The 922746-nt window shown below is 43.1% G+C and carries 828 protein-coding genes, 11 tRNA genes, 9 rRNA genes and 48 pseudogenes (1 of these 896 only partly in view); 499 read left to right on the forward strand and 397 right to left on the reverse strand.

What is annotated here, in order from left to right:
• The first annotated feature begins 676 nt into the window (after nucleotides 1-676).
• The 6 genes from ACQ86K_RS00005 (at nucleotide 677) to ACQ86K_RS00030 (ending at nucleotide 9047) form a co-directional block, all read left to right on the forward strand.
• Nucleotides 677-2197 (forward strand): 16S ribosomal RNA (locus tag ACQ86K_RS00005).
• 212 nt (nucleotides 2198-2409) lie between these two features.
• Nucleotides 2410-2484, forward strand: a tRNA-Ile gene (locus tag ACQ86K_RS00010).
• A gap of 85 nt (nucleotides 2485-2569) precedes the next feature.
• Nucleotides 2570-2646, forward strand: a tRNA-Ala gene (locus ACQ86K_RS00015).
• Between the two features lie 225 nt (nucleotides 2647-2871).
• A 23S ribosomal RNA gene (locus tag ACQ86K_RS00020) occupies nucleotides 2872-5751 on the forward strand.
• 233 nt (nucleotides 5752-5984) lie between these two features.
• Nucleotides 5985-6096, forward strand: a 5S ribosomal RNA gene (rrf, locus tag ACQ86K_RS00025).
• Together the 16S, 23S and 5S rRNA genes with 2 tRNA genes alongside form the textbook arrangement of a ribosomal RNA operon.
• 533 nt (nucleotides 6097-6629) lie before the next feature.
• Entirely contained in the window at nucleotides 6630-9047 is a 2418-nt protein-coding gene (locus tag ACQ86K_RS00030; RefSeq protein ID WP_091175742.1) for a TIM-barrel domain-containing protein, read from the forward strand.
• A 121-nt stretch (nucleotides 9048-9168) separates the two neighbouring features.
• Here the strand turns inward: ACQ86K_RS00030 and ACQ86K_RS00035 are convergent, their stop codons facing one another.
• The 4 genes from ACQ86K_RS00035 to ACQ86K_RS00050 all read right to left on the reverse strand — a co-directional run bounded on the left by ACQ86K_RS00035 (nucleotide 9169) and on the right by ACQ86K_RS00050 (nucleotide 14299).
• The gene (locus tag ACQ86K_RS00035) at nucleotides 9169-9939 is read right to left on the reverse strand and encodes a TerC family protein (protein WP_091175738.1); all 771 of its coding nucleotides are present in this window, start codon (nucleotides 9937-9939) and stop codon (nucleotides 9169-9171) included.
• Between the two features lie 90 nt (nucleotides 9940-10029).
• Complete coding sequence (gene glmS, locus ACQ86K_RS00040) at nucleotides 10030-11865, reverse strand: glutamine--fructose-6-phosphate transaminase (isomerizing) (RefSeq protein ID WP_091175736.1); 1836 nt, start codon at nucleotides 11863-11865, stop codon at nucleotides 10030-10032.
• A 190-nt stretch (nucleotides 11866-12055) separates the two neighbouring features.
• The gene (locus ACQ86K_RS00045; RefSeq protein ID WP_208102400.1) at nucleotides 12056-13408 is read right to left on the reverse strand and encodes a DUF4270 family protein; all 1353 of its coding nucleotides are present in this window, start codon (nucleotides 13406-13408) and stop codon (nucleotides 12056-12058) included.
• A gap of 66 nt (nucleotides 13409-13474) precedes the next feature.
• Nucleotides 13475-14299: a glycogen/starch synthase gene (locus ACQ86K_RS00050; RefSeq protein ID WP_091175730.1), complete on the reverse strand. Its 825-nt coding sequence runs from the start codon at nucleotides 14297-14299 to the stop codon at nucleotides 13475-13477.
• Between the two features lie 153 nt (nucleotides 14300-14452).
• Between ACQ86K_RS00050 and panC the strand changes: the two genes are divergently transcribed.
• From panC to ACQ86K_RS00065, 3 genes are all read left to right on the forward strand, one after another.
• Nucleotides 14453-15283: a pantoate--beta-alanine ligase gene (panC, locus tag ACQ86K_RS00055; protein WP_091175727.1), complete on the forward strand. Its 831-nt coding sequence runs from the start codon at nucleotides 14453-14455 to the stop codon at nucleotides 15281-15283.
• Nucleotides 15284-15411: 128 nt separating this feature from the next.
• Nucleotides 15412-15762 carry an aspartate 1-decarboxylase gene (gene panD / locus ACQ86K_RS00060; RefSeq protein ID WP_090534618.1) on the forward strand — a complete coding sequence of 117 codons (351 nt, stop codon included), beginning with the start codon at nucleotides 15412-15414 and terminating at the stop codon, nucleotides 15760-15762.
• A 25-nt stretch (nucleotides 15763-15787) separates the two neighbouring features.
• Nucleotides 15788-16759 (forward strand): energy transducer TonB, encoded by a 972-nt coding sequence (locus ACQ86K_RS00065; protein WP_091175723.1) that lies wholly within the window; start codon nucleotides 15788-15790, stop codon nucleotides 16757-16759.
• A 2-nt stretch (nucleotides 16760-16761) separates the two neighbouring features.
• Here ACQ86K_RS00065 and ACQ86K_RS00070 read toward each other — a convergent pair whose 3' ends face one another.
• Nucleotides 16762-17289 (reverse strand): hypothetical protein, encoded by a 528-nt coding sequence (locus ACQ86K_RS00070; protein ID WP_091175720.1) that lies wholly within the window; start codon nucleotides 17287-17289, stop codon nucleotides 16762-16764.
• Between the two features lie 331 nt (nucleotides 17290-17620).
• Here ACQ86K_RS00070 and carB point away from each other — a divergent pair.
• From carB to ACQ86K_RS00085, 3 genes and pseudogenes are all read left to right on the forward strand, one after another.
• A pseudogene (gene carB, locus ACQ86K_RS00075) lies at nucleotides 17621-20438 on the forward strand (carbamoyl-phosphate synthase large subunit).
• Nucleotides 20439-20537: 99 nt separating this feature from the next.
• Nucleotides 20538-20804, forward strand: a complete 267-nt coding sequence (locus ACQ86K_RS00080; RefSeq protein WP_431199524.1) for a hypothetical protein — start codon at nucleotides 20538-20540, stop codon at nucleotides 20802-20804.
• 53 nt (nucleotides 20805-20857) lie between these two features.
• A complete protein-coding gene (locus tag ACQ86K_RS00085; RefSeq protein ID WP_431199525.1) occupies nucleotides 20858-21184 on the forward strand; it encodes a hypothetical protein in 327 nt (108 codons plus the stop codon).
• 23 nt (nucleotides 21185-21207) lie between these two features.
• Here the strand turns inward: ACQ86K_RS00085 and ACQ86K_RS00090 are convergent, their stop codons facing one another.
• Both ACQ86K_RS00090 and ACQ86K_RS00095 read right to left on the reverse strand, forming a co-directional pair.
• On the reverse strand, nucleotides 21208-21498 hold the full coding sequence (locus ACQ86K_RS00090; protein ID WP_431200762.1) for a DUF4920 domain-containing protein: 291 nt from the start codon (nucleotides 21496-21498) through the stop codon (nucleotides 21208-21210).
• Complete coding sequence (locus ACQ86K_RS00095) at nucleotides 21474-21671, reverse strand: hypothetical protein (RefSeq protein ID WP_431199526.1); 198 nt, start codon at nucleotides 21669-21671, stop codon at nucleotides 21474-21476. The genes ACQ86K_RS00090 and ACQ86K_RS00095 overlap by 25 nt, the downstream gene beginning before the upstream one ends.
• A gap of 223 nt (nucleotides 21672-21894) precedes the next feature.
• Here ACQ86K_RS00095 and ACQ86K_RS00100 point away from each other — a divergent pair, with 223 nt between their 5' ends.
• Nucleotides 21895-23265 (forward strand): NHL repeat-containing protein, encoded by a 1371-nt coding sequence (locus ACQ86K_RS00100; RefSeq protein ID WP_091175710.1) that lies wholly within the window; start codon nucleotides 21895-21897, stop codon nucleotides 23263-23265.
• A gap of 248 nt (nucleotides 23266-23513) precedes the next feature.
• Here the strand turns inward: ACQ86K_RS00100 and ACQ86K_RS00105 are convergent, their stop codons facing one another.
• Nucleotides 23514-25046 (reverse strand): serine hydrolase, encoded by a 1533-nt coding sequence (locus tag ACQ86K_RS00105; protein ID WP_091175707.1) that lies wholly within the window; start codon nucleotides 25044-25046, stop codon nucleotides 23514-23516.
• 108 nt (nucleotides 25047-25154) lie between these two features.
• Here ACQ86K_RS00105 and ACQ86K_RS00110 point away from each other — a divergent pair, with 108 nt between their 5' ends.
• Both ACQ86K_RS00110 and ACQ86K_RS00115 read left to right on the forward strand, forming a co-directional pair.
• Nucleotides 25155-27338 (forward strand): S9 family peptidase, encoded by a 2184-nt coding sequence (locus ACQ86K_RS00110; RefSeq protein ID WP_431199527.1) that lies wholly within the window; start codon nucleotides 25155-25157, stop codon nucleotides 27336-27338.
• A gap of 111 nt (nucleotides 27339-27449) precedes the next feature.
• A complete protein-coding gene (locus ACQ86K_RS00115; protein WP_143020900.1) occupies nucleotides 27450-27944 on the forward strand; it encodes a hypothetical protein in 495 nt (164 codons plus the stop codon).
• 90 nt (nucleotides 27945-28034) lie between these two features.
• On the opposite strand, the gene ACQ86K_RS00120 is transcribed toward ACQ86K_RS00115, so the two are convergent.
• The gene (locus tag ACQ86K_RS00120; RefSeq protein ID WP_091175697.1) at nucleotides 28035-28445 is read right to left on the reverse strand and encodes a single-stranded DNA-binding protein; all 411 of its coding nucleotides are present in this window, start codon (nucleotides 28443-28445) and stop codon (nucleotides 28035-28037) included.
• 24 nt (nucleotides 28446-28469) lie between these two features.
• Nucleotides 28470-29516 carry an A/G-specific adenine glycosylase gene (gene mutY / locus ACQ86K_RS00125; protein WP_091175694.1) on the reverse strand — a complete coding sequence of 349 codons (1047 nt, stop codon included), beginning with the start codon at nucleotides 29514-29516 and terminating at the stop codon, nucleotides 28470-28472.
• Nucleotides 29517-29998: 482 nt separating this feature from the next.
• Between mutY and ACQ86K_RS00130 the strand changes: the two genes are divergently transcribed.
• From ACQ86K_RS00130 to ACQ86K_RS00150, 5 genes are all read left to right on the forward strand, one after another.
• Nucleotides 29999-30295, forward strand: coding sequence for an HU family DNA-binding protein (locus ACQ86K_RS00130; RefSeq protein ID WP_090534644.1), 297 nt, complete (start codon nucleotides 29999-30001; stop codon nucleotides 30293-30295).
• A 12-nt stretch (nucleotides 30296-30307) separates the two neighbouring features.
• Nucleotides 30308-31162: a tetratricopeptide repeat protein gene (locus ACQ86K_RS00135; protein ID WP_091175691.1), complete on the forward strand. Its 855-nt coding sequence runs from the start codon at nucleotides 30308-30310 to the stop codon at nucleotides 31160-31162.
• A 310-nt stretch (nucleotides 31163-31472) separates the two neighbouring features.
• Nucleotides 31473-33023: an Rne/Rng family ribonuclease gene (locus tag ACQ86K_RS00140; protein ID WP_090534648.1), complete on the forward strand. Its 1551-nt coding sequence runs from the start codon at nucleotides 31473-31475 to the stop codon at nucleotides 33021-33023.
• Between the two features lie 430 nt (nucleotides 33024-33453).
• Nucleotides 33454-34137, forward strand: coding sequence for an SAM-dependent methyltransferase (locus tag ACQ86K_RS00145; protein WP_091175689.1), 684 nt, complete (start codon nucleotides 33454-33456; stop codon nucleotides 34135-34137).
• Between the two features lie 66 nt (nucleotides 34138-34203).
• On the forward strand, nucleotides 34204-34443 hold the full coding sequence (locus ACQ86K_RS00150) for a hypothetical protein (protein ID WP_090534650.1): 240 nt from the start codon (nucleotides 34204-34206) through the stop codon (nucleotides 34441-34443).
• A gap of 154 nt (nucleotides 34444-34597) precedes the next feature.
• Here ACQ86K_RS00150 and ACQ86K_RS00155 read toward each other — a convergent pair whose 3' ends face one another.
• Entirely contained in the window at nucleotides 34598-34837 is a 240-nt protein-coding gene (locus ACQ86K_RS00155; protein WP_091175686.1) for a hypothetical protein, read from the reverse strand.
• Between the two features lie 133 nt (nucleotides 34838-34970).
• On the opposite strand from ACQ86K_RS00155, the gene ACQ86K_RS00160 reads away from it, so the two are divergent.
• Nucleotides 34971-35138: a hypothetical protein gene (locus tag ACQ86K_RS00160; protein WP_176844584.1), complete on the forward strand. Its 168-nt coding sequence runs from the start codon at nucleotides 34971-34973 to the stop codon at nucleotides 35136-35138.
• Between the two features lie 160 nt (nucleotides 35139-35298).
• On the opposite strand, the gene ACQ86K_RS00165 is transcribed toward ACQ86K_RS00160, so the two are convergent.
• Together ACQ86K_RS00165 and ACQ86K_RS00170 are read right to left on the reverse strand one after the other, a co-directional pair.
• Nucleotides 35299-35784 (reverse strand): SMI1/KNR4 family protein, encoded by a 486-nt coding sequence (locus ACQ86K_RS00165; RefSeq protein ID WP_091175682.1) that lies wholly within the window; start codon nucleotides 35782-35784, stop codon nucleotides 35299-35301.
• Nucleotides 35785-35842: 58 nt separating this feature from the next.
• Complete coding sequence (locus ACQ86K_RS00170) at nucleotides 35843-36223, reverse strand: barstar family protein (protein WP_176844583.1); 381 nt, start codon at nucleotides 36221-36223, stop codon at nucleotides 35843-35845.
• Nucleotides 36224-36358: 135 nt separating this feature from the next.
• On the opposite strand from ACQ86K_RS00170, the gene ACQ86K_RS00175 reads away from it, so the two are divergent.
• From ACQ86K_RS00175 to radA, 3 genes are all read left to right on the forward strand, one after another.
• Nucleotides 36359-37348, forward strand: a complete 990-nt coding sequence (locus tag ACQ86K_RS00175) for a hypothetical protein (RefSeq protein WP_256337567.1) — start codon at nucleotides 36359-36361, stop codon at nucleotides 37346-37348.
• The gene (locus ACQ86K_RS00180; RefSeq protein WP_143020899.1) at nucleotides 37278-39563 is read left to right on the forward strand and encodes a hypothetical protein; all 2286 of its coding nucleotides are present in this window, start codon (nucleotides 37278-37280) and stop codon (nucleotides 39561-39563) included. Before ACQ86K_RS00175 ends, ACQ86K_RS00180 begins: the two co-directional genes overlap by 71 nt.
• A gap of 104 nt (nucleotides 39564-39667) precedes the next feature.
• Nucleotides 39668-41080 (forward strand): DNA repair protein RadA, encoded by a 1413-nt coding sequence (gene radA / locus ACQ86K_RS00185; RefSeq protein ID WP_091175671.1) that lies wholly within the window; start codon nucleotides 39668-39670, stop codon nucleotides 41078-41080.
• Between the two features lie 132 nt (nucleotides 41081-41212).
• Here the strand turns inward: radA and ACQ86K_RS00190 are convergent, their stop codons facing one another.
• On the reverse strand, nucleotides 41213-41494 hold the full coding sequence (locus ACQ86K_RS00190; protein WP_091175668.1) for a hypothetical protein: 282 nt from the start codon (nucleotides 41492-41494) through the stop codon (nucleotides 41213-41215).
• Between the two features lie 255 nt (nucleotides 41495-41749).
• Between ACQ86K_RS00190 and ACQ86K_RS00195 the strand changes: the two genes are divergently transcribed.
• From ACQ86K_RS00195 to ACQ86K_RS00260, 14 genes are all read left to right on the forward strand, one after another.
• Nucleotides 41750-43624: a M61 family metallopeptidase gene (locus ACQ86K_RS00195; RefSeq protein ID WP_091175667.1), complete on the forward strand. Its 1875-nt coding sequence runs from the start codon at nucleotides 41750-41752 to the stop codon at nucleotides 43622-43624.
• Between the two features lie 2 nt (nucleotides 43625-43626).
• Entirely contained in the window at nucleotides 43627-44934 is a 1308-nt protein-coding gene (locus ACQ86K_RS00200; protein WP_091175664.1) for a M20/M25/M40 family metallo-hydrolase, read from the forward strand.
• 252 nt (nucleotides 44935-45186) lie between these two features.
• Nucleotides 45187-45717: an AAA family ATPase gene (locus tag ACQ86K_RS00205; RefSeq protein WP_091175662.1), complete on the forward strand. Its 531-nt coding sequence runs from the start codon at nucleotides 45187-45189 to the stop codon at nucleotides 45715-45717.
• Nucleotides 45718-46187: 470 nt separating this feature from the next.
• Entirely contained in the window at nucleotides 46188-46748 is a 561-nt protein-coding gene (locus tag ACQ86K_RS00210; protein ID WP_091175659.1) for an RNA polymerase sigma factor, read from the forward strand.
• Entirely contained in the window at nucleotides 46745-46915 is a 171-nt protein-coding gene (locus tag ACQ86K_RS00215) for a hypothetical protein (RefSeq protein ID WP_431199528.1), read from the forward strand. Before ACQ86K_RS00210 ends, ACQ86K_RS00215 begins: the two co-directional genes overlap by 4 nt.
• 2 nt (nucleotides 46916-46917) lie before the next feature.
• Nucleotides 46918-47319: a hypothetical protein gene (locus ACQ86K_RS00220; RefSeq protein WP_431199529.1), complete on the forward strand. Its 402-nt coding sequence runs from the start codon at nucleotides 46918-46920 to the stop codon at nucleotides 47317-47319.
• Complete coding sequence (locus tag ACQ86K_RS00225; RefSeq protein ID WP_431199530.1) at nucleotides 47300-48736, forward strand: hypothetical protein; 1437 nt, start codon at nucleotides 47300-47302, stop codon at nucleotides 48734-48736. Before ACQ86K_RS00220 ends, ACQ86K_RS00225 begins: the two co-directional genes overlap by 20 nt.
• Before the next feature lie 118 nt (nucleotides 48737-48854).
• On the forward strand, nucleotides 48855-49793 hold the full coding sequence (locus tag ACQ86K_RS00230; protein ID WP_091175652.1) for a helix-turn-helix domain-containing protein: 939 nt from the start codon (nucleotides 48855-48857) through the stop codon (nucleotides 49791-49793).
• Between the two features lie 219 nt (nucleotides 49794-50012).
• Nucleotides 50013-50753 (forward strand): SDR family oxidoreductase, encoded by a 741-nt coding sequence (locus ACQ86K_RS00235; RefSeq protein ID WP_091175752.1) that lies wholly within the window; start codon nucleotides 50013-50015, stop codon nucleotides 50751-50753.
• 143 nt (nucleotides 50754-50896) lie between these two features.
• Nucleotides 50897-51649: an SDR family oxidoreductase gene (locus ACQ86K_RS00240; RefSeq protein ID WP_091175750.1), complete on the forward strand. Its 753-nt coding sequence runs from the start codon at nucleotides 50897-50899 to the stop codon at nucleotides 51647-51649.
• Nucleotides 51650-51754: 105 nt separating this feature from the next.
• Nucleotides 51755-52018, forward strand: coding sequence for a hypothetical protein (locus ACQ86K_RS00245; protein ID WP_431199531.1), 264 nt, complete (start codon nucleotides 51755-51757; stop codon nucleotides 52016-52018).
• 29 nt (nucleotides 52019-52047) lie between these two features.
• Nucleotides 52048-52179: a hypothetical protein gene (locus ACQ86K_RS00250; RefSeq protein ID WP_431199532.1), complete on the forward strand. Its 132-nt coding sequence runs from the start codon at nucleotides 52048-52050 to the stop codon at nucleotides 52177-52179.
• A 150-nt stretch (nucleotides 52180-52329) separates the two neighbouring features.
• Nucleotides 52330-52902 carry a Crp/Fnr family transcriptional regulator gene (locus tag ACQ86K_RS00255; protein WP_091175650.1) on the forward strand — a complete coding sequence of 191 codons (573 nt, stop codon included), beginning with the start codon at nucleotides 52330-52332 and terminating at the stop codon, nucleotides 52900-52902.
• Nucleotides 52903-52992: 90 nt separating this feature from the next.
• Entirely contained in the window at nucleotides 52993-53850 is an 858-nt protein-coding gene (locus ACQ86K_RS00260; RefSeq protein WP_091175648.1) for an NAD(P)-dependent oxidoreductase, read from the forward strand.
• A gap of 183 nt (nucleotides 53851-54033) precedes the next feature.
• Here ACQ86K_RS00260 and ACQ86K_RS00265 read toward each other — a convergent pair whose 3' ends face one another.
• Together ACQ86K_RS00265 and ACQ86K_RS00270 are read right to left on the reverse strand one after the other, a co-directional pair.
• Nucleotides 54034-54300 carry a GIY-YIG nuclease family protein gene (locus tag ACQ86K_RS00265; RefSeq protein ID WP_091175646.1) on the reverse strand — a complete coding sequence of 89 codons (267 nt, stop codon included), beginning with the start codon at nucleotides 54298-54300 and terminating at the stop codon, nucleotides 54034-54036.
• A gap of 204 nt (nucleotides 54301-54504) precedes the next feature.
• Nucleotides 54505-55908 (reverse strand): MBL fold metallo-hydrolase RNA specificity domain-containing protein, encoded by a 1404-nt coding sequence (locus ACQ86K_RS00270; RefSeq protein ID WP_091175643.1) that lies wholly within the window; start codon nucleotides 55906-55908, stop codon nucleotides 54505-54507.
• Nucleotides 55909-56065: 157 nt separating this feature from the next.
• Between ACQ86K_RS00270 and ACQ86K_RS00275 the strand changes: the two genes are divergently transcribed.
• The 10 genes from ACQ86K_RS00275 to ACQ86K_RS00320 all read left to right on the forward strand — a co-directional run bounded on the left by ACQ86K_RS00275 (nucleotide 56066) and on the right by ACQ86K_RS00320 (nucleotide 69778).
• Entirely contained in the window at nucleotides 56066-56437 is a 372-nt protein-coding gene (locus ACQ86K_RS00275; RefSeq protein WP_090534685.1) for a BlaI/MecI/CopY family transcriptional regulator, read from the forward strand.
• A gap of 10 nt (nucleotides 56438-56447) precedes the next feature.
• Nucleotides 56448-58439, forward strand: a complete 1992-nt coding sequence (locus tag ACQ86K_RS00280; RefSeq protein ID WP_431199533.1) for a TonB family protein — start codon at nucleotides 56448-56450, stop codon at nucleotides 58437-58439.
• Between the two features lie 121 nt (nucleotides 58440-58560).
• The gene (locus ACQ86K_RS00285; RefSeq protein ID WP_091175638.1) at nucleotides 58561-59592 is read left to right on the forward strand and encodes a LamG-like jellyroll fold domain-containing protein; all 1032 of its coding nucleotides are present in this window, start codon (nucleotides 58561-58563) and stop codon (nucleotides 59590-59592) included.
• 254 nt (nucleotides 59593-59846) lie between these two features.
• Nucleotides 59847-60614 carry a class I SAM-dependent methyltransferase gene (locus ACQ86K_RS00290; protein WP_091175636.1) on the forward strand — a complete coding sequence of 256 codons (768 nt, stop codon included), beginning with the start codon at nucleotides 59847-59849 and terminating at the stop codon, nucleotides 60612-60614.
• Nucleotide 60615: 1 nt separating this feature from the next.
• A complete protein-coding gene (locus tag ACQ86K_RS00295) occupies nucleotides 60616-61752 on the forward strand; it encodes a glycosyltransferase (RefSeq protein ID WP_091175633.1) in 1137 nt (378 codons plus the stop codon).
• Nucleotides 61749-63233 carry a polysaccharide biosynthesis C-terminal domain-containing protein gene (locus ACQ86K_RS00300; RefSeq protein ID WP_091175631.1) on the forward strand — a complete coding sequence of 495 codons (1485 nt, stop codon included), beginning with the start codon at nucleotides 61749-61751 and terminating at the stop codon, nucleotides 63231-63233. Before ACQ86K_RS00295 ends, ACQ86K_RS00300 begins: the two co-directional genes overlap by 4 nt.
• Nucleotides 63234-63929: 696 nt before the next feature.
• Nucleotides 63930-65804 carry a gliding motility-associated C-terminal domain-containing protein gene (locus ACQ86K_RS00305; RefSeq protein WP_431199534.1) on the forward strand — a complete coding sequence of 625 codons (1875 nt, stop codon included), beginning with the start codon at nucleotides 63930-63932 and terminating at the stop codon, nucleotides 65802-65804.
• Nucleotides 65801-66799 (forward strand): PorP/SprF family type IX secretion system membrane protein, encoded by a 999-nt coding sequence (locus ACQ86K_RS00310; RefSeq protein ID WP_091175626.1) that lies wholly within the window; start codon nucleotides 65801-65803, stop codon nucleotides 66797-66799. The genes ACQ86K_RS00305 and ACQ86K_RS00310 overlap by 4 nt, the downstream gene beginning before the upstream one ends.
• 1 nt (nucleotide 66800) lies before the next feature.
• Complete coding sequence (locus tag ACQ86K_RS00315; RefSeq protein WP_091175623.1) at nucleotides 66801-68753, forward strand: OmpA family protein; 1953 nt, start codon at nucleotides 66801-66803, stop codon at nucleotides 68751-68753.
• Between the two features lie 122 nt (nucleotides 68754-68875).
• Entirely contained in the window at nucleotides 68876-69778 is a 903-nt protein-coding gene (locus ACQ86K_RS00320; RefSeq protein WP_091175620.1) for a glycosyltransferase family A protein, read from the forward strand.
• A gap of 82 nt (nucleotides 69779-69860) precedes the next feature.
• On the opposite strand, the gene ACQ86K_RS00325 is transcribed toward ACQ86K_RS00320, so the two are convergent.
• Entirely contained in the window at nucleotides 69861-71054 is a 1194-nt protein-coding gene (locus tag ACQ86K_RS00325; RefSeq protein ID WP_256337565.1) for an anhydro-N-acetylmuramic acid kinase, read from the reverse strand.
• 442 nt (nucleotides 71055-71496) lie between these two features.
• Here ACQ86K_RS00325 and nagB (ACQ86K_RS00330) point away from each other — a divergent pair, with 442 nt between their 5' ends.
• The 6 genes and pseudogenes from nagB (ACQ86K_RS00330) to ACQ86K_RS00355 all read left to right on the forward strand — a co-directional run bounded on the left by nagB (ACQ86K_RS00330) (nucleotide 71497) and on the right by ACQ86K_RS00355 (nucleotide 78207).
• Nucleotides 71497-73416, forward strand: coding sequence for a glucosamine-6-phosphate deaminase (gene nagB / locus ACQ86K_RS00330; protein WP_431199535.1), 1920 nt, complete (start codon nucleotides 71497-71499; stop codon nucleotides 73414-73416).
• 200 nt (nucleotides 73417-73616) lie between these two features.
• Complete coding sequence (locus tag ACQ86K_RS00335) at nucleotides 73617-74729, forward strand: acyltransferase family protein (RefSeq protein ID WP_091173112.1); 1113 nt, start codon at nucleotides 73617-73619, stop codon at nucleotides 74727-74729.
• Between the two features lies 1 nt (nucleotide 74730).
• Complete coding sequence (locus ACQ86K_RS00340) at nucleotides 74731-75276, forward strand: DUF2059 domain-containing protein (protein WP_091173110.1); 546 nt, start codon at nucleotides 74731-74733, stop codon at nucleotides 75274-75276.
• A gap of 71 nt (nucleotides 75277-75347) precedes the next feature.
• A pseudogene (locus tag ACQ86K_RS00345) lies at nucleotides 75348-76507 on the forward strand (M16 family metallopeptidase); the annotation flags it as partial.
• A gap of 921 nt (nucleotides 76508-77428) precedes the next feature.
• Entirely contained in the window at nucleotides 77429-77914 is a 486-nt protein-coding gene (locus tag ACQ86K_RS00350; RefSeq protein ID WP_431200763.1) for an insulinase family protein, read from the forward strand.
• The gene (locus tag ACQ86K_RS00355; RefSeq protein WP_431199536.1) at nucleotides 77902-78207 is read left to right on the forward strand and encodes a hypothetical protein; all 306 of its coding nucleotides are present in this window, start codon (nucleotides 77902-77904) and stop codon (nucleotides 78205-78207) included. Before ACQ86K_RS00350 ends, ACQ86K_RS00355 begins: the two co-directional genes overlap by 13 nt.
• Nucleotides 78208-78367: 160 nt before the next feature.
• On the opposite strand, the gene ACQ86K_RS00360 is transcribed toward ACQ86K_RS00355, so the two are convergent.
• Nucleotides 78368-78874 (reverse strand): hypothetical protein, encoded by a 507-nt coding sequence (locus ACQ86K_RS00360; protein WP_431199537.1) that lies wholly within the window; start codon nucleotides 78872-78874, stop codon nucleotides 78368-78370.
• Between the two features lie 329 nt (nucleotides 78875-79203).
• Here ACQ86K_RS00360 and ACQ86K_RS00365 point away from each other — a divergent pair.
• Nucleotides 79204-80081 (forward strand): annotated as a pseudogene (locus tag ACQ86K_RS00365) (DUF559 domain-containing protein); the annotation flags it as partial.
• A gap of 51 nt (nucleotides 80082-80132) precedes the next feature.
• Nucleotides 80133-82100 (forward strand): ligase-associated DNA damage response DEXH box helicase, encoded by a 1968-nt coding sequence (locus ACQ86K_RS00370; protein WP_431200764.1) that lies wholly within the window; start codon nucleotides 80133-80135, stop codon nucleotides 82098-82100.
• Between the two features lie 66 nt (nucleotides 82101-82166).
• On the opposite strand, the gene abc-f is transcribed toward ACQ86K_RS00370, so the two are convergent.
• Nucleotides 82167-83756 (reverse strand): ribosomal protection-like ABC-F family protein, encoded by a 1590-nt coding sequence (gene abc-f, locus ACQ86K_RS00375; protein WP_091173100.1) that lies wholly within the window; start codon nucleotides 83754-83756, stop codon nucleotides 82167-82169.
• Between the two features lie 241 nt (nucleotides 83757-83997).
• Complete coding sequence (locus tag ACQ86K_RS00380; RefSeq protein WP_091173098.1) at nucleotides 83998-84612, reverse strand: DUF1349 domain-containing protein; 615 nt, start codon at nucleotides 84610-84612, stop codon at nucleotides 83998-84000.
• A 168-nt stretch (nucleotides 84613-84780) separates the two neighbouring features.
• Between ACQ86K_RS00380 and ACQ86K_RS00385 the strand changes: the two genes are divergently transcribed.
• The 3 genes from ACQ86K_RS00385 to ACQ86K_RS00395 all read left to right on the forward strand — a co-directional run bounded on the left by ACQ86K_RS00385 (nucleotide 84781) and on the right by ACQ86K_RS00395 (nucleotide 85979).
• Complete coding sequence (locus tag ACQ86K_RS00385; protein WP_091173095.1) at nucleotides 84781-85038, forward strand: hypothetical protein; 258 nt, start codon at nucleotides 84781-84783, stop codon at nucleotides 85036-85038.
• Between the two features lie 163 nt (nucleotides 85039-85201).
• A complete protein-coding gene (locus ACQ86K_RS00390; RefSeq protein WP_431199538.1) occupies nucleotides 85202-85753 on the forward strand; it encodes an SDR family NAD(P)-dependent oxidoreductase in 552 nt (183 codons plus the stop codon).
• Nucleotides 85713-85979, forward strand: coding sequence for an SDR family oxidoreductase (locus ACQ86K_RS00395; protein WP_431199539.1), 267 nt, complete (start codon nucleotides 85713-85715; stop codon nucleotides 85977-85979). The genes ACQ86K_RS00390 and ACQ86K_RS00395 overlap by 41 nt, the downstream gene beginning before the upstream one ends.
• A gap of 58 nt (nucleotides 85980-86037) precedes the next feature.
• Here the strand turns inward: ACQ86K_RS00395 and ACQ86K_RS00400 are convergent, their stop codons facing one another.
• Nucleotides 86038-86604, reverse strand: coding sequence for a methyltransferase (locus ACQ86K_RS00400; RefSeq protein ID WP_431199540.1), 567 nt, complete (start codon nucleotides 86602-86604; stop codon nucleotides 86038-86040).
• Between the two features lie 41 nt (nucleotides 86605-86645).
• Nucleotides 86646-87077, reverse strand: coding sequence for a methyltransferase family protein (locus ACQ86K_RS00405; RefSeq protein WP_431199541.1), 432 nt, complete (start codon nucleotides 87075-87077; stop codon nucleotides 86646-86648).
• 433 nt (nucleotides 87078-87510) lie between these two features.
• Here ACQ86K_RS00405 and ACQ86K_RS00410 point away from each other — a divergent pair, with 433 nt between their 5' ends.
• Together ACQ86K_RS00410 and ACQ86K_RS00415 are read left to right on the forward strand one after the other, a co-directional pair.
• Nucleotides 87511-88275 carry a DUF4382 domain-containing protein gene (locus tag ACQ86K_RS00410; protein ID WP_091173087.1) on the forward strand — a complete coding sequence of 255 codons (765 nt, stop codon included), beginning with the start codon at nucleotides 87511-87513 and terminating at the stop codon, nucleotides 88273-88275.
• Between the two features lie 326 nt (nucleotides 88276-88601).
• Nucleotides 88602-90236 (forward strand): ABC-F family ATP-binding cassette domain-containing protein, encoded by a 1635-nt coding sequence (locus tag ACQ86K_RS00415; RefSeq protein WP_091173085.1) that lies wholly within the window; start codon nucleotides 88602-88604, stop codon nucleotides 90234-90236.
• A 133-nt stretch (nucleotides 90237-90369) separates the two neighbouring features.
• Here ACQ86K_RS00415 and ACQ86K_RS00420 read toward each other — a convergent pair.
• The 3 genes and pseudogenes from ACQ86K_RS00420 to metG all read right to left on the reverse strand — a co-directional run bounded on the left by ACQ86K_RS00420 (nucleotide 90370) and on the right by metG (nucleotide 93688).
• A pseudogene (locus ACQ86K_RS00420) lies at nucleotides 90370-91130 on the reverse strand (DUF7003 family protein).
• A gap of 275 nt (nucleotides 91131-91405) precedes the next feature.
• A tRNA-Arg gene (locus tag ACQ86K_RS00425) sits at nucleotides 91406-91477 on the reverse strand.
• 138 nt (nucleotides 91478-91615) lie between these two features.
• A complete protein-coding gene (metG, locus tag ACQ86K_RS00430; RefSeq protein ID WP_091173080.1) occupies nucleotides 91616-93688 on the reverse strand; it encodes a methionine--tRNA ligase in 2073 nt (690 codons plus the stop codon).
• Nucleotides 93689-93824: 136 nt separating this feature from the next.
• Between metG and ACQ86K_RS00435 the strand changes: the two genes are divergently transcribed.
• The 5 genes from ACQ86K_RS00435 to ACQ86K_RS00455 all read left to right on the forward strand — a co-directional run bounded on the left by ACQ86K_RS00435 (nucleotide 93825) and on the right by ACQ86K_RS00455 (nucleotide 98206).
• Nucleotides 93825-94727 (forward strand): S66 peptidase family protein, encoded by a 903-nt coding sequence (locus ACQ86K_RS00435; protein ID WP_091173077.1) that lies wholly within the window; start codon nucleotides 93825-93827, stop codon nucleotides 94725-94727.
• Between the two features lie 243 nt (nucleotides 94728-94970).
• Complete coding sequence (locus ACQ86K_RS00440) at nucleotides 94971-96068, forward strand: ligase-associated DNA damage response exonuclease (RefSeq protein ID WP_091173073.1); 1098 nt, start codon at nucleotides 94971-94973, stop codon at nucleotides 96066-96068.
• Between the two features lie 27 nt (nucleotides 96069-96095).
• The gene (locus tag ACQ86K_RS00445) at nucleotides 96096-96734 is read left to right on the forward strand and encodes a hypothetical protein (RefSeq protein WP_431199542.1); all 639 of its coding nucleotides are present in this window, start codon (nucleotides 96096-96098) and stop codon (nucleotides 96732-96734) included.
• Complete coding sequence (locus ACQ86K_RS00450; protein WP_431200765.1) at nucleotides 96692-97681, forward strand: cisplatin damage response ATP-dependent DNA ligase; 990 nt, start codon at nucleotides 96692-96694, stop codon at nucleotides 97679-97681. Before ACQ86K_RS00445 ends, ACQ86K_RS00450 begins: the two co-directional genes overlap by 43 nt.
• Before the next feature lie 63 nt (nucleotides 97682-97744).
• Nucleotides 97745-98206 (forward strand): MaoC family dehydratase, encoded by a 462-nt coding sequence (locus ACQ86K_RS00455; protein WP_090534746.1) that lies wholly within the window; start codon nucleotides 97745-97747, stop codon nucleotides 98204-98206.
• A 71-nt stretch (nucleotides 98207-98277) separates the two neighbouring features.
• On the opposite strand, the gene nadD is transcribed toward ACQ86K_RS00455, so the two are convergent.
• From nadD to ACQ86K_RS00470, 3 genes are all read right to left on the reverse strand, one after another.
• Nucleotides 98278-98850, reverse strand: a complete 573-nt coding sequence (gene nadD / locus ACQ86K_RS00460; protein WP_091173065.1) for a nicotinate (nicotinamide) nucleotide adenylyltransferase — start codon at nucleotides 98848-98850, stop codon at nucleotides 98278-98280.
• Between the two features lie 87 nt (nucleotides 98851-98937).
• Nucleotides 98938-99519, reverse strand: coding sequence for a guanylate kinase (gene gmk, locus ACQ86K_RS00465; protein ID WP_090534749.1), 582 nt, complete (start codon nucleotides 99517-99519; stop codon nucleotides 98938-98940).
• A gap of 79 nt (nucleotides 99520-99598) precedes the next feature.
• The gene (locus tag ACQ86K_RS00470) at nucleotides 99599-100474 is read right to left on the reverse strand and encodes a YicC/YloC family endoribonuclease (RefSeq protein WP_256337519.1); all 876 of its coding nucleotides are present in this window, start codon (nucleotides 100472-100474) and stop codon (nucleotides 99599-99601) included.
• Nucleotides 100475-100712: 238 nt separating this feature from the next.
• Here ACQ86K_RS00470 and ACQ86K_RS00475 point away from each other — a divergent pair, with 238 nt between their 5' ends.
• Nucleotides 100713-101528 (forward strand): hypothetical protein, encoded by an 816-nt coding sequence (locus ACQ86K_RS00475; RefSeq protein ID WP_431199543.1) that lies wholly within the window; start codon nucleotides 100713-100715, stop codon nucleotides 101526-101528.
• An 11-nt stretch (nucleotides 101529-101539) separates the two neighbouring features.
• Here the strand turns inward: ACQ86K_RS00475 and rnc are convergent.
• The 3 genes and pseudogenes from rnc to ACQ86K_RS00490 form a co-directional block, all read right to left on the reverse strand.
• Nucleotides 101540-102264, reverse strand: a pseudogene (rnc, locus tag ACQ86K_RS00480) (ribonuclease III).
• A 10-nt stretch (nucleotides 102265-102274) separates the two neighbouring features.
• Nucleotides 102275-103528, reverse strand: coding sequence for a beta-ketoacyl-ACP synthase II (fabF, locus tag ACQ86K_RS00485; RefSeq protein ID WP_091173053.1), 1254 nt, complete (start codon nucleotides 103526-103528; stop codon nucleotides 102275-102277).
• A 19-nt stretch (nucleotides 103529-103547) separates the two neighbouring features.
• Nucleotides 103548-103784, reverse strand: a complete 237-nt coding sequence (locus ACQ86K_RS00490) for an acyl carrier protein (RefSeq protein WP_031266521.1) — start codon at nucleotides 103782-103784, stop codon at nucleotides 103548-103550.
• Between the two features lie 154 nt (nucleotides 103785-103938).
• Between ACQ86K_RS00490 and ACQ86K_RS00495 the strand changes: the two genes are divergently transcribed.
• Nucleotides 103939-104331, forward strand: a complete 393-nt coding sequence (locus ACQ86K_RS00495; protein WP_431199544.1) for an IPExxxVDY family protein — start codon at nucleotides 103939-103941, stop codon at nucleotides 104329-104331.
• Between the two features lie 91 nt (nucleotides 104332-104422).
• A complete protein-coding gene (gene pyk, locus ACQ86K_RS00500) occupies nucleotides 104423-105862 on the forward strand; it encodes a pyruvate kinase (protein ID WP_091173049.1) in 1440 nt (479 codons plus the stop codon).
• 638 nt (nucleotides 105863-106500) lie between these two features.
• Here pyk and ACQ86K_RS00505 read toward each other — a convergent pair.
• Nucleotides 106501-109356 carry an ATP-binding protein gene (locus ACQ86K_RS00505; RefSeq protein WP_091173043.1) on the reverse strand — a complete coding sequence of 952 codons (2856 nt, stop codon included), beginning with the start codon at nucleotides 109354-109356 and terminating at the stop codon, nucleotides 106501-106503.
• 220 nt (nucleotides 109357-109576) lie between these two features.
• Here ACQ86K_RS00505 and ACQ86K_RS00510 point away from each other — a divergent pair, with 220 nt between their 5' ends.
• The 4 genes from ACQ86K_RS00510 to ACQ86K_RS00525 all read left to right on the forward strand — a co-directional run bounded on the left by ACQ86K_RS00510 (nucleotide 109577) and on the right by ACQ86K_RS00525 (nucleotide 112731).
• Nucleotides 109577-110383 carry a shikimate dehydrogenase family protein gene (locus tag ACQ86K_RS00510; RefSeq protein ID WP_091173039.1) on the forward strand — a complete coding sequence of 269 codons (807 nt, stop codon included), beginning with the start codon at nucleotides 109577-109579 and terminating at the stop codon, nucleotides 110381-110383.
• Between the two features lie 291 nt (nucleotides 110384-110674).
• Nucleotides 110675-110956, forward strand: a complete 282-nt coding sequence (locus tag ACQ86K_RS00515; RefSeq protein ID WP_431199545.1) for a hypothetical protein — start codon at nucleotides 110675-110677, stop codon at nucleotides 110954-110956.
• A 75-nt stretch (nucleotides 110957-111031) separates the two neighbouring features.
• A complete protein-coding gene (locus ACQ86K_RS00520; protein ID WP_091173140.1) occupies nucleotides 111032-111955 on the forward strand; it encodes an ROK family protein in 924 nt (307 codons plus the stop codon).
• A 215-nt stretch (nucleotides 111956-112170) separates the two neighbouring features.
• Nucleotides 112171-112731 carry a hypothetical protein gene (locus ACQ86K_RS00525; protein ID WP_091173036.1) on the forward strand — a complete coding sequence of 187 codons (561 nt, stop codon included), beginning with the start codon at nucleotides 112171-112173 and terminating at the stop codon, nucleotides 112729-112731.
• 218 nt (nucleotides 112732-112949) lie between these two features.
• Here the strand turns inward: ACQ86K_RS00525 and ACQ86K_RS00530 are convergent, their stop codons facing one another.
• The 15 genes from ACQ86K_RS00530 to amaB all read right to left on the reverse strand — a co-directional run bounded on the left by ACQ86K_RS00530 (nucleotide 112950) and on the right by amaB (nucleotide 126858).
• The gene (locus tag ACQ86K_RS00530; RefSeq protein WP_431199546.1) at nucleotides 112950-113315 is read right to left on the reverse strand and encodes a dihydrofolate reductase family protein; all 366 of its coding nucleotides are present in this window, start codon (nucleotides 113313-113315) and stop codon (nucleotides 112950-112952) included.
• 4 nt (nucleotides 113316-113319) lie between these two features.
• Nucleotides 113320-114708 carry a LutB/LldF family L-lactate oxidation iron-sulfur protein gene (locus ACQ86K_RS00535; protein WP_091173030.1) on the reverse strand — a complete coding sequence of 463 codons (1389 nt, stop codon included), beginning with the start codon at nucleotides 114706-114708 and terminating at the stop codon, nucleotides 113320-113322.
• Between the two features lie 322 nt (nucleotides 114709-115030).
• Nucleotides 115031-115648: a M28 family peptidase gene (locus tag ACQ86K_RS00540; protein ID WP_431199547.1), complete on the reverse strand. Its 618-nt coding sequence runs from the start codon at nucleotides 115646-115648 to the stop codon at nucleotides 115031-115033.
• Nucleotides 115649-115655: 7 nt separating this feature from the next.
• Nucleotides 115656-116600, reverse strand: a complete 945-nt coding sequence (locus tag ACQ86K_RS00545; RefSeq protein WP_431199548.1) for a hypothetical protein — start codon at nucleotides 116598-116600, stop codon at nucleotides 115656-115658.
• A 128-nt stretch (nucleotides 116601-116728) separates the two neighbouring features.
• A complete protein-coding gene (rpiB, locus tag ACQ86K_RS00550) occupies nucleotides 116729-117166 on the reverse strand; it encodes a ribose 5-phosphate isomerase B (protein WP_091173023.1) in 438 nt (145 codons plus the stop codon).
• Between the two features lie 171 nt (nucleotides 117167-117337).
• Complete coding sequence (tatC, locus tag ACQ86K_RS00555) at nucleotides 117338-118207, reverse strand: twin-arginine translocase subunit TatC (RefSeq protein WP_091173019.1); 870 nt, start codon at nucleotides 118205-118207, stop codon at nucleotides 117338-117340.
• Between the two features lie 74 nt (nucleotides 118208-118281).
• The gene (gene accC / locus ACQ86K_RS00560; protein WP_091173015.1) at nucleotides 118282-119616 is read right to left on the reverse strand and encodes an acetyl-CoA carboxylase biotin carboxylase subunit; all 1335 of its coding nucleotides are present in this window, start codon (nucleotides 119614-119616) and stop codon (nucleotides 118282-118284) included.
• A gap of 148 nt (nucleotides 119617-119764) precedes the next feature.
• Complete coding sequence (gene accB, locus ACQ86K_RS00565; protein ID WP_091173011.1) at nucleotides 119765-120238, reverse strand: acetyl-CoA carboxylase biotin carboxyl carrier protein; 474 nt, start codon at nucleotides 120236-120238, stop codon at nucleotides 119765-119767.
• 261 nt (nucleotides 120239-120499) lie between these two features.
• Complete coding sequence (locus ACQ86K_RS00570; protein ID WP_091173008.1) at nucleotides 120500-121489, reverse strand: beta-ketoacyl-ACP synthase III; 990 nt, start codon at nucleotides 121487-121489, stop codon at nucleotides 120500-120502.
• A gap of 10 nt (nucleotides 121490-121499) precedes the next feature.
• Nucleotides 121500-122438: a phosphate acyltransferase PlsX gene (gene plsX, locus ACQ86K_RS00575; RefSeq protein WP_090534780.1), complete on the reverse strand. Its 939-nt coding sequence runs from the start codon at nucleotides 122436-122438 to the stop codon at nucleotides 121500-121502.
• Between the two features lie 16 nt (nucleotides 122439-122454).
• Entirely contained in the window at nucleotides 122455-122646 is a 192-nt protein-coding gene (gene rpmF, locus ACQ86K_RS00580; RefSeq protein WP_090534782.1) for a 50S ribosomal protein L32, read from the reverse strand.
• A 16-nt stretch (nucleotides 122647-122662) separates the two neighbouring features.
• Nucleotides 122663-123187, reverse strand: coding sequence for a YceD family protein (locus tag ACQ86K_RS00585; RefSeq protein WP_091173002.1), 525 nt, complete (start codon nucleotides 123185-123187; stop codon nucleotides 122663-122665).
• A gap of 160 nt (nucleotides 123188-123347) precedes the next feature.
• Complete coding sequence (locus ACQ86K_RS00590; RefSeq protein WP_431200766.1) at nucleotides 123348-124778, reverse strand: S8 family serine peptidase; 1431 nt, start codon at nucleotides 124776-124778, stop codon at nucleotides 123348-123350.
• Nucleotides 124724-124996, reverse strand: a complete 273-nt coding sequence (locus tag ACQ86K_RS00595) for a hypothetical protein (RefSeq protein ID WP_431199549.1) — start codon at nucleotides 124994-124996, stop codon at nucleotides 124724-124726. The genes ACQ86K_RS00590 and ACQ86K_RS00595 overlap by 55 nt, the downstream gene beginning before the upstream one ends.
• A gap of 320 nt (nucleotides 124997-125316) precedes the next feature.
• Nucleotides 125317-126858, reverse strand: coding sequence for an L-piperidine-6-carboxylate dehydrogenase (gene amaB, locus ACQ86K_RS00600; protein WP_091172993.1), 1542 nt, complete (start codon nucleotides 126856-126858; stop codon nucleotides 125317-125319).
• Nucleotides 126859-127096: 238 nt separating this feature from the next.
• Between amaB and ACQ86K_RS00605 the strand changes: the two genes are divergently transcribed.
• From ACQ86K_RS00605 to ACQ86K_RS00635, 7 genes are all read left to right on the forward strand, one after another.
• Nucleotides 127097-128500 carry a tetratricopeptide repeat protein gene (locus ACQ86K_RS00605; RefSeq protein WP_091172989.1) on the forward strand — a complete coding sequence of 468 codons (1404 nt, stop codon included), beginning with the start codon at nucleotides 127097-127099 and terminating at the stop codon, nucleotides 128498-128500.
• Between the two features lie 292 nt (nucleotides 128501-128792).
• Nucleotides 128793-129554 carry a phosphosulfolactate synthase gene (locus ACQ86K_RS00610; protein WP_090534791.1) on the forward strand — a complete coding sequence of 254 codons (762 nt, stop codon included), beginning with the start codon at nucleotides 128793-128795 and terminating at the stop codon, nucleotides 129552-129554.
• 381 nt (nucleotides 129555-129935) lie between these two features.
• Nucleotides 129936-130304: a hypothetical protein gene (locus tag ACQ86K_RS00615; protein ID WP_431199550.1), complete on the forward strand. Its 369-nt coding sequence runs from the start codon at nucleotides 129936-129938 to the stop codon at nucleotides 130302-130304.
• Nucleotides 130273-133266 (forward strand): adenosylcobalamin-dependent ribonucleoside-diphosphate reductase, encoded by a 2994-nt coding sequence (locus ACQ86K_RS00620; RefSeq protein ID WP_431199551.1) that lies wholly within the window; start codon nucleotides 130273-130275, stop codon nucleotides 133264-133266. The genes ACQ86K_RS00615 and ACQ86K_RS00620 overlap by 32 nt, the downstream gene beginning before the upstream one ends.
• A 183-nt stretch (nucleotides 133267-133449) precedes the next feature.
• Nucleotides 133450-134463, forward strand: coding sequence for an LLM class flavin-dependent oxidoreductase (locus ACQ86K_RS00625; RefSeq protein ID WP_091172979.1), 1014 nt, complete (start codon nucleotides 133450-133452; stop codon nucleotides 134461-134463).
• 156 nt (nucleotides 134464-134619) lie between these two features.
• Nucleotides 134620-135354 carry an acyl-CoA desaturase gene (locus tag ACQ86K_RS00630; protein ID WP_091172976.1) on the forward strand — a complete coding sequence of 245 codons (735 nt, stop codon included), beginning with the start codon at nucleotides 134620-134622 and terminating at the stop codon, nucleotides 135352-135354.
• Between the two features lie 249 nt (nucleotides 135355-135603).
• Entirely contained in the window at nucleotides 135604-136860 is a 1257-nt protein-coding gene (locus tag ACQ86K_RS00635; protein WP_112651714.1) for a pyridoxal phosphate-dependent aminotransferase, read from the forward strand.
• A 128-nt stretch (nucleotides 136861-136988) separates the two neighbouring features.
• Here the strand turns inward: ACQ86K_RS00635 and ACQ86K_RS00640 are convergent, their stop codons facing one another.
• Nucleotides 136989-139883: a DEAD/DEAH box helicase gene (locus ACQ86K_RS00640; protein ID WP_091172969.1), complete on the reverse strand. Its 2895-nt coding sequence runs from the start codon at nucleotides 139881-139883 to the stop codon at nucleotides 136989-136991.
• Nucleotides 139884-140289: 406 nt separating this feature from the next.
• Between ACQ86K_RS00640 and ACQ86K_RS00645 the strand changes: the two genes are divergently transcribed.
• Nucleotides 140290-141507, forward strand: a complete 1218-nt coding sequence (locus ACQ86K_RS00645) for a M57 family metalloprotease (RefSeq protein WP_091172966.1) — start codon at nucleotides 140290-140292, stop codon at nucleotides 141505-141507.
• Nucleotides 141508-141766: 259 nt separating this feature from the next.
• Here the strand turns inward: ACQ86K_RS00645 and ACQ86K_RS00650 are convergent, their stop codons facing one another.
• Nucleotides 141767-144220 carry a PIG-L family deacetylase gene (locus tag ACQ86K_RS00650; protein WP_091172962.1) on the reverse strand — a complete coding sequence of 818 codons (2454 nt, stop codon included), beginning with the start codon at nucleotides 144218-144220 and terminating at the stop codon, nucleotides 141767-141769.
• Between the two features lie 262 nt (nucleotides 144221-144482).
• Between ACQ86K_RS00650 and ACQ86K_RS00655 the strand changes: the two genes are divergently transcribed.
• From ACQ86K_RS00655 to ACQ86K_RS00670, 4 genes are read left to right on the forward strand one after another with little or no spacing between them, the layout of a single operon-like run.
• The gene (locus ACQ86K_RS00655; protein WP_091172957.1) at nucleotides 144483-145130 is read left to right on the forward strand and encodes a TetR/AcrR family transcriptional regulator; all 648 of its coding nucleotides are present in this window, start codon (nucleotides 144483-144485) and stop codon (nucleotides 145128-145130) included.
• The gene (locus ACQ86K_RS00660) at nucleotides 145114-146478 is read left to right on the forward strand and encodes a TolC family protein (RefSeq protein ID WP_091172952.1); all 1365 of its coding nucleotides are present in this window, start codon (nucleotides 145114-145116) and stop codon (nucleotides 146476-146478) included. The genes ACQ86K_RS00655 and ACQ86K_RS00660 overlap by 17 nt, the downstream gene beginning before the upstream one ends.
• A 22-nt stretch (nucleotides 146479-146500) precedes the next feature.
• Complete coding sequence (locus ACQ86K_RS00665) at nucleotides 146501-147556, forward strand: HlyD family secretion protein (RefSeq protein ID WP_091173137.1); 1056 nt, start codon at nucleotides 146501-146503, stop codon at nucleotides 147554-147556.
• Between the two features lie 4 nt (nucleotides 147557-147560).
• Nucleotides 147561-149105, forward strand: a complete 1545-nt coding sequence (locus ACQ86K_RS00670) for a DHA2 family efflux MFS transporter permease subunit (protein ID WP_090535020.1) — start codon at nucleotides 147561-147563, stop codon at nucleotides 149103-149105.
• 254 nt (nucleotides 149106-149359) lie between these two features.
• Here the strand turns inward: ACQ86K_RS00670 and ACQ86K_RS00675 are convergent, their stop codons facing one another.
• Both ACQ86K_RS00675 and ACQ86K_RS00680 read right to left on the reverse strand, forming a co-directional pair.
• Complete coding sequence (locus ACQ86K_RS00675) at nucleotides 149360-149944, reverse strand: carboxymuconolactone decarboxylase family protein (RefSeq protein ID WP_091172949.1); 585 nt, start codon at nucleotides 149942-149944, stop codon at nucleotides 149360-149362.
• A gap of 242 nt (nucleotides 149945-150186) precedes the next feature.
• Nucleotides 150187-150732 (reverse strand): peroxiredoxin, encoded by a 546-nt coding sequence (locus ACQ86K_RS00680; protein ID WP_091172945.1) that lies wholly within the window; start codon nucleotides 150730-150732, stop codon nucleotides 150187-150189.
• Between the two features lie 186 nt (nucleotides 150733-150918).
• On the opposite strand from ACQ86K_RS00680, the gene ACQ86K_RS00685 reads away from it, so the two are divergent.
• From ACQ86K_RS00685 to ACQ86K_RS00700, 4 genes are read left to right on the forward strand one after another with little or no spacing between them, the layout of a single operon-like run.
• A complete protein-coding gene (locus ACQ86K_RS00685; protein ID WP_176844545.1) occupies nucleotides 150919-152013 on the forward strand; it encodes a WG repeat-containing protein in 1095 nt (364 codons plus the stop codon).
• Entirely contained in the window at nucleotides 152010-152819 is an 810-nt protein-coding gene (locus ACQ86K_RS00690; RefSeq protein ID WP_091172938.1) for a YARHG domain-containing protein, read from the forward strand. The genes ACQ86K_RS00685 and ACQ86K_RS00690 overlap by 4 nt, the downstream gene beginning before the upstream one ends.
• The gene (locus ACQ86K_RS00695; protein WP_091172934.1) at nucleotides 152816-153139 is read left to right on the forward strand and encodes a DUF2306 domain-containing protein; all 324 of its coding nucleotides are present in this window, start codon (nucleotides 152816-152818) and stop codon (nucleotides 153137-153139) included. Before ACQ86K_RS00690 ends, ACQ86K_RS00695 begins: the two co-directional genes overlap by 4 nt.
• A 20-nt stretch (nucleotides 153140-153159) precedes the next feature.
• On the forward strand, nucleotides 153160-153459 hold the full coding sequence (locus tag ACQ86K_RS00700) for a DUF2306 domain-containing protein (protein WP_256337521.1): 300 nt from the start codon (nucleotides 153160-153162) through the stop codon (nucleotides 153457-153459).
• A gap of 87 nt (nucleotides 153460-153546) precedes the next feature.
• Here ACQ86K_RS00700 and ACQ86K_RS00705 read toward each other — a convergent pair whose 3' ends face one another.
• The 7 genes from ACQ86K_RS00705 to ACQ86K_RS00735 form a co-directional block, all read right to left on the reverse strand.
• On the reverse strand, nucleotides 153547-154713 hold the full coding sequence (locus ACQ86K_RS00705) for a toxic anion resistance protein (protein WP_091172928.1): 1167 nt from the start codon (nucleotides 154711-154713) through the stop codon (nucleotides 153547-153549).
• Nucleotides 154714-154800: 87 nt separating this feature from the next.
• Nucleotides 154801-155415, reverse strand: a complete 615-nt coding sequence (locus tag ACQ86K_RS00710; RefSeq protein ID WP_091172925.1) for a TerD family protein — start codon at nucleotides 155413-155415, stop codon at nucleotides 154801-154803.
• 4 nt (nucleotides 155416-155419) lie between these two features.
• Nucleotides 155420-155974: a TerD family protein gene (locus tag ACQ86K_RS00715; RefSeq protein ID WP_091172923.1), complete on the reverse strand. Its 555-nt coding sequence runs from the start codon at nucleotides 155972-155974 to the stop codon at nucleotides 155420-155422.
• Nucleotides 155964-156809, reverse strand: a complete 846-nt coding sequence (locus ACQ86K_RS00720; protein WP_091172920.1) for a phosphoribosyltransferase family protein — start codon at nucleotides 156807-156809, stop codon at nucleotides 155964-155966. The genes ACQ86K_RS00715 and ACQ86K_RS00720 overlap by 11 nt, the downstream gene beginning before the upstream one ends.
• On the reverse strand, nucleotides 156806-157501 hold the full coding sequence (locus ACQ86K_RS00725; RefSeq protein WP_091172917.1) for an HAD family hydrolase: 696 nt from the start codon (nucleotides 157499-157501) through the stop codon (nucleotides 156806-156808). The genes ACQ86K_RS00720 and ACQ86K_RS00725 overlap by 4 nt, the downstream gene beginning before the upstream one ends.
• Nucleotides 157502-157633: 132 nt before the next feature.
• Nucleotides 157634-158302 carry a TerD family protein gene (locus tag ACQ86K_RS00730; protein ID WP_091172913.1) on the reverse strand — a complete coding sequence of 223 codons (669 nt, stop codon included), beginning with the start codon at nucleotides 158300-158302 and terminating at the stop codon, nucleotides 157634-157636.
• 4 nt (nucleotides 158303-158306) lie between these two features.
• Nucleotides 158307-158882: a TerD family protein gene (locus tag ACQ86K_RS00735; protein ID WP_091172910.1), complete on the reverse strand. Its 576-nt coding sequence runs from the start codon at nucleotides 158880-158882 to the stop codon at nucleotides 158307-158309.
• A 387-nt stretch (nucleotides 158883-159269) separates the two neighbouring features.
• Here ACQ86K_RS00735 and ACQ86K_RS00740 point away from each other — a divergent pair, with 387 nt between their 5' ends.
• The 14 genes from ACQ86K_RS00740 to ACQ86K_RS00805 all read left to right on the forward strand — a co-directional run bounded on the left by ACQ86K_RS00740 (nucleotide 159270) and on the right by ACQ86K_RS00805 (nucleotide 173372).
• On the forward strand, nucleotides 159270-160001 hold the full coding sequence (locus tag ACQ86K_RS00740; RefSeq protein WP_091172906.1) for a hypothetical protein: 732 nt from the start codon (nucleotides 159270-159272) through the stop codon (nucleotides 159999-160001).
• A 246-nt stretch (nucleotides 160002-160247) separates the two neighbouring features.
• Nucleotides 160248-162854 carry a TonB-dependent receptor gene (locus ACQ86K_RS00745; RefSeq protein WP_431199552.1) on the forward strand — a complete coding sequence of 869 codons (2607 nt, stop codon included), beginning with the start codon at nucleotides 160248-160250 and terminating at the stop codon, nucleotides 162852-162854.
• A 9-nt stretch (nucleotides 162855-162863) separates the two neighbouring features.
• The gene (locus tag ACQ86K_RS00750) at nucleotides 162864-163265 is read left to right on the forward strand and encodes a DUF4249 family protein (RefSeq protein WP_431199553.1); all 402 of its coding nucleotides are present in this window, start codon (nucleotides 162864-162866) and stop codon (nucleotides 163263-163265) included.
• Nucleotides 163232-164038: a DUF4249 domain-containing protein gene (locus tag ACQ86K_RS00755; protein WP_431199554.1), complete on the forward strand. Its 807-nt coding sequence runs from the start codon at nucleotides 163232-163234 to the stop codon at nucleotides 164036-164038. Before ACQ86K_RS00750 ends, ACQ86K_RS00755 begins: the two co-directional genes overlap by 34 nt.
• A gap of 47 nt (nucleotides 164039-164085) precedes the next feature.
• Nucleotides 164086-165876, forward strand: a complete 1791-nt coding sequence (locus tag ACQ86K_RS00760) for a hypothetical protein (RefSeq protein WP_431199555.1) — start codon at nucleotides 164086-164088, stop codon at nucleotides 165874-165876.
• A gap of 10 nt (nucleotides 165877-165886) precedes the next feature.
• Entirely contained in the window at nucleotides 165887-166468 is a 582-nt protein-coding gene (locus tag ACQ86K_RS00765; RefSeq protein ID WP_431199556.1) for a hypothetical protein, read from the forward strand.
• 186 nt (nucleotides 166469-166654) lie between these two features.
• Nucleotides 166655-166731: transfer RNA gene (locus ACQ86K_RS00770), tRNA-Asp, on the forward strand.
• A 109-nt stretch (nucleotides 166732-166840) separates the two neighbouring features.
• Nucleotides 166841-166914: transfer RNA gene (locus tag ACQ86K_RS00775), tRNA-Asp, on the forward strand.
• A 497-nt stretch (nucleotides 166915-167411) separates the two neighbouring features.
• Nucleotides 167412-168680, forward strand: a complete 1269-nt coding sequence (locus ACQ86K_RS00780; protein ID WP_431199557.1) for a site-specific integrase — start codon at nucleotides 167412-167414, stop codon at nucleotides 168678-168680.
• Entirely contained in the window at nucleotides 168677-169705 is a 1029-nt protein-coding gene (locus ACQ86K_RS00785; RefSeq protein WP_431199558.1) for a PDDEXK nuclease domain-containing protein, read from the forward strand. The genes ACQ86K_RS00780 and ACQ86K_RS00785 overlap by 4 nt, the downstream gene beginning before the upstream one ends.
• Before the next feature lie 293 nt (nucleotides 169706-169998).
• Nucleotides 169999-170922, forward strand: coding sequence for an ABC-three component system protein (locus ACQ86K_RS00790; RefSeq protein WP_431199559.1), 924 nt, complete (start codon nucleotides 169999-170001; stop codon nucleotides 170920-170922).
• 2 nt (nucleotides 170923-170924) lie between these two features.
• Nucleotides 170925-171167, forward strand: a complete 243-nt coding sequence (locus ACQ86K_RS00795) for an ABC-three component system middle component 6 (RefSeq protein WP_431199560.1) — start codon at nucleotides 170925-170927, stop codon at nucleotides 171165-171167.
• 160 nt (nucleotides 171168-171327) lie between these two features.
• Nucleotides 171328-172893, forward strand: coding sequence for a DUF2326 domain-containing protein (locus ACQ86K_RS00800; RefSeq protein WP_431199561.1), 1566 nt, complete (start codon nucleotides 171328-171330; stop codon nucleotides 172891-172893).
• Between the two features lie 179 nt (nucleotides 172894-173072).
• Nucleotides 173073-173372 (forward strand): helix-turn-helix domain-containing protein, encoded by a 300-nt coding sequence (locus tag ACQ86K_RS00805; RefSeq protein ID WP_431199562.1) that lies wholly within the window; start codon nucleotides 173073-173075, stop codon nucleotides 173370-173372.
• Nucleotides 173373-173478: 106 nt separating this feature from the next.
• On the opposite strand, the gene ACQ86K_RS00810 is transcribed toward ACQ86K_RS00805, so the two are convergent.
• On the reverse strand, nucleotides 173479-174783 hold the full coding sequence (locus tag ACQ86K_RS00810) for an MBL fold metallo-hydrolase (RefSeq protein WP_431199563.1): 1305 nt from the start codon (nucleotides 174781-174783) through the stop codon (nucleotides 173479-173481).
• A gap of 12 nt (nucleotides 174784-174795) precedes the next feature.
• On the reverse strand, nucleotides 174796-176352 hold the full coding sequence (locus tag ACQ86K_RS00815; RefSeq protein ID WP_431199564.1) for a hypothetical protein: 1557 nt from the start codon (nucleotides 176350-176352) through the stop codon (nucleotides 174796-174798).
• 214 nt (nucleotides 176353-176566) lie between these two features.
• Here ACQ86K_RS00815 and ACQ86K_RS00820 point away from each other — a divergent pair, with 214 nt between their 5' ends.
• Entirely contained in the window at nucleotides 176567-177082 is a 516-nt protein-coding gene (locus tag ACQ86K_RS00820) for a hypothetical protein (protein WP_431199565.1), read from the forward strand.
• A 145-nt stretch (nucleotides 177083-177227) separates the two neighbouring features.
• Here ACQ86K_RS00820 and ACQ86K_RS00825 read toward each other — a convergent pair whose 3' ends face one another.
• The 11 genes from ACQ86K_RS00825 to ACQ86K_RS00875 form a co-directional block, all read right to left on the reverse strand.
• The gene (locus ACQ86K_RS00825; RefSeq protein WP_431199566.1) at nucleotides 177228-178040 is read right to left on the reverse strand and encodes a PRTRC system ThiF family protein; all 813 of its coding nucleotides are present in this window, start codon (nucleotides 178038-178040) and stop codon (nucleotides 177228-177230) included.
• Nucleotides 178037-178786, reverse strand: a complete 750-nt coding sequence (locus ACQ86K_RS00830) for a hypothetical protein (RefSeq protein ID WP_431199567.1) — start codon at nucleotides 178784-178786, stop codon at nucleotides 178037-178039. The genes ACQ86K_RS00825 and ACQ86K_RS00830 overlap by 4 nt, the downstream gene beginning before the upstream one ends.
• Nucleotides 178761-179420 (reverse strand): hypothetical protein, encoded by a 660-nt coding sequence (locus tag ACQ86K_RS00835; protein ID WP_431199568.1) that lies wholly within the window; start codon nucleotides 179418-179420, stop codon nucleotides 178761-178763. The genes ACQ86K_RS00830 and ACQ86K_RS00835 overlap by 26 nt, the downstream gene beginning before the upstream one ends.
• 337 nt (nucleotides 179421-179757) lie before the next feature.
• Nucleotides 179758-179934, reverse strand: a complete 177-nt coding sequence (locus tag ACQ86K_RS00840) for a hypothetical protein (protein ID WP_431199569.1) — start codon at nucleotides 179932-179934, stop codon at nucleotides 179758-179760.
• A 2-nt stretch (nucleotides 179935-179936) separates the two neighbouring features.
• Entirely contained in the window at nucleotides 179937-180152 is a 216-nt protein-coding gene (locus ACQ86K_RS00845; RefSeq protein WP_431199570.1) for a PRTRC system protein C, read from the reverse strand.
• Nucleotides 180153-180160: 8 nt separating this feature from the next.
• On the reverse strand, nucleotides 180161-180760 hold the full coding sequence (locus ACQ86K_RS00850) for a PRTRC system protein E (protein WP_431199571.1): 600 nt from the start codon (nucleotides 180758-180760) through the stop codon (nucleotides 180161-180163).
• A gap of 11 nt (nucleotides 180761-180771) precedes the next feature.
• Nucleotides 180772-180984 carry a hypothetical protein gene (locus ACQ86K_RS00855; RefSeq protein ID WP_431199572.1) on the reverse strand — a complete coding sequence of 71 codons (213 nt, stop codon included), beginning with the start codon at nucleotides 180982-180984 and terminating at the stop codon, nucleotides 180772-180774.
• 3 nt (nucleotides 180985-180987) lie between these two features.
• Nucleotides 180988-181239 (reverse strand): hypothetical protein, encoded by a 252-nt coding sequence (locus tag ACQ86K_RS00860; protein ID WP_431199573.1) that lies wholly within the window; start codon nucleotides 181237-181239, stop codon nucleotides 180988-180990.
• Nucleotides 181240-181241: 2 nt separating this feature from the next.
• Nucleotides 181242-181598, reverse strand: coding sequence for a hypothetical protein (locus ACQ86K_RS00865; RefSeq protein WP_431199574.1), 357 nt, complete (start codon nucleotides 181596-181598; stop codon nucleotides 181242-181244).
• A gap of 73 nt (nucleotides 181599-181671) precedes the next feature.
• A complete protein-coding gene (locus tag ACQ86K_RS00870) occupies nucleotides 181672-182739 on the reverse strand; it encodes a DUF932 domain-containing protein (protein ID WP_431199575.1) in 1068 nt (355 codons plus the stop codon).
• A 45-nt stretch (nucleotides 182740-182784) separates the two neighbouring features.
• On the reverse strand, nucleotides 182785-183096 hold the full coding sequence (locus ACQ86K_RS00875) for a single-stranded DNA-binding protein (RefSeq protein WP_431199576.1): 312 nt from the start codon (nucleotides 183094-183096) through the stop codon (nucleotides 182785-182787).
• A 750-nt stretch (nucleotides 183097-183846) separates the two neighbouring features.
• On the opposite strand from ACQ86K_RS00875, the gene ACQ86K_RS00880 reads away from it, so the two are divergent.
• Together ACQ86K_RS00880 and ACQ86K_RS00885 are read left to right on the forward strand one after the other, a co-directional pair.
• Nucleotides 183847-184443, forward strand: coding sequence for an SEFIR domain-containing protein (locus tag ACQ86K_RS00880; protein WP_431199577.1), 597 nt, complete (start codon nucleotides 183847-183849; stop codon nucleotides 184441-184443).
• A gap of 11 nt (nucleotides 184444-184454) precedes the next feature.
• The gene (locus ACQ86K_RS00885) at nucleotides 184455-185123 is read left to right on the forward strand and encodes a hypothetical protein (protein WP_431199578.1); all 669 of its coding nucleotides are present in this window, start codon (nucleotides 184455-184457) and stop codon (nucleotides 185121-185123) included.
• Here the strand turns inward: ACQ86K_RS00885 and ACQ86K_RS00890 are convergent.
• The gene (locus tag ACQ86K_RS00890; RefSeq protein WP_431199579.1) at nucleotides 185120-185569 is read right to left on the reverse strand and encodes an MgtC/SapB family protein; all 450 of its coding nucleotides are present in this window, start codon (nucleotides 185567-185569) and stop codon (nucleotides 185120-185122) included. The genes ACQ86K_RS00885 and ACQ86K_RS00890 overlap by 4 nt on opposite strands.
• Nucleotides 185570-185750: 181 nt before the next feature.
• Between ACQ86K_RS00890 and ACQ86K_RS00895 the strand changes: the two genes are divergently transcribed.
• The 17 genes and pseudogenes from ACQ86K_RS00895 (at nucleotide 185751) to ACQ86K_RS00975 (ending at nucleotide 201868) form a co-directional block, all read left to right on the forward strand.
• Nucleotides 185751-186038: a DUF6660 family protein gene (locus tag ACQ86K_RS00895; RefSeq protein WP_431200767.1), complete on the forward strand. Its 288-nt coding sequence runs from the start codon at nucleotides 185751-185753 to the stop codon at nucleotides 186036-186038.
• A gap of 283 nt (nucleotides 186039-186321) precedes the next feature.
• Nucleotides 186322-190708 (forward strand): annotated as a pseudogene (locus ACQ86K_RS00900) (CusA/CzcA family heavy metal efflux RND transporter).
• 8 nt (nucleotides 190709-190716) lie between these two features.
• Complete coding sequence (locus ACQ86K_RS00905; protein ID WP_431199580.1) at nucleotides 190717-191913, forward strand: efflux RND transporter periplasmic adaptor subunit; 1197 nt, start codon at nucleotides 190717-190719, stop codon at nucleotides 191911-191913.
• Between the two features lie 13 nt (nucleotides 191914-191926).
• The gene (locus ACQ86K_RS00910; protein ID WP_431199581.1) at nucleotides 191927-192115 is read left to right on the forward strand and encodes a hypothetical protein; all 189 of its coding nucleotides are present in this window, start codon (nucleotides 191927-191929) and stop codon (nucleotides 192113-192115) included.
• A gap of 179 nt (nucleotides 192116-192294) precedes the next feature.
• Nucleotides 192295-194791 (forward strand): annotated as a pseudogene (locus tag ACQ86K_RS00915) (heavy metal translocating P-type ATPase).
• Nucleotides 194785-195366, forward strand: a complete 582-nt coding sequence (locus ACQ86K_RS00920) for an NRAMP family divalent metal transporter (protein ID WP_431199582.1) — start codon at nucleotides 194785-194787, stop codon at nucleotides 195364-195366. The pseudogene ACQ86K_RS00915 and the gene ACQ86K_RS00920 overlap by 7 nt, the downstream one beginning before the upstream one ends.
• Nucleotides 195303-196043, forward strand: coding sequence for a hypothetical protein (locus ACQ86K_RS00925; protein WP_431199583.1), 741 nt, complete (start codon nucleotides 195303-195305; stop codon nucleotides 196041-196043). Before ACQ86K_RS00920 ends, ACQ86K_RS00925 begins: the two co-directional genes overlap by 64 nt.
• 23 nt (nucleotides 196044-196066) lie before the next feature.
• The gene (locus ACQ86K_RS00930; protein ID WP_431199584.1) at nucleotides 196067-196471 is read left to right on the forward strand and encodes a hypothetical protein; all 405 of its coding nucleotides are present in this window, start codon (nucleotides 196067-196069) and stop codon (nucleotides 196469-196471) included.
• Between the two features lie 11 nt (nucleotides 196472-196482).
• Nucleotides 196483-197214 carry a ZIP family metal transporter gene (locus ACQ86K_RS00935; RefSeq protein WP_431199585.1) on the forward strand — a complete coding sequence of 244 codons (732 nt, stop codon included), beginning with the start codon at nucleotides 196483-196485 and terminating at the stop codon, nucleotides 197212-197214.
• A gap of 9 nt (nucleotides 197215-197223) precedes the next feature.
• Nucleotides 197224-197403, forward strand: coding sequence for a hypothetical protein (locus tag ACQ86K_RS00940; protein ID WP_431199586.1), 180 nt, complete (start codon nucleotides 197224-197226; stop codon nucleotides 197401-197403).
• A 2-nt stretch (nucleotides 197404-197405) separates the two neighbouring features.
• A complete protein-coding gene (locus tag ACQ86K_RS00945; protein ID WP_431199587.1) occupies nucleotides 197406-198014 on the forward strand; it encodes a hypothetical protein in 609 nt (202 codons plus the stop codon).
• Nucleotides 198011-199357 (forward strand): RIP metalloprotease RseP, encoded by a 1347-nt coding sequence (rseP, locus tag ACQ86K_RS00950; protein ID WP_431199588.1) that lies wholly within the window; start codon nucleotides 198011-198013, stop codon nucleotides 199355-199357. Before ACQ86K_RS00945 ends, rseP begins: the two co-directional genes overlap by 4 nt.
• Nucleotides 199354-199650 carry a hypothetical protein gene (locus tag ACQ86K_RS00955; protein WP_431199589.1) on the forward strand — a complete coding sequence of 99 codons (297 nt, stop codon included), beginning with the start codon at nucleotides 199354-199356 and terminating at the stop codon, nucleotides 199648-199650. The genes rseP and ACQ86K_RS00955 overlap by 4 nt, the downstream gene beginning before the upstream one ends.
• Nucleotides 199617-199982 (forward strand): hypothetical protein, encoded by a 366-nt coding sequence (locus ACQ86K_RS00960; protein ID WP_431199590.1) that lies wholly within the window; start codon nucleotides 199617-199619, stop codon nucleotides 199980-199982. Before ACQ86K_RS00955 ends, ACQ86K_RS00960 begins: the two co-directional genes overlap by 34 nt.
• Nucleotides 199963-200523: a hypothetical protein gene (locus ACQ86K_RS00965; protein WP_431199591.1), complete on the forward strand. Its 561-nt coding sequence runs from the start codon at nucleotides 199963-199965 to the stop codon at nucleotides 200521-200523. The genes ACQ86K_RS00960 and ACQ86K_RS00965 overlap by 20 nt, the downstream gene beginning before the upstream one ends.
• 48 nt (nucleotides 200524-200571) lie before the next feature.
• Nucleotides 200572-201261 (forward strand): DUF1345 domain-containing protein, encoded by a 690-nt coding sequence (locus ACQ86K_RS00970; RefSeq protein ID WP_431199592.1) that lies wholly within the window; start codon nucleotides 200572-200574, stop codon nucleotides 201259-201261.
• Nucleotides 201262-201283: 22 nt separating this feature from the next.
• Nucleotides 201284-201868: a D-sedoheptulose 7-phosphate isomerase gene (locus ACQ86K_RS00975; RefSeq protein WP_431199593.1), complete on the forward strand. Its 585-nt coding sequence runs from the start codon at nucleotides 201284-201286 to the stop codon at nucleotides 201866-201868.
• Nucleotides 201869-201907: 39 nt separating this feature from the next.
• Here the strand turns inward: ACQ86K_RS00975 and ACQ86K_RS00980 are convergent, their stop codons facing one another.
• Nucleotides 201908-202798: a bestrophin family protein gene (locus tag ACQ86K_RS00980; protein WP_431199594.1), complete on the reverse strand. Its 891-nt coding sequence runs from the start codon at nucleotides 202796-202798 to the stop codon at nucleotides 201908-201910.
• Between the two features lie 143 nt (nucleotides 202799-202941).
• Here ACQ86K_RS00980 and ACQ86K_RS00985 point away from each other — a divergent pair.
• Nucleotides 202942-205985, forward strand: a pseudogene (locus ACQ86K_RS00985) (thiopeptide-type bacteriocin biosynthesis protein).
• Here the strand turns inward: ACQ86K_RS00985 and ACQ86K_RS00990 are convergent.
• The 3 genes from ACQ86K_RS00990 to ACQ86K_RS01000 form a co-directional block, all read right to left on the reverse strand.
• A complete protein-coding gene (locus ACQ86K_RS00990) occupies nucleotides 205963-206697 on the reverse strand; it encodes a LytR/AlgR family response regulator transcription factor (protein WP_431199595.1) in 735 nt (244 codons plus the stop codon). The pseudogene ACQ86K_RS00985 and the gene ACQ86K_RS00990 sit on opposite strands and share 23 nt — an antisense overlap.
• Nucleotides 206694-207320 (reverse strand): sensor histidine kinase, encoded by a 627-nt coding sequence (locus ACQ86K_RS00995; RefSeq protein ID WP_431199596.1) that lies wholly within the window; start codon nucleotides 207318-207320, stop codon nucleotides 206694-206696. The genes ACQ86K_RS00990 and ACQ86K_RS00995 overlap by 4 nt, the downstream gene beginning before the upstream one ends.
• A gap of 62 nt (nucleotides 207321-207382) precedes the next feature.
• The gene (locus ACQ86K_RS01000; RefSeq protein WP_431199597.1) at nucleotides 207383-207751 is read right to left on the reverse strand and encodes a hypothetical protein; all 369 of its coding nucleotides are present in this window, start codon (nucleotides 207749-207751) and stop codon (nucleotides 207383-207385) included.
• A 110-nt stretch (nucleotides 207752-207861) separates the two neighbouring features.
• On the opposite strand from ACQ86K_RS01000, the gene ACQ86K_RS01005 reads away from it, so the two are divergent.
• The 24 genes and pseudogenes from ACQ86K_RS01005 (at nucleotide 207862) to ACQ86K_RS01120 (ending at nucleotide 224110) form a co-directional block, all read left to right on the forward strand.
• Nucleotides 207862-208044, forward strand: coding sequence for a hypothetical protein (locus tag ACQ86K_RS01005; protein WP_431199598.1), 183 nt, complete (start codon nucleotides 207862-207864; stop codon nucleotides 208042-208044).
• A gap of 94 nt (nucleotides 208045-208138) precedes the next feature.
• On the forward strand, nucleotides 208139-208750 hold the full coding sequence (locus ACQ86K_RS01010; RefSeq protein WP_431199599.1) for a hypothetical protein: 612 nt from the start codon (nucleotides 208139-208141) through the stop codon (nucleotides 208748-208750).
• Nucleotides 208639-209280 carry a hypothetical protein gene (locus ACQ86K_RS01015; RefSeq protein ID WP_431199600.1) on the forward strand — a complete coding sequence of 214 codons (642 nt, stop codon included), beginning with the start codon at nucleotides 208639-208641 and terminating at the stop codon, nucleotides 209278-209280. Before ACQ86K_RS01010 ends, ACQ86K_RS01015 begins: the two co-directional genes overlap by 112 nt.
• Nucleotides 209281-209375: 95 nt before the next feature.
• Nucleotides 209376-210209 (forward strand): RteC domain-containing protein, encoded by an 834-nt coding sequence (locus ACQ86K_RS01020; RefSeq protein ID WP_431199601.1) that lies wholly within the window; start codon nucleotides 209376-209378, stop codon nucleotides 210207-210209.
• Between the two features lie 145 nt (nucleotides 210210-210354).
• A complete protein-coding gene (locus ACQ86K_RS01025; RefSeq protein WP_431199602.1) occupies nucleotides 210355-210936 on the forward strand; it encodes a hypothetical protein in 582 nt (193 codons plus the stop codon).
• Nucleotides 210937-210995: 59 nt separating this feature from the next.
• Nucleotides 210996-211274, forward strand: coding sequence for a DUF4134 domain-containing protein (locus tag ACQ86K_RS01030; RefSeq protein ID WP_431200768.1), 279 nt, complete (start codon nucleotides 210996-210998; stop codon nucleotides 211272-211274).
• Between the two features lie 10 nt (nucleotides 211275-211284).
• Nucleotides 211285-211914 carry a hypothetical protein gene (locus ACQ86K_RS01035; RefSeq protein ID WP_431199603.1) on the forward strand — a complete coding sequence of 210 codons (630 nt, stop codon included), beginning with the start codon at nucleotides 211285-211287 and terminating at the stop codon, nucleotides 211912-211914.
• The gene (locus ACQ86K_RS01040) at nucleotides 211914-212225 is read left to right on the forward strand and encodes a DUF4133 domain-containing protein (RefSeq protein ID WP_431199604.1); all 312 of its coding nucleotides are present in this window, start codon (nucleotides 211914-211916) and stop codon (nucleotides 212223-212225) included. The genes ACQ86K_RS01035 and ACQ86K_RS01040 overlap by 1 nt, the downstream gene beginning before the upstream one ends.
• 5 nt (nucleotides 212226-212230) lie before the next feature.
• Entirely contained in the window at nucleotides 212231-212668 is a 438-nt protein-coding gene (locus tag ACQ86K_RS01045) for a DUF3875 domain-containing protein (protein WP_431199605.1), read from the forward strand.
• A pseudogene (locus ACQ86K_RS01050) lies at nucleotides 212658-213647 on the forward strand (TraG family conjugative transposon ATPase); the annotation flags it as partial. The gene ACQ86K_RS01045 and the pseudogene ACQ86K_RS01050, both read left to right, overlap by 11 nt.
• Nucleotides 213648-213709: 62 nt before the next feature.
• Nucleotides 213710-213838, forward strand: a complete 129-nt coding sequence (locus ACQ86K_RS01055) for a hypothetical protein (RefSeq protein ID WP_431200769.1) — start codon at nucleotides 213710-213712, stop codon at nucleotides 213836-213838.
• Nucleotides 213781-214689 (forward strand): TraG family conjugative transposon ATPase, encoded by a 909-nt coding sequence (locus tag ACQ86K_RS01060; protein WP_431199606.1) that lies wholly within the window; start codon nucleotides 213781-213783, stop codon nucleotides 214687-214689. The genes ACQ86K_RS01055 and ACQ86K_RS01060 overlap by 58 nt, the downstream gene beginning before the upstream one ends.
• A gap of 4 nt (nucleotides 214690-214693) precedes the next feature.
• Entirely contained in the window at nucleotides 214694-215068 is a 375-nt protein-coding gene (locus ACQ86K_RS01065; RefSeq protein WP_431199607.1) for a hypothetical protein, read from the forward strand.
• A gap of 48 nt (nucleotides 215069-215116) precedes the next feature.
• Nucleotides 215117-215698, forward strand: a complete 582-nt coding sequence (locus tag ACQ86K_RS01070) for a conjugal transfer protein TraI (RefSeq protein WP_431199608.1) — start codon at nucleotides 215117-215119, stop codon at nucleotides 215696-215698.
• Between the two features lie 89 nt (nucleotides 215699-215787).
• Nucleotides 215788-216459, forward strand: a complete 672-nt coding sequence (locus ACQ86K_RS01075; protein ID WP_431199609.1) for a hypothetical protein — start codon at nucleotides 215788-215790, stop codon at nucleotides 216457-216459.
• Between the two features lie 12 nt (nucleotides 216460-216471).
• Nucleotides 216472-217113 (forward strand): TerB family tellurite resistance protein, encoded by a 642-nt coding sequence (locus tag ACQ86K_RS01080; RefSeq protein WP_431199610.1) that lies wholly within the window; start codon nucleotides 216472-216474, stop codon nucleotides 217111-217113.
• A gap of 89 nt (nucleotides 217114-217202) precedes the next feature.
• On the forward strand, nucleotides 217203-218315 hold the full coding sequence (gene traJ, locus ACQ86K_RS01085) for a conjugative transposon protein TraJ (protein ID WP_431199611.1): 1113 nt from the start codon (nucleotides 217203-217205) through the stop codon (nucleotides 218313-218315).
• A 27-nt stretch (nucleotides 218316-218342) separates the two neighbouring features.
• Nucleotides 218343-218963, forward strand: coding sequence for a conjugative transposon protein TraK (gene traK / locus ACQ86K_RS01090; RefSeq protein ID WP_431199612.1), 621 nt, complete (start codon nucleotides 218343-218345; stop codon nucleotides 218961-218963).
• A gap of 1 nt (nucleotide 218964) precedes the next feature.
• Nucleotides 218965-219321, forward strand: a complete 357-nt coding sequence (locus tag ACQ86K_RS01095; protein ID WP_431199613.1) for a hypothetical protein — start codon at nucleotides 218965-218967, stop codon at nucleotides 219319-219321.
• A 212-nt stretch (nucleotides 219322-219533) separates the two neighbouring features.
• Nucleotides 219534-220415: a conjugative transposon protein TraM gene (locus ACQ86K_RS01100; protein ID WP_431199614.1), complete on the forward strand. Its 882-nt coding sequence runs from the start codon at nucleotides 219534-219536 to the stop codon at nucleotides 220413-220415.
• A gap of 4 nt (nucleotides 220416-220419) precedes the next feature.
• The gene (locus ACQ86K_RS01105) at nucleotides 220420-221445 is read left to right on the forward strand and encodes a hypothetical protein (RefSeq protein ID WP_431199615.1); all 1026 of its coding nucleotides are present in this window, start codon (nucleotides 220420-220422) and stop codon (nucleotides 221443-221445) included.
• A gap of 137 nt (nucleotides 221446-221582) precedes the next feature.
• On the forward strand, nucleotides 221583-222191 hold the full coding sequence (locus tag ACQ86K_RS01110; protein ID WP_431199616.1) for a hypothetical protein: 609 nt from the start codon (nucleotides 221583-221585) through the stop codon (nucleotides 222189-222191).
• 146 nt (nucleotides 222192-222337) lie between these two features.
• Entirely contained in the window at nucleotides 222338-222907 is a 570-nt protein-coding gene (locus tag ACQ86K_RS01115; protein WP_431199617.1) for a hypothetical protein, read from the forward strand.
• A gap of 240 nt (nucleotides 222908-223147) precedes the next feature.
• Nucleotides 223148-224110 (forward strand): hypothetical protein, encoded by a 963-nt coding sequence (locus ACQ86K_RS01120; protein WP_431199618.1) that lies wholly within the window; start codon nucleotides 223148-223150, stop codon nucleotides 224108-224110.
• Here ACQ86K_RS01120 and ACQ86K_RS01125 read toward each other — a convergent pair.
• On the reverse strand, nucleotides 224103-224708 hold the full coding sequence (locus ACQ86K_RS01125; protein WP_431199619.1) for a hypothetical protein: 606 nt from the start codon (nucleotides 224706-224708) through the stop codon (nucleotides 224103-224105). The two genes, ACQ86K_RS01120 and ACQ86K_RS01125, sit on opposite strands and share 8 nt — an antisense overlap.
• A 183-nt stretch (nucleotides 224709-224891) precedes the next feature.
• Between ACQ86K_RS01125 and ACQ86K_RS01130 the strand changes: the two genes are divergently transcribed.
• Both ACQ86K_RS01130 and ACQ86K_RS01135 read left to right on the forward strand, forming a co-directional pair.
• Nucleotides 224892-225251 (forward strand): hypothetical protein, encoded by a 360-nt coding sequence (locus ACQ86K_RS01130; RefSeq protein WP_431199620.1) that lies wholly within the window; start codon nucleotides 224892-224894, stop codon nucleotides 225249-225251.
• Nucleotides 225194-225928: a hypothetical protein gene (locus tag ACQ86K_RS01135; protein ID WP_431199621.1), complete on the forward strand. Its 735-nt coding sequence runs from the start codon at nucleotides 225194-225196 to the stop codon at nucleotides 225926-225928. Before ACQ86K_RS01130 ends, ACQ86K_RS01135 begins: the two co-directional genes overlap by 58 nt.
• Nucleotides 225929-226806: 878 nt before the next feature.
• Here ACQ86K_RS01135 and ACQ86K_RS01140 read toward each other — a convergent pair.
• On the reverse strand, nucleotides 226807-227739 hold the full coding sequence (locus tag ACQ86K_RS01140) for a hypothetical protein (protein WP_431199622.1): 933 nt from the start codon (nucleotides 227737-227739) through the stop codon (nucleotides 226807-226809).
• 57 nt (nucleotides 227740-227796) lie between these two features.
• Here ACQ86K_RS01140 and ACQ86K_RS01145 point away from each other — a divergent pair, with 57 nt between their 5' ends.
• Together ACQ86K_RS01145 and ACQ86K_RS01150 are read left to right on the forward strand one after the other, a co-directional pair.
• Nucleotides 227797-227943, forward strand: a complete 147-nt coding sequence (locus ACQ86K_RS01145; RefSeq protein WP_431199623.1) for a hypothetical protein — start codon at nucleotides 227797-227799, stop codon at nucleotides 227941-227943.
• A 32-nt stretch (nucleotides 227944-227975) separates the two neighbouring features.
• Nucleotides 227976-229025 (forward strand): hypothetical protein, encoded by a 1050-nt coding sequence (locus ACQ86K_RS01150; protein ID WP_431199624.1) that lies wholly within the window; start codon nucleotides 227976-227978, stop codon nucleotides 229023-229025.
• On the opposite strand, the gene ACQ86K_RS01155 is transcribed toward ACQ86K_RS01150, so the two are convergent.
• From ACQ86K_RS01155 to dinB, 7 genes are read right to left on the reverse strand one after another with little or no spacing between them, the layout of a single operon-like run.
• The gene (locus tag ACQ86K_RS01155) at nucleotides 229026-229184 is read right to left on the reverse strand and encodes a hypothetical protein (RefSeq protein ID WP_431199625.1); all 159 of its coding nucleotides are present in this window, start codon (nucleotides 229182-229184) and stop codon (nucleotides 229026-229028) included.
• Nucleotides 229153-229467 carry a hypothetical protein gene (locus tag ACQ86K_RS01160; protein ID WP_431199626.1) on the reverse strand — a complete coding sequence of 105 codons (315 nt, stop codon included), beginning with the start codon at nucleotides 229465-229467 and terminating at the stop codon, nucleotides 229153-229155. The genes ACQ86K_RS01155 and ACQ86K_RS01160 overlap by 32 nt, the downstream gene beginning before the upstream one ends.
• 51 nt (nucleotides 229468-229518) lie before the next feature.
• On the reverse strand, nucleotides 229519-230031 hold the full coding sequence (locus ACQ86K_RS01165) for a hypothetical protein (protein WP_431199627.1): 513 nt from the start codon (nucleotides 230029-230031) through the stop codon (nucleotides 229519-229521).
• Between the two features lie 19 nt (nucleotides 230032-230050).
• Nucleotides 230051-230284 carry a hypothetical protein gene (locus ACQ86K_RS01170; RefSeq protein WP_431199628.1) on the reverse strand — a complete coding sequence of 78 codons (234 nt, stop codon included), beginning with the start codon at nucleotides 230282-230284 and terminating at the stop codon, nucleotides 230051-230053.
• 33 nt (nucleotides 230285-230317) lie between these two features.
• Nucleotides 230318-232603: a DNA polymerase III subunit alpha gene (dnaE, locus tag ACQ86K_RS01175; RefSeq protein ID WP_431199629.1), complete on the reverse strand. Its 2286-nt coding sequence runs from the start codon at nucleotides 232601-232603 to the stop codon at nucleotides 230318-230320.
• Nucleotides 232504-233259 (reverse strand): PHP domain-containing protein, encoded by a 756-nt coding sequence (locus ACQ86K_RS01180; RefSeq protein ID WP_431199630.1) that lies wholly within the window; start codon nucleotides 233257-233259, stop codon nucleotides 232504-232506. Before ACQ86K_RS01180 ends, dnaE begins: the two co-directional genes overlap by 100 nt.
• A 4-nt stretch (nucleotides 233260-233263) precedes the next feature.
• The gene (dinB, locus tag ACQ86K_RS01185) at nucleotides 233264-234421 is read right to left on the reverse strand and encodes a DNA polymerase IV (protein WP_431199631.1); all 1158 of its coding nucleotides are present in this window, start codon (nucleotides 234419-234421) and stop codon (nucleotides 233264-233266) included.
• A 147-nt stretch (nucleotides 234422-234568) separates the two neighbouring features.
• Here dinB and ACQ86K_RS01190 point away from each other — a divergent pair, with 147 nt between their 5' ends.
• Together ACQ86K_RS01190 and ACQ86K_RS01195 are read left to right on the forward strand one after the other, a co-directional pair.
• Nucleotides 234569-235048, forward strand: a complete 480-nt coding sequence (locus ACQ86K_RS01190; RefSeq protein ID WP_431199632.1) for a hypothetical protein — start codon at nucleotides 234569-234571, stop codon at nucleotides 235046-235048.
• 11 nt (nucleotides 235049-235059) lie between these two features.
• Nucleotides 235060-235863: an SOS response-associated peptidase gene (locus tag ACQ86K_RS01195; protein ID WP_431199633.1), complete on the forward strand. Its 804-nt coding sequence runs from the start codon at nucleotides 235060-235062 to the stop codon at nucleotides 235861-235863.
• A gap of 628 nt (nucleotides 235864-236491) precedes the next feature.
• Here the strand turns inward: ACQ86K_RS01195 and ACQ86K_RS01200 are convergent.
• Entirely contained in the window at nucleotides 236492-237550 is a 1059-nt protein-coding gene (locus ACQ86K_RS01200; RefSeq protein WP_431199634.1) for a hypothetical protein, read from the reverse strand.
• Between the two features lie 97 nt (nucleotides 237551-237647).
• Here ACQ86K_RS01200 and ACQ86K_RS01205 point away from each other — a divergent pair, with 97 nt between their 5' ends.
• The 3 genes from ACQ86K_RS01205 (at nucleotide 237648) to ACQ86K_RS01215 (ending at nucleotide 240691) form a co-directional block, all read left to right on the forward strand.
• Complete coding sequence (locus ACQ86K_RS01205; RefSeq protein WP_431199635.1) at nucleotides 237648-239405, forward strand: hypothetical protein; 1758 nt, start codon at nucleotides 237648-237650, stop codon at nucleotides 239403-239405.
• Between the two features lie 59 nt (nucleotides 239406-239464).
• Nucleotides 239465-240115 (forward strand): hypothetical protein, encoded by a 651-nt coding sequence (locus ACQ86K_RS01210; protein ID WP_431199636.1) that lies wholly within the window; start codon nucleotides 239465-239467, stop codon nucleotides 240113-240115.
• A gap of 285 nt (nucleotides 240116-240400) precedes the next feature.
• Nucleotides 240401-240691: a hypothetical protein gene (locus tag ACQ86K_RS01215; protein ID WP_431199637.1), complete on the forward strand. Its 291-nt coding sequence runs from the start codon at nucleotides 240401-240403 to the stop codon at nucleotides 240689-240691.
• A 2-nt stretch (nucleotides 240692-240693) separates the two neighbouring features.
• On the opposite strand, the gene ACQ86K_RS01220 is transcribed toward ACQ86K_RS01215, so the two are convergent.
• Entirely contained in the window at nucleotides 240694-240912 is a 219-nt protein-coding gene (locus ACQ86K_RS01220; RefSeq protein ID WP_431199638.1) for a helix-turn-helix domain-containing protein, read from the reverse strand.
• A 137-nt stretch (nucleotides 240913-241049) separates the two neighbouring features.
• Entirely contained in the window at nucleotides 241050-241301 is a 252-nt protein-coding gene (locus ACQ86K_RS01225; RefSeq protein WP_431199639.1) for a helix-turn-helix domain-containing protein, read from the reverse strand.
• 337 nt (nucleotides 241302-241638) lie between these two features.
• On the opposite strand from ACQ86K_RS01225, the gene ACQ86K_RS01230 reads away from it, so the two are divergent.
• A complete protein-coding gene (locus tag ACQ86K_RS01230; RefSeq protein ID WP_431199640.1) occupies nucleotides 241639-242205 on the forward strand; it encodes an RNA polymerase sigma-70 factor in 567 nt (188 codons plus the stop codon).
• Between the two features lie 5 nt (nucleotides 242206-242210).
• On the opposite strand, the gene ACQ86K_RS01235 is transcribed toward ACQ86K_RS01230, so the two are convergent.
• On the reverse strand, nucleotides 242211-242396 hold the full coding sequence (locus ACQ86K_RS01235) for a hypothetical protein (protein WP_431199641.1): 186 nt from the start codon (nucleotides 242394-242396) through the stop codon (nucleotides 242211-242213).
• Between the two features lie 166 nt (nucleotides 242397-242562).
• Here ACQ86K_RS01235 and ACQ86K_RS01240 point away from each other — a divergent pair, with 166 nt between their 5' ends.
• The 5 genes from ACQ86K_RS01240 to ACQ86K_RS01260 all read left to right on the forward strand — a co-directional run bounded on the left by ACQ86K_RS01240 (nucleotide 242563) and on the right by ACQ86K_RS01260 (nucleotide 249627).
• Nucleotides 242563-243675 carry a FecR family protein gene (locus ACQ86K_RS01240; protein WP_431199642.1) on the forward strand — a complete coding sequence of 371 codons (1113 nt, stop codon included), beginning with the start codon at nucleotides 242563-242565 and terminating at the stop codon, nucleotides 243673-243675.
• A gap of 150 nt (nucleotides 243676-243825) precedes the next feature.
• Nucleotides 243826-245019, forward strand: coding sequence for a TonB-dependent receptor plug domain-containing protein (locus ACQ86K_RS01245; RefSeq protein WP_431199643.1), 1194 nt, complete (start codon nucleotides 243826-243828; stop codon nucleotides 245017-245019).
• Nucleotides 245020-245163: 144 nt separating this feature from the next.
• Nucleotides 245164-247110, forward strand: a complete 1947-nt coding sequence (locus ACQ86K_RS01250) for a SusC/RagA family TonB-linked outer membrane protein (protein ID WP_431200770.1) — start codon at nucleotides 245164-245166, stop codon at nucleotides 247108-247110.
• 5 nt (nucleotides 247111-247115) lie between these two features.
• The gene (locus tag ACQ86K_RS01255; RefSeq protein ID WP_431199644.1) at nucleotides 247116-248471 is read left to right on the forward strand and encodes a RagB/SusD family nutrient uptake outer membrane protein; all 1356 of its coding nucleotides are present in this window, start codon (nucleotides 247116-247118) and stop codon (nucleotides 248469-248471) included.
• 1 nt (nucleotide 248472) lies between these two features.
• Entirely contained in the window at nucleotides 248473-249627 is a 1155-nt protein-coding gene (locus ACQ86K_RS01260; protein WP_431199645.1) for a TlpA family protein disulfide reductase, read from the forward strand.
• A gap of 198 nt (nucleotides 249628-249825) precedes the next feature.
• Here ACQ86K_RS01260 and ACQ86K_RS01265 read toward each other — a convergent pair whose 3' ends face one another.
• From ACQ86K_RS01265 to ACQ86K_RS01295, 7 genes and pseudogenes are all read right to left on the reverse strand, one after another.
• Complete coding sequence (locus tag ACQ86K_RS01265; RefSeq protein WP_431199646.1) at nucleotides 249826-250068, reverse strand: hypothetical protein; 243 nt, start codon at nucleotides 250066-250068, stop codon at nucleotides 249826-249828.
• Between the two features lie 67 nt (nucleotides 250069-250135).
• Nucleotides 250136-250726 (reverse strand): MauE/DoxX family redox-associated membrane protein, encoded by a 591-nt coding sequence (locus ACQ86K_RS01270; protein WP_431199647.1) that lies wholly within the window; start codon nucleotides 250724-250726, stop codon nucleotides 250136-250138.
• Between the two features lie 113 nt (nucleotides 250727-250839).
• A pseudogene (gene mobC / locus ACQ86K_RS01275) lies at nucleotides 250840-252782 on the reverse strand (conjugal transfer protein MobC).
• A gap of 11 nt (nucleotides 252783-252793) precedes the next feature.
• Nucleotides 252794-254029: a relaxase/mobilization nuclease domain-containing protein gene (locus ACQ86K_RS01280; protein ID WP_431199648.1), complete on the reverse strand. Its 1236-nt coding sequence runs from the start codon at nucleotides 254027-254029 to the stop codon at nucleotides 252794-252796.
• Nucleotides 253996-254406, reverse strand: coding sequence for a plasmid mobilization protein (locus ACQ86K_RS01285; protein WP_431199649.1), 411 nt, complete (start codon nucleotides 254404-254406; stop codon nucleotides 253996-253998). The genes ACQ86K_RS01280 and ACQ86K_RS01285 overlap by 34 nt, the downstream gene beginning before the upstream one ends.
• A gap of 520 nt (nucleotides 254407-254926) precedes the next feature.
• Nucleotides 254927-255196, reverse strand: coding sequence for a hypothetical protein (locus tag ACQ86K_RS01290; RefSeq protein ID WP_431199650.1), 270 nt, complete (start codon nucleotides 255194-255196; stop codon nucleotides 254927-254929).
• Nucleotides 255187-255531 carry an AAA family ATPase gene (locus ACQ86K_RS01295; RefSeq protein WP_431199651.1) on the reverse strand — a complete coding sequence of 115 codons (345 nt, stop codon included), beginning with the start codon at nucleotides 255529-255531 and terminating at the stop codon, nucleotides 255187-255189. Before ACQ86K_RS01295 ends, ACQ86K_RS01290 begins: the two co-directional genes overlap by 10 nt.
• A gap of 170 nt (nucleotides 255532-255701) precedes the next feature.
• On the opposite strand from ACQ86K_RS01295, the gene ACQ86K_RS01300 reads away from it, so the two are divergent.
• Nucleotides 255702-256433, forward strand: a complete 732-nt coding sequence (locus ACQ86K_RS01300; RefSeq protein WP_431199652.1) for a class I SAM-dependent methyltransferase — start codon at nucleotides 255702-255704, stop codon at nucleotides 256431-256433.
• Nucleotides 256434-256550: 117 nt separating this feature from the next.
• Here ACQ86K_RS01300 and ACQ86K_RS01305 read toward each other — a convergent pair whose 3' ends face one another.
• Entirely contained in the window at nucleotides 256551-256877 is a 327-nt protein-coding gene (locus tag ACQ86K_RS01305; RefSeq protein ID WP_431199653.1) for a hypothetical protein, read from the reverse strand.
• Between the two features lie 317 nt (nucleotides 256878-257194).
• Between ACQ86K_RS01305 and ACQ86K_RS01310 the strand changes: the two genes are divergently transcribed.
• The 7 genes from ACQ86K_RS01310 (at nucleotide 257195) to ACQ86K_RS01340 (ending at nucleotide 261012) form a co-directional block, all read left to right on the forward strand.
• A complete protein-coding gene (locus tag ACQ86K_RS01310) occupies nucleotides 257195-258097 on the forward strand; it encodes a helix-turn-helix domain-containing protein (RefSeq protein WP_090531134.1) in 903 nt (300 codons plus the stop codon).
• Between the two features lie 93 nt (nucleotides 258098-258190).
• Entirely contained in the window at nucleotides 258191-259024 is an 834-nt protein-coding gene (locus ACQ86K_RS01315) for an oxidoreductase (RefSeq protein WP_091172892.1), read from the forward strand.
• A 41-nt stretch (nucleotides 259025-259065) separates the two neighbouring features.
• Entirely contained in the window at nucleotides 259066-259386 is a 321-nt protein-coding gene (locus ACQ86K_RS01320; RefSeq protein WP_431199654.1) for an SDR family oxidoreductase, read from the forward strand.
• A complete protein-coding gene (locus ACQ86K_RS01325) occupies nucleotides 259383-259796 on the forward strand; it encodes an SDR family oxidoreductase (protein WP_431199655.1) in 414 nt (137 codons plus the stop codon). Before ACQ86K_RS01320 ends, ACQ86K_RS01325 begins: the two co-directional genes overlap by 4 nt.
• 132 nt (nucleotides 259797-259928) lie before the next feature.
• Nucleotides 259929-260450 (forward strand): SDR family NAD(P)-dependent oxidoreductase, encoded by a 522-nt coding sequence (locus tag ACQ86K_RS01330; protein WP_431199656.1) that lies wholly within the window; start codon nucleotides 259929-259931, stop codon nucleotides 260448-260450.
• On the forward strand, nucleotides 260375-260773 hold the full coding sequence (locus tag ACQ86K_RS01335; RefSeq protein ID WP_431200771.1) for an SDR family NAD(P)-dependent oxidoreductase: 399 nt from the start codon (nucleotides 260375-260377) through the stop codon (nucleotides 260771-260773). Before ACQ86K_RS01330 ends, ACQ86K_RS01335 begins: the two co-directional genes overlap by 76 nt.
• Nucleotides 260734-261012 carry an Atu4866 domain-containing protein gene (locus ACQ86K_RS01340; protein WP_091172877.1) on the forward strand — a complete coding sequence of 93 codons (279 nt, stop codon included), beginning with the start codon at nucleotides 260734-260736 and terminating at the stop codon, nucleotides 261010-261012. Before ACQ86K_RS01335 ends, ACQ86K_RS01340 begins: the two co-directional genes overlap by 40 nt.
• 183 nt (nucleotides 261013-261195) lie before the next feature.
• Here ACQ86K_RS01340 and ACQ86K_RS01345 read toward each other — a convergent pair whose 3' ends face one another.
• The 6 genes from ACQ86K_RS01345 to ACQ86K_RS01370 all read right to left on the reverse strand — a co-directional run bounded on the left by ACQ86K_RS01345 (nucleotide 261196) and on the right by ACQ86K_RS01370 (nucleotide 267346).
• The gene (locus ACQ86K_RS01345; protein ID WP_431200772.1) at nucleotides 261196-261789 is read right to left on the reverse strand and encodes an NAD(P)-dependent oxidoreductase; all 594 of its coding nucleotides are present in this window, start codon (nucleotides 261787-261789) and stop codon (nucleotides 261196-261198) included.
• Complete coding sequence (locus ACQ86K_RS01350) at nucleotides 261708-262124, reverse strand: hypothetical protein (protein ID WP_431199657.1); 417 nt, start codon at nucleotides 262122-262124, stop codon at nucleotides 261708-261710. Before ACQ86K_RS01350 ends, ACQ86K_RS01345 begins: the two co-directional genes overlap by 82 nt.
• Before the next feature lie 245 nt (nucleotides 262125-262369).
• On the reverse strand, nucleotides 262370-264511 hold the full coding sequence (locus ACQ86K_RS01355; protein WP_091173135.1) for a carboxy terminal-processing peptidase: 2142 nt from the start codon (nucleotides 264509-264511) through the stop codon (nucleotides 262370-262372).
• Nucleotides 264512-264687: 176 nt separating this feature from the next.
• Complete coding sequence (locus ACQ86K_RS01360) at nucleotides 264688-265329, reverse strand: hypothetical protein (protein ID WP_431199658.1); 642 nt, start codon at nucleotides 265327-265329, stop codon at nucleotides 264688-264690.
• 180 nt (nucleotides 265330-265509) lie between these two features.
• Entirely contained in the window at nucleotides 265510-266352 is an 843-nt protein-coding gene (locus ACQ86K_RS01365; protein WP_091172868.1) for an isoaspartyl peptidase/L-asparaginase, read from the reverse strand.
• Between the two features lie 73 nt (nucleotides 266353-266425).
• Nucleotides 266426-267346 carry a cyanophycinase gene (locus ACQ86K_RS01370; protein ID WP_091172864.1) on the reverse strand — a complete coding sequence of 307 codons (921 nt, stop codon included), beginning with the start codon at nucleotides 267344-267346 and terminating at the stop codon, nucleotides 266426-266428.
• A gap of 265 nt (nucleotides 267347-267611) precedes the next feature.
• Here ACQ86K_RS01370 and cphA point away from each other — a divergent pair.
• Nucleotides 267612-270145, forward strand: a pseudogene (cphA, locus tag ACQ86K_RS01375) (cyanophycin synthetase).
• Nucleotides 270146-270415: 270 nt separating this feature from the next.
• On the opposite strand, the gene ACQ86K_RS01380 reads toward cphA, so the two are convergent.
• The gene (locus ACQ86K_RS01380; protein WP_091172856.1) at nucleotides 270416-271078 is read right to left on the reverse strand and encodes a DNA-3-methyladenine glycosylase family protein; all 663 of its coding nucleotides are present in this window, start codon (nucleotides 271076-271078) and stop codon (nucleotides 270416-270418) included.
• 151 nt (nucleotides 271079-271229) lie between these two features.
• Nucleotides 271230-272348: a DUF4407 domain-containing protein gene (locus tag ACQ86K_RS01385; protein ID WP_091172853.1), complete on the reverse strand. Its 1119-nt coding sequence runs from the start codon at nucleotides 272346-272348 to the stop codon at nucleotides 271230-271232.
• A 116-nt stretch (nucleotides 272349-272464) separates the two neighbouring features.
• Here ACQ86K_RS01385 and ACQ86K_RS01390 point away from each other — a divergent pair, with 116 nt between their 5' ends.
• The 3 genes from ACQ86K_RS01390 to ACQ86K_RS01400 all read left to right on the forward strand — a co-directional run bounded on the left by ACQ86K_RS01390 (nucleotide 272465) and on the right by ACQ86K_RS01400 (nucleotide 274125).
• The gene (locus tag ACQ86K_RS01390) at nucleotides 272465-272779 is read left to right on the forward strand and encodes a rhodanese-like domain-containing protein (RefSeq protein ID WP_090531100.1); all 315 of its coding nucleotides are present in this window, start codon (nucleotides 272465-272467) and stop codon (nucleotides 272777-272779) included.
• Between the two features lie 2 nt (nucleotides 272780-272781).
• Complete coding sequence (locus ACQ86K_RS01395; RefSeq protein WP_091172849.1) at nucleotides 272782-272997, forward strand: DUF6358 family protein; 216 nt, start codon at nucleotides 272782-272784, stop codon at nucleotides 272995-272997.
• Nucleotides 272998-273216: 219 nt separating this feature from the next.
• On the forward strand, nucleotides 273217-274125 hold the full coding sequence (locus ACQ86K_RS01400) for a prohibitin family protein (RefSeq protein ID WP_091172845.1): 909 nt from the start codon (nucleotides 273217-273219) through the stop codon (nucleotides 274123-274125).
• A gap of 41 nt (nucleotides 274126-274166) precedes the next feature.
• Here ACQ86K_RS01400 and ACQ86K_RS01405 read toward each other — a convergent pair whose 3' ends face one another.
• From ACQ86K_RS01405 to ACQ86K_RS01450, 10 genes and pseudogenes are all read right to left on the reverse strand, one after another.
• Nucleotides 274167-274724, reverse strand: a complete 558-nt coding sequence (locus ACQ86K_RS01405) for a hypothetical protein (protein ID WP_091172841.1) — start codon at nucleotides 274722-274724, stop codon at nucleotides 274167-274169.
• Nucleotides 274725-274810: 86 nt separating this feature from the next.
• Entirely contained in the window at nucleotides 274811-274993 is a 183-nt protein-coding gene (locus tag ACQ86K_RS01410; RefSeq protein WP_431199659.1) for a hypothetical protein, read from the reverse strand.
• On the reverse strand, nucleotides 274977-275447 hold the full coding sequence (locus tag ACQ86K_RS01415) for a hypothetical protein (RefSeq protein WP_431199660.1): 471 nt from the start codon (nucleotides 275445-275447) through the stop codon (nucleotides 274977-274979). The genes ACQ86K_RS01410 and ACQ86K_RS01415 overlap by 17 nt, the downstream gene beginning before the upstream one ends.
• A gap of 171 nt (nucleotides 275448-275618) precedes the next feature.
• Nucleotides 275619-277894 (reverse strand): annotated as a pseudogene (locus ACQ86K_RS01420) (GH92 family glycosyl hydrolase).
• A gap of 334 nt (nucleotides 277895-278228) precedes the next feature.
• A complete protein-coding gene (locus ACQ86K_RS01425) occupies nucleotides 278229-279755 on the reverse strand; it encodes a hypothetical protein (protein ID WP_431199661.1) in 1527 nt (508 codons plus the stop codon).
• 200 nt (nucleotides 279756-279955) lie between these two features.
• Nucleotides 279956-280414 (reverse strand): hypothetical protein, encoded by a 459-nt coding sequence (locus ACQ86K_RS01430; protein ID WP_431199662.1) that lies wholly within the window; start codon nucleotides 280412-280414, stop codon nucleotides 279956-279958.
• Nucleotides 280415-280589: 175 nt separating this feature from the next.
• Nucleotides 280590-281339, reverse strand: coding sequence for a DUF3823 domain-containing protein (locus ACQ86K_RS01435; RefSeq protein WP_091172828.1), 750 nt, complete (start codon nucleotides 281337-281339; stop codon nucleotides 280590-280592).
• Nucleotides 281340-281352: 13 nt separating this feature from the next.
• Nucleotides 281353-283263 carry a RagB/SusD family nutrient uptake outer membrane protein gene (locus ACQ86K_RS01440; RefSeq protein ID WP_091173132.1) on the reverse strand — a complete coding sequence of 637 codons (1911 nt, stop codon included), beginning with the start codon at nucleotides 283261-283263 and terminating at the stop codon, nucleotides 281353-281355.
• 13 nt (nucleotides 283264-283276) lie between these two features.
• Nucleotides 283277-286450 (reverse strand): SusC/RagA family TonB-linked outer membrane protein, encoded by a 3174-nt coding sequence (locus tag ACQ86K_RS01445; RefSeq protein WP_091172823.1) that lies wholly within the window; start codon nucleotides 286448-286450, stop codon nucleotides 283277-283279.
• Nucleotides 286451-286972: 522 nt separating this feature from the next.
• On the reverse strand, nucleotides 286973-288160 hold the full coding sequence (locus ACQ86K_RS01450) for a class I SAM-dependent rRNA methyltransferase (RefSeq protein WP_091172820.1): 1188 nt from the start codon (nucleotides 288158-288160) through the stop codon (nucleotides 286973-286975).
• A gap of 166 nt (nucleotides 288161-288326) precedes the next feature.
• On the opposite strand from ACQ86K_RS01450, the gene ACQ86K_RS01455 reads away from it, so the two are divergent.
• On the forward strand, nucleotides 288327-289181 hold the full coding sequence (locus tag ACQ86K_RS01455) for a DUF2911 domain-containing protein (protein ID WP_091172818.1): 855 nt from the start codon (nucleotides 288327-288329) through the stop codon (nucleotides 289179-289181).
• Nucleotides 289182-289242: 61 nt separating this feature from the next.
• On the opposite strand, the pseudogene ACQ86K_RS01460 reads toward ACQ86K_RS01455, so the two are convergent.
• From ACQ86K_RS01460 to ACQ86K_RS01480, 5 genes and pseudogenes are all read right to left on the reverse strand, one after another.
• A pseudogene (locus ACQ86K_RS01460) lies at nucleotides 289243-290989 on the reverse strand (sodium:solute symporter).
• A 108-nt stretch (nucleotides 290990-291097) separates the two neighbouring features.
• Complete coding sequence (locus ACQ86K_RS01465; protein ID WP_090531057.1) at nucleotides 291098-291289, reverse strand: hypothetical protein; 192 nt, start codon at nucleotides 291287-291289, stop codon at nucleotides 291098-291100.
• Nucleotides 291290-291500: 211 nt separating this feature from the next.
• Nucleotides 291501-292742 carry an RNA polymerase sigma factor gene (locus ACQ86K_RS01470; RefSeq protein ID WP_091172811.1) on the reverse strand — a complete coding sequence of 414 codons (1242 nt, stop codon included), beginning with the start codon at nucleotides 292740-292742 and terminating at the stop codon, nucleotides 291501-291503.
• A 45-nt stretch (nucleotides 292743-292787) separates the two neighbouring features.
• Nucleotides 292788-293132 (reverse strand): YciI family protein, encoded by a 345-nt coding sequence (locus ACQ86K_RS01475; RefSeq protein ID WP_090531052.1) that lies wholly within the window; start codon nucleotides 293130-293132, stop codon nucleotides 292788-292790.
• Nucleotides 293133-293166: 34 nt separating this feature from the next.
• Nucleotides 293167-293619 carry a carboxymuconolactone decarboxylase family protein gene (locus ACQ86K_RS01480; RefSeq protein ID WP_090531050.1) on the reverse strand — a complete coding sequence of 151 codons (453 nt, stop codon included), beginning with the start codon at nucleotides 293617-293619 and terminating at the stop codon, nucleotides 293167-293169.
• Between the two features lie 212 nt (nucleotides 293620-293831).
• On the opposite strand from ACQ86K_RS01480, the gene ACQ86K_RS01485 reads away from it, so the two are divergent.
• The 16 genes and pseudogenes from ACQ86K_RS01485 to ACQ86K_RS01560 form a co-directional block, all read left to right on the forward strand.
• Nucleotides 293832-294290 carry a DUF1569 domain-containing protein gene (locus tag ACQ86K_RS01485; protein WP_091172806.1) on the forward strand — a complete coding sequence of 153 codons (459 nt, stop codon included), beginning with the start codon at nucleotides 293832-293834 and terminating at the stop codon, nucleotides 294288-294290.
• Between the two features lie 68 nt (nucleotides 294291-294358).
• Nucleotides 294359-295450, forward strand: coding sequence for an acyltransferase family protein (locus ACQ86K_RS01490; RefSeq protein WP_431199663.1), 1092 nt, complete (start codon nucleotides 294359-294361; stop codon nucleotides 295448-295450).
• A gap of 177 nt (nucleotides 295451-295627) precedes the next feature.
• Nucleotides 295628-296224 (forward strand): AhpC/TSA family protein, encoded by a 597-nt coding sequence (locus ACQ86K_RS01495; RefSeq protein WP_090531366.1) that lies wholly within the window; start codon nucleotides 295628-295630, stop codon nucleotides 296222-296224.
• A gap of 24 nt (nucleotides 296225-296248) precedes the next feature.
• Nucleotides 296249-298660 (forward strand): response regulator, encoded by a 2412-nt coding sequence (locus ACQ86K_RS01500; protein ID WP_431199664.1) that lies wholly within the window; start codon nucleotides 296249-296251, stop codon nucleotides 298658-298660.
• Between the two features lie 195 nt (nucleotides 298661-298855).
• On the forward strand, nucleotides 298856-299008 hold the full coding sequence (locus ACQ86K_RS01505; protein WP_431199665.1) for a hypothetical protein: 153 nt from the start codon (nucleotides 298856-298858) through the stop codon (nucleotides 299006-299008).
• Between the two features lie 237 nt (nucleotides 299009-299245).
• The gene (locus tag ACQ86K_RS01510) at nucleotides 299246-299596 is read left to right on the forward strand and encodes a TolC family protein (protein ID WP_431199666.1); all 351 of its coding nucleotides are present in this window, start codon (nucleotides 299246-299248) and stop codon (nucleotides 299594-299596) included.
• Between the two features lie 17 nt (nucleotides 299597-299613).
• On the forward strand, nucleotides 299614-300639 hold the full coding sequence (locus ACQ86K_RS01515) for a TolC family protein (protein ID WP_431200773.1): 1026 nt from the start codon (nucleotides 299614-299616) through the stop codon (nucleotides 300637-300639).
• Between the two features lie 13 nt (nucleotides 300640-300652).
• A complete protein-coding gene (locus tag ACQ86K_RS01520) occupies nucleotides 300653-300868 on the forward strand; it encodes an efflux RND transporter permease subunit (protein ID WP_431199667.1) in 216 nt (71 codons plus the stop codon).
• Entirely contained in the window at nucleotides 300844-303897 is a 3054-nt protein-coding gene (locus ACQ86K_RS01525) for an efflux RND transporter permease subunit (protein ID WP_431199668.1), read from the forward strand. Before ACQ86K_RS01520 ends, ACQ86K_RS01525 begins: the two co-directional genes overlap by 25 nt.
• 4 nt (nucleotides 303898-303901) lie before the next feature.
• The gene (locus ACQ86K_RS01530) at nucleotides 303902-304990 is read left to right on the forward strand and encodes an efflux RND transporter periplasmic adaptor subunit (protein WP_091173127.1); all 1089 of its coding nucleotides are present in this window, start codon (nucleotides 303902-303904) and stop codon (nucleotides 304988-304990) included.
• 213 nt (nucleotides 304991-305203) lie between these two features.
• Nucleotides 305204-305539, forward strand: coding sequence for a tRNA-binding protein (locus ACQ86K_RS01535; RefSeq protein ID WP_091172783.1), 336 nt, complete (start codon nucleotides 305204-305206; stop codon nucleotides 305537-305539).
• Entirely contained in the window at nucleotides 305540-306010 is a 471-nt protein-coding gene (locus tag ACQ86K_RS01540) for a nucleoside deaminase (protein ID WP_176844544.1), read from the forward strand.
• 158 nt (nucleotides 306011-306168) lie between these two features.
• Nucleotides 306169-306780, forward strand: coding sequence for a superoxide dismutase (locus ACQ86K_RS01545; RefSeq protein WP_091172779.1), 612 nt, complete (start codon nucleotides 306169-306171; stop codon nucleotides 306778-306780).
• A gap of 179 nt (nucleotides 306781-306959) precedes the next feature.
• On the forward strand, nucleotides 306960-308093 hold the full coding sequence (locus ACQ86K_RS01550) for an amino acid permease (protein ID WP_431199669.1): 1134 nt from the start codon (nucleotides 306960-306962) through the stop codon (nucleotides 308091-308093).
• Nucleotides 308075-308410 (forward strand): APC family permease, encoded by a 336-nt coding sequence (locus tag ACQ86K_RS01555; protein ID WP_431199670.1) that lies wholly within the window; start codon nucleotides 308075-308077, stop codon nucleotides 308408-308410. Before ACQ86K_RS01550 ends, ACQ86K_RS01555 begins: the two co-directional genes overlap by 19 nt.
• Before the next feature lie 12 nt (nucleotides 308411-308422).
• Nucleotides 308423-309394, forward strand: a pseudogene (locus ACQ86K_RS01560) (2Fe-2S iron-sulfur cluster-binding protein); the annotation flags it as partial.
• Nucleotides 309395-309510: 116 nt separating this feature from the next.
• Here the strand turns inward: ACQ86K_RS01560 and ACQ86K_RS01565 are convergent.
• The 5 genes from ACQ86K_RS01565 to ACQ86K_RS01585 form a co-directional block, all read right to left on the reverse strand.
• Nucleotides 309511-310680, reverse strand: coding sequence for a PepSY-associated TM helix domain-containing protein (locus ACQ86K_RS01565; protein WP_091172776.1), 1170 nt, complete (start codon nucleotides 310678-310680; stop codon nucleotides 309511-309513).
• A gap of 3 nt (nucleotides 310681-310683) precedes the next feature.
• Nucleotides 310684-312651: a TonB-dependent siderophore receptor gene (locus tag ACQ86K_RS01570; protein ID WP_431199671.1), complete on the reverse strand. Its 1968-nt coding sequence runs from the start codon at nucleotides 312649-312651 to the stop codon at nucleotides 310684-310686.
• Between the two features lie 23 nt (nucleotides 312652-312674).
• Nucleotides 312675-313094 carry a carboxypeptidase-like regulatory domain-containing protein gene (locus ACQ86K_RS01575; protein ID WP_431199672.1) on the reverse strand — a complete coding sequence of 140 codons (420 nt, stop codon included), beginning with the start codon at nucleotides 313092-313094 and terminating at the stop codon, nucleotides 312675-312677.
• 85 nt (nucleotides 313095-313179) lie between these two features.
• Nucleotides 313180-315594: a TonB-dependent receptor gene (locus ACQ86K_RS01580; RefSeq protein ID WP_091172772.1), complete on the reverse strand. Its 2415-nt coding sequence runs from the start codon at nucleotides 315592-315594 to the stop codon at nucleotides 313180-313182.
• A 312-nt stretch (nucleotides 315595-315906) separates the two neighbouring features.
• The gene (locus ACQ86K_RS01585) at nucleotides 315907-316842 is read right to left on the reverse strand and encodes a hydrogen peroxide-inducible genes activator (RefSeq protein WP_091172769.1); all 936 of its coding nucleotides are present in this window, start codon (nucleotides 316840-316842) and stop codon (nucleotides 315907-315909) included.
• 303 nt (nucleotides 316843-317145) lie between these two features.
• Between ACQ86K_RS01585 and ACQ86K_RS01590 the strand changes: the two genes are divergently transcribed.
• Both ACQ86K_RS01590 and ACQ86K_RS01595 read left to right on the forward strand, forming a co-directional pair.
• On the forward strand, nucleotides 317146-317658 hold the full coding sequence (locus ACQ86K_RS01590) for an NAD(P)H-hydrate epimerase (RefSeq protein ID WP_431199673.1): 513 nt from the start codon (nucleotides 317146-317148) through the stop codon (nucleotides 317656-317658).
• 107 nt (nucleotides 317659-317765) lie between these two features.
• Nucleotides 317766-318650 carry an NAD(P)H-hydrate dehydratase gene (locus ACQ86K_RS01595; protein ID WP_431199674.1) on the forward strand — a complete coding sequence of 295 codons (885 nt, stop codon included), beginning with the start codon at nucleotides 317766-317768 and terminating at the stop codon, nucleotides 318648-318650.
• Nucleotides 318651-318995: 345 nt separating this feature from the next.
• Here ACQ86K_RS01595 and ACQ86K_RS01600 read toward each other — a convergent pair whose 3' ends face one another.
• From ACQ86K_RS01600 to ACQ86K_RS01625, 6 genes are all read right to left on the reverse strand, one after another.
• Nucleotides 318996-319823 carry an anti-sigma factor gene (locus ACQ86K_RS01600; RefSeq protein ID WP_091172763.1) on the reverse strand — a complete coding sequence of 276 codons (828 nt, stop codon included), beginning with the start codon at nucleotides 319821-319823 and terminating at the stop codon, nucleotides 318996-318998.
• Nucleotide 319824: 1 nt separating this feature from the next.
• Nucleotides 319825-320352 carry an RNA polymerase sigma factor gene (locus ACQ86K_RS01605; protein WP_311084057.1) on the reverse strand — a complete coding sequence of 176 codons (528 nt, stop codon included), beginning with the start codon at nucleotides 320350-320352 and terminating at the stop codon, nucleotides 319825-319827.
• Between the two features lie 48 nt (nucleotides 320353-320400).
• Nucleotides 320401-321282 (reverse strand): lipoyl synthase, encoded by an 882-nt coding sequence (lipA, locus tag ACQ86K_RS01610; RefSeq protein WP_091172755.1) that lies wholly within the window; start codon nucleotides 321280-321282, stop codon nucleotides 320401-320403.
• A gap of 155 nt (nucleotides 321283-321437) precedes the next feature.
• Nucleotides 321438-321767 (reverse strand): bacillithiol system redox-active protein YtxJ, encoded by a 330-nt coding sequence (gene ytxJ, locus ACQ86K_RS01615; RefSeq protein ID WP_091172751.1) that lies wholly within the window; start codon nucleotides 321765-321767, stop codon nucleotides 321438-321440.
• 229 nt (nucleotides 321768-321996) lie between these two features.
• Nucleotides 321997-322491: a 6,7-dimethyl-8-ribityllumazine synthase gene (gene ribH, locus ACQ86K_RS01620; protein WP_091172747.1), complete on the reverse strand. Its 495-nt coding sequence runs from the start codon at nucleotides 322489-322491 to the stop codon at nucleotides 321997-321999.
• 165 nt (nucleotides 322492-322656) lie between these two features.
• Complete coding sequence (locus ACQ86K_RS01625) at nucleotides 322657-323334, reverse strand: tetratricopeptide repeat protein (RefSeq protein ID WP_091172741.1); 678 nt, start codon at nucleotides 323332-323334, stop codon at nucleotides 322657-322659.
• Between the two features lie 228 nt (nucleotides 323335-323562).
• Here ACQ86K_RS01625 and recF point away from each other — a divergent pair, with 228 nt between their 5' ends.
• Together recF and ACQ86K_RS01635 are read left to right on the forward strand one after the other, a co-directional pair.
• On the forward strand, nucleotides 323563-324663 hold the full coding sequence (gene recF, locus ACQ86K_RS01630; RefSeq protein ID WP_091172737.1) for a DNA replication/repair protein RecF: 1101 nt from the start codon (nucleotides 323563-323565) through the stop codon (nucleotides 324661-324663).
• Complete coding sequence (locus ACQ86K_RS01635) at nucleotides 324656-324946, forward strand: DUF721 domain-containing protein (RefSeq protein WP_090530976.1); 291 nt, start codon at nucleotides 324656-324658, stop codon at nucleotides 324944-324946. Before recF ends, ACQ86K_RS01635 begins: the two co-directional genes overlap by 8 nt.
• On the opposite strand, the gene ACQ86K_RS01640 is transcribed toward ACQ86K_RS01635, so the two are convergent.
• The gene (locus ACQ86K_RS01640) at nucleotides 324933-325130 is read right to left on the reverse strand and encodes a hypothetical protein (RefSeq protein ID WP_091172734.1); all 198 of its coding nucleotides are present in this window, start codon (nucleotides 325128-325130) and stop codon (nucleotides 324933-324935) included. The two genes, ACQ86K_RS01635 and ACQ86K_RS01640, sit on opposite strands and share 14 nt — an antisense overlap.
• Nucleotides 325131-325279: 149 nt before the next feature.
• Nucleotides 325280-325699 carry a nucleoside-diphosphate kinase gene (locus ACQ86K_RS01645; RefSeq protein WP_091172728.1) on the reverse strand — a complete coding sequence of 140 codons (420 nt, stop codon included), beginning with the start codon at nucleotides 325697-325699 and terminating at the stop codon, nucleotides 325280-325282.
• A 209-nt stretch (nucleotides 325700-325908) separates the two neighbouring features.
• On the opposite strand from ACQ86K_RS01645, the gene ACQ86K_RS01650 reads away from it, so the two are divergent.
• The 5 genes from ACQ86K_RS01650 (at nucleotide 325909) to ACQ86K_RS01670 (ending at nucleotide 330909) form a co-directional block, all read left to right on the forward strand.
• Nucleotides 325909-326919 carry a DHH family phosphoesterase gene (locus tag ACQ86K_RS01650; protein WP_431200774.1) on the forward strand — a complete coding sequence of 337 codons (1011 nt, stop codon included), beginning with the start codon at nucleotides 325909-325911 and terminating at the stop codon, nucleotides 326917-326919.
• 7 nt (nucleotides 326920-326926) lie between these two features.
• Nucleotides 326927-327904: an FKBP-type peptidyl-prolyl cis-trans isomerase gene (locus ACQ86K_RS01655; RefSeq protein WP_090530965.1), complete on the forward strand. Its 978-nt coding sequence runs from the start codon at nucleotides 326927-326929 to the stop codon at nucleotides 327902-327904.
• A gap of 61 nt (nucleotides 327905-327965) precedes the next feature.
• Nucleotides 327966-329012 (forward strand): FKBP-type peptidyl-prolyl cis-trans isomerase, encoded by a 1047-nt coding sequence (locus ACQ86K_RS01660; RefSeq protein WP_431199675.1) that lies wholly within the window; start codon nucleotides 327966-327968, stop codon nucleotides 329010-329012.
• Nucleotides 329013-329081: 69 nt separating this feature from the next.
• Nucleotides 329082-329849 (forward strand): TatD family hydrolase, encoded by a 768-nt coding sequence (locus ACQ86K_RS01665; RefSeq protein WP_354484539.1) that lies wholly within the window; start codon nucleotides 329082-329084, stop codon nucleotides 329847-329849.
• Between the two features lie 37 nt (nucleotides 329850-329886).
• Nucleotides 329887-330909, forward strand: coding sequence for an asparaginase (locus tag ACQ86K_RS01670; RefSeq protein WP_112651584.1), 1023 nt, complete (start codon nucleotides 329887-329889; stop codon nucleotides 330907-330909).
• Nucleotides 330910-331035: 126 nt separating this feature from the next.
• Here the strand turns inward: ACQ86K_RS01670 and ACQ86K_RS01675 are convergent, their stop codons facing one another.
• Both ACQ86K_RS01675 and ACQ86K_RS01680 read right to left on the reverse strand, forming a co-directional pair.
• On the reverse strand, nucleotides 331036-331743 hold the full coding sequence (locus ACQ86K_RS01675) for a LytR/AlgR family response regulator transcription factor (RefSeq protein WP_090530952.1): 708 nt from the start codon (nucleotides 331741-331743) through the stop codon (nucleotides 331036-331038).
• Complete coding sequence (locus tag ACQ86K_RS01680) at nucleotides 331740-332708, reverse strand: sensor histidine kinase (RefSeq protein ID WP_431199676.1); 969 nt, start codon at nucleotides 332706-332708, stop codon at nucleotides 331740-331742. Before ACQ86K_RS01680 ends, ACQ86K_RS01675 begins: the two co-directional genes overlap by 4 nt.
• 284 nt (nucleotides 332709-332992) lie before the next feature.
• Here ACQ86K_RS01680 and ACQ86K_RS01685 point away from each other — a divergent pair, with 284 nt between their 5' ends.
• A complete protein-coding gene (locus ACQ86K_RS01685) occupies nucleotides 332993-333715 on the forward strand; it encodes a hypothetical protein (RefSeq protein ID WP_431199677.1) in 723 nt (240 codons plus the stop codon).
• A 184-nt stretch (nucleotides 333716-333899) separates the two neighbouring features.
• Here ACQ86K_RS01685 and ACQ86K_RS01690 read toward each other — a convergent pair whose 3' ends face one another.
• The 3 genes from ACQ86K_RS01690 to ACQ86K_RS01700 form a co-directional block, all read right to left on the reverse strand.
• Complete coding sequence (locus ACQ86K_RS01690; protein WP_431199678.1) at nucleotides 333900-335312, reverse strand: glycosyl hydrolase family 18 protein; 1413 nt, start codon at nucleotides 335310-335312, stop codon at nucleotides 333900-333902.
• Between the two features lie 369 nt (nucleotides 335313-335681).
• Nucleotides 335682-336587 (reverse strand): alginate lyase family protein, encoded by a 906-nt coding sequence (locus ACQ86K_RS01695; RefSeq protein WP_431200775.1) that lies wholly within the window; start codon nucleotides 336585-336587, stop codon nucleotides 335682-335684.
• The gene (locus ACQ86K_RS01700; RefSeq protein ID WP_431199679.1) at nucleotides 336569-336862 is read right to left on the reverse strand and encodes a hypothetical protein; all 294 of its coding nucleotides are present in this window, start codon (nucleotides 336860-336862) and stop codon (nucleotides 336569-336571) included. Before ACQ86K_RS01700 ends, ACQ86K_RS01695 begins: the two co-directional genes overlap by 19 nt.
• 279 nt (nucleotides 336863-337141) lie before the next feature.
• Here ACQ86K_RS01700 and ACQ86K_RS01705 point away from each other — a divergent pair, with 279 nt between their 5' ends.
• Nucleotides 337142-337675 carry an OmpA family protein gene (locus ACQ86K_RS01705; RefSeq protein WP_090530934.1) on the forward strand — a complete coding sequence of 178 codons (534 nt, stop codon included), beginning with the start codon at nucleotides 337142-337144 and terminating at the stop codon, nucleotides 337673-337675.
• Nucleotides 337676-337736: 61 nt separating this feature from the next.
• Here ACQ86K_RS01705 and ACQ86K_RS01710 read toward each other — a convergent pair whose 3' ends face one another.
• The gene (locus ACQ86K_RS01710) at nucleotides 337737-338204 is read right to left on the reverse strand and encodes a DinB family protein (RefSeq protein WP_090530930.1); all 468 of its coding nucleotides are present in this window, start codon (nucleotides 338202-338204) and stop codon (nucleotides 337737-337739) included.
• A gap of 212 nt (nucleotides 338205-338416) precedes the next feature.
• On the opposite strand from ACQ86K_RS01710, the gene ACQ86K_RS01715 reads away from it, so the two are divergent.
• From ACQ86K_RS01715 to ACQ86K_RS01750, 8 genes are all read left to right on the forward strand, one after another.
• Nucleotides 338417-340129 carry an arylsulfatase gene (locus ACQ86K_RS01715; RefSeq protein ID WP_188834254.1) on the forward strand — a complete coding sequence of 571 codons (1713 nt, stop codon included), beginning with the start codon at nucleotides 338417-338419 and terminating at the stop codon, nucleotides 340127-340129.
• Between the two features lie 71 nt (nucleotides 340130-340200).
• Complete coding sequence (locus ACQ86K_RS01720) at nucleotides 340201-340896, forward strand: DUF4964 domain-containing protein (RefSeq protein WP_431199680.1); 696 nt, start codon at nucleotides 340201-340203, stop codon at nucleotides 340894-340896.
• On the forward strand, nucleotides 340880-342652 hold the full coding sequence (locus ACQ86K_RS01725; RefSeq protein ID WP_431199681.1) for a glutaminase domain-containing protein: 1773 nt from the start codon (nucleotides 340880-340882) through the stop codon (nucleotides 342650-342652). The genes ACQ86K_RS01720 and ACQ86K_RS01725 overlap by 17 nt, the downstream gene beginning before the upstream one ends.
• Nucleotides 342653-342813: 161 nt before the next feature.
• Entirely contained in the window at nucleotides 342814-343155 is a 342-nt protein-coding gene (locus tag ACQ86K_RS01730) for a hypothetical protein (protein WP_431199682.1), read from the forward strand.
• 368 nt (nucleotides 343156-343523) lie between these two features.
• Nucleotides 343524-344057, forward strand: a complete 534-nt coding sequence (locus ACQ86K_RS01735) for a hypothetical protein (RefSeq protein WP_431199683.1) — start codon at nucleotides 343524-343526, stop codon at nucleotides 344055-344057.
• A gap of 35 nt (nucleotides 344058-344092) precedes the next feature.
• Nucleotides 344093-346507 carry an AsmA-like C-terminal region-containing protein gene (locus ACQ86K_RS01740; protein ID WP_431199684.1) on the forward strand — a complete coding sequence of 805 codons (2415 nt, stop codon included), beginning with the start codon at nucleotides 344093-344095 and terminating at the stop codon, nucleotides 346505-346507.
• A 53-nt stretch (nucleotides 346508-346560) separates the two neighbouring features.
• Nucleotides 346561-346686 carry a hypothetical protein gene (locus tag ACQ86K_RS01745; RefSeq protein WP_256337516.1) on the forward strand — a complete coding sequence of 42 codons (126 nt, stop codon included), beginning with the start codon at nucleotides 346561-346563 and terminating at the stop codon, nucleotides 346684-346686.
• The gene (locus ACQ86K_RS01750; protein WP_256337515.1) at nucleotides 346683-346919 is read left to right on the forward strand and encodes a phytase; all 237 of its coding nucleotides are present in this window, start codon (nucleotides 346683-346685) and stop codon (nucleotides 346917-346919) included. The genes ACQ86K_RS01745 and ACQ86K_RS01750 overlap by 4 nt, the downstream gene beginning before the upstream one ends.
• 311 nt (nucleotides 346920-347230) lie before the next feature.
• Here ACQ86K_RS01750 and ACQ86K_RS01755 read toward each other — a convergent pair whose 3' ends face one another.
• Nucleotides 347231-347791, reverse strand: coding sequence for a thioredoxin family protein (locus ACQ86K_RS01755; RefSeq protein WP_091173119.1), 561 nt, complete (start codon nucleotides 347789-347791; stop codon nucleotides 347231-347233).
• 153 nt (nucleotides 347792-347944) lie between these two features.
• Between ACQ86K_RS01755 and ACQ86K_RS01760 the strand changes: the two genes are divergently transcribed.
• The 5 genes from ACQ86K_RS01760 to ACQ86K_RS01780 all read left to right on the forward strand — a co-directional run bounded on the left by ACQ86K_RS01760 (nucleotide 347945) and on the right by ACQ86K_RS01780 (nucleotide 355528).
• Nucleotides 347945-348973: a glycoside hydrolase family 53 protein gene (locus tag ACQ86K_RS01760; protein WP_091172680.1), complete on the forward strand. Its 1029-nt coding sequence runs from the start codon at nucleotides 347945-347947 to the stop codon at nucleotides 348971-348973.
• Between the two features lie 176 nt (nucleotides 348974-349149).
• On the forward strand, nucleotides 349150-352500 hold the full coding sequence (locus tag ACQ86K_RS01765) for a VCBS repeat-containing protein (protein WP_218134497.1): 3351 nt from the start codon (nucleotides 349150-349152) through the stop codon (nucleotides 352498-352500).
• A 10-nt stretch (nucleotides 352501-352510) separates the two neighbouring features.
• Nucleotides 352511-353836: a vanadium-dependent haloperoxidase gene (locus tag ACQ86K_RS01770; protein WP_091172678.1), complete on the forward strand. Its 1326-nt coding sequence runs from the start codon at nucleotides 352511-352513 to the stop codon at nucleotides 353834-353836.
• A gap of 394 nt (nucleotides 353837-354230) precedes the next feature.
• On the forward strand, nucleotides 354231-354872 hold the full coding sequence (locus ACQ86K_RS01775; protein WP_431199685.1) for an IS110 family transposase: 642 nt from the start codon (nucleotides 354231-354233) through the stop codon (nucleotides 354870-354872).
• Nucleotides 354873-354913: 41 nt separating this feature from the next.
• A complete protein-coding gene (locus ACQ86K_RS01780; protein WP_431199686.1) occupies nucleotides 354914-355528 on the forward strand; it encodes a transposase in 615 nt (204 codons plus the stop codon).
• A 137-nt stretch (nucleotides 355529-355665) separates the two neighbouring features.
• Here the strand turns inward: ACQ86K_RS01780 and ACQ86K_RS01785 are convergent, their stop codons facing one another.
• Nucleotides 355666-357495, reverse strand: coding sequence for an ABC transporter ATP-binding protein (locus tag ACQ86K_RS01785; RefSeq protein ID WP_091175614.1), 1830 nt, complete (start codon nucleotides 357493-357495; stop codon nucleotides 355666-355668).
• Nucleotides 357496-357755: 260 nt separating this feature from the next.
• Between ACQ86K_RS01785 and ACQ86K_RS01790 the strand changes: the two genes are divergently transcribed.
• Genes ACQ86K_RS01790 through ACQ86K_RS01810 form a run of 5 tightly spaced genes read left to right on the forward strand, consistent with a single transcriptional unit; the run spans nucleotide 357756 to nucleotide 361166 of the window.
• On the forward strand, nucleotides 357756-357992 hold the full coding sequence (locus ACQ86K_RS01790) for a hypothetical protein (RefSeq protein WP_431199687.1): 237 nt from the start codon (nucleotides 357756-357758) through the stop codon (nucleotides 357990-357992).
• On the forward strand, nucleotides 357947-359251 hold the full coding sequence (locus ACQ86K_RS01795; RefSeq protein WP_431199688.1) for a sialate O-acetylesterase: 1305 nt from the start codon (nucleotides 357947-357949) through the stop codon (nucleotides 359249-359251). The genes ACQ86K_RS01790 and ACQ86K_RS01795 overlap by 46 nt, the downstream gene beginning before the upstream one ends.
• 29 nt (nucleotides 359252-359280) lie before the next feature.
• Nucleotides 359281-359616 (forward strand): hypothetical protein, encoded by a 336-nt coding sequence (locus tag ACQ86K_RS01800; protein ID WP_431199689.1) that lies wholly within the window; start codon nucleotides 359281-359283, stop codon nucleotides 359614-359616.
• Nucleotides 359617-359643: 27 nt separating this feature from the next.
• Nucleotides 359644-360234 (forward strand): hypothetical protein, encoded by a 591-nt coding sequence (locus tag ACQ86K_RS01805; RefSeq protein WP_431199690.1) that lies wholly within the window; start codon nucleotides 359644-359646, stop codon nucleotides 360232-360234.
• Nucleotides 360210-361166, forward strand: a complete 957-nt coding sequence (locus ACQ86K_RS01810; protein WP_431199691.1) for a hypothetical protein — start codon at nucleotides 360210-360212, stop codon at nucleotides 361164-361166. The genes ACQ86K_RS01805 and ACQ86K_RS01810 overlap by 25 nt, the downstream gene beginning before the upstream one ends.
• A gap of 27 nt (nucleotides 361167-361193) precedes the next feature.
• On the opposite strand, the gene ACQ86K_RS01815 is transcribed toward ACQ86K_RS01810, so the two are convergent.
• Nucleotides 361194-361940 (reverse strand): SDR family NAD(P)-dependent oxidoreductase, encoded by a 747-nt coding sequence (locus ACQ86K_RS01815; protein WP_091175606.1) that lies wholly within the window; start codon nucleotides 361938-361940, stop codon nucleotides 361194-361196.
• 12 nt (nucleotides 361941-361952) lie between these two features.
• Entirely contained in the window at nucleotides 361953-362981 is a 1029-nt protein-coding gene (locus tag ACQ86K_RS01820) for a LacI family DNA-binding transcriptional regulator (protein WP_091175604.1), read from the reverse strand.
• Nucleotides 362982-363139: 158 nt separating this feature from the next.
• Between ACQ86K_RS01820 and uxuA the strand changes: the two genes are divergently transcribed.
• The 6 genes from uxuA (at nucleotide 363140) to ACQ86K_RS01850 (ending at nucleotide 370386) form a co-directional block, all read left to right on the forward strand.
• Nucleotides 363140-364348: a mannonate dehydratase gene (gene uxuA, locus ACQ86K_RS01825; protein ID WP_091175601.1), complete on the forward strand. Its 1209-nt coding sequence runs from the start codon at nucleotides 363140-363142 to the stop codon at nucleotides 364346-364348.
• Nucleotides 364349-364563: 215 nt separating this feature from the next.
• A complete protein-coding gene (locus ACQ86K_RS01830; RefSeq protein WP_091175599.1) occupies nucleotides 364564-366744 on the forward strand; it encodes an alpha-glucuronidase family glycosyl hydrolase in 2181 nt (726 codons plus the stop codon).
• A gap of 23 nt (nucleotides 366745-366767) precedes the next feature.
• Nucleotides 366768-367880 (forward strand): glycoside hydrolase family 43 protein, encoded by a 1113-nt coding sequence (locus ACQ86K_RS01835; RefSeq protein ID WP_091175597.1) that lies wholly within the window; start codon nucleotides 366768-366770, stop codon nucleotides 367878-367880.
• A 10-nt stretch (nucleotides 367881-367890) separates the two neighbouring features.
• Nucleotides 367891-368727, forward strand: coding sequence for an alpha/beta hydrolase (locus tag ACQ86K_RS01840; RefSeq protein WP_091175595.1), 837 nt, complete (start codon nucleotides 367891-367893; stop codon nucleotides 368725-368727).
• A gap of 31 nt (nucleotides 368728-368758) precedes the next feature.
• Nucleotides 368759-369970, forward strand: coding sequence for a beta-galactosidase (locus ACQ86K_RS01845; protein ID WP_431199692.1), 1212 nt, complete (start codon nucleotides 368759-368761; stop codon nucleotides 369968-369970).
• 8 nt (nucleotides 369971-369978) lie between these two features.
• A complete protein-coding gene (locus tag ACQ86K_RS01850; protein WP_431200776.1) occupies nucleotides 369979-370386 on the forward strand; it encodes a DUF5597 domain-containing protein in 408 nt (135 codons plus the stop codon).
• Nucleotides 370387-370461: 75 nt separating this feature from the next.
• Here ACQ86K_RS01850 and ACQ86K_RS01855 read toward each other — a convergent pair whose 3' ends face one another.
• The 5 genes from ACQ86K_RS01855 to ACQ86K_RS01875 all read right to left on the reverse strand — a co-directional run bounded on the left by ACQ86K_RS01855 (nucleotide 370462) and on the right by ACQ86K_RS01875 (nucleotide 375347).
• Nucleotides 370462-370692: a carboxymuconolactone decarboxylase family protein gene (locus ACQ86K_RS01855; protein WP_091175589.1), complete on the reverse strand. Its 231-nt coding sequence runs from the start codon at nucleotides 370690-370692 to the stop codon at nucleotides 370462-370464.
• A complete protein-coding gene (locus ACQ86K_RS01860; protein ID WP_431199693.1) occupies nucleotides 370693-371025 on the reverse strand; it encodes a hypothetical protein in 333 nt (110 codons plus the stop codon).
• A complete protein-coding gene (locus tag ACQ86K_RS01865; RefSeq protein ID WP_431200777.1) occupies nucleotides 371006-372073 on the reverse strand; it encodes a cryptochrome/photolyase family protein in 1068 nt (355 codons plus the stop codon). The genes ACQ86K_RS01860 and ACQ86K_RS01865 overlap by 20 nt, the downstream gene beginning before the upstream one ends.
• 310 nt (nucleotides 372074-372383) lie before the next feature.
• Nucleotides 372384-373568, reverse strand: a complete 1185-nt coding sequence (locus tag ACQ86K_RS01870; RefSeq protein ID WP_091175583.1) for an alginate lyase family protein — start codon at nucleotides 373566-373568, stop codon at nucleotides 372384-372386.
• 429 nt (nucleotides 373569-373997) lie between these two features.
• Entirely contained in the window at nucleotides 373998-375347 is a 1350-nt protein-coding gene (locus ACQ86K_RS01875; protein WP_091175580.1) for an alpha-L-fucosidase, read from the reverse strand.
• A 115-nt stretch (nucleotides 375348-375462) separates the two neighbouring features.
• On the opposite strand from ACQ86K_RS01875, the gene ACQ86K_RS01880 reads away from it, so the two are divergent.
• The 20 genes from ACQ86K_RS01880 (at nucleotide 375463) to ACQ86K_RS01975 (ending at nucleotide 392865) form a co-directional block, all read left to right on the forward strand.
• A complete protein-coding gene (locus ACQ86K_RS01880; RefSeq protein WP_431199694.1) occupies nucleotides 375463-375993 on the forward strand; it encodes a hypothetical protein in 531 nt (176 codons plus the stop codon).
• Nucleotides 375947-376645 (forward strand): ROK family protein, encoded by a 699-nt coding sequence (locus ACQ86K_RS01885; protein ID WP_431199695.1) that lies wholly within the window; start codon nucleotides 375947-375949, stop codon nucleotides 376643-376645. Before ACQ86K_RS01880 ends, ACQ86K_RS01885 begins: the two co-directional genes overlap by 47 nt.
• Nucleotides 376646-376719: 74 nt before the next feature.
• Nucleotides 376720-379998, forward strand: coding sequence for a SusC/RagA family TonB-linked outer membrane protein (locus ACQ86K_RS01890; RefSeq protein WP_431199696.1), 3279 nt, complete (start codon nucleotides 376720-376722; stop codon nucleotides 379996-379998).
• Nucleotides 379999-380017: 19 nt separating this feature from the next.
• The gene (locus ACQ86K_RS01895) at nucleotides 380018-381586 is read left to right on the forward strand and encodes a SusD/RagB family nutrient-binding outer membrane lipoprotein (protein ID WP_091175571.1); all 1569 of its coding nucleotides are present in this window, start codon (nucleotides 380018-380020) and stop codon (nucleotides 381584-381586) included.
• A 298-nt stretch (nucleotides 381587-381884) separates the two neighbouring features.
• Nucleotides 381885-382253, forward strand: a complete 369-nt coding sequence (locus tag ACQ86K_RS01900; RefSeq protein WP_091175568.1) for a hypothetical protein — start codon at nucleotides 381885-381887, stop codon at nucleotides 382251-382253.
• 448 nt (nucleotides 382254-382701) lie between these two features.
• A complete protein-coding gene (locus ACQ86K_RS01905; RefSeq protein WP_091175565.1) occupies nucleotides 382702-384045 on the forward strand; it encodes a TolC family protein in 1344 nt (447 codons plus the stop codon).
• A gap of 174 nt (nucleotides 384046-384219) precedes the next feature.
• Entirely contained in the window at nucleotides 384220-385164 is a 945-nt protein-coding gene (locus ACQ86K_RS01910; RefSeq protein ID WP_431199697.1) for an efflux RND transporter periplasmic adaptor subunit, read from the forward strand.
• 4 nt (nucleotides 385165-385168) lie between these two features.
• Nucleotides 385169-387328, forward strand: coding sequence for an efflux RND transporter permease subunit (locus ACQ86K_RS01915; protein WP_431199698.1), 2160 nt, complete (start codon nucleotides 385169-385171; stop codon nucleotides 387326-387328).
• On the forward strand, nucleotides 387271-388392 hold the full coding sequence (locus tag ACQ86K_RS01920) for an efflux RND transporter permease subunit (RefSeq protein WP_431199699.1): 1122 nt from the start codon (nucleotides 387271-387273) through the stop codon (nucleotides 388390-388392). The genes ACQ86K_RS01915 and ACQ86K_RS01920 overlap by 58 nt, the downstream gene beginning before the upstream one ends.
• The gene (locus ACQ86K_RS01925) at nucleotides 388389-388565 is read left to right on the forward strand and encodes a hypothetical protein (protein WP_431199700.1); all 177 of its coding nucleotides are present in this window, start codon (nucleotides 388389-388391) and stop codon (nucleotides 388563-388565) included. The genes ACQ86K_RS01920 and ACQ86K_RS01925 overlap by 4 nt, the downstream gene beginning before the upstream one ends.
• Nucleotides 388566-388704: 139 nt before the next feature.
• Nucleotides 388705-388890 (forward strand): YgaP family membrane protein, encoded by a 186-nt coding sequence (locus tag ACQ86K_RS01930; protein ID WP_091175555.1) that lies wholly within the window; start codon nucleotides 388705-388707, stop codon nucleotides 388888-388890.
• A gap of 160 nt (nucleotides 388891-389050) precedes the next feature.
• A complete protein-coding gene (locus ACQ86K_RS01935) occupies nucleotides 389051-389503 on the forward strand; it encodes an OsmC family protein (protein ID WP_091175553.1) in 453 nt (150 codons plus the stop codon).
• Nucleotides 389504-389513: 10 nt separating this feature from the next.
• Nucleotides 389514-390161, forward strand: a complete 648-nt coding sequence (locus ACQ86K_RS01940; protein WP_431199701.1) for an FAD-dependent oxidoreductase — start codon at nucleotides 389514-389516, stop codon at nucleotides 390159-390161.
• Between the two features lie 84 nt (nucleotides 390162-390245).
• Nucleotides 390246-390779, forward strand: a complete 534-nt coding sequence (locus ACQ86K_RS01945) for a hypothetical protein (RefSeq protein WP_431199702.1) — start codon at nucleotides 390246-390248, stop codon at nucleotides 390777-390779.
• Between the two features lie 137 nt (nucleotides 390780-390916).
• Nucleotides 390917-391321: a DUF983 domain-containing protein gene (locus ACQ86K_RS01950; protein ID WP_091175547.1), complete on the forward strand. Its 405-nt coding sequence runs from the start codon at nucleotides 390917-390919 to the stop codon at nucleotides 391319-391321.
• A 9-nt stretch (nucleotides 391322-391330) separates the two neighbouring features.
• Nucleotides 391331-391570, forward strand: a complete 240-nt coding sequence (locus tag ACQ86K_RS01955) for a hypothetical protein (protein WP_091175544.1) — start codon at nucleotides 391331-391333, stop codon at nucleotides 391568-391570.
• Between the two features lies 1 nt (nucleotide 391571).
• Nucleotides 391572-391880 carry a rhodanese-like domain-containing protein gene (locus ACQ86K_RS01960; protein WP_091175542.1) on the forward strand — a complete coding sequence of 103 codons (309 nt, stop codon included), beginning with the start codon at nucleotides 391572-391574 and terminating at the stop codon, nucleotides 391878-391880.
• A gap of 9 nt (nucleotides 391881-391889) precedes the next feature.
• Entirely contained in the window at nucleotides 391890-392192 is a 303-nt protein-coding gene (locus ACQ86K_RS01965) for a hypothetical protein (protein ID WP_431199703.1), read from the forward strand.
• On the forward strand, nucleotides 392132-392524 hold the full coding sequence (locus tag ACQ86K_RS01970) for a Crp/Fnr family transcriptional regulator (protein ID WP_431199704.1): 393 nt from the start codon (nucleotides 392132-392134) through the stop codon (nucleotides 392522-392524). The genes ACQ86K_RS01965 and ACQ86K_RS01970 overlap by 61 nt, the downstream gene beginning before the upstream one ends.
• A 134-nt stretch (nucleotides 392525-392658) precedes the next feature.
• Entirely contained in the window at nucleotides 392659-392865 is a 207-nt protein-coding gene (locus ACQ86K_RS01975) for a YgaP family membrane protein (RefSeq protein ID WP_091175536.1), read from the forward strand.
• Between the two features lie 741 nt (nucleotides 392866-393606).
• On the opposite strand, the gene ACQ86K_RS01980 is transcribed toward ACQ86K_RS01975, so the two are convergent.
• Nucleotides 393607-393694: transfer RNA gene (locus ACQ86K_RS01980), tRNA-Ser, on the reverse strand.
• Between the two features lie 260 nt (nucleotides 393695-393954).
• Between ACQ86K_RS01980 and ACQ86K_RS01985 the strand changes: the two genes are divergently transcribed.
• From ACQ86K_RS01985 to ACQ86K_RS02010, 6 genes are all read left to right on the forward strand, one after another.
• Nucleotides 393955-394923, forward strand: a complete 969-nt coding sequence (locus tag ACQ86K_RS01985; protein ID WP_431199705.1) for a polyprenyl synthetase family protein — start codon at nucleotides 393955-393957, stop codon at nucleotides 394921-394923.
• 79 nt (nucleotides 394924-395002) lie between these two features.
• Nucleotides 395003-395473: a group II truncated hemoglobin gene (locus ACQ86K_RS01990; RefSeq protein ID WP_091175532.1), complete on the forward strand. Its 471-nt coding sequence runs from the start codon at nucleotides 395003-395005 to the stop codon at nucleotides 395471-395473.
• 102 nt (nucleotides 395474-395575) lie between these two features.
• A complete protein-coding gene (gene cdaA, locus ACQ86K_RS01995; RefSeq protein WP_090530839.1) occupies nucleotides 395576-396367 on the forward strand; it encodes a diadenylate cyclase CdaA in 792 nt (263 codons plus the stop codon).
• A 137-nt stretch (nucleotides 396368-396504) separates the two neighbouring features.
• Nucleotides 396505-397455: a sterol desaturase family protein gene (locus tag ACQ86K_RS02000; RefSeq protein WP_431199706.1), complete on the forward strand. Its 951-nt coding sequence runs from the start codon at nucleotides 396505-396507 to the stop codon at nucleotides 397453-397455.
• A gap of 411 nt (nucleotides 397456-397866) precedes the next feature.
• Complete coding sequence (frr, locus tag ACQ86K_RS02005; protein WP_090530830.1) at nucleotides 397867-398430, forward strand: ribosome recycling factor; 564 nt, start codon at nucleotides 397867-397869, stop codon at nucleotides 398428-398430.
• Between the two features lie 73 nt (nucleotides 398431-398503).
• Nucleotides 398504-400264, forward strand: coding sequence for an ABC transporter ATP-binding protein (locus ACQ86K_RS02010; protein ID WP_091175522.1), 1761 nt, complete (start codon nucleotides 398504-398506; stop codon nucleotides 400262-400264).
• Nucleotides 400265-400379: 115 nt separating this feature from the next.
• On the opposite strand, the gene ACQ86K_RS02015 is transcribed toward ACQ86K_RS02010, so the two are convergent.
• The 8 genes from ACQ86K_RS02015 to ACQ86K_RS02050 form a co-directional block, all read right to left on the reverse strand.
• Nucleotides 400380-400985 (reverse strand): biliverdin-producing heme oxygenase, encoded by a 606-nt coding sequence (locus ACQ86K_RS02015; RefSeq protein ID WP_091175519.1) that lies wholly within the window; start codon nucleotides 400983-400985, stop codon nucleotides 400380-400382.
• 15 nt (nucleotides 400986-401000) lie between these two features.
• Complete coding sequence (locus ACQ86K_RS02020; protein WP_091175516.1) at nucleotides 401001-401372, reverse strand: response regulator; 372 nt, start codon at nucleotides 401370-401372, stop codon at nucleotides 401001-401003.
• A complete protein-coding gene (locus tag ACQ86K_RS02025; RefSeq protein WP_091175513.1) occupies nucleotides 401362-401781 on the reverse strand; it encodes a response regulator in 420 nt (139 codons plus the stop codon). The genes ACQ86K_RS02020 and ACQ86K_RS02025 overlap by 11 nt, the downstream gene beginning before the upstream one ends.
• 2 nt (nucleotides 401782-401783) lie before the next feature.
• On the reverse strand, nucleotides 401784-402287 hold the full coding sequence (locus ACQ86K_RS02030; RefSeq protein ID WP_431199707.1) for a sensor histidine kinase: 504 nt from the start codon (nucleotides 402285-402287) through the stop codon (nucleotides 401784-401786).
• Complete coding sequence (locus ACQ86K_RS02035) at nucleotides 402236-404005, reverse strand: GAF domain-containing protein (RefSeq protein WP_431199708.1); 1770 nt, start codon at nucleotides 404003-404005, stop codon at nucleotides 402236-402238. Before ACQ86K_RS02035 ends, ACQ86K_RS02030 begins: the two co-directional genes overlap by 52 nt.
• Before the next feature lie 240 nt (nucleotides 404006-404245).
• Nucleotides 404246-404980 (reverse strand): LytR/AlgR family response regulator transcription factor, encoded by a 735-nt coding sequence (locus ACQ86K_RS02040; RefSeq protein ID WP_090530824.1) that lies wholly within the window; start codon nucleotides 404978-404980, stop codon nucleotides 404246-404248.
• A gap of 54 nt (nucleotides 404981-405034) precedes the next feature.
• Nucleotides 405035-406360, reverse strand: a complete 1326-nt coding sequence (locus ACQ86K_RS02045) for a 3-keto-disaccharide hydrolase (RefSeq protein WP_256337563.1) — start codon at nucleotides 406358-406360, stop codon at nucleotides 405035-405037.
• A 27-nt stretch (nucleotides 406361-406387) separates the two neighbouring features.
• Nucleotides 406388-407335 (reverse strand): sensor histidine kinase, encoded by a 948-nt coding sequence (locus ACQ86K_RS02050; RefSeq protein ID WP_431199709.1) that lies wholly within the window; start codon nucleotides 407333-407335, stop codon nucleotides 406388-406390.
• Nucleotides 407336-407684: 349 nt separating this feature from the next.
• Here ACQ86K_RS02050 and ACQ86K_RS02055 point away from each other — a divergent pair, with 349 nt between their 5' ends.
• From ACQ86K_RS02055 to ACQ86K_RS02065, 3 genes are read left to right on the forward strand one after another with little or no spacing between them, the layout of a single operon-like run.
• Nucleotides 407685-407897, forward strand: a complete 213-nt coding sequence (locus ACQ86K_RS02055; protein WP_090530816.1) for a hypothetical protein — start codon at nucleotides 407685-407687, stop codon at nucleotides 407895-407897.
• On the forward strand, nucleotides 407891-408790 hold the full coding sequence (locus ACQ86K_RS02060; protein WP_091175504.1) for an ABC transporter ATP-binding protein: 900 nt from the start codon (nucleotides 407891-407893) through the stop codon (nucleotides 408788-408790). Before ACQ86K_RS02055 ends, ACQ86K_RS02060 begins: the two co-directional genes overlap by 7 nt.
• 3 nt (nucleotides 408791-408793) lie before the next feature.
• Nucleotides 408794-409594, forward strand: coding sequence for an ABC transporter permease (locus tag ACQ86K_RS02065; protein ID WP_091175501.1), 801 nt, complete (start codon nucleotides 408794-408796; stop codon nucleotides 409592-409594).
• A gap of 1 nt (nucleotide 409595) precedes the next feature.
• On the opposite strand, the gene ACQ86K_RS02070 is transcribed toward ACQ86K_RS02065, so the two are convergent.
• The 6 genes from ACQ86K_RS02070 to ACQ86K_RS02095 form a co-directional block, all read right to left on the reverse strand.
• On the reverse strand, nucleotides 409596-411074 hold the full coding sequence (locus tag ACQ86K_RS02070; protein WP_091175498.1) for a rhomboid family intramembrane serine protease: 1479 nt from the start codon (nucleotides 411072-411074) through the stop codon (nucleotides 409596-409598).
• 650 nt (nucleotides 411075-411724) lie between these two features.
• A complete protein-coding gene (locus ACQ86K_RS02075; RefSeq protein ID WP_091175493.1) occupies nucleotides 411725-413071 on the reverse strand; it encodes a M28 family peptidase in 1347 nt (448 codons plus the stop codon).
• A 298-nt stretch (nucleotides 413072-413369) separates the two neighbouring features.
• The gene (locus ACQ86K_RS02080; protein ID WP_143020897.1) at nucleotides 413370-413690 is read right to left on the reverse strand and encodes a glucose-6-phosphate dehydrogenase; all 321 of its coding nucleotides are present in this window, start codon (nucleotides 413688-413690) and stop codon (nucleotides 413370-413372) included.
• Between the two features lie 76 nt (nucleotides 413691-413766).
• Complete coding sequence (locus ACQ86K_RS02085; RefSeq protein WP_431199710.1) at nucleotides 413767-415428, reverse strand: PD-(D/E)XK nuclease family protein; 1662 nt, start codon at nucleotides 415426-415428, stop codon at nucleotides 413767-413769.
• Nucleotides 415362-416936 carry an ATP-dependent helicase gene (locus ACQ86K_RS02090; RefSeq protein ID WP_431199711.1) on the reverse strand — a complete coding sequence of 525 codons (1575 nt, stop codon included), beginning with the start codon at nucleotides 416934-416936 and terminating at the stop codon, nucleotides 415362-415364. Before ACQ86K_RS02090 ends, ACQ86K_RS02085 begins: the two co-directional genes overlap by 67 nt.
• Nucleotides 416937-417142: 206 nt before the next feature.
• A complete protein-coding gene (locus tag ACQ86K_RS02095) occupies nucleotides 417143-418855 on the reverse strand; it encodes a glycoside hydrolase family 3 protein (protein WP_091175486.1) in 1713 nt (570 codons plus the stop codon).
• A gap of 196 nt (nucleotides 418856-419051) precedes the next feature.
• Between ACQ86K_RS02095 and ACQ86K_RS02100 the strand changes: the two genes are divergently transcribed.
• Nucleotides 419052-419735, forward strand: a complete 684-nt coding sequence (locus tag ACQ86K_RS02100) for a porin family protein (RefSeq protein WP_091175483.1) — start codon at nucleotides 419052-419054, stop codon at nucleotides 419733-419735.
• A gap of 240 nt (nucleotides 419736-419975) precedes the next feature.
• On the opposite strand, the gene ACQ86K_RS02105 is transcribed toward ACQ86K_RS02100, so the two are convergent.
• Nucleotides 419976-420488 carry a methyltransferase RsmF C-terminal domain-like protein gene (locus ACQ86K_RS02105; protein ID WP_431199712.1) on the reverse strand — a complete coding sequence of 171 codons (513 nt, stop codon included), beginning with the start codon at nucleotides 420486-420488 and terminating at the stop codon, nucleotides 419976-419978.
• On the reverse strand, nucleotides 420439-421359 hold the full coding sequence (locus ACQ86K_RS02110) for an RsmB/NOP family class I SAM-dependent RNA methyltransferase (protein WP_431199713.1): 921 nt from the start codon (nucleotides 421357-421359) through the stop codon (nucleotides 420439-420441). The genes ACQ86K_RS02105 and ACQ86K_RS02110 overlap by 50 nt, the downstream gene beginning before the upstream one ends.
• Before the next feature lie 728 nt (nucleotides 421360-422087).
• On the opposite strand from ACQ86K_RS02110, the gene ACQ86K_RS02115 reads away from it, so the two are divergent.
• The 6 genes from ACQ86K_RS02115 (at nucleotide 422088) to ACQ86K_RS02140 (ending at nucleotide 428736) form a co-directional block, all read left to right on the forward strand.
• A 16S ribosomal RNA gene (locus ACQ86K_RS02115) occupies nucleotides 422088-423608 on the forward strand.
• 212 nt (nucleotides 423609-423820) lie between these two features.
• Nucleotides 423821-423895 (forward strand) — tRNA-Ile (locus tag ACQ86K_RS02120).
• A gap of 85 nt (nucleotides 423896-423980) precedes the next feature.
• Nucleotides 423981-424057 (forward strand) — tRNA-Ala (locus ACQ86K_RS02125).
• Between the two features lie 225 nt (nucleotides 424058-424282).
• Nucleotides 424283-427162: ribosomal RNA gene (locus ACQ86K_RS02130) — 23S ribosomal RNA — on the forward strand.
• A 233-nt stretch (nucleotides 427163-427395) separates the two neighbouring features.
• Nucleotides 427396-427507 (forward strand): 5S ribosomal RNA (rrf, locus tag ACQ86K_RS02135).
• A gap of 401 nt (nucleotides 427508-427908) precedes the next feature.
• On the forward strand, nucleotides 427909-428736 hold the full coding sequence (locus ACQ86K_RS02140; protein ID WP_176844615.1) for a glycine-rich domain-containing protein: 828 nt from the start codon (nucleotides 427909-427911) through the stop codon (nucleotides 428734-428736).
• Between the two features lie 5 nt (nucleotides 428737-428741).
• Here the strand turns inward: ACQ86K_RS02140 and ACQ86K_RS02145 are convergent, their stop codons facing one another.
• From ACQ86K_RS02145 to ACQ86K_RS02155, 3 genes are all read right to left on the reverse strand, one after another.
• A complete protein-coding gene (locus tag ACQ86K_RS02145) occupies nucleotides 428742-429044 on the reverse strand; it encodes a hypothetical protein (protein ID WP_091176560.1) in 303 nt (100 codons plus the stop codon).
• Between the two features lie 4 nt (nucleotides 429045-429048).
• The gene (locus ACQ86K_RS02150; protein WP_091176563.1) at nucleotides 429049-429765 is read right to left on the reverse strand and encodes a pirin family protein; all 717 of its coding nucleotides are present in this window, start codon (nucleotides 429763-429765) and stop codon (nucleotides 429049-429051) included.
• A 163-nt stretch (nucleotides 429766-429928) separates the two neighbouring features.
• A complete protein-coding gene (locus tag ACQ86K_RS02155; protein ID WP_091176565.1) occupies nucleotides 429929-430513 on the reverse strand; it encodes a Crp/Fnr family transcriptional regulator in 585 nt (194 codons plus the stop codon).
• A gap of 284 nt (nucleotides 430514-430797) precedes the next feature.
• On the opposite strand from ACQ86K_RS02155, the gene ACQ86K_RS02160 reads away from it, so the two are divergent.
• The 7 genes from ACQ86K_RS02160 to ACQ86K_RS02190 are packed head-to-tail and all read left to right on the forward strand — an operon-like array spanning nucleotide 430798 to nucleotide 436169.
• A complete protein-coding gene (locus ACQ86K_RS02160) occupies nucleotides 430798-431970 on the forward strand; it encodes a glycoside hydrolase family 172 protein (protein ID WP_091176567.1) in 1173 nt (390 codons plus the stop codon).
• A complete protein-coding gene (locus ACQ86K_RS02165) occupies nucleotides 431970-432392 on the forward strand; it encodes a hypothetical protein (RefSeq protein WP_431199714.1) in 423 nt (140 codons plus the stop codon). The genes ACQ86K_RS02160 and ACQ86K_RS02165 overlap by 1 nt, the downstream gene beginning before the upstream one ends.
• Nucleotides 432362-432820, forward strand: coding sequence for a fumarylacetoacetate hydrolase family protein (locus ACQ86K_RS02170; RefSeq protein ID WP_431199715.1), 459 nt, complete (start codon nucleotides 432362-432364; stop codon nucleotides 432818-432820). Before ACQ86K_RS02165 ends, ACQ86K_RS02170 begins: the two co-directional genes overlap by 31 nt.
• Before the next feature lie 8 nt (nucleotides 432821-432828).
• Nucleotides 432829-434040: a DUF6786 family protein gene (locus ACQ86K_RS02175; protein WP_091176571.1), complete on the forward strand. Its 1212-nt coding sequence runs from the start codon at nucleotides 432829-432831 to the stop codon at nucleotides 434038-434040.
• Between the two features lie 33 nt (nucleotides 434041-434073).
• Nucleotides 434074-435228, forward strand: coding sequence for an L-fucose:H+ symporter permease (gene fucP, locus ACQ86K_RS02180; protein WP_431199716.1), 1155 nt, complete (start codon nucleotides 434074-434076; stop codon nucleotides 435226-435228).
• On the forward strand, nucleotides 435221-435355 hold the full coding sequence (locus tag ACQ86K_RS02185) for a hypothetical protein (RefSeq protein WP_431199717.1): 135 nt from the start codon (nucleotides 435221-435223) through the stop codon (nucleotides 435353-435355). The genes fucP and ACQ86K_RS02185 overlap by 8 nt, the downstream gene beginning before the upstream one ends.
• Before the next feature lie 25 nt (nucleotides 435356-435380).
• Nucleotides 435381-436169 carry an SDR family oxidoreductase gene (locus tag ACQ86K_RS02190; RefSeq protein WP_091176575.1) on the forward strand — a complete coding sequence of 263 codons (789 nt, stop codon included), beginning with the start codon at nucleotides 435381-435383 and terminating at the stop codon, nucleotides 436167-436169.
• A gap of 113 nt (nucleotides 436170-436282) precedes the next feature.
• Here ACQ86K_RS02190 and ACQ86K_RS02195 read toward each other — a convergent pair whose 3' ends face one another.
• The 3 genes from ACQ86K_RS02195 to ACQ86K_RS02205 are packed head-to-tail and all read right to left on the reverse strand — an operon-like array spanning nucleotide 436283 to nucleotide 439872.
• On the reverse strand, nucleotides 436283-436831 hold the full coding sequence (locus ACQ86K_RS02195; RefSeq protein ID WP_431200778.1) for a GLPGLI family protein: 549 nt from the start codon (nucleotides 436829-436831) through the stop codon (nucleotides 436283-436285).
• Between the two features lie 8 nt (nucleotides 436832-436839).
• Nucleotides 436840-437058, reverse strand: a complete 219-nt coding sequence (locus ACQ86K_RS02200) for a hypothetical protein (protein ID WP_431199718.1) — start codon at nucleotides 437056-437058, stop codon at nucleotides 436840-436842.
• 6 nt (nucleotides 437059-437064) lie between these two features.
• Nucleotides 437065-439872, reverse strand: coding sequence for an outer membrane beta-barrel family protein (locus tag ACQ86K_RS02205; RefSeq protein WP_091176580.1), 2808 nt, complete (start codon nucleotides 439870-439872; stop codon nucleotides 437065-437067).
• A 361-nt stretch (nucleotides 439873-440233) separates the two neighbouring features.
• Here ACQ86K_RS02205 and ACQ86K_RS02210 point away from each other — a divergent pair, with 361 nt between their 5' ends.
• The 3 genes from ACQ86K_RS02210 (at nucleotide 440234) to nagB (ACQ86K_RS02220) (ending at nucleotide 445450) form a co-directional block, all read left to right on the forward strand.
• On the forward strand, nucleotides 440234-442273 hold the full coding sequence (locus ACQ86K_RS02210; RefSeq protein ID WP_431199719.1) for a Kelch repeat-containing protein: 2040 nt from the start codon (nucleotides 440234-440236) through the stop codon (nucleotides 442271-442273).
• On the forward strand, nucleotides 442243-442794 hold the full coding sequence (locus ACQ86K_RS02215) for a hypothetical protein (protein WP_431199720.1): 552 nt from the start codon (nucleotides 442243-442245) through the stop codon (nucleotides 442792-442794). Before ACQ86K_RS02210 ends, ACQ86K_RS02215 begins: the two co-directional genes overlap by 31 nt.
• A gap of 736 nt (nucleotides 442795-443530) precedes the next feature.
• Nucleotides 443531-445450, forward strand: a complete 1920-nt coding sequence (nagB, locus tag ACQ86K_RS02220) for a glucosamine-6-phosphate deaminase (RefSeq protein ID WP_431199721.1) — start codon at nucleotides 443531-443533, stop codon at nucleotides 445448-445450.
• A 489-nt stretch (nucleotides 445451-445939) separates the two neighbouring features.
• Here nagB (ACQ86K_RS02220) and ACQ86K_RS02225 read toward each other — a convergent pair whose 3' ends face one another.
• From ACQ86K_RS02225 to ACQ86K_RS02235, 3 genes are all read right to left on the reverse strand, one after another.
• Complete coding sequence (locus ACQ86K_RS02225) at nucleotides 445940-448207, reverse strand: aconitate hydratase (protein WP_091174508.1); 2268 nt, start codon at nucleotides 448205-448207, stop codon at nucleotides 445940-445942.
• Between the two features lie 142 nt (nucleotides 448208-448349).
• A complete protein-coding gene (locus tag ACQ86K_RS02230) occupies nucleotides 448350-449222 on the reverse strand; it encodes a CPBP family intramembrane glutamic endopeptidase (protein WP_091174510.1) in 873 nt (290 codons plus the stop codon).
• 90 nt (nucleotides 449223-449312) lie between these two features.
• The gene (locus tag ACQ86K_RS02235) at nucleotides 449313-452522 is read right to left on the reverse strand and encodes a S41 family peptidase (protein ID WP_091174512.1); all 3210 of its coding nucleotides are present in this window, start codon (nucleotides 452520-452522) and stop codon (nucleotides 449313-449315) included.
• 37 nt (nucleotides 452523-452559) lie between these two features.
• Here ACQ86K_RS02235 and ACQ86K_RS02240 point away from each other — a divergent pair, with 37 nt between their 5' ends.
• Together ACQ86K_RS02240 and ACQ86K_RS02245 are read left to right on the forward strand one after the other, a co-directional pair.
• Nucleotides 452560-453843 (forward strand): glycosyltransferase family 4 protein, encoded by a 1284-nt coding sequence (locus ACQ86K_RS02240; RefSeq protein WP_091174515.1) that lies wholly within the window; start codon nucleotides 452560-452562, stop codon nucleotides 453841-453843.
• Nucleotides 453836-454588: a glycosyltransferase family 2 protein gene (locus ACQ86K_RS02245; protein WP_091174517.1), complete on the forward strand. Its 753-nt coding sequence runs from the start codon at nucleotides 453836-453838 to the stop codon at nucleotides 454586-454588. The genes ACQ86K_RS02240 and ACQ86K_RS02245 overlap by 8 nt, the downstream gene beginning before the upstream one ends.
• 17 nt (nucleotides 454589-454605) lie before the next feature.
• On the opposite strand, the gene ACQ86K_RS02250 is transcribed toward ACQ86K_RS02245, so the two are convergent.
• The 7 genes from ACQ86K_RS02250 to ACQ86K_RS02280 all read right to left on the reverse strand — a co-directional run bounded on the left by ACQ86K_RS02250 (nucleotide 454606) and on the right by ACQ86K_RS02280 (nucleotide 462025).
• Entirely contained in the window at nucleotides 454606-455463 is an 858-nt protein-coding gene (locus ACQ86K_RS02250; RefSeq protein ID WP_091174519.1) for a hypothetical protein, read from the reverse strand.
• Nucleotides 455464-455594: 131 nt separating this feature from the next.
• Nucleotides 455595-458090, reverse strand: coding sequence for a hypothetical protein (locus ACQ86K_RS02255; RefSeq protein WP_431199722.1), 2496 nt, complete (start codon nucleotides 458088-458090; stop codon nucleotides 455595-455597).
• Nucleotides 458091-458175: 85 nt separating this feature from the next.
• Entirely contained in the window at nucleotides 458176-458472 is a 297-nt protein-coding gene (locus ACQ86K_RS02260; RefSeq protein WP_091174524.1) for a hypothetical protein, read from the reverse strand.
• Nucleotides 458473-458488: 16 nt separating this feature from the next.
• Nucleotides 458489-458743: a DUF4834 family protein gene (locus ACQ86K_RS02265; RefSeq protein WP_091174527.1), complete on the reverse strand. Its 255-nt coding sequence runs from the start codon at nucleotides 458741-458743 to the stop codon at nucleotides 458489-458491.
• Between the two features lie 163 nt (nucleotides 458744-458906).
• Nucleotides 458907-460931 (reverse strand): excinuclease ABC subunit UvrB, encoded by a 2025-nt coding sequence (gene uvrB / locus ACQ86K_RS02270; protein WP_091174530.1) that lies wholly within the window; start codon nucleotides 460929-460931, stop codon nucleotides 458907-458909.
• 106 nt (nucleotides 460932-461037) lie between these two features.
• Complete coding sequence (locus ACQ86K_RS02275) at nucleotides 461038-461517, reverse strand: MarR family winged helix-turn-helix transcriptional regulator (RefSeq protein ID WP_091174532.1); 480 nt, start codon at nucleotides 461515-461517, stop codon at nucleotides 461038-461040.
• A gap of 10 nt (nucleotides 461518-461527) precedes the next feature.
• A complete protein-coding gene (locus ACQ86K_RS02280) occupies nucleotides 461528-462025 on the reverse strand; it encodes a GNAT family N-acetyltransferase (RefSeq protein WP_091174534.1) in 498 nt (165 codons plus the stop codon).
• A gap of 132 nt (nucleotides 462026-462157) precedes the next feature.
• On the opposite strand from ACQ86K_RS02280, the gene upp reads away from it, so the two are divergent.
• From upp to ACQ86K_RS02375, 19 genes are all read left to right on the forward strand, one after another.
• Complete coding sequence (gene upp / locus ACQ86K_RS02285) at nucleotides 462158-462802, forward strand: uracil phosphoribosyltransferase (protein ID WP_091174537.1); 645 nt, start codon at nucleotides 462158-462160, stop codon at nucleotides 462800-462802.
• A gap of 165 nt (nucleotides 462803-462967) precedes the next feature.
• Nucleotides 462968-463663 (forward strand): YjjG family noncanonical pyrimidine nucleotidase, encoded by a 696-nt coding sequence (locus ACQ86K_RS02290; RefSeq protein WP_091174540.1) that lies wholly within the window; start codon nucleotides 462968-462970, stop codon nucleotides 463661-463663.
• A complete protein-coding gene (locus ACQ86K_RS02295) occupies nucleotides 463660-464193 on the forward strand; it encodes a DinB family protein (RefSeq protein ID WP_091174543.1) in 534 nt (177 codons plus the stop codon). The genes ACQ86K_RS02290 and ACQ86K_RS02295 overlap by 4 nt, the downstream gene beginning before the upstream one ends.
• 252 nt (nucleotides 464194-464445) lie before the next feature.
• Nucleotides 464446-465300 carry a UDP-2,3-diacylglucosamine diphosphatase gene (locus ACQ86K_RS02300; RefSeq protein WP_091174545.1) on the forward strand — a complete coding sequence of 285 codons (855 nt, stop codon included), beginning with the start codon at nucleotides 464446-464448 and terminating at the stop codon, nucleotides 465298-465300.
• 123 nt (nucleotides 465301-465423) lie between these two features.
• On the forward strand, nucleotides 465424-465846 hold the full coding sequence (locus ACQ86K_RS02305; protein ID WP_431199723.1) for a glycosyltransferase family protein: 423 nt from the start codon (nucleotides 465424-465426) through the stop codon (nucleotides 465844-465846).
• On the forward strand, nucleotides 465780-466412 hold the full coding sequence (locus ACQ86K_RS02310) for a glycosyltransferase family protein (protein WP_431199724.1): 633 nt from the start codon (nucleotides 465780-465782) through the stop codon (nucleotides 466410-466412). Before ACQ86K_RS02305 ends, ACQ86K_RS02310 begins: the two co-directional genes overlap by 67 nt.
• Before the next feature lie 62 nt (nucleotides 466413-466474).
• Nucleotides 466475-467461: a DUF6427 family protein gene (locus tag ACQ86K_RS02315; RefSeq protein ID WP_091174550.1), complete on the forward strand. Its 987-nt coding sequence runs from the start codon at nucleotides 466475-466477 to the stop codon at nucleotides 467459-467461.
• A gap of 100 nt (nucleotides 467462-467561) precedes the next feature.
• Nucleotides 467562-468254 carry a phosphoribosylformylglycinamidine synthase subunit PurQ gene (purQ, locus tag ACQ86K_RS02320; RefSeq protein ID WP_091174553.1) on the forward strand — a complete coding sequence of 231 codons (693 nt, stop codon included), beginning with the start codon at nucleotides 467562-467564 and terminating at the stop codon, nucleotides 468252-468254.
• Entirely contained in the window at nucleotides 468254-468475 is a 222-nt protein-coding gene (locus ACQ86K_RS02325; RefSeq protein ID WP_431199725.1) for a hypothetical protein, read from the forward strand. Before purQ ends, ACQ86K_RS02325 begins: the two co-directional genes overlap by 1 nt.
• A gap of 7 nt (nucleotides 468476-468482) precedes the next feature.
• On the forward strand, nucleotides 468483-468995 hold the full coding sequence (locus tag ACQ86K_RS02330; RefSeq protein WP_431199726.1) for a type III pantothenate kinase: 513 nt from the start codon (nucleotides 468483-468485) through the stop codon (nucleotides 468993-468995).
• Nucleotides 468988-470310, forward strand: a complete 1323-nt coding sequence (locus tag ACQ86K_RS02335; RefSeq protein ID WP_091174558.1) for a hypothetical protein — start codon at nucleotides 468988-468990, stop codon at nucleotides 470308-470310. The genes ACQ86K_RS02330 and ACQ86K_RS02335 overlap by 8 nt, the downstream gene beginning before the upstream one ends.
• Nucleotides 470311-470319: 9 nt before the next feature.
• The gene (gene lptC, locus ACQ86K_RS02340) at nucleotides 470320-470898 is read left to right on the forward strand and encodes an LPS export ABC transporter periplasmic protein LptC (RefSeq protein ID WP_091174560.1); all 579 of its coding nucleotides are present in this window, start codon (nucleotides 470320-470322) and stop codon (nucleotides 470896-470898) included.
• 103 nt (nucleotides 470899-471001) lie between these two features.
• Nucleotides 471002-473119: a peptidylprolyl isomerase gene (locus tag ACQ86K_RS02345; protein ID WP_256337538.1), complete on the forward strand. Its 2118-nt coding sequence runs from the start codon at nucleotides 471002-471004 to the stop codon at nucleotides 473117-473119.
• A 205-nt stretch (nucleotides 473120-473324) separates the two neighbouring features.
• Complete coding sequence (locus tag ACQ86K_RS02350) at nucleotides 473325-473840, forward strand: DUF2480 family protein (protein WP_090534980.1); 516 nt, start codon at nucleotides 473325-473327, stop codon at nucleotides 473838-473840.
• Nucleotides 473841-473935: 95 nt separating this feature from the next.
• Entirely contained in the window at nucleotides 473936-474730 is a 795-nt protein-coding gene (locus ACQ86K_RS02355; protein WP_091174566.1) for a DUF3108 domain-containing protein, read from the forward strand.
• 14 nt (nucleotides 474731-474744) lie between these two features.
• Complete coding sequence (locus ACQ86K_RS02360; protein ID WP_091174567.1) at nucleotides 474745-475308, forward strand: DUF3109 family protein; 564 nt, start codon at nucleotides 474745-474747, stop codon at nucleotides 475306-475308.
• Between the two features lie 145 nt (nucleotides 475309-475453).
• Nucleotides 475454-476590, forward strand: coding sequence for a GDP-mannose 4,6-dehydratase (gene gmd / locus ACQ86K_RS02365; protein WP_091174568.1), 1137 nt, complete (start codon nucleotides 475454-475456; stop codon nucleotides 476588-476590).
• A gap of 28 nt (nucleotides 476591-476618) precedes the next feature.
• The gene (locus tag ACQ86K_RS02370; RefSeq protein ID WP_431199727.1) at nucleotides 476619-477689 is read left to right on the forward strand and encodes a hypothetical protein; all 1071 of its coding nucleotides are present in this window, start codon (nucleotides 476619-476621) and stop codon (nucleotides 477687-477689) included.
• A gap of 37 nt (nucleotides 477690-477726) precedes the next feature.
• Nucleotides 477727-478203 carry a hypothetical protein gene (locus ACQ86K_RS02375; RefSeq protein ID WP_431199728.1) on the forward strand — a complete coding sequence of 159 codons (477 nt, stop codon included), beginning with the start codon at nucleotides 477727-477729 and terminating at the stop codon, nucleotides 478201-478203.
• Nucleotides 478204-478294: 91 nt separating this feature from the next.
• Here ACQ86K_RS02375 and dxs read toward each other — a convergent pair whose 3' ends face one another.
• The gene (gene dxs / locus ACQ86K_RS02380) at nucleotides 478295-480226 is read right to left on the reverse strand and encodes a 1-deoxy-D-xylulose-5-phosphate synthase (protein ID WP_091174572.1); all 1932 of its coding nucleotides are present in this window, start codon (nucleotides 480224-480226) and stop codon (nucleotides 478295-478297) included.
• Nucleotides 480227-480466: 240 nt separating this feature from the next.
• Between dxs and ACQ86K_RS02385 the strand changes: the two genes are divergently transcribed.
• The 6 genes from ACQ86K_RS02385 to ACQ86K_RS02410 all read left to right on the forward strand — a co-directional run bounded on the left by ACQ86K_RS02385 (nucleotide 480467) and on the right by ACQ86K_RS02410 (nucleotide 486403).
• On the forward strand, nucleotides 480467-481216 hold the full coding sequence (locus tag ACQ86K_RS02385; RefSeq protein WP_091174577.1) for a segregation and condensation protein A: 750 nt from the start codon (nucleotides 480467-480469) through the stop codon (nucleotides 481214-481216).
• A 37-nt stretch (nucleotides 481217-481253) separates the two neighbouring features.
• Nucleotides 481254-481487, forward strand: coding sequence for a hypothetical protein (locus tag ACQ86K_RS02390; protein ID WP_091174579.1), 234 nt, complete (start codon nucleotides 481254-481256; stop codon nucleotides 481485-481487).
• Nucleotides 481484-481786: a type II toxin-antitoxin system RelE/ParE family toxin gene (locus tag ACQ86K_RS02395; protein ID WP_091174583.1), complete on the forward strand. Its 303-nt coding sequence runs from the start codon at nucleotides 481484-481486 to the stop codon at nucleotides 481784-481786. The genes ACQ86K_RS02390 and ACQ86K_RS02395 overlap by 4 nt, the downstream gene beginning before the upstream one ends.
• 199 nt (nucleotides 481787-481985) lie before the next feature.
• Nucleotides 481986-483272 (forward strand): serine hydroxymethyltransferase, encoded by a 1287-nt coding sequence (gene glyA / locus ACQ86K_RS02400; RefSeq protein WP_091174585.1) that lies wholly within the window; start codon nucleotides 481986-481988, stop codon nucleotides 483270-483272.
• A gap of 3 nt (nucleotides 483273-483275) precedes the next feature.
• Nucleotides 483276-484220 carry a GAF domain-containing protein gene (locus ACQ86K_RS02405; protein WP_431199729.1) on the forward strand — a complete coding sequence of 315 codons (945 nt, stop codon included), beginning with the start codon at nucleotides 483276-483278 and terminating at the stop codon, nucleotides 484218-484220.
• Nucleotides 484136-486403, forward strand: coding sequence for a PAS domain-containing protein (locus ACQ86K_RS02410; protein ID WP_431199730.1), 2268 nt, complete (start codon nucleotides 484136-484138; stop codon nucleotides 486401-486403). Before ACQ86K_RS02405 ends, ACQ86K_RS02410 begins: the two co-directional genes overlap by 85 nt.
• A 202-nt stretch (nucleotides 486404-486605) precedes the next feature.
• Here the strand turns inward: ACQ86K_RS02410 and ACQ86K_RS02415 are convergent, their stop codons facing one another.
• Both ACQ86K_RS02415 and rlmN read right to left on the reverse strand, forming a co-directional pair.
• On the reverse strand, nucleotides 486606-487304 hold the full coding sequence (locus ACQ86K_RS02415) for a ComF family protein (protein WP_431199731.1): 699 nt from the start codon (nucleotides 487302-487304) through the stop codon (nucleotides 486606-486608).
• A gap of 23 nt (nucleotides 487305-487327) precedes the next feature.
• Complete coding sequence (gene rlmN / locus ACQ86K_RS02420; protein WP_091174591.1) at nucleotides 487328-488395, reverse strand: 23S rRNA (adenine(2503)-C(2))-methyltransferase RlmN; 1068 nt, start codon at nucleotides 488393-488395, stop codon at nucleotides 487328-487330.
• A gap of 156 nt (nucleotides 488396-488551) precedes the next feature.
• On the opposite strand from rlmN, the gene ACQ86K_RS02425 reads away from it, so the two are divergent.
• Nucleotides 488552-489721, forward strand: coding sequence for an amidohydrolase family protein (locus ACQ86K_RS02425; RefSeq protein ID WP_431199732.1), 1170 nt, complete (start codon nucleotides 488552-488554; stop codon nucleotides 489719-489721).
• A gap of 108 nt (nucleotides 489722-489829) precedes the next feature.
• Here the strand turns inward: ACQ86K_RS02425 and ACQ86K_RS02430 are convergent, their stop codons facing one another.
• Nucleotides 489830-490351, reverse strand: coding sequence for a YceI family protein (locus ACQ86K_RS02430; protein ID WP_091174596.1), 522 nt, complete (start codon nucleotides 490349-490351; stop codon nucleotides 489830-489832).
• 130 nt (nucleotides 490352-490481) lie between these two features.
• Between ACQ86K_RS02430 and ACQ86K_RS02435 the strand changes: the two genes are divergently transcribed.
• The 20 genes and pseudogenes from ACQ86K_RS02435 to ACQ86K_RS02530 all read left to right on the forward strand — a co-directional run bounded on the left by ACQ86K_RS02435 (nucleotide 490482) and on the right by ACQ86K_RS02530 (nucleotide 512302).
• Nucleotides 490482-490763 carry an acylphosphatase gene (locus ACQ86K_RS02435; RefSeq protein ID WP_311084056.1) on the forward strand — a complete coding sequence of 94 codons (282 nt, stop codon included), beginning with the start codon at nucleotides 490482-490484 and terminating at the stop codon, nucleotides 490761-490763.
• Nucleotides 490764-490796: 33 nt separating this feature from the next.
• Complete coding sequence (locus tag ACQ86K_RS02440) at nucleotides 490797-492317, forward strand: polysaccharide biosynthesis C-terminal domain-containing protein (RefSeq protein WP_129571813.1); 1521 nt, start codon at nucleotides 490797-490799, stop codon at nucleotides 492315-492317.
• The gene (dut, locus tag ACQ86K_RS02445) at nucleotides 492314-492745 is read left to right on the forward strand and encodes a dUTP diphosphatase (RefSeq protein WP_090534327.1); all 432 of its coding nucleotides are present in this window, start codon (nucleotides 492314-492316) and stop codon (nucleotides 492743-492745) included. Before ACQ86K_RS02440 ends, dut begins: the two co-directional genes overlap by 4 nt.
• Nucleotides 492746-492866: 121 nt before the next feature.
• Entirely contained in the window at nucleotides 492867-494084 is a 1218-nt protein-coding gene (locus tag ACQ86K_RS02450; RefSeq protein WP_431199733.1) for a tetratricopeptide repeat protein, read from the forward strand.
• A 41-nt stretch (nucleotides 494085-494125) separates the two neighbouring features.
• Nucleotides 494126-494482, forward strand: coding sequence for a tetratricopeptide repeat protein (locus ACQ86K_RS02455; protein WP_431199734.1), 357 nt, complete (start codon nucleotides 494126-494128; stop codon nucleotides 494480-494482).
• Entirely contained in the window at nucleotides 494383-495327 is a 945-nt protein-coding gene (locus ACQ86K_RS02460) for a DUF4292 domain-containing protein (protein ID WP_431199735.1), read from the forward strand. Before ACQ86K_RS02455 ends, ACQ86K_RS02460 begins: the two co-directional genes overlap by 100 nt.
• Before the next feature lie 16 nt (nucleotides 495328-495343).
• A complete protein-coding gene (locus ACQ86K_RS02465; protein ID WP_431199736.1) occupies nucleotides 495344-496654 on the forward strand; it encodes a murein hydrolase activator EnvC family protein in 1311 nt (436 codons plus the stop codon).
• A gap of 59 nt (nucleotides 496655-496713) precedes the next feature.
• The gene (locus ACQ86K_RS02470) at nucleotides 496714-496932 is read left to right on the forward strand and encodes a twin-arginine translocase TatA/TatE family subunit (protein WP_431199737.1); all 219 of its coding nucleotides are present in this window, start codon (nucleotides 496714-496716) and stop codon (nucleotides 496930-496932) included.
• A 256-nt stretch (nucleotides 496933-497188) separates the two neighbouring features.
• The gene (locus tag ACQ86K_RS02475; RefSeq protein WP_431199738.1) at nucleotides 497189-497368 is read left to right on the forward strand and encodes a Sec-independent protein translocase subunit TatA/TatB; all 180 of its coding nucleotides are present in this window, start codon (nucleotides 497189-497191) and stop codon (nucleotides 497366-497368) included.
• Nucleotides 497369-497463: 95 nt separating this feature from the next.
• Nucleotides 497464-497901 (forward strand): annotated as a pseudogene (locus tag ACQ86K_RS02480) (amidase family protein); the annotation flags it as partial.
• Between the two features lie 52 nt (nucleotides 497902-497953).
• Entirely contained in the window at nucleotides 497954-498238 is a 285-nt protein-coding gene (locus ACQ86K_RS02485; protein ID WP_431199739.1) for an amidase family protein, read from the forward strand.
• A pseudogene (locus tag ACQ86K_RS02490) lies at nucleotides 498232-498888 on the forward strand (amidase family protein); the annotation flags it as partial. The gene ACQ86K_RS02485 and the pseudogene ACQ86K_RS02490, both read left to right, overlap by 7 nt.
• 67 nt (nucleotides 498889-498955) lie before the next feature.
• The gene (locus ACQ86K_RS02495) at nucleotides 498956-500233 is read left to right on the forward strand and encodes a lytic transglycosylase domain-containing protein (RefSeq protein ID WP_091174612.1); all 1278 of its coding nucleotides are present in this window, start codon (nucleotides 498956-498958) and stop codon (nucleotides 500231-500233) included.
• A gap of 635 nt (nucleotides 500234-500868) precedes the next feature.
• Entirely contained in the window at nucleotides 500869-501237 is a 369-nt protein-coding gene (locus ACQ86K_RS02500; protein ID WP_091174617.1) for an iron chaperone, read from the forward strand.
• Between the two features lie 146 nt (nucleotides 501238-501383).
• A pseudogene (locus ACQ86K_RS02505) lies at nucleotides 501384-503662 on the forward strand (NADP-dependent malic enzyme).
• Nucleotides 503663-503901: 239 nt separating this feature from the next.
• Nucleotides 503902-504486 carry a Holliday junction branch migration protein RuvA gene (ruvA, locus tag ACQ86K_RS02510; RefSeq protein ID WP_091174622.1) on the forward strand — a complete coding sequence of 195 codons (585 nt, stop codon included), beginning with the start codon at nucleotides 503902-503904 and terminating at the stop codon, nucleotides 504484-504486.
• Between the two features lie 24 nt (nucleotides 504487-504510).
• Nucleotides 504511-508311, forward strand: coding sequence for a cell surface protein SprA (gene sprA / locus ACQ86K_RS02515; RefSeq protein WP_431199740.1), 3801 nt, complete (start codon nucleotides 504511-504513; stop codon nucleotides 508309-508311).
• Nucleotides 508308-511520: a cell surface protein SprA gene (sprA, locus tag ACQ86K_RS02520; RefSeq protein WP_431199741.1), complete on the forward strand. Its 3213-nt coding sequence runs from the start codon at nucleotides 508308-508310 to the stop codon at nucleotides 511518-511520. Before sprA (ACQ86K_RS02515) ends, sprA (ACQ86K_RS02520) begins: the two co-directional genes overlap by 4 nt.
• 287 nt (nucleotides 511521-511807) lie before the next feature.
• On the forward strand, nucleotides 511808-512014 hold the full coding sequence (locus ACQ86K_RS02525; RefSeq protein WP_091174625.1) for a DUF2683 family protein: 207 nt from the start codon (nucleotides 511808-511810) through the stop codon (nucleotides 512012-512014).
• A 24-nt stretch (nucleotides 512015-512038) separates the two neighbouring features.
• Entirely contained in the window at nucleotides 512039-512302 is a 264-nt protein-coding gene (locus ACQ86K_RS02530) for a type II toxin-antitoxin system RelE/ParE family toxin (protein ID WP_431199742.1), read from the forward strand.
• 177 nt (nucleotides 512303-512479) lie between these two features.
• Here ACQ86K_RS02530 and ACQ86K_RS02535 read toward each other — a convergent pair whose 3' ends face one another.
• The 3 genes from ACQ86K_RS02535 to ACQ86K_RS02545 form a co-directional block, all read right to left on the reverse strand.
• Nucleotides 512480-513361, reverse strand: coding sequence for a hypothetical protein (locus tag ACQ86K_RS02535; protein ID WP_431199743.1), 882 nt, complete (start codon nucleotides 513359-513361; stop codon nucleotides 512480-512482).
• Nucleotides 513362-513420: 59 nt separating this feature from the next.
• Nucleotides 513421-513768 carry a hypothetical protein gene (locus ACQ86K_RS02540; protein WP_431199744.1) on the reverse strand — a complete coding sequence of 116 codons (348 nt, stop codon included), beginning with the start codon at nucleotides 513766-513768 and terminating at the stop codon, nucleotides 513421-513423.
• A gap of 122 nt (nucleotides 513769-513890) precedes the next feature.
• On the reverse strand, nucleotides 513891-514229 hold the full coding sequence (locus ACQ86K_RS02545) for a hypothetical protein (RefSeq protein WP_431199745.1): 339 nt from the start codon (nucleotides 514227-514229) through the stop codon (nucleotides 513891-513893).
• A gap of 352 nt (nucleotides 514230-514581) precedes the next feature.
• Between ACQ86K_RS02545 and ACQ86K_RS02550 the strand changes: the two genes are divergently transcribed.
• The 7 genes and pseudogenes from ACQ86K_RS02550 (at nucleotide 514582) to secG (ending at nucleotide 520693) form a co-directional block, all read left to right on the forward strand.
• Nucleotides 514582-515376 carry a COG4315 family predicted lipoprotein gene (locus tag ACQ86K_RS02550; RefSeq protein ID WP_431199746.1) on the forward strand — a complete coding sequence of 265 codons (795 nt, stop codon included), beginning with the start codon at nucleotides 514582-514584 and terminating at the stop codon, nucleotides 515374-515376.
• 146 nt (nucleotides 515377-515522) lie between these two features.
• The gene (locus ACQ86K_RS02555; protein WP_431199747.1) at nucleotides 515523-516920 is read left to right on the forward strand and encodes a MiaB/RimO family radical SAM methylthiotransferase; all 1398 of its coding nucleotides are present in this window, start codon (nucleotides 515523-515525) and stop codon (nucleotides 516918-516920) included.
• On the forward strand, nucleotides 516914-517027 hold the full coding sequence (locus ACQ86K_RS02560) for a hypothetical protein (RefSeq protein ID WP_431199748.1): 114 nt from the start codon (nucleotides 516914-516916) through the stop codon (nucleotides 517025-517027). The genes ACQ86K_RS02555 and ACQ86K_RS02560 overlap by 7 nt, the downstream gene beginning before the upstream one ends.
• Nucleotides 517028-517135: 108 nt before the next feature.
• Nucleotides 517136-518393, forward strand: a pseudogene (locus ACQ86K_RS02565) (sigma-54 interaction domain-containing protein).
• A 5-nt stretch (nucleotides 518394-518398) separates the two neighbouring features.
• Nucleotides 518399-518923 carry an LptE family protein gene (locus tag ACQ86K_RS02570; protein WP_091174636.1) on the forward strand — a complete coding sequence of 175 codons (525 nt, stop codon included), beginning with the start codon at nucleotides 518399-518401 and terminating at the stop codon, nucleotides 518921-518923.
• A 21-nt stretch (nucleotides 518924-518944) separates the two neighbouring features.
• A complete protein-coding gene (locus ACQ86K_RS02575) occupies nucleotides 518945-520315 on the forward strand; it encodes a hypothetical protein (protein WP_143020874.1) in 1371 nt (456 codons plus the stop codon).
• A 9-nt stretch (nucleotides 520316-520324) separates the two neighbouring features.
• Nucleotides 520325-520693, forward strand: a complete 369-nt coding sequence (secG, locus tag ACQ86K_RS02580) for a preprotein translocase subunit SecG (RefSeq protein ID WP_091174641.1) — start codon at nucleotides 520325-520327, stop codon at nucleotides 520691-520693.
• A gap of 453 nt (nucleotides 520694-521146) precedes the next feature.
• On the opposite strand, the gene ACQ86K_RS02585 is transcribed toward secG, so the two are convergent.
• The 8 genes from ACQ86K_RS02585 to ACQ86K_RS02620 all read right to left on the reverse strand — a co-directional run bounded on the left by ACQ86K_RS02585 (nucleotide 521147) and on the right by ACQ86K_RS02620 (nucleotide 530824).
• Nucleotides 521147-521485: a hypothetical protein gene (locus ACQ86K_RS02585; protein WP_090534362.1), complete on the reverse strand. Its 339-nt coding sequence runs from the start codon at nucleotides 521483-521485 to the stop codon at nucleotides 521147-521149.
• Nucleotides 521486-521573: 88 nt separating this feature from the next.
• A complete protein-coding gene (locus ACQ86K_RS02590; RefSeq protein ID WP_431199749.1) occupies nucleotides 521574-522194 on the reverse strand; it encodes an aldose 1-epimerase family protein in 621 nt (206 codons plus the stop codon).
• A gap of 359 nt (nucleotides 522195-522553) precedes the next feature.
• Nucleotides 522554-524617, reverse strand: coding sequence for a bifunctional YncE family protein/alkaline phosphatase family protein (locus tag ACQ86K_RS02595; RefSeq protein WP_431199750.1), 2064 nt, complete (start codon nucleotides 524615-524617; stop codon nucleotides 522554-522556).
• 11 nt (nucleotides 524618-524628) lie between these two features.
• Nucleotides 524629-525000 carry a YncE family protein gene (locus ACQ86K_RS02600; RefSeq protein ID WP_431199751.1) on the reverse strand — a complete coding sequence of 124 codons (372 nt, stop codon included), beginning with the start codon at nucleotides 524998-525000 and terminating at the stop codon, nucleotides 524629-524631.
• 108 nt (nucleotides 525001-525108) lie between these two features.
• The gene (locus ACQ86K_RS02605; protein WP_091174646.1) at nucleotides 525109-525999 is read right to left on the reverse strand and encodes a helix-turn-helix domain-containing protein; all 891 of its coding nucleotides are present in this window, start codon (nucleotides 525997-525999) and stop codon (nucleotides 525109-525111) included.
• A gap of 127 nt (nucleotides 526000-526126) precedes the next feature.
• Complete coding sequence (locus ACQ86K_RS02610) at nucleotides 526127-526948, reverse strand: SDR family NAD(P)-dependent oxidoreductase (protein WP_091174648.1); 822 nt, start codon at nucleotides 526946-526948, stop codon at nucleotides 526127-526129.
• A gap of 402 nt (nucleotides 526949-527350) precedes the next feature.
• Complete coding sequence (gene galB, locus ACQ86K_RS02615) at nucleotides 527351-529774, reverse strand: beta-galactosidase GalB (protein ID WP_091174650.1); 2424 nt, start codon at nucleotides 529772-529774, stop codon at nucleotides 527351-527353.
• Nucleotides 529775-530053: 279 nt separating this feature from the next.
• Nucleotides 530054-530824, reverse strand: coding sequence for a DUF349 domain-containing protein (locus tag ACQ86K_RS02620; protein WP_091174653.1), 771 nt, complete (start codon nucleotides 530822-530824; stop codon nucleotides 530054-530056).
• Nucleotides 530825-531281: 457 nt separating this feature from the next.
• On the opposite strand from ACQ86K_RS02620, the gene ACQ86K_RS02625 reads away from it, so the two are divergent.
• Nucleotides 531282-531524: a hypothetical protein gene (locus tag ACQ86K_RS02625; protein WP_143020876.1), complete on the forward strand. Its 243-nt coding sequence runs from the start codon at nucleotides 531282-531284 to the stop codon at nucleotides 531522-531524.
• A 310-nt stretch (nucleotides 531525-531834) separates the two neighbouring features.
• Here the strand turns inward: ACQ86K_RS02625 and ACQ86K_RS02630 are convergent, their stop codons facing one another.
• Nucleotides 531835-532125: a putative quinol monooxygenase gene (locus ACQ86K_RS02630; RefSeq protein ID WP_091174662.1), complete on the reverse strand. Its 291-nt coding sequence runs from the start codon at nucleotides 532123-532125 to the stop codon at nucleotides 531835-531837.
• Nucleotides 532091-532729, reverse strand: coding sequence for an NAD(P)H-dependent oxidoreductase (locus tag ACQ86K_RS02635; RefSeq protein ID WP_091174664.1), 639 nt, complete (start codon nucleotides 532727-532729; stop codon nucleotides 532091-532093). The genes ACQ86K_RS02630 and ACQ86K_RS02635 overlap by 35 nt, the downstream gene beginning before the upstream one ends.
• Nucleotides 532730-532828: 99 nt before the next feature.
• Between ACQ86K_RS02635 and ACQ86K_RS02640 the strand changes: the two genes are divergently transcribed.
• Both ACQ86K_RS02640 and ACQ86K_RS02645 read left to right on the forward strand, forming a co-directional pair.
• Nucleotides 532829-533353: a LysR family transcriptional regulator gene (locus ACQ86K_RS02640; protein WP_431199752.1), complete on the forward strand. Its 525-nt coding sequence runs from the start codon at nucleotides 532829-532831 to the stop codon at nucleotides 533351-533353.
• Nucleotides 533354-533360: 7 nt separating this feature from the next.
• Entirely contained in the window at nucleotides 533361-533726 is a 366-nt protein-coding gene (locus tag ACQ86K_RS02645; RefSeq protein WP_431199753.1) for a hypothetical protein, read from the forward strand.
• A gap of 85 nt (nucleotides 533727-533811) precedes the next feature.
• On the opposite strand, the gene ACQ86K_RS02650 is transcribed toward ACQ86K_RS02645, so the two are convergent.
• Both ACQ86K_RS02650 and ACQ86K_RS02655 read right to left on the reverse strand, forming a co-directional pair.
• The gene (locus ACQ86K_RS02650) at nucleotides 533812-534579 is read right to left on the reverse strand and encodes a hypothetical protein (protein WP_143020877.1); all 768 of its coding nucleotides are present in this window, start codon (nucleotides 534577-534579) and stop codon (nucleotides 533812-533814) included.
• Nucleotides 534580-535004: 425 nt separating this feature from the next.
• Nucleotides 535005-535397 (reverse strand): DoxX family membrane protein, encoded by a 393-nt coding sequence (locus ACQ86K_RS02655; RefSeq protein ID WP_167516241.1) that lies wholly within the window; start codon nucleotides 535395-535397, stop codon nucleotides 535005-535007.
• 115 nt (nucleotides 535398-535512) lie between these two features.
• Between ACQ86K_RS02655 and msrA the strand changes: the two genes are divergently transcribed.
• The 7 genes and pseudogenes from msrA to odhB all read left to right on the forward strand — a co-directional run bounded on the left by msrA (nucleotide 535513) and on the right by odhB (nucleotide 543272).
• Nucleotides 535513-536058, forward strand: coding sequence for a peptide-methionine (S)-S-oxide reductase MsrA (gene msrA, locus ACQ86K_RS02660; RefSeq protein WP_091174672.1), 546 nt, complete (start codon nucleotides 535513-535515; stop codon nucleotides 536056-536058).
• A 240-nt stretch (nucleotides 536059-536298) separates the two neighbouring features.
• On the forward strand, nucleotides 536299-536565 hold the full coding sequence (locus ACQ86K_RS02665) for a hypothetical protein (protein ID WP_431199754.1): 267 nt from the start codon (nucleotides 536299-536301) through the stop codon (nucleotides 536563-536565).
• Nucleotides 536492-537105: pseudogene (locus ACQ86K_RS02670) on the forward strand (5'-nucleotidase, lipoprotein e(P4) family). Before ACQ86K_RS02665 ends, ACQ86K_RS02670 begins: the two are co-directional and overlap by 74 nt.
• A 259-nt stretch (nucleotides 537106-537364) precedes the next feature.
• Nucleotides 537365-538060 (forward strand): deoxyribodipyrimidine photo-lyase, encoded by a 696-nt coding sequence (locus ACQ86K_RS02675; RefSeq protein WP_431199755.1) that lies wholly within the window; start codon nucleotides 537365-537367, stop codon nucleotides 538058-538060.
• A gap of 132 nt (nucleotides 538061-538192) precedes the next feature.
• Nucleotides 538193-538666, forward strand: coding sequence for an FAD-binding domain-containing protein (locus ACQ86K_RS02680; RefSeq protein WP_431199756.1), 474 nt, complete (start codon nucleotides 538193-538195; stop codon nucleotides 538664-538666).
• A gap of 174 nt (nucleotides 538667-538840) precedes the next feature.
• Complete coding sequence (locus tag ACQ86K_RS02685) at nucleotides 538841-541657, forward strand: 2-oxoglutarate dehydrogenase E1 component (protein WP_091174680.1); 2817 nt, start codon at nucleotides 538841-538843, stop codon at nucleotides 541655-541657.
• Between the two features lie 61 nt (nucleotides 541658-541718).
• Nucleotides 541719-543272, forward strand: coding sequence for a 2-oxoglutarate dehydrogenase complex dihydrolipoyllysine-residue succinyltransferase (gene odhB / locus ACQ86K_RS02690; protein ID WP_091174683.1), 1554 nt, complete (start codon nucleotides 541719-541721; stop codon nucleotides 543270-543272).
• Nucleotides 543273-543424: 152 nt separating this feature from the next.
• Here odhB and ACQ86K_RS02695 read toward each other — a convergent pair whose 3' ends face one another.
• The 7 genes from ACQ86K_RS02695 to uvrA form a co-directional block, all read right to left on the reverse strand.
• Entirely contained in the window at nucleotides 543425-543568 is a 144-nt protein-coding gene (locus ACQ86K_RS02695) for a hypothetical protein (protein ID WP_431199757.1), read from the reverse strand.
• 164 nt (nucleotides 543569-543732) lie between these two features.
• Nucleotides 543733-545061, reverse strand: a complete 1329-nt coding sequence (locus tag ACQ86K_RS02700) for an ABC transporter substrate-binding protein (protein WP_431199758.1) — start codon at nucleotides 545059-545061, stop codon at nucleotides 543733-543735.
• Nucleotides 545062-545193: 132 nt separating this feature from the next.
• Complete coding sequence (locus tag ACQ86K_RS02705; protein WP_091174687.1) at nucleotides 545194-545787, reverse strand: glycoside hydrolase family 19 protein; 594 nt, start codon at nucleotides 545785-545787, stop codon at nucleotides 545194-545196.
• A gap of 192 nt (nucleotides 545788-545979) precedes the next feature.
• A complete protein-coding gene (locus ACQ86K_RS02710) occupies nucleotides 545980-547218 on the reverse strand; it encodes an IPT/TIG domain-containing protein (protein WP_431199759.1) in 1239 nt (412 codons plus the stop codon).
• Entirely contained in the window at nucleotides 547172-548269 is a 1098-nt protein-coding gene (locus ACQ86K_RS02715; protein WP_431199760.1) for an IPT/TIG domain-containing protein, read from the reverse strand. Before ACQ86K_RS02715 ends, ACQ86K_RS02710 begins: the two co-directional genes overlap by 47 nt.
• A gap of 239 nt (nucleotides 548270-548508) precedes the next feature.
• Nucleotides 548509-548964, reverse strand: coding sequence for a hypothetical protein (locus ACQ86K_RS02720; protein WP_431199761.1), 456 nt, complete (start codon nucleotides 548962-548964; stop codon nucleotides 548509-548511).
• Between the two features lie 2 nt (nucleotides 548965-548966).
• The gene (gene uvrA, locus ACQ86K_RS02725; RefSeq protein WP_431199762.1) at nucleotides 548967-551396 is read right to left on the reverse strand and encodes an excinuclease ABC subunit UvrA; all 2430 of its coding nucleotides are present in this window, start codon (nucleotides 551394-551396) and stop codon (nucleotides 548967-548969) included.
• A gap of 485 nt (nucleotides 551397-551881) precedes the next feature.
• On the opposite strand from uvrA, the pseudogene ACQ86K_RS02730 reads away from it, so the two are divergent.
• The 8 genes and pseudogenes from ACQ86K_RS02730 (at nucleotide 551882) to ACQ86K_RS02765 (ending at nucleotide 559616) form a co-directional block, all read left to right on the forward strand.
• Nucleotides 551882-552467, forward strand: a pseudogene (locus ACQ86K_RS02730) (RNA polymerase sigma factor).
• 269 nt (nucleotides 552468-552736) lie between these two features.
• Nucleotides 552737-552931, forward strand: a complete 195-nt coding sequence (locus ACQ86K_RS02735; RefSeq protein ID WP_091174692.1) for a hypothetical protein — start codon at nucleotides 552737-552739, stop codon at nucleotides 552929-552931.
• 243 nt (nucleotides 552932-553174) lie between these two features.
• On the forward strand, nucleotides 553175-553930 hold the full coding sequence (gene nth / locus ACQ86K_RS02740; RefSeq protein WP_091174695.1) for an endonuclease III: 756 nt from the start codon (nucleotides 553175-553177) through the stop codon (nucleotides 553928-553930).
• Between the two features lie 142 nt (nucleotides 553931-554072).
• Nucleotides 554073-555095 (forward strand): recombinase RecA, encoded by a 1023-nt coding sequence (gene recA / locus ACQ86K_RS02745; protein ID WP_090534412.1) that lies wholly within the window; start codon nucleotides 554073-554075, stop codon nucleotides 555093-555095.
• Between the two features lie 184 nt (nucleotides 555096-555279).
• The gene (gene cfa / locus ACQ86K_RS02750; protein ID WP_431199763.1) at nucleotides 555280-556392 is read left to right on the forward strand and encodes a cyclopropane fatty acyl phospholipid synthase; all 1113 of its coding nucleotides are present in this window, start codon (nucleotides 555280-555282) and stop codon (nucleotides 556390-556392) included.
• Nucleotides 556393-556599: 207 nt separating this feature from the next.
• The gene (locus ACQ86K_RS02755; RefSeq protein WP_431199764.1) at nucleotides 556600-556878 is read left to right on the forward strand and encodes a Bor/Iss family lipoprotein; all 279 of its coding nucleotides are present in this window, start codon (nucleotides 556600-556602) and stop codon (nucleotides 556876-556878) included.
• 6 nt (nucleotides 556879-556884) lie between these two features.
• Complete coding sequence (locus ACQ86K_RS02760; protein WP_091174702.1) at nucleotides 556885-558393, forward strand: FAD-binding protein; 1509 nt, start codon at nucleotides 556885-556887, stop codon at nucleotides 558391-558393.
• Nucleotides 558378-559616, forward strand: a complete 1239-nt coding sequence (locus ACQ86K_RS02765) for a hypothetical protein (RefSeq protein ID WP_431199765.1) — start codon at nucleotides 558378-558380, stop codon at nucleotides 559614-559616. Before ACQ86K_RS02760 ends, ACQ86K_RS02765 begins: the two co-directional genes overlap by 16 nt.
• Nucleotides 559617-559734: 118 nt before the next feature.
• Here the strand turns inward: ACQ86K_RS02765 and ACQ86K_RS02770 are convergent, their stop codons facing one another.
• Entirely contained in the window at nucleotides 559735-560214 is a 480-nt protein-coding gene (locus ACQ86K_RS02770; protein ID WP_091174707.1) for a DinB family protein, read from the reverse strand.
• A gap of 150 nt (nucleotides 560215-560364) precedes the next feature.
• Between ACQ86K_RS02770 and ACQ86K_RS02775 the strand changes: the two genes are divergently transcribed.
• The 4 genes from ACQ86K_RS02775 (at nucleotide 560365) to ACQ86K_RS02790 (ending at nucleotide 564957) form a co-directional block, all read left to right on the forward strand.
• Nucleotides 560365-562086: an ArnT family glycosyltransferase gene (locus ACQ86K_RS02775; RefSeq protein WP_091174710.1), complete on the forward strand. Its 1722-nt coding sequence runs from the start codon at nucleotides 560365-560367 to the stop codon at nucleotides 562084-562086.
• Between the two features lie 10 nt (nucleotides 562087-562096).
• The gene (locus ACQ86K_RS02780) at nucleotides 562097-563122 is read left to right on the forward strand and encodes a hypothetical protein (protein ID WP_090534425.1); all 1026 of its coding nucleotides are present in this window, start codon (nucleotides 562097-562099) and stop codon (nucleotides 563120-563122) included.
• Nucleotides 563123-563262: 140 nt separating this feature from the next.
• A complete protein-coding gene (locus ACQ86K_RS02785) occupies nucleotides 563263-563988 on the forward strand; it encodes a DUF2490 domain-containing protein (RefSeq protein ID WP_091174713.1) in 726 nt (241 codons plus the stop codon).
• A 78-nt stretch (nucleotides 563989-564066) separates the two neighbouring features.
• Nucleotides 564067-564957: an IS1595 family transposase gene (locus ACQ86K_RS02790; RefSeq protein WP_189549506.1), complete on the forward strand. Its 891-nt coding sequence runs from the start codon at nucleotides 564067-564069 to the stop codon at nucleotides 564955-564957.
• Between the two features lie 213 nt (nucleotides 564958-565170).
• Here the strand turns inward: ACQ86K_RS02790 and ACQ86K_RS02795 are convergent, their stop codons facing one another.
• The 18 genes and pseudogenes from ACQ86K_RS02795 to ilvD form a co-directional block, all read right to left on the reverse strand.
• Nucleotides 565171-566010 carry a DUF2911 domain-containing protein gene (locus tag ACQ86K_RS02795; protein WP_091174089.1) on the reverse strand — a complete coding sequence of 280 codons (840 nt, stop codon included), beginning with the start codon at nucleotides 566008-566010 and terminating at the stop codon, nucleotides 565171-565173.
• Between the two features lie 54 nt (nucleotides 566011-566064).
• The gene (locus ACQ86K_RS02800; protein ID WP_431199766.1) at nucleotides 566065-566949 is read right to left on the reverse strand and encodes a proline iminopeptidase-family hydrolase; all 885 of its coding nucleotides are present in this window, start codon (nucleotides 566947-566949) and stop codon (nucleotides 566065-566067) included.
• A complete protein-coding gene (locus ACQ86K_RS02805) occupies nucleotides 566903-567088 on the reverse strand; it encodes a hypothetical protein (protein ID WP_431199767.1) in 186 nt (61 codons plus the stop codon). Before ACQ86K_RS02805 ends, ACQ86K_RS02800 begins: the two co-directional genes overlap by 47 nt.
• A gap of 138 nt (nucleotides 567089-567226) precedes the next feature.
• The gene (ilvA, locus tag ACQ86K_RS02810; protein WP_091174084.1) at nucleotides 567227-568477 is read right to left on the reverse strand and encodes a threonine ammonia-lyase IlvA; all 1251 of its coding nucleotides are present in this window, start codon (nucleotides 568475-568477) and stop codon (nucleotides 567227-567229) included.
• Nucleotides 568478-568479: 2 nt separating this feature from the next.
• The gene (locus tag ACQ86K_RS02815; RefSeq protein WP_431199768.1) at nucleotides 568480-569370 is read right to left on the reverse strand and encodes a homocitrate synthase/isopropylmalate synthase family protein; all 891 of its coding nucleotides are present in this window, start codon (nucleotides 569368-569370) and stop codon (nucleotides 568480-568482) included.
• Nucleotides 569327-569647: a 2-isopropylmalate synthase gene (locus tag ACQ86K_RS02820; RefSeq protein WP_431199769.1), complete on the reverse strand. Its 321-nt coding sequence runs from the start codon at nucleotides 569645-569647 to the stop codon at nucleotides 569327-569329. Before ACQ86K_RS02820 ends, ACQ86K_RS02815 begins: the two co-directional genes overlap by 44 nt.
• Before the next feature lie 207 nt (nucleotides 569648-569854).
• Nucleotides 569855-570610, reverse strand: coding sequence for a methyltransferase domain-containing protein (locus tag ACQ86K_RS02825; RefSeq protein WP_091174076.1), 756 nt, complete (start codon nucleotides 570608-570610; stop codon nucleotides 569855-569857).
• Nucleotides 570611-570741: 131 nt separating this feature from the next.
• Nucleotides 570742-571811, reverse strand: a pseudogene (leuB, locus tag ACQ86K_RS02830) (3-isopropylmalate dehydrogenase).
• 59 nt (nucleotides 571812-571870) lie between these two features.
• Nucleotides 571871-572542: a methyltransferase domain-containing protein gene (locus ACQ86K_RS02835; RefSeq protein WP_431199770.1), complete on the reverse strand. Its 672-nt coding sequence runs from the start codon at nucleotides 572540-572542 to the stop codon at nucleotides 571871-571873.
• Between the two features lie 11 nt (nucleotides 572543-572553).
• The gene (locus ACQ86K_RS02840) at nucleotides 572554-572715 is read right to left on the reverse strand and encodes a hypothetical protein (protein WP_431199771.1); all 162 of its coding nucleotides are present in this window, start codon (nucleotides 572713-572715) and stop codon (nucleotides 572554-572556) included.
• A gap of 39 nt (nucleotides 572716-572754) precedes the next feature.
• Nucleotides 572755-573344, reverse strand: a pseudogene (gene leuD / locus ACQ86K_RS02845) (3-isopropylmalate dehydratase small subunit).
• A 57-nt stretch (nucleotides 573345-573401) separates the two neighbouring features.
• Nucleotides 573402-573815: a GxxExxY protein gene (locus tag ACQ86K_RS02850; RefSeq protein WP_091174072.1), complete on the reverse strand. Its 414-nt coding sequence runs from the start codon at nucleotides 573813-573815 to the stop codon at nucleotides 573402-573404.
• Between the two features lie 35 nt (nucleotides 573816-573850).
• Entirely contained in the window at nucleotides 573851-575266 is a 1416-nt protein-coding gene (gene leuC / locus ACQ86K_RS02855; protein ID WP_091174069.1) for a 3-isopropylmalate dehydratase large subunit, read from the reverse strand.
• Nucleotides 575267-575485: 219 nt separating this feature from the next.
• Nucleotides 575486-575896 carry a ketol-acid reductoisomerase gene (locus tag ACQ86K_RS02860; RefSeq protein ID WP_431199772.1) on the reverse strand — a complete coding sequence of 137 codons (411 nt, stop codon included), beginning with the start codon at nucleotides 575894-575896 and terminating at the stop codon, nucleotides 575486-575488.
• 20 nt (nucleotides 575897-575916) lie between these two features.
• Entirely contained in the window at nucleotides 575917-576543 is a 627-nt protein-coding gene (locus tag ACQ86K_RS02865) for a hypothetical protein (protein WP_431199773.1), read from the reverse strand.
• Between the two features lie 197 nt (nucleotides 576544-576740).
• Nucleotides 576741-577394, reverse strand: coding sequence for an acetolactate synthase small subunit (gene ilvN, locus ACQ86K_RS02870; RefSeq protein WP_431199774.1), 654 nt, complete (start codon nucleotides 577392-577394; stop codon nucleotides 576741-576743).
• Nucleotides 577364-579100 (reverse strand): biosynthetic-type acetolactate synthase large subunit, encoded by a 1737-nt coding sequence (gene ilvB / locus ACQ86K_RS02875; protein ID WP_091174116.1) that lies wholly within the window; start codon nucleotides 579098-579100, stop codon nucleotides 577364-577366. The genes ilvN and ilvB overlap by 31 nt, the downstream gene beginning before the upstream one ends.
• Before the next feature lie 142 nt (nucleotides 579101-579242).
• Nucleotides 579243-580950, reverse strand: a pseudogene (ilvD, locus tag ACQ86K_RS02880) (dihydroxy-acid dehydratase).
• A 388-nt stretch (nucleotides 580951-581338) separates the two neighbouring features.
• On the opposite strand from ilvD, the gene ACQ86K_RS02885 reads away from it, so the two are divergent.
• The 3 genes from ACQ86K_RS02885 to ACQ86K_RS02895 all read left to right on the forward strand — a co-directional run bounded on the left by ACQ86K_RS02885 (nucleotide 581339) and on the right by ACQ86K_RS02895 (nucleotide 584040).
• A complete protein-coding gene (locus ACQ86K_RS02885) occupies nucleotides 581339-582046 on the forward strand; it encodes an ankyrin repeat domain-containing protein (protein WP_091174065.1) in 708 nt (235 codons plus the stop codon).
• Nucleotides 582047-582063: 17 nt separating this feature from the next.
• Complete coding sequence (locus ACQ86K_RS02890) at nucleotides 582064-582390, forward strand: Fic family protein (RefSeq protein ID WP_218134509.1); 327 nt, start codon at nucleotides 582064-582066, stop codon at nucleotides 582388-582390.
• A 144-nt stretch (nucleotides 582391-582534) separates the two neighbouring features.
• The gene (locus tag ACQ86K_RS02895) at nucleotides 582535-584040 is read left to right on the forward strand and encodes a TlpA family protein disulfide reductase (protein ID WP_091174063.1); all 1506 of its coding nucleotides are present in this window, start codon (nucleotides 582535-582537) and stop codon (nucleotides 584038-584040) included.
• A 222-nt stretch (nucleotides 584041-584262) separates the two neighbouring features.
• Here the strand turns inward: ACQ86K_RS02895 and atpC are convergent, their stop codons facing one another.
• From atpC to ACQ86K_RS02915, 4 genes are all read right to left on the reverse strand, one after another.
• A complete protein-coding gene (atpC, locus tag ACQ86K_RS02900) occupies nucleotides 584263-584514 on the reverse strand; it encodes an ATP synthase F1 subunit epsilon (RefSeq protein WP_091174059.1) in 252 nt (83 codons plus the stop codon).
• A gap of 82 nt (nucleotides 584515-584596) precedes the next feature.
• Nucleotides 584597-586102, reverse strand: a complete 1506-nt coding sequence (gene atpD, locus ACQ86K_RS02905; protein ID WP_090530069.1) for a F0F1 ATP synthase subunit beta — start codon at nucleotides 586100-586102, stop codon at nucleotides 584597-584599.
• A gap of 173 nt (nucleotides 586103-586275) precedes the next feature.
• A complete protein-coding gene (locus ACQ86K_RS02910; RefSeq protein WP_091174056.1) occupies nucleotides 586276-587262 on the reverse strand; it encodes an NAD(P)H-quinone oxidoreductase in 987 nt (328 codons plus the stop codon).
• Nucleotides 587263-587383: 121 nt separating this feature from the next.
• Complete coding sequence (locus tag ACQ86K_RS02915; RefSeq protein WP_091174054.1) at nucleotides 587384-589786, reverse strand: ABC transporter permease; 2403 nt, start codon at nucleotides 589784-589786, stop codon at nucleotides 587384-587386.
• Between the two features lie 175 nt (nucleotides 589787-589961).
• Here ACQ86K_RS02915 and ACQ86K_RS02920 point away from each other — a divergent pair, with 175 nt between their 5' ends.
• The 4 genes and pseudogenes from ACQ86K_RS02920 to obgE all read left to right on the forward strand — a co-directional run bounded on the left by ACQ86K_RS02920 (nucleotide 589962) and on the right by obgE (nucleotide 592355).
• Nucleotides 589962-590423 (forward strand): redoxin domain-containing protein, encoded by a 462-nt coding sequence (locus ACQ86K_RS02920; protein ID WP_091174051.1) that lies wholly within the window; start codon nucleotides 589962-589964, stop codon nucleotides 590421-590423.
• Nucleotides 590424-590482: 59 nt separating this feature from the next.
• Nucleotides 590483-590556: transfer RNA gene (locus ACQ86K_RS02925), tRNA-Arg, on the forward strand.
• A 98-nt stretch (nucleotides 590557-590654) separates the two neighbouring features.
• Nucleotides 590655-591230: an adenylate kinase gene (locus ACQ86K_RS02930; RefSeq protein ID WP_091174048.1), complete on the forward strand. Its 576-nt coding sequence runs from the start codon at nucleotides 590655-590657 to the stop codon at nucleotides 591228-591230.
• Nucleotides 591231-591346: 116 nt separating this feature from the next.
• Nucleotides 591347-592355 (forward strand): annotated as a pseudogene (gene obgE, locus ACQ86K_RS02935) (GTPase ObgE).
• Here obgE and ACQ86K_RS02940 read toward each other — a convergent pair.
• From ACQ86K_RS02940 to ACQ86K_RS03190, 51 genes and pseudogenes are all read right to left on the reverse strand, one after another.
• A complete protein-coding gene (locus ACQ86K_RS02940) occupies nucleotides 592348-593919 on the reverse strand; it encodes a hypothetical protein (protein WP_431199775.1) in 1572 nt (523 codons plus the stop codon). The pseudogene obgE and the gene ACQ86K_RS02940 sit on opposite strands and share 8 nt — an antisense overlap.
• A gap of 31 nt (nucleotides 593920-593950) precedes the next feature.
• Nucleotides 593951-594523, reverse strand: a complete 573-nt coding sequence (locus tag ACQ86K_RS02945; protein WP_223266184.1) for a putative colanic acid biosynthesis acetyltransferase — start codon at nucleotides 594521-594523, stop codon at nucleotides 593951-593953.
• Nucleotides 594489-595055, reverse strand: coding sequence for an exosortase Y (gene xrtY, locus ACQ86K_RS02950; protein WP_091174034.1), 567 nt, complete (start codon nucleotides 595053-595055; stop codon nucleotides 594489-594491). Before xrtY ends, ACQ86K_RS02945 begins: the two co-directional genes overlap by 35 nt.
• Entirely contained in the window at nucleotides 595052-595915 is an 864-nt protein-coding gene (locus ACQ86K_RS02955; RefSeq protein WP_091174031.1) for a glycosyltransferase family 2 protein, read from the reverse strand. The genes xrtY and ACQ86K_RS02955 overlap by 4 nt, the downstream gene beginning before the upstream one ends.
• Entirely contained in the window at nucleotides 595912-596535 is a 624-nt protein-coding gene (locus ACQ86K_RS02960) for a class I SAM-dependent methyltransferase (protein WP_091174026.1), read from the reverse strand. The genes ACQ86K_RS02955 and ACQ86K_RS02960 overlap by 4 nt, the downstream gene beginning before the upstream one ends.
• Before the next feature lie 82 nt (nucleotides 596536-596617).
• A pseudogene (locus ACQ86K_RS02965) lies at nucleotides 596618-598028 on the reverse strand (exosortase Y-associated Wzy-like protein).
• Between the two features lie 98 nt (nucleotides 598029-598126).
• Nucleotides 598127-599284: a glycosyltransferase family 4 protein gene (locus tag ACQ86K_RS02970; protein ID WP_431199776.1), complete on the reverse strand. Its 1158-nt coding sequence runs from the start codon at nucleotides 599282-599284 to the stop codon at nucleotides 598127-598129.
• Nucleotides 599285-600175, reverse strand: coding sequence for an FkbM family methyltransferase (locus ACQ86K_RS02975; RefSeq protein ID WP_091174018.1), 891 nt, complete (start codon nucleotides 600173-600175; stop codon nucleotides 599285-599287).
• Nucleotides 600162-601445, reverse strand: a complete 1284-nt coding sequence (locus tag ACQ86K_RS02980) for a glycosyltransferase (RefSeq protein ID WP_431199777.1) — start codon at nucleotides 601443-601445, stop codon at nucleotides 600162-600164. The genes ACQ86K_RS02975 and ACQ86K_RS02980 overlap by 14 nt, the downstream gene beginning before the upstream one ends.
• A gap of 3 nt (nucleotides 601446-601448) precedes the next feature.
• The gene (locus ACQ86K_RS02985; RefSeq protein ID WP_091174015.1) at nucleotides 601449-602666 is read right to left on the reverse strand and encodes a hypothetical protein; all 1218 of its coding nucleotides are present in this window, start codon (nucleotides 602664-602666) and stop codon (nucleotides 601449-601451) included.
• Nucleotides 602663-603100 carry a glycosyltransferase gene (locus ACQ86K_RS02990; RefSeq protein WP_431200779.1) on the reverse strand — a complete coding sequence of 146 codons (438 nt, stop codon included), beginning with the start codon at nucleotides 603098-603100 and terminating at the stop codon, nucleotides 602663-602665. Before ACQ86K_RS02990 ends, ACQ86K_RS02985 begins: the two co-directional genes overlap by 4 nt.
• A complete protein-coding gene (locus ACQ86K_RS02995) occupies nucleotides 603094-603576 on the reverse strand; it encodes a glycosyltransferase (protein WP_431200780.1) in 483 nt (160 codons plus the stop codon). Before ACQ86K_RS02995 ends, ACQ86K_RS02990 begins: the two co-directional genes overlap by 7 nt.
• Nucleotides 603486-603689, reverse strand: a complete 204-nt coding sequence (locus ACQ86K_RS03000) for a hypothetical protein (protein ID WP_431199778.1) — start codon at nucleotides 603687-603689, stop codon at nucleotides 603486-603488. Before ACQ86K_RS03000 ends, ACQ86K_RS02995 begins: the two co-directional genes overlap by 91 nt.
• Nucleotides 603690-603742: 53 nt before the next feature.
• Nucleotides 603743-604567: a glycosyltransferase family protein gene (locus ACQ86K_RS03005; RefSeq protein ID WP_431199779.1), complete on the reverse strand. Its 825-nt coding sequence runs from the start codon at nucleotides 604565-604567 to the stop codon at nucleotides 603743-603745.
• A 53-nt stretch (nucleotides 604568-604620) separates the two neighbouring features.
• Nucleotides 604621-604878: a hypothetical protein gene (locus ACQ86K_RS03010; RefSeq protein WP_431199780.1), complete on the reverse strand. Its 258-nt coding sequence runs from the start codon at nucleotides 604876-604878 to the stop codon at nucleotides 604621-604623.
• Nucleotides 604879-604888: 10 nt separating this feature from the next.
• On the reverse strand, nucleotides 604889-605806 hold the full coding sequence (locus ACQ86K_RS03015) for a glycosyltransferase family 2 protein (protein WP_091174007.1): 918 nt from the start codon (nucleotides 605804-605806) through the stop codon (nucleotides 604889-604891).
• A 19-nt stretch (nucleotides 605807-605825) separates the two neighbouring features.
• Nucleotides 605826-606632, reverse strand: a complete 807-nt coding sequence (locus tag ACQ86K_RS03020; protein ID WP_431199781.1) for a hypothetical protein — start codon at nucleotides 606630-606632, stop codon at nucleotides 605826-605828.
• 120 nt (nucleotides 606633-606752) lie between these two features.
• The gene (locus ACQ86K_RS03025; protein WP_143020862.1) at nucleotides 606753-607577 is read right to left on the reverse strand and encodes a glycosyl transferase; all 825 of its coding nucleotides are present in this window, start codon (nucleotides 607575-607577) and stop codon (nucleotides 606753-606755) included.
• 109 nt (nucleotides 607578-607686) lie between these two features.
• Entirely contained in the window at nucleotides 607687-608532 is an 846-nt protein-coding gene (locus ACQ86K_RS03030; protein ID WP_431199782.1) for a hypothetical protein, read from the reverse strand.
• Nucleotides 608522-609448, reverse strand: coding sequence for a glycosyltransferase (locus ACQ86K_RS03035; protein WP_091173996.1), 927 nt, complete (start codon nucleotides 609446-609448; stop codon nucleotides 608522-608524). The genes ACQ86K_RS03030 and ACQ86K_RS03035 overlap by 11 nt, the downstream gene beginning before the upstream one ends.
• The gene (locus ACQ86K_RS03040) at nucleotides 609441-610385 is read right to left on the reverse strand and encodes a glycosyltransferase family 9 protein (RefSeq protein WP_091173992.1); all 945 of its coding nucleotides are present in this window, start codon (nucleotides 610383-610385) and stop codon (nucleotides 609441-609443) included. The genes ACQ86K_RS03035 and ACQ86K_RS03040 overlap by 8 nt, the downstream gene beginning before the upstream one ends.
• A gap of 1 nt (nucleotide 610386) precedes the next feature.
• On the reverse strand, nucleotides 610387-611247 hold the full coding sequence (locus tag ACQ86K_RS03045; RefSeq protein WP_143020861.1) for a glycosyltransferase family 2 protein: 861 nt from the start codon (nucleotides 611245-611247) through the stop codon (nucleotides 610387-610389).
• Nucleotides 611244-612155: a hypothetical protein gene (locus ACQ86K_RS03050; protein ID WP_431199783.1), complete on the reverse strand. Its 912-nt coding sequence runs from the start codon at nucleotides 612153-612155 to the stop codon at nucleotides 611244-611246. Before ACQ86K_RS03050 ends, ACQ86K_RS03045 begins: the two co-directional genes overlap by 4 nt.
• Before the next feature lie 196 nt (nucleotides 612156-612351).
• Nucleotides 612352-613740 carry an MBOAT family O-acyltransferase gene (locus tag ACQ86K_RS03055; RefSeq protein ID WP_091173984.1) on the reverse strand — a complete coding sequence of 463 codons (1389 nt, stop codon included), beginning with the start codon at nucleotides 613738-613740 and terminating at the stop codon, nucleotides 612352-612354.
• A 54-nt stretch (nucleotides 613741-613794) separates the two neighbouring features.
• A complete protein-coding gene (locus ACQ86K_RS03060) occupies nucleotides 613795-614505 on the reverse strand; it encodes a glycosyltransferase family 9 protein (protein WP_431199784.1) in 711 nt (236 codons plus the stop codon).
• Nucleotides 614506-614600: 95 nt separating this feature from the next.
• Complete coding sequence (locus ACQ86K_RS03065) at nucleotides 614601-614945, reverse strand: hypothetical protein (RefSeq protein ID WP_431199785.1); 345 nt, start codon at nucleotides 614943-614945, stop codon at nucleotides 614601-614603.
• A complete protein-coding gene (locus ACQ86K_RS03070; RefSeq protein ID WP_091173978.1) occupies nucleotides 614942-615874 on the reverse strand; it encodes a glycosyltransferase family 2 protein in 933 nt (310 codons plus the stop codon). Before ACQ86K_RS03070 ends, ACQ86K_RS03065 begins: the two co-directional genes overlap by 4 nt.
• Before the next feature lie 8 nt (nucleotides 615875-615882).
• Nucleotides 615883-617028 carry a glycosyltransferase gene (locus ACQ86K_RS03075; RefSeq protein WP_091173975.1) on the reverse strand — a complete coding sequence of 382 codons (1146 nt, stop codon included), beginning with the start codon at nucleotides 617026-617028 and terminating at the stop codon, nucleotides 615883-615885.
• Nucleotides 617007-617906 (reverse strand): NAD-dependent epimerase/dehydratase family protein, encoded by a 900-nt coding sequence (locus ACQ86K_RS03080; protein WP_091173972.1) that lies wholly within the window; start codon nucleotides 617904-617906, stop codon nucleotides 617007-617009. Before ACQ86K_RS03080 ends, ACQ86K_RS03075 begins: the two co-directional genes overlap by 22 nt.
• Nucleotides 617903-618529: an acyltransferase gene (locus tag ACQ86K_RS03085; protein ID WP_091173968.1), complete on the reverse strand. Its 627-nt coding sequence runs from the start codon at nucleotides 618527-618529 to the stop codon at nucleotides 617903-617905. Before ACQ86K_RS03085 ends, ACQ86K_RS03080 begins: the two co-directional genes overlap by 4 nt.
• A complete protein-coding gene (locus ACQ86K_RS03090; protein ID WP_091173963.1) occupies nucleotides 618529-619437 on the reverse strand; it encodes a hypothetical protein in 909 nt (302 codons plus the stop codon). Before ACQ86K_RS03090 ends, ACQ86K_RS03085 begins: the two co-directional genes overlap by 1 nt.
• A gap of 4 nt (nucleotides 619438-619441) precedes the next feature.
• Nucleotides 619442-620404 carry a glycosyltransferase family A protein gene (locus ACQ86K_RS03095; protein WP_431200781.1) on the reverse strand — a complete coding sequence of 321 codons (963 nt, stop codon included), beginning with the start codon at nucleotides 620402-620404 and terminating at the stop codon, nucleotides 619442-619444.
• 104 nt (nucleotides 620405-620508) lie between these two features.
• Nucleotides 620509-620922 carry a hypothetical protein gene (locus tag ACQ86K_RS03100; protein ID WP_143020860.1) on the reverse strand — a complete coding sequence of 138 codons (414 nt, stop codon included), beginning with the start codon at nucleotides 620920-620922 and terminating at the stop codon, nucleotides 620509-620511.
• 148 nt (nucleotides 620923-621070) lie between these two features.
• Complete coding sequence (locus tag ACQ86K_RS03105) at nucleotides 621071-621601, reverse strand: hypothetical protein (RefSeq protein WP_091173953.1); 531 nt, start codon at nucleotides 621599-621601, stop codon at nucleotides 621071-621073.
• A pseudogene (locus tag ACQ86K_RS03110) lies at nucleotides 621594-622696 on the reverse strand (DegT/DnrJ/EryC1/StrS family aminotransferase). The gene ACQ86K_RS03105 and the pseudogene ACQ86K_RS03110 overlap by 8 nt, the downstream one beginning before the upstream one ends.
• A gap of 33 nt (nucleotides 622697-622729) precedes the next feature.
• Entirely contained in the window at nucleotides 622730-623734 is a 1005-nt protein-coding gene (locus ACQ86K_RS03115; RefSeq protein ID WP_091173950.1) for a 3-oxoacyl-ACP synthase III family protein, read from the reverse strand.
• A pseudogene (locus ACQ86K_RS03120) lies at nucleotides 623735-624474 on the reverse strand (SDR family NAD(P)-dependent oxidoreductase). It abuts the gene before it with no gap.
• Nucleotides 624475-624499: 25 nt separating this feature from the next.
• Nucleotides 624500-624736 carry an acyl carrier protein gene (locus ACQ86K_RS03125; RefSeq protein ID WP_091173945.1) on the reverse strand — a complete coding sequence of 79 codons (237 nt, stop codon included), beginning with the start codon at nucleotides 624734-624736 and terminating at the stop codon, nucleotides 624500-624502.
• Between the two features lie 301 nt (nucleotides 624737-625037).
• A complete protein-coding gene (locus ACQ86K_RS03130) occupies nucleotides 625038-625232 on the reverse strand; it encodes a hypothetical protein (protein WP_431199786.1) in 195 nt (64 codons plus the stop codon).
• A gap of 39 nt (nucleotides 625233-625271) precedes the next feature.
• Nucleotides 625272-625694 carry a sugar 3,4-ketoisomerase gene (locus ACQ86K_RS03135; protein WP_091173939.1) on the reverse strand — a complete coding sequence of 141 codons (423 nt, stop codon included), beginning with the start codon at nucleotides 625692-625694 and terminating at the stop codon, nucleotides 625272-625274.
• A complete protein-coding gene (locus ACQ86K_RS03140) occupies nucleotides 625684-626088 on the reverse strand; it encodes a sugar 3,4-ketoisomerase (protein WP_091173936.1) in 405 nt (134 codons plus the stop codon). The genes ACQ86K_RS03135 and ACQ86K_RS03140 overlap by 11 nt, the downstream gene beginning before the upstream one ends.
• 6 nt (nucleotides 626089-626094) lie before the next feature.
• Nucleotides 626095-627360 carry an ABC transporter ATP-binding protein gene (locus ACQ86K_RS03145; RefSeq protein ID WP_091173933.1) on the reverse strand — a complete coding sequence of 422 codons (1266 nt, stop codon included), beginning with the start codon at nucleotides 627358-627360 and terminating at the stop codon, nucleotides 626095-626097.
• Complete coding sequence (locus tag ACQ86K_RS03150) at nucleotides 627361-627960, reverse strand: ABC transporter permease (RefSeq protein WP_431200782.1); 600 nt, start codon at nucleotides 627958-627960, stop codon at nucleotides 627361-627363.
• Complete coding sequence (locus tag ACQ86K_RS03155) at nucleotides 627918-628223, reverse strand: ABC transporter permease (protein ID WP_431199787.1); 306 nt, start codon at nucleotides 628221-628223, stop codon at nucleotides 627918-627920. The genes ACQ86K_RS03150 and ACQ86K_RS03155 overlap by 43 nt, the downstream gene beginning before the upstream one ends.
• The gene (locus ACQ86K_RS03160; protein ID WP_091173924.1) at nucleotides 628216-629337 is read right to left on the reverse strand and encodes a glycosyltransferase family 4 protein; all 1122 of its coding nucleotides are present in this window, start codon (nucleotides 629335-629337) and stop codon (nucleotides 628216-628218) included. The genes ACQ86K_RS03155 and ACQ86K_RS03160 overlap by 8 nt, the downstream gene beginning before the upstream one ends.
• A pseudogene (gene asnB / locus ACQ86K_RS03165) lies at nucleotides 629327-631113 on the reverse strand (asparagine synthase (glutamine-hydrolyzing)). The gene ACQ86K_RS03160 and the pseudogene asnB overlap by 11 nt, the downstream one beginning before the upstream one ends.
• Nucleotides 631114-631273: 160 nt before the next feature.
• On the reverse strand, nucleotides 631274-631756 hold the full coding sequence (locus ACQ86K_RS03170) for a UpxY family transcription antiterminator (RefSeq protein WP_431199788.1): 483 nt from the start codon (nucleotides 631754-631756) through the stop codon (nucleotides 631274-631276).
• A gap of 50 nt (nucleotides 631757-631806) precedes the next feature.
• Nucleotides 631807-632823 (reverse strand): CpsD/CapB family tyrosine-protein kinase, encoded by a 1017-nt coding sequence (locus ACQ86K_RS03175; protein ID WP_431199789.1) that lies wholly within the window; start codon nucleotides 632821-632823, stop codon nucleotides 631807-631809.
• Nucleotides 632730-634001: a GumC family protein gene (locus ACQ86K_RS03180; RefSeq protein ID WP_431199790.1), complete on the reverse strand. Its 1272-nt coding sequence runs from the start codon at nucleotides 633999-634001 to the stop codon at nucleotides 632730-632732. The genes ACQ86K_RS03175 and ACQ86K_RS03180 overlap by 94 nt, the downstream gene beginning before the upstream one ends.
• Nucleotides 634001-634225, reverse strand: coding sequence for a Wzz/FepE/Etk N-terminal domain-containing protein (locus ACQ86K_RS03185; protein WP_431199791.1), 225 nt, complete (start codon nucleotides 634223-634225; stop codon nucleotides 634001-634003). The genes ACQ86K_RS03180 and ACQ86K_RS03185 overlap by 1 nt, the downstream gene beginning before the upstream one ends.
• Nucleotides 634226-634801: a polysaccharide biosynthesis/export family protein gene (locus ACQ86K_RS03190; protein ID WP_431199792.1), complete on the reverse strand. Its 576-nt coding sequence runs from the start codon at nucleotides 634799-634801 to the stop codon at nucleotides 634226-634228. It lies immediately after the preceding gene.
• A gap of 314 nt (nucleotides 634802-635115) precedes the next feature.
• On the opposite strand from ACQ86K_RS03190, the gene ACQ86K_RS03195 reads away from it, so the two are divergent.
• The 3 genes from ACQ86K_RS03195 (at nucleotide 635116) to gap (ending at nucleotide 638130) form a co-directional block, all read left to right on the forward strand.
• Complete coding sequence (locus ACQ86K_RS03195; protein WP_223266186.1) at nucleotides 635116-635853, forward strand: glycosyltransferase family 2 protein; 738 nt, start codon at nucleotides 635116-635118, stop codon at nucleotides 635851-635853.
• 79 nt (nucleotides 635854-635932) lie between these two features.
• Nucleotides 635933-637030, forward strand: coding sequence for an MraY family glycosyltransferase (locus tag ACQ86K_RS03200; RefSeq protein WP_091173907.1), 1098 nt, complete (start codon nucleotides 635933-635935; stop codon nucleotides 637028-637030).
• 92 nt (nucleotides 637031-637122) lie between these two features.
• Nucleotides 637123-638130, forward strand: a complete 1008-nt coding sequence (gene gap / locus ACQ86K_RS03205; RefSeq protein ID WP_091173903.1) for a type I glyceraldehyde-3-phosphate dehydrogenase — start codon at nucleotides 637123-637125, stop codon at nucleotides 638128-638130.
• Nucleotides 638131-638144: 14 nt separating this feature from the next.
• Here the strand turns inward: gap and ACQ86K_RS03210 are convergent, their stop codons facing one another.
• On the reverse strand, nucleotides 638145-638762 hold the full coding sequence (locus ACQ86K_RS03210) for a hypothetical protein (RefSeq protein WP_091173901.1): 618 nt from the start codon (nucleotides 638760-638762) through the stop codon (nucleotides 638145-638147).
• A gap of 192 nt (nucleotides 638763-638954) precedes the next feature.
• On the opposite strand from ACQ86K_RS03210, the gene ACQ86K_RS03215 reads away from it, so the two are divergent.
• From ACQ86K_RS03215 to ACQ86K_RS03230, 4 genes and pseudogenes are all read left to right on the forward strand, one after another.
• Complete coding sequence (locus tag ACQ86K_RS03215; protein WP_091173897.1) at nucleotides 638955-639389, forward strand: GNAT family N-acetyltransferase; 435 nt, start codon at nucleotides 638955-638957, stop codon at nucleotides 639387-639389.
• Nucleotides 639390-639490: 101 nt separating this feature from the next.
• Nucleotides 639491-640680 (forward strand): annotated as a pseudogene (locus ACQ86K_RS03220) (phosphoglycerate kinase).
• Nucleotides 640681-640810: 130 nt separating this feature from the next.
• Nucleotides 640811-642527 (forward strand): annotated as a pseudogene (locus ACQ86K_RS03225) (GMC oxidoreductase).
• Between the two features lie 69 nt (nucleotides 642528-642596).
• Nucleotides 642597-643052: a GNAT family N-acetyltransferase gene (locus ACQ86K_RS03230; protein WP_091173891.1), complete on the forward strand. Its 456-nt coding sequence runs from the start codon at nucleotides 642597-642599 to the stop codon at nucleotides 643050-643052.
• Nucleotides 643053-643090: 38 nt separating this feature from the next.
• Here the strand turns inward: ACQ86K_RS03230 and ACQ86K_RS03235 are convergent, their stop codons facing one another.
• On the reverse strand, nucleotides 643091-644320 hold the full coding sequence (locus ACQ86K_RS03235) for an endo-beta-N-acetylglucosaminidase H (protein ID WP_091174101.1): 1230 nt from the start codon (nucleotides 644318-644320) through the stop codon (nucleotides 643091-643093).
• Nucleotides 644321-644709: 389 nt separating this feature from the next.
• On the opposite strand from ACQ86K_RS03235, the gene ACQ86K_RS03240 reads away from it, so the two are divergent.
• The 5 genes from ACQ86K_RS03240 (at nucleotide 644710) to ACQ86K_RS03260 (ending at nucleotide 650814) form a co-directional block, all read left to right on the forward strand.
• The gene (locus ACQ86K_RS03240; RefSeq protein WP_091173887.1) at nucleotides 644710-646581 is read left to right on the forward strand and encodes a CocE/NonD family hydrolase; all 1872 of its coding nucleotides are present in this window, start codon (nucleotides 644710-644712) and stop codon (nucleotides 646579-646581) included.
• A gap of 98 nt (nucleotides 646582-646679) precedes the next feature.
• Nucleotides 646680-647105 carry a hypothetical protein gene (locus ACQ86K_RS03245; RefSeq protein ID WP_091173884.1) on the forward strand — a complete coding sequence of 142 codons (426 nt, stop codon included), beginning with the start codon at nucleotides 646680-646682 and terminating at the stop codon, nucleotides 647103-647105.
• Between the two features lie 142 nt (nucleotides 647106-647247).
• A complete protein-coding gene (locus ACQ86K_RS03250) occupies nucleotides 647248-649710 on the forward strand; it encodes a TonB-dependent receptor (protein WP_091173880.1) in 2463 nt (820 codons plus the stop codon).
• A gap of 56 nt (nucleotides 649711-649766) precedes the next feature.
• Nucleotides 649767-650132: a PepSY domain-containing protein gene (locus tag ACQ86K_RS03255; RefSeq protein ID WP_431199793.1), complete on the forward strand. Its 366-nt coding sequence runs from the start codon at nucleotides 649767-649769 to the stop codon at nucleotides 650130-650132.
• A 22-nt stretch (nucleotides 650133-650154) separates the two neighbouring features.
• On the forward strand, nucleotides 650155-650814 hold the full coding sequence (locus ACQ86K_RS03260; RefSeq protein ID WP_431199794.1) for a PepSY-associated TM helix domain-containing protein: 660 nt from the start codon (nucleotides 650155-650157) through the stop codon (nucleotides 650812-650814).
• A gap of 210 nt (nucleotides 650815-651024) precedes the next feature.
• Here ACQ86K_RS03260 and ACQ86K_RS03265 read toward each other — a convergent pair whose 3' ends face one another.
• On the reverse strand, nucleotides 651025-651669 hold the full coding sequence (locus ACQ86K_RS03265; RefSeq protein ID WP_091173870.1) for a GNAT family N-acetyltransferase: 645 nt from the start codon (nucleotides 651667-651669) through the stop codon (nucleotides 651025-651027).
• A 422-nt stretch (nucleotides 651670-652091) separates the two neighbouring features.
• On the opposite strand from ACQ86K_RS03265, the gene ACQ86K_RS03270 reads away from it, so the two are divergent.
• From ACQ86K_RS03270 to ACQ86K_RS03345, 16 genes and pseudogenes are all read left to right on the forward strand, one after another.
• Complete coding sequence (locus ACQ86K_RS03270) at nucleotides 652092-652445, forward strand: division/cell wall cluster transcriptional repressor MraZ (RefSeq protein WP_431199795.1); 354 nt, start codon at nucleotides 652092-652094, stop codon at nucleotides 652443-652445.
• Nucleotides 652442-653343 (forward strand): annotated as a pseudogene (gene rsmH / locus ACQ86K_RS03275) (16S rRNA (cytosine(1402)-N(4))-methyltransferase RsmH). The gene ACQ86K_RS03270 and the pseudogene rsmH overlap by 4 nt, the downstream one beginning before the upstream one ends.
• Nucleotides 653340-653747, forward strand: coding sequence for an FtsL-like putative cell division protein (locus ACQ86K_RS03280; RefSeq protein WP_091173863.1), 408 nt, complete (start codon nucleotides 653340-653342; stop codon nucleotides 653745-653747). The pseudogene rsmH and the gene ACQ86K_RS03280 overlap by 4 nt, the downstream one beginning before the upstream one ends.
• Nucleotides 653737-655836, forward strand: coding sequence for a penicillin-binding protein (locus tag ACQ86K_RS03285; RefSeq protein ID WP_091173859.1), 2100 nt, complete (start codon nucleotides 653737-653739; stop codon nucleotides 655834-655836). The genes ACQ86K_RS03280 and ACQ86K_RS03285 overlap by 11 nt, the downstream gene beginning before the upstream one ends.
• On the forward strand, nucleotides 655833-657293 hold the full coding sequence (locus ACQ86K_RS03290; protein ID WP_091173855.1) for a UDP-N-acetylmuramoyl-L-alanyl-D-glutamate--2,6-diaminopimelate ligase: 1461 nt from the start codon (nucleotides 655833-655835) through the stop codon (nucleotides 657291-657293). Before ACQ86K_RS03285 ends, ACQ86K_RS03290 begins: the two co-directional genes overlap by 4 nt.
• A gap of 117 nt (nucleotides 657294-657410) precedes the next feature.
• Nucleotides 657411-658652, forward strand: a complete 1242-nt coding sequence (gene mraY / locus ACQ86K_RS03295; protein ID WP_090531268.1) for a phospho-N-acetylmuramoyl-pentapeptide-transferase — start codon at nucleotides 657411-657413, stop codon at nucleotides 658650-658652.
• A 105-nt stretch (nucleotides 658653-658757) separates the two neighbouring features.
• Nucleotides 658758-660134, forward strand: coding sequence for a UDP-N-acetylmuramoyl-L-alanine--D-glutamate ligase (murD, locus tag ACQ86K_RS03300; RefSeq protein ID WP_091173851.1), 1377 nt, complete (start codon nucleotides 658758-658760; stop codon nucleotides 660132-660134).
• 94 nt (nucleotides 660135-660228) lie between these two features.
• Nucleotides 660229-661413 carry an FtsW/RodA/SpoVE family cell cycle protein gene (locus ACQ86K_RS03305; RefSeq protein ID WP_091173848.1) on the forward strand — a complete coding sequence of 395 codons (1185 nt, stop codon included), beginning with the start codon at nucleotides 660229-660231 and terminating at the stop codon, nucleotides 661411-661413.
• A 128-nt stretch (nucleotides 661414-661541) separates the two neighbouring features.
• A complete protein-coding gene (gene murG / locus ACQ86K_RS03310) occupies nucleotides 661542-662633 on the forward strand; it encodes an undecaprenyldiphospho-muramoylpentapeptide beta-N-acetylglucosaminyltransferase (RefSeq protein ID WP_431200783.1) in 1092 nt (363 codons plus the stop codon).
• Between the two features lie 55 nt (nucleotides 662634-662688).
• The gene (gene murC / locus ACQ86K_RS03315) at nucleotides 662689-664047 is read left to right on the forward strand and encodes a UDP-N-acetylmuramate--L-alanine ligase (protein WP_091173844.1); all 1359 of its coding nucleotides are present in this window, start codon (nucleotides 662689-662691) and stop codon (nucleotides 664045-664047) included.
• A complete protein-coding gene (locus ACQ86K_RS03320; RefSeq protein ID WP_176844556.1) occupies nucleotides 664040-664903 on the forward strand; it encodes a cell division protein FtsQ/DivIB in 864 nt (287 codons plus the stop codon). Before murC ends, ACQ86K_RS03320 begins: the two co-directional genes overlap by 8 nt.
• A 1-nt stretch (nucleotide 664904) precedes the next feature.
• Complete coding sequence (gene ftsA / locus ACQ86K_RS03325; RefSeq protein WP_431199796.1) at nucleotides 664905-666203, forward strand: cell division protein FtsA; 1299 nt, start codon at nucleotides 664905-664907, stop codon at nucleotides 666201-666203.
• A gap of 174 nt (nucleotides 666204-666377) precedes the next feature.
• Nucleotides 666378-667985, forward strand: coding sequence for a cell division protein FtsZ (gene ftsZ, locus ACQ86K_RS03330; RefSeq protein WP_090529886.1), 1608 nt, complete (start codon nucleotides 666378-666380; stop codon nucleotides 667983-667985).
• Between the two features lie 442 nt (nucleotides 667986-668427).
• The gene (locus tag ACQ86K_RS03335) at nucleotides 668428-669672 is read left to right on the forward strand and encodes an aminotransferase class I/II-fold pyridoxal phosphate-dependent enzyme (RefSeq protein ID WP_090529883.1); all 1245 of its coding nucleotides are present in this window, start codon (nucleotides 668428-668430) and stop codon (nucleotides 669670-669672) included.
• A 280-nt stretch (nucleotides 669673-669952) separates the two neighbouring features.
• Nucleotides 669953-671389 (forward strand): glycoside hydrolase family 125 protein, encoded by a 1437-nt coding sequence (locus ACQ86K_RS03340; RefSeq protein ID WP_091174094.1) that lies wholly within the window; start codon nucleotides 669953-669955, stop codon nucleotides 671387-671389.
• A 314-nt stretch (nucleotides 671390-671703) separates the two neighbouring features.
• A complete protein-coding gene (locus tag ACQ86K_RS03345; RefSeq protein WP_090529881.1) occupies nucleotides 671704-671883 on the forward strand; it encodes a histone H1 in 180 nt (59 codons plus the stop codon).
• 215 nt (nucleotides 671884-672098) lie between these two features.
• On the opposite strand, the gene dapA is transcribed toward ACQ86K_RS03345, so the two are convergent.
• Together dapA and ACQ86K_RS03355 are read right to left on the reverse strand one after the other, a co-directional pair.
• Nucleotides 672099-672995, reverse strand: coding sequence for a 4-hydroxy-tetrahydrodipicolinate synthase (gene dapA / locus ACQ86K_RS03350; RefSeq protein ID WP_091173833.1), 897 nt, complete (start codon nucleotides 672993-672995; stop codon nucleotides 672099-672101).
• 494 nt (nucleotides 672996-673489) lie between these two features.
• The gene (locus ACQ86K_RS03355; protein WP_091173830.1) at nucleotides 673490-675328 is read right to left on the reverse strand and encodes a UbiD family decarboxylase; all 1839 of its coding nucleotides are present in this window, start codon (nucleotides 675326-675328) and stop codon (nucleotides 673490-673492) included.
• A 164-nt stretch (nucleotides 675329-675492) separates the two neighbouring features.
• Between ACQ86K_RS03355 and ACQ86K_RS03360 the strand changes: the two genes are divergently transcribed.
• The 3 genes from ACQ86K_RS03360 (at nucleotide 675493) to ACQ86K_RS03370 (ending at nucleotide 677094) form a co-directional block, all read left to right on the forward strand.
• Nucleotides 675493-676329 (forward strand): sulfite exporter TauE/SafE family protein, encoded by an 837-nt coding sequence (locus ACQ86K_RS03360; protein WP_091173826.1) that lies wholly within the window; start codon nucleotides 675493-675495, stop codon nucleotides 676327-676329.
• Nucleotides 676330-676442: 113 nt separating this feature from the next.
• Nucleotides 676443-676823 (forward strand): DUF1634 domain-containing protein, encoded by a 381-nt coding sequence (locus tag ACQ86K_RS03365; RefSeq protein WP_091173822.1) that lies wholly within the window; start codon nucleotides 676443-676445, stop codon nucleotides 676821-676823.
• A 43-nt stretch (nucleotides 676824-676866) separates the two neighbouring features.
• Nucleotides 676867-677094, forward strand: coding sequence for a KTSC domain-containing protein (locus tag ACQ86K_RS03370; protein ID WP_091173819.1), 228 nt, complete (start codon nucleotides 676867-676869; stop codon nucleotides 677092-677094).
• On the opposite strand, the gene ACQ86K_RS03375 is transcribed toward ACQ86K_RS03370, so the two are convergent.
• The 3 genes from ACQ86K_RS03375 to ACQ86K_RS03385 are packed head-to-tail and all read right to left on the reverse strand — an operon-like array spanning nucleotide 677091 to nucleotide 679487.
• On the reverse strand, nucleotides 677091-677888 hold the full coding sequence (locus ACQ86K_RS03375) for an outer membrane beta-barrel family protein (protein WP_431199797.1): 798 nt from the start codon (nucleotides 677886-677888) through the stop codon (nucleotides 677091-677093). The genes ACQ86K_RS03370 and ACQ86K_RS03375 overlap by 4 nt on opposite strands.
• Complete coding sequence (locus tag ACQ86K_RS03380; RefSeq protein ID WP_431199798.1) at nucleotides 677851-678801, reverse strand: outer membrane beta-barrel family protein; 951 nt, start codon at nucleotides 678799-678801, stop codon at nucleotides 677851-677853. Before ACQ86K_RS03380 ends, ACQ86K_RS03375 begins: the two co-directional genes overlap by 38 nt.
• Nucleotides 678802-678824: 23 nt before the next feature.
• On the reverse strand, nucleotides 678825-679487 hold the full coding sequence (locus tag ACQ86K_RS03385; protein ID WP_431199799.1) for a carboxypeptidase regulatory-like domain-containing protein: 663 nt from the start codon (nucleotides 679485-679487) through the stop codon (nucleotides 678825-678827).
• A 330-nt stretch (nucleotides 679488-679817) separates the two neighbouring features.
• On the opposite strand from ACQ86K_RS03385, the gene ACQ86K_RS03390 reads away from it, so the two are divergent.
• Together ACQ86K_RS03390 and ACQ86K_RS03395 are read left to right on the forward strand one after the other, a co-directional pair.
• Nucleotides 679818-680450 (forward strand): DUF3887 domain-containing protein, encoded by a 633-nt coding sequence (locus tag ACQ86K_RS03390; protein ID WP_431199800.1) that lies wholly within the window; start codon nucleotides 679818-679820, stop codon nucleotides 680448-680450.
• 47 nt (nucleotides 680451-680497) lie between these two features.
• On the forward strand, nucleotides 680498-681133 hold the full coding sequence (locus ACQ86K_RS03395) for an alpha/beta hydrolase (RefSeq protein WP_431200784.1): 636 nt from the start codon (nucleotides 680498-680500) through the stop codon (nucleotides 681131-681133).
• Nucleotides 681134-681183: 50 nt separating this feature from the next.
• Here the strand turns inward: ACQ86K_RS03395 and ACQ86K_RS03400 are convergent, their stop codons facing one another.
• Complete coding sequence (locus ACQ86K_RS03400; protein ID WP_091173807.1) at nucleotides 681184-681654, reverse strand: DinB family protein; 471 nt, start codon at nucleotides 681652-681654, stop codon at nucleotides 681184-681186.
• Between the two features lie 148 nt (nucleotides 681655-681802).
• Here ACQ86K_RS03400 and ACQ86K_RS03405 point away from each other — a divergent pair, with 148 nt between their 5' ends.
• Nucleotides 681803-683584 carry a DUF885 domain-containing protein gene (locus ACQ86K_RS03405; RefSeq protein WP_256337526.1) on the forward strand — a complete coding sequence of 594 codons (1782 nt, stop codon included), beginning with the start codon at nucleotides 681803-681805 and terminating at the stop codon, nucleotides 683582-683584.
• A gap of 84 nt (nucleotides 683585-683668) precedes the next feature.
• Here the strand turns inward: ACQ86K_RS03405 and ACQ86K_RS03410 are convergent, their stop codons facing one another.
• Nucleotides 683669-683911: a hypothetical protein gene (locus ACQ86K_RS03410; RefSeq protein ID WP_091173800.1), complete on the reverse strand. Its 243-nt coding sequence runs from the start codon at nucleotides 683909-683911 to the stop codon at nucleotides 683669-683671.
• 153 nt (nucleotides 683912-684064) lie between these two features.
• On the opposite strand from ACQ86K_RS03410, the gene ACQ86K_RS03415 reads away from it, so the two are divergent.
• Nucleotides 684065-684985: a DUF6263 family protein gene (locus tag ACQ86K_RS03415; RefSeq protein ID WP_091173798.1), complete on the forward strand. Its 921-nt coding sequence runs from the start codon at nucleotides 684065-684067 to the stop codon at nucleotides 684983-684985.
• A 69-nt stretch (nucleotides 684986-685054) separates the two neighbouring features.
• Here the strand turns inward: ACQ86K_RS03415 and ACQ86K_RS03420 are convergent, their stop codons facing one another.
• Both ACQ86K_RS03420 and ACQ86K_RS03425 read right to left on the reverse strand, forming a co-directional pair.
• Nucleotides 685055-685390 (reverse strand): hypothetical protein, encoded by a 336-nt coding sequence (locus ACQ86K_RS03420; RefSeq protein WP_091173795.1) that lies wholly within the window; start codon nucleotides 685388-685390, stop codon nucleotides 685055-685057.
• Between the two features lie 20 nt (nucleotides 685391-685410).
• A complete protein-coding gene (locus tag ACQ86K_RS03425) occupies nucleotides 685411-686025 on the reverse strand; it encodes a TNT domain-containing protein (RefSeq protein ID WP_176844555.1) in 615 nt (204 codons plus the stop codon).
• A 198-nt stretch (nucleotides 686026-686223) separates the two neighbouring features.
• On the opposite strand from ACQ86K_RS03425, the gene ligA reads away from it, so the two are divergent.
• From ligA to ACQ86K_RS03470, 9 genes are all read left to right on the forward strand, one after another.
• On the forward strand, nucleotides 686224-688236 hold the full coding sequence (ligA, locus tag ACQ86K_RS03430; RefSeq protein ID WP_091173788.1) for an NAD-dependent DNA ligase LigA: 2013 nt from the start codon (nucleotides 686224-686226) through the stop codon (nucleotides 688234-688236).
• Nucleotides 688237-688365: 129 nt separating this feature from the next.
• Complete coding sequence (locus ACQ86K_RS03435; protein ID WP_091173785.1) at nucleotides 688366-688596, forward strand: hypothetical protein; 231 nt, start codon at nucleotides 688366-688368, stop codon at nucleotides 688594-688596.
• An 83-nt stretch (nucleotides 688597-688679) separates the two neighbouring features.
• Nucleotides 688680-691130 carry a DUF5686 and carboxypeptidase regulatory-like domain-containing protein gene (locus ACQ86K_RS03440; RefSeq protein ID WP_091173781.1) on the forward strand — a complete coding sequence of 817 codons (2451 nt, stop codon included), beginning with the start codon at nucleotides 688680-688682 and terminating at the stop codon, nucleotides 691128-691130.
• Between the two features lie 70 nt (nucleotides 691131-691200).
• Nucleotides 691201-692208 (forward strand): hypothetical protein, encoded by a 1008-nt coding sequence (locus ACQ86K_RS03445; protein WP_431199801.1) that lies wholly within the window; start codon nucleotides 691201-691203, stop codon nucleotides 692206-692208.
• 47 nt (nucleotides 692209-692255) lie between these two features.
• On the forward strand, nucleotides 692256-693173 hold the full coding sequence (locus tag ACQ86K_RS03450; protein WP_431199802.1) for a gliding motility-associated C-terminal domain-containing protein: 918 nt from the start codon (nucleotides 692256-692258) through the stop codon (nucleotides 693171-693173).
• A 218-nt stretch (nucleotides 693174-693391) separates the two neighbouring features.
• A complete protein-coding gene (locus ACQ86K_RS03455) occupies nucleotides 693392-694024 on the forward strand; it encodes a hypothetical protein (protein WP_431199803.1) in 633 nt (210 codons plus the stop codon).
• Between the two features lie 133 nt (nucleotides 694025-694157).
• Entirely contained in the window at nucleotides 694158-694736 is a 579-nt protein-coding gene (locus ACQ86K_RS03460) for a M16 family metallopeptidase (RefSeq protein ID WP_431199804.1), read from the forward strand.
• Nucleotides 694737-694762: 26 nt separating this feature from the next.
• A complete protein-coding gene (locus ACQ86K_RS03465) occupies nucleotides 694763-695536 on the forward strand; it encodes a M16 family metallopeptidase (RefSeq protein WP_431200785.1) in 774 nt (257 codons plus the stop codon).
• Nucleotides 695537-695553: 17 nt separating this feature from the next.
• The gene (locus ACQ86K_RS03470; RefSeq protein ID WP_091173768.1) at nucleotides 695554-696885 is read left to right on the forward strand and encodes a M16 family metallopeptidase; all 1332 of its coding nucleotides are present in this window, start codon (nucleotides 695554-695556) and stop codon (nucleotides 696883-696885) included.
• A 93-nt stretch (nucleotides 696886-696978) separates the two neighbouring features.
• Here the strand turns inward: ACQ86K_RS03470 and ACQ86K_RS03475 are convergent, their stop codons facing one another.
• On the reverse strand, nucleotides 696979-698100 hold the full coding sequence (locus ACQ86K_RS03475) for an AI-2E family transporter (RefSeq protein WP_091173764.1): 1122 nt from the start codon (nucleotides 698098-698100) through the stop codon (nucleotides 696979-696981).
• Nucleotides 698101-698300: 200 nt separating this feature from the next.
• Nucleotides 698301-699781: pseudogene (locus tag ACQ86K_RS03480) on the reverse strand (glycine--tRNA ligase).
• A 384-nt stretch (nucleotides 699782-700165) separates the two neighbouring features.
• Between ACQ86K_RS03480 and ACQ86K_RS03485 the strand changes: the two are divergent.
• From ACQ86K_RS03485 to ACQ86K_RS03545, 13 genes are all read left to right on the forward strand, one after another.
• Nucleotides 700166-700831 (forward strand): FAD-binding oxidoreductase, encoded by a 666-nt coding sequence (locus ACQ86K_RS03485; protein WP_091173756.1) that lies wholly within the window; start codon nucleotides 700166-700168, stop codon nucleotides 700829-700831.
• Nucleotides 700832-701296: 465 nt separating this feature from the next.
• A complete protein-coding gene (locus tag ACQ86K_RS03490) occupies nucleotides 701297-701932 on the forward strand; it encodes an AAA family ATPase (protein ID WP_431199805.1) in 636 nt (211 codons plus the stop codon).
• 14 nt (nucleotides 701933-701946) lie between these two features.
• Nucleotides 701947-702486 (forward strand): AAA family ATPase, encoded by a 540-nt coding sequence (locus tag ACQ86K_RS03495; RefSeq protein ID WP_431199806.1) that lies wholly within the window; start codon nucleotides 701947-701949, stop codon nucleotides 702484-702486.
• Nucleotides 702483-703052 (forward strand): DUF4276 family protein, encoded by a 570-nt coding sequence (locus tag ACQ86K_RS03500; protein ID WP_091173748.1) that lies wholly within the window; start codon nucleotides 702483-702485, stop codon nucleotides 703050-703052. Before ACQ86K_RS03495 ends, ACQ86K_RS03500 begins: the two co-directional genes overlap by 4 nt.
• Before the next feature lie 119 nt (nucleotides 703053-703171).
• Nucleotides 703172-703879: an ATP-binding cassette domain-containing protein gene (locus ACQ86K_RS03505; protein WP_091173745.1), complete on the forward strand. Its 708-nt coding sequence runs from the start codon at nucleotides 703172-703174 to the stop codon at nucleotides 703877-703879.
• A 21-nt stretch (nucleotides 703880-703900) separates the two neighbouring features.
• Nucleotides 703901-704407, forward strand: a complete 507-nt coding sequence (locus tag ACQ86K_RS03510) for a hypothetical protein (RefSeq protein WP_091173742.1) — start codon at nucleotides 703901-703903, stop codon at nucleotides 704405-704407.
• Between the two features lie 65 nt (nucleotides 704408-704472).
• A complete protein-coding gene (locus ACQ86K_RS03515; protein WP_091173739.1) occupies nucleotides 704473-704982 on the forward strand; it encodes a hypothetical protein in 510 nt (169 codons plus the stop codon).
• 71 nt (nucleotides 704983-705053) lie between these two features.
• Nucleotides 705054-705656 (forward strand): hypothetical protein, encoded by a 603-nt coding sequence (locus ACQ86K_RS03520; RefSeq protein ID WP_091173736.1) that lies wholly within the window; start codon nucleotides 705054-705056, stop codon nucleotides 705654-705656.
• Between the two features lie 357 nt (nucleotides 705657-706013).
• Entirely contained in the window at nucleotides 706014-708461 is a 2448-nt protein-coding gene (gene gldG / locus ACQ86K_RS03525) for a gliding motility-associated ABC transporter substrate-binding protein GldG (protein WP_091173733.1), read from the forward strand.
• A 33-nt stretch (nucleotides 708462-708494) separates the two neighbouring features.
• Nucleotides 708495-709619, forward strand: a complete 1125-nt coding sequence (gene dnaN / locus ACQ86K_RS03530) for a DNA polymerase III subunit beta (protein ID WP_090529793.1) — start codon at nucleotides 708495-708497, stop codon at nucleotides 709617-709619.
• Nucleotides 709620-709733: 114 nt separating this feature from the next.
• Nucleotides 709734-710426, forward strand: coding sequence for a DUF4397 domain-containing protein (locus tag ACQ86K_RS03535; protein ID WP_431199807.1), 693 nt, complete (start codon nucleotides 709734-709736; stop codon nucleotides 710424-710426).
• A 142-nt stretch (nucleotides 710427-710568) separates the two neighbouring features.
• Nucleotides 710569-711174 carry a DUF4397 domain-containing protein gene (locus ACQ86K_RS03540; RefSeq protein ID WP_431200786.1) on the forward strand — a complete coding sequence of 202 codons (606 nt, stop codon included), beginning with the start codon at nucleotides 710569-710571 and terminating at the stop codon, nucleotides 711172-711174.
• Between the two features lie 45 nt (nucleotides 711175-711219).
• Nucleotides 711220-711876, forward strand: a complete 657-nt coding sequence (locus ACQ86K_RS03545; protein WP_091173721.1) for a DedA family protein — start codon at nucleotides 711220-711222, stop codon at nucleotides 711874-711876.
• Nucleotides 711877-711968: 92 nt separating this feature from the next.
• Here ACQ86K_RS03545 and ACQ86K_RS03550 read toward each other — a convergent pair whose 3' ends face one another.
• Complete coding sequence (locus tag ACQ86K_RS03550) at nucleotides 711969-713330, reverse strand: vWA domain-containing protein (RefSeq protein WP_176844554.1); 1362 nt, start codon at nucleotides 713328-713330, stop codon at nucleotides 711969-711971.
• Between the two features lie 4 nt (nucleotides 713331-713334).
• Nucleotides 713335-715446: a LamG domain-containing protein gene (locus ACQ86K_RS03555; protein ID WP_091173714.1), complete on the reverse strand. Its 2112-nt coding sequence runs from the start codon at nucleotides 715444-715446 to the stop codon at nucleotides 713335-713337.
• Between the two features lie 187 nt (nucleotides 715447-715633).
• Between ACQ86K_RS03555 and ACQ86K_RS03560 the strand changes: the two genes are divergently transcribed.
• The gene (locus ACQ86K_RS03560) at nucleotides 715634-715801 is read left to right on the forward strand and encodes a hypothetical protein (RefSeq protein ID WP_431199808.1); all 168 of its coding nucleotides are present in this window, start codon (nucleotides 715634-715636) and stop codon (nucleotides 715799-715801) included.
• A 36-nt stretch (nucleotides 715802-715837) separates the two neighbouring features.
• Here ACQ86K_RS03560 and ACQ86K_RS03565 read toward each other — a convergent pair whose 3' ends face one another.
• The 4 genes from ACQ86K_RS03565 to ACQ86K_RS03580 form a co-directional block, all read right to left on the reverse strand.
• Complete coding sequence (locus ACQ86K_RS03565) at nucleotides 715838-716677, reverse strand: zinc dependent phospholipase C family protein (RefSeq protein ID WP_431199809.1); 840 nt, start codon at nucleotides 716675-716677, stop codon at nucleotides 715838-715840.
• A 135-nt stretch (nucleotides 716678-716812) separates the two neighbouring features.
• The gene (locus tag ACQ86K_RS03570; protein WP_431199810.1) at nucleotides 716813-718498 is read right to left on the reverse strand and encodes a MutS-related protein; all 1686 of its coding nucleotides are present in this window, start codon (nucleotides 718496-718498) and stop codon (nucleotides 716813-716815) included.
• 87 nt (nucleotides 718499-718585) lie between these two features.
• On the reverse strand, nucleotides 718586-719218 hold the full coding sequence (locus ACQ86K_RS03575) for a class I SAM-dependent methyltransferase (protein WP_431200787.1): 633 nt from the start codon (nucleotides 719216-719218) through the stop codon (nucleotides 718586-718588).
• Between the two features lie 40 nt (nucleotides 719219-719258).
• Nucleotides 719259-719387, reverse strand: a complete 129-nt coding sequence (locus ACQ86K_RS03580) for a hypothetical protein (RefSeq protein WP_431199811.1) — start codon at nucleotides 719385-719387, stop codon at nucleotides 719259-719261.
• A gap of 204 nt (nucleotides 719388-719591) precedes the next feature.
• Between ACQ86K_RS03580 and rpsT the strand changes: the two genes are divergently transcribed.
• From rpsT to ACQ86K_RS03620, 8 genes are all read left to right on the forward strand, one after another.
• Nucleotides 719592-719846, forward strand: coding sequence for a 30S ribosomal protein S20 (gene rpsT, locus ACQ86K_RS03585; RefSeq protein WP_090529771.1), 255 nt, complete (start codon nucleotides 719592-719594; stop codon nucleotides 719844-719846).
• 84 nt (nucleotides 719847-719930) lie between these two features.
• Nucleotides 719931-720629: a RadC family protein gene (radC, locus tag ACQ86K_RS03590; protein WP_091173703.1), complete on the forward strand. Its 699-nt coding sequence runs from the start codon at nucleotides 719931-719933 to the stop codon at nucleotides 720627-720629.
• Between the two features lie 235 nt (nucleotides 720630-720864).
• Entirely contained in the window at nucleotides 720865-723264 is a 2400-nt protein-coding gene (gene pheT, locus ACQ86K_RS03595; RefSeq protein WP_431199812.1) for a phenylalanine--tRNA ligase subunit beta, read from the forward strand.
• 80 nt (nucleotides 723265-723344) lie between these two features.
• Nucleotides 723345-723635: a hypothetical protein gene (locus ACQ86K_RS03600; RefSeq protein WP_091173696.1), complete on the forward strand. Its 291-nt coding sequence runs from the start codon at nucleotides 723345-723347 to the stop codon at nucleotides 723633-723635.
• A 21-nt stretch (nucleotides 723636-723656) separates the two neighbouring features.
• Nucleotides 723657-723947, forward strand: a complete 291-nt coding sequence (locus ACQ86K_RS03605) for a cell division protein ZapA (RefSeq protein ID WP_090529762.1) — start codon at nucleotides 723657-723659, stop codon at nucleotides 723945-723947.
• 242 nt (nucleotides 723948-724189) lie between these two features.
• Nucleotides 724190-725755, forward strand: coding sequence for a ribonuclease Y (gene rny / locus ACQ86K_RS03610; protein WP_091173692.1), 1566 nt, complete (start codon nucleotides 724190-724192; stop codon nucleotides 725753-725755).
• 63 nt (nucleotides 725756-725818) lie between these two features.
• The gene (locus tag ACQ86K_RS03615; RefSeq protein ID WP_431199813.1) at nucleotides 725819-726364 is read left to right on the forward strand and encodes an Mpo1-like protein; all 546 of its coding nucleotides are present in this window, start codon (nucleotides 725819-725821) and stop codon (nucleotides 726362-726364) included.
• Between the two features lie 310 nt (nucleotides 726365-726674).
• Nucleotides 726675-729989: a carboxypeptidase regulatory-like domain-containing protein gene (locus ACQ86K_RS03620; protein ID WP_431199814.1), complete on the forward strand. Its 3315-nt coding sequence runs from the start codon at nucleotides 726675-726677 to the stop codon at nucleotides 729987-729989.
• Nucleotides 729990-730126: 137 nt separating this feature from the next.
• Here ACQ86K_RS03620 and ACQ86K_RS03625 read toward each other — a convergent pair.
• Nucleotides 730127-731879, reverse strand: a pseudogene (locus ACQ86K_RS03625) (lysophospholipid acyltransferase family protein).
• Between the two features lie 77 nt (nucleotides 731880-731956).
• Between ACQ86K_RS03625 and ACQ86K_RS03630 the strand changes: the two are divergent.
• Together ACQ86K_RS03630 and ACQ86K_RS03635 are read left to right on the forward strand one after the other, a co-directional pair.
• On the forward strand, nucleotides 731957-732826 hold the full coding sequence (locus ACQ86K_RS03630) for a helix-hairpin-helix domain-containing protein (protein ID WP_091173678.1): 870 nt from the start codon (nucleotides 731957-731959) through the stop codon (nucleotides 732824-732826).
• Nucleotides 732823-733350: an adenine phosphoribosyltransferase gene (locus tag ACQ86K_RS03635; RefSeq protein WP_091173675.1), complete on the forward strand. Its 528-nt coding sequence runs from the start codon at nucleotides 732823-732825 to the stop codon at nucleotides 733348-733350. The genes ACQ86K_RS03630 and ACQ86K_RS03635 overlap by 4 nt, the downstream gene beginning before the upstream one ends.
• A 354-nt stretch (nucleotides 733351-733704) precedes the next feature.
• Here the strand turns inward: ACQ86K_RS03635 and ACQ86K_RS03640 are convergent, their stop codons facing one another.
• From ACQ86K_RS03640 to ACQ86K_RS03655, 4 genes are all read right to left on the reverse strand, one after another.
• On the reverse strand, nucleotides 733705-734598 hold the full coding sequence (locus ACQ86K_RS03640) for a DUF4835 family protein (protein WP_091173673.1): 894 nt from the start codon (nucleotides 734596-734598) through the stop codon (nucleotides 733705-733707).
• Entirely contained in the window at nucleotides 734595-735794 is a 1200-nt protein-coding gene (coaBC, locus tag ACQ86K_RS03645) for a bifunctional phosphopantothenoylcysteine decarboxylase/phosphopantothenate--cysteine ligase CoaBC (RefSeq protein ID WP_431199815.1), read from the reverse strand. Before coaBC ends, ACQ86K_RS03640 begins: the two co-directional genes overlap by 4 nt.
• A gap of 121 nt (nucleotides 735795-735915) precedes the next feature.
• Nucleotides 735916-736248, reverse strand: a complete 333-nt coding sequence (locus ACQ86K_RS03650; protein ID WP_090529735.1) for a DNA-directed RNA polymerase subunit omega — start codon at nucleotides 736246-736248, stop codon at nucleotides 735916-735918.
• 31 nt (nucleotides 736249-736279) lie between these two features.
• On the reverse strand, nucleotides 736280-737206 hold the full coding sequence (locus tag ACQ86K_RS03655) for an outer membrane protein assembly factor BamD (RefSeq protein WP_091173668.1): 927 nt from the start codon (nucleotides 737204-737206) through the stop codon (nucleotides 736280-736282).
• A gap of 1606 nt (nucleotides 737207-738812) precedes the next feature.
• Between ACQ86K_RS03655 and ACQ86K_RS03660 the strand changes: the two genes are divergently transcribed.
• The 7 genes from ACQ86K_RS03660 to ACQ86K_RS03690 all read left to right on the forward strand — a co-directional run bounded on the left by ACQ86K_RS03660 (nucleotide 738813) and on the right by ACQ86K_RS03690 (nucleotide 746155).
• Nucleotides 738813-740333 (forward strand): 16S ribosomal RNA (locus ACQ86K_RS03660).
• 212 nt (nucleotides 740334-740545) lie between these two features.
• Nucleotides 740546-740620: transfer RNA gene (locus tag ACQ86K_RS03665), tRNA-Ile, on the forward strand.
• Between the two features lie 85 nt (nucleotides 740621-740705).
• Nucleotides 740706-740782, forward strand: a tRNA-Ala gene (locus tag ACQ86K_RS03670).
• A 225-nt stretch (nucleotides 740783-741007) separates the two neighbouring features.
• A 23S ribosomal RNA gene (locus ACQ86K_RS03675) occupies nucleotides 741008-743887 on the forward strand.
• A gap of 196 nt (nucleotides 743888-744083) precedes the next feature.
• Nucleotides 744084-744195: ribosomal RNA gene (gene rrf, locus ACQ86K_RS03680) — 5S ribosomal RNA — on the forward strand.
• A gap of 208 nt (nucleotides 744196-744403) precedes the next feature.
• Nucleotides 744404-744643 carry a hypothetical protein gene (locus ACQ86K_RS03685; protein ID WP_431199816.1) on the forward strand — a complete coding sequence of 80 codons (240 nt, stop codon included), beginning with the start codon at nucleotides 744404-744406 and terminating at the stop codon, nucleotides 744641-744643.
• 444 nt (nucleotides 744644-745087) lie between these two features.
• Nucleotides 745088-746155, forward strand: a complete 1068-nt coding sequence (locus ACQ86K_RS03690) for an AAA family ATPase (RefSeq protein WP_431199817.1) — start codon at nucleotides 745088-745090, stop codon at nucleotides 746153-746155.
• Between the two features lie 329 nt (nucleotides 746156-746484).
• On the opposite strand, the gene ACQ86K_RS03695 is transcribed toward ACQ86K_RS03690, so the two are convergent.
• The 9 genes from ACQ86K_RS03695 to ACQ86K_RS03735 all read right to left on the reverse strand — a co-directional run bounded on the left by ACQ86K_RS03695 (nucleotide 746485) and on the right by ACQ86K_RS03735 (nucleotide 759469).
• The gene (locus ACQ86K_RS03695; RefSeq protein WP_431199818.1) at nucleotides 746485-747618 is read right to left on the reverse strand and encodes a DGQHR domain-containing protein; all 1134 of its coding nucleotides are present in this window, start codon (nucleotides 747616-747618) and stop codon (nucleotides 746485-746487) included.
• 854 nt (nucleotides 747619-748472) lie between these two features.
• On the reverse strand, nucleotides 748473-748769 hold the full coding sequence (locus ACQ86K_RS03700; RefSeq protein WP_431199819.1) for a hypothetical protein: 297 nt from the start codon (nucleotides 748767-748769) through the stop codon (nucleotides 748473-748475).
• Nucleotides 748744-750066: a DGQHR domain-containing protein gene (locus tag ACQ86K_RS03705; RefSeq protein ID WP_431199820.1), complete on the reverse strand. Its 1323-nt coding sequence runs from the start codon at nucleotides 750064-750066 to the stop codon at nucleotides 748744-748746. The genes ACQ86K_RS03700 and ACQ86K_RS03705 overlap by 26 nt, the downstream gene beginning before the upstream one ends.
• The gene (locus tag ACQ86K_RS03710; protein ID WP_431199821.1) at nucleotides 750041-750406 is read right to left on the reverse strand and encodes a hypothetical protein; all 366 of its coding nucleotides are present in this window, start codon (nucleotides 750404-750406) and stop codon (nucleotides 750041-750043) included. Before ACQ86K_RS03710 ends, ACQ86K_RS03705 begins: the two co-directional genes overlap by 26 nt.
• Entirely contained in the window at nucleotides 750403-751233 is an 831-nt protein-coding gene (locus tag ACQ86K_RS03715; RefSeq protein WP_431199822.1) for a DNA adenine methylase, read from the reverse strand. Before ACQ86K_RS03715 ends, ACQ86K_RS03710 begins: the two co-directional genes overlap by 4 nt.
• Before the next feature lie 1206 nt (nucleotides 751234-752439).
• Complete coding sequence (locus ACQ86K_RS03720; RefSeq protein WP_431199823.1) at nucleotides 752440-754008, reverse strand: hypothetical protein; 1569 nt, start codon at nucleotides 754006-754008, stop codon at nucleotides 752440-752442.
• Nucleotides 754005-755858 carry a glycosyltransferase gene (locus ACQ86K_RS03725; RefSeq protein ID WP_431199824.1) on the reverse strand — a complete coding sequence of 618 codons (1854 nt, stop codon included), beginning with the start codon at nucleotides 755856-755858 and terminating at the stop codon, nucleotides 754005-754007. The genes ACQ86K_RS03720 and ACQ86K_RS03725 overlap by 4 nt, the downstream gene beginning before the upstream one ends.
• A 165-nt stretch (nucleotides 755859-756023) precedes the next feature.
• A complete protein-coding gene (locus ACQ86K_RS03730) occupies nucleotides 756024-758111 on the reverse strand; it encodes a cellulose biosynthesis cyclic di-GMP-binding regulatory protein BcsB (protein WP_091172027.1) in 2088 nt (695 codons plus the stop codon).
• 11 nt (nucleotides 758112-758122) lie between these two features.
• Complete coding sequence (locus ACQ86K_RS03735; protein WP_091172029.1) at nucleotides 758123-759469, reverse strand: sensor histidine kinase; 1347 nt, start codon at nucleotides 759467-759469, stop codon at nucleotides 758123-758125.
• A gap of 327 nt (nucleotides 759470-759796) precedes the next feature.
• Here ACQ86K_RS03735 and ACQ86K_RS03740 point away from each other — a divergent pair, with 327 nt between their 5' ends.
• Both ACQ86K_RS03740 and ACQ86K_RS03745 read left to right on the forward strand, forming a co-directional pair.
• Nucleotides 759797-760255, forward strand: coding sequence for a cellulase family glycosylhydrolase (locus ACQ86K_RS03740; protein ID WP_091172031.1), 459 nt, complete (start codon nucleotides 759797-759799; stop codon nucleotides 760253-760255).
• 411 nt (nucleotides 760256-760666) lie between these two features.
• Entirely contained in the window at nucleotides 760667-761686 is a 1020-nt protein-coding gene (locus ACQ86K_RS03745; protein WP_431199825.1) for an acyl-ACP desaturase, read from the forward strand.
• 130 nt (nucleotides 761687-761816) lie between these two features.
• Here the strand turns inward: ACQ86K_RS03745 and ACQ86K_RS03750 are convergent, their stop codons facing one another.
• Together ACQ86K_RS03750 and ACQ86K_RS03755 are read right to left on the reverse strand one after the other, a co-directional pair.
• Entirely contained in the window at nucleotides 761817-763427 is a 1611-nt protein-coding gene (locus ACQ86K_RS03750) for a mechanosensitive ion channel family protein (protein WP_091172037.1), read from the reverse strand.
• A gap of 398 nt (nucleotides 763428-763825) precedes the next feature.
• Nucleotides 763826-764152: a hypothetical protein gene (locus ACQ86K_RS03755; protein ID WP_091172039.1), complete on the reverse strand. Its 327-nt coding sequence runs from the start codon at nucleotides 764150-764152 to the stop codon at nucleotides 763826-763828.
• 499 nt (nucleotides 764153-764651) lie between these two features.
• Between ACQ86K_RS03755 and ACQ86K_RS03760 the strand changes: the two genes are divergently transcribed.
• The 3 genes from ACQ86K_RS03760 (at nucleotide 764652) to ACQ86K_RS03770 (ending at nucleotide 766727) form a co-directional block, all read left to right on the forward strand.
• Nucleotides 764652-764948, forward strand: a complete 297-nt coding sequence (locus ACQ86K_RS03760; RefSeq protein WP_175490110.1) for a GIY-YIG nuclease family protein — start codon at nucleotides 764652-764654, stop codon at nucleotides 764946-764948.
• A gap of 87 nt (nucleotides 764949-765035) precedes the next feature.
• Nucleotides 765036-766055 (forward strand): aldo/keto reductase, encoded by a 1020-nt coding sequence (locus ACQ86K_RS03765; RefSeq protein ID WP_091172044.1) that lies wholly within the window; start codon nucleotides 765036-765038, stop codon nucleotides 766053-766055.
• A 72-nt stretch (nucleotides 766056-766127) separates the two neighbouring features.
• The gene (locus ACQ86K_RS03770; RefSeq protein WP_091172046.1) at nucleotides 766128-766727 is read left to right on the forward strand and encodes a hypothetical protein; all 600 of its coding nucleotides are present in this window, start codon (nucleotides 766128-766130) and stop codon (nucleotides 766725-766727) included.
• Between the two features lie 62 nt (nucleotides 766728-766789).
• On the opposite strand, the pseudogene ACQ86K_RS03775 reads toward ACQ86K_RS03770, so the two are convergent.
• The 4 genes and pseudogenes from ACQ86K_RS03775 to ACQ86K_RS03790 all read right to left on the reverse strand — a co-directional run bounded on the left by ACQ86K_RS03775 (nucleotide 766790) and on the right by ACQ86K_RS03790 (nucleotide 769608).
• Nucleotides 766790-767550: pseudogene (locus ACQ86K_RS03775) on the reverse strand (DUF4846 domain-containing protein).
• Nucleotides 767547-768239, reverse strand: coding sequence for a M23 family metallopeptidase (locus tag ACQ86K_RS03780; protein ID WP_431199826.1), 693 nt, complete (start codon nucleotides 768237-768239; stop codon nucleotides 767547-767549). Before ACQ86K_RS03780 ends, ACQ86K_RS03775 begins: the two are co-directional and overlap by 4 nt.
• Nucleotides 768240-768317: 78 nt before the next feature.
• Complete coding sequence (locus tag ACQ86K_RS03785) at nucleotides 768318-768884, reverse strand: pentapeptide repeat-containing protein (protein ID WP_091172052.1); 567 nt, start codon at nucleotides 768882-768884, stop codon at nucleotides 768318-768320.
• Between the two features lie 256 nt (nucleotides 768885-769140).
• Nucleotides 769141-769608: a hypothetical protein gene (locus ACQ86K_RS03790; RefSeq protein ID WP_091172054.1), complete on the reverse strand. Its 468-nt coding sequence runs from the start codon at nucleotides 769606-769608 to the stop codon at nucleotides 769141-769143.
• Between the two features lie 131 nt (nucleotides 769609-769739).
• Here ACQ86K_RS03790 and pruA point away from each other — a divergent pair.
• Nucleotides 769740-771378: pseudogene (gene pruA / locus ACQ86K_RS03795) on the forward strand (L-glutamate gamma-semialdehyde dehydrogenase).
• Between the two features lie 218 nt (nucleotides 771379-771596).
• Here pruA and ACQ86K_RS03800 read toward each other — a convergent pair.
• From ACQ86K_RS03800 to ACQ86K_RS03820, 5 genes and pseudogenes are all read right to left on the reverse strand, one after another.
• Nucleotides 771597-772252, reverse strand: a pseudogene (locus tag ACQ86K_RS03800) (carbonic anhydrase).
• 20 nt (nucleotides 772253-772272) lie between these two features.
• The gene (locus ACQ86K_RS03805) at nucleotides 772273-773025 is read right to left on the reverse strand and encodes a YoaK family protein (protein ID WP_091172060.1); all 753 of its coding nucleotides are present in this window, start codon (nucleotides 773023-773025) and stop codon (nucleotides 772273-772275) included.
• 415 nt (nucleotides 773026-773440) lie between these two features.
• Nucleotides 773441-774157 (reverse strand): carbonate dehydratase, encoded by a 717-nt coding sequence (gene can, locus ACQ86K_RS03810; protein ID WP_091172062.1) that lies wholly within the window; start codon nucleotides 774155-774157, stop codon nucleotides 773441-773443.
• A 14-nt stretch (nucleotides 774158-774171) separates the two neighbouring features.
• Entirely contained in the window at nucleotides 774172-775776 is a 1605-nt protein-coding gene (locus ACQ86K_RS03815; protein ID WP_256337500.1) for a SulP family inorganic anion transporter, read from the reverse strand.
• A gap of 189 nt (nucleotides 775777-775965) precedes the next feature.
• Nucleotides 775966-776241: a hypothetical protein gene (locus tag ACQ86K_RS03820; protein ID WP_431199827.1), complete on the reverse strand. Its 276-nt coding sequence runs from the start codon at nucleotides 776239-776241 to the stop codon at nucleotides 775966-775968.
• A 55-nt stretch (nucleotides 776242-776296) separates the two neighbouring features.
• On the opposite strand from ACQ86K_RS03820, the gene ACQ86K_RS03825 reads away from it, so the two are divergent.
• Both ACQ86K_RS03825 and ACQ86K_RS03830 read left to right on the forward strand, forming a co-directional pair.
• Nucleotides 776297-777838 (forward strand): acyl-CoA carboxylase subunit beta, encoded by a 1542-nt coding sequence (locus ACQ86K_RS03825; protein WP_217633227.1) that lies wholly within the window; start codon nucleotides 776297-776299, stop codon nucleotides 777836-777838.
• Between the two features lie 194 nt (nucleotides 777839-778032).
• Complete coding sequence (locus tag ACQ86K_RS03830; RefSeq protein ID WP_431199828.1) at nucleotides 778033-778455, forward strand: GNAT family N-acetyltransferase; 423 nt, start codon at nucleotides 778033-778035, stop codon at nucleotides 778453-778455.
• On the opposite strand, the gene ACQ86K_RS03835 is transcribed toward ACQ86K_RS03830, so the two are convergent.
• Nucleotides 778441-779346, reverse strand: a complete 906-nt coding sequence (locus ACQ86K_RS03835) for a DUF6340 family protein (protein WP_143020835.1) — start codon at nucleotides 779344-779346, stop codon at nucleotides 778441-778443. The two genes, ACQ86K_RS03830 and ACQ86K_RS03835, sit on opposite strands and share 15 nt — an antisense overlap.
• A gap of 37 nt (nucleotides 779347-779383) precedes the next feature.
• A complete protein-coding gene (locus tag ACQ86K_RS03840; RefSeq protein WP_129568388.1) occupies nucleotides 779384-780280 on the reverse strand; it encodes a DUF6340 family protein in 897 nt (298 codons plus the stop codon).
• 243 nt (nucleotides 780281-780523) lie between these two features.
• On the opposite strand from ACQ86K_RS03840, the gene ACQ86K_RS03845 reads away from it, so the two are divergent.
• Together ACQ86K_RS03845 and ACQ86K_RS03850 are read left to right on the forward strand one after the other, a co-directional pair.
• Nucleotides 780524-781639, forward strand: a complete 1116-nt coding sequence (locus ACQ86K_RS03845; protein WP_091172072.1) for a M42 family metallopeptidase — start codon at nucleotides 780524-780526, stop codon at nucleotides 781637-781639.
• A gap of 101 nt (nucleotides 781640-781740) precedes the next feature.
• Complete coding sequence (locus ACQ86K_RS03850) at nucleotides 781741-782643, forward strand: nucleotidyltransferase family protein (protein ID WP_091172073.1); 903 nt, start codon at nucleotides 781741-781743, stop codon at nucleotides 782641-782643.
• Between the two features lie 76 nt (nucleotides 782644-782719).
• Here the strand turns inward: ACQ86K_RS03850 and ACQ86K_RS03855 are convergent, their stop codons facing one another.
• Nucleotides 782720-783106, reverse strand: coding sequence for a hypothetical protein (locus ACQ86K_RS03855; protein ID WP_091172075.1), 387 nt, complete (start codon nucleotides 783104-783106; stop codon nucleotides 782720-782722).
• Between the two features lie 581 nt (nucleotides 783107-783687).
• On the opposite strand from ACQ86K_RS03855, the pseudogene ACQ86K_RS03860 reads away from it, so the two are divergent.
• The 7 genes and pseudogenes from ACQ86K_RS03860 to ACQ86K_RS03890 all read left to right on the forward strand — a co-directional run.
• A pseudogene (locus ACQ86K_RS03860) lies at nucleotides 783688-785136 on the forward strand (TIM-barrel domain-containing protein); the annotation flags it as partial.
• 296 nt (nucleotides 785137-785432) lie between these two features.
• Complete coding sequence (locus ACQ86K_RS03865) at nucleotides 785433-786200, forward strand: TIM-barrel domain-containing protein (protein ID WP_431199829.1); 768 nt, start codon at nucleotides 785433-785435, stop codon at nucleotides 786198-786200.
• Between the two features lie 317 nt (nucleotides 786201-786517).
• Nucleotides 786518-787318 (forward strand): hypothetical protein, encoded by an 801-nt coding sequence (locus ACQ86K_RS03870; RefSeq protein ID WP_091172079.1) that lies wholly within the window; start codon nucleotides 786518-786520, stop codon nucleotides 787316-787318.
• Nucleotides 787319-787654: 336 nt separating this feature from the next.
• A complete protein-coding gene (locus ACQ86K_RS03875) occupies nucleotides 787655-788431 on the forward strand; it encodes a hypothetical protein (RefSeq protein WP_091172082.1) in 777 nt (258 codons plus the stop codon).
• A gap of 133 nt (nucleotides 788432-788564) precedes the next feature.
• Nucleotides 788565-789812: a C4-dicarboxylate transporter DctA gene (gene dctA, locus ACQ86K_RS03880; RefSeq protein ID WP_091172084.1), complete on the forward strand. Its 1248-nt coding sequence runs from the start codon at nucleotides 788565-788567 to the stop codon at nucleotides 789810-789812.
• Nucleotides 789813-790405: 593 nt separating this feature from the next.
• Entirely contained in the window at nucleotides 790406-791284 is an 879-nt protein-coding gene (gene sucD, locus ACQ86K_RS03885; protein ID WP_090534235.1) for a succinate--CoA ligase subunit alpha, read from the forward strand.
• A gap of 285 nt (nucleotides 791285-791569) precedes the next feature.
• Entirely contained in the window at nucleotides 791570-793108 is a 1539-nt protein-coding gene (locus tag ACQ86K_RS03890) for a serine hydrolase domain-containing protein (RefSeq protein ID WP_091172291.1), read from the forward strand.
• Nucleotides 793109-793226: 118 nt separating this feature from the next.
• Here the strand turns inward: ACQ86K_RS03890 and ACQ86K_RS03895 are convergent, their stop codons facing one another.
• Nucleotides 793227-794045, reverse strand: coding sequence for a hypothetical protein (locus tag ACQ86K_RS03895; RefSeq protein ID WP_431199830.1), 819 nt, complete (start codon nucleotides 794043-794045; stop codon nucleotides 793227-793229).
• A gap of 61 nt (nucleotides 794046-794106) precedes the next feature.
• A complete protein-coding gene (locus ACQ86K_RS03900; protein WP_431199831.1) occupies nucleotides 794107-794406 on the reverse strand; it encodes a hypothetical protein in 300 nt (99 codons plus the stop codon).
• A gap of 275 nt (nucleotides 794407-794681) precedes the next feature.
• On the opposite strand from ACQ86K_RS03900, the gene ACQ86K_RS03905 reads away from it, so the two are divergent.
• The 3 genes from ACQ86K_RS03905 (at nucleotide 794682) to ACQ86K_RS03915 (ending at nucleotide 796300) form a co-directional block, all read left to right on the forward strand.
• Nucleotides 794682-795185 (forward strand): hypothetical protein, encoded by a 504-nt coding sequence (locus ACQ86K_RS03905; RefSeq protein ID WP_091172088.1) that lies wholly within the window; start codon nucleotides 794682-794684, stop codon nucleotides 795183-795185.
• Nucleotides 795186-795277: 92 nt separating this feature from the next.
• Entirely contained in the window at nucleotides 795278-795715 is a 438-nt protein-coding gene (locus ACQ86K_RS03910; RefSeq protein WP_090534226.1) for a peptidylprolyl isomerase, read from the forward strand.
• A 78-nt stretch (nucleotides 795716-795793) separates the two neighbouring features.
• Nucleotides 795794-796300 (forward strand): DUF5606 family protein, encoded by a 507-nt coding sequence (locus ACQ86K_RS03915; protein WP_091172090.1) that lies wholly within the window; start codon nucleotides 795794-795796, stop codon nucleotides 796298-796300.
• Nucleotides 796301-796327: 27 nt separating this feature from the next.
• Here ACQ86K_RS03915 and ACQ86K_RS03920 read toward each other — a convergent pair whose 3' ends face one another.
• The 5 genes from ACQ86K_RS03920 to rlmH form a co-directional block, all read right to left on the reverse strand.
• Nucleotides 796328-796600, reverse strand: coding sequence for a hypothetical protein (locus ACQ86K_RS03920; protein ID WP_091172092.1), 273 nt, complete (start codon nucleotides 796598-796600; stop codon nucleotides 796328-796330).
• The gene (locus ACQ86K_RS03925) at nucleotides 796593-797000 is read right to left on the reverse strand and encodes a Dabb family protein (RefSeq protein WP_091172094.1); all 408 of its coding nucleotides are present in this window, start codon (nucleotides 796998-797000) and stop codon (nucleotides 796593-796595) included. Before ACQ86K_RS03925 ends, ACQ86K_RS03920 begins: the two co-directional genes overlap by 8 nt.
• 64 nt (nucleotides 797001-797064) lie before the next feature.
• Nucleotides 797065-797346, reverse strand: coding sequence for a hypothetical protein (locus ACQ86K_RS03930; protein ID WP_091172096.1), 282 nt, complete (start codon nucleotides 797344-797346; stop codon nucleotides 797065-797067).
• Nucleotides 797347-797411: 65 nt separating this feature from the next.
• A complete protein-coding gene (locus ACQ86K_RS03935) occupies nucleotides 797412-798350 on the reverse strand; it encodes a cation diffusion facilitator family transporter (RefSeq protein WP_091172098.1) in 939 nt (312 codons plus the stop codon).
• Nucleotides 798351-798525: 175 nt separating this feature from the next.
• Complete coding sequence (gene rlmH, locus ACQ86K_RS03940) at nucleotides 798526-798999, reverse strand: 23S rRNA (pseudouridine(1915)-N(3))-methyltransferase RlmH (RefSeq protein ID WP_091172293.1); 474 nt, start codon at nucleotides 798997-798999, stop codon at nucleotides 798526-798528.
• A 63-nt stretch (nucleotides 799000-799062) separates the two neighbouring features.
• On the opposite strand from rlmH, the gene ACQ86K_RS03945 reads away from it, so the two are divergent.
• Complete coding sequence (locus ACQ86K_RS03945; RefSeq protein WP_431199832.1) at nucleotides 799063-800175, forward strand: hypothetical protein; 1113 nt, start codon at nucleotides 799063-799065, stop codon at nucleotides 800173-800175.
• Entirely contained in the window at nucleotides 800070-800870 is an 801-nt protein-coding gene (locus ACQ86K_RS03950; RefSeq protein WP_431199833.1) for a MutS-related protein, read from the forward strand. Before ACQ86K_RS03945 ends, ACQ86K_RS03950 begins: the two co-directional genes overlap by 106 nt.
• 194 nt (nucleotides 800871-801064) lie before the next feature.
• Here the strand turns inward: ACQ86K_RS03950 and ACQ86K_RS03955 are convergent, their stop codons facing one another.
• The 7 genes from ACQ86K_RS03955 to ACQ86K_RS03985 form a co-directional block, all read right to left on the reverse strand.
• The gene (locus ACQ86K_RS03955; protein ID WP_091172102.1) at nucleotides 801065-803575 is read right to left on the reverse strand and encodes an outer membrane beta-barrel family protein; all 2511 of its coding nucleotides are present in this window, start codon (nucleotides 803573-803575) and stop codon (nucleotides 801065-801067) included.
• 331 nt (nucleotides 803576-803906) lie between these two features.
• On the reverse strand, nucleotides 803907-804704 hold the full coding sequence (locus tag ACQ86K_RS03960) for a DUF4249 family protein (RefSeq protein WP_431200788.1): 798 nt from the start codon (nucleotides 804702-804704) through the stop codon (nucleotides 803907-803909).
• A 4-nt stretch (nucleotides 804705-804708) separates the two neighbouring features.
• Nucleotides 804709-804903: a hypothetical protein gene (locus tag ACQ86K_RS03965; protein ID WP_431199834.1), complete on the reverse strand. Its 195-nt coding sequence runs from the start codon at nucleotides 804901-804903 to the stop codon at nucleotides 804709-804711.
• On the reverse strand, nucleotides 804879-807362 hold the full coding sequence (locus tag ACQ86K_RS03970; RefSeq protein ID WP_431199835.1) for a TonB-dependent receptor: 2484 nt from the start codon (nucleotides 807360-807362) through the stop codon (nucleotides 804879-804881). The genes ACQ86K_RS03965 and ACQ86K_RS03970 overlap by 25 nt, the downstream gene beginning before the upstream one ends.
• 550 nt (nucleotides 807363-807912) lie before the next feature.
• Nucleotides 807913-808617: a LytR/AlgR family response regulator transcription factor gene (locus ACQ86K_RS03975; RefSeq protein ID WP_243770910.1), complete on the reverse strand. Its 705-nt coding sequence runs from the start codon at nucleotides 808615-808617 to the stop codon at nucleotides 807913-807915.
• Complete coding sequence (locus ACQ86K_RS03980; protein ID WP_431200789.1) at nucleotides 808614-809204, reverse strand: sensor histidine kinase; 591 nt, start codon at nucleotides 809202-809204, stop codon at nucleotides 808614-808616. Before ACQ86K_RS03980 ends, ACQ86K_RS03975 begins: the two co-directional genes overlap by 4 nt.
• A complete protein-coding gene (locus ACQ86K_RS03985; protein ID WP_431199836.1) occupies nucleotides 809186-809647 on the reverse strand; it encodes a hypothetical protein in 462 nt (153 codons plus the stop codon). The genes ACQ86K_RS03980 and ACQ86K_RS03985 overlap by 19 nt, the downstream gene beginning before the upstream one ends.
• A 227-nt stretch (nucleotides 809648-809874) precedes the next feature.
• Between ACQ86K_RS03985 and ACQ86K_RS03990 the strand changes: the two genes are divergently transcribed.
• Both ACQ86K_RS03990 and ACQ86K_RS03995 read left to right on the forward strand, forming a co-directional pair.
• Nucleotides 809875-810243, forward strand: coding sequence for a glyoxalase superfamily protein (locus tag ACQ86K_RS03990; RefSeq protein WP_091172111.1), 369 nt, complete (start codon nucleotides 809875-809877; stop codon nucleotides 810241-810243).
• 67 nt (nucleotides 810244-810310) lie between these two features.
• The gene (locus ACQ86K_RS03995; RefSeq protein ID WP_431199837.1) at nucleotides 810311-811015 is read left to right on the forward strand and encodes an REP-associated tyrosine transposase; all 705 of its coding nucleotides are present in this window, start codon (nucleotides 810311-810313) and stop codon (nucleotides 811013-811015) included.
• Nucleotides 811016-811538: 523 nt separating this feature from the next.
• On the opposite strand, the gene ACQ86K_RS04000 is transcribed toward ACQ86K_RS03995, so the two are convergent.
• From ACQ86K_RS04000 to ACQ86K_RS04030, 7 genes are all read right to left on the reverse strand, one after another.
• Nucleotides 811539-813638: a putative porin gene (locus tag ACQ86K_RS04000; RefSeq protein WP_256337501.1), complete on the reverse strand. Its 2100-nt coding sequence runs from the start codon at nucleotides 813636-813638 to the stop codon at nucleotides 811539-811541.
• The gene (locus ACQ86K_RS04005; RefSeq protein ID WP_090534201.1) at nucleotides 813638-814453 is read right to left on the reverse strand and encodes a purine-nucleoside phosphorylase; all 816 of its coding nucleotides are present in this window, start codon (nucleotides 814451-814453) and stop codon (nucleotides 813638-813640) included. Before ACQ86K_RS04005 ends, ACQ86K_RS04000 begins: the two co-directional genes overlap by 1 nt.
• On the reverse strand, nucleotides 814437-814601 hold the full coding sequence (locus tag ACQ86K_RS04010) for a hypothetical protein (RefSeq protein WP_431199838.1): 165 nt from the start codon (nucleotides 814599-814601) through the stop codon (nucleotides 814437-814439). The genes ACQ86K_RS04005 and ACQ86K_RS04010 overlap by 17 nt, the downstream gene beginning before the upstream one ends.
• Nucleotides 814598-815191, reverse strand: coding sequence for a tetraacyldisaccharide 4'-kinase (locus ACQ86K_RS04015; RefSeq protein WP_431199839.1), 594 nt, complete (start codon nucleotides 815189-815191; stop codon nucleotides 814598-814600). The genes ACQ86K_RS04010 and ACQ86K_RS04015 overlap by 4 nt, the downstream gene beginning before the upstream one ends.
• Nucleotides 815163-815480 (reverse strand): tetraacyldisaccharide 4'-kinase, encoded by a 318-nt coding sequence (locus ACQ86K_RS04020; protein WP_431199840.1) that lies wholly within the window; start codon nucleotides 815478-815480, stop codon nucleotides 815163-815165. The genes ACQ86K_RS04015 and ACQ86K_RS04020 overlap by 29 nt, the downstream gene beginning before the upstream one ends.
• Before the next feature lie 170 nt (nucleotides 815481-815650).
• Complete coding sequence (locus ACQ86K_RS04025; RefSeq protein WP_431199841.1) at nucleotides 815651-815854, reverse strand: hypothetical protein; 204 nt, start codon at nucleotides 815852-815854, stop codon at nucleotides 815651-815653.
• Nucleotides 815839-816105 (reverse strand): hypothetical protein, encoded by a 267-nt coding sequence (locus ACQ86K_RS04030; protein ID WP_431199842.1) that lies wholly within the window; start codon nucleotides 816103-816105, stop codon nucleotides 815839-815841. Before ACQ86K_RS04030 ends, ACQ86K_RS04025 begins: the two co-directional genes overlap by 16 nt.
• Nucleotides 816106-816190: 85 nt before the next feature.
• On the opposite strand from ACQ86K_RS04030, the pseudogene ACQ86K_RS04035 reads away from it, so the two are divergent.
• A pseudogene (locus tag ACQ86K_RS04035) lies at nucleotides 816191-817101 on the forward strand (serine hydrolase).
• A gap of 397 nt (nucleotides 817102-817498) precedes the next feature.
• Here ACQ86K_RS04035 and ACQ86K_RS04040 read toward each other — a convergent pair.
• Nucleotides 817499-818500: a polysaccharide deacetylase family protein gene (locus ACQ86K_RS04040; protein ID WP_091172120.1), complete on the reverse strand. Its 1002-nt coding sequence runs from the start codon at nucleotides 818498-818500 to the stop codon at nucleotides 817499-817501.
• Complete coding sequence (locus tag ACQ86K_RS04045) at nucleotides 818481-819017, reverse strand: hypothetical protein (protein WP_091172122.1); 537 nt, start codon at nucleotides 819015-819017, stop codon at nucleotides 818481-818483. Before ACQ86K_RS04045 ends, ACQ86K_RS04040 begins: the two co-directional genes overlap by 20 nt.
• 55 nt (nucleotides 819018-819072) lie before the next feature.
• Between ACQ86K_RS04045 and ACQ86K_RS04050 the strand changes: the two are divergent.
• Nucleotides 819073-819803, forward strand: a pseudogene (locus ACQ86K_RS04050) (pyridoxine 5'-phosphate synthase).
• Here the strand turns inward: ACQ86K_RS04050 and ACQ86K_RS04055 are convergent.
• The 7 genes and pseudogenes from ACQ86K_RS04055 to ACQ86K_RS04085 all read right to left on the reverse strand — a co-directional run bounded on the left by ACQ86K_RS04055 (nucleotide 819786) and on the right by ACQ86K_RS04085 (nucleotide 829451).
• Complete coding sequence (locus ACQ86K_RS04055) at nucleotides 819786-822143, reverse strand: gliding motility-associated C-terminal domain-containing protein (RefSeq protein ID WP_091172125.1); 2358 nt, start codon at nucleotides 822141-822143, stop codon at nucleotides 819786-819788. The pseudogene ACQ86K_RS04050 and the gene ACQ86K_RS04055 sit on opposite strands and share 18 nt — an antisense overlap.
• A 173-nt stretch (nucleotides 822144-822316) precedes the next feature.
• Nucleotides 822317-823090 carry a gliding motility-associated C-terminal domain-containing protein gene (locus tag ACQ86K_RS04060; RefSeq protein WP_431199843.1) on the reverse strand — a complete coding sequence of 258 codons (774 nt, stop codon included), beginning with the start codon at nucleotides 823088-823090 and terminating at the stop codon, nucleotides 822317-822319.
• A gap of 56 nt (nucleotides 823091-823146) precedes the next feature.
• Nucleotides 823147-824580, reverse strand: a complete 1434-nt coding sequence (locus ACQ86K_RS04065) for a hypothetical protein (protein WP_431199844.1) — start codon at nucleotides 824578-824580, stop codon at nucleotides 823147-823149.
• Nucleotides 824581-824686: 106 nt separating this feature from the next.
• Nucleotides 824687-825808 carry a hypothetical protein gene (locus tag ACQ86K_RS04070; protein WP_431199845.1) on the reverse strand — a complete coding sequence of 374 codons (1122 nt, stop codon included), beginning with the start codon at nucleotides 825806-825808 and terminating at the stop codon, nucleotides 824687-824689.
• Nucleotides 825809-825925: 117 nt separating this feature from the next.
• Entirely contained in the window at nucleotides 825926-826387 is a 462-nt protein-coding gene (locus tag ACQ86K_RS04075; RefSeq protein WP_431199846.1) for a gliding motility-associated C-terminal domain-containing protein, read from the reverse strand.
• Between the two features lie 194 nt (nucleotides 826388-826581).
• Nucleotides 826582-827964: pseudogene (locus tag ACQ86K_RS04080) on the reverse strand (hypothetical protein); the annotation flags it as partial.
• Between the two features lie 554 nt (nucleotides 827965-828518).
• Nucleotides 828519-829451, reverse strand: a complete 933-nt coding sequence (locus ACQ86K_RS04085; protein ID WP_431199847.1) for a hypothetical protein — start codon at nucleotides 829449-829451, stop codon at nucleotides 828519-828521.
• Nucleotides 829452-829578: 127 nt separating this feature from the next.
• Between ACQ86K_RS04085 and gcvP the strand changes: the two are divergent.
• The 3 genes and pseudogenes from gcvP (at nucleotide 829579) to ACQ86K_RS04100 (ending at nucleotide 833502) form a co-directional block, all read left to right on the forward strand.
• Nucleotides 829579-832471, forward strand: a pseudogene (gene gcvP, locus ACQ86K_RS04090) (aminomethyl-transferring glycine dehydrogenase).
• A 125-nt stretch (nucleotides 832472-832596) separates the two neighbouring features.
• A complete protein-coding gene (locus ACQ86K_RS04095) occupies nucleotides 832597-832905 on the forward strand; it encodes an antibiotic biosynthesis monooxygenase family protein (RefSeq protein WP_431200790.1) in 309 nt (102 codons plus the stop codon).
• A gap of 177 nt (nucleotides 832906-833082) precedes the next feature.
• Nucleotides 833083-833502 carry a response regulator gene (locus ACQ86K_RS04100; protein ID WP_091172136.1) on the forward strand — a complete coding sequence of 140 codons (420 nt, stop codon included), beginning with the start codon at nucleotides 833083-833085 and terminating at the stop codon, nucleotides 833500-833502.
• On the opposite strand, the gene ACQ86K_RS04105 is transcribed toward ACQ86K_RS04100, so the two are convergent.
• Entirely contained in the window at nucleotides 833499-834272 is a 774-nt protein-coding gene (locus tag ACQ86K_RS04105) for an MBL fold metallo-hydrolase (RefSeq protein ID WP_091172137.1), read from the reverse strand. The two genes, ACQ86K_RS04100 and ACQ86K_RS04105, sit on opposite strands and share 4 nt — an antisense overlap.
• An 83-nt stretch (nucleotides 834273-834355) precedes the next feature.
• Between ACQ86K_RS04105 and recJ the strand changes: the two genes are divergently transcribed.
• The 4 genes and pseudogenes from recJ (at nucleotide 834356) to ACQ86K_RS04125 (ending at nucleotide 839173) form a co-directional block, all read left to right on the forward strand.
• The gene (gene recJ / locus ACQ86K_RS04110; RefSeq protein WP_091172139.1) at nucleotides 834356-836062 is read left to right on the forward strand and encodes a single-stranded-DNA-specific exonuclease RecJ; all 1707 of its coding nucleotides are present in this window, start codon (nucleotides 834356-834358) and stop codon (nucleotides 836060-836062) included.
• A 110-nt stretch (nucleotides 836063-836172) separates the two neighbouring features.
• Nucleotides 836173-836912, forward strand: a pseudogene (lptB, locus tag ACQ86K_RS04115) (LPS export ABC transporter ATP-binding protein).
• Nucleotides 836913-836919: 7 nt separating this feature from the next.
• Nucleotides 836920-838462: pseudogene (locus ACQ86K_RS04120) on the forward strand (GH3 auxin-responsive promoter family protein).
• Nucleotides 838463-838645: 183 nt separating this feature from the next.
• Nucleotides 838646-839173, forward strand: coding sequence for an REP-associated tyrosine transposase (locus tag ACQ86K_RS04125; RefSeq protein ID WP_091172143.1), 528 nt, complete (start codon nucleotides 838646-838648; stop codon nucleotides 839171-839173).
• Between the two features lie 163 nt (nucleotides 839174-839336).
• Here ACQ86K_RS04125 and folP read toward each other — a convergent pair whose 3' ends face one another.
• Entirely contained in the window at nucleotides 839337-840191 is an 855-nt protein-coding gene (folP, locus tag ACQ86K_RS04130) for a dihydropteroate synthase (RefSeq protein ID WP_091172145.1), read from the reverse strand.
• Nucleotides 840192-840368: 177 nt separating this feature from the next.
• On the opposite strand from folP, the gene ACQ86K_RS04135 reads away from it, so the two are divergent.
• The 4 genes from ACQ86K_RS04135 to ACQ86K_RS04150 are packed head-to-tail and all read left to right on the forward strand — an operon-like array spanning nucleotide 840369 to nucleotide 843612.
• Nucleotides 840369-840860 carry a DUF1599 domain-containing protein gene (locus ACQ86K_RS04135; RefSeq protein ID WP_090534301.1) on the forward strand — a complete coding sequence of 164 codons (492 nt, stop codon included), beginning with the start codon at nucleotides 840369-840371 and terminating at the stop codon, nucleotides 840858-840860.
• Nucleotides 840861-840865: 5 nt separating this feature from the next.
• Nucleotides 840866-842029 carry a BT_3928 family protein gene (locus ACQ86K_RS04140; RefSeq protein WP_431199848.1) on the forward strand — a complete coding sequence of 388 codons (1164 nt, stop codon included), beginning with the start codon at nucleotides 840866-840868 and terminating at the stop codon, nucleotides 842027-842029.
• A gap of 4 nt (nucleotides 842030-842033) precedes the next feature.
• Entirely contained in the window at nucleotides 842034-843092 is a 1059-nt protein-coding gene (locus ACQ86K_RS04145; RefSeq protein WP_091172149.1) for an ABC transporter permease, read from the forward strand.
• Between the two features lie 10 nt (nucleotides 843093-843102).
• Complete coding sequence (locus ACQ86K_RS04150; protein ID WP_091172152.1) at nucleotides 843103-843612, forward strand: shikimate kinase; 510 nt, start codon at nucleotides 843103-843105, stop codon at nucleotides 843610-843612.
• A 284-nt stretch (nucleotides 843613-843896) separates the two neighbouring features.
• On the opposite strand, the gene ACQ86K_RS04155 is transcribed toward ACQ86K_RS04150, so the two are convergent.
• The 11 genes and pseudogenes from ACQ86K_RS04155 to kbl form a co-directional block, all read right to left on the reverse strand.
• Nucleotides 843897-844133 carry a hypothetical protein gene (locus ACQ86K_RS04155; RefSeq protein ID WP_091172156.1) on the reverse strand — a complete coding sequence of 79 codons (237 nt, stop codon included), beginning with the start codon at nucleotides 844131-844133 and terminating at the stop codon, nucleotides 843897-843899.
• Between the two features lie 30 nt (nucleotides 844134-844163).
• Entirely contained in the window at nucleotides 844164-844616 is a 453-nt protein-coding gene (locus ACQ86K_RS04160) for a phosphoribosyltransferase family protein (RefSeq protein ID WP_431199849.1), read from the reverse strand.
• A 190-nt stretch (nucleotides 844617-844806) separates the two neighbouring features.
• Complete coding sequence (locus ACQ86K_RS04165) at nucleotides 844807-845202, reverse strand: hypothetical protein (protein ID WP_091172158.1); 396 nt, start codon at nucleotides 845200-845202, stop codon at nucleotides 844807-844809.
• A gap of 124 nt (nucleotides 845203-845326) precedes the next feature.
• Nucleotides 845327-846736: a 23S rRNA (uracil(1939)-C(5))-methyltransferase RlmD gene (rlmD, locus tag ACQ86K_RS04170; protein WP_091172160.1), complete on the reverse strand. Its 1410-nt coding sequence runs from the start codon at nucleotides 846734-846736 to the stop codon at nucleotides 845327-845329.
• A 334-nt stretch (nucleotides 846737-847070) separates the two neighbouring features.
• A complete protein-coding gene (gene creD / locus ACQ86K_RS04175) occupies nucleotides 847071-848405 on the reverse strand; it encodes a cell envelope integrity protein CreD (protein WP_091172162.1) in 1335 nt (444 codons plus the stop codon).
• Nucleotides 848406-848754: 349 nt separating this feature from the next.
• Nucleotides 848755-849335: pseudogene (locus ACQ86K_RS04180) on the reverse strand (TetR/AcrR family transcriptional regulator).
• Between the two features lie 151 nt (nucleotides 849336-849486).
• Nucleotides 849487-849747, reverse strand: a complete 261-nt coding sequence (locus ACQ86K_RS04185) for a hypothetical protein (protein WP_431199850.1) — start codon at nucleotides 849745-849747, stop codon at nucleotides 849487-849489.
• Nucleotides 849744-850778, reverse strand: a complete 1035-nt coding sequence (gene pheS, locus ACQ86K_RS04190; protein ID WP_176844531.1) for a phenylalanine--tRNA ligase subunit alpha — start codon at nucleotides 850776-850778, stop codon at nucleotides 849744-849746. Before pheS ends, ACQ86K_RS04185 begins: the two co-directional genes overlap by 4 nt.
• Nucleotides 850778-851194, reverse strand: coding sequence for a type II toxin-antitoxin system VapC family toxin (locus ACQ86K_RS04195; RefSeq protein WP_091172169.1), 417 nt, complete (start codon nucleotides 851192-851194; stop codon nucleotides 850778-850780). Before ACQ86K_RS04195 ends, pheS begins: the two co-directional genes overlap by 1 nt.
• Nucleotides 851195-851314: 120 nt before the next feature.
• The gene (locus tag ACQ86K_RS04200; RefSeq protein ID WP_431199851.1) at nucleotides 851315-851464 is read right to left on the reverse strand and encodes a DUF6364 family protein; all 150 of its coding nucleotides are present in this window, start codon (nucleotides 851462-851464) and stop codon (nucleotides 851315-851317) included.
• Nucleotides 851465-851505: 41 nt separating this feature from the next.
• Nucleotides 851506-852695: pseudogene (gene kbl / locus ACQ86K_RS04205) on the reverse strand (glycine C-acetyltransferase).
• 130 nt (nucleotides 852696-852825) lie between these two features.
• Here kbl and ACQ86K_RS04210 point away from each other — a divergent pair.
• The 10 genes and pseudogenes from ACQ86K_RS04210 (at nucleotide 852826) to ACQ86K_RS04255 (ending at nucleotide 869150) form a co-directional block, all read left to right on the forward strand.
• Nucleotides 852826-855305 (forward strand): annotated as a pseudogene (locus ACQ86K_RS04210) (DUF5686 and carboxypeptidase regulatory-like domain-containing protein).
• A gap of 201 nt (nucleotides 855306-855506) precedes the next feature.
• On the forward strand, nucleotides 855507-856463 hold the full coding sequence (locus tag ACQ86K_RS04215; RefSeq protein WP_091172177.1) for a rhodanese-related sulfurtransferase: 957 nt from the start codon (nucleotides 855507-855509) through the stop codon (nucleotides 856461-856463).
• A gap of 102 nt (nucleotides 856464-856565) precedes the next feature.
• On the forward strand, nucleotides 856566-859427 hold the full coding sequence (locus ACQ86K_RS04220; protein WP_431199852.1) for a triple tyrosine motif-containing protein: 2862 nt from the start codon (nucleotides 856566-856568) through the stop codon (nucleotides 859425-859427).
• 295 nt (nucleotides 859428-859722) lie between these two features.
• Nucleotides 859723-862749: a SusC/RagA family TonB-linked outer membrane protein gene (locus ACQ86K_RS04225; RefSeq protein WP_091172180.1), complete on the forward strand. Its 3027-nt coding sequence runs from the start codon at nucleotides 859723-859725 to the stop codon at nucleotides 862747-862749.
• 11 nt (nucleotides 862750-862760) lie between these two features.
• Nucleotides 862761-863498, forward strand: coding sequence for a RagB/SusD family nutrient uptake outer membrane protein (locus ACQ86K_RS04230; protein WP_431199853.1), 738 nt, complete (start codon nucleotides 862761-862763; stop codon nucleotides 863496-863498).
• On the forward strand, nucleotides 863474-864244 hold the full coding sequence (locus tag ACQ86K_RS04235) for a RagB/SusD family nutrient uptake outer membrane protein (protein WP_431199854.1): 771 nt from the start codon (nucleotides 863474-863476) through the stop codon (nucleotides 864242-864244). Before ACQ86K_RS04230 ends, ACQ86K_RS04235 begins: the two co-directional genes overlap by 25 nt.
• A 20-nt stretch (nucleotides 864245-864264) precedes the next feature.
• Nucleotides 864265-865143, forward strand: coding sequence for a LamG-like jellyroll fold domain-containing protein (locus tag ACQ86K_RS04240; RefSeq protein ID WP_091172186.1), 879 nt, complete (start codon nucleotides 864265-864267; stop codon nucleotides 865141-865143).
• Nucleotides 865144-865208: 65 nt separating this feature from the next.
• Nucleotides 865209-866879 carry a glucoamylase family protein gene (locus ACQ86K_RS04245; protein WP_091172188.1) on the forward strand — a complete coding sequence of 557 codons (1671 nt, stop codon included), beginning with the start codon at nucleotides 865209-865211 and terminating at the stop codon, nucleotides 866877-866879.
• 1 nt (nucleotide 866880) lies between these two features.
• Nucleotides 866881-868251, forward strand: a complete 1371-nt coding sequence (locus tag ACQ86K_RS04250; protein WP_431199855.1) for a glucoamylase family protein — start codon at nucleotides 866881-866883, stop codon at nucleotides 868249-868251.
• A gap of 128 nt (nucleotides 868252-868379) precedes the next feature.
• Nucleotides 868380-869150, forward strand: a complete 771-nt coding sequence (locus tag ACQ86K_RS04255; protein ID WP_218134494.1) for a prolyl oligopeptidase family serine peptidase — start codon at nucleotides 868380-868382, stop codon at nucleotides 869148-869150.
• A 263-nt stretch (nucleotides 869151-869413) separates the two neighbouring features.
• Here the strand turns inward: ACQ86K_RS04255 and ACQ86K_RS04260 are convergent, their stop codons facing one another.
• The 5 genes and pseudogenes from ACQ86K_RS04260 to ACQ86K_RS04280 form a co-directional block, all read right to left on the reverse strand.
• The gene (locus ACQ86K_RS04260) at nucleotides 869414-869734 is read right to left on the reverse strand and encodes a hypothetical protein (RefSeq protein WP_431199856.1); all 321 of its coding nucleotides are present in this window, start codon (nucleotides 869732-869734) and stop codon (nucleotides 869414-869416) included.
• Between the two features lie 50 nt (nucleotides 869735-869784).
• Nucleotides 869785-870549 (reverse strand): hypothetical protein, encoded by a 765-nt coding sequence (locus ACQ86K_RS04265; RefSeq protein WP_431199857.1) that lies wholly within the window; start codon nucleotides 870547-870549, stop codon nucleotides 869785-869787.
• A gap of 91 nt (nucleotides 870550-870640) precedes the next feature.
• A pseudogene (locus ACQ86K_RS04270) lies at nucleotides 870641-870808 on the reverse strand (DUF2442 domain-containing protein); the annotation flags it as partial.
• A gap of 214 nt (nucleotides 870809-871022) precedes the next feature.
• Complete coding sequence (locus ACQ86K_RS04275) at nucleotides 871023-871748, reverse strand: YebC/PmpR family DNA-binding transcriptional regulator (protein ID WP_091172198.1); 726 nt, start codon at nucleotides 871746-871748, stop codon at nucleotides 871023-871025.
• Between the two features lie 144 nt (nucleotides 871749-871892).
• Entirely contained in the window at nucleotides 871893-872846 is a 954-nt protein-coding gene (locus ACQ86K_RS04280) for an NAD-dependent epimerase/dehydratase family protein (protein ID WP_090534131.1), read from the reverse strand.
• Between the two features lie 648 nt (nucleotides 872847-873494).
• Between ACQ86K_RS04280 and ACQ86K_RS04285 the strand changes: the two genes are divergently transcribed.
• The 10 genes from ACQ86K_RS04285 to ACQ86K_RS04330 all read left to right on the forward strand — a co-directional run bounded on the left by ACQ86K_RS04285 (nucleotide 873495) and on the right by ACQ86K_RS04330 (nucleotide 880427).
• Nucleotides 873495-874502, forward strand: coding sequence for an aspartate-semialdehyde dehydrogenase (locus ACQ86K_RS04285; protein WP_090534105.1), 1008 nt, complete (start codon nucleotides 873495-873497; stop codon nucleotides 874500-874502).
• Nucleotides 874503-874578: 76 nt separating this feature from the next.
• Entirely contained in the window at nucleotides 874579-874785 is a 207-nt protein-coding gene (locus tag ACQ86K_RS04290) for a 2-oxoisovalerate dehydrogenase (RefSeq protein ID WP_091172201.1), read from the forward strand.
• Nucleotides 874786-874802: 17 nt separating this feature from the next.
• Nucleotides 874803-875048, forward strand: a complete 246-nt coding sequence (locus ACQ86K_RS04295; RefSeq protein WP_091172203.1) for a type II toxin-antitoxin system HicA family toxin — start codon at nucleotides 874803-874805, stop codon at nucleotides 875046-875048.
• Nucleotides 875049-875099: 51 nt separating this feature from the next.
• Entirely contained in the window at nucleotides 875100-875882 is a 783-nt protein-coding gene (locus tag ACQ86K_RS04300; protein ID WP_091172205.1) for a hypothetical protein, read from the forward strand.
• A 72-nt stretch (nucleotides 875883-875954) separates the two neighbouring features.
• A complete protein-coding gene (locus tag ACQ86K_RS04305; RefSeq protein WP_091172207.1) occupies nucleotides 875955-876737 on the forward strand; it encodes a hypothetical protein in 783 nt (260 codons plus the stop codon).
• A 9-nt stretch (nucleotides 876738-876746) separates the two neighbouring features.
• Nucleotides 876747-877652: a LysR substrate-binding domain-containing protein gene (locus ACQ86K_RS04310; RefSeq protein ID WP_091172214.1), complete on the forward strand. Its 906-nt coding sequence runs from the start codon at nucleotides 876747-876749 to the stop codon at nucleotides 877650-877652.
• A gap of 18 nt (nucleotides 877653-877670) precedes the next feature.
• Complete coding sequence (locus ACQ86K_RS04315) at nucleotides 877671-878108, forward strand: hypothetical protein (protein ID WP_091172216.1); 438 nt, start codon at nucleotides 877671-877673, stop codon at nucleotides 878106-878108.
• A gap of 114 nt (nucleotides 878109-878222) precedes the next feature.
• Nucleotides 878223-878774, forward strand: coding sequence for a type 1 glutamine amidotransferase domain-containing protein (locus ACQ86K_RS04320; protein WP_091172217.1), 552 nt, complete (start codon nucleotides 878223-878225; stop codon nucleotides 878772-878774).
• A 178-nt stretch (nucleotides 878775-878952) separates the two neighbouring features.
• On the forward strand, nucleotides 878953-879381 hold the full coding sequence (locus ACQ86K_RS04325) for a phytoene desaturase family protein (RefSeq protein ID WP_431199858.1): 429 nt from the start codon (nucleotides 878953-878955) through the stop codon (nucleotides 879379-879381).
• Nucleotides 879382-879470: 89 nt separating this feature from the next.
• Nucleotides 879471-880427 (forward strand): phytoene desaturase family protein, encoded by a 957-nt coding sequence (locus ACQ86K_RS04330; RefSeq protein ID WP_431199859.1) that lies wholly within the window; start codon nucleotides 879471-879473, stop codon nucleotides 880425-880427.
• A gap of 411 nt (nucleotides 880428-880838) precedes the next feature.
• Here the strand turns inward: ACQ86K_RS04330 and ACQ86K_RS04335 are convergent, their stop codons facing one another.
• Complete coding sequence (locus ACQ86K_RS04335; protein WP_431199860.1) at nucleotides 880839-884135, reverse strand: VCBS repeat-containing protein; 3297 nt, start codon at nucleotides 884133-884135, stop codon at nucleotides 880839-880841.
• A gap of 502 nt (nucleotides 884136-884637) precedes the next feature.
• Between ACQ86K_RS04335 and ACQ86K_RS04340 the strand changes: the two genes are divergently transcribed.
• The 4 genes from ACQ86K_RS04340 (at nucleotide 884638) to ACQ86K_RS04355 (ending at nucleotide 887072) form a co-directional block, all read left to right on the forward strand.
• A complete protein-coding gene (locus ACQ86K_RS04340; protein WP_431199861.1) occupies nucleotides 884638-885525 on the forward strand; it encodes a hypothetical protein in 888 nt (295 codons plus the stop codon).
• On the forward strand, nucleotides 885522-885956 hold the full coding sequence (locus tag ACQ86K_RS04345) for a vanadium-dependent haloperoxidase (protein WP_431199862.1): 435 nt from the start codon (nucleotides 885522-885524) through the stop codon (nucleotides 885954-885956). Before ACQ86K_RS04340 ends, ACQ86K_RS04345 begins: the two co-directional genes overlap by 4 nt.
• Nucleotides 885957-886341: 385 nt before the next feature.
• Nucleotides 886342-886734, forward strand: coding sequence for a GntR family transcriptional regulator (locus tag ACQ86K_RS04350; protein ID WP_431199863.1), 393 nt, complete (start codon nucleotides 886342-886344; stop codon nucleotides 886732-886734).
• Between the two features lie 2 nt (nucleotides 886735-886736).
• Nucleotides 886737-887072, forward strand: a complete 336-nt coding sequence (locus ACQ86K_RS04355; protein WP_431199864.1) for a UTRA domain-containing protein — start codon at nucleotides 886737-886739, stop codon at nucleotides 887070-887072.
• 716 nt (nucleotides 887073-887788) lie between these two features.
• On the opposite strand, the pseudogene ACQ86K_RS04360 reads toward ACQ86K_RS04355, so the two are convergent.
• A pseudogene (locus ACQ86K_RS04360) lies at nucleotides 887789-887914 on the reverse strand (hypothetical protein); the annotation flags it as partial.
• Nucleotides 887902-889056, reverse strand: a complete 1155-nt coding sequence (locus tag ACQ86K_RS04365) for a formylglycine-generating enzyme family protein (RefSeq protein WP_431199865.1) — start codon at nucleotides 889054-889056, stop codon at nucleotides 887902-887904. The pseudogene ACQ86K_RS04360 and the gene ACQ86K_RS04365, both read right to left, overlap by 13 nt.
• A 155-nt stretch (nucleotides 889057-889211) precedes the next feature.
• Between ACQ86K_RS04365 and ACQ86K_RS04370 the strand changes: the two genes are divergently transcribed.
• Both ACQ86K_RS04370 and ACQ86K_RS04375 read left to right on the forward strand, forming a co-directional pair.
• Nucleotides 889212-889871 (forward strand): S66 peptidase family protein, encoded by a 660-nt coding sequence (locus tag ACQ86K_RS04370; protein ID WP_431199866.1) that lies wholly within the window; start codon nucleotides 889212-889214, stop codon nucleotides 889869-889871.
• Nucleotides 889858-890241, forward strand: a complete 384-nt coding sequence (locus tag ACQ86K_RS04375; RefSeq protein ID WP_431199867.1) for a hypothetical protein — start codon at nucleotides 889858-889860, stop codon at nucleotides 890239-890241. The genes ACQ86K_RS04370 and ACQ86K_RS04375 overlap by 14 nt, the downstream gene beginning before the upstream one ends.
• A 3-nt stretch (nucleotides 890242-890244) precedes the next feature.
• On the opposite strand, the gene ACQ86K_RS04380 is transcribed toward ACQ86K_RS04375, so the two are convergent.
• Complete coding sequence (locus ACQ86K_RS04380; protein ID WP_431199868.1) at nucleotides 890245-890748, reverse strand: hypothetical protein; 504 nt, start codon at nucleotides 890746-890748, stop codon at nucleotides 890245-890247.
• Between the two features lie 38 nt (nucleotides 890749-890786).
• Complete coding sequence (locus ACQ86K_RS04385; protein WP_431199869.1) at nucleotides 890787-891407, reverse strand: hypothetical protein; 621 nt, start codon at nucleotides 891405-891407, stop codon at nucleotides 890787-890789.
• Between the two features lie 229 nt (nucleotides 891408-891636).
• On the opposite strand from ACQ86K_RS04385, the gene ACQ86K_RS04390 reads away from it, so the two are divergent.
• Both ACQ86K_RS04390 and ACQ86K_RS04395 read left to right on the forward strand, forming a co-directional pair.
• On the forward strand, nucleotides 891637-892413 hold the full coding sequence (locus tag ACQ86K_RS04390) for an SDR family NAD(P)-dependent oxidoreductase (protein ID WP_091172228.1): 777 nt from the start codon (nucleotides 891637-891639) through the stop codon (nucleotides 892411-892413).
• A 387-nt stretch (nucleotides 892414-892800) separates the two neighbouring features.
• Nucleotides 892801-893484 carry a phytanoyl-CoA dioxygenase family protein gene (locus tag ACQ86K_RS04395; protein ID WP_431200791.1) on the forward strand — a complete coding sequence of 228 codons (684 nt, stop codon included), beginning with the start codon at nucleotides 892801-892803 and terminating at the stop codon, nucleotides 893482-893484.
• Between the two features lie 366 nt (nucleotides 893485-893850).
• Here the strand turns inward: ACQ86K_RS04395 and ACQ86K_RS04400 are convergent, their stop codons facing one another.
• From ACQ86K_RS04400 to ACQ86K_RS04465, 14 genes are all read right to left on the reverse strand, one after another.
• Entirely contained in the window at nucleotides 893851-895941 is a 2091-nt protein-coding gene (locus tag ACQ86K_RS04400) for a hypothetical protein (protein ID WP_091172232.1), read from the reverse strand.
• A 7-nt stretch (nucleotides 895942-895948) separates the two neighbouring features.
• Nucleotides 895949-896959 carry a glycoside hydrolase family 43 protein gene (locus tag ACQ86K_RS04405; RefSeq protein WP_176844532.1) on the reverse strand — a complete coding sequence of 337 codons (1011 nt, stop codon included), beginning with the start codon at nucleotides 896957-896959 and terminating at the stop codon, nucleotides 895949-895951.
• A gap of 213 nt (nucleotides 896960-897172) precedes the next feature.
• Complete coding sequence (locus ACQ86K_RS04410; RefSeq protein ID WP_431199870.1) at nucleotides 897173-897349, reverse strand: hypothetical protein; 177 nt, start codon at nucleotides 897347-897349, stop codon at nucleotides 897173-897175.
• The gene (locus ACQ86K_RS04415) at nucleotides 897337-897876 is read right to left on the reverse strand and encodes a cellulase family glycosylhydrolase (RefSeq protein ID WP_431199871.1); all 540 of its coding nucleotides are present in this window, start codon (nucleotides 897874-897876) and stop codon (nucleotides 897337-897339) included. The genes ACQ86K_RS04410 and ACQ86K_RS04415 overlap by 13 nt, the downstream gene beginning before the upstream one ends.
• Before the next feature lie 16 nt (nucleotides 897877-897892).
• Nucleotides 897893-898243 carry a hypothetical protein gene (locus ACQ86K_RS04420; RefSeq protein ID WP_431199872.1) on the reverse strand — a complete coding sequence of 117 codons (351 nt, stop codon included), beginning with the start codon at nucleotides 898241-898243 and terminating at the stop codon, nucleotides 897893-897895.
• A 309-nt stretch (nucleotides 898244-898552) separates the two neighbouring features.
• Nucleotides 898553-899692, reverse strand: coding sequence for a sialidase family protein (locus tag ACQ86K_RS04425; protein WP_091172236.1), 1140 nt, complete (start codon nucleotides 899690-899692; stop codon nucleotides 898553-898555).
• A gap of 33 nt (nucleotides 899693-899725) precedes the next feature.
• Nucleotides 899726-900766 carry a family 43 glycosylhydrolase gene (locus tag ACQ86K_RS04430; RefSeq protein WP_431199873.1) on the reverse strand — a complete coding sequence of 347 codons (1041 nt, stop codon included), beginning with the start codon at nucleotides 900764-900766 and terminating at the stop codon, nucleotides 899726-899728.
• Nucleotides 900766-902604, reverse strand: a complete 1839-nt coding sequence (locus ACQ86K_RS04435) for a beta-L-arabinofuranosidase domain-containing protein (RefSeq protein WP_431199874.1) — start codon at nucleotides 902602-902604, stop codon at nucleotides 900766-900768. The genes ACQ86K_RS04430 and ACQ86K_RS04435 overlap by 1 nt, the downstream gene beginning before the upstream one ends.
• Entirely contained in the window at nucleotides 902601-902837 is a 237-nt protein-coding gene (locus tag ACQ86K_RS04440; RefSeq protein ID WP_431199875.1) for a hypothetical protein, read from the reverse strand. Before ACQ86K_RS04440 ends, ACQ86K_RS04435 begins: the two co-directional genes overlap by 4 nt.
• A 12-nt stretch (nucleotides 902838-902849) precedes the next feature.
• Nucleotides 902850-904691 carry a glycoside hydrolase family 2 protein gene (locus ACQ86K_RS04445; protein ID WP_091172240.1) on the reverse strand — a complete coding sequence of 614 codons (1842 nt, stop codon included), beginning with the start codon at nucleotides 904689-904691 and terminating at the stop codon, nucleotides 902850-902852.
• Between the two features lie 89 nt (nucleotides 904692-904780).
• Nucleotides 904781-905491 (reverse strand): DUF3823 domain-containing protein, encoded by a 711-nt coding sequence (locus ACQ86K_RS04450; protein ID WP_091172242.1) that lies wholly within the window; start codon nucleotides 905489-905491, stop codon nucleotides 904781-904783.
• A 19-nt stretch (nucleotides 905492-905510) separates the two neighbouring features.
• Nucleotides 905511-907406 carry a RagB/SusD family nutrient uptake outer membrane protein gene (locus ACQ86K_RS04455; RefSeq protein ID WP_091172244.1) on the reverse strand — a complete coding sequence of 632 codons (1896 nt, stop codon included), beginning with the start codon at nucleotides 907404-907406 and terminating at the stop codon, nucleotides 905511-905513.
• A 23-nt stretch (nucleotides 907407-907429) separates the two neighbouring features.
• Nucleotides 907430-910168: a SusC/RagA family TonB-linked outer membrane protein gene (locus ACQ86K_RS04460; protein ID WP_431199876.1), complete on the reverse strand. Its 2739-nt coding sequence runs from the start codon at nucleotides 910166-910168 to the stop codon at nucleotides 907430-907432.
• Between the two features lie 20 nt (nucleotides 910169-910188).
• Nucleotides 910189-910638, reverse strand: coding sequence for a carboxypeptidase-like regulatory domain-containing protein (locus ACQ86K_RS04465; RefSeq protein WP_431199877.1), 450 nt, complete (start codon nucleotides 910636-910638; stop codon nucleotides 910189-910191).
• Between the two features lie 194 nt (nucleotides 910639-910832).
• Here ACQ86K_RS04465 and ACQ86K_RS04470 point away from each other — a divergent pair, with 194 nt between their 5' ends.
• Together ACQ86K_RS04470 and ACQ86K_RS04475 are read left to right on the forward strand one after the other, a co-directional pair.
• Nucleotides 910833-914822: a hybrid sensor histidine kinase/response regulator transcription factor gene (locus tag ACQ86K_RS04470; RefSeq protein ID WP_256337505.1), complete on the forward strand. Its 3990-nt coding sequence runs from the start codon at nucleotides 910833-910835 to the stop codon at nucleotides 914820-914822.
• A 305-nt stretch (nucleotides 914823-915127) separates the two neighbouring features.
• Nucleotides 915128-916507: a right-handed parallel beta-helix repeat-containing protein gene (locus ACQ86K_RS04475; RefSeq protein WP_091172246.1), complete on the forward strand. Its 1380-nt coding sequence runs from the start codon at nucleotides 915128-915130 to the stop codon at nucleotides 916505-916507.
• Between the two features lie 163 nt (nucleotides 916508-916670).
• Here ACQ86K_RS04475 and ACQ86K_RS04480 read toward each other — a convergent pair whose 3' ends face one another.
• Nucleotides 916671-922746, reverse strand: the 3' portion of a protein-coding gene (locus ACQ86K_RS04480) for a cellulose binding domain-containing protein (RefSeq protein ID WP_431199878.1). The gene runs 1094 nt beyond the window's last position; 6076 of the gene's 7170 nt are visible here — the last part of the coding sequence; its start codon lies off the right edge, out of view; it ends in the stop codon at nucleotides 916671-916673.

A 922746-nucleotide genomic window follows, 5' to 3' on the forward strand; every position in this document is an offset into this window, starting at 1 on the left:
TTGTATAAACTTTTTCTCGTTGATGTATAGTTAGTTAAGGAAACATTAAGAAAAATAGTAAAGAATAATTTGGAGAAGGCGTAAAAGTGGCTACCTTTGCAGCCCGCAAACGAGGAAGTGAGTTAGCCGGGTTAGTACATTAAAAGGATAGAAAAGTAAAGGAAAAAAAGATTAAAATCTTTTTGTGGGAATGAAAAAAAATCCACACCTTTGCAGCCCGCAAAAGAGGAAAAGGAGAGAGCGAAGCGGGTCTGAAACTTTGAAAAATAAAAAATAAAAAAGTTTTGGAAATAAGAAAAGGTTTTCTACCTTTGCAGACCCAAACGGAAGGGAGCTTGAAAGAGCGAAAGAAGTTGAGGCTGAGCGAGTTCAGTCAATAAGAGAAGGAAGAAAGTTAACAATAGTTAATGAGTAAAACAAAAGAGCCGAAAGCGATTTTCGGGGAAACAAACTGACAAGTTAAGCGATGAAAATTGCGACGACATAATAGCTGATTCGGATGATGAAGCGAGCAAGTTCTTTTAAGAAATGGAAATCATGTAGCGTAACGGGAGATTAACCAAGGCTAAGGCTGAGGAAGATTGAAGAGTTACAAAAAGAAGAGAGGCTGTATAAAGATATAATAATACAGATTCTATTAATTAATAATAGGGTCAGTGGTTAAACAAAACATTTTACAATGGAGAGTTTGATCCTGGCTCAGGATGAACGCTAGCGGCAGGCCTAATACATGCAAGTCGGACGGGATAGGAGAGCTTGCTTTCCTTGAGAGTGGCGCACGGGTGCGTAACACGTATGTAACCTACCTTGATCAGGGGGATAGCCTCTCGAAAGAGAGATTAAGACCGCATAACATTATGATATGGCATCGTATTATAATCAAATATTTATAGGATCAAGATGGGCATGCGCAACATTAGCTAGTTGGTGTGGTAACGGCATACCAAGGCGACGATGTTTAGGGGATCTGAGAGGATGACCCCCCACACTGGTACTGAGACACGGACCAGACTCCTACGGGAGGCAGCAGTAAGGAATATTGGTCAATGGACGGAAGTCTGAACCAGCCATGCCGCGTGCAGGAAGACGGCCCTACGGGTTGTAAACTGCTTTTGCAGGGGAATAAACCTCGATACGTGTATCGAGTTGAATGTACCTTGAGAATAAGGATCGGCTAACTCCGTGCCAGCAGCCGCGGTAATACGGAGGATCCAAGCGTTATCCGGATTTATTGGGTTTAAAGGGTGCGTAGGCGGCTTTTTAAGTCAGGGGTGAAAGACGGTAGCTCAACTATCGCAGTGCCCTTGATACTGAAGAGCTTGAATGTACTTGAGGTAGGCGGAATGTGACAAGTAGCGGTGAAATGCATAGATATGTCACAGAACACCAATTGCGAAGGCAGCTTACTAAAGTATGATTGACGCTGAGGCACGAAAGCGTGGGGATCAAACAGGATTAGATACCCTGGTAGTCCACGCCCTAAACGATGAACACTCGATGTTGGCGATATACGGTCAGCGTCTAAGCGAAAGCGTTAAGTGTTCCACCTGGGGAGTACGCCCGCAAGGGTGAAACTCAAAGGAATTGACGGGGGCCCGCACAAGCGGAGGAGCATGTGGTTTAATTCGATGATACGCGAGGAACCTTACCCGGGCTTGAAAGTTAGTGAATGTGACAGAGACGTCACAGTTCTTCGGAACACGAAACTAGGTGCTGCATGGCTGTCGTCAGCTCGTGCCGTGAGGTGTTGGGTTAAGTCCCGCAACGAGCGCAACCCCTATGTTTAGTTGCCAGCATTTAAGGTGGGGACTCTAAACAGACTGCCTATGCAAATAGAGAGGAAGGAGGGGACGACGTCAAGTCATCATGGCCCTTACGTCCGGGGCTACACACGTGCTACAATGGATGGTACAGAGGGCAGCTACCTGGCAACAGGATGCCAATCTCTTAAAGCCATTCACAGTTCGGATCGGGGTCTGCAACTCGACCCCGTGAAGTTGGATTCGCTAGTAATCGCGTATCAGCAATGACGCGGTGAATACGTTCCCGGGCCTTGTACACACCGCCCGTCAAGCCATGGAAGCTGGAAGTGCCTGAAGTGCGTAACCGCAAGGAGCGTCCTAGGGTAAAGTCGGTAACTGGGGCTAAGTCGTAACAAGGTAGCCGTACCGGAAGGTGTGGCTGGAATACCTCCTTTCTGGAGCAGGATCTCTGAGTAATTCGGAACTGTTACCTACATGATATTTCTTAAAACACAAACAAAAAGACAAAAGGAAACCCAGAAGATGAAGCCATCTGTGGAATGTGCAAACGCAAGTAAGTACAGGACAAGTGGCAGTAAGCAGTGGCAGCAGCAGTAGGCAGAAAAGTCCTGCAAACTGCAACTGATAACTGCAACTAAAAACAAATAGTCCTGTAGCTCAGCTTGGTTAGAGCACTACACTGATAATGTAGGGGTCAGCAGTTCAAATCTGCTCGGGACTACAAAAAAGGAAGAAAGGGAAAAGGATAAAGGCAAAAGGTAAGAAAACCTTTCAGCTTTAACCTTTCAGTTTTCACCTCATCTAACGGGGGATTAGCTCAGCTGGCTAGAGCACCTGCCTTGCACGCAGGGGGTCAACGGTTCGAATCCGTTATTCTCCACCAAGTATTCTACAGTAACTATAATATAGGTTACGCTACAGATGAAAACTAACGTTCTTTGACATATTGGAAGAAGTAATTGAAAACAAGAGAAAACAACAGATAGAGACGTTGTTAGGTTCAATACTACAAAGAGACAAAGCAGCAATGCAATGACTCAATGAAATAATGACTTAATGACTGATCTAAAATAAAGACATACCTTGCGGCGCAAAAGGCGCAAGAGTAGAAGAAAGTAAGAAAGGGTACACGGGGGATGCCTTGGCTCTCAGAGGCGAAGAAGGACGTGATAAGCTGCGATAAGCTGCGGGGATTAGCAAATATGAATTAATCCGCAGATTTCCGAATGGGGAAACCTAGTTATTTGAAGAATAACTGCATAAATGCGCTAACCTGCCGAACTGAAACATCTAAGTAAGCAGAGGAAGAGAAAACAATAGTGATTTCCAGAGTAGTGGCGAGCGAAATGGAAGAAGCCCAAACCTGTTATGTTACGGCATAGCAGGGGTTGTAGGACCACAACATGAATATTAAATAGAACCGGAACGGGGTGGGAAACCCGGCCATAGAGCATGAGAGCTGCGTACGGGTAATAGATAATAGGATAGTGGTATCCTGAGTACCGCGAGGTCGGAGACGCCTTGTGGGAATTTGCCGGCACCATCCGGTAAGGCTAAATACTCCTGAGAGACCGATAGTGAACCAGTACCGTGAGGGAAAGGTGAAAAGAACCCCGAACAGGGGAGTGAAATAGAACCTGAAACCGTGTACTTACAAGCGGTCGGAGCCTGGCAACGGGTGACGGCGTGCCTTTTGCATAATGAGCCTACGAGTTACTCTTCCCTGGCAAGGTTAAGTGTTTAAGACACGGATCCGAAGCGAAAGCGAGTCTGAAAAGGGCGTATAGTCAGGGGAGGTAGACGCGAAACCTTGTGATCTACCCATGGGCAGGTTGAAGGTGCCGTAACAGGTACTGGAGGACCGAACCGATAAACGTTGAAAAGTTTCCGGATGACTTGTGGGTAGGGGTGAAAGGCTAATCAAACTGGGAAATAGCTCGTACTCCCCGAAATGTTTTTAGGAACAGCCTGGCGGTTGAGTTATAAAGAGGTAGAGCTACTAATTGGGTGCGGGGGAGTCAAATCCTACCAAATCCAGATAAACTCCGAATGCTTTATAATATACGCTGGAGTGAGGCTATGGGTGCTAAGGTCCATGGCCGAGAGGGAAAGAACCCAGACCATCAGCTAAGGTCCCTAAATTATTGCTAAGTTGAACTAACGAGGTCCGATTGCACAGACAGCTAGGATGTTGGCTTGGAAGCAGCCATTCATTTAAAGAGTGCGTAACAGCTCACTAGTCGAGCGATCGGGCATGGATAATAAACGGGCATCAAGCAGTATACCGAAGCTATGGATTCATATTAATATGACTGGTAGGGGAGCATTCTATTATCCGGCGAAGCAGGAAGGTAACTGACTGTGGAGGGAATAGAAAAGCAAATGTAGGCATAAGTAACGATAAGGCGGGAGAGAAACCCGCCCACCGAAAGACTAAGGTTTCCTGATCAACGCTAATCGGATCAGGGTTAGTCGGGGCCTAAGGTGAAGCCGACAGGCGTAGCCGATGGACAACTGGTTAATATTCCAGTACTTTTTATTACTGCGATGCGGTGACGGAGTAGTGACACTGACGCGAACTGACGGAATAGTTCGTTAAAGGCTGTAGGTATAGAGTTTGTAGTTAAGTACGCAGACTTTGCTGAAAGCTGATAGTACACCAAATCTTCGGACAAGGTGATAGTTCAGGTAATCAGACTTCCAAGAAAACCCGCTAAGCTTCAGGTAATAAAAACCCGTACCGTAAACCGACACAGGTAGTCGAGGAGAGAATCCTAAGGTGCTCGAGTGAATCATGGCTAAGGAACTCGGCAAAATGGCCCTGTAACTTCGGGAGAAGGGGCGCTGGCAGCAATGTCAGCCGCAGTGAAAAGGCCCAGGCGACTGTTTAACAAAAACACATGGCTTTGCAAAATCGCAAGATGACGTATAAGGCCTGACACCTGCCCGGTGCTGGAAGGTTAAGAGGGGATGTTAGTCGCAAGGCGAAGCATTGAATCGAAGCCCCAGTAAACGGCGGCCGTAACTATAACGGTCCTAAGGTAGCGAAATTCCTTGTCGGGTAAGTTCCGACCTGCACGAATGGTGTAACGATCTGGGCGCTGTCTCAGCCATGAGCTCGGTGAAATTGTGGTATCGGTGAAGACGCCGGTTACCCGCAACGGGACGGAAAGACCCCATGCACCTTCACTATAGCTTAACATTGATATCGGATACAGGATGTGTAGGATAGGTGGGAGACTGTGATCCAGCTTCGCTAGGAGTTGGTTAGTCAACGTTGAAATACCACCCTTTCTGTATTTGGTGTCTAACTCTACAAAGTGGAGAACATTGTTTGGCGGGTAGTTTGACTGGGGTGGTCGCCTCCAAAAAGGTAACGGAGGCTTTCAAAGGTAAGCTCAGTACGCTTGGTAACCGTACGCGGAGTGCAATAGCATAAGCTTGCTTGACAGTGAGACAGACAAGTCGAGCTGGGTCGAAAGACGGATATAGTGATCCGGTGGTTCTGCATGGAAGGGCCATCGCTCAAAGGATAAAAGGTACGCTGGGGATAACAGGCTGATCTCCCCCAAGAGCTCATATCGACGGGGAGGTTTGGCACCTCGATGTCGGCTCGTCACATCCTGGGGCTGGAGAAGGTCCCAAGGGTTGAGCTGTTCGCTCATTAAAGTGGCACGCGAGCTGGGTTCAGAACGTCGCGAGACAGTTCGGTCCCTATCTGTTGTGGGCGTAGGAAGTTTGAGTGGGGCTGACCTTAGTACGAGAGGACCGGGTTGGACTAACCTCTGGTGAATCTGTTATGCCGCCAGGTGTACTGCAGAGTAGCTACGTTGGGAATAGATAAGCGCTGAAAGCATCTAAGTGCGAAACTAGCCACAAGATGAGACTTCCATTGAGGGTCGTAGGAGACTACTACGTTGATAGGTTACAGGTATAAAGGTGGTGACATCATAGCCGAGTAATACTAATTGCCCGAAGCTTTCTTCAGATAGAAAAACGTTCACTGGTTTATTTGTTCAGTAGTTCATTGGTAGCAATATCGTAGAATGAGGAATAAGTGAGCCGGTGACAACAAAAACAACAATGCTGTTGTTTTCTCTTACATTCAATCACTTCTTTCAATAATATGTCATTGTTCAGGCGAAAGGCCAAAGGATAGAGGCAAAAGGTAAGAAAACCTTTGACCTTTTACCTTTCAGCTTTCACCTCAACAAAAGAAATTCAGGTGCCTATATCGGCGGTGTCTACCTCTTCCCATTCCGAACAGAGAAGTCAAGCCCGCCAGAGCCGATGGTACTGCGGTAAAACGTGGGAGAGTAGGTCGGTGCCACCCTTTATCACTTTCAATAGTGCAATAATCGCAAAAGCCTTAGCTAATTACTAAGGCTTTTTGCGTTATTGGCCTTTGATAAGCCCTCTGTCCCGCCACGCTACTATTCACCCAATAGCCGATTGCAGGCATCGACCCGGTTACAACCCACGGCCCATTTTTATAGGTGTGAACACTTGTTAAACCCTGCAGGATAATTGTATCTGATAACTAACTGGTTATAATCCTGCCAAAATCTCCTTACAACCGGCATGAGCAGAATGGTATTGGTAATCAGTAATTTATAAAACTTCATTCCATTAGTAGAATACCCTGTTTTAAACATTTGAACACTGACCATACAGTGTCACCATTTGGCTTAAAAATGCGTGGCAAATTGTATCACTTTTAAGATATACCCAATATCCGGGGCTTATAGTGGCTAGCTGATAATTCAACATTAAAAAAATTACTCCAATTAAAAAAAGTACGCTATATTCACGGTGTCAAATTAAGTGTTAATCTCACACTCAGTATAAACCAAATCAGTGATAGTCATGATGTTTAAAAAGGTATTTCATAAAGGCGCAAAAGTTAGGCAATCGATTGCGTGGTTTGTTTTTCTTTTAGCTGGCATGTCTGCCATGCCGGCTATAGCAGTTATTAAATCTTTCAAAAAGGCAGCTGATGGGGTTACTTTCACGCTCGACAAAGGTTTGATGAAAGTGCTTATCCGCAGGGACGATATCATCGAAGTAAAATATACCATCTTTGATGCTTTTGAGATCAAGCCGTCATTGGTTGTGAATAATAAATGGGTTCAGCACTCACCGTACCAGGTTACTGATGGGAAAACCGAGGTGGTTATTACTACGGCAAAGCTGAAAGTAAAGATCAATAAGGCTACGAATGCCATCACCTATACTGATTTGAAGGGTAACGTGATTACTGCCGAAGACAGCGACAATAAATCCATTACTCCAGCAACCATCGCAGGGATCAGCACTTATAACGTTACTACCCAATTTGCGTCGCCTAAAGATGAGGCCCTGTTCGGTTTAGGTTGCCATCCTTTAGATTCCATGTCGATCAATTATAAAGGCCGTAACCAGGACCTGGCTATCAAATATCTTACCGGCGCTATCCCAGTACTGTTGTCAACAAAGGGCTATGGCTTGATGTGGGATAACTATTCGGCCAGTAATTTTTATGGTGCCGAAGCGGATAACACTAAATTTAAATATGTATCGGAAAGCGGTAAGCAGGTTGATTATTTCTTTTTTTACGGGCCGGGCTTTGACCATATCATCGATCTTTATCGCACAGCTACCGGTAAAGCGCCGATGTTTGGTAAATGGGCTTATGGCTTGTTTCAATCGCAAGACAGGTACCTGAGCGAGGACGAAATCCTTACCGTAAAGGATAATTACCGCAATAACCATATCCCGGTTGACGTGATTGTACAGGATTGGTACTACTGGGACCCATTGCCGATAGGCTCACATGTAATGAAACCGGAACGTTACCCGCATCCGCAAAAATTGGTTGATGCTTTACACGCAGCCAATATCCATGCTATGATCTCTATCTGGCCGGTGTTTGGTAAAGGCACCCCTAATTATGATGCGCTGAACAAAATGGGAGGTTTAACCGATATCACCTGGGATAACGTGGTTACCCACACTTTTGATACTTATTATGATGCCCACAACCCTAAAGCCCGTGAGCTTTACTGGGACCAGGCCCGCGACAGCCTCATTAAACGTTACGGCTGGGATGCCTGGTGGATTGACCAGTGTGAGCCGGATAATGGCGCTTTACTTGACGCCCGCCGTCAAAGTAATTTTGCCATTGGTAAAGGCATCGACTATTTTAACACTTATTCATTACAGCATACTAAAGGCGTATACGAAGGCTGGCGCAGGGATATCCCGGGTAAGCGCGCTTTCTTTTTGGTAAGGCAGTCGTTCGCCGGTGAGCAGCGCAACGCCTCTACGTTATGGTCGAGCGATATTGAATGTACTTTTCATGATTTTAAAGACCAGGTGCCACAGGGCATCAACGCCTGTACCTCCGGCATCCCTTACTGGACGTCAGACATCGGCGGCTATCATTACCACTGGAAACCTGCCGATTGGTCGCAGCCGGATAAACGGGAGTTATTTACCCGCTGGTTTCAGTTTGGTACGTTTTGCCCTATTTTTCGAATCCACGGTAAAGGTGAGCGAGCCATCTTCAGCAAAAACTGGGACGAAAATACAAGGTCGATCCTGCTTAATTTTGACAAGCTCCGTTATCGTTTGATGCCCTACATTTATTCACTGGCAGGCCGTGTAACTAACGATAACTATACCATTATGCGTTCGCTGGCTTTTGATTACCGCGGCGACAGCAAGGTTTACGGTATTCCTGACCAGTATATGTTCGGGCCGGCCTTTATGGTTAACCCGGTAACCGAACAACTATATACTTCAAGTGATGCAGATAAAAAAGCCAAGGCGCGCCAGGTTTACCTGCCTGCCGCCAGCAAATGGTATAACTTCTGGACAGGCGAACTGCTTGACGGTGGCCAAACCATCAGCGCTGCGGCACCTATCGAGATTTTGCCGTTATATGTAAAAGCGGGCTCAATTATACCAATGGGCCCGGATGTTGAATACGCAACCGAAAAACCAAACAGCAATATTGAGCTTCGCATCTATCCCGGCGCTGATGCTTCATTTAAGTTTTACGAGGATGAAAACGATAACTACAATTACGAAAAAGGACAATCAGCTACGTTTACATTAAGCTGGAACGATAAAACACGTAAACTTAGCATATCTGATACTAAAGGCCATTTTCCGGGCCAGCTGAAAAGCCGTACGTTTAACATTGTGATGGTTAAAGGCGCCCATGGCTCGGATGTAGCTTTAACTGCCAAGGCTGATAAGGTTGTTAAATATGCAGGTAAAGCGGTGGTAGTGGCGCTATAGTGCGTCATTTGAGTCATTAGGATTTTCTCCCATTATGTCATTATAAGCGTAGCGCGGCAATCGCACGGAAGCATAACCGCTTTATATAGCATGCGATTGCCGCGCTACGCTCGCAATGAAATTACTTATTGTTTTGTCCTTTCTTTCCCTTATTCGCTTTCATTTTTAAATTCAGCATCTCTACCAAAACAGAGAACGCCATGGCAAAATAGATATAACCTTTTGGGATATGCTGTTCAAAAGCTTCGGCCAAAAGCGAAACGCCAATCAGCAGCAGGAATGATAGCGCCAGCATTTTTACGGTTGGGTGCTTGTTTACAAACGATGCTACCCCGTTTGATGCCCACATCATAATACCTACGGCTATAACAACGGCTAAGATCATGATTTCCACATGGCTGGCCATTCCTACCGCGGTGATCACCGAGTCGAGCGAGAAAACGATATCCAACAGCATGATCTGAATTATGGTACCCCAAAACGAATGTTTCTTTACATTGCCTTCTGCCTCTTCTTCGCCTTCAATTTTATGATGGATTTCGGCGGTGCTTTTGTAAATCAAGAATAAACCGCCGATGATGAGGATAAGATCGCGGCCGGAAATAGCCAGTTTCTCAACCCATTCGGCATCCGTAATACTGAAAATGGAGCTTAGGTTAAACAAGGGCGCTGTTAAAGTCATTACCCAACTGATGGATAACAACAGCAGCACACGGGTGATCATGGCCATACCAAGACCAACCCTCCGGCCTTTGCTTTGCTGACTGGCGGGAAGTTTATCGGACAGGATTGAGATAAATACAATGTTATCGATGCCTAAAACAATCTCCAGTAAGGTTAGTGTGATTAAGGAGATCCATGATTCGGCGTGTTCGAAAATTTCAAAACTCATAGGTTGCAGGTATTTGTTTCTTCCCAAAAATAACAAAACCCCTGCCGTTACTGGTAGGGGTTTGCAAAAAATTAGGTTTATAACTGGTTTTTATTCAACTGTAACTGATTTTGCCAGGTTACGGGGCTGATCAACGTTACAGCCGCGCATCACGGCTATGTGATAAGCCAGCAACTGCAGCGGAATGGTTGCCACCAGCGGCACAAACGCCTCATTGGTTTGCGGGATCTCTATCACATAATCGGCCATGCCTTTCACTTCGGTATCTCCTTCGGATACAATAGCAATTACGTGGCCTTTGCGGGCTTTTACTTCCTGTATGTTGCTGATCACCTTTTCGTATGATGAATGTTTGGTGGCAATGAACACCACTGGCATCTCGTCGTCAATTAAGGCGATAGGGCCATGTTTCATCTCGGCGGCGGGATAACCTTCGGCATGGATGTAGGAGATCTCCTTGAGCTTTAAAGCGCCTTCCAGGGCTACAGGGAATGAGCTGCCCCTGCCCAGGAACAGGCAATTGGTCGAATCTTTAAACCGGGCTGCAATTTGCCGGATATGTTCGTTTAATTTCAAGGCCTCCTGTACCAGGTTAGGGATCTCGTTTAAGCCGGTTAAATATTCAACCATTTTGCTTTGGGTAATTTTACCCCGCTGCTGGGCTATATAAAAAGCTATTAGTGTTAGCACGCTTACCTGGGCGGTGAAGGCTTTGGTAGATGCTACACCAATTTCGGGCCCGGCATGGGTATAAACGCCCGCATGCGTTAAACGCGGAATAGATGCACCGACCACATTACAAATGCCGAAAATGGTAGCGCCTTTTTCCTTAGCCAGTTCAATGGCGGCCATGGTATCTGCTGTCTCTCCCGATTGGGAAATAGCTATCACCAGGTCTTTTTCAGTAATGATTGGGTTGCGGTACCTGAACTCGGAGGCATATTCAACTTCTACCGGCACACGTGCGTATTCCTCAATCAGGTATTCGCCCACCAACCCGGCATGCCAGGAGGTGCCACAGGCTACGATAATGATCCTGTCAACATTTTTAAGTTTCTCGGTGTATTCCTTAATGCCGCCCAACTGAACTTTGCCCTGCTGGGGGTAAATACGGCCACGCAGACAATCACGGATGGAACGGGGCTGCTCATAGATCTCTTTCATCATGAAATGGTCGTAGCCGCCTTTCTCCAGCATTTCCAGTTTTAAGTCCAGTTCCTGGATATAGGGTGTTTGTACCGAGTTGTCGATGTTTTTTACCAGCAGGCTTTCGCGGTGTACATAGGCAATTTCGTTATCATTCAGGTAAATTACATTTTTAGTATACTCTACAATAGGTGTAGCGTCCGAAGCTATGAAATATTCGCCTTTGCCTACGCCAATTACCATGGGGCTGCCTTTACGGGCTGCAATAAGCAGATCGGGCTCATCGGCACTCATGATAACGATGGCATATGCGCCTATTACCTTATTTAATGCAACGCGTACGGCGTCCTTCAAATCAAGGCCGGTTGCCTTTTGGATATCCTCAATCAGGTGTATTAAAACCTCGGTATCTGTATCGCTTTTAAAAACGTGGCCTTTAGCTGTAAGTGTTTCCTTGATCACGCCATAGTTTTCAATAATACCATTGTGGATAATGGTAAGCCTCCTGTCGCCCGACGAATGGGGGTGCGAGTTACGGTCGCTCGGTTCGCCGTGGGTGGCCCAGCGGGTATGGCCCATCCCTATTGTCCCCTTCATTTCAATTCCCTTCACAAAATTTTCAAGGTCCTCAACCTTGCCGGCCTTTTTATAAACTTTAAGGTCATGATCAAGCAGGGCAACACCGGCACTGTCATAGCCCCGGTATTCGAGCCTGTGAAGCCCTTTTATAACGATAGGGTAAGCATCCCTGAATCCTATATAACCAACAATTCCGCACATAAAATAATCAAGTATAAATGTTAAACGCCGCAAAATAAACAGCTATATAACACATATCCGCAATAATTATTTTGATTTTTTTCGAAAATGAGGAAGTTTTGAAATACTTAAAAAAGTATTTTAAGAAGTGTGTTTGTCTTAAACAAAAAAATCCCCTAAGCGGGGATTCTTTTGTTTATTGAGAGATATCTTACTTGCGGACTTTGGTGTAAATGATGTTCATGCGGATGCTGTAACCCGGGGTTGACTTATCGCTCCCCACTATTACCGTGCGGGCTGCCGTTTGTGTTGACGGCGCCACGTCAATACCTGTTGTAGTGTTAACAAGGGTGGTATCAACCGGGGCAATATAAGTGCCGTAATCAACAGTTTTTTTACGGATCAGATCCTGTACAAAAGCTGTAACCAGGAAGTGGTATTCTTTTTTGGTACGATCATAACGGCCGCCAAATAAACTTGTTTGCGAACGCGGGTCACTTGCCGAGGCATCCTGTATTAGTGCCCGTTGTTTGGCTATATCCAGCTTGTACATGGTAAGCTTAGGTAAAGGCGCATAAGGTACACCTGAACCGGCACGTGGTGTTATCACAATTTCGGCACGGTTTAATACTATCGATGAGTCAACAAGCTTGTCAAGGCCCGGGAAACTAAGCTTAGCCCTTAAACCTGCAAGCCCCTGAAGGTAAACCGTATTTTGCGATGTTGTTGTATTATTCAGTGCTGCCTGGATAGTAGTACTGTAGGTATGCGTAATTTCGGCAGCACGGTTAAAGAACGGCAGGGTTACCGATGCTGTATCAATAGTACTGCTTGTAGTACTGGTAGCAGCAGTAACAACTTTATAAAATACATCAATTTGCGATGAGGCCAGATTAAGCTGGATAATACCGCCGGCATCACTGGCCTGTGCCTTGTCTAACGAAAGGTAAAGGCCTTTTACAGTACTTTGAAAAGTTGTTGGTGATGCAAGTACAGCACCACTCGCATTAAACAGGTTATTATAGATAAAGGCTTTACTAAGCGGCACACGTAACTGAGGTGCTACGCGCTGAACGGTATCTAATGTGTCAGTACGGATGCGTGCTATGGTGATACTATCGTGCGTACGGGCTGTGAAGGTCTTAGAACCAAGCAAAGTGCCCAGGTCGGCATCCCAGTGATTATTACTATAGTAGGTTTTGCTTTCTACCTTTTGTTGAAGCTGGTACACGTTTATTTTATAGCGTGAAGCCAGCGAATCGCCATAAAAACCGTCCGAATATCTAAGCACAAGTACAGCCGAGTCAATTGTCAGGGTGCCTGCAGGAACAGTGTAAGCGGCGCCGTTAGGCAGGTTAACACCTAAAGCAACAATACTTTTTGTTGTGCCGAATACCGGGTCGGTAAAGTTGGCAAGCGGTGTCCGGGTTTGACCCGAGGTAGCCGCGGTATCATCAACAACAGTGTTAATAACGATGTTGGTATCAACTATCAGGTTGCCATTGATCTCGTTTTGATCATTGACGCCCAAACCAATACCATCCTGGCGTTTACAACTGTTCAAAATAAAAAGACTTATTAACAGGGTCAATAAGTCTAATCGGAAAAATTTCATATATAATATTAAGTCTTATGCAACATCCACCAATTCGTCGTTGGTAATTTCGTCGTAAAAATTGTAATAATTTTCGAAATCTGCGGTAGAATCAAATTCTAAAACCGATTTATTGCTGTTTTTAACATTATTTAACACATCTGCATCAATATCGGGGCTGCCCAAAACAATACCGTCTGAGTAGTGGATTGCACCGGCATACAGCGCCGAATTGGTGCCGCCTTTGTACGGCTCCACATGCTGCTCATTCATATTGCTCATGATGGCTTTTGTAGCAAAGTCATTGTGCAATTGCTCTTTAAAATCATTTTCATAAATAGAGTAAATGATTTTTGAGTGCTTAAATGTAGGGTCGTCTTTGTAGGTTGTTTTCAGATAAGCAGGCACAAGCGCGCTCATCCAGCCATGGCAATGGATCACATCCGGCGCCCAGCCTAATTTTTTAACAGTTTCTAATGCACCTTTGCAAAAGAAGATCATACGCTCGTCATTGTCGGCGTAAAATTTACCTTCCTTGTCTGCAAAAACATGCTTACGCTGAAAATATTCTTCATTATCCAAAAAATACACCTGCATACGCGCCGCCGGGATAGATGCTACTTTGATGATCAGCGGGTTATCATTATCGTCGATAATAATATTCATACCCGACAACCTGATCACTTCATGAAGCCTGTTCCTGCGCTCATTGATATTGCCGAAACGCGGCATAAGGATACGGATCTCGTAACCTTTCTCCTGCATGGCCTGCGGAAGTTGGCGTGTTATTTCAGCAATTTTTGTGAGTTCAAGGAAAGGGGACATTTCATGAGTTATAAACAAAAGCTTAGATTTACCCATCACTAAATCAGTATTTAAAATGTAAAGAAGTCAAAAAATTTGAGTTTGCAAATATAACTATTATTATATAAACTGCCAACGAATTATGCAAGTAACTTTTGGTTATTTTTAATCAATTGTACACCTTTGCCAAATTTTGTAACACCTATTACGTTGAAAATATTCAGCACTAAAAACGAGATAACCGATTATTTTAACCGTAAGCCGGTAAAAGTAATTGGCTTTGTACCAACCATGGGCGCATTGCATAAAGGGCACCTGGGTTTAATTGAACTGGCAAAGCAGCAAAGCACCCAGGTTGTTTGCAGCATTTTTGTAAACCCCACCCAGTTTAATGACCCCAAGGACCTTGAAAAATACCCTCGCCCCATTACTGACGATATCCGCCGCCTTGAGGAAGTTAACTGCGATATTTTGTTTAATCCGCAGGTTACCGAGATGTATGCTGATAATGAAAAATGGCATTTTGACATGGGCGATCTGGAATACCTGCTGGAAGGAAAATTCAGACCAGGGCATTATCAGGGGGTTACTCAGGTAGTAAATAAGCTGTTCAATATTGTAAAGCCCGATATCGCTTTTTTTGGGCAGAAGGATTATCAGCAGTTTATGGTGATTAATAAAATGGTTGAGGTGCTGAAGATGCCCGTTAAGCTGGTGATGTGCCCGATTGAGCGTGAACCTGATGGCCTGGCCATGAGCTCAAGGAACATCCACCTAACCCCGTATGACAGAGAACACTCGCTCATTCTCTCCAAAGCACTTAACTGGGTTAAGGAAAACTTCGATATTAACAAAATTGACACCCTGCAGCAGCAGGCAGGTCAAATGATCAGCAACGAACCCGGCGTTGAGCTGGAGTATTTTGAAATAGCCGATGGCAAAACACTGCATCATGCCACCCCCGCATCCGAAACTATTGTTGCCCTTGTTGCAGCACGCGTAGGTAAAACAAGATTGATTGATAATGTGTTGATTTCTTAGTCGATAGCCCATAGTCGATAGTCCAGGGACGCTTCAGTAGACTGGTTATCCGGCCGATGGAAAATCTTTTACAATCTATGGACTATCGACTATGGACTATCGACTAAATTTATTCCTAACTTTGCGCCATGATAATTGAAATATTAAAGTCCAAAATTCACCGGGTTAAGGTAACGCAGGCGGAGTTGAATTACGTGGGCAGTATCACTATTGATGAAGACCTGATTGAGGCTGCAAATATCATCCCCAACGAAAAGGTTCAGATAGTGAACAATAATAACGGCGCCCGCTTTGAAACCTATGTTATCAAAGGCGAACGCGGAACAGGCACTGTATGCCTTAACGGCGCTACTGCCCGCCTGGCACAGGTTGGCGATATCGTGATCATTATGTCATACGCCTACATGGAGGTTGAAGAAGCCCGGAATTATGAGCCAATTTTGATATTTCCCGATTCAGATAATAAATTGATTAAGTAAATTAGCGGCGCCTAAGCCGCAATTTATGAAACCGCTTTTTACAATCACCCTTTTTCTTCTTATTACAACCGGGGCCTATGCCCAGCGCCAAAACGTTTACTTTATAAAAAATAACGGTAAGTATGTTGGTATACGTGATAGCGCCGACTATATCCGTGTGGTGCGTGAGCCAGACTCGGCTTCAACGCTGTATAATGTTTTTGAATTTTATGCTAACGGAACTCAAAAACTTATTGGCAAATCGAGCAAGATTAACCCGCCGCAATTTGAAGGGCAATGTGTTACTTACTATGCTAATGGCAAAAAGCAATCGGTTATCAGCTATAAAAACGGGGTAAAGGCAGGTGAGGATATGGAATTTTATCCCAATGGCAGGTTATACGCGCAGTTTTCGTATCCCGAAGATAATAAAGACCGTACAGCCGACAGGTCTGGCAATTACCTCATCATAGCCAATAAAGATTCGTTGGGAAACGACCAGGTTTCTGAAGGTAATGGCTACTTTAAAGGTTACGATAACAAATTTGGTTATGTTGAAGAAGAAGGACCTGTAAAAGGCGGTAAACGCGATGGACAGTGGAAAGGTGATTTTCAAGACTTCAAAACTACTTTTACCGAAATTTATGATAACGGGGGGTTGATATCAGGCACAGCGACAACTAAAGAGGGAAAAGTTAATACTTACCTGAAATCTCGTGGGGTGCCTCCGCAATTTAAAGGCGGACTTGAGCGGTTCGGCAGGTTTTTATCAAATAATATCAAATATCCCGATGATGCCCTTCGTAAGGGTATTGAAGGTACTGTGGTACTTTCTTTCGTTGTAGAAAAGGATGGAACATTAACAGATATTAAAGTGAGTAAATCTGTTGCTCCCATTATTGATGATGAAGCTGTGCGGGTGCTCAATAACTCGCCAAAATGGGTTCCGGGAACACAATTTGGCGTTCCGGTTAGGGTTAGATACAGCGTGCCGGTTTCTTTTGCGATAGGCAGGTAAGCTTAATTAGCCGGGTACGATCCAATTCCTAATGATACTTTCAGGCTGGCATCAGTTGCCGTCGCTTTACGCAGGCGGTAAACCATCCGGATGCGCACGCTTGGCTGGCGCACCAGTTCGTCTAAAAAGTGAGAGTTGTCAATGTCAAGTACTATGCTGTTGCCGGCATTGGGGCTTATATCTTTACGTATAGCCACCATCACCTCTTCACTGCCATCGTTTTTAGCCATGTATATCCTTAATGACGCTATATTGCCAATGTTATAATCTGATGGGTCGCTCGACTGCAGTTTGGCTGATATGATGCGTACCTCGCTTATCCTGCTGGCATTATTGCCATCTTTAGTAAAATCCTGGTCAAAGCTGTTACCCGTGCTTATTGCAGTTTGCGCCTCATCAACTTTGGCCGACGCCGGAATAACCATGGTTGCAGTATATGGAAATGTTGATTTAACAACTGATTGCAGCATGGCGCAGCTGCCAAAAAATAAAATAGCCGCAAGCAATATAAAAACAGGCTTCTTTATCATAGTTCTTAAATATAAAAAGTATTTGCGGTTTCACGCAATTACAGGTTCAATTGGAAATTACAGGCCGGTCTGCAAGTAAATATAGTGAGATTTTACGGAAATAGTGAGCCTATTGTTTTAAGAAAATGTGCCCCGAAACTTAAAAAATGCCGGGTGTTATTGCTGTAATATTAAATGTGAAAAAAAACATGAATGGTGTTTGTTAAAACTCTATCTTTGCACCCCGACGCTGAAGTCGGGATTTCTTGGCTTTCAGCGCATAGGAAAAACCGTTTAAAGGCTTAAATGCCTTTGACTTTTGACTTAGAACTTTTGACTTAAAAAAAGCCCTATGCCCAAAGACACCTCCATCAAATCCGTTCTGATCATTGGCTCCGGCCCAATCATTATCGGCCAGGCTTGCGAATTTGATTATTCCGGTTCACAAGCCGCTCTCTCGCTAAAAGAAGAAGGCATCTCCGTTTCTATTATTAACAGCAATCCGGCAACTATCATGACGGATAAAGTTATCAGCGACCATGTTTATCTTCTGCCGCTCACTTGCGAAAGCATTGAGAAAATTTTAACCGAACAGCAGATAGACGCTGTGCTGCCTACCATGGGCGGTCAAACCGCGTTGAATCTTTGTATCGAAGCGTCTGAACGCGGCATATGGGAAAAGTATGGCGTTAAGGTTATCGGTGTAGATATTGCTGCCATCGAAAAAACCGAAAACCGCGAGGCGTTCCGCCAGCTGATGGTTGATATCGGCGTAGGGGTTGCCAAATCAAAAATCGCCAACTCTTTCCTTGAAGGTAAAGAAGGCGCGCAGGAAATTGGCTTCCCGCTGGTTATTCGCCCAAGCTACACACTGGGTGGTAAAGGTGCAGGTTTTGTTCACAGAAAGGAAGATTTTGATGCCGCCCTTAACCGTGGCTTACAGGCTTCACCAACCCATGAGGTATTGGTTGAGCAGGCTGTGTTAGGCTGGAAAGAATACGAATTGGAGTTGCTGCGCGATAGCAACGATAACGTAATCATTATCTGCTCTATCGAGAACTTTGATCCGATGGGTATCCACACCGGCGACTCGATCACTGTAGCCCCTGCCATGACCCTCAGCGATCGTTGCTACCAGGAAATGCGTAACCAGGCTATCAAAATGATGCGTGCCATTGGTAACTTTGCCGGTGGTTGTAACGTTCAGTTCTCGGTAAACCCTGCTGACAGAAGCGATCATCGCTATTGAGATCAACCCGCGTGTATCCCGTTCATCGGCTCTTGCTTCAAAAGCTACCGGTTACCCTATCGCTAAAATTGCTGCAAAGCTTGCTATAGGTTATAACCTCGACGAAATTGAAAACCAGATCACCAAAACAACCTCGGCTTACTTTGAGCCAACTTTGGATTACGTGATCGTTAAAATACCTCGCTGGAACTTTGATAAGTTCAAAGGCGCTAACAAAGAACTTGGCCTGCAGATGAAATCGGTAGGTGAAGTTATGGGTATCGGCCGCAGCTTTACCGAGGCTTTACAAAAAGCCTGTCAAAGTTTGGAGATCGGTCGTGCCGGCTTAGGTGCCGACGGTCGCCAGAGCCGTAACCTCGAAGAGATCATGGCCAGCCTGGAGCACCCAAGCTGGGACAGATTGTTCCATATTTATGATGCGTTGAGCCTTGGCGTGCCTATCGAGTCGGTACGTAAAGCAACCAAAATCGACCGCTGGTTCCTGAACCAGATCCAGGACCTGGTTAACCTTGAAACAGAACTTCGCCGCTACTCACTGAACAATGTTCCTGAAGAGTTCCTGTATACCCTGAAACAAAAAGGGTTCTCAGACGTACAAATCGCCCACATTTTGGGTAACGTAACCGAGGAAGATGTGTACCAGCGCCGTAAGGCTTTAGGGATGCACCGCGTTTACAAAATGGTTGATACCTGCGCCGCCGAGTTCCCTGCTAAAACTCCATACTATTATTCAAGCTATGAAGGCGAAAACGAATCGGTAGCATCTGACAAGAAAAAGATCATCGTGTTGGGCTCGGGCCCTAACCGTATAGGCCAGGGTATCGAGTTCGATTACAGCTGTGTGCATGGCTTACTCGCCGCTAAAGAAGCAGGTTTTGAAGCCATCATGGTTAACTGTAACCCTGAAACCGTATCAACCGACTTTAACATGGCCGATAAGCTGTACTTTGAGCCGGTTTACTGGGAGCATGTACGCGAGATCATCGAGCTTGAAAAGCCGTATGGTGTAATTGTTCAGTTGGGTGGCCAAACAGCCCTTAAAATGGCCGAAAAAATGCACGAGCACGGCATCCGGATCATTGGCACATCATTCAATGATATGGACATCGCGGAAGATCGCGGCCGGTTCTCTGACCTTTTGAAACACCTTGACATTCCATATCCAAAATATGGAGTAGCTGAAAGCGCTGAAGAAGCACTTGAAGTTGCCCACAAGGTTGGTTACCCGGTACTTGTACGCCCAAGCTACGTATTAGGCGGCCAGGGTATGAGCATTGTGATCAATGATGAAGACCTGGAAAAAGCGGTAGTAAGCCTGCTGCGCAACCTGCCCGGTAACCGTGTACTGATCGACCACTTCCTTGACCGTGCCGCCGAGGCCGAATCTGATTCGATCAGCGATGGTGAGGATGTACACATCATTGGTATGATGGAGCACATCGAGCCTGCCGGTATCCACTCAGGCGACTCATACGCTGTACTGCCTCCGTTCGATCTGTCGGATAATGTAATTCACCAGATAGAAGAATATACCAAAAAGATAGCTAAAGCGCTTAACGTACGCGGTTTGCTTAACATACAGTTCGCGGTTAAGGATGATAAGGTGTATGTGATTGAGGCCAACCCGCGTGCTTCGCGTACGGTGCCTTTCATCGCCAAGGCTTACGATGTGCCATATATCAACATAGCCACAAAGGTTATGCTTGAAGCCAATAAGCTGAGCGACTTTACCATCGAACGCAAGCTTTGGGGGTATGCCATTAAAGAACCGGTGTTCTCGTTTGATAAGTTCCCTGAAGTTACCAAGGAGCTCGGCCCTGAAATGAAATCAACAGGTGAGGCTATCCGCTTTATCCCTAACCTGCAGGACCCATACTTCAGGCATCTGTACAAAGAGAAATCAATGTATTTGAGTAAATAATTAAAACATTAAATTGCAGCCTTTGTAGTTTAATTGCTAATAACGTGAACCTGCAACCCTAATTGCAGGTTCACTATTGTTGTATTTAGTTGCTATAGATTGAAAGTTAATACGGCTAATGGTCAGGAAATCAGCCTGAAGAGTGTTGATCCTGAAGATATGGATGATGTTTTAGTGAAAATTGAAAAATCATTTAACATCAGTTTGAACGATACATCGGTAAACGATGTGCAAAACTTTGGTAAACTTTGCGACGTTGTTGTTGAAAAGGTAAAAAAACAAATGATGGCTGTACCACGCAGCAGGCGTTTTACAAACTCCGTAATGCCATCAATACATCATCGGGGTATGATAAGGATATCATAAAGCCCCAAACCAAACTCGCTGATCTTTTTCCGCGCGATAGCCGTATTGAGGCTGTGGCCGCTATTGAAGAAGAGATGGGTTTCCAGATCCGTTTGCTTCAGCCCAAGCAGTGGATAGTTAACCTTTTTTCCATGATATTGGTGGTTAGCTTTGTTCTGGCCTTTTATTACCTGGCCATAGGTATTGCCGGTATGGTAATAGCCGGGATTGGTTTAAAACTTGCAGGCCGTTTTGGCAAAGAGATGCATGTAAAAACCATCGGCGACCTGGCCGAAAAAATTGCCCGCGAACATTATATGAAATGCAAACGCGAAGCATCTGCAGTAAACAAAAACGAGGTTTCTGAAAAATTAAGGCAGCTCATAGTAACAAACGGGTAGATATTTACCCGGCTTGAATAGCTTTATTTATCTATCATTAATCCTTTTACTTCAAAGCTAACCTTTCGGCCAGGGTTGGCATTTACCTTATGCTGCTTTTTGCCGCTAACCGTATCGCCGGCCATATGCTGCAGGTCATCGGCAATGAATTGTTTAGCAGCTATTCCTGAAATGATTACCGTACGGCCCGCCAACTGCCTGGGAAGGTTTATCCCTGCATTGGTAAAATGGGCAGTTATGACCCGGTTGTTACCCGCATCCATTTCAAACGAGCCGCCTTTTTCTTTGATTACTTTAATAACCCTGCCACTGATGGCCGTGGTGACCCGTGTTTTTTTCCCATAAAAGCTTCCAGTTTGGAGGCGGGCATTAAAGCTATCGTGTCGGGCTTTTCGCCAAATATCATTCCGTGGGGTAGTGGTACATGTTTTTGCGCAATAGCTGTATTGGCTATCAAAAGGGATATGAACAGCGTTATTAGTTTCATAGTAAATTAATAACAGGTATACACCAAAAATGTTGCCGGATTTTGATGATTTTGCCCCCGTGTGGCAGTAGTTAACTGGTTTTATTTGTGTTTGCAGGGCGGTGGAACCTTTTGGTAAGTAATAAGTATGTTAATATTTGTTAAAATGTTACTTTAAAGTAATTTGCTACGTATTGATAAGTTAATTTTGCTTACTTACTACATATAACTTTTAAACTAACTCGTGAAAAAGAGCTTTACCAAAACAATTTTATTTGCCGCGTTTTTATTTGCCGTTGCTTTGGCCGGCACAAGCTGTGGTAAAAAAGGAAACGTTACACCCGTAACCGTGCCTGATTTAACCACAATGGATGTGGTGACTCCCGAAAGTGGAACCATAGCCTATACAGGCGGTTTATTTAATGGATCGACTGACGTGAGCCTGAGCAGCTACGGTATCTGTTACAGCGCTACCAATCAAACTCCTACCACTGCCGATAAGAAAACCACCGATACGGTAATTTTGTACGCTTATACTACAAAGCTTACCGGCTTAAGCCCTAAAACGACTTATTATGCACGCGCATATGCTGTAAACAGCGCGGGTACAGGCTACGGTAAAGTGGTGCAGTTTACCACCGGCGAAGGTACAACATCAACAGGAGGAACAGTTAGCACATTGGCGGGCAATACGGCGGCCGACTTTGTTGACGGTTTGGGCGGCGCCGCTCTTTTCAACAGTCCGCAGGGGATAACCGTGGGTGCCGACGGCAATATTTATGTAGCCGATTCATTTAACAGTGCCATACGCAAAGTTACTGCAGCAGGAGATGTCACTACACTTTCCGGCAATGGTAGCATTGGCTATGTTGACGGCCCTATAGCCGCCGCGCAGTTTTATGCTCCGCAAAGTTTGGTTACGGATGCAACAGGCAATATTTATGTAGCCGATTATGGTAATAATAATATCCGCAAAATTACCCCGGCAGGTGTGGTAAGCACTTTTGCAGGCAGCGGCGATGCCGGATATGCCGATGGTACAGGAACGAAAGCAACGTTTAACAGTCCGCGTGGGTTAGCAATTGATGGCTCCGGAAATATTTTTGTGGCCGATATGGGCAATAACCTGATCCGCAAAATAACCCCGGCGGGTGTTGTTACCACATTTGCAGGCAGCAGGGGTGCGAGCTACCTGGATAATGCAACCGCAACCAGCGCTACTTTCAATAAGCCCAACGGCATAGCTATTGATGCCAATAATAATATATATGTAGCCGAAACGCTTAATCATGCCATTCGTAAAATAACCCCGGCGGGTGTTGTTACTACTTTTGTTGGCGGTAATAAACAAACCGGGATTGTCGGGAGTCCGTCGGCCATTGCGTTTGATAAAAGCGGGAACCTGTTCATAGCCGATCAGAATGGCAGGATCCTGGAGATTACCAAGGATAAAGTGTTAAAAGTAATTGCCGGTAACGGAACAAGCGGTTTTGCAGAAGGTGTGGGCACTGCAGGGATTTTTAATTCGCCGCAGGGTGTTACCGTTGATGTCGGCAACAATGTTTACGTAGCCGACTATTATAACAACCGAATTCGTAAGATTGTGCTGCAATAAGCTTAATTGTTTAAATATTTTCAGCGGGATAGTTTTTCTTTCGGGAAAAATTATCCCGCTTTTTTATGTGAGATTTTTAAATTTTCAAATCCCCTCTTGAGAGGGAACGCGAAGGGGAGAGCGTTAGCAGGGGTGTGTTTATGTAATTAGCTTATCAAAGCAGAGACACACCCCTTCGCCCCTCTCAAGAGGGGAACCGCACAATCCCACGCTTTTGTTAACTCACCTTTATCGTATTTAACCCTGCTTTAATTCTTCTTAAAATCATACGCACCCCGCTCTACAAAATCAGCCACTTTTACGCGTACTCCCGTAACCTCGCCGTTTTGTACCATGAACGGAAATACAGCTTTCCCCAGTGTAGGGTCAGAAAAAGTTACATAAAAGCGGTTACCGCCAAGTGGTTTTAGCAAGGCATACATTTTAGGGTGATGCTCAAAGCGCATTTCGAGGTTGTTGCCCTCGCCCTGGGTAACCTCCATGCTGCCATAAAAATCGTTGCTGTACTTGCCAATGTATTTGTTTGGCAACAACATTGGTTTGGGGTTTAACAGGACAGAATCCCTCAGCTTTTTATCTTCAGCCTGTTCGGTTGCGATATTGGCTTTGTATTGTTTTAAATAACCTTCGCTGTAATTGCGGAAGGGTTGTTTGAAATAAGCATCTAAAATATCCCAGCGCAGGGCCTCAAACAACTGGTTCTGATCGGTATTGGTTAATATGATGATGCCCAGGTTATCCTGCGGCGAAAGCGTTACTGACGACAAATAGCCGTTAACCCCGCCATCATGCATCACCAGCCTGTGGCCCGAGTAATCCTGGATAAACCAGCCTAAGCCATAAAGCTCAAAGTTATTTTCGCCGTTCATATGATGAACACTACTCACGATATCCTGCGGGACACGTGTTGCCTGAATGGCTGCGGAAGGGATTACCTGACGCTGCCCAACCTTACCATCGTTCAGTAAAGCAAGTGCCCATTTGCTCATGTCATTTACAGACGAGCTGATAGATCCCGCAGGTGCGATCCCATCTATCTGGCAATAAGGGATTGGCGTAAGCCTGCCGTCGACAATAGTATGCGGCACCGTGCGGTTTAAGGATGTTGGCAAATCCTTGCTTAGGGCCAAAGTATTGCCCATACCCAGTGGTGCAAAAATGGCTTCCTTTAAGTAAGCTTCCCATGAGTGCCCGTTGGTAACCTTCGGAATGATCTCGCCGGCCGTTAAAAATGCCGCGTTGGTATATCCCCAGCGTGTACGGAACGGATAAGTAGCTTTAAGCTTGCCCAAACGCTGAATTACCTCCTGGCGTGTAAGGTTGGTATTGTAAAAAGTAAAATCGCCCTGGAAGGTTCGGAAGCCGAGGCGGTGGCAAAGGAGATCTCGCACTATTACCTGGTCGCTTGCGTTTTTGTCTTCCAGTTTAAATTCAGGTATGTATTTGGTTACCTTGTCATCTAATGACAGTTTTTTGTTTGCCTCCAGCATGGCAAGCGCTGTTGCCGTGAAAGCTTTGGTATTGCTGCCTATCATGAACAAGGTATTTTCATCAACTTTGTTCATGAGGCCAAGCTCTTTAATGCCATAACCTTTCATCAGCACAACCTTGTTATCTTTCACAATACAAACAGCTATGCCCGGCACGCGCCAGTTGGTTAAGGCCTTGCTGATATATAGATCTAAACTGTCTTTAATGAATTTGCTCCTGTCGGCCCGCTGGGCGTTTACCGATGTGAAAAATAACATGCAGGCAGCGAGCAATAGAGGTATTTTTTTCATTACAGAGGGCTTTAGAGTTCTTTATTGTGCTAATTTAACGCAAAATTTACAGTGACGTTATTTAATAAATAAAAATAACGCCGCTCTATTAATTCAAACTAAATGTATATGAAATTTTACCGTTCGGGATTATTTTTCCTTACTGCGCTATTGTTAATCTTACTGCAAAATACGGCCCGGGCGCAACGGGCCGCCGTTAACTGGACAAAAGACGGCTATCAGTATTACCGCATAACCGGCGGGCAGATTATCATGATTGATGCCCGCGATACTTCCAAAAAAACTGTTTTTATTACCAAAGAAGAATTGACACCAGCAGGCAAAGCGCCTATCAGTGTTAAAAGGTTTACGGTGAGCGATGATAACAAAAAAGTACTCATTAATACCAATACCAAAAAAGTATGGCGTTATGATACCCGAGGCGATTACTGGGTGTATGATTCTAATACCAAAAAGCTTTGGCAGTTGGGTAAAAACCGGCCGGCATCATCACTGATGTTCGCCAAATTTTCGCCAGATGGCAGTAAAGCTGCTTACGTAAGCGGGCATAACATTTACATGGAAGATTTGGCCGATGGTTCGGTAAAACAATTAACTACCGATGGTACCCAAACGCTTATCAACGGTACTTTTGACTGGGCTTATGAGGAAGAGTTTGGCTGCCGCGATGGTTTCCGCTGGTCGCCGGATAGTAAATCGATAGCCTACTGGCAAATAGACGCCAGCAAGATCAAAACCTATTTGATGCTGAACACTACCGATTCGGTTTATCCCTATGTTGTGCCGGTTGAGTACCCTGTTGCGGGCGAAGATCCAAGCTCATGTAAAGTGGGCGTTGTTAACACCGCTACCGGTACAACTACCTGGATCAATGTGCCCGGCGATGCTGTGCAGCATTACATCCCTAATATGGAATGGGCCGATAACTCAAACGAAGTTATTCTTGAACAACTAAATCGTGCGCAAAATGAAAGCCGCGTGTTTATAGGCAACGTGTCAAACGGCACAACCCGTGTAATCCGCGAAGAGCATAATGATTCATGGATTGATGTTAAAGCACGTGTAGCCGGGGGCGACCCGGTAGGCTGGGGCTGGATTGAAAAAGGCAAAAGTTTTTTATGGCTGAGCGAAAAGGATGGCTGGCGCCATTTGTATAAAATAACCCGTGAAGGCAAAGAAAGCCTGATCACCAAAGGCAATTATGATGTGATCGGCATCGACATGATCGACGAAGCTTTGGGTTATGTATACTTCATCGCTTCGCCGGATAATGCTACACAGAAATATCTTTACAAAATAAAATTAAGCGGCGGCACAGCCGAGCGTGTTTCGCCTGCTGATGAACCGGGCACGCATAGCTATGATATTTCGCCCAACGGTAAGGTTGCGCTGCATAATTTCAGCAACAGCTATACCCACCCGCAAAGCGAGGTGATCAGTTTGCCAGCTCACAAGCATATCGGCGGTACTGTAATAACCGTTGATAAAAACGCTAAAAATAAACCCGAGTTTTTCAAAGTAAAAACTGTTGATGGCATTGAAATGGACGGCTGGATGGTAAAGCCAACCAATTTCGACCCCAATAAAAAATACCCGGTACTGTTTACCGTTTATGGCGAACCGGCCGGACAAACCGTAACGGATACCTGGGGAACAGGTCGTAATAGGCTGTATGAAGGCAGTATGGCCGATGACGGTTATATTTACATGTCGGTTGAAGGCCGTGGCGCCCCCGCCCCTAAAGGTACAGCCTGGCGCAAGGCTATTTACAAGAACATAGGGATCATCAATATCCGCGATCAGGCTATGGCTGCCAAAGAGATCATTAAATGGCCATTTGTCGATTCATCCCGTATAGCAGTGCACGGCTGGAGCGGCGGCGGTTCATCAACTCTTAACCTGATGTTCCAGTATGGAGATATTTATAAAACAGGGATAGCGGTAGCGGCAGTAGGCAACCAGCTTACTTATGATAACATTTACCAGGAGCGCTATATGGGCGTACCAACCGATGATGCAGGCCGTGCAGTGTTTATCAAAGGTTCGCCGGTTACTTATGCTAAGAATTTGAAAGGCAACCTGCTTTACATTCATGGCACGGGCGATGATAATGTGCATTACAAAAATGCCGAGCTGCTGATTGATGAACTGGTGAAATACAACAGGCAGTTCCAGCTGATGTCATACCCTAACCGTACGCATTCGATATCGGAAGGCGAAGGTACAACACAGCATTTGCGCACGTTATTTACACAGTATCTGAAAGCTAAATGCCCTCCGGGAGGAAGATAGAATATTAACAGGCAAAGCCCTCATATATTCCATTATATGAGGGCTTTTGCGTTTGCTGGGAAAAGAATATGCTGCTGTATCATTATGCTTTTTTTAAGCGTAATCATTGATATGAAACAAATTACGAATCCTGCCAAAGTGGTAGGCTTATTAGCCATTGTTTTAGTAACAGCTTTTTGGGGCTGTCACAAAGAGAGGGTAACCAATAGTGAGCTAAAAATATCCGGAAAATGGATTGTTCCTGCTGCCTTTTCAAAACAGTGGGTACAATACGAATACGATTTTAAAACCGACCACACATTTGAAGGCACGGTGACCAGTATCGACTCGGTTTCCGAAAAGCTTATCGGAACAGCGTCAAAAAGGGTTGGAAAGTATAAGATCCAGAATTCGGTGTTAACCTTGTATGATATAACCGATTATCAAAACAAAAACAATGCTTTTGGTCCGGTTTCCGAACTGGCGGCGGTTAGCAATGTCATTGCGGTAACGGCCAACTACACTATGGTTTTAAATGCCGGAGGGAATGTACTTACGTTGACATATATATGCGGACCGGCCGACGATTGTACCGCGCCGCAGGGTGTGAACTATTTTAAGCAATAACCGTTTTGCAATTTTCCGGGATATAAAAAATGCCAGTGACAAGTGTTATCGGCATTTTTTCTTTGGGATGTTTTAGTAAGTATCGGTAATTTAATAATCTTCGGCATTTAAATGATCTATAAACGAATCCCCGTTTTTTGCGGGTGATTTTAACGGCTCGGTTTCAAAATCACTTTTTCGGCCAAGCATAGTGAAGTTTTCGGCCACAATTTCGGTAGTGTATTTTTTTATACCTTCCTTATCCTCAAATGAGCGGGTGCGGAGTTTGCCCTCAATGTAAACCAGTTTCCCTTTTGAAAGAAACCTGGCCGCTACTTCTGCCAGTCCGCGCCACATTACAATATTATGCCATTCGGTTTGTTCAACCTTGCGGCCATCTTTGTTAAAAGTTTCGGAAGTAGCTAAAGGGAAACTCGTAACAGATACGCCACCTTCTAAATTCCGTACTTCAGGGTCTTTGCCTAAGTGGCCAACGAGTATTACTTTGTTTATTCCAGACATGCCATAAATTAACGTAAAATTATTTTACAAATTAAAAATATTTTTTAATAATATAAAAATGATTTTTGGTAAAGCTAACTCAGGCAGGTTATGAACGTTAATTTTAACCCAGTTTTCGTGCGTTTTGAGTGGCTGGTTTTTAATTTTTATCAGTCTTACAAAAAGCCGCTGATGAGTAAGGATATGTTTATGAACCGGCGAGATTTCAGTAGCTTCAATACCATCACCAAAAACAGCTAAAACTTCGGGTTGTTTTAATAATTCTTCAAGGCTTAAAAGCGTATCTGTTTCAACCATAGGTAAATCAAACATATTAGCCCAGATGTCTTTATCGCCCCTTTTGTTCATCAAAATGGTATCGCCGTTGGTTACCAGGAAATAATTAAAAAAGCGCTCACGTACTTTTACAGTTTTTAATTTCACCGGGAGAGCGGCAACAGTGTTGGTGTTAAAGGCCACGCAACCCAGGCGGACAGGGCAAATACCACAGGCCGGATTTTTAGGTTTGCACAGCATGGCACCAAACTCCATCATGGCCTGATTATGCAGTCCCGGCATTTTCTTATTAAGAAAATCGTCGGCAGCTTGTTGAAATGTTTTTTTACCCCCGGTTGAGTTGATAAGCTCATAGATACCCAGGTATCGCGCCAGTACACGATAAACGTTACCGTCGACCACGGCTTTGGCTTCATTAGCTGCAAACGAAGCGATAGCGGCGGCTGTGTATTCGCCAATACCTTTTAGTTTTATCAGTTCATTATAGCTATCCGGGAAACGTCCGTTATGGAGCTCCTGTACCAACCGGGCTGTTTTAAGCATGTTGCGCCCCCTTGAGTAGTAACCCAGTCCCTGCCACAGCTTCAGGATCTCATCTTCATGAGCAGCGGCAAAGCTGCTTACATCAGGATATTTTTCCAGGAAACGATAAAAATATGGCATGCCCTGTTCAACCCGGGTTTGCTGCAATATGATCTCAGATAGCCAGATCACATAAGGATCGGTAGTATTGCGCCAGGGCAGGTTTCGTTTGTTGTTTAAGTACCATTGTACAACTTCGTCGGTAAAATTCATTGTTGTAAAAGTAATTAAGAAACAAGAAGGCAGGAAACAAGAAGGTAAGAATCAGGAATCAAGAGAGGAGGGCAGGAGGCATAGAGGGGGAATCATGAGGCAGGCAATCAAGAACCAACAAGAGGGAGGAGGGTTTGGAGATATGAAATCAAGATTCAGAAACCAGGAGGAAAGCCAGGAGGTCGGGGAGTTGATATTTAAAAATCAGAGATAAATATTGGCAACTAACCTGTGAAATTACAAGCCCTTTACTACCAGTTGGATTGATCGATTTTCACACTTTTTTCACACTTCTTTACACCGGCAAATTGATGTTTAACCAGTAATTTATAAGCCTCTCATACTCAAAATTGTAACGAAAATGTAGGTTTTACGCCCCTGGCAAAAAAACGGATAAATATTTCGCTGTTAACGGATAAAGCGATACTTTTGCAACCCCAAAACAGTTAAGTATTTATAAAATTAAATTAAGTAAATAAGATATGACTAAGGCAGAAATTATAACTGAAATCTCATCAAAAACAGGTATAGAGAAAGTAGACGTGCAGGAAACTGTTGAGGCGTTTTTCAAAGTTGTTAAAAGCTCAATGGTTGGCGGCGAAAACGTATATGTAAGAGGGTTCGGTAGCTTTGTGGTTAAAAAAAGAGCTAAGAAAACAGCACGTAACATTTCAAAAAATACTGCCATCATTATCCCTGAGCACTTTGTGCCAAGCTTTAAACCGGCCAAAACTTTTGTTGAGAAAGTAAAGTCAGGTAACAAAACCAGCAAAAAATAATTATACGCCATCATGAATAAAAAACAAATAGTCGTTAGTGCAGCCGTAGTTGTTATTATGGGCTATTTGTATTGGTTGCCCGTAAAAGGTTTAGTAAAACCAAAAGACGATAAAAACGGCAAACCGGCCATGGCCGCCTCAGCGGGCGCTGCTAAACCGGCAGCTAATGTTACCGTTGATATGGTGTCGGCCCCTGCCAAAGCAGCTATTGGGGATGCATTGGCGGCTAAGATCAATGACCTTGAAGCCCAGTTAAAAAAAGCATCAGACGCAGATGCACCGGTTTTGCAAGCGCAGCTTGCCAAGCACTGGGATGATGTTAACCAGCCCGCACCTGCAGCGTTTTATTACCAGGCATTAGCCCGTAAAGAAAACAAGGTACAAGACTGGATAAATGCAGGTAACCGTTTTAATGATGCATATAAACTTACACAGGATACTTTATTTCAACCTGCGTTTGTGAATGATGCTGCCGAAGCATTTCAAAATGCTTTGAAATTACAACCCGAAAACCTTGAAGGTAAAACCGGGTTGGGCATAGCTTACGTTAATGGCGCAGCAGGCCCTATGCAGGGTATAGCGCTGTTGCTTGAGGTTGTTAAAAAAGACCCGAAAAATTGGAACGCTAACCTTAACTTAGGTATGTTCGCCATGAAATCGGGTCAGTATGAAAAAGCGGTAAGCAGGTTTAAAACACTGCTTGCGCAAAAGCAGGAACTGGAACCTACTTTCTATTTAGCCGAAAGCTATAAGCAATTAGGCATGAAAAAGGAAGCTATTGACGCTTACCAGAAATGCAAAGAAATGATGCCTGACCCTGTTTTCAGTCAGCGCATTGATGGATATATTAAGGAATTAAATAACTAACACACATTTTAAAATTATTATTATGCCGAGCGGTAAAAAACGTAAAAGACACAAAATGGCTACCCACAAACGTAAAAAACGTTTAAGAAAAAACAGACATAAAAAGAAATAAGCATTTATGTTAAGTCGATAGTTCTTAGTCTTAAGTACAAAGTCTTTTTTTCTGACTTTAAACTTTCGACCAACGACTTAAGACTAAACATTAATGATTTTACCTGCCCCAAACCGGGGTGGGTACTTTTTATTTATTAGTGTTTTTTACCCACTTATTAACACACGGTTTTTACCGTTATAAGAAATGGAGTAGCAATTGATAAAGGAATTAATTATCGATTCATCCCCCAACGGGGCTACCATTGCATTATTACAGGATAAACAACTCGTAGAGCTTCACAAAGAACAGGTAAGCAACAACTATACAGTTGGCGATATTTACCTGGGCCGTATCAAAAAGATCATGCCCAGCCTAAATGCCGCCTTTGTTGACGTTGGCTATGAGAAGGATGCCTTTTTGCATTATCTTGATCTTGGTCCGCAGGTACAAAGCCTGCTTAAACTAACCAAGCAAGTACGTAGCGGGGGATATCAGTCAAAGCTACTGGATGGGTTTAAGCTTGAGGCCGATATCAATAAGGGAGGAAAAATCTCCGAGATATTAACCAAAAATCAGCTTATCCCGGTACAGATAGCTAAAGAACCCATATCAACTAAGGGGCCGCGTTTAAGTTCCGACCTGTCGATAGCAGGGCGGTATGTTGTTTTAGTACCCTTTTCGGAAGCAATTTCTATTTCGAAAAAGATAAAAAGCAATACCGAGCGCACACGTCTTCGTAAAGTAGTTGAAAGCATTAAGCCAAAGCATTTTGGCGTTATCATCCGTACAGTTTCCGAAGGTAAAGGGGTTGATGAGCTGCAGAAAGATTTGCTTGACCTGATCTCGAAATGGGAACAGTTTATTACCAAGCTTCCTTCTGTTGAGCCTTCAAAAAAGGTATTGGGCGAAATAGGGCGCACATCAACTATCCTCAGGGATATTTTGAACCCCGATTTTCAGCACATTTATACCAATGACAATAGTATGTTCGAAGAAATTCGGTCATACATTCATGAAATCTCGCCCGATATGGAGAGTATAGTCCGCATGCACAAGCATAAGGAGCCTATATTTGACCATTTCGGTATCGAAAAGCAGATTAAAGGCGCATTTGGTAAAACAGTTAACCTTGCCGGCGGCGCTTACCTGGTAATTGAGCATACCGAAGCCCTGCACGTCATTGACGTAAACAGCGGTAACCGTACGGCCAGCAAAGAAAACCAGGAAGAGAACGCTTACCAGGTAAACAAAGAAGCAGCTAAAGAAATTGCAAGGCAGTTACGCCTGCGCGATATGGGCGGCATTGTGGTAATCGATTTTATCGACATGCACAAACCGCAAAACCGTAAAGAGCTTTTTGATTTTCTGCGTGCCGAAATGCAGTACGACCGTGCCAAGCACACCATTTTGCCTCCGAGCAAATTTGGTTTAGTGCAGATCACCCGTCAGCGTGTAAGGCCCGAAATGAACATCGTTACCAGCGAGGTTTGCCCTACCTGTAATGGTACAGGGACTATTAGGCCAACCATTTTGCTGATGGATGATATTGAGAACAATTTCAATTATATCCTTACAGAGCAAAACGAAAAAGGAATAACCCTGTGCGTACACCCATATATTGAGGCTTTTATTAAAAAGGGCATCTATAACCGCCAAATGAAGTGGTTTATCAAATATGGCCAATGGATAAAGGTTAAAAGTAACCCATCGTATCAGATCACGGAATTCCATTTCTTCTCATCAAAAGACGAAGAAATCAAACTGTAAAAATTCAGAAGTGCAACTGTTTGAAAATGGCACAAAATTAAAGATCTTTAAAAAGAGCAGGTGTTGGATGAGCACCTGCTCTTTTTGGTTTTTAGGGTGTCTTAAATCCAATTCAAAACAGTGTTACCTGTCGTGGCCGTCGCTGTGTTCGGCATATGCATCAGGTGCAATAGCCTTATGGAAGCAGAGACGACGTCAGCCTTATGTTGGTTTGCATTTGGAATAAATAACAAACCTTGCTATTGCCAGTCTTTAATCATATCTTGCCCATCAATGATCAATTATCACATAACCAAACTCAATTGGTGGCGTCACAGCTTTGTGCAGCCGGTATCATAACGACTATCAGGTATTAGTCCTTTTTTCAGTATCCGTCCGGCAGTATCATTATATAGGTCCGTCTTTTTTATCTGTAACAAAAATTATAATAATGGCTTTTGAACTAAATAACGTTGTGCCCTGGGGCCGCACGTTTACCGAATATCAGCAAATGTTTAACCTCAGCGCCAATGATGTTACCAAAAAGATTGTCAGTATAGGTGATGGTCCGGCAAGTTTTAATGCGGAGATGCACGCAATGGGTAAGCAGGTTACCTCCATCGATCCTTTATATCAATTTTCGACTGATGATATCCGAAAACGGATTGATGAAACCTGTGTAGAAGTGATAGGCCAGGTGAGGGCTAACGCCGATAAGTTTGTTTGGAACAACATTAAAGATGTGGAAGAACTGCAGGAAATAAGAATGACCGCGATGAACCATTTTCTGCGGGATTTTGACCAGGACTGCTTTCGGCAAAGATATATTAAACATGCCATGCCCGCTAAAACCTCTTTTGCGGATAACGCATTTGAGTTGGGCCTAAGCTCTCATTTTTTATTGCTGTATGATAACCTGGGGTTAAAATTTCATACAGAGGCTATACGGGAGATCATGCGCATATGCCCCGAATTGCGGATCTTCCCAATATTAAACCTCAATGCCGGGGCTCCAGTGTTTTTTGACGAATTACTTGAGGTGCTTGGCAGCGATTTTAATATTGATATACAAAAAGTAGATTACGAATTTCAAAAAGGAGGTAATCAAATGTTGGTTATTAAAAGCAAGACATAAGTAAATGTGAAAAATAGCCCGGTTGTGGCTGATGTTTTTTAAAATCAATACATTTATTTTTGAGATATGGAGATAATTGATAAAATAAAAGAGATTTTCGAGCCTAACTTCGAAGTTTTAAAGGTAACGAGATCAGGCCCTGATAGCTTAAACGCTGAAGCCTTTATTACCATTGAGGCAAAGCACGAGGGGAAATCACATAAACGGGTTTTTAGGGAGACTGAACTTATAGCGTTAAACGCGGAAGGTAAGTTAGCTGAAACCATAAGGGCGCTGTGCGCCGTAATGCTAACATCAGAAGAGTAAATACTTGTTTAAGTACCGGTACGTTCCCTCACATAGATAACGTTTACTTAATAATAGTTGTCGTATTGCTTCCGGTTTGGTTCGTGCCGGCAACCCTCCTGGTCGAAGGTGTGCCAGCTGCTTAACTCCGACCAGTTAGGGGCGTACAGTCTTTTCAGGTTGCCTGATGATGTACCAGGTCTGCCAGCTCATCCACATCGGTTTTATGTTTTTTCTTTTTGGGGTGTTTGGCTTCAAGATAATCCTGAACGTGTTCCTGTTGGGAGCCGGCTATTTCATCTGATTTTTTGCCGCGGAAGTAAAACCAGATCCCCGCGCCTGCTGCCAAAACTCCTGTTATGCCGGCTGTGATCCATAATCCGGTATTGTTTTTTTGTGCAAATAGGTTTTTCATAGCTTTTTTCTTTATAGCTGAACAAGCTACATTTCATTTAGTTGTAATTAATTAAAAAAGATAATTATTTTCCTGGTGGTTAAAATCATTGAAATGTAGCGTTGTTAATCTGTTACATCTAATAAGAAAAGCTATGTCAAAAAGAGGAGTAAAAGTGGAAAGGAACTCTCTATCAGAGCAACCACATGAATTGAACTACGAAGCACACAAAGAAGGAGCAACCGCAAAAAAGGTGGAAGCGGCAAAAAAATCAGCAGGCTCCAACCAACGAAGTGCAGTTGAAAAGAAATTGAATAAGTAAGGTATTAATAATGCTGGCCGAAGTTCCTCTCTACTTCTCTGGTGTTTAGCGCAGCGTAACTTCGGCCTAAGATAAGGCAAGCATTCTGCTTGTGTGCCCTCTTATATAAAATAGGAATTTGTTTTCTTATACAGTTAAGTTGAAAGTTTTTAAAACCTTCTCAAAACGGATTACCGCCACTTAAAAATCTCTTTATTCGGCCATCTATAAGAGCACTCAAAGGAGACTTAACAAGATGTATCCAATCATTTAATCTATATCCTATCAAAGCCTCATAAACATCGGGGTCATCTTTTCCTTCGTCCAGATACACAAATACAAACTGATCTCCTGTGTTGTAAACGTCTATCACATAAAAAGGCCTCGCAATAACCCTGTTACGCCCGAAAACAGTCATATATTTTCTGGAGCTCTGCTGCATCTGTTCCTGACTATCATTCATTCCATAATCCAGTACATAACAATACCCTCCGGCTAAAAACAATAATTCACGCAAGGCTGCAGGAAATAGTCTGCCACCATTATACTTGTTTTCCAAGGCGATAATTTCTTCAACTGAAATCGGGCTTACAACCTCTTTAACTCCGGTGTACGCTGCTGTTACTGATAGGTTGTCATTCAGTACCTTCATGTATTTTATCTCCATAGCTTACTTTATTATTGATTATTAGATCTTAACTAAAGATGGGTCGAAGTTCAGGGTTTTATTTTTTTAAATCCGTCAAAATACGCTCTAAAAACGGCATCGATTTTATAGGGAAAATCACTTTAAAATAATGTGCTTCATCAATGCCCCAGCTTTTAGTTGCATCAAGAAGTACCTCTATATATGCTTTTAGCTTTTCTTCGGTAAGGATGGGCATAACACGATGCACCAGTACAACTCCTTTCTTTTCTATCCAATGAAAATCACACAGACAATCGTAAACGGCATTCCAGTTAAGCCCAAAATAACCAGGAAATTTAAGTACCGCACTCAGCTCTTTTAACAATTTACCTTCTCCTTCAACTGCAGGAAGATGAGCGATAAATTCGCCTTCATCAAAATATTTATCGGGTTCATTCAAGAAAACAATTTCTATCATAAGCATCTTTTATATGGGTATGGGCCCAAGCCTATCCCCTCTAAAACAGTATAAAAAAATCCCTTACTTTACCATCGTTAACAACCTATTTCATAGCCTATGCTCAAATATTTCCGGTGGTTTATAATATTAGTCTTGTTACTTCCAACGGCTTCTTGTCGCAAAACCGGCAATGCTACAACGGCCTTTTATTACTGGAAAACCAGCTTCAACCTTAATCAACAGCAAACAGCCTTACTAAAGCAAACCGGCAACAATGCCTACATCCGTTTTTTTGATGTAAGCTGGAACGATAAAGAACAACGCTCATATCCAAATGCCGTTGTGCAACTCAATGCGCTCCCGGCAGGCTTTAATATTACTCCGGTTATCTATATCACAAACAAAACTTTTGAAAACACTGCAGATACTGCTGTAACCAATCTTGCCGAACATTGCAATAAGCTAATCAATGAACTGGCCGCGGAAAGGAAGATCAACTATACCAAAGTACAAATTGATTGCGATTGGTCGTTAAGTACACGGTTAAAATATTTCAGCTTTTTGACCGCTTTTAAAAACCTGAACCATAAACAACTGGAAGCAACCATCCGCCTGCACCAGGTTAAATTTAAAGACCGTACAGGTGTGCCTCCTGCCGACCGCGGGGTATTGATGTTTTATAACATGGGCAAGCTCAACGCCGAGCTGCAGCAGCCCAATTCAATATACAATAGCAATGATGCGGATAAGTATATCGCTTACCTGGGCAGCTATCCCCTGAAGCTGGATATTGCCTTGCCTTTATTTTCCTGGGCTATTCATATCAGGGAGGGCCGGGTGATCCAGGTATATGGAAAAATAGGGCGAAGGCAACTTTCCGATCAGGCTCATTTTGAACCAATTGAAGGGCAGGCAAATTACAGGGCCAAAACAAGCTTTTTTCTGGATGGAATTTATATCAAACAAAATGATATTTTTAAACTTGAAGAAACGGACAGCAATACATTGAACGCTGCCGCCCAGCAATTAACACAGCATCTGCCTAAACAAAAACATACAACTATTATCTACTATGAACTGGCCAATATCGACCTTTCAAAATTTAACCAGGAAACCCTTACGCAAATTTCTGCTCGTTTTTAGCCTATGCACGCTGGCCATAGCCGGAGTGATCTGGGCCTGTGCCGACTCGTACGAGGAAGAATATTCCGTTTTCACTCCCGAATATTTTGTCAACAAGCAATACTCCCCATTCTTTTATACCGGCAACGAGGTTTACTATGGCTTGGGCTATACGGATGGGAGCAATACATGGTATAACGATATTATTGTTGACGAATGGTACGATCATTTTAACCATCAATTCAGCAAAACATCACTTCAGTACCTGCTTATTAAAGCCAGTGCCGGCGCTGTTGATTCCATTTCCCGTAAATCAGCCGGCGCGCTCAAAGTATTGCCCGCTAAATACCCCGTTATGAGTACTGGTACTGTATCAGCAAAAATGCTCAAAGCTTTTTATAGCTACCTGAAGCTGGCGAAAATAAGTGAGGCTTATTCGGTAAACGATCAATATTATTCGTGGGATAAGGTAAAGCCCAATCATTCGCCGGTAAAGCTGGCTTCAACGCTGATTGGTGCCTTCGATGCCGAAACAGATCCTTTTATCAAGGAGCGTTTATGGTTTCAAGCCGTTCGTTATTATTACTTCCTGGATAATTCGTCGTCGGCAACAACTGTGAGCTTGTTTAATCAGTTCAAAGATCATTTTCCTAAAAACCTCATTTACTACCGTACAATGGGCTATGTAGCCGGATATTATTACAGGCAAAAAAACTACGCCCTATCAAACTACCTGTACAGCCTTTGTTATGATTACACGTATAAATTAAAGATCCCGAGTTTCTGGAGCTTCCACCCGCAAAATGAAAGTGATTGGAATGCCACACTCAGGCTTGCCAAAACGCCGGAAGAAAAAATAACCCTGTGGCATATGATGGGGGTACAATATGATGCCGCAAGGGCTATAAAAACTATCGCGGCTATCAACCCAAAATCCGAAAAACTGGACCTGCTGCTAAGCCGTCTGATTAATATCAGGGAGGCCACAACAGGAGGCGGTAAACCTGCCGATTCGGTAATAAAATCCGATAACGATGGTAAACGGCTTGTTGAAAACATTGCCCTTAAAAATAATACAGCCAAGCCTTACTATTGGAACCTCGCGGCAGGTTACCTTAACTTTTTGGATAGCAATTACACCGCAGCCGGTAAGTTTTATGCTACAGCAAAAAACCAGTTCCCCGCCGGCGATAAAATGATTGTAGCACAGGGCAAGTTGCTCGACCTTATGTTATATATCAAAAACCTTAAAAAAATGGATGCCACTGCAGAGGCAAAATTAACGGAGCCCCTTAACTGGCTTGCCAACCTGCGCGATAGTAAGATTAAGATCAAAGACCTGCGGTTTGATAATGCCATTTCGGTTTGTAACCTTGCCATATCGCGGCTTTATAAAAAGCAAGGCAACCCAATCAGGGAGGTATGCTTTAACAACAATGCACAGGATTTTTATGCGGATAGCACAAGGGTGCAGCACATGATAGATCTGTTAAATAAACCGGATAAAACTGCTTTTGAACAAACGATGTTGCGTTATTATCCTATAACCCTTAACAATTTATATTACCATCGGGCTATCACATTGGTTTATCAGCAAAAGTTACCTGAAGCTATTGCTCAACTCAAAAAAATGAAGCCCGAAGATTTTGTGCTTGCAGGCAACCCCTTTACCGGTAGATTAGTTGACTGCCATGACTGTGATCATGCAGCCCCGCAAAAGCAAAAATATACGCCGCTAAGTTTTCTGCAAACGCTTAACACTTTAAATACAGAAATTAAGCAAGGCAAAAACGTATACAGTAATGCTTATGCCATTGCGAATGCCTATTACAATATCACATACTACGGTAACGCCCGGTTGTTTTACGAATCGGATGCGGTAGCTACCGGGCCAACCGGCCGCTATTATTACGAAGGCGAACAGCGCATGGATGATAAATTGACATCGATGCAAATTGCGATGAAGTACTATCAACTGGCCCGCAAAAATGCCACCACAGATGAACAGCGTGCCCGCTGTACATTTATGCTGAGTAAATGTGCCCTGAATGAAATATACAATGACCCAAACTTTAAAGGTGCCGACAAGTTTGCCGATATAAAAGCCAGTCAGCCTGTTACCGATGCGTATTACAAATATTTCGCACAGTTAAAAGAGAAATACAATAACACGGCTTACTATAAAGAAGCGCTTAAGGAGTGTGGCTATTTCAGGCTCTATGCAGATAAAAAGTAAAGGTAATTGAGTAGTATTCATTAATGTGTTTTGCTAATTAATTTAGTAATAAAATAAATAATCTGCATATTTGCACATCTGTAATCTGCACATCTGAATAAATAATGGCCAAATCCAAGATCGCGTATTTTTGTCAAAGCTGTGGCTTTGAATCGCCTAAATGGCTGGGTAAATGCCCGTCATGCCAGCAATGGAACACTTTTGTTGAGGAGGTGATTGAAAAAGGCAATGCAGCGGTACCTGCCTGGAAACCTGCGTCAACCAGTCAGCAGCGGGCCAATAAACCAGTGGCCGTAACGGAGATCACTTATACCGAAGAGCACCGTGTGCCAACTCCCGATAAAGAGTTTAACCGCGTTTTGGGAGGCGGGATAGTGCCCGGTTCACTGGTATTGATAGGCGGTGAGCCGGGCATAGGCAAATCAACCCTGATGCTGCAACTTGCGCTCAATATGCCAAACCAAAAAGTTTTGTATGTATCGGGCGAGGAAAGTGAAAGGCAGATAAAAATGCGGGCCGAAAGGTTAGCTTCGCCCGAAGGGGGAGTCATAGGCGAAGGCGCTTATATACTGACAGAAACTTCAACCCAAAACATATTTAAACAGATAGAATCATTAGAGCCGGATATGGTGGTGATCGACTCGATCCAAACCCTGCATTCGGCACATATTGAATCAACGCCTGGCAGTGTATCGCAGGTTAGGGAATGTACCGCCGAGCTATTACGTTTCGCCAAAGAGACTTCGACGCCGGTATTTTTAATTGGTCATATTACCAAAGACGGTATGATTGCCGGGCCGAAGATATTGGAGCACATGGTTGATACCGTGCTGCAGTTTGAGGGCGACAGGCACCACGTTTACCGCATATTGCGTACCATCAAAAACCGTTTCGGCTCGGCATCAGAGCTGGGTATTTACGAAATGATGGGTGAAGGATTGAGGGAAGTGTCCAATCCGTCGGAGATCCTGCTTTCGCACCGGGAAGCGCCATTAAGCGGCATCACTATTTCGGCTACCTTAGAAGGTATGCGACCAATGCTGATTGAAACCCAGGCATTGGTTAGTGCGTCGGCCTATGGGACGCCGCAACGTACTGCTACCGGTTTCGATACCAAACGCATGAGCATGTTGTTGGCTGTATTGGAAAAACGCTGCGGTTTCAGGTTGGGTGCAAAAGATGTATTCCTGAATATTACCGGCGGCATCAGGGTTGAAGACCCGGCTATTGACCTTGGTTTGGCGGCGGCCATTATTTCATCGCACGAAGATATGCCCATTCCGTTCAAAACCTGTTTTGCAGGCGAACTGGGACTTTCGGGCGAAATCAGGGCGGTAAACCGCGTAGAGCAACGCATTGCCGAAGCGCAGAAGCTTGGCTTTAACCAGATCTTTATCTCCAAATATAACCTTCCTGCCAGCGGCCAGGATAAAAAGCGCATGGATTTGTCCCGCTACGATATCGACATCAAAATTGTAAGTAGTATCGAAGAGGTTTTTAGCTTGTTGTTTGGATAAGAGGGGGCTTAAGGCAGAAAGCTCAAAGCGTTTAATTGATTTCATGTTATCTTTTTATAGTGTTGTTAGATAGCAATGATCATAAAACTATTGGCTTTAAGCTTTAAGCATTCCGCTTTTTGCTTTTTCACTCTAAAACTTCAAATTTGTTTTAAGCCAGTTCTGCACCTCTTCCTGGCTGGAGATTTCGGCCGGTAGCTTATCGTGGATCAGTTTTTCCATTTTATTGCCGGTGTTGGCAAAACGATAATCCCATATCATCATTAACTTGTTGATCAGGTATACCATCTCGTTCCCTTCATTTTTATTGAACGCAGTATGATCGGGCCTGCCATTTACACGCGGATCATTCGGGATGTAAATAGTCCATTGGTAATCGGTGTAGTATAGATTTCTCTTTGAAAAAAGGATCATAAGCCGGCGAATTTCTTTAAATGTACATATAATAAAATGAAAGCGACCGGATTAAGCCTTTTTAAATGGGGTGTAGAGGTTCTTTACACTAACGCTTTTTAAACCTGCCACAGTTAATATGTAGAAGTGAACGCAAAAATTCATTTTATCCGCTGCTGATTGCATTACCTATTTAAAGAACGATTTTCTGCATAATAACATTGATATTATTTTTTCGTGATTTAATAGTAATTTCAGCGCAGATAATTTAAGTTGATGAAAAAATTACTACTCTTTACCGCCGCCTCGGTACTTGCGTGCAGTGCTATGGCACAGCAGGAACCACAAAAAGCTATTTACTATTCCATATCATTCCCAAACGCGGCCCATCACGAGGCTGAGATAAGCATGACCATTCCGCAGGCACCATCAGGCGCTTTCAGGGTACGGATGAGCCGCTCATCTGCCGGCCGGTATGCAACCCATGAGTTTGGTAAAAATATTTACAACGTTAAAGCTACCGATGTTGAAGGTAAGGAGCTGCCTTTAACCCAAATTGAAGGCGATGTTTACGAAGTGGGAGAACATCCGGCAGCGGTGAAAGTGAGCTATACACTTTTTGGCAACTGGACCGATGGTACTTATGCTTCTATCGATCCGAGTCATGCCCACTTGAATATGCCCGCCACGTTTATGTGGGTGGTAGGGCAGGATAAACGCCCCCTTACTTTTGAGTTTAACGACATTGATAAATACGGCTGGAAAGTAGCTTCACAACTTAAACATGAAGGCTCAAATGTGTACAGCGCACCCAATCTGCAATATATGATGGATAGCCCTACCGAACTGTCCAATTACAAACTCAGCAGTTGGGAAGTAGTAAATACCGATGGCAAGAAAGAAAAAATAAACCTTACCATGCACTCAGACGATAGCCAGGCGGTGATTGATAACTTCGGCAAGATGATCCAGAAGCTGGTGCTGGAAGAAAAAGCCGTATTTGGCGAACTGCCCACTTATGATTTTGGCGAGTACACTTTTGTGAGCGATGTAAATCCTGCTGTATCAGGTGACGGTATGGAACATCGTAATTCAACCTCCATAACTATCCCGGCACCAAAAGTTGAAGGATTTGAAAACAACCTCATGGGCGTTTACGCACATGAATACTTCCATAGCTGGAATGTAAAACGCATTCGTCCAAAATCATTGGAGCCTTTTAACTTTGAACACGCCAACATGAGCAGCGAACTTTGGTTTGCCGAAGGTTTTACGCAATATTACGGCGAATTATTACTTGCCCGCGCCGGCTTTGTAACGGTTGATGATTATACCAAAACCATTGCCGGTTTGGTAAACCAGATCTTAAACACACCTGCCGCTGCCAAATATTCGGCCGCCCAAATGAGCCGCTATTCGGTTTTTGCAGATGCAGGAGTATCTATCGACCCTAATAATAACGTTAACGATTTTACCAGTTATTACACTTATGGCGGTGCTATTGCGTTGGCACTCGATCTTCGCCTCCGCAGCGATTTTAACATGACGCTTGATGATTATATGCGTGCTGTTTGGCTTAGCAGGGGTAAAGTAATGAAACCGTATACCATTCCTGATCTGCAAACCGATTTAGGTAAAGTAACCAATAACCCTAAGTTTGCGGCCGATTTCTTTAAGCGTTACATCAACGGAACCGACAAAAACAATTACGAAGAACTGTTAGCTAAAGCAGGCCTGGTACTGCGTAAAGTACAGCCGGGCAAAGGCTGGGCTGGTCCGCTGGCGGTTACTCCGGGCCGTGGCCGCGCCGGGCAGGCACGTGCTGCAGATGCCGAAGGTTTGCCAATACTTTCAAGCACGACTATAGGTACCCCGGTTTACAAGGCAGGCATCGATGCGGGTGATGTGATCCTGAAAGTTGATGGAAAAGATATTAAAGATCAGAAAGGGTTTAGTGATGCCATCGCCGATAAAAAGCCGGGCGATAAGATCATGGTAAACTATAAAAACCGGACCGGTGCCCATGAAACTACGATAACGCTTGAGGAAAACCCCAACTTTGAAGTGGTAACCTTTGAAAAGGCAGGTAAACAATTGAGCAAAGAGCAGGAAACTTTCCGTAACAACTGGCTACAGTCAAAAGTCAAATAACTATGAAAAAGATCTCGATAATAACAGCGGCATTGTTAAGCGTTTCGGCTTATGGTTTTGCGCAAGATGTTAATAAACTCATTAGTAAAGATGATGTAGCCCGGATTATCAAAACCCTGTCGGCCGATGATATGCAGGGCAGGGCCACTTTTACGCCGGGCATTGAAAAAGCTGCTCAGTTTATTGAAAGCGAATATAAAAAGGCCGGCCTTAAACCTATGGCAGGTAATACCGGTTACCGTCAAAACTTTACGATGGTACGGTCGACCCCTGTTAGCTTGACTGTAAGCATCAATGGCAAAGCTATAGCTGCCGACAGCGCGTTTGCAAGCAGTACGGATTCGTTTAAATGGGCAAGCGATAAAGATGTACAGGTAGTTACCGTTGGTGCGGATAAAAATTTCAGGACCGAGTACCGGGCAGCTTCACAAAGCGGCAAGAAAACACTTTTGCTGATCGACCCTAAGTTTAAAGATCTGTTTAGCCGGGTTAAGTCGTACCTTGGGGCAGGCAGCACAAATTTTAAAGGCACAGTAAAACAGCCCCTGGTATTTGTATTGGGCAAGTTCGATAACACAGCATCATTTGATGTTAACTGCGATATCAAAAATGAAGAATTGCCGCTGTTTAATGTTGCCGGTATCCTCCCCGGGAAAACCAAACCGAATGAATATGTGGTATTTTCGGGACACTATGACCACTTAGGGATTATCAAACCTGATAAACCCGGGGTAACAGACAGCATTGCCAATGGCGCGGATGATGACGCTTCGGGCACAACCGCAGTATTGAGCCTGACTAAATACTATAAAAAGCTCAACAATAATGCCCGTACGCTTATTTTCGTAGCCTTTACTGCCGAAGAGATTGGCGAATACGGGTCGCAGTATTTTGCCAAACAAATAGATGCAGATAAGGTAGTTGCTATGTTCAACATCGAAATGATTGGTAAGGCATCTAAATTTGGCACTAACTCGGCATTTATTACCGGGTTTGAAAGATCTGATTTTGGCAAGATCCTGCAGAAGAACCTGAAAGGTACCGCCTTTAAGTTTTACCCGGACCCTTACCCAGATCAGAACCTGTTTTACAGAAGTGATAACGCGTCGCTGGCCGAAGTTGGCGTACCGGCCCACACCATCTCAACCGACCAGATTGATATTGACAAATTATACCATACTGTTGGCGATGAATTTAGTTCGCTGGATGTGAACAATATCACTTCGGCCATCCGCGCGATAGCCCTGAGCTCGCGCACTATAGTTTCGGGCCAGGATACACCAACAAGGGTTCCGAAAAAAACGGAATAAGTGATTAGAGGTTAGTGATTAGAGATTAGTTTGCTCCCTTTACAGAAAAGAATAAAAGAAAATGTCATTGCGAGCGATAGCGTGGCGATCGCACAGCAGCAAAGCCGCCCTGTATAGCATACGATTACTTTTGTTCCTCCTATGACATTTTTGTCTTCCCAATAGTTGCGCTGTTGTCATTGGCGAAAAAAAGAACACTTTGACGCAAATCCCCTCCCATGAGGGGATTTTTATTTAATGTAATTTTACCTCATGAACAAAATACTCAAAATAGCAGTCGTAGGCCCCGAATCAACAGGGAAGTCAACTATGTCTGAATATCTGGCGGCGCATTATAATACGATAGCTGTACCGGAGTATTCGCGTGAGTATTGTGCAAACCTTAAGGGCGATTGCACCTGGCAGGATGAGGTGAACATGTTTCACGGCCAGCTGGCGCTCGAAAAGAAACTGCTGCCACAAGCCAACAGAATCCTGATTTGCGATACCACTTTTTTAACGGTAAAGATCTGGAGCGAGGAAATGTTTGGCAGCGCCCCGCAGGAGGTGCTTGACGAATTGCCCCACCATCCATATGATTTTTATTTGCTCTTAGATATTGATCTGCCCTGGCAGGACGATCCTTTACGTAATTTTCCGACCAAACGCGAGTATTTTATGAACGTTTGGCACCGCGAACTCCAGGCGCTCAACGCCCGGTATGTAGTAATATCAGGCCTTGGGCAGGATAGGTATGATAATGCGGTGAAAGTGGTGGATAAATATCTGAACTCTGATTTTTAGGATTAAAAGATGTTGCCGGATGATGTGCAAGTGATGTTTAAAAAACTCATTGCGAGGAACCACCAGGTGAATCCTGAAAAAAAGTGATAACTGTACAATATATTTTAGCGATGTTGTGCGGTGGCCACGTTAGTGATAGGAGCGGATACCAGCCTTGTGACTAATGCCTGTGCAGTATGAGCGCATAGCACGGGCCGCAGGCAACGCCCAATATTTATAGAGTTGATTTTTAAAATATATTTAATAATCAATAGCGTATGAGTGCGTCATTAGGAACGAAGCAATGACAATTCTTGATTATGCTGTTTTATCAAACTATTTTGTCGGGCATTTTTCAGGCGATTTGCTTATCTAAATCCATCTCAACTTAAAACTGTCAAAAAAATTATCAATAATTAAAAAAATATTTTTCACATACGTGCAACGTTGCAAAATGCCTTGCGTCTATTAACCTGAAGCCGGTCGCGAATTTGGAAGCAATATATATTGATAAACATTACAACCTGGTAATTGAGTGCAAACAGGGGAGCAAAAAAGCCTGTTATGAGCTTTACCGTTTGTATTCGAAAGCTATGCTGAACGTGGCCTTTCGGATAGTGGGCGATATTGCCGAAGCAGAAGATGTGCTGCAGGAAGCTTTTGTGGATGCCTTTGCCAAGCTGAAGGATTTTAGGCAGGATACCACATTTGGCCTCTGGCTTAAGCAGATCGTTGTAAACCGGTCGATCAACCTGCTGCGCAAACGAAAGCTGGAACTGGTTGAGCTGGAAGATGGCCATCTTGAAAATATTGCCGATGACGAGAGCTGGGACGATGAAGACCTGCAGTACCAGGTTGCCAGGGTAAAAGAAGGCATGAACCAGTTGCCCGATGGCTATCGCGTGGTGATATCATTATATCTGCTTGAAGGGTATGACCACGAAGAAATAGGTCAAATATTGAATATATCAGAAAACACATCAAGAACCCAGTTTTTGAGAGCTAAAAGAAAGTTAATTGAAATTTTAAACAGGAAAGGACAAGTATCATGAGCAAGCGATTTGAAGATTTCATGCACGACAATAATGAAGAATTTAACGAAATAGAACCATCGGCAGATTTGTGGGGTAAAATTGAGGCACAGCTCAATTTTTGGACCAGGAGCAGGAACAACCAAAAAAGCGGGAAGCAAAGACTTTTTCGCTGGGCTTCGTGCTAAAAGTGGCCGCATCGGTCATCATCATAATGGGCATAGGCTTCGGCATATATATACAAACCCAAAAAGGCACAAAAGGCGTTGACCTTGCCGCTATTAACCCCGAGTACGCACAACAGCAGGTGCGCTATGCATCGCTTGTTGAAACCAAGCTTACCGAACTTAAGTCAGCATCTAAAAATGATCCTCAGCTATACAAGGAGTTCAGCGCCGAGATAGCTAAGATGGATTCCACCTATAAAAAACTAAACAGTGATTTAGCCACCAGCCCTAACCAGGAACGTGTTTTACGTGCAATGATCCGGAACCTGCAAATACAAACCGAGGTGCTAACTCAGCAATTAAATGTAATTGAACAGTTTAACCAGATGAAAAAGGAACAAAACAATGAAACCAAAAATATTTAGTCCGGCCCTGCTTATGCTTATCGGCTTATTAGCCATAAGTACAGCAAACTTTGCACAGGTAAGTCCTGCAGCCCCGCCTGCACCGGTAAAACCCCTATTACCTCCCACGCCGCCGCCTGCTGCCGGGTTGACCGTGGAGAACTGGACTTCGGTAACCGACAGTAAGGAGTATCAGCAAAAAATGAAGGAGCTGAATGCCAAAATGCACGAACTGCAAAAGGAAATGAGCAACCTGCGAATACAGCAGCAAAAGCAAATGCACCTTAAACTGCAAAATATGCTGAAGCTGAACAAACAGCTTGCTTTTAAGTTTAAGGATAGCCTGAAATTTAAAATGAAGTTTAAAGGATTTGACAGCTTGAAGTTTGCCGATAAATTTGAGATGCTTAGTCCTAATATAAACTTCGGCTTTAAAAACTTCGACCAGAACTTTAGCTACAGTTACGATGGTGATGAGCGCTATGAGCAACAGGTGCAGAATGGCGATATAGTTGAAAAAACAAAAAGCTACAGCAAAAGCTATAATGTTGACGGCAACGATGTGATTAACATTGATAATAAATTTGGCAAGATCACGGTAATTACCTGGGCTAAAAGCGAGGTTAAGGTTGATGTACAGATTAAAGTTGGGGCCAATGATGAAGATAAAGCACAAAAACTGCTTGATAATGTAAATATCAGGGATAGCAAAGACGGCTCGGGTGTATCGTTCAAAACTTACATCAATCAAAACGATGATGATAATGGCAGCTGGGGCAACTTGTTTGGTAAGAAAAACTCTGTGCGTAAAATGGAGATCAATTATACCGTTTACATGCCCGCCAAAAATCCGCTTACCATTAACAACAAATATGGCAGTACCGAGTTGCCCGACCTGAGCGGTAAACTCAATATCAATAACTCATATGGCAGCCTTAGCGCCAAATCTTTAAGCAACCCAGCTTGCCAGATCAGGGTTAAATATGGGAGTGCAACTATCGGCAACCTTACCGGCAGCGATTTGGATGTAGCCTATGGCAGCCTTAATCTTGGTGATTGTGATAAACTCAATGCTGATGTAAGTTACGGCTCGGCCAAAATTGGCCGTATTACTACTTCGGGTAATATCAACGTTAAATTCAGCGGGGCGTTAAAGATTGAAGAGGTTGATAAAAATGTGAAAAATCTTTCGGTTAATTCATCATATTCAAGTGTAAAACTGGGAGTGAGCGACGGCCAGAATGCTGATTTTGATATCACTGTGCACTACGGTAGCTTTAACTATAGCGGCCATGATGTTAACATCACCAGTAAAACCCCTGCCGACGGTGAACGTGGCTATAGTCCGACAAAAACCTACAAGGGCCATTTAGGTAAAGGCGGCAGCGATAAAACCATTACCATCAGCACCAGTTATGGTAGCGTAAGCTTTGATTAAAATATATTAGACGTAAAATAAAAAACGGCGTATTGTAACTGATGCGCCTTTTTTTATTGATTAGCCCGTTGTTGCAAATCTCCCGTATCCCTCATAGCTTTGATGCAAACATCTCGTCATGCATCACCAGGATAGTGAAAAACAGATCTTTAATACCCTTTATGATCAATACAAGCACCTGGACTTACCACTCGAGCTGATAAAACATACCGATTTTACGGTTTTTAACCTAAAAGATATTAATCAGCCGATGCCGTTTAGATCGCCCTTGAGCAGGCTTAACTTTTTTGTCTTTGCCTTCATTAAAGATGGGAGTGGTGATTATACTATTGATGAGCAAAATCATAAACTGCAGCCCCGTGCTATTTACTTTACCAATCCGGGCCATTTCCGTTCGTTTAACTGGGAACGTATCGGCGATGTATACCTGTTTACGCTGAGCGAATCGTTTTTGAAGGAAAACGTACACGCCAATATCTTTGATGAGTTTCCTTTTCTGCTGGCCGAAACATTTCCGGCCCGCGTACTTACGCCCGAAGTTTTTGAGGAGTTTGATATTTTATATCACCAGATCCTGAAAGAATACAATTCAGATAGCCCATACCGTTACCGGATCATCGGTAACCTGTTTGTGGTGGTGCTGTTAAAATTCAAAGAATATTTCTGGAAAGATTATAACCCGATATATGAAGGTAACAGAAGCTCGGAAATTGTAAAAAACTTTAAACGCCTGCTCGAAAAACATTATCGCGACCTGAGCAATGGTACGGCCGAACAGGCTTTCAGGGTGCAGGACTACGCCGATGCGCAAAGCCTTCATCCCAACTATCTGAGTAATGTTATCAAAATAAAAACCGGCAAAACCATCAGCACATGGATTGCCGAAAAAACTATAACTGAGGCCAAGGCCCTCTTGCAGAACTCAAAACTCTCCATTAAAGAAATTGCTTATCGCCTGGGTTTTTCTGAAGCTACCCATTTCAGTAATTATTTTAAAAAGCATACTGATTTGTCGCCGGTGCTGTTCAGGAAGGAGCACCATAGGGTATCCTCTTGATAAAGATGTCTATAAAGTAAGCTGGCTTGATAACTTACAAGGCTGCTTGTCCTATGGGGGAGGCATGTAAGGCGTCTCTACTTTAAACCATCTCAAACAAAATTTATAAGCCAATCTTAGATATTCGTATGTAATGCTTTGATATGTGTATCATTCAGGGGCTTTGCTCTTGCCACCTTTGTATTGTCAATCAACGAAAACAAAATAACAAAGGAAACCATGAACACATTAGCATCAAAAGTAGTATTAGTAACCGGCGCCTCAAGAGGTATCGGTGCAGCAGTAGCTCACAAATTAGCAGCCGAAGGCGCTAAAGTAATTATCAACTACGCAGGCGGCAAAGAAGCTGCTGACCAAACCGTAAACTCTGTCAAACAACAAGGCGGCGATGCCATTGCCCTGCAGGCCGACGTTAGCAAGGCCGATGAAGTAGCAGCCATGTTTGATGCAGCGATAGCTCATTACGGCAAAATTGATGTACTGGTAAACAACGCCGGCATCATGATTACCAAATTAATAAAAGACACTACCGACGAGGATTTTACCCGCCAGTTTGATATCAACGTTCGCGGAACATTTAATACCATGCGCGAAGCCGCAACTAAACTGGCCAATGGCGGCAGTATCATCAATTTTTCATCAACCACTACCCGCGTTATGATGCCAACTTATGCTACCTATGTAGCCACCAAAGGCGCCGTGGAGCAATTAACCCGCGTGTTTGCCAAAGAGGTTGGCGCGAGGGGTATCAACGTCAATACAGTATCTCCCGGGCCAACAAATACCGAACTGTTTACCAAAGGCAAACCTCAGGAGCTGATCGACCGCCTGGCGTCATTATCAGCTTTTAACCGTATCGGTGAGCCTGAAGATATTGCCAAAATAGTAACCTTCCTGGCAAGCGACGATGCTAAATGGATCTCTGCGCAAAATATCGGGGCAAATGGTGCAATGGCGTAAGCCCCCTAACCCTCTGAAGGGGGAATGATAGAAGCAAGACGGCAAGAGTCAAGAAGCAAGACAACGAGAGACAGGAATAATAATCAGAATCATTAACGCAATCGGTGAAATCAAACTTCATCGGTGTAATCAAAAAAACAATCATGAACTCATTAAATAATAAAGTAGCGGTAATAACCGGCTCGGCCCGTGGTTTAGGTAAAGCAATTGCAGAACGTTATGCAGCATTAGGTGCCGACATCGTGATCAACTATTCGCGCGATAAAGCATCGGCCGATGAAGTGGTCAGCAACATCAAAGCGATGGGGGCGAACGTAATTGCTGTGCAGGCCGATGTAAGTAAAGTAGCTGATATTGAAAGGCTTTTTAAAGAAGCTAAAGAAGCGTTTGGTAAAATAGATATCGTAGTAGCTAACGCCGGTATCGAACTGGTGGAAACCCCGGTAACTGATTTTACCGAAGAACAGTTCGACCGTGTATTTGGCATTAATACAAAAGGCACTTATTTTACTATGCAGCAGGCTGCCAAAAATGTTGAGGATAACGGCCGCATTATTTACATAGCCTCAAGCACAACCTCATTCCCTGTACCCGGAATGGCAGTGTATGGCGGCAGTAAAACTACGCCAAGGTATTTGGTTGATATTCTTTCAAAAGAGATTGGTCACCGTGGTGTAACAGTTAACTCTATCATACCATTTGCTGTTGATCATTCAGGTATCTTTGCCGAAGCTGATAGTTACCCCGCGTTAAGAAAACAATTGCTTGACAGTTGTCCGATGGGCCGCCTGGCCGAAGTTGAAGATGTGGCCAATGTGGCCGAGTTTTTTGCCAGCGATCTTTCCTCATTTGTGAACGGACAACACCTGTTGGTAAACGGCGGCGCAACAAATTAATGGTCAGTTTAGTAACATAGGGTAGCAGCTTATAGTCATAGCTATAAGCTGCTACCTGTATTTAATTCAAAAAGCAGCATTATTTGATTATACATCTACCATGTCATGAAAACGCTTAATCATTATGTCATATACGGCACATTAATTACTTCTGCAGTAAACGCTCAGGCTGCAAAAACACCTGCTGCAACTATCCAAAACATCAATGCCATGAACACCGAAAAGTTAAATAACCCGATAGTAAAACAAGCCATCGACGCCCTGCAAAGCGGAGATAAGCAGGCTTGGTTTAGCTTGTTCACCAATGATGCCCAGCTTTTTGATGATGGTAATAAAATGGATTTTAAAACTTTTTTGAAAAAGCTTTAGGCCATGAACGTTTTACCAGTATCGACAAGGTGGAACAAAACGGCCTGCACCTCTACGGTAAATTTCACAGCGACCAGTGGGGCGATTTTAAAACCTATTTTAAGTTTACGATTGGTGCCGGCAATAAGATCAGTAAATTGGAAATAGGGCAGGCGGGTTAGCCCCACCCAAACCCTCCCCGGAAGGAAGGGCTTTAAAATGAGATAAATAAAAGTCTCCCTCCGGGGGAGATTTAGAGGAGGCTTGTTGCTTCGTTCCGCAAGGACTTTTTTATTGATGCTTTTACTTCAATTTTACCTGATCTTTGTATCATGCAACAGCAACTCATAGCCCGGTTACAGCAGTTAAAACCTATCCCGGTTGATGATCAGGAGCTCATACTAAAAGCCTTTGAGCCAACGAAATTTAAAGAAGGGGATACGCTTTTGCAGCTGGGGCATGTAGCAAGACAGCTCTTTTTTATTACCAACGGCATACTGCGTATTATGGCGCGAAATGAGAAGGGAAATGAGGTTACTTATTTCTTTTTAAAGGACAATCAGTTTTGCACCATTCTGTACAGCTTTAATAACAACCTGATCGCTGATGAAAGCATTCAGGCCGCCTGCGATACAGAACTATTGGTTATTAGCAAAAACACCCTGCTGGCTTTATATGAAAAGCTGCCTTATCTCAAAGGAATGATCGATCAGATTTCGCAGCATACGCTTATGGAGAAGATAAAAACGCGAAACACATATCTTGGTTACGATTCATCAGAAAGGTACCGGTTATTTTTGGAGCGACAGCCCGAGGTTGCCAGGAGAGTATCACTTACCGATATCGCGTCGTACCTTGGCGTAACGCCTCAATCGTTGAGCCGCATCCGCAAAAATATTCGGTAATTAGGTTTTTTGTCGTCTGTTTAGATGACTTAGAAGGGAGAGAAATAGACATCAATAAAATCTATATAAATCAAAAACAAAATAGCTACTATGAATACAGTTAAAACAGGATGGATAGGATTAGGAAAAATGGGTGTTCCAATGTCGCAGCAATTGATTAAAGCAGGATATCCGCTCAGTGTTTATAACCGAAGCAAGGATAAGGAAGAGGTGTTTAAGGCACAGGGCATTGGTATAGCTGCTTCGCCCGCCTTATTGTTGAATGCTGCTGATGTTGTTTTTATCATGGTATCAGACGATAATGCGATTAATGATATTTTTCATGGTGATGAAGGTTTACTTGCCGCAAAAGTAAGCGGCAAAATAATCATTAACATGAGCACAGTTTCGCCTGCTATCAGTAAGGAGATAGCAGCGGCATGCAAGGCTCAAGGTAATTATTACCTGGATGCCCCGGTATCAGGCAGTGTCAAACAAGCGGAAGATGCTATGCTGGTTATTATGGTTGGAGGCGAGGCCGGCGCATTTGAGCAAGCTAAAACTATCCTCGAAAAAATGGGTAAACTGGTTATGCTGGTTGGTGGTACCGGTGCAGGTAACGCGGCTAAGCTGGCCATTAATACTTTGCTTGGTATTGTTGCACAAGGCCTTGCTGAAACAATAACGCTGGCACAACAAAATGGCATTGAAGCAGAAGCACTAATTATGCTGATCAGCAATAGTGCTTTAGGCAGTCCCTTTATCAAAATAAAAGGCGATGCCATTGTTAACAATAATTACCAGGCAGCTTTCGCCTTAAAACATATCGCTAAAGATCTGCGCCTGGCTAAAGACCTCGGTTTGGCTACCCCACTTGGCTACACTGCTTATCAAACCTACCAGGCCGCCGAAGCTGCTTTTGGCGAAGAGGATATTATAGCGGTGATAAAGCAGGTGAGTAAAGGGTAAAAAAATACCATAGATATAAATACAAGCTGATGTCATTTCGATGAAGCAAGGGGGATTGTGCGGTCGCGCTGAAGAGAAATCTTATACACCACGTTAGATTAATGTGTTTTGCATAAGGCTTTTTGTTTGAGGTGTCTTGCCTTCGCTGTTTGATGCAAATGAGTGGCAATTGATATTAGTCGATTACATTTGATTTAAAAATTCCCAGCCCGGATTAGTCGACTCGATTAAAGCAATTTTCTTTTCTCGGCGCCATTTTTTAATCTCCTTTTCCCGGGCTATGGCGTGCTCAACGTGGGTGAAATGTTCGTAGTAAACTAAATGGTAACAGTAGTATTTGCCCGCAAAAGATTTATTAGTTCCTTTATTTTCGAGATGTTGCAAAACCCTTACGCTTATATCATTGGTGACTCCGATGTACAATACAGTTTTGCCTGGGTTAGTAGTGATATAGACGTAATATTATGATTCCACATTTTTAAAGGTAGATATTTTGTAACTGGAAGATTGTCATTTCCATAGAGGTATAGTGGGATTTATGAGATGTGCTTAGGGGATTTACAGGGTGTATAAGATTTCTCTTTCGCGCGGTGCTCATATCCCCCCATGCTCTATCGAAATGACAATTTTTTGCTTTTTACTTGTTTAAACTCCCTATTCCAAAACAATTTTCTGATGCTGGTACGGGATCTCAACATGATGAAAGCCGTGCGCTTTAATTTTCGCGGCAAAATGCTGCTGCACTTCGTACTCGCCGTGAACAAGAAATACGGTTTTTACCAATGCGGGGTCCTGGCAGGCCAGGAAATGGAGCAGGTCGTCATAATCGCCGTGGGCGCTCATTGATTTGATGGAGCGGACCTCGGCTTTTACCTCATACATTTCACCAAAAATATGTACCTCATGGTCGCCTTTTAATAACCGGCCGCCCAATGAATTTGGCTCAGCATAGCCTACCATTAAAATAGTGTTCTTTTGATTATTGATATTGTTTTTAATGTGGTGCTTTACCCGCCCGGCCTCGGCCATGCCCGATGAGGAAATGATGACACAAGGTCGCGGATCGTTATTCAGGGCCTTTGATTCCTCTACACTTTCAATAAAGCGCAAGCCCTTAAACCCAAAAGGATTGGCATCGGTTTTTAAAACTTCCTGCACATTTTTATTATAAACCTCGGTGTGGTTCATCAATACTTCGGTTGCTTTTTCCGATAGCGGGCTATCTACATAATAAGGAACATCCGGCAGGATACCTTTCAGTTCCAGGCCGTTTAAGGCGTACAGTAATTCCTGCGTACGGCCAACGCTGAATGCCGGGATAATTACCTTGCCATTTTTAACTTCGCAGGTTTCTTTAATGATCTCCAGCAGCGACTCTTCAATAGGCCCCAGTTCTTTATGCAGGGAATCGCCATAGGTTGATTCCAGTAAAATATAATCAGCCTGCTCAAATGTTTGCGGGTTTTTCAACAGCAGATCGTCATAACGACCAACATCGCCGCTAAAAGTAATGTGGGTATCCCTGCCGTTTTCTGTAACGGTAATATGCACTGCCGCGCTGCCCAGAATATGCCCGGCATCAGTAAAGTTGAATTTTACGGCAGGGGTAATTTCAAACTCTTCGCCATATTCAACAATTTTGAACAGGCGAAGGGCCTCCATCACATCCTCTTCGGTGTACAAAGGATTAAGCAGCGGCAAGCCTTTGCGGATGCGGTGTTTGTTACTATACTCGGTGTCCTGTACCTGGATCTTTGCCGAATCGAGCAGCAGGATGCGTGTAAGGTCCATCGTGGCCGAGGTGCAATAAATGTTTCCCTCAAATCCTTCGGCAACGAGCCGGGGAATTAAACCGCAATGGTCAATATGCGCGTGCGAAAGGATCATGTGTGTTACACCTTTGGGATTAAAGCCAAAATGTTCGTTCATTTCTTCGGTTTGCTCGCCCAGGCCCTGGAACATGCCGCAGTCTAATAATATGCTGGTACCGTCGTTTAAGCGGAGTAAATGCTTGCTGCCGGTTACGTTACGGGCAGCACCATGGAAGGTTATGTTCATTTATAAAATGGTATGAAGTATCACAACGAATATGATGATTTAAAGTTTAAGAAATTAATAACTAAAAATTTAGTTGCAAATATAAAATACATCTCTTACCTTAGTTTAACCAATTAAACACATTAATACACGAGGTATTAATATTTAAAGTACGCACATGGAAATTAAAGAGTTAACCCGCGCCGAAGAGCAGATTATGCAAGTGCTCTGGCAATTAAAAAAAGGGTATGTTAAAGACGTTATCGAACAGTTACCTGAACCCAAGCCAGCTTACAATACGGTATCGACAATTATCCGGATCCTGGAAACAAAAGGTTTTGTTGGGCATGAAGCGTTTGGTAAAAGTCATGAGTATCACCCGGTAATCAGCAAGGAGCAATACCAGAATTTTGCTGCCGACAAATTACTGAGCGGTTATTTTGACAACTCTGTTAACCGTATGCTTTCATTTTTTGTAAAGAAAGAAAAGATCGACCTGAAAGAGGCCGATGAGATCATGAAACTGATTGAAAAACTAAAAGAAAAGTAATTATGAACTGGTGGCAATATTTATTACTGGTAAACATATACCTGTTGCTGTTTTACGGGTTTTATGTGCTTTTGCTTCGCAAAGAAACCTTTTTCAGCTTAACAGGCTTTACCTGGTAAGTGCCGCTTTACTATCATTTATGATACCCGTTATCCAGGCCGATTGGGTGCAAAATCTATTTATTACCCAGCAGGTAAAGTATACCCTGTACAGTAGCCCGGTATTGGTTTATCACTTTAAACCTATTGAAGAATCGCCTATTAGTATAGGGGAGGTGCTGTTTATTATATATGCAGCGGGTATCGTTTTTTTATCGCTCAGATTGATCTGGCAGTTGTTTAAGCTAAAAAAGGTGATTAGTCAGCCGCAATCACAGGTATCCTATTCCTTTTTCAAAACCGTGAAATTAAATGCCGATGGGGAGGCCAATGAAGCAATTGCCACGCATGAGGATGTACATGCCAAACAATGGCATTCGGCCGATGTGTTGCTGGTTGAACTGGTGATGATCATTAACTGGTTTAACCCGATTGTGTATTTCTATCGTCGGGCGATCAAGCATATTCACGAGTTTATAGCCGACAGGCATGCTGTTGAAGCTGGTACGGATAAGGCCGATTATGCCATGCTGCTTTTAAGCCAAACATTTAATACGCCTTCACACAACTTGGTTAATTCATTTTTTAACAAAAGTTTGTTGAAAGAACGTATTATCATGTTGCAAAAAAATAAATCGCACCGCATAACGCTTATTAAATACGGACTGTCGGCCCCTCTGTTTATTTTGATGATGGTACTGTCATCAGCTACAATTAATAATAGTGATACCATTACGGTCATCAACACTAAGGCCGATAAAGTTTTCTCGACGCCGGCCAGTAAAGTGGCGGAGATTACTATTGATGAGCCTCTTAAACTTGAAAGGCCGGTTATAGCAGCTGATACCTCACCGGTATATACTGCGGTTGCCCGTTTGCCCGAGTTTCCGGGCGGGCTGGGGGCTTTTGGTAAATTTTTATCTACCAATATAAAATACCCTGCAACAGCCCGTGAACAAAAGATCCAGGGAAGGGTGATCATAACCTTTGTTGTTGAAAAGGATGGCACGCTTTCAAATGAAAGGATTGTAAAGGGTATTACGGATGATCTGAATAACGAAGCATTAAGGGTGATAAAACTATCGCCTAACTGGAAGCCCGGTATGCAGGGAAATCGTACGGTAAGGACTCAATATTCAGTGCCTATCAGTTTTACACTTGCTCCCAGCGATGATACTACAAAGACTACTGCACCTGTAACATTCTCAATAGCTTCGGCTCAATCAGGTTCTGATCCGGTATTTACCTCAGTTGAGCAGGTGCCTGAGTTTAAAGGTGGGTTGGAAGCGTTTGGAAAGTTCCTGATGACTAACCTGAGGTATCCCAAAACCGCCCGTGATAATAATGTTCAGGGCAGGGTGATCATAACTTTTGTTGTTGAAAAAGATGGGTCGTTATCAAACATGAAGGTTGTAAGAGGGATAGGCTCAGGTTGCGACGAGGAAGCTTTAAGAGTGCTTAGTATATCGCCGGCCTGGAAACCTGGAATTCAGAATGGCAAGCCGGTGAAAGTACAGTATTCTGTGCCGATAAGCTTTACACTGGCCGATGATAAATCTGCAAAGCCAGGCGAAAATAAAACCGGGGATGTTGTAAATCCGTCGGGCGAAGACAGGCCAATATATGGCGGTTTGGTTGTTGATACCACCAGGCAGCATGTGATAGTTAGTGACAAGTATAGCGGTAAATCAGCGCCTTTAATTATTATAGATGGGATAGCCCTGGCCCAGGGTACATCGTTAAGTAAAATTAATCCGAACGATATCGAACGGATAAGTGTGTTAAAAGATAAAAATACTGTGGCTATTTATGGCGAGAGGGCCGTAAATGGTGTTGTGCTGGTGACTACAAAAACAGCTGCTAAGAAAAAGGCAGCAATGAAAACCATTATAAAGGATAATTAATTTCGGCAAAATATGCGACTTTAACACTAATTTATTATAAAATGCGATGAGGTGACAGTGGAAATTTTTGTAACTGAGATGAACTTATTATATTTGCGCCTAACAACCATTACCTTATCATATGAAGAAATTTTATCCTTTGTCGTTGCTGGTAGCATTATATGCGTTTGCACACACGTCTTGTACCAAAATTGCAGACCAACCTAAACCGGTAACCGACAGTACAAAAACTCTTAGTGAAATTTCATTGCGGGATACGCTTACCATGTATACCGGGCAGGCAGTACAATTGGACGTAAAGGTTCGGCCTATAAATTTTGACACAACGAAGTTGGTTTGGTTGTCATCAGATACCTCAATTATAACTGTTAGCAAACTAGGCCGTATCGAAGCCAAAGGTGAAGGAAATGCAAAAGTTTCGGTGAGCAATGCTGAAAAAACAAAATCAATAAGCTGTATCGTAACCGTTAAAGACAGCCTTAAGGTTGGCCTTATAGCTTATTACCCTTTTGGCGCCAATACATCTGACGTGTCTGGCAACGGTAACAATGGCTCCGGATATAATTTAACACAGGTTGCTGATAGATTTGGGAATGCTAATAGTGCTTACTATTTTAATGGATTTAACAGCTACATCGTTGTCAAAGACAAACAAACACTCAGGCTATCTCATACAGATTTTACAATTACTACCTGGGTGAAGCTTGATGCATATAATAATTCATTTGCTTCACAGATAATAGCTAAAAGATTGCCAGGGTTAGGTAATGGATGGAATCTTTCTATCTCCGGGTATGACTTTGTATCTACCGGGCAGGGTGGTTTGGGATTGGTTACTTTTAACGAAGGAGCCAGTCCTTTAACAGTACTTACCAGTGGAGCTGTTGCTTTGAATAACTGGCATATGGTAACCTCGGTGTATAATTATACTACTCACACCCTATCGCTTTATATTGACGGTGTAAAAGATAGTACATTTGACGGGTTTGCTTCTCCAAATATCACGATAGGCGCAGACGCTTACATTGGTAAAGATAATCCTGATGTACCCTCTCCCGGATACTTCCTGAAAGGCGCTTTGGACGATATGCGTTTGTATGACAGGGTGCTTTCGGACAAAGAAATTAAAAAACTGTATACTGCAATACATTAATTCCGACCATATTAATAAAGTGAAACAGGTTTTTCCTTTTGGAAGAACCTGTTTCACTTTAAAGCCTACTCGTGAAAAACTACAATAAAACTGTTAATTTAGCCGCATGAAATGCTACGACCGATTATACACCTTTGTTAAGATAAAACGCAGGTACAGCGTGGCTGCGCTATCTGTATAATTGTTGCCCAAAAACCCCTTTAATATTATTTATTAACTTTGTACCTGCAAAGCATAGCTTTATATCCTCTGTAATGACTGAAAATCCGAACCGCGAAAACGTTGTGTCTTATTATGATGAGCACGTCAAAAACAAGCTTAATGATTACATAGTAGTGAACCCTCGTATTGAGTTTGGGTGGGAAACTATTAAGCGTTTTACGCCTTCAGCACCGGTCCGCATTTTGGAAGTAGGTTGTGGTATGGGCAATATATGTTCGCGGATGCGTAAATACTGGCCCGATGCCGTTATTACTGGAATTGATATCAGCACAATGTCTATTCAGATTGCTCAAAAGCTTTTTGGTGACAGCAAGCTCAATTTTAAGGAAAGCATCCTTACCCCCGATACCTTTAATGAGCAGTTTGATCTGATTGTTTTTATGGATGTGTATGAACATATAGCTGTTACAGACAGGCCTGCTGTTCATGCCGCACTGGCAAAAATATTACGCAATAAAGGCCGTATTATTTTAACAGTCCCTACACCGGCTAACCTAAAATGGTCATTAGTTAATAAGCCTGAAACCATGCAGCCTGTTGATGAGCATATATCTTTTGAGGTTATTGGTAAATTGGCTGCAGATACCGGTACCGAAGTGATCCTGTATGAACTCAAAAACGTGTGGAACGTAGGCGATTATGCACACATCGTATTGGAAAAAAATGACGATTTCGAAGCCGCGTTCTTTCATCCAAAACCGGTAACCGCGTCACAACGCAGCCGAAGGATCTTTAATAAGGCGGTGTATAAAATGGGCAGTTTCTTCCGCCGGTATTATGTCCGTAAAAAGTTAGGTTGAAATGAGCCAGGCGTATAATTTATGCATCATAAAGCCCAATAAGTCTGCTTTTTCCGAGACCTTTATACAAGCGCATATTGATGGCCTGGCTGGTAATAAAAAAGTTTTATACGGCGGCGCCTTTCCTGTATTTGATCATGAAGGCAAAACCCTGATCCGCTCAAAACTGGGCCTGCTAAGTTATCTCATCCAAAAAAGAATCTTTAAGAGGAAAAATATTAAGGTACGTACCTGTGCCTTGTATAAATATTTAAAAGAGCATAAAATAGATGCTGTATTTGCTGAATATGGCATGGTTGGTGCATCTGTTACTGAAGCCTGTAAATTAGCCGGAGTTCCCCTGATTATTCATTTTCATGGAGCCGATGTTTATCATCGCGATACAGTTGCTGAGTATGCCGAACTTTACCAGGATGCATTTAAGTACGCGAGTGCCTTTATTGCTGTATCGATAGATATGGCTGCTACTTTGAAAGAAATGGGCGCTCCTGCCGATAAAGTGTTTACCGCTTCATGCGGAGTGGATACTGCTGCTTTCCCTTTACTTGATACATCAGCCTCCGCTAAAGATTTTTTATTCGTAGGGCGTTTTGTTGAAAAGAAATCTCCTCAATCCTTAGTTAAGGCCTTTAAAATTTTACAGGAAAAACACCCCGATGCCAGGCTGTGGATGGTTGGGGGCGGACCGCTGTTTGATGAAACCCGGGAGCTGATTGCCGACCTTGGGCTTAATGAGCAGGTTACGCTTACCGGGGTATTAAAGCCTGAAGAAATACGCACGTTAATGAAAACCATGCGGGCATTTGTACAACACTCGGTTACAGCGGCCAATGGCGACAAAGAAGGTACACCGGTTACCGTGCTCGAAGCATCATCATCAGGTTTGCCGGTAATTTCAACCCGCCATTCGGGAATTAAGGAAGCTGTTATTGATGGCGAGACTGGCTTTTTGGTTGATGAATACAATATAACCGGAATGGCCGAAAGAATGAGCACCCTTGCAGAATCGGTTGAATTATCCGTGCAAATGGGTAAAGCGGCGCGGAACCACATGATTAATAATTATGATATTCATATGCGCATCGCTTTGCTTGATCATATTATCCAAAGTAGTATAAGCAACAATAAAATTAAATGAATCTTTTACAAAAGCAGGGATTTTTTAACAGCCTCATATTGTATGCGGGAGTTGCTTTAGGTTTTTTTAACCTTATCATTCTTTTTCAGCGTATCCTTATCACAGAAGAGATCGGTTTTTTTATTTTAATGGGAACCATATCGCTGCTTTATGCACAGTTTGCAGGGTTAGGTATTGGTAATATCATTCTTAAATATTTCCCTTACTATCGCAGCGACGATAAAAAACATAGCGGTTTCGCATCTTTTGTAACTGTTTGGAGCCTGATAGGTTTTGCGATCTTCACGGTGCTTTTTGTGGTTTTTAAGGATTTTATTATTAGTTACTATAAGAATAAGAATGGAGCTCCGTTACTGATCAGGTATTTCTATTACCTTATTCCGTTGTCATTTTTTACGCTGGTATTTTCTGTTCTGGAAAACCTGGCGCTTACGGTATTTAAAAATGTGCTTTCATCCTTTTTGCGCGAAGTAGGATTACGTTTGTTCACAACTGCGGGCGTTTTGCTCATAGCTATTAAGCTGGTTGATTACCATGTTTTTTTGATGATATATATAGCAGCTAACCTGGTGGCTGTATTGGTGTTGCTTGCTTATATTAGAAAAGGCCGGCACTTTAAGTTTTCGACTGTTGGTGCTCAGCTGCTGAGCGAAAGAAAAACGTTTTTTAGTTATGGCGTTTTTACGGTATTAAGTGGCAGCTCCTTTGTAATGATCCAGAACCTTGATACCCTGATGCTGAGCATGCTTACCAAAGAGTCATTTAGTTATGTAGGTATTTACGGTACGTTTTTCGCCATTGCGGTAGTGATAAGTTTACCGGCAAAGGCATTGAGCCGCACCTCACTGCAGATCATAGCCCAGTCATGGGTTACCAATGATCTGGCAAAGATTGGTAAAATTTATTACAAGACATCAGTAGTACAAATGCTTATCGGCTGCCTGCTTTTCATAGGCTTGGTTATTAACAGGTCGTTTATTATAATGTTGTTACATAAACCTGAGTACGCCAATTATTTTAATGTATTTATTATAGTGGGCGTTGCCTTTCTGGTTGATATGACAGGAGGGTTAAATGGCTATATCATGAATGTATCTAAGTATTACAAGCTCACCACTGTTTTTATTGTTTCGGGGGTGGTTTTTTGTGTACTGTCAAATTTGGTTCTGATACCTATGTTAGGCATGATGGGAGCCGCCTTGTCATACCTGATCACCATGTTTGTACTAAACTTTGCTTATTGGTTGTTTGTTAAAATTAAGTTTAACCTGCAGCCTCTTGCAATGGCGCACGTTTATATATTACTGATTTTTACGGTTTGCCTGCTTATCGGGCTTTATCTTCCGTCGTTAAAGAATGTATTCGCAGATATGATTTACAGATCGGTTATCGTGGGCGTAGTTTATATGTTTTTGGCATATATTTTAAAAATTTCAGAAGATATTAATATAGTATTTGATCGCATCCTGAAAAAGGTATGAGTTAAGTTGTATTAATTGCTATAGTATTCCAGGCCTTTATAAAGTTTTATTGCCATCCGTTCACAATATTATTGCCGTTTATGTTATTTGCCGGGCTGCATTTACCCTTTATGATTAATTAAATAAAACCGTTAGTGCCGCAGGCCGCCCCCTTCATCAGGCCTTTATTCAATGTGCTTCCTGTAAATTGGGCTATTAATAATTCATGTTTTTTCACATCATGCACTCAACCGGTACGGCTTTGCCCTCTCCTTTAAAAGGTAAAAACTTGTGATAGCTTCAATGGCAGTAAAGCATAGTTTGAAATTTTTTGATAATGTGAACATTATAATTAATTGTACCGTAGAAGAGCTTAGGATACCGTTGTAATATAACGTTATTGATAAACCTGAATTAACAATAAAATAATTAATTAACATAACTGATTGGGTCAACTCAGCGCTGGTTGGCGTTGAAACCGTTTCGTTAATGATTAAAATATTTTGAAAATTTAGTAATATGAAAGATAATTATTATCATTATCCGTTAATTTAAACTATGCGCCCTAAACCTGCACCTCTATATAAAATAGTATTATGGTCAATGTTTTGCCTGTCTTTTCTCCCGTTCGCTGGGTTTGGCCGGGCATTTGAAACCCCATTGCCTGTTAACGTGGAGCCGCGGTCTGTTGAACCAAGGTTTACTCCATACCATATTATGGTCGCCCCCCTGCAGGCAATTACCATTTGCTCCGCTGCTGCGGCTGTACTTAACGGCGATATAAAAAACCCTGTGCCCGACAGTTATCTATGGCAAATAAATAACAACGGAAACTGGGTAAATGCACCGTCGGCAAATACTCAAAAAGATTATATCACATCTTCGTTAACAAATACATCTGCTTCAAGTATTGTATACAGCCTGCGCCGCAAGATCTCTACCGCCGGCGTAGTGGATTATGATTCTTATTATGATGTTACCGTAAGGCCGATAGCAGCAGTCAATAACAATACAATAGTAGCGCCAGCTGTTACCCAATTTTGTTCAACAGGCAATCCGGCGGCTATTACGGGTAGTGTGCCCGGAGGGGGCGATGGAACTTTTTCATATCAATGGCAATCATCCACAGATAACGCAACATTTAATGATATTTCGGGTGCTGTATCGAAAAACTATGACCCGCCGGTGCTAAACAATGATACTTATTATCGCCGTATGGTTTCTTCCGGGGCATGTACAACTCCGGCGCTTAGTAATGTGGTGCTCATTAAGGTTTCAACACCACCACCTCCTCCATCGCCTGCAGCGTCAACGATAACCATTTGCCAGGGAACCCCGGCTACATTGACGGTTGCCTCGCCGCAGGCCGGATTTACATACAACTGGTATGATCTGTCGGCTAAAACCACGGTGCTTGCTACAGGTACGTCATACACTACTCCTGTATTAAACGCAGGCAAAAGTTATTATGTTGAGGCATCTAATAGCACCTGCAGCAGTCCTTTAACAACAATACAGGTAACTGTTTCGCCATTACCGGCGGTACCGCAATTTACGCAAAGCACTATTAGCGTTTGCTCCGGCTCCACAACGACAATTACCATACAAAACGCGCAAAGTGGTGTTGTTTATAACTGGTACGGCGGCGCCACCGAAGCTAACATTTTACATACAGGGACCAGTTATACAATCAGCAACGTAACAGCAGCAACAACCTATTATGTACAGGCTGTCAACGCTGCAGGGTGCGGTTCCTCGGCCCGGGGAACAGTTAGCATAGCTATCATTCCGTTGCCGGTGGTTACAGTAAGCAGTTCGGGAACATCTGTTTGCCCGGGTACCAGTGCTACATTAACCGCTTCAGCATCAGGCGGGGCAGTTATTTCATGGTATGATGCGCCGACCGGCGGAAACCTGCTTGCCCAGGGCAACACCTATGTTACGGCTAACTTAACATCGGCAAAACATTATTACCTGGAAGCAACCAACAGCACTGGGTGTAACAGCGGCGGAAGAGTCACAGTGCAGGTACAGATGACCAAGCCGCTTGATGCACCCGTGGTAACTGTTGGCGAAGTTACGTCATCGAGCGTAGCCTTTGAGTGGAGCGCGATAAGCGGCGCTACCAGTTACCTGGTAAGTACCAACAATGGTTTAACCTATACAGTGCCAAGTTCGGGCAGTAACGGTTTAACGCATAAAGTGGGAGGCCTTGGCCTAAACGAGTCTGTTACCATCACAGTGAAGGCTTTGGGAGCATCGTCATGTACGCTTAGCGGGGCATCGGCCGCGGTTACTGCCGCCACCATCGATAATAACAATGTAATATATGTAGCCAACAACTTTACCCCCAATGGCGACGGAAATAACGACATTATTTATGCACATGGAAAAAATATAAAAACACTTTCCTTTTATGTGTATGATCAATGGGGACAATTGGTTTTTACATCAACTGATGTTAACAAAGGATGGGATGGTTATTATAAAGGCTCATTGATGCCTGTAGGGGTATATGTATACTATTTAAAAGCTACAATGAATAACGGGGCGCAATTGAATAAAAAAGGAACAATTACGCTATTAAGATGAAGAAACTACTACTCATTATTACGATAGCGCTGCAGTTTGCAGTTGCAGGAAAGGTGAAGGCGCAGGTTGATCCGCATTTTTCACAATACTACGCTTACCCGCTTTGGCTTAACCCGGCGCTTACAGGCGTTTTTGACGGCGACACACGCTTATCTGCCAACTACAGGGACCAGTGGGCAAACATCAGCAATGGCTACCGCACAGCAGGGGTATCTGCCGATTTTAAACCAACCGATAAAGTGGGCTTAGGCCTTAATATACTTGATCAAAAAGCAGGCACTGCCGGGTATAATTACTTTACAGCTTATGGTTCATTTGGTTATGGCATAACCCTGTCGGGCGATGGTAATCAGCGGCTGCATTTCGGCTTGCAGGCGGGAGTTATCAGCCGTAATTTTGATCCGGGTAAACTCCAGTCTGACAACCAGTACGATCCGAACAGCGGCTTCGACCCTACCTTGCCCAATTTCGAAAATTTTGGCTATTCGTCAAAAACGGTATTTGATGCAGGCGCAGGTATCTATTATTACAATGCCGACCCGATGAATAAAGCCAATTTGTTTGGCGGACTTAGTATTAACCATATCAATGATGTAACAGACCCTTTTGCCGCGGGCGGTATTGCCAGTAAATTGCCTATGCGGTTTACAGCACATGGCGGTGTGCGTATAAAAGCGTCTGATTTTTTTGACCTGATCCCAAACGCAGTTTACGTTAAACAAGGCAAAGGTGAGATCAAAGCGTTCGGATTATATTCTGAACTTAAGTTTGCCAATGATAACGGACTGGTACTCGGTGGTATGGTCCGCTTACAGGATGCTGCAATTGCCAATGTTGGTTACCATATACGCAGGATGGTGATTGGTGCCAGTTATGATTTTAATACTTCAGGGCTTCGCGCGGTTACATCAGGCCGCGGCGGTTTTGAACTATCAATAAGCTATATATTTAGTCGCTACACTGATTCCCCGGCCCCAATTTGCCCAAGGATATAATATGAAAAAACTATTACCCTATTTCTTACTATTGTTTTTTCCGTTGGTTTCATTTGGACAGGCGAAAAACTACAGGGCACTGGCCGATACTGCCTTTAACAGGCATGAGTACTATACTGCCGCCTATTATTACAAGCATATTGCCGATGGTACAACCGATGAGCCCAAAAGCAGTGTGCCGCGTTCATCAGCAGTAAAAAGAATCAGTTCAAAAAAGGCTGAGACTAATCAATACATCATTTATCGCCTGGCCGAATCATATCGTCTGTATAAAGACTATACTGATGCTACTATATGGTATGCCCAATTGGCTAAGGAAGCACCAGCTGGCCAATATCCGTTAATACCGCTTTGGTACGGCATCTGCCTGCAGGCAAACGGGAAGTATAATGAAGCATTGGTCCAGTTAAAGCATTTTGCAGGCAACGCTCCCGATCCGCAGTATGCCGCTCTCGCTAAAAAAGAAATAATCTCGTGCGAATATGCCTTGAAGCAATTGGAACACCCACGCGCCGTTGATGTATCAGCTTTGGTGTTTTTAAATAAAGACCAGGGAGACTACGCCCTTACCGTTAACCTGGGCAGGTATTGGTTTACCTCATCGCGCCTGGTTGATAAGGATAAGTTTTATACCAACAGGGTTTACAGTTCGGCCATCCTTGATTCAACTAAAGCGCTTGCCACAAACTTTAAGGCGTTTGATAAAGAAGGACAAATTGAATACGCTACACCTGCGCTTGATGGTACCGGCACCAGGATGTACCTTACCCGCTGGTATAAAAAGAACGGGAAAACAGTATCTGCCATTTATTTTAGTCAACTGGTAAGCAGTGTATGGCAGCAGCCGGTAAGGCTGAATAATACTGTTAATGCTGAAGGCTATAATTCCAAGCACCCTTTTGTTAGCGCTGATGGCCGGCGATTGTTTTTCTCATCAGACAGGCCCGGCGGCGAAGGCGGCGACGATATTTGGGAAAGTAACCTTGATGATGCCGGGCAACCGAAAACTGTAAGTAACCTGGGCGATGCAGTAAACACAGCATATGATGAACAGTCGCCATATTATGACCAGGCGGATAAAGTGTTGTTTTTTAGCTCGAATGGTTTTACCGGTATGGGCGGCTTTGATGTTTACCGCAGCGAAGGAGATTTTGGTCGTTGGTCAGTCCCGGTTAATTTAGGTTACCCGGTTAACTCATCTAAAGACGACTTGTACTATAGCCTTGATCCAACCAATCCAAATAAATTTTACCTGAGTTCGGCACGCGGCTCTGACTGCTGCTTAAGCCTTTTTACCGGGCAGTATAAGTTTTTATATATCAGTGGCCGTGTAATTGATTGCCGCACTAACGGTGGTATGGCAGGGGCAAGGGTAATCCTTAAAGATCCCGATGTGAAAATGGGTTTGGCCGTTAAGGTAACCGATGCCAAAGGCGATTATGTTTTCCAGGTAAAGGAAAAACTGCCCAGGTATAAGCTGGAGATTTCACAAAAGGGGTACTTTACCAAAGTTATTCCTGCACCGATAGTAAAGCCGGGTATTGATACGCTCATTAACCCCGAAATTTGCCTGCAGAATTATAAGATCAATGTTCAGATAACTATTGAGAATATTTATTTTGATTTTGGTAACGCCCATCTCCGGTCCGAATCATTTGATACGCTGGATAAACTGGTTGCCATCATGAACGATAACCCTAAAATTAAGATCGAGCTTGGCTCGCATACCGATGGGATAGGCACTGACGCAGCGAACATGAAGTTGTCGCAGGCCCGGGCCGAGGCTTGTGTTGATTACCTGTTACTGCAAGGCATTAAGTCTGCACGTATTACAGCCCGCGGCTATGGCAAAAGAATGCCCATCGCCCCAAACAAATTACCAAATGGCAAAGATAACCCCGAGGGCAGGCAACTTAACCGTCGTACCACATTTACGGTAAAATCGGCAGAATAAAAACAAATTGTTTTATTTGTTTGCAATCGGAAGGTTATGGTATAATTTTGCCTTGCAAATTAAATGCCCCCGCTTAATGCAAGGCGTTTAAATTGCAATACCTGATCTGCTGAAATCATACCATGCAAAATCTTGCCCCGATAGCTCTTTTTGTTTATAACCGGCCCGACCATACCCGCCGTACCATCAGTTATTTGCAGCAAAATTTGCTGGCCGATGAGTCGCGCCTGCACATTTTTTGCGATGCAGCCAAAACCGATGCCGATAAGCCAAAGGTTGAACAGGTGAGGCAACTGGTAAAAGATGTAAGCGGTTTTAAATCGGTAAAAATTATTTTGCGTAATCATAATCTCGGTCTGGCCGAATCCATCGTCAGCGGGGTAACACAGTTGGTGTATGAATATGGCAAAGTGATTGTTTTTGAAGACGATCTGTTATCTTCGCCATATACCTTGCAGTATTTTAATGACGCATTAACAAAATATGCAAACCAGGAACAGGTAATGCATATCGGCGCCTATATGTACAATCTGCATGACAAGAAACTGCCCGAAACATTCTTTTATCGTGCAGCCACCAGCTGGGGCTGGGCAACCTGGGCCCGCGCCTGGAAAAACTTTGAACCCGATGTTGATAAGCTGATTGCTCAGTTTGATACGCTGAAAATAGCCCGCTTTTCGATAGAAGGCAAAATGAATTTCTGGAAGCAGATAGAGCAGTTTAAGGCCGGTAAAAATAATTCATGGGCCATTCGCTGGTATGCCTCTATTTTTTTGAAAAACGGGTTGACACTGAACCCGTCGCAGTCGCTTATTCAAAATATAGGCCATGATGGTACTGGCGTACACTCCAATAAAGAGGATATGTACCATGTGCAAATGGGACGCAAACAGGTAACGCAATTTCCCGACACCATAGAGGAGAATGAAGAGGCTTATAAGGCGATCAAAAATTTCCTGGCAAACAGAAAGGGTACCTTGTTGCAGCGGATCAGAAGGTTCATGAAGCAGCAGATGGGGCGATAAGCTATTTGGGGCGTTTATAACGAAAAAGTAGAGATGCGCGTGATGCGCCTCTGCGAGGAAATAATCAATTTGAACTTCCCGTTTAAACCGGGAAGCAGAATTTCCCCATTAACACCGCCGGGTTCGTTCCGATCCTGATCGGCTCACCGCATAAGGCTTCATTACCTAATAAAGCAAATAATATAGCTTCTTTGGCATCGGGGTTGATCCCCAGTAAACTGCTATCTTCTATTGTCGCTTGGGGCAATAGTTTTTTTAATTCCCCAATAACAAATGGATTTCGCGCCCCGCCGCCGCTGGTAAAAATTTTAACATGATCCCCTGTGATATTTTCCTTAACAAAACCGGCTATGGATGCCGCGGTGAAGGCGCTTAGGGTACAAATAAGGTCTTCACCACTAATTTGCCCGGTACCTGACCGTTGCTGAGCTTCAGCAATCATGGCAAGGTTGAACAGTTCTGGTCCGGTGGTTTTAGGGGCTTTTTCACCAAAAAATGGATGGGAGAGGAGCGCCGTTAATAGATCATCATTTACCTGCCCTCTGTAAGCTATAGCTGAATCCTCATCAAAAGGCTTATCAAAATATTTTCGGCAGGCAGCATCGATGAGTGTATTGCCGGGGCCAATATCTGTGCAGAGCACGCGGTTAAAATCACCATCGCCGGGAAGCCAGGTTAAATTAGCAATGCCTCCTATGTTTAACAGCACCCGGTTTTGGCTGGTTTTATTGCCCAATAATACATCACCATATAAAGCCAGCGGAGCGCCCTCTCCCCCGGCAGCAATATGCTTTTGTCTGAAATCGCTGATGGTTAATATGCCGGTTTTTACGGCTATATGGTCGCCGTCGCCAATTTGCAGAGTGGCGTTAGAGTAGTTTTTATGCTGATGTAAACGCTGGGGGGCATGGTAAATAGTTTGACCATGACTGGCGATAAAATCAACCTCCTGTGGGTCGACGTTCCATTGACCAAGTGCTTGCAATATCAGTTTGGCGTGATAGCTGCCGATATAAGCGTTAAGTAAAGTTACCTTTTCCAGATCTGCATTACGCTGGGCAAATACCTGCTGAACTTGCAGCTTAAAGTCATCTGGATAGGGGATTGTGATAAATTGTACCAGCTCAAAATGAGTGCTTAAACCATTACCAGTAAATTTGCACAGGGCAATGTCGAGCCCATCCAATGAGGTGCCAGACATTAGGCCGACACCCATTTTTGATGGTTTTTGAGCGATGCTAAACAGGTGCTGCAGGTTATGGTTCAATGCTATCATGGGCTTAAATTACTATTTGTACGGCAACCCGCAAAAGTTGGGGCAATGCATTTAATATTTTAGTGACGATGACTTGTTGTTAAAATAGCTAACGAAATAAGATGATGATATTGGCAAACTATTAGTATTTAATGATAGTTGTCTTATGGCCTGATGCCGGTTAAACGGGGCAGGTGTCATCAGCACCTGATTTTGTCAATAACAGGTGCAAACGTTTGGATGTGTTAATTGCTCGAAAATATCAGTTTAGAGTAACCCGTGACTGTATTTAAATTGTTGATTATTAATGTTTTGTATTTTAAAGGTTTGAAATGTGTTAACCCGTGTTAACCCCATTTAGATGGGTTGACACTACCGCAAAAGTTAAAATAATAACGGCACTATGTAAATATCTGATATATTTGTTTACAACAACTAACCTCATTTTCATTTCCTAAGATTCATGGCACGATTAAATTTATTGGAAGAGACACGTTACGAGAAGTTACCGGTAAGCGTATACAACAACCAGCAGGAAGCCTCGGTAGCGGTAGCGAACCGGATAGCAGATCTGATCCGCGCGAAACAAGCTAAAGGCGAAAAAGCGGTATTAGGGCTTGCCACCGGTGTAACCCCGATAGGGGTTTATGCCGAACTGGTAAGGCAGCACAAAGAAGCAGGCTTGAGCTTTAAGAATGTGATCACTTTCAACCTGGATGAGTACTACCCCATGAAGCCCACAGCAGCACAAAGCTATGTAACCTTCATGTACGAAAACCTTTTCAGCCATATTGATATAGATAAAGCCAATGTGCACATCCCGGATGGTACACTGGATAAAGAAGCCGTAGCAGGCTACTGCCTGGCTTACGAAAAGCAGATAGAAGAACTTGGCGGATTAGACCTTCAGATCCTGGGTATCGGTCGTACAGGTCACATCGGCTTCAACGAGCCGGGTTCTGCACCAAACTCAGGAACCAGGATGGTAACGCTTGACGACCTGACCAGGAGTGATGCTTCAAGGGATTTTGGTGGTAAGGCGAATGTGCCAACCAAAGCCATTACCATGGGGATCGGTACCATCTTCAAAGCCAGGGAAATCATCCTGATGGCCTGGAACAAGAAGAAAGCTCCAATCATTAAGAAAGCGGTAGAAGGAGAGATCTCGGGCGAAGTACCTGCAACCTACCTGCAACTATCACAACATGTAGAGTTTGTACTGGATGCAGATGCTGCATCAGAACTGACCAGGTTTGATACCCCGTGGCTGGTAAAAGATTGCGTGTGGGATAACCAGTTAAAGAAAAAGGCTGTGATCTGGTTAGCCAATGAGGTTAACAAACCGGTACTGAAACTAACGGAAGAAGATTACAATAACCACGGCATGGCGCAACTTGCAGTAGAGCAGGGGCCAGTATACAATATCAACATTGATATCTTTAACCAGATTCAGCATACCATCACCGGCTGGCCGGGTGGCAAACCGAATGCGGATGATTCACAAAGGCCGGAAAGGGCACTGCCTGCTAAAAAGAGAAGTATCATTTTTTCACCACACCCGGATGATGACGTGATTTCGATGGGCGGTACATTTATCCGTTTGGTAGACCAGGGGCATGATGTACACGTAGCTTACCAAACCTCGGGTAATACCGCGGTATGGGATGATGACGTGCTAAGGTACATGGAGTTTGCTATCGATTTCACAAAGAGCATCGGCGAAGACACCGCTCATCTTCAAAAGTCATATGAAGATATGCGTGCCTTCTTCCCAACCAAACAACCAAACGAAATTGATACCCAGGAAATCAGAAACGTAAAAGGCTTCATCCGGAAAACGGAAGCGATTTCAGGCGCAAGATACGCAGGCTTACAGGATGATCATATCCACTTCATGGCACTACCGTTTTACGAAACCGGTAAAACGAAGAAGAACTCGGTAGGTGAGGACGATATTCAATTAACCATCGACCTGCTTCAAAAAGTAAAACCACAGCAGATCTTCGCGGCAGGTGACTTTGCAGATCCTAACGGTACGCACCTGGTATGCTTCAAGATCATCTTAGCTGCACTGGACAGGTTAAAAGGTAAAGAAGCCTGGGTAGAAGATTGCTGGCTGTGGATGTACCGTGGTGCATGGCATGAGTTTGAAACACATGAGATAGAGATGGCAGTACCATTGTCGCCACAGGAGGTGATCAGGAAGCGAAATGCGATCTTCAAACACCAGTCGCAAAAGGACAGACCTGTATTCCCTGGTGATGATGCAAGGGAGTTCTGGGTAAGGGCAGAAGACCGCACCCGCGACACTGCCCAGCGCTATGACCGCCTTGGCCTTGCTGAATATGAGGCTATGGAGGCGTTTAAACGATATATGTTTTAAGGATTTGGATTGAACCCTATTGTCTGTGGACGCGGACAATGGGGTTAATAATTGGAGGCCTTGTGCGATTCCCTCCCTTGGGAGGGTGTAGGGAGGGGTTTCATCGATTAGCACTGTTTTTAACAAGGTGTATAAACCCCTCCCTGCCAATGCGCATTCCAAACGCACCCCCTTGGGAGGGAATTTCTTTAATGTAGCCTATGACCTCAACTATAACCGAAAAACCAAAACGCCTTTTTTCTCTTGATGTGTTCCGGGGCATTACCATCGCCATGATGATCCTCGTTAATGATCCCGGTGATTGGGGGCATATCTATGCACCGCTCGAACACTCTAAATGGAACGGTTGTACACCTACCGACCTGGTTTTCCCTTTCTTTTTGTTTATGGTTGGCGTATCGGTTATATATGCCATGGAAAGTAAAAAGGCTACGGTATCGCATAGTAAACTCATCCTGAAGGCGCTGCGCCGTACCGTGATCCTGCTGCTGATCCCCTGGATAACTCAACTAATCTTTCACCCCGATACCGGGCTGGCTCATTTACGTTTGCCAGGTGTGTTGCCGCGCATAGCCCTGGTATATTTCATCAGCACGGTGCTTTATCTCAAGACATCGCAAAAAACACGCGATTGGATTTTTGCCATCGCACTTATCGGTTATTTTATCATCATGGCCTTTATCCCCGTACCGGGTGTAGGCTATGCCAATCTCGAACCCGAAACCAATATGGGAGCCTGGATAGACAGGCTGGTATTTACGCCCGATCACCTCTGGCGCGAATCGCATACCTGGGACCCGGAAGGTTTGCTGGGAACTATTCCCGCCGTTGCCACAGCCCTGTTTGGCATTAGGGTGGGCAGCTGGCTAAAACGTAGGGACCGCGATGACAACATCAAAACTAACTGGATGTTTGTTTACGGAATAATCGCGGTTATAGCAGGCTTGTTCTGGGATTTGTTTTTTCCTATTAACAAAGCCTTGTGGACAAGTTCCTTTGTGCTTTATACCGGAGGCCTGGCAACCATTGGGCTGGCTTTATGCTACTGGCTTATTGACGTACAAGGGTACAAACGCTTTACTTATCCCTTTGTGGTATTTGGTGCAAATGCCATAACAGCTTATGTGCTGTCGGGCTTTATTCCGCATTATATGGGGATGATTAAAATAAACGGCTCATCTATTTATCAAACTTTTTTTGCTCCTTATTTTTCACCTGTAAATGCTTCGCTGATTAGCGCTATATTTACGGTGCTCATTTTATGGGTAGTGATGTGGGTGCTCTACATCAAAAAGATCTTTATCAAAATTTAATATGAACCTAAAACTTAAACTTATCGCATTAACAGGAATCATCCTGTTTTCTTTTTCAAGCTTAAAAGCGCAAACAACCACTCAAACTATTACCCAATCACATTTAAAGGCCGCTGAGCAATTGTTAATTTCTATTGGTATAGATAAACAGTTTGGCGGAATGATGGATAATATCATTAGCTCCACAAGTAGTCAAATGCCTGCAGAGCAGCGTACCAAATTCATTGATGTGATGAAAACCTTTATGAGCAAATACTTTACCTGGGATTTGCTTAAAGATAAGATGGCAGCTATTTATGCTGAAGAATTTACTGAAGATGAGCTTAATCAGATTTCTGTGTTTTATAGCTCACCGATAGGACAAAAAGTAAGCTCAAAATTGCCTGCGTTAATGCAAAGGGGGATGATGGTTGGCCAGAATGCCGTTGCAGAACATAAAGATGAGCTAACACAAATGATGCAGGATGCTTTTGGTTCTTCTAACCAGGCTCCGGCTAATCACGCTCCGGCTAAAAAGCCGGCCTCAAAATCAGCTACAAAACATTAATTTTCATAACAATACTTTGTAACTAAGATTTTCGTTTTGCATCTTAGTACCCTGACTATTTAAACTTTATAATGAACCTGAACAAATACGTTCCGCTGGCCCTATTGGCTTTAACACTTTCGGGCGGAAGTGCTTTTGCACAAGTAAAAAAGAAACCTGTTCCGTCGCCTAAAAATAAACCCGGCACCCAGGCCATTGCTGCCAAGAGCGATATATTACCGGTTGACAAGGATGTGATCATTGGTAAATTACCCAACGGCTTAACTTATTATATCCGTGCCAATGTTGAGCCTAAAAGCAGGGCCGAACTTTACCTGGTTAATAAAGCCGGTTCTGTTTTGGAAAATGACGATCAGCAGGGCCTGGCCCATTTTACCGAGCACATGGCTTTTAACGGTACACGCGATTTTCCAAAAATCAGATGGTTGACTACCTGCAAAAAGCAGGCGTAAAATTTGGCGCCGATTTAAACGCTTACACTTCGTTTAACGAAACCGTATATCAATTACCTCTGCCAACCGATACCGTCAGTGTGTTTGAAAAAGGCTTTAATATACTGGCTAACTGGGCCGGGTATGTAAGTTTTGATCCTGCCGAAATTGATAAAGAACGCGGCGTTGTTTTGGAAGAAGAGCGCCTTCGTGGCAAAAATGCCCAGGAACGTTTACAACAACAAACATTGCCCGTGCTGCTTAATAACTCAAGGTACGCGTTGCGCTTGCCTATAGGTAAAGAAGACATCCTGAAAAACTTTAAGCCGGAAACCATCAAAGCTTTTTACCAGGATTGGTATCGCCCCGATTTGCAGGCTGTTGTTGCCGTGGGCGATTTTGACCCAAAACGTGTTGAGGCGCTCATTAAACAAAACTTTTCACAGCTTAAAAACCCGGCCGCCGAAAAGCCGAGGACAAAATATTCCGTACCTGCAACACCGGGTACCGCGGTAAAAATTGTTACGGATCCGGAGTATCCATACACTGTTGCACAGATAATTGTAAAACATCCCGGCACAGTTACTAAAACTACCGGCGATTACATGCAGCAGGTAAGGGTGCAGTTGTTTAACCAGATGCTTAATTCGCGCATAAACGAGTTGCTGCAAAAACCTAATCCGCCGTTTTTATATGGCCGTACCAGCTATGGTAATTTTATTGGCGACCAGGATGCTTACACTTCACTGGTTGTCGCCAAGCCCGGCGAACTTGAAAAAGCGGTTAAAGCCGTAGTGGCTGAATCTGAACGCGCCCGCAAATTTGGTTTTACCCTTACCGAGCTGGAACGCGCCAAGCAGGATGCGCTGGTTGGTATTGGTAATGCTTACCGGGAGAGGGATAAAACCCCTTCGGCAAATTTTGTACGTGAATACCAGGCTAACTTTTTAACCGGCGAAGCCATCCCGGGTATCAGCTATGAATACAATTTTTATATAGGCAATATCTATAAAGTAAGCCTGGCCGATATGAATGCTATGGCCGGTAAATTTATCAGCGATCAAAACCGTGTGGTGGTAGTACAGGCCCCGGATAAAGAAAAAGCTAATTTGCCCGACGAAAAAACCTTGCTGAACTGGATTGCCACAGGCGGCCAAAATGTAACTGCCTATATTGATAATGTATCAAGTGACCCGCTGCTGGCCAAAGTTCCTGAAGGTACTAAAGTTGCTAAAGAAGAAACAGATGAGGCCCTTGGTACAACCACGCTTACTTTAGGCAATGGTTTAAAAGTGATCTTAAAACCTACTGAATACCGTAACGATCAGATCCTGATAAACGGTTATGCTTTTGGCGGTACATCACTGGCAAGTGACGATGAATTTACGTCGGCAAACCTGGCCTCGTCTATTATCAGCGGTAGCGGTATAGCGCAGTTTAACCAGGGCATGCTTGATAAAAAACTGGCCGGCAAAAACCTGAGTATTTCGCCGTATATCAGTGAGTTTGCACAGGGTATTTCAGGAAATACCTCACCAGCCGATTTTGAAACAGCCCTTCAGTTGATTTACCTGTACTTTACCCAGCCGCGTAAAGACAAAGACATCTGGGATGCCAACATCGATCAAACCAGGTCGATATTGAGTACCCGCGGGCTTGATCCCGGAAGTGTTTACCAGGATACGGTATCGGCTGTATTAAGTAACTATAATTTCCGTGGTATGGTAACTACCTTACCAAGGTTAAATGCGGCAACACTTGATAAAGCTTACGATTTTTACAAAAAACGGTTTGCCGACGCCAGTGGTTTTACCTTTACACTGGTGGGTAATTTTAACATAGAAACAATTAAGCCATACCTTGAGCATTACCTTGGCGGTTTGCCCTCAACCAACAGCAAGGAAACTTATAAAAACATGAATATTGAACCGCCTGCTGGTTTGATCACCAAAACGGTGAATAAAGGGGTAGGTGAAAAAAGCACAGTACAGTTGGTTTTTAGCGGCGATTATGATTACAATGAAGCTAACAATATACAGGTAGATGCGCTGGAAGAAGTACTGAACATTAAACTGATTGAACGGTTACGTGAGCAGGAAAGCGGTGTATATGCTCCCGGGGTAAGGGCCGGCTACCATAAAATTCCGGGGGGCGTTACACTTTTACCATATCTTTTGGTTGTGCACCCGAAAATGTGGATAAGCTGATCAATGCTACCATGGAGGAGATAGCCAAAATTAAACAGAACGGCGCCTTACCGGCAGATATCCAAAAATTTGTTGCCGAAGAAGCCCGTTCAACGCAGCAGCAGCTAAAGCAAAACGTTTTTTGGGCAGGATATCTTGCCTCTACATCGCAAAACGGCGAAAACCCTGATCAGATCCTGGGGCATGTAAGCAGCCTTGAACAAATAACCCCTCAAAGCACCAAAGATGCCGCCAATAAATACCTGAGCGGTAAAAATTTGATTAAACTGATATTGATGCCCGAAAAGAAATAAGGATAGTCGATATCATAATAAAGAAGGTCTTTCCGTTTCGGGAAGGCCTTCTTTATTTGTAAAGACGCATCACATGCGTCTCCCGCAGGACAGGCGGCTTTACTTAATATCGTGATTTGTATGCCCAGGACGCAATTATATGTTTCTACGTCGAAAAAAATCAATGCATATTCAAATAAGCCACTGCAGTATCATTGGCTTTATGTACTACCACGCCAACGCAACGGCCGCTGCTATCTATTTCAAAAGAAATCCCTTTACCCGGATCGGTGTAAATCTGCACCTTGCCGCCATTGTTGGTATAGGTAGAGGTTAGCTTTAATGCATAGTATTTTTGAACATCCTGTTTGGTTGAACCTACACGTACGCCCTCACCGGTTTTAAACCGCGGCGATGTTATGAGGATCTTTTGTATATGACTTATTGATTCATCCTTACCGCCCATGTTGCGGTGCGAAAAAACTGCGGTACGATAACGGGTAATATCATGTTTGGCAAACCAGACCATCAATGAACTGCCCATGGCCGCGTCGGAGCTATCAGGCTTGCCCAATTGCTTTATCACATTTTGCACATCATCATTTAAAATAATATGCCCGATGCTTTTGCCGGGAGTTATCAGCCAGTCAGAGTGAACGGTGTTGGCCGTATTGGTATCGGATGCCATGGTATGGTGGACGGAGGTATCGTTTTTATTGCCTGAATGCTGGCCTGTGGTATCCCTGGGTACGTGATTGGTATCGGCTAAAGTTGTTTCTTTTTTGAATTGTTGCCGCAGGCCAAAAGGCAGATGGCTATCGAAATGATTATTAAGCTATTTCTGATCGTCATATTATCATAACCAATTTAATAGTTATTTTGTTGGCTCGATTATTTGTGCAATAACCAAACAACAAAAATTTTGTTAACAGGATAATGATAAGCAAAGGCCAACAGGTTATACAGCAATGGTACATGGAAAAAAACTGGGAGCAGTTCCCTTTCCAGGCCGAAATGATGGAGGCATACCTTGGCGGCTATTCAGGCTTGTTGAATGCTCCCACGGGCAGCGGTAAAACCTTTGCTTTGTTCCTGCCTTTTCTGGCAGGGTTCATCAATACACATCCCGATACCTATAAAACAAAACAAAATAATGGTTTGCTGATGCTTTGGATAACGCCATTACGGGCGCTTACCAACGATATCCGCAAAGCCATGCAGGAAGCCTGCGATGAGATCGGCTTACCATGGCGCATAGCTACCCGCACAGGGGATACCCCTGCTGCCGAAAAACAGGCCCTCAAAAAAAGCTGCCCGAAGTACTGCTTACCACGCCCGAAAGCCTTCACCTCATGCTGGCCCAAAAGGAATATCCTAAACTGTTTAGTCAGCTGCAGGTAGTTGTAATTGATGAATGGCACGAGTTGTTGGGTACGAAGAGGGGAGTGCAGGTGGAGCTGGGTTTGTCCAGATTAAAGCACCTCACCCCAACCCTCTCCAAAGGAGAGGGAGCCGAAAAGTTAGATACTGAAGTAAAAGAAAAATATCCCGGCTATCATACAACCGATGCTTTGAGCTGGCAGGCAAATATTGATAATGCAAAGTTTATGCGTCATCAACCTACCGAAGCTGAAAATATTTTGTGGCAATTATTGAGAGGTAAAAGGACGGGATATAAATTCAGTAGGCAACATCTTGTGTTGAATTATATGCCAGATTTTATTTGCCTTGAGAAGAAATTGATTGTTGAGGTTGATGGAGGATATCATAACAGCATAGAGCAACAACATTTAGACGAAGAAAGGACAGCATATTTAAATTCACAGGGATATACGGTGCTGAGATATACTAATGATGAAGTGTTGCAAAGTCCTGAAAAGGTAATTGATTCCATTAAGCAATATTTAGAAAAAAGCTCCCTCCCCCTCGGGGAGGGTTGGGGTGCGGTGAAAATCTGGGGCATCTCCGCAACCATTGGCAATCTTGAACAGGCTGCCGAAGTTTTATTAGGAAATGATTTTCCGATGGAACAGGTTAAAATGGTACGCGCTAACCTGGAGAAGAAGCTGGATATCCGGTCTATTATTCCACAGAATATTGAGAATTACTCCTGGGCGGGGCATATCGGGTTAAAGCTGCTGCCCGAGGTGATGGAGATAGTTGCCAAAAGTAAAACAACACTGATATTTACCAATACCCGCTCTCAATCGGAGATCTGGTACCATGCCATTTTGGATAATTACCCCGAGTATGCAGGCATCATGGCTATGCACCATGGCTCATTGGATAACGAGCTGCGCAACTGGGTAGAAGCCGCCCTGCACGCCGAAGCGCTAAAATTGGTGGTGTGCACCTCAAGTTTGGACCTGGGGGTTGATTTTCGCCCTGTAGATACCGTTGTACAGGTTGGCAGTCCCAAAGGTGTTGCCCGTTTTATGCAACGCGCAGGGCGAAGCGGGCACCATCCTGGAGCGACATCTCTGGCTTATTTTGTACCCACGCACTCGCTCGAGTTATTGGAGGGCGCGGCGCTGAAGGAAGCTATTAAGGATAAGATTTTTGAAAGCCGCGATCCGATGCTGCTTACCATGGATGTGCTAATCCAGTACATGGTGACACTGGCCGTGTCTGATGGTTTTTACGCCGATGAACTGTTTAAGGAGGTTAAAACCACCTATGCCTTTGCTGATCTGAGCAGGAACGAATTTGGTCAGCTACTTGATTTTATTACCAGCGGCGGCAAAACGCTTGCCCAGTATGATGAATTTTTAAAAGTTGAGGTCGAAAACGGATTGTATAAAGTAAATAGCCGCAGAGTAGCCATGCGGCACCGGCTTAGTATTGGTACCATTACCAGTGAATTGAGTATCCGTGTTAAATGGTTAAGCGGCGGTAGTCTGGGTACTATTGAAGAGTCGTTTGTATCCAAACTAAGGCCTGGTAATACTTTTTGGTTTGCTGGCCGGAGCTTGGAGTTTGTACGGGTGAAAGAAATGACAGCCTACGTTAAAAAATCCAACTCAACCAAAGGCATCATCCCGAGTTGGAACGGGGGACGCATGCCGTTATCATCGCAACTGGCGGCTGTATTCAGGCTTAAGCTGGATGAGGTGGCGCATGGCATCGAAAAAGATGTTGAAGTTAAAGCTTTGAAGCCGCTTTTTGATTTGCAGCAACAGTTATCGCACCTGCCGCAAAGCCATGAGTTTTTGATCGAGTCATTTAAATCAAAAGAGGGGCACCACTTGCTGTTTTACCCTTTTGAGGGACGATTGGTTCACGAAGGTATGGCATCGCTGCTGGCCTATCGCATCAGTAAAATAAGGCCTGCAAGTTTTTCTATCGCCATGAATGATTACGGCTTTGAATTGCTTACCGACGAAGATATACCTATTGAAGAAGCACTGGAGGATACCGGCTTTTTTTCGATAGATAACCTGATAGATGATATTCAGCACAGTTTAAACGCCAATGAAATGGCCCGCCGCCGTTTCAGGGATATAGCACATATCGGTGGCTTGGTTTTCACGGGTTATCCCGGTCAGCAGGTAAAGAATAAGCATTTGCAGGCATCAACCTCGTTGCTGTTTGAAGTTTTCAGCGAGTATGAGCCGGATAACTTACTGGTACGCCAGGCCTATAACGAGGCTTTAGCCTTTCAATTAGAAGAGTTCAGGCTAAGGGCTGCTTTGCAACGGATCCAAACACAAAATATCATTTTGAAAGTGATTGAGCGACCAACACCTTTCGCCTTTCCGATCATGGTTGACAGTCTTGGCCGGGAAAAACTGACTACCGAGACCATGGAAGAGCGCATAGCCAAAATGGCCCGCAGCTACGGAGCAGAAGGTGTTCCCGAACCTGCAGAGCGGAAAAGCAGAAAGCCGGGGATCACAAGGAAGAAGGGGTTTTAAATAAATGAAAAACAAAAGAGGCCAGCTGTATGCAAAGCAAACGGTGGCCCCTTTTGTTCTATCTTTTTACCTTATCAAAATCTCCTGTTCTACGTTTATCTCCTTTAAAAAATATTCATCGTGGGATACAACGATGAGCGTTCCCCGGTAATCGTTAATAGCTGCTGTTAAAATTTCGATGTTTTGAATATCGAGGTTATTGGTGGGCTCATCCAGGATGATCATATCTGGTGCCTGGTTGCTGATGGTTAATGAACAGAGCATCAGCCGCATTTTTTCGCCGCCGCTCAGTGCGCTGCATGGTTTATCCCAATACTCCTTAGTAAACAAAAACCTGTTGAGGCGAATTTTGATGTCGTGTTCTTGCAATACGCCCGAATTATATTCTTCTGCCTGTTCATAAACACTGAGCTTGTTATTGATGAGTGAATAATCCTGGTCGATATAAATGGCTTTAACCGCCGCGCGTTCTATTGTGCCCGATTGTGGTTTCAGTGAGCCCAACAACATCTTTATCAGCGTTGTTTTGCCCGAACCGTTTGCCCCTTTGATCACCAGCCTTTCGCCGCTGGCGATTTGAAAACTTAACGGCGACTTCCAGAGCTGCTGATCTCCGTATCCAAAGTTGAGGTCCTTAGCGGTAATCAGTACCTTCCCTTTATGTAGTGCCGAATTGTCAAAACCCATCTTCATTTTATCAATATCCGGCAACCGTGTACGCAGCCGGCTTAGTTCCTGTGCGATGGCATCAGTTTTTTCGGCATGGACACCCTTCATCTTCGAGGTGCTTTTTTCGGCGCTGTTTTTAAGTGTTTTCATCATGATGGTTGGCACGCCGGCTTTTTCCTGTTTCTTTTTACCGCGGGCATCCAGCTTTTGCTGCCGTTCAATCGATTCCCTTTCTGTGTCCTTAGCCTTGCGGAGCGCTTTTTCCCTGTTTCTTACATCCTGGTTCAGGGCATCGCTCTCCGCCATTTTTTGTTCGGCATAAAAATCGTAGTTTCCGCCGTAAACGGTTATGCCCCGCTTGCTAAGTTCGCAAACCGTATTAAGTAAGTTGAGTAAGGTACGGTCGTGACTAACCACCACCAGCGTATTATTGGTTGATTGGATATAATTATACAACAGCTCCCTGCTTGAATTATCCAAATGGTTGCTCGGCTCATCCAGCAAAACTATTTCGGGGCGATGAATGGCGATGCCTGCTAAAAATACTTTTGTTTTTTGCCCGCCGCTAAGCGTGCCCATTTTTTGCGAAAGATCAATATCCGTAAGCTGCCAATATATAAACGCTTCCTGGCAGCGTTCCTCAATAGCCCAGTCGTCATTGAGCAGGGTCATATTTTCGTCGGTAACATTGCCTTCAAGGATCTGCTTTACGGCATTTAGTTTATCGGCTATTTGCAGGGCTTCGGCAACGCTAAACGCATTGTACTGTCCAAAAATCTGGGGCACATAATATGGCTTTGAAGTAGTTTTTACTACGCCGCTTGCGGGTTGTAAGTTTCCGGCTAATATTTTAAGCAGGGTTGATTTCCCGGTACCGTTGTTGCCTATCAGGGCAATTTTATCGTTTTTATTGACTACGAGATCTATACCGGCAAATAAAAGATCACGGTTAGGGTGTATATAAGTGATATCGTGCAGAATAAGCATAATTTCTTTCTTTAAAGCGTGAATAATTACAGCATGCGTTGTGGTAACGGCGCTGTTTATCTGTCCTGAAAGAAATTATTTATCACATAAAGGGAATGGTTGGTTACCGGGGCAAAAATAATAAAAATGGTGGAAATGTAATGAAAGCGATATTCTTCCTCTTTCTACCATAATACTTTTAAAATAAAAAAGCCTTCAAACTCCAGTTCAAAGGCGTAGCTCTATCCATCTTCCGGCAAAATTACTTGCTGATCTTCTGTACTTTAAAATCTTCAAACTTTACATCAAAGCTTTGTTTACCCGGTGCTGCCGCAACCATGCCAATCATCGCTTTTACATTGGGCGGAAAGTAAGCCAGGCGGAGCATATCATATTTTTCACCATCGAACGAATATTTGATTTCTACGAAATCGCCTTTGCGCAGCAGTTTCAGCCAAACCGATTTGGGGCTGTCATGCCTCGGCACTACAGACCAGTCCGAAACTTCGCGGGTAACTACAGCGCTTACGTTTTGTACGCCGTCAACATATTCAATTCCGGTTTTTATCCAGTTTTTGTTATCTATCCTTACCATTAACCCGGCCTGGTGAAACAGCTCTTTGTAGGCCCCGGTAATTTTTACGCTGGCTTCAAAATCGCCTTCCTGTTCGGTAAAATAAAATGGACCGTTATCCCTGATAAAGCCATAATGTGTTATCCGCCAGTAATCGGTTGCGGGGTCAACGGTCATGTGCAGCGTACTGCCTTCTATTAATGATTTTTGAGGTTTACTGTACCATTGCATACTGTTTAAATTTTGTGCGAAACCAAATTTGCTGAGCAGGGCAAATAAGGTTAAAAAGGTTAGTTTTTTCATAGAGGTAAATTTATGATATATGATAATAAAGAATGAAGATAGTTTTAGGCTATAAATTTTTGTTTGGCCGGCCTTGTCACACCAAGCCTTGCAAGGCCAGAGAAGGGGTATTATTTATTAATTGTTAAAATATACTTAACTTAGTATTAAACAACATAAGCAAAATGTATGTCGAAGAACAAACTGCCGCTCTATGCTATAGTTGAATTATTGATGCGCCTTGCCGGTATCGATCCTCAAATCGGAAATTATAAAAATCATTCAGAACGCGGAGACAACGTTCTTGTAAAAACCACCAACGGCACTATTCAACTTTCAAGGGCCCTTGTTTTATCCCAGTTTCATAGGCCCGAAGACATTGAGAAACGCGAATTGGAATCCCTGGCTTCAAGGTTTAGAAGGAAACTGAGCAGGGCAAACAGGTGAAAGAAAAATCAGCCCCAAATCAAAGTAATAACCACATGGAGTATTTGTAATCTTTCGCAAAAAAACTGAATAGTTGTTTGACTGTGGGCTAATCGTCAATTTTTTAGAACAGCAGGTCTTATAGTTAAAAATTCAGGACATTTGCTTCTTAAAAGATTTGCTTATGAACCTCGGATTAGATCAAAAGGTAGCTGTAGTGCTGGCTGCAAGTAAAGGATTAGGAAAAGCCTCGGCAATGGCTTTATCAGCAGAAGGCGCGAAAGTCATCATCGGTTCCCGGAACGCGGCAGAACTTAACGAGGCCGCAGAAGACATCAGCTCAAAGACGGGCAATGAAGTGTCCTGCTTCCCGGTAGACGTTAGCAATAGCGAGCAATTGACTTCGTTTATAAATGGGGCGGGCAGCATATACGGACGGATAGATATATTGGTTAATAATGCCGGCGGGCCACCGTTCGGGAAGTTTGAGAGCTTTGACGACACACAATGGCAACAGGCTTATGAACAAAACTTGCTGAGTTTTGTTCGTACATCCCGGTTGGTATTACCGTTCATGAAAAAGGCAGGCAGCGGCCGTATTATCAATATCGTTAGCGGTTCGGTCAAGTCTGTATTGACCAACTCGGTGCTGTCTACCGCGATGCGTATGGGCGTAGTTGGTACGGCCAAAATGCTTGCCGACAGAATTAGGCGTTTATGGAATTACCGTCAATAACATTGCGCCGGGCCTTATTTTGACAGATCGGATCAGGCACACACTGCCCCAGGACGTGGACCCCGAAGAGGCAATTAAGGAAAAAGCTAAAAGCATTCCACTCAAACGCATTGGTAAGCCGGAAGAGTTTGCAGCCCTGGTAGCATTCCTTTCATCTGCCCAGGCGGCATACATCAGCGGGACAACCATACAGGTAGACGGAGGTGCCAGCCGTGCTATTTTTTAATTAGGTTCGAACTTTTTGCCTGTATTTCTTTTCCTCTCAGTAATATCGAACCCATGATCTATTTGTATGCAATTGCCGCGCTTGATGGCCCGGTTAATGGAATAATTGAAGTTGATTTAAACCCGGCAATATTTGCCCATCTGTTAAAGTCGGCAAATGTGTAATCAAATCCGGTACCTGTTTCAATAAGCATATTCAAGCTCATCATCATTCCAAAAACATTTTGTTTTCGCTCGCTATCTATTATGTTTTCGATAGCTACAAATGCTCCGTTGGCGGGGAGCGCGTCATAAGCTTTTTTCATTAATGATATTTTATTTTCCTCGTCCCAATCATGCAGGATATTTCCCATTACAACAACATCAGCATTGGGTATCGGCATAGTGAAGAAGTTGCCGCTTGCTGTTTTTACCTGGTCGGATAGCCCGAATTGCTGTATAGTTGCGTTTGCGACAGGCTCAACCGGCGGAAGGTCAAAACTGGTGCAACGCATATGGGCATTATGCCTGGCAACCATCAATGAAAGTAGCCCGGCCGAACCGCCTACATCAATCAGTGTTTTATATTGGGTAAAATCAAATTTTTGAGCAAAGGCCATAAAGTTCCCCATTTGAATGCCACTCATTGCATTAATAAACCCTTTCAATTTTTCAGGATCTGAATATATTAAGCCAAAAAAATCCTCGCTTTTTTTATTTCGTTTTGCGGAAGCCCGGTAAGCAATCCTTCGCCCAGGCTACCCCAAAATGTATATAAACGATTATTCATCATTTCAAGGATGCCGCCAATATATGATGGCTTGTTTTTATCTAAAAATGTATCTGTGTCGAGAGAATTAGAATAAATAGCCGTATCCAAAATACCTTCACGCTTTAAAAAACCAAAAATGGTTAACGCATCTAAAAAATCGTAAACATTCCTGTCGGTACATTTAAGCCCTAAAATGTTTTTGATATCGTTGGCTTTCATGGTTTTCTTTTCGGCAAGCCGGGTGAACAATTGAAAACTTACGGCGGTTAAAAGGATTTTTGAGGCCCAAAACCCTGTGCCAATTTTCATAATGTTTTCGGGTGATGGCTGGTTAGGTTGCTGTTCCATTTTTTTAGTAATTATCGGTTTAAAACTGGTGATGCCTTTCGGCGAATTCTACCCGGGCGGGAGAAATTAATTATCTAAAATACAGGTATTTAATTTAAAAAGAAAGGGGGATTGATAATTGTGAAGAATGTATTTATGTTAATTGATTATACCTTTTTCTGTTCGGGCCAAATGGAGGCAAGGCATGATAATTTCTTCGAAATAATGAATTGTGCTATTAGCCGTGCCTTTATTGCTTAAAATGATATCAGTATTTGGAGTACCGCTACGAATGAAGGTACGACTGATTTGAGCAGGGTTTGCGGCAAAAGGGAATAATGCATCGGCGAAAAACCATTCCGCGGCTATTCGTCGACACAATTACCTCATTCATCGTCACATTGACACAAAAAATAGGCGGATTTGTTCCCTCAATAAACAAACTTTTTAAATCATGAAAAAGCTATTTTTATTTACTGCAGCCCTAAGCCTTATGCTCTTTTCCTGTAAAAAGGATAGTACCAATAACGGGAGTACCGCCCACGTGACCGTGAAGATGACCGATGCCCCCGGTGCTTTTGATGCCGTAATCCTTAATATCAAAAGTGTGATCATTGTAACCGACAAGGGTGAACAAACGCTCAATGTGGATGGAGGCGCGGTTGATATCCTGCGTTTCCGTTCGGGCCGTGATACTGTGCTGGCCGATCAGGATATCCCCGCAGGGACTATTCAGCAGGTGCGCCTGGTGTTGAACGACAGCGGTAACCGTGTGATTGTAGCCGGAGTATCATATGACCTGACTACGCCAAGTGGCCAGACCTCCGGCGTGAAGCTGAACGTTCATGATAAGCTTACCGCCGGTATCGCTTACACTATGCGTTTGGACTTCGACGCCGCACAATCCGTTGTACTTACCGGTAACGGCAAGTACATCCTCAAACCAGTGATCCGCGCAATTGCTACTGCCGCTTCGGGTGCACTGACCGGTGTAGTTAGCCCGGCCGCATCCTCACCAAAGGTATATGCTATTACAGGTGCCGACACCATTGGCTCAACTACAGATGCCACCGGTAAATATTATTTTCCTGGCCTCGCAGCAGGCAGTTACCAGGTGAAATTTGTGCCGGTTAGCCCCTATGCCATCAAAACAGTAACTAACATTTCGGTAACAAACGGCACCGTCACTGATATGGGAACGGTGAATATTACCCAGTAACCCTGGTTTACTATTAAAAGGAAACAGCGGAGATTCAGCGGATGGTTAGATGATCTCCGCACCGTTAACCTATATCTTGTAAAAAGCCTTTGATCTTCAGATTAAAGGCTTTTTAGTTGAAATTTGGCCTCAGTGAGGATATTTCTAAGCTCATAGCTTGCAGTGTTTCCTAAATTAGGCTATTTGCTATTTATTTTTTTGATATAGGTGGATTGCAAATCTTCAACATCGGTATAGGCAAACGCGGTTCGATAGCCTCTTCATAGTTCCTGCCATAATTCTATGTCTTTCACTTATCTTTGCGCAAAATTCAATATTACCATACAGTGATCAATGTCAACAACATCTCCGTTTCATTTGGCGGAACCACCTTATTTAGCGACGTAACCTTCTCTATCAATGAGAACGATAAGATAGCCCTGATGGGTAAGAATGGCGCAGGCAAGTCGACCATCCTCAAGATCATCGCCGGTGCGGCCAAACCTACGACCGGCAATGTAACCGGCCCTAAAGACGCGGTAATAGCGTATTTGCCGCAGCACTTGCTTACCCAGGATAACGTTACCGTTTTTGAGGAAACGATGAAAGCTTTTGACGAGGCTAATCAGATGCAGAAAGAGCTGGACGAAGTGAATGAGCAACTTAATATTCGTACCGATTACGACAGTGACGACTACATGAAGCTGATTGAGCGGGTATCGGAGCTGAGCGAAAAATTTTATTCGCAGGAGGAGGTGAATTATGATGCGGAGGTAGAAAAGGTATTGAAGGGTTTAGGTTTTGAACGCAAGGATTTTACCCGCCAAACTTCCGAGTTCTCGGGCGGCTGGCGTATGCGTATCGAGCTGGCCAAAATCCTGTTGAAGAAACCGGATTTGATCTTGCTGGATGAGCCTACCAACCACATGGATATTGAGAGTATACAATGGCTGGAAGATTTCCTGGTAAACTCGGCAAAGGCGGTGATGGTTATCTCCCACGATCGTACATTTGTTGATAACATCACCAACCGTACCATCGAGGTTACCATGGGCAGGATCTACGATTACAAAGCCAAGTACACCCATTACCTCCAGTTGCGTGCTGACCGCCGGGTACATCAATTAAAAGCATACGAAGAACAACAGCGTTTTATAGCCGATAACCAGGAATTTATTGACCGGTTCAGAGGCACGTACTCCAAAACTTTGCAGGTACAATCCCGCGTAAAAATGCTCGAAAAGCTTGAGGTTATTGAGATAGATGAAGTAGATACATCTGCCTTGCGATTGAAATTTCCGCCATCGCCACGTTCCGGTCAGTACCCGGTAATGGTTGAAGACCTGACAAAAACCTATGGCGATCATGTGGTGTTCCAAAAGGCAGCAATGGTGATTGAGCGGGGCGAAAAAGTGGCTTTTGTTGGTAAAAACGGAGAAGGCAAATCGACCATGATTAAAGCTATCATGGGCGAGATTGATTTTGAAGGTTCCTTAAAAGTAGGTCACAACGCCAAGATCGGCTACTTTGCCCAAAACCAAGCAGCTTTGTTAGACGAGAATTTGACCGTGTTTGATACTATCGACCAGATTCCCTTAAGCGATGGCACAGTAAAGATCAAAGATCTTTTGGGTGCATTTATGTTCAGCGGCGATGATACTACCAAAAAGGTTAAGGTACTTTCGGGCGGTGAGAAAACACGTTTAGCAATGATCAAACTGTTGCTGGAACCTGTAAACGTATTGATCCTGGATGAGCCAACCAACCACTTGGATATGAGAACCAAGGATATCATCAAAGATGCCCTAAGAGATTTCGACGGAACGCTTATCCTCGTATCTCACGACAGGGATTTCCTTGACGGGCTGGTGAAAAAGGTATTTGAGTTCGGAAATAAGCGTGTTCGTGAACATTTTGAGGATATTAAAGGATTTTTAGCTTATAAGAAAATGGATAGCTTGAAGCAGATTGAGCAGGGGTAAAAATTAGTGCATTTTTGCTGTAAAAGGAAAGCCTGCAATTATTTGCAGGCTTTCCTTTTACAATATTGTTTTGAGTAGTCGATACGTGAGTTGAATACTTAACGAAAGTTTTAAAAGCAATGTAAGGGAGCTATCATAAATTCCCCGACTCCCAGTTTGACCAATGGTTGTTTGGTTTGTTTTTCGGTTTCCAAAAACCAGGATTTCCAGTTACAAGCACTTTTGCAATCAACTGATAGGTTTCCTGGTTACTTGGCAAAATGTGTTTTTGATAAACACTCTCAAAATGAAACTTATCTATAATCGATATTTCAGGCAGGTCACTTGGCAAATGCGCTTTGATATCGTATTCGGTTGCATTCATAATTAAGGGGTGAGTTTCGCTAAAGTATCGTACTAACCCCTCAAAATTTATTAGGCGCTTCGGGTTATCGAAGGCCCTTGGCTTAATCCCAAAATGAGTATATTTTTTTCAATGTGTTCAATCTTAACCTTATGACCTCTCACAATAACATAGTTAGCGTTTGGATCAACTAACTCGAACTGTTCCATTTCCGACCCGCTTTTGTTTTGTATTCGCTCGTATTCTTCTCCAATAATTAATATTATACGACTTGCATTGGTAATATAATTCCGTTCAGGGTACTTATCTATAGGATAATTAATGCAGTTTCCTATATAGTCCAATTCGATCTCGGCATCACCACCACGGTTTGCGTAACCGTTTTTTTCAAAAACAATTGCCCAACGACTTGCATCCGCATAAAGATGGATACGATTACCCGCTGTAGCAAAATAGCCATGTTCAAGGTCAAAAAAGAAATTGTATTTAATATCATCTTTCTTCCCAGCCGGGTAATATTCGCTCGGAATACCTTTAAAGGCAAGATCCAACTGAGTAAGTATTTCTTTTTCGGTGAAGCTTGTTTTAAAAAAGTATTAGTGACGCCTGAAAACAATAAAGCAAGTGTCAATAAGCCAATGATAAGAATCGGTTTCATGAAACTAAAGTTAATTTATTCAGTAAGAATTACGAAAGCTTTTGAATTTTCATCTAAAGCTTCTCATATTATTTTTTCTCGCTTTCGGTGTTATCACCGAACTACTTTAACGTTCCAATAACGACAAAAGCCTTGAGACTTCCGTCTAAAGGCTTTTGTCTTAGGATGTGGTCCCGACGAGAATCGAACTCATATCTAGAGTTTAGGAAACTCCTATTCTATCCGTTGAACTACGGGACCGTTTAAAAATCAGCCTCAAAAAAGACCGATCTTTTATTTAGTTTGCAAAGGTGCAATTTTTCGATGAAAAATCACACCCTAAAATTCAAAATTTAAAAACAGCTCATTTGCGCATCTTCGCATCTTAAATCTGCACATTTAACGGATTACTGCGCCATTGTGGAAATCTTCAGTAGGGGCAACAAAGCTCAGCTTGCCTTCGCTGTTTTCGGCCATCAGGATCATGCCTTGCGATACAATACCTTTGATCTCCCTCGGCTCCAGGTTTACCAGTATGCTTACTTTTTGGCCTATGATGTTTTCCGGCTCATAATATTCGGCAATGCCGGATACTACGGTGCGCTCGTCAATTCCTGTATCAATGGTCAGCTTCAGCAGCTTTTTGGTTTTGGCAACCTTTTCGGCAGCTAAAATGGTACCTGTACGGATATCCATGGTAGCAAAGGTTTCGTAGTTAACATTTTCCTTTGCAGGTAACACATCGGCCGATTTTGGCGGAACCGCAGCGGCTTTCTTATCTGATAGCTTTTTAAGCTGGGCTTCTATCACATCGTCCTCTACCTTTTCAAACAACAGCGCAGCCGGGTTCAACTGGTGACCGTTGTTAAAATACATTTCCTGGTCATAAGCTATCGGCTCATTAGGCAGGTTAAGCATAGTAATGATCCTTTTAGCTGTAGCGGGTAAAAAGGCCTGCGCCACGGTAGCGAGGTGACCAATCAGCACCAAACAATTGTGCAGCGCTTCTTTAGCAGCGGCAGGCTCTGTTTTAATGGTTTTCCACGGCTCTTTTTCGGTTAGGTAACGGTTACCTAAGCGGGCCATATCCATTACAGCCTGCAAAGCCTGGCGGTAGCGGTAAGCTTCAAGGTTCTTTTCTATCTCATCATAATATTCGCCAATGCCAGTGCTCAGGGTTGCGTCGGTAAATTCTATCTTTTCAGTATCAGCCTCAATTTTACCGTCGTAAAATTTATGCATCAATATCATTACCCGGTTCACAAAGTTACCTAATATGGCTACCAGCTCGTTATTTACCCGGGCCTGGTAATCTTTCCAGGTAAACTCGCTGTCGCTGGTTTCGGGTAGGATGGAGGTTAGCACATAGCGTAATTCGTCCTGTTTGCCCGGGAACTCTTCCAGGTACTCATGCAGCCAAACCGCGTGGTTACGCGAAGTGGAAAGTTTATCGCCTTCTAAATTCAGAAACTCGTTGGCTGGTACGTTTTGCGGCAAAATATATTCGCCGTGCGCGTGCAGTATAGATGGAAAAATAATACAATGGAATACGATATTATCCTTACCGATAAAATGCAATAAGCAAGCATCATCCTGCTCATCGGCCTGTTTTTTCCAGTATAGCTTCCAGTCTTTTTTGTTATCAATAGCCCATTGCTTGGTGGCCGAAATATAACCGATAGGCGCATCCATCCACACATAAAGCTTTTTGCCTTTAGCCTCGGCCAGCGGTACGTCAATGCCCCAGTCAAGGTCGCGGGTCATGGAGCGCGGCTGCAGGCCCGATTTTAGCCATGATTTGCACTGGCCAAAAACATTCACTTTCCAGCTGCCTTCTTTGGCATCTATCCATTGCTCCAGCCATGGCTGGTATTTATCCAAAGGGAGGTACCAGTGTTTGGTTGATTTAAGCACGGGCGTTTTGCCACTTAGGGTCGAGATCGGGTTAATGAGGTCGGTAGGGCTAAGGGAGGTGCCGCAGCGCTCGCACTGGTCGCCGTAGGCATTTTCGTTACCGCAATTAGGGCAGGTTCCGATGATATAACGGTCGGCCAGAAACTGCTGATAATCTTCGTCAAAATACTGATCGGAGAATTTTTCAATAAACTCGTCCTTTTCATATAGGTTCAGGAAAAACTCCTGGCTTAGCTCATGATGAATAGGCGACGAGGTACGGTGATAAATATCAAATGCGATACCGAACTCTTCAAAACTATCTTTTATCTGTTTGTGGTATTTATCGATAATGGCTTGCGGGGTAGTATCTTCTTTTTTGGCTTTGATGGTAATAGCAGCACCGTGCTCATCCGAGCCGCATATGTACACCACGTCCTTCTTTTTCAACCTTAAATACCGCACAAAAATATCTGCCGGCAGGTAAGCACCGGCAAGGTGACCGATATGTAAGGGGCCGTTGGCATAAGGCAGGGCCGATGTAATGGTGAATCGTTTATATTTGTTGAGTTGTGACATTAAATATCGCCTTGGTAAATAGTGTGCAAAGATAATTGATTTAAGTGGGAAAAATGCCTGAACCATGATGCTCATGATTTAAGGATTTCCTGATTTTTTCTCTTATTATCAAGGTAATCGTTCAATCTTTAAAATCATGGTTCAAACTCAACCCTCATACCTCAAAAAAGGCGACAAAATAGCCATCACCTGCCCTGCCAAAAAACTGCCCAACCCCATGACAGATGCTATCGCGCTTCTGCAGAGCTGGGGACTGGAAGTTGTTTTGGGAGATACTGTAGACGCCTCATTTCATCAATTTGCCGGCGATGATGATTTTAGGGCAGCCGATATGCAGCGTTTTATTGACGATGACAGTATCAAAGCCATCATTGCCGCCCGTGGGGGCTATGGAACCGTGAGGATGATTGACAAGGTTGACTTTAGCCGTTTTGTACAAAATCCCAAATGGCTTATCGGCTTTAGCGATATAACGCTATTACATACCCACTTGTTTACTAATTATGGGGTGCAAACCATTCACGGGCAAATGCCGGTTAACATTCCCGATGCGTCCAAACATTCGATCGATACTTTACGAAGAGCCTTGTTTGGCGAGGAATTAAATTATGAATTTACAACACATGATGTTAATAAACCAGGCAAAGCCAAAGGTACCATTGTAGGCGGTAATTTATCGTTGCTGGTAGCTGCTGCAGGGTCGGTGTCCGATCTGGATTATAACAATAAGGTTCTGTTTATAGAGGACGTAGGTGAGTATTTGTACTCGGTAGATAGAATGCTGCGGATGTTGGACAGGGCAGGTAAACTAAAAAAACTCGCAGGTTTGGTAGTAGGCGGCTTTACCGATATCAAAGATAATGACATACCGTTTGGCCAAACTGTGTCCCAAATAGTGATGGAGATTGTTAAAGAATATAACTACCCGGTATGTTTCGATTTCCCGGCAGGGCATATCCCCGATAATAACAGTTTGGTATTAGGGCGAGAAGTGAGATTGCAGGTAGATGAAAAGCAGGCGAAGTTGTGGTTTAAATAACCAACAACGTAAGCTTCAAAAGAAAATGTCATTTCGACGAGACCGGTTGTGGAAAATGTGTGAAGGGGGAGGAGAAATCTTACGCCATGCATAGCGGCCTGCATGGCGTATAAGATTTCTCTTTCGCCCCGCCGCTCAAGTCTGCCCTTGCTCTATCGAAATGACATTTTTTTTGTTTTTGGGATGCTCCCCCTTTAGGGCCCCCGGGGGCAAACCAATTTGCTTATCAGTAGTTTATATAACATGGCTAAAAAACCGCTGCTTGAATTTACAGATAGAGGGATTTACTGCGCGCAGGGCAAATTTTATATCGATCCATGGAAGCCGGTTGATGATGCTGTAATAACCCACGCCCATGCCGATCATGCTTATTGGGGGCATAAACATTACCTTGCCCATCATCTTTCGCGCGAGGTTTTATTGTACCGTTTAGGCGAAATCAACCTGCAAACGGTTGAGTATGGTGAAATAGTACACAAGAATGGTGTTACTGTGTCACTCTTCCCGGCAGGCCACGTGATCGGCTCAGCGCAGATCCGGGTTGAATACAAAGGCGAGGTTTGGGTAGTATCCGGCGATTACAAGGTAGAAGATGATGGGATCTCTACTCCGTTTGAGCCGGTTAAATGCCATCACTTTATTTCAGAGTGTACTTTTGGGATGCCGGTTTACCAATGGAAACCGCAGGTACAAACCTTTAACGAGATTAATAGCTGGTGGCGTAATAACCTTGATAACGGACTGGCCACCGTATTGGTGGGTTATTCTTTAGGAAAAGCACAACGTATATTGCAAAACCTCGATTTGTTTAATGGAAAGATTTATACTCATGGTGTTATCGAAAATACCAATGAAGCCCTTCGTCGCAATGGCGTGTTGTTAAACCCAACCGAAAGAATTACGCAGGAAAGCTCAAAAGAAGAAGTTAGGAAAGGCATCATCATAGCGCCACCCTCATCAGTAGGTACGCCCTGGATGCGTAAGTTTCAGCCGTATAGTTTTGGTTATTGTTCGGGTTGGATGGCCATCCGCGGGGCTAAACGCCGTCGCGCTGCCGACAGGGGTTTTGTGCTTTCTGACCATGCCGATTGGGATGGTCTCATTAGCGCTATTGACGCTACGGATTGTGAGTGCGTTTACCTTACCCATGGATACACAGCCACGTTTTCGAGATATTTAAATGAGATTGGTTTTAATGCACATGAGGTGCATACTTTGTATGGAGGCGAAGAAGACCCCTCCAACCTCCCCGAAGGGGAGGCTCCAAGCGCCGGAGAACCAGAAAAGGAAGTCCTCTCCTTTGGAGAGGATTTAAGTGAGGTTGGAGGGGCCGATTCATGAAAGCCTTCGCCCAACTCTTTCTTTCGCTTGACGAGAACCAATAAAACCAACGAAAAGGTTAAAGTATTAAAAGACTATTTTAATACAGTGCCCGATACCGATAAAATGCACATGCTTGCTTTGTTTACCGGTCGCCGGGCAAAGCGGCAGATCAATTCAACGCTGGTACGAAACTGGGCCATCGAGGCATCACACATTCCTGCCTGGCTTTTTGAGGAAAGCTATCATGTAGTGGGAGATTTGGCAGAAACTATGGCATTACTTATGCCTCAAAGTGACGCAAGCAGCAGCAAAACGCTTACCGAATGGATAGCCGAGATTAATGCCCTTAACGATAAAACTGAAGAGCGAAAAAAAGAATGGCTGATGGATTCATGGGCCATGCTGGATAGCCAGGAACGCTTTGTGTTTAATAAACTGCTAACCGGCAGTTTCAGGGTTGGCGTATCACAAAATTTGGTAATCAAGGCGCTGGCGGATATTTCCGGACTCGAACCCGCAGTACTTACCCATCGCATTATGGGGAGCTGGCTGCCCGAAACTTATCAGTTTTCGCAATTGATGGCGGAGCAGGATGCCGAAGCTAATATCTCCCGGCCTTATCCTTTTTCCTGGCCTATCCTATCCAGGAAACGTCCGAAAAACAAAAAACTCCTGCTGAAGTAGGGATCGCCCTCGGTGATGCATCCGACTGGCAGGCCGAGTGGAAGTGGGATGGGATCCGTGCGCAAATGATAAAGCGCGGCGGCGAGATTTTTATCTGGAGCCGTGGCGAAGATCTGGCTACTGAGAAGTTTCCTGAGCTGCATCTCTTTTTAAATGCCCTCCCCGATGGTACGGTGATTGACGGCGAGATCCTCAGTTTCCAAAATGGCTTGCCTATGCCGTTTAACGTGCTGCAAACGCGTATCGGCAGAAAAAATCTCAGCAAAAAAATTCTGGAAGAAAGCCCTGTAGCCGTTATTGCTTATGATTGCCTGGAACATAAAGGTGAAGATATCCGCTATAAATCCCAAACTGAAAGACGGGAAATTTTGGAACAGTTACAAACAGAGACACGATATTCCGAAGTGTTCCGTATTTCATCGCTGATTCAGTTTGAAAGCTGGGAGCAGCTTGGAAGTATCAGGGAACAGTCGCGCGCTATGATAGCCGAGGGGATCATGCTGAAACGCAAAAGCGCGGCCTACCAGGTAGGCCGCCGCAGGGGCGATTGGTGGAAATGGAAGATCGATCCGCTATCGGTGGATGCTGTGATGATCTATGCCCAAAAAGGTCATGGCCGCCGGGCCGACCTGTATACAGATTATACTTTTGCCGTTTGGGATGGCGACAAGCTGGTGCCTTTTGCCAAGGCTTATTCGGGGCTTACCGATGCGGAGATCAATAAGGTCGACTATTTTGTAAAACGCAATACCATCGAAAAATTTGGTCCCGTACGTACCGTAAAGCCCGAGTTGGTGTTTGAAATAGGTTTTGAGGGTATCAATAAGTCCACCCGTCATAAATCGGGCATAGCATTGCGGTTCCCGCGGATATTGAGGTGGCGGCATGACAAACCAAAAGAAGAAGCAGACACACTGGAAAGCTTAAAGGCATTACTGGGCGAATAAACACTATAATTTAATACCTTTGCGGCTTCAATATTAAAAAAACCTAACTATCAATAAACCAATATGATTGTAATCAGCAGTTTTCAGGAGTTTGAACAGCAGGTTGGCAACGACCTTGGCGTATCATCATGGCACACCATTACGCAGGAGCAGATCAACAAATTTGCCGATGCAACCCTCGATCACCAATGGATCCATACCGACCCGGAAAGGGCAAAAACTGAAAGCCCGTTTAAGTCAACCATTGCACATGGCTACCTTACACTTTCACTTATCCCTCACCTATGGAAAGAGATCGTAAAGATCGAAAACCTGAAAATGGAAATTAATTACGGTATCGAAAACCTTCGTTTTGCACAGCCGGTGCTGGTTGATAATGAAGTACGGTTAAAGGTAAAGCTGACCAGCTTGCTTAACCTTCGTGGCACAACGAAATCCACCATGGCCATCGAACTCGAAATAAAAGACCAGCGCAAACCGGCTTTTACCGGCGAAGTTGTGTTTTTATATCATTTTATTGGGTAAACCCACACTTAATAATCGCCCGTCATTGCTTTAAGGTACAAAGCGATGACGGGCGATTTAGATTTACAGAGTTACCTGTACAAGCTTTTGCTCTCAATAAATTTCAATACCGGGTCTGGTACAAAAAACTGTACGTTCTTTTTTTCGGCTATTGATTTGCGGATAAACGTTGCCGAAAGCTCCATAAGCGGTGTCATGGTGATGGTAACCGAAGGGTGATCGGCCAGTTCGGCGTTTTCATACCCGGGGCGTGGGTACACGTAAATGCGGTAATCGCGCAGGATAAGCTTATAGTTTTTCCACTTATGCAGGGAGCCAAGGTTATCCGAACCCATGATGAGGGCAAACTCATGCTCGGGATATTTTTCCTTTAAATGGGCAAGGGTATCAATGGTATACGATGGCTGGGGCAACTTCAGCTCAACATCGCTCACACTAATATTGGTTGCATTATCAGTAGCCAGGCGGGCCATCTCCAATCTGTCATAAGTGTTGATCAGATCGCCATACTTTTTTAACGGATTTTGGGGCGATACCACCAGCCACACCTTATCAAGCGTGGTATGGTTTGCCATATAATTGGCAATAATCAAATGCCCTATATGTATAGGATTAAATGAACCAAACAGTAAGCCTATCTTCATGTTGTGCCCCTAACCCCTAAAGGGGAAATTAAAAGTTTTGTAGATTAAGCGCTCCCGGTGTACAAAATGAGTTTTTTGCACTCCCCTTCAGGGGGCCGGGGGGCTAATAAAGTTACTCACCAATTCCTCCGCTTCTGCGCAAGCCGTTTCAAGATCGTAATTTTTGAGTATAATATCAAATTGCGGAGCGTATTTAAGCTCTTTTTCTGCCTTAGCAAAGCGTTCTTTCAGTTTTTCTTCACTATCAGTGCCACGGCCGGTCAACCTTTCAATTAAAACCTCAAGCGATGGCGGTTGTACAAATATGGCCAAAGCCTGGGGACCGTATTTGCGTTTAAGGTGAAGGCCACCCTCAACGTCAATATCAAATATTACCGTTTTGCCTTTTGCCCAGATGCGCTCAATTTCAGTACGGAGCGTGCCATAAAAAGTACCGGTATAAACTTCTTCAAATTCAACAAACTGTTTTTTGGCAATGCGGTGCAAAAACTCTTCTTTACTTATAAAGTAGTAATCTTTTTCATGCACCTCATCGCCGCGGCGCTCACGCGTGGTGGCCGAAATGGAAAATTCAAGATCAGGAATTTTTCCCAGCAAATGATGTACTATGGTGGTTTTACCAGCACCTGAGGGAGCCGAAAATATGATGAGTTTACCTTCTTTGGTCATCGTTCATTAGTTCATGGTTCATAGCTGGTTATAGGGCAATGGAAGTAATCCATGAACTACGAACCATCATCTATGAACTTTACAATACGTTTAACAGTTGTTCTTTAATTTTTTCAAGCTCTTCTTTCATGCCTACTACCAGTTTCTGGATGTTGGCATCATTGGCTTTTGATCCTAATGTATTGATCTCGCGGCCAATCTCCTGCGAAATGAAGCCCAGCTTTTTGCCGTTTGCATCGGCGTTTTTTAATGTCTCGATAAAGTATTCGCAATGCGCTTTCAGCCTTACCTTTTCTTCGGTAATATCAAGCTTATCGATATAGTAGATCAGTTCCTGTTCAAACCGGTTTTGATCTATAGCTTCGCGGCTTGCGGCTTCGGCTAAAAACGTATTAAGGCGCTCGCGGACCAAAGGAACTCGTTTTGGATCTTCCAGCTCAACAAGGTCCAGGTTTTTTAATATAGTGTTAATACGCCCTTTAATCTCCAGTTCAATAACATTGCCTTCCTGTGACCTGAAATCCTGGAAAGCGGCCATAGCCTGTTGGAAAGTTTTCTCAACGGCTTTCCACTCATCTTCGGATATGGTATCTTCTTCGTATTTCACAACCTCTGGTAAGCCCAATGCCAGCTGAAGCAAGTTGCCGGTTGGTTCGCCAAGCTCTTCACTAACCGATTTAAGTTGATTATAGTAGTGTTTAAGCAGATCTTTATCGATCCCCGCCGCTTTTACCGACTGGCTTACCTGTTCGGTATTGATAGATAAGTTTACTTTACCGCGTTCAATAAGCTTGCTGCAGTCATTACGCAGCTGAAACTCTTTTTCGGCAAAAATCTTCGGCAAACGAAGTGATAGTTCTAAAAATTTGCTGTTCAGGGATTTAACCTCTACGGTGTATTTTGTACTGCCCGAATCAAAACTGGCAATTCCATACCCTGTCATGGATTTTATCATGCGGCAAAGATAGCAAATTTAGTTAGAGGTTAGAGATCGGAGATTAGAGGTTAGGTCACTCGGATTTCGAATGTTAAATTTCGGATTTGAAATAAATTCAATAGAGAGAGTTTATCATTCAAAAAAAATAAAAACTAACCTCCAGTCTCTAACCTCCAACCACCAAAGCGAAGCGCTTTAACACTTTTTCACATTTCAAATAAAATACACTTCCTATATTTACGTTCAATTATCACTGATGCGCAACTATTTATACCTGCTTTTAACAGGGGTTCTATACCTCATTACCGTTCATGTTTCGGCCCAGGAGTTTACGGTAAAAGGGGTTATCTCAAAAAAGGTGACCAATGAGCGTGTAGGGCAGGTTTTTGTTAAAGATCTGAATACCAAAACATTGATACTTAGTGATGATGTTGGCTGGTTTAGCATAAAAACCCGTGTTGGCGATACCCTGCTTTTTTCCCGCGATGACTATACCCCTCAAAAAGTAGTGGTACTGAACAATAGCGACATGCCCGTTTACATGCAGCCCATTATAAAACTTGACGAGGTAAAAGTTGTTGGCCAAACCAAGAGGCAGGAGATAAACCAGGTGTTAAACGATTATAAGAAACAGGGAACTTATTATAATGGCAAGCCGCCCGCGTTATCTTTTTTAAGTAACCCTGTAACCGGCCTTTACGAGCTTTTAGGAACAACTCCCAATCGCGCACGTCGCTTCGCTCAAAACGCCCAAAGCGAATTGGAGCAGGCCGAAATTCACAAACATTACAACATCCCATTTGTGAAGCAATATACCGGACTGGCTACTGATAGCCTTGCCCGTAAATTCATGAATTATTATACGCCTACCTACAAGGATATTAAAGCCTGGACTGATTATGACCTGATAAAGCACACCATACGGGCATATGAATATTACAAAAATAGCAGTGATAAAGAAAAGCTCGAAAAGCTAAACAGCCCAACATTCATCGTGCCGGATTCAACTGTTAAATTGGGTGAAGGGCCGGTAGAACTTAAAAAGGAAAAAAACTGCCGCTTTAATCGTTAAAATACTTTGAATCAGATCCCCAAGGCTTCGCATGCTTTTTCAGCGGCAAGCTTTTCGGCGTTCTTTTTACTGAATTCTTTGCCCGAGCCCATCACTTCACCATCTATATTGGCCTGTACAGTGAAAAGCTTGGTGCTTTCGCCGTCCTGGTTGGTTACCAGTTCAAAAATAATATCGCGGCCATGTCGCTGGCACCATTCAATAAGCTTGCTTTTGAAGTTAGTTTCCGTTTGCTCAAGCGTATGAATATCAATATGAGGTTTTATGATGTGGTTGATGAGGAAGTTTTTGGTAAAGTCATAGCCTTTATCCAAATAAACCGCGCCAATCAGGGCTTCAAAGGCATCGCCCAGTAATGATCCCTGCCTGCTTGAGTTAAGCATACGGTTGTCATACTCAATCAATTTATCAAAGCCAAGTTTTTTTCCGAGTGCGTTAAGGTTTACACGGCTTACTATTTTTGAGCGTAATTCGGTCAAAAAGCCCTCATCTTCATAAGGGTATAATTTAAAAAGTACTTCAGCAACAACACTGCCCAGTACGGCATCGCCCAAAAATTCCAGGCGTTCGTTACTGTTTTTTACCCCTTCTTGATGTTTTGGGCTACCGATTTATGACGGAAAGCCATGCGGTATAAAGACAAATTGCCCGGCACAAAACCGAGCAAATTCTTTAAAATTTTAACATACTTTCTGTTGGGTGATATATAAAGCTTGTAGAACCGACTTATAGGCATCAAACCACAATTAATCTTCGTACTTTTTAAATATTACAGAAGCGTTGTGTCCGCCAAAACCAAATCCATTGCTTTGCACTATATTAATATCGCGTTTTTGAGCGGTATTGAAAGTGAAATTGATCTTAGGATCAAAAGCCGGATCATCAGTAAAGTGATTAATGGTTGGAGGGATGATACCATGTTTTAATGCCAGTATCGATGCAATAGCTTCAACCGCGCCGGCAGCACCAAGTAAATGGCCAGTCATTGATTTGGTTGAGCTAATGTTGATACGGTAAATATCATCGCCAAACACATCCTGTATTGCTTTAATTTCCTGCGGATCACCGATTGGGGTTGATGTGCCGTGAACGTTCACATAATCAATATCGGCAGGGCTAAGTTTAGCATCTTCGAGGGCTGCGCGCATTACAAATGCGGCACCTAAGCCATCGGGATGAGGTGCTGTCATGTGATAGGCATCGGCGCTCATGCCGCCACCCATCATTTCGGCGTATATTTTAGCGCCGCGGGCTTTTGCATGCTCTAACTCCTCTAAAATGATAGTACCTGCTCCTTCACCGGCCACAAAACCATCCCTGTCCAGATCAAACGGACGTGATGCCGTTGCCGGATCATCGTTTCGGGTTGATAATGCATGCATGGCGTTAAAACCACCTATGCCGGCTTCGTTGATAATGGCTTCAGAACCACCGCTGATGAACATGTTAGCTTTACCCAGGCGGATGTAGTTAAATGAATCTATCAAGGAATTATTTGATGAAGCACATGCCGAAACAGTAGTGAAGTTGGGGCCGCGCAAACCATATTTAATAGATATATGGCCGGGGGCTATATCGGCAATCATTTTAGGGATAAAGAACGGGTTAAAACGCGGAGAGCCATCACCTTTGGCAAAGGCCGTCACCTCGTCGAGGAAAGTTTTTAACCCCCCAATACCCGAGCCCCAGATAACGCCAATACGGCTGGTATCCAGTTTTGAAAAATCTAACCCTGCGTCTTTTACGGCTTCTTCGGTTGAAAATAAGGCGTATTGTACAAAGGGATCCAATTTGCGGGCGTCTTTACGGCCCAAAAAACCATCCGCGTCAAAGTCTTTTACTTCGCACGCAAACTTAGTTTTGAATTTTTCGGTATCAAAACTTTTGATCAAGGCAGCGCCACTTACTCCATTGATCAGTCCGTTCCAATAATCTGAAACAGTGTTACCAATAGGAGTAAGTGCTCCAAGCCCGGTTACTACAACTCTTTTAAACTCCATTTAATCCAGTTAAGGAGTTTTATTTAACGTTTTTTTCAAGGTAAGCAACTGCCTGGCCAACAGTACCAATAGTTTCAGCCTGATCGTCAGGAATAGCCACGTTAAATTCTTTTTCAAACTCCATGATTAATTCCACGGTGTCTAACGAGTCGGCACCAAGATCGTTGGTGAAACTCGCTTCTGGCGTAACTTCACTTTCGTCAACACCCAGTTTTTCTACGATAATAGCTTTTACTCTTGAAGCGATATCAGACATAGTCTTTATAGTTTAATGATTAATAAAAATTCAGTGCAAAGAAAAATAAATTCTGTCAATAAACAAATCTAAAACTTTTACAATATAAATCTCTAAACAAAATTTTATTGAAACGGTTTGTATTAGTAATTTTGACGGCGTAAAAGTAATGATTTTGAACAGGAAATTTTTAAAGTTTGAGATCGATTTTGATTTTGTGCTCATTGCAGTAACAAGCTCACTTAAAGATTACCGGGTTTGTTTTCTTATAAACAAGTACTTGAATTTTAATTTCGTAAAAACCGATGACCTGGAAGTAGATATTTACCCCGGGAGCGAACCTGTTTTGTTTTCATTATACCGTTATAGCTGGGAAACCACCGAAACAGACTTCTTCTTTATAGGCAATAAAGGCTCAGATGGCTACCTGGTGCCTGAAATAAAAAGTGCCGACTATTTTTTAATGATCCGTAACTATATAGATGATAATGAGCTTGATACGATCATTTCATCGCTAAATAAAATACCAGAGATTGTTGCAGCTGTAAAGATTGACCCAAAAAAATAAAATCACGGGAAAATCTTTTATTTTAGCGCCGAATTTAAAAAGATGTTGATTTTACAATCATTAAATACCCTCCAGTTTTAACCCGAATAATATGGAACTATACTATAATCGTACAAAAATTGTTGCCACCATGGGGCCGGCATCAGCTAAAAAGGATGTTTTATTAGCGATGATCAAGGCAGGTGTTAACGTTTGCCGTCTTAATTTTTCGCACGGTAAGCCTGAAGATCATAAGGTAGTGATCGATCTTATCCGTGAAATTAACGAGCAATACAAAACCAACGTAGGTATCCTGGCCGATTTACAGGGCCCAAAGATCCGCATCGGGTTGGTAAAGGACGGCGGTATTCATTTAGTTAACGGAACGCACATTAAAATTACCACTCACGAGTGCATTGGTAACGATGAGCAGATCTATATTACTTATGATACCTTCCCACAGGACGTACAGGCAAACGAAATTATTTTGCTTGATGACGGCAAACTGCAGTTAAGGGTTATTGAAACCAACAAAATTGATACAGTTATATGTGAGGTTGTTCACGGCGGTATCTTAACGTCACGCAAGGGTGTTAACCTGCCTAACACCAAAGTGTCTATCCCAAGCTTAACCGAAGAAGATTTGATCAATCTTGAATTTGCCCTTAAACAGGATGTTGAATGGATCGGTCTTTCTTTTGTTCGCACAGGCGAGGATATCATTGACTTGAAACGTATTATAGCACGCAACGGTTCGGCGGCTAAGGTAATTGCCAAAGTTGAAAAGCCGGAAGCTATTGAAAATATTGATGCCATTATTGCTGCTACAGATGGTGTAATGGTTGCCCGTGGTGACCTTGGTGTTGAAATGCCGCTTGAAGAAGTACCGTTACTGCAAAAAATGATTGCCCGTAAATGTCGCGCTGCTTCAAAGCCGGTTATCGTAGCTACCCAGATGCTGGAATCAATGATCACCACACCACGCCCAACCCGTGCCGAAGTGAATGACGTTGCCAACTCTGTACTTGATGGTGCCGATGCGGTTATGTTAAGCGGCGAAACATCAGTTGGTGAGTTCCCGGTTATTGTTATTGAAACTATGGCCAAAATTGTACGCAATGTTGAAGAATTAGGCTATCCGTTTAACGCTCCAAAGCAAGCAACAGTTAAAGACCCTTCTTCTCCGGATTTCCTGATCAATGCACTTTGCGAATCTGCCGTACATATTGCTGAGCAAAGTAATGCGGTAGGTATCGTTTCCATGACTACTTCAGGTTATACTGCATTTGAAATATCAAGCCACAGGCCTAAAGCCAGTACATATATCTTTACATCAAATAAGCAGCTATTGAATGCGCTTAGCCTCGTTTGGGGTGTGAGGGCGTATTATTATGATCAGCTGGAAAGCACAGATCAAACCATTGCTGATGTTAATGACATCCTTAAAGCTGAAGGCCTGATTAAAACGGGCGACGTAGTTGTTAACACGGCTTCTACCCCTATAATTAAACAGGGTAAAACCAATACGCTTAAATTAAGCGTTGTGGAATAAGGCTATTTAAAATCTTACTTTTAATGAAGAAGGCTCGCCGGGATAACTGGCGGGCTTTTTTGTTGGCGGAATATGCAGACATCAATGGAACAGCGCGTTCCGTCTTATAGGATATAAGGTGATGTATCTGCAAAAAAACAATGCCGGCTACCCGAAAGTAAACCGGCAAAGCACAATTAAAATCAGGCATAATTCAAGTTTAAGTTGAAAGGCTGATTTCTCTTGCTATCCTAAAAAATAAAAGGTAGATGCTTAAATAAATTTATCCGCGTTTATAAAACCTGTTTGAGCACCTGCTGCAGCGATAGCGTTTTACTGCAAGCCGGGGAAGCAACAGTTTAACAATAGCACCTCTTTTTATCCGGTCGCAAAATTTGTTTTTGCATCTCGGACATATTGCATCAGGCGCTTTGCCGATAGTTGGTATTGTATCGGTTTGGCTGTTAAGGGTACGGAGGTTATCCTCATTAAAAGTCACAGTCATTATATTAGGGGGTGATTGTATCTCACAAAGCTGCCTAAAAGCGATATAATAAAACTGCCATTTAGCTTTATAAAACCGCCATTTGCTTAAAAAAGCCTCCTGTCAGTTAAAGATTTCTGAAAATTAAGAAGACAATGATAACCGGCCGGATTGTTTAAAGTAGCTCGTTAACGTCGCGGCCATAATGTTCCTTAAACAATTTGCCAAAGTATGCAGGTGTATCAAACCCCGCGGCATATGATACTTCGGCAATGGTGCGGTACTTGCCGCTTTCGATAGCTTCGCGTGCTATTTGCAATTTAATGGCGCGGATGTATTTATTAGGCGTAAGTCCGGTAATTGATTTTATGCGGCGAAACAATTGCCGCTCACTGATCGCCAGTTCATAGCTCAGGGCGGCAAGCGTAAGATCGGTTTTGCCGGTATGTTTTCGTACCCGGGCTTCCAATTCCTCAAGCCAGGATAAATCGGCAGGCGAAAGTTTCAAGCCCGGGTTTTCTGCCGGTTGTTCAATCTGCAGATCATTGGTTCCTGTAATCAGCTCATCATCATCAGAGATGGTAGCCCCGGAGCGGGCGGCGGCGTTGTTAATAAGATTAACAGTGCGTGCAAGCAATTCGCTGCTTAAAAATGGTTTGGTGAGATAATCATCAACACCAATATGAAGCGCTTTAAGCTTATGCCGTGTATTGGCCAGTGCGGTGAGCATGATCACTGGGATGTTGCAGTAAGCCGGGCTTTGCTTCAGGGTTTCAAGCAGGGTAAAGCCATCCATTTCGGGCATCATCACATCTGATATGATCAGGCTGGGCATTACCGGCATATCCTGCAGTTTTTGCAGTGCTGCGCGGCCATTGCCGGCAGTGATGAGTCGATATTGTGGCCGTAAAATATCTGCAATGTAAGCAGCCATTTCATGATGGTCTTCAACCAGCATAATAAGTTCCCCGTTAGTGTCTTTCCCCACGGTTTTACTATTCGAAACAATTACGGCTTCTGTTCCGGACACTTCAGTTGCCGGCTTTTCAGTTGCCTTAAACGGGATAACTATCTTAAAAAACACACCCTTTCCCCAATTATTATCAACCGCAATATGCCCGCCCATCAGTTCTGTAAGTTCACGTGCTATAGCAAGGCCTATGCCAGTGCCGCCTTCTGAGGGTTCGTTATTACCTCTGCCCTGGTAATAGCGGTCAAAAATGTTAGGCAGATCATCCGGATGAATCCCCACACCGGTATTGGCTACTCCAAACTCAATCATTTCCAGCTTTATATCAGCAGTAATGGTTATAGTACCTGCATAAGGCGTAAACTTAATAGCATTACTGATGAGGTTATTAGCTATTTTTTCAAACTTTTCCTGATCGAGCAAAACAAAAAGCGCCGGATCAATGAAGTTGAGCAGTCTGTAATCCATTTGTTTATATTCAGCGGCCGATACAAAACCCTGGTATAGTATCTTTACAAATGATAATAATGCAACGGGCTGGGGTTGTAATGCTAATTTCCCTGCTTCCAATTTGCCAAGATCAAGCAATTCGTTGGCCATATTGAGTAGCTTTTTGCTATTGCGTAATATCGAATGCAGCATGTTAAGCTGTTCATCTTCATAATTAGTAAAAGCCAGGAGCTGAACCGCCGGCCCCATGATGAGCGTTAATGGAGTGCGTAATTCATGACTTACGTTTGCAAAAAAGCGTGTTTTCATAGCATCCATTTTTTCCAGTTGACTATGTTCTTCGGCCAGCAACGCCGTCTCTCTTTTCTTTTTAAGAATAAACCAACGATAACTGATAATGGAGGACATTACTATAAACAGCGCAAGCACAATTAAAAAATTCCGTTGTACCTCAACCAGCTTAGTTTCACCGGCGGCTATTAATAACCGTTTATCGGCCTGGTATTTTTTATCCAGTTCGGAAGCATCCCTTGCTTTATCAAGCTGGTTGATACTGTCATTAAGCCGCCGGTACAGATAACTATACTTAAAAGCGTTTTTATAATCACCAATACCTTCATATGCATCGGTTAAATGATTATAGATGTTTTTTTGTACGGTGATGTTACTTTGTGATTCGGGTTGGATACTAACCGCCATTTCCCCGTATCGCGCGGCCTTCTTAAACTCCTTATGATCAACATACATGGTCATAAGTTCGTTAAGGTTATGCTTTTCGAGAGTTTTGAACTCGCCTTTGCGGGATAATTCCAGTGATTTCATCAGGATCTCCTCTGCCTTTTTATCCTGGTTGGTCATGAGGTAAAGCCGGCCCAGATTGCCCTGGTAACGGGCTATGCTAAAATCTGAAAGAAAATGAGCATACTTTTTATCAAGTACCTGTTCCATTAGCCGGGTAGCTTTTACCAGGTTACCCGGCGACGATATACTCCGTTCGGAAAGGATGTTAGATAGGTTACTCAGCGCAAAAATATAAGAAGCTGTATCTTTTATGCTCAATGCATCTTTTGAAGCTTGCTCAGCATAAGGCAGGGCTTGTTTAGGGTTACCAATCGACCGATAAATATCGGCAATACAAGCGCGGCAGTCTATACTTAAACTTTTCCATCCCCTATTATCGCACTCTTTCAGTATTTTAAAAGCAACGTTTAAGGCTTCAACCGTTTTGGCTTCGCGGCTGAGCATGTAGGCTACCATTATTGGTGCTTTTTCATAAGTAAGTGAATCGGCCGTGGTTGTCAATTTGGTAGCTTCACGACCAAAGGTTAAAGCATCATGTTCATTACCAATGCCATAAGCCTGGTAAGCCCGGGCCAGCAACACCCGCGCTTCAAATGGTTTATTGTTATTTTTCCTGGCCGAATCGATCAGCTTTTTTGCAAGCACAGCTGCCGAATCCGGACTTTTCATGCTGCGGAGTATTTTTAGTACAGGTTCTTTAGCGGGCCGGGATTGACTTTGAGCCAGTGCAGCAAAGCTGCATAAAATGGTAACACAAAAAGGGATGATCCTTCGGAAAAGATGAATAGGGTAAATTGTAATAGGGGTCATGATATTGAAGCCCAAATTACAATTTTATCGGCGCCCGGAATTACCTTAATTTGAAATAAATCTCCTTATAAACAATTTTTATCCAAGGTTTTTTCAGCTTACCCGTTTTAAATCAATAGTTAAAACTGCCAGTTTTGCTGTTAATATTACACCATTAAAGCTATGCCAGCTTAAGCTATAATTGATTACTTTAGCAGCTGATATCGTTATAAAATTGACCATGAAACACTACGGGCTAATTGGTTTTCCGCTCTCTCATTCATTTTCAAAAAAGTTTTTTACCGAAAAGTTCAAAAACGAAGGGATTACAGATGCACGCTATGATCTTTACCCTATTGAGCATATCAAGGACCTGCAGGACCTGCTTGATGAGCATCCGGATATTTGCGGCCTTAATGTAACCATTCCTCATAAAATAAACGTGCTGCCTTTTTTAGATTGGATAGAGCATGACGCCCGTACAGCCGGCGCTGTAAACTGTATCAGGGTGACTGCCGAAAGCCCGATTGAAGCCGCATTTTCGGGCGAGATAGGGGTTAAAGACCATGATTTCAGACTGGAAGGTTATAATACCGATATTTATGGGTTTGAGGAATCATTAAAGCCTTTAATTGGAGATGGCAATGATGACGCCCTGGTTTTGGGCGATGGAGGTGCCGCAAAAGCAGTAAAATGTGTACTGGAAAATTTAGGTATCACCTATAAAGTTGTTACCCGCAAGCCAACACACCATGCGGATAATATTTTGTTTAAAGATCTTCAGCCACACCATATCTTACAGCACAAACTTATCATCAATACAACTCCTTTGGGTACCCATCCTAATATTGATGAATGCCCGCCTATACCTTATGATTTTATTGGCGAAAATCATATTTTGTACGACCTGATCTATAATCCCGAAGAAACCCTGTTTTTAAAACACGGCCGCGAGCGCGGCGCGGTAACTAAAAATGGCTACGAAATGCTGGTTTTGCAGGCCGAAAAATCATGGGAGATCTGGAACTCAAAGGAGAAACATCCATGAAGTATGTAAGTTTACTGGCAGCAGTGCTATTGTTTTTGTCCGCATGCAGCGGCAATCATGATTACGCGCCCAAGCCCCGCGGCTACTATCGCATTCCGTTCCCAAAAAAGAATACCAGGATTACGCTGCCGGTTGTCCGTATGCTTTTACATATCCCAAGTACGCCTTTATAGAACCGGATAAAAAGCGAGGTGCCAAACCTTGCTGGATAAACATGCAGTTCCCGCGGTTTAATGCCACGCTGCATTTAAGCTATCAGCCCATCACCTCAAAAAAGAGTTTAACCAACTGGTGGAGGATGCCCGCACCTTCGCCTTTAAGCATACCGTAAAAGCCACATCCATTGACGAAGGCATCATCCATTATACTGATAAAAAAGTTTATGGCATTTATTATACCATAGACGGCAATGCCGCTTCATCGGCGCAGTTTTTCCTTACAGATAGTGTGCATAATTATATACGGGGAGCGCTATATTTTAACACCGAACCCCGGCTCGACTCCATACAACCTGTGCTTAGTTTTATAAAGCAGGATATGGCGGTGATGATTAAAAGTTTTAAGTGGAAGTAGAAGCCAAAACCGGAGACAAGACAGCGAGATATTAGAAGCAAGATTTTTAGAACCGGGATGCAGGATATTTTAACCATGCAAAATTGCTATATAGGTATTGAAATAGGCGGAACCAAACTGCAAATAGTTTTGGCCGATGATAGTTTTATTGTCAACAGGGCATTTCGTTTTGCGGTAGACAGAGTGTTGGGTGCCGCAGGGATCAGGGAGCATATTGCCCAAACCATCACCAATATTTCAAAAGAGTATATCATTAAAGGCATAAGCATCGGTTTTGGCGGACCGGTTGACAGGGAGGCGGGCTGCATTGCTAAGTCGCACCAGTTAAGCGGATGGGACGGATTTAACATTTCGGGTTGGTTGCAACAGCAGGTTAATGCACCGGTTATTTTGGAGAATGATGCTAATGCAGCTGCCCTTGGCGAGGCATTAAAAGGGGCCGGGCGTAACTATGAACATGTATTTTATGTAACTCTTGGCAGTGGTGTAGGTGCCGGAATGGTCATTAACGGCCAAATTTATCACGGGACAAAACCCGGAGAAGCTGAGATAGGGCATATCCGCCTTAACCGCGAAGGCCTTACGCTTGAAGATAGCTGCTCGGGCTGGGCGGTTGACAAAAAGATCCGTACAGTAATCGCTCAAAAGCCTGATGGTAAACTGGCCCAACTTTGTGCGGATGTAAATGGAGACGAGGCCAAAATGTTACTAACTGCTTTGGAACAGGGAGATGCAGATGCGCTGAAAATATTGAATGATACCGCTGCCGACCTGGGCTTCGGCTTATCACACGCCGTACATCTTTTTCACCCTGATATCATAGTGTTGGGCGGCGGGTTATCTTTATTGGGTGAGCCTTTGCGGATTCGCGTACAAGAGGTTATTCGGGCTAATACTATGGCACTGTTTTTACCCGGCCCCGAGGTTGTAATAGCCAAATTAGGCGAACTGGCAGTACCCGTTGGGGCAATTGAAAACTTAAGGAAACATATAGGTTAAATTAATTACCCTTCAAGGTTAGTTTCTCGCAATTTTAGAAAATCATTCCACCTGAAAAAGCCTGCCTCTATATGAGCGATCCCGATCAGGATGAAAAATATGGCTTAGCTATCCCATAAAACTTATTTGTTCTGTTTCCACCAAATTTACAAACACGCAGATGGATCTGTTGTTAATAGTACAGCGGCGTAATAACTGCCAATAATTTATAAACAATGAAACTCATCAAATTCAATAAAATAGGTAATGATATCCGTTTACATACCGAAAGCCTTGCCCATATGGGGTTTAGGAAAATATTTGAAGGTATCGATCAGCTTAAAATAAAAAACGGCGTTGATAAACTCGGCCTCGAAGGTTTTATTAACCAGTGCGCTTGTCTTGCAGCAGGTTCGGGGGCTATGGCAGGCAGCGGGGGGATGTTTACCCTCGTAGCGGGGATCCCATTTGATTTCATCAATTTGATCACCCAGCAGTTTAGGGCTATTATGGGCATTATGTATTATTATCGGGGCACGTATGATAATGGTTTCGACGATTTTATGTCGTTAGTAGCAACATCCGTAAGGGTGGAAGCCGGCGTGGCTATCACCAGATCCATGATGGAAGGCATTGCCGAAAGGATGCTGATGATATTAGGCACCCGCACTGCCGAACGCCTGGTTCCGGTTGTAGGCGCGGTTATTGGCGGTACGGCAAATTACCTGTTTATTAAACGCATGGCCGAGCAGGTGAAACGGATGCAAAAGGATTTTGTGGTTATTGAAGTAGGATAGGGCAACTAAGCGCAGAGCAGGCATATAGGCCTTTAACTTTAGCTTTCAAGTAATTACAGATTTGAACTACGGTTTGATGATATACCTGAGTTGAATAAGTCCGCTTGAAAATTGCTCGGCATCAAGCAATACCAGGTTAATGCGTTCTTTTATATTTGTAAAAAGTGGTTTTCCACTACCTAAAATTACCGGGTGTACTGATAGTAATAATTCGGAGATTAGATTTTTTTGATAAACGCTTCAACAAGTTCTGCCCCGCCAAACAACCAGATATCGCGTCCTTCCTGGCTCCTGATTTCTTCGACCCTGTTTTTAAAATCAGCAGGCCTTATTATTTCAACATTATCAGCTTGGGGATCATGAAGTGTATCCGAAAACACATAAATTTTCATGGCGGCAAACATTTTTGGATCGGTACGCATGATCAGCTCATAACTTTTGCGCCCGATGAAGATGGCATCACAGGCTTTAAAAAAGTCGGTAAGGCCATAATCCTGGTCGTCAAAGCACCAGTCGTACTCACCATTAGGGCCCTCAATATAGCTGTCGAGACTAACAGCTACGTTTAAAATTATTTTACGCATAGCATTATTCTTCGGGTGTGTTGTTCATTTCCTGCCATTGCTTGCTAAATGACTTATCAGCTACCCGAGGCATCTCGCGTAAATGGCCCCAGGTACGTTTAAAGAAGGTTTTAAGCAGGAAGTTTTTCATGCCGCCGCCAAAAAAATCGGTAAGTTTGCGTTTAAGCATTCCCTTTTTCCAGATAGCCCAGCCCCAGCGTTCTTTATTGGTAACCAGGTTTTCGTTAACCGCATCGCGGCGGTTAAGGAGCAACATTTTATGGATGTCGATCTTAACCGGGCAAACCTCGGTACATTTACCACACAGGCTTGAAGCATAGCTCAGGTGTTTAAAATTTTCCATCCCCTGAGTATGCGGGGTAATAATAGAGCCTATCGGGCCACTGTAAGTGGTGGCATAAGTGTGGCCTCCAATGTTTTTATAAATGGGGCAACCGTTAAGGCAAGCCCCGCAACGGATGCAGTAAAGGCCCTGGCGCTGGTCTTTTTTTGCCAGCAGGTTGGTGCGGCCATTATCCAGCAGTACTACGTACATTTCCTCAGGTCCGTCGGTTTCATCCGGCCGGCGCGGACCACTTAATATAGTATTGTAAACCGTAAGATTTTGGCCGGTACCATGAGTAGATAGCATTGGCCAAAACAAGTCCAGATCGGTAATGGAAGGGATGATCTTCTCGATCCCCACAATGGCAATATGGATTTTAGGGAATGTAGTACAAAGGCGCGCGTTGCCTTCATTTTCGCTGATGGCGATGCTGCCGGTATCTGCTAATAAGAAATTGGCACCGGTAATACCTACATCGGCCTGTACATATTTTTCACGAAGCAACTCACGGGCTTTCAGGGTAATTTGTTCGGGCGTGGCATCAATGGGGGTGCCAAATTTTTCGTGGAAAAGTTTCGCGATATCCTCCTTGCTGAGGTGCATAGCCGGGGTAACAATATGATATGGCTTTTGGCCCAGCAGCTGCACTATATATTCACCCAGGTCGGTTTCAAGCGATTCTATTTGATTGCTCTCTAAAAACTCGTTCAGGTGAATTTCTTCCGTAACCATCGATTTGGATTTCACCACAGTTTTGGCGTTGGCTTTTTTGATGATGTTCAGGATTTCGCGCTGGGCCTCCTCAACGTCATTTGCCCAGATCACCTTGCCGCCTCGTTTCTGAAAATTGGCCTCAAATTCGGGTAGGAACTTATCCAGGTTTTCCATCACCTTCCATTTAAGCACATGACCTTTCTTTTTGGCATTATCTAAATTGATAATGCGCGAAAGGCCCCGCGATACCGCTGTATTGTACCGGTCAATATTGAAGTTGATGATGCGACGGTGATCGGCATCAAAAGCCTTCTCCTCCGATTTTACCAAAAATTCTTCAGCGGTTGCTCCCATATATGCGAAAGTAGGATTTTTGTTTTATTTTTTGGGTGAGTGGTTGATTAAGTTGATTATATGGGTGGTTGTTTTTGAACAGATAACATGTTAGAAGGTTTTAAAAGCTTCTCATTGCCGTAGGTTTAGCGCAGCGTAACCCGTGGTTCTAAATAATTGAAGCTTTCAGCTTCAGTGGTTAAGTTGAAAACTTAACCGATACAACCCACGGGTTACGCTGCGCTAAACCCACGGGAGTTATTTATAAAACACAAAAGGCGCATATTGTGCGCCTTTTGTGTTTTATTTTGATGAGAGAACCACTCTCCCCATCAACCACTCACTATTTCCCTCGGGCAGCAGCTTCATCCACTACAGGGCGTTTATCGCGGTTAGCAAGCTCCCATCCTGTGTAAAATACCAGTTGAGCGCGTTTGGCGAGTAGCGGGAAATTGATTTTGCTTACTTCATCACCCGGCTGGTGGTAATCAGCGTGTACACCGTTGAAGTAGAAGATGATTGGTACGCCATGTTTTGCAAAATTGTAATGATCGCTGCGGTAGTAAAACCTGTTTGGATCATTTGGATCGTCATACTTGTAATCAAGCTTTAACTTGGTATAAGTGTTATTGGCATTCTCGCCAATTTCATGCAGTTCTTTGCTTAGCATGGCCGACCCGATGGGGTAGACATAATTTGCAGAATCGGGTTTGCCGATATATTCTTCACCAACGCGGCCAATCATATCAATGTTTAAATCGGTAATGGTATTAGCCAGTGGGAATACAGGATGATCTGAATAATACTCAGACCCTAATAAACCTTTCTCTTCGCCAATGTTACCTAAAAACAGGATGCTGCGGCGTGGCCCGTGCCCATCTTTTTTAGCTTTAGCGAACGCGCGAGCAATTTCCAGAACGCCGGTAGTACCTGATCCATCATCATCGGCACCGTTGTTCACTTTATCTTTAGCCTTTTCTGTCGGGGTTTAAACCGATGTGGTCATAATGTGCCGAAAAGACCAACACTTCATCTTTCAGGTCGGTACCCTGCATATAGCCTAACACATCAACCGCTTTTACATCTTTTTTAGTAGTTGCGTAGTTTATAACCACGTTGTTTTTAATGTCTGTTGCAGGAGTAGTAGATGCTGCCGAAGCAGATTTAAGATCAGCATAAGTTTTGCCGGTTGGTTTTATCAGTTCGTCAGCCAACGCTGCAGTGATGTTAAATACAGGGGCATTGGTGTTTGCCGGTTTGCCTGCTTCGTCTTTAATGGTTAACCGCGGACTTGTTACGCTTTTTCCAAAACGGGCCAGTGCGGCGGCAATACCAGGGTTAGCAGCTAATATAATAGCCGGATTTTTGCTTTGTAAGTTTTTTACAACCTTCATACGCGCATTGCTCATGCGGTAGCTGGTGTTTGGTGTTGTGCCTGCTTCGGGTTTATCTTCGTTGATCCAAAGTATAATTTTACCCGCCAGATCAGTGCTGCCTATTTCGGCATCGGTACCGTAGCCAACAAAAACGATATCACTTACAGATGTGCTTTTATCCGGGAATGCTCCTCCTAAATAAAAATCGGTACCATACTCAAACGATTTACCATTAACAGTAAATGCTGTTACTTTTAAAGCATTTTCGGTAAGTGGCACGTCAAAAAAGTATGAGCCGTTAACGGGTGCCTGCAGGCCTAATTTTTTAAATTCGGCGGCTATATAGTTAGCGGCCTTTTCAGCGCCTGGTTTGCCCGTTTCGCGGCCTTCAAAGGCATCCGAAGCCAGGATGCTCAGGTGCTTTTTCGCATCTTCAGCAGTTATGAGCCCGGCATATTTCATTGCCGTGGCATTCTGCTGGGCACAGGCTGTCGTTGCCGAAGCCAGCGCGATGAGCAATAGTGGTAATTTATTCATTCTTTTAGTTAATAGTTCTTTTTTTGAGGTTAAAGGGCAAAGGTGAAAGGCAAAAGGCAGCTGCCTTTTGCAAAACAAACGAAGAGATAAAAAAACCTTTAACCTTTCGCCTTTTCCCTTTAACCTAATTACATGCAGGCTATCTTTTCCACACGGTTAGCATGCCTGCCGCCTTCAAATTCAGTATTTAAAAATGTAGTTACTATAGCGTTCGCTTCTTCGGGGGTAACAAAGCGGGCAGGTACGCAAACTATGTTGGCATTATTATGGCTACGGGCCAGTACTGCTATTTCTTCTTTCCAGCAAATGGCAGCACGAATGCCCTGGTGTTTGTTGGCGGTTATGGCAACGCCATTGGCGGCGCCGCAAATCAGGATCCCCAGGTCGCATTCACCGCTTTCAACGGCATTGGCTACAGGGTGGGCAAAATCGGGATAATCAACCGATTCGGATGAATAGGTGCCGAAATCTTTTACTTCGACAGAAGACAGTGCCTTTGTTAAAATTTGTTTGTAATCATACCCGGCGTGGTCCGAACCGATAGCTATTTTTAATCCTTGCTTCATTTATCAAAAGTATAACGTTTTATCGCTTTTTAAAGGTAAATAATTTGTTATAAACCAACCGGCGTGTATCTACCGAAAAGGGGGATTATTACAGTCAAAAATATGCAGATCTCACTTTTTCGATACAGTCCAATAAAAACTACTTGTTAACTGTAAAATAAAGCGATTTTACTATTCGCCTTTTTCGAAATCAAGTTCCTTTTTGATCTTACGTTTTTCAACAAGGCCTGCTACAACAATACTAACCTCATACAACACAAACAGCGGGATACTAACAACTGTCATGGTGAGCATATCAGGAGTTGGGGTAACCACGGCGGCTATGACCAGGATCACCACAATAGCATAACGGCGGGTTTCTTTCATGAACTTAGGCGTCATGATACCCAGGTTAGCCAATATATAAACCAGTATAGGCAATTGGAAAACAACGCCTGTAGCGAGGGTAAGGGTAGCTACTGACGAGATATAAGAATCGATATCAAATAAGTTTTGGATAACCGTACTTACTGTATAACTCGACAGGAAATTAATAGACATCGGTGTGATCACAAAGTAACCAAAAGTGATCCCTAAAAAGAAAAGCACACAGGCATAAAATACAAAGCCGGTTGCGGCTTTACGCTCGGCGTCATGCAATGCGGGTTTAATAAAACGCCATATCTCCCATATCAGGTAAGGAACGCCTAATGTAATACCAATAATTAATGCCGAGTTAATTTGGAGGGTAAACTGCCCCGCCATTTCGGTGTTGATTAATTTAATATTTACTTTGTCAATGCAAAAACCATCCCGGTGCAAAGCTGCACCAATTTTGCAAAGCATCCGGTAAGTCCAGAAGGTTGATTTACTGGGGCCCATGATAATGGTATCAAAGATCCAGTCGTAGTAGTAAAAAACAACAGCGGTAAATATTACAATTGCTACCGAAGCTCTTACGAGGTGCCATCTCAAGGCTTCGAGGTGATCAAAGAACGACATTTCTGCCTCTAACGTTTTACCTTTATCCTTTATGGCCTTGATGATCTTGTTTTCGCTCATTGTAATATATACCGCTGTATCAACGCTATAGTGCTAAATACGTTTTATAGTATGAAGATAGTTTGAATTTATTTTTATAATTCAAATGTATCCATAAACTTGGTGGTAAAGTTACCAGCGCGGAAGTTAGGATCCTTCAATAATTTTAAATGGAATGGAATAGTAGTTTTCACGCCTTCTATCACAAATTCGCTCAATGCGCGCTCCATGGTGCTTAAAGCTTCATCGCGGGTTTGGGCCACGCAAATTACCTTTGCAATCATCGAATCGTAGTTTGGCGGGATAACATAGCCTGTATACACGTGTGTATCAATACGTACACCATGGCCACCGGGAGAGTGGAAATTGGTTATTTTACCCGGTGACGGACGGAAACTGTTAAACGGATCTTCGGCATTGATACGGCATTCAATGGCATGCATTGTTGGCTCGTAATTTTTACCTGAAATAGGGATTCCTGCAGCTACCTTAATTTGCTCTTTGATCAGGTCGAAGTTAATCACCTCTTCGGTAACCGGGTGTTCTACCTGGATGCGGGTGTTCATCTCCATAAAGTAGAAGTTGCGATCTTTATCAACCAAAAACTCTACAGTGCCGGCACCTTCATATTTAACAGCTTTGGCGCCTTTAATAGCTGCCTCACCCATTTTTTTACGGAGTTTTTCGGTCATGAAAGGGGAAGGTGATTCCTCAACCAGTTTCTGGTGACGGCGCTGAATAGAGCAGTCACGTTCAGAAAGATGGCATACTTTGCCAAACTGATCGCCCACAACCTGAATTTCGATGTGGCGCGGGTCCTGAACATATTTTTCAAGGTATAAGCCATCGTTACCAAAGGCTGCACCTGATTCGGCACGAGCCGAGTCCCAGGCGTTCTCAAACTCTTCGTCTTTCCAAACAATGCGCATCCCGCGGCCACCACCGCCGGCAGTTGCTTTTAATATAACAGGGTAACCTATTTTATTGGCGATAGCAATACCCGATTTTACATCGGCAAGCAGACCATCAGATCCGGGAACAATAGGCACACCGGCTTTTTTCATGGTATCTTTGGCCGAAGCTTTATCACCCATCTGGTTGATCTGCTCGGCAGTAGCACCGATAAATTTGATACCATACTCAGCGCAAATGGCCGAAAATTTAGCATTTTCAGACAGGAAACCGTAACCTGGATGGATCGCATCTGCATTGGTTAGTTCGGCAGCCGAAATGATATTAGGAATATTTAAATAAGAATCGCGGCTTGGCGGCGGACCGATACAAACAGCTTCGTCGGCAAAACGAACGTGAAGGCTGTCGCGATCTGCAGTTGAATATACAGCAACCGTTTTAATACCCATTTCCTTACAGGTGCGGATAATACGAAGGGCGATTTCGCCACGGTTAGCTATTAATATTTTTTTAAACATTGTTTTTCTTGAATGTGCAAATTACAGATGTGCAAATATGCAGATGAAAAATATTAATGAATGATTGAAGGGCAAATATGTAAATTATAAATGTGCAAACGAATTAAATATCATCTGCACATCTGTAATCTGCACATATGTGCATCAATTAAACTGGTTCTACTAAAAACAGTGGTTGATCGTACTCAACTGGTGAAGCGTTATCAACAAGTACTTTTACTATACGGCCTGAAACTTCAGATTCAATTTCATTGAACAGTTTCATAGCCTCAATGATACATACTACGCTACCTGGTTTAATCTCGTCGCCAACATTAACAAACAGGGGTTTATCCGGGCTTGATGAACGATAAAAAGTACCGATCATTGGTGATTTTACGGTAATGTATTTCGACGTATCCGGAGCAGCAGGAGCAGCAGGCTCAACAGGCGCAGGAGCCGGTGCAGTTGGTAATGCCTGTGTAACAGGTTGCGTAACTGCCGGAATAGTGGCATGAACCACTGTAGGTTGCACCTCGTTGGTTTTTATTGTGATCTTAAAATCTTTTTGCTCGATTGATACTTCGTTCACGCCCGATTTGGAAACAAAGCGAATAAGGTCCTGAATTTGTTTAATATCCATGTTGAAGGATTAATTGGTTTTGGACAAAGTTTATATCTAAGTTATAGTCAAATGTGCAGATATGCAAATGCGCAAATATGCAAGTTATGTGTTGATTAATTAGTGAGCGGATACCATAAGTAGCCCGTTAGTTGCGTTGTTCATAAGCAGATAACATGCACTTTTTACGGATGTTTTAATTTTTTGATATATCAAATATGCTTTTTAATAGAAAATTTGCACATCTGCACATCTGAAATTTGAACATCTATAATCCGTACATCAATAAGCCCATTTTAAATAAACTGAACCCCAGGTAAAGCCACCGCCAAAGGCTGCTAAAATAAGGTTATCCCCTTTTTTAAACTTGCTTTCCCATTCCCACAGGCAAAGTGGGATGGTGCCGTTGGTGGTATTGCCATAGCGCTCGATGTTAATGATCACTTTATCTGAACTTATACCTGTACGGTTTGCAGTAGCATCGATAATACGCTTGTTGGCCTGGTGTGGTACCAGCCAGGCAATATCATCACCGGTTAGGTGGTTGCGTTCCATTACCTCGTGCGCAACATCGGCCATATTGGTTACTGCAAATTTAAACACGGCCTGGCCTTCCTGGTAGGCGAAGTGTTCTTTAGCGTCAACCGTTTCATGGCTTGCCGGTTTCAATGAGCCGCCGGCTTTTAGGTTTAAATACTGTGCACCCGAACCATCGCTCTTTAAAATAGAATCGATGATACCGTTACCCTCTTCGTTTGGCTCAAGTAATACAGCACCGCAGCCATCGCCAAAAATAATACAGGTAGCACGGTCTTCATAATTAACAATAGCCGACATTTTATCGCCGCCTACTACCAATACTTTTTTGTGCTTACCGCTTTCAATAAATTGTGCGCCTGATGTTAAACCGTACAGGAAGCCTGAACAGGCTGCCTGCAAATCAAATCCCCATGCGTTTTTAGCACCAATTTTATGCGCTAAAAGGTTTGCTGTAGCCGGGAAGATCATATCGGGGGTAGTAGTACAAAAGATGATAAGATCGATCTCCTCGGCACCGATGCCGCGTTTTCTGAGCAGCTCGGTAACGGCAGGGACCGCCATATCAGATGTAGCAAGGCCTTCGCCTTTTAATATGCGCCGCTCTTTGATACCGGTACGGCTGGTTATCCATTCGTCATTTGTATCAACCATTGTTTCCAGTTCCTGGTTGGTTAATACATAGTCGGGAACGTAACCATGTACTGCGGTAATAGCGGCATGAACTTTACTCATCTTTATAAAATTACTGGAATGCTTGTTTTATTTTATCAACGAGGTTACTCTCCACCATATTCCTTGATAAAAGGACCATGTTTTTTATTGCCTCGGGGCTCGAGATGCCGTGACCAACAACAACGGGGGCATTTACACCCAGTATAGGGCTGCCACCGTATTGTTCATAATTAAACCTGTCAAAAAACTCGTCCTTTAGCTGTTTCTTCCGCGTTATAACATAGAACGATTCGGCAAGCTTTAATATTACATTGCCGGTAAAACCATCGCATACATAAACGTCGGCGCTTTCACTGAAAAGATCGCGTCCTTCAACATTACCCACAAAGTTAAACAACGATGTAGCTTTCATTAATGGGTAGGTGGCCTGGCTAAGGATATTACCTTTTTCTTCTTCTTCGCCGATGTTCATGAGAGCAACACGCGGGTTGCTGATATCATAAACTGCCTGTGCAAATAAACTGCCGAGTACACCGAACTGAACAAGCACATCTGGCTTACAATCGGCATTGGCACCTACATCCAACAAAATACCCAAACCGCCTTTAAGTTTGGGTACAATAGTAGTCATTGCCGGGCGTACAACACCCGGAATAGTTTTTACGCTGAACATGGCACCAACAAGCATGGCGCCGGTATTGCCAGCCGATGAGAAGGCCTGAATTTCGCCGCTTTTTAACAGTTGGAACCCAACTGATATGCTCGAATCAGGCTTCTGAACAATAGCTTTGGTGGGGTGCTCACCCATACCAATAACTTCGGTTGTATGTACAAACTCGAAGTTATCAGGGCTTACACCATTTTCCTGAAGAATACTTACTGTAACTTCCTTATCGCCAATAAGCACCAGTTTCTGGTCGGCAGATAAAGTTTTATACGCTTCGATAGCTCCTAAAACAGCTGCTTTGGGAGCGTAATCACCGCCCATAATATCTAAGCCAATCTTCATTTTCAGAAAATTAAACTTATGCTACTGCTGCTTTCTCAATAAGAACTTTACCGTTGTAGTAAACATTACCATCAACAGTATATGCCCTGTGCGGCAAATGCACAGCGCCTGTAGTTTGGCAGGTAGTTAAAGTTGGAGCTTCCGCTTTGTAATGCGTTCTGCGTTTATCTCTCCTTGATTTCGAAAATTTCCGCTTTGGATGTGGCATAATATCCTAATATTAATTATTTATTCATTTTCCTGAGCGCATCCCACCGTGGGTCTGTTTGCTCACTTTGTTCACCATTTGCCGAAAAGCTATTTAGTTTTTCAAGCATTTCTTTATCACAATAAGGGGTTTCACCCTCGTTGTCGCAAACCGATGTAAACGGCACTGCAACGTTAATGTATTCATAAATCAGCCCGGCTACATCAATCTCATGATCGTTTTTGCCAAGGGTAATGATCTCCTCGTCTTCATCTATCAATTCATCGCTGAACTTAGCTATTTGCTGTTCAGTAATATCAACCTGCTGCGGCAGTTGCGATAAACACCTGTCGCAGGTGGTATCAATTGTGCCGTCTATCTTAAAATTCAGGATCAGCATAGTTTCCTGCTTATCCAGTTCAACCTCGCAGTGCAGGGTTGCTTTTTTTACGAGCGAATATTCAAACTCATCAAAAAAGTCATCCTGTATGTCATACTCAAACTGGTGTTTCCCAAGTTTAAGCCCCGTAAAGGGAATCGAATATTTTTTAAGCGATTTCAATGAGCAACAATTAGCCCGCAAATGTAGAGAAAAATACCATAACTGGAAAGTGTTTTTTTATTTTGCCCCTTTGAAGAGGCGAAAGGCGCCTGGTTAAAGGTAAAAGGTTATGTTACAGCGATTTTTATGTGCGCAAAAATCGCTGTAACATTGTTAAAAATCAATTTGCTAAGCTGTCGCCTTTCATCTTTGAGGCCAGTTGCAATGCTTTGTAAGCATTTACAATGCCCCCGGTTTTGGATAGCGTTGTAAAATCAACCTTTTCGGTTTTGCTGCCGGGTTTTAATACCATGGTGCCCCTTAGCGGTGTTGCCGAGCCTAAAATAGCTTCCTTTACCTGCTTAGCACTCAGGCTTGGATAGTATTCTAATATCAAAGCCGCAATGCCTGCCGTTATTGGCGACGAAAAGCTGGTGCCGTCTTCTGTATCAACCTCAGCATCGGTAGTAATGGAGGTAACTTTTACCCCCGGCGCAAATATATCCACGCTTTTTTTGCCGTAGTTGGAAAAATCGCCGGCAAGGTTTTGCCCCATTCTGGGCCCCGACGCACCAACGCTGATCACGTTATCAGCATCGCTTGATGAGCCATCTAAGAAAGTATCATTTGGAAATTCGGGCTGAAGATCCATGTCCTGGTTATCGTTACCGGCAGCCATCACTAATAAAACATTCTTTGAGGCAGCATATTTGAAAGCGGCATCTACCCATTCCTTATGCGGCGAGATCTTTTTTCCGAAACTCATGTTAACCACCCTGGCGCCGTTATCAACCGCGTAGCGTATAGCATTGGCTACGTCTTTATCATATTCATCGCCATTAGGGATGGCCTTAATGATCATCAGTTTTACATTATCGGCCACACCGTTGATACCATAATTGTTGTTACGCACCGCGCCAATGAGCCCGGCCACACCGGTGCCATGTGCCGCATCGGCAAATTTTACCAGGTTATTGCCATATGGTTTGCCATCCATTGTATCAGGGTCATCCCCCACAACGCGCTTACGCGAAGTAAGATCAGGCGATACATCGTTGTTGAGCTTTGCAAGATATTCGCTTAGGTCTTTAATGATTTTGGCGTTGGTGGAACCGGCTCCCTCCTGCGAAAATACTGATTCCCAAACATATTTGCTTTGGCTTAGGGTGTCATTAGTGGCTTTAACCTTAACAAGGTCGGCCTGGCTAAAAGTGCCGTTTGCCGGTAAGTTCAGACCGCGCTTAATATACCCGCTGGTAACCATCAACGCGTTCATTACCGGCGAAAGCTGGCCGATTTCGGTATTGGCCTTGTTTACTGTTGAATCATAAACCGTTTTAACACGCAGCCAGTAAGCATATTCTTTTTTATTGGTAGCAGTCGAATCCGTAACCGAGGCATATTTACCTTTTAATTTATTGTATTCACGTACCTCTTCTGTGGTTTCGGTAAAGTCGGCTTTGCCGCCGGGGCCGCCTAAAAAGTTCCATCCGTGTATATCGTCAACGTAGCCGTTATGGTCGTCATCAATGCCGTTTCCCGGAATTTCTTTTTTATTTATCCATAGCACTGTTTTAAGATCCGTTTGTGAGGTATCGGCACCACTGTCAATAGTTGCAACAACAACCGGCTTGCTTTTTTGCCTTGCACAAACATATAAGCCTGCTTTAAGCTGATGCCGTAAAAGCCGCTCTCCTTTAAATCAAGCAGATGCCAGGCTTTTGGCGGGGCAGGATCGGTAACAGGGGCCTGTTGTGCCGATGCCGGTAAATTAACTAATAATGCTGCTGATAAAGTGGTTGCGCTTAAATACTTGCAAAATTTGAACATGAACAGTGTTTAATATGATGTCTTTATTTAAAGACTAATGAATCGTTTTAGTTTCTATATAATCTTACCAGGCTTTTTACGTGCCGGCTTTCATTTAGGTTAATTTTTATTTTCAGGGTGTTTCCTCTGGCCGGGCTATCCGCTCATACGCCTGCAGGCCTTACGCTCGTGGCCGGTATCCGCTACTATCCCTAACACTGTCTGAACCGGGATTTGGGTGGATTATGGGGATGGACAGGATTTTTTCTTGTGTCCTACTTATAAAATAGGAACAGCAATCCCATAAATCCTAAAAACTCCTCCAAATCCTGGTTCAGAAACTACAAATCAAACTTTATCCCCTGGGCTAAAGGCAGCGTTTTTGAATAGTTTATAGTATTGGTTTGTCGCCTCATATAAACTTTCCATGCATCCGAACCTGATTCCCTGCCGCCGCCGGTTTCCTTTTCGCCACCGAAAGCGCCGCCTATTTCGGCGCCCGATGTACCGATGTTAACATTGGCAATTCCGCAATCAGAACCTGCGTAGGATAGAAATTGTTCTGCCTCGCGCAAATTATTGGTCATAATAGCCGATGACAGTCCTTGCAGAACACCATTTTGCAGGTCGATGGCCTCCTCAATAGTGCTGTATTTAATGAGGTAAAGGATAGGGGCAAAGGTTTCATGCTGCACTATCTTAAAGTGATTTTTAACTTCGGCAATGCACGGTTTAACATAGCAACCAGATTCATAACCTGCGCCTTCCAGCTTGCCGCCTTCAACTACAAAGTTGCCGCCTTCGGCTTTGCATTTTTCAATCGACTCAAGATACAAGGCAACAGCATCGGCGTCAATCAACGGCCCCATATGGTTGTGCTCATTCAATGGGTTTCCAATCCTGATTTGTTTGTAGGCGCTAACTAATTTTTGTTTAAAGGCATCGTAAACGCTTTCGTGAATAATAAGCCTGCGGGTACTGGTACAACGCTGGCCGGCAGTACCCACTGCACCAAACACCGCGCCGATGAGCGACATGTCCAAATCGGCATTTTCGCTGATGATAATTGAATTGTTACCGCCAAGCTCCAGCAGGCTTTTGCCCAACCTTGCACCAACCGCGGCGCTCACCGCTTTACCCATACGGGTTGAACCTGTGGCTGAAATTAAGGGAACACGCGTATCAGCAGCCATGAGCTCACCAATGTTGCGGTCGCCGATAACCAGGCATGAAACGCCTTCTTCAATGTTATTCTTCTTAAAAACCTCCTGTGCTATATGCTGGCAGGCAATAGCTGTTAAAGGCGTTTTTTCGGATGGTTTCCAGATGCATACATCGCCGCACACCCAGGCCAGCAGGGAGTTCCAGCTCCAAACTGCAACAGGAAAGTTAAATGCCGAAATAATACCAACTATACCCAGCGGGTGGTATTGCTCATACATGCGGTGCTCTGGTCTTTCGCTGTGCATGGTTAAGCCATATAATTGGCGGCTTAAGCCAACTGCAAAATCGGCAATATCTATCATTTCCTGCACCTCGCCCAGGCCTTCCTGCAGGCTTTTGCCCATTTCGTAGGATACCAGGGTGCCCAGGTCATGCTTGGCTGCGCGTAAAGCCTCACCAATCTGGCGCACTATTTCGCCCCGTTTAGGTGCCGGGGTTTTACGCCAGGTTTTAAATGCTTTGGCTGCCTGCTCAATCGTCTGGTTATAATCTGCTTCGGTTGCCAGCCTTACTGATGCTATTTTTTTGCCATCGACCGGCGATGTTATATTTTTTACTGCAGCACCGTTGCTGCTGCCCCAGGTACTGCCTGTACTAAAGGCGTCATTAATATCGTTTATATGTAAACGTTTTAGGATATCTGAAATATTAGGCTCCATAATTGTTACTTTTGCCAAAGGTAGAAATCTTTAGGGCAATTTTTCAGAATCACTCATCGCTTGCCTGTTGTATCCATTGTCATTAATTATCAATGCTTTGTATTGAACAGTTGTTAAGAATGTTTGAATGTTGAAAACTAAATTGCATTTTGGATGCTTACTTATTGTAATTTGAACTCAATAAGTCTTTACAAGGCAATTTGTCAACCTAAAGCGGATGTTCTGCAAACAAAATTGAATGGAAGAAGAATTTGAATTTGGTTTTACCGAAGACCCAAAATTCTCGGTAGAACGGTACGAGGAAATGATCAGAAATCAGGACTTGTACTTTTTTGATGCCCAGGCGTTTGAGAACATTATCGACTACTACATCGAAAAAAATGATCCGGCCAGGGCATTACAGGTAGCAGAGTACGCGAGAAGCCAGCACCCTTTTGCGGCAATTTTCCTGATTAAACAGGCCCAACTGCTTGTGGTAAGCAACAAGGTTCCGGAGGCTTTTGCCGCTTTGGACCAAGCTGCTATGCTCGAAGCATCTGACGCGGATATCTATATCATCCGTGGTAATCTGTACGAAAGCCTGGAGCGTTACTCCGAGGCGCTGGAAAATTACGAAAAAGCGCTTGACCTTGCCGAAGAGACCGACGAGATCCTGCTGCACATAGCCTACGTTTATCAAAACATGGGCGATTATGATACTGCTATAACCTATCTTAAGCTTTGCCTTAAGCAAAATATGGAAAACCAGGATGCCCTTTACGAGCTGGCTTTTTGCTACGACGTAATGGACAACCAGCAGGAAAGCGTACAGTTTTATCAGCAATATATCGATAACGAACCGTACAGCTACGCGGCCTGGTATAACTTGGGCAACGCTTATACCAAGCTGAGTCTGTTTGAAAAAGCCATCGATGCTTATGACTATGCTATATTAATTAAGGACAGCTTTGCTTCGGCCTATTTTAACAAAGGCAACGCACTGGTTAACCTTGAAAAATATGCAGAAGCTATAGAAGTATACCGTCATACTTTTGAGTATGAACAGCCTAATGCCGATACGTATTGTGCCATTGGCGAATGCTACGAAAAGCTGGAGCAAATGGACGACGCCCGGGCTTTCTACAAAAAATCGGTTAAAATGGATCCAAAGCTGGCCGATGCCTGGTTTGGGATAGGTGTAACCCTTGATTTTGAGGAGCGCTATTTTGAGGCCCTGCACTTTTATAAAAAAGCGCTTGACCTTGACATCGCCAATGCCGATTACTGGTTTGCTATTGCCGATGCCGAATATAAGCTCGGGCATTTGGATGAAGCAGAAAAGGCTTACGAAAAGGTGGTTGAGCTAAATCCGCTTGATATTGACGCCTGGCTTGATTATTCGTCGATACTTTACGAGCAGCAAAAGCTTAATGAAGCTATTGAAATTATAGCCCAGGCTATCAAAAATAATCCCGAAGCGGCCGAGCTTTACTATCGTATGGTTGCCTACCTGTTTGCCAAAGGCGAATACAATGAAGCCCTTAACAACTTGGAGTATGCTTTAGCAGCCGATCCGGAAAAACATTACATCCTGTTTGATTACCTGCCGCAATTGCAAAAGAATAAAGTGATTGTGGATATTATCAACAGGTATACTAAGTAGGGAGAATGGTTGATTGAGTTGATTAGGTGAATGGTTCTATCTCTTAAATAAGGTAAAACACGAAAAGACGCATAGAATATGTGTCTTTTCGTGTTTTAAGATAAACGCGCGGCCGCAAGATGACGGCATATCACCCCACTCACTTAATCAACTCAATCAACAACTCACTACCAACAATGAATTTACCATGAGCTTTAAAATCATTTAACATTTGAAATTTGCACATCTGCATATTTGTTGCGACCTTTGCCTCGTTAGAACTTTTAGTTATAGGCTATAACAAATATTTACAATGAACTACACTATTAATCATCTTCCTGATCGTACAACTAAACCCCGCGATAAAGGCATTACCATGGTTATGGACAAAGGCCTTAGCTTGCGCCAGGTTGAAGATTTTATTGAAGTTGGCGGGCCGTATACTGACATTGTAAAGCTGGGTTGGGCTACATCATATGTAACCCCTAACCTTGAACAAAAGCTAAAGCTCTACCGGGAGGCGGGGATCCCTGTTTATTTTGGGGGAACCTTATTTGAGGCCTTTATTGTACGTAACCAGTTTGACGATTACCGCCGTTTATTGGATAAGTACCAACTGGAACATTGCGAAGTATCCGATGGTTCGATCACTATTGAGCATGATGTAAAATGTAACTATATCAGCGAGCTGGCCAAACAAGTTACAGTAATATCTGAAGTGGGCTCAAAAGATGTTCAAAAGATTTTTGCTCCTTATAAATGGATCAAATTGATGAATGCCGAAATTGAGGCCGGCTCATGGAAGGTGATAGCCGAAGCTCGTGAAAGCGGTAACGTTGGTATCTATCGTGATTCGGGAGAGGTACGCCAGGGGTTGATTGATGAGATCCTGACCCAGATCCCCGAAGGGACAATTATATGGGAAGCGCCTCAAAAAGCGCAGCAAGTTTGGTTCATTAAATTGATAGGTGCAAATGTAAGCCTGGGTAATATCGCCCCAACGGATATCATCCCGCTTGAAACCCTAAGGTTAGGTATCCGCAGCGATACTTTCGACCATTTTTTAGAGATGTAATTGTTGACTGATCTTAATATAACAATTTACCCAGCCTCCGGAGCAATCCGGAGGCTTTTTGTTTTAGAAAGCAAGAGTCAATCTTACACACATGCAACCTGACAAGACTGGCACCGGCAGGCTAAAGCACAGTGACTGAGCATTGTTAAAACTATATGTCTTTTTTCAAAAAAAACACATGAATTCTTAATTATCAACACTGCAAGTATTTAAAAATCAATTAATTTCTCTTGCATAAGAACAAGGGATGCATGTTATTCCAGGCATGTGGAAAACTCCGGCTATTATGCTGTTCAGCATACTAATAGATTTGATTTAAAACCCCTGAACCTTTTTAACGTTGCACGTACTCAGTTAATTTTATCATAATCTGTAAAAGCTATGGCTAAAAACATTACCAGGAAGGCGCCCGCAGCAAGCGGGGAAAAGGGGCTCAAAGCCGAACGCTATTTCACCAAAGAAGGTACCAGTGTTTACGACCTGTTTAAATATGAAAAGCGATCGTCGGTGATCCGCAACCCCTCAGGCGATGCTGTATTTGAAATGAACGATGTTGAGGTACCGGCGGGCTGGTCGCAGGTGGCTACTGATATCCTGGCTCAAAAATATTTCCGTAAGGCAGGCGTACCTCAACCCGACGGCTCAACCGGATCTGAAAAAAGCATTAAACAAGTTGCCCACCGTATGGCCAACTGCTGGAAGGATTGGGGCATGCGATATGGTTATTTTGCTCTCGTCAAAAGATGCTGAGATTTTTTATGATGAAATAGTTTATACTATTATTGGGCAACTGGCTGCTCCAAACTCGCCGCAATGGTTCAATACCGGCTTGCATACTTCATACGGCATTACCGGCAAACCACAGGGCCACTATTATGTCGACCCGGTAACAGAACAGTTGAGCAAGTCAACCTCAGCTTATGAGCGCCCGCAGCCGCACGCCTGCTTCATCCTTTCTGTTGATGACGATTTGGTGAACGAGGGCGGCATCATGGACCTTTGGGTTCGTGAGGCCCGTATTTTCAAATACGGATCGGGCGTAGGCACAAACTTTTCTAAGATCCGCGGCGAGAGTGAAAAACTATCGGGCGGTGGTTATTCATCGGGCCTGATGTCATTCCTGAAAATAGGCGACAGGGCAGCGGGAGCTATCAAATCGGGCGGGACAACCCGTAGGGCAGCCAAAATGGTTTGCCTTGACCTGGATCACCCCGAAATTGAGGGTTTTGTGAACTGGAAAGTGGAAGAAGAAAAGAAAGTAGCAGCCCTGATAGCCGCAGGTTATTCGTCTGATTATGAAGGCGAGGCCTACCGCACGGTATCGGGTCAAAACTCCAATAACTCGGTACGCATTCCCAACAGCTTTTTCACAGCACTTAAAACCGGCTCGGCCTGGAATTTAACCAGCCGGATGAGCGGCAAAGCCGTTAAATCCATATCCTCGCAAAAACTGTGGGACGATATCGCTTTTGCTGCCTGGGCCTGTGCCGATCCGGGTGTTCAGTTTGATAGCACCATCAATGAGTGGCATACATGCCCCGAAGGTGGCAGGATCAATGCATCTAACCCCTGCTCGGAGTATATGTTTTTAGATAATACAGCCTGTAACCTGGCATCCATCAACCTTGCTCATTTCTTTAATCCGCAAACACGTGTATTTGATGTAAAGGGTTTTGAACATGCCTGCCGCATGTGGACCATTGTACTGGAAATTTCCGTATTGATGGCTCAATTCCCATCAAAAGAAGTAGCACAATTATCCTATGATTACCGCACGCTTGGCCTTGGTTATGCCAACCTGGGTTCGGCCCTGATGGTGAACGGCATACCTTATGATAGTGACGAAGCGCGTGCTATTGGCGGCGCCATCACCGCCATCATGACCGGCACTGCCTATGCAACTTCAGCCGAAATGGCCCGTGAGTTGGGTGCTTTCAGCCGTTACAATGATAATAAGGAGCACATGATGCGGGTGATGCGCAACCATCGATATGCTGCGTATAACTCTACCGAAAACTACGAGGGACTGGAAATTACCCCTCCGGGTATTAACCCAAAGCATTGCCCCGATTACCTGCTTTCAGCTGCCTGCAATGCCTGGGACAAGGCTGTTGAAATGGGCGAAAAATACGGCTACCGCAACGCCCAAACCACTGTTATTGCTCCGACGGGAACTATCGGTTTGGTGATGGATTGTGATACTACGGGTATCGAGCCGGATTTTGCACTGGTGAAATTTAAGAAGCTATCGGGCGGCGGTTACTTCAAGATCATTAACCAGGCCGTACCGGAGGCTTTGCGCAATTTAGGTTACCAGGAACATGAGGTTACCGCCATTGTTAATTATGCCAAAGGTGCAGCGACCCTAAAAGGTGCTCCGCATATCAATATAGATACGCTTAAAGCCAAAGGTTTTAATGATGATGAACTGGAAAAGCTGGACAAAGGCCTGGTATCTGCCTTTGAGATCAGTTTTGCTTTCAATATCTGGTCGCTGGGCGAAGAATGTTTGAAACGTTTGGGCATCACGGCCGAGCAGTATAATGCGCCCGATTTTAATGTGCTGCGCGCACTTGGTTTCAGCAAAAAACAAATTGCAGAAGCTAATGAGTATATCTGCGGTACTATGACCATTGAGGGAGCGCCGTACCTGAAACAACATCACTATCCTATTTTTGATTGCGCCAACAAATGCGGCGCAAAAGGCCAGCGCTATATCCATGCCCATGGGCACATCAAAATGATGGCAGCAGCGCAGCCGTTTCTTTCGGGTGCCATTTCAAAAACCATCAACCTGCCAAACGAAGCCAAAGTTGATGAGATCAAAGATTGCTACGAGCTTTCGTGGAAGCTGGGCCTGAAAGCCAACGCACTTTATCGTGATGGCTGTAAGCTATCCCAACCGCTCTCAACCAAATCAGATGTTAAGGAAGAAGCTGATGACAAGCTGGATACAATTGAAGAAGTATTAGGCGAAGCTGCTAACGTAAAACTGAGCGATCTGACACCCGAGCAGGTTATTGAAGCAGCCATGGCCATCATGGAGAAATCAAAGGATACAAATTTTATGCGCCAGCTTTCGCGTGTAGTGCAAAAGAAACACCTGCCGTACAAACGCCGCGGCTTTACGCAAAAGGCCAGTATTGACGGGCAAACCGTATTTGTACGTACCGGGGAATATGAGGACGGTACCCTGGGCGAGATTTTTGTAGATATGCATAAAGAAGGTGCAACCTTCCGCTCATTGATGAACTGTTTTGCCATCGCGGTTTCTATCGGCCTGCAATATGGTGTACCGCTGGAAGAATACGTAGAAAAATTTACCTTCACCCGTTTTGAACCGGCGGGAATGGTGGTAGGGCATACCAATATTAAAAGTGCAACCTCCATTATCGATTATATTTTCAGGATGCTGGGCTATGAATACCAGGACCGCACCGACCTGGTACACATCATAACCGATAAAAATGGCATATTGGGAAACCCGCAAATGGGTGATGAGGATTTTAATGCCGATGAAACCAATGTGTACCAGCCATCTACGCTATCTTCAGATAATTCTATTAATGCTCAAAGAAAAGGCTTATCTTTCGATGTTAGTATGGGTGTACAAAGTGATGCGCCAAGCTGTAACGTTTGCGGGCATACCACGATTCGTTCAGGTACCTGTTATAAATGCTTAAACTGCGGCAACTCAATGGGATGCTCGTAATCAATACGGATTTTTTCAAATCAATTATAAATAGTTAATTATGTTTAGCCCCGCTCACCAGGCGGGGCTTATTTATTACCAGGGTCAAAATTAATGCAGCAGTAATAGTAATTGCAATGCCATAAAAGCCCTGGCATAAAGCCCGCCTGCAACCCGATGCTTATTTTTGTGTTCACAATAGATATGAGCACAAACAAAATTAAACTGAGCGTGCTCGACCAGTCGCCAATAAGAAAAGGCGCTACTGCCGAGCAGGCCATACAGGAAACTATACAACTGGCAAAATATACCGATACCCTTGGCTACACCCGCTTCTGGATTTCGGAACATCATAATATGGGTATTATAGCAGGCTCAACGCCCGAAGTATTATTAGCCCATTTGGCCGGCGAAACTAAAAACATGCGCATGGGGTCGGGCGGTATCATGATGCCAAACCACAGCACCCTTAAAGTTGCTGAAAATTTTAGGATGCTGGAGGCGCTGTTCCCCGGCCGGATTGACCTTGGAATGGGCCGCGCGCCGGGTACTGACAGGATCACCGCAGCCGCGCTTAACCCTTCAAACCAGTTCAGGGAGCAGGACTTTGTTGAGCAACTGGCCGATCTGCAGAATTACTTTCATGATACTTACGAACCGGGAACCATACAGGCGCGTATCAGGGCTATCCCGCAGATTAAAACCGTGCCTAACATGTGGTTGCTAAGCTCAAGCGGACAAAGCGGCTTGTTTGCAGCGCATTTCGGTATGGGTTTTTCCTTTGCACATTTTATTAACCCCAATGGCGGACCTGAAAGTGTTAAAATGTACAAGGAGCGATTTCAGCCATCTGATGATCTGCAACAGCCAGAGGCCAATGTAGCGGTGTTTATCTTCTGTTCGGAAGATGAAGAAAAAGTAAAGCAACACCAGGCCGTTATGGACCATCGCTTTCTGCAGTTTGAAAAAGGCGGGCCAATAGTGCCGCTAAGCTATGACGATGTGAAAGATGTGGAGTATACGCCTGCCGAACAGGAACGCATTCGTTATAATCGTTACCGTGTAATTGCCGGTTCGCCTGCCGAGCTGAAGCTGAAGTTAATGTGGCTTGCCAATGACTATGAAGTGGATGAGATCATGGCTGTTACCATTACCGAAAACTTTGAAGACAGGCTTGAATCGTACCGATTGTTGGCCAAACAGTTTGAACTATTATAATTCCGGTAAATAACTTTTTTAATTAAATGCCGTTTCTATACCAGTAACGGCATTTTTTGTTAACGCCTGTATCATTATTCACATATTAAAAAACTTTATAAGGCTTTAAATCGTATCTTTGGAAAGATTATAAATAAGTCTATTTTCTACAATTCAATGGTTATTATCATATTCTTTATAGCGCACTGGTTTCTGTCGCTATTTTTTCAAACGTTTTTCCTGCACAGGTACGCATCTCACAAAATGTTCACAACCAATAAGTTTTACGAAGGAATGTTTTACCTGCTTACTTATGTTTGCCAGGGATCATCGTTTTTAAACCCGAGGGCTTATGCCATTATGCACCGTGAACACCACGCATATAGTGATACCGAAAAGGATCCGCATTCGCCTCATTTTTTTAAGGATGTTTTCCAGATGATGGTATATACAGCTAAAAGCTACAGGCTACACGTAAAGAAGCTTAAAGAACCTGAAGAACGTTTTAAAGGTAACATTCCTGAATGGCGTTTTGTTGATTTCATAGGATCATCGGTTGTATCCCGTATTTCATTCGGCATTTTATATATTTTATTTTATGTAGAATTTGCTACCGCATGGTGGATGTATCTACTGATCCCGATTCACTTTTTAATGGGGCCAATTCATGGTGCTATTGTAAACTGGTGCGGCCATAAATATGGCTATCAAAATTTTGATAATGGAGATAAGTCAAAAAATACTACCCCGTTTGATTTTTTAATGCTGGGCGAACTATTTCAGAATAATCATCACAAACACCCCAACAAAGCCAATTTTGGCGCCAAATGGTTTGAGATAGACCCGGTTTACCCCGTAATGAAACTCATGCACTGGATGCGGATAATTAAATTGCGCAAAGCGTATTTATAAGCTTTTAAGGTTAAAGGCGAAAGGTCAAAGGCAAAAGGTTTTCTTTTCTGCTTTTGACCTTTTCTTTTAGGTGAAAGGTCAAAGGCGAAAGGAAAAAGGTTTTTATTTCGGGTTGTTAACCTACAGCTTTTATAATCACCTCAATAGTCTTTCACCATTTAGCTTCTGCGCTCTTCCCAACCTTTCGCCTTTATCCTTTCGCCTTTCACCTCAATCGGCTATCTTTGCCGCTTATAAATATATAAATCCATGAGTGTTTCTTTATTAGCTCAAAATTTGCATGGCTCGGAGATCATTAAGATTGCGGGCGAGATCAACGAATTAAAACGACAAGGCCAGAATATCGCCAACCTTACCATTGGCGATTTCGATTCCAATATTTATCCTATTCCAACTCCTCTAAAGGAAAAGATTATAGACGCCTATAATCATAATCAAACCAACTACCCGGCTGCTGATGGTATGCTTGATCTGCGCCAGAGTGTAAGTGGCTTTTTGAAAAGAAGTTTAGGTCTTGACTATGCACCTAACCAAATCCTGATTTCGGGTGGTTCGCGCCCGCTGATCTATTCTATATTTTTGGCGGTAGTTAACCCCGGCGAAAAAGTGGTTTTCCCTGCACCGTCATGGAACAATAACCATTACAGCGATCTGCTGAATGCCGATGCAGTGATTATCCCCACTGCTCCTGAAAATAATTTTATGCCTACGGCAGATGATATTCGCCCGCATTTAAAAGGAGCGGCTTTGCTGGCGTTGTGTTCGCCTTTAAATCCTACCGGTACCATGTTCAGCAAAAAGGACCTGGAAGAGATCTGCGATCTTGTAATTGCCGAAAACAAGAGCCGTGCAGTGGGTGAGAAACCACTGTATTTACTATACGATCAAATCTACTCGCAGTTAACTTTTGGCGAGCATAAGCATTACGATCCGGTAACCCTTCGTCCTGAATTAAAAGATTATACCATTTTCGTTGATGGCGGTTCAAAATGTTTTGCAGCAACGGGTGTACGTGTAGGCTGGGGTTTCGGGCCGGAGCTGGTTATCGAAAATATGAAAGCCATTGTAGGCCACATGGGTGCCTGGTCGCCAAAGCCTGAACAGATGGCTATGGCCAAATTTTTAACTGATGAGGCTGATGTAAACAGTTATCTTGATGATTTAAAGGGAAAGATCCAGGCAAGCCTTACTGCCCTGCATGAAGGTTTCCAGGAAATGAAAGCCAGCGGTTTAAATGTAGATTCGATTGAACCGATGGGCGCTATCTACCTTACCCTGAAAATAGATTACAGTGGCAAAACCACTCCGGACGGCAAAGTATTGAAAGATTCGGCAGATATTAACTTTTATTTAATTAAAGAGGCCGGAGCCGCATTTGTTCCATTCTCGGCCTTTGGTACAGGTGATGAGGTGAACTGGTTCCGTGCATCGGTTGGTGCAACTCCACTTCATGAAATAGAAGCCTTGATACCGAGGGTGAAAGCAGCGTTGAGTAAGTTAAAATAAGCCCCTCTAAATCTCCGCCTAAAGGGTGATACTTTAAAATTGCGCGTTATCAGAAAAGAAAAAGCGATGAGCACCAATTACTCACCGCTTTTTCTTTTAAAGCCCTCGCGGTTTAGGGAGGGGTGTTTTTACCCCAATATCTCCTTAATATCATCCGCCGTAAGCGATTTAATAAAGCTTTCTTCGGTAGTAATCAGCGCTCTTGACAGGCTGAGCTTACGCTGCTGCAGGGCCAGGATCTTTTCTTCAACCGAATCTTTGGTGATGAATTTATAGATGAAAACGTTTTTGGTCTGCCCGATACGATGTGTGCGGTCAATGGCTTGCTGCTCAACAGCCGGGTTCCACCATGGATCGAGAATAAACACATAATCGGCTTCGGTAAGATTAAGACCTACGCCCCCCGCTTTTATCGAGATCAGGAACACACGCGTTTTTTCATCCTCCTGGAATTGCTTAACCACATCGCCCCGGTTTTGCGTAGCGCCGTCCAGATAGACGTAAGGAATACCAACGCGCTCAAAATGCTCGCGGTAAATGCTAAGCTGTTTTACAAACTGCGAAAATATGAGCACCTTGTGACCACCATCAAGCACGTTGCCTAAGGTATGCACCACATCTTCAAATTTACCGCTGTCGCCTTCATAATCCTTATCGATCATGATAGGATGGTTAGCAATTTGCCTTAACTTGATCAAACCCTGCAATACCTGAATCTGTGTTTTAGCGAACGTGCCATCCTCCAGGCTTTTCAGCAACTCATTCCGGTATTCGGATTTTACCTCTTCATAAACCGAAGATTGTTCTTCGGTCATCTGGCAGTAAAAAAGATTTTCAGTTTTGGGTGGCAATTCTGTTGCTACCTGTTCTTTGGTGCGGCGTAACACAAAAGGCTTGATCAGGGCCTGAAGTTTGCGGGCCTTATCTTCATCCTTTTTCTTTTCTATAGGAGCTACAAACTCGTTTTGGAAAAACTGCTGTGCACCCAATAAACCAGGATTAATGAACGACATCTGTGTCCACAAATCGTTAACCGAATTTTCGACCGGGGTGCCGCTCAAGATCAATTTAAAGCGCGACTTGAGCTGTTTAACCGCCTGGTATGATTTTGATGATGGGTTTTTGATGTTCTGACTTTCGTCCAGGATCACGTAATCAAAAAAGAAGCCTTTAAACATTTCAATATCAATGCGGCTGATACCATAGGTAGTGATCACCACATCGTAATTGGCAAAAACTTCAGCACTGCGATAGCGCATGGTGCCCGTATGTACCATAAGCTTTAACTGCGGTGCAAATTTGCGGGCTTCATTAAGCCAGTTATATATCAGCGAGGTTGGCATGATTACCAGCGAAGTGGCTTTGCCTCCGGCTTCTTCCGTATCTTCCTTGTGCTTTTGCAGCAGCGATAAAGTTTGGATGGTTTTACCCAAACCCATATCATCGGCAAGGCAGCCGCCAAAGTGGTATTGTTTTAAAAAGTGAAACCAGTTATAGCCTGCTTTTTGGTACGGCCTCAAATTGCCTTCAAAATTAACGGGCATCGGCGCGTCCTCAAGCTCATCAAAATTGGTGAGCTTTTGCAGTTTGCGGGTCATGGTAACGCTGGCCATTTCGCCTTCGGCTAAATCGGTAACGAGGCCAATATGGTGACGGCGTAGTTTTAAATCATTGCTGCCTTCGGTAAAGTGCAGCAGGTTGCCATATTGCGAAAACCATTGTTCAGGAATTACCGCAATTTCGCCCGATGGCAGGGTAAACTCCTTTTTATGGTTAAGGATATGGTTTTTTAACTGGATAAAAGGGATTCGGTACGGGCCGAAGCTCACCATGGCGTTGATATCAAACCAGTCGTTATTTTCGGTTACTACCAGTTCAATTTTACTGCTGCCAAATACGTAGCGTTTTTGCCCTTCAGGCTGTTCCAGTTCAAAGCCCTGTTCAATAAGCTGATCATGATGCTGATTGAGCCATTCAAAAACAGAGAACGAGCGGTCGTCATCTTCATCGTGTCCGGCAACTTCAAGGTTTTGGAACAATGATGAAGCTATTTTAAGCCCCATTTGCTCCAATTGGTGCATTTTGCCTTTTTCCCAGGTAGTTGAACGTTTAATACGGTGAAACAGGTAATCATCGCCGGTTTTTTCCATCCGCACAGAAATGTGCCTGCCATCGCCATAAGGAAATACATAGCCCGCATACTTAAAAGAAAGTTGCAGCTGCGAAGTACCGCCTTCAATATAAATAGGTTTAAGCACAGGGCAGGCATCATACTTTTCGGTATTGATGGTAAACCCTTCGGCGTAAACATTATGCTTTTCGATAAGCGGGGCAACAAATTTTTCAAAGTATGATTGCTCCGACGATTTTGGTATAGCGATGAAACGCTTGTTCAGGAATGGTTGCAGTTTTTTACCCTCAATCTCCTTGTCGAAATAATACAGGGTATCATCAAGCAGCATCCAGGCCGGGTGATTGCAAATGATCTCGGCATTTTTAAACATGAACTCAATGCGCATGCCCTGATATTTGATGGTAGGAAAATACCTGATCTCTTCTTCACTGCGCCTGAAATGAAATAACACTGATGCTGCCTCGGTAGCCAGCTGAAGTTTGCGTTCGCCTGGATAGCCTTCCTTACTCATCTGGTATACCTGCTTACCGCAAAGTAACGATAACGCTTCAGCTATCCGCTTCTCCAGTTTTGGGCGGATCATGTCAAACATCTGCTCGTTGAAGATCTTGGAGAAAAACTCGAACGGACGGATTGGTTTTTTATAATACCTTTTGATCACGTTGCCTTGCTCCATCTCTTCCAGCAGTTTGATCAGCCTGATATCGGTATCGTCCAGAAATTCGCAAAATTCTTTGGCGGTATTGGAAAATAAACGCTGGTGTGTTAGTGAAAATTCACCGTTCGGATTAAGCTGAACAATGTGTGGTTCAATAACATACGACAGGTAGTCATGCTTGGCAATGGCATAAATAATTTGGCATGGTTTGGAACTGTCGACGCGTAACATGTGCTTCAGGGTAAAAAATTATTTGAAGCTACATCAAGAAAAATTCAAACGTAAATAGAATTTACTGTAATTGAAAGAGTTTTATATTAAAAAAATGTTAATAAAGTAAAATTGACACATTGTTGATAACATATGTAGTGTTTTTGACGGTTGAAAAGGTTTGGGATTAAACAGATTTACCACAACTGTAAAACTGTTGAGTTCAGTCAAAGGAGAAGTCTGTCTTCTTAGAATCCCTTGAGCCCAGGTTTATAATATTGATATTTAATACCTTGATTATTCATAATAGTGTTGTTGTATTCTGTGGTTTCGTTTGGTTAATTTTTATTAAATAAAAATTAAATAATTACAATAAATATAATTAATAATATTATTTTTGACTTAAACTTAAATACATAAATCACAAATGAAAAACCAAAACCTCAAACTCGCATTTATTGCGTTTACCACCTTGCTATTGTTTAATTCCTGCAAAAAAGCAATTCATGATTTAGCACCTGCGGATAAAGAAAAAAACAGCACCAGTGCCTTGGACTACATTAAATCATTGGGTTTCCGGGATTCTGATATTAAGGATATCGGTACCGACTACCTGGTGGACGGTGATATGCTGTTTTCAAAGAAGACCGGTGTTGCAACAACAAATGGTGGCGCTTCGAAAATTAAGACAGATCAATACGGTGCGCAAAATTACCTGGGTTTAAACACTAATGTAGTGATCAATATTGATGCTTCTATGAGCGCGTATACTGCTGAAATTAACGCGGCCATTGCACAATGGAATGGTATTCCGAACTGCAGGGTGAAATTTTCTGTAGGCAGTTCGTACAATGTTACGATAATGGCGAATAATAATATTGGTGGAGCTTGCGGGCAGTCTTATTTCCCGATAAACGGGCAGCCTGGTTTTATAATCTACATAAGCCCAGCCGCGATTTCGGGAAATTCATTTGATCAAAGACAACGAACAATAGCGCATGAGTTAGGTCACAGTATTGGTCTTAGGCATACCAATTGGTTTTTAAACGAACCACAGAACGGAACAGCACCTAACAGCGCCCATTACAGCGCCACTCATATTCTTGGTACACCTACTGAAGCCGATCCGGTTTCGTTAATGAATGGCAATGAATGCGGTACCGGGGCAACAGTGCTTTCGAACTATGATAAAATTGCAGTACAATTTCTTTATCCACTAAACCCGCCGGTAGCGGGCACATCACCCGTTTTCAGATATTATAACGGCGGCTCGTCCGATCACTTTTACACTACGGATTATAACGAATTGGCTCAGGGAAATAACACAGGGTATATATTTGAGGGAATCGGCTTTTTTGCCTTTACTAGCCAGGTAGCCGGTACAGAGCCTGTATATCGTTATTATAGTTCCTCTGCTGTTGATCACTTTTATACAAGGAATGCGACTACTCCTGGTGGTTACATCAAAGAAAAGGTAGCCTTTTATGCCTATCCCAACCAGGCAAATAGTTCAGTGCCAGTTTATCGCTATTATCACGGAGGTACACCTGCCGAAATTGACCATTTCTACACTAAAAATCAAAACGAATTTTATTGGGGTGCAGGCGGATATGCTTATGAAGATGTGCCGTTTTACGCCTATTAATTATCGCTAAAAAAAACCAAAGCGGTCTCTTTAAGAGGCCGTTTTGGTTTTATAGTTATTTTAATGCTTTACATATCTTCGCTCCTTTTCTCCAGGGGCATCCACATTTTGTCACCCTGTTTATAGGTTTACAGGGTAATATCCCACTCAGTACGATTTACCGGTTTGCCCAGTTTGGCTGCACTGAAGTTAATGCTTCTTCAGGGGCTCTCATAGAGAATGCTGTTGGCTTCGCTAAGTAAACACGTTGTTTATCAGGTTATTTTGGTTTGCTCAATAGATTAATAAACAACCTGTAAGCTCCCGGTACACCGGCAGGCAACTCCCTGAAAAATGCCAGGGAAGTATATACAAACCGGCCCTTACCATAATCGCCCACAATTAATGATCCGTTAAGCGGTTCTTCTCCTTTATCATGCATTTGCAAAATGGGTTTGTACTGCGGGTCGATATTGCTTACAAAATACAATCCGCGTTCCTGGATCCAACCGTTAAAATCATCATTGGTTATTTTATTAGGATAGTTTAATACCGGATTTTGCGGATCTAAAATCGTCACTTCGGCGTTTTCGTCAGTAACCCTGCGGTTCACTACGGTAAACGGATATGGGCCTATTTGCTTTACAACAATACCATTGTTGTTATTGTATTGCACTACCAGGTTGCCGCCGTTCTTTACATATGCCATTAACTTCGATTGCTGATAAGCAAGTCGCTCGTTCACATTGTAGGCCCGTACGCCGGTAACGATGGCATCATAGCCCGAAAGATCGCCGTTTGTTACTTCATTTTCGGTGAGGATATGTACTTCGTAACCTACCTGGCGCAGGGCTTCAGGCATCTGGTCGCCGGCACCGGCAATGTAGCCTATTTTTCTGCCGTTATGTTTAAGATCGAGGTAAACAAGCTTTGTTTGTGCCGGCGGAAATAGGGTAATAGCTGGTACGTGATCATACCTGATACGGCGAAGGCTAAGTGAAAACGGTTTGCCATTGGCGTTAACAACTGCTTCCAGATCGGTTGTGTTGGTTTTGGTATCGGTTGGACTAACCGTAAATGCCACCGACCATTCATCGTTTTTGTCCTTATCGGTAAAGTCAATTTTTTCGGGACTTATTTTCCATCCGGCAGCGGGTTTCAGGCTGATGGTACCACTTGCTTTGGTAAAACTTTTCAACTTTACCAGTACTGTTTGTGCTTGTTGCGTGCTGAAAATATAATCCTTGTCTTCAATATTAGCGGTTACCGGCGGCGTTATTTCAATAGGCTGATAAACCTCGCCCCTAACCGGGTCAACGTATTTATATACAATTCGGCGGTCGATATTTATGGGCTTACCCTCAATAATAAACTGGAAAGTAACTTTTGGCAGGTCAGGATTTTCAGGGTTACCGGCAAGCGTGTTATCCGGCAAAGTGTAAACACCTATTGGATGCGGTAAGGCCAGCCAGTAAGGCTGCGTTAGCATGGAAGCTGCGGCAGTGGTTTCAAAAGTTTGGAGTTGGTTAAATGGGATCTCCTTGCTTTGCAAAGCCAAAGAGTTATCATTGGCATCAATGCTGTTTATTTTAACACGATAATTAAAACGGTTGATCACCTGCGCGCGCACGCCTATTTTATCGCCGAGTGAGTAAGTTGACTCAGTAGCATAAGCCTCAAACCACAGGCCGGCACATGCCGCTATGAGATTGTTTAGCTCTTTAGTTTTTTGTTCACGCCAGTAGGTATCCGGTACTTTCTCAACTTTCATCAGTAATTGCACCAATGCGGGTAAGGACTTTTCAGGAGCTTCGCTGATAAAGTTCCGGCTGATCACGCCTATCATGGCTGCAATAGCGTCTCCGTCTTTAACTCGTTTCCAGGTGGTATTAACACCATCCATCAAATCGTTTTGAGGGGCATCGCCTAAAATAGTTTTAAAAAACTCGTATGATTCGCCGCGTTGCTTGGCCGAGCCAAAGCCCTGGGTTTTATGATTACTGCGACTTTCGGCAGCTATTTCGCCATAGCTTTTACCTAAGATTGGGTTATAAACACCTACATCAATTTTAAATTGATCGGGAGCGGTAGTATTAACACTGCCAAAGCTGAAGGTGTTCCACATAAGGCGTTTGGCCTGCCATGGCTTTACATATTTTAATTGCTCGGGATAACGGCTCGGATCGGCAGCAGCTGTAAAAGCTTCCTGCGCTAATATGGCCGATGAGGTATGATGACCATGACCACCTTCGCCGGTTGTAGGGAAGCGGCAGATGATCACATCGGGCCTGAACTTGCGGATCACCCACACTACATCGCCCAATACTTTTTCTTTGTCCCAGATTTTTAGTGTTTCTTCCGGTCCTTTCGAAAAGCCAAAATCATTGGCGCGGGTAAAAAATTGTTCAGCACCGTCAACGCGGCGGGCGGCCAGCAATTCCTGCGTACGGATTAAACCAAGCAATTCGCTTTGCTCATTACCTATCAGGTTTTGCCCGCCATCGCCGCGGGTGAGCGACAGGTAACCGGTGCGATAATGTTTTTCCTGCGCAAGGTAGGCCAGCAGGCGGGTATTTTCATCATCAGGATGCGCCGCAACATACAATACGCTGCCAAGCACATCAAGTTTTTTAAGGTTTTGCTGAATAGTGCCGAGATCGGTAGGCGGGTTGGTTTGGGCTTTTGAAAATGCAGTTGTTAGCAGGAATACTACAATGAGGTGGATACGCTTCATAGCAACAAATATATTGAAAGATAGATATTCTGTATTTCCTGTATCAACAATATAACAAAACCATTACTGTGGCCGTCAATCTGTTAAGATTTTTGATGGTTCATATTAAATGTTTCAACAAATACTTTTATTTTTTACAATTTTCTTAAGGTTGTCAAACAAATCTGTCATTCGATGGTAATCTTAATCAACCGATTAACTTTTTCTGCTTCAATCCGATACGCTTAATCAATCGTTTGATTAATTTTGTGCCGTTAAAACAATGGAAAAAGATAAAATAGATAAAAAGGAACATATCCTCGACGTGGCCGAAAAGGTGTTCGCGGACCTGGGTTATGACGGAGCCTCCACCCGTACCATATCGGGCGAAGCCGGTGTAAACATGGCTATGCTCAATTACTATTTTGGATCAAAAGAAGGACTTTTCCTGGCAGTTTTTGAACGCAAGATCAATTCGTTCCGTACGCTGCTGCAAAATATTAGCAGCGACGGCAGCATGAACGCCTGGGATAAACTGGATAAATGTATTGACAATTATGTTGAACGCATCATCGCCAACAACTGTTTTCAAAAACTCATTAACAGGGAAGTGTCCATGAACAAACGTGGCGACCTTACCGATAAGATCATCGAGATACTGATGGTAAATGTATATGAGGTAAAAAGAATTATGGAAGAAGGTGTAAACAACGGCCTGTTTCATGCAGATGCCGATATACCGTTGGTAATAGCAACCCTCTTTGGTACAAAAAATTATATAGTTAACATGCCTCAGATATCATCATTAGTATTGGGACATGATATTCGTGATGAAAAGTTTATGGAAAATGAACTGAAACCACGTGTTAAAACATACATGAAAAGACTTTTAAAAGCTTATTTAGTAAAAGAACATGACAACTCAAAATAACAAAACCAATCACCTTAAGCTATTAAAGCAGGTGTTACGGCCCGTTTTGCGGGGCAGTATCGCCCTGATAGTTTTAAGCCTGCCTTTTGCTGCCAGCGCACAAGACAGGACAATTACACTTGATGAGGCTATTAAACTTGGCCTCGAAAACAGTAAAACACTAAAGCTATCAAACTCAAAGGTTGAACAGGCTGTTTCTGAATACAACCAGGCCAAAGATGAAGCCCTGCCAACAGGTAAAGTGAGCTACGGCTATAACCATGCTGAAATTCCGGCCAACAGGCTTGCATTAGGCGAGTCAAGCTTTAATTTGCCCAACCGCGCTGATGCTTACCTTGGCATTCTAACTTTAAACCAAACCATATTTGCCGGTGGTAAATTGAAATATGCCCGCCAGTCAACCGACTTGCTTACACAGGTTGCCCGTTTGGATGTAGAGAATGATAAAGACCAGATTGTTTACGATATAATCAGCTCATACTACAACTTGTACAAAGTATTGCAAAGCAAAAAAGTAGTAACACAAAACTTAACTACTGTTGATGCCCAGATTAAACAGGCACAACGCTTTTTTGAACAAGGCTTAGTTACTAAAAACGATGTACTGCGTTTTCAATTGCAACGCTCAAACATTGAAGTTAATGGCGTTGACCTGGAAACTAACCGCCGTATCATTAACTATAACCTTAACGTGTTGTTAGGTTTACCTGAAGGTACACAGTTAAACATAGATCAGATTAAGGAGGCCGACAGGCAGGTAGCTCCGTTGACAGCTTACCTTGATACAGCAATGGCTGTACGCCCGGAGTTTAAGCAATTCGCGTTGCGTAGTCGTGTTGCCGAAACCAATATCAAGAGTATTAAAGCTAATGAGCTGCCAACTTTAGGCGCTTCGGTTGCAGGGTACTATGTAGATGTTAACTCCAACCCTATACCTAAAAGCGGCAATTTTATTACTCCACTATCGGCCGGCTTAACGCTGTCATGGAACTTCGGCTCATTGTGGACTAACAAGAACAAGGTAAAGGAAGCCCATATCCAGAGCCAGCAGGTTGACATAAATAAAAGTATCACCGCAGATCGTGTGAAAGACGAGGTTAACCAAAGCTACCAGAACTATACCCAGGCGCTTGAAAAGGTTAAACTTTTACAGACCGCTATCGATCAGGCTGGTGAAAACAACAAGATCCTCGAATCGAAATACAAAAGCAATATAGCATCCGCAACAGACAGGGCAGATGCAGAAACCTTGCTTTACCAGGCACAGATCAACTTAGAATTGGCTAAAGCCGATGCTGGTCTTGCTTACTATACGCTACAAAAATCAACAGGAAAAATCAACAAATAATAATACCAAACCTTTAAATAAAATGGCAAAGGAACAAGAAACACCGGAACAACCGAAAAAGAAAAATAAAGTTATCCCCATCATATTAGGTATTGTACTTATTGGCGGCGTAATTTTCGGTATAAAAGAATACATCTACTTTAGCAAACACATTGATACTGATGATGCCCAGATCGACGGCGATATCAGCCCTGTAGTTGCCCGCGTTGGCGGTTACGTTGATTCAATTTATTTTGAAGAGAACACCCATGTTAATGTTGGTCAGCCGCTGGTTAAAATTGATGACCGCGACTATAAAGTAAAATTAGAGCAGGCTCAGGCGGCACAAGTTGGCGCAAGCGCAGGCATTAATGTAAATCAATCGCAAATTTTTGCTAACGAAGCAAACTCTGCAAGTGCAAAAGCTCAGGTTTCATCAAATCTGGCCCATTTAGAAAAAGTACAGAAAGATTACGACCGTTACGCCAACCTGGTAAAAGACGGGTCAGTAACCCAGCAGCAATTTGACCAGGCTAAGGCCGACTTGGATGTTGCAAAAGCTAATTACAGGGCATCGCAGGATCAGTACAAAGCTGCTGTTCAGCAAATTGGTACAACCCGCAGCCAGTTGGCTGTTACCCACACGGGTGTATCACAAAGGCAGGTTGATATTGATTATGCAAAGCTGCAATTGAGTTACACGCTGGTGAAATCTCCGGCAAGCGGCTTAGCCTCTAAAAAGAATGTACAGTTAGGTCAGCTGGTACAGGCTGGTCAAACTTTGTTTTCAATAGTGAATGATAACAGCCTTTACATTACCGCTAATTACAAAGAGACACAGCTTACCAATATCAAAAATGGTTTAAAAGTTGAAATTGAAGTTGACGCTTATCCAGACATGAAGCTGGAAGGACAGGTTTACAATTTTTCGCCTGCTACAGGTGCCAAATTCTCACTGTTGCCTCCGGATAATGCTACCGGTAACTTCGTAAAAGTTGTACAGCGTGTGCCTGTAAAAATTAAAATCAACGGCACTAAAGAAGAGCTTGCAAAATTACGCCCTGGTATGAGCGTAAACGTATCTGTAATTAAAGAATAACATTATGGCTGAAACTGGCTTTAAAAAGTGGATCATCACCATTACGGTGATCACAGCCTCATTACTGGAGCTGATAGATACCACTATCGTTAACGTAGCGTTGCCTCACATACAAGGTAACCTTGGCGCAACCCTTGAGGATGTGGCCTGGGTAGTTACCGGGTATGCGGTAGCAAACGTGATCATATTGCCCATGTCGGGTTGGCTGGGCGGCCGTTTTGGGCGTAAAAATTATTTCATGGCATCTATCATCGTGTTTACCATCGTATCCTTTTTATGTGGTAACGCGCACAGCATGGATGAGCTGGTATTGTTCAGGATTATTCAGGGTATAGCCGGCGGTGGTCTGATTTCGACAGCCCAGGCCATATTACTTGAAACCTGGCCCCGTGAGCAGATAGGTACTGCAACCGCGCTATTTGGTTTGGGAGCGGTAGTAGGTCCAACTGTAGGCCCAACCATTGGCGGCTGGATAGTTGAAAACTACTCATGGCCTTGGATCTTTTACGTAAATATCCCGGTGGGGGCGCTGGCGGCGTTTTGTACGTACACCTTCGTGCGGGAAACACCCAAGGATGCCAAAGGCAAACCTGTTGACTGGTGGGGTATTATCTTGCTGGCTATTGCAGTAGGCAGCTTACAAACCGTACTTGAAAAAGGTGAAAGTGAAGACTGGTTTGCTAAGCCATACATCCTGGTTTTAACTATATCGGCTGTATTAGGTACCATATTATTCATCTGGCGCGAAATGAGTACCGAGCACCCGATTGTAAACTTCAGCATTCTGCGGCACCGAAGTTTTGCCGTGGGCATGTTCACATCCTTCATACTCGGGTTTGGTTTGTATGGATCGGTATTCGTGTTCCCGGTGTTTTGTCAAAACCTGCTTGGTTTTAATGCCCAGCAAACAGGCGAGCTGTTGTTCCCCGGTGGTTTGTGTACCATTGTAATGATGCCGTTTATAGGCAAAATGCTGAATAAGGGCATACCAGCCCAGTTTATGGCTACTGCGGGCATGTTCCTTTTTTATGTATTTACACATATGTTAAGCAATTCGACACTGGCTACCGGCGAAAAGGATGTGTTAATACCGTTATTAATCCGTGGTGTGGGTATGGCTTTATTGTTCGTGCCGCTTACTACTTTGGCCATGGCTGATTTGAAAGGTCCTGAACTGGGCCAGGGATCGGGCTTGAACAATATGATGCGCCAGTTGGGCGGTTCGTTCGGGATTGCTACATTAACCACCCTCATCCATATACGCCAGGGTGTGCACCGCAATAATCTGCTTGTAAATATCAATCCGTATAACAATCCGTTTAATGACCGTTTACACATGCTTACCCAGGGATTTATGGCCAAAGGCAAATCAATGATTGATGCTACCCATATGGCATACCAGGCTATTGAAGGTATGGTTACCAGGCAAACATTGTTGTTAACGTATGATGATGCTTATTGGATATCGGGATTGGTGATGTTATTTTCGATACCGTTGCTTTATCTTCAGCCGTTCAAAAAGCTGAAAGCTGTTGCCGATTCGCACTAAAACAATAAAAGCCGTTCCACTATTACCGGAACGGCTTTCCCCAAAAAAATTAACAATTAAAATTTAAGTAACTCCTCCCGCATAAACAACATATTTGAATATTGCGACCGGGGTTTGTTTAATCTTAAGGTATAAATTTACTGGATTTTAATTAATAAACGCAAATTTTATTGGGCAATAAAATACTATTTATGAAAAAGGCATGAAATTTTATTATTTCATGCCTTTTTCATTGTTAAAATAAGTTAAGCTTGTTAAAATATAACTTTACCTGTAGCGGTAATTAATGATGCTATACGTACGGCATCAAAAATACGCTCCTCGGTGGTGCCTAATTTTATAAGCGAATCCTCATGTGCGTTTACACACATTTCGCAGCCATTAATGGCTGATACAGCCAAACTGGCCAGTTCAAAAAATTCTTTACCGGTTACCGGTTTCATCATGAGTTGCATACGGATCCGTGCCGGGATCTGGGTGTACTTTTCCTTTTGGGTAAAATGCCTGAAACGGTAAAATACGTTGTTTGATGCCAGCAATGAGGCGCAACCTACAGCTTCGGCAATTTCGGCATCGGTAGCTTCGTTTTCTTTAGCGTATTTGGTAAAGAAGTTGGTAAGCGGAACATTGTTATTGTTTACAGCAGTAGCCAAACCCAGCAAGGCGCATTCTTTATTAGTTAGATGTGCAGAAGTAAGGGTGCTGGTAAAGTTCAGTTTAAGGTCGCGCAGATAGCGTGATTCGCCTGTTTCTAAAAGGCTCAGGCTGGCTGTGCGGTAATTTTTATCTAATCCGATACTTTCAAGTATCTCCTGGATCACTTCGGTACTTTCGTTCATTTTTTGGGGTAATTTTCTTATTGTAGAGACGCATAATTGCGTCTCCTGTATGCAAATTAAGGAGGTTAAACACCATGCAATGTGGCTTGTCCTACGGAGACGCAATTATGCGTCTCTATATAAAAAACAACTTTCAGCATTAGGCTTTTAGCCTTCCGCTTTTGGCTTTTCCTTAGCTTAAAAAAGGGTGTAAAAAATCCCCGCACCGAAATACAGTACGGGGACGTTTATCTGTTGTATAATTATACAGTTAAAGTTTCCTGACCTTTTTCCCAGTTGCAAGGGCAAAGTTCGTCAGTTTGTAAACCGTCAAGTACGCGTAATACTTCTTTTACGTTACGGCCAACGCTCAAGTCGTTAACTGATACCCAACGGATGATACCTTGTGGATCAACGATAAAAGTAGCACGGTAAGCGATTTTTTCAGTTGGCTCCAAAATACCTAAATCTTCAGCTAATGATTTTGAAGTATCAGCAAGCATAGGGAATTTCAAATCGCGCAGATCGTCGTGATCTCTTCTCCAGGCAGCGTGAACAAATTCAGAGTCGGTAGAAGCACCGATCAAACGGGTTTCGCGGTCGCGGAATTCGCCAAAGTTTTTGTTGAATTCGGCGATTTCAGTAGGGCAAACAAAAGTAAAGTCTTTTGGCCACCAGAACATTACAGTCCAAACGTTGTCATCGTTGGTTAAATACTCAGAAGTAAGGGTTTCAAACTCTTTACCTTTTTCAAGGCTTACTACTGCTGTTTTAGAAAATTCGGGGAATTTTTGTCCTATCGTTAACATATTTTGATATTTCTTTTAATGTTTATGCAAATATAAAAATTTTAAACCGCCTCCCGAATACTAATAATTGATGCTATATAGATTTTAACTATATGGTTATTATGTAATATAAGTAATATTTATTGGTCTAATTTTAAGTATTTTGGCTCGTTTCTACTATTTCAAAAAATGCATTATCTTGGTTGTATGAAAACTAAACCTATCATCATTATTGCGATAACTGTTATTGTATTAACTGTTGGCGGATACTTTATTTTCCGTGGAAAATCCAAACCGTCGACCAGCAGCAATGAAATAAGCAACTTTTTAAAAGCATTCAAAGCTCAGGTTATAAAAGGCAATCGGGATTCATTGATGAGTTATTTTGCCGATAAGCAAGCATCTGAACCTATAAATAAATTAATAACAACCCTAATCAACAAACAGCGAAAAAGCGACGAAGAGGATGTATCTTTTAACATAGAGCTGAATGTAGAGCAGGCCGAAATTACGCAGATCAATCCTCAACTCGCCACAGCTGTTGTTCCTGTTACCTTTAGCGAGCAACATCTGGATACAAGGCATTCGGGCATAACTTTTACCATTCAAAAAAACGAGCAAAACAAACTCAGCATCTACCAGGCAGATGCTCGTAATTTCATGAGTGATTATATAGCTTACCGTAATACCGCGTGGACGAAAAAATATACAGATAAAGAAATTTACAGCCCGGAAACATTGAAAGCATTCTTAGATGCAGGCAATTTATTCGCTAAATATGATAGCGTAATATGGTTTACCCATTTAAAGAAACAGACATATTTTTATGTAGTAAAGGGGAAATGGGATTACTATAACTTAATGAAGGATACTACCAAAATATATAAAATGGGATTAATCGGACCCGATTATAAAGAAGTAATCCCTGCTGAATATGACCTTATTCATAACATCAGCGGCACGTTCCCTGATCTTATTGAAGTTGAAAAAGATCGTAAGCGGGGTTTTTACGACCTTAGTGGCAAAGTTGTAATTCCCGTTGAATATGACCAGATATTTCCGGTTAATGACACCGAAAACCTTGCCGCATTAAGAAAAGGCGATGAGTACTTTTGGTTAAAAAACGACTTTTCTGTGTCCGAAAAAGCCGAGGTTAAAATCAGTGAGCTGTTTTCAAAACTTAAGCAACCAAACTCATTTACATTGACCAAAAGCCCGGCCGGTGATATCACCGAGTTTAACTCGCGCGAGCAGCACGGCAGCATTTATATACCTCCTCTTACCTTGTTGACCTTGGGTTGATCCGAAAGATTCAGGAGTTTAAAAATCCGCTGCGAAACCATGTTGACTTTGTAGCAACAAGTTCACAGTATATAGTAAAAGCGAAGGCGTTGCCAGTAAAAATATCCACAGAAAACAACAGTTGGCTGCAAAGTGCTTATTATTCTATCCGCGATTACTTTATTGGAGGCCGTTCCGAATTCTATGACACCAATAATATGGTGTTGATAGATAACAAAAACAACAAGATTTATAGCTATGAAATTAACACTGAAATTAACTCCGAAGAAGGTGGTAGCGAATTAAGCGGAAGCTGCAATGAGTATAATATCAACGCTATCAGCGATTCGCTGCTGGAGGTAAAAGTAACCACCACTGCTAACATCGAACTTTATAATAACACCTTTATTGATGAATTACCCATATTTCACCTTTTAAAAATTGAAAATGGTAAAGTAAAAGAGGCCATGAATACCAAAAGGGTATTTGCTTTTACTAAATACCAAAAAATAGACGACCATTTTATTAATGGCTGTTATGTTTATGGTAAACTTGATAATGGAAAATATAAAACTTCAGTCGGAAGGCCAATTTCGTCCGAAGTATTGAGGTATATGAAAAACGAAATCTATGCCGATTATAATTATAAGTTTAAAGACAAACGCTGGACGGAAATGTTCGAACAACAATTTTACGGACACTATAAATCAGAAAACCTCAGCGTTCAGGATTCGCTAACCGAGATAGATAAGTATAACATCCAGTGGATAGATCAGAGGCTAAAAGGTTTACCGTCAATAAAACCAAATGTACTTGCCGCTAAATGAGCATTACAACCCGCATATTGGGATACTTTGCCTTTTTTTGGGTATTCGTACTCTGCGCCGGTACGTTTGTTCAGTACTGGGATTTTAATCATGATTCTTATTTTCTGCATATCAAACAAAAAGCCGTTGAAACCGGATGGTACCTGCCTGCTTTTTATTGCCATATTATAGGCAGCAGCGTGATCCTGTTAGCCGGTTTTTTCCAGTTTTCAAAAAAAGTATATAATAACAAAGCCCTACACCGGACATTGGGAAAGCTGTATGTGTTCGGCGTGCTGTTTTTCGCGGCACCGGGCGCTTATATCATGACGCTTTTATAAACCGGGGTACAGGCGTATTTATATCTTTTTTACTTCAGAATACATTGTGGATGGCCTTTACCCTGGCGGCATTTTTATTGGTTAAGAAAGGGCGAATTGATGATCATATTAAAATGATGAACCGGAGTTATGCGCTGGCTTTCGGCGCGGTTACTTTGCGGTTTTATATCTGGCTGTTTACTGTTTTGGGTAACGGCGTAAACTTTCATAATAACTACCTCATCATTGCCTTTTTCAGCTGGGTGCCTAATTTGATTTTGGCTGAGGTTATAAACAAGTATGGGAATAGGCAGGTTGAGGTAGAGAGAGAACGGGTATAAAACAAAAGCGTCATTGCTGTAAAGGAACGAAGCAATGACGCCAATGCATTAATGCCTTCTCCGTTGGAGAGGGTTGGGTGAGGCTCTTTAACTCACGCTCGTTACCGTTTTCTTCAATTCTGTTTCCAGGTTTTGAAGCTCAGTATTCAATGTGCGGCGATTGGCTGTGCCTTCGTCGTGAATGCGTTTTACCTCGGTAAGGGTTTCAATAAGTGATGAAGTAGTCTTTTTCAGTGTGTCTAACGATACTACCGTTTTCTCATTTTCGCGGGCTACATCAATACTGTTTTGTTTCAGCATTTCGGCATTCTTTTGTAAAATGGTGTTGGTTGTATCCGAGATCTTTTTCTGCATCTCCACATTCTCTTTCTGGCGGTTGAGGGCTACAGCAATGGTAAGCTGGTTTTTCCAAACCGGGATTGTGGTTGATACAATAGACTGTGCTTTTTCGGCAATGGTGGTATTGTTGTTCTGCACCACACGGATCTGTGCCAGCGATTGCATCATGATAAAGCGTACTACCTTTAAATCGGCAAGGCGTTTATCCAAACGGTTCACAAAATCGCGCAGGTCGGCAATTTCATAATCCTGGTAAGCCGTTGGGTTACCGTCCATCACTGCCAGCTTTTCGTTAAGCTCATTATACTTGAGTTGACCAGCAATGATCAGGTCTTCCATTTGTTTAATGTAGGTAACATTGCTGTCAAACATGGTTTGCAGCGAGCTGTTATCCTTTAACGAATTAACACGGCCTGCCTTGATCTTATTGGTGATCTTATCAATATTGTTAACCACGGTATCGTATTTCTGGAAAAGCTTTTTGGTATCAACCACCAGCTTTTTCATAAAAGGGATATGTGAAATGAATGACGTAAACGCGTTTTGGTTCAGCTCATCAACATCAATATAATTAAGTTCGGTAAGCAACTCGTTAATCAGCCCGCCTACTTCGCCTGAATTATAGGTACGTACCGAAGTAAGGAAGTTATTGCTATATTTCTCCATGGAGTTTTGTATCTCAACGCCGTAGTTCAGTATCGAGTTAACATCAGCTGGGTTGATGTCCTTACCCATCTCACCGTATTTTTGCAAATCCTGGTTTGGTATAGCGTCAAGGTTTACATTACCTTGTTTATCCACCTTCATAGGCACATTGCCGGTTGGTGCGGCTGCCGCCGGAAGATCCAGATTGGTTGGAGTGATCAGCGGTGGTATATTCAGATTTAGTTCATCATTGTTTGGTGCACTTTCCATAATCTTATTATTAATGATTTAGTAGTACTTAATTAGCTGATCTTAAGCGCCACCCGGCTTAATACTTAAGATCAATGAATTAAACTTTTACAAGTAGGTTGCGGTTACAGTTTTCACTGTTTCTTCCAATTTACGGTCGCGGGTTGGTTCGCCGATGGCGTTAAATTTCCATTCGCCGTTCTTTTTGTAAAAAACACCCATCACCATGGATACATGGCCCGCAAAATCTTTGCTGTGCGCAATATCATAAGTAGCGAAGATTTCGTTAACGCGGGTTGGCGTACCTTCATAAATTCGGATAGATGCAAATGGAATGCTGCCGAAATCCTGGCCGCGGAAGCTGTTCAACACAAAGGCTACATAGCTTACGGTTGGGCTAAGCGTAGCAAAATCAACGGTAATCACTTCGTTATCCAGCCCGTCGTTACCTGCCATGTCACCGGTAAGATCATCACCGCTGTGTTTAACCGAGCGATCTTTTGAACGCAGGTTACCAAAGTAGATCACGTCAATTAGCTGTTTGCTGTCGTTATATAAAATGCAGCTGGCGTCAAGGTCAACGGCCTCTTTCGTAGTGCCAAAGCCAAATAGGCCTTTTCTTTCTATCGCGCCCCAGTTTATCCCAACACATACATTTTGCAATTTGCTGCCATTACTTTTTTCGAGGCTGATCCGTTGCCCTTTTTGAAGATTGATAGCCATATGTTTAGTTGTATTTGTTTAAATAATCCTGCAGGCCACCTTTCATGCCTACGCCTACAGCTTCAAATTTCCAGTTATTATCTTTTTTGTAGATGCGGCCAAACTCAACGGCAGTTTCTATCGAAAAATCTTCTTCCAGCTCGTATTTCAAAATATCGGTATTGGTAGCTGAATCAAAAATGCGGACGAAAGAGTTGCGCACCTGCCCGAAATTTTGGCGGCGACTTTCGGCTTCGTGGATAGTCACCACGATGCAGATTTCAGTAGCACGCGGATCGATCTTTGACAAGTCGACAATAATCTGCTCATCGTCACCGTCACCTGCACCGGTCAGGTTATCGCCGGTATGCTCAACAGCACCATCCGGAGACTTTGAGTTATTATAGAAAACGAAAAATTCGTCGGCCAGTATTTTTTTATTATCGCCCATGATGAACACCGAAGCATCCAAATCAAAAGCCGAGCCTGTTGATGAGCTGTTTGTATCCCAACCAAGGCCTATCGTAAATTTAGGGGCACCAATAGTTTCCCTTTGGCCTTTTTGCAAGTTAATTGCCATGCTGAATTAGTTTATTATTGTTTATTAATAGGTTTTGTTTAATAAAGTTTAAGTTAGGTGTATAGGCTTCAATGGTATGATAACCATTACCCAAAGCCATATCATACAGCAAGTTTATGAAATTGCTGTCTTGATCTTGTATAAAGATGCAAAAACTTTCGTGATCGTAATTTAAAATATATTTTACTATGCGGGTGTTGATGCAAAAATTAGTGCCCTTAATGATATCATTTAAATGATAGATGTTTTTAACATGGTGATAATTGAGGTAGTTCTCTATATTGGGGTGTATGTTTTTGTTCACCAGTTCGGCAAAGTACAGCATGTAAATGTCGTTCTGTAAGCCATACTCGTCTACCATTTTCATGATCATGCGTTCATGACTTCCGGTTATCTTGATGTCATCCAAAAATAACAGCGTTTTGCCCAAAAGGAAATCCTTATCAATATGAAACGAATCGTTACCTATTAAATTGATCCTTTGCTCGGCATCCAGCTCGCCGTAATCTTCTTTATAGGTTATGGTACGATGAACCTTGGTTTCCTGTACAACAGGATAACCATGATGGGCCAGCCAGCGGTTAAGCCTGCACACAAAGTGGTTTTTCATGGCAAACGTAGCCGTTGGGATAAACGAGTAGGGGCTCGATATCACTACGATCTGTTTCTCTATTGGCTGTTTAGTTAAGATTTCGATGATAAAGCCATCGGCCAGCTCGGTGCCGAAGTAGCGGGATACCTCGCCATCGCCAAATTTAAAGCGACTGTAATCATCGGCATCGAAACCAAAATGTGTTGCGCTGTTGATATGATGTAATGAGTAGGTAGCTTTCATACACTTAATAAGGTTAAAATGGATAAGTTGTTTGAATTGATGAGCAGGCTATTGAGTCCTGCATCATTAGCCCCCGCTATATCTGCCGCCGGGTTATCGCCTATATGTATTATACCTGACCGGTCTATCTGCTTTGGTTTATTACACTCTTTAACTTTTTGCACCATCAGCTTAAATAAATCCCCGTTTGGTTTCGACATCCCCTCCTCGTCCGAATAGAGCTGAAAGTTAAAGAAAGTATCCAACCCCAATTTAACCATCACCTTGCGGAGCGTTTGTCCTTTTATAAAGCCTGTATTACTTAAAATACTCAATGAGCAATCACCTTTTTGTTTTAGATGCTGCAGCACTTCAATTGTTACAGGTGAGTAAAGCACCGGCAGATAGTAAAACAGCAGGGTTTCCATGTCGGCATACAGCTTATCTATATTAACATCGGCAAGCGGATACTGGTTATCATTAATTGCGCTGATCACCATCAGGTACATTTCATCGGCATCAATGTTTTTACCAGTACGTTCGTTCACGGCATTGCACATGAGGTCAACCTGCCTGAAAGCCCTTGCCACATCGTCAATGCTTTTACCGCCTGGGTTAAAATCCCGGTGAAAGATCTTAGTGCGTTCTATCTTAAAGTATGGGTTTGACTTGATCAGCGTGAGCCACAGATCAAATGAATAGTGCTGGTACATTTATGTTTAGGTAGAATTAAACTTAACCAAAATGTCATTGCGAGCGTAGCGTGGCAATCGCTTGCTACACAGAGCGGCTATGCTTACGTGCGATTGCTTCGTCGTTCCTCCTCGCAATGACATGTTTTTATGTTAATAGTTCCGAAGTAATTCCGAAAGGCTATCAGTACTATGCGGATCACCGATGGCACGGAATTTCCATGTATCATCCTTTCGATAGACTTCGGCAAAGGTCATGGAACACATGCCGTTGTAAGTTGAATCGCCGGAAAGACTGAATTTAGCGATCTCTTTACCATGGCTGTCAATCGCGCGGATGAAAGCATTCTCCACCATGCCAAAGTGTTGATTGTTTTTACGCCCCTGGTAAATAGCTACCAGGAACAAGATCCGGTCATATTTAGGGTCGAGCGAATCAAGCTTTACGATGATCTGCTCATCATCACCTTCTCCCGCCCCGGTACGGTTATCGCCCGTTAGCCAGATGTGGCCGGAGGGATGTCGCATAGAATTAAAGTAGATCACATCACCCTCAAACATATTAATGGTACGGCCATTGGCAGTTTGCTTGGCATAACCGCGATTAGCCACTTTGCCGTTTTTATCTAACAAAAACGCTATTGCATCCAAATCATATTCAGCTTCTTCGGCACCGCCAAACAGCTTGCCTAAAAAGCCGCCACCATTACTTTTCCTAACGTCCCAGCCTAAACCAATAGTTACCGAGGAGAGGTCGAAACTTTCGCCTTTATCATTTTTACGAAGGTCAATTGTTTGACCTTTTACCAAATTTATAGCCATTGCCTTATTTGATTATTTGCCCTTTGAAATATTTACTTAAAAAGAAAGCTAGGTCTTCTTTGTAACCAACGCCCGATGCTTCAAACTTCCAGGCGCCACCGCGTTTATAAAGCCTGCCAAACTCGATTGCTGTTTCGATAGAAAAATCCTCGCCCAGCTCATATTTACAAACTTCGGCGCCTGTTTGATTATCTAAGATACGAATGTATGAGTCACGTACCTGGCCAAAATTTTGACGGCGGGCTTGTGCTTCGTGAATAGTTACCACAAACAGGATCTCCTGGATGCGGGCATCTACTTTGGTCAGATCAACAGTGATCGATTCATCATCGCCTCCATCGCTGTTACCGCCTGTTGGGTCATCGCCGGTATGATGTATAGATTGCTCGGGCGAGTCGACATTATTATAGAATACAAAAAATTCATCCTGGGGTACTAGTCGGTTAACATCGATCATGATAGCCGATACGTCAAGATCGAAGTCATAACCTGTACCTTCGTTCGGGTTCCAGCCCAAACCAACTGTCATTTTTGAAAGGCCGATATCAATTTTCTGCCCTTTTTGTAAGTTAATAGCCATTTTAGTATGTGTTATTTTTAGGTAAAACCTGTGTAGCCTATTGGGTTTGCGCGGCGCTGCAGGTATTGAGCCGAAGACAAGCCGGCAAGTAAACGCTTAATCTAAGGTAGATGTTTTATTGAGGTGATATTGTAAAATTGCCTACACAAAAATAAGACGATGACAGGGGGCGGTTGTTACAGAAGAGGGGAGATAATTTAGTTGCGTAATACGCAATTATTTAACAATGGTTGTTGCATTTGTTTTAGCTCATTCGTAATAGTACGTTGTAGTCCCCCAGTCGCTTTTTTATGTAACACGATTAATACACTTGCTTTAGCGTATTAAGGGAAAGACACTTGGTAATTAAGTGAAAGTCATGTAAATTCCGTTTTTATAAAAACCTAAATGTTAAAAAAATCACTCCTGGCCTTAGTTATCACCTGGGGCACAACGGCAAACGGTCACGTTTCTGCACAAGCGGGCACCGATAGCACGGGTTTAGACCTCGTAATTGCTAATTATCACACTACTATAGGTCAACAATCACACCTATATAATGGGCCCGAATATGAGTTTTATGATCCCATAATAAAAGGTAATGCATATGTTTTTGACAATAAGTTATTTACGGCTGGAGATGTAAAATACGGGACCGCGGTTTATCGCGATGTCCCGATGTTATATGATCTGAATAAAGATTTGGTGGTTATACTGCTTTATAACCACTTTACCAAAATTTCATTACTAAGCGAGCGTGTGCCGGAGTTTTGGCTGCTTAACCATCATTTTATACGCATTACTACCGATTCGACAGGCCAGGCCCGCCTTGCTACCGGTTTTTATGATCAATTATACCAGGGAAAAAAGATCGGGATCATTGTAAAAAGGGCCAAGAGCATCCAAACCAACACGGGAAATAATACCATCGAATCTTTTTTTAGCGAAACAAGCGACTATTATGTTAAAAAAGGGGATAACTATTTCAGTTTTAGCGGAAAGGGCGGACTGTTAGATATTTTTAAGGATAAAAAGAAGGAGTTGCGGCAATATATAAAAGCAAATCATATCGACTTTCGCGAAAATCAGGAACAGGCTATAGTGGATGTAACTACTTATTATGATCATCTAACAAATTAATGTGGTGTGCCTATTATTTAATAACAAGGCAAAAAATGATATAGAATTAAATGTGTAAGGCAGGAAATAAAATAACCGGATGAAAAAAATTTACTTTTTAAGTTTCTGTTTTTTGATTTTAATTAAACTGTGCCAGGCCCAGCAGGGTCCGGTAAAATCAATCAGCGTGAACTTTCAACAAGCTACTATTGAGCAGTTTGTAACAGAACTGGAAGCAAAATCAGGCTTTCATTTTTTTACGACGCCATGCAGTTTGATAGTTTGAAAGTAACTATGCAAGCAACCAATAAACCTATTGAAACCATATTGAGCCAGGCTTTTAAAAACACCGGTTTTAGTTTCGCCATAACCAAACAACAGCAGGTGTTTTTAACTAAAGGGCGCGAAATACAAACCGGGCTGGCGGTAGGTTATTTTGGCATTACAACTGCCAATGCAACTGCAGCAAATATGAGTGTATCCTTGGCTAATGCTGATCTTGATAAAGATAAAAAGATACCCGAAGCAACAACCGAAAATAAGCTATACGAAATAGGGATCAAAACCAACACTATTGAGGCGGGTACGGCAACGCTTTCGGGATATGTAAAGGAAGCTAAATCGGGCGAATCTGTAACAGGTGCCAGCATATATGTAACCAATACCAAAACGGGTGTAGCTACCGATCAGTTTGGCTATTTCACTATCAAATTACCCAAAGGCAGGCAGGTTTTAAGCGTTAGGGGCATTGGCATGCGCGATACCCGCAGGCAGATCATGCTTTACTCGGACGGTAAGATCATCATTGAGATGCAGGAACAGGTAACCAGTCTTAAAGAAGTAAAGATCTCTGCCGAGAAAGTGGCTAACGTGCGTAATGTTCAATTGGGGGTGAACAGGCTTGATATTAAAAGCATAAAACAAGTACCTACGGTATTTGGCGAGGCCGATATCTTAAGGGTGGTGCTTACCCTGCCCGGCGTTCAATCGGTAGGCGAGGCTACCACGGGTTTTAACGTTCGTGGCGGCTCGGCCGATCAGAACCTCATCCTGATGAATGACGCCACCATTTATAATCCCTCGCATTTCTTCGGCTTTTTTTCATCGTTTAACCCTGATATAGTTAAGGATATTGAATTATATAAAAGCAGTATTCCCGAAAGGTTCGGCGGGCGTTTATCATCGGTGTTGGATGTTACCAATCGTGAGGGTAATAAAAAGAAATTTACCGGTTCGGCTGGCATTGGTTTAATCACCAGCAGGCTTAACGTTGAAGGGCCTATCATCAAGAATAAAACCTCGTTTTCATTCGGGGGGCGTACCACTTACTCCGACTGGCTCCTTAAGCTCCTGCCCGATGCCTACAAACACAGTTCGGCTTCATTTTATGATCTTAACCTGGATATAAGCCACCAGATTGATGATAAAAACAACCTGTATCTAACCAGCTACATAAGCAAAGATAAATTCAGGCTTAATAGCGATACTGCTTACAGTTACAGCAACAGGAATATCAACCTAAAATGGAAGCATAATTTTAATAACAAACTATTCAGTGTTATTACGGCCGGGATAGACAAGTACCAATATGATGTTTCAAGCGCCGGTAACCCGGTAAATGCTTACAAGCTGAATTTTGATATTAACCAGAGTAATTTTAAAACGGATTTTACCTATTACCTTAACCGCAAAAATACTGTCGATTTTGGGCTAAGTTCCATTTATTATAAGCTCCATCCAGGCAACTTTCAGCCTCTTGGCGCCCAATCATTGGTAGCTCCTGATGTTATCGCTACACAACAGGCCCTGGAAAGCGCCCTATACCTGGGCGACAAGTTTGACGTGACCGACGACCTGTCGATAAGCGGCGGTGTAAGGTATTCAATCTACAATTTCCTGGGGCCGCAAACGGTGTATAATTATGCGCCTAATCTGCCTAAAACAAGCGCCAACCTGTTGGATAGTACCTATTACGCGAGTGGTAAGTTTATTAAAACTTATTCGGGGCCCGAAATCAGGCTTTCGGCCAGATATCAACTGGGCGATAACCTATCGATCAAGGGCGGCTATAACACCCTCAGGCAGTATATTCACCTGTTATCAAACACAACAGCCATATCTCCCACTGATGTTTGGCAACTAAGCGATCCTAATATCAAACCTCAATATGGCGACCAGGTATCATTAGGCCTTTATCATAATTTAAAATCAAACACTATTGAAACGTCGGTCGAGGTTTACTACAAACGGTTAAGGGATTATCTTGATTACAAGAGCGGAGCCAACCTGGTATTAAACCATCATATTGAAACAGATGTGGTAGGTACACAGGGGAAGGCATATGGGGTTGAGTTTTTAGTTAAAAAAGCCACCGGGAAAGCCAATGGGTGGATCAGCTATACCTATTCGCGTACGTTTTTAAGACAAAATGATCCTAACGCAGGCGATTTGATTAATGGAGGGGCTTATTATCCTGCAAATTTTGATAAGCCACATGCTTTTAATTTTATTAGTAACTACAGGTTTTCACATAGGTTCAGCGTTTCCTTAAATCTTACCTACAGCACAGGCCGTCCTATTACGCTACCTATTGCCAAGTATGAATATGGTGGTTCCGAACGGGTATTTTATTCAGACAGGAACCAATACCGCATCCCGGATTATTTCAGGTCGGATTTTTCAATGAACATAGAGGGGAACCATAAGGTACATCAGTTAACACACAACTCATTTACAATAGGTGTATATAACTTAACCGGCAGGCAAAACGCATACTCAACATTCTTTACCGAACAGGGCGGGGCCATTAACGGATATAAGCTATCCATATTTGCTAAACCTATTCCATTTATTAATTACAATATCAGGTTTTAACAGAAAGAGATGAAAGGAAAACGATACATATTGATTTTATTGTTGCTGGCAGGTATTTACAGTACTTGCAAAAAGCCATATAATCCTAAAATTGTGGATTCGCCTAATCATTACTTGGTTGTTGAAGGGGTGATAAACAATGGCAGCGATTCAACTATAATAAAATTAAGCAGAACGGTTAAAATTTCGGGCACTGTAAGCACAAGCGGAGTTGATAATTGCGCGGTATCTGTTGAAGCCGAAGGGGGAGCAGCATATTCACTTACGCCCCGGGGAAGTGGGACTTATGTTATACCGGCGCTTAATCTGGATGCCTCAAAAAATATCGATTGCATATTATTACAGGAGATAGCAAAGAATATGCATCAGATTATGTTGTGGTTAAAAAGACACAACCTATTGACAGCATAGGATTTAATATTAAAAACAACAACGTGCAGATTTATGTGAATACGCACGATGCCGCAAATAGCACCCGTTATTATCGTTGGAGTTATGATGAAACCTGGCGGTTCCATTCAAGATATCAGTCGGCATACATGGTTGACCAGGTGCTTAAGGCAGTTGTTTTTCGGCCGGTTAGTGAAAGCAGCTATTATTGTTTCGCGGGGAGCAAATCAAGCACCATAGTGATAGGATCATCAGCTAAGCTGTCGCAAGATGTAATATATCAGCAGCCGGTAACAACCATAGCTTCAACATCCGAGAAAATAGAAACCCGTTATTCCATTTTACTAAAGCAATATGCCTTAACTAAGGAAGCTTACCAGTTTTGGGAAAACATGAAGAAAAACACGGAGCAGTTAGGAAGTATATTTGACGCCCAGCCATCGCAGTTAACAGGGAATATCCACAATCTTAAAGATCTGGCTGAGCCTGTTATTGGCTATATAAGTGTAACCAACATTCAATCGAAAAGGGTATTTATTGATAATGCCGATCTCCCTCGCGATTGGGCGCCTACATATCCATATGATTGCGGTCCCCTTGATACTGCACTCTTTTTTAATCCCAAAACCAAACAAAATGATGTACTGGGCATCATAATTAATGGTAATTCAATACCTGTGCTTGATATAACCGAGAAAATGAACGTAATAGGTTATACTTATTCATCAATTGAATGTACCGATTGCAGGATCAGGGGACGAGTACAAACCCCCTCATTTTGGATAGAGAGATAAAAAAGTTTATGAATGATGCCATGAAAATAAATCAATAAGGTTTGGCTATGAATGAAATTAAAAAACTTGCTATGGTTCCGATGATTTCCGGCATGTTACTGTTGTCATTGAACGGGGTGGCACAAACTATAAGCCAAATCTCCGACAGCTTTACCAAATACTATCAGGGTACTGTACAGGAAAAGATTTTTGTACATACTGACAAAAGCGCCTATATGACCGGCGAAATCTTATGGTTTAAGGCATATAACGTTGACGCCACTTATCATAAGCCGCTTGGTCTTAGCAAAGTTGTATATGTTGATGTGTTAGACAACAAGCAAAATGCCATAATACAAACTAAAATAGAAATAAAAAACGGCCTCGGTAGCGGCTCTGTTTATATCCCCGTATCGGCAAGTAACGGGAATTATAAATTAAGGGCATATACCAACTGGATGAAAAATTTCAGTCCTGATTATTATTTCGAAAAGAATATAACCATTATTAATCCTCTAAAATCTCCCGAAGCCATAACTAAAGCACAGTCACCGGGCTACGATGTTCAGTTTTTCCCGGAAGGAGGGAACCTTGTTGCGGGTATTAGCAGTAAAGTTGCTTTTAAGCTTACAGCATCAGACGCTACAGGCTTAAGTGAATGCAGAGGTTTTATTGTTGATCAGAAGCACGATACGGTAGCGCGCTTCCGGCCATTGAAATTTGGTATTGGCAGCTTTTTATTCACCCCGATAGCCGGGAATGTTTATACGGCTGTTATTAAATCGGGCAATACCCCGGCTGTTACTAAAGAGTTACCTGCCGTTGAAAGTCGGGGTTACGTAATGGCTGTAAAAGATGCAGGTAGCACACATGTGGAGATCACAGTAAAAGGAGCCGGCGTTGAAGCTGGCGAATTATATCTGTTTGTTCATACAGGCCAATCGGTTAAAGCCGGTATGGCAGCACCCTTTAATAGCGGTGCTGCCATTTTTACGCTTGATAAAGCTAAATTGGGCGAAGGGGTGTCGCACTTAACAATTTTCAATAGCGCCAGGCAACCCGTGTGCGAAAGGCTTTATTTTAAACGTCCCAAACAGAACCTCATTATCGAGGCCTCCGCTGATCAGCCTTCATATACCCGTCGTAAAAAGGTAAGTGTGGACATCGCTGCCAAAGATTTTTCGGGGCGCGTAAAACCTGCTAACCTGTCAATGTCGGTTTATAAGATTGATTCATTGCAAAATATTGATGCCGGCGAAATATTCAGCTATCTGTGGCTCAAGTCAGATTTACGTGGAAATATTGAATCGCCAGGCTACTATTTCAAAAATTCCGATGCTGAAGCCGACACGGCCCTTGATAACCTCATGCTAACACAAGGGTGGCGAAGGTTTCAATGGGATAATGTATTTGGTAATAAACAGGCGGCATTTAGTTTTTTGCCAGAGTATGACGGGCACCTGATTGCCGGTAAAATAACCAATACGCAAACCGGTGGTATTGCCAAAGATGTAGTAGCTTATTTAAGTGTCCCGGGAAAACGGGTACAGCTGTATGCCGCAAAAAGCGATTCGACAGGCAGGTTGATTTTTAATACAAGACAACTTTATGGTCCCGGCGAAATAGTAGTTCAAACCAATTCAGAACGGGATACCACCTATCATATTGATATTTTAAGCCCTTTTTCTGAACAATTCGCAAAATCCCCAATATTAAAATTTAACCTAACCCGGGGTATGCAAAGTGCCATTGAAGAACGAAGCCTGAGCACGCAGGTTCAAAATATTTATTTAGGCAATAAGATCAAGCACTTTTATGAGCCGCAGGTTGATAGTTCGGGTTTTTATACACCCCTATAAAACCTACCTTTTGGATAACTATACCCGTTTTACTACAATGGAAGAGGTATTGAGAGAGTATGTAAAGGAGGTTTGGGTTAACAGATCGCAAAAACGGTATCACATCAAAGTATTGAATGGTAATGGATTTTTAGATGGCGACCCCTTAGTGATGCTTGACGACGTGCCTGTTTTTAACATAGATAAGGTTATGGGTATTGATCCGTTGAAAGTTCGTAAGCTGGAAGATGTTCCGTACCGGTATTATTGGGGACCATCTGTTTACGAAGGAATCTTAAGCTTTACAACTTATAAGGGCGATCTTGGCGGTGTTGAAATAGACCCAAAGGCAGTAGTGCTCGATTATGAAGGTCTGCAATTACAACGTGAGTTTTATTCTCCGGTATATGACACTGAACAGTCAGTAAAAAACAGGTTACCCGATTTCAGAAACCTGCTTTATTGGGGGCCGGATATCAATACTTCAGCCGCTGGTAAAAATCAGTTGTCGTTTTATACGTCTGATCAAACAGGGAAATATATAGGAATTGTACAAGGGGTTACGTTACAAGGTGACATCGCAAGCCAATATTTTAGCTTTGAAGTGAATTAACTACTATTAAATTTCTACAGGATTTATATTTTGTGATTTCCTGATTTAATGTTGAATATCAGTAATTTACAGCAACCAAAAAAGGCGCACCGCGCAAAAAGTGCTTAATTTTCAAAATAATGAACTTTTTTGAAAAAACAATTTGTGTAGAATAAAATGGTTTGTATATTTGCACACCCAAACGGAGGAGTGGTAGTTCAGCTGGTTAGAATACATGCCTGTCACGCATGGGGTCGCGGGTTCGAGTCCCGTCCATTCCGCCAAAAGTCTTACTGAAAAGTAGGGCTTTTTTGTGTTTTAACCTTTTTTAATTTTAAGTTCTACAATTTGTGTAGATCAAAAAGGTTTGTATATTTGCAACCCCAAACGGGAGGAGTGGTAGTTCAGCTGGTTAGAATACATGCCTGTCACGCATGGGGTCGCGGGTTCGAGTCCCGTCCATTCCGCTAAAAGAGCCGCAAGGCACATCAAAAGCGCTTAGATTACTGGTCTAAGCGCTTTTTTTGTACCCAAAAATCCGCATAACACCTCAGCATTTATGACTCATCCAGCGACCTATTCGGTGACTGGTTCAGAACACCTAATTTAGTCACCAAATCAATGATTAACTGATTGTAAATCAATTGTTTGTAATCATAAAATTTGGCCTCAAAATGGCTCATTTTATATCAAATTTTTGGTTTAACAATGACCTTAATCCGGAGGCGTATCAAACCGTTTTAGAACCCTGCAAATTTTATGATCCGCAGGGTTCCGGTACCGTCAAAAGTACCGGATTTTATGGTTTTGGTGACTAACTCGGTGACCTAATTTAGAATAGCAAAAAAGGTCACCGAATAAGAGGTTAATTGATTGATTTTGAAGTACTTGAATAAGTGAAAATTAGTCACGAAAAGCGAGTTTTCGTGACCAGATTATTTATCAGGTTTTAAAATTCATTCAAATGAAAAATGCACAAAAATTTTCAGTCCTGATCTGGACTGATAAAAGAAAAACAGATTCTCAAGGATTGGTTCCGCTTTACGCGCGTATTACCTACCTCAGCAAACGAACTGAAATTTCACTTGGCCGTAAGGTCGATCCTAAAAAATGGGACGCAGAAAGCGGTTATTTAAAAGGCAGCGGCCAGGATGCTAAGGAAGTAAATGCGGCCATCAATGATTCGCTTTATGGTATACGGAGAGCTTTTGAAGATCTCAAAAGGATCGAAGATTTTATTACCGCAGAAAAGATCAAACGTAAATATACTGGTGAAGAAGAAAATCACCGCATGCTATTGGAAGTTTTCGATGAGCATAACACCAACTTGGAGAAACTGCTGGATAAAGATTTTGTAAGGGCAACACTGACCAAATATAAAACAGTACGGAAAAAGACGGCAGAGTATATCCAATGGCGCTACAAAAAACCAGATATCTATTTAGAGTCTATTGATTATGCTTTTGTCACCGGCTTGGAAATGTACCTTAAAACGGAAGATAAGATCGAGCACAATACTGCGATGCGTTATATCAAAAATCTAAAGAAGATCATCAACCTTGCGGTAAACAATCAATGGATGAGCCACAATCCATTTAACCTTTTCAAATGCACCTATAATAAGGTTAACCGTGTAGAACTGGAGTGGGAAGAAATCAACCAGTTAGCCGAGTATAATTTTAAAGTAAAACGCCTGGCAGAGGTACGGGATACATTTTTGTTTTGCTGCTACACCGGTTATGCTTTTGTAGATGTGGATAAGCTCACCCCTCAGCATGTTGTTACCGGAACCGATGGCGTAATATGGATTAAAACCACCCGAACTAAAACTGCCATCGAAGCCAATGTCCCTTTAATACCTCAAGCGATTGAGATCATTGAACGCTACGCTGATCATAATGCAAGAATTATAGAGAACAGGTTGCTACCCGTTAAAAGCAATCAAAAGATGAATGCTTATTTAAAAGAGATCGGTGACCTGGCCGGCATTGAAAAGGTCCTAACTACACACATTGCCCGGCATACTTTCGCTACCACCGTTACCCTTGAAAATGATGTTCCATTAGAAACGGTAAGTAAGATGCTTGGCCATACCAAATTGACCACTACCCAGATCTATGCTAAAATGAAGGACAAAAAGGTCAACAGAGACATGCAGGCTTTGCGGGGGCGCTTACAGTTAAACCAGCAAAAATCCATTGTACACGAAATTGGAGAGGGGGTATTAGCATGAGAAATGAATCGATTATAATCGAAGAGATTAAAGCGATCATAAATGTAGCCCGAGAAACTGCTGTTAAAGTTGTCGATCATCAACGTGTGCTCATGTACTGGCACATAGGGAAGCGAATATTTGAAGAAGAACAACATGGAGCGGACCGTGCCGTGTATGGCGCACAACTGATTAAGTATTTATCCGAAAAGCTACAGCCTCAATTTGGCAGAGGTTTTTCAGCCCGAAATCTCAACCTTTTCCGTCAGTTTTATCGGGGATTCCCAATTGTGCAGACACTGTCTGCACAATTGAGTTGGTCCCATTATTCTTTGCTAACCACTATACAGGAGTCTGACAAACGGGAATTCTATCAGATTGAAACCGTCAAAAATAACTGGTCATTCCGGCAGGTGCAGCGGCAGATTGAAAGTCACCTTTACGAAAGGCTATTGTTAAGCTCTGATAAGCATAAAGTACTTTCTGTTGCCCGAAATGAAAAAAATCCGGAAAATCCTAAAGACATTATTAAAGACCCAATGGTGCTTGAATTCTTAGGATTGAAACCTGAAGCGGCCTATTATGAAAAGGATCTTGAAAATGGTTTAATTACCCATCTGCAAGAATTTATGTTGGAATTGGGTAATGGGTTTTCATTTGTAGCCCGTCAAAAGCGCATCCATCTTGATGGTGATGATTTTTTTGTGGACCTGGTATTTTATAACAGGCTATTGCAATGCTTTGTGATCATTGAATTAAAAACCCATAAGGTCACTCACCAGGATATTGGACAATTACAGATGTATGTAAACTATTATGACCGCATCGAAAAGCTGACCCACGAAACCCCAACGGTCGGCATATTATTATGCCTGGAAAAAAATGATACGGTGGTCAAATTTACCTTACCGGAAAACAGTAATATCATAGCCTCCAAATATCAACTATATCTGCCAACTGCGGAACAGCTGGCCGAGGAAATAGAAAAGGAGATCAGTAAGCAAAAAGACATAGACCACGATAATTTTTCTAACGGCAATGCTTAAAAATTTGCATAGGCAAATTTGAATTCCCATGAATTGTGAACGTACCGCGTTCACAATTCATGGGAATTTCTTATTAAGGGCAAAATTTTTCCACCGTTGCTTAATTCCCCAGCTGATTATTTAGCCATTTGTTCTAACTAAGAGAAGAAGGTATTTTTAATTGTGTCTGCACTGCGGACATAATCATATGTGAAAAGTTGATCGCGCCAGTAGAATGTTCATTATCAAATTATTCATTTAATCTAATCTTAAAAAACATAACCATAACTAATTAACTTAGTATATTTACAAATATGAATGCCCAGGAAAAAGCGCTTGCCCGTCAGTTATTCAAGATTAAAATTCACGAAGCCAACGGGGATAAGTTTGAAGATATATTCACGTCTATACAAAATTACAATGATGCTGGCTTTCAACAGATAAAACCCTGGGGGCCGCTGGGTGATCGAAAGAATGATGGTTATAATTCCAGAACAGGTGTTTATTATCAAGTGTATGCGCCGGAAGAAATAAGGAATAACTACCCGGAGGTTGTGAAAAAACTTGAGACCGATTTCGCTGGTCTAAAAAAGCAATGGCCGGATATTAAAGAATTCTATTTTGTAGTCAATGACAAATATTTGGGTGTAAATCCTGATAGCGAAAAAGCCATAAAGGCATTGGTTAAAAACCACGCCTTGGTAAATGGTGGTTTTCTTACGCCTAAAGATTTGGAGAATACCCTGTTTAAATTAGCAGATGATCAGATTTTATCTGTGGCCGGATTTATTCCTGATGTTAACGCTATAATCAACCTTGATTATTCTGCGCTCGCTGAAGTAGTAGGACACATAATGAAATTGCCTATCCAATCCGTAACTGCGAAAATAGAATTCCCGGATTGGAACGAGAAAATACAGTTTAATGAATTAAGCGAAACCACTCAACTTTACCTGAATATTGGCGCTCAGAAACTGGGGGCACTAAATACATATCTTGGCAATCAAAGCTTCTTAGCCGATGAGTTGCAGGAAAAATTGACCGGCATTTACCTGGATTCAAAAAACAAGGACTGGACGGGAGTCGAAACAAGCCATCATGGAGATCTTATTTTCTGGGACATGGTAAAAAATTGTGCTCCAAAAAATGAGGCGCATATCGAATCAGCAATTATTACGATAATTGCAAAATATTTCGAATCGTGCGATGTATTCGAGAAAAACCCTGAAAAAAATTAAGGATGCTGCTACCAAGTAAACACGTGAACTTTTCGGAATCCCTTTTAGGGTTTGGTAGTTATCTACTTCAAAAACTCGATCGTCCATTGAGCGTCGATGAGCTTTGGAAGAAATATCTCGCAGACCTCAATAATGAATTGTATTTTGCCAGGCAGACGTTTGATAACCTTGTATTAACACTAATATTTTTATATAGCGTTCAAGCTATTAAGGAGGAGAAAGGCCTTATTATTAAATGCAACTAATTGAATTACATTCAAATCATTCCAGTTTTAAGCCGGTTGTATTTACCAATACTTCAGGCCTGAACTTTATTGTTGCAAAGCAGGCATCACCCGGCATCAAAGATAAAAGCAGAACATACAATGGGGTCGGAAAGTCGTTGTTGGTTGCGATCATACATTTTTGCCTGGGATCAAGCAAAAAAATTCCTTTAAAAAACACCTGCCAGGGTGGGAGTTTTATCTAAAATTTCAAGTCAGTGGAGTTGAATATAAAGTTTCTCGATCAACTGATGGCGGCCAGATAATCAAACTTGACGGTGAAGAAATCAAGCAAAATGAATTCAACAAAAAATTCGAGAACCTACTATTTGATATTCCGGATGATCTGAAGCACCTATCTTTCCGGTCGTTGCTGCCATTTTTTATACGTCCTCAAAGAGGCTCCTACGTAAATTTTAATGATCCGAATGAGTTAGGGCAACCCTATCAAGTTTTACTTTATAACTCCTTCCTTTTAGGTCTCAATGTCCATCTTGTCCAGGAAAAGTATAAACTCAGAACTGAGCGAGAACGCATTAAAGTCCTGATCAAAGAACTTAGCAATGATCAACTTCTCAAAGATTTTTTTGCCGGCAACCGTGACGTAAGTTTGGCAACACAGGATCTTGCTGATAAGATAAAAAAGCTGGAATCAGATCTTTCCAAATTCAACGTTGCTGAAGATTTCTATGACATCAAAAAGGAAGCCGATCGCCTGCGTATTGAACTGGATAACGCACAAAACCAGGTTGTTCTTTTACAGGGCCAGGTGCATAATATCGACGAGAGCCTCAAGACAACCCCTGATATTAAAAAGGAAAGTATTGAGCGTATATACAAGGAAGCTGCAGTTATCTTATCAGAAGCAGCTCTAAAAAAACTGGATGAATTAGAAAAGTTCTACGAACACCTTACATCGAACAGGCAAAAAAGACTCCTTGATCAGAAAAATGAACTTGTTCGGCAGATCGATGCCATTTCGGAAAAATTTGGCAAAGACAAGACCGCCTTTGACAATACCCTCAAATATCTTGACACCCATCAGGCACTTGATGTATTTGTTCGGTTGACCAACCGGCTTGCAGATCTTAAAAGTGAGAAGGAAAACTTGGAGCGTTATGATCAACTCCTTAAGCAGTATCAGGATCAAAAGATCAAACTCGATCAAAAGTTCGTCGAGGAAACATTGAAGACTGCTACATATCTCACCGAAGCGGACGGCGTGATTAAAGACCTGCGGGACTTTTTCCGTGACTTAGCTAAACGTTTTTATCCTGAATCTGCTGCGGGTATAACAGTTTATAATAACGATGGCGATAATCAGCTTCGCTATAATTTCGATGCCAAAATTGAGGCCGATGCTTCTGACGGCATCAATAGTGTCAAGCTGTTCTGCTATGACCTGACCATTTTGCTTAGCGGTTATGGGCATCATATGAACCTGCTTTTTCACGACAGCAGGTTGTTAGATGGCATCGATCCGAGGCAGGTAGCTGAGCTATTCAAAGTGTTGAGTGATCTGATTTTGCCCACCAACAAGCAATATATACTGACTATCAATCAAAACCAACTTGATGAGGTCAAACCATATTTAACAGCAGATGAGTACCGCACAATTATCGAGGAAAATATTTGTCATATCTTGCAAGATGATTCACCAGAACATAAGTTGTTAGGAATTCAAGTCGATATGGAATATGATAAATGAAACTAATAAGTTTAAGTCAGGCTTAATTTTTTTACTCAATTTAAATAAAATTGGGTCACCATATTAACCCGGTTCTTCCTTTAATTTAAATAATTGCATATCCGACTCGGACAATGTCGGATATATTTTATCTTAAATCCAGCCAAGTTTGTATCAGTTTACCTCAAATGATATGAATTATGGCAGCAGAAATCATAACTAAAGAAGATTTGCAGGAATTTGGCCAGCAATTATTAAATCAGATCAAGGGCCTTTTAGGACAGGCAATCGAAGAACCTAAAAAGTGGCTAAAGAGTTACCAGGTTAAAAACATGCTCAAAATATCTGATAACACACTTCAGACTTTAAGGGATAATGGCACGATTCCGTTTACCAAGATTGGCGGTATTCTGTATTACAGTATTGACGATATCAACCGCGTATTGACCGGCGAAGTCAAAAGCAAAAGGATAAAGATCAAAGCAGAAAGAGCCGCATAAAAAAGCCCTTCCAAAGAAGGGCTTTTACCTAAACCTTATCACAATTCGACGGAGGTCCCGCCGATGTATGTAGCAAACGTACAGATTATATCTTGAATATTGTTATTCATTTATAGCCATAGTAAATTGTATACCGTAACATTGAAAGTTCATTGTTCAGCATAGTATTGTACGGTTTTACACTCCGCAGCAATTTAGTTACTTCTGATCCAGGATGATGCTTACGACCGACACCATGATTGATCACATAATCCGGAAAGGTATGTAGCCTGCTTTCAGGAACGCCAAACGGCCAATTCTTGTCCGAGCCATGATGCATAACCTGAAAATAGGAAACCTCTTCCAGGTGAACATGATAGTAGTCCTGAAACAGAATTAGTTTTTCGCGTGTATTTAGTTCAAGATCACCCGTCATCAAAGTCGCATGCTGACGGCCAACCTGGTATAAATGGCTCCAGCCGAATGGGTGGCGCTGTAGAATTTCATAACCTCCAGGTTCCATCGCAAACCTATGAAATACAGCCAGCGATGTACCATTCAATTTTGCTGCACCAAAAATACGTTTATAAATTCTGGTGATCTCTTTAATTTGTTTGGCATTGAACAGATCCTGGAAAGATTTCACGCCCGAGGCAGTATCATGTTTTGCAGTGACCCAATAATCGTCAATTGCTTTTCTAAGCGCGGCTTTCTTTATTTTCAGGTCAGCATCGGAGCCATCTTCTTCTGACAAAGTATAGAATATGAATTTATACAATGGTGTGCGTAACTGGTAGGGCAAGTGTCTGACTTTCACCCTGACAGGATCAATATTAGGATCTTCGCTTTGCAGTTGGGCAAAAAATTGTTGATTCAGATGATCATCCTGCTCGACCATATCACTATAATATTCGTCGCCATCCTTGGTTAAATCAACCTGTTCAGGGTTGATATTACCACTTTCTGACGGGGCTGGCGCTACAGGGATTCGTTCCTGCAGACTTGTTTCTGTACCACCACCGCGTACTACGATGATCTGCCCGATATCAAAACCTTCGCCTGAAAAATAGGCGTAAGGATCTTGCATCATTTGACGGTATTCAAAATCATCATATCCCGATTCAAGGTAAATCATCAACCGTTGAAAAGGGTCATAATAAGGGATCACCAGTCTGTCACAGCGCGTATTTTTCAGTAGTTGCGGAATACCACTAATATGATCACTATGGAAATGGGAGATCATACAAACATTGATTTTTTGTCCCGCTGTTTTTACTGGCCAACTTGCGACAGCATCACGAATATACATTTGATCGGAATTACTGCCGCAGTCATAAACAAAACTGAATACTCTTTCTTTATCGCTGAAAAGCTCACCGGTGTAAAAACACCCCTGGCCTATCGGATGAAATATAAATTCGCCTTTATACATTTTTGGTTTAGGTTAAAGGATTTTATCCAAGTTCGTAAAATACGGCTGCTCCACCAAGAGCTTTTGGCCATCAGGTAAGGTCAGTTCAAATTTGGGGATCACATATTCCCCTTTTAATAACTGCTGAAGATTATGAAGGGTCAAGGTTGGATAGAAAGCATCATACATATATAAAGTTGGTGCATTAATCAAAAACATTCCCTGCACGGTGTAGCCGGGCTTGTCATCTATAGCCACCCCATTCACCACCTCCAGGTGGATCAATATTCTTTCTGTTTCACCTGTTGCAAAAGTGATCTTATTGTTAAGCTGTGTTTCATATTTATCCTTAAAAGTCGAATAATCGCGCTTCCAGTTAAAGTAATCAAACCGTGATTTATTATGCTTACATTCTACGATATAAAGGATTTTCTTTTGAGTATCAGCAAGAATGAGGTCGATCTCGCCTACCCCTTTAAGTTTATCGATCGGAAAATTGTTTCCCTTATGCTGCCTCAGGCTTTTAATAGATTTATCATGAGGTACCTGTGCAAGGTTCAACAGCTCAACGGCAGCATCTTCGAGTATATCATCGTGCGTATCTTGCAGATGTTGTACAAACTTTTTAACAGGCTTATGCTGATTCCATTCTTCAGCAACATGCCCCCAGGGCAATGCATTGGTAGTTAGCGTGCTTAAGCATTCCAACCATCTGTTAAATCCTGCCATAATGAAAGCCTGTCCATCTACGACGATCTCCACCAATGGCCGGTACATGATGCGATTGATATCCTGGCTTCTTAAAATACAATCCTCAAAGCTCAGTACATTTCTTCGGCTAACCGTCAAGCCATCATAGAAACTAAGCACAATATCTCCATTTGGTTGGAATACCTGCTTTGCCTGGTCATGTAAACTATCTTTTGAGATAAGCGCAAATCTGAATTGCGGGTTCTTAATCTGCTCTGCAAAAAAACTGGCCATCTCGCCGTACTCGACCCCTAATTCGCGCCAAATTTTAATAAGGTCCTCAATCGTATGGTATAAGGTTACACTTTCATCATGTTTGGGGATATCTTTTTCCAGATAATCAAAAATAGGTTTATAAGCAGGTTCTAAACCGATACCCAATAAACCTTGCTCATCGATATCAAAGTTGACTGATTTTGGAAACAGGGCACTCTGGGCGAACTGCTGACTTATTACAAAAGCATAGTAACCGAGATAAAGTAACCTATCCAAAGTATCGTGGTAGGATTGTCGGTTTTGAACGATTTCTGCCCTAAAATCAGGATGACCTATTAAGTCAACATTGGTCGCTTGCTCCAAAATGATACGTAAGGTTCTTCTGATGTTGGCAAAATCACTTTTATTGATTTCCGGAAAATCTTCACCACCCAGCATCGCCTTAAAAGTATTAATGGTGTTTTCCAACAGATGCTGGACATACAAATAAAAGGAAGCACGCTGCTCGCCTGAAATAATACCCATAAATAATTCACCGCATTTTGCGAAAGCCAGCTTGAGGGCATTCTGAACTGTGGCGGCATCTTTTACCTCCCCAGCGCTATAGGCATCTTTAACAGGCAAACTGATATGTGGCCAATATTCTTCACTATGGTCAAAACTGAGCATTGGAATCTCTAAATTATTTATGATCTGGATGGGCATATATAATTGGTTTTAAAGGCACAAAGGTCATCATTTCAAAATGATATGTAAAAACTAAATCACAATTCCGTTTTAGATTTAACACAAAAATGTTAATAACTATTTCCATAAATGGTTTTAAAATAACGACATTATGACGTATTATTGTTTCATCAATATTTTAGCGATGGAACTTACTGACGATTTAGCGTACTTCAGTACGCAATACAATGAATTGGACCTGACACCTGGTGAACTGGCAAGCCGGTTAAAAACATGGGGTGATCATCGGTCATATGACGCCATAATTCGGAGTATCCAGCGCATGCTGGCTGGCGATACAGCTGTTTCGGGTGAAATGAAGGTGATCATTAATATGCTTACTTTCTTACAGCATATTGAAGATGATCGCAATGAAGGTTTGCAATGGACACCAATGCCTTTAGGTAGCTATGCGGCCAAAGCCGGTGATTTTATGCTGAATCTTTCCCCTCAAACAAAAGGCCGGTGGCATATCAGCATCGTCCATCAACCAACAGGATATAGCCATCCATGGCCATCCTGGCAAAATGACCTGGACTCCGCCAAGCGGAAAGCCTTATTTTGTTTAGGGGACGCGCGTAGACACATTTTTGAATGGCAGCGTGATGAGCGTTTACAATCGATCTGATTTCATCTATCTTGATTACAGCAGTCAATTGATATGGAGCGCCCCGTGATTTAACAGATCACCAATAATCACAGCGAAAGCACGGGGCGAAAACGGGGCGGGCGCATGCCCGCCCGCCGGAGATTCCGGCGGGGTAAAATAGCAATCAGGCTACTTTTAACGGCTGTGTCCTAAAATCTGCAAGGTTTAAGAAAAAACCTCTGTTGAATAGAATACCCTCACGGAACATTTGCCATAACAAGGAAGCCCCACAGTTCGCTAATGCTGAATTGATAAACAAATCCTGTTTGCTTAATGCTTCGGCTAAACTGCAACTTGGCGTTTCGTCCGCATCTTCGGAAGCCTCCAATAAATCTTTGTATTCCTCGGTCACTAAAGGCAACACTTCAACAGGCCGATACTGTTCCGAAGCGGGTTGTTTGATTTTTTCGAGGGTCGATAAAATCACCTGCCCGCTCGAACGGCTATTGCCGAAATCCAGCCAGTATTTAACACGGTTACGACCGCCATACTGATTAATGAGGTGTTGCAGAATTTCGGCAATCTCATAACGGGCGGCTACGGTGTCCACGCAGGAAATGGTAATGATTGCGCTTGCCAAATCCTTATCTTTTAACGAAGCCTTGTCATAACGCACAGTTTCGGCTTTCCAGTTTGTCCCAAAAAAACGATTGATGCGGTTGATTAACGCTACCGCTTTGTATTGCCCAAGTTCGGCGGTGGTAAACAACTGCCTGCCGAGGTTGGCGGTATCTACTATATCATTATCAAATACCCTAACAAAGATACCTGCATGACCTAAAGCGGTCAACGCATGGTTCATGCGTGCAAGGGCGGTTAATAGCTGCCCACCTGTGCCACCTGCACCAATTAAGTTGATGGTAACAGGATTATAAGGCTGTAACAATTCCTTTTGGACAATATGTACAGCAGGTTTATTTACTTTTTGCTTTTTCATCGGATGATTTGTTTAAGGGTTAAATGATTATTCAGCAGTTCCGCTTGCGGAAACGGTTCGGTTGAACCTGCGAGGGAACGCCACAAATCGGTCGTATTAGTTTTAGTGCTGTTGTTGCCACTGATGGAATGGCTGAAATTGCTATTGAAAAAGTACCGTTCCCATGTGTCCATAAAATCCTCTAAACAGGTGGATTTGCCGATATTGATCTGCACCGTACCCATACACACCTGACCACTTCCATAAATGTTTAGATAGGGGGCGTGGCAAAGTTTAGTATGCTCATTGGGTTTGCTTTTGCCCTTTACTCCATAAACATGCAAGGTATCGGCATTGGCTTTCCAAAGCATCGCAGGTATATGGTATTTCCCCGATGGAATATTTAATCCATCAATAAAAAACAGGTTTACTGCCTGTGGCGGGGTGTACCAAACAGCAAAACCGTTAGCTTGCTGATTGACATACAAAACTTTGTTAGGTAATAAACCCTTACTTTTTAAGTAGGTGTCCTGCAATTCCTGTGAGGTCTGCAAAAGGGTATGTAAAGCGGTCATTTCCTTTAAGGTAAAAGGATGCGCATTTATGGGGCGACCATTTTTTCCAATGTCGTAGCTTTCCACATAAATCTGCGTTTCCTGTTCTTTGCGCTGAAACTGGTTAATTTCCTGTTCCTCGTTGTGTCGGTATATCAGCAGGGCTTTAAAAGGTTCAAAGCCACTGTTAAACTGTTGCGTGATGTTCTTCATGGTCGTATTGGTCTAATAAATCCCTTAATCTTTCAATCAAGCCAAAAAGCCGTGTTTCAAAATCAAAATCCACTTTTTGCGGGTCGGGTAGCGTATCAAAAAAGTGTACGGCGGTAGGTTCATCCTGTACAGGTCTTTCCTGAAAACTGCAATTAATCATTTCCATTAATTCATCCTGAAAACAATCCCTGTCACTCCAATAAAAATGGATGTATTCTTCAACCCTGATACGTTCTTCCTCGTCAGGGTAAACCAAATCGGGGTGGATACCATCTGAAATTGAACGCTTGGGGTATTGGTGGTAAAGCTGTAAAAACTCAATGGCTAATAGTGCCCATTCCAATTCATGTTTATCCTGATGTTGGTAATTCATTACTACATTTTCCATCCTTTCCAACCATACGGGATTTTTAATAATGGGCATGATGTGACCACCTGCCCGCCGCATTTCATAAAGTGTATCTTCCTGATGTTGATGCCACGCTTTTTCTTCTTCGTCCGTGTTGCCCTCGTCCTCCGCATCATGTATCCATTGCTCCAAAGTATCGTACTGGTAATCCATAAAAGTGCCGCTTTCCGCATAAAATGGAATATCTACGACTTGGTGCAGATAAGCAAACAGGACGGTCACCAATTCAGTAATTCGTTCCTGTCCCGCTGTTTGTGACCAATTCCAATATGCCCTGACTGGAATGTAAAACAGGCAATGGCTTAAATCAAAAGTCTTGACAACGGATAACACAGCCTTTTTTCCTTATCCTGTAATATCTGACAATGAAAATTCCGGTCGATGGCGCTCACCTGATTGGCTATTTCCTGCCAAGTGCTGTAAATGTTTTGCGGAAACTGCAGGTCAGTTTGCGGTACGGCTAATTGGTAATGAGCGCAGAGATTGGCAAGGGAGTAAAAATACTCCCTTGCTATCCTATCCCTGTTCCCGCTGAATGCCCAAAACGGTTTAAAGCTATGGTTCAAAAAACCATTTCCGTTAGCCCTGCGGGTGCGCTTCGTAAAGGGTTGCGCCTTACCTCGTCGGCATCGGGCAGACGGTCTAACCTGACCGCCAGTTCTCCGAACAATTGCTGTATTTTCCATTGGTTACTCTCGGTATTGATTTTAATCACTCGGTTCTTTATGTTCTTTTTCATGGTTATCCTTTCGTTCCCATCGTGCTTTCAAATCGGTAAACAGCTTCATCATTGATGATATCAGGCCCGATAATTTTGGCGTTGGTCAACACGGGGTATGTACCTGCAAAAAAGTTTTGTACATCGGTAATGGTAAAATTGTCGTTGGGGTCGGATAACCTTAATTCCTGCCCGTTTTCCTTGTGCAGAAATACCCTCGGTAATATCAGTGTTTTCATGGCGGTGCTTAGTCTTTAAATTGGTTCGCTAATTTGTCGTAAATCTCTTTGCCTGCTTCAATTTCCTTGCGCCTGCTATCTATCAGTTCCGCTTTATCGGCGTAATCGGCAGGGTCAGGTAATTGCGCTAATGCTTCGGCATACTTCATCTGTTTAGCCAGTTCCTTAGATTTTTCCATTGCATCATCAAAAAATCGCTTTTTCTCCGCTTTGGCTTCGGTGTCGTCAACCTGCGGACTGAATAAATTTTGTTCGTCGTCCTTGTCGTCCTCGGGTTCAGTAGCACCCCCTTTGGCTGTTTTATCTTTATCGTGCTTGCCGTTCTTTTTGGCTTTTTCCAGTTCCTTTTGGTAAGTTTTCAAATTGTTAATGATGCCAACAGTTTGTTTAACAGGCTGTGCGAACTGCCCAAAAAATCCCTCGTCCAGTTCGGTAGCTGTTCCTTTGAATAGCATGGGTGGCAGGCTGTTCCCTGCGGTTGCGGTAATGTTTCCTTTTTTCAATACTGCTGAAACGGTTATCACTCCTGTTTCATCGTGGTGGATATTTAAAAGCAGGTTTCCATTGATTTGCAATCCTGCTATCTGTTCAAAAAAGTTCGTTTTCATGGTTCTTGATTTTAAAGTGTTTTAAATAAAATGTAGTTGCCGTTGCGGGTTCGGGCGGTAAATCCGTTACTTTCAATGATGCCCTTTATCAGGTTCTCGGCCTGCCTTGCTTCTTCGGCATCTACCGCACTCATATTCAAGAGTGCAGTTTGGTCAAAGAATTTGAGGGTTTTACCCAAAATGCGCAGGGCTTTTCTTTCGGTCTTATTGGCTAATATGCTCATGGCTTATAGTTTTAAATGGTTAATGCCTGCGACAGCCAGTAAAAACAAACCTGCCAATCCGCACAGGTTAGCGGCTATCATTAAAATCAGTTCGATAGTGGTAGTGACCACAAAACGGCGGTAACTGCTGAATGTCTGTAATCCTGCAATCCCCCTGCGGTTGAACCTGCGCCGGCCGATACAATAGCGGATAAACAGGCAAATTGCAATCAGCAATAATCCACAGGGAATGGTGTAGCTGTGATGTGTTTTCATAATCAGGTAAATAAAAGTTCAACGGCAGGTTTAAATTTCGGGTCGGTCTGCTTTTCCAGTTTGACGTAAAGGTTGAGTGCGTGGCGGGTAAAAATCGCCAAATGCCCATCGAATAACTGGTCAGCGAACACGTTGGGCGACCTGTATAAATCCTTGGGATATTTAGCCATAATGGCCTGTACCCTTTCAGCCAGTTCAAACCACATTTCTACATTTAAAAAACCGTTATCCCATTCCTTGCGGATATGCTCTTGGTCATTTAATACCGTTTCTGTTAATTCATTCAGATAACCCAAAAATTCAGGGATTTCCTCTCTTAGTAAACTGTGCAAAAGCCTTGCTTTCGCTACGTTATTCATCAGCGTTAAAGGTTGCATATAACCATTTTAAGGGTGAGTAAAAAGCAGGGGAATTGCTCCCCTGCACCGTTCATTAATTCAGGGTTAGCGCTTCCGCTCCATTTTTTGCGAACTGTCCGCAAAGGTCAAAAGCTACCTGTCCCCGTTGTTTGGCTGTGCCATCCATGATGGACTTGAATTTGGCATCGCCATCCTTGAAGTTGCGCACGTTTTGGTAGTAGCCTGTAATCGCATTATATGCGCCGAACAATGTCCCTGCGGTCGTTTCCATTTGTTGGGTCGGGTCACCCATTGCATAGGCGTAGGCGTTATCTACAATGTTGGTGTAGGTAGTAGATAGCTTATCCACCAAACCCAATTCCAGATTGGTGATTACTTCCTTATTTGGTGCCATTGCTACCTGTATCAATTTTTTCACCTGCGTATCTGTGATGCGTACCTTTGTCCAATGATTAAACAGTTCCTCTAATTCTTCGGCCATTACATGGGAAATGCCCATTAAAGTGTGCGCCTGTTTCAGGCGGTCATTAGCCGAAGCGGTATGACGTATTTTGATACCGCCGGAATGGTTACGCATGGCAGCGTTCAGGGTATTATTACAAACGATACGGGTTGGTGTAAAAGCTGCGGTAATACTACCAAAACCATCATGCGAGGTGGTCAGGAATAAATACTGCTCAATTAAATCCTGTTTACCTACTTTAATATAATCGGGCAGTTTGGCGGTAATAAATATGCGCTCACCCTTACCCAATGCGCCTGCGGTTTCGTACTTGATACCGCTTTCGCCACCTACGATAGCATCAAAGAATTGGAATGCATCGGCATTTTGTACGACTTCGTAGTCTTTGCCAACCACACCCAAAACCGAATTGTTATCGGTACGAACGGTAGCAAAAAAGTTAGGTACATCAATTTTAGGAAATGCGATACTTTCGGCCATTTCATTCAGTTCATTGGGCAGGGAGTTGGTGAACAAGGGGCGTTTTTCAACGGAATAATCTAACCCTGCGTAGCGTATCGCTTCCGCACTGGTCGGGTAATCTTCCACGATCTGCCCTAACCCGTGCCATGCTTTTTCCTTTACACTGAAAAAACTAACTTTCTCTGTTTGCTCGTTATAAAAAAGATTGTGTGCCATTTTCTTAAATTTTAAAGGTTAAATACTTTGTTAACTTGGGTTAGGTTAATTAGCCGATTTGGTCAGCATTTGGATTTGCTCGGTACGAAACCGCAGGCTTGCCATTGGCTCACCGTCACGGCTTACCCACGGTTCGGCGGTCATAAATCCCGATAGCTGAACCAACATGCCTTTAGTTAAATAGGGTGCGATACCCTCCCCACGCCAGTAGGTGCAATCCACAAAGGCGGTTTCTTCCTTGCGTTCGCCTTTAGATTGATAGGTGCGGTTAACCGCCACCCTGAAACCTGTTACTTTTTTGTCCTCGTTGACTGCTCTCACGGTAGCATCTGCTACCAATCTTCCTGTGATTTCCATGACTTTTTTAATTAAGTGCGTTAAACATTCTGTTATGGCCATTCGGCGGAAAACCTCATTTGGCCTTTGATAGAGGCAGAAAATTTGCGCGGGGGGCTGGCATGCAAGGCTGACATAGAAAAAATACTACCCGGAGCGCAGCGGAGGTGTGGAGATTTTTTCGGTCACGAAGCCTGGCCTTGCTTGCCGAAGAGGTATAAATTTGCCTCAGCAAAGGCTAAATGAAGACTCTTAAAAATGTCGGGAAAGGCTATCCCTGGAAAGATCTTTCGTGTAACGCGGGGAGGCCCGGATCTTTATACAGGTAAAAGCAGACCGCCCTGCCGGCTACAATTGCCGGCCGAGGCGTCCGAAGGATCATAGCCTGCTTTTACCTGTACCTTCAGGAATATTTGTATCGTCATTCGAAAAAGCGGGGGCGGAATTGATCAATCAAAAAATGCAAGCAAAAGACAAATGCAGCTTGACCCGGCAAAGCGTGGTCAACCAGTGCAGGCTTAAATTGCTTTTTAAGGGATTTCGGGTTCGCAGTTTGCAGCAAAGCGAAAATGGCGAAGCACCCGGTCAATGATCGCAGCGGCATCCTTTGAAAAAGATATAGCGTAGCGCATGGCCCAAAGGGGACCGAATAATAGATAATGGAATAAGTAATGTGGAAATTAAAAATGGAGCTACCAGATTTAGTTCTTTAAATTAGCCTTTCAGAAGTTGTTTTTATCGCTTCTAAAGAACCTGATTGATTAAATGACCATGACCAGAGATAATATTAAAAATAGGGAAGATTATATCAATTATATCCTGTTGCAACTTTATCCAAAATTACATCCTATAAAGTTCGGCGATTTCTTTTTGGAATTAATGCCGGATGGTGGACTGGATAGTTTTCGTGACCTTTTAGATGGACTGACAGAAAGCGGATTGCTTAACCGAATTTCTCAAACCGGCCCGCCCATAGCTTCATTACCTGGAAGAAATGAACTTGATCTGCGATACAGCATCAGCGTTAAAGGAATACAACATTTAAAAGATGAAGGACTGATCGGCTCATCAAAAAAACAAGCTTTACCAGTCGTTAGCGAATTGACAGAAAAAGAAGTATTTGTTACCTACAGCTGGGATAGCCAGGAGCATAATGAAAAAGTTATTTCATTTACTGATTTTCTTCGCGATGAGGGATTTAATGCCGAGATGGACATTATGCATTCACAAGCGCAATCAGCCCTTGATTTCACCAAAATGATGCACCAGATCATGACAGATTATAAAAAGGTGATTGTCGTGTTGTCAAAAGGTTATAAGCAAAAAGCAGAAGCCTTTAAGGGGGCGTTGGAAATGAGTATAATCTGATCTTAAAGGACATGGATGCTCATCCTAATAAATATATCCTGATCTCGTTTGATGGCATTCATGATGATATTTTCCCACTGTTCTTTAAAGGACGCCAGGTTATCGACCTGTCTGACCGATCTCGCCTCAATGAACTTTTTGCCAAATTAAAAGATGAACAGGTGATTAAATTTTCACCAGTAGGTGTCAGGAAGCCTGAAGTGGCCCAAAAGGAAATCGCGAAGTTTTCCATAGCGGAGAAAAACCTGGAGATACTGGGCTTGGTTAGTCATGTCAATAACAGCAGCCAATTCGCGCAGCAATACACGAATATTGAATTTGATCTTTCGCTTGAATTTAAAAATCCAACTGATGGGGTTTTTGCTGATTATAGTATCGAAGTCCACTACCCGGTTAATTCGACCGGATTTGATGTGACCGGAAGGATCGATGGCGAACATAAAATTGTCACCTATGATAACCCGCCTAAAATTTTTGCCGGACAAACGCGGACTTATAAACTGGAATCATTGATTATCAGGGACAGCAATGTACATAAGGTACTGAACACAACGCTGAAAGTAAAAGTATATACAGAGAAAGGCACCATCGAAAAGGATTTTCCCTTAACAGGCACCTTGATGGTAAAGAATAATTATGGACAACAACATATCCTGACAGCGGAGATGTTTCGGATTTAATCCGCTTCTTTTTCAGCAATGCGTTTTTTCCAGTTCACATACCAGCGCTGGTGGTGTAGGGAAAGAAGGAAGTATAAAAGAGCAGCTGTACCAACAGCGATCAGAAATTCATTCAGGCCGAGCGTTACGCCAACGGCGGCAGTACACCAGGTTGTTGCGGCCGTGGTCAGGCCTTGGGACCCTTTGCCGGCCGGATCGCGGGAAATAATACCGGCACCGAGAAAACCTATGCCTACTACAATGTTGGCCACAATACGGGATGCCGCTGCGGTATCCCCTAAGTGAGCAGCGATGGAAGTGAATATCGCTGCACCAACGCAAACCGCAGCGTAGGTGCGTATGCCCGCATCCCGCCCGTGTTTTTCGCGGTCATAACCGATGATCGCCCCGAGGATGGCCGCTAATAATATCTTACCTAAAATGATCAGTTCCGCCTGGTAGCTCATGTTGAATTGTTAAAAGTTGTTAAAACTGTAACAAGGGATATAAGGTAAAGTCTTATAAACAAACCGTATAAATCGTTGTTACGTATCTGGTTATGATAAAAGTCAAACTTATTAATTATAATTTTAAATAGTGATTTAATATCTTTGCAGCGAAATGAAATGGATGTGCTTCATATTGGCGATGTTTTTCCTGACTCTGGACTTAGAGCCATGTAAGGATACCGTTGGTCGTGCGCCCAATTCTTTCATTTCCTCCATTTTTACCAAGCAGCACCAATCCAAACCAACTCAGGATCAGTGCCCGCCGATGTGCCATTGCAATTGCTGCAATATGCAGGTAGTCATCCATAGCAAGATGGTCTTTAAACCAGTTATGGTTACCTACACCTCCATTAAAGTCTATATGATCCCTGAAAAGCCGGTTACCCGACCAGCTAATATTTGGCAACCGCCCAAGCTAAACGCATAAACTTTCCGAGTTCGCCGCTTGCGTCGTAGCCGACGCGCCTTTGCGGCAAGTTTATTATTTCATGTTTTACTTGTACCGGTATGGCAACAAACAGGTTAACACCTGCTAAGCGTACCTCTGTAACTCAAAAAAGAAAAAGAAGAAGAAAAAGTCCCACAGGCCGCTATGGATGCGTATCATCCGTATCATAGGCCTGACCATCATCACCATTTTCATGTTATTGGCGATGATCGGGATCATACAGAGGTACTGTCATATCTTATCCAAGCATTAGATTAAGTTTATGCTGAATAAGATCATTCATTTTTCCATCAACAATAAATTGGTGATCGGGATCTTCACGCTCGGGCTTATCGCCTGGGGGATCTGGTCACTCAAAAAATTACCCATAGATGCCGTTCCTGACATTACGAATAATCAGGTTCAGGTCATCACGCTGAGCCCTTCGCTGGCAACACAGGAAGTCGAAAGGCTCATTTCTTATCCGGTCGAACAGACCATGGCTACTATTCCCGAAATCGAACAAGTGCGTTCCATTTCGCGCTTTGGCTTGTCTGTAGTGACCATCGTATTCCACGATGATGTGGATATTTACTGGGCACGGCAGCAGGTGAACGAAAAGCTGTCGGAAGCCAAGAACAATATTCCAGCCGGATTAGGGAATCCCGAAATCTCACCGATCTCCACCGGTTTGGGCGAGATCTATCAATATGTTATTCATGCCAAGCCCGGTTATGAGACCAAATACAACGCGCGTGAATTACGCAGTGTGCAGGACTGGATCGTCCGCCGCCAGTTGTTAGGAACACCGGGCATCGCCGAGGTGAATAGTTTCGGAGGTCTGTTGAAACAATATGAGATCGCCCTGGACCCTGATAAATTGCGCAGTTTTAACCTGGGCATTAATAATGTATTTGATGCGCTGGCCCAAAACAATCAAAATACAGGTGGCGCTTACATCGATAAAAAACCCAACGCCTACTTTATCCGCAGTGAAGGTCTGGTGGGTTCGACCGATGATATCGGTAAGATCGTAGTTAAAAATAATACAGACGGCACACCCGTATTAATAAGGGATATCGCTACCGTTAATATCGGCAACTCTATCCGTTACGGTGCATTGACCCGCGCCTCTAAAGAGAACAGCGGCGAGGCTGTCGGTGGTATCGTGATGATGCTCAAAGGTGCTAACGCCAATAATGTGGTAACAGCGGTAAAAGAGAAAATAGCCCGCATCAACAAAACCTTACCTGAAGGGGTGGTCGTAGAACCGTTCCTTGACCGGAGTGCGTTAGTTAGCCGTGCCATTGGCACCGTTGAAAAAACCTGATCGAAGGCGCGCTTATTGTGATCTTCGTTCTGGTCGTATTCCTGGGCAATTTCCGTGCAGGTTTAGTGGTCGCCTCCGTGATCCCGTTGGCCATGCTTTTTGCCATCTGTATGATGAACCTTTTCGGTGTTTCCGGCAACTTAATGAGCCTGGGCGCTATCGACTTTGGTTTGATCGTTGATGGGGCGGTGATCATCGTTGAAGCCACCATGCATCTTTTATACGCCAAACAACGAGCCAAGGCTTACACTCAGGAGGAAATGGATGGACAGGTGGAAACCTCGGCAGTGCGCATGATGAGTGCTGCGGCTTTTGGACAGATCATCATCCTGATCGTGTACTTCCCGATCCTGGCACTGGTAGGTATTGAAGGCAAGATGTTCCGGCCGATGGCTGAAACCGTAGCCTTCGCCATTATCGGCGCATTCCTGTTATCGCTGACCTATGTGCCAATGGTCTCTTCCTTGTTTCTGAGTAAAAAGCCGAAGAACGGCAAAAATATATCAGACAAAATGATGGATGCCATTCACAAACGTTATGAGCCATTGATCATTGGTGCGCTGAACCATCGTTTGAAGATCATCATTGTTTCTGTGGTTTTACTGGTTGCTGCGGTATTCACTTTTACCCGTATGGGCGGGGAATTTATCCCGACACTGGAAGAAGGGGATTTTGCAGTAGAAACCCGCTTGCTTACCGGCAGTTCACTTTCCCAGACTATCGATAAGGTTAACCAGGCCTCACAGATACTGGTTAAAAAATTCCCTGAAGTTAAAGAGGTGATCGGTAAGATCGGTGCCGCCGAGATACCAACGGACCCTATGCCGATGGATGCCTGCGACCTCACCGTGATCCTGAAAGATAAAAAAGAATGGACCACGACACATGACCGTGAAGAATTGGCGAACCTGATGGCTAAGGAACTGGAAAATGTACCGGGTGTGACCTTTGGTTTTTCCCAACCTATCCAATTACGTTCTAACGAGCTAATTTCAGGTGTACGCCAGGATATCGGTATCAAGATATTTGGTGATGACCTGCAAACGCTGGCCGACCTTTCGCAGAAAGTGGGCAAGATCGTTAGTAGTGTTTCCGGTGCCAAAGATCTGTATATCGAGCAAGCCACCGGCCTGCCGCAGATCGTGGTTAAGATCGACCGCGATAAAGTTGCTCAATATGGTTTAAGCGTAGCTACGGTCAATACGGCCATCAACGCGGCTTTCGCCGGGCAATCGGCCGGTTTAGTTTACGAAGGTGAGCGCCGTTATGATATGGTTGTTCGCTTATCAGATCAAAACCGCCAGGGTATCGATGACGTGAAGAACCTGTATGTGACCGCACCTAATGGGAACCAGGTGCCGCTGGAACAATTAGCCAGTGTGGAGTTCCAGGTTGGCCCTAACCAGATACAGCGTGAAGATACCAAGCGTCGTATTGTGGTTGGCCTGAATGTGCGCGGGCGTGATATTCAGTCCGTAGTTACCGAGATACAAGCCAAGATCAATCAGCAGATCAAAATGCCGGCGGGTTATTATGTAACCTATGGCGGACAATTTGAGAATCTGAAAGAAGCAACTGCCCGCTTGTCCGTGGCTGTACCAGTAGCCTTGCTGCTTATACTGTTATTACTGTATTTCTCTTTTGGTTCGATCAAACAATCCGTCCTGATATTTTCTGCTATTCCGATGGCAGCTATCGGAGGTGTTTTCGCCTTGCTATTAAGAGGAATGCCATTCAGTATTTCAGCAGGTGTTGGCTTTATTGCCTTGTTCGGGGTAGCCGTGTTAAACGGTATCGTATTGATCACCGAGTTCAACCGTTTGAAAAAAGGCGGATTGACCGACCTGAAGAAAATTGTATTGGAAGGAACCGCCGAAAGGTTACGCCCGGTGTTGATGACCGCAACGGTAGCCTCTTTAGGCTTTATGCCGATGGCGATATCATCAGCGGCAGGTGCCGAAGTACAGAAACCGCTGGCAACGGTGGTGATCGGCGGTTTGCTGACCTCCACGATATTAACCTTAATTGTATTACCCGTGTTATATACTTATTTTGAAAAGTCGCGCAGTGACCGCAAAGGCGGTAAGGCGGCTAAAGTGATCGCTACCTTGTTGTTGTTCCTGGGATTCGGGTTATCATCCGCTAAAGCACAGACCCGTGTAACACCGGGCGGTCCTATCAGCCTGGATCAGGCGGTGAATACGGCACTGACCAATAATTTCGGCGTGCGTTCCTCCCAGTTACAGATCAATCAGCAAACAGCCCTAAAAGGGAGCGCTTTCGACCTGGGAAAAACCAATGTGAATTTGCAGTACGGTCAGTTTAACAGTATCAAAAGGGATAATCAGATCAATATCCAGCAGAGCATTCCTTTCCCCGGCTTATTTAAAAGCCAGCGCCAGGTCTTTGAAGCGCAAGAAAAAATGCACAGATAGGGCTGACTTTAACCCAGTCACAATTGCGTTACCAGGTAAGGCAGGCTTATGGACAGTTATCCTATTTTACGGCTTTAAGTGATCTTTACCTGCGGCAGGATTCGATTTACAACGAATTCTATCGTGCAGCTTCGGTACGCTACAAAGCCGGTGCAAGTAACCTGCTGGAAAAAACAACGGCGGAAACGCAGCTAAATGAGATCCGCAATCAAACGACCCGCAATAATGGTGATATCGCTGCGGCAAGTGCTGAACTACAGCGCTTGATGAACACCACCGATTCAGTAACCCTGAACCATGGCGCATTGAAAAAAGCGGTAGCAGAATTTAAGCACCTGGATAGTGCTATCAATCAGAACCCGCAACTGGCCTACCAGCGTCAGCAGATCATTTTGGCCGATCGCAATATTGATCTGGAGAAGGCTAAATCAGGACCCGATTTTACGATCGGTTATTTTAACCAGTCCATTATGGGTATTCAGAATGTAAATGGTGTTGACCGGAATTTTACCGGGGCAAACCGCTTCCAGGGTGTACAGGCTGGGGTTTCCATTCCACTGTTTTTCAAACCTTATGCGGCGCGTGTAAAATCAGCCCGTATTCAAAAGGAGGTTTCGCAGACACAGCTGCAATTGTATGAGAAAAACTTATCCAGTCAATATGAGCAGGCCTATCACCAATTATTAAAAAACGACCGCTCAGTGTCTTATTATGAAACAAGTGCCTTACCAAATGCTAACCTAATTCTTAAACAGGCGCAAATCGCTTTTAGAAATGGAGAGATCAGCTATGTGGAATTTGTCCAGGCCTTAAAAACCGCCTCGGATATCCGCCTGGCCTATTTACAGGCACTTAATCAATATAATCAATCTGTTTACGACTTGCAATACCTGACCGGTTTATAATTAAAGAAATGAAAAAACAAATCATAAAATTTACAGGGCTAATGATGATCGCTTCACTGGCCCTAACGCTCGGCAGCTGCGGCGGCGGTAAAATAGAAACCCCCGCCCAGGCTGATACGACCAAGAAGAAAGAAGAAAGTAATGTCGCCGAGATCAGCGAGGCGCAATACAATACGCTCGGCGTTAAGCTGGAAAATGTCAGCCCGAAAGCATTGAGCGGCGTGTTAAAAGTGAACGGCTTTATCGATGTGCCTCCGCAGGACCTGGTTAGTATCAGTACGCAAATGGGCGGTATCGTTAAATCTATTCCGGTGCTGCAAGGCTCTGTCGTAAGTAAAGGTCAGGTGATCGCGGTTTTAGAGAACCAGGACTATGTACAATTACAGCAGGATTACCTGGATAGCAAAAGCCAGCATGACCTCAATTCGGAAGAATACAAACGTCAGCAAACCTTGGCGTCACAAAATGTCACCGCTACCAAAGTTTTACAGCAGGCCAAGGCTAACTACGAAAGTTCGATGGCAAGAGAAGCCGCTTTACGTCAGCGCTTGAAACTGATCAATATCGACCCTTCAAAATTAACGCCAAGTGCGATTCGCAGTACAGTTAATATTTATGCACCCATCGGTGGCTATGTGACCAAGGTGAATACCAATGTGGGCAAATTCGTTAACCCGAATGATATTATGCTGGAGATCGTGAACAGCAATAATCTGCATGTGGAGCTGAATGTATTTGAACGCGATGCGGAAAAGGTGAAGCCAGGTCAGAATGTCCGGTTCACGCTAACCAATGATTCAACCGAGCGCCGGGCCATCGTATCGCTGGTGGGCAAAGAGATCAATGCCGATAAGACCATTCGTATCCATAGCATCGCTAAGGGCAGTGTTAACTTCCTGCCAGGCACCTATGTAAAGGCCTTTATTGAAACCGGCAAAAGTGAAACCCCGGCTTTGCCTGAATCGGCTATCGTCAATTTCGAGGGTAAACAATATGTATTTTTAATGTCAGGTACTGATACCGAAAAGCGAAAAGATGGCGACACCAAAGTTTATCGCTTTAAAATGGCAGAGGTTACTACCGGTGTAAACGAAGGAGGTTATATCGGTGTTGAATTACCGGCATCTATTCCGGCGAACAGCCAGATTGTTACCAAGGGCGCATATGACCTTTTGAGCAAATTAAAAAACAGTGAAGAAGAATAAAATCCAGTAAACCATGAAAAAACAGGAAAGCAAAAACGCAGCGTCCCATAAAGGGCACAAGCACGAACATCCAAGGGTGGATATTAGCCGCCCGGAAGATAAAGAGGAAAAAAAGGTCACGATCCTAATGAAGAGGGGCATGAACACGAAGAAGGTCACGACCACGAGCATAGCGGTATTTTCGGAAAGAATACCGAGCTGATCTTTGCAATCCTCTGTGGCATTGCGCTGGGTGCAGGCTGGGGCTTGCATTTTGTCAAATCACTTCCGGAGTGGGCCAGTCTTTCCTGTTATATCATCGCTTATTTCTTCGGCGGGTATTTCACGGCAAAAGAAGCCGTGGAAACCGTCCTGAAGGGTGGATTTGAGATCGACTTCCTGATGTTGGTAGCGGCTATCGGTGCGGCTATTTTAGGGTCATGGCTGGAAGGGGCGCTATTGTTATTCCTGTTCAGTCTCGGCCATTCACTGGAACATTATGCCATGGGCAAAGCCCGCAAGTCTATTGAAGCGCTAACCAGTTTAGCGCCGCCAACTGCCCACGTCATCCGTGACGGTAAACAAACTGAAGTACGAATTGAGGAACTGAAATTAGGTGAGGTCATCGTTATCAAACCTAATAGTAAGATACCCGCTGATGGCGTAGTGGTTAAAGGTGAAGGCAGCGTCAACCAGGCACCGATAACGGGCGAAAGCGTTCCGGTGGATAAGCGGCCAGTTGCTGATAGCGAAAAAGATTACAGCGCTGAAAAATCCATCAAAGCTGAACACCGGGTATTTGCCGGCACCATCAATGGTGGCTCGGCACTGGAAGTGAAGGTGATCCGCGAGGCCAAAGATTCCACCATCAGCCGTTTGGTGAAAATGGTTAATGAAGCGGAGAAACAAAAATCGCCGACCCAATTATTCACCGATAAGTTCGAGAAATATTTTGTTCCTGCCGTCCTGGTGTTGGTGACCGCTTTATGCTTTGCCTTCCTGGTGATCGATGAGCCATTTAGCAAAAGCTTTTACCGGGCCATGTCGGTGCTGGTTGCTGCCAGTCCCTGCGCTTTAGCGATCAGCACACCCAGTGCCGTTTTGAGTGGTGTAGCTCGCGCAGCCCGTGGTGGCGTACTGATCAAAGGTGGCCGTCCATTGGAAGACCTGGGCGAATTGCAAGCCATTGCATTTGATAAAACAGGCACCTTGACCGAAGGTAAACCCAAGCTGACACAGGTCATCCCTTTTGAAGGCACGACAGAAGAGGAATTATTGGAAACTGCTATAGCCGTTGAAAAATTGAGTGACCACCCATTAGCGGAAGCTATTGTGGTTGGTGGTATGGAAAGGTTAAAGAAAAACCACAAAATACCGGAAGCGAGTAGTGTTAAAGGCATCGTAGGTAAAGGCGTTCAGGCCAAGGTCGGAAGCCATGAAGTGTTGATCGGTAATCTGGCCCTTTTCGGTAAAACGCTTCCTGATGAATTAAAAAAACAGGTGGAAGAACTGGAAAAAGGCGGTAACACTTCCATGATGGTGAAATCAGGAAAAGACTTCCTGGGTATCATCGCCCTGATGGATACACCGCGAAAAGAAGCTAAAAGTGTGATCAGCCAGTTAAAAGAACTGGGCATTAAAAAAATGGTGATGCTCACTGGTGATAACCAACAAGTGGCAGATGCTGTGGCTAAAGAAGTTGGCGTGACCGAAGCCTGGGGAAACCTGATGCCGGAAGATAAAGTAGCGGCCGTTCAGAAACTGGATAAGTCGGAGAAAAAAGTAGCGATGGTAGGCGATGGCGTAAATGATGCACCCGCCATGGCAAAAAGTACGGTTGGTATCGCGATGGGCGCTGCCGGTTCGGATGTCGCTTTGGAAACCGCTGATATCGCTTTAATGGGAGATCAATTGGAAAGCCTGCCCTTTGCTATCGGCCTGAGCCGAAAATCAAGGGGCATTATTAAACAAAACCTGTGCATCAGCCTGGGTATGGTGGCAGTATTGATCCCACTAACCATTTTAGGAATAGCCTCAATCGGCCCGGCGGTTGTCGCACACGAGGGTTCAACCCTTTTAGTGGTATTCAACGCGCTTCGCCTGCTGGCTTACGACAGTGGCCACCATAATGCTGCAAAAGCTAACAAGAAAAAGATGCTTAAAAAGGTAAAGAAGTTTTTGGGGGCGCTGGGGCCTGGTATCGTGACCGGAGCAAGCGATGATGACCCGTCAGGTATTGCCACCTATTCGCAGGCCGGAGCCAAATATGGCTTAACGACCTTATGGACAGTAGTAATCACCTTTCCCTTAATGGCAGCCATTCAGGAAATGTGTGCCAGGATAGGGCTAATCACCTCGGCGGGCTTGACCACGACACTGAAAGCCCACTATGGCAAACCTGTATTGTACCTGATGGTGATCTTCAGCGTTCCGGCGATCATCCTGAACATTGGGGCGGATATCGCTGCTATGGGTGCGGTGGCCAACCTGCTTATTCCATCGGTGCCTGCCATTTACTTCAGCATTCTTTTTACGGGATTATTACTGTTTTTTATCGTTTACCTGCCCTACCAAAAGTCTCGTCGCCGTATTAAAATACCTGTGCCTGACCTTGCTGCTTTATATCGCCGTACCCTTCTTTACGAAGCCTGACTGGTGGCGGGTGCTGAAGCAGACCGTGGTACCAACGTTCCGGATGGACAAAGATTTTATCGGTGTGCTGGTCGCGATATTAGGTACGACCATTTCGCCTTATCTATTTTTCTGGCAGACCGCCATGGAAGCCGAAGATGTAAAAACGGTAAAGCGGCAACTGATCATCAATAAACGCCGGCTGACATTGAGCGATGATTTCCCGGACAATGGGGAAAAAGAGAGCGAAAATTATTGGGTATGCTGATCCAAAAAATGAGCATCGATGTGAACCTGGGAATGTTCTTATCCAATCTCATCATGTTCTTCACCATTCTTGCTACGGGCACTGCCCTTTATTCACATGGCGTTAGGAATATTGATACCGTTGAACAGGCAGCCAAAGCACTGGAACCAGTGGCGGGACGGTTATCCTACCTGCTTTTTGCAGTTGGCATTATTGGTACGGGTTTTCTGGCCATACCTGTATTGAGTGGTTCGCTTTCCTATATCGTTACGGAAACTTTCGGGCTGAAAGGCAGCCTGGATAAAAAATTCCACCAGGCAAAAGCGTTTTATGTCATTCTGATCATTTCTGTACTGCTCGGTTTAGCGATCAATTACTTCGGCATCAACCCGGTGGATGCCTTGCTTTACACAGCCATTTTGTATGGGGTGACCTGCCCGGTGATCATCGGTATCGTATTGCATATCGCCAATAATAAAAAGATCATGGGAGAATACACGAATAAGACATTATCCAATGTGTTAGGTGGTCTTTGTTTGCTGGTGATGACAGCGGGTGCGGTTTTTTTGGTTTACCTCGAATTTTTCAGCAAATGAAATGGAGCAAATATAATTCAAGAACCTTTCAGATCGTTTGCTGGTCAACATCGGTGGCCATGGTATGCTTTCTGATCGCCGTTTGTTTTACCGTTTTCCATGTGAATTTAAGCCAAACCAATAGCTGGCTGGAGGGCGCTATTCAACAGATCAGGTGGCCGCAATTGAGAAATATAGCACCGCATCTGGTCAATGCTCCGTTTTGGATTCCCTATTGGTGCGCCATAATTCTACTATTCCTTTATAAAGAGCGGGTTCGGTTCATGTTCTGGTTAAACCGCTTTTCGATGTTCGGTCTTTTATTAACTGCCGCTTTGTTTGTACTGAACCAGGCTGCACGTTGGCTATGGCCGGAGTTATGCGGACGTTCTGTAAATTTTTTGCATCCGCAGCCTTATGAGGGTTGTCAGCTGTTTTTTGTAAGTGGTGCGGTCGTAGCCGGTATGTGCCTGCTTTCTTTGCTTTGTTTGCGCAAACGTCATTGGATGGTGAAAGTTATGCTGATCATTTGCTGCGTAAGTCTAAATCTGGCCGCGCTTTTACAGGGAAAATCCTTCCCGCTTCAATTATTGGTCGCTATTGCAATTGCATCCATTGCCGCCTCAATTGCCTATGTCCGGGTGGCATTGGCCAGCCAGGAAAGATTCCCAGAGTTATATAAATACATTAAACCATGAGGCAATTTGTAAGATAATCAGTTATGAAAACGAATACTTATAAGGCAAGTTATCTGATCATTGCCATCAACCTGTTTATCAATATCATTGGGATATCAGCGGCAGTGACATTTGCATTTGTCAAAAGCATATTTATTATCAATGCTTTTACTTACTGCTTGCTACTCTATGTAATTTATTGTTACCGGCAGACGGCCTTACAGGAAACACGTGAAAGACTGGAGGATTTGCTTGAATTACAGCAAGGCAGCCTGAAACGTAAGGATTTATCAAATTATTCTGAGAAAAACATCAATTTTCTGTTGCTTCAGTATGCGGCTATGATGGAAAATGTATTGGATCATCAGTCACAGTCCGGAATTGCACCCGATCCTAAATTAAAGCAACAGGTGGACACTTTGAACGTGTATTTAAAGGCACTCATTTAATCCTAAAAATTATGACCCAGTTTGAAAAAGAGATCCTTTTTACGCTTATACCGGTAATGTTATTGCTTGCTGGTGGTACCCTGGCTATTTTTCGCAATGCCAGCAGCGCATTCAAAAGCATGACCCTGCACTTCGCAGCCGGAGTTGTCTTTTCGGTCGTGGCGGTTGAATTACTGCCGGACATGATCAAGATACACGACCCGGTCATGATCGTGATCGGCTTTATTGTCGGCATTGCCGCTATGCTCATTGTCAAACAGGTCACGGAAAAAATAGAAGCAACCGAAGAAAATTCAGCAGTTAAAGGGACACTACCCTGGGCGGCTTTGGCAGCGGTTGGCATTGACCTTTTGATCGACGGCATTTTATTAGGTATCGGGTTTGCCGCCGGTCAAAAAGAAGGCACCTTACTGGCCTTCGCCTTAGCGCTGGAATGCTTTTCATTAGGCATTGCCGTGGTGACCACGATCAGATCAGGCACCCAAAGTAAGCCGAAACTTTATCAGGTATTGGTCGGCCTTGGGCTGGTATTCCTGATCGGTGCGGTTGCCGGGCTTTTCCTGCTTCATAATGCGCCTGAAAAACTCATGGAGTTCATTTTATCATTTGGAGCTGCCGCACTGCTATATCTTGTGACTGAAGAATTATTGGTAGAAGCACATGAGGAAAAGGATTCACCGGTTTATACAGCCTTATTCTTTGCTGGCTTCCTGATCTTTTTGGTGCTGGGCATCATTTTATAAAAAATACCTATGGAAACAAATCAATCAAATAACCAACAAACGCCACTAAAAGACCTGGAGCCTGAAGTAAAAGCCAAGGCCCTGGAGATCGAACCGCAGTTAAAGGACAGCGATATTCCTGAAGGCAGCAGCCGTCAGGAAGAGGCGGTCAAAAGGGCGCAACAGTGGTTTTTAGATATGGAGGGATAACCATGGAATTTCCATTTAAGGTTACCCAGGAAGCAGGCACCTATCAGTTTCTGCATGTAAAGGCAAGCCCGGAGCACCGGACGATCCAGGACAGTAATTTGCAATTACAAGTTTACCTGACCCTGGCCAGAAGGCTTTCTCTCGGACTTAACTGCTATGCCCTGATGGCCTATTCACCTGTCATAATGGAATTATGGCCGGATGCCGTAAAAGTCAATTACCGCTACCAATTATTGGCGGATGACTTTAATGGATTGGGTATCGACGCTGGGTTTCAACCGGCAAATGCAGGCACACCTGAAATGTTATTGGTAACACTAAAAGATCTGATGACCTTGCGTAGTATTCCGGAAGACAGCCTGGGAGAAAATTCTTCCTCGGTTTCGATCTTTCTTTTACACCAGGGAAGAGAAACATCATTAAAGACCCTTTTACAGGCGCAAATCGCTCCATTCATGGCCCGTTTCCTGCAAAAAAATGAATTGTTCATTCACCTGACCTGTGGGAAAGATCAAGGTTATTATGACGGGATGCTGCTCAGGTCCCAAACGGATATGACCATGCACATTAAGGGGGCGATACAATTGACACAAACTGCCGGACTGTTATGAATATACTGATCATGATCGTACAATTTTTGGTTGGATTAAGCCTGCTGGTGTTTATCCATGAGCTGGGTCATTTCCTGGCGGCCAAAGCATTTGGGATCAGGGTCAAAAAGTTTTATTTGTTTTTCGACACTTTCGGTAAGCGTTTATTCCGCTTTCATTATAAGGGAACGGAATTCGGCATCGGCTGGCTGCCAGCCGGAGGCTATGTACGGATGGCGGGAAGCATAGCAACCACTGATGATAGTGAACCTGATGAAGATGCCGACGTCCCTAATGTAAATCGTTATGATCATAAGCCGGTGTGGCAAAGGATGATCGTGATGTCTGCCGGTATCTTCATGAACCTCCTGTTTGCCTTGCTGGTTTACTGCGGTATGTTTTTGTATTATGGAAGAAACCAGGTTACCGTATTTGGAAAAAATGCCATCATTCTACCTGGACAACTCGGTCTGCAGGCAGGCTTGCAGCCGGGCGACGAAGTGACCTCGATCAATGCGGACTCGGCGCTCTACGAAGATGAATTGCTCAGCACGCATTTAATGCATGGCAACACCGTCCTTTCTATCGTTCGCCGTCAGGGCAAAGAAAGGGTCCACATGCATGTTGCTGTTTCTCCAAAGATCATGCAGCTGGTGGCAGATAAAGGGCTGACCCAGTTTTTCTCACTTAAAGCAGGCTTCCAGGTAGACTCCTTTTTTACCAACGTCGATCTTCGGCGCAACCAAGCCTTTAAAAAGGCACATATCATTGCTCTTAATGGCGATTCCGTGCGTTCTTACAATGATTTTATCATTAGACTTAAAGAGAATAAGCAGCGCCAGCTTTACCTGACCGTTATCCATGATGGTAAAACCAGTACCATGCTTGCCCACCGGGATAAAGACGGGCATATCGGCTTTAGTCTGGATACCAAACTGCCACTCATGAAGCCGGAGCGGGTCACCCTGGGCCAGTCCCTGTCAGCCGGTACCACTAAAGTGTGGAGCACGATCACAGACAATTCTAAGGGATTAAGTCAACTTGTTTCCGGTGAGGTGAAAGCAAAAGACGGTTTGGTTGGGCCTGTCCGTATCGCCACCTTATTCAGCGGACAATTCGAGGCGAAGCGATTTTGGGGGCTGGTGGCCCTCCTATCCACGGCTCTGGCATTGCTTAACCTCATTCCTCTTGCCCCAATGGACGGCGGCGTTATGGCTGTTCTGCTTTACGAAGCAGTTACACGCAAACTTGTTAGCCGCACATTCTGGGCCTTTTTTTACCTCGCTGGTGTCGTGGCGATCATGCTACTTTCCGGCTATGTGCTATTCAACGATATCCGTGCACTTCATCAACTCAGCTCATGAATGAACTCATCAAAAAAACCGAACATTATATAACCAGCCTGCTTACTGAAAAATTACCAGCCGGAATGGTTTACCATAACCTGGAGCATACCCGTCTGATGGTGGATGCCGTTCAGGACCTGACTACCCATATGCTCTTTAACGAATGGGAACAAGAGATACTACTTGTTGCTGCCTGGTTCCATGACAGTGGTTATTGCTACACTTATCAGGGCCACGAAGCCATTAGTATGACCCTGGCCGGAGATTTTTGCGCAGTTTGGGCAAAAAAGAACTGTTTATTAACCCGGTGAATGATTGTATCAGGGCCACTCAAATGCCGCAGGCACCACATACACATTTTCAGGCAGTGATGTGTGATGCCGATATGCGGCATTTAGCCCTCCCGGATTACGCAGCGTATTCGGAACATCTCCGCAGGGAATGGGCGAATGTATTACATAAGGAATACACTGAAAGTGATTGGACCCAGCAAAATCTGCAGTTCATGTCCACGCATACTTATTTCACAGCACATGCTACCAAGTATTGGGAACCGGAAAAACAGCGGAACATCAATCAACTAAAGATCCGCCTGTCGGATCAGGAACTAAAAGGCATTTCCAATGAAGATCAAGCAAATTAAAAGAAAGAACAGCAGATTGCTATTGACTCTGGGTTTTATCATATTATCAGGAATAGGGAGAGCTTACGGCCAAACCCTGCAGGCTACACCATCACCCGATTACCTTGAATATATCCGGAAAACGGCAGATTCAGCTTTGAAGTTACCCCCTGAAAATAAAGTCCGTACCTACTATTATCAAATCACCCGCTCCGTTTACGATCAGGCGCTACAAGTGACGCAAATGGAATTAGCCCGCCAAAGCGGAACGACAAATGCCGCTTTTGTTAAGACCATGTCGCAATTGCTTCAGAAGCTAAAAGCCGATCTATTGCTACCAACGGGTTTACAAACCGGCGCTACTATACCAGTATCATTTCTGCAAAATGTAAAAGCCGCCCTGGGCAATTTTCGAAGATATCAGCAGCCAGCAGGGATGGATCATGAAAGGCAATATCTATGGGTAATGAACCAGGTATTTGAAAATTTAAACCAGATCAATATTGGCTATCTGCAAGCCGGGCTTTCCCCAGAAGAAAAAAGCAGGTTTGGCAACGCTTGAACGTACAAAAACAGATCACCTTACAGCTAAGGTCAAAATTTGAATAGAATGACGAAATCAAAGAAACTGAATTTAACCCGGCTGGATGCTCACCATAAGTTATATGTTGCGCTTACATTGGCAGTAATTTGCTGGCTTATAACCCGTGGTTCTTTATCGCCGTCCACCCAATTTATGGTCGCCTGGCTTGCTTATGCACTGGTATCACTGACGCTTTCCGCGCTGACCATTTTCAATGTACATCCGGCTGTTATGCACCAGGATGCGCACGCCCAGGATTCGAGCAAGACACTGGTGTTTTTGTTTGCCATTTTTGCTTCGGTTGCCAGTCTGTTTGCCATTGTGCTTTTACTCAGGAGCGGGTCAGGTAACGACGCGCGCCAATTGACTTTACACGTATTGTTATCCCTGGCCTGTGTGGTCGGCTCCTGGATATTGGTTCATACCATATTTACTTTCCGCTATGCCCATTATTTCTATTGCGATATGGAGGATGGGAAAGATTCAAAAACTTATAAACCCGGTGGTTTGGAAATTCCAAATGAGTCCAGGCCTGACTATCTGGATTTTGCCTATTTCTCTTTTGTGATCGGTATGACCTTTCAGGTTTCCGATGTGCAGATCACTTCTCGCAGAATCCGAAGACTGGCCTTGCTTCATGGCCTCCTGTCTTTTTCTTTTAATACTGTTATCGTAGCATTGAGTATCAATGTTATCGCGGGACTTGTTCAAAAATAAATGAGTTAAAACAATACCTGATATGAATACAAACGAACAAATGATAGCCGAGATCGAAGATCACCTTAATAGTGTACAAACTCTTATGGCACCAACGTTTTTAAGTAAAATCGAGCAGGCGGCGACGTTAATCATTGAAACGATCTCAAACGGTAAAAAACTTTTGCTTTTTGGCAATGGCGGCAGTGCGAGTGATGCGCAGCATATAGCTGCTGAATTTACCGGCCGCTATGTGAAAGAGCGCCGTGGGCTGCCAGCAATCGCTTTGACAACCGATACTTCGGCACTTACCGCGATCGGGAATGATTATGGATTTGCATCCGTGTTTTCACGGCAAGTGGAAGCGTTGGCACAGCCAGGTGATCTGGTCATTGGTATTTCTACCAGCGGGAACAGCGAAAATGTCGTAGCCGGTTTAATGGAAGCAAAGAACAGAGGGTGCGGACTTATAGGTTTTACAGGCGAGAACGGTGGCATGGTTTCCGTTATCAGTAATATCACGCTCAATGTCAATAGCAGTACTACTGCCCGTGTGCAGGAAATGCATATCCTGGTCGGGCATCTGTTATGCAGCGCAGTTGACCGGATGTTTGCACCGGAAAATTAATCCGATGTAATTATTACACCTGTTTGTTCTTTGATTTTACTACATAATATAATAAGAATCAGGCTGGGCAGGTTGTACCGGAAATGATGGTTGTCCCATCATTTCCCGCAAGTTACTTTCTATAGTTCGGCTAAGCGTAGTCATTGGTGTATCGGTGGGCTTGTTTTCAAAAGGGTCCTGCATCAGGATCGCTGTGCGTTCTATGGCGATGAATAACACCGGTATTGCAAAGGTCAGGGTGATCTCTACAAACTTTGACTTGTCTTCCAACCCAAAAGGTAAAAGCGTCATCAATACATAAATCAGAAAGTGTACCAATACGCTATAAGAACGGGGAAATACCGTGTTTTTTAAGCGTTCGCATTTACCCATGGCGTCGCACAGCCGGGCAATGGTCGAATCGATCTGCACTTGTTTATTGGCATCCAGTTGAAATTCTTCGGAGGCATTTGCTAACAACTCTGCATGTTTATTTAAGATAAGATTGGGAAGGTTATTGGTTTGTACTTTATGAGTGGAAACATAATCTGCAACTATTCCGGTGAACGGTAATTTCCTTAGATTTTCGGATAACGCGTAACACCACAAAATTTGCTGTTCGGCAAACGTTGTGACTTTTTCTGCCCCTTCCGTGGTCTTAGGAAAGAATTGCTGTACCTGCCGGATAAGGGTACGGCTATCATTGACGATCCCGCCCCAAATCGTGCGGGCTTCCCACCAAATCTGGTAGGATTGCGAAGTTCGGAAGGCCAGTAATAAGGATAAAAGTGTTCCTACAAATGACGATACCGGAAGCGGAATTGAAACTTCCTTCAATAACCAGGAATGATCAAATGTTCCGGCCAAAATCGCATAAGCGGCGATAGCGATGATGTCGTATTTGATCAGGTTTAGGAAGTAGGTTACAGATATCCTTTTTTTAAGTAACATAGACGGGTAATAAGCATTTACGTATATGTCCGAAGTTACCAAAAAGATATAAAACAAGGGCCGTATATCGCATTTAGTGAACAAACTAAACAACCGGCATACGCCGGTAAAATAAAGGCAGTTCTTAATTTTAAAAACTATCTATGGGTTATCATTTTTCAAAATATGTTTTACTGCGGATACCTGTCTTTCCGGTAGATCGTTATGGAAGTCCGCTTAAGGATGTCCTTAACGATCCGATTTTTCAAGCTGCCTTGTACTTGGCCAGTCCCCAGTTTTACGAACGGCTTTTTAAATCGGATTTTGATATTTCTAAATTGAATACGCGGGAGATCAATTCTGTCATGCGTTATTTTAACCGGGCTTGTTTCCGGGCAACGCCATTTGGTTACTTCGCCTCAGTCACTATGGGAACATGGGAAACTGGAGGTTTGATCCGCTTATCGGAAACACCCGGAGAATTGCGACCTTATTTTCAACCATCAGAATGGTTGACGCAATCTGCCTGGCGGGAAGTATCCAATAGTGATCCCAAAGAATGTTATGAGCCAAACCCCACCTTATACCGTGTCCAGAAATATTTCAGGTTCGTCAGGGATGAATCAGGTAATAAACTGCGGCGTAGCTATCAACTTCAATCTTCTTTATATTCCCTGATATTGAACGGACTATTGAAGTTCTGCTCGAATGGTAAAAGTCAAACTCAGATCATCGAGCGGATTTGCCGTGACGCGAATTGTGATCCGGGTAAAGGTCTGGAGTACTTTGAGTTTTTGAAAGATGCACAAATCTTACTTCCCTTGCATCGTGCAACGATCACTGGAAAAGCAGAATTACCTGTTGGACTTAAAACAACCAATTCCTCTTTTCAAGATCTCTTCAAAAAAGATCTTCAAAATAAACTTAATAGCCGATCCATGTTAATTGCGCCGGAGCTCCGGCAGCTTAATGATTCCTTGGGTATATTAACCAATGAACCTACTGAGGGTAAAAGTATGCTGAATACCATCTTAGTGCGGCAAGTCGAAGCAGCCACCATTGATAACAGTTATCAGCAAGCGCTCAAAAATGGGTTATTCGCGCTGGATCGCTTATGCCCTCCAGACAGGTTACCCGCTGTAACAGAATTTATTGAAAAATTTCAAAAGCATTTTGAGGGCGAACAAATTCCCTTATTGCTGGCCCTTGATCCCGAATTAGGCATCGGTTACCAGGCTGAACCCTTTGAATCGCCTAATCCCCTGCTGGAAACTGTTAATATCCGGCCACGCGGAGCCCGGTCTGTTTCCTCTGTATGGACAGGCGCGCACCAGTGCCTGATGGCCGCCTGGTTAGCAATGGAGAAGCAACAGGCCTCTGTTATAGAATTGAAAGAAGCACAATTAATGGCCTTGCCAGGAAGTGACCCCATAGTAACGAATCTTGGCTCATCTGTCTTATTCAACATAAGTGATGATGGCGTTAATATAGAAAGTGCCGGCGGTTGTAACCCGCTCGCACTGATCGGCCGATTTACGCTTAGTGACCCTGCAATATTCCAGGCTGGTAAAGAGATTGCAAATGAGGTGGAAACGTTAAATCCCAATTTGATCTTTGCCGAGATCCTTCATTTGGCAGACCCGCACGTCGATAACGTAAATCGCAGAGGGCAATTTTGGAACTATCAGCTACCGCTACTCGCTACCTGTGAAACCGGAACGAAAGCCGAATTGATACACCTTGATGACCTTTACGTCGTAATTGTCGGTAATAAAGTATTGCTTCGGTCGAAGAAAAATCAAAAGTACGTGATACCCCGGTTAACCAGCGCCTATAATCACAGCATCGATCACTTGCCCATATTCCGCTTTCTGTCCGACTTGACCTATCAGTATGGCCGGACACAATTGTCCTTTGACCTTCTGCAATTTTTTCCGGGGTTCAGCCATTATCCGAGGGTGGTTTATCAGGGAGTGATACTTAGCCTGGCAACCTGGGTTTTTAGCGAAGTTGAAGTATCGGAACTTGGTAATGCGGAAAATTGGACAGCCATATTCCGGACATTTGCCGCCAGGTACCATCTTCCGGAAAAGTTTATGGTTTCTGAAGGTGACCAGCAATTGGTTATTGATCAGCGTGACCCGGAAGATCTGCTTATATTTCGGGAAACCATACGCGCGGCAAAACAAATGATCATCCGTGAGTATCTGCCGTTAAAAAGTAATCAACCTGTGATGACATCCCGTTCGGGTAAGCAATATCACCTTCAGTTTAACGCTTTTATGCTACCGCAGGAACCCTTGATTCTACCCGAATTACCTGATCACCCGGTTTTTGGAAATAACAAGGTTCAGCGCAAATTCATTCCTGGTACGGAATGGCTATATCTTAAATTATATGTTCCCCGGCTGTCCGTTAACCGGTTGCTGCTGCAAATGCAAACGGTTATCAGGAAGCGTTTTCCGCATGGCAGGATCAGTCGTTGGTTCTTTATCAGGTTTGAGGACCATGCCCCGCACGTGCGTTTGCGATTTAAGATCGATCCACAGGATATTGATACGATATTAGCGGCGTTGCGATTGGTTCTGGAAGATAATGTCCACCAGCACCTGATCAGGGAATATCAGTTAGATGTTTACAGCAGGGAACTGGAAAGATACCAGGTCGGTGGGATCGAGGAAACAGAGGAGTTTTTTGGTACAGCAGTTCTTTTGTCGTGCAATTTTTAAAGGCGATAAAAGCAGGTGCGAACCTGCCTGTGTTTATTGCAGCAGTAGTTTCCGTGAAGTGGATCACGGAAAGCTTTTATGAGTTAACTGACCACCAAATGAGCTTCTGGCAATTCGCATTTGAAAGTTACTTTTTGGAGTTTGAAGGGAAAAGACTAAAAATAGAATTGGACCAGAAGTACCGGGAAACCAGCAAGGCATTGAACAATATTTTAATTGACAAGGAACCATTTCAGGACAAACAGCTGCAACAATGGCTGAGGAAAATGCAAAGCAAAGCGGTTGAAATAGGAAGAAAACTAAATAATGACGAATCCAAAAGGGATTACTTATTAAGCCTTGTCCATGTACACCTCAACAGGATGTTCGTTGACCAGCAAAGACAGCAGGAAATGGTGGTGTATTTTTTGCTGGGAAAATGGATGCGTTCGCAAATTGCCAGGCAAAAAAAGATGTTTAAACAGATCGATCCGTCTTGATCAGTTTGTCGTCCATTCTATCCAAAAAGGCTTTTTTATAATGGTCGCCCATCACCAGGCTTTCACCGTTTTGTAAACGTATCTGTCCACGCTCGATCACTTTAACAAAATTGATATTTACAATGAATGAGCGGTGAATACGGGCAAACAATGATGTTGGAAGGTGGCGTTCGATCTCTTTAATAGTAAGATAAGTGGTGTGCTTAGTTTCGGTGGTGTAGATTTGGATGTAATTAGCCGATCCCTCCATATAGATCACTTCATCAAACCTGATCTTTACCAATCGTCCCTTGACTTCACTTTTGATTGTAAAGAAATCTTCCTGAACGTGACTGCCAGATTTACCCGGTCTCGTAATTTTTCTTCTGGCCTTCTGAATACACTTGGCAAAGCGCTCATAGTTGATTGGTTTCAGCAGGAAATCGAAAGCTTCCCGGTCAAATGCCTGTAGGGCATATTCCGGAAATGCCGTAGTAAAAACCACGGTAGTGTAGAGATTGACCATACCTGCCAGTTCAAGTCCGGATAATTGGCGCATATCCACATCAATAAAAGTAATGTCCGGAGCATTTTCACCAGTAAGCTGAGGCAGAGCCTCCAGCGGATTCTGTACCGAACCGATCAAGGTGAGTCCGGGAGTCAGTTCAATATATTCCTTCATTAAGGCAATGGCATCAGGTTCATCGTCGATCACATAGCAGGTAAAATTCATAGGTTTAGGGTTAACTCGGTTATAAATATATTTTCATGGGTCGTTACGGCAAAATGATACTTTTCCGGGAACAGGTTGGTCAGTCGCTTTTCAATATTATGTAAGCCCAGGCCGGTGCCGGGATGAGGGGAACTTTGTCTTTTGAGGTTTCGCGTGGTGAACTTCAATACCTTATCGGCATATTCCAGGCTGATCTTTCCGGGATGGTCTATTTCGCCCAAATCACCATGTTTGAGCATGTTTTCTACCAAAGTAACGAGGATCAGCGGCGGAATCAGCACATCTTTAATTTTCCCCTTTTTTGAGAATTTCAAATAAAGTTCATTTTGAAATCGTAAAGTGCTCAGTTCGATCAGTTTTTCGATCTGCATAACCTCATCTGCTAAAGTGACCATCCGATTATCCTGGCTGCTTAATAAGGAATACCGCATTAATTCGGATAGCAACATTACACCTTTACCGGCTCTTTCTGAAAGTTTATGGATCGTGTTATAGATAAAATTGAGCGTATTGAATAACAAATGAGGACTGATCTGATTTTGCAGATAGGCATTCTCAGCATTTATAAATTTATTTTCCAATTCCAGAGAGCGGGTGAGTTGTTTCAGGCTTTCTTTCTCCATGATATGATTACGCTCCTTGAATTTCACCATGTATAACATTGACCAATAGGCGATACTGAACCCTACAAAAAAATCTCCCGAAAGATATTGGTGAGGTAAATCTTTTCATGGATCTTGTCCAATGCGTAGCGCACTGTACCGCTACCAGCCAGCCAGGCATCCACATGTATCTTTATCCATAAGAAAAACAGCAATTCCACAATAATCAATGTGATAGCGGTCAGGTATGGGCGGTTGGTTTTAAAAAATGCAAAATCCAGGATGATATGTGCATTCCCATAAAACAGTAAGATATTCAGCGAATAATATAAGATGTACTGAAATGGCGAGGCGAGCAATCCAACGGTAATATCGATCAGGGCAAGTTCGTAGAGTATGAACAATGCCCATACCAGTATATGCCTGAATAAAATAACCTTAAAAGTACTCATTTAAACGTTTTATCGGGCATTTGCCTTTCTGTATATCACAATTGCCTCTCTATGTAATAAAGTTTAGGTTCGTTTTTCACCACGGTAGTTTTGATCTAAAAATCACCGATATGAAAAACATCAAATCAAAAAGGTTGCACAAAAGCTTAGAGACTATCTGCGACTTTAACAGGGGAAACACAAAATCCTACAGCGAAACTACCAAACCCACGGAAACTGATCCGACAACGGCAACTGTTACCATTATCATCACAACAGTTAATACGGGACATGCAGGCAAAATGTTAATATAAAGTTAAATAATATTTCATTTTTTCCTCTAAACTAAATTTCCTAAACCAGTGGTAAATGTAGCATAGCTTATTTGAAAACAAATATTTCATCGTTTTGCTTAAGTCAGAATTATCAAATGTGGAAGCGTGTGTGGGTATTATCCTTAACAATAAGGAAATAATAAATAATCCCGGCAACACTGAAGAGCGTCAGTCCTTATACGAACGTTTTACCCAAGCCTGTGCGGAATTACAGGAAAGGATGGTCAACGAGGTATTCGGACCGGCCAAAGACCACGTGATCAGGCGTTATGTGCAGTTTCATCAGGCAGGCCTTATTGCGTTATCTGATGAAGTGTTTCTGCAATTGCGTGTGGTTGATTCCCCGGCTATACCTGGCAGAAGTGAATTATTGGTCAAAACTTTGGGTACTCTGCAAAAAGTGGTCGATTTCATAGCCCGAAAATTCTATGCCTACTTCGACCTGATCCACGCCATGAGCACCTACCAATGTGACCAGCGGCTCAGCAGCTTCCGTTCGCGGGTAGAAGCATTGGCACCTGCAATTAATAAAAAGGGCATCGATCCTTCCTTAAGCGAAGTTTTTTTGCCACAATGGAAGACTGCCTGGATCTGTTACGGGTGCAGGGGGTATCTACTGAACAAGCCGGATATATTGATGACCTGCTCGAACTGGTCAGCCTGGAAATGCTCGATGAAAAAGTAACCACACAACGCTTCGCAGAATTGTTATATCGCCAAAATTTTAACAGTACCTTTTTTGAATACTGGTATCGTGAATCACGCTTATTGCAAGCGCAGGAGAAGCCCAATAAAGAATTGCTTCTGCGAATTGAGCCGGTTACGCAAATGTTGAGTATTTCACCATCCCGTAAACCTTTGGATGAATTATTACGGGAATGGCTAAAGGCAGTATCAGGCAACGGTGAAAAAGTTGTACAATCGAAGAAACAACAGGAACAAACTTCAGCACGTCTGCCGGTAATATTATCCGTACCCCAACTGGCACTGTTTATCAGGTTGTGCTATCTTGAAGGCTGTTTTCAAATCACCAATATATCTAACATTATGCGATTCTTTACGGATCATTTTGAAACTAAAAAGCAGCCCAATATATCTATCAAAAGCTTCTCACGGGCATTTTACGCGGCAGACCAGGCCACAGCGGCGGTCGTCCGGGATTATTTACAACGGATCGTGAACCTCATCGATAAAACTTATTTCCCAAAAACCTAAAACACAGCCTATGGACGATTGATACCTGCGAACACTGTTCGAGACACCCGTTTTTGATAATGGGTGGCAGTGCGCTTCACTTAAAGCGATAAACTATGTTAACTAAATTTAGCGATCGTTTATATGCAGATCTTAACAGGGACTTGAATGCCCTGGCGCTGGAGGAAGATCAGCTTATCAAGCGGTATGAAAGAAGTATTCACGCTTGCGTAAAATACCTGAAAAAACTAAAGGACTTTTGTAAGGTCAATGATCCCGGCACACCGGCAGAAGAGATACAATTCTTTAAATTTATCAAACCCAAATTCAAGTCCCAGCTGATCTATTTTCAGTCCTTACTTAACCTGGAGATCCGGCGGCCTATCGGGGACAACACCGCCATTGCTGATTATCTGAAAAACGAGGCCAAGGTTCTTCATCATTTCTTCGAGTGCAATCTATCCTTTTATCAATATGTCAGGACACAAGCGACTTACCTGGACGATTATTATTTCGTGCGTGGGAATTATGATGTTTATCTTGACCCTGATCAATGCGTTATAGATTTTGATCCTGCCTTCAGTACGACTCATGACCATAAGCTGGCCCAAGTGCTGGCCAGCGAAATGCTGCAGGAATATCTTCAGTCAGCTGTACAGCGCCTGCACCAAAAAGATGCCATCATAGTTACTGATGTGGAGTTAAGGGACTTTGACTGGCAGCAAACCAAATGCGGTCTGATCGAACTGATCTATTGCTGGCACGCTACTGAAGCCTTCGGCAAAAAGAACCTGAAAAGCATTGTTAAATTCATTGAAAAAGTATTCAATATATCCCTGGGAAACTTTTACGACACTTTTGATTGGCTGGCCGGTCGGCCAAGCCCGACCACCTATATTGACGAGATGAAGGAGGCATTTTTATTAAGAGTTCAAAAGAAACTAAAGTGACTCTGGATACGAAAAGCGGCTACGGCCGCTTTTTTTGAAAATAACCCATATCCGAGTCGGATAAACTCGGAGAATACCGACAAGGGGTTTAGAGAACTTTGACCTGTCAACGGCAGCAATGGGGCTGCCGCTAAATCTAAAGATTATGTTACAGCACTTATCATGGTCCACCTACGCAATAGGTATCGCTGTTTTGGCGGCGCTCTACTATGGCTTTATAGGCCTCGCCTACTATCGTCACGAGATCGGTGGTATTATTCGCCGATTAACCGGCAAACCGGCCGCCACACAATTTAGCAATACCAGCGACCTGCTGCTTCCTTCACCTGAGATCGTCGGCGGAACCCGCACGGACGGTATGGATGTGGTTGCCCAGGATGAACTGGTGTTTGCCGCTCCTGATGAACCAGAAGATCGCCCATCAGGCATGGTTCAGGCCATCCGGCCCACATTGGCCGACTCTCATCTGTTAGGCGAACTGGCAGAAATGGTTTCCGAAACCAAAACCCTGATCCGGGTGATCAATGAATCCAGCGAAACGAAAGAAAATTTTGAAATGCTTTTCCGGCTGGTGGTTCAAAAATACCCCGACCTGGCCGGTACGCCTTACGAAGAACAGGTGAATGCTTACCTGATGAATGAGAGCGCCGACCTGTTCCCTTTTCCCCTTACCGTTACAGAGTTAAAAAGCTATTGGTTAAATGAACAAAAACTTCAAAGCGCATGAAAACGACCAGATCAACATTGAAATCCCGCTTAATCCATGCATTAAGGATTATTGGGGGAATGGCCGGCCTGTTATTGACAGGACTTCAGTCAGCTATGGCCCAGGATGGTAACGCCGGTATTAATCAGGCGACCTCGCAGGTAAAAAGCTATTTCGATACCGGGACTAACCTGATGTATGCTATCGGCGCGATTGTCGGCCTGGTAGGTGCCATCAAAGTTTATAAGAAATGGAACGATGGGGAGCATGACACAGGCAAGGTCGCTTCCAGCTGGTTTGGGAGCTGTATTTTTCTGGTAGTGGTCGCAACGGTACTAAAATCATTCTTTGGGGTTTAAAACAATTAAAATGGAAACCTTAAAAAATACTGCTGTCGGCAACCGGAATTTCGAGACAAGGCATGCTGACGCATTGATCGGATCACTCGAAAATGCGTTGGCAGCAGGCCTGAAATATGTTGTTTTTGAATTACAGCCGATGGAAACCGCTATGCACCCCGCGCAGCTCAATTATTACGACGACGAGGACGAGGCGACGGATGATTGGGAATTGAAGACGACCGGCGGCTATTTACCAGGTGACAATTACAGTCCCGTTTATTGCCGCCAGACCGACCAGTTGCTGGACGAAATTAGAAGAGCTAATGCTCCCCAGCCACAGTATATGATCGGCGATACCGTTTTTCAATACAGCGCCTACCGGGATACTTTTATCCAAAAAGACAACCCTTTGAACGAAATAGCGATGAGCGGAAAATGGGAAGACCAGTTGTGGACACAATTCTTTTTTGATAAACAAACCAAAAATATTTATCAAGGAGGATTTCCCAATGGGGAGCGGCCTGCTCATGTGGCCTTGGTAATCACGCCGACCTTACCCTATTGCGCCAAACAGGGTATAACCGTCAAGCCCTACGAACAAAAATCCGGGCTTGAAAGCCCAAAGGTTAAACGACAAAGAACGAGGAGGATCAGCTAATGGCCATTTACCAGATCAACAAAGGCATTAATAAGCCTATTGAATTTAAGGGCTTGAAAGCCCAGTACATCGGTTATCTCGCCGCCGGGCTGGTTGGCTTGCTGGTGCTTTTTGCCGTCGTCTATATCCTGGGCTTCCCGATATATGGTTGCATCCTGCTGATTGCAGGTGCGGGTACAGTATTATTCATGCAAGTCTATCGCCTGAGCAATAAATATGGCCAGTATGGACTGATGAAGCGTGGTGCGCGACGCTTCCTGCCTGAATACCTGAAATTCAATTCACGCAAATTATTCACCCGTTCAAAATAATAGCTATGTCCTTATTCAGCAAAGCAGAACACATCTTTCCGGTATATAAGGTAGAGCATGACTGCATGGTTTCCGTCCAGGGCGATCTGACCATTGCTTATCAGCTACGGTTACCGGAGATCTTCACCCTGTCCGAAGAAGATTATGAAACGTATCATCAAACCTGGATCAGGGCGATCAAGGTCATGCCTAAACATAGCATCGTACATAAGCAGGATGTATTTATGAAAGGTGCCTATAGTGGTGCACAAGGCCTTCCCGCTAATTTCCTGACGGAAGCGGCCGACCGGCACTTTTATGGCCGTCCTTTCCTGGAGCATACCTGTTACCTGATGCTTACCCAAAAGGCCGCTGACCGAAAGCCCGCCACCAGCGCTTTTTCCGGGATCATGCGTAAACGCATCACGCCCAGGCAAACGACGGACGAGACGGATGTTGCCTGATTTTCTTGAAAAAGCAGGGCAGTTCGAACGCATCCTTACTGATAGCGGATTTATAGGCATGCGCCGGATAAAGGACGATGAGCTTTGCGGCACGGCTGAACGGCCAGGTCTGCTGGAACAATATTGCTTCCTGCTTTCAGCTAAGGACAAACCGCTTTTAAAGGACATTCATTTAAAAGACCGTTTACAAATCGGTGATCAGCATGCCCAGTTGTTTACGCTGGGAGATTGCGAGGATTTGCCGGGTGTATGTGGTAGCCGTATGACCTATGATAAATTCAGTACCGATAAAACTAAATTCCCGCTTGGATTTGCAGCACAGTTAAATTTGCTGTTGCCATGCAACCACGTTTATAACCAATACATTTTTATTGGTGACACCGGCAAGGTGCTCAAACAACTGGAAGCTAAAAAGCTTCGCTTGCAATCCCTTTCCGCTTACAGCCGTGAGAATGCCATCGGCCGGGACTCCACCAATGATTTTTTAAATGAGGCTATCAGCCAACAAAGGCTACCGGTTAAAGCTCATTTCAATTTACTGACCTGGACCACGGAAAGGGAAGGATTACAGGATATCAAGAATATGGTTGGTTCTGCCATGGCGCAGATCGGGGCCTCCAGCAAACTGGAGTCTGATGGTGCCGCCCAGGTTTGGTGGGCCGGCATACCCGGCAACGCAGCGGACTTTCCGGAAAATGACACCTTCGATACCTTCCTGGAGCAAAGCACCTGTTTTCTGAACCTGGAAACCAATTACCGCAGCGATAAGCCTGCTGAAGGTATCCGGTTTTGCGACCGACTGACCGGCAGGCCTGTTTTTGTGGACTTGTTCGACGGTCCACGGGCTACGGGTATTACCTCCAATATGGGCATGCTGGTTTGCGGGACTTCCGGTGGCGGAAAAAGTATGACGGTCAATCATATTTTACGTACCCTTTATGATCAGGGCGCACATTGCGTTACGGTCGATATAGGTGGTAGTTACAAGGGCTTGTGTGAACTGGTCGGCGGCTATTATTTCACTTACGAGGAAAAAACCCGATCAGGTTCAACCCTTTTTACCTGCCCGATGGCCAACAACTGGATACCGAGAAAAAGAAAGCCTTAAGGCATTGCTGGTCACCCTATGGAAACAGGAAAACGAAAGTTTTATCCGCAGTGAATATGTAGCACTTTCCAATGCGTTACAGGGATATTATGAGCACCTGAAAAAATTTCCGGAGCAATTTGCCTGCTTTAATTCCTTCTACGAATACCTGCAGGAGCATTATGTGGAACTTCTCAAACAGCAAAAGGTTAAGGATAAGGATTTTGATATCGACAATTTTCTGTATGTATTGCGTCCTTATTACAAAGGCGGGGAATTTGATTACTTGCTGAATGCAACAGAAAATCTGAACCTCCTTGACCAGCGTTTCGTGGTAATTGAGCTGGATTCAATCAAGGATCATCCGATCCTGTTCCCGGTCGTCACGCTGATCATTATGGAAATGTTCCTTTCCAAAATGCGCAAGCTGCAAGGCCTGCGCAAAGTACTGACCATTGATGAAGCCTGGAAGGCAATAGCTAACTCCGGTATGGCAGGATTTATTCAATATGCTTTTAAAACCATGCGGAAGTTCAATGGTGTACCAAATGTGGTCACCCAGGAACTGGATGACCTGATTAGCTCGCCTATCATTAAAGATGCGATCATCAACAATGCTGACATCAAGATACTGATGGACATGCGCAAGTTCATGAACAAATTTGATAAACTCCAGGAAACGCTGGGGATGTCCGATAAGGGAAAGACACAGGTTTTATCGGTCAACAAGGATAACCGGGAGATATGCATCGACCTTGGCGGGCAGGTGATTAAGGTATTTAAAAATGAACTTTCGCCGGAAGAATATTTTGCTTACACGACGGAAGGCCGGGAACGGGTGAAGGTGCTGGAATATGCGGCCAGGTGTGGCAGTATGGAAAAGGGTATCGCGGAGATCGTTAAAGAACGTCAACAAAAACAAACCATTAACTAAACATATGAAAACTTACCAATTATGGATGGCCGCTTGCTTATCATTAATTATCGCGGCCTGCAACCGGCTTGAAAATAAAGCCATCGCCGGGGTGTACGTAACGAGTTTCCGGAATGAATATAGCCAAACGGATGATACGCTTGTGATAAATGCTGATAACCTGGAAGCGCACACCTATCAAATAGAGCGGCGAAGCGGCTTCAATAAACTTCGGAACGGTAAAGTTCTGCTACGCGAATTCAAACAACAACACTGGGTGGCTACCTACCGGAAAGAGAACCTGGTTTTGGAGGAAGGTGAGCTTGGACGAAAGTTATATGTCAAGCCGGATGAACATCAAGTGGTCATGGGCCAAACCGTCTACCAACTCATGAAATAACCATAGACTGACGGGGAAAAACCCCTGTCCAAAGCAGAAAGGAGTCGTATGAAAATGTATAGGAAATTGCTGTTTACAGCGATACTGGCACTGCTCATCCTGATCCGTCCGGGCCAGGTACAGGCCCAGTTTATCATCGGGGATATCATCAAACTGACCGTGACCAAGGTAATCAAAGCCATTGACCTGAAAGTTCAGCGGATGCAAAATCAAACGATCTGGTTGCAAAATGCGCAAAAGGCGCTGGAAAACGAACTGTCACAGCTCCGGCTTACGGAGATATCCAGTTGGTCCGCAGACCAAAAACAATTATTCAGCACCTATTACGATGAGTTGTGGAAGATCAAAGCAACGATAGCCTATTATCAGCGGATCAAAAATGTGGCGGTGCGCCAAGTGGCGCTGGTCAATGATTATAAACATGCCTGGGCTTTGCTTCAGCAGGACAAGCATTTCAGTGCCGGCGAATTGCAACAGATGACCGCTGTGTACTCAGGAATTCTTTCCGCCAGCGAACGAAATCTGGATGATGTTATGACGGTTGTCAGCAGTGGTAAAACGCAAATGAGTGATGAACAGCGACTGGAACTGATCAACCGCGCGGCTGACCGGCTGGACGAGAAATTATAGTGACCTGCGCCGTTTCAATACAGAGAATCAAATGCTCAGCCTGCAAAGAAGCCGCGATCTGGGTGATACTAAAACGACAAAGTTGATCTATGGTATTCAATAGGGCCACCGGAAAAAATAAGCTTTGCTTAAGAATGCTGATTGTTAGCCTGCTTACCATTGGCTTTACAGCAGAGCCGGCGCATGCGCAAACTTTTGCGGAATGGTTCAAACAATCGAGTACCCAAAAGAAATATCTGGTGCAACAGATCGCAGCCCTCCAGGTTTACAGTACATACCTAAGAAAAGGATATGCGGTCGCCAAAGGCGGTTTAGGTTCGATCAGCGGCAGCCTGTTATCAGAAAACGGCTTGCACAGTAATTATTATACCAGCCTTAAAAACGTCAATCCGGCAATCGCGGGTAACGGACAGGTAAAAGAGATCGTCCGCTGGCAAAATGATATTCTGTTGCTCACCAGTAGCTGGAATAAGATCGACGCGCTTGCGGCAGGTGAAGCGCGCTATCTGGAGGCTGTGAGAACTGCATTGCTAACCGACTGCACGCAGGTGATCAACACCTTACAGGAAGTGGTGAGCGATGGTAAACTGGAGATGAGCGATGCCGATAGGTTAAAACTCATTGCCAAACTGCACGGGCAAATGAAGGATAATTACCGGTTCGCTACAGGGTTTACCAGTCAGGCCAATGCATATGCGGCACAGCGCAGTCAGGAAAGAATTAATACACTAACGCTCAAAAACACCTATGGCATCAATTGAAAGGAGGTTGTTATGAAAAAGAGATTCACCGTGATCGGATTGTTTTACTTACTGATGGTATTCATCTGTCCCAATCATGCCAGGGCGCAGGGGCAGGAATTACAGCAATTGCTGCTCGATATCGAAAAGCTTACCCAAATGAAAAGCATCCTGTCGGATATGAAAACAGGTTACCAGATCTATCAGCAAGGGTACGGTAGTATCTCGTCATTATCCAAGGGTAATTTTGACCTCCACCAAACCTACCTGAATGGTTTATTAGCGGTCAGTCCGGCTGTCAGGAATTATGGGCGAATCGCTGAGATTATTGCGTTACAGGCCAGTTTGATCAGTGAGTATAAACGAAAGCAATCCCTTTTCCGGCAGAGCGGTAGTTTTTCCGTTAGTGAGCTGAGTTACATGAGTGATGTGTATGCCCGTCTGGTCAGCCAAACCCTTGATGATGCTGCGGAACTGGCAGATATCCTGATGGCTGGCAAACTGCGGATGTCGGATGCCGACCGCATCAGGGGCATTGACCGCATCTATTCGGGAAGTTCGGAGCGGCTGCAATTTCTCCGAACATTCAACAATCAGGGTGTTAGCCTGTCCCTGCAACGCAGTCATGACAGCGGGGATACCCAGGAACTTAACCGGCTTTATGGTTTAAAATAAATCCAGTAATTATGAAAAAGGTAAGTTTAATAACCGCCCTCTTGGCGGTAACAGGGGTCTTTTTACCCTTATTTTCCCAGGCAGAAGGGTTGGCGAACGACATTCATGGCCTGCAGAGTGTGCTTGACGGGGTGTATAACGATATGCTGTCGATGTGCAGCAACCTTGTAGGAGTAGGCCAGGGCATAGCCGGTTTCGGTGCGCTTTGGTATATCGCGGCCCGCGTCTACCGGCAAATCGCTAACGCAGAACCACTTGACTTTTACCCGCTGATGCGGCCTTTTGGACTCGGGCTGGCGATCATGTTATTCCCGGCCGTTATCGGCCTGATCAATGGCATTATGCAACCCACGGTCAGTGCTACTGGCAACATGGTGCAGAACTCAGATGCCGCCATCGCGAGGCTATTGCAAGCCAAAGAAGAGGCCGTAGAAAAAACGGACGCCTGGCAGATGTATCATGGAGCCGATGGTGACGGAGATCGTGAAAAATGGTATAAATACACCCATCCTGATGATCAGACCGGTGACGGGGAAGGTATGCTGGAAAGTGTCGGTAATGACATGAAATTCGCCATGGCCAAAGCTTCCTATAATTTCAGGAATACGGTCAAGGAATGGATGTCTGAGATCCTACAGGTGTGTTATGAGGCGGCCGCACTTTGTATCAATACCATTCGTACATTTTACCTGATCGTGCTGGCCATTCTTGGTCCTTTGGTACTTGGACTATCCGTTTTTGACGGCTTTCAGCATGTACTGACCTCCTGGCTGGCCAAATACATCAATGTATTTCTGTGGCTTCCGGTCGCTAATATTTTCGGGGCGATCATTGGGAAAGTACAGGAAAACATGCTCCAGCTTGACATCAGCCAGGTACAGAATGCGGGAGATACTTTTTTCAGCTCAACAGATACCGCTTACCTGATCTTCCTACTGATCGGCATCATCGGTTATTTCACCGTACCAAGCGTGGCCAATTATATCGTTAATGCCGGTGGTGGCCATGGCCTGCTGCAAAAGGTCAATACCATGGTGATCAGCACGTCCAATACCGCAGTAAATACCAGCGGGGCTATGGGCGATAGGATGGGTACCGGTGCGACCAACCTGTATAATGCCCCGAAGGATTTTATGTCGGGCTATAACGGCAATGCTGGTGGTAAGGACAACTACCAGGCGCAGAAACTATCCTCTAAATAACTCACTCCATATTAAAACAGACAGATCATGTTCACACACTTAAAAAACATCGAAACCGCTTTCAAGCATATCCGGCAATTCAGCCTATTTCTGATCATCGGAAATGTGCTGACCATGGGCTTTTGCATTTACAAAACCACTGAAGTGGTCAATGCCGCGCAGAACCGGGTACACATCCTGTACAATGGCAAGTTACTTGAGGCCGCCAGCGCCGATCGTAAATCCAACTTACCGGTGGAATTACGCGATCATATCCGCACCTTCCATGAGGACTTTTTCGACCTGAGTCCGGATGACAAGGCGATCGAGGCCAATGTCAACAAGGCACTATATCTCGCCGATGAATCAGCCAAACAGGAATATGATAACCTGCGGGAGGCCGGCTATTACAACAACCTGATATCCGCCAATATCTCGCAGGAGGTTCATATCGACAGTACGCTGTTATCGGGCAACCAATGGCCATACAATTTTACCTGCTACGCAACCGAAAAACTGGTACGCTCCAGCGGGACGGTTTACCGCAAACTGATCACCCAGGGACAGATCAGGGATATACGGGAACAAAGCGATAATAACCCGCATGGTTTTCTCATCCAGCATTGGGAAGTATTGGCCAATCGTGATACGACCCTTATCAACAAATAATATGTGGTTCATTAAAAAACAACACCCCAAAGAAAGCCCCGGCCAGGAAAGGCTGGCATCCCTCATTGCCGGGCGGATCATCCGTTGGCAACGTGCTGCTGCCGACCGCCTCAACGGCCGTGCGCGCCGCTATGAAAAGGCGGCACAGCTACGCTGGTTCTGGCTTTTCTGCCTGCTGGCTTCGGCGGCCATTATTTGCAGTGTACTGCTTACGAGCCGAAAAAGCACACTTCCGCATATCCGCTCATCCGTCTTGCCTGTTCATATCGGGCAAAGCTCGGACGGTGTGCCTAAAAAGACTTTAATACCAACAGATTCATTAACCCATAAAAATAGAACACATGGAAACGATCATTGACAATGGTGGCCAATCGCCGCTAAACCCGGAACTCCGGAAAAAAGAAAATTCTACGTAATGGTTCCCCTGCTCATTCTGCCTTTTCTGACCATGGCTTTTTGGGCCCTGGGCGGCGGTAGCGCCAAACCAGCTCAAACCGCAGCCGCGCAGCAAAGGGGATTAACATGGCTTTACCTTCTGCCCAATTCCGGGACAAGGAAAAAGCCAATAAAATGGATATCTATCAAACAGCGGCGAAGGATAGCGCTAAGGAGAAAAGCGACCTGAGCCAGGAGTTTATGCAAAAGATGGGTTTTGATCCGAACAAGGTGGACAGTGCCTCGACGACCAACCCTAAAGCAGCCACTGTAGCTGCCAGTCGGAACGCTGCCGATATTCAATCTGACCGTATTTCAGTTAAGCTTGCCGAGATCAACCGACAGATCAACCGCCCTACGACAGCCTCACCCAATATTGATGAGGACGACAATCGCCAGGTAAAAAAGCTGAACCGAATGATGAAAGCCATGAATTCATCACCAGGCAAGGACCCTGAGATGGAGCAGATCAATGCAATGCTGAATAAAATCCAAGCGATACAAAACCCGGGAATGAACACCGGCAAACCGACCGAAAAGAAAACCGATGAAACGCCGTTCAAAGCTATTCCTGCCCAGATCGATGGCAAGCAAAAGGTGATGAATGGCGGTACAGTGCGCCTTAAGTTAACCGATTCCGTGCGCATTCGCGGTGAAATGCTGCCTAAAGGCCAGTTATTATTTGGGGCCTGCCAAGTCACCAACCAGCGATTGTTATTAACCATTCAGAACATTCGCCTCGATAAGCAGATCATCCCGGTCAGCCTGACGGTTTTCAGTTTGGATGGTATGCCCGGCATACCTGCGCCAGAAGCAGAGTTAGGTGGTGCGGCCGGTACGGGCGCTGACAATGCGGTGCAAAGTATGCAGATCATGTCAATGGACCCGAGCCTTGGTGCCCAGGCCGCAGCCGGTGGTATCAATGCCGCCAAAGGACTATTCAGCAAAAAGGTGCATAAGATCAAAGTCAAGCTGAAAGATGAGTTCCCGGTATTATTAAAAATCAACAAAAATTAAGCTTATGAAACCAGTCAACCGTGTATTACTGGCCTTTCAGGGCTGGGAAGATAGAAAGAACGAATTACAGCCTATGCTTCGGAACGGCATGGGTGATGAACGCACCTTATTAAAACTACAGCTGGAGTACCTGCAACAGGCCAACCATCGCCTGAACGGTACGGTCAGGCCGGATGAACGACCATTTATGGCCTTGATGACCAACAGCCTGGCCCGGTTAGAAAGGCAGTTATATCCCAACCTGCTGCAACGTATTTGGATGCGGTTGAAGGATAGATTTATCGATGGGCCTGCCTATACGCAGAACATCGCCCGTCAGCGTGAATCCAACATGGAAGATCTTAAGCAACAGCTGCGAGATAAGGGCTTAGGTTCGGTCGTAGGTAAACTGGAGCATCACCTCAACCCGGATCATAAACAGGTTTGTCTTCCGCTGGATTGCCAGCTTACAGAGAACAGGCGGCTGAACTACGACCTCTGGTTCGAAAAAGATGTTTACGGTAATTTCCAATGGGTGCGGCTGGATGGCAGTTTAATGGAAAAAGATCAGCAGACCCGTTCTTACGAATTTGAATTGAAAGACTGGCCCGGCCTCAAATCCAATCAAGCCTGGAGCCTGCTCGAAGGCCGTGCACTGAAACAGAACTATATTGATGCCACGGGGCATGAGAATCAACGCTGGGTAGAGCTTGGGGAGCAGGGAGTGCGGCATTATGCAACTGAACATCCATTTGATGTAGCTACGGCCATCGCCGCCATGCCACAGATCACCCGCAATCGAGAGGAACTTATCCGTTACCTGGAAAACGGGCAGCAAGTGCCAACACATTGGAAACATGAAGGTCAGTTTCAGAATATTTCTGTCCAAGCCGATCCTGCCAATAATAACCTGAAACTGTTCGACGCGAAAGGTAAACCCATTACGGCCGAACAACTGAGCCAAAGAGCGAAACAGCGGGCTGTCATCAAAAAACCGGAAATGCCGGCACAACGACTGCGGAAAGGAGTTAAGAATGGCCATCACTATTAAGCACAGCATCTTCTACGGCATTGACACGGCCAAACTGGAAGAGCGCATGCAGGCTATTGACTGGACAGAAGCACCCAGGGCATTGGATCTATAGCACCGATCCACCTGATGATCTCCGGTTAAGAGAAATGCGCAGTGTGGAAAAGGAACTGGATACCTTCATGCGTGCCGGTAACGACCCCAAGGCCTCGGAGATATGGGAACAACTGCTGGTCAAGTATTACGCTGATACGCCTTTGGAAAAAGCGATCTGCGCTAATGTTCCCTATCTCGAAGCCAGTTTTACAGATTATCACGAAGTAACCCAACAGAGTATGAATACTGCCATTAACTATTACGAATTAAGGTCACAATTAGCCGACCTGGGTTACAATGACCCTTACAATTTAGATGAATTAAAAGCCATGGTGCTTGGTGAGCACCAACTCCATGATATTTACTCCAAACAGGATGGCGCAGAATTTACCCTTAGCTATCAGCTGGACGAAAAGCACGGGTACCAGCTTTATTGTATCGATGCCTCACTCGATGTACCAGGGAAAGAAAATCACCAGGTATTCCAATACCTGCAGGCCGATGTACCTGCCAAAACAGCGCTGGAGCTGCTCCAGTTAAAACTGGTCACTTCTGATAGGCAAGACCCTTTTATGCCCCTGAACCTGAAAGAAACAGAACAATATATCCATTTACTAAAAGCAAATAATATGAACACGCAAAATTTAGATTTCCTGAAAAAAGCCTGCTGAACCTTGGCTTCGGCGATAAGGTCAACAAAGAACTGGAACAACAGATCGGTAAAAAAACACCGGAATTTACGCTGGCGGCCAAACACGAATTCAATCAAACGCCGATAGATTACCAGCTTCATTTTAAGGCCGGAGAATCGGAAGGGATGTACTTTTTCAACAAGTACGATGCCTCCATTCCCAAAGCAAAGGATGAGGACATCAACCAAACCTTTTATATCAACAAAGGTAATGGTATCACGGCAAAAGAAGCCTTTAACCTGATGGAAGGCCGCGCCGTGCATAAGCAATTGTTTAACAAGGAAGGCGAAAAATACCATGCCTGGCTGCAACTCGACCCGGATAACCTGACCCAGAATGGGAATAAGGAGATCAAAAGGTTCAATGAAAATTACGGCTTCAACCTTGAACAAGTTCTGACAGGTAAGGGCATTAAGGAAATGGAGAATGCCGAAAGCAAGGAAAGCCTGCTTAAATCGTTGAATAAAGGCAATGCCCAGCAAATTACGGTCACCCGTGGTAAGGAAGAGGTGAAATACTTTGTGACCGCCAGCCCACAGTTCAAAACAGTTGACCTTTATGATCACCAGATGAAACGCATCAAACGCGAAGAATTGTTGCAGCCGTCTCAAAAAAACACCCAATCCCAAAAGAACAACCGGCAGCAAAAGGAGGGCCTGCCTGAAAAAAGCAGCAGTCGCGAAAGCGTAAAATGACAGTTTAATAAAAGAAGGCAGGATATAATTCCTGCCTTCTTATTTAAAAGCCATTGAGCAATCTTTAACTTCGCGTTACAATTCGTTACCAAAATGGAAATAGATGAATATTACAGTGCATTGGAAAAGTTTGCACAAAAAATAAATGAAACCGGGATATCGACCGAGCAGTTTATGAATAACTTAATTGTTAATGATCCGGAAAAAATAAACCAACTCATCAGTTTCAGGCAGGAGTTTTTGGGTGCTACCGAAATAAACCGTGCCAGCGCGTATTTATCAATAGGTTATTTTAAAGCATATCAAGGTATCAAACGAGAAACCTGTTTTGTGATTTGCTTTGAATTGACTGAGCAAGTGATCAAATTAGAATACCGCCAACGTTGTGAAACGTATCATTCCGGCCAGCCAATTTTTCAGGCAGAGCCAAGCCTGGCCGATCACATCCGTCGGAAGGACTCGGGTAATTATGATAATGAATTGATCGACATTACAGCTATTCAACAGATAGGCGATACGGAAATTGCTAAGTACAGGGACCATTATTTTTTGATCGATTATTGCTTAAACCCCTCAGCTTTAGGTTGGGTGAAGGCAAATTTTCCAGATCATCCATTGTTCATTCGGTTGAAACCACACAAGGTATTTGATAAACAACCGCCAGGCCGGCTTTTTGAATCCATCCTCATGCCAGCAAATCCGAATTGGTGGAAAAATTTAAATATACACAACCGGGATAAGGAGGGAGCGGCTTACCAGTTAGGTGAAGACGAATATCCCGATAATCCCCAAGCCCTTTGGGAATATAAGATCAAAAATATTAATCGCCTGGAGGTAATAGCTAAACGTGATAATAACGGAAATTTATCGATGATGCTGGAGGAACTAACCGGCATGGATCATAATAATATGGTTTTCGGCAGATGCATTCATTTGGACACAGATGATAAACAGGGTACGAGCGCTGAGGACGCCGTTTTAAATCACCTTGACCTGGCGATCAATGTTTATGAAGACGATAATGGAAAAAAACGATTAACAGAAAACTTAGCTCACGGTCAGGTGACGAGCAATGCAAGTTACCGTACTCATTTATTACGGATAGAAAATGTACCATTTAAATCATTGGTTGTCTTTGCTCTCCTATTCTTTAAATCCCAAACACTGTTTCAGGAATGGTTCGAGGATCAGTTTACTAAATAATATTCCCATTTTCATCCCCTATCTGGCCGAGAGATCTGTGATGCAATGGATCGCGGGCTGTCCCGTCCGAAAATAAATCCACTGTCCAAATGTTGCTTCTTGGAATTCTTGCGTGAAAAAAATCTGGAGACATAGGATCGGCTGGTAATATAAGCCATTCCTTATCATTCCTCGCAAATTGTATAGCGCCATCCAATGATTGATCGGAATTTTGGCTGGTAAGATATTGCTCGCTATTGACCAGGATCAGCGAGTGTTTTATTGCCCCGTTTTGGCAAACCTCGCAACCCACACTCCGAACCAATTGCGCTTCCAAAATACTCATGACATCCGGCGCATTAGGCTCCTTTAATACAGGGTTACATTCGTAGCTATAAAAATAAATACCGTCACCAAAATCTACCGCTGTTTTGAGATCAATATCCAAGGTAAAGAGATAGTGTGTTTCCTGGTAATTTGTAGTGGTTGGATGCAGACTCAATTTTCCGCGTTGTGAAAGCCAATAGAGCGCTCTGCCCCGATCTTCCGAAAAGGATATGAAATCGGTAGTATCGTAGTAGTGCAATTCTTCGGGAATTGAGCGGTCGGGACGAGACATGTTTGCGTATCGCTGTGATTAAACCTTCTCGTTTAATATAGGCTGGGTCACCGATTCCGAAAGTTTTGCTTCTGATGCCATCAAGACGGAAACGGCCGGGTAAAGTACCGGTATTACATAGACAATCTCCCCTATATAAATTCATTTAATAATGGTTAATTTAGCAATACCTAAAAATATAAATTGAAACCGAACCTTTTTAGCATTGCCACCAAAGAATTACATCAAGATGCATTTATTGCCTGGCTGGTTCAATGGGCAGAACCCAAGAACGAAAGTTACGATAGGACTTTGCATCGTCTCGGGACCATTTTTGTAAAGACGCTGCTCAGCAAAAACCATCCTGTCACTGACGACCCGCTATTGAAGGTCCGCAGTGGCCGGCAGTGGGAAAATATAGATGTATACGTTGAAGTGGAAACAGCGGCTGCAAAATACCTGATCGTTATTGAGGATAAAACCTTTACCAAAAAAGAGAAGGACAATTGGAGCGTTACCGTTTATCCGGCGAACGGTGGTGCAAGAAGTATAATGCACAATTAGGTTGCGTTTATTTAAAAACAGGAAGTGAATCCCAAAAAAGTCTTAATCTGATCAAAAAGGATGGTTTTGCGCCCTTTGACCGCGAAGACTTTATTGCTCTCCTGGATCAATACCCGGATAGCGGTAGTGACATTTTAACCGATTTTAGGACCAGGCTCCATCAGTTGCAGAAAGCGCATGATGCTTTTGAAACCACACCGGTCGGACAATGGGACGATGCCTGTTGGATCGGATTTTATCAATACCTCGAAAAAAACCTGGGTATTATTGATTGGAACCTGGTCAATCCACCCAGCGGTGCGAGTTTCTGGAATGCCGTTTTAAATTGGGATTATTGGAATGGATTTCCTGTATATCTACAGATTGAACAAGGGAAATTGTGTTTTAAGATCTCCTATATTGATGCAGAAATCGATACCGACCTGAGTAAGTCCGAGCTGCGGAATCGATGGCATGAAGTCATTCGAAAGGCCGCGCAAAAGCAAAATGAAAATACAATTCACCGGCCAGATCGTTTCGGGGTTGGGGATTACATGACCACTGCCGTCGTTCGTGCTTCGGACTGGCTGGGTGATCCTCAACAAAATATTGAAGTCACTGTGGTACTTTCCCGTCTACGCCACTACCGGAGTTTTCTTCAAAATCTGTTGCCAGATGCTAACCCAATGACAGCTTAGAACAGGTCGTATTGTAAACCTTCATTGGCTTTCCCCTCAACTGCTGGATTTGTACTGTAAAAACCGGCAATATGTCTGGTATAGGGGCAATAGCCAAACTTAATAAGTTTAATTTTTCCGGATTTTTGTAGTCGGGCTACGTAGCGGCAAATATTCGGCCTCAGAATCCCAGTTTGTACCTCTACCATTCGCATTGTAGCGGGTTTGTTAAAAAATGCTGAAAATGTTCTGAATAACTCGTTTGTGTCTTTGGACGAATTGCCCTTAAAAGCCTTGATCTCTTGCATAAATTCTTAATTTTCATGCAAGTTGCGTTATGCTATTTTCCTTATTGTACACATTGAAAGTAAGGAAGATAATGACATTAAAGCTTCTTAATCAATGTCTCCAACTGAGGGTGATAATCTTTAAACGCCCGTTTATGCGTGTTCCCAAAAGACCGCTTATCTATATTTAAATCAGGTATCAGCTCGTTAATAAGTTCAGTCTTTTTACCCGCAGTAAGACCTGGACGAATTTTCCCTGCCCGGTCTAAAATATCAAACCATGCAACGATCGCGCTTTTGCTCCGTTCCCCCAACCGGTAATGCCCGTCGTCATTTAAAATTGGCGGTTCTACCTTTTTTAAAATATCCAGGAATTGCGATGTTTTTGAAGGCTCAAAAAAAGGGTTGTAATAGGTTGGGCTCGTTGTTGGCTACCGGTTTTGGGTAGTTTTTCACGTTTATCCTTTAGCCAGACACGGAAGATATCTGCTTTTCTTATGCTGGCCCCCTGAAAGGAGCTTTTAAGGTTAGCATTTCCTATTATTTCTACATAGTTTAAAAAGTCTGCCTTACTCGCCGGAGTTAGTTCAAATTGGTCATCCAGAAACGTTTTCAGGGACTCGGCCGTAGTTGCTTTAAACGCATGTAGGAATTTAGTTTCCAGTACGATCTGTCGCATACGGAACTGCGCTGTAATATTACCCGGTTCGGTACTATTACCAAACTGGTAATTATTGAGGTCAAAGGAAAAAAGCGATCTGGCCAATCGTAATATCCATGTCCACTATCCTTAACTTTAACAGGAATTTCCTCCTCTATCATGTGGCCCGCCTGAGTGAGGACTAACAGTTGGTCTTTGGCATCCTGAAGTATTTCGTCAGCATAGGCCTTGAGAATGATGAACCTCTTTTTAATCGCATTTTTCTCCGTTTCCGTCGTCTTGTTGACAACAGTTAAAACCGTAATTTCGGTATGAAGATCAGCGGTAAGTATATTTTCCAGAACTGCCATGCGTAACCTAAGGTCAGCGATCTTGTCCAGTTGTTTAACTAAACTTTTGGCGGTCGCCTGTGCAAATCCCTGGTAACTGGTCACGTCGGTATGATCAATGGCATAGTGCTTAAAAACATCCAGCTGATCTGATAGTTGTTTGAGGTCCTTAACCAATGTTGTTTCCAGAATATGGCGACCATAATATTTCTCATCCAGTGTCTTAGCGATCACTTTATCAAAAAAATCTTCGGTGAGTCTCTTAGATTTGGTTTCAAGTGGAGTGTCTGCGACGAAAGGTGCAGCGATCGGTTGGCTATCGTGCCTGACTACACGCGCCTGGCTGAGGTTTTCAGACCTATCTTTTTCCCATTGTTTATCTGTGATGAATTCACGCAAATACAAATAGGGCTTAGGACAAAGTGGGGCCTGTAAATATTCAGCTTTTAGAATATCAATGAAATAGCTGTCTTTTTGAATCACCTCCTTAAAAGGAATAGGTGAAAATTTTAATTCATGATCAAAATCGATGTCGATATTTTCGGCTAACTTCATTTAAAAATTCCGTGTTCAAAATATAGAAAACTAAAATTAAGCAATTCAGCACATTGAATGAACTATTTAAACGAATGGTACGAGAGTTTGCAGGCATTTAAGTGGAAGAATGCATTGATCAATGATCCGCATTTCCGAAATCTTGATGCGATAAGAAATGATGTTGCTTCTTTTTTCCCGCAGGCGACCTGGAAAGTCCATTAACTAAAAATCATGATAGTTGGCTGCTGCATATATTGGCTGATAAGCAACCAAGCTCTATCTATTTGCTGAATGAAGTTGCAGAACTACTTAAGTTTTATCGTAAGCTACCGAATAAAGAGGCGCTTCATATTATTCAAAAAAACGGAAAGATCAACTACCGCAGTTTTAACGAAAAGCTCTTTGAATTACAGGTTAACTATTTGCTGAGATCTGTTGGACTAAACCCGCAGGTCGGACAATCCTATCTCCTTGATGGCAATCAAAAAGAGATTGATCTGCTGCTTGAGTACAACGGTCAAACCTATAACATCGAGGTCACCAAATATTATGATGCTTTTACAGAAGAATTGCTGGCCCTGAGTATGGAGATCATTGGGTCCCTCCATCAAACCACCATAAAAAGGACGCTGACGCTGGATGAGATATTTTCCGGATATATTGCTTTTAAAAAGAGAAAGGATGGGCTTGTTAAGCGAAATAAGGAATTATTTTACAAGGGGGTGAAGGATTTTGTTCATGGTTACCGATCTGTCAAAGAAGATAATACCATCAGGCATCCCTCCAAGAAGGAAACGGATGATTTTGCTTTTCAAATAGAACCGGTGTTCAGCCAAAATTATGAACGGGCGTATGATCAATTGCTTGACAAGTATCCCGGTTACATCAAATTTAAAATTGAAGCTGACCTTAAAACAAACCGCTACCATGCCAATGCTTATACAGCAACAAGGACGAGTGTGGAGGATGGAAACACACGTTTAGTAGAAAAAATAAGAGAAAAACTCAGGCAGCACAAAAACTATCAGGATGGTTTGTTGGTCATCGTGATCGCTATTGAACAGGTCTTTAGCAGCTTTTCTAACAACAGGGCCATACCGATCAGGCAGAACGATGTTAATAAGAAAGCGATCTATGATGAAATCAAAGGAAAAGCTGCGGTTGTACTTTTGTTCAAGGAAATGAAGCCTGATGGTGTATCCTACCAGAAAATGACCTTGGGCGACCGGGTGGTTCACCATGATATCTTTGAGGTAATGAAAAAGATCTATCCTAACATCCGCTACCTGCCGGACGTATCCTGATCACAGCTTATCAAGGTTCTTCTTTTCATCCTCCGGGAAATCCACATATTTGGAAAGGTCTTTCACCATTTTGCGCGCAAAAACGGCACCTTCAGCAGTGCTGGTCATGATATCATCTTCACCCAGGTCAGTGTGTTCGCCATAAATGGCTTTCTTCAATTCCTGACGATGGTTCAATTCTGTCCAGTTTGGTGCCCATCTTTTTGACTAATGCGTAATCAGGTATACCGTTTTGTAACAAGTCTGGAAAGCTTTTGAAAGGATCAAGTTTTACGCTTATGACCTTTTGCATCACCTCACCCCATTGGAGCACTTCATTAAGTGAATAAACCGGATTATTGCGGTGCTGCATATCCAGCACTAAGGCCAGGAACATTTCAGGGGTTCCATTCCAGGATGGTTTCAGCTTAAAAGCACGCATGATGAAGGACAGGAAACTCATAGGCTCATCTTTTGGCTATGAACAAATATCATAAATTAATCTGACTAAAGTCTACCATTCCCCTTCAGCGATGATCACCTGTTTTAAGGGATCCGCAGTCAAATGATGCATTGGACAAACCAATTTTCCGTTTTTTTCCAGCATTTCCGTACCATAATGCGGGCAACGTTTGCCCTTGCATGATCGCCCAACGTATGAAAGATACCATTCACGATAGTTAACCAAATTCTCTGAAACAGCTTCAGGTGGTTCTGTTGTAAATAGTAGACCTGTATTCACACGCTCCAAACGCAATGATCGTTTAACGAGTTTAAGAAACCGGTAGCTGCCGTTATTATGCGTGACAATAACTGTAAGCGTATGACCATCGTCGATCTTGAACCAATGGCGCATTCTTGGGTGTATCTCGAAACGGCCATCGATATGATAGTGTTCATGCGGGAAACCAAATTGAGGGTCAGCATGCAGGTGATCAAAGACCGGGATATAAAAAAGCAAACCGTCCCCTTTCCAGCGCAATTCCGCACAAGTCACCTCGTAAGTCTTACCGATCACATGTTGCATAGTCCAAGCTACGAAAATATTATTTTATGTGTGCCCGAAGTTCTGCGCCAATCGTCTGCAAATCGAGCGCGGTATAATACTGCACTCCTAAGGGCTGATAATCGCCTCCTTTTTTACGGGAGATATACCCTTTAAAATATCCGTTAGCGGTGATCATAAAACAGGGCCCGGCCTCGCCCGGCATCGCTTTTTTGTCTAATTGAAGTTCGGTTGGTTGTCCATCGATCAGACATTGAATATTTATTCTATCCATCTTAAAACGGTAAAAATGTGTTCAGCTATCATATTAGGAGATTACGGGGTTAGGTAAAATTGGGAGTTTGGCGAATTTCAGTACTTCAAGGCTGGCAAAACCGAACTCTGCAACAACCTTCCCAAGTATCAGGTAACAACCTGCGCCACGAAAAGGGTACAGCGGCGTATTGTTTGGGAAATGCACGGTATCAAAACCGTTTCCCTCTACATCCAAAAAATTACCAAACCACATTTTTTGGTTGTTCTTAGTGATCACAGTTTTTTCGCAAACATACTGGCCGACCATCCTTACCAGCTGGCCTACGTGGTTGATCAGATCATTGGCACCGACCTCGCCGCGATAGTCTGTTTGCAGCAAGTCGAACATGGTCATGCTTAATGGGAACCCCAACAATTCCAATTCATGGTAAGCATTTTCAAGGGAGGTGTTTATCAACACCGGTAACGAATAGTTTTTGGCCTCCACACAGAACAGCTCAGCAGAGCTGGAAGGCTTGGCCTTCGCACCCAATAACAAATGGATCGCCCATAATAATTCCTTTTTACTTTTTCCCGTAAATCTTAAGGCACCCACCCTAATCAACGTGATAGCCTGCTCCAGGCCGATCCCTGTTCTTTTGACAAAATCTTCCAGGTTTTGGTAAGGCCCGTTTTGCCTGCGTTCTTCCGGTATCATTTCGATATAGGTTTCATTCAGACCATGAATGCCAACAAATCCGAGATGCACGTCTACACCATGAATATTCACCAGGCTGTCGCTATTGTTCACGCAAGGCAAATGGACCACACCGCCCGAACGCTGCAACTCCTGCACATAGAGTGCCCGATCATAGAAGCCACCATAATTATTTAAAACGGCTACCATAAACTCACGGGGAAAATAGGTTTTCAGGTATAGACTTTGATAGCTTTCTACAGCAAAGCTGGCCGAGTGCGCTTTAGAAAAACTGTAGCCGGCAAACGATGAAACCTGCCGCCAAACTTCAGCACTGATTTCTTTGGGGCGCTCCAGCTTTAAAGAACCATTAAAAAAACTATCCTTGATCCTGTTCATTTCATGATCAGAGCGCCATTTTCCGCTCATCCCCCTTCGGAGGATATCCGCGTCCGTCCCATCCATACCAGCGTAGTGGATACATATCTTGATCACATCCTCCTGGTAAACCATTACACCATAGGTTTCTTTCAACTGCTCTTCCATTACCGGATGCAGGTATTTTACATCGTTGGGATTGTGGTGCCGTTTGATATATTCACCCATCATGCCTGAACTGGCTACGCCGGGGCGGATAATGGAACTGGCGGCGACCAATACGAGATAACTATCGCACTCCAGTTTGCGGTTAAGCTGGATCATGGCCGGGGATTCAATATAGAAACAGCCTTTGGTATTACCAATTCTGAGATTGGCATTTACCGCAGGGTCTTTCATAAAACCTTTGACCTGATGTATATCGATCTTGCGCTGCTGGTTATCTTCCACCAATTGCACGGCCATCTTTATGTGGCCAATACCGCGCTGACTGAGGATATCATATTTATCAAAGCCTATTTTTTCAGCTTCATACATATCCCATTGGACGGTCGCCATTCCCTTGGGCGGACGATCAAGTGCTGTATAATAGGTAATCGGCTCTTCGGTGATCAATACGCCGCCTGCATGAATGGATCGCTGGTTGGGCATATTGGCCATTCGCTCATAAATGGCCGTGATCTTTCTAAAAGCATCATTGTTACGGTTAATGGCCGCACGGGTTGGGTCTGTAAAACCATCGATCTCAGCTTTAGGCAATCCCATCACCTTACCAATCTCCCGGATAATACTCCTATCCTTAAAGGTGGACATGGTTCCCAGCAAAGCGGTATGCTGGCTACCATAGCGCTTGAAAATATAATCCTGAACGTCCTCGCGCTGATCCCATGAATAATCAATATCAAAGTCTGGCGGCGAAGTGCGCTGGGCATTCAAAAATCTTTCAAAATAGAGATTTAATTCTATTGGGTCTACATCCGTTATTTTGAGGCAATAGGCTACAATACTATTAGCACCAGACCCCCGGCCTACATGATAGTAGCCTTGTGAGCTGGAGTACCTAATAATATCCCAGGTGATCAGGAAGTAAGCACAGAAATCTAATTCATGGATCACTTTCAGTTCGTGCTTAACCCGGCGTAAAGCCTCCTTATTTGATTTGCCATAGCGGTATTCCATACCGCTTAAAGCCAGTTTTTCCAAAAGTTCCTGGTCGTTTTTTTGTTGCCTGTAAAGGTGCGGCGGTTCAGATTGATCCTTCCCTTTGGGTAATCCATTACGCACCTGTTCATCAGATTACGCGTATTATCCAAAATGAAGGCATACCTGGAAAACTTTGCTTCGAGCTGGCCTGGTGGCAGAAACATATCTGTGGCGGTACATTTGTCGGCGTTGGTCACCTCTGTCAGTACCACGTTCAAATCGATCCCCCGCAGATACTCATGCAAGCGGTATTCTATTTTATCGGCCACGAACACAGGTTGGAGAGCTAACAGTTTTTCCTTAACGCCTTCCAGGTTGACATTAAAGAGGCGGTTAAGCTGATCATAGCGTATGCCTAAATACTCATTTACTTTTAACGGTTCCTGATGGCCATAAGGATAAACGATATAAGCGTTTGAAAACTCGGGTGCCATATCAGGCAGGGGCCGCTGTCCTAAATTATGCTCGGTCAGAAACTCGTTCAACTCCCTCATGCCCTCCCTGTTTCGTGCAATGCCGAAGTATAGCAACCGCTTATCCCGCCGGAACTCCATTCCAGCGATGGGCTTGATCCCTTTCTCATCACATTCCCGCATAAACTCCATGATGCCCGTGGAATTATTGATATCTGTTAGCGCCATTTGGGTCACGCCCCGCGCAATAGCTTCTTCCACCAATGCCGGGATCGACATGGTACCGAAACGTAAGCTGTATTGGGAATGGACATTCAGGTACATTGGCTTAAAGATTAAGATTAATACCTGAGGCCAGTTTGATCGAGTCAGGGCCAAAGCGCCTGCGGATTTTATCCATTGCCTGACAAAGACTATATTGTTCTTCCGATGCAGAATAAAGATCGATCTGCTCAAAACCATTGACCAGGTTCGATAACCGGACGCCAACCAAACGAATCAACAATCTTTTTTGGTAAGCCTGCTTGAACAAGTCTTTTACTTTTAGGATAAGTGGCCCATCCAAAGCCGTATAAGGAATGGAGGCTTGCTTAGTAACATCTTCACGCGTAGAATAACGAATGGTCACGGTCACGCAGGCGGTTTGCTTTTTCTTCTGTCGCAGGTCAAAAGCCAATTCCATGACCATCGCCGTTAATAAATAATTGATGGATACGAGATCGATGCTATCCTTCTCGAAAGTGGTTTGGGTACCGATTGACTTTTGTTCCTGGTAAGGAATGATAGGCGAATCATCAATTCCCTTGGCTTTTTGCAAAAGCCAGATACCGTTTTTGCCCAGGATGCTATTCATGTATTCTGGGTGGACCTGCGACAGCTCGTAGATCTTCTTAATGCCCATATCACTCAGTTTGATAAACGTCTTTTCACCCAAGCCGGGAATTTTTCTAATCGAGAGTGGATTTAAAAAGGGCTGTACTACCGTTTTCTCAATGTTTAACTCGCCATTGGGCTTACATTCGTTTGTGGCCATTTTAGAAACCGTTTTATTGACGGAAAGCCCGAAGGAAATGGGCAACGCGGTTTCTTTCATGACTTTTGTCCGAAGTTCTTTGGCGTATTTCAAAGTGCCAAAATGTTTATCCATACCGGTCATATCGATATAGTGTTCATCGATACTGGCTTTCTCAAACAAAGGCACATTTTCCCTGATGATTGCGGTGATCTCATGCGAGGCTTTTGAATACTCGTCCATGTTACCCCTGATCCAGATGCCATGCGGGCAAAGCATACGAGCCATTCTCGCCGGCATGGCTGAGTAAATACCAAATTTTCTCGCTTCATAACTGCATGAGGCGACCACGCCACGGTCCGACAGGCTGCCGATGATCACCGGTTTGCCTGTTAGTTGTGGATTTTTACGGACTTCGACGGATACAAAAAATGCATCCTGGTCCATGTGGATGATCTGACGGTCTGTGCTCATGCTACCTCGGATTATGTTATAAAACTTTAGTCTCTAATCACATCATGATTTTTGTTTTTATTCGTTTAGAAAACGGACAACAAAACTAATACTAAAAATATTAGCATTTTGTTTATATTTGAAAATAAATTTTGGAGGATAGGCTAAATGGTTGACAGCTTGTTTTATAATCCCTTCCTGCGCATCAAGGAGGATACCATACGAAAGCTGATGGGCGCAGGAAAGCCCTATGTGGTCATCCAGCGTTTTCCATGGCCAGGACAGCCGCAGCAAAAAACTTTTCTTTTATCGGCCTATGCCGATGAACAGGAAGCCCGCCGCCATGCGATGGAGTTAAAGCCCAAAGAAGGAAAGGCGCAAAATCTACTGAACCTGCTGGAATATCAAACGGTGATCGATCTTTTAAAAACCAGTTCGGGCTTAACTATGTTCTATAATGGTACGCTGGATAACAAACATGAGAAACGCCTGCAAAAGGCTTATGCGAAAGCTGTTTCAGCCTATATCCACTACATCCGGATGAAAAAGGAAGATCACTACGATGTGCGTATATTTGTGGAATACGGCAGGTTAAAAGCAGAGATCACCTCAGGTGAACATAGCCATACCGCTTTTTTTATGATATGATCAAATAACCTATGTGCAGGGATATCAGTTTTCATTCAGAAATTACCATCATTAAAAAGGATTTTAAGGATATTCTTTTGTCACCTAACCCTGCGCATTATCCCACTGACATGGTTCATGTAACCTGCGAAGTATTGCCTACTTACCCTATTGTTGTCAATCGCAAAGCCCTGGCCTTGGCCAATATGAGCTGGGGGGTGGTCAATACCTGGATCGACGATCCGCGTGAGCGCCAGTTGCAGCGTTCTAACATGGTCAATGCCCGTTCGGAGCGGATCATTGGCGACAAAAAATCATATTGGTACCGAATAAGGCAGAATCGCTGTTTGATTCCAACAACAGGTATCTATGAGCATCAGGAAGTGAAAGGTTTTAAAAATAAAATTCCCTATCTCATCGGACTGGAAGGCCGCAAGCAGTTTTACGTGCCGGCACTTTATCAGGTCAGCCAGGAAGTTGATCAATATACAGGTGACCTGCAAAATATCGCAACATTTACCATGATCACGCGGGCGGCGAACGATAAAATGAAGTGGATACACAATTCCGGCGAAAATAAACATCGTATGCCCTTATTCCTTACTCCGGAAATGGAACAGGCCTGGGTTCTGGATGATCTCGGTGATGACGATATGGATGAATTTTTTCATTTTGAGATGCCCTCGGACGCGATAGCCCATCATCCCGTTTATTCTATACGGAGCCGCAAACCTAAACCGGAAGGCATTATAGCTGATGCTTATTATGACTGGGGCAAAAAATTACCGATTTACGGACACGATGCGCCTCCGGAAGAACAGACCAGCCTTTTTTAGAATTATCTTTCATAATCACTTCCGAATTATCGGGGCTATTTTTCGTGGCGACTAAGATTATTACACTTCACGCAGTTTAAATTCGGGGCGTGAATCTTCGGTGCTGATTTCCATCATGGGATATCTAAATAAACCGAATATCATAACACAGTATTGGAACAATTTGAGTGTTGCCACCATTCCAAGCCTCCGTTTCAAAGGCCGGCCAGTCGCTATAATCGTCGTCAAAAATAGGCAGGTCGCTTTTGGTTGGACGAAAATTATCCGATTCCAAACTATAAATATGAAGCCGATTTCTTGTAGGTCCGTGAACGATGACGGGTCTATCTGTAGCGCGGGATTCAGAATAAATATTCGAACCTTGGTTGGGGAGCTGCAGCTTCAGCTGCCAAATACTCTCCGAAGGTTTCCGTGAGGGCGAGTACTCTGAACTGACGGGAAATGACAGCTTTTTCCCCTACTTTTTCGTATATCCCTAATTTAGGAGAACCCCAATTCGACAAAAAGTGGAGTGCGAAGTTAATGTCTTCGAAAGTTGGATTGATGAGGGTAATTCGCAAACCAGGGTTGTGCCTGCGCGCATTTCGTATAATGTCATTGATATGTTCGTCGCCGTAAGAATAGCCAATCAAATATAGGTCGCTTGCTTCAAGACAATCGTGGTCAAGTGTTGAAAAAACTGACGGAAAGGGGATGTTGCTGTTTTTTGTACTTTTTGATAACCCGAAATGATATTGGTCAGCAAGATGCGTTTTCCTTTTTCCAGTACGATAGACGCTGCGGAACCATTGATTACACCGGGCATGGATTTTCGGTAACGATAGCTTTGCAGTTGATTTTCATTATACTCGTCAACCTCCCAATACCATGAACCATGCAGATTATAATGGCAATGGGTATCGGTGTCGGTGACGATCCGCTTCAGGTTGGGTTCTGCCTGGTAATTATCGGGCTGGTGTCCTGGAAAGAAACCGTCAAACACGGTTACGTTTTCAGATTCCGTTATTCGTTTAAAGATGTCGTCATAATTGAGCGTATAGAGCCTCAACGTATGCCCGCTTTCAACAAACGATCGCATCCAGCTTCGGAAATTCTCAGTAACTTTTGAATTAACATCCTGCGCGAATTGCTGGTGAGTCGGACTGGCATAGGCGTATTTAGAGATATGCCCGACAATACCGGATAGCAGTTCGTTAATTAATAATTCGTAATATTTGACATGCGGATCAATGTCATTATGGATCATTTCCGCACCATCAAGCATCGTAAAGCCAGGCACTTCAAGCGAATAATGATGTGCGGAAGAAGTTGTTGTGAAATGGTGCAGCTCACTCAAATCTTCATTTACGTCAATTAAATCATAAAGATTGTTCTTTTCGTTATCCGTTCGGGCAGCCCAGTACGCATATAGATCTTCGACTATATTGAGGATCGTTTCAAAATTCACATAAGCATTCGGGTCATCCTGCTTAAGCCGATCATAAATACGCTGGGTGATTCGTTCGCCCGTCGCGGTATAAAAACCTGTGACTAATAATAAATGTGTGAGGCAGCAGGGGCGGTTATAAATTTCCCCTGTATCGTGTTCCGGTATCCGCTCATACGCTTTCCGCTTACAAAGGGTCAAAGGACCGCCCCAATCCAGGACAGCGCCTGCGCCAAAAATGAAAACGGCTTTTTTTTGCATATATAAAATATATGGAAAGTTAGGAAATATTTGATGTTGAGCAGGATTGGTGGATAACTAAATTGGCATCGCGCTTTATAACGGCTAAATTTATAGGATGAAATCAAGCATTGTCCCCGGTTATAAAGATTTATTTGCCGATCAAAATGAAAGCTACAGCAAACTGGTCAGCGGCATTTCTTCAGAAATGGTCATCAGAGTAATGAGCGCACTCAATAACGAATTAAACGGAACTGGCGGGCTTCAGGGTAACCAGGCAGCTATCTTTGCCGATTTCACCAAACGCTTTACCCACGAGCAACGCGGCGATTTAAAAGACCGCTTAAACGCCTTTACTGAAAAACTGGGCGAGGACTCGGTGGTGGTTTTCTTCGGGCCGCGTTACTTCATGACGATGATACTCAAAGAATTGAATAGCTACCGGACTTCTGAAGAAAACGATGATCCGGCAATAGAATACCAGCTTTTTAAAGCCTACTTATTGATTATCGACGAAGTAGCTGAAAAGGATCATCAGGCTATCGATTTTAAATCCTTGATTCCCGGTGACCCTGATAATCTTTTACGTATCATGTGGCTGCCTACGATCAACCAATTTGAGTACAATGAGAAATGCAGCCAGTTGTTTGAAACGTACAAATCGATGTGTTTTTTCCGATTTATGGTAAATAGTAAGTATAAGCATTATTTGAAAGAGTATTTAGCAGCTTTACACTTTAAATCGGTGGGTAGGTATCTCAAAAGTTTTGACCAGATTAATAAGACAGTACAACATACCGACCCGAATGCGGCGATGTTGAAACGTTTGAATTATATTGTACCAGATGATGGGGTTGATCAGACACACCTGCAGCGCCTTTCTGTCAACCTGAAGGAAAAAGACCACTTTGATTTGCTGGATATAAAAGTTGCCCCCTTATGCTATGCGGCGGATCGAAAGGGTTATATGGTGATTGACTACAACTACAGCAATAAGAAAATTTTTAAAGGGGCATTTTTTGAGATCTGTCATACGACCTCATTAACGCAAAACCCGGATTATGACGATAAAAAACGACAAAAAATCTTCAATACTTATAGTAAGGACGTTTCCGACGAGTTCGAAAAACAATATTTCAAGCCGGTCATGCAACTGTTTAGTGGTGACACCAATGACCTTGTTTATTTTGACGACGGCACACCAAGTTGCCCTGATTGCTATATAAGAGTCGGTAACAAAGTTATCTTGTTTGAATATAAAGCCTACGTTTTTCAGGATGAGCTTATAAAGAATCCTGATTTTGCCAAGCTGAATGCATATTTAGACAAGAAGTTTGTTCAGTCCGAAAATGATCAACCGAAAGGCGTTGGCCAGTTGGTTAATCAAATCGAACTGTTTATAAAGCAATCTTTCACTTTTGATAAGGAATTGTATCGATTACATGAGGATGGTGACATTATGATATTTCCAGTAATCGTATATAGCGACTTTAACTTTAGCCTTCCGGGAGTCAATAATTATCTGAACTACAAGATGATGAGATTATTGCAAGAGGTAAAAGGTCAACGCCTGACTATTGCGCCATTGGTCATGATCAATTTAGAAACCATATTGGATTTGGCGGTAACCGATAAGAACATGATAGATTTGGGGTCTGGTTTTTTAAACTATTTTGAGTTCTTGCAACAATCGCAAGCATTTTTAGCTGCCCAGCCAACACAAAATAATTTCATGCGGGCAAATATGAGTTTTGATGAATTTTACAACGCCTATTTGATCGAACCAACAACGGACAAAACCTTAGTTCCGAAGAAAATGCGGGAACTTTTAATATTGTCGGGCATTGATATTGATGAGTTTAATAAAGCTTTATAATGTTGTTAGCAAGCCAGATATATGCTGACTTAAAAAATATAAATTACTTAATTGAAATTATGCCGTCGAAAAGAGCGCTGCTAAAAGAGGATATTGAGATCAGGTGGAAAATCCTGATCATCACTAAAGAGGTTTTAAAATTTGCAACCTATTTTGAGATGCCGGAAACCCGGCTGGAGTCAGTGTATATCAGACAGCACCGTCACCTGTCTTTTATCAGTTGGTCGTTATGGCGTTTAGCAATTATCGAATTATGTAAGTTATTCGGAGATTCGGATAATCAAAAATTCAATATGTTGAAATTGTTGAGGAAAGTCGGACCTGCCGGAGATTACCGCTCACTTAAATTCAATCAGGAAACACTGGCTGCATTCAATGAGCGGGCAAATGACCTGAGTTTGGTCATTCATGAAATTAACAGGCTAAGAAATAATTTATTCGCCCATACGGATAGTGATCCTTTTGATCGGACGGAGACTTTTATTACCGTTTCCGAATGCGGATTATTAGCTGAATTTGCGGAAGAGATTATTCGCACGTTGGCCGACACCTTTCTGGATACTGATTATATTGCCAATACCCTTTATTTTGATAGCAGGAGTTTTGATTTTATTTATATGCTGGCCAAAGCTGAACAAGATGAAAATATTACTATAGCAGAACAAGCCAATATGTCGTTTAAAGAATTATTTGGGTATGATCCGTTATGACAGTTTAATTTCGGTGTATATACATTTGACGTTCTTTTCGATGAACATGTGCTGATTACGAGATACGCTGTTCAGGTAAAAATGCATCTATCAAAATAGGCATTATTTACATCAGTTCAAATAAAATACGAGCGTTAAGGATCGAAAAAAAGCCGACAGCTATGCGAGGACTTGTAAAGAAGAGCCTGCCCGGAAGGAACGCCCACGCTCACAGATATCCACTTTAAAACCATGAGGCAATTTATTGGTTATTAATACACCCCAGTATATCAAACTAAACCAGTAATGAGCAAGTATCTCTTTGTCCAGTTAACTATTTTAGCCACCAATAAGGGATTGGAAATCGTTGGTGTATTATTAGTTATTACCGGTATCATCATCAGGTATATGATCGGCCGAAACCGGTTCAACCGCAGAAGCATCACAGGTGTTGAAACCTTTTCCTCTTATGAGCGAATGAATCTAACCCGATTGCTGGAATGGCTGGGTTCAATTATAGGACTCTTATTGATTATTGGGGGTATAATTATGGTGGTTTTAGCACTGCTTAATCACCATTCACATCCTCACAAATAAAATCAATTTTGCGGTAGTGTGATATGGCCGCAAACTTCAGTCAGTAAACTGCCTGGAGTAATATCAATCGCGAGCGCAATTTTCCAAAGTTCTTCTGCTGTTAATTTGGTGGTGGTATTGTTCGTTAACTGAGTTAAACGAGCCTTACTTATCCCAGTCCGTCTGGCAATTTCCGCTTTATTAACAGACTTTTTGGTTAAGTATAAGCCCAATTCCGTCATTAATTCTAATTTTCTTTACTGTTATTAAGAATTAATGTACGGGTGTTTAGATTTTAGAAATAATAATTTTGATTTTGGATAGAATTTAATTACACTTGTTTAGAAAGTCTAAACTATTTGACTCTAAGCATCCGAAATTAAACAAACTTATTTGCCTTTATTGGTAAAAAGGCTTGGGGAGATAAGCCAAAATGGTCGGCTAATTTGTCAATATGGTTTAGGTTATATTTTGCACGCTCTTTTTTGTCTTCCACTTTGTTAACAAAAGATCTGCCCGTACCAATGATGGCTGCGATATCCGCTTGGGTGAGCTGATTCTTAATTCTCAATTCGGTCACAAAATCAATAACGTGTTGCTCTATGGTTGATATGTTTGGGTTTGCTGACATCAACCATAAAAGAATATAAAATTAATTCAGTTAATACCCCACATGTGGGGTATGTTTTGTAGCTTAGTTAATTGATTAGAATTTAGATTATTTTTGCAGCTTCTTAGTTGTAACGAATAAGAGCTGCTAACGAGCCTCGCCGCAAAATCTGGTAAATTGATCAGCGATGGTAAGTGTAGTTCCGCAACCCTATATCCAATAGGGCCGGAGCTCGCTTATGTCATGATGATCGCCTCGCAAGAGGTTGGCTTACCAGAGCCATGCGACATGACAGGTGGGTTCCGGCCTTATTTGCTTCAACCTGCCAAGCGAGGCTGCATTGATAAAATGTTAGCGTATGGCGGCCCTCAGTTTCCTTTCCGATAATGAATTACTCCGACTGCTGGGCCAGGACGACCACAACGCCTATTCTGAAATTTATCATCGCTACTTTCATCTAATTTATGTACACGCTATCAAAAAGGTACAGGATAAAGAGCAAGCGAAAGACGTTGCCCAAGATGTATTTACTTACCTGTGGTTCAAGCGGGAAAAAACCTCACAGGTAAATGATTTAGCGGCTTATTTATTTACATCGGCACGAAACAAAATATTCGATCTTTTTGCCCACGAACAGGTGGAACAAAAGCATGTTGATTCCCTCCAAAAATTTTATAGTAAAAACCCAATTCACCCGACCGACCATCAAACCCGTGAAAGAGATTTTCAGGCATATATAGATAAGCAAATTGCGGAATTGCCACCAAAAATGCGGCTAATTTTCGAAATGAGCAGGAAAGAACAACTATCTTATAAGGAGATCGCCGAGCAACTGGACACTACCGAGAATAACGTATCAAAGCAAGTAAACAAAGCTGTAAGGGTATTACGAACCAAGTTAGGCCCTATGTTTATTTTTCTGTAATAGCGCTACCGCGTTTCGCCAGCTTCATAAATAGTGACATCCTGCCGCCATGAATTGTCACCAACATCAAATTCTACCACAGTACCATCGGTAAACTCAATCTCATGTGGGAAATTAAACTTAAGGATGGTTTTGCCTTGTAGCAGCGCATTTATCTTTTCGCTTTGGTTATGGCAATCTAATTTCTCCATATAACAAATATAAGTTATTACATAAAAGGAAGCTGCTTTTATTCCAAAGCCATAAACGGCTTTACCAGCTTGCAAATAAACTGTTAAGTTATTATTAAAAAATCTTCACTCCCTGTTCCTCAATGACGCTCGATTACCGCCATGGTTATAAAGAGGGAAACCTACCATGAACAAAGCGGAATTAAAAACACTGTTTGCTAAATATAATGATGGCACTGCTACCGAGGAAGAACGCGCCTTGCTGGAAGCCTGGTATCTTCAATACAATGAAAAGGAGCCATACCAATTAAACGGGAAAAGTATCGACGCTGCTAAAAACGAAATATTCAGGCGCTTACCCGGCAATCAGGGGCAATTCTTTAAAATCGGCATCCGGCTGGCCGCGGCAGCCATTCTCATCGGCATTCTATTTACCGTAACTATGCTATTCTTTGTCAACCGCAATCCCGGAAAAACCCCACAGCTGGCTAACGATTTGCCGCCAGGAACCAATAAAGCAATATTAACACTCGCCAACGGTCGGCAACTTAATCTATCTGACGCCACCAATGGCCAGGTATATCAACAACAAGGTGTTAAGATCGTCAAAGCCCAATCCGGGCAGGTCATCTTCGACTATTCCGGCACTGAAACTACAGCCGAACAAAATACCATTACTACTCCAAACGGGGGACAATGGAAAATTAAGTTACCTGACGGTTCACAAGTTTGGCTAAATGCTGCATCCTCGCTTACCTTCCCTACATCCTTTACGCATGGTATCAACCGCATCGTCAAACTAAGTGGTGAAGGCTATTTTGAGGTCGCAAAAGATGCGACCCATCCATTTATTGTAATTTCCGGAGATCAGAGAGTCGAAGTATTAGGCACCCATTTCAATATCAGCAGCTATGCCGATGACCCTTCGGTAAAAACCACCTTGCTGGAAGGCCGTGTTAAAGTCAGCCTGTTGGGAAACGCTACCCCAATGTTTTTAAAGCCCGGTGAACAATCAGTAGCTAAGGGTAATCAGCTTGAAGTTAAGTCAGTAGATACTGAAGAAGCACTTGCCTGGAGAAACGGCTATTTTCAGTTTGATGATGAACCAGTTAACAGCATTATGCGCAAGCTATCCCGCTGGTATAATGTAGATGTAAAATATGAAGGAAACATTTCTGACGAAGGCCTGAACGGGCGGGTGTCACGGAATAAAAATATCAGCCAGGTGATCAAAGCACTGGAGGCTACTCAAACTGTCCATTTCAGATTGGAGGGAAGGAGGATCACCGTCATGAAATAAGAAAGGATCAGTATAGTTAATTAAAGCCAGGGTGCCGGCTGTAACCGGCACCCCTGACTTATATAGGTGATCAATAATTTAAAACTATTAACCAACACGGCTGCCCGCATCTGGAAAATGAATGCAGCCGGTTAAACCCATGTATTACAAATGTATAAGTTTTACCCTAAAAGTAAAGCGCGTATCCCCCTGCGCGCTATCCAAGGCTTACGTATAATGAAGACTATAATCATTTTAACCATCTTCACTATCCTTCAGGCCAGCGCTTACACCAAAGCTCAGAATGTATCCTTAACTGAAAAGAACGCCCCACTCAAAAAAGTCTTCCTTGATATCAATAAGCAAACAGGTTATGATTTTCTGGCATCTAACAGCGTGCTGAAATCAGCAAAACCCGTAACCATTGATGTGAAAAATCAGCCGTTAAAGGTAGTATTAGATGAAATCTTCATTGGTCAGTCTTTGGGATATATTTTACAGGAAAAGATGGTAATTGTTACTTTAAAACCTAACGCTATTACCGCAATAGAACAATCAGTTGCTACCCCTGTAATTGTTACTGGTAAGGTTACAGATACGCTCGACAATCCTTTGCCAGGCGCTACACTTAAGATAAAAACCAGTAATAAAATTGCCCTAACTAATCCCGATGGCACATTTACAATTGGTGCCAACGAAGGTGATGAAATCGAGGTGTCATTTATTGGTTTTAGGTCAACTTCCTTTATTGCACATTCCGAGGCAACTGCCCTTAAAGTTACTCTACATGCCAATCCTTCAAAATTAAATGAGATTCAGGTAATTGGTTATGGCAAGGTTTCCAAACGGCTAAATACCGGTAGCGTTTCTACACTAAGTGCGGTTGAAATAGAAAAACAGCCAGTTACAAATGTGCTATCTGCCCTTTCAGGCAAGGCTGCAGGTGTTTTTGTACAAACCACTAATGGTTTGCCCGGAGGAGGGATAAGCGTTCAGATAAGAGGGAAGGGCTCAATTTTAGCAGGTACTGATCCTCTATATATAATCGATGACGTTCCCTTTTCTACCACGTTGATGAATGCAAATTCAGGAATTGGCAGTAGTGCTATTAATGGCTTGGTAAGTCCTTTAAATAGTATTAACCCGGACGATATAGAAAGTATTAGTATCCTTAAAGATGCAGATGCAACAGCTATTTATGGTTCGCGCGCCTCGAATGGGGTGGTATTAATTACGACAAAGAAGGGCAAAGCTGGAAAAACAAAGGTTGATCTGAATCTATCCCAAGGCGTTAATACCACTGCCAGTGAACCCCGACTGTTAGATTTACAACAATATTTAGAAATCTCGTCGGGAGGCTTTTAAAAACGATGGCAAAGTTCCTTCCTCTGATCCAACATCGGCAAATTATGCTCCAGACCTAACCGTATATAGTCAAACCCAAAGTACTAATTACGCTGATTACATCCTCGGAGGCACTGGCCACACAACCGACCTGCAAGCAAATCTATCGGGGGAGATAAAAATACTACCTTCTCCATTGGTGGAAATTTTCATTCTGAAACAACGATTTTGCCTGGTGAAAATCTTTACCAACGGGGAGGAATCCGTTATAATATACAACACAGGAGCATAAATAATAAGTTTTCTATTACACTTTCAGGTGTATATAATGTGGATGCGAACCATCTGGTAAACCCTGTGTTTTCTTACAAGAGCGACATTTTTATGCCGCCTAACTTTCCTCTAACAAATTCGGATGGCTCAATTAATTGGCAATATGGGCTTAACCCTCTTGCAGATATTAACGCAAGGCTAAAAGTACGAACAGATAATTTTTTAACCAATCTCGTATTGAAATATAATATACTCAATAATTTAGACTTCAACACCAGTATCGGTTATAATAAAGTTAACATTAACCAGGTTCAAACTTTTCCGTTAAGTTCTCAAAACCCTAAAAACAGCCCTGTCAATTATTCCTATTTTGCGGATAACGCCAATCAATCTGTCATTGTTGAGCCCACCTTAAATTTTACTCGACGTATTGGATTATCCACCCTTAATATTTTGGCGGGCAGCACCTATCAAAGTTCACTAAATACGGGACAATCAATAGATGCCAGCCAGTTCAGCAGCGACCAACTTTTGGAAAACTTAGCCTCTGCTGGGGTGATCAGAAGTATAAGTAACAGCTATCTGCAATATAAATACATTTCCTTTTTTGGCAGAGTAAATTATAATATTGACAATAAGTACATATTTAACGGAACCATAAGGCGGGATGGTTCATCGCGCTTTGGACCTGGAAATCAATTCGGAACATTTGGTTCGGTGGGAGCTGCATGGTTATTCAGTCAGGAGTCCTGGTTTAAAGAGACGTTACCATTTATTAGTTATGGAAAGTTAAGAGGAAGCTATGGTATAGTTGGAAATGACCAGATTTCCGATTATCAATATCTTTCAACGTTTATTAACTATGGATTGAACTATCAAAATGTTGCAGGACTACAGCCTTATACTGTAGCAAACGCAGATTTTCATTGGGAGGTTAATAGAAAATTGGAGTTCGCCATTGAATTAGGCCTATTCAAAGACCGATTACTCCTGACAGCAGGAAGATATCAGAACAGGTCTTCTAATCAATTAGTGGCTTATGCCATACCTACCGTCACAGGTTTTAGTAGTTATCAAGCAAATTTACCTGCTGTCGTACAAAATACAGGTTGGGAATTTGAATTAAACACGAAAAATATACAACAAAAGAATTTTAGCTGGACGACTTCATTTAATATTACTCTCCCTAAAAACACGCTGGTCAGTTTTCAAAATTTCGCAAATTCGAGCTATTCCAAAACCCTTGCTATCGGGGAAGATATCACCCGAATTTACGGGTACCATATAAACTTAATAGATCCAGCTACAGGGAAAGTCATCTACGCTACCGAGCCAGGTAGTACCTCAACGAGCCCCTATTTTTATACCACCAATGGAAAACAAACACCTGCTTTTTATGGAGGTTTCGGAAATTCATTCACTTATAAAAATTGGCAGCTTGATATTTTCGGACAATTTACAAAACAGATGAGCAGAGGCGATATGACCTCTACACCCGGCAACTACCGAAACAATTATTTATATGCTTTAAACCGCTGGCAAAACCCTGGAGATATCGCCAGTGTTCCAAAAGCTTCACGAACTTCTGATGCAAGATTTAGCGGTTCATCTGGGGACTTTTTCGATGCCTCCTATTTAAGGCTTAAGAATATATCATTCTCCTATTCATTACCGGCTAAATCACTCTCCCGAATTGGTATAGATCGCTTGCGTATATATGCTGAAGGTCAGAATGTCTATACCTGGTGGCATAAAAGCAATCCGTTTCTCGACCCAGAAACAGGTAAAAATCTGCCGCCATTGCGCTCAATCGTTTTAGGTACCCAATTAAGCTTTTAGAAATAATGAAATCAAAAAATATAACTCAAATCCTATGTGCATTCGGTTTTGTCCTCGCGATAGCGGGATGTAAAAAAGTGCTCGAAGTGGGAACACCACAAAATCAGTTGACAACAGATAAAATTTTTGCTGATAGTACTTCTGCATTAGCAGCTATGGCAAACGTTTATGCGCTATTTAATAATACCATCGACCCCAATTATAATATTTATATGGACTGTTATTCAGATGAATTGCAGTATTCCGGATCGACAGATGAAACGCTCCAGTATATACAAGGTTCTGTTGCACCTTCCAATACGACCAATGCAAATTTTTGGAAGGCATCTTATTTTGCTATTTATAGCGCCAATCTTATAATTGAAGAAGCTCCCAAAGCAACTAATCTTACATCAAAAACTGCCGCTCAGTTTGTATGTGAGGCTAAATTTTTAAGAGCCTTAACTTATTTTCATTTGATCAATACTTATGGAACCGTTCCTCTTATTTTAAAAACAGATGTTAATCTTAGCTCAAAAGCAGCACAATCAGATTCGGCCACAGTATATAAACAGATTATTTTGGACCTTACGGATGCTAAAAATGGCCTGCCTGCTACCTATTTAGGTGCGGGTAAAGTCAGAGCAAATCAATTTGCAGCTTTGGCGTTATTAGCCAAAGTTTATTTATGGCAACGAGATTGGGTAAACGCTGAAGCAACAGCTTCTTTGGTACTTGGTTCAGGATTGTACACACCCTTGCCGGCTATTACTAATGTATTTTCTGCAAATAGCACGGAAACAATACTATCCTTCTGGACGCAGTTCGGGTATATTTATAAGAGCCCAGACCTTGTGCCAAGCGGAGGCGCTCCATTATATTTCTATACCTTAGCTCAACTCAATTCCTTTGAGAATGGTGATCAGCGTAAATTAAATTGGATTTTACCAACTACTGTAAGCGGCACCACCTATTATTCTCCTTATAAATATCGTAACGCTACTGCCAACAGCATATCACCTGAATATTTAATCGTGTTAAGAGCTGGTGAGCAGTACCTTATTCGTGCGGAAGCTCGTGCCCAGCAAAATAATATTAGCGGTTCGATATCAGATATCAATGTTATTCGGCATCGTGCAGGTCTTGGTGATTATATAGGTGCAATCGATAAATCGTCTCTTTTGTCTGCTATTTACCACGAACGACGATCTGAGTTATTCTCTGAATGGGGAAACCGTTTTCTTGACCTTAAGAGAACGGGTACGTTAAATTTAATTAATAGCAGTTCTAAAAGTGGCTGGAAACCTACCGGAGTCGTTTTGCCAGTTCCACAGTATGAGATGAACACAGATCCCAACTTAAAGCAAAACCAGGGCTATTGATATGAAAATGCGATTATTGAAAATCATTCCGCTGTTTTTACTGGCATTGTCCGTCACAGCCGCCTATTCTCAAAAAAATACACAGGTAGCAAAAAAAGCATTTCTGAAAATTGGCGATAAGCTCCCTGATGTTTATTTCAAAGTAAGTAATTATAAAACGCCAACTATCCGGTTATCCAATTTGAAGCAAAAATTAATCCTCCTTGATTTATGGGGGACTTACTGCGGCACCTGCATCGATTATATGCCCAAGGTCGAACAACTGCAAAAACGCTTCAGGGACAGCATCCAAGTCATCATGGTAACTAAAAATTCAGATAATGAAGTCAAACAATGTGCGATTCGGGCTGAAAACGTCAAAAATAATCAATTGCCATTTATTAATGGTAAAGAAAGGCTGGCTGGATATTTTAATCTGACGTTTGTGCCTCAGTATGTTTGGATCAATGACAGGGGAATCATTAAAAACATAAGTGAAGAAAATGACGTCACTGATGTTAACGTAAGAAAATTCATTTCCGGTAACGAGGTCGTCGTAAAAAGGAAAGATACCATTCCCAATCCGGATTCAGATATTCCTCTAATTGTTCAAATGTATCCGTACCTGGGTAAAAATCTATATATACAATCTTATCTGGCTCCATTGGATTTGACTAAGTACACAACAGGAAGCCAGATACAAGATGGCTTAAGATTGAAGAAATATAAAATGATTAGCGGGAATACCTTTACTTTTAAAGAACTTTATAAATTAGCTTATGGCTATTCAAGCAATAAATACCCATTAAACAACGACCGGGTAATTTTGACATTTAATGATTCCGCACATTTTGCAGATCCTGATAAAGGGTATATATACGAACTAAGGGTCAACAAAAATATATCAACCAACCGCGTTCTTAAACACATCCAATCAGAACTCGATCTATTTTTTAATGTTCAAAGCAGCTTGCAAAAACAAAGGGTGACCTGTTTGGTTTTTAAAAAACTGAATGATGGGAATTCATATCTTGCGCAACAAACGGGCAATAACATCTATGACTTCATTGAGGGAAAGGAATTAAGGGTACATCTTCCCTGGGGCCGATTCGTTGCCTGGACTAATGGCGATCATTATATGCCACCGCATACGCTCATGGACGAGAACCGGTATTAATCCGGAAATTGTGGTTGATTTCAGGATGAGCACGGATTTCAGTGATTTAGCCAAAGTTAAAAAATCGCTGGCTCCGTATGGTTTAACAATTGAGGAAGAACAAAGAGATTTGGATTGTATAGTACTTTCAGATATTGAGAAATAAAATTATAATAGCGCACACTCAGGGTGTGCGCTATTATCTTGCCTAACCAACAGTTAAGGTTTTTTGATAACGAGATCAGGAACACCATCAGCTGTTCCGGTTGCACAGGTAACATTGCTACCTGTTGGACAGCTGTAATGGGTTCTGGCTTCGGCTTCTGTGCCGGTAAATTCACCGTTATTCCAGGAGTACTCCTGAGCACCGGCTTTAGGAGCAGCCTGAATTTTTTGAACGACAGCACCGCCAATACCTGCGGTCAGTAATAAGGCTAATAAGCCTACTTTTAGCTTTTTCATAATGTTATGTATTAAGTTTATGAATTACGCCATTGGTTAAAATTACAGGCAATGGCACTACCTGTCCTTACGCGCGTGAAAGTGTTTTATGATTATCCTTTAAAGGAAAATTCTCGTGTTTTAATTTATTCAACAACCAAATAGATATGCTGCCGGCGATGATAAAAAAAGCATTGAATACCAAATGCTGTTTCCAGCGCATGAAAGAAATGATACCTCCACATGTACAAGGTAATTGAGAGCCTGATAGCAGCATAATGGCGATATAAGCTTCAAATAGGGACAGCAAAATTACTGATGCCAATAAAGCCTTTTTATTTACGGCTGGGTCGAAAATCCCAAAAGATAAAGCTACTGTAAGAACAGCTTCTATGGCTGGTATCAGCCAGCCGAGAACAGGGGCAAAAATTGACATCATCGTTACAGGGGCAAGTTTCATTTGGAAAACAAATTTCTCATAGTCCAAAAACTTACTGGTTGAGGTATAGGCAAATAGGATAAGAAACAATAATGTACAAAAGAGGGTGAATACTTTTTTCATAATGATTATTATCTTTTGATAAGGGAATAAGCTACTTTCTTTTAAAACAAAATAACGGTAGTTTATAAAGTGAAAACAGGGGGAAATGGGGTATAACTTATCTGCTTCGTTTTTCAATAAGTTAAATTGAAATTTTCTTTTCAGGCAATATAAGGGCGGTTGTTTTATTCAATTATGATAAACAAATGTGATCAATATTCAACCACCCTTTACCACCCCTGGTTGTAAAACTATTCTTCAACCTTAGCGGGAACCTCCTTTTGAATCATGGCGGTGATATCTGCCTTAATGGAAAAATAATTGGCAGTTAGCATATCATTATCAACGTTTCTGATATTTGGGATGGGTTTATAATTATCAGCTTCAGCCTTTAACGCTTTGTGGTCATTGATGATCGAATTATGAAAAACCTTCAAATTGATTTTTTCATCCGGGTTGTCTGCAACTAAACCCACAAACTTCCCGGAGGACAAAGTAGAAATCTTTGAAGCCGGTATAGCAAAATCAAGTTGAGTAGATTTACTGATGGATGTATCCTGACTATTAATCGAAACACTCTGCCGCTCCTGCATGATCTTGCCAAATCGCTCACTTAATTGTTTGGCAGTATCACCGGTAACCTGACCGGATATGATATTTCCTACAATATTCATGATAACCTCGGCTTGCTCCCTGCCATAATCCTTTTTTAACTGGCTGTAATCCTGTACTGCCAAAGTCGTTGCCACTTTATTGCTACGTGCAGTCGCGATCAGGCTATCGATGTTGTTAAAATATATCGTTGGAAATTCATCGAAGATCAGGTTGCTTTTTAGCTTGTTTTTTTGATTGACCAGCTTAATCGCTCTTGAAATATAAAGGCTCAATACAGCGCCATAGACTTGCTGTTTAAGCGGATTATTCCCCAGGCAAATGATCTTAGGTTCTTCCGGATTATTCAGGTCGAGCGAAAAATCATTTCCGCTTAATACATAATATAAAGCAGGTGACACCAACCTGGCCATACTGATTTTGGCACTTGCAATCTGTCCCTCCAGTTGGTCATAAGCCTCATTTTTCCATGCTGAAATAAAGGGGTTGATCAGCACTTCAATTTCAGGCTCTTTTTGTAATAAGGTAAACAAGTTTTCATAGTCCACCTGGGCCAGTTCAATCGCATGTGGTAAAGTACAGTACCTGCCATTTTCATATTTTTTGAGAAACCAGAATAAGGCCGTCACAAAATTGATCGGCGACTCTACGAAAAAATCCCCCTGTTTTTTTATCCATTCCCGGTTTAACCCCAACATAAATGTTCGCGAAGATTCCATCGCATCGGTAATATCCTCCATGCGGTCTGGGTCAAGCGGATTGCAGCGATGTTTTATCTTGTCGAAATCAATAAACCAAATGCTCGGTTTTTTTTATAGTTACCAGCATGCTTTAATAAAGCGTTATAAGCAATGATAGAAAGGTCGTCGAACTTGAAATCGTAAATCAGCATACTAAATGCTTTTTTGATATGCTGGGTGATAATATGCCTTATAACGAAATAAGACTTACCTGCACCTGGTGTGCCTAAGATCAGTGAGCCGCGGAAAGGGTTGATCAGGTTTATCCAACTATTTCGGGTTTTGCCTTTGTAATTATATTCTGCTGGTAGATTAATGGAATATTCGTTCTCCAGTTTCCGTTCTTCCTGTGGAAAGGTTTCGTTTTCTGCATTAAAAATATCTGTTGTCAAATTGAGATTGATGATCCGGAACATTTTACTAACCCCAGCAAGGAATAATAAGAAGCCTACTGAAGTTATTCCGATATACAAAGCAGCCGTCGTCAACAAAGAAAAGTTCCAATGCAATAAGAGCCCTGCAAGAAAATAAATGCACAACCCTACCCCTGCATAAATTATATTTTTTGCCCACTTGACTTTTTCATCCTTTTTACCCTTAGTCCCAATAAGTGAAACCATTAGAAATACCATGGCGACCAATTTGGTTAATAAGCCATTTCTGAAAAATGATAGCTTATAAATATTGACCAAGATGTGATCGGTAACTTTATGAGTTAGATGCAGTTCGTGGAATGCTGCATAGCAGGTAAAATAAAAATGAAGGATTAAAATTACGATGGCCAAAAATCTGGTAAAGTCGGTGATTTTCCTAAGTGCTTGTTCGTTCTCTCCTGTTTGCATAATCTTAATTTTTAAAGCTTAAGTTTTTTGCGTTTTTTCTTCTTTTTCTTTTCGAATAGATTTTGTGAATTCGACTGATCTACCGGATTTAGCAAATCGCCTAATAAATCAAAACCAGCTGAGGCTGATTCCTGTTTAATGGCTTGTTCCACCGAAGTTGTTGGTCTGAACACACCTATATTGTCTTCACCTTGTGATGATCTTTGATTGAACTCAAAACGTGTTTCAATGGCAGTGGCGCTATAACCTTTTTCAAGATCACTACCATTAAACACCACTTTATTTTGGTGGTCAATAAATGTTAACCCGTAAATCCGACCTTCCGCATTTTTACGAATGAGTAATTCAATATTGTCGCCAATTAATCGCTGTTTAAGTTCCTGGTGATTTAGCGAAATTGAGAGTGCCTTATCAAGTGATTTACAAATTGGCCCTTTAAACGGCTTCCGTAGAAATCCATTCAATTTGAATCGTTCATTTAATAATTTCAGAGTTGGTTTTTTATAAAGCGAACTGGCTTTAATGGGAACGCCAGTTTTGACGCCATCCTCGCTCAAGGCCCAATATCTTAATCCACCTTGATTGAACATTACTGTTTCTTTTGGCCCTCTGTCGGCCATGACATTGTAACCTGCCAACACCGCATTAAATTCTGGCAGGCTGGTAAATTTATAGGTCTGGGCAATGTGGTTTACGATATTGGTAATTGCTCTTTTCGTATCTGTAGTTCCATAGACCAGAGGTTTTATCTGCTGTTTAATTTGTATTGCTTTGATTTGCTCTTCCGCTTTTACTAATCCAAATTCCTGTTCAATTGCTTTCCGTGCGGGTTCTGATTTAAGCTTTCCAATATTATGTAAGCTTATCCTGGTACCATCAGCATCAATGTTGGTAGTTAAAATATGAATATGATTGTGCCCTGAATCAAAATGCTGGTAAACCAAAAACGGTTGTTGCCCAAAGCCGATTTTTTCCATATAGCTGTCAGCGATCTGACAAAGTTTTTCCTGTGAAAGATTTTCACTCAGATCAAAGTTCAGCGATAAATGGACAGTGTTAGTTTTTGTCCTGAAATTACGCGCTGCCAAGTCAGTTAATCTGAAAAGCTTTTCGTCAAAAGATAAATGACCCGGCTCCTTCGGATATAATTGCGCCATGATCAGTTTAGCCTTACCCACATTGACCTTTCGCTCATTATAATTCAATGCGCCGATTAAGCTTTTTCCGCTTTCAATTTTTGCGACCATAATTGTGAATAATTAGCTATTCTGTTTTTGATCTCAGCAATCTTTGGATTGAGGTTACCGTTAATTAACTGAAGCAAAACCTCCCAAAGACGGTCATCAGCATCACCATGTGCACTGTTGATATTCCTTACAGCTTGATTAAGATTATTACCTACCGCATTAAGTTCTCTGCGTAAAACCATTAATTCCTCAAGTACCTCATCCATGGATTTATCGCGGGTAACGATGGTTACGGGCTTGCCCAATAAAAGTGTCCGGGCATATTCACTTAAACAATGGAAAGTGGTTTTCTTGTACCGCTTTTCCAGCAGTTCTTGCTCCGTGGGTTTCAGTCTAATCTTGATCCATTTGGACCTGTTTTCTTCAGCCTCTGCCATGATTTAAATTATCAGATCAAACCGACTTCGGAGCGTTTGATCACTGTTCCCCTGACGACTTTGGAGGAAGGGCAAGATTCGTTTGTGGTACAAACGTACATCTTGCTAACTGCAAAAAGACAGCAGTTTAATTCCTGGCCAGGTCAACTGATCTGGTGATGTCCTTAATGACGGATGATGATTTATGTCTCTATTTCTGTTGACGTCTTTACGTTGATATTGAGGAATGATTGCAACGCCTGAATGTTAATATCCTTTAATGAAAGATCATGTTCAATTCCGTATCCTTTCATTTTTTTAAGAAGGCTTTTAGGTATCCAAACATTAAGTTGGGCCTCGGCTTCTTTAGGGTCTTCAACGCTCTTAACCGGGTGTACTTCTTGAATTGGCGTTTTAGGAGGATCTTTTTTTAGCTTGTCAGCCAGCCCCCTAATTTCTTCTTATAGTCTTCCATAGCACCTTGGTCATGTGATTATGTAATCTTCCATTTATGTAATTACATAAATCTGTATTTTTTTATTTATGCACTTATGTATTCTACTACCTCTTCCGCAAGTGAGGTAAACTCCTCTTTGGCTTTTTGATCAGTGCCGGTTAGAATTCCAGCCGTAATTGCACTTCGGGTAATGCTTACGCGATCATGTACCATAGTTTTTAATAATGGGGTTCCCATGTCTTGTAGAAGTTCGGCAACATCTTTAGTAACCCCTGATCTGTACTTAACCATATTTAGCGCAATGCCTGCTTTTAATGCTGGCTTTTTTGCTTGCGCGAACCTGATTAAAGCCAAGGTTGATCGGATAGCCATAACATCAAAAAAACCTGCCTTAGTTGGAACCAATACAAAATCCGAAAGCAAAAAAAATCAGTGAGCCTGTTTGATAAATAGGGTGGGGTGTCAATGATAATAAGGTCAAAATCCATTTTCTGGATATCACTAACCTTTTCAGCAGCTAAAACTGTCAAATCCGGAAAATCCTCCCTTGCATGATATAAACTACCCTGTAAATCTGAATCTACTAACGCCACACTTAGCTGGTCTTTAAAACACAAAGCCAGATTTAAAGCCATGGTGCTTTTTCCTACGCCTCCTTTTTGATGCGCGATGGTGATGATCTTTGCCATAATTATATAATTCTAAAAGTTTGTAAATACATAATTCTTCAATTGTAGAATTACATAGCAAAGGTGGAATTACGTCGTGGCGATATGCTCCGATTTAGTCCGAGTCGGAGTTCATAATTTTAAGGAAATTGAATTAGGCTACAAATCCTATATTATGTAATTTGGTACCTATGGATGTACAGATGCGCCTTTATTGGGAGGCTTACTCAGAAATTTACTCAACAAAAGATTTGATCAGGGAATTGCAAAATCCCCTCAGGCACTATGAGAACGAATTCGTTGAAGGCGCTATTGTAGATATAGGTTGTGGTCAAACCACATTTCTTTTTGATTATCTCGATACCAAAAGAAAGCTGATAGGGATTGACAACGATAAGGTTCAACTGAAATTATTGAAGAATAGATTAGATGCGCTGCCAAGTAATACAGCAGATGTTCAATTGCTGAATCTTACCTTGTTAGTCGATGCTCTCCCATCTGAACCATATTCGGTCGTTTTTCTGGCGAACATTTTACATTTTTTTAATTTGCAGGAATGCGGACAAATTATCGATCAATTGAAGGCGAATTTAATGTCCGGCTCATTTGTATATGCCTGGGTTCATTCCGATAAGTATTATATGAATGATCCAAGTAAACCTGGAAACAACGATTACTTTAAGCATTATTTTACGTTAGCAGATCTGGACAGTTTATTTGAATCTGTGGGTTTTGAACGAGTTTATTATTCTGAAACTGAACGCTACTTTTCTAAAAAGGAAATGCTAACACAGGAGCGATGGCTTGACAAGTACATGGATCATTTAAAGATCTCCAATAAAAAAGAAAGGAAATCATTAAAGGATGAAAATTTGATAAATAATCCGGAAAGCGATTTAATAGCTGTTTATAAAATGCGTTAAACTATTACATGATTATAGAAATACATAATTAAATAAATACAGCTATAAAGATTTATGTATTTACAGTTTTATGTAATTATAGAAGGTAGAACAATGACGCTCCGCTTATAATTACAATCAACTATTGAAGAATTTTTGCAAATTCCCAGCGGTTGAATCCTTACCTGCGTTAAACTCTTTGGACCAAGCCATTATATCATCAATTTCAGCAAGCTCTTCCCATTTGTGGTTAAGCGGCCAGGTTATTACAGACCACAAAGGTCTTCCTTCACCAGCCATTTTCATTCTATCGCCGCTATAAAATTCAAATTCGACAGGGTTGCCATTTTTGAATACATACAGTTCTATGTCGTCAATATTGACCCTGGCCTCTGTTTGCGCAACAATTGCTAAAACCTGGCCGGCATCTTCATCGTTTGCTTTCCTATAAAGTTTGTAAATCATAAAATAAAGGTAGATTTAATGACCGAAAGTTCGGGTCAATTTCGTATTTTTGATTTAACAAAAGTTCTTTAAATCAATAGAAAACACCTCAGAGTTAACTCGTGACCTTCACGGTGACTAATAGGTTTCTTTAATTATAAATGCCTGTAATATAACGCATTGCTGGAGTGGTCACGGTCCCGTCCATTCCGCTAAGAAGCATTTTAAAAATGTTCAAAAACCTTTAAATCATATGATTTAAAGGTTTTTTTGTTTGCCTCAAAATATTAAATTATCCCTGTTTTGAAGCCTTGGTTTGATTTTTGTAACTTTGTTTTATGTCGAAAGCAGAAACACTTCAAGATTTTTATCAAAGAAAGGTTAACTGGCTGCCCGGTAACCTTCAGCAAAGCATCGGTCACTTTAATGTATTCAGGATTGAGGATTGTATTGGCCCTAACGCAAAGCAAGTAACCTACAGCCGCCGTACTTTTTATAAGATCAGCCTGATGCGCGGCGATAACATCATTCATTATGCCGATAAAAGTATCAAGCTTTCGGGTTCAACGTTGATGTTCTTCAGTGCCATGGTACCTTATACATTTGAGCACATGTCTGATGATCGCACAGGCTTCTTCTGTATATTTACTGAGGAGTTTTTTCTGGAGAAATTCCGTACCGGCTTAAGCGAGTTTCCGATGTTTGGCCTTAATGCCAAGCCGGTTTATGCCTTAAATGATGAACAGGACGCTTATGTAACCGCTCTTTTTCAGAAAATGCTGTCTGAGATTAATACCGAGTATGCTTTTAAATATGATCTGCTCCGTAATTATGTTACGGAAGTAATTTATTATGCGCTTAAAACGGAACCATCCGAAAATGTTTATAAGCATGTTGATGCCAAATCGCGCATAACATCAGTATTTACCGAGCTGCTTGAAAGGCAGTTCCCTATTGAAACCCCTTCACAGCGGTTTGTATTGCGATCGGCCAATGATTTTGCACAACGGCTTTCGGTGCATGTAAACCATCTGAACAGGGCAATCCGCGAAACTACCGGCAAAACCACTACCGATCATATTGCCGACAGGCTGCTGAGCGAAGCCAAATCATTATTAAGGCATACAGACTGGAACATTTCTGAAATTGGTTATTGCCTGGGCTTTGAGGAGCCGACACATTTTAATAACTTTTTCAAGAAACAAACCCAACAAACGCCAAGCTCGTTCCGAAATGTTTGAATTTTGTAACCTTTGGTTTGATTAATGTAATGTGCCCCCTTTGTTGCTGCTGTAACTTTGTTTTATCTCAAATAAACAAATCAAACAATTTTTATGGACAACAACAAAGTATGGTTTATTACCGGGGCTTCGAAAGGTTTTGGCCTCAGCTTAGTAAAACAACTACTGGATGCAGGACAGCTTGTTGCCGCTACTTCCAGAAATTTACAGGAATTAACCGCTGCGGTTAATACAACAAGCAATAATTTTTTACCCCTACAAGTCGATCTGGTAAACGATAGCAGTGTATCGCTTGCATTGCAACACACTTATGAGGCTTTTGGCCGTATCGATGTAGTGATCAACAATGCTGGCTATGGCATTGGTGGTGCTATTGAAGAACTTAGCGATGCCGAAACCCGTATGGCATTTGATGTAAACGTATTTGGTACGCTGAACGTAATCCGCGCGGCAATGCCATACCTGCGCAAACAGCGCTCAGGCCATATTATCAATATTTCATCTATCGCAGGTATTACAGCTAATACCGGCTGGGCAATTTATGCAGGGGCCAAATATGCCGTGATCGGTATTTCGGAAGTGCTTGCTGCGGATGTTAAGGAATTGGGCATTAAGGTAACCGTGGTCGCTCCCGGCGCTTTCCGCACCAGTTTTCTTACTGCAGGATCGCTTTCAATTACTGACAACCAAATTGATGATTATACAGAAGTGCGTGCCATTCATAACAAATACCTCAAAATGGACGGCAAGCAAGCCGGTGACCCGGAAAAAGCGGCAACTGCTATTATCAACACAGTTTATGAAGACAACCCGCCATTGTACCTTTTATTAGGTGGCGATGCATACAATCGTGCTTTGGCAAAGCTTGATACTTTACACAATGAAATCAGGCAGTGGGAGGATGTAACCTGCTCAACTGATTTCTAAATTTATTCCGTTTACCCTATATCTACCTATATAAACACCAAATGGAAAGTATCAAGGATAAAGTGATTGTAATAACCGGTGCCAGCAGTGGCATCGGCGCATCTGCTGCCCGCAAACTGGCACAACTTGGCGCTAAAGTGGTTTTAGCTGCCCGCCGAGAAGATCAGTTGAAAGACCTGGCACAGGAAATTGGCGAAAATGCAATTTATGTAGTAACCGATGTTGCCAGGCGAACTGATCTGGATAACCTCATTCTGCAGACCATAGCCAAATTTGGCCGAGTTGACGTAATGTGGAACAATGCCGGCATCATGCCCATCTCTTTTTTGAAGAAGGTCATGTTGATGAATGGGACAAAATGATTGACATTAATATTAAGGGTGTATTGTACGGGATTAATGCTGTGCTGCCCCACATGCTTGAACGCGGCCAGGGGCATATCCTCTCCACGTCATCGGTTGGTGGTTTAAAAACGTCGCCGGGCATTGGCGTTTACAGCGGTACCAAGTTCGCGGTCAAGGCTATTATGGAAACCCTGCGCGAGGAAGTTGCCCAAAACATTAAGGTAACCACCATTTACCCCGGCGCAACTAAATCCGAATTAGGACATGATATTACCAGCCCTAAGATTAAGGGCTTATACGGCAACCTTGCCAACATGCCAAAACTTGATGAGGAGGCTATAGCCAACGCGGTGATTTACGCTATAAGCCAGCCGGATAATATCTCCGTTAACGAGGTGGTGGTACGGCCGCTCGGACAAACACGATAGAGCAGGTTGAATTCATCATAAATCGGTGGAATCATAGCCTATCGGTGAAGTCCCAAAAGGCAAAATAGGTGAAAATCATAAACAATCATTGAAATAGTAACAAGTAAAATCAAAATCTATCAAATACAACATATGGAAAACAACAAAGTATGGTTTGTAACTGGTGCCTCAAAAGGACTGGGACTTGCCTTAGTAAAAAAACTATTGAATGAAGGCTATAAAGTAGCCGCTACATCGCGCAATTTAAGCGATTTGACCAAAGCAGTTGACTCGCAAAACGAGCGGTTTTTACCCCTCGCCGTTAACTTGACCAGCGAAGACAGTGTGCAGGAAGCTGTTGAGCTTACTGTAAAAACCTTCGGAAAAATTGACGTTATTGTCAACAACGCCGGTTACGGATTATTAGGCGGTATTGAAGAATTGACCGACCGCGAGGCCCGTGATAACTTTGAGATCAACGTATTTGGATCGTTGAATGTGATCCGTAAGGCGTTGCCTTATCTGCGCGCTCAAAAATCCGGACATATTTTAAATGTGTCGTCGATAGGTGGTTTCACCGGCGCGTTTGCAGGGGAGGTATTTATTGCGCCACCAAGTTTGCCGTTAATGGTTTTTCTGAAACCCTATCGGCCGAAGTTGCACCGTTTGGCATAAAGGTTACCATTGTACAGCCGGGGTATTTCAGGACCAACTTCCTGTCGGCCGGTTCATTGGCGGTACCTCAAAACCAGATAGCCGACTATCAAAACGTTCGCGATACAGTAAATTTTCACCAAAACGACATGGACAAGCAACAAGCCGGCGACCCTGAAAAAGCAGCCGAGGCTATGATCAGCATAACTAACGAAGCTAACCCACCGCTAAATTTATTTTTGGGCGAGGATGCTTACGGTCTGGTTGAAAAGAAGCTTGCCTTCGTTCAAAACGAATTAGCAACATGGAAAGATTTAACACTTTCAACAGCAATACAACAATAAATGCTCATCATTATATAGGTGTATGGGTTACCCGCGATGGGTTTATACGTCATGAATTTTTGCCTAACGGGCGCTATACCGAGGCCCGAGGCGACAAACGAAATGCCTACACAGGTTATTACAGCGTATTAGGGAACCACGTTGAATATCTTGACGATACAGGCTTTACCGCCGAAGGTGATTTCAGGGACGGGGTGTTTTACCATGCCGGCATGGTACTGTACAAGGAAACGGCATAACGAATATATTAAATCAGTTATCATTTCTGCCAACCCGGCCCGGAAATGTATCTAAACGGAAATCTCCTGCACCATGCCCTATAATGTATTGCATAGTGTAGGAAATTTCTCTTTGATGTCACGTACAGGGGCGTTCCTTACGCTGTCGAATTATTAAAGATATGTGTGGTTCCGATAATCTGCCTATCCTTTCAAATCGGCCAGCTTTTCGGCCATTACCTCGCTGATCTTCCGGTATGAATCAAATGTCCAGCCGGCAACGTGAGGGCTTAACAGCACTTTGCCGCTTTGTTTTAATTCCTCAAACCATTGTTGTTCGGCAAGGGCCGGGAATTTTTCAACCTCCAATACATCCAACCCTGCCCCTAAAATTTTGCCTTCGCGTATGGCGTTTAGCACGGCACTTACTTTAGCAGTTTTGCCGCGTGAGGTGTTTAAGAAAAAGATAGGCTTTTTAAAATGGAACAGGTATTCATCATCCACCAGTCCGTTGGTTTCTGGAGTTAAAGGGATATGTAAGCTCAGTACATCGCTGTGCTTTACAATTTCTTCCATGCTTACCTCGCGCGCATATTTATCACTGAAGCCGGTTTTGTATTTATCGTAAGCAATAACATTTACCTGGAAGCCTGAAAGTTTCCTGGCAAAGCTGCTGCCCATATGGCCGTAGCCGATAATACCTACTGTTTTACCTTTTAGTTCGTAACCCCGGTTAGCCTCGCGCTGCCACTTCCCCCGCGAATTTCGGCGTCGCCGCGGTTTAGGTTGTTCATTAATGACAGCAGTAAACCTATGGCATGTTCGCCTACGGCATCCGAATTGCCTTCGGGTGCGTTGATGAGTTTTATACCTTTTTGAGTAGCATAATCTTCATCAATATTATCCATACCAGCGCCGGCGCGGGCTATGAACTGTAAGTTGGTGGCAGCATCAAGCACAGCTTTATCCACCCTGAATTTTGAGCGGATCACCAACCCTGCATAGTCGCCTATGATTTGCATGGCTTCGTCAACCTTAATCAGCGGACGGTAATCGCAGGTGTAACCCTTGGCCTCGGCCATCTCCATGAAAATGGCATGCACATCATCAACAATAAGAATATTATTTTTCAACTTGAATTGATTTTTAATAAGAGGCCAAATTTACAAAATGCAAGGTTATTAGCCGAGGGGGTTTTATAATATGACACTAATTCCTCGAATTAAATCGAATCACATAAGTTTTGTTTTCTCTGTAAGGTTTCTAAATACAAATTCGTGTAATTCGATTTAATTTCTTCACATGCAAAGCATTCGTGTTTAAATAAAAACGCCTGACATCTTTCAATGCCGGGCGCTCAATATTATTAATAATTTGCTTAGTTAGCCGGTTGCGATACGCTTGTATACTTATTATCAAGGCTGATATAATCGGTCATGATTTGGCCGGCTTCGCGTTTTACAAAGTCAAGGTCTTCGTTTTTAGGTTTGGTTTGACCCTTTTTAAGGGCTGGCAAACCTAATGCTACCCGACGCAGGTTGTTACGCTCAAATGATTTCGCTTCATCATCGTCACGTTGTTTCTTCAAATCAGATTCTTTTAACGATACACTGTCATCGGCATCATGTTTTTTGAAATCAGCAATATCTTCAAGCAGGTATTTATAGCTGTCGCTGCCGGCCATGCGTTGGTCGTGCAGTTTTTTTAGCTGTGGCAGTACGCCGGTAAAATCGCCTGTTTTGGTATAATCTGTTTTGGCAATGATGTCAAAAGGCATTGCTGATGGTTCGGTATCTTCGCCATATTTATCCAATGGAATAACCGACGGGAATGAAATATCAGGTGTTACCCCTTTGTGCTGGGTTGAATTACCGCTGATACGATAGAATTTAGCTATGGTCAAATTAAGTTGTCCGTAAGTGCTTTGGCTGCCGGTTGAGGTTGTTTTTTTACCGCCACCAACTACGCCCGCAATTTTTTCACGAAGTGAAGAACCAATCACCCTGTCAAGATCGATAGCGCTTTGTACCGAGCCTTTACCATAAGTTTGGGTACCCAATATTAAACCGCGGCCGTAATCCTGGATAGCGCCTGAGAAGATTTCAGAGGCCGAAGCGCTGAAGCGGTCAACCAGTACCGCCATAGGGCCGCTATAGGTGATGTCCGCATCTTCGTCTTTATCAATTTCCACCTGGTCTTTAGTGTCACGCACCTGTACTACAGGGCCGGTTTTAATGAACAGACCGGTAAGCTCAATAGCTTCCATCAATGAACCACCACCGTTTTCACGCAGGTCGATCACCAGGCCATCTACATTTTCTTTCTTTAACGAGTCAAGGATTGCCTTAACATCGTGGGTGGTACTTTTATAGTTAGGGTTGCCTGCTTTATAATCGTTAAAGTCAATATAGAATGCCGGGATAGATATTACACCTATCCTAACCGTTTTACCATTGCTGTTGTAAGTGCGGATCTCTTTTTTGGCCGATTGGTCTTTCAGGATGATCTTCTCACGTACCATTTCAACCACTTTGGGTTTGCTTGATGCATTTGCACCGGCAGGCAATATTTCAAGCCTTACCGTTGTGCCTTTAGTACCGCGGATGATAGCGATGGCATTATCAACACGCCATCCCACCACGTTCTGGAATTCGCCGGTTTTACCCTGTGCTACTGCAACGATACGGTCGTCGACACTTATCTGGTGGCTTTTATCTGCCGGACCGCCCGGTACAATGGTTTTAATGGTTACATACTCGTTTTCCACCTGTAGTGAAGCACCGATCCCTTCAACCTGGCGCGACATTTCGATATTGAAATTAGCTGCGTTTGACGGGTTAAAGTAATTAGTATGCGGATCGATAGCCTCTGTAAAGGCGTCCATAAAGTATTGAAAAACGTCCTGGTTTGATAGCTTGTTGGTTTGTGTTAACAGGTTTTCGTAGCGTTTCTTAAGTGTTTCCTTATTTTTGGCCATATCTGCATTGGCCAGTTTCAGGTTTAGCAAATCGTATTTTACGCGCTTGGTCCACATGGCATCCATTTCGCTTTGCGAAGCAATCCATGGTAGTTTATCGCGATCATAAACAAAGGTTTCAGTTTTATTGAAATCGAAATTTTTATTGATCTGCTCAAGCGAATATTTTACATGCTCGATATATCTTTTCTGAAAAACGTTGAAGATATAAAAAGCATCGGCCAGGTTGCCGGCTTTAATATCATCATCAAGTACGGTTTTATATTTTTCAAAATCCTTGATATCAGATGCTAAAAAATAGCTGTGGTTCTCGTCGAGCGATTTGATATACCGGTCGTAAATGATGGCGGATACTGAATCGTTCAGCGGAACTTTTTTATAGTTGTAGTTAGAGATTAATGATGCTACCTGCTTACAAACAAGGCTTTGCTGTTCATCGGGCTGTAAATCATTTGAACCTGCTACTTTAACAGGTTTGGATGGTGATGCTTTACAGGCGAGGGCTGCGCCCAGCACCAATAACAAATATACTTTCTTAAACATATCTTTTACTGTAGTTAAATCGGGGTTGGTGTAAAACATCAATACTTGTGCCTATTATTAATTTGCTAATGTAAAATAAAAAAGAGACAGTCAATATGCTGTCTCTTAATTACTAATAACAATAATACGATTATGTTTTACTAATAGTATGCAGGCAGCACCATTTTACGTTTTTGTTACAAAAAAACACTATTTGTTAACCGGTTTGGTAATTGTACCTGCATCGGCGGTTTCGGCAAAATGGGTTTCGGTATGCAGCGTGTTGAATTTATTGTCCTGTAAATAGCGCGTTTTTTCTCTACAGTAGCCAGGTCAAAAGTTAAACCGCGGGCAACAGCCAGTTGTCGGGCTTCGGCCAGGTCTTGTTTAGCCTGTGTATAATCGCCGTAATCAGCTTTTACAGTCGCAAGGTCAAGCAGGTTTGCTATGGTATGCCTGTCGTCGTTTTGCTGGCGCGATATGGTGATACTTTGCAGCAGGAACCATTTGGCCTCGGCCAGGCGGTTTTGTTTCATATACATCTGGGCCAGGTCGCTAAAGTTGTAGCTGGCGGCATTGTACACATGAAAACGCATATTGTGCTGCGCGGTTTTCATAACCGATTCCTCGATCATGGCCAGTACATATGGGGTATGTTCAATAGTAAACGGGCGGATTTTTACTTTAGCCACTACAGGAGCGGGCAGCCTTTTAATAGAGTGGCTTTGTGCATAAGCCATTTGCGGAGACCGGGTACGCTTATTGAATGGCTTATAATACCATTGCGCTGATGCATCGAACCCAACAGCGCATAAAATAATAAGTAGGAAATATCTCATCTAATCTTTTTCCTGGGTTTAAACTGTTTATTTTAAATTAATCAGCTTAACAAATGTAATTATTTGTTAACGGGAAAACAATACCCGTAAAATGCAGTAAATACGTAAACGCCTAAAGGCCACCGTTATTTTACAGGTGCTTAACTTATACCCTTTCTACGGGAAAAATAAATTTAGGTTTTAGTTAAAAACTTCAATATCTCCGTCATGCAGGGCCCATACCATGTAAGGGTGGGTGTCTGAGTGATAGATCTGCCCATCAGTAGTAATGCCTATCACACCGGCAAAGCCATCGTAAGGTTTCATTTCATCGAGGGTTTTTTCGGTAGCGGCCATAAGGGGCATGCCATCGGTTACTCGCGTAACAATTTTAACAGCTACCGAGCCACTTACAATATCTTCACCTACGCCGGTACATGAAACGCCGGCAAACTCATTGGCATAATTTCCTGCAGTAGTGGCCGAATCACTAACACGGCCGGGAATTTCAAAACCTTTGCCCCCGGTACTCGTTGCGGCCGCCAGGTTTCCATGCACGTCCAATGCAACGCAGCCCACGGTGCCCAGCCTGATAGAATCGCTTAGTTTTTGTTCGTATTCGTGACGTCGCTGCGGGATTTCGGGGTTATAGTATTTATGACCGTTTTCTATAGCAAAATCGCATGCTCCTTTGCCGCTCAATACACGATCATCGTAGGCTTGAAGTTTTTCGGCTACACAGATCGGGTTTTTAACATCTTCAATGTTGATGACGCCCGAAAAGCGTTGGGTTTTGCCATCCATCAAAGAGGCGCTGAGGCGAATCTTGCCATCGCTCTGGATCTGTGATCCCGTTCCGGCATTAAAAAGTTCGCAATCTTCAAGCAGCCTTACGGTATAAACGGCCGTTTCGGCAGCAGTGTGATGTTGCAGGTGTTTGTATCCTAACTGCACTATGCCGTTCAGGGCTTCCTGTTTGGCCAGCTTTACTTCCTGGTTGGTATGCGATTCGCTAAAAAAACCGCCGTGAATAATTATTTTCATAATTATAAATTAAAGTAGATGTACCTGCATAAATAAGGCCAGGCTATTTAATAAGAACTTTATGCAGTTTAAATTATTGTAATAGATTGCTACCGGGTGCATGTATAAAAACACCTTCTTCAACTTTTACGCTCTTTTTTATGAGTAAACGGTGTTGTATCAGGTCGTACTTATCAAATATCGACATGACGTGCACTCTCAGGTTTTCGATAGATATTGGCGAGCCGAGCTCCACATCATAAATATTGGTTGATACGATGTTGCGCCCATCAACCAAAATGATGAGGCCCGAGCCGATAGCTTCCATCATATAACCTTCGGTAATAAGTAAGCCTGTATCTTCGCCCAAACCTATCCCCAAAATGCCGGGGTTAGTTGCAACGGCATACATTAACCGGCCTATGCGGCCACGCTGTACAAAGTGAGTGTCAACAATCACCGAATCGATAAAGCCAAGGCCGGCGGTTATCTGCACTTCGCCTTTCACAAGGGCTTCGTTACTTTGCCCGCGGTAGATCATATGTGTGGATGCTGCCGCAGCGCCTGCCGAAGTACCTGCTATCACAAAGTTTTCTTTTTGATAGCGTTGTTTAAGGATCTGTAAAAATTCGGTGCCGCCAAAAATGGCTGTTAGCCTGAGCTGGTCGCCGCCGCTGAACATCACTACATCGGCTTTGCGGATCCTGTCTAAGTATGCCTTGTTCCCCGCATCTTCGCGGCTTTTGATGTGCAGTACGTTAACATTGGTAACGTTGAGCTGGCCAAACGCCTTGATATACTCAGCGCCGACAAGCTCCGGAATCTGTGAAGCTGTGGTGATCACTTCAATTTGTGAGCCTTCATGCTTTGCCGATTCATTAATAATGCGCCTTAATATGCCTTGTTCAAAAAATTTGATATAATCTGGTTGCAAAATGTGTTCCTGAAGAGTAACATTACTCCCCATATCAACTGCGCCACCTATAATTATTAGTTTACCTTTCGGGACAATCATGATTATTTCACAATATCTTAATACAACTATATACAAATTACGACAAAAACCTGCACAAACACAGGAACTAATAATAAATAATGGCTTTTCGCCATCAAAAATTTTATTCCCGTGTTATGTTTTATAGTTTTAAGGGGAAAATTAGACTGACAAAAAAATAGCATCCTACATAATGAAGATCGAGAATATTCAGGTACTACGCGGACCCAACATTTGGAGCATCAGACGCAAAAAATTAATACAAATGCGGCTTGATCTGCAGGAGATGGAGCACCGCCCCTCCAACGAAATAGATGGCTTTTATGAACGGCTTGAAAAGCTGCTGCCGTCGTTATATAGCCACCGCTGCTCGCCCGGTGTACCCGGCGGTTTTTTCAGCGGGTGATTGCCGGCACCTGGATGGGACACGTCATTGAGCACATAGCCTTAGAGATTCAAACCCTTGCCGGTATGGATACCGGCTTTGGCCGCACCCGCGAAACCAAAACAAAAGGCGTATACAATGTAGTATTTGCTTACCTGGAAGAAAAGGTCGGCGTTTTTGCAGCCGAGTCGGCCGTGCGCATAACCGAAGCTTTGATAAAAGGCGAGGATTACAACCTGGATGCTGATATTCAGCAAATGCGCGAGATTAGGGAAAATACCCGCCTGGGACCAAGTACCGGGTCAATTGTAGAAGAAGCGATCGCGAGGGATATCCCATGGATCAGGCTCAACAACCAATCGTTAGTGCAGTTGGGTTACGGCAAAAATCAGGTACGTTTCCGCGCTACCATGACCGAAAAAACCAGCAGCATTGCTGTTGATATTGCCAGCAACAAGGAAGAAACCAAACGACTTTTACAGGAGCAGGCCATCCCTGTTGCTAAAGGCGTAACTATTTCATCGGCATCGGCTGTGCCGGATGCCATCCGCAAAGTGGGCTTCCCGCTGGTGTTTAAACCGCTTGATGGCAACCACGGCCGCGGCATTTCTATCAACATAAAAACTGAAGAAGAGGCTATTGAAGCTTATGAGCACGCTGCCAAAATTTCGCGCCGCGTAATTGTGGAGCGTTATGTTACCGGCTTCGATTTTAGGGTGTTGGTGATTGATAATAAAATGGTTGCAGCCGCTCTCCGTAAACCGGCACATGTTACCGGCGATGGCAGGCTGAATATCCAGGAATTGATAGACCTTGAAAATACAGACCCGCGCCGGGGTTATGGACATGAAAATGTGCTTACAGAGATAACGGTCGACCGTGATACCCTCGATCTGTTGGCAAAAAAAGACTACACGCTTGAAACTGTTCCCGAAAAAGATGAGGTGGTTTATGTAAAATCAACTGCTAACCTAAGCACAGGCGGCACCTCTGTTGATGTTACCGACCATGTACACCCGCAAAATATTTTCATTTGCGAACGCATTTCTAAAATCATCGGCCTGGATATTTGCGGCATCGACATCATGGCGCAAAACCTTACCGAGCCGCTTACTGATACAGGGGGAGTGATACTGGAAGTTAATGCCGCACCGGGCTTCAGGATGCATATTGCTCCGAGCGAAGGCTTGCCCCGCAACGTAGCCGGACATGTGATTGATATGCTTTACCCGGCCGGTAAATCGGCCCGCATCCCTATCATAGCTATTACCGGGACTAACGGTAAAACCACTACCACCCGTTTGATAGCACACATTGTTAAAAATAACGGTCACCGGGTAGGTTTCACCACCTCGGATGGGATCTACGTACAAAACAATATGATGCTGAAGGGCGATACAACCGGCCCTGTAAGCTCGGAGTTTATACTGAAAGACCCAACAGTTGATTTTGCGGTATTGGAAACAGCCCGCGGGGGTATCCTGCGCTCGGGCCTCGGTTTTGGCTTTTGCGATATAGGGGTAGTTACCAATATCCAGGAAGATCACCTTGGCTTATCGGACATTCATTCATTGGAAGACCTATCGCGCGTAAAAAGCGTAGTGCTTAACTCGGTTAAGAAGGATGGCTGGGGCGTTTTGAATGCCGATAACGAGTATTGCGTACGCATTGGCAAAAAGGCCGAATGTAATATCGCTTATTTCAGCCGGAACGAAAATAATCCCATCATTAAATCACATTGCAAAAAAGGAGGCATTGCCGCTATTTGCGAAAACGGGTTTATCACCATTTTAAAAGGCGACTGGAAGATCCGCGTACAGCGTACCATCCTGATTCCGCTTACGTTTGGCGGTACTGTGCCCTTTATGATCGAGAATGTGCTGGCCGCTACACTGGCTACGTTTTTATGGGGATTTAAGACAGAAGATATCAAGATCTCGCTCGAAACTTTTATTCCATCGGCCTCACAAACGCCTGGCCGCATGAATATTTTTGAGTTTAAAGATTTCCGGTTCATGATTGATTTTGCCCACAATCCGGATGGATACACTGGCATCAAGGAGTTTTTAAGACATATCGATTCGCCGCTTAAAATTGGTATCATAGCCGGCACCGGCGACAGGAGGGATGACGATATCCGCGAACTGGGTAAAATATCGGCCGAAATGTTTGATTATATCATCCTGCGCCAGGAAAAACACCTGCGCGGCCGCACCGCCGAAAATATTATTGGTTTACTCAAAGAGGGAATTGAATCAGTTGATCCTGACAAGCAGGTTGAGGTAGTGCCTAAAGAAGTTGATGCTATTAAACACGCCATGAGCCTGGCCCGACCCGGAACATTCATTACCGCCCTGAGCGATGTGGTTGATAATGCCATTGAAACCGTACAGGATTACCAGGAGCAGGAGAGGAACGGACTATTTAATGTTTGACAGCCCTAAAGTGGGGCTTTTGATGAGCATATTTTGAATGCGTTGGCGAAGCCAGCGCATTTTTTGTTTATATACTTTTGTAGGTTAAAGTGTAATAACACCTACCATGGACAGCACCAACAGGGGTTAACAGGGTTAACACAATTTTGAATGTTTCAGTATAATAGTCTGAATATCAATTGTTTAATAAAATGGAGGGGTTGCGCGAAGGATCTGATAAAGATATTCAGCTTATGGGAGGTGTTATTAAATTTAAGCCTCCGAAGATCTTTATTTTTTAACGCCTTGCTTAGAGGGTTTGGGTGGGGCCGGTACTCTTTGGCTCAGATAATAATGCCACAAAATCATCGCCGCTACCGTTCGGTATGGTTTCCATTGTTCGGTCACCGCTAACAATTCTTCTTTGGTAATATCTTTTGGCAGATTTTTTACCCGTTTAAGGGCATTCACTGCGGCCAGATCCCCGATAGGGAAAACATCGGTGTGCTGTAATACAAACATCAGGTAAACATCAACAGTCCAGTTGCCAATGCCTTTGAGGGCGGTTAGTTTGGTACGGATAATATCATCAGGCATTTGTTCCATTTCGGCAAGGTTGATCTGCCCGCTTACAATGGCTTCGGCAAGGTATTTTATATAGATGTTTTTTTGGCGACTTACATAACATGCCCTGAATTCTTCATCGGTAAGCAGTAGTACCCGTGCAGGGGTAATTTGCTGTACCCGCTCGCGCAATTTATTTAAGGCAGATAGTGCTGAAGCCAGTGATACCTGCTGCTCTAAGATAATATGCACCAGTGTTTCAAAACTATTGGGCCTTGACCATAAAGGCGGATGACCATGGTTTTTTATAATCAGGGCCAGATCAGGATCATTAGCTGCAAGATGATCACAAATGGAATGATAGTTTGAATGTGAAAATTGCTCAAACATAGGTTGATATTATGTTTTGCAAGATGGGAGATTGGGTTGGTAATTGCAAAATATTCCACTGTAGAGACGCATAATTGCGTCTTCGCCCATAAATCGGCCCTGCATAGTTGGGAGACGCAATTATGCGTCTCTACGGGAAAAATGCAGGGTTTTACTCGTAACTATGCCGCTCAAAATCATAATCAGATTGCGAGGTAATGATCTTTTTTCGCCGCTCGATATCCGTATCCAGGTTGTGGTCGTAAATATTATCCGTAACCGCTATATCTCGTTCCTTATCCCGTTCGGCAAGGTGGATATTGGCTTCGGCTGTTTTGGCGATAGCCGTATCATAAGGCCCTTTGGGCGACATCAGCTTTACAAATACCGGCAAACATTCAAACAAAATGAACAGGTAGCCGATAAACGAAATAGCGAGATAGGTATCGAGGTCGCGCTTGCCGTTTTCAGTGTAGGTGAGCTGGCCTAATGCCCAGTTACGGTCGGAGAAGCCGGCTATGCTGGCCAGGCTGTCCAGTTGATGCTCTGTAAACAAACGGGTGCTGTTCAGTCCCTCATAATCTTTACGGGCACTCAGGTATTGGTCCATCTGCCCTAAATTATCAGTAACGGATTTAAGCCGGGCTTCCTTTTCTTCCAGTATGGCCTGCTTTTGCTTTGCATAAGTGCCATAACCGGTAATGCCCGATGTTTGGTTGGTTTTATCACCGAAAACTTCCTGGTTAAGCTGATAACGTGAGCGGTTAATATCCCGCTCCAATGAATCTTTCTCCTTTTTCAAATCGGTGTTTTTACCCAGTTCCATGGCATACTTCTGCATGTAGGTTTTTTCGAGGGTATCAATTTTACTGCGTTGCCCCTTTAAATAGGCGGTTTTTAGTTTCTGGCGAATTTCTTTATCAAAAATCTTGAGTTCAAGTGGGCGCGATATCACAATACCAATCATGATAGCCAGCAAAATACGCGGCGATGCCTGCAATATCTGCTGATTGGTTGTACCTTCTTTATTAATGCTGGATACGATGTAACGGTCCATATTAAAAATGGCCGTTCCCCACAGTAAACCAAATAGTATAGCAAAACCTACAGCAAAGGCATCGCCATTAAAAACAAAGTACATGGCATAACCGCCGGATAATGCGGCGAACGTTGCCGTGAAAAATATAGTTGCCCCAATACCAACATACTTATTATGCTCAATTGGGTACTTTTTTAAGGTATCGATATGTGCTCCTGAACAGAACCAGAAAAAGCGTGTAACTTTTTTCATTAAGTAATTATTGTGTAAACATATATGAAACGCTCATATACTTTGATTGTTACAAATAACAAGCCTAAATATTTGATTAAGAAAAAAACTACCTTTGAATTATAATTACATTTAACATGAACGAGATAACCGTACAAGAACTAAAAGAGAAAATTGACAAAGGCGAAGATTTTCAACTGATTGATGTTAGGGAAGATTTTGAATACGAAACTTCAAACCTTGGCGGGCAGCTTATACCGCTTGGCGGCGTGCTGATAGAATCGGAAAAGATAAGTAAAGACAAGCCGGTAGTAGTAATGTGCCGCAGCGGTAAACGCAGCGCGGCTGCTATTATGCAACTGGAGCAGCAGGGTTTTACCAATCTGTCAAACCTAAGAGGAGGGATCCTTGCATGGCAGGCCGAAATTGACCCTGAATTAAACGTATACTAATAATGGGCTTTAAACTGGTGCTCAATGTGCTTTACACCATGGGTGTAGCTTTGTGCTTTATTGTAGCTTATAAAATGTTCACCGAAAAAAACTACCTGATCATGGCTGGTGCCATGGTTGTTGGCGTAGTTGTGATTTTCATGAAGCTGAGGCTTTTGAAAGAGGTTAAAGAGACCCAGCAAGCCCCGCAAAATAAAAAAGGCAAAGGGGCAAAATGACCCATTGTTAATTATGCTAAAGACTTACGAAGTTTTTAAAACCTCGTAAGTCTTCTTTTCATTTCTCTGGTGCAAGTTTTGAGCAGTAGTAGTAAGCAGCGGATAACTCATGCAGATCACGCTAAACCAGAGAGCCCCGCATTTTACAGCCGTAATCCCACTAAAAATCATTCTTTTATAATAGGCTTGCAACATGTAAAAAAAGCTTAACTTCATTGCATGTTTATAGCAGTATTAGGAGTTATTGTACTCATTGTGGGTATAGTACTCAAACGTTCACCCGAACCGGCCGGCCGCTTTAATGGAGTGGTAACCGCGGTAGGTATAGCCATGGTTGTACTTGGCTTATTACTCAATATTTTTAAAGTTATTGAGCCGGGCAAGGTAGGGGTTCAAACCCTTTTTGGCAAGGTGCAGGACCAGGTGCTTGAAAGCGGCTTACACATTATAAACCCTGTTGTAGAGATCACCACTTTTGATGTACAGACCCAAACCTATACCATGAGCGCGGTAAACAACGAAGGCCAAAAGGAAGGTGATGACGCTATCCGCGTACTTTCATCAGACGGGTTGGAGGTTACTATTGATCTTTCGGTGCTGTATAAAGTAAAACCCGACAGGGCTCCTTATATCATGCAGAATATTGGCGAAAACTATGTGGATAAGATCGTTCGCCCGGTTTCGCGCACGGCCATCCGTGATAACGCGGTTGCTTATGCTGCTGTCGATCTGTATTCGACCAAGCGGCAGGAGTTTCAGGATAAAATAAACCGTTACATTACCGCCAGTTTTGAAAAACGCGGACTGGAGCTGCAACAAATTCTGGTGCGCAACATCACCCTGCCTGCCTCGGTACGGGCCAGCATCGAATCAAAGATCAACGCCGAGCAGGACGCCCAGAAGATGGAGTTCGTATTGCAAAAGGAACGCCAGGAAGCCGAACGTAAGCGGGTGGAAGCGCAGGGTATTGCCGATTATCAGCGTATCCTTTCAACCGGGTTATCGGATAAGCAACTTCAATATGAAGCCATAAAAGCACAAAAGGAAATAGCGCTATCGCCCAATGCCAAGGTGATTATTATTGGCGGCGGAAAGGGAGGCAACCCGATAATGATCAGCGATAAATAGTGCGTGATTAATGTACCTTGTTTTGGGCGGGCATAAATGGATTAGTCCGCCCTGTAGGCTTTCAATACTTTCCTTTCCCTACCTTCTCCGGGCCAAAGGGTGATCTTATAATGGTCGGTACCTTCGTCCTCATCGGGATTCACGTTTTTTACAGCATACGAATAAATGCGCACGCGATATCTTGCCGGGGTAACAATGGCTTTTAAGATAATTTTTGTATCCGGAAAATTCAGGATCTCCATAATGCCCGAATTTAGTTTTACACTTCCTTCTACAACATGGTCGTATTTGCTGAAATCTTTCTCGGCGTCGGCTGTGTTGAGCACATTAAGTTCGGCCCGTATATGGCCATAACTGGCTGTTTTTATGCCGATGATATCTTCGGTAGTTCCTAAGCGCGCATTTTGGGCGTCGCTGTTCCAAAAAGTTGTATCACCTGTGGTACCGGTAAAGGCCGAATCGCACAGGTAAAATTGGTTATGGGTAGTGAAAAAATCGAGGTTGTATTTGCCGGAAGGGTGTAAGGAAAAAGCTAATATCGCAGGCAGTACCAAAAGACATATGAGTAGTACTGAATGATGTGTTTTTTGCCCTTTCATTGATAAGGCAAGTTACAAAAAAGATAAAAGTAAATTCACCAATTAAACGTAAACAAACCCTAAATAGCTGCTTAAAACCATATTCTTTATTGCTTTTGCCTGGCTTTATTCACAACCTCTTTAAAATCGGCATAATAAGAATCTATTGTTTCTTTCTTGATAACTGGCCAAAGGCTTTTATCAACGCTTAACTTATCTATGTCTTCGTCTTTTACCTTATCACGTGCTGTTAAAACGTTGATCCATCGCTGATCATATAATCTCGTCATTTGCAGTTACATAGGCTACAACCTGGGGAACAACCTTTTCTAAGGTATCCAGATGCTCAAAGGCATATTGGTTTATCGACATCCCGATTGGGCCGTTCCAATTGGCTGCCGATACCGTTTTATCTACACTGCGGTTTACATCGTATCTTGATCTTAATTGCGCTACATAAAACCAAAAACAGGCATCGCTATATTTTTCCTGCCCAAATAAAACCATAGCCATAGTAAATAATACCGGAGGGATATGTTTATTGGCGCTGGCCTGCACAGAGGCAATAAGCTTATTTTGAGTTTTGTTGGCGCTGCGATCATAAAATGCCATCATCGCTTTCGCGTCTTCATCATTGAATATAATCCGCTCTGCCTTTGATTGTCCGGCCTTTAACGCCGCAAAATCCTGCGCTTTAACAATAGAGGTAATTGTGATAAATATGAAAAGAAAAAGATATTTCATGGTTTAGTGCTGGTTGCTAAATGTAGGCAAAAAAGCTTTCGTATAGAATATCTAAAACAAGAAACGCATCACCCGCATCTCCCGTCATGCATGTTTGATCTGCATAGCGGGAGACACATGTGATGCGTCTCTACAAAAGCCCTCCCCATTGGGGAGAGTTGGGAGGGGTGTTTACTTCTCGTTACTCATTGAATAAGGCACATCGGCATCTTTGGTACCGCGGTCTTTATTCGGAGTGGCCTGCATATCAAAATCAAGCACTGCACCGTTTAACAAACCTTTGTGGCTTAACCAGTTGTTGGTATATGGTTTACCGTCAACAGTAAGTGTATTTACGTACCTATTATCCGCGCTGTTTTTAGGCGCGTTGATGGTGATGGTTTTGCCGTTCTCTAAATTAACAGTTACTTTTTTAAACAGCGGGGCACCTAAAACATACTGGTCGCTGGCCGGGGTAACCGGGTAAAAGCCCATAGCCGAGAAAATGTACCATGCAGAGGTTTGACCATTATCCTCATCGCCGCAATAGCCATCCGGCGTAGCCCTGTACAGCCTGTTCATAGCTTCGCGAACCCAGTATTGAGTTTTCCAAGGCTGGTTTGCGTGATTATATAAGTAGATCATATGCTGGATAGGCTGGTTCCCGTGAGCGTATTGGCCCATACCTGCAATCTGCATTTCACGGATCTCATGGATCACACCACCGTAGTAGCTGTCATCAAATACCGGAGGCATTTCAAACACCGAATCCAGCTTGGCTGCAAATTGCTGCTTGCCACCCATCAGGTTTATTAAACCCTGAATATCGTGGAACACGCCCCAGCTATAGTGCCAGCTGTTACCTTCGGTAAAGGCATCGCCCCATTTAAACGGATTAAATGGCGTTTCAAAAGTACCATCCTGGTTTTTACCGCGCATCAGTTTAGTTTGCGGATCAAAAATATTGCGGTAGTTCTGGCTGCGTTTTTTGTAGATCTCAATTTCCTTTTAGGCTTGCCCAAAGCCTTACCCAACTGGTAAATAGCAAAATCGTCATAAGCATACTCAAGAGTACGGGCAGCATTTTCGTTGATCTTTACGTTGTATGGCACATAGCCTAAAGTGTTATAATACTGCACACCCCGGCGACCGGTAGCATTAGGCCCTTCGTTGTTGGCACCGTGTTTAAGGGCCTGGTATAAAGTCTCGATATCGTAACCGCGCAGGCCTTTCAGGTAAGCTTCAGAAACTACCGATGCAGAGTTGTTACCTATCATACAATCAGCGTAGCCCGGGCTCGACCACTCTGGCAACCAGCCACCTTCTTTATAATCATTGATAAGGCCTTCCTGCATTTCTTTGTTGATAGACGGGTAAACCAAGTTCAGGAAAGGATACAATGCCCTGAAGGTATCCCAGAAACCGGTACCGGCAAACAGGTAACCCGGCGCAACTTTACCGTTGAATGGGCTGTAGTGTATATTTTGCCCATTGGCATCAACCTCATACATCTTGTTTGGGAAAAACAGCATACGGTAAAGGCTGCTGTAAAAAGTACGGGTTTGATCTATAGTACCACCTTCAACATCTAAACGACTTAACGTTTTGTTCCAGGTATCTTTTGCTTTTTGGCAGGTTGCTGCAAAATCGTCGTTACCCAACTCACGCTTTAGGTTAAGTTCGGCTTGTTCAATGCTGATGAATGAAGAAGCTACTTTCAGATGAACTTTTTCGCCTTTAGCAGTTTTCAGGGTGATTACCGCGCCGGCATGGTCGCCGGTGTATTCCAGTTGTCCGGCATCCTGTTTCCAATCGTGCCATGCCGAAGCCAGCGCAAAGGGTTTATCTACATAAATAACAAAGTAGTTTTTGAAATTGGCAGGTACCGCACCGCTGTTTTTAGTGCTGTAGCCAATGATCTTTTGCTCACCGGGAATGATCTTTACGTATGAGCCTTTGTCAAAAGCGTCGATCACGATGTGCGAACTCTCGCTTTTAGGGAAAGTGAACTGGAAGCTGGCAGCGCGTTCGGTTGGCGTTATTTCAGTTGTTACATCATAATCGGCCAGGTAAACGCTGTAATAGTATGGTTTCGCTGTTTCAGGTTTATGCGAGAACCAGCTGGCGCGATCTTTTTCATCCAGTTTTAACTTACCAGTTTCCGGAAAAACAGAAAACATACCATAATCATTCATCCAGGGCGATGGCTGATGGGTTTGTTTAAAACCGAGGATCTTATCGGCATCATAAGTGTACTGCCACCCATCGCCCATTTTACCGGTTTGCGGTGTCCAGAAGTTCATACCCCATGGCAGGGCTACTGCCGGGTAAGTATTACCGTTTGATAAGGATGGCTTTGATTGCGTACCCATGAGTGGGTTAATCAAATCGACAGGTGACGACATCTTTTCTTGTGCCGAAAGTGCTGCCGGTAAAAAGGCAAATGCAAGGAGGAGTAACTTTTTCATTTGTTATTTGGGGACTTTATTTTCAAATCAATACAGTATTATCGGTACTCAAAGAAATTTAAAACGGGGATTGCGCGATTCCCTCCCTCGGGAGGGTGTAAGGAGGGGTTAATCACCATGCATATTCATTAGCAAAGCCTACAAACCCCTCCCCGCCACAACACTTTCCACCGCACCCCTCCCAAGGGAGGGAATTAAAAAATCTTCCGAATAGCCGTTATCAACACAAGGACAAATTTTTTGAGCGAATTACGGAATCTCTTTTCAAAAAAACTTCCGCACGCGAGATTTCGCGTACGGAAGCATAAATCAACTCTCTCTCAAAAAGACTCTTTTACCATTTAATGCTCACCTTAATACCCTCGGGACTGTTGGCAAAGCCCAGGTACAAGGTTTTTGATGATTTATCCCACGAGGATTTTACATCAGCTATGGTTTTTCCTGTATTATCGGTAACTACTGTTTCTTTCGGTTGCGCCGGCAATAAGATCCGGGCGCTGTTTAATGTATTAATCGGGCTTTTGGCTACAAAACTGTAGCTGTTTTCCGTTATAACCTCATCATAAACCCTTGAGGCCGAAGCTAATACTTGTGGTTGTTTTTTATCCGCAACACGCTTAACTACATACAATAAGGCTTGCTCATTTGGATTGATCGTTTTTTCGGCGAGTACCGGCAATTGCGGATCGAACAGATCGATAACCGGGCCCTTTACCATATATGGCTTGCTATCGGCATTTTCATCCATTACCGAAATAATATCATACGGACCACGCTCCAGGTACATGCTATTTTTAAATTTTAGCTTACCACCATCGGCATCTTTTTCATAAGCTTGCTTTACAGTTTTGATGAAATTATCATCATTATTAGCCTGCATTACATACTCTTTGGGGTTTTGCCTCAGTACATAAACCGTACCTTTGCCAACAGCAAAACGCTGATCATTCCCGGTTGAGTTTATACCCAGCAGTTTAAACAGGTGCTGTGATGGCGCTTTAAAATTATTGCCTTTGGTATCCCACCATTCCATTACCGATTGGTAAGGGTCATCATCCCTGCCAACATAAATCAATACACCGCCCTGTTTAACCCAGGCAGCCAGTTGCTCGTGAACTTCGGCTGATACAGGTTTCATGTTCGAATAGCTCATCACCAAAACCTTAATATCCTTAAGCGATGCGGCATAACCCAGGTTTTCCATGTGTACGGTTTGTACCGGCACACCGCGCTTTACCAGTGGCAGCGTTTGACCATAGAAGTTAGAGAACTGCGGATCTTCAAAGCCGTTATGTGTAGGGAAACGCTGGAACATCAGTGTATTGCTCATCAGCACACCGATTCCATTAACACCAGATACTTTGTTGGTTGAAACAGGCATATCGTTCAGCGCGTTCACCATGATCTGCATCTGGGTTGAGTAAAACTGGGGGATCAGTGTTTTTTCATTAGTACCCAATACCGGGTAGGGGTGCGTATAGATCCTTTCGGGCCATGGCATTACCTCGTAATCGGCAACCATAGGGTATAACAGTTTAGCGGTAAAGGTAGCCTGGTAGTTGCGTTTGTAATCGCTCCAGTCGTGTACACGGTCTTCAATCGGGTCGGTGAGGAAAAATACTTTCCTCCCGGTTGGGGCCGTCATGGATACTACCGAACCATATTCAAGAAAGGCATTCTCAAATACACGCTCTTTTCTTTCGCCGTTAAAATACGTAGGCTCACGCGAAGTACCTGTCCATACCTGGGCAATATATCCGTCGATACCCGGTAACGAAGCCAGGCTTGCCTCCGGACTAACAATTTGCCATGATGAATAGTTTACCAGTGAGTGTGTAGCAATGAACACCTTAATGTTCATGCCTTTGCTTTTGCCGTACTCTTTGGCGTATGATGATACCTGTTTTATAGTTTCATAATACAGATTGTACTTTAGCTTGTTTGATAAGTAAGTATTTTCAGGAGATGCGTCCTGCGGTTTCCATGGGAAGCCGTAATATTTTTGCCATTGGTTTTTGAAGCCGGCGCTATACCCGGCACGGGCCCAAAACTCTGGTTCTTCTAAAAAATGTTGGTGATACCAACGTCTATCACCCGTTTAACTACGGCGGTTTTCATGTATTCGATAAACGAATCATCGGGCACAACATAAGGCATATCCTTCCCGTGGAAAATTGTATCGCCTCTTTGAGTTACCTGCCCTACGCCAAGGTGGTTTTTACCATCCCATTTACCTAAAAAGTAATCTTTGTAATCGCCCCAGGCAATGCCGGTCATGAAATTTACGTCATAGCCACGGTCGCGCCATGATTTAACGCGTTGCTCAAAGGTCATGTTTGGATGATCGTTGGTACCATAAACAATGGCAATGTCCGATCGTACATCAATTTCGGGCCTCCAGGGACTGCTGGTTTGAAAAGCAGTTTTCTCTTTCAGGGAAGCCGGTTTAGGGTTAGAATCCTGCGCATAGGCGCTGGCAGCAAGGGCAAGTCCACAACAAAAAAGCAGCGTATTCTTCATAATGTAGTTTTAATAATAATGCCGTTCAGTCTTCAATCCCCAGTCTTTAGTTGAAAGTCAAAAAACAAGACTTTGACTTGCGAAAAGTACTATTGGCTTAGCGATGTTATATTTTATAAAACTGTGTTGGAAGGAACCGTTGCCGGCTCCCCCTCACACAGGTATTTATTTCTTTTTACGGAACCTTTACCTCCTTAACGTCGGTATAGTTATAATAATTAAGGCCATAGGAAACCCTTGCACCTACGCGGATGAAATAACTCCTTTTACCCGGCAATGCACCACCAAGTGTGGTAAGACTAAGAGTTTTACCAACCGAGTTATTTGCATCATTACCGCCCAGCTTAGGTGTGTAGCGGTTATCGTAGTTATTATTGCCTACGTAATTGTTTGAATTAACAAATACAGCCACATCACTTACGTTTTGCTGAAAATTAGGATCGGCAGTACCCCGGGTAACTTTAAAGCTGGTAGTTATGGTGCCATCAGCATTTAAAACAGGATCGCCAACCCACTCTATCCGCAAAAATGGCTCAACCGAAAAGTTTACGGTGGTTACATCTTTAACATCAACCGTTTGGCTTTTATCAACAATGGTTTTGCCGGTATTATCAACCTGCACCAATGGCACAAAAGCGCCCTCGGCCGAAATTACATTTTTACCTGCAAACAGTTTGGTGTTTTGATAAGTACCATCCTGAAATGAGGATATATAAAAAGGGGTTGGGTTAGCGCTCCAGCTTATCTCCAATAATTTGATCCGGGTGCCGGAACCTTGCTCTGTTTGCAGGCTTTTACCATTACCAGCATCGGTTACGGTACCCTTTAGGGTAACATTGGGAGCGGCATAATTATCAACCTTTTTGCATGAGCTGCCTGCAGCAACCAATACACTTAATGCTATGCTATAAAATAGTTTTTTCATCTCTCTCTTAAAATTAATAACCCGGATTTTGAATTAAATTCTGGCTTTTCTGGATCTCGCCCTGTGGAATCTGCTCGTAGTACCAGCGCACGTCAAAAGTGTACCTTGAGTTACGTTCGTCTAAACGGGCATCAAAGAAATACTTACCATCATTGGCCGAATAGAAAGGCATAAGCGTGCGGTAAATAGTACTGTTTTGTTCTTTATCAGCAACCCTCCAGCGGCGCATATCCCAGTATTGTTTGTTTTCAAAACCAAGCTCTTTTTTGCGTTCTTTACGTACCACGTTAATGCTTAGGTCGGCAGTACCGGTTAACAGGTCGGCACCAGCACGCTCACGAATAGCGTTAATCTGGGTAAAGGCATCTTGTAAATAGCTTTTATCTGATTGGCCCAATGCGTTCAGCTCTACAGCAGCTTCGGCACGGTTAAGTAATACCTCGGCATAACGTAATTCGATCCAGGTTTGATCAGATCGGTTTTCCAACACTTCAGATGTTGGTTTATCCGGTACGATATATTTACGGATAGAGAACCCGGAAACAGAATTGGTACCATCTCCGGTGAAATAACCGCTTAAGCCGGCAGGGTTCATGGTTGTGCCGTTTGGCAATTTATATGGCGTTTGGCTGGCATTTGCCGATTGCACAATGTTATCAGTTGGATAATGAGCAGTTGAACCTGCAGGCAACAGCGGACTGATTCCACCTGCTGTAGGACCAGTATAAATCCCCCTACGAATTTCAATGCTTACACCTTTCATTACATCACCCGGCAAAACTACGGTTGCCCTTAGCCTTGGTTCGGCATTGGCAAATATGTCCACAGTGTTGGTGTACAGATCGTATTTTCCACCCGTTGTGGTTTTGATGGTACCATCAGCATTTTTAGGGAAGCCGTCAAACAGCTCCACAAAATCCAGCGTAGGGTTAACTTCGGATGAGTAACCATTAGCACCCATCAACTGGCGTGGCACATTATAGGCATCATAACCATGTACCGATTCAGGATAGTGATACTGGCGAACAAATATGTTTTCAGGGCTTGATGCATCAAAAAACATATTCACGTAGTTTAGGTACTGCGCATTTTTATCGCCTGCAGCCCATGCTTTTTTGTATAAGCTGTATTTACCATCAAGTAATGCCGCGGCGTCATAAGCTGCTTTAAAGTAAGTAACCGCTTTTGCCGCAGGGATACCGCAAAGCCTGTTACCGCCGCCATCAACCAATGTGATCTGGTTGTATTTGGCTATTGTACCGGCATAAAGCATTGCCCTTGATTTGAAACCGGCAGCTGCATATTTGCTGGCCCTGCCTGCCTGATTAGTTTCGGGAAGGTTAGTGTAGGCATAATCCAGATCGGTACCGATAAAATCATAGATCTTTTCTTCAGACGAGCGGGGGATTTTTAATTCTTCAATACTTTGCTCCGGGTAGTTAAGCACTTTATCAACAAGTGGTACACCACCGTAACGTTTAACCAGTGCGAAGTAAGTAGCCGCACGCACAAACCTTGCTTCACCCAACCAGTTATTTACCTGGTCGCTGGTAAAGTTACTTGCATATTTAGGCAGGGTTTCTGCAAAATAGTTGGCATCCCTGATAACCCTGTAGCAATCGCCCCAGGTTGAAAGGCCTGTATTTTCCTGCATTGATCCATTCTGGTCGCGGCTTAAAGCCTCGCCGGTTGTGGCACTTGTAGGGCTGATGATCCAGAACATATTCAAGCCTCTTTCGGGCGAATATCTGAAGTCTTCAATAGGCAATTCGCTGTACATGCGTGACATGTAGGCCTGAATACCCGCGGCGGTTGCAAAAACGTCATCGTCCTTAACAATGCTTGGGGGCAGGGTATCCAGCTTTTTACATGCCGTTGTCCAGCAAAGTAAAAAAGCCAATATCGTATATGTGTATTTTTTCATGATCTGTAATGGATTATAGTTTAACATTTACACCGATTGAATAAATTTTATCTAAGGGGTATAAATAGCCGTAGTTGGCCGATGGGTGCTCAGGGTCAAGGTATTTCAAACCTGTAATGGTTAAAATATTGTACCCGTTAACAAAGATCCTTGCACCTTTAATACCCACCTTTTTAGCGGCTGCGGCAGGGATACTGTAGCCAATCTCGGCAGATTTCAACCTTACATAAGCTGCGCTGTGAATGTTTGACAGTGAGTTGGTGTTAGCTGTTGTACCGGTAAGCGCAAAAGTACCCGGAGTCCAAACAGTGTTTGGATCATAAGGATCGGCTTTAGGATCGGTTGGATGGTACCTGTCCATAAACATACCCAAGGCGCTACCGCCACCCCATAACGGGATATTTAATTGCTCAATGTATGATACGTTGATGCCTGTAGCACCTTGCCATACGGTATTGATATCAAAACCTTTGTATGAACCGCCCAGTGTTAAACCAAATGTAGTTGAAGGTACGCTGTAGTTGTTGTTACTTACGTTTTGTGCTATCGGGTGTACGTCCTGATCGTTGATCACACCATCACCGTTCCAATCCTGCAAAATGTAGTCACCAACTACTGTGTTACGTGATACAAACTGCGGGCTGTTCAGGATCTGCTGGTAATTCTGGAACTGGCCGTTAGCTCCGTAACCCCAGAATATGTTATTGTAACGATTGTCGTTATTGTTATGCCAGTTAAGCTGTGAGTTACCATAAGCAGAGTGAACCTTGCTGATCCATTGTGTACGGGTATAACCGAATGTACCTTTAACAAAATAGTTAAAGCTGCCAATGTGGTAACGATGATTTATTTCGATATCAAAACCCTGGGCACGGTCGCTATTAAGGTTTTCCTGTGGTAAACCGGCACCTACAACACCCGGCAGGTTATCGGCACGGGTATCAAGCAAGCCGCTTCTGTCGCGCCTGAAGGCATCAACAGTTAAGCCTAACAAACCGTTCCAGGCCTGTAAGTCGATACCTGCGTTATAAGTTTTAGCAACATACCAGAAAATATAAGGATTGGCGATGCCACGGCTTTGTGCGCCGTTAACAAAAGTACCGTCAAACACTGATCCCGGAGGCAATCTGTTATTGTCACCTGTGGCAGGGTAGTTATAACCGGTAAGATATTGGTAAGCGTTAAGACCGGCGTCATCACCCAGTTTAGCATATGATAAACGGATCTTCAGGTCGTCGATAAAAGAAAGAGCTGATGTATTTTTCCAGAAGTTTTCCTGTGAGATTCTCCAACCTGCCGATGCACCCGGGAAAAAGCCCCAACGCTTAAGCGGAGAATTTTTGGAACTGCCATCATCCCTGAAGCTAAACTCAACCAGATATTTAGATTTGTAATCGTAGTTTACACGACCAACAAATGATTTGTTTACATAGTCATAAGGCCAGCCGCCATCAACCGTTGCAGTTTGATTTAAAGCGTTACCCGCCGATAGCTGATCAACTGGAAGCGATAGCTGACGTTGTGCATTAAAGTTATCTCCTTTTTGTTCACCTTCTTCATAAAGCGCTAATGCACTAATGTTGTGCCCCCCTTTAAACTGCTTAGCGTAATTTAATGAAAGCTGCATTAAGGTACTTGGCTTTTCATAAAACTGGCGTGTGAGTGAACCTGGTGTTTGGTTAGCTATTGCCTGATAAGAATTGCTGTTAGCGTCATAGTTATACTGGTTATATGAGCGCTGATAAATTTTATTACTTGAGAAATAGTAATCGTAGTTATACAAGCCCTTAGCACTTAAACCCGGTACAAAAGGCACATTGTACGTTGCAGATACCGAAGATTGTAACCATTTGTTGGCGATTTGTTTATAACCATCAACATTGGCATCGGCCATTGCAACAGGGTTTGAACCATCAACCTCGCCATTATTCAGGTAAGCCGGATTGTTGTTGGCATAGATACTTTGAGTAGGAACCTGCCTCCAGAATGAGCGGATGATCCACCAGGCATCCTGGTAAGGTTGATTTTTTTGTTCGATGGTGCCGCTCAGGTTTACATCAATGGTTAGGTTTTTATTGATTTTGGTGGTAAGGTTTGAGCGCAGGTTGTATTTTTTGTAGTTCAGGTCGCCGCTTTTGAAAAAGCCGTCCTGATCAGTGATACCCATACTAACAAAATAGCTGCTGTTATCGGTACCGCCTGTTGCATTCAGGTTATGCTGTTGCTGGGGAGCGCTGTTAGCAAAAACAGGGCTATACCAATCGGTACTGGTCTTTGAACCGTTTTTATAAGCGGCAAAATCGGCATCGGTATATTTCACTTGTCCACCGTTTACGTTGTGCAGCAACTGCTCGTTAACCAGGGTCATGAAATCAACAGCGCCAACAGGTTTTGGCATGTAGGATGGAATCTGCCAGCCATAGGTACCTGAATAATTAAGGTCAACCGCACCTTTTTTACCTTTCTTAGTAGTTACAATAACCACGCCGTTTGCAGCACGTACACCGTAAATAGCAGCAGATGCATCTTTCAGTACTGAAACACTTTCGATATCGTTAGGGTCAAGGCGGCTGATGTTATCGCGGGGAATCCCGTCAATAACCACCAACGGGTTACCAAAGCCACGGATATCAAAAGCATTGCTGAATGAACCCGGCTCAGATGTGTTTTGGGTGATCCGTACACCAGCCACTTTACCGGCAAGCATATTCAGCACATTCTCGTTTTTGGTAGTCACGATTTCGCTGTTGGTAACTGATGCAACTGATCCGGTCACCGTTGCTTTACGCTGGGTGCCATAGCCTACCACAACCACCTCGTTCATGCTGGTGGCGTTTGGCTGTAGCTTAATGGTGATGCTTTTCTGATTACCTACATTTACTTCCTGTGCAACGTAACCCAGGAAAGTGAAAACCAGCGTTTGGCTTGGTTCGGCATTGATGTTAAACTGGCCGTTAACATTAGTAGTTGTACCGTTAGGCGTACCTTTAAGCTTAACGCTTACACCGGGCAGTGGCTGCCCATGCTCGTCATTTACTACACCGGTTATTTTGCTGCCCTGAGCAAAAGCCGAAGTCCACATGGCTAAAAATAAAAGGGCGGTTATGCAGCATTGAAGCATCCCTTTAATTTTAGCACGATAACGGATGCGATGGCACCCATCCAAATTGGTAAAATTTTCGTACATAAATAATTGGTTAATGGGTTTATAACTCTTGCCAAAAGGGAAGCAAAAACCATTAAACAGGGATGGTTAAACCCGTTCAATACATATCATGCTTTCCATTTGGCACAGCAATGATATAGCGGGTGGTATTAAAACAAGGGTTAAAAAAGGGGTTAATTGGACTAAAATTTTATTAACCGCACAAAAATTAACCGCTTTTTTAAGCGAATGGAGGGTTAACTAAAGAAAGACTACCGCAGGTTTAGCGGTAGCGTAACCTGTGGTGCACATAATGACCGGTTTATGAAATGAACAAAAAACATGTCATTGCGAGCGATAGCGCGGCAATCGCACGAAAGCAAGGCCGCCCTGTATAGCATGCGATTGCCACGTCGCACCCTCGCTCATTCCCGTTCCGCGCCTCGCAATGACATGGTTTATTTTTCGCACTTAAAAGCCCGCGGCAGCGTTAAACGCCGAAGGCCTGTTTTGCTTAGCAACACAGGCCTTCTACAAAAATTCCCCTTTAGGGGGTTAGGGCGACTAAAACACCCTGCAAAGCAAACCTTTCAGATACTCGCCTTCGGGGAAGGAAGCACGTACCGGATGGTCTTCGGGTTGATGGAACTGGTAAATGAACTGAACCTGTTTACCGGCATCAAGCGCAGCCCAGGCAATTACCTGCTTAAAGGTCTCCATATCCATAGCGCCCGAACAGGAATAGGTTGCCAGCAAGCCACCTTCGTTAAGCAGCAGCATACCCAAACGGTTTAAATCTTTATAAGCCCTTGAAGCCCGGGTAAGCGCCGAGCGTGATGGCGCATATTTAGGCGGATCGAGTACGATAACATCAAACTTCTCGCCCTCATCCCTGAATTTACGCAACTGCACATTCACGTCGGATTTAATAGCCGTGTGTTTGGTTGCATCCAGTTTATTCAGCCTGATATTTTCGGCCAGCGTTTCAATAGCTAACGCCGAGCTGTCTACGCTGGTTACTGATGCCGCGCCTTCTTTGAGACTATTAAGGGTAAAACCTCCTGTATAGCAAAAGCAATCCAGTACTTTTTTATCTTTTGCATGCATGGCCAACACATGACGATTATCGCGCTGATCGCAATAAAAGCCGGATTTTTGGCCTTCGGTGATATTGATACCGTAAATAACGTTGTTTTCTAACACCTCAACCAGCTCAGGCGGCGGACTGCCAGCAAGTACTTTATTCTCAGCTTCGGCCAGCCCTTCGTGGGCTCGTGAAGCATTATCACTTTTATCCGAAATACTTTCGGGATTGAGCAGTTTTTTTAGTTCATCAATAATAACGGGCATTACATTTTGAATACCCGAGGTAAGTACCTGCACTGCCAAATGGCCGGCATATTTATCAACGATTAGCCCCGGCAGATAATCCGATTCACTAAAAATTAAACGACAGGTATTGGTACCGTTAGCCAATATGTTAGCACGGCTTTTAACCGCGGTTGCTACTTTTTCGCGAAACCACGCTTCGTTTACCTTTACATCCTTGTTCCACTCCAGCAAACGTAAAGTCACCCTCGACTGATCGTTATAAAAGCCATAGGCCATAAATTCGCCCTGTGTATTCACTAAGCGAACCACATCGCCATTGGCAGGTTTGCCCTTTACTTTTTCAATCGCCCCTGAAAATACCCAGGGATGCCTTTGCAGTACGGCTTTTTCTTTACCCTTCTTTAATATAACGTCAATCATGGGTGCAAAGGTAATAAAGCGCTGGCAATTTTAGCTTTGCAGCAACGCGCCCTTCATTTATTCCGTATTTACATTGAAGGTGCCTAAACCTTGAAAATATTTTTACGTCATACACAATAATATCTGCATTAAAACATTTGGTATCTTAGATTCGAAAACTATAATCATGAAAAAAACCTACGTACTCCTGTTCAGTATGCTGATAGCGTGCTGTTGTTTTAGCTCAAAATCATACGCCCAGATTCCCCGCATACCTGAGGCCAGCTCAACTCAAACCATTATCCAGGATTTCGGGTTAGGGAAAATAACCATCACTTATTCCCGTCCAAATGTTAAAGACCGCAAAATATTCGGGGGCATTATCCCTTACGGCGAAGTTTGGCGCACCGGTGCCAACGCTGCTACTACCATTACCTTTACCGAAAAAGTTGTAATTGAAGGTAACCCTGTACCTGCAGGCACTTATTCGCTATTCAGCATCCCAACTAAAGGCGAATGGACTATCGTCTTAAACAAAGTTGTAAAACAATGGGGTGCATACAGCTACAAGCAAGACCAGGATTTTCTGCGTTTTAATATCAAGCCAATCCGCGTGAGCGAAAAACGCGAAACATTTACTATGGCTTTTGTTAATACAACTACCAAATCAACCGACCTTGTTTTGGTTTGGGACAAAACCGCGGCCTATATCCACATGGAAACTGATGACGACGCCAAAATTACAGCTAATATTGATGAGCTGATGAAAGGCGACCGCAAACCATACTATTTCAACGCCATACAATACTACTACGAAAACCATAAAGACGTTGATAAAGCCCTTGGCTGGGTTTACGAAGCCGAAAAAATTGAGCCTAAAGGCCCATGGTATAAGCTATGGGAGTCGCGTTTGTTACTGCGTAAAGGCGATAAAGCTGGCGCTATAGCAGCTGCAGAAGCCGGTATTGCCTTAGCCAACGCCGACAAAGATGAAGAATACGCCCGCTTAAACCAGGAAGCCCTGGATCAGGCTAAGCGATAGCCCTAAGCCCCACCCAACCCTCCCCGGAAGGGGAGGGCTTTAAAAAGAAAATCGCTGTTTTTTATAGGAAATGGCGATTTTCTTTTATGAATTGATAATATTCAGAAAGTCTCCCCAACCGGGGGAGATTTAGAGGGGCTGCCACGCTGATCAACACCGCAATTACTATCAGCAGAAGTGCACCGATAGCATTGAGCCACAAATAAGCGATTACATCAAAATAGCCCAGGATACAAATAATTGCTTCCGTTATAACTGCCGCTATAAATACCGCAGTCCCTTTTATTTTTTAAGATAGAAGGCCACTATGAACACTCCAAGGATGGTTCCGTAGATATAGGAGCCCAATTGATTCACGGCTTCGAGCAGGTTACCTATGCGGCTGGCGTAAAGGGCCATCCCAATGCAAACCAGGCCCCAAAACACCGTTGCCAGGCGCGATGCATTTAAATAATTCTTATCTGTGGCGTTGGGATTAACAATGCGTTTGTAAATATCAACCACACTGGTTGATGCTAATGAATTTAAAGCACTGGCGGTTGAGCCCATAGAGGCCAGAAAAATAATGGCTATCAGTAATCCTATCAAACCTTTGGGCAGATACTGGGTAACAAAGGTAAGGAATACGTAGTTGGTATCGTTATCATCGGCCTTGGGGTTATTTTTTTCATCAGTTCAATGGCGTTTTGCCTGATGAGGCGGGCCTTAGTGTCGGCCACCTTTAATTGATCTTTGGCATAACCGATCCGGTCTTCATTTTTACTGTCGATGGCTTTTATCAACTCGTTAGCCTTGATCTTTTTTTGCTCAAAAGCCTGGCCATATTGCTGATTGAGATGGTCGTATTCCGCATCGTAAACGCTTTTTCGAATTTGTTTAACCTCATACTGGTTAAAAAACATTGGCGGGCGGTTAAACTGGTAAAACGCAAAAACCAGCACCCCTATCAGCAGGATCAGGAATTGCATCGGGATCTTGATCAGGCCATTCATGATCAACCCGAGGCGGCTTTGCCCTACTGAGCTGCCGGTTAAATAACGGCCAACCTGGCTTTGATCTGTACCAAAATAGGAAAGCTGTAAAAAGAAGCCCCCGATCAATCCGCTCCAAACTGTATAACGGTTATTAGGGTCGAATTTCCAGTCTATCACGTTCATACGGCCCATTTTACCGGCCATTTTGAGCGAGCTCATGAAGCTTACATTGCCGGGCAACAGGTAAACAACCAATACTCCTGCCAAAAACATCCCCGTAAAAATAATGCTCATTTGTAATAGCTGCGTATATGACACAGCCTTACTACCGCCATAAACGGTATAAACAATTACCAGCCCGCCTATAAACAGTGTAGTGTAAACCGTATTAATATTTAATATGGTTGAGAGGATGATAGACGGAGCATAAATGGTAATGCCGGTTGAAAGGCCGCGCTGAACCAGGAAGAGGAACGATGTGAGTGCACGGGTTTTCAGATCAAAACGCTGTTCCAAAAATTCGTAAGCAGTATAAACCTTAAGGCGATGGAAAATGGGGACAAAGGTGATGCAAAGTACGATCATGGCCAGGGGCAGCCCGAAGTAGAACTGCACAAAACGCATTCCGTCTGAATAAGCCTGGCCCGGCGCCGAAAGAAAGGTAATAGCACTTGCCTGGGTAGCCATTACCGATAAGCCTACATGGTACCAGGGCAATGAGCGGCTGCCCATCAAAAACTGGTCGATATTTTTATTATTGCCGCTTTTCCATATGCCATAAAGCACTATAGAAAATATGGTAAGGCCTAAAACAATCCAGTCGGTTAAACTCATTCAAAGAATTTGGTAATGAGCCAGAATACTAAAACTAAAAAAACCAGCCACGCGGCAACAATGCCGTAAAACTGGTTCCAATTTTTTATGAATGAAGGGAGGTCAGGATCAGGCCTCTTCATTACGGCCACGAACTAACACGGCGATATATGCAGCAGCAGTTAACAACCCTAAAACACCACCTACAAAAATCCAGGTAAAGCCTTTTTCAATAATACCGCCTACAAATAAGCCAGAGATTAATCCTACCAAATAGTATATGTAATCAAAGTTTTCTTTTTCTTCTTTATGGTGTCCCATGATGTTATGTATATGATTGCAGCAAAAATAGGTGATTAATTGAATTTTACCAAAGTTTGTTTTGTAAAAGGATTGTGTGTTTTTAAAAGCTCATAAATGACGACAATTATTCATTCGGTGTCCGGTCGGCTTTAAATTCACTATCGTTGTAAATATGCCAATAGCTTTGCGGTATGCATGAACCAATACCCTTTCAACTATTGTGAAAAGGCTATTCCTGCAAGTTTTTTAACCGCTCAACATTTTCCGCCATAGTTGCCTTATCATTTGCAGAAGTAGCCAGGTTCATAGCTGTTTCGTAATGCTGTAAGGCTTTTTGATTATCTATGCCGGTATACAGGTTGCCCAGCAGCGAAAAATAAAAGTGGTTATTGCTTAGGTTCAGTTTTTCGGCTTCGGCTATTGCAGCCGGTTTTCCATTGGCTTTGGCAAGGGCAAATGTCCGGTTCAGCGCGGCGATGGGCGAATACTCCAGCATGAGGAGGCTATTGTATAGCTGTAATATATTTTCCCATTTTTCGGCAGCATCTTCCTTAAAGGTATGCCAATAAGCAATGCCGGCTTCGAGGTGATATTTAGTTATTGAAGTTCCGGTTGAAGCCTGGTTCAGGTAATGGATACCTTTGTTGATCAGGTCCCTGTCCCAAAGTGATTCATCCTGATCATCATAAAGGATCATTTCACTATGATCATTGGTGCGGGCCTCAAACCGCGACGCGTGGAAACACATCAGCGCAAAAAGTGCATTTACGGCAGGGGTATTGGTGGCCGGATTTTCAATAAGCAGGTAATTAAGCCGCATAGCTTCTGCACAAAGATCACGACGGAGGGTGACATTTTGGGAGATTGAGTAATATCCCTCAGAAAACAGCAGGTAAATGGTTGTTAAAACAGTTTCCAGCCGGTTGCCGATCTCGCTAAGGTTTGGCTGTTGGATCTGGATTCCGGCTTCTTTCAGTTTTTCCTTTGCGCGGTTTATCCGTTTGTATATCACCTCCTTGTTTGCTAAAAAAGCATCGGTAATTTCCTGTACGCCAAAACCGCAAAGCAGGTTAAGGGCAAGCGCTACCTGCGACTCGGCCGAAATAACCGGGTTGCAAACCGTAAAGATCATGGCCAACTGGCTATCAGCTATGTTTTTGGCAGACAGGTCGATCTCTATTTCGCCTGTGCTGTCGGTAGTATATTTTATTTCGGGCAAAAGCTTTTGCTTAAAAATCGTATCCCGTTTCAGGTAATTTTTGGTTTTATTTTTTGCAACGGTATAAAGCCATGCCGTCGGATTATCAGGTAAACCTTTCAGGCTCCAATTTTCAGTGGCTGAAAGGAAGGTGTCGCTCACAATATCTTCGGCAATTTCAATATGTTCAATACCAAAAAGGCGGCAAAGCACTGCTGCAATTTTCCGGTACTCGGTGCGGAACAGGTGAGGTAAAAGTTCTTGGGGTTGCATAGGTTAAAATAAAATGCCTTTGCAAAAGTACAAAGGCATTTTATTTTATACGGCAGGCACGGCCATTCGTACTTCAACGGTGGCCCCCCATTGCAATATCGGGCAGCCTTTGGCAATTTCAACGGCCTCATCGTAATCTTCGGCCCTGATTATAAACAATCCGCCTATCGATTCCTTAATTTCGGCATAAGGACCATTGATCACGGTATTTTGCTTAATTGTACGGCCATCACCATCCCAGCGTTTGGGAGCACCAACCAGTTTGTTTTGGGCCGCGATGCCGCCTATCCAATCCTGGAAAGGTTTTATAGCTGCCTGCATTTGTTCGGGCGAGGGACTGGCATCTTTACTTTTCAGATCCCTGTGGATCACTAACAAAAACTCATTCATAAGGCTATGTTTTAATGGCGTTAATATAAGCTGTTTATGCAAACTGGCCAACCTGGTATGTGCCGGGCGTATTTGGGAACGATAGGTTGATGCGGTTCCAGGTGTTAATGGTGGTAACGGACAGCGTAAGGTCTATCAGCTCTTCATCACTGAACTGCGCCTTGGCTATGTTGTACACTTCGTCGGTTACATGGCAGGCGGTAACGGCTTCGGCCCAGGCGAAGGCGGCCCTTTCACGATCGGTATAATAAGGCGATTCTTCCCAGGCGCTCAGGCCGTATAAACGTTGTTCAGTTTCGCCTTTGGCACGTGCATCTTTATAGTGCATGTCAAGACAATAAGCGCATTTATTGATCTGTGATACCCTGAAATTTACCAACTCACGAAGGGATAACTCGAGGGGTGACTTTTTAAGATAGGTATTAATACCAAATAATGGTTTTAAGGCATTTTGGCCTTTTTCCCACATGCTGATTCTCTGTTCCATTTTGTTTTAAATTTATGTTGTTAAAACCCAATGACAACCGTGCTTAGCAGATTGGACAAAATGAAAAATATTTTTTATTTTTTATAAGATCGGAATTCATATCGGGAATTTTTGTTGGGCGGCATCTAATGCATCGCCCGCTTCGCAGATTTTCCGGTTTAACTAAATATACATGTAATACGTCTCTGTACAAAAATACCTATCTTTCCCTCATGGCCTTACCCAATATTTTCACTGCACGGGTAGCTGATGATGTAATCAGCCGGATCAACAAGCTCACGCCTCAAACCTCACCGGGGTGGGGTAAAATGAACGTAGCACAAATGTTGGCACACTGCTGTGTAACGTACGAAATGGTGTATGAAGATAAGCACCCCAAACCCGGCTTGTTCATGAAACTGATCCTGAAAATGCTGGTTAAAAACAAGGTAGTGAGTGAAACACCATATAAACACAACAACCCTACAGCGCCTGCATTTCTCATTACCGGCGAAAGGGATTTCAATACCGAAAAAAACAGGTTGATAGCCTACATCCAAAAAACACAGCAGCTGGGCGAAAAAGCTTTTGATGGCCGCGAGTCGCATTCGTTTGGTCCCTTAACTATTACCGAATGGAGCAATATGTTTTATAAACATATTGACCATCACCTCACTCAGTTTGGCTGTTAAGCGCATAGTTTGAACTTCCGGCTAAATTTTCCTTTCTTTACCGGCATACAGGTAAATCGATATAGTGCATGGAAAAACTAAGCCCAGCCATCCTTAAAACCAAACAGCATTTTGAAATTCTTGACGGCCTTCGGGGCATAGCTGCTATAGCAGTTGTTACTTTCCATTTTATGGAGATTGCTTATTCCGACTACAGCAAGGATTTTATAGGTCATGGCTTTTTAGCGGTTGATTTTTTCTTTTGCCTGTCGGGCTTCGTAATTGGTTATGCTTATGACGACAGGGTCGGCAAAATGGGCATAAAGGAATTTTTCAAATCGAGGTTGATCAGGCTGCACCCGCTTGTTGTTTTTGGCTCGGTATTGGGCTTGTTAGGGTTTATATTTGATCCATTTAATGCCCAACCCATAGCCCGTAGTGCGGGCAGTATACTACTATTATTTCTCAGCTCCATATTAATGATTCCTAACCCGACAATGAATGAACGGTATTTTAACTTGTTTGGGTTTAATGCACCTGCTTGGTCATTGTTTTGGGAATATGTAGCTAACATTGTTTATGCACTTGTACTTTGTCGCCTTCAGCGGCGCTACCTGATTGTCCTTACTGCAATTTCTGCTGTTGGCATTTGCTATGTGGCAGCTCACTCAGGTAATTTAATGGGCGGCTGGAGCGGCGGAACTTTCTGGGATGGAGGTGTACGTATAGCTTATTCTTTTACTGCTGGTTTGCTGGTTTACCGTTATAACCTTATCGTCAAAAATAAGCTTGGTTTTATCGGTCTTTCTATTTTATTGATGCTGGCTTTCCTGTCTCCGTTCTCAACATGGAACTGGCTTACCGAGCCTTTTATAGTTATAATTTATTTCCCGTTAATGGTTTCGCTGGGAGCAGGCGCTGTTCTTAACAACAGCTTACGTAAAATATGTGTTTTTTCGGGGAGTATCTCTTATCCTTTATACATGACCCATTATGCAGTAATGTGGATGTTTGGTAATTATTATGCGGCAAATAAACCCGATGCTGTTCACCTGGCATATATCATTATACCCGGATTAGTTGTATTAGTTACATTTGCTTACCTGGTTATGATAGGTTACGATATCCCCCTGCGTCGTTACCTAACCGAAAGAAGAAAAAACAGGCTGTCAAATAACTGAATGGCTATTCGTTTGCTTAATTAAAGATTAAGGAGGGGGTTAGCCAACGGTTAAATTAAAACCTGTATGTTTAAAATGCCGGAAAAGTGTTTTTTATACACTAAAAATAATTATTTTTACAAATGGTTTTGTGCTGATTTTCAGTTGTTCTGTTGAAGTATGCCAACCTTTGGTACAATGAAAAAAACGTTAGTTATTGGTTGGCTCGTGATACTTTTAATCGCTGTTGGCGCTTTGTTTTGGTATAATGAGCTGCAATACCAGTTGCCTACTCCTGTACCCGAAAACTATAAAGCAGTAAAGCAGGGTACGATAGTGTCCATCAACCCCAGGCACTACCAGGATCGCAGTAAACCGCTGTTCCTGCATTTTTTTAATCCGGATTGTCCCTGTTCAAGATTTAATATCAAACAGTTTAAGGCTATTGCCCAGCAATATCACAGACAGGTGAATTTTGCCATCGTGATCATGAGCAGTAAACACTTCACCGAAAGCGAAATCCAGGACAAGTTTGGGATGAAACTCCCCGTTATATTTGATCCCTCGGTTGCTGAGGCCTGCGGGGTTTACTCAACACCCCAGGCTGCCCTTATTGATACAGGCAGCAAGCTGTATTACCGCGGCAATTATAACATAAGCCGTTACTGTACCGATGAAAAAACAAGCTTCGCCAAAGTAGCGATCAACGGTTTACTGAACGACAATACACGCCTAACATTTAATAAACTTGCATTAACCTCATACGGCTGTCGACTGCCCGACTGTCATAATTAATATTACCCCTAAATATCAATCATTGTGACCGCAGACATAGTTCAAAACATTAATTTTCAAACCGAGATCAAAGACCGCTCAGACAGGTTGATGGATTATTTCCTGCCTGTGCATTTTGTAGTTGGTTTAGCATTGGCCTATTTTTATGATACATGGCTTATTGCCTTTGGCGTTGGCGGCCTGTGCCTGTTGGCGTACTATACTGCTAAAATAGCCCTGCCTAATTCTTCCTTATACCAATATGTGCTGGCAGCTGTATTAGGTATTTTTATGGCCCAGTATATTTACCAGATGCACGGCTTGTTTGAGATGCACTTTTTTGCTTTTATTTCGAGTGCGCTGCTGATCACCTACCAAAACTGGAGGCTACAATTGCCATTGCTTTTAGTTGTTATTGTACACCATGCTGTTTTCAGCTATATGCAGGATATTGGCTATGGCGGCATATTTTTTACCCAGCTCAATTACTTTGATCTTCAAACGTTTACCATACATGTGTTGCTTACCGGGGTTATCATGTTCATATGCGGACTTTGGGCCTATCAGTTGCGCAAGTATAACGAACTAAGAATAGTACAAACCCTGCAAATGGCCGATCTGCAGCGGGAAGCTCAGTTATCGCTCGAGCGTAAACATAATGAAGAGGTTTTGGCAGCTGCAAACCAGGAACTAAACTATTCAAACCAGGAACTTCAAAAGGCACGCCTCGCGGCCGATCAGGCTAACCAGGAAAAAAGCATTTTCCTGGCCACCATGAGCCACGAAATCCGTACGCCTATGAACGGGGTTATCGGGATGTCGGCTTTATTGAATGAAACTGAGCTTAATGATGAGCAGCGTATGTTTAACGAAACCATCATCAGCTGCGGCGAAACGCTCATCCATGTGATCAATAACATTCTTGATTTTTCAAAGATAGAAGCAGGTAGCCTTGATCTTGAACAGGATGATTTTAAGCTGCGGCAATGTATTGAAGATGTGATGGATATGTTTGCCATTAAAGGCGGACAAATGGGGCTCGACCTGGTTTATGAAATTGCCGAAGATATATCGCCGGGTATCATCGGCGATCCGCTGCGGCTTAAACAGGTGCTTATAAACCTGGTAAGCAACGCCATAAAATTTACGGAGAAAGGTGAGGTTGGTATTAAGGTTAGCTGTGTTGACAAACAATCTGATGGCTTGCTGAAATTAAGATTTGATGTTTGGGATACAGGTATAGGCATTCCGCATAATAAGCTGCACCGGCTGTTCAAGGCATTTTCGCAGGTCGATTCATCTACTACACGCAAATACGGAGGTACCGGTTTAGGTTTGGCCATTTGCCAAAAGCTTGTAGCGCTAATGGGGGGCAGTATAGGCGTTGAAAGCGAGCCTGGTGCCGGTACCAGGTTTTTCTTTACCATAAACGCCTATCCCGGCGAGATTTCCCACCGGCAGCCTGCCAGTTTTGATCTTGAGGAACTGCGCGGCAAAAAGATTCTTATAGTTGATGATAACCATACCAACCTGTCTATTTTAAACCGCCAGTTTGAAAACTGGAACCTTAAATCGGTACCGGCAGAGTCTGCCGCCGAGGCTTTAGTGATCCTGCAGAGAAACAAAGACATTGACGTGGTTATTACCGACATGAATATGCCCGTAATGGATGGGGTTATGCTGGCCCGCATCATCAGGGAAGGGTACAGCCACATTCCTATTATACTGCTAAGCTCGGTTGGTGAAGAATTTATAAAAGATCAGCGAATGCTGTTTACCTCTGTTATGAGCAAGCCGATAAAACAACAGGTGCTGGGCAAACAGATTTTTATGGCACTCAGGAATAAATCGGTCCAAAACGATGATAAACAAATTAAGAGCAAGCTTTCGGTTGATTTTAGTGATAAATATCCCTTCAATATCCTCATTGCCGAAGATAATGAGGTTAACCGGCACGTTATTAAACACATTTTAAACAAAATGGGCTATAAGCCGGGTATGGCCCAAAACGGGCTCGAAGCAATAGAGGCCCTGTACCAAAACGATTACGAGCTTATTTTAATGGACATGCAGATGCCTGTTATGGATGGGCTTGAGGCTACCCGTGTAATCCGTAAAGAAAACATTAAGCAGCCTGTTATCATTGCATTAACAGCCAACGCCATGGCCGGCGATGAACAGGATTGCTTGCAGGCCGGTATGAATGATTACCTGAGTAAGCCTGTAAAGCTTGATGAACTGATGAATAAGCTTTCGAAATGGCACACTGTAGTTAATAAAGCCGCAATCTCGTCAGGGTTGATGCAACCGCATTCCTGCAATAAGTTTGAGGCTTGGTTCGCCATCAAGGGTAGGATAATGACCTGGCGGGGGGCCTGCCTAAACTTAATAGTAGTGAAGTTTCCTCATCCCGGTATGCAGAATATAAATGCAACAATACTTTTGCAAAACAATTAGGTTATTTTTTTCATTTTTGTACAGCATAAGCAATATGTTGAATAAGCGAAATACTGAATTTTTGAGATCGTTGCGGATATTATCGGTAATGGCCTTTTATTTGGTCATCGCGAGCAGTCATGTTTTTTTCTTCCCCGCTTAACGCAGTCGGGCCGTACGCGTTCAACAGGATTCAATTCGGTTTTTAAACGAAAGATGGAGAACCTGCACAGCAGCTTCAGCGAATCAAGCTACGTTCAAAGACCAGACAAATCAACCCTTGAGGAGAAAAAGTCTGTTACCGATTTGATCAGCGCTGTTGTAGGCAGTTTTATTCTGCTTTTTTTGCATTGCAGCTATGGAAATTAAATCCGAAGCAATTAATCCGAAACTTCAGGATTATACCCGAGTATCGATACTCCTATCTTTCCCTTTGCACTTTTCGCATTTGATTTGAATGATTAAAGGCGCTCTGCCTTTAGATACATCATCGATCATTTTTTCAATTAATTATCCATCGTTTACCGGCATTTTTTGCAGTACTTACTGATCTGTAGCGATCAGTGTGCGGGCATTTCCCGGTAAGCATATTCCGTACATCAAGATATGCGAATTTCAAAGAAGTCCTGCTGCCTGTTTATAGGCTTGCTAATAACAGCCTATACTTATGCGCAGCAACAAGGTAACACACCGGTTAGTTTAAAAACGCTGCTCAACAGCGTGAACCGAAACGCACCCACATTGCTAACCGATTCGGCAGCTATAGCGGTTAGGCAAGCCCAGGCCGCTGAAACCAGGAGCAGCTGGCTCCCTAACCTGAAACTAAATTACCAGGCAGATTATGGCACTAACAACAATGTTGCCGGCCCGTATTTTGGCTTTGGTATCATTCCTTCCAACTCCAGGGGGTACGGCCCGAAAGCAATACCACCACCGTTTCAGCCAACGTTGGGGTAGCCGCGCTCGACTGGGAGATCTATAATTTTGGGGCCTATGGTGCTCAAAATAAAGTAGCCAACTCTGATATTCAGGTACAGCAAAACCAGTTTGCTGATTCCAAATATCAGTTGCAGGCTTATGCCATTGGCAATTACCTGCTCCTGACGGAACTGGAAAACTTCCTCACCATCCAGGCGCGGAACATAAAACGCAATCAGGAGATCCGCCGGTCGGTACAGTCGCTCGCCAAAAGTGGGGTAAGGGCAGGCGTTGATACCAGCATTGCCGAGGCCGAACTGTCAAAAGCCCGTTTGAACTATATCGAACTTAACAACCAGGTGAAGCAGGTACAGTTACAGCTTTCGGCTGTCAGCGGCTTACCCTATCAGACAATAGTACCCGATACCGCTGCCGAAACAAATCTTATCAATACCGCAACCGGCCTGGACCCTTTGGTGATCGACACCACCAATCATCCCTTGATCAATTATTATAAATCGGTATATCAAAATAGTTTGCAGCGGGAAACACTCGTCAAAAAAAGCTACAATCCTAAAATATTACTGGAAGGCGCCGTTTGGGGCAGGGGATCAAGTGTTGATGCTAACGACCATTTTAACAGCCTCAGCAGCGGATGGGGGTTCGACAGGAATAATTACCTGGTAGGTATAGGTGTTTCCTATAACCTGTTTGATATCCGTCGCCGCCAGTTAAAATTACGGACACAACGTGCCAATACCGATTACTCCCGGAAAAAGCTGGATGAGCAAAAGCAATTGCTGGCGGTCAATGCCAACCGGTCGGGCGTGGAGCTGCAAACCGCCCGCGAACGCCTGGTTGAGATCCCCAATCAGCTTAAAGCGGCTTCTGACGGGTACCGGCAAAAGCTGTCATTATACAAAAATGGGCTAACCGATATCATTGAGCTTAACGCCGCACTCAATATCCTTTACCGCGCCGAAACTGACTATGTACAGGCCAAATATGCCTATTCAAATGCCCTGTTCCAGCAGGCCGTTACCGGCAACCAGGTAAATACTGTATTAAACCTTTTAAAATAATTTAGCTATGTCAATGGTCACATCCGCACTTAAACGGCCCATCACAACGGTGGTGGTTACCTTGAGCCTGCTCATCTTTGCAGTGCTTAGTGCTATAAAAATACCGATAGATATTTTCCCAAAACTAAACCTGCCCACCATTTATGTTATTGAATCATATGGCGGTATGTCGCCGCAGCAAATGGAGGGTTTTTTTCAACCCGTTTGCAAGACCAGTTTCTGTATGTAAACGGCATCAAAAGTATTACCAGTAAAAACATTCAGGGTTTAACTATGGTTAAGCTGAGTTTTTACGAGAGCACAGACATGGCCGAAGCACAGGCCCAGGTGGCTTTGCAGGTAAGCCGCGTAATGAGCTTTTTCCCGCCGGGAGCACTGCCGCCGCAGGTTGTAAGGTTTGATGCTTCATCGTTGCCCGTTGGGCAATTGGTACTATCCGCCCCCAATCGCAGCCTGAAGGATATTTATGATATGGCTGCTACTAAAGTAAGGCCGATGTTTGCTACTGTTCCCGGCTTATCGGCCCCGCCGCCGTTTGGTTCAAACGCCAGGTCCATCACCTTAAACGTTGATCCAAATAAATTAAGAAGTTACGGCTTGACGCCCGATGAGGTAGTAAGTGCGTTGGCTAAGTTCAATGTGATGTCGCCTTCGGGTAATTTAAGGTTAGGCAACACTATGTTTGTAACTACGGTTAATACGTTGATTAACCAAACAGATGAATTTGGCAATATCCCTGTAGTTACCAAAAACGGCGTTCCCATTTTGGTAAAAGATGTAGCCCGTGTTGCCGATGCTACCGACGTTACGGTTGATTATGCGCTGATTAATGGCAAGCGCTCTGTTTATTTGCCGGTAGTAAAAACCGCCGATGCCAGTACCTGGAGTGTGGTACAGGCTTTGAAAAAGAAGATTCCGGAAATTCAGGGCCTTTTACCCGACGACGTTAAAATCTCATATGAGTTTGATCAATCCATATTTGTGATAAACGCGGTAAAGAGCCTTATGACAGAAGGCGGTCTGGGCGCATTGCTCACCGGCCTGATGGTATTATTGTTTTTGCGCGACTGGCGAAGCAGTTTGATCGTGGTGATTACTATCCCGGTATCCATTTTGTTAGGTGTATTACTTTTAGGCTTATTCGGCCAAACCATCAATATCATGACACTGAGCGGGCTTGCCCTCGCCATAGGCATTTTGGTTGACCAGGCGACAGTAACTATCGAAAATATTCACCAGCACCTGGAGATGGGCAAAAGCAAAGCACAGGCTATTTATGATGCTTGCCAGGAAATCTCGTTCCCCCTATTGCTCATCCTGCTGTGTATCCTTGCGGTATTCGCGCCATCGTTTATGATGAACGGCGTGCCTAAAGCGATGTTTTTACCCCTGTCGCTATCTATTGGCTTAACGATGATCGTATCGTACATCATAGCGCAAACACTGGTGCCTATTTTATCAAACTGGCTTATCAAAGCCGAAACCTATCAGCATTATGAACATGGGAAATTGCATGCCCATGCCGGCGAAGCTTTAGACCGGCCCGAAGAAGGGCAGGTAAACCATCACCTGCAGCAGGAGCAAAACCATCCCGAAAAGAATGACCTGTTTGAACGGATAAAGATCCGTTTTATACACATCATTGAACGCTGGATGCATAACAAAAAACTAATTGTGCCTGTTTATCTCGTGGTTGTTTTGGGATTGGCCGGTGTGTGTTTTGTCACTATTGGAAAAGATATGATGCCGAAGCTCAACAACGGCCAGTTTCAGATCAGGATCAAAGAGCCGGATGGCACAAGACTTGAACGTACGGAAGACGGGCTGAAACAGGTTTTGCAAATCATCGACAGTACGGTGAACCATCATGTAGCTATCACATCGGCTTATGTGGGCATTGTGCCAAGCAGCTATGGTACCAGCAATCTTTATGTATTTAATACTGGTACACATGAAGCGGTATTACAGGTTAACCTTGATGAAGATTACCACATCAATATGGATGAGCTTAAAGATGCGCTCCGTAAAAACATAGCATCGCGCATGCCCGATCTCCGCATCACTTTTGAACCTATCGACATGACCGAAAAGATCATGAGCCAGGGTGCATCTACACCTATCGAAATAAGGGTAGCGGGTAAGGATATGGCGCAGATAGAAGGCTACTCGAACAAAGTTTTGGCCGGACTTAAAAAGATCAGCTACCTGAGGGATGTGCAAATCAGTCAGCCTTTAAAGTTTCCTGTGGTGGCAATAACGCTCGACAGGTTGAAAGCCGCCCAATTAGGCCTGGATATTAAAGATGTTGCCCGCTCGGTTACAGCAAGTACATCATCAAGCCGTTTTACCGAGAAAAACCTTTGGTTGGATGATAAATCGGCCTATACCTACCAGGTACAGGTGCAAATTCCAGAGTATGTGATGAATACAATGGATGAGTTGAAAGAGATCCCACTGGTGAAAGGCCAAAGTACACCTGTACTGGGTGATATCGCCAGCTTTAAGGTTAATTACGTTCCTGGTGAATATGACCGTACCGGTCCGCGCCGCTTCTTAACCGTGAGCGCCAATATTTACAAGAAGGATTTGGGCACTGCTACTGCCGCGGTGCAGCAGGTGATCAAAACTGTCGGGGCACCGCCTAAAGGCCTGATTGCTGAAGTTAAAGGTATGTCGAGCTTGTTGACAGAAACGCTCGACAGCTTACAGAACGGTTTGATGTTTGCCATTTTGGTGATCTTTTTATTGCTGGCCGCCAATTACCAGTCGTTTAAATTATCCCTTACAGTACTATCTACCGTACCGGCAGTAATATTGGGATCGCTAACAGCATTACTGCTTACCGGTTCAACACTTAACCTGCAAAGTTACATGGGCATGATCATGTCTACAGGAGTATCGGTGGCAAACGCCATCCTGATCGTAACCAATGCTGAAACCCTGAGACTGGATTATAAAGACTCTACAAGGGCAGCCATTACCAGTGCGTCCATCAGGTTAAGACCAATCCTCATGACCAGTTTGGCCATGATGGCAGGTATGATCCCGATGGCATCAGGGATGGGTGAAGCCGGCGAGCAAACCGCGCCATTGGGCCGCGCGGTGATAGGCGGCTTATTTGCCTCAACATTAGCCGCGCTGTTTATACTACCGCAGGTATTTGCCTGGGTACAGCAAAAAACCACTTATGATTCACCGTCCTTAATGAAGGACGTAAATGTTAATGAACCTCAACAACTTGAAACCTCCAATAGCTAATATTATGAAACTAAAATATATTGTACTGTTAAGCAGTATCAGCCTGATGGCCGCATGTGCAGGCAATCAAAAGCCGGTGGACCTCACAGAAACCCAAAAAACCAACCAAAAAGCAAGCGGATATGAAACCGGCAAAGTGTCGGAAAAAGCACTATCAAGCGAAGCCCGCCTTCCCGGCCAGTTAAAACCCTATAACGAGGTAAACTTGTTCCCGAAAGTAAACGGGTTTGTAAAAACCGTTTTTGTTGACCGTGGTACCTTGGTAAAAAAAGGACAATTACTGGTAACCTTAGAAGCGCCGGAAATGGAATCGCAATTGCAGGCTGCCGATTCCCGCTACATGCAGGCCAAAGAGAACGCAGTTGCCAGTAAGGAAAAGTATCAGCGTTTAAAAGAGGCTGCAAAAGAACCTGGATCAGTTTCTCCGCTTGAATTGGATAACGCTTTAGCAAAAATGAAAGCTGATGACGCAATGGCCCGTTCAGAAAGCTCGATCGTGGCATCTGTACGCACCATGCAGGATTACCTGAACATTCGTGCACCGTTTGATGGCATGATCATTCAGCGTAATGTATCCCCGGGAGCTTTGGTAGCCCCGGGTAAAGGTACAGACCTGCCGATGCTTATTTTGCAGGATATCCGCAAGCTGCGTTTAGAGGTTTACATCCCCGAAGATTTCGTAGACAAAGTTGACTTAAAGCAGCAGGTAAAATTCACTTTTAATGCTATGCCGGGGCAGGAACAAACAGCCAAAATCAGTCGCTCGGCCAATGCTTTAGGGAGTATGCGTTCTGAAGCTATCGAAATAGACGTACAAAACCAAAATGGAATACTAAAACCGGGAATGTATGCCGAAGTAAAGATCCCGATGCTTTCGGGCGCCAAATCGTTGTTAGTGCCCAACAATGCCATCATCCGGTCAACCGAGAGGGAATATGTAATAGCTGTAAAAGACGGCAAGGCAGCATTAATTGATATAAAGGAAGGATTATCCAGACATGACTCAACCGAAGTATTTGGGAACCTGAAGGCCAACGATATCATTCTTAAAAATGCCAGCGATGAGGTGAAGGAAGGGACGAATATTAATTGACGCAGTTAGAGGCAATGGCTAAGCGGTTTGGAACAACGCTTTTACATCCGGCCTCAAGGGCAGAGTTGTTGGTTTTATTGTTATAACTCATTAGTTCATGATACATGACGCATTGATTTTGTTTACTAATGTCCATATCAAACCCTTTACTTAAAATTGAGGCAAGGGTAGCTTTTGAAGAAGAGAGAGACATATTTTTTTACCTTTGCCCCTATGGAAACCATCACCTGGCATGATTTTGAAAAAGTAGAACTACGTGTAGGCACTGTATTGGAAGCAATTGATTTCCCGGAAGCCCGTAAACCTGCCTTCAAGGTAAGGGTCGATTTCGGTGAGTTTGGTGTCAGGTGGTCGAGCGCACAGATCACGAAGCATTATACCAAAGAAGAGCTGGTGGGCAGGCAAATTGTAGGCGTGGTTAATTTTCCTAAAAAGCAGATCGCCAATTTCATGTCGGAGTTCCTGGTTACCGGTTTCGCCGACGAGAACGGAGACATTGTGTTAACCGCTGTTGAAAAGCCTGTGCCAAACGGCAGCAAACTTATTTAAATGAGATATATCAGTTTTGAGGATGAGGCCTCTATATCGCCCGATGAATATTTTATGGGCGAGGCGTTAAAAGAAGCCCGCTATGCATTAGAGGAAGATGAAATCCCGATAGGGGCAATTGTGGTTTACAATGGCCGCATTATAGGAAAAGGGCACAATCTTACCGAACGGCTTAACGATGTATCGGCCCATGCCGAAATGCAGGCCCTTACTGCGGCCGCTAATTTAATTGGAGGCAAATACCTGCAAGGCTGTACGCTGTACGTTACTATGGAGCCCTGTGTAATGTGTGCCGGGGCTTCATACTGGTTCCAGGTAAGTAAGATCGTTTTTGGGGCCTATGATAACAAACTCGGGTTCGGCCGCATCAACCAAAAAATAACCCATCCCAAAACAGTGATCACCGGCGGTATCCGCGAAGCTGAATGCAGCCAGCTGGTGAAAGATTTTTTTAAAAGTAAGCGGAAGTAGGGTTGATGGTTCATAGTAATAAAAATAGCTATGAACCATTAACCATCAACTATGAACTAAAAGAAAACATGACAATTATTTAGAACAAAAACTTCAATCAACGCTTATATTTGTTACGTCACAACAAACAGTAAACTTTAAAATAAACAACTAAAATTATGGCATTTACCCTACCGGCGTTATCCTACGCTACTGATGCTCTGGAACCGCACATTGATAAACTGACCATGGAAATTCACCATGGCAAACACCACCAGGCTTATGTTACCAACTTAAACAAAGCTTTGGAAGGTAAGCCTGAGGCTGAAAGCAATATCGACGATATCATTAAAAATATCTCTAAATTCCCCGCTGCTGTGCGTAACAATGGCGGTGGCCACTACAACCATACCTTGTTCTGGACCTTGTTATCACCAAACGGTGGCGGCGAGCCTACAGGCGCTTTAGCTGATGCTATCAAAAGCACTTTCGGTTCATTTGCCGATTTCAAAACTAAAGTATCTGAAGCAGGTGCAACCCGTTTTGGTTCTGGCTGGGCATGGTTAATTGTTACTGCTGATAAAAAATTAGCTGTAACTTCCACTCCTAACCAGGACAACCCATTAATGGACATCGCTGAAGTTAAAGGTACCCCAATTTTAGGTATCGACGTTTGGGAGCATGCTTACTACCTGAAATATCAAAACCGTCGTCCGGATTACTTAGCAGCTATCTGGAATGTGATCAACTGGAACCACGTTGCCGAGCTTTACGCAAAAGCAACCGCTTAATATTATTTAAGCTCATAAACAAAAGCGGCAGGATCTGATGGTCCTGCCGCTTTTGTTTTACTTCATAACTCTTGCGCTCGTTTGTAACGAGCCCGAGAAGTTTGTTTATTTACCTTCCAATTATACACCCACGCTTAATCCCTGCAATAATCTACTAACTTTGTGGACTTTTTTATATCATGATCAAAAAGCCCATAGAAACCCTGCTCCGCGAATCGAAGGAGGAGGGGGAACATTCATTAAAACGCTCGCTTGGGCCCGTTAACCTTATTTTAATTGGGATAGGCATCATCATAGGGGCCGGTTTATTTTCGTTAACCGGTATAGCGGCGGGCCAGCATTCGGGGCCTGCGGTAACCATTTCTTTTTTAATTGCTGCTATTGGCTGTGCTTTCGCTGCCCTTTGTTATGCCGAGTTTTCGGCCATGATACCTGTTGCGGGGAGCGCTTACACCTATTCGTATGCTACCATGGGCGAGCTCTTTGCCTGGATCATAGGCTGGGACCTCGCGCTTGAATATGCCGTGGGCGCAGCAACAGTGGCCATCAGCTGGTCGCAATACCTTACTAAATTTTTATCCTGGTTTGACCTGTATTTGCCTCCACAGCTTACGCTTTCGCCTTTTGAAACTGCTAAGGCTGCCAATGGCAATATTATTAACGGAATCATCAATTTGCCAGCTGCGCTCATTGTGATTTTGGTTACCAGTATCATTATCCGGGGTACAAAAGGTTCGGCATTGGTTAATGCCATTATTGTAACCTTGAAAGTGGGCGTGGTGCTGGTGTTTATTGCGGTTGGATGGTCATTTATTAACCCGCAAAACTATCATCCCTATATCCCGCAAAATACCGGTGTTTGGGGCGATTATGGCTGGTCGGGCATATTGAGAGGGGCGGGATTAGTGTTTTTTGTATTTATTGGGTTTGATGCTGTATCAACTGCGGCGCAGGAGGCCAAAAACCCGCAGCGCAATATGCCTATCGGGATCATCGGCTCGCTGCTGATCTGTACGGTACTCTTTATTGTATTTGCGCACGTAATGACCGGAATGGCCAACTATAAGGAATTTATAGGTTCGGGCGCACCGGTTGCCATCGCCATTGAAAAAACGCATTACCAGTGGTTGAGCAAAGCTATTGTGCTGGCTATTTTAATAGGTTATACCTCGGTGATTTTGGTCGACCTGTTAGGCCAATCGCGTGTGTTTTTCTCTATGTCGAAAGATGGTTTGCTGCCTAAGGTTTTTTCAGAAGTGCATCCCAAATTTCGCACCCCTGGAAATCGAATATTATGCTTTGCGCTTTTATAGCCCTCTTTGCCGCATTTGTTCCGATACGCGTGGTTGGTGAAATGACCAGCATTGGTACCTTGCTTGCATTTGTTATGGTTTGCGCCGGTGTACTTATTTTACGGAAGCAGCAGCCTGATATTCACCGGCCGTTTAAAACACCCCTTGTGCCATTGGTGCCGGTGCTGGGTATCCTGACCTGTTTTGCCATGATGACGTTTCTACCCGGCGATACCTGGTTGCGTTTGGTCATTTGGCTTGCAATTGGTTTGGTTATCTATTATACTTACGGCAAAAAGAACAGCGTTATCCGCAAAATGCTTGCAGATAAACAATAACGCCATCAATTGATGACCGAAGAGATTTTAAAACTAAAAGTTGAACGCATAAAATGGGAAACTCCAGATACGGCTACATTTTATTTGAGCAGTATTGATAGTAATCTTATCCCTTATACCGCAGGGCAGTTCATCACACTGATATTTAACCACAGGCAGGAAGAGATCAGGCGCTCGTATTCGTTAAGCTCGTCGCCCGATGAACCATACCCTGCAATAACTATTAAGCGCATTACCAACGGTGAAATATCCAGGTTTATGCTCACTAAAATAAAGGAAGGCGATGAGTTAACAGCATTAGCCCCTGCCGGCCGTTTTATCATCAGTGACCATCAGCAGGAAAAGGATCTGTTTTTATTTGCGGGCGGCAGCGGCATTACCCCTATATTTTCGCAACTGAAATATATTTTGAACCGGGAGGGTAAAAGCAGGCTAACCCTCATTTATAGTAATCAAAATGCCGCTTCCATTTTATTCAAAAACGAGCTGGATAAACTGGCAGCCAAACACCCCGAAAGGTTGACAATCATTTACCTGCTTAGCAGCGAAGGTAACCGACTCAACCCCGATAAGGTAGAAAAGCTGGTGAAGCAATACGCCAGCTTCAACCTGGCAAATGCTGAGTTTTACCTTTGCGGCCCGTTTGCTTTTATGCGAATGATCCGGTTCGACCTGGTGTATATGGGGATTGATCAGGTAAAGATCCGCCGCGAAAATTTTGTGCTCGAAACAGTTGCCGTAACAAGCAGCTTTACTAACTTTCCACCTAAAAACATCAAAATAAAATACCGGGGCGAGCTGCACGATATTGTAGTAGGCGAAAACCAATCCATACTGCAGGCCGCCCTGCAAAACAATATCCCATTACCTTATAGCTGCCGGGGAGGAATATGCTCTACCTGCATGGTTAAATGCACCGGCGGTAAAGTTGAAATGGTGAAAAATGATGTACTTACTGAAGCGGATCTTGCACAAGGATGGATCTTGACCTGCACCGGGCATCCCTTGGATGATGAGGTGGTTATTAGCCCCCAGCCCCCTAAAAGGGGGAGTTATACCAGGAAGCGAAAGAATAATCAACGTAATCAGTGTATCAAAAATCAACGGTCGGTTGGCAAATGCTGCCTTACCGTCCTTCTGTGCACCACCGTTTTTACCTTTTTTGATTTGGATTTTTTGCGTTTGCCGAGCCAGATGATAAAGCCGGTGATTGGCAAGCTTGCACAAATCAAACTGGCCAAAAAAGCAATGGTCTTACCGGGAAGGCCTAAGATTTGCCCTACGTGAACATCATAGTTCATGTTATTCATTTTCATGCCGGCACTTTTTTGTTCATGCGCGGTACGGTTCAATAATTTGCCGGTGTATTTATCGAAAGAATAGCTATCACTTTTATAGTAGTGCAGGGCCTGTGCGTATGCGGTTACGCCTATGGCACCGGCTTTAGCAGCATCGTCATAAATTAAAAACATTTCGGCATTTGGCGAGGCGGCTTTGGCTGATAAATATGCTTTGTTGATAACCTGGGTGGTATCCATTTTACCATTCAACAACGAATCGGACTTGAAAACTACCTTTTCTTCGGGATGCGCTTTGCCCAAATTAGCGGCTGTGTAAATAGCTTCACGCATCCAGTCAAATGATATTGACAGACCTGTTATGGCCAATATGATGGCCACGCTGGTGGCATAAAAGCCCAAAACGTTATGCAAGTCGTAATTAACACGGCGCCAGCGGCCACCCCACTTAATAGTGAAGCTGCGTTTACGGTCGCTTTTACGTTTGGGCCACCAGAGTATTATGCCGGTGATCATCAGCACCACAAAAATTATCACCGATATGCCTACTACCAGGGTGCCGATATTAGCCGGGAGCAACAGGTATAGGTGAATATATTCAACAATAATAAAAAAGTTTGAAGCGGGGCTTTCGGTATGGGTGATCTTACCTGTATAAGGATTCAGATATACAAAAAGGAGGCCCTCTTTCTTGTCCGTTACCAACACCCCCGCAGGGCGACCGATACCGTAATAGTAAACATAACTGGCCGTAGCGCCTTTACGGCCTTTCAGTGCTTCGGCTTTAAGTATTGATGGTGCTATGTAGGGTTTAGCTTGTACCTCAACCTTACGGTAACTGTGTATCGCATCCTGGATCTCGTCCTGAAAGCAAAAGATACAGCCGGTTATACTTACTATAAATACCACCAGCCCGGATATAAATCCAAGCCAGCGATGTATAAACAACAGTGTTTTTTTAAAAGGTGTCATTCATTAAAATTTGTAACCGATACTTAAACGTACGTTTGTTGGTGCTTCTGCCTGCCAGCTGTAAACAGTTTTGCCGTCGGTGCTCAACCCCTCATGACCGCCTGAATAAAGGTATTTGTTAAGCACGTTATTTACATTTAACGCAAAACTCATCTTCTTGATCTGGTAGGATGCGCCTGCATCTAAACGGAAGTAGTTTGGCAGATCAGAAGTGCCTGTGCCGAGGCTCCATGGCAGGCGGTCAAGCTGCCACTGATATCCGGTTGAAAAGCCCAAACCTTTTAAGCTGCCGTGCTGTAAACGGTATGTTAACCAGGCATTGGTAACATGTTTTGCAAAGCCGGGAACAGGATTGCCAACATTTGCAGGGTCGGTATCTTTAGAAATCTTCGAATCGGTATAAGCATAGTTAACCATCAGGCTGAGGCCGGTTATGATTTCGCCGCGGGCATCAAATTCAACACCTTTTGTTTTAGTTTGACCTAATTGCAAAACGTAATTTGCTGCAGATTCACCATGTTTGTCGGGGTCGGTTACCAACTGGTTGTTTTTAAGGATCTGGTAAGCAGATAAGGTAGTATTCCACTTTCCATCAAACCAGTCGCGTTTTAAACCAAGCTCCATGTTGTTGCCTGTAATAGGCTTAACTTTTTGGCCGCCGTATATTTTACCTGTTTGCGGCACAAATGATTGATCATATACCGCATAAGCAGTTGTAGTAGGATCAATGTTAACACTTAACCCAAAACGGGGCGTAAATTTATGCCCTTTGGTATCGCCGGCATAAGGATCGGTTGTAGTGGCATGGGTGTAACGACCAGCTACAGTTAAACGCAATTTCTGATCAAAAAAGCCCAACTCATCCTGTACATAAATTGATTGATATTTTTCGGTATTTACAGCGTTTTTACCACGTTCGCTAAGTGGCACCGATCTATCAAACACAGGTAAAGTAACAGGGCCATTATTTGGATTGTGGATATTGAAAGGGTTTGCGGGATCAGGATCAAGTGAGCCTGATTGAAAATAATCCGGAATATAGTACTTGTCGCCAATATCAAGGCCGCTTAACAGGCGGTGAACAACTTTGCCTGTATTAAATTCGCCGTTTAAAAAAGCCTGGGCAAATTTGTTTTTGTTAACAGCATCCCATAAACCAAGGTTACGGTCAACATCGCCGTTGCTGCTGATGCTGTTTATCCAATAGCTATATGCCGTTTGCTTATAATAAAAATAAGCACCCTGCGCGGTAACTTTCCACTTGCTGTTAAAGGTATGCTCATAAGTTAAAAACGCACTTTGGTCCCGGATGCCCGATGATGGCGAATTTGAAGGCGCGTTAGTAAAGTTGCGCGGCAGTGTTGCATAGCCATCAGTGGAGAACAGGTAGGCGGTACCAAAGGCATTCATGCGCTGGTACTGGTAGGTATACTCGGCAGTGAGGGTATTTTTGCTGTCGAATTTGTAGCGTAATACGGGAGCGATAGCCGTACGGTTGGTAAAATCATACGGGCGCCATGATTTTGAAAGCTGGCCCATCAGGTTGAGGCGGTATTGCAGTTTACCGTTTTTAGTAAGTACGCCGTCAAAATCGGCAGTGGCACGGTAGCTGTTAAAACTGCCTGCAGTAAAACTGAATACCTGGCTGGTAGTGCCGGTAGGCTTTTTGGTAACTACGTTATAAAAACCCGAGGGGTTGCCGTTGGCCAGCATGAATGCAGCAGGGCCTTTTACAAATTCAATCCTGTCAACAAATGACATATCCTCGGTTAGCGGGCCCCAGGTAGCTTCGATGTTCATACCGTTGCGGAAAGGTGCAAGCCTGTCGCCACGGGCATTTACACGGGCATAATTGCCCCAATGCTCCTGCATGGTTAAGCCGCTCACATTGCGCGATACGCCTTCGAGCATGTTAAAGATCTGCTGGTCCTTGATCTGGTCGGAAGATACCACCTGGATATTTTGTGCCACTTCAAGTAAAGGCTCGTTTAACCTCAGGCTGGGTGAGGGTCGTCGATCTTATATTTTTGTTTCCTGCCCGAAATTAAGACCTCACCAATTTGGTTGGCGTTTTCGCGCAGCATAAAGTTTACGGTAACGCGTTGTCCATCGGCCAGTTCAACTGCTTTTTCTTCAGAAGCCAGGCCCACAAACGTTACTTTAATGGTGTAGCTGCCCGGTTTTACCTTGTTAAAGGTAAACCTTCCGCTTTCGCTGGTAACCGTGCCTGCGGATATGCCATTACCTTTAAGGCTTACGGTTACACCGGGAACGGTTTGGCCATCGGCAGTCGTGATTGTGCCGGTTATGGTGCCGGGTTTTACCTCGGCCAGCGCGGGTATGTTGAAGAGCAGCAAAACTGCACATAATAAAAGAGGAGGAAGCTTACAGAAAGAGTGTATGGATTTGGACATTTTATTCAGGATTAACAGGAATGATAGGGTTGTTAACTTAAAGCAGGAACTGTAATACACTCCTGCTTTTTATTTAATGGCTGTTTTAAAATTTATAGGTTGCGCTTAATGCAAAACTTCTTAGTTTTTGAGGGTTAATGGTGGTGTAACCTATCCAGTATTTTTCATTGGTAAGGTTGTCAAGCATAGCGCCAAACCGGTATTTATTAGTATCATAAAATGCTGATGCTCCTAATACGGTGTAAGCCGGCAGGGTAAATACCCCAATGGCCCGGCTGTTTACGATCTTATTATCGCTGGCATAGTTGCCGCCGAAACCCAGACCAAAACCTTTCACTGCACCTTGATGAAATTTGTAGCTTATCCAAAAATTTGCCAGATATGGCGATGAGGCGGTTGCTGGCCGAAGACCTTCAACGCCGGCATCGGCGCTTTTGGTAAGCTTTGAATCATTATATGAAAAACCTGCTACGATGTTAAGGCCGATTATTGGGTTGGCTATTATTTCGGCTTCAAAACCTTTGCTGTATTGGGTTCCGTCCTGTACCGAAAGAATGGGATTTATGGTGGAAGGACGTACGATATTTTTCACTTTGATATCATAGTAACTTACCGTACCGCTCAATTTACCATCGAAGAGATCAAGTTTTACGCCACCTTCGATTTGATTGGCTTGCTCGGGCTTAAGCGGTCGGTTGTTTTCGGTAGTACCGGTTTTGTTGTTAAAGCTGTTTTGATAATTGGCAAACAGCGATATGTGGTCTTTAACGGGTTGGTAAACCAAACCAAATTTTGGCGAAAAGGCGGTTTGTTTATATGCCCCTGAAGTGGTTTGAGTTGTTGGGTCGTAGTTGCCTTTGTTGTCAAACCTGTCTACGCGTAAACCTGCCGATGCTATCAGTTGATCCGTAATATTAAACACATCAGAGATATAAGCGCTGTAGGTATTCCGTTTAAACATGGAAGGGTAGGTAAAACCATAAATGCCGGTAGCATAAAGGGCACCCATCGCCGCTTTGTTGAAATTGCTATAGTTTTGATTGCCGGTTACAGATACAGTATCGAGCGTACTGCCAAAAAAATATTGTTGCGAGTTTTCCCTGAAGAAATCCAGGCCGCCTACAAACCGGTTACGGAATTTACCTATTTTGAAGTCGCCGTTAAAGTTCTGCTGGATCTCCATCATGTCATCTTTACTTTTGCGGGTTGACTGATCGTTACGGGAAATAGAATCGCCTGGCAACAGGTAGTAGTAAGGGCCAAAACCGTCCGAATAGCTATGGGTGAGGCTCAGGTTGGTACGTGTTGTCCAGGCGTTGGAGATCTTGTATTTTACTTCGCCATAAAAATTCCTGTTTTGTGACGTTTGAGTCAGGTCATTTCCATGATAGCTTTGTTTGTAGTCGAGCTTGAGCTGATCGGCACGACTGTAACCCAGGGCATCGATGGTTTGTCCGTAAGGGAAAAAGAAAATAGATTTTCCGATATTGGTACCATATGACAGTTCAGCATCGGCACTAATGGTTAACCTGTCGGAAGCCTTATAAACAATGCTTGGGTCAATAACCACATTCCGCGAAAAGCCGTTGTTTTGGAAACTACCGTCATGATTAAAAGCAGTATTTAAACGGAAGAGTATCTTTTTATCTTTATCGAGCGGAGTGTTAATATCGGCGCTGCCCCGGTAAAAACCAAAATTGCCGCCAGATAAGCTCACTTCTCCGCCAAATGTATCATAAGGTTTCTTGGTAACACGGTTGATCAGGCCGCCATATGAGGTTAAAGAACTTCCGAATAAAGTAGCAGAGGGGCCTTTAATAATCTCAATCCTGTCGATGTTAGCCGCGTCAATGCCATTAGTTATAATCCCTGCAATGCCGTTACGCATGGTGCTTTGTACAATAAAGCCCCTGCTATTATAATAAGCGCCGCCATCGCCGCCACGACCGGTAGCTTCCCACATTTTTTGGATCCCAGGGGCATTTTTTATAGCATCATCAACAGAAAATATCAATTGTTCCTGCATCAACTGGCTGCTTATGGTATTATAAACTTGTGGGTTTTCGAGGTTGCTTAAAGGCATTTTGGCAACATCCTCGCTTCGTGAACGTTTAAATTTATTGGTTTTATTAGCATTTATATTTACTTCCTGCAAACCATGAATAGTATGATCAACAGTAATAACAGGCAACACAGTTGTTTGCCCGGCTGTTACGGTTACTGGTTTTTCCTGTCCTTTTGTGCCAACTTCAGATACTACAAGTATATAATCTCCTTGCGGGGCTTTAATTTCAAATAAGCCGTTTTCATTGGTTATGGTACCGTACCTGGTGCCTTTAAGTACTGCCGAAACGTTTTCGGCAGGCCCATTTTTTATGGTGATAATTTTACCTTTAAGAATGCCTCTGGCTTGCTGGGCAAGGGCCGGGATGGTGCCTATAAGTAGCACTATAAATGAAAGTGAAAAGATTTTTGAGAAAGATGGTTTGGGTTGATCCATTTTATTTAGACTAAATATAAATAATAGCGCAAAAGTAGTCAGGCGGGTGTTATAATGCAAATTATTTATAATAAATCTAAATAGTACACTTAATGTACTGTTGTTCAGATGCTTGTGGATATAAGAATGGAAAATTGCTAATCCGGTAAGGGATTGTCAAAGCAATACCACCGAAATTATTCAGAAAAAGAGTAGTTAAATTTAAGAATCATGTAAACGGGTTCCTTCCATAATCCTGAAGGCTGTCATCATCTAATGAAGCCTTGCGAAGTCCCCCAAACTTCGTGAGTCTGGTAGATAGATAAGCAATTACTAAATATCCATCACTTCCTTTTTCTTTTTGCTTTTCATCCGCTTTGGCACAAATTCCAGGATTTCAGCTTTCAGCGCTTCAATCATGCGGCGTTTTAAAAAGTTACGTTGTATCACAATGCTTACCTCACGGGCGGGTTCGGGCGATTTAAAATACCGCACCTTATCCAGCTGTTTTTCGCTAAGCTCAGACAGGGCCAACTCGGGGAGGATGGTAGCCCCGTTATTTTGGTCGACCATGCGTTTTAGGGTTTCAACGCTGCCGGTATTGTATTCAAAATGCTGAAAGCCACGGGTTGATTTCCGTCGCTGGCAAATATTCAAAACCTGCTCGCGCATACAATGGCCTTCGTTCAGGATCCAGATCTCCTCCATATCTATATCATCCGGCACAATATTCTTCTTTTTAGAAAGTTTGCTGTTTTTGGATACATAGGCTACAAAATTTTCATAAAATACAGGGATTTCGGTAAGGTTGTTTTCATGAAGCGGGGTAGAAAGGATGCCGCAGTCAAGCATACCGAGTTTTAGCTGTTGAATGATCTCTTCGGTAGTTTGTTCCCATACAATCAATTTTACCTGTGGATATTTTTCAATAAAGCCATGGATGATTTTAGGTAATATATAGGGCGAAACGGTAGGGATGATGCCTACCCGTAATTCGCCCGAAAGTTCCTTTTGCCTGTCGGATATAATTTCTTTGATCTTTTCGCTCTCAGACAGCATTACACGTGCCTGGGTAATTATTTCAATCCCTATTTCGGTAGGCACAACGGGCTGTTTGCTGCGGTCGAAGATCTTAACGCCAAGCGTGTCCTCCAGTTTTTGTACCTGCATGCTTAATGTTGGTTGGGTAACAAAACATTTCTCGGCTGCCAAAACAAAGCTGCGATAGGTATCAACAGCCACAATATACTCCAGTTGTGTGATAGTCATGTAATATAGATAAATGCTATGTAAAGGTAATAAATATTGATTTTATCTATTCAAATATTTCGCAAGGGCTGGATTATAAAAGCAACTAATATGAAAACAAAGAAGAAGGTTAAATACCGGTATTTCTAACAAACTAAAGTCCCGTGAAACGACCGCTTAAATATTGTAAAACAGCTTGCCTGTCCGTCTGTTAAAATAAATTTTTCTGCCGGATTTTTGGATATTATTATTTGTTGTGCAGTTCGGTTGATCTGCCAATAATTTCTCTTAAAACAAAACCATTAAATCCTTACTTTAGGATATATGCTTCCTTTATTAATTGCCGAACAAATTCGCGAGGGCGATGCTTATACTATCGCTAATGAACCTGTTGCTTCTATTGATTTGATGGAACGCGCCTCAAAAGCTTTTGTGGGTTGGTTCGTTAACCGTTTCCCCGATAAAAACGAGCCGATAACTTTTTACTGTGGTACAGGGAATAACGGCGGCGACGGGCTTGCCATTGCGCGTATTTTATGTGACCATCATTATAATAGGCTCAACGTTGTAATAGCCCGATTTTCTGATAAGGCATCGGTGGATTTTAACATCAATTTTGAAAGGCTAAAACAAACTTGCGTATCTATAAAAGAACTTGCCAAGGATGAAGAGATCCCGGCGGATAGCAGCCCGGTAATTATTGACGCCCTGCTCGGCAGCGGCTTGAACAAACCGCTCACCGGCGATTATGAACGGCTTGTTAAGTTCATTAATGATTTGGGCCGAACAGTTGTTGCAGTCGATGTACCCACAGGTTTTTTTCGGAAGGGGAAGTAGTCAGGGATACTATTGCTATAGAAGCCGACCTTGTAATTACTTTTCAGCAGCCTAAAATCAATTTCCTGTTACCGGAATCGGCACCTTATATCAATTGCTGGGAAGCTGTGAATATTGGCATAGATGAAAAGTTTATCCAGTCGTTAAGTTCACCGTATCAGCTTGTTGAAGAAAAAGATGTGAGACAAATACTAAAACCACGTCGTCGTTTCAGCAATAAAGGCACATTTGGTCATGTGCTGATTATTGCAGGGCAGGCAAAAACCATGGGAGCGGCGCTATTAAGCTCATCAGCTGCAGCACACGCAGGTGCCGGCCTGACGACTGCCTGTATCCCCGAAAGTGGCTTAACCGCACTAAACAGTTATCAGCCCGAAATTATGGCCATAGTCAGGAATGGTGATGAGCAACCTTATATTGATTGGGATAAATTTAGTTCGATAGCTGTGGGGCCTGGTTTAGGCAAGGATGCCGAGGCCTTAACATTATTAAAAGCAATCATCAAAAACTATAAACAACCGCTGGTTATTGATGCCGACGCATTGAACCTGCTTGCAGAAAATAAGGCATTATTAACCCAGCTACCTGCGGGGAGCATCTTAACCCCGCACATGAAAGAGTTTGACAGGCTTTTTGGTGAACATACCAGTTGGTGGCAACGGCTGCAAACCGCTATAAAAAAGGCAAAGGAGTTAAACCTGTGTATCCTGTTGAAAAATGATTATACCATTATCGCAGCACCCAATGGCAAAGTATATTTTAACTCATCAGGAAATGCTGCTATGGCAAGCGGAGGTATGGGCGATGTACTTACCGGCGTAATAGCTGCTTTGCTTGGGCAAAAGCATCCGCCGGATCAAGCCTGCATCATTGGTGCCTATATTCACGGTAAGGCCGGCGATGAACTTGCATTGCCAAACCGGATGCATGTAGTTTTGCCCGGTAAGCTCATTGCGCAATTGCCCGTTACCATGGCAAAGTTAAGGGCATAAAAAAACGGCTGCAAGTATCATACAGCCGTTTTAATTAACTATTAACTGATCTTATAAAGAACTAAATACTCAAATCTGGGGGTTAGGGTTATCAGGTTCACTGTTTCTCGTTTATGTCCTAACTAATCATAAGACGTTTACACGTTCCTATTAGTTACAAAAAAACTAATAATTGGTTTTGGTTTTCGTTAAAAAAATGTTAAATTATTAACCCAGTGTAGTTTAGGTTTACACAAAATACAAGTAATTAACGTATAAAAATCGAAAAGCTTACATCATTTCGGAATAAATCCGAAAAAATGTAAGCTTTTAATCATTATTAAGCCCTGGGAGATCGTTTTCGCTTTAATATTTACCCATTACCACCATTTGTGATAGTGTTGGACTTTCACTACCGCCTCTTGGCTCAAGCGTTACCGCGAAGGCATCTGCCGAGGCTATCGCTTTCATGTTTTTGAATCCGCTTGAATCTGCTGTGGCGTCAAATACACCCAAATCAACAGGTTTGCCGGCCACCAGTGCCCAAAGCTGGTATTGATGCGCTTGGTCATTTGCAGGCAATTTAAGGCCTTCCATGTCAATCACCACTTTTTGTTTGGATGGGCTAAAGGCTACGGTCATCACCGACTCAGACGATTTTTCTGTCCCTTTCAGACGGATCAGTTTAAATGACGTATCCCTTAAAAGGTTCAGCTCGCTATCCTTGGCGCTAACCGTGGTGCTAAAATGCTGGTTTTGCAACTGCATGGCATTTAGCCGGGTATTGGTATCATTAAGGCGGTTGTAAAGGTTATACAAAGCCGCTGCGCTTGCTAACAATAAAACAAGGCATGCGGCAAATGCGTATTTATAAAAATTAATTTCTTTTTCTTTATAGGGCCGTGTAACCACAACGCTTTCCCGTTCTGTATGGGTTTGTGTAGGAAAGTCATTATCGTCGCCAAAATTAGTTAGTAAACTTCCCAATACGCGGCTACGTAAATATTCAGATGGTTCAATCGCGTTTTCTCCGGCATACAATTCCATTGAGCGTTCAATTTCGGCAAGCTCTGCCTTAATAGCAGGGTGCTTTGAAGCCAGTTCTTCAACCTGTAGCTTTTCGGCAGGGGTAACATCCCCTAATACGTAAAGCTCCAGTATCCCTGTTTCAATATATGCTTTTAAATCTTCCACTTCAATTAAAATGTTTTCTGAGTTCCTGGATAGCCATTCTTAACCGGGTTTTAATGGTACCCAACGGAATGCCCAATTCTTCGGCAGCTTCCACATGGGTATAGCCTTTAAAATAAACCAGCTCGATGATCAGTCTTTGCTCAGGTTTTAGTGTTTGCACTAAATTTTTAACCCCCATTAACTCAGGTTTGTAAACCGTGTTTCGTTGCTCGTCAATGAAAGTTACGTTATTTTCAATATCCTGGTTTTTATTCTGATTCTTAAAATCTTTCGATCTGGTCTTATCAATTGCAAGGTTGCGCGCGATATTAACCATCCAGGTAAATAAACGGCCTTTTTCCGTACTGTAGCTTGAAAAGGAATGCCAGATTTTTACAAAAGTTTCCTGTAAAACATCTTCGGCTATAGCGGTGTCATTTATAATGCGTGATATAACCCCGAATAACGAGGCCGAATACATATCATATAAAGCTTCGACGGCAATTTTTTCCCGGTGCCGTAATGACAACACCAGTTCTTCTTCTGACATCGATATTTTTCGTTTCTTACTCAACCCGATGAAGATATAAAGGAATTATCACATTTCAAACAAGTGTTTTTCTGCATGGTAAGATGAGCGTACCAGCGGCCCACTTTCAACATACCTGAACCCTTTTTGAAGACCCAATTCCTTATAACGTGCAAACTGATCGGGATGGATCCAGTCAATCACCGGATGATGGTTACGTGTAGGCTGTAAATACTGCCCCAGTGTAAGTATATGAACACCTGCAGCCAGCAAATCATCCATTGCTTCTAAAACGTCCTCCTCGGTTTCGCCCAAGCCAAGCATAATGCCTGATTTTGTACGCAAACCCGCTTCCGAAATATGTTTCAGGGCTTCAAGACTGCGGTCATATTTTGCCTGGATCCGTACTTCTTTGGTAAGACGCCTTACAGTTTCCAGGTTGTGTGATACAACTTCGGGCCTGGTTTCCAAAACGCGGGCAAGGTTATCCCAGTTGCCTTTAAAATCGGGCAGCAGGGTTTCTAATGTAGTATCGGGGCTTTCACGGCGAATGGCATTGATGGTTTCGGCCCAGATAATGGAACCGCCGTCTTTCAAATCATCACGATCGACAGAGGTAATAACGCAATGTTTTACCTGCATTAGTTTTACAGAAGTTGCTACGCGGTTGGGCTCATCAACATCAACAGCTAAAGGCCTGCCGGTTGCAACTGCACAAAATGAACACGAACGGGTGCAAATATTACCAAGGATCATGAAAGTGGCCGTGCCGGCACCCCAGCACTCGCCCATATTAGGGCAGTTACCGCTTTCGCATATGGTATGCAGTTTATGGGTATCAACAAGGCTGCGTACGTGAGCATATTCTTTTCCTGTAGGAAGCTTAACCCTAAGCCAATCAGGCTTACGTACAGGTTGGCTAACAGCAGGAACTACCGGCAATTCAATCATGGTACAAATGTAGTTAAAAACTGATTATAGTTGTTAGTCCATGGACGATGGTCCATAGCCTATAGAAGATATGATATATTCTTGATAAAAAAGATGAATATCTATACGCCAGGATGAAATCATCGACCATGGTCTATGGACTATCGTCATCAAATCTAATTCAGCACCTCTAAAGTTTCATCAACGGAGATGCCGCTGTGAGATTGGTCAAGAATGCATTCGCCATTTTTAATGAGTAACAGTTGGGGCGATTCGTGGTGTACCTCGAACAATTGCGCTACCTGGTTTGACAGGTCACGGTATTTGATCAGGTCTAGAAAGTAAAGGGGCATATTTTCGGGAAGATTATCCCAGTCAAGCTCAAAACGCCTTTTGGCCATCATGCTGATGGAGCAGCGCGTGCTATGTTTAAATATAAGGCTATATCCTTCTTGTTGTTTGATCGCCATTAGCTGATCGGCCGTCTCCAACGAAATCCAGTTCATATTATTAATAGTTAAAATGCTATAACGTAATTATAACACAAAAACTGTGTAGTGTGTTTAAACAGGTTTAAAAATGACAATTAACTGTTAACGGCCTGTTTTAGGATATGAACCATAAGCCGGGCATAATTTATTTGAGCAGGATGATGCTGTTGCAACTGCCGCGGCTATAAGTGCTATGTAAACTAATTTTTTCATGTTGAGCTAAAATTAATTGCTTTAACGGGTTTTAACTGTTTAATGTTTCAGCAAGGGCTGCCATTTTAATGGCTGTGATAGCTGCTTCGTCGCCTTTATTACCATGCTTACCGCCGGCCCTGTCAATAGCCTGTTGCTGATTATCAGTAGTTAATACACCAAATATAACAGGTTTTGAGTACTTTATGGCAACATTACTTACTCCGTTTGCTACCGCGTCGCAAATAAAATCAAAATGCCTTGTTTCGCCCTGTATTACACATCCCAGGCAAATTGCCGCGTCAAGGTTGCCTTTTTTTAATAACAGATCTGCTCCCGATGTAAGCTCAAAGCTGCCCGGTACCTGGTATGAAAAAATGTTTTCGGCCAGTGCGCCATTGCTTATCAGGCTTTGGTATGCACCCTGGTAAAGCGCATTGGTAATTTCGGCATTCCACTCGGCTACAACTATACCGAAGCGGTACGGTGCTGCTGATGGTATTTCGGTATTTGAAAAATCGGAAAGGTTTTTAAGATGGGTCGCCATTTGATTTCGGATGTTTTTATTTCGAATTTCGGAGGTTCGATTTCGGATTTTGTTAAGTGTTGTGATCAGCGATCAAAATCTGCCTATAAAAAAATCGATTCCGAATTTAAAGGTATTTAAAACCAGATAAATCCGAAATCGAAATCCTCAAATCCGAAATTAAAATTATTGTTTCGCTTCGGCGCGGGCTATATACTCGTCGATATTTTGAGCTTCAGCGCTTTCAGGATATTCAGTTTTTATTCTTTTATAAGCTTCAGCAGCTTCTTTACTGTTTTTTTGAGCTTCATAAGTTAAACCTAACTTTTTAAGATAAAGCGGCGATAAAAATTTATTCTTTGCTTTATCAGCAGCTTTGCTGAAGTAAGTTTCTGCTTTTTCGTAATCTTTCAGTTCAACATATGCGTCGCCTGTGCTACCAAAAGCTTCGGCTGCTACCATGTTGTCGTCACCGCGGTAATTGGTTAGGTTATCAATAGCTTTACGGTAGTCACCTTTATTTAAATAAGCAGTGCCCAGGTAAAAATAAGCAAGGTTAGCAGCTTTGGTATTGCTGTAATCGCTGATGATCTTTTCAAAACCAGGGAAGCCGGCATCGCCTTTAATGGCTTTGTCCCAGTTTTTTTGCTGCCAAAAATCCTGCGCTTTGTACATTTGGTTAGCGGCAGTAACTTCACGTGGACCTAAGTATAATTTAATGTAAATGAAATAGATAGCAATAAGGGCAATAATGGCCCCTACAATAAATAGTAAGCTTTTCTGGTTCTCGCGTACAAATTTGCCACTCTGACCAAAATTGTTTTCTGGTGCTGCAACTTTGGTGTTCGCCTGGGTTTTTGACATTGTTGTTCTAAAATTAAGTTTGCAAAAATACGGTTTTCAAATTTACTGGCAATACCTTTTGTATTAAATCTTTAACGAGGGGTAGTTCATAGTTGATAGTTTATGGTTCATGGTCTTGGGTTTGTAGTTTTCAGGATTTAGGGAAGAGCAATTTTGTTTATAAATGACTATGGCCTATCAACCATGAACCATCAACCACTCACCAAAAAACATTAACTTTGCCATCTCATGCACCTGCAACAGCTGTCAGTTATTAACTTTAAAAATTACGATGAGGCCGAACTGGTTTTCAGCGAGGGGGTTAACGCTTTTACAGGTAATAATGGCGCCGGCAAAACCAATTTGCTTGATGCTATTCATTACCTGTCCTTATGCAAAAGCTATTTTAACCCGATAGACAGCCAGCAGATTAAGCAGGGTGCCGATTTTTTTATCATCACCGGCGTCTTTAATAAAAACAATCAGCCCGAAGCTGTTGCCTGCTCTGTAAAGCGCAATCAAAAGAAACAGTTTAAGCGCAATAAAAAAGATTACCAGCGCCTGGCCGATCATATCGGATTGTTACCGCTTGTAATGATATCACCAAATGATACCAGTATCATAACCGAAGGGAGCGAAGAACGCCGCAAGTTTATTGATAATGTGATATCGCAAACAGATAACCATTATTTAGATGAGTTGATCACCTATAATAAAATCCTTACCAATCGTAACGCGCTTTTAAAACAGGTAGCGGATACAGGGCGATATGATGCCGGCTTATTTGAAGTGATTGATGAGCAATTGAACGCTTCGGGCAATCGTATTTTTGAAAGGCGCCGGGCCTTTATGGAGGGTTTTGTTACTATATTTAATAAGCATTACAGTTTTTTGAGCGATAATGTCGAGCATGTTGACCTCGTGTATGAATCGCAACTGCTTGCCGATGATTTCGATAGTTTATTAAAAAAGAGTTTTGACCGTGACAGGGCGTTGGAGCGTACCACAGCGGGTATTCATAAAGATGATCTGCAATTCAATATCCATGGTATGGCCATGAAAAAGTTTGGATCGCAGGGGCAACAAAAGTCATTTTTAATTGCACTCAAGCTTGCACAATATACTTTTTTATATCAGCAAAAAGGATTTAAACCCTTGCTTTTGCTTGATGATATTTTTGACAAGCTTGATGACGGCCGGATTACCAAATTAATGCAGATGGTATCGAACAATGATTTTGGCCAGGTTTTTATAACCGATACCGGGGTTGAGCGGGTTGAAACCGTTTTTAATAAAATAGGGATACCTGTTAAACTATTTAAAGTAAAAGGAGGAGCGATTGATGCGTAAAACCAACGACAAAACACTGAAAGAAGCTATTGAGCAAATGCTTAATGTATATAAGATTAAGCGGCGTTTTGACGAAACCGGTGTTATTACTGCCTGGCCCGACCTGGTAGGCAAATCAGTAGCCAATCGCACCAAAGAGTTATTTGTGCGCGATAAGAAATTATTTCTGCGGATAGAATCATCAGTAATAAAAAATGAATTGATGCTGATGCGCAGCCAGATAATTGAAAAGATTAATAACGAAGCTAAAAGTGTGCTTGTTGAGGAAATTATCTTCCTCTAAGCATACGTAAGCTGTTATGCTTTAATTTGATATCATCCGTAAGCTTTGAATAAGCAAGAATGAACAGGCCGGGAATGGTAAGCGCAAGCTGGGCTTCGGGGTGTGTTCTGTAAAGCATTAGCGATCCAATAACCAACATCACCAGTATAAGTACGTAAAAGATGTATTTGAATAATGGTTTCATGTTTTGTGATATTATTGGTTGATTAAATTATGTAATATTGTTTAGGTGGATAATGTAAAGTTACAAAAAACGTAACCATAATTACAAAAAAAACGTAAAAAATTCGGGTGTAACTTTTGGTTTATATAATTACACCCGAAATAGGTTACTTAAAACCTTTCAAAAGCCGAGAAAAAGAAGTTTCCTTCAATGTCGGCATTCTCGTCAGAGTCTGAGCCATGAACGGCATTTTCACCAATTGATCTTGCATACAGGTTACGGATGGTACCTTCGGCGGCATCGGCCGGGTTAGTGGCCCCGATCAGTTTACGGAATTCGGCAATAGCGTTGTCTTTTTCAAGAATAGCTGCTACAATAGGGCCCGATGACATAAACTCAACTAATCCGTTATAAAAAGGGCGTTCTTTGTGCACTTCATAAAACTGGCCCGCTTTTTCGGCAGATAATTTAGTGTATTTAAGCGCCACAATTTTAAAGCCGTTTTTGGTTATAATGTCTAAAATAGCACCGATATGCCCGTCTGCAACGGCATCAGGCTTTATCATGGTAAATGTTCTGTTGTTTTTCATTGAAATAATTGTTTCTTTTTTGGGTTATTAATAGATTAAATGCCTTTGTTACGTTGGTTTTAAAACATAAGCTTACTGATGCTTATGATAACATTTAAAATTTGCGGCAAAAATAGGCTTTTGTAACTGTAAGATAAAGCTTTTTGAATTAAATTAGATGGTTTGTATTTCATTTATTTATTTAGCTTTGCAACTCTTTTTAAGAATTGATGTTAGATTTAGCTTCGCTTACTGACCTTTTAACGAAACCTCAAAAAATAGTGATCACTACCCATCATAAACCCGATGGTGATGCTATGGGGTCGTCATTAGGCTTATATAATTATTTGATACAGCAGGGCCATCATGCCAGGGTTATTGCCCCTACAGATTATCCTGACTTTTTAAGCTGGCTGCCGGGTAACGAGAATGTTATTATTTATACCGAGCACCGCGAAGAAGCTGCCGCCCTGATAGCAGATGCGAAACTTATATTTTGCCTCGACTTTAATGCGCTGAGCCGTATCAATGATATGGGCGAGCTGGTTGGCGAGAGTAATGCCTATAAGATCATGATCGATCATCACCTGGAGCCTGCCGATTTTGACGATTACAGGCACTGGGATATCAATGCCTGTGCTACCGCGCAGTTAGTGTATGATTTTATAGTAAACCAGCTTCACCACAAAGAACTTGTAAATAAAAATGTGGCAACCTGTCTTTATACAGGCATCATGACCGATTCGGCTTCATTCAGGCTTCCCAACACTACATCCGGAGTTCACCGCATAGTTGCCGATTTGATAGATGCCGGTGCGGTTAACTGGCGCATTCATGAGCTGGTGTATAATAGCGCATCTGAAAACAGGCTGCGCTTTTTAGGTCATTGCCTGGCTAATTGCCTGGAGGTATTGCCTGAGTTTAATACAGCTATAATTGCAGTTAACAAACATGACCTGGAACGCTTTGATGTTGAAACAGGCGACACGGAAGGTGTGGTAAATTATGCATTATCGATGGCAAGCATCCGTTTGGCTGCTTTCATAGTTGAACGAAGCGACAGGGTGAAACTTTCATTACGCTCAAAAGGCGAGTTCCCGGCCAACGAGATTTGCAAAAAATACTTTAATGGCGGCGGTCACCGCAATGCGGCCGGTGGTCATTCTGAGGATAGCCTTGAACAGGTTATACAACAATTTAAACAAATTTTACCCGAATATAAAAAACTATTAATACAGTAAAAAAGTAATGATGAAAAGAAAACTGATGTTTCTGTCACTTGCGGCTATTGGATTTGCAAGTTGCAACGGTGGGTTTAAGCAAGGCGAAGGTGGCTTGCTTTATAATATCCACACCTCAAAAGGCAATCCTAAAGTTAAGGAAGGTGACTTTATGACACTGAACATGATCCTCAAAACCGATAAGGATTCAATTATCAATAACTCTTATGATAACGGCCAGCCTATACCAACGCTGATGCCTAAACCTCAAACCAAAGGTGATATTGTTTCTGGCTTAGCATTATTGGGCGAAGGTGATAGCGCCACCTTTAAAATTGCTGCTGATTCGGTATTTAAAGGCGGTCAGCAACGCCCGCCGGGCTTTAAAGGTAAATACCTGGTTTATACTATTAAAATTGAAAAGGTAGTTGCTAAAGGCGCACTTACCGAGCAAGTTTTCCGCGATCGCGTTACCCAATACATGAAAGGTCAAACCGACGCCCTTAAAGGTAAAGAGCCTGCTAAGATCCAGGGTTACCTGGATGCACATAAAGACTTGAAATTTGTAAAAACTGCATCAGGTTTAAATTATGCAGTTACTACACCAGGCAGTGGTGCTAACGTAGCAGTAGGTGATACAGCAGTAATTAATTATACTTTAAGGCTTGTTACTGGCAAAGTTTTGGAAACAAGTGTTAAAGCAGTAGCTGTAAAAGAAAAGATGCAGATCAACCCGATGAACCCTTATCAACCTATTCGCATTCCGGTAGGTGAAGGTAAAGTGATCAAAGGCTGGGACGAAGCTTTTCAATTGTTTAATAAAGGGACTAAAGCGATGTTGGTTATTCCATCATCATTAGGTTATGGCGATCAGGGAAGCCAGCAAATGCAGCCTTATACGCCGCTTGTATTTGAAGTTGAGCTGGTAAATATCATCCACCCAAATCCAAATGCACCAAAACCGGTTGCACCGCAAATGCAAATGCCAACCCCGACGACTAAATAGTTATCATGTTTTACAAAGCCTTTCCTGCTTAAAACAGGAAAGGCTTTTTTATTTATAACTTATGAAAAAACATATTTTTTCTTTTTTATTGCCGGCGCTTTCCGCGCTTGCTTTAAATGCAGGTGCGCAAACGGCTGGTTTGCAGAAAACCGCTAAAGGCGCGCTTTACCAGATCTATACTGCTAACCCGGGCAACAAAGCTAAGATCAACGATGTGCTTACTTTTAACTTTATCCAGAAAACCGATAAAGATTCAGTACTGTTCAGTAGTTATAAGGCAGGGCATCCCGTACAAGCCCAGGTGCAGGCCTCGCAAAATGTAGGCGACCTGATGGAAATATTCCCGCTGCTTGCAGCAAAAGACAGTGCCCTGGTTAAAATTCCAACCGATTCGGTATTTGTTGGTCATGAAGAAGCCCGTCCGCCATTTTTACCTAAAGGCAGCTTTCTTACTTTTATTTTAAAGATAGAGAAGGTGCAATCATTAAATGATGCCATTGCCGAAAGGAATGCAGGCCTTGAAAAACTAAAACAAGCTGAAACAGCCGACAGAGAAAGCTATATTACGGCACATGGTCTTAAACCTGTTACTACAGCTTCAGGCTTAAAATACGTGATAACCAGCCCAACAACCAAAAGAAAGCCACTTAACGGCGATACCGTGCTGGTAAATTATACCGGAAAGTTGCTTAACGGTAAACTGTTTGATACCAGTATTGAAGCTAACGCCAAAGCGGCGGGTATACAACAACCAGGCCGTCCGTATGAGCCTATAAGCGTTGTTTTAGGCGAACATAGGGTAATATCAGGTTGGGATGAAGGTTTGCTTTTATTAAATGAAGGTTCAAAAGCAACATTTATCATTCCTTCAAATCTTGCCTATGGCGAACGTCCTTACGGATCGGAAATACCCGGATACAGCACATTGGTATTCGATATCGAACTGGTAAAAGTAAAACCAGGCAAACATGCCGCGGTTACCCCGAAACCGGCTGCTGGTAAAGCTCCACTAAAAAAGCCGGCACAAAGAAACCGGCCGCTAAAAAGAACTGATAGAAGAAACCTCTCGCCAAAAGCGGGAGGTTTTTTGTTGGTAGTCGTCAGGTAATTAATTGAAAGTATCGATACTTTACCGCTATAAATTCGTTATTAAGTATTCAAGGTTTATTTTTGCAGCATGGTTTTAACCGACACGCACACCCATCAATACTACGAAACCATTCCTGAAAAACGCGCGGCGTTAATGCAGCGTTGTATCGATAATAACATTACCCGTTTATTTTTACCCAATGTTGATGCGGCTTCCGTTCCGCTGGTTTATGGTTTGGCGAATGAGTATCCTCAATATTGCTACCCCATGCTGGGCTTACATCCTTGTGATGTAAAGGAGAATTGGGAAGAAGAACTTTCGGCCATTATGAATGCCCATCAGCAAAACAGGATCTATGCTATAGGCGAGATAGGTATTGACCTGTATTGGGATAAAACGCATTTAAAGGAGCAGGTAGATGCGTTTGTAAAACAGATCAATTGGGCCAAAAGCCTTGATCTGGCCATTGTGATCCACTGTCGCGATGCTTTTGATGAGGTGTACGAAGTGCTGAAGGGGGAAGCAGATGAAAGGTTACGGGGTATTTTTCATTGTTTTGGAGGTACTCTTGAACAAGCTCAAAAAATGATCGACCTTAATTTTTACCTGGGCATAGGTGGGGTAGTTACCTACAAAAACTCGGGGCTTGATAAAGTAATACCGGAAATTGACCTTAAACATATCGTTTTAGAAACAGATTCTCCGTACCTTACGCCTGTTCCGTTCAGGGGTAAACCTAACGAAAGCTCGTACCTGGTATATATAGCCCAAAAGGTAGCAGAGCTTCACCAAACAAGCCTTGAAAAAGTGGCAGAGGTCACTACCGAAAATTCCAGGCTTGTATTCGGAATTTAAAATTGTTTAATATTTATATACAGCATAAACTTAATTAATGAGCCAAATTTTGATCATCTATACCGGAGGGACAATAGGTATGATGAGTGATCCGGTTACAAAGGTGCTCAAGCCTATCAACTTTGAGCAAATAATGGATAACGTGCCCGAGCTTGAAAAGCTTAACTGCCGTATCAAAGTACACTCGTTTGATGAGATCATTGATTCATCAAACATGAACCCTGAAATTTGGAGCGAGCTGGCCGGTTTGATCCAGTCAAACTATCATGATAATGATGGTTTTGTGATTTTGCACGGCTCGGATACGATGGCATATACCGCGTCGGCATTAAGTTTTATGTTAGAAAACTTAGGCAAGCCCATTATTTTCACAGGCTCGCAACTGCCGATAAGCGCCATCCGCACTGATGCAAAGGAAAACCTGATGACAGCTATTGAAATAGCTAAAGCTAAAAAGAATGACCGCGCCCGCGTGCCCGAGGTTTGTATCTATTTTGACTATAAACTGTTCCGTGGTAACAGGGCTTTTAAATATAATTCATCAAAGTTTGAGGCTTTCCGCTCGCCAAACTATCCTATATTGGCCGAATCGGGCGTTCATTTACGCTTTAGCGCGAACGATATCAGGCTGCCTGAAGACGAAAGCTCGCTGATTGTACACAATAACCTGGTGAATGATGTGGGCGTATTGAAGTTATACCCGGGCATAAGCCCTAAAGTGGTTGAGAACATTTTAAGCGCCGATGTGCGGGGCATAGTAATGGAAACCTTTGGGGCCGGTAATACCACAACCGACAGTTGGTTTATCGATTTGCTTAAAAGCGCTATCGACAGCGGTAAGGTAATCCTTGATATTTCGCAATGTAAGGTAGGTACGGTTGAACTCGGCCGTTACGAAACCAGCAAACACCTCAAAGATATCGGCGTAGCCAACGGCTATGACATGACTTTTGAATCGGCTGTTACCAAAATGATGTACCTGCTGGGCCAAAGCGATGATCCCTTGCAGGTAAAAGAATGGCTGGAAACGGATTTGAGAGGCGAGATTACGGTATCGTAAATTCATCGGTTACTGTTGTACTGAATATGAAAATTTGACAGATTTTAACGCGAGGCCTTTGAAGACTTACGAAGTTTCAAAAACTTCGTAAGTCTGGATTGGTTAATAAGGATGTTCATGTAAGATTTAAAATATCCTTCTATTAATAAGTTTCATAAAACTATCTTTAAATTTTTCGCTTACGGGGATGTGTTTATCCGCGATATAAATATGGTTGTCCTGAATTTTTACCAGTTGTTTGGTATTTACAATATAAGAGTTGTGCACCCGCACAAAGGGGGCCGAAAGCTGCTCTTCAATATCCTTGAGCCTGCGGTAAATTAATAACTGTTCCTGACTGGTAACAAGCCGTACGTATTCCTTTTCGCCTTCAAAGTATAAAATCTCGTCCAGTAGGATCCTGCGTAACACCTTGCCCGATTTTATAAAGAAATAGCCCTCATTAACCGGGGTTTGTTGCATCACCGGTTCGGACTTGCCAAAATACGCTTCAATCTTTTGCATGGCTGCCAGGAAGCGTTTCAGTGTGATTGGTTTCAGCAGATAATCAATAGTTTGATAGGTATAGCTTTCGGCAGCATATTCTGAATAGGCAGTAGTAAACACAATTTTGGTTTGCGGTGGAAGCAAGCCTGCCAGCTCCATGCCCGTTAATTGCGGCATGTTGATATCCAAGAAAATAAAATCAACCTTATTGGTTTTTAAAAAAGCCAGTGCCTCAAGCGCGTTATAACATTTGGCTTTAAGCTGCCACTGCGTACTTTGCTGCACCAGGATCTCCAGCAGGTTAACCGCGTTAGGTTCGTCATCAATTATGATACAGCTTAAATTCATGCTATCGGGATCTTTAAAAACGCGGCAAAGGTGTTGTTACTTTTATCAATTTTCAGGTCAAAATTTGAACCGTACAGCATGGTTAGCCTTTTGGTTAAGTTGACAATGCCGAAACCGGCAGCGCGTTTGCTTGCTACTTCGGTATGGATAGCATTGTTGGTTTTAAAAAAGAGATAATCACCCTGCTGAACCAAAGATATACCAATAAGGTTTTGTTCGCTCGATTTGTCGATGCCGTGCTTAAAAATATTCTCTACAAAAGTCATGAGCAGCATAGGCGGGATGCGCAGATCCGAATTGAAATTCTTTTCAAAAAAAACAACCACCTCATGCCTGATCCTGATTTTTTCTAATGCGATATAGTTTTCAATAAACTGTACTTCGGTGCCGATGGCTACATCATCCTTGGGGCTTTCATCAACAAAATAGCGCATAATGTCCGAAAGCCGCTCAATTAATGCCGCGGTACGGGGAGCCTCACGGTAAGCTTCGTAATAAATATTATTAAGTGTATTGAACAAAAAGTGCGGTTGCACTTGTGATTTAAGCAGGTTTAGTTCGGCCTGGCTTTTTTGAATCATAATCTCTTCCGTTTGCTGCTTTAGCTTAAAATAAGCTATCGCTATGCGAAAGATCAGGCTCATAATGAAAATGAGCACTCCGCCCGAAACGTAATTAATGATGGCTTTTTGACTGATATGCTCTGGTGTTTTTGCAAAAAAGGTATTATAAATAAGCAGGGTTGAATAACCCCGGAGCACACCCGTTGCCACTAAAAAAATGATGACAAGTAATACATACCAAATATATTTTTCTTTTTGGTAAAATACAGGATACAGGAGGAGGATGTTACCATATATGATAGCTGCGTAGAACGTAGTGTTAACAATGGTATAAACAGCCGATTGGCCTGCTCCATCCATCGGCAGATAAGAAAAAATAGCAACAGCGACACCGCTAACCATATCAAGAGCTGGAGTTGTGTAATGGATGGGCGGGTTTTAAATAGTTGCATTTTTAAAATTACTAAGCTTTTTGTTTGTGGATGCCGGTTTTAAATAGTTGCCGGCATTTATTCAATAAATGGCACTAAATGTTCAATAAGTTGGTCTTCAGGTATATTATTGAATAAATACAGTAGTAGGCTAAAAAAACGCGGCAGTGGTTTAACCGGTTTCATCGGATGGTTGATAAAAGTCAGTTTTGAATTGTTAACAGAAAAGTATCCTTATCAAACCATCAAATTATCATGAAAACCGAACAATTAGCCGAAAAATTAGTAGCTGTAAGCCTTAGCTTGTTGCTGCTGCTATCGCATACGCCTAAAGTATTTGCTCAAACTGATACCATCCGTGTAAAAGACAAACGCCTGCTTACATCGGCGCTTAAACCCGGGTTAAAGCAATACCTCGTGTATTTTCAAAATACAAAGGACAACCGGAGCCTGAAATTTTGGCTTTGGCTGCGTGATATAAACCTCGAAACCCGTAACGGTGAAAAGGTATTTACTATAACCCAGCACTGGTATGGCAGCGATAGCTTATCATACCGTTCCATTTATTCCGTTAATAAAGTACCTGATTTCGCGCCGATTTATCATTCAGAAACCATCGGCAAAAAAACAAAGGCCTTTAACTGGGCTGCCGATAAAGTGATAAGTGCCGACACCGTTGCCAATAACGAGGCTAAGAATTTTAAGCTTGATTTTACCTTCGCCAACTTTAATTGGAATTTAGACATTGAAACCTTTGAGATGTTACCGCTTGCCGAAGGCAAAAGTTTTGCTATCCCCTTTTATGAGGCCGGGATCCCTGCACCGCTTTATGTTTTATACAAAGTAACCGGCAGCGAGTTAATTACTACATTGGATGGTAACAAAGTTGATTGCTGGAAGCTATATAACGAAAGCGATTACAATGGCCGCCATTTTACCGAAACCTACTGGATCAGTAAAAAAATCATGAATTTTTAAAAGAGGAGGATTCTTTTGGAGGGGGTATCGCTACAAAATAAAAATGATGGGTGCCGCGACTAACCTGCTGCCGAGGTTTACGAAGTAAAATACATTAAAAGAATATACCAATCCTCTTGAAAAACAGCCGGGGCTATGATACTAAAATCATAGCCCCCGGCCTTTGGTATAAGCAGTTAATAGTTTACTGATTCAACCCAAATGCTTCCCAGCCCGATGCGGTAGCCCGGTTACAGGTCATGGCCTGCGTTCCGTTTTCGCTTGAAATGAATTTGCCGTTGTTGCCGCGTAACGTTATTTTTCCGTCGGTGGTAACTATCCAGTCAAATTTTTCCCAATCGCTTGGCGTGGTGCGGTTACAGGTGATGGCTTGTGTGCCGTTTTCTGATGATACATATTTACCCATACTGCGCAGGTAGATTTTGCCGTTGCCTGCGTCAAGAACAGTGAAATGTTCCCAGTCGCCGGCAGTGGTGCGGGTGCAGGTCATAGCCTGCGTACCGTTTTCGCCGCTTACATATTTGCCGTTGAAGCCTTTAAGCGAAATTACTGTACCTATTGGAGGAGTTGGCGGGGGATTGGTAGTACCGCCGGTAATAATAGTGTTCATGGCCGAAAGCAGGGAGTTGGCACCCGAAGCGTCGCCGCCCAAATCCCAGATCATCATGCCCCCTGCCTGGTTAAGTGCCAGGGTAGTTTTGCTTTTAATAGTTGGGATACCATTATAGCCAAAAGTTTGAAAGGTATCTGAGTTGGGGCTACCGCCTATCGCTAAAACATCAACATAGTTCATGGTCGAATAATCGTACCGGTTATCTCTTGCATAAAATGGAACGCCCAGTATGGTTTTGGCAACCGGTAAGCCACGGCCGGCCCAGTAGCTTAAGCAATCAACTGCCGATTGGTAGGTAGAGTGCTGGAAGTTGTTGTCGTCATAATCCATGATGTTGATCCAATCAAGGATAGAGAACATATTGCTGGTAACGTAAGTAGCCCCAACCGAGATGGAGGCGATGGTACATAACCTGCCGCTGTTATGCATGGCAGTTGATAGTTCCTGCAGTAATAAATAAAAGTTACTGGTTTCGGTACCTGCCGAGGGGAACTCCCAGTCGATATCCACGCCATCAACGTTATACTGGTTACAAAAGTTGACCATATTATTAACAAAAGTGGTACGGTAACCGGCGTTGGCTACAATAGGATGGAAGGCATCGCCGCCGCCACCACCGCCTACAGATATCATTACTTTAACATTATGGCTGTGTGCGTTTGATACCAGGCTGGTGAATTTTGAAAGGTTATCGAGCGGGTTCAGCCCTCCGGTATTGGTAGGGGTAAGAAAGGCGTAGTTAACGTGGGTCAGTTTGCTGTATTGAACAGCATTTACATCGCCCTGCCAGCTGGGCAGGTAGCCTATTACTTTAAATGAGGCAATAGGTACGGCATTGTTAACAGTAACCGGCTTGCTGCTATTATCGGTGTTTGAATCGCTGCCGGTTTTAAACTGGTTCATGTTATCCTTTTTACAGGATGATAGCACTGCGAGCGCAGCCAGGATCAGGCCAAGGAGGTAAGAGTTAAGTTTCGATCTCATAAGTTAAATTTGTTAAATGGTTTTAGATGTATTATTTGGTTTATAAATAAGCCGGGCAATAAAACACAAACCTGTTAACCAAATTCATGATACTTATGAATATCATATACTAATACCAGGAAAGGCGCGTTAATAGGTGTAAATAGATGTTTTTGTATTGGTAAAATTATATAAACATCTTATTATAAATACCTTATAATAACCTCAATACGATTCGATCACAAGCGTGGTAGTGCTTTTGTAGTGTGATGATATACGGAGAAAACCCGCCTTCCCGACAAAAAAATATTTTGATGATACGCTTAACTCACAGTTTATATATTATTATAGACGGGAAAAAGCGTTGAGTGGGGAAGTCGCTTACCCGATTTAAAACCAGATAAGCGGGTGCCTGATGGGTAAATTTCGGATAACTTCTTCAACCTGAGGGTTATGATCCAGTTTTTGCCAGGTTGTTAACCATACTTTTTCATGGTAGGCATTAGCGCCAAACAGCAGGAAGGGCTGCGCAATAGGCCAGTTGTCCCAATACATTACGTCGGGTTTTAAAGTCCATTTACTTTTATCTGCTACAAAGGGATATAGATAACTTATCCCTTTTTTGATGGATTTGCCATCCGGTGTTTCAAAGTTCCATAAATTATCCTGCGGGCTTGAAAGGATCTGGCACAGCATGGTCATGGCATCGAGGTTAAAAATAGAGTAGCCATAGGGTTTGGTACGAGCCATCTCTAAGGGGAAGCTGCCGTCGGTACCCATTTGGCGGGGGAGCAATATCGTTTTGTATCGCACGCGAATCGAATCGAGTACTACTTCATTTTTACAAAGTTTGGCAAAGGAGGCTACCTGCATAGCCCAGCAGGTGGCGTGGTTGTTTTTAACATCCCTTTCCTGGATGCCGGGTTTACTGGTCATGAGCCAGTTGGTATAATCGGTAAACCATTTTTTAACAGCGGCTGTAGTTTCGGCATCCATGGCTTTTTCCATCACGATAATGCCTTGCGCAACTTCCATGAGATGAATGGTGTCGATAATGCCATAATTACGGCCGGTGAACTGTCCCTTAACTGCCTGGGCGAACCAAAGACTTGGGTTCATCAACGTTTCGGAACCAATAAACCAGGCTTTAAGGTGGATTACAGCCTGTTTAACATATTTTACATCTCCGGTTATTTTATAGGCCGATGCCAGGGCGCCGATGATCTTACTAAAGCGGATCATGGCTTTGCGGTGTTCTACAAAGTTATCCGGGTTGGTCATGCCATCGCGGTTGATGTAAGGCCCGTCGGGATTTTTGGGATCAGGCCAGAAATAATCGGCTTCCGAAAAAAGTCGTGTTTACCGCCCGCACTCCTGGGTGAAGATGACGCTGTAACTGTAACCGGCTGCTGTTGCATGGCCCAGGCGGCCTCGGTCATTATTTGCTTTTTGAGAGTTTGTTCTGCAGCTTTTTCTACCGGAGATTTATCTGGTTTTGATTGTAGGGGCGTAAAAGCAAATTGCGTTAAGGTTGTAACAGCAATTAAAATTGCAGCAAATAATTTTTTCATGGCGATGGTTTATAATGGTGCCGACAAGATAAGCATAGTGGATAATTGTTTTTGGTGTGTAGGGGATTGGTGGAGGCGTTTTTTCACGACAACGTTGAAGTAAAAAACGCTTAGCGCATTTATTCTTCATTAGGATTTGCAGGTTCTCCAGGCAAATGGCATAACTATTGATTAAATAATCTACATCAGTATGTAAAAAGCGTTATCCAGCCATAAAATTATGGTTAGGCACTATAAACATTATGCCAACGTTTTTTATGTTTACGCAAATCATTAGATATGAAAACTCTAAAAACACCTTTATTAGCTCTTGCAATAGCTGTTTTAGCTATCACTACCCAAGCCTGCAAAACCAAAAAAGCGGTTGTGCAAACACCGCCACCGGCCCAGCCAACACAACAAGCTGCAACCCCTCCGCCCGCACCAAAACCGGCGCCAACCCCTCCGCCGGCACCTGCTCCTGCACCGGAGAAACCAGATTATAATTTCAGCAATATCCAGTTTGAGTTTAACTCAGCAGTGTTAAAAACTGCTTCGTACCAAACTTTAGATCATATTGTTAAAGAACTGAAAAAAGACCCGTCGGCGAAATTCGTTTTAAATGGCAATGCTTCTGCCGAAGGTACTGCCGAGCATAACATGTCGTTATCTGTAGATAGAGCAAACTCTGTAAAATTGTACCTGGTAAACAGCGGTGTTAATGGCGATAACCTTACTGTAAAAGGCTGGGGCGAAAGCAAACCGATAGCTGATAACACTACCGAAGATGGCCGTGTACTTAACCGTCGTGTTGAGGTTAAGCTGGCACAGTAAATAAAAATTTTCAATGGAAACCACAGGCAGCTCATTGGGCTGCCTTTTTTGTTAGATAAAATTATTCGGTACCGTTAACCAACTGAAAAATAGTGAATAAATGATGGGCCTCATGTAATACAAAAAACTCGGCCCATTTTAAGATGGTTAGCCTGCCATATTTAGGATGTACGCCAATGCACGATAATTCGCTGTCGCTAAGCCCCGACAACAGATCGATAATTGTTGTCCTGTCCGTATTTATCATGTCCAGCAGTTCTCTTAAACCCATTGATTTGAAAGGTATAAACTCAGGATCGAGATCTCCGGTGTAACGATCAAAAACAGGCGTATCTTTATTCAATATCAGGTGTATACGGTCTGTAAATATTTTCTGGTACCGGGCCAGGTGGGCTATGTTATCTAAAGCGCTCCATTTGCCGGGTACCGGTGGCGTAATTAATTTATCGTTGCTTATATAGGCAACCAATTGTTCTATGGTAAGATGCTGGGTTTTTAGTCTTTCGGAGAGTGATGTATATAAGCTCATATGCCTTACGGTTAATTTAAAATTCATCACAAAAATGATACGATTTTACCAATGATTGAGCCGTTTTGTGTAAAATGATTGCTTTAATTTGGAATGTGTAAAACTGTCCGTAGTGCTATATGTTCAGGCATAAAAGCCTCGGTCATTTTTTAACCTTCCTGCTTTATTAAAACGTAAATTTAACCGAACTGGCGCAGGTATTTTGATCACCTATGAATAAATATAAACTATATGCCGGTTTAGTTGGTGCCGGTGCAATAGCGCTTGTTTCAGTTGCGTGGCAAACTAAAGTCGTGAAGCAACCTGAGCAGGCAAGGAGACGCCCGAATATTATCGTGATCCTGGCCGATGATATGGGTTTTTCTGATCTGGGCTGTTATGGCGGTGAGGTGAATACCCCCAACATCAATTACCTTGCTCAAAATGGTATCCGCTACAGGCAATTCTATAACACATCGCGTTGCTGCCCAACAAGAGCATCTTTACTTACCGGTTTATACAATCAGCAGGCGGGCATAGGCAAAATGACCGACGCCGAAGACGAACCCGGCTATCTCGGTCATATTACAGAAAATGCAGTAACCCTTGCCGAAGTTTTGAAATCCGCAGGTTACCATACCGCCATGTCGGGAAAGTGGCATGTGTCCAACACCAACGGACAGCCTAATGCGCAGGACCAGATGGCCTGGTTAAATCATCATAAAGATTTTGGCGATTTTTCGCCCATTAGCCAGTACCCAACCAGCCGCGGGTTCGAGAAATTTTTTGGAACCATTTGGGGCGTGGTTGATTTTTATGATCCTTTTAGTTTGGTTAGCGGTACTAAGCCCATTAAAACCGTCCCCAAAAACTACTATCATACAGATGCTATTAACGATACTGCGGTAGCTTATATCAAAGGCTACGCTAAATCGTTAAAGCCGTTCTTTTTGTACGTTGCCGAAAATGCACCGCACTGGCCGCTGATGGCAAAGCCAGAGGATATTGCCAAATATAAAGACACCTACAAAGCGGGCTGGCAGGCAATCCGCGAAGCGAGATACAAAAAGATGGTGCAGCTTGGCCTTATCGACCCTGCAAAAACAAAGCTGTCAGATCGCTGGAAAGGTGATCTGCAATGGGAAAACAACCCTGATAAAGAATGGGACGCCATGGCTATGGCTGTTCATGCCGCTATGATCGACAGGATGGACCAGGGTATTGGCCGCATTGTTAAAACGCTGAAAGAAACGGGTCAGCTGGATAACACGCTTATCGTTTTCCTGTCGGACAATGGGGCAAGTGCCGAAAACTGCGCTGCTTATGGCCCGGGTTTTGACCGCCCTAACGAAACCCGCGACGGACGGAAAATTGTTTATGCCACAAAGAAAGAAGCTTTGCCGGGCCCGGAGACTACTTATTCGTCAATCGGGCCGCATTGGGCAAACGTAGCCAACACGCCGTATGAATATTGGAAAGCCGAATCATATGAAGGTGGTATCCATACACCGATGATCGCCTTTTGGCCAAAGGGAATTACTGCTAATAGAGGTGGCTTTAATGACCATGTGGGCCATGTGATGGATTTCATGAGCACTTTTGTTGAGCTGGCCGGGGCCAAATATCCTAAAACATATAAGGGGTACAACATTCCACCGACTACAGGTATCAGCCTGGTGCCAAGCTTTAAAGGAAAATATGCTCCGGGTCATGAGGATTTGTTTAACGAGCACTTCGGCGCGAGGTATGCGCGTTCAGGAAACTGGAAGCTGGTATCGCTGAGTAATGATACTACCTGGCATTTGTACGATCTGTCGCGGGATAAAACCGAAACTGCCGATCTGAAATCGAAATACCCGGAAAAAGTGCACCAACTGGATAGCCTTTGGCATATCTGGGCAAATACGCACCAGGTTTTTCCAAAGCCTGGAAATAAGAGTAAATAATAAAAAAACCAACAATAAATTAAAACCAAAAGTAAAACGTAGTTTATGAACCGCATTTTTAAAAAACGTACTTGCTTGTTTCCGGACTGGCAGCATCGTTTGTTGCACAAACAGCGCTGGCACAAGATAAGATGCCGTCTTATCCGCTGATCACGCACAACACTTATTTCAGCATCTGGTCAAACACCGATAAGTTAAATGAATCAACCACCAAGCACTGGACCGGGAAAGATCAATCGTTACTGGGCCTCATTAAGGTTGATGGCAATTACTACCGTTTTATGGGCGCATCGGCCGTTAATTATAAAACCATTTTAGCAGCTACCGACGAAAAATCGTACAACAGTCAATACCTGGCCGAAACTGCCCCGGCAGAAGGCTGGGAAAAACCGGGCTTTAATGATCAGGGCTGGAAAAGCAGCGCTGCGCCATTTGGCGATGAACGTGCAGGCAAAGGCACTGAATGGAGAGGTAAAGACATTTGGGTTCGTCGTAAATTTAATATTGCCGAATTACCGAAAGGCCGTTTAATGTTGAAAATTTATCATGATGATGAAGCCGAAGTATACCTGAACGGCCAGCAGATTGCTGCCGAAGGTGGTGCTAACGGCGATTTTGAAACTGTTGCATTGCCTGCCAGTGCAAAATCGAATCTGAAAGCAGGCGAAAACGTTTTGGCTATCCATTGTAAAAACACCGGTGGCGGCTCGTTTATTGATGCCGGTCTTGCTGAAGAAGTGTTGAGCAAGGATGACAGAAGCCGTTAAACTGGCTGAGCAAACCAGCGTTAAAGTTACAGCTACCCAAACCGTATATAACTTTAAAGCAGGGGAGGTAAACCTGAAACTTACGTTTACTTCGCCATTGGTTATGGGCGATTTGAAATTACTTACCACCCCGGTATCATACATCACTTACCAATTGAAATCAACCGATGGGAAAGCTCATGATGTTCAGATCTATCAGGGGGTATCAAGTAATCTGGCTGTAAATACACCATCACAGGAAGTTACTGCGTCAAAATACAGTCAGAACGGCCTTAAGCTGTTAAAAGCGGGCACCGTGGAACAACCCGTATTACAGAAAAAAGGTGATAACCTGCGTATTGACTGGGGCTATGTTTATGTTGCTTCGTCAACCGCCGGAGCTAAACAATACATCACTCCCGAAGGTGAGGCGGTATCATCATTCCTGGGCGCCCAAAAAGGTGAAACTACGGCTACTGGTAAACAATTCATGTTAAGCACGGTATTACCATTTGATAAAGTGACTGCTGCGCCGGTATCTAAATTTATTTCGGTTGGGTATGATGATATTTATGCTATTCAATACTTTAAAACCAATTTAAGGCCATGGTGGAGGAATGCTCCGGGTGCTACTATTGAAGGCGTACTGAGCGATGCTACCAAAGCTTATGCTAAAGTGATTGGCACTTGTGTAAAAACAGATGCTAAGATCTGGGCCGATGCGGTTAAAGCCGGTGGTGAAAAATATGCTAAGTTATGTGTAATGGCTTATCGTCAAAGTATTGCCGCGCACCAATTGGTTAAAAGCCCGGAGGGCGAATTGCTGTTCCTATCCAAAGAGAACTTTAGCAATGGCTCAATCAACACGGTTGACATTACTTACCCTTCGGCTCCAATGTACCTGCTATACAATCCTGATTTGTTGAAAGGTATGATGAACGGCATCTTCTATTTCAGCGAAAGCGGTAAATGGAATAAACCTTACTCATCGCACGATTTAGGTACTTATCCATTGGCCAACGGCCAAACTTATGGCGAGGACATGCCGGTTGAAGAAAGTGGTAACATGATTATCCTTAACGCTGCTTTAGCAAAAGTTGAAGGCAATGCCAACTATGCTAAAAAACACTGGAAAACATTAACTATTTGGACTGAGTATCTTGCTAAATCAGGTTTTGATCCGGGTAGCCAATTGTGTACTGATGATTTTGCCGGTCACCTGGCACACAATGCCAACTTATCAGTAAAAGCTATTGTAGCCATTGACGCCTACGGCGAATTAGCCGGTATGTTAGGTGATGCCGCAACCGCTAAAAAGTACAAAGCTATGGCTAAAGACATGGCTAAAAAATGGGAATACAAAGCCAACGCGGGCGATCACTACGGCCTGGTGTTTGACAGCAAAGATACCTGGAGCCAGAAATACAACATGGTTTGGGATAAAGTGTTGGGCTTGAAATTATTCCCTCAAAAAGTGTACGATACCGAGCTTAAATACTATTTAGCACACCAAAAAGAGTTTGGTTTGCCGCTTGATAGCCGTAAAACCTACACAAAAAGCGATTGGATCCTTTGGACTGCATCTATGGCCGATAACAGAGCTGATTTCAACGCTTTAGTTGCTCCGGTTTACAAATTTGCTACCGAAACTTCATCACGCGTACCACTAAGCGACTGGCACGAAACTACCAACGGTAAAATGGTAGGCTTCCAGGCGCGTAGCGTAATTGGCGGCTATTATATGAAAACTTTAAGGGATAAGTTGGCGGCTAAGTAAAGCCACCAACTTTAATAATTGGAAAGGGAGTCTGCATAGCAGGCTCCTTTTTTTGTTCTGGTATATTTTTATACATTTAGATCTGACTTCACTACAAAAGATAAACGACTAAATCAATTTTAATGCGGAGAGTAATAATTGTTATATTAGGATTAGCCCTAATGGGTTTTATCGGCACTTGTATTTATTTCGTTGCTGGTGTAAGCTCTACCATCCCACCGATAAAAAAGTATGTATTCTTTGGTAATGTCAATAGCTTTTTATTGGGAATGCAAAAATATGCGGCGGCTGATTCGGAAATACTCTTTAAAATAACAGATACGACTGGAAATAAGCAAAACGGCTATGGAATTTATATGAATCTTGAGATAAGAAATTCGAACTCAGACATAGAATACAATTTAAAATGTGGAGAAAAAGACAACGAAGGCATACGAAGTACAATAGTCAAACTAATTGGGATCCACGATAAAAATAATTACAAATTAGGGGGTATGGAATAGAGGGCATCGGAGTTAGACAAATGGTATCTGATTTTGAAACTGGCTTCTTAGTTAAATTAAAAGAAAAAGAAGGGGTTGCTGTCAAACCATATATTGACAATCACAGATAAATCAAGCTTGTTAATCGGTTTTTTACCCCCTCCCTCATCTTTCCCTAACATTACAATCATCATAATTTGATATCCAATAATTAGGTTTTATGACTATTTTCATGGCTCGTTAGCTATAATAATTTCTATGCCGCTCCCCTTGAAAAAAATATTGGTTAAAACGCTTAAAATAAGCGCCATCACCGTTGTTAGTTTATTGCTGTTGATGTTCCTGTTACCTTATCTTTTTCCCGAAACAGTGACTCAGAAAATAAAGCAATGGGCCGCCGGCAGCGTAAACAGCAAGCTTTCGTTTTCGAGTACGCGCTTATCATTTTTAAAAAGTTCCCGTCGCTAACCCTTACGCTTAATGATTTTGTGCTGAATGGCAGCATACCTTTTCAAAATGATACGCTGGTTTCTGCTAAAGAAATTTCATTGGCTATCGATCTTTCTTCGGTTTTTAAAAGCAAGATCAATGTAAACAAGATCTATCTCGACCATGCACTGATCAATATCCAGGTTGACAGTGCCGGTAAAGCCAATTATAATGTTTACAAATCATCTCCTCCCAAACAGGATAATAAAGCTGATACCGCCAGTGCATCGTTAGGCATTGAACAGATCCTGATAGACAAAAGCCACCTGGTTTATGACGACCGCTCGCTGCCCATGAAGATCAACGCACGGGAACTGAACTACAAAGGAAGCGGTGATTTAAGCAAAGACATCTTTGACCTTTATAGCCACGTAGATGCCGCTTCGGTAGATTTTTATTACGGCAATAAGGCCTACGTGCTCAGGAAAAAGTAAATGCCGATCTGGTTACCAGTATCAATACCAAATCATTGGCCTTCGCATTTCAAAAAAACGACCTGCTTATTAACAAGCTGCCGGTTAAATTTAAAGGCCGGTTTGAATTCCTGAAAGATGGTTATGATATGGATTTCAAGATCAGGAGCGATCAGAATGACCTTGGTGACGTTTTTACCGCCATTCCGGATGAATACGCCAAATATGTTGATAACATGGATATCAGCGGTAATGGCATCATCCAGCTTGATCTTAGCGGAAAGTACATCGCCTCAAAAAATATTATGCCCAACCTGGGTATCAGCATGAAAGTGCGCGACGGTTCCATCGTTAACAAAAGTACTCCTGCGCCGGTTAAAAACCTGTACCTGAATATGGATGCCAGTTTGCCTGGCCTCAACCCCGACAGTTTAAAAGTTAATATTGATTCGGTTTATTTTAATATTGGTAAGGACTACTTTGGTTCGGTGCTGAAATTAAAGGGAATCAAATCGCCATATATTTATGCTAAAGTGAATACCGAAATTGACCTGGAGCAATGGTACAAGGTTTTTGGCATTAAACCATTCCAGGTAAAAGGAAGGTATGGTTTGCATTTACTGGCCGAAGGCAAGTACACCACCGGCATCAGGAAAACGGGACTAAGGCAAAAGATTGATACCGTGATAACCAGTATTCCCCAATTTAAACTCAAGTCGACATTCAGGAACGGGTATTTTAAGTATAGTAAATTGCCGCAGTCCATCAACAATATCAGTTTTGACCTGGATGTCGCTTGTCCGGATCATAACATTGCCAATGCCACTGTGAATGTGCGCAACCTGAACATTAATGCACTTAATAATTACATCAAAGGCTATCTGAAATTAAGCAATAAGGCTGGTGCATTGATTGATGCCGGGTTGAATGCTAAATTCCATTTAGACGATATCAAGCAGTTTTATCCGGTTGATAGCATTGATTTCCGTGGTGATTTTGATGCTAACCTGCAAAGTAAAGGCAGGTATATTCCGGCCCGCCGCATCTTCCCGGTTACGAATGCTGAGATCAATCTAAAAAACGGATACATCCAAACCAAATACTATCCGCACCCAATGCAAAGTGTACAGGTTAGCGTAAATATTTTTAACAACACAGGCTCGTTAAAAGGGCTTAAGGTGGATATTAAAACGGTATCCTTCAATTTTGAAGGCCAGCCATTTTTACTGAGGGCCAATCTCCGCAATTTTGATGACCTTGACTATAACGTAACTTCTCGAGGTAGCCTGGACCTGGGTAAGATTTACAAAGTGTTTGCCGTAAAAGGATATGATGTGAACGGGTTTGTAAGCACCAACTTTAAACTGAAAGGTAAGCAAAGTGATGCAACCACCGGCCACTATGATAAGCTGGACAATTCGGGCAGCATGAAAGTGAAGAACATCAAGCTTACTACCGAGCTGTTCCCTAAACCATTTTTTATCACCAACGGCGTATTCAGCTTTAACCAGGACAAAATGAAGTTTGATCAGTTTAAGGCTAACTACGGTAAATCGATAGTGGTGCTTGACGGTGCTTTATCTAATGTGATAGGCTATGCCATGCAGCCAAATTCGCCATTGAAAGGCGAGTTTAATCTAAAGAGTGATTTGATTATTGCCGATGACTTCATGGCCTTTGCCGGTGTGCCTGCGTCTGCCAAACCAACCAAATCATCTGGTGTGATCCTGGTGCCTGCAAACCTTGATCTTAATTTTGCTGCTGACGTTAAAAAAGTAAAATACAGCGGTTTGGATATCAGTGACGCCAAAGGCGCAATGAATGTTACCAACGGGCAGATCGTACTTAAGCAAACTGGTTTCAGCCTGATAGGTGCCCCTGTAGTGATGGACGCCACTTATGGCAGCATCAATCCGCAAAAAGCATTTTTTGATTATCACATCAATGCGAAAGAGTTTGATATTCAGAGGGCCTACCGCGAAATCAAGTTGTTTCATGATATGGCAACTTCGGCCGAGCATGTACAAGGTATTGTATCTTTAGACTATAAGCTTGCGGGTAAGCTAAACAGCGATATGAAACCGGTTTATCCATCATTAAAAGGCGGTGGCGTACTTTCTGTAAAACAAGTAAAAGTATACGGATTGAAATTATTAAGCGCGGTTGGCAAGCAAACCGGTCATGACAGTGTTGGCCACGGTGATGTGAAAAAGGTTGATATCAAAAGTACTATAGCTAACAACATCATGACTATAGAACGAACCAAAATGCGGATTGCAGGTTTCAGGCCAAGATTTGAAGGACAGGTGGGTTTGGATGGCAAACTGAACCTGAAATTCAGGCTGGGGCTGCCGCCCTTCGGTATCTTCGGCATCCCGATGACTATCACCGGTACCCAGGATAAACCTATTATCCATTTGGGCAATGGCAAAAAAGAAGATGAGCTGAAAGAAACGCAGGAAGAAGAATAAAAGCGGGTTGAGCAGACTGGCGAATTCATTTGTGAAAGAAATAGAAGCGAGGATTGTGCGAAGAGCAGGTAGGTGTACGCCAGTATTATGCCGACCCCGAAAAAGGCGACCAGGAGCTGGCTATATTCGGCACCGCAGGCTTAATGCCGACCATGAAGGGATCTCGATTTATAAGTTGAATGATACAACGGGTTACATTCTGGTATCCGGTCAGGGCGCCAACCGCTTCCAGATTTTCAGCAGGGAAGGCACAAAAGCAAACCCTTTTGAACATACACTTTTGAAAATAGCCAACGTTGCCGCCAGACAAAGTGATGGCAGTGACGTAACCGCCACTCCTTTAAATGGTACCTTTAAACATGGCATTTTTGTGGTAATGAGTACCGATAAAACTTTTCACTATTACCGCTGAGAAGACATAGCGGGCAAAGAACTTAAGGTAAAATAGTAGCACAAAAAACTCTCGTGTGGCCATATCTTTTTTATTTTACTATTAAAAAAAATGTCATTTCGACGAGCTCTGGGTGGTATTTGTGCGTTGGAGGCGAGGAGAAATCTTCTACGCCCTGCTTTTACAAGCACAGTTGCAAAGCTTAATGTAGAAGATTTCTCTTTAGCCCCATCGTTCATGCCCGTCCGGCTCTATCGAAATGACATTTTTTAAATATGTACACACACAGTAGCCTTCAGATAGGGTTGGGGCGAAAGTTGTTTTTACCAGAATCATAATAGCTTATTTATAATATCTAAAAACTCCAGCTGAAAACTTTCACCTTTATCCTCGTTATACCATTTCTGCAATGCTATCTTTTTTTCGCTCATTTCAATATGGTCTTTCACCATTTGCAGGTATAATCGCTGGCATTCGGCCGGTCGCGGCCCCCATGTCGCAAGGTCTTGATTATTTTCATCTGCAATAACGATCTTGGGTATTGACCGGGTGCCATTGGTAAGGTAACTTTCAATCAAGAATGGCGGCGAATCCCTTAGCTGATAATCAACTTTAATAAGCGGGTTTAGTTCCGAAAGGCGATGCAGGAACGGTATAGTATGCGAAGCATCGCCGCACCAGGCCTCGGTAATAACCGTCCATAATTGTGGTTTGCTGATCTTTTCGATGGCATTTGTCAAATCCGGGTTCAGTACGCCAACCTTTAGCCAGCGCTGCTGGCGCGACCAATTAAGCTTTGTATAATTTAAATAATCCGGGTTATCGTACGGAGCACGCGGATTAGGGCTGTTCAAAATATCGAAAAATAGCTGCTGATATGCTGTGAAATCCATAATAATTGCATTTGGCGCCATTTATGGCACTTCCTTTTACGATATGAAATTAAATAATGTGCGTGTGAATTTTGTTGATGTAGATTAATTTCGATAACCTTTACCGGGCTATGATTAATATACTATGTATTTTTGATTATCAAAGCGGGGTACATGAAAATTAAAATAAACAAACTGCTATTAACAGCAATTAGCCTGGTGTGCACCGGCGCTTTATCTGCCTACAAATATTCGCCGGCCAAAAATGTTCCGGTTAAGTTTAAGCAGATCATGGGCGCCGATATTTCATTTATCCCTCAGTTGGAAGCTGAGGGGCATAAGTTTTATGATAACGGCGTAAACAAGGACCCTTTCACCATTTTGAAAGATCATGGCTTTAACTATGTACGGCTTCGCATATTCAATAATCCTAAGGCCGATAGCGGGTACTCGGCAAAAGGCTATTGTGGTTTGGAAGATACCAAGAAGATGGCTCTGCGTATTAAAGAAGCCGGAATGGGCTTCTTACTCGATTTTCATTACAGTGATAACTGGGCCGATCCCGGTAAGCAATACAAACCCGCCGCCTGGAAAAAGCTCAACAACCAGCAACTGCAGGATTCTATAAAGGCATTTACCCGGCTTACCTTGCTGGCCCTAAAAAAGCAGGGCACGCTGCCCGATATGGTGCAGGTAGGTAACGAAATTAACCACGGCATTTTATGGCCCGACGGCCGTGTCAAAAACCTGGATACCCTGGCTGGCTTTTTAAAGGCTGGCATTAACAGTGTCAAAAGCGTGAGCAGCAACATCAGGGTAATGCTGCATATTGCCTGCGGCGGGCAAAATGCAGAATCAAGATACTTTGTAGATAACATGCTCAAACGCGGAGTTAATTTCGATATCATTGGCCAATCATATTATCCCGAGTGGCATGGCACACCGGATAGTTTACGCAACAACCTTACCGACCTCGCCGCCCGTTATACACAGGATGTGATAGTGGTGGAATATTCGCGGCGCAAACGCGAGGTAAATGATATAGCTTTTTCACTACCTGGTAATAAAGTTAAAGGCACTTTTATTTGGGAGCCCTTTAGCTGGGGCGAAACCTTTGTTGATAAACAGGGAAATATTAATGCGCATATGGCTACTTATGACAGCATTAGTAAACAATACCATATTCGGCTGTCCCTTGAATAGGAGGATCATGATACGCTTTGGCTTTATCATAGGATAAGTACAGGCAATTCCAATTTGCAGAGTCACTATATGTAGCTTCTTAAGGCGATTTTTCTAAAAATGCTTTGCATGTAGAATAATTGTTATATTGACATCAAATTTGCGATGCCTATTTATCGCAGCCACAATAAACCACAATGAAGATATTCCGGTTCCCCCTCCCGCTTAAAACGCGAAAAGAACGATCGTTTTTGATGTTTCCTGTTGTAAGTACGCTGATGTTATTTGTAGGGTGCAATCATGAGCCCTCTGCCAACTCACAACAACCCTTGTTTAAACTGTTGCAGCCGGAACAAACCCATGTTGATTTCGCCAATACCTTAACCGAAGGATTAAACACCAACGTGCTGATGTACGAGTATTTTTATAACGGTGGTGGCGTGGCTGTTGGCGACTTAAACGGCGATGGCTTGCAGGACCTTTATTTTACCGGCAACATGACCGATAACAAATTGTACCTGAACCAGGGCAATATGCAGTTTAAGGATATCACTGCTGATGCCGGAGTAGCAGGCAGGCCCGGTCCCTGGAAAACGGGGGTTACCATGGCCGATGTTAACGGTGACGGTAAGGTGGATATCTACATATGTTATTCGGGTAAAGTACGGGCCGGGAAGCGGGTTAACCAACTGTTTATAAACCAGGGAAACAATGCCGCAGGTGTGCCCATGTTTAAAGACCAGACCGCTGATTTTGGCCTCGATTTCCCATCATTCAGTACACAGGCATACTTTTTTGATTATGACCGGGACGGTGACCTCGACCTGTTGTTAATTAACCACAACCCAGGCCGGATCAGTATTATGGATGATGCCTTTGTTAAGGAGATGTCGGCCAAAAGGGATAACGAATCGGGGATCAGGCTGCTGCGGAATGACAATAATCATTTTACTGACGTTACCGCCGGTGCAGGCATTATCAATACGCCACTATCATATGGCCTTGCAGCCGGTATCGCCGATATTAACGGCGATGGATGGCCGGATATCTACGTATCCAATGATTACAGCATTCCCGACAGGTTGTACATTAATAATGGGAAGGGCAGTTTTGCCGATGAGCTCCAGAAACAGATTGGTCACAGCTCGTTTTACTCTATGGGGAATGATGTCGCCGATATTAATAACGACGGCAAACCCGATATCTACACCCTGGATATGCTTCCCGAGGATAACAAGCGGCAAAAACTGCTGTTCGGTATTGATAATTACGAGGCCTTTGACCTGAACCTGAGGGTGGGCTTTTATTACCAGTACATGCGTAATATGCTGCAGGTCAATAACGGCAATAACTCGTTCAGCGAGATAGGACAACTGGCAGGGATCTCTAATACAGATTGGAGCTGGTCGCCCCTTTTTGCCGATTACGATAACGATGGCTGGAAAGACCTGTTTGTAAGTAACGGATATACCCGCGACTATACCAACATGGACTTTTTAAAGTTTATGGGCGATAACATCAAAGACAGACGCGTAATGCGGCAGGACCTCCTGGATATTGTTAACCAGATGCCATCATCGCAAATGAAAAGTTACCTGTTTAAAAACAACGGTAATACAACGTTTACCAATAAAAGTGAGCAATGGGGCATAACGATGACATCAAACAGTAACGGCGCCGCTTATGCCGATCTGGATAATGACGGTGACCTTGACCTGGTGGTCAATAATATCAATCAACCGGCTTTTGTTTATGAAAACCAGGCCGCTAAACAGAATGATAATCATTATTTAGCTTTAAAATTAAACGGCAGCGGTGCAAACACGCAGGGGGTAGGCGCTAAGGTGAGCATTTATTCGGGCAATAAAACGCAATACCTGGAGCAAATGCCAAACCGTGGTTATCAGTCAACCGTGTCAACGATACTGCATTTTGGCCTGGGGAAAGATAAGCAGGTTGATTCATTAAGGATTACCTGGCAAAGCGGCAAAACACAGTTACTTCAAAAAGTAAAAGCTGATAAACAAATTGTCTTAAATGAAAAGGATGCGTTAGGCACCAGTCCTGCACAAAAACAAATTAATCCGATATTTAAAGAGGTGCCGGCCCCTATCGCAGGCAGCGAAATCGATAACACTACCAATGATTTTAAACGGCAGCCGTTAATGGTTAACTCGATATCATTTTCGGGTTCCGTCCTTACTAAAGGTGATGTAAATGGCGATGGGCTCGAGGACATTTATGCCGGTGCGCATGATGGCAAAGCCGGTGTTTTATACCTGCAGCAAAAAGATGGGAGATTTATCAGCAAGGCTCTTGCCGCCTTTGAAGCCGATAAAAACAGTACCGATGCCGCAGCTTTATTTTTTGATGCCAATGGCGATGGCAAGCCCGATCTGTATGTAGCCTCTGGTGGCTATGCCGATTATAAACCGGATGACGCGCTGCTGCAGGACAGGTTATACCTTAACGATGGTAGAGGAAACTTTAGCAAAGCTAAAGGTGCCTTGCCCAAAATGATCAGCAGTAAAAGCTGTGTAAAAGCGGCCGATATCAATGGAGATGGTTTTCCTGATCTGTTTGTTGGCGGAAGGGTAATACCCGGGCAGTATCCCGAAGCACCCGAAAGCTATATTTTGATCAATGATGGCAAGGGGCATTTTACCAATGAAACTGCAAAATATAACCCGGCATTGAAAAATATAGGGATGGTGACCGATGCTGCCTGGGTTGATATGAACGGTGATAAAAAGCCCGACCTGGTGCTGGCCGGCGAATGGATGCCGATCACGGTTTTTGAAAATAGCGGTGCTAAGCTAACCGATGCCACAACAAAATACTTTGATAAAAAATATGCCGGCTGGTGGAACTGTTTACAGGTAAGCGACATCAACCATGACGGCCATCCGGATATTATAGCCGGAAACATCGGTTTAAATACGCAATGTAAAGCAAGCGATGCCGAGCCTGCGGAAATGTTTTATAAAGATTTTGATGATAACGGCTCCATTGACCCGATGCTTTGTTTTTACATCCAGCATAAAAGTTACCCCTTTGTAAGCCGCGATGAATTGCTTGACCAGATGAGTGTAATGCGCGGCCGGTTCCCCGATTATAAAAGCTATGCCGATGCTACCATGGACAAGATTTTTACTGCCGAAGAGATGAAAGATGTAAAAAAACTGACAGCCAATGAACTGGCTACAGCATGTTTTATCAGTAATGCACAAGGAAAATTAAAACAGGCGACGTTGCCTTTACAGGCTCAGTATTCGCCGGTTTTTACCATTACTTCATTTGATTACGATCATGATGGCAAGGAGGATCTTTTGCTTTGCGGCAACATCAACAAGGCCCGCATCCGTTTCGGTAAATATGATGCTAATTACGGCGTATTGCTTAAGGGTGATGGCAAGGGTAATTATCAATACATAAACCAGCAGCAATCGGGCTTCAACATCCGGGGCGATGTCAGGAGCGTGCTTCCATTAAATAACGTTTTACTATTTGCCCTTGATAAAGGCAAACTAAAGGCATACAAGCAATAATACAAAGGCAATGAAAAAACTGTTAATGCTAATACCTGCCTGCGGCTTATTTGCGATGATAAGCTGCAGCCCGAAAAAGCAACCCGAACTAACCAACCAGGACGTGAGCAAAGTTGTTGGCCATATGACCAGCGTAATGATCCATGATGTTATCAATCCACCATTGGCCGCCCGTTTTTTTGCTTATACCTGCCTTGCCGGGTATGAGGTAGTTGCCGAAAACGACAAACAGACCAACAGTATGCGCGGTGTATTAAATCAATATCCCGATATCAAACACCCCAAACAAAATACAGGTTATAATTATCAGCTAAGTGCGGTACTGGCCATGTTTGAAACATCTGCCAGGCTGTTACCATCGGGTACGTTGATGCTGGGCTACGAGTCTTCCTTTATTGACTCGTGCAAAAATATTGGCTTCAGCAGCGAAGTGATCGACAGTTCAAAAAGCTATGCCAAAACAATCAGTAAACAGATCCTGGCTTATGCCAAGGCCGATGGTTACCGGAAAATAAATAACTATCCACGCTATAAGCTTAAGCAAACACCCGGTAGCTGGGACCTGACCCCGCCTGCTTACATGTTGCCGGTTGAACCATATTTTAACACTATCCGGCCTATGACGCTTGATTCGGCCGCACAATTTGTTCCTGATGCGCCTATTCCATTTTCAACGGATAAAAACTCAACTTTCTATAAATACCTGCAAATGAGCTATGCCAAAAGCGGTAACGGCTTAAAGCAGGAAGAAAAAGATATTGCCAACTTTTGGGATTGTAACCCTTTTGCTGTTCAAAATGACGGGCACATGCTCATCGGCCTAAAAAAGATCTCGCCGGGGGCACACTGGATGGGGATAACGGCCATTGCATGTAAGCAGGCTAAAGTAAACTTCTCTAAAACGGTGCAAATCAATACCGCTGTAGCCATAGGCCTGCTGGATGGTTTCATTTGCTGCTGGGAAGACAAATACCGCACCAACCGCATCAGGCCCGAAACGGCCATCCGCAGGTATATAGACCCGCATTGGAAACCCCTGTTGCAAACTCCGCCGTTTCCGGAGTATATCAGCGGGCATTCGGTAGTTTCGTCAACAGCTGCTGTTATCCTCACGCATTATTTCGGCGATAACTTTAAATATACCGATGATGTGGAAGTAAGTTATGGCATCCCGCCAAGGCATTTCAGTTCGTTTACCCAGGCTGCTAAAGAAGCCGCTATTTCCAGGTTTTGGGGCGGTATCCATTTTATGGATGCTATTGATAATGGTATTATTCAGGGAAATAAAGTGGGCAACCTCGTTGTTGCTAAAATGAGCGGGCAAAAGAAATCGTAGATATAAGCATGGTTGTTATGAGCGGTGGCGAAAGGGTTTTTCGATAAGTGGAGTTGCTATACAGGGCGAAGATGGTGCTTTCATCTCTCATGACAACTTAAAAAGGGTGTCATGCTGAGTGATTTAAAGCTGTAGGCTCTGAAGGGGAAATAACAAGAGAGGGCCTGTCATTCTGAGTGTTTAAATCCGTGGCCTCTGAAGGTGAAATGACATAGATTTGCTGAACCGTGCAGTGTGGCCGACCGAGTTATAGTGCTTATTGCCTGTTGCTGAGTATGGTTCCGAAGCAAGAGTCTGAAGGTATGGTACGATCCCTTGTGTGGGTGATTTGTCCGATGGGTAGCCTGTCTTTTCTTTAAACTCCTTCGGGCACGGTTTAAAAAGCGTTATAAGTATGGAAAAGATGCATTTTCATGCGGCAGGTATAGATATTGGAGCCCGCAAGGTATTTGTGGGTCTTGAAGGCCAGCCGGTTCGTTCGTTTGAGACTTTCACCAGTGATCTGGTATCACTTAAGAACTATTTATTGGAGCATAAGGTAAGTACAGTGGCAATGGAAGCCACAGGAGTATACTGGTATGTACTTTACGATATTCTTTTAGATGGGGGATTGGATGTGTGGCTTGTTGACGGAAGACAGACCCGCCAGTTACCAGGCAGGAAAACAGATGTAAAAGATTGTCAGTGGATACAGCAATTGCATAGTTATGGCTTGCTGAACCGCTGTTATGTATCCGAAGGTCATATCAAAGAATTGCGTAGTTATCAGCGCCTTCGTGAAGATCATCTTCGGAGTGCGGCCATGCATGTGCAACACATGCAGAAGGCCCTGATAGAAATGAATATCCGTTTGCCGGAGGTATTAAGCCAGGTCCATGGAGTAAGCGGGATGGCGTTAATCGATGCGATACTGCAAGGCGAGCGAGATCCTGATAAGTTGTTTTCACTTTGCCATAAAAAGATCAGGGAGAATAAAGGGGAAGAGCTATTGAAAGCCCTGCAAGGTCATTATACAGCGCAAGGGCTTTTTCATTAGGTCAGGCCTATAAGGCTTATGGTTTTTATCAAGGCCAGATAATGGAATGCGACAGCCAGATTGATAGTGTTTTACAACGGATCAACAGGGATAAGAACCTGCCGCCGGGAATAAGCGAAGGAAAACGCAAGGCGATCCGTCACAACAAACCTCATATCAACAACCTGGGAGATCATCTGTTAAAAATATTTGATGGTAAGGATGCAACTAAACTTCCGGGTATTACAGATTACAACTGGTTACAGTTATACACAGAGGTGGGTTCGGATCTTAGCCGATGGCCAAGTGAAAAACATTTCACAAGCTGGCTTGGTTTATCTCCCGGCCAGGACCGTTCAGGGAAAAAGAACAAAAGTAAAAGTAAGGGTAAACCGGCCGTTGGGCAAATATTCAAACAAATGGCCCATGGATTATTGAACAGCAAGTATATCGGCTGGGGTTCATTTGCAAGAAGATTAAGAGGCAGAAAAGGTCCGGCAATAGCTATTAAAGCAACGGCCAGAAAACTGGCCGCTCAATACTGGCGTTTAATTGTAAAAGGAGCCGACTTTGTGGAAAAAGGGCTGCAAGCCTATGAAAATATCATTAAGGAACAGAAACAAAGGCGATTAGAAAAACTCGCCTTTGAATTAAATAGGGAACTTGTACCTGCTTAAATTATTATGTCATGGGTAGGCACTCGAAGCATCGTGGGCGGGCCTCTGCGCGCGAGTCTTCGACAAGCTGAGACTGACAGGCCTCTTTTGTCATTTCTTCTTCAAAGCCCAAAGGATGTTTGCTTAAATATCATCCCTTACTGATACCCCGCCGCCTGCAAACTAAATAATTCGGCGTAACGGCCGTTGTTAGTCATAAGTTCCTGGTGTGTGCCGGCTTCAAGGATCTTGCCTTTTTCCAATACGATGATCCGGTCGGCGAGCCTTGCCGTTGAAAAGCGGTGTGAGATAAGAACCGCCGATTTACCTTGGGTTAAGGACGAAAAACGCTGAAATACCTCGTACTCGGCCCGGGCATCGAGCGCTGCAGTTGGCTCGTCAAGGATGAGCACCTGTGCATCTTTCATATAGGCTCTTGCCAGTGCAACTTTCTGCCATTCGCCGCCCGATAATTCAACACCTTCGTTAAACCGCCTGCCCAGCCATTGCTCGTATCCCAGCGGAAGTTTGGCTTCAAGCGCGTCCGCAAGGCTTTCCCGGGCAGCTTTACGGATTAGTTCGGTATTGCCCTGTTCATCAATGTTTCCTACCGCAATATTCTGCGAAAAGCTCATCTGGTAACGGATATAATCCTGGAAAATAATGCCCAGGTTTAACCGGAGATCGGCAATGTCATAGTCTCTCAAATCCGCGCCATCCAGCAGGATACGCCCTTCTGTTGGGTCATATAAGCGGGCCAGTAGCTTTACAAGCGTAGTTTTGCCGGCACCGTTTTCGCCAACAAGGGCAATTTTTTCGCCGGGGTGCAGGGTGAAGTTCAGGTGCCTGTTGGCCCATGATTCGGCATTATTGTATTTAAAACCGACGTCCTCAAATGTGAACCCTTGCTTTATTGGGTTTGGAAATGGTAAAGGAGAATCGGCAACTTTGATCTTTGGTTTGATCTCAAAAAACTCATGGAAATCATTGAGATATATAGCCCCCTGCGAAACTGATGTAAACCGGTTCAGCGAATTTTCCATCAGGCTGCTCAACTGCCGGAATGAGCCCGCCAGGAAAGTAAGCGTACCTACAGAAGACTTGCCCGTAACCGTTTGATAAATAATAAAACCATACGCGGCATAGTAGCCAACACTGCCTAAGACAGAAAAGAAGGTACCCCAGGCCGAACGCCTCACGGCCAGTTTGCTGTTATCGGCATAAAATTTATCTGATAAGGTTTTAAAGCGGTTAATAATAAAATCAGACAGGCCAAAGATCTTGACTTCCTTTGCCGTTTCATCGCTCGCGCCAAGGTAGCGCACATAATCCAGCTCTCGTCGTTCAGGTGTCTGGCTCCTGGTGAGCGCGTAATTCTGGCTGTTGAAATAGCTTTCGCCCAGAAACGAAGGGATGATTGAAATGAGTAGTAACAGGATCAGCCAGGGGTTCAAAGTCAGCAAACCGGTAAGCAGGAAAGCAATTGATATAAAATCCTGGATCTGGCTCATTACCTGTGATAAAAGTATGGTACGCCCAACGGTTTGCTGCCGGGCACGCTCCAGTTTATCATAAAAAACAGAATCTTCAAACTGCTCCAGGTCCAGCGTGGCCGCATGCCGCATGATGCGCATGGAGGTATAGTTGGCAAAAAGGTCTCCCAACAGATTGTCCATCAGGCTGATCATCCGGTTTAGGCCGTCGGTTGCCACAGCCAGCAAAAATTCAATGATAACCAGTTTCCATAATTCATGCTGGCTTCCGCCGTGGCGGTTGAGCAATACTACCTGATCAATGATCAGCTTACCTACGTACAACAAGGCAACCGGCATGGCCGAACGTATAATACGTAACAAAAAGCTTGCTGTTGTTTTACCCGGACTGCTTTGCCATACCAGCCTGAAAAAATCCGGGAGATTGCTCAATGCCGACAAACGCTCTCTGAACGAAATCTTTTGTTCTGGTTTGATATTTCTTGTTTTAGCCATCTTCCGGTTTTGATAAATGCGATTTTAAACAAAAAAATGTTCATTGCTACTGCGTTGCAGGACTATGAACACATTTATGATCGTTTACTGACTAATCAGAAATTAAAATGAAAAAAGATTTGTGCAATCGATTGCACAAATCTTTTTTTATTTGTTACTTAGTCAAATAAACCATCAATAAATATTTCGGAGTTATGAGGTCGGTGAAGCTATTACTTGTCGCGCTGTTCGCTTGTTTAATATTACCGTGTTATGGAATAGTGCGCCTGCCGCAACTGGTTGCCGATGGCATGGTATTACAGCGCGATGCCAAAGTAAAGATCTGGGGATGGGCCGATGCAAGCGAAAAGATCACCGTTAATTTTCAGCATAAAACATACCGCACCGTTACTGACGAAAGCGGTTCCTGGAAAATTGCCCTTCAGCCAATGAAAGCCGGGGGCCGTATACTATGGAAATCACCGGTAATAATCGTATTACTATCCGGGACATTTTAATTGGCGATGTATGGTTTTGTTCGGGGCAATCGAATATGGTTTTGCCTATGGAGCGGGTTAAGGAAAAATATCCTGATGAAATAGCAAAAGCCAATTATCCGCAGATCAGGAATTTTTTCGTTAAAACGGAGTCTGACGTAACCAGGCAACACTCAGATCTGTTACCTGGTAAATGGGTTAAAGCCGATTCTGTAACTGTTTTAGGTTTTGGTGCCACATCATGGTTTTTTGCCAAACAGCTTTATCAAAAATATCATGTGCCTATAGGTATCATCAACTCAAGTGTGGGCGGTACGCCTATTGAGGCCTGGATCAGCAGCGAGGGCTTAAAGAACATTCAATCATATCATAACAGGATTGCCCGGTTCAGCAATACGGCATTTATGGATAGTGTATTGAAAAAGCACCCGGAACCAATAGAACAGCTTGACGCAGATAAAGGCTTAAATGAGCCTAAACCATGGTATGATACCACCTATCAGCCGCATAACTGGCACCGTTTCTGGCTGCCGGGCTACTGGGCCGATCAGGGAGTAAAAGGATTGAATGGCGTGGTATGGTTCAGGAAAGAAATCACACTGCCCGCATCGGTACAGGGCAAGACTGCTAAGTTGTATTTAGGCAGGATAGTGGATGCCGATCAAACCTATTTCAATGGGAAGTTGGTAGGAAACATTACTTATCAATACCCTCCAAGGCGCTATACATTGCCTGCCGGATTATTAAAGCCGGGTAAAAATACTGTTGTGGTACGCATTACCAATACATCGGGCAAAGGCGGTTTTGTGCCTGATAAACGATACTATCTGGCGATAGCCGGTGATACCATCGACCTTCGCGGCGATTGGCAATACAAAGTTGGGCAGGTGTTTGAACCCGTTAGGATGAAACCGGAATTTTCGGCCCAGAATGAACCTACCGGTCTTTACAACACCATGGTAGCGCCCGTTATTAATTATACCATTAAAGGTATGGTTTGGTACCAGGGCGAAAGTAATTCCAGCCGCGCATCCGAATATGGAACCTTGTTAAAGGCTCTTATTGCCGACTGGCGGAATCGCTGGCAACAAGGTAATCTTCCCTTTATATATGCACAGCTTCCTAACTTTAACGAGGTACAATATTCGCCAACAGAAAGCGACTGGGCGCAATTACGCGCCGGTCAGCTTGAGGCCCTTGAAGTGCCCAATACTGGTATGGCGGTAACCATTGATGCCGGCGAATGGAACGATATTCATCCCCTTAATAAAAAAAGGTAGGAGAAAGGCTTGCCAGGGTAGCCGAAAATGTGGTTTATGGCAAGGTAAACGTAGTACCATCAGGGCCGATTTACCAATCGGCTAAAATTGAGGGGAATAAGATTGAGATTGCTTTTAAAAATACAGGTGCGGGGCTTATTGCTGAGGATGGCGAAGAACTATCACAATTTGCGATAGCCGGGGCCGACAAAAAGTTTGTTTGGGCAAAGGCCCTTATTAAAGGAGATAAGATACTGGTTTGGAGTGATAAAATCCCTGCACCGCTTTACGTAAGGTATGCCTGGGCCGATAACCCGGATGGCGCGAATCTGTATAATAAAGAAGGCTTGCCGGCATCACCGTTTCAAACCGGGAAACTGCAATAACCATAAACCATCTTACAACCAGGAGCGATGAAAAGTACTGCCTTCTTTTTCTTACTCACATGGGCCATTGCTGCGAAAGCGCAAACCCCGGCCCCGGTAAATTTCACTGCTGACCAGGACCATAAGTATATGATGACGCAATTAGGAATTAAAACCTTGCGTAACGGGCCAAGCGGCGATGAATCGGCCCCTAATCATGCTAATTATGATGAAGCGCTGGCTAACCCTTATCCTGATTTGCCTGACGCCCTTACGCTAAAGAATGGTAAAAAGGTAACTACAGCCGAAATGTGGTGGAAACAGCGCCGCCCCGAAATTGTGGAGGATATGGAGCGTGAGGTTTATGGCCGCATCCCTGCTAATGTACCCAAAGTAACCTGGACGGTTAAAATAACCGATAAAGAGCGGGTTGGCTTTTATCCGGTGATTGCCAAACAACTGATAGGCCATGTTGATAATACGGCTTATCCGCTTATCAACGTCAATATCGAAATGACCTTAACACTCCCCGCAAATGCCAAAGGACCTGTACCTGTACTGATGATGTTTGGTCGGAGCGCGCTACCGGCGCCGGCGCAGCCCCGGCTGCTGATGTGGAAAAAATCAATGCTGCATTGAAAGAACTTCTTTTAAAAGAACATCCCGAGTTTAAAACTACTTTTGAGCAATATCCCGCTTATAATCCTATTGCCGAACAATCTCCCTTTGGTCCCGGTGGTTTTCCAGTGATGAAAGGCGACCCTCCGACTGCCACGCAACTAATTGCCAATGGATGGGGGTATGTACTTATAGATCCGTCGTCTATTCAGGCAGATAATGGCGAAGGTTTAACCAAAGGAATCATCGGTTTGGTGAATAAAGGCCAGCCCCGTAAGCCGGAGGATTGGGGCGCTTTACGTGCCTGGTCATGGGGAGCGGCACGCGCGTTGGATTACCTGGAAACTGAGCGGGCTGTTGACTCCAGACATGTAGGTATTGAAGGTGTTTCCCGCTATGGAAAGGCAGCACTGGTAACACTTGCTTTTGAACAAAGGTTTGCCATGGGGTTGATAGGTTCGTCGGGTGAGGGAGGGGCCAAGTTGCATCGCCGGAACTTTGGAGAAGCGGTTGAAAGTCTTACCGGTGGCGAATATTATTGGATGGCCGGTAACTTTATGAAATATGGTGCATCGGATGCCGTATTCGGTGCTAAAACCGCGAAAGACCTTCCAGTAGATGCACATGAGCTGATTGCCTTGTGTGCCCCGCGGTTTACTTTTATAAGCTATGGCGTGCCGGAACAGGGCGATGCCAAATGGCTTGATCAGCAGGGAAGCTATATGGCAACTGTAGCTGCGGGTTCTGTATTTAAACTGCTCGGCGCAAAGGACCTCGGCGTTTCAAACGATTACAAAACCGAAAAAATGCCACCCGTTAATACAGGGCCGCTTGATGGCGAACTTGCCTGGCGTCAGCATGATGGTGGGCATACCGACGCGCCAAACGTAAAATACTTTATTGCCTGGGCCAATAAGTTGATGCATTATGGTAAAGAAGGAAGCGGGAAATGAGGTCTCCTTCAAGTCATGCCGAATTTATTAAAACCCAATCGAATTACCCCCATCAACCTGTAAAACAACCCCGGTTACGTATTTGGCAGCATCTGTCGCCAAATAATAAACGGCTTCGGCCACATCGGCAGGTTCACCTAATTTGCCCATTGGGGTACGGCCCATCACTTTTTGCTTGCGGGCAGGATCATTATCCAGCGCCTTTGCCGACATATCTGTGGCTATAAAGCCCGGAGCAACGCAGTTAACCCTGATGCCTTGCGGCGAAAGCTCGGTAGCCATGGCTTTTGTCATGCCTTCGATGGCGGTTTTAGATGCGGTATAGGCAATAACATACGGTATGCCGTATTGTGCAGCCATCGAACTGATGTTAATTATGCTCCCACTGCCAGCTTTCAACATGATTTTTACTACCTCACGGCTTATCGCAAATACCGAAGTAAGATTGGTTTGGATCACTCTGGCGAACTCTTCATCGGTTACCTCGGCGAAAGCTTTTTTATGGTTAATGCCGGCATTATTAACCAAAATATCAGGTGCGCCAAATTCATCTTCAATTTCTGCTATCAGTTGCGGTATACCGGTGGTATCACTCAGATCATATTGCCTGTAACTGCAAAGATCGCCAAGCTGTGTTACTGCCGCAATAAGTTTTGCCTCGTCGCGGCCTATGATAATGGTTTTGATACCCTCCTCTGTGAATTTTTTGGTGGTAGCAAGGCCAAGGCCCGAGGCACCGCCGGTTACGATAGCAAGTTTGGTCTTTGAGTTCATGGATTTTTTAAGTTATTTTCTTTTGGAGGATTCACGTACTATCAATTCCGATCTGAGGATGAGGCTATGCGTTTGTTGCAGATCCTGCCTGTTTGCCAAATGATTGATAAGCATATTGGCGGCAACCTCACCCATTTCATAGCCTTTATAATTTACTGTAGTGAGATTGGGCTCAATCACACAGGCTGCCGGGTCATTATTGAAGCCCGCAACTGCTATCTGTTCGGGAATTTTGATGCCTGCCTTTTTCAGTACCTGGATACAGCTAACGGCACTGACATCATTAACTGTAAATATGCCATCGGGCAGAGGATCCATTTGTAAAATGGTTTCTGCCGCTACCGCAGCTTCTTTAGCGCTCAGGTCGTTGATGATCACCAATTGCCCATCAAAATCAATTTGGTGTTCTTCAAGAGCTTTTTTATACCCGCGCAGGCGTTCGGCGTAAACATTGCGCAATTGATTTCCGGTAATATGTACTATCCGTTTGCAGCCCTGTTCAAGCAGGTGCTTAGTTACCTCATAAGCGGCTTTGAAGTTATCGATATAGATTTGCGGATACTGCTCGTGCTCAAAAATCCTGTCGAAGAAAAGCACCGGGATATTGCGTTTGATAAAAGGTTCAAAATGCTCAATGCTGGTGGTATCATAAGCTAATGAAACCAACAGGCCGTCAACCCGGTTATTCAGCATGGCCCTGGCGTTGCTGATCTCTTTCTTCATCGTTTCTAACGACTGACTGATGATGAGGTTGTAGTTATTGTCGTTCACCACTTTTTCGATGCCTGCAATAACATCCGACATGAAACTGCTGTTGAGCCGTGGCACAATAACGCCGATGATGTTGCTGTTTTTACGGCGTAAATTGCTGGCGAACGAATTGGAGCGGTAACCCATTTCTTCGGCTGCCTTGATAATCTTCTTTTTGGTATTTTTATTAACCCGCGGGTGATCTTTGAGCGCACGGCTAACCGTAGCTGCCGAAACCTTTAATTTTTCGGCAATGTCATATATGGTTATCTCTTTTCCGCTGTCCGACATATAGTCAATCTAAAATATATAAACAATGTTGCAGGTTCGATAATAACCGCAGCCAGATTGTTCAGGGATAAAAGTATAAAATTATTACAGATTATTTAAAATTTATGCAATCGATTGCATAAATTTATCGCGTTGATAGCAATTCGTTTTTAAATAATATGGTACCAGATTTAAAACAAACTTTCAGGTGGTTTGGCCCCGGCGACCCGGTAACTTTAAGCGCAATAAAACAAACGGGAGCAGGCGGGATAGTTACCGCGCTTCATCATATACCTTGCGGGGACGTTTGGGATCGTGAAGAAATCAGGCAGCGGAAAGCGGTAATTGAAAGCGCAGGCTTTAACTGGACTGCTGTAGAAAGTGTGAATATTCATGAAAGTATCAAAATGGGTAGTGCGGAACGTGACCGCTACATTGATAATTATATCCAAACACTGCAAAATTTAGCGTCGGAGGGAGTCTTTACGGTGTGTTACAATTTTATGCCCGTATTGGATTGGACCCGCACGCATCTTGATTATCGATTAGCAAACGGTGCTTCGGCCTTGCTTTACAACGCTCCGGCTTTAGCAGCCTTTGACTTGTATATTTTAGAACGGGAGAATGCCTTTAACGAATTTACCACGGAACAACAGGCAGCCGCAAAGCATTACCTCGATGGGCTGAGTGACGAAGACAGAACGCTGTTAACCAATACAATATTGGCCGGCTTACCCGGTACGGATGAGGTTTTTACCATTGCGGAGTTTAAAGAACACCTTAACAAATACAGTGAGGTAGACGCGCAAGCATTAAAGGGAAATCTGTTTTATTTTTTACGGGCTATAATCCCATATGCCGAAAAACTGGGCATTAAAATGTGTATCCACCCTGATGATCCCCCGTTTCCTATCCTGGGGCTGCCCCGTGTAGCATCGTCCTTAAATGATCTTACTGATATTGTAAATAGTTATCCTTCAGTTGCCAATGGTATCACGCTTTGTACCGGCTCGTTAGGTGCATCGGGCAAAAATGATCTTCCTGAAATTATAAGCCGCCTGGGTGATAAGATCCACTTTTTACACCTGCGCAACGTGGCCCGGCAGTCGGATGGCAGCTTTTATGAGGCCGATCATTTAACAGGCAGTGTTGATATGTATGCCGTGATGAAAGCCATTATCAATGAACAGATAGCCCGTAAAAATGCAGGCCGGAGTGATATGGCTATCCCCATGCGACCTGATCACGGGCATAAACTACTTGATGACTTTAATTATGATACCTATCCCGGCTATTCAGTAATTGGCAGGTTAAAGGGCCTGGCCGAGTTACGTGGGTTGGAGATGGGGCTTAAACGCATACTGTACGACCAGCAAGAGCTGCAATAAATAAGGTAGCTTAAATAAGGAATCAATAATTAAATTCCTATTGTTAAAAGTCATAAAAGTTTTTATCTTGCAATCGATTGCATAAAACTAAAACTTTATAAACCATACTAAATGAAGCGGGAGCTTAACCCATTTCATTCATAAGTTTTTCAACAGATTAATTGTGTTTTTTTATAGACCGCCGATGGGTTTATAAAGCTGGAATTAATAACGTCATGGCCAAATATTCATTAACAAACAGGTGTTTACTGGTACTGCTTTTCATGGCAGCGATAAATAAAGCATATGCAGACGACGGCTATAAATTATGGCTTGAATATAATAAGGTGAGCAACAAGCAACTGGCAAACATTTACAGGCAACAGTTGCAAAACATGATCTTCCCGGCACAGTCTGACCAGCTTAAAGCTGCAAGGACCGAGCTCTTAACTGGCCTTGATGGAATGTTGGCCCTAAAGCCACGAGATACTAAAAGGACAACCAATGGGCAAACTATTATAATAGGTACGCCGCGATCACTAAAGGCTTTTTCGATAACTGCCCCCGATAGCATCGGCAGCGAAGGGTATCTTATCAAAACTGCCCTTGTCAATCAAAAGAAATGTATCATCATAACGGCCAACACCGATGCAGGGGTTATGTACGGTGTTTTTAATTTTTTAAAGCTGATCCAAACCAATCAATCTATTAATAAACTGGATCTTTCAGATCACCCAAGGATGATGTACCGGGTACTGGATCACTGGGATAACCTGAACCGTACCGTGGAGCGGGGCTACGCGGGCTCATCCATCTGGAACTGGCACAAGCTGCCAGGTGTGGTTGACCAACGTTATATTGATTATGCGCGGGCCAATGCTTCGGTAGGGATCAATGGCTCAGTTGTAAACAATGTAAATGCAGATGCCCTGATCCTTTCGCCCCAATATTTGTTAAAAGTGCAGGCTTTGGCCAATGTATTCAGAACATATGGTATCAGGATTTACCTGTCGGTAAAATTCAGCAGCCCGGTTGAGCTTGGAAGCCTAAAAACTGCTGATCCGCTTGATCCCGCGGTAAAAAAATGGTGGGCCGATAAGGCTGATGAAATTTATCGCTACATTCCAGATTTCGGCGGATTTTTAGTGAAGGCTAATTCGGAGGGACAGCCCGGTCCGCAAAGCTATGGCCGTACCCATGCCGATGGAGCAAATATGCTGGCCGATGCTTTAGCTCCTCATCATGGCATAGTGATGTGGCGTGCCTTTGTTTATGATAATAAGGTACCCGACGATCGCTTTAAGCAGGCCTATAATGAATTTAAACCTTTTGATGGAAAGTTTAGGGATAATGTGATCATCCAGGTAAAAAATGGTCCGATAGATTTTCAGCCAAGAGAGCCATTTCACCCATTGTTTGGGGCTATGCCCAATACCCCGCTGATGATGGAGTTCCAGCTTACCCAGGAATATCTTGGCTTTTCAACCCATTTGGTTTATGAAGCGCCTTTGTTTGCCGAATGCCTGCAATCAGATACTTATACACATGGCATAGGTTCAACCGTTGCGCGGGTGATCAAGGGTGATTTTAACAAAAAACTGATAACCGGCATGGCGGGCGTGGCTAATATTGGCACTGATTTAAACTGGTGCGGTCATCCCTTTGCTCAGGCTAACTGGTATGCCTTCGGTCGCATGGCCTGGAACCCTGACCAGTCTCCAGGTGTAATTGCCGCCGACTGGCTCAAAATGACTTTTAGTAATGACGATAGCTTTGTGTCGCCGGTAAAAAACTTCATGCTGCAATCGAGGGAAAATACAGTTAATTACATGACGCCGCTCGGGCTGCACCATATTATGGGGGTATCAACTCATTATGGCCCCGGTCCCTGGGTTGATAATGCCGGTCGTCCTGATTGGAATGCCACTTATTACCATAAAGCCGATTCGGCGGGGATAGGCTTTAACCGTACAGGTACGGGCAGCGATGCACTCTTGCAATATGCACCTGAAGTTAAGGCACAGTGGGAAAACCTGCAAACCTGCCCTGATGAATACCTGTTGTGGTTTCATCATTTAAGCTGGACTTATAAAATGCGCTCGGGCAGGTCATTGTGGGATGAGCTCGTTCATCATTACTATGTAGGGGCTGATTCTGTTAAGCAAATGGGGCTTACCTGGGATAAAATGCAGGGCAGGATAGATGCCGAACGCTTTACAGAGGTAAAACAATTAATGCAGGTTCAGTTAAATGAGGCTACAACCTGGCGCGATGCCTGTGTTTTATATTTCCAAACATTTTCAAAAATGCCTGTCCCGGCTATCTACCCCAAGCCGCAGCACCAGCTGGATTATTATAAAAAAATGAAGTTTTATTATGTGCCGGGCATAGGAGGCAATAACTACATGACCAATTAATCACCACCATAAACCAAACGTCAATGAGCAAGCAATTTACCACAGCAAAATTAGTTCCCGCACTTTTTGCATCCTTATGCATTTTGAGTGCATGTGACTCATCAACAAAAAAGACAGCTAATGCAGGCGATAGTACAAAAACAGATATCGGCAAAAAAGTAAAATATCTTTCCGAGCCGCTCATCAGTTCCATTTACACAGCGGACCCATCGGCCCATGTATTTAACGGCAAAATTTATATCTATCCATCGCATGATATCGATGCGGGCATCCCCGAAAATGATAACGGCGACCATTTTGCCATGAAAGATTATCACATCCTGTCGATGGATAGCATTGGCGGCAAGGTTACAGATAATGGTGTGGCACTTGATATCAAGGATATCCCCTGGGCTGGTCGGCAGCTGTGGGCGCCTGATGCAGCTTTTAAAAGCGGTACTTATTACCTGTACTTCCCGGTAAAAGATAAAAAAGATGTGTTCCATATCGGCGTGGCAACTTCTGCCAACCCGGCAGGCCCGTTCAAAGCCGAACCTGAACCAATAGCAGGAAGTTACAGTATTGACCCTGCCGTTTTTACGGATACCGATGGTAAAACCTACATGTATTTCGGTGGAATCTGGGGTGGTCAGCTTCAGCGCTGGATCTCCGGTAAATACGAGGCAGATGGATCAAAGACCGATTCGAAACAGGAAGATGCCCCAGCCATAAGCTGTAAGGTAGCTTTGCTTAAATCAGATATGAAAACTTTTGACGGTGCTGTAAAAGATGCTGTTATTTTAGACAGCCTTGGCAAACCTCTGTTGACCAAAGATCATGACCGCCGCTTTTTTGAGGGCTCATGGATGCATAAGTACAACGGTAAATATTACTTTACCTATTCAACCGGCGATACGCATTTGCTTTGCTATGCGATAGGTGATAGTCCGCTTGGGCCATTTACTTATAAGGGCGTATTTATGAAACCAGTAGAGGGCTGGACAACCCACCATTCCATCATCGAAATAAAAGGCAAATGGTACATATTTTACCACGATACCCAGCTATCGGGCAAAACACACCTGCGCAACGTGAAGGTAACCGAACTGCAGCATAATGCCGATGGTTCTATCAAGCTGATCGATCCGTTTTTGTAATCTCATCGATATGAAAATCCTTAAAGCTTTAACTCTGTTATTGCTATTGCTTGATTTGCTGGGGGCGCGTGGTTTTGCGCAGCAGGTTAAGCCAGTTATTATCCCTAACTCCGAACACCGACAAATGCACTCTAAACTGGCCGGTAATGATTATGATATTTATATTCATTACCCGGCCGGTTATGATACCGCCAAACAAAAATTTCCGGTATTGTATGTGGTTGATGGTGATAACGACTTTTCACCGTCGCTGGAGTATTTGGGACTATTGATGGCCGAATATCATATTCCCGAACCTATATTGGTGGCTATTGGCGATGGCGGCCTGATTGGTACGCCCGGCAACAAACGTAACCGTGATTTCACACCGGTTGCATTTCCCAATGTGGCCGAAAGCGGTGGTGCGCCGGCATTCCTTGCTTTTATTGAGAAGGAATTGATCCCAGCGATAGATGCCGGTTTAAAGGCCGATCCTGCAAACCGTACTCTGTACGGATATTCGATGGGGGGCCTGTTTGCCACTTATACCTTGTTTGAAAAGCCAACGCTGTTTAAAAATATCCTGATAGGCAGCCCTGCATTGGGTTATGGTAATGGAGCTGTATTTGAAACTGAAAAGCAATATGCTGCCAAACATAAAAGCCTGCCTGTAAATGTTTTTATTGAAGTAGGCGGACTGGAAACACATGGACAGGTTGTGCCTAACAAACAGCTGGTGGCGTTATTGGATAGCCGTCATTATGAAAACCTTGTTTTTAAGCATATCATTATTGAGGATGTTACCCATTTATCAGGCAAACCTGTTACTATGCTCAAGGCTTTGGCATGGGCATATGCGAGCAAATAACAGGGTTCTATTTACATCAAAATAAATAGCTATGAAGTCACCGGTATTAATATTTGTTTTTTGTTGTTTGATATTGTTTAAGGTTAAATCGCAAAGCCTGTCGCAGGGCATACCACAAGTAAAATATTATGGTAGTAATACAGAATTATTGGTAGATGGAGCGCCCTATTTAATGACAGGTGGGGAGTTAGGAAACTCAAGTGCCTCAAGCACGCCCTACATGAACCCGATTTGGCCTAAACTGCAAAAAATGCACCTCAATACCGTGATTGCACCGGTTTATTGGGAGTTATTGGAACCACAGGAGGGTAAATTTAATTTTACGCTGGTTGATTACCTGATAAAAAGTGCCCGGCAACATCATATGAAACTGGTGTTGCTTTGGTTTGGTACCTGGAAAAACAGTATGAGTTGTTATTCGCCGGGCTGGGTTAAAACCAATCAAAAACATTTTCCGCGTGTGGCAAATAGTACCGGCGGCCCCGAAGAGATTATTACGCCGTTTTCCAAAGAGGCTTTACTTGCCGATAGCAAAGCATTCAGTTCGCTGATGAGGCATATTAAAGAAACTGATAGTAAGTTTCACACTGTGATAATGGTACAGGTTGAAAACGAAATAGGCATGCTGCCGGATGCCCGCGATCATTCGAAACTGGCCGATGAAGCTTTTAACCGGCCAGTCCCGACAAAGCTAATCTCCTGGTTAAATTCGCACAAAGACAAGCTTGTACCCGAGATGCAAAAAATATGGCAGGATGGAGGGAATAAAACTTCAGGTAACTGGGAATCAGTTTTTGGCAAAAGCCCGGCTACCGACGAGCTGTTTATGGTCTGGTACTTTGCCGGATACGCTAACGCTGTGGCTAAAGCAGGTAAGGCCGTTTACCCGCTGCCGATGTATGTGAACGCAGCCCTTAACGCTCCAGGTAAAAAGCCGGGACAATACCCTTCCGCAGGCCCCTTGCCGCATTTAATTGATATCTGGAAAGCGGCAGCACCGGATATTGACTTTCTATCGCCTGATTTTTACAATCCAAATTTTAAGTATTGGAATGACCGTTATACGCGGCCTGATAACGCGTTGTTTATCCCCGAACATCGTTTTGAAGATGGGGTAGATGCGAAAGCTTTTATGCCATTGGGCATTACAAGGCGCTGGGTTTTTCACCCTTTTCTATCGAAACAGATAACAAAACGGCAGGTGAGCCGCTTGGCCAATCTTACAGTATCATTCAGCAGTTAGCCGGTGAAATCAGTAAAGCCAAACATAAGGGGACTATAGATGGCGTACTGTTAAGCAAGGATGCAGATACGGTTCGGTTGCAAATGGGTGATTATATCCTGATAGTTTCGCATGATTTAACCCTGGGCTGGTCGCCAAAAGCTAAAGATGCAAGCTGGCCATTAACCGGAGGAATTATCATTGCTTTAGGTAATGATGAGTTTTATGTAGGGGGGACAGGGTTGGTGATCAGCTTTAAATCTGTTAAAGATGGGGAGCGTGCTGGTATTTTGCAGGTGGATGAAGGGGTATTTGTAAACGGCAAATGGCAACCCGGGCGTCGTTTAAACGGGGATGAGGATCACCAGGGAAGACATTTGAGAATCCCCGTAGGGGAATACGGGATACAGCGTATTAAGCTTTATAATTATAAATGATCAGAGGTTAAAAACCGAGGAAAATGTTTTTTAAGCACCTTCCGCGGTTTAGAGCCTTTAAGCACTCAACTAATGTTATGCGGGCATCAAATTGGTTGTAATGCCGATCCTGTTCCAGGCGTTAATGGTTATAATAGCTAAGATAACCTGTGCCAGATATTTTTCTTCCAGTACTTTGGCCGCCTGTTGATATGTTTCATCTTTTAGTTGGTTACTGATTAACGTAACTTCTTCCGTAAGCGCCAGTATCGCCCGGTCTTTCGATAGTATTAACGAATGTAGGGATCTAAAAAATGAGAGGTTCAATTATATCCGGACTGCATGTTTGTCAAGGTTTTCGAGAAATTGTTCCGCATTATTTAAATGTATTCTTCGTTTTTCGGCGGGCATTTTATCAAAAGTTTTCACCAGCATGCCCAAACGCGGGTTTTGTGAAAAGAAATTGCGGTGTACATGAATGAAACGCCAAAACAGGCCATCCCAGGTATCTTGCCAATCGCCTTTTTTCCAGTCGCCCATTTTTAGCAAATAGTTGCTGCCGCTGATGTAGGGCTTGGTCATCATAAGACCGCCATCGGCAAATTGGGTCATACCGTAGGTATTGGGCACCATAACCCAATCATAGGCATCTATATACATTTCCATAAACCACTGATACACATCGTCGGGATGAAATTCGCACAGCAAAAAAATTACCCATCACCATCAGGCGCTCAATGTGATGGGTATACCCGGTAGCCAGCACCTTTTTTATCACAACGTCGACGGGGTGAATGCCTGTATTGCCTTTCCAAAACGAATGAGGAATGCGGCGTTTAAATCCCCAGTAGTTTTTAGTGCGCTGCCTGGTTCCTTCGCGCTCATATACAATATGGATAAATTCGCGCCAGCCCATTATCTGCCTTACAAATCCTTCTAAAGAGTTTAGCGGAATATCCATATCTGCGGCCACATCAAGGGCTTTATCAATAACCTGTTGCGGATTAAGCAGGCCAATGTTGAGCGTAGGGCTTAGCACCGAATGATATAAAAAACTTTCGTTTGCCACCATAGCATCTTCGTAAATACCAAAATCCCGAAAGCGTTGTTGCAAGAAATCATCCAGCCAGTGCTCTGCTTCCTCATGGGTAGTTGGATAAAAACCGCCCAGGTTGCCAAACGGCGATGTGGTGTTACCATAATTATCGGCGAAATGGGTATCTACATACAGCCGGGCTTCTTTCAGATAATCGTTTTCCGGCGATATGTTCAGCAGAGGCACTACCTCATTCTTCGGAAACCTGAGCCGGTTTTCACTATCATAGGTCCATTTACCACCAATGGGTGTTCCATCTGGTTCGAGCAAAATATTTCGCTGTCGGCGCTGGCTTATGTAAAAATCGGTTTGGAAGTAGGTTTTCTTTTTGTCAAAGAAATCGGCAACCTCGTGAGGACTATTAAGAAAATTGGGACTTCGATGTTTGATGAGCTGGATCTCATTCTCAACACAGGCCTTGTTTAATCTGCTTTCGAGCCAGTTATCGGCGGTATCGGTGTAATAAATGTTTTTGATGCCCTTTTTGGCTAATGAAGTAATCAGCCGGCGAACATCGGCAAGTGGATCCTGAGCACCAATATAGTTAACCGCAATATTTTGGCTGGCAAGATGATGCGCATAAAACTTCATCGACGCCCGGTGAAGTACCAGCTTTTTTTATTAAAACTATATTGATTGAAAAACAGTATTTCCTCCACCAAATAAGCCGGTCTTAATTGGGTTATCTGGGGATTGTGTTTGAATAACTGATGTGGGAATATAAGTGTTATGCTGTTCTGTTGCATCTAATGGATAATAGGTACAAGGCCAAATATGTTTCAAATTGTCATTATTCATTTTTATAATGCCTTGATATTCTTGTAAGCTCTTTTTGAATTCGTCGCTAAAAAGCCGCTCCGTTAAATGAGGTCAGTCATAAACGGAGCAGCCGGGATAGAATTTTTATTAAGCGAATACTTTGTTAAAAAGTAGTTGGCACGTTGTTATGCGTATAGTTTGTCCAGCATAGAAAACCGATATCGCCATTGGGCAGGCCGTTACTGTCGCATACATAATTGCTGGCGATGTAACTGGTTTCGGTAGTGCCGTAATGACGATTAGCCACTTCAATTCCCGGCCAGATAGGGTTGTTTACATTACCGTTAGGTGAGCATGGCGGCGACACGGTGCCGTGCATCAGCTTGTATTGGTAATTAAACCCGGTTAACAGGCGACTGCTGCTGGCCGAGTAAATTGACAAATCCCCCTGTATACCTGCGATGTTTGCCGCATAGCTTAAACCGGTAAGAGAGTACTGGTAATGCACATAATCATTGTGCGAGCCGCAGATCTCGCCGTCCATCGAGCCATCTGATGCAATTACATTGGGCAATACAGTTTTTACAACAGTAATGCCGTTTTGGTATACAGTTTGGCTATCTTCAAACACACCGATAGCCATTTTTGCATATCCGGCAGATACGTTCCAGTTGTTGTTAAAGTTGGGCACGTTATTGATGTAATTATCTTTCATGTTGTTCAGAAAGTTTACAAACTGGGTGTTTTCGGCCGTGGTCCAGCCGCCGCCAACACCACCGGCCGGAATATAGTATTTGATAATTTCGGCAGCCGCGGCGAAGGTAGGCGCAGCCCACGAAGCCTCAAGCGAAGCCTGGTTTGGTTGTGAGCCGGTTACGCTGAAATTCTGAAAACTATTGGCCCAGCCATCGAGTATTTGTTTTACAGTAGTAGCATATGCCGCGTTACCGGTTTTAGCCCAGCGCAGCGCCAGGGCATAGCTCAGCAGGGCATCGCCTTTAAAAGCAATTTCATCGGGTGTGGTAACTCCGCCGGCAACCTGTACAGTGGCTTTGTAGGCGCCGCTGGGGCTGTGGTTGTTGCAATAGTTTAGTACAAACTGGTAAGCCGCAAGCCGGTTGGCATCATTTGAATTGGCTTGCTGCCCCACATAATCAAGCGTTTGCTTCGTGTTGAGGATGCCGGGATGGGTAAAGCCGGTAGCCTGGGTTTTTAATGCCCGTGCGGTAGCATCATTGCTTGCCGCCGCCGGCGAGACTTGTTTTTTAGTGCAATAAGTAAAAAATAACGCCACAAAAAGGGCCAGGCCCAATAGAGTTGCAAAGGTAGTTTTTGGTTTGTTGTTCATAAATTGGTTTTTAGTTTGCAATTGGTTTCACCGGCATAGCTTATAAAACAAAGAGCTTAACGTTACCGAGGCGCGCTATTGCCTTGAATTAGGTTATACCGTTGTTTTAAGAAGATGCCAGATAATTGGTTTGATGAAACAAAATTATTGTAAAGTATTGATTAAAAGCAAGATGTAATTATTTCGATACGCTTGATTCGCAATAGTACTTCGTGATTGGGGGAGCTGTTTTAATGGGAAAAAAATTAAATTTTTTTCCCTGATACGGTTTATCCGCATAATAAATGGCGGGTTGGAGCCCGATTAAGAGTAGAGATCAACATAAAAACCAAAGCCTGCAATTGATTGCAGGCTTTGGTAAACTGATATCATGAAAGTAGGAGTTGTGCTGGCAGTATAGCTATCGGCCTCCAGCCTTTAGCTTTCCCGTTATTCATTGGTGAGAAATCCTCCTTTGCCACGATAAAGGTCAAGCTTGCCGTTAAGCTCAATTTTTATTACCGACATGTATTTATCCTGCTGGCTTTCGGGAATTGGGATATACAATAAGCCCGGTACCGCACTCCATGAAATTTTGCCGACGATTTTATAGTTTAACGGTGTTTCGCTGCCGAGAACGGTTATTTTTTTGATGCTGTTTTTTAAACCTTTCACCAATACCGGTGCGCTTGTTTTAGCCGGAACAAACAAGTATACAGTTGTTGAGTCTTTTGACAGGGTACTTGCACCATAGTAATGCCCTTGTGGCATACCGGCTACCGTATTAAAAACACCTTCGCCGTTTTTCTTGTTCCATGCACCCAGTTCTTTAAGCATGTTCACTTCTTGCGAAGGGATACTGCCATCGCCCTTAGGGCCAATATCCAGTAGTAAATTTCCACCGTAGCTTACGGCATCAGTAAAAATGCTGATGATCTCATAAGGGGTTTTAAAATTCGTGTCCTGTGGTTGATAGCCCCAGTTGTCATTGATAGTCATGCAAAGTTCCCACCATTTGTAATTAGGCCGTGATACCGGGAAGTTTTGCTCAGGGGTATCATAATCACCGAATCCCTGCAGGCGCCCGTTTATGATCGCGTTGGGATTGTAGCTTAACAGTTTTTGTCTGATGGCTGATGCTTTCCATTCATCGGCGCTGTGTTCCCAATCACCATCAAACCACCAAAGATCGGGGTTGTATTGTTTGGCCAGTTCATCCAGCTGACCGTTCATAAAGGTTAAATATTTGGCCCATTTTGCCGGCTGCGCATCAACCTTGTACCGGCTGCTGTCTTTCAAAAAGCCGGGATAGTCTGCATGGCTCCAATCAATAAGTGAAAAGTATGCTCCTGCTTTTATACCACGCGCACGCAGGGCATCATATAATGGTTTTAACAAATCTTTTTTGGCAGGTGTCTTTTTCACCACATTCAGCGAGCCATATTTGCTGTTCCATAAAGCTACACCATCATGGTGCTTAGTAGTCATTACCGCATAGCGGGCACCGCTTTCTTTAATCAGCTCTGCCAGCTCATCCGGTTTGTATTGATTTGCCGTAAAGCCTTTTAGCTGGTTCATATAATCCGGGTAGCTGATCTTTTTGTTATGAAAACTCCAGCTTTCATCTATCCCCTTTACAGAATAAATGCCATAATGAATAAATATGCCCAGCTTACCATTGGCAAACCATTGCATTTTTTCTTTGATCTCATCAGGATTTACACGGTGTTGCGCTTGTGCGTAACCGGTGTATAGCATGGTATAAAATACCATGAAAAGGTGTGATAGATTTCTTCTCATTTTCAAAAGTAATTATTGATTTTATAAATCTATATCATACTTTTTAAAAAAATAAAAAGTTTTCTTTTGTTATTAAATTAATTTATTTAAATATGCAGATATAAACCCCTGCTACATGTTTCTTAAGCATATTGACCTTATTAAAGGACTTTATTACAGTAAAACAGCTTCCCTTAACGACCTGAGTATTTATACTGGCCGAAGCATTCCTTATGTGACCAAAGGGATAGCCGACTTGATGAAGTTAGATATTGTAAAGGAAGTAGGTATAAGGGCCTCAAGCGGAGGCAGAAAGCCCGCAACTTATTCATTGATAGCTGATACCGGTTTTATCATTTCGGTAGCTATGAACCAGTTTTTGACAAGAATTGTAATTGTCAATATGAATAATGAGTTTGTGGGAGAGGTGCAGGAGTTTGAATTAAAACTGGGCGATAACAAGGATGCTATCCATTCATTGATAGCCTGTATCAAGGCTGTAGTTGTTAATTCAGGATTAGCCCAAGATAAGTTTTTAGCTATAGGGATTACCATGCCTGGATTTATTGACGCGTTTTTGGGTAATAACCTGAGCTTTCTTAAAGTCCCGGACAGAAACATTGGTAACCTACATTGCCAAACACGCCGGACTACCTGTATTTATTGAAAATGACTCGACAGCCATAGCTTTGGCTGAGCAAAAATTTGGACTTCCCATTGCCCGTAATAACTCCATGATCATTAACCTGGGCTGGGGTGTTGGTTTGGGGATGATTATCAATAAAGAGATATTTAAAGGACACAGCGGTTTTGCGGGAGAGTTTAGCCATTTGCCGCTTCATAAAAACGGAAAGCTATGCTCATGCGGTAAGCAGGGCTGCCTGGAAACAGAAGCTTCTTTGCTGGCTATTGAAGCTAAAGCTGCTGAAGGCCTGAAACAGGGGCAGGTTAGCAGCCTCCTAAAATACGATACCGTATCGGCAGATAATATCATTGATGAAGCACTTAAAGGTGATGCCTTTGCAATAAAAATCATTGCCGAGGCAGCTTATTTTATTGGTCAGGGCTTGGCCATATTGCTGCATTTAATGAATCCCGAAAGTATCATTTTAAGCGGAAAGGGGAGCGTTATCGGTAAATTATGGCTCAGCCCCATTCAGCAGGCCATGAACGAGCACTGCATTCCCCACTTAACCACCTACACCCAATTGGCGGTTTCAAACCTGGGCAATAACGCGCAACTGTTAGGAGGCGTAACCACGGTGATTGAAAATCTATATAAACTTAATCCGCAGGCCAATATTTCCGAGCCTACATAAACATATTCAAGGTCTTTTTTTAACTCAATTAATCAATTTTCATGCAACAATTTTATCTAAACTTGAAAAGGTGGGTGGTCCTGCTACTGCCCCTTTTTATCTCGGCAAATTTATTTGCCCAAACCAATGTTACGGGAGTGGTGCGCGATGACGCCGGGCCTTTACCGGGTGTAACCGTGTTAGTTGTGGGTACAACAACCGGTGTACAAACCAACATAAACGGTGCGTACAGCATTAAAGTGGCTAAGGGTGCAGTGCTTAAATTTTCATCTGTAGGCTATACACCAAAAGAAGTTACCGTGGGCGACAATGCTGTGATCAACGTAACTCTGGCTGCAGGTAAAGGCGAATTAAATGAAGTGGTAGTTACCTCATTTGGTATCAAACGCCAGGAAAAATCCTTGGGTTATGCTACTACCACCATTACAGCGAAGCAATTAACAGAGGCCGGTAATACTAACTTTGCTTCGGCATTGTACGGCAAAGCTCCTGGTGTTAAGATCACTACTGCTCCAGGTGGTTCAAGCAGCGCTGTAAACGTGCAGATCCGCGGTATCAACTCACTTAACTACAACACTCAACCCCTGTATGTTGTAGACGGTGTTATTATCCGCAATAACAGCGAGGCAGGTGCCGGTGGTTCAAATAATGACGGATACTGGTCTGATCAGCGGATCAGGGGTAACGGTATCCTGGATATCAACCCACAGGATATCGAAACGCTTACCGTATTAAAAGGCGCGAGTGCTACAGCGCTTTACGGATCTGATGCTATGAGCGGTGCTATCGTGATCACCACTAAAAAAGGTTCAAAATCAAGAGGCCTTGGTGTTGATTTCAACTATGTAGGTACTGCAGAGCAAGTGGCTTTCACTCCAAATTTTCAAAACGTTTACGGTCCTGGTTATGACCGTGCTACCAACCTTGCAGGTGGTTTTACCGAAGATGGCTGGTTAGCCGATGCTAATTCACCATCAGGATACAGACCACGTTTTAGCTCATACGCGCAATTTGGCCCTAAAATGGAAGGCCAGAAGATCAGGTGGTGGGATGGCGAGATCAGGGATTACACTCCGCAGCCAAATAACTACAAAGATCTATTTCAAACAGGCTATAGCTCAAACGCCAACATCGCTATATCAAACCAAACAGACAACGTTAATTACCGTTTGTCGGCAACCCGTTTGGATTATACCGGTATACAGCGTGGTCAAAAACAACAAAAAAACTCATTTAACTTAAACACTACTGTTAAGTTAAGTAATAAAATTAGCGCGGATATCGTTGCGAGCTATGTAAATACCTTAACTCATAACCGTCCGTATCAGTTAGGCCGTGTTTTAGCCAACTTTGGTGGCTTCTTAAACCGTTCGGAAAAAGCAGATGTGTTGCTGGATAACTATCAGACATCATTAGGTTATAAATACGTAACGCTTGGTAACGCTGCCAGAAACCCGGCTGAGGCTTTTAAATACAATATGAGCGGTGCGGATATTATGGACTTTTTCTGGACACAGTTAAAGAACAGTGAGGATGAAACCGAAAACCGTTTAATCACCAGCGCTACTTTAAACTGGGATGTGCTTAAAAATGTGAAGTTCAGAGGCCGTATCGGCAGTGATTATACCGGCCGCAATACTGAGTCACAACAATATAATGAGTATCCTACTGCATTTAACGGTTCATCAAGCACAGGTTATTACGGTGTTACCAAGGGTCAGTATTCTGTTACTTACGGTGACTTATTGTTAACCTATTCGCCAAAATTGACCAAAGACCTGAGCATGTCTGTTAGTGGTGGTTATACTTCACGCAGCGAAACTTACCGTGACCAATCTTCTGGTACTAATGGTGGTTTGGTTACCGAAAATTTCTTTTCTATCTCTAACTCATACGGTGTGCCAAATACAAGTGCAACCCGTGGTTACCTGAAAAGCCAGGCATTTTTCGGAATCTTGAACTTTAATTACAAAAACTATTTGTTTTTAGAAGGTACCGCACGTAATGAGTCGGCTTCAACACTTCCAACACAAAACAATACCTATTTTTATCCATCGGTAAATGCGGGCTTCATATTTACAGACGCATTTAAAATGCCTGAGTTTATCAGCTATGGAAAATTAAGGGCTTCATATGGTGTGGTTGGTAACAAAGCACCAAGATATGTTCCTAACGTGTTGTATAACCAATCATCATTACAAACACAAAATGGTTCAGTAACGCAGCTTACTTTTGATGCTACTTATGGTAACCTGCAGTTAAAACCAGAGATGAAATACGAACAGGAATATGGCCTGGAGGCTCGTTTCCTGAAAGACCGCTTAGGTTTGGATTTCACTTACTACAACAACCAGGTTAAAAATGTAATTATGGCGCTTAACGTTGCGCCAACAACAGGTGCTTCGAGCTTATTAGCCAATGCTGCAACCTTACACAGCGATGGTTTGGAAGTTGGTTTCAGCGGTAAACCGATAACCGGGAAATTTAACTGGGATGTGCGTTTAAACTTTGCTATTAACCACTCTAAAGTAAATAACCTCGCACCAGGTTTTGATAGGCTTACCTTCTACACAGGCGATCAATCTGCATTATTGGTTGTTGCCCAGCCAAACCAACCTATAGGTAATATATTGGTTTACCCGATAGCCAAAGACGCTAATGGTAACAAGATTGTAAACAGTGATGGTTTATACACTATTGATAAATCGAAATATGTGAACGTAGGTAATATACAGCCTAAAATTGTAGGTGGTATTGCCAACACTTTCAATTACAAAGGTTTCTCTCTTGATGTATTGGTTGATTACCGTTTTGGCGGTAAAATGGTGTCAAACCCATTAAAATATGGTACTGCTGCAGGTATGTACGAAAGTACTTTACAGTATCGTGATGCTGCTCATGGCGGTTTAGCTTATTACATTGATGGCAATGGCGGTAAACATTTAGGAACTGCTCCAAACGGTGGCAAAACCTATAACGACGGTGTTATATTACCGGGTGTAAATGAAAACGGAGAGAAAAACACTACGATTGTTGACGCTGCTTCATACTACCTGAATACTTATGACTGGGGTGAAAACTCTGTAAACGAGAATGCAGTATTTAAAAACAACTATGTGAAATTGCGCGAAGTTGTGTTGGGATACAGATTGCCTGCAAGCGTGAACAAAGCACTGCACCTTAATAATTTAAGGTTCTCTTTAGTAGGAAGAAACTTATTGTATGTATACCGCACGCTTAAAAACCTTGATCCTGAAGCTCCGATTGGCGACAAGTGGTACAGGCAAGGTGTTGATGAAGGTTCATCACCAGCTACAAGAAGCTTTGGATTCTCATTAAACGCGAACTTTTAATAGCACAAGTCATTAAATTATGAAAAAGAATTTTAAACATATAGGATACGCGTTTTTGCTTGCTTTATCATTGGGAAGCTGCAAAAAAAGCATCGACGAAAAATTTAACAACCCGGAAAAAACGGCTGTTGTAACTATCCCGTACATGTTTACCGGGATGTTAAATAATACCAGGGTAAGGGCCGAATACTGGCACTACAGAACGTTTGTACTAACTGCTACAGCTGATTTTTCACAAACCTGTTTCCTGCCTAATACCAATACCGTTTATCAGCCTAATGATGGCTATATGGGTAACCGCTGGGAGGATTTTTATCATCCAAATGGTTCGGCCAATGGTGTAATGGCTTTATACCGCACCATGGAAGTTACCTACAACCAAATGTCGGCTACAGATAAGGCAAATAATGATGTGATCATGAATGCTGCCCGGGTGGTTTTATATGATCAGGCATCAGAAATGGTTGATTGCTGGGGTGATATCCCATTCAGCGAGGCAGGAAGCCTTGAAACAAGCGCTGCTGTGAAAAACCCTAAATTTGATGACCAGATAGCGCTTTACAAAAGCTTCATCGCTGGTTTGGAAGCTGCTTCAACATATTTTAAAACTGCTACTTTATCTGGCCAGTCAAGCAAAGCATTTACACAACAGGATATCTTGTTAGGTGGCAGTGTTGATAAATGGAGGAGGTATGCTAACTCCATCCGTTTGCGTATGCTGATGCGTATGTCTTTTTATGACGAAGCTGGTTCAAAAGCTGAGGTAGCCAAAATGCTGGCTGATCCAACATCATATCCATTGATTGATGGAGGTAATACTGCGGCTTACAGCCCGGCAGCTACCGACGTTTTACTAACACCGTTAACTACTTACACTGGATCGTTGCAAAATGCGCTTACCGAAGGTGGCAGTAACTATGCGCCAGATTACCTGTTAAATACCGTATTGTTACCGGCTAATGATCCAAGGATCCCAGTATTGTACGATAAAAACGGTAATAAAACCTACCAGGCTATGCCGGTAACTTTTACAAGCGAACAGGCATCTTCTGAAGCTGCAAAATATTCGGTAGTTGATTCAACCACTTTCTTAACCAATAACAAACTTCCGGGTATCGTAATAACCGCACCTGAGGTTAACTTCCTGAAAGCTGAGGCTTTTGAGCGTTGGGGTGGTGGTGATGCTAAAGCAGCATACGAAACTGCGGTTAGCCAGTCTGTTTACTATTATTTTTATTTGAACAGCTTGGGCACCGGTAGTAAACCAACTTTAAACGCAGCTGATATTTCCACTTTATTAAGTTCGGCTTCAGTATCTTATACAGGTACACAAACCCAAAAACTGGCAAAAATATGGACACAGAAATGGGCGCATTTCGGCTTTATGCAAGGCACCCAGGCCTGGAGCGAATACAGGCGTACAAAATATCCGGTATTGAATTTCCCAACTACAGGTAAACTTTCTAACTATACTACGCCGCCAACCCGGTTAGTATATCCAAGTATCGAAACTGGCTTTAACAGTCATTATAATGATGTAAAGGCAAAAGATACCCGTACAACAAAGATCTTCTGGGATGTGAAATGAGATGCCAGATAATAGTTGATTGAGGAGCCGCCCGCGTTTGTGGGCGGCTTTTTTTATGTATAAATATTTTTTTCTATGCGCGATACGTGCAAAAGCAAATCATGTGCCCCGCCCGGATAGTAATCATCAATAAACACTCTATCTGACTTTCAGAATTGTGGAGCGATGTGAATAGCCCGCATTGGTTCTTAAGGCGGCTATTCGGTGGGTAAGATAAAACTTTAATTTACTCCCCCATCGCTTTCCTTTTGATACGAATTGATGGCAACCGCTGACCGACAACAAAATACCGATTCAAATGATATGGGCAGGAAAACCCTATCCCTTCGATTATGAGGCAATAGCCAGTTTTGATAAGATCGTAAACTTAGGTAAGTATTACCCAAACTGCGCGATTTTAGCCGGTTATGAATTGCGTTTATCACGACTGCTTAAACAAGGGGCAGATGTCTGGCTCAATAGGCCGCGGCTGACCCATGAAGTTTCAGGTACGAGCGGGATGTCGGTGGCAAAGAACGGATGTATTAATGTTTCGATTCCTGATGGCTGGTTTCCGGAATTCGTTGTGGATAGGGTGAATGGTTTTGTTGTTCCTAACACTCAAATTAGTGAACATGAATTTCAACGGGATAAAACCGATGCCCATAACCTGTATAACTTGTTGTAAAAAACGGTCATCCTGCTGTATTATAATCATCCCGATCAGTAGCTCAGTATGATCACAGCCAGCATGCAGGGTATATTGCCTCGTTTTGACAGCAATCGGATGGCAGATGAGCGCTACACAGCTTTATACCACCCTGCCTCAATCCTAACGTCCATAGTTCAACTAAAGACAAAAATCATCTTAATTCCTGATAATGAGCATTTATTTAATAGTTAATCGCCCTGAACTTTATAATCAGATTAACTAAATCATTGGTTTTTGCCAGATGCTGGAGAGAATGAGTACACCAGGGTGAATGCTATTTCCAATCCTATTTTTTGATTTAGCATTACCGGTCAAAACGAGATGAGAGTCCGCTGGGACGTAAATACTTGTACCTGGCAGCGTAGGTAACAAATGTTACCGTTTAACTTTTTTGCTGAAACTACTTTTGTTAAAAACTAAATTGATGAACAAAATAAAGCAATTGATCAAATGGGCACTGATGCTCTATATAGGAATACCAGGCTTCCTCGCAATAGCGCAAGCGCAGGACATCCACCAAAAGCTAAGCCTGAATGAAGCCATTTTGGCAGCTTTAGCCAATAACAAAGCTATTCGAGTGGCTGGTCTGGACGAGCGTATTGCGGAGTCAAATTTCAACCAGACCCAGGCGATCTTTCTGCCGCAGGTTGATCTCTCTTATACAGCTATGAGCACAAACAATCCGCTCAGCGCTTTTGGTTTTAAACTGCAGCAGCGCAGCATTACTCAAAACGATTTTAATCCTGCTTTTTTAAACCATCCTTCTGCAACACCAGATTATATGGCACAAGTGGAGGTCAAACAACCCCTGCTCAACATTGATATGCTATACATGCGTAAAGGTGCTGAAAAACAAACCGAAATTTACCGGTATAAGACACAGCGCACCCAGGAGTACACTACTTTCGAAATCACGAAAGCGTTTTTGCAGCTGCAACTGGCCTACCAGGCGGAGAAAGTTTTGACGGAAGCAAGACAAACAGCAAAGTCTGTATATACCTTCACCGAAAATCACTTTAAACAAGGGTTGATCCAAAAGTCGGACTTATTGAATGCCCAAGTGCATGTAACCTCGGTTGAAAGTAACCTGGCAAAAGCAAGAAGCAGTATCCTTAACGCTTCTGATTACCTCAGCCTGTTAATGGGGCAGCCGACCGGGAAAATTTACAGCATCGCTGATGAGCCGCAAACAAACTTGTCAGTTATCGACAGCACGCAAAAGATATTCGCTAACCGGTCAGACTTTATGGCCATGCAGAAAGCAATTGATGCATCCGGCCTGATGATCAAATCGAGCCAGATGAGTTACCTGCCAAAGCTGAATGCCTTTGGCAATTACCAGTATAACGACAGCCGTTTAACCGGGTTCGGTGCTAAAGCTTACCTGGTCGGTATACAGTTATCGTGGAACGTTTTTAACGGGAATAAGACCAAACATGTTATTGCCGCACAAAAACTGGAGCGTGACAAACTTACCATGCAGTTAGCTCAGCAAAAAGACCAGAGCCAATTGGAGCTTGACAAAGCTTACCGCGACCTGTCCGATGCACAATTTGAAATGGGCCAGGACCAGGCCGCGATAGAACAGGCAGCCGAGGCCCTGAGAATCTTACAGAACCGTTACCAGCAAGGGCTGGTCAATACCACAGATATATTGACTTCAGATACGCAGTTGTCCCAATTGAAATTTTCGCTTGCACAGGCGCGGTTTACTGCAGATGTGACTAACGCCTATATCACATTATTAACAACAACGACCACCAAATAAACCATCAGATATGAACTTGCCGATCCATAAAAACAGGACTTTACAGCTATTTGCAACGATAGGTTTGCTGCTTATTAGCTCCTGTTCTTCCAACGAAAAAAAGACACATACGCCGGTGCAGATACCGCCATTTTTGTTACGGTAAGCCAACCTTCGGCCGATGCCAACCAGGGATTGACGGTAAGCGGACAAGTAGAAGCCAGTCAAACAGCCAATATCAGCACCAGGGTCATGGGCTATATCACGAAGATCAATGTTAAAGTGGGCGACCGGGTGAATAAAGGGCAAACGCTGGCGACTATCAGCAATGACGATATCCTGGCGAAACGGGCCCAGGCCGATGCGATGATAACAGAAGCTGAAGCTGGTTTTAAGAACGCACAAAAGGACTATGACCGCTTTAACGCATTGTATAAACAGCAAAGTGCTTCAGCTAAGGAACTCGACAATATTACACTGCAATACAGTTCGGCAAAAGCACGATTGGAAGCAGCAAAACAACAACGTAATGAGGTAAACGCCACGCTCAGTTACACCAGCCTGACCGCTCCTTTTTCAGGAACCGTAACTCAGAAAATGATGGATGCCGGTAGCATGGCCACCCCCGGAATGCCACTATTGACCATTGAACAAAGCGGGAGCTACCAGGTGAGCGCAACTGTGCCTGAAAGCGAGATCAGCCTAATAAAAAAAGATGCGCAGGTAACGATAAATGTCGATGCGATTCATAAAGTGATTAATGGCAAAATAACGCAAATCAACCAGTCTTCTGAAAACAGCGGCGGCCAGTATATGATCAAAGTAAATATCCCAGATAACGAAAAGCAAGGCTTGTTTGCCGGCATGTACGCCAATGTGGCCATCCCGTTACCATCGCCAATAAAAACCGACAATACTGGTAGTCAGTTGATGGTTCCGGTATCGGCTATCGAATATAGGGACCAATTAACTGGCTTATACACCATTGGCAGTAACCATACCGCCTTGCTTCGCTGGGTAAGGCTGGGCAAAGCGCAGGGTAACCAGGTAGAAGTATTAAGCGGAATGGCTTCAAATGAGCAATTTATTGTCAGCGCAGAAGGCAGATTGTATAACGGTGTAGCTGTTAAAATAAAATAAGAACATGAAAGACGGATTTGCAGGAAATATTGCTAAGGCATTTATACAGTCGAAATTGACCATACTGTTGATGATCGCCTTTTTACTCATTGGTGGTTACAGCACCTTCTTAATTCCGCGCGAGGAAGAGCCACAGATACAGGTACCGATGGCCGATATTTTTATCGGGTACCCCGGTGCCTCCCCCAAAGATGTGGAAACCAAAGTTGCGGCACCAATTGAAAAAATGATCTCGAATATCAAAGGCGTAGAATACGTTTATTCAACTTCTATGCAGGGACAAGCCATGGTGATCGTGCAGTTTAACGTGGGCGAAGATGTGGAGCGTTCATTAGTAAAGCTTTACAGCGAGCTATTGAAGAATATGGATAAAATGCCGCAAGGCGTTACGCTGCCATTGATCAAGACCAGGGCCATTGATGATGTGCCGGTATTAGGGTTAACGTTATGGAGTGATAAATATGACGATTACCAGCTGAAACAGATGGGACAGGAGTTGGCTAACGAGATCAAGAAAATCAACGATGTATCTGATGTCAATATCATCGGCGGCCGTAACCGCGAGGTAAAAGTATTGCTGGATAAAAGTAAGATGGCCGAAAGCCATGTGGACTTTTTGTCGTTGAGCAAACAAATTCAGGGTAGTAATATGCAATTACCAGGTGGCACACTGCTGCAAAAAGATACTGCCTTTTCCGTCGAAACCGGGAATTTTCTCACTTCATCAGATGATGTTGGCAATTTGGTGGTAGGTATTAACCAGCAGCAGCCGGTTTATCTGAAACAGATAGCCAAAGTTGATGAGGGTGCGGAAACGCCGAATCAGTATGTGCTGTTTGGTTATGGGAAAGCGGATACTAAAAATGTTCAAGCCTTTAAATCGAATTACCCGGCTGTCACCCTATCTGTCGCCAAAAAGAAAGGCGCGGATGCCATGAAATTGTCTGAACAGATCCTTGGTAAGGTGGAGCATTTAAAAGCAAGTTTATTGCCTGATGATGTGCATCTAACCGTCACCCGTAATTATGGCGAAAGCGCGTCAGACAAGGTGGGGGAATTACTGCTTCACCTGTTTATCGCCATCGTGGTGGTAACCGTATTTGTAATGCTGGCGATGGGCTGGCGAGGTGGATTAGTTGTATTTCTTTCTGTGCCGGTAACCTTCGCGCTTACGTTGTTTGCCTACTACCTTATGCATTACACGCTTAACCGAATTACCTTGTTCGCTTTGGTGTTTATTACGGGTATCGTTGTAGATGATTCTATTATCGTCGCCGAAAATATGCACCGGCACTTTAAAATGAAAAAATTGCCGCCATTGCAGGCCGCCATCTATGCCATTAACGAGGTGGGTAATCCTACCATACTGGCAACCTTCACTGTAATTGCAGCTGTATTGCCAATGGCTTTTGTATCCGGTATGATGGGGCCTTATATGAGCCCAATGCCTATAGGAGCCTCAATCGCTATGATCTTATCGCTGATAGTTGCTTTGACATTAACCCCCTACCTGGGTTACATCTTTTTACGCGAGAAAGAGAAGCATGGTATCGCTGACGAAGAAAGCAAACCAAAATTACTGGAAGAAACCCGCATCTATAAAATATACCGCTCATTTATACGGCCTTTACTCGAAACCCGCTGGAAACGCTGGGCATTTATACTAAGCATCGTGGTGATCCTGTTCGCATCGTTATCGATGTTCTACACCAAGGCGGTGGCCGTTAAAATGCTGCCATTTGATAATAAGAATGAATTTCAGGTAGTGGTTGATATGCCGGAAGGAACCACTCTCGAAAAGACACAGGCCGTAGCAAAAGATATAGGATCCTATGTATCCAGACAAGTACTTGTCAGGAATTATGAAACCTACATCGGCACTTCTGCCCCGATCAGCTTCAACGGGTTGGTGCGCCATTATGATCTGCGCCGGGGAGACAATGTTGCCGATATACAGGTTAACCTGGTTGATAAAAATGACCGCAGCATCCAAAGTCACGACATCGCCAAAGAAATGCGTGGTCCAATACAGGAAATTGCCAAAAAATATAATGCCAATGTGAAGATCGTGGAAGTTCCCCGGGTCCGCCGGTGTTGTCAACCTTGGTGGCTGAAATTTACGGGCCTGATTATAAGGAGCAGATCAAAGTGGCCAGGCAGGTAACAACTTTAATGAATAAAACCTCCAATGTGGTAGACGTGGACTGGATGGTCGAAGACGACCAGCCGGAATATCATATTGAAGTGAATAAGGAAAAAGCAATGCGTTATGGTATCGCTACGGCACAAATAGCTGCAACGGTTAACGCCGGGCTGTCGGGTATGCCGGTTGGCAATACAGCCCAGCCCGCTGCTTATAACCAAACCGCAATTAAGCTACAGTTGAGCGACGCCGATAAGAGCAATATAGATGATGTGCTGAACCTAAAGGTGATTGGGATGCAGGGGAACGCAGTACCCGTAAAGGACCTGGTTACCGTAACGCGGCAGACCAAACCGAAAAGCATATACCGTAAAAATCAAAAAGAAGTAGTTTATGTACTGGGTGATATGGCCGGTGACCTGGAAAGTCCATCTTATGCTATTTCGGATATTTCTGACCACCTGAAGTCGGTGACCGTTCCCAAAGGCTTTTCGCTAAAAGAGGAATACACTCATCAGCCGGAACTGGAGGATAATTACAGCCTGAAATGGGATGGAGAATGGCAGATCACTTTTGAAGTATTTCGCGACCTGGGTATCGCTTTCGCCGTAGTAATCATCATGATCTATATCCTGATCGTAGGTTGGTTCCAGAATTTTACGGTGCCGCTGGTGATGCTTGCTGCGATACCGCTTTCATTGATAGGTATCGTGTTAGGCCACTGGATGCTGCACGCTTATTTTACCGCAACCTCCATGATTGGTTTTATAGCCCTCGCCGGTGTGATGGTGCGTAACTCTATCTTACTGATCGACTTTATCAATATCAGGCTGGATGAGGGCATCCCGCTCAAACAAGCCATTATCGAAGCTGGTGCGGTACGGACTACGCCTATATTACTAACAGCCGGCGCAGTGGCCTTAGGCGCAGTGATCATTCTGTTCGACCCGATCTTTCAGGGGCTTGCTATCTCGCTGATGGGCGGTACGATCACTTCCACCTTCCTAACCCTGATCGTGGTGCCCTTATTATATTTCAAAATGATGCGTAAAACTCATCTTAATCCTAAAAAATCTGCGTCATGAAACTATTGGTCGTAACCTGTCTAAAAGAATGTCTGGGCGACATTTCAAAAATATTTAAAGAGGCAAACATTGATGTTTTTAGTACCAGCGAAATCATAGGACAGAAGCAAGGTAAAGGGACTAATTTTTGGAAGATTGGTTTGCCAGCGGCGATGAAAAAGTTGAGTCAATGATGATCTTCACGTTTACGCCGTCGGCAAATGCGAAACAGGGGATGGAACTCATTAAAATTTATAACAAAACGCATGATAATAATTCCCCCGTCAGGACATTCATCATGCCGGTAGAGAAATTTCTATAACCTAAAAGAACATGAAAGAAAGAATTGTACGTGCCGTTGCCGGCACTATGGTGTTAACCAGTATCATATTGGCCTACACAATAAATATCCAGTGGTTATGGCTGGGTGTTTTTGTCGGACTTAATTTAGTCCAGTCCGCTTTTACGAGGTTTTGTCCTTTGGAATTGATCTTAAAGGCAGTAGGCGTCAAAGATTGATAACGGGATGGTTTGTAATGGATCGTTCAAATCTGTCCCCTGTTAGTGCTAATCATCCGATAAGTGATGAACATCATGAATGAGGCTATTGACGGTCATTATTTGTTTATTATAACAAAGGTAAATTGGCTTTCTGATCAATACAAAATGGAAACAACCGATGGAAGCACATTATTATAACGTAGAAGTTAACTGGAATACAGAACGCAAAGGCATGATGTGTTCCCCCGAGTTAAACCGGGATGCCGGCAGTTGCATTGAAGTTGCGACACCCCCCGAGTTTCCGAAAGGGGTTCCCGGGATCTGGTCGCCCGAGCATTTGTTCACGGCCGCCGTGAGTAGCTGTTTAATGACCACCTTCTTAGCCATTGCAGAAAATTCGAAACTCTCATTTGTGAGCTTCAGCTGCAATTCGAAAGGGAAACTCGAACAGGTGGACGGGAAATTCATGATGACCGAGGTTATTCTTGAGCCCACGGTAACCATCGCTGATGAAAAAGACAGGGAAAGAGCCGAAAGGGTGTTGCAAAAATCAGAAACGGCCTGTCTCATCTCCAATTCAGTCAGGTCAAAGATCATCATGACCCCATTAATCAAAGTTCTCAACATTTAAATTAATTTGTATGTCAAAACCTCATATCATTATCCTCGGCTGCAATTTTGCCGGGCTTACAACAGCCAGATATATTCATGCTGCTGTAAAGGACAAGGCGAACATTACCATCATTGATCGTAAAGCATTGCTCACCTTTGTTCCCAATATCCCTATGCAGGTTTTGGCCAATATCAACCCGGCAATCGACCTGCAATATAAATTCATGTCGTACCTGGAACATGACGGAAGTGAATTTATCCAGGCGGAGGTTACTACTATTGATGCCGATACCAACACCGTATTTTACCAGCCGAACGAGCGGCCCGGTCACCCAGTAAGAAAAATAAAGTATGATTACCTGGTTGTTGCGCTGGGTAACCGCCTGGCTTACGATGCGGTGGACGGTTTTAATGAGAACGGACATAGCGTTACGGACGCTTTTTTGGGTAACCGGCTGAGAAATTACCTGCATAAGGAATACAAAGGGGGGCCTATAGCGCTCACCTCTGATATTTTTCACCAGGGTAAGAGCTGGAAGCTGCCATCCGGCTTGCCTATAGCCATGACTGCATGCGAAGGCCCGCCTGTTGAACTTGCATTTTCATTGGCACACTGGTTGGAAAAAATCAAAAAGGCAATGCCGAAACAATTTATCTATCAACTCCTGCAAAAGTAATTGCGGAAGATGCAGGAGAAACGATATTGCATCAGCTATTACCCATGATGGCAAAAATGGGCTACCATTACCAAGCAAATACAAATGGTATCAAAAAGGTTTATAACGGCGGTATCGAGTTTAACGATGGTCTCGTCACAGGAAGCAGAGGTATCTATCATTTTCCCCGACTGGCAGGCACATTCCTTTTTAAAGGAATTGCCTTTTACCGATGATATGGGTTTTGTCGTCACCGATCTGTATATGCGCAATCCCGATTATCAGAATATTTTCGCGGTTGGTGACGCCGCTGCAATTACCGTTCCTAAGATCGGGTCACTGGGCCACATGGAAGCCGAGGTATTGGCTAACGCTATAGCGAAAGAATTAGGCGCCATTAAGGGAGATATTGAACCTATGGAATTTGAACTGCTGTGCATGGGTGATATGGGTGGCATAAAAGGTTTTTACATGCGTACCAATGAATGGTGGGGCGGTAAGGAAAGCCACCTGGAGATGGGCATTACACCTTACGCCCTGAAAATGGGCTTTAAGCAAATGTATTATACCCTGGGCGGGAAAATTCCGCAATGGGGGCTGGCATTAAGTGAAATGATTGGGGATCATACTGTTCTATAAAGATATAATAATGCCTTTAACTATGAAGTAGATATTAAAAAGGCAGTCGTTGAAAATCGAATGTAACATTTGTTACCGTTGCTAAAGCTGATTCGAGGGATCTTTGTGTGATCATTAGATACTTAACCATCATTAAAATGGAAGAGAAGCAAGAAAAGGCGCTGGCGATGTGGCCGGCCATTGTCAAAGCCAAATGCCCTAAATGTCGGATCGGAGATATTTATACCAGCCCTTTATATAGTTTAAGCGGCCAGAAAATGCACATCAATTGCCCGCATTGCGGGATGACCTATGAACGGGAACCGGGATATTTCTATGGTGCTATGTATGTAAGTTACGCTTTTATCGTGGCCGAACTGGTAGCCCTGGCCATTGGTACATCCATCATAACAGGAAGCGATAACCCCTGGTTGTACATTATCGTTTTATTGGGTGTTGTTGGCCTGCTTGCCCCTTTCAACATGAGATACTCAAGGGTTATCCTGCTCCATTGGTTGACTCCAGGCCTCCATTATCATCCGGATTTAAGTGCCGGTCATTAATATGAGGTTATGAAAAATACGATACTGTACAATTGGACCTTGGGCCGCAGGCTTTGGGTCATTATCGGCTTAGTGATCATTACGGAAGGGATTTTCAAAAAAGATTTAGTAAGCTTTATCGGAGGCTTGATTTATACCGGGATAGGGGTATTTAACAAAACGCTGTGTTCAACCGGCTTGTGTTCGTTTTCTCTTAAAATAATAGAAACTCCAACCGACGACAATGGCACCAAACAAATAGAAAATTAATATGAATTTATTTAAGCAGTTATTTGGCGGCTCGCCGTCTGTTGACCTGGAAAGTCTAATCAAAGATGGCGCATTTTTAGTTGATGTACGCACTCCCGGTGAGTTTGCAGGTGGCCACGCTAAAGGGTCTGTCAATATTCCTTTAGACCAGTTACCGCAACAACTTTCCAGGTTAAGGAATAAGAAAAGCATCATTGTTTGCTGTCAAAGCGGAGGCAGGAGCGGGCAGGCAAAAGGAATACTGGAAAAAAACGGGATAACCAATGTCATCAATGGCGGAAACTGGAATAATGTAGCGCAATACTGTTAACTTAGCTACATGGATGAATCTGCCAATTTTGCTTTTCAGTTTGAACCCGCGCTGATAGAAGAAATTGAGACGTTTGGTGAATTACGCTCATTCAAAGACGGTGATATCATTATGGATTACGGAAAATACATCCGTATGATGCCCCTCGTAGTAAAAGGTACATTAAAGGTATTGAAAAAGGATGATAATGGCAACGAGATATTGCTATATTATCTATCCAGCAGCGAAACCTGCTCTATGGCATACAGTTGTTGCCTGGAAGAAAAAAGAGCGAAGTTAAAGCCATCGCTGAAGGGGACCTTCAGATCATAGCCATTCCGCATAACAAGTTGGATGAATGGCTATGCAAATACCCCAGCTGGAAAAATTATATCATGCGGAGCTTTAATGAGCGTTTTTCAGAATTGTTAAAATCTATAGAAAGTATCGCGTTTCATAAGCTGGACGACAGACTGATCGCTTATTTGAAAGAAAAGAAGAGATTATCAGGTTCCAATCTGATTAAAGCCTCCCACTACCAGATTGCCGATGAGCTGGCCACTTCCAGGGTAGTTATTTCACGCCTCCTAAAAATCCTTGAAAATAACGGGAAGATTTTACTATATCGCAACGAGATCAAGTTATTAAATAATTTCGACGCTTAATTATTCCAGCCCAACATTGTTCTTAATAAAGATCCCGACATTTTATTTAAATAAGACCAGGATCATCTTTCTATGTAACATTTGTCACCAACCAATACTTTTATATAGGTTAATTTTATTAAAAAATTAATGCAATGAAAAAGAACATGGGTACGCTTGACCGTTCTTTACGGATCCTTGCGGCGCTTGCAATAGCGATCTTATACTATAAGGGTGTTCTGTCAGGGACGCTTGCAATTATTCTGCTGGCCCTTGCCGCTATCTTCATTTTAACAGGGTTTGTCAGTTTTTGTCCATTGTATTACCCCTTCAAGATCAGCACAAGGAAAACTGGCGCCTAACTTAAAAACTTTCTGCCGGTTTAATCCGAGCGAAAAGACAGAACGTGATAGCTTTAAGGCAGCGTGAATCACCCCAGCTATCGGAATTTTGAATTTCCATATTCGGATCACAGGTTCACTTATTAATACATATCATGCATAAAATAGCGTCTATTCATTCTGTTGCCTAAGGTGTAGAGTTTTTCTGGCTTACCATTTAACCCATTTTTTAAGCGTTCGGCAGTGATCGCTGCTTTCTGGGCTGTCAGGCTTTCGTGAGCTGCATAAACCATTTGCCTGCAATGTGTCCAGATATGCGTTGAATACCCGGACAGATTCTTTTATGCCTTTTAAGCGACCTGCTTTACTGTTCCATTGCGAGAGTTCAGAGGTTCTTGATGATGTGGTTTCCGCCCGTTTTCAGTTCACTGTAACGCGCAGGTAAATTGGTCCTGGGCCTTCTTTGTAGTTCTTTGGTTTCTTCAAATAGAAGAGCAAGCTGAAATTAGTTTTCATGTTAGATAACATTAAAAAGTGAAACAAAACTAAGTTTGCAACTAATCACAAAGAGGTTAATTATTTAATGTTTTGATATTCAATATGATGTATTTTATCTGGTGAGTGAATAAAAATATCAGATTTACTCACCTTATCGCTCTGCTTTTGATGCGAATTGATGGCAATTTGGAGTATTTTAAATAAAAGCAAAAGCCTTCAATCGTTTGATTTTCAGGCTTTTGAATAATTTAATATCAAAATCAGCGGAGAGGGAGGGATTCGAACCCTCGATACCCTTTTGGAGTATACACACTTTCCAGGCGTGCTCTTTCGACCACTCAGACACCTCTCCGAGTAAATGCGGATTGCAAAGGTAAAATATTTGCCCTTACTATCAATAAAAAAGCGAAGCCCGTTTTAACCGGCTTCGCTTTCACAAAAACTTAACTCTACTTATAAAAATTGCACTCGCACAAGTATGACAGTTATGGCGTGCTTTGGTTTAATTTGAGTAAAAAATATTAGGCTGCAATGCAGATACATAATTTTAGCTTATGTTTGCTCCGCACTGTCACATGGCGGTGGTTAACATAAAATACTGTTTTGGTTGCAATGCTGAGCATCAACGACATTAAAAAACCTATTGCTGCTGATATTGATGCGTTTGAGGAGAAATTCAGGAACTCAATGAAAAGTTCCGTTCCGCTGCTTGATCGCATCACGCATTATATTGTAAAGCGTAAAGGCAAGCAGATCCGTCCTATGTTCGTATTCTTTTCGGCCAGTATTTGCGGGGGCATCAATGAGGCTACGCACCGCGGGGCGGCACTGGTTGAGCTGTTGCATACAGCATCTCTTGTGCACGATGATGTGGTTGATAACTCTTATCAGCGCCGCGGGTTTTTCTCTATCAATGCTTTATGGAAAAATAAGATAGCCGTTTTGGTGGGTGATTACCTGCTTTCAAAAGGCTTGCTGCTTTCTATCGATAACAACGATTTTCAATTATTGCGTATTGTTTCAGATGCTGTTAAGCAAATGAGCGAGGGCGAACTGATGCAAATTGAAAAGGTGCGCCGCATGGATATTGGTGAACCTGTTTATTATGAAGTGATCAGGCAGAAAACCGCTTCGCTTATTGCATCCTGCTGTGCCTGCGGTGCTGCGTCGGCAGGGGCCAGTGACGAGGTGATTGAAAAAATGCGCCTCTTTGGCGAGAAGATAGGCATCGCGTTCCAGATCAAGGATGATATGTTTGATTTCGGCACTGATGATGTGGGTAAGCCGTTAGGTATCGATATCAAAGAAAAAAGTCACCTTGCCGCTTATTTACGCCCTGGCCAATTGCAGCAGTTCAGAAAAAAGAGGGTGATCAACCTGGTGAAGAACCATAATGAAGACCCTAAAAAAATTGCTGAGATCATCAAATTTGTGAAGGATATCGGTGGCTTACAATACGCCGAAACCCAGATGAAAAAGTACCAGGAGGAGGCTTTCGAAATCCTGAACACTTTCCCCGACAGTGATTCGCACCGCGGGCTGGAGCAACTGGTTAGGTTTACTACCGAACGGGACAAATAATCAATTTTATTGCTGCGTATAAATAACTGGTTTTTTAAAGATGCACTCCCTATCTTTATCACAGCCGGTTTTTACACTTATGACAGCAACAATTCCTACACTGTTTGAATGGGCGGGTGGTACACCTGCTTTTGAACTGCTTTTCAACAAGTTTTATGATAAGGTTTTGGCCGATGAGCTGCTGGAACCCGTATTTAAGCATATGTCGCCCCTGCACCGGATGCATGTGGCGCATTTTGTAAGTGAAGTTTTTGGCGGCCCAAAAACCTATAGCGAAACTGAAGGCAGCCATTATGCCATGATCAATAAACATTTGCAAAAGCATTTAACCGAAGCGCACCGCAAGCGCTGGATTGAACTGTTGCTGCAAACTGCTGATGAACTTTCACTGCCCGATGATCCGGAATTTCGCTCAGCTTTTATGGCTTACCTTGAGTGGGGTACGCGGATAGCAGTGCTGAACTCCCAAACAGATAATACTACAGAAAGCCCGGATACGCCTATGCCGAAATGGGGCTGGGGCGTGCCGGGGGGACCATACATTCCCTGAAATAATAAAACACGTATGTAAAATGACCGGTGTTCAAGGGCAGCACATCATAATTACTGCTCTTTTGGCGTTTATGTTCGGGTAAACTTATTAACTTCGTAAATGCAGTCCATACAATCCCTCTTCCCCAAAATAGGTTTCTTCTCTATTCTTGATGTATTGCTGGTGGCTTTGATCATTTACCAGTTGTATAATCTTATCAGGGGAACCATTGCAGCTAATATCTTTATTGGGTTTGCAGTGATCTTTGCCCTCAATTTTGTGGTGAAGGCTTTGGATATGAAGCTGCTTACCATTATCCTGGGCAAATTTGTTGATGTGGGGATCATTGCCATTATCGTGGTTTTTCAACAGGAAGTAAGGCGATTTCTATTATTGGTAGGTAAAAATGCTTCACTCCAACGCAATAAAGCCTGGTGGCAATATTTCTTCGGAAAATCAGAAGTGGAGAAAAATAATTACGCCAGGATCAAGCCAATAATTGATGCCTGCAAAAGCCTGAAGCAAACCCGCACAGGGGCGCTCATTGTTTTCGCCAAGTATTATGACGAACAGTTTTATCAAAACAGTTGCGAGGTGGTGGAGGCCAAAATTTCAAAGCGATTGTTGGAAAGTATTTTTCAGAAAACCAGTCCGCTGCATGATGGTGCGGTGGTGATTTCGGAGAATAAGATTAAATCGGCAAGTTGTATTTTGCCGCTTACCGAAAAAACTGATCTGCCGGCGCAGTTCGGCCTGCGCCACAGGGCAGGGATTGGTGTTACAGAGGCAAATGAGGCCACGGCGATCATTGTATCTGAAGAAACCGGTGAGATCTCGTATGCCAAACAAGGCCGGATTAAAATGAATATCAGCTTCGCAGAGCTGGAAAAAGTTTTAAATAAGGATTTTTAATCGGATAAAAATAAGACAGGATGCGCCTTTAACTGGCGCAAGTATTGTGTGGTTGCAAGAGCGGGGCGTACTTGTGCCCTCTAAGCTAATAAAGGATTGCTATATTGTGAATCAAAATAATCAGTGTTAAATTAACAATGCCACTGCAACCCTCCATCGATAAAATAACAGAAATCTCCCGGGTCCTGCTTTCGATAGCAGGGCGTTATCTGGTATTTGCCGGCGCATTATACTTGTTTTTTTACGTGTGGAGAAGACGAACATATTGGTATTCAAAAATTCAGCAACGCTATCCCGAAAGCAAACATATCCTTCGCGAAATCGTTTATTCGTTTTTTACTATACTGATATTTGGTGCGGTGATCCTGTTGGTGATCTACGCCAGTAAGCAGCATTTAACAGGGATCTATCCAAACATCAGCGATAAAGGATATCCTTATTATTTTTTGAGTATAGGGCTGATGATCCTGATGCACGACACCTACTTTTACTGGACACACAGGGTTATGCACTGGAAGCCTTTGTTTAAGCTGATGCACAAAACGCATCATTTGTCAACTAATCCGACACCATTTGCCGCTTATGCTTTCCATCCGCTGGAGGCCGTAGTGGAGATTGGTATTGTACCACTCATCGCCTTTACTATTCCCTATCACGGCACTGCGCTCACTATATTTTCTTTGTATTCGTTGCTATTAAACGTGACCGGTCATCTGGGCTATGAACTTTTTCCCCAGGGGTTTACTACGCATAAACTGTTTAAATGGCACAATACTTCAACGCATCATAATATGCACCACCGATTAATTAAATGCAATTATGGTTTATATTTCAACATATGGGACAGGCTGATGGGCACTAATCACCCCGATTATGAAAAGAGCTTTGAACAGGTGGTTGAAAAGCGCGAAAAAGTGAAGTGTAAAGGAGACCCGGGACTATTGTCAGACAGAACTGGCTACGGAGTAACTTTTTCCTTTTTTACCCCGGCAGTATCCGGATTAACAACATCTATTCTTTTAATGAGCATATGGTATTTTATCCCGGGTTCGTCAGTTTTAACAACGGGCATATTGTCGTTCGGGTAATTTTTAACAACAGGCATCCGGCTGTAAACGGTCACATTATCAACAAGTTCACGGGTATTTAGCAATGTCCTGTTATCATTTAAAAGTCCGTTTTTCGGAAGTACCGGCATTAGTTTAGACAAGTTGCTGTCAACCTTTAATGGTTTCAAATTAAAAAGTTTATCGACAGCGTCATTGTTTTTAGGTGTCTTATTGAGGTTTTGTGCTTTAAGCTGGCCTGCACAGGCTATGATAGCAGCAAGGATTAAGGTTTTTTTCATGGCGATACTATTTTATACTAATATACCTATCAATTAATAATATTTAAATGTTAAATAATGTTATTAAATGTTAAATGCTTTTGAATTGAACCCAAATACCAAAGCCATAAACTGATAGATTTTATTACTTTTGTGGAAAATTTAAAAACCGATGAGCGAACTCATTAAAAAACAAGTGAACGATGCAAAGGCCTTGATGGAAAAGGCCATTGACCATGCAGATAGCGAATTAAATAAAATACGTGCAGGTAAGGCAAGCCCTTCATTACTTGACGATATCAGGGTTGATTACTATGGCACCCCAACACCATTAAGCCAGATAGGTAGTGTTAACACCCCTGATGCCCGTACCATTGTTGTTCAGCCCTGGGAAAAATCATTGTTAAACCCTATTGAAAAAGCTATTAAAGAAGCTAATTTAGGTGTTAACCCTCAAAACGACGGTATCATCATCCGTATCAATGTACCTCCGCTTACCGAAGAGCGCCGTCGTGATTTGGTTAAAAAAGCTAAAGCCGAGGCTGAGACCGGTAAGGTGGCTGTTCGTAACATCCGTAAAGATGCCAACGAAAAGATCAAAAAATTAAAATCAGAAGGTGTTTCTGAAGACGAAATAAAGACAGGCGAAGCTGAAGTTCAAAAACTTACTGATGCTTACATTGCTAAAGTTGATCAGCTTTCAGAAGCTAAAGAAAAAGATATCATGACGGTTTAATATTAACCTTGTGTCAAATTAAAAGGGAATGAGCTACTTAGCCATTCCCTTTTTTTATGTTTGCTGTCGAAACATGAATGTATTAATCTCTTACTTAAAAAAACACCGCTGGATAGTTGTATTTGCACTTTTCCTGGCGGCGATGAATATAGGCTTCTCCCTGCTCGACCCATGGATAACCGGGCGTATTGTTGACCGTGTTATCGAACAACGCAGTAAGCTACAATATGACGCATACCTTAATCAGGTGCTGATGCTGGTTGGCGCTGCTATTGGTGTTGCCATGGTATCGCGTATAGCTAAAAACTTCCAGGATTATTTTACCAATATCATTACCCAAAAGGTAGGTGCAGAGATGTATGCCGATGGTTTAAAGCACTCGCTTGAGTTGCCTTACCAGGTATTTGAAGACCAGCGGAGCGGCGAAACTTTAGGCATATTGCAAAAGGTGCGTTTAGATTGCGAAAAGTTTATTACCTCCTTTATCGGGATCCTTTTTGTGTCGCTCATCGGGATGGTATTTGTTATCGTTTACTCAGTGAGCGTAAGCTATAAAGTTACCCTGGTATATTTCGCCGCGATACCCATCATCACTTTTGTGAGTATGGCCATGAGCCGGAGAATTAAGAAAATCCAAAAGACAATTGTGGCCGAAACAACGGCGCTGGCAGGTTCAACAACCGAGTCGTTAAGGAATATCGAGCTTGTAAAAAGTTTGGGTTTGGCAAAACAGGAAATAGCAAGGTTGAATAATACCACTTACAAAATCCTCGATCTGGAACTGAAAAAAGTGAAGTATGTACGCAGCATGAGCTTTGTACAGGGCACTACAGTAAACTTTGTGCGCAGTGTGATGGTGGTGGTTCTGCTGATGCTCATTTTTAAAAGCACTATCTCTCCGGGCCAATATTTCAGCTTTTTATTTTACTCATTCTTTTTATTTAATCCTTTGCAGGAGTTAGGCAACGTAATCCTTTCCTGGCGTGAAGCTGAGGTTTCCCTTGGTAACTTCAACAGGATATTAAGCATTCCTATCGATAAAAAGCCAGAAAAACCGGTGCTGCTTGAAAAGGTAGAAACCCTCACTTTTAACGATGTTACCTTTAAGCATTTAACAGCCAATCGTAATGCCCTTAACCATATCAGCTTCGAAACTAATTCGGGCGAAACGATAGCGTTTGTTGGTCCGTCAGGTTCGGGTAAAACTACACTGGTTAAATTATTGGTTGGTTTATATCAGCCTTTGCAGGGAGATATTTTATACAACGGCACATTAAGTAAAGAAATAGACCTTGATCAGCTCCGTGAGAAAATTGGTTTTGTAACCCAGGATACACAACTGTTTTCAGGTACCATCCGCGAGAACCTGCAGTTCGTTCGCCCCGGAGCTACTGATGAAGAATGTATGGATGTGTTACAGCGTGCAGCCTGCCAAACCTTACTGGCCCGGGCCGATAAAGGTTTGAGCACTGTAATTGGTGAGGGCGGTGTAAAAGTATCGGGTGGTGAAAAACAGCGTCTTTCTATAGCGCGAGCTCTATTACGCAGACCGGATATCCTGGTATTTGACGAAGCAACATCATCCCTCGATTCTATCACCGAAGAGGAGATTACAGAAACCATCCGTAATGTATCCGAAAAGGAAAACCATATTACCATCCTGATCGCTCACCGTCTATCAACCATTATGCATGCTGATAGTATTTATGTGCTGGAAAAAGGCCGCATTATTGAAGGCGGTAAACATGCCGATCTGATAGCCCAAAAAGGTTTGTATTACGCCATGTGGCGTCAGCAGATTGGAGAGAAGGATACAGCAGATGCGCTGGATTAAGATATTCGAATATTTTATGTCATTGCGAGCGAAGCGCGGCAATCGCTTGCTATACAGGGCGACCTTGCTTCCATGCGATTGCTTCGTCGTCTCTCCTCGCAATGACATGTTTTAACTATACTTCCGGCGGTACAAGTATTACTGTAGTACTTGCTACTTCAGTAGTTGCCATGTGTTCAAACAAGTTCACCGCATTTTTTATGGCTGCTTCATGTTCATTCTCCGGTATCGCGTTAAGCACCTCTAAAAACTGTTTCCATTTTAAACCAAGCTGATCACCGTAAACCTGGTAATAGTGGTAGTTTAAATTGTAAGGCAATAGCTGTTCATTAGTTTTCAGGCGTTTCGCTATCACATTGCCGCCAAGCGTTGAGCCTTCCAGTACATACATTGCCCCGAGGATTGCTGCATCACTGCTTAAGTCAATATATTCAGGAGCCTCCGCAGAATTGTTGCTTACTGTCGAATTAATCTCTTCAAAATCGCGTAATAGAGCTGGCAGTTTTACCCTGTTTTCAATATCCAGTTTTCTACGTAGTTCATCACTAAGATGGGTAAATAAAAAATCTTCTACCGCCGCGTGAGTAGTGTAGTTAACCATTAATATATTATGATACTGCTCAAACGTAAGCGAGCCATCCATAATTTGCCCTACAAACATTTTTTGCTCAAGCTGATCATGCAGATATGCAGTAGCTTGTTTTATTTTTTCATGAAGCATAAAGTATGCGTTTTTCTACGCCGCTAAAATACCGTCAATACACTTATAAAGTTCGTCAAGTGCAAATGGTTTTGCGAGGTAAGATGTAGCATTAAGATTTTCAGCAAGCTGCATAATGTTGTCATGGCCTGAAAATAATACAAAAGGTATAGTTCTGTGGTCATCAACCTCATGGATCTCTTTGATTATTTCACGGGCCTGGCGCTGGCCGATATAGTTATCGAGTATGATCAAATCAGGAGAGAAGCGTTCAATTTGCGCTACAACCTCGTAGCCGTCGCGTTTTACTTCAACCTCATATTTATCGCATAATGCGATGCCCATAATATCGGCTATATCCCCATCATCCTCGATGACTAATATTTTTTTCAGCGTTTTAATTGACATTCAGATTTTTAGTGAACCAAAAATTATAAAGTGATTCAACGCAATTTACCAGGTTTAAATAGCCCGCAGGCTTGGTTAAATAAGCATTAGCGCCAAATTCAAGTGATGCTTTAACGTCTTTTGGATTGTCGGACGTTGAAAAGAATATCACCGGAACATATTTTAAAAACGATATTTCACGAATGCGTTTTACCAGGTCGAGCCCCGAAAGCCCGGGCAGGTTAAGGTCGAGCAGTATAAGTTTCGGTTTTACTCTTGCTTCGGTAAGCTGTTTTAACTGCTCAAGCGCATCCTTCCCATTATCAATGATCTTTACCGTAAGCCCGTCTTTCACTTCGCGTACGGCATGCTGCATTATAAATGCAAAATCTTCGTCATCTTCAACATAAAAAATATCAGGCGAACTCACAACTAACTAATTTTAAAAGATATATAAAAAACTGTGCCAAATCCTAATTTGCTCTCAAACCAAATTCGCGCTTTGTGTTTTTCAACAATGCGTTTTACAATGGCCAGGCCAACGCCTGTGCCCTCAAATTCGAGCGCGTTATCCATGCGTTTAAATAGTTCAAACACGCGGTTATAATAATTTACGTCGATACCAACACCATTGTCGGATACCGAATAAACGATCTCGTTGTTTCTAACTATCCCCTCAACTTTAACTTTTGATGGCGTTGATTTTGAAGAGTATTTAACAGCATTGTTAATCAGGTTGGTGAAAACCTGCGTTATCATTACACTGTCGCCGTCAATACCTGGGGTATCTCCAATGGTAAATTCAATGCTTTCGGGCTTAAGGGCCGATAGTACTTCCCTTTTAATTTCATTTAGTAACAGGCCCATATCAATTGGGGCGGCCTCTATGTCAGTACGGCCCACGCGCGAATAATGCAGGATCTCTTTAATGAGCATGTGCATTTTATCGGTGCCCTTGACGATCCTTTCGAGCATTTTTTTGCCGAATCATCCAGGCTTTTATTACTGGCCAGCAATAGCTCCGAGTAATTTTTTATTGATGATAGCGGGGTGCGCAGATCATGCGATATGGTATAGCTGAAGGTATCCAGCTCATCATAGGCCAATTGCAAACGTTCGTTCAGGATCCTGATTTCGTTGGCTTTGCGGTTGATGGCATAAATAACATCTTCACGAACCTTTAAAACCGCGGCGATCTCATCATGCTTCCACTTTTCGGATGTGTTTTTAACAATTTGTGTCCAGCTGTCAAACGATTTTCGTGGCGAGAGCTGCAACAGGCCGTCGGCAGTTTCTTCAACAGGCTTTTCCGGATTGCCCGCCCAGTTGATAGCTTTTACCTGCTCGGGTTTAAACCAAATGATCATCTCCCCAAGCTCGCGCGATAGGCTGCAAGATAAAATACCGCTGGCAACATCGCTGTAATTTTTGGCCGCCAGATATATTTCCGGGAAACGGTAAGTGCTGTAAATGGTATCAACCATATTTACCTTAAGCCAATCAACTATCTCGGCTATTTGTTCTTCGGTGGGTGTCTGGCCAATGGTAGTTATCTCTCCATCGTACACCAGCGCCACACCCGTAGCCGTGGTAACATCTTTGATAGTAACTTTATTGCGGGTTAAGGCGAAAGTAAAATCAGTGTCCTTTTTGATATAATCGGCAATGGTATTGGCAGCTTCGCCCAGTTCATGAAGTTTTGCCAATTCTTCCTCATCCTGGCGGTACTCTAATGCTGATGAAAGGATCTGACCGATCAGTTTCGATGCATCACGCGATTTATAGTCGATAAACCTTGGCGAATAATTATGGCAGGCGATAAGTCCCCAAAGTTCGCCATGGGCAATAAGCGAGATACTGAAGCTAGAGTCGACGCCCATATTTTTTAAATATTGGATATGGATAGGCGACACAGCCCTCAATACCGAATGGGTAAGGTCAAGCGGTGCGGCTCCCTCCTCATAGGTAATAATAGCCGAGCTTTCTGAATTTACATCGGCTATAATACGGGTAAGATTGATCTTATAAAGCTCGCGGGCTTGCTTAGGAATATCCGAAGCCGGGTAATGCAGGCCTAAAAACGGCTCCAGGTCATCGTTCTTCACTTCGGCGGTTACTTCGCCGTGACCATCCTCGTTAAATTTATAGATCATTACCCGGTCATAATTGATGATCTTTTTTATTTCAGAAGCAGCCTTTTGCAGTAGAAGGGATAAGCTTTTACCACTCAGGATCTCGGCTACCGAACGGCCTATAGTTTTTTGAATGTCACCACCCAGATCTGATTCGGTTGGCTCAAACTCCAGTACCAGATCATTTACCGAGTGACTGATGATAAGATTGTAATTAGTTCCCTTTACATCAATAGCCAGCGGATTGATGGTGTCTGAACTTTTTGCACCCTTAGCCAACTTTAACAACTGCTGCAATGACGCGGTATCATTTGCTATGGCTAATTGTTCTTCCAGTTCGCTAATATTTTTGCCTAAGAGTCCGATTGCGTTGATACCGGTATAGCTTTCAACGTTTTGACTGATGTAGGAAATATTGTAAGATTTGCTGTTTACAGCGATCAAGAAACCGTGCGATTGGATCTTTCCCGGGATATGTATTGGTTCTCTGTCGCAATTGGTCAGGTCTACCTGGTAGCTCATAGTTTTTTGATAGGATGAATGACCGCGTAAAATACAAAAAATACACTTTTATGAAATATATTTTTTAAATAGGTAAGTTGTAAGGATTGAGAGGAAAGGTGATTGTTAATAAAACTATATCATTAAGCCCATGCCTGGTATTATCACAGTACCGTGTTAATTAGGGAAGTGGTGCGATGGAAATACCGACCACGAGCAAATGTGGGGAGAAGGTACTTTCCGAATAAATAAAACATACCCCTAAATATTTTTATTCTCAATCATCCTGAAAAACTCATCGCGATAGGTGTCGCCTACAGGGATGATCTTGTCGCCGATCTGGATGCGGCTCCGTTCAATACTGTCTATTTTATTGAGAGCTACAATGTATGATTTATGTACACGTACAAAATGTTTTTCGGGCAAGGCATCTTCCATTTTTTTCATGCCCTGCAGGGTAATAATCCGCTCGGCAGAGGTAAAAATGCTTATATAATCCTTTAAACCCTCAATAAACATAATATCATGCAGGTATACCTTTTGAATCTTATGTTCGGTTTTTACAAAGATAAAATCGGTTGAAAAATCATCCTGCTGCACGGGTTCGGCCTGCATCACTACCTGTGGTTTGGCTGCAACAGGCTGGATAATGCTTTGTGCTTTTTGTACCGATTTAAAAAAGCGATCAAATGCGATTGGCTTTAACAGGTAATCAACCACATCAAGTTCGTAACCTTCAAGCGCGTACTGCGGGTAGGCTGTAGTTAAAATAACCTTGGCTTTACCGTTAGCAATTTTCAAAAACTGGATGCCGGTAAGCTCGGGCATCTGAACATCTAAAAATACAAGATCGGCTTCGGCGGCCTGTACCATGGTAAGCGCCTCGATGGGGTTAGTTGTGGCTTTAACCAATTGCAAAAAAGGCATCTTGGAAATATAGTCTTCCAAAATATGCAGCGCCAAAGGCTCATCGTCAACTACCAAACATCTGATCATAGCGTAAAAATAATGTAATAATGGTTATTCTAAATTTTTTAATATGCTGTTTTGTTATAACGGCGTCAATTCAACAGATTTATACCAGATTTCGGCCCCTTCAGATTGCAAAAGGATGCGACCGTGCGATAATGAGGCTATTCCCCAGTTTACCAAATGTCCGTTAACATAATGTTCAATCTGGTTGCCATTGCAAATGATTTCGATGATGTTCCATTCGCCGCGCGGATTTTCAAAATTGGCGGTGCGGTAAACACGCTGCTGGTCCCACTCAATGGCCGATTTATTGGGCGTAACCACATTAGTATGTTGTACGCACCAAATATCGCCGCAATCACCCTCCTGAATCTGGCATTCTATCGATCTTGGCCATACAATATCTTTATCACCCTCCCCAAAATGATATAAAACACCTGCATCGCGTACGCCCTTTTCGCGCGGGTGATATTGTTTGCTCCCCCATTTAAATACTACTTTCAGGTAATAATTATCGTACGATTTTTTGGTGGCCATATAACCGAAATACTTGCCCATTACATGCACCATACCATTTTCAATGGCAAAGTTGTTATGTACATCATTATCCTTGCCTAAAGTATCCAGGTAGGTATACCAATCCTTTTTATCCTTGCCGTTTAACAATTTTTGAACCCCAATCTCCCTGATCCAGATATTGCGGAACGATACCGGAAACTCATGCTCCTGCAGCAACAGGGGTAAGGCGAAGGCGTGTTTTTGATATTTGGGCTGACCAACATGCGCCACTGTTCCTTTTATAGCTACATGGTTTTGTATCAGTATGCCATTGTGTAATACGGTAATGTAAGCCGGTGATTTAACCGAGCTGTCGATATTGAAGCGCGGGGCAGTATAAATGATATCATACTTTTGCCACTGGCCCGGTTTAAGCGAGGCATTTACCAGCGGCAGGTATTGTTTATAAACAGAACCGGCCTGCCCGTTTGAGTAGGTACGGTTTTTATAACTGTCGAGGATCTGCAGTTCGTAGCGGCTTTGCATAATTACGCCGCTGTTGCCACGTTCCTGGCCGTTGCCTTTAACAATGGCAGGGGTGCGCCACTCGATATGCAGCTGGCAATCGGCAAAGTTTTGTTTGGTGATGATAGAGCCGCTGCCCGGCTTAACGGTTACAATACCATCTTTTACTATCCAGCCCGGTTTGTTGCCTTTCTGATCTGTCCATTTGTCCAAATTTTTGCCATCAAACAAAATGATAGCATCGGATGGCGGCTTGTTACCGGCGCCCGGTAAAACTACTTCAGGCTCAGGGTCCCAAACTTCGGTTGCCTTAGGGTCGGTTTGTGCACATGCGGTAATGGCCGATGCTGCAAGAAACAGGGCTAGGAGCAATTTTTTCAAACAGGTCATGGTTATAATAGGTTATAACTATAAATCTATTGATAATTCGCAGGTGTAGGTATATTCTTCATCCCTTATTTTTAAAGAGTACCTGTTGGGGTAAAGCAGGTTGAGCCGGCGCTGCACGTTTATCAAACCAATTCCACCTACAGCATCACGGTTATTGTTATGTTTTTTGTTTTGGATGTAAAAATGCAGTTTACCATCCGCTACGTTAATAAGTAGCTTTATAGGGGAGTTGATATCATTTGCAACGCCATGCTTAAAAGCGTTTTCGATAAAAGCGATCAGTAACAGAGGTTCTATTTTTTGATCGGTGATATTGCCATCTACCTTAAAATCAATAAATGCCTTGCTGCCAAAGCGGATCTTTTGCAGATCGATGTAGTTTTGCAGGTACTGGAGTTCTTTACTCAGGTCAACTTTGTTTTCGTTACATTCATAGAGCATGTAACGCATAATTTCCGACAGCTTTAAGATAGCTTCGGGCGTAGTTTCCGAACGCTGATAGGCCAGTGAATAAATACTGTTTAAGGAGTTGAATAAAAAATGCGGGTTGATCTGCGATTTTAGAAAAGCCAGCTCGGCAATAAGGCGCTGATTTTCAAGGTCGCGCTGAATGCGTTCGTTCAGGAACCAGTCTGTACTGAACTTTAGCGCTGTGCTCAGGAAAACAAATATCAGACTGGTAAAAATACTGCTGTAAAAATAGGTGGCAAAACTGGTTACATGCCCTTTTTGATGTACTAACACAATATCCTTAAATATTAACCCTACTCCATATTTACCTATGCCATATATTATTATGCTTACCAGTACAGCTGTGGCATATTGCCAATACCGTTTTTTATTAAGGAAATTAGGTATAAAAACCAGGTAGTTAAGATAAAATAAGCTGATATTAATAGTAGGATAAAGCAAAAAGATCACCAGTAGCTCTTTGGTACTGAGCTGCGCGTCGTTTAGCCTTGCCAAAAAAACAAAAAAGGATATAATGCCCGTCCAAAAAAACAGGTGCCAAAAAATTATCCAGGCGGTTTTTATTCCGGTTCTGGATTTCGGTAATGGTAATGAAGCCTCCATTCGCTGTTTTTAAATCCCTTTTATGTTTACGGGTGTGGCATCTAATTTAATATTTTGATAATGATATCGGCCTGTTATTTATATATAGCCGCTCATTTTTTCGATGAACTGGCTTTTATTATCGATGAACTGGTTAAAAGGTGCAGAAAAGCGTTCATCTATAAACAAAGTGTGTTGGTCTAAATCATTTTAGCAGGTTATTTTTTTAATATTCCTTTGTTGTATAAAATCAACACTCACAATGAAAACGCTTATCAAAAATTCAAATCCTTTTATCATGTTATTGATCCCGGTAATGTTTGCCCTTATTTTGGGTGTAAGTTACCAGTTCGAGCAAAAAAAGGAAACAGCAATAATTGGCCGCACAGCAGTACATGCTACCTCATTGTTTCACAAAGGTTTTGTAATGGTTAAAACTGTTTGCTCAATAGCAAAAAACAATAACATATGGTAATTACTACCGAAGGCCTTTCCTTCACCTTTGGTAAGCAGCAGGTAGTTAAATCACTCGCGCTGCAAGTTCCAGAAGGAAGTATATATGGTTTTCTCGGTCCCAACGGTGCCGGGAAAACCACTACTATCAAACTCCTGCTTAACCTGCTAAAACCCGATGCAGGTAACATTCACATTTTTGAGCAGGATATCAAAACAAGCCGCATCAGCATACTTTCGCAAATAGGTTCGCTTATTGAGCAGCCTGCTTTATACCAGCACTTAACCGGGAGGGAAAATTTATTGAACAGGGCCTTATTATTGCAGGCGCCTGCTCAGCGCGTAGAAGATATGCTCGACCTGGTACAGCTAACTGCCGCCGCCAATAAAAAAGCGGGGCAATATTCATTAGGGATGAAGCAGCGCCTGGGTATTGCGCTGGCCCTGCTGGCCGATCCTAAATTGTTGATTTTAGATGAGCCTACCAACGGCCTCGACCCAAACGGTATCATCGAGATCCGCGAGCTGTTGAAAAAGCTTGTGTCCAAACATGGTAAAACTGTTTTTATATCAAGCCATTTGCTTGGCGAGATTGAACGGATGGCCACGCATGTGGGGATTATAAATAATGGCGTAATGCTTTTTCAGGGCAGTATTGCCGACCTGCAGGCCATCAGCAAACCACTGGTGCGCGTTGATGCCGAAAATACCGTTGACGCCGCCAACCTGTTAACCCGCCACCATATTAACGTTACCGAAGTAACCGACGAGCATTTACTGGTACCCTACATCTCCAAACAACAAATGGGCGAGATCAACGCCCTGCTTAATAAAAACGGGCAAATGGTTTACAGCATCAGTAAACAGCAAAAAGACCTGGAAAAACTATTTTTAGATATCACCCAAAGAGCCTAAGCCATGAAAGGATTTATACTGTCATTCCGTTCGGAGTTTTACAAAAGCCGTAAAACACTTGGCTTTTGGGCTTCGGTAATGCTTCCTTTATTTATAGGTGTTTTGTTGTTCGTAGGGTTTTATACCAAAAGTGAAAAGTTGGTGTCAATGCCGCCGATGATGCTTTGGCTACAGTTTGCTGGTGCTATTTTGGGTATCATGGGCTCATTGGTGCTGCCAATGTATATCATATTTATAGCATACTCCGTAAACAGTATCGAACACCGGGCCGATACCTGGAAAACCTTGTTTAATCTGCCAATCCCCCGCTGGTCGGTTTATGCGGCTAAATTTTTTTATGCGGTTTTCCTTGTATTTGTTTGCCTTGCGTTGTTTGTGCTGTTTACCATTGGTTTCGGCAATTTGTTAAGCATAGTAAAACCAGAGTTACGGTTCGACGATTTCCACATGGAGAAAGAACTGGCACAGATCTATTTCAAACTGTTTTTATCATCATTAGGTATCCTTTCCATTCAGTTTTTACTCAGTTTATTTTGGGCAGATTTTTTAAAGCCGATGGGGATTGGTTTTATATGTACTATAGCCGGCGTTGTGGCGGCTTCAAAAGGCTGGGAGTATAGCTACCTGTTTCCATATGCACACCCAATGGCAGCTATCAGTAGCATGCTGAAAAACAATCATGGCGATCCATCCAACCGGTTACAAATAGATGTTTTTACTAAAGATGTATTTGTAAGTATGGCTATAGCAGTTGTTGTATTTGTGGCAGGATATTTTATTGTGCAGCGTAAGAGCGTGAAGTAGATTATTTGTTATGTTTACTCAAGTCATCAATGATCTCAGCAATTTCGCGATTAACCGAATCTATGGACGGAAGCCTAACTGTCGTGCTGTCCTGTAACCTCTTATATAATAAATTATAACTATTGATGCGTAGCTGGCAGTACTTTTTAAGCATATTGTCGCGAACCTTATAAGGTTCGGGAAGGTCGAGTGAATCAGCAGAGTTGATAACCTGGATATTTTCATTCCAATAGTATATACCCCTATCCTTCAGTTCGGACATTAAAACATCTTTAGCCGTATTTTTTGGCATTTGCATTACCTCTAATGCCATTGACTCCTTAACGGCAAAATCCTTCATCTTTTTCTGGTACATCGCAAATGGATTAGGTGTTTGATAGTAGGTAACGGTACAGCATAGTAGTGTTAAAACGGCAATGGACATTACAGAGAGAACTTCTAATCCTGTATTATCCGGTTTGCTAAGACTTGGATAGTAAAGGTATCCTATAATGAATCCGCTTACCAGTCCACCAACGTGAGCCGCGTTGTCAATCCCTTCTTTAGTACCATATAATAAATTAAAAGCGACAAAAAAGCCTATGCTGACCAAAAGTTGCTTTCGTACGTTTTTTTCGATAATATTTGTTGTGAGCATGGAAAGAAATACACCATACATGCCAAATATAGCCCCGGATGCACCTGCACTAACAATAAACCCATGCGTTGTAACACTAACTATGCTGGCAGATAAACCTGTCAATAAATAGGCAGCTGCAAATTTTAGTTTGCCAAGCCAGGGTTCAAGTAGCATACCTATATACATCAGGGCATACATGTTTAAAAGCAAGTGCATGATGCCGATATGAAGAAAAATTGCCGTTATTAGTCTCCAATATTGATTATCTAAAGTGAGTGGCCCAAAGTTTGCTCCCCAGCTAATGAGGTCGCTTACTGTAGGTTCGAACGTCGATACACCACGAATAACCATAATAATAAAAATCGCGATGTTAACATTTATAATTATTGGTGTTATGAAGTATTCAGGCCGTGGTATAAAGAAACTAAGGAATCCCAGTAACTTTTCTTTTGGGGTTGGTGGAGGGGCGTTTAAGATATCTTCTTCTTCAGATTCAAATATGGGAGTGAGTTCGACCAATTTTTCCTCGATAAATTCGCTGTTCAGAGATGTTTTAAGCTGATCATATTTTTCGATGAAAGTATTTACATTCTCTTCGTTCATTTCCGACCAATCAGTAATTTTTCCGTCGGCGTTTTTACTTATCAGCAAAATATCAGACTGATTAATAACAAGCCTGAACTCCTGCATGGGTGAAAAAAGGCCTCCGCCTATAATTGTTATAAGCCCATTTTTTCCGGTATAAATTATTCTCCAATCCAGTTGCCGGGCGGTTTCGAGTGCAATTACCAGGATATGTTTTGGGTCGGCGTTGTTTGTATCAATTTGTTTCTTAAATGAAGGGGTAAAGCTAAATGCCATAAGGTTAGGACTTTTTTAGCTATAAAGATGACAATAAATCTCTTATTAGTCAAAAAAACATTGTCGCATATCAATGATCGGATTAGTTAGGTTGAGCCTGTTGTTTTGATCGGATTACGAGCCCTTTTTAGATTCCCCAAAATAAATGGTTACAAGCAGCAGCATGAAAATCATCAGCGATTTTAAATCAGCTAAAAATTTATTGAAGATTTGAAGCTTGTGATATAATCGGAATAATGTTCGGCGTAAAAAATAAAAGCTGCTAAAGCGTATGCAAACAATCCCCAAACTATAGTTGCAATGATCGATGTCCGCACCTTTTTAATCCACATCATTTGCGGAAGCAAGAAATAAATAAAAGCTTGCATAGCAAATGCAAACCAATACGGGCCAAGTATGCGGTTATTTACCCTAATCTGTTCATAGTTGTTTGTGAATAATACGTTGCAAATATTTCCGAAACAAAGAATATCAGATTGATTGTTGCAGCTATAGGCAGCAATAAGTTTGTTGAGATGATCAGCGTTTTAATATCTATTTTCTTGTGAAAAAGGCTTGTGAATTTCAACAGGAAAAGCAAAGGAATAAAAAGCCCTAAGCCCATGAAAATTGCATCGATGAATGACGAAATATTTGACATGTTTATCAGACTATCTAACAGGCTTCGGAAACACCGGTAAACTTTCGTGCCCTTCAGCATCAACAGACTGTACCGCGAAGAAATAATTATCCTTTGAGTAATTCAACGTAGCTATAGTATCGGTTACATAGAATTTCTTTTCCCAATAGGGGCTGATGGTTTCGCGCATCAGTACATAATAGCCGGCGGGCTTTTTACCCGTGGAAGGTACTTCCCATTTCAGTTTAGTTTTATTGGTTAAGTCGCTGGTGATCACGCCTACATTCTGAGGCCCGGCCGGGGCTGAAGCGAGATTAGCCAATACTGCAAGGTTCATGCGGGCTACTTTTTGCACATAATTAAAATCAACAAAGTCAGGCAGGTCGCCGTACTCAACACCGTTTTCGGCGCAGATATTCTGATGCTGACGGTTAAAATTCTCGTTCATTTCGGTAAACCTTACAGCCGTAAAGCCCTGTTCTAAAAATGGCAGGTGATCGCCGCCGCGCAAATAGCGATCTCGCCGGTAAATAAGCTTTACGTCTAATTGATCAACATAACGCTCTCCAATTTCTTTGGTATACCTTGCCAACTGCCTCGACGGACTATCATTTTCCCCTCCTAATGATTTCAAAGCTGCCACTTGTTTATCGGTAGCTGCGGTAGGTACACCATCGCTAAAAACACGTACGCTACGGTTATCTTTCAGGTCGGTTTCTATGCCGTAAGTATTGCCAACGATATCATTATTCAGCATGGCATCCACATTCCAGTTTTCGGCTTTGGCCCGTTTGGCTACGTTGGCAGATCCATACAAACCCTGCTCTTCACCAACCACTGTCATGAAAATAATAGTGGCAGGGAACGATCTTTTAGCCATCACCCTGGCCAGTTCCATCGAAAGTGCAGTGCCTGAAGCATCATCATTGGCACCGGGTTCAACCCCGTTGGCGTCCATCACATCATTGATGCGTGAATCATAATGTCCCGATACCAGATACACCCGGGTATCATTCGGATCGGTACCTTTTAATATAGCCAGTACATTTTTGAGTTTGATGGGTTTATCGATACGTGTACCTTTAGGCTGTGTGAACGTATCAAACTGCACGGTCATCTTCCCGTTTGACTCAGTCGCATATTTTTCCATTTCGGCCTTGATCCAGTTGCGTGCTGCACCGCTGCCGGTGGTTTTGCTGGTGGTATCGCTCAGCGTGTGCCTGCTTTTAAAGCTAACCAGTTTGCGGATGGTAGCCTCAATGTTTTTGGCTGATACCTCATCAACCATTTGCTTAATGCCCGTGTCCTGCTTTACGATGGTTTGAGCGGAGGCCGGGAGGGTAAGGATAAGGAGGAGGAATAAGAAGATGTGTTTCATATGATGATGATGTTTTTTCCCGTAGAGACGCATAATTGCGTCTCCGACCATACAGGTCAACCTTGATGATTTGGGTCAGATATATAAATTTTCAAACCTATCTCTTTCAGTAAACCAGTTGTTGGGATTGTTATGAATGTATTGCTTTATGTTATTGTACTCACGATCATTTCTAATTACCCGATCATAATAACGAGGCTGCCAAGCAAAATCGATGTTGTTGTCATTCGCATATTTCTTAACGGATGATTTATAGCCACGCAATACAGAAGCCACGTTATCTTTTTGAACACCGAATTTATTTGCTTCCCAATTGATTTTTATCAGGCTTGTTAAAAAACAATATCCCATGCAAATGGTCTGGCATTACCACAAATTCATCCAATTCGACAAATGGATTAATTTCTGGAATTTTTAACCAGTTGATATGAGCGAATTCACCCATAATTGAGGATTGTAGAAATAGAGCTTCATTATTTTCATTTGGGAGGATATCTCCAAAATATGGTACACGGTTAAGGGTACAGATGGTTACAAAATATAAACCATGAGCCCCATAATCCCATCCAGCTAAACGAGGTGATGACGTGCGATATTTATTTTGATATTTTTCTTCCATTTATATTGTGAGGATTATAATGCAATTGTTTCTGTCCTGCGAGAGACGCAATTATGCGTCTCTACATCAGCATCTTTTATTCTCCTTCCTCCTCCGCAACAATCCCTAAAATCTCATCAGCTTGTTTAAAATTGCTTTTTACAAAATGGCACCAATCGCATTCTTTTTTGCCGCAGCCTGTGCTGAAATCGTGCGCCATGATTTTGGCGTAAGTTTCGGTGATCTGCCCGGTTACTGTCTCTACGTCTTCCGGTGTTATCACAAATTTTTCGCGGTAATATTCACCATCGCTTATGGGTTCAACAAAATCGAAAATGGTGCTGATCACCTGCCAGTCGGTAGTGCGGTCATGATCTATCAGTATTTTATAGAAAACAGCCTGTCGCCAGTAATCGCCGCCGTTGGGCAAATCATTGGTTGGGCGCAGTAGTTTATCTTTTGCATTTTTAGGCTTACCAGTTTTGTAATCAACAACGGTAGCCTGCTTGCCGTCAAACTCTATTTTATCCAGGTTACCTTTAATAGGAACACCTGCTACTTCAATGTTTTTTATAGATCGTTCGGTAACAGCTATCTTGTTCCAATGCGGTACGTTTTGTTCATAATATGGCGGCAGGATCTTTTCGCCGTAGGCTGAGCGCAGCTTAAACTCATCTTTAGTAAATGAATCGCGATTGCGGGCCATATACCATCTAAACTCGCGCATGAAATTTTCCGTACTCAAAAACTCGTTGTCATTATCCTTCAACTGCCTGTAAGTTTTGTTGAGTGCCCAGTGTACCGCCTGTCCAAAAGTAGCCGCCGGACTTTTACCCGATGGCACCCTGATCAAACACTGAAAATAAAACCGCAGCGGGCAGTCCAGGTAACTGCTCAGGTGGGTTACCGATAGCGTGTAATTTTGCAGCAGCTGGTTGATGTAGTTTTTATCCAGCAACTCAACCTTTGGTTTTTCGGCTTCGCTGAATTGGGTTGCCTGGAACTCGATCATATCCATGGCATCCACTTTAGGGTATTGTACCTGCATATTGGTGCTGGCTAATATCTCGCCTATAAATTGGCTTGCCTCCTGGTCTTTGTCCTTCCTGTCCTTAGCGGCGTATGAGATCATAAGGTGCTGCTTGGCACGTGTTACTGCCACATAAAACAGGCGGCGCGCTTCCTCTTTCTGTGCAATTTCATCAGCGGCGGAACGGGTAAGTGTGTCGGGATAGCTGAAACCGCTGTTACGGCCTTTGCTGTCCCAGGTACGTTTGTCGCAGCCAATAAAATACACATATTCAAACTCAAGGCCTTTTGAGCCGTGTGCCGTGAGGAAGTTGACACCATTCTCCGAAAAGATGCTTTGGTTAAGCTCCAGGCGGATCTGATGTTTCTTCATCATTTCGATGGTCGAGATCAAATCATCCAGGCTGATGTCGGGCCTTTTGCGGCTTTCATCTTTCAGGAAGTCGAAAAAACTGGTAAGCATTTGCATGTAGCTGCCCTTATCCTGTTGCTGCATAATATATTTCAGGATGCCCATTTTGGCTATCACACTTTGAAAAAGCTGCTGCAGTGTAACACTTACCGCCTCTTTGAGCAGGTAATCAATATTGCTGATGAGGTAGCGCATCTCTTGCTGCTGGTCGGGGTGAAAAAGGTCTGCTTGTTTGGGTGGCCTCATCTCGCTTACGTAACGGCGGATAGAAGTTTTAGGCTGATTGTAAGCCAGGGTACCAAAGTTTTCTTTAAACACTGCAACGCTTGCCTTGGCAATTTCAATAGGGGGATGTTAAAGAAATCATAGTGCATGATCTCAAACAACAATTCATCCCCGCTGTATGGCGAATCGAGCTCCATGGCAAGGTAACGCAAGATATTAATGATCTTTTCACCAAAGGGTTGGGTAAGCACGTCTATCTTGCGTTTGGTGTTTACCTGGATCTTTTGCACATCCAAAAATTTGATCATCTCCTCAACCTGGTTGTGGTTGCGGTAAATTACCGCTATCTCGCCCGGAGGTACACCGTCAGTAACCAGTTGTTTTATCTGCAGCGATACATCAACCAGTTCTTTATCAGGGTTCTCGTACTCCCGGATCACCGGCTCAACCAACAGGTTATTAAAACGCGGATGAGATGATTTTAAAGCTTTATCTAAATTGAGCTGACTTGTTAATCGCTCAAAATTGTTGTCGATAAGCGCTTTTGAAATATCGAGGATCTGCTGACTGGAGCGATAGTTATGTTTTAGCACTACGGTGTATAGTGTATCTACATAGTCATTGGCAAAATCAAGGATGTTTTTCATGTTGGCTCCCTGAAATTTAAAGATCGACTGATCATCATCGCCTACCACAAAAACATTCGGGGTATCCCAATAATTAAGCAAAAAGCGCAGCAACTCGTTTTGCGATCCGCTGGTATCCTGGAACTCATCTACCAGAATATACTGATAACGTTCCTGGTATTTACGAAGTATTTCTTCATTATCGCGGAAAGCGCGCAACACCCAAATAATCATGTCGTCATAATCATAGCGGCCGCGCGTTTTCATTTTTTCTGTATAGTTTTGATACTCTCCAACAGCCGCCAGCAGTTTTTTCATCACATCATGCGCGGCGTCAATATCTTTTTGTTTCGGATCACCAATCTTGATGCCCGCTTTGGCATTAGCCCGTTTATAAATAAACTCCTCGCGGTTAGGCAAGTCTTCAAGATAGTCATTTACCGCCTGCTCAATCATTTCGGCGTTCCAGTTTTCCCGCTTCATAGTGCTGAACAGGCTTTTAAGCCGGGGAACATCATAATAAATATCGCCCGTAAAACGCTTCAGCAGGTGATCGTTCGGGAACTCATCAACCAGTTCCCGGAATAGCATAGCCGATTCCAGGTCTGAAAGCGACTCCAAATTCAGCTTGCCGAAATATTCCAGGTTTTCCTGGATGATCTCATTACAAAACGCATGGAACGTATATATATTAATACGGTAAGCATCGGGGCCGATAAATTCGAACAGACGTTTACGCATGGCCACTGCACCGGCATCGGTATACGTTAAGCACAGGATTTCGCTGGGTAAAGCGTCTGTATCAGTCAGGATTTTACCTATCCGCGCTGCCAGGATCTGCGTTTTGCCTGTACCGGGGCCCGCTACTACAAGTACAGGGCCATCCATTTTGTTAACCGCGGCCAATTGCTCGGGGTTTAAACCGGCTAAGGCTTCCTGGAATTTAGCGTTATATTTATTGAATGTAGATTGCATAAGCCCCTCTAAATCTCCCCCTGAAGGGGAAGACTTCTAATTTGGTTATTAAAATTCTTAGTATTCTGATGCTTGATAGTCGGGCGTTCTTAGGATACTTATCTGAACCCCAAAACCACCGATATCAAAATTAGGACTTAAAATGGAAATTGATTGCCTCCCGTTAATATTATACTTGAACTCCCCCTTTAGGGGGCCGGGGGCGACTACAACCCCATCCCTGTAATAAAAAAAGCATTCACGCTTACAGGTAACTTACCCGTAGGTTTTAAGCGTCCCGCAAGTACTTTGGCTGCCGACTGTTGCAGTTCGGGCGACATCTGGTAACAAACCAATAAACTGCCAGCGTTTTCAAGTCCCGGCAAACCCGCTATGGTATAAGCATTGGCAAACACACTGAATGCTGTGTTTTTGCGTGATGCCAGGTCGGCAATCATCAGTTTTACATCGCTGCTGTAATCAAGCTTGCTCTGCGGGCGGAGGCGGGTATCATGTATGCCTACAATAATCTGCTGGTACTGTTTAAGCCAGTTCAGGATATTGGTAACTGCAATCGCCGGTGCATCTTTATTAATTATAAAAATGCGACTGTTCGGGAAACTTTTTACAACCTCCATCTGGAAAAGCGTTGGCGAGCTTACGCCTATACTCACGATGGCTGTTTTTAAAAATGGATTAAGCTTTACATTATTGTTCTTCAATTGGGTTACCGCGGCATCGCTTAGTTGTTGTACCAGTGCTTTGGCGGCATCGCTGTTAATGTCCTGGCTTAAATTGGTTAAAGTAGTTGGCTTGTATTGATTAAGCCCTGCCCAGTATTTGGCAACTAAGATCTTTTTGATCCGCGCTTCAAACTCAACAGCACTAACGCTGCCATGCCTCACAGCTTTACGGATCAAGAGTATAGCCCGGTCTGAGTTTTCAGATAGTTCAATGATATCATTGCCGGCAATAAATGCCTTTACATCGGCTTCACCGTTGGGGAAATATTTGGTTACCCCTTTCATTTCCATCGCATCGGATATCACCAGGCCTTTAAAGTTTAACGAATCTTTCAGGATTCCGGTAATAATAGGGCGCGAAAGGGTTGAGGGTAGTTTTGGCGTATTATCTAAAGAAGGGATCCCCATATGAGCGATCATTACCCCGCTGATACCCGCATTGATGGCTTCCCGGAAGGGATACATCTCTAAAGAATCTAATCGACTACGACTATAAGGCAGCAGCGGTAAATCAAAATGCGAATCGACATTGGTATCCCCATGCCCCGGAAAATGCTTGGCCGAAGTAAGCAAGCCTGCATCCTGCATGCCTTTAAAATAAACAATACCTTTTTTGGCCACGTTATACATATTATCGCCAAAAGAGCGGTAATTGATAACCGGGTTATTAGGATTGTTGTTCACATCCATATCGGGGCCAAGGTTCATTTGCATGCCCAGGCGTTTAAAATCATAAGCTACCTGTTGGCCCATTTTATAAATCAGGTTATCATCCTGTATGGCACCGAGGGTCATTTGGTATGGGTATGATATCGTAGAATCCAGGCGCATACCCAGGCCCCATTCGCCGTCCATAGTTATAATTAAAGGTACTTTGGCCAGTTTCTGGTATTTATTGATTAGGTTGGCCTGGCGCACCGGTCCGCCCTGAAAAAACACAACGCCCCCCAATTGCTGCTCTTTAATCACCTGCCCAACCGAATCTTCATAGGCTTTTCCTTTATTGGTATGCGCCCGTACAAATAATAATTGTGCAACCCGCTGCTTGCGGCTCATTTTATGATACACCGAATCTACCCAGCGGTTTTGTTTGCCTAACAATTGGATATAACTTTCTTTTTGTGCAAAAACATCGGCGGTGAAAAATGTGAAGATGATAATCAGCGGGTAGAAAATGCGGTTTTTAGAAGCTTGCATAGGCCAAATGTAGCGTTATTCTGAATTTTTGATGAAAATGATGTTATAACTATTATAAAAATCAAACCGCTAATAAACCTTTGTGTTTTTTATTAATCTATCACGTTATTAACATACATACGAGGAAAAGCCGGCGGTAACCGGTAACTAACGGGCTAACGACTTTTCCGCCACTTATTTAAAACAGACAAATACGATGAAAAAATTACTTTTCTTGGCAATGTGCCTCTTTACCGTAGGGACAGTTAGTGCGCAGGGGTATTACTATGGACCGCGTCATCGCCGCCCGCCCCGCCGGGTCGTTGAAAGGTCTCAGCCCCAACACCGTTATGATGATTTTTACACCCCCAAAGTTGGTTTGGCGGTTGGTTTAAACGTTTCAAACACGGTTGATGCTTATAACAGCAATTATAGTTCGAGTTCACTTGCGGGCTGGCACGCAGGTTTAACCTTTGATGTGCCTATTATCTACCCGCTGTCATTTGCTCCCGAAGTATTGTTTTCGCAAAAAGGATATGAGGTGAATGACCGGGACGGGAAATTTACACAGCGCACCAATTATATTGATGTGCCTTTGCTGGCTAAATTTAGGGTGGTACGGGGCTTTAACCTGCTGATTGGTCCACAGCTTACCTTTTTAACTTCAACCAAAAATACTTACGAAAGCGCTTTGGGCACCAGTGTCGATCATATTGATAACGATGCCAGTCATAGCTACGTAGCCGGCGTAGTTGGTGTAAGCTTTGATATTAACCGCAATGTGGAGATCCGCGGCCGTTATAATATCGACCTTGGCGAAAATCGTCCTTATGCTGATCAAAACCTGCCCGATTACCGTAACCAGGTTTGGCAAATTGGTTTAGGGTTTAAATTTCAATAATAAATAATGGAGTACGGTAATTGATCACAGCTACTTTAATGTAGCATTTACTTTTATGCAAATATGCTAAGCCGCAAAGGGGAAGAGATTCCAAAACTTTACGGCTTAGCTTTTTTTGTGAGTTTAAGTTCGATCTTTATTTATTTAGGCGTTGCCTTCGGCCGGGCTTTCCGCTCATACTGCGCAGGGCCTTAGCCACATTGGCCGGTACCCGCTTCAATCTAACACAAAGGCATAATATTACCATTCTCTCGGGGGATGTGCCGAGAGAATCCTTATTTCTTTAGGATAATAATTATTGATCCGGTTTGGCAATAATTTGGCCCAGCCAAGCGGATGCCCCTCAAAGGTCATGAGCGTCCAGCCCTTATCTGTTGTGGATAGTTCGATATTATCCCGCCGCAGGTATTGGATAGCCTGATCTTTATTAAGGAGCGTTTCCAAAACTGCATCTTTATTAATTATAAGGCTTAGCGCCAGTTCATGATCAGGGATCAGGTCCTTACCGGCAAGTTTACCAATAATTACTCCCGATTTTTTAATATAGAGGTGTCGCTGTAGTATATTGAGGCTTTCTTTATGGGAGCGGTTAATAGCCATCCAGTCGTCATTTACTTTAAAATAATAAAACTCGTCGGGGTTATTAATATATGAGCGAACCTGGTCAAGTTCCTTGCCTGGCAATTTTTGCTGGGTGTTATTTTTAAAGGAGGCCAGATCGCCGCTGTTTTCTTTTTTGCAGGCAGGCGGCAAATAAGCCTTCGCCTTTTATCTTACCCGGGTAAAAACGGTAGCCCCAGGCTTTTTTCTCCGGCGACTGGGTTTCAACAATGCCCCACTCCTTATTAATAGGTATGCGGATGCTTTCCAGCTCAAACTCGGTGCAAAGCCAGTCCAGGATATCTTCATTTTCCTGATGTGAGTAGGAGCAAGTACTATATATAAGGTAACCATCTTCTTTTAAGGCTGGGTAAATATCAGCTAGTATGCGTTCCTGTCGCTGATGGCAAAGGTTCACGTTCCCTTCCGACCATTCGCTCATCGCGTCCGGATCTTTTCGGAACATGCCCGAGCCCGAGCAGGGGGCATCAACGAGTATGATATCAAAAAAGCTTTTCAACCTCCCGAAATCTTTAGGGTCATTATTGGTGACAATGGTATTGGCTGTACCCCACCGGTTCAAATTATCTGTTAATATAGGTACACGCGTTTTAATGATTTCGTTTGCCACTAATAAATCGGCAGGTTGCAGGGCCGAATTAAGCAAGGTGCTTTTACCTCCGGGTGCCGCGCAAAGGTCAAGTACTTTTACCGTATCATCATTATTTTGGTTGATGGTTTTAAAAATATGATCAATAAACATTGATGATGCTTCCTGTACATAATAGCAGCCGGCATGAAAAAGAGGATCGAATGTGAACGACGGGCGGCTTTCAAGATAATATCCGTTGGCGCACCAGGGTACATTTTGTGTAATTTTTAAGGCAGATGGTTTAAAAGGATTAACCCTTATAGAGGTTGGAGCCTCCTCAAACCGGTGCGCTTTTACAAAATTTTCTTCATCGAAGCCGTTTTCCGCGCTCAATGATGCGATGAAATGCGGAGGGAAATTATGCTCGTTCATATACATTTCAAATATACACATTAGCTAAATGCCCGTCTTTACTTAATTATGAAGGTGTTTGGGGATGTATTTTGCCTTAATTTACAGGTAGTTGTAAAATAGGTTTAATTATTTGAAAATATATCTTGGTTGGTAGCTGGTTTTCTGTGTACATTTGTGACCGCTTTAGAAAAAGAGGCGTTGTTTTTTGAAAATTAAAAGCGAATAAAAAGATTAAAAAAGTGAAATTTTCACTTGCTAAATCAAAATGAAATCCACACCTTTGCAGCCCGCAAAAGAGGAAAAGGAGAGAGCGAAGCGGGTCTGAAACTTTGAAAAATAAAAAATAAAAAAGTTTTGGAAATAAGAAAAGGTTTTCTACCTTTGCAGACCCAAACGGAAGGGAGCTTGAAAGAGCGAAAGAAGTTGAGGCTGAGCGAGTTCAGTCAATAAGAGAAGGAAGAAAGTTAACAATAGTTAATGAGTAAAACAAAAGAGCCGAAAGCGATTTTCGGGGAAACAAACTGACAAGTTAAGCGATGAAAATTGCGACGACATAATAGCTGATTCGGATGATGAAGCGAGCAAGTTCTTTTAAGAAATGGAAATCATGTAGCGTAACGGGAGATTAACCAAGGCTAAGGCTGAGGAAGATTGAAGAGTTACAAAAAGAAGAGAGGCTGTATAAAGATATAATAATACAGATTCTATTAATTAATAATAGGGTCAGTGGTTAAACAAAACATTTTACAATGGAGAGTTTGATCCTGGCTCAGGATGAACGCTAGCGGCAGGCCTAATACATGCAAGTCGGACGGGATAGGAGAGCTTGCTTTCCTTGAGAGTGGCGCACGGGTGCGTAACACGTATGTAACCTACCTTGATCAGGGGGATAGCCTCTCGAAAGAGAGATTAAGACCGCATAACATTATGATATGGCATCGTATTATAATCAAATATTTATAGGATCAAGATGGGCATGCGCAACATTAGCTAGTTGGTGTGGTAACGGCATACCAAGGCGACGATGTTTAGGGGATCTGAGAGGATGACCCCCCACACTGGTACTGAGACACGGACCAGACTCCTACGGGAGGCAGCAGTAAGGAATATTGGTCAATGGACGGAAGTCTGAACCAGCCATGCCGCGTGCAGGAAGACGGCCCTACGGGTTGTAAACTGCTTTTGCAGGGGAATAAACCTCGATACGTGTATCGAGTTGAATGTACCTTGAGAATAAGGATCGGCTAACTCCGTGCCAGCAGCCGCGGTAATACGGAGGATCCAAGCGTTATCCGGATTTATTGGGTTTAAAGGGTGCGTAGGCGGCTTTTTAAGTCAGGGGTGAAAGACGGTAGCTCAACTATCGCAGTGCCCTTGATACTGAAGAGCTTGAATGTACTTGAGGTAGGCGGAATGTGACAAGTAGCGGTGAAATGCATAGATATGTCACAGAACACCAATTGCGAAGGCAGCTTACTAAAGTATGATTGACGCTGAGGCACGAAAGCGTGGGGATCAAACAGGATTAGATACCCTGGTAGTCCACGCCCTAAACGATGAACACTCGATGTTGGCGATATACGGTCAGCGTCTAAGCGAAAGCGTTAAGTGTTCCACCTGGGGAGTACGCCCGCAAGGGTGAAACTCAAAGGAATTGACGGGGGCCCGCACAAGCGGAGGAGCATGTGGTTTAATTCGATGATACGCGAGGAACCTTACCCGGGCTTGAAAGTTAGTGAATGTGACAGAGACGTCACAGTTCTTCGGAACACGAAACTAGGTGCTGCATGGCTGTCGTCAGCTCGTGCCGTGAGGTGTTGGGTTAAGTCCCGCAACGAGCGCAACCCCTATGTTTAGTTGCCAGCATTTAAGGTGGGGACTCTAAACAGACTGCCTATGCAAATAGAGAGGAAGGAGGGGACGACGTCAAGTCATCATGGCCCTTACGTCCGGGGCTACACACGTGCTACAATGGATGGTACAGAGGGCAGCTACCTGGCAACAGGATGCCAATCTCTTAAAGCCATTCACAGTTCGGATCGGGGTCTGCAACTCGACCCCGTGAAGTTGGATTCGCTAGTAATCGCGTATCAGCAATGACGCGGTGAATACGTTCCCGGGCCTTGTACACACCGCCCGTCAAGCCATGGAAGCTGGAAGTGCCTGAAGTGCGTAACCGCAAGGAGCGTCCTAGGGTAAAGTCGGTAACTGGGGCTAAGTCGTAACAAGGTAGCCGTACCGGAAGGTGTGGCTGGAATACCTCCTTTCTGGAGCAGGATCTCTGAGTAATTCGGAACTGTTACCTACATGATATTTCTTAAAACACAAACAAAAAGACAAAAGGAAACCCAGAAGATGAAGCCATCTGTGGAATGTGCAAACGCAAGTAAGTACAGGACAAGTGGCAGTAAGCAGTGGCAGCAGCAGTAGGCAGAAAAGTCCTGCAAACTGCAACTGATAACTGCAACTAAAAACAAATAGTCCTGTAGCTCAGCTTGGTTAGAGCACTACACTGATAATGTAGGGGTCAGCAGTTCAAATCTGCTCGGGACTACAAAAAAGGAAGAAAGGGAAAAGGATAAAGGCAAAAGGTAAGAAAACCTTTCAGCTTTAACCTTTCAGTTTTCACCTCATCTAACGGGGGATTAGCTCAGCTGGCTAGAGCACCTGCCTTGCACGCAGGGGGTCAACGGTTCGAATCCGTTATTCTCCACCAAGTATTCTACAGTAACTATAATATAGGTTACGCTACAGATGAAAACTAACGTTCTTTGACATATTGGAAGAAGTAATTGAAAACAAGAGAAAACAACAGATAGAGACGTTGTTAGGTTCAATACTACAAAGAGACAAAGCAGCAATGCAATGACTCAATGAAATAATGACTTAATGACTGATCTAAAATAAAGACATACCTTGCGGCGCAAAAGGCGCAAGAGTAGAAGAAAGTAAGAAAGGGTACACGGGGGATGCCTTGGCTCTCAGAGGCGAAGAAGGACGTGATAAGCTGCGATAAGCTGCGGGGATTAGCAAATATGAATTAATCCGCAGATTTCCGAATGGGGAAACCTAGTTATTTGAAGAATAACTGCATAAATGCGCTAACCTGCCGAACTGAAACATCTAAGTAAGCAGAGGAAGAGAAAACAATAGTGATTTCCAGAGTAGTGGCGAGCGAAATGGAAGAAGCCCAAACCTGTTATGTTACGGCATAGCAGGGGTTGTAGGACCACAACATGAATATTAAATAGAACCGGAACGGGGTGGGAAACCCGGCCATAGAGCATGAGAGCTGCGTACGGGTAATAGATAATAGGATAGTGGTATCCTGAGTACCGCGAGGTCGGAGACGCCTTGTGGGAATTTGCCGGCACCATCCGGTAAGGCTAAATACTCCTGAGAGACCGATAGTGAACCAGTACCGTGAGGGAAAGGTGAAAAGAACCCCGAACAGGGGAGTGAAATAGAACCTGAAACCGTGTACTTACAAGCGGTCGGAGCCTGGCAACGGGTGACGGCGTGCCTTTTGCATAATGAGCCTACGAGTTACTCTTCCCTGGCAAGGTTAAGTGTTTAAGACACGGATCCGAAGCGAAAGCGAGTCTGAAAAGGGCGTATAGTCAGGGGAGGTAGACGCGAAACCTTGTGATCTACCCATGGGCAGGTTGAAGGTGCCGTAACAGGTACTGGAGGACCGAACCGATAAACGTTGAAAAGTTTCCGGATGACTTGTGGGTAGGGGTGAAAGGCTAATCAAACTGGGAAATAGCTCGTACTCCCCGAAATGTTTTTAGGAACAGCCTGGCGGTTGAGTTATAAAGAGGTAGAGCTACTAATTGGGTGCGGGGGAGTCAAATCCTACCAAATCCAGATAAACTCCGAATGCTTTATAATATACGCTGGAGTGAGGCTATGGGTGCTAAGGTCCATGGCCGAGAGGGAAAGAACCCAGACCATCAGCTAAGGTCCCTAAATTATTGCTAAGTTGAACTAACGAGGTCCGATTGCACAGACAGCTAGGATGTTGGCTTGGAAGCAGCCATTCATTTAAAGAGTGCGTAACAGCTCACTAGTCGAGCGATCGGGCATGGATAATAAACGGGCATCAAGCAGTATACCGAAGCTATGGATTCATATTAATATGACTGGTAGGGGAGCATTCTATTATCCGGCGAAGCAGGAAGGTAACTGACTGTGGAGGGAATAGAAAAGCAAATGTAGGCATAAGTAACGATAAGGCGGGAGAGAAACCCGCCCACCGAAAGACTAAGGTTTCCTGATCAACGCTAATCGGATCAGGGTTAGTCGGGGCCTAAGGTGAAGCCGACAGGCGTAGCCGATGGACAACTGGTTAATATTCCAGTACTTTTTATTACTGCGATGCGGTGACGGAGTAGTGACACTGACGCGAACTGACGGAATAGTTCGTTAAAGGCTGTAGGTATAGAGTTTGTAGTTAAGTACGCAGACTTTGCTGAAAGCTGATAGTACACCAAATCTTCGGACAAGGTGATAGTTCAGGTAATCAGACTTCCAAGAAAACCCGCTAAGCTTCAGGTAATAAAAACCCGTACCGTAAACCGACACAGGTAGTCGAGGAGAGAATCCTAAGGTGCTCGAGTGAATCATGGCTAAGGAACTCGGCAAAATGGCCCTGTAACTTCGGGAGAAGGGGCGCTGGCAGCAATGTCAGCCGCAGTGAAAAGGCCCAGGCGACTGTTTAACAAAAACACATGGCTTTGCAAAATCGCAAGATGACGTATAAGGCCTGACACCTGCCCGGTGCTGGAAGGTTAAGAGGGGATGTTAGTCGCAAGGCGAAGCATTGAATCGAAGCCCCAGTAAACGGCGGCCGTAACTATAACGGTCCTAAGGTAGCGAAATTCCTTGTCGGGTAAGTTCCGACCTGCACGAATGGTGTAACGATCTGGGCGCTGTCTCAGCCATGAGCTCGGTGAAATTGTGGTATCGGTGAAGACGCCGGTTACCCGCAACGGGACGGAAAGACCCCATGCACCTTCACTATAGCTTAACATTGATATCGGATACAGGATGTGTAGGATAGGTGGGAGACTGTGATCCAGCTTCGCTAGGAGTTGGTTAGTCAACGTTGAAATACCACCCTTTCTGTATTTGGTGTCTAACTCTACAAAGTGGAGAACATTGTTTGGCGGGTAGTTTGACTGGGGTGGTCGCCTCCAAAAAGGTAACGGAGGCTTTCAAAGGTAAGCTCAGTACGCTTGGTAACCGTACGCGGAGTGCAATAGCATAAGCTTGCTTGACAGTGAGACAGACAAGTCGAGCTGGGTCGAAAGACGGATATAGTGATCCGGTGGTTCTGCATGGAAGGGCCATCGCTCAAAGGATAAAAGGTACGCTGGGGATAACAGGCTGATCTCCCCCAAGAGCTCATATCGACGGGGAGGTTTGGCACCTCGATGTCGGCTCGTCACATCCTGGGGCTGGAGAAGGTCCCAAGGGTTGAGCTGTTCGCTCATTAAAGTGGCACGCGAGCTGGGTTCAGAACGTCGCGAGACAGTTCGGTCCCTATCTGTTGTGGGCGTAGGAAGTTTGAGTGGGGCTGACCTTAGTACGAGAGGACCGGGTTGGACTAACCTCTGGTGAATCTGTTATGCCGCCAGGTGTACTGCAGAGTAGCTACGTTGGGAATAGATAAGCGCTGAAAGCATCTAAGTGCGAAACTAGCCACAAGATGAGACTTCCATTGAGGGTCGTAGGAGACTACTACGTTGATAGGTTACAGGTATAAAGGTGGTGACATCATAGCCGAGTAATACTAATTGCCCGAAGCTTTCTTCAGATAGAAAAACGTTCACTGGTTTATTTGTTCAGTAGTTCATTGGTAGCAATATCGTAGAATGAGGAATAAGTGAGCCGGTGACAACAAAAACAACAATGCTGTTGTTTTCTCTTACATTCAATCACTTCTTTCAATAATATGTCATTGTTCAGGCGAAAGGCCAAAGGATAGAGGCAAAAGGTAAGAAAACCTTTGACCTTTTACCTTTCAGCTTTCACCTCAACAAAAGAAATTCAGGTGCCTATATCGGCGGTGTCTACCTCTTCCCATTCCGAACAGAGAAGTCAAGCCCGCCAGAGCCGATGGTACTGCGGTAAAACGTGGGAGAGTAGGTCGGTGCCACCCTTTATCACTTTCAATAGTGCAATAATCGCAAAAGCCTTAGCTAATAACTAAGGCTTTTTGCGTTATTAGGGCTTTGAAGAGTCCTTCATTTCAATCAGAAACCACTCATCATTCCCCAATCAACCACTCACCCCAAACCCGCGTTGGGGATAGGAGCGAATATCGGCCTTGTGGCTAATGCCCGTGCAGTATGAGCGCATAGCCCGGCCGCAGGCAACGCCCAAAGAAATCATTGTTGTATTTAACTTTACATTGGCCCGCTCAGTTGCCGCGGGTTGGCTTTGTTCTTTTTCTTAACAAAATGAACAAAGTCCGAGCGATAGCAAGATAACGAACACCATCACCAATAAACATTTCATTACCATATTATTTTGCTATTTTTAAAGTATATACCTAAACATATGCTTACAGCAGAACAAGCCGCGCTTTGGCAAAAGATCCTGGATTTTCAATTGGATGATCCTGAAGCTGCTTTCAAATTTTCCGAACGCCTGGCGCGCGAGAATGGGTGGGACTTAGTTTATACCCGTAGGGTGATTGCTGAATACAAACGTTTTATTTTTCTTTGTTGTATCTCCGAACATGGTGTAACACCTTCCGATGCTATTGATCAGGCCTGGCACCTGCATTTAACTTTTACCCGCTCATATTGGATAGATCTTTGCCGTGGCACACTCGGAAGGGAGATCCATCATAATCCTACTAAAGGTGGAAATAGCGAAGCAGTAAAGTATGACACGTTTTATACTGATACCGGCCAATTATATTTTAACTGTTTTAACGAACAGTCGCCTACTGATATCTGGCCTGGAAACGAAGTCCGCTTTAAAGAGATTAATTTTCAACGAGTGAACCTGGATAAATACTGGCTTATCCGTAAACCTCGACGAATTAAAGTATTGTTGCTGATGGGGTTGTTGATCCTTGTTTCATGGATATGCATACAGGCCTCAGATAATGATATTTTTATATTAATTTTCCTGGTACTGTTTGTTGGTGTTACCATATTAAGTTATCATAGTGAAGGGCGCAATGATGATAAACGGGACCGTGACGGTAATGGTGGTGGGACTGGTTGTAGTACCGTCGGCTGCGGAGCTGATGGTGGTTTCGATTCGGGCCATCACGGACATTCTGGTCATGGGTGCCATAGCGGTGGGGGCAGTGGATGTGGAAGCGGTTGCTCAGGGTGCTCTGCTTCAGGATGTAGTGGTTGCAGCAGCCATTAAGTTAGTCAGCTACCTAATGCCTCAAAAATCTCAGCCGAGAGCAATCCGCTTCCACCTCCAAAATGTTGTACGATCTTAATTTCTGGTTTTTCATTACAGAAATATTCGTTCAGTTTAACTTCCGATATCTCATCAACCCCTCCACCTAATAACACCACTTTAAAGTCTTGGGTAGGGAACGCCGCAATGGCTTCCTCATCGGTGAGGCAGCCAGTTGCGTTCCAGTCAGGATTATTGTTTACTAATCTCACTACTGTGGCTAATATTTCTGGATGCCGGCCAATTACCAGTATCTGTTTCTTTTCCATGATCTTAAAATTTCATCGGTACATCAATCAACAAAAACTCAGAATCTGTACCTGCTTCAACGGTAAATTTGTCGGCATCCCAAATACCCAAAGCATCGCGACTATTTAAAGTTTCGCCATTAATAATCACTTCGCCGCTTAACACAAACGCATAAACGCCGTTGCCTTCTTTTTTAATAGCATATTCAGTACTTATTCCTTGATCAAATTTGCCCAAATGGAACCAGGCATCCTGGTGGATCCATACACCCGCGTCATCAGGATTGGGTGATAATACCTGTTGCAATTTATTATGACGGTCTTCAAGATTTAGTGAGATCTGATCATAACGTGGTTCTACGTTTCTTTTATTAGGGTAGATCCAGATCTGCAAAAATTTCACTTCGCTGGTACGGTCAAAATTATATTCGCTGTGGAAAATTCCGGTACCTGCACTCATGGCCTGGATATCGCCGTTTTTGATAACAGCCACATTGTTCATGCTATCCTTGTGTTCCAGATCTCCTTCCAGCGGAATGGAAATAATTTCCATATTATCATGCGGATGTTTGCCGAAACCCATACCTGGATCAACTGTATCATCGTTTAATACCCTCAATGCACCAAAGTTCATACGCTGTGGGTTGTAATATCCTGCAAAACTGAATGATTGAAAGCTGTGCAGCCATCCATGGTCTGCATGTCCGCGAGTGTTAGCTTTATGTAAAACGGTTTGTGCCATTGTGTGTTTCCTTTAAATTGTAATACAAAGTTAAAGGGAGGTGGGCTGGCGGCACTTGATGTAGGTTAAGAAATTAACAGGCACTAATTATGCGAATTGAATTGGCACGAATTTTAATTGTTCTCAATTCGTGTCAATTCGGTTGAATTAGTGTAATTCGTGCCTATCTTTTCCTCACCATCTCGCCCTTCATCCGGCTAAAAAATTCGGGGGTTACACCAATATAAGATGCTATTTGTTTTTGGGGCAAGTGATCGATCAATGTGGGGTAACGCTTGCAAAAATTATTATAACGTTCTTCGGCAGTTAAGCTTAAACTATCGATCAACCTCTGCTGGCTGGCTACCAAAGAATTTTCGGTAAGGATCCGGAAAAAATGTTCAAACTTTGGGATTTGTGTGTATAGTTTTTCCTGATTTGCTTTTGAGAGCAGCAGTACATCTGTATCTTCCAATGCTTCGATATTCTGGATACCGGGTTTTTGCGAAATTAGACTATACATATCGGCAATCCACCAGTCGGCAGGGGCAAAGTTTAACACGTGTTCGATACCACTTTTATCTACGGTATAGCCTCGCAAACAACCGGCCGTTACAAAAGCCGAATACTTGCATACTTCACCATAAGTAAGCAAAAACTGTTTGCGTTTTATTTTTTTAGGCTGTAAATAAGCCGTAAAAATTTCCTGTTCTTCGCGGGTTAAGTGGATGTGTTTTTCGAGATTGTTAAGTATCAGATCAAACGGCATATGCAAAAATGTGGTTTATTTAGCTTATTTATCGAAGAATGGGCAATTAATCTATCCTGTTTTTTACAGGTACAGGGCATTATTTAATAATTTTTAAATTAGCTTTATCAACCGCAGGTAAGCCATGCCAAAATATGCGCATGTTATGCTTATAAAGCGGTATGGATAGCAAAAAATTATCAATATGATTGTGAATGGCTTTTTAACCAAGGCCTGAAGCATAAACAAATAAACCTGGAGCGCATTACCAATTACTGCGTTAATTGATTTTAAAGATAAGTTTTATGGTGAAAAATTATTTTTTAACGATCTGCCTGTGTGTTATTGTTGCTTCGTTTGTTGATGCGCAGCAGAAATTTAACGGTCTTGATGTTGGGCTCGGCAACCTTTACCGTACTTCTGATGCTAAAACACGGTCTATTAGTCCCGAAAATTTTACCGGCGAGAAAGGTAAAGGTGGCATGGCCACAAACGGCACCGGCGCCAACGCATCCCGCGACTTAGGCCAGACCTGGAAAGTAAGCCCGAGCGTTGTTATCAAAAAGCATACAACTTTTACCGTTGCCGAAATTAACGGATCGGGCGCTATTCAGCATATCTGGATGACACCTACCGGTAACTGGCGCTATTCCATAATCCGTTTTTATTGGGACGATGAAACTACCCCATCCGTGGAGGTGCCGGTGGGCGACTTTTTTTGTATGGGATGGGGTAAATATGCACCGGTAAGTTCCCTCGCAGTGGCGGTTAATCCTGGCAGTGCATTTAATTGCTACTGGCCAATGCCGTTCCGCAAAAAATGCCGCATCACTATGGAAAATATCGACGATGCGGATATGGTGCTCTATTACCAGGTTGATTATACCCTGACAGATGTGCCTGAAGATGCCGGGTATTTCCATGCGCAATTTCGCAGGGTAAACCCGCTGCCGTATAAAAAAGATTTTGTTTTGGTGGATAGCATTAAAGGCAAAGGGCAATACGTAGGTACTTACATCGCTTATGGCTCAAACAAAAATGGCTGGTGGGGCGAAGGCGAGATCAAGTTTTTTATGGATGGCGATACCAAATTCCCTACCATAAACGGTACTGGTACGGAGGATTATTTCTGCGGATCATATGATTTTGATACCCGTCACAAGGATGCCGAGGGTAAAGAGAAACCCGGAACAGAATACACCGAATTTTGCAGCCCCTACAGCGGCTTACCGCAGGTGATCCGCGGTGACGGGCATTACAATATTGCGCAACGTTTCGGCATGTACCGCTGGCATATTGTAGATCCCATTCGCTTTGAAAAAAGCCTTAAGGTTACTATACAGGCATTGGGCTGGCGGCATGATGGCCGTTACATGCCCCTGCAGGACGATATCGCTTCAACCGTGTTCTGGTATCAAACCGGCGAACATGGCCCTTTCCCTAAATTCCCCTCAAAAGACGAACTGGAAGTAAACTAATGAAACTATATAAACTTGCCAAAGGCAGCCTATTGCAACATAACGGTTCATCATATATTATTGATGATGAATGGGATAAACTGATCAACCGGGATGGTTTAGCGGCTTACCTGGAATCGATCACTGCCGATACTACGGCTTTAAGCGCCGAGGTGGAGAATGAATATCTGAACGGCAATATTCTGCCGCCTATTGGCAGCCAGGAAGTATGGGCCGCCGGCGTAACTTATTTACGTAGCCGTGATGCCCGTATGGAGGAGTCAGAAACAGGCGCAAGTTTGTATGACAAGGTTTATGACGCAGCCCGCCCTGAGCTTTTTTCAAAGCGCTTGCACATCGGGTATCCGGGCACAACGGCGAGGTTTACATCCGCAAAGACTCGGATTGGGACGTGCCGGAGCCTGAGCTTACACTATTTGTGAACAGCGATGGTAATATCCAGGGATATACCATTGGCAATGACATGAGTTCGAGGAGTATTGAGGGCGAAAATGCTTTATATCTGCCGCAGGCTAAAGTTTATGAAAAAAGCGCCGCGCTTGGGCCATGCTTATATGTTACTTCATCGGCAATTCCCGGCGAAACGATGATCAGTATGAATATCAAACGCGACGGAAAGCTGGTTTTTGAAGATGAAACTACCGTATCGCGCATTAAACGTTCTTTTACCGAACTTACCGGCTATTTATATAGTGAATGTGATTTCCCTAACGGATGCTTTTTAATGACGGGTACCTGCCTGGTGCCGCCGCCAGGCTTTACTTTGCAAGCCGGTGATGTGGTGGAAATCAGCATTGATCATATTGGCACAATGGTGAACGTGATTGGCTTAAACCCAAAACATAAATAACCGGTATCATGCAGCTTTTAAAAAAGTCATCATTAGTTTTGCTGATTGCCAGTTTGGCTGCATGCACTATGTATAAACCACCTGTGAAAAGAGGAAGTTTTAAATATGACGAGGAGTTTCTGCGGAAGAGGGACGATAGTCTGATAGTTTTAAGTGACGGTGGCTTAGGAATGGTTATGGTATCTCCAAAATATCAAGGCAAGGTATTTACATCAACAGCAGAAGGCTCTTTCGGTAAAAGTTTCGGTTGGATCAAATACGAAACTTTCGACCAGAAACAGCCCGACCCGCATATGAATGCCTTTGGCGGGGAAGACCGTTTATGGCTCGGGCCGGAAGGCGGGCAATTTTCGCTTTTCTTTAAGCCCGGCACTAAAATGGAGTTTGCCAATTGGCATACGCCGGCTGCCGTTGATAATGAAAGCTGGGAACTCATTTCAGCTTCGGATAAAAAGGTATCGATGAGCAAAAGCACGCATCTGCAAAATTATGCCGGTACCGAATTATCAATAAAGCTGGAGCGGGATGTGGAGATCATGGAGCCAAAAGCTATACAGCAGGTACTTGGTATTGATGCCGACACATCGGTAAAGGCAGTAGGCTTCAATACGCTGAATACTATCATAAATACAGGTGATAAGGCCTGGGATAAAATAACCGGTGCGCCATGCCTTTGGAATTTAGATATGTTTACCCCTTCGCCAAAAGTGGTGATCGTAGTGCCATATAATGAAAGTGCTACCGGTAAAATAGCTACCACCAATTATTTTGGCGAGATCCCGAAAGACAGAATCACTTATAAAAACGGCATCCTGCTGTTTAAGGCTGATGGAAAAAGCCGTGGCAAGCTGGGTATTCCACCTCATCGTGCAAAAAATATGGCTGGTAGCTATGATGCGGAGAGCGATGTTTTAACCATCACGACGTTTGATGTGGATAGCACAGCATCCTACCTAAACCAGGAATGGAAAACAGATACTGCGCCTTACAGCGGCGACGCGGTAAATGCTTATAACGATGGCCCACTGGCAGATGGTAAACAAATGGGGCCCTTTTATGAGATAGAAAGTGTATCACCCGCCGCGTTCCTGAAGCCGGGCGAAAAGCTTACACATAAACATAGTGTATTCCATTTCACCGGTAATAAAGCCGCATTAAATAAAATAGCATTAAAAACGCTGGGGATTTCGTTAGATGAGATCGCGACCGCATTTAAATAACAGATCAATATACAACCAACCAATAAATACTCAATGTCAAAAAACAACGCCCTGTTCGCAGTAGCATTAATTACCTCCCTGTTCTTTATCTGGGGGTTCGCGCTCAATCTTAATCCGATACTAATTCCACACTTAAAAAAAGCCTGTCAGCTTAATGACCTGCAATCCTCACTGATCGATTCGGCATCCTATATTGCCTATTTTATATTACCCATTCCGGCCGCGCAATTCATGAAAAAATATGGCTACAAGGGTGGGATCATTTTAGGTTTGATACTTTTTTCAACAGGAGCATTCCTGTTTTTCCCTGCTGCTGCGGTGCGTAACTACGCGTTCTTTTTAGCAGCGTTATTCATCGTATTTTCGGGAGCGGCCTTTTTGGAAACAGCCGCTAATCCTTACATAACGGTATTAGGTGATCCGGCTGGTGCTGAAAGAAGGATCAACTTTTCACAATCATTTAACGGATTGGCTGCTACCTTAGCTCCGCTTGTAGGTGGCAATTATATTTTATCGGGCAAAGTGTTAACAGATGCGGAATCAAGCAAAATGTCGCCCGAGCAGCTGAATGAATATCTTAATCATGAAGCATCGTCTGTACAAATTCCTTTTGTGGTAATCGGCGCAGTGGTGCTTGTAGTTGCATTCTTAATTTATCGTACGCACTTCCCGCCAATTGTTGAAGAAACCAGTGAAGAGGCAGTTAACGACAATCGTTCGCTTGGTGTAAGGATAAGCGAGCTACTGCACGTGAAAAGTTTAAGGGCCGGTATCTTTGCTGAGTTTTTATATGTAGGGGCACAGGCTGGTATAAGTAGTTTCTTTATCCGCTATTCAGAAAAAGTAGCCGGATTTGCCGAAAAACCGGCTTCTTTTTATCTCACTATCGCTTCTGCGGGTTTCATGGCAGGCAGGTTTATTGGTACATTGCTCATGCGTTATTTTAACCCGGTTAAACTGCTTATCACTTATGCGATTATTAACATTTTCCTGATAGCTATGGCCGTAACACTAAAAGGCGAAGTAGCGGTTTACGCGTTAATGTGTACCTGGTTCTTTATGTCGATCATGTTCCCAACTATTTTCTCGTTAAGTATCCGTGGACTTGGTGCTAAAACCAAATTAGGTTCTGTCGCTGGTAATTATGGGTATTGTAGGTGGCGCTATTTTCCCGGTAATCATGGGTAGGGTATCTGATGCCACTCATAGCATTCAGTGGGCTTATGTTGTTCCGGGTATTTGCTTTTTTGGCATCCTGATCTTTGCTATCAACAACCATAAAGTTAAAAAGCTAACCTTATCAGGTTCGCATTAATATTTGATCTATCTATTATAAAAAAATGAATTTACAACTTACAGATAAGGTAATTATTGTTACCGGGGGGGCCAAGGGCATAGGCGAAGGCATAGTGAAAGTGTTAGCTGCTGAAGGGGCTATCCCGGTTATAATAGGCCGCGGTGAGGCTGATAACCTGAAAACGGTTGAAGCTGTAGAAGCAGCAGGACATAAGGCGTATCAGGTAGTAGCCGAACTTACTGATCCCAAAGCATGCGAAAACGCAGTGAATAAAGTTATAGTTAAATTTGGCCGTATTGACGGATTGGTAAACAATGCCGGGGTAAATGATGGAGTCGGCCTGGAAAGCGGCGACTACGAAGGTTTCATGGCATCGTTACATAAAAACGTGGTGCATTATTATCTGATGGCGCATCACGCCTTGCCCGAACTAAAAAAATCAAAAGGGGCTATCCTTAACATTACCTCAAAAACTGCTGATACAGGTCAGGGTAATACTTCGGGTTATGCGGCATCAAACGGTGGCCGTAACGCGCTTACCCGCGAATGGGCGGTTGAGCTTTTGAAATACGGCATCCGCGTAAACGCACTGGTAGTAGCCGAATGCTGGACACCGCTTTACGCTAATTGGATCAAGACCCTGCCCGATCCTCAGGCAAAACTGAAAGAAATTGAGTCAAAAATTCCGCTGGGTAACCGGATGACTACTGCTGAGGAAATTGCCAATACCGTAGCGTTTTTATTGTCGCCGGTATCAAGCCATACTACCGGTCAGCTAATTTATGTTGATGGTGGTTATGTGCATTTGGATAGGGCTTTGGCCAATGCGTAAGTTTTATTAAGCACGCAAGGCGCTAAGTCGCCAAGATTTTTGATACAATAAAAAACGTCATTGCCAGAAAGGTAATGACGTTTTTTATTTGTTGGTAGTTAGTATGAATTTATCTACAACGAAAACCCCTTCAAATACTCTTTTCCCTCCGTACCCCAATCTTTCATGGCGTTTTGCAATATAGTCATGAAGCTCTTGTTAGTGGCTGCTTTGCCTTTTTTGGGTGCTGTTAATGATTTTTCGTCGATAGGCTGTTCGGTAACTTTAGTGGCAAACCAGGTTACGTTTTCGTGCGGGAGGGCTACGCCTAATATCATCCCTGGCAAGCCATTAAATGATTCGGGACCGCCAGAAACAGGAATCTCTTCGGTATAAAAAGCTACTACATAAATCGAATCAAGAATCAGGCCGTTAGCCCGACGACATGGATAGCCGGCAATTTCACGGGTTTCGCCGGTAAGTTTCCATTTGATATGACGGGTGGTGTCTTTCACCAAAAAGGTTTCTTCAAATACACTTTTTTGGCTGATGCTCAGTCCTGTATTAAAGTCAGAAAATACGGTGCTGTTTTGAGCTGTCATCATTGGCTCACTCCAGTAACCGGCTGTTGGTGTTTCCGGTTCAATAGGTGTAAACAGCGTTTGGTAATTGCCAAATTTCAGGGTGCTTTTTAATACCTTAAACTGGGGTTTGTTTTTTTATATTGTTCATACCTGGGCTGGTACCACATTTCGTTATCTTTATTAATGGCTTTTTGCAGCATAGCCCATACATTTGAGGTTTTGTTATACTCAATGGTACCGTGAAAAGTAAAATGCTTATTGCCTTGCGCAAGCAAAAAGTTCGCACTTAATAGCAATATGGTTGTTAAGGTTAAAATCTTTTTCATGATAGGTTATTTTTTAGGTGCACCGCCTCCAACTTTGTTAAAATCCCAGGTGAGGGTGAACATGAAGTACCTCCTTATTGTGGTGTAACGTTCTTGCGTAATGATGTTTGATGCACCGGTACGGTTATAACCGGTATTTTGATTTAACAAATCATTGCCCGAAATGGTTGCTTTCAGCGCGTCTTTAAAAAATGTGCGCGCTATATTGGCATTTAACAGGAAGCGCCTGAAATCTTGATCAGGGAAAGATTTTGTCGGAGCGTTATAGGTGTAGTTTCCATCCGATCCGATCTGGAATTTTCCTGGAAGGTAAATGTTGAAGCCCCCGTTGGCGTTAAATCCGCGTCCGTTATTATTTAGCGCGGAATTTAACGATGATGAGTTGATCGTGTAGGTAGGGCCCGCCGAAATCCAGGCATCGTACTTTTTCTCTTTATATTTAGAAAGCCGGATACTTCCCGAATAGTTATATGATTTGGTTTTGTTTAGCGTATCATTCTGGAAGTTATAGTAGCTACTACCGTTAGCTGATAGCTCGAAACCAGCGTTAATATTTATTCCCGGTATTTTTCTTTCAAAATAGCTATTTGCCCAAAAAGTGCTGGTTGAGTGGTTTTTTAAATTTGATGGCTTATAGGTAATAACACCAGAAGTATCGCGTACAGCATTGGTTACAATGGGGTTACTGGTTGTTGAGTACGAACCGCTGATCCAGATATATTGATTGCTGATAACTTTATACGAGTTATAGCTGATGTTGTAACGGTTGGTGAATGACGGTTTCAGGTCTGCATTACCTGTTTGTATGTTCAATTGGTCGTTATTTATTCTAACCGGTTGGATCTGATCAATGTTGGGTTGCGAAGTATTGCCATTGTAGCTTAAACGAATGCTTGATTGCTTGGTAAATTTGTACTGGAAGCTGGCTTGCGGGTACCAGTTGGTGAAATTACGTGTTAAATCAGGTGTACGACCAAATTCATCAACCTGCTTGAACTTAACTCCGGCTATTTTGGTACCAAAGTTAAATGTGAATTTTTGTTTCTGAATGTTAAATACCGCGCCTCCCTGGTTTGATAATTGGTTTAGTTTATAATCGCTGCTATAAATGCTATCTAAAACCGAATAAATACCAGCTGTGGCAGATGGTTTATTGAAGCTGCGCCTATCGTTGTTAGCATTATTTACTGCTATCATATAACTCAAAGCCAGCGTAAAATCTTTAGCGAGAGGTTCGGTATAAGTTATATTAGTGCTGATATTTGTGCTTTGGGTTTTATTAGCTTTATACTGATCGGTAACTGTATCCCTTAAATGTTCACCGTTTGCCGAATTGTAGTAACCCAGAGTTGATTTCAGGAAGCCTTTCGAGTCACTTTCATTAAGGCTTGATCTGAAGTTTACCGATAATGTGCGGCTTTTCTTTTTGAATTTTTTGGTATAGAAGGCACTGGCATTAAATACCTTGCCGTCAACATTGGCGCTATTATCCTGATCGTTGGTGTTGGTAAGGTTGCCGTTTAGAAGGCGGTTTTGTGTTTGGAACGAGCTTTTGGTATCGCTTTGTCTTAAAGTTCCGTCGGCCGTAACTTTTAGGTTCTGCATCGAATCGATCTTTAACTGGTAATTCAGGTCGAGTTTTTGGCGAAACAGGTAATTGTGATTTGTTTGATCGGTGTTAACAGTTGTAATATTACCAGGAAAGTTATTTAGTGTTTGAGTGTTCTTTGTCCCATCAACCGTAAGTGACCCTATTTTATAATTGGTATTTAAAGATTCCTTATCGCCGTTCCATTTGGTATCATAATGTACGCCACCAGTACGCGCTATCGGTTTACCTTCGCCATCATATCGGCCACTAAAACTATCAAGATCATCACCTCCGCCGCTATAGAAGTAAAAACCACCATCGTCGCTCATTTCCATGCCGCTACCGCCGCCATATTTGTTATTATCTTCCCAGCCTAAACCTGTTTTACCGTTATTGCCCAGCGTACCATAAACTGAAAACTTCTGCTTTCCCTTAAAGCGGTTAAATAAGGCCTGCCCCTGGTAATAGCCATCGGTACCTATACCGCCGTCAAGCTTACCAAAGTAACCGTTCTTTTTATCTTCCTTAAGTTTAATGTTGATGGTTTTGTCTTTCACGCCATCATCAATACCTGTAAAGGCAGCCTGATCGCTCTTCTTGTCATAAAGCTGTACTTTATCTACCATATCGGCGCGCAGGTTTTTGGTAACCAGGGTAGGGTCATCTCCAAAAAACTCTTCGCCATCAACCAACACTTTTTTTACCGTTTGGCCTTGTGCCGTGATCTTGCCGTCTTTATCCACCTCGATACCTGGCAGCTGTTTCAGGAGGTCTTCAACTTTTGAGTTAGGCTGGATATTGTAGGCTGCAGGATTAAACTCGGTGGTATCGCCCTTAATTTTAATGGCTGCCGCTTTTCCTTTTACAATTACTTCCTGTAAAAGACGCTCTTTAAGCAGCATGCTGATGCGGCCGAAATCGTGTGTGGTGTGTGCGGAATCTAAGGTGAAATGCTCTACAAAATCTGCATAACCGGGGTAAGTGGCCAGTACAATGAACTTGCCCTTACTTAAATTGTTAATGGCAAATGTACCATCCTGTTTAACACGGGTAAATTTTTGAAGGATAGAATCTTTAGCAGTTATAACGCTGATGCTTGCGTTGGCTAATTTAGAATTAGAAACGGTATCGGCTATAATTCCTTTAATGCTGTAATTGGTTTGGGCTGATAAGCTTACTGTGCCCACAAGAAATAGCAGTACTCCAATAATTGTGATTTTCATAAGGTCGATTATGAAAGCCAAAATATAACTAAATAGTTAGTTGTGCAAGCGATTTAACATTTTATACTGTAGATTTAACATTTCATCGCCAAAATTTAACATTTTGTCGCGGATGGATGTGTTAAATATGGGAGGCTGTGCACGGGCGTGGACTCGTACACCAATAATGGCGCTGGTGATACTGATCGGGATGGACTCCAATAAAATTATTGCGGGTTTGGTCTAATTGCACATTGATCGGCAAACAGACGGCCGAAATGATGAAAATCCCCCACCTGAGGTACTCAAAAAATGTATAATTTAGCACATTATTCTAACCTGTAGCGCTGTTCTGATCAGCAAGTTTAAACATGTATTATAAATGGTGGGAAAAAGTAAGGTTTTAATGCTTTCAAAAAGGGCATGTAAGCTTGTATTGCTTTTTATTATACTGCTGTCTGCAACTGAGAGCAGGGGGCAGGGATTGCAGTTTGGTTCAAATGACAGCCTGATGAGCAAGCGCACGTCTTACCAGGTTTTTAAGGATGATCTGCCAACTTTTCATGATCAGCTGGTGATTGGTTTCGACCTTTCATTGTGGGATAATCAGCACCTTGGCTATATTTTAAACTTAACCGATGATAAGGGAAACTCCTACAGCCTGAGTGCGATTTACAATCATGGTTCGTTCCTCAATTTCAATATTGATAGCCGGAGTAATAAACTCAGCATCCCCCTTGCCGATACTATGCTGAAACGGCGTAAATGGTTTAAGGTGATAGTTGATCTTGATCTCAAAGGCGATAAAGTAGGCATATCCATAAACGGAAAATGGTACCGGGCTGTGGGATTGGGTTTTAACGGTAAAATAACCGCGAAGATCACCTTTGGCAAAAACGAACATTATTCGGATGTGCCGAATATGGCCATTAAAAACCTGGTTGTCAGCAATGATGATAAATCCTATACCTTCCGGCTTAGCGAATGGACCGGGAATGATGTTTTTACGATTGACGGAGATAACCTGGGGCATGTTGATAACCCTGCATGGCTTATCAACGAGTCATACTTTTGGAAACAAAAATTCATACACACTTTTAATGAGGTTGCGGGGATCAACTTTAATGAAAAAAATGAGCAGTTCTTTATCTTCAAAAGCGATTCCCTGATGTTTTATGATGCCGGGCGGGATGCAGTAGGAACAAAACCATTCAAAAATAAACTGGCAGTACCCTTACACCTGGGCAAAAGTATTGTAAACCTTAAAGAAAATAAATGTTACATATATGAAGTGCTCAGAGCCCCGCAGCCCGCTCCAAGTATAGCTTCCTTCAACCTCGACAGCCTTAACTGGGATTTTTATGGTAAATCGACCATAATGGAGCAAAGGCATCATCATAATATTTTTTACGATAAATACTTTAATAACTTTTACCTGTTTGGCGGGTACGGGTCGTTTAAATACTATGATAACTTTTTTAAATACGATAAAGCTTCAGATACCTGGCAAAAGCAAATCTTCACCGGCGATGTGATCAATCCCCGGTTCTTTTCGGCTGCAAGTACCGCCAACCAAAACAACGAAGTTTACATTTTTGGCGGCTACGGCAACCAGTCAGGCAACCAGGTAGTAGGCGGGATGCACTATTATGACCTCTACCGGGTTAACCTGGATAAGCATAGCATTAAAAAACTCTGGGAGATCAAGCCGGATGAAGAAGCGTTTGTACCAGCCAATAATCTCATTGTATCAAAAGATAAGCAGTTTTTTTATGTGCTATGTTATCCGCACGAACGGCCTAAAACGAGTTTACGTCTGTACAAATTTTCAATAAAAGATGGGTCGTACCAGGTAGTAAGCGGTACCATCCCGGTTGTGTCCGAACGGATAGAAACAGACCATAACCTGTTTTACAATGCTAAGCAGGATGTATTTTATTGCACTACCCAGGAGTTTGAAACACCATCCCGGTCTACCATAAAAATCTTTGCACTTACCGCGCCGCCCGTGAGCCAGGAGGCATTTGTGGCCGCCCACCAGCCCAAAAGCAAATCTTTTACTTTATACAGGATATTGGGTGGCGCGTCTGCATTTGTATTGTTATGCGGGATTGTCGTGTTTTTCTTAAGGCGGAGAAAGGATAACGATGAACCCGTTACTGTTAACGAAGAGCGTATTGCCGAACAAAAAATTGAAACTGAAACAGGTAACAAAGCCAACGCTGTTTACCTCCTGGGCGAGTTTACTGTTTATGATAAAAATAAACGGGATATTACTTACCTGTTCAGTCCCAAGATCAAGCAGCTGTTTATTCTTATTTTGTTAAACAGCCGCGAAAAGAATGGTGTGGTATCAAAAAAATTTCCACTACGCTATGGCCGGATAAGGATGTGGTCAAAACTAAGAATATCCGTGGTGTGACCATCAATCACCTTCGCAACATACTTTCGGATATAGATGGCCTGGAACTTGCCTTTTTAAATGATACCTATAGTTTTATTAGCACCGAAGATTTTTATTGCGATTATTTTGTGGTGAGAGAGGCACTTAAACAAACTAATATTGGTGAACCATCTGCGTTCAATTATCTCGACTTAGTTGCCCGTGGCGGGCTGTTGCAGCATATTCCTGAAATTTGGCTTGATGATTTTAAACAGGAGTACGAAGAAGCGCTGATGCCGGTTATTTTGCCGGTAATAAAAAAGGCTTATGATGCTTTTGATTATAAAAAAGCACTGGAGATCTCACGTATTGTGTTGAATATCGATCCTTTTAATGATATCGGCATTAAGTTTAAGCTCAAAGCCCTGCGCCGTACCAAAGGTATTGAACATGCCCGGAAAATTTATGAGGAGTTTAGCGTCGAATACGAGAAATCATTAGGAGAAGAATACCCTGTTCCTTTCGAAAAAATCTGCTCCAATAAGTCTGATCAACGTTGATCATAAGCTTAAAAAGTTGCCATTAATGCCCTCTTTAAGGGAAATGAATGTTTTATGAATAAATTCTACTAAATATATAGATTTAATAGAATATTTATATATTTGCAACAGATTAGTTTACAAATGGGGTTCATTTTTAAACTAAATGGCAGGTGCTGGCCGGCAGCAAACGGATGGTTCGATTCCACCCCTGCACCTCTTCTCCTCTCATGATTTATGTTTTATAATTGGTTAGCAAAAAGAGTATTCCTGCCCATCAGGAACTCTTTTGCCTTTTTGGGGAGCAAAACAAATTGTCATTTCGACGAGGTACGAGGAGAAATCTTGTACTACATGTCAGGCAAACTATTCAGGTTGGATTAACAAGCCGTATAAGATTTCTCTTTCGCCCCAACGCTCAAGCCTTTGGGCTCTATCGAAATGACACCGCTTTTTAATTCGGTATGAAAAATGTGCAGGGCGGCAAATTTTAACCAAAACAAGTCTAATTTCCCATTTTCCAGGATAAAATACTTATTAAAAAAATTTAAAAAGTTCTTTTAATTCAAATTTTGTTTTAGTAAGTTTGTATTGATAATGCACAGCATATTATTATACGCACTTTACTTTACCCTCATGTCGGTGAGGATAAACATTTTTGTTAATTGGTTTGATAAAAATCCTCGCCCTTGGCGGGGGTTTTTTGTATAGCGACTTTTTAAACTTTAACATATAACATATAGGTTCTGAGAAAATTATGGCACGATTAAATTTATTGGAAGAGACACGTTACGAGAAGTTACCGGTAAGCGTTTACAACAACCAGCAGGAAGCCTCAGTGGCGGTAGCGAACCGGATAGCAGATCTGATCCGCGCAAAACAAGCCAAAGGTGAAAAAGCGGTATTAGGGCTTGCCACCGGTGTAACCCCAATAGGGGTATATGCCGAACTGGTAAGACAGCACAAAGAAGCAGGCTTGAGCTTTAAGAATGTGATCACTTTCAACCTGGATGAGTACTACCCGATGAAGCCCACAGCAGTTCAAAGCTATGTGACTTTTATGTACGAAAACCTGTTCAGCCATATTGATATAGATAAAGCCAATGTGCACATCCCTGATGGCACTTTGGATAAAGACGAAGTTGTTGCGTTCTGTTTAGCCTATGAAAAGCAAATAGAAGAATTGGGCGGCTTAGACCTTCAGATCCTGGGTATCGGTCGTACAGGCCACATCGGTTTCAACGAGCCGGGTTCTGCACCCAACTCAGGTACCAGGATGGTAACGCTTGACGACCTGACCAGGCGTGATGCTGCCCGCGATTTCGGTGGTAAAGCCGACGTGCCAACCAAAGCCATTACCATGGGGATCGGTACCATCTTCAAAGCCAGGGAAATCATCCTGATGGCCTGGAACAAGAAGAAAGCGCCGATCATCAAGAAAGCGGTAGAAGGAGAGATCTCGGGCGAAGTACCTGCCACTTACCTGCAATTATCACAACATGTGGAATTTGTATTGGATGCAGATGCTGCATCAGAACTGACCAGGTTTGATACCCCGTGGCTGGTAAAAGATTGCGTGTGGGATAACCAGTTAAAGAAAAAGGCTGTGATCTGGCTAGCGAATGAGGTTAACAAACCGGTACTGAAACTAACGGAAGAAGATTACAATAACCACGGCATGGCGCAACTTGCAGTAGAGCAGGGGCCAGTATACAATATCAACATTGATATCTTTAACCAGATTCAGCATACCATCACCGGCTGGCCGGGTGGCAAACCGAATGCGGATGATTCACAAAGGCCGGAAAGGGCACTGCCTGCTAAAAAGAGAAGTATCATTTTTTCACCACACCCGGATGATGACGTGATTTCGATGGGCGGTACATTTATCCGTTTGGTAGACCAGGGGCATGATGTACACGTAGCTTACCAAACATCAGGCAATACCGCCGTTTGGGATGATGACGTGCTAAGGTACATGGAGTTTGCTATCGATTTCACAAAGAGCATCGGCGAAGACACCGCTCATCTTCAAAAGTCATATGAAGATATGCGTGCCTTCTTCCCAACCAAACAACCAAACGAAATTGATACCCAGGAAATCAGAAACGTAAAAGGCTTCATCCGGAAAACGGAAGCGATTTCAGGCGCAAGATACGCAGGCTTACAGGATGATCATATCCACTTCATGGCACTACCGTTTTACGAAACCGGTAAAACGAAGAAGAACTCGGTAGGTGAGGAAGATATTCAATTAACCATCGACCTGCTTCAACAAGTAAAACCACAGCAGATCTTCGCGGCAGGTGACTTTGCAGATCCTAACGGTACGCACCTGGTATGCTTCAAGATCATCTTAGCTGCACTGGACAGGTTAAAAGGTAAAGAAGCCTGGGTAGAAGATTGCTGGCTGTGGATGTACCGTGGTGCATGGCATGAGTTTGAAACTTATGAGATAGAGATGGCAGTACCATTGTCGCCACAGGAAGTGATCCGCAAGCGTAACGCCATCTTCAAACACCAGTCACAGAAGGATACTCCGGTATTCCCAGGTGATGATGCAAGGGAATTCTGGGTAAGAGCAGAAGACCGTACCCGTGACACTGCTCAACGTTATGACCGCCTTGGTTTGGCTGAATACGAAGCTATGGAAGCATTTGTGAGATATAAATTCTAAAATTACAGATCTTAACGTGGAGTTAGATTTACGAAGTTTTTAAAACTTCGTAAATCTTAAAGACTATCAAGAAGTCCTTATTTTGTAACGACCATACGGTTTACCGTACGGTCGTTTTTTTAGGAAATTAATACATTTATAAATAATGAGGGCAAGGTTAACAAAAGTTAAATCAATAGATCTGAAAAAAGCTGCTGTTGAAAAAGCAGTAGCAGAAGAAGCAAAGACAAACCGGCAATCGGATAGAATAGTCATATTAGTCTTAATTTTACTTGGTGTAATCTTTATAGTTTTGGGACTAATCTTTGGATTCCAACGAAGATTATATGTTTCTCAATAGAGGTAATATTGTAGAAATTCAAAATATGCGTAATTGGGACGACTTTTTTACGATAAAGTTGGTCGCATTTATACCCAGCAAAAAAGCCTTCCCAAATGGAAAGGCCTTCAAATTTATAGCTTTCAGCTTTTACCTTTCGGCTTTCAGCCTTAAGATGCCATTTGCTTGCGGATGATATTCAACGCACCGCCTGCTTTAAACCACTCAATTTGCTGGGCATTATAAGTGTGGTTTACAGGGAATGATTCGCTTGAACCATCTTTATGGTGTAATACAACGGTTAACTGTTTGCCTGGGGCAAAAGTAGTTAAGCCGGTGATATCGATGTTATCATCTTCCTGGATCTTTTCGTAATCGTTAGGATCAGCGAAAGTGATACCCAGCATACCTTGTTTTTTAAGGTTGGTTTCGTGGATACGGGCAAATGATTTTACCAATATGGCACGTACACCTAAGTGACGTGGTTCCATAGCCGCGTGCTCACGTGATGAACCTTCGCCATAGTTTTCGTCGCCCACTACTATCGAACCGATACCTGCGGCTTTATACGCACGCTGAGTAGCCGGAACCGGACCGTACTCGCCGGTTAATTCGTTTTTAACGCTATCGGCAGTAAGGTTAAAGTAGTTGATAGCGCCGATCAGCATATTGTTTGAAATGTTATCCAGGTGACCGCGGAATTTCAACCATGGACCGGCCATTGAAATATGGTCGGTAGTACATTTACCTTTAGCTTTGATCAGCAATTTCAGGCCTGTAATGTCGGTACCTTCCCATGCTTTGAATGGCTCAAGCAATTGCAAACGTGATGAAGTTGGAGAAACGATAACTTCAACTTTGCTGCCGTCCTCGGCTGGTGCCTGGTAGCCTGCATCTTCAACAGCGAAACCTTTTACAGGTAGTTCGATGCCTTGAGGCTCATCAAATTTAACTTGCTCACCAGCTTCGTTAGTTAACGTATCGGTAAGCGGGTTAAAAGTTAAATCGCCTGCGATAGCGAAAGCGGTAACAATTTCAGGAGACGCTACGAAAGCATGGGTATTAGGGTTACCATCCTGACGTTTAGCGAAGTTACGGTTAAACGAAGTGATGATAGAGTTTTTACGGGTAGGATCGTCAGTATGACGGGCCCACTGGCCGATACATGGTCCGCAGGCGTTAGCCAATACCACACCGCCCATTTGAGCAAAAGTATCAAGGTAACCGTCGCGGTCAACAGTGTAACGTACCTGCTCAGAACCCGGAGTGATGGTGAACTCGGCCTGAGTTTTTAATTTTTTATCGATAGCCTGTTTAGCGATAGAAGCCGAACGGGTGATGTCTTCGTAAGATGAGTTGGTACATGAACCAATCAAACCAACTTCTAATTTGGTAGGCCAGCCGTTTTCTTTAACAGCGGTAGCAAATTTAGAGATAGGCCATGCCAAATCCGGAGTGAACGGACCGTTTACATGTGGTTCAAGCTCGCTCAGGTTGATTTCGATAACCTGGTCGAAATATTGCTCTGGGTTAGCGTAAACTTCTTCGTCGCCGGTTAGGTGTTCTGCGATAGCGTCAGCAAGTTCAGCTATATCGGCACGTTTTGTACCTTTCAGGTAAGCAGCAGCTTTTTCGTCGTAACCGAAGATAGAGGTAGTAGCACCAATTTCTGCACCCATGTTACAGATAGTACCTTTACCGGTTGCCGACATTGAACGTGCGCCTTCGCCAAAGTATTCAACAATAGCACCGGTACCACCTTTTACAGTAAGGATACCAGCAACACGCAGGATAACGTCTTTAGCTGAAGTCCAGCCAGAAAGTTTACCGGTTAATTTTACACCAATCAGTTTAGGGAATTTAAGCTCCCATGGTAAGCCGGCCATTACGTCGCACGCATCGGCACCACCAACACCAATAGCAATCATACCCAAACCACCTGCATTAGGAGTATGTGAGTCGGTACCGATCATCATACCACCCGGGAAAGCGTAGTTTTCTAACACTACCTGGTGAATGATACCTGCACCGGCTTTCCAGAAACCGATACCATATTTATCAGATACTGAAGCCAGGAAGTCATAAACTTCGCGGTTAACGTCAACAGCGGTGCTTAAATCTTCAACAGCGCCAATTTTAGCCTGTATAAGGTGATCGCAATGTACGGTAGATGGAACGGCAACCTGCGGGCGACCGGCTTGCATAAACTGCAAAAGGGCCATCTGAGCAGTAGCATCCTGCATAGCTACACGGTCTGGTGCAAAATCAACATAGTCAACCCCGCGACCAAATGCTTTTTGAGCATCGCCTTCGCTAAGGTGGGCATATAAAATCTTTTCGGTTAAAGTTAGGGGTTTACCGGTCGCTTTACGGGCAGCATCAACACGTGTGCTGTAGCGGTCGTAAACCTTTTTGATCATATCTAAATCAAAAGCCATTTGTATTTGATTTTTAGGTGAAAAGTAAAAGAAATTGACGTTAAGCCCATTAACTGGCCTTAGAGCGGCGAATTTACAAAAAATAACATTTGAAAGCCCTCAGTGCTTTATACAAATGTTATTTGGATAAGTTCTAAATAAGTTATTGGAGATTAGTGGTTAGAGGTTGGTTGGTTACGGCAACCTTCACTTTTTTGTTGATGAAGATGCATGATACAGTGAAAACTAATGCAGACACCAACAGAACCGGATAATACATCTTTCCAAAAATATCAGGTAGGTCTTGTTTGGAGTTCCCTAAAAACAAAAATGCAAATCCTGTAGTATTTATGGCAGCATGAAAAATCATTCCCGGAATTACGGATTGCGTTTTATAATAGATCCAACCTAAAAATAAGCCCCCGAAAAATGCTGGAATAGCCTGCCAGGGATTTAAGTGCAGTACGCTAAAAAGGATCGCAGAAATGATTATGGCTTTGTTAGGTGCATAATTTTTTAATAATCCTTTTAAAATAATGCCCCTGCATAATATTTCCTCTACGATTGGAGCTATAATAACAACACTCATGAACGAGAACAGATCTTTGGTGAACACCCTCTCAAATATCTCCCGAACCTTCAAAGGCATTGGTAGCAATACCGAAATTCGTTCTAAAATGATTGAGAATGCTGTTGCCGCTATAATCAGCACCGGGATAAGCCACCCTTCAATTTTATTGTAATTTATGGTTGACGGATAACCTTGTTGTTTTTCACTCCTTTTTAAAGTATACTGTATTGCCATTAGTATAGGAGCAGCATTCGTCAATACTTTGAATATCGATCTCACCGCCGGAAATTCTTTTGGAGTATTCATAAATACAATGCCTGCGGTTATTATAACGATGATCAGAAAAACAAGGTACATGAAAAATAGTCTTACAACAGATTTTATATTAGGGTAGGCTATTTTCGGAATATGAGTAATGTTTTCAGGCCCTTTGGCACTTGTTTCAATGTTTGTTACTTCAGACATTTTGCGATTGTTTAGGAAAAAAATTGGCCGGTCATGATAAACGACCAGCCAATTTAAAATTAAAAAATAGTTCGATAAAATATGAACAGATTATTTTTCTCCTTTTGATATAGCAGGAGGCAACTGCTTCAAAATCTCCTCAATAGCCCTGTCCAACTGCGGATCTTTATTTTCCATCCTGTCTGCAAAATCTGTTTTTACATAAATATCCGGTGTCACACCTGTTTTCTCAATGTCCTTGCCATCAAGCGTATAACAGCCCCAGGCCGGGATACGGTAGAATGATCCGTCAACCAAACCTTTGCCACTGGTAAAAATGATCCAGCGGTAAGTTTCGGTGCCGATAATTTTGCCCAGGCCCAGTTGTTTAAAGCCTTGTGAGGTCATCTCGCCGTCGCTAAGGGTTTGCTCATTCATGAGCAGGATGATCGGTTTGGCCGCAGGTGCAAAGTTTGATTGCTGTGCTTTTTTACCATCGCGGTAAGCCCATTGCAAATAGGGTTTTTGAGACAAGAATTTTAAAACATTATCATGTACGTTACCGCCGGTATTATACCTCAGGTCGAGGATAAGCGCGTCCTTGTTATAAGCATCATCAACCATATCTTCCAGGAAATCTTCCAGGGCGCCATCGCCCATGTTTTTCATATATGAATAGGCAATGCGGTTTTTACTTCTTTCTGCAACTGTTTTAGCATTGGTCTTGATCCAGTCGTCGTAAAGATTGCCCGACAGGTCACCGGTTGACTCTGGGTGAAGCTTTACTTTAATATCTTTGCCGCCGCGGCTAAAGGTTAGCTCAATTTCCTTATCAAGCGACGGTTTGCTGAAGTAATAATTACGGTCCTGCTTTTCATCAACCGTAACGCCGTTCACTGCTTTCAGGATATCGCCCGGTTTTACATCAATGCCGGCTCTATCGGCATTACTGCGGGTAGCTATACCGCTAACTTTGTATGGTGAATCATTGTTAAAAATAATTCCGGTTTCCATGGTGCGGTAGCTGAGGGTTTTCTTTTCCTCGCTGCCGTTTGAGTAAAAGCCCTGGTGCGATGAATTGAGCTCGCCAAGCATATCATTCAGCAACAGGCGCAGGTCGGCCCGGTTATTAATATAAGGGACAAATGTTTTATAGCTGTCATGAACCTTTTTCCAGTCGGCCCCGTGGAAATTGCCGTCGTAATAGTTTTCATCCAGTCCGGCCCAGGTTTCATCAAACATCTGTGTAAATTCCCCGGCCATGTTACGGGTAAAACTGTAATTGATATCTAACTTATCCACTTTGTTAGCATCGATGTTTAGGGTATAGATATTGCCTCCGGCCAGTACAAAATATTTATCACCATTGCCAAAAATGTTGTAATTGCCGAAGTCGCCGTTGCCAACTTTTTCAGTTTTAGGGTTTTCAAAAGCTTCAAGGGTGGTACGGTAAAGCGCCCCCTTACCTTCGCTATGGTTTGAGGCATAGTATACCAATGTTTTATCCCCTTTTTGAATCACATAAGGTCCCTGGGCCTGGCCAAACTCCGGGCTGATGCGTTCCAGTCTTTTCATCGGTTCTTCGGTGTCTATCACAATATCGGCAGGCGGTTTAGGCGTTGGCTGCTCAGATAAAGGTTTCTTTTTGTTAGACGCTTTTTTGTCCTTATCCTTTTTGTTTTTATCGTCGTCTTTTTTCTCCTCTTTAAACAGGGCCGTAAACTTATCCATCTTAAAAGGATCATCATACTTTTGCAAAGGCATCCGGTAAACGTGGGCATCTTTTGAGCCGTAAGGATACTCGGGCTGTGTACGGGATGATGAAAAATAAATATACTTACCATCCGGCGACCAGAATGGCGCCGATTCTGTAACACCGCTATTGGTAAGGTTCAGTATTTTCCCGGTTTTTATCTCATAAACAAAAACGTCCATCTCAAAATTGCGGTAAGCGTTGTATACCACGTACTCACCATTTGGCGAAAAGCGTGGAGGAGGGTTGTAGAATCCCCAAAACTCATCGGTAACAATTGTTTTTGAAGTGAGTGTTTTCAGATCCAAAAGTTTCAGTTCATTACGGCCGCTCAGATAAATGGCCTGTGTGCGGTCTTTATTCATACTCAACAGGCGATTGCTGCCTTTATCTGTGGTAAGTTGTTTTTCGGCACCGCTGCCGTCGGCTGCCATGGTGTACCAGTTAGGATAGCCACCCAGGGTTTGACCCAAAATGAGGGTTTTGTTATCGCTCATCCAGCTTACTTCGGTAACGCGTTCGCTGGTATTACGCTCCAGTTTTTTACCGAATTTACCTTCGGCATCGCTTACAAATAATTCGCCGCGGGATACAAAAGCCAGCTTTTTGCCATCGGGTGATAATGCTGCTCCTTCAATTTTACCGCCTGTTTCAAACGATTGGTCTTTGGGCAGTACATTATTGCGGAACAGGTTTAAGCTTAGCTTCTGAGTTTGTTTGGATGCCACATCGTACATAAAAATCTGGTAATCTTTTTCAAAAACAACCTTGCTGCCATCGGCACTTACCTGCGGGCGTTTAATGGATGTCGGGAACTGGGTTAACGCAGTTTTTTTACCATCAATAAAAGTGTACAGGTTATATTCTTCGTTGCCCTCATCGGATACAAAATAGATGTTTCCTTTCTGGTCAAGGGTGGCCCAGAAATCCTTGCCCTGCCAGTCGGTATATTTCTTATAGGCTTTGCTTTTAGGATTGTACGATTGAATATCGGGATTGTAAGCGCCTTTATAATGCTTGCGGTTTGGGAAATAAATACTCTCCCAGGTATTGCTGAAAAATAGCTCGCCTGTTTGCGGATGTTCAACAACGCCGTGAATGGTATTAAAATAATGACCGAACAACCGCACCGGTGTTCCGCCGGTAGCAGCTACTTTGTATTCACTGAAACCATTGTAACGGCTTGAGTTAAAGTAAATGGATTTCGAATCCCAGGTCCAGGAATCCACATTATCGCCGGCATCATTATAGGTAAGTTGCTTGATATCGCCGCCGGCGAGGGGCATCACGTACACATCGTTGTTGCCAAACTGGTTTGATGAAAAGGCCAGCCATTGCCCGTTGGGCGATACCCGCGGACTGGTTTCTTCTCCCTGCATGGCGGTCAATCGCGTGGCGGCTGGGCTGTTGATATCGGCTTTCCAAAGATCGCCTTCGTAACTGAAAATTACAGTTTTGCCATCGGGTGTTAGGGTTGGGTTAGATGTAAAATAGCTTCCGGTTGTTTGGGCTTTAAGGCTGGTTTGGCACAGTGCTGCCAAAAACAATAAGATGTATAGTTTCTTCATATGGTTTAAGTTTTATGAATAAATGTATTTTTGAGCCATGTTAAAAGTGGTGCACCTCAATACGTATGACGGTAATGGCGGCGCGGGCAGGGCCTGCATGCGCCTTAACCGGGCATTACTTAGCCAAAATATCGATTCTAAAATTATAGTACATTATAAATTTGGAAATAATCCTGATATCAAGACTTTTAACCGTAATATTATCCAAAAATCATATACGGCCGCAACTATTATTCTGGAACGGATATTGGCTAAACGTTTTCTAAAACCCGATAGCCGTACACCTTTTTCCTTTACCTGGTTTGGCCGTTCGGTAATCAAACATCCCGATGTTAAAAATGCCGATATCATTCACCTGCATTGGATTAATCATGGCTTTCTGGATCCCAAACATATAGCCGAAATTAGAAAGCTGGGCAAGCCTGTGGTGTGGACCTTTCATGACAGCAATGCCTTTACCGGTGGTTGTCATGTGCGCTATACCTGCAATCATTACCAGCAACAATGCGGTAACTGCCCGCTACTGATCAAATCTGCCGATGATGATATTTCGCACCGCATCTGGCAGCAAAAAAATAGGGCTTATCAGCAACTCGACTTCAACATTATCGCCCCAAGTTTATGGATGCAAGATTCTGTAAAGAAAAGCAGTTTGATGCAGGGCAAAGCCGCAAGCAATATTCCAAATACGCTGGAAACCGATGTTTTTAAACCGATAGACAAAAAGAAAGCAAAATCCAAAGCGGGCCTGTCGACGGATAAATTTATCTTTTTAAGCGGATTTATGCCATCGCGTAAAGATCTGCATAAAGGTACTCAATATCTATTAGAGGGCATGGAACTGCTCAGGCAGCGTTTAGGCGCTGAAACCGATCAGGTAGAACTGGTGGTTTTTGGAAACCGGGGCACAGAAAACCTGCCCGACTTTCCTTTTAAAACCAGTTTCTTAGGAACTATTAATAATGATGAAAAGCTGGCCCTACATTATGCAGCCGCTGATGCTTTTTTGATCCCATCCCTTGAGGATAATTTACCTTACACTGTAATGGAAAGCCTGAGCTGTGGTACACCCGTAATCGCTTTTACTACAGGTGGCATCCCGGATATGGTGCAGCATCAGCATAGTGGTTACCTCGCAACCTATCGTTCGTCCGAAAGTTTTACCGATGGGATGGAATGGATCATTAAGCATCCGGAAAGGGACAAGCTTAACCAACAGGCCCGGCAAACTATCATGGATAGTTTTTCGGAAGAAGTGATCGCTAAAAAGCATATCGAAGTTTATAATCAACTTTTAAACAGGGGAGGTGCCGATGTTTAGTCCCCGGTTAAGCGTTGTTACTATTGTTTATAACAATGTGCGCGATATTGAACGTACCATACAGTCGGTAATCAACCAAACTTATAGCAATATCGAATACGTTATTGTCGATGGTTTATCTAACGATGGCACCTTACAAGTAATTGATCAATACAAAAGTCAAATAACCAAATTCATCAGCGAAAAAGATGGGGGCATTTATGATGCCATGAACAAAGGGCTTGCTTTAGCTACCGGCGATTATGTGATCTTCATGAATTCGGGCGATGAGTTTTATGATAACGAAACCGTTGCCGCTGTTTTTGCCGCTGCAGAGGATGCCGACATTTATTATGGTGAAACAGAAATGATAGCCGATGACGGGAGTAGTTTAGGGCAGCGCCGTCACAAAGCACCAGCTAAGTTTACCTGGCGCGGTTTTAAATATGGCATGAGCATTAGTCACCAGGCTATCTATATCAGGCGTTCGCTGGCAGAACCCTATGACCCAAGATATCAATTGAGTTCGGATATCGACTGGATAATCCGCGCGGCAAAAAAGGCTAAAAAGATTGTGAACGTTAACCGTTACGTGGCCAAATACCTGGTAGGGGGCATGTCAAAGAAAAAGCATCGCCAAAGTTTGATGGAGCGTTTTGAGATCATGAAGCAAAATTATGGCTTGATCCCCACTATTTTTAACCATTTTGTTATCGCCTTTAATTTAGGCTGGTATTGGTTGAAGAATAGGCGTACTAATGATTAGGCCACTTGAGCCTTACCTTAGCTGAAAAATCGTTTAACCCGGTCCCAAAAGCTGATTGGGTAATTTTCTTCTACTTCTAAGGATATTTCATGTTTATCTACCGCTTCAACTAATTTTTCTGCATTAGCATCATCATCCGGTCTAACTCTTTTTATTGTGGGAAGATTGGCGCCTGTAATTGTTTCAAAGCGACTTTTAGCTTTTTCAAAAATTTCTATCTCCTCATTACTACGTGTATCAACGTGAGTGATCTCAGGGAATAAATTACTTGATGTTTTTGCAGATTCACATTCAAAATCCGATAGTATATTTATGTAGATCCGGGTAGCCTCGTCTTTTAAGCCCGCATCTTCGTATCCCCTGGCAAATTGCAGCATATCTTGCCCAATTTCGTACTTTTCGAGCAGATCGGCCACCGATAGGCTTATTTGCGCTTTTGCAGCGGAGGCATTTGCAATGGCCTGCACGTCATTTGTTTCTTTTAATAAATCAATAAACGCCTGTAATTCTTTTCTTAAGGAGGGATCAACTTTATATACGTTTTCAACTTGTGAAAGATATAACCCTTGTTGCATGGTTTTATCAGCTAAAAGTTTTATGAATCCCCCCATTTTAAATACCAGGAACGTTAATGCAATTTTATACTCCTGAAGCTGGTTTTGGGGAATTTCTGATTTGTTTAATACCTTATACAAATCAAAACCTTCTAAAAATTCTTCCTGGTACATATTCGCCTCAAAGCCATAGTCAGTCTCTTCAAAATGGTTGCCGTTTAAAGCCCGCGCAAGAACCTGATGTATTTTTAACTGGCTATTTGAATTTTGGAGGGCAAATTTGAGCTCATCAAATTTGTTTTGCTGTATTAATTCTTTCATTCTATTTGTGATAAGGTTTTTTCAAAGTTACAATCTTTTCAGATTGTGAACCGATTATTATTCTTATCATGAATGTACCCATAAATAATGTACCACAAAAAAAGCGATGAGTATCAACCCATCGCTTTTCTTTAATGTAAGCTTTGATTAAGCTTTTTCTTATCAGCCGGTTTGAGAGCCGGAGCTTTCTTTTTGTTTTCGGTATAAGCGGCACCACCTAAGGCAAGCACCAGTAGGATTGAACCTGCTAATGAAATGTTTTCACCTATGTAGTATGAAGCCGGGTGGAAAATAAATTCAATTTTGTGGTTACCGATTGGGATCTGAGCTGCACGTAATAGATAATCGGCACGGAAATAAGGTTTTTCAACACCGTCGATATACATTTTCCAGCCTTTGTTATAGTATACTTCGGAGAAAACCGCAATTTGTGAGGCGGTAGAACCGCTTGTGTAAACCATATGGTCGGGTGAGTAGCTGGTAAGCTCAATTTTGCCTTCGCCGGCACCTGCTCCCAAAGTTTTTTCGTCGATAATGCTTTTGTATTGTTTATCAACAATAGCTTCATCTTTTGGTGTAAAACTGCTGATGGCTACCATTTCCTGGTCGGCATTGTCGGCATATTTAATGCTTTTTACAAACCACGCATGGCCGCAGGCAGTTTGATTTACCTGCATACCTACGTTTTGTGTTTTTGGATCAGAATTAATAATGTACTTCACGTTCATCATATCCAAAACATCCTGGTTAATGCTTTTGCTTAATTGATTGTCAACAAGCTCCTCCCAGCGTTTTAACCTTGCAGCAGAGTATCCGCCTAACGATTTATAGAAAAATGGTGTAAGACCATCGCCTTTGATTGATTGTGTGGCGTCAAACACCCTAAAATCAGGATCTTTATCTTTCATGATAAACTGGTCAACCTCGCGTGGCTGTGGTGTTTCATTGTCTTGTTTTGGCGCAAAGCTATCGTGATTTAAATAGCGTTTGTCGATACCCCAAAGGTCAACAAGGATCAGCGCCAGGAAAGCAAGCGATGCAACAGTTGGATTGATCTTCTTTTTAAGGAATGCCCATGCAATACCAAATGCTATAGCAATGAATATAAGTGACCGGATAGCATCTGCTTGTGCTATGGATTCCCTGTCGGCAATTAAAGCGCGGGTAAGGGCTGAACTATCAGTTTTAAGGGCCTGACCAATTTGTGCAATAACGCCGGCTTGTTGTTCGCTAACACTGAAAGATAACAGCAATGAAGGTACCACGGCCACAATTAGGACAATGCCACCGGTAATGTAAAAAGCAATTTTTAGTTTTTTAAACAGGCTTTCTTTATCTTCATTTATAATAGCTTCGTTTACTGCTAATACAGCAAGGATTGGGAAGCAGAAACCTACAATTGCCAATATTGAGTCAACTGCACGGAATTTATTGTAAAGCGGGAAATAGTTAAAGAACAGATCAGACAGAAAAGGCCAATTTCTGCCAAATGATAATAGCGTAGTTAAAACCACAGCACCAAGCAACCACCATTTAATACGGTTTTTAACAATCATTAAACCCCATACAAACAGTAAACAAATTACTGCACCAAAATAGAATGGGCCGGCAGTGAATGGTTTATTACCCCAATATAAGGGTAGATAATTGGCCGAAATGCCGGTAACCTGATTAGGGTCGGCTCCACTTGCATTAAGCGCTTTGATTACGTGTGAGTCCGGATCGGTAGAGCCTTGTTCGCCGCCGCCATAAGCGTTAGGAATAAGGAAAGTAATACATTCACCAACACCCTGGCTCCATTCAAAGGCGTAATCGCGTGCCAAACCGTTATTGGGCTCTGCAGCTTGCCTTGTGAGATTTGATTTGCCACGGATGGTTTCATTGCCATAGTCGGCAGTACTCCATAATATGGATGCATTTACAGAAACCGCAAGAAGAGTAGCCGCCGCTATATATCCCAGCGATTTTAGAAAGCTGTTAAGGGTTTTATTTTTGATAGCATGGTAAAGCTCAATACCCACCATGATCAATAAGGCCAGCATCAAATAGTACGTCATTTGTATGTGGTTGGCCCTGATCTCTAACGCAAGAAACAAGGCTGTAACCGCGAAACCAAGTAAATGCTTGCCGCGAAGCGTAAGGATGATACCCGCAAGTATCGGCCCGAAAAATGCTATGGCGAAAGCCTGATTAGCATGCCCGGCAACCAGCAAAATGATATTATATGATGAAAAGGTAAACGCTATTGCACCTGCCGCTGCAAGCCATGGATTAACCTTTAACACAATAAACAGGAAGTATGTACCTAATAAGAATAACAATACTGTACCAACAGGGGTTGGGAAAGTGTAATTTATGGCAGTAACCACCCATGTAGTTAAATTGGCTTTATAAGGTGCCCACACCTGGTAGGTGGGCATACCGCCATAGATCTGGTTGGTCCAGAGTATCGTAGTGTCTTTAGCTTTGTAATCGTTGATTTCTTTTTGGGTTGATAGAGCCCTTGTAACGTCATTGCCGCCTAATGTTTTTCCCTGGAAAGCCGGGGTTAAAAATATAAAGCAGATCATTAAAAAAATTGCAGCTATGGCAAAATGAATGCCGTTACGCTTAAACCAGTTATTCATTTAAGTTTTTTGAAATGGATATTATATTCCTCAAAAATAGAAATTACAATGAGAATAGGAATTATAAGTTTTGTTAAGGAATAACTTAACAGGTTTGCGCACGGCTGCGCAGCAGGAAAAACATGGCAATCAGCACAATGATAGATATTACATAAGCAATAACCTGCACTTTGCCGTAATCTTCGCGGTATTTACGGATGTTGAAAAAGTTGTAAACGCCCAGCGCACCCATGATCACCCAGTAAAAAGTGCTAATCTTAGTGCAATTGGCAAAAATTTGAGTGGCCACTATAAATACGATGACATTGGTGATAATCAGCGTAATTGACTCGGGCGTGTTGTTATGATTTTGACGCCTTCTAAATACAGGGTTGGTGTCCATGATTTTTTGGTTAGGTTTATTTTACTTCTTCGTAATCAACAAATTCACCTTCACTGTCGGGTACACTGCCTTTTTTAGGCTGCGGGATATGGTCGATCCTGATTTTTCCATCAGGTTTTGGGCCTTCATTGTAATTACGTTGTTGCTGTTGATATTGCTGCTGGGCTTTATTCACAACACTTTCAAAAAGAAAAGGCAGCAGGTAACGAGCCAGGCTGCGAATAATGTATAATATACAGATAGATATGATCAGGAAACGAATAAGAATCATACTGTTAATTTTGAGCTTACAAATATAAGGTATATAACGGTAAAATTGTTTTATTATGATTTGGGGATAGCTGACGCTGTTTTAATTTGAAAATAAAGCAATTTGAAGATTTGAAAATGTGGGGACTGTAGTTTTCAAATCTTCAAATCAATAAATTTTCAAATTAAAACTTCTCTTCCATCATCTTTTCCAAAGCAAACATCTCGTCGCGGAGTTTGGCGGCCAAAAGGAAATCCATGTTCTTGGCTGCAGCAAGCATATCTTTTTTGGTGTTGTCGATTGATTTTTTCAGGTCGGCTTTGGTCATATATTGAACTATCGGATCGGCGGCAAGAGTCAGCGTATCGGTTTCTACATAAGCCTGCTGTACACCGCCTTTAAAGTCGACCACCGAGGTTTGCTCCATAATTTCCTCGCGCGTTTTGCCAACCGTTAGCGGTGTAATGCCATGTTGCGTGTTATACGCAATCTGAATTTCGCGGCGGCGGTTGGTTTCATCCATCGTGATCTGCATCGAATCGGTTATGGTATCAGCATACATGATTACACGGCCACGGTCATTACGTGCTGCACGGCCTATGGTTTGGATCAATGAGCGTTCTGACCGAAGGAACCCTTCTTTATCAGCATCCAAAATAGCCACTAAGGATACTTCGGGCAAATCCAATCCTTCACGCAGTAAGTTGATACCTATCAATACGTCAAATTCGCCAAGGCGCAGGCCACGTAAAATTTCCACGCGCTGCAGTGTTTTTACTTCTGAGTGAATATAACGGCATTTTATACCCAGCCTGTCCATGTATTTGGCCAGTTCTTCGGCCATACGTTTGGTAAGGGTGGTTACCAGTACGCGGTCGCCTTTTTTAATTGTTTTATCTACTTCGTCAAGCAGGTCATCCACCTGGTTTATCACCGGGCGAACGTCAATCACCGGATCAAGCAATCCTGTCGGACGGATCACCTGTTCAACCACCACACCGCCTGATTTTTCAAGTTCAAAATCGCCTGGCGTGGCGCTTACATAAACGGTTTGCGGAGCAAGATTTTCAAACTCCTGGAAATTAAGTGGGCGATTGTCCAAAGCCGCCGGCAGGCGGAAGCCATAATCAACCAGGGAGATCTTGCGCGAACGGTCACCTCCATACATGGCCCTGATCTGCGGAACCGTTACGTGACTTTCGTCAATCACCATCAGGTAATCTTCCGGGAAATAATCGAGCAAGCAGAACGGCCTTGCACCGGGCTTGCGCCCATCAAAAAAGCGGGAGTAGTTCTCGATGCCCGAGCAGTAACCCAACTCGCGGATCATCTCCAAATCGTAATTAACCCTTTCTTCAAGCCGTTTGGCTTCCAGGAAACGGCCGTCATCGATAAACTGTTTTTTGCGGGTTTCCAACTCTTCCTGTATAGCCCAGATGGACTGCAGGAAACGCTCTCGGGGGGCAACGTACAGGTTGGCCGGATAAACCACCATGTGTGTCATTTTTTCGATGGTTTTACCTGTGCCAATATCAAAGGCGCTTAACTCTTCAATATCATCACCAAAAAAGGAGATGCGGTAGGCATAATCCAGGTAAGCCGGAAAAATATCCACTGTATCACCCTTAACCCTGAATGTCCCTCGTTTAAAATCGGCAGTGGTGCGGGCGTATAAAATTTCAACTAAGCGATGTAAGAAAGCATTCCTGCTGATGCGCGTGCCTACGGCAAATTTGAAAACCGAATCGGCAAAATCATCGGGGTTGCCCATGCCGTAAATGCAGGATATAGACGATACCACGATCACATCGCGCCTGCCCGACATTAAAGCCGAAGTAGTACGTAAACGAAGCTTTTCTATTTCCTCGTTTATCTGCAGGTCCTTTTCAATGTAGGTGTTGGTGGTAGGAATAAATGCCTCCGGCTGATAATAGTCGTAGTACGACACAAAGTAGTTCACCGCGTTTTCGGGAAAGAACTGCTTAAACTCGCCATAAAGCTGTGCCGCTAATGTTTTGTTGTGGCTCAGGATCAGCGTAGGTTTTTGCGTTTGTGCTATAATATTGGCAACCGTAAAGGTTTTGCCCGATCCGGTAACCCCCAAAAGGGTTTGATAGGGGTCGCCGTTATTGATACCTTCAACCAGCTGCCTTATAGCTTCAGGCTGGTCGCCGGTTGGTTTATATTGAGATGTTAATTGAAAATCCATGTTGTTATGTAAAAATACAAATAATCCAGAAACAGGGTTTGCAAATCAAAATAAGTACATGGTAATGACAACCGTATGTCAACATTGTTGTGCCGGGGGTAATAAATTACATTTCCGCCTTTAAACGTAACGCCCTATCCAAAAAACTCTGCTGCTTTATTTTCTCTTCGGCTTCAATAATAGCCTTCATCAGGTTGTTTTGAGTATCGGCAATTTCCGCGGCGGCCGCTTTCATAATTTCCCAAACGGGTTTCATGCGCACAATAAGTTCCTGGCCTTTTGTTGTTAACATGATAAGACGCTTCCTTTCATCGGCCTTGTCCTTTTTTGATCGGATCAATTTCTCTTTTTCCAATTCTTTTAACAGACTGATGGTTGAAGGATGGGTGTAGCCAATTTCTGTTGCGATTTCCACCACGCTTAAAACAGGCTTAAAATGCAAAGTATAAATAACAGGGAACCATTTGGGTTCAAAATCAATATTACTGGCTTTGTATACAAGTACACCGTCTTTGCGCAGCTGCTCGGCCAGGCGCTGCAACCTTGTTGAAATTGCTAAAATTCCCGATTCGTCAATAACATTCATTATATCGCTGTTAATTGTTCAAATGTAACTCATAAAAAATGGTATCTGCAGCCATAAGCGGGAATGATTCAGGCAAATCCTGTTTGGCAAGGTGTGTAAAGCCATTTTTTTCATAAAAGCGATGGGCCGCTTTCAGCATCTCAACAGTACCTAAATAAATGTGGGCAATGTTGTTTTGTTTGCAATAATCAATAAGATTATTGAGCAGTAACTGCGCAATACCCAGCTCCTTTCCCCGGTATTCTTTAAGTACAAACATTTTGCGTATGGCCGCCGAATTATTATCAAAAGCAATAAGTGCTATGGTGCCAACAAGTTGTTTGTTATATATCGCTCCCCAAAAATCTCCGCCGGTTTGGTGGTAATTGGTTTCAATATCAAACAGGTCGGGCTGGGCTTCAAGCGTGATTGGCACATTAAATTCAATTTGCTGAATTGGTAAAATGATATCAATGATCTGCTGGCAATAAGTATTGTTGAGTGAGCTAATAACAGGTGTAGTATCCATGACTTTAATATTTATGTACAAATCTACGTAGTTAACTACGTAAATTCAAAATTTATTATCCTTCCTATGGTGCGGTATGACATTTAATAAACAAATAGTGATACTATTGCTCAAAAACGCTTAAATTTAAGCATGATTTTCATCCTCAATAAAACCAATACCATTGCCAACCAGTTTCTGGCTGAATTACGGGATGCCGTTATTCAGCAGGATAAGGCACGTTTTAGGCGGAACCAGGAAAGGTTAGGAGTTATATTGGCTTATGAGCTGAGCAAAGCATTACATTACGAAACCAAAGAAATTCAAACCCCTTTGGGTACAGCCAGTGTTAATATGCCGGCCGATGAACCGGTGCTGGGTATTATATTGCGCGCCGGTCTGCCTTTTCACCAGGGTTTTATGCAGTTTTTTGACCGGTCGCCCTCTGCATTTATCACAGCTTATCGCAAGGTGAAGCGTAATGGCAGCTTTTTGATCCAGGTTGATCATATCTCAACCCCTAACCTTGATGATAAGATCTTTATTTTGTGCGATACCATGCTGGCTACCGGGCAAAGTATTGTATCGGTTTGTAAGGAGTTAATGGCTCAGTATAAAATAAAGGAGCTGCACATTGCCGCTGTAATTGCCAGTACCGAAGGTGTGGCGCATGTAAAGGCAAACCTACCAAAAGCCAAATTGTGGCTCTGCGCTGTCGACGATGAAATGACCAGCAAATCTTATATTGTACCTGGTCTGGGTGATGCGGGCGACCTGGCATTTGGGGAAAAAGTGTAGTTTGATTTCGAATTTCGGATGTTCGATTTCGGATTTAGTTTGATTTGGGATTTATTTTGATTTCGAATTTCGGAATTGGGATTTCGGATTTAGTAATATTGAAATTCTTAATTTTGAATTTTTAAGCAGGGAAAAAATTTCGAAATCGAATATCCGAAATCCGACATGAAACAATACAAACACATCTTCTTTGATCTCGATCATACCATCTGGGATTTCGATAAAAATGCCGAAGAGGCCCTGCATGAGTTATATGTTATTCACCGGCTTGGCGAAATTGGGCTGCAATCTGCCGAATTGTTCATCGAAACTTATACCCGGAACAATCACCGCCTTTGGGCACAGTATCATATCGGCGAGATCACCAAAGATGAACTGCGGGAGGCTCGTTTCAAATCAACTTTTACTGATCTTGGTTTGCATCCCGACCTGATGCCGCTTGATTTTGAGGATGCTTACGTAAAGCTTTGCCCTACCAAAACCAACCTGTTTCCGCATGCGCACGAAACATTACAATATCTGCAATCAAAATATACCCTGCACCTGATCTCGAATGGGTTTAAAGATTCAACACGGATAAAAATCGCGGGGACCGATCTGGCCAAATATTTTCAGAACATTATCATCTCCGAAGATGTTGGCGTTAACAAGCCGGACAAAGCCATATTTCAACACGCGCTTGACCTGGCCGGGGCATCGAAACAAGAAAGTGTAATGATCGGCGACAGCATTGAAGCTGATATCCGCGGGGCGCTTGGTTTTGGGATAGATGCCATTTATTTTAATCCTTTTAATGCGGAAAAGCCTCAGGATATCCCCGTGCAGATAGCTCATTTAAAAGAGTTAACTTTACTTTTATGAGTATCTCCAAAGAACGTAAAGCTATTGATGCAGCCCTTGATGAATACCGCAAACAACTGGATGTTATCCCCGATGAGTTGTTTGATGTTACCCCGGAAGATGGCGGCTGGTCGTTTGCCGAGGTTTACAGCCATATTATGCAGGCTACGCTGGGTTCATCAATCGCGCTTGAACGTTGTACCCACGGCAATTGCGAGCCAACTAAAAAAGGCATTAATTGGGAAGGCCGGATCCTGCTGTTGTTAGGTAAATTTCCGCCGGTTAAAACAACAGTCCCCAATGCGGTAAGCGATAAAATGGCTGCCAATAAGATCAGTAAGGAAGATGCCAAAAACCTGATCATCAAATGCCGCAAGCGGGTTGAAACGACTATGCCCCTCATTGCCGAATCATCGCCGGCTAACAGATACAAGCACCCGCGTATGGGAATGCTTAATGCCAGGCAATGGTTTAAATTTATCCGCATTCATTTAGAGCACCACTTGAAACAACTTAACAGGATCAAAAATAAATTTAATACAGCAAAGTAACCTTTTATATTTAATGTAGTCTTAACAGTAGGATAATGTTAAATTTCAGACATTTGTAAAAATCTTTGTGATGAATTTTGAGTATGCTTATTTGGTAGTTATAGGGTTGCTGATCCTGGTCGGCTGCTTCTATGCAAGTCCATATGAATTGACTGTTAACGAAGATGAGGACGACGAGTAATCGTTGCTTTATTAATGAAAATGTTGTTTTCCGGCATATCTTGCCGGCCTGTAAAATAGCCCCTTAATTTAATGGCAAAACGCGAAGTTGATATTGTAGTAATATCTGATGTGCACCTTGGTACTTACGGCTGTCACGCAAAAGAGTTGCTTAAATATTTAAAAAGCATCAAGCCCAAAATCCTTATCCTTAACGGCGATATTATTGATATTTGGCAATTTAGTAAATCATACTGGCCCGAGGCACATATGAAAGTAGTGCGCCGCATCCTGAAGTTTGTTACCGATGGCATCCCGGTTTATTATTTAACCGGCAACCATGACGAAATGCTGCGCAAGTTTACCGATTTTAACATGGGCACTTTTCAGCTGCTTGATAAGCTCGTGTTAAATATCGATGGTAAAAAAGCCTGGATCTTTCATGGCGACGTGTTTGACGTTACCATGCAGCACTCCAAATGGCTGGCTAAACTCGGGGCGGTTGGTTATGACACATTGATTTTGATCAACAGTTTTGTAAACTGGTTCCTTACCGCTATTGGCAGGCAAAAAATGAGCTTTTCGCAAAAGGTGAAAGCCAGTTTTAAAGAAGCAGTAAAATTCATTAACCAATTTGAGCAAACCGCGGCCGATCTGGCTGTCGATAAACAATATGGCTACGTGATCTGCGGTCACATTCACCATGCCGAAATCAGGGAAATTACGTCTACACAAAATACAGGCTCGGTACTTTACCTTAACTCGGGCGATTGGGTAGAAAGTTTAAGCGCTCTTGAATATCACAATGGCAAATGGGAAGTGTTTAAATACAAGCCGGATGATTTCAATACAGATGCTGATGAAGAAGACAAAACTGATTCGGAAGATCTGAACGCTATGCTCGATGTTAAAAACTTGTTGGAGCGCTTTAAACACGAACACGATTAAATTACTTACCGAAAACATTTTTCTTTACTAAATTAAGCCCCTGAATATTGTTGCGGATAAATCAGTGCATCCGTTGCATCTGCGCAGCATAATCATCATCCTATTTGAAAATAATTTATTTTAATGAAGATACTGTTTGGTATACAGGGAACAGGTAACGGACATATAAGCCGGGCAAGGGAAATTGTGCCCTTGCTGCAACAATACGGCGAGCTTGACCTGCTGGTGAGCGGCACCGAAGCAGAAGTATCATTATCACAACCCCTGAAATATCGCTTTCATGGTGTAAGCTTTGTATTTGGTACCAATGGCGGCGTAGATAACTGGGCTACCTGGAAAATCATGAACCTGCGCCAGTTTCAGCGCGATCTGCGGAGCCTTCCCCTGAAACAATATGATCTTATCATCAATGATTTTGAACCTGTAAGTGCATGGGCTTGTAAATTACGGGGTGTACCGTCGGTATCCTTAAGTCACCAGTGTTCGTTTGTATCACCAAAAACACCGCGCCCCGAAAAAAAGATCCTTTTGCGCAATGGCTTTTAAAAAACTATTCGCCTACTACCTATCATGTAGGTTTCCATTTTGAGCGCTATGATACTTTTATCAATACCCCTGTAATCCGGAGCGAGATCAGGCAGATGGAAACCTCCGACCTGGGCCATTATACAGTTTACCTGCCGGCTTATGATGACAAAACCCTGCTGAAATATTTAAGTGCCGAAAAAGAGGTTAAATGGCAGGTGTTTTCAAAACGGCAAAAGCAGGCCTACAAATCAGGAAACGTGGAGATCTTCCCCGTAAATAATGAAGCTTTTAACAAAAGCCTGGCAAGCTGTACAGGTTTGCTTACCGGGGGCGGTTTTGAAGGCCCCGCCGAGGCCCTGTTTTTACAGAAAAAGGTAATGATGATACCCATGAAAGGGCAATACGAACAGCAGTGTAACGCGCTTTCGGCCTCCAGGTTAGGTGTTCCGGTGGTGAGCGAAATAAATGATAAGTTTAACGGCCATTTAAACCACTGGATCAACGATAGTAAAAAGATTGTAGTTGATTTTCCGGATGAAACCGCCGCTATTGTTGATAAACTGGTAAAGCAGTATACAAGGTAGTAAAGCATTGCAACTTAAGCGGTTTTTCTGCTAATTTTGCAACCGCAAACACGGCCGCACATATGATCAATCTTTTCAGGAACTATAATCCCCTTAATATTATATGGCTGGCTATTTTGCTGTTCGTGCTCCGGATAGGTTTCATGGTGCAGGTTCCCGAAAAGGTTGAGTTTATTTTTGTAGAACCCTTTGCACGGCTGCTGGTACCCGTAAAATATGAATACGCGTTTTCGCCGTTGCTTAATTTGATACTGGCCGGCGGGCTTGTATTTATCCAAGCTTTATTGCTTAATTCGTTAATTAATCATCATAATTTATTAGGCAAGCCAACCTTTTTGCCGGCACTGATGTATATCACGCTTTCGGGCTTGTTTACACCCTTTTTAACTTTAAGTGCCCCGCTTTTATGTAATTTCTTACTCATCTGGATGTTGTTTAAATTATTCAACCTGTATAAGGGAGAGGATGTTAAGTCAACAACTTATGACCTGGGTTTGATCGTGGCGGTGGGTTCGCTTGTTTATTTTCCGTTTATTTATTTGTTTCTGGTTATATGGATAGCGCTTATGATATTCAGGCCTTTTAACTGGCGCGAATGGGTTATTTCGATATTAGGGTATGTAACCGTGTTCTTTTTCCTTGCGGTTATTTATTTTATGAATGATATGCTGCCCCGGTTTAGCCATATCTGGTCGCCCTTAGGCAAAAAATTTCCCGATCATATCAGCATTAACTCCTATAACTACCTGCTGCTGGTGCCGGTAATTGTAATATTAGTGCTATGTTTTTTTAAGCTGCAGCAAAATTTCTTTAAAAGTTACGTGCAGATTCGTAAAACATTCCAGCTGTTGTTTTTTATTTTTCTGATCACAGCACTTTCATTTTATCTCAATTCAGAATTTCGCCTGAGCCATTTTTTGCTTTGTGCAGTGCCGGTAACGGTGTTTTTTGCCTATTATTTTTTGTATGCAACCAGGCGTTGGTTTTATGAAATACTGTATTTGTTGTTGTTTATCAGCACCATTTACTTTCAGTTTAACAAATTTTAACTTTTACATTCGTCCTTATTTCGGCGGTTATGTTAGTTTTGTAGCCTGAAACTATATAATAAGCTATTTAGGTTCAACCTCAATTTAAAAAATAATTCTGATGAAGTTTGGAGTAGTTATATTTCCCGGTTCTAATTGTGATGAGGATATCATATATGTATTAGAGAAAGTGATGGGTCAGCAAGTGGTAAGGTTATGGCATAAAGATCATGACCTGCAGGGTGTTGACTTTGTTGTTTTACCCGGTGGTTTTTCATTTGGCGATTACCTGCGTTCGGGCGCTATTTCCCGTTTTTCGCCAATTATGCAGGAGGTTATCCAGTTTGCTGCCAAAGGTGGTTATGTAATGGGTATTTGCAATGGCTTCCAGATATTGACCGAGGCCGGTTTGTTGCCGGGTGCGCTATTGCACAACACCAATCGCAAATTTATTTGCCGCAACATTTACTTAAAACCGCAAACAACAAAATCATTACTTACCGCTCAGCTTGATCCGCAGCAACCCCTAAGGATCCCGATTGCACATGGTGAAGGCAATTATTTCGCTGATGCAGATGTGATCAAAGCCCTTAACGATAACGACCAGGTAATGTTCAGGTACTGCGATGAGGCAGGCAATATCACTGCTGATGCAAATCCTAACGGATCATTGGAAAATATTGCAGGTGTTACAAACTTAGGTAGGAATGTATTTGGTTTAATGCCACACCCGGAGCGTGCTGCCGACGCCTTGTTAGCCAATGAAGATGGTTTAGCTATTTTTGAATCAATATTATCAATAGTTAGGGCCTGATGACCAGCCTGGTTATCGATATTGGTAATACGCTCATCAAAATCGCGGTTTTTAAACTGGATGAAATACTTGAGGTTAGCCAATATGAAACCATTGATATGCCGGTACTGGATGCTTTGCTTAACAAATACCATCCTGTTAAGGCAATCATGTCGTCGGTAAAAAAATACAGAAGCATGGCAGACCGGGCTGGGGCAAAAAATTTCGCTGACGCATTTTAATACTTTAATGACAAGCGGAATAAATAACCATTATTTAACCCCTGAAACCCTCGGGCCCGACAGGCTGGCAGCTGTTATTGGAGCATATCATATGTTCCCGGGGCAAAATAGCCTGGTAATAACCGGGGGTACAGCCATTACTTATGATGGTGTTGACACCGCAGGAAATTATTTTGGCGGCAGCATATCGCCGGGCTTAAATATGCGTTATAAGGCTTTAAACAATTATACGGCAGGTTTGCCGCTTATTGAACCCGATGCCGGTTTTGATACGCCATACGGAAACAATACAACCACAGCCATCCGTTCGGGAGTACAAAACGGAATAAAATATGAGCTTACCGGTTTTATTGAAAGTTATAAAACCGGCGACGGACAACTGAACATTATACTAAGCGGGGGCGACAGCATTTTTTTTGATACTCTATTGAAAAATAGCATCTTTGCCCGCTACATAAAAATTGAACCATATTTGGTTTTAAAAGGATTAAACGCAGCTATACAAAAGCATAATGATTAAATATACCCGGTTTTTTATAACACTTTTATTGGCTGTTGCCGCTTTTTCAGCACATGCGCAATCAACGGCAACTTCAAGCTCTCCATATTCACGTTACGGTATTGGTGATATTGATCCTCAACTGATGGGCCAAAACATAGGTATGGGCGGTATAGCTGTAGCTACAAACAGGATAAGCCTTTTTAACAATATCAACGTAATAAATCCGGCTTCATACGGTGCCATTAATCTTACAACCATTGATGTTGGCTTATATGCAAATTTTTTAAATCTGTCGCAAACCGGTTCGGCAAGCCAAAAAAACAGCAATTTCAGGCTTAACCACATCGCGTTCGCCATCCCTACTTCAAAACGTTCGGCATTGAGTTTTGGTTTATTGCCATACAGTGAGCGCGGCTATAATTTTAAAAAAACGGTGAATAAATTAGGAACCTCGGGTTCTCCTGCCGATACCAACGTGACAAATTACAGTTACAGCGGCGATGGTAGTTTATCAAAAGCATATTTGGGATATGGTTTTGGCATCGGTAAGCATTTGTTATTAGGTGCAAACGTATCGTACATATTTGGTAATATTAAAGATATCGCTACTACCGAAATTCCTGGTCTGGCAGGTGCCATCAACTCAAAAATTGAATCGAGCAATGCCATTGGTGGTATCAACTATGATTACGGCTTGCAGTATTCATTTGATTTGTCTGAAACCAAGCACCTTGTATTTGGCTATTCGGCATCGGCAGGTACAAAACTGCACACGCAAAGCAGCTTTATTGTTAGCCAGTACTTTAACGATGCAAACGGAAATCAGGACATAGCTGCCGATAGCGTGGTTAGCACAACCGGGCCTAAATCAAAATTAAAATTACCGCAGATCAACAGGTTCGGGATCTCTTTCCAAAGTGATGGTAAATTTTTGGTTGGTGCCGATTACTCCATGGGCAAATGGTCCGACTTATCCATTGCAGGCGTAAACCAGGGTTTACAGGACAGTAAAACTTTCAATATCGGTGGTTCATATACCCCAAACATATCAACCATCAGAAACTACCTTGCCACTGTTGATTACCGCATAGGAGCTATATACGATCAAACCTATATGCACATTAACGGTACTACTATTAAACGTTATGCTGGTACCGTAGGTGTTGGCTTGCCTTTGCGCTCAAATAACGGCAGTTACTATAAAATTAATATCGCGGCAGAAATAGGTCAGCGCGGTTCGTTGGTTAACGGTTTGGTTAAAGAAAACTACGTTAATATTCACCTTGGCTTTACTCTTAACGATAAGTGGTTTACCAAGTATAAATTCGACTAATTTGTTGTCATGAGCCGCCCAGCTGTTAACATACCGGCATTATGCCTGTTACTGTTGCCAATGGCGGCTTTCCTGTCTTCGTGCGAAAATGACCTGAAAAAGGTTAGGGAAATTTCAGCTAATGAGGTTGATACTGTAGCCCAGCGCACTACAGGGCTTGATCTGATCATGAGCGATTCGGCAAAAGTGGAGATCCATCTTACTGCACCGTTGATGGTCGAATACCAGATCAAGAAACCTTATAAAATTATGCCTAAAGGCGTAAAGATCGACTACTATGATCGGGGAACTGGTCAGTTTGCAGGCGATATCATTGCAGATACCGGCATTCAGCGTGAGCAGGAAAAGCTGATTGAGTTTCATGGCAACGTAGTTGCCACCAACGCCAAAGGCGAAACCTTTAAATCAAACGAATTATTTTGGGACCAGGTAACCAAGCGGGTTTACTCTAATAAACCTGTTCAGGCCACACTTAGCGGCGGTAATGTTATGAACGGCAATACCTTTGAAAGTGATGATAAGCTTTTAAACCCTACCTTTAAAAGCAGCACCGGGCTGTTTCATGTTGATGAAAAAGCGACACAATAATGACTTTTTTTAACGAAAATTTTGTGTTATAGAATTTTGTTAAAAATTGTATCTTGCGCCCTCTTAAAAAGAATAGAATAATTATAAATATAATATGGGTATAATGGGTTTTTTGCGCGAAAGGATGGGGAAGATTCTCGCATTCTTTATTGGTTTCGCGCTGCTTGCATTTATTGTGAGCGAAGTTGTAAGATCGGGCGGTTCCTTTTTCAGGGACGATAGTAACGAGCTTGCCGTTGTAAACGGCGAAAAAGTGCCCTATGACAAATTCAACGAAAAGCTGGAGCAAAACTCTGCACAGTTTAAACAACAGGGACAAAGTATCTCTCCGCAAATAGCAAGCTATCTGCAGGAAACTACCTGGAACCAGTATTTAAGCCAGTTGCTGATAGGTAAAGAGATTGAAAAACTTGGCCTTACTGTTGGTGATGATGAAATGAACGTAATGATCGGTGATAACAATCCCGACCCGCAGATAGCCCGCCAGTTTGCCGATCAGCAAACCGGTCAGTTTGATCGCAGCAGGTATGATCAGTTCAAAGCCTACCTGCAATCAGGCAAAGCCGACCCTGCTCAGAAAAAAGCATGGAGCGATTTTGTGATCGACCTGATAGAAGCTAAAAAAGCTACTAAATACATGACTTTAGTTACCAACGGCCTTTATGTAAACTCGCTTGAAGCTACAGATGATTACGAAGCAAAAAACAAGCTGGCTAACTTTAAATATGTATCGCTTGATTATGCTTCAATCCCTGATGCTAAAGTTACTTTAACCGATGCTGATTACAGCGCATATTATGATGCACACAAAGCTTCATTTAAAACTCCGCAGGAGTTAAGGAATTTTGAATACGTTAGTTTTAACGCAGCTCCTTCAAAAGAAGACTCAGCGGCAGTTAAACAACAAGCTGATAAATTAGCCAATGAATTCAAAACTACTCCTAACGATTCGCTTTTTGTGCAGATCAATGCCGAAACCAAAGCGCCTTTGGCTTATCAGCGTAAGGGCAGCCTTGACCCTAAACTGGATACTACCATGTTTAGTGCGGCTAAGGGATTTGTTTATGGCCCTTACCTTGAAAACGGCAGCTATAAAGTAGCTAAGCTGGTTGATACCAAAACCACTTTCGATTCGGTTAAAACCAGGCATATCCTGATCGACCTTGCATCTGCAGGCGGTGAAGAAAAAGCTAAAGCTAAAGCCGATTCAATTAAAAAATTAATCCAGGGCGGTAAATCATTTGCCGAACTTGCAACAGCTTTCTCTGCCGATAAAGGCAGCGCAGTAAAGGGCGGTGAAATTCCTTCATTTGACGCAAATGGCTCAATGGGCGGTCAGGGCAATTTAGTTCCTGAATATTACAATGCTGCTTATAAAGCAAATAAAGGCGATATCCTTGTTGTGAAATCACAATTTGGCTACCACGTTATTCAGGTTGAAGATCAGAAAGGTTCTGTTAAACTGGTTAAAGTTGGTGTAGTTGATAAGCCGTTAACTGCAAGCAGCAAAACCCAAACTGTAGCTTACAGCAAAGCCCAGGCATTCTTAGCCTCATTAACACCTGATAATTTTGAGGCGGAAGCTAAAAAAGAAGGTTTGAAACCCCGTACCGCCGAAGATGTTACTGCGATAGCTTCTGGTCTTCCTGGCCTGGACAACGCGCGTGACGTGGTTAGATGGGCTTACAAAGCGGAAAAAGGCGATATTACCGATAAAGTATTTACCGTAGGCGACCAGTATATAGTAAGCCGCCTTACCGAAATTAAACCTAAAGGTACATTATCTCTTGAGGCTGTTAAAAAGCAAATTGAGCCAATGGTACGTAATGAGGTTAAAGCTAAACAATTGAAAGAGAAATTTGACACAGCCCTTAGCGGCGGTACTTCAATTGACCAGGTTGCCCAAAAAGTAGGCAGCAAGGTAGTTCCGGTTGAAAACATTGTATTTGCCAATCCTATTATCCCAGGTCAATCGGCAGAGTATAAAGTTATCGGTTCAATCTTTGGTTCGGCAATCAACAAAATTTCAAAACCTGTTGATGGTGCACAGGGTGTATATGTATATGTGGTTAATGGTTTCACTAACCCGCCGGCACTAACCAATGCTATTAAACAAAAAGAACAAATTAACCAGGCGCTTTTACAACGTTCACAAGGTCAGGTGCTCGATGCATTAAAAGATAATGCAATTGTAAAAGATAACAGGGCTAAATTCTTCTAAACAAAATTTAAAGTAAATTTGCATCCGGGATCAGCGTTAAGCCGTTCCCGGATTTTTTGTTTATATACGGGCTTTTATATAGGGCAGTTAAGTAGTATTAGCTTTAAACTTTGTGCGTTCTGCTTTCAGCTTATATAAATATTGATAATCAAGCTAAGCGGCTTTAGGCTTTGTGCCTTCAGCTTTTAGCTTTCATATAAAAGATATGGATATCCAGGAAAACATAATAAACAAGGTAGCTCAGAGCGGCCTCGTTACCTTAGACCCGGCTTCTTTTTATCCTGCCGGCGATCGCGTCATTTATGATATTAAAGATAACCTGTTCCATGGCCTAATCCTTCGCGAGAAAGATTTCAGGGACTTTATAAAAGAACATGACTGGGCGCAATATGAGGGTAAAAATGTAGGTATCACCTGCACTGCCGATGCTATTGTACCAGCCTGGGCATATATGCTGCTGGCCAACCGGATGGCCCCTTACGCCCGCGAAATTGTTTTTGGGGATAAAGAGGTATTGGAAACTGTACTTTTTGAAAAGGAAATAGCCAAAGCAGATTTTGAGCAATACCGTGGGCAGCGGATTGTGTTGAAAGGTTGCGGCGATACCGAAGTGCCGGTATCTGCTTATGTTGAGCTGACTAAAAAGCTGAGTGCTGTGGTTAAAAGCCTCATGTTTGGTGAGCCTTGCTCAACAGTACCTATCTATAAGCGTAAGGATTAAGTATTTAAGCGGCAGTGCGCAATAAAAACAAGTTTAAACCATTTATAATAGCAGTTGTCATATCACAAGCCCCGGCTAAAAAGGGCTATTAATCAATGAAGAAACTGCTGATAAATAAATATTTTTTTACTGTACTGCTTTTTATAGCCTGCTGCAAGGGCGGATTTGCCCAGGAACTGAAAAAGATCAATGAGTCGATCTTTAAAGCAGGTGAACAACTGGACTACAAGATGAAATACGGTTTTTTTACTGCTGCCGAAGCTACCATAAAGGTAGAGGCCAGCGATAAGAAATATAATGACCGCCCTACATTTCATCTCGTGGCCGAAGGCAAAACCGCCGGCTCTTTCGACCTTTTTTACAAGGTACGCAACCGTTATGAATCATATGTAGATCAAACAACGTTGATGCCCTATTTTTATACTGAAAACAGGCGCGAAGGTAAGTACAGGCATACCGACAATGTTACGTTCGATCAGAAAGACAAGAAGGTAACGGCAAATAAAGGAACATTCGGGTATAAGGGCGAATCTTTTGATTTTGTATCGGCTTATTATTTTGCGCGGGCCATTGATGTTTCAAAGCTGCAACAGGGCGATACTTTTGATCTGCAATATTTCCTGGAAGACGGGTTTCACAGTATGCAAATAACCTATGTTGGCACTGAAACGGTTGAGTGTTCGCTTGGTAAGTTTAATTGTCTTAAATTTAGCCCGGCAATTATTCCGGGGCGCATTTTTCGGAAAAACAGCAAGTTGTACCTTTGGGTTACCAACGATAAGAACAGGATCCCGGTAAAGGCCCACGTTGAAGTGCTGATAGGCAGCGTAACAATGGACCTGAAATCGGCTACAGGACTTAAATATCCTTTGAACCCTATAAAAGATTGATTTAAAAAAAGATAATGATTGAGGTTGGCAATGTATTACTGCACGAGGATGTGGTAAAAGAGAATTTTGTATGTAATTTAAATAAATGCAAGGGTGCCTGCTGCCTTGAAGGAGATTCGGGCGCGCCACTTAATGCCGATGAACTCGATATCCTGAAAGAGATCTATCCCAAAGTAAAGCCTTACCTTACCGCCAAAGGGATCAAAACCATTGAAAAGGAAGGGGTTTACGTTACCGATTTTGAAGGGGATTATACTACGCCCTGTGTTGATACCAACAAAGAATGCGCCTATGTAATATGGGAAAACGGCATTACTAAATGCGGTATTGAAAAAGCGTATGAAGAAGGTGCCGTTAATTGGAAAAAACCCATATCGTGCCATTTATATCCTATCCGCATAACATCTTATCCCGAGTTTGATGTTTTAAACTATGACCGTTGGAATATCTGCAGCCCTGCATGTTCATTTGGGGATGAGTTGAAAGTACGCGTTCACGAATTTTTGAAAGATCCGCTCATCCGTAAATACGGAGCAGATTGGTACCGGGAACTGGAAGATACCGTTGCCGGGATTTAATCTTTTGTAAAATTTTTTAAGCCGGATATTTTTTCTTTAAACTGTACTATAACGCCTGCCCAAACCTATATATTGAACGTCATAGGGGTAATTACAATAAAATTGGATATTATTGTACTACCTAATATATCTACGGTCATAATTAATGAAAAAGGCTTTAATAACAGGCATAACGGGTCAGGATGGCGCTTATTTAGCAGAATTTTTGCTGAAGAAGGGCTATGAGGTACACGGGGTTAAACGCCGCTCATCCTTATTAAATACCGACAGGATAGATCATTTATACCATGACCCGCATGAGTCTGGTGTTAAATTCAGCCTGCATTATGGCGACCTCACCGATTCAACAAATCTGATCAGGCTAATCCAGGAAGTTCAGCCCGATGAAATTTATAACCTTGCAGCACAAAGCCATGTAAAAGTGAGCTTTGAAACCCCCGAATATACCGCCAATGCCGATGGTGTTGGTGTACTACGTATTCTTGAAGCAGTAAGGCTTCTTGATCTCACCAAAAAAACACGCATCTATCAGGCTTCCACATCCGAGCTGTATGGTTTGGTGCAGGCTGTGCCCCAAAGTGAAACCACTCCCTTTTATCCACGCTCACCTTACGCGGTGGCAAAACTATATGGCTACTGGATTGTAGTTAATTATCGCGAAGCCTATGGTATGTATGCCTGCAACGGGATTTTGTTTAACCATGAAAGCCCGGTAAGGGGCGAAACTTTCGTTACCCGGAAAATTACCCGGGCAGCATCAAAAATAGCCCTTGGCTCGCAAAACTGTTTGTATGTAGGCAACCTTTCGGCGCAGCGCGATTGGGGGCATGCCAAAGATTATATAGAGGCGATGTGGCTGATGCTGCAGCAGGAAAGGGCCGAAGACTTTGTAATAGCAACCGGCGTAACAACCACCGTCCGCGATTTTATCAGGATGGCTTTCATGGAGTTGGGTATCGAAGTTGAATTTAGCGGAAAGGATGAGAACGAGCGTGGGGTGATTATTGATATTGATGAGGAAAGGGCTATCGCGCTTGGATTGAACCTGGAGGCTTTGAGGTTTGGGCAAACTGTTGTAAAAGTTGACCCCAGGTATTTCAGGCCGACAGAGGTTGATCTGTTAATTGGAGATGCTGCCAAAGCTTATAATAAGCTCGGCTGGAAACCAAAATATGACCTGCAGGCATTGGTGACGGATATGGTACTGGCAGATCTGCAACTGGTAAAAAAAGATGAATATCTGAAAAAAGGTGGGTTTAACACGCCTAATTATTTTGAATAACCAAGTATAAAACCATATAAACCATTATATGAAGAGAATATTTACAAGCATTATTTTACTGCTTTTGATAAGCGGGTTTGCGAAGGCCCAGTCAATATATCAACCTTATAACTACCAGTTTTATCAGAAACTAAATGAGGATATTTATTCAACCAAAACAAGGGTACATAGTTCATTAAAACCATTTATGGTTGATGACTCACTTTTGAAAGTTCACTATGACTCATTGATGAACTTAAACGATCTTAAAGGGCGTTTTTTTAATGAACATCAGATTGATGTTAAAAGCAGCAACTCCACGTTCTATGCCGATCTATTACCCGACTTTAATCTAAGCCGTGATTTCTCAGGGAAAAAGAATACCAATTTTGGTACGCTTGGGATCCAGTTGGGCGGTACCTTCGGAAAAAACTTTTCGTATAATGTGGCCGGATATGAAAACCGTGCGGTATTACCTAATTATTTACAAACCTACGTTAACCAGGTTGGTATAGCCCCCGGGCAGGCGTACGCCGGTATTTACGGCAATGAATACCGCTGGTCATATATCACGGCTAACGTTTCGTATACACCGATAAAGTTTTTGAACATCAGCGCGGGGCGCGATAAAACCTTTGTTGGCGATGGCTACCGGTCATTATTATTATCTGATTATGCGTCACCATATCCATTTTTCAAGCTAACGGCTACGCTGGGCAATGTGCGTTATATGGCCATGTGGACTTATTTTAATGACCCGCTTTCGGTAAAAGTAGATAATGGGGACAGGAAAAAATTTGGTGTATTTCACTATTTAGACTGGAACGTATCTAATCGGTTATCACTCGGTTTCTTTGACGCGGTGATATGGGCTGCTAAGGATGATTTAGGGCATAAACGCGGGTTTGATTTTACTTACATCAACCCGGTGATATTTTTAAGGCCTGTTGAAGCTTCAAATGGCTCACCCGATAACGCTTTGATAGGATTTACAGCTAAATATAAGCTAACTGATGGCATCACCGCTTATGGTCAGTTTTCGCTTGACGAGTTTGAGTCTTCAAGCTTTTTTCAAGTAAAGGTAGCTCACGCAATAAATACGGATTTCAATTGGGTGTAAGGGGGCTAACCTGTTTAATGTTAAAGGCTTAAACTATTTGCTCGAGACAAATAATGTTAAACCATATACCTATTCAGAGCGTTCTTCGGTAATCAATTACACTGAAAATGGCGAGCCGATAGGACATCCCTGGGGCGCCAATTTCCGCGAAGTAGTTGGACTGCTTAACTATTCATATAAAAGGTTTGATTTTTCAGGAGAGCTCGACTATGGGCATTACGGGCTTGATGTCAATGGCCTGAACTATGGTAAAGACCCTTTTCAAGGCTATCGTGACCCGGCAAGGTTATATGGCAACTACACCGGGCAGGGCTTAACCACCAATATGGTGTACCTGGAGGGAAAAGTGGCCTATTTAATTAACCCTAAATATAACTTAAGGTTTGAGCTTGGCGGCCTGGTACGCCGTGAAAAGAACAGCCAGTTTAATGATAAAACATCAATGTTAACCTTTGGTATCCGTAGTTCATTCCGTGCTATATACAATGATTTGGCGAGGTATAAAGCGAATTAGTTGGGGCTCTGCGTGATTAAAGAATTTTAACAAAACATAAAAAGCGACTGATGGTCGCTTTTTATGTTTTGTACGTAATAACAATTTTGCATTACGACGCTATCGTATTCACATTGCGTTTCTCAGCCATGTTACGTACTTGCCTAGCTATACCGTTGGCATCAAAGCCACAGTCGGCCCATAGTTCGGGCTGGTCGCCATGTTCAATAAACTTGTCAGGGATACCCAGGCGTTTAACCTGGATATTGGTATAGCCATTATCGGCCATAAATTCAAGTACCGCGCTACCCATGCCGCCTTCAATGCAGCCGTCTTCAACGGTAATTACTTTATTAAAGTTTTTGAATACGTCATGTAATAAAGCCTCATCAAGCGGTTTTACAAAGCGGAGATCGTAATGGGCCGGGTTATAACCTTCGGCATTGAGTTCGGCAGTGGCTTTAATCACCTCGTTGCCGATAGCGCCAATAGACAGGATAGCCACATCATCGCCATCACAAACCTTACGGCCTTTGCCTACGGGGATGGCTTTGAACGGACGCTGCCAGTCAACCATAACTCCATTACCACGTGGATACCTGATCACGAATGGCCCCATGTTTTCCTGCTGGGCAGTAAACATCAGGTTGCGCAGTTCTTCCTCGTTCATGGGGGCAGATACCACCATATTGGGGATACAGCGCATGTAGGCCATGTCATAAGCGCCATGGTGAGTAGCACCATCTGCCCCGGCAAATCCTGCGCGGTCAAGGCAAAACACTACATTAAGCTTTTGTATGGCCACGTCATGGATCACCTGGTCATAAGCCCGCTGCATAAAGCTGGAGTAAATGTTGCAGAACGGAATGAGCCCCTGGGTAGCTAAACCGGCGGAGAAAGTTACCGCATGCTGCTCGGCAATACCTACGTCAAACGCACGGTTAGGCATGGCCTTCATCATCAGGTTTAATGAACAACCTGATGGCATCGCCGGCGTAATACCCATGATCTTAGGGTTTTGCTCGGCCAGTTCAATGATACTATGTCCAAACACATCCTGGTATTTAGGAGGCTGAGGCTTGTCGTATTTAGTTTTTTTGATTTCGCCGGTGATCTTGTCAAACAAGCCTGGAGCATGCCACTTGGTCTGGTCTTTTTCGGCAAGGGCATAGCCTTTACCTTTCACCGTGATACAGTGCAGTAATTTAGGTCCCGGAATATCGCGCAGGTCCTTTAAAACTTTTATCAGATGATTAACATCATGCCCGTCAATAGGGCCAAAATAACGGAACTTAAGTGCTTCAAAAAAGTTGCTGCGTTTAAGCAGGGTACCTTTAATGCTTTTTTCGAGTTTTTGGGCTACTTTAAAGGCATCCGGGCCAATGGATGATAGTTTGGCCAGTACGTGGGCAATATCGTCCCTGAAGCGGTTGTATGGCTTTGACGTGGTTATGTCAGTCAGGTATTCTTTCAATGCGCCAACATTAGGGTCGATGGCCATGTTATTGTCATTCAAAATCACCAGCAGATTGGAGTTTTCAATGCCGGCATGGTTAAGTGCTTCAAAGGCCATGCCTGCGGTCATCGAGCCGTCGCCAATTACGGCTACATGCTGCCTGTCTGTTTCGCCTTTATAATGAGAGGCAACAGCCATACCCAATGCGGCAGATATAGAAGTTGATGAATGGCCTACACCAAAAGTATCGTATATGCTTTCCGAACGTTTTGGGAAGCCGCTGATGCCACCATGAATGCGATTGGTGTGAAACTCATCACGGCGGCCGGTAAGTATTTTATGGCCGTAAGCCTGGTGCCCAACATCCCAAACTAACTGATCGTATGGCGTATTAAGTACGTATTGTAGCGCTACGGTAAGTTCAACCACACCCAGGCTGGCGGCAAAGTGCCCGCCATTAACTGATACTACGTCAATAATATACTGGCGTAGTTCCTTGCATACCTGTTCAAGCTCTGTTTCATTAAGTAGCTTTAAATCAGATGGATAATTTATTTTTTGTAATAAATTCCCGGCCGGTACCTGCATTGACATTCGTAAGGATATTTAACCTGCAAAATAAACTAATTATTGTTACATTCAGGGTATATAAAGATATTAAATTACTTAACAAACAGGATATGCCAAAGAAAACAGTTTGGTTAAGGCATATTATGATGGTCAACAGAAGCAGTGGATTGTTTGTTTTTAAACCTGAAAGTCTGTGCTTTGCAGCTTAATTCTTGCTGCGATGAATCCGGCCGAAATGTTTATTTTTGACCGGATTTTATGACCGACGATAGTTTTGCCATTAGGTTACCCCAGTTTGAAGGCCCGTTTGACCTGCTGCTGTTTTTCATTGAGCGCGATGAGCTGGATATTCACGATATCCCAATAGCAAAAATTGCCGATGATTTTTTGCACTACCTGCACCAGATGAGCAGCCTCAATATGGAAATTGCCAGTGAATTTATTTTCGTGGCAGCAACACTTATGCGCATTAAGGCCAAAATGCTGTTGCCGCGTTACGGCACCGAAGAGGCCGGCGATGACCCGGACACCAAAGAAAACCTGATCAGGAAACTCATCGAGTATAAAAAGTTTAAAGAGGTGTGTGAAGAGATCAGGCCCATGGAAGATGAGCGATTTAAACAGGAAAAGCGCGGCAATATCAAACATGACCTCGAACAGGTTGAAAAAGTAGCCGTGCCCGGCGAAGAATTATCTGAGCTAACGCTTTACCGCCTCATGGTTGTTTACGAACGGATGATCCGCAATTTCACCAGGCGCAGCGAGGAGGTTAAACACACGGTAGTACAGTATCCCTACACCATTGAAAAACAAAAGAAGGCAGTTGCTGATCTGCTTAAGATCAATAAAATGCTCGATTTTAAAGCAATCGCAAAAGAATCTGAAAACAAAGTTCATTTTGTATATAACTTTTTGGCGGTGCTTGAAATGTTGCAACAGGAGCTGATAGATATCCAGATTGGATTGGGTTATAATAACTTTTGGATTTCACCGAAAGTGGAAAGTTAAAATCAAAATTATTAACTTTATAATAAAGTTTCAAATTATGGATATTGCATTAAAGTATAAAATAGTAGAAAAGATAATTCAGAGTAACGATGATAATATACTTAATGAAATAAACTCATTGTTGGGCTTATCCGAAAATGATTTTTGGTCAGATCTTCCAACACCGGTTCAGCAAGCTATTGATAAAGCAAAAAATCAGCTTGATCAAGGTAAAGGTACTCCCCACAAAGAGGTAATGGCTAAAATACAATCTCGTTTTCTGAATAAATGATGCAACGCGAGATTGTCATTTGGTCGCCTGTTGCAGAACTTACCTATTATGAGATATTGGAATATCTCGATGAGAACTGGACTGTTAAAGAGGTGATAGCCTTTGTTAAACGTACCAATGAAGTGATCGGTCACATATCCAATAACCCGTTACTTTATCCCTATTCTAAACAAAGTGATACACATAAATGTGTCGTTGTAAAACAGGTAAGCTTGTTTTATCGTGTAAAAGCTAATAATATTATCGAGCTTTTAATGTTTTGGGATAATCGGCTTGATCCGGATAAACTTAAATTCTAAACCTGCAATGCATGAGTAATCTATAGTCATTGTAGCTGTATGAAATTCTATTAATTTATTCGCTGTAAAAGCCTGAATAGCAAATAATATTATGTTTACTTTTTATTAAGTAAAATTTAACATTGCGGTATCTCAAATCTCATATCTCACATCTCAAATCTATATCAATTGTGTAACTTAGCGCCGTTAAAAACACACAATGAAAAGAGACAAACTGATATTTAAGCTATTGGATGAAGAGCAGCAACGCCAGGAAGAGGGCATTGAACTTATAGCATCTGAGAATTTTGTAAGCAGGCAGGTTATGGAAGCTGCAGGTTCTGTTGCAACCAACAAATATGCCGAAGGTTTACCGGGCAAACGCTATTACGGCGGCTGCCAGGTGGTTGACGAAATTGAAACCATAGCTATCGAGCGCGCTAAGCAATTGTTTAATGCCGAGTGGGTTAACGTACAACCTCATTCTGGTGCACAGGCAAACGCGGCAGTTATGCTTGCTGTATTGCAGCCGGGCGATAAAATATTAGGTTTTGACCTTTCACATGGTGGTCACTTAACGCATGGTTCGCCTGTTAACTTTTCGGGTAAATTGTATGAACCTCATTTTTATGGTGTAAGTAAAGAAACCGGTTTGGTTGACTATGCTCAGTTAAAAGAGGTGGCCCTGCGCGAAAAACCGAAACTGATCATTGCAGGCGCTTCGGCTTACTCGCGCGATTGGGACTATGAGTTTATCCGTAAGGTGGCTGATGAGGTTGGTGCTTTGGTACTGGCCGATATTTCGCACCCGGCAGGTTTAATTGCCCGTGGCTTGTTAACTGATCCGCTGCCACATTGCCACATCGTTACTACTACTACCCACAAAACTTTACGCGGCCCTCGTGGCGGCTTAATAATGATGGGTAAGGATTTCGAAAACCCATTCGGCATCAAAACTCCAAAAGGCGAAATCAGGATGATGTCGTCATTATTGGATATGGCCGTGTTCCCAGGTACACAGGGAGGCCCGTTGGAGCACATCATAGCTGCTAAAGCAGTAGCTTTTGGTGAGGCTTTGAGCGATAGCTACATGAAATACATTGTGCAGGTTAAAAAGAATGCCGATGCTATGGCCGAAGCATTTGTGAAGCTGGGCTATCAGATCATATCTGGCGGTACCGATAATCATTTAATGCTGATCGATCTTCGTAATAAAAATATTACAGGCAAAGCTGCCGAAAATGCTTTGGTAACTGCCGATATCACCGTGAATAAAAATATGGTGCCATATGATGATAAATCGCCATTTGTAACCTCAGGCATCCGTGTAGGTACTGCGGCTATCACCACCCGCGGGATGAAGGAAAAACATATGGAGCATATTGTTGAATTGATAGATGCTGTAATTTCTGATCCTGAAAATGAACATTCTATCAAGAAAATCCGTAAAAGGGTTCACAAGTTAATGTACGACTTCCCGTTGTACAGAGATAAGGACTCAGAGTAAAAAATGACACTAAGGCAGGAAGATCCATCAAACATAGAAGATAAGCGCTTAGCAGCGCTTAAATCATACAATGTTTTGGATACCATGCCTGAAAAGGAGTACGACGCTATTACGCGTTTAGCCTCCTACATATGCCAGGTACCGGTAGCGCTGATAACGCTGCTTGATGCCGAAAGACAATGGTTTAAATCAGCATACGGCGTCGACGTGGGGGAAACACCCCGCGCCGACGCTTTTTGCAACCGCACCATCCAATCTGATGCACTTCTTGAAATAGCCGACTCCAAAGAAGATGAGGAGTTTAAGGATAATCCCGCAGCCAATGAAATGGGCGTACGTTTTTATGCCGGCGCGCCGTTGATTGACCCGGATGGCCACAGGCTTGGCTCATTGTGTGTGATTGATACAAAGCCGCGTAAGCTCACAGCCGAACAGCGTGACGCGCTACGCACGCTGGCCGATGAGGTTATGTCGCACCTGCTGCTCCGGAAACAGAAGCTTGAATTGGAGAAAAATTTGAAAAGCCATCAGGAGTTTCATAATCTTTTTGACAGTTCTCCTGATATCCATTGCATTATGGACCGGGATTTTATCATTGAGCAAATCAATCGTTCTGCCAAATCTGTTTTAGGCTATTCGCCCGTTGAGGTTATAGGTAAACCTATCTGGAGCTTTTTCCAGGAAGAAGAGCGGGCTAAATCGCTGTCGGCCCTGAAAAAAGGATTAGGCAGGCAGCAACGCCATTTCGAAATAGAAGCAAATATTATAACACCGTCGGGCGATATTAAATGCATCAGCTGGTCGGTAACTTTTAAAAGTGATAAATGGTTTGCCAGCGGGCGCGATATCAGCTATCAAAAAAGGTGGCCAATGAATTGGCATTATTATCATTGGTGGCAAGTAGGGTTACCAGTGGTGTGGTTATCAGCAATGCGGCAGATGAGGTGATATGGACCAATGAAGCTTTTGAGCAAATAACCGGCTATAACCAGGCCGATGTAGAAAACCGGCGCCTGCGCGATGTGCTTAAAGGTGTACCGTTGGATGCCGAAGCTGTAAAACGGCTTGATGAAGCCATCCGCAACCAGGTATCTTACGAAGTAGACTTGTTGATAGATAAAAAAGGTGGTGAACCGGTTTGGATCTCGGTATTTAACTCGGTGATCCGCGACAGTGCCGGCCAAACAGATAAATTTATCAGGGTTATTATTGATATAACCCAGCGTAAAAAAATAGAACAGGAACTGGAGATACTGTCCTTCGCGGCCCGTAAATCGCCAAGCGGCATCCTGATCCGCAGTAATACTGGCGAGGTGATCTGGATGAATGAAGCCCTGGAGAATATAACAGGTTATACGTTTGACGAAATGCGTGGTAAAATGTTTGGTACCATGCTGGTTGGTGAAGATACCGACCTTAATGTGTTTAAGGCGGCAGTAAAAGCTGTAGAGGAAAAACGGGGATATGAAGTTGAAATAAAAGTTTATAAAAAGGACAAAACCCCGATCTGGATCTTTCTGTCAAATAGCCCTTTATTTAATGAAACAGGCAGTGTTGAAAGACAGATAGCTGTAATGGTTGACATCACCGAACGTAAGAAAACTGAAGAGCAGGTAAACATGCTTTCGTTGGTGGCCAGCAGTACTGCCAGTGGCGTGGTAATTAATAACAGCGATGGTAAGGTTGAGTGGGTCAATAAAGCGTTTGAGCAAATAACCGGCTATACTTTGCTTGATGTGAAAGACAACCATCTTGGCGATGTGCTAAAAGGGGAGCTTACCGACGTATCTATTATCCAAAAGGCACGGGAGTTATCCCGCAATAAACAATCATTTGAGGTTGACCTGCTGGTTTACCGGAAAGACAGGCAGCCTTTGTGGATTTCGGTGATCAACTCGGTGATTATTAACAGTAAGGGCGAAGTTGATAAATACATAGAGGTTATCATTGACATAACTGCTAAAAAGAAGGCTGAAATTGAACTCATTAATGCCCGGGAGGAAGCTGTACAGCTGAGTCGCGCCAAAGATATGTTCATATCAGTAATGAGCCACGAGATCCGTACGCCGCTGAATGCCGTAATTGGTATGTCGCATTTGTTACTGGAGGATGATCCGCTTGATGGGCAAAAGGAAAACCTTAACATCCTGAAATTCTCGGCCGAAAACCTGATGACACTGATCAATGATGTGCTTGATTTTGCCAAGATCGAAACCGGGAATGTTGAGCTGGAGAAGGAGCGGGTTGATTTGACCGAGCTTGTTCAAAGCATAACAAGCTCCATGCAGTATAAAGCCGCCGAAAAAAATATATATATTAGCAAAAGCATTGATGAGGCTATGCCCAAAGTGATTTTGGGCGACCGCACCCGACTTATCCAGATATTACTAAACCTTGTTGGTAATGCCATTAAATTTACCGAGAAAGGTGGAGTTACCATCGATCTGAAAGTGATTCAGCAATCAGAACAGGATGTGCGCATCAGGTTTGCAGTAATTGATACCGGCATAGGCATTGCAGCAAATAAACTGGGTACTATATTTGAGCAGTTTAAGCAGGCCGAACTGGATACTACACGCAAGTTTGGAGGTACCGGCCTTGGCCTCGCTATCAGCAAGCGGTTAATTGAACTGCACGACTCGCGCATAAATGTTGACAGCGTACCAGGACAGGGATCAACATTTTGGTTTACCATAGGCTTTAAAAAAGGAGACTACCAGTCGAACAGAAATAGTAATAACGTGGAAGAAGGACTTAAAATAAATGTTTTAGTAGTAGATGACAATCAGATTAACCGCCTGCTCATTAATAAGATATTAAAGAAATGGGGTGCCAGCGCTGATTTTGCCGAAAACGGCATTGAAGCTATTGAAAAGGTTGAAACCAACCGCAACTACAACGTAGTGCTGATGGATATCCACATGCCCGAAATGGGCGGTTTGGAAGCGACAGGCATTATCCGCGCTAAAACAGAAGCTTATTTCCAGCAGTTACCAATCATTGCCCTTACGGCCTCTATGCTCAGCAACCAAATGGGCGAGATTAACAATGCCGGAATGAATGACTATATCCTTAAACCCTTTGACCCGAGGGTGCTTTACGATAAATTAAGCAGGTACCAGCAGCAGTAGGCTGTTATTGATTAGAGACTGAAGATTAGAGGTTAGTTTGTTTAAATCCCGGTACTAAAACAGGTGTCATTGCGATAGCGCGGCCATCGCATGGAAGCATGACCGCCCTGTGTAGTATGCGATTGCCATGTCGCATCCCTGACTTATCCCTATGTTGCTCCTCGCAATGGCATGATTAGTATAATCTTATTCGATTATGATCCTACACCGCATAAGCTATGGTAGCTATACTCAACTTCAAACCAGGAACTTTCAATAACTCCGCCCCGCAGGCTTCAAGCGTTGAGCCGGTAGTTACTATATCGTCGACCAGTAATACATGTTTGCCTTCAAGTGCAGCCGCATCTTTAACAGCAAATACATGCTGCATATTTTCAAACCGGGCAAAGCGTGATCGTTGAGTTTGCGTTTTAGTGGCCACTGTACGTACAAGGCTGTGCTCATCAACCACCCCCTTTAACTTTTCGGCAAGGCCATGGGCAAAGCAGGCGCTTTGGTTGTAGCCACGTTCGCGCAGGCGGCGCTGATGGAGCGGCACCGGAATAATTACATCTGCCGTATTAAAAATATCATTTGCGGCCAGCTGTGCCCCTGCTATGACGCCAAGCAGACTGCCGATCTGGTGCATGCCTTTGTATTTAAAATGGTGCATCAGGTTTTGGATTTTTCCTCCTTTATGAAAATAATAGAGCGCGTAGGCAGCTTCAACATTAATTTTACCCCAAAATTGCTGGGCTACAATATTAGCAGGCTGCTGATGAAAATTGGTAAAGGGTAAATTAAAGCGGCAATCGCTGCAAATGATATGCTCACCTGCTACCAAGCTGGCCTGGCAGGCCGGGCAAAGTTCCGGGAACAGCAGGGCGGCAAAATCTGAAAGGTAGGCACGCAGTAATTTCATGCCCTCAATTTAATACGGATTTTTTAAACTTCGGCCAGTTTATCTTTTTCTTTGATGGCGAGCTGTCCGCAGGCGGCGTCAATATCCTTGCCGCGGCTCCGGCGGAGGTGCGTGTTAATACCTTGTTTGGTGAGGTAATCAGCAAATGCTTCAACTTTATCTTCGCCGGCATTGATGTAGCTGGCAAAAGCGATAGGATTGTATTCAATGATGTTAACTTTGCAAGGCAGGTGTTTGCAAAATTTAGCCAGCTCCATAGCGTCCTGGATGCCATCGTTCACACCATCAAAAATAATGTACTCGTAGGTCACCGGGTTTTTGGTTTTGGCGTAGTAATATTTCAATGCCTCGGCCAGGGCCTTTAACGAGTTTTGCTCGTTGATGGGCATAATAGTATTCCGTTTTTCGTCGTTTGCCGCGTGAAGGGAAAGGGCAAGGTTAAATTTTACCTGGTCGTCGCCCAGTTTTTTGATCATTTTGGCAATGCCGGCTGTTGATACGGTAATGCGTTTGGCAGCCATGTTAAGCCCATCCTCGGATGTGATGCGCTCTATCGACTTCATCATATTGGCATAGTTGAGCAACGGCTCGCCCATGCCCATGTAAACAATATTTGATAAAGGCTGATTGTAGTTTTCGCGGGCCTGCTGATCAATTAAAACTACCTGGTCGTAAATTTCATCGGGGTTGAGGTTCCTTTTGCGCTCCATATAGCCGGTGGCACAAAATTTACAGGTAAGACTACAACCCACCTGCGATGATACACAGGCCGTCATACGGCCGGGAGTTGGAATTAAAACGCCCTCAATTAAGTGGTTATCGTGTAAAATAAAAGAATTTTTTATAGTTTTATCAGCACTAACCTGTGAAGAATTAATTTTTACATTATTAATTACAAAATTTGCATCCAGTTTAGCACGGAGTTCTTTTGAAATATTGCTCATCTCGTTGAAAGAAAAGCAAGATTTTTTCCAAAGCCATTCATACACCTGTTTTGCCCTGAAGCCTTTTTCATCCATACGGATAAAATGCTCCTGTAAAGCATTCAGGCTCAGGCTGCGGATGTCGATTTTATCTTTTGTATTGTTCACAGTGCAAAAGTACTTAAATTTAAAAAAATCTATCTTTTTTTAAAGTCATTCTTTTTTGGCTAATAAAAAACAATAACTAAAAGTTAATTGTACTTATTTTGCAGGACAGATTGTTTTGAAAAACGTTATGTGTTACGATACCAAGTTTAAATTTTAATGAAAAGTTTTAGAGCCGATTACGTTTTTCCTGTTTATGCCGATCCGATTAAAAATGGTATAGTCACTGTTGATGATCAAGGTAAGATCATCGCTGTTACCGATAGTAACAAGCCTCCCAGCGGGCATGTGCAACAAGTAAGCGGAGTTATTTGCCCCGGATTTATTAATACGCATTGCCATACCGAACTTTCTCATTTAAAAGATAAAGTAAAGCCCAAAGGCGGCCTGGTAAATTTTATAAAAGACGTTCAATCTTTACGCAGTACCGATCAGCAGGAGGTTCTTGATGCCATAGCTAAAGCTGATCAGGAAATGTATGATAACGGCATTGTAGCCGTTGGTGATGTCTCCAACACTAATAACAGTGTTGCGATGAAAAAACAAAGCAAATTATACTATCATACCTTTGTTGAAACTTTTGGTTTTTTGCCCGAAAAGGCTGCTGAAGTTTTTGAAAAAGCGCTGGCCCTGCTCAATGAATTTAAGCCCGGCTCATGTTCTATAACCCCGCATGCACCGTATTCGGTATCAAAGGAGTTATTTAAGTTGATTAAAAAGCACAGCGATACCAACGATGAAAACCTGCTCAGTATCCATAACCAGGAGTGTGAGGATGAGAACAAATTTTACCGGTATAAGCTTGGTGCTTTTTTAGAGTTGTACGAGCATTTTGGTATGGATATATCCTATTTCAAGCCACAGGCCCGTAACTCGGTACAATCTATTATCCCGCTACTCTCTAACAAACAAAAGGTTTTGCTGGTACATAATACCTGTACCAACCTGAAAGATATTTATTTCATAAAACGATTTGACAGGAAGATAAACTGGTGTTTTTGCCCTAATGCCAATCTTTATATTGAGGGGCGTTTACCTAAAATTGATCTTTTTGTTGACCAGGGTTTTAATATTACCCTTGGTACTGATAGCCTTGCATCAAACAGCAAATTATGTTTACTGAGCGAGATGCGAGCTATTCAACAAAAGTTCCCTTCCATAAGCTTACCGCGCCTGGTTGAATGGGGTACCCGCAATGGAGCCGAATACCTGGGTATCGACGATGAAAAAGGTACGCTTGAAGCAGGCAAAACCCCGGGCCTGAACCTGATCAGCGGCCTTGATGGGTTTAAGATCACCCCCGAAACCAAAGTAAAGAAACTAATATAATTGACACTAATTTTCACAAATTAGATCGAATTACACGAATAACGTCAAGGAAACATTCGTGTAATTCGATTAAATTATAAGCAATCTATACAAGGATTCGTGCAGATATCATCCTTTACTCACCGGCACAACTAAATGGATAGTAACCTCGGGCGGTGTGCCGCTTCTGTCGATGCCATACTTAGGAGGCAGTACTTTAAAATCGCCTTTAAACACGGCCTCGCTGCCTTTTTCGTCAAACGTAAAATGGATGGCTTCGGGATTGGTTTTGCCTTTCATGGTTAGCTTGCCGCTGGCAACGTAGCCGTTACCGCTTTTTGATACCGAGGTTGATTCAAATTTAATGGTTGGATAATCGTCGGCACCCAGGGCCGATTTTACGTGGCTGGTTTTAATAAAGAAACCGGTTGCTGCGGTTGTAACATCGATAGTTGCCGAAATTTTAGCTTGTTCGGGATGGTCTTTATCAAATGTTATATCGGCTTTTAAGCCGCTGAATGAACCGCTTACCCTGTGGCCTTCAAAAGTTACCTGGGCTTCATCGTCTTTCACTTTCCAGTTGCCCAAAATAGCGAAAGCCGAAAAGGTTGTAAGAGCAATGATCAGGGCAGAAAAAATAATTTTTTTCATAAAATAGAATTTTAGAGTTATATCAATCAAAATAAAATGTAATGCGTTTTGTAGTGATTACGCTTGTAAAGTTAAAAGGTTGCTTAGCAGGAAAAAGTTAACTTTGCAATATCAATATACGATAATACTGATGATCAAACATATTAATATTACAGTTAAAGGCAAAGTACACGGCGTTTTTTACCGTAAATCAACAAAAGCAGTTGCCGATCAGCTTGGTGTTCGCGGTTTTGTGCTCAACGAGCCCAATGGCGATGTATACATGGAAGCCGAAGCTGATAATTCTACACTCGAAATGTTTTTGGAATGGTGTAACGAAGGGCCTCAGGACGCCGAAGTGACCGCTGTTGAAAGCCATGAAGGCGAATTGAAAAACTATCGTAATTTTGAGGTTGTTAAAAGGCGTTTGTAACTAAATACAAACCCATTAAATCGAATATCTCCATTGTCTACTATAAAAAAATTCGCCGGGCAAACTGCTATATATGGTTTAAGTACTATCATTTCCCGGATGATCTACTTTGTTTTAACGCCAATTTATACCCGTACCCTGCCGGTAAATGCTAACGGCGTTTTTACATCGGTATATGGAAGTGCTTCTATCATTAACGCCATTTTGGCTTTTGGTATGGAAACTACCTATTTCAGGTACCTGCAAAAACGTTCAGATAACAAACAGCAGGTTTATAATAATGCGTTTGGTGTTGTTATAATGGTATCAGTAATATTCCTGGTTTTTTGTGTACTATTTCTAAATCCTATTGTCAATTACATGCAGGCCGGCGTCGCTAAAGATCATGCCGACTATACTTTTTACGTAAAGTGCTTCCTCGTAATTTTAGTGCTTGATGCTTTTTGCGTAATTCCTTTTGCCCGTATCAGGGCAGAAGGCCGCCCCATAAAATACGCCATTATCAAATGCTCAAACATCGGCCTTGTAATGATGCTCAATTTGTTTTTTCTGTTCGGCGTTCCGTTTATAATAAATCACCATTTGCCATCCGGAGCGTGGATGGCAGGTTGGTACAGGCCCAATTGGGTAGGATATGTATTTTTAGCTAACGCAATAGCAAGCGGGCTTACCATATTATTGCTATTGCCCGAGATATTGCAAATGAAGCTGAAGTTTGACGGTGCCATGTTAAGCGAAATGTTTGCATACAGTTGGCCTATATTGATAGCCAATATATCGTTCATCATTAATGAGTCATTAGATAAGGTGATGCTGAAGCAAATGCTGCCCCAAAGTATCGCCGATACGCATGTGGGCATTTATGGCACCTGCGCCAAGATTGCATTATTTCTGAGTATTTTTGTGCAGGCCTTCAGGTTAGGTGCCGAACCGTTTTTCTTCAGCCATGCAAAAAACAAAAATTCGGGCGAAACTTATGCCCGCATCATGACGTACTTTGTAATTATGGTGGCCATTATATGTGTAGCACTTATTGCCAATGTTGATATACTGGCTACTCTTATAGTAGGAAAGGAAACGCATGAGGTGAAACATCATATAGTTTACAATCCGTTTTGGCAGGGCCTTGGCGTTGTACCGCCCTTGTTGTTCGGTTACCTGAGCCTTGGTATTTATATGAATCTTTCGGTGTGGTATAAATTGTCTGACCAAACCCGGTATGGCTTATATATATCTGGTGTAGGGGCGGTATTAACCGTTATTTTAAACTGGCTGCTTATTCCTAAATACAGCTATATGGCTTCGGCGTGGATCTCGTTCGCGGCCTATGCTACCATGATGGTGCTCTCGTACCTGTGGGGGCAAAAAAATTACCCCATCCCGTATAACTTAAAAAAGAACCTTGCGTATATAATTGTCTCGGTATTGTTTGTTTTTCTGTCGTTTTCAGTATTTAAACGTAATATTTTTGTTGGTAACGGGCTTTTACTTTTATTTGCGGCTGGAGCGTATTACTTTGAACGCAAAGAGTTAAAAGCTATATTTAAACGATGATCATCCGCATAATTAACAAATCAAAAAATAGTTTACCGGCTTATGAAACTGCTCATGCAGCAGGCATGGACCTGCGTGCTGATGTAGAAACTACGGTAGTGCTTAAACCAATGGAACGTAAACTCATTCCAACAGGTTTATATATTGAATTGCCCGAGGGTTTCGAAGCGCAAATCCGCCCGCGAAGCGGCCTGGCATTTAAACATGGTATCGGTATTGTTAATTCGCCGGGCACTATTGATGCCGATTATCGCGGAGAGATCAAGGTATTACTCATCAATTTCTCGACAGAAGATTTTGAGGTCAATACCGGCGACAGGATAGCCCAGATGGTAGTTGCCAAACACGAGCGTGTTAACTGGGAGCAGGTAGAAGTACTGAACGAAACCCAAAGGGGCGAAGGCGGCTACGGACACACAGGGAAGTAATTAGAGTCAGGAAACAAGAAGAATGAAGATTGGTAAAAGCAATATTAAATTAGAAAGTACACGGAAAACACACCTGTTTTCTGCGCCTTTTCTTGCGTCTTTATTCTTGCCTCTTGCCATCTTGCCTCTAAATTCTCAGGCTCAGCATAAAAAGAACGGCGATAATAAAACACTGGCATCGGCAGGTAAGGTGATGAGTTATCAGGACAGCGCTATGGTTAAGCAGCTTTTCTTTTCGGCCCTGCGCGAAAAAACGGTTGAGAACTATAAGCTTGCCACCGAAATGTTTGAGCGCGTTTTACAGGCCGACCCTGCAAATGATGCTTCTTTATATGAACTGGCAAACCTTAAAAGGCAGCAAAATGATTTTGCAGCTTCTGAGCCTCTTTTAGAGCAGGCTGTAGCAATAAATAAGGATAACGAATGGTATTGGGCGGCATTGGCCGATAGCTATGAAAAAACCAATACCATTGATAAGCTTGAAAATGTTTTTAACCAGCTGATCAGGCTTAACCCGGATAAATCAGCGTATTATTTTGACAAGGCCAATGCTTTTACCATCCTGAAAAGGTACGATGATGCCCTTAAGGTATATGATGAGATTGAAAAATTGAACGGCCCGAGTGATGATCTTTTAGCCAATCGTCAAAAAATCTATTTAAAGCAGGGCAAAATTGACCAGGCCACTTCTGAACTGGAAAAGCAGATAGCCGCTAATCCCGGGGAGATCCGTTACTACCTGGCCCTTGGCGAAGTTTACAACTCGAACGGGTTTGCCGATAAGGCGCTTAAAGTATTGCAGCAAGCCGAAAAGCTTGATCCGCGAAATGGTTTGGTGCACTTCGCGCTGGCCGATATCTATCGCGATAAAAAGAATAACGAAGCCAGCTTTAATGAGCTTACCCAGGGATTTGCCATTCCGGATATCGGCATCGACCAAAAAATTAATATTATATCGGGATACTTTCCTAAGTTTCCGGAGGCTAATGCTAAAGCCAGCGCGCTTGAATTAAGCCGGATCCTGACCGTTGCCCATCCTAACGACGCCAGGGCTTATGCCATTTATGGTGATATGCTGATCCAGAATACCAAATATAAAGAGGCAAAGCCAGTACTTAAAAAATCGGCCCAGCTTAATAACCAGGTGTACAATGTTCAGGAACAGCTGGTGCGCCTGGATTTAGGCGACAACGACCTTGATGCCGCTATTAAAGATGGTGAAAACGCATTGTCATTATTTCCGAACCAGGCCTGGATGAACTATCTTGTTGGTGTGGCCTGGGCACAAAAAAGGATAACAATAAGGCAGTTGGTTATCTTAAAAATGCTACTTCATTAGAACTTCAGGATAAGGAGCTACTTTCGTTAAGTTTTTCATTATTGGGCGATTGCTATCATGAGTTGAAGAATATTAAAAGCTCTGACGAAAGTTATGAGAAAGCTTTAACCTACAATCCGGATAATGCATTCACTTTAAACAATTATGCTTATTATTTATCGTTAAGGAATGAGCAGCTGGAAAAGGCGGCAGCAATGTCGGCACATTCCAACGAGTTGCAGCCTAATACGGCATCGTTTGAAGATACTTATGCCTGGATACTGTTTAAACAAAAAAATATGCCCAGGCAAAAGAATGGATGGAGAAGGCCCTCACGCATGATAAAGACAATAGCGGGGTTAAGTATGAACATTATGGTGATATATTGTTTTTCCTCGGGAATACTGATGCTGCCGTAACTAACTGGAAAAAGGCGAAAGGCTTTGGTGAGCAGTCACCTGTTTTAGATCGTAAGATAAATGAAAAAAATATAGCGAATAGTTTACTTATAGCTTGCTGCCTGCTGGTAATGCTAAGCTGTAAAGCACGTAAACAAGTTTTGGTTACCCGTAAGGCAGATTCGACAGCAAGGACGAGTGATATTGCCGGCAAACTGGCTGCCATAAGGGCAAACCAGGTCAATTTTACAACATTTGCGGGCAAGGCAAAAACCAAGCTTAGCATCAATAATAACAGCAATGATGTTACCCTGAATATCAGGATAGCAAAAGATAAAAGGATTTGGGTTTCCATCACAGCAGTATTAGGCATTGAAGCGGCCCGCGCCGTGATAACACCCGACAGTATTATGATCATTAACCGCTTGCAAAACGTTTACATTAAAAAGCCATTCAGTTATATATATACTTACGCCAGCAAAGAGGTTAATTATAAAACGCTCGAGTCATTGCTGATTGGCAACGCGGTGCCCGAACTGCTGAACGAGCAGTCGACCTTTGACCATGCCGATGGCAATACAACCTTGAGCGGTTCCCTGAACGATCTGGTTTACAAGCTGATACTTGGTCCGGATAATAAGGTTACGCAAACCAATTTAGATAACCAGCGCCAGGCGCAATCATTACAGGTTACCAATAATACCTTTATCGAAGCAACAAACCGGGTATTGCCGGCACAAATAGATATCGCATCAGTAGTAAAAGATAAAAAAATACAAGTTAATTTGCATTATACTAAGGCCGATTTTGAAGTACAGCAAAACTATCCGTTCAGCATTCCTGATGGGTACGAGCCTGGTAAATAATTAATATGTTTATTTGATGAAGTTTATAAAAGCAGTTTTCTTTTTACTATTGGTACTGGCAGCAGTTAATGTATACGCACAAAGCAGTGACGAACTGAAACGTCGTAAAGCACAGCTGAATAAGGAGCTTGAACAATTAAATGAAGATTACAATGAAACTTTAAATAATAAAAAGGCTTCATTAAAGCAGCTAAGCATACTGAAGGCACAGATAAACCTGCGGCAGGAAAAAATTGAAAATATCAACTCTGAAGTAAGATTATTGGATAATCAAATCTCTGAGAGCAATAATAACGTACGTAGCTTACAGTCGCAGTTGGATCAGCTTAAAAAGGAATACGCAGCTATGATCCTGTTTGCATACCGCAACCAGAGCGCCTATAATAAGATGATGTTCCTTTTTGCATCAAAAGACTTTAACCAGGCCTATAAACGTTTAAAATATTTACAGCAGTTTGGTACCTACCGTGAGCGGCAGGCAAACTATATCCAGGGTACACAAAAAGAGCTGCATGTTAAAATTAATGAGCTTGACCGTACCAAGAATGAAAAAAATGATCTCTTGAAAGATCAGCAAAAGGAAAAAGAAACACTGGGTAATGAACGTAATAACCAGGTTAAGGTGGTAAGCGATCTGTCGCAGCATGAAGGGATCCTGAAAAAACAACAGAGGGACCTGCAGGCCAAGATCGTTAAAACAACCCGTGCCATTAATGAGGCTATCCGCAGGGAAATTGAGGAAGCCAGGCGCAGGGCTGCTGAAGAAGAAAGACGCAGGGCTGAAGAAGCCGCAAGACTGGCCGCAGCCAAAGCAAAGGCCGAAAATAAGCCAGCGCCTGTTGCACCGGCTCCGGCTAAGCCGGCTGCGGCGCGCAGTACATCAAGTGTATTGAACGCCACGCCTGAGGCCGCTAAGCTGTCGAACGACTTTTTGGGTAATCGCGGTGGTTTACCATGGCCGGTATCCAACGGAATAATTACCCAGGGATTTGGTACCTATACCACGCCTGAGGGTATCAGGAGTGAAAGTACAGGTGTTGATATCCGTACTAACCAGGGCAGTACTGTTAGGGCTGTATTTGATGGTACGGTTGTAAAAGTGGGTGATGTGAGCGGGACCTATTTGGTAATTATATTGCATGGGGAGTATTTTACAGCTTATAGTAATTTACGGTCGGTAACTGTTGCGCGTGGGCAAAAAGTGAGCACCAAACAAGCTATCGGCACGGTGGCAACTGATCCATCGACAGGAGAAACGGAGGCGCACTTTGAAATTTATAAAGGAACAACACCCGTTAACCCCAAGATCTGGCTGGCGCCTAACTAATTAGTTATGAACTATAAGAAATTTTAATTGTATATATTTGTATCCTTAAACAGAATGCTATGTTAAGTTCAGTTTTGTTATTTTTAAATATTGGTACGGGCGAGATGGTACTGATACTTTTTGCAGCATTGATGCTATTTGGCGGCGAAAAGCTGCCCGGCCTGGCGAGGAGCCTGGGTAAAGGTATCCGCGACTTTAAAGATGCCTCTGAAGATGTTAAACGTGAGATCAATAACCAGATCAATAATTACGAGGAAAAAAACCTGCACCTAAAGTAGAAGAAGAAAAACCGCTTTTAGATGAAAAAGCCTCCGAAGCTCCGGAAGCTGCAGCTGAGCACGAAAAGCCCGTTGTTGAAAATACTGTTCCAAATACAATCGCTATTAGCGATTATCACGTAAATACCCCGGCCGAGCCGGAACACCAAAGTCATATCAATTTAGATAAGACTGTTACCGGTAGTCATCTGGATACCGAAAAAGAAGAAGAATACAAATCATAATATAATATTAATCATACATAAAACTTAAAATCATGGGTGGATTAGGCGCACCAGAAATTATTCTGATCATCATTGCGATACTTTTATTATTCGGCGGTAAAAAAATACCTGAATTAATGAGAGGCTTAGGGAAAGGCGTTAAGGAATTTAAAGACGCGCAAAACAGCGACGGCTCATCTTCTTCATCTGAAGAAAAAAGCTTAATACCCTAACAGGGATTAGGTTTTAATGCCATTTTTATTGAGTATATGAACTTATCTGTTGATTTATTTCTTATTTCAACGGATAAGTTTTTTATTTTAGCCCCATGGCTAATATTTATTCCTCTTTAACCGAAATAAAGAGCGGGTTGCAACGTGCAGAAATTACTGTTGAAGGTCTTGTAAAAGGCTATTTGCTTGAAATTGAAAAAAATGCTCATTTAAATGCTTTTAATGAAGTGTTTGCTGATGAAGCGCTGATTGCTGCAAAAAACGTTGACAACAAAATAAAGAATGGCACCGCCGGCAAATTAGCCGGTATGGTTATCGGCATTAAAGATAATATCTGCTATAAAGGGCACCAGGTTAGTGCCTCCTCAAAAATCTTAACCGGTTTCACTTCCATCTTTTCATCAACTGTGGTTGAACGCCTGCTGGCCGAAGATGCGGTGATCATTGGGCGCTGCAACTGCGATGAATTTGCTATGGGTGCCACCAACGAATCATCATACTTTGGCCCGGTAAAAAACCATGCCGATGAAACTAAAGTTGCAGGCGGTCTCGTCGGGTGGTTCGGCTGTGGCCGTACAAGCAGGGATGTGCCATGCCGCTTTAGGTACGGATACGGGTGGTTCGGTAAGGCAACCAGCTTCATTTTGCGGCGTTGTTGGTTTAAAACCAACATACGGCACAATTTCAAGGCACGGTATTATCGCCTATGCTTCATCGTTTGACCAGGTTGGTCCTATCACTAAATCGGTAGAAGATGCTGCATTATTGCTGGAAGTACTCGCAGGTCCGGATGAATATGACAGTACGTTATCACAAACTCCGCCGCCTGCATCATATACTAATCTTCAAAAGCCGGGAAAAAGAAGATAGCTTACCTGCAGGAAGCAATATCAAGCCCTGGTGTTGACACCGAAGTAAAAGACAACCTTGTACAATACATCGATAAGCTGCGTGCCGATGGGCATACAGTTACCCCGATAGCTTTTGAATTGTTGGATTATCTGGTGCCAACTTATTATATCCTGGCCATGGCCGAAGCATCATCAAACCTGGCAAGGTACGATGGTGTGCATTACGGTTATCGCAGTCCGCTGGCTACAGATTTACAGTCTACTTATAAACGTTCCCGTTCTGAGGGTTTTGGTAAGGAAGTAAAGCGCCGTATTATGCTGGGTACTTTTGTTTTGAGCGCGGGGTATTACGATGCTTACTACGCTAAAGCACAAAAGGTACGCAGGCTGATCCAGGAAAAAACTAATGAAATACTGGAAGAGTATGATTTTATATTGGTACCGTCGGCGCCCGAACCGGCTTTTGAAATAGGTAAGGAAGAGAAAGATCCAGTGGTAATGTATCTTTCTGACATATTTACCGTACAAGCCTCATTAACCGGTGTACCGGCCATATCAATACCTACGGGCAATAACAGCAACGGTTTGCCGTTAGGTTTACAGTTATTAACAAAGCACTTTGGCGAACAGCAACTGTTAGATTTTGCCAAATATTTTCTCGATCTGTAATAAAAAATGATATTTTAGTAAAATGCTGATGCTTTGGGCATTATAAATTAATCAAATCCCTGAATAAATGAAGAGATTATTTACGCTGACCATTTGCCTCTTATCACTCCAGGTTTTACAAGCCGAAACAAACACAACCAATTCGGCAAAGTCAATTAAGCAAATAAGCCGGGCAACCAAATTTAACCCCGATATTGTAAACGCCGACACTACTATTTTACCGGTGCTTAACCAGTCGTTGCCGGTAAGTACATACGGAGGTTTGTACAAGCGCCGGTTAGATTCCATTCGTAAAGATATCCAGCTTGATTATAATGAATATGTACAGGGTTATATCGATCTGTATATGCACAACCGCGATGAAATGGGCCAGGTTGCAGGCTTAACCAAATATTACTTCCCCATATATGAAAAGGCTTTCCGCGAAGCCGGGATCCCCGAAGAAATAAAATTTCTGTCGATTGTTGAATCAAAGCTTGATCCGAACGCGGTATCAAGGGTAGGGGCCACAGGTCTTTGGCAGTTTATGGGCACCACGGCAAAAACTTATGGCTTAAACATGGATAACTATGTTGATGAACGCCGTGACCCTATCCAATCGAGCTATGCCGCGGCTGCCTATCTGAAGGATGCCTACCAGGAATTTGGCGACTGGCTACTGGCCATTGCCTCATATAATTGCGGTAAAAGCAATGTGGAACGCGCTGTTGAAAAGGCCGGTGGTGTAACCGATTTTTGGAGCATCCGCCAGTATCTGCCTGTTGAAACCCGTGGCTATGTGCCTGCTTTCATTGCCATGAATTATGTGATGCATTATTTTAATAAACATAACATTGTTGCACAAGCCTGCAATTTCTCTACCCGTACCGATACGGTGATGGTAAAAAGGGTAGTGCCGTTAAGTAATGTTGCCCAGGCGCTTGATGTGAGTTTAAGAGAGATTACGATCCTTAACCCATCGTACAGGATGGCGGTAGTTAACGGAAGTCCTAAAACACCACGCAGGCTTATTATTCCTCAAACTGCAAAAGATCATTATGCTGCATTATATAATGTATTAAATGGCGTTAATGCGCCTGTGCAACCAACACCTGCAAGGCCCGCTACTTATGCCGCTGTTCAATATACCCCGGCAAAATCCGAACGCCGAATGCCAACCCACCATAAAGTAAAAAGAGGCGAAACGCTTGCTTCTATCGCTGATATGTTTGGCTGTGAAGTATCAGACCTTAAAGTTTGGAACCATCTTAAAACTAACCGGGCAACAGTAGGGGCCATGTTAAAAGTATCTGCCGGCGAAGTTGCTGCCAATGTGCAGGATGACGGGCAGTATTCAAAGAATTAATTTTTTTCGGAGATTCCGATGTCTGCAAGTCCGAAAGTTGAGATCCAGCTTTCGGATTTTTATTTTTATAAGGTTATTAAAGTCATTTTTCCACCGCTTGGCCCCAGCCGAACCATGGCTTTTGGGGTTAACACTGTTTTTTGATTATTTTGTTGATTTTCAGTGTTTTGAGTATAGATAACCCCAATTTCTGTTAACCCTGTTAACCCCCTCGCCGCCGCTCGCCTCCTGACGGGTGGCAACTATCAAGCAGCCTCCGGCCGCCGGAGCAAAAGCAGCTTAGACCGCTATACCCGGAGTTTTTAAACTTACGCTCGTTTACAAACCTACCGTGTACCCATATCTTTAAAAAAAATGTCATTTCGACAAAGCTGGGCAGGCCTAAGTATAGGAGCGAAAGAGAAATCTTATACGCCCTGTAGAGCCGCTTTACATAGTTTAGAGCTGGATGTATAAGATTTCTCCTCACCACATCCGCACATTCCCCAACAGGTTCTGTCGAAATGACATCTTCTTTTAATTCATAATAATAATTAAAAGATATGGGTACACGGTAGGTTTGTAAACGAGCGCAAGAGATGATTCCAAAAGCGAAAAAAGCTTCGTAGATTTATTTCAACCAATCACTCATCAGCATGGAAAAGCCAAAGGAAAATATTGACGAATATATTGCCGGTTTCCCGGCAGATGTTCAACAAAAACTGCAATTGGTACGTGAAACGATCAAAGCCGCTGCGCCAGATGCCGAGGAGGCTATCAAATACGCTATTCCAACCTTTGTGCTCAATGGCAACCTGGTGCACTTTGGTGGCTTCAAAAATCACATTGGTTTTTACCCGGCCCCGCAGGGATTGGAAGAATTTAAAGAAGAATTGTCAGGTTATAAGGGAGCCAAAGGCTCGGTTCAGTTTCCGCTTGATGAGCCTATGCCTCTTGAGCTGATCACCAAAATTGTAAAGTTCAGGGTGCAAAAGAACCTGGAGAAAGGGAAGAAGAAAAAGTAGAATTTTGCTAAATGCAATCTTTTAAACACATCTTATCAAAACTTTAACCGTATTTTATCCTCTTTTTAACATAATCGCAAAAAGGGGCTTTTTTATGTTTGTTCCATAAAAAGAATTGTAATTTTGGGCGCTTCAATTTGAAAAAAATGAATAAAACTAACCGAAAACAGGACGCGCTGAATTACCACTCGCAAGGCCGTCCCGGAAAGATACAAGTTGTACCTACCAAACCAACAAATTCGCAGCGCGACTTAACCATGGCCTACTCGCCCGGTGTGGCTGAACCATGTTTAAAGATTGCTGACAATACCGAAGATGTTTATAAATATACCGCCAAAGGTAATCTTGTAGCCGTGATCAGCAACGGTACTGCCGTACTTGGCCTGGGCAACATCGGCCCTGAGGCCAGCAAACCTGTAATGGAGGGTAAGGGTCTCCTGTTCAAGATCTATGCTGATATTGACGTGTTTGATCTTGAATTGAACGCCAAAAGTGTAGATGACTTTGTAAACATTGTAAAAGCGCTTGAGCCCACTTTCGGCGGTGTAAATTTAGAAGACATTTCGGCCCCAACCTGCTTTGAAATTGAGCGCAGGCTAAAAGCCGAAATGAATATTCCCGTAATGCATGATGATCAGCATGGTACCGCCATTATATCGGGGGCAGCTTTAATGAATGCCTGCGAAATCCAGGGAAAAAACTCGACAAAATAAAAATGGTAGTTAACGGTGCGGGCGCCGCCGCGGTATCGTGTTCAAAAATGTACCTGTCATTAGGGGTTAAAAAAGAGAACCTGGTGATGTTTGATATCAATGGTGTGCTAAACCAGGAACGCACCGATCTTGACGAGATCAGGATGGAGTTTGCTACTGACCGCAAAGATGTTAAAACACTGGCCGATGCCATGAAAAATGCCGACGTATTTGTCGGTCTTTCGGCAGGTAATGTGGTAACCCCCGACATGCTGAAAACCATGGCTAAAAAGCCCGTTGTTTTTGCTATGGCCAACCCGGTACCCGAAATTGATTATGACCTTGCAGCCGGCACACGCGATGATATTATTATGGCAACCGGCCGTTCCGATTTTCCTAACCAGGTAAATAACGTGCTTGGTTTCCCTTACATTTTCCGCGGTGCGCTGGATGTAAGGGCTACTGCCATTAACGAGGAAATGAAGATTGCCGCTACACACGCCATTGCCGAAATGGCTAAAAAGCCGGTTCCCGAAGCCGTTAACCTCGCTTATAACCTTACTAACCTGAAATTTGGCAAGGATTATATCATCCCGAAACCAATGGATCAAAGGCTGATCACCGAGGTATCCATGGCGGTGGCAAAAGCGGCCATAGCTTCAGGTGTAGCCCGTAAGGTGATCACCGATTGGGATGCATATGCAGAGGAGCTGAGGGTGCGCCTGGGTACTAATGATAAGCTGCTGCGTAACCTTACCGCTAAAGCAAAACAGAACCCTAAGCGCGTTGTATTTGCCGAGGCCGATAATTATAAGATCTTAAGATCGGCACAGATAGTGAAAGAGGAAGGTATTGCCACTCCTATTTTACTGGGCAATATCGACAGGATCAAAAAGATCATCCATGATAATGACCTTGATTTGGGCGATGTTCATATTATTGATCCACGGGAAGGATGTGAGCATATGGATGAGTATACCGAGTTTCTGTATAACAAACGCCAGCGCCGGGGGATTACCCTGTACGAGGCTAAAAAGCAATTGGTAGACCGCAACTACTACGGCGCTTGTATGGTGCAGTTTGGCCGTGCCGATGCGCTGATCTCAGGTTTAACCAAAAACTATGTAACCACAGTGAAACCTGCCCTGCAAATTATCGGTACTGAAGAAGGTGTGAACCGTGTTGCGGGCATGTATATGATGATCACCGCTAAAGGCCCTGTGTTTTTTGGCGATACAACGGTGAACGTAAACCCATGTGTGAATGATTTGGTTGATATTACCGTGCTGATAGAACGCTCGGTAAAGCAATTTAATATCAGCCCGAGGATAGCTGTATTATCATACTCCAACTTTGGTTCGAACGAAGGGGAGATACCGGAAAAAACCAGGGAAACAGTAGCGATACTGCACGAAAAATACCCCGACATGGTTGTCGACGGCGATATGCAGGCCAACTTTGCGCTTAACGCTGATTTGCTTGATGATAACTTCCCGTTCTCAACACTCAATGGTAAACCGGCCAATACACTGATTTTCCCTAACCTGGAGTCGGGTAATATTGCCTATAAACTTTTGCAGGAAATAGGCGGCGCCGAAGCAGTTGGGCCGATATTGGTTGGCTTAAAAAAACCCGTGCATGTGTTGCAGTTAGGCAGTTCGGTACGTGAAATTGTAAATATGGTTACTATTGCAGTGGTTGATGCACAGGCAAAAGCTGCCGCCAACAGTTAAATAGAACTCCCTCTAAAGTTCCCCCGGAAGGGAGGGTTTGAGTAGGGTTAGTAATACATCTTTGATAAAGACGCTGGTATTTAAATACTTAGCGTCTTTATTTTTTAAGGTGAGTATAACGCAGCTTTTTGTTTGTCATTATATGAACATAATGACGCCGGAATTTTATCTTTGGATAATCACTGTAAAAGCTATCTGCCATTAACATCATTGTTTAAAAATTAATAAAGTAATAATATATGTATGATTATATTAGTGGAAAACTAATGTTCAAAAGCCCGTCGTATGTGGTTATAGATGCGGGAGGGGTAGGGTATCATATTAATATTTCGGTAAATACCTATTCGGGCATTAGTGACGACGAAAAATGTAAACTCTTTGCATGGTTACATGTAAAGGAGGACGCGCACACACTTTACGGCTTTGCTACGGAAGGTGAACGCAGGTTGTTCTTACATTTGATCTCTATTTCGGGTATCGGGCCAAATACGGCAAGGATGATGTTATCGTCCATAAGCCCGGCCGAGATCCAGGCGGCTATTGTGAGCGGTAATGTTTCATTGATCCAGCGGATAAAAGGAATTGGGCCAAAATCGGCTCAGCGGATTATTTTGGAGCTGCAGGATAAGCTGCGTAAGGAAGGCCCCGATACTCTAACTGTTGTGCCGGTGAGCCAGACGGTTAAGGATGAAGCACTATCTGCATTAGTAATGCTGGGCTTTGCGCGTAACGTTGCCGAAAAGGTATTAGACCAGGAGATCAAGAAAAATAATGGCGAATTAACGGTTGAAGAACTAATTAAGTTCGCGTTAAAAACGCTATAATTACGGATAAATATCTACTAACTTTTGATCAAAGTATTTACTTATAAGACACTTATAAGTGTGTTGTTCATTGTGGTGTTCGGGGGGCTGGGAAATGTTTATGCACAACAAAAGCCCTCGCCTGCGGCTAAAAATGATACAACCAAATCAAATGCACCAATAAACCTGACCGCGCCACGAAGCCAGCGGATGAGGGAAGGTATTTTCAATACCGACCCGGCAGGCCTGGTACGTACCATTGAATATGATCCGGCCACAAACCGTTATATTTTATACGAAAGGGTAGGTAATTTACTTTACCGCCCCCCGCAGTATCTTACGTTTGAGCAATATTTAAAACTTAAAGAACGATCGACCCAGCGGGGCTATTTTCAGCAACTGGCAGATAATTATGCCTATGATTCGCAGCAGCCAGGGTTTATACCGCCTATAAAGGTCAGGAGCCGGACGTTTGAGCAGATCTTTGGCAGCTCGGTGATTGATATCCGTCCGCAAGGATCAGCAGAGATGATCATGGCCGGGCAGATAAATAAAAACCAAAACCCGCTTTTTAACACCCGCCAGCGCAGCCGGTTTAACTTTAATTTTGATCAGCGCATTCAACTCAACGTAACCGGTAATATAGGCGATAAGTTAAAGATCACCACCAATTACAATACCGACGCGCAGTTCCAGTTTGAAAACCAGATAAAGCTGGATTATACAGGCTCGCCCGACGAGATCATTCAGAAAATTGAAGCCGGTACGGTTAGTATGCCGCTTAATACCACGCTGATCACCGGTAGTCAGGCGCTTTTTGGCGTTAAAACCAAGCTGAAATTTGGACGGCTGGATGTTACCAGTATCTTTTCGCAGCAACGCTCACAGTCAAAAACGATAACTATTACCAATGGTTCGCAACAGGGTGAATTTAGGTTGACCCCTGCCGATTATGAGGCCAACAAGCACTTCTTCCTGTCGCAATATTTCAGGAATAATTATAACAGGGCGCTTGCCAATATCCCAATAATCAGCTCCAATGTAAACATTACTAAAATTGAGGTTTGGACAACCAACCGTACCAATGTAACTACCGATTCGCGCGATATATTGGCTTTCATGGACCTTGGTGAAAATAACCCATACAATAAAACCAGGATAGTAGGCGGCGGCAGCGCTCTGCCTGCGGGTTTTAAAGGGCCAGGTTTCGCCCAGCAATCAAACAACCTGTTATCTGTTTTGCCGCAAAATGCAAGGCTCACCAACTCCAATGATGTCGCCAGCTTTTTCCAGGGATCGGGCAATACGGATAACTATTCAAAACTAACTTACGCCCGCAAGCTTACTGATAAGGAATATACCCTGCACCCGCAGTTAGGTTACATCTCCCTAAATTATCCCTTGAATAATGACGAGGTGCTGGCGGTAGCTTATCAGTATACCGTTAACGGTGTGCAATACCAGGTGGGTGAATTTAGCAGCGATGTTGCGGTTAACCCAAATACGCCTAATGTGCTTTTTGTGAAATTGCTGAAAGGCGAGTTATTGAAAACCAATCTGCCTACCTGGGATTTGATGATGAAAAACATTTACTCCCTCGGTGCTTTTCAAATAGCCCCTACCAATTTTAAATTAACGGTAACCCGTCTTGATGATAAAACGGGGATCGAAAAAACGGTAATGGAAGAGGGGCAAAACCTAAAAGGTAAACTTTGGCTCCAGGTAGCAGGGCTTGATAACCTCAACCAGCAAAGCGATAAAAAACCGGATGGCTACTTTGACTTTTTAGAAGGAATCACCATCGATTCGCAAAACGGGCGGATTTCGTTCCCTGTGGTGGAGCCTTTTGGTTCGGACCTGGCATCCAAATTTACCCCGGGCGAGACCGACCTGGTTAAACGATATGTTTATCAACCATTGTATGACTCAACCAAAACTATCGCGCAGCAATATTTCCCGGCATTAAACAGGTATGTAATTAAGGGGACTTATACCTCAACAGGAGGTTCGGAGTACCAACTAAATGCAGTTAACATTCCGCAGGGATCGGTAAACGTAACCGCTGGTACGGTAAAATTGCAGGAGGGCAACGATTACACGGTTGATTACAATTCCGGGCGGATCAGGATCCTGAACCAGGCACTGTTATCTTCCGGCCAGCCTATTACCGTAAAGCTGGAGAATAATGAATTGTTCGGCGTGCAGCAAAAGTCATTGTACGGCACCAGGCTTGATTATCATGCCAGCGATAAACTTCAGTTAGGTGCTACTTTGATGCACCTCACCGAACAGCCTATCACCCAAAATGAAATTGCCGGCGAAGAATCCATCTCCAATACCATTTGGGGGTTTGATGCCAATTACAGTTCAAACTCCAGGTTTTTAACCAGGTTGGTTGATAAGATCCCCGGCATCCATACCAAAGTGCCATCGTCCATTAATTTTTACGGCGAGTTTGCCAAACTGATGCCTGGCAGTCCCGGTGCATTGAATTTTGCAGGCTCCAAACACGGCACATCTTATCTTGACGATTTTGAAAACAGTCAATCGGTAATAGATATTAAAGGAGCTAACAGCTGGCAAATTTCAGGAACGCCGCAATTGTTTGGAGAATCGGCTTTGTTTGATAACCTGAGCTATGGCTATAACCGTGCCCGCCTGGCATTTTATAATATCGACCCGATATTTTATACCAATACAGGTTCCATCCCCATATCAAGAAGCGAGCTTTCCAACCATTATGTAAGGCAGGTAATTGAGCAGGAAGTTTTCCCTTACAAGCAGTCGGCTACCGGGCAACCGATTAGCCTGGCTACGCTCAACATGGCTTTTTATCCAAGTATCCGTGGGCCGTACAACTATGCTACCACCGGCATTAATCCCGATGGTACCTTACAAAACCCTAAAACACGCTGGGGTGGTATGTTCAGGAAGCTGGAAACAAATGATTTTGAATCGTTGAACGTATCCTACATCGAGTTTTGGATGCTTGATCCGTTCATATACAAACCAAACTCGGCTGGTGGCGACTTGTACTTTAACTTAGGTTCGATATCAGAAGATATTTTAAAAGATGGACGTAAAAGCCTGGAAAATGGTTTGCCTGTTGACGGCGACCTGACCAAGGTGGATGAAACCAGCTGGGGGCGGGTGTCTAAACTACAGCCGGTTATTAATGCTTTTGATAACAACCCCGATGCCCGTAAACTGCAGGACGTTGGTTTGGACGGCATGAACGACCAGGATGAGCAAACCAAATTTGCCCCGGTTGTTCAGCAGATAAAAGGACAACTGAACGCGCAGGCCGCTACTACCATCGCTGCAGACCCTTCGTCAGATGATTATCAGTATTACCAGGGCGCAGCGCTCGACCAGGCCCGTGCCGGCATCCTCGACCGTTATAGCAAATACAACGGCACCGACGGTAACTCGAAAACGGCACAGCAATCGCAGGCAGAGCTTGGCTTGCAAAACTCGGCTTCAACATCCCTGCCCGATGGCGAGGATATTAACCGGGACAACAACATGAGCCAGGAAGATTCATATTTTCAATATAAAGTATCCATGCGCCCGGCAGATATGGTTGTAGGGCAAAATTACATCAGCGATAAAGTTACCGCACAGGTAAAACTGCCCAACGGAACAACACAGGCGGTTAACTGGTACCAGTTCCGCATTCCGATTACTGATTATCAATCAAAAGTGGGCAACATCCAGGATTTTAAGGCAATCCGTTTTATGAGGATGTTCATGACCAACTTTGCCGATACTGCAGTACTGCGTTTTGCGACCCTGGAACTGGTGCGCGGCGAGTGGCGTGCTTTCAATACCGAAAAAATCCGTTGAATGTTATTGCCGATCCTGCTATCCAAAACCCACCGATAGATAATTCGACCGTCGACGTGCAGGCCGTAAATATTGAAGAGAACGGTAACCGCACGCCTATACCTTATGTGGTGCCGCCCGGTATTAACCGCCAGCGTAATTACAATAACCTGCAAACCAATACCAAGCTCAACGAGCAATCACTGTCCCTTAATATAAAAAGCCTGCGCGATGGATATTCAAGGGCCGCCTTCCGTACTTTTTATAATGACCTGCGCAAATACAAACGCATGCAGATGTTTATCCATGCCGAGGGTGATTATTTGAAGGATAATGACCTGAACGCGTTTATCCGCCTCGGGGTTGATTACCAGGATAACTATTATGAATACGAATTGCCTTTAAAAATAACCCAGCCGGGTACCAGCGATGCAGGAGCAATATGGCCGGATGTTAATGAAATGGACCTGGAGCTTGATTTGCTGATCCGGGCGAAGCTTGCACGTAATCACTCCAACGTGGCCTACAACCAGCTTTTTAAATACACCGAGGGTGATAAGGTAGTTTATATCAAGGGCCAGCCCGATTTAAGCAAGCTGCGTACCATTATGCTTGGCGTGCGCAATCCATATAAAGGCACAAATGTTTTGCCCGATGATGGGTTGGATAAATCAGGAACTGTTTGGTATGATGAGCTGCGCCTTACCGATTTTGATCAGCGCGGGGGATGGGCCGCAACCGCGAGGATTGATGCCAAGCTTGCCGACTTTGCCGATATTACCGTATCGGGCAGTAAAACAACTATTGGTTTCGGTACCCTTGATTCAAGGCTGAATGACCGGAGCCAGAGTGATGATCAAACCTATGACGTATCGGCCAATGTTGAGCTCGGCAAGTTTTTTCCGGATAAAAGCGGCATCCATATCCCGGCATACATCAATTTGTCATCACAAAGGAGCATGCCGCAATATGATCCCGGAGCGCCGGATGTTGAGCTGAAGGCATCGCTGGCGGCGGCAACGAGCACCAAAGAGCGTGACTCTATCCGGAATGCGGCTATTGACATTACCACCCGCAAAAGCATCAACTTTACCAACGTACATAAGGCACGTACAAACCAAAATGCCCTTAACCATATTTGGGATATTGAAAACTTTAATGCCACTTATGCCTACACCGAATACAATCACAATGATTTTGTGACGCAGAATGATGTGGAGAAAACCTATAATCTCACACTTGCTTATAATTATACCAATCAGCCCAAATACTACAGCCCATTTGCCAGGATCATCAAAAGCAATATGCTGGCCCTGTTCCGGGATTTGAACTTTAGCCTGCTGCCGTCGCGATTGAATTTTAGCATCAATTTTAACCGCTTTTATTCGGAGAATACCCTGCGCGATAATGATCCTAATAACTATATTCCTATCCCGACAACTACATTCAACAAGTATTTCAACATAACCCGTGTATACGGCATAGGCTGGAACCTGTCAAAATCATTACAGATGGATATTGACGCTACCAATCTTTCGGTTGTGGATGAACCCGCCGGTCGGATCAATGGTTTAAAGCGCGATACCCTTTGGGATAACCTGAAAAAACTGGGCCGTACAACCAATTATAACCACACTATCAACTTTAATTATACGGTACCTATTAACAAAATTCCGGGATTGGATTGGATATCGGCAGTAGCTCGTTACAGTACACACTTTAACTGGCAAACACAGCCGCTGTTTGCTATCAATAGTACCGCTTATGATGTTGGTAACAGTATTCAAAACTCAAGGGCAATCCAGCTTAACCCAACCCTGAATATGGTGTCGCTGTATAACAAGTTCCCTTTTATCCGTAAGGCCAATAATCCCAATAAAAAGAGCAATATCCTGATAGGCCTGCTAACCAGTATTAAAAACCTGAGCGCAACCTATACCCGTACCCAGGGAACGTTTTTACCGGGATACTTACCGCAGTCGGGCTTTTTTGGTGCAGATGGTAATGCCCCCGGGTTTGGCTTTTTACTGGGCAGCCAGGCAGATATCCGGGGCAGGGCTGTCGCTAACGGCTGGATCACCACCGATACCCTGCAAAATCAGTTGTATACCACATCGTTAAACGAGGACATGCACTTCAGGGGGATTATTGAACCATTTAAAGATCTGCGGATTGAGCTTAGTGCATTTAAAACCCAGGATCATAATTATCAGGCCAATTTTAAATACCTGGCATCGAGCAATAGTATCGAAACATTAAGCCCGGTTACATCGGGTAACTACAGTGTATCGTTCCTTACCATTGGTACCGCCTTTGAATCGGCAAAGGGGATAAACAATGTTTCATCTACATTTCAGAAATTTTTGGATGCCCGCGCTGTGATATCGCAAAGATTAGGGCGTACCAACCCAAATTCGGCAGGGGGTGCTGATGGCTATGCCGATGGTTACGGGCCAAATTCGCAAAATGTGCTGGTGCCTGCGTTTCTGGCAGCATATGCAGGTAAAAATGCTTCGGGCAGTAACCTGTCGCAATTCCCAAAAATTCCTATTCCTAACTGGCAGGTAACGTACAATGGCTTAGGTAAGATCTCCTGGTTCCAGGATATTTTTGATTCGTTTGACCTGAGCCATGGTTACCGTTCATCATATAATGTAAGCGGCTTTATCTCGCTGCTGCAATATCGCGAAGCTAACGGCGCTGCCACTTCGCGCGATTTAAATAATGATTTCCTGCCGTTGTACCAGTTTTCGCAGGTTACCATTTTTGAGCAGTTTGTGCCTTTGCTGGGTGCAAGCGTACGTTTCAAAAACAGCATGACCGCCAATGCCGAATATCGCCAGAGCCGCTCGCTCAGCTTAAGTATGCTTAACAGCCAGTTGGCGCAGCAAAATGAAAAGATCATTGTTTTTGGTTTTGGTTACCACACCAAAGATTTCCATTTTCCGTTTGGCTGGTTTGAAGGCATTCAGCATAAGGACGTGAACTTTAAGCTCGATTTTTCATTGCGCGATAATAAAACGCTCATTTACCGTGCCGACGTTGAATCGGCTGAGATCTCATCGGGTGCACAAAATATTACCGTAAGGCCCTCTGTTGATTATGTGATCAACCAGCGTTTTAATCTGAATTTGTTTTATGATTCAAACCTTACCAAACCCTATACTTCGCAAACGTTTAATACTTCATTTACCAATTTTGGGATTAATTTGAAGTTGTTGCTGCAATAAGGCTGATTTGAAGATGGGTTAATTTGCAGATTTGAAAATGAAAGACCCCGTTCCCTCGGGTCGCTCACAATTTAAATTAACTTCCGTCCCCTCTGGGTCTCTCGGGAGAGGACCCTAAGGCTGATAATTATCTTACGGTTAGCCTTAGTCGAATACTATATGAACGAAGCTTTACTCTATCCAGGAAAAATTTGCGGATAATTCATGATCCTCAAAAAGAGATCCTGAGGGGACACGAACGGCACCCGGGATTTTAAATAGCTTTAAGGAATTAGTATATTTGTTATATGGATGCATTAATTGTTTACCCTGAGAATAAGGAGCAGATGGCAGCTTTAAAAGCAGTGATGAAAGCCATGAAAATATCTTTTGAACAAAAAAGCGAAGTTTACCCGGATTACGTGGTTAAGGGAGTTAAAGAATCACTAAAACAAGCTGATGAGGGAAAATTAACTCCATACACCGGATTTAGGAATGTTCTAAACAGAAGATGAGTTTAGAAATCCTATCTACGCAAAATGCGGACGAGAACATTTATAGCAGTTTACGACTTTATTGAAATCCGTTTCGGAAAAAAAGTTGCTGATAAATTTTTAGAAAAGACTGAAAACATCGTAGCTCTAATAGCAGAATATCCACTTATGTATAAAGCTACATCTATAGATGTCAATGTAAGAATTGCAATTATCAGTAAACACACTTCTCTATTTTACCGGGTTACAGAAACATCTGTTCATCTCTTATACTTTTGGGACAATCGTCGGGATCAGTTGTTTTTATAACAAGTTCCCCAATCAATACCCCGCCGTTGTGGGTGTTCATCACAGGTGTTCGAAGATAAAGTTGTCTCTTTTTTAAATGAACATTTTCGCCCAAATTTTATCTTCCGAACACCAACAGCGGCGGAAGAAAACTCGAGGGGCTCCATTTTCAAATCTTCAAATTGAATAATTTTCAAATCAAAACTTCCCCTGGTCCATCAGCTTTTTTCGCTCTGCTTTTCTTTTTTGGCGTTGTGCCTTATTCTTTAACCGTTCTTCCTTGTTTTTGAGGTGCTCGTCGATGCGGTCTTTAGTGGCTTTTTGGCTTTCTTCATCAAGGCCGATGCATGGTTTGATTCCGGTGAGTAAGGTTTTCCAAACCGTTTTAAAAAAAGGCGAATCTTTAGGTCGCTTATATATTACTAATGACGAAGTGAGCTTTCCCTTATCATCAGGATTACTACGCCTGATCACAAACAGGTTAGCAAATATCGACATGATCGATTTCCTTTTAAAGCGGTCGTTAGCAGTATCTGGTTTTAATAATACCACCTTTAAATCGTTATATAAAAAATCAACCTTGCCTTTAAATACCTTGCTGTTGGCCTGGATATCAAAGCTGAATTTTTTTACACTGCCCGATGTCATTTTTACCATAGCCAAAGGCATGGTAGCTGGATTTAGCCTTCCAAATTCCATTGGTCCTAATGTGCCCTTATAACTGAAGGCGGCATCTTCATCACTTAAATTAAATTTCAATTGCACATCGAGCCGGCCGCGGTTCATAAAATAGGTTGTCAGATCAACAAGGGTAATGTTGTTTTTGGCTATGGCCGATGGATTGTTAGTAATATTATAAATAGCCCCGCTGGTATTATTAAAGGTAACGGTGCCTGTTTTTTGAGATTTTTTATTGAACTCGTTATAAACCACATCAACGTGCCGGATTTTCATGGTGTCGATCCTTAAATCAAGGTTTAATTTCCTGATCATCATATTGGGGAACGTTTTAACCTTGTCGGTTATAGGATCTGGTTTCTTACCCGGATTGGTGAAAGCAGTTATCTTGCCATTTGTCATGGTTAGGCTTGAAGCAGAAACTGTGCGGTATTTGTGATAATTTAGGTAGTCAAAATTGTTTAGCTGCACAGAATCGGCCAGTAAGCCCAGCCTGTCTTTCTTGCTTTTATCAAAAAAACGTCCGATTTAGTAGGCTGCATAGCAAGTCCTTCGATATTTAGGCGTGATGTAAGGGTGGAGAGTTTAAGATGCCTGATCTTATAAGCGTACAAGCCGCTTGGTGTTTCTCCGGTGTAATTGTTTAATTCGGTGACGATATCTTTGCAATAAAGCAGGCGCGATTTATCATATTGTGTAGCCGAATCAATGAGCAGGTCGTTTGCACTTAAGTTTAGCTCTTTAAGTTTGGAAATGGCCACCTTGTTGCCCGAGTAATCCTCATAGTTCAGGTTAACATCATTAAGCAATATGCTGCCGATATGGATCGATCTAAGGCTTTTGGAGATGCGTTGCCAGGCTGTACGGCGATCTTTAACAACAGTATCCCTGGTATGGTTTAGCTGGTAGCTTACATTCAGGCGTGGCTCATTCAGGATGATTTGGCCAATATTAAGCTTTTTTGAAAATAGAGGCTAAATGGATGCACATGATTAAGCACCAGCCGTTTTACCTTAAGCTCAACCAGGGTATTGGGGGCCAGGCGTAAACGCTTTTTTTGATTATAAACTGTTGTGTCGGGCTTAAGGGTTATATTGTAAATAATAATTTTGCCCTGCAGGATATGCAGCTCGGCGTCCGAAAAATCGGCTTTGTAAAGGCTGTCGCTGCTGCTTAATACTACATCCTTTACTTTGTCGGCCAAAATGGGCGACCAATACCTGTTTACTACTACGGCCAGCAGCAATATCACTATAACCGGTATCAGCACAAATTTGAACGTTTTTTTGCCACTGGTGCTTTAAAAAATTGAGTGCCATTTACCGGTGTTACTTTTACTTGTGTTTTAATGCTTAACAGCAAGGTAGCAACTTTTGTTATAGCATAGCGGATGGATAAGTTATTTTTTGTTAAAACTCATACTTAATTCATCATTGTTAATGCGGAATTATATGCCGGCGTTTAACTCAAATAAAGGTTTTGTTTAACTGCAAAGCAACCCTCGGGAATTTCAGGGCGTTATGTTTATAAATATCCATAACTAACATCAAAAGACCCCCGATGAAAACAAAAATGTACTTAGCCCTGACAGGCTCAATCGCCCTAACTTTATTAGCGGCATCGTGCAAAAAAATCACGACAACAATCCAACCACACCTAAAGCTGTTACCGGCGTACAGCTTACCTCAAACGCAACTTTTGGTAGTATCATAACGGATAATAACGGCCGTGCGTTGTACCTGTTCTCTGATGATGCCGCAAACGTTTCAACTTGTACCGGTGGATGCGCTGTAGCCTGGCCTGCCTTTTATAAAGAAAACCCATCTATAGGTACCGGCCTGGCAGCTGCCGACTTCGGCGTTATCACCAATGCCGACGGCAACAAGCAAACTACCTATAAAGGCTGGCCTTTATATTATTATGCAAAAGACGTGGCAGTTACCGATGTTAACGGTGATGGCGTTGACAAATCATGGTTTATAGCCAAGCCGGATTACACCGTTATGGTTTCCTACGCGCAACTGATAGGGCATGATGGTAACCAATACACAAGCAAAAGTATCGCCGGTACTGAAAATTCACAATATATCACAGATGCCAATGGCCGTACTTTGTACCTGTTTACCAAGGATACGTTTAAGACAAATAAATTCAGCACCGGTGTGGTGGCGCATGACGCTAATTGGCCAATCGATGCGGTAACGGCGGTTCAAAGTGTTCCTTCTATTTTAAATAAAGCCGACTTTGATGTGATAACCGTATTCGGACAAACACAACTGGTGTACAAAGGGCATCCACTTTACTATTTTGGCCAGGACAATGGTGTTAAAGGTAGCACCAAGGGTGTAAGCTTCCCTACGCCCGGTGCAGCTATCTGGCAAATCAATAATACCACCACTGTAGCTTTAACGCAATAAGTAACGGCTTATTTGAATAGGATAAACGGGTAACGCGAAAGTGTCACCCGTTTTTTTTGAAATAAATGAGATTTTATTTAATACTGACAATATGTCATTTAGGTATTTAAATTTTGTTTATTTTTGCAAACTAATTTTTTATATAAATGATGGATTTGCTTATTCCGGATAAAACACATGATGAGAGCAGGCAGGGTGAGGCGTTAATGTTAAAAGCCGAAACAGCTAAAAATAATGGCCGCAAGCTTTATATTGAAAGCTACGGCTGCGCCATGAATTTTTCTGACAGTGAGATAGTTGCATCGATATTGGCCGAAAGCGGTTTTGAAACCACTGCCGACTATAGCGTAGCCGATGTTATTTTCATCAATACCTGTTCTATCCGCGAAAATGCCGAACAACGCGTACGCAACCGTTTAAAAGAGTTTACCGTTGCTAAGGTAAAAAATCCGGGCCTGGTAGTAGGTGTATTGGGCTGTATGGCCGAACGCCTCAAATCAAAATTCCTGGAAGAAGAAAAATTAGTTGATGTTGTGGTTGGTCCGGATGCGTACCGCGATCTGCCGAACCTCATTAACCAGGTAGATGATGGTCAAAAGGCAGTTAACGTGCTGCTCTCCCGTGAGGAAACTTATGCCGATATCAGCCCGGTGCGTTTAAACAGCAATGGTATCAATGCATTTGTATCCATTATGCGCGGGTGCGACAACATGTGCTCATTTTGCGTGGTACCCTTTACCCGTGGCCGCGAGCGCAGCCGCGACCCCTTATCGATAGTTGCCGAATGCCGCGACCTGTTTGACAGAGGTTATCGTGAGGTTACTTTATTAGGGCAGAATGTAGATTCATATAAATGGACCTCTCCCCAACCCTCTCCAAAGGAGAGGGCTTTAGAAGGGCAAATTGAAGCAGGCGTTGAAAATGACAAAAGCCTCCGCTTGGGGGAGGTTGGAGGGGTAAACTTCGCTAACCTGTTAGAAATGGTGGCACTGATCGATCCTGATTTGAGGGTTAGGTTTTCAACCTCACATCCAAAGGATATCACCGATGAGGTGCTGTATGCCATCAATAAATACGATAACATCTGTAATTATATCCACCTGCCGGTACAATCGGGCAACAGCCGTATTCTTGACCTGATGAACCGCACTTATGACCGTGAATGGTACATCAACAGGATCGACGCTATCCGTCGTATCATTCCGGATTGTGCAATTTCAACCGATGTGATCACCGGTTTTTGCAGCGAAACAGATGAGGAGCACAAGGATACTGTAAGCATGATGGATTACGTAAAGTATGATTTTGCCTACATGTTTAAATACAGCGAAAGGCCGGGTACCTTAGCGGCAAAACGCTATGCCGATGACATACCGGAAGAGGTAAAACAAAAACGCTTAACCGAAATTGTAGCCAAGCAACAGGAATATTCTTTTTACAGAATGCAGGCCCGCATTGGCCGGGTAGAACGTGTACTGATAGAAGGTTTCTCCAAAAATCAGACAAAGACTATTGTGGCCGCAGCGATCAAAACGCGATGGTGATTTTCCCGGTTGGTGAAAATTACAAGCCGGGGCAATATGTAAACGTATTGATTGAACGCAGCACAACTGCTACGTTGATAGGTAAAGTTATCCCCCAAACCCCCTAAAGGGGAGTTACATCCTGATGGTTTGGGGTGTAACAAAAAATGTTGGGATTATGATAAACAAGAATTATAAACATTTACAATAACTCCCCCTTTAGGGGGCCGGGGGGTATGGAAGTACAGGAAATAAAACAACGCTTCGGGATCATTGGCAATTCGCCATTGCTTAACCGGGCTATAACTATAGCAAACCAGGTTGCACCTACTGATATCTCGGTATTGATTACCGGCGAGAGTGGTAGTGGTAAAGAGGTTTTTTCGCACATCATACATCAGATGAGCCCACGCAAGCATGGGCCTTTTATTGCCGTTAACTGCGGCGCCATACCTGAAGGTACAATCGATTCGGAACTTTTTGGTCACGAAAAAGGAGCTTACACGGGCGCCGTTGGTGAGCGTAAAGGTTATTTTGAAACCGTAAACGGTGGTACCATATTTTTAGATGAGATTGCTGAAATGCCCCTGGGTACCCAGGCCCGTTTGCTGCGGGTGCTCGAATCGGGACAATATATCAAAGTAGGTCTCGTCGAAAGTAGAAAAAACCAACGTACGCGTTATCGCGGCTACCAATGTTGATGTGTATGACGCGGTGAAGAACGGCAAATTCCGTGAGGACCTTTACTATCGTTTAAACACGGTACCGCTGAAGATTCCGCCATTGCGCGACAGGAAAGAAGACGTGTTTCTGCTGTTCCGCAAGTTTACTGCTGATTTTACCGACAAATACCGTACGCCGCCCATCCAGCTTGATGAAGAAGCGCAGCAGGTATTAACCAACTATTCGTGGCCGGGTAATGTAAGGCAGTTGAAAAACATGGCCGAACAATTGGCTGTACTTGAGCGCGACAGGATCATCACTGCCCAAACCCTGCTTACCTATATCCCGCACGAGGCCGGCGCGCGTAACCTGCCGATGCGTTTGGACAATCAGCCTAAAGAGGATTTTTCTGAACGCGACATACTGTATAAAGTATTGTTTGATATGAAGCGGGATATGGTAGAGTTGAAAAAACTGGTGGCGGATATTATTGAGCATGGCGGGGTTTCGCCGCATTATGCCAATAATCCGCAAACCTTAAATCAACTTTACCGCGATATTGAGCTGCATGGTAATAATGAAACACAATTTACTTTACAACAACCCGTTAATACCGTTACAAACACCAGCAGTAATAGCAACACTATCGACGGTTTTAATATAACACATGATGCCGAAGAGGTAGAGGAATCATTATCGCTGATTGAAAAAGAATCAGACCTGATCCGTAAGGCGTTGAAAAAACATAAGGGTAAACGCAAACTTGCCGCTAATGAACTGGGGATTTCTGAGCGTACGTTATACAGGAAAATAAAAGAACTAAACTTATAAAATTGATGAAAAAACTTTTGGGGATTATTTCGGTGTGTGTGCTGATACTTATATGTCAATCATGTTACACGCTCAAAAACCAATCAATCCCGCCCGGTTTGAAGACCATCAATGTGCAGTTTTTTGAAAACAATGCCCCGCTGGTGGTAAATAATCTAAGCCAAACTTTTACCGAAGCGTTAAAAGACAGGATCCGTACACAAACCAGCCTAAGCTTAGTCCGCGGCGAGGCTGATGCAACTATGTCGGGCGCTATTACCGGTTATTCTATCGCCCCGGTTTCTATCGAGGCAACGGCGAGCAATGTTGCGCCAATTGCTAATGCCAACAGGCTTACTATTACCGTGCGTGTTAAATTTTCATTTGATGCCGCGAAAACTCCGGCGGATAAAAAGCTTAGTTTTGAGCAAAGTTTTACTAAGTTTGCCAATTACAAGGGAGATATTTCTTCGCAGGAACAGGGGCTTATACAGCAAATTAACAAGCAATTAATTGATGATATTTTTAACGCAGCCTTTTCTAATTGGTAGGCAATTTGTATTTTCAACCACGTGGATCAATATTTGAATAGCAGGCAATACGAAATATTAGATGAACTGTTGGCCAACCCGGCCGAAACGGGTTCTTTTTATGGTTATAACCTGCAGCAACTGGTTGATGCCTACCCGCAAAGCGGTATTTTGCATGCTTTGCTTGCCCATGCCGGTACCAATAAGGATATACAGCGCGCGGCCGTTTATTACAAGCCTGTTTTACTGCATAAATTAATTCAGGAGCCCGAAGGCCTTTCTCCGGTAAATTCATCACAGGTAATTAACCTGCTTGATAGTGTTCCGGTAAATAATACACCGGCCTCCGAAAACTATTTTAATATCGGTCCCGCTGTTGATGACCTGGCTGATACACTGCCCGAAGATTTAGCCGCAGACACAGATCAGGATAAAAGCAGTTTCAATTTTATCAATATCGATGATCCTGAGCCTGAAATTGCAGATGCAGAACCGATAACGGAAGTTGCTGATCCGGGAGCAGTTGCAACTGAGCCCAACGGGGAATCAGTTTCATCTACCCACGATATAGATGATGAGGTTTACGATGAAATTGTTGGGATTGAGAATATAAGTATAGGCCAGGCTAATGTGAATGAACCTGTTGCTACTAATGTTAATACCGATGCAGCGATAAACGATAAAACAGAGGTGGCCGATGAGGCGCCGGTTGCCGTTGACGAAGCTAAAGACGTAAGGGACGATGTAACTGAAAAATGGATAATCGGTAATATCGCATCCACGGATTATTTTTTGTTTGATAACTCGGTTGTTGACACAAGGAATGATGATAAGGCGATATCGCAGGAGTCGGCTCCGCAGCCGGCAGAAATTGAAGCTACTGAACAGCAGGAGGTTTTATCAAAGTACAACGACGAGAAAATGCCTTATACCTTTATGTGGTGGTTAGATAAAACCCGTAAGGAATATGCATCAACTTATCAGCCTTATAATATTGAAACGGTTGCACAGCCAAAAAAACCTGTAGCATCTGATAGCCAGACTGCCGATGCATTACAGCATCAGTATTATGAAAATATCTTCCATTCGCAATCTCTGGAGGAGCTGGAGAAAACCCCTCAGCCCGATGTGCCGGAGATAAAAAGAAAGGAAGACATCATCATTGAGAAATTTATTAAAGAGGAGCCCCAGATCAGGCCGCCATCAATTGATAAGCTCGATAATGAGAACAAAGCAAAGAAGAGCTCGGAAGACAGAAATGACCTGGTAAGTGAAACATTAGCCCAAATTTACATCGACCAGATGTTATATCACAAAGCTATTGCAACTTACAAAAAATTGATGTTGAAATTCCCGGAAAAAAGCCGTTACTTTGCAAGCCAAATTGAGGAGTTAGAGAAGAAAACTAATTAATATAAAGAAATGTATATCGTTTTAATCATTGTTACCGTAATTGTATGCGCTCTGTTAGGGCTTATCGTACTTATCCAAAACCCTAAAGGCGGTGGTTTGGCATCAAATTTTTCAAGCTCATCACAATTAATGGGTGTACAAAAAACCGGCGACTTTTTAGAAAAAGGTACCTGGGCGTTAGCTATCACCCTTATGGTGTTATCATTGGCTATTAACGTTGCTGTAAAAGGCGGCTCATCAAGCAGCAATGATAACCCTGCACTGCGTGAGCAAATTGAAAAAGCTTCAAAACCAAGCAACGCGCTTCCTTCATCAACTCCGGCATTAACGCCATCTGCTACACCGGCAGCTCCTAAAGCCGACAGCAGCAAAAAATAGTAAATAATCAATTAAGATATATTGAAGGCCTCTGGATATATTCAGGGGCTTTTTCTTTTTCCAGGAATTTCTGTCCCATCCGGGTCTTTCAGAGATTTAAGTTAATTCACAAAATTAATCAGCAAGGCGTGTTGTTTTGCCCCTCTGGGGCAAAGGATACTTCTATTTTTCATGCTACAAACCTTTTGCACCTCTGGTGCACCTGTCTATAAGCAATTAATATATGTTTATTAAATCGTAAAAGTCTTCCCGGAGGGAGAAAATGTTTGTAGAAATAGCATCCTACTTTATCTGAACCCCAGAGGGGTTCAACTCAGTTAATTACTCAATTGGTACTAGCCAAATGAGCATTAATTTTATAGGGTAACTTAAATCTCTGAAAGGTCCTGAACGGACATAAAGAAAACGCCCCCGATTTTCGTCGGAGGCGTTTTTTATACAAGACGATTAAAATTATAATATCAGGATCAATACCAAAATAATGATGATGATAGCACCTACTGAAAGGTAAATACCACCGCCGCCAAGGGCATTGGCTTCTTTTTTCATTGATTTTAATTCGGTACGCAATTCCTTACGTTCAGCTTTGGTAAGCTCCGATTTATCCATCGCTTTGATCTCATTTACACGGGCCTTGATCTCCTCAACACGGGCTTGTTTTTGCTCGGTTGTCATGGTTGCTATTTCTTCCTTGCTTAGCGGGGTAAGCGCGTGGCTATCAGCAGCAAAGGTGTTCAACGCCGTAAATGACAGCAGCATGGTGAGGGCTAATAAATAAACTTTAGTTTTCATAGTTTTAATATTTAAGTGATTCTTTCTATGAAAGAGAAAAAGTGCGAAAAATGTTTTACCGAAGTATAAAATTATTGTAACCCAAATGTTATAAGCAAACAAAATAGGCCGATTCAAAAACATGTCCCACGCTTAATTTTTGGATAGCTTCTTTATCCTTAATATCAACGTGCTTGCCTTCGGTATCGGCGCAGCCAAGCCATGGTTCTATGCAAACAAAATTAGCCCCCGGTTTGGCCCATAAACCAAGATAATTAAAATGAGGAAATTCAAGCGCCAAGGTTTGATCATGTTTATCGCTTTTAATAGTTACCATGCGCGATTTCAGATCTTTAAAAACCAGTGCATCGTCATTAAACAGATCGCGGGTTAAATAAAGCTTTTTATTCGGAGTTGGTACCGGATGTGTTACGCCGTTAAAAAAGCCATCTTTTGATAAAAGATGGGTGTCAAAATGTTCTTCTGTTTCAAACTCCAGGTAATAATCCTCATAGTTCTCGCCTTTATTGAAGGGAACGTTAAAAGCCGGGTGCCCGCCAACAGAAAAATATATTGATTTTTTATCGAGGTTGATCACTTTATAGGTAATCCGAAGCGCGTTATCAATAAGGTGATACAGGATCTGGAAATCAAATTTAAAAGGATAAACTTTAAGCGTATTCTCGCAATTAGGTAACGAATAGCTTGCCGATGTTTCATCCGACTCCAATAAAAAAACTCCGACTGACGTGCAAAGCCGTGGCGCGACATCGCATACTTTTCGCCATTAACCAAAAGCTCATTATTGATGAGGCCACCTACTATCGGGAAAAGGTTGGGAGCATGCCATGGCCAAATCTTTTCATCGGCCTGCCACATATGTTCGATACCTGTTGCTTTGTTAATAAATGAACTTAGCTGAGCGCCTTTGGTGTCGATAGCTACTTTAATGTGCTCGTTTTCTAAATGAGTGATCATAGGAGTATTATTAATGTGAAAGCCCGGCTTTTATAAACAACGGCCGGGCTTTAAACCAATATATTAAGGATTCGTTAATTGGATAACTTCCGGTTCAACGAAGTTAACAAATCAATCATCATCCTGTTCTTTTTTAGGTTCTAAAATTACAAAGGCACTCCTTTTTGGCGCAGGCATGACAGATGCCTCTCCTTTTACGTACTTCCAAACCACTTCATTCAGGTCGATATCCGGCACAGCATCCTCTTTGGCAAAATTAAACAACTCAGAACGTTTGCTGCTCTCGTTTACTGCTATGTTGCGCTGTTCCAAATCAACCTGTGCCGGCTTAGCAGTATATGGTGTAAGGTCGGGCTTGCTGGTAAAGCAATCATACAGCGGCATAGCTGCGGCATCATACTGGCTCATCGGCGGCAATCCTAAAATAAGCTCGATAGTACGCAAAACACCCGAGGTTGAATACATACCGTGGATCACAGCGTTGCGTTTTACATATGGACCGGCTACAAACACCGGTGAACGGTGGGCATCAATATGGTCGGGGCCGTTTTGGGCATCATCCTCCAAAATAAAAACCACCGACTCTTTCCAGATCGAACTATGTGATAAATGCTCAATGAACTGGCCAATGGCAAGATCATTATCGGCCACGGCGGCGATGGGCGATATGGCGCCTTTGCGCTGCCCGCTGGTATGGTCGTTTGAAATGCGCACGGTGTTAAAATGCGGCACCGCGTTTATAGTGAGTAACGAATCAAAGTCATGGGCCCAGATCTCAGTCCTTTTAACATCTTTCACATTCAGGTCAAAGCCCGGCGACTTGATACAAAAATGCCCTTCAAGCGATTTTAAGTTTGCTTTGCCGGGGTTACCATCGCTCACAAACTCGCCGTAAGTACGATAGCTTACACCGGCGCGTTTGCAATAATCCCATATAAAGCCATCGCGCGGATAGGCGGCTTTGCGGGTTCCTTCAAAATCATAATTGCCACCGCGGCTACCGTAACTGGTTGGCCATGTTTTTTCTACAAAATCGGTAGCATAGGCAGCCATGCTCCAGTTGTGGCCGTCGGCGCTTACCTCCGCATCAACGTAAAAGTTATCAAGCAATACAAATTCATTGGCAATAGCGTGATGGTTAGGCGTTACTTTTTTACCGAAGATGCACAACGAAGTATCGCCGTTCCCTTGCGGCATATCGCCTAAAACCTGGTCGTAAGTGCGGTTTTCTTTAATAATATAGAACACATATTTAATGGGCGACTTTTCGCCCAGGCGGCGTGGAATGGGGTTGCCTTCTTCGCCTTTGGCTGTTTTTGCAATTTTAGCAGTAAACGGCGTGTTGGCATAAACCTGCCTGGTGTAAGTTTTCAGTTCGGCATCCGACGGGCTGTTGATAAATGATAGCGTGCCTTTAAACAAACCGCCTATGTATTGCTCCCGGCTGTTGATAGCCCCTTGCTTGTAACCGCTGTTATCTGTTTTTTTAACAGGCTGCGGCCCTTTAGGATTGGCCATTGATGAAAACCCTTTGCCGTTTGATACCAGGATTTTATTACCCAATACCTTTACGTTTGTTGGGTACCAGCCTACCGGGATAAAGCCCTTGCTTTTGCTGCTGCCCGGCATAGTAACATCAAATACAGCAAGACAGTTATTATCCGCGTTGGCTATATAAAGCGTTTTCCCGTTTTGCGATAAGGCCAGGCCGTTGCTGGTTGAACCGGTGAGGCGGGTAGGATAAAGCGCTGTAGAAATGGTTTCTATTATTTTATGAGTTGAAGTATTTACTACGGATACCGCATTGTCGTTCGCATCGGCCACATACAGGAATTTCCCTTTCTTATCTAAAAGCAGTTCGTTAGGATGGCTGCTGGTTTTAATGGTGCTGAGTGTTTGCGTAGCTATGTTGTAAAAGCCAAGCATATCGCTGCCCCATAACGAAATATACAGCGTTTTTTCATCGAGCGATAAAATACAGCTGTAAGCTTCAGCAGGGAGTTTTACCTGTTTAAGGATGTCTTTTTTATCAGGATCGATAATATAAAGAGTGCTGTCTTCCTTTGTCACCGAATACAGGCGGCTGTTACTTTTGTTAGTTACCATGCCGGTAGGGCAAACCTTATTTTTGGGCCAGGCATTCGGTGCTAATTTGATGGTATCCGGGGTGCCCAATTTGTTACCGGCTATATTAAATACCAGGATCCAGTTGTCATTACCGCCTGATGCATATAGTTTTTTTCATCACGGCTGAAAGCGAGCCCGTACCATGATTTTTTAACTACTACCTCATCAAGCAGTTTTTCATTTTTAGGGTCGATGAGCTGTACCGACTGGGTGCTTTGGCCGTTGTTGGTAACAGCTAATAATTTACCGGATACGGAAAGCTGCATGTTCAGCGGCAGATCGCCAAGCGGTAAAGACCTGCCCGCGGGACTAAGCTTCCAGCCGTTGGGCAATAGTACCTGTCCTGTTTGTTCAATTTTTCCCGGAGTTTGAGCGAAGGATTGTAATGCCGCACATAAAAGAATAATGCCGGCGATGAGTTTTAGTTTCATAAGAAAACGATTGTAATCAAAATTACAAAATCGTTTTATTCCGAAAGGCTTGTTAACAGAAACTTAATATAAATAAATTGGACTTTTCCGCGTAAGTGCCTTAGTGTATCAATTTACCAACTGTTTTTTAAACTGGTTAGGGCTGATACCCGTTTCTTTTTTAAACAATCGTGAAAAATATGGAAGGTTCTCAAAGCCAAGTTCGTATGCTATTTCAGAAACGTTTTGGTAATCACTTTTAAGACGGTTTTTTGCCTCGTTTATAAGGTAAATGTGGATCAGTTCAATAGCAGTTTTTCCTGTTTCCTGCTTAAGCATATCGCTTAGGTAACGAGGTGATAAATTAAGTTGTGAGGCCAACGCGTTAACAGAGGGCAGTCCCTGGCTTAGCAATAAGCCGTTGGTAAAATAAGCCGCTAACACTTCATTAAACTTTGATACTGTTTTACCCGAAAGCTCTGTACGGTTAATAAACTGGCGTTTGTAAAACCGTTGCGAGTATTTCAGGATAGAATCAATATGCGTAAGTATAATATCGCGGCTATATTCATCGGTGTTATTGTGATATTCGGCTTCTATCTTGTAATAAAGGTCCCACATAATCTGCTCTTCCGATGGCGAAAGGTGCAGGGCTTCGTTTGCCTCATAGTCAAAAAAAGCATATTTGCTTATTTCGTTATGCAGAAAGTGGCCGTTCAGAAAATCCTCGTGAATGAACATGATAAACGCATCCTCATCATACTCCACACTGTTAAACTGGATCACCTGCCGGGGTTTGATGAACATCATGCTGCCGTTATCGTGATCATATTTTGTACGGCCATACATGATCTGACCTGCTTTAAGTTTTTTAAACCCGATCATGTAAAAATCAGATGTAAACTCTCTTTCGCCAAACCCACAGGTGTGGGTGCACCTGTACAGGCTGAAGAGTGGGTTCTCCGGCATCGGGAAACCATTGGAGCGGTGCATATCGGCCAAATTTTTAAAATGCTGCATGATGAATAAAGATAAACAAATCTACGCCGAATTGCGGCGTAGATTATATCAAATAATACCATTTATATCAGAGGCTGAATGCTTAAAGCCTAAAGCATGGTCTGATTAATTAATATACTGTAGGATATTATTTACCGTGCGCAGCGGCAGATACCTCGCTCCAGCTTTCCCACTCAGCAGCACGGCCTTCATAAGTTTGTTTAACCCACGGGTGTGCGTGTTTACCCAGGAATAAACGCAACGGAGGGTTTTCGGTGTCAATCAGCTTCAGCACAGCATCTGTAGTAGCTTCCGGTACACCGAAAATATCGGTGTCATTTAAACCAGCCTGGAAAGCCGCCCGTACAGCATCATATTCGGGCATTGCCACGGTTTGCGCGGCAGAAGCGCCAGCCCAATCAGTTGCAAAGCCGTTAGGTTCAATCAGGGAAACGTTTATTCCAAAGCCTTTTACTTCGGCGGCCAGGGTTTCACTTAAACCTTCTACCGCAAATTTAGAGGCGTTATATAAACCCAGCACAGGTAAAGTAACGAGGCCAAGTACGCTCGAAAGCTGGATAATATGGCCGTAGCCTTGTTCACGCATTACAGGTAACACTGCCTGTGATAACCATAGCAGTCCAAAAAAATTGGTTTCCATCTGCTCGCGGGCTTCCTGCTCGGTAGTTTCTTCAACGCTGCCGAATAAACCGTAACCTGCATTGTTGATCAGCACATCAATACTGCCGAAGTGTTCTTTTGCCTTGTTGATGGCTGCGAAATCTGCAGCGCGATCATTAACATCCAGTTGCAGCGGTAAAATATTGTCGCCATATTTATTTACCAGGTCATCCAAAGCGCTCAGGTTACGAGCGGTTGCTACTACTTTATCGCCTCTTTGCAGTAATGCCTCGGCCCATAATTTACCGAAACCACGTGATGCGCCGGTAATGAAAATTGTCTTTGCCATTTTTGTTGTTTTTAAATGATAGCACAAAATTAACAGGGCAAACACAGGGCAATTTATACAGAAGTAGGGAACAATGATACATTTTTACGCGGGGGCTTGTAATTGGTAATCAAAGTGTCATTAGGCGTAAATGTCGGCAGAAACTTAGAAACCGTTTGACTTTGATTGTTTTAAATGTAGAGACGCATAATTGCGTCTCCCGCATGCAATTTCGAACGAAATCAGAAGCCTTTTGAATTGGCTTGTCCGCCGGGAGACGCAATTATGCGTCTCTACAAAAAACTTTTCCTCCGTTTTAAAGGCTCTTCGGCTTATAAAAAAACGCACCCCATCTACAGGGAGACGGGGTGCGTTTTTTTATAGGTCCAAACTCCCTCTCCAAAGGAGAGGGCGGGGGTGATGTTATTTACTTTTCAGTACCAGTGTAGCACTTTTCAAACCATCAGCCGAAGCGGTTAAAGTGATCGTGCCGGCTTTTTCTTTGGCCTGTACTATGGCCAGCGCAAGGCCATGAAATGATTTTCGGTAATCAGCTTTAAACGGATCATGGCTAACCGGATCGCCGTTGTCAACGCTGGCAATGGAGCCCTCGCCGGCAATCTTAAAGTTTACCTTGTTATCAGCATCAGGTACAACGTTGCCGTCTTTATCCAATATTTTTACGGTGATAAATGACAGGTCTTTGCCATCGGCTTTGATCTGCGAGCGGTCGGCAGTCAGCTCGATTTTTGCAGGAACTCCGGCGGTATGGATCTCGCGGGTTAACACGGTTTTGCCGTTTTTGCGCGATATGGCTTTCAGCGTGCCGGGCTCATATTTTACCCGCCACATTACGTGCAGGTCGTCGCCGGTTTTCTTTTGGATGCCTAATGATTTGCCATTGAGGTAAAGCTCAACCTCATCGGCGTTGTTATAGTATGCCCAGATGTCGATCATTTTACCAGGCTGCCAGTTCCAGTGCGGGAAAATGTGGAGCACATTTTTATTGGTCCACTCACTTTGGTACATATAATATACGTCTTTAGGGAAGCCGGCCAGGTCAATAATACCGAAGTAGGAGCTGCGCGATGGCCATGAATATGGAGTTGGTTCGCCCAGATAGTCAAAGCCCGTCCAGATGAACATGCCCGAAAGGAAGTCGTACTTTTTCATCACCTTCCAGGTCATTTCATGGGTTGAGCCCCAGGGTGGTCGGGTGTTGTCATATGCCGAAACATTGTTGCCTTCCCTTACAAAAGGTTTATCATAGCTTGGCGGCCAAACCCTGATGCTATCCGAAGGCATTTCATAATAACCACGCGTTTCCAAACCCGAAGTAGTTTCAGTAGCAATAAACTTTTTACCCGGGTAACGGTCATGAAACTTAGCGTAATCAAACTGGTGATAGTTATAACCAACCAAATCAATAGCACCCGATTTTATAATTTTGTTGGTGCTATCCGGACGGTCATTAGCCGTAGTGAGCGGGCGGGTTTTATCGAGGCTGTGAACAATAGCCGCCAACTCAGGCGCAATGCGTAACGCGCTGGTATCCGCCTGTTGCGGGATTTCGTTGCCGATACTCCAGATCATGATGCTTGGATGATTGCGGTCGCGTTTGATTTGGTCTTCCAGATCGCGTTTATGCCATTCTTTAAAGTACAGGTGATAATCGTAAGTAGCCTTTTTCCATTCCCAGCAATCAAAGGCTTCATCCATCACAATAAAACCCATTTTATCGCAAAGGTCCAGCAGTTCGGGTGCCGGAGGGTTGTGCGAGGTGCGGATGCCATTACAGCCCATCGCTTTGAGCATCTGCAACTGGCGCTCCAATGCACGGTTGTTAATAGCTGCGCCAAGGCTGCCAAGGTCATGGTGATTACAAACACCTAAAATCTTCATCGGCTTCCCGTTCAGGCTGAAACCTTTATCTGCATCAAAATTAAAATAGCGAATGCCAACGGTGGTTGTATATTCATCAACTACTTTTTTGCCTTCAATAAGCTGGGTAACGGCTTTATATAAGTATGGGTTCTCTACCGACCAAAGCACCGGGTTTTTTACCGTAAGGGTATTGGTTATCGTTAAAGGCTCATTTTTATTTTGCGCTGCCGATGTAGCTTCGCCCGCGGCGGCTACCTGTTTACCGGCCGCGTCATAAAGTTTGGTGCTGATGAGCACCTGCGGCGATGCCTGGTCATTATGCAGTTGTACCTGTACATTTACTTTGGCAGAGGCACCGGTGATATCGCTCGTGGTTACATAGGTGCCCCAATGATCAATGGCGGTTTTGTTGGTGGTAACCAGCCAAACATGGCGGTAAATACCCGAACCCGAATACCAGCGCGAATTTGGCTGCACCGAGTTATCAACTTTAACAGCGATAACGTTATTACCGCCGAAATTTAAGTAAGGAGTAAGTTCATACCTGAAAGAGATATACCCGTTTGGCCTGAAGCCAAGGTGATGGCCGTTAATCCAAACATCGCTTTTTTGATATACGCCATCAAAATCAATATAAACCAGCTTGCCTTTTGATGTAGCCGGAACAGTAAAAGTTTTGCGGTACCAGCCAATGCCGCCGGGCAGGGCGCCGCCTTCAGGTGTGGCCGGGTTATCTTTTGAAAATTTACCTTCAATACTCCAGTCATGCGGCAAATTGAGCACGCGCCATTTGCTGTCGTTCAGCGTTGTTTTTTCGCCGTTTTCAACAGCGCCGAGGTTAAAGCGCCAGCTTTTATCAAAATCAAGTTTCTGCCGGTTTTGGGCAAAAGGTTTTAATGCGGCCAGCGTCAGGACGGCAAGGATGCATGCAAACTTATAAGCCCCGGCGCGGTGGGTTTTCATTGATGACATAATATCGTTTGGGATTAAATGTGTTTTGGACACTAAATTATAAATAATAGGTTAAAAGAGAAGGAATGCCGTAAATAAGTATGGAGTTGCCTTTAAATCATAATTAAGTTGAGCGATAAAGGAAAAAACTCTCCCACCCCTGAATATTTATATATAGTGCTTGCGGTCGGTGTTTTCATCGCGCCACTTCTATATTTCTTACAAAAGACATGGTACGGTAATAACATCAACCACGGGCTAAATTGGGCTCTTGGGAAATAAATGTACCAATTAAGGCTTAATCCCATTGATGTATATATCTGGATTTACGCCACCCACGTAAACAGTTTTCTTGAGATCCAAACCCTTCGTGAAATGATTAATGTGTGAATCAGATAGCCTCATTGAATTTTGCGCGCTTTTAATCGAAAAACTGCCTTCATAGAAACCTGTCAACCAACTTACCTTATATATGTATGATACATCGTTATATTTCTTTTCGTTCTCATGCTGAAATACTATTCTTTCTGACTGTGCTGAAAGATCTCTAACATCAAATATCCAGTCTTTCCAAGCATCGGTATTATTAGAATTTGAAACTCCTGCAGAATCAGTTGTAAAATAATCGTCGATAATTCTTGTAACTTGAATTGATATATTTCTAATCGGGACATCGGTATCATTAGCAACCTTAATGAAAATATTGATTGGTGTAGGCAGTATAAATAGTTTGGGAATGCTCTTTCCTCCGGTTATTTCGTTTAATGTACTGCTTTGTAAATCTTGGATTTTATCATTCCTCTCGCTTAATTGATTTTGTAAATCAATTATTTTGTTAGAAGAGTCAATAACGGTTTGTTGGCTCTCAATGATTTTGTTGCTCTTTTGAATAATATCGTTACTTTTACTAAGCAAATTTTGATATTCTAAATTTCTTTTTATTTCGTTATCCAATTCCTCCTGTTTATCGTTGAGTTTTTGTCTATAGTCAAAAAAAGCCGCAGTAACGGTAACAATGCTGCCGATGATTATAAATATTAATGGAATCATTTTTTTAGACATAAGGTTTGTAAATATAAAAAATTCAACAGGCGTTCATTGTGCTTATGGTCGGCGTTTTCATTGTACCACTTATATTTCTTACAAAAGACAGTGCTATGATGATAACATCGACCACACGCTAAAAAAATCAATCTTGAAATAGGAGATTTAAACCTATGGTGGTAACACCATAGCTATTAACTTAGGCCAGCAGTTGGAGGTTAGCAGGGTTAACATAAAATTGATAATCAGTTAACTGATTGTATGGCTGGTTAGCTCTAAGCAGCCTATTGATGTGTTGAAGGATGAATAGTAGCCGATTGGATTTATGTATTATAACAACATCAAACTTAAATCATCTTATACTATTTCCTCTAACATTCCGTTTCAAGATTCAATGAAAGCAATCGCCTTTATCATGTTAATTTTTATGGTGCTCATTTCCACAATACCGGGAAAAGCGGAGCCTATATATAACATGACCAAAAATTGCTGTCATCACATGGATCATATGCCGCAGAAACAGCATGGCGGTCAAAAAGGATGTGACGGTGGTATGTGCATGACCATGCTATCGTGTAACAATTGCTGCTTTTTAAAAGTTGAACCTATCAAGGCCGGACCTGTTGCCGCTATTATTAGTAGCAATGCTCCTTTGCTTGACCTTGCAGGCAATTTATCCGATTACGCCAACACCTGCTGGAACCCTCCGAAAGCTTGATAAAAAGACATCTGCCTGTTTTCAATAGTATATCTTTTTATTAAACATTCAATTTAAAAAATCATGAAGAAGTTTCTTTTCATCACCACTGTGATGCTGTTTACCATATTTAATATTTCGTTTGCTAATACGCCTTGCTGCAATAACAAAATGAACCATTGCACCAAATGCGCAAAGTCATGCACCATGCCAACGTGTTTAGACAACTGCAGCAAATCATGCAAAGCCTCGGGCGATCGCAATAAAACCTGTGGCAAATAACAAAACGGCCCCCGGTGGAAACCGGGGGCCGTTTTGTTAACTATCTATTTTAATGCACCCTGTCGGTTTTATATATCCCAAGCGGGCCGTCTATAATATCAGCAATCTGCTTACTGAATAACTGAAAATGCTCCTGCTTAACATGCTGATCAAGCCCTTCCCGGCTGGCCCAGGTTTCATGAAAAATAAACTGGGTTTCGTCTGTTGTTGATTGGTATAGCTCGTATTGCAGGCAGGCTTCTTCCTGGCGGGATGCTGCTACCAGCTTATCCAAAAAATCTTTCATTTGGGCAGTGGTGCCGGCCTTACACTTCACTAAGGCTGTTAAGTAAATTTTCATGGCTTGGGTTGTTTTGGGTAAATAGCTTGTTTAAATGTTCCTGGTAGCGTTGCAGGTTCTCCTCAATATTAGCGTTTTTCATTACATCATAAAAGTGAATACTTTCTAAAGCCTGCATACCGGTAAAAGCGTTCATGCGGTGAAAGCCAAACAGGGGGCCTTCGTCAACACTGCGTTCATTAAAAAACTCGCCGGGTAAGGTGAAAGCGGTAACCGGTGCATTCCATGATGTGGTAAGCATGTATTTTTTGCCCTGCATTAAGCCCCCTGTGCCGTAATTAATGCCGGGGTTTTCGGCGGTGCGGCCATCGCTGCGGTAAATGCCGTTTTGATATCCGGCGGTAAAAACTTCGTCGATATATTTTTTAAAGGCATGCGGTACCTGGAACCACCAAACCGGGGTGTGGTAAATAATCACATCGGCCCATTTATAGTTTTCAGCCTCTTGCATGGGGTCGTACTCATGGTTTACATCGGTTGAACGAACTTCAAAATCAGGGTGACCGGTAAAATACTGCACGGTCGTATCCAATAATGTTTTGTTAAATCTTCCGCCGGAGTGACCGAAGATCTGCCCTCCGTTTATTACAAATATGTTTGTCATTTATTTTCTGTTTTAATTTTCATCAAAATTACAGCGGCTTAATTCATTATTAAAATAGTTTAATTTATACATTTGTATCATAATTATAATAGATAGGCTATGGTTAATTTTGAATGGTTCCGCACCTTTAAGGCGATATATGAAACAGGTTCGTTAACCGGCGCGGCCGAAGCGCTGTTTATTTCGCAGCCGGGAGTAAGCCTGCATCTAAGCTCATTGGAAAGTTATGTAGGCTACAAATTGTTCGACCGTACCTCGCGTAAAATGGTATCCACAGAGCGGGGTAAGATCTTATACAACTATATCCTGGAGGCAATTTGTAAACTGGAGGATGCCGAACGGCATTTTCATAAAAGCACCGAAAAGGACGTGCCTACCATAAGTATAGGCATGTGCTTTGAAACTTTTCAGTTTACGCTCGAATCCTACCTGCCCACATTGCCTTTTAATGTGATCATCAAATTTGGCGAATACCCCGAAATGCTTGCCGACCTGGACAATGGCATCCTCGATATGATTGTTACGCCTCATAAAGGCGATTATAAAGGTCTTGAGTATAAACCTTTTTTTAAAGAACGGATAGTGGTGCTTGCCGGGGCGCAAACGCCAACCGACGAGATTTAATGAACTATTGAAAACTAAAGACCTAAACCAGATTCAAACCTGGCTTAAAGCCCAAACCTGGTACGGCTCATCGGGCGATATGGAACACCTGCGGCGCTTCTGGCATATTAACTTTGGCAAACGACCTGATTTTAAGCCTAATTTCATCGTCCCTAACATGGGCTCTATTATCCGTTGTTTGAGTAATGGTAAAGGCATAGCCGTGATCCCTGATTTCCTTTCAAGAAAGGAGCGGGACAGCGGCAATATCAAACTGCTTTGGGAAGGATATAATTTAATTGAGAACACCTTGTACTTCGGCACCCGCAAAAAATCCATTTACGCAGAGCAGGTAGGAATGATCCAGGAAATTTTTGAGCGGGAGATGGTGTAAGCCTCTAATCGCCGCCGCTCGCCTCCGGCGAGTGGCAACTATTAAGGCGGCCTCTGGCCGCCGTGGCAAAAGAAGACCATGTGATTTATCGAAACTCAAACATTTCTTTGTTAAGATTGCCGGAATACCATCTGTCATTTATAAAGTAATAAGTTTCCTTACCTAAAATGATCATAGGGAAATTACCTGCAATTTTTTGTTTGGTCTTGTTTCTTGTTGTGATAAAGTGATCGAATATGTCTTGCTTAACGCTGTAAAAGACATTTTGCTGCATGTCGAAGGCTAAAACTGTGTTAGTGTCATAGGCATAGTTTTCTTTAGGGCGAGGTTTTGAATCAACAAAATCATGTACACTGACTTTTAATTTGCAGTTGTTAATACTGTTGCCAACCAAATGTAATTTAATGCGGTATTCTTCCTGTTGTTCGCCGGATTCCCCGGTAAGATATCTTAAAACATGCATGGCCTTGTATAGATGTTGGCCCTCCACGCAGATGATCAGAGTATTTCCTAACCCAACTCCCGATCCGCCTCTTACTGCATAGTTAATCTCAATAAAGTTTTTATTCAATAACCTAATGTCAGGAGTTTCTCCCCAAAAATCATCTATTGTAATAATATCTTTGAGGCAAATCATTTTAAGCACATGGTTTGCATAGTCAGGAACGATCTTCACCGTTTGATTTTTACCATCGATGGATGTAAGATGATATATTTTGGTGTCTCTTTTGGCTGCTTTTGCCTCAGCCGTTTTTAACCAATCTTGTGCAGATGAATGATCGAAATAAAGTATAAAAACCAAGGAAATAATTAAGGCGGCGTATCTGTTCATAAGATAAGGTTTACAGGCCAATTTATGCTTTTATTTTGCTGCTTTTACTACTAATTCCAGATTAAAATAATGCTGACAATGTACTGTCAGTACAATGATCATAGTAGCGTGTATTTTCAAAAAACTCCAAAAAAACGAAAAAAAACAAACAAAAAATCCGGGCATTTTGCCCGGATCTGAAACGCTGAATTTATATTCCTAAAAGGCTTGTTTGCTGATAATCAAATATTTAATAGTGTTTCGGGTAGGGTGTTAAATTTCTGATTATCAATGTGTTTCATTTTTAACGCGTTCCGGCGTTTCGCTCTCAAAAAATGGAACATTTGTTATTTGCAAAAAAAGAAACGCCGGCAATTTTTAATTTTTTTATGGAGAATCAAAAAATTGGGACACCTTGTTTGTTACATTGGATATTGTCCAATAAAGCCTGTAGAATCACCGGGTGCTTATACCGTTGGCGTGGCCGTAAAAATACTCGCATAATACTTGCGATAGGCAAACAGCAAAAATACCTCTAAAACTATAACCGCCAGTCCAATTGGCAAACCGGCCGGTGCCAAAATGGCATGGAACAGGAATATATTTAGCGAAATAGGTAGCAGCAATAACACAAACAGTGCCGTATACCGGTTGATAATTAAAAACAGGCCGCTGGTTATTTCAATTACTTTCATGTATTGAAAAAAATAACCTGAACCAAATAACCCGCCGCTAAAAGCCTGTGCCTTATCGCTCATGGGCGGTTGGGCCATATGCAGAAACTGGAAAAAGAAGTTTAACCCAAACACCACGAAGACCAGGCCCAGCAAAACGCGGGCAATTAATACTGCAATTTTCATAATTAATAGGTTTAATATAAGGTTAAACACTAAGTTTAGTAATTTAATTGACATATTCAAATCAGCCTCATAGCTAACTATTTAAACAGGCATTACTTTTGATAAAACAGGACATATGAACATTCAAAAAATAACTTTCGGCAACGGTTGCTTTTGGTGCACCGAAGCCGTTTTCCAATCTCTTAAAGGTGTAACATCAGTAACCTCGGGTTATATGGGCGGCAAAGTTTTAAACCCAACCTATGAGCAGGTTTGTACAGGCGCTACCGGTCATGCCGAAGTGATTCACCTGGAGTATGACGCCGACGTGATCTCGTTTGATGAATTGCTATTGGTTTTCTTTAAAACCCATAACCCAACAACACTTAACCGCCAGGGTAACGACGTGGGCACACAATACCGCTCGGCTATATTTTATTATACAGATGAACAAAAGCAGGCTTCGGAAGCGATGATCAAAACGCTTACCGATGAGCAGGTTTTTGACGATCCTATCGTAACCGAAATCACCCCGGCAAGTACATTTTACAGCGCCGAAGATTACCACCAGAATTATTTCAACGATAATCCTAATAAGTCGTACTGCGCGTTTGTTATCCAGCCAAAACTCAATAAATTTGCCAAGGAGTTTAAGGATAAAATAAAGCCGGAGCTGTTATAAGATGCCTATCATACGGAGTGTTTAAATCGAGCGGCTCTGAAGATGAAGTAATATTAAGCAAAAGGGCCTGTCACCCTGAGCCCGTCGAAGGGTCGTGCGCAGAGGCCTTGCTCACCATGATTCGAGGGCTTCAGCATGACACCCGTTTAGTTAAACGGTAGTTCGTTAAAGCATGCCGGCGTACTTTTTTCGCATTAGTCTTCGACAAGGTCTCGACCGTCACTCTTTTAATCAACCCATATGAAAAAAAGCTATAGCTATCTACTATCAGGCCTGTTGTTATTCAGCGCCTGCTCATCTGTTAAAAAAACTGCCAATCCTAATACCAGCATTACCAACGATGGTAAGATCTGGGCTTCATTATGGCAGCAGCGGGCAGCGGAGTACAAAGCATTATGCTTTCAGGCCTATAACGTAGCTAAACTCAGGGTTGATGAAGGGATTAAGAACCCCGGTGATAAGCCACTGGCCATTGTTACCGATATTGACGAGAACGGTGCTGGATAATAGCCCCTATGATGCCCATCGCGCCTTACAGAACTTAGATTACAGCGATGCCACCTGGAAACAATGGACAGACAAAGCCCTTGCTGATACCGTGCCGGGCGCACCTGCTTTTTTAAGTACGCCGCATCAAAAGGGATCACGATATTTTACATTACCAACCGTAATGAAAATGAGCGGGCAAGTACGCTTAAAAATCTGCAATTGTATGGATTGCCTAATGCCGATGATGAACACCTGCAGTTGAAAACTACTTCATCGAGCAAGGAAGCGCGCCGTCTTAACGTTTTAAAAACACATAACATCCTGCTGCTTTGCGGCGATAACCTGCCCGATTTTGACCTGCTGTATGATAGTCACCCGCCCGAAGAAAGCAGGACGGCTACCACACAAAAGCTGCAAGCGGAATTTGGCAAAAGGTATATTGTTATTCCCAATCCTTCATATGGTGATTTTGAGGGGGCACTTTTCCGGTTTAATTATAAGCTTAGCCCTGCCCAAAAAGATTCGGTGATCAGGGCGAAGATCAAAGCCGATCAGTAAAACTACTGATCTTTAACTGTTGACGAGGGATAGCCGCCCGGGCAGGTATATAACTTAATTGCCTGTATTTACGTATATTTACACGCTGATCCCCCTATAGGTGTAATTATTTTATATAGCTAAAGCATTTTACTTAGTTTAATAAAATAATTGAATGTTTGGGTGATGTCATAATCTTGCGGTAAAATGTGCATGAAGCGCAAATAAATTGCAAATTTGCATACTGCATTATTATTATTCAGTTAACCCCTGTTTAACTATGAGTGATAGAACTATTCTGGTTTGGTTTAGAAATGACTTGCGCATAAATGATAACGAAATTTTGTTAGAAGCTGTACGCAAGGCTGATAAAATACTGCCGGTTTATTGTTTCGATCCTTATTATTTTCAACATACCGAAACGGGGGCTTCAAAAACAGGGAATTTCAGGGCGAGGTTCCTTTTAGAGGCCGTTGCCGATCTCCGCAAAAATTTACAGGGTTTTGGTGCCGAATTGATCATCCGCATTGGTAACCCTGCCGATGTGATCCCGCAGCTTGCACAGGAATACCAGGTAAATGAAGTTTATCATCACCGTGAGGTAGCCTACGAGGAAACCAATATCTCCGAGCAGGTTGAAACTGCGCTATGGAAAATGAGGCTTAACCTCAAGCATTTCATCGGTCATACCATGTATCATAAGGAAGATCTTCCTTTCCCGATTAAGGATATCCCGGATAGTTTCGCGGTTTTTAAAAAGAAGGTGGAACGTGACAGTAATGTTCGTCCGTGCGTACCAAAACCCGATCATATCAGCGTTCCGGAAATTACCGATGCCGGCGAATTACCAACCTTGCAACAATTAGGTTTAAACGAGCCTGTTGACGATATGCGTGCTACTGAATATTTTCAGGGGGCGAAACAGCGGCTTTGGTGCAAATGCATAAGTGTTTTGCCAATGCAGACCAGCTGCTGAAACAAAAAAATGGGCGTAACGGCTCTGATTGCTCTTCAAAACTTTCTCCCTGGATCTCGATAGGGTGTATTTCGCCGAGGCAGGTTTACTGGGAAATTCAGAAATATGGCAGTAATGGTAACCTGTTAAAGCTTGAATTGCTTTGGCGCGATTACTTCAGGTTCATGTTTAAAAAACACGGCCAAAAATTTATCAAAGCTAAAGACAGAAGCTCAGGGCACCGACCTTGCGCCGGACGCCGAGCTGTCGCTCCAAAAATGGAAAAACGGCGAAACAGGAGTGCCCCTTATTGATGCAGCAATGCATGAACTTAATGCTACAGGCTATATCAGTAATCAAAACCGGCAGGTAGTAGCGGGCTATTTAGTAAACACCCTCAAAGCCGACTGGGTACAGGGTGCTGCTTATTTTGAAGAAAAGCTTATTGATTACTCACCGGCCAGCAATTGGGGCAACTGGGCCTTTATTGCCGGTGTTAACGATGCTAAGGAAAGCAAATACGCTATAGTTACCAAGCTGCCCAAAGAGCTTGAAGCCAAAACCGATTTTGTGAATACCTGGCAGCCATCATCCATTGATGAAGCCGGGGATTTGGTTAGCGCTTAAAAATATTATCTGCACCGAAATATTTTATATCTGTTTCAAAACAACACGCCATAATTTGAGTTTTCACCCCAATGGGTAAAATAAGCCTAATAATGGCTAAATTTCTTTACAATTAATTATGAAGTATATAGCGGTATATCATTACTTTTGTACCGTTTTAAAGATCAGTTTCACATGGATCGTCTCAATTATATAAATAGCGGAAACGCTGCCTACATATCTTCCCTATACGAACAGTACAAACAGGAACCGGAATCGGTTGATTTTGGATGGCAAAAATTCTTTGAAGGATTTGATTTTGGTAAAGATACCGATGCTGCCGGAGCAATTGCACCTGCCGTAGTTGGTGAAGCTACTCCTGAACATTTTTTAAAGGAAATCAACGTATTAAACATGATAGATGGTTACCGCTCGCGCGGGCATTTGTTTGCAAAAACAAACCCCGTTCGCGAACGCCGCCATTATTACCCAGGCAAGGAGCTTGAAACTTTTGGCTTGAGCGAAGCCGACCTTGATACCGTTTTTAATGCCGGTGTTGAAGTTGGTTTAGGTGCCGCCAAATTGCGCGATATCCGACAGTTGCTTGAGGATACTTACTGCCGTTCAATAGGTACGGAATATAAATACATCCGTAATCCCATTAAAATAAAATGGTTTGAAGAGCGGATGGAAAGCCGTCGTAATACACCTTCTTTTACCCTTGATGAAAAGAAGGAAATGCTTAACAAGCTGAACGAAGCAGTAACTTTCGAAAACTTTTTGGGCACCAAATTCCTTGGTCAAAAACGTTTTTCACTGGAAGGTGCCGAAGCGCTGATCCCTTCAATGGATTCGGTAATTAAAAAAGGCGCCGATCTGGGTATCGAGGAGTTTATCATCGGTATGGCGCACCGCGGGCGTTTGAACGTGTTGACCAACATCATGGAGAAAACCTATAAAGAGGTATTCTCTGAGTTTGAAGGTAAAAACTACGATTCTGAATCGCCTTTTGGTGGTGACGTGAAATACCACTTAGGTTTTTCAACCGACGTGCTTACCAAAAGCGGTAAAAAAGTTCACCTGAGCCTTTGCCCTAACCCATCGCACCTGGAAGCTGTTGACCCGGTTGTAGAAGGGATTACCCGTTCAAAAATCGACTTTAAATATGGCGGCGATCATTCAAAGATCGCTCCAATCCTGATTCATGGCGATGCTTCAATTGCCGGACAGGGTATAGTATATGAAGTTTTACAAATGGAAAAACTGGATGGTTACCGCACAGGCGGCACCATTCACCTGGTTATCAACAACCAGATAGGGTTTACCACCAACTATAAAGACGCCCGTTCAAGTACTTATTGTACCGATGTTGCCAAAACTGTGCTTTCGCCGGTTTTTCACGTAAACGGTGATGATGTTGAAGCTTTGGCTTATGTAGTAAACCTGGCTATGGAATACAGGCAGGTATTTAATGAGGACGTATTTATCGATATCCTTTGCTACCGCCGTTATGGCCATAACGAAGCTGATGAGCCTAAATTCACCCAGCCGCTGTTATACAAGGCTATCGACGCGCACCCTAACCCTTTAAAGATTTACAATCAAAAACTGATAGATGAAGGCAGTATAGATGCTGAATTCCTGAAATCTATCGAAAAAACCTTCAAAGATGAGTTACAGCAAAAGCTAGATGAAGTAAAATCAGAAGAAAGGTTTACTGATACTATTGCCATGTTTGAAGGTGCTTGGAGCGGATTGCACCTGGCAAGCCATAAAGAACTGGTAAAAGCTATTGATACTTCTGTAGCCGAAGAAACCATATTAGAGATTGGTAATAAGATCACTGTGTTACCACCAAATAAAGAGTTCTTCAAGAAAATTGAGAAACTGTTTGAAGACCGCAGTGCCATGGTGAACAAAACCAAAGTGTTTGACTGGGCCATGGGCGAACTGCTTGCTTACGGAACTTTGTTAAAAGAAGGTTACCCTATCAGGTTAAGTGGTGAAGACGTAAAACGTGGTACTTTCTCGCATCGCCATGCGGTATTGACGCTGGTTGATTCGGAAGACGAATTTACACCGCTTGCATCCATTAACCCCGAAGCTAAATTAAGCATCTATAACTCTTTATTATCTGAGTATGGCGTTTTAGGTTTTGAATACGGCTATGCACTTGCAAACCCAACTGCTTTAACCATTTGGGAGGCCCAGTTTGGTGATTTCTTTAACGGTGCCCAGATCATTGTTGACCAGTACATTGCCAGTGCCGAAACTAAATGGCAGCGTGGTAATGGTTTGGTTATGTTGTTGCCTCACGGTTATGAAGGCCAGGGCCCTGAGCACTCATCTGCACGGGTTGAACGCTTTTTAGAGCTTTGTGCCGATGATAACATTCAAATTGCCAACTGCACAACCCCTGCCAACTTCTTCCATATTTTACGCAGGCAAATGCACCGTGATTTCCGTAAGCCTTTGATCATTTTTACACCAAAAAGCTTATTGCGCAGTCCTAAATGTGTATCGCCAATTGAAGATTTTACCAACGGTAAATTCCACGAGTTGATAGATGATACTTATGTTGATCCTAAAAAGGTAAAACGCGTGTTGTTGTGTACCGGTAAGGTTTATTACGATCTGCTTGACAAACAACAGGCCGATAACCGTAAGGATGTGGCTATTGTACGTGTAGAGCAGCTTTACCCCACTCCGGTTACCCAAATTTTGAAGATCAAAGCTAAATACGAAAAGGCCGAATTTATCTGGGTACAGGAAGAGCCTGAAAACATGGGCGCATGGCCATACATTTGCCGTAAATTCCATAATGATAAGGTGATTAACCTGAGCGTTATTTCAAGGATTGAAGGCAGCAGTACCGCAACAGGCTTTGCTAAACAGCATGCCGCCCAGCAGTTATACATAGTTTCAAAAGCTTTTGAGGCCCCAGCCGGTAAAGTGGTTAAAGAAGCTGTTAAAAAAACAACAAAGAAAATGGCTGATGCCGGGGCTGATTGATCAATAAGTTAAGCATCCTGACATCATCCAGAAAAAAATATAAAATCTACAATACTACAATATGAGCTTAGCGATTAAGGTGCCTACCGTAGGCGAATCAATTACAGAAGTGACCCTTTCGAGCTGGAAAAAGAAAGACGGCGACCACGTTGAAATGGACGAGGTTATTGCCGAACTTGAGTCAGACAAGGCTACTTTTGAGCTTACTGCCGAAAAAGCCGGTACTTTAAAAATCGTTGCCAATGAAGGCGATGTACTACCAATTGGCGCTGTTGTTGCCAATATTGAAGACGGAGGCGCTGAAGTTGCTGCTCCTGCAGCACAGCCACAGCCAGAAGTTGTTGCAAACGCTCCTGCTCCGGCCCCTGTTGCTGCCGCTCCGGCTGCCGCATCAGCATCTGTCGAAATTAAAGTACCACCGGTAGGTGAATCTATCACGGAGGTTACATTATCTCGGTGGATTAAGAAAGACGGCGACGCTGTTGCTATGGATGAAGCTATTGCCGAGCTGGAATCAGATAAAGCTACGTTTGAACTTACTGCCGAAAAAGCAGGTACGTTAAAAACAATCGCTAAAGAAGGCGATGTATTAGCGATTGGTACCGTAGTTTGTATTATTGAAGGTGCAGGTGCTTCACAGCCTACAGTAACCCCGGCTGTAGTTAGCGCTACCGATGAATCGCCACGTGGTGGTGCAGCTGCCGAAAGTGCTAAAACTTATGCCTCAGGTACGCCATCACCGGCTGCCGCCAAAATATTAGCCGAAAAAGGTGTTGATCCAAAATCAGTATCAGGTTCAGGTGTTGATGGCCGGATCACTAAAGGTGATGCCCTTGGCGCGCAAGCTCCGGCAGCTAAACCTGCCGCTCCTGCTCCAGCTGCCCAAACTGCTGCTCCTGTTGTAGCAAGCGGTGCCAGGGACGAGAAACGCGAGAAAATGACTTCGTTGCGTAAAACCGTTGCTAAGCGTTTAGTATCGGTTAAAAATGAAACGGCAATGCTTACCACCTTTAACGAGGTTGATATGCAGCCGATCATGGAATTACGCGGTAAATACAAAGATAAATTCAAAGAGAAACATGGCGTTGGCTTAGGCTTCATGTCGTTCTTTACCAAAGCGGTTACCGAGGCTTTGAAAGACTGGCCGGCTGTTGGTGCACGTATTGAGGGCGAAGAGATCGTATACAGCAATTTTGCTGATATCTCTATCGCTGTTTCTGCCCCTAAAGGTTTGGTTGTTCCGGTTATCCGCAATGCTGATAGCATGAGCCTTGCCGAAATTGAGAAAGCCATTGTGGTACTTGCCGGTAAAGCCCGCGAAAACAAACTGACCATCCCTGAAATGACCGGCGGCACATTTACCATTACCAATGGTGGTGTATTTGGTTCGATGTTATCGACGCCGATCATTAATGCACCGCAATCGGCCATTTTAGGTATGCATAATATCATTGAGCGCCCGGTAGCAGTAAACGGACAGGTTGTGATCCGCCCGATGATGTACCTTGCCCTGTCATATGATCACCGCATCATTGACGGTCGTGAATCGGTAAGCTTCCTGGTAAGGGTTAAACAATTGCTTGAAGATCCTGCAAGGTTGTTGTTAGGTGTATAACCCTGCAAAAACTTTATAAAAGAGATCCCGGTAGGTTTTCCCTCCGGGATTTTTTTGTGTAATAGGTTTCGCAAGGTTTTGAAATTTGTCAGGTGATTAGAAGTAGCGACGAGACCAAGTACAACTAATCTCTGACCTCCAACCTCTAATCACTAAAGCCGCTTCACCACCCTTTTAAGCACTAACAAATTTTGACCATTAAGGCTATAGCCACTAATGTTGTTTTGATAAAGGTTTACCAGTTTATCGTAGTATAATACTACAATGGGCGATTGCTCCATCATCAGATTATCCATCTGGCGGTAGAGGGCGAAACGTTTTTCATCATCTTTTACCTGGTAGGTTTGCTCAAAAAGTTCATCGAACCTTTTATTGTTGAACCCGGTATAATTGGGGCCGAAGGGAATTTTATTTTTGGAGTAAAAAACTGAAAGGTAGTTTTCGGCATCTGGATAATCGGCTATCCAGGAGCCGTAAAAAAGTTGATGCCGTTTTTTGAGATTAGTTCGCGCAGGCTGGCACCCTGGGTTATCTCTACATTTGTTTTTATACCAATGCGTTCCAATTGGCCTTGTACATACTCAATTAAACTGCGGTAACCAATAGTGGTAGCCAGGGTAATTTCGGGCATGTTTTTACCATTGGGATAACCGGCATCGCGGAGCAGGCAGCGAGCTTTTTCCGGGTCGTATAGATAACCTTTTACCCCGGTGCCGTTAAAGCCTGGCATGCCTTCGGGCACAAAACCTCCGTAGCCCGGTGTACCCATACTGTTGCGGAGGTATTTGATCATCTTTTCGCGGTCGATGGCGTAGTTGATGGCCTGCCTGATCTTAAGTATTTTTAAGGGCGATTTTTTTACAATGGGCAAAGTGGTATCAACCAGCATGCCCAGGTAAATGGTATTCAGGTAAGGAGCGGTATTGAGTATAAATTTACCCTTATATTTTTGCGTTACCTTGCCTGCTTTGGTGAGGATATCATCGCGATAGCTGCCATCGATATCATTTAAAAAATCGATGTTCTTTTTTACAAACTCCAGGAATGAGGTTTGCTTATCAGCAATAAAGGTGGAGCGGATGGCATCCAAATAGGGGAGGTGCTTACCTTTTTCATCTTTTTCCCAATAATGCTCATTCTTTAAAAATACCAGTACTTCACCCTCTTTCCAGTATTTAAACCTGAAAGGGCCGGTGCCTACCGGATGGCTCCTGAAGTCCTTGCCATAAAACTCAACCACTTCTTTTGGGACTACAGAACAATATTGTGCCGTGAGTAAGCTTAGAAAGGGAGCGAAAGGCTGTTTAAGCCTTATTTGGAAAGTACTGTCATTAGGTGCCATGAAGGCGCTTTTATCCTTTACCTTATCACTGAAGATCCATGAGCCGGATGAAGCGACTTTGGGATCGATCAAACGACCGAAGCTATAAGCAAAATCTGAGGCCACTGCCCTTCGACCTGTACCATTTGCAAAATGAGGGTCGTCATGAAAATATACATCATTACGCAGATGGAAGGTATATAATAAACCATCAGCTGATGTTTCCCAGCTTTTGGCTATACAGGGAATGGTTTTTAAACTATCGTTGATCTGTACCAGGCCGTTATAAAGCTGGTTATCCATCCAAATGGTATAATGATTGCGGCAAAAGGCAGGATCAAGTGAGGTAAGGCCTTCTTCCAGATTGATATTAAAAACGGTTTTGTGCTGATCGGGAGAAGTATCAGTATGGCAGGAACAAAGCTGAATGGAGAATAGTACAAAAAGGTAAGTGATCAGCTTATTCATTTAAGCTAATATATCAAATATCATGATATCAGAGTGGGGGGTTAGTTGATTATTGCGCAGGGATGATTGATTGCCGAAAGTAAAAGTTGTGCGACTGTTCGAGATTAAAGGTTAAACAGTCGCATACTCAATTTACGCATCAATACCGGTCAATCCCTTATAAAAATGTTTGGCATAACCTGCTATCAGCACATCGTGATCATTCCCGTTAATAATACGGCGGGCGTTGATCCAGTCGGCATGGGTGGCGTCAAAATATTTGCCTAAGCCAACGCCGGTAAACATGCCTTTTGTCATACCTTCAATCATAATATTGGCAGCTATATCAGGTTGAAGCGCCAATTCGGGATGGTTAAGCAGGTCGAGATGTAAATGCTTGCTCATGGCGTCATAGTTCTCGTACCATGTTAATTGTACAAAACCGCGGCCATAATAAAGCTGATCGGGCGTTGTATAAGGGATACGGTGACCTGGCCCCCCGCCCATTTTAAATTTTTCGCCATAGGGATGACCTTTGCCTTTGCCAAATTCAGTTATCGGCTGCATAGTACCTGCGCATTCATGGTAAACGGTGCCTAACATGTAGGCTACTTTACGCTGATCGGTAACGCCGGCATCTGCTGCGGCCTTTAAAATGGCTTCGATACCATCAACCTGGCTTTGTGAAATGTGACCTTTAAAAACTGTGTCACGAATGGTGTCATAAAATTCTTTTGTACCTGGCATGGTAATAAAATTTAGGTATTAGTAATATAAGTTAATTGCTGTAAACGAGCGTTTTAGATTAAATAGGTGCGGAAGAATAGTAAAGATAGATATTCGATTTTGGAATATCAAAGAGCTAAGCTGCTCGTAATGAAAAATAAAAAGCCCTTTAGTATATAAAAGGCTTTTTATTTTTTCAAGAAAGAAGAAGAGTTACCAGCTTGACCGGAATATGTGTGTGCCGGATAAGTTAGTTACAGTTATGTATATATAGGATCCCAGTTCAATTCCACCCAGGTAGCTGTAGCCCTGTGGTAGTGCGAAGCTTTTGAAAGTAGTGCCATCATTTGTTGATAAATTGAAGGTTTGGCTACCATAAGCTACATTAACACCGAAGGTTTTTACTACAAAACAGGTTTCATTGCCCACCAGATCCCACTGGTAGCCCTGGTTAACTGACCGATAGAGCTTTTGATCAGCAAGCCCGGGGTTTGATACCGGGCTGAATGCACAATAAAGACTGTAGTTGGTTGTTTTAAGAAAATCTCTGCAGCCTTCATTAAAATGATAAATTCCCGTAACAGAGCTGTATGATTGATTCCACGTGGTGCCTTTATCTATTGATGAATAAAGCTTAGTGGCATTGTGCGATGCAGTGTTTTTAGCGGTATCAATGGCAAAAATGTATTTGCTGTTTGGGAAACTGGTGAAGTAATCTAATTGAGCAGGCTGCGAATTGCCTGCCGTTGTCCAGGTTGTTCCTGCATCTAATGATGTATAGGTAGTTGAGCCGGAAACTAACATAAGTCTTTCACTGGTGCTCACAATACCGGTGAATCCTTTGTCCGGATTGTTTTTATCTGGTGTAAGCTTTGTCCAGTTTACACCGTCGGTTGATTTAGCTACGCCAAGGTTACTGGTTACATAAAATGCTTTTCCATCCTGGCTTAGCAGATGAATAATCACTTTGCTGTTTTTATTGAATGGCAGATTGTTATAAACATTGGTGAATGTTTTGTCGTCGGCACTAAAGAAAAGACTGCTCGTAACTGCTGCGCCGGTTACCAATAAGCCATTTCTTAAAGAGGCCATTTGATTGATGTTTTCCAGACCCGATGAATAAAAAATTTCCTGCCATTTAATATTAGGGTATGGCGGGTTAACCGTAAATGGGGCACTATCAGTCGACGTTTTGCCATTAACGGTGACTGTAACCCTGCCCGAAGTAACGCCTTGAGGTGCAATTACCTTAAGTGCTGTTCCTGCTGCAGTAAGTACATTTGCCTGTATCCCATTAAACTTTACAATGTTTGCGGCTGGTGTGCCTCCAAAATAATAACCTTGAATAACGATAGTGTCGCCGGCCCTGCCCTGGTAAGGTGAAAGAAATTGCACCTGCGGAAGGTTAAGGTAAGTAAATACCGGACCTGTAACAGTTGCAGACGAGACCAACGGTTACCGTTACGTTGCCTGTTGAGCCATCCAACGCAGCTTTAACCTTAATTTTGGTTGGGGTTGCCGAAATTATAACAGCTCCTGCATTGTTAAAGCGAACTCTGTTACCGTCAATTGAGCTGTTGAAATTGGTGCCGTTAATGGTAACGGTATCTCCGGCCCTGCCGCTGGTTGGGCTGATTGAAGTTATAGTTGCCGGCGATGAAATTGTAAACATGGGGCCGGTTATTACGTCATTGTCTTTTACTTTTAAGGTTACCACACCAGTTGTGGCACTGGCCGGTACTGTTACTTTAATGGTGGTGCTTATAGCCGATACCACTTTGGCATCGGTACCATTAAATTTCACAATATTTTCGGTTAAGGTGGCGCTGTAATTAGTGCCGGTAATGGATACAGTATCCGCAATAAACCCGCTTAGCGGACTTATATTTTCAATAGTTGGCTTGCTTACAATAGGTGTTGGATCGGTGATTTGTGATTTTGGTTTTGTATTGGTTGTGAAGTCGTTTATTGTGTATGAACCCGTAGCTGTAAATGATTTACCTGCAGCATCGGTAAAAGTAATATTGAATTTTATTGTAGCTGTGTTACCACTCAAAGAAACAGTAATGCTCCCCGAAACAGCATAATAAGTATTGCCCCCGCTGATATATTGCACATAGCTTTGTACTACGGAGTTAGTAACGGCATCCACTTTTAAACGAGGGTTACCGGGATTTGATGAGGTTCCCGTTTTTTTGTTAATAACAGCAGTGCCGGGTTTAAAATCATTCACAAAAAAGGTGATCTTGCTTCCATTGGTGTTTAATGTAGCCGTAGTAAGCAAGGCCTTAATATCGTCGCCGCTTGTTGTGTAATAGGTTGATGAAAAATCAGTCGCTTCAATTGCATAATCGGCACCATCAATTTTTGCAGTAAAAGCAGCCGTAGGTTTTGTTTCTATATCATCTTTGGGCTTTTTGTATTTGGAACAGGATACGCCTAATACAATAAGTAAAAGCCAAAAGCATGAAGCCTTGAAACAGGTTTGTAGAGATAAATTCATATTTGTGATATTTCGATAATTAATAAGGTTAGGTTGGCAAGCTTTGGGAAGATTGCCGTAACTATTAAATACAAATAGTTAATTGTTATTCTGATACGTAAAAACGTGGGTACATGTTACATAAGCAAAGCGTATAAGGGTGCATTATACGCTTTGCTCTTATATCTGTAAGTTTATTTTATGAAAACTTAACTAAAATATAATATAGCAAGGGATAAGCCTGCTTAAACATTGATCAATTAAAACCGCTCTTTCAAAAACTTGCCCGTATAGCTGTCTTTTTGTTTTAGAAGGTCCTCAGGAACGCCCTCAAATACAACTTTACCGCCCCGGTCTCCACCTTCCGGGCCAATATCGATAACCCAGTCCGCACATTTGATCACATCCATGTTGTGTTCAATAACAATAATGGTGTTGCCATGATCAAGGAGGGCATCAAATGATTTCAGCAGTTTTTTAATATCGGCAAAATGTAGGCCGGTAGTGGGTTCGTCAAAAATGAAAAGAGTTTTACTAGTATTGTTCCCCTTTACCAGGAATGATGCCAGTTTGATGCGCTGTGCTTCGCCTCCAGATAACGTATTTGACGATTGACCTAAATGCACATACCCTAAACCAACATCAACCAAAGGTTTTATTTTGGCGATGATCTTTGGCTCTTTGGCAAAAAACTCAACGGCTTCATCGATAGTCATGTTCAGGATCTCCGATACATTTTTTCTTTGTACTGGATATCTAAAATATGCTGCTTGAAACGATGGCCCCCGCAGGTTTCGCAGGTAAGAAAGATATCTGCCATAAATTGCATCTCTATCTTAACTTCACCTTCGCCCTGGCAAACATCGCAACGGCCGCCTTCAACATTAAAAGAAAATGCAGAGGGTTTTAGCCCGGCGGCTTTTGCTGCCGGCTGAGCGGCGTACAGGTTGCGGATCTCGTCCCAGGCTTTAACATAAGTAACCGGGTTTGAGCGCGATGAACGGCCTATTGGGTTTTGGTCAACCAGTTCAACCTGTTCAATTTTGCCATAATCACCATCAATAGCATCGTATGAGCCCGTTTGTTCGCCCGAATAATTGCCCAATGCCTTTTGAACGGCCGGGGCAAGGATGCGTTTTACCAAACTGGTTTTACCTGAGCCGGATACGCCCGTAACAACAGTAAGCACGCCTAACGGAAATTTTGCGGTGACATGTTTCAGGTTGTTTTCGCGCGCGCCTTTTATTTCGATAAAATCGTGCCATTTGCGGCGGCTTGCGGGGATAGCTATTTCTTCCCTGCCGCTCAGGTATTTGCCGGTGAGGCTTTTATCGTCTTTTATAATTTCGTTATAAGTACCGGTAAAAATCAGCTCGCCGCCATGGGTGCCAGCCTCCGGGCCAATATCAATAATGTGATCGGCAGCTTTCATGATCTCTTCCTCATGCTCAACAACCAATACGGTGTTGCCCACATCGCGGAGGGATTTTAGTACGCTAATCAGCCTTTGGGTATCACGCGGATGCAAACCAATGCTCGGCTCATCTAACACGTAAACCGAACCTACAAGACTGCTGCCTAAAGAGGTAGCCAGGTTAATACGTTGTGACTCACCGCCGGATAGGGTGTTTGATAAACGGTTAAGTGTTAAGTAGCTTAACCCTACATCATTCAAAAAGCCAAGGCGGTTGGTGATCTCCATTAGTAAGCGTTTGCCGATTTTAGCGTCGGTCTCGCTCAGTTCAAGCGATTTGAAAAACTCGAACGCTTTATCCAACGGCATTAACACCACATCAGTGATTGATTTTTCGCTGATTTTTACGTAAGAAGCGTCTATCCGTAAACGGCTGCCCTTACACTCCGGGCAAGTAGTTTTACCCCTGTATCGCGATAGCAAAACACGGTACTGGATCTTATACGTTTGTTCTTCCATTTCTTTGAAAAACTCGTCAAGGCCACGGAAAAACTTATTGCCGGTCCAGAGCAGGCGCTGCTCTTTTTCGGTTAGTTGATTGTATTGGCGGTGGATAGGGAAGTCGAACTTTAAGGCATGTCTTACCAGTGCATCGTTCCATTCGCGCATTTTTTCGCCGCGCCAGGGGGCAATGGCCCCCTCATAAATGGATTTGCTTTTATCCGGGATAACCAGGTCTTCATCAATACCGATCACCTTGCCGTAACCTTCGCATTTTTTACATGCGCCATACGGATTATTAAAGCTGAAGAAGTTTGGCGTAGGCTCTTCAAACTTCAATCCGTCTAACTCAAAACGGTCGCAAAAAAAGCGCTCATGCTCGGTATCGTTGTCAGGTTGCTGGAAGCGAACAAAACAATCGCCTTTGCCTTCAAAAAAGGCAGTCTGTATGGAGTCGCCTAAGCGGCTAATAGTTTCGTCTTCCTCATTCTTGGTAACGCGGTCAACAACTATGCGTACTACAATTTGCTGATCAATTTCGGTAGTTTCTGCAGCGGCTTTTTTTGTCTTTGTTTTTTTGATCTCGACTGTTGGTTCAGCCGCCATCAAAGGAACGTTCTCTACTGTTTCATCCTCTAATAAAGATTCGATACGCGAAAGTTTGCCATTGTATTCAACACGAACAAAACCTTTTTGCATCAATACTGCAAGTTCCTCTTTAAGGCTCCGGTTATTGTGCGGGTGCAATGGAGCAAGAATGGTTACCTGGGTTTCGTTAGGCAATGAAAGCACAAAGTTAACCACATCGGTCACCGAGTCTTTTTTTACGATATTGCCTGATATGGGCGATATCGTTTTACCGATACGTGAAAAAAGCAGTTTTAAATAATCGTAGATCTCGGTTGATGTACCAACGGTTGAACGTGGGTTTGAGGTAATTACCTTTTGCTCAATAGCTATAGCCGGTGCAATGCCTTTAATATAATCAACATCGGGCTTGTTCATACGGCCCAAAAACTGGCGAGCGTATGATGAAAGGCTTTCCACATAGCGGCGCTGACCTTCGGCGTACAAAGTATCGAAAGCGAGCGATGATTTGCCCGAACCCGACATGCCGGTAACTACCACCAGTTTATTTTTGGGAATAGCCACATCAAGGTTTTTAAGGTTGTGCACCCTTGCGCCTTTTATAATAATATGCTTTTGCGGATCTTTTTCTGCTTCTTTACTCATGCTGTTTTTTGGTCGATAGTCCATGGCCTATAGACCATAGCTAAATCAGTGCCATGGTCTATGGGCTATCGGCTATGGACTTTATTTTGCGAATGCAAAAATCCTAAAAAATTTAGCAGAATCCAAATGAGTTTTGATTGTTTATTGGATTAAACTACGTGAAATATTGGAGTTTACAGTTTGCTGACTTTTTAAAACTTAATGTTGTTTTAACAACTACTTTTTAAAAAATTTATTTTGGCGAATGATTAAACCTTCGGTATTAAAAATAAGTCTAACGGAAGTGTGCCAAATAAATGATGGTTTTATAGGTAATTATACCGATTAATAGTAAAGTAGGGCGCGAAAAAAAATTTTATTTGTTATTTTACCAATAATTTATTTTATTTGAGCAAACAAATCTTTAACCCCTAAGGAGCACGCTATAGAATATACTTTACTTTAAAAGGTTTTAACTAAGAATTAAGTTTTAAGTAGTACTTTCTATGGATTTTCAATTGAAGAGTGATCAGGATCTAATCCATCTATATGTAGCCGGCGACGAGAGCCGGTTTAGTAGAATTGATAAGGCGTTACCAATCAAAAATATATACTTCTATTTACTTGCTGGTAAAAGACGAATACCTTGCCGAAGATATTTTTCAGGATGCATTTATAAAGGTGATTAACACCCTTAAAGCCGGTAAATATAACGAAGAGGGTAAATTTTTGCCGTGGGTAACACGTATTGCACATAACCTGGTGATTGACCATTTTCGCCGTGAAAAACGTGCGCCTATGATCAGCAATGGCGATGATTTCGACATTTTTGAAGTGCTTGGTAATTATGACGAAAGTACCGAGGACAAGATGGTTAGGGATCAAACCCATAAAGATCTTAAAGCACTGATCCAACTGCTTCCATCCGAACAAAAGGAGGTGCTCATTATGCGCCACTTTGGGGATATGAGTTTTAAAGAGATTGCCGATATTACCGATGTTAGCATCAATACCGCCCTTGGCCGTATGCGCTATGCCCTTAATAACCTCCGCAAAATGATGCAGAGCAAAGAGCTCAGCCTGAAAAATTAGTTTTTCGGTATAAGAGATTAGATATAAAGGTTAGGATATTATTGTTTAGGTTAAACCGGATAATAATATTCTAACCTTATTTTTTGTCTAAAATTCTGTTATTGTTTCATTAGTTGCTGATATAAAGTTATTTACTGTTGCAATAACGTAATTCATAGCTTCCGGTAGCTAATTTTGTTAAATAAAAATTTCATTTAATTTTCATTTAACAAAATATTATCTTTAAGCCACCGTTATAAACCATATAAAAATTATAGTAAAATAAGCTTATGGATGAAACCTTTACAAAAACGTTAAATGCATTAGCTAACGAAGCTGAAATGAACAGGAATGTACAAGAAAATCTGGACGCCGACGAAGTGATTTTTTACAATTCAATTCGTGCTGATTTGGACCTGCTGATCAGGAAACCCAAAGTGCAAACTATACACCAGATCCTGGATTATTCAAAAAGCTTACGTTAGTATTTATTGCGGATTCCCCCACTGGTTCATAGATCATAATTGTTGAAAAGGTTACCGATGCGAATCGAAAACCAAAACCCAATAAGTGATTTATGAACCTTTCTATTTTAAGATGGTTCAGTAGTTCACTGGTTTATTCGTTCATTGGTGAAAAGTTTGATAGTTTTGGAAAGTGGTTTATAAGGATGTATTTGCCATAAGCAAAGCACCAATAAACTAATGAACGAATGAACCAGTGAACTAATGTTAAAAGCCGAACGCTATCGCCATTTTGTTGATTATTTTTCTAAAAACCAGCCTAACCCGGTTACTGAGCTGCACTATAATAACCCATTCCAATTATTGGTGGCCGTTATACTTTCGGCACAGTGTACTGATAAACGGATTAACCAGGTAACGCCGGCACTGTTTGAGCGTTTTCCTACTCCGCAAGATCTGGCTGCCGCAACATCCGACGAAGTTTTTGCATACATCCGGTCAGTAAGTTATCCTAATAATAAAGCCAAACATTTGGTAGGCATGGGCAAAATGCTGATGGAAGTTTTTAATGGCGAAATACCTTCGGGGATCGAAAATCTGCAAAAATTACCAGGTGTAGGCCGTAAAACTGCCAATGTGATCGCTTCGGTTATTTTTGAAGAACCGGCCATGGCTGTTGATACACATGTTTTTAGGGTGGCCAACCGCATTGGCTTAACTAATAATGCCCGTACCCCGTTGGCGGTTGAAAAACAGTTGGTCCAAAATATTCCTAAAGAATATATAGGTGTTGCACATCACTGGCTTATATTGCATGGCCGGTATATTTGTTTGGCGCGCAGCCCTAAATGCGATATTTGTCCGCTTACGTGGTTTTGTCGCTATTATGAGCGCAATAATACAGAAGCCGCGCTGCAAAGGCTTGAAGCTGCAAAACTTAAGAAGGCCAAAGAAGCTAAAAAGAAAAAGGCCCTTAATATTATAGATAAGGAGTTGAGGAAGAGAAGTGTGGATAATTAGTTGAGTAAGTGGATAGATGACTTAGTGAGTAGTTATTATATTTACTTAATACATTCCAATCAACCAGTCGCAAAAAAATAAATTACTAAAAAAATTAGTAATTTTAAAAAATGTAATTATATTTGTTGAAGAAATTAATACGATGGCTAACATAGATAAAAATAGCGCTGATAAATTGAAGGCATTACAGCTTACATTAGATAAGCTGGAAAAATCATACGGTAAAGGTACCATCATGAAATTGGGCGAATCCGTAGTTGAACAAACTGAAGTTATATCAACCGGCTCATTAGGGCTTGATATTGCTTTGGGAGTTAACGGTTTGCCTAAAGGAAGGATCATTGAGATCTACGGGCCTGAATCGTCAGGTAAAACAACTTTGGCTATCCATGCCATTGCCGAATCGCAAAAGAACGGTGGAATTGCAGCCTTTATTGATGCGGAGCACGCTTTCGATCGTTTTTATGCCAAGAAATTAGGCGTGGATGTTGAAAACCTGCTGATCTCCCAGCCTGATAATGGTGAACAGGCACTGGAAATTGCCGATAACCTAATCCGTTCGGGCGCTATTGATATTTTGGTTATCGACTCTGTTGCAGCGTTGGTTCCTAAAGCCGAGATAGAAGGCGAAATGGGCGATTCAAAAATGGGCCTGCATGCACGTTTAATGTCCCAGGCATTACGTAAGCTAACCGGCACTATCAGCAAAACAGGATGCTGCTGTATCTTTATTAACCAGCTGCGCGATAAGATCGGTGTTATGTTTGGCAACCCTGAAACCACTACTGGTGGTAATGCATTGAAATTTTATGCTTCGGTACGTTTGGATGTACGCCGTATTTCCCAAATTAAAGACACTGATGAGGTTTCCGGTAACCGCGTAAAGGTTAAGATCGTTAAGAATAAAGTTGCCCCTCCGTTCCGTGTAGCCGAGTTTGATATCATGTTTGGCGAAGGTATTTCAAAGGCCGGTGAGATCATTGACCTGGGTGTTGAATACAACATTATTAAAAAAGCAGGGTCATGGTTTAGCTATGGCGAAACCCGTTTAGGCCAGGGGCGTGATGCTGTTAAACAACTGATCCTTGATAACCCTGAGCTACAGGAAGAATTGGAAAATAAGATCAAAGAAACAGTAACCGGCGAAAGCATGGAAGAAGTATAATTGGGATTATACTGATCTTTAAAGTGATTTAATGAATATATAAGAAGGCCTCCTGTAAGGGGGCTTTTTTTGTAAAATTGCCGCGGGTTTGGCGTAGTGTAACCCGCGGCAGTACTATGTTAGCAATTGTTCCTGTTTTTCCGCAAAAAGAATATCTTTATCACCGCATAAACCGGAAAAAGCTATGGGATCATCAAAAGAGATTGTTACAAATATGTTTGCTTCAGGTGGTATTACCGTGAATGGCAATAACCCATGGGATTTACAGGTACGCAATCCTAAATTGTATGATCGTGTGCTGGCAGGAGGGTCTTTAGGTTTTGGGGAAGCCTACATGGAAGGTTGGTGGGATTGTGAAGCGCTTGACGAATTTTTTCGCGTCCAGTATCACCGGGTTGATAAAATGATCCCGCGCGACTTAAATACGCTTAAATACTTTCTCAAGGCAAAATTTAGTAATCAGCAAACCAAATCAAAGGCAAAAGAAGTTGCACACAAGCATTATGATATTGGCAACGACCTGTTTGAGTTGATGCTTGATAAGCGGATGATATACTCCTGTGCCTATTGGGAAACTGCACAAACATTGGATGAGGCCCAGGAAGCTAAGCTTGATCTGATTTGTCGTAAGTTAAAATTGGAACCAGGCATGAGCTTACTTGATATAGGCTGCGGATGGGGCGGCCTCCTTCAATATGCGGCCGAAAAGTATGGCGTAAAAGGGATAGGCGTAACCCTTTCAGAAGAGCAGGCCATTATTGCAAAGGAGATTAACAAAGGTTTGCCTGTGGAGATCAGGGTGCAGGATTATCGCGATGTACATGAAAAATTCGACAGGATAGTTTCTGTGGGGATGCTTGAACATGTTGGCTACCGTAATTATCGCATCTTTATGGAAAGGGTGAACGAAAATTTAGCAGATGACGGTATTTGCCTTCTTCATACCATAGGCGGTAATTACTCAACTAAAGTTACCGATCCCTGGATTGCAAAATACATATTTCCGAATGGTATGCTGCCATCTGCAGCACAACTCTCAACAGCATGGCAGGGCTTATTTATTTTGGAAGATTGGCATAACTTCGGCGTATATTACGACCGAACCTGTATGGAGTGGCGTAAAAAATTTGAGCAAAGCTGGCCGCAGCTTAACGTTAAATATGGTGATACCTTTTACCGCATGTGGCGCTACTATCTTAGTGCCAGCGCTGCATCCTTCCGCTCAAGAAAAAACCATTTATGGCATATTGTTTTAACCAAACCAAAGCATCTGGGATTGTACAAATCAATAAGATAAGCCCCTTCTTTTCATTAATCAAATAAATGACGTAAAAGTACGTATTCAATAAACGTGTTTTTACTTAATTGAAAATCAAGTATTTGGATTTACTTTATTGTATTTTAGGAATTTCCCAAATACTTACAATATGTTGCCATCACGTTTGAACAGGCCCCTGTATTTTTATAGGAAGCTTATCCCTGCTGTTTTAATCTCATTAATGCTGTGCAGTTGTTACACGGCCCGTGTCGAAACAAAGGCGCAGGCTGGGTCAGAGGTATCGCACCAGAATGTAAACTTCTTTTTTGGGGAGCTATCCAAAGCCCCAAGCGAATCGTTACTCCTATATGTGATTCCCTTGGCTCCAATGGTATGGCCGAAGTTACGGTGAAGAATAATTTCGGTTATTCCTTGCTTACTGTTGTAACCTTAGGTATCTGGAGCCCTGCAAGGGTAGAGTGGAAATGCGGTAAACCTTGCGCCAAAGATGGCGTAATCAAATAAGCGGCTATGAAAGTTATTAAAACAGGAGTCAGCAGTTGGGAAAACCGGCACGAAACTTTTACCGAGCAAATTAAAGATCTGTATGAATTAGGCAACGAAGACAATCTTGATGCCCTTGAAGGTTATAATGACGCTACCAAAGGGCTTCAAAACCTGATTAAAGAAGCTATTGAGACCGGTACCCCATTACGATCATTGGGCGCTGGCTGGTCGTGGACAAAAATAGCAACGGTTAAAGATGGTGTAATGCTGGATACAAAACCCCTTAACACCAGGTTTACTATTGCCGATACAGCCGTAAACCCTGCTTACACTGGCAACAAAGACCACCTGCTTTTTGCACAAAGTGGCAACGGTATTTGGGAACTCGGCGCATTTTTGAAAAACAGGGGCCTGTCACTCAAAACTTCCGGTGCCAGCAACGGGCAAACTATAGCTGGTGCAGTGAGTACAGGAACTCATGGCTCGGCGTTTGATTTTGGTGCCACACCAGATTTTGTAGTAGGGCTCCATATTGTGGTAAGTCCCGACAGGCACATTTGGTTGGAAAGAGCCTCCGCTCCCATTGTAGCGCAACGGTTTATGGATCTGCTGCAAACCGAGCTGGTACAGGATGATGAACTTTTCAATGCCGCATTGGTAAGTTTTGGGAGCTTCGGTATTATCCACGGCGTACTAATGGAAACAGAACCCCTGTTTTTGTTAGAAACTTATGTGCAACGGTTACCTTATGATGCCGAACTGCAGGGTATGATGGCAACACTTGATTTTAGCGATACCGATAAGCTGCCATGCGGTAACGAGCGCCCTTTCCATTTTTCGGTACTGCTTAATCCGTACGATCTGGATAAAGGGGCATTTGTAACCACTATGTATAAGCGCCCGTATCGTACCAACTATCAGCCCCCGGTTGATAACGCGGCGGGGATCGGCCCGGGAGATGATGCTGCCAGTTTTATAGGTACTATTACTGATGCTGTGCCCGCTTTAGTTCCGGTTGTAGTTACCAAGGTGTTAAATATCAGCATGACAACTAATACTGATCCTCATTTTGGTACGCTGGGCGAAATTTTTAGCAATACTACGTTAAGAGGAAAACTATTGAGCTCTGCCATCGGTTTCCCGGCAGAACTTTCGCCAAGGGTTGCCGATTTGATGTTGAAGATCAATAAAGATATCGGCCCTTTCAGCGGTGTATTTTCATTTAGGTTTGTTAAGCAAACCAAAGCCACATTGGGCTTTACCCGGTTTGAACATACCTGCATTATGGAGTTGGATGCACCACTATCAGACAAAGCTTATAACTTTTATACCCAGGTATGGCTGATGCTTGAGCATGAAAATATCCCCTTTACATTTCATTGGGGCAAGGCCAACGAAATTACCCCACAACGCATCCAAAGAATGTACGGCGATGCAGCTACCCGGTGGGTCAACGCCCGGAAAACCCTGCTCAATGCCGACTGCCAGAAAGTTTTTACCAATCAAATTACGCAGCAATGGGGGCTGGCCTGAAATATATTAACCGGAGAAACTATACAGCGTGGCTTAAAATCATAGTAAGTGGTCTGCTCTTTTTCTGTTCAGGCTTCTTGCAATCTAAAGCTCAAACCACTACACAGATCATCAATGAGATAAAGGCGATAAACAGCAAAGTGACTAACTATTCTAACAGCACAGGCCATGGGATGCTGATCTCTAATAAAAGCATGAATATCTTCCTGTCCAATAAGGTGAGCTCCTACCTCTCCGGTAATGAAGACCTTTCGTTGTATAAAAATTATGTTAATATCAACGCTGCGGAAGGGATGATCAGCATCAATCATAATTTTCACCAACCGGTTGATAGTGATGATTGGGTAAGGTCATTTGTAGTAGCAGGGGCGAGGGTAAATATAGCAAACGCGTATTCGGCAAAAAGTGCTAACAGGTATTATGATAATCAATTGGGTTTTACCATTCAAAAAACTTGGATGGGAAAGCCGAAAACTTATTACGCAGCCAATGGTGATTTTAAAAAGGAGATGGATGCAGCCCGGGCATTGATGGTAAATACAATCGCTCAAAGTATCAACAAAAAGGCCGAAGAGTTTGAGCAATCTCTTAACGCTTTGAAACAGGAGGAGGCGCCGGGACAAAATCTCAATGAGGTGAAAAGCAAACTTCGGGAAACCTTTTATGCTTCGCTCCGGGGAGATTATTTGCAACGGTTTTCCGAACAGCAATCAGAACTACTGGTAAATACAGGTAATTATGACCTGGTAACCGATAACTGGACAAGTCTGGGCGTTTATATCCCGGTTATCCCACAAAAATTTATGGTAAGCAATGATGTGAATGCACAGGTTAACAAACATTATAACTACCCGCTCGAATTATTTGTAAGTCATACTCGTTTCTGGGAAAGCCCTAAATTGGGCCGGTTCTTTTTAACCTTTGCCGGTAAAGGCTTTGTGAATAATACGGTACAAAGCGGTTCCTTATTTAGTGCTGATGTAACGGGAGCACAGGGAACAGATGGGATCAACACCGTCACCATAAATAAAGGTGACCGGTACATAGGCCAATATAAAAACTTTATAACACCCGTTGCGGCAGGTAAGTTAGTGTATATCCCCGGAACCTCGCATGTTGGCATTAGTTTCCGGATTGAAAAAATTTGGGGACTTATAAAGCGCTCAACTCTATCATCGGCATCCCAATTGTTCTTATTGATAAAAAGGGAGTCACAGCCATAAATTTTGAAGCACAACTTTTGCTTCAGGACATCAATAATTCCTTAAAGAATACCCGACTGCCTTACAATAAAACAGCAATCGGGCTAACGGTAGGGATCCCGTTTAGTAAGATTGTATACTAAACAAGCTTACTCATCTCCTCCAAAACCGCTCTTTTCAAAGCCATGATATAACCGGTATGCAAACCATCATGAAATGGCAAAAAACGGATTGCTTCTTCTATATTGCTCAAGGTAACACCATAACGGGTGGTCATCGGTTGATAGTTTGAGAAAATACCTGTCTGGTAATCTTCCTCCATTTTATCAATAGTTGAAATAAGCAGCTCTTTAACCTCAGCAATATCATCGGCATTAATAAAACTTTGCGGCTTTGTTTCGGGACGGTAGGGGGTATAGTACTTGTCATCAACCACAATAGGTACGCCTGCACGTGTATAGCAAATACCTTGTTGTCCGGAAATCATATGCGCCAGGTTCCAGATCAGGTTGTTATTAAACCCTGCGGGGATGTGGTTAAGTTGTTCGGGGCTAAGATCTTTAACAACGTTTAACAGCATCAGGCGCGGTTTTTTGATAACCTCAAATTCTTGTTTCATTTTATATTGGATGGGTTAAGGCTTTCCAGCTGCGCTAAATTATGAAGATTGTGGTATGTTTTTCGTCAAATTATCACATCGCCGCTGCCAACGTTTTATGGCTTATATCTTTTATCATACCTTTGCCCATTCATTTACTCATCCATTTTAATGCAGGATACCTCTTTAAATAGCGCGCCGGTAAAATATAACAAGCCAATAATTTATTTTTTACTGTTGTGGGCTTTGCTAAATGCCGTACAGGCATTTACCCTGGAGATCCATGCGGATGAGGCCTACTACTGGGTTTACTCGCGTTTTTTAGACTGGGGATATTATGACCATCCGCCTATGGTGGCCGTTTTCATTAAAGCAGGTTACAGTCTCATACATAATGAATTTGGGGTGAGGCTCTTTACAGTGATGAGCACCACCGCATCTTTATACCTGATGTGGCTGATGCTAAAGCGCTATAGGGTTGATGCCATCAACTTTATACTGGTGGTTTCGGGCATCTTTGTATTCCATATTTATGGTTTTACCACCACACCTGATGCCCCTTTGCTGTTTTTCACGGTGCTGTTCCTGTATTTTTATCAGCAATATATTGAAGAGGACAGCTTAAAACTTGCCATTATATTGGGCGTGGTGATAGCCTGCCTGCTATATAGTAAGTACCATGGCATTTTGTTGGTTGCTTTCACGCTTGTATCTAATATAAAATTGCTTAAGCGAGGGTCTTTTTACGGAATTGTGCTGCTGGCGCTTGCTTTGTATGCACCGCATATCCTGTGGCAGGTAAACCACGATTATCCTTCAATAAGCTATCACCTTAGCGAGCGTTCGGCCGATGACTACCAGTTGGATAATACCTATTTATATCCATTGGGGCAGTTGATAATGGCCGGGCCGCTGATTGGCTGGTTCCTTTTTTATAAAGGATTTACAACCAAAATACAAGATGTTTTCACCCGCACCCTGCTCGTAAACAGCGCGGGCATTTTAGCATTCTTTTTTCTCACCTCCTTTAAAGGTGAAGTACAGCTCCATTGGACACTGATTGCTTATGTGCCGTTGAGCATGCTGGTGCTCATCAGTTTTGCCAGGCCGGGAGGCAAACCTACCTGGTTTAACCGTTTGGCTGTTATAAACCTCAGCCTGATTTTGCTTGTTCGTATCTGTATTATCTGGGGGCCTCCGTTGTTGCTAAAGATCGATGCCATGAAAAGCTTTTTCGGCTTTAAGGATTGGGCTCATCAGATCCAGAAAAAGGCAGGCAATAATTATGTGATATTTTATGACGGTTTTCAGGATCCGTCCAAATACAATTTTTATAATAACACCACCCGTGGGCTTGCCTATGATTCACGCCATTATCGCCGTACCCAGTATGATATCTGGCCTATAGAAGACAGCATTCAGCATAAAAAAACTTATTATGTACTGGATGTTTGGTTGCCCGGTGTAACAACCGATTCCATTAACGTATTTGCCGGTAAATGGTATGGCGGTTGGGTCGACGATACGCGCACTTATCAGCGGGTTGAATTTGAAACACTTGCTCCCAAAGAAGCCGTTAGTCCGGGGCAAAAAATAGATTTCGACCTTACGGTTAAAAATCCTTATCCATTCGCCATTGATTTCAGTAATAAAAATCAAAAGCACCCTGTATTTTTTGAAGCCTGTTTCTTTAAAAAGACTGATCAGATCACTAATCAAAAGGCAGATGATTCATTCCATAACATTGCCCTAAAGCCGGGCGAAAGCACTCATTTTAAATTTAACGTAACAGCACCGGAGCAGCCTGGCAGATATCAACTCATTTTTTCATTGCGTACCGAACCATTTTTTGGCGGCCGTAACAGCAAGAGCATCAACATTACAGTAAAATAATAAATCGACTATGTTTAAACGGATATACCTTTTTGTCTTTTTTTCGATCATAACCACCACTGCAGCCCTTGCACAGGGTAGCCTTGATATCCATTTTAATGGCTTGGGTTTTATGGATAACCGGGAGTACAAAGATTTTGTTGCCCGCTCACGCACCTATTCGGGTGTGCGTACCGCGCTTGACCTGGGCTTGAATATCGATAGTGTGAACCACTTTATTGTAGGGGTTAACGGCATTCATGAGTTTGGTGCAAAACCATATTTTTTGAAAGTTAATCCAGTTGCTTATTACAGCTTTACCGGTAAAAACTGGCTGTTCAATGCCGGTGCTTTCCCGCGCGAGGGTTTGCTGGATGATTATCCACGGGCTCTACTGAACGATACTTTGCGCTACTATCGCCCCAATGTTGAGGGTTTGCTTACTCGTTTTCATAATGCCCACTTTACCGAAACTGCCTGGATTGACTGGGTAAGCCGCCAAACCGTTACCGATCGTGAGCAGTTCCTGTTCGGTTTTTCGGGTAAATACCGACCAAGCTTAACCGGGCCCTTTTATGTTTCGCACTATTTTTTGCTGATGCATGATGCAGGGGCTGAGGTGCTTTTACCAAACGACCACATCCAGGATAATGGCGGCGGACAAATAAGATTAGGGCTCGACTTAAGTCATAAAACCATTTTAGATTCGTTATCTATTGAAGCAGGCGGCATGATGTCGTTTGAGCGGGTTAGGGGTGTTGATGGTTTTCATAAACCCGCCGGCTTTGTAGCTAATGCTTATTTAAGCTGGAAACGTTTTGCCCTATTTGACGAATTTTACAAAGGCCAGGGCAGCCATATTATTTACGGCGACGCGTTTTTTGAAAAGAAAACTTATAACCGTTTAGATATTATTTACACGCCGTTTTTATACAAGCGTGTAAAGGGACAGTTTATATTAAGCCTGCACCAAACACCGGGATACAGCAGCAACCAGGAAGCCTTCAGGGTAACGGTTGATCTGGGCCGCCAAACCCTGGTAAGGTTTAAGGATTAGTAAAGCTATGCGTAGAGACGCAGCACATGCGTCTCTACTTTAATAAAACGACAGATCCTGCAAATTTCTGTCGCAAAAAGAGACGCATGTAATGCGTCTCTACAATAAATGTTAACCTTTATAACACACATATATCATCCATGCAATTAAAAAAACAACTATTAATTTTCGCAGTACTACTGCTCGCGGCACCTGCAAGGCTGCTTGCGCAAGACAACCAGTTTTCGGGCTGGGCGGCTATTTTTCACAGCCAAAAATTATCCGAACATTGGGGTTATTCGTTCGACGGACAATTGCGCTCGCATGATGAAGTAAGTTACCTAAAGCATATCCTGCTCCGTCCTTCGGCTAATTATTATTTTGCCAAAAACAAGGTAGGGGCCTTGGGTTATGCCTACATAGCTACCTATGGCCGAACTCCAAGTAACGAAACAACATTTCGCCCGGAGCACCGCATTTGGCAGCAGTACACATATACCCATAAGCTTACCAAACATGTGCAATTGGCACATCGTTTTAGGTTAGAGCAGCGCTTTTTAGGGAACACTGCCGATAATAAAAACGATCGGTATTTTGCCCAGCGTTTCAGGTATTTTGCCCGTGCAGTGATCCCGATGAAACCGGATTCGGATGTATTTACAGAAGGTACTTTCCTCGCCCTGCAAAACGAGGCCTTTGTAAACGTTCAAAATAAGAATAAAGTTAATAAACACTTTTTTGATCAAAACCGTGCTTACGTAGCGGTTGGCTACCGCTTTAGCAAATCATTTGACGCCGAAGCTGGTTATCTTAATCAATACATTAAACAAGCCGATGCCTATGTGGTAAACCATGTAGCACAGCTGGCTTTTTATACAAGGTTTTAATAACTAAGCGATTTCTAAGGCTCCCTCTTGAGAGTAATAGCCCATGAAAAGGCAGGAATAATTTGTATATTTATGATAATGAATATCATAGAGACGATTAAGCGTTTTCCAGATCAGTCCAGTTGCATAGACTATCTTGAAGGATTAAGATGGCAAGGATTGCCAGAATGCCCGTATTGCAACAGCAAACGGAGCAGCAAGCGCCAGGAAAGCCAACGGCATATTTGCAATAGCTGTAACCGCAGCTATAGCGTTTTGGTCGGCACTGTTTTCGAGGGCACCAAACTTCCTTTGCCGCAATGGTTTTTGGCTATTTCATTAATGCTGAATGCGAAAAAGGGGTTATCTGCACGTCAGTTAAGCAGGGATCTGGGATGCAATCGTAAGACAGGCTGGTATTTGCAGATGCGGATACGGGAAGCCATGCGGGACGGCGGGGATGGCGGTTTGTTTAAGGGTATTGTTGAGGTAGATGAGACTTATTTAGGTGGTAAAAAAGCCAATCACTCAAAGAAAAAGCGGCAGGAAAGGCGCGATAATAATTTGCAGGTCACCGGCATGCAGGATAAACAGCCCGTGATTGGGTTATTGGAGCGGGATGGCCGTCTAAAGCTTCAGGTCATAGATAAGGCACATGGGAAAACGCTCAAACCCATTGTTGAACAATCAGTGAGCACAGATGCTACTATTGTAACGGACGGCTTTGGTGGATATGCCGGTTTAAATAAAATATTCCGTGAACATCAGGTATTAAACAAGGAAAAAGAAGAGTATGCCCGGGGAGAGTATCACACCAATACGATTGAGGGCTTTTGGACATTGTTAAAACGGGGGATATATGGTCAATACCATAAAGTATCGCTCAGACATTTGCAATCATACCTGAATGAGTTCACATTTAAATATAACAATAGAGGCAATAACCAGGTGTTTAACTTTTTAATTAACAAAATGGCTACTGCCTCTTGATGGGCTATTACTCTCTTGAGAGGGGGTGCGGAGGAATGAGCGGTAGCAGGGGGGCTGCTGTAGACTTATCAAAGCAGAAACACACCCCTTCGCCCCTCTCAAGAGGGGAATCGCGCAATCCCCAGCTTTTTAGAATCTTACTTCCAAACAAAAACCCTTGCCAATATCACTGGCAAGGGTTTTTTGTTTGGAGATTATATCGAGTTAAAATGATTACTTCTTCGCCTGTGCTATTAGCTCATTATTTAACCGTACGTACTCATCTGTTTTCATATCGGCAGCCATTTTTGCACCTTCCTGGGCTGTAGCTATTGCTGCGGCTTTATCACCTTTTTTCAATAAGATCCGAGCTTTCCATAGTTTAGGCACAAATGGCGGAAAGTTTTTGTCTTTTTCCAGTTCGGTTGCCCAGGCTAAGGCCTTGTCCATATCTTTATTATTGTTATAGTAATAGATCAAAGCTTCATAGTATGGCTTTTTATCTGTATTCATGGCCGAGTCGATCTTGGCCATTACCTTGACATCGATATCGGTGGTCATGTGAATTGTGAAGCCACTGTGCTCCCACATCATCTGTAAATCGCAGGTGGTTGCTGCAACATTGCTGAATGCGAGGGTCATGGTTTCTGTTAAAGCCTTAAGGTGTTCTGTTTTTACTTTGAAACGCAAAAAATCATCAGCTTCCTTATAGTTATAGGCGCCCCATTGCTTTGGTTGTTTGCTGAGGATGATGGTCCACTCGTTTTCGCCGGGGATGCTGAACAGCCCATACTCGCCCGCCGGGATATTGTTGCCTTCCATGCTTACCTCATCGGTAAATTTAATTACCGTGGCCGAATTGGCCCCCGTGCGCCAAACTTTTCCGTAAGGTTCCATACCTCCAAATATTTTACGGCCTCTTACATCCGGACGGGAGTAAACAAGACTGATTTTTCCGAGGCCAAAATCCTGCACAATACTTTGCGTTGAACTGGGTTGCGGCGTTAACTGCGCATAAACATTTACCGCAGTGAAGATCATCGTGGTGATGATACAGGTAAATAACTTTTTCATGATTTACGGTTTTAATGGTGGTGGAATATAAAACGCTGTGTTAGAATTGGTGTGCTACTTTTTATCTGCGGTAAATGTACCCGCGTCAACGTCCTTTAAAAAAGTGATGAGGTTTTTGAAATAATTTTGCTGATCATCATACATGCTCATGTGGCTGCCGTTGGGGCATAAATAGGTGCGGCTGTTGGGTAATAAACGGCCTTCCTTTTTCATGTCTTCGGGGTTCATTTCATCGTGTACGCCGCCTAAAACAAGGGTAGGCGTTTTTATATTCTGCAGTTTGTCCCAAAATTCCCATCCTTTAAAATTGCCGGTTACGTGAAACTCGTCAACACCCTGCATTTGTATGTATATGGTATGATTCGCTTTTTTGAAGGCACGCCATAAAGGTTCGGGCCAATTCTCTAATGGAAGCCTGCAGATCACCTGGGTATATAGCTTATTCATCAGCAAGTCGTTGTATTGAGGCGAGTCGTATTGTTTAAGCCTGTCTAATGAATCAAATACAGTGATATCACGCGGCGTAAAAAACTTCTTCTTCAACTCAGCGGCATAGGCAACATAGCCTTTAATGCCGGCTGTCATGTTTGATAATACCGCCCCTTTAACGTGCGACTGGTATTTGTGCAGGTATTCCATAGCCAGCATACCGCCCCATGAATGTCCGAGTATGTAAAAATTATCAAGCCCTAAGCCCTTGCGCACTTCTTCAACCTCTTCAACATAACGTGGAATGTTCCATAATGAGGTATCGGCAGGCGCATCCGAATTACCACAGCCAAGCTGATCATAATAATAAAACTCAATGCCCTCCTTCGGCAAAAAATCCTCAAAGCATTCCATATAGTCATGTGAAAAACCCGGACCGCCATGCAGCAGTAACACTTTTATTTTACCGTCGCCAACTTTTTCTCGTCCATACGTTATATTTACCGGCAACTTTAATGAGCTTATTCCCGCCGGTTTTTATTGCGTAAGGAGTGTTTGATGATTCAGTTGCGGTATCTGCCGCTGGTTTTGACGGATTATTGCATGCGCAAAAGCAGGCAGCAATCAGGATGAAGAATGGTTTTTTCATGTTAGCGATAGGAATGGTGGAGGTGATTATTAGATAAAGATAATAAGAAGCTAACTAAATTAGCTTCATTGGATATACAAAAAAAGCGTCATTGCCTTGTTAAAGGCAATGACGCTTTTTTTGAGTATTTATAGTGTATCACACCAAATACTCAAACAGAGTTTGATCTTTATTAAGTTCAATAACATTGAAACGGTGCGCATGCATGCGTTGCAGCAAAGCCGGATAGTCTTCTGCATTTTTTAGCTCGATACCAACCAGTGCAGGGCCGTTTTCTTTTTCATTCTTTTTAATGAATTCGAAACGGGTAATATCATCACCGGGACCTAATACACTGTTCACAAACAGTTTCAATGCCCCCGGACGCTGCGGGAAACGAACAATGAAGTAATGTTTCAGGCCTTCGTACAGTAATGATTTTTCTTTGATCTCCTGCATACGGGCAATATCGTTATTACCACCGCTGATGATACAAACTACCTTTTTGCCTTTGATCTGCTCTTTACAGGCATCAAGTGCGGCTACTGATAACGCTCCTGCGGGTTCAACCACAATAGCATCTTCGTTGTAAAGTTTCAGTATGGTGGTACAAATTTTACCTTCAGGTACCAGCAGCATATCATCCAGGATATCTTTGCAGATATCATAAGTTAATGCGCCAACGCGTTTAACAGCGGCGCCATCAACAAAGCGGTCTATTTCATCTAATGTAATGGGTTTACCATGGTTTATGGCGCCCAGCATTGATGGGGCACCTTCAGGCTCAACGCCTATCAGATGGATGTTTGGAACATTGTTTTTAAGATAAGTACCTGTTCCAGATGCAAAGCCACCACCGCCGATAGGCATAATCGCTACTTCAATATCCGGAAGGTCCTGTAGTATTTCAACGCCTACGGTTCCCTGGCCTTCAATAACGCGGTAGTCATCGAAAGGAGGGATGAAGGTCATCTGGTTTTTTTCGGTGTAGGCGAGGGCCTCAGCCAAGCAATCGTCAAACGTATCACCGGTAAGAACAATCTCTATATTGCCGTTCCCAAACATGGCGGTTTGTTTAACTTTTTGTTTGGGGGTAATTTCGGGCATAAAAATTACGCCTTTGATATTCCTTTTATTGCACGAAAAGGCTACGCCTTGGGCATGGTTGCCCGCGCTGGCGCAAACCACACCGCGGATCAACTCATCATCATTTAACTGACTGATCATGTTGTATGCGCCGCGCAACTTATATGAGCGAACAACCTGCAGGTCTTCGCGTTTTAAATAAACCTCACACTCGTATTTTGCCGAAAGACCGGCGTTATATTGCAGCGGGGTACGTTTCACAACGTCTTTTATCCGCTGGTATGCCGCTTCGAAATTAAGCTGGCTTTTTGTATCAGTTTCCATTGTTAATTTTTTACCAGTCGGTGCGCCATAAGGCTTTGCAAATCCTGGTCATTTATGTCAAGCTTGCTATCGGCAAGCGTTAAAAAGTTATTGTAAACAAAAGCAAGTTCTTCCTTATCCAGCGTATATCCTAAACGCTCCAGATGGAATTTCAGAGCATGCCTGCCGCTGCGCGCGGTTAGCACTATTGTGGCGCTCGGAAAGCCTACATCTTCAGGGCGAATGATTTCATAGTTTTCGCGCATTTTCAGGAAGCCGTCCTGGTGAATACCCGAGCTGTGCGCAAAGGCATTTGCACCTACAATAGCTTTATTAGGCTGTACCGGCATCCGCATTTGTGTGCGGATCATCTGGCTCAATTCATAGAATCGTTTAGAGTCAATATTGGTATGTAGGCCCAGGGTGTGATGCGTTTTGAGGATCATCACCACTTCTTCGATAGAAGTATTACCGGCACGTTCGCCGATACCGTTGATGGTACCCTCAATTTGGCGCGCGCCATTTTGCAAACCAGCTATTGAGTTGGCTGTAGCCAAACCAAGGTCGTTATGGCAATGTACAGAGATGATAGCTTTATCAATGTTTTTAACGTTCTCTTTCAAAAACTTGATTTTGCTGCCGTATTGATCTGGCAGGCAGTAACCATTTGTATCTGGAATATTTACTACTGTAGCACCGGCGGCGATAACAGCTTCAACCATTTGGGCCAGGTAAACCACATCGGCCCTGCCGGCATCTTCGGCGTAAAACTCAATGTCCTCGACAGATTTTTTGGCATATTTAACGGCTTCAACAGCGCGCTCCAAAATCTCTTCGCGGGTGCTGTTGAATTTATGTTTGATATGCATGTCAGACGAGACCGATACCGGTATGGATGCGCGGACGTTTGGCATATTGCAGAGATGCTACAGCAGCGTCAATATCACCTTTGTTGGCACGCGTAAGCGCACAAACGGTAGGTTCTTTAACAGCTTTTGAAATTTCAACAACGCTTTGGAAGTCGCCCGGGCTTGAAACCGGGAAACCTGCTTCAATAATATCCACGCCCAGTAGTTCCAGTTCCTTAGCTATCTCAATCTTTTCGGGGGTTGTTAACTGGCAACCCGGTACCTGCTCGCCATCGCGGAGCGTGGTATCAAAAACATAAACGCGGTTGGGATCGTGTAACATATCTTTTTTAGATTTGAGATGTTAGATATGAGATTTGAGACTCATGCCTAATCATCTATATTGTTATTTTTTGTTTCTTTTATTTTTTGTTAGAGGTATAATTTGAGATATAAAGAAATCTCATATCTCACGTCTCATATCTCTTTGAAGAAGCGAGTATTCAAGTTAGAGAAAAAAATCTCATATCTCAAATCTCACGTCTCATATCTATTTTTTAATGGCAATAAATCTTAACCTTTTATAATCGGCATACCATTGGCCGTTATCGTTATAAAAGGGTTCAAGCTTTTTAATGATCTCAGCCAGGATTTGTTCTTTCTCATCCTCGGGAATGCCTTCTAAAAACTGTGCGCCAAACATGGTAATCCATTTGGCTACGCCCTGATCGCCATCCTGCAGCGGGGTTTTACGATCATAATGAATCATGTAGGTAACCCTGAAACCATGCTCTTCCAGTTTGGTAGCATATTCGCCAACCGAAGGGAAATACCATACTTTGGTATCAGCTTTTTCATTGTAACCATGATTATGCAGTACCAGTTTGGTAGCCTCAATCAAACGTTCAACATTGCCCTGTCCGCCCATTTCAGCAACAAACCGGCCTCCTTTTTTAAGGCTGTTGGCTACGCTGTGAATAGCACCGTTGGCATCAAGCACCCAATGCAGGGCGGCGTTCGAAAATATGGCGTCATATTTTTCCGTGGTGTGAAAATCAGCTGCATTCTCTACCGCGAAATCAACATCAGGATAAAGCTGTTTAGCCTGGGCTATCATTTCGGGCGAATAATCGGTGCCTTTTACGATGGCACCTTTATCCTGTATTAGTTTAGTTAAATGGCCTGTGCCGCAACCCAGGTCAAGGATGCGTTCACCAGGTTTCACATCCAAAAACTCAAGCACATCTTCTCCGTATTTAAATACGAAGGCATGCTTTTGGTCGTATAAATCAGCGTTCCATTTCATGTTATTCCTTTTTTGTGATTTCACTGATTAAGGTGATTTCACAGATTTTGTTTTTTTGCCGAGATTACAAGGGGAATGGTGATTCTATCAATACATTGCCTAATCTCCAAGCTCCGGTCTCTAATCTCTACCTACAAATATTCCAGCACTTTTTGGCCCATTGCCGTAGTGCCTAAAATTTTCACTTTATCAGTATTGGCATCAGCAATATCGCCGGTGCGGTAACCGTCTTTCAGAGTTTTATCAATTGCGTCTGTTATCTTTTTAGCTTCATCTTTTAAGCCGAAACTAATTTCAAGCATTAAAGCTACTGATAATATCGATGCCAGTGGGTTTGCTTTATCCTGACCGGCAATATCATGTGCCGAACCGTGGATAGGCTCAAAAATCCCGTACCATCACCTACAGAAGCTGAAGCCAGCATACCCATCGAACCTGCAATTTGCGATGCTTCGTCAGTAAGGATATCACCGAATAAGTTGGCGGTTAATACCACATCAAACTTTTTAGGGTTTTTAACTAATTGCATAGCCGCGTTGTCAATGAACATGTGCTCGGTTTCAACGTCAGGGTATTGTTTGGCAATTTCCTGTACCACCTCGCGCCATAGGCGTGAAGCCTCCAGTACATTTGCTTTATCAACGGAGCATAACCTTTTACCACGTACACGGGCTGCCTCGTATGCTTTAATAGCGATACGCTCAACTTCGTAGCGTGAATAGATCATCAGGTCAGAAGCCGTGTTACGGTCTTCACTGCGTTTTTTCTCACCAAAATAAACGTCGCCGGTCAGCTCGCGGAAGAAAAGGATATCAGTACCTTTCAATATTTCAGGTTTCAGGCTCGATGCATCCAAAAGCTCATCAAACAGCATAATAGGGCGCAGGTTAGCGTATAAACCAAGCTCCTTACGGATTTTTAATAATCCCTGCTCCGGACGCACTTTGGCCGACGGATCATTATCATATTTGATGTGACCGATAGCACCAAACAGGATAGCATCGCTTGCTTTAGCTTTAGCCAGTGTTTCATCAGGCAGTGGATTACCGGTTGCCTCGATACCCGCATGACCCATCAGGGCTTCGTCGAACGTAAATTCGTGGCCAAAATCCTGACCGATTTTTTCTAAAACTGCTTTACCCCAGGTGGTAACCTCCGGGCCTATCCCGTCGCCGGGTATTACTAATATGTGTTTTTTAATTCCCATAACCCTAATCTCTGCCTGAGGCAGCGGTTTTTTGTTTTTATAGATGTTTTATTTTATTCGGGTTTTACGCCGCGTACTTCTTTTAGTTTCATCGCCATTTGCTCGGCTTCATTTTCTACCCAGTTGGTGTACTCATCAATAGCCAGCAGGCGCGATTCATCATCAATATAGCCTTCCTCAACCATTTGCTTTGATTGTGCCACTTTTGCCCAGATGCCTGCTTTGTTTTCAAAGTTGTACTCGCCTTTTTGGTAAACCTCGTCGGCGTTAAATACCTCGATATTGATAAAACCTGCTTCCTGCAAATATTCGGGCAAGTCTTCGGCAATATGGTTATTCATGCCGGCATCGCCTCTCCACCTTAAAAAGGTAGCATAAAAGCGTTGCATGCTTGCCGGTGGCTGCGGTTGCCATTGTAAAGCCTCGTGGTTATAATCCAAAATGGATACCGTACCACCAGGTTTTAACAACGAATACATTTTTTTCAAAGCCTCAACTGGATTGCTCAGCCATTGTAAAACGCGGGCCGATACAATAAGATCGTACTGTTCTTCCGGCTCAAAGCTGAACAGATCGGTATAAATGAGCTCCATATTTTGAACCGAAGCGTAAGTTTCCATACCGCTCTGGATAAAATACTCGGTATTATCAATGCCCGTAACATGACCGCTTTCACCAACCAATGCGGCAATATCCTTAGAGATAGCGCCGGTACCACAACCCACATCCAGCACCTTCAGGCCCGGCCTGAGCAGGGGGCAAGGGTTGCATAATCGTTCGCTAAACTCCGTTCGTCGAATAATTTGGCGGTACCTTTACCTTCTCGCTGAATATGTTTTTGTTGGTTCATTAGTTCATTTGTTTGTCCATAGCCGATGGTCCATAGTCCATAGCCCACTTAGTTTTAATCTATGGTCCATGGACTATAAACTATGGTCTATCTTGCTAACTCAAACTCCTCAATTTTTCCTTTTTGGCTTAAGATATAGTCGATATCATCGTAGCCGTTTATAAGGCAAGCTTTTTTGTAAGGATTGATCTCGAAGCTTTCTTTTTCGCCGGTTGATGAGATGGTGATAGTCTGGCTTTCCAGGTCGATCTCTACTTCAGCTTTGTGATCGGCATAAACGGCATCGAAGATTTTTTCAGAAAATCATCGCTTACCTGTACCGGTAACAAGCCATTATTAAGGGCGTTGCCTTTAAAAATATCAGCAAAAAAGCTGCTCACTACGGCGTCGAAACCATAGTCAGATATAGCCCAGGCAGCATGCTCACGGCTACTGCCGCAACCAAAGTTTTTGCCTGCTACCAATACCTTACCGCTAAAGGTCGGATGATTAAGTACGAAATCAGCTTTAGGGTTATCGTTCTCATCAAAACGCCAATCGCGGAATAAGTTATTGCCAAAACCATCGCGGGTAGTCGCCTTCAAAAACCTTGCAGGAATGATCTGATCGGTATCGATGTTCTCGATAGGCAAAGGCACCACGCTGGTTTGAATGTGTTTAAATATTTTAGTTGCCATAATTGTCTGAACTCGAATTTTTTGAATTAAGGGAATTTTTCGAATCGAAAAAAATCATTAATTCAGATTTGGGATATATTTTTTATTCAATAATCTTTTAAACTCCATGCTTAAGCTTCCGAAGTTTATGAGTAAACCTGTTTGGATGTTATAAGCTTCGAGGTAATTTATGGCCTGAGCTAAATGAACGTTTTCTAACTGTGCAATAGCCTTCAGTTCAACCATTATTTCGCCTTCGACAAAGAAATCCACTCTCCTTGTTCCGATTTGTTCGTTACGATAAAAGATAGGCATCTCCATTTCCCGGACGAATCTCAGACCTTCCAAACCCATTTCTATTTCTAAGGCTCGTTGATAAATTACTTCCTGGAAACCGTTCCCTAAAGTAGAATGCACACGCATGGCACAGCCAATTATTTTGCTCGTACAATCTTTAAACTCTTCAGGTGTCCGTTTTTTATTAATCTCCATTCTGTTAATTCATTCAATTCCTATAAAATTCGAGTTCAGACCAATTCCTCTTCCTTCAGAAATTCCCTTATATCCGTAACCACACCCGTAATTGCACTCGCAGCCGCGGTAAGCGGGCTTGCAAGGAATGTACGGCTGTTTGGCCCTTGTCTTCCTTCAAAGTTGCGATTTGAGGTTGAGACGCAATATTTACCTGCCGGGATTTTATCCTCGTTCATACCAAGGCATGCGCTGCAGCCTGGTTCGCGAAGCGGGAAGCCTGCGGCATCAAATATTTTGTCCAGTCCTTCGGCAATAGCCTGCTGCTGTACTTGTTTTGAGCCGGGAACTACCCATACAGTAACATTATCGGCTTTGTGTTTGCCTTTTACAAACTCGGCAACCTGGCGTAGGTCTTCAATGCGCGAGTTGGTGCAGCTGCCGATGAAGACGTAATCAATTGGTTTGCCCAATAGCGTTTCATCATCGTGCAGACCCATGTAATCAAGGGCTTTTTTATATGATCCCTGCTCTTTGGCTTCAAATGAAGCAGTTTCAGGAACATGTTGTGTAACACCGATGCCCATACCCGGATTTGTTCCGTAAGTGATCATCGGCTCAATATCTTCAGCTTTAAAGGATAATACCTCATCAAAAGATGCATCAGCATCAGAGTATAAAGTTTTCCAGTAGGCAACTGCTTTGTCCCATTCTTCACCTTTAGGAGCAAATTCACGGCCTTTTACGTAGTTGATGGTGGTTTCGTCGGGAGCAATCAGTCCGCAACGTGCACCCATCTCAATACTCATGTTGCAGATGGTCATGCGGCCTTCCATGCTCAACGAGCGGATGGTATCGCCTGCATATTCAACAGCATAACCGGTACCGCCGGCAGCCGAGATCTGCGCAATGATGTAAAGGATAATATCTTTGGCGCCAACGCCTTTTTGTAGTTTTCCGTTCACTTCAATTTTCATGCGTTTTGGGCGCGACTGGAGTAAACATTGGGTAGCCAACACCTGCTCAACCTGCGAAGTACCTATACCAAAGGCAATAGCACCAAAAGCGCCGTGAGTTGAAGTGTGACTATCGCCGCAAACATAAGTACCACCCGGACGGGTGATGCCCAGCTCGGGGCCTATAACGTGAACGATGCCCTGGTACGGGTGGCCTAAGCCATATAGCTCAACACCAAACTCTTTACAGTTTTTGGTGAGCATATCTACCTGGTAGCGTGAAAGTTCTTCTTTAATGGGTAAGTGCTGATCAATGGTTGGAACGTTGTGATCGGCTGTGGCCACAGTTTGTTTTGGCCTGAAAACGGGCAAGCCTCTCTGACGCAAGCCATCAAATGCCTGCGGACTGGTTACCTCGTGAATGAAATGTGTATCGATATACAAAATATCCGGGAACCCCTCGCTGCTGCTGACGACGTGTGCATCCCAGATCTTATCAAATAATGTTTGTCCCATTTTTATTATTTTTCTTTAGTAACGTCATTGCGAGGAACGAAGCAATCCCCGATTAGCAGATCCGATCTGTTAAGTTTGGGATTATTAATAATTATAATTTGTTTTTTATAGGTATTAATGAGCTCCCTACGGTCGGTTGTCTTCGTGCCTCGCAATGACGTGTTGGTGAGTTTGTTTTAAGGCCTTTCGCCTTTTACCTTTCGGCTTTCACCTAATTTATTACGCTTCTACAACCTGGTTTTCAGGGCGTAAGCTGCGTACGGTTTTGCCTGCTTGCCATAATTCGCTTTCGCGTAATTCTTTCAGTTCGGCATCCAGTTTTTCGCGGTAATCTGGCTGGCTGTTTGAATCGATAGAACGTTGTGACTCTTTGCCTGTAGCAACGCTTTCGTAAAGCTCTTCAAATACTGGTTTAGTAGCGTCACGGAATTTTTTCCACCAGTCAAGCGCACCACGTTGAGCAGTAGTTGAACAGTTGGCGTACATCCAGTCCATACCGTTTTCAGCAACAAGCGGCATTAATGATTGGGTAAGCTCTTCAACAGTTTCGTTAAATGCTTCAGATGGAGAGTGACCATGGCTACGCAATACATCGTACTGAGCAGCAAAGATACCCTGAACGCAACCCATCAAAGTACCACGCTCGCCGGTTAAATCGCTGTATACTTCTTTTTGAAGTTAGTTTCGAATAAGTAACCGCTACCTACAGCGATACCTAAAGCGATAACACGATCAAAAGCTTTACCGGTAGCATCCTGGAAGATGGCATAGCTTGAGTTTAAGCCACGGCCTTGCAGGAACATACGGCGTAATGAAGTACCTGAACCTTTAGGAGCAACCAGGAACACGTCAACATCAGCAGGAGGTACGATGCCAGTTTGCTCGTTGAAAGTGATACCAAAGCCATGAGAGAAATATAAAGCTTTGCCTGGGGTTAAGTGTTTTTTAACAGTTGGCCATAACGCAATCTGGGCTGCATCGCTCAATAAGTAGCAAATCACAGTTCCCCTTTGCAAGGCTTCTTCAATTTCAAAAAGTGTTTCGCCGGGTACAAAACCATCGCTGATAGCTTTATCCCAAGTTTTAGTGCCTTTACGCTGACCAACAATTACGTTGATACCATTGTCTTTTTGGTTCAGGGCCTGGCCCGGACCTTGTACACCGTAGCCAATTACCGCTACTACTTCATCTTTTAATACTTCCTGAGCTTTTGATAAAGGGAACTCTTCGCGGGTTACTACGTTTTCTTCAGTGCCGCCGAAATTTAGTTTTGCCATTGTTTTTTGATTTTTGTGATTTCACCGAACAGTGGTGATCTCACCGATTTTATTTGTATTGAGTAATTTAAGTTTTTGTTCTCTTATTAATCCCGTCATTGCGAGGTACAAAGTAATCCCCTGTATAGTTTGGGATTGCTTTGTACCTCGCAATGACGTTTTTTTAGCTTTCGGCTTTCAGCCTTAAGCTTTGTGCTCTACATCGTAAACACCTTCTCGCCCTGGTTAAGGTATTCATTTTCGATTACCTCTTCACCTGGTTCAAGCCTTTCAAATTCGCGCAGTTTGCTGTTAAAGCCTTCGCTATCTTTAATGATAGCAACACGGGCGCTGCGTACAAACTCAATCAGGCCGTAAGGTTGTAGTATGTTGATCAGGTTATCGGTTTCCTCGCGGTGACCGGTGGTTTCAAACACGGTGTAGTCCTTACGGATCACTACCGCGCGAGCACCGTTTTCGCGTAGTAAACGCTCAACGCTAACCTTTTCGGCAATTACATCGGTTGATACCTTATATAACGCTAATTCCTGCCAAATCACATCTTCGTTGGTGTGATAATATGCTTTTAACACCTCAACCTGTTTTTCTATCTGGCGGGTAAGCTTACGTACTACCTCTTCATATTCGTTAATTACAATATTGAAACGGTGAATACTTTCAATCTCCGACGGAGAAGTATTCAGGCTGTCGATATTGATTTTACGGCGTGTAAATATAATAGCTATCCTGCTTAATAAACCAATTTGGTTTTCGGTATATATGGTGATGTTAAATTCCTGTTTTTTTCTGCTTCGCTCATGATTCTGTTTTTTTAGAGGGCTTACTTTAACCTGATCTCGCTTACGCTGCATCCTTGTGGTACCATCGGGAATACGTTATTCTCTTTGGTAACCATTATTTCTAAAAGGAATGATCCCGGTGCGGTTAGCATTTCATTTAATGCTGCAGTCAAATCTGCACGGTCATCAACTAATTTGCCCGGTATGCGGTATGCTGCGGCTAACGCCACAAAATCCGGACTTTGAATATCAACAAATGAGTAACGGCGCTGATTAAATAATTCCTGCCATTGTCTTACCATGCCCAGAAAGCGGTTATTAAGGATGATAATTTTTACATCGATACCGCTTTGCATAATAGTACCCAATTCCTGGCAGGTCATCTGGAAACCTCCATCGCCAATAATAGCTACTACAGTACGATCCTGAGCGCCAAATTTAGCGCCTATAGCAGCAGGCAATGCAAAACCCATGGTTCCTAAACCACCGCTGGTTACGTTGCTGCGGGTATTGTTAAACTTAGCGTAGCGACATGCTACCATTTGGTGCTGACCTACGTCGGTAACGATAACTGCCTCGCCTTTGGTAATCTCGTTAAGCTGTTTGATTACCTCGCCCATAGTCATTTCAGGCGTAGTTGGATTAAGTTCGTTATGGATAACGGCCTCAACTTCCTGGCGGGTGTAATCATTGAATTTAGCTAACCATTCTGTATGTTCTTTCTTTTCGATGGCCTTGGTCAGCAATGGAAGTGTTTCCTTGCAATCGCCCCAAACCGGTACGGTTGATTTTACGTTTTTGTCGATCTCGGCAGGGTCAATATCTAAGTGAACAACTTTTGCTTGTTTAGCATATTTATCCAGGCGACCGGTTACACGGTCGTCAAAACGCATACCTATCGCGATCAATACATCGCACTCGTTAGTTAAAACGTTAGGGCCGTAGTTGCCATGCATGCCCAGCATACCTACATTTAACGGATGGTCTGAAGGGATAGCGCCTGCACCAAGTACTGTCCAGGCAGCAGGGATACCACTTTTTTCAACAAAGGCTTTAAACTCCTGCTCAGCACCGCCCAAAATAACACCCTGACCAAACAGGATGAATGGTTTTTTAGCACTGTTGATCAACTCAGCAGCCTGCTCAATATATTGCGGACGAACAATTGGTTTCGGCCTGTAGCTGCGGATATGATCGCAAGGTTTGTAGCCTGCAAAGTCAAACAGCTGGATCTGCGCGTTTTTAGTAATGTCAATCAATACCGGACCTGGCCTGCCGCTGCGGGCAATATAAAATGCCTTGGCAATAACTTCCGGGATTTCGGTGGCATCAGTTACCTGGTAGTTCCATTTGGTAACCGGAGTGGTAATGTTGATCACATCAGTTTCCTGGAAGGCATCGGTACCTAAAAGGTGCGCGAAAACCTGACCGGTAATACAAACCAACGGGGTGCTGTCGATCTGGGCATCGGCCAAGCCTGTTACCAGGTTGGTAGCGCCCGGGCCGCTGGTGGCAAATACCACACCCACTTTGCCCGATGTACGTGCATAACCCTGGCCGGCGTGAATGCCGCCCTGTTCGTGGCGTACCAGTATATGGTTCAGTTTATCATTATAATCAAACAAAGCATCATAAATGGGCATGATAGCGCCTCCTGGGTAACCAAAAATGGTATCGGTACCTTCGGCTATCAATGCTTCCAATAATGCTACCGATCCAGAAACGTTTACGGTTTCGGTGGCGGCTGGCGCGGTTAAGGTTTCTTGTGCAGTTTCCATACCTGTATTTTTTATATTCATAGCACTTTTTGGTGCTAAACTGATTTATTCTATCTGTCTCTAATTTGCTAAAATGAACGGGCTTAATTTGTGTTCACTTTATTCATTCATGGCTTTTATAATAAGCCATTTTGTTTATTAATTATTCGTCGGTAACGCAGCCTTCGGCAGCGGTAGTCACGTTTTTAGCGTAACGGTATAACACACCCTTGGTAACCTTCAGCGCCGGTTTTTGCCATGCGGCACGGCGTGCGGCTATTTCTTCTTGCGGTAGCGAAACGTTTATAGTATTGGCAACAGCATCAATATTAATGATATCATCGTCTTTTACCATCGCTATAAACCCGCCATCGTAAGCCTCGGGTGTGATGTGACCGACGACGAGAACCATGCGTACCGCCGCTAAAGCGTCCATCTGTAATTAATGCAACTGAACTACCCAAACCGGCACCGAATATGGCTGAGGTTGGTTTTAGCATTTCCGGCATACCCGGCGCGCCTTTAGGGCCCACGTTGCGGATCACCACAACGTCACCTTTTTTAACACGGCCGCTCTGGATACCGGCAATCAGTTCAAACTCGCCGTCAAATACACGGGCAGGACCGGTGAAACGTTCGCCTTCTTTACCTGTAATTTTGGCAACGCTGCCACCTTCGGCAAGGTTTCCGTACAAAATTTGCAGGTGACCGGTAGCTTTAATCGGGTTTTCTTTCGGTTTGATGATCTTTTGAGTCTCAAACTCCAGGGCCGGGATTTCAGTAAGGTTTTCGGCAATGGTTTTACCGGTAACAGTTAGGCAATCACCATGTAACCAGCCCTGCTCTAAACAGTATTTCATTACAGCCGGAACACCGCCAATGTTGTGCAGGTCTTCCATCATGTATTTTCCGCTTGGTTTCATATCGGCCAGTACTGGGATCCGGTTACTTACAGCCTGGAAATCATCCTGGGTTAATTTAACGTCAACGCTTTTTGCCATTGCAATCAGGTGCAATACCGCGTTGGTTGAACCGCCCAGTACCATGATCACAACGATAGCATTTTCAAATGCCTCACGGGTCATGATATCTGATGGTTTAATATCCTTTTCTAACAACACCTTGATAGCTTTACCGGCGGCAAGGCATTCTGCTTTTTTCTCAGCGCTTAGAGCAGGGTTTGATGATGAATACGGTAAACTCATACCCAATGCCTCAATAGCTGCAGCCATCGTGTTAGCTGTATAGATACCACCGCAGGCACCTGCGCTTGGACAGGCGTTTTTAATAACGCCCATAAAATCAACATCATCAATCTGGCCGGCAATCTTTTTACCCAAAGCCTCAAATGCCGATACAATATTCAAATCTTCGCCTTTCCAATGACCCGGTTTAATAGTTCCACCGTAAACCATGATTGAAGGACGATTTAAACGGCCCATAGCCATGATGGAACCTGGCATGTTTTTATCACAACCCGGCAGGGTAATTAAGCCATCATAGTACTGAGCGCCGGTAACAGCCTCAATTGAGTCGGCAATGATATCGCGGCTCACCAATGAGTAACGCATACCTTCAGTACCGTTGCTCATGCCATCGCTTACGCCAATAGTATGGAATATCAGGCCTACCATGTCTTCATCCCAGATACCTTGTTTAACCAGCTTAGCCAGGTCATTGAGGTGCATGTTGCAAGTGTTACCATCGTAACCCATACTGGCCACGCCGACCTGTGCTTTGCGCATATCATCGTCTGTTAAGCCGATCCCGTAAAGCATGGCCTGTGCGGCAGGCTGTGTTGGGTCCTGGGTAAATGTTTTGCTATACTTGTTCAATTCTATAGCGTTGGTGGTATCTGATGATGAACTCATTTTATTAGATATGTAGACAGTTTTAGTATTTAATTTTTGTTGATGATACTGGTTTACTTGGTATCGAAAATCAATATATGTAAGGTAGCCATAGCATCATGCAATAGCAATAGTCATTTCTGATTTTTTAAAATAAGTATTTAATTTTAATTATTTAAAATTTTTAGAATTTAATTTTGTAAAATTTGTTTATAAAGATATAAAATATTTTACAAAATAGACCAAAGTTTAAAACGGTATTCGGTATGTTTTTTATGCATGCATAGCAAGTTGTCGATTTTCTGCCTGAAATGGGAGGAAAGATAATTTAACTTTAAAAAAAGTATCCGGCTGTGCTAATGGAAGTTGATAAATGATTAGTTTCAGGCATTAATATCATATACTTACAATGAACAAAATCCTAATCCTGACATTACTGCTATTTAGCGTAACAAAAAGTTTCTCGCAAGATGCATTTACCGCCATCGAAAACAAAAATTACGATCAGCTTTCCGAATTATTGAAATCACCAAAGAATATAAACATAAGAGGTAAAAATGATATGACACCCTTGCTTAAAGCAGTAGGGCAAAACGATCTTAAAGCTGTAAAGATGTTGGTGGAAGCGGGAGCTGATTTAAGCCTTGTTCCAAAATCAAATTGGACACCCCTGATGGTGGCTTGCCAAAGCGGCAGTACCGAAATGGCCGCCTACCTGATTGAAAAAGGTGCAGATATTAATGCTAAAGACGAGCACAATTGGAACCCCATCATTATAGCATCAAGAAACGGACAGGCAGCAACGGTTGCCTTGCTGTTAACCAAAGGAGTTGATGTAAATTGTAAAGCGGCAGATAAATCTACCCCGTTATTAATAGCCTCTTATAAGGGGCACAATGATGTGATAAAGTTACTGCTTGAAAAAGGTGCCGATCCAAACCCGGTAAATCGGGATAGCGAAACGGCTTTGTTTTTAGCTGCTAAACAGGGCCGGGCCGAAATAGTTAAATTATTGCTACAGCATCATGCCGATAAAACCTTTATTAATAAGGATGGGGTGAGTATTTGCAATGCTGCTAAAAGCAACGGTTACAAAGAAATCTGTGATTTGCTTTAGCGAGGCTTCTGTCTGATTTGGTCGAACAAAAACTGGAGTTGCTTTTTAATGATATCGAGCTGTTATTGCAAGCTAAGTTGGCCGTTCCGGAAGCATTCTTTTCTGCCTCAATGATCCACTTGATGTTTGTGAAGATCAATCCTTTTGAAGATGGCAATGGACGTACTGCACGCCTGTTTGAAAAATGGTTCATATCCGAAAGCTCGGTCTTAAAGCCTGGTTCCTGCAAGCGGAAAAATATCACTATGACCATCAATAACATCAGGCTGCTGGGACTGGAATATGAGTTGCTGGATTATTCTGCGGCTCTGCCTTTTTTGCTGATGTTGCCTCAATCTCTTTAAATAGTTCAGTACCCATTATTCTGCACATTTGCACCCCGTAAAATGGTAAGTATGAATCCTAAGTTGTAGAATTAAAAATAAAAGTTGATTTATTCGAATAGTTTATTTCTTTATATTTGACATAATCTAACCCTGTCACCCTGAATGAAAAACCTAACCTGTATAATTCTACTGCTCTTAGTAGCAACGGCAAATGCCCAGATAAAAAAGAAACCTGTTAAAGCTGTTGCTGAAAATAAGCCGCTAATTGTCTCAACTCCAAAAGCCACGGCTGTAATTAAAGGGAACGTCAAAAACTTTACTGATAAATATTGGGAGATGGCTGTAACCGGCGATTTAACTAATTACTCATTAACGATACCTGTTGATAAGGACGGCAATTTCAATACAGCTATAAATATTGACGGAGATACCGAAGATATCTATCTGTACCTCAATGACGATGCTATCACCGTTTGCGCCCAAAGGAACGATACCCTGGTACTTAGTTGGGATAATAAGGACTTTAAAAACACATTCCGCATCACCTCTCCTTTCCAGCATACAAACGAGCGGTTGCAAACCATGATGCTGATGTATAATCTCTACCGTAAAGAGTCGATGGATTTGGGACAGTCCTTATATGATAATAAACTCACCGATTCCGCAAAGTTTGAGAAGATCAATAAGTTATATAATAAAGTGATGATGACAGCCGCGGTGCATCTTGATTATCCCGAAAGTCAGAAGTTAATTACTGATGTTTATTATCAGTACGTTGGTTTTTTGAATAGCCATCACTTGTTATCTAAATATGAGTTGCATATAAACGACACCTCTGCTACAGGAAAAGCGCTCAATCAGCAATTTCCTGCCGGAGCATATCACGCCCAATCAGAGTTTTCTTTTAAAAACAGCAATAGCTACAAAGAATTTATTTTTAACTACGTCCGATTTTATAAGGGACTGAATAATACAACTATAATAGGATCGGATTGGGATAAGAAATTAACGCCCTTTACTCCTGCGTGGGATGAATATTATCTGGGGCTAGCCAATCTCCATTTAATTGAGTTCCGTGACTGGTTTATAACGAAAGCCATAGAGATGGATTTTGGTTACTATTCGTTTGACGATGCTGAGAACATCTACAAGGATTTTAAAACTAAGGTTAAAACGCCAAGATATGCAGATACTCTTGCGCAATTTTATGCAACAGTACGGCAATTAAAACCCGGTAATCTGGCGCCTGAATTTAGTTTGAAGAATGATAAGGGTGAGGTGGTGTCCTTGAAAAGCTTCCGGGGAAAAGTAGTGTATATCGATTTTTGGGGCGTAGGATGCGGCCCTTGCGTTTACGAAATAAAGAACACGACTGCAGCTTTGCACGAGCGGTATAAAGATAAGAATGTAGTGTTCCTCAACATCTGTGTTGATTCGGACGAGAAAGCGTGGAAAAGTAGTTTGGCCTCATTAAATATAAGTGGTGTCAACCTCATTGCAGAGGGCTGGACAAGAAACCCGGTATGTCAAAAATATAACGTAACAGGTATCCCTCATTATATTACAATCGGAACCGATGGCAAGATTGTAAATAATAACAGCGAAAGGCCATCATCCGGGTATACACTTACAGCAGAGCTTGACAAGGCTTTGAAACAAGCGCATTAACCAGAAAGGTTATGATTGATAAAAATATAGGTCATTATTGATTGTAAGGTATGAAGCAATCCCCAGGGCAATTACAGGGTAGTTTGTTTGCATGGGCCGCTCTGCTAATAGGAGATTGCTTCGTACTTTACAAAAATGGCGTTTACGTATCCTCCCCAAAAAAGGGTACAAAAAAGCCCGGATAAAAGCTTATCCGGGCTTTATAAATTTATAAAGTAGCGCCTATTTGTGCTGAATACCTTCAGCTAAAACAGTTACTTTATTGTTTAATGCTTCAACAACACCGCCTTTAATAAAAAACACTTCTTCTTTAGCTGCACCACCGCGTACGGTAAGTTTGCCATCCTGAAGGGTGGAAATGATTGGGGCGTGGTTGTTCAGTATTTCAAATAATCCCAAAGCACCAGGTAAGGTTACTGAGGTGGCCTCGCCTTCGTAAACTTTTTTATCGGGAGTAAGAATTTCTAATGTCATGCTTTTTGAGATTCAAGATTTAAGAATCAAGAGCCAGGCTTTTCCTGTTCTTGATTCTTGAGTCTTATTTTCTTGCTTCTTATTAAGAGTTAGCTTCAGCCAACAGCTTTTTGCCTTTTTCAATAGCATCTTCAATGCTGCCAACTAAGTTGAAAGCTGCTTCAGGATACTCGTCAACTTCACCGTCCATGATCATGTTGAAACCTTTGATGGTATCTTTAATGTCAACCAGTACACCTTTTAAGCCGGTGAACTGCTCAGCAACGTGGAATGGTTGTGACAAGAAACGCTGAACACGACGAGCGCGTGATACAACTAACTTATCTTCTTCAGAAAGCTCGTCCATACCAAGGATGGCGATGATATCCTGAAGCTCTTTGTAGCGTTGTAAAGTCTCTTTAACGCGTTGAGCTGTATTGTAGTGCTCGTCACCTAAAACAGCTGGGCTAAGGATACGTGAGGTTGAATCCAATGGATCCACTGCAGGATAAATACCAAGCTCGGCAATTTTACGTGAAAGTACGGTAGTAGCATCCAAGTGGGCGAAGGTTGTAGCCGGCGCAGGGTCGGTCAAGTCATCCGCAGGTACGTAAACGGCCTGTACTGAAGTGATCGAACCACGTTTGGTTGAAGTGATACGCTCCTGCATGGTACCCATCTCAGTTGCCAGCGTTGGCTGGTAACCTACTGCTGATGGCATGCGACCTAAAAGCGCTGATACTTCTGAACCTGCCTGTGTAAAACGGAAGATGTTATCGATAAAGAAAAGGATATCACGGCCTTTACCATCTTCATCACCGTCACGGAAGTACTCGGCAATTGTTAAGCCTGAAAGGGCCACACGTGCACGTGCACCCGGCGGCTCGTTCATTTGACCGAATACGAATGTTGCTTTTGAATCTTTCATGGCTTCGGTATCAACTTTAGTTAAGTCCCAACCGCCTTCTTCCATTGAATGCATGAAAGCGTCGCCATATTTTATAATGCCTGATTCAAGCATCTCACGTAAAAGGTCATTACCTTCACGTGTACGCTCACCAACACCGGCAAATACAGATAAACCTGCATAAGCTTTTGCGATGTTGTTGATCAGTTCCTGGATTAATACAGTTTTACCTACACCGGCACCACCAAACAAACCAATTTTACCACCTTTTGCATAAGGCTCTAAAAGGTCGATAACTTTAATACCTGTAAAAAGTACCTCAGTTTCGGTAGATAGGTCTTCAAACCTTGGAGGGGTTGCGTGAATAGGACGACCATTTACTTTGTCAAGATTCGGGATACCGTCGATAGCATCACCTACCACGTTAAATACACGACCTTTGATATTATCGCCTACCGGCATTTTGATAGCAGCTTCGGTATCCAATACCTTCATACCGCGTAACAAGCCGTCGGTCGAGTCCATCGCGATAGCACGTACACGGTCTTCGCCTAAGTGCTGCTGAACCTCTAAAATAACTTTTTGGCCATTGTCTTTCGTGATCTCTAATGCGTCATAAATTTTAGGAAGATGAGCGTCATCAGCGAAACTTACGTCGACTACCGGACCAATGATCCTTGAAATTTTTCCAATGTTTGGCATATATAACCTGGTGTTTTTTAAAAATGCTTTTACTGAACAGCAACATACATCATTTGTAACAGGAATGTATAAGATGCTATTTCAGAGGCGCAAAGTTAAGATTTCTATCCAATTATTTACATAGTGTTTTAAGATTTTTGAAGGATAATTTCAACATTGATAATTGTTTGCATTTATTGCGCAAAAGTCAAAACAATTTTGCCTGTATGAGTGCTGCTCTCCATTAGTTTATGAGCCTCGGCGGCCTCGCCTGCATCAAAAGTTTTGTACACTATGGGTGTGATTTTTCCTGATGATAACAATGGCCATATTTTTTGTTCGAGGTTTTGGGCTATAGCTGCTTTGAAAGCTGTTTCCCTGCTGCGTAGCATCGATCCGGTAATGATCAGTCTTTTTGCCATTACTTTGCCCAAATCAAGCTGTACTTCGCGGCCATTCATTGCGTTGATCATGACCAGCCGTCCCTCAACAGCCAGCGAATCGATATTGCCAGGCATATAGTTGCCGCCAATCATATCCAGGATCACATTAACGCCTGTACCATCGGTAAGCGATTTGATCGCGTCTTTAAAATCAGTCGTTTTATAGTTGATGGCTTTATCCGCGCCAAGCTGCTCACAGAAACTGCATTTTTCATCAGATCCGGCTGTTACATAAACGGTACTGCCTAAAGCTTTGGCCATTTGAATAGCCGTAACACCAATGCCGCTCGATCCGCCATGTACCAGCAATGATTGGCCGGGTTGTAAATTGCCTCGGTCAAATACATTGCTCCAAACGGTAAAAAAGGTTTCAGGCAGTGATGCAGCTTTAGGGAAGCTTAGATTAGTGGGAATGGGCAGGCATTGGCCCTTGGGCGCTTTACAATATTCAGCATAACCGCCGCCGGCAACCAATGCGCAAACTCTGTCGCCGGGTTTCCAACGGGTAACTTTTTTACCGACTTCAGTAATGATACCGGCCACTTCCAGGCCGGGGATATCCGCCGGCGCACCTGCCGGCGGCGGATAATTGCCCTTGCGCTGAAAAATATCGGGACGGTTGATGCCCGCCGCCATTACCTTTATCAATACTTCGTCATCGGCAATAACCGGCTTGGGCCTTTCGGCAAGCTGCAAAACTTCGGGCCCGCCGGGTTGGGTGATCACTATTGCTTTCATGGATTGTGTAGTTGAAAGCTAAGTTAGTGCTAAAATGTTTGTCCGGAAAGTTTTGCTTCTTCTCTTAAACCGGCGCAAGTAGTATGCGGTTGCCGGCGCGATGTTTACTTATACCTAACCTCTAATCACCAGAACGCAAACTTTTAACCGGGTTGGCCGCCGCGGCCCTGAATGATTGTAAGCTAATAGTAGCTAATGCAATAAATACAGCCCCCGAGCCCGCTAATATCACCACCCACCATTGTATATTTTGGCGATAGGCAAATCCCTGAAGCCACTTATTCATGGTAAGCCAGGCTAATGGAGCGGCTATGGCAAATGATATGATTACCAGTTTAACAAAATCTTTCGACAACATGGTTACAATGGCTGTGATACTTGCGCCAAGCACTTTTCTAATACCAATTTCCCGGTTGCGCTGTTCGGCGGCGTAAGCGGCAAGACCAAGCAAGCCCAGGCAGGCAATGGCTATAGCGAGGCCTGTAAACAGAATAAAAAGCTGCCCCATTCGCTGTTCGGTGCGGTACAATGCGTCGAAATCGGTATCCATAAACGAATAATCAAAGTGTTCATTTGGACCGATGGTTTTCCATGTCTTTTCTATCCGGGTCATTAGAGATGGCAGATTATGCGTATTTACCCGGATACTTAAACGCGCCAGCCAGTCGTTGTCTAAAGTCATGACCAGTGGGGTTACATTATCGCGCAGCGAACTGAAGTTGAAATCTTTTACCACTCCTATTACACGATATTTTTTTAGGTTGGTTGCGGTACCTGTGGTTATTGTTTTGCCAATGGCATCATTACCATAACCGAATACATTTGCGGCTGTTTCATTAATAACCATAGCTGTCGAATCGGTTCTAAACTCCCCGGAAAATCCCCGGCCGGTCTTCATTTGCATCCCCATCGTGTTAATGTAATCTTCATCTATTTTCCAGAACTGGGTTGACTGGCCTTCTTTGCCACCGGGTGACACGTAGTTTAAAACTTTGTTATTGGCGGTAGGCAAAAAGCTGGTAAGAGTGGCATTAACAACGCCGGGTAACTTTTTAATCTCCTGTTTCAGTAGTTCGGGATGCTCAAGTGTGTTTACATTATTGAGGATGAGAACCTGGTTGCGGTTAAAGCCCAGATCCTTATTTTGGATATAATTAAGCTGATTGTAAATAACCAGGGTGTCTATCACTAAAAATATCGAAATAGAAAACTGGAAAACGACCAGGGTGCTCCGGAAAGCCCCGCCTTTAAAGCCGGTTGAAACTTTTCCGTTTAATACATTAATTGGTTGAAATGCCGATAAGAAGAAGGCAGGGTAGGAGCCGGCTAAAAGGCCCACAATAATGACAATGCTTAACAAGGCGGGTAATAGCCAGGTTATGGTTTGCGCATTAATTGCCAGTTGTTTGTTTGATAGGTGATTAAATAAAGGCAGCAAAGCCCAGGCTGACAGTACTGCTATAATGGCTGCTACGAAAGTTACGATCAGGGATTCGGCAAGAAACTGAAAAATGAGGTGACTGCGGGATGAGCCTAATACCTTACGCACACCGACTTCACGGGCGCGGTTGGCTGAACGGGCTGTAGACAGGTTCATGAAATTAATGCAAGCCAGCAGCAGGATGAAAATTGCCGCTGCTGTAAAAATGTAAACATACTGGCCATTGGCGTTGGCACCCAGTTCCATAACCCGGTTTGATTTGAGGTGGACATCAGTTACCTGCATCAGGCTTAGCTTGAAATAATTGCCACCTGCTACGAATTTGCTATAATTCATTGTCCTTGAGCTTTTAAGGCCGTTTTGCATATCGGCATTGAGTTTAGTTTCGAGCCGGCTGATATTTGCGTTAGTTTTAAGCAGCGCATAGGTGGCAAAGGGGGTTAACTGGTTCCATGCGGCGTCATTATTGATTGGATGGTCTCTTGCCAGTAAAAAGTTAGCTCTAAAATGTGATTGAGCGGGCATGTCCTTCATTACTCCTGTTATCTTAAGCGATGTGCCGCTCGTTACTAAAAATAAAGTTTGGCCAACCACACTGATGCGGTTAAAATATTTTTTTGCCATTGATTCAGAAATAACCGCGGTATTGGGTTCTTTTAAAGCCGTTTTTGCATCGCCCGAAAGGAGGGGGAGGGTGAATACATCGAAAATATTGGGTTCACTGTAAAAAGTTGTGCCGTCTTCGCGCACAATTTCATCTCCTTTTTTAAAGCGGATGTTTAGGGCCGGGCTTATACGAACTGCCGTTTCAACTTCAGGAAACTCCGTTTTTAAAACGTTAGCAACCGGAATGGCAGCAGTGGCATATTCAGTAAGTGTGCCGCTATATTTCAGGGCGGTGTTTACCCGGTAGATCCTGTCGTGTTTGATATTATACCTGTCGTAGCTCAGCTCATCAACCACATAAAATGTAATGAGCAGGCAAATGGCCAGCCCTAATGCCAGTCCTAAAATATTAATGAATGTAAAGCCTTTGTTTTTTAATAGACTTCGCAAGGCGGTTTTAAAGTAGTTCCTGATCATAGCATAAAAGGTTTATGCTATAAAGTTAAAACTAAATTTTTAGTTATTTAGGGGTTTTAACTAATTTTTTAGTTTGACGTTTGTTGAATAGTATCTTGAACATCTCAATGTTAAAAAAGGAAGAGGAGTACTTTTACTCGTTTTATTTTTGTTTTTTTGCCTAAAACAAATACGTATGTCATTACAGATTGGCCAGCCCGCCCCTCAGTTCATTTTAATATCATCGGCCTTAAAAACCGTTTCATTAGCCGATTTTAAAGGCCGTAAGGTCGTGATCCACTTTTTCCCTTTAGCGTTTACAGGCGTTTGTACCACGCAGCTTTGCACCATGCGCGATAGCTTTGGATACTATGATGGTTTAAACGCTACTATATTGGGCATTTCTGTTGATTCGCCTTTTACTTTAGCTAAGTTTAAAGAAGAGAACAATTATCAGTTCGATCTGCTTTCTGATTTTAACAAAGAAGTATCTACGGCTTATGGTGCTATTTATGATCAGTTTGTGATGGGGCTTAAGGGTGTTTCAAAGCGTGCCGCCTTTGTAATTGACGAAGAGCAGAATATCATTTATGCGGAGGTGCTTGAAGATGCCGGTCAACTGCCAAATTTTGAGGCTATTGCCGAAATTGTAAAATAATTTGAATAAAAGTTTGCAGCGAAAGTTTAAAAATCTATCTTTGCATTCCATTTCGGAAAGCACTCGTAGCTCAATTGGATAGAGCATCTGACTACGGATCAGAAGGTTAGGGGTTCGACTCCCTTCGAGTGCACAACAAAGCACTGCAGTCCGGAATTTTTCCACCGCTGGTGCAAATTAACTGTAAGCCTTTCTGTTGTATTACCGAAAGGCTTTTAATTTATCAAGAGCATGCTAAATCTGGTTTTGTTTGGCCCTCCCGGAGCCGGGAAAGGTACTCAGTCGAAAAAACTTATTGAGAAATACGATTTGATCCACCTTTCAACCGGAGATTTGTTACGTGGTGAAATTTCACAAGGTACAGCCCTCGGTTTGGAAGCTAAAAAGCTGATGGATGATGGTAAACTGGTTCCTGATGAAGTAGTTATCGGCATGATCAGTAATAAACTTGATGCCAACAAGAAAGCCAAAGGTTTTATTTTCGATGGTTTTCCACGTACAGTTGCACAAGCCGAAGCTTTGGATCAGTTACTCGAATCAAAACAATCGGCAATTTCAGGCATGATCGCCCTTGAAGTTGGCGATGAAGAGCTGGAGCGCCGTTTATTAGAGCGAGGTAAAGAATCTGGAAGACCGGATGATGCCAACCCTGAGGTGATCCGCAAACGAATTAAAGAATACAATGATAAAACTGCTCCTGTAGCGGGTTTTTATCAGCAGCAGGATAAGTTTACAAGCATTAACGGTGTGGGCTCGGTTGATGAGATCTTCGACGCTATTGTTGGTGTAAACGAATCATATAACTAATAGTCCGTCCGAAAGTCTTTAGTCCGGAAGTCAGTAAAGTCCGCAGGTTAGGAAGATTAAAATTCTTAACTTTCGGACTTTACTGACTTTCGGACTTTCCGTCTAAATCAAAAATTATGTCGCAGGGTTCAAATTTTGTTGATTATGTGAAGATCTGTTGCCGTTCAGGCCACGGAGGTGCTGGTTCTGCCCATTTGCATCGTGATATATTAACTTCAAAAGGCGGTCCCGATGGTGGCGACGGCGGCAGGGGAGGCCATGTTATTGTAAAAGGTAACGCCCAACTGTGGACTATGCTGCACCTTAAATACCGTAAACACGTAATTGCCGGTGATGGCGATTCGGGCGGCAGCTCATTGCGTACGGGCAAAACCGGCCGCGACGAGAATATTGGAAGTGCCCCTTGGTACTACCGTGAAAAATGCTGAAACCGGTGAAGTACTTTTTGAAATAACCAAAGATGGTGAAACCAAGATCCTTACTCCCGGTGGCCGCGGTGGCTTGGGCAACTGGCATTTTAAAACATCAACCCAACAAACCCCCCGCTTTGCCCAACCCGGCGAAGATGGCCGTGAGGACTGGAATATCCTCGAACTAAAAGTGTTGGCTGATGTTGGTTTGGTAGGTTTCCCTAACGCAGGTAAATCCACCCTGCTTTCGGTGGTATCGGCTGCCAAGCCCGAAATTGCCGATTACGCTTTTACCACACTGGTGCCCAATTTAGGTATCGTATCATACCGTGGCGGCCGTTCATTTGTAATGGCCGATATTCCGGGCATTATTGAAGGAGCATCACAGGGCAAAGGTTTAGGGTTTAGGTTTTTGAGACATATTGAACGCAACTCGGTATTGCTGTTTATGGTGCCTGCCGATACATCGCGCAGTATAAAAGAAGAATACAGCATCCTGCTGCATGAACTGGAAGAATATAATCCCGAACTGATGCACAAGCCTCGTGTGTTAGCCATAACCAAGACCGACATGCTCGACGATGAGCTGCAGGCTGAAATGAAAAAGGAGATCCCTGATGGAATCCCCTCTATATTTATATCATCTGTGGCCCAGAAAAATATCGATCAGCTAAAAGACCTGCTTTGGAAAGAGATCAACGCCAGCGTTATTTAGCCTCCCACAAAATGTAGTCATTACTAAGCATCGTCATTTTAAAGCCGGTATAGCCAGGAAAACATTTGCGCATAATAGTTGATTTTGGACCGATGTAATCGGCGGGCAAAACTATGTACAGTGGTCCGGCGTGCCCATTATATACATATTCATCATAATCGATTGCCACTTCAGCGCCAATGGTTTCAACGGTTATAGTGCGGTTGCGTTCAATTTCCAGGCTCAGATCAGGGCTGTTAAATACAAAAATGGCGTTGTTGTTTTGCTTATCCAGGTTGCGGATATAGTTTAGCGATGGCTGATCGATAAATAACTGTGCTATCCCCGAATATCCCCTTGCGCCGATATTTTTATTTTGAAAGTAGTTTGGCACAAAGTATTTGTAGCTGGAGTAAGCTATTACAAAACATATAAAATAAAACAGGTATTTATAACCAGTTTGCAATCTGCTTACCAGGTAAATGATGCCTGGTGCAGCGATAAGCCCGATGAGCCTCAAATGCCTTGCTTCATATGAAATATTGGCTTGTCTCAAAAATGATTGTCCGAAAAACAACACCGATACCACATAAAAAACCACCAGTAGCAGCGCATAATTTTTGTGAGGCGCCTTTTTTACAATAAACCAAATTAATAAAATGCTTAATACAGCACAGATCAGCACAATTATCACCCCCCAAAAGTAAGTAAACATGGGAGGGTCATCATGAAACAAAAGGCCGTTTGTAAGGTCATCTACCGAAAAAGCGGTTAATATTGGCGAGGCAAAAGGAAAGCCAAAAGTTTCCCAAACCAGCTTCATACTTCCGGTTATCGACGAGGGGTTAGCACCTTTTGAAAGATAAAAATGATAGACCATAAATAAGGATAATACCGCAGGGACTCCTATCCATATGCCATTTTTTATCCAGCGAATGATGTCTTTGGTTCCCATTGAAAACCTAAGCCATAAAAAAAGGCAAGTGGCAGCATACATCCATAAAAATGACGATTTGCAAATGAAGCCTAATATTCCACCTATAAAGAGGAATACGACCAGTTTCCAGGTTATTTTTTCAATGGCTATGCATCCGTATAAAAACCAGCCGGTGTAACCAAAAAGTAGTACCTCGCCACCATTGTAAAATACATAAGGTGTAAAAAAAGATAACTGAATTACGATGAATAGTACGCTTAAAGCCGAGATCATTGGTGTAAACCCTGCTTTTTTAAAGAAATAGTAAAAGCCGAAAATGCCGGATAACGAAAATAGCAGGGTTACTATTGAAGAAGCGCGACCTGTGTTGACGCCAAAAATAAGTTTAAAGAAATAGGGCACCAGGTATTGCCCCGGCGACCACCAGGCGAGGAATTCTGAAGTGTTTTTGCTGATATCGTTCTGATCGGGTTTAACCATGACATTAAATGCCGAACCCAGTTCCATTGAGCGCATTACCTGGAAGCCCTTGCTGGGGTCGGGGTAAATGGCTGCTGGAGCTATGATCAGCATAATGCCCATAATGAAAACAATCCCGCTGATAACCAATAAAATGATTTGGTGGGTTTGTAGTTTTTGTTTCAGCATATAATTATTTTAAGCAGATGATGTTTAAGTTTTAACTGATTTCCCGTTCCCTGATCTTTACCGCCGGGTTGCCCTGGTAGATGCCGTACGCCTCCATGTTTTTTGTAGCGATAGAACCGCTGGTTAATACCGCGTGCGATGCTACCGTCACGCCCGGATTTACCATAGCCCCGGCGCAGATCCACACGCCGTCTTCCAAAATTATGCCTTTGGTTATCAAATCAAAGGATGTTTTTTGGTAATTGTGGCTGCCCGTTAACAGCACAGCCCCCTGCGACAGGCAAACATGCGCGCCGATATGGATGAGCACTAAACTATCTATCCATACATTTTCACCTATCCAACTTTCATCGCCGATATGCAGGTTCCATGGATATTTGATGTTTACGCAAGGCTTAATAGTTACATTTTTACCCACCTTGGCACTAAACAGCTTCAGCAAAAATGCTTTGAACGCACTTGAGGGTATAATGCTTGTTTTAAAGAATATGGCGTTACAGTAGTACCACAAAATGCGTTTTAAAACGTTGCCGCCCGGATGATAAGGATAATTATTATAAGTTGAAAGGTCAGTTCTGAACATCAGCGCCGGTAAGCTTATCATTACGTTTGATCCAAATATACAGGCTAAACGCTATAATAATGTAAAGAAGTATATTAAAAATGGTATGGTGATCAACTATCCGGTTTGCCTTTTTCGACCAGAAGATGGCCAGTAAAACAAAACGAATCACGTTTAAAAATTCGATAACTAAAATGCCTGAAATGAGAAATACCAATTTTGACCGCAACGGAGACGGATAGGCCAGCACAAATGCCGAAAAGAAGCTGACCAACCCTAAGCCGAGACAACTGTATACAATAGCCAGTGTCCCTTTACCCGCAACCAGTAACTCGGAATTATTATCAATAGCAGCGTAACCAAGCCACTTCAGGATCATGACACTGCAATCCAATAAAACCTGTCTCAAAGCCGCAATATAATTCAGGTGTTCGGCTAAAAAGGCGTTATAATTTCCGCCGGGATTAGTAATGCCGAAAAAGAAAATATTAAAGCTATAAAAAATGGCAAACAGCAATACAAACAACAGCACGAACCGTATCGCCGGGTTATTTAAAAAAGCACGTTGTTTCATTGTTTTTTGCTCTCCTTTTGTAACTCATAAATTTTTGCATCAATCAAAAACCTGAACCAAAATCCTTGTAAAAAATGGAATACCAGCCCGGTTTTTCCATCTAAAAAACCCAATTTTATAAAGTATCTTATGGTAAAATAAATTACAGGCCTTACAAATAAAGGAAACGACTCATATCGGTTTTTCATATACCGGCGCCGCTCCATAGGGTTGCCAAATAAACGTGGATGTACCAGCTTGCCGTTATCATCAACAACCTTGGTGTTTTGCTGTTCAACAAGGTATTGTGCCTCCAGCGTTGCCCAATGATTATGCCGGGCAATGAAACTGGTAAGCGAATCGGTTATTACATCGATGATATCAGTTTTAAGTACCTGCGTTTTACCGGTAACTTTAAAATGCTGATCATACAATTTTTCTTCGCAATGCCCGAAGCCGCGCCTGAACAGGTTGGCGTGGTATGTTGGATAGTGGCCGCCATGTTTGATCCATTTGCCCATAAATAGGGTACGCCTGCTGATCAGGAAACCATTTGTTTCAGCATCTATGGGCTTGGAGAAAATATCGTTAAGCTGGGCGGCAAGCTCTGGTGTTACCCGGTGATCAGCATCCAGGTTAAGTACCCAGGTACCTGTTAAAGGCAGGTTATTCAAAGCCCAGTTACGCTGGGCTGCATAATTTTCAAATGGATGGCTGAAGACGTTTTGTGTATACCTTTGGCAAATGGCCAGTGTGGTATCCGTTGAACCTGAATCAACAATATAGATATTGGCTTTTAGCGCCGCCGCGCTTTGCAGGCAGTCGCCAATGTTCTTTTCCTCATTAAAAGTTAAGATAATAATATCCAGGCTCTCGCTCACTTGAGTTTGGCTTTAATGATCATGCTCATCCAAAAATAAGGGAACCTGCCGCAGCCCCTGAATGCTGTTACCTCAAATCCATGTTCATTGAGGATTTGTGTCAGCGTTTTAACCGACCAAAATTTGATATGTCCGCCCTGCCACAAAGGGCTGATATGATTATCCCATTTATTTAAAATACTCAAAAACAGGTTTTTTAAATAACCATGATAAGGCGTTGAGATGATGAGCTCACCTTTTGATTCGCTTAAAACATCCCGGCAAAGGCGTATAAACGCGTAGGGGTCGTACAAATGCTCAATAACCTCAGTTGATATAATGGTATTAAACTGTATAGCTCTTAATGGCTCCGGTACCCCTTCAACCGAAAGATCATGAACGAAAAACCTGCCGGGATTTATTTTATCGGCAATAGCAATGCCTGGTTTGGATGCATCGATACCATAAGCATTAAATCCCCTTGCCAATAAATAATTTACCAGGTGACCATTGCCGCAGCCAAGGTCGAGAATGCTGGTGTTGTTATCCTTATTTAATAACGACATAAGCGGTTTCTCGAGCTCCTTAAATACATGGCAAGGGCTTGCATCGGGATAATCGTAATCTTTATAAGCGCTCATGCGATGGTTATTTGCGGATCCACATTTTTATATTTTTTCATTAAGACAGTTCTTTCAAAATCATATCGATCGGTTGCGTAATTCAAATCTCTTTTAAAATTTTAGAATTTAACAATGCCTTATGAATGAGCAGCATGCTGATATAGCTCCAGAAGATGGTATTGAACAGGAACTCAAAACTGATGCCGCGCCACATGATCTGAAACAGGCCCGAAAATATAAGTGCTGTGCCTAATATATATCCCCCAAAAAGTTTTTCGGCTTTAACAGCTATTAGCTGTGCGAGGGCGCCGTAAGCGAAAAGGAAAATAAAGATCCCCCAATCACCTCCTGAAAGATACGCATCAACGATGTAGGCGGGTTTGGCTGATACGGAAGAGTTACGGTTAACCACCCCGGCATCATAAACGCGCTGCATGATCATGGCTTCGGTAATTGGCTTGGAGGGCCAGAAAATCCGCGGCACCAACGCAATAGCCGATTGTTTAACAATATCCAATCCATAAAAATCCACATTTTTAGGTGTCGACTGCACAAAGCGGGTAAACATATCGATCTCGCTTAAGCGATATACTAAAAAATCCCAGTTAGTTTCTGTCAACATCGCTGTTATCACTATTTAATGCTGCGTCAAGGGCCAGTTGTGAGGCTCTGTCGCTATCTGCATCTCCATTCCATGCATTGGCCCGGAAAATATGGTTATATGTTGGTAAAACCGTAAATAATAAAACAATGATAGGGACAAAAGTGATGGTTACTAATTTTTTATAGGTAGGATATAGGAAGATCCCTAAAACCAGTACGCTGATAATAATGGGTTCTTTAAACCCCGATGTAAGCGCCTGGTAAAAATTAAAGGCATATAGTAAAAGGCAGATGAGCGTATTGGCCCCTTTTTTTAGTGGTATGGCAAAGGCCAGCGCCAATGTACCGGCAATAAAGCTCAATGAGCTAAACTGGTAATAAAATTGGGAAAGGCCTGGTATCTTAAGAAATAACAGCGAAAGCGGAAAACTGATAATTGCCGACGTCATGAGCAGATTTGCCAGCCTTTCGGTTTCGACGTAGTATTTTTTAGTTACCGGATAATTCATGAAAATAAGTATGCCCATCACAAATGAAGCATGCCCAAGGCAGTAATAGCGCTGGCATTGGGCAATTAAGCCCAGAGTGTCTTTATCCTTTAACGTGTGAATAAACACGTGCTTGAAATTTTCATAGCCGAGGGTATTCATAAAATAAAAGATGGATGTGCTGCACATGTACCCCGCAAAAATTATCTGGATAATAAATAAGGGCCTCATCAATTGTTCGGCCATGGGGCGGTCGTTTGGGATTGGACGTACCCAACCGGTAAGCGTAATCAGGAATATAAAAAATGAACCACCCCATGAAATAAAATAGGATAACACACTATCACTTTTACATGCCAGCGCCAGCAGCCATGGTATAAACAACACAATATACCGTTCTATCGATTTGCTGTTCTGCATTTACTAACTAATGTTGTGTTATTTATAAATTGGCCTTAGTTTTTTGTCAGTTCTCAATAAATGGAGAAAGAAACCTCACTCATGACTTCCGACAGGTGCTATTGACTTAATACCAATTGTTCTATCGCTTCAACCTGTTTGACAAAGCCCCAACCTTCAATAATTTCCCTGGACTGTTGCCCCATTGTAAATAAAGCGGTTTTATCATAGAGTAGCAATGTTTTTAGCTTGCTTTTTAGATCAACCCCGTCGTTCGCTTTAAAGATCAGTCCGTTTTCATAATCCTTTACCAGATCGGTGCCCGCGCCCACTTTGCTTGATATAAGTATGGCCTTGCTACAGGCCATAGCTTCGTTTATGGCCAGCCCCCAGGTTTCACCGGGGCCTTTTGAAGGGAGGCAAAAAATGTCACATGCCTGATAAACCACCGGCATATAAAGCTGGTTTTGGAAATCAATAAAGTGGATGTTTTTATGCCGGCTTGCTTTATTTTTCAGTTCTATCTCCAAAATACCATTTCCTGCAAATAGCAGATGGGTGCCCGGCTGTGTTACGTCGATAAATGCTTCAAGCAGCGACAGCGGGTTTTTCTTATACTCAAACTTGCCTGCAAAAAGCAGGAGTTTTTCATCATCAGCTATTCCTAACTGTTTGCGAAGGGTAAGGGCTTCATTGGTCCTGTCTTCGGCAAAGCGATCATTATCTACAGCATGCGGTGCAAAAAATAACTGCGTTTCTTTTAAACCGCATTTTTTAAAATAAGCCTTATTGTTTGACCCTGCATATAGTGCACAATCAATATGGCGGTAAATCCGCTTTAAAAACAGGCTTCGCAATACGGATTTGATACCGCCTTTATCATCAAGTAAAGTTGAATCGCCCCGGAAAATAACAGGTACCCTGCCTTTAAAATATTTGAGGATTTTGAGATGGCTTTTGTAAAACCAGCCGTACACCATAATAACATCGGGCTGCCAGTTATTTATTTGACTGATAAGATCGGGATTATCAATTCCTTTTGAATGATGCGAGCCGGGATCGGTCGAAATGTTTTTTACCCACTCATAAGGATAACCCTCAAGGAGCGGAAGGTTCCAAGTGATAGTTTTACCAAAGCCTGGATCAAATTTTTGCAAACCGCCTTCGCCCCAGGTATAAAATACCATGACGTTTATTTTTTGCCGTTCATACAGGAGCTTAAATACCGGTGCATAATACTGTATGGGGTGAGTGATAACTACAGCCAAATTTTTCATTCAGATGGTCTCGCCCATTATATTAAAACTTTTTGCATTTTGAAGGCGATGGTTTATCAGTTCAATGTCTCTGCAGTAAATAGTATTGTATGCACCAAATGTATCTAACCCGGTTAAAACGCGTTTAAAAGGGGCATAGGCAACCGCCCTAAAACCTTTTGATAGTAACAACTTGTGAATATCCTGATCGCTAAAACCGTACCGGCCGCCGCTACCGTTAAGCTCAATGATGATTGCCTTTAGCAGAGGCGAATCAAGGGTAGATCCCATTCCTTTAAGCACTTCGGTCTCAAAACCTTCCACGTCTATCTTGATAAGAGCGGGTTTGTATGTTTCCAATAATGAATCAATAGTGATTATAGGTACGATAACAGTGTTTTTGCCTTTCTCATCTTTAGTAATAACATGGTTTCCGGTATCTTCATCGGCCGAAAATCTGATCTCGCCCGCTGTTGCGCCGGCGCCGGCATTAATAAGCTTTACTTTGCTCTGCAAATAATTAAGCCCGATATTGCTGTTTAAAATATCAAAAGTTGCTTTAACAGGTTCAAGTGTAACACTATTAGCTTTGGCTATGCCGGAAGCCAACAGCGTATATGAACCCACATTCGCGCCAATGTCAAAAAAGATATCTTCCGGCTTTAAAAAATGAAGCAGAAAGGCCATATCATTAAATTCATGTAAACCGGTGTATATATTACCGGTAATACCCCTCAGCCCCTTGGTTGCATAAAACTTAACATCACCAACAAAAGGTTTTATAATGAACTTCGACCTTGAAAGCCTTGACTGTACCTGCCACCAGGCAAACCGCCATAAGGCTTTTGCCGGATGTTTTTTTCCCAAAGGATGTTTTAAAATAAAGCCGACAGTTCGTTTAATGGCGTTCATAAATAATTCTATCAAATAACCGGCACTGCGCCAACGTCATTTCAAGTGCCGAATATTTTTCGATGGCATCAGCATTATATTCAACAGTCTGGAAATTACCCTTAATTAATTGCTCAAAAAATATAAATAAGTTTTCGGAGGTAACGTCATCATAGTTGTAAACATGTTCTACACCGTACTGCTGCATAATAGGTATAGCAGAGCTTGCGGCATTAAATACGGCCAAAACCGGCCTTTTTGTGAGCAGGTATGGGAATATTTTTGATGCTGTGTATTTAGGATCATCTGACCCAGGTATAAAAAGAGCGTCGGCCTGCTGCAATGTGAGCAAAGCTTGATAGTAGCTGATGCGGTCGATAATTTCAACAAGATGTTCTTCCATATCATATTGTTTTGCCAGGGGAAGGATAGTAGCGATCCCTTGCCCGGCGGGGGCATAACTGGTACCGATGAAGTGGAGTTTGATTTTGTCAAACCGCTCTTTATTGGTATTCAATCCGGTTCTTAATGCGTCGAACACCGGGCTAATGGCCTTGTGAAGGTCCTTCCCTCCGCGGCCGATATATACCACATTGATAAAGCCGTCATTAAGCAACCCTGCAAAATTTTTTTGGTTAGTTTTAGCTATTTGCAGATCGGGCTCAAATGCCCCGAAGGTTATGGTAGCGGTCGGAACTTTTTGAATTACCGGGTAACGTAATTTGAGCTGATCAATGTAACCGGCAGATACACTGATAATCCCGGACGCATTTTTTATGGCGATGGGTTCCAGGTATTTATTTAAACGGTAAGCGAACCAATATTTTGGCGGCCTATCGCTTTTAGGTTTGTTGATATAATAATCGGAATGCCAGGGGTCCTGCATATCAATGACGTAGGGAACCCCGAATCGCTTTTTCCAGTAAGCACCCAACGTACAAACCGGGAACTGTGTGGTTGAGAAATAAATAAGATCAAATTTGTTGTCCTTCAGCAGGCAGTTAACCGTTTTGCGGTAATACCATAACGAGCGGATGGCAATACTGCCCAACCCAACTTTTGAAGTGAGTGCCTTGCGGAATGCTTTCACTTTGTGAACTTTAATGCCCGGAGGGAGACTTTGCAACAACAATTCGTCTTTTGCCAGGTCGGCATACTGGGCATCAATGGTCACCACTTCGGCATCCCAGCCGCAGGCTGCAAAATAAGGAAGGCTCATCCTCACGCGCTGCATATCTGCCGCGTTTACCGGCGGGAAGTATGGCGAAATAATGAGCAGCTTTTTATTCAATTGTTATACTTTTTGAACAAGACTTAAAAAAGTACGGCTTTCGGTTTCCCAGTTTAATGCTGTTTGGCCAAGCTGGTAGTTTTGTAAACGGGTTTGGTATAAAATATCCGGGTTTTGGAGGTAAAAGCTGATACAATCCGTTAGTGATTGCAGGTTGCTTTTTTGGTATAGTTTTCCTGTACCCGGATATTGCTCCATAAATAAGGCTTGCGCCTGCGTATCGCTCACTATCATTGCCAGTCCACATTGTATGTAGGTAAAAATTTTATTGGTAAGGCAGATATCCCTGTTTAAAGGAATGCCTGTTTCGGTGGCTATGCCAATATCAAACTGGTTCGCGAAATCGAAAATCTCGCCCGCTCCAATGGGCTCATGAAACCACAACTGGTCTGCATTTAATTTAAGTTCTTTGGCAAGGTTCAACAATGCATATCTGTAAGTTTCATTGCTGCTGCCTAACAAGTGTAACCGAACATGCCCATTTGTAGCAGCTATTGCTTTAATTACATCTTCCAATCCTCGTTCGGGGCCTACTGTTTGCGAAAACCAAAACAGTTTTAATGGTTCGTGAGCTTTATAATTAGGGCTGATTTGCAGCGCTGTTTTAGGAAACACGTTGTTTATTACAACAGGCTTTAAATAGCGGTATTGGCGTTGATAAAATTCTGCAATGAGCGGACTGGCGGCAGTAAAATAATCAACATAGGGAAAGTATTTTTCTTCAATGTATTTATTGAGTTTGTAACCTTCATTATGAGTTGATGCAAACTGTCCCGAATGCAAATCTTCCGCATCGTAACCAACTTTTACGTTGTAATGTTTTGCTGCCTGTATGGCTGCGGGCAAGGCGCCGAGGTTATGGGCGATATAAAGATCTGTTTTTATTTTTTTAGCTTTAGACAATGCTTCGGTATGTGTGCGGCTGATAGCGTTCTCAGGTATATCGAAATGCCGGGTATATTTAAACAGCAGCGTACTTAACTTTTGGCGAATGCGGGTTTTAAGGTAAGTTGCTTTTTGTATCACCGGATCACCACCGCAATAAATGTACATACCGGGATATTTGCCTGTTAAAGCTTCATCGGTTTTTTGGGCCCATTGCTGGTAAAAACAGCAGATCACTTTAACACTATAACCAAGCTTGTGCAAAGTTTCGGCTTCCTTCACGAGGCGAGGGTTAGTAGTTGGCTGGCCGGTAGTTATAAAAGTAACGTTCTTCAATCTTTGTCCCGTGCCAGTTGGTATAATTCTTCGTATTGTTTGGCCAGTACACCGGCACTAAATTTTTGTTCCGCTATCTTCCGGCAGCTGGCCCTGCTGATTGAGTCAATGCTGTTAATCGCCGTTATCATGTCGGCCTCCATATCGCACACAAAACCGTTTAATCCGTTAGTTACTATCTCCGGTATTGCGCCGCGATTAAAACCGATAACGGGTGTACCGCAGGCCAGTGCTTCGGCCATTACAATACCAAAGGGCTCATCCCAGGTTACCGGCATCAGGAAAGCTTTTGAGTTACGAAGCAAGTCATTTTTCTGACGGTTATTGACCGGGCCTATGTACTTGATCTGCTCGCCATCAATATGGGGTTTTACCTGTTCATTAAAATATTGCTGGTGTATTGGCTCATTGGGTACATTGCCTGCTATTACCAGTTTTTGATTTGTTTTTTTGCCGTGTGTATGGCAATAGCTGTCCCTTTTTCATGTTGGATCCGGCCTAAAAAAGCGAGCGGGGCATCATCGGGAACACCTGCATTAAAATCGTAGTCGTTTAAATCCACCCCGTTATAAATGGTAGTTACATCAGCAAACGCATTGATTTGATTGGCTATGTAATTGCTGCAAGCGGTAAATTTCAATGTGTTTTTATGAGCGATACTTACCGCCTTTTTTACCTGCGATACGGTAGGGGGCAACTGATAGGATACGATTTTTGGGATTCGGCTTAACATTAGCAACGCAATATTGCTCATGCGACCGAAGGTATGTACAATATCAAAATGCTGAAAAGCAATTTTTGACGTAAGCCGGTTAATTTTCAGCAGATCTTTAACGCCATAATGAGCCGATTCACGGTAACCGATGAGTTTACAGCCCGGCTGCGAATGTTCATTGGCATACAGGGTAATATCGTGGCCTTTTTTTTAAGTTCCTGGATCAGCATAAAAGCAATGCGTTCGATGCCGCCGTATTGCTCGGGAGGCACCGGGATCAGCGGATTTACTATAATGGCTATTTTCAATTTGTTGGGTACAACAGCTTATCGGTAAGCTTAGGTGCCAAAAAGGGCCTTCTTTATTTTTTTAGCGATGACGGAATGGCGTGGTCGTTCAAGACCCTTTGCTGCCCGTTGATTCTTAATTTATTCCTTTTTTCTTTATTGTTGAGCAGTTCAGTAGTTTTTTGTACCAATTCATCAACCGTGCGGTAAACGTTAATTTCGTTATCGGTATCATAAAGCTGCTCAATGCCTTCGCAATATTCGGTAAGGTAGCAGGCGCCAAGCATTGGCGCTTCTATATCCCGCAAGCGTGAGTAGGTTAGTGGTTTATTATGTGTACGTTTAAAAGTTGGCACCCGGTTAATCCCCAAAGTAACCATGCTGCTTTGAGTGATGTTGATATACTCGTCAAAATCTGGTCTTGGAAATATATGATCGTCGCCAACCGGGACTACAGTAAATTTGGTCAGTTGCTGAAGCCCTTTGATTGCTAAGCCGGAAAAGCCCTGCTGTTTTACGAAGTTAACCTGATTAATAAGTTTTTGATAAGCAGAACCAGGAACAAATACCGGACCTGCACTCTGTGCTAACCAGCCGGCTCCACGAACGCTTACCGGCAGACCTTTTTGAATGACCTGGCCCAACAGGTTTTCCCTCAGGATGTCTTTTGAACCGATAAATGATACCCCCGGTATTTCATGAAGCGGGGTGCGACACCTTAATTGGGGTTCAACCCACATCGGCATCGGTAAGTTGATATGTTTGACCCTTGCCTTCCTGTAGAGAGGTAAAGCCTCATACTCGGGTACCCAGATCAGATCAAAGATCCTGAACTTTGCCGGTACTGTTTTAAATTCCCGCACGCTATCGCAATAAAAATTAACACACGGAATGCCCATTTTCCTGATTTGTTCTATTGCTTTTGCAAGTATTTGTTTGGGATACAAGTAGCTTAAAAAATGTCGATATTTTGCCGGTTGGCTTTGATGTAATTGAGGGTTGCCTGCCAGCTCCGTTCCTGCCAGTTTTGCAACGCAACCGAACCTTCGTCATACACTAATCCTTCCGCCCAGTCAACCTCCGGTACTTCAATATAGCTCATCTCCGCCTCAATAATACCATTTTTAATATAATGCTGCCAAAAACGATATGAAGGTACAGGATGTGGTCTGCTTACTTTATCCTGTAAAAATGAAAGCAGTATGCGCATGGATAAACTATTAGCCAAATAAGGCTTTAAATTTTTGTGTTAATTTCCAGCCGATAAGCCGGTTTAGCATCTTTGTGTAACCACCTGCCGGATATTTAGCTTTTGAACCGCCTAACTCATTAATGCGTTGTTGGGCTTTGTTTATAATATCAGGATAGTAGGGATAATATGCATAAACAAAGTTTTGCAGGCAATCGGCAACGGCGGTTCTTACTCTTGGGCTATTTTCATGCTGAAGCATGTATGTTGTACCTTCATAAATAGAGGTAAAAGCCGACTTAATTCCTCGCCTGGAAGTTAACGCTGACAACGAATTGCTGATACCGCTCCGGTAGTACAACACCGCGTTTTGAGCAAAGCGAATTTCGTTTGCGTGCAATAGCGCGCGTGTAATAAATTCGAAATCATTTACAAGGCTTAACCGCTCGTCCCATAAGCCCGATTTTTCAAGCACGGCCCTTGGGATTAGCCATAAGGCGCATTGCATCATAGCTTGTTTGCCATCCATGGACGATACCAACCAGTCAATGGGTTTACAATCCTCCCTGATGAGATCTTCATTTACTTTAAAGGTGCTAATGTCATCGTTGTAAAAACGGCCCCAGGCTGCTGAGGCTACTACATCATCGTTATCTCCAATCCGTTTAACCTGTTCTGCAATATAACCGGGCGAGATAACATCATCGGCATCCATAAACTTGATAAACCTGCCTTTTGAAAAACTGAAGGCTTTATTTGCAGCCGCACACTGCCCGCTGTTTTCCTGGTGGTAAATGCCGATGCGGGGATCTGTAAGTTGCCTAAGTACAATGGATGTATCATCTGTAGAACCATCGTTAACAATAATGAGCTCCCAATTGGCGTAGGTTTGCTCGGCTATGGACCGAATGGCTTCTGCAATATATTTGCCCGCGTTATATGCCGGCATGCAAACAGAAACTAAAGGATTACTTTTTCCACTCTGAAGTAAGATAAGGCAGTTTGGCCTTAAAAATATAATGACGGACAATATCGGGCCTGCTTAAATCGGGCTTGTCATCGTAAAAAATGCTGTATGATTTTTCATCAAGTGCTGCAGCGTTTTGATGATGTAGCATATAGCTCATCAGCGTTTGCTCAACCTGTGCCGGGCCCGCCTGGGGGTAATGCTGTAACAACAGTTTAGCTTTTTCTTCAAGATCGGCATAGTCAACCTTGTCATTATTATAAGCAACAATGCCGCCGTTAACACTTTTTATACAATTGATACCGTATTTATCCCTAAGTGTATCCTCACTGTCCACAAAATATGAGCTTGCCAGCTGCTCTTTCATATAAACTGCTGTTTTGCGTTGATATGCTTCAATAATTTGATTGGGTTTACCAAAAAAGATCATATCGCTATCCATGTGAATTGCCCAGGATGGTGAGGTATGAATATCAATCAACCGGCGGAAAAAGGGGTGCCAGTTACGCAAATGCCGTAACGTTGGAAATGTATGTTGTGGTAAAACAAGGTTGAGATGTTGTAATACCTGTTGCTCGGATATGGTTTCAATACCTGGCAATACCTGGTTTATAAAACCGATTTGCTCGTCGGTAAGTGTTCCGTCTGAGTATAACCTGATCCCTATCTCGCCATCCGAAAAGTGGGCAAGTGTATAAGCACAAAAAATGGTTTGGTGCCAGTATTTTGCCCCGGTAAGGAAGCTTACATTCAGGATTTTGTGTTTTGACAGATTAAGCGGCGGTAACTTTAAGGCAGCTTTTTTCATTTGCTGCTCGCCCCGCCGCATGTTCAGCCAACCCTTTAGCCCAAAATGACCGATATGATACCTTATAGAAAAGGTTGGTTTAAAAAAATACTTGTATGCTATTTTACCTAATGACACAGGCTATAAAAAATGTTTCCAGGCTTGTTTAAAATAACCTTCTTTTGAAAGGTCGACATAGTGATGAAGAATGCCTGTTTTGTTTTTTATCTGATCCGGGCCGGGGTTAACAATATAATCTCCGGCTTTTAAAACAGCAGCATCAGTGTCGGCTATCATCATGGCCGATAACGCCTGCTCTAAATAATAAGAAGTTCCTTCCTGCTCCTCCAGTGTTTTAACCCAGTTTTCCAGCTTGTCCCAATCAATAGCTTCACTTTTTAAACCGATAGCCCCCACATTAAGCAACGGTTTTACAGGTGCTCCGGCCAGTTGTTCCATTAATTGCCGAGAATATCCATAAGCTTCTGTACAATCAATCATGTGCAAAGGTTGTTGCGGGGCGTAAAGCCAGGTAATTATCTCTCTGGGGTCGTGCCAAAAAAGCATGTCCGAATCCAGTACCAGTTTCCAGTCATCGCCTGGGATGGTGTGCACATCGGTTAGTTTTTTAATGTGAGGATATACTGCTCTTTTTTTATGCAGGTACGGATAACGTGCTTCGGGCAACGTGTTTTGCAGGTTTTCACTGATTTGCTCCACTGTAATTACCTGTGCGCCGGGCAGCTGTTTTGCTACCCTCTCCATCAGTGCAGCATTAAAGCTGCCGTCATCAACCAATATGAATTTAAATTGCGCAGCAGTTGACTTAATTAACGATTGGATGCAGTAAAGCGTTTGGTACAGGTAGTTTTTACCTGTTAAAAAGTAAATCGGCAACCCATTAGTATGTGAAACTACCGGGGGCAACTCAAGCGAACGCTGTTCCATCTCCCTACGCCCGTTCATTATGTTTCGGTAATTGAAATAGCCACCAAAACGCCTGAATTTTTGTAATTGTGAACGCGGATTGCGGTATAAAAAATTAATGACTTGTTGTAACAAGGAAAGCTATAAATTAAACAAAGAGTCGCGCCAGAATAAATGTCGGACGTTTGCAGTATAATGCCTGCCCACGATGCCTTTTTTTCATAGGCTTAATCTGTTGGCTATCCTGGTGATCGTTTTTTATAATCTTTGTTGTCCAGGGTATTCCAATTGATGAACTTGCTATATGAGCAAAAATAGTTTGTTCGGTAAAATAATGCACATAGTTACTTACGTGAAACAATAATTCCTCCAGCCGAAAGTCTTCGCAAATTCTGGGCCCATAAATAATTAATAAGCCCGAACTGAAGGTATAAGTATCATAGAGGTTATTACCGTAGAAATTCAAAACGCGGTCATCATAAGTTGAGTGTCCCTCCTGGCTTCCGCCGCAAACAAACCCGTTATGTTGGGGAATATGTTTTTTAAAATCCTCGTAAAAAAGTATGTCACTGTCTATCCATATTACAGGTTGGATCTCGGCCTGGTGAAGTATCACAGCCAATTTTTTGCCAAGCACATGGCTCTCGGAATAGTTTAAAAGATTGATCCTGTTTTTGCCCTGATGATATACCGCGCTTTGTTGCCAGTGGTTAACAATAAGCTCACCCGGCCAAAACTTAAATTTACTTTTGATTTCTTCCGGAGATAACGATCCGTCGGATGCGATGATCAGTTTAGGAATCTCTTCCCAGTGTTTTGCAATAGAATAAACGGCCAGGCACGTCATATCTATGATGCTTTTGCCGGTCATCATAAGTACAGTGTAAGCCGATGATGCTTTGGGCTGCCTTATAGCAAGGGGCTTATATTTAAGTAAGCTCCTGTAAAGTAAAGGTAAACGATAAGCCAGCGAATTGCTTATTTTATTGAGCATGGTTGTTCTTTATAAGGCCGTCATACATACCGCATGCGCCCTGCCATTTTATATATGCCGCAGCATTTTTCCATGCTTTGTAGGTAAACCAGGCTTTAGCTTTCCGTAATGCAGCCCCCGATTTTGTGATTTGTTGCCATGGGTTTATATCGTGGCTTTGCAGTAGCTGCACCCATGATTTATTGGTATTGTTAAGCAAACGTGCAAGGTAACCTGCGTGCATACGTTGAGCAGGAATAATATGTTGTAGTATGAGCTGAGGGAAATAACCAACCTGCCAGCCGCCTTTAAGGATCTCGAGCACAATATCGTTATCGCCGCCGGAGCTTAAGGAGTTACCCAACCTGTCGCTGATGTTGTTTTTGCCCTGTGTTATTTTTTCCAAATAGGATGATAGCGCTTCGCGTTTTATAGCCATCCCTGCGCCTATGGGTGCAGCTATTGGATATTGATTATTCCATGCCGCTGTTAAGGGGGTATCGCCAAGGTCGCGCAGGGCCAGGCTTCCGTAAAACTCCCACAGCCATTCGGGAGGGTTAGTTTCAAACAATGGGATTGATCTACCACCTATAGCGCCCATTTTGGGATTTTGGCCAAATATACTAAGGGCTTTTTCAAGATAGCCGCCTTCAATCATATTATCATCATCAACCATTACTATAATATCGCCCGTTGATTCATTGAAACCCTTAAGCCGGGCATAGGTTAAACCTTGCTTTGTTTCATCTATAATTTGAACGGCAGGGTGCCAGCTTAAATTAAGCTGCTGCCGGAAATTGTTAGATGAATTATTGTCGATAATGATTAACTCCCATTGGTTGGCAGGCAGTGATTGGCTTTTTAAGGCCGAAAGCGTTTGCTGTAATCTTGCTGTATCCGGGTTATAAGTAGGGATGATTACGCTTAATTTAGCCATTATATAAGATATCGGCAGGTAAAGGTTCGTTAATTAAAGCCAATTGTTCTATTACAGCCGCCTCAACAGTGCAAGGTAAAATCATTTGCATGCACTTTTTATCGTAATGGCAGGTATTATGTAACCAGCATGGTGAGCATTCAACCGCAGAATATACATTTTTAAAACTGATATACCCCGATTGGTCTGGCCTTTCGCGCCCACCATATATGATTACCGACCGGCAGTCGACTGAGCGTGCCAAATGCATCATAAACCCTACATGCGATACCAAAAGGGCGGCATTACTTAATATAGCGGCTGTTTGCCGGATCGTAGTTTTCCCGCGTAGATCGATAACGTTTTTTAAAGGTGCATCTGTTTGAGAGCCTAACTGGATGAATTTATGGGTTTGACAAAGCAGATCAACAACTTGTTGATATTTTTTAACGTCCCATTCTTTGTTACCCATTGGGAACAATGCTGCTGAGCCGGATGTTGTTACTACGATATGGTTTTTTGCCCACTGCGCGGCTTCCCGTTCATTAGCCGTTAAAACTAAAACAGGCTTAAGATCTATTTTACCTTTAAGCTGTAAATCGTCGGCCATTTTTAAAATGATATGCTTTTCGGGTATTTCGTCGCCGTCGGTTTCGGGGTGATAAACTGTGTATTTGGGAAAAACAGTTTTTACGTTGAAGGCTTTAAGAAGCATACCCGATAATAATGCCCCAAAAGGTAAAATAAGTTTGATATCCGGATTATGCTCAAAGAGTTGTTGTTGGTTACTTTTTACCCAGATATTTTTATGTCTGCGCCCGTAGAGCTCCCGGCTTAATACAGTGAGCAGCAGGTTATCGCCCAGTGATTCGCCAAAAGCAATGATATAGGATGGTATACCGTATTTATAAAAGTAAAGTAAGGTTGATTTTATAGTTTTAATTCGGTTTATTATCATCTCACTTTTTCAGGCTCCAGTACATCATTCTTAAAAAGGTTTTAAACCTGAATGGAATGCTCAGCCCGTTTAAACCAGTTATGTAGTATAAAATGTTGAGCCAGGCAAAAGTTATACTTTGTTTTTCCTTCACCAGCCACAGGCAGCAGTAAATTGATTGCTGCAAACATGTGGCTGTATCATTGATATTGCCGAGGGCTTTATGTGTTGACAGAAACTTATAATGATAACTGAAAAAACGATAATCATAACTTGATGAGCTTAAACCCGCCTCGCCAAAACGCGCGATATCCAGATTGATGTATCGGGTTTTAAATACTGGGTTGCAAAAAGCTTTCAATGTTAAATGGTAGTCAGCAGCCACCTTAAACTTTATGTTGTATTTCCCGGTGTAATTAAATATCCCGCGTTTATAAAAAATGCCCTGGTGATGGATGCCGCGTGATAATACTTTATTAATAGTATCATCCGCATATTTTGTTTTTGATGTTGCACCTGTTACATTACCATATATAAGATCGGCTGGTTCATTTTGGATGGCCTGATAAACCTGATCCAAGACTGCGGAGCTGTTGAAAGTATCATCGCCCCCCATAAAGTAAAGCCATTGACCGCTCGCCATATCAATTCCTTTGTTCATGGCATCATAAATGCCCTTGTCGGGTTCAGAAATGAACTGGATACTAACCTTACCTGTTTTTTTAAAATTACTGATGATATACTGTGTATCATCATTTGAACCACCATCAACCAAAACCAGTTCGTAGTTTTTAAAAGCCTGGCAATTGATGCTATCTAATGTCTGCTGTAAGGTGCCCTCACAGTTATACAACGGCATGACGATGGAAAAAAATGGCTTCAATTGAGGTTTGATGTTAACACCTTGTCCGCTTCATTTACCCAGGTATCCAAGCCCTGCGGGTTCCAGTGTGTGTCACTGCGGTAGAATAGATTGCGCTTCTCGGCTTTGAAAGTTTTGTATAGTGGTATTACAGGAAGATCAGTTTTTTGCTCAACTCTTTCTAACAGATGATTATAGGGCATCCGTTTATCGTCATAGATTGAAACCGCATTTGGGATCACTGAAAGGAAAACCTTTTTAAAGCCAATAGCCCGATAATAATCGCGTGCAATATCCAGTTTGCGGACTATAGAATCTAAAGCGGCCCTAGTTTTAGGCCTAAATGCTGACTGTAAACTGGCGGTATCGACGGTAGTATTATAAAAAAGCCTTTTTTTATCAGTACTCTCCGTTACCTCTTTGGCTACGCGATTAAAAAGTTTATAGTTGAGTGATGCTTTGACCTCTTTGAAAGAGGTTGCCAGTTTATTATCAAAAAGAATTAGTTCAAGATTGCGGCTTAGTGCCTTATTAAAGATGATATTGCCTACCCGTTCAAAAATAGATGCTGCCGGCGGTTGGTTACCCAACCGGGGGGCATTACTAAAATTCAGGCCATTTTTAATTTCATTACTTGTCCACCTTGTTTCATCTGTTTTGCTGATATCATAGGTGACCAGGTTACGCTCGGCAAATTCCATTATGAGATAGTTTTGTTTGGTACTATCCAGTTTAATTGGACCGAAGGCAAAACGACGATCAAGGAAAATTACATTATCAAATGCATCAAAAGCGCCGTAAAGTATTTTATCTGCCAAAAAGCTGTCGCCTATAATATATAATACCCTATTGGTGTTTTGCCTGCCGGGTTTGGGGTTGTAGTGTTTAAAAAGTTCGAGTTCAAATTTGTATTGAGGCAGATTTGACATGCCGTAAAGATCGCCATAGCGCCACTTGTCCGAATAGGAAAAAAGGCTTTGTACCAGTTGGTTTCCTTTGTTGTTTTGGAATAAATGTGGCTGAAATATTTGTCAAAATATAATTTATTGATGAATGACCGGTTCATGGAACTAAGCAGCAACCCAACACTAATGAGCAATATGAATAAACTGGTAACCTTACGCATTAAAACTGGAAATAAATAAACTGAGCTTCGTTAAAGATCCCTAAAAAGTAACAGGCAAGGATAAGCCCGCCTATGATGACCGCCTTTGTTGTGTTTGAATAATCTTTCGCTTTTCGCAAATAACGTTCGCCTAAAAGCAGCATAATGATAATAAAGGCACAATACCAAAGTTCAGGGACAGACATCAAGTTACCGGCCGAATAGGTAAATCCTTTACCGGTCAATATTTTACTCAAAATATAAAAAGCATCGGATACTGTAGCTGCCCTGAAAAACACCCAGGCAAGAGAAACCAGGTTAAAAGTGAAAAGCCATTTCAGGAAGGTAAAGCCTTTGATCCCGATACCGTACTTGTTGAATAACTGGTAAGCAACGAGTAGCAAACCATGAATCAGGCCCCAAACAAGATATTTCCAGTTGGCGCCATGCCACAGGCCGCTTATCATAAATACAATAAGCAGGTTAATGCAGGTTACCCGGAAATTAATCTTGCTGCCCCCCAACGGGATATACAAATAATCACGAAACCAGGTGGAAAGGGAGATATGCCAGCGTTTCCAAAAATCAGAAACATTGGAGGCGAGATAGGGCAAGTTAAAATTCTGCATTAGCTCGATACCCAAAACGAGGGCCGTGCCAACCGCGATATCCGAATACCCGCTAAAGTCGCAATAGATCTGGAATGCAAAAAAATAGGTAGCTACGAGCAGTTCAAGTGCCGAATGACCATGCGGATTATTGAAAACAGGGTCGACGTAAAGGCCCAGTCTATCGGCAATCACCACTTTTTTAAATAGGCCCATCGCCATAAAAAATAAACCAGTTATCAAGTTGCTGCTTCGGAAATTGTTGACCCGGTGTAATTGGGGTAAAATATGCTGGGGCCGTTCAATTGGGCCTGCTACCATTTGCGGGTAAAACATTACATACAAGGCATAAAGGCCAAAATGACGCTCGGCGGGCTGATTGCCCCGGTAAACCTCAATGGTATAACTCATAGCCTGGAATGTATGGAACGATAAGCCAATGGGCAATATAAAATCAAGCAATGGCAATTGCGGGCCATGGAATGTGTCAGATAGCAAATTCACGTTAGCGGCCAAAAAGTTGAAATATTTATAAAAGGCCAGTACACCAATATTGGTGATCAGGCTAAAAATGAGATAAAACCTGCGGGTTTTGCCTGTAGCTTTTTCTATCAGGATACCAGCACAATAATCAACAATAATGGTAAACAGAATGATGAGGATGTATACCGGCTTAAAGTACATGTAAAAATAGCTGCTTGCGGCTAAAAGCCACATCCATCTTAATTTATGTGGCAGCAGGTAATATGTAATGGTTACAATTACAAAAAATACAAGGAACAACAGGGAGTTAAAAAGCATTTAAAAAAGCAGATATATAATTTAGTTTACAATAATTTGACGTCAGCGCCTGGTTTAGCTTGCATTATTAAGAATTGATATTGCCTTATTACTGATAACTATAGGATCGACATTGTTGATATTCAGGTTGGAGCCGCGCTTGTATAAATCGTTGAGTAACGCATAATTATCTTTATTGTTAAACTCTTCAGAAGGATAAAACGTGTATATATTGTTTGCAATGGTTAAGGGATAGGGAACAAAACGACCGAAATGGTTGCCATTGGAGATACAAATTGCGGTGGTTTTTGTACCTGTAGCAATATGTATAGCACTGGTATCATTTGAAATTAATAAATCTGCATTGTTAATCAGTTCAATTAATTCAACAAGGTTAGTTTTACCGGTTTTATCTTCAATTTTTTCTTTGTTTTTTGATTGTGATATTATTTCAGTAGCCAGGCATGAATCTGTAGATGAGCCCGCAATTGTAACAGTAATTTTAAATGTTGAATTTGCCATTATGGAATCAATTGCTGTTGCAAATAAGTTTGTCCCCCACCTTCTATACTCCTGGCCCGCACCGGGAAATATTACCAATTGCAAAGCCCTTTTTTCGGTTGACTTACTTTCGGTTGGCAAATTTAATGAGGTACCAATTCTCTGACCAGTAAGGATTTCAATAAATTTGTGATTTCTCAGGTATTCAAAATAATCAGTTCCGGGAACATCTACAATGCTGTCATAAAATTTATAAGAGCGTTTTAATTCTTCTAATGATTCCATATTAGTATCATCCCCGCTGCTGCAAATCTTTTGTTTGGCTCCAAGTTGGGATATAAACTCATCAGTGTGCAATACTCTTGAATGAACCGGATTGATTAAGATATCAAATGCCTTTTTTTAATGGCAAATGATAATCTTATTTTTTTGTTTATATCATAAATTATTGATGGCGCTATCCAGATAAATTCATCGATGACATCTTTATCATATGCCTCGGCTATATCTTTAAATGCTATATTCCCAAGGAGCGTCAGTTTATAGCTTTTAAATTTTGGTGCGTGTTTGATACATTTTATATAGTTTCTGAAAAGAATGTAATCGCCAAGAGCATCAAGTCTTACAATTAGAATCCGGTTACTTTTAAAAGGAAGCGACGTTTGGTTAAAGAAATGGAATAAGATCCTCAGGATCTTGTTTGTACTTCTTTTTAGTAACATCATGAGTAATATCCAAATACCTTATATAATCTGATCCTGATCCTGTTTAAAAAAACAATTTTCTTCCATTCATAAACAGTGCCGTGAGCATCTGCCGCCCATATTTTCTGATGATCGGCCTCCCATTGCGCCTTCATTTTTGGCGAATGAGTTTTGGCTTGTTCATGCACGTTGGCAACGGAAAGAGGCTCTTTGATTAATGCCCTGCTGTGTCCTTTTACCAGCCTGAGCCATAATTCAAAATCAAGGGAGCAATGAAGCTCCTCCCAAACGGGTTCATGAATGGCGGCGCTCCAAAAAGTGGAGGGCTGCACAAGGCTCGGAATCTTGATAAAATAATCAATAAAAGGCAATACCCGCGTTGTGGTTGTTTTGCCGGACACCACATTGTAGTCGTTCCCGTAACCGTATATAAAATCTGCATTGGTGCTCATAAATTTATTTAACACCTTATGGAAAACGCCTTTAAGATAGTAATCATCACTATTGATCCAGGCATGGTACCGGCCGGATGAAAGGCTGAACCCCTGATTAATGGCATTGCTCTGGCCATTATCTTTTTCGCTTTGATAATAGCTAAGCCATGGGGCATACTTTTCAATAATCTGTTTGGATTGATCGGTACTGCCGCCGTCGATGATGATATACTCCAGGTTGGGATAGTTTTGCAGAAGCACAGCCCTGATGGTTTGCTCCAGAAAACCGGCCTGGTTATATGACGGGGTTACGATGGTAAGCTTAGGCCAGTTTATTCTATTATCATAAATAGTTGGTGCAGCCTGCTCATCCCAGGGCCAGCCGGTTTTGCCGCACGGAGGTGGGGGTAACTGGTGCAATAGTCCGTTTTCGGTACCGGCTACTATGGGCAGGGGCAATTGAACGCCTTTATTGATAAAGTTTGAACGGTAAGACTGAAGATCCGGAAGATTCATGTTTTTGTTCAGTCAATTATCTGTAGAAATGTTCGGCCAAATTTTTCAACGCTTTCATGATAAGTGTTATTTTCAAAGAGCAGGGGAGGGCTTCGATGTTCACTGAACTGCTGAAGCAGTTGCGCTAACTGGTTAACATTATATGGATCAAAAAAGCGTGCCGAACTGTTAACCAACTGCTCCCTGTGAATCTCAATATCTGAAACCAGTAAAAATTTATTCATTAGCTTAGCATCCTCCACAACAGTGCTCCAGCCTTCAAACAATGATGGCTGTATAATGGCAATGGCATTATTCATCAATTGAAGCTGATCACGCCGGTCGATAAAACCCAGGAACTTAACGTTGTTGCCGATGTTATTGTCTTCAACAAACGCTTTCATCTCTGTAAAATAATGTGGGTTTCGGTAGTCGTTGGTATTACCGGTAAAAGCTACGGTAATTTCAATGCCTTCCGCTTTTAGCTCTTTAACTGCTTTTAGAACTACCATCTGATTTTTATGTTTCCAGAACTGGTTAGGGCAGATAAAATACCTTGCGGGCAACTGATATTTTTCAAGCAGTAACTTGATGTTGATATCCTGATACGGAGGATGCGCTACCGCGAAAGGCAGAACGATTACCTTAACTGTATGCTTAGGGAAAATAGATTTGAAATGTCCGAGCGCGGTATTGCTGCTCACAATTAAATGCCCGGCCGAGGCTTGAATTTCCTGCTGGTTTTGCAGGCGCGAGGCAATATCATCTTTACTGAAAAATTCAGGGGCAAAATGTTCCTGGAAATCAGCTACCCAATATATTTTCTTTTTAGCAGCCGATTGTTGCTCACTTTTATAATAAGGAAAAACAGCATCAAGGGCTTTAATTTTCTGGCTAAACAGACGGATTTTAAACAGCCGGTTTGTTACCCTGTTTAGTAATTGGAAACCTTTGTTTGCTTCGCCCGAACCAAGCTGAAAGCTGATATAAGGATAGTTGAATTTTTGCTGCGCCGTCCTGAAACTTTCGTAACTATCAGTAAGCAAAATAATATGCGGCTTTTCCTCATCATTAAGGACGTTTAACGCATTTACCAGGTTTTCGATATAGTAAGTGCCGCCGATCCAGTTTTCGTTGTAGGTGTAGCTTAGTCCTATTCTTTTCCTTTTAGCCATTTACAATAGGTATTAATACCATCCTCAAAATTTACTTTTTGTTGGTAGCCCAGGCTAATTAGTTGCCTGTTATCGGCTTGCCAGTATAACGGATCGCCAATGCGGTTGGTGCCTGTAAATGACAAGCCGCCGCTAAAGCCTATATATTTCAAAAAAGTTTCGGCTGCTGTTGTTATAGTGATGGTATTATTATTAGCAATGTTTGTAATGCTGAACCCGGACTTGTCGGCATTGATAAACAGGTTAATGGCGTTTACAATATCGATAACATGAATAAATTCGCGTGTTTCGTTACCGGTACCGAACAATGTGATATTTGTTTGAGTCTGCGATTTTTTGTAAAGGTCCCAAAACAGCTGTTTTTTCAAACCGGCTCCATATGCCGAAAACACACGGAATATATGAACATTTAAGCTAAAATGATCGTGATATAGCTGGCAGAGCTCTTCGGCTTGTTTTTTATGCACACCATAGGGTGAAAGCGGATTAAGCGTATGGGACTCTGTAATAGGTAGCATTTGCGGATTGCCGTAAACTGCCGCGCTCGATAGCTGGATGAGCCTGCAATTGCCATTACCTTCTTTTATGGCATTGAGGATGTTCACAAGGTGATGAACGTTTAGCAAGTAATCACGCTCAGGATTATTGAATGATTCGGGCACTGACGCAGCCCCTGCACAGTTAATACACCAATTAAACTGTTGCTCATGAAATACCTTCTTAAAATCTGCGTTGGTGGCATCAATTAAAAAGTAGTTGGGATCGTCATATTCTACCATTACATCAGCGCCATATACTTCATAATCTGGTTGACTTTTAAAATAGCTGTAACAGGCCGAACCGATAAATCCTTTGGAGCCTATGACAAGTATTTTCATTGCTGTGGTAATGTTTTTATAAAACTTGCCGGGTTACCGGCAACCATGGTAAATGGTTCAACATTTTTAGTAACCACTGCTCCTGCTGCTACGATAGCGCCTTTGCCAATGGTAACTCCTTTTAAAATTACAGCGTTCAGGCTGATCCAGGCGTAGTCATCAATTATTATCGGTGCAGTGTGTACGTTGCCTTTATCGGCCCAGTGCCCGTTGTGTACCAGGTCCATCCACCGTTCGGCCCTTTCAATGGCTTCAAGCTCATGCGCATTTGTGTCCATAATATTTACATTATGTGAGATTTGCACAAAATTGCCAATGGTTATGCTTTCGCCTGACCAGATCCTGGTGTGATCGCCAATGTAGCAGTTTTCGCCAATCACAATTTTACCGCCGTACTTAAATATATTGAGCATCCCCCGGATATGGGTTCCTTTGCCAACTACTATTCTCGATTTGTCGAGCGAGTTCGAAACTACCGCCTCCGGATAAAAAGTGGCCCCGAGATCGGTAATGCTTAATTGAATGTTGCGTTTTGCCTGTTTTTCATTAAGCAGGTAAATTAAATGGACAAGGTTTATTTTTTCAAAAAAGCCAAGCAATAACCGTTTTATGAATTGTTTCATTATGCTATCTTAAAAAATTTAAGCGCCCTGTGTATAACAGAAATTTTGTATTTTTTGTTAAGCCGCGCGTAAACCTGTTTTAAATAAGCGGTATCCAAAAGCATTTTTTTAGGATGTTTTAGTGGGAATATCATTGTGCCTAATGGTAGATCGGCAATAGCATCATCTGCCGAATGCATATGTGTCCCATTTCCATAGCCTATATTTTTTACAAGATTTATGCAAGGATTAACTGCCATGCCACCGTTGATCAGAATGCTATAGAACCATTGAATATCCCAGGTATTTAATGATTTGTTAAAGGATGATTCAAACATGCCGTAATAACTATGGTACCAGTCGGTAGTGCCAAGCTGCATTTTAACCTTATCCTTTGTTTGCTGCTTGGCCCAGTCTTTCATTTCTATGTCATAAAGGTTCCATGCACGTTTCCAGGTGGCCCAACCCCAGATACCGCCATGCCCCCAATGATATGATTGGGCATCTTTTTTCCAGCCATCGGTTAGTAAATTTGAACCTGATATTGACATTACCCTGTCGTCAAAACGGTATTTTGTCAACAGATCCTCGCAAAAGGGGAAAAATGTTCTATCGGGCAGGCAGTCATCTTCTAAAATGACTCCTTCGTTAACATTTTCAAAAAACCAGTTGATGGCTTCGCTAACTGCCGATTTGCAGCCGAGGTTTTTATCCCTTAATAATGTTTTAACTTCACAATCCCAGTTTATGCGCTCAATTACCGAACGTGTTTTGGCGCACAGGTCGATATCATCGGGTTTATCAGGCCGTGGTCCGTCGGCAGCTATATACAGGTATTTAGGTTTAATTTTAGCTATGGCTTCAAAAACCATTTCTGTAAAAGCCGGGCGGTTAAATATTAAAAAAAGTATCGGTACGGAATATCCCATAACCTCAATGGCTTGTGAAAGCCTGGGCTGTTTTTACAGTTTTTAATAATTGTTTTATATGCTGGTACTGGTTTTTTATTAGTTGCCTGTTAGTTAGCAGCGATTTGAGCTGGCCACATTTTTGATAGTATAAAATTTTTTGTTCGATACTAACAGTCCGGAATTTAATAGTCTTCTGATAAACCAAGTTAACCGTTAACTTGGTTAAGGATTTTGCGGTGGAAAGCAGATCTTGATTTATGATTTGTTCGATAGATGGTTTATTATTAACCAGTGCGAAATAGCCATTGAGCAAAGCGCTGCTGTAGTTTAGCCAAAACGCTGCTTTTAATATATAATTGATATTTTGCCTTTTAAGCGGAACAAAGTGTTTAAATTTCAGATTATCATCAGCTATTATTTTGTAGCTCATTAAATGGCTCATCAAACATATTTCAACATCTTCGCCCGAAACCAGCTTTTTGCCTATGCGGCCGGTTGTTACCTGGCGCCAATTTGCGTTCTTCAGTTCAAGCAGTATACTTTTCCGGTAAACAGATCCGGCACCATAAACCCAATGGCTACCGACTGCCCAAGTTTGAGGACCCCAAACGGTAGTAAATTTCAGCAGGCTTTCGGAAAGTAGGGCAGGTTGTTCCGCTTCTATTAATCCACATCCCCCCAATACACCTATTTGGCTATCACTGTTCATGATTTTAAAGGCACGCTCAATGTAATCGTCGAAAAGCCAGTTGTCATCATCGCAAAAAAGAAGGTATTCATATCGAGCGTGATTTAAACCCATATCCCGCGCATGACTTAGCCCTGCAATAGGTTGGCTCACAACGCTGAACGGAACATCGGTTAAATTGTGTTTTCCCCATTCGGCCCTGGCTGTGTCCGCTGTGCCATCTGTTGATGCATTGTCAACAATAATAACCTCCCATCCAACACTTCCCGGTACCTTTTGTAAGGCCAGGTGTTTAATGGTTAGGGAAGCCGCGCGCTGCTGTTATAACAGCAAAGAATAACCGATATGCCGGTACTCAAGTTATTGAGGAATTGGATAACATAAAACTACAAGACGATCGATCAAGCCAGTTTATCAGAATGATTTGATTTTGGCAGCATCATAGCAAGCAATTCCCGCTTCATAGCACTATTTAATATAAACCTGTTAAGCATTTTCTGGTTACAAGCTGTAATTTCTTCGCTTGTCAAGGCTTGATTTTGACTTATATTTATTATCAGATCCATCAATTTATCACGTGTGTGACAGTAAGCAATTACATTATCGCACTCGTTTTTAAGCGATTTATCAATGTTATAAAAAATTGTTTTAAATCCGTTTTTGATACTTTCCAAACCTGAGAAGCCGGTAAATTCACCGATGGTGAAGTTGATAAAATATCCGTTTTTTATTTCATCGCTTAGTTCACTCATAGGAATCGATTTTTCAGTAAATGCGATGTTTGAGGAAACATTAAGCCGGCTGGCCATATCCATAATGTTTTGATAAACTTTCGGGCTATATACCGTGCCTATGAATAGTATCTGGACATCGGTGATCCCCTTGTTTTTTAACAAGTGTAGTATTTTTATCAGATCAGGGAAGTAATTCTTGTCTTCAGCGATTCTTGATATGACGTTTAAATTAATCATTCAAAAAAAGTGGAAATAAGCCTCTTTTACATTTAAATACGGCGTTCCCGTAATGGGTATCGAGCTCGTTTAACTGGTATTGATTAATGCAAACCAGAGTGTCATCGGGGTTGTCAAAGTATGTTTCCGGAAAGTTATAGGTACCTTGCGCCGCATTGGTTACATGCCAATAAAACCGATGATCATGATTAACTGTGTCTTTTACCCTGTAAATATTATACAAGCCGATCACATGGACACTTTCATATATGCTATTGGCAAGAAATTTTAATTTTAACCTCCAGTATATCGACCTCAACATTTTTAAAGGGGCTCTGAAGTTCTTTATTACGTTGAGCCGGGTTCTTACTACTCTTATTTTCTTCTGTTTAAAAATCAGGTCGTAATATTCCTGGTTGTAATTATCAAGGATCAGTATAGTTGGGGCAATTTTGTTTTGCTGGGCAAAAACAGCAAGTTCATGAACAAGTTTCTCAGCACCTCCAATTACCAGGCCACCATTCACTATCAAAATTTTACGCATAAAACTTTTTGATAGTTTTAGTTACGTACTCAATTTCTTCATTGCTCATGCCCGGATTCAGCGGAAGGCTCAGGCAGGTTTCTGCCAATTCCTCAGCTATCGGGAAGTCACCTTTTTGGTAACCGAGGTGCTCATACGCTTTTTGTAAATGGGCAGGTACAGGATAATGGATCCCGGTGCCTATTCCATTGTTGTTTAAATGTTTCTCCAGCTCATTTCGTTTTGCAGTACGGATTACATATAAATGGTATACATGTGATGATCCTGAGGCGGTGGCTGGTAAGATAAGGCCGTCGATTCCGTTAAGTTGACGGGTATAGGCAGAAGCTATGGTCTGCCGCTCAGTTGTCCATCCATTCAGATATTTCAATTTTACCGAAAGAAAAGCAGCCTGCAGTTCATCAAGCCTTGAGTTTACACCGATAACCTCATTGTAATATTTTTTTCGGAGCCATAATTACGCAGCAGGCTTGCTTTTTGTGCGAGGCCGGTATCGTTGGTGGTTAAAGCCCCTGCATCGCCATACGCGCCCAGGTTTTTTATTGGATAAAAACTGGTAGCGTTAATGTGGCCGAAGCTGCCGGTAAGCTTGTTGTTGTATGTGCTGCCCTGCGCCTGTGCGTTATCTTCAATCACAAAAAGATTATGCTTATGGGCTATCTGGATAATAGCGTCCATTTGGCAGGCTTGCCCGTAAAGGTGTACGGGTATGATCACTTTTGTTTTTGGGGTGATGGCTGCCTCAATCAAACGTGGGTCTAAATTATAAGTATCCTTATCGGGCTCAACCGGTACAATGGTAGCCCTTACCTGCGACACGGCGAGCCAGGTGGCTATAAACGTATTTGAAGGTACGATGACTTCATCGCCTTCACCAACTTCAAGCACCCGTAGCGCAATGCACAGGGCATCAAGTCCGTTGCCTACCCCAATGCAGTATTGTACGTTATTGAAGGCAGCGTAAGCATTTTCGAAATCACTTACTTCCTTACCAAGTATGTACCATTTATTTTGAAAAACGCGCTCAAACGCCGCGCGAATCTCTGCTTCAACTAAATTATTCTGACTGGTTAAAGATAGAAACGGAATATTCATCGGGTTCAACTTTGAGCCGTAGGCTTTTTGCTTTTATATAAATGTTATTACGGTTCCGGCCCATGAGTAGCCAACACCAAAGCCGGCCAAAAGCCATTTTGTTTGCGGAGTAACCTGTTTTTCTTTCATGGCTTCATCAAGTGCAACGGGTACCGATGATGATACCGTGTTACCAATAGCGGCCATATAGATATAAAAGTTTTCGGAAGCTATATCCATCTTTTTACGCAGGTGCTCCAGCATGTACCGGTTGGCCTGGTGCAGGATAAACTGCCCGATTTCGTCTTTGCGCACACCGTTTTTTTTAAGGGTATCTGTTATTAAAGCAGGAATCTCTTTAGAGGTAAAAGCAAATATTTCGGGCCCGTTCATATATAAACTTCCTAATGATTGCTCATTCCCATAGTCATCATGTACGGTGTCGGCACTTTTTTCAGGGTAACGGATGGCTCCCTGCTTTACCATCAGATTTTCAGCACCCTTACCATCCGTACCCAATTCAAAGTTGCCTATAGCCGCAAAGCCTTCGGTGCTGATGAGGGTAGCGGCGGCGGCATCACCAAAAATGGTACGGTTTCCCTTATCTTTAGGATGTATGAATTTTGAATAGGTTTCGGCCGTGAGCAGCAAGATATTGGTGGCTATACCTGCCGCTATAAGACCCTTGGCTAAAGCAAGGCCGTACACGTAGCCCGAACAGCCCAGGTTAAAATCGAGTGCGCCCGCTTTAACCGGAATACTCAGCTTATCCTGTATAATACAAGCTGTTGAAGGCAAAAAATAGTCTGGGCTTTGGGTACAATATAATATAAAATCAATTTCAGTTGGATTGATGTTATGCGCGGCAAACAGTTTTTGTGCCGCGGCTATCGCCATATCTGACGCAAACTCATCCTCGGCAGCAATGTGACGGGTGCTGATACCTATTTTGTTGGCTATCTTCTCTACTCCCCATTCGGGAAACAGGGCCGACAGATCAGCATTGGTAAGCTGATTTTGAGGCAAGTGGTATGAAATAGCTTTTATAAAGGCCTGCATTTACTGTATGGTGAATCCCCCGTCTATTATCAGGGTGCTTCCGGTTACCCACTTACTGGCGTCAGATAACAGGTAAATAGCTGCGTTGGCAACATCAATTGGTTCGCCAAATCCCAAGGGGTATTTTTTTCATCGTCTTTCAGCTGCTCCTCTGTAAATATAGGGTCGTAGATGAGTTCGGTTTTTATCATGCCCGGAGAGATATTATTGACCCTGATCCTTTGGGCAGAAAGTTCAATAGCTAATACCTTTTGCATAGCATTTATGGCGCCTTTTGAAGCGCTGTACATCGCGTTGCCAACAGTTCCAACATAGTTGCCGGCAATGGATGATATAAATACGACCGATCCATTTTTGTTTAGCTTTTTAGTTTTTAACAGCTTATTGATCAAAATAGCGGGTGAGAAAAAATTTGTTTCGAAGATCGAATCCAGGTCTTTCCTGTTTATAAATTTAAAAGGCAAAGTTTTTACAATCCCGGCAGATAATACGACGCCATCTAAATTCGGCATTAACTCAATCAGGTTGTCCTGTTCCTGCTCAATATCAAGATCGGCAACATATTGGGTGCCGGGTACTTCCAGCAAGTTAAAAACGTCTGACAGTCGTTGCTCGTTTCTGCCGGTAATAAAAGTTTCGGCTCCCATTCCTGAAACGCTTATAGCAATTTGCCTGCCTATGCCTGATGAGGCGCCGGTAACCAAAATTTTTTTACCTTTTAAACAGAATGGGTTATTCATAGGATATTAACGTAAGTGCCTGGGTTTACGAATTTGATTTTTTCAATACAATATCGTAGATGTCCTGAATAACTTTTGAGTTGCGGATATCATCGCCTGTTAGTCTGACTGCGTAAACGTCATCTACCATGGCAATCACTGAAAGTGCTGTCATGGAGCTCCACTCGTCGTTTTCTTTGAATAATGTTTCGGCAGTAAAAGAACTTGTATCCAAGTCGTCAAACTGATCAGCAAATTCGCTTATAAATTTTTCAATATTCATAGTTAAGTTTTAGGTTGTATTATACTTATTAAAAAACTAACCTTGCGTTTAACGCTCTCCTCATCTATTGTAAAATAATAGTTGAGTTCGTCTTCACCTGTTATTGTTGCAAACATTTTATGAAACCGTAACACTTTTTTATTGTCTTTCCTTACATCAAACACACATCTTTTATTTTTTAATTCGCTGGCTGCAAATTCAGAAATAAACAGATCTGATTTTATGCTTACAAATTCATCGCATCCGGGTTTTATGATCCAGCTGCCACTGGTGTAGGTATCAGCCGTTATATCATACAATCTTATAACTCCGAGCGGCTGATAGTCATGGTCAGAAAATAAAAAGTAATATTCCTGCCGTTTTTTTCCCGCTTTTTATATGCTCTAATCCATTCAATTTGCTTTTGCAAATTATTGTCGGTATGTGTCAGGTACCGGGCGTGTACCGGGTCGGTTCTTAAACTTAAAATAAATTCGGCATCGCTTTCCTCAACCAATCTAAATATTAAGTCAAATTTACAAAAAGGGAACTCCACTTATAATGATTTGTAATCTTTGAACTGTTTGTACTCTCTTAGATAATCGGCTTCTGTATACAACATAGAAGCTAATACAAGGCAAATAGCACCCGACGAAAAATTTGAAATATCGCGCCAGATGCCGGGCTGGATATGCAACCCTATGTACGGGCGGTTTAACTGTACTGTTTTTTTGTTGATACCATCGTCAATAGTGATATCAAAGCTGCCACTGGCTGCTACGATAAATTGTTCAAGCTGCTTATGTCCGTGCGCCGCGCGTGATTCTCCTCCCGGGATATCATACAAATAATATACCCGTTTAACAGCAAAGGGGATATGGATATTGTTTTCAACAGGAGTGATGTTACCGGCCCGGTTATGAATACGGTTAAGGTGGATGATGTTACAATCAAAAACAGTTGATATTTTACCTTCCATGTTTGCAACTCACAAATTGATCAAAACCCCTGATATATTCATTTACATCATACTTGCCGTTGGTCAGGATCAGGGCAAGTGAATTGGTCGAGAAGTTCTCAATCTCCCGCCACATCATTTTCGGAACATACAGCCCATAATATGAACGGTTAAGGCTATACCGCATTTCCTTTACACCATCATGAAGCACAACGTCGAAGCTGCCACTAATAGCGACAATAAATTCCTGCAGGTTTAAATAAGCGTGGCCGCCACGCCGTTCGCCGCCGGGTACGTCATAAATCCAATAGGTACGCTCAATTTTAAAGGGGATATGGTTGTTTTCTTCAATGAAAGAAAGGTTTCCCCGGTCGTCTAAAAACTTGGGCAATTGTATGATGCGCGGGGCTTCCATATGCTGTTATGCCTGGTAACTAATATCAAAATCAAGTTTAGGGTGAATTACACCCGGAGCTAAAGCGCTGTTACTTCCTTTACTTTCGTTTTCAACCTCAAACCCGATAAAATCATCAGCACCAAATAATTGGTAACGTTGATTTTCGCCAAAAATCAACTTGAATGAATAATTGCCGGCGTTCAACAGGTTAGGCGGAATAGTACACTTAACCGTGTAAAACCCGGTTTTTGAATCATTATTGGTTGATATAAGCACGCCGTTATGAAATACGGGGATTTCATCACTATTTTTTAATTCAAAGGTTGCATCTAGGTTAATGCCCGTTTTTTGATTAAAAAAGATCATCTCTAAGCTAATGCCTGTCGAAATGGAGATACTGTCGCCGGTAAGCGGCCGGATGACGAATTTAAGCACTTTTATATTTTCATTCCCAGGTGCTGAGGTTAGATCGCCCTGGTGTTCAAATGTTGACCGGGTATTGTTATTGGTTTGATAAAAGCCTACTGCTTCGAGCTGTTTGTTTTCATATATCAACTGCCCGTTTGCAAGCACAATGCCCCGGTTACATAATGTTTTCACCGCGGCCATGTTGTGGCTTACAAACAAAACCGTGCGCCCTTCGTTCATGCTTACCTGTCCCATTTTACCGAGGCATTTTTTCTGAAACTCGGCATCGCCAACTGCCAGTACTTCATCTACTATCAAAATTTCGCTTTCAAGGTGCGCAGCCACCGCAAAGGCTAACCGTACATACATTCCCGATGAGTAACGCTTAACCGGCGTGTCGATATACCTTTCAACCCCCGAAAAACTCACGATCTCATCAAACTTTTGTCTGATCTCGGCCTTGCGCATCCCCAGTATGGCACCATTGAGATAAATATTTTCCCTCCCGCTCAGTTCCGGGTGGAAACCTGTGCCTACTTCAAGTAAACTGGCTATCCGGCCCTTTAGTTTTACCGAGCCGGTAGTAGGAGAGGTAACACGGCTTAAAATTTTAAGCAGGGTACTTTTACCTGCTCCGTTGCGGCCTATAATGCCAACAGCATCGCCCTGTTCAACTTCAAAATTAATATTGTTCAAGCTCCATACCACATCACTTTCGCCTTTGATGGTACGATCATTCACTTCGCCTATTTTTAAAAAAGGATCTTCCTTACCCCGCAGATGTGCCCAAAAACGCTCCAGGTCGCGGGAGATAGTGCCCGTACCAAAATCGCCTAGTTGGTAGGCTTTTGATAAGTTTTCAACTTTTATTGCCTTGCTCATTTATACAGTATCAACAAAAGTTTTTTCAACCTTATTAAATATTACTATGCCTGTAAGCAGTATTACAATAGTGCTAACGATACTGTAAGCTAACAGCTCCCAGTTAAAGCTTCCTTTGCCTAAACAGCCATACCTGAACGTTTCAATTATGGCCGTAATGGGGTTAAACTTAATAAGCCAGCTGTATTTAGGATATTTAGCCTGTGCCACCGATAAAGGGTATATAACCGTTGTTGCATACATTAAAAGTGGTACGCCAAAGGCTACTATAAACGCTATATCCCTGTATTTTGTGGTAACAGCCGATATGATCATACCTAAGCCTAAACCCAGTGATGCTATCATGATAATGAGTAATGGCAGCAGCAAGGCTGCTATATTGGGAATAATATGTTCGCCCTTTAAGATAAATATGATGTACAGGATTATGAAAAGTAGAAACTGAACCGCGAAACGGATCAAGTTTGAAAGTACAATACTTAGGGGCATAATAAGTCTTGGAAAATATACCTTGCCAAGTATACCGGCATTATCTTTAAAAACAGTTGACGTTTTGTTCAGGCAATCGGCAAAATAGTTCCAAATGATGGTGCCGGCCAGGTAAAAAGTGGCTTTGGCAGGCCATCAACCGGGATGCCGGCCAAATTGCCAAATATCAGGGTATAAAACAGGATAGTAATAACCGGCTGAATAAAAAACCACACCGGACCCAAAATGGTTTGCTTATAAAAGGAAATAAAATCGCGCCTAACGAGTAGCACAAGCAGGTCGCGGTAATGCCACACCTCTTTAAGCTTAAGGTCGAGCAGGCTGCCTTTCGCATTTATTTCGATGTCCCACTTTTCCGGATGCAAATCAGTCATTTATCAGCTGCTCAAGTTTGGTCATATAATCGTGCTCGTTAAAATGGCTTAAACATTTTTCCTGTAAGCTTTTGCGGGTATCAGCAGCTAAGTGTTTTTGCAAATGCTTTGTTATTGCTTTGTTAAGTTCGGTAAGGTTGTCCGGGTCAATGGCTTCTCCCAGTTCGCCGTTCCGGATGGCGTCAATACTACCATCGGCATTGCCACAAATAACGGGTAAGCCGCAGGCAAGAGCTTCAATAAATACAATGCCAAATCCCTCCTTTTTGCTTGGTAAAACAAACAGGTCGGCCAGCAGGAAATGGTCGGTGAGTTCGGCTTCATCAATAAAGCCGGTTAAAATTACCTGTTCCGTTACATCATGCGCCGCTATTAATTCTTTTATACGGATGTGTTCCTGCTCATCATATTTGCCCGAAAGTATATATTTTATTTGCGGAAATTGTGACTTAAGGCTGCCCAAGGCACTAATTACCTGGTCATACCCTTTGTATAGCTCGGTAGATGCCATGCGTGTTAACGAAAATATGATAAAATCATCGTGGTTTAAACCATAACGGCGCAACAGTTTTTGTGGCTTCGCGAAGATATCGGGCAAACGCATAAATGGGTCAATTGCATTATTCAGCACAATGCATTTATCTGCATTCAGGTTATGCCTTTTTATCATTTGCTGTTTGGTATAATTGCTTACACAAATTACGCAGTCGCAGTGTTTAAGCGTCAGCCGCTTTAAAAACGAAAGCGGACGCCAAACCTCAATGCCGTGTGCTACAAGCCATAACCGGCATTTAGGGTTAATCAGTTTAATTAACAGGCCAATGATGGCCAGGTTAATATGACTTAATATAGCAACATGGGGCTTTGCCGAATGGCCGATGGTTTCCAAAACAAAACCTGCCCGGTTTATGCCAAACCCTTTGAAATTTGCAGAAGGTAAATATTGCGCCATCAGGTCATCCTGCTTATCATAAGCCGACCAAAGCTCAAAATTCCAATTGTTTTTTAAGGCAGCACGATGCAAGGAATGACCAAGTGTGCGTGTCATTTTCTGGATGCCGCCGGTAGTGCTAAATGTTTGTAAAGTAAAAAGAATTACATTTTTAGCCATCATTTTGAACCTGATACAAGGCAAAAGCCTTTGACCAATGAATGCTGTCGTTTTTAAACTGTTTTATAACATTTTGTGCCGCTTTTCCTTTGTAATTATCAGTATCGCTAATTAGCCGGTGCTCCTTCATCCATTTTTGTAAGGGGAATGTGAAACCCATTTTGGGCCTGTTCCAAACTTCAGGCGGAATAAGGTTGTTGAAACTTTCAATAAGAAGTTTTTTCGGCTGGCGTTTATTAAATCTGATGGCTGGTGCGATATTCCGGGCTGCACGGTTAAAATCTTCATCCAAAAACGGAACCCTGACTTCAAGGCCATGATTCATGCTCATTATATCGGTATCCCTAAGTAATTGGTTTTGCATGTAGAAATGCGTTTCAAACCATTCTGCATGTTCGTTATTATACCCGTGTGGTGCGGGCGACAAAGCTGTGCCGAACAATACATCATTAATATGATCAATGCTCGTATCCAGTAGAGCAGAAACATCAGCCAATGAAAACAATCCACGCAAAGCCAGGTAATCAGCTACGGGATGGTTAACAGCGAGGAATGCCAATCTCTTATAATGATCAGGCAAAAAATGACTGGATATCTTTAACATCCATGATGGCAGTTTACGCAGATAGCCAAGATATTTTATGCGGTTAAATGAGGGATAACCTCCAAAAAGTTCATCGGCGCCCACACCTGATAATACCGCCTTCAAACCATCGTCATGGGCATATTTACTTATAAACCAGCCGTTAATGCCATCGGTGGTAGGCATATCCATAGCATCCATGATTTGCGAAAAAAACGCTTCAAAATCTGATTGTTTTACCAGGTGTGAAAAGTTTTGGCCATTTATTTTATTGTTAATGATGTTTTGATAGCTGCGTTCATCATAACTTTTTTCATCAAAAAATATAGAAATGGTTTTAAGTTGCTCTTTTTTTGCCGATTGGCCAGCATTGTGAGCAGGCTTGAATCAATCCCCCCGCTTAAAAATACACCTATGGGTGCATCGGCAATTAATTGCCTTTTTACGCCCAGGCTAAGTGCATTGTAGATTATCCGATGGGCTTCGTTTTTATCGGTTATTACATTTTGCAAACCATCAATGTGATATTTGCTTAAAGTATACCCTGCACTCCTGTGGTCCCAGCATAAAAAATGTCCTTTGGGCAAGCTGAATACATTTTTTAATGTGGTATAGGGTTCAGGAATATGGCCAAATGCCAGTAGTCTTACCGGCCAGTCCGGATCTTTTTCGATATTCAGTCCCGACTGTTTAAATGCCCGCACTTCAGATGCAAAACAAAGCTCGTTGTTTACAGCCGAATAATATAGCGGTTTTATACCGGTAGTATCACGTACAAGGTAAGTAAGGGCTTTGCCAACATCATACAAGGCAAAAGCAAACATACCTCTGAACCTTGAAAAAGCTGCAGTGCCCCAATTAAGATAGGCCTGGAGTATAACTTCGGTATCAGTGCCTGACTTAAATTGTGCTCCTGATCTTAGCAATTCCTGTTTTAATTCAGGGTAGTTGTAAATTTCGCCATTGAAGGTGATCCATGCATTTTGGCCCACATCTGTCATGGGCTGATGCCCGTTGCTGCTGAGGTCAATAATTGATAACCTGCGGTGACCGAAAACAAGGCAGGCTTTTTTATCTTCAAATATGCCCTCATCATCCGGCCCGCCATGCTGTAACGCGTGGCACATTAATTTTACGCTATTCCTGATCTCGTTCTGGGATATTTTTTCAGAAACGATTCCTGCTATACGGCACATTGTTCATTAAATTTCATAGCTTCGCCCCGTAAGTTACATTGATGTCTTGTAACTAATTAGCTATTAATCACTTGTGTTGCAGGGCACAAGCTGTCTATTTATTGAATTTTCGGCGCAAATAATGAAATATTATCTGTTGTCCAAAACAATTCCTTTTATTTTAAAACCGCTCAATTAGCGATGCAGCAACATTAACGATAATAGAGTAACCAATACTTTCCAGGCGTAATATCAGTTGTTTTTGCGATCTGCGTGATACAACTTCGCCTGTCATGCCCTTTAGTACACCTGCTCTGATGATAATCTTCTCGCCCGGCTGCAGGTCTTCCTCTGTTACCTCCAGTTCATATGGACTTGCCATGAGTAATTTAAGTTCATGGATCTGCTTATCAGGCATAACTGCAGGCTTGCCCGAAAAATAAAGGAACCGCGCAATGCCTTTGGTCATTAACACTTCGGCCTGCTCTTGTTCGGCAATATTTACAAACAGGTATGATTTTAACAATGGTTCCTCAACCCATTTTCTGCGGTCGCTCCATTGTTTAAGCTGACGGTGCAGGGGCAGGTAAACATTAATGCCTTTGCTCACTAATGCTTCATATGCCTTTTTTCGGCTCGTGGGTTGGTGTAAACCGGGTACCATTTGTTTACTGCCATATTGATTTTAGTAACAATCTTTTTAAATAAACAAGCTTATTTAAACCATCGTTTTAAATTCCACCATTTTTTCTTTTCATCATCAAGATAATAGCCCGAACCTTCGTAGCCGCTGTAATCTGAATAATAGTAATATCGTGTGCCTGCATTTTCGCCGGTAAATTTGGTAGTGTAATATCTTGAATGCAGCAAATCTTCTTCGAATGCATTTAAAATTATCACGGTATTATCGAGGTGATATTCCTGCGCTATGCGCTGTGGCACAGTTGCGGCATAATATTTTGATTTGCCAGACCGGATCACAAAAACATTGATGTCACTTATCCTGATAAGCGGTATAGCATCTGATACCAGTCCGATGGGAGCGGTATCAATCATCACTATATCATACATTGTTTTAAGTGTTTCAATTAAAGCGTTCATCCTTTTGCTGTGTAGTAGCTCTGATGGGTTAGGCGGTACGGGCCCCGACACTATAAAATCGAGGTTTTCCTGTTCAGAGTGATGAATGATATCGTCAATTTCAGTTTGGTGTGCAAGGTAATTGGTCAAGCCAATATCATTGGCCACATGAAAAGTTTTATGTAGCCTTGAACGACGTAAATCGGCTCCTATTAATATTACTTTTTTATCAATAAGTGAAAGCGTGCTTGACAAATTTACGGCAACAAATGATTTGCCTTCGCCGGCTACTTCCGAGGTTATACAAATAACTTTGCTTGCTTTTTCTGACGAAAGGAAACTAAGATTAGTACGTACAGAACGGACCGATTCTGCAAAAATTGATTTGGGTTTGCTGATAGCAAGGATTTGTTCGCTGCTTTCGTCAAGGGCATACGGGAATTTTCGGATAACGCCCAGGATAGGTATGCTGGTTAGACTTTCAATGGTTTCCTTATCATAAATATAGGGGTTTAATATCCTGATGAGAATGATAAGCCCCAGGCCTATAGCCAAGCCTAATATAGTAGCAGTACGGTGGATATTATGTTCATTGGGCGAAACTGGATTATAGTTTGGTTGAGCCAGCTCAATAATAGTTGCACCAGGCAAAATCCCGGCACGGCTGATCTGCGCTTCCAGTTTTTTTCGGACAGAAAAGAGTATACCTTATCATTAATATCAAAATCACGCTGCAGGCTCACCATATCACGCTGGGCGGCAGGCAATGCCGCTATAGTTGAGTTAACTTGGCCAAGTTGATTATCAACATATTGAATATTTTTTTCGATGCCAGCCCGGATCTGTTTTATATTGTTTAAAGCGGTGGTTTTAATTTGGATAATGCTTTGGTTAATGTTTTGAATAGGCTGCGAATCGGCATTATAGGTAGTTAATAAACTTGCCCGTTCTGTAATCAGGTTGTCCAGGCGGCTTACCATAACTTCTAACGACGGTAGATTAGCGCTGCCGACATTAAAGTTTAAGGTTACATTGTTTTTTTCCTTGGCTATTTCGCTGCTAAGCTGGTCGAGCGCTATTAATTGTATTTTTAATAACGATTTGTTTGATTCAAGCTCGGTTGCCTTGGTTACTGAAGTAGTTGATGCGGATGTAACGTCAAGGATCTTGGATTTTTTCCTGTATTTTTCTATCGAGTTTTCAGAGCCTTTTACTTCAGTTGACAGATAATCCAGCTGACTGTCAATAAAATCGATCATTTGTGAAGCTGACTGCGCCTTTTGGTTTCGGTCAAAAATCACATAATTGTTCATAATCGCATTAAGTATATCTGCTGCAAACTGCGGATTGGAATCTGTTTGCTGGATGGCAATTATATTTGAGTTTTTTGCTGTTTCGCCAGCATATAAATTACCCTGTACCCGGCCGATAAAATCTTCGGGGATATTGAACTTAAATAAATAAATTGTTTTGGATGGAATTGACCCCGGGTATTTAATTCGGAAACTGGTATTGCCAATGGTTACAATATCGCCGTATTTGTAGTTGTTTTGGATCTCCTTACCGTTTATGCTATAGGTAAGATTGAAGTTTTGAGCACTGACCGGCTTAAAAGTTATCAGGCTATGGAAAAAATTAAGGCTATCAAACTTTACCAGAGTAATACCGAGAGGTTTTTGCGGATAGGTTTCGGAGGTACGTACCCTGCCCGAGATATAAAAGCTGATACGATAGTCGAGGTCTTTTATTGCTGTTAGGATGAGGGTACGGCTGGTTAATACCGAAGTTATACTTTGAATTTTTGACGGGCCGCGTTCGGGCGTGGTCATTACACTGATAATGTCAGAAATTTCTGATTTTTTTCTTCTACCTTAAGTGTTCCCCCGGTGGCATATGTTTTGGGTGTATACCATAAATAAGTGTATGAAATAGCTGATGTAATAACGACGGATGCCAATATCCAGTACCAGCGGCTGAGGAGTATTTTGCCGATCTTAAAATAGTCAATTTCCTGGTTGGGCAGCTTTCTTTGTACTTTTTCTAACTCTTCCATTTACCGATGAGAAAGCGTAAAAATAATCAAGGCGGTATTAAGCAGCAGTAAAACCGGCTGCGTTATTACCGAAAGGTTTTGCAATTTATCATTGCGAACGGCACGTTTGTTTTGTGCTATATAAATAACATCTCCGCTTTGAAGAATAGCACGGGGATCATTTATTGATTGGATATCCCGAAGGTTAATTTCAGTAACCTGCGGGTTTTTTTGATCGCCTCTTATTATTTTTACATTTGCTTCATTAGCCTTATCTGTCAGGCCTCCTGCTTCTCCAATCATTTCAACCAAAGTTGTCCTGTCTTTTGTTAACGTATAGTTCCCCTGCCCCTTTATTTCGCCAAGTATGGTTACCTTAAGGTTAACGATCTTCAACTCAATTATGGGGTCTTTCAGCAGGTTTGTACGGTAAAGCTCCTCAATTTGTTTTGCTGCTTCCGGCCTGGTAAGACCAGCAACTTTTACATGGCCGATAACAGGCAGCGCAACAGTGCCGTCGTCTTCAACCTGAAACGTTTGCCCGGCAGTACCGCCACCTCCGCTGCCCCCTGCATTGGTAGCAGGCGCTCTCGTCAACTATATACTTTATGCTTTGCAGGTTCCTGATCTGCAGTATATCCTGTGCTTTAATATGGTATGGGCCTACTGCTGCATCGCTTCCTTTTGATGCGGTATCAGTAACATTATACTTTTGGTCAAAAAGATATTGATATTGTTTGCTTGAGCAGGAGGTTAACAAAAAAAGTATCCCAATTATCAGGCAGATAGATGTATAGTTGCGCATATTCAGCTATAAAGTTCCAAGTTATATTTAAGATAATTAGGCTTCAAAGTCAAAATTACATAATTTCGGGGTATTAATACGTTGTGTTTTTCCCAAAGTTGCAAGGTTGAAGATCTCGGTTATTACTGTTGTTTACAATGCTCAGGATACTATTAAAAGATGTATCGAATCTGTTATCGGCCAGAATTACAACAACATTGAGTATATTATAATTGATGGCGGCTCAACAGATAGTTCCCTGCAAATAATTAACCAATATAAATCGCACATCAAAGTTTTGATATCTGAGCCTGACCAGGGCATTTATGATGCAGTCAATAAGGGGATCCGTTTAGCAACAGGCGAAATAGTTGGTACGCTTAACGCCGACGATTTTTTTGCTAATCAGGAAGTTATATCAGCAGTAGCGCAGGCTTTTTCAGACAGCGCAGCCGGGATCGTTTACGGAAACCTTGATTATATAAATTCTGTAGGTAAAATCACCCGTAAATGGAAAAGTCACAAATGTGGAAAAAATTCCTTTAACCGTGGTTTTATGCCCCCACATCCTACCTTTTACTGTAAGCGCATCTTGTTTGATAAATACGGTTTTTACAGCCTTGAATACGGTTCTGCAGGCGATTATGAATTAATGGCGAGGTTTCTGCATAAGTGGCAGGTAAGGAGCTTTTATCTTAACAAAGTTATGGTTAAAATGCAGGTAGGGGGTATAAGCAACAGCAATTTAATGAACAGGTTTAAGGCGTGGTCATTTGATTTGAAAGCAATGCGTAAAAATAATGTGTTTTTACCCGTTTTGGCAATTGTGCTGAAACCCGTAAGAAAGATTTTTCAATTTCTTTAATTTTTAGTTAACTTTTTGCATTGCACTTCGTACAAGTACTTATAAATGAATAAGCCGGTCACTAACATATTTATAGCATATGCTTGAATTTCTACGCTCTTATCATTTTGTTTATAATGTGCTAATAGTTGTATTTTCAACCCTTATAACATTATTGTGTATCCCTTCAATATTACATGTTGCACGTGCCCGCCATTTATATGACGATGTTGGACATTTCAGAAAACAGCATGATCATGGTATTCCCCGCTTGGGAGGCGTTGCTATTTTTGTAAGCTTTACTATTACAGTTTTGCTGTTTATCGATAAGTCGTTGCCCGTTAGTTACCTGCTTACCGCATGTATAATTTTGTTTGCCATGGGGTTAAAGGATGATCTTTCGGGGGTTAATTCAAGCACTAAGTTCATGATCCAGTTTGTGGTTGCTGCCATACTTGTTATCCCCGGAGATATCAGGATCAGCAGTATGTATGGCGTTTTTAATATTACGGCCTTGCCATATATACCCAGCGTAATGTTGTCAATACTGGTTATTATGCTCATCATCAATTCTTTTAATCTTATTGATGGTATAGATGGCCTGGCTGCAACCACGGGTATTATTGCTAATAGCACTTTTGCGGCACTTTTTATTTATATGAACGAATATGAGCTTGCGGCAATTTCGCTTGCTATAGTTGGAGCGGTGGCTGGTTTTTTGCGTTTTAACATAACCCCCGCCAAAATATTTATGGGCGATACCGGTGCCCTCCTTATTGGCCTGGTATCTGCAGTAATGGCCATTCGATTTATTGAATTGAGCAAGGTTTCGACTGTTAAATTGCCTTTTATATATACTGCTCCGGCTTTAATTGTAGCGGTACTTATAGGTCCTGTTTTTGATACGCTCAGGGTTTTTACTATCCGGATCTTAAACAAAAAATCCCCTTTCGATGCAGACCGCAACCATATCCACCACCGTATGTTAAAAATGGGTTTAACGCATCTGCAAACTACTTTTGTTTTAGGATGCCTGAACCTTGTTTCGATAGTAATGGTACTGGTGTTTAATAATTTAAATAACTCCTGGCTTATTGCCTTTATATTTTTATTGTCGATATCTTTTAACGGGATGATCACTTATTTTATCCGTTCAAAAAAAGGCGAAGCCCTGGTAGTCCGGAATTTTAGCGACTAATAACCAATTGTAACCTGCAAGTAGTAATACCGTAAATAAACAAATTAACCATTCATCTTCATTAACTTTGATGCTTTATTTATCAGCACACCATGAAGATAGCTATAAACGGGTTTGGACGGATTGGTCGCGTATTTTTAAGGAATATTTTATTGCATCCCGATATAGAGGTGGTAGCTATAAATGATCTTACCGACACGCAAACCCTCGCGCATTTATTTAAGTATGACTCTGTTCATCGGGGGTTTAAGGGTACGGTGAGTTTTGATGATAACAGTCTAGTTATTAACGGTAAGCGTATACGGGTATTTGCCGAACGCGATCCTTTTAACCTGCCCTGGAAGGCTCTGGATATTGATGTCGTAGTAGAATCTACAGGTAAATTCACTTCCAGGGGCGGTGCTGAGGCGCATTTAACCGCCGGGGCACGGCAGGTTATCATATCTGCACCATCAACCGATAAAAATGTACCAACTGTAGTGCTTGGCGTAAACGACCGGGAGGTTGACCTGCAATCTCCTGTGCTGTCAAACGCATCATGTACAACTAATAATGTTGCCGCTATGGTAAAAATATTAGATGAAAACTGGGGCATCATTGATGGTTACATAACCACCGTTCACTCCATGACCGGCGATCAAAACCTGCATGATGCACCTCATAAAGATCTTAGGCGGGCAAGGGCCGCATCGGCTTCTATTATACCCACCACTACGGGTGCTGCTAAAGCAATAACAGCTATATTCCCTCATTTGGACGGCCGTTTGGGCGGAGCAGGAATTCGTGTACCGGTACTTAACGGTTCATTAACTGATTTTACCTGCAGTCTCAAAAAGCAACCAACCATAGTTCAAATTAACGAAGCATTTAAACAAGCTGCAAACGGGCCAATGAAAAATGTACTGGAATATACGGAAGACCCTATTGTATCAACCGACATATTGGATAATCCGCACAGCTGCATTTTTGACGCCCAACTAACATCAATAGTGGGTGGCCTTGTAAAAGTTGTTGGCTGGTATGATAATGAAATGGGATACAGCAGCCGGCTGGCCGATTTGGTAGTACGAATAGCCGAACTTAAAAAACAGCCGGCCTAAGCCGGCTGTACCAATTATTTTCTATATACTACAGTTGCTGTTGTTGATATGGTATCTGAATTTTTGCCGTTAGTATAATAATATGTGGCAAAGCTAATCACATCTTTTGTTTGCTTTAAAATATCATTCTGAGCTTCAACAGCAAGATCATGCTGTTTATATGCCTTTGAAAATACTATAGCTCGTTCCAATACCAGTTTAGTGTACTGTTTGCCATCGATAGTTAATGTAGAGGCTGATTTAATGGCAACGTTGTTCAGGTTATCATCAAGATAATTTGTTGCTGTTTGATTATCCTTATTGACGGCGGTAAAATTGAAATTAGCGAGGTTTGATTTTGAAAAGTCTTCTTTAAAATGTACCGCAGATGATTTTTGATAATCATCAGGGTTTAATACCAAATTGGCAGTTTCGGTATAATTTAAATAAAGCGTGTCATTACTCACTTTCGTGTTTACAACCTGGTCGGCAATGTCAAGCTTTATTGAAGCTGTTGTTGTGCCGGTGCTTATATCTGTATTGGTGCCCGTGTTTGTTCCGGTTGATCCTTTAATTACTTCAGAAACAATATCTGTTTTTTTACAGCCTAAAAGTGCAGTTGCGATAAGTATGCAGGTAAAATATTTTTTCATTGTGTATTCAGTATTTTCTTCTCTTTTGGCAACAACTGTGCCTTACTCCTTATTTGTTTAATAGTGAGTAATACGAAAACGTATTTAATTGATAGTTGGGATTGGCTTGTAACAGAACGAAACATTAACTTGTGGTTATTAATTTGATGGGATTAAAATTCCCCATTCCGGGAATTTTTCCAATTTTGCAGCATGATCAGGTTTATAAAAGTTGATGAGTTGCTGAATGTGCGTAATGAAGTGCTGCGCGAAGGCAGGCTCAGCCCGGATGAATGTCGTTTTCCGTCAGATAATAATGAAGGGAATTTTCACCTTGGTTATTTTGTTGATGATGAACTGGCCTGTATAGCTTCGTTTCACCCGCAAAGCTATGGCGAATTTAGCGGTATCGGATACCGGCTACGGGGCATGGCAACAACCGAGAAATACCGGGGCCAAGGTTTCGGCAACCAGTTAGTTAACTTTGCCCTAGTTTACCTGCGCGGTCAAATGGCAGATTACCTGTGGTGCAACGCCCGTATAAAAGCGGTGCGCTTTTACAGCGGCCTTGGTTTCGAAATAGTTTCGCCTGAATTTGAGGTTCCGGGCATTGGTCCCCACCATGTAATGTATGTTAAAATAAGATGAAATTTTGGCGGATTGAAACAGCTTTTTTCGTTTTTCGTTAAGTATTTTGAATTAAAATGCTCAATTTGCGCCCGTTCATAACAAATGACCCTTTAATAGATATGAAAACAGTAGATCAAATTAGTTTTGCAGGTAAAAAAGCCCTCATCAGGGTTGATTTTAACGTGCCTCTTGACGAGAATTACAATATTACCGACGATAACCGCATGACGGCAGCTTTGCCAACCATAAAAAAATATTGAAAGATGGCGGCAAAGTTATCCTGATGTCGCACCTTGGCAGACCGAAAGATGGTCCTACAGAAAAATATTCATTAAAACATATCGTATCTCATTTGTCTGATCTGCTTGGTCAGCAGGTTCAGTTTGCTGATGATTGCATTGGTGAGCAAGCTGTTGAAAAAGCAAAAGCGCTTGGTAACGGCGAGGTTTTATTATTAGAGAACCTGCGTTTTTATAAAGAAGAGGAAAAAGGTGAAGTTGCCTTTGCAGAAAAGCTTTCGAAATTAGGTGATGTATACGTGAACGATGCTTTTGGTACCGCTCATCGCGCGCATGCTTCAACTGCTATCATCGCTCAGTTTTTTCCTGATGCCAAATATTTTGGTTACCTGATGGCAGCCGAATTAAACAACGCCGAAAAAATCCTGAACAACGCACCAAAGCCTTTCACAGCTATTATGGGCGGTTCAAAAGTATCGGATAAAATTGAGCTTATCGAAAAACTGCTGGAAAAAGTAGATAACCTGATTATTGGTGGTGGTATGGCTTATACATTTGCTAAAGCTGATGGTGGTAACATTGGTACCTCACTGGTTGAGATGGACAAGCTTGATCTGGCAATCAGCCTAAGGCAAAAAGCTAAAGAAAAAGGTGTAAACCTGTTATTGCCTTTAGATAACATCATTGCCGATGCATTTTCAAATGATGCTAACACGGATGTTGCCAAAACCGGCGAAATAAAAGATAACTGGATGGGGCTTGATATCGGCCCGGAAACGGTTGCTTTATTTAGCAAGGTAGTTGAAGAATCAAAAACCATTTTATGGAACGGACCGATGGGGGTTTTTGAAATGGAGAAATTTTTAGGCGGAACCAAAGCCATTGCTGAAGCTGTGGCCAAAGCTACTGAAAACGGTGCCTTCTCGCTTATAGGTGGTGGTGATTCTGCCGCTGCGGTAGCCAAATTTGGCATGACCGACGAAGTAAGCTACGTATCAACCGGTGGTGGCGCCTTGCTTGAATACATGGAAGGTAAAGAATTGCCAGGTGTAAAAGCAATCAACGACTAATAAGAACTAAAACAAACAAGAAAAGCCCCGGTGACGGAGCTTTTTTGTTTAAAGCCATTGCCGATCAATTTATTCCCTGATAATTATCTTAACTTCAAATCGATTTTTGCATTTAAGCCAATTATTAAATATGATTAACATTAATTCCGGAGGAGAGGCTCAACACACGTTTGACGCCATTGTGATTGGATCGGGCATCAGCGGCGGATGGGCTGCCAAAGAGCTGTGCGAAAAAGGGCTGAAAACGTTGGTGCTGGAACGTGGCCGGAATGTTACTCATTTAAAAGATTATCCAACCGCAACTAAAAATCCTTGGGATTTCCCCCATCGGGGACATTTACCTAATAGTATAAAAAGCGAAAATCCGATTGCCGAAAAATGTTACGCATTTAGCGAGGCTACAACTCATTTTTTTGTTAAAGATAAAGAACACCCGTATGTTCAGGAAAAGCCGTTCGATTGGATCCGCGGGTACCAGGTGGGAGGTAAGTCGTTGTTATGGGCCAGGCAAACCCAGCGCTGGAGCAGTTTTGATTTTGAAGGCCCGGCAAGAGATGGCTTTGCTACAGCATGGCCTATAAGTTACAACGATATTGCACCATGGTATAGTCATGTAGAGTTATTTGCTGGCATAGCCGGTAACAAGGATGGATTGGAAACGCTGCCGGATGGCGAGTTTTTACCGCCATGGGAAATGAATGTAGTTGAAAAACACATTCAAAAAGGTATCATGGATGCTTATAAGGACAGGCATGTTGTTATCGGCAGGTGCGCACATTTAACCCAACCTCAACCAATTCATTTACAACAGGGCCGGGGGCAATGCCAGGCCAGGAGCTTATGTGAACGCGGCTGTCCGTTTGGGGGGTACTTTAGCTCTAATTCATCAACCTTGCCGTGGGCGGCCAAAACGGGGAATCTTACCCTCCGGCCCGATGCCGTAGTACATTCAATTATTTACGACGAGACAAAAAGGGAAGGCGACAGGCGTTAGGGTAATAGATGCACACAATAAATCGGTTACCGAATATTATGCCCGCATTATTTTTGTAAACGCAGCTACGTTAAACTCTAACCTTATTTTACTCAATTCAAAATCAGGCAGGTTTCCAAACGGTTTAGGAAACGATAATGATTTGCTTGGCAGGTATATTGCATTTCATAATTATCGCGGATCGTTAACGGCAACCATTGATGGCTACCTGGATACCTATTACTATGGCCGAAGACCGGCTGCGGTGATGATGCCAAATTTTAGAAACGTTTATAAACAAGAAACCGACTTTTTAAGAGGGTATATGACGTTTTATAGTGCTACAAGGAGCAATTGGGGGCATGCTGTTGATGGCGATCAGATTGGGGCTAACTATAAGGAAAATATCTCTGAACCGGGCAACTGGAATGTATATATGATGATGCAGGGCGAAACCATCCCCAAGGCCGAAAACAAGGTGAGCCTGAGTAAAGACCGAACAGATGAATGGGGAATACCATTATTATCCGTTTCTGTAGATTATGATGATAACGATGTAAAATCCCTGAACGATTTTTTGCAGCAGGGTGCCGAGATGCTTAATAAGGCGGGATGTAAAAACATCGTCCCTAACGATAGCAAGCAGGCGCCTGGTTTAGATATCCACGAGGTGGGAGGAGTGAGGATGGGAACCGATCCTAAAAACTCATTGCTAAATAAATGGAACCAATTGCATGCATGCCCCAATGTATTTGTAACCGATGGTGCTTGTATGACATCTACCGGTACTCAAAACCCATCTTTAACTTTCATGGCCCTAACTGCAAGGGCGGCAAATTACGCGGCAGATGAATTGCGGAAAAACAATATATAATTTTGCTTCGATTGTTTTCGAAAATGATAATTTAAAGGAACTGTTTGCAACCGCAAAGTCAAACGATTAATGAATCGTATCGTAACTGCATTGAAATCAACTAACGTACTTATCCATCCAATTAATAAAGCAGATCGTGATAAGCTTAGGGAAATCTACCTGCTTTGTCGCATACAGGCATTTCATTGGATGGACAGCAATTTGTTTACATTAAATGATTTTGATGCTCATACGCACGATGAGGATATATGGGTAGCAACCTGCGATAATGAGACAGTTGGGTTTATGGCTGTATGGCCTCCTGATGCTTTTGTTCATCATTTATATGTGCACGTTGCATACAGAGGAAAAGGTATCGGAAAAGCCCTGTTGGCTTTGGCTGCTCAAAATTATCCCTCTCCGCTTAGGTTAAAGTGTCTTGTTAAAAATGAAGCGGCGTTTCAGTTTTATCAAGCATTGGGTTGGGAAATTATGGAAGAAGGCAGTGATGCTTTAGGTGATTATTTTTTAATGAAGAATGAATAAGAGCGGGCGGGACATCAAAATATCCCGCCCCGTTTGTTTTATTGAATTTTAACCGAAGTCACCACGTCGTTTGCATTTGGTGATAGGGTGGTAAAATTAGATGTGTTCGATGTCCGTGTCCATGATGTGCCCGTAGAGTTATCGTTTGCATACATGGTCACTGTCCAGCCGGTTGGGATTTTTACCGATGAAGCCCAGTTATCTACAAAGCCATAAGCCTGCAGTTGTGCCAGGGTATAAGTGCCCTTAGGTATGGCGCTGGTAACTGTGCCTCCGTAATTGATGTCCTGGTAAAAAGTTACCCCCGTAGTACTGGTTCCCGTATATACTGTAGATTTGCCGTATAACGCGTTTGATACACTCGAAAGGTAAGTATGAACGTCGCTATTAGGCAAATTGTAATACAGATAAATACCATAATTATTATTTACGGTTTGGGTTGCCAGCGACGCAGCGGTTGATGAACTGGTGCTTTGAATATCAATAGCGGCCGGGCCAAGGTTGGCGGCGGTGAGTCCCGGAACGTTTGGAACAGAATAAGTGCCATAAATAGCGTTCCAGCTATAGTTAACTTTTGAGCCTACCGTTACTCCATTGTAACTCAGCCGTGACGCTGCCGGGCCATAAAAATAAAATGAAATTATTTTGGTAGGCATCAGGTTACGCAGGGCAGTAACGAGGTAAACAAATGAGCTGTCATTTGGCTGGCCGGTACCATTGGTGCCATAATCGGCATATTCATCGTCAAAGTCAATACCATCCAGTCCGTAAGTGGTAACGGCGTTGCTTAATTGCTGAGCAAAATCATTTGCGGCAGCCTGAGAAGGAAAATTAGAGATCCCCGCGCCCTGGTGATTGCCCAAAATAGATAACAATACCTTAATACCTTTAGCCTGCAGGCTTTGAATGTAAGTAGCTTTATTGTTGAGTACGTTGGTTACCTGCGGGTTAAAGTACAACACTGCTTTTTGCGCGCCGGTGTCATAGTTGATGTTGGCCGCAAATATAATAGCAATATCAAAAAGCTGCTCCCCGGTTGATAGGGTGTAGTTACCCACATTGCGGATATCATTATTATTTACCTCCACATAGCAAACACCCTTAGGCCCGGCCACGCCTATGGCGTTGGTGCTTAACTTTGACGGAGTGTTGCCGGTATCGGTAGGCAGTGCAGCTTTTTCCTTTTTACAGGCGGATGTGAGCAGTACAACTGCGCCGAATAAGGCGGTTAGTGTTTTTGTAAGTGGCAGATTAAGGTTTGTTCTCATAATTGGTGTGTTTGTTAAATTGTTTATAAAAAGATAAATTGTTTTAGCATAACTGGTTTGCGTAAAGCCGGCCCATGGCATAGCCAGGGGATAGTCACTATCTCTTAAAAAACTGTTTAAATATTTTAGGTTGCCGGGCGCTTAGGTCCTCACTCCGGTATTATTTGGTTCAAAGTAATAGACCATTAAACGAGTATAATTGCCTACAGGTTTTAATTATTATTTTATAAAAATATTATTATGGTTAATAAAGGTGCTTATTGTGCTTGATTTTAATTATAATAAAAACCTTTGTTCTGTAACAAAAAAGAGGCTTTTTGTAAATAGCCATATCGTTAGTTGCCCTTTTTATTTTATTCGGTTACATTTGATTGACTGACAAAAATTTTATGAAGAAAAATTTACTTTTCATTTTCTGCCTTTTGCTTTCGGCATCAGGCCTGTATGCGCAGCCCAAAGCGCCCGATGCTGATTATATTAAAGCCAATTACCAGAAATATGAATACCAGATCCCAATGAGGGATGGTAAAAAGCTGTTTACCTCGGTATATGTACCTAAGGACCAGTCAAAAAAATATCCTTTCATGATGGACAGGACCCCTTATAGCGTGGCGCCCTATGGTACGGAACTGTATAAAGGCAGCCTTGGTCCATCCTCATTATTCGCTCACGACGGGTACATCTTTGTTTACCAGGATGTACGTGGCCGTTGGATGAGTGAAGGTATTTACGAAGAAATGACCCCCGAAAAGGAAAATCATAAAACCAATAAAGATGTTGATGAAGGCACGGATACTTACGATACTATCGACTGGTTACTGAAAAACATCCCCAATAACAATGGCAAGGTTGGGGTATGGGGCATTTCCTATCCGGGCTTTTATACCACAACAGCCTTGTTAAGCCGTCACCCGGCCCTGGTAGCTGCATCGCCGCAGGCGCCAATTGCCGACTTGTACCGCGATGATGCTTTTCATAATGGCGCGTTCATGCTGGTTGCCAACTTTGGTTTTTACCCAGGCTTTACCAACAGGCAGGATGATAAACCAACCCAGCGCCGCGGTGGAAGATTTGATGCCGGCACAGAGGATGGGTATAATTTTTTCCTGAAGATGGGTTCGGTAAAAAACTCAAACACTAAATACTATAAGGATACTATCCGTTTATGGAACGAAATGCTTGATCACCCTAATTATGACCAGCATTGGAAGGATCGTAATGTGCTTTATCATCTGCATGATATAAAAACAGCGGTACTGGTAACCGGTGGCTGGTACGATGCTGAAGATTTATACGGGGCTATCAATACCTATAAAACCCTGGTAAAAGAAAATCCTAAAACCCCGGTTTACTTTGCCATGGGGCCATGGGTACACGGCGGTTGGGCACGTGGTGAAGGAGATCATTTAGGTGATGTTGGCTTCGGCGGTTCTACAGGCCCGTTTTATCGCGAAAAAATTGAGTTTGCGTTTTTTAGTCATTATTTAAAGGGTACTGCTGATTTCGACCTGAAGCCGGTATCTACCTTCGAAACCGGTGTTAACGAGTGGAAAACCTATAATACCTGGCCTCCGAAAGAATCGGCAGAAAAAAACCTGTACCTGCTACCGGGCGGAAAACTATCATTTACCGCTCCAACAGGCGTAGCCGATAGCCATGACGAATTTATATCTGACCCGAATAAGCCGGTGCCGTTTATCAACAGCATTGATATGGACATGAAACGCGAATACATGACCGCTGATCAGCGTTTTGCATCGCAACGCCCGGACGTGCTTACTTATGAAACTGATATTTTAGATAATGATGTAACTATTGCCGGTAATATCTGGGCCAATCTTAAAGTATCAACTACCGGCACCGATGCCGATTGGGTGGTTAAAGTGATTGATGTTTATCCTGATTCTACCAAAAACACCAAATGGGCAGGTAAAGACGTATACCTGAGCGGTTATCAGCAAATGATACGCAGCGAGGCTATGCGGGGTAAATTTCGTAATGGTTTTGATAAGCCAGAGTCTTTTGTGCCTGGTAAAGTAACCCCGGTTAATTTTGAACTGCAGGATGTGCTGCACACCTTCAAAAAAGGGCACCGTATGATGGTTCAGGTACAAAGCACATGGTTCCCGCTTATCGACAGAAATACACAGCAGTTTCAGGATATCATGAAAGCTAAAGATACCGACTTTAAAAAAGCCACACATAAGGTTTATACCTCAAAAGCTAATCCAAGTTATTTAAAGGTTAGGGTTGTTGAATAAAATACATGCAATCTAAGCACGGCAGCCTCATGTATTTACATGGGGCTGTCGCATTTTATATCATGATGTCGTAACGGTTAGTAATTAAACCTATAACCATGTATAAATACATCATCCTTTTTATGATAGCTTCAGTATTATTGGGCTGTAAAAAACATAATCAGCAAACCGGCTGTCCAAGCCAGGCCTGCACGCTGAATTTCGCATCGCTATATGTGAATTTTGTTGATAAGGATGGTCAAATGGCATTTGGAAAAGATGTAAAGGTTGTAAACTTACGTACCAAACAAACCATAATAGCTAAAGGAAACCCGGGCCCTCCTTCAACAACTGTAGGCCCGCATTTGTACACCATCGCTACAGATAATAATAAAAATGAGTTCTCGACCGAAGGCGATGATGTGGAGCTTACTGTAACCAATATCCAAACAGGTGGCACTCAAACCGCGCTGTTTAAAATTTCGGGTGGATGTAATTGCCATATAGCTAAAGTATCTGGTCCGGGTACTATAGTGTTTAACTAATACATTTTTTTCCTACGATAAAAGACTGCAAGTGGAAATTGCGGCCTTTACGCTTGCGCTTATTTAAACTAATTATAAATAAAGCTTGCAGATAAAAAGTCTTTTTATACTTTTGCGCTTAATTAGACTTAATCTAAATAGAATGACAAGCAACCTATACTATTACCTGCGCACCATCCCATTTTTAATTTTATTCCTGTTTGCAAATACATTAATCCTGAAAGCTGATGATGAAGGCAACAATGGTAAAATAACCGGTGTTGTTAAAACCAGCGATGATAAACCGGCGTCTTTTGTAAATGTTGCCATTAAAGGGTTAAACAAAAGTACTACCACTACCGATAACGGATCATTTGCTTTTCATAATGTTAAACCGGGTACCTACACCCTGGTTACTTCATACGTTGGTACAAAAACCGAAGAGCAAACCGTGACAGTTTCCGCAAATAAAACAACGGTTGTATCCTTTAAGCTTAATGAAAGCTCGGCCCAGTTAGACGAGGTTGTAGTTTCTTCAACCAAAACCATCAACCGTAAAAAGTTAACCATCGGCAAAATGAACGTATCGCCAATGGACCTGCCACAAAGCGTTACTGTAATAGGCCGCGATGTGCTTGATCAGCAACAATCATTACGTTTAAGTGATGTTATCAAAAATGTGAACGGCGTGTACCTTTATAGCGGCCGTGGCAATACCCAGGAAACATTTGGCGCCCGTGGTTATAATTTTGGAAGCAATAACATTTTTAAAAACGGATTCAGGGTTAACTCGGGCGTTGTGCCGGAGATCAGTTCACTGGAACGTGTTGAAATATTGAAAGGCAGTGCCGCGTTGTTATACGGAAACGTTGCGCCCGGAGGCATCCTGAATATGGTAACTAAAAAGCCTTTATTTACGCAGGGTGGCCAGGTATCAATGACCTATGGCAGCTATGATCTTTACCGCCCGTCGTTTGATGTTTACGGCCCTATATCTTCCAAATTAGCTTATCGCGTAAATGGTACCTATGAAAATGCTAAAAGTTACCGCGATAATGTAAAATCAGAAAGGGAGTATATTAACCCGTCGTTCCTATATAAAATAAGTGATAAAACAACCTTAATTGTTGAAGGTGATTATCTTAACTATGATTTTACCCCCGATTTCGGAACCGGGCAAATCAATAACGTTATTGCCAACGTTCCTCGTAACCGGTATTTGGGTGCGTCATGGTCAACAGGTAATACCAAACAAACTACAGCCACAGCAACTATCAATCATCAGCTCAATAGCCTTTGGAAGTTAAGCGGCGGTTTTTCATACCAACATTTTAACCGCTCATACCAAACTACCGAGCGTGTATTACCAGATGCCAATGGCGACTGGGGCCGTACCCTGAACAGAGCCAGGACGCTTGAAGATTATTACACAGGGCAATTTAATATTACAGGCCAATTTAATACCGGCGTCATTAAGCATAATATTTTGGCCGGCGTTGATGCAGATTGGTATCGTAATAATGCCTATACCTACGTTGCTACCGTAAATAAAGTATCAAGCTATCTTGACCAAAACGGCGCCGCGCAAAATGCTATTTATGATAAGATCAATATTTTCGACCTGGATAAATACACGCTCCGTACTGATAAACCGCAGATGACCCCGTTTTATAGCATCTTGACGCCTACCAATCGATTTGGCGCTTATGCTAATGACCTTATTAGTTTGTCTGAAAAAGTTAAAGTACTTGCCGGGATCCGCTGGTCATATCAATATGTATCACCAACATCGGTTAGCAATTATAATACACTTGCTACCGCAACCCAGGCAGCCGGGAAAGAAGATAAAGCGTTTTCACCTCGTGTGGGTGTAGTTTATAAGCCAATAGCCAATACTGCCTTGTTTGCAAGCTATTCCAATTCTTTCATCACGAATACGGGGTCCGATATTAACGGCAGCCCGCTTGATCCTTCTATTGTTGACCAGTATGAAGTCGGTGTTAAAAATGATTTCCTGAACGGTAACCTGTCGGTAAACGTAACCGCTTATCGCATTAAAAATAATAACCTGGCCCAAACAGCACCATTTCAGGCCGACGGTGTTACGCCAAACATCAATACCAATATCAAAGTGCTGGGCGGCGAAACAAGAAGCGATGGTGTGGAACTTGATATTGCCGGTCACCCGGTAAAAGGATTGGATGTATTGGCAGGCTACAGCTATACCAACGCCAAATACACTAAAACAGGAACTGCAATTGGCAGCAATATAGCAGGCCAGCCATTGTTGAATACACCAAAGCATACGGCTAACACCAGCATATTTTATACCTTTTACAATGGCGATTTAAAGGGATTCAAAGTAGGTGCGTCTGTTTATTACCTGGGCGATCGTGTTGCGGGTAATGCCAATACAGTTGGTCAAACCCAAACTATATCAAGGTTGGTTAATGTGCCAGGCTTTACAACGATTGATGCTTCGGTAGGTTATACCTATAAAAAGATGTCCATCATTGGTAAGATCTCTAACATTGGTAATGTGCTTAATTACAATGTGCACGAAAACTATAGCATAAACCCCATACCGCCAAGGCAGTTCCTGACCACATTGAGTTATAAATTTTAATTGATTAAACTAACCGGGTATGTTTCCATACCCGGTTTTTATGCTTATTACAACCGATGAAAGCATTTTTCCGCACCATACACCTTTATTTAAGCCTGGCAGCCGGGGTGATTATTTTCTGTTCATGCTTAACAGGTACAATGCTGGTTTTTGAAAAAGAAATTCAGCAAGCGCTTCATCCTCAGCGGTACTTCGTAAAACCACTTGAAAAAAGGCTGCCAATATCTGAGTTGACAGCAGGGGTATTAAAGCAAATCCCTAAATCAAAGCTGGCAACGGTTATGATTTATGATGATCCTGGGCGTGCGGTAGAGGTTGGGCTTATTGTGCCCGAAAAAAAGATCGGAAACCTGCCGGCACCCCAAAAGCACAAAAGCATACAGAAAACCATGAAAAAAAGGGGCCAAAGCAAAAGATGCTGAGCGCTCGAATCTTACAGCTTTTGTGAATCCTTATACCGGGCAATTGGTCGACCAGTTTAACCGCAGGCAAACGTTCCTGTACTCGGTAGAAATGTTTCACCGTTTTTTGTTAGGCGGGAAGAATAGTATCGGCGATTGGGTGATCAGTATTTCAACCCTGTTTTTCCTGATAATACTGATTACAGGTGTGGTACTTTGGTGGCCCAAAACCAAGGTCATCATGAAGCAGTGCCTTAAAATAAAATGGAGCGGCAGCGGCAAACGTCTTACACATGACCTGCATATTGTTACCGGTTTTTATACATCAATATTTTTGATCGTCATTTCTGCCTCGGGTTTGGTAATGACATTTAAATGGGCAAATAGTACCTTGTTTTTCCTTACAGGTTCAAAAGTTGTTGCCAAAGAGGATATCAAAGCTCCGCTTTCCGTTCATCAACCCGGCGTTACCGCCATTTCACCTGACGCGGCTGTTGTCGCATTGGGTGATAAAATAACCGATGTCGAAAATTATACCATCCGTTATCCGCGCGATACAGCAGCGGTTTATACTTTTAATGTGCTCAAAAAAGGTTCTGTTGAATTGGCTACCGATACTTATTATATAGATCAATACAGCGGCAAGCTTGCCGGCTCTGCTTTATATGCTGATAAAAGCCTTGGCCAGCGTATCAGGGGGTAATTAAACCAATCCATACCGGTTCCATTTATGGCTGGCCTACCCAGGTTTTAGCTTTTCTTATTACGTTGGTTTCGCTCATATTCCCGGTAACAGGGGTAATGATGTGGCTTAACCGCACCGGTAAAAAGAACAAGAAACCGGTTCGTGGCAGAGGTAAAACGGTTGTTCCGGCAGAGGCTGTCTAAAATGAAAAAGATTATCTTTTTCTCATCAGGGCCTCTCGTAGAGACCCCTGATGAGACTTTTATGTCTTACTTGCCTTAAAGGTTCCCTGACCATGATCCAGTAAGGGCGGCCTGTAACCGGCTCGCTTACTTCCTTTGTTATTTTATATCCCATCCGTTTATAAAACCTGATGTTGCGCGGAGTGAACGTTTCAAGATAGGTTGATATCCCGTTTTTATCTGTTTCGTTAAGTACTTTCATCAGAAGATTAGCCCCCAATCCTTGCCCCTGGCGAGTTGGTTTGATGCCTGCAATTGATAGATACCAGGCGTCCTGCAGCAACGTGTCAAGTTGCTCGCTCATGAAAGAAACTATAGTTGAATAGGCTTTTAGTGCCGGTTCGCCCATGTATGTTTTTATAAAATCTTTCTTTGTTAAGCTCTTTTCGTTATCTATAGCTGGTTCTAAGGGGCGACTCCAGATGGCTGCGCCGTAGGGTGGATCACCGGCAAGGGTTAATTGACCGTACTTTTCGCCTTCTGTCATGGAATAATCCATATATCTCATTAGTATTTCCCGCTTTTCGGGCTCGCCTCCGGAGATCTCCCGCAACAATTCTATGTAAAAAGGGTCGGAGATGAGGGCTTCGTATAACGCTAAAGCCAGGTCTTTATATTTATAGGTGTACATGTTTTTGTTAAGTTCAACGGCTTAATATACAAAATATTAGTACCCTGCTATTGGTTAAGCAATTGTAGTTTATCAAAGCGATGATTCGGCAATAAATCGTTTTTTCTCCCACTTTTAGTGGTTCAGAATTTATAGCGGAGATGTGTTGTAACTGGCTGTTTATTAGCAGTTTTTGTTGGTGATGGGGTTTTGAATAATCTTTAAAAAATTTAAAACAGAGCCACCTAAAAATTGTTGAAAACTTTTAGTGGGGGAAAGTGGTAGAAAGTGGTAAAAGTATTTACTTTTACGTTACAAAATTGCCCAAGTCATACAATGTCGTTTCTAACCGGTGAATTTGAGTGTAAGCTTGATCCTAAATTTAGGATGATGATACCGGCTGGCCTTAAAAAAAGCTTCCTGAACTGGAATCTGAAGGCCTGGTGATCAATCGCGGGTTTGAAAAATACCTTGTCATATATACTAAAAAGGAATGGGATAAACGACTTGAAGAACTGAGCAAACTTAATGAATATGAAGAGGATAATATAGCCTTTATACGATATTTTACCCGTGGGGCCACCGAGCTTATGCCTGATGCTGCCGGCAGGGTATTGTTGCCGAAATTCCTGTTGGAATATGCGGGTATAAAAGGTGATGTAGTGCTGGCTTGCCAGTTGAATAAAATAGAGGTTTGGGATGCCGAAGCTCACCGTAAACTGATGGATGATGAGCCAAAAAGTTTTGGTGCGTTGGCAAAAAAGGTGATGGGTAATAAAAGTAAGGAGCAGGAATGAGTGAGTACCATGTGCCGGTAATGCTGAAGGAGTGTATTGATGGGCTGAATATTGATCCGGACGGTACTTATGTGGATGTGACTTTTGGAGGTGGCGGGCATTCGCGCGAGATTTTGAAGCATTTGGGGCCAAAAGGCAGGTTGATTGCTTTTGATCAGGATGCCGATGCGCAGCGGAATATTATTGATGATGAACGTTTTGTTTTTGTAGATCAGAATTTCAGGTATCTCAAAAACTTTTGTCGTTTACATGGGGCTATTCCCGTAAATGGTATTCTGGCCGATTTGGGTGTGTCATCGCACCAGTTTGATGAGGCCGACCGCGGATTTTCCATCCGGTTTGATGCCGAGTTGGATATGCGTATGAACCAGTTGGGCGAGCTGACTGCGAAGGATGTGATAAATAATTATTCGGTTGCCGACCTGCATCGGATTTTTGGCATTTACGGAGAAATTCAAAATGCAAAATCATTGGCCGAAACTATTGCTACTGCAAGGTTGAATATGCCGATAGTTACTATTGCTGATCTGAAAAATGTGATCAGTAACCGCATTCCGAAAGGAAAGGAAAATAAATACCTGGCACAAGTGTTCCAGGCGTTAAGGATAGAGGTTAACCAGGAGTTAGAGGCGTTAAAAGATTTTTTAATGCAGTCGGCTGAGGTTTTGGGCGTTGGGGGCAGACTGGTAGTAATGTCATACCACTCGCTTGAAGACAGGCTGGTAAAAACTTCATAGCCAAAGGCAAGTTCAGCGGCGAGGTGGAGAAGGACCTTTATGGGAATGATAATAAACCGCTTGATGCTGTAAGTCGTGGAGCTATAACAGCATCGGCAGATGAGATAACCAATAATAACAGGGCACGGAGCGCTAAATTAAGGATAGCTGTAAAAAAATGACCAATCGTTTACGTACAGAAATTCAGGAGGAGGAAGAAGTTGAAGAGGTAATTGAGGAGAGGCCTGCGAGGGAGCTACCTGATAACTTTTTTACGCAACTTTTTACCAAAGGCTTTCTTACAACCGAGAAGGCCACCAATGCTTTGCCCTTTATTTTGTTTTTAGCCTTTTTGGGGATGGTGTATATAGGAAATATGCATTATGCCGAAAAATCGGTGCGTGAAATTGATGCGCTTACCAAAGAGGTTAAGGAACTGGGCTGGGATTATAAATCGACAAAGGCCGATATGGCTTTTAAAAGTACGCTTACCGAAGTGGCCAAGCGTGCAGATACTTTAGGCTTAAGTCAATCCGTAGATCCGCCGGGAAAAATAACAGTGAAGGAGGTTGCAGATGGGAATTAGGACTAACATACTGGCCAGGGTTTATTTAGCCTTTGGTCTTGTTTTGCTTTTGGCCATTGCTGTTGTGGTTCAGCTTTGCCGCCTGCAATACGTGCAGGGTGATAAGTGGAAGGCTATGGCTGCCGATCTTTCGGCACAATATCAAACTGTTGAGGCGGCAAGGGGCAATATTTTTTCTGTGGATGGAAGTTTACTGGCTACTTCGGTGCCTGAATATGAGTTGCATATGGATATGCTGGCTGGTGGTATTGCCTCGGATACGGCGTTTAATAACAATATCGACCTGTTAGCTGCAAAGCTATCGGGTATGTTTGGTGACAGATCGGCAAGAGAATACTCACGCGTATTGCGTGAAGCACGCAGGGATAGCTCCCGTTATGTGTTGATCAGGCGTAAGGTATCTTACCAGGACTTGAAAAAGATCCGGCAGTTCCCTGTGTTTAACATGGGTAAATATAAAGGAGGGTTAATTGTTATTCAAAAAAACAGGAGGATCCTGCCATTTCAATCACTGGCTGCACGTACTATCGGTTATAAAAACGAAAACGTAAAGAACCCGGTGGGTTTGGAAGGTGCTTATTCGGCTTATATAAACGGCGAAAGCGGCAGGCGTTTAATGCAGCGCATTCCGGGTGGTATCTGGATGCCTGTTGACGATGATGATGAAATTGCACCCAAAGATGGTGCTGATATTATTTCAACCATCAACGTAAACTTTCAGGATGTGGCGCAGGATGCATTGAAAAAACAACTGGTTAAAAGTGCGGCTGATCATGGCTGCGTTGTGCTTATGGAGGTATCTACCGGCGAGATCAGGGCTATTGCTAACTACACCCGTACTAAAGACGGCGATTACAAAGAGCAAATGAACTATGCTATCAGTAACGCTATCGATCCGGGATCAACCTTTAAACTGGCATCGTACATGACTATGCTCGATCAGCATAAGATTGATACCAGCACCATAGTTAATGCTGAGGGTGGTAAATATAAATTCCCGAAAGGGCCGACAATTACTGATACCGAGCATGACAATTATGAAATGTCGGTAAAGCGTGCTTTTGAAGAGTCATCAAATGTGGCGGCTGCGAAATTGGTTGATAGGTTTTACCACAATAACCCTTGGGAGTACATTAATAAATTGTACAGCTACCACCTGAACGAAAAGCTTGGTTTGCAAATTCAGGGTGAAGGCAGGCCGGTAATTAAAAATCCGTCAAACCGCAGCTGGAACAAAAATTACAGCTTACCGGAGATGGCTTACGGTTATGAAATGAATATTACACCGCTGCAAATGCTGGCTTATTATAATTCAGTTGCCAACAATGGTAAAATGATAGCTCCACTGTTGGTCCGCGAGATCAGAAGATTGGGTAACCCTATCGAGCAGTTTCAGGCAAGGGTAATTACCGAGCAGGTATGTTCTGAAGCAACTTTAGGTAAAGTACGCGGAATGCTTGAAGGAGTTGTAATGAACGGAACCGGTAAAAACGTTATTAAAAATAAGCTTTACAGTGTGGCGGGTAAAACCGGTACAGCACAGGTGGCTAACGGAACAAAAGGTTATAAGGATAAAAAATACCAGGCCTCTTTTTGCGGTTATTTCCCGGCCGATCATCCTAAATATTCGATGATTGTGGTGATCAATAACCCAACCCAAGGCGATTACCTGGCTGCAAAGGTTGCCGGTCCTGTATTCAGGGAGGTAGCCGACAGGGTTTATGCTAACGATCTGGACATTAACCAAACCTCGCAGGCCCATTATGTAGGCAATACAGTAATGCCGCAGGTAAAACAGGGAAATATGAAGGCCCTGAAAAAGGTTTATTCAAAATTGGGTGTTAAACCGTTGTATGCTTCGGCTAACAGCACTGTTGATACAAGCAATGGTATCCCGTTTGAAGAGGTAAAATATAAAAACGGGACCGTGCCTGCGGTAACAGGCATGGGGCTTAGCGATGCGTTATATGTAATGGGTAACGCCGGCTATAAGGTTACTGTACGCGGAAGCGGTATAGTAACCAATCAATCGGTTACCGGAGGAAGTGCAATACCAAAAGGATCACGAATTTTAATAGAACTGCAATGAGGTATTTAAGCGATGTAATTGATGGACTGGCCTTCACTGAGTTGCAGGGAAGTGCTGATGTGGAGATCACGGCGATAGCTTTTGATTCGAGGGCAGTGATACCCGGAGCAATGTTTGTTGCTGTAAAAGGCACCGTTGTTGACGGGCACGATTATATTGACCAGGCAATAAAAAAAGGTGCTGTAGCAGTGGTTTGCGAAGACCTGCCTGCCCATACTACCGGCGAAGTTGACTTTTTGATGGTGGCCGATTCGGCGGTGGCACTTGGTATTGTAGCTGCTAACTTTTATGATAATCCATCCGCCAAATTGAAACTGGTTGGGGTAACGGGTACTAATGGTAAAACAACTATCGCAACATTGTTATATCAACTGTTCCGCGATCTGGGATATAAATGTGGCCTGCTTTCAACTGTCGAAAATCAGATCAATGGTAAAGTGATCCCATCAACTCATACCACGCCTGATCCGGTTGAGTTGAACAGTTTGCTTGCCGAAATGGTAGACAGCGGCTGTGACTATTGCTTTATGGAGGTTAGTTCACATGCTATTTCGCAAAAGCGTATCGAGAGTTTGGTTTTTGCGGGAGGTGTGTTTACCAACTTAACGCATGATCATTTGGATTACCATAAAACCTTCCTGAGGTATTTGAATGCCAAAAAGGAATTTTTTGATGGTTTACCTAAAGATGCATTTGCACTTACCAACAGCGATGATAAAAATGGTAATGTAATGCTGCAAAATACAGCAGCACATAAAAAAAGCTATGGCCTTAAAACCATGGCCGATTATAAAGCCCGAATCCTCGAAAATCAGTTCAGTGGCTTATTACTGCAAATTGACGGCGAGGAAGTATGGTTTAAAATGGTGGGCACATTCAATGCTTACAACCTGTTAGGTGTTTACGCTACCGCGATGCTGCTTGAGCAGGATAAAGCGAAAGTGCTTACAAGCCTGAGCAAACTTACAGGTGCCGAAGGCCGCTTTGAATATATCACAGCGCCAAATAAAGTTGTAGGTATTGTTGATTATGCTCATACACCTGATGCTGTACAAAACGTATTGAGTACCATTCATGATATCCGCAAGGGTAATGAAAAGGTGATCACTGTAATTGGCTGCGGTGGTGACAGGGACAAAACTAAACGCCCCATCATGGCCAAAACTGCATGTGAGTGGAGCGATAAGGTGATCCTGACATCCGATAATCCGCGTACCGAAGATCCGGCGCAGATCATCAAGGAAATGGAAGAAGGTGTCGACCCGGCATTTAAGCGCCATACGGTAAGCATTATCGACAGGCATGAGGCCATTAAAACAGCCTGTATGCTGGCTAACCCCGGTGATATTATCCTGGTAGCGGGCAAAGGGCACGAAAAATACCAGGAAATAAACGGGGTGAAAAACCACTTCGATGATATGGAAGAACTGGAAAGGCAATTCCAGGACTTAGTATAACCATCAACTAATTGATAGAGAGTAAAAGGAATTAAAAACGCAAATCTGCAAGAACTAAGATGAGCATGTCAATCATCTGCACATCTGAAATCTGCACATCTGCAAATTGAAAAAGCAATGTTGTATTACCTGTTTAACTATTTAAGCAAAAATTACAGTATCCCCGGGGTAGGTGTATTTCAATACATCACGTTCAGGATGGCGATGGCTGTAATTACTTCATTGCTGATCACTACTGTTTATGGCAGGCGGCTAATAGATTATCTACGCTTTAAACAGGTGGGCGAAACCGTAAGGAATTTGGGTTTGGAAGGCCAGATGCAAAAATCAGGTACGCCAACTATGGGTGGTATCATTATTTTGCTGGGTATTTTAATACCAACACTGCTGTTTGCCAAGCTGGAGAATGTGTATGTGATCCTGATGATCATTACTACCGTTTGGCTGGGTGCTATCGGTTTTCTGGATGATTACATTAAAGTATTTAAAAAGAACAAAGAGGGCTTAGCGGGCAGGTTTAAGATCATTGGTCAGGTGGGTTTATCACTTATTGTTGGCTGGACAATGTATTTCAACAGTAATATCATCATCCGCCAGGAAGTTGTGCTTCCGGTGAAAGACGATGCTCCTGTTGAGTTTCACATGAAGCGCAATACTCCTGTTTACACTCAGGACGTACACTCTACCAAAACAACAATGCCATTCTACAAAAACAATGAGTTTGATTACGGCAAAGTGCTGAAGTTTTTGGGTAAAGGTTATGAGCAATATGCGTTGGTGGTGTTCCTGTTTTTTGTGATCATCATCATTACGTTCATATCAAACGGTGCCAATATTACCGACGGGATTGATGGTCTGGCGACGGGCACATCTGCCATTATAGGTATTACGCTGGCTATACTGGCCTATGTATCGGGTAACACGGTTATTGCCGATTACCTGAACATCATGTACATTCCTAATTCGGGTGAGCTGGTAATTTTCGCCGGTGCCTTTGTCGGGGCTTGCGTAGGCTTTTTATGGTACAACTCGTACCCGGCACAGGTGTTTATGGGTGATACTGGTAGTTTGGCTATAGGTGGTATCATAGCGGTGTTTGCCATCATGATCCGTAAGGAACTGATGCTGCCATTGCTGTGTGGTATTTTCCTGGTAGAGAATTTTTCGGTGATTATCCAGGTGTCATGGTTTAAATACACCAAAAAGAAATTTGGCGAAGGTAGGCGTGTGTTTTTAATGGCCCCCCTGCATCATCATTATCAGAAAAAGGGTTTCCATGAAGCTAAGATTGTCACACGCTTCTGGATCATCTGTATCATACTGGCGATAGTGACGGTGATAACGCTGAAACTTCGTTAAGAAAAGAAGCAAGAAGTCAAGAGTCAGGAGACAAGAAAGAGGTTAGGAAAGAAAAGAAATCAGTGGAATCACCAAAAATCGGTGTAATCCCAAAAGAAAAAAGAAATGAGGCAGGACAATAACATATCAACGCAGTCAACTCCTAAAGTGAGGATAGTAATCCTTGGTGCGGGAGAGAGCGGTGCCGGTGCAGCCTACTTGGCGCAGCAACAGGGCTTTGATGTTTTTGTGTCGGATTTTGGCGGCATTGCCGATAACTATAAAAAGCAACTCGAAGATTGGAATATTCCTTTTGAAGAGAAACAGCATACAGATGAACTGATCCTGAATGCGGTAGAAGTGATCAAAAGCCCCGGTATTCCGGATAAGGCCCCGATCATTAAAAAACTGCATGAAAATGGGACACCTGTAATATCGGAGATTGAGTTTGCCGGGAGGTACACTGATGCAAAGATCATTGGTATAACAGGTTCAAACGGTAAAACGACCACCACCAGCTTAACCTACCACATTTTAAAAGATGCGGGAATGAATGTTGGGTTGGCGGGCAACATCGGCAAAAGCTTTGCCTACCAGGTTGCTACCGAAAAGTTTGACTGGTATGTGCTGGAGCTAAGCAGTTTTATGCTTGACGATATGTTCAGGTTTAAAGTTGACATAGCGGTACTACTAAACATCACACCTGATCATTTGGACAGGTATGATTATAAACTGGAAAATTATGCGGCATCCAAATTCAGGATAACGCAGAACCAGACTGCAGCAGATTATTTTATTTATTGTGCCGATGACCCGGAAACAATAAAGGGAATGAAAGAGCGAACGTTTGGGGCACAGCTGTTGCCGTTTTCCATACAGCAAAAATTTGAACCGGGCGCATACCTGGATAACAACGACAATATTGTCATTAACACAACACAAGAACATTTTACAATGTCAATTCAAGATCTGGCCCTGCAAGGCAAACACAACATTTACAACTCCATGGCATCGGGTATTGTAGCAAAAGTGTTGGAGCTACGCAACGAAACGATGAGGGAGAGCATGGGCAACTTTAAAAGCATTGAGCACCGCCTGGAGTTTGTTGCCAATATATCGGGCATTCGCTTCATCAACGATTCAAAAGCTACCAATGTTAACTCAACATGGTACGCCCTGGAAAGTATGACCAGCGATGTAGTGTTGATTTTAGGTGGTGTTGACAAAGGAAATGATTACAGTATGCTTAATGATTTGGTTAAGCAAAAAGTAAAAGCTATTGTGTGTTTAGGCAAGGATAACAAACGCATCCACGAAGCCTTTGATGATATGGTTGAAATTATAGTAAACACGTCATCAGCCCAGGAAGCGGCAACCGTAGCTTATCACCTGGCAACTAAAGGCGATACGGTGCTATTATCACCGGCCTGCGCAAGCTTCGATCTGTTTAAAAACTACGAAGACCGCGGCAGGCAGTTTAAGGATGCTGTGAAGGAATTGTAAATGTGCAGATTTCGGATGTGCAGATTGCAAATTAGTAAGTAAAACAAAATATAGGATCAGGTTAATCCCAAAATCCTAAAAATCAAGGTTCGGAATGCATAGGATATTAAACAATACAAAAGGAGATCGCTGGATATGGCTTATAGTCATACTGCTTTCTGTTATATCCTTGTTGGCGGTATACAGCTCGGTAGGTACGCTGGCATTTAAGCAGGGTAAGGGAGTCGAGATCATCCTCATGAAACACGTGTTAATGATAGTAGGAGGGATTGCGCTGATGTATTTTTCGCACAAGCTTGATTACCGCTATTATGCCGGTATCTCTAAGGTAATGATGATCGTTACCATTCCGCTGTTGCTGTATACATTGGTTTTTGGTAGTCATATTAATAACGCAAGCCGCTGGATAGCTATCCCGGGAACAGGGTTGAGCTTTCAGACTTCGGATTTGGCCAAGCTGGCATTGATTACTTACCTGGCCCGTACATTATCGCGCAAGCAGGAAAACATTAAGAATGTTAAAGAATCCTTTTTGCCTATCATGGGTTCGGTTTGTGTGGTATTTATCCTGATTGCATTAGCCAACCTTTCAACAGCTTTAATGCTGTTTGGGGTTAGCATATTGTTGTTGATCATCGGCCGGATCAGTATCAGGCAAATAGCTATTACCTGTGCTGCAGGTTTTATATTGTTGCTGGGCGTAATATTCTTAGGGCCGAGGAGGCATACTTACGTATCCCGTATGAAGGTGTTTATGCACCCCGAACTGGCAAAGGCCGATAAATCTTTCCAAAGCGATCACGCAAAAATTGCCATCGCAACAGGTGGTTTATTTGGCAAAGGTCCCGGGAACAGCACCGAAAGGAATTACCTGCCCGAGTCATACTCTGATGAGATCTACGCCATTATAGTTGAGGAGTATGGTTTGGTAGGCGGAGTGATAGTAGTAGGGATCTATGTATTCCTGTTGTATCGATGTATCAAGATCATAACTAAAGCGCCAAAAGCCTTTGGGGCATTGCTGGCGTGTGGTTTAAGTTTTAGTTTAACTATACAGGCTTTTGCCAATATGGCTGTAGCTGTAGGCTTAGGGCCGGTAACCGGTGTGCCGCTGCCGTTGGTAAGTATGGGTGGTACCTCGATATTGTTTACAAGCATTGCCTTCGGTATTATACTATCGGTAAGTAAGGATATTGAAGAGCCTAAAAAAGATAAGACTATCAAAGAGGATAATGCCGGGCCGAATAAGATCATAGTGGGAGAGATCAGGACGGCATAGGCACTCCCCGACCCCCTAAAGGGGGAGGAATAGAGGTGACTGAAAAAGAGTAACTAACAAATGAAAGATAAAAGCAATATGAAAGACGCAACTCAAAAGCACCCCCTTCAGGGGGCGGGGGGGCTCGTATCATCATAAGCGGTGGCGGAACAGGAGGACATATCTTCCCGGCTATCTCTATTGCCAATGCTTTAAAAAATATTGATCCCAATACCGAAATCCTGTTTGTGGGCGCTAACGGCCGCATGGAAATGGATAAGGTTCCGGCGGCGGGTTATAAGATCATCGGGTTGGACATCCAGGGGATTCAGCGTGGTTCGATAGTTAAAAACCTGATGTTCCCTGTTAAGCTCGCCAATAGCGTACGGAAGGCTATCAAGATCATAAAAGATTTCAAGCCAGACGCTGCAGTAGGTGTTGGCGGCTATGCTTCAGGCCCATTGCTGTATGCCGCATCGTTAAAAGGGATACCGTACCTCATACAGGAACAAAACTCGTATGCAGGTATTACCAATAAATGGTTAGGCAAGCATGCCAAGAAAATCTGCGTGGCCTTTGATGGTATGGAGAAGTTTTTTCCTGCCGATAAGATCATCAAAACCGGTAATCCTATCCGTAAGGATGCGGTAAACATTGCCGGCAAGCACATGCAGGCTTTGGAGTTGTACCATCTTTCGGCCTTTAAAAAAACGATACTGATAACCGGCGGTAGCCTTGGGGCACGTACGCTGAACAACAGTATCATGAACGGTATTGATAAACTGCTGGCTGCTGATGTACAGGTGATATGGCAAACCGGAAAGTTTTACTATAAAAGTATCATCGAAAAGCTGGGCGAAAGTTATCACCCCGATTTGCAGATCAGGGAGTTTTTAACCCGGATGGATTTGGCTTATGCCGCTGCTGATATTATCATATCAAGGGCGGGTGCAGGTACTATTGCCGAGCTGTGTGCCATTAAAAAACCGGTGATCCTTGTGCCTTCGCCAAATGTGGCCGAAGATCATCAAACTAAAAACGCTTTGGCCCTGGTGCATGAAAACGCAGCTGTTTTTGTGGCCGACCGTGATGCTGAAGCAAAACTGGTTGACAGGGCGCTTGAATTATTGGAAGACCGCGATCTGCAAAAGAAATTGAGCAATAACATTGGTAAAATGGCCATGCCAAATGCCGATGAAGTTATAGCAAAGGAACTTATCCAAATAATAAGTAACAATTAAAATTATGGTCCTCCTCTTCCAAAGGGAGGAGGGCCTTTTTTAAACAAATTTAAAAATGGAACTGCACGACATAAAAAGAGTTTATCTCATAGGCATAGGCGGCATCGGTATGAGCGGCCTGGCACGCTATTTCCATCATTTGGGTTGTATTGTTTGCGGATATGATAAAACGTCGACTGATTTAACCAACCAGTTGCACAATGAGGGGATCCAGGTTGTTTTTGAAGATCATGCGGATTACATTCCCATGAGTTTCCAGAAACCATGCAGCGATACGCTTATTATTTATACGCCTGCTGTACCAAAGGATTCGCACATATTAAACTATTTTAAAAATCAGGGCTTTGAGTTGTTCAAGCGCTCGCAGGTTTTAGGCTTGATTAGCAAGAGCTCATTTACTATTGCTGTGGCCGGTACACATGGCAAAACTACCACCTCAACCATGGTAGCGCACTTGCTTAAAGCATCGGGTAATGATTGCTCTGCATTTTTGGGTGGTATTTCATCAAATTACCAAACCAATGTGCTGTATGGCAAAAACAACGTAATGGTGGTTGAGGCCGATGAGTATGATCGCTCGTTCCTTACCCTATATCCGGATGTGGCTATCATCACCTCAATGGATGCGGATCATTTGGATATCTATGGTGATCACGCGCATCTAACCGAATCGTTTAAGCTGTTCGCTTCGCAGATAAAACCGGGTGGTACGCTGGTGCACAAAAATGGTTTGCCATTGGATGGTGGTTATACCTATGCTTTCGAAGATGAAACTGCTGATGCACATGCTTCAAACGTGAGGATAATTGACGGTGATTTTTACTTTGATTATAACAGCGCCGCGGTAAATATCACGGATATAAAAATGGGCATAGCCGGCACCCACAATGTGGAGAACGCCGTAGCTGCCATTGAAGCGGTACTGAAACTGGATATATCACCGGAAAACATTAAAGCAGCATTAGCATCTTTCAGAGGGGTTAAACGCAGGTTTGAATACATAGTTAAAACGCCAGAGCATATCTACATTGATGATTATGCGCATCATCCCGAAGAATTGAGGGCTTGTATATCATCAATAAAAAGATTATACCCGGCTAAGAAATTAACGGCCATATTTCAGCCTCATTTATTTACCCGCACCCGCGATTTTGCCGATGGTTTTGCCGAGGTGCTGGATATGGTAGACGAGCTGATATTGCTGGAAATTTATCCGGCGCGCGAATTGCCGATAGAAGGTGTTAACTCGCAAATGCTGCTTAACCGCATGCAATTGCAAAACAAGAGGATATTAAGTAAAGAGGCCGCGGTGGCCGCTATAGCTGCCGAAAAGCCCGAACTATTGTTAACGGTAGGTGCCGGTGATATTGACACGCTGGTACAACCATTAAAACAAGTATTAAGTAATGAATAAAAAACTCATTTGGAAGCGCCTGTTAATAGGTTGTGCCTGGGTAATAAGCCTGGGTGGCCTTGTGGTGCTCATGAGTTTTATTGAAGCAAAAAAAGCGGGTGTAAAGTGTACCGCGGTAAACGTGAGCATCCCCGGCGGGCAATATTTTATTGACAAGCAGGAGGTTGATCATATTATTGAAGTTACCAGTCACTCATTGGTAGGCAGGCCTATCGAGAACATTAACATCCAGGAACTGGAGGATAAATTGAAAGCGAACCCGTTTATTGAGTTTGCCAAAGTTTATACTGAAATGGACGGTGTATTGAGGGTTGAGGTAAGCCAGCGCCAACCGATATTGCGGATCATGAACCATTATGATATGGATTTTTATGTAGATCAAAACGGCTTAAAGATTCCGTTATCATCAAACTTTACCGCGAGGGTATTGGTAGCTAATGGTTTTATCGAAGAGCTGTTTACCAACCGGGTTGATTCGTTACATACGCGCCTGGCTAAAGATTTGTTTAAAACGGCTGATTATATCCGTAAGGATTCGCTTTGGGATGCACAGATAGCGCAGATGTATGTAAACAACGAGCGTGAGATTGAGCTGATTCCGAGGGTAGGTAACCAAAGGATACTGATCGGCAACGCGGATTCGCTTAACGTAAAGTTGAACAACCTGCAGGCTTTTTACAAGCAGGTGCTGCCAAAGGTGGGCTGGGATACTTATAAAGTGATCAATGTAAAATATACCAACCAGGTTATTGGTATAAAAAATGAAAATATAAAAGCAGATTCAATTAAGGCAGCTAAAACTGCCAAACAGGATTCGCTTAGGACGAAAAGGGATACATCTCAAATTAAATTGTAATATGGACAAAAGCTCAACTCAGGAAAAAAGTTCGCCAATTGTAGTAGGATTGGATATCGGGACTACCAAGATATGTGCCATTGTTGGGCGCAGGAGCAAGAATGGGAAGATTGAGGTTTTAGGGATTGGCAAGGCCGAATCTGCGGGTGTGACGCGCGGCGTGGTTTCAAATATAGATAAAACAGTACAAGGCATTCATCAGGCGGTGGAGGTGGCGGGCTCGCAATCAAATGTAGAAATCAGGGTAGTGAACGTGGGTATTGCCGGTCAGCACATTAAAAGTTTACAGCACCGTGGTTTAATAACCCGTCGCGATCTGCAATCAGAGATCGGTCGTAAGGATATTGATAAGCTGATAGAGGATATGTATAACCTGGTGATGCCTCCTGGCGAGGAGATCATCCACGTATTACCGCAGGAGTTTACTGTGGATAATGAGCCCGGTATTAAAGATCCGATAGGTATGGCTGGCGTTCGGCTTGAGGCTAACTTCCATATCATATCTGGTCAGGTTACGGCCATTAAAAACATTGTAAAATGTGTTAACAAGGCCAGCTTGGAGAGCCAGGAACTGATCCTTGAGCCGCTGGCATCTTCAGAATCTGTTTTGAGCGAAGAGGAAAAAGAAGCCGGCGTGGTTTTGGTTGATATCGGTGGCGGTACTACCGACGTAGCTATTTTCCATGAAGGTATCATTCGCCATACAGCTGTTATCCCTTTCGGCGGCAATAGTGTAACTGAGGATATCCGCGAAGGCTGTTCAGTAATGCGCAACATTGCCGAGCAACTGAAAGTAAGGTTTGGATCTGCCCTGGCCGATGAGAACAAGGAAAATGAGATTGTATGTGTACCGGGTTTGCGTGGCCGTGAGCCAAAAGAAATTTCGGTGAAAAACCTGGCTTATGTAATTCAAGCCCGTATGGAAGAGATCGTGGAGCATGTTTACTACGAAATCAAATCATCAGGCTACGAGAAAAAGCTGATTGCTGGTATCGTGATAACAGGCGGCGGTGCACAGTTGAAACACTTGCGTCAACTGGTTGAGTTTGTAACCGGTTTGGATTGCCGCGTAGGTTACCCTACCGAGCATCTGGCCAAAAACGAAGTGCTGCCAAAAGGTACATACGAAGAATTGCAAAGCCCAACTTTTGCTACTGGTATTGGTTTGTTAATAAAAGGTATCCAGAAAATGGAATACATGAATGAAGCAATCCCTGCTGAGGTAAAAACGGCTAAGCCAAAATTTGATACAAAAAGTAAAGAAGGTGGTTTGTTAGACAGGCTGCTGAAAAAAGTATAACATTTATTAAGGATGACATTAAGGATGAGGACTTTCTGAAATAATATTTATTCACAAGGGTTAAACTTATTCACATTGCTCACAAATGTGGATAAACCTTGTTGAAAAAGTGTTATTATTACGATGGTAAAATCTAATGTTGGGTTGAATTACATATAGCTGAAAACGAAGATTATGCATTTTGAAATGTTAAAAGAAAAATCGTCAATCATCAAGGTAATTGGTGTTGGCGGTGGTGGTGGTAACGCGGTAAACCATATGTACAGGCAAGGAATTACCGGTGTTGATTTTATAATATGCAACACTGATGCCCAGGCATTGGAGCTGAGCCCTATACCTAACAAGGTGCAATTGGGTGCCAGTTTAACCGAGGGCATGGGTGCAGGCTCAATACCCGAAGTTGGTAAAAATTCGGCTATTGAAAATATCGACGATATTAAACAAATGTTGGGCGTTAATACCAAAATGCTGTTTATCACAGCTGGTATGGGCGGTGGCACAGGTACAGGCGCAAGCCCTATCATTGCCAAGGCTGCGCGCGAAATGGATATATTAACGGTGGGTATCATAACCACACCTTTCTCTTTTGAAGGTAAACGCCGTAAAATGCAGGCCGATGCAGGTTTGGAAGAACTGCGCAAGTATGTCGATTCGTTCCTGGTGATCTCGAACGACAGGCTTCGTCAGATCTTTGGTAACCTTACCATGAGCTCTGCATTTGCACAGGCTGATAATATATTGACTACGGCTGCTAAAGGCATTGCAGAGATCATTACCTTGCCGGGTTATATAAACGTGGACTTTAAGGATGTGCGCACGGTAATGAAGGATAGCGGTGTATCAATCATGGGCAGCTTTAGCGCCGATGGGGAAAACCGTGCTCTTAAAGCCGTTGAAGGCGCGTTGGCATCGCCGTTGTTGAAAGATAATGAAATTGAAGGCGCAAGATATATTTTGCTGAACATCAGCTCGGGCCTTAAAGAGGTTACCATGGATGAGATCAGCGTAATTACTGATTATATCCAGGAAGAAGCCGGCTTAGCTGCCGACCTCATCTGGGGTAACTGTATCGACGAAAACCTGGGCGAGCAATTATCAGTAACTATCATTGCTACCGGTTTCCAAACCAAAGATGAGCGCGAAAAGGAAAATAGCAACAAGAAAATAGTTTCTATGCTGGTTCCTGAAGAGCCTCAGCAGGCAAGGCCGGTTAACGAATTTATTAAACCAGTTAAGGTTGATGCTCCTGCCGAGCCTTATGCTAAAGCACCTAAAGAAGATGCAAAGCAAGCTGGGTTGTTTGATATGTTTGCCGGCAGTCGCCAGGAAGAACCTGCTGTTGTAAGGCATAGCCTAATGAATGAAGAGCCAGAGGTTGATAACGAGCCAGATACTGCCGGGTTTACTTTTAAAATGAGTGAACCGGTTAGCTACGAGCAGCCTGTAAGGGAACAGCCACGTATGCCCGAGCCTGAACCAGAGCCAACTCCTGCACCGCAACCTGTTGGGGCTGATGATAACAAAACCAACGAATCGATAGAAGAGCAGTTAAAAAAATCGCGCGAGCGCATTATGAGACTGAAAGACCTGAGCATGAAACTGCGTACAGGTAATATCCAGGAATTGGAAAATGTACCTGCTTACAAACGTAAAGAGATAGCATTGCAGGATACGCCTGCATCTGACGAAAGCCAGATCTCACGTTTTTCCCTGATGCAGGATAGCGAAGGTAACGTAGAGATAAGGAATAACAATTCATACCTGCACGGAAACGCGGACTAAGAGTCAGGATTTTTAGAGTCAAGAGGCAAGAAAGAATAAAAACCACAATAATTGAATGGGAGATCAACAAAAGAATTAAATCTGAGCGTTGATCTCCCTTTTTGTTATTATAGTAAATAAAAAATGTCATTTCGATAGAGCAAGGGGGGCAGAGGGCGTTGGGGCGAAAGAGAAATCTTGTATGCTATGCAGTGGCGCGTGGTATGTAGTAATTGCAGGGCGTATAAGATTTCTCCTCACCTGATCACACAGGCCATCACTCTGTTCGTCGAAATGACAGCCGTTTTATATTTAGGCCAAAGAATATTTCTTCTCTTGATTCTTACCTCTTGGTTTCTTGTTTCTCTTCCGTTGGTTATAAGCTATTCTAAAAAGTTATAGCTATTGTTTAAAGGTGTTTTAACGGCTATATTTGCAACTAAATTTATAAAAACAATTCATTTTGGATTTATTTGATAAAATAACAAAAAGCTTGGGTGGGCCGATAGGTCAGCATCAAAAGTGGTCGCATGGTTATTTTTCTTTTCCTAAGCTGGAAGGTGAGATAGGCCCGCACATGGAGTTTAAGGGAAAAGAGCATTTAGTTTGGAGCCTGAATAACTACCTTGGCTTGGCTAATCATCCCGAAGTAAGGCAGGCCGACGCGCAAGCTGCTGCTGATTACGGTATGGCTTACCCTATGGGCGCAAGAATGATGTCGGGGAACTCAATTCATCACGAAGAGCTGGAGAACAACCTGGCTGCCTTTGTTGGCAAGCAATCGGCCTTTTTGCTAAATTACGGTTACCAGGGAATGGTATCTATAATTGATGCGCTGGTTGACCGGAATGACGTTATTGTTTACGATGCCGAATCGCACGCCTGTATTATTGATGGTGTACGTTTACATATGGGTAAACGCTTTGTTTACCAGCACAACGATATTGAAAGCTGCGAAAAACAGCTTGAACGTGCAACTCGCCTAACCGAACAAACCGGCGGCGGTATCCTGTTAATTACCGAAGGTGTTTTTGGTATGTCGGGTGCGCAAGGCAAACTTAAAGCAGTTGCCGACCTTAAAAAGAAATTTAACTTCCGTTTACTGGTTGATGACGCACACGGTTTTGGTACCATGGGTAAAACCGGTGCGGGTACACATGAAGAGCAGGATTGTATGGACGAGGTGGATGTGTACTTTGCCACCTTTGCCAAATCAATGGCGGGTATTGGCGCTTTTGTAGCTGCCGATCAGGATATTATCCACTACCTGCGCTACAACATGCGTTCGCAAACTTTTGCCAAGGCGTTGCCAATGCCTATGGTATTAGGTTTGAAAAAACGCTTTGAAATGTTAAAGACTCAACCAGAACTTCGCGAGAAATTATGGTTGATTGCAAATACCTTGCAAGCAGGTTTAAAAGAGCGTGGCTTTGATCTGGGTGCTTCAAACACTATGGTTACCCCGGTATTTCTAAAGGGTGATCTTTTTGAGGCCACAGCCTTAACCCGAGACTTGCGCGAGAATTATGGTATCTTTTGCTCAATAGTAGTGTACCCGGTTATCCCTAAAGGCTTAATTGTACTAAGGCTGATCCCAACAGCGGCTCATAGTTTGGAGGATGTACAACGTACTCTTGATGCGTACAGCGCTATCGGTGAAAAATTAAAGGCCGGTTATTACAAAGAGAATAAACTGGAAATTGCTTAAACGCATTTGATAATACTTAGAAGCCTCGGAGAGATCCGGGGCTTTTTTTGTTTTTTTGCATTTGATGTAGAGGCATCACATGCATCTCCCGTTTGAAATGCCGCTATGGTGAATAAATGGGGAGGAGCTTTTGCCCCTTGGGCAGACGTATGTGATGCATCTCTACGTTGAAGATTACCACCCCTTAAAAATCCTTGATAAAACGTTTCTAAATTATTTTAGCAAGCTTTTTTGTTTAACAAAAACCCTTTTCTATTTTTACGCCTACCATATCAAAACCATGAAATTAACCAGACGACATTTTATAAAAATTAACAGCGTTGCAGCTGCCGGTATCGGTTTAGGTGTAACTCCTGTATTTGCTTCGGCTGTGGCTCCTGCCTTTGAAAGCCAGCGCCCAAAACTGGCCGACCGTAAGTTCACCAGCAAGGCTGTTGAAGCCATCATTAAAAAGGTTAAGGCCGACATCAAAGACCCTGAAGTTGCCTGGCTTTTTGAAAACTGCTATCCAAACACTTTAGATACTACCGTAAACTATTCTGAAAAAGATGGTAAGCCTGATACCTTCGTAATCACGGGCGATATCAACGCTATGTGGATGCGTGATTCATCGGCACAGGTTTGGCCGTATCTACCACTCATTAAAAATGACCCGGCATTAAAAAAATTAATCCAGGGTGTATTGAGCCGCCAGGCTAAGTGCGTGATCATTGACCCGTATGCAAATGCCTTTAACGAGGGCCCAACCGGCAGCGAATGGGACAGCGATCGCACTACCATGAAACCCGAATTGCACGAGCGCAAATGGGAAATAGATTCACTTTGCTACCCTGTAAGGCTGGCTTACAATTATTGGAAAATAAGTGGCGACAGTAGCTTTTTCGACGAGAGCTGGCAAAAAGCAGGTAAGATCATCCTGGCTACTTTCAAAGAACAGCAACGTAAGGATGGTAAAGGCCCATACTTTTTCCAGCGCAAAACCGAAACACAAAGTGATACCGCACCAAATAGAGGCTATGGGAATCCCGTTAAACCAGTTGGTTTGATCTGCTCCATCTTCCGTCCGTCGGATGATGCAACCATTTATCCATTCCTGATCCCGTCAAACTATTTCGCGGTAGCAAGCTTAAATCAGATGGCCGAAATGTACAGCACTATAGGCCATGATAGTGCCACCGCTGATGCCTGCAAAGCATTAGCAAATGAGGTTCAGGCAGCGCTTAAGCAATACGCTGTGGGTAATCACCCGCAATTTGGCCAGGTTATTCCGTTTGAAGTTGATGGTTATGGAAATCAACTTTTCATGGATGACTCGAACGTTCCGAGTCTGTTGGCCCTGCCTTATCTTGATTCTGTAAAAGTTGATGACCCGCTGTACCAAAGCACCCGTAAGTTTGTGTTGAGCGATAGTAATCCTTACTATTTTAAAGGCACAGCTGCCGAAGGCATTGGTGGTCCGCACGTGGGTATAGGTTATATTTGGCCAATGGCAATCATTATGCGCGGTATTACATCAACCGATAAAGCAGAGATTGTACAGTGTATCAAATGGCTGAAAAGCACACATGCAGGCACCGGTTTCATGCACGAATCCTTTAATAAAGACGATGCAAAGGACTTTACCCGCAAATGGTTTGCCTGGGCTAACACTTTATTTGGCGAATTGATACTAAAAGTGCATCAGCACTATCCTGATATACTGCAGCAGACTTTTTAAACCCGCTGGATATATTAATACTTAATAGTATTTAAATACTGTGTTTAGGGTGTATAGATTGCCGTAAATATTATTTATAGTAATTTATGTTCTGTATTTTGATTATTAATCAAACTTATTTTAAAGTATAAGTTTGATTTGAACTTTTTAATGAAAAATAAGCAAAAGCTAATAAAGTAAAAACGGTAAAAATGTGGAAAAAAACCATTGTCAAGGCCGTATTTTTTGGCTTTAAAAGTTTTTAATTAACAAAAAACATTTTAGCTTAGCTTTAATTAAAACAATAAACCTCAAAATTTAAAAGGAGTAATTAAATGAAAAAATTTACTGAAGTAAAAGAGCTTGTAGCAGCTTTAGAGGCCGACGCCGACAAATTCTACAATAAAGGAAACAGCGCTGCCGGTACACGTGTACGTAAAGGTATGCAGGATCTAAAAAACCTGGCACAGGCAATCCGCCTTGAAGTTCAGGAGGCGAAGAATAAAGAGGCTTAGTAAGATTTTTATCATCTTATTCCAATAAAAAACCCGGTCCATTGACCGGGTTTTTTATTTTATGGAAAGCTTCGACATGTGGCTAAAAAAGCCCTCCAGGGAATATAAAAAACGTCATTGTTAGGTACGAAGCAATCGCAAACTTTACAGGGCATACCTGCTAATAGGGGATTGCTTCGTACATAGCAATGACGCTTGTAGATGATTCTTGTATTTTATGCTTTTACTGCTACCGGAGCCAGCTTTTTAAGCTCAACGGCAATAGCATCTGCAGTTTTTTCGCTTACCTGTACCAATGGTAGCCGTACTGTATCGCCGCAGATGCCTAATTGTTTTAGGGCAGTTTTAACACCTGCAGGGCTGCCTTCGGCAAACATTAATCGGGTAAACTCAATCAGGTTAAAATGTGCTTCGTGCGCGCCTTTATAATCATTATTCAGCAAAAGCCTAACCATGTCAGATAATTGACGCGGCAAAGCATTACCAATAACAGATATCGCACCAACCCCGCCTAAAGCCATCATGGACAAAGTAACCGGATCATCGCCTGATATAAACAGGAAATCCTCGGGTTTGTCGCGCATCAACTGGTTAAACAGGTCGAAATTGCCCGATGCTTCTTTGATGCCGATTATGTTTTTAAACTCCTTTGCCAGGCGTACAGTTGTTTCGGCGCTGATGGTACTGCCTGTACGGCTTGGTACGTTATACAGGATTATAGGTAGTTTAGTATTTTGTGCTATAGCCCTGTAGTGCTGATAAATGCCCTCCTGGGTAGGTTTGTTATAATGCGGGCTTGCTGAAAGTATAGCATCATAGCCTTCTGTATCAAACGATTTTATCTGCTCAACAACTTCATGAGTATTATTACCGCCAATACCCGCCACCAGGCCAACGCGCTTATTTACCACTTCGGCTGTGAAAGCCCAAACCTGCTTTCGTTCAGCCTCGCTCAATGTGGCACTTTCGCCGGTTGTACCTAACGACACCAGGTATTCCACCCCGCCATCAATCAAATGTTCAATCAGGTTTCTCAACCCGTTGTAGTCAATTTGACCATCCGCATGAAAAGGGGTTACCATAGCTACCCCTGTTCCGTAAAATATATCCATGATTAAAATTAAAAGGATGCTAATATAGTGATTAGTGATTGTAGATTAAGAGTTTATTAGAGGTTTATTTTTTGAAAAAGTGCCTTGGTTGCGTTTAAAGTTAGATTTTGAGTAATTGAAGTATCTAATTTGAATAGATTGGAGCCTCTCTTTAAATACTCGGCTAAGGCAAAAGTTGCCGTGGGGACACGGCAACGAGGATATATGTATTTTCTTCTTTTGGCGCAAGTGTTGCGCGCTTGATTGTGCGTGGCTCACTTGTGACTTTTTAAGACAATAATATTTTCAAATCCGAAATCGAACATGCCAGATCCGAAATCAATAATGGCGTTGCCTGCGGCCCAGGCTTTCCGCGCATACTGCGCGGGCCTTAGCCACATGGCCGGTATCCGCTGCAATCCTTAACGCTGTCTGAATAAGAATTTGCAGGATTTAAGAATTAACAGAATTGGAAATCCTATAAATCCCCGAATCTGTTTAATCCCGGTTCAGACTCAAATAACCCCAAACAACGATCCGCCTTTTTCGCCCAATTTGTCCACTGTTTTTTCAACCTCAGGTACCCGTTCAAGCACAGGGGCGTGATGGGGTTTTATCCTGGCATCAATAATCAGTGGGCCTTTACAACCCCAGTGTTTGTGTTCGGTAAAGCTGCCCACACCGTAAATATCATGCGATGGGTTGCTGCGGGTAAAGGTTACCCAGACGAAATTGTTGACGGTTTGTGCGGCGAAACCGGCATCATCGCAAAGTACCATTAAGGGCAAGCCGGTAAGGTCTTCATCCTGCAGGCTGTATTCTATAATGCTGATAATATTATCTATGTCCTTGTGATTTACATGTTTGGGCACTTCAACCATGAGCACACCAGGCATGGCCATTTTGTAAGCGCTGATGGGGCGGGGGAGACTAAACCAATCGGGCAGCTCAGCCCACAGTTCACGCTTGATTTCGCCGGCTACGGTAACAGCTAATTTACTACCCGAGTTTAAGCCTTCGCCGCTATAGTCAAGTGTATCGATGGTTGTATTGGTATAAAAATGCAGGTCGCGGGTAAGATCTATCCTTTGCAGAATATGCTTCAGGAAACCACCAATATCGTTTACATTAAGTTTTGGGTCATCTTCCTGCGCGGCAATGAATAGGTATTTAGCAAGACTTAGCTGGCCTTTGCCCAATATGTGATTGGCGATAGTAACTATCTCCTGCGGCTTACGCTCTTTAAGATAGGGGGTATAGCGCTCGCTGCCGGTAGCGAAGAGCAGTGGATGCACACCGGCGGCATCAACAGCATTAACTGCATGCAAGCCCGGAATTTCTTTAGGAATAGCCGAACCGGTAATTTCGTGGATTAGTGCCCCAAAACTGGTATCCTCCTGCGGCGGGCGACCAACCACAGTAAACGACCATACAGCATCTTTACGGTGATAAACGTTATGTACTTTCATCAGCGGGAAAGGATGTACCAAACTGTAATAGCCCAAATGATCGCCAAAGGGCCCTTCAGGTTTATTTTCGTGCGGCATAACTGTGCCAGTGATCACAAAATCAGCATCAGCCGAAATACAGAAACCTTCGGCATCATAAAAGTATCGGAAGCGACGGTTCCCTAATGCGCCTGCAAAAGTCATTTCTGATAAGCCTTCGGGCAGGGGCATTACGGCAGCTACCGGATGTGCCGGCGGTCCGCCTACAAAAATGCTAACTTTTAAGGGTTGCCCTTTGGCATTGGCTTTGGTTTGATGCACACCAATACCCCGGTGTATCTGGTAATGTAAACCAATCTCCTGGTTTTGTACATAGTCATTACCGGCAAGCTGGATGCGGTACATGCCCAGGTTGGCGTTCATAATGCCCGGTTTGTCGGCATCCTCAGTATATACCTGGGGCATGGTAACAAACGGGCCACCATCCATAGGCCAGTTTACAATTTGCGGGATATCGCTGATGTTGCATTTGCCAAATTTAATAGGCGCGCCTGCACCGCTTTTCATAGGCAATGCCGAGAGCGCCGTTAAGCCAACACCTGCATATTTAAAAGGATTTTTTATAGCCTTTATGGGATCGTTTTTAATATCGACCAGAACCTTGATCTTTTCGAGCGTGTCCCTGAATATGAATTTCGACCTGTCGAGTGTACCAAACAGGTTAGATACTGCGGGGAATTTACTGCCTTTTACATTCTCAAATAATATAGCGGGCCCCTCATTTTCAAATACACGTAAATGTATTGCAGCCATTTGCAGATAGGGATCAACCTGTTCTTTGATACGAACCAAGTGACCATTTTTTTCGAGATCGGTAATGCAGGCTTGTAAACTTGAGTAACCCATAGGGCGAAATTAAGAAATTAGTTCATTGGGAGGATTCATTTCATTGTCATCAGGATATTTTCAATAGTTGTATTACAAAACTACCATTAACATAAGCAATGATTTGTCGGCTCCCTTACCTAATGATAAAATCCTTACTTTAGCCAGTAAATATCAATTACCCTATGTCGGTAACAGTACTAACACTTATTATACTTGTTGGGTCATATTTGGCGGGCTTGCTGGGCTCGTTAACCGGGTTGGGTGGCGGGGTTGTTATTATTCCGCTGCTCACTATTTTACTTGGGGTGGATATTCAATACGCCATCGGGGCTTCGCTGATCTCGGTTATTGCTACATCATCAGGTTCTGCCGCAGCGTACGTTAAAGAAGGAATCACCAATATCAGGCTGGGGATGTTTCTGGAGATTGCCACAACGGCTGGCGCCATGGTTGGCGCACTGATAGCGGTTTATATCCCGACTAATTTTATAGCAGTTTTATTCGGAGTGATCCTGATCCTTTCGGCAGTAATGTCGTTACGGAAAAAATCGCAGCAAATCCATCAGCAAAAAAGTGTACTAGCCGAAAAGCTAAAATTAAACGGCAGTTTCCCCGGCCCAACAGGGGAGGTAACCTATTCGGTAAGGAACGTAGGCGGTGGATTTTTCATGATGCTTTTTGCAGGCGTAATATCAGGCTTGCTGGGCATAGGTTCGGGAGCGCTGAAGGTTTTGGCGATGGATGGCATTATGCGCATCCCTTTTAAGGTATCAACTACTACCAGTAACTTTATGATAGGGGTTACGGCAGCCGCAAGTGCAGTAGTTTACCTGCAACGGGGGTACATTGATCCGGGGCTTTCGATGCCGGTAGCTATAGGGGTTTTATTAGGTGCCTTAAGCGGATCAAAAATATTGGTACATACCTCTTCATCGGGATGGCTACGCGTGGTTTTTGCCGTGGTGGTTACTTTTTTGGCATCGCAAATGATATATAAAGGAATTACAGGAACTATATAGTTCACTGGTTCATTAGTTCAATCGTTCATTGGTCTTTTCTGAAGTATAGAATGACAGATTTAATGAATGCTTTTTGAACTAAGCCACCAATGAACTAATGAACAATTGAGCTAATGAACAAATTCAAAGATACCGATATGCAAGCCGTAATAGGCTGGATACTGCGCACGGGAGTGCTGGTATCAATGAGCGTTATTTTTATTGGTGGGGTTATTTACCTGTACAGACATGGACAAACCCACGTTGATTATAGCAAATTTGTTGGTGTGCCCGATTTTGTGAGTAATCCGGGTGGTATTATACAGGGGATATTTACCTTACGCGGCAGGGCCATTATTCAGGCCGGGATAATTTTGCTGATAGCTACGCCGGTTATCAGGGTGGTGTTTTCGGCTATTGGCTTTGTTATGGAAAAAGATTACCTGTACACAGCCATTACTGTACTTGTGCTGCTTATCATTTTAACCAGTATGATAAGCGGTCACGCGGGCTGATATTTTAAAAACTTTTTTGTATTTAATATAGTATATATAATAAATGCAACGACTTACAGTACAATCATCGGCTTTAAGCAGCGTTGGCTATGACCCTGAGGCCCGCATTCTTGAACTCGAATTTCGGGAAAATGGCGGTGTGTGGCAGTACTTTGGTTTTCCTTTATCTGCCTATAACAAGTTTATTAACTCCGATTCGCTTGGGCATTTCTTTGTTACCCATATAAAAGGCAAATACCCTGAATTAAAGGTTAGGTATGCGCATTATTAATTTCCGGTGCGGCGGCGCTCATCATCATTACCCGTATTGCGTTTGTTAGCCGATTTAATGGTGCTTTTGCCAAAACGATAGGTAAAATTGAGCCTTACAATGCGCGTATCGCGTTTGTTTACCTCCGAAAGATCAATGTTTTGATAGCTGGCATGGTTGCGCCCTCTGTCGGTATTAAATACATCGTTTAGTGCTAATTTAACAGTGGCCCGCTTATCCAATATTTGCTTGCTGATACCCGCGTTTACCGAATAGCTTGCTTTTAATTCATTGATGCCGTAAATAGTTGGGGTTTCATACCTGCCCGATATTTCACCAAGTAATGTACCGGTGATGGTGAAATTTTGTGTGCTGCCAAAAATAATGTCCTGCTTACCCCTGTCAAAATCCCCGTTTTGCGCGTACGCTTTGTAACGCACATAAATAGCATCAAGATTAAAACTGGCCGACCACCATCTGGTAAATTGCACAGGCGCATAGAATGAAGCCCCGTAAACAAAGATCTGCCCGAAGTTTTTACGGAGAGTTATGTTAACCTTAGTCGAATCATTTTGCTGATATACTGGAAAATCATAAGCATTATTAGTAACCGTATAATATAGCTCAGTTGAAAAAGTTTGATTATAAGTATGGGAAATCTGTATAGTGTTGGTGTATTCCGGCTTTAGCTGAGGGTTGCCTGCACGATAATCATACAGGTCGGTATAGTACAAAAATGGATTGATATCTTCATAAAGCGGTCTGTGAATACCACGGTTATAACCAATACCGATGATGTTTTTTATCGGCCTCATAGCTTATCTGTAACTGCGGAAAGAGGTTAAAATAATTATTGGTATTTATCATCGGTACCCGCTCATTTAATCCCCATGATTTGCCGGTTGCATGAGTGTTTTCGGCACGTACACCTGCGGTAATATCCCACTTACCTATTTTATTTACATAATTGATATACCCCGCGCTCACTGCTTCGGTGTAAAGGAACCTGTTGCTGAAATTGGGGTCGGCCTCATATATGTTGTTTATTTTGGGGCCAAAAATGAGATTATTATTGCTGCGGGTGTTGTTATATTTAATGCCTGTCTCCAATCGTGAGGTTTTATTTAATGGGTTAACAAAATCAACTTTTGATGTCCAGATGTGAATATCTGACGGCGAAAGGTTTTCCAACTCAAGATCATCGCGGTAAGTATTGCCCGCCGGGGTAAAAAAGCTATTGGTAATAAATTCATTAGAGTGGCGGGTGTAGGTTGAATAGTTACCATCTACCGAGATACTGCGGCCGCTTTTATCCAACACCGCGTTATAATTGATATTGTAGTTTAAATAGTTGCTGCCCCTGTCGAGGTTTGAACGGGCCCTGATTACTGAATCGAGCTGATGCTGATTGCTGATGTAGAGGTCGTTGTGCTTTGTAAAATCATCACTCCTGATAATTCCGCTTACTAAAAAGCCTATAGTTTGCTTTGGGTTGATGGTATAATCGGCCCCTATTTTAAAGTTGTGGTTAGTGGTTTTTTGAATATTGTTATAATCAACATCGTAATTACTCAGGGTTTCGTTATAAGTAATATTACGGTTGGTTGTAATAGTGCGTGTGCCTTTATTATTATCGTAAGTGTAATTTCCAAAAATATTGAGTTTACTGGTGCGGTTGTTGAAAACAATGCCTGCTGTACTTTTGTAATACTTTCCATAACCCGCCATGGCAGTAACCGTACCGTTGGTGCCTAGGTTTTTACCCTTTTTAAAATGATGTTGATGATGCCCCCGCCTGATGCATCGTATTTGGCCGACGGGCTACTGATCATTTCAACCTGGTCAATAGTGCTGCTTTGCATACTGCGGAGCAAACTGGTAAGATCATCGCCGGTAAGGTTGGTAGGTTTACCGTCGATGGTTATTAATGCTGCTTGTCTGCCGTTAATACTTAAAGTTTCGTTGCTGTTAACCCTTACCCCAGGCGATTGCCGCAAGATATCAAAGGCCGAATTTCCTTCGGCCAGGATGCTGTTTTGTACACTTAATACAATTTTACCGGGTTTTACCTCAATATATGGCTTTCGGGCAACTACCTTAACTTCTTTTAGCTGGTTATCCGAAAGTTTTAAAACAATATCGTTGGCTGTTATTTTTTGGCCTGCGGTAACTTTATAAGGGCCGGCATAAACTTTTACGTAACCTATTTTGCTGATAAGCACGAGGTAGCTATCAGGCTGTAGTCCCTGAAATTCAAACTGGCCATTTTTATTTACCATGTTTGATTTTAATACAGATGAATCGGCAGCAGCAAGCAATACTGCGGTGGCTGCATCGGCCGGTTGGTTATTTTCGATTAAAACTTTACCCTGTATTGTTGAAGGTTTTGTTTGAGCAAACGAATTACAATACATTCCTGTCAGGAATGCAAAAAAAAGCCTGCTGTTAAAACCCTCATTAATTAGTAGATGTAGAAGTTTGCTATAGTTTAAAAAATTATAAAATGTATCGCAATATAATACAATATATATAAAACTATATGTATTGTATTGGTATTTTAACGATATAATATCAAACAATGTTGCAACATTAGTATGGATTATGCCGGGTAAAAGGGTTTACATTATTACAACTAAATATTGTTTGCCAAAACGCGCGCAATGGCATAAATAAACAAAACAACATGATTTTTTCTTTATTTTCGGCCTCAATACATCATCGCACTGTATATTGACCATTATAACATGAAAAAACTGTATCTGTTTATATTAATTACCTGTTTTGCAGGGAAATTGTTTGCCCAAATGCCACCGGCCAACTATGCTGTGGCTTTAAATAAGTTTAAGCAACTATATAACAATAACCAGCCGGATAGCGTGTACAGCTTGTTTGGGCCAGAAATGAAGAAGGCACTTTCACAAGCCGATTTCAAAAGTACAACTGTGCAGTTAAAAACACAATTGGGCTCATTGTTACAGGCTGATTTTGAAAGCTATGAAACCCCGATAGCGCATTATAAAGCTACATTTCAGAAAAGTGTTTTTTTATTAAATATATCATTAAATGCCGATAATAAATTTACAGGCCTGTCATTGACACCGTACAAAGCGCCGGCTGCAACTGCTGCGCCAAGTACGGCGGCGGCTACAAGCATATCTACCGATCCTTCTTTGGTTGAGTCGCCTGTAACTGTTAAAACTTTATTGGGTTCAATATCCGGAACATTGGCCATGCCTAAGGATGCTAACGGAAAGGTGCCGTTGGTATTGATCATTGCAGGCTCTGGCCCTACCGACAGGGACGGTAACAGTCCTAAATTGGGGCTTCACGCCAATGTTTATAAAATGATAGCTAATGAACTGGGAAAAAAGGCATAGCATCACTTCGTTACGATAAACGCCTGGTTGGGCAAAGCACAACTTCCATTAAGGAAAACGAGATCAGGTTTGAGGATTATGTAGAAGATGCCGCCGCCTTGCTTAACATGCTTTCGTCAGATGAGCGTTTTTCACGTATAATTATTCTTGGACACAGCGAAGGTTCGTTAGTTGGCATGATGGCTTCGCTTGATGAGCCGATAAAGGGCTTTATATCTGTAGCCGGTGCCGGCGATTCGGCCGATAAGATCCTTACCGAGCAAATGAAATCGCAGCCTGCTTTTATATCAGATGGATTTAATCGTATGCTGGATAGCCTGAAGCGGGGAAAAACAACCGATAATATCGACCCTGCATTATACTTTATAGCCAGGCCAAGTATTCAAAAATACCTGATGTCGTGGTTCAGGTATAACCCTCAGCGCGAGATCAGGAAGGTAAAAGCCCCGGTATTGATCATCCAGGGAACCACCGATTTACAGGTAACTGTTGGTGACGCCGAAAAGCTGAAAAAAGCAAAGTCGGATGCTATACTTGATATTATCCCTAACATGAACCATGTGCTGAAAGAAGCCCCGGCAGATAAGGAAAAGAACAAGGCAACTTATAATGAGCCTGATTTACCGCTTAAACCGGAGTTTGTAACGGCTATAACTAATTTTGTGCTGAAGACGACAAGGTAATAACACTAAATTCATGTCATTGCGCTACGCTTGCAATGACATGAAAATAATTACCAGGCCGCTAATAACCTTCTGATCATGATGATCTCGGCAATGTGGTAAGCGTTATGATCGGCTGCTTGTAACGCTTCCCGGAGTATAGTTTGCCCATCGCCATGCGGAATTTTTTTATAAATATCCTCGCTTTTCACCATTTCTATTAGCTCTTCCAAATCACTGTCAATCTGTTCAAGGCTATTATCCCATGCTGCATCATCTTTGGGTGCAAGCTCTTTTGGCCAGTAATCATCGGGCCAGTTTGGTGATTCGTGGCTGCCGTCTTTGCTAAATTCAAGCATATCCCACTGGGCTATCCGGATATGTTCAACCAGTTGCCATATAGTATAAGGAAGTTTATCAACTTTAACCCCACGAAGATTGGGCGGTAAACCATCGAGCGCTTTTTTCAGATCAGCATGTGCGTTGCCGCCCCGTAGTAAATGAGTGATCTCATCAAATAAAACCTGGTGTTCGTTATTCATAGGTAAATCAAAATTATAATAGTTAGTTACGCATCCCCTTTAGAGAGCCTGGGGCCAAATGTTTGTTAAAGTAACAAATTCTGTCGCCGGTTTGATTTATTTGGCTTAAAAGTTTTAAGTTTATGCTTCATTGTAAAACTCATCAGTTGTGGTCAGAAACATATTCTTAAAATTAGCACTCGCCGTTGTTTTATTCATGGTTGCCTTTATCGGCTGTAAAAAAGATGGGGGCAGCGGCACCGGCCCATTGTTAGGGAAGGATGATGAAGCTTTTATTAAATACGAGAACACGTTTCTGGATAACTTCTGGAAGTTGAACCCCGATTGGGCTACCTCTGCAGGGTATCATAAATACGACAGCCTGATGGTGCTTCCAAATGAGCAAAGCCGCGATAAGCTGGTGACCTTTGCCAAATACCAGGTTGATTCATTGAGTCGCTTTGAGGTAAATACCCTGTCTGAAGCTAATAAAATAGATTACAAGATTCTGCAAAATCAGCTTGAATACCTGCAATGGCAGGTGCGCCAGTTAAAACAATATGAGTGGGACCCATCGTCATATAACGTTATCGGCACGTTCGCTTACATCCTGAACGAGCACTATGAGCCTTTGCCTAAACGTCTGCGTCATTTTTATCAGCGTATGTCGTTTATTCCGCAGTATTATAAAGACGCCCAAAAGCAGATTAAAAACCCGGTAGCTGAACTTACCAGTTTGGCTATTGAGCAAAATCTGGGTGGGCTTGATGTAATAGGAAAAGACTTTGCCGATTCGCTTAAGAAAACAAATATCCCCAAAGCTGAGCAAAAGCTAATGACCGACAGGGCTGCGCAGAGCGTTGTTGCCATTAAAGCCTATGCCGATTGGCTTAAAGCGCTTAAAAATGATCGCCCAAGAAGTTTCAGGCTGGGTAAGGATTTATATGAGGATAAGTTTAAATACGAAATTGTAGCTACCAACACTGCCGAGAAAATCTACAATGCTGCCGTTGAACGTAAAAAATACATTCACCGTGAGATGACTAAGATCAGCAAGCAGCTTTGGCCAAAATACTTTGGTAAACAGGCTGCACCTGCCGATAGTCTGCTGATGATAAGCCAGCTGATAGATACCCTATCATCAAAGCATGTAAAGCCTGAAGATTTTCAGTCATCAATTGAACAAATCATACCAAAGCTTAATGCCTTTGTTAAAGCTAAAGACCTGTTAACGCTCGATCCGTCAAAACCATTGATCATTCGTAAAGAGCCTGGTTATATGGCGGGTGTGGCAGGAGCATCTATGAGCGGCCCTGGCCCGTACGATAAAAATGGTAATTCGTACTATAACGTAGGCAGCCTGGCAGGCTGGAGCAAGGAAAAGGCCGAAAGCTACCTGCGTGAATACAATAATTATATTTTACAGATCCTGAGCATTCACGAAGCTGTGCCCGGGCACTATGTTCAGGGTGTATACTCCAATAAAGCCCCAAGTATCATCAAAGCTGTGTTTGGTAACGGTGCCATGGCCGAAGGCTGGGCCGTATACACCGAGCAAATGATGCTGGAGAACGGCTTTGGCAATAACGAGCCGGAAATGATGCTGATGTGGTATAAATGGAACCTGCGTTCGGTATGTAACACCATTTTGGATTATAGTGTTCACAGCGGCAGTATGACCAAAGATGAAGCAATTAAGCTATTAACCCGCGAAGCTTTCCAACAACAGGCCGAAGCTGATGGCAAATGGAAACGCGTTAGCGTAACCAGTGTTCAGCTTACAAGTTATTATACCGGCTATAAAGAAATTATAGATTTGAGGGATGCCTATAAACAAAAAATGGGGGATAAATATAAACTGAAAGAGTTTAACGAAAAGTTCTTGAGTTACGGCAGTGCACCGGTTAAATTTATCAGAGAAGCCATGCTGGCTAAAAACAGCGGAAATTAATTGATAGTCCACGGGTATAAACTCATGGACTATGAACCATGGGTTTATCTCCCATGAACTATCAAATTCTTTTTTATTAACAGCTTACGCGTAATGATTTTTTATCTGATGCTCGAGCTGGGCCATGACGTTTTTCTTTAGCTTACCCTTATAGCAGGTACAGCCGTCCTTATTCAGGTTAAGTTCGGCAATTGTCTTACCCTGGTAAATCACACGGAAATTCCCTGCGTCGTTGGGTAAAATTGCCAAAATACGTTCATCTTCTCCCGAAAAATTGATCAGCACATGAAACTGGTGCTGTGGTATAAATGCTATCTGCTGTAACATAAAAACCTCTCTTTCCGCTAAATTAGGTGTGTGAAAAATTAAAGAGCCGAGCGCAGTATAAAGTTAACGAATTTGTTTTTAATTAATTGTTAGGAATTTTGAGTTTTTTGTAAGAGATATTATAATATATTTAGCGCTTACATATTACCAATCATGAAGAAAATTTTGATGGCCAGTTTACTGGCTATAGGAGCGGTAACAGGTTATGGGCAGAAGGTAAAACCGGCTTTAAAACTAATTAAAGGCAATAGTTATTACTTGTCTACCACGGCGCACTCTGTTGTAAAGCAAACTATAAACGGTCAGGTTAATAATATCGATATGGCGATTGACGGCAAAATGTCATTCAAAGTATTAAATGTTAATGATTCTCTTTATTATATGGAGGTTAATTATACCAAAGTGGGTATGAAAATGCAGCTGCCCACGGGTAATGTAGCCTTTGATTCTGATAATAAGGATACCACAAATATTATGGCCAGGATCATGTCGGGCATAACCAATAAACCGTTTACCGCAACGCTAACCAGAAGTGGCCGGATCAGGTCGATAGAGAACGCCGAGAATATGATCACATCTATGATAGATGGCTTTAAGGAGGTACCGGCCGAAAAGAAAGAGCAGTTGAAAACGCAGTTAACCCAATCGTTTGGATCAGGAGCGCTTAAAAGCAACCTGGAAATGGCTATGTCGGTGCTGCCCGAAACGGTTGTGGCAAAAAATGATAAATGGACAATTAAAAATAACCTGGAAGGTGCTATGAGCGCGAAGGTCATATCTGTTTATCAACTGGTTGATATCACTCCACAGAGCTACGTGATACACGGAAATGCCACACTTGAAACAGATAATACTGCCGGTTATAAAACCGTTAGTAATATGCCCATGAAATACAATATGAAAGGCACTATGGTGGCTGATGTTGTTGTTGACAAGGCTACCGGCTGGATCTCCAGTTCAAAATTAAAGCAAAACATTGACGGTACTGTCGAAATAAAAGATAACCCGCAGGTTCCGGGCGGTTTAACATTCCCTATGAGTGTTACCAGCGAAACATCAAGTACTGACCATTAATTAAAGAAGATAATAATCAAAAAAACCTGCCAGTTATAGCAGGTTTTTTTGTTGTATAAACAGCTGGTATTACAACATCCACAAGCCTTCAAAATAAAGCTTATACCGTGTGGGCTGAAACTCGCCATATGCAAAAACAGCAATAGAGTTCCCCTTTTTAGCATAATATAGCCTGAGCTTTTCGCTGCCCTTGTATAAATTAAGAAAATCGGCATTAAAGCCGCCTGTTTTTACAATGGTTTTAAAGTCGTCGGGTGTAATTACCTTATGCAGATCTTCAAAATTGTTATTGGCAAAATCACCGAATTTTATATCACCGGCAGGCAGTTTAAAGGTTTTATGTATGACCTCGGCTTCGTCTCCATCAAACAACAATGATTTTGTTACTTCATATTTTGTGATCATATTTTAATATATCGCGTTTTTTATTGTTTTACTTCTTCAATGTAACCGCCTGCTTTCAGGTCGTTAACAGTGGCTGGTACTTCATACTGGATACCCAAGCCTGGTTTGCCAAACCATGGAATAATCTTGCCTTGCCTAACTTTGGCTATTGCTTTTAAAACCTTATAAATTTTGTATGGTTTGCTAAGGGTATTATCCGGCAAAGCACGCATAGGGAAAGGTACACCTTTTGGCGATACAAAAGTGCCTTTATCCTGAAAAGTGCCGGTAGAATCGCTATAACCGCCATAGCGGTCAATCAACACACCCTTTTTTAGAGTGATTATAACCAGGTTTACCGCTCCACGGTTTGGAGGCCAGCCGCCGTTAAGGTTGTTGGCGGTAAAGAATTTTTCGAGGGCGTCCCATTTCTCGGTTTTCCATAGCAGCCAGGCCGAATCGGCAAGGGCTTTTTTACTGCTGGTGTCGGCAAAATCAGCAACCGAGCTTTTAAAGTCATCATAAGTAATACCCCGTACCGGCAGTTTGTGATGGTTTGCAGCAGGGTTGTGGGCATGTTTTAGTGGTTTTGTTTGCGCGGTTGCCAAAAAAGGCATCAACCATACGGACAGGATCAGGATTTTTAGTGTTTTCATTCGATGTAGTTTTTGTTTGATAAATCTACTATGTGCGCCGCGTTTATGAAAGAGAATTATCATATTTATTTTATAGGTATTATATGAAATATCATATACTAATTATTGTTATTACCGGCAACAAAAACTTTATTACCTAAAGCTGGTATTTACCGCGGTAAAAAGGATGAAATAAACTAAATTATTACCTTCGTACCTATGTCATCAGCTGAAACAAAAAAACAAATAGAGGTATTAACCGCCGAACTTAAACAGCACAATTACAACTACTATGTGCTGGCCATGCCAACCATTTCTGATTTTGATTTTGATAAAAAACTGGAGTTGCTTAATAAACTCGAAAAAGAATACCCGGAGTTTGCTGACCCTGATTCGCCAACACAAAAAGTAGGCGGTGATATAACCAAGGAATTTGTAACCGTTAGGCACCGCTGGCCGATGTTATCGTTGGGCAATACCTATAATGAACAGGAACTATTTGATTTTGATCAGCGGATACGCAAAGCCATTGGTGATAACTTTGAGTACGTATGTGAGCTTAAGTTTGATGGTTTGAGCATGAGCCTCACTTATGAAGACGGCAAACTGGTACGGGCCGTTACCCGCGGCGATGGTGTACAGGGTGACGAGGTTACCACCAATATTAAAACCATTCATACCATACCTAAACGTTTACACGGCGAAGGCTACCCCGGTTATTTTGACATCCGCGGTGAAGTGTTCATGCACCGCAAAGCTTTTGACAGGTTGAATAATGAACGTATCGAAAGCGGGGAGGTTCCTTATGCTAATCCCCGTAACTTTGCCTCAGGCACAGTAAAAATGCAGGATTCGGCAGAGGTGGCCAAACGCCCGCTTGATTGCTTCCTGTACTTTTTGTATACCGAAAAAACTGTATTTAAAACCCATTGGGAAAGCCTGCAGGCTGTTAAAACCTGGGGTTTCCATACCAATGAGCATAGTGAGCTTTGCGGGGATATTAATTGCGTTTTGGAATTTATTAATAAATGGGATAAGGAACGTTTTAACCTGAGCTATGATATTGACGGCATTGTTATTAAAGTAAATAATTACTCACAGCAGCAGGAGCTTGGCTTTACCGCCAAATCGCCGCGCTGGGCCATATCTTACAAGTTTAAGGCCGAAAGGGTAGAGACTGAGCTTCTTGAAGTGACTTACCAGGTAGGCCGTACCGGTGCTGTAACCCCGGTGGCCAATTTAAAGCCTGTACTGCTTGCAGGTACTACGGTAAAACGCGCGACGCTGCACAACGCCAATGAGATCATCCGACTTGATCTGCATGAGGGTGATACAGTTTTTGTTGAAAAGGGCGGCGAAATTATCCCCAAGATCATTAGCGTAAACCCAGAAAAACGTAAGGCCGACGCCGTGCCTGTTGTTTACCGTGTTACCTGTCCGGCCTGCGATACTCCGCTTGAGCGCAAGGAAGGCGAAGCTGCGTTTTATTGCCCCAATGATGAAGGCTGCCCGCCGCAGATTGTTGGAAAGATGCAGCATTTCATTGGCCGTAAAGCGATGAATATTGATGGGCTGGGTGATGAAACTATCGAAACCTTATATAGCAGAGGCTTCATAAACCACATCAGCGACATCTATGAGCTGCATACCCATGCTGCCGAATTGAAACAGTTGGGCCGTTTTGGCGAAAAATCGATCAATAATATGCTTGATGGTATTGAAACATCCAAAAAAATGCCTTTCGAAAAAGTGCTGTTTGGTTTGGGCATCCGTTATGTAGGCGAAACAGTGGCCCGCAAGCTGGCTTTTCATTTTAAATCGATAGATAAATTAATGGAAGCTTCGGTTGAAGAACTTACGGCTGCCGAAGAGATAGGCGAACGGATAGCTCAAAGCATAATCGAATATTTTGCAGGTGAAATCCATCGGCAGGAAATACAAAAACTAAGGGAGCAGGGCCTGCAATTTATTGCCGAAGAAAAAGAAGTTGTACTGGCCAGTGAAAAGCTTGCCGGAATGAACTTTATTATATCGGGAACATTTGGCAACTTTTCGCGTGATGAGCTGAAAGATATCATTGAACAAAACGGTGGCAAGATATTGAGCAGTATATCGGCTAAACTTAATTACCTGGTCGCAGGTGAAAATATGGGCCCTGCCAAGTTAGAAAAAGCTAATAAACTTAATATACCTATTATCAGCGATGAAGATTTACTTGCACTGATAAAATAAGCATTCCTGTGTTGTTTATTTTTGTTTATTAGTGAGGAATTTTATTTTTTGAGCTCAGAAATTACGTTATTTGTATTACCGAAAGGGCCCCATAATTAATTAAACGTACTAATGTTCGAGTAATTTACTATGGAAAAATTTATACCTATACAAGAAAATATCTTTTGTGAACTCTGTAAGGAATGCGGCGAAAGGCCGGTTATAGAACAGGTTAAAGGTAAATTTATTGTGAGGTGCCCTAAAAGCAAATCGCATTATCAAACAAAGCCAGGCCTGGTTGATATTAAGGATTGGAACATCAAAAATAAGCCACACCCGCCTCTTGGCAGCAAAGATACATCAAAGAAAAAGGCATCCTAACCGAGTGTCTTTTCACATTATTTAACAATTTAGTGCTGTAACAATCAATTAATAAGTTTCATCTTAGCATAAACATCTGCTTAATGAAGCCAGCCTTAGTTGCGTTATTTTTAATATTCAATTTTTCTTCATATGCCCAGCAATTCAGCATTAGCGGTAAAATAACCAACCAGGAAGGTAAGCCCGTCCCCTTTGCATCCGTTTTTATAAAAAATACTACTATAGGAGTATCTGCCAACAGCGAAGGAACTTACTTGCTGCGTTTAAATGCCGGCATGCGGGAAATTCAATATAAAGCAGTTGGCTATGCCCAGCAAAGCAAAATTGTTGACCTTGCGGCTAACCAGGTTATCAACATCAGCCTGCAAACAGAAACTTACCAGCTTAAGGATGTTACTGTGCATGCAGGGGCTGAAGATCCAGCTTATGCAATTATGCGTAAGGCTATTAAAAAACGGAAAACCTATCTTAACGAAGTTAAAGCCTATACCTGCGATATCTACATCAAAGGCTTACAAAAACTATTGGCCGCCCCAAAAACTTTTATGGGTTTTGATGTGCAAAAAGCTACCAGTGAAGCCGGCCTTGATTCAAATCGCCGCGGGATAGTTTACCTTTCTGAGTCAGAGTCAAAATATAGCTTTATAAGGCCCGATAAGGTGCATGAGGAACAGGTGTCGTCAAAAGTGTCGGGCCGTAACCGGGCGTTTAGCTTTAACCGGGCATCGGATATGGCGGTTAATTTTTACCAGAACTATGAAACCTGGCGGGGCTTGAGCAACCGCCCGCTGGTATCGCCGGTAGCTGATAACGCCATGTTTTATTATAACTACAGGTACATAGGTACTTCGGTTGAAAATGGCGAAACTATTAACAAGATCCAGGTAAGCCCTAAACGGCTGCACGACCCATGTTTTGAGGGATATATTTATATTTTGGATGATAGCTGGCGCATTTACGGGCTGCAGCTTTACATTACCAAAAGGGCTAATATTAATTTTGTTGATACCCTTAAAATTAACCAGCAGTTTTTCCCTGTTAGCGAAAAGATTTGGATGACATCCTCTGTTAAATTTGAATTTACAGGAGGTTTGTTCGGATTTAAATTAGGAGGTTACTTTATTTCGATCTATAAAAACTACAACCTCGACCCTGCGCTGAACAAAGCCGATTTTAACGAAGTGCTCCGGATCACCAAAGGCATCAGCAAAGACTCAACTTATTGGAACCAGGCCCGGCCAATCCCGCTTACCGCCGAAGAGGTTACCGATTATACCAATAAAGATAAACTCGCCAAAAAACGGGAATCAAAAGAGTACCTCGACTCCCTGGATAAAGCCAACAATAAATTTAAACCGGTAAACCTGCTTTTCACCGGCATCAATACCCGCAATCGATACAAAAAAGAATATTTTCATTACGATCCAATCATCGGCTCCCTGCTTTATAACACAGTAGAAGGTTTGGCTTTTGATTACGGCGCATCATACAGCAAGTTGATTGATACCGTAAACAACCGCTATTTTATGCTGAATGGCAAAGTGCGGTATGGCTTTTCCAATCACCTGTTAAATGGCTCGGGAGGTGTTGCCTTACCAGTAATGCAGCGTTTTACATTGAGTTTAAGCGGAGGTTCGGATGTAGTCGATCTAAATAGCCAGGCGCCTATGTCAACCTTTGTGAATACGGTTCACAGTCTGCTTTCGCAACAAAACTTTAAAAAACTATATCAAAAGCAGTTTGCTTTGGCTTCACTTTCGGGCAGGATAACAGGAGGGCTGCGCGGCAGCGCCTCCGTTGAATGGGCTAACCGTAAGGCACTGTTAAATACAGCTTCATTTAGTGTATTTGATCCACACTCGCATCAGTTTACATCCAATAACCCGTTGGATCCTGATCATAATACGCTGTTGTTCGCCGAAAATCAGTCGCTCACCGTAAACCTGCAGGCCAGTTATGATTTCAGCAATAAATACGAAACCTATCCTTCGGGCAGGCGCTATCTGCCATCCAAATATCCAACCATCAGTTTAAACTACACTAAAGGTATCAGCAATGTATTAGGTTCGGATGTTAATTATGATAAAATCAGCGCCGAGATTTCAAAGGCAGATATTAGTATGGGTTTTTATGGCAGCAGCTCATTTTTTATAGGAGCCGGTAAATTCCTGAATGCTAAGAGCGTATTCTTCCCCGATTATTTCCACTTTGCAGGCAACGAGGTGCTTTCATACAAGCCGAGGTTAAACCGATTTCTCTTGCTGGATTACTACGATTTCAGTACGCCTGATAAATATCTTGAAGGGCATTTTGAACACAACTTTTCGGGTTTCATCACCAATAAGATCCCGCTGATTCGCAAGTTTAAACTACAGGAAATTGTCGATGTAAATTACTTTTATACGCCCACGCTTAAAAACTATACCGAACTGGGTTTTGGTTTACAATATCTTAATATCCGTTTGATGTATGGCGTATCATACAATGGAGGTACTGAGGCAAAATCGGCAATAAGGCTTGGGATAAGCTTGTAATATGCTAATTATTAATTGCACTTAATACGGTGTAGATATTAGTAATACTGTATATTTGGGTCATACTATTGTGCCTGAACATATCATTAACTTAAACCTTTTACTAAAAAGAGCTGCATTGCTGTTTAGTGTTATACTTTTAACTTTTGTTAAAGGGTACGCACAGCAGTTTTATGCCGCTACCGACCAGGGAATTTTACAACAGGTAACCATTACCCCTAATGGCCCGGTTTCAAAAAATGTTAACGGTTGCGGGTCGGGTTATTTTTCAATTGCGCTGTGGGGTAATAAGATCTATTATATCTATATTACCCAATTTTTCGCTGGATTGAATGTAGCCGATATAACCGGAGGTAATACACCCCAGGTAACTAATTGCCAGTATTTGGCGTCGATACCCCCTGTAAATTCAATGACAGTTGATAAGAACGGGATCCTGTACATGGCTGGTGGGAACTCGCTGTACAAACTCGATCCTAAAAATCCTGTGCTTGTTAACCTGGGAATTATGCCGTACGGGGCTTCAGGCGACCTCGTGTTTTATGACGACAAGCTATACATGGCAAGCTATAGTGGCATTGTTGAAGTCTCCCTCGATGATCCGTCTCAAAGTAAATTAGTAATACCTATTACAGACCGGTATATATTGGGTTTAACATCGGTAGTTTCCAATGGGGCTGTAAGGGTATACGCTATTGACGATCAAGGGGGAAGGTCGGAGCTTATCGAACTCGACCTGAAAAATATGCTATTAAAAGGTACGGCTGGTTCGCTGCCTTATTCCGTTTATGATGCTGGCAGTACTGTTGAAACAGGTGAAATACCGGTAATTACGCTTCAACGCATCGACGTAACCCGGGAGTGCAATGTGGTGAATAAAGGGCGGGCCGAAATTATTTGTGCCCCGCACGGAAATCAATACACTTACAAACTTAATACCGGAGAAAGTAACACAACGGGTTTTTTGATAACCTGCTTCCTGGTAATTACCAGGTTACTATTACCTCAAATGGTGGTGAGGAGCCTAAAACATCTCCATTCACTATTCCTGATTTTTCACTACAAGACCCCGTTGTAACTTTTAATAAAACGGATCCGATTTGTGATATCGCGGGGTCGATTAAATTGGAAATAAACGCCGATAAAGCGTTGTACCGGATAAAATATAACAACGCGGTTTACCCCATTGACCATGTTTTCGCAGATTTAATCCCGGGTGTTTATCACTTTTCAATTATAACACCAAACGGCTGTTTGCTTTACGAAAAAGATTGTACCCTCGTACAGGAAGTATGTCCGCCAATTGTTGTAAATGATATTGTCATCAAACCCGAATGCGACTTTTACGGCGAAGCAAATGTTACCGTGCTCACAGCAGCTCATCCGGATAATTATACATATAGCTTAAACGGTATAAGCAACACTACCGGCGTTTTTAACAGGATGCTACCGGGTACCTATCAATTAGTAATCATTTCATCTGGCGGATCCCAGGCTGAAAAACAAGTTACCGTACCCGATTTTACTTTGACCAAACCCTATGTATCATATACCGCTAAAAACGCGATTTGTACGTTAGCGGGGCAGATAAAGTTTAACACCTATGTAGAAGGGGTAGCTATCGGCGCTATCAAGCATGGCGGCCAAAGTTATACACCCGATGAAACAATAAGGGGCCTCAGCGCCGGCACCAACCACTTTGTCCTGCTGGATAAGCAGGGTTGCATCATTACGGAATTGGATATTATGATAACGCAGGATTCATGTGAGCCGGTTACGTTTTTTAACACTTTTACACCCAACGGCGATGGCGTAAACGACTTATTCAGGCCTAATCAAAGCAGTAATCCCATAGCGTATAAACTCAAGGTTTTTAACCGCCTGGGCCAGCGGTTATTTGAGTCGGAAAGTATATATGATGGTTGGAATGGCAATTATAACGGGAAACCTGTGCCTACAGGTGTTTACTACTGGTTGTGCAACTATACCATGGGCGATGGACAGGTTGAGGTTAAAAAAGGGTATGTAACCTTGCTGAGGTAGCTTAAATGTGTTTGTTTACAATAGGCGAGCTAAATGACCGGCTTAGCCTGTTTTTCCATGATCAGTGTTGCTGTAAATGGATATTATAACCGGGGCAAAAAAATCAGCGAAATCAACGTCATCAAATTCAAACCAACGGTTTAACTTTGCCACATGATCAAGAATATCTTCGCTTGCTTAATAATCATGCTTGTGGCTTTTGGCTGTACTAAAAAAATGTGCCGCATTACACCATATCAAGGGTTACCAAATCAGATACAGCCACCCAGTTAACCGTTAAAATAGATGGCAGGCTTAAATGGGGCGAACTGCTGAGTATCACCTCACAAATTAAAGCCGACAGTGCTAAGCTGAGCAACCTGCAGCTTAACTTTTTGCTTCCTGGTCATAATGATAAAAGTACCGGTGCTAATACCTTTTACGCCGTAGCCCGCTATCCGCAAGGAGATAAAGTTACCATGCAGGATACCACTAAAGATGCTGATGGCAATACCGTTAGGCTAAACATACTTGGCCTGTCGCCCGAAAAAGCAAAATACCTGCTTGGTTTAAGCCCCGCCGACCTTGACGGGAAAAATATCATAGGCAGGTTTATTGATGATAATAACCATACTGTTATTATTCCGTTTACTGATATGGCAGGCGGTAAAAAAGAAACTTATATTATTGAGCTTGATACCACGGGCACAGTAGTATCCCGTACCATTCCCCTCATGGATAACCGGGATGGTGTTGAAAAGCTGCATGTTAGCCAGGCTGGCGACTATATTACCATAAAAGACAGTGTGCTTACCCAATACGCCGCTCATGACATGGGTTTGCCTTATAATAGTATTAAAGCCGGTATTTAATTGCTGGTTTGTAAATATGCCAAAATCACCACAGGCTTAATTTCGTCTTGAAAAATCAGGGATAAGCGGTTAAATCATTCACTTGTTTAAGATTATACCGATATATTTATAGTGTTAAAAATATTGTAAATATATGAACCGAAATTTTATCAAAATTTTTGCATTAGGCGTGGCCGCGGTTTTTAGCGCCGGCATTGCTAATGCCCAGGTGAGGTTGCCGGAAGGCTACTTCCTTAAAACATTGCCAAACGGCCTGGATGTGCTGGTGATTGAAAACAGCAAAGTACCTTTAACCACCATTGAAATAGCTGTTAAAAACGGCGCTTATACCGAAGGCCCGGAGTTCAGCGGTTTGTCGCACCTGTTTGAGCACATGTTTTTCAAAGCCAATAAAGATTATCCAACCCAGGAGAAGTTTTTGAAACGTACGCAGGAGCTCGGCGCTATCTGGAATGGCACCACCAATACCGAGCGCGTAAATTACTACTTCACTTTTGACAGGGACAGCCTTAAAGCGGGTTTAAAGTTCATGAACGCGGCTATCCGTTTCCCAATTTACCGCGAGGAGGATATGAAAAAGAGCGCCCGGTGGTTGACGGTGAATTTCAGCGTGCCGAAAGTGATCCGGGTTTCCAGCTTTGGTATGGCATGCAGCAAAAGCTTTGGGGTGATCTCATTACCCGCAAAAACCCTATCGGAGTGCATGAAGTGATCAACACGGCTACGCCCGAAAAAATGATGATCATTAAGGATAAATATTATTTCCCTAATAATAGCTTGCTGACTATTTGCGGCGATGTTAAGCATGATAATGCCTTTGCCCTGGCCGAAAGCATTTTTGGCGACTGGGCCAACAGCGGTTTCGATCCGCAAACCAAATTTCCTATCCCCGCATTTAAGCCTTTAACCAAACCTGAGTATTTTGTTAAGGAAGCAACCATTGCACAAACACCTTATATGGAGTTTACCTGGCAGGGGCCTTCATATCCAACGGATTCAGCTTCAACTGTTGCTGCCGATGTGTTTTCGACCATTGTGGGCTTAAACTCATCAAAATTGCAGCAGGCATTGGTTGATAAAGGTTTGGCCAGCGGTGTTTACGTAAATTATACTACCAGCCGTTATGTAGGCCCTATTGATATTTTCGTGGTGCCTAACCCTAACAAGCTTAAAGAATGCTATACCGAGTTAATGAACCAGGTAAGCATGTGGAATAAGGACGACTATTTTACCGACGAACAAATGGCCACTGCTAAAGCTATCCTGCACCGGAACGATATTCATGCTAAAGAAAAGCCGTCATCATTGCCAAGTCAGATCAGCTACCAGTGGTGCAGCACCTCGTTTAACTTTTATACCGACCTGGATGCCAACTACCAAAAGGTTACCCGTGCCGATATTAAAAAATACCTGGATACTTACGTAATTGGCAAGCCCTACGCTGCCGGGTTGATCATAGCGCCTGAGTTAAATAAAACAGTAAACGCGGCTTCATTTTTTGCAGCCAAGTAATTTAAAACTACCTCATTATGATGAAAAAATATATAATTGCCCTGCTGGTAGCAGCGGCTATAGGAAATACCGCTAAGGCGCAAAAACAGGCCTATGAAACCACGGTAGATGGCGTAAAGGTTATAGTACAGCCAAGCGGCAACGATATTGTTGAAGTGCAAACCATTATAAAAGGCGGTGTGCAAAACTACCCGGCTACAAAGGCAGGTATCGAATCACTGGCGATGAGCGCCCTTACCGAGTGCGGTACTTTAAAGCACGATAAAAACAGCTTTAAAGATGAACTTGATAAGGTAAGCGCCACTGTTTACGGCAGCAGCAACAAAAACTACTCGGTAGTGCGCATGAACTGTATTAAGGGCGACTTTGACGTGGTTTGGCCTTTATACGTTGAGGCTATAACCCAGCCTAAGTTTGACGAAAAAGAGTTTGCCCGCATTAAACAGGATGCCATCAATAATATTAAACAGGAAGATTCACAGCCTGATAATGCCATTGATAAATATGCCGATAAGGTTGCCTTTGCCGGCACCAACTATGCCAAAGACCCGAGTGGAACCGTAGCTATTGTTACAGCCCTAACCCCTGCCGAAACAAAGGCTTATTATCAGTCCATACTGACCAAATCCCGCATGGTAATTGTTGTGGTTGCCGATCTTGACCAGGCTGCTATTGAAGCTAAAGTAAAGGGTATGCTGAGCGGTATTAAACAAGGGCCGGCTTTCGCGTTTAAAAAATCAACTTTCAGAGCCGACAAAAACAGCATCAATGTTGAAAAACGTGATTTGGCTACCAATTATGTGGAAGGTATCGCCAGTGGTCCTGCCGCCGGTACGCCCGATTTTAACGCTTTTAATGTAGCCATGCGCATCTTCTCGAACATGCACTTTTTAGAGGTACGTACCAATAACGGTTTGTCATATGCCCCACAGGCCTGGTTTAGCGCGGGTCAAACCTCAACTGCCAAGTTCTCTGTTTCAACAACCGAGCCTGATAAATACATAGCTGTGTTTGATAAGCTGGTTGATAAAATTAAACGCGAAGGTTTTAAACCCGAAGATGTAGCCGATATGAAGGTTACTTACCTTACCGGTTTTTACTATAAAAACGAAACCAACAGCGCCCAGGCATCATCAATAGCAGCAAATGAAGTATTACATGATAACTGGAAACGTTCATTAACCCTGGTTGATGATGTAAAGAAACTCACTCCCGATGATGTGAGCAACGCATTCCGTAAGTATATCAACAATATTGTATGGGTATACCAGGGCGATCCTAAAAAAGTAAACCAATTGCTGTACATTAACGGTACACTGCATAAAGGAGATAATCCGGTGATGCACTAATTTAGGTAAAAGGTTAAAGGCGAAAGGTTAAAGGTAGCTGCATCTGTGCTCATCTTTAACCTTTCGCCTTTTTTGTTTTTGGCCTTTCGCCTTTCAGCTTTTACCTTTCACCTCATCCTCCGGCAGCACCGCTTTTTTCCTGGTTTTAGTCCAGCCGGCCCCTTTAGGTCTGGTGGGTATGGTATCGCCCAGGAGTTTGCCCCATGGTTTGAGGGTGTCAATCCTGTCGAAGATGATTTTGAGGACTGCTACAAATGGAATGGAAAGGAACATGCCCGATAAGCCCCAAAGTAAATTGCCTAACAACACAACCACAATGGAGATAAGCGCGTTGATCTGCACTTTTGATGATACAATGCGCGGTACCAGGATATTATTATCAATAAACTGGATAACAAGATAAGCTATGATCACCCCTAACTGCGTTGTGTAACCATCTTTGGTAACCGTAGCCATCAGTACAGGAAGAGAGATGGCTATAATGCCGCCCAGGTAGGGCAGCAGGTTAAGGATAGCGCCTATTACACCTATCAGGATGCCATACTTAACACCGAGTAATATCAGGGCCAGCGAATTCATGGCAGCAACTATTACCATCTCAATCAATAAACCCTGGATATAGCTTTGGATGGCCGATTTGGTTTCTTTCAAAACATCGGCAACCTGTTTGGAGTTTTCTTCAGAAAATACTTCGTAAATAAAATTGAGGAGCAGGGTTTTGTAAAACAATACCAGGAAAACATATACGGGTACCACAAATATCAACCCAAACGTGCTTAACACATTGCCAAGTGTGCGGCCTACCAGCGCCTGGCTGTTATCCATAGCGTCTTTGATAAGCTTATCCTGCTTTTGAACAGAGTAGTTGAAAGTGGCGGCTACCCAGTCTTTAAAGGTGACGAACATTTCACCAAACTTCTTTTTAAGCGTGGGCAGCGAATCTCCAAACTGAATGATCTGGGTAGAAAGAAAATAGAACAACCCTGTCAGTAAAATAGCGCCAAGCAGCATAGCCAGGCATATAGACAAAATTTTGGGCGCTTTATGTTCCTGCAGCCAGTTGCTAACAGGGTTAAGCAAAATGGCAATAAAAGCCGAAAAGGCAAGCGGGATCATCACATCTGCCAGTTGGGCAAACACGTAAACCAATAATATCAATCCAAAAAGTATAACAGTACTTTTAAGGTAAAAGGGGTATTCTTTAACAGCAGGCATAGACGCAGGATTTTACACTGAAAGGAACAAGACAAACAATTGTTTGCTTCGCCGATAATTAGCCGGGGGGATGCTGATCGGGTTGGTGTAGTGTGCGTCCGTTTTGTGAACGAAATAGCCTGTCGGGAATTGCAAAAAAGCCTGCACGGTTAATGCAGGCTTTGGACATATTATAATGACTTGTTAATCTATTAACCCTACTAACTCAATACATTCCGCCAGCTAACCAAATCGCCGATGATCTTGTCCAACTGATCGGCAGGAACGCGTTCCTGGGCCATGCTGTCGCGGTGGCGGATAGTTACGGTGTTATCTTCTAAGGTTTGATGATCTACCGTAATGCAGAATGGCGTGCCGATAGCATCCTGCCTGCGGTAACGTTTACCGATAGCATCTTTCTCTTCGTACTGGATATTGAAGTCGAGTTTTAGTTTATCCATGATTTCGCGTGCTTTTTCGGGCAGGCCATCTTTTTTGGTAAGCGGGAAAATAGCGGCTTTAACCGGTGCCAGGCAAGGGGGCAGGTGTAACACCGTGCGACTGTCCTGCTTATCTTCGGTGCTTAGGTCTTCCTCTTCGTAAGCGTTGATCATGGTAAGTAGGAACATCCTGTCTAAACCGATAGAAGTTTCAATTACATAAGGCACGTAATTACCATACGGCTTTCCTGTTTTAGGATCAACTTCAGGGTCAAAGTATTGAAGCTTTTTGCCGGAGAATTTCTCGTGCTGACTTAAATCGAAATTGGTACGGCTGTGGATCCCTTCAACCTCTTTAAATCCAAACGGAAACTCAAACTCAATGTCATAAGCAGCATCAGCGTAGTGGGCCAGCTTGGTGTGCTCATGGTAACGGTATTTGGCAGCATCGGTCCCCAAAGCAAGGTGCCATTTTAGGCGGGCTGCCTTCCACTGGTCGAACCATTCTTTTTGTGTGCCGGGGCGAACAAAAAACTGCATTTCCATTTGTTCAAACTCGCGCATGCGGATAATGAACTGACGGGCAATCACTTCATTACGGAAAGCCTTACCAATTTGCGCAATACCGAAAGGTATTTTCATCCTGCCCGATTTTTGTACGTTAAGGTAGTTTACAAAGATGCCCTGCGCGGTTTCCGGGCGAAGGTAAATGGTATCAGCATCGTCAGCAACAGCCCCCATCTGGGTGCTGAACATCAGGTTAAATTGGCGTACATCTGTCCAGTTGCGGGTACCGCTTACCGGGCAGGCAATTTCATGCTCAATGATCAGATCGCGCAGCCGGGTCAGGTCTTCGGCTTTCAGGGCCTCATCCATGTCATGCTGTAGTTGTTCAGCTTTATCGGTTTTGCCTTCGCTGTCGTATTTAGCTATCTTGTCTTCCAGCAATTGGTCGGCGCGGTAGCGTTTTTGGAGTCTTTGTTGTCGATCATTGGGTCGCTGAAGCCATCAACGTGACCGCTTGCTTTCCAGATCTTAGGGTGCATAAATATGGCCGAATCAATGCCTACAATGTTATCATTCATTTGTACCATGGCTTTCCACCAGTAGGTTTTGATGTTGTTTTTGAGTTCGGCGCCATTTTGGCCATAATCATAAACTGCGCTTAAGCCATCATAAATCTCGCTGGAAGGGAAAACAAAGCCATATTCCTTGGCGTGCGATATAACATTTTTAAAAAGTTCGTCGGTTGATTTGCTCATAATAGCTGCAAAGATAATTTTTGATTTCGGATTTGGGAATTTCGATTTCGGATTTACTTTGAGACAGGTGTTACCTAAAAACGTCGTTTTCTTAAAAGCTGCTGCTAATAAAACCTTATTTGGCCGTACTTTCTTTCCTGAACCTGTGTTGAGAAAGCATTCATAACTATACAAACCAGTCCAGTAAACCGGATTGCATTCATTGTTTGTTATCAAACGATGCGTTAAGGGTTGTTAATTTTGAGAACCCTTACCTCCATGTATTCCGCATATTCAGTCAGCCATTTCTCATAATTTGTAAACCATCTACAATTATTGTCAATAGTTATAAACTATTGGCTGTTTTGCATTATTATTGTGTTAAGCCTACGATACCGATCACAAATGGAACAAATCGTAAAAATACTTTCCGCAAAATATGTTACCCACAATGTGAGGCAATTCAGGCTTGAAAAACCTGCCGGTTACAGCTTTATACCGGGTCAGGCTACTGAATTATCTATCAATATTGAAGGTTGGCGGGATGAAACACGCCCTTTCACCTTTACCTGCCTTAACGACGATGATTACCTTGAGTTTACTATAAAAACCTATACCGACCATGATGGTGTTACCAACAGGCTAAGCAAGGTCAATGAAGGTGATGAGCTTATCATTCGTGATGTTTGGGGCGCTATTGAATATAAAGGTGCCGGTTACTTTATTGCAGGTGGTGCGGGTATTACCCCTTTTTTGGCTATACTAAGGCAATTAAATAAAGATGGTTCAATAGCCGGTAATAAGCTTTTCTTTTCCAATAAAACTGATAAGGATATCATTTTGAGGGATGAACTGAAAAGCATCCTTGGTGCAAATGCGCACTTTACTATTACCGGCCAAAAGGACAGTATGTATGATCAGCGGCGCATAGATGCCGAATTTCTGAAAGCTGAAATAAAAGATTTCTCAAAGCATTTTTATATATGTGGCCCTGACGCGATGGTTACTGAGCTCAGTGACATATTAGGGCAACTCGGAGCCAATAGTGACTCCGTGGTATTTGAAAGGTAGTTTATGCGGAGACGCATCACGTGCGGTCTTCTATGCTTTGTCTTGCATGTTATCCCTGCATATTACAGACACATGTGGTGCGCCTCTGCAAAACACCTTTTATTAAGCAGCATTGTAAAGCTGTAAAGTCGTCCTTCCGTCAAGGGGAATCACACTTCGGCGGACGAAAGCAGACAGATTTTATCAGCTACGGAATGTAATACGTTTTTTACAAACTACATGTTGCCCAATCGCGGCAAAAAATTGTCAGAATGACATTCATATGAATTTTATTGAGCTCGTGGTACTAACAATCTCCTAAGGTTGTGCTATAAATTGCTATCCTGCCTGTTTGCTGCTAACTCTGTTCACCCAGACGGACGGACACATCCGGATGTTTCCTTCAATAAGGCGTTTAATTATACCCTTTTCAAATATGTTTGCAAAAACAAATACATTTGTATAAAACACACTGGTAATTAAATTATGCCAACAAATAACGAGGAGCGCCCGAGAGTTTATTTAAATAAGGTACATCTTAAAGGATATAAATCTATTGAGGATGTAACCATCGATTTTCAAAAGGGGTTGAATATACTGATTGGGAAGAATGGAGCGGGGAAATCGAATTTTTTGGAGATGATTAACTTAGCTATTGGTTTTAAACGAAATGTAAAACTTCCGTTTAGATCTTCAAGGTTGGAATATAAATCCATTGATGATCATAATTTCGCTGTTGAACTTGAACGTGAGGTTCCAGCCAAAACAGAAGAAGGATATTTGGTTGATGGAACGGGTGTTTTAGAAACTTTCAGTTTCGATAATGACATCCTATTCGATAATTCAAAAAATGAATCTATACGATTTTATTATGGCGGAAAGCGAATCTATTACAGAAACGTCCCACACTTATTATATCAATTAGGATATAGTTTCTACAATAACCTGTATCTTAAATTTGATTTGCCGACGGAACTTGGGTGTATCGAATCTCCAGGTGTGATCAATATTGTGGAAGTAGATAAAGATTATTGGGAGTGGGAGTTTCCTAAAACGTTAAGATTCTTAGATGATGTTTTTTTGCTTTTGAGTTGCAATACGGAACAGATAATACTTCACTAAGGGAAATTACTTCATTGGACATTACTGAAAAATTAAAAATCAACGATAATATAATTTATAACTTAAAGCTTTTTACTCCAATTGAAGATGTTAGGGTGAATAATAACATCAATATATATCATCTGGAGAGTACAGTAGTAGTCGAAAATGTTAAGCTTGATTTTAAAATAAATGGAAATTGGCTTCCTTGGTCACAATTATCAGATGGTACAAGGCGTTTGTTTTACATAGTTTCAGAAATAACTAATACTCAAGCCTTAGTATTACTCGAAGAGCCCGAACTTGGTGTACACCCTCACCAATTCCATCTGTTGATGAATTTCCTGAAAGAGCAATCAGAACATAAACAAATAATCATATCTACGCATGCGCCAAAAGCTTTAGATCATCTTAATCTTGATGAGCTAAATAGTATCGTTCTTGTTAATTATGATCAAAAGAATGGTACGCAGCTAAGGCATCTTACCGATGATGAGCAAGCTAAGGCTCAGGAATATGCCAAAGAAGTTGGTTATGTAAGCGATTACTGGATGTATTCAGATTTAGAAGAATGATAAAAGTGGGGCTTGTTGGGGAAGATCCGAATGACACCTCATCTATAAAAAATCTGTTAGAGCAACGCTATAATGGCAAGGTTCAGTTTAAAGAGTTGACTAAAAACTCTACCGGAGCCAATTTGGATTCGTTAGGTAAATTTAAAAGGGTACTTAAAAAGAAGTTTGACGATTCTAATTGTTCATTTATAGTTTATGTAAGAGATTTGGATGAGTTAGAATCGCATAAAGAAAAACTCTCCGAAAGGATTAAATGGTTCAAAGATTTAAATGATCATGTCAACAGCGATGGTATTCTTATGCTCAATATCTGGGAACTTGAAGCGTTAATACTTGGCGATATTGAAACGTTTAATAAAATGTATAATGTTAGTCATAAACCAGGTAATCCTATGTTTGTAAGAGATCCAAAAAAGGTGCTAATAGATATAACATCCAAAAATAGAAAGCAATTTAAAGAGTCTCACTGCCCCGATATCTTCAAGCAATTAAGTATTGATAAAGTAGAGAGAAACTGCAGCTGCTTTAAAAAATTCATCGCTGAGTTTAATGAAAAACTAAATTAATAGCATTTCCTGTCCACCTTTCGTCCATCAACATTGTGTTACACCTAAACGGACGGACGTACACCAAATTCTCAAATCTCCCGTCTCAAATCTCATATCTAAAGCATATTTTTACAGCCATGAGTATCAGTGTCGAGGCATTAACAAAGGTTTACGGCGTACAAAAAGCTGTTGATGGCATTAGCTTTACTGCCCAGCCCGGTGTACTGGGCTTTTTAGGCCCTAATGGCGCAGGTAAATCAACAACCATGAAAATCCTTACCGGCTTTATTCCGCAAACATCGGGTACGGCATCGGTATGTGGGTTTGATGTAGCCAAACAGCCGCTTGAGGTTAAGCGCCGCATCGGCTACCTGCCCGAAAGCAACCCGCTGTATACGGATATGTATGTGAAGGAGTCGTTGGGCTTTGTTGCCGGCATCCATAAAATTCATGAGCCTGCCAAACGTATTGCTGATATTATTGAGCAAACAGGCCTCGGCCCCGAGCAGCATAAAAAGATAGGGCAGCTTTCAAAAGGTTACCGCCAAAGGGTAGGCTTGGCACAGGCTATGCTGCATAACCCTGAAGTGCTGATACTGGATGAGCCAACTTCCGGCCTCGATCCAAACCAACTGATAGGGATCCGCCAGTTAATCCTCGACCTTGGTAAAACCAAAACCATCGTACTTTCAACCCACATTATGCAGGAAGTAGAGGCCGTGTGCAGCCAGGTGATTATCATTAATAAAGGAACTATCGTAGCCAATGATACCCTCCAGCAACTCCGGAAAAACAACGGCGGCAAATCGCTAGAGGAGGTGTTTATCAGTCTTACCAACAATTAAGGTTGTGGCAGAAGGCAGGTTATGAGAATTAAGTTTGCTTTAATTATCTCTATTTTGCTGGCAAATAGTTTTTACGATCACAAAAACAACGAGGTAGATTTTATTGAAATTGTACATATAGGGTGGGAGGACAAGCCTGTTAAAACTGTTTTTATAAGTGATAAAAAGATTACCGCCGAATCGGCAATGAACATTGTAAAAATAAATGGTAAAAAACAGCCTCGCCAGTCGCAGGAGCCGGATTCATGGAAATTATCAAACGGTTTTTGGAAATCATTGATTATAGATAGCAGAACTTTTGAAATGAGTATTGATTTTATCAAACAATACAGTTCTATTGCTTACAAATCCAAGGCCAGTCTCAATAACATAAGTAATGCAATATTGGTGGGCCATAAAATATATTATCTCTCTTATAGTCAACGTACTTCATTCATTAAACAATTAATAGCGTTTCTTGAAGCTAAAAAATGCAATAGCCAAAGCGTAGATACTATCAGAGTTTATTTCGACAGAAATCAATATTAACCTATTGCTTATTTTATATTTTCTTCATAATTATTAGCCGGGCAATATTGTATTTTCGGCCCGATATGAAAAAACTGTTATTGCTGCTCCTTATCTTCCCTGCTTTTAAAACCTTTGCCCAGGACACACCGAAACCCTCAACTGCTTTTAGTGCCGGGGTGGAGTTTGGTATTCCCTCGCGCAGTTTGTACAATGTAGGTGTTGGTGCTTCGCTTAAGCTAGAGCAGCCGGTAGTAAACCCGGCAAGCCTTACGCTCACAGCGGGGTTCAGCAGTTTTTTTCGTAAGGATTCGCCTTTTAATAATGGCCATTCGGGCGGCGATATCTTTGTACCCTTAAAAGCCGGGGTAAGGTATAATGTTGGCTCAGGCGTGTTTTTGGAAGCTGAAGCAGGCAGCGCTATCGAACTTAATTATGATGAGCGCAAGCTGTTTGCTTTTTCCCTTGGCCCGGCAATCATGATCCCTACCGGTACCGATAACCGTAATTTTGAATTGGGCTTGAGGTATGAAAGCTGGTCGGCCCATACCTTGCAGCAAACAGCTATCAGGTTTGCGTATCGGTTTGGGAGATAATATATTTTATGCAGCGATATATTACTAAAGGGCGTATTATCGTTATATAGCACTGCTAAACTTTTTATCACATGACTAATAAACCTATCTGCATCACATTAATTATATTATTTATTGTACTTTCATTTGCCGCCAAAGCACAGCAGGGCAAACAAACATCGTTAAGCGTAGGCACCGAAGCTATTATACCGATACGCGACAGTTATGTGGGGTCTGACTTTTGTCCTCAAACAGGTTTAGGCATAAATTTAAAGCTGGAAAAGCCGATAACTTCTGCCCTTCATTTTACAGTAAGTACGGGTTTGGTGTTTACCGAATCAGACCCGCGTTATTTATATTTTAATGTTAATCAGGGTTATTCAAGCAACAGCTCAAACGCTTTTTACGACGACAGCTTTCATAGCCTTTACGCTTATTTGCCATTAACTGCCGGATTTAAATATTACTGGGCAAAATACTTTTATGTAAATGCCGAAGCCGGCAGCGCTTTCAGCATCAATAACAGCGCACGTACCTCGTTTATTTATGCAGGAGGGGCAGGGGCTGTTGTGCCAATTGGCCCACATCATGGACTTGACTTTGGGTTGCAGTTTGAAAGAGGTTATAAAAATGTTGATCACGATCGCCCTGTCAGTCAGCTGGGTTTAAATGTTGCATATAAGTATAGGTTTTAGGATTTTGTAGTTGTCCGGCTTCTGGCCACAGATGGCCGGTTCTGGAAACGGACGGACAGAGGCTTTAGTAGCAGATATTTAGTGGCAGTTGCAGTAGTGTTGCTCTATAAAAGCCTGAGATTACTCCCCCACAAGTTCAAGCGTCCCTCGCTTAAACTACGCTTTAACAGGAACGTCCACGCTTTCCGGTTTAACGTAGGTGTGGACGCTTGCCTTATTTAAGGTTCAAGCGGAGGACACTTAAATTTGCCATATAACTAAATCCGAAATCGAAATTCCGAAATTCGATATCAAACTGCTTCTTTGCTTTAGCGCAATATTGTTGTAATTTCGGCGCTCAATACAATATTTTATAACGTGCTGAGCATCCTTAAAAAAGAAATAATATCCTACCTCAGTTCGCTGGTAGCCTATGTTACTATCGGTGTGTTTTTACTGGTGCTTGGCTTATTTTTATGGGTATTTCCCGATTCAAGTATCCTGGAATATGGTTATGCCGGGCTCGAAAGCCTTTTTAGCACTGCGCCCTACCTGTTCATGTTCCTCATCCCGGCAATTACGATGCGTTCCCTTGCCGAAGAACGTAAGGAAGGCACTTTTGAGCTGCTGTTCACCCGACCATTAAAAGATTGGGAGATAGTAATGGGCAAATACTTTGCCTGTTTGCTCATCGTGCTTTTTGCCTTGCTGCCCACGCTGGTTTATTACTATTCGGTAAGTGCATTGGGCATGCCGCAAGGCAATATTGATACGGGGGCTGTAATAGGCTCATACATCGGGTTGTTTTTATTAGGTGCTGTATTTGTGGGTATAGGTTTGTTTACCTCATCCATTACCAGAAATCAGATCATTGCCTTTACTATATCCGTTTTCCTGTGTTTCTTTTTTTACAGCGGATTCGATTCTATCAGTCAGCTGTTATCCCTGCAGGACCTGGGATTGCAGAGTTTAGGCATAACCCAGCATTATCAATCGGTAAGCCGCGGTGTGCTGGATACCCGCGATCTGACTTACTTCATCATCACCACAGGCATTTTTATATGGCTTACGCTGTTTGTGCTTGCAAAGCAACGTCAAAAAGGGTTGGGCGATATTTTGATGATCAGTGTGTTAGGAGTTCTGGTTTTTCTGGGGATACTATCCTCATTCACTTTTACCCGTTTTGATTTTACTGCCGAAAAGCGCTATACCATATCGCCCATTAGCAGGCAGATTATGGATAAGCTTCCGAAAAAGGTAAAAGTGGTAGTTTATTTACAGGGCGATAACCTCCCCGGCGGTTTTAAACGCCTGCAAAGTGCCACGCGTGATATGCTGAGCGATTTACAGGCTTACAGTCACGGCAAAATCCAGTTTGAGTTTCGCGACCCGCTGAAGGGTTTAAACAACGATCAGCAAAACGAGGTGATCCAAAACATGGCTGCCGAAGGTGTTGAACCAACCAACCTGAGCGTTAAAACAGATAACGGTGTAACGCAAAAGCTCATTTTTCCGTCGGCGCTGGTATCGGCAGATGGTAAGGATATCCCGGTAAAGTTATTGCTGAGCAGGATAGGCCTCTCGCCCGATGAAGTATTGAACAACTCTATCCAAAACCTGGAATATGCCTTTTCATCGGCCATAAAAAAGGCGGTCAACGGGGGCAGGCCGCAAATCGGCTTTACCGAAGGCCATCATGAGCTAACCGATTTACAACTGAACGATGCCATGAAAACCCTTGCCGATGGTTTCCAGGTAGGCCGGGTTGATTTGAATGCCATCTCCTTTGCCGATCTGCAAAAGATCAAATTGCTGGTGATAGCCAAGCCCGATCAGAAATTCAGCGAGGTAGAGAAATTCAAACTCGACCAGTACATCATGCACGGAGGCCAGGTGCTATGGACAATAGACCAGGTAAGCGCCGAACTCGATAGCCTTCGAGGGCATGGCGGCGAGCAGCTGGCTTTCCCCAAGCAGCTTAATCTCGATGATCAGCTTTTCCGTTATGGGATCCGTATCAATTATGATCTGATTGCTGATATGAACTGCTCGCAAATTCCCATCAGTACCGGCAATGTTGGCGGGCAGGCGCAGATCCAGATGCTGCCATGGCTGTATTACCCGGTATTTATCCCGCTAAGCAAACACCCGGTGGTGAAAAATTTGGATGGTATCAGCAGCGAGTTTGCAAGTACTATCGATATCCTCGATACCAAAAATGTAAACAAAACGGTGCTGCTAACCTCATCGCCTTATAACAAAAAGCTCACCGCCCCGCACATATTATCGTTGCAGGCTTTGGAGCAGGAGCCAAACCCTAAGGAGTTTCAAAGCACATCTAAAATAACTGGTGTATTATTGGAAGGCAGTTTTGTAAGCGACTGGCAAAATCGCCCGCTGCCCGAAGGGCTTAAAGAGCAGGTTGCCATAAAGCAACAAAGCGAGCCTACCAAAATGATAGTGATTAGCGATGGTGATGTTTTAAAGAATCAGGTAGGCAGCGATGGCTCACCTTACCCATTAGGTTACGATCATTATACGCACCAAACATACGGAAATAAAAACCTGCTGCTTAACATAGCCGATTACATGACCGATGATTCGGGACTGATAGCCCTGCGTACCAAGGAAATTAAGATCCGCCTGCTGGATAGGGCAAGAATAAGGGGCGAGAAGGTGCTTTTCCAATATGATAAATTCAATATTAGAATTGCTATAAACGAAAAAATGTATTGGCAACTGGTTAATACCATTGCGCCGCTGGTTTTAGTGTTAATATGTGCTATTTTTCAACATTATTTACGCAGGCAAAAGTATGCCCGTTAAATTTTCTATTTTTGATAGATTAATTACAACCATATGAGATTTATTGTTTCTACCTCAACATTACTCAAACAACTGCAATCGGTAAGTGGTGCGTTAAGCAGCAGTACTGTGCTGCCGATACTGGAAAACTTTTTGTTCGAGATAAAGGATGGGAACTTGACCATTTCTGCTACCGACCTGCAAACCAGCATGACCACCTCTTTGCCAGTTGAGGCTAAAGAGAACGGCAGGATTGCTATCCCGTCGCGTATATTGTTAGAGACCCTGAAGTCATTACCCGAGCAGCCTGTAGCTTTTTCGGTTGATGATAAAACCTTCGCCATTGAAATTAATGCCGGCGATGGTAAATACAAACTGAGCGGCGAAAACGGCGAGGATTTTCCAAAGATCCCTGTTGTTGAAAACGCTTCATCAGTAAACCTGCCTGCTTCAGTTTTGGCCGAAGCTATCAACAAAACCATTTTCGCGGTAAGTAATGACGAATTGCGCCCGGCTATGACAGGTGTTTACTGTCAGCTTACAACATCGGCACTTACATTTGTTGCTACCGATGCGCACAAGCTGGTTCGTTACCGACGTAAAGATGCAAAGGCTGCAAGCACTACATCATTCATACTGCCTAAAAAAGCTTTAACCCTGCTTAAATCATCATTACCAAGCGATGATGTAAATGTATCTGTTGAGTATAATTCCACCAGTGCTTTCTTCAAGTTTGGCAATATTAACCTGGTGTGTCGTTTAATTGACGAGCGTTACCCTGATTACGAGGCGGTTATTCCTCAAAATAATCCTAATAAATTAAATATCGACAGGCTTACTTTCCTGGGTTCGTTAAACCGTGTGGCTATTTATGCTAACAAAACCACGCACCAGGTAAGGCTTAAAATAAATGGCAGCGAGTTAAATATTTCGTCAGAAGATATTGACTTTGCTAACGAGGCCCACGAGCGTTTAAGCTGCCAATATGAGGGCGAAGACATGGAAATTGGCTTCAATGCAAGATTTTTAATAGAAATGTTGAAGAATTTAAGTTGCGAAGAAGTATCTTTGGAAATGTCGACTCCAAACCGTGCCGGCTTATTGCTGCCACAAGGCGGAGATGAGAATGAAGATGTGCTGATGCTGGTTATGCCGGTGATGCTCAATAGCTATGCTTAAGTGTAAACTTAAATTATAAATCCAAAACTAAGTCCGGTAACATAAAACCGGACTTTTTTTGTTCAACACCCAATACCAAAAATTACAGTAAGCAGTTATAGCTTATAATTGTATATGAATATAAAGGTTAAAGTTTTATTGTTGATAGCCGCGGCAGGTTGCTTTGCAACGTGCAAAAAAACAACGATAAACCCGATGTGGTTGATCTCGTCAACATCATCGTTAAATGTTATTAATGCTACTTTCAACAATGTTAACGTTTATCTTAATGGCACAAGGGTAAACAATACAACAACTTTTTATCCGGGAGGTACGCTTGGATATATTACTGTTAAAGCGGGTACACAAAACTATTCGGTTAAGTTGGATGGGCCTAATAATCCCAATCCGCTGTTTAGCCTACCCCTAACCTTAAGTAAGGATTCGGTGTATTCATTTTACATAGCCGGCAATTCAACAGATCAGGTTTTTAAAACTACCGACATCATAGCTGCAGATACAAATAAGGTACCCTCTGCTAAAATAAGGTTTGTAAATGCTTCGCCGGATGCCGGGAATATAAGCGTGCATTTTGAAGGTACAACTGCTGCCTTAGATACCGAAAAGGTAAAGGACCTTGCTTTTAAAGGTACCTCGACGTTTTATTTGGTAACGCCCGGAGAGCACAATATGGCGCTGCATTCGGCGGCGTTTTCGGGCACTATTGTAAGGGATACAGTGCAGCTTGTAGGAGGAAAGGTGTATACCTACTACGGTTTTGGTAATAAAAGCACAGGCCTGGCAACCGGCCTGTTCATCAATCAATAATTACATTAATGGCTAATAAAAATAAAAGCAAGGTACTGGTTTCGTTTTTTATAGTTGTGCTATGCGGACTTTTCATCTGTGCTGTTTCTTCGTGCGGTAAGGGGGCAATGCATCATCAGTAGGCCTCAATACCCAGTTTCAAATCGTTAATTTAAGTCCCGATATCCAGCCGGTATACCTTTATCAGCATTTTATCAGGTATAATACCACTACCTATACTTATCCAAACAGTTCGGGATATTTTTACCTTTCAACACTTGAACCGCCGTTACAGTTACGTACAGCCACCGCGGCGCCGGTTATTTTGCTGCAATTTGATACTACGCTTAAAGCCAACAGGAAATACACTATGTTTATAACCGGCTTCAGAAAGGATAGTTCGTTTGTTAGTTCATTTATACTATCTGATAGTACCGGTTTGCCAGCCATAGGTAAAGGAAAAGTAAGGTTTGTGCATACTTCACCCAATACCTCAGCCCTAGATCTGCGGGCTAATGACACCCTTGTGGTTAGAGGTACTACCTTTAACAAGGTATCTAAATACGTTGAACTTACTGCCGGTAATTATAACTTTACCATTACCACGACCCGAACGCCCACGACAATAGAAACAACCCTGCAAAATGTAACTATACAGGACGGCCGCGCCTACACCATTTATACCAAAGGTATTGTTGGCAGCGCCGACTCATTGGCCTTTGGAGCGGGGGTACTTACTAATAATCTGCTTAGTAAGACACTTCAGTAGCTGCGTTTTGTTTAATATTTATATTTTTGGGCAAAATTTTAGCCTGTGGAAGTAATAAAAAGCATAATCGACTTTATACTGCATATTGACAAGCACCTGGTACAAATAACCAGCGCTTACCAGGGATGGACTTATCTGATCCTTTTCCTGATCATATTTGCCGAAACAGGTTTTGTAGTAACTCCTTTTTTACCCGGCGATTCACTGCTGTTTGCAGCTGGCGCGTTAATAGCCGGTGGTAGTTCGGGTTTGGATATCTGGCTGCTGGGCATCATATTAATTGCCGCTGCCTTTATCGGTAATACGGTGAATTATCTTTTAGGCAACTATTTAGGCCCTAAAGTTTTTAAAGAGGAAAATAAGATCCTCAAGCTCGAATACTATCTTAAAACCAAAGCTTTTTTTGATAAACATGGCGGTAAGGCGGTGATTTTTAGCCGTTTTATGCCTATTATCCGCACTATCGCACCTTTTGTGGCCGGTGTTGGCAGGATGCCTTTTTTAAAGTATAGCCTTTATAACATCGTCGGCGGTGCATCATGGATCATTGTGTTCCTGTTTGCGGGTTACAAATTAGGGCAGGTACCGGTGATAGCTAAAAACTTTTCGCTGGTAGGGGTAATCATCATCCTCATCTCGATATTGCCGCCCATCTTTGCCGCTATAAAAGGCCGTAGCGCCAAGGTTTCTGAGGGGCAATAAAAAGCTTTTTCAACATTTCAAATATCAAAAGCCTGTGCAGGATATAATTCCCAGCACAGGCTTTTTGTTTATTAAACAGGATGGTGGTTTATTCAATCGCCATCGGTAACCACTACATTAAAGCGACGACTTCTGGAAAACGGCGTTTTAGATTTATCTGAAAATCCGGTTACTTCCAGCTCTACGGTATAACTTCCGGCCTCGTGCGTTTCATGTATAGTACCGGCGTACCCACCTTGCTTTGCCGCTGACAGGATACTCCCGCCCTTTATGTGCGGCAAAAGGTCCTCCTCCGTCAACCGCTGCCTGTAAAGCAGATCGAGCTTTGCCAAATCGGGATGTTGTATAGTGTCCATTGTTTCTTCAGGCAGCTTTATGTTTTTAAGGTCTGATGCATAAGCTTTAATTGCACTATGCTGACTTAGTTTGGGACGGGTAACCAAAGCACGTATTTGTTGTCCGGTTATCGGCTTTCCATCATCCGTTAAATGTGCGTGATAAGTAATAGGCTGTCCTTTGCGCACAACAGAGGTTGCATCAACTGTAAGCTGAAGCGGAGCGGCATTGCCTGAAGGTGCATATTCAAAGGCACCGCCTGTCAGGCCCTGCGGGGTTGTACCACCATACATGATCTGGATATACCATAGGCCTACCGCCGGGTTAGGAATGTTAAATACTACATAGGCCCCTCCCTGTAAGGTAGGCATTGGTGTAATTACCACGCCGGCCGGCGTTACAAGTGTTACACTTAATTGATTAAGTCCGGGCTGGCCATTTGTGAACGTATAATTAGGATCACTCCATACAACCGAAAACTGTCCAAGGTCGTTGCCTGCTGATACGGTGGCCGGAATCAACAGGTAATCATAGGCCTGGGCTACTTTGTATCCGTTTGCAAGTAATTGTGCAGCAGGAGTTTGTGCCCTGATCTGGTTGTAAATTTGCATCATGTTGAAAACATAGGGGGCATAATAATACTGGCCGCCGCTCTGGGTTGCAATTTGCTGCATTAAGTTTTGGTCAGACGCCGGCCCCATTGCACATGAATATACGGGAGGGGTGCCGGCTGGTAATGGCAGGGGATTGGTGCCGCAGTTTTGATAACCGTCAGAAAGCAGCACAAGGCCTTTATTTACACCGGCAGGAGCACTTGAAAGCATATTTACAGCGGTTTGAAGCCCTCCTCCCATATTGGTGCAGCTTCCGGTGAAACTTAGGTTTTGTACAGCTGCAGCTGCTGTAACCGGTACGGTAAGGTTTTGATCAACCTGTGTCAGGTTATAGGTTACTCTTCCGTTGGTGTCGTAGGATGCCACGCCAATATAATCGCCAGGGAGCGCATTGTTCAGGAAAGCTTTGGTATCGATGACTGTGATTGCGACATAATTTGAAGATGTCATGCTATATGAAGTGTCTACCACAGGTATAGCTACAACAGGTGTTGAAGTTGGCATGGCTTTATGAATTAAAAGAAGGTGAAACATTGGTTGATTGGAGAAGCTGACCGCATGCGGTATTGTATTTAAGTGAAAGTATAGTAAGCTGAGTAGCCCATACAATAAAGCCGGCAAGTATGGCGGCTGCTTCCAGGCCTGTTACTATGGCTATTACTTTACGAAGGATCCAGAATAAGGCATACCATCCTGCGGATGTCAGCACAAACTTGATAATGGTCCACATCAGTCCCTGCTGATATATTACACCTACAAAACCAATAGCGGCTGTGGCGCTGATTGCTTTTCCGGCCATTGAGCTCATGGCATTCATTACCGTTTGATTTGCACGGAGCAGGTTATAAATACGCGTGGCGATATTGCCGGTGGTAGGTGCCAGCCCCACAGCCTGAAGGAAACCTACAGTAAGCGCAAAGATGAATTGGATCCACCAGAGCGTACAGTCTGATTCGGCGCCTATAGCCCCTTCGTAAACGAGCATGTCTGCTTTTACACCATGGTAAATAATACGGGTTATGCCATTGGTATCCGTGCGGGTAAAAACACGGGACAGATTGGCATTTTCGTCGAACATTTGCCGGGCTTTTTCATAAGCGTTATCAAACTGCTGGCGAAAGCCTTCTGTTGCCGGGCCTCCGTTTTTACTGCCGAACCAATCTTTAAATTGTGACCAGCTTTCCTCTTTATGATCTTCGGTAAAAACTTTGGGCTGGCTGGCAAATAGTATGTCTGTAGGTGGCGGTACAGGCGTTTCCACGTTTTGATTGAGATAAATAGCGTTGATGGATTGTGGGATGCCCAAAAGCGCAATCTGCTCGGTAGTTAAAACGTTTACGGTTTGGAGCTGCTGCACGGCACCATTATCCAGTTCAAGGGTTGATTTGTCGGTTGTATCTATCGGCGGGTTAACGGTGAAATCAAAATTTGAAATTAAACGGTTATCGGTTATTACGTCATTGTACATCCATTGAACAATTTCTGATTGTTCCAAACATACATTCCAGATGCGCAGGTTTTGGATAGAACCGCCGAAGTTGTCGATGATATTGCCGTTCGAATCATATTGGGCGCCTACGAGTACATGCCCGTTTGGAACCGCGGTAACCGGCGAAGGAAAATAATCGATAGCCTGAAGGTTGCCGTTTACGTACAAGCTAAGGGCTTTAACATCGCTATCATAACTTAGTGCAAAATGATAATAGCTTAGCGGCAAAACCGAGGCTGTTGATGCTAAAGAAATACTGTCGCTGTTACGCTGGCCTATAACCTGGTTGTTTTGATAGCTTACTTTGTATTCCCATGCGCCGTTCAAACCATAACTTAACAGGATACCGTTGCTGCTGCTGCCCGGGAAGAACCAGCCTTCAATGGTATAAGGGGCGTTTCCGGGAATGCTGTATTCGGGAAAGGAGCCGCAATCAACATAACCATCCGCTCCCAGTACAACAGATGGAACATTGAACGCGTATTGTACATTGTTTTTGAAATTAAGGGCTATATTATTTCCGGAACTGTCTACCCCCGGCATTTCCGAAAAGTCGCTGTAAAATATAAGGTTGGGATTTTGGACAGCGCTATAATTATTTACTTGTACCGAATCATTAAGGATATCTTCAGCGTCGCGCACGCTATTCCAGATCATAATCCTTCCAAGTTGGCCCTGTAGGTACCAGATCGGGCTACTCTGCTGCATTACAGCGCCCAGCAGCATATTGGTACCGCTTGCAGGCAGCGTTCCCGAAAAGGTGCTTTGCGCAACAGCCACGCCATCAACATAAAGCGATAAACTGGAAGTTGTACCATCAAATACAGAGGCCAGGTGGTGCCATTCGTCGACAGTGATGGGTAAAGTCGATTTGATCAGATACGGTGCGATGCCTACATAGGCGTAAACATAACCGGATTCAAGAAATAATTGGTATTGTCCGCCAACCGCATTATCAACATTGCCAACTACGGATTGAAATCCGTTAAGGCTCGACACGTTTACCCAGGCCTCCAGGGTAAAGGAGGTTAAATTGTTTAGTACGGTTGGTGTACCGCAATCTACATAAGCGGTGTTTCCGAGTTGCAGCACACTTGATGCCCATCGTGGTGCTAAAGTTAAATTTGCCATAAGATGATAGTTTATAGATGTAAATATTCAGTGATATAAAACGCCAGTCACTCGATATGGCCTCCTATTTATTTAATTCTCTATTAGGTTTAGGGCTTGTGGCTAAAAGGGGAGGTCAAATCAACTTCCTGATTGATTTAACTAAGTTAGGAGGGTTGTAAACCGGGTAATAGCGTATAAATACCTAATGGAAAAATTGCGTATAAATACCATGATAACGGGAAATGAAGCAGATGAGGCAGGAATATTTTTAATGATTGATTATGCTGCCATGTTACAATTGTTTCAGATAAGAAAGGTGATAGCCGGCGTTATCCCTTTCGCTGTTTTCGTGGAGCTGATGCGGAGAATATAAAGAAGGCAGGGGAAGGCTGCCGGGTTTGATTGTTAACTATTTTATTATTAATGCTTTGCCTGATCGGTAAAGCATTTCTTCTTGCCGAAGCTTTGCCTTTTGTTCGATGCTTAAAGGCTGTGCGATAAGCTTGCTCAGGTCCGGCTGCCCTGCATCAACCCAGGCCGAGTACCAGAAACTACCCACGGAAAGAATAGATGCCCGCATTTGCCTTGCCACCATCCCCTTCAGCATTTTGTGATAAGTCAGGCTATAGGCCACGGAGTAATCGGTAATTTGCTTTTTGCCATGCTGTACCAACGCGTACTTTTTGTCCTGCGGGTAGGTTTTGTTCAGGATGCGCTCAAAACGTAAAACTGTATCAACGGTTTTGTAAGTAGCCTTGCATATACGGAATGCTTCATTCAATGGGTTTTCAATATACCGGGCCTTGCCAACGTAGTAATTATAATGATCGGCAAATAACTCAGGCAGGCGGCTTTCCCAAAGGGCATGGATGCCGGTTTGCCCCGTAAGCTGGCCGTTGTAGTTTTGGGTTAGGTGCAGCGGTACGTGCGCATCGGCAATATAATGCCCTAAATAGGCAGATGCATTGAGGATAGACGTTGTATCATGGGCTTTGAAAGCGCGTACCAGCCTGTAATACTGGTATTGAATGGTCCAGGGAACAGTGCCGTATTTAATGATGATATCTTTTGAGTATTTGGCAACGGCATCCTTCCATTTTTTAGGCATAGCCTCAAAGGGTTTTTTGCCATAACGGTCAGCATCAAAGAAATGGCGTGGCGCTTCTGATGAGTCAACATAGCGGCGTTTGTCGGCACTTACGGCATGTTCGGTTATATAATCGATATTGGATCTGTAAAAACAAGACATGGCCTTAGGTAGCGTGAAAACTGCCAGCCGGTTAATACGATAATGTGCAAAGAATCCCCATGATGAGCATAACATGATTAAACAGGTACCAGTTATGCTTAAAATTATGCGGCGGTTCATGAGGCAAAGATGCAATTAAAGGGGGAGTTTTAAATTATACTTCTCTCTTAATTGGCTGCTTACCTTATTGGCTTCATCAATAATACTCTCCGGGAAACCGACGCCTTTTAAAACCGCGATGCCATTTCGGTTTTTGAGCAATCCCTCTTTAATTTTATAATCAAATACCAACCGGTCATCGCCAATTACTTCCTCAAAAGAGAAAACTTTGTAATCGCTGCCCAGTAATTCGGCCAGTTCCAGATCGTGTGTAGACACAAAAACGAAGCTTTGATTTTGGATAAAGTAGCTTAGTACGGCTTTCGCGGCGGCTATCCGTTCAATGGTATTTGTACCCCTGAAAATTTCATCAATGATTACGAGGCTGTTTATGGGTTTGCTGGCAATGGTTTGTGCCACTATATTTTTAACGGCTAAAGCTTCGGCCTGGAAATAGCTTTTATTATCGCCCAAATCGTCGGTCATATCAATGCTGGTAAATATTTTGAGCGGAGGAGCCTGGTATACTGTAGCAAAACTGGTGTTAATGGTTTGCGATAGCAAAGCGTTTATAGCAATAGCCCTGATAAAAGTGGTTTTACCCGACATGTTGGAACCAGTTACCAAAATGCCTTGTGTATTATCTATAGCGATAGAATTTGACACGCAGTTTTCAATAAGCGGGTGATAAAGATTTTTAATAATGATATGGGTATTGCCGGTTGTAAGTTGAGGTTTGCAATAATGAGCCGCGCCATCACGCACCGATTGGATGGAAATGGCAACATCAACCTCAGCCACCGCTTCATAAACAACTTTAATGTCACTAAGGTATTTGTTTACTTTGGTGATGGATTTTATAAATACCAGCGGCTCAATAAGCAGGAACATTTTTAACCATTCGGTAACCAGATAATAAATATCGGTAGGATCAATAGCGACTTTATTTTGCAGGGTGATATAATTTAACGACTTTTTGAGTTTGCCCATATTAGCCATACTGAGGCGGGTACTTTCATCATCCCTGAGCAGAGTGTGGTTCTTAAGCCAATTTGATACCTTAAATAAAACCAACAACTGCGGTAGCGAATGTGTGTAGTTCAGCATCTGGGTTTTATTACTGTAATGAATAACTACATTGGCTATCATTAATATCAGCAATAGCAAAAGCATAAACTGGTTGGGAACAATAAAAAGGCTAAATGCCACTCCAATGATCAAAAACGGCGCTATGCTGATATAAAAATTGCCAATTGCCGGAAACATGGAATGATGCGGTTTCTTAAAAAGCTCTGGTAAGTAGTAGGCATCATTGTTCCCTAACTCAGATAATTTAAGCTCGGCTGCCTCTCTCAATTCTTTATCGGCGGTGACATTGCCGATCCGCTGTTCAAGCGTTTCAAAATATTCTTCTGAAATTTGCGGGGAGTGTAATTGCTTATATAGATATTGTTGTCCGGGTTTTGAATTGGTACGGTCGATAAATTCAAATACGCTGTCGATGTCAAGGTCGGTGGCGGTATTGGCTGAGATCTCGCTTACGCTACCATAAGCTGTAAGGTAGGTGCTGACCGGTTTGAAATTTCTGCTTGCAATTATGGGTTTGCCCCAGCGTTCTTTTATTTCGGTAAGTTTCTTTTTTTGTTGGGCTTTGCTTTTTAAATGGCTTATTAAAATAAATATAAAAGGCAGCAGTATTATAATAGTGATCCAGTATATCATGTTTAAGTAGTATTAATAAGCCATTGTGTTTGCTTATTAGATAATACCCGCGTGCAATTGTTTCACCGATACGAAATAATGTTGATCTTACAGTTTCCCCGAATAAACCTTCGTATCGTAATTAATAACGATAACGCCATCCTGCTGAAATTTATCAAAAAGTGCATGCAAATCGTTGATCATTGGCTCGTACCCCTCATCTCCACGTGCAGGCATGTATGATGATGACAGTAGCCTGCCTTTTAATCCTTCAAAATCAAATAACTGTTTATTGGCGAATATTTCCAGGTGAACAGGTTGCGGCTTAAAGAAAGCTGTGATATGTTCGGTATTGATATTGCGGTGATCAACCTTTACGTAATCGCGGCCATGTTTTACAATGAGTTTATCGTATTCCTGTTCAAAGACTGAGGTTGTTTTTCTCTCATTCCAGATGAGGGCAACAATGCCATCCGGTTTCAGTATCCTTTTAAATTCAGCACAGGTTTTTACGGCATCAAACCAGTGAAAAGCCTGTCCGGCTATAATAGCATTAATGCTATTACTCTCGATGCCGGTATTTTCTGCAGTGCCGTTTCGGGGGATAAAACCGTTATATGAACCGAGTAACTCGATAGCTTTTTCGCGCATCTCCAAATTTGGTTCAATGGCAATTACCCGGTAGCCTTTTTTCAGGAACAATGCGGTGGAGATCCCTGTACCTGCACCAATATCGGCAATGAGCTTATCCTGTGTTAAGCCGTAAGCGTCATGTAAAAACTTAACAAGTCTCGTCGGGGTAGCCGGGACGGTATTTTACATAATCTTCAACCCGGTTGCTGAACCTGGTGATGCTGTTGGTAACCATAAACGCAATAGTTTTAATTAATAGTAACGCAGCAAAAATCATTGTGTTGCATGAACACTTCGTGAATGCGGGATTAACAGGTTGTTAATTTGGCAGGTCTGCAAGCCCAAAGGGTTCAGGTAATCATTCACATTATCAATCTAATCACACTAAAATATAAATCAAAAAACCACTTGCATATTAAATTTAATCGCTCTATATTTGCAGTCCTTAAAATAAGTAGAAAAGAATAACAAGCTATACGAGATGGCAAATCATAAATCATCATTAAAAAGAATCAGGGCAAATGCTGCGAAGCGTCTGCGCAACAGGTACCAGGCTAAAACAACCAGGAACGCTATTAAGAAATTAAGAAACACTACTACCAAAGCTGATGCTTCTGCACTGTTGGGTAAAGTGATTTCAATGCTTGACCGTTTAGCTAAAAAGAACGTTATTCACAAAAACAAAGCTTCGAACAATAAATCAAAGCTTACTAAATTTGTTAACGGCTTAAGCTAATCTCAGCTTTTAAAATATACCAAAGGGGATAGTGTACCAACGCTGTCCCTTTTTTTGTTTGGCGCTTTTTCATACTTTAATGCCGTGGAAAACTACGAAAGCAAGATCAGTATTAAATCATGGGCTGAGGAAGACCGCCCGCGTGAAAAACTTAGCGGACAAGGACGCCGCGCCCTTACCGACGCCGAGCTGATCGCCATCCTTATCGGCTCGGGCAGCCGCACCGAAAGTGCGGTTGAACTGAGTAAACGCATCCTGCGCCATTATGATAACGACCTGAACAAGCTTGGTAAGGCTTCCATAGCCGAACTATCCAAGTTTAAAGGGATAGGAGAAGCCAAAGCTATATCTATTATTGCCGCGCTGGAAATCGGTCGCCGCCGTAATGAATTTGAATCGGGTGCCATTGAGGTGATCACGTCAAGCAGGGATGGTTACAATATTATGCGCCGTCATTTGATGGACCTGAACCACGAGGAATTCTGGATCATACTATTAGGCCGTTCCAACAAAGTATTAGGGAAGGAGCTGATCAGTAAAGGAGGTTTGTCGGCTACGGTATGCGACCCGAAGATCATCTTTTATTCAGCCCTGCAATACCAGGCCAGCGGCCTCATACTGGTGCATAACCACCCATCGGGTAATCTGAAACCCAGTAACGAAGACATCCAGCTCACCAAAAAAATAAGCGCCGCCGGCCGGATGCTGGACATGGGTGTGTTTGATCATTTAATCATTACCGATGCCGGCTACTTAAGTTTGGCCGATGAAGGGTTGATGTAGTTTTTAATTTGGGATTTCGAATGTTCGATTTCGGATTTTAGGAATTATATGAATTTGCTATTTCGGACTTGTTAAAGCTGAGTGAAGTGCCTGATCGGATTTGATTAAAACAATCCCAATTCAAAATTCTGAAATTGAAATTCAAATAAATCCGAAATCGAACATTCGAAATCCGAAATCAACCAATCCCAACATCCGAAATCTTTATATCTTTGCCGATTATCATTTCGGAATAATGAAAATATCTTATAACTGGCTTAAAGAATTTATTGATACTGATAAAACGCCCCAGGAGATTTCCATCATCCTTACCGGTACCGGTTTGGAAGTTGAAAGTCTGGAAAAGGTACAGGCTGTTCCCGGCGGACTGGAAGGCCTGGTGATTGGCTATGTAAAGGAATGTACTGACCATGCCAATTCTGATCATCTTCACGTTACCAAAGTTGATGTTGGGGGTGCGGAAGACCTGCAGATTGTTTGCGGCGCTGCTAACGTAGCTGCCGGGCAAAAAGTGGTAGTTGCTGTAGTAGGTACTACTGTTTACCCAACCGGCGGCGAGCCTTTTGCTATCAAAAAATCAAAGATCAGGGGCGAAGAATCTCATGGAATGATCTGTGCTGAGGACGAGATAGGTTTAGGAACCAGCCATGCTGGTATTATGGTATTGCCGGAGGATGCGCCTGTGGGTACTCCTGCTAAAGAATACTTTAAACTGAACGACGATTACATGTACGAGATAGGCTTAACCCCTAACCGTGCCGATGCGGCCTCGCATTTGGGTACAGCAAGGGATATTGCCGCTTTCCTGAAAATGGGCATCAATAAGCCGGATGTAAGCGCATTTAAAGTTAATAACACCAGTCGTACTATTAAGGTTATTGTAGAGAATGAGCAGGCATCGCCGCGTTACTCGGGCTTAACCATCAGCGGTGTTGAAGTTAAGGAATCGCCGCAATGGTTAAAGGAGCGTTTGGCTGTTATTGGCGTGCGGGCTATCAATAACATTGTGGACGTTACCAATTATGTACTGCATGAGCTTGGTCAGCCCTTACATGCTTTTGATGCCGATGAAATAGCCGGTGGTAAAGTGTTGGTGAAAAACTATGCTGAAGGCACTATATTTAAAACTTTGGATGATGTTGACAGGAAACTATCTGCCGATGACCTGATGATTGGCAATGCCGAAGAGCCAATGTGCATAGCAGGTGTATTTGGCGGTGCTAAATCAGGTGTTAAAGAATCAACTAAAAATATTTTTCTGGAGAGTGCTTATTTCAATTCCGTATCTGTTCGTAAAACTTCAAAAAGGCATGGTTTGAAAACTGATGCTTCATTCAGGTTTGAGCGTGGTACCGATCCGGACATGACCGTTTTTGCTTTGAAACGTGCGGCATTATTGATTCAGCAGGTTGCGGGTGGCGAGGTGTCGTCAGAGATTTCTGATCATTACCCAGCCCCGGTTGCGCCGTTTGCTGTGGAAATCACTTATAATACCATTGATAAGCTGATTGGTAAAAAGATTGGCCATGATGAGATCAAAGGTATTATCACGGCGCTTGATATTAAGATAGTGAATGAAACTGCGGATTCATTATCATTACAAGTGCCTCCATATCGTGTGGATGTTACCCGCGATGTGGATGTGGTTGAAGAGATCCTGAGGATCTATGGTTATAACAACATCGAAATCCCTACACAGATTAGGGCATCCCTAAATAACTCCATTCGTCCGGAGAAAGATACTGTTCAAAATCAGTTATCTGATTTGCTGAGCGCAAATGGGTTTAACGAGATCCTGGCCAACTCGCTTACCAAATCCGCCTATTCGGATAACCTGGATACTGCTGTTAAGATTCTGAACCCACTGAGCAGCGATCTGGATGTAATGCGCCAAACGTTGCTGTACTCTGGTTTGGAAGCCATAACCTATAATCAGAACCGCCGTAGCCCGGATTTGAAATTTTACGAGTTTGGTAAGGTATACAAGCTGGAAAATGATAAGTACATCGAAACACAACGTTTCAGTATTTTCATCACCGGGGCTAATACTGCCGAACAATGGAACCAGAAATCAAAGCCTGTATCATTCTATAATATCAAGGCTGTGGTTGATGGTATTTTGCAGCGCCTTAACATCAGTAACTTTACAGTTGAGGATACAACCTGCAAAAAAATGTCGTTTGGCATTCAATACATGTTGAATGGTAAGCAATTGGTGAAATTTGGGTCGGTAGCTGCAGCTTCTTTAAAAAAGGCGGATGTTGACAAAGAGGTATTTTATGCTGATTTTAATTTCGACCTTGTGCTGGCAGCTATCCGTAAAAATAAGATTGTTTACCAGGAGGTTTCAAAATTCCCGGCTGTTAGGCGCGATCTTTCTATGCTGATAGATCAAAGCGTATCATTCGGTCAGTTAAAGCAAATTGCACTGCGCACCGAGCGTAAATTGCTGAAGGAAGTTGATGTGTTTGATGTTTACCAGGGCGATAAGCTGCCTGCCGGTAAAAAGTCATATGCTTTAAGCTTTATCATCCAGGATCTGGAAAAAACGTTAACAGATAAGGCAATTGATTCTATTATGCAGAAATTAATTTATAATTTAGGAAAAGAAGCCGGAGCGGAGATCAGGAAGTAATTTCGGATTTCGGAATTTCGATTTCGGATTTAGAAATTAAAATTCAGTAATTCAATAAATCAATAATTCAGTAATTGAAGATGCCTTCATTAGCAGAGCAGTTAAATAAAATTGTAGATAAAACCGAGCGCCTGATTGAACTGTGCGCTGCTTTGCAGGAAGAAAATGACCTTTTAAAACTGGAAAGTGAGGCACTTACGGTAGCTCTTAACGCCAGTAAGGCCAAGACAAAAGAACTGGAAGAAAAATTAAAAGTTGTTAAAGTTGCCAAGTCTTTTTCTGAAACAAATGAAAAAAGTGTTGACATTAAGCAAAAAATTAACGACTTTGTGCAGGAAATAGATAAGTGTATTGTATTATTGAAAAAATAGTACAAAAAGTGAAAAGCTCAAATGGGAGAAATCTCAATAAAAATAAATATTGCTGACCGTGTTTACCCCTTAAAGGTTAACATGGAGGAAGAAGAAATAATACGCAGGGCGGCTAAGCTGATCAACGACCGGATAAAAGAATATCAGGAAAATTATGCGGTTCGGGATAAGCAGGATTTACTTTCAATGTGTGTGCTGCATTACGCAACATCATCATTGAAGGCGGAAAAGAAAGTTACCGTTGAGGATACAGAGGTGACTGAAAAAGTTTATCATTTAGATCATTTGTTGACCGAATTTTTTTCGAAGTAATAAACGTTCTTTACATAAATATACAAGAGCACATTAAGATTTAACCGCAGTTAAATTTTAGGTTTCACTATTAAAAACTTAACGCTTCAATATTAAGCGGATCAAGAGGCATGCGTTAGTTGCGATTAACGTTAACCAACCCATGGTCCCCAATATCCGAAATGAGGTTTTAAATACATGATACTTAAAAATTAGTTGCGGTTTTTTTATTTACATACATATATAACACCACCAAACCTAAAATGGACATATTACTATACGTCATCATCGGCCTGCTGGCAGGCGCCATCATTGGCGTGCTCATAGGTCGCTTCCTATTATTAAAGCTTTTTAAAGACCAGGAAACATCGGCTCAGAATAAAGTGAAAAAGATCTTAAAAGACGCTGAAAATAATGCCGAGATCCTGAAGAAAAACAAACTGCTTGAAGCCAAAGAGAAGTTTTTACAAATGAAAGCTGAACATGAACAGGAAGTAAACAATAAAAACAATGCTGTTAACCAGCGCGAAAATAGTGTTAAACAAAAAGAGCAATCATTAAATCAGCGCCTGGAAAATGTTAACCGCAAGGAGAGCGAACTTGATAACACCCGTAAAAATCTTGAAAAACAAACCGAGATAGTTGTTAAAAAGCAAGACGAGGTAGAGCATCTTAAAAATCAGCACATTCAACAGTTGGAAACTATTGCCGGCCTATCGGCCGATGATGCCAAAAACCAATTGGTTGATACCCTGCGCGAGGAAGCCCGTACCAAAGCGATGATCCAGATCAAGGATATTGTTGACGAGGCTAAGCTTACTGCTACTAAAGAGGCTAAGAAAATAGTTATTCAAACTATTCAACGTACTGCTACCGAAAGCGCTATCGAAAACACAGTGTCTATTTTCAATATTGAAAACGACGAGATCAAAGGACGGATCATTGGCCGTGAAGGGCGTAATATCCGTGCACTTGAAGCCGCAACAGGTATCGAAATCATTGTTGACGATACCCCCGAGGCTATCATCCTTTCGGGTTTTGACCCGGTAAGGCGCGAGATAGCCCGTTTGGCAATGCACCGTTTGGTTACCGACGGACGTATCCACCCGGCACGTATTGAAGAGGTAGTTGCCAAAACCAAAAAGCAGATAGAAGAAGAAATTGTTGAGATAGGTGAGCGTACTGTAATTGATTTGGGTATTCATGGTTTACACCCCGAACTGATCCGGATGGTTGGCCGTATGCGTTACCGGTCATCATATGGGCAAAACCTGTTGCAGCACTCACGTGAGGTTGCCAATTTCTGTGCTACCATGGCTGCCGAACTTGGCTTGAATGTTAAAATGGCAAAACGTGCCGGCTTACTTCATGATATTGGTAAAGTACCTGATGATAATCCTGAACTGCCTCACGCTATTTTGGGTATGCAACTGGCCGAAAAATACAAGGAACATCCTGAAGTTTGCAACGCTATCGGTGCCCATCATGATGAAATTGAGATGACCTCAATGTTATCGCCGATAATCCAGGCTTGTGATGCTATATCAGGTGCACGTCCGGGTGCACGCCGCGAGGTTGTTGAAAGCTACATTAAACGTTTGAAAGAACTGGAAGAGCTGGCATTGTCATATCCTGGTGTTGAAAAAACATTTGCGATACAGGCGGGCCGGGAGTTACGTGTGGTTGTTGAAAGTGAAAAGATCAGCGACGCGCAATCAGAAGTTTTGGCTGCTGATATTTCAAACCGGATCCAGACAGAAATGACTTATCCTGGTCAAATTAAAGTTACCGTTATCAGGGAAACCCGTTCGGTAGCATTTGCCAAGTAATCATTATAAAATTAAACGAAACCCTTTCGGCACAAAACCGAAGGGGTTTTTTATTTTTACAGCGTGGCAGCAAAAGCAAATAACAAACAGAAGGCAGCAGTTAAAACTACTGCAAATATTGATGAACGCCCCGTGGATCGTTATTTCAGGGAATATGAAGATGCTCACCAGGATAGGGTTAACAAAATTATACACTATATCTGTATCCCAACTTTGGCATTTAGTCTCTTTGGATTGATCTGGGCTATTCCTTTTCCTCATTTAGGCTTTTTAGGAGCCTACAATGGCTATTTTAACTGGGCTTCCTTTGTTATAGCTATTGCCATCTACTTCTATTTAAAGCTGTCGCCAATTATATCTTATTTCATCCTGTTTATTTTATTAGGATTTAGTTACGGTATAATGGAGCTTGTAACCTGGCAGCAAACGGGAGGGCCCGTTATGTGGCTATTATGTGTTTCTGCGTTTATTCCCTCTGCAAGCGCGTTACTTATCGGCAATAGCCGTGAGCCGCAGTTTGCAGCAAACGGACTCAACATTAAATCATTAGCCGTAGCGCCCGCATACTTGCTGAATCAATTGCTTAATAAGTTGAGAATCAAAAAATGATTTTAATTATTTGCGTATTAAGTATTTGTTAAAATGCTCGTTACCGTTGCCCTTTAAATACTATATAATAGGGGCATTTTTTAGCTGTGACGAACATAATTGTGTAATTTATCTCCTATAGGCGATATATAGAAGCTTAATACTTTGGGGTATTTATTTTGTATTTTATTGATAATCAGTATTTTTTTATTGGTTTTCAGGGGCCTGTATCAGGTAGAAAAGAAATCATTAAGTAGTTGTTAATATAATAATCTGATGTTAATGTAGAATTAACATTGGTAGGGCAATTTTGTGCAATAAAAATTCACAAATGAAAAAGCTCTACTTTATTATTTTAACACTAATAATTATTGGGGTTGGGGGCGTTGCAAACGCTCAGATCACCACCTCGGTACTTACCGGTAAAGTTACAGATCAAAAAGGTACCACTCTTCCGGGTGTAACCATTACTGTACTTAATACCAGCACAGGTACCAGGTATGGTGCACAAACCAACGGCGAGGGCCGTTTCTCGGTTAATAACATTAACCCGGGTGGTCCTTACACCGTAACCGCTACTTTTATCGGTTACAAAAAAGACGAAAAAAGCGACCTGACGCTCCAGTTGGGTAATGCTACTTTAAACTTTGTACTGCAGGATGAAACGACAACCTTGCAGGAAGTTAAAGTAAAAGCATCTGCTGGTCCGGCTAAAACAGGTGCAAGTACCCGTATCGGCCAAAACCAGATCCGTACTGCTCCGTCAATTAACCGCAGCTTACAGGATTTAACCAGGAATACCCCTCAAAGTAACAATAACTCATTCCAGGGTACCAACTACCGTTATAACAACGTAACGCTTGACGGTGCTATCAATAACGACGCGATCGGCTTCAGCCCATCATTAGGTGGTCAGAACAATGCTTCAGGCCAGGTAGGCAGCAGTACCCGTACGAGCCCTATCTCTCTTGATGCTATCCAGGATATCCAGGTTTATGTTGCCCCTTACGATATCAAAATCGGTAACGTATTAGGTGGTAGTATAAACGCTGTAACCCGTAGCGGTACAAACGATTTTAGTGGCGCTGTTTATGGTTACGGTCGTGGCTCATTCATGGTTGGCGCTAACAATGCCAAAGCTGCTTTAGGTGGCGATGGTTCAAAACTGAACGATTTTCATGATTATCAGGGCGGTATCCGTTTAGGCTTCCCTATTATTAAAAATAAATTATTCTTCTTTACCAACGAAGAAATTGCCCGCAGGCAGGATCCTGTTATCCGTGGTCTTGATCACAATGGCGCGTCTAATATACTAAGTCAGGCCGATGGTGATAAATTAGTTACTGCTTTTAAAACATTTACAGGCGGTTTGGATCCGGGTACATATAACAATACCACGATTTTCTCAAACTCAAACAAATTCTTTAACCGTTTGGATTGGAATATCGATGATCATAACCAGTTAACTATCCGTAACAATACCATCAGCTCAAAGGCTACTAACTTAGAGCGCGATCAGCAAAACTTCCGTTTCAGTGGTATTGATTACACTTCACATAATAACTCAACTTCAACCGTTGCCGAGTTAAAATCAAGATTTAACGGTAACCTGAGCAATAGCCTGGTTCTTGGCTATTCAGCTGTTCACGATTACCGTGATCCTAACTCAAACCCTGCTTTACCGCAAATCGAAATCACCGGCCGTACTCCTGGTACAACTATATTCATGGGTACCGACCGCGAGGCTGCTATATTTGATATGCACCAGAAAACAGCTGAGTTTACTGATAACTTAACCTGGACAAAAGGAAAGCACACGTTTACATTTGGTACGCACAATGAGTTTTACAACATCACTTATAACTTTGTGAATTCGTGGAATGGTCGTATTGCTTATAACAGTATTGAAGATTTTATTAATAATGCTCCAGCACGTGTACGTGCCAACTTTAACTATACTGATAACACACGCGATTATATCTTAGCGCACCCTTCAGCTCAGTTTAAAGTTAACCTGTTGAGCTTATATGGTCAGGATGATATTCAGTTAACTGATAATTTCAAATTGACAGTAGCTTTACGTGCTGATTATGCTGGTGTACCAAACAAACAGCCATTGAGTGATAAAACAACCAACGCTCCGGTTGATCCAAACTACGGCACTACCTACACCTATACCAAACCTAAAGATATCAAACAAAATTACCTGGGTAATATAGAGTGGAACCCACGCGTATCATTTAACTATGATGCAAACGGTGATCAAAGTGTTATTTTGCGCGGTGGTAGCGGCTTCTTTACTGGTCGTGTTCCGTTTGCATGGTTTGGTTATGCGTTTTATAACAACGGTGCTACTTACGGTGCTTATGATAAAAAATCATCTGCAGGTCCGTTTACAGCCGGTACTAACCCCGTGCAAGCGCCATCTAATGGTGGTTTAAACTTTGTTAATCAACAAGGTAACTTTAATACTGGTTCTACCGGTTCTACCCAGGTGGATATGATTGATAACAACTTCAAAATGCCACAGGTATGGAGAAGCAGTTTAGCTGTTGATTATACAACGGACAACCAGTGGAAATTTACTGCCGAAGGTATTTATACCAAAGTTATTCATGACTTGAAATTTCAGCAGGTAAATACTAAGGATAGCGTAACTTATTATCCTTATGATACCCAGCACCAGCAGCCTATATTTATTAACAAGGGAATCAACTCAAAATATACCAATGCTTATTTGTTATCAAACACAAGCGAAGGTTACCGTTACAGCGCCACTGTACAGGTAGCAAAATTCACCCAGTTTGATCAGCAGAGTGCATTAAACTTCTCAGTTGCCTATACCTATGGTCATTCAAAAGATGTTACCAATGGTATCCGTAACTCAATGGAGTCTAACTGGCAATTGAACCAGGCTTTGAACCCTAATAATCCGGGTTTAGCCAATTCAAACTTTGATATCCGTCACCGTATCGTATCAAACGTGAACTTTAAACATGATTGGGATGCCGGGCACAACTATACAGCTAACTTTACTTTCTTCTTTAGCGCGCAAAGTGGTAACCCATATACCTGGGATACCTATCCAAACGCTATCGACGGAACAGGTCAGCAATTAAGCTTGGCTTATATTCCAACCAGAGATGAGGCAGCTAAGATGATTGTTGATCAGGTGAAAAATGGTGTGGTAGTACAAACTGCTGCACAACAGTTAGCTGCGTTTAATGCGTATGTTGATGCTGACAAATATTTAAGTTCACGTCGTGGTCAGTTTACTGAACGTAATGCTGCTTTTACACCTTGGAATAATCAATTAGACTTCCGCTTTACTCAAGACTTTAAATTTGGTAATGGTAAACACAAGCAGATGATCACATTTACTTATGACATCATCAATCTTACCAATTTATTGAATAAGAGCTGGGGACAATATTACTTCTCAGCAAACACATTCAACTCTTCAGCAAGTGTTGGTTTAACACCAGTAAGCAAACTGCCTGGAGCATCCGGCGGCCCTGCTTTTGTTAAAAACGGTAATGTTGCATCATACCCAACTTACAACTTCACTAACCCTGGTATACCATATTCTGTTGATTTGTTCGCTTCACGCTGGCAAATGCAGTTTGGTGTACGCTACAGCTGGTAATTGTAAAACAACATATAGTTAATAAAAACGCCCCCGATAAATATTGGGGGCGTTTTGCTTTGGGTAATGATTTAATATCGCTATAAAAAAAGAGCCGGCCAGCCGGTGTCTCTTTGTTTCTATGGATTGAAGATTTACTACAAGTTTTTACCAAGCTTATCCAGTATATCCTGCGGTACTTTTTCAAGATCGAGTACCAGGAAACCGTCCAGGCAGTCGGCAAATTTAGGGTCGATGTTGAAGCTGATGATCTTAGCGTTTAGGGCAATGTACTGACGGAGCAATACCGGTACTTTCATGTTCCGGGTTTCCACCTCTGATATCAGGTTGTCGAGACCTTTAAAGCTGTCTTCACCGGCCATGAGCAGGTCGGTATCAATTTTAGCAAAATCAACCTTAAACTTTTTGCGCGGTTTAACATACTGCGCCATTTCATGATCAAAGTGATTGCGGTTAATATAATCGACAATAAGCGATTTGGAAAACTTAGAAAAGGAGTTACTGATGCTTACCGGGCCTATCAGGTAGCGGTAGCGTGGATTATCGATCAGGAATTTCAGGATCCCTTTCCAGAGCAGGAAAAGGGGGAGTGGTTTGGTCTGGTATTCTTTGCGGATCCATGAACGGCCAAGTTCAAGGCTGCGGCGTAGTACAGGTATAAACTGGGTTTTAAGCTTAAACAGCTCGTTTACGTAGAAACCTTTTTTGCCGACACTGTAAAATATCTCGTCGCCCAGGCCAATTCGATAAGCTCCAACTATGCGTTTAGCCTCAAAATCCCAAATAAAAAGGTGATGATAATAAATATCGTACTCATCAAGGTCGATAGCTTTGTTTGTACCTTCACCAACTTCGCGGAAAGTGATCTCGCGCAGCCTGCCTATTTCCCGTATCACATTAGGGATGGTTGCCGTCGGAACGATGAATACCTCGTAGTTCTTCTCAGTCCAAACCTTATAGGTTTCGCGAAGCGGCTCAATTTCTTTTTCAAGAATGGCACTATCTATTTCAGGAGAAACCTCTTCGGCCTCGCGTTTGATCTTAAACAGGTTTCGAGGGCTGAAGATTTTTTTCCTCTTCCAGGCCGGTACCTAAAGCATAGGTACGTGCGCGCAAAAAGTTAAGGAGCTTAGTGGTATTGGTATACTCCGGAATCTCCGTTACGTTAATGGGCTTACCTATCCGTAGTTTAATGGTATGCCCGTGTTTATTAAACAACTCTGACGGTAGCTTGGCTGTGCGTAGGGCAGGGTGCAATAAGCTGAGCAGATTAAACAACAGGCCGTTGTTACCATGAAAATAAATAGGAACCACCGGCACTTTGGCTTTAGCAATGATCTTACCTACAACCGGGTGCCACATACGGTCGGTCACCTGTTTTTGCTCAACTTTAAAGGTTGATACCTCGCCAGCGGGGAAAATACCTATTGGGGTGCCCTGTTTCAATAGCTCAAGGGTGTTTTTTAGGCCGCTTATGCTTGATGAATGTTCAACATTTTCAAAAGGGTTTACCGCTATAAAATAGTCGGCAAGGTTGGGGATTTTTTTAAGCAGGAAGTTGGCCATCAGTTTTGAATCGGGGCGGGCCATGCACAGGATTTTTAATAACACCATACCCTCAATACCACCGTATGGGTGATTGGCTATAGCGATAAATGCCCCGTCTTTAGGGATGTTGCGCAACTCACGTTCATCAAACTCAACATCAATACCACAACCTTCTAATATGGCATCAACAAAGTCGGGGCCTTGCTTGGGCTGTGCCTGGGCAAACAGGTCGTTAACCTGGTTTATTTTCATTAGTTCCATCAATAAAGCGGCCAGGCCCGGCATTTTCAACTTATCCAGTTTGGTGGCTTTGGCAAACTCTTCGGTGGTTATAACTTTCATTGTTTTTAATAGCAGTATGTTTTAACAAATAAATATCCTAAATTTTTATTTAATTTAACGCCTGGAACATATCATAAATGAGGCCGCAAATTAAAAACTACCTGTCTGTCACAAAAAAAGAGTGGAACGGAATGGTAGTGTTGATTATTTTAATTGCAATAGTTTTGCTGGCCCCCCATATGTTTCAGGCAAACCACAAAGATAATATAATAAATTTTAAGGCTTTTGATAAAGCGATAACCGAAACCGATAAAACAGGCAGCATTATAGCTGATGATAATACTTCTACGGCTAATGAAACGACTTTGCCCGTCAATCTCTTTAAATTTAATCCCAACAATTTGCCGGTTGCAGACTGGCTAAAACTTGGCCTTACCGACCATCAGGCGCACGTAATTAAACATTACGAAGAAAAAGGTGGTCGGTTTTTTACCAAAGGCGATGTGCAAAAAATGTACAGCGTTAGCCCGGCAACGTACAAACGCCTTGAGCCATATATTAATCTGCCGGATGGTCCTGCTTATTACACAAATAAAGCCAAACCAGGCGAAGTGATAGAGATCAACACGGCGGATTCGGCGAGGCTTACCATGATCAGGGGAATAGGCCCCGCATTTGCCCGGCGTATTGTCCGTTACCGGGAGCGGATAGGCGGGTTTTACAATAAAGAACAGTTGAAAGAGGTTTATGGCATTGATAAGGAAAAGTACGGCCAGATTGAAACCGGTATTGCGGTTGATGGCAAACATATCATTAAGGTGAACATCAATACGGCTACCTTTAATGAACTTAAGCGCTTCCCCTATCTCAGCTACAAACAAATGGATGCCATTGTAGCTTACCGCGATGAGCATGGTAACTACAATGATTTGACCGAGCTGAAAAATATTGCCATACTTAATGACGGAATTTTGCGTAAAATTGGACCTTATTTAGTTTTCAAATGATAGCCCAGCAAATTAAAGCAGCCATAAGGGATATTCCCGATTTTCCGAAACCTGGAATTGTTTTTAAAGATATCACGCCCATATTGAAAGACCCCGGATTATGCGAAAGCATCATCGATGCTTTTGTTGAGCAATTGCAGGGAACCCGTATTGACGCGGTGGCCGGTATCGAAAGCAGGGGCTTCCTGTTTGGGCTCACACTGGCAACCAAATTAGGGGTGCCGTTTGTACCCGTGCGTAAAGCGGGTAAGCTGCCTTTCACTATAAAACAAAAAGCTTATAAGCTGGAGTACGGTACCGCTACTATTGAATTACACACAGATGCCTTTGAACCCGGCCAGCATATATTATTACATGACGACTTGCTGGCTACCGGTGGTACGGTGACTGCAGCCAGCGAACTTATTAAGGAAATGGGCGGTATAGTTGCCGGTTTTTCCTTTGTAGTCGGGCTTGGTTTTTTGAATGGTAAAGAAAGGATTATGCCTATTTGTGATAAGCTGATAATACTGGCGGATTATTAAGCCCGTAACAAAATGGGCTATCCATTTTGTTGATTTTTTTGTCGGAGGGTATGGACAACGCTTGTCCTGCTTACAGTTTGGTTGGTAATTGCGGGCCTGTGCGGGGCCGCGTTAGGGATGGAAGTGTAAAGCCCGCAGCGTGCGAATGACTTTGCAATGGGGAACGCGAGGACTTGTAACGTACAGTCCGGGCCGCAGGCAACGCCCATATTATAAAGCTGATCGAAATGGAAATAATCTTTAACTTACAAATTGTAATTATCAATAAGCCAAACTAAAAAGCCTGCTCTTGTAAGTAGGGATTACTTTGCCGTTCCTCAACTTCTTTATTTGTTTTCAAACTAACAGTAAGGATTATTTCTGCAACGTTTGATATTTATTCCCATTCGCAGGATCGAGCTTTAAAAACAGGTTCATGGCGGTTAACCGTTCCTGGTTATCGGCTTTGCTGTAAATGGAAACCAGTTCATCACTTTTTGCTGTGTAAAATATAAGCGGAAGCATCGCGCCCACACGTTGCCGGTCTATTTGCTGTAGTAAAGGTAGCAGGGCATCAATAGCTTTGCGGCCTTTGCTCACATTATCGGCCATCAGATCGAGGCCGTTGCGGTGATAATCATACAAAAAGCTGCGCAGCGGATTATATAGTTTATTATTCAGGTTTTCGGATAACCAGTAACGGTTTACATTACCATCAAACGCTTTCCAGCCACCATATGATGATGTTTGCGCATTGGTTACGATGGTCTGTGCAGCTAAAAAATATGGCGTGCCGCCAAATTTTGAAAACGTGTCATAATCAAGACCGATAATAATGTTGGCATAAAAAGCCATGATCGAACTTAAATTTCCCTGAAAATTTTGATCGGTATAATCAATAGTCTGGCCCTCGGTATAACTAAAGCTAATATCTTTATCATTAAGATTTAATAGGGTGGAGGTGTATGATGTGCCATAAACCGGCCGGGATGATTGTACCTGCAGTTCGCCGGTAAAATTACTGCTGCCATCCCAGTTGGTAATGTTCAGCACAAAATTGCAATCTATTCTCTCCTGCGGCAAAATTGGATCAGCACTCCATTTGCGGCCGTTCAGGAAATCCTTCATGGCAGTTTCCAACGTTTGAAAAACGCGCTTATTCGCAACCTGTATCTTGGGCGATAACACTTGTATACGTGCATTCAGGTCCTGGGCTACAGTTCGGCAGCAAAGAAACATCAGCAAAGTATAAAGCAGCAGTCTTTTCATCCGTTTATCAGTTGGGCAACTTTATTGCAAATATCGCGGGCTACTGCTTCCTTGCTTTTCAGCTCGAAGGTAGTTTTCTTAAGCTCACGATCAATAATGGTTATCTTATTGGTATCGCCTGCAAAACCGGCACCCGCGTCATTAAGCGAATTTAGTACAATAAAGTCAAGGTTTTTCTTTTGCAGCTTGGTTATCGCGTTCATTTCCTCGTCGTTGGTCTCTAAAGCAAAACCAACCAAAATTTGTCCTTCCCGTTTGGCCTCGCCGAGCGTTTTTAATATATCAGTGGTTTTCTTCAGTTCGATACTGAGATCGTCGTCTTTTTTCTTGATCTTTTGAGTTGCTACATCAGCCGGGGTATAATCGGCAACGGCAGCGCTCATAATGCAAGCCTTCGCATCGCCATAAGCGGTTAAGCACGCCTCTAACATTTGTGCCGCCGAAATAACATTAACCCGTTTTATATTTTGCTGCTTGCTGATCTGTGCAGTAGGCCCGGTCACTAAAGTAACATCGGCCCCCATCAAAGCCAGTTCATCCGCGATAGCAAAACCCATTTTGCCCGACGAATGGTTGCCGATAAACCGTACAGGGTCTATAGCTTCATAAGTTGGCCCGGCGGTTACCAGTATTTTATGACCGGCTAAACGGAGTTTTTTTGATTCAGCTTCCAGGAAAGCAACAATTTCTTCAGGTTCGGCCATCCGGCCTTCACCATGCAAACCGCTGGCAAGTTCGCCGTTACCGGGCGGAATCATGATGTTATCAAATGATTGCAGCCTGCTTACGTTTTGGCGGGTAGCCGGGTGCAGCCACATATCCAGGTCCATAGCCGGAGCAAAATAAACAGGGCACTTGGCCGAAAGATATACCGCGCTAAGCAGGTTATCGCAAAGGCCGTTAGCCATTTTAGCAAGGGTGTTGGCCGTGGCGGGGGCAATAACCATCATATCGGCCCAAAGCCCAAGTTCAACATGGTTGTTCCATTCGCCGGTATCGACCTTAAAATAATCAACCAGCGCCGGGTTTTTTGAAAGCGTTGATAGTGTAAGCGGTGTAATAAAGTTAGTGGCATCGGCAGTCATCACTACTTTAACGTTAGCGCCGGCTTTAACCAGCAGCCTAACCAACAGTGCCGATTTGTAGGCTGCAATACTGCCGCAAACTCCTAAAATAATGTTTTTGTCTTTAAGCATAAGCTCAGATCCGCCAATAGGCGAAAGGATAAATATAGGCTAAAATAGAAAAAACTCCCGATAGGGGAGTTTTTCACGATATAAATAAATTTCCGAAGCTGCTTTTTTAGGAGCCGGGAGACTAAACTTCTTTAGTTGGGTTACGGTAGTATACTTTACCATCTAAAAATTCCTGAACGGCAACTAATGACGGTTTAGGTAATTTTTCGTAGTATTTTGAAATTTCAATTTGCTCACGGTTTTCAAATACTTCTTCCAGGTTATCATTTGATGATGCAAATTCAGAAAGTTTCTGGTGAAGCTCTTCTTTAATGTTGTTCGAGATCTGGTTTGCCCTTTTTGACATAATCACAAGCGACTCATAGATGTTCTCTGTTTTGGTATCCAGCTCGCGTAAATCGCGGGTTACAGTGCTGCTGGCTGCTGCTGGTTTATTACTGTTGTTAGCTGTCATATCTTAATTTAAACTCTTTAATATATCTTAATTAATATGGTATTTTTTGCGGCTGATTTTTTTCAGATGGCGATGTTGTTGTTACGGTATCTTTCTTTAAAAGTTTCTTTGCGGTTTTTTCATTGCTCATTGCTTCGGCAATTAAACGCTGCGCCTGTTTTATGCCCTGCTGGCTGTCTTTTACATATGCCTGAGTTTCATGCAGGTATTTGCTGTTCGGATATTTTTCGGCAAATTGATCGGCATAAGCTATAGCCTGGTTAAAACGATCTTCCTGTTTGGTTTCAAAGCTATGGTAAGCATACTGATATTGCGCTTTAACAATAAGGTATTCCATTTCCTCGCCGTATTTGGTATCAGGATAGTCGCGCAGTGCATTGTTGAACGCAATCACTGCCGATTGATAATCGCTGATGGTTAAATAAAGTTTGGCGTTGGCGTAAGCTTTGGTTTCTAATTTATCGCGCAGATTTTGTATCAGCTTGCTGGCCTCGGCCACACGGTCGCTTTTTGGATAAAGGTTAATAAACAACTGCAAAGCGTCGATAGCTTTTAACGTATTATCCTGGTCAAGCGAATATATCGGCGAATCAAGGTAGTAGCAATAAGCAGAGAAAAAGCGGCATTCCTCAGCTCTTGGGCTTGAAGGATAAGTATCGGCGAATGTTTTAAAATGATATCTTGCCGATGTATAGTCTTTTTGTTTGTAATACGTAAATGCGTAGTAATAAAAAAGATCTTCTGCACCTTCACGGCCACGGTATCGCTCCACCAGTACCTCAAATAAACCTAAAGCTTTGTTGTAATCCTTTTTATTATAATACTTAATAGCTTCCTGGTATTTTTTAGCGTAATCGTTACTGGCTTTTAACTTTTCGTATTTGCTTTTACAACTGCCAAACGTAATAATTACGATAGCTAAAACACTGGCTAATAACGTTAGTTGCTTTTTAAACATTCTGCAAAGATAGTTAATAATATAAATCAATCAATTTTTATTTAGCTGCTAATATATAACGACGCTTTGGCTCAATGCCTATATATAAAGCGTATTTAACATCTTTTAACTATTGCGGGTTTTGATGTGGTATGCTTGCTAAACTAATAGGATTAAAATGGTTGTTTCTTATATGATGAAGGTCGGTTTTTTGAAAGTTCATTAAAGTGGAAAGCCATACGGTGTGGGCGATGTTAATGATGTATTCAGTGAGATTGATTGCGAGTGCTTCGTGTTTCAATAATGTTAAATGGCGACAGCGGGCCATATACAGAACAAAAGGTTTTACTTATAAATCTCTCTAAGTAATTTGATAATGACATTGGATGATGATATGGCCAGATTTAGTAAATAACAGAAAATAAAAGTATATAAATTAAAGAATCGGCCGGCTGCACCAGAGGTGCAAAAGGGTTGCAGCGGAAAAAATATTTTGGTGCGCCGGCGGCATACAACTGCAGTTTGGTTAAGCATCATGCTGGTGGTAGTGAATGTTGCTTGATTTCAGCTTTACTATTAAATAAGATTTGGGCGTTGCCTTTGGCCGGGCTCATACACCTGCGGGCATTACGCTCATTGGCCGGTATCCGCTTCAATCCATAACGTGGATACTACATTAGTAACGCGCTTTCGTTAATATTTACTTCCCCTCTAACCCAAACTAATAATGTATATATAGTAATGGAGCTCCAATGTCAGTGTATCCATAGTTTGAGCGTGTATTATTAGTATAAAAGCGTTGCACTATGTAATAATAGAAAGATAGGGTATACGTATTAGAGTTGTTTTTGGCTCGGAGTGGCTTATTATATATAGTATAAACAAATGGTAAACGATAGTTTGGAAGCGGCTGGGAGTAGAAATAAAGAGCGTAGTAAAGTTTTTAAACGAGAGTATAAACTTTTTCTCGTTGATGTATAGTTAGTTAAGGGAACATTAAGAAAAATAGTAAAGAATAATTTGGAGAAGGCGTAAAAGTGGCTACCTTTGCAGCCCGCAAACGAGGAAGTGAGTTAGCCGGGTTAGTACATTAAAAGGATAGAAAAGTAAAGGAAAAAAAGATTAAAATCTTTTTGTGGGAATGAAAAAAAATCCACACCTTTGCAGCCCGCAAAAGAGGAAAAGGAGAGAGCGAAGCGGGTCTGAAACTTTGAAAAATAAAAAATAAAAAAGTTTTGGAAATAAGAAAAGGTTTTCTACCTTTGCAGACCCAAACGGAAGGGAGCTTGAAAGAGCGAAAGAAGTTGAGGCTGAGCGAGTTCAGTCAATAAGAGAAGGAAGAAAGTTAACAATAGTTAATGAGTAAAACAAAAGAGCCGAAAGCGATTTTCGGGGAAACAAACTGACAAGTTAAGCGATGAAAATTGCGACGACATAATAGCTGATTCGGATGATGAAGCGAGCAAGTTCTTTTAAGAAATGGAAATCATGTAGCGTAACGGGAGATTAACCAAGGCTAAGGCTGAGGAAGATTGAAGAGTTACAAAAAGAAGAGAGGCTGTATAAAGATATAATAATACAGATTCTATTAATTAATAATAGGGTCAGTGGTTAAACAAAACATTTTACAATGGAGAGTTTGATCCTGGCTCAGGATGAACGCTAGCGGCAGGCCTAATACATGCAAGTCGGACGGGATAGGAGAGCTTGCTTTCCTTGAGAGTGGCGCACGGGTGCGTAACACGTATGTAACCTACCTTGATCAGGGGGATAGCCTCTCGAAAGAGAGATTAAGACCGCATAACATTATGATATGGCATCGTATTATAATCAAATATTTATAGGATCAAGATGGGCATGCGCAACATTAGCTAGTTGGTGTGGTAACGGCATACCAAGGCGACGATGTTTAGGGGATCTGAGAGGATGACCCCCCACACTGGTACTGAGACACGGACCAGACTCCTACGGGAGGCAGCAGTAAGGAATATTGGTCAATGGACGGAAGTCTGAACCAGCCATGCCGCGTGCAGGAAGACGGCCCTACGGGTTGTAAACTGCTTTTGCAGGGGAATAAACCTCGATACGTGTATCGAGTTGAATGTACCTTGAGAATAAGGATCGGCTAACTCCGTGCCAGCAGCCGCGGTAATACGGAGGATCCAAGCGTTATCCGGATTTATTGGGTTTAAAGGGTGCGTAGGCGGCTTTTTAAGTCAGGGGTGAAAGACGGTAGCTCAACTATCGCAGTGCCCTTGATACTGAAGAGCTTGAATGTACTTGAGGTAGGCGGAATGTGACAAGTAGCGGTGAAATGCATAGATATGTCACAGAACACCAATTGCGAAGGCAGCTTACTAAAGTATGATTGACGCTGAGGCACGAAAGCGTGGGGATCAAACAGGATTAGATACCCTGGTAGTCCACGCCCTAAACGATGAACACTCGATGTTGGCGATATACGGTCAGCGTCTAAGCGAAAGCGTTAAGTGTTCCACCTGGGGAGTACGCCCGCAAGGGTGAAACTCAAAGGAATTGACGGGGGCCCGCACAAGCGGAGGAGCATGTGGTTTAATTCGATGATACGCGAGGAACCTTACCCGGGCTTGAAAGTTAGTGAATGTGACAGAGACGTCACAGTTCTTCGGAACACGAAACTAGGTGCTGCATGGCTGTCGTCAGCTCGTGCCGTGAGGTGTTGGGTTAAGTCCCGCAACGAGCGCAACCCCTATGTTTAGTTGCCAGCATTTAAGGTGGGGACTCTAAACAGACTGCCTATGCAAATAGAGAGGAAGGAGGGGACGACGTCAAGTCATCATGGCCCTTACGTCCGGGGCTACACACGTGCTACAATGGATGGTACAGAGGGCAGCTACCTGGCAACAGGATGCCAATCTCTTAAAGCCATTCACAGTTCGGATCGGGGTCTGCAACTCGACCCCGTGAAGTTGGATTCGCTAGTAATCGCGTATCAGCAATGACGCGGTGAATACGTTCCCGGGCCTTGTACACACCGCCCGTCAAGCCATGGAAGCTGGAAGTGCCTGAAGTGCGTAACCGCAAGGAGCGTCCTAGGGTAAAGTCGGTAACTGGGGCTAAGTCGTAACAAGGTAGCCGTACCGGAAGGTGTGGCTGGAATACCTCCTTTCTGGAGCAGGATCTCTGAGTAATTCGGAACTGTTACCTACATGATATTTCTTAAAACACAAACAAAAAGACAAAAGGAAACCCAGAAGATGAAGCCATCTGTGGAATGTGCAAACGCAAGTAAGTACAGGACAAGTGGCAGTAAGCAGTGGCAGCAGCAGTAGGCAGAAAAGTCCTGCAAACTGCAACTGATAACTGCAACTAAAAACAAATAGTCCTGTAGCTCAGCTTGGTTAGAGCACTACACTGATAATGTAGGGGTCAGCAGTTCAAATCTGCTCGGGACTACAAAAAAGGAAGAAAGGGAAAAGGATAAAGGCAAAAGGTAAGAAAACCTTTCAGCTTTAACCTTTCAGTTTTCACCTCATCTAACGGGGGATTAGCTCAGCTGGCTAGAGCACCTGCCTTGCACGCAGGGGGTCAACGGTTCGAATCCGTTATTCTCCACCAAGTATTCTACAGTAACTATAATATAGGTTACGCTACAGATGAAAACTAACGTTCTTTGACATATTGGAAGAAGTAATTGAAAACAAGAGAAAACAACAGATAGAGACGTTGTTAGGTTCAATACTACAAAGAGACAAAGCAGCAATGCAATGACTCAATGAAATAATGACTTAATGACTGATCTAAAATAAAGACATACCTTGCGGCGCAAAAGGCGCAAGAGTAGAAGAAAGTAAGAAAGGGTACACGGGGGATGCCTTGGCTCTCAGAGGCGAAGAAGGACGTGATAAGCTGCGATAAGCTGCGGGGATTAGCAAATATGAATTAATCCGCAGATTTCCGAATGGGGAAACCTAGTTATTTGAAGAATAACTGCATAAATGCGCTAACCTGCCGAACTGAAACATCTAAGTAAGCAGAGGAAGAGAAAACAATAGTGATTTCCAGAGTAGTGGCGAGCGAAATGGAAGAAGCCCAAACCTGTTATGTTACGGCATAGCAGGGGTTGTAGGACCACAACATGAATATTAAATAGAACCGGAACGGGGTGGGAAACCCGGCCATAGAGCATGAGAGCTGCGTACGGGTAATAGATAATAGGATAGTGGTATCCTGAGTACCGCGAGGTCGGAGACGCCTTGTGGGAATTTGCCGGCACCATCCGGTAAGGCTAAATACTCCTGAGAGACCGATAGTGAACCAGTACCGTGAGGGAAAGGTGAAAAGAACCCCGAACAGGGGAGTGAAATAGAACCTGAAACCGTGTACTTACAAGCGGTCGGAGCCTGGCAACGGGTGACGGCGTGCCTTTTGCATAATGAGCCTACGAGTTACTCTTCCCTGGCAAGGTTAAGTGTTTAAGACACGGATCCGAAGCGAAAGCGAGTCTGAAAAGGGCGTATAGTCAGGGGAGGTAGACGCGAAACCTTGTGATCTACCCATGGGCAGGTTGAAGGTGCCGTAACAGGTACTGGAGGACCGAACCGATAAACGTTGAAAAGTTTCCGGATGACTTGTGGGTAGGGGTGAAAGGCTAATCAAACTGGGAAATAGCTCGTACTCCCCGAAATGTTTTTAGGAACAGCCTGGCGGTTGAGTTATAAAGAGGTAGAGCTACTAATTGGGTGCGGGGGAGTCAAATCCTACCAAATCCAGATAAACTCCGAATGCTTTATAATATACGCTGGAGTGAGGCTATGGGTGCTAAGGTCCATGGCCGAGAGGGAAAGAACCCAGACCATCAGCTAAGGTCCCTAAATTATTGCTAAGTTGAACTAACGAGGTCCGATTGCACAGACAGCTAGGATGTTGGCTTGGAAGCAGCCATTCATTTAAAGAGTGCGTAACAGCTCACTAGTCGAGCGATCGGGCATGGATAATAAACGGGCATCAAGCAGTATACCGAAGCTATGGATTCATATTAATATGACTGGTAGGGGAGCATTCTATTATCCGGCGAAGCAGGAAGGTAACTGACTGTGGAGGGAATAGAAAAGCAAATGTAGGCATAAGTAACGATAAGGCGGGAGAGAAACCCGCCCACCGAAAGACTAAGGTTTCCTGATCAACGCTAATCGGATCAGGGTTAGTCGGGGCCTAAGGTGAAGCCGACAGGCGTAGCCGATGGACAACTGGTTAATATTCCAGTACTTTTTATTACTGCGATGCGGTGACGGAGTAGTGACACTGACGCGAACTGACGGAATAGTTCGTTAAAGGCTGTAGGTAAATAAACTGTAGTTAAGTACGCAGATTATGCTGAAAGCTGATAGTACACCGAATCTTCGGACAAGGTGATAGTTCAGGTAATCAGACTTCCAAGAAAACCCGCTAAGCTTCAGGTAATAAAAACCCGTACCGTAAACCGACACAGGTAGTCGAGGAGAGAATCCTAAGGTGCTCGAGTGAATCATGGCTAAGGAACTCGGCAAAATGGCCCTGTAACTTCGGGAGAAGGGGCGCTGGCAGCAATGTCAGCCGCAGTGAAAAGGCCCAGGCGACTGTTTAACAAAAACACATGGCTATGCAAAATCGCAAGATGACGTATATGGCCTGACACCTGCCCGGTGCTGGAAGGTTAAGAGGGGATGTTAGTCGCAAGGCGAAGCATTGAATCGAAGCCCCAGTAAACGGCGGCCGTAACTATAACGGTCCTAAGGTAGCGAAATTCCTTGTCGGGTAAGTTCCGACCTGCACGAATGGTGTAACGATCTGGGCGCTGTCTCAGCCATGAGCTCGGTGAAATTGTGGTATCGGTGAAGACGCCGGTTACCCGCAACGGGACGGAAAGACCCCATGCACCTTCACTATAGCTTAACATTGATATCGGATACAGGATGTGTAGGATAGGTGGGAGACTGTGATCCGGCTTCGCTAGGAGTCGGTTAGTCAACGTTGAAATACCACCCTTTCTGTATTTGGTGTCTAACTCTTCAACGAGGAGAACATTGTTTGGCGGGTAGTTTGACTGGGGTGGTCGCCTCCAAAAAGGTAACGGAGGCTTTCAAAGGTAAGCTCAGTACGCTTGGTAACCGTACGTGGAGTGCAATAGCATAAGCTTGCTTGACAGTGAGACAGACAAGTCGAGCTGGGTCGAAAGACGGATATAGTGATCCGGTGGTTCTGCATGGAAGGGCCATCGCTCAAAGGATAAAAGGTACGCTGGGGATAACAGGCTGATCTCCCCCAAGAGCTCATATCGACGGGGAGGTTTGGCACCTCGATGTCGGCTCGTCACATCCTGGGGCTGGAGAAGGTCCCAAGGGTTGAGCTGTTCGCTCATTAAAGTGGCACGCGAGCTGGGTTCAGAACGTCGCGAGACAGTTCGGTCCCTATCTGTTGTGGGCGTAGGAAGTTTGAGTGGGGCTGACCTTAGTACGAGAGGACCGGGTTGGACTAACCTCTGGTGAATCTGTTATGCCGCCAGGTGTACTGCAGAGTAGCTACGTTGGGAATAGATAAGCGCTGAAAGCATCTAAGTGCGAAACTAGCCACAAGATGAGACTTCCATTGAGGGTCGTAGGAGACTACTACGTTGATAGGTTACAGGTATAAAGGTGGTGACATCATAGCCGAGTAATACTAATTGCCCGAAGCTTTCTTCAGATAGAAACAGTGAGGGTACAATCCAAAAGATTGTACCCCGCGAAAACAAAAACAACAAATGCTGTTGTTTTCTCTTAAATCAATCACTTCTTTCAATAATATGTCATTGTTCAGGCGAAAGGCCAAAGGATAGAGGCAAAAGGTAAGAAAACCTTTGACCTTTTACCTTTCAGCTTTCACCTCAACAAAAAGAAATTCAGGTGCCTATATCGGCGGTGTCTACCTCTTCCCATTCCGAACAGAGAAGTCAAGCCCGCCAGAGCCGATGGTACTGCGGTAAAACGTGGGAGAGTAGGTCGGTGCCACCCTTTATCACTTTCAATAGTGTAATAAACGCAAAAGCCTTAGCTAATAACTAAGGCTTTTTTGCGTTGGTAGCCCTTTTGATAAACCTATCATACTCTCCATAGCGCGCTTCAGCGGCAACAAAAAATACAAGTTAACACACATACTTTTTATTGTGGTAATAATAACTTACGATGATTTTTTTATGTTTGCGCTTCCAAAAATAGCCCCATGGAATTTGAAAAATTAGCAGCCCAAATTAAAGTAGAAATAGCAAAACTGGATACCACGCCCGAGCTTGATAAAATCAACAGGGCTTTTGACGAGAAGATCCGCAAGGTGGAGGAAGCCCGCCGCGAGAAGCTGGCTACCGTGCCCGATAACGCCGTAGAACGCAAAAAACTCATCGCCGCCCTCGAAGCCCTCGGCGAAAAATATGTTGAACCTGCTAAGAAGAAGAGCAGGGAATAAGGGATTGGTTTTGTAGAAGAATTTAAAAGGTCTGCCAGGGTTTGGCGGGCCTTTTTGTTTGTTGGGGTGTCTGGTTGTGTGGGGAATGATGGTTTCGGAGCATTGGCGCTTACTTGTATTGTACTGTTCAATTTTTTAAAGTGTAAACACCTGGTGTTTTGTTGTAAAAGTGAACGACTGATAATCAGCGTGTTGTAAATTTGTAAATTTGTTCAAAATCGCGATTTGAACAAATTGTATTTGATAATCAGATGGTTATGTAAATTGGTTTTTGAACGTTGAACACCCGGTTTTTAAAAATTGAACACTGACAAAATGCTGTCACCATTGGGGGGCTTTTTAGTGGGTAAATTTGAGTGCCTTTCATGATTGCCGGCAGGGTGGCGGCAAATAACGATGGATGTTTCGGGCTTTTGAGCTGCCGGACAGGGGGCGCGACAAATTATGGACCATACTGCAGAAAAACCCCTGGTTATTCAAATGATTCAGAATGAGGTGCGGGAAGCGGCGGCTAAGCTTGGGCGAAAGGGGGAGGTTATGATCTCCGACCCGGATGCGGTGGTTGAGCTGTTTGATATTTACCCGGCCAATGAGTGGATGGCTATGGAAACTGAACACGAAACGCCCCAAATGCTGTTTGGCAACTTCTGGCTGGAAGGCGAGTTGTGCATCCTGTTTGCCGATACCAATATGGGCAAAAGCCTGCTGGCTGTGCAGCTGGCCGACAGTATTACCCGGGGCGAACCCATTGCTCCCTTTACGCTTGGGGCCGAAGCCTCGCCGGTATTGTATATTGATTTTGAACTTACCGGCAAGCAGTTTGAACAACGCTATACCGACGGCCAAGACCGTTACCAGTTTGCCACCGAGTTTTACCGCGGCGAATACAACCAGTTTAACCGTGCAAGCTCGCATTATCAAAAGCTGGACAGGTATGTGATTGAAGCTTTAACGCGGGGCATTAAGCGTACCGATGCCCGGGTGCTCATTATTGATAATATTACCTGCCTGCGCAACGGAACCGAAAGCGCCGGGGCTGCCCTGTTGCTAATGAAGGAACTGAAAAAGCTTAAAACCCGCCATGGGGTAAGTATCCTGGTATTGGCCCATACGCCTAAGCGTAACCCGCGGCTGCCGCTGAGCCGCAATGATTTGCAGGGCAGTAAAATGCTCATCAATTTTTGCGACAGCGCCTTTGCCATGGGCGAAAGCCACTCCATGCCCGGCCAGCGCTATTTAAAGCAAATTAAGCAGCGCAGCACCGCCGAAACTTATGGTGCCGACAATATATGCCTTGCCCAACTGGAACGGCATCACGGTTTTTTAAAGTTTGTTTTTACAGGGAATGACTGCGAGAAAAACCACCTGCGCGACGCCTCCCGGCAGGAACGCGAACGGATGCACCGCGAGGCTAATAAATTAAGCGATGAAGGTTTAAGCCAGCGGCAGGTGGCGGAGCGGCTTGGCCTGAGTGTGGGCAGTGTGAATAGGATGCTGAATAACCAGTTGTAAATCGGCGCTGTGTAAATAACTTTCGGCTGGCGCACGCGTGCCGCGTGTATCTTATCGGTTGTGTGATGATTCTGACTTAGTATGCGAAGCACACTCGACACGCGTGCGCCAGCGAAGGTATGAGTGTGGGAAGTGTGAATCGGATGCTAAATAGCCGGCTGTAAGGTTCTTACAAATGCGCGAGGAGTCACCACATACCCGGCGTGAGTATGCGGGGTGGGGCTGGTGGGCTGCGTACTCGTGACCTATTGAAAAGTGCTAAATACCCGGGCCAGTTAGGGGGACACTCGAGACGATGGAGGTATAATATTCTTGTTGAATTCAATGTTTCAAGTCTGAATTAATCTACTTTTGCTGATTAATTCGGAATATAATTTAGCTTGCCCTGCTGTTCCCGGTAAATAATTTGTTCTATTAAAATCAACGTCTTTTAAACCTATACTTTCGAAAACCTCTCTGAATTCATTTAGTGTTACTTCTTCTCCAATCTTGTTAAATGACACATACGCGTCTCTGAAGAATTTCATTAATGCTAAAAAGCCAGTTGACTTATTTAAAATCATTTCAGGAGCGACGATTTGCCAAGCAACAGGCCATTTCAACCTTATCGCTTCAAAATAATTCCATATTATCTTTGCTATTAGGATTTCTTTTTCTTCGATAAAAAGATTTCTTAGAGGGCGAGCCAGTAAATCAGGACCTTGATATTTTTCTGGGGTCTTTCCTCTTTTAAATATATCCCTATCAGTCATTATATCTTTAGAAAGATATCGCATTAATGATTCTGAAAAGGTTGCTTGGGTAATTGTTTCTTTTTCTTTGTCGTTAGCCGTACCTAATATTTTAATTTTTTCATAAAAAGGGCTTCCAACCTTTTCATTTAACGCTCTAACAATATTGTGAGCCGTTTTTTGTGGACTCCTTTTTTCGGCAAACGCAAACAGATCAGCCACTAATGATTTATTAACTTTGGTTTGAGTTTTGTTAATCGTCGCAAATACAATCGCTTGATCTTCTAATTCCATCTCAATAAATATTGTCACATTAATCTGAAATGCGTTATCATCCTTTGTGAAATATTCGAGACCAGCTATCCTGTGTTGCCCATCCAAAACTTTGGCAACATTATCTCTAAATGGAACTTTTATTGTTGAAGTGTTTTCGTCGTAAAATGCATTTTCTTGATTAATATGCAGGATTACAGCGGTTGGGAAAGTGGCGTCAACCATATTTACATACTTCCCAATTTCTTTTGCTCTATTAGGGGAAAGTTCACGTTGAATGCCAGAATAAATTTCAATATCCCTCATTTCATTTCCAGCCTCTAAACGTCTAATATCCGCATAAGAAATCTTCACTAAATCGCTATGTCCCATAACCCCGATGTAAAATGTACCTAAGGGTTGAGTACATTTAATACATTTGAATTCAATTGTTTGCTCTGATAGCTCTATTTCTTTCATAGCCCATTCATTATGTTATTGATACCAGCTCGTTGAGCCGCGACAACATCTACTTTCATTGAATTTTGAAAGTTTGCATAATAATACAGAAAGATTGTGACGACAAACAAGCTAACTGATGTTTTGAATAGAAAGTCGTCCTCATTATTAAACCCCACTATTTTTAATACATATAGTACAGATGCACCTAATATTAAGAGGCAAGTGACAATTAGCAATATAGAATTCCAATCAGTATTTATTACTTTGAAAGTGTAAAATATATAAGCTGCAGATGTTAGAAAGGCAGCTACATACAAGTAGAATTGACCTTGGTTATAGAAAATTTGCCAACCGGGCCATTTATGGGGATTAGCACCATAGAAAATTAAGCTGAAGATAATAGGAAGTAAATTACCTACTAAGTTGATTAGTGTAAATAATATTGGTTCTGAGTGCCTTTTCATTAATAGGACTATTTAATATTTAAAACATTTATAGTACGTTGGTTGTATAAAACTGCGATATGGTCTTATCTTTTTACCAACCAATCATGAATTTTCTCAATGAATGATAGCTCCTCGCTCGTAACATAATAGGTGTGAGAGTTTTCATTTCTTATTCTGTTCAATTCAACTATCCATTTTGTTTTTGCCTCTTTTCCCCCACTTATTTTTTCTTCTCCCGGTTTGGTGAAAGTGCTTTCAAATAACTTTTGCCAATTTTTTAAAATAATTTCCCTGTAGTCTATTAAATGTAACTGATCCCAGGGTTCTTTTTCTTCGTCTTCATTATCAATTTCCCTGTTTTTCTTCGCCGCTAATGCAATTGCGTCTGAATATATTTTCTCTGGAACTCCTTTTTTGAACCAAGCTTTACCAAATCTCGTCTTCTAATTTTTGCCTGACCACAACCTTTAGATACTCATTTTCTATTTCTCTTATGTATAGAAACGCTGTTTCATTGTTCTCTTTTTCTTCTTTTTTCAAATAGTCATCGAGGCCTATAAAAAATATCTCGGGGTAGTCTGTTCTTACTGCTAATTGTAATGTCCGCCAATATTTGGCATCGCCAGGCATGCCATACGCAGATTTTAACTCATTAATTTGTGCTTCATTTACCTCTCTATAAAACTTAATAACAGAGTCAAGATATGGTTTGATTTCTGTCAAAGATGTCTTTCACCGACGAACTTTGATCGATCATTTCATGTTTAATCAAATGATTCACGCAGTCATTTAAAATCATCACTATTCCATAGATGCCTTTATTTATTACAATAATATTTCCTTCTTGATCCCACAAATCGCTGAGCTCATCTTTAAGATAACCAAAACTTTTGATCAAAAAATCGGAGATGTTTTGAAAAGCCTTATTTAGATTACCTGTATAAAATGTTCCCACTTTTTCGATCTCTTTAGCCTTAACTTTACCTAAGAAGTCACTTTTGGATAATGCAATACCTATCTGTTGGGTAGATATTGACTTTTTATCTTCACCAATTGAAATTTTATCATAAAGAGGAGAGCGTCGATCTTCTCCTAATTTTATAGCTATGCGCGCCTTCAGAGCCTTTATTTGATCAATGTAGCTTTCGGAATCCCACAATAAATCCGCGTCTAAAGTATTACGTAGGTCTTTAGAGACAGGCTTTTGATTCTCATTGATCTGCATGAACAGTTTGACCTGATCAGACCTGTCCAAATTCACTAATGCAACTACAGGTATAGTATTAGTATTTCGATATTTGGAATTAGCATATCCATATAACCGATGTTGACCATCAATGATGTACGCTGATCTATACTTTTTAGGAAGGTGAAGTATTCCTATTCTTGAAATTGAATCTGGAACTTGGTTAGAGGCGCGTTCGAACACCAAAGAACCTTTAGTTGATACGATATTAATAATTACCGAGTTGGGAAAATATCCAGCCTCTTCTTCTATAAATTTATGAATTTCTTTTAATCTTGCTTTTTTAATAAGCCGTTGATAGGTCGGCATCATATTTTCATGTGCCTTGTTACGGTGTAACACGTAGCCTATCTTTAGTAGTTTTTCCGGTTCTATAGAAAATGAGTAATAGGTGTGCCCACCCATTTTCCCCTCTATAGCAGGGATTCTGTTTTCTAAATCCGGAATATCTTGACTGGCAAACAATGAACCTAATAACTGATAACGGGCGGCTAAACCAAGTTGAGATTGTAAAGAATCGTAGTAATCAATGACTTCCTCGGAAAAGTGAATTCCATCAATTTTATTTAAAGCAGCTTCATCTTCCTGTGAAATACCTATATTCCGTGTAGCTAAGATATATTTGAATTTTGGCTTAGCACCAGGGAATAGAGCAAGAATAGTAGCTATTAATCCGGCTTTCTTGTATTTAATTTGTTCAAGATGTTCATCAAAACTGCTTACGATGTTTTTGATCGACGATCGACAGTCAATTATGAGCACTGTTCTCGTCATCTTTAGCCAAAATATCTATGTTGTGTACTGCTGATAGATCTTTTTTATCACAAGATAAATCAAAGCTTTCTTTATTTAGGAATTTGAATCCTAATCGTGCAAATAATGACCATACCCTATCTTTAAAAAGAATATCATTGGGTTTAGGCTTTGATAGCTTAGTTTTTGACTTTAAGACTACATCTACCTCCCATCCTTCTTGCAGCTTATCCTCTATGATGGCTGCACCATTGTTAAAGCTTTCTTTATACGAATCAAGCTTTTTTAATCGTAGTAATTGTGAAATCTCATCACCTGTTATCAGGTTTTCAAAAAATTTTGCTCGTAACTCTTCAGTCATAATGCTATGTTTGTAAAAACGAATTCGCTTATCTGTCCTCTTTTTGCTTTTAACCCTCCTATACCGTTTGATCGGTTGAGGATTAATTTAGTGTCACCTTTTTCAAAAATTTCATCGATGGTTTTATGAGCAGCGTTTGTTAAGATGTAATACGCACCCTTTTCCTTTACCTTTTCGATCATTTCGCTTAAACGTATCTGATCATTAAGAGAAAATATCTTCTCATTATATTTAATGAAGCCGTTGTTATTGTGAGAAACAGTATAAGGAGGATCTAAAAAAACCAAGTCGTTAGCATCTATATTGCCAAGGATTTCATTGAAATCACTTTGAAATAACGTACAATGCTCTAATGCTTTACTCGCACTTCGCAAAGCGTCTATGTCAAGAAAGTCCTTTTGCCTAAAGCCGTAAGGAACGTTATATTTTCCTTTTAAATTGACACGATATATTCCGTTAAAGGAGGTTTGATTTAAATAGATAAATTGAGCGGCTCTTTGTATTGAATTATCAAATTTGGTTTCTCGAATTTGATAATAGAAATCTTCCTCATTTTTAAAGAAAGCCATCTCTTTTATGATATCCTCAACATTTTCCTTAACAGAACGATAGGTTTCAATCAGGTTGCCATTTAGATCTGACAGATATGAATGACCTTTAGGAGCTAAATAAAAATACGTAGCTCCGCCACCTAAAAAGGCTTCATGATAATTCCTGAACGAAATATGTTTGAGGTTAATTAGATGTTTAATAAGCCATGTTTTACCGCCCGCCCAACGTAAAAATGGCCGTGCGATACGGGTGTCATTTAGGTTTAATTCTTTCATTTAGATTAGGTTAAATGAAAGTAAAAAAATAAATGGAGTTGTCAATAATTAATATGATTTAAATGAAAAAATAATTTAAAATATACTGGTAATTAATACTCAAGAATATCTGTATGCCCTGCTGCCCGAAGCAAATCCAATACTTAGCAAACTAACTACAAGGTACAGTCTTGCGTTAGTGAAAGCAAAAAACTGCCTTTAAAGCTGTGATTTTATGGCTCTTAAGCAGGGTTAAGTGATAGATGAAGCTCAGGATTTTGTCCGCAATCAGTCCACACCTACCCCTTCCCCAAAACGGACGGACAAACCATTTTTCATCGTCTCTTTTCGGGCTTTGAGCCCCGCCCACGTTAGGGATTGCAGCGGAAAACCCACAGCCTTGCGCAGGCCTTCGCGCAGGGGCCAAGGCGAGGATTTGCAGCGTAAAGCCCGGGCCGCAGGCAACGCCATTATTTGATTTCGGAATTGGGATTTTCGATTTCGGATTTAAGGCATTGAGCAACGGCTGTTATGCTGAGTGTTTAAATCCGGGGCTTCAGAAGGTAAAATGACATCTGCGTCACGTCATTGCTGTAAGGAATAAAGCAATCCCCGACAGGTTGGAAACAGGCTTCATTAGTATTTGACTTACATCGTCGCGCTCGTGGCCGCGCGGGGCCAGTTACGTTTTTCCCTATTGTTCATTTTTTAAAGTGCTCAAGAAGGCTCCGCCGTTTGTCTTGACACAAAAGTAACCAAAAAGGCTTGCAGCAGAGAGGCTTCTTTGCGCACAACCTGGCCCCATAGCCATCGGCGGGGCCTTCACTCTGCAAAACGAACATAACCACGGGCTGCAATTATTTTGCCCCGATTCGCACGCAATGCCTCCGCTTCTGCAAAAACTTGCTATGCCCCTGCAGCCGCACCGCCCAGCATCGTTCTGCTCGTTTTCACCCGAAGCTGATCTGCTGCGAAAAAACACATTTTTTATCTTGTCATGGGTAGCTCGTCGAAGGGCCTCTGCGCGCGACCCTTCGACAAGCTCAGGGTGACGGGCCTTTGCACTCAGGTTGACAACGTTAAAACGGGTGTCATGCTGAGGTTCTCGCAGCATGGTGGGTTAGGCCTCTGCGCGCGACCCTTTGACAAGCTCAGGGTGACAGGCCACTATCACTGCAACTGCTGCTGCCACTGCAACTAAAAAACCAACCCAAAACTGCCCACTGATTATTGCAACGTCACAACCTTGTACAAAATCCAGCCGTCGGTTTCGTAGGCGCGTTTGTAGTTTACACCGCTGTTGAGGCGGCGGATTTCGGGGATGTACCGGTCGCTGAGCTGGGTGTAGCCGGTGAAGGGGTTTTTGGGGGTGGCTATCAGGATATAGTCGTCGTATTTGTAAGGGGTTTCAATGGCCGACAGGAACGAGTTGAGCTGGTAGGGCAGGGTTAGTTTTTTGATGTTATTGGTAAAGGCCACAATGGGGTATGATACGGCATCGTCCATGAGGATGTGCGTACCATCGGGCAGGCTATTGATATAGGCTGCTATTTCTTTGCTTTCGTTTTGATCGGTATTAGGTTCCAGCCGGCTAAGGGTGGTGATGAAGCGGCGCTCGTCGGTAATGAGCGAGTTGGTTAAAAAGGTGTAACCGGTATACAGCTGCAGTACAATTACCAAGGCCAGGCCCAGTTTAACGGCCAGTTTATTTTTGATGGTATGTACCTTAAATATGATACACAGCAGCGCCACAAATAAAAATATAAGGTAGTACTGGTAGGTGAGGAAAAGCTTATCGTACTTAATGTGCAAAAACTCCACAAAGGCAAACAGGGTGAGCACGGTGAGCACATGATAAGTGCTTTCGCGCAGCAGGTACAGGCCAAACAGTATCAGCGGGCAAAAATAAATAACCCTTAATGATACCAGGATGCTGAGCTCGGGCAGCTGGTAGTTTACGGCAGTGGCGGCGGTGTCGTAATTCAGCTTATCAACCAGTACGTTCCAGGTGGCCAGGGGGCTTTCCATAAAGTAATTATAGTCGCTGGCGTGGGTTTGGTTAAGCAGCTTATAGCAAACCAGTGATACCACGGGCAGGATGAACAGGATGACATAAATGGCAAAGGTTTTATTAATAAGCTTACGCCTTAACGACGGACTGTTAAAGCTCATGAACAGCCTGAAAATGGATTCCTTTTCGCCAAGGTTAAGGCTGGCCAGCGTTATGGAAAGCACCAGCGGGATAAAGAACAGGGTAAGCCAGATGAAGCGGTAATCGCAAAAAATGAGCATCACCAAACACATGCTGGCTATGGATACGTGGAAAGTGGTGTTTGAGCGGTAAAACTTAAGCAGGTTAAGGAAAAACAGGTACACGAAGATCACTACCAGGTAAATGGCTTTGCCCGAGCAGGCCATGTAAATGATACCGGGATGCAGCAAAAATAGCAGGGCTACCATGATGAGGTAAAAATCGTCCTTCACCCTGATAACAAATGAGCGCGAAATAAGATAGAAGAAGCCTGCCGTACCCAGTGCCGATGCGATGACCGGGGCGAGGTAACCGTTTATTGTTGAAAATATAAAGGTGGAGTAAAAGGGCAGCAGCGGGGCGGTTAAGCCCATTACCTTAAGGCGGTTGCCCAGCCCCTCAAACACGATCTTTGTTTTTTCGATATAAAAAAGGCTTTCCTGGTTATAATAGCCTAAGTGGTTAAGGTATACGCCGATAACGAGGTACCAGGCTGCCAGCACCAGGGTAAATATAAACAGGTATGTACTTTTGGCAATTTTCATTTAATAACGTTTGTGGGGTTATTAACTTTACTTAAACCGTGGTTGGTTTTTTCCCAGTAAAACGGATTGGTGATAAGCTGGTACAGGCCCATATAGGCTGCTACCGAGTGCATGAGCCAGTAAACCGGGTTGGCCATGGCAAACAAAATGAGCTCGAAATAGCGGCGTTTAAATACGGCCATCATGTTGATATAGATCATGAGGATATTACCCACCATGAGGTTAAATATCGACATGAACAGCACCCAGTCAGGAAATAGGTTACGGATAGTAGAAAAATCAAATATGAGGTAACAGATAAAGATGATGAGCAGCACCGGGTAAATTAAAAAGGTGGCTGATGTGGCGCCGATGAAAAAGTTAAAACCCAGGAAACCGCGAAAGCCTATTTTACGGATGAGGGCCGGCGGGTTGCGCATGTGCACCAGGTAGGTTTGCATGTACTCCTTGATCCAGCGCGAGCGCTGGCGGATCCAGTTCCAGAAATTGTTATTGGCTTCTTCATACGTGGTGGAGTTTACTATGGCCACCTTATAGCCTTTGGCATAGGCGCGTACGCCAAGGTCGGCATCTTCGGTTACATTAAACGGGTCCCAGGCGCCAAGCTCAATCAGCGTGTCCATTTTAAAGTGATTGCTGGTGCCGCCCAGCGGGATGGGGATATCCAGCGTATCCAAACCGGGCAGCATATAATCAAACCAGTACGAATACTCGAGGGTGAACATCCGGGTGAGGAAGTTCTCATTACGGTTAAAGTAGTTTAAGGCGCTTTGGATGCAGATATAATTTTCGGGCAGCTTGTTAAACAGGGCTACCACTTTTTTAAGCTGATCGGTATCGGGGATATCCTCGGCATCATAAATGGTGAGGTACTGACCCCTCGAAAAGTGCAGGCCGTAGTTGCAGGCCTTGGGCTTGGTTTTAGGCATGTGGAAAGGCACCACAATAACTTCAAAAACAGCGGGGAAATCGAGGTTTTTTACGGCGTTTAATGTTTTATCATCATCTTCTTCAATAAGCAGTTTGATATCCAGCTGCTGGCGCGGATAGTCGAGGCTTTGCAGGTTCCAGATGAGTTTTTTGATCAGCTTATCTTCTTTGTAAACGGGCAGCAGGATGGTGTATACAGGCAGCTCCTCGTTTACGATAGTGCGCAGGTCATTTTTGGTGACGGCCTGGTGCAGCTCGAACCGGGAGCCTACCAGCGCCAAAAACAGTTTGAAGATGATAGCTATCAGGAAAAACGAACTGATGATTAAGTTAATGGAGATGGATACGTTTTTAAAGTTGAGGAACAGGCCGATGGCGGTAATGCCCCACAAGGCAAAAATGAAAACCAGCTGTGATGTGGTGAAGGTTGTTGAAGCCGAGCTTTTAGGGTCGCGCTTAAGGAGCTCAAAAACAGATGCCTTCACATATTTTTGCCCGGTAAGCTTGTGGCTTAGCCAGGTGATCTCCAAATCGGATGCTACGATGATTTCGGGTTCCATGTCATAGGTAAACCTTACAAAATCAAGGAAAAGTTCATTGCCGGGGTCGGCCATAACGGTAACCACCTTATTGTTTTCGATGCGGAGGGGGAGGCCCAGCTGGTCGTTGGCAAATTTAAGGTCAACCTGGTCGAGGATCTTTTGGTCGAAGGCTTCCTGGCGGATTTCGGCAAAGTGGTAGCCTGCGTTGCCCAGGGCGCGTTCATAGTTTTTGCGGGAAACATAGCCGAAGTTAAGGGCTATTTTGAGGTATGACATACCCGATCTTTCCGAAAAAGCATGGATCTTTTCCTGGTCGGCCGGCGAAATAAATCCGTGGGCAACCAAAATTTCAGGAACAGAAATACTCAATGTATCCATATTAGGTGTTTTATAACCTCACCCCCGCCCTCTCCAAAGGAGAGGGAGCTCTTTTTTTAAGCCTTCTCCTTTGGAGAGGGCAGGCGGTTTGTTACTGTATTTATGATGACGCCTTAGCGTCATTTTTCTTAACACCCTCTCCTTTGGAGAGGGCAGGGTGAGGCATTAATCGTTAAACAGATCCTGCGATTTTTGAACTTTTGACCGCACATACAGGAACGAAAGCAGGATCAGGATCAGGATGCCCAGCAAAATGTACAGGTTATAGCTGTCCCAGAAACGGGTAAGGCCGCTCTTGGTATCGATGTACTCCAGGTTTTCGCTGGATTTGTTGATGTTGAACAGGTATTTGTTGGAGTTAACATCCGAGATACAAACATTGCTTGACAGGGTTGAAAGCTGCTCGGTAATGGATTTGGATACTGCCAGGAAAGCTTCGGAAACATGCGTGCCGGTAGCGGTAAGCACCAGGGTAGCATTGTTGCTTACGCCGTAAAATATTTGCGCCAGGCCGTTTGATACCGTATCCGACAGCGAGTAAACCGGGCTATTATTATCGGTGTTGTACAGCCTGAAGTTCCTGTCGAACTGGATAGGGGCATCGCGAAACTCCTTAAGTACTTTATCATCTTTCGATAGCAGGGCTATGATATTGTATTGCTTCAGATCAGTTGGCTTCAAATCTTTCGAGTAAACAAACTCGGGGAAGTTATTGGCGTTGATGTTATTGTTAAGCTCGTAAATGATCTCGCCCATAGCACCGGCGGCATATTTGGCGTATTCCTCGCTTACTACAATTTTGGTGGTGCCGTTGTTAAAGGCCTCGGGATACTGGTAAAAGCTCAGGTCGCTGGTGATGAAGGGGTTTTTTGATTCGAGGTATGATTTGTCAACGTCAACTTCGGCAAAAAAGTTGGTGAAGCTGTTTTTACAGTTGCCGTTGGTTGGGTAAAACCTGAATTCGGCCTCCAGCGTGTTGTATTTATGATGCTGATAACGGTTAATGGTGATAGAGCTGTTCAGCTTGCCCGATGCATCCAGTTTTTCGCTGCTGATGAGCAAACCGTTAAGGTATATATTGAAGAAACCACGGTCGCCGGGGGCAAGGCCGCTGTAATTGGCAACAAACCGGATCTCCACTTCTTTAGGGGTGAAGCTGAAATCACTGTTTTTAAAGCTGTAAGCGCTCTTCAACGAGCCAATGCCCGACAGGAAGTCGCTCACGCCGCCAATTTGCTTTAAGGATAGCTTTGAACGGTTTTCGTCGATAGTTTTAAAGAAGGTGTTTTCGGCCTTGTTGATCAGCAGGTAATCGCCATAGGTTGAGTTCAGGATGTTCATGTTGCCCAGGGCGGTGATAGCCTTTTCATAACCTGTATCATCGCCGCCGGTAACAAACAGTACCTCTTTAGGGGCCTGCTCCTGCGTTACGGTTTTAACCGGCACCAACCGGCCTTTTACATCAACCATGTGCACAATGGTATCAGTAAGCAGACTTACTGATTTATGCAGGTAGAATAAACCCTGCGTATTTTGCGGGGTAACTTTTACCAATGCGCGCGCATCGGCAGGTAATTTATCAATGGCGCCTACCCTGATGTAGTTACGAACGCTATCGGGCAGTTTGCTTTCTTCGTAAACGGCAATTTCACGTGTTTGGGTCTTTTTTAACCTTGAATAGGCCCATGCTACGGCCTTAAGGTCATGCAGGCTTGGGTTTGACGGGTAAACGATAGCTTTTTTAGAGTCGAAGCAGTTGCTGATATTTACGTTATCAAAAAAGTTTTTATTGCTTTTAACCAGCGATAGGTATGAGTAGTTTTTGATTTTTAACCACATCGCCGGGTTATCCAGGTCTTTACACTGATCATCGGTAATGGTGAGCAGTGTTTTGATCTGGATCTTGAGGAACTTATCGGGGCTCAGATCGGCACGGCTCAGGTTAATGATGATTTTCTGGATAGAATCGGGGCCCAGGTGGCTGCTGTATGCCGGTTTGTTATTAATAACCAGGTTGATATACGAATGCGATTTTATCAATGCCTGCGACGGTTCAAAAAATAAAACCAGTTTACTGCCATTCATTTCAATCAAAGGGGTGACCTTGAAATAAAATGAAATAGCGCCGCTCATGCCGTATACCACGTCATCGTCATGGCCGTAGGCTTTAAAGGATGCAATGCTGTTGCCCTGGGCCTGCGAAGCCGTGTTGAATAATAGGATAAAGGCTAATAAGGTAAAAAACTTATTCATTGATATCAATATTAATTTATTACGTAAAATTCTACTCTGAAATAATTACCGTTGTCATCACTGCGGTAGCTGAGCTCGCCGCCCATTTCCTGGGTCATCAGCTTGGCAATTGATAAGCCCAAACCCAGGCGGCTTTCGGTAACGCCCGATGTATCGTTAAGGGTTTTAAGCTTGTTGAACATCATGTCCAGCTCCTGCTGGCCTATGGCTATACCTTCGTCAATAATCTCGAAAACAAAACGCTGGCGCTGCAGGCTGGTTACTACCTTAATGCTGTTATTGGTTTGCGAAAATTTGATGGCGTTTGATAGCAGGTTTTGAAACACCTGGCCGGCAAATACTTTGTCGAGCCGCACGTTGAGGGGCAGCTTCAGGATATTATCAACCAGGTGGATGTTTTTCATGAGGGCCGTTTCATACAGGCCTTTAAAAATATGCATTACTTCAACGTTGATATCAAAGATCTCCATGTTGAATTTCATATCCGGCGATTCGATCTCCTTAACATCCATGAGCTTGTTAAGCATATACTGCATCTTATCAGCCGATTCGGCGATGTAGCCTACAAATTCTTTCTGGTCGGTGCTCAGCCTGAAATCCTCCTCCCTGATCATGTTGTTGCTCATTATAATAGAGCCGATGAGGTTTTTAAGGTCGTGCCCGGCAATATTGATAAAGCTGTTCTTCTGGCTGTCGAGCTTGCGGAGCTGCTCATACTGATGGTCGATGAGGTTGTTTTTTTCGTTGATATCCTTGTTTTGCTGTTTAAGCTGTTCGTTTGATTTTTCGATCATGATCTGCGCGCGTACTTCACGCTGGATTACCTTATAGCGCGCCCCGGGTATTAAGCAGGAGATGCCCGAGATGATAAAAAAGATCTGCCCGCCGTTACTTAAAACCAGGTCGAGGTTGTATTCGCTTAACAGGTTAAAGAAAATAGCCAGTAACAATAGCGCCATTAAGGTTTGGATGATGGAGTTTAAGGGCTCCCAAAAAACCTGCAGGTTAAAAAACAGCAGGGTGGTAGCAAACAGCATAAAATAAATGGTCAGGAACTGAATGTTTACCAGGTTACATAATATAGCTGCCGTTACCGAAAGCATAAAGAAACTGATGTGCAATAATATGCGGTAACTAAATTGTTTATGCTGAAAATAGCTGAACAGGCCGTATATAATAAGGATAGTTATAATGCGGATAATAAAAAACTGCAGCCAGTAGTTTGTAGCGTAAATAAAATCAACAATACTAAAAAGAGGGTACAGGAATATAATTGTCCAGATTATATTATTGGTTTGGTACCATGCTTTTTTGGAGGTCTCTCTAATTAATTCTTCGTTGGTAATTTGAACAAACATTATTTGTTATCTTGAATTGTAATTAAAAATTAAGGCCGCTGTTTAAATTAAATCCGTTTAATATTGATAGACGAAAAATATTCGTTATACGATAATTTAAACAGGTTTGTTGTTACTGTTGCCTACAGTAATAATCGCCGTTGCAAAAAGCCGTCCAATTCCCCGGCAAGTTCGGGAAGTTGCTTTTAAACCATGCTAAAGTTTAAGCAAGGACATCAGTATTTTATGGCTTGCACAAATCCGGAACGAAAGCTCAGCGGCCCAAACGCCATTAAAAAAACGATTTTATGCTGTTCAAAAAACTGGGCTTCAAAAGCATAAGGCTACCTGTGGCTTTTACTTCCTTTTGGCCCGGCGACAACTGCGCAGCTATTTACCTATATAGATAAAGTTGTTGAGCAATGCAATACTTACGGATTTAGGTTAGTTATAGATTATCATTACGGCCGCTTAAATGATAATAATTACCTTACAGAAACACCCCTGGTAATTGATTTGTGGTTAAAATTAACTAAAAGGTATAAAAAAGCAGATTATAATAACTTGTTTATTGAGGATTATAATGAACTGCCCCATATTAACCCCAAACTGTGGAAAGTTGCCGCGTATAATATTGTTACGCTTATCCGTAGGTTTGATAAACAAAGAACCCTGATTGTAAGTGCATCAAACTATAACAGCATCTATGAGCTAAGCAGGTTGGCAAGGCTGGCCGATGACCATATCATCTGCACTTTTCACTTTTACGAGCCTTTCTTTTTATTCACCAGAGCACAAGCCGGGTAAGCGACCAGGTTGCAACTACCGGGGTATCATTTCCATACAATGCGGAAAATTTTCCTGCACTTAATCAAAAAGCAAAAAACACCCCCGGCGAAAGCAATTACCAGACGTATCCGCGAGATGGTAACAAACAATCCATAAATGATAAGCGGCAAATTGTAAAAAAACGGCCCCTGAAATATGATGTGCCCATTATTGTGGTGCGTAAAGCGTCTATAACAAATATGCCGATGCACATAGCCGCTGCCCTCATATTAAGTCTGTACGCAGGGCTTTAAATGAGCTTGATATTCCTGGCATGCTTTGGGGTTATAACAGTAGTTTTTCAATGTTTAACGGCAGGCCGGTTACTATAAAATTATCCTTGTGTATGAAGGACACAATTAGCGCCGTACAGTGAAATTTTAAACATTAATGTTACAATTTTATTACCTTTGCTCACTAATATACAATTATGAGATTTTTGAAGAAAAGCGCAGAGAAGTAATGGTGCATATCGAAAAGTTCATGTTAGAAAAGATACATGAATACCTGAAACCGATTGATACCATCTGGCAGCCGTCTGATTTTTTGCCCGATTCTTCAAGGGACTCGTTCTTTACTGAAATTAAGGAATTGCAGGAAAGCGCCGCAGGTCTTTCATATGATCTGATCGCCGTTTTAATTGGCGATACCATTACCGAAGAAGCGTTGCCTACTTACGAATCATGGCTTACCATGGTTGAAGGGGTATCTGACAATGAAGAAGGCGGCTGGATGAAATGGACCCGCCACTGGACCGGTGAAGAAAACCGCCATGGCGACCTGCTTAACAAATACTTGTACCTGTCTGGTCGTGTGGATATGCGCATGATGGAGATTTCCACCCAATACCTCATCTCTGATGGTTTTGACATCGGTACCGGTCATGATCCTTACCGTAACTTTATCTATACCTCTTTCCAGGAGTTGGCAACCAATGTTTCGCACCGCCGTGTAGCATCACAGGCTAAAAAATATGGCGATCCGCTGCTTTCAAAAATGTGCGGTGTTATCGCATCTGATGAAGCCCGCCATGCCAAAGCTTACAAATACTTTATCGAAAAAATATTTGAGGTAGATCCAAGCGAGGCTATGGTAGCTTTTGAGGATATGATGCGTAAAAAGATTGTAATGCCTGCCCACTTTCTGCGTGAGGTTGGTTTAAAGGTTGGTCAAACCTTTGGCCACTTTACCGATGCCGCACAGCGTTTGGGTATTTATACCGCTATCGACTATGTGGATATCCTGAAAGAGCTTTTGACCGACTGGCATATCGAAAGTATCACAGGTTTGGACGAAGCCGGCGAAAAAGCCCGGGATTACGTTGTAAACCTTCCCGCCCGCTTACTGCGTGTAGCCGAGCGCATGAAAAACCCAATGCTCGAGTATAAGTTTACCTGGATTAACGGGTAGTTTTTTAAGCTTAAAGCTAAAGGCCGAAGGCTTAAAGCTTTCCTTGCAACCGGGTTTTAGGTTAATGCTTCTTTTTCAGAGCTTTTTGCTTTAAGCTTCTTTCCTATAGCTTTCTGCTTATTAATGGCTTTTAGCTATCCCGTTCTATTTTATACCCCGGCTTTTTATACCCATCGGCAACATAGTTTTCGGGGATCTGGATGTGGCTTCCATCGCGCACAGCCGTAAAATGCGGTGACATGATCTCCATGCCGGCTTCATTAAATTTATCCTGTATGTTTTGATACAATACCGAATAGATCATGGCCATTTTGCCGGGCTGATCTGTATAGGCGTTTATCTGGTAACTCACATTAAAATCATTCAAAGCGGTTTGCAGTACAAACGGTTTTGGATTGGCAAGGATCCCCTCTGTTGCTTCGGCCGCACTTATGAGCAGATTGTGGATGGTTTCCCAGGGGGCATCGTAGCCTATAGTAACACTGGTATTCAGTATCAAACCCAAAGTTTTTGACGATGAAGTATAATTAACCGTAGCACCGCTTAAAATGGTGGCGTTGGGCACGGTTACATCTTCGTTTTTAATGGTGCGCACACGGGTAACCAGCAGGTTTTTCTCAATTACATCGCCCATAATTTCGCCAACTTTTATGCGGTCGCCAATTTTAAAGGGGCGCATATAGGTAAGCACAATACCCGATACCATATTGGCAATAGCCGACGAGGAACCTAACGAAAACAGTACGCCTATAAACACCGTAACTCCCTGGAAAACTTTAGACTGCGACCCCGGCAAATATGGAAATATCACCACAAACATAAACGCATACATGAGTACCCGGATGATATTGTAAGTTGGGATAGCCCATTCAGGGTAAAAGCCTTTTAAAGCGATGGCCCCGTTTGCTATTTCGGTAGCTATAAATTTTACCAGTTTTACAATATACCGGGTAACCAGGTAAATAACCGTTATGGTAAGCAGGTTGGGTATAAAGTGAACAATGGCCAGCATTATACTTTTCAAGGGGTTAACCACAAAGCCGATTAACTGTGTGGCAATAGGCTGCGACGAAGGGAAGATATAAAACAATACGGGTAAAGCCAGGTAAACCAGCAGCAGGATAATGAGCAGCCGGCCAATATTTACAAGTCCGCTGATAAAAGGAAGCAGGCGTGAGGCGTAAGCCACGGGCGCCCCTTTGGCTGCCAGCTTTTCAACACGGCGTTCCCAACCCAGTATAATCTTTAATTTTATCCACCTGAAGCCCTTGTTAACACTCCAGATCAGTAAAATCAGTAAAATAACAACCGCCACGGCTTCGAGCACGTTGGTGATTAATTGTTTGGGGCTGTTGCTTTCAAAAACATTGCCCAGTTTGTTTTTTAGTATAGACAGATAGCTTGCTGCCAGCTGCGGCCGGTTCAGTTCGGAGTAAGAGGCATCGGTATTATTAACCCCCATGATCATCTGGCCGTTGTAAGTTATTACCGATATGGACGTATCGTTTTTAAGCGTTAACGAATCCGGGTTAAAATCTATCCGGCTCATCAGGGCCTTAATGCGTTGGGTAACAATCCCGGCGCGCTCTTTAGGATCAAACAATCCCTGCGGGGCATAAAATTTAAACAGGGTATCCCGGTTAATGATCACAGGTTCGCCGTTTTTTTCAGGGAGTTTTTGTGCCCGTGTGGTAAATGCAGCAAACAGAAAAAGGATGAGCAGGCTATAAATTTTAGGCATAGGGATGTTTTTCTGTTAAAGCTAAAAATTATTTAGCGGAAATAAGAAGCTGTTTAAAGTGGTTGAATATCATTTACCGGTAGATAAAACTTCATTACCGTTGGTTTTAACCAACGGAATAATGAATAGCGATAAAAGGGCTTCAGCCTAAATCCGCTTGCCTAATTGGGGCTAAAGCCAGGACTTTTAGCTTTTTTGCCGTTGGTTTTAACCAACGGCAATGAATATTTTGCATTTTTAAACTGCGTAATGCTTAGGACTATCATCCTATTTAACAAATGGAACAGACACCATGTTTTCGCGAACGAAGTAACCGCACATGAATAGCGCATTGTATAACAAGAGATACTTCGTCGTCTCTCTTTTTAACGTATTATTCTTTGGTAAATCAAAACTTTTTACCCCTCCTGTACCAGATCCGTCCCCAAATTACCGGCAATTTTGCTGAACAGATCGTTCAGGATCGATTCGACGGTGAGCGAATTTACGTCATCAACATAATGCTCATTCCGGGTAATCCAAAGTTCGTTACCGTTAATCGCGATGCTGAACAGTGCGCTTTCATAAACAGCAGGCAACGATATTTCAACCGCCCCGCCTTTGCGCTCAACGGTGAAATTTAATTCGCTTTTTCGTTGCTCATGAAACAGCGGGTTAAGTTTTTCGTGCAGTAACTGGTATAACTGGTTAATGTCGGTATTGGTATGAAGGGTGATGATTTTCATAATTTGGTATATTAGCGATGTATTAAATAGTACAAAGTTGAAGGAGGGATTGTTTGGAACCGACTTTCCTCTAATTATAAAAAACAATATGTCATTGCGAGCGGAGCGCGGCAATCTCGTAGCTATGCTCAGCGGCTTTGCAAATCATCGAGGCATAACGACGAGATTGCCACGTCGCCCGGACGCTCTTTTGCCCGTGCTGCTCCTCGCAATGACATAACTTTTAATGGTAGGATTATATATGTGCCAATCCAATATGTCATGGGTAGCGAAGCGCGGCAATCTCGTAGCTATGCTCGACGTCTTTGCATATCGTAGAGGCATAACGACGAGATTGCCACGTCGCCCGGACGCTCTTTTGCCCGTGCTGCTCCTCAATGACATAACTTTTAATGGTTGGATTATGCATGTGCCAATCTACCTCCCCGCAATGAGATGGATGTTTAAAAATGATGTAGTTTAATATTAATTCTTTTAGATTAGCGCCAAACCTTATCTAATGAAAATACACCAATACTTCGTTTATATTTTAACAAACAAAGCTAACACAGTGTTGTACGTAGGAGTATCGAGTGATTTACATAACAGGATATTAGAGCATAAGAAAAAGATCTATAAAGGTTATACGGCAAAATATGCGTGCGATAAATTGGTATACTTTGAACAATTTCAATGGATAGACGATGCCATAGCCAGAGAAAAACAATTGAAAGCAGGATCAAGACAAAAGAAAATTGATTTGATAGTGGCAACTAATCCATCGTGGGGAGATTTAAGTGTAGACTGGTATGATTGATCTGCATAGCCACAATGCATTGGCTGCAAGATTGCCGCGCTTCGCCAATAACATATTTTAAAAACGTTACACAAAACATCACCATATATGAACTATAAATTATTAGGCCGCTCGGGCCTTAAAGTTTCTGAATTATGCCTGGGCACTATGGGCTTCGGTACCGAAGGCGGCTGGGGCGCCGAAAAAGATACCAGCTTTGCCATTATGGATGCCTATGCCAACGCAGGCGGCAATTTTATTGATACCGCCAATGTTTATAAACTGGGTACCAGCGAGAAGATTATTGGCGAATACCTGGGTAATCATGACCGCGATTATTTTGTGCTGGCTACCAAATACACGCTAAAGGATAATACTACCAATCCTAATGCATCGGGCAATAACCGCAAAAACATGATGCGTAGCGTGGAAGAAAGCCTTAAACGCCTCAAAACTGATTTTATTGATGTGCTGTACCTGCACATCTGGGATAATATTACCCCTATTGATGAGGTGCTGCGCGGGTTGGACGATCTGATAAAACAGGGCAAAGTAAACTACGCGGCTATCAGTGATACGCCCGCGTGGGTGGTATCAAAAGGGAATACCCTTGCCGAGCTGATGGGTTGGAGCCAGTTCATTGCCTTACAGGTTGAGTACAGCCTGCTGGCCCGGACTGCCGAGCGGGAGCTGATACCGATGGCAAAACACTATGGCATGACGGTTACCCCATGGGCCCCGCTGGCAGGTGGTGCATTAACCGGCAAATACCTGCGCGGCGAACAGGGACGTGTAAAACCGGAAAGTAACCGCCGTAACGACAGGGCTAAAACTATTACTGAAGTGGTTGTTGGCATCGCCGCTGAATTAGGGGTATCCGAAAGTCATGTTGCCCTGCAATGGATGATGGACAGGGATTTTAGCTGTATCCCCATTGTGGGCGCTACCAAAATTGACCAGTTAAATGATAACCTCAAAGCCATCGACACCAAATTAACCCCCGAACATTTCAAAAAGCTGAATGAAGTAAGCGCTATTGAATTAGGTTTCCCCGGCGATTTTTTCAATGAGGATGCTGTAAAAATGAACAGCTTCGGCGGGTTTTATGATAGGGTTGAAAAAAGGTAGCGCTCATTTCATTTATATATTTTTTGATGTAAATTTAGGCGGGAACAATAAGAAAGAGCCCGCCTAAACTTTATGAAAAAATTCCTCATTCTGCTATTTATCTTATCGGTAGCTTTTACAAGATCACATGCCCAGGAGTTGGTTCCCGATGCTCAATTCTCAACACTCATAGGCTTTTTAAATGAGGAGAACTGGCCTGAGGCCGCCAAACTATCCGAAGCTATTTTAAAGAAAATTCCCGGAAACAAGCAAGACGATGATGCACCGGCTGTTATCAGGTACATGCATATTATATCCGAGGCCGGTTTAATGTACATGGGTAAATTAACCAAAACTGAGGCATTGAAAAATGTTTCGGGTTATATCGGTCATACTATTTTTTCCCCATCCCGATATACTTCGCTGAAATATGGGCTTAACCGCATTGTAAGTTCTGATAATAAAACGGATACACTCGCCTCATCCTGCACCAACAGGAAGGGAACAGATTTATATACTTCTGAAAGTATAGTGCCCGCCCATCCCATTACTATAGACGAGTTTAAAAGTTATGATGGTAAATTATTCAGGATAGGCGGGGTGTTAAAATCAATATCGGTGGCCGGGAATATGATGCCGCATTTTAATATAGTAATAGATAAGGCCATATTAGAACCCGGTGATAAGCAGTAAAAATAGGTAAGTGCTCCCGGTTCCTTTTTGGGCACATCAACATGTATCCCGGACAGGGTACTTTAATCAAACCGCTTCAGATAATTTTTACTGATCAGCTCGCCATACATGATCCCGCTGTGCTGGTCCATAGCAAACCACGGTGAATCATATTTTAATACCTGGATATTTTGGGCCGGCATAAAACTCTGCGCCAGTAAAAATTGCTTTTGATGAGCGGCATTTTCTACTACCTCAAGCACAATAAAACAATGCCCGGGCGAGCCCCCTCGGATGAACACATCACCTGGTTTTACATCCTTGGGGTTAGTTACAGTTTTTAATTCTTTTTGCAGGGACAGGGTGCCCGCATAACTGAATACCAAATTCATGTAATTTAAAAATGCCGGGTACGAATAATCGGGTTTGGCTTTTAATACCCAATGGTCGTTTTTGTAGCGATAGCCTTTAGCATAATGTTCATAATCGCATTTAAAACCGCTGGTAAAGTTGAAAGAAATTTCGTTGAATTTTTTTGCTGATAAAGGTATTCGCCGCGTAAGCGCATCACCGCGTCGGCACATTGCTGCAGGTCCTGGTTGCCTATGCTCATGTCAATAACCGCAGCAGTGTAAACATCGGTACGGGCAATATCGCCTCTATAAGTTTTGGTTGGTGTGCCCGCCGGCTTTAAAGGTAAAGCCTGCAGCCATGCCCCGAAACTGCCGGGTGACGCTGCTATACGCTGATAGCCTGCCGGTACCGCGAATCTTTTAATCACGTTATCCGGAGGAGCAATGTTAATATTCAAAAATAAAAGCAGGCAGGTGATCAGGATTTTCATAACGTTTTGGCTTTTTTTAGCTGTTCATAAGGGTTATAAGGAACGGGGATACCATCTACCAGTTTAAATGCCGAAAAATGCAGGTGAGTAGGGGAGCGTTTTTTATAAGCGTTGTACCCTGTTCTGCCAACCTCGGCTATTTTTTGTCCCTGCGTAACATAGCCGCCCGGTTTTACAAAAATCTGGTTATTGTGCGCATAGTACGTGAAAATATGGGTTGCCGGATGATAGATCCAGATAAATTTGCCTCCCCGCATATTGCTGTTGGGCTCCCATTGATTGGTACAGGCTATTACCCAGCCGTCATCAACTGCAATAACATCAACCGCTTTTTGAGTATGGTCGTCAATGCAATCCTGATTGCGGTCGTTGATAAAAATATCGTGTGCAGGATGGGCGCCATGCTTGTTGCCGTCAAGGTAACGGTATCCTTTATCAAAATAACCATTACCATGAGTACCGCCAATGGCGCTGCTTTTATAGCCCTTTAAGGGGAATACCCATTGCGTTTTTGGAATGATCCGCTCAGCACGGATCATTTCCAGAATGTTAATTCGTTTTAACAGGGTTTCAAATTGCTTTTGAGCTTCCGGTTTTTTGACACCACCATTTAAAACCAGGTTGTTAAAATCATTGAATTTGGTAAACGCAGAAGTATCACGCTGAGCTAAAGCCCCGGTGCTTATCAACAGAAAAGAAAAAACAGGACAAGTTTTTGCATAAGGTTTATAATCAATAACATTAACTAATAAGCGGGTGAAATATTGTTATCCTATCCGGATATCATATTTGTTAAGCAATCCCGGTAAACCATGAAGCGAGAACTTTGCTTTTTTGATGATGTTATCATCCGGATCGATGATGAAGTTATAGGATGTGCTCAGGTCGGCGTTTTTAAGGATGGTACGACTGAAGAAAGCGTTTTTAAGATTACAGTTAATGAATTTACAATCGCTCAGGTCGGCCTCGGTCAAGTCGGTTTCCATCATGGAACAATCGGTGTAGGTTGCTTTCTTGTTCTTCTTTTTATAAAACACGGCATTGTCTAAAATACAATCCTCAAAATGTACCTCGAACAAAAAGTCGTTAGCCTTGCCAAAGTTTACGCCGCTTATTTTGCAGTGCTTAAAACGAATGTTCTGCAAGCCGGTATTGCCTAATTCGGCAAGGAGCAGGTTGCAGGTATCAAACTGGCAGTCGACGAAAGTAATGCCCGTGAGATGGGCATGGGCGAGGTCACAGTTGATGAATTTACAGTTTTCGTAAGTGGCGCCGTTGAGCTGGCCGGCGGTTATTTTGGTAAAAGTTTGATCTTCGTAGAGGAGGGATTGCATGGGGGCAAATGTAAAAGGTTAAAGGGAATGGGATGGTTTCCGGTCTCTTTAAATTAAATAAATATGATCAACCATCATGCTTACCGGATTTGCATGGCGTACAAGATTTCTGTTTCAACCTCACGCGCAATCTTACTTCGCTCAATCGATAAATCAGTATTTTGTTAATTACAACCGTTTACAACAAACGAAGGGCATGTTATATTTCCATTCGGCGGTGATACAATCTATGCCAGTGTTTTAACAACGAATGATTTCATTTGATCGCTTTGATAGACTTTTTTTGTACAGTTTCATTTTTAAGTGAAGTACTCTGATGTGAGCTTAATAGATTGTTAACGAATGTATAAATACCTAACAGAGCACCTAAACAAGCCAATGCAAAGGTGATCCAATATGTCTTATAAATTCTCTTTGCATTTTTAAGATCTATAATTACCTTATCATTTGATAATTTTTCTTTCAAATCATTTGCTGCTTTATGTCCAACATAACCTCCGGAGATGCTGAATACTCGCCCTTCAGTAGTAGGAATGCTATTAAATGGATCGTTCTTGGTTTTCTGTTCGCGCTTTATATAGCCATCTTTTGATAGCTTTTCTAATAATTCGACTGCTTCGTTGTAGTTGTTATTGAGATATTCCGAAAGTCCTATTTCATCCCTTTCATTAATTATAAAGTTCAATATTGCATCAAGCTTTTCTAAAATAGTATAGTCCTTCATAACATAAAAATATACAATTAAGTTGTGCTAATGTATTTTAACTAAATATCAGCTTCCCGTAATTTCCTAAATAGCCTACCCAACCTTCCCCTGCAAAATCCCTATCTTTGCGGCAACATAAATTATCATCTATGCTTAAAGGATTTTTTAATGTTCCGGCACCGATAAATGAGCCCGTTTTAAATTACGGTCCGCGGAGTTTGGAGCGTGTGGCGCTTAAGGCAGCTTTAGAAGCCGGTCGTGCCCAACAATTAGATATACCTATGTACATTGGCGGCAAGGAAGTACGTACCAACACCAAGTTGGAAATTCTGTCCGCCGCATGATCATAAACATTTGCTGGCTACCTTCAGCGAAGGTGATGCAAGTCACGTCACAGCCGCTATTGATGTAGCCCTTGCAGCCAAAGCCGACTGGGAAAGCCTGGCCTGGGAACAGCGTGCTGCTATATTCCTGAAAGCCGCCGAACTGATAGCCGGTCCATACCGTGCCGAAATCAATGCAGCCACTATGCTTGGTCAGTCAAAGAACGCTTACCAGGCCGAGATTGATTCGGCTTGCGAGCTGATCGACTTCCTGCGTTTCAATGTGGAGTACATGACCGAGATTTACAAACAACAGCCGCCGGTATCGGGCAAAGGTGTTTGGAACCGTGTAGAACAACGCCCGCTTGAAGGGTTTGTGTTCGCGCTTACGCCATTCAACTTTACGGCTATTGCCGGGAACCTGCCTGCATCTGCAGCCATGATGGGCAATGTAGTGGTTTGGAAACCTGCTTATACGCAAATCTACGCTGCTAACGTGATCATGAAGATTTTTAAAGAAGCCGGCGTACCCGATGGCGTTATCAACCTGATTTATGTTGATGGCCCTGTTGCAGGCGAGGTGATCTTTAACCACCCTGATTTTGCTGGCATACACTTTACAGGTTCAACCAAAGTGTTCCAGAACATCTGGCAAACAATTGGTACCAATATCCACAAATACAAAACATATCCACGTATTGTAGGCGAGACCGGTGGTAAAGATTTTGTACTTGCCCATCCGAGTGCCAACGCCGATGTGGTAAGCACTGCCCTTGTTCGCGGCGCTTTTGAATACCAGGGACAAAAATGTTCGGCTGCTTCAAGGGCTTATATCCCGGCTTCATTGTGGCCTGCGGTAAAAGCAAACATGCAGCGTGACATTACTTCGTTTAAAATTGGCCCGGTAGAAGATTTTGAAAACTTCATCAATGCCGTGATCACCGAAGTATCGTTTGATAAACTGGCCAAATACATCGACGCTGCTAAAGCCGACGAAGGTGTTGAAATTGTTGCCGGTGGCAGCTATGACAAAAGCAAAGGATGGTTCATAGAGCCAACTGTATTAAAAGTCGAAGATCCGTACTACGTAACCATGTGCGAGGAACTTTTCGGCCCGGTACTAACAGTATATGTTTACGAAGATGATAAATTTGATGAAATCCTTGAAGTTGTAGATAAAACATCTATCTACGCGCTTACAGGCTCAATCATCTCGCAGGACAGGTATGCTATTGAAAAAGCTACCACCCGTTTACGCAACGCGGCAGGTAACTTCTACATTAATGATAAACCTACAGGAGCGGTAGTTGGTCAGCAGCCATTTGGCGGCGCAAGGGGATCAGGCACTAACGATAAAGCCGGATCAATGATTAACTTGCTTCGCTGGGTATCGCCACGCACCATCAAAGAAACCTTTGATCCACCAAAGGATTACAGGTACCCGTTTTTGGCTAAGGAGGTGTAGCCCCCGGCCCCCTAAAGGGGGAGCAATAGACAACGATATAAAAAAGCGATGAGTTTATTAATTCATCGCTTTTTTTGTGCAAAAAACTCAAAAACAACTTGTCATTTCCTTTGGTTTAAAGGAAATGACATTTTTTAAATAGAAAAGCGATGAGTCGACAGACTCATCGCTTTTCTATTTATCCTCTATTCCTCCCCCTTTAGGGGGCCGGGGGGCGACTATTTAAATTTAAACACAGCATCCATTTTCTCATTGCTGGATGTGCTTACTTTCATATCGTTGATAAGGCCGGTGCTGAGGCTGTAAACCCAGCCGTGTACCGAAAGTTCCTGCCCATTTTTCCAGGCATTTTGCACGATAGATGTTTTGCAAAGGTTGTTCACATTTTCTATCACGTTCAGTTCAACCAGGCGGTTACTGCGCTCGGTTTCGTTTTCAATGGCGTCAAGCTCATCGGCATGTAAGCGGTAAACATCTTTGATGTGGCGCAGCCAGTTATCAATCAGGCCAAACTGGGTATTGCCCATGGCCGCATTAACACCACCGCAGCCGTAGTGACCGGTAACAATTACATGCTTCACTTTTAATACGTTCACCGCGTAATCAAGCACACTCAGCATATTCATGTCCGAGTGGATAACCATGTTGGCAATGTTACGGTGTACAAAGATCTCGCCCGGGGCGGTATTGGTGATTTGGTTGGCAGGCACGCGACTGTCGGCGCAGCCTATCCAAAGTATAGGGGCTTTTGCCCGTTAGCCAGTTTATCAAAATATAGAGGATCTTCGGCTAAAGCACCTTCAATAAATTTTTTGTTTCCTTCCAGTAAGCCTTCATAGGTGATATGACTGGTATCATGAATTTGAGCACACATATATTTAAAAAATTGATGTTTTAAGATGCGGTTTGACGTTTTCTGCCTGATGCAAACATACGGCTAAGTTTATGCAAAGCAAGTGGCGAAACATCATAATACATAATGGTAAGCAAAATAACAGGGATAAAATAAAATATGGCAAACTCATACAGGTTAAAGAAGTATCCGCCTGCCAGTGCGCCGAACAGGTAAAAGCCAAGCACCGTAAACCTGATCAGTATTTTATTACCGGCGGCTTCCGTATTTTTGGTACGCGGATGGAACCATTCGGCCACCTCACTGCCCAGGTCGGTAAATAAACCGGTTAAATGACTCGATTTGATCAGGCCACCCGAGATATTGGAAACCAGGCTATTCTGCAATCCCATCGAAAACAAAATAGCGCTGATCACAATTTCGCGCTCCATCTGTGTTTCCCGGTAAAAATTATGCCCGTAAATGGCTACTCCCAGTAAAATAACAGCTTCAATTACCATTGGGGTGGAGTTTGCCCGCCACCTGCTTTTATCATCAAATGAGCGTACAATAAAACTGGATACAAAAGCCCCGGCAAAGAACATCAGCAGCCAAACTAAAAATATGATCATCTGGCGGTAGTTTTGTTCAATAATGTGTTTGGCGAGGTTAGCCACATGCCCGGTAATATTTGAGGTAAAAGCCAAAAAAGCCAGCATGCCCGCCACATTGGTAACGCCTGCTACAAATGCCGTTGATGAAGCCAGCATCAGGTTTTCTTTAAGGGTACGTTGTTCTTTTACAGCTTTAAGCATAGATATTTCACGGCAGGGGTTTCTGTTAAAATTACAAAAAACTTAACCGCGTTTATATAAGCTTGTTTGATGCAAGGGATAATATTTTAAACGAATTGGGAATAAATATAAAAATTGTCATTTCGACGATCAGTATGCGGTGAAAAGCGAGGGGAGTGAGGAGAAATCTTATACGTGAACTATGCGCATCCACTTTACAGGGCGTAGAAGATTTCTCTTTCGCACCTGCGCTCTATCCCCACGCTGCTCTATCGAAATGACATTTTTTATTAAAGATTTTTAAGCCCTCCCTTCCGGGGAGGGTTTGGGTGGGGTGCTAAAAAAATCCCGGCCACTTCCTAAGAGCCGGGATCAACTTAACAATCAAACCTCCCTACGCCCCTTACGGCGTCGGAAGCACTGATCAAATTATATTTTAGTGTGCTGCTACAGCTTCAACGTCAAGCTCGTATACGTAGCCTAAATTATGAGGGCTGCTGCTGCTAACTTTCAGATCTTTAACCAGGCCGCTGCCCAGGTCAATTACCCAACCGTGTACTTCAAGGTCATGACGTTCTTTCCACGCGTTTTGGATAATGGTGGTTTTACACAGGTTATATACCTGCTCGGTAACGTTAAGCTCAACCAGGCGGTTAACTTTGGCGGTCTCGTCGGTTATACGGTCAAGTTCATGGCTATGCAAACGGTACACATCCTTAATATGGCGCAGCCAGTTATCAATTAAGCCAAATTGTTTGCTGCTCATAGCAGCGGCAACACCGCCGCAACCATAGTGCCCGGCAACAATAACATGTTTTACTTTTAGTACGTTAACGGCATAGTCAAGCACACTCAGCATGTTCATGTCCGAGTGTACGCATACGTTGGCAATATTGCGGTGCACAAACACTTCGCCGGGTTTGGTACCGGTTACTTCATTAGCCGGAACACGACTATCTGAGCAGCCTATCCACAGCACTTCAGGACTCTGACCTTTGGCCAGGTTCTTAAAATACTCACCATCCTCGGCAAGTTTACGCTCAACCCAGGCGGCGTTGTTTTTAATTAAAGCACTGTAACTGCTTGACTGGGCCAGTTTAATATTGTTTGTATCTATTACGGCTTTACCGTTTGTTTTTTCTTGTGTTGACATTGTTTTTCGATTTTTTAGTTAGGGTTATAAACCAGTTCTTTTAAAGGAGGTACATCGTACTTGTCCTTTACTTCGTTCAGTTGCACAATAATGCCCTTGGTATAGGCATTGTGCTTGTAATTGTGGATGATCTCCAGCACATCCGGATCGATGTACCTTGAGTTCGCTCCGTCGATCACCACTTCGGCGCCTTGTGGCAAGCTGGTAAGCGTTACCTGTATGGCAGCCTTGTTCAGGAAGGATACTTCCTCGGCCAGCTTAATCTTAATAACTTTTTTGCTGCCATTTTTTTCAATGTGATAGAAATAAGGGTTACGCAGGTTGGTACGCAGAATATAAAAGATCCCCACCAGCATGCCTATGCCCACACCAATAAGCAAATCGGTCATAACAACGGCCACAATGGTAACTACGAAAGGGATAAACTGGCTCAAGCCCTGGTGCCACATGTGCTTGAAAAGGCTTATACGAGCCAGTTTATACCCAGTCATAAGCAGGATCGCTGCCAAACACGACAGCGGGATATGGTTAATTAAAGACGGTATCGCCAGTAAAGCAACCAATAACAATATACCATGCAGTATGGCGCTCACTTTAGTGCGGGCACCGGCATTTACGTTTGCCGACGAACGAACAATTACTGCCGTCATGGGTAAGCCGCCAAGCATACCGCTAACGATATTGGCCGTTCCCTGTGCAAGCAGTTCGCGGTTGGTGGGCGAGATACGTTTGATAGGATCTATTTTATCTACAGCCTCCAGGCTCAGCAGTGTTTCCAAACTGGCAACCACCGCAATGGTGAAAGCCGTTATCCAAACCTGCTTGTTGCCTATCTGGCTAAAATCAGCCGATTTAAACAGCGCAAAAAATTCGGCACTGCTGTTCACCAGCGGTATGCGTACAAACTGCTTATCAAGCAAGGCAAGGCCTGTTCCGGAAAACGCGAGGCTTAGCCCGATACCGGCCAGTACCACCAATAAAGGAGCCGGAACTATAGCCAGCTTTTTAAACCTGGGCCAGTAAATCATAAATGCCAGGGACACCACGCTGATGATCACTGCGCCATAGTTTATCCTGGCGAAAGCCCGTGTTATACCCGAAAAAGTATTGTGTTCATCAATTTGGCGAAAGCCCTCATCGCCTTCAAAATCGGCATCATAGCCAACCGCGTGCGGAAACTGCTTCATGATCAAAATAATACCTATCGCTGCCAGCATCCCCTCAATAACCGATGACGGGAAGTAATTGGCAATGGTGCCGGCTTTAACAATTCCAAGTATGATCTGGAAAACACCCGCCAGTACCAGGGCCATTAAAAAGGTTTCGTAAGCGCCAAGCGTAGTAATGGCATTAAGTACAATTACTGTTAAACCAGCCGCAGGACCGGCCACACTCAGTTGCGAGCCGCTAAGCGTACCTACTACTATACCGCCAATAATGCCTGTTAATACGCCTGCGAAGAGCGGCGCTCCCGATGCCAGCGCTATACCTAAACACAGCGGCAAAGCCACCAGGAATACAACGACACTTGAAGGAATATCCCTTTTTAAATTTTTGGGCAGAAAATATTTTTTTAGGTTGAGATTGCCCATAGCAGCCTCACCTTGCTTGATTTGCATAAGAATGAAAATTGAGTAAGATTGTTAAAATGAATTAAAAAGCATTGCTATCCGGATAGGGAAGTATCCGGTTAAATTCACCTTATGCGTTTGGAGGGGGTGTAGGAACTACAGGGTGATAAACCTGTTTATATAATGCGTTTTCCTGGTTGTGGAGAACTTTGGTTTCGGCAATAAATGTGATGAAGTTTATGGTATGAAGGTCATACTCATCGAAGATTTTTTCTCTTTCACAAGGTCTTTTTCGGGGCTGTCTTTTTCAGTTTTGCTTTCCTGCTCCAACTGAAGGATCACCGCACTTACCGTTTTATTATCAAGATATAAAAAAACAGGTGCAAGCGAAATGCCCATCTTTATTACAAAGACGGTCATGAACAGCGCCACTACCCATATTTTATTATTCCTGATCTTCATCAACACAAATATATAAAAATCCGTTATTAAACCACCAGAATAAGTAAGCAAAAGCTATTCTTACAATATAATTACTATTTTTAGACAATTACTAACAACCTGAATTGTGGATAAAAAGCTTGATCTGTTAAGGCTAAAACGTCATGAAGCCATGCAGGGCGGAGGCCCGGTACGTATTGAAAGTCAGCATAAAAAAGGAAAATTAACGGCACGTGAACGTTTACATTTTTTATTGGATGAAGGCTCGTTCCAGGAGATAGGGATGCTGGTTACCCACCGCTCCATTGATTTTGGCATGGAGAAAGAAAAATATCCCGGCGACGGTGTTGTTACAGGTTATGGCACCATAAACGGACGGCTCACCTACGTATTTTCCCAGGATTTTACAGTGTTTGGCGGCTCGCTTTCCGAAACCCATGCCGAAAAGATCTGCAAGATCATGGATCTCGCCCTAAAGAATGGCGCTCCCCTTATCGGTCTTAATGACTCGGGCGGTGCGCGCATCCAGGAAGGTGTGGTATCCCTTGGCGGTTATGCCGATATTTTTTACCGCAATACCATGGCATCGGGCGTTATCCCGCAAATCTCGGCTATTATGGGGCCATGCGCAGGTGGTGCTGTTTACTCGCCTGCTATTACCGATTTTATTTTGATGGTTGAGCATACCTCATACATGTTTGTTACCGGGCCTAATGTAGTAAAAACGGTTACGCATGAAGTGGTAACCTCCGAAGAACTGGGCGGTGCCAATACCCACGCCAGCAAATCGGGCGTTACTCATTTTGCCTGTGCCAATGAAATAGCCGCCATTCAGCATATCAAAAGCCTGCTGAGCTATATGCCTCAAAATTGTGAGGATAAAGCTCCCGCCGCTCCCTACGAAAACGGCGACGAGCTTAGGCCCGAGTTAAACACCATCCTGCCATCAATAGCCTCACAACCCTATGATATCCGCGAGGTTATTGATCATATCATCGATAAAGCTTCGTTTTTGGAAGTGCATAAAGATTTTGCTGAAAACATTGTGGTGGGCTTCGCGCGCCTGGCAGGCCGCAGTATTGGCATAGTGGCTAATCAGCCCGCTTTTTTGGCCGGGGTATTGGATATCCATTCATCAACCAAGGCTGCACGTTTTGTGCGCTTTTGCGATTCCTTCAACATTCCGCTGCTGGTGTTTGAAGATGTTCCCGGCTTTTTGCCCGGTACCGACCAGGAATGGAATGCTATTATCACCAATGGCGCTAAACTGTTATATGCTTTTTGTGAAGCCACCGTTCCGCGTGTTACTGTAATTACGCGCAAGGCTTATGGAGGCGCTTATGATGTAATGAACTCCAAACATATTGGTGCCGATATGAACTTTGCCTGGCCATCGGCCGAGATTGCGGTAATGGGAGCCAAAGGTGCCGCCGAAATCATTTTTAAACGCGAGATCACGAAGGCCGAAGACCATGAAGCCAAATGGCTGGAGATGGAACAATTATATTCAGATACCTTTGCCAATCCCTACCGTGCTGCCGAACGCGGATTTATCGACGAAGTTATTGAACCTGCCGAAACGCGCATTAAATTGATCCAGGCTTTTAAAATGCTGGAAAATAAAGTAGTGAACAACCCAAGGAAGAAACACGGGAATATTCCACTGTAGATTTGGGAATTCGGATGTTCGATTTCGGATTTATTTCTTTTTTATTGTAGATGCCGTAATTGCCTTTCTGGCTGTTTGCTGGCGCAAGTATGTGCGGCCGCCAGCGCCGTGATTATTTGTGCCTTCGGCAATAGAAAATCAGATTTGTTTACCTTTGCGTTTCTAATTCCGAAATCGAACATCCGAAATCCGCAATGAAAAATATCTCTATCGAACAAATCCGTCCCGAGCTTACCTGGCGGTTAAGGCAACGTATATTATACCCCGAAAGCAAGCTGTACGAAATGGAGATGGAGGAGGATAACCACGGGTATCACTTTGCTGCATTTAAAGATAATCATATCATAGCGGTAGTATCACTCTTTAATAAAGGGAACGATTGGCAGTTTCGCAAATTTGCTGTTGATGAAACCATGCAAAACATGGGAATAGGCCGTGCGGTATTGCAGCATATTACCGATTTTGTCCTTGTAAGCGGGGGACCCGCCTGTGGTGTAACGCAAGGTTATCGGCCATTCCATTTTACCTCAAAGCTGGTTTTATTCACACAGGTAATTTCTTTTCAAAAAATGGTTTCGATTATGAGATTCTCGAAAAAGAACTTACTCCTTCTCTAAATCAGGAATAATTGCAGTCGCCTTAACGTTTTGTTGTTTTTCGTTCGATAATTTTGCTGCCTTTAAAGCTTCTTCAATGTCGCCCTGTGCTTCATATAACACCGCCAAATTGTAAGCCGCATGGCTGGCCAGTTTAAGATCGGGCCCATCAATAATTGGATTCAGTATTTTAAAGGCCTCATTATATCGCTTTGCTATCATGTGGTTAATAGCAACCTTCAAGCTGTCGTTATCAGCATATAATTGCCGCTGGTTAGTTAATGTAGATGGCAGATAATCCTTTATCGCATCAATAGCCGCATTACCTGCCGACTGGCTTATGGCCGCACCATTGCCTTTTACCGTAGGATGTACCAGCAAGGCAGCAATTATACCGTAATAACGGCTCTCCGAATGAAAATCCTTCGCTTTCCCTCTAAGAATTTTAAAATACTTGCCGTTGCTTTCGTATAAAGTAAACCTTGTATTAACCACCGTGGTATATACTTCCATGGTATCAACAAGCTCTACGGGGATATCGGCACTAAGCGAGTCAAGCGTTAAAACATAGTTGGCATTGCATTTTTCGGCAAGTGTTTTTATTGGCGTGGTATCTGCAATCAAATTAACAGAGTCGGCAAGTACTGTTGTTTGGATGCGGGGCAGCATATCAAGCTGTTTGGCTGCCATTGCAATAGCGCTGTAAGCGCCGCCCTTAAGTACAGCTCGTTTGCGTTTATTTTTATTAGCTACCGAGTCAACAGTAAACCTGTTTACTACTACAACTTTGGTTTCGTTATGCCCCAATTCCAGTTTAGGGGCGTAATTAACCGGTACTGTAATTTCATAATTTACACTGCAGGCTGCCAAACCCATGGCAACGAGCACACAAATGGCAAATAAGTTTTTCAAGGTATTTGTAATAAGGTTGGTTTAGGTTTTGAGGACTTTACTCTTTCATCAAATCAACAATAATAGCTTTGGCAAAATCATTGGGCTGTTTCTGGTTCGAGATCTTGGCCACCTCAAGTGCGGCCTCGATATCGCCCTGCGCCTCATATACTACGGCAAGGTTGTAAGCTGCGCGGCTGGCAAGCTTCAGGTCGGGCCCGTCAATAAGCGGGTTTAATAGCTGGAAAGCCTTATCAAATTTACCGGCTTTGATCAGTTCTACCGAGCTGCTTAGCTGGTCGCCATTGGTATACAGGGGCCTGTCATGATAATCGGTGTACGGCAGGTAATCCTTTAGGGCATCCAATGCCGAATTACGGATAGCATCAAATAACGGCCCGCCATGGGCAAGTAAGCTGGATGCATTACCATAAGGATTATTATCATTTATTTCAGCCTCACCGTTTAGCTTTTTAAAGTAGATGCCATTGGCTTCGTAAAGAGTAAAGCTGGTTTTAACCACCGATACCCGGTAAACCGACGGTACGCCGTTATAATAATCCTGCTCCAATTTGGTTTCGCCTTTAAAATCCTCAAACGCGAGCACATAAGAAGCGTTGTATTTTTTTGCCAGAAATTTCACCGAATCGGTATTGGCGGTAAAGTTAACCGAGTCAACCAGTTGTACAACTTTTACACCGGGCAGCGCATGCAGCTGTACCGCTGCATGGTTTATAGCGGTATAAGCGGCGGCTTTAAATGTAGTTAATACGCGTTTATTGCGGTTACGGGTCGAATCGGGCATGTAGTGGTTAATGACCACGATGGTTGTTTTTGCCCTGTTAAAATTCAGCTTCGGCGCGTAATCAACCGGAACATTTACATATTGAGGAACGCTGCATGCCGCTAAAAAACATGCCGCAAATAGGATACAAGTTAGCCTGAATAGTTTCACCTTATTAAAAATTAAATATCGTGGAAAGGTATAACATAAGCATGAAAGCTTTATGAAATAACCGGTCATTTTTGTATCAAAACAAACCAGCGCCTTCATTGTGACTAAATATTTTCAAAAACGTTTAATAATGATTTTATATAATTGATTTACTGCTTATATCCGGCTTAATTTTAGTGCAATGTCATGAGCTTTATTATATTTGCTGTATTACTACATTTAGATTGAAAACATTAATTCAATATGGCCAAAAAGAAATCTGACGCCCCACAGCATACGTCCGTTGTAAACGAAACTTCACTCGCGTTTTTTGAAAAATATATCAACAACCCCTCACCTACAGGTTTTGAATGGAAAGGCCAGGAGCTTTGGCTCGAATACCTGAAGCCCTATATTGACACCCATTATGTTGATAATTATGGCACCGCGGTTGGCATCATCAATCCTAAAGCCGATTACAAAGTAGTTATTGAAGCTCATGCCGATGAAATTTCATGGTTTGTGAATTACATCACTAACGATGGCTTAATATATGTTATCCGCAACGGCGGCTCCGATCATCAGATAGCGCCTTCAAAACGTGTAAATATCCATACCGATAATGGCGTGGTTAAAGCTGTTTTCGGCTGGCCTGCTATCCACACCCGCCTGGGCGGTGATAAAGAAGAAGCGCCTACCCTTAAAAATATCTTTTTAGATTGCGGTTGCACCTCAAAAGAAGAAGTTGAAAAACTGGGTATCCACGTAGGTTGTGTTATCACTTACGAAGATGAATTTATGGTGCTTAACGACCGCTATTATGTTGGCCGTGCGCTTGATAATCGTGCAGGCGGCTTCATGATTGCCGAGGTTGCCCGTTTACTTAAAGAAAACAATGTAAAACTTCCTTTTGGTTTATATATAGTTAACGCGGTGCAGGAGGAGATAGGTTTACGCGGTGCCGAAATGATAGCGCATAAAATTAAACCCAATGTGGCTATTGTTACCGATGTTACGCATGACACCCAAACGCCAATGATTAACAAAATTACCCAGGGCGACTTAGCCTGCGGTAAAGGCCCTGTTGTATCATATGCTCCGGCAGTACAAAACAACCTGAATAAGCTGCTTATTGAAAGTGCTCAAAAAGCGGGCATACCGTTCCAGCGTCAGGCATCATCACGGTCAACAGGGACCGATACCGATGCCTTTGCTTACTCAAATGATGGCGTGCCATCGGCATTAATCTCATTACCTTTACGTTATATGCATACCACTGTCGAGATGATCCACAAAGAGGATGTTGATAACGTGATCCGTTTGATATACGAGTCTCTGCTAAATATTCAGGCCGGTCAGGATTTCAGGTACTTTAAATAACAAAAAGTTTATATTGCATATAAAACAATCCGGGCAAAAATCCATTCACCTATAATAATTAATCATAAAATAGCTTTTAACAAATACCCCCGATACTATCTATGAAACCAACCTTACTGATATTGGCCGCAGGGATGGCTAGCCGTTATGGCAGTATGAAACAAGTTGACGGCTTTGGCCCCAATGGCGAAACAATTATTGATTATTCAATATATGATGCTATAAAAGCAGGCTTCGGCAAAGTTACTTTTATCATCCGCGAAGAGTTTGTTGACAGCTTTAAGGCCATTTTTGAGCCTAAATTGGCTGGTCGTGTTGAAACAGATTACGTTTTCCAAAGCTTTGACCTTAAGCCATTTGGTATCAACAAAGAAATCGAACGCGCCAAACCATGGGGTACAGCCCATGCAGTGCTTGCCGCGCGCAATCAGGTAAAAGAACCTTTTTGCGTAATCAATGCCGATGATTATTACGGCTATGACGCGTTTGAAAAAATGGCTAAATTTTTAACTACTGAAGTGAAGGACAATCTGTATTCACTGGTAGGTTATCAGATTGACCGCACCCTTTCTGATTATGGTTCGGTATCCCGTGGTGTATGTAAAGTTGATGACGCGGGCAACATGGTTGAAATTAACGAGCGTACCGAGGTTTATTTTAAGGAAGATAGTACCGTAGCTTACAAGGATGCCACCGGCGAGCATGCGCTTCCTAACGATACCCGTGTATCAATGAATTTCTGGGGCTTTACACCGGCTATCTTCAAACAAAGTGAGCAAATGTTCGTAGATTTTGTTGCGGCTAACGAAAATAATCCTAAAGCGGAATTCTTTATCCCGCTTGCTGCTGATAAGCTGATTAAAGATGGTACTGCTGCGTTTAAAGTGATCCCAACCGGTTCAAAATGGTTTGGTGTTACGTATAAAGAAGACAAACCTATCGTTCAAAAAAGCATATCTGACCTGGTAGCTAACGGTGTTTATCCCGAAAAACTTTGGGACTAATTAATATTTGCTCCTTCAAACAAAAAGCTCCCGTTCCAACCGAACGGGAGCTTTTTGTTTGATATGGCTTCCTAAATTAGTCCTGGTAAATAAAGAATGTTTTTTGATCACCGTCTTCATAAACGTGCAGGGTTTTCTTAACCACCTGGTTATTGGTTTTAACTTCCATAATGTAATCACCATCTTCAAGATTGGTTAAAACATAACCCCTTTCAACATCGGTTTTGGTTGATACAACATCTTTCAGCAAAAGTTCATTTTGTTTGCTATAAACGCGTATAAATGAACGGCCGTTTTCTGATTTTGCGAGTATTAACTTAACACCGCGGTCGTGGTCAAGGGCTTTAAAGGTAACAACCTCTTTAGCTTTAGGAGTTACATCGACGGCTTTAGCTGCTGTAGTAGCAAATACACCTGCGCTTAATAATAAGAATAATGCTGATAATTTTATTGAAGTTTTCATGATTTTGAGCTTTTAAGTATGTTAAATATTTTGTGTTTGTTATTTCAATGATCAAATGAACAACATTAATTTTAAGTGCTAAAAAGTGTTATACCAGCACCGAAAAGATATAGACCAATACCCGGAAGTATTCGGCAAACACCAAAAACATGCTAATTATCAGTGTTTTACAAGTTGGTCGAAAATTAAAGGGCGTTTATCGGGCAGGAAAGCGGGTTGGTCGTTTTTGGGGATGAAATAGAAAAACCCATGCAACGTTTTTTAAGCTCAATTAACAACCATGTCGTTGCGAGGAGCCGCAGGGGAAGAAGCCCCTGGAGCGACGTGGCAATCTCGTAGCTATATAGATCGGACTTGCATTGGCTACGAGATTGCCGCGCTGCGCTTATAATGACATGGTTTCTATTTGTTTTCCAAAGCAACTTTCCCCTTCCCAATACCTATGGTTACAAACGAGCGAGAGTTAAATGAAAAGAGGAAAATCCGTTGACGTTTATCTCAAAATCTACATTTAACAAAACCAACCTAACCAAACAACGTTGCCTTTAAGTACCTTTATCTATTCCGGGTACCCCACAGGCATGAATTTAGAAATTGCAGGTAACGTACAGGGCTTTAAACAACAAGATGGTATTTTAACAATTAAAACCGCCGAAGCCGAAGCAAGGGTTTATATCTATAGCCCTACAATTATCAGGGTAAGCATCAGTAAAAATTTCAACCCGGATGATCCTTCCTTTGCGGTAATCAGGCAGCCACTGGCCGATTTCGATTTTGATGAGTCATCGGTCAATATTGATATTACTACACCCGCCTTAAGGCTCAGTATTCAGAAATCGCCACTACGTTTCAACTTTTTTACTGCAGGTGGTATCTCGCTGAGTGAAGATGACGCCCGCTTTGGTACAAACTGGCAGGGCGAACGGGTGATCTGTTATCGCCGGTTGTTTGAGGGTGAACGGTTTATTGGCCTGGGCGAAAAAACAGGTAACCTCGACAGGCGTGGCGCGGCGTATGTAAACTGGAATACCGATGCGCCAAACCACACGCCCGAATCCGATCCGCTGTATAAAACCTTTCCGTTTTTTATAGGATTACACAGCGGGTTAACTTACGGTTTGTTTCTTGACAATACCCATAAAAGCTACTTCGACTTTGGTGCATCCACAGATGAAGAAACAAGCTGGTTCGGTGCCGATGGCGGCGATTTGAATTACTACTTTTTCGGGGCACAGGGTGTTGCCAAAATAATTGAAGATTATACCTGGCTTACCGGCAGGATGGAAATGCCGCCGCTCTGGAGCCTGGGCTATCAGCAATGCCGATGGAGTTATATGAGTGCCGATGAAGTGTTGAACATCGCCCAAACCTTTCGCAAAAAACAGATCCCTGCCGATGTAATGTACTGCGATATCGACTATATGGACGATTTCAAGATCTTCACCTGGAACAAAAAAACTTTCCCTAAACCCAAGCAAATGCTCGATAAACTAAAGGAGATGGACTTTAGGCTGGTTACCATTGTTGATCCGGGAATTAAGGTAGAAGAAGGTTATAAGGAATACGATGAGGGTATTGAGCAGGATTATTTTGCCAAATATCCCGACGGCGAAAATTATACCGGCTATGTGTGGCCGGGCCGCTGTCACTTTCCAGATTTTTTCAGGGAAGAGGTACGCGAATGGTGGGGAGCAGCCTTTACCGCTCTTACCCAACCCGGCGTTGAAGGTTTCTGGAATGATATGAACGAGCCTGCCGCCTGGGGGCAAAATATCCCATGGATAGTAAAGTTTGGAGATAAGTTTATGCCGGAAGTGCGTAATGCCTATGGCATGCAAATGGCCCGCGCCACTTATGATGGCACAAGAAAGATCATGGGAAACAAACGGCCGTTTGTACTTACCCGCGCGGCTTATTCGGGCACACAACGCTATTCGGCCGTGTGGACGGGCGATAATACCGGCACCGATGCCCATATGCTTTTAGGACAACGGCTGGTAAATAGTTTGGGTATTACAGGTATGAGTTTTATCGGGGTGGATATCGGCGGCTTCAGCGGCAACCCTACGTCTGAGCTCATGGTACGCTGGAACTCCCTTGGTGTATATACCCCAATGTTTCGCAATCATGCTATACAAGGCAGTAAAATGCGCGAACCATGGGAATGGGGTAAGGGTAATGAACAAATCATTAAGAAGGACATTGAACAACGGTACAAAATCCTGCCCTACCTGTACAGCAGCTTTTATCAATCAACCCAAACCGGCCTGCCGGTAAGCCGCACATTAGCATCGGCGGCTTCAGCGGCAACCCTACGTCTGAGCTCATGGTACGCTGGAACTCCCTTGGTGTATATACCCCAATGTTTCGCAATCATGCTATACAAGGCAGTAAAATGCGCGAACCATGGGAATGGGGTAAGGGTAATGAACAAATCATTAAGAAGGACATTGAACAACGGTACAAAATCCTGCCCTACCTGTACAGCAGCTTTTATCAATCAACCCAAACCGGCCTGCCGGTAAGCCGCACATTAGCTATTGAGCACAGTTTTGACGGGAATGTTTTTGATGAGCGTTTTCAAAATGAATTTATGTTTGGCGACGCGATGCTGGTTGCTCCTGTTGAAAGCACTAAACTAACCGAAGATGTTTACCTGCCCCGAGGCTCGTGGTATAGGTTAAGCAGCGATAGGTTTTATGAGGGAGAACAGATTGTTAATGTTCAGGCGCCATTAACCGATCTGCCGGTATTTGTTAGGGCCGGCGGTATTATCCCCATGCAAAGTGTTGTACAAAGCACCAATGAAAAAGGTGACGGTATATTGCAGGTACACGTATGGAACGGCAGGGAAGCAAATAGCTTTGTGTATTATGAAGATGACGGGGTATCATATGATTATGAGCAGGACATTTATTATAAACGGACTATCGCTTTTAATCCAATCGAAAAAACAATTAATTTATCATCAGTTGAAGGCTCATTTAAATCGAGGTTTATGCAGTTGAGATTTGTTTTGCATGGTTTTGATGGGGTTAAGCTGCAGGAAGAAATAATAGAGAATAAAAGCGGAGAGATTGAAGTGAAATTATAATTGTTGTTTCATTTCTTTGAGTAGTGATCGAACCAGTCTCATGGTTTGTAATACGCGGCGGGAGGGGGCTCAGGTGCCCAAAACAGGCTGGCCTGCCATTCGGCCTCAGAGAGGTATGATGATTATGGAAAATTTAAAGAATGGCGGGATCCAGCGGAGCCTCCTAATTGTGGACGAAACATTGGCTAACCTTTTGCCTTTACTCATCGTTCAAAATGGGTATGAACAATATTATAGCATTCTGCTCCTAAATATTTTCAAAATTTCTTTAATTAATTGATAATAAGTTAAATTTGCGCGGAATTAAAATCCTAAACATGAAACACAAGTACAAAATTATAGTATTGCTGCTTGCCGGTATTACTGCCATTTACACTTCGTGCCATAAGCTTAACATGGCGCCTAATAATCAAAGTACAGTAAGTAAAAAAGAAGCGAGTGTGCAAATTGCGCAAAGCCTTGTTGGCATTTTTAACCCCGAAAACGGCGGGTTTGATTTTAAGAGCGGTTTAAGTATGCCAACCGATCTATCCCTGAACAAAAAAGGTAAGATCAAAGTACAATCTGTTGACCCTCGGCCACAGTGCGGCGCCAAAATGGATACCACGATAGCATTTAATTTAGATCAAAGCGATACCTCAAAAATTGATATCTGGGCTAAGGTTAAATATGAGCTTACCTGTACCAATGGAGTGCCTTCAGGTGTTACCGCTAATGATAGTTTAAATATGACTATGACAGGCAGCGGTTTTACGATGGTTTTAAAAATGGGTGAAAACCTGGTACTCAGAAGCCTTAATCCGGGTGTTGAACACGCGCAATACTCTTTTGATGGCCCTGTGAATTATTATGCCAGGGTTAACTACACCAAACCTACAACAGACCAGCCAAATGTTGAAGGCACGTTTAACTACAATTTTAAATCAATTGTTGTTGATCCAACAAAAGACCCAGATTTTATTTTAAGCGGAAGTGCTACCTTTTCGAGTAAAGGAAGTATTGGAAAAAATGTCTGGAACTATAAAGGGACAATAACGTTTTTAGGTGGTCACAAAGCTAAGATCACTATCGATGGTACTGTTTACACCGCCGATCTGATGACAGGCGAAGTTAATTAAATTCGTTTTTAAATATATGTAGAGCCCTGCTCCCTAATAGGAGGCAGGGCTTTTTGTATGCTATGGTTTTTCAAAACGGCATGCTTTTTATCACCTTGTATTTGATAAAAAAACGGGGAATATTTTCCACGTATTTTTCCCCGAAGCGGGGAAAGTAGGTAGTGGGTGTGTTTTGTGTTCCGTTGCTATCAGCAGTATAAATCTTTAACTGTTTTATAAAAAAGGAAAATGAGCCTAAAAACACATATCCCGGCCGTTTTTTTTGCGAATTTTTTACCTGGTGGTATGCTTATTGCGAAATGAGGCAAAGAGATCTAAACTTTATCTTATACGTTTATGAAACTAAATCTACGGAGTGTATTACCTTTATTAGCAGGTGTGGCTGTTCTTTATTCGGCCTGTACAAAAACAGGAATTAATGTAAAACCTGATCCATCAACTGTAAAAGCAAGCGATAATGTAGCCAGTTCGGCCATTGCAGATAACCTGGCAAAATCGTTGGCCGGCTCATTTGGAGGGGCCAGCCTTAACGACGGTGTTACCCCCTCAACCAATGCCTCATCAAAGCTTAAAGTACAGAGTACTTATAGTTGCGGTTTTTATATTGATACCAGCCTGAACCGTGTATTTAACCAGGGTGATACTTTAAAAGCAACCAAAACAGGCGGTACTAAATATTATTTTATTTGTGACGGCAACAAAACTGTTGGTTACGATTCGGTTGATTCATTAAATACCGAAGGCAGTGGCCCGGGTTATTCATTCGTTTACAATATTGTGCAGAAATATAAGGTTAGGGGCCTTAACACCAATAACTCAAACTTCTCGCTTGATGGTCCGATGAAAGCCTATGTTGATAACGAATACACTAAATACAAAACGTTTAGCAGGGTGCATAATACCTACGTGTTCACTAACCTGTATGTACATGGCAACGATAAGTTTGATATCAGCAGCGGCACAGCTACTTTCCGTTCGGAAGGAAAAACAAACGGCGGCGGCTGGGATTATAGCGGCACCATTGTTTTCCTGGGCAACCACAAGGCAAAGCTAACTTTCCTTAATAAAATTTTCTTAATTGATTTACTAACCGGTAAATCAACACCTGCATAATCACAATCTTTCAATCAATCAATTATGCCCTGTGCCGGTTTCCGGTACGGGGCTTTTTTGTGCCTGAAACAATAACTTATTATATTGCCGTCCCATCCTGTTGCTCCCCCTTTAGGGCGCCGGGGGATCAATCATGAAACGCCTCTTATCAAACCTAACTTTCCAGGTACTCATTGCCATTGCCCTTGGGGTAGTGGCCGGCTTATATGTTAAAGGTTTTGCCCCGACTGCCGAACTCATCAGCAAAACGTTCATCAGTCTCATCACCATGCTGATTGCGCCTATCATATTTTTAACCATTGTGCTGGGCATTGCCGGCATGAGCGATATGAAAAAAGTGGGCAGGGTAGGCGGTAAAGCTTTGTTGTATTTCGAGATCGTAACCACGTTCGCACTTGTCATCGGTGTTACCGTAGCCAATATTATTAAACCCGGTGCCGGTTTTGAAAACCATGCAGCAAAAATGGATACCGGCAAATTAGCCGTTTACGAAAAAGCTGCCGCCGAAATGCATTGGGGCGATTTTATTGCCCATATAGTCCCCTCAAATATGTTTAAAGCTTTTGCTGAAGGCGATATTTTGCAGATCCTGTTTTTTGCGATACTGTTTGGTTTTGGGTTAAGCAGGATGGGTAAAAGTGGCGAAGCGGTTATTCAGCTATTTGATAAGCTTTCGAAAGTGTTTTTTAATATCATGAAGATAGTGATGAAGGTGGCGCCGATAGGGGCTTTTGCAGGGATGGCCTTTACGGTGAGCAAATATGGTATCCAAACCCTTAAACCGCTGGCTTTGTTGATGGGCTCGGTTTATCTGACCATGTTCCTGTTCATATTTGTAGTATTGAATATTATTTGCCGGCTGTTTAAGTTCAGCCTTTGGGAATATCTGAAATACATCAGGCAAGAGATCCTGATTGTGCTTGGTACATCCTCATCCGAATCGGCATTACCGGCCATGATGGAGAAAATGGAAAAGTTTGGCTGTTCCAAATCGGTGGTGGGTCTGGTGATCCCCACGGGGTATTCTTTTAATTTGGATGGCACTACGATTTACTTGTCCATGTGCGTGATATTCCTGGCGCAGGTGTTTAATATCCCGCTTTCATTAGGGCAGGAGTTAACGATTATCGGGATCCTGATGATCACTTCCAAAGGAGCAGCAGGTGTAACCGGAAGCGGTTTTATTGTGCTCACCAGCACGCTCACAGCCATCAAAATAATCCCGGTTGAAGGGCTGGCGATATTAATAGGGGTCGACAGGTTTATGTCGGAAGCGCGGGCCATTACCAATGTGATTGGCAATGGTGTGGCGACAATTGTGATTGCGAAGAGTGAAGGGGAGTTTGTTGCCCAGCCCGCTGAAAGGGGAGTTAATGAATAAATCGGATATATATATATTATTAACAATTTTCAAAGCACTGGTTTTGTTAACTGGTTTGACATTTACTGCGATCAATTTTATCCCGGGTATTTCTGGCGATAAAGTGAAACTTAAAAAAGCCGGGATTATATTTCTTGCTACGTTTTTGGTGTTCGTTTTAATTACAGCGGTTGAATTTGCAATTGCATTCAATTAGTAATTGGCCACGTTATGGATGGTAGTGTAATGATTTCGGATTTTGTCTGAACCGGGATTTATAGGATTTTTTGATTTACGGTTTTTTGTCTGGACCCGAATCTACCAGAATGAAAAGCAAATTCAATAAATTGCTAAAATTCGTTTAATTCGAGTTCAGACAAATAGCCTGGGCCGCAGGCAACGCCCTAATTTAGTTGGCAGTAGATAGTTTTCAGTTGACAGTTTTATTCAACGGGAACTTTATAATCATAAAAAATTTAAAACACATAAACACCCTATAACCACATCCAATCCCCTTAAAAGTCACTTTTATGTTAACATATAAATTTAGATTACAATAGGGTTTGACATTCGGGCAAAAACTTTAGCTTTGCCGTACTAAAACGAAAAAACCAATGAGTGTACTCGTAAATAAAGATTCAAAAGTTATTGTACAAGGTTTCACCGGTAAAGAAGGGTCATACCATGCCGAGCAAATGATTGCTTATGGCACTCAGTTAGTTGGTGGTGTTACACCAGGTAAAGGTGGTCAGACCCATTTAGACAGGCCGGTTTTTAACACGGTTAAAGATGCCGTTGTTGCAACCGGTGCCGATGTATCCATCATTTTTGTACCTCCTGCTTTTGGTGCAGATGCCATTATGGAAGCTGCTGAAGCCGGCATTAAGGTTATTGTTTGTATTACCGAAGGGATCCCTACAAAGGATATGATCGCAGTAAAAGAATATCTTACAGATAAGGATGCACGCCTGATTGGTCCTAACTGCCCCGGTATCATCACTGCTGATGAGAGCAAAATTGGTATCATGCCTGGCTTTATTTTCAAAAAAGGTAACGTTGGCGTGGTTTCAAAATCAGGTACTTTAACTTATGAAGCGGTTGACCAGGTGGTTAAAGCCGGTTTGGGTATCACTACAGCTATCGGTATTGGTGGCGACCCGATCATTGGTACACCAACCAAAGAAGCTGTTGAATTATTAATGAACGATCCGGAAACTCATGGTATCATCATGATTGGTGAAATTGGCGGAAATATGGAAGCTGATGCTGCCCGCTGGATCAAAGCAAACGGTACTAAACCGGTTGTTGGTTTCATTGCTGGTCAAACAGCGCCTCCGGGCCGCCGTATGGGCCACGCAGGTGCTATCGTAGGTGGTGCCGATGATACTGCTGCTGCTAAAATGAAGATCATGGCCGAGTGCGGTATCCGAGTGGTTGAGTCGCCAGCTGAAATTGGCGCTGCCATGGCAGAAGAATTGGCTAAGTTAGCTTAATGCTTAAGGCGCAAAGCCGAAAGCGAAAAGCTTTTTAATATTGAAGATCCCGGTCATGATTTGGCCGGGATTTTTTAGTTTAAGATGATTACTTCTTAAATCTCAAAAAACATGTCATTGCGAGGAGGAACGACGAGAGCAATCGCATGCTATACAGGGCGGTTATGCCTAGCCACGCTGCGTTTGCAATGACATATTTTATTAACAGTATTCAAATGGATAAAATAGCTCAAAGCGATAGGATTCTGCAATTCAGATTCAGACAATTTTTCCGTATCTATGTATATGGTCAAAAATCTACTTAAGTTAGTCTTATTCATTTCGTTAGCTGCGGTAAGCTACTCATCTATGGCCCAACCCTACAAGCCCGCAATGTTTACTGATCCCGACAGGTTAAAAAAGATCCAGGCTACTTTCCCTGTCATCGATCAGCTTTATAAAAAATATGCTGAAGATAATCACTGGCCGGGATTGGTGTATGGCATTGTGGTTGATGGTAAACTGGTGCACAGCGGTGGTTTAGGGTATACCGATATTGATGCCAGGATCAAGGCTGATTCATCGTCGGATTTTCGGATCGCCTCCATGACCAAAAGCCTTACCGCTATGGCTATCCTAAAACTCAGGGATGAGGGCAAGCTAAAACTGGATGATCCGGCTTATATTTATATCCCCGAGATGAAGAGGTTGAAATATTTGACCAAAGATGCTGTCCCTGTAACCGTAAGGCATCTGCTTACGCATACAGCAGGTTACCCGGAAGATAACCCATGGGGCGACAGGCAACTTGCAGTTAGCGATGAAGAACTTCTGGCGCTATACAAAAAAGGCATTTCATTTTCCAATAATCCTGGGCAGGGCTATGAGTACAGCAACCTTGGGTTTGCTACGCTGGGATATATCATCAAAAAAGTATCGGGCAAAACTTACGAGCAATACATCACAGATAATATCCTTAAACCGTTAGGTATGACACATACCTATTGGGAATATACCAAAGTGCCCAAAGATAAACTGGCGCATGGTTACCGCTGGCTTGATGGTAAATGGGTTGAACAACCTTTGTTGCATGACGGGGCTTACGGTGCGATGGGCGGCCTGATCACCACTATTGAGGATTTTAGCAAATACATGGCTGTACATATGGATGCCTGGCCTCCGCGCGATGATGCCGAAGCCCTGCCTGTAAAACGTAGTTCTATCCGGGAAATGCAGTACCCCTGGGATGTGAATTATTTAACTGTAAATGCCAAAACAACCACGGGCAGACCATGCCCCAATGTCAGTGCCTATGCCTACGGTTTACGTTGGGCAAAGGATTGTGATAACCGCGTGTACATTGGTCATACAGGGGGCTTACCGGGTTTCGGCAGTCAGTGGAATATCTTGCCGGAGTACGGTGTGGGCGTTGTTTCATTTGCCAACCTGACTTATGCCCGTGCTGGTTATCCCAATAACCAGGCTCTGGATACGTTACTGGCTCTTTCGGGTATAAAACCACGGCAATTGCCTGCATCAGCCATATTGGAGCAACGTAAAAATGATCTGCTTAAGGCCATCGCTGATTGGAGCAAGGCTAAAGAAAGCGGCATTTTTGCTGATAACTTTTTTATGGATTATTTCCCCGATAAACTTCAAGCAGCCGCAACTGAAGCTTTTGCAAAAACAGGCAGAATAATAAGCGCAGGCAATGTGGTGCCCGAAAATCAATTACGTGGCTATTTTATTATCAAATGTGAAACTGGAAATATCAAAGTGAGTTTTACACTTACACCCGAAAACCCATCATTGGTACAAGAGTTTCATTTCGACATTGTGCAATAGCTTGTACTTAATTCGGTCGTTTAAATTTAAGCTCGTTGTAAATGCGGGCGGGTTGCATAGTTACACTGGTTTACCAAGTTGCCTTCGGCTTTGAGCATTTTGCTTTAAGCAAAAGCAATCACGTTTTCTGCTTTTTCTTCTTAGCAGCTGGGAACAGCACATTGTTTAGGATCAGTCTGTAGCCGGGAGAATTGGGGTGTAGTTTCAAATCTGTCGGCGGATCATTTACAGCATGCTGATAATCTTCAGGGTCGTGGCCGCCGTAAAATGTCCATTGGCCTTTGCCGTATTCGCCGTGAATGTAACGGGCTTCGTTGGCGGTTTTCATTTCGCCCATAATGGTAACGCCGGGTTTGAGCATGCTTTTGTTGTAGGCCGTGGTTAAGCCCATAAAACCTTTTATTACTTTGTCATGATCCTGCGTAAGCATGCTCGGCACTACATCCCATTTGGCCGAAAAATCAAACAACGTAAAGAAATCCCGGGTACGATCAACCTGGCGGGTGGTGGTAACGTCGATATTGCTGAAGGAATGCGAAATGGGGTTCATATCCAGCGTAAAATTCTGAAAGGCGAACGTTTGACTAAAATCGAGTTTGGATTGCGCGTCCTGGTCGGCAGCATCACCGTCGAACATACGTTCGCAGATATCTGTATTAGCAGCCGATAGTGCAATGTCAAAAGTATCGGTACCTGAGCACATGGCAAACAGGAAGCCGCCGCCTGCGCAAAAATCTCGGATGTTTTGGGCTACGGCCAGCTTCATTTTTGATACCTTGCTAAAGCCCAGTTTATGGGCCATGGTCTCCTGGATTTTGATATCATCGGTATACCATTGCGCGTAACGGAAGGCGCCATAAAACTTGCTGTATTGCCCTGTAAAATCCTCGTGGTGCAGGTGCAGCCAATCATACTTAGGCAGTTCGCCGTGGATCACCTCTTCATCGTAAACTACGTCGTACGGAATTTCGGCATATTTTAAAACCAGGGTAACTGCATCATCCCAGGGCAGCTTGTTTTTGGGGAGTAAACCGCCATGCGGGGGCTTTCTCCAGTTTAACCAGGTCCATATTTACCGATGGATCGCTTACTTCGGTAATAATTTCGTTTGCTTTGGCGTCGGCAATAACTTCGTAGCTCACCCCGCGGATCTTGCACTCTTCCTCAACTTTTTGGCCGTACTTCATCATGAAACTGCCACCACGATAGTTGAGCAGCCAGTCGACTTCTTCGCCGTTTTTGAGCACCCAGAAAGCTATCCCGTACGATTTGAGATGGTCCTTTTGCTCATCATCCATAGGAATTAATATAGATGCAGCCCTCGACGTAAAAGGTAAAAGGTAAAAGGCGAAAGGTAAAAGGAACTTTAGCTTTATAAGTAAAAGACGAAATGTAAGAGGTGAAAAGTTATTGCCTGATGAATTATTCACGATCCTTGTTGATTTGTTTACTGCCGGGTTATCAAATGTAACGAATAAAGGGCTAATGTATTTTAACCATTTTTAACACATAAGGGCTTCTGGCTTTATGCATGTTGTTTTAATTTTATGGCGTTGTTAAATCCGGTCCTTAAATGAGTTTATCTGTTACTATCAGAAATATTTTCCTTGTCGGTATTTTATCAATATCCTGTTTGGCCGCGTACGCGCAGAATGGAAGTAAGGGTATGCGCCTCAATCGTAATGTGTTGATTAAAAAGCTTACAGAAGCCGATAGTAGTCTTGTTTTTAAGCAGGACACAGATATCAGCCTGCTACCAAATTTTGTCGCAACAGATGCCAATGGAAGCCGGGCCCAACTAATTGGCAAGCCCGATGAGCTGGCAATAGTTAAGTGGACTTACGTTTTTACGGCCGACGAAAAAGTGAACCTTGCCGAACTGCAAAAACTGGCCTGGTTTGCTAATACTTTAGGTGATCAGGAAGGACTCGACTGGTTTTTTGCCCAATTGGCCGAATTGGGTAAAGATTATAAAAAGCCGCTTTTGGAAATTAAAATGTTTGATTCAAAAAGCAAAGGCGAGATTAGTTATTCGCCAAAAGAAAAAGTACTTACCATGACTTTTACACCCTGGTAACCAATAAATATTGCAAACCTTTCGCTTTTTACCTTTCGCCTTTAACCTTCTATTTTATTACCTTTGCCAACTGTTTTCAAAAAAACAAAAACATGAGCAAAGCAATAATCAAAACCGAAAAAGGCGACATGACCGTAGAGTTTTACGATCAGGATGCCCCTAATACCGTTGCTAACTTTAAAAAATTAGCAAAATCAAACTTTTATGATAACGTGATATTTCACCGTGTTATCCCTAATTTTATGATTCAGGGCGGCGATCCAACCGGTACCGGTGCTGGTGGCCCAGGCTACAAAATTGATTGCGAGCTTACCGGCAACAACCAATACCATGACCGTGGTGTGCTTTCAATGGCACATGCAGGCCGCAACACTGGTGGCTCACAGTTTTTCATTTGCCACAACCGCACAAACACTGCCCACCTTGACCGTAACCACACCGTTTTTGGTAAAGTGATTGAAAATGTTGACGTTGTTGACGCTATTCGCCAGGGAGATAAAATTTTAGGAATCGAAGTTATTGAAGATTAAGTGAGTAGTTGATGAGGTGAGTAGTTTATTGGTTAAACATAATAAACTACTCATCCAATCAGCCCCAACAAAAAATATATGAATTTACAGGGAATTGTATCGGTATCAGGAAAACCGGGTTTATGGAAAGCTTTGGCACAAAACAAAACCGGCTATGTGCTGGAAAGTTTAGATGCACAGAAAACAAAGCTGATAGCCAACCTTTCTACAGCCAAATTAGCTGCTTTAAGTGAGATCACCATTTTTGGTGTTGAGGATGATATCAGGTTAACTGATGTGCTTGAGCGCATGAAAACAGCATCAAACATACCTGATGTTAAAGCCGATGGAAAAGCATTGCGTACCTTCTTTTATGAAGTAGCGCCTGATCATGACGAAGAGAAAGTTTACTCATCGGATATTAAAAAGGTAATAGCCTGGTTCCAGATATTAAAGCCGCTTCCAATTTTTGAAGAGGCCGATCCAACCCAAGCACCTGCCCCGGTTGCAGAAGAACCCGTTGCCGAAGCTGTAACAGCTGAACCGGAAGCTGAACCAGCAGCTCCAAAAGCAAAAGCTAAAAAAGCCACAAAAAAAGCCGAATAATCGGCTTTTTTTAGTTTAAGATATATTTTACTTCTTAGCTAAATAATTAGGATTGGGGATAAAATCTCCTTCAATTATTCCACTTGAATCCACTTTCCAGGCGCCTTTGATAGCTTGCGGCGGCACGTTTACATCATGCTCAAATGTGGCGTCTATTTCATACACCCAACCGTTAGCATGATTCAATGCTTCTTTTATTGCGCCGGGTGCTGGCCTTCTTTTTAAAAGTGGTGTTTCCTCCGGAGTAATAATGTCGGCGCAGACTTGTTTCGCGGTAAATAGGTTTTTGAAATTAAACATCCATCGCATCATAAACAATAACCTTTTCCCAAAGGTGGCTGCAGTTTTTAATAAACTCCAGGTGGATAGGGTGAGTTTGATAGGTTGCCTGTCCGGCCAGGTCGCTGAAAAACATCAGCTCGGATACCGCCCAGGAGTTATCTACTACGTCGCGTTTTTCGGTACTGGCCACAATACCTACACGAAGTTTGCGCACGGTTTCAATTTTGGCAAGGGTTTTAACACCCGCTACCAGTTTATCGCGATCTTCTGTTGATCCCGGGTTTTTAAGCCAGAAAAATACGTGGTGTACTATTGGCCATTCTTCTTTTTGCTCTTTCAGCGATATTGCCGATGCTGTAACTGTACCTGCAGCCAGTGCCGCTGTTGTGGTAATGAATTTTCTTCGGGTTGATTTCATGACAGGTTAAATAATCGCTTTCAAGGTAGTAAGAATTATTTAAAACGTTTATAAGTTGTTTCAATCAAAACACATCCAAAACATAAAGCAGCGCAATAATAGGCAGCACATTTAAAAATATTACAAGCCCGATGTTCTGATCCTGCACATCTCTTTGCGCATAACGGGACAGGAATATGATAAAAACCACATAATAAATAAGCGGAAAAACGAATATTACGGAAAGCAGCAGCCCAGCAGAACCCATAAGCTGGCCCCAGCCCAATATAATTGGCCATATTACCATCCCGACGATTTCAAGAAAGGTGATAACGGATAGTATTTTTAAGGTTTGGGCTTTGCTCATTTTAAGGTAATTGTTTACCTTAAAAATAAGAAAATGAGGAATTTTATGAAATAGGAAAAACTAACCTACAAACACTCCGGCTGCTTACACCCTTCTTCCGAAAATTCGGGTTCAAAAGTACTGTGGCTGATATCCAGATGTTCCAAACGGTGACGAAGGTCATGCTTGATATTATCAAAATCGGCCATGGCTTCAGGCTTGATGACCAGGTGGGCAGTAAGTGCGTTTTCGGTGGTGCTGAGCGCCCAAACGTGCATGTGGTGAACATCAACCACCCCTTTGGCTTTTTTAAGTTCGGCTTTGATCTTATCAAGGTCCATTTCGGCAGGCACGCCGTCCATTTCCAAACGCAGGCTGGCTGTAAGCAGGCTCCAGGTGCCGCGTAATATCACAAAACCTATTATCAGGCTCACTGCGCTGTCAATCCAGTATAGTTTGGTAAAGTATATGACAATACCAGATATCACCACACCAAAGGATACTATGGCATCAACAGCCATGTGCAGGTAAGCGCCTTTAATATTGAGGTCGGTATCTTTATCTTTAACAAACAGCCAGGCTGTAAAAGCGTTAATGCCAATGCCTATAAAAGCAACCCAGGCCATGGTGCCGCCCGATACTGTTTCGGGGTTCATGAAGCGCGTAACCGCTTCATAAATAATAAAACCAACGGCTGCAAATAATATTACCGCGTTAAAAAAAGATACGATGATAGTCGACCGCTTATAGCCGTAGGTATACTTACTGTTAGCGCTTACTTTGGTGAGTTTAAAAGCAAGCAAGGCTAACGCGAGCGAGGCCACATCGCTCAGGTTATGGCCGGCGTCGGTTAACAGGGACAAAGAGTGGGTAACAAAACCTGTGATAGCCTCAACCACTACAAACACCGAGTTAAGCACTATGCCCCAAATAAAAGCCGAATTTAAATGATCAAGCTTAGGGGCATGGTCATGATGATGGTGCCCGTGCGAATGTGAGTGTGAATGATCGTGACCTGCTGACATTTAGCAAAGGTAGGGGAAAATGTGCAGATGTGCAGATTATGGATGTGCAGATTCATGTGTTGTTCATTTTTGAACCTTGATTAACTTGATTTTAGGATTTCATGAATTGGGCTATGAATATAAATTATCAGGCCAATTCATGAAATCCTAAAATCCTATAAATCATGGTTCAGTCCTACTCATGATGATAAGGCTCACCCTTCATAATGGTATAAGCCCTGTACAGTTGCTCCACAAAAAACAGGCGTACCATCTGGTGTGAAAATGTCATGCGCGAAAGAGAGATCTTGTCGTTAGCCCGCTGGTAAACGGAGGTATCAAAGCCATAAGGCCCGCCGATGATGAATATTAAATTGGCAGATGTGGTAACTTCTTTTTTATTGATATAAGCCGCAAACTGGGTTGAGGTAAATTCAGAACCTTTCTCATCCATCAGGATCACAAAATCAAGCGGGGTGATTTTCTTGAGGATCAACTCGGCCTCTTTAGCCTTTTGCTGCTCAGGGCTCAGGGCTTTGGTGTTCTTAAGCTCGGGGATTTCTACAAGCTCCAGTTTGGTGTAATGTTTTAGCCGTTTTACATATTTATCAATGCCTTCCTTTAAATAGGCATCCTCTGTTTTTCCAACGGTAAGGAACGTGATCTTCATATCTGAAACAAATAAACGTTTATTTAAAATATATGTGTTTATTTTGGTTGAATTTATCTGCACATGGAACAAACAATTATAAACGATTATACGCAAAGGGCAAGCCTCGCCGCTGCAGAAGCGGCCAAATATAAAAAGCTTGCCAATACCTATTCGCTGCTGAGGCTCGGCATATTTGCTATGGTGGCCTTAACTATAGCCTTTGCCATTCACTTCGACAATTTTAGTATCATCGCCATAGCCTTTGTACTGCTGGTTTTTGCCTTTGCCTGGCTGGTAGCGCGCCAAAGCGCTTTTGAAAAGCAGAAACAGTATTATGACGATCTGCAGCAGGTAAATGAAAACGAGATAGCCAGTATCCAAACCCATGGCAATATCTACAACGATGGCGCACGCTACGCTAACGACAAACACTTTTACACTTCCGACCTGGATATTTACGGTAATGCATCGTTATACCAGCTCATCAACCGTGCAGCTACTACCCCGGGAAATAATAAACTGGCGGGTTGGCTCAATGCCCCGGCAAGCAAGCAAACCGTATCACAACGACAGGAAGCCGTTAAAGAAATAGCCGCTAAGAACAGCTGGAAGCTCGATCTGCAAACACGGCTCATTTTCGCCATAAAGCAGGATGTAAACCAACTTAAAAACCTGTTTAAATACCTGCACATTCCGCTCGATATGCCAGGCGAAAAATGGCTTGCCGCTTATACAAAAATAGCGCCATACTTGTTTACGGCGTTGTTGGTAGTTGCTTATTTTTATTCGCCGGCGAAGCTTGCGGCCATCGTGGTTGGCTTGTTTAATATGGGGGTGGTGTTTTCAAAAGCAGCCTACATCAGCAAAGCCGATCTTATTGCCGGTAAAATAGGTGATACTTTATCCAACTATGCAAATGTATTTAAGTGCATTGAAGACCAGCAATGGCAAGCTCCCTATAACAATATATTAGCACAACAGCTTAAAACAGATAAAACATCGGCTAAAATAAAAGAGCTGGGAGAGCTGATCAATAAGCTTAATTATCACCTTAACCTATTAATTGGCTTTGTACTCAACCTGTTTTTTTGTGGGATATCCGCCAGATCATCGCCATTGAAAACTGGAAACGGCAAAACCAGGACAGCCTTGAAGCCGCTTTTGATGTCATTGCCGAATTTGAATCACTCCTGAGCCTGGCCGGTTTAGTAGTAAACTATCCGGACTGGTGCTTTCCTGTTATTGACGACAGGCAGGGCTATACCCTTACAGCTAAAGCCATTGCCCACCCGCTTATTGATGTCACCAAACGCATCGAAAATGATTACGAACTGGATAATACCTTTAAAGTTGACATCATAACCGGATCAAATATGGCCGGCAAGAGTACCTTTTTGCGTACCGTGGGCATTAATACCGTGTTGGCCTTAAGCGGTGCACCGGTTTGTGCCAAAAGCATGCAGGTTTCGGTGATCACCATGATCAGTTATATGCGCATCAAAGATTCGCTCAATGAAAGTACTTCGACTTTTAAGGCCGAGCTCGACCGTCTGCAAATGCTGCTGGCCGCGGTCGAAAATGAGCCTAAGGTGTTTTTCCTGATAGATGAAATGCTGCGCGGTACCAATTCGGTTGATAAGTACCTCGGCTCAAAGGCGGTTATCGAGCAACTCATCCGCAAAAATGCGGTGGGTATGGTAGCCACTCATGATTTGCAGATAGCCCATCTCGAAACCAAATATCCTGATTACGTACGTAATTTTTATTTTGATATCCAGGTCGTGAACGGCGAAATGCTGTTTGATTACAAGATCAAGCACGGCGAGTGCAAAACTTTCAATGCCTCGCTATTGCTTAAACAGATAGGGATTGAGGTGGACGCGGAATAGAACCGGGATTTTGTCTGAACTCGAATTAAACGAATTTTAAGAATTTATCGAATTTTAAAATTCTGTCAATTCAATGAATTCAACAAATTCGAGTTCAGACAATCCTGGTTCAGAAAAAGAGCCGGAAGCATTTACGCTCCCGGCTCTTTAGTTTTTTCTTATATCCTGACTCTAACAGTCTTGACTCTTAAATATTATCGGCCTCCCGTAGGTGAACCGCCGGCACCCTGGTCGCCTTGTTTCATGTCATCATTGTTGATGCCTTTTTTCTGCTGTTGCGGGTTGCTGAAGCTTAATTTACCGAAGCTGTAGCTAAACGTTACACCAAACGAACGGAATGGGAACGCAAATTTGCTGCTTTGTGTAAATGTTGGCGTTTTTATGTCGGTATTAAAGTTTTTGTAAGTATTGAATGGCTCAATGGCATTAATACCCAATGCAAGTTTCTTTTGCATAAACTGTTTTTTAAAGCCAAAGCCCATAATGCTGAACGATGGGTTTGAGCCCTGAATGGTGCGGCGTGCCGAATTTTCAACAGCAAATGCCTCCGCTATAAAGTTGTTTGGCAGTGTAAGCTGAGCACTTAAAAATGCGTTGTACTGCACATAAGTATTGGTTTGTGTTTGCTGGTGCGTAAACTGGTCAATAGCGGTTGGCTTATAGGTGTAAGCGTTGATTTGACCGCGTATGGTCAGGATCTTGAACGGGGTTACCGAACCAAAAAAGCTTGCGCCATATGAGTTATTTACGCCAATGTTTTGATAGGTAGTTAAAGTAGCGTTCTGATCACCATTAGGTGGCAGGTTTTCAACTATACCTTCAATTAAGCCTGATGTATGCTTATAATAAGCAGACAGGTTGATCACAGACGATTTTATGAATGTGTTGTAACCCAATTCAACTGTTTGCGATATTTCGGGCGCTAAGTCGGGGTTACCCACTGTTTGTGCTGTAATATTGCTCCTGTTAACAAACGGGTTCAAAAACTGTAAGCTTGGGCGAGTTATACGCTTGCTATATGATAATTTGATAGTTTGAGTAGGTGTAAGCGCCTTTTGAAAAGTTAAGCTCGGTATAAACGTATTATAGTTTTGATCAAAAGGGCTAAGATTTTGAGCGCTATTGATTGGCTCGCCGTGAATATCCGTATTTTCAAGCCTTGCACCTGTCATAATGGAGTAGCCTTTAGGCAGAGAGAAAGTTAATACGGTGTAACCGGCCCAAACTGTTTGATTATAATTATACCTGTTTGAGTTTGGATCGCTGAATACAAAACCGCCGTTTCCGTCCGGTACAAAATAATCCGAAATACTTTTTATCCTCCTGATGATGTTTTTACCACCGGCTTCCAGCTTAAGCAGTTTGCTTACAGGTAAAGTATAGTCGGCTTGTATAGTATACTCGTTGTTTTTACCATTAATATTGTTTTCAAGGGAATCAAACACCGCCGAATACAAGTTAGTATAATCGGTAACAATTTTGCTATGGCTCCATTGTGCAGACAGGTCCAATTCATGACCTTCTTTTTTAAATTTGTGCGTGTAATCAATGTTCCAGTCAAAGCCACCAAAACTATTATGCCCGCGACCATCAGAAGTGTAAGACTGATCTTTGGTGTGATCAAAATAATAAGTTTGATTTGTGGTTGACAGCGAATGCGGATCAAAACCACCCTGATTTAAACGGATAGAAGTACGTAAGTTGTTGTACGCGTTAAAATCATAGCCAGCCGAAACAGAACCTATTACGCCGTGACGTTTAACGCGGCTGGTTCCTGTAGATGTTTGCTCATAGTGTTTGGTAGGGTCACTGTAATTAAAATTCTGATCGCTTGAGGTAAGCGAGGTTTGAGGCCATGTTGCGTTACCACCGGCGTTTGCCGATAAACTAAACCTGTTGTGGTTATAGTTGATATTGGCGTTGCCGTTGTTTTGACGTGTACCAACACCACCGCTGATTGAACCGCTGATACCTGAAACATTTTTTTGCTTGGTAATGATGTTCAGGATACCGGCCGAACCTTCTGCATCATATTTTGCCGATGGCGAAGTTACCACCTCGATACTCTTGATCTGGTCGGCAGGGATGGTTTTCAACACATCCGATAGGCTGGCAGATGTAGCACCGGATGGCTTGCCATTGATCAATACACGTACGTTCTGGTCGCCGCGGATGGATACGTTACCGTTAAGGTCGACAGCAACCAAAGGCACTTTCTGTAACACATCGGTAGCGTTACCGCCAGCGGCAGTAAGATCTTTCTCCGCGTTATAAACTATCTTATCGATCTTATTTTCGATTAATGCGGCCTGGCCAACTACCGAAACTTCTTTAAGCGCGTGTGAGCTTGGGGCCAACAGTACCTGGCCAAGCTTAGCATCTGGTTTTGATGGGGTAGTGGTTACCTGGTCAATATATTTAGTTGGGTAACCTATAAAAGAGATAGCCAGCTTATATACGCCCGGCTTTATATTGTCCAATTTAAAGTTACCTTTTTCATCGGTTACAACACCGGTAATTGGCGATTTGCCTCCGCTGCGATATAAACCAACCGAGGCGTAGTCCATTGGTTTTTTGGTTAGCGAATCAATGATAGTGCCTGATATTCTGCCTGTTGTTGTAGGTCCGCCGCCGCCCACACCAAACTGGGCCTGAGCCGATAACGCGAAGCAGAATAATGCAATAAGTATGTAAAAACGTTTCATTTAGTATTATTTTGGTAATTGGAGGCGAAAATACTTTAAATGTTACATGCTGAATTTTTATTTTTTTACAAATAGTGCATTTGTAATGTATAAGTTACACTATTATGATGTAACCGGGGATTTTACAATGGGGGATTAAAAAGAGGGATTTGCAATGAAGTGACAACGATATAAAAACCATGTCAATTAGGAGTGATAAAACTTAGGGAAGATTTACGAAGTTTTGAAACTTCGTAAATCTGGATTCAACACCGTTTTTTAGGAAAGGCACAAGTAAGCCCGGACCGGGGCAACTTGTGCCAGCAGATGATTCAATACCAATTATCAGATTTTACTCTGTCGTTACCCTCAAATTCAAGGTGTCGGCTTGCATAGCGGTAAAAATACCGAGGCCGTTAACAACATTGGTTGGGGTATTTACCAGGTTTTGTGAGCTGCCGCGGGTATTGCTGGTTAATATATTAATGTATTCGTCGTTTACCCTTAGCAATATTACTTTATAAACCCCGTAGTATTTGAAAGTGGTTTGCGTTATGCTGTATGTAGAGGCACGTTCGGTATTGATTTCGAAACTTGGGTTCCTGTTGTTCCTTACCGCTATGATCTCAAAAGGATTACTGTCGGTGTTTTTGAAAAGCAACATATGCTGTAACGAATCGGGGTTGGTCCAGGTAATGGTATCACGCACCTTATCGTTATAAGCCTGATCAAGCGTATTAGGCTCATGGAATACACTGTCGGTTAGTTTAAATCCAACTGATTTGCCCGGCATCACTGTTGACGCGCTCACAACCAAATTGTTATAGGTAAACTGCAAGGAGTAAGTTTTACCGGCAGTTACGAACGAGGCATCGCTGTAAGTGTAAGTTCCGTTTGTTCCTTCGGTGAGTTTTACAGTCTGTGTACCATTGCTTACATTAATTGTCAGCCCGGTAATGGCCGATCCATAAGTAGCAGTATCCGTCAGGTCTTTTTGCTGATAAACTTTTACTGAAAGCGGTTGCCCTGCAACCAGGTATGCTTCAACAACAGGTTTGTTTACCGCATCAGTATCAGAAGAGTTTTTTTGCAGGCCGATGCCATCATCAGGCAGCCGGCTATCAGTGCAAAAAATGTATATCGTATGTATGTTTTTATTTCCATCTTAAGCTTAATGTAACGTTAGGGGTAAAGCCGAGGTAGTTAACATCGGTAGTGATAACCTGGTTATTTTGCATCTGGTATTCGCGGTACCAGGTGTTGGTATGATTGTAAACGTTAAACAGCGACAAGCCTATAGAGCCTATTTTATGCCCGTCTATCTTCAACAGATCATATGACACTGACATGTCCAGCCGGTGATAAGCCGGCAAACGTTCGGCATTTTTATCGCTGATGTTGAGGTAAGTGATGCTGTTGCCGTCAACGGTTTTAATGGTATAGCTGGATAGGGGGGCAGTGTAAGGATGTCCGGTACTGAACAGGAAAGTGGCAGCAAAATTCCAGCGCTCGTAATGGTACATGTTGATGGATTTAAATTCATGGCGCACATCCTGGTCGGCGGCGTAATAATCAGTGCCAAAAGCTGAGAATTTATTCTGGGCCTGGGCAAGGGTATAGCTGATCCACCCGGTATAACGCCCCATTTTTTCTGCACCAAAAATTCAACGCCTTTGGCACGACCGGTTCCCTCATAAAAGTTTTCGGTAACGGTTTGTGTTTGATTTTGGTTCGCTTCCATCCTGAAACCGCCGCCGGCAGGCTGAGTTTGCCTTACTGTGTATTGGGTAAGGCCGCTCAATGTTTTGTAGTATCCTTCAACGCTGAATAAAAGCTCGTCTGTTTCGTAGCTGGTGCCCAATATGAAATGTCTTGACATCCCAACGGGGATATTGCTGTTGTTTGATAGTACCCAGAAATTACGGTTCCCCGCCAGTATATCCTCGCGGATCACCTGGTTTTCAAACTGGTAAAACTGCCCGGTAGCGCCTTTTATGGTAAATTTATCGGTAAGGCTATAACTTGCCGACAGCCGGGGCTCAAAGTACGGTTTGGATGTAGGGCCGAAATAACTGGCCCGTAAACCAGGCTGAATATGAAATTTATTGTTTGGGTCGATAGCCAGCTCGGTGTAGAAACCCGCTAACATGGCATTGTTATGCTGATTGATGAGTTTGCTTGTATCGTTTTGGGTATACTCATAATCTATTTTTTTATAGGACGCAAAACCCCCGAAGAGCAGCTTATACTTGTTGCTAACTGTCCATTCCCACTCAGATTTATAGCTTACATCCTTCAGGTTGTTGGTTTCAAGCGTGCCATTGCTCAGCGTATGTGAGATGCCGTTGGTATCGATTTGTGAAAAGCCCGAAGTACTGCGGTTCCTGTCGTTGAAATAGGATGAGTAGGTGATGTAGTTGTTGGAGTATAGTTTCTTATTCCATTGCCTGAACCATTTGATACTGCTGCCCAGGTTACCATATTTGGTATAATCGGTTATGTTGATACCGCTGCTGCCCGACGACAGGAACGATGGCAGGCCCAGTTCCCTGCTGTTATCTGTTTTATCGGTACCTGTGTACAAAGTCCATGATACTTTATCTTTTTGACTGATGCTGTACGTGTACTTGGCATCAAAATCATAAAAGTAGGAGCTTGGGGTAATCTGGTTAGCAAAACCGCCACCGCCAAAGCCTCCCCGGCCGCCGCCACCCGGACCGCCGCCCTGCGTGGTTGATGTTTGATTAAACTGGTTAAAGATCTTGTTATAAAACGGCCCCTGGTATGAGCGCCTTACTGCTAACAGCAAGGTCGATTTATCAGAAAGCGGCGTTTCCAGGTAACCGCTTGCGCTCAGCAAACTCAAATCGGTACCGATGTTGGTTTCGTTCTTGTTACCCTCTTTGCCGTTGAGTTCGGTAACGCTCGAAAGCCTGCCGCCATATTTGGCCGTAAAGCCGCCTTTATATAATTGCACATCCTTAATGGCACTGGCATTGAAAGCACTGAAAAAGCCATACAGGTGATCAACCTGGTAAATGGTAAAACCATCCAGTACAACCAAATTCTGGTCGGGCGTGCCGCCGCGTACATATGCACCTGATGATGACTCGTTGGTACCGCTTACGCCGGGCATCAGCTGGAAAGCCCGCAGCACATCCTTATCGCCCATGGTTGGCAGCTTATCTAAATTGGCCGGCGAAAGCTGTAACACGCCAACCTGCCTGCTATCGGTATTCATAACGCCGCTTTTTTTACCCGTAATAGTAACCTCGTTTAAGCTGTTGAGCGATGAATATAACCCACAGATCAGCGGCGAATTCAGCTTTTCGCTACTCAGCCTAAAATAGTCCGTTTGGTAACCTGTATAGGAGACCTCCACTACCGATGTATCTGAAGGTACCCTGAACATCGTAAAATAACCATCAGCATTGGTCATAACGTTGAGGTCGGTCCCCCTGATCTTCACCGTAGCCGATGGCAGCGACTCGCCTGTTTGCTGATCAATTACCCGCCCGTTAATACTCACCAAAAAATGTTTGGGTTTGGCTTTGGGCGCCTCAATCTCTTTAGCCTTTACCGCGTTAGATGCCTGCAATGACAACTTGTTGAGTTTTTGCAGCCGCGCCAGATCGTCGGTGTTTTGGAGGATGTAGATAGTGCCGGTTGATTCTATCCAGTAATGCAGGTTGTTTTCATTGCAAACCTTGGCAATTACATTTTTAAGCGGTTCTTCAAAAAAGTGCTCCACAACGTCCATTTCATGTAAAGGCTCCCGTTCAAATACTATGCGGACTTTATAGTTCATGGCCAATGTATCAAAGAGCTCATCAAGCGGACACGAAAAAAATGGTTAACTACAATCTTTTTTAGCTTTTGTTGGGTTTGCTGACCATGGGCCACCGTACCGCACAAAATCAGGGAGCTTATTAACATTAGGGAAAATTTCTTCATGTAGGGGTATATTTTCTTCGATGCCGAAAATGCACCATGTTTTGAAGCGCCTCAAATAAAATCGACCATGGGAGGTTTTCTGTAGACCAGATGCCCGGATGTGTGGCAGGGGTATTGGTAGAGTAGCCTATTATTTTACTATGAAAAGCGTGGCCTCGTGCGATTCCCCTCTTGAGAGGGGCGGAGGGGTGTGTTTCCGCGCTGACAAGCTTACGGCAGAAACACACCCCTACTACCACTCTTTCCTGCCGCGCCCCCTCTCAAGAGGGAATTTCGGAAGCTGTAAGAAAAGCAGCGTTATCGCTATGGGGAGGAACGACAGAAGCAATCTCGTAGCTATGCAGATCGGACGTGCATTAGCTAAGAGATTGCCGCGCTACGCTCAATGACATATTTTGTGAAGCCTACACCTTCCCTATCATCCTGTTTATCACATCACGATATCCATCACTTAATGGTATCTCGGTGTTGATGAGTTTGATACGGGCACGGCGCATTTGGGATACGTGATCGAGGTTAACGAGGTATGATTTATGTACCCGGAAAAACTGGTCGGGCGGTAATTGTAGTTCAATTGCTTTGAGGCTGATGCGGGACAATACCGGTTTTTGCTGATTGATGAGGTGAACTTTTATATAATCTTTAAGCCCTTCAATGTATTCAACCTGATCAAAACTGATCTTAACGAGGTTATAATCAGCATGCAAAAAGAAATAGTTTTTTGTGGTTGGCTGCGGCACATAACTGCGGCGAAGCTCATATAAGTCGAGCGCTTTGTGGCAGGCCTTCAAAAAGCGGTCTAAGGGTACAGGCTTAACCAGGTAGTCAACCACATCAAGTTCAAAACCTTCAACCGCAAATTTTTCATAAGCGGTTACAAATATCACCATGGGCTTCTGTGTCAAGCTCCTGATGAGTTGTAAACCATTGATGCCGGGCATGTATATATCACTGAAAATAAGGTCTATCTGCTCCTTTTGCATGGCTATGATAGCCTCGCCCGCGTTGCGGCAACGCGCCACTACCTGTATGGTATTTACATGCTTCAGGTTGTCTTCCAGCAAGTCGAGCGCAAGCGGCTCATCGTCAATTATTAAACATCGCATCATTTAAGTTCCAGTTGCAGCATAACTATATAAGCCTGCTCGTTTTTGTTGATATATAGATTGTGTTTGCCGGGGTATAACAGCTCAAGCCGGCGTTTAACATTAGCCAGACCAATACCCGAGGCGTTATCCTTACTGTATTCGGTTGGGTTGTACACGTTTTGTACGCTGAAACGCAGGTTCTTTTCGTCGGTAAAAAGTGTGATGGTTATAGCCGGCGCATCAATATCGCCCGTGCCATGCTTAAAGGCATTTTCTACAAAGGGGATCAGCAGCATGGGTTCAATACTTTTTTCAGGAGCTTTAATATCGGAGCTAAAGCTGATCTTTACCTGGTCGCGAAAACGGAGTTGTTGCAGCTCGATATAGCTGCGGAGGTAGTCTTCTTTTTGGCACAGCATAACTTTTTCGGCATCGGTTACATAAAGCATATAACGGAGTAATTTAGAAAGCTGGATGAGTGTAGGCTCAACTGCCGAAGGGTTTAAACGTGAAAGCGCCACCGCACTGTTAATCACATTGAAAATAAAATGCGGACTGATCTGCGAACGTAAAAATGCCAGTTCAGAGATCAGCGAAGCATTATCAATGTCCTTTTTTTATTGATGGCTTTAAACTGATCGGCCAGGTAGTGATAAGCAAAGCTGCCGGCGGTGACAGATAATAAGGGGAAAATAACCAGGAACGGCCCCGGAGGGCGACGATGATGCCCCATCCAGGGAAAATGAGGCACAGGGAAATAATGTCGTACTTCCATTAGTATTACATTGAACACCACAAAGGAGGCAAGCAAGGCAAAAAAGTAAAGCCAGATATTATTTTTTAAGATCCTGGGAATAAGGAAAAACGCATTCAGGTAAAATTCGGCGGCAAGCACCAGGTTAAAACTGATAATGTGCCCCGATGAAAAAGCAGGCTGCGGAAAGCCGCGCATATCCGGCCTGGAAATGATGGGCGTAAAAATGATCAACGCCCAAAATAACAGGTGGATACAAATTTCGATAATCAGCGCCGGCTTTATCCGTTTAAACATATCATGCTAAGGTAGCCTCATTTTAAACCCGCACTCAATGTAATAGACGATGGGGCAAAATGTGCCGACGAAAGTACGGTATCTGTTGTATGGAACCCTAATTTCAGGTGCTGCACAAGGCATATTTAACATCTATTAACATTTAAAGGCGGCTAATTGAAAACAAGCGGTTTCGCTGTATAAAACGGTGGCATTTTCCGTTAAATTTGTTTAACAACTAATTACCTATGTCAATAACCAAACCTATCCTCCGAATTTTTGATTATGACAAAGCCATTGAATTTTATATCAACTGGCTTGGCTTTAAAACCGATTGGGAGCACAAACCCGAAGGTGTACCGGTATACATCCAAATTTCCCTGCGCGATTTAGTGCTTTACCTCTCCGAACATCATGGCGATGCGAGCCCGGGCAGCCATATAGCGATCGATGACTTTAGTGAGCTAAGGGATTACCACGCCCACCTCATCGCAAAAAAATACAAATATAACCGCCCAGGTTTGGAAGTACCCGAATGGAATGACAAGGCTATCATGATGACTGTTCATGATCCGTTTGGTAACCGGTTAACTTTTAGTGAGGAGTTGAAGGGATAAGCCTGTCGATCTCTTCACATCTTTAAAAAAAATGTCATTTCGATAGAGCAGGGGCGGACTGAGTAGTGTGGCGAAAGAGAAATCTTTTGCATCAGACTCTACAACTATGGCTGTAAATGCCCGTTTTAGCGCAAGTGTTGTGTGGTTGGCTGGAGGGGGTGCTCACTTGTGCTTTCTTTATACTTTTATAATTGTATTTAACTATTTTCAGTGCGTGAGTACTAAATATAAATTCGCCAATCCGGAGGGGATATACTTCGTGACTTTCGCCGTTGTTCATTGGGCCGATGTTTTTACAAGAAACATTTATCGTGATATCTTACTTGATAGTTTTCGTTATTGTATAAAGGAAAAGGGTTTAATTATTTATGGGTTTGTTATTATGAGCAATCATGTTCATTTGGTCATAGGCAAAAAAGGGGATCAAAGTCTATCGGCCATTATGCGGGATATGAAAAAGTTTTCATCTGTTAAAATCATCAGGGAAATTATAGAAAACCCGGCAGAAAGCCGAAAACTCTGGATGCTTAAACTCTTTGCTGACACAGGAAAAGCAAATACAAATAATACCCACTATCAGTTATGGCAACAACAAAATCATCCGATTGAAATTGAACCACACTCAAATATGTTTGATCAAAAGTTGAATTATATTCACCAAAACCCTGTTAAAGCAGGATGGGTTAACGAACCTTCAGCATATGTTTATAGTAGCGCCGCTAATTATGAAGAAAAGGGCGGCATTTTGGGGGAAGTTGAAGTAGCACATTGATATTATTAGTTCCAGAAGGCACAAGTCATCCACCCTCATGCCAGCCACACAAGACTTGCGCCAGAAAATGTTAAAGCAGGATGGGTTAACGAACCTTCAGCATATGTTTATAGTAGCGCCGCTAATTATGAAGAAAAAGGAGGGGTTTTGTTGGAAGTTGAGGTAGCATATTAATTTAGATTTTTTTTGAGTTTTAGCGCAAGTCTTGAGCCCCCGGAGATGCGTAGTTGGAGACTTTGTGCTTCGACAATATGTCTTGCTGTCTAAAGCCCAAAGGCACAAGTCATCCACCCTCATGTCAGCCACACAAGACTTGCGCCAGAAATGGGAGACACAGCTTGCAGAAGGCACAAGTCATCTACCCTCATGCCAGCCACACAAGACTTGCGCCAGAAAAGGAAGAAAAGGGCGGCATTTTGGGGGAAGTTGAAGTAGCACATTGATATTATTAGTTCCAGAAGGCACAAGTCATCCACCCCCATGCCAGCCACACAAGACTTGCGCCAGAAAATGAGGATCTTTATTAATTATAAAACGTCCATGAAACGCCGAACTTCAGGATGGCATCCTGTTGTGGGTAACGGTTAACTGTGTAATAGCCTTTACTCCAGGCCCGCTGGTTGATGTAATCATAAGCAACAAACAGGTTGGTACGCTGCAGGGTTGCTTTGAAAAATACACCAAATATCGGATAGGATGAAAACGTTACGTTTGCGCCGTTATAAAACTGGCCCAATCCCGGGGCGTATGAAGGGGCAACATATTCTGTATTATACCTTCCATTTATACCCATACTGGCATGCAGTACATTAAGCAAAACCCTGTTAACATATAAGCTGCTGTAAGCATATACTTCCGGGGTACGAAGCGTGTTTTGATAATCGGTTTTTTGGTATACCACGTAATTATCAAAGTGCAGGCTCCGGTAAGTGAAGTTTTTACCCAAACTTACTTTTAACAGGTTGATAGAGTTGTTAAGCTGAGCCGGGCGCGCATCGGTACCGCCATCCTGGGCTGTAAAATACAGGTAATTGCTGATCAAAAAGTATTCGGCTTTTAAATCAATTTGCAGGGCATTGTTAATGTAGTTGAACGAAGCGCTGGTTGTTTTTTGATTACTGAAATCATTATGAAAAATATAATGATTAGAGATCCAGTTATTATAAACCAGCGGCGGCGAGCTGTTTTGTGAATAGGCTTCTAAAACGATCTTGCCGGTTTTTTTGCCGCCTGCCAGGGTAAGTTTGGCATCATATAAGTAATTACCAAAATCACGGCCCTGGGCAATCTGCCTGAAATCGGCGTCGAGCGCAATGCGGTCGCTAAAGCGATAACCCAGTTTGGCTTTCAGCGTAATATCCTGGAAAGTGTTGTGCTGTACCTTGTCCTGGTGAACGTATTTTACACCATACTCGTTTAGGGTGGTATCGCTAACATATTGGTTATACGAATAAAAATCGTGTACAAGCCCTAAGTCAAGCTTAAGCTCGTTCTTTACAAATTTTACCGATTTACTTCGCAGATAAAAGCTATACAAAAACTCATTTTGAATATGCGTGACGACTGTTGAATCCCTTGACCGGTTATTGCTGTAATAATAATCGGGGAACACATTATAGGTATCAACACCGCTTTGCTTATACAGGTACCTGCTGTTTGATACATGAAGGGTATGCGATACACGTTGGGTAGGGAGGATCTTTGAATTGTCTTTCCCCTTATTCAAACTATCTATCCGGCCTAAATAATAAAACTGTTTAATGTAAAGGCCCTTATCGTTCCAGTTTTCATAACTATACGGTAAACGTACCGCTGCCCTGTCTTTTGAAAAGGCGTTATTTACATTGGTACTCGTAAACACCGAATCGTTGAGAATGCTGCCCGTTTCGGGGGCTTTAAGGTTGTTAAACAAAAGGTTGGCCAACAGGTTATATCGTTTGCTTTTTGATTCGTACCAGGTAAAAATAGAAGCATTCAAATCGCTCACGTTTTGGCCAAGCACGTTGTTAAAATTGTAGAAACCTCTTGATCCGTTGAAATTAAGGTTAAAACCAATGTTCCAGTTAGGCTTTATATTTTGGGTATGGATGATATTGAACAGTTGAATGGCCGAACCACCAAAGGCGTTGTACAAGGTAAGCTTGGTGTAGGGTACGCGTGTGTTATAGTAATTGATATCCTGGGGCTTTAATGCGTAAATATCAAGCGCATGCAAGCCCAGGTCAAAGCCTATGGTTCTGCTGGGTTCAAAAAGCAAAGGCCGTTGTGACAAACCAATATTACCCAAATGAATACGGGGACTGCGTGGATCAATAAGCGGACTATAGATCTCAAAGTTGGTGATACCGGTATCAATCGGAAACAGCTGCGTACTATCATTCAGCAAACGCTCGTTGGTAACGCGGATAAATTTGGAGCTAAAAACTACCGAATCCTTTTTGTTTTCTTCTTTTCGTCTTAAACTGTCCAGCAGTTGGTCGTCGGTCAGCTGTTTTTCCTGTCGGCGTGCAGTATCACGGGTAGGCAGGTTACGCGGATTTGTACGGGTACCATACTGCGCAAAAGCGGCTTGTACCGATAAGCACATCAGCAATAAAAAAATATATTTGAGCTTTTGGCGCATTAATTACCGGCTATCAGTTCTTTAAGTATCAGGGTCATTTTGGGTTCGGCTTCCTGCGCAATAGCAATAATCTCTTCCAATGTTATGGGCTTAAGCACTTCCGGGAAGCCTTCATCTGTTAATACCGAAATAGCAAACGTCGGGATCCCCATGTGGTTAGCAACAATAACCTCGGGCACGGTGCTCATGCCAACTGCATCGCCGCCAATGATACGCAGGTATTTGTATTCGGCACGGGTTTCCAGGTTAGGGCCGGTTACGGCTACGTATACCCCTTTATGGCAGGTGATGTTATTTTTTTGAGCGATGGCTAAACCCTTTTCGATCATATCATGACGGTAAGGTTCGCTCATATCAGGGAACCGCGGGCCAAGCTCTTCATAATTGCGGCCAACCAGCGGGTTTTGAGGCTGCAGGTTAATATGATCTTCAATGATCATCAGGTCGCCCTTTTTAAAATCGGGGTTAAGCGAGCCGCTGGCGTTTGAAACATATAGCGTTTTAATGCCCAGGTATTTCATCACCCTAACCGGGAAGGTGATCTGCTGCATATTGTAGCCTTCGTAATAATGCAAACGGCCCTGCATGGCCACAACTTTAACGCCTGCAAGGGTACCAAAAATCAGCTTCCCCGAGTGGAACTCCAATGTTGAGATAGGGAAATCAGGAATGTTGGAATACATGAGTTGTTTTTCAACTTCAATTTCTTTTACTAGGCCGCCAAGGCCGGTACCTAAAATTATACCCACTTCGGGTTCAAAATCGCCTATCCGGTTTTTGATGTACCGGGCGGTGCCTTCAATATTGTCTAACATATGTTTGTACTAATTCGTCAAATTGTTGTTGCCCGTTATTTAAAAAACTAATGCCTATGGGCAGCACCAAAATGGGCAGTTTTTTAACCATCGCAAGCAGGTCCTGTTCCCCTAAACGCTGTGCATCCTTTTCTGTTGTGATGATCACTTTTTTTGTGATGCACAGGCCGAAAATTCATCGGCAAGTTTACTGATATTTTTTAAGCTAAAACTGTGATGGTCGGGATAATTATGATGAACAACCAGGGGTGTTTGCTTTTTCAGATGCGACAATAACGGTTTTGGATTAGCTATTCCCGTAAGCAGGAAAACCGTGGTTTGATCGTCGATGGCATTTGTAACCGGGGCGCCATAGAGAGTTTGGGCCGGCAGATAGTTTATGGTGGTAAAAAATAGCGACTGGTGCGGATACGGTTTGATCCGTTTAATCACGCGGCCTTGTTCCAGATCGGTAAGCGAAGCCGGACATTTACTGATGATGATGACATCCGCCCTTTTGCGCCCGCCGAATGGCTCGCGCAGGTTACCCGCCGGGAGCAGAAAATGGGGTTCGTTAACACGGCTGTAATCAAAAAGCAAAATGCTCATGCCCGGTTCAAGCGCACGGTGCTGGTAGGCATCATCTAAAATAATAACATCATGATCGTCTTTTAACTGCTCAACGCCATCAACCCGCTTTTCGCAAACGGCAACATCAAGATCCGGGAATTTATGTTTGAACTGCGCAGGTCTCGTCACCGATATCCGAGGCTTTACTTTCGCCAGATGCCAGCAAAAAACCTTTGGTAATACGACCGTAGCCCCGGCTAAGCGTGGCAATTTTATAATTACCCTTCAACAGCCTGATCAGATATTCGGTCATAGGGCTTTTGCCGGCACCGCCAACATCCAGGTTGCCGACTACGATCAGCGGCATGTCAAAACCAGTGCTTTTGAAAATTCCCCGGTCATAACACCAGTTGCGAATAGCCGTAACCAGGGCATAGATCAGCGAAAACGGGATTAAAAGCCAGCGAAGGAATTTCATAAATGATTTTGCGGGCCGTCATTGCGAGGTATGAAGCAATCCCCGATGTGCAGGTCGGCAGTGCAAGCCCCTCTGTATAGTTTGGGATTGCTTCGTACCTCGCAATGACGTCCTTTCTTCTTTTAAATTTCTGAAGAGCAACAAAGTTAATATTTGATGCCGATTTACTATCAGTCTATCACGCCAAACTGCTTCAAATGATGTGTAAAATGCTTTCCGTGCCATATGGTCCACTCGTAATAATCCATAGGGCCAAAAGCACCGTGGATCACTTTAACATCGGGGGTATTGAAATACCTGTCGAAAGTGTCAAGTTCTTTCATGAGCTGATTAATAGCTGTTTCCAAATTGGGGTAGATTAAGGTATCAGCCAATTCTTCCAAAAAATATTACGGGGTATTTCTGCATCGGTATAAACGGCGGCGTGTTTACGTGCAGCTGTATTGTCATCCGGGCCATCCCAGGCTGGTATTTTTACACCGTTGGTATACTGAACCTGGTCAATAAGGTGCTCGATCATTTGCTGCGGTTTCATTTTGCCCCAAAGTGGCGCTGCTTCGGGCCGCAGGTTGAGCATTAAGCGGTACAGCACTTTGCGGTTGGTAATATCAACAAAATGGTTCATGGGCTAACGGATGTTTTAGCAAATATAAACGAGTGATTGCCTGTTATATTAAAATTTGTATTTTCATTTTTTAAATTGCCATCACATGAAACATAAACTTACCTTACTGTTGTTGACATTGTTAGCAGCACCGGCATTTGCACAAACCGACAGTAAACTCACCGCTAAATTGAATGAAGCTGTCAAAGATTTTCAGGGCCAGGTTGGCATTTATGTACATAACCTAAAAACCGGTAAAACAGCCGAAATCAATGCCGATACCTTATTCCCTACGGCCAGCATGATCAAAGTGAGCATTCAATGCGGGGTGATGGATAAGATAGAAAAAGGTGAGCTGAAGTATAATCAAAAATTAGTTTACCGAGATTCATTGCTTTATGCAGGTGAAGATTTGCTGGGCTCGTTCAAAGATAAAGACACTGTACAATTGAGTAAAGTGGCTATGCTCATGATCACCATGAGCGATAACACCGCAAGTTTGTGGCTGCAAAAGCTGGTGGGCGGCGAATATATCAACAACTGGCTCAATCAAAATGACTTTAAGGTAATGCGGGTAAATTCACGTGTGCCGGGCAGGGAAGCTATCCGCAAGATCTATGGTTGGGGAGTAAGCACCCCCGCGAAATGTGCCGCCTGTTTGCCATGATACGCGAAGGTAAGGCGGTAAGCCCGGCAGCCAGCGAGCGGATGTACCGTAACATGGGCCGCATTTACTGGGATGAGCACGCGTTGTCGCAAATTCCGCCTTATATACATACCATTTCCAAACAGGGAGCGGTTGATGAATCAAGGTCAGAAACCGTGCTGGTGAATGCCCCGCATGGAGATTATGTGTTTTCGATCATTACTAATCATAACAAAGATACCAGTTGGACACCCGACAATGAGGCTGGATTGCTGATCAAAAAAGTATCGGCCCTGCTTTGGCATTATTTTGAACCTGGAGATAAATGGCAACCAGCACACGGAGTTGAGAAGTTTATGTTGAATGAGTAAATAATTAAAAGGCATTGCTGCTTCTCGTAGCGTAAAGTCTTGAGAGAAAGTCATGAGACATCTGTTTTTAGCACCCGGATAAAACGATGCAGACACCATTCTGAATATACTGTTAAATTAAGGTGAAAAAAATATGAGATTTATATAAATGGATGTTATATGGTGCAAAAGAATTAAATTGTAACAAAGCCCATGAAATTATTAAAATCATGTTTATATTTACAATTCAATTACGGGTATCCAAACCCGGATTTGTGATAAGGTTTAGGTTTAAAGCCCCATGCAGCGAGTGCTATGGGGCTTTTATTTTAGGTCATACTCAAAAAACTTAAAAACTAAACTTCGTAAGTCTGCGCATTTGCACTGCTAATTGCCACTGTGCACGGCCGGCTTTTCCTCACGGCGTTTCACTAAACTCTTCATCCACACTTTCGCGTAAATCATACAGTAACCATTGCTTACCGGCAATTGATCGTGTTTTTGACTGCAGTAGTTTAATGAAATCGTTAACGCCTACAGGTTCATTGCCGTTTCCGTGTATGAGCACAATACTGCCATTTTGGGGTTGTTGGCCTTTAGCCAGCCATGCATCGGTACCAACCGGGATCAAGCCGAAACCGGTAATTCGGTATACCAGTTGCTGATCAGATACCAGGCCCGGGAAGCGGAAAAATACAGATGGTAATAGCCCATTACGCAGCATGGCCTGTTCTGTTTCCAGTACTTCATAACTAATATCTGTTCCTGGTTCAAGTAAAAAGTTTTCTTTAAGCGGAGCTTTCAGGCTAACCCGGTGATTGAAGGAATGATTGATCCAGGTGATGTAGATCTCACGGTTAGCCTGCATTTGTTTTAGCCAGGCCAGGTCCTGCGGGTGCTGGCGCATCCAGATGCCGGTTATGGAAAGCGCTATTGGTACAGGGCGCTCTACTTTTTTAAATTCGGTGAAAATGTCGGTGAAGATGCGTTTATCCAACGGGCGGTGCGATGGGCAAAGGTCGGCGGTAAGGCTGATGCCGGTTTGTTTGGGGATTCCGCTTTCGATGCCTGCGTCCTGGATGTTGACAGATTGTTTTTCGGCTTTACTGAGCGCCTTTTGATAAGGTGTACTTTTAAAAAACTCACGCGCCTGCTCCATCGTCATGGGTTTGATCTGATAAAAGCTGCTTTCGTTTATTTTGGTTTCGAGGGTTTGCGGGTTCACCATCAACAGGTAATTGCGCCCTTCATTATCAAAGCGGCGAAGGATCATCCAGTCTTGCGGATAATTATGCGCCCAGCCATAGTAAACCTTGTAGTTCCCGATTTTGCGGTAAACGGTTTGCGCTGATGTTTGCTCAATAAAAATGGTAGAAGTGCAAAATAGCGCGAATATTAAATTAGTGAATGTTTTGTTCATGAGGTTTTGCATCCCAGTTTTTGCCGGCAACAAAGGTACTGACAACTAATATCAGCATAAAAATGATAATAAAAGTCAGTACATAATGATCGAAAAGCAGGCGTTCTGAAGGCAGTGGCCCCGGTTGTTGTCGGTCAAGCGCAGAAAGGGGAGGATAAACTGTCCATCCATCCCCCGCATGAGTTGTATGCTGTTCAAAAAACAGAACTGTTTTGTAAATATTAAAAGTTGAAAGTATTAAAGACAAATTGCTTATTATCAGGATGATATTTATGTGTTGCTTTTTAAAACGACTGGTTAATGACCGGATCAAATAAACGATAGCTGTAAGCAATAGAAACGGAAATAAAGTAAAATCTATCCAGTTGAATGGAAGTGTGAAATAGGTGTCATGCAGCGCTATGTCGAAACTTGAATTTCCCCAAAAAATACCCAGCAAAAAGCGTATACCAAATGCAATAAATAAATACAGTATTATCAATACGATCAGCTCGGTGATAAATTGTTTAGGCTTCATGGTTTAAAGTTAAATATATCCGCCAATTTATCTAAATGATCTATAACTTTGAAGTATGACCCGTCTATCTGTCAACATCAACAAAATAGCCACCCTTCGTAATTCGCGGGGGGCAATAATCCCGACCTGATCCAGGTTGCTAAAGACTGTGAACGTTTTGGCGCGCAGGGAATAACGGTGCACCCCCGGCCCGATGAGCGCCACATTCGTTATAACGATGTGTTTGAGCTTAAGAAAATTGTTACTACAGAATTTAATATTGAAGGCAATTGCCAGGAACAAAAATTTATCGACCTGGTGCTTGCCAATAAACCCGAGCAGGTTACCCTGGTACCTGATGTTTTAGGGCAGATCACCTCTAATCATGGCTGGGATACCATCACCAATTATCATTATTTAAAAGATATGATAGCGGTATTTAAAGAAGCCGGGATCCGTGTATCTATTTTTGTTGATCCAATACCTGCAATGGTTGAGGGCGCAGCCAAAACCGGTACCGACCGTGTAGAACTTTATACCGAAGGCTATGCTACTCATTTTCCGCAGGGGAAAGAACTTGCTATTGCTCCTTATATCGAGGCAGCAAAAGCGGCTCAGCAGGCTGGTCTGGGTCTTAACGCCGGTCACGATCTGGATTTACATAACCTGAAATATTTTGCAGAAAATATACCCGGCCTGCTTGAGGTAAGCATTGGGCACGCCCTGGTAAGCGATGCCTTGTATTATGGTTTGGAAAACACTATCCAAATGTACTTGAGGCAATTATCGCTAACGGATAATGCTTAAACTGCCCGATAATAAGCCACAGCCCGAGCTGAGGTTAATGATATAATAATAGCTGCCCGTAGGTAATGGTTTGCCATTATAGGTGCCGTTAAACGGGTGGCTGTATCCTATGGAGTTAAAAATATTTTTGCCATAACGGTTAAATATTTTTACGGTGGCCGATGGATAGTTTTCCATTCCTGCTATCTGCCAGTAATCATTGATACCATCATTATTGGGGGTAATTACATTGGCAATATTAAGGTTTGAAAGGCCTACACTTACATCAACCTTTGTGCGGGTGCTTTCACAAGCGTTGCTAAAACGGCTTATATAATAACTCCGGTTGGCGGTAACGTTTACTTTAAATTTGCCATTGGGTTCCTCATCAAGTGGAGTAGTACTGGTTTCACTATCATAAAGCCTGTAGGTTGACGTTGTTACCGGATTGCTAACAGGTATAACGGTTTCGCCAGGACCGCACAATTGAAAGCTGCTTATCACAGGCGGATCGATAACAAGCTCCTGGTTAAGCAGGGTAATGTGATAGGGCACAGCGCAACCGTCCGGATCGATGGTTAGTGTATATGTTCCGCCGGGAAGCCCGTCGATATCCAGTGTGTTGCGTATTACATCTCCGGCTTCATTTGTCCACCTTAATGGTGGTGTACCGCCGTTTGTATTGATAAGCTTTAAATTACTGATGCTGCCATTTGCTGCATCGCAGGAAGCATTCACTTTTTGAAGCCCTGAATCATCAATGCCGGGATTTGAACTGGTTAAGGTTATGGGGATAGATTTGGCAAAACAATTTCCGTTATAGCATTTGGCGTAATAGGTGCCAACGCCAACACTCTCCAGTTTAGGGCCACCGGATTGTACTAATTGATCCTGGTCATTATACCAGTCAACCCCGATAACGTTCTTTAAGTTTTGCAGGGTGATTGATCCGTTGTTTTTAAAACAAGTAGGATTAACCTTCACATAATCGGCGGCCGACGTCGAAATGACCGGTTGGGTAAATTCAGATGAGCTATTGTTAAGTGTAGCATTTGCCACCAGCTTTTTATTGTGAAAATCGCCAGTAAACTTCCAATTACCCGCTGCGTCTGCAACAACCGTAACCAGGTATTGTACCGGGTTACAAACAGAGCAATCTGTATTGTCATTATAAATGTAAATAGCAGCTCCCGGCGATGCCGTTCCTGAAAATTCGGCGGCACTGTTTACAACTATATTAATGTTGGGAATGGCTGTGCCACTTGATATCAGGTATGGTGTTGTATTGCAGGAAATACTGTTTTTGGCTATAGTAATATTGTTTGATTCGACCGCATAGAAAGCGCCGCCGTCATTACTAAAGATATTGATATCGTTATCATTATCATCGCCAATAAAAGCATTATTGCATTTAAATAAGTACATACCCGAATTACCCGGTATACTGCTTTGCTTATTACGCATAAAAGTGAAGCTGTTTACAGATATAAACTGAAATTGTGTAGAACAAAAATCATTGTCGGCTACCTGCGTATTGCTTCCCTGAAACCGTACAAGTATGGATGCCCCGTTTACGCGGTTGTCCTGCCCGTTCACATCAAGTGAAAGCGAGTTATTGATAAACTTATTATCAATTCCGTTCAGGGCTATCGCGGTAGCAAAATAGTTTCTTTCTTTTGAGGTAGGGCCACCCACTAATGAGTTATCGGCGGTTATATCAAGTGCATACCCTAATTCAACAACATTTGTTCCCGATTCATCATAACCAATAAAATTTGATTGGATATTGATATTATCATTATTCTTTGAGTCGGTTAGTGAGTTGGTGCCGCAATACACACCGTAGATGTTATCGCAAAAAACATTTCCTTTATCCGGTGCGCCTATGGTAATATTGGTACAATCGTAAGCGGATATAGCGGTGAAAAGCAGGTTGCCGTTAAAGTTTGTGAGTTTGCTGCTGTAACCTTTTATGCATAAGCCATATATTTCCACATTGGTAACTTCGGTCATCAACAGGGCTGCTGCTTTAGTACCCGGAAAAGTATAGCTAACATCGGGTATGATATAAACCCTGGCGTCACTCCTGCCGAGTTTGGGTGTTGGCTGTGTGCTGCCGTCGATAATTAAATTAGAGGTAACCTCGGGGAGCTGCGTAAAAAGTGTGATGGTCACGCTGCCCGGCAGGTTAAAATTAATAACATCCTGCTGAATTGTGCCATTGGCGGCTGCCTTAGTAAGGGCCTCGCGCAGTGTGCCCGTTCCTGCATCGGCATTACTCGTAACGGTAAATACCGAGGCCTCTGCATTTAAACAGGTCAGCAATAAAAATAGCATAAACAGAAACAACTTGTGTTTCATGGCTGCAACCTAATCTGAATGTTAGTTTATAAATTGATTTGGGCAATAAACTGGTTTGTTAGTATTGGTTGATATTGCCTGCCAGTAAGTTACGGTTTTTGTTTAATATCTTTTATAATATAATATACCCGCCGCAAAAGAAGCGGCAGGTTAGTCATGATGTTGTTAAAAAATTACCTGATCAAGGTAAGGTTGCCAGATAGCAGTTTACAAGGAGTATTGAGGTTAATGATGTAATAATACACCCCCGAAGGCAGCAGCCAGCCATTAAACTGCCCGGAAAATGGCGTGGCGTATTCTTTTGATTCGAATACCCTTTTTCCGTAACGGTTAAAGATCTGAACTAAAGTGCCGGGGAATTTTTCAAGGCCTTCTATCTTCCAGTAATCATTTATACCATCGCCGTTGGGGGTTATGGTATTGGAGAATTTTACGTCGACCAATACAACTTCAATATGTGTTTTGGTGCGCGGGCTTTCGCATGACCCTATGCTGTATGAGATATAATAATCACTGGTTTCGGTTATTAATACTTCAAAATTGCCGGTATTACTGGTTTGAAGCGGCGTTGTTGATGTAGCATCGGCATATAAATTATACATGCCTGTAGTTTTGTTTAAAACAGACAGGCCCACTTTTCCGGGCAGGCAGATCCTTTGGTCGTTTAATACAGGAGCATCGGGACTATACTCCTGATTATCCACGCTGCCGCTGTATGGTAGTGGTATTGCACAGGTGGTAGCATCAGTAACTATTAACGAGTAAGTGCCTTTACCCACGTTTATTAAATCTTTTTCGTTTCCTACGGTATTGCCGGTGGCGTCGGTCCAGATAAATTTATATGGAGGCACACCGCCGGAAACATCAATGCCCGTAATGCTGCCCAATAGCTGGTCGCACTCATCGGGCTTGGCTATCGGGGCATTATTCGCCGAAAATTGTAGCAAAGGGGTTGCCTGTATTACCCAGGTACCCAATACAGAAGCACATCCATTTTTATCGGTTACATGAAGCGTATATGAACCGGGGGGGCATTAGGTATATCGGTGCCATAACTTACTGTTGTACCCGCTTCATTAATCCATTGATAAGAACTTGGCTTTATAGTTCCCTCAAAATCAATATGGAGGCTGCCATTGTTGAGCCCGCAGGTTGTGGGAACGTTAATAAGGTTCTTGATTGTAAATACTTCCGGAGCCAAACGGCCAACCGGAAAATATTTATCATTACTACAATGCGTAATAGAATTTATCGCACTTAGCCGGTATAAGCCATCAGCAAGATTAAAAATGTCGAGGTTTGCAGGATTGGTAGGGATGGGATTACCCTGCGGATCGTACCATTGTAGTTGATTGGCATTTTGATATCCAACACCGGTTATCGAACCATTATTTTCACCACATTTGGCAGGGGTAATAAAGCCATAGTAAATGATTACCGAATTTGTTTCTGAGATAAATAATGGTGAAGTGGCATAGGGGCTACATTCACTTTGATCCATCAGCACCAGGGTATACAAACCGCCTTTTACACCTACCAGGTCTTTCGAAGTACCGACGGTGTTGCCTGCAGCATCAAGCCATTTGTAGGTAAGCGTACCAATACCAACTTTGGTTGTAATATTTTTTATGCTGCCGTCGGCTATACCGCAACGGGCAGGGGTCACAACCATTGTAGATAAGTCATAATCGGGGCCCGGTTTGGCTTTTATAGGTGGCGTAAGGGTTGATGTTGCCGAACAGCCGGCCTCGTCCTGAATAGTTACAGTAAATGAGCCTTCGGGCAGGTAGGGGGCCTGGGTATTGGCCACTACGTTGCCGTTCTTGTCCTTCCATGTAAAAGTGAGATTGCCTGCACCGCCGGTAAAGTTTACGTTAAAAGGGAACAGTTTTTGGCGGCATTCCGGAACCGGAACAATTACGTTTTGGATCTTGATCCGAAGATCTTTTATTTCAAAAAGTTGTGTTACCTTCTGGCAGCCACCCGGGTATTGAACCGTGAGCTGATAGGTGCCAGGTAAAAGGCCCGAAACATTCTGACCATCTTTTATTGCTGTAAGGCTGCCGTTCTGCTCCTTTTTATCCCAGTGAAATAATAACCCGCTTCTGTCTTGCTTTATAGTGATGCTGCCGGGGGTACAGGTATAATGTTTAACAACTATATCATCATCACGTATTACCAACGATGAAAACGGAGAAGTGTTGTTACTACCATCGGTAGCAGTGGCTATTACTGCTTTGGCGATACTGCCTGAATATGTCCATTTGCCGCTTGCATCCGACTGAACAGTGGTAATGTAGGTTTTGCCCTGACATATAGTTCCGCAATCGTCTGAGAAGAAAAGTTCGATAGCCGAGTTTGGTGTAGCTACTCCCGATACCGCTGTACTGCCAAAATTGAGCACCTGCACAAAAGGAACGGTGTAATAATTACTCATGACGCTTATGCCATAATCTTTATTACAAAAAATGCTGTTCCGGGTTATGAGTGTATGCCTGCTGTTAAGGGATTCAATGCCATACTGATTATAACCAATGTAGTTTTTATTTGCTGCATTCGGCCCTCCAATGGTGCCCGACGAGACTTTCGCCAACCCTGATGCCTTCGCCGTTTCCCAGATCGGCCGTGCCGGTTATATCAGTACCTATCTTATTACCTGTAATATTAAATGTAGCCTGCTCAATAGCGATCCCTGCAAAACGTTGCCCCGAAATAATATTGGCGCTGATATTCGCCGTAGTATTAGTAGCATTGATACTGATGCCATAAGCCTTCATAAACGCGTTCTGCTGAAATATCGGGATGTTTTTAAAATCCTTTTTGCCGGTATAATCAGTGCCTATTTTGTTATTTTGAATATTGATAGTCCCTGGCATCACAGTAAAATTGGACGTGTTGCCGATACCGATGTTTACAGCGTTGGCCGATATGATGTTGCCCATATTGGCATTTGCACCACCTATGTTAACAGTTTTGCTGATAAAAAGGTTCAATCCGTCAAAATTGCTGGCGGCTGTATAGCCGTCGTCAAGTAAGCCGATTATATTGCTTTGAATGCTTGCATCGGCAAGGCCGTTAACGTTATAGTAGTTTGAATAATTAACAATACCATTAAGGTTTCCGCATATAACGTTGCCTTTGCCCGGCGCGCCTATTATGATATTTGAGGCATCACCTAAAATATAAATACCCGAACCCTGGTTAAAATCGGGATTGGAGAAATTGGTGATTTTGGCAAAGTTGCGGATATACAGGCCGTAGATCTCAATGCTTTTTGCTACCGCCCCTCCCGAGTTTGGATCGCCGTTAATAAAAAGACCGCTGAAATTTACAGGCGTTGTTTCAGGCTCAATGATAACCCGTGCATCAGATACGCCAAAAGCTATGCCAGCTTGACTTGTGCCATCAATAACAACGTTAGATGTAATGGCAGGCAACTGGCTTCTTAGCCTGATGGTTCTATCAGATACGAGTGTTCCCGGTAATTTAAACTGGATGATGTCCTGTGTTGCGGTACCGTTAGCTGCTGCATTTGTTAAGGCTTCGCGAAGTGTTCCGGGACCGGCATCTATATTGCTGGTTACTATAAATGTAGCACCGAGGGCCACATTGCAACACAAGATCGATATGAGTAGTACTAAGAGTGATAATTTTTTGATAAACATTGATTTAGGTAATCAGCTGCAAAATACACTTTTTTGCTGTAAGTACACTGTGAATATTATATTGATCAGATGGTTATTATACAATAAATAACATCAAAATGGTGAAATGCTGTATAGTTACCTGATGATTGACAAACTGCCTGAGAGCAAATTGCAGCTTTTACCGAGATTTAAAATATAATAGTACACTCCCGAAGGAAGTTTGGTGCCATTATAAGTTCCGTCAAATGGTACGCTATACCCTTTTGATTCAAATACTTTTTGCCCGTACCTGGTAAATATCTGGACTATTGCCTGCGGATAATTTTGAGCATTGTTTATTTTCCAGTAGTCATTTTTGCCGTCGCCATTAGGTGTGAACGCGTTTGGGATATCAATAGCAGATAAGCTGATGGTTATTTGCGCCTGGGTTCGTTCACTTTCGCACTGGCCGCTAACCTTGCTTATATAATAAGTGCTATTGGGGTTTGCTTTGATTTTGAAGATGCCATTGGTTTGTTCATCCTGGTATTGAGTGCTTGTTTGCGAATCATAAAGACGATAGGTATTCCCGGCAGATGGAGAACTGACGGATAGCAAAGCTTCGCCCGGAGCGCATAATTGCAAGGGGCAATTATCGGCGCATCAATGCTGCTGTTTTCATTTAAAACAGTATAAATGCGACTTGCCATAACGCCGCAACCGCTGGCGTCCTGAACCTGTAAGGTATAAGCTCCTGCCCCGATGCCACTAAGATCTTGTGATGTTTTTATATGATCTCCGGCTTCATTAAGCCATAGATAGGTGTAAGGCTGTGTGCCTCCGGTAATTTGAATGTTTTTTATACTGGCGGTGTTTAACCCGCATTGGTCGTTTGTTTGGCTTTCGGAGTTGGGTACTATTTGCAAAGGAGCAATTTCGTTAACCGTAAAATCATGCGGGTACAGCGTTTCGCAACCGTTGGCATCAGTAAAGTAAACCTTATATGTGCCGGGTTTAAGGCCGTGCGGGTTTGCATCTGTGCCTACGGGCTGGTCGTTAGCATCCACCCATCGCATAGTTTTAACAGGGTTATCCGTTATTATGGTGATTGTGCCGTTGTTTTGACCTGCGCAGCTATTGATGATATTAGCATTATAGTTTGGATAAACAGTAGGAGGAGTGGCATCAATAGTGTAAATCCCGCTTATTTTGCTGCATCCAAAATCATTGCTTACAGTAAGCCGGTAACTGCCGGCAGCGGCGCTTGGTAAATTGATAGTTGAGCCTGCCGTACTGTTATCGGCCAAATTAACCCACTGATAATGTGTTGCCCCCGGAGCTGTTATCCCTTTGATAAAGCCGTTATTTTGATTGCAGGTTGCCTGCCCTTTTGTAACGTTGTTTTCATCAAGCGTTATGACGTTAATTTCAGGTATCTCGATCTCTGAAGAATATACAGGGCCGCATTGGCTGTCGTCTGTAACTTTTAATGTGTACATACCTGCCGGCTGCCCGGTAAGGTCATTAGTGGTGGCAACTTCCTGGTGTTGTGAGTTTAGCCAGCTGTATTTTATATTGCCGGTACCTGTGACAATAATGTTTTTTATGGAACCTGTAGATTGGCCGCAGGAGGTTGATTGTTTATTGGGATGTAATTGATCAATTGTTGGGCCGGTTGTGTTTTTTAAAACGACAGGCCCATAAGTTTTTACACAGCCCCGCGGCCCGGTAATGCGCAGCGTATAGCTACCTTCGGCAAGGTTGTACAGATCTTGTTGATTGGATATCACCTCGTTTTTACCATTAAACCATTCGGTTTTATCCGCAAATGAAGTGTACAAGTTGGTAATCGCCCCTCCGTTGCCGCAGGATGGCTGAATCACTTTTTTCTCGAAATCGAAAAATTTCGGTGTATGATCTTCAACAAGAAAATAGGGCGAATATTTAACGCAACCAAATTGCTCGGCCCGTAAGCGGTATTTCCCGGCCGGTACGTTTTCTAAATCTATTTTGGTGCCAACCACATCGCCGTTTTCATTTAACCATTCCAGTTTTTTAGCGTTGGTTACCACTAACGCGTTTTTGATAGAGCCGCCCATATCACATTCCTGGTGGGTGATCACTACAGTATTTGAAAAAAGGATCCGCGTATCAGTAAATTCCGACGATATATTGTTCAACGTAGCCCCGGCCATAACGCCGTAACCTGGCAGTAAACTTCCGTTGTAGGTCCATTTACCGGCGGCATCGGCATAAGTTGTTGCTACATAGGTTTTAGGTTGGCATTGATCACATTCTTTATCGGTATAAAATAATTCCACCCGGGCATTTGGTTTGGTGATGCCATTTACATTTGTTGCAGATAATTGATCAACAGAGACGCTAATGGGCTTCTTTTCAAGTACGGTTTGTATGGTGTAGGCCGGATTGTTATTGCAGTAAAATGAGTTGTGCGACAGCTCAACATGGTTTAGATAATTAAAATCGGGGCCGGATACGGCGGTGTTTACCACCGCTTCTTCATAATCTATAGCGCGCTGATCCTGAACACAGTTGGTAAATACATTGCCTTTGCTGTTATCTGGCCCTCCCACTAAAATATTCCCTTCGGTATAGTAAAACGTTATGGCCTCGCCGCCAACCGGAATTTTATTTTTTTGATCGGTTGAAGTGCCAAAAAAATTATGCTGGATATTAAGATTGAGGTTGGTTAATCCGGATACGAATAGTGTGTACCCGAAAACGTTATCTAAGACCTCACCAGTTGATTTTTGGAGTAGTGTAACAATGGCTCAACACCCATTACAAAGGCCTGGTCGTTTCTATCGATATCGATATAAGGATCATTGGTTCGTTGCTGTTGGGAATTGGCCGAAAAAATGTTGTTTTTGATCTTGAAATTAAAATCCTGTTCCAGGTCCTGATGTGCCGCGGCGGGCACTAAACTTACCAAATCGAAAATAGTATTGCCTTCATTTTTGTTGTCACCACCTATAATTACATTGAAAGTAAACGGCAAGCCTATTATGGATTGTTTATAGGCGCCTATCTTAATACCGTCTTCACCAATACCAATCAGGTTGTTTTTCATTTCAAATGTTTGGACCCGGCAGGTAGGCAGGTTTAATGAGTTGTCTTCGCCCATGCCTTCAACGGCCCAGCCAACATTGTATATATCATTACCTTTTCCGGGCGCGCCGATAATTACATGCCCTATTTTCCCTTGCAGTGATACAAAGATACCCCCATATCCTCCCTGCGGACCGTCGGCAACGAAAAAGTTTTTAGCAACAATGCCATAAAGCTCAAATGTGTTCACGGTACCAACAATAAAGCAAAACCGAATCCTCGCCTGTTCATTAAAACCGTTAATAACAACTTTTGCGCCGTTTATGGATAAAGGGGGGCCAGGCTGCGTCGAGCCGTCGATCACAATATCTGAAGTAATCTCGGGCAGATCTGTTTTAATAGAAATGGTTCTGTCGGCAACGGTCAGGTTGGGTAAATTAAAATAAATGTAATCTTTTTCCGCACTGCCATTAGCCGCGGCTAAGGTTAATGCTTCGCGCAAGGTACCCGGCCCCGAATCGGCATTGCTGGTTACCGTAAAAACAGCTGAAAAGCTTTTAAAGCTGATGAAAAGAAAAATAGTGATAAAGAGTAAAACTCGCCTGCCCGTCATGTTTAGGTATTCAAGAGCCAAATTACATTTTTTTCCTGTAAATGCATTGTCAATATCATATTAGCTAATTGTTACTCATGTTGCAAAATCGTACCTTTGCGGTAAATTTAAGAGGGACGATTAATTCATGAAGTTGAATACAACCTATCAGGAGCAGTTTCAGTCGAGGCACATTGCTCCAAGCGCGGCCGACACGGCCAAAATGTTAAAAACCATCGGTGTAAGTACGCTTGATGAATTAATAGAGCAAACCATACCGCAAAAGATCAGGCTTGCCAAACCGCTTAACCTGCCCGCGGCAAAAAGCGAGTTCGATTACCTGAACACCTTAAAGCAAACGGCTTCAAAAAACAAAGTTTTCAAGTCATTCATCGGCAAAGGTTACTATGATGTAATTGTACCGGGCGTTATTCAGCGCAATATTCTTGAAAACCCCGGATGGTACACGCAGTACACCCCATACCAGGCCGAAATTGCACAAGGCCGCCTGCAGGCTTTGCTAAATTTCCAAACCATGGTTATTGACCTTACCGGTATGGAAATTGCCAATGCTTCTTTGCTTGATGAAGGTACTGCCGCTGCCGAGGCTATGTTTATGCAATATACCTTGCGTAAAAATAACAACGCCAACGTTTTCTTCGTTTCTGAAGAAGTGTTCCCGCAAACTATTGATATCTTAAAAACCCGTTCAGAGCCTTATGGCATTGAGCTGAGAATAGGCGACCACCGTACCGTTGAGTTAACCGACGATATGTTTGGCGCTATTGTACAATATCCTGCCGGCAATGGCGCGGTTTATAACTACGCCGATTTTGCTGCAAAAGGTCATGAAAAAGGTATTAAGCTTACCGTTGTTGCCGATATCATGAGCCTTGCGCTATTAACCCCTCCGGGCGAATGGGGTGCCGATATCGTTGTTGGTCTCGTCGCAACGTTTTGGTGTACCGATGGGCTTTGGCGGCCCTCATGCCGCTTTCTTCGCTACTAAAGAAGAGTATAAACGTTCTATCCCGGGCCGCATCATCGGTGTTACTATCGACAGCGCCAATAATTATGCCCTGCGCATGGCCCTGCAAACCCGCGAGCAGCACATTCGCCGCGATAAAGCTACCTCAAATATCTGCACCGCACAGGCACTGTTAGCTATTATGGCTGGTATGTACGCCGTATATCATGGTCCGGATGGGATTAAAGCGATTGCCGAAAGGATCCACGGTTTAGCCGTATTAACAGCTAAAACTTTAGGACAGCTTGGTTATGAGCAGCTTAACGAAGCGTACTTTGATACTGTCAAGTTTGATGTAGCACATCTTGCAGGCCCTATTCATTCTGAAGCGTTGAATAACGAAATGAACCTAAACTATGAAGGTTCAATAGTTACTATCTCTATCGATGAAACAACTTCGGTTGAGGATATCAAAACCATAGTAAGGTTCTTTGCCAAAGTTAAAGGTAAAACATTTAACGATGTTGATTTCGATGGCGTTAATGCAAGCCTTGAAACGGTTATTCCTACAGAACTTCAGCGTACCTCTGCATATTTAACGCACAGCCTGTTCAATACCCACCGGTCTGAACATGAAATGCTGCGTTATATCAAATCACTGGAAGCGAAAGATCTTTCGCTTTGCCACTCTATGATAGCTTTAGGCTCTTGTACCATGAAACTGAACGCTACCACCGAAATGGTACCTGTTACCTGGGCCGAGTTCAGTAAAATCCATCCATTTGCCCCAACCGACCAGGTTGGCGGTTATATGCAGCTGTTTGATGAGATCAACAATTGGCTAAGCGAAATCACCGGTTTTGCAGCCATGAGCCTGCAACCAAATGCCGGTGCGCAAGGCGAATATGCCGGTTTAATGGTAATCCGCGCTTATCACAATGACAGGGGCGATAGCCACCGTAATATTGCTCTGATCCCTTCATCGGCACACGGTACCAACCCTGCATCTGCAGCTATGGCCGGCATGAAGATAGTGGTGGTTAAGTGCGATGATAACGGAAACATTGATGTTGCCGACATGCGCGCCAAAGCTGAGCAATACAAAAACGAGCTTTCATGCCTGATGGTTACTTACCCATCAACTCACGGCGTATTTGAAGAAAGCATCATTGAAATTTGCGAAATTATTCATGAAAACGGCGGCCAGGTTTATATGGACGGTGCTAACATGAACGCGCAGGTAGGTTTAACCAGTCCGGCCAATATCGGTGCCGACGTTTGTCACCTTAACCTGCATAAAACATTCTGTATCCCTCACGGTGGCGGTGGCCCAGGCATGGGCCCAATTGGTGTTGCTAAACATTTGGTTCCTTACTTGCCTGGTCATGCTGTAGTTGATATCGACAGGGGGAAATCAATCCATGCAGTATCTGCAGCGCCATGGGGCTCTGCATCTATACTCATCATATCACATGCTTACATTGCCATGATGGGTGCCGAAGGCTTGACTAACGCTACCCGTTATGCTATCCTGAATGCCAACTACATTAAAGCCAGGTTACAGGAGCATTACCCTGTACTATATGCTGGTGCTAATGGCCGTTGTGCGCATGAAATGATCCTGGATTGCCGCTCATTTAAATCGGCAGGTATTGAGGTTACGGATATTGCCAAACGTTTAATGGATTATGGTTTCCATGCGCCAACTGTTTCGTTCCCGGTTGCGGGTACGGTAATGGTTGAGCCAACCGAATCAGAGCCTAAGCATGAGCTCGACCGTTTTTGCGATGCCATGATCTCCATCCGCCATGAAATTGCCGATGTGGTTGATGGTTTATCTGATAAAACAAACAATCCGTTAAAAAATGCACCTCATACCGTAGCTGTAATTACCGGCAACGAGTGGGAGCATCCTTATACCCGTCAAAAAGCAGCATTCCCGCTGCCTTACGTGGCTGCCAACAAATTCTGGCCTTCGGTGGGCAGGGTTAATGACACTTATGGCGACAGAACGCTGATCTGCTCATGCCCTCCGCTGGAAGAGTATGAGTTTGAAGAAAGCGTGATTGAATAGATTTTAAATCAACCCTCCCCTAAACAAGGAGGGTTTTTATTTTTCGCAGAAATATATATTATGAGTTCAGCTAATCCCGAAGGTAATTCAAAAGTCTCCCCTTTAGGGGAGATTTAGAGGGCCTTATCGCCCAAACACCACAGCCCCCTTATTATGCGGTAATATTCACATCGGTACGTACCGGTGTAGAGGAAGGCTATGGCGATATGGCTAATGAAATGGTTGAACTGGCGCGGCAGCAGGAAGGTTTTCTGGGCGTTGAATCGGCGCGTAACAATGTTGGAATTACGGTGTCTTATTGGCAGTCGGTTGAAGCTATTAAGAATTGGAAAGCTAATGCCCGGCACCTGTTTGCCCAGCAGCAGGGGCGCGATAAATGGTACCTGAATTATAAAGTACGCATTTGCCGGGTGGAGCATGACTACGCCTTTTAAATTCAATGGCTAATTTCTGTCCTGTATTTTTTTGAACTTTATTTAAGTGGCCAGATCAAATGAAATATTCACGCTGCGGAGCCGTTTAAATGTATTGTTTTTTATAATTTACAACTATAAGGAATATAACTTTTTGAATCGTGGTCTCGTATAAAACAACGCGCTTAAATTTTAGATATGAATATTAACAATAAAGCCATAAGTGTATTACTGGTTGATGATGATGAGATAAATAACTTTATCTCCATAAAACTGATAAAGAAAGCTTTACTTAATACAGAAATTATGGCCTGTCTGAACGGAAAATATGCGATTGAGCAACTTTCTGATATCCAGAGAAAAGACCCTAATAAACTGCCCGATTATATTTTGCTTGATATTAATATGCCCATTATGAATGGCTGGGAATTTTTGGATGAGTATAAGCGCCTCAACCTCGATCCCCTGGGCAAAAGCAAGATCTATATTATTTCATCATCCGTTTTTAGCAACGATATTAACAAAGCGCGTTCATATCCGTTGGTTAAAGATTTTATCTCCAAGCCGCTCAACGTTGAAAAGATAAAAGAACTTTTTGAGGTAGCTGCCGAAAATTAAACCGGTTTAACCTTAAAATGGTCTCCTTCTGTTTCAACGGTTCCGATAGTGAACGATTTAGCATGGTAAAACAGGCATTTCCATCCTTCGGCGGCAGCCTTTTTACCATATTCTTCGCGCAGCATCATAGCCTTGCGGCCGTCCATATCGTATTTGGCTATGAATTTCCTCAACAGTTGCTCTGGTTCGGGAAGCTCATCACCGCCAAAAAATACTTTTTCGCCTTCTATATCAAACCAAAATACCTGATGCGCCGGGCAATGACCACCCGAATGTTCATACCTGATGCCCGGTTTAAACTCACCGCTGCCTTCAACTAAAGTTATCTTAGCTCCTTCGGCCTGTAACGCTTCAAATATTTCAACATGGTACGATGAGCCTTTGCCGCTGATCCCAAACTCCCATTCCTGTTTATTGATCACGTGCTCGGCCTGCGGAAAGCTGGGTACTAATTTACCATTCCGTTCAACTACCAAACCGCCTGAGTGGTCATAATGCAGGTGAGACATCATCACCAGGGTTACATCATCCGGATCGAAACCCGCATTACGGATGTTTTGGTGCAGCATGAGCTCGTCGCGGGTATCTTTAAAGCCAAGGCCGGTATCCAATACAATCAGATCGGTTTTTGTTTTGATGAGGAAGGGGTTAACGTGAATGAACAACGAAGCCGGGCGGTCTTTGGGGTTATCAGTTTCCGGGTTAAACGGGATAAATTTCTTGGTTGCATCAACCGAATATGAGCCCTCACCTAAAGCAAAAAATTCCATAGTAAACGTAGTATCAGATTTTGAATGTACCTTTGGCTCTTTAACAGAGCATAAGTATATTTACTGTTTCAAGCTGCAAAGATATGAATAAACGTTGGGCGCTAAAGGATAATACAAACCATGATGATGTAATAAAATTAGCCGCCCAACTCAATATCGATACCGTATTAAGCGCTATGCTTGTGCAGCGTGGTATTACCACCTTTGAAGATGCCCGCTATTTTTTCAGGCCCGATCACCGGCACCTGCACGATCCATTCCTGATGAAGGATATGGAAAAGGCCATCCTCCGTATTGAGCAAGCCATGGCAGCAGGCGAAAAGATCATGATCTACGGTGATTACGATGTGGATGGCACCACAGCTGTAGCGCTAACCTACAGTTTTTTCAAAAAGCTGTATACCAATATTGAATATTATATCCCCGACCGCTACAAAGAAGGTTATGGGATCTCTACCCAGGGAATTGACTACGCTGCCGAGCATGGTATTACGTTAATCATAGCGCTCGACTGCGGCATTAAATCAGTTGATAAAATTGACTATGCCAATGAAAAAGGCATTGATTTTATCATCTGTGATCACCATTTGCCAGGCACATCTATTCCGGCAGCGGTAGCGGTGCTTGATCCCAAACGCGAAGATTGTGAATATCCATATAAAGAATTATCCGGCTGCGGCATTGGCTTCAAGCTGATCCAGGCCTATGCCGAAAAAAATAATATCCCAATTGAAGAAGTAAACTGCTATCTCGACCTGGTGGTGATCAGCATCTCCTGTGATATTGTTCATATCACCGGAGAGAATAGGGTGCTGGCTCATTTCGGCCTGCAAAAAATAAATACTGACCCATGTATAGGCGTTAAAGCCTTGATGGAGATAGCGGGCAAGACAGGGACATATACTATATCAGATGTAGTATTTTCGCTGGGCCCGCGGATTAATGCGGCGGGCAGGATAGATGACGCCAAACATGCCGTTGAATTACTGATAGCAACGGATAAAGAGGTTGCCAAAGAAAAAAGCGCCATGATCAATGTGCGCAATACCGAACGCAAGGGGCATGATCTTACCATTACCGACGAAGCGCTTGGCATGATAGAAAATGACGAGGTGTTGATTGCCCGTAAATCGACGGTGGTTTTTAATGAAGATTGGCATAAAGGGGTAATAGGTATTGTGGCGTCGCGACTTACTGAAAAATACTACCGACCAACCATTGTGCTTACCCGTTCAAATGGGCATGTAGCCGGGTCGGCACGTTCGGTTTTAGGATATGATCTGTACGAAGCGCTTTGTGGCTGCAAAGATCTGCTGATCCAGTTTGGAGGGCATAAGTATGCGGCCGGCCTTACCATGGCCCCCGAAAACCTTGAAGCTTTTATTGAAAGGTTTGAGGAGGTGGTAAGCTCTACCATAAAACCCGAACAATTGATCCAGCAAATACAAATTGACGCCGAATTACGTTTAAGCCAGATAGAACCAAAATTTTTCAGGATCCTGAGCCAATTTGCTCCTTTCGGGCCCGAAAATATGGCGCCGGTTTTCATAAGTAAAAATGTGTATGTTAGTGGTAACGCCGGTTTGGTTGGCGGCTCGCACATTAAAATGAGCGTAATGCAGGAAGGATCGGCAGTATTTGATTGCATAGCCTTTAACCACGGCCAGTACCTGGAACAATTAAGGCCGGGTGTTCCGTTCGAAATGTGCTATTCGATAGAAGAAAATGTTTGGCGCGAAAGAAGAACGATACAGTTGAATGTGAAGGGGATAAGGTTTAACCCCCTCTAAATCTCCCCCAAAGGGGGAGACTTTTAAATTAAAGCCCTCTCCTTAGGAGAGGGTTGGGTGAGGTAATCAGGGTAATCCATGAATCCCGGAAATCATGGTTCAGACAAAAAATGATACTAAGAGCAGATAATTTAGTTAAGAAATACAAGCAGCGTACCGTTGTTAACGACGTGTCTTTTGATGTGGCACAAGGTGAAATTGTTGGCTTACTTGGGCCTAATGGCGCAGGTAAAACCACATCATTTTATATGATAGTAGGTTTGATAAAACCTAATGAAGGTACTATTCACCTGGATAATCAGGACATAACGCAAGATCCGATGTACCGCCGTGCCCAAAAGGGATAGGCTACCTGGCGCAGGAAGCCTCGGTATTCAGGAAGCTTTCGGTTGAGGATAATATTAAGGCGGTGCTTGAAATGGGCGATATGTCTAAAGAAAAGCAAAAAGATAAGCTGGAAGAGCTGATCGATGAGTTTAGCTTGCACAAAGTGCGTAAAAACCGGGGCGACCTGTTATCGGGCGGTGAGCGCCGTCGCACAGAAATTGCCCGCGCGCTTGCTGCCGAGCCAAACTTTATCCTGTTGGATGAGCCTTTTGCAGGGGTTGACCCGATTGCGGTAGAGGAGATCCAGGCGATGGTGGCCAAACTGCGTACCCGCAACATCGGTATATTAATAACCGACCACAACGTGCAGGAAACGCTATCGATCACCGACCGCGCATACCTGCTTTTTGAAGGTAAAATATTAGAATCAGGCGTGCCCGAGGTATTGGCTGAGAATGAAATGGTGAGGAAAGTGTATCTTGGGGCAAACTTTGTGCTTAAAAGAAAGGTTTTTCCTCAATAATAACCCTATGACCCTCTTTAACTCCGTATTTACCTGGTTCATGAAAAAGCGTATCCACCAGATAGAGCTTTTTATGAAGTACCCTAATGAAGTGCAGGAAGAATGGTTTGAGCAACTTGTATCGGTTGCTGAAAACACGGAGTGGGGCAAAAAACACCATTATAAAAGTATCGAAAATCTGGGCCAGTTTAAGGAGCGCGTCCTCATACAAAATTACGATACGTTAAAGCCTTACATTGAGCGGATGCTTAAAGGCGAAAAAAATGTGCTGTGGCCTTCAGAGATCCGCTGGTTTGCGAAATCATCGGGTACTACCAGCGACAGGAGCAAATTTATCCCGGTAAGTGAAGAAGCGTTGGAAGAATGCCACTTTAAAGGTGGCAAGGACCTGCTCACCATTTATTTCAATAATCAGCCTAACGCCCGTATGTTTACGGGGAAAATCCTGACGCTCGGGGGCAGTCACCAGATCAGTCAGCTAAGTCCGGATACTTCCTTTGGAGATCTTTCGGCGGTGATCATGAAAAACCTGCCCATGTGGGCCGAGTTTCACCGTACACCGCATTTAGACATTGCCCTGCTCGAAAATTTTGAGGAAAAGATTGAGAAGATAGCCCATGCTACTAAGGATGTTAATGTTACCAGTATCAGCGGCGTACCCACCTGGAACCTGGTGTTGTTTAAACGCATCCTGGAGATCACCGGCAAAAATAACCTGCTTGAAATTTGGCCCAACCTGGAAATGTATTTCCATGGCGCGGTGAATTTTACACCTTACCGCGAGCAGTTTAAAAAGCTTATCCCTCATGAGGATATGTATTACCTCGAAAATTATAACGCTTCCGAAGGCTTCTTTGGCATACAAGATACCAAAGAGCCCGGCGATATGCTGCTGATGCTTGATTACGGTGTTTTTTACGAGTTTTTACCCATCGAAAACCTTCACGATGAAAACCCTGAAACACTTACTCTTGATGAGGTGGAACTAAACAAAAACTACGCGCTCATCATATCAACCAATGCGGGCCTGTGGCGCTACATGATAGGGGATACCATTAAGTTTTCGTCGCTTTCGCCATTCAGGATCCAGATCACGGGTCGTACCAAACATTTTATCAATGCCTTTGGCGAGGAGGTAATCATTGACAATGCCGAACGTGCATTGGACGAAGCCTGCTCGCAAACAGGCGCCATTATCAGGGAATACACCGCAGCTCCCGTATATTTTAACGGCAATGAATGCGGTGCCCATGAGTGGATTATTGAATTTGAAAAGAAACCGGCCGAGTTTGAGCGTTTTGTTGACCTGTTGGATGAAACCCTGCGCCGCATCAACTCCGACTATGACGCCAAACGTTTTAAAGACCTTGCCCTTCGCCGCCCGATAGTCTCGTCGCGCACCTGATGGTACTTTCTTTAACTGGATGAGGGAAAAAGGAAAATTAGGCGGCCAGCATAAGGTACCACGCCTGGCTAATGACCGGGAATATGTTGATGCTATTTTGAAAACGATGGAAGGGGCTTTTCAGAATCAGGACTTTAAGAATTAAGAAGCAAAAAGAAAAAGGTTAACGCAGGCCGGAGGCCTGGGAATAGTTACCACTCGGCTGGAGCCGAGCGGTGGCGGGAAAATAGAAATAAAATAAATAAACAAACACGCTGACGCTCGGCTCCAGCCGAGTGTCGACTATCAAGCGGCCTCCCGGCCGCCGTAGCGCAAATAAGCCTAAATCATGTCAGAATTCAGAAAAGCCAATACAGATCGCCCGTTTTTTGTAACCCTCACGGTAGTTGGCTGGATAGATGTTTTCACCCGGTCTGAATATTGCGAAGAGTTTTTAAATAACCTGGAATTTTGCAGAAAAAACAAGGGCTTAAAGGTGTATGCTTATTGTATAATGGTTAGCCATATTCATCTCATAGTTGAATCTGAGGAAGCAAAACTTCCGCAAATTATAAGAGACCTCAAAAGTTATACAGCTAAGCGTATTATAGCATTGATAACTGATAGCCATACGGAAAGCAGAAAAGAATGGCTGCATTATATGTTCAGATATTATGCAAATGCTACTCAGCAAAATAGTGAATATCAGTTTTGGCAAAAGACAACGCATCCTACCGAGCTGATAACAGTAAAAGTGTTTGATCAGAAGGCAGATTATATTCACAATAATCCTGTTGAAGCTATGATTGTGAACGATCCTGTAGCTTATGTGTATAGTAGCGCTAACCCTGATTCTGTGTTTAAGGTTGACGAGTAGCAGTTAATTGTTTGGGCTGCGGCGGCCGGGAGGCCGCGAAATAGTCGACACTCGGCAGGAGCCGAGCGTCAGCGTTAAGTTGATAAAAAATTAAAATAAAAAAGGCCGGCGCTCGGCTCTCGCCGAGTGCCAAACTATCAAGCGGCCTCCCGGCCGCCGAATTTTAACTTTTACAAGCCTCCCAAATCTTCACCGCCTCCACGGCCTCTTTCACATCATGTACCCTCAAAATATTGGTACCTTTCGTCAATGCAATAGTATTTAAAGCTGTAGTACCATTCAACGCCTCTTTCGCCGTATTCCCCAATAAACCGTAGATCATCCTTTTACGGGAGATACCAGTAAGCACAGGTAAACCCAACATATTAAACTCATTCATCCGGCTCATCAGTTCATAACTATGCTCCGCTTTTTTAGCAAAGCCGAAACCTGGGTCAAGGATCACATCATGTACCCCAAGGCGTTTTAATTCGCTGTATTTCGAGATAAAATAATCAAACACCTCACCAAATACATCGTCATATTCGGCCAGTTGGTTCATGGTTTGCGGAGTGCCTTTCATATGCATCAAGATATAAGGCACCTGCAGGCGGGCAACAGTAGCAAACATATCACCATCAAGCATGCCGCCTGATATATCATTGATAATATGTGCGCCGCCTTTTACAGCCGCTTCGGCAACCTTTGCCCGGAAGGTATCTATCGACATAATAGCCTCCGGGAATTGGGCAGCAATAGCTTCAACAACAGGCAATAACCTGTCCGTTTCTTCCTGAACCGAAATATCAACCGCTCCGGGGCGTGATGAATACGCGCCAATGTCTAAAAACGTTGCACCATCAGCGAGCATTTTTTGCGCCTGAAATAGGGCTTCATCAACGCCGGGTTTGCGGCTATCGGCAAAAAAGGAGTCGGGTGTGATATTGATAATGCCCATCACTTTTGGCGATGAAAGATCAATCAATCGGCCCCCGGCATTAAGTGTAACTTTTTTACGGAAAAATGTATTTTTAGTCACGGTTAGTTAAGTGTTGCAAAGTTATAATACGGCAAAGTTAACTAACTTTACAGGCGCAGGCTTCAAAACCTCCCAACATTTAAGCTTTACAACATTACAACAAACAAAACACATCATCTTTTGACTAATACAGCAGCAGAATACGAAGGCGTAATTAATATATGTAAAGGCCTTTTCATGAAAAAGACCCGCGACTACGGCACCGCATGGCGTATCCTCCGTCCGCAATCCATTACCGATCAGATTTTTATCAAGGCCCAGCGCATCCGCACTTTAGAAGAGAAGAAAATTTCAAAAGTGGGCGATGATATCACCGGCGAATACATCGGCATTGTTAACTATTGTGTGATAGCCATGATGCAGCTGGAATGCGGCCCCGAAATGTCGACCGAGCTTAACCCTGATCATGTGAGCCAGATGTTTGACGAGAAGGTGAATGAAACCAAAGAACTGATGTTTGCCAAAAATCATGATTACGGCGAAGCATGGCGCGATATGCGCATCAGTTCATTGACAGATCTGATACTGATGAAACTGCTCCGCGTAAAACAGATAGAAGATAATCAAGGCCTTACAGAAGCTTCAGAAGGTGTAAAAGCCAACTACCAGGATATGCTGAACTATGCCGTTTTCGCGCTGATCAAGCTTAATATACATCTGGGCAAATAAAGCTTATGAAAAATACATCATCAAATAGCGCTGTAATATGGATCCCACGCTTATTGGTGGGCTTGTTGTTTATATTTTCGGGAGCGATTAAAGCCAATGATCCGCTGGGCTTTTCGTATAAGCTGGTTGAGTATTTTGAGGTTTTTCATATAACTTTCCTCAATGGGCTTGCGCTTACGATGGCTATTGTGTTATGCGCGCTTGAAATGTTGCTGGGTTTCGCCTTGCTCATTGGTGCCCGCGCTGTTAAGGTTGCCTGGGGATTGTTATTACTGATCATCTTTTTTGGCTTTTTAACTTTTTACTCGGCCTTTTTTAAAGTGGTGCAAACCTGCGGCTGCTTTGGCGATGCTATTCCCTTAACACCATGGCAGTCCTTCAGTAAGGATATGGTTTTGCTGGCTTTGGTGCTGGTATTGTTTGTAAAGCGCAAAGAAATTAAGCCATTATTTAGCGCGAAGGTTGGCGATAAGTGGCTGATCTGCGCTGCCGTAGTTTCGGTTGGCTTCGGCGTATACACCTACAACTTTTCGCCGGTCATTGATTTTTTGCCATACAAAATAGGTGCTAACCTGCCCGATGAAATGAAGATTCCGCCTGGTGCACCTCTTGACGAGTTTGAACTTACCTATCACCTCAAAAACAAAAAGACTGGCGCTACCAGGGTGATGAACGATAAGGAATACCTTAAAAGTAATATCTGGAAGGACGCCAGTTGGGAAGTTGTTGGTGACCCGGAAAACCGCCTGGTAAAAAAGGGATATGAGCCTAAAATTCGTGACCTTGCTATCCAGGATGAACAGCGGAACGATTATACCAAAGAATTACTTTCGAGCCCTTTTTATAGCCTGTTCATTGTAGCCTATGATTTGAGCGAAACAGATAAAGATGCGATCAATCGCTTAAACGCATTGGCCATTAATTTGACTGATAATTATAATATCCGTACCGTACTGCTCACCTCAAATTCCGCAGCCGATGCCAAAGCGTTTGCCAAAGAGCATAAACTGATCAGCGAAATCTTTTATGCAGACGGTGTTCCGCTGAAATCAATGGTGCGTTCCAATCCGGGCGTTTTGTTAATTAAGAATGGCACCGTTATTAATAAGTGGCATTATCATTCGGTGCCTAAATACGAAGACATAGTAAAGGAATACTTGCAGAAATAACAAAATGATCCCCTACCTGCTCCGCAAATTAATGTACGGGCTGGCAGTAATGCTGGGGGTAGTGTTTGTTGTTTTTTTCCTGTTCAATATTTTACCTGTAGACCCTGCCCGTATGACCCAGGGGCAGCGTGCCGACGTACAATCGCTTCAGGCCGTACGCAAAGAGTTTGGGCTGGATAAACCAGTCCCGGTGCAATTCGCCTATTATCTGAATGATCTTTCCCCATTAGGGATCCATCTTAATACGGCTGACGAGCAACAGCGCTACGGCTATGTAAAACTATTCCCGGTGAGCAAAAGCAAAGTGCTGGCGTTGAAATGGCCTTATTTAAGGCGTTCATACCAAACCCGTAAAGATGTAGCTTCATTATTGATGGAAGTAATCCCGAATACACTGGTGCTTGCCGCGGCTGCTATGATCTTCGCTATCATTATCGGTGTTTTTTTGGGCGTGGCAAGCGCGGTTAATAAAGATACCTGGATTGATAAACTGGCTATTAGTTTTTCAACACTGGGCATTTCTGCCCCTTCTTTTTTTGCCGGGATTATCATTGCCTGGATCTTTGGTTTTGTGCTAAGTAATTACACGCATTTAAATATGTCGGGCAGTTTATATAGCTATGATCCTTTTAAAGGGGAGGTGATTACGCTGAAAAATCTGGTACTGCCGGTAATTACTTTGGGTTTGCGCCCATTGGCTATTATTGTGCAGCTTACCCGTAATGCGATGCTTGATGTTTTGGGGCAGGATTACATCCGAACTGCCAAAGCGAAAGGATTAAGTAACCGGACGATTATTTACCGTCATGCACTTAAAAATGCCATGAACCCGGTAATTACCGCCATTGCCAACTGGTTTGCGTCGCTTTTGGCAGGTTCGTTTTTTGTGGAATACATTTTTGGTTATAACGGATTAGGTAAAGCTACTGTTGATGCTTTGGAAATGTCGGATTTTCCGGTGGTGATGGGCTCTATATTGTTTATCGCGTTTATATTTGTAGTGATCAGTATCCTGGTGGATGTTATCTATGTTTGGATTGACCCTCGGGTAAAATTAAGCTGAAGAAATTTTTATGAAATATTTTATTGTGGGCTTTATGGGGTGTGGCAAAACAACCTGGAGCCGCAAACTGGCCGCCAAATGGGGCTATGAATTTATTGATCTTGACCATGTGCTCGAAGCCAAAGCAGGCATGAGCATAGCCGAATATTTTTCCTCATTTGGTGAAGATGCATTCCGTAAGCTGGAATCGCAGGTATTGAAAGAAACTGAATATGCCGAAAATACGGTGGTATCAACCGGTGGAGGATTGCCCTGTTTTTTTGATAACATGGATTGGATGAATGCCAACGGTAAAACCCTCTACATAAAACTATCTCCCAAAACCTTGGCCGACAGGCTGGAGAACAGCAAAACAATACGTCCGGTATTGCAAGGGAAAAAAGGTGATGAACTGATTGAATTTATAACAGGCAAACTGGCCGAACGCGAAGGCTTTTATCTGCAGGCAACAAATATTGTTGAAGGGATTGATATGTCGGTTGAGAAGCTGGAAGAGGCGTTGGGGGTTACGGCCACTTAGAAGTACTAATCCTATTATCCAATATTGCCACAATAGAAATTTTGTACTTGCTTGTGGTATAGAAAACAGAGAGCTGTTTACTTAAAACAGCTCTGTGCACCTTTTTATTAATTGAACTTTTAGGATATAATTCTGGAAAAGTTAGAATTACGCTTTCAAAAATCTCAAGGAGATGAAAAAATTTGTCAACTTCCCGTTGAGTGAATTTATATAATAGGTAATTTTTGATGGCCTCTGCATCTGATATTGAGCGATTCGTATAGTTGATACGGACTAACTGGTCTTTACCCATTTTTTAATCTATTCCAAAACTCTGCGGAGGAAATAGTTCTTCCCTGTTCAGCATCATCAACACCTTCATTTATATGCGTTCTTTGTGCCTCAGACAAATTTTCCCACCAATCCCCCTCAGATTTTGAACTCCTTATACTATCCAAAAAGGCAAGCAGATTTGAGTCAGAAAGCTGCTCAATCCATGCAATCAGGTTTGATTTGGTTTGTTTTATTTCAGCTATTGACATGTTTTTAGATTATAAACAAATTTAATAATCTTACCTCAAATAAACCGCATCCTCTTCGCCATCTTCTTCATCAAGCACTACATCAACATGTTCTTTAATAACGGTTGAAAGGGCCACACCGGCAAAATCCGTAGTGATAGGGAAGCTTTTATGATTACGGTCAACCAATACCGCGGTACGAAGTTTCTTGAGCGGAACATCTAAAAACACACCAAAGCCATAAGCAAGGGTTTTACCGCTGTTTAGTACATCATCAACCAGTATCACTACTTTATTGCTGCATTCCTCAACCTCAAAATCAATATTAGCGCTCAGGCTGCTGCTTTGTTTTTCGAGCTCGATGGTGATGATACGGCTTTTGAAAGGCGCAATACCGTCAAGTATGGTTTTCAGGCGTTCGGCAATGTGGTTACCGCGTGGCAGAATACCGGCTATCAGTATTTCATTCTCGTCAAAATTATCCTCCAGTATCTGGTAGGCCATCCTGTCGAGCTTTTGCTGGATCTGTTGCTTATTTAGTATGAGAAGCTTTTTTCAGGCATTTTTATCAGCATTATTTATTGCTCTTTTTAAAGGAGCTTTTATGCGGAAGCAGGATTTAACTAAAATAGTCCATTCCATATTGCGTCTTCGGGAGAAGGGGCCGCACGTCTCAAATTTATATAAATAAAACTTACTTAGCGTAAGGGAAAAACACAAAGTTTGCGCCTTCGGGAACCACTACAAATACGCACATAAATTGGTACGGATCTTTGTAGCTGTTAATAAAGCGTTCTTTCAGTACAGGCTTTATAACGTCTCGTTCTACAAATTCTTCCAATGTAGAAGCATGAATGCTCCATTCCGAGTTTAAATCATGACGATCAAGGATTAATTCGCCTAAACTAAGTTCGTGCTGATGAGCTATAAAAATAGGGTAGGAAGAAAGACCTTCGTTCATGATCTCCTCAGATACCTCTTTAATTGACTCGTTAAAATATTTTAGGTCGCGCTCCAAACTTATCAGTGGACTATCGGCCGCCGGTTTGTTGCGTTCATTTCCTTCGTTAAGCAGTTCTTCAGGGTTCATGACCGTTGATTTTTTTGATTACGCTGATTACGCTGATTTCGTTGATTTTTTTAGGGGATTACACCGGTTTTTTGATTAAGATTCAATTATCCGCAAGCCGATAACTATGAACCTCAACCATGAACTATATGCTTCTCAAAACAAGCAACACCACGTTCTCTACGTGCTGGGTATGCGGAAACATATCTACCGGCTGAATTTTAACCGTATCATATTTTTCTTTTAGCACCAGCAAGTCACGGGCCTGGGTGGCGGCATTGCAGCTTACATAAACAATTTTAGGGGCTTCAATTTCCATTAAGCGGGCTACTACATCAGGGTGCATGCCTGCACGTGGTGGGTCGGTAATGATCACATCCGGTTTGCCATGCTCAGCTACGAAATCGGCCACCAATACATCTTTCATATCACCCGCATAAAACTTGGTGTTGGTGATATTGTTAATGGCCGAATTTACCTTAGCATCTTCAATAGCAGTTGGTACATACTCAACACCAACAACTTCACGCACGTGACCGGCAACAAAGTTGGCAATGGTGCCGGCGCCCGTGTAAAGGTCATAAACCAGTTCATCGCCTTTAAAACCCGCAAAATCGCGGGTTATTTCATACAGACGGAGTGCCTGTACAGAGTTGGTCTGGTAAAATGACTTAGGCCCTATACGGAACTTGATGCCATTCATTTCCTCGTGGATATATTCGGGGCCTTTAAAGGCTACAACATCCTGGTCAAAAATAGTATCGTTCTTTTTCTGATTTACGATATATAACAATGAAGTTATTTCCGGGAAACGAGCGTCAATATGGCTCATCAGGTTATCGATCTCGCTTTGTTCCGCGTAAGCGAAAACCACAATAACCATGATCTCACCGGTTGATGAGGTGCGTACAACCAAATTGCGGAGCATACCGCTGTGATTACGCAGATCGTAATACGTATAACCCTGTTGAATGGTAAAATCACGGATCTCGTTACGCAGACTGTTGGAGGGCTCGGCCTGCAGATAGCAATGGTTTACATCTAATATTTTATCAAATCTGCCTGGAATGTGGAAACCGAGGGCATTCATATTCAGTGTGCCATCTTCTTTGTTTTCGCCGTCGTAAAGCCAGCGTTTGTTGGAGAATGTAAATTCAAGTTTGTTGCGGTAATACCTGTCGGCAGGAGATGGGACGATAGGCATTATGCCATCAACGTTGATCTTGGCCAGGCGACTTAAAGCATCGCCAACCGATTTTTGTTTGAATTTAAGCTGAGCCTCATAGGTCATGTGCTGCCATTTGCAGCCACCACAGGTGCCAAAGTGCTCACAGAAAGGAGTAGTGCGGTATTCAGAAGCTTGTTTTAATTCGGTGATCTTGCCTTCGCCGAAGTTTTTCTTACTCCGGTACACTTGTACATCGGCAATGTCGCCGGGTACGGCTTTATCTACGAAAAGAACAAAATCATCTGCCTTGCCTACACCTTTGCCTTCTTCGGCAATATCAATGATCTGTACGTTTTCAAAAAACTTTGGTTTGTTAGCTTTACTCATCAGGCTGCAAAGTTAACCCTATTTATTTAATCCTGAAAATGGGAGGAGAGGGACAAAAGAAAGCCGGTCGCCTTTAAAAGACGTTACGATCTTAAGCAGGATTTCTAAGCAAATAAACTTAGCAGATAGTTAACCATATTATCGTCAACGGTAATATCTTCTATCTCAAATTGCTCATCAATCAGGTCTGAAAGTTCTGTTAGTTCGCGGCTCATAAAATAAAAAATTACTATGCTAACATAGTAATTTTTAAACTAAAAACCAAATCGGTATAGGGTTTAATTTATAATCAACAAAGATTTCATAAATCTTTGTTGATTGGTATATGCAATGCTTAATTTTTATCCCAGTTTATCTTGCGCGAAAAGTACATCAACACCGCTATAATGATAAACAGCGCGATACTACCAACCATTAAGGCAAGATCTTCCAGTTGAATGATCACAAAGATGAAGGCATAAAAGACAGCCAAAATAAAGGCGAACAGTAACGCCGCCTTGCCGTTTTTGAGCAGGGATGATATAAATACGGATATAAGTGCTATGGTTGACACAGAAGCAATTAGATAAGCCATGTTGTAGCCAACCTGCTCTGAAAACGATAATAGCAACGTATAATAAATAACCATAGCCGCACCAATCAGTATGTAATTGAACATATGTATCGGTTGCTTGCGGATAACCTCGGTTAAAAACAAGGAGATAAAGGTGAGCAGGATAATGAATATCGCATACTTACTGGTACGCATGGTTTTCTGATACTGGTCAACCGGGAGACGGAGTTTTACCCCAAAGGTGGCATCTTTAAGTTTTTTGTCGTTATCCAACGTTTTTTCCTGACCGGTCCACTGTTGTGGGAATGGCCGGTTATAATACATCATACGCCAGCTGGCGCTAAAGCCGCTGGTATCAACTTTAGCGTCATCGGGGAGGAAATTGCCATCAAAGCTCGGGCTGCTCCAGTTGCTATTTACCCGCACATCGGTAGTTTTACCCATTTGTAAAAAGCTCAATCCTTCACTGCCTTTCAAATCAAGCGTGAAATCAAATGGAATTTCGTTATTGTTTATTGCTGAAAGATCAACACCGGCTTGCAAACCATTGCCAAATACGGATTCAAATGACGGTTCGGCGCCAAGTATGGGTTGAGTTGTTTTTATAACCGGGTTGCTTTTCAAACCTTTCAGGTCGCTCACACTAAATTCAAATCTTGCTTTGTTTAAAAGGAGCTGGTTTATATTTATACCGAGTGAGGAGAGATCAAGCCTGGCAAAATTACCGCTTACTTTTACCTGCGTATTGTATACCGCCACGTCAAAAATGCCCCGGTGCCTAAGCTGTGTTGTAAGGCCTGCCTTAATGTGAAGGTTGTCGGGCAAAATGTACAGGTTTTCTATAGGCGCCTGCTTAGCGGTGTCGGGCATATTTATTCCTTTTTTATAAGGGATAACCAATATTGGACCTTTAATGATCTGACTGGCCGACCAGCTATCTGATACCTCTTTGGCCGTTTCACCCTGTCTGGCTGCACGTTCGGTTACCAGGTTTTGGACGAAGGCTGATGGAATTAAGAGTAAAAGCGCCAATAGCCCGATAAAGATCAATTTAAATGTTGCCGACTCCCTGAGCCAGCCCAATGTTGTTTGTTTTGGTGATTGTTCCTCTATCATGATTGTTTAGATATAAAGTACTTTGTATTTCAAAGTGTATAATTAAAAAGAAGGGGCTCGTTGTTAAACCCAAGACAAATATAGCGTAAAGTACTTTGTATTTCAAAGTAAAAAATAGAAATTTTTACTCAAATAGTCAAAAACTGTTTAAAGGCCGGTCAGATAGCTATCAAATAAATTCATTGCCGTTGACTTTAGTCGACGGAATTATTGCGAAAGACAGAAGGCTTTAGCCGAAATACACCTTGGATTTGGGCTGAAGCCCGGCTATTACTCCTTTAATCCGTTGACTTTAGTCAACGGCAATAAGTAGGTCGTTCTTTAGGTAGTTTTTAATTGAAAGGTATTCTTAAACCGAAACCGCAGCCTTAACCAGATAAGGTAGGATCTCTTTCTGAAAAGAAACAAAATTCTTGCGCACGTCCGAATCACTTACCGAAGTAAAGGCAAAGCTAAACACGATGCTTTTGCTGCACTTGATCAGGAAGCGTAAGCGCTGCTGATAAGTTTCGTGCTTGCGGATACCTGGCAATTGGATAAACGATGCCATAAGCAATTCTTCCAGCTCATTAGAGAGATTTTTTAAAAATCCTGCGAATTGGTTGACTCGCGGATAAAGTCCCAGCCAATAAACTCGTTACAAACGGTGTAGGAGAGGCGGCAGGTTTTCATGATGAGGTTGTTGAGATAAACCTCTTCATCAATATCATTCCAATTGCTTTGTACCAGGTCGTCAACACTGGCTTTGATGTAGTCCATCAGCAGTACGTGCAATACGGCCTCTTTGCTATCGAAGTATTTATAGATGGTTGCCTTGGCAATTTTTGCCTTTTTGGCAATCTCGTTAACACTGGTTTTATGGTACCCGAATTTGCGGAAAAGTTCCTGTGCCGCCCGCTTAATACTATCTTTTATTTTGTCGGCTTCCATTAATTAGTTACTTGAATTTCAAACTGGGTAACAGCTACCCTATAGGTTCTTAATGCCTTTGTTGCCGGGGCTTTTACCGGAGTGCCATCTTCCAGGCTAAACTTTGAACCGCTGCAGGGATCGGTTACCGTAAAGCCTGTATTGTCAATTGTTACGGCGCATTTTTTTCGGGCTGATAGCTGCTACACCGGTCGTAGGCCGCATAAGTGCCGTTCACTTTACGGTAAATGATCAATCCGGACACACCATAACCATTAATGGCCACCGCGCCGCCCGCAACGTTAAGGGGGCTCAATGCCGGTGTGCCCAACGCGGCCTGGAAATTAACAGGTACGCTCGGTACATTATCGGTTGCTTTTCCGCACGAAAAGCAACCGATAACTACCAATAATATTATAGTGAGTTTCCTCATAAAATTTCAGTTTGGAACTGTTTAAGGAAACGTACGTCGTTTTCTGAAAACAGGCGCAGGTCGCGGATCACGTATTTTAGGTTGGCAATACGCTCCATACCCATACCAAAGGCAAAACCTGTATATTTTTTACTGTCGATACCGCAGTTTTCCAAAACGTTAGGATCAACCATGCCGCAGCCTAAAATCTCTACCCAACCGCTGTGTTTACACATGTTACAACCGGCACCACCGCAAATGGTACACGAAATATCCATTTCGGCAGATGGCTCGGTGAACGGGAAGTATGACGGACGGAAGCGTACCCTTGTACCTTCGCCATAAAGCTCCTGTACAAAGTGATAAAGCGTTTGTTTCAGATCAGAGAAAGATACATTCTCATCAACATACAAACCTTCAACCTGGTGGAAAAAGCAATGTGCACGAGCTGAAATTGCCTCGTTACGGTAAACCCTGCCCGGCATAATTGCACGGAACGGTGGTTTGCCGGCTTCCATCATCCGTACCTGTACCGATGAGGTGTGGGTACGCAGCGCAATATCATCTTTACCGTTATTCTTTTTAATAAAGAAGGTATCCTGCATGTCACGTGCCGGGTGCTCTTCCGGGAAGTTCAGGGCCGAGAAGTTATGCCAGTCGTCTTCAATTTCAGGGCCTTCGGCAACAACGAAACCTAAGCGCTTAAAGATATCGATGATCTCGTTACGCACCAATGATAACGGATGGCGTGAGCCAACAGTAAAGCCATCGCCGGGTAAAGTAAGATCGATTTCGGATTTCGAATTTTGGACGTCGGATGTTAAATTTTCCTTCAGTTCGTTATACTTAGCCTCGGCCAGTTGTTTAAACTCGTTAAGTACCTTGCCGAAAGTGCGTTTTTCTTCCGGACTAACGCTTTTAAACTGCTCAAAAAGGTCTTTAATAATACCCTTGGTGCCTAAAAATTTAATACGGAACGCCTCCAGTTCATCAGCATTAGCTGGCGAAAAAGCATTGATCTCGGCGGTATATTGGTCTATCTGAGCTTGCATTATAATGTGTTTAAAAATTGTTCGGCCGTTAAAACCGGTATGGTTGAGTTTTTATAGTCTTTTATATTTCGGGTGATGATGGCGTCGCAATTATGTTTTTGGGCAATGTGAAATTGGATGGCATCTTCAAAATCTGTGATATCACTTAATATTGCTGTTTCTATTGCATCGAATTCGAAAGGCAACACTTTTGCAGAATTAAACAGATTCTTTAAATTCTCCTTGGCTTTCAATATCCCAACCTGTTTCCTCAACACGTAAACTATGTTTGCTATTACCAATGAGGAGGTTCGCAATTCGATGTTTCTTTTTATGCACTCAATTAGCAGTATCTGAGTGTGGAAGAAAAAGGGATCCCTTTTTAAAAACATGTCCAGTAAAACATCGCTATCCAGAAAGGGGCGTTTATATGCCATATTTCTCTTTGAAATATTCGTGTTTCATATCATCGTAGCTCATATCCGGATTAGGATCCTTCACTATACCTGTAAGTTGTTTGATCCATTCAGGTATTTCCACATTTTTATACTTCTCTTTTATCGGATCGTCCTTTTTTCCTGCTCTGCTATGCCATCAAGAAACTCCTGCACCAGTTTGGATACACTGGTGTGTTGCCGTTTTGCATACTCCTTAACAAGAGACAGCGAATCGGCCTTGACACTCAAAGTTAACTTTGTACTTTCCATAAAAAGGAATTATATCTACAAATATAAAAAAACTAAGCGTGTTATTTAAGCACTCCCAGTTCCTTCCCCACCTTAGTAAACGCTGCGATAGCTTTATCAAGGTGGTGCATATCATGCGCTGCCGAGATCTGTACCCTGATCCTTGCTTTACCCTGCGGTACAACCGGATAGTAAAAGCCTATTACATAAATACCTTCGTCAAGCATTTTGGCTGCAAATTCCTGGGCCAGCTTGGCATCATATAACATAACCGGGACTATCGGATGCACGCCGGGTTTAATGTCAAAACCAGCTTCGGTCATTTTTTGACGGAAGTATTGCGTATTGCTTTCCAGTTTGTCGCGAAGCTCTGTGGTTTCGCTTAACATATCCAGTACCGCAATTGAAGCACCGGTAATTGCTGGTGCCAAAGTATTTGAGAACAAATACGGGCGCGAGCGCTGGCGTAGCATATCAATAATTTCTTTACGACCAGATGTAAAACCACCCGATGCGCCACCCAAAGCTTTACCTAATGTACCGGTGATGATATCAATCCTGCCCATCACATTATGATGTTCATGCGTACCACGACCATTCTTGCCCATAAAACCTGAGCAATGGCTCTCATCTATCATTACCAGCGCGTTGTATTTATCGGCCAGGTCGCAGATTTTATCTAACTGGGCAATGGTGCCGTCCATGCTGAAAGCACCGTCGGTTACGATAATGCGGTGGCGTAACTCCTGTGTAGCTTTTAATTTTTCTTCCAGGTCGGCCATATCATCGTGCTTGTAACGGTAGCGTTGGGCCTTGCAAAGGCGCACGCCGTCAATGATCGAAGCATGGTTCAGTTCGTCAGATATAATAGCGTCCTGATCGTTAAATAAAGGTTCAAACACGCCGCCGTTGGCATCAAAAGCCGCAGCGTAAAGTATGGTATCTTCAGTGCCCAAAAATTCAGCTATCTTTTTTCAAGCTCTTTGTGTATGTCCTGTGTACCACATATAAACCGTACAGACGATAAACCGTAACCATGCGTATCCATGGCATCTTTGGCGGCCTGTACTACTTTGGCATTACCCGATAGGCCGAGGTAGTTATTGGCGCAAAAGTTAATTACTTCGGCACCGCCCTGAACAGTAATATCGGCGCCCTGGGGCGAAGTAATGATCCGTTCCTTTTTGTATAACCCGGCGTTTTCAATTTCGGTTAACTCCTGTTGTAAAACCGGCTTTAGTGTGTTGTACATAGCATGCGTGTTTTAAAGAGGGCAAAATTAAGCATTCGCGGGCATTTGATAGGGTTTATTAAACCTTAAATAATTATTAACTGAATAATAAAACATTTTTAAGCCATAACACATTACCCATAAGTAACATATGAGAAAATATATACTACTATTAATCACTGCTTTTTGCGTAATAAGGGCCTCCGCACAGCAATCACTTTTAACAGGGAAGATAACCGATAAAAATGGACAGGTTATTCCATTTGTTTCTATTTATATCCGCAATTCCACCTATGGTACAACGGCCAACGAAAACGGAATTTACCAGTTTAAACTTGCCCCCGGTACCTATAACGTCATATATCGCTATGTTGGTTATACTGAAAAGATTGAAGAGGTTACCATAGCTGATCATGACCAGGAGCATAATGTACAAATGGCCGATGAAGTATTTGCCACCAACAGGGTAGCCGAAACCTATCGTAAAAACCGGGATGCTGCCGATACCATCATGAAGCAGGTGCTAAAAAAACGCAAGTACTATATTGAGGAAGCTACTTCGTACTCCTGCGCGGTTTACATCAAAGGAGTGCAAAAATTACTGAGCGTACCTAAATCATTGTTGGGGCAGGAGGTAAGGAAAACGCTCGATCTGGATACAAACGGTAGGGGGATACTCTACCAGTCCGAATCACTATCTGAATATAATTTTCAAAAGCCCAACAAGGTACGGGAGATTACCATTGCCAACCGGATGGCTGGCCAGAACACAGCATTTGGCTACAAAAAAGCGTCCGACCTGCAGGCTAATTTTTACCAGAATGTATTTACTATAAACGGGTTGGCTACCCGTGGCTTTGTTTCTCCGGTTGCTTCATATGGTCCCAGGTTTTATAATTACAAATTGCTGGGAACTTCTGTTGAAAATGGCCATACCATCCACAAAATCCAGGTGATTCCGAAACGCGGGCATGGTCAGTATTTTCAGGGCGATATTTATATTGTTGACGGCGACTGGCGTATTTATAGCGTTGACCTGTTTATTGAAAATAAAACAAGTAACCTCAACCTGGTTGATACTTTAAAGATCAGGCAGCAATACGTAGCCATAACCGATAGCGTATGGATGCCTGCATCAACCCAATACAGTTTTAAAGGGGCCGTTTTCGGATTTAAATTTGGCGGATATTACGCCGCTGTTTATAATAACTACAAAATCAACCCGACATTTCCTGATAACTTTTTTACCGGTGAGATTCTGAAAATTGATACGGTAGCTAATAGTAAAAAGCCGGGCTACTGGGCCGATGCAAGGCCCATACCTTTAACCGCTTTTGAGGATCGTGATTACAAAAAAAGGATGCCTTTGAAGAATATAAAAAGACGGATGCCTACCTGGATTCGCTTCAGCATCATAAAAATCATATTAATTACCCGGGTTACCTGATTTTTGGCTATGCGGCCAGCAATAAAAGCAACAGGGATTCATTATATATCTTCCCATTTATACAAACCTTTTACTACAACACGGTTGAGGGCTTTGGCATTAACGCAAAGGTAAGCTATATCCGTACAATTGATGATTTTCATTCATTAACCGTTACGCCGGCTGTTCGCTACGGCTTCTCCAATAAGACCTTTAGCGCCAACATGGGTTTTGAGTATAAGAACGATCCTTTCCATAACGCTAAGTTTTATGCTGATTTTGGCAGCGATGTGCTTGATCTTAACAATGTAGGCACGCGTTCGTTATATTTCAACACGCTGAGTACGCTTCTGAGCGAAAATAACTATGTTAAATATTACCGAAGCCATTATGGCGATTTCGGCTATCAGCGCGAAGTGTTAAACGGCGTGTTTTTAAAAGGAGGTTTGTCGTATTCAAGTCGCTCGCAGCTTTACAATACGTCTTTTAGCAAGATAAAGGATATTAAAGATCGCCAGTTTACATCAAATAATCCATTAGCTCCGCCGGGTACTCCGGCTGATGACCATTCTTTTTTGTTTCCGGATAATCAGGCGCTTGTATTTAACGCGTCGGCTACTTTTACTTTTGATCAGCGGTATGAAACACGGCCCACCGGCAAGTTTAATCTGCCTTCAAAATATCCAACCTTAACGGTAAACTACCGCAAGGGATTTAAAAATATTATTGGCTCGGATGTAGATTACGATTTTGCTTCTGTCGATCTCTCGCAGGACCATATCCGTGTCGGCCTTTCGGGTTATTCATCATTTAAAGTATCGGGCGGAGGCTTTTTCAATAACAACAACCTGTACTACATGGATTATAACCACTTTTTAGGTAACCAGGGTACCACTTTTGATCCTACCTATGTAGGTAGTTTCCACTTCCTGCCTTTTTATACCTACAGTACCAACGGTGCGTTTTTAGAGGCGCATTACCAACATAATTTTGCAGGTTCACTATTTAATCATATCCCGTTGTTAAGAAAGTGGAAGCTTGAAGAAATTATCGGTGCCAACTACCTCACCACGAAAAATAACCGCAATTATCGCGAGTTTTACGTAGGCATACAGCGCTTAATTTTCCGTGTTGACTACGGTATCTCCTACGCCGGCGATAAAAAATACATCCAGGGCTTCAGGATCTTTTATGGGATAAGATAAGGTTTTGAAGGTAAAAGGTTAAAGGCGAAAGGTAAGAGGTTTTTTGCCTAAGGCAGAAAGTCCTAGCTACCTTTCGCCTAAAATATTGCAGCTACCTTTCGCCTTTTACCTTTTGCCTTTTACCTCATTTTGAGCTTTCACCTAAAAATCTTACATTTGCGCCGCTCATTTAACACTGTTTGCAGCAGTATCAATGATTTTATGAAAATGTATAATACCCTACTATACTATTGTTATTCAACAATAGCTAATGCGGAGCAATTTGCTGCCGATCATTTAAAATTTTGTAAAAGTTTAGGTTTAACCGGGCGCATTATTGTGGCCGATGAAGGGCTTAACGGTACTGTTTCTGGTACTGTTGAGGCATGTAAAACCTATATGGATACCGTACACGCCGACGAGCGTTTTGCCGGTATCGACTTTAAAATTGATGAAGTAGATACGCCTTCCTTTGTAAAAATGCATGTGCGTTATAAGTCAGAAATTGTACACTCAGGTCTCCGTGACCCTAATGTCATCGACCCTAAACAAAAAACCGGCAAACACCTGGAGCCAAAAGAGTTTTTGGCTATGAAAGACAGGGACGATGTTGTTGTTTTGGATGTGCGCTCAAACTATGAACACTCGTTAGGCAAGTTCAAAAATGCCGTAACGCTCGATATCGATAACTTCCGTGATTTTCCGGATATGATCAATCAGCTTGCACAATACAAGGATAAAAAGATCCTGACATATTGCACCGGTGGCATCAAATGCGAAAAAGCATCGGCCTTATTGTTGCACGAGGGTTTCCCGGAAGTGTACCAGTTGCATGGTGGTATCATTAAATATGGTAAGGAAGCCGGCGGCGAGGATTTTGAGGGCAAATGCTATGTATTTGATAACCGCCTTTCGGTTGATGTAAACAGCGTGAACCCGGTTGTTATTTCAACCTGTTTAAATTGCGGCAAAACCACACCAAAAATGATCAATTGCGCCAATCCCGAGTGCAACGAGCATTTTACCCAGTGCGATGAATGCGGAACCGCTATGGACGGCTGCTGCAGCGATGCTTGTAAAGAGCATCCGCGTAAACGGGTTTATGATGGTACCGGGTATTATGTAAAAGTACCTCAACCGGTAAATGTGAGTAAAAATAAACTGCAGCCAATAGTATAACAGCTGTGGCACAATTAATTATATAAGGCTTACCCTCAAGGGTAGGCTTTTTTATTTTGTCGGGTACAAACACTACTTTAGCAAATTGAGCCGCTACATCCTATGCGTAAAACCCTGTGTATTATTATAGTTCTTGCTTTTATATCGGTTTGGCCCGCGTGGTCGGTAGATATTAAGAGCGTAGGTGTGCCGTATGTGCAAAATTATACAAAGGCCCTTTACCAGTTTGGTAACCAAAACTGGTCGGTAACGCGCGATGAGCACGATATCATGTACTTTGGTAATGCCGAAGGCCTGCTCACCTTTGATGGTAAATACTGGCAGCAGTACCACATGCCCAATGGCTTAATTGTACGCTCAGTTAGTGCTGATGGCAAGGGCAGGGTGTATGCCGGTGGATACGGTGAATTTGGCTATTGGCATAACGATGGTAAGGGCATTTTAAAATATACCTCACTCGTTAACCTGGTACCGAAAAACTTTTTACCGGTAACCGAAGAGATCTGGAAAATATATTGCGATAACAACAGGGTGCTTTTCCAATCATTCGGGGCTATCTATATTTATTCGGCTGGTAAAATTGAAGTTGTAAAAGCGCATGAGCCGTATTTGTTCCTTTTTAAATGTGGTAGCCGCTTTTTTGTGGAGCAATTAACAAAAGGGCTTTTTGAGCTTAAAGGTTTAAAGCTTGAATATATTGAAGGCAGCAATATTTTAGGTGCAAGTGGTGTGTTATCTATTTTGCCATTTCAACAGGGTAAATATCTCATCGGTACGGCAAAAAATGGTTTATTTATCTACGATGGTAAAACAGTTAAGCCATGGGTGAGCCAGGCAAATGATTTTTTAAAAACCTACCAGCTGAATAATGGCGCGGCCATCGCCGATAAGTATTTCGCCTATGGTACCATTCTTAATGGTATTGTGATCGTTGATACTGCCGGTCGTGTAGTGCAGCATATCAATAAAGCCAGCGGTATGCAAAACAATACGGTGTTAAGCCTTTATACCGATGCCAGCCAAAACCTTTGGGCCGGACTGGATAATGGTATCGATAGAATTGAGGTTAACTCGCCTTTGTATTTTTATTTCGACAAAACCGGCAAATTCGGTACGGTTTATTCAAGTATCATTTTTGATAAGAAGATCTATCTCGGCACTAATCAGGGACTATTTTATAGCGATTGGCTGCCCGATAATCATAACAGCCCCTTTCAAACATTCGACTTTAAACTGATCCCCGGTTCGCAGGGGCAGGTGTGGGATTTGTCCTTACAGGATAACAGGTTGCTGTGCGGCCATAACGACGGAACCTACCAGGTAAACGGAGCTTCGTTAAAAAAGATCTCGGATGTAACAGGCGGTTGGACCATTAAGAAAATGGCCCCCGATATGCTCATGCAGGGCACTTATACCGGCCTGGTGATCTACCGGAAAGATGCCGCTGGCAACTGGCAATTCAGCCATAAATTAGCGGGTTTCAGTGAACCTTCACGCTATGTTGAACGTGATGCCAAAGGTCAAATTTGGGTAAGCCACGCTTATAAGGGTATTTATAAGCTCACTTTAAGCGCCGATCAGCGCACTGTGGTATCGCACGTTTATTACGACCAAAAACATGGTTTGCCGGGTAGTTACAACATTAATGTATTTGATCTCGACAACCGCACGGTTTTCTCGTCAGATTTGGGTTTTTATGTGTATGATGATATTACCGACAGATTTTATAAATATCAGCAGCTTAATAGCAAACTGGGCACATTTGCCACCTCAAGCAAAATCATTAAGGCTATAGGCAAAAAATACTGGTTCATTAACCAGGGCAGGGTTGGTTTGGCCGATATGTCTGTTACCGGGAAGCTAACCATCGATACCAACAGGTTTTCAATCCTGAACGGACAGATGGTACAGCATTATGAAACCATTAACCGTATCAACAACTCAACCTATTTGATAAGTGTTGATGACGGGTTTGTGATATTAAACGATGCAGATGCTCAACTGCCCAATAGGATCAAAATACCTGATGTTTTGATCAGGAGGATAGAGAATGTTACCGATAAGGTATCGTTGATAACTGAAGCAGCAGAACAGAACAATAACATTGAAATACCTTACGCCGAAAATAACATCCGTATAAGTTATTCTCTGCCTTATTATACCCAGGCTAAAATCAGGTTTCAGTATTATCTGGAAGGCTATTCGCATCAATGGAGTGAGTGGATGCCGCAAAGCCAAAAGGAGTTTACGAATCTTAACCAGGGTACCTATAATTTCAAGGTGAGGGCTAAGATCAATGACCAGTATCAATCTGCTGTTTCAACAATAACTTTTACGGTATTGCCGCCATGGTATGCCGGCAAAATAGCGCTGGTGTTTTATGTATTGCTGGCTGTATTGCTATTTTATGTGATCAGGTATTACTACGGGCTTAAATTGAAAAAACATCAGCAGCAGATTCAACAAAAGCTGCAGAAAGAGAAGGAAGAATTTTTGAAGCAGGAAGCTATTGCAAATGAGCAGCACATCATCAATATAAAGAACGAGCAGCTGCAAGCCGACCTGGCCAGTAAAAGCCGTGAACTCGCAAATTCGGCCATGAACATAGTTTATAAAAATGAATTGCTGCAAAAAATAAGCGACGAGTTAACCCACCTCAAGGGGGGCGACGGTAAGAAGCTTGCCGACGAGCAATTGCGCCGTATCCAAAAAGTGATTGATGAAGGCATGAGCGATGAGCGTGACTGGAACATTTTTGAAACCAGTTTTAACGAAGCGCACGAAAATTTCTTTAAAAAATTAAAAGCCGGTCACCCCGACCTGGTGCCAAATGACCTTAAGCTATGCGCGTACCTGCGCATGAATATGAATAGTAAGGAGATAGCGTCACTGCTCAACATCTCTTTGCGGGGTGTCGAAATCTCGTCGTTACCGGCTGCGCAAAAAGCTCAATCTGGAGCATGATAAAAACCTAACCGAGTTTCTCATTGAGCTTTAATACTACATCATTACCTCTCATCGTGTCTTTAATACATCAATCCGGTGTAGCCGGTTGTGTAGTATGTATGGTATATGCTTTTTGTATGTATATATTTAATTGTCAGTTCATTGCAGATTAATAAAATTGCTCTTGAGAAAGTATTTTTATGATGATGTATTAATGTTGAGTATCAATATTTGTTAAGAAAACATTATCTGTTCAGCTTTGTAGAATAATAAACCAATTATTTCTAATCCGCTTTTTATTTAATTAACCACTATGAAAAGAATTTTTACTATTTCAGGGTTGATGTTATTGCTTCTTTTTTCTTTTGACGCTGCGTTTGCACAAAACGTTACAGTAAAAGGAAAAATAACCGACGCTGCTACCGGCGAAGCCTTGATAGGCGTATCGGTACAAGAAAAAGGAACAACTAACGGGACCCAAACAGATGTTAACGGCCTTTACTCAATTAAGGCATCAAAAAATGGAATCTTAACCATTACTTATATCGGTTATGCAACCAAGTCTGTACCGGTAAACGAACAAACCACATTGAATGTAACGCTGCAGGCACAAGCAAACGAATTGGCACAGGTTGTTGTGGTTGGTTACGGCACTCAGCGTAAGCTTGATGTTACCGGTTCGGTAGCATCGGTAAAAGGTACCGAAATTTCAAAACAGGCTTCGGTAAACCCAATAAGCGGTTTACAGGGTAAGGTTGCCGGTGTGCAGATCACCAACAGCGGTTCTCCGGGCGCTTCACCTGCGGTAAGTATTCGCGGTTTAGGTACTGTATTTGGTAATGTAAGCCCATTGTTTGTGGTTGACGGGGTTTGGTATGATGATATCAGTTTTCTTAACCCGCAGGATATCGAGAATATCTCTATTTTAAAAGATGCCTCAAGTACTGCTATTTATGGTATCCGTGCAGCCAACGGTGTTGTACTGGTTACAACCAAGCGCGGGGTCAAAGGCAAACCTGTTATTAATTATAACGGTTATGCAGGCTGGCAGTCGGTTACCAACCAGGTAAAAATGGCTAATGCTACCGAGTACGCAACGGCTATTAATGAGCTTTATACTTCTAATAACGTAAGCCCGGTATTATTCAGCGATCCGGCAAGCTACGGAAAAGGTACTGATTGGTATGGGCAAATCTTACGCAATGCTTTCGTAACAAATCATGAACTTTCAGTAAGCGGAGGCACCGAAAAGGTAACATACCACCTTTCATTCGGTTACCTTGACCAGGATGGTTTGGCTAAAACAAACAATTACAGGCGTTACACACTTCACTTATCAAACGATTTTAAACCTGTAAAAGGGCTTAAATTGGGATATACATTAAGTGGTTTATCCGGGAAATCGGCCGATGTAAACGGCGGAATTTTCCATCAGTTGTTTGGTGTGGCTCCAACCTTACCTGTTTATTATAAAGATGGTGCTTATGGCGATCCTAACGATTACCATACAGGTGATGGTAATAACTATAACCCGCAGGCTACACTTGATTTTTTCAATCAGAAATCAAGAAACATGCGCTTTACTTACAATGGGTATGGTGAAGTATCTTTTCTCAAAAACTTTAAATTTAAAACAAGCTTTGGCGGCGATATAGGTCAGGCCGAAGTTAGAGGATACACTCCGGTTTATGCCGCCACATTTGCACAAAAAAGCCTTGTATCAAACCTGGATGTTAACCACAGCGAAACCCGTAACTGGATCTGGGAAAACACACTTACCTACGATGTGAAAATCAAGGATCATAAAATAACCGCTTTATTAGGTTACAGCGCGCAAAATTATCGTACCAAACAGTTAGATGCGCATGCGCAAAATGTACCTTACGTTGGTAGCGGCAGCCAGCGCGGTTCGTTCCCTGATACGGCTAAGGTAACTTATTACGCTACTCCGGGCTCGCAGGTATATACCCGCGCTTTGTCGCAATTTGCGCGTGTTAACTATTCGTTTAAAGATAAATATCTCTTAAACGCCTCTATACGCCGCGATGGTGCATCGCAGTTTTACGGCGACCATACCTACGGGTACTTTCCGTCGGTAGGCGGTGGCTGGGTTATCACCAACGAGGATTTTATGAAAGATCAGAAGGTGTTTAACACTTTAAAATTACGTGCCAGCTGGGGTAAAGTAGGTAACTCAGGTGTACCTATTAACCCGAGCATCCTAACCGTATCTGCCGATCCTTACTTAACAGCGATATTTGGCACACCTCAAACAACGTTCCCTGGTGCAAGCGTTAACACAGTAGTACCGCCAACTATATTTTGGGAAAAAACCCAATCGACCGATTTTGGTATAGAGGGTGCGATTCTTAATAGCAAATTATCGTTTGAGGCTGATTATTATGATCGTAAAACCAAAGATGCCATCTATCCTCTTCCAATACTTGGATCGTTGGGTACAAATGGCGGCGTAGTGCTTGGCAACCAGGCTACCATCCAAAACCGCGGCGTCGAGTTCTTATTAAGTTGGAAAGACCAGGCTACCAAGGATTTTTATTACAGCATCAGCGCTAACCTTGGCATTAACACCAATAAAGTGTTAAATGTATTATCAGGAAATATTCCTATTTACCAGGGCGGTAACGGCATTGCCAATGGTCAGTTGGCTACCCGTACTGTGGTTGGTCAGCCCATCGGCGAGTTTTATGGTTACCAGGTAACCGGTATTTTCCAAACGCCACAGGAAGTTGCGGCATCAAAACAAACCAGCGCCAAACCTGGCGACTTTAAATACCAGGACACCAATAATGATGGTGTAATTGATAGCAAAGACCGCGTAGTTTTAGGTAGCCCGCTGCCAAAATATAACTACGGTATCAATACCTCGTTCACTTACCGAAACTTTGACCTGGCTCTGGATTTTCAGGGTACTGCCGATGTAAGTGTTTATAACGCCAATATTGCTTACCGTTTTGGTAACGAAAACTTCACTAAAGATTTTTTTGATCATCGCTGGCATGGCCCGGGTACTTCAAATACCTATCCATCAGTAAACGTGGGCTCGACAGACAATGCAAAACCTAACTCATTTTATGTAGAAAGCGGTGCCTACTTCAGGCTCAGAAATGCGCAGTTGGGTTATACCTTGCCGGGCAGCATCTTAAGCAAATGGAAAATTCAAAAAGTCAGGCTGTTTGCCAACGCTCAAAACGCCCTTAACTTTTTCGGCTACAAAGGCTTTAGCCCCGAAGTTGGCGGCTCTATAGGCAATATGGGTATCGATGCTAATGTGTATCCATTATACGCAACCTACAATTTTGGTGTTAACGTTACTTTTTAATCAATATAAAGATGAAAAACAGTAAAAAAACTTTATTGCAAAAGGCTGTTATTTTAGGCCTCGTTGCATCCGCAATATCATTTCAGGCTTGTAAAAAAAGCTTCTTAAATGTGGCCCCGGCGGGTAATCAATCTGCCACACAGTTTTGGAAAACACAGGATGATGCTACCAAGGCCGTAAATGCCATGTACGCAAACCTGCGCGAGTGGAAAAACATCGCCTTTGCCCCGATAGCTGTTGAAAGCATGGGATCGGACGATGCAGAAAAAGGCAGCAGCCCTACCGATGCTACCTTTATGAACAACTTTCACAATTTTACGGTTACAGCAGGCGAAGGCCAGGTTTCCGATTTTTGGGCAGGTCAGTATCAAACCATCAACTTCGCCAACCAAATACTGGGCAACGTGCCCGGCATAACTATGGATCAGGGCCTGAAAGCAAGATACCTTGCCGAAGCCAAATTTATCCGCGCTTATGCTTATTTCAGGCTGGTACGCGCTTTCGGTGATGTGCCGCTGCGTTTATCGTTACCCAAAAATGCATCTGATTACAACCTTCCACGTACTGCAAAGGCGCAGGTTTGGGCAGCTATTGAAAGCGATTTGAATGATGCGGCATCGGTTTTACCGCAATCATACGCTTCGGCCGATATAGGACATGCTACCAAAGGCGCCGCGCTTGCTTTACATGCAAAAGCAGCCCTGTATCAAAAAAATGGACCGATGTGGTTACCTATACTACCCAGGTAATGGGATTGGGTTATTCGCTGTATCCTGATTATGAGCAGTTGTTCCGCACTACGCACAAGAATAACCAGGAATCCATTTTCGAGGTACAGTGCATGCTGGTACCTAATAACCCGGATGCTTCTAATTCTCAGTATTCGCAGGTACAAGGCGTACGTGGCTCAACAGGCGGCGGCTGGGGCTTTAATGTACCAACTGCCGATCTGGCGGCTGCCTATGAAACAGGCGATCCACGCCGTGATGCTACCATCATCTTCCGCGGTGAAACTACGCCCGAAGGTGATAAGATCCCGGCCGATGGCGATAACCCGATGTACAATCAGAAATCGTACGTGCCATTTGGCCTGTATGTATCTGGTTTTAACGAAGGCTGTCAGCAAAATAAAATTGTTTTGCGCTATGCTGATGTGTTGCTGATGAATGCCGAAGCCAATAATGAGTTAGGTAACTCAGCACCTGCCTTAGCATCGCTTGAGTTGGTTCGCGCCCGCGCAAGGGCCGGCAACGCGGCTATATTGCCTAAGGTAACAGTTACAGGACAGGCCGATTTACGCGCCGCTATATACAAAGAGCGCCGTGTTGAATTTGCTATGGAGTTTGACCGCTATTTTGACGTGATCCGCCAGGGACGAGGCGCTGCCGTATTTGGTTCACGAGGCTGGAAGGCTGGCAAAAATGAGGTATGGCCTGTGCCGCAAAATGAAATTGACATTAGTGGCGGCACCTTAACACAAAATCCGGGTTATTGATCATCAAAAATTCAGCAACAATGAAATTACTACTTAACAATAAAATAAAAGCAACTCTGCTGGCCGGTGCTGTAGCGTGTGCCGGGATTACATCGTGCCAAAAAAGCTTCGACGCTAAATCGTACGCGCCGTCAAAACCGTTGCCAACTTATGGCGGTTACAGCAGCAGTAAAGATATCGAGCCGGCCAGCCTTGTGGCATATTACCCATTCACAACCAACCTGGCCGATAGCATTGCAGGTGGTACCGGTGTTGCCACCGGAACCAGTTTTGCCAAAGGTTTAAACGGTAACGGCTTAAAAGGAGCAGCCAGCGCTTACGCGCTTTATGATACCCCTGCCGGTATTAAAGCGTTGAAAAGTTTTACTGCCAGTATCTGGGTGAATATGCCTCAGAACAACGCCGCCATAGGTTTAATGGATATTCAAAATGATCAGCCCGGCGGTGCCGGTTTTTGGGGCAGCCTCGCCATATTTTTCGATAATGGCGGCTCGGCATCAAAAGGTGTACTTAAGGTGCATGCCTTTAACGTAGCAGGCAGCTCGGCCGGTGTTGATGGCTGGGAGGGTGGCTACAGCGTAGATGATCCATGGAATAAATGGATCAACGTAACCGTTTCGTTTGATGCGGCAAGCTCAACCATTTATGTTTATTACAACGGCGCGCAGGCTGGTAAAAACACAGTTACCGGTTTTGCACCGATGGATTGGAGCAAGGCTGCGAAAATGGTATTCGGTACTTTACAGTTTCAAACCACGCCTTCGCTTACCGCAAATACAGGTGCACAGGGTTGGGCAGGCTATGTTACAGGCACTTTAGATAATATCAGGTTTTATAATAAAGCGCTTACAGCATCGCAGGTTTCGGCCCTGTACAACCTCGAAGCTGCCGGAAGATAACACACAGTTGATTGATTTGGGTTGTCCTGCCTGGGGGCAGGCAACCTTTTTACACCCTCTCTACAATGATGAATACTAAAAGCAATTTGGTATTTGGAGCCATCGTTTTGTTTTTTGCCTGCGGTAAAAGCTCAAAAAGCAACCCCGATCCGGTTATCCCTGTGTCATCGTCATTTACTTTCAGCACACTTAAAGTTAATGGACAGGCCAGCGGTTTCAGTTATACAAACGTAAATGCAAAGCCGGCTATAGCTATTTCATTTTCAACCCCGCTTGGCCAGGCTTCAGTAACGGGGAGTGTTAGTCTTGCTACTAAAGCCGGAGCAGCTGCAGCTTATAGTGTGGCTTTTCAGCATCATGATAGTACCGTTGTGATAACGCCTACGGGGCTTTTGCCCATTACGCAATACTCACTTAAAGTTTCAACGGCTTTAAAATCTGCAAAAGGCAGTAATCTGCAATCGGCACTTGAGGTACAGCTTACTACCGCAATAGACAGTACTGCAAAGTTTCCGACCATAACCGATGAACAATTGCTTGATCTGGTTGAAAGGCAAACACTTAAATATTTTTATGATTTTGGCCATCCCACCAGCGGCCTTGCCCGCGAACGTAACTCATCGGGCGATGTAGTTACTTCGGGAGGGTCGGGTTTTGGCATTATGGCTATTGTTGCAGGTATAAGCCGCGGCTATATCTCTTACGCCGACGGCCTGGCCCGGATGCAGAAAATAGTGAGCTTTTTAAATACCAAAGCTCAAAAGTTTCATGGCGCGTTTCCGCATTGGCTAAACGGCGCTACAGGTGCGATAGTGCCATTCAGCACGCAGGATAACGGGGCCGACCTGGTTGAAACATCATACCTGATGCAGGGATTAATCACTGCCCGACAATATTTCAGCTCGGCCAATGCAGCCGAAACTCAATTGCGTGCAGACATCAATACTTTATGGAATGGTGTGGAGTGGGATTGGTTTAGGCAAAATGATCAGAATGCGCTGTACTGGCATTGGAGCCCAGATCAGGGCTGGGCTATCAACATGAAAATAACCGGTTGGAATGAGGCTCTTATTGTTTATGTACTCGGAGCGTCGTCAACAACACACAACATCCCAAAGACAGTTTATGACCAGGGATGGGCAGGTAGCGGCGGTATTAAAAATGGTAAAACCTTTTATGGCGTAACCCTTCCGCTTGGGCCTGACAGGGGAGGACCATTGTTTTTTGAGCATTACTCATTTTTGGGTATTAACCCAACAGGTTTAACAGATGCTTATGCCAACTACGAAACGCAAACCAAAGCTCACGCCATGATCAATTACAACTATTGTGTGGCTAATCCCCTGGGTAATGGCGGTTATAGCGCCAACTGCTGGGGATTAACAGCGAGCGATATTGACGGAGGGTATACGGCAAGCTCACCAACTAATGATGTAGGGGTTATAGCGCCAACTGCCGCAATTGCGTCATTGCCTTATACACCAACCCAATCGATGGCTGCCTTACACTTTTTTTATTATACCCTTGGTGATAAGTTATGGGGCCAATATGGCTTTTATGATGCTTTTAACTTAACCAACCCCTGGTTTGCCAATTCGTACCTGGCTATTGACCAGGGTCCTATCGTGGTTATGACCGAAAACTACAGAAGCGGGTTACTCTGGAGACTTTTCATGAGCGCGCCGGAAATAAAAACGGGAATGAAGAATTTAGGCTTTAGAGGACCAAACTTATAATGTGATTAATGATATATTAAATGAAAAAACTAATATTATCCTCCTTGTTAATGATGCTTGTACTGAGCGCTTTTGCCCAAAAGCAAACAAAAAAACAGAAGACGGCATTAAGCCTGTAGGTATTATCAAAAACCTTACGGATAGTGCTTTGCTTGATGTGGTGCAGCGCCAAACGTTCCGTTATTTCTGGGACTTTGGTCACCCGGTGAGCGGTCTGGCCAGGGAGCGCAGCAACACTTCTTTTGATTACGGTAACGAGGTGGTAACTACCGGTGGTTCGGGATTTGGTATCATGTCGCTCATTGTGGCTGATAGCCGCAAATGGATCACCCATGAGCAGGCGGTTGACCGTATGGTGAAGATCGTTAACTTTTTATACAAGGCCGATGCTTTTCATGGTGCTTTCCCACATTGGTTAAACGGCGAAACCGGTAAAGTGATCCGCTTTGGCCGTAAAGATGATGGGGCTGACATTGTGGAATCGGCTTATCTTTTTCAGGGTTTATTGTGTGCAAGACAATATTTTACTGCCGATGATCCTAAGGAACGCCGAATCCGCGATGTGATTAACTGGATGTGGGGCGAAATGGAATGGAGCTGGTTTACCCGCGATGGCCGCGACTACCTTTACTGGCACTGGAGCCCGAACAATGGCTGGGCCATGAACTTCCCGATCCACGGTTTTAACGAATGTTTGATCACTTACGTGCTTGCCGCATCTGCCGAACGTTACCCCGTTAGTGCCAATGTTTACCATAATGGTTGGGCGCAAAGCGATTTCTTTAAAAACGGCAGAACTTTTTATGGTTTTAAACTGCCGCTTGGTTTTGATTATGGCGGTCCGCTATTCTTCTCGCAATATTCTTTCCTGGGCCTTAATCCTAAGGGATTAAAGGACGAATATGCCGACTACTGGGAACAAAACAAAAATCACACCCTGATCAATCACGCTTACTGTGTTGATAATCCTAAAAAATTTAAGGGCTACGGTGAAAATTGCTGGGGATTAACTGCCAGCGATAACTTTGAGGGGTACAATGCACATTCGCCAACTAACGACCTCGGCGTAATTACGCCTACGGCCGCGCTATCCGCATTCCCATACACCCCGGAATATTCGATGAAAGCGTTGCGCCATTTTTATTATGACCTGGGCGATAAGATCTGGGGCGAGTATGGCTTTACCGATGCCTTCAGCGAATCGCATAACTGGTACGCCAACTCCTATTTGGCCATCGACCAGGGCCCGATCATTGTGATGATTGAAAACTACCGGACCGGTTTGCTCTGGAAACTTTTCATGAGCTGCCCCGAGGTTCAGGGTGGTTTGAAAAAACTGGGTTTTGAAAGCCCCGCTATCGTGAAAAATTAATTCGGCATAAAAAATAAACAAAAGGCCGTTAAAGAGGTTAAATTTGTTTTGAAGCCCGGGTGGCAATCACGCCGGTTGTAAAACAAAGAAGTATTTAACCCATGATTAAAGTAATACGAATTACAGGAATGCTAAGCTTGCTCTTAGCATTCTCTTTTTTAGCCAGATCCCAAAATTTGACCTCGTTTGACAGGGGCAGCTTTATTTTTAAAGTAGACACACTACCATACCGAATTTTATTTCCAAAGCATTTTAATCCGGGTCAAAAGTACCCTTTATTGTTTGTATTACACGGTTCGGGCGAACGGGGAAACAATAATGAGTCGCAACTGGCTTATGGGGCACAACGGTTTTTGCAGGACAGCTGCAGGGAGTTATACGAGTCCATCGTTGTTTTTCCGCAATGCCCGGCAAAAAGTTATTGGAGCAATGTAAAGCAGGTTACGGATTCGGCAACCAATAAGCGCAAATTCATTTTTCAGGAAGATGCGCCGCCAACAATGGCTATGATCATGCTCATGGGGCTTGTAGACCAGTTTTTGGAGAAACCATTTGTTGATAAGCATAAAGTTTATGTGGGGGGCCTGAGCATGGGTGGTATGGGGACATTTGAAATCATTGGCCGTGAACCTAAAGTATTTGCAGCAGCCTTTGCCATTTGCGGCGGCGATAATACGCTGAACGCAAAGAAATACGCTAAAAAAGTTCCGCTCTGGATCTTTCACGGTAATAATGACCCGGTAGTACCTGCCGATCATTCGCAGGTAATGGTTGATGCTATTAAAGAGGCGGGAGGCAAGCCGCGGTTTACGCTTTATCCAGGTGTAGGGCACAATAGTTGGGACAACGCGTTCAACGAGCCTGATCTGTTGCATTGGTTGTTTTCGCATAGTAAGTAGAGGCGGGTAACACAAAAATCATATCATTGAGGAGGGAAGACGAAGCAATCGCATGCTATACAGGGCGGTCACGCTAAACAAAATGAAAATTGCTTTAAAAAAAATGTCCTTTCGATTGAGCAGAGGTGGGCAATAGCGCTGGGGCGAAAGAGAAATCTTATATACCACGCAAGTCCGATAAGCATGTTTGCTCAGCAGGGAGTATAAGATTTCTCACTCGCTCCTCGCTCGAAATGACAATAAATTTGTTGAAAGTTATCGACCTATTCGTCCCCTTCTGATTTCTTGGGAAGATTTTTGGCGTTAAAACGTGGCTTGAATCCCAATTTAGGTGCGGGAGCTTCTTTAGCCGGCGACTGAGGTTCTTCAGTTGGCGTATCCTCTTTTTTATCTTCTGCGGATGCTTCGGCTTCAGGAACTGTCGGCTTCATTGCAGCTGCATTAAAGCGTGGTTTAAAGCCAAGCTTTGGTGCGGGAGGTTCAGAACCCGGTTTTACTTCTTCAATCGTTGGTTGCGGAATCTCGGCTGATGGTTTTGCCTCTTCAACTGGTTGTTCCGATTCAGCCGGTTTAGGGTTCATCATAGCGGCGTTGAAGCGTGGCTTGAATCCCACTTTAGGGGCAGGTGCTTCGGTTACCGGCGTTTGAAGCTCTTCAGACGGAGCATCCTCTTTTTCTCTTCAGCAGGCGCTTCATTTTCTACCGGTTTGGGTTTTACCATACTGGCATTAAAGCGTGGTTTAAATTCCATTTTAGCTGCTGGTGCATCCGCAGGTGGAGTTGTCGGAGTGTCTTCCTTTTTGTCTTCTGCCTGTGTTTCTGTTTCAGCTGGTTTGGGTTTTACCATGGCAGCGTTGAAACGTGGTTTAAAGCCCGGTTTGGCAGTTGGTGCAGGTGTTTCTGTTGCAGGAGCCCCAGCTTGTTGTTCCTTTTCGTTTTCAGGTGATGCTTCGCTTACTGCTGGTTTAGCTTTTGCCATAGCCGGGTTAAAGCGAGGCTTGAACGTTGGTTTGGGGGCAGTTTCAGGGGATGAAGCTTCTGACGTTGGGGGTTCAACTGCCCGTTGTATAGATTCTTCGGCTGGAGCTGCAGGTTTTGGTGCAGCCGGACGGAACTTCGGCGTAAAGCCAACTTTGCCCGGCGTAGCGGGTTCTGTTAAACTTTCGGTTATGGTTTGTTCGGCAAGCGGGTTTTTGATATGTGCTTTTTCGGTTTTAACTTCAAGCGGAACCGGGAACCGCCGCCTTAGTTTATTAAACCAGTATTTTTTGGTATGGTCAAAACTTTTTTCGCCCATTTGTTCAAAATGGTCTTTAAATTCAGAAAACAATGCCGGTTCGCCCTGTTCAAGCGCTACAAGGTCAATTCTTTTCTTCTTTAAAAATTCTTCAAAAACCATTTTTGTTTAGATATGAGATGTTAGATATGAGATTTGAGATAATTGAAGGTTTAGAGCCTTGTCTCATATCTCACGTCTCATATCTCAAATCTTATAGTGTTACATCCACAGCCAGCTTGTTAAAACGGATGCCTTTTTCGGTTTGGCTCCAGTCTTCACGTTCCTCATCGGTAGCGTTTAATAACTGTGGAAACCATTCCAACGGGAAAGCCTGCGGCTTGCCACCATCAGTTTCTACAAAAAGAAGGCCGTTGGCAAAGGTAACCTTTACTTTTTTCTCCTTTACGTGTGTTGAATAGTGGCATGATGTTTCTTCTTTATGTCATTGCGAGGAGGAACGACGAGAGCAATCGCATGCTGTACAGAGCGATGATGCTTCTGTGCGATTGCTACGCTATCGCTCGCAATGACATGGTGTTTATTGTTTGAGTGGAACTAAATCGAAATCGAAATTCCGGAATCCGATACCAGGATTACTCCGCCATATTATGGTAAACAGCCTGCACGTCGTCGTCTTCTTCCAAACGGTCAATCAGTTTCATAATTTCAGGCACCTGCTCTTCGCTTACAGCATGGAATGACTGCGGGATACGCTCCAGCTTGGCCGATTTTACTTCGATACCCATTTCTTCCAACGCTTTCTGCATTTTACCAAAATCTTCAAAAGCTGTATGGATTACCGCAATATCGTTGCCATTTTCATCGGCTTCAACAAATATTTCTTCCAAACCTGCGTCTATCAATTCAAGTTCAAGCTCTTCCAGGTCGCGGTCGCCCGGCTCAAAAGTGAAAACTGATTTACGGGTAAAGATAAAATCAAGCGAGCCGGTTTTGCCTAATGAGCCACCGTATTTGGTAAAGTAGCTGCGTACGTTGGCAACAGTACGGTTAGTATTATCGGTAGCGGTTTCAACCAACACGGCAACCCCGTAAGGCGCGTAACCTTCGTAAACAAGCTCTTCGTAATCTTTTTCGTCGCGGCTGCTGGCGCGTTTAATGGCGGCTTCAACACGGTCTTTAGGCATGTTTACGGCCTTGGCGTTTTGCACCGCGGTACGTAAGCGCGAATTGGTGTTAACATCGCCGCCGCCGGCTTTTACAGCCATTACAATTTCCTTACCTAAACGGGTAAACTGCACTGCCATTTTGGCCCAGCGCTTAAACTTTCTTTCTTTGCGGAATTCAAATGCTCTTCCCATGTTTTTTTAGTTCATTGTTCATGGTTGATAGTGATAGATCAACCTTGTTGTATTACAAAGCTTTGCCTTATAAAGACAAGGCGGTAAATATAATATTTGTTTATATAATGACGGATAAAAACCTTTATCCTTTCGCCTTTAACCTTAAATTATCGTTTTCAAATTGGTCAACATGTCGGCCACCATTTTTGGTAAGTCATATTCCAGTTTCCAGCCCCAGTCGTTTTGCGCGTAACTGTCATCTATTGACTTTGGCCAGCTATCGGCGATGGCTTGTCGCGGGTCGTTATTACTGTAACTGATTTCAAATTTAGGGATCAGTTTTTTGATTTCAGCCGCCAGTTGTTCGGGCGTAAAGCTAATGCCAGCCAGGTTATATGATGAGCGGATGCTGATCTGTTCGGCAGGTGCATCCATCAAACTGATGGTAGCCCTGATGGCATCATCCATATACATCATGGGCAGGGCAGTCCCTTCGGCCAGAAAGCTTTCATAGCTGCCCGTTTTTAATGCCTGGTGAAATATATGTACGGCATAATCGGTAGTGCCGCCGCCCGGATTGGCTTTCCAGCCGATCAGGCCCGGGTAACGGATACTGCGTACATCAAGACCGTATTTATTAAAATAATATTCGCACCAGCGCTCGCCGGCCAATTTACTAAAACCATAAACCGTGTTAGGATCCATTACACAATACTGCGGCGTATTATGCTGCGGCGAATGCGGACCGAAAACCGCTATTGAGCTTGGCCAAAAAACTTTACTTACTTTAAACTCAACTGCAAAATCAAGCACATGCAGCAAACCGGTCATATTCAGGTCCCAGGCCATTTTGGGTTTTTGCTCGCCTACTGCCGAAAGAATGGCAGCTAACAGGTAAACTTGTGTTGGGCGGTGCTTATCAAATATGTGGTGCAGGTTGTCTTTATCAAGTACATTGATTAATTCAAATGGCCCGCTGCTGCCACGCATAGCATATGTTGGGCTGTTAATATCCGAAGCTATAACCGTTTCGGCCCCGTGTATATTTCTCAAAGCCATTACCAGTTCGGTACCGATCTGGCCGTTGGCGCCTATCACTAAGATCTTTTCGCTCATGCAATATTGAGTTTACCGCGCAAAGGTAGGGTTTTTAGGTGAGTGGTTAATTAAGTTGATTAAGTGAGTGGTTGTTTTGTTTTTTGAGATTACGCCGATTAGGGGATTGATTACGTAGATTTTTTTGTTTGTGTTGCCTGTTGGTTTAATGCTTACGGATGCTGCGTTAGCGATAGTAGCGATACCGGCCTGTGGCTAATGCCTGTGCAGTATAAGCGTATAGCGCGGGCCGCAGGCAACGCCATTATTCTGAACCTGGATTTTTACGATTTAAGGATTGTCAGGATGTTGTCTGAAACTCGAATTAAACGAATTGTTTGAATTTCTGAAATTTTGCATGGTATTCACTTAATTCTAAAAATTCCGGTTCAGACAAATTAATCGTTTTTTAGAAGTCACAAGTCAGCCACCCATTAGGCCTTCGCTCAAGACTTGCGCCAGTAAGGGAAAATTTTGATTCAGACAAACAAACCACTCACCTAATCAACTTAATCAACCAGTCACCCAATGTCCACAAAAACCATAGACTTTATATTTTCAGGATAGCAAAAAAATGTGCATATTTGAGGGTTTAACTTTTAAAACACATAATTAATTAAAAACAGGCGCTGTGAAGCAGCCTGATACATTTCAAAAACAATTTAAAAAATGAAAGTCGCAGTAGTAGGTGCTACAGGATTAGTAGGCACCAAAATGTTGCAGGTTCTTGCAGAACGCAACTTCCCCGTTACAGAATTAATTCCCGTAGCTTCAGAAAAAAGTATTGGTAAAGAAATTACTTTTAAGGGTAAGCAGTTTAAGGTGGTTTCTGTTGAGGATGCGATTAAGATGAAGCCGGACGTAGCAATTTTCTCGGCCGGCGGAAGCACTTCATTACAGCAGGCTCCTTTATTTGCAGCTGCTGGTACAACTGTTATTGATAACTCATCGGCATGGCGTATGGACCCAACCAAAAAACTGGTTGTACCCGAAGTAAATGCTGATGTACTTACAGCCGAAGATAAGATCATCGCCAATCCAAATTGCTCAACCATACAAATGGTAGTGGCTTTAAAACCACTGCACGATAAATATAAAATTAAAAGGGTGGTAGTTTCAACCTACCAGTCGGTTACCGGTACCGGTGTTAAAGCTGTTGACCAGTTATTTAACGAGCGTAAAGGTATCGACGGCCCTAAAGTTTACCCTTACACTATCGATTTAAACGTGATCCCGCAGATTGATGTATTTACCGAAAACGGTTATACTAAAGAGGAAATGAAAATGATCCTCGAAACCAAAAAGATCATGGGCGATGATAGCATTAAAGTAACTGCTACCACCGTGCGGATCCCGGTTATGGGTGGCCACTCGGAGTCGGTTAACATTGAGTTTGCAAATGATTTTGACCTGGCAGAAGTTCGTGAACTGTTAGCTAACGCTCCCGGCATTGTTGTGGTTGACGATACTGCTAACCTGAAATACCCTATGCCGCTCGACGCGCATGATAAAGATGAGGTATTTGTAGGCCGCATCCGTCGTGACGAAACCCAGGACAATACACTTAACTGCTGGATAGTATCTGATAACCTGCGTAAAGGTGCAGCTACTAATGCCGTGCAAATTGCCGAGTACCTTGCTGCTCAGCACTTGATTGGCCAGCCGGTTGAGGCATAAGTAAATGAGAAAATATAGGCCCCATAGCACACATGCTATGGGGTTTTTTTGTGAAGAATATTTCTTAAATTTGAATATGAACGAAATATTTTTCCTTGTTGAAGAAGCGATAGAGGGCGGTTATAACGCGAGGGCAATCGGCGAGTCGATTTTTACAGAAGGAGATACGCTTGATGAGCTAAAAGCCAATATTCGCGATGCTGTCCATTGTCATTTTGATGAAGATAAGCTTCCTAAAATCATTCGGCTCCATTTGGTTAAGGAGGAAGTGATAACCGTTTAATTTTTCTGAAAATACCTATGTCTCCAAGAGCTCCCCGTGATGTTTCAGGAAAAGATCTGATCAAAGTTTTATTGAAATATGGTTACGAGGTTATAAGACAAACCGGAAGCCATATCAGGTTATCGATTACGCTTAATGATGGCGTAAAGAATATTACCATCCCAAATCACGATCCTATAAAGTTAGGAACACTTATGGCGATCATCAATGACGTTGCGGAACAGCTGAAAATTAATAAAGAAGATATTATCAATAAATTATAGGATAGGGATAGTCATTTGATTATCCCTATTTTTATGCTGTAATATTGGGGTATGAAAGCCTTGAACCTGATTGTTATTTTCTGTTTTATCACATCGGTTAAACTCTTCGCGCAAACACCGCAAGCTATTGAAGCCGACTTACTCAAATCATTTAAAAAGATTGAATATTGGGACGAGCAGCAAGGCAAATGGAATGAAAATGCGGGCGATTCCCTTATTAAAGCCAATGATGCTTTTAGTAATAAATTAAAACGTTATACAGAAACCTATCCTTATACTATAAACTTACCTTTTAACTCGCTAAAAAAAGCGCAACTTGATATTTTCACTTCGGCGGATGGATTGTTCAGGATTTACTCATGGGATACATGGACTGGAGGCACTATGCACATTTGTGCCAACGTGTTACAATACAAAGCCGGCGATAAAACAAAGTCATCTTTGATGAACAACCCAGGGGACGGCGGCGCTCCTTTTTATTCAAACTTATATACTTTCAAAGCCGGCGATAAAACTTACTATTTTGGCATTTATGGAGTTATTGAATCATCAAGATATGCCGGTACCGGGATCAGGTTATTTGCCATTCAAAACGGTGTTTTGAATAATGATGTAAAGATCATTAAAACGCAATCGGGTTTTCATAATGAAATTTTTTATGAATATGATTTTGGATCAGTGGTTGATCTGCCGTTTGAAAAACGGCCGACTATCACTTTTGATCAAACAACGCAAACTATACATGTACCGTTGGTAAATGCCAAAGCACAGGTTACTTCAAAATTTATCAAATACAAATTCAACGGACGGTATTTTGAAAAAATAAAAAGCTAAAAAACAGCTAACTGGCAATCATCGTAACAGAATGTCTGCCGGATTTGCTTTTTTTGTGTATCTTGTTTACCGATGAAAACCTTTAAGTTAATAATTGTTTTCTGCTGCTGCTTTTACTCAGCAAATTTGTTTGCTCAAAGTCCGCAGGCTATTGAGGCCGATCTGTTACGGATTTTTAAAAGGGTAAACTATTACGGCTCCCACAAAAAAGAGTGGAAAGCAATTGATTCATTAGAAAAAATGAACAAGATCTTTGGCTTTAAGCTGAAGTACTATACCTCCAAATATCCCGGAACAATAAACTATCCCTTTACCGAACTGGTGAAAGAGCGGGTTGTGATAGCCACATCTGCTGATGGTTTGTTCCGTACTTATTCCTGGGATACCAGGTTGGGCAGCACCGGCTATGATTTTGATAATGTTTTGCAATACAAGGTTAGCGGCAAAGTATCGTCATCGCTTAAAATGGATTCCGTTGGCAAAAAGCATAACCCGGTTTACTGGTACTCCAAAATTTATACGCTTAAGGCCAATAACAAAGTTTATTATCTGGCAGCATATAATTCGGTACGTTCAAGTGTTGATGCTACCCAGGGCATCCAGTTTTTTACTATCGAAAGCGGGAAGTTAAACGGTACCGTGTTACTGGTTAAAACCCAAACCGGCATGCATAGTAAGTTATATTTTGATTATAGCTTTCTTTCGGTAGTTAATATGAAAGTGATCCCGACTATTTATTATGACGCTAAAACACAAAGCATCCATAGTCCGTTAGTTAATGCAAACCGAGAGGTTACCCGCGACTATATCGTATATAAATTTACAGGTAAGTACTTTGAACGGGTAAAAAATTAACTTTGCCCCATGATCTCTTTTGCCCACCGTGTATTTATGGAAGTTGCCGCCAACCTGAGTTTCAGTAAGGCAGCCCAGGTACTGTTTATTACACAGCCGGCCATCAGCAAGCATGTGAAGGCGCTTGAAGATCAATATAAAGTGCCCCTGTTTGAGCGTAAAGGCAACAGTATCTTATTAACTGAAGCCGGAAATAAGCTAAATGAGTATTTACAGCAGGCAACAGAGATAGAGCGGAAGGTAGAGTATGATCTTTCGGTGTTAAGTAATCTTTCGCAGGCTGCCGGGCATTTGCGTTTGGGCGCAAGTACAACTATTGCCCTGTATATTTTACCTTCGATACTTTCTGGTTTTCAGCGCGAGTACGCCAATGTGGATGTACAGCTTGTAAACCGTAACAGCGAGTACATCCTGAACGCTTTGTTAAATCATGAGGTTGATATTGGTATAATTGAGGTTGATAATAAACTCACTACCGTATCATACAAACCATTTATGAGTGATGAGGTGATCCCGGTTTGCTCGGCTAAAAGTCCGCTGGCAGGCAAGTCATTAACACTAAAGCAGTTTGTAAAAACACCCCTCGCCGTGAGAGAGCGTGGTTCGGGCACGTTGAATGCCGTATTAAAAGCCTTGTCTGCTTTGCATATTAAACCGGCCGATCTGTCGGTAAAGATCCGCCTTGGTGGTACCGAGGCTTTGAAAAACTTCCTCCTGGCCGATCAATGCCTTGGCTTTATGCCGCGCCCATCAATTATCCGTCAATTGGCCGAAGGTGATTTGGTTGAAGTACCTATTGAAGGATTGAAAATTAAGCGTGATTTCTTTTTTATCCGCCGTAAGGGGACAGAGGATTATGGGCTGACAAGTAACTTTATAAACTACGCGTTGCAGCATACGGAAAATCAAGGCTAAACTATTTCGAATTTAACCATGCCGCTTAAGATATATTCAATTGATCGTATTGAAATAGAAAAGGCAGTCCTTAGTTGGATTGAATTGTTAGCTAACGGAAGATACGATGAAGCTTATCAGTTAACTCTTCATGATCCTTATTATCAATGGAGCCCGTCAAATATTAAAGACATAATAAACGGATATGGATTGCCTGACGAACAGTTAGAGGAAAAGTATAAGGTTACGTCTCCGGAATCCGCAATAATCAATGGTAACATCGATCCAAATAAAGATATAGACTTTTTTGATTATACTATTAGAAAGATTGATGAGCGACATGACATGACAATAATAGGATACGTTATTTATGATTTGCCTATAAATGGTGAATGGAGCGATCTTTCTGCAACATTCAAAATCCTACAAACAGACAACTTTTTAATGCTTGAGTTAAATGAAATTCATATGCTCTAAGCTTGATTAGCAAGATTCTATCTTCTCTTTTAAAATTCCTAAAACCATCCTTATTTTTGCCTGTATTTATATTGTATTTAAATTTTATAATCATTAATTAATAAATTATAAATTATGGCAAGTTTAAACGGTCGTAAGGTGGCAATCCTTACCGAAGAAGGATTTGAGCAGGTTGAATTAACAAGCCCAAAACAAGCCCTTGAGCAGGCAGGTGCAACAGTACATGTGATATCACCCAAAAGCGGAAAAATCAAAGCCTGGGATAAAACTAACTGGGGTATCGAAATCAATGTTGATAAAGAGCTTAATGAAGTAAGCCCTGATGATTACGATGCGCTGGTTTTACCTGGCGGTGTGCTTAATCCCGATAAGTTGAGACAAAATAAAGATGCCGTTGCCTTTGCATCTGCGTTTTTGGATGAGGGCAAGCCGGTAGCGGCAATATGCCACGGCCCGCAATTGCTGATAGAAACAGGCATGATCAACAGCAGAAGGTTAACGTCATATCCATCTTTACAAACCGATCTTAAAAACGCCGGTGCTGATTGGGTTGATGAAGAGGTGGTGGTTGATAAGGGCCTGGTAACAAGTCGCCGCCCTGATGATTTGGAAGCATTTAACCGCAAAGCTATTGAAGAGATTGGCGAAGGCGTTCATCATGTGTAGTTTTTGCGCCGGGATTTTTATAGGATTTTTGGGAGTACAGGATTTTTCTCTGGTTTAAAGAGATCCGATCAATGTGATTGCAGTTTATAACATTTGACATTAGTTGGATTTTTCTAATCAGGTCAGAAAAAATCCTGTTAATCCTAAAAATCCCCCGAATCCCGGTTATCTTTACCCCATGCCTCTCCCCAAAAAAGCTTTAATTATTGGTGCCGGTATAGCGGGCATTGCGACAGCTATCCGCCTGGCGGTAAAAGGATATCAGGTTGAAGTTTATGAAGCTAATAGTTACCCCGGTGGTAAGTTAAGCCAGTTTGAGCAGGATAGTTACCGCTTTGACGCCGGGCCGAGCCTGTTTACCATGCCGCAATATGTTAACGAGCTTTTTAAGCTGGCGGGAAGAAATCCGTCTGATTATTTCAGGTATCAAAAGCTCGATGTTGTTTGCAGATATTTTTATGAAGATGGTACGCGTTTAACCGCTTACGCTAATGCAGGCAAGTTTAGTGATGAGATACAGGAAAAGACAGGAGAACCTGCTGCAGCTGTAAAGCATTACCTTGATAACAGCAGTATGGTTTATAACGTTACCAACCACGTTTTTTAGAGCGCTCCCTGCATCGGCTTAAAACCTATCTGCGCTGGGATACCGTCAAATCAATATTTCAGTTTGGTAAGATAGATGCCTTTCGCACTATGCACAAGGCCAATGAGGTCTTTTTCAAGGATAAAAGGATAGTGCAATTTTTCGACAGGTATGCAACCTATAATGGTTCAAATCCTTATAGCGCACCGGCCACGCTGAACGTAATCCCGCACCTGGAGCAGCATTTCGGCGCTTATTTTCCGGAGGGTGGGATGTATAACATAACTTCTTGCTTAGTGGCGCTGGCCGAATCATTAGGTATTAAATTTCACTACAATAACCCGGTAGCAGAAATTGCATTGCAAGGTCACACAGTAAGGGGGATCAAGACGAATGATGGAGTAATTGAAGGGGATCTTGTGGTATCCAATATGGATATCTGGTTCACCTATCACAAGCTGCTAAGCAATTATCCCAAACTTTATCCTCAAAAAATATTAAACCAGGAGCGAAGCAGTTCGGCCCTGATATTTTATTGGGGGATCCGGTATCAGTTCAGGGAGCTTGACCTGCATAACATTTTTTTCAGTGCTGATTACGAGGCCGAGTTTAATCACATTTGGCGGGAAAAGGAGATTTATCATGACCCTACCGTTTACCTTAACATCAGCTCCAAATATAAACCAAACGATGCTCCCGAGAGTTGCGAAAATTGGTTTGTGATGATCAACGTACCTGCTAACACCGGGCAGGATTGGGATGCACTGATAGCCGGGGCGAGGGAAAATGTATTAAATAAGTTAAGCCGTTTGCTAAATAAAGACATCCGCAAACTTATTGCTAATGAAAGCATCCTTGATCCGCGGAGTATCGAAAGCCGCACGTCTTCGTACCAGGGCTCCCTTTATGGTACCAGCTCCAACAGCCGGTTTGCAGCATTTTTACGGCATGCCAATAAATCCTCAAAAATAAAAGGTTTATATTTTTGCGGGGGAAGCGTACACCCGGGAGGAGGGATCCCGTTGTGTTTGCTGTCGGCAAAAATTGTGAGTGAGTTGGTTGGTTAAAGGAGGAAGATTGGAGTTTAAGTTACCAATATCCCCCTCCTTTTGGCTATTATGTATCACAGTTTCTATTAAATGAAAGTGTCAGTAAGTTTAATATAATAGACGTCCCGACTTATGAAGTTCAAAGCTTCGTAAGTCTTCAACTGCTTTTTTAGCATTCATCGGATCCAAAACTTTCCCATGAAATATAAAAAGGGGTGTCATGGGTAGGCCCTCGAAGCATGGCGGGCTGGGCCTCTGCGCACGAGTCTTCGACAGGCTCAGACTGACAGGCCCTCTTTTGCCATTTCACCTTCAGAGGCCTCCGGATTTAAACACTCGGACTGACAGGCCCCTTTGTCATTTTTCCTTCACAGGCCACCGGATTTAACACTCAGTAAGACATGACGGATATGCATGGATTTATAACTATCAGCTCCCCTTCCTTTTCCTACCATTATAATTTGTTATGGTTACCTCTGCTGTATTAGCATCCAATTCCAATATCCTTGACGATTGCGATAGATAGGTTGATCCATAATAAAATTCAATATGCTTTTTGCCTCCGTTCTTGAGCGTAATATCAGCATAAAAATCATCGGGCTTTAATTTAATATATCGCCTGGCAGAATTAGCGCCCGTTTTCCGGAATACTTTAATGCTATCTTGATTTTGGGTAGCTACTAAAACCCTGCCTCCTTTAGCCGATTGTACACTTGCCAGCCCTTTACCGTCGCCCGCGATATAAATACCGCTATTAGCTACTGATAGCGGAGCAAAGCTGCCTTTTCCATTGCCTTTCATATATAAACCCATAAAAGCATCGTGCCTCCCGGTAAAAGGTTCCATACCAAAGTCGTTACCAGTCATTACCAGGTCGAGGTTGCCATCGTGGTCAACATCTTCAGCTATTATGCCGTACACCGGGGCCATTTGTGCATCTTGCGGTAATGCACTGATACTAAAAGTACCAGTGCCTTTGCCGGTGATAAGGCTGGTGTTCATATCTGTAGCTTTAAGTACCACAGCACCTGCTTTGTCTTTTTCGCTCCAAAGATCATTCATTGTCGCATGGCCAAAGCCGCGATAGCTTGGATATTTTTTGCGGATGGAGATCACCTGGCTGATGAGGTCATCGCGGGTATGCATGGGGAAGGGTTTCTGTGAGCCGTCCTCATCCTTCATAAAGCAAAATATCATGGCATCGAAGGAGCCGTTACCATCCAGGTCTTTACCCATAATGGTCATGGGCTGTTCAAATGATGCTTTGTAGTTTGAGTTTTGGCCCAGGTTGCCGGCTACGTAATCAATGTTGCCATCGTTGTTAAAGTCACCTGCAACTATGCTGTTCCACCAGCCCACATGATCATCAATGCCCGATTTGATCTTGCTAAGGCCATGGCCGGTGTTTTTGTAAAAGGTAACCGGCATCCATTCGCCAACCACCACCAGGTCCGCCTTACCATCCTTGTCAAAATCCGACCAAAGCGCGTCGGTGATCATGCCGCCATGTATCAGGTCGGGGCAAAACTGGCTGGTAACATCGGTAAATTTACCGCCATCGTTCCTGAGTAAATGGCTAACGGGTGATGAAGGATAAGCGCCTGAAACCGATCTTGAACCTACAAAAAGGTCCAAATCGCCATCTCCATCAAAATCAGCAGCACGTACACATGAACCGTTATCATATTCCACGGGCACGGCGGCAAGGTCGCGGGTGAAATGACCTTTTTTATCGTTGATGTAAAGCCTGTCCTGAGCCGTGGTATGCCCTTTCTGGAATTCGTAACTACCACTTGCGATATACAGATCAGGGAAGCCATCGCCATTGGCATCAAACAATAATGCACCCATGTCTTCCTCTTCTTTAAAATCTTCGTGCATAAAACGGTTGTTATCCATAGCGAAATGACCGTTTGCATCCTGCATGAAAAATACCCCTTTGTTACCGGCGGAGCCTCCTATAAAAAGGTCATCGTAACCATTTCCATCCACATCGCCAACAGCAATAGCGGGCCCATACTGGCTTAGCTTGTGCGGCAGGGTAGGCTGTATATTATAATCGATAGCGTCTTTTTCCTGGTGCACGTATTTTATGCCTGTTTGGTTATTCGCCTCCTGAAACACCGGGATGATTTTGCCGAAAGCATCCGGCGGGAAATAACCAGAGGCATTTTTGTACCGCAATGTAAGTGTTTGGTTTGCCTTAACATTGGTAAGCAACTGGGTTTTACCATCGGGCCAGCGTACCCGCAATGAGTCGACAGATGTAGTGGCCCCTATACCGAAATGCCCGCGGGCATCATCCGTACTCATATAGCCGCGACAGGGTTGCTGGTCATAAAACTGCTGCTTGCCTTTGTAATAGATACGGACGGTAGCACCCATACCGCCAATATTTTTGCTGTCGCCCTGTAGTGCAACAGTTAGGTAGTTGTGATCTTTGGCTACCTGCGTTTTGCTGTTAGCGGTGTTTTCATAAATAAAAGCATCGTCATCAATATTATTGATCACGAGGTCAAGATCGCCGTCATTATCCAGATCGGCGTAAACACCGCCGGTTGAAAAGGTAGGTTTCACAATTCCCCAATCTTTCGACTGATCTTTAAACAAGTACCCGCCCGCATTTCTGAAAGCGTAGCTTGATGTTTTTACAACGGGGAATGAATCGGCAGCAGCTAAAGTAGTATTCTCTTTAACTGTACGGCCCTGATCGTTACTGTACAGGGCGTGATCAAGGTCCGTAACGTCGCGGGGATAGCCGTTGGTGATCATCATGTCACGATAACCGTCGTTATCAAAATCGGCCACAAGAGGTGTCCAGCTCCAGTCGGTTTGATAAACACCGGCCTGGTAAGCTATTTCGCTGTATTGCGGATGGCCGGCGGGTGTTTGCCCCTGATTAAGCTGCAGCACATTGCGGATGTACTGGTGCTCGTATTTAAATTTGTTATTGTTGATATAGGTAATGTAATTATCGCCTACAAGCATGGTTTTTTTACGTACGTTTTCTTCGGGCAGCATCTCTAATGATACCAGGTCGGCCTTGCCATCATTGTTGATATCAACCATATCCGATCCCATTACCGACCAGCCCGTGTGTTTAAAATATTCGCCCGCGCGGTTGCTGAAGGTGCCGTTTTTATTGTTCACCCATAATACATCGTTCGATATAAAGTCGTTACCAACATAAACATCCGGCCAGCCATCGTTATTCACATCGCATATGGAAACGGAGTTGCCAAAACCTTCTATCAATATCCCGGCTTCTTTGGTTACATTGGTGAAGGTACCATTACCATTGTTACGGTAAAGGCGGTCATTATTCTGTGCGCTGCCATCGGTTAATTTAGGGCGATAGGCCACCGGCGTTTCTTTGCCTAAAAAGTTGGTGAGCAGGTACATGTCGAGGTCGCCGTCATGGTCGTAATCAAAAAATACGGCTTGTGTACTGTAGCCGGTGTCCTGCAGGCCATAGGCTGCTGCCGATTCTTTAAAGGTTGGCACGCCATCTTTATTGGTTGCCTGGTTGATGAAAAGCAGGTTTTTACGATGGTTGGGATCGCTTTTAAATGATGAGCAGACGTATATGTCCGGCCAGCCATCGTTATTGATATCAACTACTGATACACCTGCGTACCAGTCGCCATTACCGGCTACACCCGCTGCATCGGTAACATCTTTAAAAGTAAGTGAGCCTTTGTTAATGTATAATTTATTGGCAACCATGTTGCCGGCAAAGTAAACATCGGGCAGGCCATCATGATTAAAATCGCCGATACCAACACCGGCGCCATTGTACAGGTAGGGGTGGTTAAGGATGTTGATGCTGTCACTTTCGGTAATGGTATTTTTAAAATCGATACCGGTTTGTGAAGCATCGAGCAGCTTAAAGAGCGTTGGGCCTGATGACTTTTTTGAACATCCGGCACCAAAAAAAGTAACAATAAGGTAGATAGTTTAAACGCCTGGGGTAAACTTTTTATCATGCAGATATGGTTAATAATTGATTGATGGTTTATGCTTTGGTTAAGCTTTAACTTATTGGTTATAATGCAATAAGCCAGTGTAAAGAAAACGGATTTTACAATTCCTGTTTCTGCAAATTGTATCAAAAGTTAGTTAATTACTATCGGGCCATACTTAAATATTGATTAACTGTTAGCTTTGATCTGAACCCCTGATTTGAGGGGCAGACCAATTAAACTGATCAAGCCTTTGCTGTTTCATCATGATGAAGAGACTATATTTTGCCCTTATTGTTATTATAACTTGCTCATCATGCGGCAAAAAAAGCTGGGAAAAACCAGCCGAAAACCCGGATTTTATCCACCGGTCTATAAAAGATGTTACTGATGTGGTAAGGCATGATATTTATTCGCCGCCGGTTGCCAGTCGTATTTATGCTTATATCAGTGTGGCTGCATACGAGGCTGCGCGAAATGGCGATGATCATTACCAATCGCTTGAAGGGCAACTGAAAGGGCTCGACTCGGTACCTAAGCCTATAGCTGGTAAAAAATATTGCTTCACGTTATCGGCATCGCACGCTATTTTAACCGTTGGTAAGATCCTGGTGATGAGTGAGGGCAGGATAGAGGGTTTTCATGACAAACTGATGCAGGAGTTTAAAAATACCGGCATGCCCGATAGTGTGTATGATAACTCGATAGCGTACGGTAAACTTATTGCCGACAGGATCATAAAATGGGCGGGTAAGGATAACTATAAACATACCCGCTCATTATCAAAATATGATGTGCAAACAGATGACGCAAGCTGGAAGCCCACCCCACCGGCCTACATGAAAGGTATTGAACCGCACTGGAACGAGATCCGCCCATTTTTGCTTGATTCGGCACAGCAATTTAAACCAGCTCATCCGTTTACCTTCAGCAACATTCCCGGTAGTAATTTTTACAAGCTGGCTATGGAAGTATATGATACAGGCAAGCACCTCACCGATGATGAGGCTACCATTGCTACTTTTTGGGATGATAACCCCTTTAAGGTGAATATCAACGGGCACACTATGTTTGCCACAAAAAAATCTCGCCGGGAGGGCATTGGATCAATATCACGGCGCTGGCTTGTCGTAAGGCTAAGGCCGGTTATGTGAAAAGTGCTGAAGCTTATGCTTGTATAGCTGTAGTTATTGCAGATAGTTTTATAAACTGCTGGGACGAAAAATACCGGAGCAAGGTGATCAGGCCCGAAACTTACATTAACCAGTATATTGATCAAAGCTGGATGCCATTGCTGCAAACGCCGCCTTTCCCCGAGTATACCAGCGGGCACAGTGTTGTATCTACCGCATCAGCAGCCGTGTTAGGCAAATTATTTGGCGATGAATTTTCGTTCATTGACTCTACAGAAATGGAATTTGCTATCCCCGCGCGCAATTTTAAATCCTTTAAAGCCGCGGCCGAGGAGGCCGCTATCAGCAGGTTTTATGGTGGTATCCATTATATGCCATCCATAACTAACGGTGTAGATGAGGGCGATAGGATAGGGCAATTTGCATTAACTAAACTGCATACTAAGAAGTAGCCGGAAGTATGGGAAGTAACTTTTTTAGCAAATTCATAAAGGCATAATCAAGGCGAATTTATAAGTAATTAAAAGGTTATTTTCCATCAGTTGAACCTTTAGTCGAGGGGTAATTATGGAACAATTTATAATATTAAACAATGAAATAACCATTTGTATGAACATTTAAGTTATGGAGCTTGAAAGTAAATAATCGATACCAATAATTGCTGCGTAGTTAGGTTGATAGAAATAGAATAAAGTCATTGAATTATTAACGTTCCATACAATATATAGATATCCTGTTTGGCAAATTAAAACACATCCTTAAACCATGTAAATACATAATTAACCTTTTTACTATCTTTAGCCATATATTTCCTCATTAAGGTTAGTAAAAACCATTATGAAATTAGCCATCGACCATAAAAGCCCTATTCCACTCCATATACAGGCCGAGCAATTGCTTCGCGAACTGATCAAAGATCCGGTTTACCAGGCGGGTAAATTATTACCTAACGAGGTAGAGCTGGCAAAAAAGTTGGCTATATCCCGCACAACACTGCGGCAGGCTATTAATAAACTGGTTTACGAAGAACTGTTGATCCGCAAAAAGGGTTTTGGTACTAAAGTTGCCAACTCCAGGATCAGTTCAAAATCAATGAACTGGCTCAGTTTTTCGCAGGAAATGAAAGCGAGAGGTATTACCGTAAAAAATTATGAGCTGCATGTAAGCTGGGTATTTCCTGATGAAAGCACCGCCAGCTTTTTCGATATCAGTACAGAGAAAAAATTGTGAAAATGGAGCGGCTACGGGGCAGCAGCGACAACCCTTTTGTTTATTTCATATCTTATTTTCACCCGCGCATAGGCCTTACAGGCGAAGAGGATTTTAAACGCCCGCTTTATGAAATGCTGGAGGAAGAATATTCTACGATAGCAAACCTGTCAAAAGAAGAAATCAGTGCGCTGGAAGCTAATAAGTTCATAGCCGGCAAGCTTGAAATTGAAACCGGCAGCCCCGTATTATTCAGAAAAAGATTTGTTTACGATCAGGGCGAGCGCCCCATGGAGTATAACCTTGGCTATTACAAGGCCGAAAGCTTCGTATACACTGTTGAAAGCCGCAGGACCTGATCCTGAATACTTATTGGCAGTGACATAGAACCAGGAAACCCTCTTTAGAATCAGTTGATGTATGTATATCTTTTAAATATTAATTGAGAATCGAAGAAGATGTCGTTTCGAGCGAACACTGGTGGGGCAGCGCGCAAGAGTGAGGAGAAATCTTCTACATTGTGCTAAGCTGCCATGCAAAGTTTATAGCTCGTATAAGATTTCTCACTCGTTCCTCGTTTCGAAATGACAATTGTTTTTATTAGACGAACTCAATAGCCAGGAGGGGTACAGCCACCTGTCACTTAAATTTAGCAGCATTGTCTTACTGACTAAGCGGAAGAGACGTTAGAGCTATACTATATTTTGCAAAAAAACCGGCAGTTTTTTAATTATTGCAATTCATTGCCAATTATCTATAAACCAATCGTTATCTATAAAAATATACCAATGAAAATAAAATTTTCATATTAAGATGACAATAAATGTAAAGATTACACGTATATTTGTAACATCATGTGAATGGCTGACAGGCAGCGCCACCGGTTCGACTCCGGGTTTACATCTCTTCTCATAATTTAGGTTTATAATTGGTTAGAACGCATTCCTGCCCATCAGGAGTGCTTCTTTTTTATGCCCTTTTTGAAGCGGAAGGCGGAATACTTAAAGCAGAAAGCTTTTGAACTTGTTACCCATTGTTCCCGATAAATTCTTATATATAAATATCACGAAAAATATTAAAGTGCTTTTTGGGTGTCCTGTGTCGTATTATTACCATGCTTAACATCCTTTACACATCTAAAGCCAACGTGGTTTGTTGCCGAGCGATATTCGCCTTTACCTCTCGAGCCTACCATATAGCGGGTGCAGTACTGGTCGGTACATAAAAATGAGCCGCCTCTTTGAACCTTCTTTTTTGCCCCGGCTCCTGCGGATCTGAAGAATCAGAAGGCCCTTTAGGATTGCGCGCAACCATATTAGGATTAAAGCTATTGTAATAATCATTTCGGTACCAGTCAGCACACCATTCCCATGCGTTGCCGGCCATATCATACAAACCGTAAGCATTCGCCGGGTATTTTTTTACCGGCCCCAGGCCGGTTTCACCATCTTCGGCATCATCATGATCAGGAAAAGATCCCTGGAATGTGTTGGCCATCCAGCGTCCGTTCTGTTTTAACTGGTTGCCCCAGGGATATAGTTCACCGGCTTTACCTCCTCTTGCTGCAAACTCCCATTCGGCCTCTGTGGGCAGGCGTTTTCCGGCCCATTTGGCATAGGCAGCAGCATCTTCCCAGGCTACCTGTACTACCGGGTAATCTTCTTTACCTATCAAGTCAGAACCCGGTCCAAGCGGGTGTTTCCAGTCGGCCCCGTTTTGGTACGACCACCATTGCGAAATATCATCTAATTGCACTTTTTGATGCGGAGGCGTAAAAACAACCGATCCGGCAACCAGTTTTTCGGCCGGAACACCGGCAAATTCTGCCTCGGTGGGTTTTTGTTCAGCCACGGTTATGTAGCCGGTAGCTTTTACAAATTTGGCAAACTGGTTATTGGTTACCTCGGTTTTATCCATGTAAAAACCATCAACAAATACCCGGTGAACAGGCCTGGCATCGTCCATGGCTTCCATACCGCCATCGGTCATACCCCTTGGATTAACCCCACCCATGCTAAAGGTACCACCAGGAATCCATGCCATATCCTGATCAGCTTTATTGGCAGATGTACCATTCAAGTTAACTATTGTGGGTTTAAATGCCTCCCCGCCTTGCTGCATGTATAAAATGCTGTCTTCCCTGATCATCCCGTTTTTGGTACAGGAAATGGCCGCTTTAACTTTAAATCCGGCAGATGATGCATTAACAAGCCTTGGGTTTGTGGTGTCAGTTTCATTTTTACGGCCGGAGGTGTGGCAAGCCTGGAAAACGAGAGACAATAGCATTAGGGTTAACCCTATAAATAATTTAAGTCCGGTAAATGGGATATGCTTTATCTTCATCAAATTCAAATTTACTTATCTTTAGGTAAAAGCAGGTGAGGGGTTATGTAAAGATTATAGGATAATGAATTTTACCTGCGAGGTATTCATTACTTATACTCCCGTTTTTTCATACTTTTATAAACGCTGTTGCATCAAAATGCAGCAGGTATAAAATGAACCGAAAACGCTTCATATCCTCCTTAGTCACGGCCGGCGCCGCTTTATCAACCTCAGGGGCATGGTCGGTTACTCCAACAAATCCCTATACTAAAGCCCGTCACAAAATCCCTCCTTATTTGCAACCCGGAGATACCATAGGCATTATTAGTCCATCGGGATATATGAGCCTGGCCGACCTTATGCCGGCTGTACAACTTATACAAAACTGGTGCTTTAAGGTGCAGATTGGCGATAACACCGGCAAAAAGGATTTTATATACGGGGGAACAGATGAAGAACGCGTGGCAGACCTGCAGCAGATGCTGGATAACCCCGAGATTAAAGCCATTATGTGTGCAAGAGGGGGTTACGGATTGGTGAGGATCATTGACCGACTCAATTTCAAACAGTTTAAGAAAAATCCTAAATGGATTATCGGCTTCAGCGACATTACCGCCCTGCATTGCCATATCAACCGGAATTTTGGTATTGCAACACTGCATTCAAAAATGTGCAACAGTTTTCCTGATGACTGGGCAAAGGCCGATGCTATGCAGATAGCCACTATTCAATCCATAAGGCAGGCGCTTACCGGCGAAAGCCTTAATTATCTCGTCACCTGCTTGCCCCCAAAACCGCTCCGGAAAAACCGAAGCCCTATTGGTTGGCGGTAACCTGAGCCTGATCGCGACGCTTTCGGGTACGCCGTCTGACCTTGATACGAATGGAAAAATCTTATTTGTTGAAGATACCCATGAACGCCTTTACAATATCGACCGCATGTTCTGGAACCTAAAGCAATGCGGTAAACTTTCGCACCTGGCCGGGCTAATTATAGGAGGCTTTCAACTAACGCCCGATATTGAAGGCGAAGAATTTGGCCACAGCATTTATGATATCGTTACCGAAAAAGTAAAAGACTATGACTATCCAGTTTGCTTTGATTTTCCGGTGGGTCATCAAAGAAACAATTTCGCCCTTACATGCGGGTTATGGCACATACTTGAGGTTGGAACGGAAGGAAGTGTGCTTAAATCTGTTTAACCTTTATTTCAGATTTTCATCAAAATCAATAAAAAGATCGGCTTTATCATTATCATAAATACCACCTGCTATAATGCTTTGCCCGGTTGTTCCGGGATTGTTTCCCTGGCCCAGCGGCCATGAGCCTTTTGAGTTGGTAACCCCAAATCCGGCATAGGAAGCTGCCTGTAAAGCAAAATCGGTACAGTTATTTTTTGACAGGTGATACTCCAACCCATCGTATAAACGGGTGAGCTTCAGGATTCTTTTAAACCGGCGTTCGGTTATAAACTTGCCCATTACTTCATCCCACTTGTGCGCCTCATCATTTTTGAAAGTGCCCGAGGTTTCCGGCTCCCATGGAGTGGCTGAAAATATATTGTCCTTTTTAGGATAAAATCCGAAGGAAACAGAAACCGAGCTTGAATCGGCGTTGTACTTGATGAGGGTGATAAAAGTATGACCGGTGTTGGCCCGTACAAATACAGTCGGTTTACCCGGTTTTGGTTGTTTTACATGAAATAACAATGCGTAAGCAGCCGCTTTTTTACCATCATTAAATGTGTTCAGGATGCGGTTATAAGTGATAGACTTGCTCTTTTTTCTTTTTTATCTTTTAATTGAACCGGGGTGTTTACAAATACCGAATCGTCATTCGCGTTAATGGCCAACAGGCCACTGTTTAAATGTAACTGCCGGCCGGTTGTATCAGCAATAACAGAATCCGGCGCAGCGGGTATAAGATCACTCCCCACCTTTTTAGATACCATCGCTTTAAAAAAGCACTTCATGGCCAAAGGATACAAATGCAGCTTGGCAAATACATTGGCAAGCTTATAATATGATTTAACTTTGGCCTGGTTATAATTACTTTCGCCGGTATTGTTGGCCGATAGCTCTTTTAAATAGCTCAAAACCTTTTTGCGACCGGCATGGGTATCCAGCTCACTTTCCAGATCAGTTTCAAAAACCGCATTGGCTTTATCAATAACAGGTTTGTTTGATACCCCCGCAAGCAGTTTGGACGAATAGCTATCATCAATTATACTATGGGCGGATGTGTCGGGCAACAGGTTAAGCTTGTATCGCACCGAAGCCAAGAGCTGGGCGGATGCCGGAAGTACAGATAACATATAACTAATGACTACAAGGGCGCTGAATAAATATTTTGTACGATAAGCGGTCATGATCAATTTTAAGCTTGTGATAATTGTTGTGTTACAGATATAATAACGGGTAGGGGAGCGGTTACGATTTACCAGCAACAACAATAACCTTGCTGGTTATAGCTTAAAAAACGAAAACGGGGCAGTATAGTTTTCATATCAATACAAACGTAACAATATTTTAAATAGTCTACAAGTTTAGTAGACTATTTTATTTAAACTTGCATCGCAGATATAACTCATAAAAATAATGGATCAGTACGCTTTAGTTACGGGAGCAGGTAAAGGCATTGGGCGGTCAATGGCTATATTGCTGGCTCAAAAAGGATATAACCTACTGCTGGTTTCCCGGTCAGAAAATGACCTCATTGCTTTATCTGCCCAAATAAAAGCCGACTTTTATGTTCAGACTGATTATCTCGCGATTGATCTTTCCGGTGCAGGTGCGGCCCTCCGGGTCTTTGACTGGGCTAAAAACTTAGATGTACCTGTATCGATATTAATAAATAACGCGGGGCATGGTGCGTGGGGAAATTTCGATGAGCTGGATCTGAGCGCACAAACCCGGATGATGCAGGTCAATATGAATGCCCTTACCGAGCTCTCCTATCATTTTATCCCGCTTTTAAAATTGCAGCAGCGGGCTTTTATCCTCAATATATCCAGCACCGCGGCTTACCAGGCTGTACCAACGCTGGCTGTATATGCAGCCACCAAAGCGTTTGTTTTATCATTTAGTCGGGCTTTAAGATACGAGCTTAAGGACACGCCGGTATCAGTAAGCTGCCTTTGCCCTGGCCCTACAGACACAGGCTTTGCCCACAGCGCAGGGATGGATGCCCTGGCCGAACTGGCAGCCAAGTTTAATATGAATCCCGATAAAGTTGCGGCGATAGGGATAAATGGAATGTTCAACAAAAAGGCCGAAATAGTACCCGGATTTTTAAACAAGCTTTCGGCCGTAGCGGCAACACATGGCCCTAAAAATCTGATTGAACGTGTAACAGCAGGGCTTTACAAGCATTAAAAAATATTTTCATAAATATTTGGAGTGATTAACAATTTGTTTACATTTGTATTAATCTATTAAAAAGATAGATTTAATATACATTGAACAATACGCGCAACATATTATTTGCATGCCCAATGCGAATGCCCTTCATAACAAGGGTCATGTGCAGCTGTTGTTGTTAATTTCCCTTAAAAGGACCTGCTCCTTTCTTACCCTGCCGCTTAAGCGGTAACAGCGTTTACAAATCCATTTTTAGGTTACAATAATATCTTTCCACCACATGGCAGCGTCATATCAAAAATTCACCTTAGGCTCAACAATTACGCCCGAACAACAGGCTTTTTTAATCAGCACGGCTTTATCCATTTCAAAAATTTCATCAAGCCCGAAACTGTTACCGACATCATCAATGCATCAAAACAGGTTGAAAACACCTGGATAAATAATAACACCGAAAAGGTAAACGGCGTACCCATCAAATACGGTAAAGATCTTGACGGGTCACCTATTGTGCAGCGTTTTGCTTTTATCAATCAGCACCATAACCTGTTAAATGAATTTACCAAAGATCCGCGTTTCGAGGTACTGCTTAACCTCATAGGTGAAGGTTCGCGCCTGGGCACCGACGAAAAAGACGGCATGGTATTTAACCACTATGTAAATGGCCCCGAAAGCAGTTTTACTAAAATGGGCTGGCATACCGACGGTTTGCGCGATATTTTTCATGGCCAAAAGTTAAACCCGATGCTGAATGTTGGGATTCACCTGAGCACTTTAAAACCGGAGAATGGCGGTTTACGCATCCTGCCCGGCACACATAAGCAAAACCTTTACCAGATGCTTTTCCGTAAAAAGTATTTCCTTGACCATGATACCGACGAAAATGAGGTAGCTATTATCCCCACTGCGGGCGACCTGACCATACATGATGGCCGCTTGTGGCACCGCGTAGCCCAGTCAACCGTAGTTGGTGAAGCAAGCCGCCGCAGGGTAATCTATATCCCCCTTATTGCAGGCAAATATGAGCCAAAGCATGCCGACAGCCCTACCGCCTTTTATCAACGTTTTGCAAGTATTGTTAAGTAAAAATTTATGTTAATTGCCTTATTCATTAGCTATCTCATCCGCACCGGGAAAATAGCAGCCCTTAAAAGTTTCTTTACAGAACGGGCGTTGGTTAAAGTCCCTGTAAAATAAAATTATGTCATTGCGAGGAGCCGCATGGGTGAGAGCATCTGGCGCGACGCGGCAATCTTGTAGCTATGCCGTTGCCGGTGTTGTCACCACCAACAACGGCGGAGGAAAAATCACCCGCCGCCGCTCGGCTCCTGCCGAGTGGCAGTTATTTCCAGGTCTCTGGCCTATGTCAGCCATGTGGATTCACGCCGGCCAGAGGCCGTTTTGATAGTTGCCACTCGGCTGGAGCCGAGCGGCGGCATTGGTTTGAGGTTTTTACTTCAACCAAACCGTTTGCGTATAAGCACCATCAACGGCGGCATCCCAAACTTCCAATCGTGCCCATTTGCGGCCTTTCATATTGAGCACTTTATTAAATGTTTTTGTGCCGAAGGCCTGCGTTGATGTAAGATCGATGCGCTCACGATAAACCCGCTTCCCATCTCCTGAAATGATTTCAGCAAAGTTGAGCGGGAATGTCCAGCTGGTTTTAAAGTTCACCGTGCATTTGCCGTCAGCCGGGAGGGCAATAGTTTCTCCTGATGAATGGCCATTTACTGTAAAATCTTCGATTAAAACTTCGCCGGTGGTAGAGAAAAATTTGCCTTGCTCCAAAACATCAAGCACCGGCTGCCAGCCATTTTTATATTGCGGCTGTTTGGCAAGTTTCAGGTAGTTTACGTTGAGATGGGCATACATTTCGTTTTCTGGCTCGATACTGAAGAGGTCGGCTTCAGAGAGTATTTTCTTTTTCAGCCCCCAATTATTCATATCATCCATCAGGTCAAATACCCGTTTACCCAAACGCGGTTCGGACAGATCGGCCGGTAAAGCTTTCCAGGCAGCTCCTAAAAATCTGTCGGACAGGTAAAAATCTTCCTTCTTATAAGCATCCGGGAAACCGGTTGATCCCTTTGTACGGGCATGCGCTGTCCAAGCCAAACCATTTTCCGCTTTAAGCAGGTTCAGCATATCGGCTTTGTCACCAATGTGGTAAACTTTGCCATGTTCGGCATCGGTACTTTCAAAAGGCGTACCCGCCTTGCGCGACATGACCCAGTAAACCGGCTTAGGAAAAAATGCCAGCCAATGGCCGCCAAAAAATTCATTAGGCTCTTCGCCGGGCAGCAGTAAAAAATTAGAATCAGACAAGTGGCTACACTGATCAAACAGCGCTTTTAATTCTTTAAGGCGCTGCTCGTCCGGTCCTTTAGGGTGCGCTGTGTAATGAAACTCAGCCAAATGAATGATGTTGATGCCCTGCCTTTTCAGCACTTTCACAAACGACGGGCTGTCCGGGACCGGCTTACCCGCCAGCACCACGCTCATGATAAACTCATTATGAAAATGACTTGCCATGGTTTTATAACCCGGTAGCGGCTTGTAACTGTCATCATGGGTGAATTGCTTTACTTTATTCAGCAGGTTATCGGCACCATCATTACCCAGCAGGCAAAAAAAGTTGAGTCGTTGTTTAGTTCCCGGAGGCGCGTTAAACCAGGGAACGTACCGTTTATCGCCCTGCAATTCCTGCCGGATGCCAAGGCCATAGCCCGGAAGCAGGTTGCGATAATTACTGCCATACCATACAAATTTGAGATTAAAGGCTTCATCCAAAGGATAAAAATACTGGTGCGGCGCGGGAAACACGGCTATGCTGCCCTTATCGTTGCTCCCGATGATAGTACGGTATTTTACAGCAAGATTTTTAGCAGTATCAGGCTTACTGACATCTTCTGTTTGCAGGTGTTCATAAACATCACTGTAATTGACAGCTTTAACCGGGTTGGTTTTCGCTACCAAACCGGCATCATACAAAATAGCTGTCGAGTCAATTTGTGTAGATACAATCGCGGCCACATTAAACATGGGCTCGCCGTTATAGAGGGTTATCTCCAGGTCGCCTTTAAAATTGGGAGCTTCTAATCCGGGCAGTGTAATTATAGTGCGCGAGCCTTTGTTGCTTACGCTGATGCCCTTTTTATGAAAATCTATTTTGTATGAATGGTGAGGTTTCAGCGGTACTTTATCAAAAAAGATGTTCCAGCCGTTTTGAGAGATGAGGTCACGCTTACCTTCTGTAAGGATAAACTGCGGATCGATATTTTCAATTATCGGCTTGTAAATACCTCTTTTACTTAACTGTACGCTGGTAAATAGCGGTTCGCCATTTTTTAAATTTAAAACAAGTTTAGCCTTGCTGTTAATCCCTGCCGGCCAGGTTACCGTTACGTTTGCGGTATTTGCCATTACACTTACGCCGGCTGCCGGTTTAAAGTTTTTATTACCTGATACCTGCGCCTGAACTTTAAAAAAAGCCAGCGACAGTAATCCGCAAAGTGCAAGATGTTTTAATTGATGAACCATGTTGTATTTATTTAGTTACTACCGGCCAGCCGTTTTGATATTTGATAGGGCTGGTACACATTACCCTTCCCTTTTCCTTATGGGCTATTTCAATTGCATGATAAGCTATAAATTTGTTTCCCTTTTCGTCGGTAAAAATAGAATTATGACCAGGAGCCGTGTAAACAGCATCTTTAACCAATATAGCGCTATTGAGGGTTTTATCACTTTCACCCAACCTTAAAAACGGGCCAAGCGGATTATCGGCCTTCGCTATCATAACCGCGTAATTGGCACCGGCACCACAACAATTATCGCCCGAATAATACAGGTAATAGGTTCCGTTATCATAATCAAGCCATGATCCTTCAACCAAATTGCTGTAACTTTTATCCTTGCCCGGCTCAACCACAACTGTTGGCTGTGAACCTTCTTTAAAGTCCGACCAGTCATCTTTCATTTCCTGTACTCTCAAAGGCTGGAAGTCCGATCCCCAGTAAAGAAAATGTTTCCCGGTTTTAGGGTCAACAAAAGCTTTAGGATCTATACAGTGAAAACTTGGGCCTTTCATAAATGGCGTGCCTCTATCGATAAAAGGCCCAAGCGGGTTATCAGCATAGGCTATCCCCATCCATTTGCCGGTCAACTCATTGGGATCGGCGGAAAAGAACATGACGAATTTGTTGAGTTTGGCATCGAAGAAAACATCCGGTGCCCAAAAGTTTTGGGTATTAGAAGCCCATGAAGGTTTTTGAGGCAAAGCGTCACCCGCATATGTCCAGTGTTCATGATCGGTTGACCAGGCCACCTGGATATTGATCATCTTTCCCTCACCACCCGGCGATTGGGTTGCGTAGGCATAATACTTGCCATTATAACTGATCACTGTAGGATCGGGGAAATCCCTGTCAAGCACAACGTGGATAAGGCCGCTATAGGGTGCTGACTGCTTAGCTGGCTCAACTTGCTGCGCATGGCTGCGGCAGGCGGTCATAGTGCCGAGCAGGCCCAGCATCAGATAATTAAAAAACTTTTTCATAGGTGTCATTGGTTTATAACTCGGAACAAGACTTACGAAGTTTTTAAAACTTCGTAAGTCTGTAATAAACCTGCATTTCAGGTGATAAGCAGATTTGTGTGATAGGTTAACGCGGGAGACGAACAGGAATGGATGCGTCTCTATTTAAAACGGTGGTTTCAGCATTCGGAAATCATCTGTACATCCGCACATGTGAAATCCGCACATCTGAAACTATCTTTCGGTCAATTTCTTGATTAGGTTTGTTTCCTCCGGGATGTAGGCAGTACCATCCTTACGGAAAATATCATGGAACCAGAGTTTAGGTTCTTTGCCATCAGGCATTGGGGTATCCCAGGCGTAAATAGTATTGGTTTTGCCGCTTACAAACCCCCAGTTTATAGCACCCACATTTTCTTTTTTAGCATTGGTAATACTGTGCCAAACAGACTATTGCGCGGACGGGCCATATATTCGGTACAAATTAAAGGGCGACCGTTCATTTTCAAAAATTGTACTGTTTTCAGATGATCACCTTCAGGCGTATAATCATGATAGGTTACAACATCCGAATTAGCTATCTGAAACTTGTTCAAATCCTCCAGGTCCCAACGCCAAACACCGGCACTAATTGGTTGACTCGGATTTACCTGTCTTGCCCATTTAAACACACTTTTAAGTAAAGGTAAGGTTTTGTTCCCTTTATCCGAGTTGCCCGGTTCGTTGTACAGGTCCCAAAGCAAAATGCGTTTATCATTAGCGAAGCGCTTCAATACATCCTTTACATATTTTTCAAGCACAGGAGAGTTGGCTGCGTTATCAGATGCAGGCTGTCCCGGATCCTGCATCCATCCCGAATTGTGAATACCCGGTTTTGGCTCTGGTTGTTTACCTATTTTAGGTACTTTATTCCAGCAGTCATCAAAAAATACAAACATGGTTTTTACGCCGTGTTTACTTGAAATAGCCAGGTATCTCGTCCATGCGTTTTTTGAAACCTTCCGGATCCTGTTTCCAGGCTAAATGGTGCAGGAATACGCGCATCACATTCATGCCGATGCCCTGTGCATAGCCTAATTCCCTATCTATCGTTTTTGGATCGAAAGTATCGGCCTGCCACATTTCCAACTGATTGATGGCCGTACTTGGAATAAAATCGGCACCAACCAGCCATTGCTGCTGCGCATACCATGTTTTTGCCTTCTCCTGCGACCATACCTGCGCCGGCGCTTTTTGCTGCGCCATTACCCTCATCCCCAATGGCATTGCTAAAGCAAGCGCCAATACTTTTAATTTTGTTTGCATTTATAAATGTTTAATAGTTTAATTCTTTCCTTTTTTTAATTCCCCTCTTGAGAGGGGGCGCATAGGATAGTGTGATGACAGGGGTGTGTTTCTTCAGCGTTTATCTCGTCGCTTTGTTAAACACACCCCTCCGCCCCTCTCAAGAGGGGAATCGCACATTCCCTTGCCTTTTACTTTTTATTACACACGCCGCCGCTCGGCTCCAGCCGAGTGGCAATTATCCCAACTGGCCTGCTGCTCCAAATTCGGCGGCCAGAGGCCGCTTAATAACTGCCGCTCGGCTGGAGCCGACCGGCGGCTAAGATTTGCTTATTTATTCTTTATCACTCTTCCCTTTATCATCCATATCTCCGTCCCTTTCCCAAAGGCATTGGTTGATGTAAGTGCAATGATGGTGTCATCATTAAGCACACACAACGCATTCCACAATCCGTGTTTGTTAAGCGGAATATCAAACGGCGTTGGTACGCTTACAAAATCCTTAGCATCATTATTACCTAAAGCTACCTGCATACAAGCCTGCTCCCAGTTATGGTTGCGGTTTTGCGTACTTTGATAGGATAGTACTGTTTCGCCGCTGAGCAGTTGCCTTAAATAAGGCGCTCCGGCGTAAACTGTATCCTGCAATTTGGGTGTGAGCGCGTATGTGCGTTCGGTATCATCGGGGCCAACCGTTTTTTTCCAATTTTGGCCGATGCTGTTGCGGATGATAGACGGTTTAAAAGTTGCACCGGCATTATCCTCTATCGAAAAAGCAATTTCATTTTTTCCTTTCAGGATGACTGGTACCGGCATACCATCCCTATGGCCCGGTCTGAAAGATACAATTTGAGGCTGTTTTGTCCAGCTTAAGCCGTTATCCTTCGACCGGAATATGGAAATATTTTGCTCGTTTGATTTGGTGTAGACACCCTCGTTTGAAAAGAACAACTGGATCTCGCCCGATGGCAATTGAATCTGCGATGGCTCCCAGCAGCCATCATCAAAATTATAACGAGCCTGATAAATCAGGCGTTCATCCGTCCAGGTTTTGCCTTTATCGTAGCTCTTTTTTGTGCAGATGGCAAAGTGTTTGGTTGTATCCCAAGCACCGTTTACTTTGTGTGGGCGAGGGTTGTATGATGCCAGGAATGAATGATCTTTCAACTCCAGTATCTCGGGCACTGCCATGTTTACGCCCGGCACTGGCCGGGCAATTATTACAGGAGGCTTCCAGCTTTTACCTAAATCAGTACTTGTAATGCATTCAATACCTCCGGCACTTTCATAAACACAAAACAGGTTGCCATTACTCAACTGGATCATGCGGGCGTAATTGCCGTTTTTGCTCCCCACCTGTTTTAAGGTGGTTTGATCCCAGGCAATGGTTTTATTGTTAACGGCATAGTGTTGCCCCAGAACCATCACCGGGGCAAACACACCCATTAACCAAATGAATATCTGCCGCATAACCAATTATATTTTCTATATTTTTGTCGATAGTTATTTGACATCGGCCAACCAAAAACCGAATGGCTTATCCCTGTCGCAAATCAATGTTTCGCCGTTAAACTCCAATTCGGCAGCATGGATGGATGTGCGCTTGGTTGTATAGCTGTAGGCACCATCGGCATCAAGCCCACCATCTTCAAAATGCTTTTTACGACCGGGGTGGGTAAAGTAAATGATATAAGCATGGCCTTCACTTACTATCACATCGGCGTGAGCTCCTGTTGGTGTATCTTCCGGCCGATGACCAGGCTTATCCAGCACCAAGCCCTGATGCTCCCAGGTTTTGGCATCTTTTGATCTGTAGACACGCTGACCTTGCCACTCATCGGTAATCATCCAGTAATAATCTTTAAACCGGAAGATCTTTGGCCCTTCATGTGCGCGGCCTTCAATAGCAGGTTTATCATCAGCTTTCCAGTTTACCAGATCATTACTTTCGGCAGTCATGGTGATGCTGCCCAGCTTTTGATCCTTGTACCACATGTGCCATTTGCCATCGGGCAGTTTCATTAGTGTTGGGTCGATGATATTATGATCCGGCAAATTCAGCGGGCCCGCGTATTTCCAGTCCCAAAGGTTTTTACTGGTGTAATGTACCAGGTGCGAATCGCCGCCCCACTGGCTGTACACTCCGGGGATATATACTACAAACATGTGGTATACGCCTTTATCAAAAACCACATCGGGTGCCCAAAAAGTGTTTTGACCTCGCTCATGCTCCAGGTTCAGCGCACCACGATAAACCCAGGTATGCCCGTGATCCTTCGAAGTGGCAACACCAATAGCGGTACCGTAACAAAATGCTACTCCCGGCGATTGTACGTTGGCCCGGCGCTGGGTATATAACATTGCCCACTCTTTTTCGGCTTTGTTATAAACCAAAACAGGATCGGCAGCGCCATCGTAAATCGGGTCGCGGTACAGCGGTGATGGGGGCTGATTTTTAACCTCAGCATCCTGTGCCAGGGCGGCAAAACCAGCCATCATCATTAAACCGCATAGTATTCCTTTTATCATGGATGCATTTTTCATTATTCAGCAACCGGAAAAGCCGAGATCCTTAACCTTGCACCACCCATCGGCACCAGCGTAAGCTCTTTAGAAGGTTCTGCTGTTTTCACCGGACTTTGCGGCAATACACCGCATAAGCCCGTTTCATCAATTTTCCAATCGGGTAGCTGTTTTCCCTTAGCTTTTAATTCAATAGGCGCATTAGCGTTGGTAAAAGGGTTATTATCCTTTGGCCATGCGCGGTGAATAACCTCTATTGATTTTTCAGGGTGTTGCTCATCTATCAGCAAACCATAGTTCCATGGCGATGCAGCGTAGATATTGTAAGAAGGCCATTTTTGAGGATCGGCGCCCGGCTGCCAGTGCGAATCGCCCTGAGCATCTTTCAGGTTATCTCCTTTGGTATATTGCTCTTCTATTTTCAAAGAATAGGTAAGCGGGCCATAGCTAACACTTACGCTATTTTTGTTTTTAGCCCATTCCTTCACCTTAAGCTGCATTGGCAACTGAAGCGTTACTTTATCGCCATTTTTCCAGTTTTTAGCTAAGCGGATATAATAGCCTGTTGAGGTATTTACATCTACAGCGACGCCATTAACTTTTACCGATGCGCCTTTGCACCATTCAGGTATGCGCAGGTAAAGCGGAAAATCAACTGCTTTAGGTGTAGTAACCGTAAAGTTGATCTGATCTTGGAAAGGATAGTGGCTTGTTTCTGCGATGCTTACCGCAGTGCCATTACCAACTTTTGCGTTCACCTTACCTTCGGTATAAAGCAAGGCGGCAACGCCATTATCAGGAGTAGCCATCCAGCTGTTTTCGGCATAATATACCCAGCCTGCGGCATGGTTATGCTGGCAACAGCGGCTACCAAAAGGATTCATCATTAAAAACGGACCTTCATTGGCAATGCCCGGGTGGTGGTTTTTACCATCACTCACCACCATGTTAGGTGCAGTTAGATAACGTAAAGCACGATAATCGGGCATAAAGGCAGCCGGGAAGGTATTGAAAGCTACGTCCTCGCAATTCTCTGCCCAGAAACGGTCGCCGGTATTGCCCAATAACATCTGGTCGGATGTCATTTGCTCTACCAAACCACAGGTTTCTACTGCCTGACGCGGATCATCATAACCTTTACGGGCATTTTCATCGGCACCGAACATACCGCCCGGAACCTGGCCATAGATATCACGAATCAGTTTGAAATCGTTATAGGTAGCATCCAGATCTTTTTTATCATGACTTTGCAGGTAATAAGTTGCCGGCTCACGGAAACACTGAGCTACGTTAACATTATGCCAGTTGGGCAGGTTATTAGCCTGGCGCCAGTCGGCTGTATTTTTGTCAAGTTTGGTAGCTAAGTCAAGCAAAAACTTATCGCCGGTGCGGTTATACAGCCAGTAAACGCTTAGCATGTTATCGCCGCCGCGGCTGTTTTCCCAGTAATCTTCCAAAAATTTATTATCAGGCGTAGCTAACTCATACTTAAAGTATTTTGTCATGAAAGGGATAACGCGGGGATCTTTGGTGTATTCGTAATATGATTGCAGGCACCAAAGCATCGGCATGTTAGTCCAAAGGTCGCGATTACCGTTATGTTCAACCGCTGGACCAAAATCACCGTTGTCACGCTGATTATTCAATACTGCATCAATCCAAAATTTGGTTTCGGCAATCATCTTTTTATCCTTCAGCGTGTAAGCTATATCGGCATAACCTTTTAGCCAGTAGGGAAGTTCTTCCCAACCATATTCACCTTTGCCCTCTTTGTTAAGCCAGGCATTGTTGGTTTTTGAAAGCCATACGCTGATCTCGCCCAGGTTACCTGTTAAGCCGTCGCGCTGCAGCTCCATCATTTTTTTAGCCAGCCGCCGGCTTCAATGCTACCTGTAGGCAATTTGGTAAAATATTGTCTTTGCAAGGGGGCGCGGTTGTTTATATAAAAAGCATTCGCGCCTTTGTTATCAACCGTTGTTACTGTGGTTGCTTTCACGCCCTGGGCATTCACAGTTGCAAAGCCCGCACAGATCATGGCCACAGAAAGACAAACTTCCCTGCGTATTAATTTTATACTGTTTTTTATAGTCATTACGTAAAGATATTATTTCACCAGGGCAGGATCATACAATTTGCTATTGGCTTTTTGTAACAATTCAACAGGCATTTTAATAACCTTACGGTCATAAGTCATGAAGCCGTTCACTTCGCCCTCCACATCTGTTGTTTGTGTATATACTGCTGCCGAAAGACCAACCTTAATCAACTCCTGTAACCTGTCGGTAAAGGTTGAATATCTTTTAAACAGGTCGTCGCCGTTTTTGAAGTTTTGATACCCCCAGTTTTTGTTAGCCTGCCAGGTATGGCCGTCAACCGGCCAGCCCAAACCACCAAACTCGCCAAGTACCACGGCTTTGGTTTTACCGAAAATCTCGGGACGTGGCATAGCAGGGTGCGGATAGTTATGCAAATCGACAATGTTACCGGTATCGTAGAAGTTGCCACCGCTGGCACTGTTCACCAAACGTGATGGGTCTTTTTTCATCGTCCATTCGGTGATCTCCACGGTTTTAAACTGGCCCCATGCTTCGTTGAACGGTGTCCATACCACAATGCATGGGTAGTTGTATAATGAGTTCATGATTGCATTCCACTCTTTACGGTAGTAGCCTTCAGATTCCGGAGTACGCTGCTGATCGGTAGCGCCGTCAAGCACACCCGGGCGATTTTCCCAATGGTTACCTAAATCGCCGCTCGGCATATCCTGCCAAAGCAGCATACCTGTTTTATCGCAGTAAGCATAGTAACGTGCAGGTTCAACTTTAATGTGCTTACGGATCATGTTAAAGCCCATTTCCTTAAGCTTATCAATATCAAAGCTCATGGCCTCATATGTTGGCGGGGTGTATAAACCATCAGGCCACCAACCCTGATCAAGCGGGCCATATTGAAATACAAATTTGTTGTTCAGCAACATACGCTGGATACCATTAGCATCGGCACCAAGCGAAATTTTACGCATAGCAAAGTAGCTGCCTATTTCGTCAACCGCTTTGTTATTGCGGATAAGGGCAACTTTCAGGTCATACAAAAACGGATCGGTAGTTGACCATAAGTGCTGATCTTTGATATCCAGCACGGCGGTTTCGCTGGCATCAATCGTTTTTTCGGATACAAGGGTTTTGCCGCTCCAGGCGCTGATCTTCAGTTTATCGCCCGGCTGGCTATTTGAAACTTCGGCAGATACCGATAGTGTGTGATCGTCAATGTTAGGGGTTTGTTTGGTGGCTTCAATGTGTGTTTTAGCTACACCTTCCAACCAAACGGTTTGCCAGATACCGGTAACAGGAGTGTACCAGATCCCTTCGGGCTTTTTAACTTGTTTACCACGCGGCTGCGGACCATCGTCTGTTGGGTCCCATACGCTTACGGTAATTTCTTGCTTTGAACCGCCTTTTAACAAAGGGGTAATATTAAATGTAAAAGGATCAAAGCCGCCTTCATGGATACCGGCGCTTTTTCCGTTTACAAATACTTCGGTACGCCAGTCAACCGCACCAAAATGCAGCAGTACGTCTTTACCTTTTAATGTTTTGTTTAAGTTGATGGTGGTTTTATACCACAACATGCTATCCTTACCAACCGTTTTACCTACACCAGATAGCGCCGACTCGACCGCGAAAGGCACCAGGATCTTTCCTTCATATTTTGCAGGCCCTGTGGTTGCTTTAGGCACTATGACATAGTTCCATAAACCATTGAGGTTTTGCCAGTTGCCGCGTACCAATTGCGGGCGCGGATATTCGGGTAGGGGTGCCTTAGGGTCAACCTTTTCGGCCCAGGGGGTTGTGATCCTGTCTTTTATCAAATGCCATTCGCCTTGCTGTGCATTGGCAGATAAATAGGTAGAAATAAAAAGAGACAGGCAAAGCGATAGTTTCTTCATCAGTTAAATGGTGTGTAAGGATATTATGTTAATTTAAATTATGCAGGGATATAAAAATGGCCCCCACCGCAACGGCAGGGGCCGGTAATTTATTGTATGGTTATTTTTGACACTGGTGAGAAAACAAGATCTTCAACACCGGCAATTTTTAAACCAATACGTGCAAATACATAATTCTGAGTAGGAGTTATAGTAGGCACGTCAAAGCTCAAACTCAGGTTGGTCATACTTGTAATGGCAGAACCTGCAATTGATGGCGGATCGCCATCACCTATACGGTAACCACCTGACACAAACTGTGTTTTGTTAACATATAAATAAACACGATCGATGTTTTTTGCATTAGCATCAGTGATTATTTTCTGTATATCAAAAGTAGCTGTTACTTTTCTGCCGGTTGCTGTAAACTTGGCATTTTGTACCAGGTAATAAGGGGTTACCTCAATATCAACTGTTTGGCTGCCTTTTAGGTTTACGGTTAAACTATCGCGGGTGCCGGCCGGTAACTCTTTCCACATAAAGGGGCCCTGGTTTGCAGGGATAGTGAATTTGTAGGTACCATCAAACAATAACTGCGCATAGTTACCATCGGGATCAAAGGTTCCCTGTATGGCCGATTTTGTTGCAAAACCTGGTTGATATATTTGGTAAGGGACAGCGTTATACTCAACGTTTATAGCTTCTCCTTTGTAAACCAACCTGCCGCTCAGTCTTGATGTGGGCGCATCGTAATTGTCTTTCTTACAGCCCGAGGCAGCAAGAAAAAGCCCGATTAAAATATGATGAAACTTGATTTTCATAAACACTTTTCTTTAACTCTTATTGATTTGGTTGTTTAACAATTTTCGGGTTTGCTGCTATAACATCGTCACCAATGCGTGAATAGTAGTTACCCAACAGGAACCTGTTTGAACCTGTAACCGGCGATGGTTTTGTTTCCTTAAATATCCACTTTCCGTTGTTAACATCACCAGGATTATAATATTTATATGGCCACAAGCCAAATGGTTGCGTACTACGTTTAGTTGCCTTACCAATATTAGTAACCAAGTCAGCAACTGACATTGAGTTACCATCCCAAACGGCATCAGCAATTCTCCAGCGTTTCATATCAAATAAAGTATGACCTTCAAAAGCAAGTTCAACACGGCGCTCATGAACAATACGGTCAAAATAATTAGCTGCGGTAAGCACCAATGGAGTAGTAAGGCCAGCCCTTACACGCACTTGGTTTAAGTAGCCTGAAGCCTCTGCATAATTACCTAATTCGGCATCTGCTTCGGCAGCGTTCAGCAATACTTCGGCGTAGCGGTAACGGATAAAGTTAACATCACTACCACGGCCACGGCGACCAGAACCTACAGTTGGATCAAGGTATTTGCGGATATAAAAACCGGTTTGAGTACGGAATTCTGCGCCGTTAACCGGGCCATCTTTACCTACAACCTGTACTTTACCCAAGCCCGGAACATCCTGTGTAATAGTAGCATCGCTGCTTGATATAACAGTACCGTTACCTAATTGATAACCTGCATATACCTCGGTACGTTTACCTTTAAACAATCCATTAGGCAATAATACAGTACCGGCAAGCCTTGCATCCCTGCCAGCAAACATATCTAACTGATCGGTATAGTAAATAGGGTTACCTGATCCGTCTTTAGTTGCCATTGGGGCATAAGTATTGTCAAGCTTTTCAAATGCCTCAACCAGGTTTAATGACGGGTTTAACCTGCCTGCGTCCAAACCTTCGTCTGAAATTGAGAAAGGTTGGTCGTTGGTGGTGAAGCCGTGTGTTTTACCACCGTTGGCCTTGAAATCCTCAACCCAGATGGACTCCGAGCTGCTTTTATCAAGGAACAAGTTGGCAAAGTTATCGCTTAAATCAGGTAATTGTTTGTAAAGCGAATAATTACCAGCTGTGCCAGATATAATCTCTTTAGCAGCAGCAAGCGCTTTAGTGTAATAACCGGTAGCAGCACTGGCCGGGATACCTACTTCTCCGCCAGGCAATGAAACCTGAGGTGTTGTGGCACCATACTTAGCTATTGAAGCAGCATATAAAGCAGCCCTTGATTCCATAGCCAATACAGCAGCAGGGGTAGCCCTTGATTTTTCAGAAACGTTAACCGGTAATAAACCTTTTATTGCTTCTGCCTCGCTGATGATAAAGTCATAAACTTCCGACTCTTTTGCACGTGGGATCTGTAAAGCTTCAACGTTGCCAGAGAAATCGTAGTTAAGCGATTTGGTGATCAATGGAACCCCGCCCATTCTTTTTACCAGCTCAAAGTAATACTGAGCGCGTAAAAAACGGCCTTCGGCAATAAACTGGTTTTTCTGTGCATCTGTTAACTTGGTAGCGGCAGTAGCGCGCTCAATAAATAAGTTCAGATCACGAACATATTTATAATCCCATGTACCCCATGAGCCAAAATCCCAGCCTGTACGCTGTACTATATAATAGCTGCCATTTTCTGAAGGGAACGATTCGCTGAAATCAGCAAATGATGCCCAGCCGTTATCCAGGCCAGAAAAATCATAAACACGGTTATATAGGTCAGCAAGAATGGAAAGTACAAGGTTAGGGTCGGAGAATGCGACATCTGAAGTTACCACCTGCTTGGGCGGTACATCCAAAAAGGCACTGTCTTTTTTGCAGGCACCTGTAACTAACAGGAGTGCAAATGTTGATATAATGGTTGTTTTTTTCATTTGGTTTAAACTTGAGGAATCAATTAAAAGGTTAAATTAACACCAAAGTTGAGCACCTTGCTCTGTGGGAATTGTAACCCGTTATCATCCGTTGTTTCAGGGTCAACGCCAAACTGTTTCAGGTTATCAAACGAGAACATGTTGTAGGCGTTAACATAAAAACGCGCTCTCTTGATCTTCACTTTTGCCAGCAGTTGGGTAGGTAATGAATAACCTAACTCCAATGTACGCACCCTCAGGTATTTTACACTGTGCAGCCAAAAAGTTGAGTTACGATCATAGTCACTGTTGGTAGTACCCGGGTTAACCCTGTTGGCAGGATATTTACCCGGCACCCACGCACTGTTTATATCAAACGGATCTGTACGGTGGTACCTGTCTTCAAATATGGTATTCAGGTTTCCATTGTTTTGGAAAGCCCACCTTGTTTCCCAGTTCTGGAACCAGGTATAGCCTGCACCGCCTGAAAAATCTGCATGAAAATCAAAGCCATGATAGGCAGCGCCCAATGTTAAACCAAAGTTGATATTTGGCTGTTTACCATAACCGTAACCAATAGGACGTGTATCATAACCGTCAATTTTACCGTCGCCGTTCCAGTCTTTATACATTAAATCTCCCGGAAGCATTGTCCTGTTACCCTGACCATCGTTATTGATTTTGTAATTGTTAATCTGTTCGATTGATGAGAACTGACCAACAACTGTATAACCCCAATCGATATTAGCGTAACGGTTTATCGCCGAGCCAAAATATTGCTCTAATGAGTTACCAAAATATTCGTTCCTGAATATTGATTTCTGACGGGAGTAAGAAATGTTGCCACCGATGTTATAGCTTACTTTTCCAATCCTGTCGTTCCAGTTCAACGAAAACTCACCACCTGATTGTGAATCACTGCTTGAGTTTTCTGCAGGTAATGTATAACCTACTTCCAGCGGCAACACCAATTTAGATGGCGGGCCAGCCAAGCCAGTACGTTTACGGTAGAAATAATCAACAACACCACTCAACCTGTTGTTAAGCATGGTGAAATCCATACCCACATCGGTCATTTTACTTTTTGACCATGAAATATTGGTTGTTACCAAACCTTTATCAGTTGAAGTAACGATAGCATTACCGTCAATAATAGCGGTACCTGCGTTATAGTTGTAACCCGGCAGGTAAGCATACGGGGTTACGATCGGGTTATTAGCGTTATTAGGATCGCGGTCATCACCCAATACACCATACGATGCACGGATTTTCAAATCGTTCAGGAAGCTGTTTTCACCAAGAAGCTTCTTCATGAAACCTTCCTGGGTAATACGCCAACCGATAGATCCACCGGGGAAGTAACCTACGCGTTTATCAGGAGCAAACAGGTACGAAGCATCCCTTCTGCCAGATAATTGCAGATAATATTTGTTATCGTAGTTATAATCAATTCGGCCGATATAACCTGTACGGGCTTCTTTGTTGTCGCTGTCCTGGTACTGATCTGCGGTTGGGAAGTAAATAAGCGGCAGGTTGTTTGATACCGGTGAAGCGTGGATCCAGTTACGCAGGTGCTGTAGCTCAATACGTTCAGAAACAAACGTAGCACCTATGGTGTGTTTACCAAAAGTATTGTTGTAGTTAATTTGCCATTGGTAAGTTTTAGCAAATTCTTTTTTCTGTTCACGTTCGCGCCAAGGGTTGGTACTACCACCGGTTACATCATAAGTATCAGTTGCAGGGCGGTAAGTATACGCGTTATAAGTATATTCCTGGTTATTTAACAAATAATCAGCAATATAATATGAGTACAAACCTTTTACCAATAAGCCTTTAACACCAGGCACCTGGTATTCCGCACCAAAATTGGTTTGTAAAACGCGCCAATCACTGTGATATAAACCCGATAGCTTTTTGTTAAGGAAAGCATAGTTTGACTCGGTGTGACCGATATCATTCAAGTAAGCCGGATTATCGTTAGCATAAGGGCGCTCAAGCGGCGTATTTCTTAAAACGGCAAAGCGGGCAAGGAAGTAATCATCACCTCCCGGTACGCCAGGATTTTCGCGGGTTTCGATACGGCCGTTAACGTCCATGCTTACCTTTAAACCGTTGGCTACTTTCAGCGATATGTTAGATTGAATATTTGAACGATTAAAAAGGTATTCTTTACCTAACTGAGAGTTTTGATGCAGGTTAGTTGCCGATACATAGTAGTTTAATTTATCGGTACCACCGGTAAAGTTAATATTGGCTGAGTTTTGAGGGGCATTATTATTGGCTTTCAAAACATAATCGCGCCAGTTAAAGCTTTGGTAACCTTTTTCGGTACCGGCTTTATATTTGTCAAGATCGGCCTGGGTAATAGTAGTTGAACCGTTGCTGTTAACCTGTGCATCAGCTAAATAACGCATGTAATCATACGAATTGGTCAATACGTTAGGGAAACGATAAAAATTTTGGTAACCGGTATAGGCATCGATGTTGATCCTTGATTCGCCCGAACCTTTTTTGGTTGTTACCACAACAACACCGTTTGCCGCACGTACACCGTAAATTGCAGCAGATGCGTCTTTTAGTACCGCGATGCTTTCTACGTCGTTAGGGGCAAGGTTGTTAAATTGACCCTCGTCCTGCTGGATACCATCAATTACGAATAGAGGCGCGCCCATATTACGGATCTGGATGGCGGCGCTGGCACCCGGCCTGCCTTCTGACTGCCTGAAGGTTACACCCGGAATTTTACCGGCAAGCGTGGTACTAACCGTTGAACCCGCGTGCACACGATCAATATCCTTACTGGTTACACTGGAGATAGCACCTGTAATAGAGGCTTTTTCTGCGATCCATAGCCGGTAACAACAACTTCCTGTAAGGAAGAATTTGTTTCGCGAAGCCGAACTTTCAATGTTGTTCTGCCTTGCAGGGCAATCTCCTGTTTGACGAACCCGATGTAAGTAAACGTTAATGTACTGTTTGCATTAGGTACATTGATTGAAAAGTTACCCTGCGCATCTGTCGTTGTTCCACCCTGCGTGCCTTGCACCCTTACCGCTACGCCTGTCAGGGCCAGGCCGGTGGTGTCTGTCACGTTACCTGTAACCTTAATTTTATTTTGTGCGGATGCACTAAATGAAAAAAGGAAACCGGTCATGATGAAAAAAGCGATTAGCATTACTTTGGGGCTCCATTTACTGGGCGGCCACTGCACATGAGGGTTCCCCCCATGCCTGAGTAGTAAAAATTTTCTCATAAATGATCTATTAATTGGTTAAGTTTTGATTTTAAAAATGTACAATTGACATATCTAAAATCATGTTGTAAAGAAAAAGGATTTTGGGCCCGGCGCTTAACCAAATCATATCAATACTTAGTCAAAAAGTATCAATTTTCGGGAGAAGGGAAACGCTGCAACAGATTGGTTATATTTGCGTTAAGCTGATTATTTTGAAACCACTATACATATTTCTATTATTTTTTACAGTATCATTCGGTATTTGCAATGCGCAGACCTACTACTTCAAGCATTACCAGGTTGAGCATGGGTTATCGCATAATACTGTCTACTGCAGCATGCAGGATAGGCGCGGCTTTTTGTGGTTTGGCACTAAAGACGGCCTTAACCGTTTTGATGGTTACACCTTTAAAACGTTCAGACATAACCCCGCGAATAAAAGCACCATCTCCAACAATATGGTGCATACCCTGTGCCTTGATAAAGAAGGTACACTTTGGATAGGTACCGACGAGGGCCTTGATAAGTATGATCCCCTGTCCGAAACATTTACACATATCAATACAGCAAACATTAACGGTGTGCGCAGTATCACCTTTGATGAACATGATAATTGCTGGTTTGTGGCCGGAGCTTCATTAATAAGATATAACACTAAAACCGGCGAAAGAATAGATTACTGGCCTTCGCAGCATTTTGAGGCTACGTCTGTAGTTATCATTAATGGTACAGTGTGGGCATCTTCGTCAACGGGCGCAGTGGAGAAACTGGACCAGGCGAGCCGCACTTTTACCGCTTACAACGTATTTAAGCCAACTGATAAAGTGACTTCAAAGTTTATTGAGAAGATTTATTATGCCGGTAACAACAAAATATTTGTAGGTACCAATAGCCATGGTTTTAAGGAGTTTGATGTTGAAACCTATACCTATAAAGACCTGCTTAACTACAATCCCGATAAAACGGCTGTTTATGTACGCGATTTTTTAAAATACAGCGACACTGAATACTGGATAGCCACTGAATCGGGCGTATTTATTTATGACTCGGTAAAGGGCACATTCCTTAATCTCAGAAAGCATTTCAATGATCCTTACTCTATATCGGATAATGCCGTTTATTGCCTCTGGAAAGATTCGGAAGGCGGTGTTTGGGCTGGTACTTACTTTGGCGGCCTCAATTATTACCCTAAACAGTATTCAACCTTTAACAAATTTTACCCTGACACTGAGCCAAATTCCCTTAAAGGAAACGTGGTGCGTGAAATTACTAAAGACATATACGGCAACCTGTGGATGGGGACCGAAGACAACGGATTAAACAAATTGGCTCCGGATAATACCTGGACGCATTATACCCCCGGCGGAAGCGCCAGCATCTCCAATACCAACATCCACGGTATATTAGCCTTAGGCAATGAACTGTTTATAGGCACTTTTGAACGGGGACTGGATATCATGAACATTAAAACCGGCAAGGTTGAACGCGTTTACCTGGCCGGTAACCGAAATAATGATCTCAAAAGCAACTTTATAATTTGCTTTTGCAAAACCCGCGGCGGGCTCATTTTTGTTGGTACTACCCGTGGCATTTACAGGTATAACCTGGCAAGCAAGGATTTTACCCTGATAGATAAATTGCCCCCATATGATTTCATTTACGCCATAACCGAAGACCATATGGGTAAAATATGGGTTGGCACGGTAAGGGATGGTATTTACTGTTACAATCCGGCAAACAACACAAGCACTAAACTAAACTATCGGTACCCCGTTAAAAACGTGCTTAACACCACCACGGTTAACGGTGTTTTTGAGGACAGCAACCATAAATTATGGTTTGCTACCGAAGGTTTGGGTTTATGGAGATACGATCCCGACACCGATAGCTATAAGTTTTATGACACCAATAACGGCTTTCCGAGTAATTACATTTTCAGGCTTGAAGAAGACAGCCATAAAAATCTATGGATCAGCACTACCCGGGGGCTGGTTTGCTTTAATGATAATACCGGAAGCATCAAAATTTATACAAAAGCCAACGGTTTGTTGAGTGACCAGTTTAACTACAACTCGTCTTTTAAAGATGCCGACGGTACCATGTATTTTGGTTGTGTACGTGGTATGGTTAGCTTTAACCCTGCCAGTTTTAAGCAAAATTACTTTGTAGCCCCGGTTTATATAACCGGGTTCCAGGTGCACAATAAAGAGATCTCTGTTAATGGTGCCGATTCACTATTAAAACAATCTATCATAACCACAAAAAAGATCAACCTTAATTATAACCAATCCTCATTTAGTATTGATTTCGCTGCGCTGAGCTTTCCATCGCCCGAAATGACCCAATATAAATACACGATGAAAGGTTTGGATAAAGGCTGGACCGAGCTTAAACGCAACCGAAAAGTTTACTTTACGCAACTGCAGCCCGGTCATTATACCTTTGTAGTAAAAGCGGCAAACAATAACGGCACCTGGACCCAAAAAGAAACAAGTATTGAAATTGATATAGCGCCACCTTTTTGGGAAAGCGTTTGGGCATACATTGCTTACTGCCTGTTGTTTTTACTAACAGGTTACTACCTGCTCAGAAGCTATCACCGTAAAACCCGCGAGAAAAACAAACGTATTATCGAAACCCTTGAAAACGACAAGGAGAAGCAGATCTATAATGCCAAGATCGAATTTTTCACTAATGTGGCCCATGAAATCCGTACACCTTTAACGCTTATTAAAGGGCCAATGGAAAAAGTGATCAGGCGTGCGGAGCAAGTCCCGGATATTCAGAACAACCTGAAGATCATGGAAAAGAATACCAACCGGCTGCTTGATCTTACTAACCAATTGCTCGACTTCAGAAAAACCGAAACCAATGGCTTCAGCCTAAGCTTTGTTAAAACCGATATTATGGATCTGCTTGCCGATACCTTTTTGCGGTTTAAACCTATGGCCGAACAAAAGAACCTCAGCTATACCTTTATACATCCGGTTAAAACGGTGTATGCTTATGTTGATATTGAGGCATTCACCAAAATTATAAGTAACCTCATCAACAACGCTATTAAATACAGTACATCGGTTGTAGAGATCGAACTGCTCGATCATGCGGAAAACGACCCCACCTTTACCATCGAAATAAGGAACAGCGGGCACCTGATCCCTTATGAAATGCGTGAAAAGATCTTTGAACCTTTCTTTAGGATGAAAGAATCTGAAAAGCAAATTGGCACAGGAATAGGGCTTTCCCTGTCCCGCTCGCTGGCCGAATTGCATAAAGGTTTATTAGTGTTGAATAAATCTATTAACGATTTTAATATATTTAACCTTACTTTGCCTGTTCACCAGGAAAAAGAATTCGACCTGTATATTACCCCCGATGAATATGAGCAGGCTGACCTAAGTAACAGAGAGGAGAATATTGACTTTATGAAACCAGTTATACTTTTAGTGGATGATAACCCGGAAATACTTGATTTTATTTCGGATGATCTGAGCGACAAATATTCGGTTATTAAAGCCCTTAACGGACAGGAAGCGTTGGATATGATCGCCATCGAGAACATCCAGCTTATTATAAGCGACGTAATGATGCCGGGAATAGACGGGTTTGAACTATGCAAAACCATTAAAACCAATTTCGATTACAGCCACATACCCATTATACTGCTTACTGCAAAAAATACCCTGCAAAGTAAAATTGAAGGCCTGGAGGTTGGCGCAGATGCTTATATCGAAAAACCGTTTTCGCCCGAACATTTGCAGGTGCAGATAGCTAACCTGCTTATTAACCGTAATAAAATTAAGGAGCATTTTGCGAGCTCGCCGCTGGCACATATCAAGTCGATGGCCTACTCAAAACCTGATGAAAGCTTTTTGGATAAGCTAAACGGTGTTATCTACAAAAACATCCAAAACGCCGAGCTTGATGTTGAGCAGATAGCTAACCTCATGAACATGAGTAAGCCAACGCTGTACCGCAAGGTTAAAGCTATATCCAACCTTACTATTAACGAGCTTATCAATATCACCCGCCTCAAGGCTGCCGCGCAATTACTGGAAGAAGGTGATTATAAGATCTACGAAGTAGCCAACATGGTAGGTTACAGTTCTCAATCACACCTGGGCCGTAATTTCCTGAAGCAATTCGGTACAACACCCACTGAATATCAGCAGACTAAGCGCAGTAAAGTAAAACAGGTTTAATCTTACCAGGATGGACTATCAGGCTAAGTCAGCGGCAATGGTCTTTATATAATCATACGGGCGTCCGGGAGGGTAATTCCACTCAGTTATAAGCTGCAAGCCTTTTGCATCGGCGATGGCCCCATGCAATCATGTGCTATTAAAGCAACCCTCTTTTTTACAATTCTTGTTTATTACCGAAGCCCCAGAACGCTGCAAGCGGGTGATTTAATTGTGCGGGCAACAATATGTAAAAAAATAACGTAGAACTGCCGGTTCCGCACAACAGGGAATGGTTGATTATCAAAACTCTTTCAGATTAATAAATGGGAAATAACAATTACTTACTAAGCATGATAGCTGGTATGCTGGTAATATCATGCTTCGCGTGTTCAAAAAGTATAAACAAAATTGAGACACCGGCAAGTTCAATTCCGGAGCAGAATGGAAAACTGCAAAGTTTGAAAACCAAGCCGGTAACTACCTATACTTACACCGTTAAAACTACCGAGTGGATGGTTGACGGGACAAATATCCCGGCGGGGGCTATAATATATATCCCCGCCGGTGAACGTGGGGCTTTGCTGCTTAAAAACTTTAAAGGAACAGCCGCCGCTCCAATCTTAATTGTTAACCAGGGCGGAAGGGTGTCATTCACTACAGAAACTACCGCCTCGTATGCATTTAAGACACAAAACTGCCAGTACTTTAAGGTAATGGGAAATGGCGTTTCCTCAATTAAGTACGGGTTTGATATGAACGGCGGCAATATCGGTATGACGATGGACTATCTGAGCTCGGATTTTGAGATCGCGAATGTTGAGGTGCGTAACAGCGGGTTTGCCGGGATCATGGCAAAAACCGATCCAACATGCGACGCTGCAACCTGGCGAGGCAATTTTACCATGAGTAATGTAATAATTCATGATAATTACGTTCACAAAACAGGAGGGGAAGGCCTTTATATAGGAAATTCTTTTTATCAGAATGGCGTTTCAACTTCCTGCGGTACGGTTTTACCTCATGATGTCGTGAATGCCAGGATCTACAAAAACCTTGTTGACTCTACCGGTGCCGAAGGGATCCAGGTTGGCAGTGCTACGTCGGGATGCATGATCTATAGTAACACCGTTAAAAACCCGGGGATAAGTCCGTTTGCTTCTTATCAAAATAATGGCATACAGATAGGAGAAGGTACCGGCGGTCAATGTTATAACAACCTGGTTAAGAATGCACCAGGCAATGGTATCATTGTTCTTGGTCTTGGGGATAACCAGGTATTCAATAATTATATTATTGACTCAAAGGCTTACGGTATTTTTGCTGATTCACGGTATACGCCAGGCCCGAATTTTCAGTTTATCAATAATACCATTGTGGGCTCTGTTTTAGGCGGTATAAAGTTAAACTCTGAAACTATCCCCATGAATACCGTTATTAATAATGCTATCATACAATCGGCATCGGTACAGCCGATAATTTTAAAAAGCACCAGCGTTAAACTTACCGAATCAAATAATTATGTAAATACAGATGTAAGCGTTTGCGGGTTTGTAAATTATAACGGAGATGATTTTCATTTACAACCGTCATCGCCGCTTATCGATCAGGGGGCAAACGTTTTATCATACGGCATAAAATTTGATTTTTATAATGCTGTACGCCCATCGGGTACGGCTTTTGATATTGGGGCTACAGAGTATTAATATGCAATACATCAGGCGTTTCTGTCTGGGGTAAAGGGAATTCCTGTAAAAGCAAAAGGGACGGCAACACTGCCATCCCTTTTTGCGTTTTAAAGTTTGGTCTCTTTTTTCAGGACATGACATTTTTAGCTTTAAGCTTTGTGTATTCTGCTTTTAGCTAAAATCATGGGCTTACTATCATGCGCAATGGTGCCAGATTGTTGATCTGAACAAAGTAAACACCGGTCATATACGAGCGGGTTAACTGAACCCCAAGGTTACCGCCAAAACCACGATACCTGCCGCTTTGCATAACCTTGCCAAAATTATCCCGGATAACCAGGTTGATCTCTTTCTGCTCCAGGTCGGGCGTTAGTTTAATGTTGAAGCTGCGTGCAGCCACCGGGTTTGGGTAGATCACATTGTTTTGAACAGTACCGATAGGTGCGCTGTTATCTTGTACAATGCCGGTTTTTTGACCTAAGGTTGAAGCCAGCGAATTGCTGCTGAGCAATGTAGGTTCCGTTCCATAAATCAGCTGATCTTTATAATAAACAGTAATATGGCTGTTAAGCGCCATAGCAGCTTTGGCAGCAAACGAATAATCATTGGCCTCGTTAAATGCCGACCAGTCTGTTTTATTAACCTGGTATTGAATGTTACCGGTATTGCTTAAGGGGTAAAGCGAACCGGCCGATGGATCGATGGTTAATTCAAGATAGGTGTCTGCCCCGGTTAAAGGGGGACTTAAAGTAACAAACCGGTTGTTGATTTTGCTGTTGCCCAGTTTGGCATAGCTTACCGAGAAATTCAATCCTGCTGTGCCTTCGCGGCTAAACCAATAACGAATGGAAAGATCGCTGTAATTGACAGGCACGTTTCCTGTATTGTTAAGCACCAGGTAGGTACTGATCGTATTTCCGGATGTGCTTTGATTTTGGTTTTGATAAGATACAGTAAAAGCCGTGGTAGCTGTAACTGCAGCCGGCTCGGTACCGTAAATTAACTGCCCGTTGCGGTAAAGGGTGATATGGCTGTTTGCGGCATAGCTCCCGGTGTATGGCAGGTATGAATAATCATCGGCCTCCGAAAAGTTTGACCAGTCCTGGTTTGCAAACCTCGACTGAATAACCCCGGAATTGCCGCCTGCGCTGAGCTGGCCGTTATTCAGGAAACCATATTCAATATAACCCAGGGCGCCTGTGCGCGGGTTGGGTAACTGAACATATTTCATGGTAACGTTACTGTTCCCCATTTGGGCATAATCAATCCATGAATTGATCCCGGCATAATTTTCCGCGGTAAACCAATACCTCATGGTCAGCTCGTTTAAATTAATGGCGACAGAATCCTGGTTAACAATTTTCAGAAATGGCTTAATGAGATTGTTTACAGGCTGGTTGTTATCCCCGTCGGAGTATTGTACCTGGACATTGTATGGCAATACGGTGAAGGCTTTGCTTGAGGCTGTCGTGTCAAAACGAGCGTTGCCACCTTGCTGCGCTATGATAGTACTGCTGCCCGCACCTACAATATGCAGCTTGTTATTGATTACCGTAGCTACGTTTAAGTTTGAGCTGGTGTAAACAACTGTAAGCCCGGAAGTAGCTGTCGCATTCAGGCTGATATCTGCATCGCCAGGCCTGCTTAAAGGCAACGCGGCAAAACTTATGCTTTGGCTCAGTTTGTTAACAGTTAAGGTTTGTGTAACCGGTGATGCCGCAAGGTAATTAGCATTCCCACCCTGCGAGGCGGTGATCACGGCCGTACCCGCACCGGTGATGTGCAACTTTGTGCCCGCTACCTGAACTACCGTACTGTCCGAACTGCTATAACTTACCGCAAGGCCAGAACTGGCTACAGCACCGGCCATAAAATCGCTGTCGGCAACTGTTTTTCCAGGGATCGCATTAAACGTAATGGTTTGTGCTTTTTGGCTAACGGTGAGGCTTTGATTAATAGAAGTAGCTGCTTTAAAACTGCTGTTTCCGGCCTGGGATGCAATGATGGTTGTTGTTCCGGCCGCTTTAATGTGGATGGCGCCATTGATCACACTGGCAACAGTAGTATCTGAACTGCTGTAGGAAACCGCTAAACCTGATGAAGCTGTTGCAACGGGCACAAAATCGGCATCGCCAAATGTTTTTCCGCTGAGGGACGCGAAGGTAATTGTTTGATCACCCAATACATCGGCAGCAATTTCGGTGCTGCTTAATGCCCTGCCGTAGATCTTGAAATTATCAATGGAGCCTTTGAACATCGGATCGGCAAACTGCGATTTGCCCAGATAATTTTGTGTGGTGCTGCCGAGCGCCGATGGTTTGATGGTAATGTTTGTTGAGGAGGTAACCGATGTACCATTTACATAAAGTGTGGTAGTAGTGCCCGCCCGCGTTACCGCCAGGTAGGTCCAGGTATTTAATGGGAAGGTGTAATTGTAATTGATATTCTGTTCTGCAGCCGAGCCGTTTTTAGTAGCGTAACGAATGGTTGACTGCCCGTTGGTAACACCGGCCTGTACAGTAAGGAACATGTATTGGGTAGTGCTTGAGCCAAAGTCAAAAACACGCATCCAGGTACTTATGGCGTCCATCCGCACCCAGGCAGATATGGTAAAATCGTTCAGGGTACTGAAAATACCGGCAGGCAATGTTGCATAAGCGTTCGCAGAACCATCAAGCAGCAAAGATTTTCCATATTTACCCGCAGCACGGCTTGCTGTTGCCGCGAGTGCAGCATGATTGGCGCCCCAGGCATCAATGCCTTTACTACTGCTTTCCTCATCAAATTGATAAAAGTCGCGTTGCCCGGCATTGGGTTTAGCAACCGCTTCTGTGCTTTGGGTACCTTCGCCGGTGCTGTCTGCAGGGGCTATAACATAAAAATAGGTTGTGCCATTGCTTACATTGCTGTCGGTGAAGGTAAGGTTACTAACCGAGCCAAGTGCGGTATATGGCCCGCCGGAAGTTGTTGAACGTTTAACGTTATAACTGTAGCCTGGAAGTGATTGCCATTCAAGGATGTTTTTGGCATCGCCCGCGGCAACTGTCAAAGAGTTTACAGCACTGCTAAGTACCGTGAGTACCAATGTGGAAGTACCTGTTGTACTGCCGTTGCCTGCCGACAGGCTTACATTAAAGGTGCCTGATTCTGTTGGTTTTCCTGAAATTTTGCCTGATAAAGAATCAATTTGTAACCCAGCCGGCAATCCGCTGGCCGAAAAATGGTTGGGCGACTTAATTCCTGTTACCGTATAAGTCATAGGTTTTCCTATCAGCGTGGTATCCGTTGGCGCGCTGGTGATAATTACCGGTAATGGCCGGTCGTCCAGGAGCACCACATCATTGCCCGTACCGCCTTTATAGCTGATGCGAAGCGTGAAATTACCAACAGTTATCGGGGCAAGTTCGGGCAAACCTTTAAATGTACCGGATATTGCCGCACTTCCGGTGTTATCAATGATAGTGAACGAACTTCCCTGGGCCAGGCTGGTCGAGTCGATAGCCGTGATCTGTAGTTTAGGCTGGTTCACTAAATTAACAATGGCTGTACTTACCTTATCACTGGTGGCCGAACTGGTGCTTAATTCTACTCTATAGGTGGCATCGGCATTCATGGTGAGGGTGCCCACTTTTATGGTGCCAATGGACTGGTTACCAGGTGCCAATGCCGCTCCTGTACCCGAACCGGTACCGATAGTAGCCGATGATGTGCTTTTACCACTGCCGCCAAACGTGCCGGCCGTTGCAACCACCGGACTGGTGAATGTGCCGCTGTTAGGATCGTTATTGAGCAAATAAGTGCCGTTTTTTATCGTCGTTGTTCCGGAATAAGCCTGGTTACCGGTAAATGTCAGAATAGCTGTTCCAACTTTCTCTACGTTCATACTGCCGGTCATCGTTCCGCCGTAGCTGGTAGTTATATTCAGTGCACCGATGCTGATGGTTGGGCTGCCGCCACCATCTGTACGGATGGCGCCCCTGCCGCTCAATGAGCCAAAGCTGATGGTGCCGGTAGGGAACATGATGCCCTGGCAATCATTGCCGTTGGCGTCGAGGTTCCATGATGCATTCGCGCTGCCTGATTGCGGCACTTCAAAACGGGTACGTGAGTTGCCGCTGCGTAATTTGGATACAAAGTACCCGGTAAAGCTGCTGTTATCGGCAAACAAATGTAAACCGGCATATACGTTACCATCCTGAATAATTGTTCCGCTGCCGGTAAGCCGCCCGTAAAGGTTCAATGCGTTGCTGGTTTGGTAAAAATAACTGGTTTTTCCGGCAGCGATTTCAATATCGTTGTATAAGGTAGCATCACCGTTCGCCGAAAAAAGCGCGCCGCCGTTCATGGTTATTTTTCCGGTACCGAGCGGGCCTGATGTAGGGGCGGAGGGCGCTCCTGTACTTGTTCCGGATATTTCCATCCCATAAACTGGCGGCCAGCTTTGCCCGTTCCCGTTGAGGATAGTACCGCCGGAGTAGGTGTTATTGCCCCCTGCATACAGGAACCCGATACCGTTCTTGAGCAGGCTGCCTGAGCCTGTTATTTGCCCGGTTAATGCTACGGTGCCGCTCACGTTGGGTGTGTTTACATTAAGTAATGTATCGAGTGTTACAGGCATCTTCAGGGTTTGGTAGCCAGAACTGTTATTAAACAGGTCATTTCGCAAATGAATTGCTGCGCCGTCAATCGTATAACTGCTCGCGTTTGCATTAAACTGGATCCTCGAGGCTACAAGGTTTGGGATGTCGTTGGTCAGTACGGTATCTGCACTATTTTGAAAAGTAATAATGGCTGGATTAACCGGTGTCGCGTTTTCCTGCCAGTTGCTGGCCAGGGTAAGCGAGTCGGACTCGGGCTGCTGGCTCCATGTTGAAGTGCTTGAGCCGGGTACGCCAAATGTTTCGGCCGAATTGGAGCTTTCTTTGGTTTGGCCAACAGATGAAACAACATAATAGTATGGGCTTCCGTTGCTTACATTCAGATCCGCGTATGCCGTAGTTGAAACATTGGCTACGGTAGTATAAGGACCGCCGCTTATGGTAGCGCGTTTTACATTATAAGTAGCCGCCCCTGCTGCTGCATTCCAGCTCAAGTCAACCTCCTTGTTTTTATTAACAGCTGCAGGCTGCGCCGGGGCAGCCGGTGGTACAGATGAAAAAATAACATTCGAGTTTCCGCTTTCCAATGTTCCGGCAAGCGCGGTCACTACATAATAATTGTTTACCTCGGGTACAGGGCTGGCATCAATATATGATGTGTTGGTTATGCCTGATTGTATAGTGGTAAATGGCCCGGTGGATGACGACGACCGTTTTACCGAATAGCTGGTAGCATTGGCCGAAGCTACCCAGGAAATATTAATTTGTGTAGCGTTAACAACCGCTGCCGCAGCTGAAGCGGGCGCTGCCGGCGCCTGGTTATTGACCACATTCAGCATGAGGGTTGCCGTGCCGGTGCCGCTGGCATTAGTGGCGGCTATGGTAATTTCGCTTTGCCCTAACGCGGTAGGCGTGCCCGAGATGATACCGGTGGCCGCATCAATGCTAAGCCCCGATGGTAAGCCAGTGGCACTATAAGAAGATGGATTAGCACTGGCTATGATGTTATAACTGAAAGGCGCACCACTGGTAGCTGTGGCTGTGGTAGCACTGCTAATCTCCGGAGACCCGGCAGGTGCAGATTGACTATAGGCCACATTACTGAACGTGGCTATATTTAGCGCCGAGTTATTACTGGAAAGGGTATAAAATCCGGCATACAAATCAGTGGGGAAACCTGTTGCAGAATACCAGCAACCGAGACCGGTCCAACTAATGCCATCCTGCGAATGGTATGTAAATATGCGGGTGCCTACACGCTCAATTTTTAACCACCAGGGGGCTTTGGGTTGGTAGTGGTTTCCGGCACCGCCTGTTGCTTTTAGGAAAATATCATAAAAAGCCGAACCGGGCGCCAGCGATTGGCGTAGCATGACCCCGCAACCACCGGTATTTAACGACATATTCTCAACTTTTACTACCAGTCCGGCATCGCCGCTAATTTTCTTAAAATTAAAGCTAAAAGCATTACTGGTAGAAGTTCCGGCGCCTTGAAGTGTCCAAACCCCGTTATTGTAGGCAGCGCTGCCCGCCAACCCGGTATTACCGATATCAATATTGGTAAGGTTGCTCACCGGCTGAACATGGTCAGCAGGATAATATACCTGGGGCAACTTAACCGCGGTAGATGTATCTGATGATTTCAGGTATAAGAAATTA

Source organism: Mucilaginibacter sp. P19, assembly GCF_050632265.1.
In the GTDB taxonomy this organism is placed as follows: domain Bacteria; phylum Bacteroidota; class Bacteroidia; order Sphingobacteriales; family Sphingobacteriaceae; genus Mucilaginibacter; species Mucilaginibacter gossypii.

Coding starts and splice junctions, on each gene's coding strand:
- ACQ86K_RS01305 (WP_431199653.1), bottom strand. CDS start 256,877: ATGATTTACAAACTTTATAGGAAAGCAAACGATGAAGATGCCGGCCAG.
- ACQ86K_RS00245 (WP_431199531.1), top strand. CDS start 51,755: ATGAAAACGCTTAATCATTATGTCATATACGGCACATTAATTACTTCT.
- ACQ86K_RS04145 (WP_091172149.1), top strand. CDS start 842,034: ATGATCCCCTACCTGCTCCGCAAATTAATGTACGGGCTGGCAGTAATG.
- ACQ86K_RS03750 (WP_091172037.1), bottom strand. CDS start 763,427: ATGCCTAAAATTTATAGCCTGCTCATCCTTTTTCTGTTTGCTGCATTT.
- ACQ86K_RS02430 (WP_091174596.1), bottom strand. CDS start 490,351: ATGAAAAAAATTATTTTTTCTGCCCTGATCATTGCTCTTACAACCTTT.
- ACQ86K_RS02225 (WP_091174508.1), bottom strand. CDS start 448,207: ATGGCTTTTGATTTAGATATGATCAAAAAGGTTTACGACCGCTACAGC.
- ACQ86K_RS03410 (WP_091173800.1), bottom strand. CDS start 683,911: ATGTTACAGCAGATAGCATTTATACCACAGCACCAGTTTCATGTGCTG.
- ACQ86K_RS03035 (WP_091173996.1), bottom strand. CDS start 609,448: ATGGCTAAATTAAGCGTAATCATCCCTACTTATAACCCGGATACAGCA.
- ACQ86K_RS00635 (WP_112651714.1), top strand. CDS start 135,604: ATGAGTGTTTCTTTATTAGCTCAAAATTTGCATGGCTCGGAGATCATT.
- ACQ86K_RS00845 (WP_431199570.1), bottom strand. CDS start 180,152: ATGAAAACACTGATATTACCGAGGGTATTTCTGCACAAGGAAAACGGG.
- ACQ86K_RS00030 (WP_091175742.1), top strand. CDS start 6,630: ATGATGTTTAAAAAGGTATTTCATAAAGGCGCAAAAGTTAGGCAATCG.
- ACQ86K_RS02705 (WP_091174687.1), bottom strand. CDS start 545,787: ATGCCAGGTACAAAAGAATTTTATGACACCATTCGTGACACAGTTTTT.
- rpmF (WP_090534782.1), bottom strand. CDS start 122,646: ATGCCACATCCAAAGCGGAAATTTTCGAAATCAAGGAGAGATAAACGC.
- ACQ86K_RS04070 (WP_431199845.1), bottom strand. CDS start 825,808: ATGTTTATCAAAAAATTATCACTCTTAGTACTACTCATATCGATCTTG.
- ACQ86K_RS01655 (WP_090530965.1), top strand. CDS start 326,927: ATGATGAAAAGAAAACTGATGTTTCTGTCACTTGCGGCTATTGGATTT.
- ACQ86K_RS01370 (WP_091172864.1), bottom strand. CDS start 267,346: ATGATTGTCCCGAAAGGTAAACTAATAATTATAGGTGGCGCAGTTGAT.
- ACQ86K_RS01180 (WP_431199630.1), bottom strand. CDS start 233,259: ATGTACCTGAATGTCCATTCCCAATACAGCTTACGTTTCGGTACCATG.
- ACQ86K_RS04055 (WP_091172125.1), bottom strand. CDS start 822,143: ATGAAACACAAGTTGTTTCTGTTTATGCTATTTTTATTGCTGACCTGT.
- ACQ86K_RS03185 (WP_431199791.1), bottom strand. CDS start 634,225: ATGGAAGAGTTAGAAAAAGTACAAAGAAAGCTGCCCAACCAGGAAATT.
- ACQ86K_RS04400 (WP_091172232.1), bottom strand. CDS start 895,941: ATGGTTCATCAATTAAAACATCTTGCACTTTGCGGATTACTGTCGCTG.
- ACQ86K_RS02245 (WP_091174517.1), top strand. CDS start 453,836: ATGTTTAGTCCCCGGTTAAGCGTTGTTACTATTGTTTATAACAATGTG.
- ACQ86K_RS02495 (WP_091174612.1), top strand. CDS start 498,956: ATGAAGAGATTATTTACGCTGACCATTTGCCTCTTATCACTCCAGGTT.
- ACQ86K_RS03200 (WP_091173907.1), top strand. CDS start 635,933: ATGCTTGAATTTCTACGCTCTTATCATTTTGTTTATAATGTGCTAATA.
- ACQ86K_RS04335 (WP_431199860.1), bottom strand. CDS start 884,135: ATGGTTGCCAATAAATTATACATTAACAAAGGCTCACTTACTTTTAAA.
- ACQ86K_RS04165 (WP_091172158.1), bottom strand. CDS start 845,202: ATGAACCCTGAAGAACTGCTTAACGAAGGAAATGAACGCAACAAACCG.
- ACQ86K_RS01225 (WP_431199639.1), bottom strand. CDS start 241,301: ATGTCAGCAAACCCAAACATATCAACCATAGAGCAACACGTTATTGAT.
- ACQ86K_RS01820 (WP_091175604.1), bottom strand. CDS start 362,981: ATGTCGGACAGCGGAAAAGAGATAACCATATATGACATTGCCGAAAAA.
- ACQ86K_RS00545 (WP_431199548.1), bottom strand. CDS start 116,600: ATGAATAAATTACCACTATTGCTCATCGCGCTGGCTTCGGCAACGACA.
- ACQ86K_RS03145 (WP_091173933.1), bottom strand. CDS start 627,360: ATGAGCAAGGCAATAAAAGTTGAAAACTTATCAAAAGCCTACCAACTA.
- ACQ86K_RS00440 (WP_091173073.1), top strand. CDS start 94,971: ATGGCTAAAAAACCGCTGCTTGAATTTACAGATAGAGGGATTTACTGC.
- ACQ86K_RS01590 (WP_431199673.1), top strand. CDS start 317,146: ATGCTTCCTTTATTAATTGCCGAACAAATTCGCGAGGGCGATGCTTAT.
- ACQ86K_RS02230 (WP_091174510.1), bottom strand. CDS start 449,222: ATGTCTGAAGTAACAAACATTGAAACAAGTGCCAAAGGGCCTGAAAAC.
- accC (WP_091173015.1), bottom strand. CDS start 119,616: ATGTTTAAAAAAATATTAATAGCTAACCGTGGCGAAATCGCCCTTCGT.
- ACQ86K_RS02090 (WP_431199711.1), bottom strand. CDS start 416,936: ATGCAATCTACATTCAATAAATATAACGCTAAATTCCAGGAAGCCTTA.
- ACQ86K_RS01535 (WP_091172783.1), top strand. CDS start 305,204: ATGGAAACCATCACCTGGCATGATTTTGAAAAAGTAGAACTACGTGTA.
- ACQ86K_RS01080 (WP_431199610.1), top strand. CDS start 216,472: ATGAAAAAGAGATTCACCGTGATCGGATTGTTTTACTTACTGATGGTA.
- lipA (WP_091172755.1), bottom strand. CDS start 321,282: ATGATTGAATTGCCGGTAGTTCCTGCTGTTAGCCAACCTGTACGTAAG.
- ACQ86K_RS04265 (WP_431199857.1), bottom strand. CDS start 870,549: ATGGTTTTTGAAGAATTTTTAAAGAAGAAAAGAATTGACCTTGTAGCG.
- ACQ86K_RS02330 (WP_431199726.1), top strand. CDS start 468,483: ATGACAAGCGGAATAAATAACCATTATTTAACCCCTGAAACCCTCGGG.
- ACQ86K_RS01565 (WP_091172776.1), bottom strand. CDS start 310,680: ATGACACCTTTTAAAAAAACACTGTTGTTTATACATCGCTGGCTTGGA.
- ACQ86K_RS01805 (WP_431199690.1), top strand. CDS start 359,644: ATGAAAAGTACTGCCTTCTTTTTCTTACTCACATGGGCCATTGCTGCG.
- ACQ86K_RS02000 (WP_431199706.1), top strand. CDS start 396,505: ATGCCACTGCAACCCTCCATCGATAAAATAACAGAAATCTCCCGGGTC.
- ACQ86K_RS00830 (WP_431199567.1), bottom strand. CDS start 178,786: ATGAAGAACATCACGCAACAGTTTAACAGTGGCTTTGAACCTTTTAAA.
- ACQ86K_RS01200 (WP_431199634.1), bottom strand. CDS start 237,550: ATGCAAAAAAAAGCCGTTTTCATTTTTGGCGCAGGCGCTGTCCTGGAT.
- ACQ86K_RS01665 (WP_354484539.1), top strand. CDS start 329,082: ATGGTTTTAACCGACACGCACACCCATCAATACTACGAAACCATTCCT.
- ACQ86K_RS01415 (WP_431199660.1), bottom strand. CDS start 275,447: ATGAAATATCTTTTTCTTTTCATATTTATCACAATTACCTCTATTGTT.
- ACQ86K_RS03365 (WP_091173822.1), top strand. CDS start 676,443: ATGAACAAATTCAAAGATACCGATATGCAAGCCGTAATAGGCTGGATA.
- ACQ86K_RS01870 (WP_091175583.1), bottom strand. CDS start 373,568: ATGAACAACAAACCAAAAACTACCTTTGCAACTCTATTGGGCCTGGCC.
- leuC (WP_091174069.1), bottom strand. CDS start 575,266: ATGGGACAAACATTATTTGATAAGATCTGGGATGCACACGTCGTCAGC.
- ACQ86K_RS04340 (WP_431199861.1), top strand. CDS start 884,638: ATGATGAAGAGACTATATTTTGCCCTTATTGTTATTATAACTTGCTCA.
- ACQ86K_RS01730 (WP_431199682.1), top strand. CDS start 342,814: ATGGGTTTTATCGGCACTTGTATTTATTTCGTTGCTGGTGTAAGCTCT.
- recA (WP_090534412.1), top strand. CDS start 554,073: ATGGCTAACATAGATAAAAATAGCGCTGATAAATTGAAGGCATTACAG.
- ACQ86K_RS03440 (WP_091173781.1), top strand. CDS start 688,680: ATGAAGCCAGCCTTAGTTGCGTTATTTTTAATATTCAATTTTTCTTCA.
- ACQ86K_RS03655 (WP_091173668.1), bottom strand. CDS start 737,206: ATGTTTAAAAAGCAACTAACGTTATTAGCCAGTGTTTTAGCTATCGTA.
- ACQ86K_RS00685 (WP_176844545.1), top strand. CDS start 150,919: ATGAAAACTAAACCTATCATCATTATTGCGATAACTGTTATTGTATTA.
- gmk (WP_090534749.1), bottom strand. CDS start 99,519: ATGACCAAAGAAGGTAAACTCATCATATTTTCGGCTCCCTCAGGTGCT.
- ACQ86K_RS02895 (WP_091174063.1), top strand. CDS start 582,535: ATGAAAAACCTAACCTGTATAATTCTACTGCTCTTAGTAGCAACGGCA.
- ACQ86K_RS02770 (WP_091174707.1), bottom strand. CDS start 560,214: ATGAAACAAGAATTTGAGGTTATCAAAAAACCGCGCCTGATGCTGTTA.
- ACQ86K_RS03785 (WP_091172052.1), bottom strand. CDS start 768,884: ATGCAATCCCTCCTCTACGAAGATCAAACTTTTACCAAAATAACCGCC.
- ACQ86K_RS02715 (WP_431199760.1), bottom strand. CDS start 548,269: ATGAATTTATCTCTACAAACCTGTTTCAAGGCTTCATGCTTTTGGCTT.
- ACQ86K_RS01760 (WP_091172680.1), top strand. CDS start 347,945: ATGAAAATTAAAATAAACAAACTGCTATTAACAGCAATTAGCCTGGTG.
- ACQ86K_RS00895 (WP_431200767.1), top strand. CDS start 185,751: ATGTTTTTCCTGACTCTGGACTTAGAGCCATGTAAGGATACCGTTGGT.
- ACQ86K_RS02325 (WP_431199725.1), top strand. CDS start 468,254: ATGACCAGCCTGGTTATCGATATTGGTAATACGCTCATCAAAATCGCG.
- ACQ86K_RS00490 (WP_031266521.1), bottom strand. CDS start 103,784: ATGTCTGATATCGCTTCAAGAGTAAAAGCTATTATCGTAGAAAAACTG.
- ACQ86K_RS00570 (WP_091173008.1), bottom strand. CDS start 121,489: ATGAGTAAAGTTCATGCCGCTATTACCGCAGTACATGGTTACGTTCCC.
- ACQ86K_RS02160 (WP_091176567.1), top strand. CDS start 430,798: ATGGTGAAAAATTATTTTTTAACGATCTGCCTGTGTGTTATTGTTGCT.
- ACQ86K_RS01830 (WP_091175599.1), top strand. CDS start 364,564: ATGGCCAAATATTCATTAACAAACAGGTGTTTACTGGTACTGCTTTTC.
- ACQ86K_RS04325 (WP_431199858.1), top strand. CDS start 878,953: ATGCCTCTCCCCAAAAAAGCTTTAATTATTGGTGCCGGTATAGCGGGC.
- ACQ86K_RS02470 (WP_431199737.1), top strand. CDS start 496,714: ATGTTAAGTTCAGTTTTGTTATTTTTAAATATTGGTACGGGCGAGATG.
- ACQ86K_RS00680 (WP_091172945.1), bottom strand. CDS start 150,732: ATGTTAACGATAGGACAAAAATTCCCCGAATTTTCTAAAACAGCAGTA.
- ACQ86K_RS00325 (WP_256337565.1), bottom strand. CDS start 71,054: ATGATAGCATTGAACCATAACCTGCAGCACCTGTTTAGCATCGCTCAA.
- ACQ86K_RS03770 (WP_091172046.1), top strand. CDS start 766,128: ATGAAAAAATTCCTCATTCTGCTATTTATCTTATCGGTAGCTTTTACA.
- ACQ86K_RS01550 (WP_431199669.1), top strand. CDS start 306,960: ATGATCAAAAAGCCCATAGAAACCCTGCTCCGCGAATCGAAGGAGGAG.
- ACQ86K_RS00750 (WP_431199553.1), top strand. CDS start 162,864: ATGAAAGGAAAACGATACATATTGATTTTATTGTTGCTGGCAGGTATT.
- ACQ86K_RS04365 (WP_431199865.1), bottom strand. CDS start 889,056: ATGAAGATAAAGCATATCCCATTTACCGGACTTAAATTATTTATAGGG.
- uvrA (WP_431199762.1), bottom strand. CDS start 551,396: ATGAGTAAAGAAGCAGAAAAAGATCCGCAAAAGCATATTATTATAAAA.
- ACQ86K_RS02585 (WP_090534362.1), bottom strand. CDS start 521,485: ATGAAAACTAAAGTTTATTTATTAGCCCTCACCATGCTGCTGTCATTT.
- ACQ86K_RS03005 (WP_431199779.1), bottom strand. CDS start 604,567: ATGGGCATTCCGTGTGTTAATTTTTATTGCGATAGCGTGCGGGAATTT.
- ACQ86K_RS02975 (WP_091174018.1), bottom strand. CDS start 600,175: ATGAACGCCATTAAACGAACTGTCGGCTTTATTTTAAAACATCCTTTG.
- ACQ86K_RS00795 (WP_431199560.1), top strand. CDS start 170,925: ATGCTGCTACCAAGTAAACACGTGAACTTTTCGGAATCCCTTTTAGGG.
- ACQ86K_RS04280 (WP_090534131.1), bottom strand. CDS start 872,846: ATGAGCGAAAAGATCTTAGTGATAGGCGCCAACGGCCAGATCGGTACC.
- ACQ86K_RS04020 (WP_431199840.1), bottom strand. CDS start 815,480: ATGAAATTCCTTCGCTGGCTTTTAATCCCGTTTTCGCTGATCTATGCC.
- nth (WP_091174695.1), top strand. CDS start 553,175: ATGTTAAAAGCCGAACGCTATCGCCATTTTGTTGATTATTTTTCTAAA.
- ACQ86K_RS03685 (WP_431199816.1), top strand. CDS start 744,404: ATGGAATTTGAAAAATTAGCAGCCCAAATTAAAGTAGAAATAGCAAAA.
- cdaA (WP_090530839.1), top strand. CDS start 395,576: ATGCAGTCCATACAATCCCTCTTCCCCAAAATAGGTTTCTTCTCTATT.
- ACQ86K_RS02260 (WP_091174524.1), bottom strand. CDS start 458,472: ATGGACACCAACCCTGTATTTAGAAGGCGTCAAAATCATAACAACACG.
- ACQ86K_RS01230 (WP_431199640.1), top strand. CDS start 241,639: ATGGCGGCCCTCAGTTTCCTTTCCGATAATGAATTACTCCGACTGCTG.
- ACQ86K_RS00725 (WP_091172917.1), bottom strand. CDS start 157,501: ATGTACCAGCACTATTCATTTGATCTGTGGCTCACGCTGATCAAGTCA.
- nadD (WP_091173065.1), bottom strand. CDS start 98,850: ATGAAGATAGGCTTACTGTTTGGTTCATTTAATCCTATACATATAGGG.
- ACQ86K_RS04140 (WP_431199848.1), top strand. CDS start 840,866: ATGAAAAATACATCATCAAATAGCGCTGTAATATGGATCCCACGCTTA.
- ACQ86K_RS03635 (WP_091173675.1), top strand. CDS start 732,823: ATGATAGCCCAGCAAATTAAAGCAGCCATAAGGGATATTCCCGATTTT.
- ACQ86K_RS01710 (WP_090530930.1), bottom strand. CDS start 338,204: ATGAGCTTATATACATCACTCTCCGAAAGACTAAAAACCCAGCATCTT.
- ACQ86K_RS04455 (WP_091172244.1), bottom strand. CDS start 907,406: ATGAAAAAAACAACCATTATATCAACATTTGCACTCCTGTTAGTTACA.
- ACQ86K_RS01675 (WP_090530952.1), bottom strand. CDS start 331,743: ATGAATTTAAGCTGTATCATAATTGATGACGAACCTAACGCGGTTAAC.
- dapA (WP_091173833.1), bottom strand. CDS start 672,995: ATGGATATATTTTACGGAACAGGGGTAGCTATGGTAACCCCTTTTCAT.
- ACQ86K_RS03460 (WP_431199804.1), top strand. CDS start 694,158: ATGAACCGAAATTTTATCAAAATTTTTGCATTAGGCGTGGCCGCGGTT.
- ACQ86K_RS03865 (WP_431199829.1), top strand. CDS start 785,433: ATGGTACGCTGGAACTCCCTTGGTGTATATACCCCAATGTTTCGCAAT.
- ACQ86K_RS00645 (WP_091172966.1), top strand. CDS start 140,290: ATGAAAAACCAAAACCTCAAACTCGCATTTATTGCGTTTACCACCTTG.
- ACQ86K_RS00780 (WP_431199557.1), top strand. CDS start 167,412: ATGAAAAATGCACAAAAATTTTCAGTCCTGATCTGGACTGATAAAAGA.
- can (WP_091172062.1), bottom strand. CDS start 774,157: ATGTCAACACAAGAAAAAACAAACGGTAAAGCCGTAATAGATACAAAC.
- ACQ86K_RS00850 (WP_431199571.1), bottom strand. CDS start 180,760: ATGAAAACGAACTTTTTTGAACAGATAGCAGGATTGCAAATCAATGGA.
- ACQ86K_RS01105 (WP_431199615.1), top strand. CDS start 220,420: ATGAAACCAGTCAACCGTGTATTACTGGCCTTTCAGGGCTGGGAAGAT.
- ACQ86K_RS03965 (WP_431199834.1), bottom strand. CDS start 804,903: ATGTCAGTGTCATATGATCTGTTGAAGATAGACGGGCATAAAATAGGC.
- ACQ86K_RS02720 (WP_431199761.1), bottom strand. CDS start 548,964: ATGACTATCGATGAAGCCGTTGAGTTTTTTGCCAAAGAGCCAAAGATC.
- ACQ86K_RS04465 (WP_431199877.1), bottom strand. CDS start 910,638: ATGAGAAAATTTTTACTACTCAGGCATGGGGGGAACCCTCATGTGCAG.
- ACQ86K_RS02850 (WP_091174072.1), bottom strand. CDS start 573,815: ATGGAGATTAATAAAAAACGGACACCTGAAGAGTTTAAAGATTGTACG.
- ACQ86K_RS01455 (WP_091172818.1), top strand. CDS start 288,327: ATGAAAAAAACCTACGTACTCCTGTTCAGTATGCTGATAGCGTGCTGT.
- ACQ86K_RS01245 (WP_431199643.1), top strand. CDS start 243,826: ATGTATAAGTTTTACCCTAAAAGTAAAGCGCGTATCCCCCTGCGCGCT.
- ACQ86K_RS04100 (WP_091172136.1), top strand. CDS start 833,083: ATGAATATTAACAATAAAGCCATAAGTGTATTACTGGTTGATGATGAT.
- ACQ86K_RS04155 (WP_091172156.1), bottom strand. CDS start 844,133: ATGTCAATAGCTGAAATAAAACAAACCAAATCAAACCTGATTGCATGG.
- ACQ86K_RS01315 (WP_091172892.1), top strand. CDS start 258,191: ATGGACAACAACAAAGTATGGTTTATTACCGGGGCTTCGAAAGGTTTT.
- ACQ86K_RS03705 (WP_431199820.1), bottom strand. CDS start 750,066: ATGACGAGAACAGTGCTCATAATTGACTGTCGATCGTCGATCAAAAAC.
- ACQ86K_RS01430 (WP_431199662.1), bottom strand. CDS start 280,414: ATGAAGAATACGCTGCTTTTTTGTTGTGGACTTGCCCTTGCTGCCAGC.
- ACQ86K_RS00360 (WP_431199537.1), bottom strand. CDS start 78,874: ATGGCATCCGATACCAATACGGCCAACACCGTTCACTCTGACTGGCTG.
- ACQ86K_RS01165 (WP_431199627.1), bottom strand. CDS start 230,031: ATGCAACATGTGATCGGTAAGACTTACGAGGTGACTTGTGCGGAATTG.
- ACQ86K_RS02625 (WP_143020876.1), top strand. CDS start 531,282: ATGACCAAAAATTGCTGTCATCACATGGATCATATGCCGCAGAAACAG.
- ACQ86K_RS03125 (WP_091173945.1), bottom strand. CDS start 624,736: ATGAATATTGAAAAATTTATAAGCGAATTTGCTGATCAGTTTGACGAC.
- ACQ86K_RS03265 (WP_091173870.1), bottom strand. CDS start 651,669: ATGTACACCTATAAATATAAAGACCTGGCTTTAGCGTTATACGAAGCC.
- ACQ86K_RS02555 (WP_431199747.1), top strand. CDS start 515,523: ATGATGGATTTGCTTATTCCGGATAAAACACATGATGAGAGCAGGCAG.
- ACQ86K_RS00205 (WP_091175662.1), top strand. CDS start 45,187: ATGAACAAAATACTCAAAATAGCAGTCGTAGGCCCCGAATCAACAGGG.
- ACQ86K_RS00095 (WP_431199526.1), bottom strand. CDS start 21,671: ATGAAACTAATAACGCTGTTCATATCCCTTTTGATAGCCAATACAGCT.
- ACQ86K_RS03090 (WP_091173963.1), bottom strand. CDS start 619,437: ATGGGATATTCCGTACCGATACTTTTTTTAATATTTAACCGCCCGGCT.
- dctA (WP_091172084.1), top strand. CDS start 788,565: ATGAAACGCCTCTTATCAAACCTAACTTTCCAGGTACTCATTGCCATT.
- ACQ86K_RS04390 (WP_091172228.1), top strand. CDS start 891,637: ATGGATCAGTACGCTTTAGTTACGGGAGCAGGTAAAGGCATTGGGCGG.
- ACQ86K_RS01025 (WP_431199602.1), top strand. CDS start 210,355: ATGTTACAGCACTTATCATGGTCCACCTACGCAATAGGTATCGCTGTT.
- ACQ86K_RS03755 (WP_091172039.1), bottom strand. CDS start 764,152: ATGAAAATCATCACCCTTCATACCAATACCGACATTAACCAGTTATAC.
- ACQ86K_RS02205 (WP_091176580.1), bottom strand. CDS start 439,872: ATGAAAATCACAATTATTGGAGTACTGCTATTTCTTGTGGGCACAGTA.
- ACQ86K_RS01235 (WP_431199641.1), bottom strand. CDS start 242,396: ATGGAGAAATTAGATTGCCATAACCAAAGCGAAAAGATAAATGCGCTG.
- ACQ86K_RS00200 (WP_091175664.1), top strand. CDS start 43,627: ATGAAAAAGATCTCGATAATAACAGCGGCATTGTTAAGCGTTTCGGCT.
- gap (WP_091173903.1), top strand. CDS start 637,123: ATGAAGATAGCTATAAACGGGTTTGGACGGATTGGTCGCGTATTTTTA.
- ACQ86K_RS03425 (WP_176844555.1), bottom strand. CDS start 686,025: ATGAAAACACTAAAAATCCTGATCCTGTCCGTATGGTTGATGCCTTTT.
- ACQ86K_RS00530 (WP_431199546.1), bottom strand. CDS start 113,315: ATGCGTAAAATAATTTTAAACGTAGCTGTTAGTCTCGACAGCTATATT.
- ACQ86K_RS01640 (WP_091172734.1), bottom strand. CDS start 325,130: ATGAAACCATTATTCAAATACATCTTTTACGTACTTATACTGGTGATG.
- ACQ86K_RS01170 (WP_431199628.1), bottom strand. CDS start 230,284: ATGGATAGAATAAATATTCAATGTCTGATCGATGGACAACCAACCGAA.
- ACQ86K_RS00630 (WP_091172976.1), top strand. CDS start 134,620: ATGGTTATTATCATATTCTTTATAGCGCACTGGTTTCTGTCGCTATTT.
- ACQ86K_RS01605 (WP_311084057.1), bottom strand. CDS start 320,352: ATGTCAGAAGAAGAACTGGTGTTGTCATTACGGCACCGGGAAAAAATT.
- ACQ86K_RS00640 (WP_091172969.1), bottom strand. CDS start 139,883: ATGTTACGCGTCGACAGTTCCAAACCATGCCAAATTATTTATGCCATT.
- ACQ86K_RS00455 (WP_090534746.1), top strand. CDS start 97,745: ATGATTGTAATCAGCAGTTTTCAGGAGTTTGAACAGCAGGTTGGCAAC.
- ACQ86K_RS00840 (WP_431199569.1), bottom strand. CDS start 179,934: ATGAAAAAGAACATAAAGAACCGAGTGATTAAAATCAATACCGAGAGT.
- ACQ86K_RS01875 (WP_091175580.1), bottom strand. CDS start 375,347: ATGAGAAGAAATCTATCACACCTTTTCATGGTATTTTATACCATGCTA.
- purQ (WP_091174553.1), top strand. CDS start 467,562: ATGAAGTTTGGAGTAGTTATATTTCCCGGTTCTAATTGTGATGAGGAT.
- ACQ86K_RS01905 (WP_091175565.1), top strand. CDS start 382,702: ATGAACAAAATAAAGCAATTGATCAAATGGGCACTGATGCTCTATATA.
- recF (WP_091172737.1), top strand. CDS start 323,563: ATGCACCTGCAACAGCTGTCAGTTATTAACTTTAAAAATTACGATGAG.
- ACQ86K_RS03890 (WP_091172291.1), top strand. CDS start 791,570: ATGGTCAAAAATCTACTTAAGTTAGTCTTATTCATTTCGTTAGCTGCG.
- gmd (WP_091174568.1), top strand. CDS start 475,454: ATGAAAAAGGCTTTAATAACAGGCATAACGGGTCAGGATGGCGCTTAT.
- lptC (WP_091174560.1), top strand. CDS start 470,320: ATGAGCCGCCCAGCTGTTAACATACCGGCATTATGCCTGTTACTGTTG.
- ACQ86K_RS04385 (WP_431199869.1), bottom strand. CDS start 891,407: ATGACCGCTTATCGTACAAAATATTTATTCAGCGCCCTTGTAGTCATT.
- tatC (WP_091173019.1), bottom strand. CDS start 118,207: ATGAGCGAAAACAAGATCATCAAGGCCATAAAGGATAAAGGTAAAACG.
- ACQ86K_RS02070 (WP_091175498.1), bottom strand. CDS start 411,074: ATGGCATTTAGCTTTACCCCTTCATTTAAGAAACAAATTGATACAAAC.
- ACQ86K_RS04260 (WP_431199856.1), bottom strand. CDS start 869,734: ATGATGAACCCTAAACCGGCTGAATCGGAACAACCAGTTGAAGAGGCA.
- ACQ86K_RS03850 (WP_091172073.1), top strand. CDS start 781,741: ATGAAACCAACCTTACTGATATTGGCCGCAGGGATGGCTAGCCGTTAT.
- ACQ86K_RS00910 (WP_431199581.1), top strand. CDS start 191,927: ATGAAAAAACAGGAAAGCAAAAACGCAGCGTCCCATAAAGGGCACAAG.
- ACQ86K_RS03075 (WP_091173975.1), bottom strand. CDS start 617,028: ATGGCTAAAAGGAAAAGAATAGGACTAAGCTACACCTACAACGAAAAC.
- radA (WP_091175671.1), top strand. CDS start 39,668: ATGGCCAAATCCAAGATCGCGTATTTTTGTCAAAGCTGTGGCTTTGAA.
- ACQ86K_RS04240 (WP_091172186.1), top strand. CDS start 864,265: ATGAAATTACTACTTAACAATAAAATAAAAGCAACTCTGCTGGCCGGT.
- ACQ86K_RS01360 (WP_431199658.1), bottom strand. CDS start 265,329: ATGAGATATTTCCTACTTATTATTTTATGCGCTGTTGGGTTCGATGCA.
- ACQ86K_RS04225 (WP_091172180.1), top strand. CDS start 859,723: ATGAAAAGAATTTTTACTATTTCAGGGTTGATGTTATTGCTTCTTTTT.
- ACQ86K_RS00740 (WP_091172906.1), top strand. CDS start 159,270: ATGTTAAAAAAATCACTCCTGGCCTTAGTTATCACCTGGGGCACAACG.
- ACQ86K_RS00270 (WP_091175643.1), bottom strand. CDS start 55,908: ATGAACATAACCTTCCATGGTGCTGCCCGTAACGTAACCGGCAGCAAG.
- plsX (WP_090534780.1), bottom strand. CDS start 122,438: ATGAAGATTGGCTTAGATATTATGGGCGGTGATTACGCTCCCAAAGCA.
- ACQ86K_RS02335 (WP_091174558.1), top strand. CDS start 468,988: ATGATTAAATATACCCGGTTTTTTATAACACTTTTATTGGCTGTTGCC.
- ACQ86K_RS00720 (WP_091172920.1), bottom strand. CDS start 156,809: ATGAAAGCTACCTACTCATTACATCATATCAACAGCGCAACACATTTT.
- ACQ86K_RS01400 (WP_091172845.1), top strand. CDS start 273,217: ATGTTTATAGCAGTATTAGGAGTTATTGTACTCATTGTGGGTATAGTA.
- ACQ86K_RS00255 (WP_091175650.1), top strand. CDS start 52,330: ATGCAACAGCAACTCATAGCCCGGTTACAGCAGTTAAAACCTATCCCG.
- ACQ86K_RS04330 (WP_431199859.1), top strand. CDS start 879,471: ATGCACAAGGCCAATGAGGTCTTTTTCAAGGATAAAAGGATAGTGCAA.
- ACQ86K_RS04215 (WP_091172177.1), top strand. CDS start 855,507: ATGAAAATGTATAATACCCTACTATACTATTGTTATTCAACAATAGCT.
- ACQ86K_RS03235 (WP_091174101.1), bottom strand. CDS start 644,320: ATGAGAACAAACCTTAATCTGCCACTTACAAAAACACTAACCGCCTTA.
- creD (WP_091172162.1), bottom strand. CDS start 848,405: ATGATAGAGGAACAATCACCAAAACAAACAACATTGGGCTGGCTCAGG.
- ACQ86K_RS01480 (WP_090531050.1), bottom strand. CDS start 293,619: ATGGAACAGAGAATCAGCATGTGGGAAAAAGGCCAAAATGCCTTAAAA.
- ACQ86K_RS04185 (WP_431199850.1), bottom strand. CDS start 849,747: ATGAGGAAACTCACTATAATATTATTGGTAGTTATCGGTTGCTTTTCG.
- ACQ86K_RS03040 (WP_091173992.1), bottom strand. CDS start 610,385: ATGATAATAAACCGAATTAAAACTATAAAATCAACCTTACTTTACTTT.
- ACQ86K_RS02525 (WP_091174625.1), top strand. CDS start 511,808: ATGGATGCATTAATTGTTTACCCTGAGAATAAGGAGCAGATGGCAGCT.
- ACQ86K_RS02635 (WP_091174664.1), bottom strand. CDS start 532,729: ATGACAAACATATTTGTAATAAACGGAGGGCAGATCTTCGGTCACTCC.
- ACQ86K_RS01285 (WP_431199649.1), bottom strand. CDS start 254,406: ATGGCAGAGGCTGAAGAAAACAGGTCCAAATGGATCAAGATTAGACTG.
- ACQ86K_RS02675 (WP_431199755.1), top strand. CDS start 537,365: ATGAGTGATAGAACTATTCTGGTTTGGTTTAGAAATGACTTGCGCATA.
- ACQ86K_RS04420 (WP_431199872.1), bottom strand. CDS start 898,243: ATGCAAACAAAATTAAAAGTATTGGCGCTTGCTTTAGCAATGCCATTG.
- ACQ86K_RS01555 (WP_431199670.1), top strand. CDS start 308,075: ATGCTTTGCGCTTTTATAGCCCTCTTTGCCGCATTTGTTCCGATACGC.
- ACQ86K_RS03520 (WP_091173736.1), top strand. CDS start 705,054: ATGACTAATAAACCTATCTGCATCACATTAATTATATTATTTATTGTA.
- ACQ86K_RS01075 (WP_431199609.1), top strand. CDS start 215,788: ATGGTATTCAATAGGGCCACCGGAAAAAATAAGCTTTGCTTAAGAATG.
- ACQ86K_RS00970 (WP_431199592.1), top strand. CDS start 200,572: ATGACGAAATCAAAGAAACTGAATTTAACCCGGCTGGATGCTCACCAT.
- dut (WP_090534327.1), top strand. CDS start 492,314: ATGATCATCCGCATAATTAACAAATCAAAAAATAGTTTACCGGCTTAT.
- ACQ86K_RS03250 (WP_091173880.1), top strand. CDS start 647,248: ATGACAAGCAACCTATACTATTACCTGCGCACCATCCCATTTTTAATT.
- ACQ86K_RS03475 (WP_091173764.1), bottom strand. CDS start 698,100: ATGCCTGCTGTTAAAGAATACCCCTTTTACCTTAAAAGTACTGTTATA.
- ACQ86K_RS02235 (WP_091174512.1), bottom strand. CDS start 452,522: ATGAAGAAACTATACATCTTATTGTTTTTGGCAGCACTGTGCCAAACC.
- ACQ86K_RS02295 (WP_091174543.1), top strand. CDS start 463,660: ATGAGTATCTCCAAAGAACGTAAAGCTATTGATGCAGCCCTTGATGAA.
- ACQ86K_RS01975 (WP_091175536.1), top strand. CDS start 392,659: ATGAAAAAGAACATGGGTACGCTTGACCGTTCTTTACGGATCCTTGCG.
- ACQ86K_RS02290 (WP_091174540.1), top strand. CDS start 462,968: ATGAAACAATACAAACACATCTTCTTTGATCTCGATCATACCATCTGG.
- ACQ86K_RS03280 (WP_091173863.1), top strand. CDS start 653,340: ATGACCAATCGTTTACGTACAGAAATTCAGGAGGAGGAAGAAGTTGAA.
- ACQ86K_RS03725 (WP_431199824.1), bottom strand. CDS start 755,858: ATGGATACATTGAGTATTTCTGTTCCTGAAATTTTGGTTGCCCACGGA.
- ACQ86K_RS00955 (WP_431199589.1), top strand. CDS start 199,354: ATGAATGAACTCATCAAAAAAACCGAACATTATATAACCAGCCTGCTT.
- ACQ86K_RS01405 (WP_091172841.1), bottom strand. CDS start 274,724: ATGAAAGGGCAAAAAACACATCATTCAGTACTACTCATATGTCTTTTG.
- ACQ86K_RS00980 (WP_431199594.1), bottom strand. CDS start 202,798: ATGTTACTTAAAAAAAGGATATCTGTAACCTACTTCCTAAACCTGATC.
- ACQ86K_RS00805 (WP_431199562.1), top strand. CDS start 173,073: ATGGCAGCAGAAATCATAACTAAAGAAGATTTGCAGGAATTTGGCCAG.
- ACQ86K_RS01930 (WP_091175555.1), top strand. CDS start 388,705: ATGAAAGAAAGAATTGTACGTGCCGTTGCCGGCACTATGGTGTTAACC.
- mraY (WP_090531268.1), top strand. CDS start 657,411: ATGTTGTATTACCTGTTTAACTATTTAAGCAAAAATTACAGTATCCCC.
- ACQ86K_RS03500 (WP_091173748.1), top strand. CDS start 702,483: ATGATAAAAGTGGGGCTTGTTGGGGAAGATCCGAATGACACCTCATCT.
- ACQ86K_RS03720 (WP_431199823.1), bottom strand. CDS start 754,008: ATGAAAATTGCCAAAAGTACATACCTGTTTATATTTACCCTGGTGCTG.
- ACQ86K_RS02075 (WP_091175493.1), bottom strand. CDS start 413,071: ATGAAACACATCTTCTTATTCCTCCTCCTTATCCTTACCCTCCCGGCC.
- ilvB (WP_091174116.1), bottom strand. CDS start 579,100: ATGGAAACTGCACAAGAAACCTTAACCGCGCCAGCCGCCACCGAAACC.
- ACQ86K_RS02610 (WP_091174648.1), bottom strand. CDS start 526,948: ATGGCAAAGACAATTTTCATTACCGGCGCATCACGTGGTTTCGGTAAA.
- ACQ86K_RS03630 (WP_091173678.1), top strand. CDS start 731,957: ATGAGGCCGCAAATTAAAAACTACCTGTCTGTCACAAAAAAAGAGTGG.
- ACQ86K_RS03870 (WP_091172079.1), top strand. CDS start 786,518: ATGAAACACAAGTACAAAATTATAGTATTGCTGCTTGCCGGTATTACT.
- ACQ86K_RS02915 (WP_091174054.1), bottom strand. CDS start 589,786: ATGATCAGGAACTACTTTAAAACCGCCTTGCGAAGTCTATTAAAAAAC.
- ACQ86K_RS03790 (WP_091172054.1), bottom strand. CDS start 769,608: ATGAAGGACTATACTATTTTAGAAAAGCTTGATGCAATATTGAACTTT.
- ACQ86K_RS02415 (WP_431199731.1), bottom strand. CDS start 487,304: ATGAAATTACTGCGTGCCTACCTTTCAGATTTTGCCGCCCTGCTGTTC.
- rpsT (WP_090529771.1), top strand. CDS start 719,592: ATGGCAAATCATAAATCATCATTAAAAAGAATCAGGGCAAATGCTGCG.
- ACQ86K_RS00990 (WP_431199595.1), bottom strand. CDS start 206,697: ATGAATTTTACCTGCTATGTGATCGACGATGAACCTGATGCCATTGCC.
- ACQ86K_RS00110 (WP_431199527.1), top strand. CDS start 25,155: ATGAAATTTTACCGTTCGGGATTATTTTTCCTTACTGCGCTATTGTTA.
- uvrB (WP_091174530.1), bottom strand. CDS start 460,931: ATGGATTTTCAATTAACATCTCAATATAAACCAACCGGCGACCAGCCT.
- ACQ86K_RS00305 (WP_431199534.1), top strand. CDS start 63,930: ATGGTCGCCCCCCTGCAGGCAATTACCATTTGCTCCGCTGCTGCGGCT.
- ACQ86K_RS02175 (WP_091176571.1), top strand. CDS start 432,829: ATGCAGCTTTTAAAAAAGTCATCATTAGTTTTGCTGATTGCCAGTTTG.
- ACQ86K_RS00260 (WP_091175648.1), top strand. CDS start 52,993: ATGAATACAGTTAAAACAGGATGGATAGGATTAGGAAAAATGGGTGTT.
- ACQ86K_RS03105 (WP_091173953.1), bottom strand. CDS start 621,601: ATGCGTAAAATTTTGATAGTGAATGGTGGCCTGGTAATTGGAGGTGCT.
- ACQ86K_RS01205 (WP_431199635.1), top strand. CDS start 237,648: ATGAAATCAAGCATTGTCCCCGGTTATAAAGATTTATTTGCCGATCAA.
- ACQ86K_RS03490 (WP_431199805.1), top strand. CDS start 701,297: ATGCCAACAAATAACGAGGAGCGCCCGAGAGTTTATTTAAATAAGGTA.
- ACQ86K_RS00300 (WP_091175631.1), top strand. CDS start 61,749: ATGAATCTTTTACAAAAGCAGGGATTTTTTAACAGCCTCATATTGTAT.
- ACQ86K_RS00520 (WP_091173140.1), top strand. CDS start 111,032: ATGCAAAATTGCTATATAGGTATTGAAATAGGCGGAACCAAACTGCAA.
- ACQ86K_RS02150 (WP_091176563.1), bottom strand. CDS start 429,765: ATGGCACAAACCGTTTTACATAAAGCTAACACTCGCGGACATGCAGAC.
- ACQ86K_RS02820 (WP_431199769.1), bottom strand. CDS start 569,647: ATGTTACACGATCCCAACCGCGTTTATGTTTTTGATACCACGCTCCGC.
- ACQ86K_RS00715 (WP_091172923.1), bottom strand. CDS start 155,974: ATGGCAATTAACTTGCAAAAAGGCCAAAGGGAAACTATTGGTGCCCCT.
- ACQ86K_RS00155 (WP_091175686.1), bottom strand. CDS start 34,837: ATGAAAAACCTATTTGCACAAAAAAACAATACCGGATTATGGATCACA.
- ACQ86K_RS01505 (WP_431199665.1), top strand. CDS start 298,856: ATGGAGAACCTGCACAGCAGCTTCAGCGAATCAAGCTACGTTCAAAGA.
- ACQ86K_RS03085 (WP_091173968.1), bottom strand. CDS start 618,529: ATGAAACAATTCATAAAACGGTTATTGCTTGGCTTTTTTGAAAAAATA.
- ACQ86K_RS04450 (WP_091172242.1), bottom strand. CDS start 905,491: ATGAAAATCAAGTTTCATCATATTTTAATCGGGCTTTTTCTTGCTGCC.
- rpiB (WP_091173023.1), bottom strand. CDS start 117,166: ATGAAGCAAGGATTAAAAATAGCTATCGGTTCGGACCACGCCGGGTAT.
- ACQ86K_RS03435 (WP_091173785.1), top strand. CDS start 688,366: ATGGAAAAATTTATACCTATACAAGAAAATATCTTTTGTGAACTCTGT.
- ACQ86K_RS02360 (WP_091174567.1), top strand. CDS start 474,745: ATGATTGAGGTTGGCAATGTATTACTGCACGAGGATGTGGTAAAAGAG.
- ACQ86K_RS00180 (WP_143020899.1), top strand. CDS start 37,278: ATGAACTGGCCAATATCGACCTTTCAAAATTTAACCAGGAAACCCTTA.
- ACQ86K_RS02570 (WP_091174636.1), top strand. CDS start 518,399: ATGAAAAAACTTTTGGGGATTATTTCGGTGTGTGTGCTGATACTTATA.
- ACQ86K_RS02885 (WP_091174065.1), top strand. CDS start 581,339: ATGAACAAAATCCTAATCCTGACATTACTGCTATTTAGCGTAACAAAA.
- ACQ86K_RS01900 (WP_091175568.1), top strand. CDS start 381,885: ATGATATGGGCAGGAAAACCCTATCCCTTCGATTATGAGGCAATAGCC.
- ACQ86K_RS02560 (WP_431199748.1), top strand. CDS start 516,914: ATGGTGATTTTCCCGGTTGGTGAAAATTACAAGCCGGGGCAATATGTA.
- ACQ86K_RS01815 (WP_091175606.1), bottom strand. CDS start 361,940: ATGAACTCAAAGACCAAACTTGCTATCGTAACCGGCGGTGCCTCGGGC.
- galB (WP_091174650.1), bottom strand. CDS start 529,774: ATGAAAACCCACCGCGCCGGGGCTTATAAGTTTGCATGCATCCTTGCC.
- ACQ86K_RS00825 (WP_431199566.1), bottom strand. CDS start 178,040: ATGAAAAAGCAAAAAGTAAATAAACCTGCTGTACATATTGTCCAAAAG.
- ACQ86K_RS02700 (WP_431199758.1), bottom strand. CDS start 545,061: ATGAATAAGCTGATCACTTACCTTTTTGTACTATTCTCCATTCAGCTT.
- ACQ86K_RS03485 (WP_091173756.1), top strand. CDS start 700,166: ATGGAACAAATCGTAAAAATACTTTCCGCAAAATATGTTACCCACAAT.
- ACQ86K_RS03050 (WP_431199783.1), bottom strand. CDS start 612,155: ATGTCAAATCTGCCTCAATACAAATTTGAACTCGAACTTTTTAAACAC.
- ACQ86K_RS03620 (WP_431199814.1), top strand. CDS start 726,675: ATGAAAAAGCTCTACTTTATTATTTTAACACTAATAATTATTGGGGTT.
- ACQ86K_RS00310 (WP_091175626.1), top strand. CDS start 65,801: ATGAAGAAACTACTACTCATTATTACGATAGCGCTGCAGTTTGCAGTT.
- ACQ86K_RS02300 (WP_091174545.1), top strand. CDS start 464,446: ATGGCAAAACGCGAAGTTGATATTGTAGTAATATCTGATGTGCACCTT.
- fabF (WP_091173053.1), bottom strand. CDS start 103,528: ATGGAGTTTAAAAGAGTTGTAGTAACCGGGCTTGGAGCACTTACTCCT.
- ACQ86K_RS01650 (WP_431200774.1), top strand. CDS start 325,909: ATGTTAGATTTAGCTTCGCTTACTGACCTTTTAACGAAACCTCAAAAA.
- ACQ86K_RS00130 (WP_090534644.1), top strand. CDS start 29,999: ATGACTAAGGCAGAAATTATAACTGAAATCTCATCAAAAACAGGTATA.
- ACQ86K_RS03285 (WP_091173859.1), top strand. CDS start 653,737: ATGGGAATTAGGACTAACATACTGGCCAGGGTTTATTTAGCCTTTGGT.
- ACQ86K_RS04320 (WP_091172217.1), top strand. CDS start 878,223: ATGGCAAGTTTAAACGGTCGTAAGGTGGCAATCCTTACCGAAGAAGGA.
- ACQ86K_RS00065 (WP_091175723.1), top strand. CDS start 15,788: ATGAAACCGCTTTTTACAATCACCCTTTTTCTTCTTATTACAACCGGG.
- ACQ86K_RS01020 (WP_431199601.1), top strand. CDS start 209,376: ATGTTAACTAAATTTAGCGATCGTTTATATGCAGATCTTAACAGGGAC.
- ACQ86K_RS02350 (WP_090534980.1), top strand. CDS start 473,325: ATGGATATCCAGGAAAACATAATAAACAAGGTAGCTCAGAGCGGCCTC.
- ACQ86K_RS04160 (WP_431199849.1), bottom strand. CDS start 844,616: ATGGCCTACCAGATACTGGAGGATAATTTTGACGAGAATGAAATACTG.
- ACQ86K_RS03065 (WP_431199785.1), bottom strand. CDS start 614,945: ATGATGTTACTAAAAAGAAGTACAAACAAGATCCTGAGGATCTTATTC.
- ACQ86K_RS01395 (WP_091172849.1), top strand. CDS start 272,782: ATGGGCTTTAAACTGGTGCTCAATGTGCTTTACACCATGGGTGTAGCT.
- ACQ86K_RS03305 (WP_091173848.1), top strand. CDS start 660,229: ATGCATAGGATATTAAACAATACAAAAGGAGATCGCTGGATATGGCTT.
- ACQ86K_RS04445 (WP_091172240.1), bottom strand. CDS start 904,691: ATGAAGAAACTATCGCTTTGCCTGTCTCTTTTTATTTCTACCTATTTA.
- ACQ86K_RS01860 (WP_431199693.1), bottom strand. CDS start 371,025: ATGTATATAGATGCCTATGATTGGGTTATGGTGCCCAATACCTACGGT.
- ACQ86K_RS02210 (WP_431199719.1), top strand. CDS start 440,234: ATGGTGGGAAAAAGTAAGGTTTTAATGCTTTCAAAAAGGGCATGTAAG.
- ACQ86K_RS01330 (WP_431199656.1), top strand. CDS start 259,929: ATGGAAAACAACAAAGTATGGTTTGTAACTGGTGCCTCAAAAGGACTG.
- ACQ86K_RS04415 (WP_431199871.1), bottom strand. CDS start 897,876: ATGTTTGTATTTTTTGATGACTGCTGGAATAAAGTACCTAAAATAGGT.
- ACQ86K_RS01260 (WP_431199645.1), top strand. CDS start 248,473: ATGAAAATGCGATTATTGAAAATCATTCCGCTGTTTTTACTGGCATTG.
- ACQ86K_RS01470 (WP_091172811.1), bottom strand. CDS start 292,742: ATGCAACCCCAAGAACTTTTACCTCACCTGTTCCGCACCGAGTACCGG.
- ACQ86K_RS00595 (WP_431199549.1), bottom strand. CDS start 124,996: ATGTTCAAATTTTGCAAGTATTTAAGCGCAACCACTTTATCAGCAGCA.
- ACQ86K_RS02620 (WP_091174653.1), bottom strand. CDS start 530,824: ATGTCTAAAAAAATGATTCCATTAATATTTATAATCATCGGCAGCATT.
- ACQ86K_RS03390 (WP_431199800.1), top strand. CDS start 679,818: ATGAAAAAACTGTATCTGTTTATATTAATTACCTGTTTTGCAGGGAAA.
- ACQ86K_RS01795 (WP_431199688.1), top strand. CDS start 357,947: ATGGAAATCACCGGTAATAATCGTATTACTATCCGGGACATTTTAATT.
- ACQ86K_RS01265 (WP_431199646.1), bottom strand. CDS start 250,068: ATGAAAAAGCTAAAAGTAGGCTTATTAGCCTTATTACTGACCGCAGGT.
- ACQ86K_RS03730 (WP_091172027.1), bottom strand. CDS start 758,111: ATGAATAAGTTTTTTACCTTATTAGCCTTTATCCTATTATTCAACACG.
- ACQ86K_RS01475 (WP_090531052.1), bottom strand. CDS start 293,132: ATGAATGAGTTTTTGTTAGTGATCCACAGGGATCTGAAAAGTAAAGAT.
- ACQ86K_RS03320 (WP_176844556.1), top strand. CDS start 664,040: ATGAATAAAAAACTCATTTGGAAGCGCCTGTTAATAGGTTGTGCCTGG.
- ACQ86K_RS02685 (WP_091174680.1), top strand. CDS start 538,841: ATGGATCGTCTCAATTATATAAATAGCGGAAACGCTGCCTACATATCT.
- ACQ86K_RS02095 (WP_091175486.1), bottom strand. CDS start 418,855: ATGCAAGCTTCTAAAAACCGCATTTTCTACCCGCTGATTATCATCTTC.
- ACQ86K_RS02655 (WP_167516241.1), bottom strand. CDS start 535,397: ATGAAAATTGCAGTATTAATTGCCCGCGTTTTGCTGGGCCTGGTCTTC.
- ACQ86K_RS02385 (WP_091174577.1), top strand. CDS start 480,467: ATGACCGACGATAGTTTTGCCATTAGGTTACCCCAGTTTGAAGGCCCG.
- ACQ86K_RS03505 (WP_091173745.1), top strand. CDS start 703,172: ATGAGTATCAGTGTCGAGGCATTAACAAAGGTTTACGGCGTACAAAAA.
- ACQ86K_RS02185 (WP_431199717.1), top strand. CDS start 435,221: ATGGGTAGGGTATCTGATGCCACTCATAGCATTCAGTGGGCTTATGTT.
- ACQ86K_RS02100 (WP_091175483.1), top strand. CDS start 419,052: ATGAAAAAATTACTTTTCTTGGCAATGTGCCTCTTTACCGTAGGGACA.
- amaB (WP_091172993.1), bottom strand. CDS start 126,858: ATGGAGCCTAATATTTCAGATATCCTAAAACGTTTACATATAAACGAT.
- ACQ86K_RS03215 (WP_091173897.1), top strand. CDS start 638,955: ATGATCAGGTTTATAAAAGTTGATGAGTTGCTGAATGTGCGTAATGAA.
- panD (WP_090534618.1), top strand. CDS start 15,412: ATGATAATTGAAATATTAAAGTCCAAAATTCACCGGGTTAAGGTAACG.
- ACQ86K_RS01925 (WP_431199700.1), top strand. CDS start 388,389: ATGAAACTATTGGTCGTAACCTGTCTAAAAGAATGTCTGGGCGACATT.
- ACQ86K_RS03915 (WP_091172090.1), top strand. CDS start 795,794: ATGAATTTACAGGGAATTGTATCGGTATCAGGAAAACCGGGTTTATGG.
- ACQ86K_RS00705 (WP_091172928.1), bottom strand. CDS start 154,713: ATGGAAAGTGCACCAAACAATGATGAACTAAATCTGAATATACCACCG.
- ACQ86K_RS01705 (WP_090530934.1), top strand. CDS start 337,142: ATGAAAACTCTAAAAACACCTTTATTAGCTCTTGCAATAGCTGTTTTA.
- ACQ86K_RS03600 (WP_091173696.1), top strand. CDS start 723,345: ATGCCTTCATTAGCAGAGCAGTTAAATAAAATTGTAGATAAAACCGAG.
- ACQ86K_RS02640 (WP_431199752.1), top strand. CDS start 532,829: ATGGTTAATTTTGAATGGTTCCGCACCTTTAAGGCGATATATGAAACA.
- ACQ86K_RS01140 (WP_431199622.1), bottom strand. CDS start 227,739: ATGAAGTTAGCCGAAAATATCGACATCGATTTTGATCATGAATTAAAA.
- ACQ86K_RS03555 (WP_091173714.1), bottom strand. CDS start 715,446: ATGGCAAATTTAACTTTAGCACCACGATGGGCATCAAGTGTGCTGCAA.
- ACQ86K_RS00225 (WP_431199530.1), top strand. CDS start 47,300: ATGAAACCAAAAATATTTAGTCCGGCCCTGCTTATGCTTATCGGCTTA.
- ACQ86K_RS03370 (WP_091173819.1), top strand. CDS start 676,867: ATGCAACGACTTACAGTACAATCATCGGCTTTAAGCAGCGTTGGCTAT.
- ACQ86K_RS03830 (WP_431199828.1), top strand. CDS start 778,033: ATGAAAAATATCTCTATCGAACAAATCCGTCCCGAGCTTACCTGGCGG.
- ACQ86K_RS03010 (WP_431199780.1), bottom strand. CDS start 604,878: ATGCGCATACTGCTTTCATTTTTACAGGATAAAGTAAGCAGACCACAT.
- cfa (WP_431199763.1), top strand. CDS start 555,280: ATGGGATCATCAAAAGAGATTGTTACAAATATGTTTGCTTCAGGTGGT.
- ACQ86K_RS02930 (WP_091174048.1), top strand. CDS start 590,655: ATGCTAAATCTGGTTTTGTTTGGCCCTCCCGGAGCCGGGAAAGGTACT.
- ACQ86K_RS02065 (WP_091175501.1), top strand. CDS start 408,794: ATGAAAGGATTTATACTGTCATTCCGTTCGGAGTTTTACAAAAGCCGT.
- ACQ86K_RS03255 (WP_431199793.1), top strand. CDS start 649,767: ATGAAAGCATTTTTCCGCACCATACACCTTTATTTAAGCCTGGCAGCC.
- ACQ86K_RS00920 (WP_431199582.1), top strand. CDS start 194,785: ATGCTGATCCAAAAAATGAGCATCGATGTGAACCTGGGAATGTTCTTA.
- ACQ86K_RS03100 (WP_143020860.1), bottom strand. CDS start 620,922: ATGGATATGGCCAGCCGGCTTAATGTTTCCTCAAACATCGCATTTACT.
- ACQ86K_RS03015 (WP_091174007.1), bottom strand. CDS start 605,806: ATGCCGGCATATAACGCGGGCAAATATATTGCAGAAGCCATTCGGTCC.
- ACQ86K_RS01390 (WP_090531100.1), top strand. CDS start 272,465: ATGAACGAGATAACCGTACAAGAACTAAAAGAGAAAATTGACAAAGGC.
- ACQ86K_RS01940 (WP_431199701.1), top strand. CDS start 389,514: ATGTCAAAACCTCATATCATTATCCTCGGCTGCAATTTTGCCGGGCTT.
- ACQ86K_RS01425 (WP_431199661.1), bottom strand. CDS start 279,755: ATGAACATTAAGGTGTTCATTGCTACACACTCACTGGTAAACTATTCA.
- ACQ86K_RS03470 (WP_091173768.1), top strand. CDS start 695,554: ATGATGAAAAAATATATAATTGCCCTGCTGGTAGCAGCGGCTATAGGA.
- ACQ86K_RS01685 (WP_431199677.1), top strand. CDS start 332,993: ATGAAAACCGAACAATTAGCCGAAAAATTAGTAGCTGTAAGCCTTAGC.
- ACQ86K_RS04085 (WP_431199847.1), bottom strand. CDS start 829,451: ATGACGGGCAGGCGAGTTTTACTCTTTATCACTATTTTTCTTTTCATC.
- ACQ86K_RS03535 (WP_431199807.1), top strand. CDS start 709,734: ATGAATATAAAGGTTAAAGTTTTATTGTTGATAGCCGCGGCAGGTTGC.
- ACQ86K_RS01035 (WP_431199603.1), top strand. CDS start 211,285: ATGGAAACCTTAAAAAATACTGCTGTCGGCAACCGGAATTTCGAGACA.
- ACQ86K_RS01725 (WP_431199681.1), top strand. CDS start 340,880: ATGACAGAAGCCGTTAAACTGGCTGAGCAAACCAGCGTTAAAGTTACA.
- ACQ86K_RS00810 (WP_431199563.1), bottom strand. CDS start 174,783: ATGTATAAAGGCGAATTTATATTTCATCCGATAGGCCAGGGGTGTTTT.
- ACQ86K_RS01045 (WP_431199605.1), top strand. CDS start 212,231: ATGTCCTTATTCAGCAAAGCAGAACACATCTTTCCGGTATATAAGGTA.
- ACQ86K_RS03910 (WP_090534226.1), top strand. CDS start 795,278: ATGAGCAAAGCAATAATCAAAACCGAAAAAGGCGACATGACCGTAGAG.
- nagB (WP_431199535.1), top strand. CDS start 71,497: ATGGCACGATTAAATTTATTGGAAGAGACACGTTACGAGAAGTTACCG.
- ACQ86K_RS02630 (WP_091174662.1), bottom strand. CDS start 532,125: ATGAAAATTTACTTAACAGCCTTAGTGAAGTGTAAGGCCGGCACCACT.
- ACQ86K_RS01990 (WP_091175532.1), top strand. CDS start 395,003: ATGACAGCAACAATTCCTACACTGTTTGAATGGGCGGGTGGTACACCT.
- ACQ86K_RS01365 (WP_091172868.1), bottom strand. CDS start 266,352: ATGAAAATAATTATTCACGGCGGTTTTTTTAGCGAATCGCATACCAAC.
- dnaN (WP_090529793.1), top strand. CDS start 708,495: ATGAGATTTATTGTTTCTACCTCAACATTACTCAAACAACTGCAATCG.
- ACQ86K_RS00390 (WP_431199538.1), top strand. CDS start 85,202: ATGAACCTCGGATTAGATCAAAAGGTAGCTGTAGTGCTGGCTGCAAGT.
- ACQ86K_RS03510 (WP_091173742.1), top strand. CDS start 703,901: ATGAGAATTAAGTTTGCTTTAATTATCTCTATTTTGCTGGCAAATAGT.
- ACQ86K_RS02780 (WP_090534425.1), top strand. CDS start 562,097: ATGTTTAAACGGATATACCTTTTTGTCTTTTTTTCGATCATAACCACC.
- ACQ86K_RS00880 (WP_431199577.1), top strand. CDS start 183,847: ATGACCAGAGATAATATTAAAAATAGGGAAGATTATATCAATTATATC.
- ACQ86K_RS03230 (WP_091173891.1), top strand. CDS start 642,597: ATGAATCGTATCGTAACTGCATTGAAATCAACTAACGTACTTATCCAT.
- rny (WP_091173692.1), top strand. CDS start 724,190: ATGGACATATTACTATACGTCATCATCGGCCTGCTGGCAGGCGCCATC.
- ACQ86K_RS03945 (WP_431199832.1), top strand. CDS start 799,063: ATGGAACAAACAATTATAAACGATTATACGCAAAGGGCAAGCCTCGCC.
- ACQ86K_RS01300 (WP_431199652.1), top strand. CDS start 255,702: ATGGATGTACAGATGCGCCTTTATTGGGAGGCTTACTCAGAAATTTAC.
- ACQ86K_RS01255 (WP_431199644.1), top strand. CDS start 247,116: ATGAAATCAAAAAATATAACTCAAATCCTATGTGCATTCGGTTTTGTC.
- ACQ86K_RS04290 (WP_091172201.1), top strand. CDS start 874,579: ATGAACGAAATATTTTTCCTTGTTGAAGAAGCGATAGAGGGCGGTTAT.
- ACQ86K_RS03875 (WP_091172082.1), top strand. CDS start 787,655: ATGAAACTAAATCTACGGAGTGTATTACCTTTATTAGCAGGTGTGGCT.
- ACQ86K_RS02055 (WP_090530816.1), top strand. CDS start 407,685: ATGAAAACGCTTATCAAAAATTCAAATCCTTTTATCATGTTATTGATC.
- ACQ86K_RS00885 (WP_431199578.1), top strand. CDS start 184,455: ATGGATGCTCATCCTAATAAATATATCCTGATCTCGTTTGATGGCATT.
- ACQ86K_RS00710 (WP_091172925.1), bottom strand. CDS start 155,415: ATGGCTATCAATCTTCAAAAAGGGCAACGGATCAGCCTCGAAAAAAGT.
- ACQ86K_RS03650 (WP_090529735.1), bottom strand. CDS start 736,248: ATGACAGCTAACAACAGTAATAAACCAGCAGCAGCCAGCAGCACTGTA.
- pheT (WP_431199812.1), top strand. CDS start 720,865: ATGAAAATATCTTATAACTGGCTTAAAGAATTTATTGATACTGATAAA.
- ACQ86K_RS02910 (WP_091174056.1), bottom strand. CDS start 587,262: ATGAAAGCAATAGTGATCACCCAACCCGGCGGGCCCGAAGTTTTGCAG.
- ACQ86K_RS03715 (WP_431199822.1), bottom strand. CDS start 751,233: ATGAAAGAATTAAACCTAAATGACACCCGTATCGCACGGCCATTTTTA.
- ACQ86K_RS02200 (WP_431199718.1), bottom strand. CDS start 437,058: ATGAAAAAGATTTTAACCTTAACAACCATATTGCTATTAAGTGCGAAC.
- ACQ86K_RS00380 (WP_091173098.1), bottom strand. CDS start 84,612: ATGAAAAAACTAACCTTTTTAACCTTATTTGCCCTGCTCAGCAAATTT.
- ACQ86K_RS03925 (WP_091172094.1), bottom strand. CDS start 797,000: ATGAAATCAACCCGAAGAAAATTCATTACCACAACAGCGGCACTGGCT.
- ACQ86K_RS01935 (WP_091175553.1), top strand. CDS start 389,051: ATGGAAGCACATTATTATAACGTAGAAGTTAACTGGAATACAGAACGC.
- ACQ86K_RS03060 (WP_431199784.1), bottom strand. CDS start 614,505: ATGGAATCATTAGAAGAATTAAAACGCTCTTATAAATTTTATGACAGC.
- ACQ86K_RS03020 (WP_431199781.1), bottom strand. CDS start 606,632: ATGAAAAAAGCTGCCTTAAAGTTACCGCCGCTTAATCTGTCAAAACAC.
- ACQ86K_RS01510 (WP_431199666.1), top strand. CDS start 299,246: ATGCGAATTTCAAAGAAGTCCTGCTGCCTGTTTATAGGCTTGCTAATA.
- ACQ86K_RS00145 (WP_091175689.1), top strand. CDS start 33,454: ATGGCTTTTGAACTAAATAACGTTGTGCCCTGGGGCCGCACGTTTACC.
- ACQ86K_RS01190 (WP_431199632.1), top strand. CDS start 234,569: ATGGTTGACAGCTTGTTTTATAATCCCTTCCTGCGCATCAAGGAGGAT.
- ACQ86K_RS03580 (WP_431199811.1), bottom strand. CDS start 719,387: ATGATTTTTGCTGCGTTACTATTAATTAAAACTATTGCGTTTATGGTT.
- ACQ86K_RS01325 (WP_431199655.1), top strand. CDS start 259,383: ATGATTGACATTAATATTAAGGGTGTATTGTACGGGATTAATGCTGTG.
- ACQ86K_RS03170 (WP_431199788.1), bottom strand. CDS start 631,756: ATGGTACCCGGTTTACACCAACCCACGAGCCGAAAAAAGGCATATGAA.
- ACQ86K_RS01440 (WP_091173132.1), bottom strand. CDS start 283,263: ATGAAAAAATACACATATACGATATTGGCTTTTTTACTTTGCTGGACA.
- ACQ86K_RS01985 (WP_431199705.1), top strand. CDS start 393,955: ATGCTGAGCATCAACGACATTAAAAAACCTATTGCTGCTGATATTGAT.
- ACQ86K_RS02825 (WP_091174076.1), bottom strand. CDS start 570,610: ATGAAATGGAACGCTGATTTATACGACCAAAAGCATGCCTTCGTATTT.
- ACQ86K_RS02775 (WP_091174710.1), top strand. CDS start 560,365: ATGCAGGATACCTCTTTAAATAGCGCGCCGGTAAAATATAACAAGCCA.
- ACQ86K_RS01775 (WP_431199685.1), top strand. CDS start 354,231: ATGGAAAAGATGCATTTTCATGCGGCAGGTATAGATATTGGAGCCCGC.
- ACQ86K_RS01635 (WP_090530976.1), top strand. CDS start 324,656: ATGCGTAAAACCAACGACAAAACACTGAAAGAAGCTATTGAGCAAATG.
- ACQ86K_RS00945 (WP_431199587.1), top strand. CDS start 197,406: ATGGAATTTCCATTTAAGGTTACCCAGGAAGCAGGCACCTATCAGTTT.
- ACQ86K_RS00735 (WP_091172910.1), bottom strand. CDS start 158,882: ATGGCTATTAACTTACAAAAAGGGCAGAAAATTGATATCGGCCTTTCA.
- ACQ86K_RS00605 (WP_091172989.1), top strand. CDS start 127,097: ATGGAAGAAGAATTTGAATTTGGTTTTACCGAAGACCCAAAATTCTCG.
- ACQ86K_RS03340 (WP_091174094.1), top strand. CDS start 669,953: ATGAAATTAACCAGACGACATTTTATAAAAATTAACAGCGTTGCAGCT.
- ACQ86K_RS01780 (WP_431199686.1), top strand. CDS start 354,914: ATGGAATGCGACAGCCAGATTGATAGTGTTTTACAACGGATCAACAGG.
- ACQ86K_RS02605 (WP_091174646.1), bottom strand. CDS start 525,999: ATGCAGCATTTTAAAAATTTGGCCGATATGCACCGCTCCAATGGTTTC.
- ACQ86K_RS03025 (WP_143020862.1), bottom strand. CDS start 607,577: ATGAACGGGCGTAGGGAGATGGAACAGCGTTCGCTTGAGTTGCCCCCG.
- glyA (WP_091174585.1), top strand. CDS start 481,986: ATGAAAAGAGACAAACTGATATTTAAGCTATTGGATGAAGAGCAGCAA.
- ACQ86K_RS03605 (WP_090529762.1), top strand. CDS start 723,657: ATGGGAGAAATCTCAATAAAAATAAATATTGCTGACCGTGTTTACCCC.
- frr (WP_090530830.1), top strand. CDS start 397,867: ATGAGCGAACTCATTAAAAAACAAGTGAACGATGCAAAGGCCTTGATG.
- ACQ86K_RS04305 (WP_091172207.1), top strand. CDS start 875,955: ATGAAAACCTTTAAGTTAATAATTGTTTTCTGCTGCTGCTTTTACTCA.
- ACQ86K_RS02250 (WP_091174519.1), bottom strand. CDS start 455,463: ATGAAAGAATTAATACAGCAAAACAAATTTGATGAGCTCAAATTTGCC.
- ACQ86K_RS00655 (WP_091172957.1), top strand. CDS start 144,483: ATGGAAAAAGATAAAATAGATAAAAAGGAACATATCCTCGACGTGGCC.
- fucP (WP_431199716.1), top strand. CDS start 434,074: ATGTCAAAAAACAACGCCCTGTTCGCAGTAGCATTAATTACCTCCCTG.
- ACQ86K_RS00510 (WP_091173039.1), top strand. CDS start 109,577: ATGAAACACTACGGGCTAATTGGTTTTCCGCTCTCTCATTCATTTTCA.
- ACQ86K_RS00475 (WP_431199543.1), top strand. CDS start 100,713: ATGCGCAACTATTTATACCTGCTTTTAACAGGGGTTCTATACCTCATT.
- ACQ86K_RS02435 (WP_311084056.1), top strand. CDS start 490,482: ATGATCAAACATATTAATATTACAGTTAAAGGCAAAGTACACGGCGTT.
- ACQ86K_RS04355 (WP_431199864.1), top strand. CDS start 886,737: ATGGAGCGGCTACGGGGCAGCAGCGACAACCCTTTTGTTTATTTCATA.
- ACQ86K_RS03815 (WP_256337500.1), bottom strand. CDS start 775,776: ATGCAAATCAAGCAAGGTGAGGCTGCTATGGGCAATCTCAACCTAAAA.
- ACQ86K_RS00135 (WP_091175691.1), top strand. CDS start 30,308: ATGAATAAAAAACAAATAGTCGTTAGTGCAGCCGTAGTTGTTATTATG.
- ACQ86K_RS01785 (WP_091175614.1), bottom strand. CDS start 357,495: ATGGCTAAAACAAGAAATATCAAACCAGAACAAAAGATTTCGTTCAGA.
- ACQ86K_RS03845 (WP_091172072.1), top strand. CDS start 780,524: ATGGCCAAAAAGAAATCTGACGCCCCACAGCATACGTCCGTTGTAAAC.
- ACQ86K_RS02110 (WP_431199713.1), bottom strand. CDS start 421,359: ATGAACGAGCATAATTTCCCTCCGCATTTCATCGCATCATTGAGCGCG.
- ACQ86K_RS01450 (WP_091172820.1), bottom strand. CDS start 288,160: ATGATTGACGTTATATTAAAGAAGGGTAAAGAAAAAGCCGTACTGCAA.
- coaBC (WP_431199815.1), bottom strand. CDS start 735,794: ATGCTTAAAGACAAAAACATTATTTTAGGAGTTTGCGGCAGTATTGCA.
- mutY (WP_091175694.1), bottom strand. CDS start 29,516: ATGAATTTTACCGACGAAGTTGTACAATGGTACTTAAACAACAAACGA.
- ACQ86K_RS02785 (WP_091174713.1), top strand. CDS start 563,263: ATGCAATTAAAAAAACAACTATTAATTTTCGCAGTACTACTGCTCGCG.
- ACQ86K_RS00165 (WP_091175682.1), bottom strand. CDS start 35,784: ATGGAGATAAAATACATGAAGGTACTGAATGACAACCTATCAGTAACA.
- accB (WP_091173011.1), bottom strand. CDS start 120,238: ATGGATATTAAACAAATTCAGGACCTTATTCGCTTTGTTTCCAAATCG.
- rseP (WP_431199588.1), top strand. CDS start 198,011: ATGAATATACTGATCATGATCGTACAATTTTTGGTTGGATTAAGCCTG.
- ACQ86K_RS00290 (WP_091175636.1), top strand. CDS start 59,847: ATGACTGAAAATCCGAACCGCGAAAACGTTGTGTCTTATTATGATGAG.
- ACQ86K_RS01765 (WP_218134497.1), top strand. CDS start 349,150: ATGAAGATATTCCGGTTCCCCCTCCCGCTTAAAACGCGAAAAGAACGA.
- ACQ86K_RS00975 (WP_431199593.1), top strand. CDS start 201,284: ATGAATACAAACGAACAAATGATAGCCGAGATCGAAGATCACCTTAAT.
- ACQ86K_RS04150 (WP_091172152.1), top strand. CDS start 843,103: ATGAAATATTTTATTGTGGGCTTTATGGGGTGTGGCAAAACAACCTGG.
- ACQ86K_RS03560 (WP_431199808.1), top strand. CDS start 715,634: ATGGAAAAATTGCGTATAAATACCATGATAACGGGAAATGAAGCAGAT.
- nagB (WP_431199721.1), top strand. CDS start 443,531: ATGGCACGATTAAATTTATTGGAAGAGACACGTTACGAGAAGTTACCG.
- ACQ86K_RS03210 (WP_091173901.1), bottom strand. CDS start 638,762: ATGAAAAAATATTTTACCTGCATACTTATCGCAACTGCACTTTTAGGC.
- ACQ86K_RS00215 (WP_431199528.1), top strand. CDS start 46,745: ATGAGCAAGCGATTTGAAGATTTCATGCACGACAATAATGAAGAATTT.
- ACQ86K_RS01145 (WP_431199623.1), top strand. CDS start 227,797: ATGAACTATTTAAACGAATGGTACGAGAGTTTGCAGGCATTTAAGTGG.
- ACQ86K_RS00875 (WP_431199576.1), bottom strand. CDS start 183,096: ATGGAAATCACAGGAAGATTGGTAGCAGATGCTACCGTGAGAGCAGTC.
- ACQ86K_RS00610 (WP_090534791.1), top strand. CDS start 128,793: ATGAACTACACTATTAATCATCTTCCTGATCGTACAACTAAACCCCGC.
- ACQ86K_RS00615 (WP_431199550.1), top strand. CDS start 129,936: ATGGCTAAAAACATTACCAGGAAGGCGCCCGCAGCAAGCGGGGAAAAG.
- ACQ86K_RS01690 (WP_431199678.1), bottom strand. CDS start 335,312: ATGAGATCGAAACTTAACTCTTACCTCCTTGGCCTGATCCTGGCTGCG.
- ACQ86K_RS04245 (WP_091172188.1), top strand. CDS start 865,209: ATGATGAATACTAAAAGCAATTTGGTATTTGGAGCCATCGTTTTGTTT.
- ACQ86K_RS01960 (WP_091175542.1), top strand. CDS start 391,572: ATGAATTTATTTAAGCAGTTATTTGGCGGCTCGCCGTCTGTTGACCTG.
- ACQ86K_RS01005 (WP_431199598.1), top strand. CDS start 207,862: ATGAAAAACATCAAATCAAAAAGGTTGCACAAAAGCTTAGAGACTATC.
- ACQ86K_RS02465 (WP_431199736.1), top strand. CDS start 495,344: ATGAAGTTTATAAAAGCAGTTTTCTTTTTACTATTGGTACTGGCAGCA.
- ACQ86K_RS00930 (WP_431199584.1), top strand. CDS start 196,067: ATGAAAACGAATACTTATAAGGCAAGTTATCTGATCATTGCCATCAAC.
- ACQ86K_RS00240 (WP_091175750.1), top strand. CDS start 50,897: ATGAACTCATTAAATAATAAAGTAGCGGTAATAACCGGCTCGGCCCGT.
- ACQ86K_RS02165 (WP_431199714.1), top strand. CDS start 431,970: ATGAAACTATATAAACTTGCCAAAGGCAGCCTATTGCAACATAACGGT.
- ACQ86K_RS03080 (WP_091173972.1), bottom strand. CDS start 617,906: ATGAAAATACTTGTCATAGGCTCCAAAGGATTTATCGGTTCGGCCTGT.
- ytxJ (WP_091172751.1), bottom strand. CDS start 321,767: ATGAACTGGATTTCGTTGGAGACGGCCGATCAGCTAATGGCGATCAAA.
- ACQ86K_RS02405 (WP_431199729.1), top strand. CDS start 483,276: ATGACACTAAGGCAGGAAGATCCATCAAACATAGAAGATAAGCGCTTA.
- ACQ86K_RS01580 (WP_091172772.1), bottom strand. CDS start 315,594: ATGGATCAACCCAAACCATCTTTCTCAAAAATCTTTTCACTTTCATTT.
- ACQ86K_RS01670 (WP_112651584.1), top strand. CDS start 329,887: ATGAGCCAAATTTTGATCATCTATACCGGAGGGACAATAGGTATGATG.
- ACQ86K_RS01320 (WP_431199654.1), top strand. CDS start 259,066: ATGGAAAGTATCAAGGATAAAGTGATTGTAATAACCGGTGCCAGCAGT.
- ACQ86K_RS03380 (WP_431199798.1), bottom strand. CDS start 678,801: ATGGCGGGTTATGGAAAGTATTACAAAAGTACAGCAGGCATTGTTTTC.
- ACQ86K_RS00675 (WP_091172949.1), bottom strand. CDS start 149,944: ATGAACGAAAGTACCGAAGTGATCCAGGAGATACTTGAAAGTATCGGA.
- ACQ86K_RS03735 (WP_091172029.1), bottom strand. CDS start 759,469: ATGTTTGTTCAAATTACCAACGAAGAATTAATTAGAGAGACCTCCAAA.
- ACQ86K_RS01950 (WP_091175547.1), top strand. CDS start 390,917: ATGGAAGAGAAGCAAGAAAAGGCGCTGGCGATGTGGCCGGCCATTGTC.
- ACQ86K_RS00405 (WP_431199541.1), bottom strand. CDS start 87,077: ATGGAACAGCAACCTAACCAGCCATCACCCGAAAACATTATGAAAATT.
- ACQ86K_RS02010 (WP_091175522.1), top strand. CDS start 398,504: ATGAATGTATTAATCTCTTACTTAAAAAAACACCGCTGGATAGTTGTA.
- ACQ86K_RS03690 (WP_431199817.1), top strand. CDS start 745,088: ATGGACCATACTGCAGAAAAACCCCTGGTTATTCAAATGATTCAGAAT.
- ftsZ (WP_090529886.1), top strand. CDS start 666,378: ATGCATTTTGAAATGTTAAAAGAAAAATCGTCAATCATCAAGGTAATT.
- ruvA (WP_091174622.1), top strand. CDS start 503,902: ATGTATGATTATATTAGTGGAAAACTAATGTTCAAAAGCCCGTCGTAT.
- ACQ86K_RS03155 (WP_431199787.1), bottom strand. CDS start 628,223: ATGACTGATTTGCATCCGGAAAAGTGGGACATCGAAATAAATGCGAAA.
- ACQ86K_RS01490 (WP_431199663.1), top strand. CDS start 294,359: ATGGAAAAACTAAGCCCAGCCATCCTTAAAACCAAACAGCATTTTGAA.
- ACQ86K_RS04135 (WP_090534301.1), top strand. CDS start 840,369: ATGAAAAAGACCCGCGACTACGGCACCGCATGGCGTATCCTCCGTCCG.
- ACQ86K_RS02475 (WP_431199738.1), top strand. CDS start 497,189: ATGGGTGGATTAGGCGCACCAGAAATTATTCTGATCATCATTGCGATA.
- ACQ86K_RS01715 (WP_188834254.1), top strand. CDS start 338,417: ATGAATAAATATAAACTATATGCCGGTTTAGTTGGTGCCGGTGCAATA.
- ACQ86K_RS01380 (WP_091172856.1), bottom strand. CDS start 271,078: ATGTTTGAGCAATTTTCACATTCAAACTATCATTCCATTTGTGATCAT.
- ACQ86K_RS00385 (WP_091173095.1), top strand. CDS start 84,781: ATGTCGAAGAACAAACTGCCGCTCTATGCTATAGTTGAATTATTGATG.
- ACQ86K_RS01645 (WP_091172728.1), bottom strand. CDS start 325,699: ATGAAAAACAACAGAACATTTACCATGATAAAGCCTGATGCCGTTGCA.
- ACQ86K_RS02945 (WP_223266184.1), bottom strand. CDS start 594,523: ATGATAAGCTTACCGGCGCTGATGTTCAGAACTGACCTTTCAACTTAT.
- ACQ86K_RS01955 (WP_091175544.1), top strand. CDS start 391,331: ATGAAAAATACGATACTGTACAATTGGACCTTGGGCCGCAGGCTTTGG.
- ACQ86K_RS00235 (WP_091175752.1), top strand. CDS start 50,013: ATGAACACATTAGCATCAAAAGTAGTATTAGTAACCGGCGCCTCAAGA.
- ACQ86K_RS03745 (WP_431199825.1), top strand. CDS start 760,667: ATGTTACAATTTTATTACCTTTGCTCACTAATATACAATTATGAGATT.
- ACQ86K_RS03970 (WP_431199835.1), bottom strand. CDS start 807,362: ATGAACTATAAAGTCCGCATAGTATTTGAACGGGAGCCTTTACATGAA.
- ACQ86K_RS04220 (WP_431199852.1), top strand. CDS start 856,566: ATGCGTAAAACCCTGTGTATTATTATAGTTCTTGCTTTTATATCGGTT.
- ACQ86K_RS03375 (WP_431199797.1), bottom strand. CDS start 677,888: ATGAGGCCGATAAAAAACATCATCGGTATTGGTTATAACCGTGGTATT.
- ACQ86K_RS00890 (WP_431199579.1), bottom strand. CDS start 185,569: ATGAGCTACCAGGCGGAACTGATCATTTTAGGTAAGATATTATTAGCG.
- ACQ86K_RS02600 (WP_431199751.1), bottom strand. CDS start 525,000: ATGAAACTAAAACTCATCGCCGGCATTATTCTTTTATGTGCGGCATTA.
- ACQ86K_RS01340 (WP_091172877.1), top strand. CDS start 260,734: ATGGAAAGATTTAACACTTTCAACAGCAATACAACAATAAATGCTCAT.
- ACQ86K_RS00745 (WP_431199552.1), top strand. CDS start 160,248: ATGCAGTTTGATAGTTTGAAAGTAACTATGCAAGCAACCAATAAACCT.
- ACQ86K_RS00760 (WP_431199555.1), top strand. CDS start 164,086: ATGAATGAAATTAAAAAACTTGCTATGGTTCCGATGATTTCCGGCATG.
- ACQ86K_RS04230 (WP_431199853.1), top strand. CDS start 862,761: ATGAAAAACAGTAAAAAAACTTTATTGCAAAAGGCTGTTATTTTAGGC.
- sucD (WP_090534235.1), top strand. CDS start 790,406: ATGAGTGTACTCGTAAATAAAGATTCAAAAGTTATTGTACAAGGTTTC.
- ACQ86K_RS01355 (WP_091173135.1), bottom strand. CDS start 264,511: ATGTTTAAGAAAGTATATTTGTTATTGGTGCTGGGCGCAGCCCTCGCC.
- ACQ86K_RS00350 (WP_431200763.1), top strand. CDS start 77,429: ATGGTAACTACCTTACCAAGGTTAAATGCGGCAACACTTGATAAAGCT.
- ACQ86K_RS02765 (WP_431199765.1), top strand. CDS start 558,378: ATGGGGGCTGGCCTGAAATATATTAACCGGAGAAACTATACAGCGTGG.
- ACQ86K_RS00295 (WP_091175633.1), top strand. CDS start 60,616: ATGAGCCAGGCGTATAATTTATGCATCATAAAGCCCAATAAGTCTGCT.
- ACQ86K_RS03765 (WP_091172044.1), top strand. CDS start 765,036: ATGAACTATAAATTATTAGGCCGCTCGGGCCTTAAAGTTTCTGAATTA.
- ACQ86K_RS00050 (WP_091175730.1), bottom strand. CDS start 14,299: ATGGGTAAATCTAAGCTTTTGTTTATAACTCATGAAATGTCCCCTTTC.
- ACQ86K_RS04300 (WP_091172205.1), top strand. CDS start 875,100: ATGAAAGCCTTGAACCTGATTGTTATTTTCTGTTTTATCACATCGGTT.
- ACQ86K_RS00620 (WP_431199551.1), top strand. CDS start 130,273: ATGGTTATTTTGCTCTCGTCAAAAGATGCTGAGATTTTTTATGATGAA.
- ACQ86K_RS03985 (WP_431199836.1), bottom strand. CDS start 809,647: ATGTTTAAACGGATAAAGCCGGCGCTGATTATCGAAATTTGTATCCAC.
- ACQ86K_RS03935 (WP_091172098.1), bottom strand. CDS start 798,350: ATGTCAGCAGGTCACGATCATTCACACTCACATTCGCACGGGCACCAT.
- ACQ86K_RS01410 (WP_431199659.1), bottom strand. CDS start 274,993: ATGACGAGATTATATGATCAGCGATGGATCAACGTTTTAACAGCACGT.
- ACQ86K_RS00195 (WP_091175667.1), top strand. CDS start 41,750: ATGAAAAAATTACTACTCTTTACCGCCGCCTCGGTACTTGCGTGCAGT.
- ACQ86K_RS01435 (WP_091172828.1), bottom strand. CDS start 281,339: ATGAAAAAACTATTTTATAGCATAGCATTAAGTGTATTGGTTGCTGCA.
- ACQ86K_RS00820 (WP_431199565.1), top strand. CDS start 176,567: ATGACGTATTATTGTTTCATCAATATTTTAGCGATGGAACTTACTGAC.
- uxuA (WP_091175601.1), top strand. CDS start 363,140: ATGGTACCAGATTTAAAACAAACTTTCAGGTGGTTTGGCCCCGGCGAC.
- ACQ86K_RS01040 (WP_431199604.1), top strand. CDS start 211,914: ATGGCCATTTACCAGATCAACAAAGGCATTAATAAGCCTATTGAATTT.
- ACQ86K_RS01755 (WP_091173119.1), bottom strand. CDS start 347,791: ATGGATTTCACAGCATATCAGCAGCTATTTTTCGATATTTTGAACAGC.
- ACQ86K_RS04350 (WP_431199863.1), top strand. CDS start 886,342: ATGAAATTAGCCATCGACCATAAAAGCCCTATTCCACTCCATATACAG.
- ACQ86K_RS02280 (WP_091174534.1), bottom strand. CDS start 462,025: ATGGATACTACACCTGTTATTAGCTCACTCAACAATACTTATTGCCAG.
- ACQ86K_RS01065 (WP_431199607.1), top strand. CDS start 214,694: ATGAAAACTTACCAATTATGGATGGCCGCTTGCTTATCATTAATTATC.
- ACQ86K_RS02035 (WP_431199708.1), bottom strand. CDS start 404,005: ATGAGCTACCAGGTAGACCTGACCAATTGCGACAGAGAACCAATACAT.
- ACQ86K_RS02345 (WP_256337538.1), top strand. CDS start 471,002: ATGGGTTTTTTGCGCGAAAGGATGGGGAAGATTCTCGCATTCTTTATT.
- ACQ86K_RS01520 (WP_431199667.1), top strand. CDS start 300,653: ATGGTCACATCCGCACTTAAACGGCCCATCACAACGGTGGTGGTTACC.
- pheS (WP_176844531.1), bottom strand. CDS start 850,778: ATGCAAGCTCAGATAGACCAATATACCGCCGAGATCAATGCTTTTTCG.
- ACQ86K_RS03420 (WP_091173795.1), bottom strand. CDS start 685,390: ATGATCACAAAATATGAAGTAACAAAATCATTGTTGTTTGATGGAGAC.
- ACQ86K_RS00115 (WP_143020900.1), top strand. CDS start 27,450: ATGAAACAAATTACGAATCCTGCCAAAGTGGTAGGCTTATTAGCCATT.
- ACQ86K_RS03180 (WP_431199790.1), bottom strand. CDS start 634,001: ATGACCACGCCCGAACGCGGCCCGTCAAAAATTCAAAGTATAACTTCG.
- ACQ86K_RS00785 (WP_431199558.1), top strand. CDS start 168,677: ATGAGAAATGAATCGATTATAATCGAAGAGATTAAAGCGATCATAAAT.
- ACQ86K_RS00535 (WP_091173030.1), bottom strand. CDS start 114,708: ATGGGAGCAACCGCTGAAGAATTTTTGGTAAAATCGGAGGAGAAGGCT.
- traK (WP_431199612.1), top strand. CDS start 218,343: ATGTTCACACACTTAAAAAACATCGAAACCGCTTTCAAGCATATCCGG.
- ACQ86K_RS00660 (WP_091172952.1), top strand. CDS start 145,114: ATGACAACTCAAAATAACAAAACCAATCACCTTAAGCTATTAAAGCAG.
- ACQ86K_RS00790 (WP_431199559.1), top strand. CDS start 169,999: ATGAATGCCCAGGAAAAAGCGCTTGCCCGTCAGTTATTCAAGATTAAA.
- ACQ86K_RS02355 (WP_091174566.1), top strand. CDS start 473,936: ATGAAGAAACTGCTGATAAATAAATATTTTTTTACTGTACTGCTTTTT.
- ACQ86K_RS00965 (WP_431199591.1), top strand. CDS start 199,963: ATGAAGATCAAGCAAATTAAAAGAAAGAACAGCAGATTGCTATTGACT.
- ACQ86K_RS04315 (WP_091172216.1), top strand. CDS start 877,671: ATGCCGCTTAAGATATATTCAATTGATCGTATTGAAATAGAAAAGGCA.
- rlmD (WP_091172160.1), bottom strand. CDS start 846,736: ATGAGTAAAGCTAACAAACCAAAGTTTTTTGAAAACGTACAGATCATT.
- ACQ86K_RS04030 (WP_431199842.1), bottom strand. CDS start 816,105: ATGAACCATTTTGTTGATATTACCAACCGCAAAGTGCTGTACCGCTTA.
- ACQ86K_RS02920 (WP_091174051.1), top strand. CDS start 589,962: ATGTCATTACAGATTGGCCAGCCCGCCCCTCAGTTCATTTTAATATCA.
- ACQ86K_RS02265 (WP_091174527.1), bottom strand. CDS start 458,743: ATGATTCTTATTCGTTTCCTGATCATATCTATCTGTATATTATACATT.
- ACQ86K_RS01895 (WP_091175571.1), top strand. CDS start 380,018: ATGAAAAAGAATTTTAAACATATAGGATACGCGTTTTTGCTTGCTTTA.
- ACQ86K_RS00230 (WP_091175652.1), top strand. CDS start 48,855: ATGCATCACCAGGATAGTGAAAAACAGATCTTTAATACCCTTTATGAT.
- ACQ86K_RS01575 (WP_431199672.1), bottom strand. CDS start 313,094: ATGTCCAAATCCATACACTCTTTCTGTAAGCTTCCTCCTCTTTTATTA.
- ACQ86K_RS01215 (WP_431199637.1), top strand. CDS start 240,401: ATGAGCAAGTATCTCTTTGTCCAGTTAACTATTTTAGCCACCAATAAG.
- atpD (WP_090530069.1), bottom strand. CDS start 586,102: ATGCCAAACATTGGAAAAATTTCAAGGATCATTGGTCCGGTAGTCGAC.
- recJ (WP_091172139.1), top strand. CDS start 834,356: ATGAATAAACGTTGGGCGCTAAAGGATAATACAAACCATGATGATGTA.
- ACQ86K_RS02080 (WP_143020897.1), bottom strand. CDS start 413,690: ATGGAAGAAAAATATCAAAATAAATATCGCACGTCATCACCTCGTTTA.
- ACQ86K_RS04440 (WP_431199875.1), bottom strand. CDS start 902,837: ATGACTATAAAAAACAGTATAAAATTAATACGCAGGGAAGTTTGTCTT.
- ACQ86K_RS01220 (WP_431199638.1), bottom strand. CDS start 240,912: ATGACGGAATTGGGCTTATACTTAACCAAAAAGTCTGTTAATAAAGCG.
- ACQ86K_RS02860 (WP_431199772.1), bottom strand. CDS start 575,896: ATGGGTTGCGTTCAGGGTATCTTTGCTGCTCAGTACGATGTATTGCGT.
- ACQ86K_RS00320 (WP_091175620.1), top strand. CDS start 68,876: ATGCAAAATCTTGCCCCGATAGCTCTTTTTGTTTATAACCGGCCCGAC.
- ACQ86K_RS03140 (WP_091173936.1), bottom strand. CDS start 626,088: ATGGAAGCCCCGCGCATCATACAATTGCCCAAGTTTTTAGACGACCGG.
- ACQ86K_RS01625 (WP_091172741.1), bottom strand. CDS start 323,334: ATGTCAAAAACCCAGGCGAACACCAAAGTTGCAGCACCAGAAAACAAT.
- ACQ86K_RS01210 (WP_431199636.1), top strand. CDS start 239,465: ATGCCGTCGAAAAGAGCGCTGCTAAAAGAGGATATTGAGATCAGGTGG.
- ACQ86K_RS03855 (WP_091172075.1), bottom strand. CDS start 783,106: ATGAAAACTTCAATAAAATTATCAGCATTATTCTTATTATTAAGCGCA.
- ACQ86K_RS01295 (WP_431199651.1), bottom strand. CDS start 255,531: ATGGCAAAGATCATCACCATCGCGCATCAAAAAGGAGGCGTAGGAAAA.
- ACQ86K_RS00150 (WP_090534650.1), top strand. CDS start 34,204: ATGGAGATAATTGATAAAATAAAAGAGATTTTCGAGCCTAACTTCGAA.
- ACQ86K_RS03415 (WP_091173798.1), top strand. CDS start 684,065: ATGAAGAAAATTTTGATGGCCAGTTTACTGGCTATAGGAGCGGTAACA.
- ACQ86K_RS00865 (WP_431199574.1), bottom strand. CDS start 181,598: ATGAATAACGTAGCGAAAGCAAGGCTTTTGCACAGTTTACTAAGAGAG.
- ACQ86K_RS00400 (WP_431199540.1), bottom strand. CDS start 86,604: ATGAGTGGCATTCAAATGGGGAACTTTATGGCCTTTGCTCAAAAATTT.
- ACQ86K_RS03055 (WP_091173984.1), bottom strand. CDS start 613,740: ATGCTTTTTAACTCCCTGTTGTTCCTTGTATTTTTTGTAATTGTAACC.
- ACQ86K_RS03640 (WP_091173673.1), bottom strand. CDS start 734,598: ATGAAAAGACTGCTGCTTTATACTTTGCTGATGTTTCTTTGCTGCCGA.
- ACQ86K_RS01445 (WP_091172823.1), bottom strand. CDS start 286,450: ATGTACGAAAATTTTACCAATTTGGATGGGTGCCATCGCATCCGTTAT.
- ACQ86K_RS01700 (WP_431199679.1), bottom strand. CDS start 336,862: ATGAAAAAATTATTTGCTGCAATTTTAATTGCTGTTACAACCTTAACG.
- ACQ86K_RS04000 (WP_256337501.1), bottom strand. CDS start 813,638: ATGCGCCAAAAGCTCAAATATATTTTTTTATTGCTGATGTGCTTATCG.
- ACQ86K_RS00670 (WP_090535020.1), top strand. CDS start 147,561: ATGGCTGAAACTGGCTTTAAAAAGTGGATCATCACCATTACGGTGATC.
- ACQ86K_RS01125 (WP_431199619.1), bottom strand. CDS start 224,708: ATGTCTCGTCCCGACCGCTCAATTCCCGAAGAATTGCACTACTACGAT.
- ilvN (WP_431199774.1), bottom strand. CDS start 577,394: ATGCAGCGTAAGCGAGATCAGGTTAAAGTAAGCCCTCTAAAAAAACAG.
- ACQ86K_RS02790 (WP_189549506.1), top strand. CDS start 564,067: ATGAATATCATAGAGACGATTAAGCGTTTTCCAGATCAGTCCAGTTGC.
- metG (WP_091173080.1), bottom strand. CDS start 93,688: ATGTCACAACTCAACAAATATAAACGATTCACCATTACATCGGCCCTG.
- ftsA (WP_431199796.1), top strand. CDS start 664,905: ATGGACAAAAGCTCAACTCAGGAAAAAAGTTCGCCAATTGTAGTAGGA.
- ACQ86K_RS02865 (WP_431199773.1), bottom strand. CDS start 576,543: ATGGCAAAACTAAATTTCGGCGGCACTGAAGAAAACGTAGTAACCCGC.
- ACQ86K_RS02240 (WP_091174515.1), top strand. CDS start 452,560: ATGTTAAAAGTGGTGCACCTCAATACGTATGACGGTAATGGCGGCGCG.
- glmS (WP_091175736.1), bottom strand. CDS start 11,865: ATGTGCGGAATTGTTGGTTATATAGGATTCAGGGATGCTTACCCTATC.
- ACQ86K_RS01115 (WP_431199617.1), top strand. CDS start 222,338: ATGTACTTTTTCAACAAGTACGATGCCTCCATTCCCAAAGCAAAGGAT.
- ACQ86K_RS03805 (WP_091172060.1), bottom strand. CDS start 773,025: ATGCTTAAAGCTGTAAAAGAACAACGTACCCTTAAAGAAAACCTGATG.
- ACQ86K_RS00340 (WP_091173110.1), top strand. CDS start 74,731: ATGAACCTAAAACTTAAACTTATCGCATTAACAGGAATCATCCTGTTT.
- ACQ86K_RS02425 (WP_431199732.1), top strand. CDS start 488,552: ATGAAAAGTTTTAGAGCCGATTACGTTTTTCCTGTTTATGCCGATCCG.
- ACQ86K_RS00940 (WP_431199586.1), top strand. CDS start 197,224: ATGGAAACAAATCAATCAAATAACCAACAAACGCCACTAAAAGACCTG.
- ACQ86K_RS00905 (WP_431199580.1), top strand. CDS start 190,717: ATGAAAAAACAAATCATAAAATTTACAGGGCTAATGATGATCGCTTCA.
- ACQ86K_RS03385 (WP_431199799.1), bottom strand. CDS start 679,487: ATGTATTGTAATTCGTTTGCTCAAACAAAACCTTCAACAATACAGGGT.
- ACQ86K_RS00070 (WP_091175720.1), bottom strand. CDS start 17,289: ATGATAAAGAAGCCTGTTTTTATATTGCTTGCGGCTATTTTATTTTTT.
- ACQ86K_RS01030 (WP_431200768.1), top strand. CDS start 210,996: ATGGCCGGCCTGTTATTGACAGGACTTCAGTCAGCTATGGCCCAGGAT.
- ACQ86K_RS01465 (WP_090531057.1), bottom strand. CDS start 291,289: ATGGGACACCATAAAGAAGAAAAAGAAAACTTTGATTACATATACTAT.
- ACQ86K_RS03030 (WP_431199782.1), bottom strand. CDS start 608,532: ATGCTCAATAAAATAAGCAATTCGCTGGCTTATCGTTTACCTTTACTT.
- ACQ86K_RS01015 (WP_431199600.1), top strand. CDS start 208,639: ATGGAAGACTGCCTGGATCTGTTACGGGTGCAGGGGGTATCTACTGAA.
- ACQ86K_RS04295 (WP_091172203.1), top strand. CDS start 874,803: ATGTCTCCAAGAGCTCCCCGTGATGTTTCAGGAAAAGATCTGATCAAA.
- ACQ86K_RS01545 (WP_091172779.1), top strand. CDS start 306,169: ATGGCATTTACCCTACCGGCGTTATCCTACGCTACTGATGCTCTGGAA.
- ACQ86K_RS02940 (WP_431199775.1), bottom strand. CDS start 593,919: ATGCTGAAACAAAAACTACAAACCCACCAAATCATTTTATTGGTTATC.
- upp (WP_091174537.1), top strand. CDS start 462,158: ATGATTTTCATCCTCAATAAAACCAATACCATTGCCAACCAGTTTCTG.
- ACQ86K_RS04040 (WP_091172120.1), bottom strand. CDS start 818,500: ATGAACAAAACATTCACTAATTTAATATTCGCGCTATTTTGCACTTCT.
- ACQ86K_RS03695 (WP_431199818.1), bottom strand. CDS start 747,618: ATGAAAGAAATAGAGCTATCAGAGCAAACAATTGAATTCAAATGTATT.
- ACQ86K_RS00470 (WP_256337519.1), bottom strand. CDS start 100,474: ATGATAAAATCCATGACAGGGTATGGAATTGCCAGTTTTGATTCGGGC.
- ACQ86K_RS01540 (WP_176844544.1), top strand. CDS start 305,540: ATGAGATATATCAGTTTTGAGGATGAGGCCTCTATATCGCCCGATGAA.
- ACQ86K_RS00860 (WP_431199573.1), bottom strand. CDS start 181,239: ATGAAAACACATCACAGCTACACCATTCCCTGTGGATTATTGCTGATT.
- ACQ86K_RS02530 (WP_431199742.1), top strand. CDS start 512,039: ATGCGGACGAGAACATTTATAGCAGTTTACGACTTTATTGAAATCCGT.
- ACQ86K_RS02140 (WP_176844615.1), top strand. CDS start 427,909: ATGCTTACAGCAGAACAAGCCGCGCTTTGGCAAAAGATCCTGGATTTT.
- ACQ86K_RS03710 (WP_431199821.1), bottom strand. CDS start 750,406: ATGACTGAAGAGTTACGAGCAAAATTTTTTGAAAACCTGATAACAGGT.
- ACQ86K_RS01735 (WP_431199683.1), top strand. CDS start 343,524: ATGGGCCGCCGGCAGCGTAAACAGCAAGCTTTCGTTTTCGAGTACGCG.
- ACQ86K_RS03565 (WP_431199809.1), bottom strand. CDS start 716,677: ATGTCTTGTTTTTACAGATCCAATATCGATTATATAACCGAACATGCC.
- ACQ86K_RS03760 (WP_175490110.1), top strand. CDS start 764,652: ATGAAAATACACCAATACTTCGTTTATATTTTAACAAACAAAGCTAAC.
- ACQ86K_RS03975 (WP_243770910.1), bottom strand. CDS start 808,617: ATGATGCGATGTTTAATAATTGACGATGAGCCGCTTGCGCTCGACTTG.
- ACQ86K_RS02535 (WP_431199743.1), bottom strand. CDS start 513,361: ATGACAAATGGCAAGATAACTGCTTTCACCAATCCGGGTAAGAAACCA.
- ACQ86K_RS02315 (WP_091174550.1), top strand. CDS start 466,475: ATGATCAATCTTTTCAGGAACTATAATCCCCTTAATATTATATGGCTG.
- ACQ86K_RS01945 (WP_431199702.1), top strand. CDS start 390,246: ATGGTATCAAAAAGGTTTATAACGGCGGTATCGAGTTTAACGATGGTC.
- ACQ86K_RS03550 (WP_176844554.1), bottom strand. CDS start 713,330: ATGCCAACTTCAACACCTGTTGTAGCTATACCTGTGGTAGACACTTCA.
- ACQ86K_RS04310 (WP_091172214.1), top strand. CDS start 876,747: ATGATCTCTTTTGCCCACCGTGTATTTATGGAAGTTGCCGCCAACCTG.
- ACQ86K_RS00190 (WP_091175668.1), bottom strand. CDS start 41,494: ATGATCCTTTTTTCAAAGAGAAATCTATACTACACCGATTACCAATGG.
- murD (WP_091173851.1), top strand. CDS start 658,758: ATGAGGCAGGACAATAACATATCAACGCAGTCAACTCCTAAAGTGAGG.
- ACQ86K_RS01195 (WP_431199633.1), top strand. CDS start 235,060: ATGTGCAGGGATATCAGTTTTCATTCAGAAATTACCATCATTAAAAAG.
- ACQ86K_RS03245 (WP_091173884.1), top strand. CDS start 646,680: ATGTATAAATACATCATCCTTTTTATGATAGCTTCAGTATTATTGGGC.
- rlmH (WP_091172293.1), bottom strand. CDS start 798,999: ATGAAGATCACGTTCCTTACCGTTGGAAAAACAGAGGATGCCTATTTA.
- ACQ86K_RS01485 (WP_091172806.1), top strand. CDS start 293,832: ATGGCCTTACCCAATATTTTCACTGCACGGGTAGCTGATGATGTAATC.
- ACQ86K_RS02015 (WP_091175519.1), bottom strand. CDS start 400,985: ATGCTTCATGAAAAAATAAAACAAGCTACTGCATATCTGCATGATCAG.
- atpC (WP_091174059.1), bottom strand. CDS start 584,514: ATGACATTAGAAATTCTTACTCCCGATAAAAAAGTTTACGAAGGCGAG.
- ACQ86K_RS01240 (WP_431199642.1), top strand. CDS start 242,563: ATGAACAAAGCGGAATTAAAAACACTGTTTGCTAAATATAATGATGGC.
- ACQ86K_RS01385 (WP_091172853.1), bottom strand. CDS start 272,348: ATGAAAAAAGTTACACGCTTTTTCTGGTTCTGTTCAGGAGCACATATC.
- ACQ86K_RS01845 (WP_431199692.1), top strand. CDS start 368,759: ATGAAGTCACCGGTATTAATATTTGTTTTTTGTTGTTTGATATTGTTT.
- ACQ86K_RS00855 (WP_431199572.1), bottom strand. CDS start 180,984: ATGAGCATATTAGCCAATAAGACCGAAAGAAAAGCCCTGCGCATTTTG.
- ACQ86K_RS03360 (WP_091173826.1), top strand. CDS start 675,493: ATGTCGGTAACAGTACTAACACTTATTATACTTGTTGGGTCATATTTG.
- abc-f (WP_091173100.1), bottom strand. CDS start 83,756: ATGCTTATTCTGCACGATATCACTTATATACACCCTAACCGTGATCTT.
- ACQ86K_RS02145 (WP_091176560.1), bottom strand. CDS start 429,044: ATGGAAAAGAAACAGATACTGGTAATTGGCCGGCATCCAGAAATATTA.
- ACQ86K_RS01840 (WP_091175595.1), top strand. CDS start 367,891: ATGAAAATCCTTAAAGCTTTAACTCTGTTATTGCTATTGCTTGATTTG.
- ACQ86K_RS04275 (WP_091172198.1), bottom strand. CDS start 871,748: ATGGGAAGAGCATTTGAATTCCGCAAAGAAAGAAAGTTTAAGCGCTGG.
- ilvA (WP_091174084.1), bottom strand. CDS start 568,477: ATGGAAACTGATACAAAAAGCCAGCTTAATTTCGAAGCGGCATACCAG.
- ACQ86K_RS04125 (WP_091172143.1), top strand. CDS start 838,646: ATGTCAGAATTCAGAAAAGCCAATACAGATCGCCCGTTTTTTGTAACC.
- ACQ86K_RS00435 (WP_091173077.1), top strand. CDS start 93,825: ATGGTTCAAACTCAACCCTCATACCTCAAAAAAGGCGACAAAATAGCC.
- ACQ86K_RS00870 (WP_431199575.1), bottom strand. CDS start 182,739: ATGGCACACAATCTTTTTTATAACGAGCAAACAGAGAAAGTTAGTTTT.
- ACQ86K_RS04425 (WP_091172236.1), bottom strand. CDS start 899,692: ATGCGGCAGATATTCATTTGGTTAATGGGTGTGTTTGCCCCGGTGATG.
- ACQ86K_RS02815 (WP_431199768.1), bottom strand. CDS start 569,370: ATGCCAAACGTCCGCGCATCCATACCGGTATCGGTCTCGTCTGACATG.
- ACQ86K_RS00315 (WP_091175623.1), top strand. CDS start 66,801: ATGAAAAAACTATTACCCTATTTCTTACTATTGTTTTTTCCGTTGGTT.
- ACQ86K_RS02460 (WP_431199735.1), top strand. CDS start 494,383: ATGGAGAAGGCCCTCACGCATGATAAAGACAATAGCGGGGTTAAGTAT.
- ACQ86K_RS04430 (WP_431199873.1), bottom strand. CDS start 900,766: ATGAAAAATGCATCCATGATAAAAGGAATACTATGCGGTTTAATGATG.
- ACQ86K_RS03465 (WP_431200785.1), top strand. CDS start 694,763: ATGATCATTAAGGATAAATATTATTTCCCTAATAATAGCTTGCTGACT.
- ACQ86K_RS00120 (WP_091175697.1), bottom strand. CDS start 28,445: ATGTCTGGAATAAACAAAGTAATACTCGTTGGCCACTTAGGCAAAGAC.
- ACQ86K_RS01915 (WP_431199698.1), top strand. CDS start 385,169: ATGAAAGACGGATTTGCAGGAAATATTGCTAAGGCATTTATACAGTCG.
- ACQ86K_RS03290 (WP_091173855.1), top strand. CDS start 655,833: ATGAGGTATTTAAGCGATGTAATTGATGGACTGGCCTTCACTGAGTTG.
- ACQ86K_RS01070 (WP_431199608.1), top strand. CDS start 215,117: ATGAAAATGTATAGGAAATTGCTGTTTACAGCGATACTGGCACTGCTC.
- ACQ86K_RS00625 (WP_091172979.1), top strand. CDS start 133,450: ATGAGCACAAACAAAATTAAACTGAGCGTGCTCGACCAGTCGCCAATA.
- ACQ86K_RS04255 (WP_218134494.1), top strand. CDS start 868,380: ATGCTAAGCTTGCTCTTAGCATTCTCTTTTTTAGCCAGATCCCAAAAT.
- ACQ86K_RS02030 (WP_431199707.1), bottom strand. CDS start 402,287: ATGCTCATTAAAGAGATCCTGCATTATTCGCGCGTGGGCCGTACTGAC.
- ACQ86K_RS04405 (WP_176844532.1), bottom strand. CDS start 896,959: ATGAAAAAGTTTTTTAATTATCTGATGCTGGGCCTGCTCGGCACTATG.
- ACQ86K_RS00995 (WP_431199596.1), bottom strand. CDS start 207,320: ATGGAGAAAGAAAGCCTGAAACAACTCACCCGCTCTCTGGAATTGGAA.
- ACQ86K_RS02805 (WP_431199767.1), bottom strand. CDS start 567,088: ATGAAAAAACCATTCTTCATCCTGATTGCTGCCTGCTTTTGCGCATGC.
- ACQ86K_RS04370 (WP_431199866.1), top strand. CDS start 889,212: ATGAACCGAAAACGCTTCATATCCTCCTTAGTCACGGCCGGCGCCGCT.
- ACQ86K_RS02390 (WP_091174579.1), top strand. CDS start 481,254: ATGGATATTGCATTAAAGTATAAAATAGTAGAAAAGATAATTCAGAGT.
- ACQ86K_RS04435 (WP_431199874.1), bottom strand. CDS start 902,604: ATGATGGAGCTGCAGCGCGACGGCTTAACAGGTAACCTGGGCGAGATC.
- dinB (WP_431199631.1), bottom strand. CDS start 234,421: ATGAGCACAGACCGTCAGATCATCCACATGGACCAGGATGCATTTTTT.
- ACQ86K_RS01160 (WP_431199626.1), bottom strand. CDS start 229,467: ATGAGTTTCCTGTCCTTCATCATGCGTGCTTTTAAGCTGAAACCATCC.
- ACQ86K_RS03355 (WP_091173830.1), bottom strand. CDS start 675,328: ATGGGTTACTCAAGTTTACAAGCCTGCATTACCGATCTCGAAAAAAAT.
- ACQ86K_RS04065 (WP_431199844.1), bottom strand. CDS start 824,580: ATGAGTAATTATTACACCGTTCCTTTTGTGCAGGTGCTCAATTTTGGC.
- secG (WP_091174641.1), top strand. CDS start 520,325: ATGTATATCGTTTTAATCATTGTTACCGTAATTGTATGCGCTCTGTTA.
- ACQ86K_RS02500 (WP_091174617.1), top strand. CDS start 500,869: ATGGAAAAGCCAAAGGAAAATATTGACGAATATATTGCCGGTTTCCCG.
- ACQ86K_RS01495 (WP_090531366.1), top strand. CDS start 295,628: ATGAAAAAAACGTTAGTTATTGGTTGGCTCGTGATACTTTTAATCGCT.
- xrtY (WP_091174034.1), bottom strand. CDS start 595,055: ATGAAACAACGTGCTTTTTTAAATAACCCGGCGATACGGTTCGTGCTG.
- ACQ86K_RS03570 (WP_431199810.1), bottom strand. CDS start 718,498: ATGATATACTGGATCACTATTATAATACTGCTGCCTTTTATATTTATT.
- ACQ86K_RS03135 (WP_091173939.1), bottom strand. CDS start 625,694: ATGGAAGGTAAAATATCAACTGTTTTTGATTGTAACATCATCCACCTT.
- ACQ86K_RS02760 (WP_091174702.1), top strand. CDS start 556,885: ATGAAAGTTATTAAAACAGGAGTCAGCAGTTGGGAAAACCGGCACGAA.
- ACQ86K_RS04195 (WP_091172169.1), bottom strand. CDS start 851,194: ATGGCATATAAACGCCCCTTTCTGGATAGCGATGTTTTACTGGACATG.
- ACQ86K_RS00285 (WP_091175638.1), top strand. CDS start 58,561: ATGAAGAAATTTTATCCTTTGTCGTTGCTGGTAGCATTATATGCGTTT.
- ACQ86K_RS00505 (WP_091173043.1), bottom strand. CDS start 109,356: ATGACCCCTATTACAATTTACCCTATTCATCTTTTCCGAAGGATCATC.
- ACQ86K_RS03990 (WP_091172111.1), top strand. CDS start 809,875: ATGTCAATAACCAAACCTATCCTCCGAATTTTTGATTATGACAAAGCC.
- ACQ86K_RS02155 (WP_091176565.1), bottom strand. CDS start 430,513: ATGCCGTTTGATCTGATACTTAACAATCTCGAAAAACACATCCACTTA.
- ACQ86K_RS01965 (WP_431199703.1), top strand. CDS start 391,890: ATGGATGAATCTGCCAATTTTGCTTTTCAGTTTGAACCCGCGCTGATA.
- ACQ86K_RS02370 (WP_431199727.1), top strand. CDS start 476,619: ATGAAGAGAATATTTACAAGCATTATTTTACTGCTTTTGATAAGCGGG.
- ACQ86K_RS02190 (WP_091176575.1), top strand. CDS start 435,381: ATGAATTTACAACTTACAGATAAGGTAATTATTGTTACCGGGGGGGCC.
- ACQ86K_RS01280 (WP_431199648.1), bottom strand. CDS start 254,029: ATGGTCGCAAAAATTGAAAGCGGAAAAAGCTTAATCGGCGCATTGAAT.
- msrA (WP_091174672.1), top strand. CDS start 535,513: ATGAACATTCAAAAAATAACTTTCGGCAACGGTTGCTTTTGGTGCACC.
- ACQ86K_RS02960 (WP_091174026.1), bottom strand. CDS start 596,535: ATGAGCGCTTATAAAGATTACGATTATCCCGATGCAAGCCCTTGCCAT.
- ACQ86K_RS02795 (WP_091174089.1), bottom strand. CDS start 566,010: ATGAAAAAGTTATTTACCTGTATCATCACCACGATGATCTTCACTGCG.
- ACQ86K_RS01880 (WP_431199694.1), top strand. CDS start 375,463: ATGTTTCTTAAGCATATTGACCTTATTAAAGGACTTTATTACAGTAAA.
- ACQ86K_RS00105 (WP_091175707.1), bottom strand. CDS start 25,046: ATGAAAAAAATACCTCTATTGCTCGCTGCCTGCATGTTATTTTTCACA.
- ACQ86K_RS04475 (WP_091172246.1), top strand. CDS start 915,128: ATGGGAAATAACAATTACTTACTAAGCATGATAGCTGGTATGCTGGTA.
- ACQ86K_RS04045 (WP_091172122.1), bottom strand. CDS start 819,017: ATGAAGCCTAAACAATTTATCACCGAGCTGATCGTATTGATAATACTG.
- ACQ86K_RS02040 (WP_090530824.1), bottom strand. CDS start 404,980: ATGATCAGATGTTTGGTAGTTGACGATGAGCCTTTGGCGCTGCATATT.
- ACQ86K_RS02275 (WP_091174532.1), bottom strand. CDS start 461,517: ATGAATGTTATTGACGAATCGGGAATTTTAGCAATTTCAACAAGGTTG.
- murC (WP_091173844.1), top strand. CDS start 662,689: ATGGAACTGCACGACATAAAAAGAGTTTATCTCATAGGCATAGGCGGC.
- ACQ86K_RS00410 (WP_091173087.1), top strand. CDS start 87,511: ATGAAAAAGCTATTTTTATTTACTGCAGCCCTAAGCCTTATGCTCTTT.
- ACQ86K_RS03905 (WP_091172088.1), top strand. CDS start 794,682: ATGAGTTTATCTGTTACTATCAGAAATATTTTCCTTGTCGGTATTTTA.
- ACQ86K_RS02255 (WP_431199722.1), bottom strand. CDS start 458,090: ATGAATAACTGGTTTAAGCGTAACGGCATTCATTTTGCCATAGCTGCA.
- ACQ86K_RS00275 (WP_090534685.1), top strand. CDS start 56,066: ATGGAAATTAAAGAGTTAACCCGCGCCGAAGAGCAGATTATGCAAGTG.
- ACQ86K_RS03160 (WP_091173924.1), bottom strand. CDS start 629,337: ATGATGGCTAAAAATGTAATTCTTTTTACTTTACAAACATTTAGCACT.
- ribH (WP_091172747.1), bottom strand. CDS start 322,491: ATGGCGACCCATCTTAAAAACCTTTCCGATTTTTCAAATACCGAAATA.
- ACQ86K_RS04105 (WP_091172137.1), bottom strand. CDS start 834,272: ATGGAATTTTTTGCTTTAGGTGAGGGCTCATATTCGGTTGATGCAACC.
- ACQ86K_RS01835 (WP_091175597.1), top strand. CDS start 366,768: ATGAGCAAGCAATTTACCACAGCAAAATTAGTTCCCGCACTTTTTGCA.
- ACQ86K_RS03900 (WP_431199831.1), bottom strand. CDS start 794,406: ATGGATGATGAGCAAAAGGACCATCTCAAATCGTACGGGATAGCTTTC.
- ACQ86K_RS03515 (WP_091173739.1), top strand. CDS start 704,473: ATGAAAAAACTGTTATTGCTGCTCCTTATCTTCCCTGCTTTTAAAACC.
- ACQ86K_RS04285 (WP_090534105.1), top strand. CDS start 873,495: ATGAAAGTCGCAGTAGTAGGTGCTACAGGATTAGTAGGCACCAAAATG.
- ACQ86K_RS00525 (WP_091173036.1), top strand. CDS start 112,171: ATGAAACTCATCAAATTCAATAAAATAGGTAATGATATCCGTTTACAT.
- ACQ86K_RS02485 (WP_431199739.1), top strand. CDS start 497,954: ATGTGCCATGCCGCTTTAGGTACGGATACGGGTGGTTCGGTAAGGCAA.
- ACQ86K_RS02665 (WP_431199754.1), top strand. CDS start 536,299: ATGAAAAAAAGCTATAGCTATCTACTATCAGGCCTGTTGTTATTCAGC.
- ACQ86K_RS02735 (WP_091174692.1), top strand. CDS start 552,737: ATGGATGAAACCTTTACAAAAACGTTAAATGCATTAGCTAACGAAGCT.
- ACQ86K_RS03400 (WP_091173807.1), bottom strand. CDS start 681,654: ATGAATAACGAACACCAGGTTTTATTTGATGAGATCACTCATTTACTA.
- ACQ86K_RS03930 (WP_091172096.1), bottom strand. CDS start 797,346: ATGAGCAAAGCCCAAACCTTAAAAATACTATCCGTTATCACCTTTCTT.
- ACQ86K_RS03240 (WP_091173887.1), top strand. CDS start 644,710: ATGAAGAAAAATTTACTTTTCATTTTCTGCCTTTTGCTTTCGGCATCA.
- ACQ86K_RS00665 (WP_091173137.1), top strand. CDS start 146,501: ATGGCAAAGGAACAAGAAACACCGGAACAACCGAAAAAGAAAAATAAA.
- ACQ86K_RS03345 (WP_090529881.1), top strand. CDS start 671,704: ATGAAAAAATTTACTGAAGTAAAAGAGCTTGTAGCAGCTTTAGAGGCC.
- ACQ86K_RS00170 (WP_176844583.1), bottom strand. CDS start 36,223: ATGATAGAAATTGTTTTCTTGAATGAACCCGATAAATATTTTGATGAA.
- ACQ86K_RS02970 (WP_431199776.1), bottom strand. CDS start 599,284: ATGAAAAATTTGGCTGTAGTTATCACTCACCCCATACAGTATTATGCA.
- odhB (WP_091174683.1), top strand. CDS start 541,719: ATGAGCTTAGCGATTAAGGTGCCTACCGTAGGCGAATCAATTACAGAA.
- ACQ86K_RS00335 (WP_091173112.1), top strand. CDS start 73,617: ATGACCTCAACTATAACCGAAAAACCAAAACGCCTTTTTTCTCTTGAT.
- ACQ86K_RS02305 (WP_431199723.1), top strand. CDS start 465,424: ATGAAGATACTGTTTGGTATACAGGGAACAGGTAACGGACATATAAGC.
- ACQ86K_RS03920 (WP_091172092.1), bottom strand. CDS start 796,600: ATGTTTAATTTCAAAAACCTATTTACCGCGAAACAAGTCTGCGCCGAC.
- ACQ86K_RS03115 (WP_091173950.1), bottom strand. CDS start 623,734: ATGCAGGCCTTTATAAAAGCTATTTCATACCACTTGCCTCAAAATCAG.
- ACQ86K_RS00160 (WP_176844584.1), top strand. CDS start 34,971: ATGTCAAAAAGAGGAGTAAAAGTGGAAAGGAACTCTCTATCAGAGCAA.
- ACQ86K_RS01585 (WP_091172769.1), bottom strand. CDS start 316,842: ATGACTATCACACAACTGGAGTATATTGTGGCTGTTGATACCTATCGC.
- ACQ86K_RS02060 (WP_091175504.1), top strand. CDS start 407,891: ATGGTAATTACTACCGAAGGCCTTTCCTTCACCTTTGGTAAGCAGCAG.
- ACQ86K_RS03070 (WP_091173978.1), bottom strand. CDS start 615,874: ATGAATCTTCCGGATCTTCAGTCTTACCGTTCAAACTTTATCAATAAA.
- pyk (WP_091173049.1), top strand. CDS start 104,423: ATGGAACTATACTATAATCGTACAAAAATTGTTGCCACCATGGGGCCG.
- ACQ86K_RS00650 (WP_091172962.1), bottom strand. CDS start 144,220: ATGAAGCGTATCCACCTCATTGTAGTATTCCTGCTAACAACTGCATTT.
- ACQ86K_RS01660 (WP_431199675.1), top strand. CDS start 327,966: ATGAAAAAACATATTTTTTCTTTTTTATTGCCGGCGCTTTCCGCGCTT.
- ACQ86K_RS01000 (WP_431199597.1), bottom strand. CDS start 207,751: ATGAGTACTTTTAAGGTTATTTTATTCAGGCATATACTGGTATGGGCA.
- ACQ86K_RS03955 (WP_091172102.1), bottom strand. CDS start 803,575: ATGAAACGTTTTTACATACTTATTGCATTATTCTGCTTCGCGTTATCG.
- ACQ86K_RS01095 (WP_431199613.1), top strand. CDS start 218,965: ATGTGGTTCATTAAAAAACAACACCCCAAAGAAAGCCCCGGCCAGGAA.
- ACQ86K_RS02695 (WP_431199757.1), bottom strand. CDS start 543,568: ATGGATAATCTGATGATGGAGCAATCGCCCATTGTAGTATTATACTAC.
- ACQ86K_RS01310 (WP_090531134.1), top strand. CDS start 257,195: ATGTCGAAAGCAGAAACACTTCAAGATTTTTATCAAAGAAAGGTTAAC.
- ACQ86K_RS04200 (WP_431199851.1), bottom strand. CDS start 851,464: ATGGAAAGTACAAAGTTAACTTTGAGTGTCAAGGCCGATTCGCTGTCT.
- ACQ86K_RS00935 (WP_431199585.1), top strand. CDS start 196,483: ATGACCCAGTTTGAAAAAGAGATCCTTTTTACGCTTATACCGGTAATG.
- dxs (WP_091174572.1), bottom strand. CDS start 480,226: ATGCAGGTACCGGCCGGGAATTTATTACAAAAAATAAATTATCCATCT.
- ACQ86K_RS01770 (WP_091172678.1), top strand. CDS start 352,511: ATGAAAAAACTGTTAATGCTAATACCTGCCTGCGGCTTATTTGCGATG.
- ACQ86K_RS00695 (WP_091172934.1), top strand. CDS start 152,816: ATGAGCATTACAACCCGCATATTGGGATACTTTGCCTTTTTTTGGGTA.
- ACQ86K_RS01680 (WP_431199676.1), bottom strand. CDS start 332,708: ATGGTTAGCGGTGTCGCTGTTGCTATTTTTTCTTATCTGCCGATGGAT.
- ACQ86K_RS01530 (WP_091173127.1), top strand. CDS start 303,902: ATGAAACTAAAATATATTGTACTGTTAAGCAGTATCAGCCTGATGGCC.
- ACQ86K_RS00730 (WP_091172913.1), bottom strand. CDS start 158,302: ATGGCTATAAATTTGGTAAAAGGTCAAACAATTGACCTTCGTAAAAAT.
- ACQ86K_RS01100 (WP_431199614.1), top strand. CDS start 219,534: ATGGATATCTATCAAACAGCGGCGAAGGATAGCGCTAAGGAGAAAAGC.
- ACQ86K_RS00035 (WP_091175738.1), bottom strand. CDS start 9,939: ATGAGTTTTGAAATTTTCGAACACGCCGAATCATGGATCTCCTTAATC.
- ligA (WP_091173788.1), top strand. CDS start 686,224: ATGTCATCAGCTGAAACAAAAAAACAAATAGAGGTATTAACCGCCGAA.
- ACQ86K_RS04005 (WP_090534201.1), bottom strand. CDS start 814,453: ATGTTAGACAATATTGAAGGCACCGCCCGGTACATCAAAAACCGGATA.
- ACQ86K_RS02395 (WP_091174583.1), top strand. CDS start 481,484: ATGATGCAACGCGAGATTGTCATTTGGTCGCCTGTTGCAGAACTTACC.
- ACQ86K_RS02020 (WP_091175516.1), bottom strand. CDS start 401,372: ATGTCAATTAAAACGCTGAAAAAAATATTAGTCATCGAGGATGATGGG.